This window comes from Arthrobacter sp. TRD_SC_6 (genome assembly GCF_055361185.1).
Window position 1 is genome coordinate 1,694,138 of sequence record NZ_CM143953.1, and the last position, 922,746, is coordinate 2,616,883.

813 protein-coding genes, 8 tRNA genes, 3 rRNA genes, 6 pseudogenes and 3 riboswitches (2 of these 833 only partly in view) are annotated in these 922,746 nt (G+C 63.1%); of the genes and pseudogenes, 544 read left to right on the forward strand and 286 right to left on the reverse strand.

Going from position 1 to position 922,746, the window contains the following annotated elements; translation table 11 throughout:
* The 3 genes in view from ACWA1U_RS08250 to ACWA1U_RS08260 are tightly spaced (at most 44 nt apart) and all read right to left on the reverse strand, a layout consistent with a single transcriptional unit that may run on beyond the window.
* A protein-coding gene (locus ACWA1U_RS08250) for a metal-dependent hydrolase family protein (RefSeq protein WP_463724843.1) crosses the window boundary here: on the reverse strand, nucleotides 1-1,151 show its 5' portion. Its footprint begins 91 nt before the window's first position; 1,151 of the gene's 1,242 nt are visible here — the first part of the coding sequence; it begins with the start codon at nucleotides 1,149-1,151; the stop codon falls past the left edge of the window.
* A gap of 9 nt (nucleotides 1,152-1,160) precedes the next feature.
* The gene (locus tag ACWA1U_RS08255) at nucleotides 1,161-2,432 is read right to left on the reverse strand and encodes a class I SAM-dependent methyltransferase (protein ID WP_463724844.1); all 1,272 of its coding nucleotides are present in this window, start codon (nucleotides 2,430-2,432) and stop codon (nucleotides 1,161-1,163) included.
* Nucleotides 2,433-2,476: 44 nt separating this feature from the next.
* Nucleotides 2,477-4,114, reverse strand: coding sequence for an ABC-F family ATP-binding cassette domain-containing protein (locus ACWA1U_RS08260; protein WP_463724845.1), 1,638 nt, complete (start codon nucleotides 4,112-4,114; stop codon nucleotides 2,477-2,479).
* 104 nt (nucleotides 4,115-4,218) lie between these two features.
* On the opposite strand from ACWA1U_RS08260, the gene ACWA1U_RS08265 reads away from it, so the two are divergent.
* On the forward strand, nucleotides 4,219-5,178 hold the full coding sequence (locus ACWA1U_RS08265) for an AEC family transporter (protein WP_463724846.1): 960 nt from the start codon (nucleotides 4,219-4,221) through the stop codon (nucleotides 5,176-5,178).
* A gap of 10 nt (nucleotides 5,179-5,188) precedes the next feature.
* The gene (locus ACWA1U_RS08270) at nucleotides 5,189-6,157 is read left to right on the forward strand and encodes a threonine ammonia-lyase (RefSeq protein WP_463724847.1); all 969 of its coding nucleotides are present in this window, start codon (nucleotides 5,189-5,191) and stop codon (nucleotides 6,155-6,157) included.
* Nucleotides 6,158-6,160: 3 nt separating this feature from the next.
* Here ACWA1U_RS08270 and ACWA1U_RS08275 read toward each other — a convergent pair whose 3' ends face one another.
* Complete coding sequence (locus ACWA1U_RS08275; protein ID WP_463724848.1) at nucleotides 6,161-6,652, reverse strand: FBP domain-containing protein; 492 nt, start codon at nucleotides 6,650-6,652, stop codon at nucleotides 6,161-6,163.
* A 428-nt stretch (nucleotides 6,653-7,080) separates the two neighbouring features.
* Here ACWA1U_RS08275 and ACWA1U_RS08280 point away from each other — a divergent pair, with 428 nt between their 5' ends.
* The 8 genes from ACWA1U_RS08280 to ACWA1U_RS08315 are packed head-to-tail and all read left to right on the forward strand — an operon-like array spanning nucleotide 7,081 to nucleotide 19,622.
* Nucleotides 7,081-8,112: a LacI family DNA-binding transcriptional regulator gene (locus tag ACWA1U_RS08280; protein ID WP_463724849.1), complete on the forward strand. Its 1,032-nt coding sequence runs from the start codon at nucleotides 7,081-7,083 to the stop codon at nucleotides 8,110-8,112.
* 33 nt (nucleotides 8,113-8,145) lie between these two features.
* Nucleotides 8,146-10,173: a beta-galactosidase gene (locus ACWA1U_RS08285; RefSeq protein ID WP_463724850.1), complete on the forward strand. Its 2,028-nt coding sequence runs from the start codon at nucleotides 8,146-8,148 to the stop codon at nucleotides 10,171-10,173.
* 42 nt (nucleotides 10,174-10,215) lie between these two features.
* Nucleotides 10,216-11,508, forward strand: coding sequence for an ABC transporter substrate-binding protein (locus ACWA1U_RS08290; protein WP_463724851.1), 1,293 nt, complete (start codon nucleotides 10,216-10,218; stop codon nucleotides 11,506-11,508).
* Nucleotides 11,505-12,476: a carbohydrate ABC transporter permease gene (locus ACWA1U_RS08295; protein ID WP_463724852.1), complete on the forward strand. Its 972-nt coding sequence runs from the start codon at nucleotides 11,505-11,507 to the stop codon at nucleotides 12,474-12,476. The genes ACWA1U_RS08290 and ACWA1U_RS08295 overlap by 4 nt, the downstream gene beginning before the upstream one ends.
* Nucleotides 12,473-13,399, forward strand: a complete 927-nt coding sequence (locus ACWA1U_RS08300) for a carbohydrate ABC transporter permease (protein WP_463724853.1) — start codon at nucleotides 12,473-12,475, stop codon at nucleotides 13,397-13,399. Before ACWA1U_RS08295 ends, ACWA1U_RS08300 begins: the two co-directional genes overlap by 4 nt.
* Nucleotides 13,400-15,808, forward strand: a complete 2,409-nt coding sequence (locus ACWA1U_RS08305) for a glycosyl hydrolase family 95 catalytic domain-containing protein (protein WP_463724854.1) — start codon at nucleotides 13,400-13,402, stop codon at nucleotides 15,806-15,808.
* The gene (gene yicI, locus ACWA1U_RS08310; protein WP_463724855.1) at nucleotides 15,805-18,141 is read left to right on the forward strand and encodes an alpha-xylosidase; all 2,337 of its coding nucleotides are present in this window, start codon (nucleotides 15,805-15,807) and stop codon (nucleotides 18,139-18,141) included. Before ACWA1U_RS08305 ends, yicI begins: the two co-directional genes overlap by 4 nt.
* A complete protein-coding gene (locus ACWA1U_RS08315; RefSeq protein WP_463724856.1) occupies nucleotides 18,138-19,622 on the forward strand; it encodes a GH1 family beta-glucosidase in 1,485 nt (494 codons plus the stop codon). The genes yicI and ACWA1U_RS08315 overlap by 4 nt, the downstream gene beginning before the upstream one ends.
* 58 nt (nucleotides 19,623-19,680) lie before the next feature.
* Here ACWA1U_RS08315 and ACWA1U_RS08320 read toward each other — a convergent pair whose 3' ends face one another.
* From ACWA1U_RS08320 to ligD (ACWA1U_RS08330), 3 genes are all read right to left on the reverse strand, one after another.
* Complete coding sequence (locus ACWA1U_RS08320) at nucleotides 19,681-19,947, reverse strand: DUF3072 domain-containing protein (protein ID WP_463724857.1); 267 nt, start codon at nucleotides 19,945-19,947, stop codon at nucleotides 19,681-19,683.
* A gap of 19 nt (nucleotides 19,948-19,966) precedes the next feature.
* Complete coding sequence (locus ACWA1U_RS08325; protein WP_463724858.1) at nucleotides 19,967-20,419, reverse strand: hypothetical protein; 453 nt, start codon at nucleotides 20,417-20,419, stop codon at nucleotides 19,967-19,969.
* Nucleotides 20,420-20,485: 66 nt separating this feature from the next.
* Entirely contained in the window at nucleotides 20,486-21,721 is a 1,236-nt protein-coding gene (gene ligD / locus ACWA1U_RS08330) for a non-homologous end-joining DNA ligase (RefSeq protein WP_463724978.1), read from the reverse strand.
* A 247-nt stretch (nucleotides 21,722-21,968) separates the two neighbouring features.
* Here ligD (ACWA1U_RS08330) and ACWA1U_RS08335 point away from each other — a divergent pair, with 247 nt between their 5' ends.
* The 3 genes from ACWA1U_RS08335 (at nucleotide 21,969) to ACWA1U_RS08345 (ending at nucleotide 25,934) form a co-directional block, all read left to right on the forward strand.
* Complete coding sequence (locus ACWA1U_RS08335) at nucleotides 21,969-23,237, forward strand: MFS transporter (protein WP_463724859.1); 1,269 nt, start codon at nucleotides 21,969-21,971, stop codon at nucleotides 23,235-23,237.
* Between the two features lie 1,686 nt (nucleotides 23,238-24,923).
* Nucleotides 24,924-25,064: a hypothetical protein gene (locus ACWA1U_RS08340; RefSeq protein WP_463724860.1), complete on the forward strand. Its 141-nt coding sequence runs from the start codon at nucleotides 24,924-24,926 to the stop codon at nucleotides 25,062-25,064.
* A 141-nt stretch (nucleotides 25,065-25,205) separates the two neighbouring features.
* Nucleotides 25,206-25,934 carry a class F sortase gene (locus ACWA1U_RS08345; RefSeq protein WP_463724861.1) on the forward strand — a complete coding sequence of 243 codons (729 nt, stop codon included), beginning with the start codon at nucleotides 25,206-25,208 and terminating at the stop codon, nucleotides 25,932-25,934.
* 36 nt (nucleotides 25,935-25,970) lie between these two features.
* Here the strand turns inward: ACWA1U_RS08345 and ACWA1U_RS08350 are convergent, their stop codons facing one another.
* Complete coding sequence (locus ACWA1U_RS08350) at nucleotides 25,971-26,621, reverse strand: NADPH-dependent F420 reductase (RefSeq protein ID WP_463724862.1); 651 nt, start codon at nucleotides 26,619-26,621, stop codon at nucleotides 25,971-25,973.
* 137 nt (nucleotides 26,622-26,758) lie between these two features.
* Here ACWA1U_RS08350 and ACWA1U_RS08355 point away from each other — a divergent pair, with 137 nt between their 5' ends.
* The 3 genes from ACWA1U_RS08355 to ACWA1U_RS08365 all read left to right on the forward strand — a co-directional run bounded on the left by ACWA1U_RS08355 (nucleotide 26,759) and on the right by ACWA1U_RS08365 (nucleotide 29,114).
* Nucleotides 26,759-27,064, forward strand: a complete 306-nt coding sequence (locus tag ACWA1U_RS08355; RefSeq protein ID WP_463724863.1) for a hypothetical protein — start codon at nucleotides 26,759-26,761, stop codon at nucleotides 27,062-27,064.
* Between the two features lie 137 nt (nucleotides 27,065-27,201).
* A complete protein-coding gene (locus ACWA1U_RS08360) occupies nucleotides 27,202-28,464 on the forward strand; it encodes an HNH endonuclease family protein (RefSeq protein ID WP_463724864.1) in 1,263 nt (420 codons plus the stop codon).
* 65 nt (nucleotides 28,465-28,529) lie between these two features.
* Nucleotides 28,530-29,114, forward strand: a complete 585-nt coding sequence (locus ACWA1U_RS08365) for a DnaJ family domain-containing protein (RefSeq protein ID WP_463724865.1) — start codon at nucleotides 28,530-28,532, stop codon at nucleotides 29,112-29,114.
* A gap of 23 nt (nucleotides 29,115-29,137) precedes the next feature.
* Here the strand turns inward: ACWA1U_RS08365 and ACWA1U_RS08370 are convergent, their stop codons facing one another.
* Complete coding sequence (locus ACWA1U_RS08370) at nucleotides 29,138-29,422, reverse strand: GNAT family N-acetyltransferase (protein WP_463724866.1); 285 nt, start codon at nucleotides 29,420-29,422, stop codon at nucleotides 29,138-29,140.
* A 3-nt stretch (nucleotides 29,423-29,425) separates the two neighbouring features.
* On the reverse strand, nucleotides 29,426-29,665 hold the full coding sequence (locus ACWA1U_RS08375) for a hypothetical protein (RefSeq protein ID WP_463724867.1): 240 nt from the start codon (nucleotides 29,663-29,665) through the stop codon (nucleotides 29,426-29,428).
* Between the two features lie 101 nt (nucleotides 29,666-29,766).
* Between ACWA1U_RS08375 and ACWA1U_RS08380 the strand changes: the two genes are divergently transcribed.
* Nucleotides 29,767-30,504: a GAF and ANTAR domain-containing protein gene (locus tag ACWA1U_RS08380; protein WP_463724868.1), complete on the forward strand. Its 738-nt coding sequence runs from the start codon at nucleotides 29,767-29,769 to the stop codon at nucleotides 30,502-30,504.
* Here ACWA1U_RS08380 and ACWA1U_RS08385 read toward each other — a convergent pair.
* The gene (locus ACWA1U_RS08385) at nucleotides 30,501-31,217 is read right to left on the reverse strand and encodes a YoaK family protein (protein WP_463724869.1); all 717 of its coding nucleotides are present in this window, start codon (nucleotides 31,215-31,217) and stop codon (nucleotides 30,501-30,503) included. The genes ACWA1U_RS08380 and ACWA1U_RS08385 overlap by 4 nt on opposite strands.
* Nucleotides 31,218-31,325: 108 nt before the next feature.
* Here ACWA1U_RS08385 and ACWA1U_RS08390 point away from each other — a divergent pair, with 108 nt between their 5' ends.
* Nucleotides 31,326-33,134, forward strand: coding sequence for a gamma-glutamyltransferase family protein (locus ACWA1U_RS08390; RefSeq protein WP_463724870.1), 1,809 nt, complete (start codon nucleotides 31,326-31,328; stop codon nucleotides 33,132-33,134).
* A complete protein-coding gene (locus tag ACWA1U_RS08395; protein ID WP_463724871.1) occupies nucleotides 33,118-33,843 on the forward strand; it encodes a GntR family transcriptional regulator in 726 nt (241 codons plus the stop codon). The genes ACWA1U_RS08390 and ACWA1U_RS08395 overlap by 17 nt, the downstream gene beginning before the upstream one ends.
* Nucleotides 33,844-33,947: 104 nt before the next feature.
* On the opposite strand, the gene ACWA1U_RS08400 is transcribed toward ACWA1U_RS08395, so the two are convergent.
* From ACWA1U_RS08400 to ACWA1U_RS08415, 4 genes are all read right to left on the reverse strand, one after another.
* Entirely contained in the window at nucleotides 33,948-35,204 is a 1,257-nt protein-coding gene (locus ACWA1U_RS08400; protein WP_463724872.1) for a phospholipase D-like domain-containing protein, read from the reverse strand.
* A 46-nt stretch (nucleotides 35,205-35,250) separates the two neighbouring features.
* Entirely contained in the window at nucleotides 35,251-35,751 is a 501-nt protein-coding gene (locus tag ACWA1U_RS08405; protein WP_463724873.1) for a hypothetical protein, read from the reverse strand.
* Entirely contained in the window at nucleotides 35,748-37,100 is a 1,353-nt protein-coding gene (locus ACWA1U_RS08410; RefSeq protein WP_463724874.1) for a serine/threonine-protein kinase, read from the reverse strand. Before ACWA1U_RS08410 ends, ACWA1U_RS08405 begins: the two co-directional genes overlap by 4 nt.
* Nucleotides 37,101-37,241: 141 nt before the next feature.
* Nucleotides 37,242-38,255, reverse strand: a complete 1,014-nt coding sequence (locus ACWA1U_RS08415) for a LacI family DNA-binding transcriptional regulator (protein ID WP_463724875.1) — start codon at nucleotides 38,253-38,255, stop codon at nucleotides 37,242-37,244.
* Nucleotides 38,256-38,351: 96 nt separating this feature from the next.
* Between ACWA1U_RS08415 and ACWA1U_RS08420 the strand changes: the two genes are divergently transcribed.
* Entirely contained in the window at nucleotides 38,352-40,199 is a 1,848-nt protein-coding gene (locus ACWA1U_RS08420; protein WP_463724876.1) for a glycoside hydrolase family 35 protein, read from the forward strand.
* 145 nt (nucleotides 40,200-40,344) lie between these two features.
* Nucleotides 40,345-44,226, forward strand: a complete 3,882-nt coding sequence (locus ACWA1U_RS08425) for an endo-alpha-N-acetylgalactosaminidase family protein (RefSeq protein WP_463724877.1) — start codon at nucleotides 40,345-40,347, stop codon at nucleotides 44,224-44,226.
* A 163-nt stretch (nucleotides 44,227-44,389) separates the two neighbouring features.
* Here ACWA1U_RS08425 and ACWA1U_RS08430 read toward each other — a convergent pair whose 3' ends face one another.
* Entirely contained in the window at nucleotides 44,390-44,701 is a 312-nt protein-coding gene (locus ACWA1U_RS08430; RefSeq protein ID WP_463724878.1) for a hypothetical protein, read from the reverse strand.
* A gap of 557 nt (nucleotides 44,702-45,258) precedes the next feature.
* Here ACWA1U_RS08430 and ACWA1U_RS08435 point away from each other — a divergent pair.
* Nucleotides 45,259-45,729 carry a hypothetical protein gene (locus ACWA1U_RS08435; RefSeq protein ID WP_463724879.1) on the forward strand — a complete coding sequence of 157 codons (471 nt, stop codon included), beginning with the start codon at nucleotides 45,259-45,261 and terminating at the stop codon, nucleotides 45,727-45,729.
* A 230-nt stretch (nucleotides 45,730-45,959) separates the two neighbouring features.
* A complete protein-coding gene (locus tag ACWA1U_RS08440; RefSeq protein ID WP_463724880.1) occupies nucleotides 45,960-46,793 on the forward strand; it encodes a zeta toxin family protein in 834 nt (277 codons plus the stop codon).
* A gap of 218 nt (nucleotides 46,794-47,011) precedes the next feature.
* On the opposite strand, the gene ACWA1U_RS08445 is transcribed toward ACWA1U_RS08440, so the two are convergent.
* On the reverse strand, nucleotides 47,012-47,614 hold the full coding sequence (locus tag ACWA1U_RS08445; RefSeq protein WP_463724881.1) for a hypothetical protein: 603 nt from the start codon (nucleotides 47,612-47,614) through the stop codon (nucleotides 47,012-47,014).
* 254 nt (nucleotides 47,615-47,868) lie between these two features.
* Here ACWA1U_RS08445 and ACWA1U_RS08450 point away from each other — a divergent pair, with 254 nt between their 5' ends.
* The 3 genes and pseudogenes from ACWA1U_RS08450 (at nucleotide 47,869) to ACWA1U_RS08460 (ending at nucleotide 50,858) form a co-directional block, all read left to right on the forward strand.
* Entirely contained in the window at nucleotides 47,869-48,456 is a 588-nt protein-coding gene (locus tag ACWA1U_RS08450; RefSeq protein WP_463724882.1) for a TetR/AcrR family transcriptional regulator, read from the forward strand.
* A gap of 69 nt (nucleotides 48,457-48,525) precedes the next feature.
* Nucleotides 48,526-49,827, forward strand: coding sequence for an MFS transporter (locus ACWA1U_RS08455; protein WP_463724883.1), 1,302 nt, complete (start codon nucleotides 48,526-48,528; stop codon nucleotides 49,825-49,827).
* A gap of 37 nt (nucleotides 49,828-49,864) precedes the next feature.
* Nucleotides 49,865-50,858: pseudogene (locus ACWA1U_RS08460) on the forward strand (IS481 family transposase).
* Here ACWA1U_RS08460 and ACWA1U_RS08465 read toward each other — a convergent pair.
* Nucleotides 50,855-51,391: a GNAT family N-acetyltransferase gene (locus ACWA1U_RS08465; RefSeq protein ID WP_463724884.1), complete on the reverse strand. Its 537-nt coding sequence runs from the start codon at nucleotides 51,389-51,391 to the stop codon at nucleotides 50,855-50,857. The pseudogene ACWA1U_RS08460 and the gene ACWA1U_RS08465 sit on opposite strands and share 4 nt — an antisense overlap.
* A gap of 119 nt (nucleotides 51,392-51,510) precedes the next feature.
* The gene (locus ACWA1U_RS08470; RefSeq protein WP_463724979.1) at nucleotides 51,511-52,092 is read right to left on the reverse strand and encodes a CGNR zinc finger domain-containing protein; all 582 of its coding nucleotides are present in this window, start codon (nucleotides 52,090-52,092) and stop codon (nucleotides 51,511-51,513) included.
* A 98-nt stretch (nucleotides 52,093-52,190) separates the two neighbouring features.
* Between ACWA1U_RS08470 and ACWA1U_RS08475 the strand changes: the two genes are divergently transcribed.
* Nucleotides 52,191-53,417, forward strand: coding sequence for an MFS transporter (locus ACWA1U_RS08475; protein WP_463724885.1), 1,227 nt, complete (start codon nucleotides 52,191-52,193; stop codon nucleotides 53,415-53,417).
* A 212-nt stretch (nucleotides 53,418-53,629) separates the two neighbouring features.
* Here ACWA1U_RS08475 and ACWA1U_RS08480 read toward each other — a convergent pair whose 3' ends face one another.
* The 3 genes from ACWA1U_RS08480 to ACWA1U_RS08490 form a co-directional block, all read right to left on the reverse strand.
* On the reverse strand, nucleotides 53,630-54,193 hold the full coding sequence (locus ACWA1U_RS08480; protein WP_463724886.1) for a recombinase family protein: 564 nt from the start codon (nucleotides 54,191-54,193) through the stop codon (nucleotides 53,630-53,632).
* A 153-nt stretch (nucleotides 54,194-54,346) separates the two neighbouring features.
* Entirely contained in the window at nucleotides 54,347-55,576 is a 1,230-nt protein-coding gene (locus ACWA1U_RS08485; protein WP_463724887.1) for a globin domain-containing protein, read from the reverse strand.
* A gap of 74 nt (nucleotides 55,577-55,650) precedes the next feature.
* Complete coding sequence (locus ACWA1U_RS08490; RefSeq protein WP_463724888.1) at nucleotides 55,651-56,907, reverse strand: YbfB/YjiJ family MFS transporter; 1,257 nt, start codon at nucleotides 56,905-56,907, stop codon at nucleotides 55,651-55,653.
* A gap of 130 nt (nucleotides 56,908-57,037) precedes the next feature.
* Here ACWA1U_RS08490 and ACWA1U_RS08495 point away from each other — a divergent pair, with 130 nt between their 5' ends.
* The 3 genes from ACWA1U_RS08495 (at nucleotide 57,038) to ACWA1U_RS08505 (ending at nucleotide 59,591) form a co-directional block, all read left to right on the forward strand.
* Entirely contained in the window at nucleotides 57,038-57,889 is an 852-nt protein-coding gene (locus ACWA1U_RS08495; protein ID WP_463724889.1) for a LysR family transcriptional regulator, read from the forward strand.
* A 212-nt stretch (nucleotides 57,890-58,101) separates the two neighbouring features.
* On the forward strand, nucleotides 58,102-59,130 hold the full coding sequence (locus ACWA1U_RS08500; RefSeq protein WP_463724890.1) for a nitronate monooxygenase: 1,029 nt from the start codon (nucleotides 58,102-58,104) through the stop codon (nucleotides 59,128-59,130).
* Nucleotides 59,131-59,183: 53 nt separating this feature from the next.
* Nucleotides 59,184-59,591 (forward strand): tautomerase family protein, encoded by a 408-nt coding sequence (locus ACWA1U_RS08505; RefSeq protein ID WP_463724891.1) that lies wholly within the window; start codon nucleotides 59,184-59,186, stop codon nucleotides 59,589-59,591.
* A 29-nt stretch (nucleotides 59,592-59,620) separates the two neighbouring features.
* Here ACWA1U_RS08505 and ACWA1U_RS08510 read toward each other — a convergent pair whose 3' ends face one another.
* The 3 genes from ACWA1U_RS08510 to ACWA1U_RS08520 form a co-directional block, all read right to left on the reverse strand.
* On the reverse strand, nucleotides 59,621-60,790 hold the full coding sequence (locus ACWA1U_RS08510) for an IS30 family transposase (protein WP_463724892.1): 1,170 nt from the start codon (nucleotides 60,788-60,790) through the stop codon (nucleotides 59,621-59,623).
* 282 nt (nucleotides 60,791-61,072) lie between these two features.
* Complete coding sequence (locus ACWA1U_RS08515) at nucleotides 61,073-62,566, reverse strand: hypothetical protein (protein WP_463724893.1); 1,494 nt, start codon at nucleotides 62,564-62,566, stop codon at nucleotides 61,073-61,075.
* 488 nt (nucleotides 62,567-63,054) lie between these two features.
* Entirely contained in the window at nucleotides 63,055-63,627 is a 573-nt protein-coding gene (locus ACWA1U_RS08520; RefSeq protein WP_463724894.1) for a recombinase family protein, read from the reverse strand.
* A gap of 245 nt (nucleotides 63,628-63,872) precedes the next feature.
* Between ACWA1U_RS08520 and ACWA1U_RS08525 the strand changes: the two genes are divergently transcribed.
* The gene (locus tag ACWA1U_RS08525) at nucleotides 63,873-64,511 is read left to right on the forward strand and encodes a hypothetical protein (RefSeq protein ID WP_463724895.1); all 639 of its coding nucleotides are present in this window, start codon (nucleotides 63,873-63,875) and stop codon (nucleotides 64,509-64,511) included.
* Nucleotides 64,512-65,001: 490 nt separating this feature from the next.
* On the opposite strand, the gene ACWA1U_RS08530 is transcribed toward ACWA1U_RS08525, so the two are convergent.
* Entirely contained in the window at nucleotides 65,002-65,763 is a 762-nt protein-coding gene (locus ACWA1U_RS08530) for a phosphotransferase enzyme family protein (protein WP_463724896.1), read from the reverse strand.
* Between the two features lie 864 nt (nucleotides 65,764-66,627).
* Here ACWA1U_RS08530 and ACWA1U_RS08535 point away from each other — a divergent pair.
* A complete protein-coding gene (locus tag ACWA1U_RS08535; RefSeq protein WP_463724897.1) occupies nucleotides 66,628-67,179 on the forward strand; it encodes a histidine phosphatase family protein in 552 nt (183 codons plus the stop codon).
* Between the two features lie 63 nt (nucleotides 67,180-67,242).
* Here the strand turns inward: ACWA1U_RS08535 and ACWA1U_RS08540 are convergent, their stop codons facing one another.
* Complete coding sequence (locus ACWA1U_RS08540) at nucleotides 67,243-67,740, reverse strand: GNAT family N-acetyltransferase (RefSeq protein ID WP_463724898.1); 498 nt, start codon at nucleotides 67,738-67,740, stop codon at nucleotides 67,243-67,245.
* A 442-nt stretch (nucleotides 67,741-68,182) separates the two neighbouring features.
* Between ACWA1U_RS08540 and ACWA1U_RS08545 the strand changes: the two genes are divergently transcribed.
* Nucleotides 68,183-68,461 (forward strand): hypothetical protein, encoded by a 279-nt coding sequence (locus ACWA1U_RS08545; protein ID WP_463724899.1) that lies wholly within the window; start codon nucleotides 68,183-68,185, stop codon nucleotides 68,459-68,461.
* Between the two features lie 85 nt (nucleotides 68,462-68,546).
* Here ACWA1U_RS08545 and ACWA1U_RS08550 read toward each other — a convergent pair whose 3' ends face one another.
* Both ACWA1U_RS08550 and ACWA1U_RS08555 read right to left on the reverse strand, forming a co-directional pair.
* On the reverse strand, nucleotides 68,547-69,098 hold the full coding sequence (locus ACWA1U_RS08550; protein WP_463724900.1) for an isochorismatase family protein: 552 nt from the start codon (nucleotides 69,096-69,098) through the stop codon (nucleotides 68,547-68,549).
* 185 nt (nucleotides 69,099-69,283) lie between these two features.
* Entirely contained in the window at nucleotides 69,284-69,772 is a 489-nt protein-coding gene (locus tag ACWA1U_RS08555) for a GNAT family N-acetyltransferase (RefSeq protein WP_463724901.1), read from the reverse strand.
* Between the two features lie 354 nt (nucleotides 69,773-70,126).
* Between ACWA1U_RS08555 and ACWA1U_RS08560 the strand changes: the two genes are divergently transcribed.
* Entirely contained in the window at nucleotides 70,127-70,624 is a 498-nt protein-coding gene (locus ACWA1U_RS08560) for a helix-turn-helix domain-containing protein (RefSeq protein WP_463724902.1), read from the forward strand.
* A 275-nt stretch (nucleotides 70,625-70,899) separates the two neighbouring features.
* Here ACWA1U_RS08560 and ACWA1U_RS08565 read toward each other — a convergent pair whose 3' ends face one another.
* Both ACWA1U_RS08565 and ACWA1U_RS08570 read right to left on the reverse strand, forming a co-directional pair.
* Entirely contained in the window at nucleotides 70,900-71,763 is an 864-nt protein-coding gene (locus tag ACWA1U_RS08565; RefSeq protein ID WP_463724903.1) for an SDR family oxidoreductase, read from the reverse strand.
* A 13-nt stretch (nucleotides 71,764-71,776) separates the two neighbouring features.
* A complete protein-coding gene (locus ACWA1U_RS08570; protein WP_463724904.1) occupies nucleotides 71,777-72,301 on the reverse strand; it encodes a hypothetical protein in 525 nt (174 codons plus the stop codon).
* Between the two features lie 48 nt (nucleotides 72,302-72,349).
* Here ACWA1U_RS08570 and ACWA1U_RS08575 point away from each other — a divergent pair, with 48 nt between their 5' ends.
* Nucleotides 72,350-72,856 (forward strand): metallophosphoesterase family protein, encoded by a 507-nt coding sequence (locus ACWA1U_RS08575; RefSeq protein WP_463724905.1) that lies wholly within the window; start codon nucleotides 72,350-72,352, stop codon nucleotides 72,854-72,856.
* A gap of 23 nt (nucleotides 72,857-72,879) precedes the next feature.
* Here the strand turns inward: ACWA1U_RS08575 and ACWA1U_RS08580 are convergent, their stop codons facing one another.
* From ACWA1U_RS08580 to ACWA1U_RS08590, 3 genes are all read right to left on the reverse strand, one after another.
* Nucleotides 72,880-73,467 (reverse strand): hypothetical protein, encoded by a 588-nt coding sequence (locus ACWA1U_RS08580; RefSeq protein WP_463724906.1) that lies wholly within the window; start codon nucleotides 73,465-73,467, stop codon nucleotides 72,880-72,882.
* A gap of 77 nt (nucleotides 73,468-73,544) precedes the next feature.
* Nucleotides 73,545-74,411 (reverse strand): transposase, encoded by an 867-nt coding sequence (locus ACWA1U_RS08585; RefSeq protein ID WP_463724907.1) that lies wholly within the window; start codon nucleotides 74,409-74,411, stop codon nucleotides 73,545-73,547.
* Nucleotides 74,412-74,447: 36 nt separating this feature from the next.
* A complete protein-coding gene (locus ACWA1U_RS08590; RefSeq protein WP_463724908.1) occupies nucleotides 74,448-74,666 on the reverse strand; it encodes a hypothetical protein in 219 nt (72 codons plus the stop codon).
* A 147-nt stretch (nucleotides 74,667-74,813) separates the two neighbouring features.
* Here ACWA1U_RS08590 and ACWA1U_RS08595 point away from each other — a divergent pair, with 147 nt between their 5' ends.
* Together ACWA1U_RS08595 and ACWA1U_RS08600 are read left to right on the forward strand one after the other, a co-directional pair.
* Nucleotides 74,814-76,313 carry an MDR family MFS transporter gene (locus ACWA1U_RS08595; RefSeq protein WP_463724980.1) on the forward strand — a complete coding sequence of 500 codons (1,500 nt, stop codon included), beginning with the start codon at nucleotides 74,814-74,816 and terminating at the stop codon, nucleotides 76,311-76,313.
* A gap of 9 nt (nucleotides 76,314-76,322) precedes the next feature.
* Nucleotides 76,323-76,868, forward strand: a complete 546-nt coding sequence (locus ACWA1U_RS08600; RefSeq protein WP_463724909.1) for a GNAT family N-acetyltransferase — start codon at nucleotides 76,323-76,325, stop codon at nucleotides 76,866-76,868.
* 15 nt (nucleotides 76,869-76,883) lie between these two features.
* Here the strand turns inward: ACWA1U_RS08600 and glsA are convergent, their stop codons facing one another.
* Together glsA and ACWA1U_RS08610 are read right to left on the reverse strand one after the other, a co-directional pair.
* A complete protein-coding gene (gene glsA, locus ACWA1U_RS08605; RefSeq protein ID WP_463724910.1) occupies nucleotides 76,884-78,698 on the reverse strand; it encodes a glutaminase A in 1,815 nt (604 codons plus the stop codon).
* A 56-nt stretch (nucleotides 78,699-78,754) separates the two neighbouring features.
* A complete protein-coding gene (locus tag ACWA1U_RS08610; protein ID WP_463724911.1) occupies nucleotides 78,755-79,162 on the reverse strand; it encodes a hypothetical protein in 408 nt (135 codons plus the stop codon).
* A 170-nt stretch (nucleotides 79,163-79,332) separates the two neighbouring features.
* Between ACWA1U_RS08610 and ACWA1U_RS08615 the strand changes: the two genes are divergently transcribed.
* From ACWA1U_RS08615 to ACWA1U_RS08630, 4 genes are all read left to right on the forward strand, one after another.
* Complete coding sequence (locus ACWA1U_RS08615; RefSeq protein ID WP_463724912.1) at nucleotides 79,333-80,007, forward strand: ABC transporter permease; 675 nt, start codon at nucleotides 79,333-79,335, stop codon at nucleotides 80,005-80,007.
* Nucleotides 80,000-81,268: an ATP-binding cassette domain-containing protein gene (locus ACWA1U_RS08620; protein WP_463724913.1), complete on the forward strand. Its 1,269-nt coding sequence runs from the start codon at nucleotides 80,000-80,002 to the stop codon at nucleotides 81,266-81,268. The genes ACWA1U_RS08615 and ACWA1U_RS08620 overlap by 8 nt, the downstream gene beginning before the upstream one ends.
* Nucleotides 81,269-81,353: 85 nt before the next feature.
* Complete coding sequence (locus ACWA1U_RS08625) at nucleotides 81,354-82,055, forward strand: ABC transporter permease (RefSeq protein ID WP_463724981.1); 702 nt, start codon at nucleotides 81,354-81,356, stop codon at nucleotides 82,053-82,055.
* Nucleotides 82,056-83,087: a glycine betaine ABC transporter substrate-binding protein gene (locus ACWA1U_RS08630; RefSeq protein WP_463724914.1), complete on the forward strand. Its 1,032-nt coding sequence runs from the start codon at nucleotides 82,056-82,058 to the stop codon at nucleotides 83,085-83,087.
* A gap of 31 nt (nucleotides 83,088-83,118) precedes the next feature.
* On the opposite strand, the gene ACWA1U_RS08635 is transcribed toward ACWA1U_RS08630, so the two are convergent.
* Genes ACWA1U_RS08635 through ACWA1U_RS08645 form a run of 3 tightly spaced genes read right to left on the reverse strand, consistent with a single transcriptional unit; the run spans nucleotide 83,119 to nucleotide 87,040 of the window.
* Nucleotides 83,119-83,853, reverse strand: a complete 735-nt coding sequence (locus ACWA1U_RS08635) for a M50 family metallopeptidase (protein WP_463724915.1) — start codon at nucleotides 83,851-83,853, stop codon at nucleotides 83,119-83,121.
* A gap of 59 nt (nucleotides 83,854-83,912) precedes the next feature.
* Nucleotides 83,913-85,607 carry an amidohydrolase gene (locus ACWA1U_RS08640; protein ID WP_463724916.1) on the reverse strand — a complete coding sequence of 565 codons (1,695 nt, stop codon included), beginning with the start codon at nucleotides 85,605-85,607 and terminating at the stop codon, nucleotides 83,913-83,915.
* Nucleotides 85,607-87,040, reverse strand: coding sequence for an APC family permease (locus tag ACWA1U_RS08645; protein ID WP_463724917.1), 1,434 nt, complete (start codon nucleotides 87,038-87,040; stop codon nucleotides 85,607-85,609). Before ACWA1U_RS08645 ends, ACWA1U_RS08640 begins: the two co-directional genes overlap by 1 nt.
* Nucleotides 87,041-87,138: 98 nt before the next feature.
* On the opposite strand from ACWA1U_RS08645, the gene ACWA1U_RS08650 reads away from it, so the two are divergent.
* Together ACWA1U_RS08650 and ACWA1U_RS08655 are read left to right on the forward strand one after the other, a co-directional pair.
* The gene (locus ACWA1U_RS08650; protein WP_463724918.1) at nucleotides 87,139-87,732 is read left to right on the forward strand and encodes a TetR/AcrR family transcriptional regulator; all 594 of its coding nucleotides are present in this window, start codon (nucleotides 87,139-87,141) and stop codon (nucleotides 87,730-87,732) included.
* Between the two features lie 194 nt (nucleotides 87,733-87,926).
* The gene (locus ACWA1U_RS08655; RefSeq protein ID WP_463724982.1) at nucleotides 87,927-88,838 is read left to right on the forward strand and encodes a phosphodiesterase; all 912 of its coding nucleotides are present in this window, start codon (nucleotides 87,927-87,929) and stop codon (nucleotides 88,836-88,838) included.
* On the opposite strand, the gene ACWA1U_RS08660 is transcribed toward ACWA1U_RS08655, so the two are convergent.
* The 4 genes from ACWA1U_RS08660 to ACWA1U_RS08675 form a co-directional block, all read right to left on the reverse strand.
* Entirely contained in the window at nucleotides 88,839-90,446 is a 1,608-nt protein-coding gene (locus ACWA1U_RS08660; protein ID WP_463724919.1) for a stealth family protein, read from the reverse strand.
* A gap of 116 nt (nucleotides 90,447-90,562) precedes the next feature.
* Complete coding sequence (locus ACWA1U_RS08665) at nucleotides 90,563-91,414, reverse strand: MSMEG_6728 family protein (RefSeq protein ID WP_463721812.1); 852 nt, start codon at nucleotides 91,412-91,414, stop codon at nucleotides 90,563-90,565.
* 32 nt (nucleotides 91,415-91,446) lie between these two features.
* A complete protein-coding gene (locus ACWA1U_RS08670; RefSeq protein WP_463721813.1) occupies nucleotides 91,447-92,610 on the reverse strand; it encodes a glycosyltransferase family 4 protein in 1,164 nt (387 codons plus the stop codon).
* Nucleotides 92,611-92,678: 68 nt separating this feature from the next.
* Nucleotides 92,679-93,308 carry a DUF1684 domain-containing protein gene (locus tag ACWA1U_RS08675; protein ID WP_463721814.1) on the reverse strand — a complete coding sequence of 210 codons (630 nt, stop codon included), beginning with the start codon at nucleotides 93,306-93,308 and terminating at the stop codon, nucleotides 92,679-92,681.
* Nucleotides 93,309-93,348: 40 nt separating this feature from the next.
* On the opposite strand from ACWA1U_RS08675, the gene ACWA1U_RS08680 reads away from it, so the two are divergent.
* Together ACWA1U_RS08680 and ACWA1U_RS08685 are read left to right on the forward strand one after the other, a co-directional pair.
* Nucleotides 93,349-94,101, forward strand: a complete 753-nt coding sequence (locus ACWA1U_RS08680) for a TSUP family transporter (protein WP_463721815.1) — start codon at nucleotides 93,349-93,351, stop codon at nucleotides 94,099-94,101.
* 55 nt (nucleotides 94,102-94,156) lie between these two features.
* Nucleotides 94,157-95,416, forward strand: a complete 1,260-nt coding sequence (locus ACWA1U_RS08685; protein WP_463721816.1) for a cell division protein PerM — start codon at nucleotides 94,157-94,159, stop codon at nucleotides 95,414-95,416.
* Nucleotides 95,417-95,425: 9 nt separating this feature from the next.
* Here the strand turns inward: ACWA1U_RS08685 and ACWA1U_RS08690 are convergent, their stop codons facing one another.
* Nucleotides 95,426-95,833: a hypothetical protein gene (locus ACWA1U_RS08690; protein WP_463721817.1), complete on the reverse strand. Its 408-nt coding sequence runs from the start codon at nucleotides 95,831-95,833 to the stop codon at nucleotides 95,426-95,428.
* A 62-nt stretch (nucleotides 95,834-95,895) separates the two neighbouring features.
* Between ACWA1U_RS08690 and purN the strand changes: the two genes are divergently transcribed.
* A complete protein-coding gene (gene purN / locus ACWA1U_RS08695) occupies nucleotides 95,896-96,465 on the forward strand; it encodes a phosphoribosylglycinamide formyltransferase (protein WP_463721818.1) in 570 nt (189 codons plus the stop codon).
* Between the two features lie 5 nt (nucleotides 96,466-96,470).
* Here the strand turns inward: purN and ACWA1U_RS08700 are convergent, their stop codons facing one another.
* Nucleotides 96,471-97,820 (reverse strand): MFS transporter, encoded by a 1,350-nt coding sequence (locus tag ACWA1U_RS08700; RefSeq protein ID WP_463721819.1) that lies wholly within the window; start codon nucleotides 97,818-97,820, stop codon nucleotides 96,471-96,473.
* Nucleotides 97,821-97,982: 162 nt separating this feature from the next.
* On the opposite strand from ACWA1U_RS08700, the gene purH reads away from it, so the two are divergent.
* From purH to ACWA1U_RS08720, 4 genes are all read left to right on the forward strand, one after another.
* Nucleotides 97,983-99,599 carry a bifunctional phosphoribosylaminoimidazolecarboxamide formyltransferase/IMP cyclohydrolase gene (gene purH / locus ACWA1U_RS08705; RefSeq protein WP_463721820.1) on the forward strand — a complete coding sequence of 539 codons (1,617 nt, stop codon included), beginning with the start codon at nucleotides 97,983-97,985 and terminating at the stop codon, nucleotides 99,597-99,599.
* A gap of 70 nt (nucleotides 99,600-99,669) precedes the next feature.
* Nucleotides 99,670-101,889 (forward strand): NADP-dependent isocitrate dehydrogenase, encoded by a 2,220-nt coding sequence (locus tag ACWA1U_RS08710; protein WP_463721821.1) that lies wholly within the window; start codon nucleotides 99,670-99,672, stop codon nucleotides 101,887-101,889.
* A gap of 173 nt (nucleotides 101,890-102,062) precedes the next feature.
* Nucleotides 102,063-103,208, forward strand: a complete 1,146-nt coding sequence (locus tag ACWA1U_RS08715; RefSeq protein ID WP_463721822.1) for a hypothetical protein — start codon at nucleotides 102,063-102,065, stop codon at nucleotides 103,206-103,208.
* An 87-nt stretch (nucleotides 103,209-103,295) separates the two neighbouring features.
* On the forward strand, nucleotides 103,296-105,530 hold the full coding sequence (locus tag ACWA1U_RS08720) for an LPXTG cell wall anchor domain-containing protein (protein ID WP_463721823.1): 2,235 nt from the start codon (nucleotides 103,296-103,298) through the stop codon (nucleotides 105,528-105,530).
* A gap of 67 nt (nucleotides 105,531-105,597) precedes the next feature.
* On the opposite strand, the gene ACWA1U_RS08725 is transcribed toward ACWA1U_RS08720, so the two are convergent.
* From ACWA1U_RS08725 to purU, 6 genes are all read right to left on the reverse strand, one after another.
* On the reverse strand, nucleotides 105,598-106,668 hold the full coding sequence (locus ACWA1U_RS08725; protein WP_463721824.1) for a Gfo/Idh/MocA family protein: 1,071 nt from the start codon (nucleotides 106,666-106,668) through the stop codon (nucleotides 105,598-105,600).
* A gap of 39 nt (nucleotides 106,669-106,707) precedes the next feature.
* Nucleotides 106,708-107,931, reverse strand: a complete 1,224-nt coding sequence (locus ACWA1U_RS08730) for an MFS transporter (RefSeq protein WP_463721825.1) — start codon at nucleotides 107,929-107,931, stop codon at nucleotides 106,708-106,710.
* Nucleotides 107,931-108,587, reverse strand: coding sequence for a winged helix-turn-helix domain-containing protein (locus ACWA1U_RS08735; RefSeq protein WP_463721826.1), 657 nt, complete (start codon nucleotides 108,585-108,587; stop codon nucleotides 107,931-107,933). The genes ACWA1U_RS08730 and ACWA1U_RS08735 overlap by 1 nt, the downstream gene beginning before the upstream one ends.
* A gap of 44 nt (nucleotides 108,588-108,631) precedes the next feature.
* On the reverse strand, nucleotides 108,632-109,153 hold the full coding sequence (locus ACWA1U_RS08740) for a gamma carbonic anhydrase family protein (RefSeq protein WP_463721827.1): 522 nt from the start codon (nucleotides 109,151-109,153) through the stop codon (nucleotides 108,632-108,634).
* Nucleotides 109,154-109,224: 71 nt separating this feature from the next.
* Nucleotides 109,225-109,398 (reverse strand): DUF1737 domain-containing protein, encoded by a 174-nt coding sequence (locus tag ACWA1U_RS08745; protein ID WP_463721828.1) that lies wholly within the window; start codon nucleotides 109,396-109,398, stop codon nucleotides 109,225-109,227.
* Between the two features lie 20 nt (nucleotides 109,399-109,418).
* On the reverse strand, nucleotides 109,419-110,300 hold the full coding sequence (gene purU / locus ACWA1U_RS08750) for a formyltetrahydrofolate deformylase (RefSeq protein WP_463721829.1): 882 nt from the start codon (nucleotides 110,298-110,300) through the stop codon (nucleotides 109,419-109,421).
* Between the two features lie 331 nt (nucleotides 110,301-110,631).
* On the opposite strand from purU, the gene glyA reads away from it, so the two are divergent.
* From glyA to ACWA1U_RS08780, 6 genes are all read left to right on the forward strand, one after another.
* Nucleotides 110,632-111,927, forward strand: a complete 1,296-nt coding sequence (gene glyA, locus ACWA1U_RS08755; RefSeq protein WP_463721830.1) for a serine hydroxymethyltransferase — start codon at nucleotides 110,632-110,634, stop codon at nucleotides 111,925-111,927.
* Between the two features lie 142 nt (nucleotides 111,928-112,069).
* The gene (locus ACWA1U_RS08760) at nucleotides 112,070-112,963 is read left to right on the forward strand and encodes a bifunctional methylenetetrahydrofolate dehydrogenase/methenyltetrahydrofolate cyclohydrolase (RefSeq protein ID WP_463721831.1); all 894 of its coding nucleotides are present in this window, start codon (nucleotides 112,070-112,072) and stop codon (nucleotides 112,961-112,963) included.
* 139 nt (nucleotides 112,964-113,102) lie between these two features.
* Entirely contained in the window at nucleotides 113,103-114,044 is a 942-nt protein-coding gene (locus ACWA1U_RS08765; protein WP_463721832.1) for an ABC transporter ATP-binding protein, read from the forward strand.
* A gap of 31 nt (nucleotides 114,045-114,075) precedes the next feature.
* Complete coding sequence (locus ACWA1U_RS08770) at nucleotides 114,076-114,942, forward strand: ABC transporter permease (protein ID WP_463724983.1); 867 nt, start codon at nucleotides 114,076-114,078, stop codon at nucleotides 114,940-114,942.
* The gene (locus tag ACWA1U_RS08775; protein ID WP_463721833.1) at nucleotides 114,939-115,772 is read left to right on the forward strand and encodes an ABC transporter permease; all 834 of its coding nucleotides are present in this window, start codon (nucleotides 114,939-114,941) and stop codon (nucleotides 115,770-115,772) included. The genes ACWA1U_RS08770 and ACWA1U_RS08775 overlap by 4 nt, the downstream gene beginning before the upstream one ends.
* Nucleotides 115,773-115,865: 93 nt before the next feature.
* Nucleotides 115,866-116,225: a VOC family protein gene (locus ACWA1U_RS08780; protein ID WP_463721834.1), complete on the forward strand. Its 360-nt coding sequence runs from the start codon at nucleotides 115,866-115,868 to the stop codon at nucleotides 116,223-116,225.
* Nucleotides 116,226-116,323: 98 nt separating this feature from the next.
* Here ACWA1U_RS08780 and ACWA1U_RS08785 read toward each other — a convergent pair whose 3' ends face one another.
* Together ACWA1U_RS08785 and ACWA1U_RS08790 are read right to left on the reverse strand one after the other, a co-directional pair.
* Entirely contained in the window at nucleotides 116,324-117,013 is a 690-nt protein-coding gene (locus ACWA1U_RS08785) for a class F sortase (protein ID WP_463721835.1), read from the reverse strand.
* 21 nt (nucleotides 117,014-117,034) lie between these two features.
* Complete coding sequence (locus ACWA1U_RS08790) at nucleotides 117,035-117,823, reverse strand: hypothetical protein (RefSeq protein ID WP_463721836.1); 789 nt, start codon at nucleotides 117,821-117,823, stop codon at nucleotides 117,035-117,037.
* A gap of 189 nt (nucleotides 117,824-118,012) precedes the next feature.
* Here ACWA1U_RS08790 and ACWA1U_RS08795 point away from each other — a divergent pair, with 189 nt between their 5' ends.
* From ACWA1U_RS08795 to ACWA1U_RS08815, 5 genes are read left to right on the forward strand one after another with little or no spacing between them, the layout of a single operon-like run.
* On the forward strand, nucleotides 118,013-118,504 hold the full coding sequence (locus tag ACWA1U_RS08795; protein WP_463721837.1) for a hypothetical protein: 492 nt from the start codon (nucleotides 118,013-118,015) through the stop codon (nucleotides 118,502-118,504).
* 20 nt (nucleotides 118,505-118,524) lie between these two features.
* Nucleotides 118,525-119,361 carry an exodeoxyribonuclease III gene (locus ACWA1U_RS08800; protein ID WP_463721838.1) on the forward strand — a complete coding sequence of 279 codons (837 nt, stop codon included), beginning with the start codon at nucleotides 118,525-118,527 and terminating at the stop codon, nucleotides 119,359-119,361.
* A 12-nt stretch (nucleotides 119,362-119,373) separates the two neighbouring features.
* The gene (gene trpS, locus ACWA1U_RS08805) at nucleotides 119,374-120,429 is read left to right on the forward strand and encodes a tryptophan--tRNA ligase (RefSeq protein WP_463721839.1); all 1,056 of its coding nucleotides are present in this window, start codon (nucleotides 119,374-119,376) and stop codon (nucleotides 120,427-120,429) included.
* A 4-nt stretch (nucleotides 120,430-120,433) separates the two neighbouring features.
* Nucleotides 120,434-121,039 (forward strand): 2'-5' RNA ligase family protein, encoded by a 606-nt coding sequence (locus ACWA1U_RS08810; protein WP_463721840.1) that lies wholly within the window; start codon nucleotides 120,434-120,436, stop codon nucleotides 121,037-121,039.
* Complete coding sequence (locus ACWA1U_RS08815) at nucleotides 120,999-122,084, forward strand: YihY/virulence factor BrkB family protein (RefSeq protein ID WP_463721841.1); 1,086 nt, start codon at nucleotides 120,999-121,001, stop codon at nucleotides 122,082-122,084. Before ACWA1U_RS08810 ends, ACWA1U_RS08815 begins: the two co-directional genes overlap by 41 nt.
* 102 nt (nucleotides 122,085-122,186) lie before the next feature.
* Here the strand turns inward: ACWA1U_RS08815 and ACWA1U_RS08820 are convergent, their stop codons facing one another.
* The 4 genes from ACWA1U_RS08820 to sdhC form a co-directional block, all read right to left on the reverse strand.
* The gene (locus ACWA1U_RS08820) at nucleotides 122,187-122,975 is read right to left on the reverse strand and encodes a succinate dehydrogenase iron-sulfur subunit (protein WP_463721842.1); all 789 of its coding nucleotides are present in this window, start codon (nucleotides 122,973-122,975) and stop codon (nucleotides 122,187-122,189) included.
* The gene (sdhA, locus tag ACWA1U_RS08825; RefSeq protein WP_463721843.1) at nucleotides 122,975-124,753 is read right to left on the reverse strand and encodes a succinate dehydrogenase flavoprotein subunit; all 1,779 of its coding nucleotides are present in this window, start codon (nucleotides 124,751-124,753) and stop codon (nucleotides 122,975-122,977) included. Before sdhA ends, ACWA1U_RS08820 begins: the two co-directional genes overlap by 1 nt.
* A gap of 73 nt (nucleotides 124,754-124,826) precedes the next feature.
* A complete protein-coding gene (locus tag ACWA1U_RS08830) occupies nucleotides 124,827-125,294 on the reverse strand; it encodes a succinate dehydrogenase hydrophobic membrane anchor subunit (protein ID WP_463721844.1) in 468 nt (155 codons plus the stop codon).
* Between the two features lie 3 nt (nucleotides 125,295-125,297).
* A complete protein-coding gene (gene sdhC, locus ACWA1U_RS08835) occupies nucleotides 125,298-125,678 on the reverse strand; it encodes a succinate dehydrogenase, cytochrome b556 subunit (RefSeq protein ID WP_463721845.1) in 381 nt (126 codons plus the stop codon).
* A 249-nt stretch (nucleotides 125,679-125,927) separates the two neighbouring features.
* Between sdhC and ACWA1U_RS08840 the strand changes: the two genes are divergently transcribed.
* The 20 genes and pseudogenes from ACWA1U_RS08840 (at nucleotide 125,928) to ACWA1U_RS08935 (ending at nucleotide 147,586) form a co-directional block, all read left to right on the forward strand.
* Complete coding sequence (locus tag ACWA1U_RS08840) at nucleotides 125,928-127,085, forward strand: mannose-1-phosphate guanylyltransferase (protein ID WP_463721846.1); 1,158 nt, start codon at nucleotides 125,928-125,930, stop codon at nucleotides 127,083-127,085.
* A gap of 96 nt (nucleotides 127,086-127,181) precedes the next feature.
* Entirely contained in the window at nucleotides 127,182-128,387 is a 1,206-nt protein-coding gene (locus ACWA1U_RS08845; protein ID WP_463721847.1) for an amidohydrolase, read from the forward strand.
* Nucleotides 128,388-128,440: 53 nt separating this feature from the next.
* Nucleotides 128,441-129,469, forward strand: coding sequence for an LLM class flavin-dependent oxidoreductase (locus tag ACWA1U_RS08850; RefSeq protein WP_463721848.1), 1,029 nt, complete (start codon nucleotides 128,441-128,443; stop codon nucleotides 129,467-129,469).
* Nucleotides 129,470-129,751: 282 nt separating this feature from the next.
* Entirely contained in the window at nucleotides 129,752-130,825 is a 1,074-nt protein-coding gene (locus tag ACWA1U_RS08855) for a BMP family lipoprotein (protein WP_463721849.1), read from the forward strand.
* A gap of 151 nt (nucleotides 130,826-130,976) precedes the next feature.
* Entirely contained in the window at nucleotides 130,977-132,578 is a 1,602-nt protein-coding gene (locus ACWA1U_RS08860) for an ABC transporter ATP-binding protein (RefSeq protein WP_463721850.1), read from the forward strand.
* Nucleotides 132,575-133,882, forward strand: a complete 1,308-nt coding sequence (locus ACWA1U_RS08865) for an ABC transporter permease (RefSeq protein ID WP_463721851.1) — start codon at nucleotides 132,575-132,577, stop codon at nucleotides 133,880-133,882. Before ACWA1U_RS08860 ends, ACWA1U_RS08865 begins: the two co-directional genes overlap by 4 nt.
* Before the next feature lie 2 nt (nucleotides 133,883-133,884).
* On the forward strand, nucleotides 133,885-135,162 hold the full coding sequence (locus ACWA1U_RS08870; RefSeq protein WP_463724984.1) for an ABC transporter permease: 1,278 nt from the start codon (nucleotides 133,885-133,887) through the stop codon (nucleotides 135,160-135,162).
* A 5-nt stretch (nucleotides 135,163-135,167) separates the two neighbouring features.
* A complete protein-coding gene (locus ACWA1U_RS08875) occupies nucleotides 135,168-135,620 on the forward strand; it encodes a cytidine deaminase (protein WP_463721852.1) in 453 nt (150 codons plus the stop codon).
* Entirely contained in the window at nucleotides 135,611-136,903 is a 1,293-nt protein-coding gene (locus tag ACWA1U_RS08880) for a thymidine phosphorylase (protein ID WP_463724985.1), read from the forward strand. The genes ACWA1U_RS08875 and ACWA1U_RS08880 overlap by 10 nt, the downstream gene beginning before the upstream one ends.
* A gap of 226 nt (nucleotides 136,904-137,129) precedes the next feature.
* A pseudogene (locus tag ACWA1U_RS08885) lies at nucleotides 137,130-137,741 on the forward strand (DedA family protein); the annotation flags it as partial.
* A gap of 172 nt (nucleotides 137,742-137,913) precedes the next feature.
* The gene (locus tag ACWA1U_RS08890) at nucleotides 137,914-139,029 is read left to right on the forward strand and encodes an adenosine deaminase (protein WP_463724986.1); all 1,116 of its coding nucleotides are present in this window, start codon (nucleotides 137,914-137,916) and stop codon (nucleotides 139,027-139,029) included.
* Nucleotides 139,026-139,763 (forward strand): MazG nucleotide pyrophosphohydrolase domain-containing protein, encoded by a 738-nt coding sequence (locus ACWA1U_RS08895; protein WP_463721853.1) that lies wholly within the window; start codon nucleotides 139,026-139,028, stop codon nucleotides 139,761-139,763. Before ACWA1U_RS08890 ends, ACWA1U_RS08895 begins: the two co-directional genes overlap by 4 nt.
* 170 nt (nucleotides 139,764-139,933) lie before the next feature.
* The gene (eno, locus tag ACWA1U_RS08900; RefSeq protein WP_463721854.1) at nucleotides 139,934-141,214 is read left to right on the forward strand and encodes a phosphopyruvate hydratase; all 1,281 of its coding nucleotides are present in this window, start codon (nucleotides 139,934-139,936) and stop codon (nucleotides 141,212-141,214) included.
* A gap of 91 nt (nucleotides 141,215-141,305) precedes the next feature.
* Entirely contained in the window at nucleotides 141,306-142,043 is a 738-nt protein-coding gene (locus ACWA1U_RS08905; protein WP_463721855.1) for an FtsB family cell division protein, read from the forward strand.
* Between the two features lie 28 nt (nucleotides 142,044-142,071).
* Entirely contained in the window at nucleotides 142,072-142,743 is a 672-nt protein-coding gene (locus tag ACWA1U_RS08910) for a DUF501 domain-containing protein (protein WP_463721856.1), read from the forward strand.
* A gap of 1 nt (nucleotide 142,744) precedes the next feature.
* A complete protein-coding gene (locus ACWA1U_RS08915) occupies nucleotides 142,745-143,701 on the forward strand; it encodes a Ppx/GppA phosphatase family protein (RefSeq protein ID WP_463721857.1) in 957 nt (318 codons plus the stop codon).
* Nucleotides 143,698-145,203 (forward strand): S8 family serine peptidase, encoded by a 1,506-nt coding sequence (locus tag ACWA1U_RS08920; RefSeq protein ID WP_463721858.1) that lies wholly within the window; start codon nucleotides 143,698-143,700, stop codon nucleotides 145,201-145,203. Before ACWA1U_RS08915 ends, ACWA1U_RS08920 begins: the two co-directional genes overlap by 4 nt.
* 40 nt (nucleotides 145,204-145,243) lie before the next feature.
* On the forward strand, nucleotides 145,244-146,671 hold the full coding sequence (locus tag ACWA1U_RS08925) for an NAD(P)/FAD-dependent oxidoreductase (RefSeq protein WP_463721859.1): 1,428 nt from the start codon (nucleotides 145,244-145,246) through the stop codon (nucleotides 146,669-146,671).
* 97 nt (nucleotides 146,672-146,768) lie between these two features.
* Nucleotides 146,769-147,278, forward strand: coding sequence for a GNAT family N-acetyltransferase (locus ACWA1U_RS08930; protein ID WP_463721860.1), 510 nt, complete (start codon nucleotides 146,769-146,771; stop codon nucleotides 147,276-147,278).
* Nucleotides 147,275-147,586 (forward strand): CHY zinc finger protein, encoded by a 312-nt coding sequence (locus ACWA1U_RS08935; protein ID WP_463721861.1) that lies wholly within the window; start codon nucleotides 147,275-147,277, stop codon nucleotides 147,584-147,586. Before ACWA1U_RS08930 ends, ACWA1U_RS08935 begins: the two co-directional genes overlap by 4 nt.
* 11 nt (nucleotides 147,587-147,597) lie before the next feature.
* Here the strand turns inward: ACWA1U_RS08935 and ACWA1U_RS08940 are convergent.
* Nucleotides 147,598-147,673: transfer RNA gene (locus ACWA1U_RS08940), tRNA-Leu, on the reverse strand.
* A gap of 237 nt (nucleotides 147,674-147,910) precedes the next feature.
* Between ACWA1U_RS08940 and ACWA1U_RS08945 the strand changes: the two genes are divergently transcribed.
* A complete protein-coding gene (locus tag ACWA1U_RS08945) occupies nucleotides 147,911-149,299 on the forward strand; it encodes an ABC transporter substrate-binding protein (protein WP_463721862.1) in 1,389 nt (462 codons plus the stop codon).
* A 222-nt stretch (nucleotides 149,300-149,521) separates the two neighbouring features.
* Here ACWA1U_RS08945 and ACWA1U_RS08950 read toward each other — a convergent pair whose 3' ends face one another.
* From ACWA1U_RS08950 to ACWA1U_RS08970, 5 genes are all read right to left on the reverse strand, one after another.
* Nucleotides 149,522-150,298, reverse strand: coding sequence for an ABC transporter ATP-binding protein (locus ACWA1U_RS08950; protein ID WP_463721863.1), 777 nt, complete (start codon nucleotides 150,296-150,298; stop codon nucleotides 149,522-149,524).
* Nucleotides 150,295-151,293, reverse strand: a complete 999-nt coding sequence (locus tag ACWA1U_RS08955; RefSeq protein ID WP_463724987.1) for an ABC transporter ATP-binding protein — start codon at nucleotides 151,291-151,293, stop codon at nucleotides 150,295-150,297. The genes ACWA1U_RS08950 and ACWA1U_RS08955 overlap by 4 nt, the downstream gene beginning before the upstream one ends.
* 80 nt (nucleotides 151,294-151,373) lie before the next feature.
* On the reverse strand, nucleotides 151,374-152,357 hold the full coding sequence (locus ACWA1U_RS08960; RefSeq protein ID WP_463721864.1) for a branched-chain amino acid ABC transporter permease: 984 nt from the start codon (nucleotides 152,355-152,357) through the stop codon (nucleotides 151,374-151,376).
* An 11-nt stretch (nucleotides 152,358-152,368) separates the two neighbouring features.
* The gene (locus ACWA1U_RS08965) at nucleotides 152,369-153,652 is read right to left on the reverse strand and encodes a branched-chain amino acid ABC transporter permease (protein ID WP_463724988.1); all 1,284 of its coding nucleotides are present in this window, start codon (nucleotides 153,650-153,652) and stop codon (nucleotides 152,369-152,371) included.
* Between the two features lie 269 nt (nucleotides 153,653-153,921).
* On the reverse strand, nucleotides 153,922-154,242 hold the full coding sequence (locus ACWA1U_RS08970; protein WP_463721865.1) for a GroES family chaperonin: 321 nt from the start codon (nucleotides 154,240-154,242) through the stop codon (nucleotides 153,922-153,924).
* 163 nt (nucleotides 154,243-154,405) lie between these two features.
* On the opposite strand from ACWA1U_RS08970, the gene ACWA1U_RS08975 reads away from it, so the two are divergent.
* Entirely contained in the window at nucleotides 154,406-155,257 is an 852-nt protein-coding gene (locus tag ACWA1U_RS08975) for a Bax inhibitor-1/YccA family protein (RefSeq protein WP_463724989.1), read from the forward strand.
* 87 nt (nucleotides 155,258-155,344) lie between these two features.
* Here the strand turns inward: ACWA1U_RS08975 and galK are convergent, their stop codons facing one another.
* From galK to ACWA1U_RS08990, 3 genes are read right to left on the reverse strand one after another with little or no spacing between them, the layout of a single operon-like run.
* Nucleotides 155,345-156,487, reverse strand: coding sequence for a galactokinase (gene galK, locus ACWA1U_RS08980; protein ID WP_463721866.1), 1,143 nt, complete (start codon nucleotides 156,485-156,487; stop codon nucleotides 155,345-155,347).
* Nucleotides 156,484-157,620 carry a galactose-1-phosphate uridylyltransferase gene (gene galT / locus ACWA1U_RS08985; RefSeq protein ID WP_463721867.1) on the reverse strand — a complete coding sequence of 379 codons (1,137 nt, stop codon included), beginning with the start codon at nucleotides 157,618-157,620 and terminating at the stop codon, nucleotides 156,484-156,486. The genes galK and galT overlap by 4 nt, the downstream gene beginning before the upstream one ends.
* Nucleotides 157,617-158,408, reverse strand: a complete 792-nt coding sequence (locus ACWA1U_RS08990; protein WP_463721868.1) for a DeoR/GlpR family DNA-binding transcription regulator — start codon at nucleotides 158,406-158,408, stop codon at nucleotides 157,617-157,619. The genes galT and ACWA1U_RS08990 overlap by 4 nt, the downstream gene beginning before the upstream one ends.
* A 121-nt stretch (nucleotides 158,409-158,529) precedes the next feature.
* On the opposite strand from ACWA1U_RS08990, the gene ACWA1U_RS08995 reads away from it, so the two are divergent.
* From ACWA1U_RS08995 to ACWA1U_RS09005, 3 genes are read left to right on the forward strand one after another with little or no spacing between them, the layout of a single operon-like run.
* Entirely contained in the window at nucleotides 158,530-159,765 is a 1,236-nt protein-coding gene (locus ACWA1U_RS08995; protein ID WP_463721869.1) for an AI-2E family transporter, read from the forward strand.
* Nucleotides 159,766-159,821: 56 nt separating this feature from the next.
* Nucleotides 159,822-161,018: a threonine ammonia-lyase gene (gene ilvA / locus ACWA1U_RS09000; protein WP_463724990.1), complete on the forward strand. Its 1,197-nt coding sequence runs from the start codon at nucleotides 159,822-159,824 to the stop codon at nucleotides 161,016-161,018.
* Between the two features lies 1 nt (nucleotide 161,019).
* Nucleotides 161,020-161,598, forward strand: a complete 579-nt coding sequence (locus tag ACWA1U_RS09005) for a rhomboid family intramembrane serine protease (RefSeq protein WP_463721870.1) — start codon at nucleotides 161,020-161,022, stop codon at nucleotides 161,596-161,598.
* A gap of 12 nt (nucleotides 161,599-161,610) precedes the next feature.
* On the opposite strand, the gene greA is transcribed toward ACWA1U_RS09005, so the two are convergent.
* Both greA and ACWA1U_RS09015 read right to left on the reverse strand, forming a co-directional pair.
* A complete protein-coding gene (gene greA, locus ACWA1U_RS09010; RefSeq protein WP_463721871.1) occupies nucleotides 161,611-162,102 on the reverse strand; it encodes a transcription elongation factor GreA in 492 nt (163 codons plus the stop codon).
* A 218-nt stretch (nucleotides 162,103-162,320) separates the two neighbouring features.
* Entirely contained in the window at nucleotides 162,321-162,773 is a 453-nt protein-coding gene (locus ACWA1U_RS09015) for a DUF4307 domain-containing protein (protein WP_463721872.1), read from the reverse strand.
* A gap of 185 nt (nucleotides 162,774-162,958) precedes the next feature.
* On the opposite strand from ACWA1U_RS09015, the gene mca reads away from it, so the two are divergent.
* Nucleotides 162,959-163,858, forward strand: coding sequence for a mycothiol conjugate amidase Mca (gene mca / locus ACWA1U_RS09020; protein ID WP_463724991.1), 900 nt, complete (start codon nucleotides 162,959-162,961; stop codon nucleotides 163,856-163,858).
* Between the two features lie 68 nt (nucleotides 163,859-163,926).
* The gene (locus ACWA1U_RS09025; RefSeq protein ID WP_463721873.1) at nucleotides 163,927-164,283 is read left to right on the forward strand and encodes a hypothetical protein; all 357 of its coding nucleotides are present in this window, start codon (nucleotides 163,927-163,929) and stop codon (nucleotides 164,281-164,283) included.
* 11 nt (nucleotides 164,284-164,294) lie between these two features.
* Here the strand turns inward: ACWA1U_RS09025 and trhA are convergent, their stop codons facing one another.
* Nucleotides 164,295-165,035 (reverse strand): PAQR family membrane homeostasis protein TrhA, encoded by a 741-nt coding sequence (gene trhA, locus ACWA1U_RS09030; protein ID WP_463721874.1) that lies wholly within the window; start codon nucleotides 165,033-165,035, stop codon nucleotides 164,295-164,297.
* Between the two features lie 140 nt (nucleotides 165,036-165,175).
* Here trhA and ACWA1U_RS09035 point away from each other — a divergent pair, with 140 nt between their 5' ends.
* Both ACWA1U_RS09035 and ACWA1U_RS09040 read left to right on the forward strand, forming a co-directional pair.
* On the forward strand, nucleotides 165,176-165,937 hold the full coding sequence (locus tag ACWA1U_RS09035) for an isoprenyl transferase (protein ID WP_463724992.1): 762 nt from the start codon (nucleotides 165,176-165,178) through the stop codon (nucleotides 165,935-165,937).
* Nucleotides 165,938-166,301: 364 nt separating this feature from the next.
* A complete protein-coding gene (locus tag ACWA1U_RS09040; RefSeq protein WP_463724993.1) occupies nucleotides 166,302-167,630 on the forward strand; it encodes a PhoH family protein in 1,329 nt (442 codons plus the stop codon).
* 4 nt (nucleotides 167,631-167,634) lie between these two features.
* Here ACWA1U_RS09040 and ACWA1U_RS09045 read toward each other — a convergent pair whose 3' ends face one another.
* Complete coding sequence (locus ACWA1U_RS09045) at nucleotides 167,635-168,378, reverse strand: hypothetical protein (protein ID WP_463721875.1); 744 nt, start codon at nucleotides 168,376-168,378, stop codon at nucleotides 167,635-167,637.
* A 59-nt stretch (nucleotides 168,379-168,437) separates the two neighbouring features.
* Here ACWA1U_RS09045 and ACWA1U_RS09050 point away from each other — a divergent pair, with 59 nt between their 5' ends.
* The 3 genes from ACWA1U_RS09050 (at nucleotide 168,438) to ACWA1U_RS09060 (ending at nucleotide 175,210) form a co-directional block, all read left to right on the forward strand.
* On the forward strand, nucleotides 168,438-168,941 hold the full coding sequence (locus ACWA1U_RS09050) for a prepilin peptidase (protein WP_463721876.1): 504 nt from the start codon (nucleotides 168,438-168,440) through the stop codon (nucleotides 168,939-168,941).
* A gap of 5 nt (nucleotides 168,942-168,946) precedes the next feature.
* Nucleotides 168,947-169,417 (forward strand): NUDIX hydrolase, encoded by a 471-nt coding sequence (locus ACWA1U_RS09055; RefSeq protein ID WP_463721877.1) that lies wholly within the window; start codon nucleotides 168,947-168,949, stop codon nucleotides 169,415-169,417.
* Between the two features lie 306 nt (nucleotides 169,418-169,723).
* Nucleotides 169,724-175,210 (forward strand): rhamnogalacturonan lyase family protein, encoded by a 5,487-nt coding sequence (locus ACWA1U_RS09060; RefSeq protein WP_463721878.1) that lies wholly within the window; start codon nucleotides 169,724-169,726, stop codon nucleotides 175,208-175,210.
* A 152-nt stretch (nucleotides 175,211-175,362) separates the two neighbouring features.
* On the opposite strand, the gene ACWA1U_RS09065 is transcribed toward ACWA1U_RS09060, so the two are convergent.
* The 3 genes from ACWA1U_RS09065 to ACWA1U_RS09075 all read right to left on the reverse strand — a co-directional run bounded on the left by ACWA1U_RS09065 (nucleotide 175,363) and on the right by ACWA1U_RS09075 (nucleotide 178,142).
* Complete coding sequence (locus ACWA1U_RS09065; RefSeq protein WP_463721879.1) at nucleotides 175,363-176,799, reverse strand: class II fumarate hydratase; 1,437 nt, start codon at nucleotides 176,797-176,799, stop codon at nucleotides 175,363-175,365.
* A 38-nt stretch (nucleotides 176,800-176,837) separates the two neighbouring features.
* Entirely contained in the window at nucleotides 176,838-177,476 is a 639-nt protein-coding gene (locus tag ACWA1U_RS09070; protein WP_463721880.1) for a carbonic anhydrase, read from the reverse strand.
* Between the two features lie 81 nt (nucleotides 177,477-177,557).
* Nucleotides 177,558-178,142 carry a DUF4245 domain-containing protein gene (locus ACWA1U_RS09075; RefSeq protein ID WP_463721881.1) on the reverse strand — a complete coding sequence of 195 codons (585 nt, stop codon included), beginning with the start codon at nucleotides 178,140-178,142 and terminating at the stop codon, nucleotides 177,558-177,560.
* Between the two features lie 150 nt (nucleotides 178,143-178,292).
* Here ACWA1U_RS09075 and glpX point away from each other — a divergent pair, with 150 nt between their 5' ends.
* Together glpX and ACWA1U_RS09085 are read left to right on the forward strand one after the other, a co-directional pair.
* Complete coding sequence (glpX, locus tag ACWA1U_RS09080) at nucleotides 178,293-179,330, forward strand: class II fructose-bisphosphatase (protein WP_463721882.1); 1,038 nt, start codon at nucleotides 178,293-178,295, stop codon at nucleotides 179,328-179,330.
* 95 nt (nucleotides 179,331-179,425) lie between these two features.
* Nucleotides 179,426-180,466 (forward strand): lipid II:glycine glycyltransferase FemX, encoded by a 1,041-nt coding sequence (locus tag ACWA1U_RS09085; RefSeq protein ID WP_463721883.1) that lies wholly within the window; start codon nucleotides 179,426-179,428, stop codon nucleotides 180,464-180,466.
* Here ACWA1U_RS09085 and manA read toward each other — a convergent pair.
* From manA to ACWA1U_RS09105, 4 genes are read right to left on the reverse strand one after another with little or no spacing between them, the layout of a single operon-like run.
* On the reverse strand, nucleotides 180,435-181,787 hold the full coding sequence (manA, locus tag ACWA1U_RS09090; protein ID WP_463721884.1) for a mannose-6-phosphate isomerase, class I: 1,353 nt from the start codon (nucleotides 181,785-181,787) through the stop codon (nucleotides 180,435-180,437). The two genes, ACWA1U_RS09085 and manA, sit on opposite strands and share 32 nt — an antisense overlap.
* 14 nt (nucleotides 181,788-181,801) lie before the next feature.
* Nucleotides 181,802-183,400 (reverse strand): LCP family protein, encoded by a 1,599-nt coding sequence (locus ACWA1U_RS09095; protein ID WP_463721885.1) that lies wholly within the window; start codon nucleotides 183,398-183,400, stop codon nucleotides 181,802-181,804.
* Nucleotides 183,397-183,897, reverse strand: coding sequence for a 5-(carboxyamino)imidazole ribonucleotide mutase (gene purE, locus ACWA1U_RS09100; protein ID WP_463724994.1), 501 nt, complete (start codon nucleotides 183,895-183,897; stop codon nucleotides 183,397-183,399). The genes ACWA1U_RS09095 and purE overlap by 4 nt, the downstream gene beginning before the upstream one ends.
* A gap of 35 nt (nucleotides 183,898-183,932) precedes the next feature.
* The gene (locus ACWA1U_RS09105) at nucleotides 183,933-185,105 is read right to left on the reverse strand and encodes a 5-(carboxyamino)imidazole ribonucleotide synthase (protein WP_463721886.1); all 1,173 of its coding nucleotides are present in this window, start codon (nucleotides 185,103-185,105) and stop codon (nucleotides 183,933-183,935) included.
* 188 nt (nucleotides 185,106-185,293) lie between these two features.
* Between ACWA1U_RS09105 and ACWA1U_RS09110 the strand changes: the two genes are divergently transcribed.
* Nucleotides 185,294-185,866: a GtrA family protein gene (locus tag ACWA1U_RS09110; protein ID WP_463721887.1), complete on the forward strand. Its 573-nt coding sequence runs from the start codon at nucleotides 185,294-185,296 to the stop codon at nucleotides 185,864-185,866.
* Here ACWA1U_RS09110 and ACWA1U_RS09115 read toward each other — a convergent pair.
* Nucleotides 185,844-186,617, reverse strand: a complete 774-nt coding sequence (locus ACWA1U_RS09115; RefSeq protein ID WP_463721888.1) for a TIGR03089 family protein — start codon at nucleotides 186,615-186,617, stop codon at nucleotides 185,844-185,846. The genes ACWA1U_RS09110 and ACWA1U_RS09115 overlap by 23 nt on opposite strands.
* Nucleotides 186,618-186,944: 327 nt before the next feature.
* Here ACWA1U_RS09115 and ACWA1U_RS09120 point away from each other — a divergent pair, with 327 nt between their 5' ends.
* The 3 genes from ACWA1U_RS09120 to ACWA1U_RS09130 are packed head-to-tail and all read left to right on the forward strand — an operon-like array spanning nucleotide 186,945 to nucleotide 192,698.
* On the forward strand, nucleotides 186,945-187,493 hold the full coding sequence (locus tag ACWA1U_RS09120) for a WhiB family transcriptional regulator (protein ID WP_463721889.1): 549 nt from the start codon (nucleotides 186,945-186,947) through the stop codon (nucleotides 187,491-187,493).
* Complete coding sequence (locus tag ACWA1U_RS09125; protein ID WP_463724995.1) at nucleotides 187,493-191,065, forward strand: glycosyltransferase family 2 protein; 3,573 nt, start codon at nucleotides 187,493-187,495, stop codon at nucleotides 191,063-191,065. Before ACWA1U_RS09120 ends, ACWA1U_RS09125 begins: the two co-directional genes overlap by 1 nt.
* 1 nt (nucleotide 191,066) lies before the next feature.
* On the forward strand, nucleotides 191,067-192,698 hold the full coding sequence (locus tag ACWA1U_RS09130; protein ID WP_463721890.1) for a DUF5719 family protein: 1,632 nt from the start codon (nucleotides 191,067-191,069) through the stop codon (nucleotides 192,696-192,698).
* A gap of 61 nt (nucleotides 192,699-192,759) precedes the next feature.
* Here ACWA1U_RS09130 and ACWA1U_RS09135 read toward each other — a convergent pair whose 3' ends face one another.
* Nucleotides 192,760-193,251 carry a metallopeptidase family protein gene (locus ACWA1U_RS09135; RefSeq protein ID WP_463721891.1) on the reverse strand — a complete coding sequence of 164 codons (492 nt, stop codon included), beginning with the start codon at nucleotides 193,249-193,251 and terminating at the stop codon, nucleotides 192,760-192,762.
* A gap of 136 nt (nucleotides 193,252-193,387) precedes the next feature.
* Between ACWA1U_RS09135 and ACWA1U_RS09140 the strand changes: the two genes are divergently transcribed.
* From ACWA1U_RS09140 to ACWA1U_RS09150, 3 genes are all read left to right on the forward strand, one after another.
* Nucleotides 193,388-193,765 carry a DUF3499 domain-containing protein gene (locus ACWA1U_RS09140; protein WP_463721892.1) on the forward strand — a complete coding sequence of 126 codons (378 nt, stop codon included), beginning with the start codon at nucleotides 193,388-193,390 and terminating at the stop codon, nucleotides 193,763-193,765.
* 394 nt (nucleotides 193,766-194,159) lie between these two features.
* On the forward strand, nucleotides 194,160-195,638 hold the full coding sequence (gene ahcY, locus ACWA1U_RS09145; protein WP_463721893.1) for an adenosylhomocysteinase: 1,479 nt from the start codon (nucleotides 194,160-194,162) through the stop codon (nucleotides 195,636-195,638).
* A gap of 130 nt (nucleotides 195,639-195,768) precedes the next feature.
* Nucleotides 195,769-197,076, forward strand: a complete 1,308-nt coding sequence (locus ACWA1U_RS09150) for a L,D-transpeptidase (RefSeq protein WP_463721894.1) — start codon at nucleotides 195,769-195,771, stop codon at nucleotides 197,074-197,076.
* Between the two features lie 78 nt (nucleotides 197,077-197,154).
* Here the strand turns inward: ACWA1U_RS09150 and ACWA1U_RS09155 are convergent, their stop codons facing one another.
* Nucleotides 197,155-197,958 carry an RDD family protein gene (locus ACWA1U_RS09155; RefSeq protein ID WP_463721895.1) on the reverse strand — a complete coding sequence of 268 codons (804 nt, stop codon included), beginning with the start codon at nucleotides 197,956-197,958 and terminating at the stop codon, nucleotides 197,155-197,157.
* Between the two features lie 74 nt (nucleotides 197,959-198,032).
* Between ACWA1U_RS09155 and ACWA1U_RS09160 the strand changes: the two genes are divergently transcribed.
* Both ACWA1U_RS09160 and ACWA1U_RS09165 read left to right on the forward strand, forming a co-directional pair.
* Nucleotides 198,033-199,025, forward strand: coding sequence for a stage II sporulation protein M (locus tag ACWA1U_RS09160; RefSeq protein ID WP_463721896.1), 993 nt, complete (start codon nucleotides 198,033-198,035; stop codon nucleotides 199,023-199,025).
* Between the two features lie 94 nt (nucleotides 199,026-199,119).
* Entirely contained in the window at nucleotides 199,120-200,190 is a 1,071-nt protein-coding gene (locus tag ACWA1U_RS09165; RefSeq protein WP_463721897.1) for a TIGR01906 family membrane protein, read from the forward strand.
* 6 nt (nucleotides 200,191-200,196) lie between these two features.
* Here the strand turns inward: ACWA1U_RS09165 and ACWA1U_RS09170 are convergent, their stop codons facing one another.
* Nucleotides 200,197-201,825: a dolichyl-phosphate-mannose--protein mannosyltransferase gene (locus ACWA1U_RS09170; RefSeq protein WP_463721898.1), complete on the reverse strand. Its 1,629-nt coding sequence runs from the start codon at nucleotides 201,823-201,825 to the stop codon at nucleotides 200,197-200,199.
* Nucleotides 201,826-201,930: 105 nt separating this feature from the next.
* Here ACWA1U_RS09170 and rsmI point away from each other — a divergent pair, with 105 nt between their 5' ends.
* Both rsmI and ACWA1U_RS09180 read left to right on the forward strand, forming a co-directional pair.
* Nucleotides 201,931-202,902: a 16S rRNA (cytidine(1402)-2'-O)-methyltransferase gene (gene rsmI / locus ACWA1U_RS09175; RefSeq protein ID WP_463721899.1), complete on the forward strand. Its 972-nt coding sequence runs from the start codon at nucleotides 201,931-201,933 to the stop codon at nucleotides 202,900-202,902.
* Nucleotides 202,903-203,042: 140 nt separating this feature from the next.
* Nucleotides 203,043-204,524 carry an NAD-dependent succinate-semialdehyde dehydrogenase gene (locus tag ACWA1U_RS09180; protein WP_463724996.1) on the forward strand — a complete coding sequence of 494 codons (1,482 nt, stop codon included), beginning with the start codon at nucleotides 203,043-203,045 and terminating at the stop codon, nucleotides 204,522-204,524.
* A gap of 27 nt (nucleotides 204,525-204,551) precedes the next feature.
* Here ACWA1U_RS09180 and ACWA1U_RS09185 read toward each other — a convergent pair whose 3' ends face one another.
* From ACWA1U_RS09185 to ACWA1U_RS09195, 3 genes are read right to left on the reverse strand one after another with little or no spacing between them, the layout of a single operon-like run.
* On the reverse strand, nucleotides 204,552-206,936 hold the full coding sequence (locus ACWA1U_RS09185; protein WP_463721900.1) for a transglutaminase TgpA family protein: 2,385 nt from the start codon (nucleotides 206,934-206,936) through the stop codon (nucleotides 204,552-204,554).
* Complete coding sequence (locus ACWA1U_RS09190; protein ID WP_463721901.1) at nucleotides 206,933-208,387, reverse strand: DUF58 domain-containing protein; 1,455 nt, start codon at nucleotides 208,385-208,387, stop codon at nucleotides 206,933-206,935. The genes ACWA1U_RS09185 and ACWA1U_RS09190 overlap by 4 nt, the downstream gene beginning before the upstream one ends.
* A gap of 4 nt (nucleotides 208,388-208,391) precedes the next feature.
* Entirely contained in the window at nucleotides 208,392-209,435 is a 1,044-nt protein-coding gene (locus ACWA1U_RS09195; protein WP_463721902.1) for an AAA family ATPase, read from the reverse strand.
* 192 nt (nucleotides 209,436-209,627) lie between these two features.
* Here ACWA1U_RS09195 and ACWA1U_RS09200 point away from each other — a divergent pair, with 192 nt between their 5' ends.
* The 3 genes from ACWA1U_RS09200 to rsmA all read left to right on the forward strand — a co-directional run bounded on the left by ACWA1U_RS09200 (nucleotide 209,628) and on the right by rsmA (nucleotide 213,058).
* Complete coding sequence (locus ACWA1U_RS09200; protein WP_463721903.1) at nucleotides 209,628-210,563, forward strand: TatD family hydrolase; 936 nt, start codon at nucleotides 209,628-209,630, stop codon at nucleotides 210,561-210,563.
* A 289-nt stretch (nucleotides 210,564-210,852) separates the two neighbouring features.
* Nucleotides 210,853-212,100, forward strand: coding sequence for a ubiquitin-like domain-containing protein (locus tag ACWA1U_RS09205; protein ID WP_463721904.1), 1,248 nt, complete (start codon nucleotides 210,853-210,855; stop codon nucleotides 212,098-212,100).
* 79 nt (nucleotides 212,101-212,179) lie between these two features.
* On the forward strand, nucleotides 212,180-213,058 hold the full coding sequence (gene rsmA, locus ACWA1U_RS09210) for a 16S rRNA (adenine(1518)-N(6)/adenine(1519)-N(6))-dimethyltransferase RsmA (RefSeq protein WP_463721905.1): 879 nt from the start codon (nucleotides 212,180-212,182) through the stop codon (nucleotides 213,056-213,058).
* Nucleotides 213,059-213,177: 119 nt separating this feature from the next.
* On the opposite strand, the gene ACWA1U_RS09215 is transcribed toward rsmA, so the two are convergent.
* Nucleotides 213,178-214,071 carry an SRPBCC family protein gene (locus tag ACWA1U_RS09215; protein ID WP_463721906.1) on the reverse strand — a complete coding sequence of 298 codons (894 nt, stop codon included), beginning with the start codon at nucleotides 214,069-214,071 and terminating at the stop codon, nucleotides 213,178-213,180.
* Nucleotides 214,072-214,237: 166 nt separating this feature from the next.
* Between ACWA1U_RS09215 and ACWA1U_RS09220 the strand changes: the two genes are divergently transcribed.
* The 5 genes from ACWA1U_RS09220 to ACWA1U_RS09240 all read left to right on the forward strand — a co-directional run bounded on the left by ACWA1U_RS09220 (nucleotide 214,238) and on the right by ACWA1U_RS09240 (nucleotide 220,811).
* Nucleotides 214,238-215,188 carry a 4-(cytidine 5'-diphospho)-2-C-methyl-D-erythritol kinase gene (locus ACWA1U_RS09220; protein ID WP_463721907.1) on the forward strand — a complete coding sequence of 317 codons (951 nt, stop codon included), beginning with the start codon at nucleotides 214,238-214,240 and terminating at the stop codon, nucleotides 215,186-215,188.
* A gap of 40 nt (nucleotides 215,189-215,228) precedes the next feature.
* Complete coding sequence (locus ACWA1U_RS09225) at nucleotides 215,229-217,067, forward strand: ABC-F family ATP-binding cassette domain-containing protein (RefSeq protein ID WP_463721908.1); 1,839 nt, start codon at nucleotides 215,229-215,231, stop codon at nucleotides 217,065-217,067.
* Nucleotides 217,068-217,222: 155 nt separating this feature from the next.
* Nucleotides 217,223-218,512, forward strand: coding sequence for a nucleotide sugar dehydrogenase (locus ACWA1U_RS09230; RefSeq protein ID WP_463721909.1), 1,290 nt, complete (start codon nucleotides 217,223-217,225; stop codon nucleotides 218,510-218,512).
* 203 nt (nucleotides 218,513-218,715) lie between these two features.
* The gene (locus tag ACWA1U_RS09235; protein ID WP_463721910.1) at nucleotides 218,716-219,807 is read left to right on the forward strand and encodes a DegT/DnrJ/EryC1/StrS family aminotransferase; all 1,092 of its coding nucleotides are present in this window, start codon (nucleotides 218,716-218,718) and stop codon (nucleotides 219,805-219,807) included.
* On the forward strand, nucleotides 219,807-220,811 hold the full coding sequence (locus ACWA1U_RS09240) for a Gfo/Idh/MocA family oxidoreductase (protein WP_463721911.1): 1,005 nt from the start codon (nucleotides 219,807-219,809) through the stop codon (nucleotides 220,809-220,811). The genes ACWA1U_RS09235 and ACWA1U_RS09240 overlap by 1 nt, the downstream gene beginning before the upstream one ends.
* 37 nt (nucleotides 220,812-220,848) lie before the next feature.
* Here ACWA1U_RS09240 and wecB (ACWA1U_RS09245) read toward each other — a convergent pair whose 3' ends face one another.
* Complete coding sequence (gene wecB / locus ACWA1U_RS09245) at nucleotides 220,849-221,913, reverse strand: non-hydrolyzing UDP-N-acetylglucosamine 2-epimerase (RefSeq protein ID WP_463721912.1); 1,065 nt, start codon at nucleotides 221,911-221,913, stop codon at nucleotides 220,849-220,851.
* A 238-nt stretch (nucleotides 221,914-222,151) separates the two neighbouring features.
* Between wecB (ACWA1U_RS09245) and ACWA1U_RS09250 the strand changes: the two genes are divergently transcribed.
* Complete coding sequence (locus ACWA1U_RS09250; RefSeq protein ID WP_463721913.1) at nucleotides 222,152-222,739, forward strand: hypothetical protein; 588 nt, start codon at nucleotides 222,152-222,154, stop codon at nucleotides 222,737-222,739.
* A gap of 644 nt (nucleotides 222,740-223,383) precedes the next feature.
* Here the strand turns inward: ACWA1U_RS09250 and ACWA1U_RS09255 are convergent.
* Complete coding sequence (locus tag ACWA1U_RS09255) at nucleotides 223,384-223,617, reverse strand: hypothetical protein (protein WP_463721914.1); 234 nt, start codon at nucleotides 223,615-223,617, stop codon at nucleotides 223,384-223,386.
* A 108-nt stretch (nucleotides 223,618-223,725) separates the two neighbouring features.
* Here ACWA1U_RS09255 and ACWA1U_RS09260 point away from each other — a divergent pair, with 108 nt between their 5' ends.
* From ACWA1U_RS09260 to ACWA1U_RS09315, 12 genes are all read left to right on the forward strand, one after another.
* Nucleotides 223,726-224,781, forward strand: coding sequence for an LCP family protein (locus ACWA1U_RS09260; RefSeq protein ID WP_463721915.1), 1,056 nt, complete (start codon nucleotides 223,726-223,728; stop codon nucleotides 224,779-224,781).
* A gap of 324 nt (nucleotides 224,782-225,105) precedes the next feature.
* Entirely contained in the window at nucleotides 225,106-225,489 is a 384-nt protein-coding gene (locus ACWA1U_RS09265) for a hypothetical protein (protein WP_463721916.1), read from the forward strand.
* A 156-nt stretch (nucleotides 225,490-225,645) separates the two neighbouring features.
* The gene (locus ACWA1U_RS09270) at nucleotides 225,646-226,836 is read left to right on the forward strand and encodes a glycosyltransferase family 4 protein (RefSeq protein ID WP_463724997.1); all 1,191 of its coding nucleotides are present in this window, start codon (nucleotides 225,646-225,648) and stop codon (nucleotides 226,834-226,836) included.
* Nucleotides 226,833-228,563 (forward strand): glycosyltransferase, encoded by a 1,731-nt coding sequence (locus ACWA1U_RS09275; protein ID WP_463721917.1) that lies wholly within the window; start codon nucleotides 226,833-226,835, stop codon nucleotides 228,561-228,563. The genes ACWA1U_RS09270 and ACWA1U_RS09275 overlap by 4 nt, the downstream gene beginning before the upstream one ends.
* Nucleotides 228,560-229,453, forward strand: coding sequence for an ABC transporter permease (locus ACWA1U_RS09280; RefSeq protein ID WP_463721918.1), 894 nt, complete (start codon nucleotides 228,560-228,562; stop codon nucleotides 229,451-229,453). Before ACWA1U_RS09275 ends, ACWA1U_RS09280 begins: the two co-directional genes overlap by 4 nt.
* A gap of 163 nt (nucleotides 229,454-229,616) precedes the next feature.
* Nucleotides 229,617-230,318 carry an ABC transporter ATP-binding protein gene (locus tag ACWA1U_RS09285; RefSeq protein ID WP_463721919.1) on the forward strand — a complete coding sequence of 234 codons (702 nt, stop codon included), beginning with the start codon at nucleotides 229,617-229,619 and terminating at the stop codon, nucleotides 230,316-230,318.
* Entirely contained in the window at nucleotides 230,315-231,619 is a 1,305-nt protein-coding gene (wecC, locus tag ACWA1U_RS09290; protein ID WP_463721920.1) for a UDP-N-acetyl-D-mannosamine dehydrogenase, read from the forward strand. Before ACWA1U_RS09285 ends, wecC begins: the two co-directional genes overlap by 4 nt.
* Nucleotides 231,620-231,698: 79 nt before the next feature.
* Entirely contained in the window at nucleotides 231,699-233,723 is a 2,025-nt protein-coding gene (locus ACWA1U_RS09295; protein ID WP_463721921.1) for a glycosyltransferase, read from the forward strand.
* 168 nt (nucleotides 233,724-233,891) lie between these two features.
* The gene (locus tag ACWA1U_RS09300; RefSeq protein WP_463721922.1) at nucleotides 233,892-235,451 is read left to right on the forward strand and encodes a glycosyltransferase; all 1,560 of its coding nucleotides are present in this window, start codon (nucleotides 233,892-233,894) and stop codon (nucleotides 235,449-235,451) included.
* Complete coding sequence (locus ACWA1U_RS09305; protein ID WP_463721923.1) at nucleotides 235,448-237,133, forward strand: glycosyltransferase; 1,686 nt, start codon at nucleotides 235,448-235,450, stop codon at nucleotides 237,131-237,133. The genes ACWA1U_RS09300 and ACWA1U_RS09305 overlap by 4 nt, the downstream gene beginning before the upstream one ends.
* A 6-nt stretch (nucleotides 237,134-237,139) precedes the next feature.
* Complete coding sequence (locus ACWA1U_RS09310; RefSeq protein WP_463721924.1) at nucleotides 237,140-237,775, forward strand: PIG-L deacetylase family protein; 636 nt, start codon at nucleotides 237,140-237,142, stop codon at nucleotides 237,773-237,775.
* 4 nt (nucleotides 237,776-237,779) lie between these two features.
* On the forward strand, nucleotides 237,780-238,937 hold the full coding sequence (locus tag ACWA1U_RS09315) for a WbqC family protein (RefSeq protein ID WP_463721925.1): 1,158 nt from the start codon (nucleotides 237,780-237,782) through the stop codon (nucleotides 238,935-238,937).
* A 23-nt stretch (nucleotides 238,938-238,960) separates the two neighbouring features.
* On the opposite strand, the gene ACWA1U_RS09320 is transcribed toward ACWA1U_RS09315, so the two are convergent.
* Both ACWA1U_RS09320 and wecB (ACWA1U_RS09325) read right to left on the reverse strand, forming a co-directional pair.
* Nucleotides 238,961-240,247 carry a tetratricopeptide repeat protein gene (locus tag ACWA1U_RS09320; RefSeq protein ID WP_463721926.1) on the reverse strand — a complete coding sequence of 429 codons (1,287 nt, stop codon included), beginning with the start codon at nucleotides 240,245-240,247 and terminating at the stop codon, nucleotides 238,961-238,963.
* 305 nt (nucleotides 240,248-240,552) lie between these two features.
* A complete protein-coding gene (wecB, locus tag ACWA1U_RS09325; protein ID WP_463721927.1) occupies nucleotides 240,553-241,719 on the reverse strand; it encodes a non-hydrolyzing UDP-N-acetylglucosamine 2-epimerase in 1,167 nt (388 codons plus the stop codon).
* A gap of 549 nt (nucleotides 241,720-242,268) precedes the next feature.
* Here wecB (ACWA1U_RS09325) and ACWA1U_RS09330 point away from each other — a divergent pair.
* The 7 genes from ACWA1U_RS09330 (at nucleotide 242,269) to ACWA1U_RS09360 (ending at nucleotide 252,052) form a co-directional block, all read left to right on the forward strand.
* A tRNA-Gln gene (locus ACWA1U_RS09330) sits at nucleotides 242,269-242,340 on the forward strand.
* Nucleotides 242,341-242,441: 101 nt separating this feature from the next.
* Nucleotides 242,442-243,950, forward strand: coding sequence for a bifunctional UDP-N-acetylglucosamine diphosphorylase/glucosamine-1-phosphate N-acetyltransferase GlmU (gene glmU, locus ACWA1U_RS09335; protein WP_463721928.1), 1,509 nt, complete (start codon nucleotides 242,442-242,444; stop codon nucleotides 243,948-243,950).
* Nucleotides 243,947-244,927, forward strand: coding sequence for a ribose-phosphate diphosphokinase (locus ACWA1U_RS09340; protein ID WP_463721929.1), 981 nt, complete (start codon nucleotides 243,947-243,949; stop codon nucleotides 244,925-244,927). Before glmU ends, ACWA1U_RS09340 begins: the two co-directional genes overlap by 4 nt.
* Nucleotides 244,928-245,159: 232 nt before the next feature.
* Nucleotides 245,160-245,798, forward strand: coding sequence for a 50S ribosomal protein L25/general stress protein Ctc (locus ACWA1U_RS09345; RefSeq protein ID WP_463721930.1), 639 nt, complete (start codon nucleotides 245,160-245,162; stop codon nucleotides 245,796-245,798).
* 12 nt (nucleotides 245,799-245,810) lie between these two features.
* Nucleotides 245,811-246,398, forward strand: coding sequence for an aminoacyl-tRNA hydrolase (gene pth / locus ACWA1U_RS09350; protein WP_463721931.1), 588 nt, complete (start codon nucleotides 245,811-245,813; stop codon nucleotides 246,396-246,398).
* Nucleotides 246,399-246,687: 289 nt separating this feature from the next.
* Nucleotides 246,688-249,348, forward strand: coding sequence for a helix-turn-helix transcriptional regulator (locus ACWA1U_RS09355; RefSeq protein ID WP_463721932.1), 2,661 nt, complete (start codon nucleotides 246,688-246,690; stop codon nucleotides 249,346-249,348).
* A gap of 7 nt (nucleotides 249,349-249,355) precedes the next feature.
* Nucleotides 249,356-252,052 (forward strand): helix-turn-helix transcriptional regulator, encoded by a 2,697-nt coding sequence (locus ACWA1U_RS09360; RefSeq protein WP_463721933.1) that lies wholly within the window; start codon nucleotides 249,356-249,358, stop codon nucleotides 252,050-252,052.
* A 223-nt stretch (nucleotides 252,053-252,275) separates the two neighbouring features.
* Here ACWA1U_RS09360 and nhaA read toward each other — a convergent pair whose 3' ends face one another.
* The 3 genes from nhaA to ACWA1U_RS09375 form a co-directional block, all read right to left on the reverse strand.
* Nucleotides 252,276-253,619 carry a Na+/H+ antiporter NhaA gene (gene nhaA, locus ACWA1U_RS09365; RefSeq protein WP_463721934.1) on the reverse strand — a complete coding sequence of 448 codons (1,344 nt, stop codon included), beginning with the start codon at nucleotides 253,617-253,619 and terminating at the stop codon, nucleotides 252,276-252,278.
* Between the two features lie 83 nt (nucleotides 253,620-253,702).
* Nucleotides 253,703-253,924 (reverse strand): SCO4848 family membrane protein, encoded by a 222-nt coding sequence (locus tag ACWA1U_RS09370; protein WP_463721935.1) that lies wholly within the window; start codon nucleotides 253,922-253,924, stop codon nucleotides 253,703-253,705.
* A complete protein-coding gene (locus ACWA1U_RS09375; RefSeq protein WP_463721936.1) occupies nucleotides 253,924-254,421 on the reverse strand; it encodes a DUF2505 domain-containing protein in 498 nt (165 codons plus the stop codon). The genes ACWA1U_RS09370 and ACWA1U_RS09375 overlap by 1 nt, the downstream gene beginning before the upstream one ends.
* Nucleotides 254,422-254,576: 155 nt before the next feature.
* Between ACWA1U_RS09375 and mfd the strand changes: the two genes are divergently transcribed.
* From mfd to ACWA1U_RS09395, 4 genes are all read left to right on the forward strand, one after another.
* Complete coding sequence (mfd, locus tag ACWA1U_RS09380) at nucleotides 254,577-258,218, forward strand: transcription-repair coupling factor (RefSeq protein WP_463721937.1); 3,642 nt, start codon at nucleotides 254,577-254,579, stop codon at nucleotides 258,216-258,218.
* A 186-nt stretch (nucleotides 258,219-258,404) separates the two neighbouring features.
* Nucleotides 258,405-259,418: a deoxyribose-phosphate aldolase gene (deoC, locus tag ACWA1U_RS09385; protein ID WP_463721938.1), complete on the forward strand. Its 1,014-nt coding sequence runs from the start codon at nucleotides 258,405-258,407 to the stop codon at nucleotides 259,416-259,418.
* 11 nt (nucleotides 259,419-259,429) lie between these two features.
* Complete coding sequence (locus tag ACWA1U_RS09390; protein ID WP_463721939.1) at nucleotides 259,430-260,896, forward strand: aldehyde dehydrogenase family protein; 1,467 nt, start codon at nucleotides 259,430-259,432, stop codon at nucleotides 260,894-260,896.
* Nucleotides 260,893-261,774: an aldehyde dehydrogenase family protein gene (locus tag ACWA1U_RS09395; RefSeq protein ID WP_463721940.1), complete on the forward strand. Its 882-nt coding sequence runs from the start codon at nucleotides 260,893-260,895 to the stop codon at nucleotides 261,772-261,774. Before ACWA1U_RS09390 ends, ACWA1U_RS09395 begins: the two co-directional genes overlap by 4 nt.
* On the opposite strand, the gene ACWA1U_RS09400 is transcribed toward ACWA1U_RS09395, so the two are convergent.
* From ACWA1U_RS09400 to nirB, 7 genes are all read right to left on the reverse strand, one after another.
* Nucleotides 261,771-262,550: an amino acid ABC transporter ATP-binding protein gene (locus tag ACWA1U_RS09400; protein ID WP_463721941.1), complete on the reverse strand. Its 780-nt coding sequence runs from the start codon at nucleotides 262,548-262,550 to the stop codon at nucleotides 261,771-261,773. The genes ACWA1U_RS09395 and ACWA1U_RS09400 overlap by 4 nt on opposite strands.
* Nucleotides 262,537-263,196, reverse strand: a complete 660-nt coding sequence (locus ACWA1U_RS09405) for an amino acid ABC transporter permease (RefSeq protein WP_463724998.1) — start codon at nucleotides 263,194-263,196, stop codon at nucleotides 262,537-262,539. The genes ACWA1U_RS09400 and ACWA1U_RS09405 overlap by 14 nt, the downstream gene beginning before the upstream one ends.
* A 123-nt stretch (nucleotides 263,197-263,319) precedes the next feature.
* Nucleotides 263,320-264,150, reverse strand: a complete 831-nt coding sequence (locus tag ACWA1U_RS09410) for an amino acid ABC transporter substrate-binding protein (RefSeq protein ID WP_463721942.1) — start codon at nucleotides 264,148-264,150, stop codon at nucleotides 263,320-263,322.
* 165 nt (nucleotides 264,151-264,315) lie between these two features.
* Complete coding sequence (locus ACWA1U_RS09415) at nucleotides 264,316-264,570, reverse strand: hypothetical protein (protein WP_463721943.1); 255 nt, start codon at nucleotides 264,568-264,570, stop codon at nucleotides 264,316-264,318.
* A 69-nt stretch (nucleotides 264,571-264,639) separates the two neighbouring features.
* On the reverse strand, nucleotides 264,640-265,767 hold the full coding sequence (locus tag ACWA1U_RS09420) for a uroporphyrinogen-III synthase (protein WP_463721944.1): 1,128 nt from the start codon (nucleotides 265,765-265,767) through the stop codon (nucleotides 264,640-264,642).
* The gene (gene cobA, locus ACWA1U_RS09425; RefSeq protein ID WP_463721945.1) at nucleotides 265,764-266,807 is read right to left on the reverse strand and encodes a uroporphyrinogen-III C-methyltransferase; all 1,044 of its coding nucleotides are present in this window, start codon (nucleotides 266,805-266,807) and stop codon (nucleotides 265,764-265,766) included. The genes ACWA1U_RS09420 and cobA overlap by 4 nt, the downstream gene beginning before the upstream one ends.
* A complete protein-coding gene (gene nirB, locus ACWA1U_RS09430; protein ID WP_463721946.1) occupies nucleotides 266,804-269,428 on the reverse strand; it encodes a nitrite reductase large subunit NirB in 2,625 nt (874 codons plus the stop codon). The genes cobA and nirB overlap by 4 nt, the downstream gene beginning before the upstream one ends.
* 200 nt (nucleotides 269,429-269,628) lie before the next feature.
* Here nirB and nirD point away from each other — a divergent pair, with 200 nt between their 5' ends.
* On the forward strand, nucleotides 269,629-269,988 hold the full coding sequence (nirD, locus tag ACWA1U_RS09435) for a nitrite reductase small subunit NirD (RefSeq protein WP_463721947.1): 360 nt from the start codon (nucleotides 269,629-269,631) through the stop codon (nucleotides 269,986-269,988).
* Here nirD and ACWA1U_RS09440 read toward each other — a convergent pair.
* Nucleotides 269,985-271,682 (reverse strand): phospho-sugar mutase, encoded by a 1,698-nt coding sequence (locus ACWA1U_RS09440; RefSeq protein WP_463721948.1) that lies wholly within the window; start codon nucleotides 271,680-271,682, stop codon nucleotides 269,985-269,987. The genes nirD and ACWA1U_RS09440 overlap by 4 nt on opposite strands.
* Nucleotides 271,683-271,684: 2 nt before the next feature.
* Nucleotides 271,685-272,497 (reverse strand): purine-nucleoside phosphorylase, encoded by an 813-nt coding sequence (locus ACWA1U_RS09445; RefSeq protein WP_463721949.1) that lies wholly within the window; start codon nucleotides 272,495-272,497, stop codon nucleotides 271,685-271,687.
* Nucleotides 272,498-272,551: 54 nt separating this feature from the next.
* On the opposite strand from ACWA1U_RS09445, the gene ACWA1U_RS09450 reads away from it, so the two are divergent.
* The gene (locus ACWA1U_RS09450; protein ID WP_463721950.1) at nucleotides 272,552-273,955 is read left to right on the forward strand and encodes an NAD(P)H-quinone dehydrogenase; all 1,404 of its coding nucleotides are present in this window, start codon (nucleotides 272,552-272,554) and stop codon (nucleotides 273,953-273,955) included.
* Nucleotides 273,956-274,117: 162 nt separating this feature from the next.
* Nucleotides 274,118-274,516 (forward strand): nuclear transport factor 2 family protein, encoded by a 399-nt coding sequence (locus ACWA1U_RS09455; RefSeq protein WP_463721951.1) that lies wholly within the window; start codon nucleotides 274,118-274,120, stop codon nucleotides 274,514-274,516.
* Here the strand turns inward: ACWA1U_RS09455 and ACWA1U_RS09460 are convergent, their stop codons facing one another.
* The 3 genes from ACWA1U_RS09460 to ACWA1U_RS09470 are packed head-to-tail and all read right to left on the reverse strand — an operon-like array spanning nucleotide 274,517 to nucleotide 279,585.
* Nucleotides 274,517-276,073: an FAD-dependent oxidoreductase gene (locus ACWA1U_RS09460; protein ID WP_463721952.1), complete on the reverse strand. Its 1,557-nt coding sequence runs from the start codon at nucleotides 276,071-276,073 to the stop codon at nucleotides 274,517-274,519.
* Nucleotides 276,070-278,199, reverse strand: a complete 2,130-nt coding sequence (locus ACWA1U_RS09465) for a molybdopterin oxidoreductase family protein (protein ID WP_463721953.1) — start codon at nucleotides 278,197-278,199, stop codon at nucleotides 276,070-276,072. The genes ACWA1U_RS09460 and ACWA1U_RS09465 overlap by 4 nt, the downstream gene beginning before the upstream one ends.
* Entirely contained in the window at nucleotides 278,200-279,585 is a 1,386-nt protein-coding gene (locus ACWA1U_RS09470) for an MFS transporter (protein ID WP_463721954.1), read from the reverse strand. It lies immediately after the preceding gene.
* A gap of 255 nt (nucleotides 279,586-279,840) precedes the next feature.
* On the opposite strand from ACWA1U_RS09470, the gene ACWA1U_RS09475 reads away from it, so the two are divergent.
* On the forward strand, nucleotides 279,841-281,253 hold the full coding sequence (locus tag ACWA1U_RS09475; protein WP_463721955.1) for an MFS transporter: 1,413 nt from the start codon (nucleotides 279,841-279,843) through the stop codon (nucleotides 281,251-281,253).
* A gap of 268 nt (nucleotides 281,254-281,521) precedes the next feature.
* Nucleotides 281,522-282,493 (forward strand): squalene cyclase, encoded by a 972-nt coding sequence (locus ACWA1U_RS09480; RefSeq protein WP_463721956.1) that lies wholly within the window; start codon nucleotides 281,522-281,524, stop codon nucleotides 282,491-282,493.
* Between the two features lie 37 nt (nucleotides 282,494-282,530).
* On the opposite strand, the gene ACWA1U_RS09485 is transcribed toward ACWA1U_RS09480, so the two are convergent.
* Nucleotides 282,531-284,330 (reverse strand): acetyl/propionyl/methylcrotonyl-CoA carboxylase subunit alpha, encoded by a 1,800-nt coding sequence (locus ACWA1U_RS09485; RefSeq protein WP_463721957.1) that lies wholly within the window; start codon nucleotides 284,328-284,330, stop codon nucleotides 282,531-282,533.
* A 176-nt stretch (nucleotides 284,331-284,506) separates the two neighbouring features.
* Here ACWA1U_RS09485 and ACWA1U_RS09490 point away from each other — a divergent pair, with 176 nt between their 5' ends.
* Nucleotides 284,507-284,899, forward strand: a complete 393-nt coding sequence (locus ACWA1U_RS09490; protein WP_463721958.1) for a serine/threonine protein phosphatase — start codon at nucleotides 284,507-284,509, stop codon at nucleotides 284,897-284,899.
* On the opposite strand, the gene ACWA1U_RS09495 is transcribed toward ACWA1U_RS09490, so the two are convergent.
* The 3 genes from ACWA1U_RS09495 to ACWA1U_RS09505 all read right to left on the reverse strand — a co-directional run bounded on the left by ACWA1U_RS09495 (nucleotide 284,880) and on the right by ACWA1U_RS09505 (nucleotide 289,174).
* A complete protein-coding gene (locus ACWA1U_RS09495) occupies nucleotides 284,880-285,506 on the reverse strand; it encodes a Maf family protein (protein ID WP_463721959.1) in 627 nt (208 codons plus the stop codon). The genes ACWA1U_RS09490 and ACWA1U_RS09495 overlap by 20 nt on opposite strands.
* Nucleotides 285,507-285,581: 75 nt before the next feature.
* A complete protein-coding gene (locus ACWA1U_RS09500; RefSeq protein WP_463721960.1) occupies nucleotides 285,582-286,970 on the reverse strand; it encodes a dicarboxylate/amino acid:cation symporter in 1,389 nt (462 codons plus the stop codon).
* Between the two features lie 332 nt (nucleotides 286,971-287,302).
* Nucleotides 287,303-289,174: a DUF885 domain-containing protein gene (locus ACWA1U_RS09505; protein ID WP_463721961.1), complete on the reverse strand. Its 1,872-nt coding sequence runs from the start codon at nucleotides 289,172-289,174 to the stop codon at nucleotides 287,303-287,305.
* Here ACWA1U_RS09505 and ACWA1U_RS09510 point away from each other — a divergent pair.
* The gene (locus tag ACWA1U_RS09510) at nucleotides 289,173-290,438 is read left to right on the forward strand and encodes a serpin family protein (RefSeq protein WP_463721962.1); all 1,266 of its coding nucleotides are present in this window, start codon (nucleotides 289,173-289,175) and stop codon (nucleotides 290,436-290,438) included. The two genes, ACWA1U_RS09505 and ACWA1U_RS09510, sit on opposite strands and share 2 nt — an antisense overlap.
* Before the next feature lie 6 nt (nucleotides 290,439-290,444).
* On the opposite strand, the gene ACWA1U_RS09515 is transcribed toward ACWA1U_RS09510, so the two are convergent.
* Nucleotides 290,445-290,675 carry an acyl-CoA carboxylase subunit epsilon gene (locus ACWA1U_RS09515; protein WP_463721963.1) on the reverse strand — a complete coding sequence of 77 codons (231 nt, stop codon included), beginning with the start codon at nucleotides 290,673-290,675 and terminating at the stop codon, nucleotides 290,445-290,447.
* Entirely contained in the window at nucleotides 290,672-292,303 is a 1,632-nt protein-coding gene (locus ACWA1U_RS09520) for an acyl-CoA carboxylase subunit beta (RefSeq protein WP_463721964.1), read from the reverse strand. The genes ACWA1U_RS09515 and ACWA1U_RS09520 overlap by 4 nt, the downstream gene beginning before the upstream one ends.
* A gap of 226 nt (nucleotides 292,304-292,529) precedes the next feature.
* Here ACWA1U_RS09520 and ACWA1U_RS09525 point away from each other — a divergent pair, with 226 nt between their 5' ends.
* The 26 genes from ACWA1U_RS09525 (at nucleotide 292,530) to ACWA1U_RS09650 (ending at nucleotide 340,953) form a co-directional block, all read left to right on the forward strand.
* On the forward strand, nucleotides 292,530-293,399 hold the full coding sequence (locus tag ACWA1U_RS09525; protein ID WP_463721965.1) for an SDR family oxidoreductase: 870 nt from the start codon (nucleotides 292,530-292,532) through the stop codon (nucleotides 293,397-293,399).
* A 102-nt stretch (nucleotides 293,400-293,501) separates the two neighbouring features.
* Entirely contained in the window at nucleotides 293,502-294,386 is an 885-nt protein-coding gene (locus tag ACWA1U_RS09530; RefSeq protein ID WP_463721966.1) for a biotin--[acetyl-CoA-carboxylase] ligase, read from the forward strand.
* 19 nt (nucleotides 294,387-294,405) lie between these two features.
* Entirely contained in the window at nucleotides 294,406-295,026 is a 621-nt protein-coding gene (locus tag ACWA1U_RS09535; protein WP_463721967.1) for a PH domain-containing protein, read from the forward strand.
* On the forward strand, nucleotides 295,026-296,240 hold the full coding sequence (locus ACWA1U_RS09540; protein WP_463721968.1) for an adenylate/guanylate cyclase domain-containing protein: 1,215 nt from the start codon (nucleotides 295,026-295,028) through the stop codon (nucleotides 296,238-296,240). Before ACWA1U_RS09535 ends, ACWA1U_RS09540 begins: the two co-directional genes overlap by 1 nt.
* A 129-nt stretch (nucleotides 296,241-296,369) precedes the next feature.
* Nucleotides 296,370-302,486, forward strand: coding sequence for an Ig-like domain-containing protein (locus ACWA1U_RS09545; RefSeq protein WP_463721969.1), 6,117 nt, complete (start codon nucleotides 296,370-296,372; stop codon nucleotides 302,484-302,486).
* Nucleotides 302,487-302,574: 88 nt separating this feature from the next.
* Nucleotides 302,575-308,652 carry an Ig-like domain-containing protein gene (locus ACWA1U_RS09550; protein WP_463721970.1) on the forward strand — a complete coding sequence of 2,026 codons (6,078 nt, stop codon included), beginning with the start codon at nucleotides 302,575-302,577 and terminating at the stop codon, nucleotides 308,650-308,652.
* A 219-nt stretch (nucleotides 308,653-308,871) separates the two neighbouring features.
* Entirely contained in the window at nucleotides 308,872-314,919 is a 6,048-nt protein-coding gene (locus tag ACWA1U_RS09555) for an Ig-like domain-containing protein (RefSeq protein ID WP_463721971.1), read from the forward strand.
* A gap of 55 nt (nucleotides 314,920-314,974) precedes the next feature.
* Nucleotides 314,975-315,946 carry an AAA family ATPase gene (locus ACWA1U_RS09560; protein ID WP_463721972.1) on the forward strand — a complete coding sequence of 324 codons (972 nt, stop codon included), beginning with the start codon at nucleotides 314,975-314,977 and terminating at the stop codon, nucleotides 315,944-315,946.
* Between the two features lie 30 nt (nucleotides 315,947-315,976).
* On the forward strand, nucleotides 315,977-317,362 hold the full coding sequence (locus tag ACWA1U_RS09565; protein ID WP_463721973.1) for a DUF58 domain-containing protein: 1,386 nt from the start codon (nucleotides 315,977-315,979) through the stop codon (nucleotides 317,360-317,362).
* The gene (locus ACWA1U_RS09570; RefSeq protein WP_463721974.1) at nucleotides 317,359-319,755 is read left to right on the forward strand and encodes a transglutaminase TgpA family protein; all 2,397 of its coding nucleotides are present in this window, start codon (nucleotides 317,359-317,361) and stop codon (nucleotides 319,753-319,755) included. Before ACWA1U_RS09565 ends, ACWA1U_RS09570 begins: the two co-directional genes overlap by 4 nt.
* 182 nt (nucleotides 319,756-319,937) lie before the next feature.
* Nucleotides 319,938-321,227, forward strand: a complete 1,290-nt coding sequence (locus ACWA1U_RS09575) for an RDD family protein (RefSeq protein ID WP_463721975.1) — start codon at nucleotides 319,938-319,940, stop codon at nucleotides 321,225-321,227.
* Nucleotides 321,224-322,069, forward strand: a complete 846-nt coding sequence (locus tag ACWA1U_RS09580; RefSeq protein WP_463721976.1) for a PP2C family protein-serine/threonine phosphatase — start codon at nucleotides 321,224-321,226, stop codon at nucleotides 322,067-322,069. The genes ACWA1U_RS09575 and ACWA1U_RS09580 overlap by 4 nt, the downstream gene beginning before the upstream one ends.
* Nucleotides 322,066-324,066 (forward strand): hypothetical protein, encoded by a 2,001-nt coding sequence (locus tag ACWA1U_RS09585; RefSeq protein ID WP_463721977.1) that lies wholly within the window; start codon nucleotides 322,066-322,068, stop codon nucleotides 324,064-324,066. Before ACWA1U_RS09580 ends, ACWA1U_RS09585 begins: the two co-directional genes overlap by 4 nt.
* Nucleotides 324,063-325,715 (forward strand): serine/threonine-protein kinase, encoded by a 1,653-nt coding sequence (locus ACWA1U_RS09590; RefSeq protein WP_463721978.1) that lies wholly within the window; start codon nucleotides 324,063-324,065, stop codon nucleotides 325,713-325,715. Before ACWA1U_RS09585 ends, ACWA1U_RS09590 begins: the two co-directional genes overlap by 4 nt.
* A 16-nt stretch (nucleotides 325,716-325,731) precedes the next feature.
* Nucleotides 325,732-326,439 (forward strand): flagellar basal body rod protein FlgC, encoded by a 708-nt coding sequence (locus ACWA1U_RS09595; RefSeq protein WP_463721979.1) that lies wholly within the window; start codon nucleotides 325,732-325,734, stop codon nucleotides 326,437-326,439.
* A 27-nt stretch (nucleotides 326,440-326,466) separates the two neighbouring features.
* Nucleotides 326,467-330,906 (forward strand): FtsK/SpoIIIE domain-containing protein, encoded by a 4,440-nt coding sequence (locus ACWA1U_RS09600; protein WP_463721980.1) that lies wholly within the window; start codon nucleotides 326,467-326,469, stop codon nucleotides 330,904-330,906.
* Between the two features lie 199 nt (nucleotides 330,907-331,105).
* A complete protein-coding gene (locus ACWA1U_RS09605; RefSeq protein ID WP_463721981.1) occupies nucleotides 331,106-331,375 on the forward strand; it encodes a WXG100 family type VII secretion target in 270 nt (89 codons plus the stop codon).
* Between the two features lie 127 nt (nucleotides 331,376-331,502).
* Complete coding sequence (gene ligA / locus ACWA1U_RS09610; RefSeq protein ID WP_463724999.1) at nucleotides 331,503-333,704, forward strand: NAD-dependent DNA ligase LigA; 2,202 nt, start codon at nucleotides 331,503-331,505, stop codon at nucleotides 333,702-333,704.
* A complete protein-coding gene (locus ACWA1U_RS09615; RefSeq protein ID WP_463721982.1) occupies nucleotides 333,701-334,537 on the forward strand; it encodes an inositol monophosphatase family protein in 837 nt (278 codons plus the stop codon). The genes ligA and ACWA1U_RS09615 overlap by 4 nt, the downstream gene beginning before the upstream one ends.
* Complete coding sequence (locus tag ACWA1U_RS09620) at nucleotides 334,534-334,995, forward strand: DUF2087 domain-containing protein (RefSeq protein ID WP_463721983.1); 462 nt, start codon at nucleotides 334,534-334,536, stop codon at nucleotides 334,993-334,995. The genes ACWA1U_RS09615 and ACWA1U_RS09620 overlap by 4 nt, the downstream gene beginning before the upstream one ends.
* A gap of 279 nt (nucleotides 334,996-335,274) precedes the next feature.
* Nucleotides 335,275-335,772, forward strand: a complete 498-nt coding sequence (locus tag ACWA1U_RS09625) for a GNAT family N-acetyltransferase (RefSeq protein WP_463721984.1) — start codon at nucleotides 335,275-335,277, stop codon at nucleotides 335,770-335,772.
* Between the two features lie 83 nt (nucleotides 335,773-335,855).
* Entirely contained in the window at nucleotides 335,856-336,152 is a 297-nt protein-coding gene (gatC, locus tag ACWA1U_RS09630; RefSeq protein ID WP_463721985.1) for an Asp-tRNA(Asn)/Glu-tRNA(Gln) amidotransferase subunit GatC, read from the forward strand.
* 3 nt (nucleotides 336,153-336,155) lie between these two features.
* Nucleotides 336,156-337,667, forward strand: a complete 1,512-nt coding sequence (gene gatA, locus ACWA1U_RS09635) for an Asp-tRNA(Asn)/Glu-tRNA(Gln) amidotransferase subunit GatA (RefSeq protein ID WP_463721986.1) — start codon at nucleotides 336,156-336,158, stop codon at nucleotides 337,665-337,667.
* Complete coding sequence (gene gatB / locus ACWA1U_RS09640) at nucleotides 337,668-339,182, forward strand: Asp-tRNA(Asn)/Glu-tRNA(Gln) amidotransferase subunit GatB (protein ID WP_463721987.1); 1,515 nt, start codon at nucleotides 337,668-337,670, stop codon at nucleotides 339,180-339,182.
* Between the two features lie 137 nt (nucleotides 339,183-339,319).
* Complete coding sequence (locus tag ACWA1U_RS09645; protein ID WP_463721988.1) at nucleotides 339,320-340,216, forward strand: aminoglycoside phosphotransferase family protein; 897 nt, start codon at nucleotides 339,320-339,322, stop codon at nucleotides 340,214-340,216.
* Nucleotides 340,213-340,953, forward strand: coding sequence for a hypothetical protein (locus ACWA1U_RS09650; RefSeq protein WP_463721989.1), 741 nt, complete (start codon nucleotides 340,213-340,215; stop codon nucleotides 340,951-340,953). The genes ACWA1U_RS09645 and ACWA1U_RS09650 overlap by 4 nt, the downstream gene beginning before the upstream one ends.
* 24 nt (nucleotides 340,954-340,977) lie before the next feature.
* Here ACWA1U_RS09650 and ACWA1U_RS09655 read toward each other — a convergent pair whose 3' ends face one another.
* The gene (locus tag ACWA1U_RS09655) at nucleotides 340,978-341,796 is read right to left on the reverse strand and encodes an acyltransferase domain-containing protein (RefSeq protein ID WP_463721990.1); all 819 of its coding nucleotides are present in this window, start codon (nucleotides 341,794-341,796) and stop codon (nucleotides 340,978-340,980) included.
* A 132-nt stretch (nucleotides 341,797-341,928) separates the two neighbouring features.
* On the opposite strand from ACWA1U_RS09655, the gene ACWA1U_RS09660 reads away from it, so the two are divergent.
* The 4 genes from ACWA1U_RS09660 (at nucleotide 341,929) to ACWA1U_RS09675 (ending at nucleotide 345,553) form a co-directional block, all read left to right on the forward strand.
* Complete coding sequence (locus ACWA1U_RS09660) at nucleotides 341,929-343,047, forward strand: NAD(P)/FAD-dependent oxidoreductase (RefSeq protein WP_463721991.1); 1,119 nt, start codon at nucleotides 341,929-341,931, stop codon at nucleotides 343,045-343,047.
* 87 nt (nucleotides 343,048-343,134) lie between these two features.
* Nucleotides 343,135-343,617, forward strand: coding sequence for a cation:proton antiporter regulatory subunit (locus ACWA1U_RS09665; RefSeq protein ID WP_463721992.1), 483 nt, complete (start codon nucleotides 343,135-343,137; stop codon nucleotides 343,615-343,617).
* Nucleotides 343,618-343,624: 7 nt separating this feature from the next.
* Nucleotides 343,625-344,803: a cation:proton antiporter gene (locus tag ACWA1U_RS09670; RefSeq protein ID WP_463721993.1), complete on the forward strand. Its 1,179-nt coding sequence runs from the start codon at nucleotides 343,625-343,627 to the stop codon at nucleotides 344,801-344,803.
* 210 nt (nucleotides 344,804-345,013) lie between these two features.
* A complete protein-coding gene (locus ACWA1U_RS09675; protein ID WP_463721994.1) occupies nucleotides 345,014-345,553 on the forward strand; it encodes an AMIN-like domain-containing (lipo)protein in 540 nt (179 codons plus the stop codon).
* 129 nt (nucleotides 345,554-345,682) lie between these two features.
* On the opposite strand, the gene hutH is transcribed toward ACWA1U_RS09675, so the two are convergent.
* Nucleotides 345,683-347,248 (reverse strand): histidine ammonia-lyase, encoded by a 1,566-nt coding sequence (gene hutH, locus ACWA1U_RS09680; RefSeq protein WP_463721995.1) that lies wholly within the window; start codon nucleotides 347,246-347,248, stop codon nucleotides 345,683-345,685.
* 113 nt (nucleotides 347,249-347,361) lie between these two features.
* Here hutH and ACWA1U_RS09685 point away from each other — a divergent pair, with 113 nt between their 5' ends.
* Complete coding sequence (locus tag ACWA1U_RS09685; protein WP_463721996.1) at nucleotides 347,362-348,045, forward strand: IclR family transcriptional regulator; 684 nt, start codon at nucleotides 347,362-347,364, stop codon at nucleotides 348,043-348,045.
* Nucleotides 348,042-349,733 carry a urocanate hydratase gene (gene hutU, locus ACWA1U_RS09690; protein ID WP_463721997.1) on the forward strand — a complete coding sequence of 564 codons (1,692 nt, stop codon included), beginning with the start codon at nucleotides 348,042-348,044 and terminating at the stop codon, nucleotides 349,731-349,733. The genes ACWA1U_RS09685 and hutU overlap by 4 nt, the downstream gene beginning before the upstream one ends.
* Nucleotides 349,734-349,746: 13 nt before the next feature.
* Here the strand turns inward: hutU and ACWA1U_RS09695 are convergent, their stop codons facing one another.
* Nucleotides 349,747-350,124 (reverse strand): VOC family protein, encoded by a 378-nt coding sequence (locus ACWA1U_RS09695; protein ID WP_463721998.1) that lies wholly within the window; start codon nucleotides 350,122-350,124, stop codon nucleotides 349,747-349,749.
* 134 nt (nucleotides 350,125-350,258) lie between these two features.
* Here ACWA1U_RS09695 and ACWA1U_RS09700 point away from each other — a divergent pair, with 134 nt between their 5' ends.
* The 4 genes from ACWA1U_RS09700 to ACWA1U_RS09715 are packed head-to-tail and all read left to right on the forward strand — an operon-like array spanning nucleotide 350,259 to nucleotide 356,117.
* Nucleotides 350,259-351,470 carry an allantoate amidohydrolase gene (locus ACWA1U_RS09700; RefSeq protein WP_463721999.1) on the forward strand — a complete coding sequence of 404 codons (1,212 nt, stop codon included), beginning with the start codon at nucleotides 350,259-350,261 and terminating at the stop codon, nucleotides 351,468-351,470.
* Nucleotides 351,467-352,861 (forward strand): formimidoylglutamate deiminase, encoded by a 1,395-nt coding sequence (locus tag ACWA1U_RS09705; RefSeq protein ID WP_463722000.1) that lies wholly within the window; start codon nucleotides 351,467-351,469, stop codon nucleotides 352,859-352,861. Before ACWA1U_RS09700 ends, ACWA1U_RS09705 begins: the two co-directional genes overlap by 4 nt.
* A 32-nt stretch (nucleotides 352,862-352,893) precedes the next feature.
* A complete protein-coding gene (locus ACWA1U_RS09710; protein ID WP_463725000.1) occupies nucleotides 352,894-354,081 on the forward strand; it encodes an amidohydrolase family protein in 1,188 nt (395 codons plus the stop codon).
* Between the two features lie 38 nt (nucleotides 354,082-354,119).
* Nucleotides 354,120-356,117: a DUF5107 domain-containing protein gene (locus ACWA1U_RS09715; RefSeq protein ID WP_463722001.1), complete on the forward strand. Its 1,998-nt coding sequence runs from the start codon at nucleotides 354,120-354,122 to the stop codon at nucleotides 356,115-356,117.
* An 87-nt stretch (nucleotides 356,118-356,204) separates the two neighbouring features.
* On the opposite strand, the gene ACWA1U_RS09720 is transcribed toward ACWA1U_RS09715, so the two are convergent.
* The 3 genes from ACWA1U_RS09720 to ngcE form a co-directional block, all read right to left on the reverse strand.
* On the reverse strand, nucleotides 356,205-357,131 hold the full coding sequence (locus ACWA1U_RS09720; RefSeq protein ID WP_463722002.1) for a carbohydrate ABC transporter permease: 927 nt from the start codon (nucleotides 357,129-357,131) through the stop codon (nucleotides 356,205-356,207).
* 2 nt (nucleotides 357,132-357,133) lie between these two features.
* Nucleotides 357,134-358,018: a carbohydrate ABC transporter permease gene (locus ACWA1U_RS09725; RefSeq protein WP_463722003.1), complete on the reverse strand. Its 885-nt coding sequence runs from the start codon at nucleotides 358,016-358,018 to the stop codon at nucleotides 357,134-357,136.
* 98 nt (nucleotides 358,019-358,116) lie between these two features.
* Nucleotides 358,117-359,532 (reverse strand): N-acetylglucosamine/diacetylchitobiose ABC transporter substrate-binding protein, encoded by a 1,416-nt coding sequence (ngcE, locus tag ACWA1U_RS09730; protein WP_463722004.1) that lies wholly within the window; start codon nucleotides 359,530-359,532, stop codon nucleotides 358,117-358,119.
* A gap of 325 nt (nucleotides 359,533-359,857) precedes the next feature.
* On the opposite strand from ngcE, the gene ACWA1U_RS09735 reads away from it, so the two are divergent.
* On the forward strand, nucleotides 359,858-360,658 hold the full coding sequence (locus ACWA1U_RS09735) for a DeoR/GlpR family DNA-binding transcription regulator (protein ID WP_463725001.1): 801 nt from the start codon (nucleotides 359,858-359,860) through the stop codon (nucleotides 360,656-360,658).
* Between the two features lie 68 nt (nucleotides 360,659-360,726).
* A complete protein-coding gene (locus tag ACWA1U_RS09740; protein ID WP_463722005.1) occupies nucleotides 360,727-361,506 on the forward strand; it encodes a CPBP family intramembrane glutamic endopeptidase in 780 nt (259 codons plus the stop codon).
* 6 nt (nucleotides 361,507-361,512) lie between these two features.
* On the opposite strand, the gene ACWA1U_RS09745 is transcribed toward ACWA1U_RS09740, so the two are convergent.
* Both ACWA1U_RS09745 and ACWA1U_RS09750 read right to left on the reverse strand, forming a co-directional pair.
* Entirely contained in the window at nucleotides 361,513-362,154 is a 642-nt protein-coding gene (locus ACWA1U_RS09745; protein ID WP_463722006.1) for a VOC family protein, read from the reverse strand.
* A gap of 155 nt (nucleotides 362,155-362,309) precedes the next feature.
* Nucleotides 362,310-362,684, reverse strand: coding sequence for a cupin domain-containing protein (locus ACWA1U_RS09750; RefSeq protein ID WP_463722007.1), 375 nt, complete (start codon nucleotides 362,682-362,684; stop codon nucleotides 362,310-362,312).
* 300 nt (nucleotides 362,685-362,984) lie between these two features.
* A riboswitch (SAM riboswitch) is annotated at nucleotides 362,985-363,119 on the forward strand.
* Nucleotides 363,120-363,143: 24 nt separating this feature from the next.
* Here ACWA1U_RS09750 and metX point away from each other — a divergent pair.
* Nucleotides 363,144-364,292 carry a homoserine O-acetyltransferase MetX gene (metX, locus tag ACWA1U_RS09755; protein WP_463725002.1) on the forward strand — a complete coding sequence of 383 codons (1,149 nt, stop codon included), beginning with the start codon at nucleotides 363,144-363,146 and terminating at the stop codon, nucleotides 364,290-364,292.
* A gap of 5 nt (nucleotides 364,293-364,297) precedes the next feature.
* Here the strand turns inward: metX and ACWA1U_RS09760 are convergent, their stop codons facing one another.
* Complete coding sequence (locus tag ACWA1U_RS09760; protein WP_463722008.1) at nucleotides 364,298-365,497, reverse strand: winged helix DNA-binding domain-containing protein; 1,200 nt, start codon at nucleotides 365,495-365,497, stop codon at nucleotides 364,298-364,300.
* 61 nt (nucleotides 365,498-365,558) lie between these two features.
* Here ACWA1U_RS09760 and ACWA1U_RS09765 point away from each other — a divergent pair, with 61 nt between their 5' ends.
* Entirely contained in the window at nucleotides 365,559-366,260 is a 702-nt protein-coding gene (locus tag ACWA1U_RS09765; RefSeq protein ID WP_463722009.1) for an alpha/beta hydrolase, read from the forward strand.
* Here ACWA1U_RS09765 and ACWA1U_RS09770 read toward each other — a convergent pair.
* Complete coding sequence (locus ACWA1U_RS09770; RefSeq protein ID WP_463722010.1) at nucleotides 366,235-366,456, reverse strand: RNA-binding S4 domain-containing protein; 222 nt, start codon at nucleotides 366,454-366,456, stop codon at nucleotides 366,235-366,237. The genes ACWA1U_RS09765 and ACWA1U_RS09770 overlap by 26 nt on opposite strands.
* A 69-nt stretch (nucleotides 366,457-366,525) precedes the next feature.
* On the opposite strand from ACWA1U_RS09770, the gene ACWA1U_RS09775 reads away from it, so the two are divergent.
* From ACWA1U_RS09775 to ACWA1U_RS09785, 3 genes are all read left to right on the forward strand, one after another.
* Complete coding sequence (locus tag ACWA1U_RS09775; RefSeq protein WP_463722011.1) at nucleotides 366,526-367,497, forward strand: DMT family transporter; 972 nt, start codon at nucleotides 366,526-366,528, stop codon at nucleotides 367,495-367,497.
* A 164-nt stretch (nucleotides 367,498-367,661) separates the two neighbouring features.
* A complete protein-coding gene (locus tag ACWA1U_RS09780; protein WP_463722012.1) occupies nucleotides 367,662-369,062 on the forward strand; it encodes a glycine--tRNA ligase in 1,401 nt (466 codons plus the stop codon).
* On the forward strand, nucleotides 369,063-369,980 hold the full coding sequence (locus tag ACWA1U_RS09785) for a GNAT family N-acetyltransferase (protein WP_463722013.1): 918 nt from the start codon (nucleotides 369,063-369,065) through the stop codon (nucleotides 369,978-369,980).
* Nucleotides 369,981-369,986: 6 nt separating this feature from the next.
* Here the strand turns inward: ACWA1U_RS09785 and ACWA1U_RS09790 are convergent, their stop codons facing one another.
* Nucleotides 369,987-370,742: an alpha/beta hydrolase gene (locus tag ACWA1U_RS09790; RefSeq protein ID WP_463722014.1), complete on the reverse strand. Its 756-nt coding sequence runs from the start codon at nucleotides 370,740-370,742 to the stop codon at nucleotides 369,987-369,989.
* Nucleotides 370,743-370,889: 147 nt separating this feature from the next.
* Between ACWA1U_RS09790 and ACWA1U_RS09795 the strand changes: the two genes are divergently transcribed.
* The 6 genes from ACWA1U_RS09795 to ACWA1U_RS09820 all read left to right on the forward strand — a co-directional run bounded on the left by ACWA1U_RS09795 (nucleotide 370,890) and on the right by ACWA1U_RS09820 (nucleotide 378,572).
* Nucleotides 370,890-372,302 carry a YibE/F family protein gene (locus ACWA1U_RS09795; protein ID WP_463722015.1) on the forward strand — a complete coding sequence of 471 codons (1,413 nt, stop codon included), beginning with the start codon at nucleotides 370,890-370,892 and terminating at the stop codon, nucleotides 372,300-372,302.
* 39 nt (nucleotides 372,303-372,341) lie between these two features.
* Entirely contained in the window at nucleotides 372,342-373,520 is a 1,179-nt protein-coding gene (gene dusB, locus ACWA1U_RS09800) for a tRNA dihydrouridine synthase DusB (protein WP_463722016.1), read from the forward strand.
* Entirely contained in the window at nucleotides 373,504-374,814 is a 1,311-nt protein-coding gene (locus ACWA1U_RS09805; RefSeq protein ID WP_463722017.1) for a deoxyguanosinetriphosphate triphosphohydrolase, read from the forward strand. The genes dusB and ACWA1U_RS09805 overlap by 17 nt, the downstream gene beginning before the upstream one ends.
* A gap of 54 nt (nucleotides 374,815-374,868) precedes the next feature.
* Nucleotides 374,869-376,869 (forward strand): DNA primase, encoded by a 2,001-nt coding sequence (dnaG, locus tag ACWA1U_RS09810; RefSeq protein ID WP_463722018.1) that lies wholly within the window; start codon nucleotides 374,869-374,871, stop codon nucleotides 376,867-376,869.
* A 55-nt stretch (nucleotides 376,870-376,924) separates the two neighbouring features.
* Nucleotides 376,925-376,997: transfer RNA gene (locus ACWA1U_RS09815), tRNA-Asn, on the forward strand.
* Between the two features lie 72 nt (nucleotides 376,998-377,069).
* Nucleotides 377,070-378,572, forward strand: coding sequence for an SDR family oxidoreductase (locus ACWA1U_RS09820; RefSeq protein WP_463722019.1), 1,503 nt, complete (start codon nucleotides 377,070-377,072; stop codon nucleotides 378,570-378,572).
* On the opposite strand, the gene ACWA1U_RS09825 is transcribed toward ACWA1U_RS09820, so the two are convergent.
* Nucleotides 378,569-379,795 carry a multidrug effflux MFS transporter gene (locus ACWA1U_RS09825; protein ID WP_463722020.1) on the reverse strand — a complete coding sequence of 409 codons (1,227 nt, stop codon included), beginning with the start codon at nucleotides 379,793-379,795 and terminating at the stop codon, nucleotides 378,569-378,571. The two genes, ACWA1U_RS09820 and ACWA1U_RS09825, sit on opposite strands and share 4 nt — an antisense overlap.
* 245 nt (nucleotides 379,796-380,040) lie before the next feature.
* On the opposite strand from ACWA1U_RS09825, the gene ACWA1U_RS09830 reads away from it, so the two are divergent.
* The 7 genes from ACWA1U_RS09830 (at nucleotide 380,041) to ACWA1U_RS09860 (ending at nucleotide 386,844) form a co-directional block, all read left to right on the forward strand.
* Nucleotides 380,041-381,480, forward strand: coding sequence for a sugar porter family MFS transporter (locus tag ACWA1U_RS09830; RefSeq protein WP_463722021.1), 1,440 nt, complete (start codon nucleotides 380,041-380,043; stop codon nucleotides 381,478-381,480).
* A 120-nt stretch (nucleotides 381,481-381,600) separates the two neighbouring features.
* Nucleotides 381,601-382,482, forward strand: a complete 882-nt coding sequence (locus ACWA1U_RS09835) for a phage holin family protein (protein ID WP_463722022.1) — start codon at nucleotides 381,601-381,603, stop codon at nucleotides 382,480-382,482.
* A 75-nt stretch (nucleotides 382,483-382,557) separates the two neighbouring features.
* Nucleotides 382,558-383,166 carry a CDP-alcohol phosphatidyltransferase family protein gene (locus tag ACWA1U_RS09840; RefSeq protein WP_463722023.1) on the forward strand — a complete coding sequence of 203 codons (609 nt, stop codon included), beginning with the start codon at nucleotides 382,558-382,560 and terminating at the stop codon, nucleotides 383,164-383,166.
* 13 nt (nucleotides 383,167-383,179) lie between these two features.
* The gene (locus ACWA1U_RS09845; protein WP_463722024.1) at nucleotides 383,180-384,070 is read left to right on the forward strand and encodes a DMT family transporter; all 891 of its coding nucleotides are present in this window, start codon (nucleotides 383,180-383,182) and stop codon (nucleotides 384,068-384,070) included.
* Nucleotides 384,071-384,112: 42 nt separating this feature from the next.
* Entirely contained in the window at nucleotides 384,113-385,309 is a 1,197-nt protein-coding gene (locus ACWA1U_RS09850; protein ID WP_463722025.1) for a glycosyltransferase, read from the forward strand.
* 93 nt (nucleotides 385,310-385,402) lie between these two features.
* Nucleotides 385,403-385,476: transfer RNA gene (locus ACWA1U_RS09855), tRNA-Ile, on the forward strand.
* 177 nt (nucleotides 385,477-385,653) lie between these two features.
* Nucleotides 385,654-386,844, forward strand: coding sequence for an acyl-CoA dehydrogenase family protein (locus tag ACWA1U_RS09860; RefSeq protein WP_463722026.1), 1,191 nt, complete (start codon nucleotides 385,654-385,656; stop codon nucleotides 386,842-386,844).
* 45 nt (nucleotides 386,845-386,889) lie between these two features.
* Here the strand turns inward: ACWA1U_RS09860 and ACWA1U_RS09865 are convergent, their stop codons facing one another.
* On the reverse strand, nucleotides 386,890-387,435 hold the full coding sequence (locus ACWA1U_RS09865) for a murein hydrolase activator EnvC family protein (protein WP_463722027.1): 546 nt from the start codon (nucleotides 387,433-387,435) through the stop codon (nucleotides 386,890-386,892).
* A 404-nt stretch (nucleotides 387,436-387,839) separates the two neighbouring features.
* Between ACWA1U_RS09865 and rpsB the strand changes: the two genes are divergently transcribed.
* The 6 genes from rpsB (at nucleotide 387,840) to ACWA1U_RS09895 (ending at nucleotide 392,928) form a co-directional block, all read left to right on the forward strand.
* Nucleotides 387,840-388,808 carry a 30S ribosomal protein S2 gene (gene rpsB, locus ACWA1U_RS09870; protein ID WP_463722028.1) on the forward strand — a complete coding sequence of 323 codons (969 nt, stop codon included), beginning with the start codon at nucleotides 387,840-387,842 and terminating at the stop codon, nucleotides 388,806-388,808.
* A 107-nt stretch (nucleotides 388,809-388,915) separates the two neighbouring features.
* Nucleotides 388,916-389,752 carry a translation elongation factor Ts gene (tsf, locus tag ACWA1U_RS09875; RefSeq protein WP_463722029.1) on the forward strand — a complete coding sequence of 279 codons (837 nt, stop codon included), beginning with the start codon at nucleotides 388,916-388,918 and terminating at the stop codon, nucleotides 389,750-389,752.
* A 112-nt stretch (nucleotides 389,753-389,864) separates the two neighbouring features.
* Nucleotides 389,865-390,602 (forward strand): UMP kinase, encoded by a 738-nt coding sequence (pyrH, locus tag ACWA1U_RS09880; protein WP_463725003.1) that lies wholly within the window; start codon nucleotides 389,865-389,867, stop codon nucleotides 390,600-390,602.
* A gap of 120 nt (nucleotides 390,603-390,722) precedes the next feature.
* Entirely contained in the window at nucleotides 390,723-391,280 is a 558-nt protein-coding gene (frr, locus tag ACWA1U_RS09885; protein ID WP_463722030.1) for a ribosome recycling factor, read from the forward strand.
* Nucleotides 391,280-392,278, forward strand: coding sequence for a phosphatidate cytidylyltransferase (locus ACWA1U_RS09890; RefSeq protein WP_463722031.1), 999 nt, complete (start codon nucleotides 391,280-391,282; stop codon nucleotides 392,276-392,278). The genes frr and ACWA1U_RS09890 overlap by 1 nt, the downstream gene beginning before the upstream one ends.
* Before the next feature lie 71 nt (nucleotides 392,279-392,349).
* Nucleotides 392,350-392,928 (forward strand): DivIVA domain-containing protein, encoded by a 579-nt coding sequence (locus tag ACWA1U_RS09895; RefSeq protein ID WP_463722032.1) that lies wholly within the window; start codon nucleotides 392,350-392,352, stop codon nucleotides 392,926-392,928.
* 36 nt (nucleotides 392,929-392,964) lie between these two features.
* Here ACWA1U_RS09895 and ACWA1U_RS09900 read toward each other — a convergent pair whose 3' ends face one another.
* From ACWA1U_RS09900 to ACWA1U_RS09915, 4 genes are read right to left on the reverse strand one after another with little or no spacing between them, the layout of a single operon-like run.
* Nucleotides 392,965-394,425 (reverse strand): sodium/solute symporter, encoded by a 1,461-nt coding sequence (locus ACWA1U_RS09900; RefSeq protein WP_463725004.1) that lies wholly within the window; start codon nucleotides 394,423-394,425, stop codon nucleotides 392,965-392,967.
* 11 nt (nucleotides 394,426-394,436) lie between these two features.
* The gene (locus tag ACWA1U_RS09905) at nucleotides 394,437-394,817 is read right to left on the reverse strand and encodes a hypothetical protein (RefSeq protein WP_463722033.1); all 381 of its coding nucleotides are present in this window, start codon (nucleotides 394,815-394,817) and stop codon (nucleotides 394,437-394,439) included.
* Between the two features lie 3 nt (nucleotides 394,818-394,820).
* A complete protein-coding gene (locus ACWA1U_RS09910; protein WP_463722034.1) occupies nucleotides 394,821-395,540 on the reverse strand; it encodes a LytR/AlgR family response regulator transcription factor in 720 nt (239 codons plus the stop codon).
* A 50-nt stretch (nucleotides 395,541-395,590) separates the two neighbouring features.
* On the reverse strand, nucleotides 395,591-396,787 hold the full coding sequence (locus ACWA1U_RS09915; protein ID WP_463722035.1) for a sensor histidine kinase: 1,197 nt from the start codon (nucleotides 396,785-396,787) through the stop codon (nucleotides 395,591-395,593).
* Between the two features lie 230 nt (nucleotides 396,788-397,017).
* On the opposite strand from ACWA1U_RS09915, the gene ACWA1U_RS09920 reads away from it, so the two are divergent.
* Entirely contained in the window at nucleotides 397,018-397,410 is a 393-nt protein-coding gene (locus ACWA1U_RS09920; protein WP_463722036.1) for a DUF485 domain-containing protein, read from the forward strand.
* Nucleotides 397,407-399,038 carry a solute symporter family protein gene (locus tag ACWA1U_RS09925; protein ID WP_463722037.1) on the forward strand — a complete coding sequence of 544 codons (1,632 nt, stop codon included), beginning with the start codon at nucleotides 397,407-397,409 and terminating at the stop codon, nucleotides 399,036-399,038. The genes ACWA1U_RS09920 and ACWA1U_RS09925 overlap by 4 nt, the downstream gene beginning before the upstream one ends.
* Nucleotides 399,039-399,126: 88 nt before the next feature.
* On the opposite strand, the gene ACWA1U_RS09930 is transcribed toward ACWA1U_RS09925, so the two are convergent.
* From ACWA1U_RS09930 to ACWA1U_RS09940, 3 genes are all read right to left on the reverse strand, one after another.
* A complete protein-coding gene (locus ACWA1U_RS09930) occupies nucleotides 399,127-399,780 on the reverse strand; it encodes a hypothetical protein (RefSeq protein WP_463722038.1) in 654 nt (217 codons plus the stop codon).
* A gap of 39 nt (nucleotides 399,781-399,819) precedes the next feature.
* Nucleotides 399,820-400,239, reverse strand: coding sequence for a DUF4383 domain-containing protein (locus ACWA1U_RS09935; RefSeq protein ID WP_463722039.1), 420 nt, complete (start codon nucleotides 400,237-400,239; stop codon nucleotides 399,820-399,822).
* Nucleotides 400,240-400,405: 166 nt separating this feature from the next.
* Nucleotides 400,406-400,876: an Lrp/AsnC family transcriptional regulator gene (locus tag ACWA1U_RS09940; protein ID WP_463722040.1), complete on the reverse strand. Its 471-nt coding sequence runs from the start codon at nucleotides 400,874-400,876 to the stop codon at nucleotides 400,406-400,408.
* Nucleotides 400,877-401,092: 216 nt separating this feature from the next.
* Between ACWA1U_RS09940 and pdhA the strand changes: the two genes are divergently transcribed.
* From pdhA to ACWA1U_RS09955, 3 genes are read left to right on the forward strand one after another with little or no spacing between them, the layout of a single operon-like run.
* Nucleotides 401,093-402,241, forward strand: coding sequence for a pyruvate dehydrogenase (acetyl-transferring) E1 component subunit alpha (pdhA, locus tag ACWA1U_RS09945; protein WP_463722041.1), 1,149 nt, complete (start codon nucleotides 401,093-401,095; stop codon nucleotides 402,239-402,241).
* On the forward strand, nucleotides 402,241-403,266 hold the full coding sequence (locus ACWA1U_RS09950) for an alpha-ketoacid dehydrogenase subunit beta (protein WP_463722042.1): 1,026 nt from the start codon (nucleotides 402,241-402,243) through the stop codon (nucleotides 403,264-403,266). Before pdhA ends, ACWA1U_RS09950 begins: the two co-directional genes overlap by 1 nt.
* A complete protein-coding gene (locus ACWA1U_RS09955; RefSeq protein WP_463725005.1) occupies nucleotides 403,263-404,678 on the forward strand; it encodes a dihydrolipoamide acetyltransferase family protein in 1,416 nt (471 codons plus the stop codon). The genes ACWA1U_RS09950 and ACWA1U_RS09955 overlap by 4 nt, the downstream gene beginning before the upstream one ends.
* A gap of 99 nt (nucleotides 404,679-404,777) precedes the next feature.
* Here the strand turns inward: ACWA1U_RS09955 and ACWA1U_RS09960 are convergent.
* Nucleotides 404,778-405,522 (reverse strand): annotated as a pseudogene (locus ACWA1U_RS09960) (transposase).
* A 110-nt stretch (nucleotides 405,523-405,632) separates the two neighbouring features.
* On the reverse strand, nucleotides 405,633-406,850 hold the full coding sequence (locus ACWA1U_RS09965) for a toll/interleukin-1 receptor domain-containing protein (protein ID WP_463722043.1): 1,218 nt from the start codon (nucleotides 406,848-406,850) through the stop codon (nucleotides 405,633-405,635).
* A 306-nt stretch (nucleotides 406,851-407,156) separates the two neighbouring features.
* Here ACWA1U_RS09965 and ACWA1U_RS09970 point away from each other — a divergent pair, with 306 nt between their 5' ends.
* The 6 genes and pseudogenes from ACWA1U_RS09970 (at nucleotide 407,157) to ACWA1U_RS09995 (ending at nucleotide 410,228) form a co-directional block, all read left to right on the forward strand.
* Nucleotides 407,157-407,768, forward strand: a complete 612-nt coding sequence (locus ACWA1U_RS09970; protein WP_463722044.1) for a hypothetical protein — start codon at nucleotides 407,157-407,159, stop codon at nucleotides 407,766-407,768.
* A 43-nt stretch (nucleotides 407,769-407,811) separates the two neighbouring features.
* A pseudogene (locus ACWA1U_RS09975) lies at nucleotides 407,812-407,922 on the forward strand (hypothetical protein); the annotation flags it as partial.
* Between the two features lie 33 nt (nucleotides 407,923-407,955).
* Nucleotides 407,956-408,222: a hypothetical protein gene (locus ACWA1U_RS09980; RefSeq protein ID WP_463722045.1), complete on the forward strand. Its 267-nt coding sequence runs from the start codon at nucleotides 407,956-407,958 to the stop codon at nucleotides 408,220-408,222.
* A gap of 12 nt (nucleotides 408,223-408,234) precedes the next feature.
* Nucleotides 408,235-408,414: a hypothetical protein gene (locus tag ACWA1U_RS09985; RefSeq protein WP_463722046.1), complete on the forward strand. Its 180-nt coding sequence runs from the start codon at nucleotides 408,235-408,237 to the stop codon at nucleotides 408,412-408,414.
* Nucleotides 408,411-409,391, forward strand: coding sequence for a TIR domain-containing protein (locus ACWA1U_RS09990; RefSeq protein WP_463722047.1), 981 nt, complete (start codon nucleotides 408,411-408,413; stop codon nucleotides 409,389-409,391). Before ACWA1U_RS09985 ends, ACWA1U_RS09990 begins: the two co-directional genes overlap by 4 nt.
* A gap of 51 nt (nucleotides 409,392-409,442) precedes the next feature.
* Complete coding sequence (locus ACWA1U_RS09995) at nucleotides 409,443-410,228, forward strand: hypothetical protein (protein ID WP_463722048.1); 786 nt, start codon at nucleotides 409,443-409,445, stop codon at nucleotides 410,226-410,228.
* A gap of 259 nt (nucleotides 410,229-410,487) precedes the next feature.
* Here the strand turns inward: ACWA1U_RS09995 and ACWA1U_RS10000 are convergent, their stop codons facing one another.
* Entirely contained in the window at nucleotides 410,488-410,994 is a 507-nt protein-coding gene (locus tag ACWA1U_RS10000; protein WP_463722049.1) for a GNAT family N-acetyltransferase, read from the reverse strand.
* A 7-nt stretch (nucleotides 410,995-411,001) separates the two neighbouring features.
* Nucleotides 411,002-411,622: an SACE_7040 family transcriptional regulator gene (locus tag ACWA1U_RS10005; protein ID WP_463722050.1), complete on the reverse strand. Its 621-nt coding sequence runs from the start codon at nucleotides 411,620-411,622 to the stop codon at nucleotides 411,002-411,004.
* 168 nt (nucleotides 411,623-411,790) lie between these two features.
* Between ACWA1U_RS10005 and ACWA1U_RS10010 the strand changes: the two genes are divergently transcribed.
* The 16 genes from ACWA1U_RS10010 (at nucleotide 411,791) to ACWA1U_RS10085 (ending at nucleotide 428,982) form a co-directional block, all read left to right on the forward strand.
* Entirely contained in the window at nucleotides 411,791-413,395 is a 1,605-nt protein-coding gene (locus tag ACWA1U_RS10010) for a carboxyl transferase domain-containing protein (protein WP_463722051.1), read from the forward strand.
* Between the two features lie 5 nt (nucleotides 413,396-413,400).
* Complete coding sequence (locus tag ACWA1U_RS10015; RefSeq protein WP_463722052.1) at nucleotides 413,401-415,476, forward strand: acetyl/propionyl/methylcrotonyl-CoA carboxylase subunit alpha; 2,076 nt, start codon at nucleotides 413,401-413,403, stop codon at nucleotides 415,474-415,476.
* Nucleotides 415,470-416,633: an acyl-CoA dehydrogenase family protein gene (locus ACWA1U_RS10020; protein WP_463725006.1), complete on the forward strand. Its 1,164-nt coding sequence runs from the start codon at nucleotides 415,470-415,472 to the stop codon at nucleotides 416,631-416,633. Before ACWA1U_RS10015 ends, ACWA1U_RS10020 begins: the two co-directional genes overlap by 7 nt.
* A 30-nt stretch (nucleotides 416,634-416,663) precedes the next feature.
* The gene (locus ACWA1U_RS10025) at nucleotides 416,664-417,449 is read left to right on the forward strand and encodes a CoA transferase subunit A (RefSeq protein ID WP_463722053.1); all 786 of its coding nucleotides are present in this window, start codon (nucleotides 416,664-416,666) and stop codon (nucleotides 417,447-417,449) included.
* Between the two features lie 2 nt (nucleotides 417,450-417,451).
* Nucleotides 417,452-418,108 (forward strand): CoA transferase subunit B, encoded by a 657-nt coding sequence (locus ACWA1U_RS10030; RefSeq protein WP_463722054.1) that lies wholly within the window; start codon nucleotides 417,452-417,454, stop codon nucleotides 418,106-418,108.
* Nucleotides 418,098-418,634, forward strand: coding sequence for a MaoC family dehydratase (locus ACWA1U_RS10035; RefSeq protein WP_463722055.1), 537 nt, complete (start codon nucleotides 418,098-418,100; stop codon nucleotides 418,632-418,634). Before ACWA1U_RS10030 ends, ACWA1U_RS10035 begins: the two co-directional genes overlap by 11 nt.
* An 11-nt stretch (nucleotides 418,635-418,645) precedes the next feature.
* Nucleotides 418,646-419,443 carry an HpcH/HpaI aldolase/citrate lyase family protein gene (locus ACWA1U_RS10040; RefSeq protein ID WP_463725007.1) on the forward strand — a complete coding sequence of 266 codons (798 nt, stop codon included), beginning with the start codon at nucleotides 418,646-418,648 and terminating at the stop codon, nucleotides 419,441-419,443.
* Between the two features lie 124 nt (nucleotides 419,444-419,567).
* The gene (locus tag ACWA1U_RS10045; protein WP_463722056.1) at nucleotides 419,568-420,239 is read left to right on the forward strand and encodes an NAD(P)-binding oxidoreductase; all 672 of its coding nucleotides are present in this window, start codon (nucleotides 419,568-419,570) and stop codon (nucleotides 420,237-420,239) included.
* Nucleotides 420,240-420,297: 58 nt separating this feature from the next.
* Complete coding sequence (gene dxr, locus ACWA1U_RS10050) at nucleotides 420,298-421,503, forward strand: 1-deoxy-D-xylulose-5-phosphate reductoisomerase (RefSeq protein WP_463722057.1); 1,206 nt, start codon at nucleotides 420,298-420,300, stop codon at nucleotides 421,501-421,503.
* A gap of 25 nt (nucleotides 421,504-421,528) precedes the next feature.
* Nucleotides 421,529-422,872 carry a M50 family metallopeptidase gene (locus ACWA1U_RS10055; RefSeq protein WP_463722058.1) on the forward strand — a complete coding sequence of 448 codons (1,344 nt, stop codon included), beginning with the start codon at nucleotides 421,529-421,531 and terminating at the stop codon, nucleotides 422,870-422,872.
* 220 nt (nucleotides 422,873-423,092) lie between these two features.
* Nucleotides 423,093-423,389: a YciI family protein gene (locus ACWA1U_RS10060; RefSeq protein WP_463722059.1), complete on the forward strand. Its 297-nt coding sequence runs from the start codon at nucleotides 423,093-423,095 to the stop codon at nucleotides 423,387-423,389.
* Nucleotides 423,390-423,441: 52 nt separating this feature from the next.
* Complete coding sequence (gene ispG / locus ACWA1U_RS10065) at nucleotides 423,442-424,608, forward strand: flavodoxin-dependent (E)-4-hydroxy-3-methylbut-2-enyl-diphosphate synthase (RefSeq protein WP_463722060.1); 1,167 nt, start codon at nucleotides 423,442-423,444, stop codon at nucleotides 424,606-424,608.
* A complete protein-coding gene (locus ACWA1U_RS10070) occupies nucleotides 424,583-425,455 on the forward strand; it encodes a GNAT family N-acetyltransferase (RefSeq protein ID WP_463722061.1) in 873 nt (290 codons plus the stop codon). Before ispG ends, ACWA1U_RS10070 begins: the two co-directional genes overlap by 26 nt.
* A 35-nt stretch (nucleotides 425,456-425,490) precedes the next feature.
* On the forward strand, nucleotides 425,491-426,258 hold the full coding sequence (locus tag ACWA1U_RS10075) for a hypothetical protein (protein ID WP_463722062.1): 768 nt from the start codon (nucleotides 425,491-425,493) through the stop codon (nucleotides 426,256-426,258).
* A 121-nt stretch (nucleotides 426,259-426,379) separates the two neighbouring features.
* A complete protein-coding gene (locus tag ACWA1U_RS10080) occupies nucleotides 426,380-428,179 on the forward strand; it encodes a proline--tRNA ligase (protein ID WP_463722063.1) in 1,800 nt (599 codons plus the stop codon).
* A gap of 8 nt (nucleotides 428,180-428,187) precedes the next feature.
* A complete protein-coding gene (locus ACWA1U_RS10085) occupies nucleotides 428,188-428,982 on the forward strand; it encodes a sulfite exporter TauE/SafE family protein (protein WP_463722064.1) in 795 nt (264 codons plus the stop codon).
* 37 nt (nucleotides 428,983-429,019) lie between these two features.
* Here ACWA1U_RS10085 and ACWA1U_RS10090 read toward each other — a convergent pair whose 3' ends face one another.
* Both ACWA1U_RS10090 and ACWA1U_RS10095 read right to left on the reverse strand, forming a co-directional pair.
* The gene (locus ACWA1U_RS10090; RefSeq protein WP_463722065.1) at nucleotides 429,020-430,012 is read right to left on the reverse strand and encodes an aminoglycoside phosphotransferase family protein; all 993 of its coding nucleotides are present in this window, start codon (nucleotides 430,010-430,012) and stop codon (nucleotides 429,020-429,022) included.
* Between the two features lie 67 nt (nucleotides 430,013-430,079).
* Nucleotides 430,080-431,165 (reverse strand): ferritin family protein, encoded by a 1,086-nt coding sequence (locus ACWA1U_RS10095; protein WP_463722066.1) that lies wholly within the window; start codon nucleotides 431,163-431,165, stop codon nucleotides 430,080-430,082.
* 104 nt (nucleotides 431,166-431,269) lie between these two features.
* Between ACWA1U_RS10095 and ACWA1U_RS10100 the strand changes: the two genes are divergently transcribed.
* A complete protein-coding gene (locus tag ACWA1U_RS10100) occupies nucleotides 431,270-431,902 on the forward strand; it encodes a ribosome maturation factor RimP (protein ID WP_463722067.1) in 633 nt (210 codons plus the stop codon).
* A 30-nt stretch (nucleotides 431,903-431,932) separates the two neighbouring features.
* Entirely contained in the window at nucleotides 431,933-432,904 is a 972-nt protein-coding gene (gene nusA / locus ACWA1U_RS10105) for a transcription termination factor NusA (RefSeq protein WP_463722068.1), read from the forward strand.
* A 64-nt stretch (nucleotides 432,905-432,968) separates the two neighbouring features.
* Here nusA and ACWA1U_RS10110 read toward each other — a convergent pair whose 3' ends face one another.
* Nucleotides 432,969-433,124 (reverse strand): hypothetical protein, encoded by a 156-nt coding sequence (locus ACWA1U_RS10110; RefSeq protein ID WP_463725094.1) that lies wholly within the window; start codon nucleotides 433,122-433,124, stop codon nucleotides 432,969-432,971.
* Here ACWA1U_RS10110 and ACWA1U_RS10115 point away from each other — a divergent pair.
* The 3 genes from ACWA1U_RS10115 to rbfA all read left to right on the forward strand — a co-directional run bounded on the left by ACWA1U_RS10115 (nucleotide 433,050) and on the right by rbfA (nucleotide 436,965).
* Complete coding sequence (locus tag ACWA1U_RS10115) at nucleotides 433,050-433,298, forward strand: YlxR family protein (RefSeq protein WP_463725008.1); 249 nt, start codon at nucleotides 433,050-433,052, stop codon at nucleotides 433,296-433,298. The two genes, ACWA1U_RS10110 and ACWA1U_RS10115, sit on opposite strands and share 75 nt — an antisense overlap.
* A gap of 152 nt (nucleotides 433,299-433,450) precedes the next feature.
* Nucleotides 433,451-436,342 (forward strand): translation initiation factor IF-2, encoded by a 2,892-nt coding sequence (gene infB / locus ACWA1U_RS10120; RefSeq protein WP_463722069.1) that lies wholly within the window; start codon nucleotides 433,451-433,453, stop codon nucleotides 436,340-436,342.
* Nucleotides 436,343-436,521: 179 nt separating this feature from the next.
* Nucleotides 436,522-436,965: a 30S ribosome-binding factor RbfA gene (rbfA, locus tag ACWA1U_RS10125; RefSeq protein ID WP_463722070.1), complete on the forward strand. Its 444-nt coding sequence runs from the start codon at nucleotides 436,522-436,524 to the stop codon at nucleotides 436,963-436,965.
* A 30-nt stretch (nucleotides 436,966-436,995) separates the two neighbouring features.
* Here the strand turns inward: rbfA and ACWA1U_RS10130 are convergent, their stop codons facing one another.
* Nucleotides 436,996-438,138, reverse strand: coding sequence for a pyridoxal phosphate-dependent aminotransferase (locus ACWA1U_RS10130; RefSeq protein ID WP_463722071.1), 1,143 nt, complete (start codon nucleotides 438,136-438,138; stop codon nucleotides 436,996-436,998).
* A gap of 64 nt (nucleotides 438,139-438,202) precedes the next feature.
* Here ACWA1U_RS10130 and truB point away from each other — a divergent pair, with 64 nt between their 5' ends.
* From truB to ACWA1U_RS10150, 4 genes are all read left to right on the forward strand, one after another.
* Entirely contained in the window at nucleotides 438,203-439,198 is a 996-nt protein-coding gene (gene truB, locus ACWA1U_RS10135) for a tRNA pseudouridine(55) synthase TruB (protein WP_463725009.1), read from the forward strand.
* A gap of 2 nt (nucleotides 439,199-439,200) precedes the next feature.
* Nucleotides 439,201-439,569 carry a hypothetical protein gene (locus ACWA1U_RS10140; protein ID WP_463725010.1) on the forward strand — a complete coding sequence of 123 codons (369 nt, stop codon included), beginning with the start codon at nucleotides 439,201-439,203 and terminating at the stop codon, nucleotides 439,567-439,569.
* 80 nt (nucleotides 439,570-439,649) lie between these two features.
* Nucleotides 439,650-440,036 (forward strand): hypothetical protein, encoded by a 387-nt coding sequence (locus tag ACWA1U_RS10145; protein ID WP_463725011.1) that lies wholly within the window; start codon nucleotides 439,650-439,652, stop codon nucleotides 440,034-440,036.
* 167 nt (nucleotides 440,037-440,203) lie between these two features.
* Complete coding sequence (locus tag ACWA1U_RS10150; protein ID WP_463722072.1) at nucleotides 440,204-440,866, forward strand: DUF4345 domain-containing protein; 663 nt, start codon at nucleotides 440,204-440,206, stop codon at nucleotides 440,864-440,866.
* A gap of 17 nt (nucleotides 440,867-440,883) precedes the next feature.
* Here ACWA1U_RS10150 and ACWA1U_RS10155 read toward each other — a convergent pair whose 3' ends face one another.
* On the reverse strand, nucleotides 440,884-442,812 hold the full coding sequence (locus ACWA1U_RS10155; protein WP_463722073.1) for a hypothetical protein: 1,929 nt from the start codon (nucleotides 442,810-442,812) through the stop codon (nucleotides 440,884-440,886).
* Between the two features lie 245 nt (nucleotides 442,813-443,057).
* On the opposite strand from ACWA1U_RS10155, the gene ACWA1U_RS10160 reads away from it, so the two are divergent.
* The 4 genes from ACWA1U_RS10160 (at nucleotide 443,058) to ACWA1U_RS10175 (ending at nucleotide 448,437) form a co-directional block, all read left to right on the forward strand.
* On the forward strand, nucleotides 443,058-444,050 hold the full coding sequence (locus ACWA1U_RS10160; RefSeq protein ID WP_463722074.1) for a bifunctional riboflavin kinase/FAD synthetase: 993 nt from the start codon (nucleotides 443,058-443,060) through the stop codon (nucleotides 444,048-444,050).
* A gap of 125 nt (nucleotides 444,051-444,175) precedes the next feature.
* Nucleotides 444,176-444,445: a 30S ribosomal protein S15 gene (gene rpsO / locus ACWA1U_RS10165; protein WP_463722075.1), complete on the forward strand. Its 270-nt coding sequence runs from the start codon at nucleotides 444,176-444,178 to the stop codon at nucleotides 444,443-444,445.
* Between the two features lie 261 nt (nucleotides 444,446-444,706).
* Nucleotides 444,707-446,977 (forward strand): polyribonucleotide nucleotidyltransferase, encoded by a 2,271-nt coding sequence (locus ACWA1U_RS10170; protein WP_463722076.1) that lies wholly within the window; start codon nucleotides 444,707-444,709, stop codon nucleotides 446,975-446,977.
* 83 nt (nucleotides 446,978-447,060) lie between these two features.
* Nucleotides 447,061-448,437 (forward strand): M16 family metallopeptidase, encoded by a 1,377-nt coding sequence (locus ACWA1U_RS10175; protein ID WP_463722077.1) that lies wholly within the window; start codon nucleotides 447,061-447,063, stop codon nucleotides 448,435-448,437.
* On the opposite strand, the gene ACWA1U_RS10180 is transcribed toward ACWA1U_RS10175, so the two are convergent.
* Nucleotides 448,438-448,689, reverse strand: coding sequence for a MoaD/ThiS family protein (locus ACWA1U_RS10180; RefSeq protein WP_463722078.1), 252 nt, complete (start codon nucleotides 448,687-448,689; stop codon nucleotides 448,438-448,440).
* 3 nt (nucleotides 448,690-448,692) lie between these two features.
* Entirely contained in the window at nucleotides 448,693-449,763 is a 1,071-nt protein-coding gene (gene moaA / locus ACWA1U_RS10185) for a GTP 3',8-cyclase MoaA (protein WP_463722079.1), read from the reverse strand.
* A gap of 134 nt (nucleotides 449,764-449,897) precedes the next feature.
* Between moaA and ACWA1U_RS10190 the strand changes: the two genes are divergently transcribed.
* The 6 genes from ACWA1U_RS10190 to ACWA1U_RS10215 all read left to right on the forward strand — a co-directional run bounded on the left by ACWA1U_RS10190 (nucleotide 449,898) and on the right by ACWA1U_RS10215 (nucleotide 453,891).
* Nucleotides 449,898-451,208: a molybdopterin molybdotransferase MoeA gene (locus tag ACWA1U_RS10190; RefSeq protein ID WP_463722080.1), complete on the forward strand. Its 1,311-nt coding sequence runs from the start codon at nucleotides 449,898-449,900 to the stop codon at nucleotides 451,206-451,208.
* A complete protein-coding gene (moaC, locus tag ACWA1U_RS10195) occupies nucleotides 451,205-451,684 on the forward strand; it encodes a cyclic pyranopterin monophosphate synthase MoaC (protein ID WP_463722081.1) in 480 nt (159 codons plus the stop codon). Before ACWA1U_RS10190 ends, moaC begins: the two co-directional genes overlap by 4 nt.
* Nucleotides 451,681-452,163 carry a MogA/MoaB family molybdenum cofactor biosynthesis protein gene (locus ACWA1U_RS10200; RefSeq protein WP_463722082.1) on the forward strand — a complete coding sequence of 161 codons (483 nt, stop codon included), beginning with the start codon at nucleotides 451,681-451,683 and terminating at the stop codon, nucleotides 452,161-452,163. The genes moaC and ACWA1U_RS10200 overlap by 4 nt, the downstream gene beginning before the upstream one ends.
* Nucleotides 452,153-452,590: a molybdenum cofactor biosynthesis protein MoaE gene (locus ACWA1U_RS10205; RefSeq protein ID WP_463722083.1), complete on the forward strand. Its 438-nt coding sequence runs from the start codon at nucleotides 452,153-452,155 to the stop codon at nucleotides 452,588-452,590. The genes ACWA1U_RS10200 and ACWA1U_RS10205 overlap by 11 nt, the downstream gene beginning before the upstream one ends.
* A 70-nt stretch (nucleotides 452,591-452,660) precedes the next feature.
* The gene (gene dapB / locus ACWA1U_RS10210) at nucleotides 452,661-453,419 is read left to right on the forward strand and encodes a 4-hydroxy-tetrahydrodipicolinate reductase (protein ID WP_463722084.1); all 759 of its coding nucleotides are present in this window, start codon (nucleotides 452,661-452,663) and stop codon (nucleotides 453,417-453,419) included.
* A gap of 7 nt (nucleotides 453,420-453,426) precedes the next feature.
* Nucleotides 453,427-453,891: a hypothetical protein gene (locus ACWA1U_RS10215; RefSeq protein WP_463725012.1), complete on the forward strand. Its 465-nt coding sequence runs from the start codon at nucleotides 453,427-453,429 to the stop codon at nucleotides 453,889-453,891.
* 19 nt (nucleotides 453,892-453,910) lie between these two features.
* On the opposite strand, the gene ACWA1U_RS10220 is transcribed toward ACWA1U_RS10215, so the two are convergent.
* The gene (locus ACWA1U_RS10220) at nucleotides 453,911-455,092 is read right to left on the reverse strand and encodes a heparan-alpha-glucosaminide N-acetyltransferase domain-containing protein (RefSeq protein ID WP_463722085.1); all 1,182 of its coding nucleotides are present in this window, start codon (nucleotides 455,090-455,092) and stop codon (nucleotides 453,911-453,913) included.
* Nucleotides 455,093-455,135: 43 nt separating this feature from the next.
* Here ACWA1U_RS10220 and dapA point away from each other — a divergent pair, with 43 nt between their 5' ends.
* The 6 genes from dapA (at nucleotide 455,136) to ACWA1U_RS10250 (ending at nucleotide 462,317) form a co-directional block, all read left to right on the forward strand.
* Entirely contained in the window at nucleotides 455,136-456,059 is a 924-nt protein-coding gene (gene dapA / locus ACWA1U_RS10225) for a 4-hydroxy-tetrahydrodipicolinate synthase (protein ID WP_463722086.1), read from the forward strand.
* 18 nt (nucleotides 456,060-456,077) lie between these two features.
* On the forward strand, nucleotides 456,078-457,769 hold the full coding sequence (locus ACWA1U_RS10230; protein WP_463722087.1) for a ribonuclease J: 1,692 nt from the start codon (nucleotides 456,078-456,080) through the stop codon (nucleotides 457,767-457,769).
* A 51-nt stretch (nucleotides 457,770-457,820) separates the two neighbouring features.
* Nucleotides 457,821-460,670: an FtsK/SpoIIIE family DNA translocase gene (locus tag ACWA1U_RS10235; protein ID WP_463722088.1), complete on the forward strand. Its 2,850-nt coding sequence runs from the start codon at nucleotides 457,821-457,823 to the stop codon at nucleotides 460,668-460,670.
* 9 nt (nucleotides 460,671-460,679) lie between these two features.
* Nucleotides 460,680-461,270, forward strand: a complete 591-nt coding sequence (gene pgsA, locus ACWA1U_RS10240; protein WP_463722089.1) for a CDP-diacylglycerol--glycerol-3-phosphate 3-phosphatidyltransferase — start codon at nucleotides 460,680-460,682, stop codon at nucleotides 461,268-461,270.
* Nucleotides 461,267-461,782 carry a CinA family protein gene (locus ACWA1U_RS10245; RefSeq protein ID WP_463722090.1) on the forward strand — a complete coding sequence of 172 codons (516 nt, stop codon included), beginning with the start codon at nucleotides 461,267-461,269 and terminating at the stop codon, nucleotides 461,780-461,782. Before pgsA (ACWA1U_RS10240) ends, ACWA1U_RS10245 begins: the two co-directional genes overlap by 4 nt.
* A 97-nt stretch (nucleotides 461,783-461,879) precedes the next feature.
* On the forward strand, nucleotides 461,880-462,317 hold the full coding sequence (locus ACWA1U_RS10250) for a helix-turn-helix domain-containing protein (RefSeq protein ID WP_463722091.1): 438 nt from the start codon (nucleotides 461,880-461,882) through the stop codon (nucleotides 462,315-462,317).
* A 105-nt stretch (nucleotides 462,318-462,422) separates the two neighbouring features.
* Here ACWA1U_RS10250 and ACWA1U_RS10255 read toward each other — a convergent pair whose 3' ends face one another.
* Complete coding sequence (locus ACWA1U_RS10255; RefSeq protein WP_463722092.1) at nucleotides 462,423-462,896, reverse strand: MarR family winged helix-turn-helix transcriptional regulator; 474 nt, start codon at nucleotides 462,894-462,896, stop codon at nucleotides 462,423-462,425.
* Nucleotides 462,897-462,938: 42 nt separating this feature from the next.
* Here ACWA1U_RS10255 and ACWA1U_RS10260 point away from each other — a divergent pair, with 42 nt between their 5' ends.
* From ACWA1U_RS10260 to dapF, 6 genes are all read left to right on the forward strand, one after another.
* Nucleotides 462,939-463,157 (forward strand): DUF3046 domain-containing protein, encoded by a 219-nt coding sequence (locus ACWA1U_RS10260; protein ID WP_463722093.1) that lies wholly within the window; start codon nucleotides 462,939-462,941, stop codon nucleotides 463,155-463,157.
* Between the two features lie 248 nt (nucleotides 463,158-463,405).
* Nucleotides 463,406-464,455 (forward strand): recombinase RecA, encoded by a 1,050-nt coding sequence (gene recA, locus ACWA1U_RS10265; protein ID WP_463722094.1) that lies wholly within the window; start codon nucleotides 463,406-463,408, stop codon nucleotides 464,453-464,455.
* A gap of 10 nt (nucleotides 464,456-464,465) precedes the next feature.
* On the forward strand, nucleotides 464,466-465,071 hold the full coding sequence (locus tag ACWA1U_RS10270; RefSeq protein ID WP_463722095.1) for a regulatory protein RecX: 606 nt from the start codon (nucleotides 464,466-464,468) through the stop codon (nucleotides 465,069-465,071).
* A gap of 70 nt (nucleotides 465,072-465,141) precedes the next feature.
* Complete coding sequence (gene miaB, locus ACWA1U_RS10275; RefSeq protein WP_463725013.1) at nucleotides 465,142-466,620, forward strand: tRNA (N6-isopentenyl adenosine(37)-C2)-methylthiotransferase MiaB; 1,479 nt, start codon at nucleotides 465,142-465,144, stop codon at nucleotides 466,618-466,620.
* A gap of 1 nt (nucleotide 466,621) precedes the next feature.
* On the forward strand, nucleotides 466,622-467,551 hold the full coding sequence (gene miaA, locus ACWA1U_RS10280) for a tRNA (adenosine(37)-N6)-dimethylallyltransferase MiaA (RefSeq protein ID WP_463722096.1): 930 nt from the start codon (nucleotides 466,622-466,624) through the stop codon (nucleotides 467,549-467,551).
* A 4-nt stretch (nucleotides 467,552-467,555) separates the two neighbouring features.
* The gene (dapF, locus tag ACWA1U_RS10285; RefSeq protein ID WP_463722097.1) at nucleotides 467,556-468,506 is read left to right on the forward strand and encodes a diaminopimelate epimerase; all 951 of its coding nucleotides are present in this window, start codon (nucleotides 467,556-467,558) and stop codon (nucleotides 468,504-468,506) included.
* 50 nt (nucleotides 468,507-468,556) lie between these two features.
* Here the strand turns inward: dapF and ACWA1U_RS10290 are convergent, their stop codons facing one another.
* Nucleotides 468,557-469,165: a class I SAM-dependent methyltransferase gene (locus ACWA1U_RS10290; protein WP_463722098.1), complete on the reverse strand. Its 609-nt coding sequence runs from the start codon at nucleotides 469,163-469,165 to the stop codon at nucleotides 468,557-468,559.
* Between the two features lie 152 nt (nucleotides 469,166-469,317).
* Here ACWA1U_RS10290 and hflX point away from each other — a divergent pair, with 152 nt between their 5' ends.
* Both hflX and ACWA1U_RS10300 read left to right on the forward strand, forming a co-directional pair.
* Nucleotides 469,318-470,880, forward strand: a complete 1,563-nt coding sequence (hflX, locus tag ACWA1U_RS10295) for a GTPase HflX (protein WP_463722099.1) — start codon at nucleotides 469,318-469,320, stop codon at nucleotides 470,878-470,880.
* On the forward strand, nucleotides 470,873-472,894 hold the full coding sequence (locus tag ACWA1U_RS10300) for an ATP-dependent DNA helicase (RefSeq protein ID WP_463722100.1): 2,022 nt from the start codon (nucleotides 470,873-470,875) through the stop codon (nucleotides 472,892-472,894). Before hflX ends, ACWA1U_RS10300 begins: the two co-directional genes overlap by 8 nt.
* A gap of 13 nt (nucleotides 472,895-472,907) precedes the next feature.
* Here ACWA1U_RS10300 and lexA read toward each other — a convergent pair whose 3' ends face one another.
* A complete protein-coding gene (gene lexA, locus ACWA1U_RS10305) occupies nucleotides 472,908-473,630 on the reverse strand; it encodes a transcriptional repressor LexA (protein ID WP_463725014.1) in 723 nt (240 codons plus the stop codon).
* A gap of 318 nt (nucleotides 473,631-473,948) precedes the next feature.
* On the opposite strand from lexA, the gene ACWA1U_RS10310 reads away from it, so the two are divergent.
* The 8 genes from ACWA1U_RS10310 (at nucleotide 473,949) to ACWA1U_RS10345 (ending at nucleotide 480,120) form a co-directional block, all read left to right on the forward strand.
* Nucleotides 473,949-474,332 (forward strand): LysM peptidoglycan-binding domain-containing protein, encoded by a 384-nt coding sequence (locus ACWA1U_RS10310; protein WP_463722101.1) that lies wholly within the window; start codon nucleotides 473,949-473,951, stop codon nucleotides 474,330-474,332.
* Between the two features lie 125 nt (nucleotides 474,333-474,457).
* Entirely contained in the window at nucleotides 474,458-475,567 is a 1,110-nt protein-coding gene (locus ACWA1U_RS10315) for a histidinol-phosphate transaminase (protein WP_463722102.1), read from the forward strand.
* Nucleotides 475,568-475,690: 123 nt separating this feature from the next.
* The gene (gene hisB, locus ACWA1U_RS10320; protein WP_463722103.1) at nucleotides 475,691-476,308 is read left to right on the forward strand and encodes an imidazoleglycerol-phosphate dehydratase HisB; all 618 of its coding nucleotides are present in this window, start codon (nucleotides 475,691-475,693) and stop codon (nucleotides 476,306-476,308) included.
* Nucleotides 476,305-476,943, forward strand: coding sequence for an imidazole glycerol phosphate synthase subunit HisH (gene hisH / locus ACWA1U_RS10325; protein WP_463722104.1), 639 nt, complete (start codon nucleotides 476,305-476,307; stop codon nucleotides 476,941-476,943). Before hisB ends, hisH begins: the two co-directional genes overlap by 4 nt.
* A gap of 11 nt (nucleotides 476,944-476,954) precedes the next feature.
* On the forward strand, nucleotides 476,955-477,104 hold the full coding sequence (locus ACWA1U_RS10330; RefSeq protein ID WP_463725095.1) for a hypothetical protein: 150 nt from the start codon (nucleotides 476,955-476,957) through the stop codon (nucleotides 477,102-477,104).
* 34 nt (nucleotides 477,105-477,138) lie between these two features.
* Entirely contained in the window at nucleotides 477,139-477,891 is a 753-nt protein-coding gene (priA, locus tag ACWA1U_RS10335) for a bifunctional 1-(5-phosphoribosyl)-5-((5-phosphoribosylamino)methylideneamino)imidazole-4-carboxamide isomerase/phosphoribosylanthranilate isomerase PriA (protein ID WP_463722105.1), read from the forward strand.
* A complete protein-coding gene (locus ACWA1U_RS10340; RefSeq protein WP_463722106.1) occupies nucleotides 477,892-478,776 on the forward strand; it encodes an SseB family protein in 885 nt (294 codons plus the stop codon).
* Between the two features lie 39 nt (nucleotides 478,777-478,815).
* Entirely contained in the window at nucleotides 478,816-480,120 is a 1,305-nt protein-coding gene (locus ACWA1U_RS10345) for an MFS transporter (protein ID WP_463722107.1), read from the forward strand.
* Nucleotides 480,121-480,166: 46 nt separating this feature from the next.
* On the opposite strand, the gene ACWA1U_RS10350 is transcribed toward ACWA1U_RS10345, so the two are convergent.
* The gene (locus ACWA1U_RS10350) at nucleotides 480,167-480,577 is read right to left on the reverse strand and encodes a DUF1844 domain-containing protein (protein ID WP_463722108.1); all 411 of its coding nucleotides are present in this window, start codon (nucleotides 480,575-480,577) and stop codon (nucleotides 480,167-480,169) included.
* Between the two features lie 321 nt (nucleotides 480,578-480,898).
* Between ACWA1U_RS10350 and infC the strand changes: the two genes are divergently transcribed.
* From infC to ACWA1U_RS10370, 4 genes are all read left to right on the forward strand, one after another.
* Entirely contained in the window at nucleotides 480,899-482,062 is a 1,164-nt protein-coding gene (gene infC, locus ACWA1U_RS10355) for a translation initiation factor IF-3 (protein ID WP_463722109.1), read from the forward strand.
* 111 nt (nucleotides 482,063-482,173) lie between these two features.
* Nucleotides 482,174-482,368, forward strand: coding sequence for a 50S ribosomal protein L35 (gene rpmI / locus ACWA1U_RS10360; RefSeq protein WP_028280627.1), 195 nt, complete (start codon nucleotides 482,174-482,176; stop codon nucleotides 482,366-482,368).
* Nucleotides 482,369-482,458: 90 nt separating this feature from the next.
* Entirely contained in the window at nucleotides 482,459-482,845 is a 387-nt protein-coding gene (gene rplT, locus ACWA1U_RS10365; protein WP_463722110.1) for a 50S ribosomal protein L20, read from the forward strand.
* Between the two features lie 40 nt (nucleotides 482,846-482,885).
* Nucleotides 482,886-483,779, forward strand: a complete 894-nt coding sequence (locus ACWA1U_RS10370; protein ID WP_463722111.1) for a TrmH family RNA methyltransferase — start codon at nucleotides 482,886-482,888, stop codon at nucleotides 483,777-483,779.
* Nucleotides 483,780-483,803: 24 nt separating this feature from the next.
* On the opposite strand, the gene ACWA1U_RS10375 is transcribed toward ACWA1U_RS10370, so the two are convergent.
* Nucleotides 483,804-485,063, reverse strand: coding sequence for an MFS transporter (locus ACWA1U_RS10375; protein ID WP_463722112.1), 1,260 nt, complete (start codon nucleotides 485,061-485,063; stop codon nucleotides 483,804-483,806).
* Nucleotides 485,064-485,327: 264 nt separating this feature from the next.
* On the opposite strand from ACWA1U_RS10375, the gene ACWA1U_RS10380 reads away from it, so the two are divergent.
* Together ACWA1U_RS10380 and ACWA1U_RS10385 are read left to right on the forward strand one after the other, a co-directional pair.
* On the forward strand, nucleotides 485,328-486,944 hold the full coding sequence (locus ACWA1U_RS10380) for an FG-GAP-like repeat-containing protein (protein ID WP_463722113.1): 1,617 nt from the start codon (nucleotides 485,328-485,330) through the stop codon (nucleotides 486,942-486,944).
* Between the two features lie 48 nt (nucleotides 486,945-486,992).
* A complete protein-coding gene (locus tag ACWA1U_RS10385; protein ID WP_463725015.1) occupies nucleotides 486,993-487,436 on the forward strand; it encodes a (deoxy)nucleoside triphosphate pyrophosphohydrolase in 444 nt (147 codons plus the stop codon).
* Here ACWA1U_RS10385 and ACWA1U_RS10390 read toward each other — a convergent pair.
* The gene (locus tag ACWA1U_RS10390; protein ID WP_463722114.1) at nucleotides 487,433-488,509 is read right to left on the reverse strand and encodes an Rv2578c family radical SAM protein; all 1,077 of its coding nucleotides are present in this window, start codon (nucleotides 488,507-488,509) and stop codon (nucleotides 487,433-487,435) included. The genes ACWA1U_RS10385 and ACWA1U_RS10390 overlap by 4 nt on opposite strands.
* Before the next feature lie 60 nt (nucleotides 488,510-488,569).
* Here ACWA1U_RS10390 and pcp point away from each other — a divergent pair, with 60 nt between their 5' ends.
* Nucleotides 488,570-489,226, forward strand: coding sequence for a pyroglutamyl-peptidase I (gene pcp, locus ACWA1U_RS10395; protein ID WP_463722115.1), 657 nt, complete (start codon nucleotides 488,570-488,572; stop codon nucleotides 489,224-489,226).
* Here pcp and ACWA1U_RS10400 read toward each other — a convergent pair.
* On the reverse strand, nucleotides 489,223-489,672 hold the full coding sequence (locus ACWA1U_RS10400) for a hypothetical protein (RefSeq protein ID WP_463722116.1): 450 nt from the start codon (nucleotides 489,670-489,672) through the stop codon (nucleotides 489,223-489,225). The genes pcp and ACWA1U_RS10400 overlap by 4 nt on opposite strands.
* Before the next feature lie 173 nt (nucleotides 489,673-489,845).
* On the opposite strand from ACWA1U_RS10400, the gene pheS reads away from it, so the two are divergent.
* On the forward strand, nucleotides 489,846-490,940 hold the full coding sequence (gene pheS, locus ACWA1U_RS10405; RefSeq protein ID WP_463722117.1) for a phenylalanine--tRNA ligase subunit alpha: 1,095 nt from the start codon (nucleotides 489,846-489,848) through the stop codon (nucleotides 490,938-490,940).
* Nucleotides 490,941-490,942: 2 nt separating this feature from the next.
* A complete protein-coding gene (gene pheT, locus ACWA1U_RS10410) occupies nucleotides 490,943-493,480 on the forward strand; it encodes a phenylalanine--tRNA ligase subunit beta (RefSeq protein WP_463722118.1) in 2,538 nt (845 codons plus the stop codon).
* Between the two features lie 81 nt (nucleotides 493,481-493,561).
* Here the strand turns inward: pheT and ACWA1U_RS10415 are convergent, their stop codons facing one another.
* Nucleotides 493,562-494,527: a quinone oxidoreductase family protein gene (locus ACWA1U_RS10415; RefSeq protein WP_463722119.1), complete on the reverse strand. Its 966-nt coding sequence runs from the start codon at nucleotides 494,525-494,527 to the stop codon at nucleotides 493,562-493,564.
* Nucleotides 494,528-494,657: 130 nt separating this feature from the next.
* On the opposite strand from ACWA1U_RS10415, the gene argC reads away from it, so the two are divergent.
* From argC to ACWA1U_RS10465, 10 genes are all read left to right on the forward strand, one after another.
* On the forward strand, nucleotides 494,658-495,689 hold the full coding sequence (argC, locus tag ACWA1U_RS10420; protein WP_463722120.1) for an N-acetyl-gamma-glutamyl-phosphate reductase: 1,032 nt from the start codon (nucleotides 494,658-494,660) through the stop codon (nucleotides 495,687-495,689).
* Nucleotides 495,686-496,855, forward strand: a complete 1,170-nt coding sequence (gene argJ, locus ACWA1U_RS10425) for a bifunctional glutamate N-acetyltransferase/amino-acid acetyltransferase ArgJ (RefSeq protein ID WP_463722121.1) — start codon at nucleotides 495,686-495,688, stop codon at nucleotides 496,853-496,855. The genes argC and argJ overlap by 4 nt, the downstream gene beginning before the upstream one ends.
* A 13-nt stretch (nucleotides 496,856-496,868) precedes the next feature.
* Entirely contained in the window at nucleotides 496,869-497,780 is a 912-nt protein-coding gene (gene argB, locus ACWA1U_RS10430; protein ID WP_463722122.1) for an acetylglutamate kinase, read from the forward strand.
* A complete protein-coding gene (locus tag ACWA1U_RS10435) occupies nucleotides 497,777-499,057 on the forward strand; it encodes an acetylornithine transaminase (protein WP_463722123.1) in 1,281 nt (426 codons plus the stop codon). The genes argB and ACWA1U_RS10435 overlap by 4 nt, the downstream gene beginning before the upstream one ends.
* Nucleotides 499,054-500,010, forward strand: a complete 957-nt coding sequence (gene argF, locus ACWA1U_RS10440; protein WP_463722124.1) for an ornithine carbamoyltransferase — start codon at nucleotides 499,054-499,056, stop codon at nucleotides 500,008-500,010. The genes ACWA1U_RS10435 and argF overlap by 4 nt, the downstream gene beginning before the upstream one ends.
* Nucleotides 500,004-500,540, forward strand: a complete 537-nt coding sequence (locus ACWA1U_RS10445) for an arginine repressor (protein ID WP_463725016.1) — start codon at nucleotides 500,004-500,006, stop codon at nucleotides 500,538-500,540. The genes argF and ACWA1U_RS10445 overlap by 7 nt, the downstream gene beginning before the upstream one ends.
* A gap of 61 nt (nucleotides 500,541-500,601) precedes the next feature.
* Nucleotides 500,602-501,804: an argininosuccinate synthase gene (locus tag ACWA1U_RS10450; RefSeq protein WP_463722125.1), complete on the forward strand. Its 1,203-nt coding sequence runs from the start codon at nucleotides 500,602-500,604 to the stop codon at nucleotides 501,802-501,804.
* Between the two features lie 4 nt (nucleotides 501,805-501,808).
* Nucleotides 501,809-503,233, forward strand: a complete 1,425-nt coding sequence (gene argH / locus ACWA1U_RS10455) for an argininosuccinate lyase (protein ID WP_463722126.1) — start codon at nucleotides 501,809-501,811, stop codon at nucleotides 503,231-503,233.
* A gap of 61 nt (nucleotides 503,234-503,294) precedes the next feature.
* Complete coding sequence (locus ACWA1U_RS10460) at nucleotides 503,295-504,050, forward strand: maleylpyruvate isomerase family mycothiol-dependent enzyme (RefSeq protein ID WP_463722127.1); 756 nt, start codon at nucleotides 503,295-503,297, stop codon at nucleotides 504,048-504,050.
* 81 nt (nucleotides 504,051-504,131) lie between these two features.
* Nucleotides 504,132-504,983 carry an SRPBCC domain-containing protein gene (locus ACWA1U_RS10465; RefSeq protein WP_463722128.1) on the forward strand — a complete coding sequence of 284 codons (852 nt, stop codon included), beginning with the start codon at nucleotides 504,132-504,134 and terminating at the stop codon, nucleotides 504,981-504,983.
* Here the strand turns inward: ACWA1U_RS10465 and ACWA1U_RS10470 are convergent.
* The gene (locus ACWA1U_RS10470; RefSeq protein WP_463722129.1) at nucleotides 504,980-505,492 is read right to left on the reverse strand and encodes a methylated-DNA--[protein]-cysteine S-methyltransferase; all 513 of its coding nucleotides are present in this window, start codon (nucleotides 505,490-505,492) and stop codon (nucleotides 504,980-504,982) included. The two genes, ACWA1U_RS10465 and ACWA1U_RS10470, sit on opposite strands and share 4 nt — an antisense overlap.
* On the reverse strand, nucleotides 505,489-506,991 hold the full coding sequence (locus tag ACWA1U_RS10475) for an AlkA N-terminal domain-containing protein (RefSeq protein WP_463722130.1): 1,503 nt from the start codon (nucleotides 506,989-506,991) through the stop codon (nucleotides 505,489-505,491). The genes ACWA1U_RS10470 and ACWA1U_RS10475 overlap by 4 nt, the downstream gene beginning before the upstream one ends.
* A 104-nt stretch (nucleotides 506,992-507,095) precedes the next feature.
* On the opposite strand from ACWA1U_RS10475, the gene ACWA1U_RS10480 reads away from it, so the two are divergent.
* The 20 genes from ACWA1U_RS10480 to ACWA1U_RS10575 all read left to right on the forward strand — a co-directional run bounded on the left by ACWA1U_RS10480 (nucleotide 507,096) and on the right by ACWA1U_RS10575 (nucleotide 532,728).
* The gene (locus tag ACWA1U_RS10480) at nucleotides 507,096-507,746 is read left to right on the forward strand and encodes a DNA-3-methyladenine glycosylase (RefSeq protein ID WP_463722131.1); all 651 of its coding nucleotides are present in this window, start codon (nucleotides 507,096-507,098) and stop codon (nucleotides 507,744-507,746) included.
* Nucleotides 507,747-507,838: 92 nt separating this feature from the next.
* Nucleotides 507,839-510,088, forward strand: coding sequence for a HelD family protein (locus ACWA1U_RS10485; protein ID WP_463722132.1), 2,250 nt, complete (start codon nucleotides 507,839-507,841; stop codon nucleotides 510,086-510,088).
* 49 nt (nucleotides 510,089-510,137) lie between these two features.
* Nucleotides 510,138-511,424, forward strand: coding sequence for a tyrosine--tRNA ligase (gene tyrS / locus ACWA1U_RS10490; protein ID WP_463722133.1), 1,287 nt, complete (start codon nucleotides 510,138-510,140; stop codon nucleotides 511,422-511,424).
* Nucleotides 511,425-511,878: 454 nt separating this feature from the next.
* A 16S ribosomal RNA gene (locus tag ACWA1U_RS10495) occupies nucleotides 511,879-513,401 on the forward strand.
* A 559-nt stretch (nucleotides 513,402-513,960) separates the two neighbouring features.
* A 23S ribosomal RNA gene (locus ACWA1U_RS10500) occupies nucleotides 513,961-517,119 on the forward strand.
* A 186-nt stretch (nucleotides 517,120-517,305) separates the two neighbouring features.
* Nucleotides 517,306-517,422 (forward strand): 5S ribosomal RNA (rrf, locus tag ACWA1U_RS10505).
* The 16S, 23S and 5S rRNA genes sit together here, the layout of an rRNA operon.
* 192 nt (nucleotides 517,423-517,614) lie before the next feature.
* On the forward strand, nucleotides 517,615-519,642 hold the full coding sequence (locus ACWA1U_RS10510) for a hypothetical protein (protein WP_463722134.1): 2,028 nt from the start codon (nucleotides 517,615-517,617) through the stop codon (nucleotides 519,640-519,642).
* Complete coding sequence (locus tag ACWA1U_RS10515) at nucleotides 519,635-520,639, forward strand: HAD-IIA family hydrolase (protein ID WP_463722135.1); 1,005 nt, start codon at nucleotides 519,635-519,637, stop codon at nucleotides 520,637-520,639. Before ACWA1U_RS10510 ends, ACWA1U_RS10515 begins: the two co-directional genes overlap by 8 nt.
* Before the next feature lie 18 nt (nucleotides 520,640-520,657).
* Nucleotides 520,658-520,876: a hypothetical protein gene (locus ACWA1U_RS10520; protein WP_463722136.1), complete on the forward strand. Its 219-nt coding sequence runs from the start codon at nucleotides 520,658-520,660 to the stop codon at nucleotides 520,874-520,876.
* Nucleotides 520,876-521,733, forward strand: a complete 858-nt coding sequence (locus tag ACWA1U_RS10525) for a TlyA family RNA methyltransferase (RefSeq protein WP_463722137.1) — start codon at nucleotides 520,876-520,878, stop codon at nucleotides 521,731-521,733. Before ACWA1U_RS10520 ends, ACWA1U_RS10525 begins: the two co-directional genes overlap by 1 nt.
* A 14-nt stretch (nucleotides 521,734-521,747) precedes the next feature.
* On the forward strand, nucleotides 521,748-522,674 hold the full coding sequence (locus ACWA1U_RS10530; RefSeq protein WP_463722138.1) for an NAD kinase: 927 nt from the start codon (nucleotides 521,748-521,750) through the stop codon (nucleotides 522,672-522,674).
* Nucleotides 522,671-524,392, forward strand: coding sequence for a DNA repair protein RecN (gene recN, locus ACWA1U_RS10535; protein ID WP_463722139.1), 1,722 nt, complete (start codon nucleotides 522,671-522,673; stop codon nucleotides 524,390-524,392). Before ACWA1U_RS10530 ends, recN begins: the two co-directional genes overlap by 4 nt.
* Entirely contained in the window at nucleotides 524,389-526,095 is a 1,707-nt protein-coding gene (locus ACWA1U_RS10540; protein ID WP_463722140.1) for a CTP synthase, read from the forward strand. Before recN ends, ACWA1U_RS10540 begins: the two co-directional genes overlap by 4 nt.
* Before the next feature lie 2 nt (nucleotides 526,096-526,097).
* A complete protein-coding gene (locus ACWA1U_RS10545) occupies nucleotides 526,098-526,781 on the forward strand; it encodes an NUDIX domain-containing protein (RefSeq protein WP_463722141.1) in 684 nt (227 codons plus the stop codon).
* 66 nt (nucleotides 526,782-526,847) lie between these two features.
* Entirely contained in the window at nucleotides 526,848-527,768 is a 921-nt protein-coding gene (xerD, locus tag ACWA1U_RS10550) for a site-specific tyrosine recombinase XerD (protein ID WP_463725017.1), read from the forward strand.
* An 86-nt stretch (nucleotides 527,769-527,854) separates the two neighbouring features.
* Nucleotides 527,855-528,361 carry an RNA polymerase sigma factor gene (locus ACWA1U_RS10555; protein WP_463722142.1) on the forward strand — a complete coding sequence of 169 codons (507 nt, stop codon included), beginning with the start codon at nucleotides 527,855-527,857 and terminating at the stop codon, nucleotides 528,359-528,361.
* Nucleotide 528,362: 1 nt separating this feature from the next.
* Nucleotides 528,363-529,664 (forward strand): hypothetical protein, encoded by a 1,302-nt coding sequence (locus ACWA1U_RS10560; protein WP_463722143.1) that lies wholly within the window; start codon nucleotides 528,363-528,365, stop codon nucleotides 529,662-529,664.
* A gap of 144 nt (nucleotides 529,665-529,808) precedes the next feature.
* Nucleotides 529,809-530,918: a lipid II:glycine glycyltransferase FemX gene (locus ACWA1U_RS10565; protein ID WP_463722144.1), complete on the forward strand. Its 1,110-nt coding sequence runs from the start codon at nucleotides 529,809-529,811 to the stop codon at nucleotides 530,916-530,918.
* 569 nt (nucleotides 530,919-531,487) lie between these two features.
* Nucleotides 531,488-532,213, forward strand: a complete 726-nt coding sequence (locus ACWA1U_RS10570) for a hypothetical protein (protein WP_463722145.1) — start codon at nucleotides 531,488-531,490, stop codon at nucleotides 532,211-532,213.
* A gap of 29 nt (nucleotides 532,214-532,242) precedes the next feature.
* Entirely contained in the window at nucleotides 532,243-532,728 is a 486-nt protein-coding gene (locus ACWA1U_RS10575) for an 8-oxo-dGTP diphosphatase (RefSeq protein WP_463722146.1), read from the forward strand.
* Nucleotides 532,729-533,247: 519 nt separating this feature from the next.
* Here the strand turns inward: ACWA1U_RS10575 and ACWA1U_RS10580 are convergent.
* Nucleotides 533,248-533,844, reverse strand: coding sequence for a gamma carbonic anhydrase family protein (locus tag ACWA1U_RS10580; protein ID WP_463722147.1), 597 nt, complete (start codon nucleotides 533,842-533,844; stop codon nucleotides 533,248-533,250).
* 328 nt (nucleotides 533,845-534,172) lie between these two features.
* On the opposite strand from ACWA1U_RS10580, the gene ACWA1U_RS10585 reads away from it, so the two are divergent.
* The 3 genes from ACWA1U_RS10585 to ACWA1U_RS10595 all read left to right on the forward strand — a co-directional run bounded on the left by ACWA1U_RS10585 (nucleotide 534,173) and on the right by ACWA1U_RS10595 (nucleotide 536,714).
* On the forward strand, nucleotides 534,173-534,997 hold the full coding sequence (locus tag ACWA1U_RS10585; RefSeq protein ID WP_463722148.1) for a PhzF family phenazine biosynthesis protein: 825 nt from the start codon (nucleotides 534,173-534,175) through the stop codon (nucleotides 534,995-534,997).
* A gap of 371 nt (nucleotides 534,998-535,368) precedes the next feature.
* Nucleotides 535,369-536,172 carry an ArsR/SmtB family transcription factor gene (locus ACWA1U_RS10590; RefSeq protein WP_463722149.1) on the forward strand — a complete coding sequence of 268 codons (804 nt, stop codon included), beginning with the start codon at nucleotides 535,369-535,371 and terminating at the stop codon, nucleotides 536,170-536,172.
* Nucleotides 536,173-536,231: 59 nt separating this feature from the next.
* Nucleotides 536,232-536,714: a hypothetical protein gene (locus tag ACWA1U_RS10595; RefSeq protein ID WP_463722150.1), complete on the forward strand. Its 483-nt coding sequence runs from the start codon at nucleotides 536,232-536,234 to the stop codon at nucleotides 536,712-536,714.
* Nucleotides 536,715-536,790: 76 nt separating this feature from the next.
* Here ACWA1U_RS10595 and ACWA1U_RS10600 read toward each other — a convergent pair whose 3' ends face one another.
* The 6 genes from ACWA1U_RS10600 to ACWA1U_RS10625 all read right to left on the reverse strand — a co-directional run bounded on the left by ACWA1U_RS10600 (nucleotide 536,791) and on the right by ACWA1U_RS10625 (nucleotide 542,495).
* Nucleotides 536,791-537,495 carry an alpha/beta fold hydrolase gene (locus ACWA1U_RS10600; protein ID WP_463722151.1) on the reverse strand — a complete coding sequence of 235 codons (705 nt, stop codon included), beginning with the start codon at nucleotides 537,493-537,495 and terminating at the stop codon, nucleotides 536,791-536,793.
* A gap of 74 nt (nucleotides 537,496-537,569) precedes the next feature.
* Nucleotides 537,570-538,709, reverse strand: a complete 1,140-nt coding sequence (locus ACWA1U_RS10605; protein WP_463722152.1) for a bifunctional 2-methylcitrate synthase/citrate synthase — start codon at nucleotides 538,707-538,709, stop codon at nucleotides 537,570-537,572.
* A 48-nt stretch (nucleotides 538,710-538,757) separates the two neighbouring features.
* A complete protein-coding gene (prpB, locus tag ACWA1U_RS10610) occupies nucleotides 538,758-539,663 on the reverse strand; it encodes a methylisocitrate lyase (protein ID WP_463722153.1) in 906 nt (301 codons plus the stop codon).
* Entirely contained in the window at nucleotides 539,664-541,181 is a 1,518-nt protein-coding gene (locus ACWA1U_RS10615; protein WP_463722154.1) for an MmgE/PrpD family protein, read from the reverse strand.
* On the reverse strand, nucleotides 541,174-541,875 hold the full coding sequence (locus tag ACWA1U_RS10620; RefSeq protein WP_463722155.1) for a GntR family transcriptional regulator: 702 nt from the start codon (nucleotides 541,873-541,875) through the stop codon (nucleotides 541,174-541,176). Before ACWA1U_RS10620 ends, ACWA1U_RS10615 begins: the two co-directional genes overlap by 8 nt.
* A gap of 182 nt (nucleotides 541,876-542,057) precedes the next feature.
* Nucleotides 542,058-542,495: a VOC family protein gene (locus ACWA1U_RS10625; RefSeq protein ID WP_463722156.1), complete on the reverse strand. Its 438-nt coding sequence runs from the start codon at nucleotides 542,493-542,495 to the stop codon at nucleotides 542,058-542,060.
* Between the two features lie 141 nt (nucleotides 542,496-542,636).
* Between ACWA1U_RS10625 and ACWA1U_RS10630 the strand changes: the two genes are divergently transcribed.
* Nucleotides 542,637-543,632 (forward strand): sigma-70 family RNA polymerase sigma factor, encoded by a 996-nt coding sequence (locus ACWA1U_RS10630; protein WP_463722157.1) that lies wholly within the window; start codon nucleotides 542,637-542,639, stop codon nucleotides 543,630-543,632.
* Nucleotides 543,633-543,657: 25 nt separating this feature from the next.
* Here ACWA1U_RS10630 and ACWA1U_RS10635 read toward each other — a convergent pair whose 3' ends face one another.
* The gene (locus tag ACWA1U_RS10635; protein WP_463722158.1) at nucleotides 543,658-544,377 is read right to left on the reverse strand and encodes a response regulator; all 720 of its coding nucleotides are present in this window, start codon (nucleotides 544,375-544,377) and stop codon (nucleotides 543,658-543,660) included.
* A complete protein-coding gene (locus tag ACWA1U_RS10640; RefSeq protein WP_463722159.1) occupies nucleotides 544,374-545,972 on the reverse strand; it encodes a sensor histidine kinase in 1,599 nt (532 codons plus the stop codon). Before ACWA1U_RS10640 ends, ACWA1U_RS10635 begins: the two co-directional genes overlap by 4 nt.
* A 151-nt stretch (nucleotides 545,973-546,123) precedes the next feature.
* Here ACWA1U_RS10640 and ACWA1U_RS10645 point away from each other — a divergent pair, with 151 nt between their 5' ends.
* The 9 genes from ACWA1U_RS10645 (at nucleotide 546,124) to ACWA1U_RS10685 (ending at nucleotide 555,096) form a co-directional block, all read left to right on the forward strand.
* The gene (locus ACWA1U_RS10645; RefSeq protein ID WP_463722160.1) at nucleotides 546,124-547,554 is read left to right on the forward strand and encodes a cation:dicarboxylate symporter family transporter; all 1,431 of its coding nucleotides are present in this window, start codon (nucleotides 546,124-546,126) and stop codon (nucleotides 547,552-547,554) included.
* Between the two features lie 233 nt (nucleotides 547,555-547,787).
* Nucleotides 547,788-548,672 carry a ParA family protein gene (locus ACWA1U_RS10650; RefSeq protein WP_463722161.1) on the forward strand — a complete coding sequence of 295 codons (885 nt, stop codon included), beginning with the start codon at nucleotides 547,788-547,790 and terminating at the stop codon, nucleotides 548,670-548,672.
* A 15-nt stretch (nucleotides 548,673-548,687) separates the two neighbouring features.
* On the forward strand, nucleotides 548,688-549,593 hold the full coding sequence (locus tag ACWA1U_RS10655; protein ID WP_463722162.1) for a segregation and condensation protein A: 906 nt from the start codon (nucleotides 548,688-548,690) through the stop codon (nucleotides 549,591-549,593).
* Nucleotides 549,590-550,234, forward strand: a complete 645-nt coding sequence (scpB, locus tag ACWA1U_RS10660) for an SMC-Scp complex subunit ScpB (RefSeq protein WP_463722163.1) — start codon at nucleotides 549,590-549,592, stop codon at nucleotides 550,232-550,234. The genes ACWA1U_RS10655 and scpB overlap by 4 nt, the downstream gene beginning before the upstream one ends.
* 39 nt (nucleotides 550,235-550,273) lie before the next feature.
* Nucleotides 550,274-551,560 carry a pseudouridine synthase gene (locus ACWA1U_RS10665; RefSeq protein ID WP_463722164.1) on the forward strand — a complete coding sequence of 429 codons (1,287 nt, stop codon included), beginning with the start codon at nucleotides 550,274-550,276 and terminating at the stop codon, nucleotides 551,558-551,560.
* A gap of 3 nt (nucleotides 551,561-551,563) precedes the next feature.
* Nucleotides 551,564-552,679, forward strand: a complete 1,116-nt coding sequence (locus tag ACWA1U_RS10670) for a prephenate dehydrogenase (RefSeq protein WP_463722165.1) — start codon at nucleotides 551,564-551,566, stop codon at nucleotides 552,677-552,679.
* Between the two features lie 11 nt (nucleotides 552,680-552,690).
* The gene (gene cmk, locus ACWA1U_RS10675; protein ID WP_463725018.1) at nucleotides 552,691-553,383 is read left to right on the forward strand and encodes a (d)CMP kinase; all 693 of its coding nucleotides are present in this window, start codon (nucleotides 552,691-552,693) and stop codon (nucleotides 553,381-553,383) included.
* 14 nt (nucleotides 553,384-553,397) lie between these two features.
* Nucleotides 553,398-554,933, forward strand: coding sequence for a ribosome biogenesis GTPase Der (gene der, locus ACWA1U_RS10680; protein WP_463722166.1), 1,536 nt, complete (start codon nucleotides 553,398-553,400; stop codon nucleotides 554,931-554,933).
* Nucleotides 554,934-555,022: 89 nt separating this feature from the next.
* Nucleotides 555,023-555,096: transfer RNA gene (locus tag ACWA1U_RS10685), tRNA-Pro, on the forward strand.
* Between the two features lie 88 nt (nucleotides 555,097-555,184).
* Here ACWA1U_RS10685 and ACWA1U_RS10690 read toward each other — a convergent pair.
* The 3 genes from ACWA1U_RS10690 to ACWA1U_RS10700 form a co-directional block, all read right to left on the reverse strand.
* On the reverse strand, nucleotides 555,185-556,213 hold the full coding sequence (locus tag ACWA1U_RS10690; RefSeq protein WP_463722167.1) for an ion channel: 1,029 nt from the start codon (nucleotides 556,211-556,213) through the stop codon (nucleotides 555,185-555,187).
* 78 nt (nucleotides 556,214-556,291) lie between these two features.
* Entirely contained in the window at nucleotides 556,292-557,101 is an 810-nt protein-coding gene (locus ACWA1U_RS10695) for an alpha/beta fold hydrolase (protein WP_463722168.1), read from the reverse strand.
* Nucleotides 557,101-557,613 (reverse strand): PadR family transcriptional regulator, encoded by a 513-nt coding sequence (locus ACWA1U_RS10700; RefSeq protein ID WP_463722169.1) that lies wholly within the window; start codon nucleotides 557,611-557,613, stop codon nucleotides 557,101-557,103. Before ACWA1U_RS10700 ends, ACWA1U_RS10695 begins: the two co-directional genes overlap by 1 nt.
* Before the next feature lie 76 nt (nucleotides 557,614-557,689).
* On the opposite strand from ACWA1U_RS10700, the gene ACWA1U_RS10705 reads away from it, so the two are divergent.
* Together ACWA1U_RS10705 and ligD (ACWA1U_RS10710) are read left to right on the forward strand one after the other, a co-directional pair.
* Nucleotides 557,690-558,529 carry a siderophore-interacting protein gene (locus ACWA1U_RS10705; RefSeq protein ID WP_463722170.1) on the forward strand — a complete coding sequence of 280 codons (840 nt, stop codon included), beginning with the start codon at nucleotides 557,690-557,692 and terminating at the stop codon, nucleotides 558,527-558,529.
* 54 nt (nucleotides 558,530-558,583) lie between these two features.
* Nucleotides 558,584-559,606, forward strand: coding sequence for a non-homologous end-joining DNA ligase (gene ligD, locus ACWA1U_RS10710; protein WP_463722171.1), 1,023 nt, complete (start codon nucleotides 558,584-558,586; stop codon nucleotides 559,604-559,606).
* 3 nt (nucleotides 559,607-559,609) lie between these two features.
* Here the strand turns inward: ligD (ACWA1U_RS10710) and ACWA1U_RS10715 are convergent, their stop codons facing one another.
* The 3 genes from ACWA1U_RS10715 to ACWA1U_RS10725 form a co-directional block, all read right to left on the reverse strand.
* Complete coding sequence (locus tag ACWA1U_RS10715; RefSeq protein ID WP_463722172.1) at nucleotides 559,610-560,263, reverse strand: hypothetical protein; 654 nt, start codon at nucleotides 560,261-560,263, stop codon at nucleotides 559,610-559,612.
* Between the two features lie 317 nt (nucleotides 560,264-560,580).
* Nucleotides 560,581-561,240, reverse strand: coding sequence for a DUF6318 family protein (locus tag ACWA1U_RS10720; protein WP_463722173.1), 660 nt, complete (start codon nucleotides 561,238-561,240; stop codon nucleotides 560,581-560,583).
* Nucleotides 561,241-561,326: 86 nt separating this feature from the next.
* Nucleotides 561,327-562,376, reverse strand: coding sequence for an ATP-dependent DNA ligase (locus ACWA1U_RS10725; protein WP_463722174.1), 1,050 nt, complete (start codon nucleotides 562,374-562,376; stop codon nucleotides 561,327-561,329).
* A 170-nt stretch (nucleotides 562,377-562,546) separates the two neighbouring features.
* Between ACWA1U_RS10725 and gcvH the strand changes: the two genes are divergently transcribed.
* The 5 genes from gcvH (at nucleotide 562,547) to ACWA1U_RS10750 (ending at nucleotide 565,543) form a co-directional block, all read left to right on the forward strand.
* Nucleotides 562,547-562,933, forward strand: coding sequence for a glycine cleavage system protein GcvH (gene gcvH, locus ACWA1U_RS10730; RefSeq protein WP_463722175.1), 387 nt, complete (start codon nucleotides 562,547-562,549; stop codon nucleotides 562,931-562,933).
* 88 nt (nucleotides 562,934-563,021) lie between these two features.
* Nucleotides 563,022-563,498, forward strand: a complete 477-nt coding sequence (locus ACWA1U_RS10735; protein ID WP_463722176.1) for an FHA domain-containing protein — start codon at nucleotides 563,022-563,024, stop codon at nucleotides 563,496-563,498.
* Between the two features lie 7 nt (nucleotides 563,499-563,505).
* Nucleotides 563,506-564,255, forward strand: coding sequence for a transcriptional regulator FtsR (gene ftsR / locus ACWA1U_RS10740; RefSeq protein WP_463722177.1), 750 nt, complete (start codon nucleotides 563,506-563,508; stop codon nucleotides 564,253-564,255).
* Nucleotides 564,256-564,265: 10 nt separating this feature from the next.
* Nucleotides 564,266-564,775, forward strand: a complete 510-nt coding sequence (locus ACWA1U_RS10745; protein ID WP_463722178.1) for a bifunctional nuclease family protein — start codon at nucleotides 564,266-564,268, stop codon at nucleotides 564,773-564,775.
* Between the two features lie 174 nt (nucleotides 564,776-564,949).
* On the forward strand, nucleotides 564,950-565,543 hold the full coding sequence (locus tag ACWA1U_RS10750) for a MerR family transcriptional regulator (protein ID WP_463722179.1): 594 nt from the start codon (nucleotides 564,950-564,952) through the stop codon (nucleotides 565,541-565,543).
* A gap of 76 nt (nucleotides 565,544-565,619) precedes the next feature.
* Here the strand turns inward: ACWA1U_RS10750 and ACWA1U_RS10755 are convergent, their stop codons facing one another.
* The gene (locus tag ACWA1U_RS10755) at nucleotides 565,620-566,447 is read right to left on the reverse strand and encodes a ParA family protein (protein ID WP_463722180.1); all 828 of its coding nucleotides are present in this window, start codon (nucleotides 566,445-566,447) and stop codon (nucleotides 565,620-565,622) included.
* Between the two features lie 264 nt (nucleotides 566,448-566,711).
* Here ACWA1U_RS10755 and ACWA1U_RS10760 point away from each other — a divergent pair, with 264 nt between their 5' ends.
* The 3 genes from ACWA1U_RS10760 (at nucleotide 566,712) to ACWA1U_RS10770 (ending at nucleotide 572,920) form a co-directional block, all read left to right on the forward strand.
* On the forward strand, nucleotides 566,712-570,113 hold the full coding sequence (locus ACWA1U_RS10760) for a pyruvate carboxylase (protein WP_463722181.1): 3,402 nt from the start codon (nucleotides 566,712-566,714) through the stop codon (nucleotides 570,111-570,113).
* A 97-nt stretch (nucleotides 570,114-570,210) separates the two neighbouring features.
* Nucleotides 570,211-571,500, forward strand: a complete 1,290-nt coding sequence (locus tag ACWA1U_RS10765; RefSeq protein WP_463722182.1) for a MinD/ParA family ATP-binding protein — start codon at nucleotides 570,211-570,213, stop codon at nucleotides 571,498-571,500.
* 4 nt (nucleotides 571,501-571,504) lie between these two features.
* Nucleotides 571,505-572,920 carry a mycothione reductase gene (locus ACWA1U_RS10770; protein WP_463722183.1) on the forward strand — a complete coding sequence of 472 codons (1,416 nt, stop codon included), beginning with the start codon at nucleotides 571,505-571,507 and terminating at the stop codon, nucleotides 572,918-572,920.
* On the opposite strand, the gene ACWA1U_RS10775 is transcribed toward ACWA1U_RS10770, so the two are convergent.
* Nucleotides 572,917-574,740, reverse strand: a complete 1,824-nt coding sequence (locus tag ACWA1U_RS10775; protein ID WP_463722184.1) for an AMP-dependent synthetase/ligase — start codon at nucleotides 574,738-574,740, stop codon at nucleotides 572,917-572,919. The genes ACWA1U_RS10770 and ACWA1U_RS10775 overlap by 4 nt on opposite strands.
* A 159-nt stretch (nucleotides 574,741-574,899) precedes the next feature.
* Between ACWA1U_RS10775 and ACWA1U_RS10780 the strand changes: the two genes are divergently transcribed.
* Nucleotides 574,900-575,997, forward strand: coding sequence for an ROK family glucokinase (locus ACWA1U_RS10780; RefSeq protein ID WP_463722185.1), 1,098 nt, complete (start codon nucleotides 574,900-574,902; stop codon nucleotides 575,995-575,997).
* Here the strand turns inward: ACWA1U_RS10780 and ACWA1U_RS10785 are convergent.
* Entirely contained in the window at nucleotides 575,994-576,452 is a 459-nt protein-coding gene (locus ACWA1U_RS10785; RefSeq protein ID WP_463722186.1) for a hypothetical protein, read from the reverse strand. The two genes, ACWA1U_RS10780 and ACWA1U_RS10785, sit on opposite strands and share 4 nt — an antisense overlap.
* Nucleotides 576,449-577,213: an alpha/beta hydrolase gene (locus tag ACWA1U_RS10790; protein ID WP_463722187.1), complete on the reverse strand. Its 765-nt coding sequence runs from the start codon at nucleotides 577,211-577,213 to the stop codon at nucleotides 576,449-576,451. The genes ACWA1U_RS10785 and ACWA1U_RS10790 overlap by 4 nt, the downstream gene beginning before the upstream one ends.
* Before the next feature lie 153 nt (nucleotides 577,214-577,366).
* Here ACWA1U_RS10790 and ACWA1U_RS10795 point away from each other — a divergent pair, with 153 nt between their 5' ends.
* Both ACWA1U_RS10795 and ACWA1U_RS10800 read left to right on the forward strand, forming a co-directional pair.
* On the forward strand, nucleotides 577,367-578,296 hold the full coding sequence (locus ACWA1U_RS10795) for a lysophospholipid acyltransferase family protein (protein ID WP_463722188.1): 930 nt from the start codon (nucleotides 577,367-577,369) through the stop codon (nucleotides 578,294-578,296).
* Between the two features lie 65 nt (nucleotides 578,297-578,361).
* Complete coding sequence (locus ACWA1U_RS10800; protein ID WP_463722189.1) at nucleotides 578,362-579,732, forward strand: class II 3-deoxy-7-phosphoheptulonate synthase; 1,371 nt, start codon at nucleotides 578,362-578,364, stop codon at nucleotides 579,730-579,732.
* A gap of 12 nt (nucleotides 579,733-579,744) precedes the next feature.
* On the opposite strand, the gene pknB is transcribed toward ACWA1U_RS10800, so the two are convergent.
* Both pknB and ACWA1U_RS10810 read right to left on the reverse strand, forming a co-directional pair.
* Complete coding sequence (gene pknB, locus ACWA1U_RS10805; protein WP_463722190.1) at nucleotides 579,745-581,832, reverse strand: Stk1 family PASTA domain-containing Ser/Thr kinase; 2,088 nt, start codon at nucleotides 581,830-581,832, stop codon at nucleotides 579,745-579,747.
* Nucleotides 581,833-581,927: 95 nt separating this feature from the next.
* Nucleotides 581,928-583,520, reverse strand: coding sequence for a LysM peptidoglycan-binding domain-containing protein (locus ACWA1U_RS10810; protein ID WP_463722191.1), 1,593 nt, complete (start codon nucleotides 583,518-583,520; stop codon nucleotides 581,928-581,930).
* 246 nt (nucleotides 583,521-583,766) lie between these two features.
* On the opposite strand from ACWA1U_RS10810, the gene ACWA1U_RS10815 reads away from it, so the two are divergent.
* Entirely contained in the window at nucleotides 583,767-584,120 is a 354-nt protein-coding gene (locus ACWA1U_RS10815) for an Rv2175c family DNA-binding protein (protein ID WP_463722192.1), read from the forward strand.
* A 45-nt stretch (nucleotides 584,121-584,165) separates the two neighbouring features.
* Here the strand turns inward: ACWA1U_RS10815 and ACWA1U_RS10820 are convergent, their stop codons facing one another.
* Nucleotides 584,166-585,281, reverse strand: a complete 1,116-nt coding sequence (locus tag ACWA1U_RS10820) for a polyprenyl synthetase family protein (RefSeq protein WP_463722193.1) — start codon at nucleotides 585,279-585,281, stop codon at nucleotides 584,166-584,168.
* Nucleotides 585,282-585,331: 50 nt separating this feature from the next.
* Between ACWA1U_RS10820 and dinB the strand changes: the two genes are divergently transcribed.
* The 26 genes from dinB to nrdR all read left to right on the forward strand — a co-directional run bounded on the left by dinB (nucleotide 585,332) and on the right by nrdR (nucleotide 614,856).
* Entirely contained in the window at nucleotides 585,332-586,573 is a 1,242-nt protein-coding gene (dinB, locus tag ACWA1U_RS10825) for a DNA polymerase IV (protein ID WP_463722194.1), read from the forward strand.
* A gap of 209 nt (nucleotides 586,574-586,782) precedes the next feature.
* Complete coding sequence (locus ACWA1U_RS10830) at nucleotides 586,783-587,163, forward strand: DUF3040 domain-containing protein (RefSeq protein WP_463722195.1); 381 nt, start codon at nucleotides 586,783-586,785, stop codon at nucleotides 587,161-587,163.
* Nucleotides 587,164-587,509: 346 nt separating this feature from the next.
* Entirely contained in the window at nucleotides 587,510-587,941 is a 432-nt protein-coding gene (gene mraZ, locus ACWA1U_RS10835) for a division/cell wall cluster transcriptional repressor MraZ (protein WP_463722196.1), read from the forward strand.
* 223 nt (nucleotides 587,942-588,164) lie between these two features.
* A complete protein-coding gene (rsmH, locus tag ACWA1U_RS10840; RefSeq protein WP_463722197.1) occupies nucleotides 588,165-589,157 on the forward strand; it encodes a 16S rRNA (cytosine(1402)-N(4))-methyltransferase RsmH in 993 nt (330 codons plus the stop codon).
* Entirely contained in the window at nucleotides 589,154-589,861 is a 708-nt protein-coding gene (gene ftsL / locus ACWA1U_RS10845; RefSeq protein ID WP_463722198.1) for a cell division protein FtsL, read from the forward strand. Before rsmH ends, ftsL begins: the two co-directional genes overlap by 4 nt.
* 32 nt (nucleotides 589,862-589,893) lie before the next feature.
* Nucleotides 589,894-591,678, forward strand: a complete 1,785-nt coding sequence (locus tag ACWA1U_RS10850) for a peptidoglycan D,D-transpeptidase FtsI family protein (RefSeq protein ID WP_463722199.1) — start codon at nucleotides 589,894-589,896, stop codon at nucleotides 591,676-591,678.
* Between the two features lie 54 nt (nucleotides 591,679-591,732).
* Nucleotides 591,733-593,349, forward strand: coding sequence for a UDP-N-acetylmuramoyl-L-alanyl-D-glutamate--2,6-diaminopimelate ligase (locus ACWA1U_RS10855; RefSeq protein ID WP_463725019.1), 1,617 nt, complete (start codon nucleotides 591,733-591,735; stop codon nucleotides 593,347-593,349).
* A gap of 6 nt (nucleotides 593,350-593,355) precedes the next feature.
* The gene (locus ACWA1U_RS10860; RefSeq protein ID WP_463722200.1) at nucleotides 593,356-594,879 is read left to right on the forward strand and encodes a UDP-N-acetylmuramoyl-tripeptide--D-alanyl-D-alanine ligase; all 1,524 of its coding nucleotides are present in this window, start codon (nucleotides 593,356-593,358) and stop codon (nucleotides 594,877-594,879) included.
* Nucleotides 594,876-595,979 (forward strand): phospho-N-acetylmuramoyl-pentapeptide-transferase, encoded by a 1,104-nt coding sequence (gene mraY / locus ACWA1U_RS10865; protein WP_463722201.1) that lies wholly within the window; start codon nucleotides 594,876-594,878, stop codon nucleotides 595,977-595,979. Before ACWA1U_RS10860 ends, mraY begins: the two co-directional genes overlap by 4 nt.
* A complete protein-coding gene (murD, locus tag ACWA1U_RS10870; protein WP_463722202.1) occupies nucleotides 595,961-597,553 on the forward strand; it encodes a UDP-N-acetylmuramoyl-L-alanine--D-glutamate ligase in 1,593 nt (530 codons plus the stop codon). Before mraY ends, murD begins: the two co-directional genes overlap by 19 nt.
* The gene (gene ftsW, locus ACWA1U_RS10875; protein ID WP_463722203.1) at nucleotides 597,553-598,932 is read left to right on the forward strand and encodes a putative lipid II flippase FtsW; all 1,380 of its coding nucleotides are present in this window, start codon (nucleotides 597,553-597,555) and stop codon (nucleotides 598,930-598,932) included. The genes murD and ftsW overlap by 1 nt, the downstream gene beginning before the upstream one ends.
* Complete coding sequence (murG, locus tag ACWA1U_RS10880; RefSeq protein WP_463722204.1) at nucleotides 598,929-600,044, forward strand: undecaprenyldiphospho-muramoylpentapeptide beta-N-acetylglucosaminyltransferase; 1,116 nt, start codon at nucleotides 598,929-598,931, stop codon at nucleotides 600,042-600,044. Before ftsW ends, murG begins: the two co-directional genes overlap by 4 nt.
* Nucleotides 600,041-601,447 carry a UDP-N-acetylmuramate--L-alanine ligase gene (gene murC, locus ACWA1U_RS10885; protein ID WP_463722205.1) on the forward strand — a complete coding sequence of 469 codons (1,407 nt, stop codon included), beginning with the start codon at nucleotides 600,041-600,043 and terminating at the stop codon, nucleotides 601,445-601,447. Before murG ends, murC begins: the two co-directional genes overlap by 4 nt.
* Complete coding sequence (locus tag ACWA1U_RS10890) at nucleotides 601,444-602,349, forward strand: cell division protein FtsQ/DivIB (protein WP_463722206.1); 906 nt, start codon at nucleotides 601,444-601,446, stop codon at nucleotides 602,347-602,349. The genes murC and ACWA1U_RS10890 overlap by 4 nt, the downstream gene beginning before the upstream one ends.
* Nucleotides 602,350-602,531: 182 nt before the next feature.
* Complete coding sequence (ftsZ, locus tag ACWA1U_RS10895; RefSeq protein WP_463722207.1) at nucleotides 602,532-603,731, forward strand: cell division protein FtsZ; 1,200 nt, start codon at nucleotides 602,532-602,534, stop codon at nucleotides 603,729-603,731.
* A 2-nt stretch (nucleotides 603,732-603,733) separates the two neighbouring features.
* On the forward strand, nucleotides 603,734-604,447 hold the full coding sequence (locus ACWA1U_RS10900) for a purine nucleoside phosphorylase YfiH/LACC1 family protein (RefSeq protein ID WP_463722208.1): 714 nt from the start codon (nucleotides 603,734-603,736) through the stop codon (nucleotides 604,445-604,447).
* Nucleotides 604,435-605,181 carry a YggS family pyridoxal phosphate-dependent enzyme gene (locus ACWA1U_RS10905; protein WP_463722209.1) on the forward strand — a complete coding sequence of 249 codons (747 nt, stop codon included), beginning with the start codon at nucleotides 604,435-604,437 and terminating at the stop codon, nucleotides 605,179-605,181. The genes ACWA1U_RS10900 and ACWA1U_RS10905 overlap by 13 nt, the downstream gene beginning before the upstream one ends.
* Before the next feature lie 110 nt (nucleotides 605,182-605,291).
* Nucleotides 605,292-605,807: a cell division protein SepF gene (locus tag ACWA1U_RS10910; protein WP_463722210.1), complete on the forward strand. Its 516-nt coding sequence runs from the start codon at nucleotides 605,292-605,294 to the stop codon at nucleotides 605,805-605,807.
* 58 nt (nucleotides 605,808-605,865) lie between these two features.
* Nucleotides 605,866-606,153, forward strand: a complete 288-nt coding sequence (locus ACWA1U_RS10915; RefSeq protein WP_463722211.1) for a YggT family protein — start codon at nucleotides 605,866-605,868, stop codon at nucleotides 606,151-606,153.
* Between the two features lie 156 nt (nucleotides 606,154-606,309).
* Nucleotides 606,310-606,948: a DivIVA domain-containing protein gene (locus tag ACWA1U_RS10920; protein WP_463722212.1), complete on the forward strand. Its 639-nt coding sequence runs from the start codon at nucleotides 606,310-606,312 to the stop codon at nucleotides 606,946-606,948.
* 141 nt (nucleotides 606,949-607,089) lie between these two features.
* Nucleotides 607,090-607,692: a signal peptidase II gene (gene lspA, locus ACWA1U_RS10925; protein WP_463722213.1), complete on the forward strand. Its 603-nt coding sequence runs from the start codon at nucleotides 607,090-607,092 to the stop codon at nucleotides 607,690-607,692.
* Nucleotides 607,676-608,611, forward strand: a complete 936-nt coding sequence (locus ACWA1U_RS10930; protein WP_463722214.1) for an RluA family pseudouridine synthase — start codon at nucleotides 607,676-607,678, stop codon at nucleotides 608,609-608,611. Before lspA ends, ACWA1U_RS10930 begins: the two co-directional genes overlap by 17 nt.
* A gap of 59 nt (nucleotides 608,612-608,670) precedes the next feature.
* Nucleotides 608,671-612,231: a DNA polymerase III subunit alpha gene (gene dnaE, locus ACWA1U_RS10935; RefSeq protein ID WP_463722215.1), complete on the forward strand. Its 3,561-nt coding sequence runs from the start codon at nucleotides 608,671-608,673 to the stop codon at nucleotides 612,229-612,231.
* Between the two features lie 33 nt (nucleotides 612,232-612,264).
* On the forward strand, nucleotides 612,265-612,777 hold the full coding sequence (locus tag ACWA1U_RS10940) for an Asp23/Gls24 family envelope stress response protein (RefSeq protein WP_463722216.1): 513 nt from the start codon (nucleotides 612,265-612,267) through the stop codon (nucleotides 612,775-612,777).
* 90 nt (nucleotides 612,778-612,867) lie between these two features.
* The gene (gene hisD, locus ACWA1U_RS10945) at nucleotides 612,868-614,226 is read left to right on the forward strand and encodes a histidinol dehydrogenase (RefSeq protein WP_463722217.1); all 1,359 of its coding nucleotides are present in this window, start codon (nucleotides 612,868-612,870) and stop codon (nucleotides 614,224-614,226) included.
* A 129-nt stretch (nucleotides 614,227-614,355) separates the two neighbouring features.
* On the forward strand, nucleotides 614,356-614,856 hold the full coding sequence (gene nrdR, locus ACWA1U_RS10950; RefSeq protein WP_463722218.1) for a transcriptional regulator NrdR: 501 nt from the start codon (nucleotides 614,356-614,358) through the stop codon (nucleotides 614,854-614,856).
* A gap of 60 nt (nucleotides 614,857-614,916) precedes the next feature.
* Here nrdR and ACWA1U_RS10955 read toward each other — a convergent pair whose 3' ends face one another.
* The 3 genes from ACWA1U_RS10955 to map (ACWA1U_RS10965) form a co-directional block, all read right to left on the reverse strand.
* A complete protein-coding gene (locus tag ACWA1U_RS10955; protein ID WP_463722219.1) occupies nucleotides 614,917-615,645 on the reverse strand; it encodes an SDR family oxidoreductase in 729 nt (242 codons plus the stop codon).
* A 14-nt stretch (nucleotides 615,646-615,659) separates the two neighbouring features.
* A complete protein-coding gene (gene ppgK, locus ACWA1U_RS10960; protein WP_463722220.1) occupies nucleotides 615,660-616,502 on the reverse strand; it encodes a polyphosphate--glucose phosphotransferase in 843 nt (280 codons plus the stop codon).
* Between the two features lie 77 nt (nucleotides 616,503-616,579).
* The gene (gene map / locus ACWA1U_RS10965; protein WP_463722221.1) at nucleotides 616,580-617,458 is read right to left on the reverse strand and encodes a type I methionyl aminopeptidase; all 879 of its coding nucleotides are present in this window, start codon (nucleotides 617,456-617,458) and stop codon (nucleotides 616,580-616,582) included.
* Nucleotides 617,459-617,557: 99 nt separating this feature from the next.
* On the opposite strand from map (ACWA1U_RS10965), the gene ACWA1U_RS10970 reads away from it, so the two are divergent.
* Nucleotides 617,558-617,722 carry an SPOR domain-containing protein gene (locus tag ACWA1U_RS10970; RefSeq protein WP_463722222.1) on the forward strand — a complete coding sequence of 55 codons (165 nt, stop codon included), beginning with the start codon at nucleotides 617,558-617,560 and terminating at the stop codon, nucleotides 617,720-617,722.
* 40 nt (nucleotides 617,723-617,762) lie between these two features.
* Here the strand turns inward: ACWA1U_RS10970 and panB are convergent, their stop codons facing one another.
* On the reverse strand, nucleotides 617,763-618,632 hold the full coding sequence (gene panB, locus ACWA1U_RS10975) for a 3-methyl-2-oxobutanoate hydroxymethyltransferase (RefSeq protein WP_463722223.1): 870 nt from the start codon (nucleotides 618,630-618,632) through the stop codon (nucleotides 617,763-617,765).
* A gap of 341 nt (nucleotides 618,633-618,973) precedes the next feature.
* Between panB and ACWA1U_RS10980 the strand changes: the two genes are divergently transcribed.
* Nucleotides 618,974-620,314, forward strand: a complete 1,341-nt coding sequence (locus tag ACWA1U_RS10980) for a glutamine synthetase family protein (RefSeq protein WP_463722224.1) — start codon at nucleotides 618,974-618,976, stop codon at nucleotides 620,312-620,314.
* 11 nt (nucleotides 620,315-620,325) lie between these two features.
* Nucleotides 620,326-623,340, forward strand: coding sequence for a bifunctional [glutamine synthetase] adenylyltransferase/[glutamine synthetase]-adenylyl-L-tyrosine phosphorylase (locus ACWA1U_RS10985; RefSeq protein WP_463722225.1), 3,015 nt, complete (start codon nucleotides 620,326-620,328; stop codon nucleotides 623,338-623,340).
* A 78-nt stretch (nucleotides 623,341-623,418) separates the two neighbouring features.
* Here the strand turns inward: ACWA1U_RS10985 and glnA are convergent, their stop codons facing one another.
* A complete protein-coding gene (gene glnA / locus ACWA1U_RS10990; protein WP_463722226.1) occupies nucleotides 623,419-624,843 on the reverse strand; it encodes a type I glutamate--ammonia ligase in 1,425 nt (474 codons plus the stop codon).
* Between the two features lie 325 nt (nucleotides 624,844-625,168).
* Here glnA and ACWA1U_RS10995 point away from each other — a divergent pair, with 325 nt between their 5' ends.
* Nucleotides 625,169-625,606: an RDD family protein gene (locus ACWA1U_RS10995; protein ID WP_463722227.1), complete on the forward strand. Its 438-nt coding sequence runs from the start codon at nucleotides 625,169-625,171 to the stop codon at nucleotides 625,604-625,606.
* A gap of 29 nt (nucleotides 625,607-625,635) precedes the next feature.
* Here the strand turns inward: ACWA1U_RS10995 and ACWA1U_RS11000 are convergent, their stop codons facing one another.
* The 3 genes from ACWA1U_RS11000 to lipB form a co-directional block, all read right to left on the reverse strand.
* Nucleotides 625,636-626,385 (reverse strand): DUF4191 domain-containing protein, encoded by a 750-nt coding sequence (locus ACWA1U_RS11000; RefSeq protein WP_463722228.1) that lies wholly within the window; start codon nucleotides 626,383-626,385, stop codon nucleotides 625,636-625,638.
* 101 nt (nucleotides 626,386-626,486) lie between these two features.
* Nucleotides 626,487-627,488 (reverse strand): lipoyl synthase, encoded by a 1,002-nt coding sequence (lipA, locus tag ACWA1U_RS11005; protein WP_463722229.1) that lies wholly within the window; start codon nucleotides 627,486-627,488, stop codon nucleotides 626,487-626,489.
* Entirely contained in the window at nucleotides 627,485-628,204 is a 720-nt protein-coding gene (lipB, locus tag ACWA1U_RS11010) for a lipoyl(octanoyl) transferase LipB (RefSeq protein WP_463722230.1), read from the reverse strand. The genes lipA and lipB overlap by 4 nt, the downstream gene beginning before the upstream one ends.
* Before the next feature lie 103 nt (nucleotides 628,205-628,307).
* Here lipB and ACWA1U_RS11015 point away from each other — a divergent pair, with 103 nt between their 5' ends.
* Together ACWA1U_RS11015 and ACWA1U_RS11020 are read left to right on the forward strand one after the other, a co-directional pair.
* Nucleotides 628,308-629,960 carry a serine/threonine protein kinase gene (locus ACWA1U_RS11015; protein ID WP_463722231.1) on the forward strand — a complete coding sequence of 551 codons (1,653 nt, stop codon included), beginning with the start codon at nucleotides 628,308-628,310 and terminating at the stop codon, nucleotides 629,958-629,960.
* A gap of 32 nt (nucleotides 629,961-629,992) precedes the next feature.
* Nucleotides 629,993-633,421 carry a S41 family peptidase gene (locus ACWA1U_RS11020; RefSeq protein ID WP_463722232.1) on the forward strand — a complete coding sequence of 1,143 codons (3,429 nt, stop codon included), beginning with the start codon at nucleotides 629,993-629,995 and terminating at the stop codon, nucleotides 633,419-633,421.
* Between the two features lie 99 nt (nucleotides 633,422-633,520).
* On the opposite strand, the gene ACWA1U_RS11025 is transcribed toward ACWA1U_RS11020, so the two are convergent.
* From ACWA1U_RS11025 to ACWA1U_RS11040, 4 genes are all read right to left on the reverse strand, one after another.
* Nucleotides 633,521-633,952 (reverse strand): OsmC family protein, encoded by a 432-nt coding sequence (locus ACWA1U_RS11025; RefSeq protein WP_463722233.1) that lies wholly within the window; start codon nucleotides 633,950-633,952, stop codon nucleotides 633,521-633,523.
* A gap of 146 nt (nucleotides 633,953-634,098) precedes the next feature.
* Nucleotides 634,099-635,901 (reverse strand): 2-oxoglutarate dehydrogenase, E2 component, dihydrolipoamide succinyltransferase, encoded by a 1,803-nt coding sequence (sucB, locus tag ACWA1U_RS11030; RefSeq protein ID WP_463722234.1) that lies wholly within the window; start codon nucleotides 635,899-635,901, stop codon nucleotides 634,099-634,101.
* 151 nt (nucleotides 635,902-636,052) lie between these two features.
* Complete coding sequence (lpdA, locus tag ACWA1U_RS11035) at nucleotides 636,053-637,435, reverse strand: dihydrolipoyl dehydrogenase (RefSeq protein ID WP_463722235.1); 1,383 nt, start codon at nucleotides 637,433-637,435, stop codon at nucleotides 636,053-636,055.
* A 196-nt stretch (nucleotides 637,436-637,631) separates the two neighbouring features.
* Nucleotides 637,632-639,182: a leucyl aminopeptidase gene (locus ACWA1U_RS11040; RefSeq protein ID WP_463722236.1), complete on the reverse strand. Its 1,551-nt coding sequence runs from the start codon at nucleotides 639,180-639,182 to the stop codon at nucleotides 637,632-637,634.
* Between the two features lie 266 nt (nucleotides 639,183-639,448).
* On the opposite strand from ACWA1U_RS11040, the gene ACWA1U_RS11045 reads away from it, so the two are divergent.
* The 4 genes from ACWA1U_RS11045 (at nucleotide 639,449) to ACWA1U_RS11060 (ending at nucleotide 644,784) form a co-directional block, all read left to right on the forward strand.
* Complete coding sequence (locus tag ACWA1U_RS11045; protein WP_463722237.1) at nucleotides 639,449-640,483, forward strand: proteasome assembly chaperone family protein; 1,035 nt, start codon at nucleotides 639,449-639,451, stop codon at nucleotides 640,481-640,483.
* Nucleotides 640,458-641,882 (forward strand): MFS transporter, encoded by a 1,425-nt coding sequence (locus ACWA1U_RS11050; RefSeq protein WP_463725020.1) that lies wholly within the window; start codon nucleotides 640,458-640,460, stop codon nucleotides 641,880-641,882. The genes ACWA1U_RS11045 and ACWA1U_RS11050 overlap by 26 nt, the downstream gene beginning before the upstream one ends.
* 48 nt (nucleotides 641,883-641,930) lie before the next feature.
* Nucleotides 641,931-643,175: a DUF4192 domain-containing protein gene (locus ACWA1U_RS11055; protein ID WP_463722238.1), complete on the forward strand. Its 1,245-nt coding sequence runs from the start codon at nucleotides 641,931-641,933 to the stop codon at nucleotides 643,173-643,175.
* A 367-nt stretch (nucleotides 643,176-643,542) separates the two neighbouring features.
* Nucleotides 643,543-644,784, forward strand: a complete 1,242-nt coding sequence (locus ACWA1U_RS11060; protein WP_463722239.1) for an RNA polymerase sigma factor — start codon at nucleotides 643,543-643,545, stop codon at nucleotides 644,782-644,784.
* A gap of 91 nt (nucleotides 644,785-644,875) precedes the next feature.
* Here ACWA1U_RS11060 and ACWA1U_RS11065 read toward each other — a convergent pair whose 3' ends face one another.
* Nucleotides 644,876-645,100, reverse strand: coding sequence for a DUF7455 domain-containing protein (locus ACWA1U_RS11065; RefSeq protein WP_463722240.1), 225 nt, complete (start codon nucleotides 645,098-645,100; stop codon nucleotides 644,876-644,878).
* A 240-nt stretch (nucleotides 645,101-645,340) separates the two neighbouring features.
* On the opposite strand from ACWA1U_RS11065, the gene ACWA1U_RS11070 reads away from it, so the two are divergent.
* The gene (locus tag ACWA1U_RS11070; protein WP_463722241.1) at nucleotides 645,341-647,437 is read left to right on the forward strand and encodes a DNA gyrase/topoisomerase IV subunit B; all 2,097 of its coding nucleotides are present in this window, start codon (nucleotides 645,341-645,343) and stop codon (nucleotides 647,435-647,437) included.
* Nucleotides 647,438-647,566: 129 nt separating this feature from the next.
* Here ACWA1U_RS11070 and ACWA1U_RS11075 read toward each other — a convergent pair whose 3' ends face one another.
* The gene (locus ACWA1U_RS11075; protein WP_463722242.1) at nucleotides 647,567-648,634 is read right to left on the reverse strand and encodes a M56 family metallopeptidase; all 1,068 of its coding nucleotides are present in this window, start codon (nucleotides 648,632-648,634) and stop codon (nucleotides 647,567-647,569) included.
* Nucleotides 648,635-648,640: 6 nt separating this feature from the next.
* Nucleotides 648,641-649,012, reverse strand: a complete 372-nt coding sequence (locus tag ACWA1U_RS11080; protein ID WP_463722243.1) for a BlaI/MecI/CopY family transcriptional regulator — start codon at nucleotides 649,010-649,012, stop codon at nucleotides 648,641-648,643.
* 205 nt (nucleotides 649,013-649,217) lie between these two features.
* On the opposite strand from ACWA1U_RS11080, the gene ACWA1U_RS11085 reads away from it, so the two are divergent.
* Genes ACWA1U_RS11085 through ACWA1U_RS11100 form a run of 4 tightly spaced genes read left to right on the forward strand, consistent with a single transcriptional unit; the run spans nucleotide 649,218 to nucleotide 656,256 of the window.
* Nucleotides 649,218-650,819 (forward strand): cytochrome ubiquinol oxidase subunit I, encoded by a 1,602-nt coding sequence (locus ACWA1U_RS11085; protein ID WP_463722244.1) that lies wholly within the window; start codon nucleotides 649,218-649,220, stop codon nucleotides 650,817-650,819.
* 39 nt (nucleotides 650,820-650,858) lie between these two features.
* Nucleotides 650,859-651,881: a cytochrome d ubiquinol oxidase subunit II gene (gene cydB, locus ACWA1U_RS11090; RefSeq protein ID WP_463722245.1), complete on the forward strand. Its 1,023-nt coding sequence runs from the start codon at nucleotides 650,859-650,861 to the stop codon at nucleotides 651,879-651,881.
* On the forward strand, nucleotides 651,878-655,294 hold the full coding sequence (gene cydD, locus ACWA1U_RS11095) for a thiol reductant ABC exporter subunit CydD (RefSeq protein WP_463722246.1): 3,417 nt from the start codon (nucleotides 651,878-651,880) through the stop codon (nucleotides 655,292-655,294). Before cydB ends, cydD begins: the two co-directional genes overlap by 4 nt.
* Complete coding sequence (locus ACWA1U_RS11100) at nucleotides 655,276-656,256, forward strand: GNAT family N-acetyltransferase (RefSeq protein WP_463722247.1); 981 nt, start codon at nucleotides 655,276-655,278, stop codon at nucleotides 656,254-656,256. Before cydD ends, ACWA1U_RS11100 begins: the two co-directional genes overlap by 19 nt.
* Here ACWA1U_RS11100 and ACWA1U_RS11105 read toward each other — a convergent pair.
* The gene (locus ACWA1U_RS11105) at nucleotides 656,253-658,787 is read right to left on the reverse strand and encodes a DNA gyrase/topoisomerase IV subunit A (RefSeq protein WP_463722248.1); all 2,535 of its coding nucleotides are present in this window, start codon (nucleotides 658,785-658,787) and stop codon (nucleotides 656,253-656,255) included. The genes ACWA1U_RS11100 and ACWA1U_RS11105 overlap by 4 nt on opposite strands.
* A gap of 85 nt (nucleotides 658,788-658,872) precedes the next feature.
* Between ACWA1U_RS11105 and ACWA1U_RS11110 the strand changes: the two genes are divergently transcribed.
* Genes ACWA1U_RS11110 through map (ACWA1U_RS11130) form a run of 5 tightly spaced genes read left to right on the forward strand, consistent with a single transcriptional unit; the run spans nucleotide 658,873 to nucleotide 665,062 of the window.
* Nucleotides 658,873-661,563, forward strand: coding sequence for a bifunctional acetate--CoA ligase family protein/GNAT family N-acetyltransferase (locus ACWA1U_RS11110; RefSeq protein ID WP_463722249.1), 2,691 nt, complete (start codon nucleotides 658,873-658,875; stop codon nucleotides 661,561-661,563).
* Between the two features lie 59 nt (nucleotides 661,564-661,622).
* A complete protein-coding gene (locus tag ACWA1U_RS11115) occupies nucleotides 661,623-662,300 on the forward strand; it encodes a DUF5998 family protein (protein WP_463722250.1) in 678 nt (225 codons plus the stop codon).
* Between the two features lie 9 nt (nucleotides 662,301-662,309).
* A complete protein-coding gene (locus ACWA1U_RS11120) occupies nucleotides 662,310-663,503 on the forward strand; it encodes an alkaline phosphatase family protein (protein ID WP_463722251.1) in 1,194 nt (397 codons plus the stop codon).
* Nucleotides 663,504-663,506: 3 nt separating this feature from the next.
* Nucleotides 663,507-664,232, forward strand: a complete 726-nt coding sequence (locus tag ACWA1U_RS11125) for a thymidine kinase (RefSeq protein WP_463722252.1) — start codon at nucleotides 663,507-663,509, stop codon at nucleotides 664,230-664,232.
* 47 nt (nucleotides 664,233-664,279) lie between these two features.
* Nucleotides 664,280-665,062 carry a type I methionyl aminopeptidase gene (gene map / locus ACWA1U_RS11130; RefSeq protein WP_463722253.1) on the forward strand — a complete coding sequence of 261 codons (783 nt, stop codon included), beginning with the start codon at nucleotides 664,280-664,282 and terminating at the stop codon, nucleotides 665,060-665,062.
* A 17-nt stretch (nucleotides 665,063-665,079) separates the two neighbouring features.
* On the opposite strand, the gene sepH is transcribed toward map (ACWA1U_RS11130), so the two are convergent.
* Complete coding sequence (gene sepH, locus ACWA1U_RS11135; RefSeq protein ID WP_463722254.1) at nucleotides 665,080-666,465, reverse strand: septation protein SepH; 1,386 nt, start codon at nucleotides 666,463-666,465, stop codon at nucleotides 665,080-665,082.
* A gap of 295 nt (nucleotides 666,466-666,760) precedes the next feature.
* Here sepH and ACWA1U_RS11140 point away from each other — a divergent pair, with 295 nt between their 5' ends.
* Nucleotides 666,761-667,060 (forward strand): DUF4193 domain-containing protein, encoded by a 300-nt coding sequence (locus ACWA1U_RS11140; protein WP_463722255.1) that lies wholly within the window; start codon nucleotides 666,761-666,763, stop codon nucleotides 667,058-667,060.
* A gap of 31 nt (nucleotides 667,061-667,091) precedes the next feature.
* Here ACWA1U_RS11140 and ACWA1U_RS11145 read toward each other — a convergent pair whose 3' ends face one another.
* Nucleotides 667,092-667,550 (reverse strand): DUF3093 domain-containing protein, encoded by a 459-nt coding sequence (locus ACWA1U_RS11145; RefSeq protein WP_463722256.1) that lies wholly within the window; start codon nucleotides 667,548-667,550, stop codon nucleotides 667,092-667,094.
* Between the two features lie 155 nt (nucleotides 667,551-667,705).
* On the opposite strand from ACWA1U_RS11145, the gene dut reads away from it, so the two are divergent.
* The 4 genes from dut (at nucleotide 667,706) to ACWA1U_RS11165 (ending at nucleotide 670,208) form a co-directional block, all read left to right on the forward strand.
* A complete protein-coding gene (gene dut / locus ACWA1U_RS11150) occupies nucleotides 667,706-668,200 on the forward strand; it encodes a dUTP diphosphatase (RefSeq protein ID WP_463722257.1) in 495 nt (164 codons plus the stop codon).
* A 70-nt stretch (nucleotides 668,201-668,270) separates the two neighbouring features.
* Nucleotides 668,271-669,014 carry a DUF3710 domain-containing protein gene (locus tag ACWA1U_RS11155; RefSeq protein WP_463722258.1) on the forward strand — a complete coding sequence of 248 codons (744 nt, stop codon included), beginning with the start codon at nucleotides 668,271-668,273 and terminating at the stop codon, nucleotides 669,012-669,014.
* Nucleotides 669,015-669,141: 127 nt separating this feature from the next.
* Nucleotides 669,142-669,381 (forward strand): single stranded DNA-binding domain-containing protein, encoded by a 240-nt coding sequence (locus tag ACWA1U_RS11160; protein ID WP_463722259.1) that lies wholly within the window; start codon nucleotides 669,142-669,144, stop codon nucleotides 669,379-669,381.
* Nucleotides 669,378-670,208 (forward strand): DUF3159 domain-containing protein, encoded by an 831-nt coding sequence (locus ACWA1U_RS11165; protein WP_463722260.1) that lies wholly within the window; start codon nucleotides 669,378-669,380, stop codon nucleotides 670,206-670,208. Before ACWA1U_RS11160 ends, ACWA1U_RS11165 begins: the two co-directional genes overlap by 4 nt.
* A gap of 11 nt (nucleotides 670,209-670,219) precedes the next feature.
* On the opposite strand, the gene ACWA1U_RS11170 is transcribed toward ACWA1U_RS11165, so the two are convergent.
* Nucleotides 670,220-670,909 (reverse strand): potassium channel family protein, encoded by a 690-nt coding sequence (locus tag ACWA1U_RS11170; protein ID WP_463722261.1) that lies wholly within the window; start codon nucleotides 670,907-670,909, stop codon nucleotides 670,220-670,222.
* On the reverse strand, nucleotides 670,906-671,580 hold the full coding sequence (locus ACWA1U_RS11175) for a potassium channel family protein (RefSeq protein ID WP_463722262.1): 675 nt from the start codon (nucleotides 671,578-671,580) through the stop codon (nucleotides 670,906-670,908). The genes ACWA1U_RS11170 and ACWA1U_RS11175 overlap by 4 nt, the downstream gene beginning before the upstream one ends.
* 144 nt (nucleotides 671,581-671,724) lie before the next feature.
* Between ACWA1U_RS11175 and ACWA1U_RS11180 the strand changes: the two genes are divergently transcribed.
* From ACWA1U_RS11180 to dxs, 4 genes are all read left to right on the forward strand, one after another.
* On the forward strand, nucleotides 671,725-673,701 hold the full coding sequence (locus tag ACWA1U_RS11180) for an APC family permease (protein WP_463722263.1): 1,977 nt from the start codon (nucleotides 671,725-671,727) through the stop codon (nucleotides 673,699-673,701).
* A complete protein-coding gene (locus tag ACWA1U_RS11185) occupies nucleotides 673,698-675,014 on the forward strand; it encodes a class I SAM-dependent RNA methyltransferase (RefSeq protein ID WP_463722264.1) in 1,317 nt (438 codons plus the stop codon). Before ACWA1U_RS11180 ends, ACWA1U_RS11185 begins: the two co-directional genes overlap by 4 nt.
* Nucleotides 675,015-675,206: 192 nt before the next feature.
* The gene (acnA, locus tag ACWA1U_RS11190; RefSeq protein ID WP_463722265.1) at nucleotides 675,207-678,002 is read left to right on the forward strand and encodes an aconitate hydratase AcnA; all 2,796 of its coding nucleotides are present in this window, start codon (nucleotides 675,207-675,209) and stop codon (nucleotides 678,000-678,002) included.
* 208 nt (nucleotides 678,003-678,210) lie between these two features.
* Nucleotides 678,211-680,184, forward strand: a complete 1,974-nt coding sequence (gene dxs / locus ACWA1U_RS11195) for a 1-deoxy-D-xylulose-5-phosphate synthase (protein WP_463722266.1) — start codon at nucleotides 678,211-678,213, stop codon at nucleotides 680,182-680,184.
* Nucleotides 680,185-680,205: 21 nt separating this feature from the next.
* On the opposite strand, the gene ACWA1U_RS11200 is transcribed toward dxs, so the two are convergent.
* Nucleotides 680,206-680,859, reverse strand: coding sequence for a vitamin K epoxide reductase family protein (locus ACWA1U_RS11200; protein ID WP_463722267.1), 654 nt, complete (start codon nucleotides 680,857-680,859; stop codon nucleotides 680,206-680,208).
* A 396-nt stretch (nucleotides 680,860-681,255) separates the two neighbouring features.
* On the opposite strand from ACWA1U_RS11200, the gene ACWA1U_RS11205 reads away from it, so the two are divergent.
* From ACWA1U_RS11205 to ACWA1U_RS11265, 13 genes are all read left to right on the forward strand, one after another.
* Complete coding sequence (locus tag ACWA1U_RS11205; protein ID WP_463722268.1) at nucleotides 681,256-684,663, forward strand: Rne/Rng family ribonuclease; 3,408 nt, start codon at nucleotides 681,256-681,258, stop codon at nucleotides 684,661-684,663.
* Nucleotides 684,664-684,818: 155 nt separating this feature from the next.
* Nucleotides 684,819-684,934: riboswitch (TPP riboswitch) on the forward strand.
* A complete protein-coding gene (locus ACWA1U_RS11210) occupies nucleotides 684,926-686,545 on the forward strand; it encodes a bifunctional hydroxymethylpyrimidine kinase/phosphomethylpyrimidine kinase (protein WP_463722269.1) in 1,620 nt (539 codons plus the stop codon). (Overlaps the previous riboswitch by 9 nt.)
* Before the next feature lie 169 nt (nucleotides 686,546-686,714).
* Nucleotides 686,715-687,023, forward strand: coding sequence for a 50S ribosomal protein L21 (gene rplU / locus ACWA1U_RS11215; protein WP_463725021.1), 309 nt, complete (start codon nucleotides 686,715-686,717; stop codon nucleotides 687,021-687,023).
* A 68-nt stretch (nucleotides 687,024-687,091) separates the two neighbouring features.
* Entirely contained in the window at nucleotides 687,092-687,352 is a 261-nt protein-coding gene (rpmA, locus tag ACWA1U_RS11220; protein ID WP_463722270.1) for a 50S ribosomal protein L27, read from the forward strand.
* 131 nt (nucleotides 687,353-687,483) lie between these two features.
* The gene (gene obgE / locus ACWA1U_RS11225) at nucleotides 687,484-689,076 is read left to right on the forward strand and encodes a GTPase ObgE (RefSeq protein WP_463722271.1); all 1,593 of its coding nucleotides are present in this window, start codon (nucleotides 687,484-687,486) and stop codon (nucleotides 689,074-689,076) included.
* Nucleotides 689,077-689,137: 61 nt separating this feature from the next.
* Nucleotides 689,138-690,286 (forward strand): glutamate 5-kinase, encoded by a 1,149-nt coding sequence (proB, locus tag ACWA1U_RS11230; protein WP_463722272.1) that lies wholly within the window; start codon nucleotides 689,138-689,140, stop codon nucleotides 690,284-690,286.
* 59 nt (nucleotides 690,287-690,345) lie between these two features.
* Nucleotides 690,346-691,674, forward strand: coding sequence for a glutamate-5-semialdehyde dehydrogenase (locus ACWA1U_RS11235; RefSeq protein WP_463722273.1), 1,329 nt, complete (start codon nucleotides 690,346-690,348; stop codon nucleotides 691,672-691,674).
* A 175-nt stretch (nucleotides 691,675-691,849) separates the two neighbouring features.
* Nucleotides 691,850-692,083: a hypothetical protein gene (locus tag ACWA1U_RS11240; RefSeq protein ID WP_463722274.1), complete on the forward strand. Its 234-nt coding sequence runs from the start codon at nucleotides 691,850-691,852 to the stop codon at nucleotides 692,081-692,083.
* A 95-nt stretch (nucleotides 692,084-692,178) separates the two neighbouring features.
* A complete protein-coding gene (gene nadD, locus ACWA1U_RS11245; protein WP_463725022.1) occupies nucleotides 692,179-692,781 on the forward strand; it encodes a nicotinate-nucleotide adenylyltransferase in 603 nt (200 codons plus the stop codon).
* Nucleotides 692,782-692,802: 21 nt separating this feature from the next.
* A complete protein-coding gene (locus tag ACWA1U_RS11250; protein WP_463722275.1) occupies nucleotides 692,803-693,993 on the forward strand; it encodes a hypothetical protein in 1,191 nt (396 codons plus the stop codon).
* An 18-nt stretch (nucleotides 693,994-694,011) separates the two neighbouring features.
* A complete protein-coding gene (rsfS, locus tag ACWA1U_RS11255) occupies nucleotides 694,012-694,416 on the forward strand; it encodes a ribosome silencing factor (protein WP_463722276.1) in 405 nt (134 codons plus the stop codon).
* Complete coding sequence (locus tag ACWA1U_RS11260) at nucleotides 694,413-695,111, forward strand: histidine phosphatase family protein (RefSeq protein WP_463722277.1); 699 nt, start codon at nucleotides 694,413-694,415, stop codon at nucleotides 695,109-695,111. Before rsfS ends, ACWA1U_RS11260 begins: the two co-directional genes overlap by 4 nt.
* A gap of 105 nt (nucleotides 695,112-695,216) precedes the next feature.
* Nucleotides 695,217-695,292 (forward strand) — tRNA-Ala (locus ACWA1U_RS11265).
* Nucleotides 695,293-695,384: 92 nt separating this feature from the next.
* On the opposite strand, the gene ACWA1U_RS11270 is transcribed toward ACWA1U_RS11265, so the two are convergent.
* Nucleotides 695,385-696,311: a 5'-3' exonuclease gene (locus ACWA1U_RS11270; protein ID WP_463725023.1), complete on the reverse strand. Its 927-nt coding sequence runs from the start codon at nucleotides 696,309-696,311 to the stop codon at nucleotides 695,385-695,387.
* Nucleotides 696,312-696,419: 108 nt separating this feature from the next.
* Between ACWA1U_RS11270 and ACWA1U_RS11275 the strand changes: the two genes are divergently transcribed.
* Nucleotides 696,420-697,538, forward strand: a complete 1,119-nt coding sequence (locus tag ACWA1U_RS11275) for an App1 family protein (RefSeq protein WP_463722278.1) — start codon at nucleotides 696,420-696,422, stop codon at nucleotides 697,536-697,538.
* 1 nt (nucleotide 697,539) lies between these two features.
* Here the strand turns inward: ACWA1U_RS11275 and ACWA1U_RS11280 are convergent, their stop codons facing one another.
* Genes ACWA1U_RS11280 through ACWA1U_RS11290 form a run of 3 tightly spaced genes read right to left on the reverse strand, consistent with a single transcriptional unit; the run spans nucleotide 697,540 to nucleotide 700,332 of the window.
* Nucleotides 697,540-698,397, reverse strand: a complete 858-nt coding sequence (locus tag ACWA1U_RS11280; RefSeq protein WP_463722279.1) for a DUF817 domain-containing protein — start codon at nucleotides 698,395-698,397, stop codon at nucleotides 697,540-697,542.
* Between the two features lie 2 nt (nucleotides 698,398-698,399).
* A complete protein-coding gene (locus tag ACWA1U_RS11285; RefSeq protein WP_463722280.1) occupies nucleotides 698,400-699,176 on the reverse strand; it encodes an oxygenase MpaB family protein in 777 nt (258 codons plus the stop codon).
* A 4-nt stretch (nucleotides 699,177-699,180) separates the two neighbouring features.
* On the reverse strand, nucleotides 699,181-700,332 hold the full coding sequence (locus tag ACWA1U_RS11290) for an FUSC family protein (RefSeq protein ID WP_463722281.1): 1,152 nt from the start codon (nucleotides 700,330-700,332) through the stop codon (nucleotides 699,181-699,183).
* Between the two features lie 330 nt (nucleotides 700,333-700,662).
* On the opposite strand from ACWA1U_RS11290, the gene ACWA1U_RS11295 reads away from it, so the two are divergent.
* Entirely contained in the window at nucleotides 700,663-701,607 is a 945-nt protein-coding gene (locus ACWA1U_RS11295) for a methylenetetrahydrofolate reductase (RefSeq protein WP_463722282.1), read from the forward strand.
* A gap of 23 nt (nucleotides 701,608-701,630) precedes the next feature.
* The gene (metE, locus tag ACWA1U_RS11300; protein ID WP_463722283.1) at nucleotides 701,631-703,958 is read left to right on the forward strand and encodes a 5-methyltetrahydropteroyltriglutamate--homocysteine S-methyltransferase; all 2,328 of its coding nucleotides are present in this window, start codon (nucleotides 701,631-701,633) and stop codon (nucleotides 703,956-703,958) included.
* Nucleotides 703,959-704,061: 103 nt separating this feature from the next.
* Here the strand turns inward: metE and ACWA1U_RS11305 are convergent, their stop codons facing one another.
* Both ACWA1U_RS11305 and ACWA1U_RS11310 read right to left on the reverse strand, forming a co-directional pair.
* A complete protein-coding gene (locus ACWA1U_RS11305; protein ID WP_463722284.1) occupies nucleotides 704,062-705,006 on the reverse strand; it encodes a LysR family transcriptional regulator in 945 nt (314 codons plus the stop codon).
* 81 nt (nucleotides 705,007-705,087) lie between these two features.
* A complete protein-coding gene (locus ACWA1U_RS11310; RefSeq protein ID WP_463722285.1) occupies nucleotides 705,088-705,660 on the reverse strand; it encodes a GIY-YIG nuclease family protein in 573 nt (190 codons plus the stop codon).
* A 409-nt stretch (nucleotides 705,661-706,069) separates the two neighbouring features.
* On the opposite strand from ACWA1U_RS11310, the gene nrdH reads away from it, so the two are divergent.
* From nrdH to ACWA1U_RS11335, 5 genes are all read left to right on the forward strand, one after another.
* On the forward strand, nucleotides 706,070-706,315 hold the full coding sequence (gene nrdH / locus ACWA1U_RS11315; RefSeq protein ID WP_463722286.1) for a glutaredoxin-like protein NrdH: 246 nt from the start codon (nucleotides 706,070-706,072) through the stop codon (nucleotides 706,313-706,315).
* Between the two features lie 70 nt (nucleotides 706,316-706,385).
* Nucleotides 706,386-706,844, forward strand: a complete 459-nt coding sequence (gene nrdI, locus ACWA1U_RS11320) for a class Ib ribonucleoside-diphosphate reductase assembly flavoprotein NrdI (protein WP_463722287.1) — start codon at nucleotides 706,386-706,388, stop codon at nucleotides 706,842-706,844.
* Nucleotides 706,841-708,991 carry a class 1b ribonucleoside-diphosphate reductase subunit alpha gene (gene nrdE / locus ACWA1U_RS11325; protein WP_463722288.1) on the forward strand — a complete coding sequence of 717 codons (2,151 nt, stop codon included), beginning with the start codon at nucleotides 706,841-706,843 and terminating at the stop codon, nucleotides 708,989-708,991. Before nrdI ends, nrdE begins: the two co-directional genes overlap by 4 nt.
* Before the next feature lie 126 nt (nucleotides 708,992-709,117).
* Nucleotides 709,118-710,092, forward strand: a complete 975-nt coding sequence (gene nrdF / locus ACWA1U_RS11330; RefSeq protein ID WP_463722289.1) for a class 1b ribonucleoside-diphosphate reductase subunit beta — start codon at nucleotides 709,118-709,120, stop codon at nucleotides 710,090-710,092.
* A gap of 166 nt (nucleotides 710,093-710,258) precedes the next feature.
* The gene (locus ACWA1U_RS11335) at nucleotides 710,259-711,158 is read left to right on the forward strand and encodes an SAM-dependent methyltransferase (RefSeq protein ID WP_463722290.1); all 900 of its coding nucleotides are present in this window, start codon (nucleotides 710,259-710,261) and stop codon (nucleotides 711,156-711,158) included.
* A 28-nt stretch (nucleotides 711,159-711,186) separates the two neighbouring features.
* On the opposite strand, the gene ACWA1U_RS11340 is transcribed toward ACWA1U_RS11335, so the two are convergent.
* Genes ACWA1U_RS11340 through ACWA1U_RS11350 form a run of 3 tightly spaced genes read right to left on the reverse strand, consistent with a single transcriptional unit; the run spans nucleotide 711,187 to nucleotide 713,219 of the window.
* Entirely contained in the window at nucleotides 711,187-711,954 is a 768-nt protein-coding gene (locus ACWA1U_RS11340; RefSeq protein WP_463722291.1) for an SCO1664 family protein, read from the reverse strand.
* Nucleotides 711,954-712,502: a DUF3090 domain-containing protein gene (locus tag ACWA1U_RS11345; RefSeq protein WP_463722292.1), complete on the reverse strand. Its 549-nt coding sequence runs from the start codon at nucleotides 712,500-712,502 to the stop codon at nucleotides 711,954-711,956. Before ACWA1U_RS11345 ends, ACWA1U_RS11340 begins: the two co-directional genes overlap by 1 nt.
* A 9-nt stretch (nucleotides 712,503-712,511) precedes the next feature.
* Nucleotides 712,512-713,219: a histidine phosphatase family protein gene (locus ACWA1U_RS11350; RefSeq protein ID WP_463722293.1), complete on the reverse strand. Its 708-nt coding sequence runs from the start codon at nucleotides 713,217-713,219 to the stop codon at nucleotides 712,512-712,514.
* Nucleotides 713,220-713,349: 130 nt separating this feature from the next.
* Between ACWA1U_RS11350 and ACWA1U_RS11355 the strand changes: the two genes are divergently transcribed.
* Nucleotides 713,350-714,066, forward strand: a complete 717-nt coding sequence (locus ACWA1U_RS11355) for a VOC family protein (RefSeq protein ID WP_463722294.1) — start codon at nucleotides 713,350-713,352, stop codon at nucleotides 714,064-714,066.
* Between the two features lie 154 nt (nucleotides 714,067-714,220).
* Nucleotides 714,221-715,246 carry a DUF808 domain-containing protein gene (locus ACWA1U_RS11360; protein WP_463722295.1) on the forward strand — a complete coding sequence of 342 codons (1,026 nt, stop codon included), beginning with the start codon at nucleotides 714,221-714,223 and terminating at the stop codon, nucleotides 715,244-715,246.
* On the opposite strand, the gene ACWA1U_RS11365 is transcribed toward ACWA1U_RS11360, so the two are convergent.
* Nucleotides 715,243-716,115: a GNAT family N-acetyltransferase gene (locus ACWA1U_RS11365; protein ID WP_463722296.1), complete on the reverse strand. Its 873-nt coding sequence runs from the start codon at nucleotides 716,113-716,115 to the stop codon at nucleotides 715,243-715,245. The genes ACWA1U_RS11360 and ACWA1U_RS11365 overlap by 4 nt on opposite strands.
* Nucleotides 716,116-716,245: 130 nt before the next feature.
* Here ACWA1U_RS11365 and ACWA1U_RS11370 point away from each other — a divergent pair, with 130 nt between their 5' ends.
* Nucleotides 716,246-717,703 carry a protein adenylyltransferase SelO gene (locus ACWA1U_RS11370; RefSeq protein WP_463725024.1) on the forward strand — a complete coding sequence of 486 codons (1,458 nt, stop codon included), beginning with the start codon at nucleotides 716,246-716,248 and terminating at the stop codon, nucleotides 717,701-717,703.
* Between the two features lie 28 nt (nucleotides 717,704-717,731).
* Here the strand turns inward: ACWA1U_RS11370 and ypfJ are convergent, their stop codons facing one another.
* Together ypfJ and ACWA1U_RS11380 are read right to left on the reverse strand one after the other, a co-directional pair.
* Nucleotides 717,732-718,637: a KPN_02809 family neutral zinc metallopeptidase gene (gene ypfJ, locus ACWA1U_RS11375; protein WP_463722297.1), complete on the reverse strand. Its 906-nt coding sequence runs from the start codon at nucleotides 718,635-718,637 to the stop codon at nucleotides 717,732-717,734.
* A gap of 61 nt (nucleotides 718,638-718,698) precedes the next feature.
* The gene (locus tag ACWA1U_RS11380) at nucleotides 718,699-719,325 is read right to left on the reverse strand and encodes a DUF305 domain-containing protein (protein WP_463722298.1); all 627 of its coding nucleotides are present in this window, start codon (nucleotides 719,323-719,325) and stop codon (nucleotides 718,699-718,701) included.
* A gap of 88 nt (nucleotides 719,326-719,413) precedes the next feature.
* Here ACWA1U_RS11380 and ACWA1U_RS11385 point away from each other — a divergent pair, with 88 nt between their 5' ends.
* Entirely contained in the window at nucleotides 719,414-719,749 is a 336-nt protein-coding gene (locus tag ACWA1U_RS11385) for an ArsR/SmtB family transcription factor (RefSeq protein ID WP_463722299.1), read from the forward strand.
* 95 nt (nucleotides 719,750-719,844) lie between these two features.
* On the forward strand, nucleotides 719,845-720,462 hold the full coding sequence (locus tag ACWA1U_RS11390) for a cation efflux transmembrane domain-containing protein (RefSeq protein ID WP_463725025.1): 618 nt from the start codon (nucleotides 719,845-719,847) through the stop codon (nucleotides 720,460-720,462).
* On the opposite strand, the gene ACWA1U_RS11395 is transcribed toward ACWA1U_RS11390, so the two are convergent.
* Complete coding sequence (locus ACWA1U_RS11395) at nucleotides 720,446-720,820, reverse strand: ArsR/SmtB family transcription factor (protein ID WP_463722300.1); 375 nt, start codon at nucleotides 720,818-720,820, stop codon at nucleotides 720,446-720,448. The two genes, ACWA1U_RS11390 and ACWA1U_RS11395, sit on opposite strands and share 17 nt — an antisense overlap.
* 101 nt (nucleotides 720,821-720,921) lie before the next feature.
* Here ACWA1U_RS11395 and arsB point away from each other — a divergent pair, with 101 nt between their 5' ends.
* The 7 genes from arsB to ACWA1U_RS11430 all read left to right on the forward strand — a co-directional run bounded on the left by arsB (nucleotide 720,922) and on the right by ACWA1U_RS11430 (nucleotide 727,018).
* Nucleotides 720,922-722,046, forward strand: a complete 1,125-nt coding sequence (arsB, locus tag ACWA1U_RS11400) for an ACR3 family arsenite efflux transporter (RefSeq protein WP_463722301.1) — start codon at nucleotides 720,922-720,924, stop codon at nucleotides 722,044-722,046.
* The gene (locus ACWA1U_RS11405) at nucleotides 722,043-722,486 is read left to right on the forward strand and encodes an arsenate reductase ArsC (protein ID WP_463722302.1); all 444 of its coding nucleotides are present in this window, start codon (nucleotides 722,043-722,045) and stop codon (nucleotides 722,484-722,486) included. The genes arsB and ACWA1U_RS11405 overlap by 4 nt, the downstream gene beginning before the upstream one ends.
* Nucleotides 722,487-722,497: 11 nt before the next feature.
* Nucleotides 722,498-723,904 carry an FAD-dependent oxidoreductase gene (locus tag ACWA1U_RS11410; RefSeq protein WP_463722303.1) on the forward strand — a complete coding sequence of 469 codons (1,407 nt, stop codon included), beginning with the start codon at nucleotides 722,498-722,500 and terminating at the stop codon, nucleotides 723,902-723,904.
* Nucleotides 723,905-724,004: 100 nt separating this feature from the next.
* On the forward strand, nucleotides 724,005-724,784 hold the full coding sequence (locus ACWA1U_RS11415) for a thioesterase family protein (RefSeq protein ID WP_463725026.1): 780 nt from the start codon (nucleotides 724,005-724,007) through the stop codon (nucleotides 724,782-724,784).
* Nucleotides 724,785-724,902: 118 nt separating this feature from the next.
* Nucleotides 724,903-725,187 carry a DUF427 domain-containing protein gene (locus ACWA1U_RS11420; RefSeq protein ID WP_463722304.1) on the forward strand — a complete coding sequence of 95 codons (285 nt, stop codon included), beginning with the start codon at nucleotides 724,903-724,905 and terminating at the stop codon, nucleotides 725,185-725,187.
* Nucleotides 725,188-725,214: 27 nt separating this feature from the next.
* A complete protein-coding gene (locus ACWA1U_RS11425; protein WP_463722305.1) occupies nucleotides 725,215-726,243 on the forward strand; it encodes an aldo/keto reductase in 1,029 nt (342 codons plus the stop codon).
* 70 nt (nucleotides 726,244-726,313) lie between these two features.
* Nucleotides 726,314-727,018: a lipoate--protein ligase family protein gene (locus ACWA1U_RS11430; RefSeq protein ID WP_463722306.1), complete on the forward strand. Its 705-nt coding sequence runs from the start codon at nucleotides 726,314-726,316 to the stop codon at nucleotides 727,016-727,018.
* Nucleotides 727,019-727,032: 14 nt separating this feature from the next.
* On the opposite strand, the gene ACWA1U_RS11435 is transcribed toward ACWA1U_RS11430, so the two are convergent.
* The 3 genes from ACWA1U_RS11435 to ACWA1U_RS11445 all read right to left on the reverse strand — a co-directional run bounded on the left by ACWA1U_RS11435 (nucleotide 727,033) and on the right by ACWA1U_RS11445 (nucleotide 729,111).
* Complete coding sequence (locus ACWA1U_RS11435; protein WP_463722307.1) at nucleotides 727,033-727,662, reverse strand: MBL fold metallo-hydrolase; 630 nt, start codon at nucleotides 727,660-727,662, stop codon at nucleotides 727,033-727,035.
* Nucleotides 727,662-728,747 (reverse strand): S-(hydroxymethyl)mycothiol dehydrogenase, encoded by a 1,086-nt coding sequence (locus ACWA1U_RS11440; RefSeq protein ID WP_463722308.1) that lies wholly within the window; start codon nucleotides 728,745-728,747, stop codon nucleotides 727,662-727,664. Before ACWA1U_RS11440 ends, ACWA1U_RS11435 begins: the two co-directional genes overlap by 1 nt.
* A gap of 106 nt (nucleotides 728,748-728,853) precedes the next feature.
* Complete coding sequence (locus ACWA1U_RS11445) at nucleotides 728,854-729,111, reverse strand: mycoredoxin (protein WP_463722309.1); 258 nt, start codon at nucleotides 729,109-729,111, stop codon at nucleotides 728,854-728,856.
* Between the two features lie 151 nt (nucleotides 729,112-729,262).
* Between ACWA1U_RS11445 and ACWA1U_RS11450 the strand changes: the two genes are divergently transcribed.
* The 6 genes from ACWA1U_RS11450 (at nucleotide 729,263) to ACWA1U_RS11475 (ending at nucleotide 735,483) form a co-directional block, all read left to right on the forward strand.
* A complete protein-coding gene (locus tag ACWA1U_RS11450) occupies nucleotides 729,263-729,613 on the forward strand; it encodes a chorismate mutase (RefSeq protein WP_463722310.1) in 351 nt (116 codons plus the stop codon).
* A 174-nt stretch (nucleotides 729,614-729,787) separates the two neighbouring features.
* Nucleotides 729,788-731,806: a threonine--tRNA ligase gene (gene thrS, locus ACWA1U_RS11455; protein WP_463722311.1), complete on the forward strand. Its 2,019-nt coding sequence runs from the start codon at nucleotides 729,788-729,790 to the stop codon at nucleotides 731,804-731,806.
* Nucleotides 731,807-731,812: 6 nt separating this feature from the next.
* Complete coding sequence (locus ACWA1U_RS11460; protein WP_463722312.1) at nucleotides 731,813-732,436, forward strand: HIT family protein; 624 nt, start codon at nucleotides 731,813-731,815, stop codon at nucleotides 732,434-732,436.
* Nucleotides 732,426-733,031, forward strand: coding sequence for a phosphatidylinositol phosphate synthase (gene pgsA / locus ACWA1U_RS11465; protein WP_463722313.1), 606 nt, complete (start codon nucleotides 732,426-732,428; stop codon nucleotides 733,029-733,031). Before ACWA1U_RS11460 ends, pgsA (ACWA1U_RS11465) begins: the two co-directional genes overlap by 11 nt.
* Before the next feature lie 116 nt (nucleotides 733,032-733,147).
* Nucleotides 733,148-734,101 carry a pyridoxal 5'-phosphate synthase lyase subunit PdxS gene (gene pdxS, locus ACWA1U_RS11470; RefSeq protein WP_463722314.1) on the forward strand — a complete coding sequence of 318 codons (954 nt, stop codon included), beginning with the start codon at nucleotides 733,148-733,150 and terminating at the stop codon, nucleotides 734,099-734,101.
* A gap of 131 nt (nucleotides 734,102-734,232) precedes the next feature.
* Nucleotides 734,233-735,483 (forward strand): CapA family protein, encoded by a 1,251-nt coding sequence (locus ACWA1U_RS11475; RefSeq protein WP_463722315.1) that lies wholly within the window; start codon nucleotides 734,233-734,235, stop codon nucleotides 735,481-735,483.
* Between the two features lie 18 nt (nucleotides 735,484-735,501).
* Here the strand turns inward: ACWA1U_RS11475 and ACWA1U_RS11480 are convergent, their stop codons facing one another.
* Entirely contained in the window at nucleotides 735,502-736,230 is a 729-nt protein-coding gene (locus ACWA1U_RS11480; RefSeq protein WP_463722316.1) for a GNAT family N-acetyltransferase, read from the reverse strand.
* Between the two features lie 4 nt (nucleotides 736,231-736,234).
* Complete coding sequence (locus ACWA1U_RS11485) at nucleotides 736,235-738,244, reverse strand: M3 family metallopeptidase (protein WP_463722317.1); 2,010 nt, start codon at nucleotides 738,242-738,244, stop codon at nucleotides 736,235-736,237.
* 346 nt (nucleotides 738,245-738,590) lie between these two features.
* Here ACWA1U_RS11485 and ACWA1U_RS11490 point away from each other — a divergent pair, with 346 nt between their 5' ends.
* Complete coding sequence (locus tag ACWA1U_RS11490) at nucleotides 738,591-739,598, forward strand: CapA family protein (protein WP_463725027.1); 1,008 nt, start codon at nucleotides 738,591-738,593, stop codon at nucleotides 739,596-739,598.
* Between the two features lie 22 nt (nucleotides 739,599-739,620).
* Here the strand turns inward: ACWA1U_RS11490 and ACWA1U_RS11495 are convergent, their stop codons facing one another.
* Together ACWA1U_RS11495 and ACWA1U_RS11500 are read right to left on the reverse strand one after the other, a co-directional pair.
* Complete coding sequence (locus ACWA1U_RS11495; RefSeq protein ID WP_463722318.1) at nucleotides 739,621-740,373, reverse strand: type 1 glutamine amidotransferase; 753 nt, start codon at nucleotides 740,371-740,373, stop codon at nucleotides 739,621-739,623.
* Nucleotides 740,373-741,653 (reverse strand): MurT ligase domain-containing protein, encoded by a 1,281-nt coding sequence (locus ACWA1U_RS11500; protein ID WP_463722319.1) that lies wholly within the window; start codon nucleotides 741,651-741,653, stop codon nucleotides 740,373-740,375. The genes ACWA1U_RS11495 and ACWA1U_RS11500 overlap by 1 nt, the downstream gene beginning before the upstream one ends.
* 57 nt (nucleotides 741,654-741,710) lie before the next feature.
* Here ACWA1U_RS11500 and pdxT point away from each other — a divergent pair, with 57 nt between their 5' ends.
* From pdxT to ACWA1U_RS11545, 9 genes are all read left to right on the forward strand, one after another.
* Nucleotides 741,711-742,424 (forward strand): pyridoxal 5'-phosphate synthase glutaminase subunit PdxT, encoded by a 714-nt coding sequence (pdxT, locus tag ACWA1U_RS11505; RefSeq protein WP_463722320.1) that lies wholly within the window; start codon nucleotides 741,711-741,713, stop codon nucleotides 742,422-742,424.
* A complete protein-coding gene (locus ACWA1U_RS11510) occupies nucleotides 742,408-743,166 on the forward strand; it encodes a YebC/PmpR family DNA-binding transcriptional regulator (RefSeq protein ID WP_463722321.1) in 759 nt (252 codons plus the stop codon). Before pdxT ends, ACWA1U_RS11510 begins: the two co-directional genes overlap by 17 nt.
* Before the next feature lie 63 nt (nucleotides 743,167-743,229).
* Nucleotides 743,230-743,805 (forward strand): crossover junction endodeoxyribonuclease RuvC, encoded by a 576-nt coding sequence (gene ruvC, locus ACWA1U_RS11515; protein WP_463722322.1) that lies wholly within the window; start codon nucleotides 743,230-743,232, stop codon nucleotides 743,803-743,805.
* A gap of 117 nt (nucleotides 743,806-743,922) precedes the next feature.
* Entirely contained in the window at nucleotides 743,923-744,552 is a 630-nt protein-coding gene (gene ruvA / locus ACWA1U_RS11520; RefSeq protein ID WP_463722323.1) for a Holliday junction branch migration protein RuvA, read from the forward strand.
* A 3-nt stretch (nucleotides 744,553-744,555) separates the two neighbouring features.
* Nucleotides 744,556-745,686 (forward strand): Holliday junction branch migration DNA helicase RuvB, encoded by a 1,131-nt coding sequence (gene ruvB / locus ACWA1U_RS11525; RefSeq protein WP_463722324.1) that lies wholly within the window; start codon nucleotides 744,556-744,558, stop codon nucleotides 745,684-745,686.
* Between the two features lie 169 nt (nucleotides 745,687-745,855).
* Entirely contained in the window at nucleotides 745,856-746,416 is a 561-nt protein-coding gene (locus tag ACWA1U_RS11530; RefSeq protein WP_463722325.1) for a preprotein translocase subunit YajC, read from the forward strand.
* A gap of 68 nt (nucleotides 746,417-746,484) precedes the next feature.
* Nucleotides 746,485-748,248: a protein translocase subunit SecD gene (gene secD, locus ACWA1U_RS11535; RefSeq protein WP_463722326.1), complete on the forward strand. Its 1,764-nt coding sequence runs from the start codon at nucleotides 746,485-746,487 to the stop codon at nucleotides 748,246-748,248.
* Nucleotides 748,245-749,261: a protein translocase subunit SecF gene (gene secF / locus ACWA1U_RS11540; RefSeq protein WP_463722327.1), complete on the forward strand. Its 1,017-nt coding sequence runs from the start codon at nucleotides 748,245-748,247 to the stop codon at nucleotides 749,259-749,261. The genes secD and secF overlap by 4 nt, the downstream gene beginning before the upstream one ends.
* A 325-nt stretch (nucleotides 749,262-749,586) precedes the next feature.
* The gene (locus ACWA1U_RS11545) at nucleotides 749,587-751,872 is read left to right on the forward strand and encodes a RelA/SpoT family protein (protein ID WP_463725028.1); all 2,286 of its coding nucleotides are present in this window, start codon (nucleotides 749,587-749,589) and stop codon (nucleotides 751,870-751,872) included.
* Nucleotides 751,873-751,909: 37 nt separating this feature from the next.
* On the opposite strand, the gene ACWA1U_RS11550 is transcribed toward ACWA1U_RS11545, so the two are convergent.
* From ACWA1U_RS11550 to ACWA1U_RS11560, 3 genes are all read right to left on the reverse strand, one after another.
* On the reverse strand, nucleotides 751,910-752,539 hold the full coding sequence (locus ACWA1U_RS11550; RefSeq protein WP_463722328.1) for a hypothetical protein: 630 nt from the start codon (nucleotides 752,537-752,539) through the stop codon (nucleotides 751,910-751,912).
* A gap of 93 nt (nucleotides 752,540-752,632) precedes the next feature.
* Nucleotides 752,633-754,225 (reverse strand): DUF349 domain-containing protein, encoded by a 1,593-nt coding sequence (locus tag ACWA1U_RS11555; protein WP_463725029.1) that lies wholly within the window; start codon nucleotides 754,223-754,225, stop codon nucleotides 752,633-752,635.
* A 285-nt stretch (nucleotides 754,226-754,510) separates the two neighbouring features.
* Complete coding sequence (locus ACWA1U_RS11560; protein ID WP_463722329.1) at nucleotides 754,511-755,296, reverse strand: peptidylprolyl isomerase; 786 nt, start codon at nucleotides 755,294-755,296, stop codon at nucleotides 754,511-754,513.
* 203 nt (nucleotides 755,297-755,499) lie between these two features.
* Here ACWA1U_RS11560 and hisS point away from each other — a divergent pair, with 203 nt between their 5' ends.
* Nucleotides 755,500-756,831: a histidine--tRNA ligase gene (gene hisS, locus ACWA1U_RS11565; protein ID WP_463722330.1), complete on the forward strand. Its 1,332-nt coding sequence runs from the start codon at nucleotides 755,500-755,502 to the stop codon at nucleotides 756,829-756,831.
* A 17-nt stretch (nucleotides 756,832-756,848) separates the two neighbouring features.
* On the opposite strand, the gene ACWA1U_RS11570 is transcribed toward hisS, so the two are convergent.
* A complete protein-coding gene (locus ACWA1U_RS11570; RefSeq protein WP_463722331.1) occupies nucleotides 756,849-758,096 on the reverse strand; it encodes an APC family permease in 1,248 nt (415 codons plus the stop codon).
* A 166-nt stretch (nucleotides 758,097-758,262) separates the two neighbouring features.
* Here ACWA1U_RS11570 and aspS point away from each other — a divergent pair, with 166 nt between their 5' ends.
* The 10 genes from aspS to hisF all read left to right on the forward strand — a co-directional run bounded on the left by aspS (nucleotide 758,263) and on the right by hisF (nucleotide 766,768).
* Nucleotides 758,263-760,071 (forward strand): aspartate--tRNA ligase, encoded by a 1,809-nt coding sequence (gene aspS / locus ACWA1U_RS11575; RefSeq protein WP_463722332.1) that lies wholly within the window; start codon nucleotides 758,263-758,265, stop codon nucleotides 760,069-760,071.
* Nucleotides 760,072-760,214: 143 nt separating this feature from the next.
* A riboswitch (FMN riboswitch) is annotated at nucleotides 760,215-760,349 on the forward strand.
* A 109-nt stretch (nucleotides 760,350-760,458) separates the two neighbouring features.
* Nucleotides 760,459-761,145 carry a nicotinamide riboside transporter PnuC gene (gene pnuC, locus ACWA1U_RS11580; protein ID WP_463722333.1) on the forward strand — a complete coding sequence of 229 codons (687 nt, stop codon included), beginning with the start codon at nucleotides 760,459-760,461 and terminating at the stop codon, nucleotides 761,143-761,145.
* A complete protein-coding gene (gene ribD, locus ACWA1U_RS11585; RefSeq protein ID WP_463722334.1) occupies nucleotides 761,142-762,218 on the forward strand; it encodes a bifunctional diaminohydroxyphosphoribosylaminopyrimidine deaminase/5-amino-6-(5-phosphoribosylamino)uracil reductase RibD in 1,077 nt (358 codons plus the stop codon). The genes pnuC and ribD overlap by 4 nt, the downstream gene beginning before the upstream one ends.
* Nucleotides 762,219-762,848, forward strand: coding sequence for a riboflavin synthase (locus ACWA1U_RS11590; protein ID WP_463722335.1), 630 nt, complete (start codon nucleotides 762,219-762,221; stop codon nucleotides 762,846-762,848).
* Nucleotides 762,845-763,516, forward strand: a complete 672-nt coding sequence (ribB, locus tag ACWA1U_RS11595; protein WP_463722336.1) for a 3,4-dihydroxy-2-butanone-4-phosphate synthase — start codon at nucleotides 762,845-762,847, stop codon at nucleotides 763,514-763,516. The genes ACWA1U_RS11590 and ribB overlap by 4 nt, the downstream gene beginning before the upstream one ends.
* Entirely contained in the window at nucleotides 763,504-764,148 is a 645-nt protein-coding gene (ribA, locus tag ACWA1U_RS11600) for a GTP cyclohydrolase II (RefSeq protein ID WP_463722337.1), read from the forward strand. The genes ribB and ribA overlap by 13 nt, the downstream gene beginning before the upstream one ends.
* Before the next feature lie 54 nt (nucleotides 764,149-764,202).
* The gene (ribH, locus tag ACWA1U_RS11605) at nucleotides 764,203-764,703 is read left to right on the forward strand and encodes a 6,7-dimethyl-8-ribityllumazine synthase (RefSeq protein ID WP_463722338.1); all 501 of its coding nucleotides are present in this window, start codon (nucleotides 764,203-764,205) and stop codon (nucleotides 764,701-764,703) included.
* A gap of 88 nt (nucleotides 764,704-764,791) precedes the next feature.
* The gene (locus ACWA1U_RS11610) at nucleotides 764,792-765,055 is read left to right on the forward strand and encodes a phosphoribosyl-ATP diphosphatase (protein ID WP_463722339.1); all 264 of its coding nucleotides are present in this window, start codon (nucleotides 764,792-764,794) and stop codon (nucleotides 765,053-765,055) included.
* 88 nt (nucleotides 765,056-765,143) lie between these two features.
* Nucleotides 765,144-765,986, forward strand: a complete 843-nt coding sequence (hisG, locus tag ACWA1U_RS11615) for an ATP phosphoribosyltransferase (RefSeq protein WP_463722340.1) — start codon at nucleotides 765,144-765,146, stop codon at nucleotides 765,984-765,986.
* An 11-nt stretch (nucleotides 765,987-765,997) separates the two neighbouring features.
* Complete coding sequence (gene hisF, locus ACWA1U_RS11620; protein WP_463722341.1) at nucleotides 765,998-766,768, forward strand: imidazole glycerol phosphate synthase subunit HisF; 771 nt, start codon at nucleotides 765,998-766,000, stop codon at nucleotides 766,766-766,768.
* A 74-nt stretch (nucleotides 766,769-766,842) separates the two neighbouring features.
* On the opposite strand, the gene ACWA1U_RS11625 is transcribed toward hisF, so the two are convergent.
* Nucleotides 766,843-767,487, reverse strand: a complete 645-nt coding sequence (locus ACWA1U_RS11625; protein ID WP_463725030.1) for a TIGR03085 family metal-binding protein — start codon at nucleotides 767,485-767,487, stop codon at nucleotides 766,843-766,845.
* Between the two features lie 111 nt (nucleotides 767,488-767,598).
* On the opposite strand from ACWA1U_RS11625, the gene hisI reads away from it, so the two are divergent.
* From hisI to pyk, 11 genes are all read left to right on the forward strand, one after another.
* Nucleotides 767,599-768,012 carry a phosphoribosyl-AMP cyclohydrolase gene (gene hisI, locus ACWA1U_RS11630; RefSeq protein ID WP_463722342.1) on the forward strand — a complete coding sequence of 138 codons (414 nt, stop codon included), beginning with the start codon at nucleotides 767,599-767,601 and terminating at the stop codon, nucleotides 768,010-768,012.
* Between the two features lie 103 nt (nucleotides 768,013-768,115).
* On the forward strand, nucleotides 768,116-769,696 hold the full coding sequence (locus ACWA1U_RS11635) for an anthranilate synthase component I (protein WP_463722343.1): 1,581 nt from the start codon (nucleotides 768,116-768,118) through the stop codon (nucleotides 769,694-769,696).
* A complete protein-coding gene (locus tag ACWA1U_RS11640; protein WP_463722344.1) occupies nucleotides 769,696-770,358 on the forward strand; it encodes a Trp biosynthesis-associated membrane protein in 663 nt (220 codons plus the stop codon). Before ACWA1U_RS11635 ends, ACWA1U_RS11640 begins: the two co-directional genes overlap by 1 nt.
* Before the next feature lie 89 nt (nucleotides 770,359-770,447).
* Nucleotides 770,448-770,753: an HGxxPAAW family protein gene (locus ACWA1U_RS11645; RefSeq protein WP_463722345.1), complete on the forward strand. Its 306-nt coding sequence runs from the start codon at nucleotides 770,448-770,450 to the stop codon at nucleotides 770,751-770,753.
* Entirely contained in the window at nucleotides 770,754-771,554 is an 801-nt protein-coding gene (trpC, locus tag ACWA1U_RS11650) for an indole-3-glycerol phosphate synthase TrpC (protein ID WP_463722346.1), read from the forward strand. It begins immediately after the preceding gene.
* Between the two features lie 53 nt (nucleotides 771,555-771,607).
* Nucleotides 771,608-772,927 (forward strand): tryptophan synthase subunit beta, encoded by a 1,320-nt coding sequence (gene trpB, locus ACWA1U_RS11655; RefSeq protein WP_463722347.1) that lies wholly within the window; start codon nucleotides 771,608-771,610, stop codon nucleotides 772,925-772,927.
* On the forward strand, nucleotides 772,927-773,724 hold the full coding sequence (trpA, locus tag ACWA1U_RS11660) for a tryptophan synthase subunit alpha (protein ID WP_463722348.1): 798 nt from the start codon (nucleotides 772,927-772,929) through the stop codon (nucleotides 773,722-773,724). Before trpB ends, trpA begins: the two co-directional genes overlap by 1 nt.
* A 3-nt stretch (nucleotides 773,725-773,727) precedes the next feature.
* Nucleotides 773,728-774,834, forward strand: a complete 1,107-nt coding sequence (lgt, locus tag ACWA1U_RS11665; RefSeq protein ID WP_463722349.1) for a prolipoprotein diacylglyceryl transferase — start codon at nucleotides 773,728-773,730, stop codon at nucleotides 774,832-774,834.
* A gap of 273 nt (nucleotides 774,835-775,107) precedes the next feature.
* A complete protein-coding gene (gltB, locus tag ACWA1U_RS11670) occupies nucleotides 775,108-779,724 on the forward strand; it encodes a glutamate synthase large subunit (protein WP_463722350.1) in 4,617 nt (1,538 codons plus the stop codon).
* Nucleotides 779,717-781,174, forward strand: coding sequence for a glutamate synthase subunit beta (locus ACWA1U_RS11675; RefSeq protein WP_463722351.1), 1,458 nt, complete (start codon nucleotides 779,717-779,719; stop codon nucleotides 781,172-781,174). Before gltB ends, ACWA1U_RS11675 begins: the two co-directional genes overlap by 8 nt.
* 77 nt (nucleotides 781,175-781,251) lie before the next feature.
* A complete protein-coding gene (pyk, locus tag ACWA1U_RS11680; protein ID WP_463722352.1) occupies nucleotides 781,252-782,745 on the forward strand; it encodes a pyruvate kinase in 1,494 nt (497 codons plus the stop codon).
* A 76-nt stretch (nucleotides 782,746-782,821) separates the two neighbouring features.
* Here pyk and ACWA1U_RS11685 read toward each other — a convergent pair whose 3' ends face one another.
* Entirely contained in the window at nucleotides 782,822-783,424 is a 603-nt protein-coding gene (locus ACWA1U_RS11685; protein WP_463722353.1) for an ANTAR domain-containing response regulator, read from the reverse strand.
* 176 nt (nucleotides 783,425-783,600) lie between these two features.
* Between ACWA1U_RS11685 and ACWA1U_RS11690 the strand changes: the two genes are divergently transcribed.
* A tRNA-Leu gene (locus tag ACWA1U_RS11690) sits at nucleotides 783,601-783,685 on the forward strand.
* Nucleotides 783,686-783,806: 121 nt separating this feature from the next.
* A complete protein-coding gene (locus tag ACWA1U_RS11695; RefSeq protein WP_463722354.1) occupies nucleotides 783,807-784,943 on the forward strand; it encodes an acyltransferase family protein in 1,137 nt (378 codons plus the stop codon).
* A gap of 14 nt (nucleotides 784,944-784,957) precedes the next feature.
* On the opposite strand, the gene ACWA1U_RS11700 is transcribed toward ACWA1U_RS11695, so the two are convergent.
* Together ACWA1U_RS11700 and ACWA1U_RS11705 are read right to left on the reverse strand one after the other, a co-directional pair.
* Nucleotides 784,958-785,578 (reverse strand): L-threonylcarbamoyladenylate synthase, encoded by a 621-nt coding sequence (locus tag ACWA1U_RS11700; RefSeq protein WP_463722355.1) that lies wholly within the window; start codon nucleotides 785,576-785,578, stop codon nucleotides 784,958-784,960.
* A gap of 32 nt (nucleotides 785,579-785,610) precedes the next feature.
* Nucleotides 785,611-786,096: a PaaI family thioesterase gene (locus ACWA1U_RS11705; RefSeq protein ID WP_463722356.1), complete on the reverse strand. Its 486-nt coding sequence runs from the start codon at nucleotides 786,094-786,096 to the stop codon at nucleotides 785,611-785,613.
* A 166-nt stretch (nucleotides 786,097-786,262) separates the two neighbouring features.
* Between ACWA1U_RS11705 and polA the strand changes: the two genes are divergently transcribed.
* From polA to rpsA, 3 genes are all read left to right on the forward strand, one after another.
* Complete coding sequence (gene polA, locus ACWA1U_RS11710; RefSeq protein WP_463725031.1) at nucleotides 786,263-788,896, forward strand: DNA polymerase I; 2,634 nt, start codon at nucleotides 786,263-786,265, stop codon at nucleotides 788,894-788,896.
* Between the two features lie 76 nt (nucleotides 788,897-788,972).
* Nucleotides 788,973-790,283 (forward strand): GNAT family N-acetyltransferase, encoded by a 1,311-nt coding sequence (locus tag ACWA1U_RS11715; protein WP_463722357.1) that lies wholly within the window; start codon nucleotides 788,973-788,975, stop codon nucleotides 790,281-790,283.
* Nucleotides 790,284-790,520: 237 nt separating this feature from the next.
* A complete protein-coding gene (gene rpsA, locus ACWA1U_RS11720; RefSeq protein WP_463722358.1) occupies nucleotides 790,521-792,002 on the forward strand; it encodes a 30S ribosomal protein S1 in 1,482 nt (493 codons plus the stop codon).
* Between the two features lie 102 nt (nucleotides 792,003-792,104).
* Here rpsA and ACWA1U_RS11725 read toward each other — a convergent pair whose 3' ends face one another.
* Genes ACWA1U_RS11725 through ACWA1U_RS11735 form a run of 3 tightly spaced genes read right to left on the reverse strand, consistent with a single transcriptional unit; the run spans nucleotide 792,105 to nucleotide 794,839 of the window.
* The gene (locus ACWA1U_RS11725) at nucleotides 792,105-793,250 is read right to left on the reverse strand and encodes a class I SAM-dependent methyltransferase (protein ID WP_463722359.1); all 1,146 of its coding nucleotides are present in this window, start codon (nucleotides 793,248-793,250) and stop codon (nucleotides 792,105-792,107) included.
* Nucleotides 793,243-793,617, reverse strand: coding sequence for an ArsR/SmtB family transcription factor (locus ACWA1U_RS11730; protein WP_463722360.1), 375 nt, complete (start codon nucleotides 793,615-793,617; stop codon nucleotides 793,243-793,245). The genes ACWA1U_RS11725 and ACWA1U_RS11730 overlap by 8 nt, the downstream gene beginning before the upstream one ends.
* Complete coding sequence (locus tag ACWA1U_RS11735; protein WP_463722361.1) at nucleotides 793,547-794,839, reverse strand: MFS transporter; 1,293 nt, start codon at nucleotides 794,837-794,839, stop codon at nucleotides 793,547-793,549. Before ACWA1U_RS11735 ends, ACWA1U_RS11730 begins: the two co-directional genes overlap by 71 nt.
* Nucleotides 794,840-794,931: 92 nt before the next feature.
* On the opposite strand from ACWA1U_RS11735, the gene coaE reads away from it, so the two are divergent.
* The 4 genes from coaE (at nucleotide 794,932) to ACWA1U_RS11755 (ending at nucleotide 801,327) form a co-directional block, all read left to right on the forward strand.
* Complete coding sequence (gene coaE, locus ACWA1U_RS11740; RefSeq protein WP_463722362.1) at nucleotides 794,932-796,161, forward strand: dephospho-CoA kinase; 1,230 nt, start codon at nucleotides 794,932-794,934, stop codon at nucleotides 796,159-796,161.
* 69 nt (nucleotides 796,162-796,230) lie between these two features.
* Entirely contained in the window at nucleotides 796,231-798,309 is a 2,079-nt protein-coding gene (gene uvrB / locus ACWA1U_RS11745) for an excinuclease ABC subunit UvrB (RefSeq protein ID WP_463722363.1), read from the forward strand.
* Nucleotides 798,310-798,312: 3 nt separating this feature from the next.
* Nucleotides 798,313-800,112, forward strand: coding sequence for a hypothetical protein (locus ACWA1U_RS11750; protein WP_463722364.1), 1,800 nt, complete (start codon nucleotides 798,313-798,315; stop codon nucleotides 800,110-800,112).
* 180 nt (nucleotides 800,113-800,292) lie between these two features.
* Nucleotides 800,293-801,327 (forward strand): TerC family protein, encoded by a 1,035-nt coding sequence (locus tag ACWA1U_RS11755; RefSeq protein ID WP_463722365.1) that lies wholly within the window; start codon nucleotides 800,293-800,295, stop codon nucleotides 801,325-801,327.
* A gap of 104 nt (nucleotides 801,328-801,431) precedes the next feature.
* Here ACWA1U_RS11755 and ACWA1U_RS11760 read toward each other — a convergent pair whose 3' ends face one another.
* From ACWA1U_RS11760 to ACWA1U_RS11770, 3 genes are read right to left on the reverse strand one after another with little or no spacing between them, the layout of a single operon-like run.
* Nucleotides 801,432-802,679 (reverse strand): alpha/beta fold hydrolase, encoded by a 1,248-nt coding sequence (locus tag ACWA1U_RS11760; protein ID WP_463722366.1) that lies wholly within the window; start codon nucleotides 802,677-802,679, stop codon nucleotides 801,432-801,434.
* 44 nt (nucleotides 802,680-802,723) lie between these two features.
* The gene (locus tag ACWA1U_RS11765; protein ID WP_463722367.1) at nucleotides 802,724-803,206 is read right to left on the reverse strand and encodes an N-acetyltransferase family protein; all 483 of its coding nucleotides are present in this window, start codon (nucleotides 803,204-803,206) and stop codon (nucleotides 802,724-802,726) included.
* 44 nt (nucleotides 803,207-803,250) lie between these two features.
* Nucleotides 803,251-805,791, reverse strand: a complete 2,541-nt coding sequence (locus tag ACWA1U_RS11770; protein WP_463722368.1) for a DEAD/DEAH box helicase — start codon at nucleotides 805,789-805,791, stop codon at nucleotides 803,251-803,253.
* A gap of 201 nt (nucleotides 805,792-805,992) precedes the next feature.
* Between ACWA1U_RS11770 and ACWA1U_RS11775 the strand changes: the two genes are divergently transcribed.
* Nucleotides 805,993-806,778 carry a trans-aconitate 2-methyltransferase gene (locus ACWA1U_RS11775; protein WP_463722369.1) on the forward strand — a complete coding sequence of 262 codons (786 nt, stop codon included), beginning with the start codon at nucleotides 805,993-805,995 and terminating at the stop codon, nucleotides 806,776-806,778.
* Here the strand turns inward: ACWA1U_RS11775 and ACWA1U_RS11780 are convergent.
* Nucleotides 806,764-807,402 (reverse strand): MBL fold metallo-hydrolase, encoded by a 639-nt coding sequence (locus ACWA1U_RS11780; RefSeq protein WP_463722370.1) that lies wholly within the window; start codon nucleotides 807,400-807,402, stop codon nucleotides 806,764-806,766. The two genes, ACWA1U_RS11775 and ACWA1U_RS11780, sit on opposite strands and share 15 nt — an antisense overlap.
* A gap of 125 nt (nucleotides 807,403-807,527) precedes the next feature.
* Between ACWA1U_RS11780 and ACWA1U_RS11785 the strand changes: the two genes are divergently transcribed.
* The 14 genes from ACWA1U_RS11785 (at nucleotide 807,528) to ACWA1U_RS11850 (ending at nucleotide 822,360) form a co-directional block, all read left to right on the forward strand.
* Nucleotides 807,528-807,905 (forward strand): GntR family transcriptional regulator, encoded by a 378-nt coding sequence (locus ACWA1U_RS11785; RefSeq protein WP_463722371.1) that lies wholly within the window; start codon nucleotides 807,528-807,530, stop codon nucleotides 807,903-807,905.
* A gap of 121 nt (nucleotides 807,906-808,026) precedes the next feature.
* Nucleotides 808,027-810,885 carry an excinuclease ABC subunit UvrA gene (gene uvrA / locus ACWA1U_RS11790; protein WP_463725032.1) on the forward strand — a complete coding sequence of 953 codons (2,859 nt, stop codon included), beginning with the start codon at nucleotides 808,027-808,029 and terminating at the stop codon, nucleotides 810,883-810,885.
* Nucleotides 810,886-810,945: 60 nt separating this feature from the next.
* Nucleotides 810,946-811,689, forward strand: a complete 744-nt coding sequence (locus ACWA1U_RS11795; protein WP_463722372.1) for an HAD hydrolase-like protein — start codon at nucleotides 810,946-810,948, stop codon at nucleotides 811,687-811,689.
* Complete coding sequence (locus tag ACWA1U_RS11800) at nucleotides 811,676-812,341, forward strand: lysophospholipid acyltransferase family protein (RefSeq protein WP_463722373.1); 666 nt, start codon at nucleotides 811,676-811,678, stop codon at nucleotides 812,339-812,341. Before ACWA1U_RS11795 ends, ACWA1U_RS11800 begins: the two co-directional genes overlap by 14 nt.
* A gap of 85 nt (nucleotides 812,342-812,426) precedes the next feature.
* The gene (gene uvrC, locus ACWA1U_RS11805) at nucleotides 812,427-814,466 is read left to right on the forward strand and encodes an excinuclease ABC subunit UvrC (RefSeq protein WP_463722374.1); all 2,040 of its coding nucleotides are present in this window, start codon (nucleotides 812,427-812,429) and stop codon (nucleotides 814,464-814,466) included.
* Nucleotides 814,467-814,573: 107 nt separating this feature from the next.
* Nucleotides 814,574-815,470 (forward strand): RNase adapter RapZ, encoded by an 897-nt coding sequence (rapZ, locus tag ACWA1U_RS11810; protein ID WP_463722375.1) that lies wholly within the window; start codon nucleotides 814,574-814,576, stop codon nucleotides 815,468-815,470.
* Nucleotides 815,470-816,504, forward strand: coding sequence for a gluconeogenesis factor YvcK family protein (locus ACWA1U_RS11815; RefSeq protein WP_463722376.1), 1,035 nt, complete (start codon nucleotides 815,470-815,472; stop codon nucleotides 816,502-816,504). The genes rapZ and ACWA1U_RS11815 overlap by 1 nt, the downstream gene beginning before the upstream one ends.
* Nucleotides 816,505-816,514: 10 nt before the next feature.
* The gene (whiA, locus tag ACWA1U_RS11820) at nucleotides 816,515-817,495 is read left to right on the forward strand and encodes a DNA-binding protein WhiA (protein WP_463722377.1); all 981 of its coding nucleotides are present in this window, start codon (nucleotides 816,515-816,517) and stop codon (nucleotides 817,493-817,495) included.
* 120 nt (nucleotides 817,496-817,615) lie between these two features.
* Nucleotides 817,616-818,245: a superoxide dismutase gene (locus ACWA1U_RS11825; protein WP_463722378.1), complete on the forward strand. Its 630-nt coding sequence runs from the start codon at nucleotides 817,616-817,618 to the stop codon at nucleotides 818,243-818,245.
* Nucleotides 818,246-818,466: 221 nt separating this feature from the next.
* Nucleotides 818,467-819,477 carry a type I glyceraldehyde-3-phosphate dehydrogenase gene (gap, locus tag ACWA1U_RS11830; RefSeq protein WP_463722379.1) on the forward strand — a complete coding sequence of 337 codons (1,011 nt, stop codon included), beginning with the start codon at nucleotides 818,467-818,469 and terminating at the stop codon, nucleotides 819,475-819,477.
* 7 nt (nucleotides 819,478-819,484) lie between these two features.
* A complete protein-coding gene (locus tag ACWA1U_RS11835; RefSeq protein ID WP_463722380.1) occupies nucleotides 819,485-820,732 on the forward strand; it encodes a phosphoglycerate kinase in 1,248 nt (415 codons plus the stop codon).
* A gap of 34 nt (nucleotides 820,733-820,766) precedes the next feature.
* Nucleotides 820,767-821,582, forward strand: a complete 816-nt coding sequence (tpiA, locus tag ACWA1U_RS11840; protein WP_463722381.1) for a triose-phosphate isomerase — start codon at nucleotides 820,767-820,769, stop codon at nucleotides 821,580-821,582.
* A 19-nt stretch (nucleotides 821,583-821,601) separates the two neighbouring features.
* Nucleotides 821,602-821,853, forward strand: a complete 252-nt coding sequence (gene secG / locus ACWA1U_RS11845) for a preprotein translocase subunit SecG (RefSeq protein ID WP_026543639.1) — start codon at nucleotides 821,602-821,604, stop codon at nucleotides 821,851-821,853.
* A 132-nt stretch (nucleotides 821,854-821,985) separates the two neighbouring features.
* On the forward strand, nucleotides 821,986-822,360 hold the full coding sequence (locus ACWA1U_RS11850) for an RNA polymerase-binding protein RbpA (RefSeq protein ID WP_463722382.1): 375 nt from the start codon (nucleotides 821,986-821,988) through the stop codon (nucleotides 822,358-822,360).
* A gap of 31 nt (nucleotides 822,361-822,391) precedes the next feature.
* Here the strand turns inward: ACWA1U_RS11850 and pgl are convergent, their stop codons facing one another.
* The 6 genes from pgl to tkt are packed head-to-tail and all read right to left on the reverse strand — an operon-like array spanning nucleotide 822,392 to nucleotide 830,653.
* The gene (gene pgl / locus ACWA1U_RS11855; RefSeq protein WP_463722383.1) at nucleotides 822,392-823,204 is read right to left on the reverse strand and encodes a 6-phosphogluconolactonase; all 813 of its coding nucleotides are present in this window, start codon (nucleotides 823,202-823,204) and stop codon (nucleotides 822,392-822,394) included.
* Nucleotides 823,194-824,135: a glucose-6-phosphate dehydrogenase assembly protein OpcA gene (locus ACWA1U_RS11860; RefSeq protein ID WP_463722384.1), complete on the reverse strand. Its 942-nt coding sequence runs from the start codon at nucleotides 824,133-824,135 to the stop codon at nucleotides 823,194-823,196. Before ACWA1U_RS11860 ends, pgl begins: the two co-directional genes overlap by 11 nt.
* Nucleotides 824,132-825,673: a glucose-6-phosphate dehydrogenase gene (gene zwf, locus ACWA1U_RS11865; protein WP_463722385.1), complete on the reverse strand. Its 1,542-nt coding sequence runs from the start codon at nucleotides 825,671-825,673 to the stop codon at nucleotides 824,132-824,134. The genes ACWA1U_RS11860 and zwf overlap by 4 nt, the downstream gene beginning before the upstream one ends.
* The gene (locus ACWA1U_RS11870) at nucleotides 825,673-827,310 is read right to left on the reverse strand and encodes a glucose-6-phosphate isomerase (RefSeq protein ID WP_463722386.1); all 1,638 of its coding nucleotides are present in this window, start codon (nucleotides 827,308-827,310) and stop codon (nucleotides 825,673-825,675) included. Before ACWA1U_RS11870 ends, zwf begins: the two co-directional genes overlap by 1 nt.
* Nucleotides 827,311-828,429 carry a transaldolase gene (gene tal / locus ACWA1U_RS11875; RefSeq protein ID WP_463722387.1) on the reverse strand — a complete coding sequence of 373 codons (1,119 nt, stop codon included), beginning with the start codon at nucleotides 828,427-828,429 and terminating at the stop codon, nucleotides 827,311-827,313. It abuts the gene before it with no gap.
* A 43-nt stretch (nucleotides 828,430-828,472) separates the two neighbouring features.
* Entirely contained in the window at nucleotides 828,473-830,653 is a 2,181-nt protein-coding gene (gene tkt / locus ACWA1U_RS11880; RefSeq protein ID WP_463722388.1) for a transketolase, read from the reverse strand.
* 395 nt (nucleotides 830,654-831,048) lie between these two features.
* Between tkt and ACWA1U_RS11885 the strand changes: the two genes are divergently transcribed.
* Complete coding sequence (locus tag ACWA1U_RS11885) at nucleotides 831,049-831,999, forward strand: heme o synthase (RefSeq protein WP_463722389.1); 951 nt, start codon at nucleotides 831,049-831,051, stop codon at nucleotides 831,997-831,999.
* Between the two features lie 61 nt (nucleotides 832,000-832,060).
* The gene (locus ACWA1U_RS11890; protein WP_463722390.1) at nucleotides 832,061-832,987 is read left to right on the forward strand and encodes a dihydrodipicolinate synthase family protein; all 927 of its coding nucleotides are present in this window, start codon (nucleotides 832,061-832,063) and stop codon (nucleotides 832,985-832,987) included.
* A 3-nt stretch (nucleotides 832,988-832,990) separates the two neighbouring features.
* On the opposite strand, the gene ACWA1U_RS11895 is transcribed toward ACWA1U_RS11890, so the two are convergent.
* Genes ACWA1U_RS11895 through ACWA1U_RS11905 form a run of 3 tightly spaced genes read right to left on the reverse strand, consistent with a single transcriptional unit; the run spans nucleotide 832,991 to nucleotide 835,624 of the window.
* Nucleotides 832,991-833,935, reverse strand: coding sequence for a COX15/CtaA family protein (locus ACWA1U_RS11895; protein ID WP_463722391.1), 945 nt, complete (start codon nucleotides 833,933-833,935; stop codon nucleotides 832,991-832,993).
* Between the two features lie 4 nt (nucleotides 833,936-833,939).
* Nucleotides 833,940-834,620 carry an ABC transporter permease gene (locus ACWA1U_RS11900; RefSeq protein WP_463725033.1) on the reverse strand — a complete coding sequence of 227 codons (681 nt, stop codon included), beginning with the start codon at nucleotides 834,618-834,620 and terminating at the stop codon, nucleotides 833,940-833,942.
* A gap of 56 nt (nucleotides 834,621-834,676) precedes the next feature.
* Nucleotides 834,677-835,624: an ABC transporter ATP-binding protein gene (locus tag ACWA1U_RS11905; protein ID WP_463722392.1), complete on the reverse strand. Its 948-nt coding sequence runs from the start codon at nucleotides 835,622-835,624 to the stop codon at nucleotides 834,677-834,679.
* A gap of 160 nt (nucleotides 835,625-835,784) precedes the next feature.
* Here ACWA1U_RS11905 and ACWA1U_RS11910 point away from each other — a divergent pair, with 160 nt between their 5' ends.
* The 6 genes from ACWA1U_RS11910 (at nucleotide 835,785) to ACWA1U_RS11935 (ending at nucleotide 840,955) form a co-directional block, all read left to right on the forward strand.
* On the forward strand, nucleotides 835,785-836,585 hold the full coding sequence (locus ACWA1U_RS11910; RefSeq protein ID WP_463722393.1) for a helix-turn-helix transcriptional regulator: 801 nt from the start codon (nucleotides 835,785-835,787) through the stop codon (nucleotides 836,583-836,585).
* Nucleotides 836,585-838,060: a Fe-S cluster assembly protein SufB gene (sufB, locus tag ACWA1U_RS11915; RefSeq protein ID WP_463722394.1), complete on the forward strand. Its 1,476-nt coding sequence runs from the start codon at nucleotides 836,585-836,587 to the stop codon at nucleotides 838,058-838,060. The genes ACWA1U_RS11910 and sufB overlap by 1 nt, the downstream gene beginning before the upstream one ends.
* Nucleotides 838,060-839,358, forward strand: a complete 1,299-nt coding sequence (gene sufD, locus ACWA1U_RS11920) for a Fe-S cluster assembly protein SufD (RefSeq protein WP_463722395.1) — start codon at nucleotides 838,060-838,062, stop codon at nucleotides 839,356-839,358. Before sufB ends, sufD begins: the two co-directional genes overlap by 1 nt.
* Nucleotides 839,358-839,726 (forward strand): non-heme iron oxygenase ferredoxin subunit, encoded by a 369-nt coding sequence (locus ACWA1U_RS11925; RefSeq protein WP_463722396.1) that lies wholly within the window; start codon nucleotides 839,358-839,360, stop codon nucleotides 839,724-839,726. Before sufD ends, ACWA1U_RS11925 begins: the two co-directional genes overlap by 1 nt.
* A gap of 99 nt (nucleotides 839,727-839,825) precedes the next feature.
* A complete protein-coding gene (gene sufC / locus ACWA1U_RS11930) occupies nucleotides 839,826-840,599 on the forward strand; it encodes a Fe-S cluster assembly ATPase SufC (protein ID WP_463722397.1) in 774 nt (257 codons plus the stop codon).
* Between the two features lie 26 nt (nucleotides 840,600-840,625).
* Nucleotides 840,626-840,955: a metal-sulfur cluster assembly factor gene (locus ACWA1U_RS11935; RefSeq protein WP_463722398.1), complete on the forward strand. Its 330-nt coding sequence runs from the start codon at nucleotides 840,626-840,628 to the stop codon at nucleotides 840,953-840,955.
* A 118-nt stretch (nucleotides 840,956-841,073) separates the two neighbouring features.
* Here the strand turns inward: ACWA1U_RS11935 and ACWA1U_RS11940 are convergent, their stop codons facing one another.
* Nucleotides 841,074-841,601, reverse strand: a complete 528-nt coding sequence (locus ACWA1U_RS11940) for an O-acetyl-ADP-ribose deacetylase (RefSeq protein WP_463722399.1) — start codon at nucleotides 841,599-841,601, stop codon at nucleotides 841,074-841,076.
* Between the two features lie 154 nt (nucleotides 841,602-841,755).
* On the opposite strand from ACWA1U_RS11940, the gene ACWA1U_RS11945 reads away from it, so the two are divergent.
* Nucleotides 841,756-843,210, forward strand: coding sequence for a class I adenylate-forming enzyme family protein (locus ACWA1U_RS11945; protein ID WP_463722400.1), 1,455 nt, complete (start codon nucleotides 841,756-841,758; stop codon nucleotides 843,208-843,210).
* A complete protein-coding gene (locus ACWA1U_RS11950) occupies nucleotides 843,197-844,438 on the forward strand; it encodes a thiolase family protein (RefSeq protein ID WP_463722401.1) in 1,242 nt (413 codons plus the stop codon). Before ACWA1U_RS11945 ends, ACWA1U_RS11950 begins: the two co-directional genes overlap by 14 nt.
* 84 nt (nucleotides 844,439-844,522) lie before the next feature.
* Here the strand turns inward: ACWA1U_RS11950 and ACWA1U_RS11955 are convergent, their stop codons facing one another.
* The 3 genes from ACWA1U_RS11955 to ACWA1U_RS11965 are packed head-to-tail and all read right to left on the reverse strand — an operon-like array spanning nucleotide 844,523 to nucleotide 846,515.
* Entirely contained in the window at nucleotides 844,523-845,161 is a 639-nt protein-coding gene (locus ACWA1U_RS11955; RefSeq protein WP_463722402.1) for a CbiQ family ECF transporter T component, read from the reverse strand.
* The gene (locus tag ACWA1U_RS11960) at nucleotides 845,158-845,868 is read right to left on the reverse strand and encodes an energy-coupling factor ABC transporter ATP-binding protein (RefSeq protein WP_463722403.1); all 711 of its coding nucleotides are present in this window, start codon (nucleotides 845,866-845,868) and stop codon (nucleotides 845,158-845,160) included. Before ACWA1U_RS11960 ends, ACWA1U_RS11955 begins: the two co-directional genes overlap by 4 nt.
* Before the next feature lie 11 nt (nucleotides 845,869-845,879).
* Entirely contained in the window at nucleotides 845,880-846,515 is a 636-nt protein-coding gene (locus tag ACWA1U_RS11965; protein ID WP_463722404.1) for a biotin transporter BioY, read from the reverse strand.
* Between the two features lie 140 nt (nucleotides 846,516-846,655).
* Between ACWA1U_RS11965 and ACWA1U_RS11970 the strand changes: the two genes are divergently transcribed.
* Nucleotides 846,656-848,254, forward strand: a complete 1,599-nt coding sequence (locus tag ACWA1U_RS11970) for an ABC-F family ATP-binding cassette domain-containing protein (RefSeq protein WP_463722405.1) — start codon at nucleotides 846,656-846,658, stop codon at nucleotides 848,252-848,254.
* Nucleotides 848,255-848,279: 25 nt separating this feature from the next.
* Here the strand turns inward: ACWA1U_RS11970 and ACWA1U_RS11975 are convergent, their stop codons facing one another.
* The 3 genes from ACWA1U_RS11975 to ACWA1U_RS11985 are packed head-to-tail and all read right to left on the reverse strand — an operon-like array spanning nucleotide 848,280 to nucleotide 849,792.
* On the reverse strand, nucleotides 848,280-849,110 hold the full coding sequence (locus ACWA1U_RS11975) for an SURF1 family cytochrome oxidase biogenesis protein (RefSeq protein WP_463722406.1): 831 nt from the start codon (nucleotides 849,108-849,110) through the stop codon (nucleotides 848,280-848,282).
* Nucleotides 849,107-849,358, reverse strand: a complete 252-nt coding sequence (locus ACWA1U_RS11980; protein ID WP_463722407.1) for a hypothetical protein — start codon at nucleotides 849,356-849,358, stop codon at nucleotides 849,107-849,109. The genes ACWA1U_RS11975 and ACWA1U_RS11980 overlap by 4 nt, the downstream gene beginning before the upstream one ends.
* Nucleotides 849,355-849,792, reverse strand: coding sequence for a DUF3099 domain-containing protein (locus ACWA1U_RS11985; protein ID WP_463722408.1), 438 nt, complete (start codon nucleotides 849,790-849,792; stop codon nucleotides 849,355-849,357). The genes ACWA1U_RS11980 and ACWA1U_RS11985 overlap by 4 nt, the downstream gene beginning before the upstream one ends.
* A gap of 98 nt (nucleotides 849,793-849,890) precedes the next feature.
* Here ACWA1U_RS11985 and ACWA1U_RS11990 point away from each other — a divergent pair, with 98 nt between their 5' ends.
* Complete coding sequence (locus tag ACWA1U_RS11990; protein WP_463722409.1) at nucleotides 849,891-850,634, forward strand: beta-ketoacyl-ACP reductase; 744 nt, start codon at nucleotides 849,891-849,893, stop codon at nucleotides 850,632-850,634.
* A gap of 67 nt (nucleotides 850,635-850,701) precedes the next feature.
* Nucleotides 850,702-851,445 (forward strand): SDR family oxidoreductase, encoded by a 744-nt coding sequence (locus ACWA1U_RS11995; RefSeq protein ID WP_463722410.1) that lies wholly within the window; start codon nucleotides 850,702-850,704, stop codon nucleotides 851,443-851,445.
* Nucleotides 851,446-851,485: 40 nt separating this feature from the next.
* On the opposite strand, the gene serB is transcribed toward ACWA1U_RS11995, so the two are convergent.
* Nucleotides 851,486-852,379: a phosphoserine phosphatase SerB gene (serB, locus tag ACWA1U_RS12000; RefSeq protein WP_463722411.1), complete on the reverse strand. Its 894-nt coding sequence runs from the start codon at nucleotides 852,377-852,379 to the stop codon at nucleotides 851,486-851,488.
* Nucleotides 852,380-852,534: 155 nt separating this feature from the next.
* Here serB and ACWA1U_RS12005 point away from each other — a divergent pair, with 155 nt between their 5' ends.
* From ACWA1U_RS12005 to ACWA1U_RS12025, 5 genes are all read left to right on the forward strand, one after another.
* Entirely contained in the window at nucleotides 852,535-853,317 is a 783-nt protein-coding gene (locus ACWA1U_RS12005; RefSeq protein ID WP_463722412.1) for an ABC transporter ATP-binding protein, read from the forward strand.
* Nucleotides 853,318-853,337: 20 nt separating this feature from the next.
* Nucleotides 853,338-854,129 (forward strand): sulfite exporter TauE/SafE family protein, encoded by a 792-nt coding sequence (locus tag ACWA1U_RS12010; protein WP_463722413.1) that lies wholly within the window; start codon nucleotides 853,338-853,340, stop codon nucleotides 854,127-854,129.
* A 1-nt stretch (nucleotide 854,130) separates the two neighbouring features.
* A complete protein-coding gene (locus tag ACWA1U_RS12015) occupies nucleotides 854,131-854,964 on the forward strand; it encodes a TrmH family RNA methyltransferase (protein WP_463722414.1) in 834 nt (277 codons plus the stop codon).
* A gap of 119 nt (nucleotides 854,965-855,083) precedes the next feature.
* The gene (locus ACWA1U_RS12020; protein WP_463722415.1) at nucleotides 855,084-855,338 is read left to right on the forward strand and encodes a type B 50S ribosomal protein L31; all 255 of its coding nucleotides are present in this window, start codon (nucleotides 855,084-855,086) and stop codon (nucleotides 855,336-855,338) included.
* Nucleotides 855,339-855,466: 128 nt separating this feature from the next.
* Nucleotides 855,467-856,531 carry a lipoate--protein ligase family protein gene (locus ACWA1U_RS12025; protein ID WP_463722416.1) on the forward strand — a complete coding sequence of 355 codons (1,065 nt, stop codon included), beginning with the start codon at nucleotides 855,467-855,469 and terminating at the stop codon, nucleotides 856,529-856,531.
* 12 nt (nucleotides 856,532-856,543) lie between these two features.
* On the opposite strand, the gene pepN is transcribed toward ACWA1U_RS12025, so the two are convergent.
* Nucleotides 856,544-859,183, reverse strand: a complete 2,640-nt coding sequence (pepN, locus tag ACWA1U_RS12030; RefSeq protein ID WP_463722417.1) for an aminopeptidase N — start codon at nucleotides 859,181-859,183, stop codon at nucleotides 856,544-856,546.
* Between the two features lie 117 nt (nucleotides 859,184-859,300).
* Here pepN and ACWA1U_RS12035 point away from each other — a divergent pair, with 117 nt between their 5' ends.
* From ACWA1U_RS12035 to ACWA1U_RS12045, 3 genes are read left to right on the forward strand one after another with little or no spacing between them, the layout of a single operon-like run.
* Nucleotides 859,301-860,914: a circularly permuted type 2 ATP-grasp protein gene (locus ACWA1U_RS12035; protein ID WP_463722418.1), complete on the forward strand. Its 1,614-nt coding sequence runs from the start codon at nucleotides 859,301-859,303 to the stop codon at nucleotides 860,912-860,914.
* Nucleotides 860,907-861,833 carry an alpha-E domain-containing protein gene (locus ACWA1U_RS12040; RefSeq protein ID WP_463722419.1) on the forward strand — a complete coding sequence of 309 codons (927 nt, stop codon included), beginning with the start codon at nucleotides 860,907-860,909 and terminating at the stop codon, nucleotides 861,831-861,833. Before ACWA1U_RS12035 ends, ACWA1U_RS12040 begins: the two co-directional genes overlap by 8 nt.
* Nucleotides 861,830-862,681 (forward strand): transglutaminase family protein, encoded by an 852-nt coding sequence (locus ACWA1U_RS12045; protein ID WP_463722420.1) that lies wholly within the window; start codon nucleotides 861,830-861,832, stop codon nucleotides 862,679-862,681. Before ACWA1U_RS12040 ends, ACWA1U_RS12045 begins: the two co-directional genes overlap by 4 nt.
* A gap of 33 nt (nucleotides 862,682-862,714) precedes the next feature.
* On the opposite strand, the gene glgC is transcribed toward ACWA1U_RS12045, so the two are convergent.
* Nucleotides 862,715-863,956: a glucose-1-phosphate adenylyltransferase gene (gene glgC, locus ACWA1U_RS12050; RefSeq protein WP_463722421.1), complete on the reverse strand. Its 1,242-nt coding sequence runs from the start codon at nucleotides 863,954-863,956 to the stop codon at nucleotides 862,715-862,717.
* A gap of 86 nt (nucleotides 863,957-864,042) precedes the next feature.
* Between glgC and glgA the strand changes: the two genes are divergently transcribed.
* A complete protein-coding gene (gene glgA, locus ACWA1U_RS12055) occupies nucleotides 864,043-865,236 on the forward strand; it encodes a glycogen synthase (protein WP_463722422.1) in 1,194 nt (397 codons plus the stop codon).
* Between the two features lie 18 nt (nucleotides 865,237-865,254).
* On the opposite strand, the gene ACWA1U_RS12060 is transcribed toward glgA, so the two are convergent.
* Together ACWA1U_RS12060 and ACWA1U_RS12065 are read right to left on the reverse strand one after the other, a co-directional pair.
* Nucleotides 865,255-867,372: an acyl-CoA dehydrogenase family protein gene (locus ACWA1U_RS12060; protein WP_463722423.1), complete on the reverse strand. Its 2,118-nt coding sequence runs from the start codon at nucleotides 867,370-867,372 to the stop codon at nucleotides 865,255-865,257.
* Complete coding sequence (locus ACWA1U_RS12065; RefSeq protein ID WP_463722424.1) at nucleotides 867,369-868,100, reverse strand: TetR/AcrR family transcriptional regulator; 732 nt, start codon at nucleotides 868,098-868,100, stop codon at nucleotides 867,369-867,371. The genes ACWA1U_RS12060 and ACWA1U_RS12065 overlap by 4 nt, the downstream gene beginning before the upstream one ends.
* 116 nt (nucleotides 868,101-868,216) lie before the next feature.
* Between ACWA1U_RS12065 and ACWA1U_RS12070 the strand changes: the two genes are divergently transcribed.
* The 12 genes from ACWA1U_RS12070 (at nucleotide 868,217) to ACWA1U_RS12125 (ending at nucleotide 877,002) form a co-directional block, all read left to right on the forward strand.
* A complete protein-coding gene (locus ACWA1U_RS12070; RefSeq protein WP_463722425.1) occupies nucleotides 868,217-869,557 on the forward strand; it encodes an acetyl-CoA C-acetyltransferase in 1,341 nt (446 codons plus the stop codon).
* 2 nt (nucleotides 869,558-869,559) lie between these two features.
* The gene (locus ACWA1U_RS12075; protein WP_463722426.1) at nucleotides 869,560-870,900 is read left to right on the forward strand and encodes a 3-oxoacyl-ACP reductase; all 1,341 of its coding nucleotides are present in this window, start codon (nucleotides 869,560-869,562) and stop codon (nucleotides 870,898-870,900) included.
* Nucleotides 870,900-871,784 carry a MaoC family dehydratase gene (locus ACWA1U_RS12080; RefSeq protein ID WP_463725034.1) on the forward strand — a complete coding sequence of 295 codons (885 nt, stop codon included), beginning with the start codon at nucleotides 870,900-870,902 and terminating at the stop codon, nucleotides 871,782-871,784. The genes ACWA1U_RS12075 and ACWA1U_RS12080 overlap by 1 nt, the downstream gene beginning before the upstream one ends.
* A gap of 192 nt (nucleotides 871,785-871,976) precedes the next feature.
* A complete protein-coding gene (locus ACWA1U_RS12085; protein WP_463722427.1) occupies nucleotides 871,977-872,936 on the forward strand; it encodes a trypsin-like serine peptidase in 960 nt (319 codons plus the stop codon).
* A 105-nt stretch (nucleotides 872,937-873,041) separates the two neighbouring features.
* Complete coding sequence (locus ACWA1U_RS12090; RefSeq protein ID WP_463722428.1) at nucleotides 873,042-874,280, forward strand: kynureninase; 1,239 nt, start codon at nucleotides 873,042-873,044, stop codon at nucleotides 874,278-874,280.
* 83 nt (nucleotides 874,281-874,363) lie between these two features.
* Nucleotides 874,364-874,447, forward strand: a tRNA-Leu gene (locus tag ACWA1U_RS12095).
* 71 nt (nucleotides 874,448-874,518) lie between these two features.
* Nucleotides 874,519-874,794: a hypothetical protein gene (locus ACWA1U_RS12100; RefSeq protein ID WP_463722429.1), complete on the forward strand. Its 276-nt coding sequence runs from the start codon at nucleotides 874,519-874,521 to the stop codon at nucleotides 874,792-874,794.
* A 188-nt stretch (nucleotides 874,795-874,982) separates the two neighbouring features.
* Nucleotides 874,983-875,672, forward strand: a complete 690-nt coding sequence (locus ACWA1U_RS12105; protein WP_463722430.1) for a DUF6308 family protein — start codon at nucleotides 874,983-874,985, stop codon at nucleotides 875,670-875,672.
* 67 nt (nucleotides 875,673-875,739) lie between these two features.
* Complete coding sequence (locus ACWA1U_RS12110; RefSeq protein ID WP_463722431.1) at nucleotides 875,740-876,111, forward strand: hypothetical protein; 372 nt, start codon at nucleotides 875,740-875,742, stop codon at nucleotides 876,109-876,111.
* 68 nt (nucleotides 876,112-876,179) lie between these two features.
* Nucleotides 876,180-876,446, forward strand: a complete 267-nt coding sequence (locus ACWA1U_RS12115) for a type II toxin-antitoxin system VapB family antitoxin (RefSeq protein WP_463722432.1) — start codon at nucleotides 876,180-876,182, stop codon at nucleotides 876,444-876,446.
* Nucleotides 876,443-876,847 (forward strand): PIN domain-containing protein, encoded by a 405-nt coding sequence (locus tag ACWA1U_RS12120; RefSeq protein ID WP_463722433.1) that lies wholly within the window; start codon nucleotides 876,443-876,445, stop codon nucleotides 876,845-876,847. Before ACWA1U_RS12115 ends, ACWA1U_RS12120 begins: the two co-directional genes overlap by 4 nt.
* Before the next feature lie 29 nt (nucleotides 876,848-876,876).
* Complete coding sequence (locus ACWA1U_RS12125) at nucleotides 876,877-877,002, forward strand: hypothetical protein (RefSeq protein ID WP_463722434.1); 126 nt, start codon at nucleotides 876,877-876,879, stop codon at nucleotides 877,000-877,002.
* A gap of 101 nt (nucleotides 877,003-877,103) precedes the next feature.
* Here ACWA1U_RS12125 and ACWA1U_RS12130 read toward each other — a convergent pair whose 3' ends face one another.
* The 4 genes from ACWA1U_RS12130 to ACWA1U_RS12145 all read right to left on the reverse strand — a co-directional run bounded on the left by ACWA1U_RS12130 (nucleotide 877,104) and on the right by ACWA1U_RS12145 (nucleotide 883,499).
* Nucleotides 877,104-877,937: a M48 family metallopeptidase gene (locus ACWA1U_RS12130; RefSeq protein WP_463722435.1), complete on the reverse strand. Its 834-nt coding sequence runs from the start codon at nucleotides 877,935-877,937 to the stop codon at nucleotides 877,104-877,106.
* 956 nt (nucleotides 877,938-878,893) lie between these two features.
* The gene (locus ACWA1U_RS12135) at nucleotides 878,894-882,268 is read right to left on the reverse strand and encodes an RHS repeat-associated core domain-containing protein (protein ID WP_463722436.1); all 3,375 of its coding nucleotides are present in this window, start codon (nucleotides 882,266-882,268) and stop codon (nucleotides 878,894-878,896) included.
* 331 nt (nucleotides 882,269-882,599) lie between these two features.
* Complete coding sequence (locus ACWA1U_RS12140; protein ID WP_463722437.1) at nucleotides 882,600-883,058, reverse strand: N-acetyltransferase family protein; 459 nt, start codon at nucleotides 883,056-883,058, stop codon at nucleotides 882,600-882,602.
* A 21-nt stretch (nucleotides 883,059-883,079) separates the two neighbouring features.
* A complete protein-coding gene (locus ACWA1U_RS12145; RefSeq protein ID WP_463722438.1) occupies nucleotides 883,080-883,499 on the reverse strand; it encodes a VOC family protein in 420 nt (139 codons plus the stop codon).
* Nucleotides 883,500-883,629: 130 nt separating this feature from the next.
* Between ACWA1U_RS12145 and ACWA1U_RS12150 the strand changes: the two genes are divergently transcribed.
* Both ACWA1U_RS12150 and ACWA1U_RS12155 read left to right on the forward strand, forming a co-directional pair.
* Complete coding sequence (locus ACWA1U_RS12150; RefSeq protein WP_463722439.1) at nucleotides 883,630-884,124, forward strand: RrF2 family transcriptional regulator; 495 nt, start codon at nucleotides 883,630-883,632, stop codon at nucleotides 884,122-884,124.
* 2 nt (nucleotides 884,125-884,126) lie between these two features.
* Nucleotides 884,127-884,876, forward strand: coding sequence for an SDR family oxidoreductase (locus ACWA1U_RS12155; protein ID WP_463722440.1), 750 nt, complete (start codon nucleotides 884,127-884,129; stop codon nucleotides 884,874-884,876).
* A gap of 240 nt (nucleotides 884,877-885,116) precedes the next feature.
* Here ACWA1U_RS12155 and ACWA1U_RS12160 read toward each other — a convergent pair whose 3' ends face one another.
* Nucleotides 885,117-885,392: a hypothetical protein gene (locus ACWA1U_RS12160; protein WP_463722441.1), complete on the reverse strand. Its 276-nt coding sequence runs from the start codon at nucleotides 885,390-885,392 to the stop codon at nucleotides 885,117-885,119.
* A gap of 132 nt (nucleotides 885,393-885,524) precedes the next feature.
* Here ACWA1U_RS12160 and ACWA1U_RS12165 point away from each other — a divergent pair, with 132 nt between their 5' ends.
* From ACWA1U_RS12165 to ACWA1U_RS12185, 5 genes are all read left to right on the forward strand, one after another.
* Nucleotides 885,525-886,211: a hypothetical protein gene (locus tag ACWA1U_RS12165; RefSeq protein WP_463722442.1), complete on the forward strand. Its 687-nt coding sequence runs from the start codon at nucleotides 885,525-885,527 to the stop codon at nucleotides 886,209-886,211.
* A gap of 240 nt (nucleotides 886,212-886,451) precedes the next feature.
* Nucleotides 886,452-887,042 carry a sigma-70 family RNA polymerase sigma factor gene (locus tag ACWA1U_RS12170; RefSeq protein WP_463722443.1) on the forward strand — a complete coding sequence of 197 codons (591 nt, stop codon included), beginning with the start codon at nucleotides 886,452-886,454 and terminating at the stop codon, nucleotides 887,040-887,042.
* Nucleotides 887,043-887,071: 29 nt separating this feature from the next.
* Nucleotides 887,072-887,335, forward strand: coding sequence for a hypothetical protein (locus ACWA1U_RS12175; RefSeq protein WP_463722444.1), 264 nt, complete (start codon nucleotides 887,072-887,074; stop codon nucleotides 887,333-887,335).
* Nucleotides 887,325-887,537 (forward strand): hypothetical protein, encoded by a 213-nt coding sequence (locus ACWA1U_RS12180; protein ID WP_463722445.1) that lies wholly within the window; start codon nucleotides 887,325-887,327, stop codon nucleotides 887,535-887,537. The genes ACWA1U_RS12175 and ACWA1U_RS12180 overlap by 11 nt, the downstream gene beginning before the upstream one ends.
* 34 nt (nucleotides 887,538-887,571) lie before the next feature.
* Nucleotides 887,572-888,570, forward strand: coding sequence for a redoxin family protein (locus ACWA1U_RS12185; protein ID WP_463722446.1), 999 nt, complete (start codon nucleotides 887,572-887,574; stop codon nucleotides 888,568-888,570).
* Between the two features lie 66 nt (nucleotides 888,571-888,636).
* Here the strand turns inward: ACWA1U_RS12185 and ACWA1U_RS12190 are convergent, their stop codons facing one another.
* The 5 genes from ACWA1U_RS12190 to ACWA1U_RS12210 form a co-directional block, all read right to left on the reverse strand.
* Complete coding sequence (locus tag ACWA1U_RS12190) at nucleotides 888,637-889,803, reverse strand: NAD(P)/FAD-dependent oxidoreductase (protein WP_463722447.1); 1,167 nt, start codon at nucleotides 889,801-889,803, stop codon at nucleotides 888,637-888,639.
* Between the two features lie 228 nt (nucleotides 889,804-890,031).
* The gene (locus tag ACWA1U_RS12195) at nucleotides 890,032-890,745 is read right to left on the reverse strand and encodes an alpha/beta fold hydrolase (protein WP_463722448.1); all 714 of its coding nucleotides are present in this window, start codon (nucleotides 890,743-890,745) and stop codon (nucleotides 890,032-890,034) included.
* Between the two features lie 192 nt (nucleotides 890,746-890,937).
* Nucleotides 890,938-891,120 carry a GNAT family N-acetyltransferase gene (locus ACWA1U_RS12200; RefSeq protein ID WP_463722449.1) on the reverse strand — a complete coding sequence of 61 codons (183 nt, stop codon included), beginning with the start codon at nucleotides 891,118-891,120 and terminating at the stop codon, nucleotides 890,938-890,940.
* Nucleotides 891,121-891,148: 28 nt separating this feature from the next.
* Nucleotides 891,149-891,415, reverse strand: coding sequence for an ArsR/SmtB family transcription factor (locus ACWA1U_RS12205; RefSeq protein WP_463722450.1), 267 nt, complete (start codon nucleotides 891,413-891,415; stop codon nucleotides 891,149-891,151).
* 24 nt (nucleotides 891,416-891,439) lie between these two features.
* Nucleotides 891,440-892,027, reverse strand: a complete 588-nt coding sequence (locus tag ACWA1U_RS12210; RefSeq protein ID WP_463722451.1) for a GNAT family N-acetyltransferase — start codon at nucleotides 892,025-892,027, stop codon at nucleotides 891,440-891,442.
* A gap of 348 nt (nucleotides 892,028-892,375) precedes the next feature.
* Between ACWA1U_RS12210 and ACWA1U_RS12215 the strand changes: the two genes are divergently transcribed.
* Together ACWA1U_RS12215 and ACWA1U_RS12220 are read left to right on the forward strand one after the other, a co-directional pair.
* A complete protein-coding gene (locus ACWA1U_RS12215) occupies nucleotides 892,376-893,107 on the forward strand; it encodes an arginase family protein (protein WP_463722452.1) in 732 nt (243 codons plus the stop codon).
* Between the two features lie 11 nt (nucleotides 893,108-893,118).
* Complete coding sequence (locus tag ACWA1U_RS12220; protein ID WP_463722453.1) at nucleotides 893,119-893,835, forward strand: DUF459 domain-containing protein; 717 nt, start codon at nucleotides 893,119-893,121, stop codon at nucleotides 893,833-893,835.
* 104 nt (nucleotides 893,836-893,939) lie between these two features.
* On the opposite strand, the gene ACWA1U_RS12225 is transcribed toward ACWA1U_RS12220, so the two are convergent.
* Nucleotides 893,940-894,515, reverse strand: a complete 576-nt coding sequence (locus ACWA1U_RS12225; protein ID WP_463722454.1) for a CGNR zinc finger domain-containing protein — start codon at nucleotides 894,513-894,515, stop codon at nucleotides 893,940-893,942.
* Nucleotides 894,516-894,596: 81 nt separating this feature from the next.
* Here ACWA1U_RS12225 and ACWA1U_RS12230 point away from each other — a divergent pair, with 81 nt between their 5' ends.
* A complete protein-coding gene (locus tag ACWA1U_RS12230; protein WP_463722455.1) occupies nucleotides 894,597-895,130 on the forward strand; it encodes an HPP family protein in 534 nt (177 codons plus the stop codon).
* 94 nt (nucleotides 895,131-895,224) lie between these two features.
* Nucleotides 895,225-895,632 carry a RidA family protein gene (locus ACWA1U_RS12235; protein ID WP_463722456.1) on the forward strand — a complete coding sequence of 136 codons (408 nt, stop codon included), beginning with the start codon at nucleotides 895,225-895,227 and terminating at the stop codon, nucleotides 895,630-895,632.
* Nucleotides 895,633-895,735: 103 nt separating this feature from the next.
* Here the strand turns inward: ACWA1U_RS12235 and ACWA1U_RS12240 are convergent, their stop codons facing one another.
* The 3 genes from ACWA1U_RS12240 to ACWA1U_RS12250 form a co-directional block, all read right to left on the reverse strand.
* Entirely contained in the window at nucleotides 895,736-895,891 is a 156-nt protein-coding gene (locus ACWA1U_RS12240) for a hypothetical protein (protein ID WP_463722457.1), read from the reverse strand.
* A 50-nt stretch (nucleotides 895,892-895,941) separates the two neighbouring features.
* A complete protein-coding gene (locus ACWA1U_RS12245) occupies nucleotides 895,942-896,301 on the reverse strand; it encodes a hypothetical protein (protein WP_463722458.1) in 360 nt (119 codons plus the stop codon).
* 197 nt (nucleotides 896,302-896,498) lie between these two features.
* Nucleotides 896,499-897,221, reverse strand: coding sequence for an SOS response-associated peptidase (locus tag ACWA1U_RS12250; protein ID WP_463722459.1), 723 nt, complete (start codon nucleotides 897,219-897,221; stop codon nucleotides 896,499-896,501).
* 141 nt (nucleotides 897,222-897,362) lie between these two features.
* Here ACWA1U_RS12250 and ACWA1U_RS12255 point away from each other — a divergent pair, with 141 nt between their 5' ends.
* On the forward strand, nucleotides 897,363-897,608 hold the full coding sequence (locus ACWA1U_RS12255) for a hypothetical protein (protein WP_463722460.1): 246 nt from the start codon (nucleotides 897,363-897,365) through the stop codon (nucleotides 897,606-897,608).
* A 54-nt stretch (nucleotides 897,609-897,662) separates the two neighbouring features.
* Here the strand turns inward: ACWA1U_RS12255 and ACWA1U_RS12260 are convergent, their stop codons facing one another.
* From ACWA1U_RS12260 to ACWA1U_RS12330, 15 genes and pseudogenes are all read right to left on the reverse strand, one after another.
* The gene (locus ACWA1U_RS12260) at nucleotides 897,663-898,217 is read right to left on the reverse strand and encodes an RES domain-containing protein (RefSeq protein ID WP_463722461.1); all 555 of its coding nucleotides are present in this window, start codon (nucleotides 898,215-898,217) and stop codon (nucleotides 897,663-897,665) included.
* On the reverse strand, nucleotides 898,217-898,525 hold the full coding sequence (locus ACWA1U_RS12265) for a hypothetical protein (RefSeq protein ID WP_463722462.1): 309 nt from the start codon (nucleotides 898,523-898,525) through the stop codon (nucleotides 898,217-898,219). Before ACWA1U_RS12265 ends, ACWA1U_RS12260 begins: the two co-directional genes overlap by 1 nt.
* A 522-nt stretch (nucleotides 898,526-899,047) precedes the next feature.
* Nucleotides 899,048-899,917, reverse strand: coding sequence for a fumarylacetoacetate hydrolase family protein (locus ACWA1U_RS12270; RefSeq protein ID WP_463722463.1), 870 nt, complete (start codon nucleotides 899,915-899,917; stop codon nucleotides 899,048-899,050).
* Nucleotides 899,914-900,396, reverse strand: a pseudogene (locus ACWA1U_RS12275) (flavin reductase family protein). Before ACWA1U_RS12275 ends, ACWA1U_RS12270 begins: the two are co-directional and overlap by 4 nt.
* 20 nt (nucleotides 900,397-900,416) lie before the next feature.
* Nucleotides 900,417-901,547 carry an LLM class flavin-dependent oxidoreductase gene (locus ACWA1U_RS12280; protein WP_463722464.1) on the reverse strand — a complete coding sequence of 377 codons (1,131 nt, stop codon included), beginning with the start codon at nucleotides 901,545-901,547 and terminating at the stop codon, nucleotides 900,417-900,419.
* A 33-nt stretch (nucleotides 901,548-901,580) separates the two neighbouring features.
* Nucleotides 901,581-902,843 (reverse strand): ATP-grasp domain-containing protein, encoded by a 1,263-nt coding sequence (locus ACWA1U_RS12285; RefSeq protein ID WP_463722465.1) that lies wholly within the window; start codon nucleotides 902,841-902,843, stop codon nucleotides 901,581-901,583.
* Complete coding sequence (locus tag ACWA1U_RS12290) at nucleotides 902,836-904,194, reverse strand: aminotransferase-like domain-containing protein (protein ID WP_463722466.1); 1,359 nt, start codon at nucleotides 904,192-904,194, stop codon at nucleotides 902,836-902,838. Before ACWA1U_RS12290 ends, ACWA1U_RS12285 begins: the two co-directional genes overlap by 8 nt.
* Nucleotides 904,191-904,544, reverse strand: a complete 354-nt coding sequence (locus tag ACWA1U_RS12295; RefSeq protein WP_463722467.1) for a YciI family protein — start codon at nucleotides 904,542-904,544, stop codon at nucleotides 904,191-904,193. Before ACWA1U_RS12295 ends, ACWA1U_RS12290 begins: the two co-directional genes overlap by 4 nt.
* 27 nt (nucleotides 904,545-904,571) lie before the next feature.
* Nucleotides 904,572-905,321, reverse strand: coding sequence for an SDR family NAD(P)-dependent oxidoreductase (locus ACWA1U_RS12300; RefSeq protein WP_463722468.1), 750 nt, complete (start codon nucleotides 905,319-905,321; stop codon nucleotides 904,572-904,574).
* A gap of 2 nt (nucleotides 905,322-905,323) precedes the next feature.
* Entirely contained in the window at nucleotides 905,324-906,328 is a 1,005-nt protein-coding gene (locus ACWA1U_RS12305; RefSeq protein WP_463722469.1) for a mandelate racemase/muconate lactonizing enzyme family protein, read from the reverse strand.
* 164 nt (nucleotides 906,329-906,492) lie between these two features.
* Complete coding sequence (locus ACWA1U_RS12310; RefSeq protein WP_463725035.1) at nucleotides 906,493-907,239, reverse strand: alpha/beta hydrolase; 747 nt, start codon at nucleotides 907,237-907,239, stop codon at nucleotides 906,493-906,495.
* A complete protein-coding gene (locus ACWA1U_RS12315; RefSeq protein WP_463725096.1) occupies nucleotides 907,185-907,349 on the reverse strand; it encodes a hypothetical protein in 165 nt (54 codons plus the stop codon). Before ACWA1U_RS12315 ends, ACWA1U_RS12310 begins: the two co-directional genes overlap by 55 nt.
* Nucleotides 907,346-909,178, reverse strand: coding sequence for a GH3 auxin-responsive promoter family protein (locus tag ACWA1U_RS12320; protein WP_463722470.1), 1,833 nt, complete (start codon nucleotides 909,176-909,178; stop codon nucleotides 907,346-907,348). Before ACWA1U_RS12320 ends, ACWA1U_RS12315 begins: the two co-directional genes overlap by 4 nt.
* On the reverse strand, nucleotides 909,108-910,334 hold the full coding sequence (locus ACWA1U_RS12325) for an MFS transporter (RefSeq protein ID WP_463722471.1): 1,227 nt from the start codon (nucleotides 910,332-910,334) through the stop codon (nucleotides 909,108-909,110). The genes ACWA1U_RS12320 and ACWA1U_RS12325 overlap by 71 nt, the downstream gene beginning before the upstream one ends.
* Before the next feature lie 323 nt (nucleotides 910,335-910,657).
* Nucleotides 910,658-911,695, reverse strand: coding sequence for a DMT family transporter (locus ACWA1U_RS12330; RefSeq protein ID WP_463722472.1), 1,038 nt, complete (start codon nucleotides 911,693-911,695; stop codon nucleotides 910,658-910,660).
* A gap of 51 nt (nucleotides 911,696-911,746) precedes the next feature.
* Here ACWA1U_RS12330 and ACWA1U_RS12335 point away from each other — a divergent pair, with 51 nt between their 5' ends.
* Entirely contained in the window at nucleotides 911,747-912,661 is a 915-nt protein-coding gene (locus ACWA1U_RS12335; protein WP_463722473.1) for a LysR family transcriptional regulator, read from the forward strand.
* Nucleotides 912,662-912,733: 72 nt separating this feature from the next.
* Here ACWA1U_RS12335 and ACWA1U_RS12340 read toward each other — a convergent pair whose 3' ends face one another.
* The gene (locus ACWA1U_RS12340) at nucleotides 912,734-913,045 is read right to left on the reverse strand and encodes a hypothetical protein (RefSeq protein ID WP_463722474.1); all 312 of its coding nucleotides are present in this window, start codon (nucleotides 913,043-913,045) and stop codon (nucleotides 912,734-912,736) included.
* 74 nt (nucleotides 913,046-913,119) lie between these two features.
* Between ACWA1U_RS12340 and ACWA1U_RS12345 the strand changes: the two genes are divergently transcribed.
* On the forward strand, nucleotides 913,120-913,494 hold the full coding sequence (locus ACWA1U_RS12345) for a hypothetical protein (RefSeq protein ID WP_463722475.1): 375 nt from the start codon (nucleotides 913,120-913,122) through the stop codon (nucleotides 913,492-913,494).
* Here ACWA1U_RS12345 and ACWA1U_RS12350 read toward each other — a convergent pair.
* Both ACWA1U_RS12350 and ACWA1U_RS12355 read right to left on the reverse strand, forming a co-directional pair.
* Nucleotides 913,491-914,684 (reverse strand): LamG domain-containing protein, encoded by a 1,194-nt coding sequence (locus tag ACWA1U_RS12350; protein ID WP_463722476.1) that lies wholly within the window; start codon nucleotides 914,682-914,684, stop codon nucleotides 913,491-913,493. The genes ACWA1U_RS12345 and ACWA1U_RS12350 overlap by 4 nt on opposite strands.
* 390 nt (nucleotides 914,685-915,074) lie before the next feature.
* The gene (locus tag ACWA1U_RS12355; RefSeq protein WP_463722477.1) at nucleotides 915,075-915,683 is read right to left on the reverse strand and encodes a pentapeptide repeat-containing protein; all 609 of its coding nucleotides are present in this window, start codon (nucleotides 915,681-915,683) and stop codon (nucleotides 915,075-915,077) included.
* Nucleotides 915,684-915,939: 256 nt separating this feature from the next.
* On the opposite strand from ACWA1U_RS12355, the gene ACWA1U_RS12360 reads away from it, so the two are divergent.
* Nucleotides 915,940-916,260, forward strand: coding sequence for a hypothetical protein (locus ACWA1U_RS12360; RefSeq protein WP_463722478.1), 321 nt, complete (start codon nucleotides 915,940-915,942; stop codon nucleotides 916,258-916,260).
* A 109-nt stretch (nucleotides 916,261-916,369) separates the two neighbouring features.
* On the opposite strand, the gene ACWA1U_RS12365 is transcribed toward ACWA1U_RS12360, so the two are convergent.
* On the reverse strand, nucleotides 916,370-916,633 hold the full coding sequence (locus ACWA1U_RS12365; protein WP_463722479.1) for a helix-turn-helix transcriptional regulator: 264 nt from the start codon (nucleotides 916,631-916,633) through the stop codon (nucleotides 916,370-916,372).
* A 447-nt stretch (nucleotides 916,634-917,080) separates the two neighbouring features.
* Here ACWA1U_RS12365 and ACWA1U_RS12370 point away from each other — a divergent pair, with 447 nt between their 5' ends.
* Nucleotides 917,081-917,266, forward strand: coding sequence for a hypothetical protein (locus ACWA1U_RS12370; protein ID WP_463722480.1), 186 nt, complete (start codon nucleotides 917,081-917,083; stop codon nucleotides 917,264-917,266).
* A gap of 223 nt (nucleotides 917,267-917,489) precedes the next feature.
* Here ACWA1U_RS12370 and ACWA1U_RS12375 read toward each other — a convergent pair whose 3' ends face one another.
* Nucleotides 917,490-918,755: a glycoside hydrolase family 6 protein gene (locus tag ACWA1U_RS12375; RefSeq protein ID WP_463722481.1), complete on the reverse strand. Its 1,266-nt coding sequence runs from the start codon at nucleotides 918,753-918,755 to the stop codon at nucleotides 917,490-917,492.
* Between the two features lie 236 nt (nucleotides 918,756-918,991).
* Between ACWA1U_RS12375 and ACWA1U_RS12380 the strand changes: the two genes are divergently transcribed.
* Nucleotides 918,992-920,050, forward strand: a complete 1,059-nt coding sequence (locus ACWA1U_RS12380; protein ID WP_463722482.1) for a LacI family DNA-binding transcriptional regulator — start codon at nucleotides 918,992-918,994, stop codon at nucleotides 920,048-920,050.
* Nucleotides 920,051-920,379: 329 nt separating this feature from the next.
* Here ACWA1U_RS12380 and ACWA1U_RS12385 read toward each other — a convergent pair whose 3' ends face one another.
* Nucleotides 920,380-920,982 (reverse strand): DUF6318 family protein, encoded by a 603-nt coding sequence (locus ACWA1U_RS12385; RefSeq protein WP_463722483.1) that lies wholly within the window; start codon nucleotides 920,980-920,982, stop codon nucleotides 920,380-920,382.
* A 183-nt stretch (nucleotides 920,983-921,165) separates the two neighbouring features.
* On the opposite strand from ACWA1U_RS12385, the gene ACWA1U_RS12390 reads away from it, so the two are divergent.
* On the forward strand, nucleotides 921,166-922,467 hold the full coding sequence (locus ACWA1U_RS12390; protein WP_463722484.1) for a M20/M25/M40 family metallo-hydrolase: 1,302 nt from the start codon (nucleotides 921,166-921,168) through the stop codon (nucleotides 922,465-922,467).
* Nucleotides 922,467-922,746, forward strand: a pseudogene (locus ACWA1U_RS12395) (acyl-CoA dehydrogenase family protein) (its annotated part continues 863 nt past the right edge of the window); the annotation flags it as partial. The gene ACWA1U_RS12390 and the pseudogene ACWA1U_RS12395, both read left to right, overlap by 1 nt.

The window sequence follows — 922,746 nt, forward strand, 5'->3', positions numbered from 1 at the left end:
AGAACCACAGCGTCAGCCAGGTAACCCGGTGCCAACCGGCCAACCGAATGCTCCGGAGTAATCAGCTCACCGGCAACCGACGTCGTCGCGGCCAGTACCTGCTCAAGGCTCATCCCGGCGTCGGCCATCAACGCTAGCTCCTCAAGATTCTCGCCGTGTACACCCACACCCGAGTCAGTACCCATGGCGATCCGGAGACCGGCCTCGACGGCGCGGGCCACGGATCGGCTGTGGTCCTCGGCTACACGGCGGGCCTTCTCGATCACGTTCGGAGGAAGCCCGCTATCACCGGATTCGCCCTTGCGGATGACCGCGCGCGGCGCTGCGAGCGTCGGCACCAGGTAGGCGTTCTGGTCCAGGAACAGCTGGATCGCCTCGTCGTTGAGGTAGATCCCGTGTTCAATGCTGCGGACGCCGGCGCGCAAAGCGTTCACGATCCCCGCCGTTCCCTGCGCGTGGGCCATGACGTACTTGCCCTGCAGCCCGGCCTCCTCCACGATCACATCGATCTCCGCCGACGTGAACTGCGAATGCCGAGGGTCAGTGGAAGGGGAGAGGACGCCACCCGTGGAGCAGATCTTGATCTGGTCTGCTCCGGCACGCAGCAGTTGGCGCGCGACCTTGCGGACCTCCTCTACGCCGTCGGCGATCCCGCTCGGCCGGCCGGGGTGCGGTCCAAGGGCAGGAGATTCGACGCCAGACGGCAGCCAGAAATCCCCGTGCCCGCCGGTCTGGGACATGATGCTCACGGCAATCCGGAGCCGCGGACCCTTCACCAACCCGGTATCCACCGCATGCTTGGCACCCAGGTCAGCTCCACCGGCGTCGCGCGCGGTAGTGATCCCGGCACGAAGCGTGGCCTCCAGGTTGCGCACGGACTCGTAGAACTGCAGCGAAAACGGCTCAGCGACCGCCTGGATGGAGCCGGGGTTGGAGGTGGTGGCGTGAATGTGCAGGTCGATCATCCCAGGAAGGACGGTGCGCCCCGAGCAATCCACCACCGTAGCGTCGGCATACTCGGCGGCATCGCCCGCTCCGGCGCCAACCGCTTTGATGGTGTTGCCATGGACGACGACGTCTGTGGCCCCGGGAAGGAAGCGTTCGCCGTCGAACACGTGGCCGTTCCGGAAAACAGTGAGTTTGGGTGTCATGCACCCACTCTAGTAATCCCGCCGCAACGGCGGATCTTCACCACCCGGCCGCTGCACCAGGATCTGGTTCACACCGTTCAGTCCGCGCTCAAACCCCAGTGCACTCGACGCCATATACAGTCGCCACACCCGCGCCCTGCCCTCACTCGTAAGCCGCACGGCCTCGTCCCAGTTCTCCTCAAGGTTCCGCACCCACGCCCGGAGCGTCAGCCCGTAGTGCCGGCGCAACGCCTCGACGTCGAGCACTTCCAACCCCGCAGATTCCAGCGCTCCCATCATGACCGTGAGGCTCAGCATCTCGCCGTCGGGAAAGACGTACCGGGGGATGAACGAGTCAGGATCCTCCGGCATCTCACCGGCGTTCCACGAGATCGCGTGGTTGAGCAGCCGTCCGCCCGGTCGCAGCAGGCCATACAGGTGCGCCGCGTATGAGCCGATTTGCCCGCGCCCCACGTGCTCGGACATGCCAATCGAGCTGATCGCATCGAATGGGCCGTCATTCACATCGCGGTAGTCCTGGACCCGGATGTCGAGCCGGTTGGAGAGCCCGACGTCGGCCGCCCGCTTCCGCGCGAGGGTCGCCTGCTCCTTCGAAAGGGTCACGCCAACGACGTCGACCCCGTGGTTCTGCGCGGCGTGCAGGGCGAAGCTGCCCCACCCGCACCCGACGTCCAGTACGCGCATGCCCGGCTGCAGTCCGAGTTTCCGGCAGACGAGGTCGAGCTTCGCTTCCTGCGCCGCTTCCAAACTGGTCTCCTGGTCGTCCCAGACCGCGCAGGAGTACACCATCGACGGACCGAGCACGAGGGCATAAAACTCATTGCCGACGTCGTAATGGTGTGAAATGGCCGCGGCATCGCGATTCTTTGAGTGAACGCGCCCGGCAACCTTCATCTCCTCCGGCGGCGGTGCGGGCGGAAGCCCCAGCGCGCCAACCCGGAACGCAGCGCTGAGCAGGCGCAGGCGCTCGCCGACTGTCGGAGGACGGAACGCTTTCAGCTCAGCGAACTTGCCCACGGAACTCAGGGCCGAGAAGCTCTCGAAAAGATCGCCCGGCCCGTCAATGTCCCCGGCAACGTAAGCCCGGCTCAGGCCGAGCTGGTTCGGGGACCAGAGCATCCGCCGCAACCCGCGCCGGGACCGGAACTCGATCACCGGGGCGCCTTCCGGCCCGGCCTCGGACCCGTCCCACGCCCGCAACCGCAGCGGTATTTCCTCGGTGCCGAGGATGATCCCCAGCGCTTCGGCCAACCTCGGCGCCACTCCCTTTTTCTTCGCCATGGTCATTGTTTACTACGTCTTGCGCAGGAGAACCAGAAGCGGGCTTACAACACCCGCACCTGACCGCCGCTGACCTCCCACCGCGCGTCCAGCCGCACGTTCTCGAGCATCCGCCGGTCGTGGGTAACCAGTAGCAGCGCGCCTTCGTATTCTTCGAGTGCTTCCTCAAGCTGCTCGATCGCCGGAAGGTCGAGGTGGTTGGTGGGTTCGTCCAGCACCAGGAGGTTCACACCGCGGGCCTGGAGCAGTGCGAGCCCGGCCCGCGTGCGCTCGCCGGGGGAGAGGCTGCCGACGCGGGCGCCGGTCTGGTCAGCCTTCAGCCCGAACTTCGCCAGCAGCGTGCGCACCTCGGCCTGCGTGTACTCCGGCACCGCGGCCTCGAAGGCGGCCGCCAGAGTATCTTCCTCGGCAAGCTGCCCGCGCGCCTGGTCGACCTCACCGATGGCAACGCTGGCGCCCAGCGAGGCGGCGCCGTCGTCGGGCGCTGAATGTCCCAGCAGCAGCCTCAGCAGCGTTGACTTCCCGGCGCCGTTTGGGCCCGTAATGCCGATGCGCTCGCCGGCGTTGACCTGCAGCGACACCGGCCCCAGCGTGAAATCGCCTTGCCGGGCGACGGCGGAGTTCAGCGTGGCGACCACGGAACTGGACCGCGGCGCCGATCCGATGCTGAACTGCAGTTGCCACTCCTTGCGCGGCTCCTCCACTTCATCCAGGCGCGCGATCCGTGACTCCATCTGCCGCACCTTCTGCGCCTGCTTCTCCGAGGACTCCATGCTGGCGCGGCGGCGGATCTTGTCGTTGTCCGGGCTCTTCTTCATCGCGTTCCGGACGCCCTGCGAACTCCACTCCCGTTGCGTCCGGGCCCGTGACACGAGGTCCTGCTTCTTGTCGGCGAACTCCTCGTACGCTTCGCGCGCATGCCGTTTGGCGACCGCGCGCTCTTCGAGGAAGGCATCGTACCCGCCGTCGTACACGGATACCTGGTTCTGCGCGAGATCCAGTTCGACGACGGTGGTCACGCACCGCGCGAGGAACTCACGGTCGTGCGACACGAGCACCGCGCCTCCCCGAAGGCTGCGCATGAACGCTTCCAGCCGGGCGAGGCCGTCAAGGTCGAGGTCATTGGTGGGCTCATCGAGGAGGACGACGTCGAACCGGCTCAGCAGCAGCGCCGCCAGCGCCACCCGCGCGAGCTGCCCACCCGAAAGTCCCGTTACCGGAGCCTCCGGTGCAACGCCGGGCGCGACGTCGGCGAGCACCGCGGGCAAGCGGTCCTCAAGGTCTGCGGCTCCCGAAGCGAGCCAGTGGTCGAGCGCGGTGGCGTAACGGTCATCAGCGCCTTTGACCTCGGCGCCAAGTTCCTCGGCGGCGGTCTCCATCGCAACGGTCGCGGCGAAAGCTCCGGTCCGCCGGGCGATGTACTGCTGCACAGTCTCGCCCGGCGTGCGCTCGTGCTCCTGCGGGAGCCAGCCGATGAACGCGTCCTTCGGGGACGCCATCACCGTTCCGGCGAGCGGCTCATCAACTCCGGCGAGCAGGCGCAGCAGCGTGGACTTCCCGGCACCGTTGGCACCCACCACCCCGACGACGTCACCCTCCGTCACGGTGAGATTCAGGTTCGAGAACAGGGTGCGGTGAGCGTGGCCGCCGGAAAGCGCCTTGGCCACGAGGGTTGCAGTCATTGATTCAGTCTAGAAGCAAGAGGTGGGCCGTAATTGCTACTCTCGGACGGTGAGAGTGTGTCGACCGCCTGCCCGAATCCGGACGTGATGTCATCGACCCGAATGTGGTGATCGCGCTGGCCGGGGCCACGCTTCTGATCGGCCTGGGAGCTGTGTTCCGCCGTCGGTTTCTGCCCTCATCCGAATTCTGGTCCGGCCTTGAAAAGCTCACCTACTTTGTCCTCTTGCCAGCGCTGCTGGTGACGGGCCTCGCCCGGGCGGACTTCACCTCCATCGAGCCCGGTCCCATGGTCCTGGTGCTGGGCATCTCCACGGTGGTGGCTTCGGCCCTTGCCCTCGCAGCCAGGCGCCCCGCAACCGGCCGGGACGGACCGGCCTTCACCTCCGTATTCCAGGGCACGGTCCGCTTCAACACTTACATCGGCGTGACCACTGCGGCGGCACTCTTCGGACAGGACGGCATTGCGATGGCGGCGCTCGCCAACGCGGTCCTGGTACCACTCGGCAACCTGGCGTCCACCATTGCGCTCGCCTACTACGGGCACCACAAGCTCCGTGGCCGCGCCGTTGCGCAAGCGGTCTTCCTCAACCCGCTGATCCTCGCCTGCGCGGTCGGTCTTGTGGCCAACCTCCTCGGGTCGGCGGCTGGAGGCTTCCTCCAATCGCCGGGTCCCGCCCTCGTCGTGCAGTTACTCGCCACCGTGCTGGGACTGCTGGGCGGCGCAGCACTTCCGATCGGCCTGTTCTGCGTTGGCGCGGGGCTGCGCGGGCGGGTCTTCACCCGGCGGTCCCTTCGGCCCATTCTCGCGGTGCTTGTACTGCGTTTCCTGCCCGTGCCGGCCATAACGCTGCTGCTTTGCCTGTGGCTGGGGTTCTCCGGGCCGGCCGCCGTCGTCTGCGTGATCTTCCAGGCGCTCCCGACGGCGACGAGTTCCTATGTCTTCTCCCGCCGCCTTGGCGGCGATTCAGCGCTCATGGCACAGATCACCGCGGCACAGACCTTGCTGTCCGCAGTGGTGCTCCCGGCGTGGATTCTCATAGCGACCGCAGTCCTGACGCCCTAGTATCGAACCCATGAGCGATCTGGTTACCCTCGCAGACATCGAAGCCGCGGCCGGGCGCATCAGCGACCTGGTCCTCCGCACGCCGCTCATTCAACTCCCACACCCGGAACGCCCGGACGAGGTGCTCCACTGCAAGGCCGAATCCCTCCAGCCCACCAGCGCATTCAAGCTCCGCGGTGCGTACAACGCCATCGCGCAGGTACTCGACCAGGCGCGGGAGCGTGGTGTGGTCGCGCAGTCCTCCGGCAACCATGCGCGTGCTGTCGCGTGGGTCGCGCACCGGCTGGGGCTGCGTGCCGTCATCGTCATGCCCGACGCCGCCCCGCTGACCAAGATCGACGCCGTCCGGGCGCTCGGCGCCGAGGTGGAGGTGGTCCCCTCCGCATTGCGCGACCTCCGCGCGCACGAGCTCGCCGAGCAGCACGGCTACGTCCACGTTCCCCCGTACGACCATCCGCACATCATCGCCGGCCAGGGCACCGTGGGTCTGGAGATCGTGCAGCAACTGCCCGAGGTCGAGGTTGTCCTGGTTCCAGTTTCGGGAGGCGGGCTCATCTCCGGCGTCGCAACTGCGGTGAAGGCTTTGAAGCCTGATGCCCGCGTCATCGGCGTCGAGCCTGAACTCGCTGCCGACGCCGCCCAGAGCTTCCGTGAAGGCCGCCGCGTCACGTGGGAGCAGGAACTCACCTACCGCACGGTTGCGGACGGCCTGCGCACGCCATCACTGGGCGTCCACCCGTGGGAGCACGTCCAACGCTACGTCGACGACATCATCACCGTCACCGAAGAGCAGATCCTCGCCGCAACGCGCCACCTCACCCTCGCCGGGCGCCTTGTGGTGGAACCGTCCGGTGCTGTGGCAACCGCCGCGTGGATGCACGGGCTTATCCCCACCCGGTACGACGGCGGGACCGTGGCCGCCGTCGTCTCCGGTGGATCGGTTGACCCAGCCCTCCTGGCGAAGGTGCTGCGGGGCTGACGTTCAGGCGGCTACGCGCGACAGGAACTTTCCGATCCGCGTCTGCAGATCACCGATCTGACGCACTACGACGACGGCAGGGTCCGGGTTGATCTCGTTGGCCGGCGGTTCCCGGCGCACGTTTGCTGAACAGATGAAGTCCGCGCAGATGAGCGTGCCGACGGTGTTGCCGTTGCGGCCGGACTGTCCCGCGCGTTTCGCGACCCACAGCAGCACGTCCTCCTTCGAGTAGACGTCGCGGCACATCTCGCACAGCACCGACCGGTTCTTTTTTGCGCCGCCCTCGGGTGCGCGGAGGAGGAGGCTGGTCAAGCCGCGTTCGGTGGGCGCAACCAGGTACGCCCGGAGCGGCATTTTGGGATCACGCCAGCCGAGGAAGTCCAGATTTTCCCAGTCGAGCGTGTCGAAGTTGTGCGGCAGGTTGAGCTTGGTCACCTCGGAGCGGGTGGCGTTGATGAATGAAGAGCGTATTTGGCGGTCACTGATTTTTTCCATGGTCGTGCCTTTGCAAGTGAAGGATTTTGGGGGCATTGGAGTGCCAGCTCTTCACAGAATGCGTTGTCGCGCGCCGTCTGGGCAGCGGTGATAGAGGACAATGCGTACAGAGTGCGGGCGGGGGAATGCCCGGGTGAAGGCTGGCTAGGCAGCTTCCTCACAGCAGGCCATAACGGCCACCCCGCTCACCATGGCAGCGCGAACCAGATCGGTCGGCATGTCCATTCCCCTCATAAGTAGTTACCTGCAAAAACATCTTATGAGGCGGGTCTCCGGAAGGCAATCGTTGCCTGGACCACAGTGAAGCCAGAGGTCGGACCAATTCAAAGAAAAGTCTTGCGCATCAAATAGACCTGTCGTACGCTTGTCGAAGCGTTTCGCTAAACGTTTCGACAAGCACCGGTATCGCACTAGACATAGGAGTCCAGATGGCTAACATCCACGACGTAGCCCGCGTCGCCGGTGTGTCCATCAGCACTGTCTCCTACGCGCTGAGCGGCAAGCGTTCTGTGAGTGAAGATGTGCGAACCAGGATTACCAAGGCGGTTGAGGAACTTGGATACCTGCCCAACGCCGCGGGCAGGATGTTGGCGGGAGCCCGTACGCGAATTCTCGCGCTGAGTGCTCCTCTACGGGAGGACACCTACGCCCCCGCCCATATGGCATTCGTGCTTGCGGTGGCAACGGCCGCGCGGCGTTACGACTATGACATCCTCCTCCTCACCGAAGACGAAGCGACCAACGGATTGCGTCGTGTAACCTCCAGTCGCCTGGTGGACGGTGTCATTCTTCTCGACGTCTCAATCGATGATGAGCGGCTGGAATTGGTGCGTGAAATCACGGTGCCGTCTGTCGTCGTCGGTGTTCCAAGGGAGGCCGACGGCCTTACCTGCGTCGACCTTGATTTTGCAGCAGCAGCGCGGATGTCCATCGACCAGTTGGCAGACGCTGGCCACCGGTCCATTGCGCTCCTGGGCCATCCCCAAGCGGCATATGAACGCGGCTCCAACTTCCCACACCGTTTCAGGAACGCGTTTCTTGAGTACGCGGCCGAGCGTCACATGCAGTCCATTTTTGTCATGCCGGGGAGCAGTGATGCAGCTGTGCGTAGGGCAGTTGACGAGATTGTCGATCCGAAGCTGGAAGTAACCGCGCTGGTGATGCACTGCGAGGAGTCCATTCAGTCACGCGCGTTGACCTACCTCGCCGACAATGGTCTGACTATTCCGCGGGACCTGTCGGCTATTTCGGCGTGCACGAGTTTCGACACCACCTCTTTCCATCCTCCCCTGGACGTCATTCCGCTCGTCGCGGCGGACTCGTGTGATCGGGCTGTCGCACTGGTGATGGAAGCTCTCTCGGGTAAATCCGAGCCACACATTGAACTTGTGTCACCGCGCTATATACCGCACGGCTCCATGTGCGAGCCAGCACGTTCCGGTACTCCCGCACTCAACTAGCCCAGCTCGGCAACCCCCGAAGGAGGCAGACTTATGCCACATAGCGAAACGTTTCGACAGGATGTCGGACTGGTGTACGGCGGCGACTACAACCCCGAACAGTGGCCCGAATCCGTATGGCACGAAGATGTAAGGCTTATGCTCGAAGCCCGGATAAACCGTGTAACCATCGGCGTCTTCTCATGGTCGTCAATCGAACCGCGGGAGGGCGTCTACGAGTTCGGTTGGCTCGACCGGATTATGGACCTGATGGCCGACAACGGCATTGGAGTTGTGCTGGCAACGCCCACGGCGTCGCCGCCACCCTGGTTCTCCCTTGCCCATCCGGAAGCCCTTCCGGTCACCGCGGACGGGGTCCGTCTCGTCCACGGCAGCAGGGACACCTATAACCCTGCAGCACCTGCTTACCGTGCAGCCGCCCAGCGCGTAACAACTGCCCTGGCGGAGCGGTACTCCTTTCACCCCGCCTTGAAGATGTGGCACCTGCACAACGAATACGGGACCGTATCTTACGGTCCGGAGACCAACACGGCGTTCCGTGAATGGCTCAGCGAGAAGTATGGGACTCTCCAGGACCTCAACGCCACCTGGAACACTGCATTCTGGTCGCAGGGCTACGGCGCCTGGGAGGAAGTGTTCGCTCCACAGGCCACCCAGTACCTGCCTAACCCTTCCCAGTTGCTCGACTTCAAGCGATTCTCAGCCGACCTCCTGCGGGACAGTCTCCGTGAGCAGGTGGACATTGTCCGCGGTGTCCGTCCCGAAGTTCCGGTCACCACAAACTTCATGCTCCCCAGCTGGAATCACTATGACCAATGGGACCTTGCCGCGGAAATTGACGAAGTGTCAGTCGACCACTACCCGGATACTCCGGGAGTCGAGGGGGATATCCAGGTTGCCTTCGGCAGCGACCTCGCCCGCTCTTTCAATGGTGGACGTCCATGGGTACTCATGGAACAGGCCACAACGATGGTCTATGACTATGCGCAAGGACGAATCCTCGCCAGGGACCCGGGCTCGCTGCAGTTCAACACGCTCCAATACCTTGCCCGCGGTTCTACCGGATCCCTGTTCTTCCAGTGGAGATCACCCCGCGCGGGCGCAGAGTTCTTCCACTCACCCATGGTGCCCCACGTTGGAGAGGACTCCAGGACTTTCCGGGAGATCGTTCAACTGGGAGTAACCCTCACTGGACTACGCGAACTCGCTCAGCCTCCGGTCGCGGGCCGTCGCGTAAACCGGAACCGGGTCGCGATCGTCTGGGATTCGGACGCATGGTGGTCGGTGGAAACCCGTGCGCTTCCGTCCTCCGACCTTGCTTTCCTGCCCGCAGTGAAAGCCGTCCACCGTGCACTGTGGTGGCTGGGCATCAACACAGACTTTGTGCAGCTGGATCAGGACCTCAGCGATTACGACCTTATTCTGGTACCCAGCAAACTGGCCGCCTCTGACGCGGAGGCGGGGGCCCTCAAACGGTTCGTGGCAGGTGGGGGCCATGCCGCAGTCTGGTACTTCTCGGGCAGCACCGACGAAAACCTCAACGTCCGCCTCGGTGGTTTCAGCGGTGCCTTCGCGGACGTGCTGGGCATCAGGGTCGAGGAGCACTACCCTCAACCCGCGGCGTCAGCGTTGAAACTCAGCGACGGGTCAACCTCCGATGGCTGGGCCGAGCTGGTTCACCTTTCCGGTGCAGCCAGCATCGCCGAGTTCACCGAGTACCCACTCGCAGGACGTCCCGCGGTGACCCGCCACGGGTTCGGGTCCGGTACGGCGCACTACCTCGCCACCCGACTGGGTGAGGACGCACTGCGCGCCCACCTGCAACGCATCCTCGACGGCGCCGGGATCCAACCCGATCACCCTGTTGCAGGTAGCGGCGTCGAGGCAGTCCGCCGCCATGCCGGCACTTCCAGCTACCTCTTCATCCTCAATCACCGCGAGGAGGCCGTCGACGTCGAAGTTCACGGACACGACCTCCTCACTAATACGGCAATGGGTGGAATCACCACCCTGCGCCCAGGCGCAGCGCTCATCTTGCGAGAACGGCAAACCGGGCAATAACCAGCTTCAGCGACACCACACACCCACGAAAGGATGCCAACGATGGCACACACAACCAAACGGCGGGGACCCTTCTCCGCTCTCGCACTCACTGCAGCGTCCGCACTCCTCCTCACCGCCTGTTCCTCCGGTGAAACGCCTGCGCAGTCAGGTCCCGTGACCCTCGAGTTCTGGGGTTGGGCGCCCGGCCTCGAGCGCGCCGTCGAGCTCTGGAATGAAGAGAATCCTGAAACTCAGGTCGACTTCTTCCGCATGACCGGCGACGACGGCGCCAAGGTGCCGGCCGCGATTGACGCCGGCACGGCCCCCGACGTCGTGCAGATGTCAGTTCACTCCCTGCCCGGACACATCATCAACAACAGGTTGACCGATATCAGTGAGCACGTTGACGGACTGGAGGAGCAGTTCACCGCGAGCTCATGGCAGGGCGTGTCCTACAACGACGCCGTGTACGCCATCCCGCAGGACTCCGGGCCAACTGGCCTGATGTACCGCGAGGACTTGTTCGAAAAGCACGGTGTTGAGGTGCCCACCACCTGGGATGAGTACATCGAAGCAGCCCGTGCACTCAAAGAAGCAGACCCGAACCTCCACATCGCACAGTTCTCACCGAATGAGACCGGGCTGTGGGTCGAAACTGTCTGGCAGAACGAGGGCACGTGGTACGGGATCGACGGCGACGCGTGGACGGTGGAAGTGGACAACGAAGCCAGCCAGGAAGTAGCCGAGGTCTGGCAGACGCTCCTCGATGAAGACCTCGTGAAGGTTGTTGACATGTGGACTCCCGAGTACTGGGCCGAGGTGAACGCCGGCACCATCGCCACCATCAAATACGCCGCGTGGTTCCCAGGTCTGCTTGAGGAAAGTGCGGGAGACCTCGCAGGCAAATGGGCCGTCGCGCCGTCGCCGATCTTCGAGGGTCTCAATTCCGCAGGCGACACCGGCGGCAGCGTCGACGTTATCCCCGAAGGAACCGAGAACGTCGAACAGGCTGCGGAATTCACCACCTGGCTCAATACATCACCGGAATCTCTTGAAATCCTTATCACCGACGGCGGGCTTTTCCCCTCCGCGGTAGCCGGACTGGAGAGCGAGACTCTGTTGACGGCGGAAGATTACTTCGGCGGTCAGGTGATCAACGAGGTGTTCGCTGATGCCGCCACTACGGTGCCGAGTACCTGGGTTGAAGGTCCCAGCTACGATCTGACGCAGGACGGGCTCAAGGACGCCTTCGCGCAGGTTGCCAACGGTGAACTGACGTTCGCTGAGGCGCTGACACAGGTTCAGGAAGCAACCGTCCAGGATCTGACGGATATGGGTCTGAGCGTCAAATGAGCAGTTCCGTAGCGACCACCCCCAGCGAAGGTACACGCACCGCGCCTGCCCCTGCACCCCGCCGTAACCGAAAGGGCAACGGCGGGGTGCGGGTGGCCCCCTATGTGTTCCTTGCCCCGTTTATCATCCTGTTTCTGGTCTTCCTCGTGCTGCCGATCATCGTGGCGCTTTACACGAGCTTCTTCCAGACGCAGCGCAGCGGTCTCGGCTTCGGTGGTGAAGGCGCGCAGAGCTTCGTTTGGTTTGATAACTACGCTCTCGCCTTTTCGGACGCTGCATTTGTGGAGAGCTTTGGACGCGTGCTGCTCTTCGGCGTCGTGCAGGTTCCCGTGATGCTCGGCTTCTCCCTGATCCTCGCGCTGCTGTTCGACTCGGCTGCTGTGAGGTGGAAGCGCTTTTTCCAGCTCAGCGTGTTCCTGCCCTATGCGGTTCCGTCAGTGGTTGCCGCACTTATCTGGGGGTTCCTCTACCAGCCGAAGGTCAGCCCGATCGTCGAAGGACTTGCGAGCATCGGCGTCTCCGTCGACTTCCTGGCGCCGGGAAGTGTCCTCTGGTCGCTTGCGAATGTTGCCGTCTGGTCAGTGGTGGGCGTGAACATGATCATCCTGTTCTCCGCGCTCCAGACCGTGCCCAGGGAGATGTACGAGGCAGCACGCATAGATGGCGCCAATGAACTCCGTATGGCACTGCAGATCAAGATCCCAATGATCCTGCCGGCCCTGATCCTGACAACTCTCTTCTCGGTGATAGGAACCCTCCAGCTTTTCAATGAGCCGATGACAATGCGCTCGGTAACCTCGAACATCTCCGGCAGCTATACCCCCAACATGGCGGTGTTCTCAGCGACAACCCTGGGCGGCGACATCAACCTCGGATCCGCAATGGCGATCATCATCGGCATCGTGACCTTTGCTTTGTCAGTGGTTGTCTCCGTTATGTCCAACAGGAAGAGAGGTAGCGCGCAATGACGCAGGTACCCGTTCTTGCCCCACCGTCCACGCCCCAGGAGACCAAGGCGCGCTCCCGTCCCAGGGTCCATGGTGAAGGGGAACGTCCCAGCCGGGCCGCGAGGATCGGTGCCTGGATCTTCATGGGTGCCACAGCCCTCTATTTCCTCGTACCGGTTTACTGGCTTGTCGTTGCTTCCACGAAGAGCACGTCCGACCTTTTTGCTACCCCCGGTTTCTGGTTCGCCGATTTCAACCTGTTTCAGAACCTCTCTGCCCTGACCCAGTACGACAACGGCATCTTCTGGCGGTGGATGGGCAATTCGCTGATCTACTCCGGGGTCGGCTCAGTCCTGATGACGTTTATCTGCCTCATCTCCGGATATGCGTTGGCGATGTACCGTTTCCGCGGACGTAGCGTCGTATTGGCTGCCGTGTTGGGAAGCATGCTGATTCCCCAGACGGTGCTTGCACAACCCACATACCTGCTCCTCGTTGAGATCGGGTTGAACAACACCATCTGGGGCGTTCTCATCCCGAGCCTTGCCTACCCGTTCGGTGTGCTGCTCGCCTACGTCTACGCCCAGTCATCCGTACCGCTGGAACTGTTGGAGGCGGCACGTCTTGACGGCGCCAGTGAGTGGCGGGCGTTCTTCTCAATTGCCCTGAAGCTCCTCAGCCCGGGCGGCGTCACCATTATGCTTTTCGCGTTCATCGGGAGCTGGAACAACTTCATGCTCCCGCTGCTGGTCATCAGCGATGCGCGGCTCATGCCGGTCACGGTTGGACTCAGCGGATGGAGCCAGGCATCCATCACCATTCCCGGACTGCAGACCCTGGTGGTCATAGGAGCGCTGGTATCGATCATTCCCATCATCGTGGTGTTCGTATCGCTGCAGCGATACTGGCGCGCGGGCCTGGCTGCGGGCGGTGTCCGCTTCTAGATGCCGCTGAACGATCTTTTCTACACACGTCCCGCCGAAACATGGCTGGACGGGTTGCCGCTCGGCAACGGTCGGTTAGGCGCGATGGTGCTCGCCGCCGATTCGACCACCCGGTTACGGCTCAATGACAGTACGGCCTGGTCAGGGAGCCCGGCCAGCGAACACCGACGGGGCCGGATTTCCGCCGGCGCCGCAGCCGCAGCGCTCGCGGAGGCCCGCGCCGCCATCGTCGCGGGCCGGCCGATCGACGCTGAGCAAACCCTTGAGCAACTGCAATCCCGCTATTCGCAGGCGTACCTGCCGTTTGCCGACGTCGTCATCACCATAGGGGACGACGACGACGACGGCTGGCTTCGCGAGCGCAGGCTCTCCCTCGCGAACGCAACCCACTCCGCCATAGGAAAGTCCGTCGGCGGTGAGGTCACGCAGGAGACATTCATCAGTTCTGTGGATGGTGTCCTGATCCACCGCATCCGGTCCAAGGTGCCGGTGGACGTTGCCGTCACGGTGTCTACGCCGCTGAAGCAGGTTGGACGATCGGTCAGTGGGGAAGACCTCCTGCTGGAAGTGAAGCTGCCCGCAGACGTTGCGCCGGGCCATGAACCTGACGAACCCGCGCTCCGGTGGGAGGTCGACGGCATCAACCCACTGCAGGGCGCGGTGTGCATCGCTGCCCTACACGACGGGAAACCGGCGTCGGACCGCGGTGGGGAGACCAAGGTTTTCCCAGGCATTACCGAGCTGCTGTTCGCGATCGCTACAGAGACTACGTTCGCGGGTGTCGGTAACCAACCGGAAGGGTCTTCTGCGCACTGTGCCCGTACGGCGCTCAGTCGCGCCCATGCCGCGCTCGACAAGGGTTGGGACGCGCTCCATGACCGGCACATCGCGGCTCATCGGGCCCTCTTCGGCAGGATGTCCCTGACTTTTACGTCGGGTCCGGATGCACTGCCCGAACGGGAAAGCGCCCCCACCGACGTGCGGCTGCGGGAAGCCAATGACCATTCGGCGGGTGTACTGACCGCAGATCCCGCGCTGGTGGGATTGCTCTTTGACTACGGCAGGTACTTGCTCATCTCAGCCTCCCGCCCGGGTACCCTTCCGGCAACGCTGCAAGGCATCTGGAACGAGGACATGCGGCCGCCCTGGTCTTCCAACTACACGCTGAACATCAACGCGCAGATGAACTATTGGGGCGCGGAAACCGCTGCCCTTCCAGAGTGCCACGAGCCGCTCCTGGATTTCGCCGAGGCGCTGGCCGAGCGTGGGCGAAGCACCGCGGCCAACCTCTACGGTGCACGCGGTTGGGTTGCGCATCACAACTCCGACGCCTGGGCGTTCAGCTCACCGACGGCCGGTCACGCCAGCTGGTCACAGTGGCCCATGGCCGGACCATGGCTGGTGCGTCAACTCGACGAGAGCCGCCGCTTCGGCTCAGCAAGCCCCGAACAGAGTCTGCGGTTATGGGCTCTGGCAGTAGGTGCCGCGGAGTTCGTATGTGATTGGCTGATTGACGACGGCGGTGCGCACCTGGAAACTCGTCCGTCCACCTCGCCCGAGAACATGTTCATCAGCGCTCAGGGTGGTGCGGCAGTCACGACATCGACGGCCATGGACCGGACGCTGATCACCGAACTGTTCCAAACGGTGTTGGCGCTCGCGGCTACCGTCGGCCAGACGGACCACCCAATTGTGGCCGAAGTCAACGCGGCACTTCCGCGGATTGCACCACCGATGATCGGCGCCGACGGAACAATCCTTGAATGGGGTACCAGGGAGGAAGAAACGGATCTAAATCATCGGCACCTCTCACACCTGTTTTTCGCCTATCCAGGGAGTGGCCCGACGTCGGCTCTTACCGACGCTCTCACGCTGTCCCTTGACCGTCGCGGCGACGATTCCACAGGCTGGTCACTCATGTGGAAGGTGTGCCTGCGAGCGCGGCTGATGCAAAGAGGCAAGGTATCGGACCTCTTGCGCCTGATGTTCCGTCCGGCAGGTGCCGGCAAGGGGCCTTTCGCTGGCGGACTTTACGACAACCTGTTCGCAGCGCACCCACCGTTTCAGATTGACGGGAACCTTGGCTTCGTCGGAGCGGTGACCGAAATGCTTACGCAGAGTCATACAGGAGTTATCCAGCTACTCCCCGCCCTTCCGGACGAGTTTCAGAGTGGGTCCGTTCGTGGTCTCATTGCCCGCCCGGGGATCACTGTCGACCTGACATGGGAGAACGGCTTCGTCTATGAAGCAGTGCTCACCCCACGTCGGAGCGGGGCGGAAGGCAAGCGGCAGATCGATGTGAATGGCCGCATTTTTCCGGTGGATCTGACGTCCGGGTACAGCACCATACTCCGCAGAAATACCTCCGGCGGAATGGACATTTCAACAACAAAGCAGGAGAGCACGTGAAGTTTACCGACGGTTTCTGGGAAACGCGTCCCGGCGTAGACGCGCTTTACGCACAGGAGGCCTATGACATCGAGGCCGGCGACGGGAGATTGACGGTCTCCGCACCCACACGCGTTATTACCCGGCGTGGTGACACCCTGAACCGGGCGATGCTGACCGTAGCGCTTTCGAGCCCGCTCGAGGGAGTGGTTGGTGTGAAGATCGAGCACCATCGGGGAGCCAAAACGTTTGGAGGCTTCGGGTTACCGGGAGCTCAGAGCGGCTTGGGGTCTGCGAGAGCGGACTCGACCGGGGGAGTGCTTGATGCCGGATCTTTGCAAGCGCATATCGCCCCGGGGGCGCCGTGGAACCTTACTTTTCAGTCGGGAGGCCGGACCCTGACCAGGAGCGGCAACAAGTCCATCGGGTACATCACCCTGGGCGCCGACGCGTCCGTCTCTGTGGAGCCCGTGGGCCCCACAGGGGTGAGCGTGACCGGGCGGCCGCCGTCGTCGTCGTACCTTCATGCAAAGCTCTCGCTCGGCGTAGGGGAGCTGGTCTACGGGCTGGGCGAGCGCTTCGGGCCGCTGACAAAGAACGGGCAGACCGTGGACGTATGGAATGCCGACGGCGGAACGGCGAGCGAACAGTCCTACAAGAGCATCCCCTTCTACCTCACCAACCGTGGGTATGGGGTGTTCGTCAACCATCCAGAGCACGTCTCGTTCGAAGTGGGCTCCGAGTCCGTCGAGGAAGTGCAGTTCTCGGTGGCAGGAGAATCCCTTGAGTACTTTGTGATCTACGGACCAACCATGGGCGAGGTGCTGCGCCGCTACACCCGGCTCACCGGCCGTCCCGCGCGGGTGCCGGCGTGGTCCTATGGCCTGTGGCTTTCGACAAGCTTCACCACTGACTACGACGAAGCCACCGTGAACCACTTTGTGGACGGTATGGCCGCCCGGGACGTCCCACTGAGCGTCTTTCACTTCGACTGCTTCTGGATGAGGGAGTTCAACTGGACCAACTTCGAGTGGGACGAACGTGTGTTCCCGGATCCCGAGCTCATGCTCAAACGGTTGCATGAGAAGGAATTGCGCATCAGCGCCTGGATCAATCCATATATTGCGCAGCGTTCAGCGCTGTTCGAGGAGGCCTCGGAGGCGGGGTATCTGGTTCGAAAGGCGGATGGCGACGTCTGGCAGTGGGACATGTGGCAGGCCGGAATGGGCCTGGTTGATTTCACTAACCCGTTGGCAACTGCTTGGTACCAGGACAAGCTGCGCCATTTGATCGGGCAGGGTGTGGATTCGATCAAAACCGACTTCGGCGAACGGATTCCCACCGATGTTGTCTGGCATGACGGTTCAGCGCCGGCGGCCATGCACAACTGGTACACCCAGTTGTACAACAAGGCCGTCTTTGACGTCCTCGAAGAACAGCACGGCAAGGGCAACGCCGTACTTTTCGCCCGGTCAGCTACCGCGGGCGGGCAGCAAATGCCGGTGCATTGGGGCGGTGACAACTCGTCATCGTTTGAGTCGATGGCCGAAACGCTCAGAGGCGGACTGTCACTTGCCCTGAGTGGATTTGGTTTCTGGAGTCACGACATCGGTGGTTTCGAGGGTAATCCGGATCCCGCTGTCTTCAAGCGGTGGGTGGCCTTCGGGCTCCTCTCCAGCCACTCCCGGTTGCACGGCTCAACGAGTTACCGCGTGCCATGGGCCTTCGATACAGGGGAGGAGCCCGAGGGGCTAAGTGCCGTCGACATAACCCGGCAGTTCGCACACCTGAAGATGCGGCTCATGCCCTACTTCTTTTCGGTGGGCCAGCAGGCGCACGAGCAGGGATTGCCGTTCATGCGGCCGCTCCAGCTCGAGTTCCCGGGGGATCCTGCCGTGGATTATCTCGACCGGCAGTATCTGATCGGGGACAGCCTCCTGGTTGCTCCCGTGTTCAGTGCTGAGGGTGACGTCGACTACTATCTCCCGGCCGGAACGTGGACCAATTACCTCACGGGAGAGGTTGCAACCGGCGGGAGTTGGCGGTCTGAGCGCCATGACTTCAACAGCGTCCCGCTGTGGGTCCGGGAGGGAAGCGTGCTGGTCACCGGATTCCGCCAGGACCGCCCCGACTACGACTACGCCCTGGACCCGCTTGTCATCGTTTATCCAGGATCCCGTGTGGGTTCCGTGAAGGTTACCAACCCACTCGGCGAAGACCTGACGTTCGCCGTCGAGCGAGCCGGTGGCACCGTCACTATCACCAGCAGCAGCGACGGAACGTTCCGTGCGCGGCTCGCCCCGACCGGTCGCATCATCACCTCAACCAATGGAAAGGCAGTTCTTACGCCATGACCCAAGCCCTAAACGAGTCCACCAGCAACGAGTTCAGCCGTGTTGCTGGCTCCCCGGACTACCGCGACGCCGGCCTCGAGTTCCCGCCCGGCTTTCTCTTCGGATCCGCCACGGCTTCTTACCAGATTGAAGGGGCTCACGACGCCGATGGCCGGGGACCATCCATCTGGGACACCTTCAGCCATACCGAAGGCAAGGTCTGGAATGGGGACACCGGGGACGTTGCCTGTGACCACTACAACCGGCTCGAAGCTGACCTGGACCTGATGATGGAGCTCGGACTGGAGTCCTACCGCTTCTCGATCGCATGGTCCCGTATCCAGCCCACCGGTCGCGGTCCGGCGAACGAAGCTGGGCTGGCCTTCTACGAACGCCTGGTGGACGGATTGATTGCCCGGGGCATCAAGCCGATTGTCACGCTCTACCACTGGGATCTCCCGCAGGTCCTAGAAGATGAGGGCGGATGGGCTTCGCGCGGTACCGCCCTCGCTTTCGGTGACTATGCGCGCATAGTGGGCGAGCGGCTAGGTGACCGGGTGGCCATGTGGACCACCCTGAACGAGCCATGGTGCAGCGCCTACCTGGGTTACGGGTCCGGTGCACATGCGCCGGGGCGGACAGAACCGGCGGCTGCGCTCGCCGCCGTGCACCACCTGAACCTTGCACACGGGCTCGCCATCGCCGCTCTGCGCGGGGTGGTGACTAATGATCCGGACTTCGCCATCACCCTCAACCTGCACGTATTCCGTCCTGAAGGCCCAACCGGCGCTGAGGCGGTGCGGCGGGTGGACGGACTGGCGAATCGGGTCTTCCTCGAACCAATGCTGAACGGTGCATACCCTGAGGACGTCCTGGCCGATACGGCCGACATCACCGACTGGTCTTTCGTGCTGGACGGCGACCTGGAAATCATCCGACAACCACTCGACGTACTTGGCGTGAATTACTACTCGACTAACCGCGTCCGCCTCTGGGATGGTAATGGCGCGAAAGAGAACGCGGATGGCCACAAGCCGTCAACCGGGACTGCCTGGCCGGGGGCAGACATGGTGGAGTTCCTTCAGCAGCCGGGCCCCTACACCGAGATGGGCTGGAACATCGATCCATCAGGGCTCGAAGAGCTGCTGGTTTCCCTGCACAAGCGGTGGCCAAACCTCCCGATGATGATCACGGAGAACGGAGCCGCGTTCCTGGACACTGTGGAAATCGATGCCGGCGGATCTAAGCGGGTACACGACATCGAACGCATTGACTACCTCCACCGCCACTTCACCGCTGCACACCGGGCGATGGCGCAGGGCGTGGTCCTCCGCGGTTACCAGGTGTGGTCGCTGATGGACAACTTCGAGTGGGGCTACGGGTACTCCAAGCGGTTTGGCATAGTGCACGTCGACTATTCAACCCTCGAGCGCACGCCGAAAGACAGTTCCAGGTGGTACTCACAACTTATCCGGGACAGGCGTATTCCGCCCGTCAGCTGAATTGGCAGGAGCGCCCGTGAAAGCTGCGGGCGGCTCCTTGCCTCCCTGCCCAGTGCTGTTAGCCTCCGGCCTGCGCCTCGTCCGCTCCGCCCGATACGCGGCCGCTCGACTTCTGCAGCCGGTCGATGTGCTCGGAGGCCTGCGCCTTGGTGATGTCCGCGGGAATCTCAACGCCTGCTTCACGCGCCAGGGTGTCGAGGTAGCTGCGCTGCGCTTCGGTCATCGGCTCGTCGCCGGTGACCCAATCCTCGGGGTCCCGTGAGAATCCGCCCTGGGGCTCCGGCGTCGGGCTTCCCAGTGTTTCTCCGCTATTTTGGTCAGACACGGTCTGCTCCTTCGATTGTCTACTCGGCTTCTGGCGGGAGGGCTTCGTGGTGCGCCCGGCCGTGGGTGCGGCGGTCTTCCTTCATTTCAGCCTCGAACAGATGGCGCTTGCCATCGACGAGTTCTTCCCGGGCACGCTTTTCCAGGGCTTTGAACTCGGCGTAATAGTGGTCGTCGTAGTCCTCGACGATCTGGAACGTCCACCGTCCCTCGATGACGTTTCGGCCGACGACGTCGCGGCTCACCTCGTCCGCGAGGCCCTCATGCCCGGCCTCGCGCAACAGGTCAACAGCCTCGCCGAGGGCAAGGTCCGCCTTGCCCGTAAGCCGGTGGAATCCATACAGGTATCCACGCGCATGCTCCACCACTTCGAGCGCTTCCGACAGCTTGCCGAGAGCCTCAACGGTCTTGTCCGACGCCGATTCGGGCCGCTGGTGACTGGTGTCCGGCCCGTCCGATCCTGAGATAGTCATACTGCTTACCATATACACGCGGCGCGCCGAATAGGGAGCAGTAACGACGACGACGGCGGCGGCACCTCAGCGTTCAGGGGCCCGTCGGGCTTCCCACGGGTTGTAGTCAACCTCGAGCGGGCCCTGCGCCGGGCGCTCCGCCTCGGGAACACGCTGCAGATTCACCCGAACCCTGTACCAGAGCGAACTCGCCCCACGCATACCGTCAACGAGCACGTCCGCCGGAGCCAGCAGCGCAACGACGTCGGCGTGCCTGGCCTTCCATCGCGCCAGCCCTTCGAGCGCTTCGGATTTGGTCTTCGCCCGGGCGATCTCGATCAACGGCATCGTCGATTGCCGCCTCCCCGAACCGTCGCCGGACCGCGGTGCTTTCTCTGCTGGCCCAAGCTCCACCGCGAGTTCGAGTAAGGCTTCGAGGCTCCCGGCGCTGTCGTCGATCCCTGCGTGAGGGTCGCCCAGGCTGGCGAACCGTTCAAGCACGGAGCGTACGGTGAACTGCTCCGGACGGGCGTGGGGAACCTCGTCCCAGGTGAGCGGCGTGGAAACCCGTGCATCGGGCAGGGGGCGCACCGAGTAGGCCGACGCCACGGTGCGGTCCTTCGCGTTCTGGTTGAAGTCGACGAACACGCTCTCGCCGCGTTCCTCCTTCCACCAGCGTGCGGTGGCGAGGCCGGGCGCCCGGCGCTCCACTTCCCGCGCGAACGTTTCGGCGGCAAGGCGAAACTGCCGGTAGTCCCAGCGCGGTTCAATCCGAGCGAGGATGTGCATCCCGCGCGAACCGGAGGTCTTCGGCCAACCAACCAGCCCGATGTCGTCGAGCACGTCCCGCGCGATCATCGCGACGTCGACAATCTGCGCCCAGTCCACGCCCGGCATGGGGTCGAGGTCGATGCGTAGCTCGTCCGGGTGGTCAAGGTCCGTGGCTCTGACGGGGTGCGGGTTGAGGTCGAGGCAGCCGAGGTTCACCACCCAGGCCAGCGCTGCGGCGTCGTTCACCACCACTTCTTCGGCGGAGTTGCCGGATGCGTAGTGCAGCGTCGCTGTTTCGATCCATTCCGGACGTTTCTCGGGAGCCCGCTTCTGGAAGAACGCCTCCTGGTTGATGCCCTTGACGAAGCGTTTCAGGACCATCGGCCGGTTTGCGACACCGCGCAGCGCGCCGTCGGCAACCGCGAGGTAGTAGCGCACCAGGTCCAGCTTCGTCAGACCGGGCTCAGGGAACACGATCTTGCCGGGATTACTGACGCGCCCCTCGCGCCCGTCGATCTCGAGAAGCTCGGCGCTGTCCTTGGCGGGAGTCACACCCTCACCCAAGCACATGGCCGCGCCGGGCGGAAGCCCTCTCTTGAGCTGGCGCTCGGCGCGGGGCCCTCGGCCAGTACGCGCTCCCTGGCCTCCCACCCCTCGCTGGCGCTCGGCCAGTACGCGCTCCCTGGCCTCCCACCCCTCGCTGGCGCTCGGCGCGGGGCCCTCGGCCAGTACGCGCTCCCTGGCCTCCCACCCCTCGCTGGCGCTCGGCGCGGGGCCCTCGGCCAGTACGCTTAGCCGCATGGGATTCTCGAGCGGCACCAAGCTAACGACGACGACGGCGGACCTCGGCGCCGTGCAGCGCCGCACCGTCGTCGTGCTCATCATCGGGCAGGTGCTCGGCGGGATTGGGATCGGTTCGACGCTGTCGATTGGTGCCGTGCTCGCCGCCAACGTTTCCGGGTCCGATGCGCTCTCCGGCGCCGCCGCGACGTTCAGCACCCTGGGCGCCGCAGCGGCCGCGATCCCGCTTGCCCGCCTGGCACACCGTCTTGGCAGGCGTCCGGCCCTGACTGTCGGCGTCGTGCTTTCGGCGTTGGGATCGCTGGTGACCATCCTTGCCGCCGGGCTGGTTTCGTTTCCACTGCTGCTTCTTGGCCTGGCGCTGCTGGGTGTGGGGACGGCGGTGAACCTGCAGTCGCGGTTCGCGGCGACGGACATCGCCAGCCCGGAGCGCAGGGGGCGTGATCTGTCCCTGGTGGTCTGGTTCACGACCATCGGGGCCGTCGTCGGCCCCAACCTCGTTGGCCCGGGTGAAGCGATCGCCGAGACGTTCAACATGCCGCCGCTGACCGGATCATTCGTGATCGCTGTAGGCGCGCAGGCGGCTGCGGCGGTGGTGTACCTGGTGGGGCTTAGGCCTGACCCGTACCTGCTCAGCCAGTCGACGCCACCGGACCCCAAGGGGGAGGCCTCGCCCGGGTACATCCGCGGCAGGGGAGCGTTGGTGTTTGCGATCGGGTCCATTGCGGTCAGTCACGCGGTCATGGTTTCCGTGATGTCAATGACGCCGGTGCACCTGGTGAACCACGGGGTCACGCTCACGATTGTCGGCCTCACCATCAGCCTGCACATTGCCGGGATGTTCGCGCTGTCGCCGGTGTTCGGGTGGCTCAGTGACCGGGTGGGGCGGGTAAGGACAATCCTGCTGGGGCAGGCGCTGTTCGCGGTGTCGCTCGTGGTCGTTGCAACCGGCGAGCATGATCCGGTGCTGGTGACTGTTGGCCTGGTGCTGCTCGGGCTGGGCTGGAGCGCTTCGACTGTGTCGGGGTCGGCACTGGTGGCGGAGCTCGTGACCGGTTCGGCGCGCACACGCATCCAGGGCCGGACTGACCTGTTCATGAACCTCGCGGGCGCGGTCGGTGGGGCGGCGTCCGGGCTGGTTCTGGCGCTGATCGGCTACTCGGGCCTGGCGTGGTCCGCGGGAGCGCTCGTGCTGCTGATTGTGGCGGGGGCTACCATCATGCGCACCAGCCCTCGTCGAAAAAACTTCGAATCGATAAACCTATAGACAGATGTTCTGCCTAGGCGTACCTTTCAGTACACAGGTCGATTCAGCCTTTCGAGGTCCAATAGTTTTCATTGAAACTTTTGGTCCTTTGGTCCTTGTCCACAAGGGGTTGGCAAGGCACATAAAATGATGGAGCAGGTCTCAATTCGTATAAGTAAGAGACACACATCCGAGTGTCTCTGCGCGTCGCCCTCTGGAGCGGCACAGCAAAGCTGTCCAGCCATTTCCTGATCAGCCCCGACTGCAAATCAGCTTGTCGGAGGTACAAACGCGCATCCCAGCCTGACTGCTTCCAATGCAGCCACCGGATATAAGGGTCAAAACACGGAGCAACCCGTCTTGGGCGGCTCTAGCGGAGCAACCGCCACATCTCCGACGGGTCCGGTCGAGGGACAAGAACGGTGTGGACTCTCACATGCCTAAGCGATCATGGTCCTGGGTCCACCCATTCTGCCGGAACAGTCCGCATCAGCTGTTTCTTTTTCAGGGAGGAACCACATCATGAATTCTCACTCTCAATCCGGTCAGATGGAACGTCTTCCGAGTCTCGAACACCGTTGTTTTACGCTTCTCTCAGCTTTGATACTTGCAGTGTCGATGATTTTTACAGGGGGCACCCTCGGCGCGGTTTCAGCCGCCTCCGCAGCCTCTGCGATTGATCAGTGCAACGGAATTGCGAATGTCGGCGGGCAAGGGGTCGCCTGCACGGTGACTGTTGCCAATTCTCTCAATCTTGAGACCGGGATAGGCAGCTCCGTTGTTACCGTCGAAGTATGCCAGGGCGCCGCGAATACAGCCTTGACCTGCACTACGACCACCACCCCATCCAGTGATCTTGTCACTGTGGTGAACCAATGCAACGGCTCCGGCAACGGAGGTGGTGGTGAGGTGCGGTGCAGCGTCACCGTGGTCAACAGCATTACGGGTACCGCTACCGCCGTACCCGGCTCCGTCAATCAATGCAACGATTCCGGCAACGGCGGCGGCACCGAGCCCACTATTCAGTGCAGTCCTATAGGGTCAACCACAAATGCCACCGTGACCCAATGCAACGGCTCCGGCAACGGTGGGGGCGGCACAGTGCGCGTCCAGTGCACCGTCGGAGGAAATGAAGTATCTGATGCCCTTCTCGTCACGATAAATCAATGCAATGGCTCCGGCAACGGCGGCGGCGCCACAGTCACCTGCACGAGCTCAATAGAGACGATTATCACCGTAGTGCCTCCGGTAGTGCCTCCGGTAGTGCCTCCGGTAGTGCCTCCGGTAGTGCCTCCGGTAGTGCCTCCGGTAGTGCCTCCGGTAGTGCCTCCGGTAGTGCCTCCGGTAGTGCCTCCGGTAGTGCCTCCGGTAGTGCCTCCGGTAGTGCCTCCGGTAGTGCCTCCGGTAGTGCCTCCGGTAGTGCCTCCGGTAGTGCCTCCGGTAGTGCCTCCGGTAGTGCCTCCGGTAGTGCCTCCGGTAGTGCCTCCGGTAGTGCCTCCGGTAGTGCCTCCGGTAGTGCCTCCGGTAGTGCCTCCGGTAGTGCCTCCGGTAGTGCCTCCGGTAGTGCCTCCGGTAGTGCCTCCGGTAGTGCCTCCGGTAGTGCCTCCGGTAGTGCCTCCGGTAGTGCCTCCGGTAGTGCCTCCGGTTGATGGGGCTCCTAACGGCGATGCAAACGGAACGGGCGCGCCATTAGGAACGAATGCCGGAATGAACGTCCAGACAGCTGCAGGTGTCGCCACCGTCGTTGAATTCCGAGAGGGATCCCCGCGCTTTCCCGGGCATGCTTCGGAGGTCTCCGCTAAGGCCGGCGTTCTCTTTGTCCGTAAGCCGCGGCTGACCGCTGTTTAGCACGACCAATTGTCGTAGACATGGATCGTTAGCGAGACCGTGTGCAATGCCAGGCTCGGGTCTGGCATTGCACACGGCCATAATCCGAGAAGTTGAGTCGCCCCTTCACCATCACTTTTTCCTCGTTGAAAGGTGTAGTCCATGGCGAACTTGTTGAAACCTCCGCCGCGGCACCGTGTGCAGGGTTCGCTGTGGAGCAAGCCGGCCCTTCGGGTGCTGTTGGCGATGACAACTGCGCTGGGACTAATAATGCTGTTCGTCCTGCTGAACCCGGACTACGGAGCGAGGTCCAATGCTCATCCAGCGCAGGTCACCTCCGTTGAGATCACTGCCCCCGGCAAAGAGGCGGCGACCCATAGGGCGCCGCCGGTAGGACTCCCGGCATCTGAGCCCAAACCGGCTGAACCAGGCCATGCTGTTATGCCGCCTGCGGCAGCTCCAATTGGAATAGCAGTCGAATCCGCCGGCATCGAGATCGCCATTTTGCCGTTGACCCCCTCAAACACCGACCTATCAAGCCAATCGATCGTTCCACCCTTCACTGATCATGGGTATTGGTTGACCCCATACGGCATGCCGGGGACAGGATCAGACAACACAACGTACGTAGCTGGCCACAGTTGGGAAGGTCGGGATGCGCCCTTCGACAGATTCAGTACTGCGGTCGAAGTTGGAGACGCCATCGTCCTCTCAACCGCAGCTGGCACCCTGAACTATGTCGTGGATTCTGTGACCACTTACGAGAAAGACTCACTCAAGACAAGCGAAATCTGGAACATCGTTCCGAACCGGCTCATTGTCATCAGCTGCTACACCGAGGACCCCTGGGGCAAGAACATCGTTGTGAGCGCGTTCCCTGCCGACAGCTGATCCGATCATCGTGCGTAGGGCATAACTGTGCTTCATTCAGTCCATGTCTGCGTAGCGCTTTGCCTGCGCCAGTGCGTCCCGGACCTGGTCTGCGTCGAAGTCCGGTCCGTAACCGGGGGTGTCGCGCTGGAAGCGCCAGCCTTCGGCGAGTGGGCCGGCGTCAACCGCGTCGAACCCAAACTCGTCGAGGAGGGCGGTGACGGTTGCCTTGGCGGCGCCGTCGTCCCCGCTGATCGAGAGTGCGCGGCGGCCCGGCGTGCCCGGCGGCGTCGACCGGCTGGTGACCTCGTTGGCGTAGATGTTGTTGAACGCCTTCACGATGCGCGCACCGGGGATCTGCCGCTGGAGGAGTTCGCTGGTGGTGGTCGATTCGTCGTCAAGCTCGGCGATCTGCCCGTCCCGCTGTGGGTAGTAGTTGTTGGTGTCGATGACGGTCTTGCCGTCCAGCGGTGCGGCTGGCACATCACCGATTGCATGCAGCGGGATAGTGACGACGACGGCGTCACCCGCCTCGGCGGCCTCCTGCACCGTTCCAGCGCGGGCGCGTTCGCCAAGCTCACCGATCAGGTCGCCGAGGGTTTCGGGCCCGCGTGAGTTGCTCATGACGACGTCGTACCCGTTGCGGACGGCGAGGCGCGCCAGCTGGGATCCGATGTTGCCGCTGCCGATGAATCCAATGGTTTTCACGTTGTTGTCCATGCGGAGTACAACCGGCTGAAACAGCGGGTATTCCGGCGGGAGATGTTGTCTGCGTCACCGCTTACCGGAACGGGTTCGGTGCCGTACCATTCGAGTACTTTGTCTCACTGAGCATTGGGGAAATCATGTCCAAGCCGAAGCCTGCCGAAGCGCCGACTGTCTACGGTCTGATCCTGCTCACCATCGGCCTGATCATTCGGACTCTTGCCGCTAACGGCCTTCTCTTCGCCGGACCGGACGCAGGCTTCGAAACATCAGGAATCGAAACTGCGCAGATCTGGGCGAACATCGGTGCGGGTTCGGTTGTGATCGGCGTGGTGCTGCTGGGTATCGGCGTCGCACGCGTTGCGCAGGGAATGGACTACCTCGTGAAGATTGCCCCGAATGTTGAGCAGGCTGAGAGTGTTGCACCGGCTGAAAATACGGTTTAGGCGGCGATCCTGGACAGCCAAATCACCGGCAGTCAAAGTTATCCACATTGTGTGACGGCCCCTTGATAGATACCCGTTGTTATGGTTCGGGGCCGTACCGTACGCTTTGCTGACCACCACTCGTACGGGGACAATTCTTGAATAATCCATCACTGCCGCCTGCCCAAGTTCCCGTCCGGAACCGCCCACCAAAGGCGAAGGCATCCACTCTGATCGTTGCAGGATTCGGCCTGTTCCTCATGGTCATAGGCCTGATCACGAGCGGTATCGGTGGCGCGATCGTCATGGCCGCACTCCTCGCCCTCTTCACCGGGCTCTACACGCTCCTCACCGGCCGCGGATCATGGGCGCGCCTCGCTGGCCGTAAAGCCGGCTCGATCGTTGCGGCCGCGAGTATCGTCGGGTTGATTGTCGGAGGCGCCCTGGTCCCACCGACCGAGTACACCGTTCCCACCGCAATCGCCGAACCGACCACGCCGGCGGGAACCTCCGAGCCCGCGCCGGCAAGCACATCGAGCGCACCAAGTAAAACATCCGAGCCCGAGCCGAGCGCCAAGCCGACGACGGCGGCCCCCGACACCGCGCCCGTCGACGCCGACACCGTGCTCGGGGCAGACGGCAACCCGAACGCGCCAGAAGACCAGCCGGAGTACGGCGTCAAGGCACTCGTGCTGCTTGAGACGCTCGTCATCAAGGGCCGGGCACCGAAAACCGGGTACGACCGCGACCAGTTCGGCCAGGCCTGGCTTGACGTAGACCGCAACGGCTGCGACACCCGGAACGACATGCTGAACCGGGACCTACGCGACCTTGTCCACGCCAACTCGGTGCCCTGCAAAGTCCGCTCCGGAATCCTGGATGACCCCTACACGGGAACCACCATCGCGTTCCTGCGCGGACAGGACACCAGCAGCGACGTCCAGATCGACCACATGGTCGCCCTCGCCGACGCCTGGCAGAAAGGCGCGCAGCAACTGACGTTCGAACAGCGCGTCGCCTTCGCGAACGATCCCCTCAACCTCCAATCGACCGACGGCCCCACCAACGCCCAAAAGGGAGCGGGCGACGCCGCGACCTGGCTCCCGCCGAACCGCGGGTACCGCTGCGAGTACGTGGCACGGCAAATCTCCGTCAAAGCGACGTACAACCTGTGGGTCACCCAGGCGGAGCACGATGCCATGGCACGCGTCCTATCTGACTGCGCCGATTTGCTGGCACCAACCAACCAACCGTCACCCACGCCGAGTCCTGAACCGGAGCCGGTCAAGGAAGCAGCGCCCGTCCTGGCGTTCGCAAATTGCGACGAGGCTCGCGCAGCCGGAGCCGCACCGGTTTACGCTGGCCAGCCCGGCTACGGCGGTCACCTCGACGGTGACGGTGACGGCGTGGGCTGCGAGTAGAGAGCTTGCCCTCGCCGCAGCCACCTCGGAATACTGGAGGGACCAGCAGCCGAAGCGGGGTAGCCATGAATGACAGAAGCGAACGCGCCCAACGGATGCAGCGTGTCTCCGAATACCGGTCCGCGCGGCGATCCGGCAGCGATGCGGCCGAGGCCAGGGAACAGGTCGACGAGGACGCAGGCAGCGCCCCGGTCACCGACTTTGCAGCCAAAGCCGATTACGAGATCCGGCAGGCAACGGCACGGGGCGACTTCGACAACCTGAAGTACGCAGGCAAACCCATTCCAGGTCTCGGAGCAACACTCGACCCTGACTGGTGGGTCAAGGGCCTCATCGAACGCGAGCAACTCTCCGGCTTGGCGCCCGCACCGTTCCGCCTCCGCACAGAGGACGCCGAGCTGGACGAAAAGCTTGACCGTCAGTACAGCGAGGCTAAAGTCCGCGAGATCCTGGAGGACTTCAATCGGCAGGTCATCGATGCCCGGCGCCAGCTTCTGGGCGGTCCGCCCGTGGTGACTCGAACTCGCGACATTGATGAGGAACTCGTCCGATGGCGGGAGCGGCGGGCAGCAGCGCGCGTTGTCGCTGAAGAACCCCAGCAGGAGGAGCCGCACCGCGCGCCGTGGTGGCGCCGTCGTCGTCGTTCCTGAAGTACCCGTGGAACCCACTGAAGCTACTCCGCCACGAGCTCCTGGTACTCGGTATGCCGCTCAATGTACGCAGCGATGAAGGGGCAAAGCGGCGCGGCCTTCAGGCCCTGCGAACGCACGTCGTCCAACGCGAAGCGGGCCAGCGTACTGCCGAGGCCGTGGCCTTCGAACGCAGGATCCACCTCGGTGTGCGTGAACAGGACCCGCGAGTCCTTCACCCTGTACTCGGCGAACCCGGCGAGCTTCCCGTCGAGCGTGACCTCGTATCGCCCGGCGTCGGAATTGTTGTGAACCTTAGCGGAGGCCATGGACTACTCCGCTGTGAACTCGCCCTGCGCGACGGCGTCGGCGTACTTGCTGAGGTCGGGTCCGGGTTCAAAGTCCACGAATTGCGGCTGCAGTTTCTCGAACAGGAATTTGTACACCTGATCGCGGTCCTCTCCCGAGTGGGACGAAGCGGCCTCCTGGACCGCTTCCTGTAGGGCCTTGTCAGCGTCCGATAGAATTTTGTCTCGAGCCTGCTCGTTCCAGGTGACTTCGCTGATGTCCATAGTCGTCCTCCGATAGTAAGCACACTGCTTATTACGTTTAGGCTACGGGCGGCGGAGGGGGCCCACAAGCCCACAACATTTCGACCAGAGGGGGATGCGCGATGACCAGCGAGCTTAGAGGCAAGTCTGTCCACGGTGAATTGCAGGACCTCGTGCTGGACAGTGCGGCACTTGAGGAGTTCCTCACCGGCCTCGTGAAAATCGCCGCAAGGGACCTCTCCAACGCCACCGGACAGACCATTTACACAGCCATTACCTTGCTCCGCCCCAAGCGCGCTGCAACCGTCGCAAGCAGCAGCGACGAGGCCTTGGCGATGGATGAAATCCAATACGGCTACAACGACGGCCCCTGCCTCCGCGCTGCCCGGGAGCACCACACGGTGGTAGTCCAGGACTTCCGCTCCGAGTCGCGGTTCGGTGAGTACACCAAGGCGATTGCAGGAAACGGGCTGCGTTCTGGGCTGGGCGTACCAGTGCTCCTCGAAGGCGAAGCGAACGCTGGCCTTGACCTGTACTGCCGCGAGCCGAACATCTTCGACGCACACAAAATTGCGGCAGCGCAGCAGTTCGCCAATAAGGCCTCGCGTTCCATGCAGTTGGCGGTGCGGGTAGCGGGCCTGTTGGAGGTCAATGACGACATGAGCGCCGCCATGGAGAGCCGCACCACGATCGACCTGGCGGTGGGCATCGTCATGGGCCAGAACCGCTGCAGCCAGGGGGAGGCCTTCAACATCCTCAAGGCAGCTTCCTCAGCGCGCAATGTGAAACTGGCCGCGGTTGCGGCGGCTGTGGTCGAGTCAGTGAACCAGATGAGCGCGGTGACCCACTTCGACGCCTAGCCCGCGGCCACAGCGCTTTGGCGGGAGGCACGGCGGCGGTCCTCCCGGTAACGGACATGACCCGCCACGGTCACGGCACCGGCGAGCACAGCGGAAATCAGCACGCCAACCCACAGATCGATCAGCAGAGCGAAGCCGCCAGCCACCGCGCCCAGCCCGATCAGCAGGATGGCCAGCGCCCTGCGGCCCCAGAATTTGCCGCTCCCACCGGCCAACCGCGAATCCGACGCCAGCCCGGTGATTGTCGACGTCACCACCACGGTCGTAATTTCCGCAACTTTCAACCGCTTGGCGGTGGCGGCCTGGATGCCCATCACGGTCGCCAGCCCTGACGTAACGGCACTGCCAAGTACTTCGTCTGTGTTCACGTCAACGAGCCCGACGACGACGGCGATCACCGCCGTGCCCAGCGCCACCAGCCCGAAGGCCACAGAGGTTCGCGCGCTCCATCCCTCCGGAGCTTTCAGGAGCATCCTCCCCGCCAGCAGCGCACCAACCATGAAGAAGAGCAGCGCCAGTGCCGGCCGGAGCACTGGAAGGTCATTACCTCCGGCCACGGCCATGCCGAGCAACACCACGTTGCCGGTCATGTTGCCGGTGAATACACGGTCCAGGCCGAGGTAGCCGACGGCGTCGATTACCCCCGTGGAGAAAGTCAGGGCGAGCATCAGGGTCAGGTGCAGGCGGTCAGTCGAGATGCGGGCGGGCGACATGGGGATCCTTCGCTAGGGCTGCGCGAACGTATACCAAAAGTGGTTGCTGCAGGTAAGTTGTATACAAACGCCACGCTGAGGATACCAACCGCGAAAGTAGATCACACCATGACCTTCACCCCGCCGGAACCATTCACCACCAGGCCCACCCTCCAGGGGACGTTCGGCATGAGCGCCTCAACCCACTGGCTGGCCACGGCCTCAGCCCAGGCAGTCCTTGAGCGTGGCGGCAACGCGTTCGACGCCGCGGTTGCGGGCGCGTTCGTCCTTCACGTCGTCGAGCCGCACCTGAACGGCCCGGGTGGGGACATGACTGGGGTCTTCGCTACCGCTGAGAACCCGTCCCGGCCGGTGGTCCTGATGGGCCAGGGTCCCGCACCCGCGGCTGCCACCCGTGAGCACTACCTCGCCGAAGGCCTGGAACTGGTTCCCGGAGCGGGCGCGCTCGCCGCGGCCGTTCCCGCCGCCGTCGACGCCTGGCTTCTGCTGCTCCGCGACCACGGCACCTGGGAGCTGGGCGATGTGCTGGCGTTCGTCATCGACTACGCGCGGAACGGCCACCCGGTGCTTGGCCGCGTCGGAGCGACCATCAACGCCGTGAAAGATCTGTTCAACGAGCATTGGCCGACGTCGGCGGCGTTGTGGATGCCGGGCGGAAAAATCCCGGCCGACGGCGACGTCATCCGCAACGTTGCATATGCAGCCGTCCTCGACCGCCTGATTGATGCCGGAAACGACGCCGGATCGCGCGAGGACCGCATCGACGCAGCACGTCGCGAATGGCGTGAAGGCTTCGTGGCCCGTGCCGCCGTCGAGTTCATCCAGACACCGCACCGTCACTCCTCCGGGCAGGACCACGCGGGTGTCATGAGCCTCGGGGATTTCGCCGGGTTCCAGGCCGGGTACGAGGATGCCACCACGCTGGAGTTCCGCGGCTACACCATCGCCAAGACCGGTGCGTGGGGGCAGGGCCCGGCCCTGCTGCAAACCCTTGCGATCCTCGACGGGTTCGACGACGACCGCCTCGACCCCTCCACCGGCCTTGGCGCACACACCATCCTCGAAGCGCAGAAGCTTGCGATTGCCGACCGCGAGGCATACTACGGGGATGCCGCCGTGCCGATGGAGCACCTGCTCTCCGAGGAGTATGCCGCTGAACGCCGAGCGCTGATTAATGACGAGGCATCCACTGGGTTCCGCCCGGGCACCGTCCCCGGACACACGCCGTTCACGCCGCCGCTGCGCACCGAGTACACGCCGCCCGCGCTCGCCGGCAAGGACGGGTTCGCCGGCGTGGGGGAGCCGACGGTCTCCCGAAGCGGTGAGACGCGCGGGGACACTTGCCATATCGACGTCGTCGACCGGTGGGGAAACATGGTCTCTGCGACCCCGTCCGGCGGGTGGCTGCAGTCCTCGCCGACCATCCCGGAACTTGGCTTCTGCCTTGGCTCGCGCCTGCAGATGACGTGGCTGGAGGAGGGTGCGCCGTCGTCGTTGGAGCCTGGAAAGCGGCCGCGCACCACTCTGACGCCCACACTGATCCTGAAGGACGGCAAGCCCGTGGTGGCGCTCGGATCGCCCGGCGGGGACCAGCAGGACCAATGGCAACTGCTCTACATCCTGCGCACGATCGTGGGCGGCTACTCCCCGCAGCAGGCCATCGACGCGCCGTCGCTGCATACGACGTCGATCCCTGGCTCGTTCTTCCCGCGGACGTGGGAGCCGGGCGGCGCTGTTGTGGAGGACCGGCTGGGTGAGGACGTCATCGCCGATCTCGAACGGCGCGGACACGTGATCACGCGGGCGGGGGACTGGTCGCTTGGCCGCCTGTCTTGCGTGGTGAGCGATCCGGAAACCGGGGTCCTCAGGGCCGCCGCGAACCCGCGCGGGGGCCAGGGCTATGCCGCGGGGCGCTGAGGTCCTGTCCGGCAGGGATAACGAGAACGACGACGGCGCCAAACCCCTCCAGCGCGTCCGGGACCAGCTTCGCCGCGACATTATCCTCGGTGTGCTTACGCCTGGAACCCGGGTAACGGAGTCCGCGTTGGCGTCCAAGTACGGGATCTCGAGGGTGCCGATCCGCGAGGCATTGCGGGCGCTGGAGGCCGAGGGGTTCGTTGAATCCAGGCCGTACGTGGGGTCGACAGTCGCCAAGATCCCCGTTGACGATGCCGAAGACCTGTTCCTGGTCCGTGAAGCGCTCGAAGCTGCGACTGCCCGGCGGTCGGCGCGCAGGGCGGCGGCGCAGTTCGCGGCCGATGCTCCGAGTGTCGACTGGTGGCGGGCACGGAAAGCGTTGGCCGACGTGCTCGACGCCGGTGACGCCGCCGTCGTCGGGGATAGGTTGGACCTGCTGCCGGAGCTGAACATCCGCTTTCACCTCGGGGTGGCTGAGCTGAGCGGCAGCGCCTCGTTGACGGCGCTGCTGCGGCAGATCGCCGGGAAGATCGAGTGGCTGTACGCTACGGACGTCAACACGCGCGGCAAGGAATCATGGGCGGAACACCGCGACATCATGGCCGCCATCGACGCCGGCTCGGAGGCGGACGCCGAGCGGCTCATGGCAACGCATGTGCGCCGGTCGAGGGAAGGCTACCTGGCCCGCTTCTCCGCAGACCTCCCTTGAAGTTTTTGTCGCCTAGTTGCCGTTTAGACGCCGCAAATACAGCAACTAGGCGACAAAAACTTCTGTGGGCTAGGCGCACGCACCGGCCCCAGGAGACATACGCGCTACAGGAACGGACGCAGCGGCGCGAGAATCGCTTCGCTCACACGGGCCACGATGTGCCGGCTCTCCCACTCCTTGAGTGAAAGTTCTCGGCAGTTGCTGCTGTCGATCTCGTAGATGCGTTCCATGTCGGCGGCCAGGTTCGTATCAAACATCTCGACGTTGATCTCGTAATTTCCGGTGAGGCTCAACCGGTCAATGTTGGCGGTGCCGATGGTGGACCACTCCCCGTCGACGGTGGCGGTCTTCGCATGGATCATGGCGTTCTGGTAGAGCAGCACCTTCACCCCAGCCCGCAGCAACGCAGAGTAGAAGCCGCGGGAGAGCCAGTCGGACACCACATGGTTTGAGTCCTCGGGCAGGATGACCCGGACGTCGACGCCGCGCTCACTCGCGCGGAGCAGTGCCTCAAGAATCTGCTGGTCCGGAACGAAGTACGCGGTGGTGATGTAGATGTGGCTGTGTGCGCGGTTGATTGCGTCGAGATACACGCCGCGGATCGGGAACACGAGGTTCGCCGGTATGTTGTTCACTGCCCGGAGCCGCGGTTCCCAGTACCCGGCGCTGGTTTCGGGAAGTGGCTCGAGGTGCTGCGACGGCGCCGAATTCCAGAATGCGACAAAGGCCTGGCGCAATTCCCACACCGACTTCCCCTCGATCCTGAGGTGGGTATCCCTCCACTTCGAGGCATACAGCGAGCCGATGTTGTACCCGCCGACGAACCCGATCGAGTCATCCACCACCATGATTTTCCGGTGGTCAAAGCCGGTGCCGCGGATGTTGGTGAACACGATCGTCGGGCGCACCACGGGGAACCGGAAGACCTGCACATCCGGGTGGAAACGGTAGAAGGTGGGCGGCACAACGAGGTTCGCGAACCCGTCATAGATCACGTACACCTTCACGCCCCGCGCCGCCGCCTCGTTCAGGGCGTCCTTGAACTTGCGCCCGAATGCGTCGCCCTTCCAGATGTAGGTCTCCAGCATCACGGTGTGTTTGGCGTTGTGGATCGAGCTGAGCATTTCCTCATACAGGTCGTGCCCATACGTATAGACGGTGGTGGCAGACTCCGCCACCGAGGACTCGAAGATTCCTGGGTGCGGAAACCCCGGGCGCTTTGCGCGCCGCCTCTTCTGTACGGCGTCAACGATCACGATGGCGGCAATCACCGTTGCCTGGACGGCCGCGAACATCATGGCTCCGCGCGTCACGATGGAGCGGGTGAGCGCGAAGAATTGGAAGCGGCGGAGCGTACGCATGAGAAGAGCCTAGTCGGTGGAGCGCGACGGGCCGGGACAGGACCGCTTACCCGTCGTCGTCGTCGTCCTCGCGGTCCTTTGCCTCGTCCTTCGCTTTCTCCTTGGCCTCGTCATCGGCACGCTTCTGGGCTTCCTCGGCGTCCTTGCGGTCATCCTCTGTGATCTGTTTCGGCGGGGAGACAGGTGGGTCGGCCTCGACCGTGGCGGGTACCGTTGTCTCGGGCACAGACGGTTCCGTCACCTCGGGCACGGCCGGCTCAGGCGCCACGTCAAGGGAGGCGACGAACGCGTCGATCCCCGCCTGAATGCGGTCCGCTCGTCCCGGAGCGACATTGCCAGCCTGTTCCGCCGCCTCAACGTCCGCCTTCAACGCCTCCGCGTCCTGAAGCGCCTGTTCAACGTTGCCCTGTTGGGTGAGCGTGGCCAGCGATCGGACCTGTTGCTGAAAAGTTTCGGCAGCGCCCGGCTCGATCGGCGTCGGCCCACCGCACGCACCCAGCGCGGGCAAAGTCAGTGCTGCGAGGAGCGCCCAGTTGTGTCGCCTCATGGCTGCACGCTTTCGTAGAGTTCCGACAGGCGTTCACCGGGAGCCCCCGGCACGGCAGGCAGGGGTTCCAGCTCAGGCGTTGGGTTGAGCAGCCCGGACAGCACAACAGCAAGGATCGCGAGCAACAAGCCGACGACGACGGCGCCCGCCACCCAGGCTGTGCGCTTGCCCCTTCGTGGGGCTGGGTGGGCGCTGTCATCAGGGTGGGATCCGACCCTTGGAGCTGCCGCTGCGTCCGGCGAGTGGGCGGTGAAGTTCGGGGTGCCAGCGTCCTTGGAGCGGACGGTCGGCGCGGGGCCGATAGGCGCTCCGGAATGGGCGGCGACTGGTTCAGAGCTCGTGGCGCCCGGCTCATCGGGGAGGCCAAGGACGTACGCACGCCGGGTCTTGTCCGGAGCAGGGACCGGACGGTTAGGGAGTGCGGCCGTCTGTCCCTCGGTCAGCATCCGGTCGCGTTCGACGCTCAGGTGCTCGGCGACCTCCGCTGCCGTGGGACGCTCAGCGGCGTCCATCGCTGTCATCCGAACGATCAGGCGCCGCCACGCCGGATTGATGGTGGCGGGCATTGCCGGCGGGTGGTGGAGCCGCGCCAGCGCGGTTTCGAGGCCATGCCCTTCGTAGGCCGGGTTCCCGGTGAGGCATTCGAGGAGTACGAGGCCGAGGGCGTACACGTCTGTCGCCGCATCCACAGGATTACCGCGGGCTTGCTCCGGGCTGAAGTAGGCTGCCGTGCCGATGATTTGGCCGGCCATGGTCAGGCGGGCACTGTCAGTTCGCCGGGCGATGCCAAAGTCCGTCAACACGTAGCCGAACCGTCCCGAATGCGGATCAGCGTCCCGCGTAAGAATGTTGGAAGGCTTCACATCCCGGTGCGTGATTCCGCGGCCATGGACGTATGCGAGGGTGCGGCTGACATCGTGTGCAACAGCCCAGGCCCGGTCGAGTGCAAGCGGTCCGTCATGCAGCAATTGGTGCAGGTCAGGTCCGTCCACCAGGTCCATCACCACCCACCCGAACCCCGCTGAGTGTCCGACGTCGTGAACCTTCACCAACCCCGGGTGGTCCAGCCCAGCCAGAAGCTGAGCCTCCGAGCGCTCACGCTTGGAGAGGCCGCCCTCGGAGGAGGGGCCGTCGTCGGGCTGGCCCCTGAACAGCTTGATGGCCACCTCGCGGTCAAGAAGTTCGTCGCGGCCGCGGTGTACTTCAGCCATGCCGCCGGAGCCGAGAAGCTCACCGATTGCATAACGCCCATCACCGAGGACTTCGCCAGAGACCACGCCGGGAGAGGTGGTGAGTGGAGGCAGGGACGGTGCTGCCGGTGCCCGGCCGGGTCGAGGAGGAAGCTGCATGCGGGCACCTCCTGAAATTCGTAGTCGTTTCTTCAATAGAAGCTCACCCCGCGCGTCACCTCAAGGGATTTGCCCGGGTTCTCACCACATTCTCATCTGCGCCGCAAAGACGCATCAAAGATGAGACGCCGGAAGATCAATTCAGCGCGGAGGGCTGGTGGTTGCGCGGACAATCAGTTCCGGCTCCACCAGTTCGGGCACCAGATCCAGGTCCGGGTCGCTGATGTGCTGCAGGAGGTGGGCAACGGCCCTGCGTCCGGTTTCCTCGAAGGATTGCCGCACAGTGGTCAGCGGGGGCGAGCAGTAGGCGGCAAGGGCGATGTCGTCTATTCCGACAACGGACACGTCCTCGGGGACACGCCGGCCCAGTTCGGCCAGCGCGCGGATCAAACCGAACGCCATCTCGTCGCTGGCGACCAGCACTGCGGTCACCTCGGGCATACGGCCGAGGATCAGCCCGTTCCGGTAACCCGATTCCGGTGTCCAGTCACCGTGCAGCTCCGGAGGGACCTCGCACCCCGCTGATTCCAGGGTGTGTTTCCAGCCGACCACGCGGGTGGCGGAATCCGACCATTCCGTGGGCCCAGCAACGTGCCATACAGTCTTGTGTCCCAACTCCAACAGGTGCTCGGTGGCCAGCCGTGCAGCGACGCTCTGGTCCACGGCGACGACGTCGGCTGCCGTAGTCCTGGTGCCGTCAACCACCACGGTGGGCACGCGGCGGGTGAGCTGCTCGAGCGGTTCGTCCACGTCGATCAGTGGAACGGCGATGATGATCCCGTCGACGCCCTGGTCAGCCAGCCGCGATAGTGCCTTGCCGATCGCGGCGGAGGAGAGGGTCGCCGTCGTCGCTGTGTTGACGGCGTAGCCGGACCGCCGCGCTTCGTGTTCGATCCCGAGTGAGAGGGAAGCGCGCGAGTAGAAGTTCGTGGCGAGCGTCAGCACTCCGAGGGTCTGGCTGCGGCCGGTGACCAGTGCACGTGCGGTGTTGTTCCTCCGGTAACCGAGGTCGGCGACAGCAGCGAGCACCCGTGCGCGCGTTCCGGGTTCCACATGCGGATGCTCGCTCAGCACCCTCGACACCGTTTGCGCGGACACCTGGGCGGCCTGCGCCACGTCCCGCATGGAGGGGGAGCGGCGGGCTTGTAAGGTCATGGGAAGAATCCTTGAGTGTCCGTGTTACAGACTGTGAGCTTGTAACATCGTAGCCCCACAGGGCACCAGTTGAGTGGACGTAGTGGTATCCGTAACATGAAACGAGTGACCCAGCTTCAGAACGCTCCCTCAGTTGCCCACGCCGCCCAGCCGTCCCAGGCCCTCACCTTTGCGGACTCGCAGCTGTACCGGCATGGCGCCGAACACCGCATCCTGTCCGGCTCCATCCACTACTTCCGCGTGCACCCGGAACAGTGGCGTGACCGCCTCGAACGCATCAAGGCTCTCGGCTGCAACACCGTGGACACCTATGTCGCCTGGAACTTTCACCAGCGCAACCCGGGACAGCCTGACTTCAGCGGCTGGCGTGACCTGGGTGGGTTCATCGACCTGGCGGGCGAGCTTGGCCTCGACGTGATCGTGCGCCCGGGCCCGTACATCTGCGCCGAATGGGACAACGGAGCCTTCCCATCCTGGTTGACCAAAGTGCCCGGCATCTCCCTCCGCTCCAGCGATGACCGCTACCTGCAACCTGTTTCCGACTGGTTCGACGCCCTGATCCCGATCATCACCAGCAGGCAGGCCGCACACGGCGGGCCGGTGGTGGCTGTGCAGTTGGAGAACGAGTACGGCAGTTACGGGGATGACACCGCTTACCTCGCATGGCTCCGCGACGCACTGGCTTCACGCGGCATTGTCGAGTTCATCTACACCGCAGACGGTCCCACCGTGTCAATGCTCGACGGCGGCACAATCGAGGGCACCATGGCAGCCGCGACCTTCGGCAGTGGCGCAGGGGACGCCGCGGCACTGCTCCGTTCACGGCGCACCGGGGAACCGTTCCTGTGTGCTGAGTTCTGGAACGGCTGGTTCGACCACTGGGGCGAAAAGCACCACACCCGTTCCGCCTCGAGCGCCGCCTCTGTTGTGGCGGACATTCTTTCCGAAAACGGCTCGGTCAGCCTCTACATGGCCCACGGCGGAAGCAACTTCGGCCTGTGGTCCGGCGCGAACTACGCCGACGGCGTCCTCCAGCCCACCATCCAGAGCTATGATTCCGACGCCCCGATCGCCGAGGACGGCTCCCTGACCGAGAAGTTCCACGCCATCCGCGCGCTCCTGCGCGGCGCCAGCAATGGCAGTTCAGATAACGACGACGACGGCGCGCTGCCGCCGGCACCGCGGCGGTTGCCTGCTGCGCGAATCGCAGTGGAGCGCCGGGCAGGGTTGCTCGAGAGTGTGCGAAACCTTGGTGCGCCGGTGCGTTCAGCATCCCCGCTGACCTTCGAGGAGCTCGGACTGGATGCTGGCCTGGTATTCCACCGGGCGGCGCCAGTGCTGCCTGCCGGGGACACCCGCATCAAGATTCGCGGACTGCACGACCGCGCCCACGTCTTCATCGACGGCCAGCCGGTCGGCGTTCTTGAGCGGTCCGACGGCGAGGAGGGGCTCGCCGTCGTCGGGCATGGAAAAGCAGTGGAGTTGAACATTCTGGTCGAGCACCTGGGCCGCATCAACTACGGCCCCTACCTGGGTGAGCACAAGGGAATACTGCAGGGCGTCTCTGTGGGGCAGCGGCTGGTTCACGGGTGGGACAACGTGCCGGTTGACCTTGAATCGCTTGATCCAGCGGATCTCGTGAAGCAAGAGGGGCGAGGATCCGCAGACAGCGGGGTTTACGAGGCTTCCATCGATACCCCCGAGCCTGCGGACACGTTCATCGCACTCCCCGGTTTCCGCAAAGGCTTCATCTGGATCAACGGTTTCCTTCTCGGGCGCTACTGGGAGGTGGGACCACAGGTTACCTACTACGTACCGGCGCCGTTGCTGAAGGCGGGTATGAACCAGGTTGTCGTCCTCGAACTTGAGCAGGCTGCTACCTATCTCGAGCTGCGTCATGCGCCGGAGCTTGGTGCAACGGAAGACTACGTCGAGACGTTCTGAGCCGGTTTTCCTGGCGCGTTTTCATTCAATCTTGTGTGATACGGATAACAGTGGCATGATGGCACGTGTTATCCATAACACTGTCACTGATGACGCAGTGCATCTTATGTGACAGGTGACCACCGGACCATCACATAGGAGAGAGATGAGCAGCTCATCGCAGCGCTTCAGGCGTGCGGGCGGCTTGTCAGTAATAGGGGTAATGGCGGCTTCCGCACTCACCCCACTGGCAGCACTCCCGGCCGTCGCCCAGGCGGCGGGGGATACCCACATCATCCAGTCAGAGGATCTCGCCGTTACCGTCTCGGCGAAGTTCCCCCAGGTGGTCTCGTACGAGCACCTGGCCACCGACGCGGTTCTCGACGGTAATGCCGAGACCCTGACCAACATGACCATCAACGGCAAGGCTGAGCCGGCAAACGTCACTGCCACCACTGACGGCACCGGCGCCGTCGACTACTCGGTGACGTTCCCCGGCATTGCCGGAGCAGAGGTGGACGCCCGGATCAGCGTTGACAAGACCGTGGTGACGTTCGAAGTCACCGGCGTCACCGACGGCACCGACGCCATGATCCGCACGCTGCAGATCCCCGGCCATGAACTGGTCAGCGTCTCCTCGGCGCAGAGCGGCGCCCAGGTTTCCACGGCCAACCTGTCCGTGGACCGCGCAGTCAGCGGTGACACTTTTACTCCGATCACCGCGAGCACGCCTCTTGACGCCCAGCCCAAGAGCTCAGCCTTCGCTCTTGCCAACACGGCACAACTCGCGGCCGCGCTTGAGTCGAACGCGCTGTATGACACGTCCTCCGGTCCGGGTTCCCGCGATCAGGGACGCTTCTGGCGGCAGGCAGAGCGCGAGGGCGCCAACGTCCGCATGGGTATCTCCAGCGGCCAATGGCTCTACCGGGCCAATGAGTCCACTGAGGAAGAAGAACTTCCCTGGACCAGGATCGCCATCACACCGGACGCGAACAAGGACGGCGCGGTCAACTGGCAGGACGGCGCCATCGCCCTGCGCGGCATCGCCGTCATGCCCTACAAGGGAGAAGAGGTTGCCAACAAGGTTGTCCAGCGCATTCCCTTCAACTTCGCGTCCCAGGCAACGCACCCCTTCCTGCGTACCCTCGACGACACCAAGCGCATTGCGCTGGCGACCGACGGGCTGGGCCAGAGCGCAGTGCTCAAAGGTTTCGGCAACGAGGGCCATGACTCCGCCAACACCGACTTCGCGGACAACTACAACACACGCGCCGGCGGGCTTGAGGATCTTAACAAGCTGCTCGAAGCGGGCGAGAAGTGGAACGCCTCCTTCGGTGTCCACATCAACCAGACCGAGGCTTACCCGGAATCACTCTTCTTCGACACCGGCATGCTGGACCCTGCACGCAAGGGGTGGAACTGGCTTGACCAGTCCTACTACATCGACCAGCGGCAGGACATCCTCTCGGGCTACCTTGCTGAACGGATCGCGAAGTTCCGCGATCAGACCCACCCGAACCTGGACATGGTCTACGTGGACGTCTTCTACGAGTTCGGCTGGCTCGCTGACCGCCTCCAGAAGGAACTGATCAAGAACGAGTTCCGGGTTTCCTCCGAGTGGTCCTACGCCCTGGCCCGTCACAATACCTGGGCGCACTGGGCCACCGATGAGAACTACGGCGGCTCCACCAACAAGGGCGTCAACTCGAGCATCATCCGGTTCGTGCAGAACTCGCACAAGGACACCTGGAACCCGCACCCGCTCCTCGGTAACGCGAACATCGTGGAGTGGGAAGGCTGGACCGGCGAGAATGACTACAACGCGTTCTCCAAGAACATCTGGGTGAAGAACCTCCCCGCCAAGTTCCTGCAGCAGGAGGAAATCCTGAAGTGGGAAACGAACCGCATTGACCTTACCGGTGGCGTCTCCGTGACAGGCACTTCCGCTGCAGACCGCATCGTTACGGTGGGCGGCGCGGAGGTTCTCCGTGGAGACACCTACCTGCTGCCCTGGGCCAGCGATGGAGAAGATTCGAAGCAGCAGAAGCTGTACCACTTCAATCCCAAGGGCGGCGCCACCAGCTGGAAGCTGCCTGACACTTTCCGTCAGAGCGGCGGCTACAAGCTCTTCAAGCTCACCGACACCGGGCGGGTGGAAGTTGCGAAGCCAAAGGTGAAGAACGGCTCGGTCACCCTGGAGGCCGAAGCTGGTCAGCCCTACGTCCTCACCCACGACAACCGCGGTGCGGAGCTTCCGCAGACCGCAAGCTTCGGCGAGGGAATACCTGTCCAGGATCCAGGATTCAATGCCGCGGATCTCGCGAGTTGGAATGCAACCGGAACTGTTGCGATCGAGCGCAACGACCTCGGTCACCGCTACGCGGTTCTCGGTGCCGGCGAATCATCGGTCAGCCAGCAGTTGGGCAAGCTCGACGCCGGCACCTACTCGGTGAGTGCCTGGGTTGAGATCGAACCGGGCCAGAAACGCGAAACAACCCTCGCCGTCGACGGCGGTGTGAAGGCTGTCGCGAATACGGTCACCAGTTCCGGTGCCCGCAACTGGGTCGCTGCCGATGAGAAGCACGACACGAACTTCCAGCGCATGCGTGTACTGGTTGACGTGCCGGAGGGCGGAGCATCGCCCACGCTGACCATCACGGCGGCCGAGGGTGTTGCGCCGGTCCGCGTTGACGACGTTCGCGTGGTCGAGACAGAGCACGTGCCGACCGTTGGCATCATCTTGGAGGACTTCGAAAATGTTGACCAGGGTTGGGGTCCGTTCGTGAAGGGTACTGCCGGCGGGGTAACCGATCCCCGTACGCACCTTTCTGAGCTCAACGCCCCATTTACGCAGAAGGGCTGGAACGGCAAGGCGGTGGACGACGTCATCGAGGGCGACTGGTCGCTGAAGGCTCACGAGGAGAACCGCTACAACGGCGGACCGGGTCTTGTGTACCGGACCTCCAACTACACGGTGCCGATGAAGCCGGGGCATGCGTACAAGGTGTCCTTCGACTACCAGAATGCACTGGCTAACCAGTACAACTGGGTGGGCGGCTACGACTCCTCGACCGGTGCGGTGCAGACCCAGTCGCAAGCGATACCTCAGGCGCTGGAAACCGGACGGTTCGAGCAGACCATCATCGCCGGCGGGTGCGGTGAAGCGTGGGTCGGCCTGGAACGCTCAGGCAGTGCGGGCGGCGCAGACTTCATCCTGGATAACCTCCTGATCGAAGATCTCGGTGAGTCGGATGTCATCCCGGCCTGCGCACAACTTGCAGTGGACCTGGTTCCGAGCATCATCACCCAGAACGCCGAGAACGAGGTCACCACCACGTTCACGTCGGATGAGCCTGCTGTCGTCAACAATGTTGAGGTCAACCTCGACCTACCGGACGGCTGGACCGCCGAGGCCGAGACCCCCAACACTGCGGCGACGCTTGCACCGGGTGCGACACTGACCACCCGGTGGCAGGTAACTGTGCCAGGCTCAGCGGATGGCGATTACGTTCTCGGTGCCGACGCAAGCTACATCACCACCACGGAGCCCGCGGGCGAGCGCTCGATCTCCAGTGAGGTGAGCGTGTACACGCTGCCGAAGCCCCCATCCGGAACCAAGTACGCGTCCGACCACAAGTGGGTCAGCGCTACCAACGGCTGGGGACCGGTTGAACTCAACCTCGGAAACGGCGAGGCCGGTGCGGGAGACGGGCCGGTCATGAAGCTGAACGGCGTGACCTACCAGAAGGGGCTCGGCGTCCACGCGGCGAGCAACATCCGGTACTTCCTCGGCGGACAGTGCGCACGCTTCACGGCTGACGTGGGTGTGGATGACGCTCAGACCATGCGCGGAACTATTCAGTTCGAGGTGTGGGCAGACGGTCGCCGTCTGACCCAGACTCCGGTTATGCGGCCGGACACTGCAACCGCCAAGCTCGACGTCGACGTGACGGGCGCCAAATACGTCGAGTTGATCGTCAAAGACGGCGGCGACGGCGTTGGCAACGATCACGGCGACTGGGCTGACGCGCAGTTCCGCTGCAGCTAGTACGCACCTGTTAGAGCCCTTGCTGAATCATTCAGCAAGGGCTCTTCGGCGCTGTCAGGGCTGTGCCGCCAGGCTCACCGCGCAGCGGCGCGTAGCGGCCTTGATTGGGTCGGGTAGAAGCCGATGATCGATCGCCAGGGCGATGGACGTCACTACCCGAGCGTTAGGTTTTGTTCTTGTCCTGTGAACCGGGTGTGACGGCGCTGCGCCACACCCACCCCTCCCGGTGGATTTTGATCTTCGGCTCAAAGAACCAGATCCGTATCGCCGTCGCCGTCCACGCCGTCGCGTGAGCCTCCACGAGGTAAGCCTGTGAGGGGTAGCGGATCCACGCATTCACCAGCCGGGAGGGCCGGAACTCCTGGGCTGGGTGGTGTTCGAGGTCGATCTCGGCTTCGGTGAGCATGATCGGCTTCTCGCACATCATGAAACGCTCGATCCACTGATCCACTGATCCACTGATCCACTGATCCACTGATCCACTGATCCAGCAGCCGGTCATAGTATGCGCGGTACCGGACATTCTCACCCGTGACCGACCACCCTCTCTTGTAACTAGATCAGCGCCCTGAAAATCACTGGCACGCTACTCGGCGCAGCTGTCAACCCTCACACCGTGGACCCGCGTTGATATTAAACTCCAGAACAGGGGCTCCCCGGCTGATTTGTGCCTGAAACCGCCAAAACCGTGTGATGATCGCTTCACCCTGCCCAGCCAGGGAGGCTCCAGGCTCCGATGAGATGCTGGAGCTGGAGAATTGCACGGGATCCCCGATGACCTGCCAGAGCTTCCCGTACCACCGCACGGCCATGGGAGTCCCGCAGCTGTCGAAGGTGATGTCCGGTGACTCTGAAGTTCACGATCTGCGCCGTCATAGTGCTGACACTCATTTCCGTGTGATCTGTAGTCTGTGATTCGACTAAAGGAAGCGGGAGGCAAGGTAGGCACAGTGGTCTATCTGTCCCTGCGGTTCAGTCTTTCAAGGGGAGATCACCATGGTGATAACATTGGTTATATAGGAGGTCAAAGGGATGACCATCATGATTGAACCGGAAGTGTTGAAAAAGGCCCGCCGCGCCCGCGCGCGCAGCGTTCTCGGGAGCCTCGACTTTAAACGAGCGATCGCGGATCTTTCCGATGCCGGTTTGACGCAGCGGAACATTGCCCGGCAGCTCAAGATTTCTCAGCCCTACGTAGCGAAGGTTCTAGCGAAAGCGAAAACGTTGGCCCCGGTGCCGGCAGGCCATAGCGGTGCCAGCCCCTATGAGGTGGCTGAACGTTACGCAGTTGATGAGATTACCCGAGAGCAGATGATCAAGGAACTCTCCGAGTGGCCCTATACCCCCACCCCGGATCACTCTGCGCAGCTTGCCAGGGAATGGGATGCCGCGCTGCCGGCAGACCCCGCGGGCACCTTCCAGGAGGTAGGCCGGGCCTACGATGACGGGTTGATTAGTGCTGAGGATTACGACACCATCCTCGACGCGTCACCTGACCACTAGGGAAGCTGGCCGTTAGCCTGTAGGGCGTGCCCACCGACGACGAAAGCGCAACAGCGCACCACGAACGCCTGACCAACTTGTGTGGGAAGGGTGGGCCGCTGGAGGCTACCAGTGAAAATTCGTCCATGCGGAATCCTCAGTGGTTCAACACACGTCGTGGTGCTTTCACCGCGGCGCGTAGGGACCTCCACTCCCGGATACTTCAAAACCATCGGGATACTTTTCCTCACGTGCGCGAGGACAAGCGAGCTATCGTGCTGGCAGGTCCGCCCGGAGCGGGAAAATCTACTGCCCAGGACAAGCTCATTAGCGGGACGGGAACCGAAGCGGCGCACTGGCTGCCCCTGAATGCCGACGACTTCAAGGACGCGTTGCTTACCGAAGCGCTGATTGACGGTAGCTATGAGAATTTCCTGAAACCGGACTCCGTGAAGGAAATGGAAGCCGTAGGGGAGAAGTTTTACCCGAGAGAGCTCGCTGCCTTGGTTCATGAGGAATCATCGTTGCTGGCTAAATCGGCCCGCAGTGCGGCTATCGGCCGTGGAGAGAACATCATCGTGGATGGGACCCTCGCCACCCAAGGCAGTGCTCGAGCGCTAATGGATGAGCTGTCCGCAGCTGGATACACCGTCATGATCGCTGACGTGGAAACGTCCCTGGCAATAAGTCAGGCCCGCATCAAACAGCGATGGAGGGACGGCTATCTAGCGGCAGAGAACGGCGCAGCCAAGGCAGAAGGTGTCACCCTGGGTGGGCGATGGGTTCCACCGTCATTCCCCGCCTCGCTCTTTCAAGGCAATCAGGTTCAGTCCGATTGCCAGCAGAACGCACGCACCGTTGCCGAGGAATATGGGTGCGTTCGTGAATATCAGCTCTACAAGGTTTCAGACGTGCGATCAGCACCCCAGCTGATTAGCCACGAAGGTAGACCCACCTCGCAGTCAGCACTGATCGATTATGAGACCTACAAAGCGGTCATCACCGCAGTGCGGTCCTTTCCCCCGAAGACCCAAGCGCGACAACCCGGCCGCACACCAGGCGTAGAGAACGAACGCGGAAGATGACAGAGACAGCAGTACCGATAACTTAGGCTCAGGCTTACCGATCGGTGCGAATCGCGATCAGCACTGACCCTTCAGGGATCAGCGCCTCCAGGGCCACGCGGACCTCACTGTAGGTAGCACCGCTAACACTGACTCTGCGGGTATCAAGGTCACTGCCGTCGCGTAAAGTTCCGGTTATTTCCACGCTAAAAACCCTATTTCAATATGGGGTCGTAACGTCACTTCTTGGGTGTGTAGGTCTTCTCTATGGAACCGATACTTTCCTGCCCCCGAACTTGCCAGCCCCACCAGTAGGTTCCTACATGTTTGCCTAGAAGGGGCGCTTCCTCGGTGAACGTTTTGAAGTGCCCACGGGACAAGTGACGCCGCCCAGCTCTTTCATCTGCCTGTCCGCCCTTACTTGTTGATTGGGGTTTTGTCCCATCAATGATCACTTCGTGGAATGCATCACCAGTTTTGGGTGAGCCAGCTCTGCCAGTACTGGCACGTTCCCTTAGGGTCACATTTCGGCAGTTCATCAACGCCATAGCGAAGAACACTCGGTTCATCACTTCGACAGCCAACCCAGATTCCGCATTTTGGCTGTCGTAGTTGGTGACCTCTACCTCTCCCCCCAGTGGCGACCGCCGCATTGACCGATAAGTAGCGAACTCTAGACCCGACAAGAATCCCTGTTCATCCAGCCGGAATCGTACTTCTTGGTCCAGCTTCACGGACACGCCGTCATTGTCGCGAAGATAGGCTTCGATCAAATACTCGCTGTCAGCACCCGTCCAGGGGTCGGGGCCAATGCTGGTCCTGGTCTTACTTTGGTGCACCATTGCCCCAATACGACGCGACTCAGAACTACTTGGCAGCCCGGTAGGAAGAGCAGCTTCAACCCAAAGTGAATCCCCTGCTGGTCTAGCGGGACCTATGTGCTCTACAAATGATCGTTTGTGAGAGCTTCTAATTTCTAGGTGTTGCGGGGCAGGAGGTTGGTGACGGTCCGCGAGGCGACTTGGACTCCGAAGTCGACGTTATGGACTCTGTGATCCAAAACGGTGTAGGGTCTCCTTTCATGGCGCGACCACGCATGTTTGATGAGGCCGCGGTGCTCGACGCGGCGGCGCGTGAGTTCCGGGTGCACGGCTTCGCCGAGACCTCGACCGAGCAGCTCTGCGAGGCGGCGGGCGTGCGACGCAGCAGCCTGTACAACGCGTTCGTCTCCAAGGACGAGCTGTTCGTGCGGGCCTTGGAGCACTATGTCGCGACGACCGGAGCGCGCCAGTCGACGATCCTCACTGACGACGCGCTAACGGGCGCTGAGAGGTTGCGCACCCTTGTCGACGTCGTCGTGGACGAGGAGCTGCAGGCGTCGAGCCGCAGCCATGCGGCCGGCTGCATGGTTGTGCAGAGTTTCATGAGTCCGGACCTGCGCGAGCGGGATGAGCGCGTGGCCCGGATCCTCGACCGTGACCTACGCGAGAGGCTCTCCCTTTTGTCCGGAGCGATCCGAGCAGGACAGATCGACGGGTCGATCGCCGACGCCGTGGACCCCGACGACGGGGCCGTGCTCGTCAGCACCGTCATCTACGGACTGCGCGTGACCGCGCAGACCGGCACCGACACCGACACGCTCCGACGGATCGCCTTGGCCGGAATGGACTCCCTCCTGAACTGACAGCGCCGCTACCCGGCGGCGCTTCTTCATGCCCATGTTTTGGATACTCAAGTACAGAAAGGGTCTCCTTTGACCACAGCACCAGCACCAGCACCAGCACCAGCCATCAAGAAGACCGTCCCGCCCGCGGTGTACGTCCTCTCCGCCGGGGTCTTCGCGATGGTGACTAGCGAGTTCACCGTCGCCGGCCTCATGCCCCAGCTCGCAGCAGGCCTCGGCACCGGGATCCCGCAGATCGGCTACCTCGTGACGATCTTCGCCGTCGCGATGGCCCTCGGCGGGCCACCGCTCACCTTCGCCCTGCTCAGGGTTCCGCCGAGGACCGCGCTCAAGCTCGTCTTCGCGATCTTCCTCGTCGGCAACGTCATCGCCGCGCTCGCGACCGGGTATCCGATGATGGTCCTCGCCCGAATCATCAGCGGGGCCGCCGCGCAGGCGTTCTTCGGCATCGCGGTTTCGATGGGCGTCAGACTTGTCGACGAGCAGGTGCGCGGACGCGCGGTCGCGGTCGTGATGAACGGGCTGATGCTGGGCACCCTGCTCGGACTACCGTTTGCGACCTTCGTCGGCAGCAGGTTCGGGTGGCAGTCCGCGTTCTGGGCGATCTCCGTGATCACACTGCTCGCTGCCGCCCTGACCCTCGCCGTGGTTCGCAACCCGGCCCCGCAGGCAGAGGAAGGCGTGGACGCCTCCGCGTCGACGGGTTCGGAGCTCGGGGTGCTCCGCCGACCTCAGTTCCTGCTCGCCCTCGCCTCCAGCACGCTGATCATCGGAGCGACGTTCTCGGCTTTCAGCTTCTTCACGCCGATCCTCACCGAGGTCACCGGGTTCTCCGAGGGCATCGTGCCCGTGCTCCTGCTCGTCTACGGCGCAGCGACCCTGCTGGGCAACGTCGTCGTAGGACGCCTGGCCGACCGGCACACCGTCTCGACGCTCCTCGTCGGCACCGGGCTGAACGCGCTCTTCCTGGCCGGGTTCGCACTCTTCACCGAGGCACCCCCGTTGGCGTTGGTGTTCATGCTGGGCATCGGCTTCGTCGGGGTCACGATGAATCCGGCGATGGCAGTGCGAATCCAGCGCGCCGGGAGCACGGCTCCCTTGGTGAACACCATCCACGGCTCGTTCATCACCCTCGGCGTCATCATCGGCTCAGCCGTCGGCTCGGCACTCATCCCGCAGTACGGTCTGCGTGCGCCGATCGTCCTCGGCATCGGTCTGGCGGTCCTGGCGATCGTCGCCATCCTTCCCGCCCTCGCCAGTCCGTACCTGCGCCGCGGCGCATCCGGCGACGCATCAGAAGCGGCATCGGACCAGTCGCAAATCCTGTCTGCCTTGACCGAAGACACTGAATCGAGCAGGAGACCGCTGTGATTTACGGGCTGGCAAACCGCTCCGGCGAGGTCAAGGCATGACCCATGCGAACGCGCCGCTCAGCCTTGAAGGACGACGATGTTTGGTCGAGCGATGCAAGAACCGGCCGATCGCACACGTGGCCGCCGAGATGGGAATCTCGCGGGCGTGCGCGTCGAAGTGGGTCAACCGATGGCGGCGTCACGGTGACGCCGGACTTCAAGACCGCTCATCGACTCCGCATCGGAGTCCTCACGCGACACCCGCATGGGGCATAGGGCACATCGAGACCTGGCGGCGCGAACACAAATGGTCGGCCCAACGCATCACCGACGAACTGGCCGACCTGGGCTACCGGATCAATGACTCGGCACTTGACCCGCCTCGGCCTTGGCCGACGCCGCTTCCTCGACCCTGAGGGTGACAGCAACCGCAAACCGGGCAAGATCACCGCCCGCTGGCCCGGGCACATGGTGCACCTGGATGTGAAGAAAGTCGGCAGGATCCCCGACGGCGGCGGATGGCGTGTCCATGGGCGTAACAGTGACCAAGCCAAGGCCGCCGGTCGCGCCAAGTCGGCTGGCGCACGGCGTGGGTACACCTACGTGCACTCCGCCATCGACGGGTTCTCCCGGCTGTCCTACACCGAGCCTCTACCAGATGAGAAAGGAGCCACCGCGGCAGCGTTCCTAGCCCGAGCCAAGCTCTGGTTCGCCGCCCACGGCATCACCCACATCCACCGTGTCGTGACCGACAACGGTGCGTGCTATCGCTCAGGTGACTTCGCCCGGATCGTGGGCAAGCAGTCCCGGCATCAGAAGACCAAGCCCTACACGCCTCGCCACAACGGCAAAGTGGAGCGCTATCAGCGGATCCTGGCCGAAGAACTGCTCTACGCCCGGGACTTCATCAGCGAGGACGCGCGCTCAGCTGCGATCGCGGTCTGGAACATCCACTACAACTACCACCGTCCACACTCGGGCGCAGGCGGCCAACCACCAGCATCTCGACTGCGGGAAGGCGTCACCAACGTCCAGCCCTCATACATCTAGGCGGCGACCTCGAAAATGACTTCTAACCCGTCTTCCTCATCCCACTGCTCTCCGACCGCTTGGAACCCGTAGTTCTCTATAAGAGTGCGGGATGCAATATTTTCGGGGCTGATGGTTGCCCGAACGGTTCGGACCTCCGGTTGGGCCTGGGCCACCGCAAGCAATATCTCAAGGGCTCGCCGCGCGTAACCTTTTTTTCTGTAGTCGGGATCAATCCTGTATCCGACCTCGACCATTCCATCGGCATTTGGTGCTCCGTGGAAACCTGCTAATCCGATAGGCGCGGCGATACCTGTGACACAGGCGAATCGGGTGATCCAAGGCATATCTGCCGCAGTATTTCGAACTTGAAGGCTCCTCATTCGCCAGAGACCAATGCACTCATCGCCCACTAGGTAGGGTGTCAAAAAGTATTCTTCTGGGAGAACCTCGTTCTGAGCCAAACTGTGCAGTACAGGTGTTGGAACAAGAATCAACGAGAGATCTGACGCCTCATGCTTTGGGTGCCGCCATGGCTGATTACTAGCGGTCATCCCAACAGCTTTCCATGTGGCGCCGCCCGCACTGTGTCTAACAAACCATCATTTCCGGTCACTCCATTACCTAGGCCCGCGCCTGGTGAACACCACCGGCAGCCAGTCGGCTGATCGTCTTATGTTCTGGCGGAGTTCGTTGGATGCGTTGCTGGCGTTTGTCTTGTCTGCTGGTAGTGCCGCTGGGCTTTGACTTGCCCCCCGCACATCGTCATCGAGCACCACTTCCGGGTGCCGTTGCGTGTCTTGTCGAGGAACAACCAGCCACATCGTGGGCATTGCCGGATTCGGTTGAGGGGTTTGGTGCGCAGAATCTCGACAGCATCATCGCTGAGTTCAGCAAGCAGGGCTTGTGGCGTGGGAAGGTGTGGCCACGTGCGGGAATATCCATGTGGTGAGGGAACTAGTTTGGAGTGATGAAGCCCGGCTGCTTGCCGGAGTACCAGCGAAGCAAGATCAGCCGGCACAGGAATTTCTGAGGTGGCCACGGCTTGGAACACCCGAAAGATCAGGTCGCGCAGTTCCCGGCCTTCGACCAAATCATCGTCCTCCGGCTGCGTTCGAAGTGTACGGCCTATGGATTCTGCCCAAAGGGAGAAATCCGCCACGTCGCTGAGGGCGTCGACCCGCGGCCGGTGTCGGTCATTGATGGAGTTGGCTAGCTCGAGGGCGACGCTGTTGGCCACATGTTCAAAGGTCATCACCTTGCCACTATCTCACCGGTCTAAAGCATTTGACAGGTCAAGACCTGTCCGACAAGCTCAACCGGTAAACAATTGTTTAATGGTGAGGCGGATCAATGGCTCCTTTCATACGGCTCTGGACTGCAGCTGGCTCGGCCAACCTTGCCGATGGTGTGATTCTGACTGCGCTTCCCTTGATGGCCGTAGTCCTGGGAGCGAGCACCTGGGAGGTTGCTTTGATCACGACAGCCGCCACCCTCGCGTGGCCACTGGTGGGCTTGGTGGCCGGGACGATTGTCGACCGCGCTCCCAAGCGGGCCCTGTTCGTAGCCGTCAACCTTTGCAGATCAGCCGCATTCGGTGTCATTGCCGCCGTTGCCCTGAATGGCAACCTGTCACCTTTGATCCTGATCATTGGCGCTGCCCTTTACGGATTGGCCGAGACACTAGCGGATACCGCCATCATCGCGACGCTGCCGCTGGTGGTCGAGCCTCATCGGCTTGTTCCGGCTAACGCGCGCCTTGAAGCGACGATCAACATTGCCAACCAGTTCATTGGACCGCCGTTGGCTGGGGCGCTTGTGGGCGCCGGATTGTGGGCCGCACCATCCCTTAGTGCGATGCTTTATCTGCTGGCAGCAGTGGTGGTCACCGGGATGGTCGTACGCACAGCAGACCAACTCACCCGTCCTGGACCGACCAACCCATCGCCAGCGGCTCATCGAGTTCGTGACGGTATGGTGTTTCTGTTCAAGCACGCTCAGCAGCGGAACCTGACGCTCCTGACTGCCGCGATGAGCTTGGTCTGGGGCGCATGGTCGGCCGTGTTTGTCGTGTATGCGGTAAACCCGGACCAACTTGGAGTCAGTCCTTTCGAATATGGGCTCATACTGTCAGGAATGGCGGTCGGCGGAGTAGTAGCAAGCGCAGCCGTCCGACCGTTAATAGAAAAACTCGGGGTTCCACTTGTTCTTCTCCTCGACACGGTGGGAACCGTCCTGTTGGTTGGCCCAGGCGCCTGGGGATGGCCTGTGTGGGCAGTGGCCATCGGCGTCATGGTGGCGGGGGCTGGTTCCAGCGTCTGGCGGATCATCGTCGCGACTGTCCGTCAGAAAACGACTCCGGCACCACTGATTGGCCGCGTTTACTCGGCATCAAGAGTAATTGGGTGGGGAGCTCTTCCCCTAGGTTCCAGTTTGGCCGGACTGGCAGCGGTGTCATTAGGGGTGCAAGCTGCACTGCATTTCGCGACCATCGTCGCGTTCGGCTGCATGCTGTTATTCCTTCTGGCCTGGAAGCGGGGCTCGCTGGGTGATCTCGAACAAGCCACAACCCAGAGCTAGGCAAATCAAGTCGTATCTCGCACTCATTCGCGGCCGTTATTGCATACGCAGCAGCAAGATACATCTGTGCTCTGGGAGGGTCGAAACGCGCGATGCCCAGCGACTCCAATCGCCAGTGACCGTAAACGATGGTGGTCTCAACCGGTCAACGCACCGCTGCTACTTCTCCTGCCAGCGTAAGCGGATTTTCCTCAGGAGAGGTGATTGCTGGCCTACGCTTCGGCGCCTTCGCCGAGGTGGCGGTAGATAGTGCCGCGGGAGACCCCGAACGTCTCGGCTATCTGCTGGACGGTGTAGGTCTTCTCGTCGTACATCGCCCGCGCCTGCCTGGCTTTCGTGGGTGTCATCTTGAACCGGCCTCCACCTTTGCGTCCGCGGGCTCGGGCTGCAGCGAGACCGTCTTTGGTGCGTTCGACGATGAGGTCGTGTTCGAACTCAGCGATCGCGGCGAGCATGTGGAAGAACAAGCGGCCGCCAGGGGTTGTCGTGTCGATGCCTTGGGAGAGTGCCTTAAAACCGACGCCCTGCTCTTCGAGGTCGTCGGCAACTTCCTTCAGGTTCCGTACCGACCGTCCGAGTCGATCGAGTTTTGTCACGACGAGACTGTCGCCGGCGCGCAAATAGTCGAGAGCGTCATCGAGTGCTGGCCGCTTGGCGAGAACTCCGGAAGCGTGCTCGATGAAGACCTTCTCGCAGCCGGCGGTCTCGAGCGCGTCGGTCTGGCCGTCGAGATTTTGCTCCCTGGTTGAGACGCGGGCGTATCCAACTAGTGCCATACCGGAAACTGTACCGTCAACGTACGTGACAGTACGTAGCTCTCGGACACGGCCTATGGAACACAACGCGCCGTCCTTCTCTCTCATTGACAGAGACGTTCCATGGACGGTCGTCCGTTGGACGCACTTCTGTAGGGCCTCGGAGTCTCGGACCTAGACGGGGGCGGCGAGCCAGAGGTCGGGTCCGAAAACTTCGTAGTGGACGTCGCGTGCGGGGGTGCCGGCGGCGATGAGGGTGGAGCGGATGGCTTGCATGAAGGGTAGTGGGCCGCACAGGTAGTACTGCGCGTATGTTGGTAGATCCAGGTTAGAGAGGTTGATGGGTCCGGTCCGCTCGGCGGGTGAATCTGGCCGACCCGGGTCGGCTTCGGTATACCAGGTGGTCAGGGTGCCATGCGGGAGTTGTTCGAGGTCGGTGTGGATCTGGGCCCGAAGTGCGAAGAGCTCGGGGTTTCTGGCGGCGTGCAGGACAGTCACTTGCCGCGAGGATCCCTTTCGGGCGAGGTGGGAGAGCATTCCGGCGATGGGTGTGATGCCGATGCCGGCACTGATGAGGATGACCGGCTGATCTGAATCGGCTAGGACGACATCGCCGAAGGGCTCGGACAGGATTAGCTCGTCACCAATTTTCGTAGTGTCGTGCAGGAGGTTGGATACCTCGCCGTCAGGGGTGTCGGAGTGGTGGACGCGTTTGACGGAGAACTGGCGGTGGTCGCCGTCGTCGGCCCGGGTGAGACTGTACTGGCGGGGCTGATGCGTGCCGTCCGGAAGGAGTGCTTGCAAGGTGACGTATTGTCCGGGCAGGGACGGCACAGCGCGCCGTCCCTCGATCTGATTGTCAGTGTTGGGAGCCCTGTCGACGACGAAGGTGACGACGTGCGGTGTTTCCTGGATCCGCTCGACGACGCGCCAGGGAGCCCAGACGGTGTTCGGGGTGACGCCGGCCGCGGCGTAGAGGGTACGTTCCAGGTTGATGAGGGCGTTGGCCATGAGCCAGTACACCTCGCCCCACGCCGCTGCGACCTCCGGGGTGACAGCGTCGCCGAGGACGTCGACGATCGCCCACATCAGGTGCTCGTGCACGACGTCGTACTGTGCCGGGCGCAGGCCGAGGGAGGCGTGCTTGTGCGAGATACGCCGCAGCAGATGATCGGGAAGCTGGTCGGGGGTGTGAATGAGGAAGTCGGCGAATTCGGCGACCGCGCCGGCGAGGGCCTGCTGCTGGCGTCCCTGCGCCTGGTTGCCGCGGTTGAACACTCCGTCGAGCAGTTCCGGCTGCGCAGCGAACATATGCTCGTAGAACCGGCGGCCGATGTCTTGGATGTGGGTTCCCACGACGGGAAGGGTCGCCTCGATGACGGGTCTGGAGGTATCGGACAGCATAGGGGTGGAGCTCCTTCGACGGCGGGCAGTCGCCCGTCGAGTTGGGTGGGAACGGTAGCTGGAGGTAGCTCGAGTCAGCTGATGGCGTTCAGGGCGTGACTTGTGGGGCGTGCGATGGACTGAGTGGTTGGTGTCCTGAGGCGGGTGAGGACGGCGGTAACCGCGGCGCAGGCGACGATGGCTGCGCCGAGGAGCAAGGCGGCCGAGTAGCCGCTGGTCAGTAGCGGTGCGGCGAGGAGGGGGCCTGCGACCTGGCCGATGCTGAACATGATCGTGAGGATCGACACGGCGTGGGGGACGCCGCTGGTGGTGCCGATGGTCATCGTCAGGGTGGTGATGCCCTGGAACGTCGCTCCGAAGCAGGCGCCGGCGATTAGCGCCGGTAGCGCCCCGGGAAGAACGGCGGGCAGGGCCATGCCGAGAGCTTGCATGGCCAGGGCGGAAGCGAGCAGGGTGGGCGCTGAGATTCGGTGGGACAGTGCCCCGTACAACGCTGAGGACCGGGCGGCAGCAAGACCGACGAGGATCCATGTGCTGTTCCCGACCCAGCCGGGCGAGCTGGCAGCAACAGCGGTGACGAGGAATGTACCGGCGATGATGTAACCGACACCCTCGAGGAAGTAGCTGACAACCAGCAGACTGAACCCTGGGACCACCCGATCCCGGAACCTCCTCCACAAGCCCTGTCGTCCCTGCCGTCGTTCCTGCCGCTGCTCCTTGGAATGGGCTTGACCTTCGTGCGCGGCGGCACTGTTCCGGGGGGTGGCGGGGTGGAGAGGCAGGAACCACGCCGGTCCGGCGAGGATCAGGGAGGCCAGGGCGACGACCCACCAGGCGTGCTGCCAGCTCCCAGTCGTGCCGAGGGCGAGAATCAGGACCCCGGACAGGGCTATCCCGACGCCGATGCCGCCGTAAATCGACCCAACGACATGCCTAGCCGCAGCACGGCAGTGGTACGCGGCACTGCTGGCGATCATGACGAACATCAGGGCGGACGCCGCGCCGGCCAGGAACCGCAGAACCAGCCAGAGGGGTTCGTTCGTGGTCAGGCTCATGCCCAGCAGTGAAACCACGATCACCACAAGGCTCGCCCGGTACAGGTTCCGCGAGGAGACCAGGCGGGGCAGGATCAGGGTGAGGACAGGCCCCACGAGGTAGCCGAGGTAGTTCGCGGTCGCCAAATGCGCGCCGCCCGCTGAGGACAGGTCGGCCTGGTCGATCATTAGAGGCAGGATCGGTGTGAACGCGAACCGGCCCAAACCCATCGCGACCGCAAAACCGGCGGCAGCCATCACCGCGATCCGCGGAACGCTGAGGCTTGTGATGCGCACTGTCCTGCTCATCCTTTTTGCTGGCGTAACGGGTCTTTTCGTCCCTTCTGGGACTGCCCTCGCCCATCACCGTAGTGCCAGGCCTAGAGGCTGAAAAATGCCGAACAACGGGCGTCTATGCTTGGGAAGCATGGACGTGGAATTGAGGCACCTCAGAGCGTTCGTGGTGGTAGCCGAAGAAGAATCCTTCACCTACGCCGCGTTGAGGTTACGGATCACCCAACCCGCCCTGTCCCGCACAGTGCAGCAACTGGAGTCCATCCTCGGGGTCCAGCTCATCCGTCGCACCTCGAAGAGCTTCGAGCTCACCGAGGCCGGGGTCTCGTTCCTCGACGATGCCACGTCGACATTGATGAGCCTTGACCGGGCGGTTGCCAACGCTCGGGGAAACACCACCATCACACTCGGTTTCAGCTGGCTGCTGCCAACCCCGTGGGCGCAGGACATGGCCCGGCACGTCCAGGAGAGGGCCGGCATCGCCGTATCCTTCACCCGGGTCGACGCACCGACCCAGCCCCTCATCCGAGGGGACGTCGACGCCGCCGTCCTACGCTCCCCGGTCCCCGCCGAGCTGCTCGACCGGGCCCGAACGGTGAAACTCTTCGACGAACCCCGAGTACTGGTGTGCTCGAAGCGATCCCCCCTGGCCGATGGGACACCTATCGCGTGGCAGGACGTACCTAAGCGGCCACTGGTCATCAACACGGTCAATGGCACCACAACGTCGGAGCTCTGGCCCGACATCATCTGCGACGTCGTCGAAACGCACAGCTACGACGAGTGGATCGAAACCGTCGCCTCCGACCGGGGAGTAGGAGTTGTCCCGGACATAGCGCGTAGCAAGGGAACCCACCCAGGCATCGTCTTTGTCCCCCTCATCGGCGCACCCCCGGTCACCGTGTGGCTCAGCATTGCCGACCATGTCCCTGCGCGCCTCACCCGGTCTATCCTCGACGCCGCCCGCTCCGCCCTCACCACCTAAACCCCGGACACCCGGCACCCAGCGTCTGAGACCGGTTGCCCGCCGACAAGGTTCACCGGATAACTATGTGCTGGGCGCATGGACCATGTGTGGGCGGCAATATCGTCCAGGGTCCCTATTCCCTACAGTGGAATTTACTCTGAGATCACCGTCGGCACCCGCCGACGTGATGCAGGGTCAACGTTGTTCTGTTCGAGAGGTGGTCCCCTGACATGCGAGCATCCGGTCCCTTGCCCTTGCCCTTTGAGCTGAAGCGACCGATCGTGGGGGCACCGATGGCCGGAGGGCCTTCCACTCCTGCACTCGTAGCCGCGGTCACCAACGCCGGCGGCATGGGTTTCCTCGCCGGCGGGTACAAGACCCCGCCGCAGCTCGCGGAGCAAATCACCAGCACCCGGTCACTCACGCAAGGCCCTATCGGCGTGAACCTCTTCGTCGTCTCCACCAACGACGTCGACGAGGACGAACTCGAAACCTACCGGCAGGAACTGAGGTACTACGCCGACCGGTACGGCATCGAGGTCGGCGCCCACAAGTGGGACGACGACACCTGGCACGACAAACTCGACGTAATCCGGGACCTCAAACCCGATGTCGTGTCCTTCACCTTCGACTGCCCCGAAGCCGACGTCCTGCACGAACTGAACGCCCTCGGCATCTCCACCGCTGTCACCGTCACGTCCACGAACGAAGCAATGACCGCCGCAGGCCGTGGAGCCAAGATCCTCATCGTGCAGGGCCCCGACGCCGGCGGCCACCGGGCCACGTTCGACCCCGCAGCCGAACCGGGCACCGAACCACTCCCCGAGCTGATCAGTACCATCAGGAACACTGTCGACCTGCCGCTGATAGCAGGAGGCGGCATCAGCACCCGTGACCAGGTGCGAGCGATCCTCGGCACCGGCGCAGCAGCGGTCCAGGTAGGGACCGCCCTGCTCCTGGCCGATGAAGCCGGAACGAACCCCGCCCACCGCACAGCCCTGCAGGACCCGGCTTTCACCGAGACGAAAGTGACCCGAGCCTTCACCGGCAGGCCCGCCAGGGGGCTGCGTAACAAGTTCATGGACGACCATGACCGCTCCGGGCACGCCTACCCGCAGATCCACTACATCACCGCACCCCTGCGCGCAGCAGCAGCGAAGAACAACGACCTGCAGGCCCTGCACCTGTGGGCCGGCACCGGCTACCGCAATACCCACACCGGGCCGGCCGCCGACATCATCGCCGACCTCGCACCCTGACACAGACATAGACACCAATCACCCGACCCCGGAACACCTGAAGGACACCCGCCATGCCACTCGTACGCATCGACCTCATCAAAGGCCGCACCCCCGACCAGGTCCGTGACATCGCCGACGCCATTCACGAGGCCATCGTCAACACCTACCAGATCCCCGAACGGGACCGATTCCAGATCATCACCGAACACCCCGAGCAGCACATCATCGCCCAGGACGCCGGTCTCGGCTTCGAGCGCACCACCAGCGTCGCAATGATCCACATCTTCACCCAGCGCGGCCGGTCCGACGACGACAAACAGGCCCTCTACAAAGCCATCCACGACAAGCTCACCGCTACCGGCCTCGCCCCCGAAGACATCTTCATCGGCTACACCGAAAACGGACCCCAGGACTGGTCCTTCGGATACGGCGAAGCCCAATACCTCACCGGCAAACTCCAGGTTCCCGCGAAGAAGTAGAGCAACAACTGACCCGTAGGAAAATTTCCCTACGGGATTGCAGCGTCAGTGACTGTGGAGTGTTTGAAGATTTGCGAAGACGTTTCCCAATCGAGGGCTTTCCGCGGCCGGGTGTTGATCTTGTCGGCGACGTCGTCGAGGTCCTGCTGGGTGAACCGGCGCAAATCGCCTTTCTTCGGCAGGTACTGGCGTAGCAGCCGGTTCGTGTTCTCGTTCGTGCCGCGCTGCCAAGGGCTGCGTTTGTCGCAGAAGTAGACCGGTAGGCCCAGCTCGGCGGTGAGTTCCTGATGCTCAGCCAACTCTCTACCTCGATCCCAGGTCAGAGAGAGACGCTGCTCGGCCGGCAGCTCGCGGAAGCTCGAGGTTAATGCCGCTCGGACGACGTCAGCCTTGATGCCGTCGGGTAGGTGCACCAGGCGCACGTACCGGGTTTTCCGATCAACAAGCGTTGCGACAGCTGAAGGGCGTGAACCCATGACAAGGTCACCTTCCCAATGACCGACCTCGGTTCGCTCTTCAATATGAGCTGGCCGATGGTGGATGGACACCATGTTCTTCAAACGGCCGCGCTTACTTACCCGCGGGGCCCTTGGTACGCGCATCGTTCGTTTCGACCGCAGGTGCCGGGATGGACTGCCCAGGCACCTGGCGAGAGCTTTGCGCTCGGCTATGTAAATGGATCGGTAGATGGCCTCGTGTGATATGCGCATCGACGTGTCTTCCGGGTAGGCGCGGCGCAACCATTGAGAGATTTGCTCCGGTGACCACTCTTGACCCAGCTTGAATGCCACCACGATGAGCAGCATCAGATTCGTATCCAGGAGTTGCCGTTTCGGCCGCTTCGCTGAGGCTTGTGCCCGCTTGTCGGCGTTCAATGCCCGGTAGTGCTCACGCCCGCCGTTCCGTCGGATTTCCCTGGAGACTGTCGACGCTGCCCTTCCCAGGTCCGCCGCGATGACCGCTGCCGAGTGACCGGCAGCGATACCTCGTGAGATATCCTCTCGGTCGGCCGTCGATAAGTGCCGGTCGCTGCGCTTTGAGGCCGGCAATCGGATACCGCCGGACTGTAGCAGGAAACGGCGTACTGATTGATTCTTGCTGCCCAGGTCTCGGGTGATCGTCCTTAGAGAGTCACCTCGTCGCCATTGTTCCCATAATTGATCCTGCTGCTCAGGAGTAAACCCATAGTCACGCACCATCACTGTCACCCGTCCATCCGATCATGGGCGGTGCGTTGACCGGTTGAGATCACCATGGTTAGTGAGACACCGCTGGCCTGGTCGAGACACGCCGACAATTCGTGTCTCGGTTCGCGTGCCCGTTTGGTCTGTCCCACCAGGTACGTTTTTGCAGCGCCGCCGACGACCCTTGTCATCTCTTGCTGGATGCATTTCGTTCCTCTGGAAGCAGGCATCCGATCAAGCCTGTGCGTGGCTCGTGTGATTATTCCTAGCCAGCGGATGGTTGAGCCCCTATCGGTGCTACTGCTTTACCACTATGACGTTATCGGATTGTGGAATCACCGGTGCCAAGTTTTGATCGATCCATTCAGTTGCTTCGGTCGCCAACTTCCTGATTTTTTTGGTGTCCTGCATCCTCCAGAGCTGAAAGCTCTGACTAACAAAATTCTCCACCTCCGCCCATTGGCGTTCCTTAGAGATCGTCATAAGGCGCCTTAGACATGGGATGACAGATTGGTCTCCGCCAAGTAGGAATAAGCTGAAGCACCCTACGGTGTATCGAAGATCAGACTCGCTAAGAATCGATCGACCATTTCTCATGCAACCGTTGCGTAGTTCAAGAACGGCCATGAGATGTTCACGTGGCTCAGAGCCATTGTCCGCCGCATGACCGAGTAGCTCGTAGGCAGAGTATGGAACAACAAGAATCGAACTAGACGAGGAAGAGCGGACGCCGACCTTCGAAATCGGCCCAGATGTACCAGCCGAAAGAGCTATAGCGAGATTGAACACATCACCAAAATCAGAATCGAGATGGAACTTCCAATCGGTTTCGGTCTCTTCTGAACTTAGTACAGCCGTCCCTCTGTCCTTCAACCAAAGCAGCGCAAGCCTGAACGGCGTAATCCGCATGTAGGCTGCATCTTCATCCGAAAGAGGGATAGGGTATCCGCGCTGGGTCAGCGCATTGGAGAGCGACCAAGACATCGCAGAAAGAGACTCCAAGAGTGATAAGACCTCATCCAGAATCTCCCAACGAGTGCGCTGCCCCTGGTAAGTACGCAAGCGAAAGGTCACTACCTCTCCGGAGATCGAGATACTGCTGCCATGCTGGGCAGCGTTTCTCAAGTTCGTACCCGAACTTTCTAGAAAAGTGCTGGTTGTGGTCCCGCGAAGCATGCTGCGAGCCAGATCCGTAACGTCTTTCTGCGCAAGTTTCGTGTAGGGCTGCTGCTTTGTGCCAGCCAGTAGGTTGTACCAAGTGAATATGGGGCCAGCCACGTCCTCATAGACCTCGGCGTGGAACTTGATGATCCGCCTGAGAAGGGCACTTTCATCGGTCTCTCGCGCAAGGATTGCCTCGAACGAGCCGAGTGCTTCATAGAGCATGCGTGAGCTGGCTGCGAGGCTGTCGAGAGCCCCATCCTCTTGCGCGATACTCGTGAGATTCTGGGCGCCCATACAAAATCGCGCTGACTGCGCTATTACTGAGCTGAACCGTCGAGGGTCGAGATGGATCGAAGCGATTGTGTGAAGAAGTTTGTACTGCGCTCCATGGGCCTCGTCAGTTGGCAACTGGGTGAGCACCGTTGCTTCACGAGCACCGATCCGACCGAAATCCATCAACGATTGCTCTGGGTGAGAGACAGAAAGTGCAGCCATGATTCTGTCTAGAAAGTCGGTGATTGACAGATCCTCGTAAGCTCGGGTGGTTTCCACCAGGTTCTGGTGAGCATTGATCTCAGCTACGGCAGTGTCCAAAAGATCCTGCCCAGCTTTACTAATTTCTTGCACGTGGTGAAGGTTGGGCGCCGTCAAAGCACGAGCGTAGGTTGGCCACAGCTCGGAAGCCGAGCGGAGGGATCGGGAGAGAGCGCGATGCAATGTGACCGAGGGGCGAAGGTGCTGCCGTATTTCACAATTGCGCTGCATAGAAGTGATGGCTCTCTGCACCTCAACCATCTCAGATGTAGCCTCCACAGACCTTGGACTTTTTATGATGCGGCCAAGAGCGTTGGTGAAGCTAATTAGGAGTGTGAGAATCTCCTCACTGCTTGGTAGTGAAGCTAGGTTTGGTGATGAATTTTCAAGAAGGACCGCTTGCAGCTGCCTTTCGACACGCGCCACAGCGGTGCGTCGCTCAACCACCCTGGCGTTGACCTCGCCGGCTGGCGGCCTCCGACCGCATTCATCACATGGTTCGCCCAAGACACGCCTAGCTCCGCACCGCAGACAAGGCTGAACCAGGAAACTAAGCGCCTTCCTGCTGTTCCTGCCCTTGGTCATGAAGTCCTTTGCACGATGCGGTACACCGTGCTTCGCGCAACTTTGAACAGCTCCGCGATCTCGGTTGTTGTGTGTTGTCCTCCCTTATATAGGGAGACGAGGTGGGCTTCTTGGGACCTGCTTAGTTTGGGTTGTTTGCCCCGGAGGCGTCCTTTGGCTTTAGCGACTTGCATGCCTTCGCGGGTGCGGGCACGGATGAGGTCAGACTCGAATTCGGCGACCATGGCCAGGACGTTGAACAGTAGTCGACCGACTGGGTCGGTAGGGTCGTGGACGCTGCCCCCGATGCTGAGTTTAATTTCTCGCTTGGTGAGGTCTTCGATGATGTCCCGGGCATCAGGTAGCGATCGGGCGAGTCGGTCGAGTTTGGTAATAACGAGGGTGTCGCCTGCCCTGCAGGCGGCGAGGGCTTCGCGTAGTCCTGGTCGTTCGCGGTTGGTTCCAGTTAATCCATGGTCGACGTAGATCCGGTCTTCCGGCACATTAAATGAAGCGAGCCCATTGCGCTGTGCGGTGAGGTCTTGTTCATTGGTGGATACGCGGGCGTACCCGATCATGTGTCCGGTCATAGATTTCACTGTAGCGTTTGTGCTATCTAAGTGGGACGATTTCTCGGGCGGGATATACGCGAATCAGTGAGCCCAAGGTCTATATAGGAGTTTTGTCAGGAGGCACGGCCAGGGGGAGTGTCGCGGTTGTGGACCGGCTTGCGGGCGTCCTCTGATTGCAAGCCCCGCCCCGTAGTTACTCGTCGTGTGTCTCATGCTTGTATAGGTGCCAGTCTGTATAGATGGTGGATAACTGAAAGAGGCAGATGCAAGATTTCCTTGATTTCTTAGCAAGCACCGATGCTCCATGGTGGTCTGCTCTTGTAGGCATTCTCGCGGGCGGGCTTTTGACCTACTTCACTACTCATCGATCCGTCCGGTTGCAAGCGGAGAATGACCGTAAGAAGGCCGAAGCCGAGCGTGAGCAGCAAGTTGATGAGCAGTGGCGCCTCACAGCTGTCTCCTACGTTGCAGAACTCCTTGCCGTGCACTTCCGGTATCTGGAGTACACCATGGTGACCAAACGAGAAGTAAACAAGCAGCATCCTGACCGCGACACACGAAACCTGAGCAATCCCGCTTACGCCAATGACCTCGCTGATGCGCTAGGAGCTAAGGGGCTTCCGCTCATGTCTGAGCTGCAACGCATATACTCGCTCATTGAGATCACAACCGGTGGCAGCGTTGCGCAAGCGGCCAGAAACTTGATCCTTAAAGACAACGAGCACCGTCCTGAGCTTACTCAGGAGGAATTCGACAGAACTCGCGGGGATTGCTCAGTGGCTTCGGCAATTCTGATGGCACAGGCGAAGAAGCGCTTATCGACTAAACAAGACAGTCCAGATCCTTTAGTTGATCATTTGATAGCGACTGCCAAGAGCGTCAACATCGCTGATGTCTGTTGAGTGCCCACACTGGCACCGTTGAGGGGGCCCCTAACGTGGTTATCGGCAGTAGTTGGCTGGGATGGGTCACCGCGCCGTCATTCTAAAGGGCTGCTCCGTTCGGATGCAGATTCAGTAATGCTCGCATTACTTTCATGCCGTCTCGCGCGCATACGCATCACGGCGAGTACAACCCACGCTGCTGTCATCCCTGAACCTACGAGCACGAAGAATATGTTGATCCCCGTCCATCCCTCATCCTCTAGCCGCAATAGAGGTGGGATGACCAGGCAAACCCCCACGATGCTTCCTATCCAGATCTGGAACGGGTGAGGGTACCGCCTGCTCAGTGAATTTGGCATGCCCTTAGTCTGCCTCTTGAAGGGGTCCAAGCAGAGCGAGTGGGGGATTTTCTCGACACCTATCCGCCGTTCGTAAGCCGATCCCTTGAATATCAACGAGTTGTCCCGTGAGCCGATCGACTTGTGGGACGGGGATCGCACCGTGACGGTTATGGAGGGAACGTTTGAAGTTCGGTAAGCCTGCGTTGCGCGTAGGCGGGCTCTGCAATCCAGCATGTCGCAGCCTCCCAGGCGATCCCCGCTTTCGTGAGAGTTTCACGCTGGTAGGAGAAATGGGGTAATTCGATGTCGGGAGGTAAATGGGCGAAGTCGAAGACGGGAACGTCAACCCGGGCCTCATCCCAGTCGATCAAAGCTACCTGTTCCCCAGTCACTAACACGTTTCCGGCACCGAGGTCGCCGTGGATGGCGCACTCAGGCGCTCCCATTACAGCAGCCCACGCGTTCCGGATGAGTTCCGCGGCGGCCGCCGGCATTGCACTCAGATCGACGTCGCCACCCCGGTCACTACCCAGAAGCGCCCGGGCAGAGGCGAAGTCCGGCCGCTGCGGCCAGCCTTGGGTAATTTCGTGCACCTGCTCAAGAACCGCTACGACACGCTTCCAGTCAGAACCATCCCGAGGCGCACTGCCTGGGATGAACCTTTGCACCAGGACGCCATCGTCGTGACGGCGTCCATCATCGGTTTCAACGGTTCGCGGAACCACAACCCCCTCGGAGGCAAGGACTTCAAGTAGGTCCAATTCCCATCCTAGGGACGCCTCAGACCGCCCCGAGACCCGGACAACGAGTTCAACGCCCCTGCAGCTGGCTCGATAGACCGGATTGCGGGCACCACCTACCAGTGGGCCGGTGAGTTCGACATTCCGCCACGCCTCAACGCTGGGCCGCTGTCTTGAAGATCCGCTCATATGTGCAATCTCCATAGCCTAGATTCTCTAGAACGAATGGTGCCCTTGTCGATCACGTACCCTTTCGACCAGCCACATTTCCCGCGACGGCCTGTCCGGTCAGGGATCCTCTAGCGAACGTTATCCTCGGGAGACTCGTCTGGCTTTGTCCCGGTCACTCATCCCAGGGCATCTTGGTTCTTGCACGGCATGTCAATTGTCTCTTTCCGGGCCATTCCTGTCCGAAGGATCTGTTACACGGGCACCGTAGGGGCGTGTTGGCGTTATTGATTACCCGGAACCGTGAGGGCTTGACTCGGTCGCTGTAGTCCACGGTCGCTCCCGTAAGGACTGCGTGCGCGGAGGCACTGACGATCAGTTCTGCCCCTGGGCACCCGTATACGAGATCAGATCCGAGCGCGTGGCTGGTACTGAATACATAGGTATGTCCGGAGCAGCCGCCCACCTAGAGGTCGAGGCGGGTGCGTCCTCCGAGTTGTTCGATTTTTGTGATTGCGGCGGGAGTCACCTCGAACGGTGGAAGCACGAGGTCCATGGTGGCACTCTATGAGCGTCGGTTGCCGAAAGGGTGTCCATCAAGGACAAGGCGTGTCCGCAGGCTAGAACGTAGGAGCATGAATTCGTTCGTATGCGAATCCTCCAGTGCTCGCTACTAGACGAGGAGCTTCGGCCGCAACGGTGCAGATCCTGCCGCAGGGCTAGGGGTCAGTAATGTGGGTTTCCCCTGAGCACTCGAGCGCTGGCGTCAGATACCGGCTGGTAAGCGGGCGATAAACTCCAGCTATGCGGAACGTTTTCATCGTTACTCATCCGGAAGCTACCCATGTCACTGACAATTTTGTGGGCGGTTGGTAGGACTCCTCGTTGACCGAGCAGGGATCACGTGACGCGGAACGAATCGCTGAGCGGCTGGTGACTTTGTTGCCTAGCGGACAGGAACTGCATCTGGTGACGTCGGACCTACGCCGTACACAGCAGACCGCGGCTCCCATCGCTCACGCTTTCGGTGTCGCCCCGGTCATTGATCGGGACTTGAGAGAGCGATCCTACGGTGACGCCGAGGGACAGGCACCGGGAAAAACTGTGTTCCTTCCTCCTCCCCTCGACGCTGGTCGGTTGGACCATCACCCTGGAACCCCGGGTACCGAGACACGTCGCGAATGGGCGGCGCGCGCCTACCGGGCGCTTGAGCGAGTGGTGGAGACCAGGGCGGAGCACACCATCATTGTCACGCATGGCGGCACCCTGACCTACTTGGTCAGTGCATGGATCGGGCTGCCTCTCGAGCATGCCGGTTATGCGAAGTTCTCCAGCACACCGGGTGGGTTCACTCATTTGAAAGAGGACGACTTCGCCCATGATCGCGCTGTTATTGCTCTCAACGACTGCGCGCACCTCAACGCTCCAGTTCCCTGACCTGAGTTCTAGAGCCGTCCCGCTGAACGATCCGCTAACGCTTCATCGGTTAGAGACTTTGACCTAACCGAGCCGTGGAGTGGTCTCAATCGAATAGCGCAGGACAGCGCTCTGTTGTGAGGTCCCATCGAGCACGCCGCCTTGGCGCTCAAGGGTTTTCGCTGAGGCCTTGTTGTTGACCTCGCAGACGGCCAATATTCGATCCGTACCGAGGACACGTGCCTGTTCGACTATTCGAGCTACCGCCCACGTTGCAAGTCCGCGCCCGCGCGCTGACGGGCGGATGCCGTAGCCGAGGTGGCCAGCTCGTTGTATGAGGGGGTGGTCTGCATGTCGTAGTGCGATCCCGCCAAGGACGTTGTCGCGCTCGGTGATCCACCAGTAGCTGCATTGCTTGTCACTGGAAAGCCGACTCACCCAAGATGTGAAGCCCAGGGACGATGTGACGTCGTCGTCAGGTAACAAGCCGAAGCCGTCTTCGTGCAGCCCGGCACCCCACTCTGCGTGCGCTTCCAGCCAGGAAGAGTGCCAACTAGGAGCGGGGTCAGTCAGAGTGGGCATGCCATGACCCTATCTATCGAGTCTCGGCTCTGAGTCGGTGAGGCATCCTAAACATGGCATTGATCGCCCAGATCCCAGTTTGATCCCAAAGCGGCACCACTCGAGGTACTGATCCATTCGGCACCATAGTCTTTGCTCATGAAGTCTGATCTAGCGGCTCGCGCCAAGATGCCTTGGGTCTTGCTCTGCGGACTGATCATTGCGGTGAACGTCCTGAATCACGGGCTTCAATCCGGCCAATGCGTCGACTACATTCCGGAGTCCGAAGCAATTTCAACTTGCTCGTTAGAGCCATCCCTTGGATGGCCAGGCACTGTCCTCTTAGCTATCTTCAGTCTCGTTGCGCTCGGATATTGCACCACTCGTATGCGTCGACCGTCCCGTTGAGGGATCCTCACCGGACGCCGGGCTCATACAGAGTTGGGACTGAGACACTGATCTCGTGAACGTATACATGGTGTGGCACATCCACCACGCGAAGTGGCTCGAAGGTTCTCCGACTGCTCACTTCGGTGATGACGGTCAGATCCTGCTCGACGAACAGTCTGGGGACGACGCAAAAATGCTTGGCGTCTACGCGACTCAGGTTGCGGCACAAGCGCGCATTGATCGAGCGCGAACCCAGCCGGGATTCGAGGACGAACCCGAGTGCTTCCTTATTGACATTGCGCTGCTCGATGATGACTTGTGGACTGATGGGTATGTGTCCATCACCGACTAGAGCGGGTCGGATGTCCCGCTAGCGGATCCCTTAGTGGGCGCTCATTTCTAGCTGCGGCCCGGTGAGTCCGACCGGCGGTTGCGGGTCAGAATCCGACAGCGTCGGGGGTTACCGAACGACCACTCCGACCTGGCCAGCTCATACCGAACGCGGCGATGGAGTCTAGAAACCCGACCACCACCGAAGGTTCCGGTAGCCCGTACTCGGTGAGGTCCATGGTGGTGTGACCACCCTTGACCAGGGCGACGTCGTACCCACGCACTACTGCGCTGTGCATCGTGCATCGGATGCACTGCTCGCTCGCAGCCCCAACGAGGACGATCTCGGCCACCCCCAGATCAGCCAGGGTCTGCTCTAGATCGGTGGCGGCGAAGGCGTCACCGAAGGATTTCTCCACGCATGGCTCACCTTTGGCTGGGCCGAGCCCTTCGACCCACTGCCATTGCGGGCTGCCGCCGACCAGCTCATCGTCGTGGTGCTGTACCCATACCACTGGCACCCGAGCGTCGCGGGCGCGCGAGACCAGCTCGGTCACAGTACGGATGACGTCGTTGCGCTGGTGGGCGCCCTCTACAACGCCTTGCTGCAGATCGACGACCAAGAGCGTGCTACCGCTGCGCCCTTCTAAAGTAGCCATGTTGTCTCCGTTCTAGTTGGTGCATGGACTGTTCTCTTCGAAGTGCCGTCCTCAAGTCCTGATCAGCGGCAGCCGGCAGGCTGGGCGCTGCCGGAGTGATAGGGGAGGCGGCCTCGATGGCTGGTATGACTGGTGCCCCGTTTGCCACGACCCTTGGCGGAGGAGAGGCGTTGCCTGGTTGTCGGTCATGGCCGGACGACGCGTCGTACTAACCAGGCCCACTTGCCGAGCTGACGGACCCGCTCGAAACCATAATCCTCGAAGAGTTCGACGGACGCGACGAACAGGAACCGGCCGTGTGCGGTTCGGTTGGCGGTAATTTCGGGTATAGCTTCGACGATGCCGCCCCCGGCTTCGCTGATCAGGTCTAGCGCTCCCTCAAGAGCGGCGCGGGCGATGCCCTCGCGCCGATGATTCTTGTCAGTGTAGAAACAGGCGATGCGCCAGTCGGGTGGCGGCGAGGGGTGACCCTCGTAACTCCGGCGATGCTGGGCGAGGATGGGAAGTTCATCAATCCTGCCGTACTTGGCCCACCCCTGGGCGACTCCTTCTTGGTCGAAGACGAGTGCCGCGTGGGCCCGACCGCTGCGCACCAGCTCTTCCTTGGTTGCACGCTTATCGATGCCTTTGACCTGGTGGTAAGACAACCCGTCGGAAGTCTGGTGGTGGCCCATGCACCAGCATCCTCCGAACACACCGCCGTTTCGCTCGACGAGCTCAGCGAAGGCTTCCCACGTACTTCCGTCCAACGGCCGAACCGATAAAGACGACACTGTCGACGTCACCGAAGCCCCAATTCAGATGCCGAAACTTTGATCCTTATGCTCATGTCTAATCACCTTCCAGCCCATGGAACGGTCTGCTCCGTAGTAACCGGCCAACTAATCCAAATAGTTGGATTAGTCATCGTGGAGTTATCCTAGGCGAGGTGATCAACGTTGTCGACTAGCCAGCAATTTCCCGACTACCCCCTCGATGATTTTCAGATCGTCACCGAGCCGCGACAAGTCAAAGCCATATTCAATCCCTTGCGGGAGATACTGCTCGAACTCCTACTCGAACGTGCCGCCAGCGTTCAGGAATTAGCTGTCGCCGTCGAACGACCGAAGAGCAGTGTGGCCTACCACGTCAACGTGTTGGCCGATGCCGGCCTACTCAAAGTTGTGCATACGCGCACCATCCGAGGCCGGGTTGAGCGCTTTTACGGCCGCACGGCGCGCCTGTTCTCTGTAGGAGACCTACGAGTTGAATCACTTAGCGAATCCCCAACCTTCTTCGAATCCGCTGCGCGCGACGCCGAAACTGCCCTCAACAACGACAATTTCCGCGGGTTCACCCGCTATGCCTGGATTGACGCCACCGATGCCGCCGCATTCTGGAACCGTGTCACGGATCTCGTCAACGAATATGCCCAACTTCCCAGGACATCGAGCGGATCTGACGCCTACGCGCTGCTGACGGCCATTTACCCGACCCAGCACCCGAGGCTTGCTCCAGACAACACGGCGCCAAACGAGAAGATCTAGGAACAATGAGGCGCCGTTCCTTACTCAAGACAAGACTGTCCGAGCAATAGGCTGACCACCGACACCTGGAAGCTCACTGCTCACAACCTACGATCTTGCGACTACCCCACCAACAAACTAGACGTCCCGCTGAGGGATTGGTTTGCGGACGTGCCAGAGCACCTTGACCGTCGAATCAGACGGAGAAACGGTCATCGGTGAGTTCGTTATCCCCGGCCTACCTAAACTCGAAGACCTGCCCTGAACTATCTTTCGTTTGTTGGCTCCGCCTACCGCTACCGAAACCGGCTGCCCTCGCCGCGCAGCACCGCACGGTAGCCCTCGCGGTAGGTGGGGTAGGAGAAGGTGAATCCGCTCCCGCGCAGCAGCGAACTGTCGCAGCGCTTGCCCGTGACGGCGTTCGCTTCGTCGTCATTTGCTTTGTCGTCCCCGTCACTGCCGGCCGGCATGGACAGGCCAAGTTCGGCTGCGAGGAAGCGGTGCACATCGGCGAGGACGGACGGCTCGTGGTCGCTGCCCAGATAGGCCGGAGCGGGTGCCTCGAGACCGGCGAGGTGCACGATGGCCCGCGCGGCGTCATCCCGGTGAATCCGGTTGGTCCAATGCGGCGGTGCGTCCGGGTCCGTTGCACCTTTGCGCACCTGGTCGATCAGGCGCGTCCGTCCGGGACCGTAGATGCCCGACAGCCGGAGGGAGACTGCCTGCGGTGCGCGTTCAGCAAGGAGTCTCTCGGTGTCAAGGAGCACCGCACCGGTTGCCGTGGAGGGATGAGGCGAGGTGCGCTCGCTGATCCAGGCGCCGTCGTCGTTCCCGTACACCGCGGTCGAGGAGACGAAGATGATGCGCCGGGGCTCCACAGCATCGCGCTTCAACGCGTCGAGGAGGTTCGCGACGCCGTCGTAATAGGTCTTGCGGTAGGCGTCCTCAGAACGCGAATCGGCGGTCAGCGGGATAATGACGACGTCGGTGGCCCGGGGGAGGGTCGGCAGGTTGCCGGTGAGGTCGGCGGCAACGCCCTCGATCTCAGCCGGCAGTTTCTCCGGCGAGCGCCGCCAACCCACGACGTGCGCTCCCGCCGCGGCGAAGTGCAGGCCAGCCTGGGTTCCGAGGTCTCCGCAGCCAGCAATCAAAACGGTCATGCGTTCGAGCTTCTCACAGCCCGGTCGGGGAGTGGAGCGGATCCGGTTGCTCCACGTCACCGCGCCCCATCCGCACCACAATCACCACGACCGCCACCAAAGCTAGCGCGCTGACGCAGAAAAGCATTTTGCTCCACGGCGTGTGATCACCGCCGCCGATCCCGAAGGTGTCCGCGAGGCTCATGCCCGGCCCGAAGGAAGCGGCGAAGTACGACGGCGTCCCCAGCACCAGCAGGAGCAGATGCGGCACCACCACGTTGACCGGCCGAACGCTCGGGAGCCTCAGCACGATGATCAGGGTTGCCACTGCAAGTAAAGGACCCACGAATGCCCAGAAATGCGCGGCTGTGGCATCGAGGGACTCATTCGCCCCGGCGGCGGAGGAATGGATCTCCTCAAGTGTCATTCCGGGCATGGCGGCGAGCGGATTCCAGACGGTGATTTGCAGGAGCCCGGTCACGGCGTACGCCGTAATGACCAGAATTCCAGCTACGCCCGCTGCCCATACCTGTCCGCGCTTGCTATCCATGTTCCCCATGGAGTCACCCTAGCCACACCGGTCCGTGCAGCGTGCCAGACTGGCCGTATGACGACCCGGTTGCTGATTATCGCGGACACGCACCTCCCCAGGCGCGCCCGCCGCCTCCCGCCCGAGGTGTGGGCGGAAGCCGAAGCGGCCGACGTCGTCGTACACGCGGGGGACTGGGTCACCGTCGATCTCCTGGACGAACTCGAGGCGCGGTCCGGGCGGGTCATCGGCGTTTACGGGAACAACGATGGCGCCGACCTCCGAAGCAGGCTTCCCGAGGTTGCACGCGTGGACCTTGACGGCGTTCGTTTCGCGGTGATCCATGAGACCGGCACCGCCGCTGGCCGGGAGAAGCGCCTGGATGCAGCGTTCGACGGCGTCGACGTGCTGGTCTTCGGCCACAGCCACATCCCGTGGGACTCAGTAACGCCACATGGCATGCGGCTCCTCAACCCCGGTTCCCCGACGGATCGGCGCAGACAACCACGCTGCACTTACTTAACGGCAACAGCCGACGACGGCGCCCTCACCGATGTGCGGCTGTTGACCGTCTCAGTTCGCTAGCTCATTCCACCTGCAGGACAGGTTCAGCCACCTTCGGAAGCGCGACGCGGCGAAGTCCGGATCAGAGTGAATGAAAGCACGAAGGCAAGCACGGCGACGGCGAACAGCACGAACTTCGCCGTGGTGAGGAAGCTGGCGAGCGCAACTTCTGACGACGTAATTTCCACGGACGCGAACATGGCTTCGATCGCGAGGTTCTCACCGATGTCCACCGCAGCGTAGGCCACCGCGACAAAGTAAAAGAGCCAACGCACCGGGTTTTCGTTGCTGAAGCGCTGGACCAGCAAAATAATCAGTGCGGCGAAAGCGACCGGAAACAGGATGTCCCATAGGTAGTGGACGCTCTGATACCGCTCGTTGATTGGTGCGCTCAGGAGATCGCGGACTGTCTGTGCATATTCGGCGTCGTACCCACCGATCATGGTGTCGGGAACCTGGATCTCGATGGCTCGCTGCACAGACTGCAGCTGTAGCCAGCCCAATGCCAGGGAGACCACTGAGATCACGGCAGAGGCGAGGATGCCCCAAGTGGAACGACGCCGCGACTGGCGTGTCTCTCCTGATGGGCTTGCTGTCGTGTACCTGTCCTTGTCTGCTCTGCTGTCGGCCATGCTCTCCATTCTGGACTGATAAGCATGGTTAGTATTCTCACGATTCGATTACATTCGCGGTGTCTGCGGCCTCCGAATCAGTTTTTCCGCGCCAGCTTCTCCACCAGTTTCCGCGCCCGGTCCACTTCACGGGCGGCTTCCTTCGAAGTGCGTTCAGCCTCAGTGCGTTCACGGGTGGCGTCGTCGGCGTCGTCGTCCACTGCGTCGATGTCCTGTTCCAACGCGCGGATGCGTTTGCGCAAGTCTTTAACCCGGTTGGCGAGTTCTTCCCGGTCCCGCGCGAGCTGCTCCACCCGTTCCTGAGCCCGTTCAAGCGCCTCCCGCGACTCGTCCGCGCGGTCCTCGGCCTCACCCAGATCGGCGCGTGCTTCCGCAGCCGGGTCTTCGGCTTCGCGGCCGCCGTCAGCGTCCTCACCGGCGTTGTCCGCAGCTGCGCGCCCGGCGTCGAAGGGTCCCGCCACCGCTCCTTCAAGGTCGACCGCCTCCCACCCGGTAGCCTCCAATGCTCGGACAAGGCGCCCAGTAACCACAGCCGCGGCAGCTCCGGCGTCGGCCATTGCTGCGCGAAGGGTCTGATCCACCTCCGTGGCCACGGACGCGCTCGCAGGGTGGCCCAATTCCGCTGCCAGAGCGGTCCCGTCCTTGACCAGCGCCGAAACGAGCTGCTGGCGCTGGACGCCGAGTTTCTTCAGCTCGCTGCGGTCGAGGTTATCCTGCGCCTCGCGCATGGCGGCACCCAGGGTCAGCGCTTCCGCGAGCTGCGAGCCCCGGTGTCCGGTCATCATGTTCAGCAGCCATGCCGACGCCGAGGGCTTGCGTAACGCCTTGACCTCCCCGGCGAGGCTCTTGTCAGGGACGGCCTTGGCCCGTTCGTTGCGGGCGGCCGTGAACTCGTCCAACGGCTTTGCGTACAGTTCGGTTGCGATCTCGGCGAGTTCACTCACGAAAGGGATCGTACCGCCGAACCGGGGAACGGCAGCCTAGCCAAGCGGCGGCAGTGACGGTCCGGGCTCGGGAATCGGCCGGTCAGGAGACGGACCCGGCTCGGGTCCCGGCGGTACGTCGGGCGAATCAGGCGCTGGGCCCGGAAGCGGGAAGGGCGACGGCGACGGCGACGGCTGCGGCTCGGGAGCAGGCTCACCTGGAGGCCGGGGCTGCGAAGGATCAGGATGCGGCTCATTCGGTTGTGGGAATGTCATGGCAGTCACCTTTCATGTGAGAGCAACCCTACGCCCGCGGACATGACTGGGGAATAAGCTCGGCGCCTTTTGAATTGGTAGAACTGTGCGGGCTTTCCCGCGCCACCACCCAACACGCTCTACAAGGGGATATCTGTGTCGCAAAGTATGGATCAGCGCAACCTGACGGCTGAACCCGTCGGCGAGCTTTCAGCCCGCGACCGCCTGGTCATCTCCCTGCTGTTGGTCTCCGCGTTTGTGGTCATCCTCAACGAGACAATCATGGGTGTCGCGCTGCCGCGCCTCATGGAGGACCTGAACATCACAGCCACGGCGGGCCAGTGGCTGACGACGGCGTTCATGCTCACCATGGCCGTGGTCATTCCAATCACCGGCTTCCTTCTCCAGCGGTTCCACACCCGCCCGGTCTTCCTCGCGGCGATGAGCCTGTTCAGTCTCGGAACCCTGGTCTCCGCCATGGCCCCCGGCTTCGAGATCCTCCTCGTTGGCCGCGTCATCCAGGCCTGCGGCACGGCCATCATGATGCCGTTGCTCATGACCACGGTCATGACCCTCGTGCCGCCGTCGTCCCGTGGCAAGACGATGGGCAACATCTCCATTGTCATCTCGGTGGCCCCGGCCATCGGCCCCACCATCTCGGGGATCATCCTCAGCGTGCTGGACTGGCGCTGGATGTTCTGGCTGGTGCTCCCGATCGCCGTCGGCTCCCTGATCCTGGGCGGCATCCGCATCAAGAACGTCACCACCCCGCGGCGCACGCCGATCGACGTGCTTTCCGTCCTCCTCTCGGCCATCGCTTTCGGTGGGATCGTGTACGGGTTGAGCCAGTTCGGTGAGGGCTCCGGCGCATCCGCGGTGCCGTCGTGGGTTCCGCTCGCCGTCGGAATTGTGGGCCTGGCCGCGTTCATCGCCCGCCAGCTGTCGCTTCAGCGCCGCGACCGTGCCCTGCTGGACCTGCGAACCTTCCGTTCGCGCACCTTCACCGTCTCCATCCTCGTGCTCTCGATCAGCATGATGGCGCTGTTCGGCACCATCATCCTCCTGCCGATCTACCTCCAGGAAGTGCTCGGCCTTGAACCTGCCCAGGCCGGTCTCATGCTGCTTCCCGGCGGTCTGGCCATGGGCCTGCTCGGTCCCGTCGTCGGGCGTGTCTTCGACCGGCACGGACCGCGGGTGCTGGTAGTACCCGGTTCCATCCTCGTCGCCGGAGTCTTCTGGATGCTGACCACGGTGAGTGAGAACACGCCGGTTCCCCTCGTGCTCGCCCTGCACGTGCTGCTCAGCATTGGGCTCGCGGGAATGTTCACCCCGCTCTTCACCTCGGCCCTTGGCTCGGTCGCGCCAAAGCTCTACTCCCACGCAAGCGCCGTCGTCGGAACCGTTCAGCAGCTCGCCGGTGCTGCGGGAATTGCCCTGTTCGTTTCGGTGATGACCCTCCAGGCAGCTGCCCTCGCCGCCGGGGGATCTCCGGAAGTGCCGGCGCTCGCCGGCGGTATCCGGATGGCGTTCCTCTGCGGTGCTGTGATCTTCCTGTTCGCCGTGGTCGCGGCGTTGTTCGTGCGGAAGCCGGTAGTTCCCGGCGCACCGGCACCGGCACCGGCAACGTCAGCGCACGGCGACGACGCCCCCGCCCCCGTCGCCCACTAGTATCGGCGCATGTCTGCCTTCACCCCGCCCGCTACCCTCACCACGCCCCGCCTGCGCCTTGAACCGCTCGGTCCGGAGCATTTCGGGGGTACGTGGGCGGGACTGCAGGACCAGGAGTCCATGCGCCTCACCGGTACGCACCAGCAGTTCACGGAGCCGCAGATCTGGGCGTGGTTGGCCGGGTTGGCGGAGAAGAATGACCGCGCGGACTGGGCAATCATCCGGACCGACGACGGCGCGCACGTCGGTGAGGTTGTCCTGAACGATTACGACGACGACAACCAGTCGATCGGTTTCCGCATCGCCTTGAGCGAGGGTGAGTTCGGGCGCGGCTATGGCACTGAGGCGACCCGCGCCGTCGTCGGGCATGCTTTCGACGCACTCGGTGTGCATCGCATCAGCCTGGAGGTGTACGCCTTCAACCCGCGTGCACAGCGGGTGTACGAGAAGTGCGGGTTCCAGGTTGAGGGCCGGCAGCGGGACGCCCTGTACTGGGACGGTGAGTGGGTGGACGCCATCACGATGGGCTTGCTGTCGACCGATCCACGGCCCTGAATCCGGGTGGGAGCATCAGTCCCTGATCCTCACCGCTGTCTCCCTGAGGTAGAGGTCCACCCGGGTATAGGCGTCCCGGGTGAGGGCCTTCCACAGTTGAAGTGCCAGGCGTTCATCCTCTGATTCAAGGCGTTCGATCGCATCAGCAGTAAGCAGCTTGATGGTGACTTTGCCGGCCGCCTTCACCGTGGTTTCCTGGCGGTCATCACTGCCGAGCGCGAGTTCCCCGAAGGTCATGCCGGCGCTGAGCGTCGTCAGCTTCACGCGGTCTCCGGTGGGCCCCACCACTGATGTGGTCACACCACCGGACAGGATGAAAAACACGCCGCCGAAGGACTGGCCGATCCGGCGGATCACGTCGCCGTCATCAAAGGTCCGGTCCACCATCCGGTCAGCGAGCTTCTGCAGGTCCCCAGCGCTGAGCGGGCTCAGGGCCGGGCACTGGGAGATGTCCACCCGGCTCGGCAGGTTAAGTTCGCTGCCGTAGGTCTCGATCAGCCGGTTCTCGCACCACTCGACGGCGGCGGTGCGGGTGTCAAAGGTGGGTACTGCCCGATCGACGTCGCGAAAGGCATCGGCGAGCGTCCCTTCAGCGTCGATCAGCACGAGTTCCCGGCCTTCCGTGACCAGATTCTCCCGAACCTCGGCGAGGAGGCGCAGCGACACGTCAGCAACTTCGTCCACGCGCCGAAGGTCGAGGATGATGAGTTCCACCTCCTCGGAGAGACTGCTCAGTTCGCGGACCATTGACTCCGTCCCAGCGAACAACAGGTCACCGTTCAGTTCGACCACACGTGCACGGTGACCGTGATCGCGGAGGAGGTCCATCGCTTCGTCGTCCCGCCGGATGCCGGAGGGAGCTGCCGTGATCTCGTAGGTGGAACGGATTGCGGACTTTCCGACCCGGGCCGCGCGGACGAAGTGCAACTCCATGTCCTGCGAGAGTCGCTGGCTCGTTGCGATGCCGCGCACGCTGCTGCCGTGCTCATCCAGCGGCGGCGAGTACACAGCCAATCCCACCTGCCCGGGGAGGACGGATATCGTTCCGCCGCCAACCCCGCTCTTTGCAGGCATGCCGACGGTGCTGATCCAGGAACCGGCGTCGTCGTACATTCCACATGTGGTCATGACCGAGAGGACGCGTTCCACTGGACCGATTTCCAGGACCTGCTTGCCTGTCATCGGATTGCGTCCGCTGTTCGCGAGGGTTGCGGCCATCAGGGACAGGTCCAGGCAGTTCACCAGCACCGAACACTGACGGAAGTAGTCCTCAATGGTGGGGGTGGGATCCACCTCGATGATGTTGAAGGACCTCAAGAGGTAGGCGAGGGCGCGGTTGCGGTGGCCGTGCTGCAGTTCGGACTTGAAGATGTTCTCGTCGATGGACAGTTGCCTGCCCGCGAAGTCCGAGTAGGTGTTCACGATGCGCTTGATCCGCGTGTTACCGCCGGATCCCTTGATCAAGGAGGTCGCGGTTAGGGCTCCAGCGTTGATCATTGCATTCGCCGGGCGCCCGGTACCTTCGGCGAGGGAAATCTCGTTGAAGGAGTCCCCTGATGGCTCAACGTCCACCTTCTCGTCGACCCGGTCCATGCCGAGGTCAGCCAGGGCCAGGCCGTAGGTGAAGGGTTTGGAGATGGACTGGATGGTGAATTCTTCCCGCGTATCCCCGACCTCGTAGATGTATCCGTCCACAGTCGTCAGGCAGATGCCGAAGTTGTCAGGATTGACGTTCGCCATCGCCGGTATGGTGCTGTACGGCTTGCCATCCTTCAGGTCGGAAATCTCCCGGTGAATGCGTGCGAGGTAGCCTTCGATTGGGGATTCCATAGGAACCACACTATGGGGAGTGCGGCGGCGCGGGCCTCAATCGCCGCCGATGCGATTCAGCTCCGCCGCTTCCCTCCAATAATCAGCGACAGTGCGATCCCCAGCATCCAGACGTCCTTCGCCACAGGAGTGCCCTGCTGCGAAGGGCGCACGCCGTCCCCCTCTGTCATTTCGGGAGTGCTGAAGTACATAGCGAGCATGCCACCTGAGAAAGCGGCGAGCCCCAGTCCAGCCAACCGGCTGGGAACTATGGGAAGGAGCAGCGCTGCTCCCAGCCCGGTCTCCACGGCCGAAATGATCTTGCCAAATTTCTCGGGCTCCAGTTGCTTCGCCTGCGGAAACGCGGAGGCCGCCATCCCCTGCAGGTAGCTGGCTGTGTCACGGTCAAGGTTCCGTTTGCCCAGGCCCGAATTGAGAATGAAGGCACCTGTGCTGAGGCGAAGCGGGATATGGCTGGCAATCATCGGAAGTCCTCCTGAAGGGTCGGGAAATCTGCTCCGAGCCTACGTTGCAGCCTGCGCAGCCGCCAGTGTCAGCCCATTCAAAAGTGACCTGTCCGTGACCAACACGAGACGCTTCCTTGACCTCTGTGTGCCTATGGTGGTTGTTGGTTTCCTGAGGAAACCACGGACGAATGATACGTAACCACTGTGAAGAAGGTCTTGATGTGTTGGAGTTTGTAGGAGACAGGTTTAACCAAATCCTGTTCTCGGGCTGGCAACACTTGAGCCTGGTGGTGCAGTGCCTTCTCCTCGCTACGGTCCTCTCCGTGGTGATCGCGGCCCTGGTATACCGCAGCGGTGCGTTGACCTCCCTTGCCAACAGCGTCTCAGCGGTGGGCCTGACCATCCCCTCGTTCGCGCTCATCGGGTTGCTGATTGCGCCCTTCGGCTTCGGGGTGACTCCCGCCGTCATTGTCGTCACGTTCTTCGCTGCGCTGCCCATCCTGCGTAACGCCGTCGTCGGGTTGACCGGGATCGAGAAGAGCGTGGTCGAGTCCGCACGTGGCATCGGTATGAGCCGGTTCCGCACGCTCGTCCAGGTCGAACTTCCCATGGCGTGGCCCATCATCCTGACCGGCATCCGGGTTTCCGCCCAGATGGTGATGGGTATTGCCGCTATCACTGCATATGCCCTTGGCCCAGGGCTCGGCGGGTTCATCTTCTCCGGCCTGTCCCGCCTTGGTGGCGCCAACTCGCTCGAATCGGTGGTCACCGGCGTCGTCGCCGTCATTGTCCTTGCCCTCCTCCCAGACCTGCTCCTAGTCGGCCTCGGCCGCATCACAACCCCGCGAGGTATCCGTGTCTGAGACTGCCCAAAAGCCCGAAAACCACACCGGAAGTACAGTCACTGGAGCCAGCATCCTGCTGGACAAGGTGACCAAGCGTTATCCGGGCCAGGCGAAACCCGCCGTGGATGGCCTCACCATGGAGATTCCTGCCGGGAAGATCGTGATGCTCGTAGGGCCTTCAGGCTGCGGCAAGACGACAACACTGAAGATGATCAACCGGCTCATCGAACCGACAGAGGGCCGGATTGTCCTGGACGACGACGACGTCACAGAGATCGACGGCGACGCTCTCCGCCGCCGCATCGGGTACGTCATCCAGGCTGGGGGACTGTTCCCGCACATGACTGTCGCCACCAACATCGGAATCGTGCCGAAGATGCTCGGCTGGAGCAAGGAGAAGATCGCTGCGCGCGTTGACGAGCTCCTTGAACTGGTCTCACTCGACCCCGAAACCTACCGCGACCGCTACCCGAAGGAGCTCTCCGGTGGCCAGCAGCAGCGGGTCGGAGTGGCCCGTGCGCTTGCCGCCGATCCTCCGGTGCTCCTCATGGACGAACCGTTCGGTGCAGTCGACCCGATCACCCGGCAGCGCCTTCAGGACGAGCTGATCAATATCCAGAGCGAGCTGCAGAAGACCATAGTCTGCGTTACCCACGACTTCGACGAAGCAGTGAAGCTGGGTGACTGGATTGCCATCTTCACCGATGGTGCTCACCTGGTTCAGTACGACACCCCCGAACGCATCCTCGCTGACCCGGCGAACGAATTCGTGGAAAACTTCATCGGCTCGGGAGCGGGCCTGAAGCAACTCACGCTTACGCGTGTGAACGAGGTGGAACTCGCTGACGCTGTGGTCGCTGAGATTGGCGACCTCGGCACGGACGTGCTGTCCCGCCTCGACGAAGCAGGCCACGACCACGCCGTGGTTGTTGATTCACGGCAGCGCCCCATCCAGTGGCTCACCCGCCGCCAGCTCTCCCGGCTGGAGCGGGTGAACGATGAGGTCGATGCGAAACTCCCGGTGGTCGGCGACCGCGCCACGCTGAACGATGCCCTGGACACCATGCTGGTCTCAAGTGCCGGCGCTGCCCTGGTGACCGGGCGGCGGGATACGTTCCTGGGCGTCATCGACGTCGAGACCGTCATGGACGCCATCACCAGGGCGCACAAGCATGCAATGACGGCGCACTCGGACGGGCGTCCGGTAGGCATCAATACCGGCACGCTCCAGGCAGTGCAGGCACCTTCGTCACCAGCGGAGGAGCAGCACGGTGAGTGACTCGATCATCGCGCCGCAGGGCCCCTCGTACAAGGAAATAGCGAAGGTCCGGTCCAAGGTGAAGCGTCCCTCCTGGCAGCCGCTCATCCTGCAGCTCGTGGGCATCCTGGTCACCTTCGCAGCGCTGGTGGCCTGGTTGCTGACCGCGGACCTGTCCGAGACCGAACTTACGACGCTGGCTCCTGACGCGCTCCTCGGGTATACCAGGGAGCACTTGGCACTGACCGCCGTGTCCGCGGTGATTGTCCTCATCATCGCCATTCCGCTGGGCATCCTGCTCACCCGTCCGGCGCTTCGCCGGTTCACCGGCCCGGTGCTCGCGGTCGCGAACATCGGCCAGGCGGCGCCTGCCATTGGACTGGTTGTGCTCCTGGCCATCGCCATCGGGTTCGGATTCACCCCTGCAGTGATTGCGCTCGTTCTTTATGCCATCCTGCCCGTCCTGCGGAACACCATGGTCGGGATCGCGCAGGTGGATTCACGCCTGGTTGAAGCCGGCCGCGGAATGGGCATGAGTGCCCTGGCCGTCCTGTTCAGGGTGGAGCTCCCGCTCGCAGTGCCGGTGATGCTTGCCGGCATCCGGACTGCCCTCGTGCTGCTGGTGGGCAGTGCTTCACTCGCCGCGTTCATCAATGGCGGCGGGATGGGCATCCTGATCATCACCGGAGTGAACCTCAGCCTCAACAACGTGCTGATCGCCGGGTCGATCCTGGTGGCGCTGCTCGCTTTGCTTGTCGACTGGTTCGGGCGCGTCGTGGAACACGTTGCCCGCCCGAAGGGACTCTAGATGTTTTTCACTACCTCCGGCTCAATGTCCGGTGCCGCCCGCCGCAGCGTTAGCGCCGCCGTCGTTCTTTCGGCAGGTTTGCTGGCCACCGGCTGTGGTCTGCAGCCAGCCACGTCCTACGTCCCTGCCGCGGGGCCGGGCAGTATCACCGAGGTGGTTGACGGGGCGCCGCTGACGGTGACGTCGAAGAATTTCACCGAGCAGCTTATTCTCGGGAAGATCGCCGTGTTGGCGGCCCAGGCTGCCGGGTTCGAGGTCACCGACCTGACCAACGTCCCGGGCAGCCAGCCGGTGCGTGAGCTGATTCTCTCCGGCCAGGCGGATATGACCTGGGAGTACACGGGCACCGCGTGGCTGACGTACCTCGGCAAGGACGCCGGTATCCCGGACCAGCAGGAGCAGTGGCAGGCTGTGTATGAGGCTGACCTGAGCAATGGATTGACCTGGGGCGAACCTGCGCCGCTGAACAACACCTACGCGATGGCAGTCCGCAGCGAAGCTGTCGAGGAACTTGGCGGCATCAGCACCATCTCGGAGATCGCGGAGTTGCCGGTGGATGAACGGACATTCTGCGTGGAGGCAGAGTTCAACTCACGCCCCGACGGATTGAACCCTATGCTTTCGCATTACGACATGGAGCGCGGCGCTCCCACCGGCGTACCGGACGGAAACATCGGCATCTACGACACGGGTGCCGTGTACTCCGCCACCGACAACGGCGACTGCAACTTCGGCGAAGTGTTCTCCACCGACGGCAGGATCGACGCCCTGGACCTCACCATCCTCGAGGACGACCGCACGTTCTTCCCCGCCTACAACGCCGCGCCGGTGTACTTCACGCGGACCCTGGAGGAGAGTCCGGAACTCGCTGAGGTGTTCGGGCAGATTGCCCCGGCGCTCACTGATGAGGCGCTGCGGACCATGAACCTGCGCGTGGACGTCGAGGGTGAGGAGCCCGCGGACGTTGCCTTCGACTTCATGGTGGAGCAGGGCTTCATCACGGAGCCGGAGCCTGTGCTCGGCGAGGGGTAGTCTCAGCGGTTGACAGGCAGGGACAGGTGAATCAGGGCACGACGGCGGCGAACACCGTGCAGGCGGCCCACACCACTGACGCCGCGATAAGGAGGGCGAACAGAGCGAGCCAGGCCACCGCGGGAATGCGTGTCGAGCGGTGGAGAAGGTGGGCGTCGGACTGCCCGCGGTCCCGCCGTCGTCGTGCGTGGACCGAAGCCACTTTCACGAGGTCCTGGACAGCGCCCACCAGGAGGGCTATCCCCAGCGCAACCACGGCGTGGCCGGTGAAGTCCGCAGGCACCCACACCACCAGCACGGTGGACACAACGACAGCGCCCAGCAGGATCACCACCCCGCCCGCGTTCCGAATGAAAAGAAGCGACGCAAGCAGGATCATTGCCCCGACGGACAGGGCCGCCGGCGCCCAGCCCGCGAACCCAGCCCACACCAGGACGGCTCCGACGACGGCGGGAACCGGGTAGCCCCAAAAAGTTGCCCACGCGGTGCGCCAGCCGGGGCGGCCGAACGACGTCGTTAATCCGGAATGGTCGAAATTGAGCCTGATTCCGGTGACGCGGCGGCCGGTCATCAGGGCGGCGAACACGTGCCCGAGCTCATGGACCACAGTGCTGAACAGACCGAAATATCGCCACGTAGCCCGGGGAATGGAGAGGGCGGCAGCAACGAGCAGAATGGCCGCGACCTCGATCAGGCTGAGCTCAGGCGGCTGGCTTCGGGTGAACCCGTCGACGATCCTGTTCCACCACTGCGCTATCAAATCCACTGTCGGATGCTACGTCACCCTGCTGGGTGAACCGTCAACGCTTCAGACGGGAAGAAGCATCAGCCGTGGGAAGCGTGCCCGCAGGTGGATAACGACGGCGGTGCGGCCCGCTGCGTTGCCGCCGCGGCCACGGGCGGAGCATCCGTGAGCTCATGCAGTGCATCATGCGCCACCTCGCCGCCAACTATCGTGAGATCCGCCCGCTCTGCCAACAGGGCACTTGGCTCCAATGCGTACAGGTTGGTGGACCAGACTGCCAGATCCGCCTGGGCCCCGACTCGGATGATGCCGAGGGAATCCTCCGCATGCCATGCCCAGGCACCCCCTTGGGTGTACGCCCGCAGCGAGGAGTCAAGATCAAGCCGCTCCTTCGGCGTCCAGGAGGCACCGCCGTCAAGCCCGGCCCGCGTCATGGCACTGTACAGGCCCACGAGTGGGTCCATCTCACCCACCTGCCAGTCGCTTGAGAAGGCCAGGTGGGCACCTGTTTCGGCGAGGGACTTGAAACGCCAAGCCCTGTCCCACCTCTCCTCGCCCACGTTATCCATCCACGTACCAGCCACCAGGTCCGGTGAGCAGTGGCGCGGTTGCATTGCCGGAACCACTCCGAGTTCCTGGAACCGTGGCAAATCATCGGGGTGGACACACTCAACGTGCACAATCCCGTGGCGCCGGTCCACAGTCCGATTGACCCGCTGTGAATGCTCAATAGAGTCGAGGGCAAGGCGAACACCCCAGTCACCCGTCGCGTGCGTATGGGTCTGGAAACCGAGGCGGTCAAGTTCGGTGAGCATCGCGGTAAATTCGTTGGGCGGAAGACTGGGCTTGCCGCGGTGCCCAGGCTGGTTTGCATAGTCGGCCAGCATTGCTGCGGTGTGCGGCTCGATCACGTCGTCGGCATAGAGTTTTACGGGTCCCAGCCGGAGCATTGGGTCAAGGGGTGCACTGTCGACCGCCTCGCGGAGATCCCGACGGAAGGCCGCGTCTGCGTCGACTGGGTGAAACAGTGCTGCAATGACTCTCGAATGCAAGCGTCCTTCTCTCCTGGCGCGGTACATCAGGTCGAGTTCAGCGAGCGGGACCTGAGGCTCCACAACGGTAGTGATCCCGAAGGCCGCTGCCATTTCAAGGCTTGCGGTGACGCGGCGGTACCTTCTCTCAGCGGAATACAGGGGTATGTCCCGCTGCAGCCCAACAAGCCCGGATTGGGTCATCGCGCGGGTGTAGAAGTCGGTGATCCAGCCGGTGGGCCGCCCTTCGTCGTCGTACTCGGGGTTGCCCCAGTGAATCCGCGCGCCGCTGCCGATTCCCAGGAGACGGATGGCGGCGTCGTTCAGCCAGACTGAATGCTGGTCATAGGTGGTGATGAAGATGGGACGGTCGGTCAGCCCGCGCAAATCGTCCGCACTGGGACGGCGGCCCTGCACCACTGAATAGACGGCGTTCTCTGCGCAGATCCACCCCAGGTCCGGACGGGCATCCGCGTGGTTGGCGATGCGTCGGCGCACCTCATCGAGTGAATCTGCGCCCTCGAGGCTGACGGCGTCCGGATCGAATCCCAGCAGGAGATGGTTATGGCTATCGATGATTCCCGGCGTGGCCAGGCGCCCGTGCAGGTCTACCCGTCGCCGTGCGGATGGTGCATCGGCATCGTTCCCGATCCAACTGATGCGCCCGCCGGTGATGCCGACTGCCTGGGCCCACCCGGTGTCGAATGTCCGAACGGCGCCGTTGTAGAGGAGGAGATCATGCATCAGCGCGCCTCCTCTTCAACGACGGCATTCAACAGCAGCAGGTGGGTATCACGGCGCGGCAACAGGTAGAGGAAGTAGTAGATGAACCCGGAGGCTACAAAGCCGACGGAGATACCGAGGCTGAGCCATTGGGCAGGGTCGAGGAAGGAGATCACGAAAATCATGCCCAACGCGGCGATGCACACGAGCGGAGGTAGCGGCCACCACGGCATTCTGTAACCCGGACGCCCGCGGTAGCGGCGGCGGTGGTTGATTGCGGCGACCGCGATGAACAGGTAGCTGAAGGACAGGGTTGACCCGGTAGCGGTCAACAGGACGTCCAACGGAACGAAACAGGCGAGAAAGGCGATGACACCCATCACGGAAGTCGCGACGACGGGAGTCTGACCTTTTGGACTGACCCAACGCAGGTGCCCCGCAATCGGTTCGGGAAGCGCTCGGTCGCGTGCCGCGGAATAGAGGAGCCTGCCCGATTGGAGTGCGATGGCGATGATTGCGTTGACGATGGCGAAGGCAACTGCAAGCAACACGAACAGCGTCACGGCGCTGCCCGCTCGTTCGGCGAGGAACGCTTCGACGGGGAGCTCGGATCCGAACAATGCCTTCTGCGATGTGGTTCCGAGCAGAATGGCTGTGAGCGGAATCAGTTCGGAGGCAACAGTGATTCCAGCGCTCCACAACACCGCCTTGGCGACGGCCCGGGACGCGTTCTTCGTTTCCTCGGCGAAGTAGACCGCGCCGCCGTACCCGTTGTAGGAGAAGATCCCCTGAGTTACGGCGATCATCAATCCTGCGATTGCCAGGGGTGCAAGCCCTCCCGTGGCAGGGTCCAGTGTTTCCGGAACAAACAGGGTGGTAACCGACCGCTCGATGTTGATCAGCCCCAGCACCGCGAGCAGGACCAGAGCGGCCATCTCGATGAACAGGAACACCCCCGTGAGCCACGCGTTGGCTCGGATGTTGAAACAGGCCGTGACAGTACACAGCACGACGACGGCCAGCGCAGTCTGCTGCGGGGAGAGGCCAGCGATTGCGACTCCAAGGTAGTCGGCGACGCCCAGGGCAAAGACGGCGATGATCAGCGGAAGGGACACCAGGCTGATGCAGAAGGTGGCCACGCCGAACGCGGGCCCGAGGGCGCGGGACACGAGGGCATAGTCACCTCCAGCCACGGGATAGGCGGAAGCCAGTTCCGCGTAGCAGAACGCGATGAGGATGCTCACCACTCCTGCGATCAGGAAGCCCCAGAACACACCAGTGCCGAAAGCAGTCAGGGCGGCGCCGCCGAGAATGAAAACGCTCGACGCGGGAGAAATGGACGAAAGGGTGATGAGCACGTTGCCACCGACGCCGAGGGTCCGGGACAGGGAAGGTGGGTAGGACTCTTGAGGGGCTGCCGAGGTGGAATCGACGGCGTGAGGGAGCTTCTTCATTGAATTCCAATCGATTGCGCATGCACTCCAATAGTTATTTGTCACTAGCGTCAAATAACTATTGGAGTGTGGCAGGTCACTTCGGCTAGTGTCAAGGAGTGGCGAGACCGAATACCCAGAAGCAGCGTCGAACGGAACTCGTCGAAGCGGCCCTGGAGGCAGCATCGGCGCAGGGGCTAAGGACCCTGTCCCTTTCTGATGTCGCAAAAAAAGCGGGGCTGACCCGCGGTGCCCTGCTCTACTACTTTGATGACCTTGATGCACTACTTGTAGAGGCCCACAGGGCCGGCACCGAACGTTTCTGTGATCACCGCGATGACCTGATCTCCGAGCAGGCCGCCGCGGCAGCGAAGCTTCGGGTAGCCATCGGCGCGGGCCTCCCAAGCGGACCCGATGATGCCCTGATGCGGTTGCTCTACGAGTTCGACTTCATGGCAGGAACCTCAGAGCTACACGACTCGCTCGTGCAGAAGATGTATCTGCGTCAGCGAGACACCTACCAGCGGATCTTCGAGGAAGGTCACGCAACCGGTGAGTTCGCGATCACCAGCGACATCACGCAGGCGGCAATGAACATGGTCGCCCTGGAGGACGCATACGGGCTGCACATTGTGGCGGGCAACAGTCTGGTCACGGTTGAGCTGGCGCGCGATGCCATGTTGGCCTTCGCCTCGCAGATTGGCTGCGCATAGCGGTGTTTTTCATCAATCGAATGAACCAAGGGCAAACCTCAAACCGGTCCGCCACGAATCCCTGATAGCAAGGCGATGAAGTAGTTGAAGTATTAACAGACTCGCCGTGTGACGTTCATCTGGAGGCAGGAATGCCTCTGCTTTGATGAGGGTTAATTGAAGTGAAAGCTATTCGAGCTATCGAGAAGGCGATCATGAATCTCCGGACGGCCGAGCACTCCCGGCCGCAGCATTTCATTCTGCACATGAGCGACACCCATCTGGTGGGTGGGCTTGAACCGCTCTACGGGGCAGTGGACAGCGAGGCGAAACTCCGGCAGATCTTCACCGAGCTTGATGCCTCCGGCTGCCGGCCCGAAGCAATTGTTTTCACCGGCGACCTCGCCGACAAAGGCGAAGCCGAAGCGTACGCAAAGCTCCGCGCGATCGTCGAACCTGCTGCCAGCAAGCTTGGCGCGGAAGTCATCTGGGCCATGGGCAACCACGATGACCGCGCTACCTTCCGCAGGGAACTCCTCGACCAGCCGGCTGACACAGCTCCGGTGGACCGCAGCTACATGATCAACGGACTGCGCATCATCACGCTTGATTCCACCGTCCCGGGGCACCACCACGGGGAGATCAGCCACGAGCAGCTCGTCTGGCTGGCCAATGAACTTCTCACCCCGGCGCCCTACGGAACCATTCTCGCCCTGCACCATCCGCCGGTGCCGTGTGTCCAGGACCTCTCGGTCCTCGTGGAGCTGCGGGACCAGAGGCGGCTGGCCGACGTCGTCCGCGGCAGCGATGTCCGTACAATCCTCGCGGGCCACCTCCATTACTCGACGAGCGCGCTCTTCGCGGGTATTCCCGTGTCCGTCGCCTCCGCGACCTGCTACACGCAGGACCTGGCGTACGACGACGGCGGCACCCGCGGCCGCGACGGCGCCCAAGCATACAACCTGGTCCACGTTTACGAGGACACCGTGGTTCACTCGGTGGTGCCGATCGGCACCCACAACGCGGTTGGCGAGACAGTCCCGCGCGAGGAGACCCGCCGCAGGCTGGAGGCCGCCGGTGTGCGGATCAGGGAAGCAGCCGCAGCCCGCGAGCTGAGCGGGGTCTAGCTACTTCTCCCAGGGAGCCTTGACCGGGAAGTATTTCTCCAGGAAGTCCGTGACGGCCTTCGCGCGCTCCTCGGCCGGCACCTCCGGGAAACTGCCATCGTTCAGGCAGAACAGATCCGCGTTCCGCTTGTCCAGCAGCTTGTGCAGCTTCCGCAGGCCCGAGCGCATGGTGGTGTCGATGTACTTCACCTGCGCTGACTCCTGGGTCACTGCGCGGCCGGTGAGCAGGGCGTAGTAGTGGTACAGCGAGTTGGTGACCGAAATGTTGTCCTTCGCCCGGAAGGTGGAGGCTGCGGTCGCCTTAAACTCTCCGGCGAACTCCTCCTCCATCTCGAAGAGCACGCTCTTGCGCAGCGGCGCGGCCGTGTGCTCGAGGTGACGGGTGGTGATGCGGCCGAAGCGCTCGTGGAGCAGGCGCCGGTTGACGCGGGCAGCGTTTTCGTAGCCGCTGCGCTCGGCGTCGTTCTCTCCGAGGCCGATTCGGGTGTCGGCCTGGATGAACTTGGTGATGCCGCCGGGGGAGAAGAACATGTCCGGGCCTACCGGGCGGCCGAAGAACATGTCGTCGTTGGAATAGAGGAAATACTCTGACAGGCCGGGAATGTGTTGCAGTTGGGCTTCCACTGCCTGCGAGTTATGGGTCGGCAGGACTGACGGATCCCTGAAGTGCTCCTCCGACCGCATGAGTGTCACCGAGGGGTGTTCAGCCAGCCATTCAGGGCGGTCGGAATCCGTTGCGATGAAAATTCGGCGGATCCAAGGGGCGAACATGTACACGGAGCGCAGCGCGTACTTGAGTTCGTCGATCTGGCGGAAACGGGCTTCGTGGTCATCGCCCTCACCTACGACTGCGTCCTTCATCCGCGCAGCGCGCGCGGCGAGGTACTCGGGGGAGCTGCCGTCCACCCACGAGAACACCAGGTCGATCTCGAAATCGATGTCCGTTGCGTGGTCCGCGAACATATTGTCGATGGTGGGCCACACCAGGCCGTGCCGCGTGACTGATCCGCGCACCACCTCGCTGGAGGGAAGGGTACGGCGGGTCAGGGAGTTCTCCATCGGCAATTCGATGTGCTTCTCATCCAGGGACCATAATTCAATCTGCACACCCGCTGATGGGCCGAACGTCAACCCGCCGATCGGTTCGATGCGCGGGCGGAACAGCCGGAAAATGCGTGCCTTCTCGCTCTGCGAAATAGCGCCGTCTGCGACCAGCAGGGTGGTGCGCCGCTTGGTGTCCACGGTGCGCGAGTAGAACGGTTCATCCCGGCAGGCCTCCACCAGGGCTGCCCGCAGCCGCTCACGGTACGCGAGGTCGACGGCGACTACCGGGCGTTCGTCGTTGCCACGAACCAACAGGTACTCAATGCCGGCGCGCTCGAGGGCATCACGGATGAACAGGAGGTCTTCCACCATGGCCTGATGCGGCGTTGTATCCGTGTTGATCAGGGCGAACCGGCGTTTGACGGTGGTGATGTCGTCGCGCTCGTTCAGTCTGGCAACGGCGGCGCTGGACGCGGACTCGAGCAGCTCGGTGTCGTTCTCCACTTCGGGTGCGCCGAAGTACACATCATGCTGGGCGGCGATATCGGTAATGGGATCCTCCATCGGGAAGTCGAGTCGAAACAGTCAGGAACGTGCGCAGGTTCAGCGACGGGACTCAGCGCCCGTTTCGGGCAGGTCCTTCGTGGCTGCTGCTCCAATGATAATCCCGCCCGCCAAACTCACTGGGGTTGTGTCGCTGGCGCCTCGATAGCGTAGAAGCGGCGGGGGTCCTGGAGCAGTGCCGGGTGATCGAGTTCGGTGCGCCGTAGCCAGCCGGAGAAGGTGATGGGCCGGCGCGCAGCGGGGGTGCCGGCGTCGTCGTCGTGCTGGGGTGTGTCCAGCGACAGCGCACCCAAGGTGCCCACGTGCACCCGGTTTCCACCCTCGACGACGACGCCGGCAGTGTCCCCTTCGCAGGCCAGCTCAGTGAACGACGAGTACTGGCGCGTCCACTTTGGAACGGCCCGTCCTGCGGGCGGGCGGCCGGGCAGGTGGAGGGTGCCGCCGTCGTCGTTTCCGTCAGCATCGACGGGACCGTGCCAGATCCAGAGCCGCTCACCGACGGGTTCCACGGGGATGAGCTCCATCTCGGGCTCAGGCCAGGAGTAGGGCAGGTCCTCCGCGGTTCCGGGAAAGCGGTCGCGGTAGAGCTCGGGGGCCTTCTGGATGAGGTTGGACTGGTGGCTGAGGTGAACTTCCGGCCGTCCCAGCCAGGGCGGCATAGCAGGCTCTGGGCCGGTGCCCGCCTCGAACGCCGCCGCGGAATCGGGTGCAAACTCGCTCATCAGCGCCGCTGTGCTGTCGGCGTGGCCGCGTGAGACCCATTCCCGCACCATGGTGAGCCCGTACACCGTGAGCGCGGGGAGGTAGCCCATCCACATGCGGGTGGCCGGGTGCGACCGCCATCCATAGTCAGGCAATACGAGGGCGCGAAGGATCTGAAGCGTCTCGACCCGCTGCTTGCCAAGCCGGGCCTGGTCCAGCACGGCGGCGCTCGCAGCGAAGTCCGGGTAGGGCAGGAAGGTCTGCATGCGGCCAGTGTGCCACATGCTAAGCCTGCTTTCTATCGAACGGCCGTCAAGCCCCTCCCGCGTGCCGGCAGCTGACTGTTCAGCTCCACGGCTTCGGCGTAGTGGGACACCAACTGCTCGCACAACACAGGCCAGGTGCGCCCCTGCACGGCGGAGTAGGCTGCGCGCCCAAAGGCCCGCCGCTTGATGTCATCGCCAAGCAGGTCCATCACGCCGGCATGGAGCTGGCTGAGATCACCGGGTGCGTAGAGCCACCCCGTCCGGGAGGAATCGACGAGGTCCAAGGGCCCGCCCCTGCCCACCGCCACCACCGGAACACCCGATGCCATCGCCTCCTGGATGGTCTGGCAGAACGTTTCCGATTCGCCCGGATGCACGAAAAGATCGAACGAGGCCATGAGTTTTGCCAGATCGTCACCGGTCTGGAACCCCGCGAAGTGCGCACCGGGCAGCTTCTGCTTCAGTGACTCCTTGGCCGGACCCGATCCGACAATCACCAGGCGCGTCCCTGGGATCGCATCCAGCCCCGCGAGGTCCTCGACCTGCTTCTCCGCGGCGAGGCGGCCGACATACCCGATGATTCTGGAACCAATCGGGGCAACGGACCGCCGCCAGTCGCCGTCGCGCTTGGCCGGGGTGAAGCGGGTGGTATCGACACCCCGCCGCCACAGCCGTAACCGGGGAATCCCACGCGAGCCGAGCTGGTCCAACGCGAACGACGACGGCGCCAACGTCAGCGTGGATGCCCGGTGAATGTTCTCAACCCGCTGCCAGAGCACGTTCTCCAGCCAGGGCACACCGTAGCGCGAGGCATAAGCGGGGATCTCGGTCTGGTAGATGGACACGGTAGGCAGGCCCAGCTGGTTCGCCGCCTGGACAGCCCGCCAGCCGAGGACGAACGGGGAGGCGATGTGCACAAGATCCGGCGCAAAGTCGGCAAGGATGCGGCGCACCCGTGACACGGTTCCCGCCGCCAACCGGACCGTCGGGTAGCCCTTCAAAGGCACGGACGGCAGGACGTGCACCGGGTACCCCTCGACGCTCTGCGGCGCTTCGTCGTCGAGCCAGGACGACGACGGCGCTATCACCAGGGCCTCATCCCCCCGGCTGCGGAGGTGGGTGAGCACCTTCAGCAGGGAATGGGTGACCCCGTTCATGTGTGGCAGGAATGATTCAGCGACCACTGCGACTCTCACAGCTTCAACCCTGTCAGGACAGTCTGTGCTCCCGGCGAGCAGGAGGAGAACCCGCGATGAACTCTCGATCAGTAGGCGGTGTACAGCTCGCCGACCGGCAGTGCTGCCTCGAGGCGGTTGTCCAACCCGGGCAGGGGGCAGGCCCAGGCCTCGTCGTAGGCGCAGGAAGGGTTGTAGGCGAAGTTCAGGTCGACGATCAGCCGTCCCTCCCGGATTCCGAGGTGCGAACCCTTGATGGTGTCGAGCACATACCTGCCGCCGCCGTAGGACCCGTCCGGCGAACCGGAGGTGGCATCGCGAAGCGGCAGGAACAACCCGCCGCCGTAGGACTTGAGCTTCCACAGCGCAAGCCGTCCGACGCCGTCGAGCGCTACCGTTCCCACCCGCTCGAAGGGCACGACGCCGTCGGTCCCGGTGGGTACCTCCATCACCTGGCCGGCGCCGTCGTCGTCGACCATTGCTTCGAACCGGTAGTCGGCGTCGTAGGGCGCCATCGCGAGGCCGGTGAAGTTAGCGCGCGCCTCCGGTGAAAGTGGCGACGCCGGGTGGCTGGCGAAGAGCCGGTCGCGTTCGGTGCGCCAATGGGCATGGGCGAGGGCCGGCGCTCCGCCCGCTGCAGCTTCCCTGACCTGCTGGTAGAGCGCGAACACGCTCTGCCGCCAGTCAGCTGTATCCAGGGCCGTGGCTGCGAAGTTCATGGTGCCAGACTAACCGTTGCCTCGGCGTACTGTACCTAGGGTGACCTTCGCGCTGTTCCTCCTCGTCCTCGGGCTCATCCTGGTGGGTGCCGTGGCCCAGCGGATCGCAGGACTGGGGTTCGCGCTGCTCGTCTCGCCGTTCCTGGTCCTGATTCTGGGACCGCACGAAGGGGTTCTGCTGATCAACATCTGCGGCGTGGCATCGTCAGCGCTCATCGTTCCGAGGGTGTGGCGGGACATCGACTGGAACATGTTCTGGTGGCTCGCCACACCGGCTGTTGTCGGCTCGGTCGTGGGATCCATTGCTGCCGCAGCCGTACCCAGCGCGCCCCTGGCCGTGACCGTAGGCGCCGTCGTCCTCGTCGCGTTGACCGCCTCGCTGGTGCTGCAGCGTTCCGCCGTTGTCGTGAGTGGGAACCCGCCCAAGGCTGTGGCAGGGCTCACCGCCGGGCTGACAAACGCGATGGCTGGAGTCGGTGGACCCGCGGTGAGTGCCTACGCGCTGCTGGCCCGCTGGCCGCAACGCCCGTTCGCCGCAACTCTGCAGCCTTTCTTCACGGTGATCGGATCGGTGACCATCGCCATCAAGCTGTTGATCGATCCCTCAAAGGTTCCACCGCTGGACACGTGGATGTGGGTGGCCATCCCTGTGACGATCATCATGGGAATCTTCGCGGGGGAGAAGCTGGCACGGTTCATCCGGGACCGCCACGCCCGGTTCGCCGTGATTGTGATTGCCTTTTTCGGCGCGGCCGCTGCGTTCGTCAACGGACTGATTGAGCTCATCGGTTAGGTCCACGCCGAGTCGTTGAGGAGTTGCCGCGCCCGCCGGTGGCACCATGGAAGAGATGAAACTCCCCACCAAACTCCGCGCATTACCAATGCCCCTGTGGCTGCAGGGCGCCTTCGAACTGGGGCAGGCCGCGGTGATTTCCGCGCTGATCATCATCGTTCCGTTGGCCGGTGTCTGGCTGACCGGAGGGTTCGGAGACCGGGCCATTCCGGACACACTCCGGCTCGGCGCGCAGGCATGGTTGGTGGTGCACGGTGTGCCCGTGGGGATTTCCCTGCCCGACGGCGGTTCCGGCACCTTGTGGGCCTTGCCGCTGGGACTCACGCTGATCCCCTTCCTTCTTGCCTGGCGGGCGGGGCGCCGTCTAGCCCGTGCGTCCTATACGGATCAGCTGTGGCAGGCGCTGGTGGGCGCGCTCTTGGTGTACGCGGCGTTCGGTTTAGGCGCCGCCTACCTTGCCGGCGACGGCACCGTAATTCCCGCAACACTAGCCGCCGGTGCTACCGTGCCACTCATCACTGCGTGCATCGGCATAATAATCGGCGCCTACCGGGAGGCCGGTTCGTGGGGCCGGTTGATCGGCGTTGACGCAGCCGCGTGGATCGCAAATACCAGCCAGCATTCGCGCTGGGCTGGGTCCTACGTGTGGTCAGCGGTCCGGGCAACGTTCCTCGCGGTGGTTTCCGCGCTGGGTCTCGCGGCTGCACTCCTTGCCGTGACGCTCGCGATTCATTGGGCCAGTATCGCCGCAGTATACGAACGGGTCGACGCCGGTATTGTAGGCGGCACCGCCCTCACCCTCGGACAACTGGGGTTCCTCCCGAACCTGGTGATGTGGGCTCTGGCCTGGTCCTCCGGCGCTGGTTTTGCGCTCGGGACAGGGAGCTCGATCACCCCGCTGGCCACCACCGCGGGGCCCCTTCCCGCGATCCCCATTCTCGGTGCGGTACCGTCCGGAACGCTCGAATACGGACTGGCGGCGCTCGCGCTCCCCGTTGTGGCCGGAGTGCTGGCGGGCTGGTGGTTCTTCCGCGAGGGTGAGAACCACTTCGACGAATGGCTCCAGTTGAAGATAGAGGCAAGATGGTTCACCGCCATGACATCGACCCTCACGCTCGGACTGTTCATCGGCGCGATGGCTGGCCTTGCCACGGCGTTGCTGGTGTTCGTTTCGCAGGCGTCGGTGGGAGTCGGCCGGTTCGTCGAGCTCGGGCCTGACCCGGCATGGACGGGACTGCGGATCGCAGGGGAAGTGGCCGTCGGCGTCGTCGTCGGTTATGCGGCCGGGCCCCTTGTCGAGCGGGACCCCCGCTGATCGCTGCCGTTACTGGTTGAACAAGCCGTTGAGGTTCCTCAGCCCGTCTTCGCATTCCTGCTGGGCCTGTGAGGTGAGCGCGGTGCGCATGCAGTCCTCAAACTCGGCTGTGACGGGCCACAGCAGAACGGCCGCGCCCACGCCGAGCGTGAGGAACAGCGTTGCAACCAGGCCTACCGTCGTCGTAATGCGGAGCAGGGCCGGCGCTTTTTGCCTCACGAGCCCCACCAGTGCTATCACTCCAACAGTCAGCGAAGCCAGCCCAAAGAGCAGGCCGATAACTTTCCACGGCAGCGGGAAATTCGAAGCGATCAGCGTCCCGATGAGCAGCAGCAGGAAGTAGCGGAGCAGGGTGCGCGTCGTAGCGGTCTCTCGTTCCGACGTCGTCGGCGGTGCAGAGGGCGCTGGTTTCTTCATGGTTTAACCCTAGGGCAGTTTTATTGCCGGTCTGCCTGGCCTCGGACAGTACTGTTGTCCGCATGCGTATTGTCGTTCTCGTTTCGGGTACCGGGTCCAACCTCCAGGCCGTCATTGACGCGTCTCAAAGCGGTGACCTTCCGGTGGAGATCGCGGCGGTCGGGGCGGACAGGCCTGACACCTATGGCGTCGAGCGGGCAGATGCGGCGGGAATTCCAACCTTCGTGGTGGACTTCAAAGCCCACCCAAACCGTGCCGACTGGAACGCCGAACTCACGGCCCGGACGGCGGAGTTCAACCCGGATTACGTCGTTTCCTCAGGCTTCATGCGCATTGTGGACCAGCAGTTCCTGGATCAGTTTCCCAACCGCTACCTGAACACCCACCCGGCCCTGCTGCCGAGCTTCCCGGGAGCCCATGGTGTGCGGGATGCCTTGGCTTACGGAGTGAAAATCACAGGTTGCACGGTCATGATCGCTGACGCAGGCATCGACACCGGCCCCATCCTTGCGCAGGCAGCGGTCCCGGTTCTTGAAGAGGACACCGAAGAAGCCCTCCACGAACGCATCAAGATGCAGGAGCGACTGCTGCTGATCGAGACGCTCCGCGAGCTCGGGCGTAACGCCCGCTGACTTCCCTACAAGGCGGCGCCGCGCGTTTCCGGTGCCTGGAAAGCCATCCAGAGTACGGCCAACAGAACCAGCACTCCTGTTGCGGCGAACGTCAGGGGCAGGCCCAGGTAGGGCCAGAGCAGCGAGCCGAAGATCAGCGGGACCAGGCCTGCGCCCACGCGGGACACCGTAGAGGCCCAGCCGAATCCGGAACCACGCAGCTCCGTCGGGTACAGCTCCGACACATAGGTGTACAGAACCGGAATGGCCACCTGGATAGAGAACCCAAATGCGAGCAGCCAGAACGTCGCGACGCCCGGCAGATCGACACTGAGCGCGAACACCACCAGCACGACGGCGGACAGCGGGCCTGATACCGCAAGGATCCACTTCCTGCCTACCCTCTCTACAAGCAGTGCAGCTGCGACGACCCCGAGGAATCCGATGCCGGTCATGCCCGCGGTGGTCAGGAACGCGACTGATTGCTTGTAACCGGCAGCGATGAGGATCTGCGGCATCCAGGTGAGCGCACCGTAGTAGACCAGCAGGATGCTCAGGAACAATCCCCATGCGGCAAGGGTCACCCGCCAGTTGAAGCGCCACAGCGCCGTGAACTGGCCGGTGAGCCCACCAAGAGTTAGGCGCGGATCGTCAGCCTTTTCAGGCAGCCGCCACTGCTTCACCGTTGCTCCGGTGCTACTGACCAGCTGATCGATGACCGCCTTTGCCTCCGCAGTGCGCCCACGTTGGACCAGGTAGAGCGGGGACTCCGGAACTGACCGGCGAACCCAGAACACCAGGAGGGCGGGAAGCACCATGACCAGCATGATGTAGCGCCAGTCCCCGAAGGCTGCAATGAGCAGCGCAGACACAACACCGCACAGTGCTGCTCCGATGGGCCACCACGCATCCATGGCCGTCAGTACGCGCCCGCGGTGTTTGCGCGGCGTGAATTCTCCCACCAGGGCGTAGTCAACTGGAATGCAGCCGCCCAGCCCGAATCCCGCGAAGAAACGGAAGACGCAGAACCACACCAGGTCGCCGGAGAAAGCGCCGAGGACGGTGAAGAGGGAGAAGATCAGCAGGGTGGCGGTGAACGCCTTCTTCCGGCCGATGATGTCCGCGATCGACCCCCATGCGAAGGCACCGAAGGCCATCCCGATCAGGTTGGACGTACCTACCCAGGCAGCTTGGCCCGGCGTCAGGTCCCAATCTTCCGAGAGCAGCGGAATCAGATATCCGTTGAGCGTGACGTCCCAGGCATCGAACATGAAACCAAGGCCGCCGATGAGGAAGATGCGCCCCTGCACACGCCAGCGCCAGGGGAGGTCCTGGACCACCTGGTCACCGGTGGGAAGTTCAGTATGTGTGCTCATACGGTTCCTTAGCTGCTGACGTCTGGAACACCATACCGCCGGGTGCAGACAGTTCCTGCCGTGTCACGGATCTTCCCTGGCTGAGGGTGCGTCGTCGTCGTGTTTTAGACTGGGATGGATCCCACTGCACTTATCACTCAGTCCTATCCGATGGAGATTTGCGTGACTTTGACCAGTCTTGACCGTGTTCCAATCCGCCGCGCACTCATTTCGGTGTATGACAAAACCGGGTTGGAGGAACTGGCTCAGGGCCTGCACTCGGCAGGTGTCCGGATAGTGTCCACCGGATCTACCGCAAAGAAGATCGCCGCTGCGGGCATCCCCGTGCAGGAGGTCGAAGAGGTCACTGGTTCCCCGGAGATGCTGGACGGCCGGGTCAAGACGCTTCACCCCCGGGTGCACGGCGGCATCCTCGCTGACCGCCGGGTACCAGCACACATGGACACGCTTTCCGAGATGGACATAGAGGCTTTCGACCTGGTGGTCGTCAACCTGTACCCGTTCGTCGAGACCGTGAAGTCGGGTGCGGAACAGGACGACGTCGTTGAGCAGATCGACATCGGCGGCCCAGCCATGGTTCGCTCGGCCGCGAAGAACCACGCCGCCGTCGCAATCGTCACGGATCCCACCTTTTACGCGAGCGTTGTTCAGGCCGCCGGTGAGGGTGGCTTCGATTTGAAGACCCGCCAGCGGCTGGCGGCGCGGGCGTTCGCACACACTGCGTCCTACGACAATGCCGTGGCGTCGTGGACGGCGAGCCAGTTCCTGGATGAGGACGGCGACGGAATCGTTGATTGGCCGGCGTACGCGGGCCTGGCGCTGGAGCGTTCCGAGGTGCTCCGCTACGGAGAGAATCCGCATCAGCAGGCCGCACTGTATGTGGACAAGGCCGCGCCAGTGGGCATTGCCCAGGCAGATCAGCTTCACGGCAAGGCCATGAGCTATAACAACTTCGTCGACGCCGATGCCGCCCTCCGCGCGGCCTTTGACTTCGCGGAGCCCGCCGTCGCGATCATCAAGCACGCCAACCCGTGTGGTGTCGCCGTCGGTGCCGCTGATGCTCCAGACCCGCTGGCCGACGCACACGCCAAGGCCCACGCCTGCGATCCCGTGTCAGCTTTCGGGGGCGTGATTGCAGCCAACCGCACAGTTACCGCAGGCATGGCGCAGGCCGTCAAGGACATCTTTACGGAGGTGGTCATCGCGCCAGGGTTCGAGCCCGAAGCGGTGGAAGTCCTTTCGCAGAAGAAGAACATCCGCCTGCTGGCCCTCCCCGAAGGGTACGGCCGCTACCCGACCGAAATCCGCCAGGTTTCCGGCGGCGTGCTGCTCCAGGTCAGTGACAGGGTGGATGCCGACGGCGACAATCCGGACAACTGGACGCTCGCCGCGGGCGATGCCGCAGACCCGGCAACCCTTGCCGACCTTGCCTTCGCGTGGACCGCCTGCAGGGCAGCGAAGTCCAACGCGATCCTCCTGGCCCGCGATGGTGCCGCCGTCGGCGTTGGAATGGGCCAGGTGAACCGCCTGGACTCGTGCCGTCTCGCAGTAGAGCGGGCAAACTCTCTCGCTGGCGAGGGCAACGAACGCGCGCGCGGTGCCGTGGCGGCGTCGGACGCGTTCTTCCCCTTCGCTGACGGTCTGCAGATCCTGCTCGACGCCGGCGTCCGCGCCGTCGTGCAGCCAGGCGGTTCGGTCCGGGACCAGGAAGTCATCGACGCAGCGAAGGCTGCTGGCATCACCATGTATTTCACCGGAGCACGCCATTTTTTCCACTAAACCGGTACGTTGGACACGTTGAAGAACCATCAAAATTCAGCACAAAAGACCCTCAGGGAGACGCCTAACAATGGCCAGAATCATCTATACCCACACCGACGAAGCGCCCATGCTGGCCACGTACTCGTTCCTGCCGATCATCGAGGCGTTCGCCTCGACTGCGGGTGTGGAGGTGGAGATACGCGACATCTCACTTGCCGGCCGCATCATCGCCGTGTTCGGCGACTACCTCACCGAAGAGCAGCGCATCGGCGACGCCCTCGTGGAGCTGGGCGAACTGGCCACCCAGCCGGAAGCCAACATCATCAAGCTGCCGAACATCAGCGCCTCGGTGCCCCAGCTGAAGGCTGCGGTTGCGGAGCTCCAGGGCCAGGGCTATGCGCTGCCGGATTACCCGGACAGTCCCTCAAGCGACGAGGAACAGGACATCCGCGCGCGCTACGACAAGATCAAGGGATCAGCGGTGAACCCCGTCCTCCGCGAGGGCAACTCGGACCGCCGTGCACCGCTGTCGGTGAAGAACTACGCCCGCAAGAACCCGCACTCCATGGGTGCCTGGACAGCTGACTCCAAGACCAACGTTGCCACCATGAACGACGGCGACTTCCGCTCGAACGAGCGGTCCGTGGTCATGAAGTCCGACGATTCGCTCACCATCCAGCATGTGGACGCAGACGGCACCGTGACCGTGCTGAAGAAGGCTTTCCCGGTCCTGGCCGACGAGGTGATCGACGGCACGGTGATGCGTGCCGCTGCGCTCGATGAGTTCCTTGCGGCACAGGTGGAGCGCGCCAGGAACGAAGGTGTCCTGTTCTCTGCACATCTGAAGGCCACCATGATGAAGGTCTCGGACCCGATCATCTTCGGCCACATCGTGCGCGCTTTCCTTCCCGAGGTCTTCGCCTCCTACGGCGAGCAGCTCGAGGCCGCGGGCCTCAGCCCGAACAACGGACTGGGGTCCATCCTCAGCGGTCTCGATAAGCTTCCGGCTGATGTCCGCGGCGAGGTCGAGGCAGCGGTCCGCAAGGGGCTCGACGACGGCCCTGCGCTGGCGATGGTTGACTCCGACAAAGGGATCACCAATCTCCACGTTCCGAGCGACGTCATCGTCGATGCTTCGATGCCCGCGATGATCCGTACTTCCGGCCACATGTGGGGTCCGGACGGTCAGGAAGCTGACACGCTGGCCGTTCTTCCGGACAGTTCGTACGCCGGCATCTACCAGGTTGTCCTCGATGACTGCCGTGCCAATGGCGCCTTCGACCCCACCACCATGGGTACCGTCCCGAACGTGGGCCTTATGGCACAGGCGGCCGAGGAATACGGCAGCCACAACAAGACCTTCGAGATCGAGGCCGCCGGTGCGGTGCAGGTTGTTGATGGGTCCGGTGCCGTCCTGATCGAGCACAGCGTCGAGCCAGGTGACATCTGGCGCGCATGCCAGACGAAGGACATCGCCATCCGCGACTGGGTGAAGCTTGCTGTCACCCGCGCCCGGGCCTCCGCCACACCCGCCGTGTTCTGGCTGGATGAGGAGCGGGCACACGATGCCAACCTGATCGCGAAGGTGAACGAGTACCTGCAGGATCATGACACCGAGGGTCTGCAGATCGAGATCCTCTCGCCGGTGAAGGCGACAGCGTTCACGCTGGAGCGCATCCGTAAGGGCGAGGACACCATCTCCGTCACCGGCAACGTACTGCGCGACTACCTGACTGACCTGTTCCCGATCCTGGAACTGGGCACCAGCGCGAAGATGCTTTCGATCGTTCCGCTGATCAACGGTGGCGGCCTGTTCGAAACCGGTGCCGGAGGTTCGGCCCCCAAACACGTCCAGCAGTTGGTCCGCGAGAACCACCTCCGCTGGGACAGCCTCGGCGAGTTCCTGGCGCTGGCCGTGAGTTTCGAGCACCTTGCCACTTCGACCGGAAACGCGCGTGCCCAGATCCTCGCGGACACACTGGACCGGGCAACTGCCACTTTCCTTCTTGAGAACAAGTCGCCCAGCCGCAGGTCAGGTGAGCTCGACATCCGTGGCAGCCACTTCTTCCTCGCTCAATTCTGGGCGAAGGAGCTGGCCGGGCAGACCGAAGACGCCGCGCTCGCCTCGGCTTTCTCTTCGGTGGCAAAGGATCTCACCTCCAACGAAGACACCATCGTGTCCGAGCTGCTTGCCGTCCAGGGGTCACCCGTTGACATCGGCGGTTATTACCGCCCCGACATCACCAAGGTGGTTGCGGTGATGCGTCCGTCGGCAAAACTCAATGAGGTTCTCGCCTCGCTGAGTTAGCATTCGACGCTCAACTCAAGACCCCGCCGTCGCTCTTACTGAGTGCGAACGGCGGGGTCTCGTTCTTTAATTCAGGAATAGTTCACCTGTGCCAACCCAAATTCTGGTTTACAGCGAATAGAGAGCGTGCTTTCCTTGTATCTACGTAACTGACCCGTAGGTGGTGGTGACAGATGAACAGGCGCCTTCGCCGATCTGCCTCTGCCGCCCTGCGCATTTCCCTGGTTGGTGGTGCAGGGGCTCTTGGTTGGCTTGCTCTTTCCGCTGGGGCCGCTACAGCCGACGACGGCGGGACCAACGGTCTGCTGGGATCCGTCACTTCCGTGGTCGAGTCCGTTACGGCCCCCGTCGAGCCGGTGGTCTCCGGGGTTACGTCACCGTTGACGTCCACCGTAGAAGCGGTCACGCCGCAGCAAGTGGAAGCGGTCCAGCCGCTTCCGGCCGTATCAGACAGTGTCAGTGCGGTGCCGGTGATCGTGGGGAACCTAAGCGTCGCGGAGACATTAGTGCCCGCGACGGAGGCCGTGGACTCCATTGTTAATCAAGTACCGATCGTCAACCAGACTCTTCCCGCGGACACAACCACAGCAGTCACTCAGCCTGTGCTTGGGATAGTGGATTCCGCTGTCGCCCCCGTGTTGCCCGTCGTTCAAGAGGTCGTTGCACCGGTCGTCAGGGTCCTCGATCCGGTTCTTGAAGTGGTGGATCCGGTGGTAGACGCCGTCGACCCCATTGTTGACCCAGTGGTGGATGTAGTCCGTCCGGTCGTCGAGCCTGTCGTCGATCCCATTGTCGATCCTGTCACCGACCGACCTGATGGTATTGACCTCACCGACGGTCAGACGACGCCCGGTGTTGACCTCACGGACGGTCAGACGACGCCCGGTGTACAAAATGCCAGCACGCTTCCGGCCCCGACAGCCGTCGACGGCGGCAGCGCAGTGACCCGCCCTGCTGCAGCTTCCCCTGCTGATCTAGGGCTCTCGAACCTCCAAAGCCTCACCCAACTGTCCCTGCTTGAGGGGACCGCACATTCCACCGCGACAGATCCGGGTGCGTCCTCAGTTAGCGCCTCATATCTCGTGCAGGAAGCTCCATCAATGGTGATTGCTGGCGGCCCGTCAGGTGAAAGTGGGACCCCGACGGCGACCTCAGGTGCCTCCGCTTCAGCCGGCTCTGGCGGGCACGGGTCCGCAGGGTCCGCCGACGCCGCAGGCCTGTTCAACTTCGACTTCGTTTCCAGTGTCCCCCCGCAGGTTAGCTATGCCGCGAACCTGCCGCAGGGACCCAGCCACGATCCCGGTTCCACTCCTGATTGATGAGCCGCTTGCTGCCTTTTTAGTGGTAGCAGACGGCTTCCCGTGGCGCTTCGCGCGTCACTCCAAACATCAATTCAGGAGACAAACATGCGTTATTGCATTCAACGAGGAATCAAAGTATTCCTCCTTGCCGGGGGCATTCTAGTCCTCGGAGCCGGAGCGGCTTCCGCCGATGACTCCGGATCAGACCTGCTTGGAAATGTAGACGTAGTCGGCAGCGTAAGTGCACCGATCAACGTCGGTGGTAATGCCGTCTCGGTGATTGGGGACGCCTCCTCGGAGGACTCTACGTCGTCGTCGAGCGCAGCCACCACAACCGCACCAGCCACCACAACCGCACCAGCCACCGGCGACAATTCCCTGGTTGGAGATGTGACTGCCGTTGTTGAGGCTGTTGTTCCGGTGAATGTTGGTGGGAACGCGGTGTCGGTGATTGGTGATTCGTCGACCAGTGGCTCTGATTCATCCGCTGGTGGTTCCACTGGGGCTGTTGCTTCGGGAGAGGGTGGCCTGGTAGGAGATGTGACTGCCGTTGTTGAGGCTGTTGTTCCGGTGAATGTTGGCGGGAACGCGGTGTCGGTGATTGGTGATTCCTCGACCAGTGGCTCTGATTCATCCGCTGGTGGTTCCACCTCAGGTGGTTCTTCTAGTGGCACTGATGGTGGCTCTCACGGGACCGATGACGGTGGCCTGGTTGGCGATGTCGTTGGTGATGTTGATGCTGTTGTTCCCGTGAATGTTGGTGGGAACGCGGTATCGGTGATTGGTGATTCGTCGACTACGGGTTCGGATTCGTCTGCTGCTGGTTCCACTTCGGGTGGTTCCACTGGTGGTACGGGCGGTGGCGATTCTGATGGTGGCCTGGTTGGCAACATCGTGGGTGATGTTGATGCTGTTGTTCCGGTCAATGTTGGCTGCAATGCCGTTTCGGTGATTGGTGATAGCTCGGCCAGTGATTGCACTACTTCTGCTGGTGGTTCCACTTCGGGTGGTTCCACTGGTGGTACGGGCGGTGGCGATTCTGATGGTGGCCTGGTTGGCAACATCGTGGGTGATGTTGATGCTGTTGTTCCGGTCAATGTTGGCTGCAATGCCGTTTCGGTGATTGGTGATAGCTCGGCCAGTGATTGCACTACTTCTGCTGGTGGTTCCACTTCGGGTGGTTCCACTGGTGGTACGGGCGGTGGCGGCGATTCTGATGGTGGCCTGGTTGGCAACATCGTGGGTGATGTTGATGCTGTTGTTCCGGTCGATGTTGGCTGCAATGCCGTTTCGGTGATTGGTGATAGCTCGGCCAGTGATTGCACTACTTCTGCTGGTGGTTCCACTTCGGGTGGGTCCACTGGTGGTACGGGCGGTGGCGATTCTGATGGTGGCCTGGTTGGCAACATCGTGGGTGATGTTGATGCTGTTGTTCCGGTCGATGTTGGCTGCAATGCCGTTTCGGTGATTGGTGATAGCTCGGCCAGTGATTGCACTACTTCTGCTGATGGGTCCACTACCGGTGGGTCCACTGGTGGCACGAGCGGTGGCGATTCTGATGGTGGCCTGGTTGGCAACATTGTTGGTGACGTTGATGCTGTCGTTCCGGTCAATGTTGGCTGCAATGCCATCTCGGTCATTGGTGATAGCTCGGCAAGTGATTGCACTACTTCTGCTGATGGGTCCACCTCGGGTGGTTCCACTGGTGGTACGAGTGGTGGTGGCGGTCTGATCGGTGACATTGGCATCGACCTGGACACGATCATCCCGATCAACGTCGGCTGCAATGCCATCTCGATTATTGGTGACAGCTCGACCAGCAACTGCAATTCAGGTGCTGGCCCGACCGATCCAGGCACGCCAGGTACCCCGGGCACTCCGGGCACGCCGGGCACGCCAGGTACCCCGGGCACGCCAGGTACCCCGGGCACTCCGGGCACGCCAGGCACTCCGGGCACGCCAGGTACCCCGGGCACTCCGGGCACGCCAGGTACCCCGGGCACTCCGGGTACCCCGGGTACGCCAGGCACTCCGGGTACCCCGGGCACGCCAGGAAACCCAGGAACCCCGGGCACGCCAGGCACGCCAGGAACCCCGAGCGGTCCTGCGACCCCGGGCAACAACAACCCGAACGCTGGTAACAACGGAACCACCGGAACCACGGTAATCCTTGCCAGCGCAGGCATCACTGCTTCCGGCGACGGCGCAACCCGCGCTGCACCTCGCAGCAACCTCGCCCAGACTGGTGTCGATTCCTCGATCCTGGCTCTGATGGCCGGACTGCTTCTCGTAGGCGGACTGACTCTGGTCATGCGCCGCACGCGCACGGAACGCAGCTAGCTGCTAACGGCTTTGACCGGAGTCCCTTTCGGACTCCGGTCAAAGCCGTGCCAGAAGCCGGTCGGTGCTAGGGAGAGTCGTTGGCGTAGCGAACGCCGAGCTGCGCCCGAACGCCGTCGAACATGCGCATGGTGTCGAGCGTGTGCTGCAGCGGCATGGTCGGGCTTTCGAGCAAGCCGGACTGGATGCAGCGGGTAACCTCCCGCAGCTCGTACGCGTAACCCTTGCCGATTTTCTCGATCCGCTCGACGCGGGATTCGCCCTGATGCGCCTGGATGAAAAGTTCGTCCGGGTTATGCAGCGGCGACGACGTACGGAGCCAACCCTTGCTGCCGGCCACCGTGGCCTGGCTTGGTCCCGAAGCCAACAAAGACGACGACAACTGCGCCTGCGCGCCGCTGGCATAGCTGAGGGTAAGGACATTCTGGGCGTCCACGCCGTCGTCGTTCAGTGTTCCCTCGGCAGAAACGGAGGTGGGGAAACCCAACGCCCCCAAAGCCCACGTGGTTGGGTAGATGGTCAGGTCAAGGAGCGCTCCGCCACCGGCGAGCGGATCCCATAGCCGGTGGGTGGGGTCGTAGGGGAGCGGGAAGCCAAGGTTCGCCTGCACCCACCCGATCTCGCCAAGTTCACCCGAGTGGATGATGTCCCATGCCCGGTTCAGGCTCGGGAGGAAGCGGGACCACACCGCTTCCATCAGGAACAGTCCTTTTTCGCGGGCCAGCACGATGAGCTCCTGTGCCTCGCGGGCATTCACCGTGAATGCCTTCTCGCAGAGCACGTGCTTACCTGCGTTCAGCGCTGCCTTGCACACTTCGTAGTGCTGTCCGTGCGGGGTAGCCACATAAACGACGTCGACGTCGGGATCCTGGACCAGCGACTCAAAGCCGCGGGCGCCGTCGTCGTAATAGGCCTTTGCGAAGCCGTGCGCCTCGGCGAAGGCACGCGCGCGTTCTTCGCTGCGTGAACTCACTGCGTGCAGCACCGCGTCCTCGAGCTGGGCGAGGTCCTCAGTGACCGACTGCGCGATACCGCCGGTCGCAACCACACCCCACCGCAACGGTTCACCGGTTGCAACATGCGGAGAGGGTGCGCCGGGCTCAGCGCACGGAGGGACGGGGAAGAGGTCTGATGTCATCCCTTCATCCTTCCCAACGCCCGGCCCGCCGTCCACCCGTTACGACGCGCCAGGTCGCTTACCCAGAACCAGGGGCAGCACGCTGAGGAAGCACAGAACCGTCATCGCGACGATCAGCACCCGGTAGTCGACCAGCCCGAGCAGCGCCGCCGCGAGCACCGACGCCCCGACCTGCGGCACGTTGATCATCATGTTCGTCGCGGCCGAAGTGCGGCCCTGCATCGCCGGCGGGGTCTCCTGTTGCCGCAGTGTCACGAAGGCGATGATCGCCCACGGGACCCCGAGCCCAAGCAGCACCGTCGAGGCAAGGACCACCCCGAGCACCGGCGCACCCGTGCCCAGTACGGAGAGACTCAGCAGAAGGATGCCGACGACGACGGTCCGGCGGATCCCGAGCTTCCGGATGACCATGCTGGCGGTCAGCCCACCGATCACCGACATCACGCCCTGGCAGCTGACCAGTACGCTGAGGAACTCCGGTGGCATGCCCAGGCCCTGCTCCGTGGTGGCGAAGATGGTCACGTTGAGGACACCCGTTGCGCCAACCGCGATGACGAGCGTGAGCAACGCCGGGCGGAGCAATGCGTGCGAGAAAAGGAACCGGAAGCCGGCCGTGCTCGTCGCCCAGAACGATTCCGCCTCCCGAACATGTACCGTCTCTTTCACCCGGAGGCGGCTGAGGATCGCTGCAGCTACCAGGAAGGAGAGGCAGGTCATGGCAACTACCCACTCCATCCCCCAGAGGCCGAGAATGCCCGCCCCGATCAGCGGCGAAACGATGCGCAGTCCCTGGTCGATGCTGCTCAGCATTCCGTTGGCTGGCGCGAGCATGCGGTCCGCGAGGAGATCGCGGAGCACGCCGGACTGCGCCGCAGAGGTCACGTAGGACGCATTCGCGTACACGAAGATCACGAGGTAGATCACCCACAGCTGATCCGCTGAGCGCACCGTTAGCAGAGCGAGAACGACGACGGCGGCCGCTACGTTGGTCGCTGCCAGCAGCGGGACGCGGCGGAACCGGTCGGCCAGCTGGCCGGTCAGGGGAGCAAGGAGGGCGGGCAGCCCCAGCGCGGCAAAGACGAGCCCGGCGGCGGCGTCGCTTCCGGTCAGCTGTTTCACCCAGATGGCGGCGGTGAGGTAGAGCGCGGAATCGCCGAAGTTGGAGAAGATCCACGCCAGTCCGAGCCGGCGGAAAGCGGGGATGCGCAGGACCTCGCGGTTGGTGCCGGTATCGGTTGCGGGTGTCTGGGTGTCGGCACTCATCAAGCGTCCGGAGTAGTCGGTGCTTTCGCGCCGCCTCGGTCCGGGTCGATATTGAGCACACCGAATATCTGGACGGGAACAGAACCCTCGGGGCGTTGTTCCGGATGTTGCCACCGCCCGTCGAAGCGCCGGCTGAGTTCGAGCAGATCGTCGCGAAACTGCCTGATCTCTTCATGCGTGGCGTAGAAGCTGGAGCCCATGATCGAGGAAACATCGACGTCATCCACGGGTAGCTGCGGTGCGCGCTGCAGCCAGGACTGGATGCGGTCAGCCTGGCGGTGAACGTGGAGGCTGGCCATGGCTGATATTGCGTGCACTGAGCCGGGCGCGTTCCGGTCGATCACCTGCGAGCGGCTGTGAGATACGGGTTTCCACGGCTTCTCCCGCCCCGGGCGGTCTGCCTGTTCGATGTAGCCGTGCTTGGCGAGCATCCTCAGATGGTAGGAACAGCTCGCAACTGACTCACCGATCGCGGCGGCGCACTCGGTGGCCGTCGCCTCGCCTTTGTCGTCTAGAACATCGAGGAGTTCTAGCCGGACGGGGTGCGCGAGAGCCCGGATCCGTACTGGATCGCTGATGACCTGCTCGTCCGCAGGGCCGCGGTAGGTGACGCCCGCGGGAAGGGAGGAGGCGCCGTCGTCGTCGTCGTTACTCATGGCACCCAGTATGCCTTGCTAAAGAAAGCTTTAGCAAGGGTTCTTTAGGTTGAGTTTGCCACCTGATGCGCTTCAGCCAGTTTCTGGTAGTTCGCGGCGTTGGTCAGTACGCTTTGAAGTTCCTCTTCGCTGAGTTCGCGGCGAACCTTGGCCGGAACGCCGGCCACGAGGGATCGCCGTGGGACCTCCATCCCTTCGAGTACGACGGCGCCCGCCGCCACCAGCGAGCCCTCGCCGATACTTGCGCCGTTCATGATGGTGGCGCTCATTCCGATGAGGCAGTCGTGTCCGATCGTGCACCCGTGAATCACAGCGCTGTGGCCGATGCTCACGCGGTCGCCCACCTTCGTGGGGAAGCCTGGATCAGCGTGCAGCACCACGTTGTCCTGGAGGTTGGTGCCCTCGCCCACGGTGATGGACTCGGTGTCCGCACGGACTGCTACTCCGTAGAAGGCGCTGGCGTTTTTGCCGAGCCTGGCGTTGCCGATAATCGACGCTGTGGGCGCGACGAACACGGATTCATGAATGGACGGGGTGTGGCCGGCGAACTCGATGATGTGTCCCATGCGGCCAGCGTATCCCCACCTGTCCTTATCGATCGGCGTTAGCAGTAGACGGATCGGTCAGGAGGGCTGGCTCAGTCCTCCAGCACTACCGCCTGCGCAACGATCACACGGTCGCCGTTGTAGGTCACCGACGGGGAGCCATGCAGCCGGTAGCCGCTCTCCAGCGCCTCGCTCACCCGGGTGCAGAACGCTTTGTCGTCCGGGCCCGTGAGTATGCGGTACCGCAGGGGTGCTTCTTCGCTCACGATTCATTACCTCCAGTAGTTCAGTTAAATACGACTGTTCGCGTGCCGTCCAGCAGCACCCGGTGTTCTGCATGCCACTTCACGGCCTGCGCAAGGGTGCGGCTCTCGGCGTCGGCGCCCATTGCCACGAGTTGCGGTGCCGTCCGCGCGTGGTCCACCCGTAGCACCTCCTGCTCGATGATCGGACCCTCGTCCAGGGCCGGCGTGACGTAGTGTGCGGTTGCGCCGATCAGTTTCACACCCCGCGCATGCGCCTGGTGGTAAGGCCGGGCACCCCTGAATGAGGGCAGGAACGAGTGGTGGATGTTGATGGCCCGTCCCACCAGCTGCGAGCAGAGGGAGTCGCTGAGCACCTGCATGTACCGGGCGAGCACCACGAGTTCGATGCGATGCTCCGCCACCAGGTCAAGCAGCCGGGCCTCCGCGGCATCCTTGCCGTCACCGGTTACCGGCACATGATGGAACGGCACGCCATAGAAGGCGGCCAGATCAGCAAGCTCGGTGTGGTTGGACACGATCACCGGCACCTCGATCGGCAGCATCCCGGCCCGCTGCTGGAAAAGGAGGTCGTTGAGGCAATGCGCGGATTTCGACGCCATGATCAACGTCCGGGCTGGCCGCCCGGCAACGTTCAGCTTCAGCGTCATGCCGAAGGCGTCCGCCACAGGAGCCAGGTGCGCTTCCACTGCTTCCCGGGCGGATTGCGTCGTCAGGGCCACCCGCATGAAGAACGTCCCGGTGTCGGGGCTGCCGTACTGCTGGGACTCGGTGATGTTGCAGTCCGCAGCAACCAGCGCCCCCGAGACCGCGTGCACGATTCCCGGCCGGTCGTCACAGGAGAGCGTGAGAATGAACGACGACGGCGCGTTGCCGGGTATGCCTGTTGGCGCTGCGGAAGTCACGCTCCAAGGGTACCGGGCGGCAGGGGCGGCAACGCCAGGAGGAATGTCACTGTCGGACACACACGTCTACGTGCCCGCGCGGGCACGTAGAATAGGTGCGTCGCGACTGGCGTTAGGTGGGCAACCACCAGGAAGCGGCAACGCGCTGTCGCTGCTTCGAAACGGAAATTTTGGAAGCACGACGACGGCGCGAGAGCGCCGACCACGGATCGCACGCCTGGGACGTAGGTCAAGTTTTGCCCGTGCCTCGATGTGCACCGGACTTTTCGGTGGCGGTGGGTCAACGGGTAGCCTGACCTGTAGAAAGCCGTCCTAATACCAGGAGCCCCCCGTGACCTTCTCTTCTCCTTCTGTGACCCAATCCGTCACCAACGCACCGCTGTCCGAGGTTGACCCAGAAATCGCTGCAGTACTCGACAATGAGCTGGCCCGCCAGCGCGACACCCTCGAAATGATCGCTTCCGAGAACTTCGCACCGCGCGCGGTGCTTCAGGCGCAGGGTTCTGTCCTGACAAACAAGTACGCCGAGGGCTACCCGGGCCGACGTTATTACGGCGGCTGTGAGCATGTCGACGTGGCAGAGAGCCTCGCCATCGAGCGTGTGAAGGCCCTTTTCGGCGCCGAGTACGCCAACGTCCAGCCGCACTCCGGTGCACAGGCCAACGCGGCTGCCCTCGCCGCGATGATCAAGCCCGGCGAGAAGATCATGGGCCTTTCGCTTGCGCACGGAGGTCATCTGACCCACGGAATGAAGCTGAACTTCTCCGGCAAGCTCTACGAAGTTGCTGCCTATGGCGTAGAAAATGACACCAACCGCCTCGACATGGAGCGCGTCCGCGAGCAGGCAATCGCAGAGAAGCCCCGCGTCATCATTGCCGGTTGGTCCGCCTACCCGCGCCACCTCGATTTCGCTGCCTTCCGCTCGATCGCCGATGAGGTGGGCGCGCTGCTCTGGACCGACATGGCGCATTTCGCCGGCCTCGTCGCGGCAGGTTTGCACCCCAGCCCGGTTCCGCACTCAGACATCGTCACCTCCACGGTGCACAAGACCCTCTCCGGCCCGCGTTCAGGCGTCATTCTGGCCAAGGAAGAGTGGGCAAAGAAGCTCAACTCCAACGTGTTCCCGGGCCAGCAGGGCGGGCCGCTGATGCACGTCATCGCCGCCAAGGCCACTGCGTTCAAGATCGCCGGCACGGAGGAATTCAAGGAGCGCCAGGAGCGTGTCCTTGAGGGTGCCCGTATCATCGCCGAGCGCCTTATGGGCAACGACGTCACCGAGCACGGCGTGTCCGTCCTCACCGGCGGCACCGACGTCCACCTGGTACTCGTGGACCTGCGCAACTCCGAGCTCGACGGCCAGCAGGCGGAAGACCTCCTCCACTCGGTCGGCATCACCGTCAACCGAAATGCCGTGCCGAATGACCCGCGCCCGCCCATGGTCACTTCGGGTCTGCGCATCGGTACCCCGGCACTGGCAACGCGCGGATTCGGCGCAACCGAATTCACCGAGGTCGCAGAGATCATCGCATCAGTCCTCAAGCCTGGCGCCGACGTCGAAGCGCTCCGCGGCCGCGTATCCCGGCTGGCGGGGGACTTCCCGCTCTACCCAGGCCACGAGGAATGGTAGAAGACCTCCCGCCCGGCGCGTTGGAGTCGGCAGCCGCCCGCTCCAATGCGTATGAGATTCCCACGGACGAGTGCTGCTTTACCGGCTGCTGCGAGCGTGGGAAAGCATATTTGCTCGAAGTTCTGGATAAAGGGGCCGCGTAATGAGCGCACAGATTCTTGATGGCAAGGCAACGGCAGCAACCATCCGCAGCGAACTTGCCGAGCGGGTGGCTGCACTGAAGGTGAGGGGTATCACGCCGGGCCTGGGCACCGTACTGGTTGGGAACGATCCAGGCAGCCACTCCTACGTCGCGGGCAAGCACCGCGACTGCGAGCAGATCGGCATCAACTCCATCCGCCGCGACCTGCCCGCCGACATCACGCAGGAAGACCTCGAGAAGGTCATCGACGAACTGAACGACGACGACGCCACCACCGGCTACATCGTCCAGTTGCCGCTGCCGAAGCACCTTGACGCGGATGCCATCCTCGAGCGCATGTCACCGGACAAGGACGCCGACGGACTCCACCCGACCAACCTTGGCAAGCTGGTCCTGAACGTTAACGCACCGCTCAAGTCGCCGCTGCCCTGCACCCCGCACGGCATCGTCGAACTCCTGTTGCGCCACGACATCGAACTCAAGGGCAAGCACGTCCTCGTGGTGGGTCGCGGAGTGACGGTCGGCCGGCCGCTTGGCTTGCTGCTGACCCGCCGCTCGATCAACGCGACGGTCACGCTGGCTCACACCGGCACCATCGACCTGCCCAGGCTCCTGGCGGAGGCCGACGTCGTCGTTGCTGCCGCCGGCATGCCCGGCATGATCGTGGGCAGCCAGCTGAAGCCGGGTGCGATAGTCCTCGATGTCGGAGTGACTCGGGTCGAAAACGCCGAAACCGGTAAAGCGAAGCTGACCGGCGACGTTGCTGCCGATGCCGCCGAAGTGGCTGGGTGGCTGTCGCCGAATCCCGGCGGAGTTGGCCCGATGACCCGCGCCATGCTCGTTTCAAACGTTGTGGAGGCAGCCGAGCGCCAGGCAGGCATCGGTACCGCTTAATACACAGCCGACGACGATGGCCGTCACCTTCCAGCGAAGGTGACGGCCGTCGTCGTTCGAAGGAACATGCGGACAACGCCCGTCCTCAAAAGAGTGTGATTGGCTTTTGCCAATCGCGAATATCCTCTAGTCTGAACTGGTGCCCAACCAAACCAGTTCCAACTTCGTCATCTCTGCCGATCAGCTGACCAAGCACTACGGCGACTTCGTTGCAGTCAACAACATCTCCTTCGACGTACCGGCGGGGGAGTCCTTCGGACTGCTCGGGCCCAACGGTGCGGGTAAGTCGACCACCATGAAGATGATCGGCGGCGTGTCCCAACGCACGTCCGGCAAGCTCACCATTATGGGACTGGACCCGGAGCAGCACGGTCCTGAGGTACGCGCGCACCTCGGTGTGGTGCCGCAGCAGGACAACCTCGACGAAGAGCTTCGCGTGAGGGACAACCTCCTGGTGTACGGGCGCTACTTCGGCCTGCCCATGAGCTACCTGAAACCGAAGGCTGATGAGCTGCTTGAGTTCGCTCAACTGACGGACAAGGCGAAGTCCAAGGTCGATTCCCTTTCGGGCGGGATGAAGCGCCGCCTCACTATCGCCCGCTCACTCATCAACGAGCCGAAGATCCTCCTGCTGGACGAGCCCACCACCGGCCTTGATCCGCAGGCCCGCCATATCCTGTGGGACCGACTGTTCCGCCTGAAGGAATCCGGCGTCACCCTGATCCTGACCACCCACTACATGGACGAGGCTGAGCAGCTGTGTGACCGTCTTGTCGTCGTGGACAAGGGGCAGATCATGGCCGAGGGTTCGCCGTCGAAGCTGATCCGGGAACATTCCACCCGAGAGGTCCTGGAATTGCGCTTCGGATCGGAGCGGAACACTACGGTCGCTGCGGATCTTCAGGGCATCGGTGACCGCCTCGAGCCGCTCCCCGACCGCGTCCTCATCTACACCCATGACGGCGAAGCCGCGCTGGAGCAGGTCACAGCCCGCGGTCTTCACCCGATCACATCCCTGGTGCGCCGGTCCTCGCTCGAGGACGTCTTCCTGCGCCTGACCGGTAGGAGCCTCGTTGACTAGCCAACACACCGGAGTCCCGGAGCAGGCGGGAATCCCACCAGCGTCATCACAGCGAACGACGACGACGGCACCGGCTCTCTCCGCCCACTCACCGATTGTCTCGGCGCAGCGGGCGCGTAAGTTCGGGTCCTGGTACTACGCCGAGCATGTGCTTAAGGTGATGAACGGTTACCGCTGGACGCTTCTCGCTTACAGCGTCGGTAATCCGGTGATGTACCTCTTCGCAATGGGCGTGGGTCTGGCGACTTTGGTTGACCAGAACAACGCACAAGATGCCTTTGGCGGCGTCAGCTACCTGGCGTTCATCGCTCCGGCACTGCTTTCCTCGGCAACCATCATGACGGCAGCCACGGAGTTCACCTATCCGGTGATGGACGGGTTCAAGTGGCGGCGCGTCTACTATGGGCCGCACGCCTCGCCGCTTGCCGTCCACCAGATCGTGAACGGTCACATCATCGCAGTCGCCATTCGGTTGTTCCTGATGTCGGCCATCTACTTTGGCATTGTCGCTGCTTTTGGTGCATCGCCGTCCGGGATGGGATCAATTGCGATCATTGTCGCACTGGTGTGCGGGCTGTCCTTCGGCCTGCCGCTCATGGCCTACTCAGCGAGCATCACGGAGGACAAAGGCCAGTTCGCGCTGGTCATGCGCTTCATTGTGACGCCGCTCTTCCTCTTCTCCGGGACGTTCTTCCCGCTGGATACTCTCCCCGTGTTCTTGCGTTGGATCGGCTGGATCTCGCCGCTCTGGCATGGAACAGAACTCGGGCGGGTGCTGACCTACGGGTACAACGAGCCCGTCTGGCTTTCCATCATCCACGTCCTCTACCTGGTTGGGCTGGCTCTTGTGGGCTGGATACTTGCCCGTCGCACCTACGAACGGAGGTTGGGGCAGTGAGCAACGTACTCACCGAGCAGGACTACCAGGTCACCCCACAGAACCGACCCTTCAGCGCCCTCTATGCCCGGAATGCCAAAGCGGTCATCAGCCGTGGTCTGAGGGCCACAAGGAGCAGCAACTGGCTGATCATGGTGTCCGGATTCTTCGAGCCTGTCCTCTATCTCATCTCCATGGGGGTGGGGCTGGGTGCGCTCGTTGGCACCGTCGTCGGGCCCGGCGGGCAGGAAATCAGCTATTCGGCGTACATTGCGCCCGCGCTCCTCGCGGTGTCGGCGATGAACGGTGCCGTCTACGATTCCACCTGGAACGTGTTCTTCAAGATGAACTTCGCGAAGCTGTACCAGGGAATGCTGTACACCTCACTGGGGCCGCTCGACGTCGCAATCGGCGAGATCTTCCTGGCGCTTCTGCGCGGCGCCCTGTACGCCACGGGTTTTACAGCCGTAATGGGGATGATGGGGCTGATCACCACGCCGTGGGCGCTGTTGATGGTGCCGGCGTCGGTGCTGATCGCGTTCGGCTTTGCCTCATTCGGGATGGGCATCACCAGCTACATGAAGACGTTCCAGCAGATGGACTGGATCAACTTCGTGATGCTGCCGATGTTCCTGTTCTCGGCAACGTTCTACCCGCTGAGCGTGTACCCCGAGCCCATCCAGTGGTTCATCCAGGCGCTGCCGCTATGGCATGGAGTGGAACTGTTGCGCCAACTCAGCGTCGGCATCTTCACGTCGGCAACCGTCATCCACATCAGCTACTACCTGGTGATGATCCTGGTCGGGATGATCCTGACGACTTCAAGGCTGCGCAAACTCTTCCTGAAGTAGGCATCTTCCTGAATAGGCGGAGAGGTGCATTGCGGACTGCCGTTGTCCGCTATGACCTATCGCAATCATGGTTCCAGTGCCGATACTGGAACCATGATCGGGAAATGGCACGCAACTATCTTTGACTGTTCCGACACAGACCAGCTGGCGTCGTTCTACGAGGACATGCTCGGTATGATCCGCGTACAACAGGACGACGACGGCTGGATCACCATCGGTGACGCACCAGACCGCCCGGCCCTGGCTTTCCAGAAGGTGGAGGGCTATACGCCGCCGAAATGGCCGGGCCAGGACCTTCCCCAGCAGGTACACCTGGATATCCGTGTGGATGATCTCGATATTGCTGAGCAGAAGGTGCTGGCGCTCGGCGCAACCAGCATGGACTCCGGGACGAAAACGTTCAGGGTCTACCTGGACCCGGCCGGGCATCCATTCTGCCTGGTGTCCTGGTAGGCCTCGCGCGTTAAACGCAATCGACTCTCCTCAAGTGGGCCTTTCCCAACGCCGAAACGGCGTTCAAGGGGCCCACTTGGGGAGAGTCGATGAAGAGGTCAGGCTACAAACTTGGCGAAGATCACGTAGTTGTCGTCGAACAATCCCGTTGCGGGATCGTAGCCGTCGCAGGTGATCAGGCGGATTTCAGACTCCGGCGTGTACCCGTACACGGTCGCCGTAGGGAAATCGTTTTTCGGGTATTGCTCGCCGCGGGTGACCTCGAACGACGCGGTGGAGCCGTCGGCCCGCTGGACGTCAATGCGGTCGCCGGGTTTCAGGCTGCGCAGATCCGCAAATACACCGGGCCCGCCGTCGGTGGCGTTGACGTGGCCGAGCAGAACGGCAGGTCCACGCTCGCCTGGGGTGGGGGACTGGTTGTACCAGCTCGCCGGTGCTCCAGGGCCATCCGGCGGAACCTCCAGGGACCCGTTTTCGCGGAGTCCCAAGGAAAGCAGGTCGGAGCCGGCACCGATCGACGGGATCGTGAATGACACCGGCTCAGAGGCTTCAAGAACCGCAGGCAGTTCAGGTGCTGGTGCTGAGGTGGCTGTCTCGGCTGGCGGTGCAGCGCTTGGCGAAGCCGAAGCCGAAGCCGAAGGGGCAGCGGAAGGAGCTGCCGCCGTCGTCGTCGTGGCGGGAGCCTGAGCCTCGTTGCCAGCGTTGGAGCCGCAACCGGTCAGTATCAGAAGGGCGGCCGCCGCAGAGACTGCAAAGCCTCTGCGGCGGCCGTTGTTCGAGCTGATCATGAGATCAGATCAGTCCTTTACTTAGTTGGTTGCGCGGCGGCGAACAACGTAGGTGCCGCCGGCTGCTGCTGCCAGGACCAGGCCGCCACCAAGGGCGATCATGCCCAGGTTGGAGCCGGTCTGCTGTGCAACGCCGGTGTCAGCGCCACCTTCAGGCATGGCGCCCATCTGCGAAGCCACAAGGGTTCCACAGAGTGCAGGCGAGGTAGCGCCCACGGGGAGTGCGTCGGCAGGCTCAGGGGTCAGGTCGCTGCGAGCCATGAATGCTTCTTCGCTCACCCCAGCCGTTGCCGGATCGAGACCGTGAACAACTACAACAGCCGTTCCGGCATCAAGCGCGTCCAGGGTTTCCTGGTTCATTTCGAAGGTGCGCTCGACGGTGTAGTTGGCGCCCTGGCCACCGAGAGTCAGGTCAAGACCTGCATCGGCGCTGGTGTCACCGCTGGTGCTCAGCGTGGTCAGGATTCCACCGTAGAACGGTGCACCTTCAGTGGTGTTGACAATGCCGTCACCGCTGGTGTCAGCAGCGTTGGTGGGGCAGGTGCCCTCAGCGCCACCGTGGATGTGCTGAACGTGCGGGTATACAGTCTCGGCGTCCAGCATCGCGGCGAGGCCGGACACCTCCAGCTTGACCGTTGCCTGCTTGTCATCGATGGTCACCGTGATGTTGCCGTTTCCAGTGGTGCCATTGAGCTGGCCCAGCTGGGAGGTGTAGGTTCCGTCTGCGTGTGCAGCCTGTGCAGGGGCACCGCCGAGGGCGAGCATGCCCAGTGCGATGGTGGGTACTGCCAGGAGAGCTTTCTTATTCATGAGATTCCTCCGTAGTGCGAATGAGGCGCGCCGGGGAAGCACGCATATCCCTAATTCGGCGTGGGCTGGGTCACGGATGGGTGTGATCTGAAAAGTTTTCTGAAGCCCGGTTGCCGGGGCGGTTTCGCCGGTGGTGAAGAACCCGGACCGCGCACCTCCATCTGCAACTAGTTTGCGACAATTAGAGGTATGCAACCACTGGGAACCTCTGGAAAGACGGCCGGCAAGGGATTGAGCCTACGGATGGGCGGCATCGGAATGGCCATCATGCTGGTGGTGTTCCTGGTCGCCGTGGTCTTCGCCGCCAATGAGAACGACGTCGTGGGCTGGCTTGTGGTCATCATCTCCCTCGGCTGGCTGCTGATCTTCAGCTTTGTGGTCTTTACAGTCCGGGCGGCCGCGCGGAAGGCGAATGCCCGCATTGAGGAGTTCAACCGTGCGGCAGGCGGCGGCATGACGGGCACCGCGCAGGCAGGGCAGTCCTCGGCCATGCGGGACGAGAAGCTGGACCACAGCTTCAAAATCGTCGAGGTCCAGGCGCGCGTTATCCGCGACCACCTCGGGAAGGACCAGGGCATGGTTGACCGCGCCCTCGAGACCATCGAAATTACCTCCCATAATGCCCGCAGCATGATGAAAAACAACGACGACGGCCCTGTCCAGGGAACGGTTGTGGACTGAGCTCCAGTAAGCTTGATCGAGTGAGTTTGGCACCAACCCTGAGAAGCAGCAAACACGCTGAAGCCCTGCGCGTTGCCACGGTCAACGTGAACGGTCTCCGGGCCGCTTACCGGCGGGGAATGCAGGAATGGCTTGCGGAGCGGGACGTCGACATCCTGTGCCTGCAGGAGGTCCGGGCCCCCGACAAAGTGGTCCGCGAACTCCTCGGTGATTCCTGGCACATCCTGCACGCGGAGGCCGCGGCGAAAGGCCGGGCCGGCGTCGCTGTCGCATCGCGTGTGGCGCCTTCCGCTACACGCGAGCACATTGGAGACGATTACTTCGCCACCTCCGGCAGATGGGTCGAGGCTGACTTCGACCTGGATGGCATCACGCTGACCGTAGTGAGTGCCTACGTGCACTCGGGAGAGGCCGGGAGCCCGCAGCAGGCGGACAAGTACCGTTTCCTGGACCTCATGTCCGAGCGGCTGACGGAGCTCCGAAGCACGCGCCACCACGCCCTGGTCGTGGGGGACCTGAACGTCGGCCACACCACGCTGGACATCCGCAACTGGAAGGGCAACGTCAGAAAGGCGGGGTTCCTTCCGGAGGAGCGGGCCTACTTCGACCGCTTTTTCGGGGACGCAGTTGGTTGGGTGGATGTGCATCGCAACCTTGCAGGTGAAATTGACGGACCGTACACCTGGTGGTCCTGGCGGGGAAAGGCTTTCGACAATGACGCCGGCTGGCGCATCGATTACCACCTGGCCACTCCTGAACTGGCAAAGTCGGCGCTGCACGCCGTCGTCGACCGCGCACATTCCTGGGAAGCACGCTTCTCTGACCACGCACCTCTCGTCGTTGATTACAAGCTTTAGGACCACACCGACATGACAACAGCACCTACAAACGGAGCTCCGCAGCGTCAGCGGGTGCTCTCCGGCATGCAGCCGTCAGGGAGTTCGCTCCACCTGGGAAACTACCTGGGCGCCCTGGTGCAGTGGGTGCAGATGCAGGACAGCTACGACGCCATCTACTTCATCCCTGACCTGCACGCCATCACGGTGCCACAGGACCCAGCCGAGCTTGCCGAGCGCACGCGGCTGACTGCCGCCCAGTACATCGCCGGTGGGGTGGACGTGAACCGCTGCACGCTGTTTGTCCAGTCCCACGTTCCAGAGCACGCACAACTCGCCTGGGTGCTGAACTGCCTGACCGGGTTCGGTGAAGCCTCTCGGATGACCCAGTTCAAGGACAAGTCGCAGAAACAGGGCACGGACTCCACCTCAGTGGGGCTCTTCACCTATCCCATCCTCCAGGCAGCGGACATCCTCCTGTACCAGCCGGAAGGCGTGCCCGTAGGGGAGGACCAGCGGCAGCACATTGAGCTCAGCCGCGACCTCGCGCAACGGTTCAACACACGTTTCGGCGAGACCTTCGTGGTGCCCAAACCCTTCATCAAGAAGGAATCCGCCAAGATCTACGATCTACAGAACCCCACCGCCAAGATGTCCAAGTCCGCAAGCTCGGCGGCCGGCCTGATCAACATCATGGACGAACCGAAGGTTACGGCCAAGCGCATCAAATCCGCCGTCACCGATGCCGGCACCGAGATCCGCTTCGACCGGGAAGCCAAGCCCGGGGTTTCCAACCTCCTGTCCATCTACTCGCTGATGACGGGCAAGGACATGGAGGACGTCGTCGGGCACTTTGAAGGCCGCATGTACGGACACTTGAAGGTGGAGCTGGCTGATGTCGTCGTCGAATGCCTTGAGCCCATCCGCGCCAGGGCGTTGGAACTACTCGCCGACCCGGCGGAGCTGGACCGCCTGCTCGCGGTCGGCGCAGCCAAAGCCCGCGGGATAGCGTCGACTACGCTGGCAGATGTGTTCAGCCGCGTTGGGTTCCTTCCCGCCTCCAGCACCGGACCGGTGGGTGCCCTCTAGGACTATGAGTAGGCCCACCAGCGCAACCAGCTTCGGTCAGTCGACCTACGTTGTAGGGCGGCACCCTGTGGTGGGCAACAGTGTGGGCGTGGTGATCACCATTCCCGAGCCGATCGCGGGAGAGCTGGAGAGCTGGCGCGCGTCGTTCGGAGACCCGCTGGCCGCCCTCATACCGCCGCATATCACCCTGATCACCACCACGCCGGCAACTGACTGGCCCGCTACCATCGAACACGTCCGGCAGGTGGCCGCGGAGCAGCGGCCCTTCACCGTTTCGTTGAAGAGCACGGGTACGTTCCGGCCGCTCACCCCGGTGGTCTACGTGAACGTCGCCGAGGGGTTTGATTCCTGCGTGGAACTGCACAGCCGCCTGCAGGCCGGCCCGCTCGAACGCCAGCTGGAATATCCCTTCCACCCCCACGTCACGGTGGCACACGACGTCAGCGAAGCGAGCATGGATTCGGCCGAGGACCAGCTCGGCGACTTCGAAGCGTCCTTCTCCGTCCGTACCATGGGACTGTACGAGCACGACACCACCGGCGTTTGGAAACTAAGGGAAGAGCTCATCTTTGGCCAGAACACTGCCGCCGGCAAAGAACCAGGAGCCTGACCCTCCGCTTCCCACCGAGCGCACCAAACTGGAACTCAAGGTGCTGCAGGCACGCGGGGAGTTCACCCGGACCCGACGTGAAAAAGGGAGGGGCCTCCCGGTGCTGGCAGCCGCGTTCGGGTACCTGCTCGCCAAACTGAACGCATTCCGGCCCATCCGTGTCTTCCAGCTTTACTCCAGCCGCCGCGGGCCCCTGATGGCCGCTGGCATCGCGTACAACATGTTCTTCGCCATCGCGGCCCTCCTGGTGGTGGGATTCTCCATCCTTGGTCTGGTGGTGTCCGGAAATACGCGACTGCAGCGGATCATCATCCGTTCGGTAGATTCCACTACTCCCGGACTCATCGACACGGACGGCGGGGGACCCGGCAGCGGGTTCGTCACTGCGGCGGAGCTCTTCGGCATGGAAAGAGAGCTCAGTATCACGTTGGTCATCTCGACCATCGCCATGCTCCTGACGGCACTCGGCTGGATTGCCGGTGTCCGCGATGGGATGCGCGGGATCTTCGACTTACCGGCGCCGCAGGCTAACCCGGTGCTGATGAGGGTCAAGGACCTGGGGATCTTACTGGTTTTGGCCGTGGCGCTCATCGTGACCACCGGCATCGGACTCGTCGCCAACACCGTTCTGGATCTGGCACTTCAGTGGCTGGGACTCAGCGACGCCGCCCGCCCGCTCACCTGGCTTGCCGGCGTCCTTGTCACCCTGTTGCTCGATACCCTGGTGGCAATAATCCTGTTCAAATCCGCTTCCTCCATCGACATGCCGCGACGGATCCTCCTGCAGTCCGCGCTGATCGCCGGTGTGGGCAGCACGGTATTGCGCACCTTCAGCACGCTTCTCCTGGGGAGTGTGGACAGAAACCCGTTGCTCGCCGGATCGGTCGTCCTCGGGCTTTTCGTCTGGTTCTTCCTGCTCAACCAGGTGTACTTGATCGCTACCGCGTGGGGGGCCATCGGCGTTGCGGACAGCGCGACGGCACGATCCCGTGCGAGAAGCAGCCGGACGCGCTCGCTTCGGCAACGCAGCCGGGCTGCCCGCTGAAGATCCACTGGTCAAGAGTCAGAGCATAGGACGACGGCGCGTGGCCACCTTTCGGTAGCCACGCGCCGTCGTCGTATGTTCGCTTGTTACTGCAAACTGGGCTTAGAGCTTACGGGTCAGGATGGCCTGCTTGACCTCGGCGATCGCCTGCGTGACCTGAATGCCGCGCGGGCAGGCCTCGGAGCAGTTGAAGGTGGTGCGGCAGCGCCACACGCCTTCCTTGTCGTTGAGGATTTCCAGGCGCATGTCCCCGGCGTCGTCGCGGGAGTCGAAGATAAAGCGGTGTGCATTCACGATCGCCGCCGGACCGAAGTACTGGCCATCGGTCCAGAACACGGGGCAGGAGGAGGTGCACGCCGCGCACAGGATGCACTTGGTGGTGTCGTCGAAACGCTCACGCTCTTCTGCGGACTGAAGGCGCTCGCGCGTGGGCTCGTGGTCCCTGTTCACGAGGAAGGGCATGATCTCCCGGTAGGACTGGAAGAAAGGCTCCATGTCGACAATCAGGTCCTTCTCGACCGGAAGTCCCTTGATCGGTTCCACGAGGATGGGCTTGGAGGTGTCCAGATCCTTGAGGAGGGTTTTGCAGGCTAGGCGGTTGCGGCCGTTGATGCGCATGGCGTCAGAGCCGCAGACGCCGTGAGCGCAGGAGCGGCGGAAGGAGACCGTGCCGTCGTGCTCCCATTTGACCTTGTGCAGGGCATCGAGCACGCGGTCAGTGCCGTACATGGTGAGCTTCCACTCGTCCCAGTGGGCTTCGTCGGACACCTCGGGGTTGTACCTGCGGACCTTCAGCGTGACGTCGAACGTGGGGATCTCTCCGCCGCCGCCAACGCCGGGAGCCAGGTCAATTTTGGAGGCTGGTTCTTTTTCGACTGTCTCGGTGCTCATTAGTACTTACGCTCCATGGGCTGGTAACGGGTGAAGACTACCGGTTTGGTCTCAAGGCGTACTCCGCTGGTTTCGGTAGCGGAAGCGTCCTTGTAGGCCATGGAATGGGTCATGAAATTAGCGTCGTCGCGCTCGGGGAAATCTTCGCGGAAGTGGCCGCCGCGGGATTCCTTGCGGTGAAGTGCTGCTGCCGTCATGACCTTCGCCATGTCGAGCAGGAAGCCCAACTCTACCGCCTCAAGGAGGTCGAGGTTGAACCGCTTGCCCTTGTCCTGGACAGTGACCCTGGTGTAGCGCTCTTCAAGCTTGTCGATAACCTCGAGTGCTTCCTTGAGGGTCTGTTCAGTGCGGAACACCTGAACGTTTGCGTCCATGATGTCCTGCAGCTCCTGGCGAATCTGTGCAACGCGCTCTCCGCCTTCGGAACTGCGCATGGTGTCCAGCAAGCGCTCGGTCTCGACCAGGGGATTCTCGGGAATCTCCACAAATTCGGCCGTCACAGCATATTCGGCGGCCGCGATGCCCGCACGCTTACCGAAGACGTTGATGTCCAGCAGCGAGTTGGTGCCGAGTCGGTTTGAACCGTGCACGGAAACGCAGGCAACTTCACCGGCTGCGTAGAGGCCAGGAACAACGGTGTCGTTGTCCTGAAGGACCTCCGCCTGGATATTGGTGGGAATGCCGCCCATTGCGTAGTGCGCGGTCGGGAATACAGGGACCGGTTCGGTGTAGGGCTCAACGCCGAGGTAGGTACGCGCAAATTCGGTGATGTCCGGCAGCTTCGCATCAATGTGGGCAGGCTCGAGGTGCGTGAGGTCAAGCAGGACGTAGTCCTTGTTCGGCCCTGCACCCCGGCCTTCGCGGACTTCGTTGGCCATGGACCGCGCCACAATGTCACGGGGAGCCAGGTCCTTGATGGTGGGAGCGTAACGCTCCATGAAGCGCTCACCCTCCGAGTTTCGGAGAATGGCACCCTCACCACGCGCCGCCTCGGAGAGCAGGATGCCGAGGCCTGCCAGGCCAGTCGGGTGGAACTGGAAGAACTCCATGTCTTCAAGGGGGATGCCGCGCCGGAAGGCGATTCCCATGCCGTCACCGGTCAGTGTGTGGGCGTTCGACGTGGTCTTGTAGACCTTGCCGACGCCGCCTGAGGCGAAAACCACGGACTTCGCCTGGAAGATATGCAGCTCGCCAGTGGCGAGGTCATAGGAGACGACGCCCGCAACCCGCTTGCGGATGCGGGTCTTGCCGTCGATGGTGACTTCCTCATCAACCGTGAGCATGTCGAGCACGTAGTACTCGTTGTAGAACTCGACATTGTGCTTGACGCAGTTCTGGTAAAGCGTCTGCAGGATCATGTGGCCCGTGCGGTCGGCTGCGTAGCAGGCCCGGCGAACGGGCGCCTTGCCGTGGTCGCGGGTGTGGCCGCCGAAGCGACGCTGGTCGATGCGGCCCTCGGGTGTGCGATTGAAGGGCAGGCCCATCTTCTCAAGATCCAGCACCGCGTCGATGGCTTCCTTGGCCATGACCTCGGCTGCGTCCTGGTCAACCAGGTAGTCGCCACCCTTGACTGTGTCAAAGGTGTGCCATTCCCAGTTGTCTTCCTCGACGTTTGCAAGAGCGGCGCACATTCCGCCCTGCGCGGCACCGGTGTGCGAACGGGTGGGGTAGAGCTTGGTCAGTACAGCGGTCCGGGCACGCTGGCCGGATTCGATCGCGGCGCGCATGCCGGCGCCACCAGCGCCAACAATAACGACGTCGTACTTGTGGACCTGCATACCAGTGCTCTTTCTGTTGAAACCAGTCAAATACAGCGGGCGCCCACTCAGGCGGCCAGGACCCGTGAGGGGTCTATGGTGTCGGGCAGTAGTCCGCGACGTGCGGGACGCCGTTTACTACGGGGCAGGGATCGAAGGTGAAGATCACCAGGGTGCCGAGGACCACGATGACGACGGTGGCAGCGTAGAGCACGCTCTTGAGCCACAGGCGTGTGGAGTCCTTTTCTGCGTAGTCGTTGATGATCACGCGGACGCCGTTGGTGCCGTGCAGCATCGCGAGCCACAGCATCACCAAATCCCAGATCTGCCACACGGGCGAAGCCCACTTGCCCGCGACGAATCCGAAATCAACGCCTTCGATGCCGTCTCCGGCGATCATGCTCGTCCAGAGGTGAACGAAGATCAGGACAACAAGCACAACACCTGAGAGGCGCATGAAGAGCCACGCGAACATCTCGAAGTTGCCTTTGGACGCGCCGTTGCGGCGGTACTGCGGCGAGATACGGCCGGAGCGGGGAGATTCAATGGTGGGAGTTGCCATGGCTTAGTGACCTCCGAAAACCACAGAAAGATGGCGGATAGAGAAACCGATCATGGTGACGGCCCACAACCCGATGACTGCCCACAGCATCTGCCGCTGGTACCGGGGGCCCTTCTTCCAGAAGTCCACCAGAACGACGCGGAGGCCGTTGAAGGCGTGAAAAACGATTGCGCCAACCAGTCCCAGCTCGCCCAAACCCATGAGGGGGTTTTTGTAGGACTCAATGACGATGTCGTACGCCTCGGGTGATACCCGTACCAGCGAGGTGTCGAGCACATGCACCAGTAGGAAAAAGAAGATCACGACGCCGGTAATACGATGCGCTACCCAGGACCACTGGCCTTCACGGCCGCGGTAGAGGGTGCCTGCTGGTGTCTTCGACACTGAAAAACCTCCCTGTGTCGCTAGGGCGTTAGCGCGTCTTCAACGCTGGAATGTCGCCCCGCGAGAGCACTCTATGCTCAAGCCTAATCTAGGTTCCGGTAGTGGGGTGTTCAATTTAGGGCGCCCTACGTTGTGAGTTTGTTAACAGGACCACATTCCGCGCCCGCCCGGACGGTTGCCTGCGGCCCCGCGCCTACCCGGTCGGGCATCCTGTGCACTGCCATCGGCCGCTGCAATAAGGTGGAGGCGATGAGTACTGAACAGACGAACCACCTGGAAGAGCTGGACCCCGTGGAAGAGCAGAGTCCTCTGGACCGTTTCCATGGAGTGATACCGGCAGGCGGAACCGGAACCCGGTTGTGGCCGCTTTCCCGTGCGGCTGCGCCGAAGTTCCTCCATGACCTGACCGGTTCAGGCAGCACGCTGATCCGTGCCACCTACGAGCGGCTGCATCCTCTGAGCGGCAAGCGCATCATGGTGGTGACGGGCAGGGCACACCGGCGTGCAGTCCTCGCCCAGTTACCGGAGCTGAGGGACTCCGACCTGGTCCTGGAAAGCGAACCAAAGGACTCGGGCGCAGCGATCGGCCTGGCTGCGGCCATCCTCTACAAGCGCAATCCCAACATCATCATGGGTTCCTTCGCCGCAGACCAGGTCATCGCCCCGGCGGAGGAATTCCAGGCCGCTGTGCGGGAGGCAGTTCACACTGCGGCCGAGGGCTATATCGTGACGATCGGCATCCGCCCGACCCACCCGTCGACGGGCTTCGGCTACATCCGCGCCGGCGATCCACTGACCATCGCCTCTGCCCCGAGTGCGCATTCGGTGATCGAGTTCGTGGAGAAGCCGTCCGTCGGCGTCGCCCGTGAATACCTCGACAGCGGCAAGTACAGCTGGAACGCGGGGATGTTCGTGGCCCCGGTTGCACTGATGCTCAAGCACCTTGAAGCCAACGAGCCTGCGCTGTACGCGGGCCTCACCGAGATCGCGGAGGCTTGGGATACCCGCTTCCGCAACGAGGTGGCGAAGCGGGTCTGGCCCACCCTTCCCAAAATCGCGATCGATTACGCAGTTGCAGAACCGGCAGCGGCAGCCGGGGATGTCGCGATGATCCCAGGCAACTTTAGTTGGGACGACGTCGGCGACTTCGCCGCCATCGGCCGGCTGAACCCCGCCATGGAGAACAGCGAGCTCACTGTCATGGGTGAGGGTGCACGCGTGTTCTCGGAGAACGCCTCAGGCATTGTTGTCTCCGACACCAAGCGCGTCATCGCGCTGATCGGGATTGACGACGTCGTCATCGTGGACACTCCCGACGCACTGTTGGTGACCACCAAGGAACACGCCCAGGAAGTGAAGAAGGCGGTGGAGGCGCTCAGGGCGAGCGGCGACGTCGACGTCCTTTGATCCCGTGGTCGGCACGCTCCTCCGCACCCTGTCGCGCGAGACGCGGCATGACGCCCGGTTGGGGTGGTGAAGTAGCCGTTGGATAAGGTTGGTCGGGTGCAGAAGACTCCCACCGAATCGCTCGTTGTTCCCCATATTGGTGTGTGGGTGGCGCCACTGCTGGATGAGCTGACCAAGTTCCGCCGGGACATTCACTCGCACCCCGAGCTTTCGCATAAGGAATACCGCACCACCGATCAGTTGGTGGCTCGCCTCGAAGCGGCTGGCCTACAGCCCAAGCGGCTTGAGAACACCGGATTGTTTGTCGACGTCGGGCAGGGTGAGCTGAAGATCGGTCTTCGTGCCGACATTGATGCGCTGCCGATCCTCGAGGAAACCGGACTTCCCTACACGTCCACGCACACTGGCATTGCGCACGCCTGCGGTCACGACATCCACACCACGGTCATGCTCGGTGTCGCGCTGGTGCTTGCCAAGATCGACGCCGAATCCCCGCTGGGTGGGCGTGTACGGGTGATCTTCCAGCCCGCCGAGGAAACCATGCCCGGCGGCGCCCTGGACGTCATAGCGCAGGGTGTCCTGGATGAAATTCCGCGGATTCTTGCCCTGCACTGCGACCCCCGCATCGACGTCGGGTTGGTAGGCACCCGCATCGGGGCCATTACGTCCGCTTCGGACACTGTCAGGGTTGAGCTGAGCGGCAGGGGCGGCCACACGTCACGGCCGCACCTGACCGAAGACCTCGTGTTCGCGCTGGCCCACATCGCGGCGAACGTACCCGCTGTGCTTTCGCGGCGCATCGACGTCCGCAGCGCTGTTTCAGTGGTGTGGGGCCAGATCCACGCCGGATCAGCGCCGAACGCCATTCCCGCACACGGGTTCATGTCCGGCACCATGCGCTGCCTTGACGGTGAGGCATGGGAGGCAGCCGGTGACCTCATGGACCACACGGTGCGTCAGATCGCGGCTCCCTTCGGTGTGGACGTAAAGATCGAGCACACCAGGGGAGTTCCTCCCGTGGTCAACACCGAAGCCGAAATCGGCCTCATCGAGGCCGCGGCCCGGGCCGAGTTGGGCCCCGACGCCGTCGTCCTTACGCCGCAGTCGATGGGCGGCGAGGACTTCGCCTGGATGACCCAGAAAGTGCCGGGTGCCATGATGCGCCTGGGCACACGGACTCACGGTGGCGAAACCTATGACCTGCACCGCGGAGACTACCGCCCGGATGAGCGTGCAATTGGCTGCGGTGTCCGCGTGATGGCTGCGGCTGCAATGCGCGCGGTCCTTGGACTGCGTCACTAGGCGAAGCCACCAACACCGGGAATGCCGGGGCCGGGCCGCCGGTTAGCATTCTCGTGAACAGTTCCAGCAATCGTGTCCCACTGTCCGTCCTCGACCTCGCCACTGTGGGTTCCAGCCGCAGCAGTGCCCAGGCCCTGGAAGACAGTACGAGGCTCGCTGTCGAAGCTGACCGGCTGGGGTTCAACCGGTTCTGGGTCGCCGAGCACCACAACATGCCCGCCGTTGCCTCGACCAGCCCGGCTGTCCTCATCGCCCACCTTGGTGCACACACTCAGAGAATCCGCCTCGGATCCGGCGGGGTGATGCTCCCGAACCACGCACCCTTCGTGATCGCGGAGCAGTTCGCGCTGCTGGAAGCACTGCAACCGGGCCGAATTGACCTCGGCATCGGGCGGGCGCCAGGCACCGACCAGATGACCGCCATGGCGCTGCGCCGTCAGGTAGACGGGCTTGGCGTCGAAGAATTCCCGCAGCACGTCCTCGAGGTACTCGCGCTTCTTGGCGACAACCGGACGCCCGATCGTGTGATGCGGCTGGCAGCTACGCCCGCGCCGTCGTCGTTCCCTGAAGTCTGGCTCCTCGGCTCGAGCAGCTATTCGGCCCAACTGGCCGGCATGCTCGGCCTTCGCTACAGCTACGCCCACCACTTCGGCAACGAGGATCCCGCCCAGGTCATGCGCCTGTACCGGTCCAATTTCCAGCCCTCGCCAGCACTCGAGGAGCCCTACGCAATGCTGGCCACCTCGGCGCTCACCGCGGAAACCGAGGAGGAAGCACACTACCTCGCGGGACCCGCGCGGGTGATGGCGCTGTCTCTGCGGTCCGGCCGTCTGGGCCCAATTGTCTCTCCTGAAGAAGCGGCTGAGCGGGAGTTCACCGAGCAGGAGCAGGTGATGCTGGACCACCTACCGGCGATCAAGGCGGTTGGGACGCCGGACCAGGTTGCCGCCCGCCTGGACGAGCTGGTGGAGATCACGGAAGCGCAGGAAGTGATGGTCACCGGAACCACGTACGACGTCGGCACGAGGATCGCGTCGCTGGCTCACCTCGCTGCCGCCTGGGTCCCTGCGCTGAGCCGCTAGCTTCAATCTGAACGGGAAACCTACCCGTTGGTAACAAAACTTGAACGATATGGAAGCAGCTGACGGTTTTTGGTAGTGTGCCCGGTCACTCGCAGCTAGAGTAGGCTCACCATTCGAGTCCCAGTTGAGGCGGGACCGGCGTCACGAACTTCAATGAAAACAGAGCTTCAGTGCCAGTTGAGGCACTGCAAACGGACACTCATTGACATGTGGGTCGTGGGCCTATTTCTTATCGGAGGAACATTGAAGAAATCACTGAGCTTGGCAGGGCGCCGCACCGGCATGTCCGTTGCATCACTGGGAGCCGCAGCCCTTCTTCTGGCAGGTTGTGGCGCGCCGCCGCCAGCCGAAACGGGCGGGGGATCCGATCCCGCTGCAGAAAACACCGACTACACCGGCTGCATCGTCTCGGATTCCGGTGGATTCGACGACCAGTCGTTCAACCAGTCTTCGTATGAGGGTATCCAGGCCGCCAAGGAGTCGCTTGGGATTGAAGTTCAGCAGGCTGAATCCCAGGCGGAGACGGACTTCACCCCGAACGTCAACTCCATGGTCACCTCCGGCTGCGACCTGATTGTGACCGTGGGCTTCCTGCTTTCGGCAACAACAGCCGAGGCAGCGGAGGCTAATCCCGAGACCAACTTCGCTATCGTTGACGACGCACAGATTGACCTGCCGAACGTCAAGCCCATCATCTACGACACGGCGCAGGCTGCGTTCATGGCCGGTTACCTTGCAGCAGGGGCGTCGGAGACGGGCCGCGTAGCAACCTACGGCGGTATCCAGATCCCCACGGTCACCATCTTCATGGACGGCTTCGCGGACGGTGTCGCCTACTACAACGAGCAGAAGGACGCCGACGTCCAACTGCTCGGCTGGGACAAGGAAGCGCAGACCGGCACATTCGTCGGTGACTTCTCCAACCAGGCTGCGGGCAAGACCAACACCCAGAACTTCATCAACGAGGGCGCGGACATCATCATGCCGGTTGCCGGCCCCGTAGGCCTCGGCACCATTGAAGCTGTTGAGGAAGCCAATGGTGACGGTGGCACCAACAAGGTCATCTGGGTGGACTCCGACGGGTTCCTTACCGTCGAGACTGGCACCGAATTCATCCTCAGCTCGGTCATGAAGCTCATGGGCGAAGCTGTCGAGGAGGTCATCTCCGAAGACGTCGAGGACAAGTTCAGCAATGAGCCCTACGTTGGCACCCTCGAGAACGGCGGCGTTGCCCTGGCACCGTTCCACGATCAGGAGGAAGCCGTCTCCGACGAGCTGAAGGCTGAGCTCGAGGAGATCAAGGCCGGCATCATCTCGGGTGACATCACCGTCGAGTCTGAGGCAAGCCCCCAGTAACACCTGACGCAACGCGCCGCCCGCTCCGTACCAGGATCCTCTGGCCCCGGGGCGGGCGGCGTGTTTCGCGTTACGGTTGAACCGAAATCCATTGAGAGTGCGTTGCCCACGGGGTACGTACCTGCTATTACGGACAGGTTGGTTTGGGGTTGTGAAACTCGAACTGCAGGGAATCACCAAACGTTTTGGCTCCCTAGTTGCCAATGACAGCATTGACCTCGTGGTCAATCCCGGGGAGGTGCACTGCCTCCTCGGAGAGAACGGTGCCGGCAAATCCACGCTGATGAACGTGCTCTATGGGCTCTATGAACCCACGGAAGGCCGCATCCTCGTTGATGGAAAGCCGGTCACCTTCCGTGGGCCCGGTGACGCCATGGCCGCGGGGATTGGCATGGTGCACCAGCACTTCATGCTCATCCCGGTGTTCACCGTGGCAGAAAACGTGGCTTTGGGAGACGAGCACACCAAGGCGGGCGGTGTCCTCGATCTGGAGAAGACCCGCCAGCGCATCCGCGAGATATCTGACCGCTACGGGTTCGACGTCAACCCCGACGCCCTCGTCGAAGACCTCCCCGTAGGTGTTCAACAGCGTGTCGAAATCATCAAGGCGTTGGTTCGGAAGGCCGAGGTGCTGATCCTCGATGAGCCCACCGCCGTACTTACGCCGCAGGAAACCGATGAGCTCATCCAGATTATTGACGAGCTGAAGGCCGGCGGCACCGCCATAGTGTTCATCTCACACAAGCTGCGCGAAGTGAAGGCGGTCTCGGACGTCATTACCGTGATTCGCCGCGGTGCCGTCGTCGGTACCGTCGAGCCCACAGCCAGCACCAGTGACCTGGCATCGATGATGGTAGGGCGTCAGGTCAGCTTGAGCCTGAACAAGGCTCCCGCGACGCCGGGAGAGACAACCTTCAAGGTTCGCAACCTCACGGTCGCAGGGGCGGGAGGGCAGAACCTCCTGGATGATGTGAGCTTCGACATCGCGAAGGGCGAGATCCTCGCCATCGCCGGCGTCCAGGGTAATGGTCAGACCGAGCTCACCGAAGCAGTTCTTGGACTCCACCCGCATGCCACCGGTTCCGTCCAGCTCAACGGCAAGGAACTGCTAGGTATGAAGGTCAAGGACATCATCCGGGAGGGCGTGGGTTTCGTCCCCGAGGACCGCAAGGTTGACGGCCTGGTCGGGAGCTTCTCGATCGCCGAGAACATGATCCTCAACTGGTACAACGAGGCTCCCTTTGCGAAGGGTCTGGCAATGAAACCCTCGGTGGTTTCACAGAACGCCCGGGAGAAGGTCGCCGAGTTCGACGTACGCACCCAAAGCGCTGAAGCGCCGGTCAGTACCCTCTCGGGTGGAAACCAGCAGAAGGTGGTTCTCGCTCGGGAGCTCTCGCGGCCGCTGAACCTGTTCATCGCTTCGCAGCCGACCCGCGGCGTTGACGTGGGTTCCATCGAGTTCCTGCACAAACGCATTGTGGCCGAGCGCGACAGCGGCACTCCCGTAATGATCGTGTCCACCGAGCTCGACGAAATCAGCGAACTTGCGGACCGCATTGCGGTCCTTCACGGAGGAGAACTCATGGGCGTTGTGCCCGGAGACACATCGCGTGACGTGCTTGGCCTCATGATGGCTGGCATGACCGCCGAGGAAGCTTTGCAGCAGCCAACGGGAAGCGGCACCGGGACACCCGATGAACCCGCAACCGGACACGGCCGCAGGGCAGCAGCCACTGAGGAAGGAAGCCAGTGAGCACTGAAAATACACGCACTCCCGACGCCGCAGAGGACACAGCTGCACCGCCGCCCGCCAGCGGAACGAGGGACACGACGCCGGCGCCCCAGGACGAGCAGGACCGCAGCCGTGGGATCTTCCAAAGCATTGTCAGCGGTTCCTCGCTGGTGGCGATTCTCGCCGTCGTACTCTCGATCATCCTTGGCGGGATCCTCATCGCCCTCACGGACGAAGAGGTGGCGGCGTCAGCGTCGTACTTCTTCAGCCGACCGACCGACACCCTGTTTGCAGCGTGGGAGGCCGCAAGCGGAGCCTACGCCGCACTGTTCCAGGGAGCCGTGTTCAATCCGCGCGCTGACTCCCTGGCATTGATGTTCCGCCCCCTGACCGAGACACTGACCGTGGCCACTCCGCTGGTCCTCGCGGGTCTCGGCGTCGCACTCGCCTTCCGCGCCGGACTGTTCAACATCGGTGCCCAGGGCCAGATCATCCTGGGCGCGATGTTCGCCGGATGGGTCGGCTTCTCGCTGCACCTGCCATTCGGCCTGCACCTCCTGCTGGTAGTGATCGCAGGGTTCATCGGCGGAGCGGTCTGGGGATTCATCCCCGGGATCCTGAAGGCGCGCACGGGCGCACACGAGGTCATCGTGACCATCATGCTCAACTACATCGCCATCAACCTCGTCGGGTACCTGCTTACCACACCGTCCTTTCAGAACCCGGGCTCCTCGAATCCGATCAGCCCCCGCCTGGACGAAACTGCCCTGCTCCCACAGATCCTCGGCTCCGGATTCCGTTTGCACCTCGGCTTCCTGGTGGCCCTGGCAGCAACCTACGGCGTGTGGTGGCTGTTGAACCGCTCCACCGTGGGTTTTGAACTCCGAGCCGTCGGCGCCAACCCGTTTGCCGCGCGCACTGCGGGCATCAGCGTCACCAAGGGTTACGTCGTTGTCATGATGCTTGCGGGCGGACTGGCGGGCCTGGCTGGAGTGGCGCAGGTTGCCGGCACCGAGCAGGTTCTCACCAGCGGCATCGCGGCGAGCTTCGGCTTCGACGCGATCACCGTTGCGCTGCTTGGCCGGTCACATCCGTGGGGTGTGTTCTTCGCTGGCGTGCTCTTCGGCGCTTTCCGGGCCGGGGGCGTGCAGATGCAGACGTTGACCGGTACCCCGATCGACATTGTCCTGGTGGTCCAGTCGCTGATCGTCCTGTTCATTGCGGCACCGCCGCTGGTGAAGGCAATCTTCCGAATTGACCGCAAGCAGAAGGCCGGCCGCAAGGGCAACGCCAAGCAGAAGGCAGCAGCCGGAGGTACAGCATGAGCATGGCAGCAACCGTGACCGACCCCTCGGTCGCCGGATCATCAGGCCGAAGCTGGAAGGCGCCGATCGGGTTTGGCATCGGAGCCGTGATAGCGCTGATTGTCTTCGCTATCGGCGGCCCGGCCACCACTGCGGTCTTCCGGGTCTCCGATGACTCCGACCGCTTCCGCCTCGCAGATCTCACGCTTCCAGCCAACGTGGTGGGGTGGGTGGTTGCACTGGCGTTGACGGCGGTCGCCGTCTATTCCTACTTACTGGCCCGTAAAGGCGAGAAGATCAACCGCTGGTTCGGCATTGCCTATGCCGTCCTGTTCGTGGTCGGATTCCTTACCTGGGTCGTGGGCATCGCCGACCGCCCAAGCATCTCTCTGGCGGGCCTCATCGCCGGTTCGGTCACTCTGGCCATCCCGCTGATCTTCGGTTCACTCTCGGGCGTGCTGTGCGAGCGAGTGGGCGTGGTGAACATCGCTATCGAGGGTCAACTGCTTTCCGGCGCGTTCGCGGCCGCAGTAGCCGCTTCGGTGTCCGGCAACGTCTACGTCGGCCTGTTTGCCGCGGCGTTCGCCGGAGTTCTGGTCTCCCTGATTCTCGCGATCTTCAGCATCAAGTACCTGGTGAACCAGATCATCGTCGGTGTGGTGCTGAACGTGCTGGTCTCTGGTCTCACGGGCTTCCTGGCCTCGACTCTGCTCAGCCGCGATTCCGGAACCTTCAACTCTCCGCCCAGCCTCCCCGATATCCGGATACCGCTATTGGCGGACATCCCGGTGATCGGCCCCATCCTCTTCCAGCAGAGCATCATCGGCTACTTCATGTACGCGGCGGTGATCATCATCTGGCTCGGGCTGTACCGCACCAAGTGGGGCCTGCGCGTGCGTGCCGTCGGTGAGCACCCGCAAGCCGCGGACACCATGGGCATCAAGGTCAACTCGACCCGGTTCTGGAATGTCCTGCTGGGTGGGGCGGTCGCCGGCTTCGGTGGAGCGTTCTTCACACTGGTCTCAGTCAGTACGTTTACCCGGGACATGACTGCGGGTCAGGGGTACATCGCGCTCGCCGCCTTGATCTTCGGACGGTGGAACCCGATTGGTGCGTTCTTCGCGGCGCTCCTGTTCGGGTTTGCGACGAACCTCCGTTTCGTCCTGTCCATCATCGGAACGGACGTGCCGAGCCAGTTCCTGGCCATGCTTCCGTACATCGTGACCATTCTCGCCGTCGCCGGGCTGGTGGGCCGGTCCCGGCCTCCGGCCGCAAGCGGCGTGCCCTACGTCAAGGAGTAGCTTCGATGTCAACGACAACGACGACGGCGGCCCACGGCTCCGCGCCGGACGTCCCGTGGGCGCAGCTCGCCGAAGCGGCTACCGCGGCCATGAGGATGGCCTACGTGCCGTACTCGAAGTTTCCGGTAGGGGCAGCCGCTTTGACGGAGGACGGCCGCATAGTCTCTGGCTGCAACGTGGAGAACGCCTCCTACGGGCTTACCCTCTGCGCCGAGTGCTCGCTCGTCAGCCAGTTGCAGATGACCGGCGGCGGAAAGCTCGCTGCGTTCAGCTGCGTGGACGGAGCCGGGAACGCGCTGATGCCGTGCGGCCGGTGCCGGCAGCTGCTGTATGAGTTCCGCGCTCCGGGCATGCTGTTGATGACGGTGAGCGGTATCAAGACCATGGACGAGGTGCTGCCGGATGCCTTCGGTCCGCAACATCTCGCCGAAGCAGGCAAGGACAGGGAATCACAGTGACTGAGAAGTTCGACGCCGTAGACATCATCCGCATCAAACGTGACAAGGGCACACTGAGTCCCGCACAGATTGACTGGACGATCGACGCCTACACCCGCGGCGCGATCGCCGATGAGCAAATGGCCGCCCTCAACATGGCCATCCTGCTCAACGGGATGGACCGGGAGGAGATCTCCCGCTGGACGGCGGCAATGATCGCCAGTGGTGAGCGGATGGACTTCTCCGCGCTCGGCAAGGCGACCAGCGACAAACACTCCACCGGGGGAGTGGGAGACAAAATCACCCTCCCGCTCGCGCCGCTCGTTGCAGTGTTCGGAGTTGCCGTGCCACAGCTTTCAGGCCGTGGTCTCGGGCACACGGGCGGAACGCTCGACAAGCTTGAGTCCATTCCCGGCTGGCGCGCCCAGCTCACGAACGACGAAATGATGAGCCAACTGGCCGACGTCGGCGCCGTCATCTGCGCAGCAGGCGCCGGTCTGGCGCCGGCGGACAAGAAGCTTTACGCACTGCGCGATGTCACCGGCACAGTCGAAGCGATTCCGCTGATCGCCTCGTCGATCATGAGCAAGAAGATCGCCGAGGGAACCGGTTCGTTGGTCCTCGACGTAAAGGTGGGCAGCGGCGCATTCATGAAGGATGAGGCTCAGGCACGCGAACTCGCCGAAACCATGGTCGCGCTGGGTAAGGATGCGGGAGTGAGGACCGTTGCGTTGCTGACCAACATGTCCACTCCGCTCGGACTGACGGCAGGCAACGCCATAGAGGTCGAGGAATCTGTGGAGGTGCTTGCTGGAGGCGGGCCGGAAGACGTCGTCGAACTCACGGTAAGGCTTGCGGAGGAGATGCTGAGGGGAGCCGGTGTTGTGGACGCAGACCCTGCACAGGCACTCAGGGACGGCCGGGCAATGGACGTGTGGAACCGGATGATTGAGGCGCAGGGCGGAGACCCCCGCGCCTCCCTTCCGGTCGCGAAGGAGTCCGAGACCATTTACGCACCGGCGGACGGCGTACTGATGGAGCTCGACGCCCTCGCTGTCGGTGTTGCTGCCTGGCGCCTCGGAGCCGGCAGGGCGCGCAAGGAAGATGCTGTCCAGGCCGGTTCCGGCGTGCGCCTTCATGCCAAGCCGGGTGCCACACTGCGAGCCGGGGAACCGCTCATGACGCTACTTACTGACACCCCGGAGAAGTTTGACCGGGCGCGCGAGGCGCTGGAAACCGCCGTCGTCATCGCCCCGGAAGGATCGCGTCCCGCCCAGCAGCTCATCATCGACCGCATCTCCTAATCATCCCGGGGGAGGAGTGCCGCTACAGAAGATCAGCCCTTCGGTCGACGCGAATCAGCGGGCGGGTTCCCTAACCTTGGAGAAAGGCTGAAGCCGGGGGTCTCTCAGGGGAACACCCCATGGTGGCGAATGAACGATGCTGGCATCGTTATAGGAGTCATCAAGGCGCGGCCGCAGCCGGTCTGGTGTAAAAAATCCAAGGAGCTCAGTGGACGCGATTAATGCTGTGACAAATGGGCTGAGCGACTTCATCCTCAGCACCGCGGAGCAGCCGTGGGTCTATCTGCTGGTCTTTGTCTGCTGCACGGTCGACGGATTCTTCCCACCGTTCCCCAGCGAGTCGGTCGTGGTGGGTCTTGCATCCCTCGTCATCACGCAGGGCGTACCGGATATCTGGCTGCTAATCATCGTTTCCGCCCTCGGTGCTTTCGTCGGAGACAACATCGCGTACCTCATCGGCCGCGGCGTGGGCACCCGGCGCTTCGCCTGGATGCGCCGGCCGCGCTCGGAGCGGGCCTTCGAATGGGCCGGTTACGAACTGGAGAAGCGCGCAGCTTCACTGATTCTGGTGGCGCGCTTCATCCCCTTCGGCCGCGTGGCGGTCAACCTTACCGCCGGAGCCACAGGCTATTCACGACGCCGGTTCTTTGCCTTGACCGCTATCTCCGCCGTCGCGTGGGGTTCTTACTCCGTAGGCATCGGGGCTCTCGCGGGTGCCTGGTTTGAAGATAATCACCTGCTCGGTGTCATGGTTGCCATTGCGGTGGCGGTGTTCCTGGGCTTTGTTGTGGACCGGATCATCAGTGCGGTCCGCGGCTCCACGCCGGTACACCCCCGGCCGGAACCGCTAAAGGCGGCCAGAACCAGCGATTCAGCACGCTCGTCGCTTGAGTCCTGTGTCAAGGATGATGAGGAAGGCGCGGCCTCAGCCCGCCGCGAACCTGCAGCCGCCAGTGCTGAACGGACAAGCGGAAGCTGACAACGCGTAGGCTGAAGCTGTGACTGAACCAATGACATCCCTTGCCACAGACATCGCCTTCGACATCCGGAGCCTGCCCAAGGTTTCGCTGCACGATCACCTTGATGGTGGCCTCCGACCAGCCACCATCATCGAACTCGCCGACGCCGCTGGACACAAGCTGCCGTCAACCGACCCGGTAGCCCTGGGCCAGTGGTTCCGTGAATCCGCGGACTCCGGCTCGCTGGTCCGCTACCTTGAGACCTTCGACCACACCATCGCCGTGATGCAGACCAGGGAAGGGCTCTCGCGGGTCGCGAAGGAGTTCGTGGAGGACCTGGCAGACGACGGCGTTGTCTACGGTGAAGTGCGCTGGGCGCCCGAGCAGCACGTCGCGAACGGGCTCACCCTCGACGAGACCGTTGAAGCAGTCCAGGAGGGTCTCGACGCCGGGGTGGAAGCAGTTGCCGCCAGTGGCCGCACAATTCAGGTCGGCCAGCTCATCACTGCCATGCGCCACGCTGACCGGGGTCAGGAGATCGCAGAGCTCGCCGTCCGCCACCGCGATCACGGAGCTGTCGGCTTCGACATCGCCGGTGCCGAAGACGGCTTCCCCGCGGCCCGGTTCGCAGACGCTTTCACCTATCTCGCGCAGCACCAGTTCCCGGCAACGGTCCACGCAGGTGAAGCTGCCGGCGTCGAGAGCATCGTTGACGCCCTGGTCAACGGCCGCGCCCAGCGCATCGGTCACGGCGTGAGGATCGCCGAAGACATCACCGTCGAGTTCGACGAAAACGACAATGGCATGGCCTCCCTTGGCCATGTTGCTGCGTGGGTCCGCGACCGCGGCATCCCGCTCGAGATATGCCCGTCGTCGAACCTCCAGACCGGTGCCATCGCTTCCTTCGGCACCGACGTCGAGAGTCACCCCATCGACCTCCTGTACCAACTGGGATTCAACGTCACCGTCAACACGGACAACCGGCTGATGAGCGGCGTCACCCTGACCGACGAGTTCGAGCTCCTCGTGGAGACGTTCGACTATGATCTCGATGACCTGCTCGAATTGACCCTCAATGCAGTCGAGGCAGCTTTCCTTCCGCTGGAGAGCCGCACCGCGCTCGCCGAGCTGGTCGGCCAGGGGTACGACGCCGCCAGCGGGGCATGAGCGGCGCGGAAACGAACCGCGCCATGAGCGCGGGCGCGTCACTGGAGCGGTTGCTGGAGGTCATCGGCGAACTGCGGACACATTGCCCCTGGATGGGCGCACTCACACACGATTCACTGGCGCAGTACCTCGTTGAGGAGTGTTACGAGCTCCTCGAAGCGATAGAGGCCCCGGCTTCCGCCGAGGAGCTGCGTGGCGAGCTCGGCGACGTCCTCCTCCAGGTGGTGCTTCACGCGCGCCTCCAGGAGGAACACGGATCCTTTGGCATGGGCAGCGTCATTGACGGACTCACCGCCAAGATGATGCGGCGCAATCCGCATGTGTTTGCACCGGATGGCAGCGTGCGGGAAGCAGTTCCCGCAACCGTCGGGGAAATCGAGGCGGCCTGGCACCTTTTGAAGCGCGGGGAGCGGACGCCCTCGGTTTCGATTTTCGACAGCATTCCCACCCACCTTCCCGCCCTCGCTCTTGCGTCGAAGTCGGTCAGCCGTGCAGAGCGGGTGGGCGCGTCCGGTGATCGCGCAGACGGGCGAAGCGGCACTGAAATGGAACACTCCGAGCGCACGGAGGAAGAGGTCGGCAGCGCCCTCCTCGACCTCGTGCGGGAGGCCGTGGCAGCGGGGGTGGATCCCGAACGGGCGCTGCGCCTCGCGGTGAAGCGGTATCAGGAGCCCTACAAGCGCGACGGCGAAAGAAGTTCAGGCGTCACGGACGGTCATCGACCGCAGGTTTGAATTAGGCTGAGAACCGAATCCACGCAAAGAAGCTGCAGGCGCACTGTGGCCATCGGCCTACGCTGTGCCCGCGTCCCGCCGATCTGCCCAACCAGTAGCACCTGCCAAAGCAAGTCACAGAAATCCAAGAAGTCACAGAAGTCTAAGAAGTCAAACAAGAGGAGCAATTCATGGCAATTATCGACGCCATCCACGCCCGCGAAATTCTCGATTCACGCGGAAATCCCACCATCGAGGTCGAAGTACTGCTCGACGACGACACTTTCGGCCGTGCCGCAGTTCCCTCGGGAGCCTCCACCGGCGCCTTCGAAGCCAACGAACGCCGGGACGGCGACAAGGACCGCTACCTCGGCAAGGGCGTGCTGCAGGCTGTTGAAGCCGTCATCGAGCAGATCCAGCCTGCACTCCTCGGCTTCGACGCAGCTGACCAGCGGTCCATTGACCAGGCGATGATCGACCTGGACGGTACCGAGAACAAGTCCAACCTCGGCGCCAACGCCATGCTCGGTGTCTCACTGGCAATTGCACGTGCAGCAGCGGAGTCTTCCGCACTGCCCCTGTACCGCTACCTGGGCGGTCCCAACGCGCACGTGCTCCCTGTGCCGCTGATGAACATCCTCAACGGCGGTTCGCACGCAGACTCCGACGTCGACATCCAGGAGTTCATGATCGTTCCCCTCGGTGCCGAGTCCTTCTCCGAGGGGCTCCGCTGGGGCGTAGAGGTTTACCACGAACTCAAGAAGGTACTGAAGGAGAAGGGCCTGGCCACCGGCCTCGGTGACGAGGGTGGTTTCGCTCCGAACCTGCCCTCCAACCGTGACGCCCTTGACCTCATCACCACCGCCATCGAGCGTGCAGGCTACAAGCCGGGCACCGACATTGCCCTGGCGCTCGACGTCGCGGCCTCCGAGTTCTACAAGGACGGTGCCTACCAGTTCGAGGGCAAGTCGCTGGATTCCGCGGCGATGCGCGCGTACTACGAGGAACTGGTCCGCGACTACCCGCTGGTATCCATCGAGGATCCGCTGGACGAGGAAGACTGGGATGGCTGGAAGGCACTGACCGCATCACTTGGCGACAAGGTGCAGCTGGTTGGCGATGACCTGTTCGTCACCAACCCCGTCCGCCTGGAGCGCGGCCTCAAGGCCGACACCGCCAACTCACTGCTCGTCAAGGTGAACCAGATCGGTACGCTGACTGAGACGCTGGACGCCATCTCCCTGGCCCAGCGTTCCGGTTACACCACTATCACCTCGCACCGTTCCGGCGAGACCGAGGACACCACCATCGCTGACATCTGCGTTGCAACCAACGCCGGCCAGATCAAGACGGGCGCTCCGGCACGGTCCGAGCGCGTGGCGAAGTACAACCAGCTCCTGCGCATCGAGGAGGAGCTCGACGACGCCGCACGCTACGCCGGCCGTTCGGCTTTCCCGCGTTTCACCGCCTGATCCAAGGGTGTGCGCGTTACCCTCGTTAAGCAGGTACCGGCGGTAGTAAACCGGTAGCCGACCGTACAGCGAAGCTTGAGCGAGGAGTCCCATGCCCACCCGACGCCCCAGCGTTCCGCGCGGAACGCGAACGCGTGTGGAGGGGCAGCGGGAATCGGAAGCACCATTGAAGCGCCCTGGCACCCAGGGCGCTTCAATGCGTTCCACAGCTGTACCGACTGTAAAAGCAACTGCGAAAACAGCAGCAAAATCAACTGCGAAAACAACGGTCAAACCAGCGCCGAAGCCCGCCAGGGCAAAACCGGCCAAGAGCGAACCCCGGAAGAAGGCATCCCCTTCCGAGACCCGTGCAGCTGAACGGTCCCAGCTGGCCGGAGCAATCCGTACAGCCAAGGCGCCATTCCGCTGGGTGGCTGACCGGAAGATCGTGCCTGCCGAAGATGCAGAGCCAATCCCCGCGAAATCCTTTTCAGGGCGCTTGCTGGCGCTCGCCGTCGTACTCATCACCATCACCGTGCTGCTGGCACCGTCAGTCCGGACCTTCCTTCAGCAGCAGGGTGAGACCACCGCGCTGCAGGAGCGCATCGCTGCCCTCGAGCAGGAGCAGGATGACCTCGAGACGCAGATCGCGCGCTGGGATGATCCCGCCTATATCAAGCAGCAGGCACGCGACCGGCTTTTCCTGGTGATGCCGGGGGAAACGCGTTATCTCGTCAAGGGCGGCACCGCGCTTGAAACATCGGAGGAACAGCGCTCCGAAGCCGCACCCCAGGACCTGCCCTGGACGGACGCCTTGTGGAAGTCAGTGGAGCGCGCGGCCACCGACTAACCTTGAATCTGGGGATTCACCAGAAACAGTGGCTTACGGAAGGACCGTCTTGACGGAAGAGAACCCGCTCGCGCCCACACCGGCTGACCTGGAAACGCTCAGCCGTCAGTTGGGGCGTCCGGTTCGGGACGTCGTCGAGATCGGTGCACGGTGCGTCTGCGGAAACCCGCTGGTGGCCACCACTGCTCCACGCCTGGCGAATGGCATTCCGTTCCCCACCACTTATTACCTGACCCACCCGGTCATCACCTCAGCTGTATCGAGGCTCGAAGCTGCGGGCACCATGACAGAGATGACGGACCGGCTCGAACACGACAATGATCTGGCCAGCCGCTACCGCGCTGCCCACGAGGACTACCTCAGGGCGCGTTCGGAGGTCGGAGAACGGTCGGGGATCGGCGCTGTTCCAGAGATCGACGGCGTATCCGCAGGCGGCATGCCTAGTCGCGTGAAGTGCCTCCACGTTCTGGTCGGGCATTCGTTGGCGGCCGGCCCGGGCATCAATCCGCTGGGAGATGAGGCGATCGACGCGATCGCCGAGTGGTGGACGCGTGAAGAGTGCCGGTGCGCAGGCGCATGGGACACTGCCGGGGATCCGCCCCACCGTGACCTCAGCCGCCATGTGAAGACCCAGGGCCTCAGCCCCGAAGAACTGGACAGAAAACGCGCCGAACGCCGTTCCGGCGGAGAGAAGGCCTGATATGCGCACCGCCGCCATTGACTGTGGAACCAACTCCATCCGCCTGCTGATAGCGGACGTGTCCGGCGACGGCGGGCGGCTCACCGACGTCGTGCGGCTCATGCGCGTGGTCCGCCTGGGGCAGGGCGTCGACGCGACGGGCACGTTGGCAGCAGAAGCACTCGAGCGCACTTTCAGTGCCGTGGACGAGTATGCGGCGCTGATCAAGGAACATGGGGCAGAGCGGGTCCGTTTCGTGGCCACCTCGGCAACGCGTGATGCGAGCAACCGGGATGTCTTTGTGGAAGGCGTGCGCAGCCGGCTCGGTATCGAGCCCGAGGTGGTGAGCGGTGATGAGGAAGCTGCTCTCTCCTTCGCCGGCGCCGCGAGCGTTCTGACCAACCAGTCCAGTGCGCCCGTTCTCGTGGTTGATCTTGGAGGCGGCAGCACCGAATTCGTGGTCGGGGCGCATGGACAGGTGACCGCCGCGCGGAGCATGGACATGGGATGTGTGCGTTTCACCGAGCGGTTCCTGCGGTCCGATCCACCCAGTGAGAGCGAAGTGGCCAGTGCGGAAGCGGAGGTCGAACGCATGATCGACCAGGCAGATGCGGATGTATCCCTCTCATCGGTGGACAGCATCATCGGCGTGGCCGGCAGTATCACCACCATTACGGCGCACGCTCTGAAGCTGCCTGAGTACCAGTCCGAACGTATACATGGCGCGGCGCTCAGCCGCGAAGAAATCGACGGCGCAGCAACGTCCCTGTTGCATATGCCAAGGTCCGGGCGCGCGGACCTGCCCTACATGCACCCCGGACGGGTGGACGTCATCGGTGCCGGTGCCCTTATCTGGCGTACCATCCTGCGCAGGGTTGCCGAGGCCACCGACGGCCGGGTGGATGGTGCTGTCGCCAGTGAACACGACATCCTCGACGGCATTGCCCTGAGCTCAGCCGGGCCGGCGGAGCAGCAGTGAGCGCCGCCTTCCGGCGCGGTCCAGGCCGGCCCACCCAATCTGTCGCCGCCGTCGTCGCACTTGTCCTTGGCCTTGCAGGAATATTCGCCCTGACGGCCCAGCCCGCCAGCGCACACGGCGCGGAAATCCGGGACAGCGAATACTGGCTCGACGACTACGGCATCAGGGAGGCGTGGAAGACCACCAAAGGCGGCGGGGTTACCGTCGCGGTGATCGACAGCGGCGTCGACGGAAGCCACCCGGATCTCGAAGGCGCTGTAGTCGGCGGTACCGATGCGTCCGGTGCGGGCGCTCCGGACGGGCAGCGCGGTATCGGTGAGGTTCCAGAGCACGGAACCCTCGTGGCGAGCCTCCTTGCTGGCCGCGGCCATGAAGCGGAAGAAGAGCCTGAGGAGTCGCCGTCCGCATCTGCTTCGCCGTCGAAATCGGCGTCGAAGTCGAAGTCCGCCGAGCCATCCAGATCGGCGGAGCCCAAGGAAGACCCGGTGGGGCGCGGGCCCGACGGCGTGATCGGCGTAGCGCCCGAGGCTGACCTTCTGGCCGTCTCGCTCTGGATCGGCGGCGCGTCCAGCGGTGACAATCCCGCCGGCGTCAGCATTGACGAGCAGATCCCGAACGCGGTCCGGTGGGCCGTGGACAATGGCGCGAAGGTCATCAACATGTCCCTCGGCAGCACCTCGCCCACCTGGCCGGAGAGCTGGGATGAGGCGTTCCTGTATGCGGAGGAGAACGACGTCGTCATCGTCGCCGCCGCGGGTAACCGCGCAGGTGGATCGGTGCAGGTGGGTGCGCCGGCAACCATGCCGGGCGTGCTTGCCGTAGGCGGGCTCGACGTCGAGCGTGAGGCGAGCCAGGAGTCCTCGTCGGAGGGCATCAGTATTGGTGTTGCCGGACCAGCGGAAAGCCTCGTCGGCTCGCTGCCGGGCGGGCTCTACGCGAGCAAGTGGTCGGGAACGTCCGGGGCGGCGCCGCTGGTGTCGGGTGTCGCCGCATTGATCCGGTCCAAGTACCCGGAACTCTCCGCGCCGCAGGTCATCAACCGGATCATCATGACGGCCAAGGACGCCGGAGATTCGGGGAAGGACACCATCTACGGACACGGAATCCTGGATGCTGCGGCAGCCGTGAACGCTGAGCTCGAGGTGCCCGAGGAGCGGCTGTTGGGCGCGGGCGGGGTGGTCAGTATGGCCCAGTACATCCAGACGTACCGCCGGGGGGAGGCGCCACCGCCGCCGTCGTCCACCCCAGCCGAGCCGGGGGAAGTGCTGCCGGACATCCCCGAACCCGAGCCGCCCGTCGCGCAGGAGCGGGCGTCGTCGTCGTCCTCCGTTCCCGCGATGATCGTGTTTGGATTCGGTGGTTTGATCCTGTTCATCCTGCTCGGCGGCACCTATCAGGTGCTTCGTGTGATGCGCAGACCTACCGCTGAATCCGGCTCGGAAAACGGGGTTGGTGAGGGGTCAGGTCCTTCCAGCGGGAGCGATCCACCGAAGCCTTCGTAGCGCTAGTGAAGATTTTCACAAAGTCCGGTACGCTTGGAATATGGCTCAAACCTCCAAGTTTTCTGATCGTCCCCGGATCCTTGTTGTCGGCGGTGGCTACGTCGGCCTGTATGTAGCGCACAAGCTGCAGAAGAAGGTGAAGGCTCACGGCGGCATCGTGACCCTCGTGGACCCGCTGCCCTACATGACCTACCAGCCCTTCCTTCCAGAAGTAGCCGGTGGCAACATCGAGGCGCGTCACGCCGTCGTCTCCCACCGCATGCACCTGACTGACACGGAACTGATCACGGGTAAGGTCACGCGCGTGAACCACGCGTCGCGCACCGCCGTCGTCGAACCGTCTGACGGTAGCGAACCTTTCGAGCTCACCTACCGTGACGTCGTCATCGCAGCAGGCGCCATCACCCGCACGTTCCCGATCGAAGGCCTCGCTGAAGAGGGCATCGGCCTGAAGACCATTGAGGAAGCCGTCGCGCTGCGCAACGGGCTGTTGGAGCGCATCGAAACCGGTTCGTTGATGGAGCCAGGGCCGGAGCGGGACCGCGCTCTGACCTTCGTCGTCGTCGGCGGTGGATTCGCGGGCATTGAGACTCTTGCCGAGATGGAGGATCTCGCGCGGGCAGCGGTGAAGAAGAACAACCGCCTGGAGCGCGCAGACATCCGTTTTGTGCTGGTTGAGGCCATGGGCCGCATCATGCCTGAGGTGACCGAGGACCAGGCGAAGTGGGTGGTTGACCACCTGCGTTCGCGCGGCGTCCAGGTCAAGCTCAACACCTCCCTGGCCAGCGCCACGGGTGGCAACCTCAAGCTCATCAACATGCCGGACAAGTCAGCAGCGGATGAGTTCGAGACAGACACGCTGGTGTGGACTGCCGGTGTGCAGGCGAACCCCTTCGTACGCAACACGGACTTCCCCATCGACGAGCGCGGCCGCGTCCGCGCCAACCCCGAGCTTCGGATCACTGGCGACGACGGCCCGGTGGACGGCGCGTGGGCGGCAGGGGATGTCTCGGCTGTGCCTGACCTCTCCGGCGGTGGAGTGGGAGGTTTCTGCGTCCCCAACGCCCAGCACGCTGTTCGTCAGGCGAAACTGCTCGCGGACAACATCTACGCCGAACGCTACGGTGTGGGGCGCGTGCGCGAGTACAAGCACAAGAACCTCGGCGCTGTGGCGGGCTTTGGCCAGTACAAGGGCGTGGCGAACATCATGGGCTTCGGAATGCGCGGCTTGCCGGCCTGGCTTGCCCACCGCGGGTACCACGGCATGGCCATGCCCATGTTCGAGCGGAAGTTCCGCGTGGTTGGCAACTGGATTCTCGGCTTCGTCTTCGGCCGCGACACCACCCAGCTGATGGACCTGCAGACCCCGCGTAGGCAGTTCCGCGAAGCAGCTACCCCGCTGAAGAAGCAGGCAGCACCATCGCTCGACAAGGACCGCGCCGAAGACACCGAGAAGGTCAAGGCTTAGTTCGTCCCAACACCGACGACGGCGGCGCGCAGCCGGCTTCCCTACGGAGGTCCAGGCGCCGTCGTCGTCGGTGTTTAACGCGCTATAGTTCTCGATCGTGAGAATTCGAACCGAAACCACAGCCGACCGCCCGGCCGCGCTCGCGCTCATTGATGCGGCCTTCGCGGTGCCGACAGGCAGGCCCATCGAAGCTGTGCTGCTTGAGCGGCTATGGGAGTGCCCGGAGTACCTTCCCCCGCTCTCCCTGGTGGCGGAGGACGATGGCGGCGCCGTCGTCGGTTACGTCATCACCACGCGGGCGCACATCGGGACAGTGCCGTCCCTGGGGCTGGGACCGATCGGCATCCGCCCCGACCGGCAGGGGCAGGGTATAGGCCGGCTGCTGGTGGAGGAGTCCATCGCGAGGGCCGTCAGTCTGGGGGAATCCTCTCTGGTGTTGCTCGGGAGCCCCGCGTTCTACGGGCGCTTCGGGTTCCACCGGGCCGACGTCCAGGGCGTACTCCCACCCGAATCTGCGTGGGGAGCGGACTTCATGGTCCGTTCACTCGGGGATGCTGCAGTGCCGACGGGCAACTTCCGCTACGCAGCACCCTTCGAGGAACTGTGAACGTTCTCGGGGCGGTTGTCGATCACCAGACGCGCTGTGTGCACTACCGGACAGAGCTCGACGTCGTCGCGATCCAGTTCAGGTGCTGCGGCGAGTTCTACCCATGCCACCTCTGCCACGCTGCGGACGCCGGACACGAGACGGAGGTGTGGCCCGCAGGGGAGTTCGGTGCGGATGCCATTCTGTGCGGGGTATGCCGCTCCACGTTGAGCATCACGCGCTATCTGGAGGTGGACGGTTGTCCTTCATGCGGTGCGCCGTTCAATCCGGGCTGCCGCCTGCATAAGCACCTCTACTTCGAGGATTAGCGGCGTATTTTTGGTGCCCCAGGTGGGACTCGAACCCACACTGTGAAGATTTTAAGTCTCCTGCCTCTGCCATTGGGCTACTGGGGCGGAACGCCCGCCGGAGACCCGGTGATGCGTCCCGTCAAGCTTACGTGAATGTCCCTAACTACCCACTCACGGCCTTCCGTGGAAGGGGGAAGCAAAACACTTGTGATGAGCGTTACAAGGATGTAACCAGATTTGCTTATGTTGGGCACAAATTTGCACTAGCTTTTTCACATACCAGGAACACCTGGTGATCGCATCAAAGGCTCATCATGCCTTTCGATCGAGGAGATAAATTTCATGACAGCAACACACAACTCCGCGCGGTTCGGTTTCGGGGAGAAGGCTCCGCGCGCGGCGAAGATTGCCGCCCTAAGCCTGGGCGTTGCACTCTTCGCGTCTGCCTGCGGTGGAACTTCCGCCCCTGAAGAAGAAGGCCCGGATCCTTCATCATCATCAGCAGCAGCGTCGGGACTCACCTGCCCCGAGGGCCAGGGCGGCGAAGCGGCCCCTCCCGGCGAGAAGGGCGATCCCTCAGCGGTTCCAGAGGCTGAGACAACCTCGGATGCACCGCTCAAATTCGGCTCCATCCTGCCCACCACTGGTGCCCTCGCATTCCTCGGCCCTCCCGAAATTGCGGGCGTAAACCTAGCGATCCAGGAAATCAATGAGGCTGGCGGCGTCCTGGGACAGGATGTTGAAGTCATCCACCGTGACTCCGGCGACACCACCACTGACATCGCCACCCAGTCGGTCACCGATCTTCTCTCACAGGATGTCAGCGCAATCATTGGCGCGGCGTCGTCGGGCGTTTCCCAGACCGTGATTCAGCAGATCACCGGAGCGGGCGTCATCCAGATGTCCCCGGCCAACACGTCACCCGACTTCACTGATGCCGACGACGACGGCCTGTATTGGCGCACAGCTCCCTCCGATGTACTGCAAGGCCGGGTGCTCGGCAACTACATCATGTCCTGTGGCGCACAGACTGTAGGCATGATTGTCCTCAATGACGCTTACGGAACCGGCCTACAGGCCAGTGTCACCGAAGCCGTTGAAGGCGCTGGCGGCCAGGTTGTCGTCTCAGAGATGTTCAACGAGGGCGACTCACAGTTCAGCAGCCAGGTGGATGCACTTGTAGCTGCCAAGCCTGACGCCTACGTGATCATCAGCTTCGACCAGGCAAACAGCATCGTCCCGCTGATGACCGCTCAAGGTGTCGAACCGGGTTCCATGTTCTTCGTCGACGGCAACACCGCTGACTACAGCGAGGATCTTGATCCCGGAACCCTGGAAGGTGCGCAGGGCACGCAGCCTGGCTCCTTCGCTGGAGATGAGTTCAAGGAAGCCCTCGCTGCGATCGATGACGGCCTGAGTGTCTGGAACTACGCAGGTGAAAGCTACGACGCCGTCAACCTCATCGCTCTTGCAGCAGACGCCGCAGGAACCATCGAGGGCGCCGACATCGCCGCCGAACTTGAGGCAGTGTCCAAGGAGGGCACGGAGTGCTTCGACTACGCGGGTTGTGTCACCCTTCAGCGCAACGGTGAGGACATCGATTACCAGGGCTTCTCCGGTCCTATCACATTCGACGAGAACGGTGATCCGACTGAAGCCTTCATCGGTATCTACGAGTTCGACGAGAACAACACCCCGCAGCCTTACCGCTCCGAGGCAGGACAGCTCTAAGAGTAGTTCCACAAGCTAGATCACTCGCACATCGCAGCAGAGCCTCTCCCTTCCAAGGGAGGGGCTCTGCTGCGTTAGAGCGGGGCAGAAGCGTCGTCGCCGTCATGCCAGCGCCGTCGTCGTGCCTAGGGTGGGGTGGGCCGGTAGCGCGGGAGCCCGGACACAGCAGAGGCCCTCCCATGCAGGCCTGAGCCTGCGGGGGAGGGCCTCGCAAGGAAGAACCTAGGCTGTGTCGGCGAGGGTACCCAGGTACAACTGGATGACCTTGGGATCCTTCATCAGTTCGCGGCCGGTTCCGGTATACGCGTCCTTGCCCTGGTCCAGCACGTACGCGCGGTCACAGATCTGGAGGCAGCGCCTTGCGTTCTGCTCGACCATGATCACTGAAACGCCGGCGCGGTTGATCTCGTGGACGCGGAGGAACGTTTCGTCCTGCTTGACGGGGGACAGGCCAGCGGACGGCTCGTCGAGCAGCAGCACGGCCGGTTCCATCATCAGGGCCCGCCCCATGGCCACCATCTGGCGCTCGCCGCCGGAGAGCGACCCCGCACGCTGGGCGCGACGCTTGCCAAGCTCGGGGAAGAGGCCGGTCACGAAGTCGAACCGCTTCTTGAAGTCCTTGGGCCGCTGGTACATGCCCATCTCGAGGTTCTCCTCGATGGTCAGCGCCGCAAAGACGTTGTTGTTTTGCGGTACAAAACCCACCCCACGGCTGACCAGCTTGTTGGCCTTCAGACCGGTGATGTCCTGGTCCCGAACCACCACGGTTCCGGAGTGCACCTTCACCAGCCCGAACATGGCCTTCAGGAGCGTTGACTTACCGGCGCCGTTGGGGCCGATGATGCCGATCAGCTCGCCGGACCTCGCCTCAATGGAGCATCCGTTGAGGATGTTCACGCCGGGCAGGTACCCCGCAACGAGGTCGGTGACCTTGACCACCGACTTGCCAGCCGGTGAAGGGGTGGCGGCCGCACTGGTTGATTCTGCAGAGTGGCTCATGGCCGCTTCTCCTCGGTCGGTTTCTCAGCTGGCTCCGATGTGCCCTTTGACCCATGTTCCAGTTCGGTGATCTTGCTGTGGTCGAGCAGTCCGGCGTTGTCCGTACCGACAACCGACTCCTCGTCCCGTGCAAGTTCCACTTCGAGCATCTCTACCCCGTGGGAGTCGCCGAGGTCCACGTCGTGGTGTGCGCCGAGGTAGGCGTCGATGACAGCGGGGTTCTTCATGACGACGTCGGGTGTTCCCTCCGCCACCACGCGCCCCTCTGCCATGACCACTACCCAGTCAGCGACGTGGCGGACCATGTGCATGTCGTGTTCAACGAACAGTACGGTCATGCCTTCGGACTTGAGGTTCTTGATGTGGTCCAGCAGCGACTGCGTCAGTGCGGGGTTCACGCCAGCCATGGGCTCGTCGAGCATCACCAGGCGCGGCCGCACCATCAGCGCGCGCGCCATCTCGAGGAGCTTCCGCTGGCCGCCGGAGAGCGAGGCCGCGTAGTCATCGGCCTTGGTGTCCAGCTTGAACTTGGCCAACAGCACATCGGCCTGCGCGGTGATTTCCTTCTCGCGGCCACCCCAGAGCCCCTTGAATAAGGCGCGCAGCAGGCTTTCGCCCGGCTGGTCCTTGGCGCCCAGCCGCATGTTCTCCATGACCGTGAGCTTGCCCATGACCTTGGTGAGCTGGAACGTCCGCACCATGCCGAGACGCGCAACCTTGTAGGGTGCGACGCCGGCCAACGCATGCCCATCGAACTTCCATTCACCGCTCTGCGGGGAGTCGAACCCGGTGAGCAGGTTGAACAGGGTGGTCTTACCCGCACCGTTTGGTCCGATGAGCGCGGTGATCTTGTTGCGCGGAATCTCGAGGTATTCGACATCGACGGCGTTGATGCCGCCGAAGCTTCGGGTGACGTTCTGCGCTGTGATGATGGGATCCCGCTTGCGGCAGCCCGGACCGGGCGCCTCAGCGGCAATGGGCCGGTCATCGGTCATGTGGTCGATGGCGCCGGGAGTGTCCGTTGTGGGATGCTCGGCCTCCTGATGCCGCCGTCGTTCTTCTGAAGTCTGTTCACTCATGCGAACGCCAACTCCTTCTTGTTACCGAGGACGCCCTGCGGTCTGAAGATCATCAGCAGCATGAGCGCCACACCTACCAGGATGTACCGGAGTTGACCGGCCTGGACGTTGGTGAGGAATGTGATGGCACCGATCTCGATTGCGCCGAACAGCAGGCTCTGGGTCAGTGAGAGAACCACCCAGAAGATCATCGCGCCGAGGACCGGGCCAAGCACCGTGGCCATGCCCCCGAGCAGCAGCACCGTGTAGAGGAAGAAGGTCAGCTCGGTGGAATAGTTCGCAGGCTGGACGGCACCCCGCGGGAGGGTGAAGATCATGCCGGCAACCGTACCCATGAGACCGCCGAGAATCAGCGCCTGCATCTTATAGGCATAGACGTTCTTACCGAGGGAGCGGACTGCGTTCTCGTCCTCCCGGATTCCCTTGAGCACGCGGCCCCACGGGCTCCGCATGAGGAGCCAGACAGCCAGGCAGGCCAGTGCAACGATGGACCAGCCGACGATCCGGATGAAGAAGCCATCCTGGTTCATGCTCACCGGACCGATGTTGTAGGTCCCGTCGGGGAAGGGATTGAGGGCGAAGAACCCGTTTTCGAACCCGCCTGCCAGACCGTTCGCTGACCCGGTAACGGCGGTCAGCCCGTTGGTCGTGACGATATACCGCACGATCTCAGCGGCCGCGATGGTCACGATTGCCAGATAGTCGGCCCTGAGGCGCAGCGTCGGTATACCGAGCACGACGGCGAAGATCACCGATGCGGTGAGCGCTACCAGCACTGCCACCGGCAGGGGAGCGTTGAAGGTGAGCGTGGAGATTGCGTAGCCGTAAGCGCCCATCGCCATGAAGCCTGCCTGGCCAAAATTCAGCAGGCCGGTGTAGCCGAAGTGGACCGCGAGGCCCAGGGCAGCGAGGGCGTAGGCCGCCGTCGTGGGGCTGATGACCTCACCGAAGGCGAGGGAGAGAATGTTGCCGAAATCCATGTGAGTTGCCCCTAACCTATGCGCTCACGGCGGCCGAGGATTCCCTGCGGCCGGAAGAGGAGTACAAGAATCATGATGAGCAGAGCGCCGACGTACTTGAGGTCGGCCTCGAGCCAGATGGTGGAAATCTCGACGAAGAGGCCCACGATGATCGAACCGAGCAGGGCACCGAACACCGTTCCAAGTCCGCCGAGGGTAACGCCCGCGAAGATCAGCAGGAGGATCTGCTGCCCCATGTTGAAGGACACGCCCGGACGGTAGTACGCCCAGAGGATTCCGCCGAGGGCCGCGAGGGCGCCTCCAACCACCCAGACCAGGCGGATAACCCGGTCGACGTCGATCCCGGAGGCCGCTGCCAGCGCCGGGTTGTCGGCAACGGCGCGTGTTGCCTTGCCGACGCGGGTGCGCAGGAGCAGGAAGGCGATCAGCAGGATCACGACGAGGCTGACGATCAGCGAGTTGAGGTTGTTCTGCGAAATCGAGATGGGTCCGAAATCGATGAGGGTGCCTTGTGCGCCGGGCAGTTGCTGGGTCTGGCCGCCGAAGTTGAACTGGATGATGTAGCGCAGCGCGAGGGCGAGCCCAATGCTGACGATCATCATGGGCACCAGCCCGCTGCCCCGCTTCCGCAGTGGTTTCCAAAGCCCTGCATCCTGGACGTAGCCCAGTGCAGCGCCGCCGAGTACAGCGAGGACGATGGCAAGGATGGTGGGAAGCCCAAGGGACGCGAAGGCGAACGCCAGGACAGCGCCCATGGTGACCATCTCGCCGTGCGCGAAGTTCGTGAGTCCGGTGGTTCCGAAGATCAGTGAAAGCCCGACGGCGCTCAACGCGAGGAGGAGTCCGAAGCTGAGGCCTGCGACGGCGCGGTCGGCGAGGACGTTCCAGAAACTCGTTGTTTCGAGGACGATCCCCTCACCGAAGAGGAAGAGGGTGGTGATGTTGGTGGTGCCCGCGAAGGTTACCGTCCGGGGGTTTTGCTGCCCCTCGGCCAGTTCGGCTCCCTCAGGAAGGGTGGACTCATCCAGTTCAACTTCATAGGCGCCCTGTTCAGGGACGTCCACTGTCCAGGATCCGTTCTCGCCGGAGGTGGTTTCCCCTTCGAAGCCATCGCCGGTGACTGTGATGCGGACGTCTGCGAGGGGACCCTCTGCGTTCCGCAGTACACCGCTGATCCGGTTCTGGAATTCACCCGCCTGGACGGAGGCTGTGGTCTGGCTGGTCTGGCTGGTCTGGCTGTTCAGCGAGCCGCTGGGAATGGGGGATGCCCCGGCAATAGGTGCGCTCATGAACATTACGGCCAGAAGGCCGGCCGCCAGCAGGAGAAGCCTCCTGTGCCACGCCGGTGTCGGCTTGGTTATCAAGTTATGAACCTCCACGATGGTGGCTTGTCCGTCGAGGTACGACGGCCCTGATGCCTGTGATCGAAGTCACTGAGTGTGGAGAACATGTTACCCGCGCCGAGTTACCGCAGATCGCCAAACTGAGTCAGCCAGATAGCGATTGGATAACAACTGTATTGGGGAGGATTGGCAGGTCTTGTAAATCCGGGCCCAGGGTGGGTCTAGAGGTAAAGGCCCGTGCCGCCGTCGTCGTCGTCCGGCTGCGCTACAGCGTGCACGTCCCGCTCCCGCAGGAGGATGTAATCGGTGCCGCCGACGTCGACCTCGGACTTGTCCTCGGGGTCGAAGAGAACGCGGTCTCCGCGTGAAACCTGCCGGACGCTTGGCCCGGCCGCCGCTACGTCGGCCCACGCCAGGCGCTTCCCCATGACCGCCGTCGCGGGGATGACAATGCCCGACGACGACCGGCGCTCGCTGCTGTCCTTGTCCAGGACAACGAGGAGGCGGTCATGGAGCATTTTCAGGGGCAGGGCATCAGGCATTGTGTGTTTCCCTGTCGGTTTCAAAGGGGGGCGGCGGGCACGCGCAAGTCTACCGTTTTGCCGCTGGCGGGCCCGTCCACAGGACAGGAACAAAAAACGCCCATATGCGTTGATATTGATAGGGTTGAAACATCTCAGCCCCCAGATGGAGGACTACATCACCATGGCACTCGGCGGTAATCCGGTTTTCAACGGTAAGAACTTCCGTACCGCTGCCCGCGGCAACAATCCGGCAGCATACGGTTCAACAGCTTTGGCCGGTCAGTCGGCCATGAACCAGCAGCAGCTGGAGCACCTGTACAACCAGCCTGCGGCAGGTCCCGCCGAGACCGGGCGCATGACTTTCGACGACGTGATCGTCAAGACCATCGCCACCATCGGCATGGTCCTCATCGGTGCGGCTGTGCCTGTGTTCTTCTTGCCGGGACTCTTGGTTCCACTGATGATTGCCGGGCTGGTCGGCGGACTGGTGCTCGGTCTGGTCAACTCGTTCAAGCGCGAGCCCGTTCCAGCGTTGATCCTTGGGTACGGCTTCCTCGAAGGCTTGTTCCTTGGCGGTCTGACCATGATCCTGGAGGCGCAGTTCCCGAATATTGCGCTACAAGCCCTTCTTGGAACGTTGTCTGTCTTCGCCGTGACTCTGCTGCTCTTCAAGAGCGGAAAGGTGCGCGCCACTCCCAAAGCCATGAAGATTTTCATGATCGCGATGGTCGGTTACGCATTGTTCAGCCTCGTAAACCTCGGACTGATGGTCTTCGGTGTCAGTAACGATCCGTGGGGCTTGCGAACAGGTGTCGAGATCTTCGGCATCCCGCTCGGCGTATTGATTGGCGTGCTGGCGATCGGTCTGGCCGCCTTCTCCCTGGTCATCGACTTCACCATGATCAGCGAGGGTGTAAAGAACGGTGCAGCTCGCAAGTACTCCTGGACGGCAGCCTTTGGCCTGACGGTCACCCTCGTGTGGCTGTACATCGAGTTCCTCCGCCTTATCGCTATCTTGCGCGGCAGCGACTAACCATAAGCAACGGATTCAAAAGGAGGGGCTCCCGGCATCTGCCGGGAGCCCCTCCTTTGACGTCCCCAGAGTCGATGCGGGGTGGATCTAGGAGACGCGGCCCGCACCTTCTGCCGGGGAAACGGCAAAGATGACCGGCTGCGTGAAGCCCGCGTCAGCAAACGCAGCGGTAACCGCAGAACTCACCCGCTCAATATCCTCAACCGGCGTGAGCGCGATCGCCGACCCGCCGAAGCCGCCGCCCGTCATGCGGGCACCCAGCGCACCGGATGTCCGGGAGGACTCGACAGCGAGGTCGAGCTCAGCACAGGAGATCTCGAAGTCGTCGCGCATCGAAACATGGCTTGCGTCCAGCAGCGGCGCGATCGCGCGGGGACCCTCGGCGCGAAGAAGTTCCACGGTGCGCTGCACGCGGGCGTTCTCGGTGACGATGTGCCGTACACGGCGGAAGGTTTCTTTGTCCAGAAGACCGGAGGCCTCGTCGAGGTCCGCTTCGGTGAGGTCCCTCAACGCCGGAACACCCATGACATCGGCGCCAACTTCACAGGAACGACGTCGGGCCGCGTACCCTCCGGTGGCGTGGGAGTGGCTCACCCTGGTGTCAATCACCAACAGCGCCAAACCCTCTTCCTGGAGGGGCAGTGGAACCAGTTCAGCGTGCTGGCTCCGGCAGTCCAGGAACACCGCGTGCCCATGCTTGCCAAGCAGCGACGCCGATTGGTCCATGATGCCGGTGGGCGCACCCACCATCTCGTTCTCCGCGCGCTGTCCGATGAGCGCCAACTCGGCCCCACTCAAGCCCAGGCCAAAGAGCTCGTTTGCCGCAACAGCTACCGCACACTCAATCGCCGCCGACGAGGAAAGCCCAGCTCCAACGGGCACCTTCGAATCGATCAGCAGGTCCATGCCCGACACCTCGTGACCGGCTTCCCGCAGGGCCCACAACACGCCCACGGGGTAGGCGGCCCAGTCTTCAACGTCGCCGGCAGCGAGACCGTCGAGGTCACTGGTCACGATTTCCGCCCCAGTGGAAAACGTGGAACTGACCCGGACCGTCAGGTCCTGGCGCACCGTGGCCGCAACCTGGGTTGCCCGGTCGATGGCGAACGGCAGCACAAAGCCATCGTTGTAGTCGGTGTGCTCGCCGATCACGTTCACGCGGCCAGGTGCAGCCCATACTCCGTCCGCTGCCGTTCCAAAGCGGTCCTCGAATTGCTGTGTGAGTGTCACGGGGTGTCCTTCCCTGCAGAGGTTGCGGCGCGCAGGGTAGCTGCGACCCTTTCCGGTGTGGTGTCGTTGATGAATGCACCCATGGCGGCTTCGGAACCGGCGAGGAACTTCATCTTGTCCTCTGCCCGCCGGGGCGACGTGAGCTGGAGGTGCAGGTAGCCTGCCTCGCGGAGCTCCGGAACCAGGGGTGCCTGGTGCCAGGCCGCGATGTACGGGGTCGGTGTGCTGTACAGGCCGTCCACCCGGGCCAGCAGGTCCAGGTACAGCGTGGTGAGCTCGTCGCGCTCCTCATCGTTGAGCGCCGCGATGTCCGGCACGTGTCGGTGCGGAACCAGGTGTACCTCAAGCGGCCAGCGGGCGGCATAGGGGACGAACGCGCTGAAATGCTTTCCTTCAAGGACCATGCGCTCACCGGCGTCCCGCTCGGACTTCAATACGGAGCCCATGAGGGTCTCGCGCCCGTCGACGGCGTCGAAGTAGCGCCGCGCCGCCTGGCCCATCAGCGCAGCCCGCGGAGTCACGAAGGGATACGCATAGATCTGCCCGTGTGGGTGGAGCAGGGTGACACCGATATCAGCACCCCGGTTCTCAAACGGGAAAACCTGCCGGATTCCCTCCAGCGCGGAGAGCGCTTCGGTCCGCTGTGCCCAGGCGTCGATGACGGTCCGGGCCCGCTCAGGCGGGAGCGAGCCGAAGGAACCTTCGTGCGACGAATCGAAGGCGACCACCTCGCACCTGCCGAATGCCGACGTCGTCGTTCCCCAGCCCGAGCTCCCAGCGGGAACTTCGGGGACGCTGCCCAGGGACGGGCCGAAGGAGGAGAAGCGGTTCTCGAAGGCGACCACCTCGTAGTCCGATGCCGGGATCTCGGACAGATTCGCCGCCGAGGACGGGCACAGGGGACACTGGTCGGCTGGCGGCAGGTGCGTGCGCGTCTGGCGGTGTGCAGCTACGGCCGTCCACTCGCCGGTGAGCGGGTCGTGGCGGACGTCCCCCGTACCGCCGCGCGGCGGAAGACCGCGATGGTCGACGACGGCGGACGGGTCACGGTGCGCGGCGGCTGACTCCGCCGTGGCATCGAAATAGATGAGTTCACGGCCGTCAGAGAGGCGCGTAGGGGTTACTTGGGTCATGGGGTGTCCTGGGGAGTCGGGATGGGGGTGGAGGGCGGTGTTGCGATGACGAGGTTTGTGAGCTGTGCATAGCGCGGATCCGCCGGTGCGCTGTCGGTGACGATGCTGTCAACGGCGTCGAGCCCTGCGATCCGCGCAAGGCTTACCCTGCCGAACTTCGTGGAATCGGCAAGGATGACCAGGCGGCCACACTGTTCCGCGAAGGCCCGGTTGGTCTCGGCTTCGGCAAGGTTCGGCGTGGTGATCCCAGCTGCAGCGTCAACGCCGTGCGTGCCCATGAAGCACAGGTCAACGTTGAGCGACCTGACGGCCGAGGTGGCGATCGGTCCCACCAGCGCTTCGGATGGTGAGCGCTCGCCTCCCGTGAGCAGCACCGTGATGCCGGTGGCGCTCGCGCGGTGAAGCTTCTGCGCAGCGGGTAGCGAATTGGTCACCACGGTCAGGGGACCTGATAGCTGGTCAGCCAGCCGGTAAGTGGTGGTTCCACCGGTGAGGGCGATGGTCATGCCGGGCTCGACGAGCCGGGCTGCTGCCAGCGCCACGGCTTCCTTCGCCTCGGTTCGCTGATCGGCGTTAGCACCGAAGCCGGGCTCCAGAGCGCTCAATGCCGCCCTGGAAGCAGCCCCGCCGTGAACCTTCCGTAGGGCCCCAACGGCAGCGAGGCCGTCAATGTCCCGGCGAATGGTCATGTCCGAGACACCTAGGTGTTCTGCAAGCTCCCCGACCCGCACGGTCCGCTGATGCTGGAGCATGCCGAGGATGGCGGCATGGCGGTCGGCAGCAAGCATGAGTCTCCCGGGCGGGTGTGAATGGCTCCTCACAAATTACAACGTTTTCCAACAAGTTCAAACATTTGTACGCAATTGAGACACGGACTGATCGCGCTTCAGCCTGTGGAAAGATTGATCCATGACGCGTCCATCGCGGGGTGAATCGCAACAAGACTTCCAGGGTGCGTTTACCGCGCCCACGGTGCGCCCGGTGCGCGACGACGTCCCTTACGCACTCCGGGTGAGCGCGGCCTGGGCCTGGCGCGTGGGGCTCCTGATTGTCGTCGTCGGGGTGCTTATCTGGCTGCTGAGCCACGTCTCGCTCCTCGTGATCCCCCTGATGATCGCGGGCCTTCTCTCCAGCCTCCTGACCCCGGTGGTTACCGCACTGCGCAGGCGGCGGGTACCCAGCGGTGTAGCGGTGGCCATAACTATTCTGGGCTTCCTGGCGCTGGTCGGGGCCACGCTCTCACTTGTGGGCCAGCAGCTTGCCGCCGGGTTCGCGAATCTCTGGGACGAAGCACTCGCCGGGATCCAGCAGATCCAGGACTGGCTTTCAGATGGTCCGCTGCACCTGACATCCGCGCAGATTGACACCTTTATCGATGAGGCAGCTGCCGCCGTCGAGAACAACAGCGGCGTCATCGTCAGCGGCGCGCTCTCCTTCGGCAGCAGTGCAGGCCTCTTCCTTGCTGGTTTGCTCCTGACGGTGTTCGCTCTGATTTTCTTCCTGCACGACGGCGAGCGCATCTGGCGCTTCGCCGCCGGGTTGGCCCCGCGCCGGGCACGCGACGCCGTTAGGGGAGCGGGCCTGCGTGGTTGGACCTCCATGGCCAACTACGTACGCGTCCAGATCCTGGTCGCATTCATCGATGCCTTCGGGATTGGCCTTGGTGCCGCGATCATCGGGGTGCCCCTGGTGCTCCCGCTGACGGTGCTGGTGTTCCTCGGCTCATTCATCCCCATTGTGGGGGCGCTGTTCACCGGCATGGTCGCCGTTCTTCTGGCCCTGGTCGCCAATGGCTGGGTCAACGCCCTCGTGATGCTGGCAATCGTCCTGGTGGTGCAGCAGGTCGAGGGACACGTCCTGCAGCCGTTCGTCATGGGCCGGGCCGTTTCACTTCACCCGCTCGCGGTGGTGCTCGCCGTCGCAGGCGGCTCCCTCCTTGCCGGCATTCCCGGTGCACTCTTCTCCGTTCCGTTGTTGGCCATCCTCAACACGGTCGTCCGCTATATCGCCGCACGCTCCTGGGAAACCGATCCGGCCCTGGGAGGCCCACCTCACTACCCTGAACCGGGTGCTGCGTCCCAAGTTGTGTCTCCTGCCGGTGATCTCGCCGGCCCGGGGACTCCCACGAAAGAAGCATCCACGTGACCACCGATCTCGCCCAACTGGCAGTAACCCTCGAGGATGTCCTCGCAGCCCAAAAGATGCTCGACGGCGTCATCGCCTACACCCCGATCGAGGACTCCCGCGCGCTAGGACGCCTGACCGGATCGAAGGTTTCGTTGAAGTGCGAGAACCTGCAGCGGGCCGGATCCTTCAAGGTGCGCGGGGCCTACGTCCGGATGGCCAGGCTCTCCCAGGAGGAGCGAGCCCGTGGAGTGGTGGCCGCATCGGCAGGAAACCACGCGCAGGGCGTTGCGGTGGCCGCGAGCAGGCTCGGAATCCAGGCCCGCATCTACATGCCGCTCGGCGTGGCGCTGCCCAAGCTTGCCGCCACCCGCGGACACGGTGCCGAGGTGGTGCTGCACGGCCACAATGTGGATGAAGCACTGACGGAGGCCAAACGCTACGCCGACGAGACCGGTTCCGTCTTCGTCCATCCCTTCGACAATGTGGACGTGGTGGCCGGCCAGGGAACCATCGGCCTGGAAATCCTCGAGCAGGTGCCCGACGTCGACACCATCCTGATGGGGGTCGGCGGCGGAGGCCTGCTGGCCGGCGTCGCTGTCGCCGTGAAGGCCCGGGCACGCGAACTTGGTCGGGAGATCCGCATCATCGGTGTCCAGGCTGAGAATGCTGCCGCCTACCCGCCGTCGCTCGCTGCCGACGCACTCGTTCCCCTCACGAAGGTTTCCACCATCGCCGACGGCATTGCAGTCGGCCGGCCCGGCCAGTTGCCGTTCTCGATCATCAAGGAACTGGTCGACGACGTCGTGACCGTCAGCGAGGATTCGCTGGCCCGTGCGCTGATCTTCCTCCTTGAGCGTTCAAAGATGGTCGTGGAACCTGCTGGTGCGGTGGGCGTTGCAGCCCTGCTCGACGGCAAACTGACCGAGAACGGCGCAAACCCGGGCAACACCGCCGTCGTACTCTCTGGCGGAAACATCGACCCGATGCTGATGCTCAAGGTCATCCAGCGCGGCCTTGCGGCTGCGGGACGTTACCTCGTGGTGCGCATGCTGCTCGACGACCGTCCCGGCTCGCTTGCCACCATCTCCAGGATCATCGCCGAGTCCGACGCAAACGTGACCGGCGTGGACCACACGCGGGTCGGCGGTTCGATCAGCATGGGAGACGTTGCGATCACCATCAACATGGAGACCAAGGGCGAGGAACACTGCGAACAGGTCCTGAACAACCTCCGGGCGGAAGGCTTCCATCCCGTCGTCATCCAGGGCTGACATGCTTGCGCAGAGGGCAAAGGGTGGCTTGCTGGCAGTGACAGTCTTTGTCGGTGTGCTCTGGGCTGTCCACCTTCTCAATGCGCTGACGGGCTTCATTGCCATCCGTTTCCTCGCCATTGAACCCCGACAGTTTGACGGGCTCGACGGAGTGCTTTTCGCGCCGTTTCTCCACGCCGATGCCGGGCACCTTTTCAGCAACACGCTCCCGTTGCTCGTGCTGGGGTTCCTTGCGTTCCTCGACGGTGCCAGGCGGTTCGCCACAGCGCTGGGACTGAGCTGGCTGACCTCGGGGATCGGTGTGTGGATCTTCGGGGGAGGGCTAACCATAGGCGCATCCGGCGTGGTCTTCGGACTACTCGCCTACCTCCTGGTCCGCGGGTTCTACAACCGGGACTGGAAGCAGATAGCGCTCGCCTTCGTCCTGTTCCTGATGTACGGCTCGCTGCTGTGGGGTCTGTTGCCGCAGTTCAACTCCAACATCTCCTGGCAGGCGCACGTCTTCGGCGCGTTCGGTGGATTGCTGGCGGCGCTCATACTGAAAAAGCGGCCCACTCCCTCAGGAGTAGGCCGCTTCTAACAGAACAGGCGCTTAGCCGGAGTAAGGCTTGGCGGAAATTACTTCCACCGCGATGTCCTTGCCATTGGGCGCCGTGTAAGTAACTTTGTCCCCGCCCTTATGGCCCTGGATAGCCGCGCCAAGCGGAGACCTCTCGCTGTAGACGTCGATGTCTGTATCACCGGCTACTTCGCGGCTGCCGAGCAGGAACGTGGACTTTTCGCCGGCGATCTTCGCCACAACCAGCATGCCGGGCTCAACAATGCCGTTGTCCTCCGGCGCTTCGCCCACGTGGGCGTTGTTGAGCAGCTCGGTCAGCTGGCGGATACGTGCCTCGGCCTTGCCCTGCTCCTCCTTGGCAGCGTGGTAGCCGCCATTCTCCTTAAGGTCACCCTCGGAGCGTGCCTGTTCGATGCGGGCAACAATCTCGGTGCGGCCTGGACCGGACAGGTGCGCCAGCTCATTCTTCAGGCGGTCGTAGGACTCCTGCGTGAGCCACGCGACGGATGCGCTGTTGGTGGACACGGTATCTCCTTAGTTGCGTCGAAGCCCTCAACGGGGTTCGGCTGGAAACTTTGCTTTCGATGCAGGCGGGTTCATTGCAAGCATCAACAAGCAAAGACCCCGCCTGCGTGGTCTCTTCCGGGGAAGGGCAACCGACTGGGGCGGGGCGGAACGTATCAAATCATTATAGTCAGCGTGCTTGAAATACCCAATAACGGCGAGGAGTGTGTGCAGGCCCGTTAGGAGTCCGCAATTATCCAGCAGGCATTGACGCCGCCGCTTACACCGAGGGAGTCCGTGCGCACCTCTGGCGCGTGCGATGTGGTGCGGCCATCTCCCGTTCCCTCTCCGACCTGAGTGGGGGGAATGGTAATCACGGTCCAGCCCACGATCGCGTAGGACTCGTTCAACACCTGGACCGCGCATTGGGCAGTCGCTTCGGGGCTCTTGGTGACCTCGAAGTCCACCCGTGCCAGGGCGGGTGAGTCTATGTCGAAGCCCACGTCCTTGGAGGAAACGGCAGGGTTGCCCGCCGAGAGGCTGAACACTGCGGTGCCGGCAACGGCCGCCCCGAGTGCTGCCCAGATCAGCCAACGACGGCGGGAGGGAGACCGCGCTCCCGAGGGCCGGGCAGGCTTGGGGGCACCGTAGCGATTGGCTACTCTAGGTACTGGTGCATGGTCGGTGCTCATCAGTTTCTATTTTACGTTGTTTATTGTGGCGCCTCTTGTGGTGTTGCTTGGCAGTGTGATGGCCCGGCCAACTGCGCTTCACCACTACACGCTTACTGACCGCGGCAGACTGCCGCTGGCAGAACCAGATACTCCAGGAGCATTCAGTGCCCAGCCCGGAAAACGCCACCGACACTACGGCGTCCATACCAGCCGACGACGGCGGCTTCCGCCTTCTAGCGGTCCACGCACACCCTGACGACGAGTCGAGCAAGGGCGCTGCAACGATGGCCAGCTATGCGGCCGCCGGGGTCCGTGTGATGGTGGCAACCGCAACGGGTGGGGAGCGTGGCGACATCCTCAATTCCCAGCTGGGAGAGAATGCCCAGGCGAGCCGGGACTTAGCCGGACTGCGGCGCCTTGAAATGGCCGCCGCAGCTGATGCGCTGGGCGTTGAGCATCGCTGGCTCGGTTTCGTCGACTCGGGGCTGCCCGAGGGTGACCCCCTGCCGCCCCTGCCCAACGGGTGCTTCGCCCTCCAGCCGCTCGAGCGTGCGGCCGCCCCGCTGGTGCGGCTCGTCCGCGAGTTCCGGCCGCACGTCATTCTCAGCTACGACGAGAACGGCGGTTACCCGCACCCTGACCACATCATGGCCCACAAGATCGCAGTCGAAGCTTATGAGGCGGCCGGCGATGCTACCCGCTATCCCGGCCTCGGGGAGCCCTGGGCGCCGTCGAAGCTCTACTACGACCGCGCTTTCAACCCGGAGCGGTTCCGTGCGCTGCACTTTGCCCTGGAAGAGGCCGGGCTCCAGTCGCCTTACGCGGAACGGATCGCTGCCTGGCTGGAGGCCGACGCCGAGGGCCACCAGCCAGCCATGCCCACTCACCAGACCACCACGCAGATTGACTGCGGCGATTTCTTCGAGCACAGGGAGAAGGCACTGCTTGCGCACGCAACGCAGGTGGAACCGGGCGGATTCTTCTTCGCGGTTTCAGCGGACTTGCAGCGGAAGGTCTGGCCCTGGGAGGACTACTCCCTGATTCACTCACGGGTGCCTCAGGAGCTTCCGGAGAGCGATTTCTTCGCGGGTATTGAGGTCTAGACTGGGATTGCGCGTTTCCTATGCGGCTACACCCTGACCGCAACTCCCCTTGAAAGTGGTGCTCTGCAGTGTTCCCCCTGCTCCTCCTGGCCGCAACGGTCACCCCTGCTCCGGGTGATGAGCCAACGCTCCGGCCCGGGTTGGACCCCGCAGAGGTGACCCCCGGTACCCTCGGGTTCCTGGCGACGCTGTTCCTGGTCATCGCGGTGATCTTCCTGATCCGCGACATGGTCAAGCGGATCCGCCGGGTGCGGTACCGGGCCATGGCTCTGGAAGGAACTCAGGACGGCACTCAAGAAGGAACCGGCACGGCTACCCCGGAAACAGCCGAGGGGCCAGGCGTTGGTCCGGCCGGGCAGCCCAACACCGATGTCCCCGGTGCTGACCGCCCTGTACCCGGTGGCAAGCACGGACCACACAGCTAGCTATTGAACCGTCAGAGCGGATTCAGCACGGCAATCAGGATGGCCAGGAAGTGCGCGGCAAAAGCGGCGACCGTGAAGGCATGGAACAGCTCGTGGAACCCGAACCATGCCGGGCTCGGGTTCGGGCGCTTCAGACCGTAGACCACCGCCCCGGCGATGTAGAGCACTCCACCGACGCAAATCAGCACAGTGGCCGGGACGCTCGCAGCCAGGAAGTCCGGGAGAAACAGCAGGGCGGCAAGGCCCAGGGCGATGTAAATGGGCACATAGAGCCACCGCGGAGCATTGACCCACAGCACCCGGAAGAGGACGCCAGCTATGGCGCCGCACCAGATCAGCCAGAGCAGCAGCGTGGCCTTGTCACGCTCAAGCAGAGCCCAGGAGAGCGGCGTGTAACTGCCGGCAATCACCAGCATGATGTTGGTGTGATCGAGTCGTTTGAGGACCACTTTGGTGCGGGGCTGCCAGTTTCCGCGGTGGTACACAGCGCTCACCCCGAACAGCAGTACGCCGGTGATCGCATAAATCGCTGAGGTCACCTTGCCCGCGGTGGTGGGTGCGAGAGTCACCAGGAGAATTCCGGCCGCGATAGCCAGGGGCGTTGCCCCGGCGTGTATCCAGCCACGCCATTTCGGTTTGATGTCCAGGGCGTCGGCTGCCCGTTCCACTGCCGACTCAAGCGGCCCCGGTTGAGGAGCCGATTCATGGCGCCTTAAAGGGACGGCGGATTCGCCGCTGTTGCGTCGGGTCATGGGCGTTATCCTAATCGACCCCACGCTTAGTTACTAACGGGTAACAAGCGGATTCTCCGCGCTTTCAGGTTCTCCTCGACCCCTACCGGTACGGTAGTGGTGGCTCCCGATACACAACCGAAGGAAGGGTGGACACCGCCGTGAAGTTTCCGTCGTTCGCCTACAACTTCTACGAACGCAAGTTGCAGCGTTCACTGGTATCGGACCGCATTCCACACCACATCGGGGTCATGGTTGATGGCAACCGGCGGTGGGCGAAACTAGCGGGCGCCCCCACGCAGCACGGGCACCAGGCTGGCGCTGACAAGATCCTCGAGTTCCTCGGCTGGTGTGATGAGCTGGGCGTGGAGATGGTGACCCTCTACATGCTCTCCACCGACAACATGAGCCGCTCCGCCGAGGAGATCGAGCAACTGCTGGACATCATCGGCAACACGCTGGACCGATTGGGGGAGACCCGGAAGGTACGCGTTCAACCCGTGGGTGCGCTGGACCTGCTGCCGGAACACCTTGCATCCAAGGTCACCGAGCTCGCCGAGCGCACGGCGTGTATTGAGGGCTTGCACGTCAATGTCGCCGTCGGGTATGGGGGGCGGAGGGAAATAGTCGACGCCGTAAAGGAACTCCTCCTCCACGCTGACAAGGAGAACTCCTCCCTGGTTGAGGTAGCCGAGAATCTCGACGCCGGCCAGATCTCCGAATACCTCTACACCCGCGGACAGCCTGACCCGGATCTGGTGATCCGGACCTCCGGTGAACTGCGACTCTCCGGCTTCCTGATGTGGCAAAGCGCGTACAGCGAGTTCTATTTCTGTGAAGCGCTCTGGCCGGACTTCAGGCGGGTTGATTTCCTCCGCGCCCTGCGCGATTATGGCAGGCGGCAGCGCCGGTTCGGGTCGTGAAACGCCGCTGAATTTCCCCTGGCGCACGGGACGTACCAGTTCACCTGAATTTCACGCGACACGCCCACCCGGGTGGGTGCCGCCGTCGTCGTCGCTGAGCGTATTGTCAGTTTCAGCAGCTAAGCACCCGCTTTTCTGCCGGGGAGGCCACCAATGCAGACGACGTGCTCCACAGCACACGCGCTGAGAAGGGGAGGCCGTGCGCGGCCGCCAGGCCAGCCCGACTCACCCAAGCCCTAGGAATTCCTGGGCGCGAGTCGCCCGGGGAAGTGGAGTTGAAGTGGCCGCATCTCGCACAACCCAGCGATCCGCAACAGAAGCCTTTGATACCAGCAAGGCCCGCCGAGCAGCACAGGACGAACAAGTGCTCGCAGAGGTGGGCCTTTCTGCTGTCGAAAGCCTTGGCAGCCGAAGCTACGTGATTGACACCTCGGTGCTGTTGTCCGATCCGCGCGCCATCATGCGCTTTGCCGAGCACGAGGTGATCCTGCCTATCGTGGTGATCACTGAGTTGGAAGGTAAACGCCACGACCCTGAGCTGGGCTACTTCGCGCGCAAGGCGCTCCGACTGCTGGATGAGCTGCGCGTAGAACATAACGGTCTGAGCAAGGCCATTCCACTGGGGGCTGATGGCGGGACGCTGCGCGTTGAGCTCAATCATGTATCCACCGAGGTGCTTCCCGTCGGATTCCGCAGCGGCGATAATGACTCGCGCATCCTTGCCGTTGCGAAGAATCTCTCCGATGAGGGCCGGAACGTCACCGTCGTCTCCAAGGACCTGCCGATGCGCGTGAAGGCTTCGGCGATGGGCCTGCAGGCGGACGAGTACCGCAACGAACTTGTACGGGATTCCGGCTGGACCGGCGTGGCTGAGCTGGACACCGAGGACGACGACGTCGACACCCTCTACACGCACGAGCCCGTGTTCCTGCCTGCCGCCGCCGAGCTTCCTGCGAACACCGGGGTCATCCTGCATTCCGGCAAGGGCTCCGCGCTGGGCCGGGTGGGCGCCGACAAGCAGATTCGTCTGGTCCGCGGAGACCGGGATGTGTTCGGGCTACACGGGCGGTCCGCCGAGCAACGGCTGGCGATCGACCTGCTGATGGATCCTGAGGTGGGCATCGTTTCACTCGGAGGGCGCGCCGGAACCGGCAAGTCCGCGCTGGCGCTGTGTGCGGGGCTCGAAGCCGTGCTGGAGCGCCGGGAACACCGGAAAGTCGTCGTGTTCCGCCCGCTGTATGCAGTGGGTGGCCAGGAACTGGGTTATCTGCCAGGAAGCGAGAGCGACAAGATGAACCCCTGGGCCCAGGCGGTTTTTGACACGCTTGGAGCCCTGGTCTCGCAGGAAGTAGTCGAAGAGGTCATGGACCGCGGAATGCTTGAGGTGCTGCCGCTGACACACATCCGTGGCCGGTCGCTGCACGATTCGTTCGTGATTGTCGATGAGGCGCAGTCGCTTGAGAAGAACGTCCTGCTGACGGTGATGAGCCGCATCGGGCAGAACTCGAAGATTGTCCTCACCCACGACGTCGCACAGCGGGACAACCTCAGGGTTGGCCGGCACGACGGCATTGCCGCCGTCGTCGAAACCCTCAAAGGCCATCCCTTGTTCGGGCACATTACGCTGACACGTTCGGAGCGCTCACCGATCGCAGCCCTCGTGACGGAGCTCCTGGAAGGGGCGGAGGTCTAACCGCTCAGAGGACCTGCCACGGCATGTGTTCGCGGATGTCCGTGAGCGAGGGCGGAGCGTCGATGAACAGGTCATCCACCATGTACTCGTCGACGCCGTTGATGGCCACCCGGTGTCCGCAGCCGGCGAGGTCGCCGTCCAGGGCAGTGGTAGACACGCAGATTGCCGTGGCGATGTCGATTACTACCCGGGTGCGGCCTGCGCCGATCAGCGGGCGGCCCGGCGTGTTGGGCTGGTAGGAGACGTTCGGTGTCACGGTCGCCGCCAATGCGTCCCGACCGCCATAGGTCTCGTTGGCGACATCTACCAGCTCCACCCGGTTGGCGAATGGCGTCGCAAAAGGTACCGGCGAATCCCCGGCCAGTTCCACGGGGTCGAGCATGGCGGTCCAGCGCGGATCACCGAACGCCGGATCGCCGTAGGCTGCCTGGGGGCGGCGGTGGACGTAGCCGACGTCGTTATAGACGGGTGTGACCAGCCGCGGCGCCACCAGCCAGGACTTCTTGCTGGCGCTAACATAAAGCGAATCGCGCGAGTTCTCATTGCCGGTGCTGCTGTGGAGGAGTTTGCCGTCCGCTGCCTCGACCCGCAGGGCGGCCGGCCGCCGGACCCATGCGCGCAAGGGAGCAGACTCGCCCTCCTGGGTCACCCATGACACGGCGAACCGCAGCGTTTCCCATCGCCACGGCGAGGATCGGCAGAGGGAGCGAAATACATCCGCCGGGTTGGAACTGCTGGAAGCCGACATATCCACAGTGTAGTCACGCTTGTTGCAGGGCGACCTGAGTTCTCCGCTACGGTAAGCACATGCTGGCTGTGATGGGGGAGTACTGGGACGCCGTGCCCGTCGCGTTCTGGTTCTGTGCGGCAGCACTGGTGCTCCTGATCGTGGTCGGGGTACGGCTGAGCGTCATCGACATACGCACGCACCGCCTGCCCAACCGAATCGTATTTCCCTCCTACCCCGCCGCCGGTTTCCTGCTGGTCGCCGCTGCGCTCACCGCCCAGGACTGGGGACGCCTCGTCTCCCTTGCCGGCGGCGCCGTCGTCCTCTGGGTCTTCTACTTCATCCTGCGGCTTATCTACCCGGCCGGTATGGGGTTCGGCGACGTGAAGCTGGCCGGGCTGTTGGGACTCTACCTGGGCTTCGCCGGTTGGCCGGCGCTGCTGTGGGGTACGTTCGCGGCGTTCCTGTTGGGCGGATTGTGGGGAGTGCTCCTCATCGCGAGCCGCCGCGGGACCGCAAAGTCCGCCATACCCTTCGGCCCGTTCATGATCGCCGGCGCCGGGGTGGTGCTCGCGTTAGGCTGAGCATCATGCCCACGCCCGACTTCGTGTTGAACTTACGCTCCAAAATCGGACACGAGCCGCTCTGGCTCCCGGGCGCTGCGGCGGTGGTGTACGACGACGACGGCCGCGTCCTCCTCGGACGGCGCGCCGACACCGGCCAATGGACGCTCATCACCGGGATTATCGACCCCGGTGAGCACCCCGCGCAGGCAATGGCGCGCGAGGTGCTCGAGGAAACCGGGGTGACCGTGGAGGTGGAGCACCTGGTGAGTGTCGACGTCGTCGGCCCCGTCACTTTCCCGAATCAGGACGTATGCACGTTTCTCAGCCTGGTCTTCCGCTGCCGTTACGTCTCCGGTGAGGCCCGGGTGAATGACGACGAATTATCCGAAGTGGGCTGGTTCGACGTCGACGCACTGCCGGCACTGAACCAGCTGCACCGACGCCATGCGGAAACGGCGCGCTACTCGACGGGCGTGCCTGACTTCGTCCGCTGACTTCGGCTGGCTCCCGCCACTGTTAAGCTGGCGAACCTCGTCGTCAGGTACTTGGTGAGCCTGCTCGTGAACATTCCCCCGAAGACCGCAACTCCGCCGCGGCCGCGGCAGGCCCGTAACCAATGCGGTCGTGTCCGCCTAGAAAACGCTTTCCATCTTTTCGTCATTTTGCTTGTATGTGACCGCTATCACCGTTAGGCTGGCTGAGCTGGGCGTGAATCGTTTCATTAATGAATCGATTCAGACATTGAACCAGCGCTCGTACCACCCGGACGATTTCACTGTCGAAACAGAAGGTGTGATTCCATGACCCTCGGATCTCTGCGCGCAACCCCCGTGCGCACGCTGATCGCGGGGACCGCCATATTCGGTCTCTGTGTAACTACTACACCAGCCATAGCGGCTGATCCACCCACTACCTGGTCCTTCGATTTCGGAACCAGCGCAAGTCCCGTCGCGGAAGGCTGGACAGGGATAGCCGAATCGAACCGGTATTCGGCGGAAACCGGGTACGGCATTGTTCCCGCTGACTCAATCGCTCCGATCTCCCGCGCCCGCACGACGGAGCCTGCTGATCCCCTGAAGAATGATTTTGTGCTCGCCACCGCCTGGGGGTTCGCGGTGGATGTACCGAACGGCGCTTACAGCGTTCGCGTCCTTTCGGGCGATCAGCTTCCCGGCACCAGCACCACGAAAACGAATGTCAGCCTGGAAGGAGCGCCCGCTGGAACCGTTCAGGCACGGCAGGCCGTCTCCGAGCAGACCTGGCAGACCACGGTCGAGGACGGCCAGCTCACCATCGGCCTCACCGGGGAAGGTGCGGGCGCCTATGTAAACGGCATTGTGGTCACTTCAGTTGAAGCAGAGCCGGAGCCCGAGCCGGAGCCCGAGCCCGAGCCCGAAGAGCCTGTGTCCGCGCTCGCCGCGCCGCAGTCCGTGCGGATGTCCAACGTAACCGGGGAGGCAGTCACTCTTCGCTGGAACGAGGTCAGTGGAGCAACCGGTTATGTCGTCACGCGTGCCGAGACGGCCAGCGGACCATACACGAAGGTAGGGGAGACAGCCGAGCGCGTGGTCTACCTCACCGATCCCGTCGACACCACCAAGGCCCACTTCTACAAAGTGCAGGCGCGTGGCGCAGATGGGCTCTCACCGTCGTCGGCTGTTGCTGTCTCAAGCCTCAGCGGCGACGCACCAACCCTCCCGGACAGCGGCGTCCTCTCCTTCGATCTCGGCAGCGGGCAAACCGCGCCAGGAGCCGTCCGTATCGATGCGACGACGGCCTACACGGCCGGGAACCGCGCCGGATTCGTCGACGTATCGAAGGTCACTGCAACCGACCGCGGTACTGCAGATGCCACCCGCTCGGATTTCGCCACCGTGGGCGACACCGAGTTGGTGGTTGACCTGCCAAACGGCAACTATTCGGTTGACCTCATCGCCGGTGACGCCCAGGGCGCTACTGACATTGCGATCATTGCCGAACAGATGAACAAGGTGCAGCAGACCGCGAAGCCCGCGGGCGAATACCTGGAAATGGCCTTCGACATCGCCATTGTCGACGGACAACTGAACCTTGATTTCGGGGGCACTGCCGCTAACCTCAACTCGCTTGTCCTCACCCAGAAGACTCCCAGCGAAGCCGGTACCGAACCGACCGCCTGGATAACCGGTGACTCCACCGTCCAGAGCTACACAGCCGACTTCGTCCCACAAGCCGGTTGGGGTCAGATGATCGACCGCTTCCTCTCGGATGAGGTGACGGTCGAAAACAAGGCCATCGGCGGGCGCAGTGCCAAGAACTTCATCAGCCAGGGCCGCCTCGACGAGGTGCTGCTGGACATTCGTCCCGGCGATTACCTGTTCGTGCAGTTCGGCCATAACGACAACAGTTACGGCGTCGATGACCGCTGGGCAGCTCCGGGTGACTACTACGAGTACCTTCGCACCTTCGTTGACGGTGCCACACAGCGCGGTGCAACGCCGGTGATCGTCACCCCGGTTTCCCGCCGGTCCTACAACGCCGAGGGCGAAGCGAACGTTTCCTTCCCCCAGTACGTCGAGGCGGCGTCGGGCCTTGCCGCTGAAACCGGCACTCCGCTCGTGGACCTGTCGGCATCCAGCCGGGCCTACCTCACCGAAATCGGTGCGGAGGCCGCAAAGTCAGTGTTCCTGCACGTGCCCGCCGGCGTGTACGCTAACCGTCCCAACGGAACAGTGGATGACACCCACTTCCAGGAATACGGCGCCATTCAGATGGCCCGACTGGTAGCTACCGACGTGGCCAAGCTGGACATCCCGCTTGCCGCAGAGGTCGAAGCGGTTGAGCCTCCCGCCGAAGTTCCGGCGGCACCCACAGGGGTGGTAGCCGGAAGCGTTTCCAACGCCGGCGCCCAGCTGACCTGGGACGCCGTGGAAGGCGCCGACATCTACAAGATCTTCGTGAAGAAGGCCGACGACGGCGACGAAGCCTATGCACTCATGACCACGTCGACGCTTCCGCTGGCTTCGGTTGGCGGCCTCGATGAGGGCGAGTCCTACGACCTTCGTGTCGTGGCCGTCAACGGGCGGGGTGACTCCGCGCCGTCGCAAGCGGTACGCATCACCACCAAGGCTCCGCTCTACAAGTTCGACGTTCAATTGGCGGGCAACCCGCTGATGCCGGGCTACACCGAGGTGAACCTTGGATCGGTCTACACCGAGGACATCGGGTGGGGGTTCCTTTCAACCGCCGGCATGGGCGGCCGCGACCGCGGAAACAACTTCGATCCGCCGCCCACCGACCTCGAGCGTGACTTCCTGCTGCCAAGTCCCACCCACGAATTCGTTGTTGACGTCCCGAACGGCTCCTACGCCGTAAAGACCTACAACGGTGACTGGATCGGAACCAGCCGGTCCAACGTGCAGATCGAAGGCAGGGACTTCGGCGCGTCGAACGCGGGCCGCGGTGCTGTTTCGCAGAAGATCAGCCAGCCGGTCCTGGTGACCGACGGGCAGATCAATCTTGTGATGACCGGGGCGTCCTCGCGCCTGAACGGCATCGAGATCACGCCGCTGCTGCTCGCACCGACGAATCTCGCTGCCGACGACGTCACAATCGACGGCAGCTCCGTCGCCGTATCGCTGAGCTGGAGCGGGAACGACGACGCCACAGCCTACCGTGTGTACCGTCAGTCCGCAGGAGCTGCCAGCCCTGAGGCGCTCGGGGACGTGGACGGAACGTCATTCGTTGACACGACCGCTGACATCGGCCTCGAGTACGTCTATACGGTGGTTGCACTGGACGCGGCCGGAGCTGAGTCCGTTCCCTCGAACGCGCTGCAGCTGACCACGGTTGATGAGGATGTTGCGAAGGCTCCCGTTCCCACGGACCTGGCGGTCGGTGAGGTGAACAAGAACGACGTCACCATCACCTGGAAGCCTTCTGAGGGCGCCTTGTTCTACCAGGTGTTCCGTGCGGATCCGCTGCCCGACGGCTCGGTTGGTGAGCTGAAACTGGTAGGGCGCGCAGAGGAACCCACCTACAAGGACACCGACGTGCTGACAACAGTGGAGTACGTCTACGCGGTTGGGGCTGTCAACGCCGGCGGTGTCTCAGAAAAATCCGAAACCGTCACCTCACCCGCTGTCACCACCCTGGTGCGGCAGGCCGAGCGGCTCGACCGCTCGCCGGTCGCCGTGGCGTCCGAAGAAGGCATCTACGTTGGCTGGCGCATGCTGGGCCTGGATCCCGAGGAAATCGGGTTCCACGTCTACCGCGACGGCGATCGCATCACCACCGAGCCGGTCACCGACAGCACCAACCTGCTCGACGCCGACGGCAACGCCGATGCAACCTACCGCATCAGCACAGTGGTGAACGGCACTGAGCGCTGGGCCACCGAGGACTTCTCGGTCTGGGACTCCCAGACACTTGATATCCCGCTGGACAAGCCGGCTGATGCCTACACGAAGGACGGCCAGCCCTACAGCTACCGTGCCAACGACGCATCGATCGGTGACCTCGACGGAGACGGCGAGTACGAGATAGTCCTCAAGTGGGATCCGAGCAACTCGCAGGACAACTCCCGGGCCGGCTACACGGGCAACGTGTATGTCGATGCCTACAAGCTCGACGGCACCCGCCTGTGGCGCATTGACCTGGGCAAGAACATCCGGGCCGGCGCACACTACACGCAGTTCCAGGTGTTCGACCTCGACGGCGACGGAAAGGCCGAGGTCACTATGAAGACAGCGGACGGAACCGTCGACGGAGCAGGAACGGTCATCGGCGACGCACGTGCCGACTACCGCAACTCAAGCGGCTACGTTCTCACCGGACCCGAATTCGTCACCGTCTTCAATGGCGCAACTGGTGCGGCAGTCGACACGACTGACTACATCCCTGCACGCGGCGACGTCGGTTCGTGGGGCGATGCCTACGGGAACCGGGTTGACCGCTTCCTGGCCGGCGTCGCGTACCTCGACGGTGAGAAGCCGAGCGTGATCTTCAGCCGCGGTTACTACACCCGGACAGTGATCGCTGCGTACGATTTCGACGGCACCTCCCTCACCTCACGGTGGACCTTTGACTCCAACGAGTCAGGGGACGAGTACCGCGGGCAGGGCAACCACCAGTTCTCGGTTGCGGACGTCGACAACGACCAGAAGGATGAGATTGTCTTCGGGTCCATGACGATCGACGACGACGGCACGCCGCTCTACAACACGGGCCTCGGCCACGGTGACGCGCTGCATGTCTCCGATTTCGATCCGGCTCGGGCGGGGCTCGAAGTATTCGCTGCGCATGAGGACATCGGCGCCTCGGGCGGTACCGGGGCAACGTTCCGGGACGCTGCGACCGGTGAGGTGCTGTGGTCCATCCCGGCTACACGCGACACCGGCCGTGCAGCCATGGCGGACATCGATCCGCGTCACGCCGGCGCGGAGGGCTGGGCCATCGGCGGCGACGCCGCCTGGAACTCCCGTGTTGGACAGGTGCGCGCCAGTGACGGAGAACTGCTTTCGGAGCAGATCCCCGCCGCCAACTTCCTGACCTGGTGGGATGGAGACCTCCTGCGGGAGATCACCGACCACGACTGGACGGAGGCAACCCGCACAGGCGTTCCGACGATCTCCAAATGGATTCCGGAATCCGGCACCTCCGAGGTGATCTACCGGGCTGACGGAACGTTGACCGGTAATGACACGAAGGGCACCCCTGCGCTGCAGGCGGATCTGTTCGGCGACTGGCGCGAAGAGATCGTGACGCGGACTGATGATTCAACCGCGCTGCGTATCGCCACCACTGTGAACGTCACCGATCACCGGTTGCGGACCCTGCAATCCGATCCGGTCTACCGGCTCGGCGTCGCGTGGCAGAACACTTCCTACAACCAGCCTCCTCACACCTCATACTTCCTGGGTGAGGGCATGGACCGCCCGGTCGCACCGAGCATTGCCTACACCGGTGACGAGCCGGCTCCCGGTGATCTCGTGAAGCCCAGCGACACGCCGGACGTCCCCGCAGAGGACGATCTGACGGAGGAGAACCAGCTTGACCTCGGCCTCGGCAAGCAGAAGTTCCCGCGCGGAGCTTCGGAGGTAACGCTGTCCAACCTCCCGGACGGCGAGTGGGTGCACGTCTACCTTCGCGAGGAATCGCTCGGGTGGCACCTGGTCTCCGCCGAGGGCACTGTGGCAGTAACCACGCCGGAGGGCACCAAGCCGGGTGACAACCGGCTGGTCATCCACACCGCAGGTGGAGAGCTGCTCGGTTGGGATCGGCTGAAGGTGGTAGGTCCCGCCCGCTAAGGCAACCAGTCCCTGGAATACAACGCGAGGGTCCGGATGGTTTACACCGTCCGGGCCCTCGCGTTTCACTGCCTGATCATCGACTCAACAGAAATAGCTGGAAATGGCGCTCGATAGTAGCTATTCCTGCTGAGTCGATTGGCAACGACGAATTACTGCGGCGGCCGCGTCATGGAGAGGACGTCCAGCGCTTCGTCCAGCTGCGCCTCGGTCAGTTCACCGCGCTCGACATAACCGAGTGCGACGACGGCCTCCCGCACCGTGAGCCCCTCTGCTACGGCCTTCTTGGCGATCTTCGCCGCGTTCTCGTAGCCGATGTACTTGTTGAGCGGCGTGACGATCGAGGGGGAGGCCTCGGCCAGGAAACGCGCACGCTCCTCATTGGCCGTCAGGCCGTCGATCATCTTGTCGGCCATGACCCGGCTGGTGTTGGTGAGCAGGCGGATGGATTCCAGCAGGTTCGCAGCCATCACGGGGATTCCGACGTTGAGCTCGAACGCTCCGTTGGTGGAGGAGAGGGCAATGGTGGTGTCATTGCCGATGACCTGGGCTGCGACCATGATCGCGGCCTCGCAGATCACGGGGTTGACCTTGCCGGGCATGATCGACGAGCCCGGCTGAAGATCCGGAATCGCGATCTCGCCAAGGCCCGTGTTGGGTCCTGATCCCATCCACCGCAGATCGTTGTTGATCTTCATGAAGGAGTAGGCGATGTTGCGCAGCTGCCCGGAGGCCTCGATGAGCCCGTCGCGGTTGGCCTGGGCCTCGAAGTGGTTGCGAGCCTCGGTCAGCGGTAGCCCGGTGTCCCCGGCGAGGAGCTCGATCACGCGGGCAGAGAAGCCGGCCGGGGTGTTGATGCCGGTGCCGACGGCTGTGCCGCCGAGGGGAACCTCGGCGACCCGGGGGAGGGAAGCGTTGATGCGTTCGATTCCATAGCGGACCTGCGCTGCGTAGCCCCCGAACTCCTGGCCCAGCGTCACGGGGGTGGCGTCCATCAGGTGGGTGCGGCCGGACTTGACGACGCCCGCGAACTCCTCAGCCTTCCGCTCAAGCGATTCCGCGAGGTATTCAAGCGCGGGAATCAGGTCATTGATCAGCGCTGAAGTGGCAGCAACGTGCACCGATGTTGGAAACACGTCATTGGAGGACTGCGAGGCATTGACGTGGTCGTTCGGGTGGACCACCTTGTCGCTGCCGCCAGCCTTCAGCGCACGGGTTGCGAGTTCAGCGATGACCTCGTTGGTGTTCATGTTCGAGGATGTCCCGGAACCGGTCTGGAACACGTCAATCGGGAAGTCGCCGTCGTACTTCCCGGCAGCCACCTCATCTGCCGCCGATTCGATGGCCCGCGCGAGATCGGCGTCGAGCACACCGAGTTCGGCATTGGCCGTCGCGGCCGCTTTCTTGATCCGCGCCAGAGCCTCGATATGGGCCGGCTCAAGGGTTTTGCCGGAGATGGGGAAATTCTCCACGGCGCGCTGCGTCTGTGCACGGTAGAGCGCCTTGGCGGGAACCCTCACCTCACCCATGGTGTCGTGTTCTATGCGGTATTCGAGGTTGGCAGGGTTGTCCGGGGTCTCAGTCGTCATGGGCCAATTCTCGCCCGTGGCTCGGCGCGCCCACAAATTCAGCTAAGCGCTGGCGGGCCCTGCGTTGCGGAACCGAAGTCAGCTACCAGCTCCGCCTTGCCCTCCTCGAGCCGGTAGGCAACACCGACGACGGCGGTAGCCCCCTGGTCAACGGCGTCGCTCAGCACGCGGGAGGAATCAACCAGGCGGCTGGCGGTCTGCTTGATGTGCTCAACCACTGTCCCGTTGACGTCCGTTACCCCGTTGCGGCGCGAGGTGAGCACCGAGGGTGTGATCCGCTCGACCAGGTCCCGGATGAAGCCGGGAGGCATGCTGCCGCTGTCTATGGCGCTCATGGTTGCCGCAACCGCACCGCAGGAATCATGACCGAGGACAATGATGAGCGGAACATTCAATACGCTCACGCTGTACTCAAGCGAGCCGAGAACGGCGTCGTCGATCACCTGGCCGGCCGTACGCACCACGAAGATGTCACCGAGGCCGACGTCGAAGATGATCTCTGCTGCCAGCCGGGAATCGGAGCAGCCGAAGATGACCGCGTACGGGTTCTGGGTTTCCACCAGCGAAGCGCGGCGGGTTGCATCCTGGTTGGGATGGGAGGCTTCTGCGGAAATGAAGCGGGCATTTCCATCGCTCAGTTTCTGCCAGGCTTCCGCGGGAGTAAGTTGCGTGTTCACCCGATCACTGTACTTCGCGTCGATCCGGGTAGGCCGCTTCCATGACGAACCCTGAACCCGGCGCTTCCGGAGAGGGGTTCTCTAGAGTGAGTCCGCGACAGCTTCGCCGAGCACATCGAACTCCGCGAGGTCAGCGGTGCCGTTGAGAATCACGGTGAACCCACCAATCTCCGCGGTAAGGAAAGCATCACCCGAGGCGCTGTCGAGAAATTCCCAGGTGACGCCGTCGATCTCGCGTTGGCCGGAGGGTTGGGCCTCCTCGAGGCGCTGCGAGAGCCAGGTCGGGTTCGATTGATCTGTCTGGGTGACCTGGACGAACTGTTCACCCGGGGTGAGATATCCCACTTCCCAGAACCCGACGCCGTTGGCCGACGCACCGGTCCAACGGGCGAAATTCGCAGTCCAGCCATCCGGAAGTTCCGCCGCTACCGGTTGGTACCCGGCGGAGGCTTCCGCTTCCTCGGCCACGGTGGCGACGTCGATATCCCGGGTGTAGGTCTCGGCAGTGTGGGTGGGATTCAGCAGAACGACGAAGAAGACGAGCGCCAGGGTGACCGCGGTTGCGATGAGCATTCCCACCGCCGAAGCGTTGGCACGTTTGGCCTGCTTACTGGTGAGCACCGGAGTCACCGGTGCCTGCTGCTGGTTTTCCTGCGCATCACTCACACCTCCATTGTCACCCACGCTGCGTCCACCATCCCAACCAGGGAGCACCGGTCGCGCACCAACCGCGTACGTCACGGATCGTGGCTGCGGGGCTGGACCGCACTATGATTGGCGAAGAAGGAACCGTCTAATTCGATGATGAGGTAACACGTGTCCAACACCGCAAAGGCAGCGCAGTATTCCACCCTTTCACCGGCATTGGCGGTGGGGGATGACGAGCCGGACCGCAACCTTGCGCTCGAACTGGTGCGGGTGACCGAGGCAGCAGCAATTGCAGGCGGGCACTGGGTCGGATTCGGTGACAAGAACAAGGCTGACGGCGCCGCAGTGGACGCAATGCGCTCCCTCCTCTCAACGGTCCACTTCAACGGCGTGGTGGTCATCGGCGAGGGCGAAAAGGATGAAGCCCCCATGCTGTACAACGGCGAGCGCGTCGGCGATGGCAGCGGCCCCGAGTGTGATGTCGCTGTTGACCCCATCGACGGCACCCGCTTGACTGCACTCGGCATCAACAATGCGCTGGCCGTTCTGGCGGTCGCGGAGCGCGGCACCATGTTTGACCCCTCCGCCGTGTTCTATATGGAGAAACTGGTCACCGGACCGGAAGCTGCTGACATGGTGGATCTGCGGCTCCCCGTCAAGCAGAACCTGCACCTGATCGCGAAGGCAAAGGGCAAGCGGGTCAGCCAGATCAACGTGATGATCCTTGACCGCGACAGGCACCGCCCGCTGGTTCAGGAAATCCGCGACGCCGGTGCCCGCACCCGGTTCCTGATGGACGGGGACGTCGCAGGCGCCATCGCGGCCGCACGCGAAGGAACGGACATCGACGCATTGATGGGCATCGGCGGCACTCCTGAAGGCATCGTCGCGGCCTGCGCCATCAAGTCCCTGGGCGGTGTGATCCAGGGCCGCCTGTGGCCAACGAGCGACGACGAGAAGCAGAAGGCGCTCGACGCCGGACACGACCTCGACCGTGTGCTCTCCACCAATGACCTGGTGACCAGCGACAACTGCTACTTCGCTGCGACGGGAATCACCGACGGTGACCTGCTGCGCGGTGTCCGTTACAACAAGGGCAAGGTTCTCACCCAGTCGATCGTGATGCGCTCGAAGTCGGGCACCATCCGAGTGGTAGACGGCGAGCACCAGGCCCACAAGTGGGAGAGCTACGCGCGTATCAGCTAAGCTCCCATACCTCGCTAGCGCTCGGCGCGGGTCCCGGCACCGCGCGAGTCTCGCTGACGCTCGGCGCGGGTCCCTCGGCAAGTAGGCTGGTCTTCATGACTTTGTTGATCGACCTGTGCCGGGACCGTGCCGAATGGGACGCTGCCGTCAACTCCCTTGGCGGCCACCCCCAGCAACTGTGGGGGTGGGGTCAGACCAAGGCGCAGCATGGCTGGCAGGTCGATCGTTTGATCGTGAGCCGGGACGGCCGCAGGGTGGCGTGCGTCCAACTCCTCGTGCGCCGCCTGCCGTTTCCCTTCAAGGCGATGGTGTACATCCCGCGCGGCCCGGCATGCGCCGCCGAGGATGCACAACCGGTGTTGGAAACGGTGGCGGATCACGCCCGCGAAGCCTACGCAGGGTCCGTGCTGAGCATCGAACCAGACTGGGATGCGGATTCGGAATACTCCGGAGCCGTGCGGGCTGCCGGGTTCCGTCCCACGCAGAACACCATCCTGATCCCGCGGACCCTGATACTGGACCTCAGCCTCAGCGAGGACGAGCTGCTTGCGGGCATGTCCAAGAAGCACCGCCAGTACATCCGCAAATCGGGTCGCGAGGAACTGCAGTTTCGCGAGGTCACCCGGGAGGAACTTACCGACTGCCTTGCCGTGTACAGGGAAACGTCCGAGCGCGCGGGCTTCGGAATCCACGAGGACCGCTACTACCTGGACATCTTCGAGAACCTGGGGGACGCTTCGCCGGTCTTGGCAGCCTTCCAGGGCACCACTGTGGTCGCCTTCCTCTGGCTTTCGGCAAGCGGACACACGGCCTTCGAGCTGTACGGGGGAATGACCGAAGAAGGCGAGCGGCTGCGCGCCAACTACGCGTTGAAGTGGCTGGCGATCCAGAAGATGAAGGAGCGTGGCGTCCAGCGCTACGACTTCAACGGCCTGCTCAATGACGGCGTCTCGAAGTTCAAGATGGGCTGGGCCAAGCACGAGAACCTGCTGATGGGTACCTGGGACAAGCCGCTCTCGCCCCTTTACCCGGCGTACGCGAAGGCCATGCCGCTCGCGCGGCGCGGTCTCTCCGTCGGGAGGCGCACTCTTGCGGGGCTCAAGGCTAAGACAGCGTCCGTTCGTCCGCGCCCCTGAACGGTCCCAGCCCGCCTGGGTTGGAATCGGCCGCAGCGCCCACGGTGACGGCGAACGCGAGAGCGGAGCCGTCGTCGTCGTGCGTGGTGTCCGAGGCGCGCCTGACCATGACCGGCGACTCGTTCGCGGGGATGAACGCGCTCTCGCCGCGGTGCAGGAGCAGGTCACCCTTGGGGGAGTCGAGCACCACCGAACCCTGAACGACGACGACGACGGCAGCCCCGTTCTGTGCCAGCGGCACGTCGGCTGAGGCTGCACTGTCGCCAATCTCGACCGGCAATTCGATTCGCTGCAGCTGAAACTCGTCGAAGGGCGGGCAGTACAGTTCCTGGCCGAGGGGAGTCGGCTCAGGAGTGAGCAGGGGCAACTCGAGCGGCTCAAAGCCGACGGTCTTGAGCAGTTCAGTGAGGTCGACGTGCTTCGGGGTGAGCCCCCCGCGGAGCACATTGTCGGAGGAGGCCATGACCTCCACACCGAGCCCCTCAAGGTAGGCGTGCACGTTTCCCGCAGGCAGGTAGAGGGCCTGGCCCGGTTCAAGCCGGACGCGGTTGAGCAGCAGCGACACCAGGACACCAGGATCCCCAGGGTGGTGCCTGTTCAGCTCAAGTACCGTTGCGGCGGCTTCGGACAGGAGGGCGTCGTCGCCTTCAGTCAGCTCCGCCAGACCCTCCAGTACGCCGACGACGGCGTCCACCGCCGCCGTCGTCTCCGGGCCACCGGTGAGCAGCCGGGTGAACGCCTCGCGCAGGGCGCGTGCAGCCTCGGGGATGGAAAGGTCACGCACAACGGACTCGAGGATGGCCGGAGCCCGGCCGTTGTGCTGTCCGGCCAGCTTCACAAGCCGCGTGAAGATCTCAACGGACTGCGAAACCGGACGGAATCCGCACAGTGCTTCGAAGCCGGTGAGCGCGAAGATCAGTTCCGGTTTGTGGAAGGCATCCCGGTAGTTCCGGTGCGCTGCGTCCTGCGGGATACCTGCCGCATTCTCAGCAGCGAAACCCTCACGGGCCTGGACGAGGCTCGGGTGCACCTGAAGGGACAACGGGGCAGCCGCGGCGAGGATCTTCATCAGGAAGGGCAACCGGTCCCCGAACGCGGCGCGGCTTGGTGCACCGAGCGTCCGGTCCGGATCGGTCTTGATGAGGTCATCGAGCCCCAGATTCGTATCCCCATGACCGAGGACCACAGAAGGTGAATCGGGGTGGGCGCCGATCCAGAGCTCGGCCTCCGGTCCGCCGGACGGGCTGCGGTCCAGCAGTTCGGCGATGGCCGTGGTTGAGCCCCAGGCGTAGGGGCGCAGCGGGTTGTCGAGCTTGTACATCCAGTGTCCATTCCCTAAGCGGGGCTGCAGTCCCCATTGTCGGCCAGCAGAGATTCCAGTGTTGCCCAGTCCTGGTTGAGCGCCAGTTGGTGCAGGTACTCCTCGCTCAATTCACCGGGGGCGATCTGCGCCGGCAGGGAGCCGATCAGTGCCGCGCGTTCGATGGCCACTGACCCGGTAGCTCCGGTAGCTCCGGTAGCTCCGGAAGCTTCAGGGGACTCAGGGGAGGCCTGGGCGAGGGTTTCCTGCACCCGCTGGTGGATCTGGTCGAAGTCCGGGTAGGTGGAGAACAGGTCACCCGGCTCGCCGAAGTCAGGCGCACCGATGGTGAGGCGGCCGACGTCGTTGTTCTTCGCCTTCAACGCCAGGTCCACGAAGCTGCCCAGCTGATCTCGGGGAACGTCCGTCTCGACGATCTGCGTGCCGGCAGAGGCGATCTCCTGGAAGCGTGTGAGGACTGTTGCAGGGTCGAGCTGTGCGATCATCGCAGCCTGAACGCACTGCTGGCGGCGGATGCGGGAGTAATCGGTGGCATATTCGCGTGAACGCGCGTACCAGAGGGCATGGTAGCCGTCGAGGTTCTGCACGCCCGGCGCGATCCACTCCGATGGAGGGTTGTACCGCTTTGGTTCGGTACCGGGAATCTCCGTGGAGGTGATGGGCACCCAACCGCCGGCGTTGATGGTGATGCCGCCCATCGCGTCAACCAGCTGCTCGAAGCCGGCCATGTCCACGAGAATGTAGGCCTGCACCTCGATGCCAAGGATGCCGCTTGCGGCGTCCATCATGGCCTCCGCTCCAGGATCTTCCGCCTCCGGATAAATGTCCGGATAGTCCTGCGAGACCGTCGGGTACAGGCTGTTGATGATGCACTCGTTGCCGCAGTTGTATCCGTCCGGCCACAGCTCCCAAAGTGGCGACCCCTCCGAGAACGGCGCGTTCTGGAAGTCACGCGGAATGCTGAAAGTCACTGCGGCACCGGATTCGGCATCCACGCTGATGACGGAGATGCTGTCAGGGCGCCGCCCGGTGCGGTCCTCTCCGGCGTCGCCGCCCATGAGCAGGAAGTTGTAGCGGCCTTCAACGGGATCGAAGGCCGGTCCTGCCTGGAAGATGCTCCCGAACGTGCTCCGCCCAACGTTTAGCAGGTATGCGGCGTATCCGAGGCTGCCGCTGGTCAGCAGCATGAGCACGGCCAGGGCGGCTGCGACCGCCGGCCGCATGCCCCTGTTGAGGAGCGGCGGGCGGATGATGCGCAGCGTGTTGAGGAAGAGGAAAGCCCAGGCGATGGCAAGTATCACCAGCGCGGCGATCAGAACCAGCGACAGCCATTCGTGGGTCACAAGGCTCACCAGCGCCTGCCGGTTGACCACTGCGACGACGACGGCGGCAATCACCAGGAGCCAAGCCGCGAGCGTGACGCGCAGGGCACGTCTTCCGAGCCTGCGGTCGCCGGCAACGATCTGCGCGGAGCCGGGAATCAGCAGAGTGAGGATAAGGAGGAAGAAAGCACGTTTGGTCCGGATATGCGGCTGTGCCGACTCCGGGTAGCGCACCGGATCCGTGAGGAGGGTCCGCTCGGAGGGGCGCCCCGGGTGAACAGCCCGACTCATGCGCCGCCGTCGTTACTGCCTGCGCGGGCGCGCAGCGCGGCACCCTTGTCCAGCGCGGTCTGCCGCAGCGTGCGCGCGAACTCATTGAGCTGGCCGGACAGCTCCTGCGCCTGCGGCCCCTGACCGGAGGCGAGAATACGAACGGCGAGGAGCCCGGCGTTACGCGCGCCGCCAACGGACACGGTAGCCACCGGGATACCCGCTGGCATCTGCACGATCGAAAGAAGCGAGTCCATTCCGTCCAGGTGCTTCAGCGGCACCGGAACGCCGATCACGGGCAGTGTGGTCAGGGACGCCAGCATTCCGGGAAGGTGCGCGGCCCCGCCGGCACCCGCGATGATCACCCGCAGTCCCCGCCCGGCAGCCTCGCGCCCGTAGGCCACCATGTCCTCGGGCATGCGGTGGGCTGAGACGACGTCGGCCTCGTATGAAACTCCGAACTCATCGAGTGCCTGCGCAGCGGCTTCCATAACGGGCCAGTCGGAGTCCGAGCCCATGACGAGGCCCACTTGGGCCCCGGTAGGGGATTGGTTCACAGTGTTTCCTTTCCGGGGTCGCGTCCGTCCCGAAGGATGGCAGCGGCGCGTTCAGCACGCTCGGCGACCTGTGCGGTGGTCTCTCCCGGCAACGCCATCGCATTGACATGCCCGATTTTGCGCCCGGGACGGACACCCTTGCCGTAGGTGTGGATCTTCGCGGCAGGTTCGGCGCCCAGTGCGGCGGGGTAGGCACCGTACAGCTCGGGGTTATCACCGCCGAGGACGTTCTTCATCACCACGACACCGCCGGCAAGCACAGGGTCACCGAGTGGCAGTCCAAGCACCGCGCGCAGGTGCTGTTCGAATTGGCCGGTCACAGCGCCGTCCATGGTCCAGTGCCCCGAATTGTGCGGGCGCATGGCGAGTTCGTTGATGAGGAATCCGTGTTCAGAGTCCGGTACCTCGAACAGCTCGACGGCCATTACTCCGGTGACGTCGAGCTCCTCCGCGATCCGCATGGCTGCGTCCGCAGCGGCCTTCGCGCGCTCGTGGGGCAGTTCCTGGGCGGGGGCTATCACCTGGTCGCAGACACCATTGACCTGAATCGAGTGGACCACAGGCCAGGCCCGGATCTCGCCCTGCGACGACCGCGCAACGAGAGCTGAGAGTTCACGGGTGAAGGCGACCTTCTCTTCGGCGAGCAGTGGTGAATTGCCGAACCAGCCTGCTGCCTCGCTGACTGCAACTGCCGAGTCGATGATCCGTACGCCTTTGCCGTCGTAGCCTCCGCGCGGGGTCTTCAGCACCACTGGCCAGCCGATTGAGTCGCCGAATGTGCGCAACTGCTCAGGCGTTGAGACCGCAGTCCAGCGAGGGTTCGGCAGGCCAAGCCGGTCAATGGCGGCGCGCATCACCAATTTGTCCTGGGCGTGGCGGAGGGCTTCGGGCTGCGGGTGCACGTTGACGCCGGCGTCGACAAGTGCGCGCAAATGGTCGCCTGGGACGTGTTCGTGGTCGAAGGTCAGGACATCGACGCCGTCGGCGAACCGAAGCAGATCATCGAGGTTGGTGTAGTCCCCAACCGTCGAATGTGCCACTGCGGCTACGGCCGAAACATCGGGGCCTTCGGCGAGGACGCGCAGTTCAATACCAAGTTCGACGGCGGGAGGAGCCATCATTCGAGCCAACTGGCCGCCGCCCACCACACCAATTACGGGAAAAGTCACTCCTTCAGGGTACCCATAGCGGGGCTCGCCCCTACGATGTGACCCCCTTGCAACCTGGCTTCTTGGGAAAGTCCCAATATTGATAGCTAAAATGGCGTACCAGTTAGGCTGCGGTGTCGTAGCCCGTCCGCCACGCAGGCTCCAACTACGCACTGCAACGGCGAATCCATCTATCCGACCGGAGGGTCATGATCACTGCACTTGCGGACCGGATCCGGGCTCTCGCGTCGCTGTTCTGGCGGGAGCTCGCCAAGTTTGGCGCGGTTGGTGGTGTGGCTTTCGTCATAGACAAGGGCCTGTTCTGGATCTTCATCCACGGGCCGATGGAAGACAGCGAGGTGAAGGCGCAGGTATATTCTGCCGCGATTGCCACGGTGTTCGCCTGGATCGCCAACCGCTACTGGACCTTCCGTCACCGGCGGCGGGCCAACGTGGTCCGCGAGCTCGTCATGTTCGCGCTCATCAACGCTATCGGCCTGGGCATTGCCGCCGGCTTTGTCTGGCTGGCTAAGTATCCACTGGATATTTCTGACCGCACGGGCCTCTTCGTTGCAGGAATCATCGGGACGGTGCTAGCAACGGCGGTCCGCTTCGTTGCCTACCGTTTCTGGGTCTTTAACGAAGAACTCGACCAGGAACCCGGATTCGACCACGATTACGAGATTATCCATCCCCGTGCGCATACCCATGACGGTGGCTCGGTGGATGACCAAGGAGCGGTGACTGTGGTGCGTGAAACTAAGCAGACAACCGAGCAGTAATGCGCTCGCCGGTCAGCAGCCGGTCGCTCACCTCGACCTCCGGGTGCACCAGGACAACGGTTCCACCCCGTGCCCAGATCTGGACTGCAGCACCCAGCACCGCGCGGAGGGGCAGGGAGGCAGGAACCAGGCAGACGGCGTCGTCGGCTGAATCTGCGAACGCGGCCGCTAGTGCGGTCGAGGCATCGTCCAGGGGCAACGGTTGGGAAATCAGCTCACTGAACCGAAGCTCTCCCTCGGAACCGACTGCCAGTACCGCGCCTGGAGCGGGTAGGGGCTCAAGGTAGGCGTCTCCGAAGGAACGCACCGTTGCCGCGTAATCGACCGCCCCGGCAGGGAGGGGTTCCGGCCAGCGCAGGTCAAGGGCCCCGGGCGCCACCACGACGAGCAGCTGACCGGGCGCCGCTTGGCCGGCCCGCATTGTCACCTGGATGTCAGGCTCAGTCGTCCCCGCCGGGCGAGGGTCCGAGCCGGGATCCGATGGGAAATGAGTGATCGCTCCCACCTGCCAGCAAGCGAGGGCCCACACGAGGGTTTTCCAGTGCGGCGGAGCGTTGAGCGCAACCGTGGTGCCGGCCGTCGCGTCGAGCTCCTCAATCAGCAGGTTGGATGTCTTTGCCACCCAGTTATCGAGTACCCGGCCTGAGAGCTCAATACGCTCAGAGCCAGGTCCGTACCAAATGAGGCGCGGCGCAGTGGACGCTGAGCGGCTACCTTCGAGCAGTTCGGCCATGCTTTCAGCACTTCGCATGGGGTGCCTTCCTTCTTAATATTTCCGGCGCCGCTGCCACTTTCCGGCGGCCCGAGACCTGCGCTGGGTGTTAATTTGGCGTCTGGGTAGGCGCGATGTCCGGAGCCAGTTGCTTAATTGTGAGCCGCCCCGGGCGTGGCGTGACAGGGGTCTGAGAAATTGACTCTATAAGATTCCCTCCGCCGCTTGACTATGAACGTATTACACGCGTGTAATTAGGGCATCGGATTTGTTTCGGCGGACGGGATTTCGGGGCCTACAGCGACTTGCTGGAGGCGCATCTCCCACACTAGCTTCCTGCCGGAGCTGCAACACCGGGAGGCTGATATGGGGCAGGCAGAGCACCTTAAAGACCACACCACCATTGCGGCCCAGGCATCTGTGCGGTACGGATCACGGGGCGTGCCCCAGGACTGGTTCGTAGACCCTGCAGATCCTGACGCCGCTGAACGCTACAGGCAACAGACGGGCAACCTCGACGACGAGGCAACCGCGTTCCTCGCTGCGCACGAGGCACTGAGCGAAGGTGGCGCCGTCGAGAACTTCCTCGACGCAAAGCCTTCACGGGAACCCAACCTGCCTGCCGTCCCCGAGCAGGTCGAGCAGGCCGTCTGGATCGGGCTTCCCGGAATCGGTTCCGACTTCGACGACGAAGGCGAGCTTGGCTGGCAGTCTGACGCGCTCTGCGCACAGACTGATCCCGAGGCTTTCTTCCCGGAAAAGGGCGGATCGACCAGGGACGCCAAAAAGGTATGCGGTGCGTGCAACGTCAAGGCGCAGTGCCTCGAGTACGCACTGGCCAGTGATGAACGGTTCGGTATCTGGGGCGGCCTCTCCGAGCGCGAGCGCCGCCGGTTACGGAAGCGAGCGGTCTGATTCATTCCCACCAGAGGGTCACTGCCGTTGTCGTAGCTCACAACGGCGCTGAGTACCTCGCTGACACACTCAGTGCGGTTAGTCGGCAGACCCGCCCCGCGGACTTCCATGTTGGAGTAGACGCCGGTTCAACAGATGAATCGGCGTCAATTCTGCAACTCCAACTCCCGGTTGGATCTCCGGTCGTGGCCGCTGGTGGACGTGCCGGGTTCGGTGCGGCAGTGAAGACCGCCCTTGCGGAAATTCCCGAGGGCAGGCGTGCGGACCCGGAAAGCGGCCAGGACTGGATTTGGCTGCTCCACGATGATTCCGCACCCCACCCTGACGCGCTCCATGAACTGCTTCGGGCCGTAGAGCTCGCGCCATCGGTGACAGTGGCGGGTGCCAAGCAGGTCGAGTGGGAGCACCCGCGCAAGCTGGTGGACGTTGGACTGTCGATCAGCCGCTGGGCGGAGCGCCTCACCCTCATCGACGTCGATGAACTGGATCAAGGCCAGTACGACGCCCGCAGTGACACTTTTGCCGTCAACTCGGCAGGCATCCTGATTCGCCGCGATGTATGGGATCAATTGGGCGGTTTCGATCCGGCCCTGCCGGGCACCGGCGACGACGTCGACTTCTGCTGGCGTAACCGCCTCGCCGGTAACCGCGTCGTCGTCGTCCCGTCCGCCGTGATGCGCCATTCCGGGAACCGCAACAATCACGCGGCCTCCCTGGGAGCCTCCCGCCGTGCGGAGGTCTACCTCAGGCTGAAACACGCAACGCTCTGGAAAGTGCCTTTCCTTGCCGTCGGGGCAGTCATCGGCGGGTTCGCCCGCCTGGTTCTGGGTCTGCTGGCCAAAGACCCGGGGTATGGGGTGGGCCAGCTCGCAGCAAGCATCGCGGCCGTGTTCAAACCCTTCGACCTCTTCCGCTCCCGCCGCTCCGCGGCACGGTCCAAGAAGCTTCCGCGGTCCGTGGTCCGTGCGCTGCGTACGGATAGACGCGACGTCCTGTCCCACCGGAAATCGGTGGTCGACGCCTTCTCGGCGCGGGGTAACGACGACGAATCCTTCGCCCAGAACACTTCGGCGGAAGTGCCGAGCGGCGACGCCAACGACGACTTCGCGGCGCTCGAAGGCCCCTCCCGCCTCTGGGTGGGCTGGGGCGCGATCACCGCCGTCGTCGTTCTTCTCGGTGTGTCCCTGGTGGCGCTGTCCCGGTTCATCGGCGCGCCCGCGCTCGCCGGCGGCGCGCTACTCCCCGTCTCAAGCGAACTTTCGGAGATCTGGTCCCACGCAACCCGTTGGTGGATTGGTCTCGGAGCCGGCGTTGCAGGACACGGGGACCCATTCACCTACGTGCTCTGGCTGCTTTCGGCGCTCGGATTCGGTAACGGCAACGCGGTTCTGGTGTTCGTGATGGTCTGCGCTGCGCCGCTCGCTGCCCTGAGCGCCTGGTTCGGTGCCAGTGCCTTCGTGCGTTCGCGGGGACTTCGTCTTTGGGCCGCGTTCGTGTGGGGAACAATGCCCGCCCTTCAGGTCGCGCAGGGGAGCGGCCGGTTGGGCGCGCTCCTGGCCCACATCCTCCTACCGCTGGTGGCGCTCGCCCTGGTACGCGCAGTAGGCCAGGCGCCCGGGCGGCCGGGCTCGCAAACCAGCGACACAGAACGGCGGTCCCAGGCAAACGAACCCGTCCGTAGCCGTGGTGTCCAGCTCACCCTCAAGCCCGGAATCAATGGCGTACCCAGCTGGACAGCAGCCGCAACTGCCGGGTTGCTTCTCGCGGCGCTGTCCGCCAGCGCGCCCTCGCTACTGCCGTTCTTCGTGCTCGTGATCGTCATTGTCTCCCTGGTGGCCAGGCGGCGGGCAAAGACGCTGTGGTGGGCTCTGCTGCCGCCCCTGGCGCTCTTCGTGCCGTTCGCAGCATCCACCATGAACAACCTGCGCGCCGTGCTGGGCGATCCAGGCCTGCCGGTCCCTTTCGATGCCGCCCCGCTCTGGCAGCAGGTGCTTGGCTTCCCCATTGCGTTCGACACATCGGCAGCGCTTGCCGCGTTGCCCTCTCTGCCTACCGGGCCATGGCCACTTGTGGCAGCCCTCGTGATCGGGTTTCCTGCCCTTCTGCTGGGAGCGGCAGCGCTGTTCCTTCCCGGCAGGGCACGGAGAACAGCGCGCGTCCTGTGGATGCTCGCGATCATCGCACTCCTCGGCAGTGCTGGCAGTTCCCTGGTGGTCTCCGCCCTGGGTTCATCCACTTTCGTTACGCCGTTCAGCGGTCCGTGGGTCTCTGTCGCCACGTTGGCCGTGCTTAGTGCAGCACTCCTTGGCGGTGAAAGCCTCACGCAGTTCCTCCGGGCCAGGCGGCTGAGGGAAACTTCTACGCCGCCGCGAAGCGCCCGTCTCCTGTTGGTTGCTTCCGCTCTGATACTCGCGCTCGGCCCTGCCACCAGCCTGGCACTCTGGGTGGTCCCGCAGCTACGCGCACCCGATCCTTCACTGGCGGCAACAAGTTTCGGCACCGGATCGCTGGTTGCGCCAAGCGCGCCCCGTACGCTCCCGGCGACCGCAGCGGACCGCGGCAGCAGCCCGGAGCGGGTGCGGACCCTCGTGATGAACATCGACGGAGAAAACAACGTCAGCGCCGCCCTGATGCGCGGGGGAGGAACCACCCTTGACGGGCTTTCGCAGATTTACTCAGCGCGGCAGCTTCACGGTCCCCTGCTGGACGCGCAACTGAAGGAGGACGACGACGTCGCGACAGACGTCCGCCGAACGGTCGCCACGCTGGTAGCAGGGACAGGCGTCGATCCCCGCAGCGAGCTCGAGCGCCTTGGCGTGGGGTTCGTGGTGCTGCAACGCTCTGATTCGGCCGCCGAAGTGCTGGTGGGGCAAGTGGACTCCGTGCCCGGCCTTGTCTCCGTGGGAAGTACCGAGTCCGGGTGGCTGTGGCGGGTCGAGCCGCAAGCTGCCGCCAGCGCCGGAGCCGACGCCGGTGCTCCGGCCTCGGCGGGCAGGGTTCGCATTCTCGACGAAACCGGCGCCATGCTGAGCGTGCTGAGCTCCCAGGAGGTCACGGCGTCGGCCCAGCTCCCAGCCGGCCCGGAAGGGCGGACGGTGGTGCTTGCCGAGCAGACTGCCCCCGGATGGGAAGCCACGTTGGATGGCCAGCGGCTTGAACCCGCCGACGCCGGCTGGAACCAGGCCTACGGGCTGCCCGCGGGAGGCGGGACCCTGGAGGTCCGCTACGTCACGGCGTGGGAGCCATGGGCCGGGATTGCGCAGGCCGTGGTCATGGTCCTCACGGTGCTGCTCGCAGTGCCGATACCCGCGCGGCCGCGGTTTGTGCGCGTACCCCCTGCAAGGAACAAGTCGCAGCGTCCGCCAGCGCGTACCGGCCGCAGGTCAGCCGTTCAGCAGACCCCTGCGAAGCGCATGTCCGAGGGAGCCACGAGGATCCCGGAGGTCGTTGCGGAGGACCCGCAGGATTACCCGCGCGATGACTCGTCTGAATCTGACCGACCAATCCACCCCGACAAGGATCACGCATCACCTGATCCGGAAGCCGTAAGCAGCGGAAAGGCGGGGAGCTGACATGGGCAGCACACCAGTAGGTTCCGCTGAAGCGGCCGCACGTGGCCGTTGGGTGCGCAGTGCAGCTGGAATCACGACCGGCGTCGTACTGCTAGCGGCTACCGGGGCACTTGCGACCGCTAGCATCGCGCCCGGAATCAAATCCGCAACTGAACAGCTTCCGGTGCCCACCGCTACGGTGCCGGCCGGAGAATACTCCGCTGTCTGCCCGGAACCGCTCAGGCTGCTGGAGGGTACCTCAGTGGAGGGCGGCGACCCCGAGTTCAGCCCCATCTCGGAGAGTGCGGAAAACCGCATTAGCGCGTTGATCCTCAGTGACCTGGGGGGAACCGTACCCGGATCAGCCGTAAGTCCTCTGGGGAGTGAGGAGCCCGTGGCTGTCATTGCCGAGGATGTGCCGGAGTCCAGCGAGGAAGAACCGCAGGTGAGTAACGAGGACGGCCTGACCAATCGTGTTGCCGGGCTGGCCCGCAATGAAGCAGTAGACAGCTCAGTGGTCCTGCGAGCCCAGGCAGTCGGGGAGCAACGGGCCACGGCTGGCGCTGGATTTACCTACTCCGCAACGGACGGGGATCTCGCAGGCCTGGCAGTAGCGGGTTGCCAGGTACCAGCCAACGATTTCTGGCTGGTGGGGGCATCAACCACCGTTGGAGCAACGGCAGTGCTGAAGTTGCACAACCCGTCAATCTCGCCCGCAACCGTAGATCTCGAATTGCACGGTTCCAAAGGCGTCATCGACGCGCCCGGCGGCAGGGGAATCCTCATTGCACCCGGCGAGTCCGAATCGATAGTCCTCGCAGGGCTGGCGGCCAATGACGAGACCGTGGCTGTCCGGGTCCGGAGCGACGGAGGGCGCGTGAGCGGCTTCATCCAACAGAGTGTGCTTCGCGGGTTGACCCCCGGCGGCGTGGACCTCATTCAGGCATCCGCTCCTGCAGGAACCACGCAGGTGGTTCCGGGCATCCAGATCCAATCAGCTGAGATCACGGACGGCATCCTCGCTCAGGAGGGTTATGGCAGCGCTGCACCAGCGCTCCAGGTTGCGGTGCCCGGCGGAACGGACGCTGTGCTCGATGTGCGCGTCTTCGGGCCGAAGGGGGAAGTCACGTTGCCCGGCGGGGGAGTGGTCACAGCCGCTGCCGGCGCCGTGAGCACCATCTCGCTGGACTCCCTGCCAGCAGGGGATTACTCCGCGACGGTCAGCTCGGACGTCCTTGTGGCTGCTTCCGCACGGGTGGTCAGGGGCACCGAAGCCGGAGAGCCGCTGGACCTGGCATTGGTGCCGTCGGCTGCCCGCCTTGGCAGCCAGCATATTGCGGTCCTGCCCGACGGCGTCGAATCTTCCTTCGTCTTCAGTGCGCCGAATGGTCGGGCGGAGGTACGCGTTACCCCAGTGAACGCTGAGGGTGGATTCGGAGAGGACCGCGTATTCGACGTTGCAGGTGGAACAACAGTGACGGTTCCTGCGGCGGATCTTGGTAGCGCGGTTGGAGCGCTGGTCACCGTAACCGGAGACCCGGCCTACGGCGCCCAGCTCGCCACTCTGGATGGGGACTCACCCGGTGTCTCAGTCATGCCCATCCCCGCCGGAAGTGCCGGCCAGCAGAGTGTCTCGGTCAATATCGGCTTTTAGTTGCGGCCGTCTGGACCCGGAAGAGGTTTCGGCGGAGGTGATGGCTGAATCTCGCTGAGGCTCACGCGCGCGAACGTCCGTATGCAGGATCGACGGCTTCAGGGGCCATGCCGAGCAGCTCGGCCATCTGCTCCACCACCACGTCATGGACCAATTCATTCGGGGCAATGAATCCCTTGGCGGCCATTTCGATAGGAAGCCGGTACACCGTTATTGTGGCCGGACGTTTCGCTGCCGCTGGAGCGGACGTGCCATACAACCCGCGGATGGCTGAAGGGGTCATCTCCTCCAGGCCGCCGGGGATCTCGCGCACAATGATCTGGACGTCCTGGATCTTCTCGCCCCAGAGACGCTCGAGCCGTTGGGCGGACTCCATGACCCAGTCCTCAAACCGCTCGGTTCGGGTGCGTGACCCGGGAAGGTGCGAGGGGATCAGTTCACCGCGCTGGCCGCGTCCGTGCCGGTCCCGGCGCCGACGGGCAAACTCGTAAGCCGCGCGATTTCCGGCGGTTGGAACGGCCAGTCGGATCGACAGTGGTGAGCTTTCCCGCATGAGTAAACTCTAGTCTGATCAAAGCACCCGTGCATCCTGATTGCACCACCGGTCGCGTGACTGTTCCGGTGCTGGGCGCTTCCCGCGGAGAGTTGATCGGTCAACTTCCACGGCGGACACGGTAGGCTGATCGATCGTGGGATCCATCCGTCAGTGTTCGCGCTCAGCGTGCCAGCGTGCAGCAATCTCGACGCTCACTTATGTGTACGCCGATTCCACTGCCGTGCTCGGTCCATTGGCCACGTACGCTGAGCCGCACTCGTATGATTTGTGCACACTTCATGCTGAACGCCTCACAGTACCGCGTGGGTGGGAAGTGGTGAGGCTGGCGCTGCCCTCAGGACCGCCGGAACCCAACCACGATGACCTTCTGGCACTGGCAAACGCTGTCCGCGAAGCGGCCACTGAGCGCAAGGCACCTGAACCCGCTGCGCCGTCGTCGAAAACCCCACTATCACCACCCACGGACGCTGGCACACGTCGGGGCCACCTGAGGGTCCTCAGGGACAATTAGGAAGAACTGGGCGGAATCACCGGTACGGCGCGCTGCAAGCGTGATCCTGATTCTGCCCGATGCAGCGGATCAGGATACCCTTTATCAAGCGCGTTCGCGAAAGCGCAGCTGGCACCGAGCGGTGAGAGTTGCATCGCACGAACCGAAGGAAAGGTTGCACCCCGTTGGCCCATCTCTCAGCAGATCTGATAGGTATCCTCCGCTGCCCAGTGACGGGATCTGCCTTGGTGCAAGTCGGGGAGGGCCTGCGTTCAGAGGCCCCCGATGCCTCCGGTAACCGGGTGGACTACCCCATCGATGAATCAATTCCCGTACTTCTTCGGCCCGAGCTTCGGGCAGCCGCAAACCCCTCCATCAGCACACCGTCAAACCCCGCAGAGGAACCCGCTCCAAAATGACGTTCGACTACAAAGTAGCTGACCTTTCGCTGGCCGAGGCCGGGCGCCACCAGATCCGCCTCGCGGAGCACGAGATGCCCGGGCTTATGTCCCTCAGGCGCGAATTCGGCGCCAGCCAGCCGCTGAAGGGTGCGCGAGTCGCCGGTTCCCTCCACATGACCGTCCAGACCGCAGTGCTGATCGAAACGCTTGCGGCACTGGGAGCCGAGGTTCGCTGGGCTTCTTGCAACATCTTTTCCACCCAGGACGAGGCAGCGGCAGCGATCGTCGTCGGTAAGGGTACTGTCGAGGACCCAGCGGGCGTCCCGGTGTTCGCCTGGAAGAACGAAACCCTCGAGGAATACTGGTGGGCCACCACCCAAATTCTTCAGTGGCCCGATGGCGGCCCGAACATGATCCTGGACGACGGCGGAGACGCCACCATGCTCGTTCACAAGGGTGTCGAGTTTGAGGCAGCGGGTTCCGTCCCTGCTACTCCCACGGAGGAAGATGTCGACTACTCCCACGAGTATGCAATCTTCCTCGACGTTCTGAGGGTATCCCTGGCCCAAGACCCGCAGCGCTGGACGAACATTGCAGCGGGCATCCGCGGTGTCACCGAGGAAACCACAACCGGCGTGCACCGTCTGTACCAGTTGGCTGAACAGGGCAAGCTCCTTTTCCCGGCTATCAACGTCAACGACTCCGTCACCAAGTCGAAGTTCGACAACAAATACGGAATCCGCCATTCACTTCCTGATGGACTGAATCGGGCCACGGATGTCCTGATCGGCGGCAAGGTCGCCGTCGTGTGCGGTTACGGCGACGTAGGAAAGGGAGCCGCCGAGGCCCTGCATGGTCAGGGTGCGCGGGTGATTGTCACCGAAGTGGACCCCATCTGTGCCCTGCAGGCCGCCATGGACGGGTATCAGGTAGCCCGGCTGGAGTCCGTGCTTGCCCAGGGTGACATCTTCATCACCACCACCGGCAACAAAGACGTAATCATGGCCCACCACATGGGAGCCATGAAGCACCAGGCCATCGTGGGGAACATCGGCCACTTCGACAACGAGATCGACATTGCCGGCCTCGCCCGGATCCCCGGCGTCACGAAAATCGAGATCAAGCCGCAGGTCCACGAGTGGGTCTTCGACAAGGGAACTGACCGACAGCGCAGCATCATCATGCTCTCCGAGGGCAGGCTCCTCAACCTCGGCAATGCCACCGGCCACCCGTCCTTCGTGATGAGCAACTCCTTCGCGAACCAGACCATCGCGCAGATCGAGCTCTTCACCAAGCACGGCCGGGCCGGCGCAGATGGTGAGCAGGAGTATGAGCGCCAGGTGTACGTTCTGCCCAAGATCCTCGATGAGAAGGTGGCACGCCTTCATCTCGATGCCCTCGGTGTGGAGCTTACGGAACTGACCAAGGGCCAGGCTGAATACCTGGACCTTGAGGTCGCTGGACCATACAAGCCGGACCACTACCGCTACTAAGCCTCCAACTGCTGCCCGTCGGGGTGTCCACACCTGCCGACGGCGCCTGCGGGCATAAAGTTGTGTTGGCGGCACTTCACTAATAGGCAGTACTTGAATTCGGTATCGAATAGAAGACAGGGCAGCAGCGATGACGAACCACTCCGACGAGTCCCAGCCGCGGCGACGCGCGTGGAAGATCGGCGCGCTCATCATCGCACTCGTCCTCGTTGTGGCAGGCGGTACTGTCGCGGTGGTGACCGCACCCTCGTGGGCGAACTTCGGGCAGGCAGCTGACTCGACGCCGTCGGATGGGCCTACCGAGGGAACTTCCTCCAACGACGGCGGATCCTCCGGTGATTCTTCTGACGATCCATCCGAGGCGTCGCAGGCCGAGGAGTACACCTTCGGGGTTACGCCCACCGACGGGGCAACGGAAGTGAACCCTGTTATTGCGCCGGAGATCCGCGCAGAGAAGGCCACCATCGATGAGGTGAGCCTCCGTCCAGCCGGTGGCGGTGAGCCGGTCCCCGGTACCCTGGCAGCCGACGGCACCTCCTGGAAGGCTGATGGGCGCCTCGCATTCAACACCGAATACACCTTCGAGTTTGTGCTTGTTGACTCGGCGGGCGGCGAGAGCCGGCAGAACCAGTCCTTCACCACCGTCCAGCCTGCGAATGAAGCCAACGCGTGGATGTACCCTTCCAACGGCGCAACCGTCGGTACCGGCCAGACCGTCGAGATCACCTTCAGCGAGCCCGTCATCAACAAAGCTGACGTCGAGAAGGCAATAACGATCACCAGCACGTCCAATCAGCAGGGTGCCTTCTACTGGCTGAATGACACGAAGGTCCGTTTCCGCCCGGAGCAATTCTGGAAGCCGAACAGCACCATTACGGTGGACCTGAAATTGTTCGGCGTTGAATTCGGCAACGGCATGATCGGCAATTTCGATGACACCTACTCTTTCAAGACTCACAACACCCGCCTTGCTGTCGTCGACAACGCCACCAAGGAAATGAAGGTCTACATCGACGGTAAGCTCGAGCGAACCTTCCCGGTGACACTCGGCACCGAGGAATGGCCGTCATTCTTCGGCTACTACACCGTGATGGAGCAGTACGAGAAGACAAAGTTCTCGGCGGAGTCGATCGGCCTTAAGCGCGGGGATCCTGCCTACTACGAAGCGACTACAGTCAACTGGGCGAGTCGGCTTTCCAACGGTGGCGCCTTTGTCCACGAAGCACTGCCGGCTGCGCAATCAGTGCTCGGTATCCAGAACGTCTCCCACGGCTGCGTAGGTATGAGCCCCGAAGGCGCGAAGTACTTCTACAATGTTTTCGGTCCAGGGGATATGCTGCAGATCCTCAACACGGAGACCGGCCCTGTGCAGGTGTGGGACGGCTTCGGCGACTGGAACGTGTCCTGGACTGAGTGGAACGCGCAACAGGTCTCCTGACGCCAGGCACCCTGACGCCACGCATCCTGGGCGGCACGCGCGGCTCAGCGCGGCCTGACTAAGCCACCTGGAAGCCTCTTACGAGCTGAAGGGCAGCCGGTGAAGGTGCTTGGCTGTGCGTGCGGTCCGTTCGCGCTGCGTCATGATTCGGGAGTAGTCGCGGTCGCGGCGCTCGGCAACGACGGCGTTGAGAAAGTCTTCGGGCGAGGTTCCCGGCGGTGGCCCTGGAAAGACGAAAGCTGAGGCCTCATTGGCAAGTTCGACAGCCAGTGTCGCGCGCGCGGGGGGCGTCAGCCGCGCCGCCTGCCCAATGAACTGCGAAATGCGGCGTGTCAGGGGATCGGGCAGTTGGAGAACATCTGCCGTGCGGATCCAGTCCTGCAGTGACGCCGGCGAAAATGCCCGGGCGCGTGGTTTGGCAACTACCCTCTCGTGCATTGAATAGGTGCCGGCGAGCAGGTCTCCCAGGCGCTTCGAGCGTTCGTTGAACACTGCGACGAGAAAAGCTACGGACCCCGCGAGCATGTAGATCTCGAGCACGGCCAGCATTCCCCGGATGAAGGCATGGCGGAAGCGGATCGCTCCGCCGTCGTCGCGCACTATCCGCAGGCCCATCACCAGTCTGCCCAGCGACTTGCCGCGGGTGATCGTCTCCACGGTGACGGGAGCCACCACAAGGACCAGGACGATCAGCACCAGCAACAGGGCCTGGGTGAGGGCCGGGTCGAAGGACCCCCCTAGAGTCTGACCGAACGCAACAATGACACCGATTATCACCAGGAACTGGGCAACGATGTCGATGAGGATACTCACCGCACGCGCGCCGAATGACGCCGGACGCAGTTCCAGTACTACTGCTTCACCGGTGATGACTGAACTCATTGCATACCCCTCCATCGACTGGGTTTCAGCATAGCTTCGAAGGTGCGGCGGTTCTTCGGGGCTAAGCTGAACGAGTGGATCTGGATGCATTCGAGGCAGCGAACCGGCCGGACTGGAATCGGCTTGACTTCCTGACGCGCGCGCGCCGGTTGGACGGACGTGAGTCCGATGAACTGCTCACCCTGTACCAGCGCACTTCCACCCACCTGTCAATGATCCGGTCAGTCGCGCCGGAGAGCGCTCTGTCCAATGAACTGTCCATGCGGCTTTCCCGCGCACGGACCAAATTCACCGGAGCGCGCTCGAATGTTCTCGAAGACGTGGCCCGCTTCTTTGTCATCTCCCTGCCGGCCGCTTTTTACCGGGTGCGGTGGCTGACAATAATCGTCGGCGTGCTGTTCGTAGGAGTGGCATGGCTCTACGGAGCCTGGGTGGTGAACACCCCAGGCGTCATCGCCGCTCTGGGCAGTGATGAAGAGATTCGCCGCTACGTCGAAGAGGACTTCGTCAACTACTACTCCGAGAACCCGGCGGCGTCTTTCGCTGGACTCGTATGGACCAATAACGCGTGGATTGCCGTGCAGGCAGTCGCGTTCGGGATCACCGGGTTCTGGGCCCCGTTCATCCTGTACCAGAATGCCCAGGGCGTGGGGATGGCCGGAGGCATGATGGCTTCCTACGACCGGCTCGACGTCTTCTTTATCTACATTCTTCCGCACGGTTTCATGGAACTGACGGCAATCTTCATCGCTGCAGCGGCTGGACTCAGGATCTTCTGGGCACTCGTTTCACCCGGAAAGCGAACGCGGTCGCAGGCCCTCGCCGAAGAAGGAAGATCGCTCATCACGGTTGCCCTGGGGCTTGTCATAGTTCTCTTCATTTCGGGGTTGGTTGAAGGATTCGTAACTCCGAGCCCGCTGCCGGTGTGGCTGAGAATCGGCATCGGGTTCACAGTGTTCGCCCTGTACTGGGTCTATACGTTCACGCTGGGACGCCGCGCCGTCCAGGCTGGTTACACGGGGGATCTCTCAGACGATGACCGGGGTGCCGCCGTACTGACGGCCTGAGCTTGGTCCCCTGCAGGTCCGGCGTGGTTGAGTCCGGCCGCAGGCAGCCGGCCGAGTAGTGTTTTATGCAGGTGAACCATGCAAGGAGACGGTCGTGGCCGAGCAGCACGAAAACAGACAACAGCCTGGGAACAGGGAAACGGACGGGAGCAGGCAGCGTCCCGTAATTTCAGAGCACGACGGCGGGGCACAGCTCGTGGACAGCGGTGAAAGGCGCGCTGCCCTGCGCAGCGATGCGGCAACCGGTGAAGCAGCAGCTGGATCCACTTCGGGCGGCCCGATTGCCGTTGCGGCGGCCAAGGAAAGGGCCCGCGCTGTGAAATCCGGTGAGGCACTTCCGGTGTCCGGAGCGGAGTCCACTCCGGACACCACGGCGCTGTCTATCCGGCCCCCTGAAAAAGAGGTGAGCCGCCGCGCAAGCCAGCGGGACGAGGCCGCAGCCGCAAAGCCAGTGCTGCCGAGGGTGCTACAGGTCCTGGTTGCAATCTGCTTCCCCGTGATCCTGCTCGCTGTGGCTGTGCGGGCGGTTGCTACGCCCCTGTTCCTGTGGGTCGAGTACCACCGGCCCGGTTTCCCCGCGGACAGCTACGGCTTCACTACCGATGACCGCATGACCTACGGGTCATACGGCCTTGACTACATTGTCAACTGGGCGCCGTCACGCTATCTGGGTGACCTGGTCAATGCCGACGGAGACCAGCTGTTCCTGGACAGTGAGGTGGGCCATATGGCGGACGTGAAGGCTGTTCTTTCCACTGGATTCGTAGTGGCAACGGTCCTCGCGCTCTTCACGGTACTGGCCTGTTTCTACCTCGCCCGCCGCTACCCGGGCGGTATCCGCCGGGCGCTCTTTGCGGGTGCTGCGGCAACGCTGACCCTTGTGGTTGTGCTCGCGGTGCTCGCCGCTATCGCCTGGGAGACCTTCTTCACCCAGGTCCACGCTTTGTTCTTCGCGGACGGGACCTGGACCTTCCGGCTCGACGACACCTTGATCCGCCTTTTCCCGGCACAGTTCTGGATCGACGCTGCGGGCACCGTGGGCGCGTTGGTCCTGATTGGAGCCATATTGGCAGCTGTGCTCACCTGGCCCACTCGGGCGCGGCGGGAAATGTCTGCGCGCGCTTATGAGGAGCGCAGGTTCGCCGGGTCCGTCAGCGAGAGCTGACGCTTCCTAGATCCAGCTTGGCATCCACATGCGCAGGCGCCATTGGTCGTAGGTGATGGTTTCGGCGGTCCAGATGGGGAGGAAGAACGCCGACACCAAAAGGGCGAGCGCAAGGAATGCGCCCACGAGCACAATCCCGGTGCGCCGCCGCCACGGTGGGTGCCCCGCGCGCCCTAACCCGAGGCCGAGGACGTAGACCAGCGCCAGGATCAGGAACGGTTCAAAGACAATGGCGTAAAAGAAGAACATAGTGCGGTCGGGGAACAGGAACCAGGGGAGATACCCTGCCGCGACGCCCGCAAGGATGGCTCCCGCGCGCCAGTCCCGCCTGCCGATCCAGTACAGCAGCACCACGAGCAGCGACAATGCGGCCGCCCACCAGATGAGCGGGTTTCCGACCACATTGACTGCCTGCGAACAGTCGGAGCCGCCGCAGGTGAGGCCGTCGGATTGGTAGTGGAATGAGGTTGGGCGTCCCAGTACCAGCCAGGACCAGGCTGTCGCCTCATAGGGGTGGTCAGAGCCTAGGCCCTGGTGGAAAGTGAGGGCGCTGCGGTGGTATTCGGCGAGGGAGCGCAGGGGGCCGGGTACCCAATCCCACGCCGGGTCGGGGTTTTGGGAGGCCCATTGCCTGTCGTAGGCGTCAGAGGAGCTGAACCAGCCCGCCCAGGACGCGAGGTAAGTGGCGGCAGCCACCGGAACAACGGACACGAACGCCTGCAAGCCGTCCCGCCACACCGTTCCCCGAATCCAGTGCCTGACGCCCACTGTGCGGCGGGCACTCATGTCCCACAGGACCGTCATCAGTCCAAACACGGCAATATAAGGCAGTGCCGACCACTTGGTGCCGAGCGCAAGGCCAAGGGCAACCCCTGCTGCGATACGCCAGGGCCGCCATCCAAGCCAGGGGCCGTACAGCAGCTGTTCCCTGCCTGGCCGCCCGTGCTCCCGGGCGAGCGCGGCGATTTTGGCGGCCAGCCGGCGTCGTGCGTGGTCGCGATCCATGACCAGTGCAGCGAAGGCGACCAGCACCCAGAACATGAGGAACACATCGAGCAGTGAGGTGCGCGAGTGCACCAGGTGGTGCCCGTCCACGCAGAGGAGCAATCCAGCGGCTGCGCCGAGGACCGGTGAACCGAACATCCGCTGGGCAACCACGGCGAGCAGGAGGATGGACAGGGTTCCGACGACGGCTGCCGAAAACCTCCAGCCGAAGGGATTGTCCGCTCCGAACAGCGCCATCCCGAACGCGATCATCCATTTCCCGACGGGCGGATGGACCACGTAATCCGCTGTGGGGAGGATGACGCCGAGGTTGCCCTCGTTGAAGCTGTCGTCTGCCCCTTCGGGCCACTCGCGTTCGTACCCGGACAGCAGGAACGAATAGGCGTCCTTGACGTAGTACGTTTCGTCGAAGACCAGGGAGTCCGGCTCACCGAGCCGGACGAAGCGCAGGACGCCTCCGAGAACCGCCACCAGGACCGGCAGCAGCCAGCCCCAGATACCGAGCGGAAGTTGGGCGCCCAGCAATCGACGGCGGAGTACCCTTTCGCTGAAAGCCGAGTGGGGGGATGCGAGCCACTGCTGACGCCCGGACCCGGGGAGGGCGACGGCAGTCGAGGTGGATTGGCTCATCCGATCATCGTACCGAGGGCTGCAGAGAGTTCCGCCAGTGTCCCTGTCACCGTCCACAGCATTGCAGCGGCTGCCCCGCCCACCCGCTGCAACTAGGCTGTTGGGATGACCGGACCAGCGCACGATCACGACGACGTCGGCACCGACGGCGAGCACGACGACAATGCTACGAACGAAAGTACCGACGAAGCTCCCGATGACTACGTCCCGCTGGGTGCAGCCAGCGCGGTTCCGGCCGGCAGCATCGTCCTCGCAGCAACACCGATCGGCAATATGGGGGATGCGTCCTACCGGCTGGCGTCCCTGCTGGAGACGGCCGACGTCATTGCGGCTGAAGACACCCGCCGTCTGCAGCGGCTAATCAAGGCCCTCGGTGTTTCCCCGAAAGGACGGACGCTGAGTTACCACGAGCACAATGAAGCCTCGCGCACCCCCGAACTGCTGGACCTCGTAGCTGAGGGAGCGACGCTCCTGCTGGTCACCGATGCCGGAATGCCGTCTGTGTCCGACCCCGGTTACCGGCTGGTCGATGCAGCAGCCGCACGCGGAATCACTGTCACCTCTGCTCCCGGCCCCTCGGCGGTCCTCGCAGCCCTGGCCCTCTCCGGACTGCCCACTGACCGCTTTTGCTTTGAAGGCTTCCTGCCGCGCAAGGCAGGTGAGCGCGCCGGGCGGTTGAACGAACTGTCCGCTGAGCGGCGAACCATGGTGTTCTTCGAAGCACCGCACCGGCTGGAAGTGATGATTCGCGCGCTTCATCAGGCATTTGGGCCTGAGCGGCAAGCGTGCGTCGCACGTGAGCTGACGAAACTCCACGAGGAAGTTGTCCGTGGTCCGCTTCAGGAGCTGCTGCAGTGGGTGGAAGGGACGCTCGTTCGGGGCGAGATCGCCGTCGTCGTCGGTGGTGCGCCGGATTCAGCGCCCACCGCGCCCGAGGATCACGTCGGCGCGGTCAACGAGCTGGTGGCGCAAGGGCTTCGGTTGAAGGAGGCTGTTGCGGCCGTTGCCGAGGATACCCGGGTGAGTAAGCGGGAGCTCTATTCGGCAGTCGTCGCCGCAAGGTCCAGCACGAAATAGGCTTGTGCACTAATACAGTGGATTCGCCAATCTGTGATGCAGCTTTGCATGGACAGTGACTTGGCCCGGGGATTAGCGTGAAGGTCTCCAGCGCAACACTTGAGCTGGAAATCACCGTCGATCGTAAAGGCTTCCAGAGGATGACCATCACCGCCCAGCGCGAGCAAGAACTCCTGTCCACGGTTCCCACCGGCCTGCTGATCGGCGGCGAATGGCGGGATGCGTCCAACGGCAAGACGTTCGACGTCGAAGACCCTTCGACCGGGAAGACCCTGCTGGCCATTGCCGACGCCACAGCCGAGGATGGCAGGGCGGCCCTCGATGCTGCCGTTGCTGCCCAGGAGCAGTGGGTCCGTACAGCCCCCCGCGAACGCGGGGAGATTCTGCGCCGGGCGTTCGAACTGGTGACCGAACGTGCAGAGGACTTTGCGCTCCTCATGACCCTCGAAATGGGCAAGCCGCTCGCCGAAGCGCGCGGTGAAGTGACGTACGGCGCCGAATTCCTCCGCTGGTTCTCCGAAGAAGCTGTGCGGGCCTCCGGCCGCTACTCCATGTCTCCCGACGGCAAATCGCGCATCCTCGTCAACAAAAAGCCGGTTGGCCCCTGCCTGCTCATCACGCCGTGGAACTTCCCCCTGGCAATGGCCACCCGGAAGATCGCCCCGGCGGTTGCTGCGGGCTGCACCATGGTGCTCAAGCCTGCGAATCTGACGCCCCTGACGTCGTCGTTGTTCGCCAAGGTACTCGAGGAAGCCGGTCTGCCCGCAGGCGTGCTCAACATTGTGCCCACCTCGGACGCCGGCGGTGTCACCGGCCCGCTGATCAAGGACAGCCGCCTCCGCAAGCTCTCCTTCACCGGTTCGACGCCGGTTGGCCGCCGCCTTCTTTCCGATGCGTCCCAGAACGTCCTCCGCACATCGATGGAGCTTGGCGGAAACGCACCCTTCGTGGTCTTCGAAGACGCTGACCTTGATGCCGCCGTCACAGGAGCAATGGCCGCGAAGCTGCGGAACATGGGCGAGGCCTGCACCGCTGCCAACCGGTTCATAGTCCACGAAGCAGTAGCAGCCGAATTCGCCCGGAAGCTTGCCGACCGCATGGCTGACGTCACGCCGGGCCGCGGCACCGACGGCGACTCAACGCTCGGGCCGCTGATCGACGCCAAGAGCCGCGATGGAGTTCACGCGCTCGTCCAGGGAGCAGTGGACGAGGGCGCCATCTGCCTCACCGGCGGCTCACCGCTGGAGGGCCCCGGCTACTTCTACCCGGCTACAGTGCTCACGGATGTTCCGCCGTCGTCCCGGATCCTTCAGGAAGAGATCTTCGGGCCGGTGGCACCCATCGTCACGTTCTCGGACGAAGACGAGGCCGTCCGCCTCGCGAACGACACCGAATACGGGCTTGTCGCCTACGTCTTCACCCGCGATCTCAACAGGGGACTACGCATCGGTGAGCGCCTGGACACGGGCATGCTGGGACTGAACGCCGGCGTGATCTCCAACGCAGCGGCTCCATTCGGTGGAGTCAAGCAGTCAGGGCTCGGCCGCGAAGGCGGATACGAGGGCATCGACGAGTACCTGTACACCCAGTACGTGGGCATCGCGGACCCGACCGCAAGCTGATCCCGTGAGGGCGCCCGCTGGGTGCCCTCACTGCGTGGACACCCGATGGGTGCCCTCACTGCGTTGGGCGCCGAAGCGCTGCCAGAGTGACGCCGGCCAGAGCACCGCAGTGAGGCGCACGGGCCAGGACGCCGAGTCCCGCAGCGCCGACCTCACACTTTGCACGTCATCCCATACGGCCACCACCGGTGCCTGCGCTGCGGGAAGCTCTGAGTACTCTTCCTCCTCGTAGCTTCGCCGCAGACGCCCAACGGCTGCAACAGCATCCGGGCTGAGCGACGACCGCTCCAAAAGGCGCTTCTCGAACGCACGCGGCGTATCTGTGGGCAAGGTCCCGAAACCGTAGTCACCGGCGGTCTCCACGGTCTCCGCCCACGCGGTGGTTGCCCGCCCCGGCCGCTCGTCGCCGGCGGTCACCGAACGACGGCGGGAGGCAGTGCGTGAGATCCGCAACGCGAGGGGGGCCAGGGCGAGTAAGACCAGGACAGTCGCGAGGACAAAGCCAAGGGCTGAGCTGCGCTCGCTGCCGGCACCTCCAGCCTGCGGGTTCTCCCCCGCTTCCGGTGCCGGGGTGGGAGTAGCAGTGGAAGGCGCCACCGGGCCGGCGTCGGGGTTCAGGTTGTCACCGGGCGCTGGCGGTGCGGCAGGATCAAGGGCAGCCAGCGCATAGTCCGGCACCACGCCGCGGGAGGGAGTAGGTTCGAACTGCACCCATCCCACGCCCTCGAAGTACAGTTCCGGCCACGCGTGGGCATCCTTGGAGTTCACGGAGAACTGGGTGAGTTCAACGCCGTCGTCACTTGTGAGGGTCTCGCCAGTCGGCGTACCGGGCGCGTAGCCCACCGCAACGCGGCTAGGGATTCCGGCCAGCCGCGCCATGACCGCCATGGTGCCCGCATAGTGCACGCAGTAACCAGACTTCGACTCGAGGAACCGCGCCATGACGTCGAGGCTGCTGCCGTCGTAGCCACCGTCCACCGGCGCGTCAATCGAATACACGAAGGACGGCCCGCGAAGGTAGTTCTGGATGGCCACGGCCTGGCTGTGGGGGTTGTCAATGCCTTCGATGACGGATGCGGTGGTGTCGCGGATGATGCCCGGCGTTTGCTCCGGCAAGGCAAGGAACTGTTCAGGCACGGATTCCGGGTTGGCAGGAGGAATTGCCTGCAACCGCTCCCGGCTCAGTGCCGGTTCAGCGCTGATGACTTCGTACTGCTGCTGGGCTGTGGAGCCGCCGTCAGCAGCGAGGACGGTCAGGTTCTGTGGATCCCAGGCCCACTGGCCGTCGAGGTTGTCAATCGATATGGGCGCGTACGGAGCGAGCAACCACGGGCTGGTGAAGTTGTCGGTGTTGATCCTGGTGACGGTGTTCTCCCCGAAGTTGGGATCCCGTAGCTGCTCGGATCCCAATTCGTCAACACCCGTGACGCGCGCGCCGAGGCGTTGATCCGGCTCCCACCGCTGACCGCTGAAATCCTCGAGGGTCACCGAGCGCAGATAGAGAGGGTCTTCCGCATTCGTGGCGTACTCAATCCGACCGAAGCCGGTGGGGTTCCGGAGGTCGTTCCCCAGCGTCACGCTCGGGTTCAGTCCCGTCGCCGTACCCCAGAGGTTGACCCGCGCACCCTGCGGAAAGGCACCGCTGTTGAACCCGGGAATGGCGAGCGGCAGCAACACGGCAAGGACCAGCGCTATGGCACCGATGGTGAGTCCGCGCGTCACGTGCCCGCCCGAAAGCTCCGATGAAGAGGCGGATTCGAACCGTGCTTCGCGCCAGTGCGCGCAACCCAGGAGGATGAGGAATCCGAGCACGGCCGCAATGAACGCCGGCACCCCGACGCTGTTGATGCGTACGACGGCGGGAACCACCAGGATGGCCAGCAGTGCGAGGCCGCTGGTTGCAGGCATCCGCAGCGTGTTGGCCAGGGTGTCGACAAGAATTGCAACCAGTCCGACTCCCGCGCACACCACGAGGAAAAGGCCTGTACCGGGCAGCACCGGTGCCACCTGCGACACAACGGTGTTCTCCGCATGGGTGAGCAGCACCGCGAGGCGTCCGTTCAATCCGGGGCCGGGGAGTATCCCGAAGAGACTTTGGCCAGGGAAGAACTGCCAGATCAAGGAACCACCCAGGGCAAGGATGCCAACCAGCGGGGCAAAGATGCCGGGCAGCCGGGCGACGCGCGTCAGCGCCGTGAAGAACAACACGGTGGCCACGGTAACCAGCACGGGAGTGAACCAGGTGCCACCAAAGATGACCCCCGAAAGGCTCACTGACGCGAGCATGACGGCAATGAACGTGGCAAGGCTGATCAGCAGATGCCAATGGCTGCGTCGATACGGGGCCGGGTTTGCGGGGGTGAGCCGTTGAGGTTCGCTCGGGCTCGCGGGGCGGGAGAGTGTTGCAGTCATGACTGAGTTCCTGGGGCCGAGCCGAGGGTGGTTTTTGCCGTGGAGGAGCTGACCATCCCGGCCGGGCTGTCGAAGTACGCCCAGGCAGCGGCGAGCGACGCATTCGGCGTCACCGCCACAACGTGCCAGCCACCGCCGCGAAGGATGTCCATGACCCCGTGGGAGTCCCTTGGCCGCTCGGAGACGATCATTGCGAGGGATTGTGAGCCGTACTCCGCTGCCGGCGCCAGATTCCGGGCCTCTGACTCGCTGATCGTACCGAGAATCGCAATCAGGGGACCGCGGTTCTTCAGGCCGGCGAGCTTGTCGAGCATCGAATCCCCGAAGACTGCTGAGCCATGGGCATCGGATCCGTTCGCCCTGCGGCCGGCCGAAGTGCCCTTGGCAGATCCGGTGCGGGAGGATGCAGCCCGCTTGGTGGGGTCGGGTGAGAGCTCGAGTGCGGCAAGCCCCTGGGCTATTCCGTGCAAGCCTGACTGGCCCGCGTACTCCTCGTCCTCCGGCCAGGGAGCCGATTCGGAGCGCCGGAGGGCCGGCGCCCCCGTCTCGTCTATGAACCGGAGGGAAAAGCTGCGTTCGAGCAGGTGTGCGCTGATGGATACCGATGCGACCACAGCCCATTCGAAGGTCGGGGATGACAGCATTCCGCTGTTTTCGGTGTCGCGCTCCGAGAAAGCGGAGAGGAAGCCCGAGCCGAACCGGCTTTGCCGCTGGTCGAGGATGAGGGTGGCCTCGGGAGTGGTGACTGACTCCTCCTGCCGCACCATCAGCTCGTTGTGGCGCGCAGTGGCGGCCCAGTGGACGCGTCGCATGGGGTCACCGTGGCGGTATTCGCGGGTCATGACGTCGTCGTCGCTTGGATTTGCGTTGCGCCGGGTCACCGAATTGCCGTCCGTGCCACGCACGCCGGTGAGTGGAGAGGCAGGCAGCTCGAGCGGGCTGGGGGTGACCACTAGGCGGTCAGTCCCTCCGAGCGTGTGCCGCGAGATACCCAACCCGAACGGGTCGGTGAAGCCTGCGGTGACTGGACCGACGTCGTACACTCCACGGGCAGCGGAGCGCAGGCGGTACTCGTAAAGACTTACGCCGCTCGGCGTCGGATGACGTGAAGGGTAGTGGAACTGGGGTGCGTCGCCGAAGCGCTGCGGCAACTGTTCCTGCATGACTACGGAACCACCCAACGGTCCGTCCGAGGCAACGGACAGGGTGACGGTGGTGGTGAAGCCCGTCTCCATGCTCTGGGGCGCGAAGGTGCGGCGGATGGTGAAGCGCGGCTTGACGAGGCGAAGCACGAGCACTGAGACGAGCGGAAGAAGAATCAGCAGGATGCCCAGGTAGAGCAGGTCCCGTCGGCCCAGGAACTGCGCAAAGAGCAGGGCGGTGACGCCGATGATCGCGAGTCCCCAACCCCTAGCGGTCAGGACCCGCGGCAGCCGTTCCACCAGGGACATGGGCTTAGCCGTTTCGGGCTGACGCGCTGAACGCGTCGCGGGCCACGGGGACCCGGGCAAGAATGCCGGCGATGATGGAGGACGGCGTCTCGCCGGCGCTGAGGGCCTTCCGGTCGAGGATGAGGCGGTGGGCGAGCACGGCTTCGGCAACCGAGCTGACGTCGTCGGGCAGAACAAAATCCCGGCCCTCAAGGGCGGCACCGGCCTTTGCCGCGCGCAGTAATTGGAGCAGCGCACGGGGGCTCGCGCCCAACCGGAGCTGGGCCAGCTCGCGGGTAGCACGCCCGATGCCCACCGTGTATTCCTTGACCGCCGGAGACACGTATACCTGGCGCACCTGCGCAATCATTGCCGCGACGTCGTCGACGCCGGCAACCGGCCGGATCGCGTTGAGCGGCGACACTGACTGGTGGGTTTCAAGCATCTCGATCTCGGATTTCATATCCGGGTACCCCATCGAAATACGGGCAGTAAACCGGTCCCGCTGCGCTTCAGGGAGTGGGTAGGTGCCCTCCATCTCGATTGGATTCTGGGTTGCGATGACCATGAAGGGCTCGGATAGGCGGTGGGAGCCGCCGTCGACCGTGACCTGGCGTTCCTCCATGCACTCAAGCAGCGCGGACTGCGTTTTCGCGGAAGCGCGGTTGATCTCATCACCGATGACGATATTCGCGAACACCGGCCCCTGCCGGAACTCGAACTCGTGCGAATCCTGGTTGTAGATCGAAACGCCAGTCACATCGGAGGGCAGCAGGTCCGGGGTGAACTGGATCCGGTTGACGCTGCAGTCGATGGTGCGGGCAAGCGTTTTGGCGAGCATGGTCTTGCCGACGCCAGGTACATCTTCCAGAAGCAGATGCCCCTGAGCCAGCAACACGGTGAGAGCCAGGCGCGCGGCGTCGGGCTTGCCGTCGATCACGGTGTTGATGGACTTGAGAATCCGCGCACTGGTGTCGTGGAACGCTTTCCCTGTCATGGGTGCGGGGGAGTCCTTTGTAGCGGGCGCCGTGCTGCCGTTGGGTGTGGCGTACTGGTTATGGGCGTCCATGGGTACCTTCCGGGAACATCGCTTCGGGGCAAATCCACTCCGGCCAGGGACACGTCAGTGTGGAACAGCCTGTGCAGCGCGTTGCAGTGAATCGCGGCGCTCGCTCTAGCTACAGATTACTAGGACAACTGGGCATCGGGGCGATAAGTTCCTTGGTCAGTAAGCGTTACAGGTTTTGTCTAGGGTTGGATCATGTGCACGAGACAGATCCCTCCGCAGTACCTGCCCTCCACGACGACGACGGACCCCTCCGGGGAGGGCCGCGCCAGGGCTGCTGATTCGGGAGGGCGAAGCCGTAAGCTCGACTATCCGCCGGCCCCGGCACCGCTGCCTTTCCCGGTCATCGACAACCACACCCACCTGGACTTCCGCGATGGCCAGGTGGCCGTCAGCGCGACCGACGCCATGGACGCCGCCGAGGCTGTGGGCGTGGGGTACGCAGTGCAGGTGGGAACAGACCTGGAATCGTCCCGCTTCACGGTGAAAGCGGTCGAGCAGGATTCGCGGCTGCTGGGGGCGGTGGCCATCCACCCGAATGAGGCGCCCGTCCTTGCAGCTGTTGAAACGCTTGAGGACGCGCTCGCGGAGATAGAGGACCTCGCTCGCCACCCGCGGATCCGCGCGATCGGGGAAACCGGGCTCGACTACTTTCGCACGGGCGAAGACGGCATCGAGCGCCAGGAGTACTCGTTCAGGCGGCACCTGGACATCGCGAAACGGTTGGGGCTGGCCCTGCAGATTCACGACCGTGACGCGCACGACGACGTCGTGTCGGTCCTTCGGTCCGAGGGCGCGCCGGATCGGGTGGTGATGCACTGCTTCTCGGGGGATGCGGCGCTGGCCCGAATCTGCAACGAGAATGGCTGGTTCATGTCCTTCTCGGGCACTGTGACCTTCAAGAACGCCTCGGTCCTGCGGGAGGCACTCACGGTTGCCGACCCGGCCCTGGTCCTCACGGAAACCGACGCACCTTTCCTCACGCCCCATCCATTCCGTGGCCAGCCCAACGCAAGCTACGCGGTGGCTTACACCGTGAGATTCATGGCGGAACACCTCGGCGTTGGCCTCGAAGAATTCTGCCGGCAGGTCAACTCGAATACCCGGCGGGCCTACGGGGAGTGGGTGTAGGACGCCTAGCCCAGCTTGCCGGATGGTCACGGTTCGGTTACGGTGGGCTTCTATCAGCCGGGGTCGGGGAAGGCTTTCGGATTGATACCGTCCAGCGTGGGTGTATACCCTGCCAGCACTTCGTAGGGCTCAGGCGTGCGATCCGCTGTGTTTACCGGCGTCACACCCTGGCGGTCGGAAGTGTGGGCAGAACCGCCCCTCGTCGTTCATGCCCAGGCACTCCCGCACGCGTGCGATCATCGCGTGTGCTCGCGGAGCGCTCATTCCCCGTGCCCGGACACTGCGGGGAATGTGGGACGAATTGGCAACGACGGACGAAGCGAAGCGGCACGCCCAGCTGAAAAAGCACGCTCAGCCGAAGCGGGACGCCAAAGCGTGGGCAGTCCTCGCCGGGCAGGGCCTGGTGATGTCGAGCCTCGTGGTTGGGCTCGTGGCCTTCGTTGGAAACGGTAAGAGCGTTCAGGTTGTGGTTGACGGGGAGTCCCATACTGTTCAAACGTTCGGCGGCACCGTTGCGGACGTCCTCGACGCAGCGAGCATTACCGTCAGCGCCAATGACCGCATCACTCCAGCGCTTGCCAGCACTATCCGCGACGGAGCGGCGATCCAGGTCAACACCGCGACTGCCGTGGATGTGACCCTCAACGGAGCCGAGACAGTGGTTCACACCACGGGTGAAACGGTCGGTGAGCTGGTGGACGAACTCGGGGTGGCAAGCAGCTCCGAAATTTCCGCCGCAGCAGAGACCCCGCTGATTACGCTTAGCTCGAACCTGAGCATCTCGACGCCCAAGACCGTGACGGTGGCGGTCGACGGCAAGAACCACCGCATCGAAACGACGGCCAACACCGTGTCCGAGTTGTTGGTCGAAGCGAAGATCACCCTCGGCAAAGAGGACCGCATGTCCGTGCCGAAAACCAGCTCACTCGTTACGGGCATGGGGCTGAAGGTCACGCGCGTCGAGACCGGCAAGCGCGTGACGGAAACTGAAACAATCAAATTTTCCTCCACGGACGAGGACTCAGCCGAACTTCTCGTGGGTGACAGTGAGGTCCGTACACCGGGCGTCGACGGCGAACGCACCCGCGTCTTCTCGGTCACGCTGATTGACGGCAAGGAAACTGCTCGGAAGCTCCTCAGCGAGAAGGTGACCCGAGAACCGGTGGATGAGGTCATCGCCGTCGGAACCCGAAAGGAAGCGGAACCCGAGCCCGAGCCGGAGCCGGAACCTGAGGCCGAGCCTGAGGAATCCGACGTCGAACCTGCGGCCGCCGAGGCAGCGCCTTCCGGCAGCGGCGCCTGGCAGGCCCTCGCGGAGTGTGAATCCGGTGGAAACTGGTCAATCAATACCGGCAACGGCTACTACGGCGGCCTGCAGTTCAGCGAGCCGAGCTGGATTGGTGCCGGCGGAGGGAAGTACGCGCCACTGCCGCACCTCGCAACACCCGCAGAGCAGATCGCGACCGCAGAAGTGCTCAAGGGCAACGGCGGCTGGGGACACTGGCCGTCCTGCTCCGCGAAGCTGGGCCTGCAGTAGTCCAGCGCCGTGCGAAGTCTTGGTCACACCGTCGGCGCTACGATAGCTAGGTGAAAAACGTGGCTGGGTGCGTGTCCAGGTGAACGAGATGACAAACCGCCCGTCTGCGCCTTCGCTGCTCGGTGCGGGGGAGATCCGCCGGCTGGCTGAAGAGCTGGGTATCCGTCCCACCAAGACGCTCGGCCAGAACTTCGTGATCGACGGCAACACCATCCGTCGGATTGTCGCCGCTGCCGGTCTGGACCCGGCAGAGACTGTGCTCGAAGTGGGCCCGGGCCTTGGATCTCTGACCCTTGGTCTGCTGGATGCGGCGGCGAGGGTGGTAGCGGTGGAAATAGATCCCGTACTGGCCGCACGCCTCCCCGAGACGATCGCGCGTTGGCGGCCGGAGAAGGCAGACGCCTGCGATGTCGTCCTCGCCGACGCCATGCGCGTCATCGAGCTTCCTGCCGAACCAACGGCGCTGGTGGCCAACCTCCCTTACAACGTGGCTGTGCCAGTGGTGCTGCACCTGCTGGCTGAGTTTCCGTCCCTGCGGCACGGCCTCGTCATGGTGCAGGACGAGGTGGCCGACCGCCTCGCTGCCCCGCCCGGGTCAAAGGTGTACGGCGTGCCCTCGGTCAAGGCGGCCTGGTACGGGACCATGCGCAAGGCTGGCGTGATCGGCAAGAACGTGTTCTGGCCTGCGCCGAAGATCGCTTCCGGTCTGGTGGCCTTCGAGCGCCATGAAGCCCCCGCCACCACCGCTTCCCGGGAAGAAGTTTTCGCTGTCATTGATGCTGCATTCGCGCAGCGCAGGAAAACCCTTCGGGCGGCGCTCGCCGGGTGGGCGGGAGGCGCAGTCCGGGCTGGAGAAGCGCTGCTCCGCGCCGGCATCGACCCAAGCGCGCGCGGCGAAGTACTTGATATCCATGGATTCGCGCGCATCGCCGAAGCAAAGCAGGCGCCGCTGGCCTAGCTCGCGGCGCTAAACGATCCACAGCAGACGACGACGGCGGCGCCCTCAGGTGAGGACGCCGCCGTCGCGCGTGTGGCGGTCAGGCTGGCTCTTGGCCCGCCTGGGTGCCGACCTGCCTATCAGGTACCGGGTGTGCGGGGCGGCAGGATGCCTCCCGCTCCGGCATCCGGATCCTCGTCACGCTCAGCCGCGCTCCGGGTATCGCTTTCCGCCAGTCCATCGGAGTCACCGTCGGTATCGATGAGGCCGTTGGTCTGGTCGAAAGGCTCGCCGAGCGGACGCTCGCCAGGAACACCGGCGTCGACCGGTGGAACAACAACGGTTGGTGTGTCGACCACGGGAGTAACCACCGGCGGTACGGCATCGGTGCCGGTGTGAACGTCGCTCCCGGTGCGCGCGCCGGATTGATCATTACCCTTGGACGCGGCGACGATGCCGGCCGCGGCGGCCGCTGCAGCCCCGAGGCCCACTGCTGCCACCTTGCCCGAAATGCCGGCTTTGCCGCCGTCTCCGCGGGAGGACGCCGCGTCCGCCACGGAGGGCGAGCCGGTTGTTGTGCCGTCTCCCACTGAGCCGCGCCAAGCGCCGGATGCATACCCTTCGTCCTCGATGAACGCTTTGAAGCGCTCGAGGTCGGACTCCGCCTGCTTCTCAACGACGTTGAGCTTGTCGCCGAACTTCTCGACCATGCCTTCGGGCTCGTACTCGAGTTCCAGGCGGATGGAGGTCTGGCCGCCGCCGAGGTCCTCGAACATCACGGCGCCGGCGTTGGTTGCGCCTTCGGTTGCCGCCCAGGACACTTTTCGATCAGGCGTCTGCTCGAGGATTTTCGCTTCCCATTCGCGCTTCACTCCACCGATTTCGGCGACCCACTGCAACCGGCTGTCGCTGAGCTGGGTGACCTTCTTGATCCCACTCATGAAGTGCGGAAATTCCTCGAACTGGGTCCATTGGTTGTAGGCCACGCTTACGGGAACGTTGACCATGATTCGCTTTTCAATCTTCGTGCTCACAGTGTCTCCTTTGAGTAGACCACCAATGACGACGAATCATCAGTAGGCTTACCATACCGCTGCAGGCGGCCCATGGCCATGGGTACGTCACGGCACCGGGGTAGTTTCTCCTCTGCCGCGTCGGTGATCTAAGTTGGACAGCATGGTGGCTGGGAGAACGGCAGGAATGCGCACGTCAGCGCCCCGCGCAGTGAGGGTCAAAGCGCCGGGGAAAATCAACGTCTCCCTGCGGGTGGGCCCACCCCGGGAGGACGGCTACCACAGCGTCGCGAGCGTTTACCTGGCGGTCTCCCTCTACGAAGAGGTCACCGCAACAGTCACCGAAGAACCGGGTATCACCGTCACCGTGGACGGTCAGGGCAGCCTAAACCTTCCCATGGAGGAGATTCCCCTCGACAGCAGCAACCTGGCCGCGCGGGCCGCGGCGCTCCTCGCCGAGCTCAGTGAGAACTCGACCGGTGTCCATCTCAATATCACCAAGCGGGTGCCGATCGCGGGTGGGATGGGTGGAGGCTCAGCGGACGCTGCTGCCGCGCTGCTCGCCTGCGATGCGCTGTGGAAGAGCGGATTCTCCCGGGACGAGCTGGCAAAGATCGCAGTGGACCTCGGCGCAGACGTGCCGTTCGCGCTCATCGGAGGCACCGCCGTCGGGCTCGGATTGGGCGAGCAGCTCACCCCGGCGATCTCCAAGACGCCGCTGCACTGGGTTCTGGTGCCTTCGCCCTTCGGGTTGTCGACGCCCCTGGTTTACCGGACGCTCGATGATCTCCGGCTTGCCGCGGGTGAAGAACCGTCCGAGCTTCCCGAAATTGACTCGCAGATTCTTAGCGCGATGCGCTCGGGGGATGCACACACGCTCGCTGACCTCCTGCACAACGACCTGCAGCCGGCTGCGCTGGAGTTGGCTCCGGGGCTGAAGGACGTGCTCGAGGCCGGCCGGGAAGCGGGCGCACTGGCCGGCATTGTCTCCGGCTCAGGCCCAACCGTGGCCTTCCTCGCTGACTCAGAAGACCATGCCGCATCGATCGACGCGCTGCTTGCTGCTGCGGGGCTGCCCGGCGAATTGGTGCATGGCCCGGCTCACGGTGCGAGGATTGTCAGCGACTACCTCGCCTGACCGGCACTGAACAAACCCCGAAACGAAAGCAGTATCAACGTTGGCCCACCTCCTCGGTGCTGAGAACATCAGCGTCACCTTTGCCACCCGCACAGTCCTCGACGGCGTCACCCTCGGGCTGGAGGAGGGCGACCGTATCGGTATGGTCGGCCGGAACGGCGACGGCAAATCGACCCTGATGCGTCTGCTGGCCCAGCGCACCACGCCCGACGACGGCCGCGTTACCAAGCGCCGCAACGTCACCGTGGGGTACCTGGACCAGAACGACGTACTGGACGGGGACCTTGACGTCGGTGCGGCCATTGTGGGCGACCAGGCCGACCACGAGTGGGCTTCGAACCCGAAGATCCGCGACGTCATGGGCGGGCTGGTCGGGGAAGTCGACTGGCACGCGCAGGTCTCCTCGCTCTCAGGCGGGCAGAAGCGAAGGGTCGCCCTGGCCAAGCTGCTGATCGGGGACGACGACGTCATCATGCTCGACGAGCCCACCAACCACCTGGACGTGGAAGGGGTCGCGTGGCTCGCCGGCCACCTCAAGCAGCGCTGGCGTCCCAACGAGGGCAGCCTGCTGATCGTCACCCACGACCGCTGGTTCCTCGACGAAATCTCCACGCGCACGTGGGAGGTCCATGACGGCCTGGTGGAAGGCTTCGACGGAGGATATGCCGCCTACGTCCTTGCCCGCGCCGAGCGTGACCGCATGGCCAACGTCATTGAGGGCAAGCGGCAGCAGCTCGTCAAGAAGGAACTCGCGTGGCTTAGGCGGGGCGCCCCCGCACGGACGTCGAAGCCCAAGTTCCGGATCGAAGCAGCCAACGCGCTGATCGCTGACGTTCCGGAGCCACGCGATTCGCTGGCGCTGAGCAAGATGGCCACGGCCCGCCTCGGCAAGGACGTGCTGGATCTCGAGAACGTGTCCCTTGACCTGGGGGACCGGAACCTCTTCCAGGGGGTCACCCTGCGGTTGGCGCCTGGTCAGCGGCTGGGGATTGTCGGTGTCAACGGTGCAGGCAAGACCACCCTGCTGCGGCTGCTGAACGGGGAGGTGGCGCCGTCGTCGGGCCGGTTGAAGCGCGGGAAGACGGTCCAGACCGCCATCCTGTCGCAGGACGTGCGCGAGCTCGACGACGTAAACCACCTCCGCGTAACCGAAGTGATCGAGCAGGAAAAGCGCGTGGTTTCGGTGGGCGGCAAGGAAGTGTCGGCGAGCCAGCTCGTCGAGACGCTCGGATTCACCAACGAGCGGCAGTGGACGCCGGTGAGAGACCTCTCAGGCGGGGAGCGCCGTCGTCTCCAGTTGCTGCGCCTGCTCGTCGGGGAGCCGAACGTCCTCATGCTCGATGAGCCCACAAATGACCTGGACACCGACACCCTCGCCGCTGTGGAGGACGTCCTGGACGGTTGGCCGGGCACCCTCGTGGTGGTCTCCCACGACAGGTACCTGCTGGAACGCGTGACCGACACGCAGCTGGCACTGCTCGGCGATGGGAAGATCCGTGACCTCCCCGGCGGGGTGGACCAGTACCTCCAGTTGCGCCGCGGCGCCGCATCCGGCGATGGACTGGCGGGAAGCCCGCTGTCTGCTGGTGCCGGGGACGGCGCGGGAAGCAGCAGTACGACGGCGGCAGGCGGCTCTGCTGCCCGCTCACCCGAGGAGACGCGCCAGGCGCGCAAGGACCTCACCCGCATTGAGCGGCAGATGACCAAGGCCGGTTCGCAGATCGAGAAGGTCAATCAGCAGATGACCGGCGCCGGAAGCAACGCTTCGATCGACTTCTCGAAGATGGCGGAGTTGAACGCGAAGCTGCGCGAGCTGCAGGCGGAGCAGGAATCGCTGGAGGAGCAGTGGCTTGCGGCGGCCGAGGTGCTGGGGGAGTAGAGGGAAATCAATGCCGGTGAGGGCAGAAGGAGGATCTGGCGCGGTCGTGTGTTCTCCTCACCGTCACCAGCTCGGATGGTATCGAAGTACGGGATAGTCTTGTGCACTGAACCGCCGGATTGAGCACAAGCCATACAGAAAAGATCTTCTTCGTCGTGAAAATTGCTGTTATCGCCCTTGGGAAGATCGGTCTGCCGCTTGCAGTCCAGTTCGCGTCGAAGGGTCACGAGGTGGTGGGCGTTGACGTCGACGCGCGGGTCGTTGAGTCCATCAATGACGCAGAGGAGCCCTTCCCCGGTGAAGCGCACCTCCAGGAGAAGCTCTCCCAATTTGTGCGGGAGGGCAAGCTTCGGGCGACAACCGATTACGGGCAGGCCGTACCCAATGCTGACGCCGTGGTCCTGGTAGTGCCGCTCTTTGTGGATGCCGACGCGAAGCCTGACTTTGGATGGATGGATGGTGCCACAGCGGAACTGGCCAAGCACGTCACGCCTGGGACGCTTGTCTCCTACGAAACCACGCTTCCTGTTGGCACCACGCGCAGCCGCTGGAAGCCGATGCTGGAGAAAGGATCCGGGCTTGTCGAGGGCAAGGATTTTCACCTGGTGTTCTCGCCCGAACGTGTATTGACCGGACGGGTCTTCGAAGATCTGCGCAAGTACCCCAAGCTGGTTGGTGGGCTATCCGACGATGGCGCAAAGGCAGCGGTTCAGTTTTATGAAGCGGTCCTGGACTTTGATGACCGTCCCGATCTAGGCCGCGGTAATGGAGTGTGGGACCTCGGATCGGCAGAGGCGGCTGAGCTTGCCAAGCTTGCCGAGACAACCTACCGCGATGTGAACATTGGTCTCGCCAACCAGTTCGCCCGCTTTGCCGCGACTGCAGGCATTGATATCTATCAGGTGATCGAGGCTTCGAACTCGCAGCCGTACAGCCACATCCACCAGCCGGGCATTGCCGTCGGCGGCCACTGCATCCCGGTCTACCCCCGTCTCTATCTTTGGAACGACCCCTCTGCGACGATTGTGCGGGCAGCCCGTGAAGTGAACGCCGAGATGCCGGAGTATACGGTCGGGCTGCTAGAAGGCGCCCATGGCCACCTTGATGGCGCAACCGTGGCCGTGCTTGGTGCCGCCTATCGAGGTGAGGTTAAGGAGACGGCGTTCTCCGGCGTCTTCGCAACCGTTGATGCACTGAAGCGCCGCGGCGCAAGGGTGGTCGTACACGACCCCTTGTATACCGATGAGGAGCTCAGCTCGCTGGGGCTAGACGCTTTTCACCTCGGTGAACCGGTCGATGCGGCCGTGGTGCAGGCGAACCACGCACGGTATGCGGAGCTGTCACCCTCTGACTTGCCAGGGGTAAAAACCTTCATCGACGGCCGGCGGGTAAGCACAGCTGACCAGTGGGTCGGCGTCAACTACCGGGTCATCGGCAAGGCCTGACTCGCAATGGGAGGGAGCGAGATGAACTACATCGCTAATGACGAAGATGTCTCCGACCAGGAGGAATCGACCGAGGGCACTATGGAGTTCCGCCTCGCGCACGCGCGTGGACACAAGGGGGAGGTCCTGTTGGGAGTTTGTCCTGAAACCAGCGAGAAATATAGTGAATCAGATAGAACTTTGGCGCCAGTGGGGGAACAGAAGTGAGCACAGGATTCATTCCGGCAGCGAAGCCCATCGTAGGAGATGAGGAGCGTGCCGCCGTCGATGCGGTGCTCCTCTCCGGCATGCTGGCGCAGGGGACGGAGGTGAAAGTATTCGAGGATGAATTTTCGCACGTGCTGCTCGATGGCCGTGCATCGGTTGCCGTGAACTCGGGGACCTCCGGACTGCACCTTGGCCTGCTCGCTGCCGGTATCGGTCCGGGTGACGAAGTAATCGTTCCGTCGTTCACATTCGCTGCAACAGCGAACTCTGTGTCTCTCACGGGTGCCACGCCGGTGTTCGCCGACATCGAACTCAACCACTACTGTCTGGACATCACGCACGTTGAGTCGTTGATCTCTGAGAAAACCAAAGGGATCATGCCGGTGCACCTGTACGGGCACCCGGCGAACGTTGTCGAATTCCGGGAACTTGCTGACGCCCGAGGGATCAAACTGTTTGAGGACGCGGCGCAAGCGCACGGCGCGGGGATCGACGGACGAAAAGTCGGCACCTTCGGTGATTTCGCCATGTTCTCGCTGTATCCCACGAAGAACATGACCTCAGGCGAGGGAGGTATGGTGTCCACTGGTGACGCCACGGTCGAGCGGAACCTTCGCCTGCTGCGGAACCAGGGGATGGAGCGCCAGTATGAGAACGAACTCGTGGGGTTCAATGCGCGCATGACCAATCTTCACGCTGCGATCGGGCGCGTCCAGTTGACCAAGGTGCTCGGGTGGACTGCACAGCGTCGGTCAAACGCCAAGTTCCTGAACGACAACCTTGAAGGGGTCGGAACGCCGGCGGTGGCCGAGGGCGCTGAGCACGTGTACCACCAGTACACCGTGCGTATTTCGGGAGATCGGGACGGCTTCGCAGCGGCCCTGAAGGATGAGTACAACATCGGCAGCGGCGTCTACTACCCGATTCCGAATCACTGCCTACCGTCCTTCAACCGCACCGAGGACCTGCCCAACACGGAGATCGCGGCACGTGAGGTGCTCTCGCTGCCGGTGCATCCTTCACTCGATGAAGAGGACCTGGACCGGATTGTGACGGCCGTGAACAAACTCGCCGGAGCAGGCGCCTGATGGGGAACTTGCGGGTTGGGCTCGTCGGTTTAGGAATGATGGGCCGCCATCATGCCCGAGTTATTCGTGAGCTCGACGGCGTCGAGTTGGCGGCGGTGGCAGATGCCTACGGTGACCCGCACGGAGTGGCTGCTGACTTGCCACTGTGCGGATCCGTAGACGAGCTGATTTCCCAGGGAATTAACATGGCCGTGTGCGCAGTACCTACCAGTTTGCATGAGGAAGTCGGACTCGCTCTTGCGGCGGCCGGAGTTCACACAATGGTTGAGAAGCCGATTGCGTCCACCATTGCAGGCGGCGAGAAACTGGCTGATGTTTTTGAAAATGCAGGCTTGGTTGGGGCCGTAGGACACATCGAACGATTCAATCCGGCGCTGCAGTCCTTGCGTTTGCGCATCGAGAACGGTGACTTGGGCGATGTGTATCAGGTGGCAACGCGTCGCCAGGGACCCTTCCCTTCACGCATCGACGACGTCGGTGTGGTGAAGGATCTCGGCACGCATGACATCGACCTCACCGCGTGGCTCGCGCAGTCTCCCTACAAGTCGGTCTCCGCGCGCACTAGCGCACGATCAGGGCGTCCCCATGAGGATATGGTGACGGCGTCTTGCCAGTTGGAGAATGGAGTCATCACGTCCCACCTGGTGAACTGGTTGTCGCCGATGAAAGAGCGGCTTACCGTGGTGACCGGGGAAAAGGGCGCCTTTGCCGCCGATACGCTCACGGCCGATCTAACCTTCTACGAGAACGGCACGGTCAGCACGGAATGGGAAGCTGTTTCGAACTTCCGGGGCGTCATCGAAGGCAACATCACTAGGCTTGCGATTACCAAGCGTGAGCCGCTGAAGGCGGAGCTTGAGGCGTTCAGGGACGCCGTGCGCGGAGATGGCAACGGAATCGTTACCATGCGTGAGGGTCTGAACACCCTGCGAGTGGCTGAAGCGATGATTGAGTCTGCCCGAACCGGGCAGACGGTGAATCTTACCGCGCTAACCGTCATCTAATACTCGCCATCAGACTCCACTACGCAGGAGTCGGCTGCTAGAAACTATCCCTATCGTTGAGAAGAACCGCGACCACCCGTTCGGCGGCTTGTCCTGATCCGTAGGGCGCGGCGTCGGTTGCCGCGGGTTTCGGGCGCTGGACGGCAGCGGCTAGCTGCCTCACATCATCGACCAGTGTGTTCCATCCAAGCTCGACCGTTTCCACCCATTCAGTCTCCGGCCTTACCGTCGTGCAGGGAACGCGCAAAAGAAATGCTTCCTTTTGTAAACCGCCGGAGTCAGTAACAACCCCTGCGGAATTCTGGACGGTATTGATGAGCTGTGAATAGGCACACGGTTCGATCGATCGAAGGGAACCCAGATCTAGTGCGATTTTGTGTTCCTCCGCGAGCGAGCGAAGGCGAGGGTGAGCCAGAAGAAGAACTGGCTTATCCAGCCTTGAAAGCTGCTTCACTATGGCCGAGAGGCGATCTGCATCGTCCGTGTTGTCGGGACGATGAATGGTACTTACGTAATAGTCGCCGGGTGTGTATCCATGAGGGAGGGGTTCCTGCTTTTCCCTCACCGTATCCCGTGTCATATACAGCACGTCCGTCATCACATCTCCAACGAGCACGCTTCGGTTCGCCAGCCCTTCCGTTGCAAGATGATTCATCGCGACTTCGGTAGGTGCAAGAAGAAGGTCTGCTGCATGATCAGTGAGAACACGATTGTGCTCTTCCGGCATCCGTCGATTGAATGACCGCAAACCGGCCTCGAGATGTGCCACCGGAATATGCATTTTCACTGCAGCAACGGCCGCTGCGAGAGTTGAGTTCGTGTCTCCATACACGAGCACCCAGTCGGGCTTCGACTGCTCTAGTACATCCTCGAGCCCTGCCAGCATGGCACCGGTTTGCCTACCGTGGGTGCCGGATCCGACAGCAAGATTGAAGTTGGGTTGCGGGATGTGTAAGTCGTTGAAAAAGACACCCGACATCATCTCGTCGTAATGCTGCCCGGTGTGGGCGATAACATGTTCAGCCTTGCCTTGCAGGGCTGCGGCGATGGGGGCAAGTTTCACGAACTGCGGGCGCGCGCCGACAACGCTGAGAATGCGCATGGGCTCACCTTACCGTGTGGTGTGTGACCCTCCGAGACGCAGCCGTGCACCATGCCACAATGATGTTGTTATCTCGTATTGCTATAGCTGCGATCGCGCCTTACCGGCTGCGGTTTGCCAGGGATCATGCAACGGCGGAGGAGGAGAAATTAGACGTAGGGCTATGCGCTCAGAATCAGGGGAAAATCGAAAGGGGAACTGGCAGCGGGTAAGCATATTAGCACTCAGTGTGATCACTGTGTCTGCTCTTGCACTAGTCGGTCTATTAATCCCGAATCACTTCGAGCGGTCCACTCCCACAGAATTGCCGTCGATCGACAACGCGCGGCCCGAGTTTGTGGACGTGACAACCGGTATGGAGAATGAGGTGCCGTTTGAGCGCGTGAATGGATCGCTGCATTACAACAGCGGTAGCGCGAGTGAGAAGGTCGCAGAGCTACCTGTCCCGGTGACCGCCGACGCTACGCACAAGCGGGTCATCTTCTCTTTAGCCGTCCCGGACCTCTCATCGGGGGATGTTCTGCAAGTGATGTCGGAATTCCAGGTCACGAACAACCTAGGATTCAACGTGATGTGCATGACCCAAATAATCCTGGCTGACGGGGAGACGGGTGTTTCGGGTACGGAAATCACCGAAGCCAACGGGCGAAACGTTACTCCGGCAGCGCATCACGATAATTTTCCAAAAGTCGGCAGCCTGACTGTCACCACAAAGGGTACAAAATACGTCAACGTCGTAGCCTGGTGTGCCGCGTCGAAAGCCACCACAGATTCCACCATTACGGTTGATTCCGACTATGGGCGGCTCTCCATCCTTCGGTACTAACACTTACGAGGAGAGCGCCACCCACTTTGATGTGGAGGGAGCGGCTTGGCTCGTGGAGCAACTGAAGCAGCGCTGGCGTCGCACCGAGGGCGGGCTGCTGCTTGTTACCCAAGACTGTTTCTGGATGAATTTACCCGCACCTAGGGGGTCTGACGGCATCGTTGAGGGTTCGAGAGCGGAATGCCGCCTGCGTCTTGGCGCGGGCAGAGCGCGACCGGGGCCGCCGGCGTCGAGGGCGAGCGGCAGTAGCTCGGAAGAAGGAGCTCGCCGGGCAGCGCCGGGACGCCCTAGCCGTACCTCCACACCGAGGCTCCGCATCCAGGCCACCAACGCGTTCATTGGCAATGTTCCGGCGCCGCGCGATTCTGTCTCGCTCAATAAGCAGGCACGCTCGGCTGGGCAAGTACCTCCTCGCCTCGAGAACGTGCAGCTGGAGCTGGGCAACAAGATCCGATCAAGGGAAGCATTTTTCTATTGGCACCATGGCCGACCGCGACGGAAAGCTCAGGGTAGTGCAAGCTGTGCAGGAGTCTGCCGAGGAGCAATGGCCGGCAGCGGCAGAGATGGTCGGGGAATAGTTGGTGCTACGAGCTACGGGACACCTTATGCTCAGTTCGGAGATCTGACCCGCTGCATGAGGGTGATCACCGCCGGCGGCGCTTTTTACGGTTGCGACGTACTTGCTTCCAGTCGAGGGACGAGAGGCCGACATAGAGGGCCACTGCGCCTCCGACGATCAGGACGTACATGGCGATTACGGCGACCACCCCGTCGATTCCTGACTCATCGGTATAGAAGCCATAGAGGCGTGCCGCGAGGACAAACGCTCCGAATGCGGAAATTAGCGCGATTCTCGCTCGGCGCGGCTGAGCTTTCATAGACCGACTCTATCCAGCAGTACCAGGGCAGAGAGCAGATTCAGGATCTTCGCAGGCGCACCCGGTACCATGAGGGGTCAGTCTTTGAGAAGCAGGGGAGCCTTTCGCTTGAGCACGCAGAACTACTACGACGACGCCCCGTCGCGTTCCGTCAAGAGGAAACACCCCGTCCGGAACGTCGTTCTGGTGCTGCTCGTGATCGCAGTGATCGCGGCAGGGGTTGTTGCGGTCTATACGCTCAGCCTCGCCAATTCGTTCAACACCAAGACGACCACAATCGAGTCAGCGTTTCCGGAGGAAGCAACTCGGCCAACCCGAGCCGCGGCTGCTGAAGGGGCAATGAATGTCCTGCTGATGGGCAGCGACGCTCGCGCCACCGATACCGGCGCTGATGCCGCGTCCACAAGTGCAGACGGATCGCGGTCCGACACGATGATGCTGATGCACATTCCCAAGGACCGGGAGAACATCTACGTCATGTCGATCATGCGCGATACCTGGACCGACATCCCGGGCCATGGTGAGCACAAAGTCAACGCAGCGATGGCCCTGGGTGGGGTTCCCCTTGTTGTCCAGACTGTGGAAAGCATGTTCGACGCACCAATCGATCATGTGATGATCGTCGACTTTGAAGGATTCGAGGGCCTCACAGATGCCTTGGGGGGAGTTACCGTGAACAACCCCAACGCGTTCCAGTCGCGCGGATCGCAGGGCGAGTTCTTTGAGCAGGGCAACATCACCCTGGACGGTGAATCTGCCCTGAAGTTTGTACGGGAGCGGTACGCCTTCAATGACGGCGACTATCAGCGTGTTCGGAACCAGCAGCTGTTCATCAAGGGCGTGATGTCCGAGTTTTTGAGTGCTGGCACGCTGTCCGATCCGGGAAAGATCAGCAACATCGTCAATGAGATTTCGCCCTATCTCAGCGTCGATGAGGAGTTTGATGCCGGAACGGTTGCCGGGTTGGCCCTGAGTATGCGAAACATTCGGCCTACCGACGTGGAATTCTTCACACTGCCTAATCTGGGGACCGGGACGTCAGCGGATGGACAGTCGATCATTTTGAAAGATGATGCCGCTATTGCCGAGATAGCCGATGCGCTCGACGAAGGGTCACTGGGGCAGTACCTCGAATCTACAGACCTTGCAGAAGCCGGAGCTTGAGGCGACGCGATGAGAAAGCTCAGAGCGGCGGCCGTTTGTGGGATTCTGCTACTGGCAGGATCACCAGCGTCAGCGGTGGCACAGGAGAGGGAACACATCATCACGCTGCCCGTGACCGTCCCCTCACAGCAACCGTCCCCAGGGACCACCACTGATCCAGCACCTCCGCCTCCGCCATCGCAGGAACCGGTACCGCCTCCAGCCCCTGCTCCAGACCCAGCCCCTGCGCCCCCAGCAGAACCATCGGCGCCGCAGCCCGCGCAGCAGCAGCCTGCCGTTGACCCCGCCACGGGTTTCGCGATCGACCCCGCAACCGGATATTTGATGGAACCGCAGACCGGCCTCCTGATCGAACCCGGCACAGGCAATCTGATCGACCCGGTAACGTACCTATATACGAACTTTCGCTTGGACTTTGCGACCGGGGAAGTCCTCGAGATCGAACCGACGGTGGATGCGCCGACCGCGGAACCGTCGTCGGAAGAGCCGGTGCCGTCGCCGACAGCGACAGCGACGGCCCCTTCCGAAGAGCCGTCTCCAACCCCAAGCGAGACCCCGAGCCCCACGGCGGTCGACGCAGAGGTGACAGCAAGTGGCGATGAGGTCCCGATCGGAGAACACCCGGTCACACGGGCACTGGTCATCGCCGTGCTGATAGGCCTCGGCGTGATTTACTATGCCAAGCTCCGAGGCGGTGGTCGCGCCTGACCGGCGTGGGCCCTCGGTGTAACGATTGGGTAGAAGATTGGTCCCGTGAGGCGCACTTTCCTTGCGTCGGGGTGGCAATCGTTAGACTGACAGTGACTTGAACGAATTGGATGCTGTCTCGGACATCGGGGAATGAGGGGGTAGGTCTTGCGTGTTTTGCTGCTGACGCACTCATACGCTCCAGAACACAGCCCCCCGCAGCGACGGTGGACGCAATTTATCCGTACCTTTCGAGCGGCAGGTTGGGCTGTCGACGTCGTTGCTCCTGTAGCCCATGCCCCCCACGGACGACGGACGCTGCCGAAGCGGGTGGCGGGGCGGCCCTTCTGCACAGATAGGGGCGAATATGGTGAAAATATTCGTCGCGTTCCTTACATTTGGCACCAGACCACCCGCCTCGGAAGGCTAACTAACCACCTTTTCACGGCCGGGTTGAGCATTCCGGCCGCAGCGCTGAATCCAAAGCCCGACGTCGTGATCGTGACGGTGCCTAGCCTGCCCATCCTCGGTGCTGGCTACGTTGTCTCCCGTATGCTGAGTCGGCCGCTGGTTGTGGATATGCGGGACGCCTGGCCGGATATAGCTCGGGATGCCCGCCTGATCAAAGGCAGTGCCAAGAGCCTCGTAGAGCGAGTAATCATCGCGATCCAGGACCGCGCGGATCTGGTGGTTACCGTGACCCACGGCTTCGCCCGGACATTGCGTGCGCGTGGATTGAAGAACGTAGCGACCGTTAGTAACGGCGTGGAACTTGACCGGCTGGAGAAGTTGGAGCCGGTCCCGCTCACGAAGAAGCGTCTGGACGTACTGTACTTGGGTAATCACGGCGAGAGTCAGCACCTCGAGATACCTATCCGGGCTGCAGCGCTAGTAGGGGACCGGATGCGGCTCACAATGGTGGGTCATGGCGTCAGGCGAAATGAGCTTAGGGCACTGGCTGTGGCACTTGGCGCTCCAGTCGAGTTTCACGACCCTGCGTACGGACCCGAGGTGATGGATTACTACCGCCGAGCTGATAGCTGCATCGTGGCGCTACGGGACGATTGGAAATCATTCGAAACGACGGTGCCCTCCAAAACCTATGAGGTACTTTCGATCGGACGGCATGTGACGGGGATGGTGCGCGGCGAGGCAAGGAAGATTCTTGAGGACGCCGAAGCCGGCCACGTGGTACCTGCTGACCCGAACGCGTTGGCACGGCTGTGGCAGTGCCTTGCCGATGATCGGGTACAACTGCACGTCAACGGGAGCGGGCGCCTATGGGTGCAGCACAATGCTGATGTTTACAAGCTGGGCCAGGCCTACATAGATTTACTCGCTGAGGTTGCAGGCGGCCCGCACAGGTGAGCCTCCTTAGCAACGTTCACCTTGTTGTTGCAACGGCGGCTCAGCACCTGGGCGATGATCCAGTTCTTCTCACGTTGCAGGTCTCACGCCGCCTGCCTGTTCGTATGGTGCGACGCGTGGGGCACGTGATGCGTCTCCTTCCAGGCGCTGTTCCCCGAGCGATGGGTGCTCATCTGCTCGGGATGAGTGAAGACCGCAATCGCGTCATCGATAGGGCTTTGGCTTCGAGAATGTCGGAAACCACGGCGGCATGGCTGGCAGATATTGCTTTAGCTGCGGACGAGCCGCTCCGGTCCGATTGCCTGCTTGCGAAAGCAGGGCTGGCCACTGAAGTACGCGCCCGACGCCGCTGGTATGACGGTGATATGACCGGTGCAGTCGCCGAGCTTACCTCCTCAGGCCTTCACCGCAAGGCAAGACGTCTCCAGAGTGAGTTGCGGGTCTTTCAGGGATGGGAACCAAAGCTGGAGGTAGCTCCTGGTTATCAGCCCAGGGCTAAGACAGTTTTACATGTCCTTACCAACTCGCTGCCGTACACAGGAAGCGGGTACGCCCAACGCTCTCACTCGATATTGAAAGCGCAGGCTGAGCTCGGGTGGTCGGTTCACGCCGCGACGCGCTTAGGGTATCCGGTCCAGATTGGAAAAGTTCTCGCCAAAGACCAGGACGTGCTCGACGGTGTTACCTATTACCGCTTTTTGCCTGGGAAAATGCCAGCGGGATTTGACGAGCGACTACAAGCTCAAGCGGAGAGAGTCCTCAAACTCGCGTTGGAACTTCGCCCGACGGTCCTGCACACCACAACGCACTTCGTGAATGGGCTGGTGACGCGTGCAGTAGCGGACGCGCTTGGTATCCCTTGGGTCTACGAGGTGCGCGGCCAGCTCGCTGACACCTGGGCCTCAACGCGTAGCGATGTGGCGAGATCCAGCGAACGCTATAAACTCTTCACTGAATGCGAGGCCACTGTGACCCGCAGTGCGGCCCTTGTAGTTACGTTGGGTGAGTCCATGAAGCAGCGGATTCTAGAAACGGGCGGCACTGATCGTCAAATCCTAATTTTTCCGAATGCTGTTGGGGAGGATTTCCTGAAGGAACCGATGGATGCCTCGGCGGCCCGTGAACTCCTTGGGCTCCGACGAGAAGGAGTATTCGTAGGGTCGGTCAGTAGTTTGGTGGATTACGAAGGATTGGACCTCCTCATTCGCGCTATCGCACTCTTGGCTACCACGCGCCCCCGCCTGCACTGTTTGATCGTGGGTGATGGCGCCGCTGCACCCGGATTGAGACAGCTGGCTCGAGAGCTAGGAGTCGAATCCCGCGTCACCTTCGCAGGACGAGTACCGCGCGAACAGGCCCACCTCTATCACCAGGCGCTGGACGTATTTGTGGTGCCGAGGATCGATCTGGACGTAACTCGAACCGTAACCCCTTTGAAACCCGTTGAGGCGATGGCCACGGCTCGCCCCGTCGTCGCTAGCGACCTTCCCGCTCTACGCGAGATAATTGAGGACTCGGTGTCAGGAAGACTCATAAACGCGGGGGACGTTCATGCACTGGCTGAAGGGCTCCTGGCTCTGACCGAAAACGACGGTGCGTGTCTGACTCCCGCAGCGGTTGCCATCGGCAAGGTGGCGCGGCAAAGGGTGCTTACAGAGCGCACTTGGACCCGTCATTCCCGCACTATTGTCGACGCGTACGGCCACCTGGGCAGGACTAGCAGATGACGAAAAGTGTTCCACTCGAGTCGTTGCCCGACCCATCAGGCATACGTTCCTTGCCTATCGATACGCAGGCCCTAATTCGGGTAGGGGCTCGGCCTGCATTCATTGACTATTTGATCGAGTTGTGGGAGCGCCGCCAATTCATTGGGTATGACGCGAAGACGAAGGTACAGGCCGGCAGCCGCAAGGATCGGCTTGGCAGCGTTTGGTTGATACTGAATCCAGTACTGAATGGACTGACATACTTCCTTATATTTGGTTTGCTCCTCCAAACCAGCAGGGGCATCGAAAACTTCATAGGATACTTGGTCATCGGTGTCTTCCTGTACCAGATTTCGGCTCGTTCAATCTCGCAGGGAGCGCGATCGCTACAAACAAGTCGATCAGTAATGAGGGCGTTTTCCTTCCCTCGCGCCACTCTTCCCATCGCTGCGAACGTTCGGGAGATTCTTGCTGCCGTTCCGGTAGTAATCACGATGCTGATCATCATCCTTCTTCTGCCCCCCACGGAAGAGATCACTTGGCTCTGGGTGCTGCTGCTGCCAGTGCTCGGATTACAGATGTTGATGAATCTCGGCTTGAGCCTCATCCTGGCGCGAGTTGTTTCCCGAGTGAACGACGTCGCCCACCTGCTTTCTTTCGGTCTTCGACTCTGGATGTATGGCTCGGCTGTATTCTTCTCGTACGACAGATTTATCGGGAATGACGCGCTGCTTATTGTGGTCGAGCTTAATCCCCTGTTCAACGTGCTTGATATTGCGAGGAACTGCCTGCTTTATGCCCAGGTGCCCTCCTGGCAGTCTTGGGCGATCCTCGCAGCGTGGGCTCTCGGACTCTTGGCCGTCGGCGTTACGTATTTTTGGCAAGCGGAGGAATCCTATGGTGCAGAATGACCGGGCCTCGAATTCCGTGCACGCAAGACCGACGGTTGTTATCGATCGCGTGAGCATGAAGTATCAGGTCGCTTCGACCCATGTGAAGGGCGGGCCGTTGAAACGGCGAGCACCGAGGCTACGGTACAGGAGTGCAACTGTTACAGTTCGAGCCCTTAATGAAATGTCGCTCGTGGTACATCACGGTGAATCTGTGGGAATTATCGGACGAAATGGTTCTGGGAAAAGCACCCTCACCCGACTTATCAGTGGTCGTACCCGTCCCACAAGTGGGAACATTTTTGCTTCTCAAACGCCAGTCATGCTTGGGGTCAATGCAGCCCTTGTGCCGGATCTTTCGGGTGATCAGAATGTTATCTTGGGATGTTTAGCGATGGGAATGGATAGGAGAACCGTTTCAGAAAAGTTTGACGACATCGTTGAGGTCTCCGGCCTAGGCGACTCTATCTACCTTCCTATGAAGTCCTACTCTTCCGGCATGGCATCACGCCTGCGCTTCGCCATAGCGACGTCTGTTAATCCGGAGATACTTCTCATCGATGAGGCACTCAATACGGGAGATGCTCAATTTCATGAACGCAGCAAGTTGAGGATAAGTCGGTTACGGGATCAGGCCGGAACGGTATTCCTTGTAAGCCACAGCCTGAGCACCATAACAGAGATGTGCACTCGAGTGATCTGGCTCGATAGTGGTGATCTTCTGATGGACGGCGATGCCGACACCGTGACTGCCGCCTACTCTCGTTTCACTTCCTTCTTGTCTAAGGGCGACGATGAGAAAGCGGACGAACTGCGCCGAGAATCGCGTGAATCTTTGATTGCCACCCAGGTGCTGGAAAGAACCACGGGAAGGCGCAGCGCATGAGGTTCGAATACGATTCCCAAGAAGCGAGTTTCGGGGGGGTTGAATTGAACGCAATTGGGAATGTCGCCGTCATAGGACTTGGATACATTGGGCTGCCTACCGCAGCGATTCTGGCAACTAACGGACTGAATGTGACTGGTGTCGACATCCGCGAGGACATCGTGGCGGCAGTTAATCGAGGTGAAGTACCGTTTGTCGAACCCGATCTAAGCGTTCACGTCTCAGGCGCAGTGAGCCAGGGACGCCTGCAAGCTTCCCTGGCAACGCCGAAAGCTCAGGCCTACATAGTAGCGGTTCCAACTCCTTTCCTTGAAGACAAGACTGCAGACTTGAGTTATGTGGAAGCCGCAGGTCGCTCGATCGCTCCTCAGCTGGCGGGTGGCGAGCTGATCATATTGGAGTCGACCTCACCGCCTGGAGCTACTCAGCACTTGGGTGATTTTCTAATCGGGCTTCGACCGGATCTATCTCTCGACGGTGAAGACGGCAAACCCGTGGTACTGCTCGCACACTGCCCTGAAAGAGTGTTGCCCGGACGAGTGATGATCGAGCTCGTCACGAATGATCGGATTGTGGGTGGCATCACTCGAGAAGCTGCCCAAGCCGCGAAACGGCTTTACGAGGTTTTCTGCCAAGGCTCTATCCACCTGACCGACGCCAAAACGGCAGAGATGGCGAAGTTGGTCGAAAACTCCTACAGGGATGTCAATATCGCCTTTGCTAACGAGCTTTCCCTAATCTGCGACAAGTTGAGCGTCGACGTGCGGGAACTTATTTCACTGGCTAATCATCACCCGCGTGTCAACATACTCAATCCGGGCCCAGGTGTGGGCGGGCATTGCATTGCCGTTGATCCCTGGTTCATAGTCTCTGCTGCTCCAGACGAATCGCGGCTCATTCGAACCGCACGAGTTGTAAACGACGACAAACCTAGGTATGTTTCGCAACAAGCCTGTGCTGCTGTCACCGCGATTGGCGCAACTTCCATCGCTGCACTGGGGCTCGCCTTCAAAGCAAATATCGATGACCTCCGAGAATCTCCTGCGGTTGCAATCGTTCGCGAGCTGGGAACTCGGCTTCCCGATGTCAAAATCAACGTCGTGGAGCCTCATATTAGGCAGCTTCCGCCGATTCTGAGGACGCATAATATCCACCTGACATCGCTTGAATCTGCATTGATTGACTCGGAAGTCCTTGTCCTGCTGGTTGACCACGATGATTTCCTGGAGATCCCCGCTGAATTACTGGCGGGCATGCATGTCATCGATACACGCGGTTCCCTCAGAACGGTCTTGAATTGATCCCCAGTTCATCACCGGAACCTGATGGCTGTGGCGGGGCTCGGGCGCTCCCCTCACGTTGCGTTGAAATAGGAGGAGCATGAAAGAAGTTCGCAGGGTTGCACTGGGCAGCCATGCCAAGGCACTCCTAGTAGCTTGCGCTATGTCGTTAGCTACGTTGCTGGGACTGGTTGTAGCCGGGGGTGGCGCTTCGCGTCTCGCCTGCGGACTTCTTCTTACGATGGCCTGTGTGACCTTCTTCCTCGGTGGCCTCGTGGAGCTGCGGTCGCGATTCATGCGCTCGTCGAGGAGATACTCGTCGCTTGGCGAGGGGACCCTGTGGCGTCGGGAGAGCACAGTCAAAACCCTGATCATCCGGGAGAGGGACTGGGTCCAGGCAGCACTGGAACGAGTCGGTAAGCAAGGCGCGATGCGTCATCTGCAACCGCTTGTTGATCGGCGGGGTGAGGAGGAACGGGTTGCCTTGCGTCACGCAGTTCGACTTGCGGTAGAAGCAGGAACCTGTAAAGGCCTTTTCAGTACCAATGAGCTGTTGCAGATCGTGCCCGAGATGATTCAGGATGACCCGCTAACAGCGTTCTGGTTGCTCGATGAAGCCGTGGCGCTTGAATTTTTACCCCTTACGCCTAGACGCCGGTTGTCAGTCGAACTCCGTGCGAGGGGTTATTGGGATAAAAGCCTTCAAGTACTTCGGAGCATCGCAATGGTGACCGGAACAGATCGCGACCTCACCGCGCTCGATAGTCGACAGAGTGAGCTCGAGGTGTTCCGAGGGGAGTACGTTACAAAGCTGCGCCCGAACGAGAGGATGTTAGACCCGCTTCCAGGGCACGTCCTTCACATTGTAGGGAAGGCTTTCCCGAAAAAAGAGTCGGGATATACCCTCCGGACTCACTACACCGCGCGGGCTCTGCGAGATCGAGGGTTCGCAGTGTCGGTGGTGAGCCAGGTCGGCGAGAATCCCGATCATGATCAATCTCGCTGTGAGACCTTGGAGGGTGTGACTTACTACACGCTCGCTGGGTCCTCGCGCTCAAGTCGCTCCTATCATGACTGGCTGGACGAAAATATTGAAGGAGTGCGCGAACTCGTCGAGCGAACCCGGCCAGCAGTTCTTCACGCTCATTCCGATTTCTTCAATGCCATCACAGCTCAAGCCGTTGGTAACCATTTCGGTATCCCGGTGATCTACGAGAATCGTGGGTTCTGGGAAGAATCATGGCTTTCTCGTACCTCTCGGAGGTACCGTATCGAAGATTGGGCCGAGCTCGAGCGCCAGTGGGGACTGCCAGATGCCTATACTCTGCGCCGGAATCGAGAAATTGAAGTTAGAAGCTCGAGCGCTCATGTTGTCACGCTGGCGAACAAAATGAAAGAGCACATAGTCAACTTTGGCTGTCCAGCGTCGCGCGTCAGCATCGTTCCCAATGCCGTAAGCGTAGACGAATTCCCTGTCCTTTCCGGAGGTTTTAATTTCACTCGCGAGGCCTTGAACATTCCGCAGGAGACGATAACCATCGGCTGCATCACTTCCGTCGTCGAGTACGAAGGGATTGACACGCTGATTGAAGCATTCTATGACCTCAGGGGAAAGGTTTCAGAGAAAATCCAATTGATCATCGTGGGCGATGGTGCGCATCTGTCAGCCCTCGAGGCGCTGGATGCGGAACTTGGTCGCGATGGCGTCATTTTCATGGGTCGAGTAGCCCACAATGAGATCCTTCGGTATTACGGACTGATCGATATTTTCGTGGTACCCAGGCGGCCATCGCGGGTGTGCGAACTGGTAACCCCTCTGAAGCCGTTCGAGGCTTTTTCCACTGGTCGCGCAGTAGTTATGTCTGACGTTGGTGCTCTGGAAGAGATAGCCCACGACTCAAAAGCAGCGGCGTTATTCACCGCAGGCGACAAGGTTTCGTTATCCAGTGTCCTACTCAAGTTGATCGAGGACGAGGACCAGCGTGCGATACTCGCGCGTACCGGAGCTGCCTGGGTCCGCACTGAGAGGACGTGGGCCTCTAATGCGAAGCGATACGCCGATGTCTACGCGAGCTTTGAGGTTGTCCCTACTGCAGAACGTGGTAGTCGCGGAAGCTGTGAATAAGGACCACTACGATGAGTTCAAAAGGTGAGCATTCTCGGCCGGCGCGGTTGATCGTAAGGGGTCCGCAACAACGGAAGTGAATTGAGGACGAGACGTGAGCACGCGACTTGCTTGTGCCGGCCGAAGTCTCCATGGGGTGACGATTGTGACTTCCTGTTCGAGAAACTGATGAAGAAAGAAGCGATAGTGGCTGCTCAGAAGAAGCGCGTAGTAGTGGTGGCGATGAAGCCGCAGATTCGCGGGCGCATACGGCGTAACATCATGACGTTTCTGGACATGGGGGCTGAGGTCATCATTGTTAATTCGAAGCCGCGGGATGACTTCCTCGTGGGGCTGGAGCATCCAGATCTTCACACGGAGTTTCTTGACCCGAAATCTATGGCAGTTCGGTACACCGACTGGGTTACTGAGCAGAACCGAAGGCGTCGCGCGAGATGGGACGCGTCAAAGGAGGCGCAAAGCCTGCGTAGCACGCCAGCAACGCACCAGGAGCGGAATCCACGTCGGAGATCTCCGCTGCTACGCGCGATCGATCCCCTCCTCACATCGCGCCGTGCCGTGTTCGCCGGCCGCATCCTGCTGCGCATCTGGAGGCGCGCACACAGATGGTGCATTCGCAAGGGACGTGCAGTGCGGAAGCGGCGCGATGCGCGAATTCGCGCCATTCTGCACATCTTCCATCGTCTCAATAGATTCCTCGAATTCTGGCACCTCTCGGCGCGGTACGTGAAGAAACTCTCACCGGATCTCGTCGTCAGCTCGGATTTGCCGGGATTGGTCGGAGCCAACATTGCAGCTCGCAGCTTGGGTCGACCTCATCTGCACGATTGTCACGAGCTCTATTTGGAGAGCACATCGTTCAAGCGGTTCGAGAAACGTCTTTTCGCGCCCATTGAAGCCTGGTTTATGCGTCGAGCCGACAGCGTGGTTGTCGTGAACCAGACTATTCGTGACGTGTATCGCAATCGCTACGGTGTTGAGGGGGTGGTTCTGAGGAACTGTGGACCTGCAATCCCGCAGGAGGTTCTGAGTAATCCTATGGACCTACATGTTTTGCTCGGTCTTCCGGCAGGGGCCCCGATCGTGCTGTATCAGGGCGGGCTCACCGCAGGACGCGGACTTGACGTCCTCATTGCGGCAACGGCAGGCTTCCCCGAAGGCGCGCATACGGTCCTGGTGGGAAGCGGCCATCAGCGGGAAGAGCTGGGCAGACAAGTCGAAGAACTCGATCTGCTCGACCGGGTGCACTTCATCCCCGCTGTGCTGCCGCACGAACTTCCGGCGTACACAGCAGGAGCATCCGTCGGGGTCATTCCCTATCAGCCCGTGTCAGGTAATAACCTCATGGCCCTGCCGAACAAGGTCTTCGAATATGCCGGCGCAGGTGTTCCCTTCGCGGCGTCCGACCTGCCAGAGCTACGGCGCATCGCCGAGGAGACAGGTTGTGCGGTAGTTTACAGTCCCTTCGACCCGCAGGCTCTTGCAGCCGCGGTGACGAGGATCCTCGACCGCTCGGACCACGAAACTTACCGACGCGCGGCCGCGGACTTCGGTAAGCGCAATACATGGGAAAGTGAAAAGCTGATCCTCATCTCGGAAGCAGAGCGTATCGCCCCGGCACTCATCTCGCCTCCAGAGTTGAGTTCAGCCTTGGAGGGCGCGGAAGTGAAGACGGGGAATGGATCACTCTCTCGTTCTAATAGCCCTGTTAGGCTGAGTGGGACATGAGATTTCAGAACTTCGGTGCGTGGTGCCGCCAGCTCTTTTCCGGACCGACGGGTCCGACTGACGGCTCGGAATGGGAAGTCCCACCGGCCCGATTTGAGGAAATTCAAGGGCATCTGGGCGCACAGCGTGGACAGAACGAGGGCCTCGAGAAACAGATCGCTAAGCTTCTCGAACGTGAAGCGGCATCCAATCGCCAGTTGGCTTCCATGAAGGAACGGATCGCAGCCTCAGCAGACCAAGTCGCGAAACTCAGGACGATCGTGCAGGACCAGCGGTCCCGGGTCGTGCAGGCCAATGAGAGAACGGCGCACGTCAAGGAATTGATGAAGGAGCGACTTGCGGCCTCGGCCAACCAGATCGCGAAACTTAGAGTGGCCGTGCAGGACCAGCGGGCACGAGTGGTTCAGGCCAACGAAAAGACCACTCAGCTCAGAGCGCTCCTGAAGGAACGGTCGTTACTCTACCAAGACAAGCTCGCTGTTAGCCGCGAGAAACTTGTGCTCAAGAGCGCATTTTACGACGCGGCTCGTCGTTACATTGGGATCTATCGGCAAGGTTTTCTCTTCGACGAAGTGGCCAAGTCCGATGTGGACTTCGGCGCTGACGCTTACCTTTGCTTGCTCCCCAGTACAGTTCCAGCGGGATTATCGCTTAGTCGCCTCAACGGAGGGCGTGTCTACTGCGATTGCGTCGAGAATGTCGAGGTTCATAAGCATTCTCTGGCGCCTCGCGTCCATCCGCCAACTCTCGAGATAATCAATCTCGCTGCCTTCGGATCGTTGATGGCGGTGGATGGCATATTGACTGTGGGCAATGCGATGGCCAAGACCCTGACAAACTTCGGCCCACCCGTGCATGTCCTGCCAAACTTCAGGCGCTTCGAGGAGCCTATCCCTGCTAATGAGCTGAGGGAGGCCTGTGGTCTTGAGCCAGAGGATCGGTTGCTGTTCGCGAGCGGGAACGTGGTTGTTGGGTTCGAGCCTGTCGTTCAGGCGATGGCGGCGCTGCCCTCCAACGTCCATCTAGCCGCGTTCGTGAAGCTGAAACCGGCTGACTACAACGTAGCTGTCATGAAGCAGATCGCGGATCTAGGATTGAGCGACAGGATCCATTTTTTTGACTTCGTTGAGTATTCTAGGCTCGCCTCGCTGGCCGCGGACGCTGATGTGGGCCTGATCACAAGCGATGTTACCAATCCGAACGGTGCCGTTGGCTTGCCCAATCGGCTTTTCGATTACCTCACCGCTGGGCTCCCCGTGATCGCACCACCCATGCCAGACGTCGTCGACATTGTGCGCGAGTACGGCTTCGGCAAGACCCTGGAGTGTGTGACCGCGGACAATTGGACGGAAGCCATCTCTGAAGTGCTCCGAGACAGGCATTCTTTCCGAGAGGCTGCGCTCGAGGCTAGACGTGTCTTGACGTGGGAGAATGGCGAGGATGACCTTGTTGCCTTTCTCGGGAATCCGCGAAGCGTGACCCTCATCGGTTTTCGAGATATCTCGCGCTACCAAAGATTCCTGAGGGTCACGCATACCCTCACATCTCGCGGCATCACTGTCAAAGCCCTGTTTCTTTCTGATGATCCTGCTCCGGTTCAAATAGACGGTGCAAATTTCTATCATTTTTCGAATCGGTACGGGTTGGGCGACGGGCCGATTCCAGTCAGTTCTGAAAGGTAAAGGGACGTGCTTCAGCAGAAATCAAAAATCCTTATCTTGGCGCCTCATACCGATGATGGGGAGTTGGGTTGTGGAGGGACTATCGCCCGCTTAGTTCGAGAGGGACATGAGGTCCATTACGTAGCCTTCTGTAGTTGTGACGAGAGTCTTCCGGAAGGATTGGCCGCCGGGACTCTACGCGCAGAGGTTTTGCGGGCCACTAATGTTCTCGGTATCCCCCCAGAACGGGTGAGTGTGCTTGACTTCCCTGTCCGCTATCTGGCGGATCACAGACAGGCAGTCCTGCAACACATGGTGGAGCTTAACCAGACTTTGAAACCGAAAATGGTCTTCTGCCCGACTCGTGATGACTTGCACCAGGACCATGGTGTTGTCGCCGCAGAGGCAATGCGTGCGTTCAAGTCGCGGACCATTCTAGGTTACGAGATGCCTTGGAACAACATTTCATTTGACGCCAACCTACTGGTGAAACTTGAGGAGCGGGACGTGGACTCGAAGGTCGCTGCCTTAGCTGAGTATGAGTCGCAGCGTCACCGCCCCTACATCACTGAGCGTTATATACGCGGCCTCAGCCACTCGCGCGGGGTCACAATCGGGGAAGAATATGCGGAGGCGTTTACTCTCTACCGCGGGGTTCTGTAAGAGAATGAGTGAAATTAATTTCTCCACGCTTGGTAAGCGGGAACTTGAGTCTCGCTTGGCGGAGCTGCGTGCGGTTGATGCCGATTTGGACTGGATGTCCTGGCAAGACGATGCTTACCTCTTGGACCTACCTGGGAAGTGGGAGCTGTCGCGACTGGCTGAGAAGGACGGCAGAATTGTGGGCTACGCCCTCTGCTCGGCGAAGGGGGACACCTTGTGGTTGCACCGAATAGCGGTGGGGCCCGGCAGTCGTGACGAGGGCATTGGGGCGGGCCTCCTTCGTGAGATCGAACAGTCTGCCCGCAAGCGTGGGTATGCCAGGGTGGGTTTGAAGACGCCAGTGGATAACGCGCTGGCGCGCCGGTTCTACGAGACCAACGGTTACAAGGAGGAGTCACGGAAAGCCGAGTACGTGCAATTGGAGAAGGCAATCACACCTGTGGTGGTCGGCGTTCACCAACCAAACTATCTCCCTTGGCTCGGTTATTTCTACAAGCTCAACCACAGTGATGTCTTCGTCATTCTCGACGACGTATTAGCCTCGCGAGGGGGATATTTCAACCGATCGAAGGTTTTACTCCAAGGCGAGGGCCGCTGGCTCACGGTCCCGGTGCACCGTAAGGATGGATTCATTCATCGCATGACCCCGGCCGGAGACGAATGGGTTGCGAAACATCTTTCGACTCTAAAGCACAACTACCAGCGGGCGCCCTTCTACGATGAGGTGATGCCGGGACTGAACGAGGCCATACAGTCCCATTCAGGTCGCGGGCTGGCCGAGTTAAACGAGGCGCTAATGTCGCACGTGGCATCCCAGTTATCCATCACCACGCCCGTTGTTAGATCGTCCCGGTTCGAACTTGATAGCACTGGAGGCCAGCGGCTTGTCGACCTCGTGCGTGCGGTGGAAGGCTCCTGCTACTTGTCCGGCAGCGGTGGCGATAATTACCAGGAACCCTGGACATTCGCAGCAGTTGGTCTCGAATTGTGCTACACCGGATTTTGGTGCGCGCCATATCCGCAGCAGAACGCGAAAGAATTTACCCCGGGACTCTCGGCGCTTGACGCTTTATTCAACATCGGCCCTCAAGCGACGCGCCAGCTTCTCGACGAAGCGCCTGAACCTCGACTGGCGAATATGGCCGAACAGGTCAGAGGCTGACACCCTTTTCCGCTTGGTTCTCCCTAGACGGAGCTCCCAACGGAGTTCCTGCGCCCGCAGAATACGTAGAGACGGTTCTTCCCCGCACCGATCGGAATTTCGGTGACTGCGAAGTTGTCAAAGTACTGCGAGTAACGGTCTCGGACCGACGTCTCATCATCGAAGTGGCGGACATGGCCGAAGGTGAAAAAGCTCGGAACCGAAAAGTAGCAGGGGTGACCGGCCGGAATTTTCGCGATCAGTGCTTCGTCTTCGAGGACGTGCTCCAACACTTCCGTGCATACGATCGAAGTTGTAGGAGAGCAATGGGGGAGCGCGGACGCGATTACATCGACTACACGAAATTCAGCATCGGGCACTTGCCGATTGTTGGCAGAACGAATTGCGACTGGGCTGTAATCGACGCCAAGGTAAGGGACAGTCATTCGCGACCTGAGATATTGCGCGAACTGTCCGGGTCCGCACCCTAGATCAAGAACATTCTGGGCGCTATGCGAGTCAAGAAGGTCGCAGATTAGCGAAAAATGTTTGGCGTGCTCGAGTGTGGCTCCATCTTCCCTGTAGTGGTTGTCCCTCCCATACACGTCGTCGTAGTAATCAACTGAGACGACCCCTCCCTCGGGCGGGCCGGAGGCTGTCCACCGGCTCAATTCGTCAACTACGGCGCTGGCCGCGGGATGATGTGGCTGGAGCGCGGCCACACGAAGATACCGCTCCCGTGCTTCGGGGAACCGTTCCGCCTTCATCAGGCCAGCGGCGTGCAGCATCTGTGAAGGAACGTGATCGCTTTTTAGTTCTGCGACGATGCCGCGGTGGAAAAGTTCGGCCTGCGAGTTGCCTTCTTGGGCGGCTAGTTCCGCCAAAGCCACATGTCCTGACACTTGCTGTGGATCAAGTTTTACGAGTTGCCCATATGCCTGCTTTGCAGTATTGAAGTCCCCTTGCTCTTTTGCGAACCGTCCCAAGACCGCCCACGCAGCCACAGATTCTCGGTCAAGCTGGGTTGCTCGAAGGAAAGCAGCGCGAGCTTCATTAGCTTGAAGCGCCTCGTTCAGTGCACGGCCAAGAAGAATCTGGAATCGCCCTATTTCTGGCGCGTCCTCGGTGGCCCGGCGCAATTCTGCAATTGCCTCGTGAACGCGACCTTCGTCCATCATTACCTGGCCCAGCGTGGCCCTCCACCCAGCGTTACTGGGATTAGCAGCGACGGCGTCGGCAATTAGGTTCACGGCGGTCTCCGTGTCCCCGGATTCTAAGGCTTTTCGTCCGGCAATATACAGATCGGACGCATGCGGCTTGTCCTTGGTCAAGGTACTCCTCTGGGCATCTGGGTATGACCGAGATTAGCACCCGCCCACGAGACTGAGCGAGGCAGTGAAGAACATCGGCTTGAGTGCGTGCCCACTTCCTGAACACCCTGCCCCTGGAGCCGTGCAAGCGAAGCGCCTCGACGGAAGTTACGAGGTAGTCAGGCACGATTAGCGGCGACACGGTGCTGCTGGCCGTCGCAACCCTATACGCGAACCCTGCACTGCAACAGGCGAAATACTCTCCTGCAGAGAGGGAAAACTGGCCATGTTGACGTTGTTCATCGATCCGAGCGGGCCGCAACGGTTCAGCGGGAGGGTCGCATGTGGTCGTGCCCGGAGAATTCAGCAACTCTCTGCCCGAGATTCAACAGCTGCGACAATGCTGCGATAGATCGCGCGGCCGCCCGTCCATCGCCGTACGGATTGACGGCATTTGCCATGGCGTCGAAGCGCGTCGGTTCATTCAGCAGACGGTCCACTTCTATGACGATTCGGTCCTCGTCCGTTCCAATGAGAAGAACCGTTCCTGCGTCTACTGCTTCAGGCCGCTCAGTGTTCTCACGCATCACCAGGACTGGCTTGCCGAGACTGGGCGCCTCCTCCTGAACCCCCCCTGAGTCGGTCAGAACGATGTGGGCAAGTGACAGCAAACGAGTAAACTCGCCGTAAGCGAGCGGTTCAGTGACGATTACGTTTGATTTCCCCTCGAGTGATGGCAGTACTGCTTCTCGCACGACCGGGTTCTTATGTGCTGGAAGTACAATTACGAGGTCAGGTTCCAAATCCGCGATTCTCGCCAACGCCCTACCGACGCCGCGCATTGCATCGCCCTGGTTCTCGCGTCGGTGCGTCGTGACGAGAAGAATTCTTTTGCCGGATGCTGCGAGGTCCTCAAGCCTTTCATCGGAGAACGGTACGTGTTTTTCCACCGTTGTCAGTAGAGCGTCTACGACGGTGTTACCGGTAACGACAATGTCCTCCGCCGGCACATTCTCCGCTATCAAATTCGCTTTACTGGTCTGTGTGGGTGCTAAGTGCAGGCTGGCGATCTGCGAAGTGATTTTCCGGTTGGCTTCTTCGGGGAATGGGGAAAACAGGTCTCCCGAGCGCAGGCCAGCTTCCACATGGACCACCGGAATACCGTGATAGAAAGCAGCGATCGCTCCAGCTGTGGAAGTTGTGGTGTCACCCTGAACAATTACCGCGTCAGGTTTGGAGGACGTGAAGAGCTTGTCCAGACCATCGATTGTCTTGGTCATGATCGAATTCAGCGTCTGTCTCTGTTGGAGGATATTCAGATCATGGTCCGGCAGAATTCCGAACAACTCATTCACCTGATCGAGCATGACTCGATGCTGACCGGTCACGGTCACGACGCATTCGAATTGCTCCGCGCCTTGGAGCGCTTTGATGATGGGTGCCATCTTGATGGCTTCGGGACGGGTGCCGTAAATGGGCATGATTACGGGCATGAGTGCCCCCTCACTACTTGAGACCTTAATGGTGCAACCTTATCCCAGTAACACCAGCGCGAGGATTAGCACGGGAATTGCTACCACAACCAGCACAGTTAGAATCAGCGCAATCGCCCGCTTGCGGCGATACGAGGGCACTCCCGTTTTTGTAATCACTGACGCAGGAGTATCCGGCTCAGCGCGGGGTTGGTCGTGCGCACCTGTACGGCGCTGGCGACGTCTGATGGCTATCGGCGTTGCAGGCGCCCGCTGGACTCTTCTTCTGGAATTGAGGTGCCGTGCTGCAGGTAAGGGTGACTCGCGATCGACCAAGGGGTGCACCTCCGGTTCTCCCTGCCACTGGTTCTGCACCACTATATTGAATGGATTGGTTGGCGCCCGCGCCAACTATCTAGGAGGACAACTCAAGGACTTCGTTGTACTCGTCGTCTCAGGGGCAGGCAACTCAAGGCCACAAAGTGCAACCGGCTGAGTCGCAGGATGCCGCTCAGACATGGCAAACTGGGTAGTCGCGTGCACTGGGCCGGAATCACCGGACGCACGCGGTCCGCCCTGGTGTAATGGCAGCACCCCAGCCTTTGGAGCTGTGGAGTATAGGTTCGAATCCTATGGGCGGAACGGCTGACGTCCGCGGCACGGATAGGATTGCATCGAGCAGTTCAACGAGCGTGGCAGATGGGTCAGCGAGCGTTCAACACAGGCAAGGAGCGGCCCTCTTCGTGAGCCACGAGAACCAGCCCGTACAGGGGTCAACAACCCCAGCAGCAGTGATAGTCCTGGCGGCCGGAGCCGGTACGCGCATGAAGTCCCGGACCCCCAAAATCCTCCATCGCCTCGGCGGTACCTCAATGGTGGGCCATGCACTCGCTGCGGCCCGCGGGCTTCAGCCGCGTGAGCTCGCCGTCGTCGTGCGCCATGAACGCGACCGCGTCGCTGCACACATCCTGGAACTGGATGCGGGAGTGCAGATCGTGGACCAGGATGACATCCCGGGCACGGGGCGCGCAGTGCAGATTGCCCTCGAAGCCCTAGACGCCCGGCACCGGGTCGAAGGAACCGTCGTCGTAACTTATGGCGACGTGCCCCTACTGGACACCGCAACGCTTCAGGAACTGGTGCGGGTCCATGAACGCGGCGGCAACGCCGTCACCATCCTGACCGCCGTGCTTGAGGACGCCACAGGTTACGGACGCATTGTCCGGGCGGCGGACGGCACCGTCACGGGAATCGTTGAGCACGGGGACGCCACCGAAGCACAGCGCGCCATCACCGAAATCAATTCGGGGATCTACGCGTTCGACGCCGCCGTGCTCCGGGAAAGCCTCACGCACGTTGACACCAACAATGCTCAGGGCGAGATGTATCTCACTGACGTGCCGGCCGTTGCCAGCCGGGGTGGCGGCAGTGTTGCCAGCCGGGGCGGCGGGCGCGTTGCCGCCGTCGTCTCCGCTGACCGGTGGCAGGTCGAAGGTGCCAATGATCGCGTCCAGCTCGCCGCCCTCGGTGCCGAGCTGAACCGCCGCACGCTGGAACGCTGGATGCGGGCGGGAGTGACGATCGTCGACCCTGGAAGCACCTGGATCGACGTAGGGGTGCAGCTCGATGAGGATGTGACCATCCTTCCCGGCACCCAACTGCACGGGAACACTCAGGTGGCGCGCGACGCCGTCGTCGGCCCCGACTCCACGCTCACCGACGTCGTCATTGAAGAGGGGGCGAAGGTTGTGCGCACGCACGGCAGCGGGGCGCGGATCGGCCCCGGAGCCTCGGTGGGGCCGTTCACCTACCTGCGGCCCGGCACGGTGCTCGGTGAGGCCGGCAAGATCGGCGCCTTCTACGAGACCAAGAACGTCACCATCGGCAAGGGCTCCAAGCTCTCCCACCTCGGCTACGCCGGTGACGCCGAAATTGGTGAGAACACCAACATCGGCTGCGGAAACATCACCGCGAATTACGACGGCGTCAACAAACACCGCACAGTCATCGGCAGTGAGGTCCGCACCAGTTCAAACACGGTGTTCGTCGCTCCCGTGAGTGTTGGCGACGGAGCCTACACCGGCGCGGGTGCGGTGGTCCGAAAGGACGTGCCGCCGGGTGCGCTGGCGCTCAGTGTCTCTCCGCAGCGCAATACCGAAAACTGGGTCCAACAGAAACGTCCGGGGACCGCGGCAGCCGACGCCGCGGCACGTGCCATTGAATCATCGACGGAAGAGAGCAATCGTTCATGAGCGAGATCACTGCACGCGGGGAGAAGAAGCTGGTCCTCGCCTCGGGGAGGGCTCACCCGGAGCTGGCTGAAGAGATCGCAGCGGTGCTGGACACGGAGCTCCTGCCCGTCTCCGCCTACGACTTCGCCAACGGTGAGATCTACGTCCGGAGTGGGGAGAGCGTCCGGGGCACCGACGTCTTCGTGATCCAGGCGCATCCGGCTCCGCTGAACAACTGGCTCATGGAGCAGCTGATCATGGTCGATTCGCTGAAGCGGGCCTCTGCCAAGCGCATCACGGTAGTCTCACCGTTCTACCCCTACGCCCGCCAGGACAAGAAGGGCCGCGGACGCGAGCCGATTTCCGCCAGGCTGGTAGCAGACCTGTACCACACGGCCGGCGCGGATCGCCTGATGTCCGTTGACCTGCATACCGCGCAGATCCAGGGCTTCTTCGATGGGCCGGTGGACCATCTGATGGCCATCCCGCTCCTCGCCGACTACATCCGCACCCGGGTGGACGCCGACAACATCACCGTGGTTTCGCCTGATACCGGCCGTGTCCGGGTCGCCGAGCAGTGGGCTGAGCGCCTCGGCGGCGCACCGCTTGCGTTTGTGCACAAGAGCCGGGACCTGACCATGCCGAACCAGGCGGTCTCCAAGACGGTTGTTGGCCAGGTCGAGGGGCGCACCTGCGTGCTTATCGACGACATGATCGACACCGGAGGAACCATCTCGGGCGCGGTGAACGTGCTGAAGAGCGCCGGGGCTAAAGACGTCATCATCGCTGCCACCCATGCCGTGTTCTCCGATCCGGCCGCACGCCGCCTCGCTGAATCCGGCGCACGGGAAGTGGTGGTCACCAACACCCTGCCGATCGGCCCGGAGAAGCGTTTCCCGCAGCTGACGGTCCTGTCCATCGCTCCGCTGATTGCCCGGGCAATCCGCGAAGTGTTCGACGACGGCTCAGTCACGAGCCTCTTCGACGGCAACACCTGAGCAGTCCCCCCTGCCCAGTTATGCGATTGAGGGCGGCGGGCCCTATTGCGGTAGCATTACTCCCTGATGCCTAGGCGAGGGAACTCTCTGGTGAATTCCAGAACGTGTTCCGTGATCGACGGTGGCTAGCGGCTTTCCTGAAGAGCGTTCCTGAACGCGGTTCTGGAGGTCCTGGACTTTCGTTGCATTCGCCGGTACGTCCAGAAGACCATCCACAAAACCAGGAGACATCATGTCCGAGCAAAAGCTCCCCGCAGAATTGCGCACCGACTTCGGTAAGGGTGCCGCACGCCAGGCCCGCCGCGCCAACAAGATTCCCGCAGTCATCTACGGCCACGGCGCGGATCCCATTCACATCCTCCTCCCCTCGAAAGCCACCACCCTGGCAGTCCGAAACTCGAACGCCCTCCTCAGCGTGGACGTTGACGGCGAAGAGCACCTTGCGCTCGCCAAGGATGTGCAGCGCAACAGCCTCAAGCAGATCGTCGAGCACATCGACCTGCTCACCGTACGCAGGGGCGAGAAGGTCACCGTCGAGGTCAACATTCACGTTGAGGGTGAGCCCAAGCCTGGCGTAGTCACCAACCTCGAGCAGACCACCGTAACGGTTGAGGCTGAAGCAACCCACCTGCCGGAGTCGCTGACCGTCAACCTCGACGGCCACGGCGTCGGCGACCACGTCTACGCCTCCGACATCCGCCTCCCGAAGGGCGTTACCCTGCTGACAGAAGCTGAAACGCTGATCATCAACGTTTCAGCTCCTGTCACCCAGGACCTCGGCGAGGAAACTGAAGGCGAAGCTGGCGAGTCCGCTTCTGAAGGCTCTGCCGAGGGCGACACCGCTGAGGCAAGCGAAGAGTCCGACAGCTAAGAATCCGCTTACGTGGCTGATAACACCTGGCTGGTAGCCGGGCTCGGGAATCCCGGGCCCGGCTACCGCGGTAACCGGCACAACGTTGGCCAGATGGTTCTGGACGTGCTGGGCGCAAGACTCGGCGGGAAGTTCGGATCCTCCAAAGCGAAAGCAACGGTACTCGAAGGACGGCTCGGCATCGGCGGGCCGCGGCTGGTGTTGGCGAAACCCCTGACCTACATGAATCTCACCGGAGATCCCGTCGGCGCGCTCGCGCGTTTCTATGGCATCCTCCCCGGGAACGTGGTTGCTGTGCATGATGAAATCGACATCCCTTTCAACACCATCAGACTCAAGGTCGGTGGCGGCGAGGGAGGCCATAACGGATTGCGGGACATCAGCCGAGCGCTGGGCACCAAGGATTACGCCCGCGTGCGGGTGGGTGTGGGCCGTCCGCCGGGACGTCAGGAAGCAGCCGATTACGTCCTGAAGGATTTCAGCACGGTCGAGAAGAAGGACCTCCCCATTCTCCTGGAAGAAGCAGCCGACGCCGTAGAAGCGCTGGTGGCTGACGGGCTTCTGAACGCCCAGCAGAAGTTTCATTCCGCGGGCAAATAGCGATAAACTTGTTTTAGCAGTCCGAAGCGGAATTCATCCGCGGTTGACTGCACGGCCTGATGGCCCCAAAAGCGGGGGCCGACGTTGGGCGGCCTCTGAGACTGGGCCACCCCCATCCCAACGTCGGTCCCTTTTTTGCGTCCTCCTAAATGCCGTATGCGCTATATCACAAACGGGCGTAGTCTTAGTCCTCAACGCAACGTGTTGGGGCGGACTCGATGAAAAATTGTGTTTCAGCCGGCGTCGACAATGACCTGTCGATCCCGGGGGATGCTCCCGTTCGGCCTAAATGCCTGAACGGTTGGGGATTCGGCAGACCAAGATGCTGAACGTCCACGGCGAATGGCCGCTGGTCGGACGTGACGGCGAACTCAGCGATGCCCGCGAGGCATTGCTCGACCCCGGTTGCCGTGGCGTCATCATCGCGGGGCAATCCGGCGTAGGAAAGACCGCCCTCGCCCAGCGGACTGCCCGGCAGTTGGAAGAGAACTTCGAACTTGTGTACGTGCGCGGATCCGTCGTCGCGAAGGGCATGCCGTACGGTGCGTTGAGCTTTGTGCTGAGCGACCTGGAAGAAGCTATCGCGGACAACCCGCTGATGCTCCTGCGTGGACTTCAGCAGTTGTACGAGCGCAGGGAAGACGGCCGGCAGACGCTCATCCTCGCTGACAACCTGGAAGACCTTGATTCGTCCTCTTCCATGGCCATCACCCACCTCGTGAGGGTGGGAGCAGCCAAACTCATTGCCATCTGCCAGAGCGTCGATGATTCCCCGGAAGATTTCTGCGACCTCTGGAAAGATGGCGCGTTGCGCCGGATCGATCTTGGCCCGCTCGGGCTGGCTTCCACCACACGGCTACTCTCAGCGGCACTCGAAGCGCCTGTTTCCCGGTCGGTAGCAGCGAGCATGTGGCATACCACCGGCGGAAATCCGCTCTTCCTGCAGGCGCTGGCGCGCGAACAGGTGGATTCCGGCGAGATGCTGGAGCGCGACGGCGTTTGGGTCACCAAGCTTTCCAGCTCACCGAAGGCGCGTAGGCCGGTGTCGGATTGGATCGTCGTCCGCCTTCGCCGCCTTCCCCCCGAAGAAAGGGAAGTGCTTGAACTGGTGTCGGTGATGGGCGCCATTCCGCTGGAGCTGTTGCTCCGCTTTGTCGCGTCCGCCGCCGTCGATGACCTCCAGCGCAAGAAGATCCTGCGCCTGGATTATGGAGACGTCCCCTTGGTCCAGGTAGCCAACGGTCTAGTCAGTGACGTGGTTCGTGCGCAGGTCTCCTTCGGCCGGGGCCAGGAACTGCTGCGAGCCCTCGCCCAGGAGTCCCGAAACTGGAAGATGCCCGCCATCGCGCTGATGAATTACGCATCCTGGTGCCTGGACTGCGGCGCGGACATAGACGACGAGAACCTCCTGGAGGCTGCCGTCCTCGCCAACAGGCACTTCGAGGCGGCGACAGCTCTGCGCTTTGTGCGAGCCATTCCGGGGTATTCATCCTCCGCAAGAGCAGTGATGGAGGAGGCCCGCGCGCTGGGGGCCGACGGAGACATCGATGCGGCCCTCAGCACACTGGAACAGTTCTTCTGGAAGTTCCCGGCACTGGAACACCGTGAGTGGATAGAAGTGAGTGCGCTGCAGTGCAGGCTGCTTGCGAGAAGTCCTTCCCGTTGCTCGGAGGCCGAACGACTGCTCGTGGAAATCCGACGGCGGCTGGCAGCCGAGGAAACGACGTCGGGCGTTGAGGAAGTGCGGCGCCAGGTCGACGTGCTGACGGCGGAGCTCGCCGTGTACAACGGACGCTACGCGGACCTCATCGGAGAGTACGGCGATCTGCTGGATGAACCCTTCGGGAACCAGAACAACCTTGAACTGCTCGGGTGCCTGGCCGAAGCGCTGGCGATGACCGGCAGGCAGGAAGACGCCATCGAGCTTGCTCTGAGGGTACGGTCCCGGCTGGCGGATACGAGCACGGATCCGCTCGTGCTGGAAGCGGCAGCTGTGCGGGTCTTCACGCTCATGATGCTCTCGGGCCGCTGGGAGGAATGCCTGGCACAACTCGCCGGCCCGGTGGTGAGCACGAGAAACTCCGCGTACGACGGGTCGGCCACCGAGTTCGCAGAAGGCTGCCTGCTTGCCTATGGGGGCCGCGGCACGGAAGCACTCGACAAGCTCCTCCCTGCGCTCAGCCAGCTTAGGGTGCGGGACCGCCATCAGATGCTGCCGCTGGCGGAAGCGACGACGGCGTACGCCTACGCGCTGGTGGGCGAAGTTTCTGCCTCCCAGGAACACCTGGCCCGGGCACGGTACCGCTCCGAGCGATTGTCCTGGCATTCCCGCCGGGCAGTGGACTACTTCACCACACTTGCTGCCTCGGCGACCGACGCGCCGCTGGACGTCGCCAAACGCATGCTGACCCTCGCCGACGAGGAAAGGGCCGCTGGCAACCATGGGCAGGAACTCATGTTCCTTTGCCAGAGTGTGCAGCTCGGATTGGAAACCGCTACCGACAGGCTGGTTTCTTCGGCGCTCGCCGTGCAGGGACCATACGCTGAAGTGGGCGCCCTGTACGGGAAGGGCATCGGATCGCAGGACATTCACCAGCTTTTGCTGGCCGCGAAGATGGCTTCGGAGATCGGGAACCACCGGCTCAGCGCCGACGCCGCGCGGATCGCAGGCAAGCTGGCGGAGGACAGCGGCGATCACTCCACCGTGGCTGAGGCCGAGAGGGTCCTGCGCCGCGTAGGTGCTCCCGGCGTTGCGGGTCGCAAGGCGGCCCTCGATGCTCTGACCGAACGTGAGCGCGGTATTGCGGTGCTCGTAGCGCAGGGTCGCTCTAATCGTGATATAGCTCAGATCATGTGTGTTTCGGTTCGGACAATCGAAGGACACGTTTACCGGCTCTTCTCGAAGCTTGGGGTGTCCACGCGCAGCCAGCTGGCTCTGCTACTGGAGTAACGGAGCTATGGCTGAACTATCGGAGGACGTGCAGGCACTCGTCGGCCGCAGCGATCTGATCGATGAGATAGCAGCGGCATTGGCGGGTCCGCACTATCTCGGCGTGCTCCTCGTGGGAGAGGCCGGCGTCGGCAAGACGGCGCTCGCGCACGCGGTGACCCGTCTCCTCGACGGCACGGCGGCCGTCCTGCCCATCACTGCGAGCCCCTCGCTGCGCAAGGTGCCATACGGTGCCCTCTCGCCCTACCTCCGTTCTTTATCAATCAACGACGTCGGCTCTTCCGTGGCCGTATACCGAAGCATCATGACGCACCTGGATGCCAGCAGCAACGGCAACTCGAAGATGCCGTTGTTCCTCGTGGATGACTCCCACGAACTCGACGACAGCACCAGCGTGCTGTTGTCCCAGCTCGTGGCTGGGAGACGGGCCCGCATCCTCGCGCTCGCCCGCAGTACCCCGGGCCCGACGTCGGAGCTTGCCTCCCTGTGGCAGGACGGTCTGGTCCATCGATACGACCTGCAGCCGCTGACAGCGCCGCAGGCGCAGGAACTCTGCGAGCGGGAATTGGGCGGTAACGTACTGGCAAACGTCGGCGCTACGCTTGGCCAGACATCGGGCGGGAATCCGATGTTCCTGCTGGCATTGCTCCGGCAGGGTCGGAGGTCGGGCTACCTCCACTTCCGCAACGGGGTGTGGCGCCTGGTTGGCCATGCGCCGCCGCTCGATGTCAGCCTGGTGGACCTCATCAAAAGCAGGTTCCGCAGGCGGACCGAGCAGGAGATCGTGGTGGTGGAAACCCTTTCCCTTGCTGAGCCCATGCCCCTGGAAGCCCTCGTCCAGTGTGCTGAACAGGCGGCCGTGTCTTCCCTTCACGAGGACGGATTGGTCACCATCTCCGATGACCGTGACCGCGCAGTAACCCTGAGCCACCCGCTCTACGGCGAGGTTATCCGGCAAAATGTACCAGCGGGCCGCAGCCTCATGATCCGCCGGAAGGTCCTGGGCCTCTTTGACCGTGACTCCAGTTCGGCGGATGGGTTCCTCCGGTTTGTTGCCTGGGGACTGGATTGTGGCTCTCCGCCCGAAGAGGAAATCCTGCTGCGCGCCGCCGTCGTGGCTAACCGGCTATTCGACGCCGATTTCGCGTTGCGCGCCGCACGTGCCGTCCACAACCCAGACCTCCGGGGCAGCGCCCTTGTGGAGATTGCCCGGGCGCAGATGACGCGGGGAAACCTCCGCTACGCCCGCGAGATTGTGGATGAGGTCCTGGACCAGTGCGAGAGCTTGAGGCTGGCCAAGGAGGCTTCACTGCTCTCGGTTGCGATGAGGGTCCTCGAACCCAATCCGGCGGAAGCCATCCGGATGGATGCCGCGCGGTGGGAGCGGATCGCCGAGAAATTGGCGCAGGACCAGAATGCGCTGGAGGACCCACGGGCGGGCATCCGCATCGGATTGTCCAGGAACGGTTACCGCATCCTGGAGTCCTTCGCCCTCAACTATGAGGGCAGGTTCGCTGAAGCCGAGGTGCTTTTGCGCAGCATTCTCGCTGACCCGTACTGCAGCGAGGAGGTGCGCCTTGCCGGTCGGACTCTCCTGGGCGAGGCACTCGGTTCAACCGGGCGTGCGATCGAGGGAGCCCGGAACACGACCGATGCCCTGGAAATCATCGAGATGAACGGCCACCGGTATGTGGCGCACTGGGAATTCGTCAGCGCGCGGCACTTCCTTTCGCTGGTTCACGGGGGATGCTGGGAAGAGATCGATGAACTGCTGAACCGCTTTGTCAGGCCAAAGTCCGGGGGGACCCGGCAGTTCAGCGGAATGGTCGAGTTGATCGAGGGTTTGATAGCGCTGCGCAAGGGACTGATGCGCACTGCTCGCACCAGCCTTATCCTCGCCGTCGAGGGCCTGCGGGAGACGGACCAGAATCAACTTCTTGCGATGACCCTTGGAATCGCTGCCTTCTCCTGCGCTATGGTCGGTGACACCACACGCGCGCGGAGCTTCATGACGGACTTCGCATCGCAGGCGTGCACCGGTACAAAACAGGGTCACCTGTTGGGCAAGATCCACGTGATCGCAGCGAATGCGTTGTTCCAGGGTGCTGCGCGAAGTATCGAGGAACTGCGCACCATTGCCGACCAGGCTGAGGCAGAGGGCATGCCCGTCCTGGCGGCACAGGCCCTCGAATTGGCAACACGCCTCGGCGATGAACACTGTCTGGAGCAGTTGGCCCGGATCACCGAGTTCTTCGAAGGCGGGGAAGGACCCGTCCTGCACGCAATGGCGTCATCTGGAGCACGGAAGGACGCCGCGGGGTTGGTCAATGCGGCGCACCTGGCGCAGCAGACCGGTTACCTTCTGATCGCGGCGGAGTGTCTCGGAAAAGCGGTCAGGGTGCTCGCCCACCGGGGAGAGGAACACAAGTCCCGCTCCGTTCAGCTGCAGCTTAGCCAGATCGTCACGCAACTGGAGGGGCTGCAGAGTCCGCAGTTCACCGATGTCAGCTCCACCGCGAAACTGACGCAGCGCGAACAGGACATCTCACGCCTGGCGGCGAACGGTTTCAGCAACCGGGAGATCGCCCAGGAGCAGGGAGTTTCAGTGCGTACGGTTGAAGGGCACCTTTACCGTATTTTCGCCAAGCTGGGCATCACCAGCCGGGAGGAGCTGCCCGGCGGCGAGCAACCGAGTACCGTCTGAGTAGAAGATCCCCTCGGGCAGGTAATAATTCAAGTACCGGGTACTCGTGACCCCCACAGGGCGCTTCCATAGAGTTATCAGTGGAGCCGGCGATGTAGTAGCCTTCCTGAGACCAAGGCTCGTCCCCAGCCGTCGTCGGCTCCCTCAAACTCCCCGTCGACTCAGCAGAAATGACGCGTAAACCGCCGAGAATCAGCTATTACTGCTGACTCGATGCCAACCGTCAGCGACGGTTCTCTTCCTCGAAAAGGTCCGGGATGCCGTCGTCGTCGGCGTCGACCTTCTCGGCTTCCTCGATGAGCCGGTACCGCTTGTTGCGGGAGCGCAGCACACCCGTCGCCAAAAGCGCGGCCACCAGAGACGCAGCGAGGATCGCGACCTTGGCGTGGCTGTTCGGATCGGATCCCTGGTCGAAACTCAGGTCATTGACCAGCAACGAGACCGTGAAGCCAACTCCGGCGAGCAGCCCGACGCCGAGCAGGTCAACCCATCTCAGGTCCGGGTCCATGGTGGCGCGGGTGGTCTTGGTGACAACCCAGGTGGTCAAGAGGATGCCGATGGGCTTGCCGACAACGAGGCCCAGCACAATGCCGAGCGTCACCGGGTCGCTGAAGGCCGAGACGAGGCCCTCCACTCCACCGATGGCCACGCCCGCAGAGAAGAAGGCGAATACCGGCACCGCGAATCCCGCTGAGAGCGGGCGGAAACGGTGTTCGAACGTCTCGGCGAGGCCGGGCTTGTCCTCGCGCGGTTCCATCGGTTTGCCGTCCTTGCCCTTGCGGAGCACCGGCACCATGAAACCGAGGAGCACGCCTGCGACAGTCGCGTGCACACCCGACGCGTGCATCAGCGCCCAGGCGACGAAACCGATCGGCAGGAGGATGAACCACGCTGCCGGCATTTTGCGGCCGAAGAACTTCGGGTTCTTTTGGGCCAGGAAAGCGAAGAGCGCCAGTGGAACGAGCGTCAGCAGCAGGAACGTGAACTCAACTTCCGCGGTGTACACGAAGGCGATGATGGCGATGGCTATCAGGTCATCGACGACGGCGAGCGTTAGCAGGAAGATGCGCAGCGCGCTCGGCAGGTGGGAACTGATCACGGCGAGGACAGCCACCGCAAACGCAATGTCCGTCGCCGTCGGAATCGCCCAGCCGCGCAGGGTGTCGGGGGAGTTCAGATTGACCAGAACGTAGAACAGTGCGGGCACGATGACGCCGCCCACGGCCGCTGCTACCGGAACGATTGCCCGCGCTGGGCTGCGCAGGTCACCCGCAACGAATTCGCGTTTGAGTTCCAGCCCCACCAGGAAGAAGAAGATGGCGAGGAGCCCATCAGCCGCCCAATGCCCGACCGAGAGTTTCAGGTGCCACGGCTCGTATCCGAACTCGAAGTCGCGAAGGGCAAAGTAGCTCTCCGACAGGGGGGAGTTGGCCCAGATGAGCGCAATTGCCGCCGCGATGATCAGCAGGATTCCGCCGACTGTTTCCTTGCGGAGAATCTCGCCTATCCGCAGGTGTTCTGTGTAACTGGACCGTCCGAGGACGTTCCGGGGTTGATGACTCGACACGAGCGGCTCCTTTATGGCAGGCGAAAATAACTGCCGACCAGACTTTCCGGCGCACCAATTTCTCAAACCCTAGCAGTTAGGGCTCAGGCAGTGAGGGTGCGGATTCCGATCACCAGGGTCGCAGCACCCAGGATCATTGAGGTTGAGATCAGCATGAAGTGGACCTTCAGGAAACGAGTGGGCGCCGCGTGCTCATCCCGCGACCGCGGGTCCTTCAGAATGCGGCGAAGAAACGGCGGCCACACGATCAAGGTCCACAGGCCGGAGACAACGAGGATTATCGAGAGGACGAGCGGCAGCTGCATCAGCGGTTCTCCAGCCAGTTCTTCGCCTCAGCTGCCTGGATGTTCAGGGCCTTGCCGATCATCGGCTCGGCAGCATCGGCGATCTTGCTCCCCATGAACGGAATGGAGGAACTCACGGTTCCTTCCACATCAACGCGCGTGGAGGTACCAACAGCCACCAGGCGCTGCACGGCGTCGACACTTACCGGCACGCCGGAAACGCTCATGCTTACTTTCGCCTCACGGGAGCCGTCCGCCAGCGGTGCCGCCCACTCCTCCTTCTGGGTCACGGTCAGGGTGTCGCCCACGAACTTACGGGCCATCTCGGGAAGGCGCGTGGTGGGCAGCGTGCGCACCGCGGTGAGCGTGAACGCACCGGCCGTGTCGCCGTCGACCGTCAGGGATTTCAGCGCTCCGCCCACATGCTCGCTGGTGTGCTTGAGGAAAGCTTCATTGGTGAAGACGCCAGTCACGGTGGCGACGTCATAGGGCAGGGTGGTTGAGGCGCTGAGAGCCACGGATCCTCCGGGATGGTAGAACTGGACCTTTTAGTCCCGTACATCCTATGTGAGCATCTTTGAGGCCCTTGGCGAAACCCGAGTAGGCTTGGTCTGTTCCCCGGGATTCTGACGAATTTCGGGCTTTCGTGTTGCCCATCCCTCAAAGGATTCTCATGTCCCCCACCGGACCCACCCTCAACGGTCTTCGCGCCGCCCTGCAGGAGGACGCATCTTTTGCAAGGGTGCGCACAAACGCGTCCCGCTCCATCGCGGACCGCAGCACCGACCTCGAGATCGGTGCTCCCACCGGGCTCCGCGCGGCACTCCTGGCTGAGATGGTGGAAGGGCTGGGCACCGTCGACCAGAAGAAGGACGACGACGACCCCAGCCGCAATGTGCCCCCGGCACCTGTGATCCTTGCAGTCACTGCCACGGGGCGGGAGGCGGAAGACCTCGCCGCTGCGCTGCAAAGCTACCTGCCGGCGTCGTCAATCGAAGAGTTCCCCAGCTGGGAAACCCTCCCGCACGAGCGGTTGTCACCGCGATCGGACACGGTAGGGCGGCGCTTGTCGGTCCTGCGGCGGCTCGCCCACCCCGGAGCGGATCCGGTACGCATCATCACCGCGCCGATCCGCGCGGTGGTGCAGCCGCTTGTCGACGGACTCGGCGATCTTGAGCCGGTGGCCCTGAAAGTGGGGGAGGAGCGCGAGTTCGACAGTGTGGTCCGGGCGCTCGCCGATGCTGCGTACTCACGGGTGGACATGGTGACGCACCGCGGCGAATTCGCGGTACGCGGCGGGATCATCGATGTCTTTCCGCCCACCGAGGACCACCCGGTCCGTGTCGAGTTCTTCGGCGACGAGGTGGACCAGATGCGCTGGTTCGCGGTCGCGGACCAGCGGTCCCTGGCCACAGATGGTGACCGGGATGTCCCCGCCACGCTGTATGCGCCACCCTGCCGTGAACTGCTCATCACGCCGTCGGTCATGTCCCGGGCAGCACGGCTGAAAAACGAACTTCCGGCCGCCGCCGGGATGCTCGAGAAGATCGCGGGCGGAATCGCCGTGGAAGGCATGGAGTCCCTCGCACCGGTGCTGGTTGACGCGATGGTGCCGTTAGTCGGTGAGCTGCCAGCGGGCTCCATCGCCGTCGTCGTCGAACCGGAAAAAGTGCGCGCCCGTGCCCACGACCTCGAGGCGACCAACGAGGAGTTCCTGCAGGCGGCCTGGGCTACGGCGTCGGACGGTGGAGCGGCCCCCGTGGATCTCAGCGGCCAGCTCGGTACCGACCTCGAAGCGGCAAGCTTCCGGTCGCTCGTTGACACCCGGTCCGCGGCGCTCGCCAACAGCGTGGCGTGGTGGTCGGTCACGTCCTTCGGTTCCGACGAACTGCTCACCGACGTCGACGCGTTCACTATCGCCGCACGCGAACCACGCGGTTACCAGGGCGACGTCGCTGAGATGATGGAGTTCCTCGGCGGTCGGGTGCGCGACCAATGGCGCGTCGTCGTCGCCACGGAGGGCCCGGGCCCCGCCCAGCGCCTGGCGGAACTGTTCCACGATGCCGACATCCCGGCGTCGCGCGTTGAATCACTCGACTCACCACCGCAGCCGGGAATCATCGAGATCACGACGGCGTCCGCAGGACGGGGGTTCGTGCTCGACGGGCTCAAGCTCGGCCTGCTCACGGAAGCGGACCTGCTGGGCCGCACCTCCGCCTCCGGCACCCGCGACATGCGGAAGATGCCCTCGAAACGGCGCAACGCCGTCGACCCTTTGCAGCTCCGCGAAGGCGACTTCGTGGTGCATGAACAGCACGGCGTAGCCCGGTTCGTCGAGCTGATTCAGCGCTCCACCGGCGCCGGGCCCACCAAGACCATCCGCGAATACCTGGTGCTGGAGTACGCGCCGTCCAAACGCGGTGCGCCCGGTGACAGGTTGTTCGTCCCGACGGACCAGCTGGACCAGGTGACCCGCTACGTGGGAGGCGATACGCCGTCGCTCTCGAAGATGGGCGGCTCCGACTGGGCGAAGACCAAGAGCCAGGCGCGCAAGGCGGTCAAGGAGATCGCCGGCGAGCTGATCCGGCTGTACTCGGCGCGGATGGCCTCGCGGGGACACGCCTTCGCACCGGACACCCCCTGGCAGCGTGAGCTCGAGGAAGCCTTCCCATACATCGAAACGCCGGACCAGCTGACCACCATCAACGAGGTCAAGGCCGACATGGAACGCGAAGTTCCGATGGACCGGCTGGTTTCGGGTGACGTGGGGTACGGCAAGACGGAGATCGCCGTGCGCGCTGCGTTCAAGGCAGTGCAGGACGGCAAGCAGGCAGCCATACTGGTGCCCACCACGCTGCTGGTACAGCAGCACTTCGAGACGTTCTCCGAGCGGTTTTCCGGGTTCCCCGTGCGTATCCGCGCACTGTCGCGGTTCCAGACTTCCAAGGAGTCCAAAGAGACTATCGAAGGACTGAAGAACGGATCGGTTGACGTGGTCATTGGCACGCACCGGTTGCTTTCCACGGAGGTGCAGTTCAAGGACCTCGGCCTGGTGATCGTCGACGAAGAGCAGCGGTTCGGCGTCGAGCACAAGGAAGCGCTGAAGAAGATGCGCACCAACGTGGACGTGCTGGCGATGAGCGCGACGCCGATCCCACGGACGCTCGAGATGTCACTGACCGGTATCCGTGAGACGTCCACGCTGGCCACACCGCCGGAGGAGCGGCACCCGGTGCTCACCTACGTTGGTCCCTACACGGACAAGCAGACCTCCGCCGCAATCAGGCGCGAGCTGATGCGGGAAGGGCAGGTCTTCTTCGTGCACAACCGGGTGTCCTCTATTGACCGGACCGCCGCCCACCTGCAGCAGCTGGTGCCGGAGGCAAGGGTCGCCGTCGCCCATGGGCAAATGAGCGAGTCCCGGCTTGAGCAGATCATCGTGGACTTCTGGGAGAAGAGGTTCGACGTCCTGGTATGCACCACCATCATTGAGACCGGGTTGGACATCTCCAACGCGAACACGCTGATCGTGGACCGCGCCGACAATTACGGGCTGTCGCAGCTGCACCAGTTGCGCGGGCGCGTTGGCCGTGGCCGTGAACGGGCGTACGCGTACTTCCTGTACCCGTCGGAGAAGCCGCTGGGCGAGGTGGCGCTGGAACGGTTGAAGGCTGTCGCGTCCCACAACGAGCTCGGTGCCGGCATGCAGCTGGCCCTGAAGGACCTCGAGATCCGTGGCGCGGGCAACCTGCTCGGCGGCGAGCAGTCCGGGCACATTGCCGGTGTGGGCTTCGACCTCTACATCCGGCTGGTCGGAGAGGCAGTGGCCGATTATCGCGGTGAGGCCGAGGAGAAGGCTGCCGAGATGAAGATCGAGCTGCCCATCAATGCCCACCTGCCGCACGACTACGTGCCGGGGGAGCGGTTGCGGCTGGAGGCGTACCGGAAGCTTGCGTCGTCCGTCACCGCTGCAGCGATAGACGAGGTCGTGGAGGAGCTCAGGGACCGCTACGGAGACCTTCCGCCCGCGGTGGAGAACCTCGTGGCGGTGGCGCGGTTCCGGGTGCGCGCCCGCTCGGTTGGGCTGACCGACGTCGCGATGCAGGGAAACTTCATCAAGTTCGCGCCGGCCAACCTGCCGGAGTCCAAGGAGATGCGCCTGAAGCGCATGTACCCGGGCGCTTCCGTTAAACCCGCAATGAATGCGGCGCTGATCCCGAAGCCGAAGACCTCACCTGTGGGGGGCCGGGACCTGTCCGACGCCGCGATCCTTGAGTGGGCGCAGGGCGTAATCGACGCGGTGTTTACGGCCTGAGTTTGAGGTGGTTGCCAGAAGTTACCCGGTGGTAAAGTTCGTAGCGACCATGCAGGCCCGACCACCTGTCCCGTCGTTCCAGATACCCATCTTCCTGCCGCCTCGGCACGGAGCGGGTACGGCGGGAACCGTTCCGTGCATGGCAGCCCGCGAGGGCACAACGTGAAGTATGGAGAACATGTGACCATGGACACGCACGCCGGCACCACCATCGCCCCGGCGTCGAGGGCCCTGGACGTGATCGGTGGAGACCTCACCGAACGCAGCCTTCGCCGCTACCTTGAAGGGATTCCAGGCGTTGACGCCGTGGGCCTTGAAGCCCGAGCGGCCGCCCTTGGAACACGCTCGATCAAAACCACCTCCAAAGCCTGGGCGCTCGACACCATCATCGCGCTGACTGATCTCACCACGCTCGAGGGCGCCGACACCCCCGGCAAGGTGAAATCCCTTGTGGCCAAGGCAATGGTTCCGGATCCGGATGACATGTCTACGCCCCGCGTCGCCGCCGTGTGCGTCTACGGCGACATGGTGCCGCACGCTGTGCAGGCGTTGGGAGCAGCGCACGACGACGGCGCCACCGGCCGCATCAACGTCGCCGCCGTTGCCACCGCCTTTCCCAGCGGACGGGCCTCCCGGTCAGTGAAGCTTTCCGACACGTCGGACGCCGTCGCCGCCGGGGCAGACGAAATTGACATGGTCATCGACCGCGGAGCGTTCCTCTCCGGTCGGTATGGTCAAGTGTTCGATGAAATTGTCGCCGTAAAGGAAGCGTGCAAGCGTGCCGACGGTACCTACGCGCACCTCAAGGTCATCCTTGAGACCGGCGAACTGAACACCTACGACAACGTGCGCCGCGCCTCCTGGCTCTCCATCCTCGCCGGCGGTGACTTCATCAAGACTTCAACCGGAAAGGTCACCCCGGCCGCGACGCTCCCGGTGACGTTGTCCATGCTGGAGGTTGTCCGCGACTGGCGCCGCCTCACCGGGGAAAAGATCGGCGTCAAGCCCGCAGGCGGCATCCGGACCTCAAAGGACGCCATCAAGTACCTGGTCACCGTTGCCGAAACCGTCGGCGAGGAGTGGCTGCAGCCCGACCTCTTCCGGTTCGGGGCCTCGAGCCTGCTCAATGACGTCCTCCTGCAGCGTCAGAAGCTCTCCAGCGGCCGCTACTCCGGCCCGGCCTACGTCACGATCGACTGAAGGATTCCGAAATGAACTTCCTCGACTACGCTCCCGCGCCGGAGTCCACAGCGATCCTGAACCTCAAGGACGAGTACGGGCTCTTCATCAACGGTGAGTTTGTCCCCGGCAACGGTGAGTCCTTCACCACCATCTCGCCGGCTACCGAAAAGCACATCACCACCGTGTCCTGTGCCAATGAGGAGGACGTGGATGCCGCCGTCGTCGCCGCCCGCCGTGCGTATGACAAAACCTGGTCACGGATGTCCGGTGCTGACCGCGGGAAGTACCTGTTCCGCATCGCGCGCCTGGTGCAGGAACGCTCGCGTGAGTTGGCTGTGGCGGAGAGCCTCGACAACGGCAAGCCCATCAAGGAAAGCCGCGACGTCGACGTTCCGCTGGTTGCCGCCTGGTTCTTCTACTACGCAGGCTGGGCGGACAAGCTGGACTACGCCGGCATGGGGCCGACCCCGCGTTCACTCGGCGTTGCCGCGCAGGTGATCCCCTGGAACTTCCCGCTGCTGATGCTGGCGTGGAAAATCGCACCGGCCCTGGCCGCCGGGAACACCGTGGTGCTCAAGCCCGCCGAGACAACTCCGTTGACGGCCCTGCTGTTCGCGGAGATCCTGCAACAGGCGGACCTGCCTGCCGGCGTCGTCAATATCGTGACCGGTGCGGGTGCCACGGGCTCAGTGCTTGTGAACCACCCCGACGTCAACAAGGTTGCCTTCACAGGCTCGACGGCGGTGGGCCGGGCAATAGCCCGCTCAACGGCTGGCACGTCCAAGAAGCTGACCCTTGAGCTTGGCGGCAAGGGCGCGAACATCGTGTTCGATGATGCGCCCATCGACCAGGCGATCGAGGGCATTGTCAACGGAATTTTCTTCAACCAGGGCCAGGTGTGCTGTGCGGGCTCGCGGCTGCTGGTCCAGGAGTCCGTCCACGACGACGTCGTTGACCGGCTCAAGGCGCGCCTTTCCACGCTGCGCGTCGGTGATCCGCTCGACAAGAACACGGACGTCGGTGCAATCAACTCAGCGTCCCAGCTGGGCCGGATGCAGGAACTGTCTTCCATTGGGGAACAGGAGGGCGCTGAGCGGTGGAGCCCGGCGTGCAATCTCCCCTCGGAAGGTTTTTGGTTCCCGCCGACCATCTTCACCAACGTGTCCACCAGCCACCGGATCGCCCGCGACGAGATCTTCGGGCCTGTGCTGTCGGTGCTTTCGTTCCGCACACCCGCGGAGGCAATCGCGAAGGCCAACAACACGCCGTACGGGCTGTCCGCGGGCATCTGGACCGACAAGGGCAGCCGGATCCTGGCAGTCGCGGACAAGCTGCGCGCCGGCGTCGTCTGGGCGAATACGTTCAACAAGTTCGATCCCGCCTCTCCCTTCGGCGGGTACAAGGAATCCGGTTATGGACGGGAAGGCGGCAAGCAGGGATTGGCGGCCTACCTGGCGCCGTCGTCGCCGTCTGCTTTCACAGGAGGTGCCGGATGAGCCGTCTGGCTGTTCCGAAGACCTACAAGCTGTATGTCGGCGGCAAATTCATCCGGAGTGAATCCGGGCGTGTGTACGAAGTAGCGAGCAAGCAGGGGAGCTTTTCGGTGAATACAGTCAACGCCGCGAAGGCTTCCCGCAAGGACGCCCGGGACGCCGTCGTGGCTGCCCGTGCCGCCGTCAGCGGGTGGTCCGGGACCACCGGCTACAACCGTGGGCAAGTTCTATACCGGATCGCGGAGATCCTGGATGGGCGCCGTGCGCAGTTCGCCGAGGAGATTGCGGCGTTCGAAGGAGTTTCCTCCTCCGCCGCGTCGGCGCAGGTTGACGAGGCCATTGACCTGTGGGTCTGGTACGCCGGCTGGGCGGACAAGTATGTTCAGGTGGCCGGGAACGCGAATGCCGTTTCAGGGCCGTTCTTCAATATCTCGGTGCCTGAGCCTACGGGCGTTGTGGCTGTGGTTGCGCCGCAGGGCAGCCCCGTCCCGGGGTCATTGCTTGGGTTCGTCCGCGCTGTGGCGCCGGTGCTCGTGAGCGGCAACGCCGTCGTCGTCGTTGCTGATGAACAGGCGCCGCTCGCGGCTTTGAGTTTGGGTGAAGTGTTCGCGACCAGTGACGTTCCGGCGGGCGTGGTGAACGTCCTGAGCGGTTCTCCGGCGGAAATTGTGCCGTGGCTGGCGTCGCACGCCGACGTGAATGCGCTGGACCTGCTCGGTGCGGGCGAGTTGGACTGGGTGGACCTGCAGATTGCGGCGGCGGACACGCTGAAGCGGGTGCTCCCTCCGGAATCGGGTCCCGACGCCGGAGCCCCCTCGATCGACCGCATCACGTTCTTCACGGAGACGAAGACGGTGTGGCACACGAAGGGCCTGCTCTAGAACGGGTGAAGGAGCCGGTGCACGAAGCGCCGGGTCCGCTCCTCCGTAGGGTTGCGCAGCACAGCCTCCGGAGGGCCGTGCTCGACCACTACGCCGCCGTCCATGAACACCACCTCGGTCGCAACTTCACGGGCGAATGCGAGCTCGTGGGTAACCAGCACCATGGTCCAGCCTTCGTCTGCGAGTTCCTTGATCACCGAAAGCACTTCGCCCACGAGCTCGGGATCCAGTGCGGATGTGGGCTCGTCGAACAGCAGGAGCGTGGGCCGCAACGCGAGCGCACGAACAATGCCCACGCGCTGCTGCTGACCGCCGGAGAGTTCGTGCGGGTATTGGTCCTTCTTCTCGGCCAGGCCCACCCGTCCGAGCAGTTCCTCGGCATCGCGAATAGCTTCCGCTTTGGGGCGGCGCTGCACCTGGACCGGACCCTCGATCACGTTCTCGAGCACCGTCTTGTGCGGGAAGAGGTTGTAGTGCTGAAACACCATGGCGCTCCGGTCCCGCAGCGCCGCGAGCTGTCGCTTCGGCACGCTTCCGCCGAAGTCGACGGCGGGGCCACCCTCAAAGGTGACGCGGCCGGCGTCGGGAATTTCCAGCCCGTTGAGGGAGCGCAACACGGTGGTCTTGCCGGATCCGGAGGGACCCACAAGGGCAACGACACCGCCTGACGCAACGGACAGATCAATCGAACGCAGGACCTCGTTGTCCCCGAAGGACTTTCGCAGTCCCACAACGGTCAACACGGGGTCGCCGGTGATCTTGTCAGTGCGCGACATAGCGGTCCAGCCTCTTCTCCAGTCGGGACTGTCCAGCCGAGAGGACAAGACAGAAAACCCAGTACACGGCCGCGGCCTCAATGTAGATCAGCATGAACTGCTGGCTGAACGCGGCAATCTCCTCCGCCTGGCGGAACAATTCGGTCACAAGGATCAGTGACGCCAGGGAACTGTCCTTCACCAGGGAAATGAACGTATTCGACAGCGGCGGGACCGACACCCGTGCAGCCTGCGGGAGGATGATGCGCCGCAGGGCCAGGGTGCGGGACATGCCGATGGTGTGCCCGGCCTCCCACTGCCCACGCGGAACCGACAGGATCGCAGCCCGGATGATCTCGGCAGCATAGCCGCCCACGTTGAGGGAAAACGCAATGATAGCGCTCGGCCATGGATCGATGGTCAACCCGATCGAAGGCATCCCGTAGAAAATCACGAACAGCTGAACCAGCAGGGGAGTACCGCGGATCACGGAAACATAGGCCCGCGCTATGCCGGACGCCAGTTTGTTGGCGCTGAGCCGCATGAGCGCAACCAGCAGGGCCAACAGAAGACCAAGGGCAAAAGACGCCAGCGACAGCGGGATGGTGCCTGTCAGGCCGCCCAGAACAAGTGGCCAGAACGACGTCAAGGCCAAGTCCCAGTCAATGTCCATAAGTTCCTACGCTATCCCAGTGGCTGATCGTGGTCGTGAGCAAGCGGATGCACAAAGAGACGGCGGGCACAGTCGGAGGCTGAACGCCTCGGCTGGTGCCCGCCGTCGTCGTTATGATTACTCCGCGCTGACGTCCTCGCCGAAGTACTTCTCGGAGATTTCGGCGAGGGTGCCGTCGGTGCCGAGCTCCTCGAGTGCTACGTTGACGGCGTCGACCAGCTCATCGCTGCCCTGACGGAAAGCCAGTGCGCTGCGGGACTGGTCCTCGGTCTCCGCGGCGATCTTGATGTTTTCGTTCGGAGTGGACTTCTGGTAGTCGAGGAAGGTCAGCTCGTCATTGATCGTTGCGTCGACGCGGCCCTGCTCGAGGAGGGTCACCGACTGCGCCCAACCCTCGACGGCCTCGATCTCAGCGCCGCTTTCCTCGGCCAGCTCGTGCCAGTTGCTGGTCAGCGACTGCGCGGTGGTCTTGCCCTCAAGGTCCTCGAAGGAAGAGATCTCGTTGTTGTCAGCAGTGGTCACGATGACGCCATTGCTGTACGTGTAGGGATCCGAGAATGAGTACGCTTCCTCGCGCTCCGGGGTGATGGAGACCTGATTGGCAACGACATCGAAGCGGCCCGCCTCGAGACCGGCGAAAATGGCATCGAACTGGGTCTCTTCGAACTCAGCCTCAACGCCGAGCTTTTCCGCGACGGCGGTGATGACCTCGACGTCATAGCCGGTCAGGTCGCCCGCGCCGCCCTCATGGTAGGTGAAAGGCTTGTAAGTGCCCTCGGTGCCAACCGTAAGCACTCCGGACTCCTGGATTTCGGCCAGGGCGGTGCCACCAGCGGTCTCGGCTCCAGCGGTTCCGGAGCTTTCGCTCGAAGGGGAAGAACCGCAGCCGGCAACCGCAAGGAGGATGGCGGTCGCGGCGCCGAGCAGCGGAAGACGGCGAGAAGTCATGGGGATGTCCTTTGACGGTTGGTGGAAACGCCCGGGTGAGGGCAGTTACCTAGTTCAGCAGGCACCTGCGTCTGTATATTCCCCAGCGTCACAGTGCGTAACAATCATCCAGGCGCTCATTAACGCCAAAAGGGCCCGCTGGCACGGACCCCTGAGGCGATGGCGTCAGGCTTTACGCTCGCCCTTGGCCAGCTGCGGACCTGTGTCGGAACGCCCGAGGATGGTCTGCGGAATCCAGAAGGCCAGGAAGAACAGCACCAGGCACACGGCGAACGGCCACACGTTGGTGCGATCGAAGAACGTCAGCGAGTAGATGGCACCAGCGAACATCACGGCCATGATGGCGAAAACGATGGCATTCTGAAGTCCCCGGCCCTGACCGGAATGCTCAGTTCGGGGAGTGCGTGCCGGATGTGCCATGGAAGCTCCTTGAATGTGCTGACGATTGCTTCCTAAGATTCTATCCTCAGCGCAGCCGCCCAGACGCAGCTAGACCTGCAGCCGATAGCCCCGTTTAATGACCGTTGCCACCAGCCCTGGGTGCGGCAGGGCCTTGCGCAAGCGGCTGATCGTCATGTCCAGCGCATGTTCTCCAGCGCCGTCAGCGAGGATCCCGGCCAACTGTTCACGCGAGAGCACGGCACCATTTGCTTCCACGAGCGCGCGGAAAAGGCTCATCGGTGCCGGCGGCAGTTCCACCAGTGCTTCGTTGATGCGCAGGTTCCTGCCCCGCAACTCAATGGGCCCGAATGGAGTCGGGTACTGCAACACCGCGTGCTGGCCGAGGTATTCGCACACCAACCGGATCAACGCGCCCATCCGGTAGCGTTCCGGGATGAGCGGTGAAACTCCGGCCTCCACCAGCGGCTGTGCGGTCACGGGTCCGACGACGGCGGCAGCAACCTGTCCGTTCAAGGCCCGTACGAACGCGTCCCGACACCCCATCTCCGAGGCCGTGCTGAGTACCGCGTCAACGGCCGGCGCGCTGGTGAAGGTGATGACGTCCAGGCCACCTGAGCAGGATGCTTCGATCAGCCGGGGCAAACCATCCGCACCTTCCGGTTTCACCCAGCGGTAAGGGGTCGCTGTCAACACATGCGCACCAGCGTGACGCAGCCGGTCAAGCTGCCGATAGTCCGTGTACCCATGCAGTTGCACGGCCACAGTCTTCCCCTGCAGCTCCAACCCGAGCATCATGTTCACCAACGATGCGGTGGTCTCGTCCGCGCTGATTCCGACGTCATTGAGTCCAGCCGCCCGCACCGCTCCGCGTGCTTTCGGGCCGCGGACGTAGATCTTCGCTTCACCGAGCGTCGCCAGGAGTGCGTCGCCGAGTCCCGCTGCATCCGCTGCCTCACACCACCGCCGCAGGCCGTAGGCAGTGGTGACGATGGCGTAGTCCGGGCGAGCCGCGACAATCCTCCGCGTGTCCTCAAGCAGCGGCACGTCCTCCGCGACCGGTGCAATCTTAAGCGCCGGTGCGTGCAGCACGGAGGCACCTCGCCGCTCGAGCGCATCGATGAGATCACCGGAACGCCGGTCAGAGGTGACACCAATGCGGAAACCGGCAAGCGAACCCTCTCCGGCAGGTAATTCGACAGCAGGCATGACTGTCATGATGTCACCATCGGGTGGGCGAGCACGTCCGCCAGTGTCGACTGGAAGTCGTGGTGCTGGCGCACCACCTCACCGATGACGACGACGGCGGGAGACGTGCAGCGCGCTTCGCCCGCCGCTGTGACTGCTGACCCGAGGGTCGAGATGGTGGTCCGCTGCCCGGGGCTGAAGCCTTTCTCAACAATGGCGACAGGGACGTCTGCTCCGAGACCGGCTTTGCGCAAACCGGCCGTGAGCTGCGGCAGCGTCCCGACCCCCATGAGCACCACTATGGTGCTGCCAAGCGCAGCGAGTGCCCCCAGCTCACGCTCCGTCAGCGGTTGATGCCCGGAAATGACGGTGAAAGCATGCGCGACGCCGCGGTAGGTCACCGGAATACCCACAGCACCGGGAACAGCGATGGAACTGCTGATTCCGGGAACGGTCGTGACGGAAATGCCTTCTGCGAGACATGTATTGACTTCCTCGCCGCCCCGCCCGAAGACGAAGGGATCTCCACCCTTCAACCTCACAACGTGGAGCCCCTCGCGGGCTTTGGACACCATCAGTTTCTCGATGTCCGCCTGGCTGACCGGGTGGTGGCCCGGAGTTTTACCGACGTCGATCAGTTCGGCGCCCGGTGCAAGCTGCGGCAGTGTCCGGTACGGCCCCAGCCGGTCAAAGAGTACGACGTCGGCCTCCCTCAGCGCCCGCAAGGCACGCACTGTCATCAGGTCCTCGACGCCGGGACCGCCACCAATCAGCGTGACCCGGCCGCCGCTGGCTGCTGCTGGTTCCTCGGACGCGGTGAGGATGCGCCGCTCGCGGCAGGCCTCGCGCAGCAGCGTCCACTCGTCCCCATTGGCTGCCGGCGCCACAACCACCGCCAAGGCCACAGCGTCAAGCATCCGCGGGTGAAACTGGGCGGGCGTGGCAATGCGGCGGACGGTTGCCCCGCCGGCAGCGTAGCGGCGCACCGTGTGGCGGGCCGCCGTCGTCATACCGGTAATCAGTACGGTAAGGCCCGCTAGATCAAGGGATACGTCGCTGACGGCGTTCACTGTCCCTCCCCAACCGTTGAACGGACGGGGATGCCTGCGCCCAGCAGGACTGGACCAGCTCCGGCTGCGGCCGCTGCCCGTTCCTCATCTGTGGCGGGACGGATCTGCCCCCGCTCCGGAACGTTGACAATCCAGTCGTCCTTTTCGTGCGGAGCGTTGACGAAGGACCGGAACCGGCGGAGGCGTTCGGGGTCCTTGAGCGTGGCGGCCCATTCATCCTCGTAGTTGTCGATATGCCGGCCCATGGCTGCTTCCAGGTCTTCGGCGATGCCCAGCGAATCGTGGACTATGACGTCTTCGACGTGCTTCAATCCGCCGTCGAGCTCGGCTTGCCAGGCAGCGGTGCGCTGAAGCCTGTCCGCCGTGCGGATGTAGTACATGAGGTAGCGGTCAATGTATTTGATGAGCGTGGCGTCGTCGAGGTCCTTGGCCAGCAGCTGGGCATGCGCCGGGGTTGCGCCGCCGTTTCCTCCGACGTACAGGTTCCAGCCGTCCGACGTCGCGATAATGCCGACGTCCTTGCCGCGCGCTTCGGCACACTCACGTGCGCAGCCGGAAACGCCGAATTTGAGTTTGTGCGGACTGCGGAGTCCGCGGTACCGCAGTTCCAAATGAATCGCCATGGCCACTGAATCCTGGACACCGAACCGGCACCAGGTTGACCCGACGCAGGATTTCACCGTCCGCAGGCTCTTCCCGTAGGCCTGCCCCGATTCGAAGCCCGCCTCAACGAGGATCTTCCAGATTTCCGGGAGTTCCTCCAACCGGGCACCGAACATGTCGATGCGCTGGCCACCCGTGATCTTGGTGTACAGGTTGTAGGCCTGGGCGACTTTCGCGATGACTCCCAGCTTTTCCGGTGTGATCTCACCGCCTGGAATGCGGGGTACCACCGAGTACGTGCCGTTCTTCTGCATGTTGGCCAACGCGCGGTCGTTGGTGTCCTGGAGGATTCCCCTGCCGCCGTCGAGCACGTATTCAGCGCGCTGCGAGGCGAGGATCGAAGCGGCAACGGGCTTGCAGATGTCGCAGCCGAAAGTTCCGGCCGTTGGCACACCGAAGCGTTCAATGATGCCCTCGAAGCTGTCCAGTTCCAGCACGCGAACTGCTTCGAACAGCTCGGGACGGGACATGGCGAAGTGTTCACATAGAGCTTTGGATACTTCGATGCCGCTCTTCTTCAGTTCGCCCTCGAGTAGCTTCTTCAGCATCGGCACGCACGAGCCGCAACCGGTGCCTGCCCGCGTGCAGCCTTTCAATGGAGCGAGTTCCCTCACCGGCTCGGAACCCTCACAGGTGCCGCAGCCGTTGACGGCGTCGCGGATGGATCCGGCGGAAACGTTGTTGCAGGAGCAGAGGATGGCGTCATCAGGGAGCTCAGTATCAGGGGCCTCCCCGGCACCGGCAGCCGAGAGGTAGGCACCGGGTTCAGCGTTAAGCTCCCGTCCCAGCAACGGTCTCAGCGAGGTGTAAGGGGAGGCGTCGCCCACGAAAATTCCGCCGAGGAGCGTCTTTGCATCGTCAGTGACGACGAGCTTTTGGTACAGGCCGCGGGCAGGGTCTGCGTAGACGATTTCCAGGCTATGTTCCGCTGCGGCGAACGCGTCTCCGAAGGCGGCAACTTCCACGCCGGAGAGCTTGAGTTTGGTAGCCGTGTCGAAGCCTGGGAACGTTGCGGTGCCACCGTGCAGGCGGTCCGCGCAGATCTCGGCCATCGTGTTGGCCGGCGCGACCAGGCCCAGGCACATGCCCTCAAAGCAGGCCACCTCGCCGATCGCCCAAATGCTCGGATCCTCGGTGACGCAGGAAGCGTCGATGACGACGCCACCGCGCGGACCCATGGTCATGCCGGCGTCCCGGGGGAGTTCATCCCGCGGACGGACGCCGATTGCGACGACGACGAGGTCCGCCGGGATGCGCCGTCCATCCGCCATATCGACTCCGACCATCCGGCCGTCCTCCATTGCAAAACCGGACGGGAAGACGCCGCCGTGCACGGTCACGCCCTTCGCCGTGATCAACCGGTCGAGCGCCTGTCCGCCGCCCTGGTCCAGCTGGGTGTTCATGAGCCACGCCGCACCGTTGATTACAACGGGGTTGGCGCCAAGGGTCTGCATGCCACCGGCTGCTTCCAGGCCGAGCAGGCCGCCTCCGATCACGACGGCGTTGATGGTGCGTCCCAGCTCGGCGGTCAACCGCGAGACTTCGATGCGGAGGCCCCGGACATCGTCAACTGTTCTATAGACGTGCGCGGCGTCCATGCCGGGCAGCGGAAGGCGGGCTGCGTTCGACCCGGTAGCCAGGACCAGATGATCGTAGGAGTGGACCACGCCCGCTTCGGTGGTGACAGTGCGGGCCTCACGGTCCAAAGCTACCGCCCGAGACCCGGCGGCCAGCGTGATCGCAGGGTGGTCCCACATATCGGCCTGGCCAAGGGTCAGGTCGACGTCGGCCACGAGCGCCCGGCTCAGCGCAACGCGGTCATAGGGCAGCCAGGTTTCTTCGGAGAGGACAGTGATGGCGAACCCTTCGAGCCCGCGTGACCACATGGCCTCGACGAAGCGGTGGGCTGCGGGGCCACCGCCGACCACCAGGATGCGCTGGGCTGAAGCAGAAGTCATATTGGGCACCTTTCGCGCTGGGAGTAGGTCTCCGCACTTGCTTTTCAGCGTACGGACGCGCAGTTGCCCTGTGATTTCCCCTATGTAAACGAAGATTAACTTTGCGCTCACCGCCAGCGAGGGTGTTGGTGAGGTGCGTTTTACCCGTCGGCAACATCCAATGCGGGAACGTGAAACGCCGTCTCCATAGCGTCTCTTCCATGACACTGCAACTGGATCACACACGGCCGGAGCAACAGCAGGGAAACTGGTACCCGATCTGCCGCCTGGCCGACCTTGAACTGTGCTGGGGCGAGGCCGCACTCATCCACGGGCGCCAGGTGGCACTCTTCCGCGTTGACTCCACGACTGTTTTCGCCGTCTCACACCGGGATCCCGTGAGCGGCTCACAGGTTATGGCGCGCGGGATCGTCGGGTCGAAAGGGAAGCGCTTCACCATCACCTCACCCCTCCATAAGGAGGTCTACTACCTCGATTCGGGTGAGGCGGTGGGTGCGGGCACAGCGCTGAGGAGCTTCCCGGTCCGAATCCTGGACGGCGCGGTGGAAGTGTTGGTCTAGAGCCCCAGGGCTTCTTCCACATCGCGGAGAACGGCGTCAAGCCGGGCCCGCGCGGCGTTTTTCGAGGTTCCCAGTTCAGCTGCCGAATCCACCGGCTCGATGACTTCGAGGTAGCACTTGAGCTTCGGTTCGGTGCCGCTTGGCCGGATGATGACCCGCGTACTGTCCCGCGTCAGGTACAGCAGGCCGTCGGTGGGAGGCAGTGACAAGCCCTCGGCGAGGTCCTCAGCGTAGTCAACGGGAGAGCCCGCGAACGACGACGGCGGCGCCTCCCTGAGTCGGTTCATCATCGCCCCGAGCAGTCCAAGGCTTCCAACACGGACCGACAACTGGTCGCTCATGTGCAGTCCGTGCACCAGCGCCAACTCGTCCAACGCGTCGAACAGCGTTTTGTCCTCTGCCTTGCACGCCGCGGCGAACTCCGCCAGCAGCAACCCAGCTGACAAGCCGTCCTTGTCCCGGACCAGCTCGGGGGCGACGCAATATCCAAGCGCCTCCTCGTAGCCGAACCGCAGGTCCGGAACCCGGGAAATCCACTTGAACCCCGTCAGGGTCTGCTCATGTTGGAGTGCCGCTGCCTCAGCGATGCGGCTCAGCAGGCGGGAAGACACAATCGAGTTGGCGAAGACGGCGGACTCACCCTCGGACAAACGTGCGGCCAGGTGCAGCCCCAGCAGCGAGCCCGTCTCATCACCGCGCAGCATCCGCCACTCACCGGTCGCAGGATCCTTGGCAGCGGCAGCCATGCGGTCGGCGTCGGGATCGTTCGCCAGAACCAGGTCTGCGTCCTGGGCCACGGCGGCAGTCAACGCGAGGTCGAGCGCGCCGGGTTCCTCCGGGTTGGGGAACTCGACGGTCGGGAACGTCGGGTCCGGTTCAGCCTGTTCGGCCACAACATGAACCGGCCCAAAACCCGCGGCGGCAAGCACGCTCTGCGCGGTCCGGCCACCAACCCCGTGCATCGGCGTGAGCACGATCGACAGGTCCCTCGCCGGATACGCCCCACGGTCGGCAAGGGCGACAACGGAGCCCACGTAGTCGTGTTCGATGCTTTCCGGCAACATAGTCCAGCCGCCTGTTGCCAGCTGGACGTCCTCAACCGCTGCGATGTGGGCGGCGATCGCTCCATCGTGCGGAGCCACAATCTGCACACCCCGGGCGGTCTCCTCGACCGCCCGCCCGCCCAGATAGACCTTGTAACCGTTGTCCTCGGGCGGGTTGTGGCTGGCCGTCACCATGACGCCCACCTCACACTGCAGCGCCCGGACCGCATAGGCGAGTACCGGCGTCGGAAGTTCGCCCGGCAGCAGGAAAGTTTCGAGCCCCGCGGCGGTGAAGATGGCGGCAGTTTCCTCCGCGAATACCCGCGAGTTCCTCCGGGCATCGAAGCCGACGACGGCGCGCGGCGCGTAGGCGCCCTTCGACAGTTCCACCGCGTGGGCGGCCACGCCGGCAGCGGCACGCCGGACCACCACCCGGTTCATCCTGTTAGGCCCAGCGCCGAGCGCAGCGCGCAGGCCGGCTGTCCCGAACAGCAGCGGCCCACTGAAGGCATCCTGGAGCTGCTGAAGCGCTGCGGGCTGCCCGGCGTCGTCGTCGTTCGTGGCACGGTTCAGGAGGTCTTCCAGCTCAGCGCGGGTTTCGGGATCTGGATCCTGGGCGGCCCACTCTCGGGCCGATGAGAACAAGTCCATGGTCAGAGCCTGCCGATAATGTCCGCGAGCAGCCGCGAAATTCGAGGCCCGGCGGCCTGCCCGGCCTCGAGCACCTCGCCGTGGCTGAGCGGAATGGGGCTGATGCCAGCCGCGAGGTTCGTCACGAGGGACATGCCGAATACCTCCATGCCTGCGTGCCTTCCCGCAATGGCCTCGAGCGCGGTTGACATGCCAACCAGGTCCGCGCCGATGCGCTTGGCGTACTGGACCTCGGCGGGAGTCTCGTAGTGCGGCCCGGTGAACTGTGCGTACACGCCTTCGTCCAGGGTGGGGTCAACCTCGCGGGCGATGCTGCGGAGGCGGGAGGAGTAGAGGTCGGTGAGGTCCACGAACGTTGCGCCCTCAAGCGGGGAGGCTGCCGTGAGGTTGAGGTGGTCGCTGATCAGTACCGGGGTGCCCGGTGACCAGTTCTCCTTCAGGCCACCACACCCGTTGGTGAGCACCAGGATCTTCGCACCCGCGGCTGCTGCGGTGCGAACGCCGTGAACGACGGCGCGGACGCCCTTGCCCTCGTAGTAGTGCGTGCGTGCGCCAAGGACCAGGGCGCGCTTTCCGGCCGGGGTGAGGATTGAGCGGATGGTGCCCACATGGCCCTCGACGGCGGGGGCCGCGAAGCCTGGAATGTCCGTCGCCTGGAGGGTGTGGGTGGTCTCGCCGATCAACCCGGCCGCTTCGCCCCATCCCGAGCCCAGCACCAGCGCGATGTCGTGCGCAGCGACCGAAGTCTCCTGTGCGATGTAGTCCGCTGCAGTGCGGGCGAGGGCAAACGGGTTCGCCGAGGATTCAACAATCACCGGTCCAACTTACCTCGTTTGAGAGGTGGTGGGGGATAGGACAGAATGGCAGGTGTGACGAGTCAACTGGATTTCAGCGCCCTCCGGATCGCAATTCTCGGAGGAGGCCCGGGCGGCTACGAGTCGGCCATGGTTGCCGCCTCACTTGGAGCCAAGGTCACCATTGTCGAGAGCAATGGCATGGGCGGTTCAGCCGTGCTGACCGACGTCGTCCCCTCGAAAACGCTGATCGCGACCGCCGACACCATGGCGCGGGTTGCCAACGCACACAACCTGGGCGTGAAGTTCGACGATACGACGGCGGCCTACGCGGACCTCGGCCAGGTGAACGAGCGCCTCCTTGACCTTGCGGTGAACCAGTCGAAGGACATCACGGCTGCGCTTGAGCGGGCCGGCGTCAACATTCTGATCGGTACCGGGAAGCTGCTGGATGACCACCGGCTTGAAGTGACATCCGAGTCCGGAAGCACCGTCGTGGAAGCGGACGCGATCCTCATTTCCGTCGGCGCCCATCCACGTGAACTGCCCACGGCAGTGCCCGATGGCGAGCGCATTTTCAACTGGAAGCAGATCTACAACCTCACCGAGGTGCCCGAACACCTGATCGTCATCGGTTCCGGAGTCACCGGGGCTGAGTTCGCCTCCGCCTACCATGGGCTGGGCGGGGAGGTCACACTGATTTCCAGCCGCGACCGCGTGCTTCCCGGCGAGGATGCCGATGCCGCCGAGGTGCTGGAGAACGTCTTCCGCTCACGGGGCATGACTGTGCTTTCGAAGTCCCGCGCCGACGGTGTGGTCCGGACTGAGGACGGCGTCCGCGTTACCCTCTCGGATGGACGTACGGTCGATGGCAGTCACTGCCTCGTTGCCGTGGGCGCCATCCCGAACACCGCCGGGATCGGTCTCGAGGAAGCGGGTGTCGCGCTCACGGAGACGGGCCACATCAAGGTGGACGGCGTTTCCCGCACCACCGCGCCGAACGTGTACGCGGCCGGCGACTGCACCGGTGTCCTCGCGCTCGCGTCCGTGGCCGCAATGCAGGGCCGGATCGCCATGGCACACCTGATGGGAGACAGCGTCACGCCGCTGAAGCTGAAGCAGGTGGCGTCCAACATCTTCACTGCACCGGAAATTGCATCGGTCGGTGTCTCGGAAGCAGACGTCGAATCGGGCCGTTACCAGGGCGACGTCATCAAGCTTTCGCTGAGCACCAATCCGCGGGCCAAGATGATGAACGTCAAGGACGGCTTCGTGAAAATAATTGCGCGCAAGGGGTCCGGCACGGTGATCGGTGGTGTCGTCGTCGCGCCCCGTGCGTCGGAGCTGATCTTCCCGTTGGCGCTCGCGGTGACCAAGAAGCTTCACGTCGACGACGTCGCGAACACGTTCACGGTGTACCCCTCGCTCACCGGGTCCATCTCCGAAGCGGCACGGCGACTGCACATTACGAGTCCCTAACCCGCGTTGACTTCGCAGGACGCGTAGGCCTGGACGAACCTAACTGCCCACCTTCTGCCGCCGTCGTCGTGCACAGAACGCGGGCATATTGGCACGCACCGCTGAGGCGGCGCGGCGGCTCCACATCTGGTAACGGCCGGGTGCCAGGATCATACTGGTCGCATGAGCGATCGCAGCGATTTCCTGGCCTGGGTGGAAACCGAGCTTTTCCAGGCAGAAGTTGCCGTCCACAACGGCGACGCCGTCCCACGAAGGGCGATCTGGTCCCGCAATGAGCCCGTGAGCATCTTGGGCGCGGTGCGCAATGCAATCGGTCAGCAGGAACTGGATGAGCTCTTCAGTGACCTTGCCAGACGATTCTCCGACTGCACCTCGTACCGGTTCGAATTGCTCGCCTGGGACGTTATGGGCGACATCGCCTACACAGCTGGACTGGAGCACACATCGGCGTCGGTCGACGGTGAACCACGCAGCTACGTGCTCCGGGCGACCCAGATCTACCGGCGCGAGGGCGGCCAGTGGAGAGTTGCCCACAGGCACGGTGACGCCGTAAGAGGCTGACTACACCACAGCGTGGTTGAAGTGCTGTTCGATGATCGCCCGGATGTCCGGGTGGCACCCGCCACAGCCCGTGCCGGCGCGGGTGGACGCCGACACTTCAGCCACCGTCGAACAGCCGACGACGGCGGCTTGCTCGATACTGCCCCGGCTCACCCCCGCGCACCGGCAGACGGTAACCGCGGGATCCGACGACGACGGTTCCGCCACCCCCTCTGCGCCGTCCAGGCGCAGCAGGCTCGACCGGTCAGCCGGCAGCACGCCGCCGCCCTCGAACAGGAGCACCAGTTCGGCGCCGGTCCGCGGCATACCCACGCTCACCAGCCCGCGCAGCACCCCGTCTCGGGTGACCATCTTCACGTACCGGCCGGCTTGCGGGTCGGCCCACAGCGACACGCACGTGCCGTCGTCGTGCGCTGCCCACGGGTCGGCGTTCACCTCACCCGCGACCACGGCGTCAAGCCCGCGCGCCTTCAGCATCACGACCGGCGGGAGGTCCGCTTCACAGTACGACGAGTACGACGAGTACGACGAGTACGACGACGACGGCGCGGCGGTCCCGGAGCCCACCGAAAGTTCGGCGGCGAACGAGGATGCGAGCCACTCCGCCTGCTTCCACCCGGGTCCGATCAATCCGCTCGGCCCGGTCGAACCGGAACAGGGTGTGCAGCCGGGATCGGCGCAACGAACCTGCGCGCAGTCGCCGATCGCGAAAATGTACTCATCGTGGTGGACCTGCAGCGTGTGCCCAACGAGGATTCCGGCGTCCACGGGCAGCCCCGCACCTTCGGCAAGCTCGATACTCGGACGGACTCCACAGGACAGCACGAGTTGATCGCCCGGAACGAGCCGCCCGTCGTCGAGCCGGAGCGCCGTGAACCGGCCGTCGTCGTCGTGCTCCAGGCCTACCGCCTTCGCCCCCGAAACCAACCGGACTCCTTGCGCGCGGATCGCGGCGGCGAGCACCTGGCCACCGGCGTCGTCGATGTTCCGGGCCAGCGGGTAGCTCCCGTGATGTACGACGCTCACGCGCGCGCCCTGCTCTGCTGCTGCCAGTGCCGCCTCAAGGCCAAGGATCCCGCCACCCAGGATCACGACGTCCCCGCGCCGCTCCACCACGCTTCGCAGTTCACGGGCGTCTGCGAGGTCGCGCAGGGTGCTCACTCCGGCGGGAAGCGACGGAGCGAGCGGGTCGGGATTGAGGCCTGCGAGGTAGGGGATGACCGGGCGGGCGCCGGTCGCGAGAACCAGGCGGTCGTAAGCGCGGGAGCTGCCATCGGACAAGTGCACCACCCGCCGCGCGCGGTCGATCCGGCGGACGCTCAAGCCCAGCACCAGCTCGGCGCCCAGGGCGGTGAGCCGCTCGGGATCACTGAGCGCAATGACGTCCTCGGGTGTCCGGCCCACCCCGACATCGGCCACCAGCACACGGTTGTACGCGGCGTCGGGCTCGGCTCCGACGACCGTAAGGTGCACGGTTCCAGCGGTGAGCAGTGGCTCGATCTCCTCAGTGAAGCGCGCAGCGACCGGGCCGAAACCCACCACGACGATCCGGCTCATACGGTTACCTCCTCCAACGCCGGCCGGCGCGCCTGCACCAGCACCTGCGTGGTCTTGAACTCGGGCATTCCGGAGACCGGATCGGTCTCGGAGGACGTCAGCACGTTCGCGTTGCCCGCCCCTGGAAAGTGGAAGGGCAGGAACACTGTGTCGGGCCGGATCGACGTCGTCAGCCGGGCACGCGCCGTGACCGTGCCGCGGGCGTTGCTGAGCTCTACGTCGCTTCCGTCTGCGATTCCCAATCCGGCAGCGGTGACCGGGTGCAGTTGGAGTATCTGGCTGTCCGTGGTCGTCATGAGGTCACCGACCCGGCGCGTCTGCGTTCCCGATTGGTAGTGCTCCAGCAGCCGCCCCGTGGTCAGTGTGAGTGTGCCGGATGCAGCTCCGGACGCAGCCGACGACGGCGCTACAGGATGCAGCACAGCCCTCCCATCGGCATGGGCGAAGCGCTCCGTGAAGAGCCTCGGTGTGCCTCCCGCTTCCTCAGCGCCTGCGGGGTACGGCCAGTAGGCTGCCTCCCCGGCGTCGAGCATGGCGTATTGGATACCCGAGTAATCCGCGAGGCCGCCCGCGCTCGCCGCCCGCAGCTCGTTGAAGACGGTTTCCGGATCATCGCTGAACGACGACGGCGCCTCCAGCAGCTCCGCGAGCCTCGCCATGATCCACAGTTCGTTCCGGGCACCCGGCGGCGGGGGAACCGCAGCGCGACGGCGGAGCACCCTGCCTTCGAGGTTCGTCATGGTGCCTTCCTCTTCGGCCCACTGCAGGACCGGCAGCACGAGGTCGGCAACGGCCGCAGTCTCCGAAAGGAAGAAGTCACACACCACGAGGAAATCCAGGCTGCGCAGACCGTCAAGCACGGCCGAGGCATTCGGTGCCGAGACCACCACATTGGCCCCATGCACGAACAGGCACCGCACCCCGCCGGGCTGGCCAAGGGAACCGAGGAGTTCGACGGCGGGAAGCCCCGGCCCTGGAATAGCCTCCTCGGGAACGCCCCACACCTGGGCAACGTGCTGGCGGGCCGCTGGATCCGTAATTTTCCGGTAGCCGGGAAGCTGGTCCGCCTTCTGGCCATGTTCACGGCCGCCCTGACCGTTGCCCTGCCCGGTGAGTGTGCCGTACCCACTGCCAGGGGTCCCGGGGAGGCCGAGCACGAGCGCCAGGTTGATGGCTGCCGTCGCGGTGTCCGTGCCGTTTGCGTGCTGCTCCACGCCGCGGCCGGTGAGGATGTAGGTCCCGCCGGGTTCGGCGAGCCGGTGCGCGGTTTCGCGGATGAGAGCGGCGGGGACGCCAGTGAGCGATTGCACCCGCTCGGGCCACCAGCGGGTCACGCTGCGGACCAGTGCTTCATAGCCGCGAGTCCTGGTTTCCACGTAGTCCCGGTCAACGAGGCCTTCCATGACCACTACGTGCGTGATTCCCAGCAGCAGCGCAAGGTCCGTCTTCGGCGCGGACTGAAGGTGCCGCCCGCCGCCGTCGTTGGTCAACTCCGCAGTCGCAGACCGGCGGGGGTCGACGACGATCAGCCCACCGGCATCGCGCGCGCCCCGCAGGTGCTGGACGAAGGGCGGCATGGTGTCCGCCGTGTTGGAGCCGAGCATGAAAATGGTGCGCGCCGAACCCAGGTCTGCGAGCGGGAAGGGGAGTCCACGGTCCAGGCCAAAGGCACGGTTACTGGCTGCAGCCGCGGATGACATGCAGAAGCGGCCGTTGTAGTCGATGCGTGAGGTGCCGAGTGCGATCCGCGCGAACTTTCCCAGCAGGTAGGCCTTCTCATTGGTCAGCCCGCCGCCGCCGAATACTCCGACTGCGTCTGCGCCGAACTGCGAACGGGTGGTGACTACCTTCTCCTTGATGAGCTCCAGCGCGGTGTCCCAGCTGACCGGGCGGTGGACGCCGTCGGCGCCCTTCAGGAACGGTTCCCGCAGCCGGTCCGGGTGCTTCAGCAACTCAGCGGAGGTCCACCCTTTTCGGCAGAGGCCGCCCTTGTTCGTGGGGAAGTCCCTTCCGCTCACCTCCACTGAGGACGTCTGTGGAGAAACCGTCAGCATCATGGCGCATTGCAGGGCACAGTAGGGGCAGTGTGTAGCAGTCTCGGTGACACCCGGAGTGGAGCCGCACATCTAGACGCGCCCAACCGAAGACTTGCTGCGTCGCAGGTAGAAGAACCAGGTGACCGTGAGCATCAGCGCATAAGCGGCGACGAAGCCGTAGAAGGCGGCGTCGTACGTGCCTGTCGCGCCCTTTGACGCGTTGAGGACCTGGGGGATCACGAACCCGCCGTACGCTCCAATGGCCGAGATCAAGCCGAGGGCCGCAGCTGCCTTCCGCCCGGTGGTCATGGCGCTCACTGACCGCCCGCGGAGGGCGAAGATGATCGGAATCATCCGGTAGGTGCTTCCGTTTCCCGCACCCGCGGCTGCGAAGAGGACCAGGAACAGGCCGAGGAAGAGCCAAAAGTTCGACGCCGGGAGCGTCCACACGACGGCCAGTGCGGCAAGTGCCATGACAGCGAAGGCGCAGACCGTGATGCGTGCGCCGCCCCAGCGGTCGGCGAGGCGTCCGCCGTAGGGGCGGGCGAGCGATCCCACGAGCGGGCCGAGGAAAGCCAGTGACAGCGCGGCTGGACCAAGCGCAAATGTGGAGAACTCAGGGAACGAATCGAGGATGAGTTTCGGGAAGACTCCCGAGAACCCGATGAACGAGCCAAAGGTGCCGATGTACAGGAAGGCCATGATCCACAGGTGTGGCTCGCGGAGGGCGGCGATGGATCCTGCGAAGTCGGACTTTGCGCTCGAAAGGTTGTCCATGTACTTCCAGGCACCGAACGCGGCAAGGAGGATAAACGGAACCCAGATCCAGCCTGCGATTGGCAGGTTCAGGGTTGCGGCGGCACCGGCTGCAACCGCGAGCGGAACAACCAACTGCGCGACGGCGGCACCCAGGTTTCCGCCCGCCGCGTTCAGTCCCAGCGCCCAGCCTTTCTCGCGGGCGGGGTAGAAGAAGGTGATGTTCGCCATCGAACTGGCGAAGTTGCCGCCGCCGAAGCCGGCGAGGGCTGCGATGCCGAGCAGGACGCCGAACGGGGTATCCGGGTTGCTGACGCACACAGCGAGGCCGATGGATGGAATCAATAGTAGGAGGGCCGAGATGATGGTCCAGTTGCGACCGCCGAAGCGCGGCACCATGAACGTGTAGGGGATGCGCAGGGTTGCACCGACGAGGCTGGGCATCGAGATGAGCCAGAATATTTCAGAGGTGGTGAGGTTGAAACCGGCCGCGGGCAGGTAAACCACCACGATCGACCAGAGCTGCCACACCACGAACCCAAGGAACTCGCAGGCGATGGACCACTTCAGGTTGCGGCGGGCGATCGCGCGCCCTATTGATTCCCACTGGCCCTCGTCCTCGGGATTCCAGTTGTCGATCCAGCGGCCTTCTCGGTGAACCAGGCTGGATCCGGTTAAAGCGGCAGGAGCCTCGGAGGGGACTGCGCGGTCAACGCTCATGGCGAACCTTTCGATCAAGTAGCAGTACCGCAACGATAGGAAAGGTGCATTTCAGGGCAGGTGCTGGTTTGTGAACGGGGTGTGACATCCGGCTATCCGTGCACAGGGTCCAAGGTGAGCCACGGTTCCGGTCGGTTCCCGTTGTCCAACATGTGGACGGGTTATCTCACGCCCGAACTCCGGTGGTGAGATGATTCCACACGTAATACCACGGCGACCGCCTGTTCCAGGAACCGTCCAGAGAAAGCAAGAAATATGTCATCCTCTTCATCAAAGGTCGAGTCCAGCGCCGCCAAACCGCTGAACTCCCGCGGCCGCGTCATCTTCGCGAGCCTCATCGGAACCACCATCGAGTTCTACGACTTCTACATCTACGCCACCGCGTCGGTGTTGGTGTTCCCAGCCTTGTTCTTTCCGAACTCCGACCCCGCGACGGCGCTCCTGCAGTCCTTCGCCGTCTTCGGTGTGGCTTTCGTTGCACGCCCACTCGGATCAATTGTCTTCGGCCACTTCGGGGACCGGATCGGGCGAAAAGGTACCCTGGTCGCCTCCCTGCTGACTATGGGCATCGCCACCTTCCTCATTGGAGTGCTACCCACGGCTCTGACACCGGGCTGGACATTCTGGGCGCCGGCCATCCTGGTGCTGCTGCGCTTCTTCCAGGGTCTTGCACTGGGAGGCGAGTGGAGCGGAGCAGCCCTGCTTGCCACAGAGAATGCGCCCAAGAACAAGCGGGCGGTATACGGGACGTTCCCGCAGCTCGGTGCTCCTATCGGCTTCATCATTGCCAACCTGCTGTTTGTGTTTCTCAATGCAGTGCTGCCGGCTGAGGCGTTCCTCGCCTGGGGTTGGCGGGTGCCGTTCATTGCCAGCGCTATCCTCGTGATCGTCGGCCTCTACGTGCGGCTCAAGCTTATTGAAAGCCATTCGTTCCAGCAGGTACTGGACAAGGGAAAGGTCGTCAAGCTTCCGCTGGCAGCCGTCTTCAGTACCCACTGGCGCCCGCTGCTCCTGGGAACGTTCATCATGTTCGCCACCTATGTGCTGTTCTACCTGATGACCTCGTTCACCCTGACCTTCGGCACTACGCCGGCGTCGGTCGAGCAGGCCCGTACTGCAGCCGAAGCGGCGGGGAAGACGTTCGACGCAGATGCTGCGGCAGCGTTTGTCCCTGGCCTTGGAATCAGCAGGGGTGACTTCCTCTGGATGCTCATTATCGGCGTCGTGTTCTTCGGAATTTTCACCCTCGTGTCGGGGCCCCTGGCCGAGAAGTTCGGGCGTCGTCGTATGCTCCTCGCCGTCACGGTGGGAATCGCCATCTTCGGCCTGACCTGGGTGCCGCTGTTCGGTGCCGGGACTGTCGGGGCGATGGCGTTGCTGATCCTCGGCTTCATCCTGATGGGCCTCACGTTCGGACCCATGGCAGCGATCCTGCCCGAGCTGTTCCCCGCCAACGTGAGGTACACCGGATCAGCGGTGGCGTACAACCTGTCGAGCGTTATCGGCGCCGCACCGGCGTCGTTCGTTGCCATTGCGTTGTGGCAGGCAGCTGACGGCAGCACGTTCCTCGTAGGCCTGTACCTGAGCGCCGCGGCCGTCCTCACGTTCATCGCCCTGTGGCTTTCGCGGGAAACCCGGGACCACGACTACGACAACAACATCGGCTAGCCTTTCCGCTGATCTTGTGGGTGCCCGCATCGACCCTCCACTGGTTCAACCGGTTGGAGGGTCGATCCGTGGCACCGATCTTGCTGATTTGCTTCGGGACGGTCCACTGACAGTAGCGAGCACGACGGCGGGCCTGGACTTGGCGCGTGGTCTCGTTTACCTTCACGACCATGGCGTCGTGCACCGCGATATCAAGGCTTCAACGTTCTGACCCGTCCGTCACCTGCATTGACGACTCCTGCACATGCCGCGGAGTAGCCTGTGGACCATGCACACTGATCCTGTACTTCTGGAATGGCTCCTCGATTCAGACCCGGCGTTGCAGTGGCAGGTTCAGCGCGACCTGGCTGACGCCCCGGAGGAGGAGTGGCAGGACACCCGATCGCGGGTGGCCGGGGAAGGTATCGGAGCTCGCCTTCTTTCCCTGCAGGACGAGGATGGCCAGTGGGCTGGCGGGGCGTTCTTCCCGGGCGATTTCGACTTCGATAACCCCACCGCGCACGAGGACGCCGGCCAACCGTGGACGGCCACCACCTGGTCACTGAACAGCCTCCGCGAATGGGGAGTGGACGCCGGCGCGTTGACCGGCACCGCGCAGAAACTGGCGCAGAACAGCCGTTGGGAGTACGACAACCTGCCCTATTGGGGCGGCGAGGTGGACTGCTGCATCAATGCCTTCACGCTGGCCAACGGGGTATGGCTTGGCGCGGACATCACGCAGCTGGCCCGGTGGTTTCCGAAACATCAGCAGGGCGACGGCGGCTGGAACTGCGAGTGGGTCGAAGGATCCAGGCGTTCCTCCTTCATATCAACCCTCAACGTCCTCAAAGGTCTGCTCTACTACGAGGCCATGACCGGTGATATAGACGTTTTCCGTGAAGCCAGACGGAAGGGCGAGGAATACCTGTTGAGGCGGCAGCTGCTCTACAGGCTCTCGACCGGCGAGCGGCTTGCGCCGTGGGCAACCCACTTTGCCTACCCATTCCGTGCCGCCTACAGTGCGCTGAACGCTGCGGACTACTTCCGGGCAGCGGCCCTCCACGACGGCACAACTCCCGACGCCCGGATTGGCGACGCTATCCAGGTGATCCGCCAGGCCCGCAAGCAGGACGGTACCTGGCTTCAGGAACACCGCCATGCTGGCGCAGTATGGTTCGACGTCGATGTACCCGTCGGTGAGCCCTCGAAGTGGCTTACTTTCTACAGCGCCCGGGTGTTGCGGTGGTGGGACGGGGCGTGAGCCCCTGCTCGGTTTGAGCCCTCCGGATGACTGCCAGCTAGTTGATCGCTGCGATGACGGCACCCGCGGACACGGTGTCGCCAGGCGAGGCGGTCAGGCCCGACAGGGTGCCTGACTTGTGGGCCGTCAACGGCTGCTCCATCTTCATGGCCTCAAGCACAACGATCAGATCGCCTTCGGAAACCTCGTCGCCGTCCGAGACCGCCACCTTGACGATGGTTCCCTGCATGGGGGAGGTCAGATCGTTTCCGCTCGCGGCAGCCGCGGCTCCACCGCGCGCACGGGCAGCCTTCTTGGGCTTTCCGGAGGACTTTCCGTTTGCGCTCCCGAGTCCGGCAGGCAGGACGACCTCAAGGCGTTTGCCGCCCACCTCGACGGTTACGCGCTGGCGGTCACCGGCGTCGTCTGTTTGTGCAGCGTCGCCCTCGGGCGTCCACGGCGCAATGGTGTTGTTGAACTCGGTTTCGATCCAGCGTGTGTGGACCGAGAAGCTGCCGGACGCCGGTGCGAACGCTGGATCGCTGACGACGGCGGCATGAAACGGGAGGACCGTCGGCATGCCTTCGACGGACATTTCCTCAAGTGCCCGGCGGGATCGGGCGAGGGCCTGTTCCCGGGTGGCTCCGGTGACGATCAGTTTGGCAAGCATCGAGTCGAAATTGCCGCCGATCACCTCGCCTGCTTCGATTCCGGAGTCGACCCGCACGCCCGGGCCGGTCGGGAGTTTAAGGGTGTGGACAGTGCCGGGGGCGGGCATGAAGTTGCGGCCGGCGTCCTCACCATTGATTCGGAACTCGAAGGAGTGGCCGCGGACTGCGGGGTCGGTGTAGCCCAGCTCCTCTCCGCGGGCGAGGCGGAACTGCTCACGGACAAGGTCGAGGCCTGTGACCTCCTCCGACACAGGGTGTTCCACCTGCAGGCGGGTGTTCACCTCAAGGAAGGAGATGGTGCCGTCCTGGCCAACGAGGAACTCACACGTTCCAGCACCCTGGTAACTGGCCTCCTTGAGGATGGCCTTCGATGCTTCGTACAGGCGGAGGTTCTGGTCATCTGAGAGGAACGGTGCGGGGGCTTCTTCAACGAGCTTCTGGTTGCGGCGTTGGAGTGAGCAGTCGCGGGTGGAGACGACGACGACGTTCCCGTGTGCGTCTGCCAGGCACTGGGTTTCGACGTGGCGGGGTGCGTCGAGGAACCGCTCGACGAAGCATTCCCCACGGCCAAAGGCTGCCGTGGCTTCGCGGACGGCCGATTCATAGGCTTCAGCGATTTCATTGCGGTCGCGGACTACTTTGATCCCGCGCCCGCCGCCGCCGTAAGCCGCCTTGATGGCAAGCGGGAGGCCGTGCTGGTCAGCGAAGTCGAGCACTTCCTGGGCTGACGCGACAGGATCTTTAGTGCCGGGGACGAGAGGGGCTCCGACCTTCTCGGCGATGTGCCGTGCCTGGACTTTGTCTCCCAACTTGGCGATGGACTCCGGTGAGGGCCCGATCCAGGTGAGTCCGGCGTCGATCACCTTTTGTGCGAATTCAGCGTTCTCGGACAGGAAACCGTAGCCGGGGTGGATGGAGTCGGCGCCGCTGCGGACTGCGGCGTCCAACACCCGGTCCATGAGCAGGTAGGACTCCGCTGCCGTGTTGCCGCCCAGCGCGAAAGCTTCGTCAGCAAGCCTCACGTGGAGAGCGTCACGATCCGGGTCTGCGTAAACCGCCACGGAGGCGATCCCTTCGTCCCGGGCTGCCCGGATGACGCGGACTGCGATTTCGCCGCGGTTGGCGATGAGGACTTTGGTGACGCGTGCGGGCGCAGGCGTGCGCGCGCTCGTGGACGACTCGCTCATGGGTTGTAAGGCTCCTTTGGTCTGTTGGGAGCCTAGCGCGGTTTGGTGGTTACTGCCCATAAAGCGTGTCGATTACCCGTGTTGGTCGGCAATTCTTTGTAGGGATGCTACAAGAGCGCTTTGGAGTGCGGCGTCAATCTACGCGCCAGCAGGAATGGTGTAAGTAGAGTGAACGCATGGCCACCCCGTTGCCGACCGAGAATACCTTCGACCACCTACGCCCTTTCGATGGTGAGCACGTCGGGTACATCAACCTGACCGAAGACGGATTGTTTGCGCCATACGACCTTCTTCATCGTCAGCGAGCCGACGCTGGAGAACTGGAGGAAGCGGAAACCCTGTTGGATGAGCTCGGCTTGAGCATGTTCACCGAGGACTGGCTGCTCGATCTAAATGGTGAACACGTCAAAGTGCTTATCAGGGAGATCCGACGCGATTCCATCTCCGTGGCTCGCGCAATCGACGGACCGATCGCAAAATCGGTGGATCTGCTGACAACCATTGAACTCCCACTTCCGACCGACCGGCTGGTACAAGCCGGACTAGGGTTTACGCCCACAACTCCGTAACGCCAACGCCAGCCGCACCCAGCAACTCCCGCAGCGTCGACACACTGACCCCGACGACGGCATGCGGATCGCCGTCGACCTTTCTGATGAACGCGCCCCCACGGCCGTCGATGGTGAAGGATCCGGCGCAGTTCAACGGTTCGCCGGTGGCAATGTACGCCTCTATTTCGGCGTCGGAGAGATCCATGAAGTGGACCTCAGCTGAGGCGACCGCACCGCCCGAGGTGCCCGAACCGCCGTCGTTCGCCTCCCGCGTGTCCACCAGCCAATGTCCCGTGTGAAGCGTCCCGCGCGAGCCGGACATCCGGCGGATCCGCTCGCGTGCGACGTCGGCCACATACGGCTTGCCGTGTGCAACGCCCTCGAACTCAAATACGGAATCGCACCCAAGGACCAGGGCTCCGCGCGCGTCGGGGAGGGCGGCAACGGCTTCAGCCTTGGCGCGGGCGAGCAACTGGGCAGTGTCATACGGCGAAGGCGTCCCGGCCTCCGCCGTGACCCTGTCCTCGTCCACGTCAGAGACACGGACGGTATGCGAAATGCCCGCTTCAGTCAGGAGCTTGGTGCGGGCGGGGGAGGCAGAAGCAAGGATCAACCGGACAGTCATGGCACCACACTATCCAGACAATCAGAACGGGACCCAAGGCGTTGAGCCCTGGGTCCCGTTCGGAGTGTGCTTCGGTTACGCTTTCGCGCCGGCGAGCTGCGGTGCCTCATTCGTGGTGGGGGTGTCATCCGCGAAGGGGTCACCGGTGCGCTCTGCGTTGTAGAGGTCCAGGTCCAGGATCCCCTCGCGCTTGGCGACGAGGGTGGGGATCAGCGCCTGCCCGGCGACATTGACCGCGGTACGGCCCATGTCGAGGATGGGGTCGACGGCGAGCAGCAGCCCGACGCCGGCAAGCGGCAGTCCCAGCGTCGACAGGGTCAGTGTGAGCATGACGACGGCGCCGGTGGTCCCGGCGGTGGCTGCCGAACCGAGGACCGACACAAGCGCGATCAGCAGGTACTGGCCGAAGTCGAGCTGGATACCGAAGAACTGGGCAACGAAGATTGCGGCGATGGCCGGGTAGATCGCAGCGCAGCCGTCCATCTTGGTGGTGGCACCCAGCGGTACCGCGAAGGATGCATAAGCACGTGGAACGCCGAGGTTACGCTCGGTCACCCGCTGCGTGAGGGGGAGCGTGCCTATCGAGGAGCGCGAAACGAACGCCAGCTGAATAGCCGGCCATGCTCCCGAGAAGTACTGTCTGACGGACAGTCCGTTGGCACGGATGAGGATCGGGTAGACCGCGAACAGCACCAGCGCCAGCCCCACGTAAATCGCTAGCGTGAATTTTCCGAGCGAACCGATGGTGTCCCACCCGTAGACAGCAACTGCGTTGCCGATAAGGCCGATGGTACCGATCGGCGCGATGCGGATGATCCACCACAGCACCTTCTGGATGACGGCAAGTGCGGAAGCGTTGAAGTTCAAAAACGGCTCGGCTGGCTTGCCGACCTTGAGCGCTGCGATTCCGATGGCGACGGCGACAACCAGCACCTGCAGCACGTTGAAGCTCAGCCCGGTGGAGATCGCGCCGGATTCATCAACATTCGACGAAGCCTGCAGGCCCAGGAAGTTCGCCGGGATCAGGCCCTGGAGGAACGCCCACCAGTCGCCGGTCCCGCCGGTGTACTCCTCGGGAGCGGTGGCATTGGTGTTGGCCCCGGGCTGGAAGAGAGCGCCAAGCCCCATGCCGATGACGACGGCGATGAGCGCCGTGATCGCGAACCACAACAGAGTCTGTCCAGCCAGACGGGCAGCGTTGTTGACTGCCCGCAGGTTGGCGATCGAGCTGACGACCGCCGTGAAAATCAGGGGTACGACGGCGGCGCGCAGCAGGGCGACGTAGCTTCCACCGATCGTGTCGAGCGTGGCGCCGAGGGCGTTCGGTGTGTCCTCCGTGTGGCCGGTGTACTTGGCGAGGAGGCCAAGGCCGAGGCCAACGAGGAGGGCGGCGATGATTTGGGGTCCGAAGGAGGTCACCCAGCGGGGTAGCCTGCGGGACGCGGGAGCAGAGTCTGATGTCACCTGCGAAACACTAGATCCGACGCGATACCAAAAAAAGGCCGCATTGCGAAATGCTACGCGGCGATTGAAGGGTGGAAGGATTGAAGGCGCCCAGAAACGCCGTACTCCTGCGGAGCTTCGCAGTTATTCCCAGCAGGACCGTGACAAACCTGACAGGGATGGTTGCCCGAGACCATGCAACCATCCCCGGCCCAATGGTTTCTAGCCGACCTGCGTCCGCTTACGCACAACCAGCGGCTGCGCCCAGACCAGCAGCACCGACCGGTGAAGTGGTGGCCTCTTCGGCCCTTCCGGACGTCTAAGCCCACCCACTTCACCGGACCCCCGAGTGACTAGGTGAGCAGCGCCCTCCGGAGGGTATCGAGGCCCACCGAACCGAGGTTGAGCGCCCGGGTGTGGAAATCACGCAGGTTGAAGCTCTCGCCCTCGCGATCCTTCACGCCATCGCGGATCTGCTCCCACAGCCGCTGCCCGATCTTGTAGGAAGGGGCCTGGCCCGGCCAGCCGAGGTACCGGGTGAACTCGAAGTTGAGCTGCCCTTCGCTGATGGCGATGTTCTTCTTCAGGAACTCGTAGCCCGTGTCAGGGGTCCAGGTTCCGCTTCCCCAACGCTCAGGAATGTCGAGTTCAAGGTGCACCCCGATGTCGAAGACCACGCGTGCAGCGCGCATCCGCTGGGCGTCGAGCATGCCGAGCCTGTCCCCTGGATCGCTGAGGTACCCCAGTTCCTCCATCAGCCGTTCCGCGTAAAGCGCCCAACCCTCACCGTGGCCCGATACCCAGATGACGTTGCGCCGCCAGGAGTTGAGCAGTTCACGCTGGTACACGGCGGTGGCGACCTGCAGGTGGTGGCCGGGAACGCCCTCGTGGTAGACGGTAGTGGTTTCCTTCCACGTGGTGAATGAGTCCTCGCCTTCCGGCACTGACCACCACATGCGGCCGGGACGGGAGAAGTCATCGCTTGGCCCCGTGTAGTAGATGCCGCCTTCGTGGGTGGGCGCAATCATGCATTCGAGGCGACGCATGATGTCCGGAACATCGAAATGCACTCCGGCAAGTTCTGCCACAGCCTTGTCCGAGAGTTCCTGCATCCAGGCTTGGAGCGCTTCAGTGCCCTGCAGTTGGCGTTCCGGCGACTCGTCCAGGATGCGGATCGCCTCCTCAATCGAAGCGCCCTCCTTGATCTCGTTAGCCACGGCTTCCTGCTCCGCGATGATCCGGTCGAGTTCCTCAACGCCCCACTGGTAGGTTTCCTCGAGGTCGACGGCGGCACCAAGGAACTGCCGGGACATCAGGGCGTAGCGTTCGCGCCCTACCGCGTCCTTCTCGGGAGCGTCGGGAAGGATTTCCTCCTGCAGGAAGGTGGCCAGCTGACGGTACGCAGTGCGTGCCGCATCGGCACCGGCGGCGAGATTCGCCACGACCGGCTCCGGAAGGCCGCCGTCGTCGTTGGTCTTTGCTCCGGTGACGTACTCGTCGAAATAGCCGCCGTCCGCAGCGTAGGCGGTGGTCTGTTCCATGACGATCTTCACCTGCCGGGCCGCAGCGACGATGCCGCGGTTCTTTCCCTCACGCAGCGAGGTGATGTAGCCGCCGATGGCATCCGGCACGTTGGCAAGGCGGCCCGCGATGTGGCCCCACTGCTCAGCGGTGTCCGTGGGCATCAGGTCGAAGATGGCCCGGATTTCCTGCGCGGGGCAGGCCAGGTTGTTCAGGTCTGCGAGGTTCCACCCGGTCTCGTGGATCTCGAGTTGAAGTCCGAGCCGCTCGCGCATCGCATCGAGGGTGACGGCATCGACGTCGTCAGTGGGTTCGAGGTCATCGAGCCGTCCCAGCGTTTCTCGGGTCGCCTCAGCGAAGGCCTCCAGGCCGGCGGGGGAGTAGTCCCGGTATTCGGTCTCCCGCCCCGGAAGACCGAGGGTAGTGGCGAATCCCGGGTCGAGTTGCAGCAGAATGTCGGTGTAGGCATCGGCGACGGCGTCGGTGGCCGTCTGGGCGCGGGATGGAGCCGTAACGGTCAGGTCTGGTGTTGGAGTCTCGTTGGTCACGCCCACGAGCCTATCGGCACGTTGTTGCTCCGGGCCACAGAGGTTTGCGCCCGCGTACGGGATCGTGACCGGATTGTGCCCGTCCCGTGCTGGTGCATCGAGGAGGCGCAGGCCCACAGTGAAGCAAACACTCGTCTTACTTTGGGGATCAGTCATGGACGGCACGCGGAGGGCAATTGTTGCATCGGTTCTGGTGGCAGGGTTGGTGATGCTGACCGGCTGCGGCGCGGCATCGGTTCCGGAACAGCGCGTTGCCGACGTCCAACGGGAAAGCATTGCGCTGGCTGATCACCCGGAGGCAGTTGCTGCGCTCGAGGAGGCTTCCTACCGGCTGGGCGCCGCGATGCTCGCGACTGATCCTGAAGCCAACCAGGTCACCAGCCCAGTCAGCGCACTTGCAGCGCTCGCCATGCTCAGGGTAGGAGCCCGCACGACGACGGCCGAAGAGATGGACGCGGTACTCGGCTTCCCTGCCGAACATCGCGACGAGGCGATGAACGCGCTGCTCACGGCGTGGGAAGAGCATGACGGCGATCCCGCAACAGTCGACGACGACGAGCCGCCGGCTGATCCCCTACTGCACCTGGCGAACGGGCTCTTCCCGGCGGAAGACCTTCCGCTGGGGGACGGCTTCATGAATCCGCTCGCTGAGCACTACGGCATGGGCGTCTATCCTGTCGATTACTCCGGCGATGGCGCCCTGAACGCGATGAACGCGTGGGTGAACGAGCACACCGGCGGCCGGATCGAGGAGGTGCCAATCGAGCCGACGGCGAATACGAAACTCAACATCATCAACACCGTGTATTTTGCGGCCGCCTGGGCCGAGCCGTTCGATCCGAACTACACCGAACCCGGCACCTTCACCTCCACCACGGGTCCGGTGAAGACAGATTTCATGAACACCGTGCAGCAAGTGCGGTACGCGGAAGGGGAGGGCTGGCAGGGCGTAGACCTGCCCTATAACAACGGGTTCGTGATGCGCCTCATTTTGCCGGAACCCGGCGCGGGTCCAGTCCTTGAGGAAACCATTCTGGCAGAGGCCAATGCTGCCCTGGGTACCGCCCCCGAAGCACTGGTCAACGTCACGTTGCCGAAGTGGGACCACACGTTCGACATTGACCTCAAGGACATGCTGACGTCGATGGGGCTGGTGGAGGCGATGGGGATGGCGCCCGACTACAGCGGCATCAGCGAAGTTGAGTTGTTCGTCGAAGGGGCCGCGCAGTCCGCGAACATCACGGTTGCGGAGAAGGGAACCATCGCAGCGGCCGTCACGCAGATCAGCATGGCGGAGTCGGGCTTCTCGGAACCCGACCTCGAGATCACCTTCGACCGGCCGTTCCTCTACCAGATCCTGCATGAAGAGACCGGGATGCCCATGTTCCTCGGCACCGTAGTCGATCCCAGCGCCAAATAGCGCGGATCAACGCAGCGCGCTCCGCCGCCATGAACCCGGCCCAGGACGCGGGCCGAGCCGCAACCGCTCCCGCCTGACCCAGGTGCGGTGACCGGCGGGATGGCGCGCGTCGTCGTCGTCGTTGGCTTGCAGTCCCAGCACGACGACGGCGAGGGCCGCGAGTTCCTCGGGCGTCGGGTTCCCGGCGACCACCTGGAACAGCGGCTCGTCCTCTTGAGCTGGAGCGGGCACACTCATAGCGGGATGTTCCCGTGCTTCTTGGCGGGCAGCGAGGCACGCTTGTCCCGGAGCGCGCGCAGGCCACGGACAATCTGGACGCGCGTGTCGGAGGGCGCAATCACCGCGTCGACATAGCCCAACTGGGCTGCCTGGTACGGGTTGAGGAGTTCTTCCTCGTACTGGGTGATCACTTCGCTGCGGGCGGCCTCAACGTCCCCTCCGGCGTCGGCTACTGCCTTCAACTGGCCACGGTAGAGGATGTTCACCGCGCCCTGGGCGCCCATCACGCCGATCTGCGCCGTGGGCCACGCGAGGTTGATGTCAGCACCGAGCTTCTTGGAGCCCATCACGATGTACGCGCCGCCGTATGCCTTGCGGGTGATCACGGTCAGCTTGGGCACAGTGGCTTCAGCGTAGGCATAGAGCAGTTTGGCGCCGCGGCGGATGATGCCGTTGAACTCCTGGTCCTTGCCCGGGAGGAAGCCGGGGACATCCACGAGGGTGAGGATGGGGATGTTGAAGGCGTCGCAGTGGCGGACAAACCGCGCGGCTTTCTCGGAGGCAGCGATGTCCAGCGTGCCCGCGAACTGCATCGGCTGGTTCGCGACGATTCCAACGGTGTGGCCTTCAACCCGCGCATACCCGATGATGACGTTCGGGGCGTAGAGAGACTGCATCTCGAGGAAATGGCCGTCGTCCACCACGGCGGAGATGACGGCGTGCATGTCATAGGGCTGATTCGCGGAGTCGGGGATCAGCAGATCCAGCGCAGCGTCAGCGTCGTTGTTCTCGAGTTCCTCGGTAAACCCGGTCAGTGGAGCTTCCGCAAGGTTGTTGGACGGCAGGAAGTCCAGCAACTCGCGGACGAAATCGATGGCGTCCTGTTCGTCTGTGGCGAGGTAGGTGGAAGTGCCGGTGTTCGCGTTGTGCTGCCTTGCGCCGCCCAGGGTTTCCATGTCGACGTCTTCGCCGGTGACGGTCTTGATGACATCAGGGCCGGTGATGAACATGTGCGAACTCTTGTCCACCATGACCACATAGTCAGTGAGTGCGGGGGAGTACGCTGCACCGCCTGCGCACGGCCCCATGATGAGCGAAATCTGCGGGACCACGCCCGAGGCATGCACGTTGTTCCGGAAAATGTCCGCGAACATCGCCAGCGAGGCGACGCCCTCCTGGATGCGTGCGCCGCCGCCGTCGTTGATCCCCACCAGCGGGCAACCGTTGCGGAGGGCGAACTCTTGGACCTTGACAATCTTCTCGCCGTTCACCTGGCTGAGCGAACCGCCGTACACCGTGAAGTCCTGGCTGTAAATGGCGATCTGCCGGCCGTCAACGGTTGCGTAACCGGACACGACGCCGTCGCCCAGCGGCTTCTTCTTCTCCATCCCGAAGGCGCTGGAACGGTGGACGGCGAGGGCATCGAACTCCACGAATGAACCGGGGTCCACCAGCATGTCGATGCGCTCGCGGGCCGTGCCCTTTCCGCGGGCGTGCTGCTTCTCGATGGCCTCGGGTCCGGAAGGTGCCAGCGAGCGTTCCTGCCGGAGCCGGAAATCGGCCAGCTTCCCTGCGGTTGTGTGGAGGTCAGGAGAGGCATTCAGTGTGCTCGCGTCCTGATCGAGGGGAAGCGTTTCGGGTTGCATCGAGTCTCTTCAGATCGGGTACGGGGGTTCTTCAGACGGATTCTGGAGAAAGCTTAAGTAGGTTTCCTCCAAAAAACTGCGCTCTTGATCCAGTCTAGAGACCATTCCGGGTTCAATAGCTGTAGAACTTCTACAACAAGTGCTGCGAAGACTTAGCGCCGCTGCGTATGTTACCCGTCAGTAACAATTAGGTGCTGCACCCTTTGTGACCACTATGGTTTCCCCTATGACCGGCAATGGCGCTACTGATGAATCTCCTGTGACTTCCGAAACCCGTTCCCTGCGCGGGCGCACAATTCTCATGTCCGGCGGCAGCAGGGGCATAGGCCTCGCAATTGCGCTGCGGGCTGCAGAAGACGGCGCCAACATCGTTATTCTCGCCAAGACCGGCGATCCCCACCCTCAGCTCGAGGGTACCGTCCACACCGCAGCCGAGCAGATCCGATCTGCCGGAGGGGGCGCCCTCGCCATCGTGGGCGATGTGAGGAACGACGACGACGTCGCCTCCGCGGTCGACCGGGCGGTCGCCGAATACGGTGGGATCGACGTCGTCGTCAATAACGCGTCCGCCATAGACCTGTCGAAAACCGACGACGTCACGATGAAGCGCTACGACCTGATGGCCGATATCAACGTCCGAGGTACGTTCCTGCTGAGCAAGCTCGCGTTGCCCGCGCTGCGTCGATCAACCAACCCCCACATCCTGACTCTTTCTCCACCGCTGAACCTCGATCCGCAGTGGGCTGGAAAGCACCTGGCGTACACCATGGCCAAATACGGCATGAGCCTCACCACCCTGGGGCTCGCCGAGGAACTGCGGGAGGACGGGATAGCCGTCAACTCGCTCTGGCCGCGCACGCTCATCGACACGGCGGCCATCCGCAACATGCCCGGCGGAGCCCAGCTGGTCACAGCAGCGCGCTCTTCGCAGATCGTTGCCGATGCAGCCCGCGCCGTACTGGCCAGGCCCTCGCGGGAATGCACGGGCAACTTTTTCACCGATGAGGAGGTACTGCGGCAGGAGGGCGTCACCAACTTCAGCGGCTACAGCCTCGGTGCGCCGGAAGACAAGCTGGTGCCGGATATCTTCCTCTGATCTATCAAGTCAGCAGGAATGACTGGGAAATCGCCAAGTAACCGTCATTCCTACTGATCCGATGGGAAGGGTCGCGGGATCGAAGCCCAGTACTGTTGAAGGATGACGTCCCAGTACTCCAACCTTGAACGCCCCGGCCTGAATGTTGCCGGGCTGCGGGAGGCCCTGTGTTCCCCGCGGGGAACCTTCGCCCGGCTGGAGCTGGTCCAGGCAACGGGTTCAACTAACACCGACCTCGTGCACCTCGCAGCCCAGGATCCATCAGGTTGGCCGGACCTGAGCGTCCTCACCGCCGAGGAGCAGACGGCCGGGCGTGGGCGCATGGACCGGACGTGGACAGCACCGGAACGGTCATCGCTCATTGTGAGCGTTCTATTGCGGCCGCTGAATCCTGACGGGCGTCCGCTTCCTACCCAGAGTTACGGATGGCTGTCACTGTTGGCTGCCCTCGCCCTGTCCGAGGCGATCGAAGAGCGCACAGAAGTCAGCCCGCAGCTCAAGTGGCCCAATGATGTCCACGTGGATGGCCGGAAGCTCGCAGGCATTCTCGCGCAGCTGGTTGCGGGCCCGAACGGGGAGCCGCCCGCCGTCGTCGTCGGTTCCGGCGTGAACGTCAGCCTCACTGACCAGGAGTTGCCCGTCCCCACGGCCACCAGCCTGCTGCTCGAGTACGCGACAACCACCGACCGGAACGTGCTGCTGAAGTCCTACCTCCGGCAGCTCGCCCAGCACTACGGTGAGTTCACCGCCGTCGACGGCGACGCAACGCGGCCGTGGCGCGACGGGAAGTCGCTGCTCACCCGCGTCAGCACCCGGATGGTCACGCTCGGTCAGGACGTTCGGGTGGAGCTGCCCAACGGTTCATTCCTCGTGGGCCGCGCGATGAACCTTGACCCCCACGGTGCGCTGGTCATACGGGACGACGACGGCGAACGGCACACCGTCTCGGTAGGCGACGTCGTCCACCTGCGCCCGCTCGGAACGTGAACAGCGGGCCGCAGAGATCATGCGCATAAGACTCGAACCCGGTGAACACGTGGTGGTCCGTACGCGGCCGCACCCTCGGAAACTGTTCGGCCGGTTCCTTGTCACACTGCTGGTTCTCGCAGTGACGGGGTTCGGCCTCGGCTGGTACAGCAGGGCGCAGCTTCCGCCCGAGTGGGCTTCCTGGGAACCCGCGCTGGTGACGGTTTTCCTGCTGTTCGCCGCGCTCATCCTGACCCGGGTGTTTATCGTGCCGCTTCTGGCCTGGGCCGGTACACGGTTCATCCTGACGAATCGCCGGTTGATCCGCCGTGCAGGCTTCACGCGCCGGAGCGTTCGCGAAGTCCGGCTCACCGGTATCTTCCAGGTGATGATCGAACAGGCGTTGACCGAGCGGCTGACCGGTGGAGGGACCCTCATCCTCGATCTTGGCCGCGACCGCTTCGCCACCTTCACGAATGTGCCGCAGGTTGCGGTGTTCAAGGAGTACATGGTGTCGGCAATCGGGGACCTCCCGCTCACCGCAATGTTTGATGGTGTAGACATGGAAGCTGAGATGCTCGACGGGCCAGACGCGCCTATCCATGGAATGGATAGAGCAACGAATAGAGCTATGGACAGAGGGATGGAGAGGGATTGGTGATGAGCGCCAGCAGCGGCACGGACGAGCCCGTCAAACACGCCGCAGATCCCGCCGTCGAACCTTCCCTCGAACCCGCTGACTCTGTGTTCGCCGATGAAGTGGTTGCAGAGGATGACCCGCTGACCCTTTCAATGCCGGTTATTAAACGGGCGCAGTTGCCGCCAACCCAGGACAAGCTGGACCGCGAAGCAATCCGCCAGCTCGAAATCGAGCTTCTCGGGGCGGAACGCACCTTACGACGCCGGGAAGTCGCCTCCGGTGCCGGGGTGTCGCTTCTGTCGGCGCGCAAGCTATGGCGTGCGATGGGTTTCCCGAATATCGGCGACGACGACGTCGCGTTCACGCAGAAGGACATGGAGGCGCTGACCACCATCATTGAACTGGTCCGCAAGGAGCAGCTCACGGAATCGGCGGCGATCTCTATCACCAGGGCGATCGGGCAGATGACCGACCGCATGGTGGTCTGGCAGATCGAGGCGCTTGTCGAGGAGATGGTGGTGCAGCGCGGAATCACCGACGCCGCAGCGCGCCGCAGCCTCGTCGCAGAGCTTCCCCATCTGTTGGAACCACTGGAAGAAACGCTGGTCTACGCGTGGCGCCGACAGATGAACGCTGCCGTCCAGCGGTTGGCCGTACGCGCCGAAGCCGGTCTTGCATCAAGCGAGGCGGGCCGCGCCGGCACCGAGGACGACGCACCGCTTCCCCTTGCGCGCGCCGTCGGCTTCGCTGACCTTGTCTCCTACACGAGCCTGTCCCGCCAGATGAATGAACGGACCCTCGCCCAGTTGGTGCAGCGGTTCGAGAACATGTGCGCCGAGATCATCTCGGTGGGCGGTGGCCGCCTGGTGAAGACAATTGGCGACGAAGTCCTCTATATCGCGGAGACTCCGGAGGCGGGAGCAGAGATTTCGCTTGCGCTGGCAAAGGCGTTCACGGAAGACGATCTGCTTCCTTCCGCAAGGGTTTCTATGGTGTGGGGGCGGATTCTCTCCCGGCTTGGTGATATTTACGGACCGACGGTGAACCTGGCGTCCCGGTTGACTTCCCTTGCCGAACCCGGCACGGTCCTCATCGACGCTTCGACGGCGGCTACGCTGCGCGACAACGAGCGTTTCGTCCTGATGCCCCATAAGGCGAGGACGGTCCGTGGATTCGGCGAGGTGCACCCGGTCACCCTCGCACGGGGAACCGGTGACGGACTGGTGCTCGACTGACCTTGATGAGTTGATTCATGGGCACTTGTACCCATGGACCAGGGGTTCTCTGCCCGCGTGATCATGACACACTGGTCGAGAGTAGGTCTTGGCTGGGTCTAGCCCGGCCGCCCCGTCGAATGTGGGCTCGTGCAGTGTTGGCAGTTGGGGATCATCATCGTGAACTTGTTCCGTGTGCACTCTTTCGGTGTCCGGGGTCGTCGGGCATCTACGGTTGCGACGGTCTCGGCGGTGACTGTTGCTGTGGTCAGTGGTGCGTTGTTGTATCCGGGGTTTGCTACTGCTGAGGTTGATTTGAATGACGGTGGTGTGTGGGTGACGAATAACAACACTGGGATGGTGGGTCACCTTAATTACCAGTCGCGGTTGCTTGATGGTGGGTATGCGGCGAACAGCGATGGTTTCGATATCGTCCAGGACAGTGCCACGGTTTTCAATATCAATACGGATCAGTCGAAGGTCAGTCCGGTTGATGTGGCGAATGTTGTGCGCGGTACTGAGGTGCAGTTGCCTGGTTCTGCGGCGATCGCGATAGGCGGGGATACCGCTGCGGTGACTGATCTTGCTGGTGGTTCGGTGTGGATTACCAATGTGGGGAACCTGAGTGCCTTCAGCGACCAGGAGACGGAACCGGTGGTGACCGGGTCGACTGGGGTTGTTGCGGCGGTTTCCTCTAATAACCAAGTGGTTGTCGCGGATCCGGCTGCCGGGACGGTTTCGACCTATGCAGTTGCGGCTAATGGCGCTTATGCGGAGCCGGAGGTCGTCGAGACTGAGCCGCTAAAACAGTTCGGTGATCTGCAGATTGCTGCGGTGGGGGACCTGGCCGCGGTGTTTGACAGTGAGTCGGGGCAGTTGATCCTTCCCGATGGTGAAGTGGTCATTCTCCCTGAGGCTCAGGACGGGAAGCTTCAGCAGAGCGGGCCAGCGTCGGGTTTTGCTGTAGTGGCGACGACGACTGCGCTGATCAAGCAGCCGCTCAGCGGTGGTGATCCGGTCATTACTCCGTTGGAGGGGAACGGCATTCCCACTAATCCGGTCCTCCTTGACGGTTGCGTGCACGCAGCATGGGCGGGCGTGGCCGTCTACCTGCGTGACTGCGTGGACGATGCATATGACAGCCGTGATGAAATTCCTGAGCTTAGCGCTGAGTCGGAGTTGGTGTTCCGGGTGAACCGGGACGTCGTGGTCCTGAACGACACCAATGCGGGCGATGTGTGGTTGGTGCTGCAGAACATGCAGTTGGTGGATAACTGGGGCGACATCATCCCGCCAAAGGACGAATCCGATGAGGAGGACGAAGAGTCCGCGAGCGAGAACCCGGTCAATACTCTGCCGGACCGTAGCGGGGAGAACCGCCCGCCAGTTGCTGAGGATGACTCCTATGGAGCGAGGGCCGGGCGGACCACCATCCTGAATGTTTTGACCAACGACACCGACCCCGACGGCGACCTGCTCACCACCGAGCTGGCTGGAGAACAACCGTCGGCAGGCGAGGTCCAGTCGATCTATAACGGTGCCGGGCTGCAAATCGTTGTGCCGGAAGACGCACCGGTGGGCAACCACACCTTCGCCTACAAGGTGTCGGATGGTCGTGGTGGCAGCGATTCCGCGCAGGTGACGGTTGAGGTGCGGGTCGCGGACTCGAATGAGCCCCCGAAGCCGCTGAGGTCGACCAAGATCCTGGTGGAAGAAGGGAAGTCGCTCAGCCAGAACATCCTTAGCTCGTGGATGGATCCTGATGGCGATGACTTGTTCCTGGTGAGTGCTGAGCCGACGCCGGACGGGGATCAGGTGCGGACCCGTTCCGATGGCCTGTTGACTTTCCGGGATGTCGGCAAGGGGCAGGGTGTGAAGGAAGTGGCGATTGTCGTCTCTGACGGACGTGAGCAGACTTCCGGCGTCGTAAGTTTCGATGTTCGCGCTGCGGGGACGCTGGCGCCGGTGGTCAACTTTGACCACTTCACGGCGACGGTGGGCCAGGAGGCCCAGCTTTCTCCCCTGCAGAACGACCAGGACCCGGCCGGTGCCCAGTTGAGCCTGGCCAAAGCTGAGATCACCGGCGGCGAAGCTGTCGTTACGCCGGATTATGACACCGGGACCATCGCGTTCACCCCGGAGGCGGCTGGCACGTATTACGTCGAGTATCTGGTGACGAATGGCCCGCAGAGCGCCAGCGGTTTGATCCGGGTTGACGCAAAAGCGGACGGCGCGGAGGGCGCACCGATTGCTGTCCGGGATGTGGCGTTGTTGCCGCAGAACGGTGATGTGCTGGTGGATGTGCTGGGCAATGACACTGATCCATCCGGTGGGGTGCTCGTGGTTCAGTCTGTGGACGTTCCCGAGGGCTCGCCGCTGGAAGTGGCGGTACTGGACCACAACCTGCTGCGCATCCATGACGTCCGGAACCTGGACCGGCAGACCTCCATCACCTACACGGTCTCCAATGGCAAGGCTTCCGCTACGGGTGAGGTGAGTGTTCAGTCCGTGGCCGGTCCTGAGACGCGGTTGCCGCCGAATGGTGAGAATGACGAAGTGACCGTACGTGCCGGGGACGTGGTGAATATCCCGGTCCTGGAGAACGACACACACCCCAACGGTGATGAGCTGACGCTCAGCCCGGTGCTGACGCAGGGTGTTGACCTGGCTGATGGGCGGATCTTCGCTTCGGAAAATTCGCTGCGTTTCATCGCTGGCGCCACAGCCAAGACTGTGTATGCGATCTATGAGGTGTTGGACAGTGCAGGGCAGGCTGGTTCGGCGCAGGTGCGGATCAATATCAGGCCGCTGGATGCGGCGAATACTCCGCCGGTGCCGAAGAATCTTGATGCGCGGGTGATCGCCGGTTCGACGGTGCGGATCCCAGTGCCGTTGGATGGGATTGACGCTGACGGAGATTCGTCGTTCCTGGCCGGAATCGACGCTGCCCCGAAGATGGGCGCTGCTGTCCCCGGCCCGAACTATATTGACTTCACGGCGTCCACCGCTGGTGCGGGCACCGACACGTTCACCTATACCGTGCGTGACCGTTTGGGCCTGGAGAACACGGGGACGATTCAGGTGGGTATTGCACCGGCCGCGGAAGCGAACCAGAAGCCTGTGCCGGTTAATGACGGCGTGATCCTGCGGCCAGGGCGTGCCATCGCCGTCGACGCCCTGCGAAATGATTCGGATCCGGACGGTGATCCGATTTCCCTGAACCCGGATGCGTTGAGTGCGTCCCCGGAGGAGATGGCTCCTGAGATCGTCGAAGGACGAGTGCTGTTCCAGGCACCGCAGGCCGAGGGTGATTTCAGCGTCAGGTACGGCATTCAGGACGGTCGGGGCGGGGCAGCGAACGGGAACATCAGCGTCACGGTAGACCAGAACGCGCCGCTGCTGTTGCCGATTGCCCGTGATGACCGGGTGGAGGCGACGGAAACACGTGGGCAGACCGCTGTTGACGTGCCCGTGCTGAAGAACGACGAAGACCCCGATGGCGTCGCCGAAGACTTGAAAGTCACCGTGGACCCCGCCTATGTCACAGCATCTGTGACTTCGGAGAACCTGGTCAGGGTTGAGCTGACCGAGGACGGGCAGAGCATCCCTTACACGGTCGAGGATATTGATGGTGGCCTTGCGACTGCGGTGATCTGGGTGCCCGGGTTGAGTGAGCAGTATCCGACGCTGATCAGTGATGCGCCAATTGATGTGAACGCCGGCGACGAACTGGCACTGGACCTGACCGAACTGGTGGAGGTCCGCGAGGGTAGGAGTCCACGGCTTACCGTCGAGGAAAAAGTCACTGCAATCGGAACTGATAATCCGAATGACTGGGTGGTGGACCCGTCGAACCTTCGTTACGCCGCGGACATCGACTATGCGGGCAGGGGCTCCATCACCTTCGAGGTCACTGATGGCTCCGGCCCGGATGACCCCGAAGGACTCAGTTCCACGCTGACAATCTTGACGAACGTTGTTCCTGACGCTGACCGAAATTTCCCGCCGACCCTTGAATCAGGTTCTTTGGATGTCGCGGTTGCGGAGCCTGCTGTGACCTTGGATCTTGCAGAACTCGCAACTGATCCTAATCCCGATGACCAACTGGAATTCTCCGTAGCTGAAGAGGAATCTATTGGGTTCGACGTGTCCTTCGATGGATCGGTTTTGACTGTCGCTGCCCAGGAAGGCTCCCAAGTGGGAACCACTGGTTCAGTGGGGATTACGGTTACTGACGGCGAAGAAACAGCAACGAGTGCAGTGGGGTTGACTATCCTCGCTTCCAATCGTCCGCTGCCGGTGGCTAATGATGATGGAGTTCCGGAAGCCGTTCAGGGTCAACCCGTGACCGTGAACGTGCTCAGCAATGATGTGAATCCGTTTCCTGAGGAGCCGCTGCAGATTATTGATGTGGTGGCTGATGGTAATGGGAGTGTGTCTCAGCAGGGTGAGTCGGTGGTGATTACTCCGGGTGAGTCTTTTGTAGGTTCGATGACGGTGCAGTATTCGGTTCAGGATAAGACAGGGGACTTGTCGCGGGTTGCCACGGGGCAGGTGGTATTGACGGTGAAGGGTAAGCCTGGTGTTCCGTCGACGCCGGTGGTGGAGGGTGTGCGGAATAAGACGGTGGTGTTGTCGTGGGAGCCGCCGGCTGATAATGGTTCGCCGATTACTGGTTACACGGTGACCAGTAATAACGGGTTCTCTCAGGAGTGTCAGGCCACTACGTGCACGTTGACTGGTTTGACGAACAATGTTGAGTACGTGTTCACGGTGGTTGCGACTAATGCTGTTGGTGTTTCTGATCCGTCGCCGGAGTCTGCTGTTGCCCGCCCGGATACGCAGCCGGATAAGCCGGCTCCGCCGGCGTTGGTGTTTGGTGATGGGTCGTTGACGGTGAACTGGTCTCCCCCGGGGAATGAGGGTTCCCCGATTGAGGGTTATGACTTGCAGATCAGCCCTGCACCGCCTAATGGTGCGGTGCAGCGTAGTGCTGCGGGTTCCCCCATTACGTGGGAGGGCTTGGAGAACGGGACTGCGTATAAGGTGCGGGTGCAGGCCAGGAATGCTGCCCCGGAGCCTTCGGAGTGGAGTGATTATTCGGCTGCTGAGACTCCGGCGGGGTTGCCGGGGACGCCGGCGGCGCCGACGACAACTCGTGCGCAGTCTTTGGGTGCGGAGAGTCAGTTGGTGGTTGATTGGGCTGATGTGAACCCTAATGGTGCTGCGGTGAGTAAGTATCAGGTGCAGGAGTTCAAGGGTGGTGCGCTGGTGCGGACTCTGCCTGAGGTGCAGTCCTCGGAGCAGACCATTGTGGTCCCGAATGATGAAGCTGATTACAGCTACAGTGTGCGGGCGTATAACAAGGCTGGCTGGAGTGTGTACGGTGCGCAGTCCGCGCCACGCCGCGCCGTCGGCGCCCCGGCAGCACCAGCGGCACCGCAATTGGTGGAGACCCGCACTGGTGGGTCGGGTGAGCATGTGCAGATCACGTTCACTGAGCTGAGTGCGGCGCAGCGTAACGGTGCCCGTGCTTCGGAAGTCAGTTACCAGGCGTCGTTCAGTGATGGGCGGACCATGGGAATCACTAACGGTCAGGAAGTCGGCGGGTTCCCCAACGGATCCAACGTTTGGGCAGTAGTACGTGCCGTCTCCGCATCTGACGGATCAAGCTACCCCGGAGCAAACAGCGCACAATCCAACACCGTCATCCCCTACGGAAAGCCAAAAACACCCTCCATTACCAGCGAGCCAGCCGGCGAACGTGTTAACTTTCGAATCGGTGCCACACCCAAAAATGGTCGAGACATAGCGTCGGTAACGTGGCGCGCAGGAAATCAGTCGGGTTCCGTCGGTGTCGGAGGCGGAACGGCCACTGCGGGTAGCGGTTACAACCAGGATGTATCGATCACGGTCACAGTGACTGACTCTAGAGGGCAGACCTCCACAGCGACAGCATCCGGCCGCACAGCTTCGGCTTTTTTCGCCACCGCTGCCCATCCCGAGCCTCCCGGTGGAGCTTGCGAATACCCGTCGCCGACGGACACTAGCGTGTCCGGCCTTGCGGAGTGCCAAAGTGCTGGAGGGACTTACCATGGAGACGGATATAAATTTCAGGTTCAGTGCATAAACACTAGTGGGTCGGCTTATCCGATTTATGAGTCTGGACGCCAAACCGGTTCCAGCCGGGAATGGGTAAAGCGAGTACAGGGCGACTGGTTCAGATCTTCGTCTCTTAGCATGGACCCGGGGGCGCCCTCATGCTGATCACGTACGCACTCACATTTCGGGGAACTCAATGAAGCTTCTGAACCGTCTAAATAGGCTAGGCAACGACCACAAGCGAGCAATCTCCGTGTCAGTCACCTCGGTGGTGACTGTTGCTGTGGTGAGTGGTGCGTTGTTGTATCCGGGGTTTGCTACTGCTGAGGTGGATTTGAACGACGGTGGTGTGTGGGTGACGAATAACAACACTGGGATGGTGGGTCACCTTAATTACCAGTCGCGGTTGCTTGATGGTGGGTATGCGGCGAACAGCGACGGCTTTGACATCATTCAGGACAGCGCTACCGTCTTCAACATCAACACCGATCAGTCGAAGATCAGTCCGGTTGATGTGGCGAATGTTGTGCGCGGTACTGAGGTGCAGTTGCCGGGTTCCGCTGCGATTGCAATGGGCGGGGATACCGCCACTGTGACTGATCTGGCGGGTGGTTCGGTGTGGATTACCACGGTGGGGAACCTGAGTGCTTTCAGTGACCAGGAGACGGAGCCGGTGGTTTCCGGTTCCACAGGCGTGGCCGCAGCGGTTTCGTCGAATAATGTGGTGGCCGTTGCCGACCCGGCTGCGGGAACGGTGTCGACCTACGCAGTTGCTGCAGACGGCACTTATGCGGAGCCGGAGGTCGTCGAGGCTGAGCCGTTGAAGCAGTCCGGTGATCTGCAGGTTGCTGCGGTGGGTGACCTGCCAACCGTCTTTGACAGTGACTCCGGGCAACTGATCCTTCCTGATGGTGAGATTGTCACGCTTCCCGAGGCGCAGGACGGCAAGCTCCAGCAAAGCGGGCCAGCGGCGAGTTTTGTGGTGGTGGCAACTCCGACGTCGTTGATCAAGCAACCACTCGGTGGGGGAGATCCGGTCATCACTCCGCTGGAGGGTAACGGGGTCCCGACGTCACCGGTGCAGCTCAATGGATGTGTTCATGCGGCGTGGGCTGCGGCTGCGGTGTATGTGCGTGATTGTGTCGATGATGCATATGACAGCCGTGATGAAATTCCTGAGCTTAGCGCTGAGTCGGAGTTGGTGTTCCGGGTGAACCGGGACGTCGTGGTCCTGAACGACACCAACGCCGGTGATGTGTGGTTGGTATTGCAGAACATGCAGTTGGTGGATAACTGGGGCGACATTATCCCGCCGAAGGACGAATCCGATGAGGAGGATGAGGAGTCCGCGAGCGAGAACCCGGTCAATACTCTGCCGGACCGTAGCGGGGAAAACCGCCCGCCAGTTGCTGAGGATGACTCCTATGGAGCGAGGGCCGGGCGGACCACCATCCTGAATGTCCTGACCAATGACACTGACCCTGATGGTGATCTCCTGACGGGCGCTCTGACGGGTGAGCAGCCGGCGGCCGGAAACGTCCAGCCGATCTATAACGGTGCCGGGCTGCAGATTGTGGTTCCCGAGGACGCACCGGTGGGCAACCACACCTTCAGCTACGAGGTTCAGGATGGGCGTGGCGGGAAAGATTCGGCGCAGGTCAGCGTTGACGTCCGCCCCGCCGAGTCCAACGAAGCTCCCAAAGCATTGCGCACCACCAAGATCCTGGTGGAAGAGGGCAAATCGATCAGCCAGAACATCTTGAGCACCTGGATGGACCCCGACGGCGATGACCTGTTCCTGGTGAGTGCCGAGCCGACGCCGGACGGGGACCAGGTGCGGACCCGTTCCGATGGCCTGTTGACTTTCCGGGATGTCGGCAAGGGGCAGGGTGTTAAGGAAGTGGCGATTGTCGTCTCTGACGGACGTGAGCAGACTTCCGGCGTCGTAAGTTTCGATGTTCGCGCGTCGGGAACTCTCGCGCCGGTGGTCAACTTTGACCACTTCACGGCGACGGTGGGCCAGGAAGCCCAGCTTTCTCCCCTGCAGAACGACCAGGACCCGGCCGGTGCCCAGTTGAGCCTGGCCAAAGCTGAGATCACCGGCGGCGAAGCTGTCGTTACGCCGGATTATGACACCGGGACCATCGCGTTCACCCCGGAGGCGGCTGGCACGTATTACGTCGAGTATCTGGTGACGAACGGCCCGCAGAGTGCGTCCGGTTTGATCCGGGTGGACGCAAAAGCGGACGGCGCGGAGGGTGCACCGATCGCGGTGCGTGACGTGGCGTTGTTGCCGCGGAACGGCGATGTGCTGGTGGATGTGTTGGGCAATGACACCGATCCAGCTGGTGGCGTGCTCGTGGTCCAGTCCGTGAACGTACCGGAGGGGTCCCCCTTGGACGTGGCCGTACTGGACCATAACGTCCTGCGCATCCACGATGTACGTGGTTTGGAGCAGCAAACCACCATCACCTATACCGTTTCCAATGGCAAGGCCTCTGCCACTGGGGAGGTGAGCGTTCAGTCCGTAGCGGGTCCCGAAACTCTTCTACCGCCGCAAGCGAACCCCGATGAAGTGACCGTGCGCGCTGGCGATGTGGTGAATATCCCTGTTCTGGATAATGACACCCACCCGAATGGTGATGAGTTGACCTTGAGCCCGGTGCTGACGCAGGGTGTTGACCTGGCTGATGGGCGGATCTTCGCGTCGGAGAATTCGTTGCGCTTTATCGCTGGCGACAAGGCGACCACCGTTTACGCGATTTATGAGGTGTTGGACAGTACCGGCCAGGCTGGTTCGGCGCAGGTGCGGATCAATATCAGGCCGCTGGATGCGGCGAATACTCCGCCGGTGCCGAAGAATCTTGATGCGCGGGTGATCGCCGGTTCGACGGTGCGGATCCCTGTCCCGTTGGATGGGATTGACGCTGACGGAGATTCGTCGTTCCTGGCCGGAATCGACGTCGCCCCGAAGATGGGCGCGGCCGTTCCCGGCCCGAACTATATTGACTTCACGGCGTCCACCGCTGGTGCGGGCACCGACACGTTCACCTATACCGTGCGTGACCGTTTGGGCCTGGAGAACACCGCGACGATTCAGGTGGGTATTGCACCGGCCGCGGAAGCGAACCAAAAGCCTGTGCCGGTTAATGACGGTGCGATCCTGCGGCCAGGACGTGCCATCGCCGTCGACGCCCTGCGAAATGATTCGGATCCGGACGGTGACCCGATTTCCCTGAACCCGGATGCGTTGAGTGCGTCCCCGGAGGAGATGGCTCCTGAGATCGTCGAAGGACGGGTACTGTTCCAGGCACCGCAAGCGGAGGGTGATTTCAGCGTCAGGTACGGCATTCAGGACGGTCGGGGCGGGGCAGCGAACGGGAACATCAGCGTCACGGTAGACCAGAACGCGCCGCTGCTGTTGCCGATTGCCCGTGATGACCGGGTGGAGGCGACGGAAACACGTGGGCAGACCGCTGTTGACGTGCCCGTGCTGAAGAACGACGAAGACCCCGATGGCGTCGCCGAAGACCTGAAGGTCTCAGTGGATCCAGCGAACGTTACGGCCTCTGTGACTTCGGAGAACCTGGTCAGGGTTGAGCTGACCGAGGACGGGCAGAGCATCCCTTACACGGTCGAGGATATTGATGGTGGCCTTGCCACGGCTGTGATCTGGGTACCCGGGCTGAGTGAGCAGTATCCGACGCTGATCAGTGATGCGCCAATTGATGTGAACGCCGGCGACGAACTCGCGCTGGACCTGACCGAACTGGTGGAGGTCCGCGAGGGTAGGAGTCCACGGCTTACCGTCGAGGAAAAAGTCACTGCAATCGGAACTGATAATCCGAATGACTGGGTGGTGGACCCGTCGAACCTTCGTTACGCCGCGGACATCGACTATGCGGGCAAGGGCTCCATCACCTTCGAGGTCACTGATGGCTCCGGCCCGGATGACCCTGAAGGACTCAGTTCCACGCTGACAATTATTACGAATGTCATCCCCGTCAAGGATGAAAAGCGCAACGCTCCGCCCACGCTGGAATCGGGATCACTGGAAGCTGCCATTGCCGAACCGGCAGTGACGCTGGACATCGCTGCTCTGGCCGCTGACCCTGATCCAGACGACGTCCTGGAGTTCGCTGTCACGGGAGAAAACCCTGCCGGATTCGATGTGTCCTTCGAAGGTTCGGTGCTCACCGTCGCGGCCCAGGACGACGCTGCGATCGGGACCACCGGTGCCGTAGGGATCTCCGTTACCGACGGCGAAGAAACAGCAACGAGCTCAGTCGCTTTGACCATCCTCGCGTCCAATCGTCCGATGCCGGTGGCTAATGATGATGAGGTTCCTGAGGCGGTGCAGGGTGAGCCGGTAACGGTCGAGGTTCTGAAAAATGATGTGAATCCGTTCCCCGAGGAGCCCCTCGAAATTATTGAGGTCATTGCTGATGGTAATGGAAGTGTTTCCCAGCAGGGTGAGTCTGTGGTGATTACTCCGGGTGAGTCTTTTGTGGGTTCGATGACGGTGCAGTATTCGGTTCAGGATAAGACAGGGGACTTGTCGCGGGTTGCCACGGGGCAGGTGGTGTTGACGGTGAAGGGTAAGCCTGGTGTTCCGTCGACGCCGGTGGTGGAGGGTGTGCGGAATAAGACGGTGGTGTTGTCGTGGGATCCACCGGCTGATAATGGTTCGCCGATTACTGGGTACACGGTGACCAGTAATAACGGGTTCTCTCAGGAGTGTCAGGCGACTACGTGCACGTTGACTGGGTTGACGAACAATGTTGAGTACGTGTTCACGGTGGTTGCGACTAATGCTGTTGGTGTTTCTGATCCGTCGCCGGAGTCTGCTGTTGCCCGCCCGGATACGCAGCCGGATAAGCCGGCTCCGCCGGCGTTGGTGTTTGGTGATGGGTCGTTGACGGTGAACTGGTCTCCCCCGGGGAATGAGGGTTCCCCGATTGAGGGTTATGACTTGCAGATCAGCCCTGCACCGCCTAATGGTGCGGTGCAGCGTAGTGCTGCGGGTTCCCCCATTACGTGGGAGGGCTTGGAGAACGGGACTGCGTATAAGGTGCGGGTGCAGGCCAGGAATGCTGCCCCGGAGCCTTCGGAGTGGAGTGATTATTCGGCTGCTGAGACTCCGGCGGGGTTGCCGGGGACGCCGGCGGCGCCGACGACAACTCGTGCGCAGTCTTTGGGTGCGGAGAGTCAGTTGGTGGTTGATTGGGCTGATGTGAACCCTAATGGTGCTGCGGTGAGTAAGTATCAGGTGCAGGAGTTCAAGGGTGGTGCGCTGGTGCGGACTCTGCCTGAGGTGCAGTCCTCGGAGCAGACCATTGTGGTCCCGAATGATGAAGCTGATTACAGCTACAGTGTGCGGGCGTATAACAAGGCTGGCTGGAGTGTGTACGGTGCGCAGTCCGCGCCACGCCGCGCCGTCGGCGCCCCGGCAGCACCAGCGGCACCGCAATTGGTGGAGACCCGCACTGGTGGGTCGGGTGAGCATGTGCAGATCACGTTCACTGAGCTGAGCGCGGCGCAGCGTAACGGTGCCCGTGCTTCGGAAGTCAGTTACCAGGCGTCGTTCAGTGATGGGCGGACCATGGGAATCACTAACGGCCAGGAAGTCGGCGGGTTCCCCAACGGATCCAACGTCTGGGCAGTAGTACGTGCCGTCTCCGCATCAGACGGATCAAGCTTTCCGGGTGCGGACAGTGCGCGCTCGAATACGGTCGTGCCTTTTGGTAAACCACGTGCACCACAGGCGAACTCCGGCACGAGTTCACGGGGAGACATGAACGTGCACTTCAACTGGTCGGCGCGCGCAGACAATGGCCGTCCTGTTACCGAGGTGCGGCACCGGAAACTGAAGCCGACTACCGGATGGGTAACTACGGCAACATCCGGCAAGGTTTCGTACAAGGTGGGCAACTACGGCGATCAGGAGACCCTCGAATTTGTCGCCTGTGACAACACGGGCCAGTGCTCAGACTCGACAGTGGTGACGGGGACAGCTGGAGAATCTCCAGCGCCCACGACGTGGAACATCACAGCGGGTGGGCCAGGTCTGAACGCCGGGTCACGTACTTGTATGGACGGCACCAACGGAACGAATTTCAATGACAGCAACAACTCGTGCGATGGAAACCACTGGTTGTACGACAAGGAAACCATCGTCTCAAACTGCTACCGCTACCTCTACAGGTCCGGTGAAGCCTGGTACCGGCAGCAATCCGGGCCAAACCGGCTGGCTAATAACGATGGCCTGTTCGTCAAGGGTGAGACCACAACGCAGGGGTTCAGGCCGCCGGATGGTATGCCGGCATGCTGATACTTCGACGGCACATGGGAGTTGTGACGATATTTTTACCGGCTCCAATTTGGCTGGACATGTAACACTGTAAACGGCCACCATTCCTGGCCTGTCTCCTGCTTTATACAGACAATTGGGCAGCAACTCACTCGGGGAAAAATTGTGAAGCTTCTGGGCGGTTTTCGACGGTTCAGCACCAGACATAAGAGCGCGGTTACGGTTACGACAGTTTCGGCGGTGACTGTTGCTGTGGTGAGTGGTGCGCTGTTGTATCCGGGGTTTGCTACGGCTGAGGTGGACCTGAACGACGGCGGTGTGTGGGTGACCAATAACAACACCGGGATGGTGGGTCACCTTAATTACCAGTCGCGGTTGCTCGACGGTGGGTACGCGGCGAACAGCGACGGCTTTGACATCATTCAGGACAGCGCTACCGTCTTCAACATCAACACCGATCAGTCGAAGATCAGTCCGGTTGATGTGGCGAATGTTGTGCGCGGTACTGAAGTGCAGTTGCCGGGTTCCGCTGCGATTGCAATGGGCGGGGATACCGCTGCGGTGACCGATCTCGCTGGCGGTTCTGTCTGGATCACCACGGTGGGTAACCTCAGTGCTTTCAGCGACCAGGAGACAGAACCCGTCGTCACCGGTTCCACAGGCGTAGTTGCAGCCGTTTCGGTCAATAATCGTGTGCTCGTTGCTGATCCGGGTGCAGGCACGGTGTCCACCTATATAGTTGCGGCCGATGGAACCTACCCGGCACCCGAAGTAGTGCAGTCCGAAGAACTGAAGGGTTTCGGCGACGTTGAACTGGCTGCGGTAGGAGACCAGGGTGTTGCTTTCAACGCTGAAACAGGTGAGCTCCTTCTGCCCGACGGGAAACTGGTTGTGCTTCCCGATGCCAAGGACGGCAAGCTTCAGCAGAGCGGGCCAGCGTCGGGTTTTGCTGTAGTGGCGACGACGACTGCGCTGATCAAGCAGCCGCTCAGCGGTGGTGATCCGGTCATTACTCCGTTGGAGGGGAACGGCATTCCCACTAATCCGGTCCTCCTTGACGGTTGCGTGCACGCAGCATGGGCGGGCGTGGCCGTCTACCTGCGTGACTGCGTGGACGATGCATATGACAGCCGTGATGAAATTCCTGAGCTTAGCGCTGAGTCGGAGTTGGTGTTCCGGGTGAACCGGGACGTCGTGGTCCTGAACGACACCAATGCGGGCGATGTGTGGTTGGTGCTGCAGAACATGCAGTTGGTGGATAACTGGGGCGACATCATCCCGCCAAAGGACGAATCCGATGAGGAGGACGAAGAGTCCGCGAGCGAGAACCCGGTCAATACTCTGCCGGACCGTAGCGGGGAGAACCGCCCGCCAGTTGCTGAGGATGACTCCTATGGAGCGAGGGCCGGGCGGACCACCATCCTGAATGTTTTGACCAACGACACCGACCCCGACGGCGACCTGCTCACCACCGAGCTGGCTGGAGAACAACCGTCGGCAGGCGAGGTCCAGTCGATCTATAACGGTGCCGGGCTGCAAATCGTTGTGCCGGAAGACGCACCGGTGGGCAACCACACCTTCGCCTACAAGGTGTCGGATGGTCGTGGTGGCAGCGATTCCGCGCAGGTGACGGTTGAGGTGCGGGTCGCGGACTCGAATGAGCCCCCGAAGCCGCTGAGGTCGACCAAGATCCTGGTGGAAGAAGGGAAGTCGCTCAGCCAGAACATCCTTAGCTCGTGGATGGATCCTGATGGCGATGACCTGTTCCTGGTGAGTGCTGAGCCGACGCCGGACGGGGATCAGGTGCGGACCCGTTCCGATGGCCTGTTGACTTTCCGGGATGTCGGCAAGGGGCAGGGTGTGAAGGAAGTGGCGATTGTCGTCTCTGACGGACGTGAGCAGACTTCCGGCGTCGTAAGTTTCGATGTTCGCGCTGCGGGGACGCTGGCGCCGGTGGTCAACTTTGACCACTTCACGGCGACGGTGGGCCAGGAGGCCCAGCTTTCTCCCCTGCAGAACGACCAGGACCCGGCCGGTGCCCAGTTGAGCCTGGCCAAAGCTGAGATCACCGGCGGCGAAGCTGTCGTTACGCCGGATTATGACACCGGGACCATCGCGTTCACCCCGGAGGCGGCTGGCACGTATTACGTCGAGTATCTGGTGACGAATGGCCCGCAGAGCGCCAGCGGTTTGATCCGGGTTGACGCAAAAGCGGACGGCGCGGAGGGCGCACCGATTGCTGTCCGGGATGTGGCGTTGTTGCCGCAGAACGGTGATGTGCTGGTGGATGTGCTGGGCAATGACACTGATCCATCCGGTGGGGTGCTCGTGGTTCAGTCTGTGGACGTTCCCGAGGGCTCGCCGCTGGAAGTGGCGGTACTGGACCACAACCTGCTGCGCATCCATGACGTCCGGAACCTGGACCGGCAGACCTCCATCACCTACACGGTCTCCAATGGCAAGGCTTCCGCTACGGGTGAGGTGAGTGTTCAGTCCGTGGCCGGTCCTGAGACGCGGTTGCCGCCGAATGGTGAGAATGACGAAGTGACCGTACGTGCCGGGGACGTGGTGAATATCCCGGTCCTGGAGAACGACACACACCCCAACGGTGATGAGCTGACGCTCAGCCCGGTGCTGACGCAGGGTGTTGACCTGGCTGATGGGCGGATCTTCGCTTCGGAAAATTCGCTGCGTTTCATCGCTGGCGCCACAGCCAAGACTGTGTATGCGATCTATGAGGTGTTGGACAGTGCAGGGCAGGCTGGTTCGGCGCAGGTGCGGATCAATATCAGGCCGCTGGATGCGGCGAATACTCCGCCGGTGCCGAAGAATCTTGATGCGCGGGTGATCGCCGGTTCGACGGTGCGGATCCCAGTGCCGTTGGATGGGATTGACGCTGACGGAGATTCGTCGTTCCTGGCCGGAATCGACGCTGCCCCGAAGATGGGCGCTGCTGTCCCCGGCCCGAACTATATTGACTTCACGGCGTCCACCGCTGGTGCGGGCACCGACACGTTCACCTATACCGTGCGTGACCGTTTGGGCCTGGAGAACACGGGGACGATTCAGGTGGGTATTGCACCGGCCGCGGAAGCGAACCAGAAGCCTGTGCCGGTTAATGACGGCGTGATCCTGCGGCCAGGGCGTGCCATCGCCGTCGACGCCCTGCGAAATGATTCGGATCCGGACGGTGATCCGATTTCCCTGAACCCGGATGCGTTGAGTGCGTCCCCGGAGGAGATGGCTCCTGAGATCGTCGAAGGACGAGTGCTGTTCCAGGCACCGCAGGCCGAGGGTGATTTCAGCGTCAGGTACGGCATTCAGGACGGTCGGGGCGGGGCAGCGAACGGGAACATCAGCGTCACGGTAGACCAGAACGCGCCGCTGCTGTTGCCGATTGCCCGTGATGACCGGGTGGAGGCGACGGAGACACGTGGGCAGACCGCTGTTGACGTGCCCGTGCTGAAGAACGACGAAGACCCCGATGGCGTGGCTGAAGACCTGAAGGTCTCAGCGGATCCAGCGAACGTTACGGCCTCTGTGACTTCGGAGAACCTGGTTAGGGTCGAGCTGACCGAGGATGGGCAGAGCATCCCTTACACGGTCGAGGATATTGATGGTGGCCTTGCGACTGCGGTGATCTGGGTGCCCGGGTTGAGTGAGCAGTATCCGACGCTGATCAGTGATGCGCCGATTGATGTGAATGCCGGCGACGAACTGGCACTGGACCTGACCGAACTGGTGGAGGTCCGCGAGGGTAGGAGTCCACGGCTTACCGTCGAGGAAAAAGTCACTGCAATCGGAACTGATAATCCGAATGACTGGGTGGTGGACCCGTCGAACCTTCGTTACGCCGCGGACATCGACTATGCGGGCAGGGGCTCCATCACCTTCGAGGTCACTGATGGCTCCGGCCCGGATGACCCTGAAGGACTCAGTTCCACGCTGACAATTATTACGAATGTCATCCCCGTCAAGGATGAAAAGCGCAACGCTCCGCCCACGCTGGAATCGGGATCACTGGAAGCTGCCATTGCCGAGCCTGCTGTCACGTTGGATATCGCTGCGTTGGGGTTTGATCCTGATCCCGATGATGTTTTGGAGTTTGCTGTCACAGGAGACAGCCCAGCCGGATTTGACGTGTCCTTTGACGGTACGGTGTTGAGCGTCGCGGCTCAGGACAAAACACGTGTGGGGACCACGGGTTCTGTCGGCATCTCGGTCACCGATGGAGAGGCGACAGCGACCAGCTCGGTGGCGCTCTCTGTGGTGGCCTCAAACAGGCCGCTCCCGGTGGCTAATGATGATGAGGTTCCTGAGGCGGTGCAGGGTGAGCCGGTAACGGTCGAGGTTCTGAAAAATGATGTGAATCCGTTCCCGGAAGAGCCCCTCGAAATTATTGAGGTCATTGCTGATGGTAATGGAAGTGTTTCCCAGCAGGGTGAGTCTGTGGTGATTACTCCGGGTGAGTCTTTTGTGGGTTCGATGACGGTGCAGTATTCGGTTCAGGATAAGACAGGGGACTTGTCGCGGGTTGCCACGGGGCAGGTGGTGTTGACGGTGAAGGGTAAGCCTGGTGTTCCGTCGACGCCGGTGGTGGAGGGTGTGCGGAATAAGACGGTGGTGTTGTCGTGGGATCCACCGGCTGATAATGGTTCGCCGATTACTGGGTACACGGTGACCAGTAATAACGGGTTCTCTCAGGAGTGTCAGGCGACTACGTGCACGTTGACTGGGTTGACGAACAATGTTGAGTACGTGTTCACGGTGGTTGCGACTAATGCTGTTGGTGTTTCTGATCCGTCGCCGGAGTCTGCTGTTGCCCGCCCGGATACGCAGCCGGATAAGCCGGCTCCGCCGGCGTTGGTGTTTGGTGATGGGTCGTTGACGGTGAACTGGTCTCCCCCGGGGAATGAGGGTTCCCCGATTGAGGGTTATGACTTGCAGATCAGCCCTGCACCGCCTAATGGTGCGGTGCAGCGTAGTGCTGCGGGTTCCCCCATTACGTGGGAGGGCTTGGAGAACGGGACTGCGTATAAGGTGCGGGTGCAGGCCAGGAATGCTGCCCCGGAGCCTTCGGAGTGGAGTGATTATTCGGCTGCTGAGACTCCGGCGGGGTTGCCGGGGACGCCGGCGGCGCCGACGACAACTCGTGCGCAGTCTTTGGGTGCGGAGAGTCAGTTGGTGGTTGATTGGGCTGATGTGAACCCTAATGGTGCTGCGGTGAGTAAGTATCAGGTGCAGGAGTTCAAGGGTGGTGCGCTGGTGCGGACTCTGCCTGAGGTGCAGTCCTCGGAGCAGACCATTGTGGTCCCGAATGATGAAGCTGATTACAGCTACAGTGTGCGGGCGTATAACAAGGCTGGCTGGAGTGTGTACGGTGCGCAGTCCGCGCCACGCCGCGCCGTCGGCGCCCCGGCAGCACCAGCGGCACCGCAATTGGTGGAGACCCGCACTGGTGGGTCGGGTGAGCATGTGCAGATCACGTTCACTGAGCTGAGTGCGGCGCAGCGTAACGGTGCCCGTGCTTCGGAAGTCAGTTACCAGGCGTCGTTCAGTGATGGGCGGACCATGGGAATCACTAACGGTCAGGAAGTCGGCGGGTTCCCCAACGGATCCAACGTTTGGGCAGTAGTACGTGCCGTCTCCGCATCAGACGGATCAAGCTACCCCGGAGCAAACAGCGCACAATCCAACACCGTCGTGCCTTTCGGAAGGCCACTCGATCCAACAGTAACTGCGCGACCAAACGGAGAGGGCGACCGGAAGCTCGAGTTTGATTATGCAGCCCGCAACGACAACGGGCGTCCGGTCACTCACGTCAAGTACCGGCACCGCGAACCGGACCTGGCGTGGGAGACGCAGAATCTGCGTTCGGGCACCTATGTGGACGACACCGCGAAGTACGACGCGACAGCAACGATGGAATACCAGGCATGTGATTCGACAGGCCAGTGTTCGCCCGGAGTGCTCGTGCAGGCGAAGTCAGGATCGGAGCCACCCAAGTTCGGCACAGTGGAAGATCCGCTCGAAGGCGGAACGTGCGAGTATCCCGGATCGAACAACGGCAAAGCCGCCACCCGGCCCAACTGCAGGGATGCGGGGGGTACCTGGTACGACAACGGCTACAGGTTCGAAATTGAGTGTGTCCGCCCGAATGGCGGGCAGTACCCGATTTATGACAGGGGTGGCCAGACCGGATTCTCCCGCGAGTGGGTCAAGCGCGCAGGTGGAGCCTGGTTCAAGACCGCCAGCGTCGCCGTCGAACCCGGAGCACGGACATGTTGACCGCACGGACAAGCCAAAATTATGGATCACGCAAGAGAAAAAGGAAAGCAACATCATGACAATGACCGCTGAACAGGCCGCGTGGTTCGCTGGAACGTTCGACAAACTGGTAGGCAACGTTGGCCAGGCCGTCCTCGGCAAGTCCCACGTTATTCGCCTCGTCCTGACGAGCATGCTCGCTGAAGGCCATGTCCTGCTGGAGGATGCTCCCGGCACGGGCAAGACCATGCTGGCACGCTCGCTGGCCGCGACGGTGCAGGGCACCCACTCGCGTATCCAGTTCACGCCGGACCTCCTTCCCTCCGACGTCACCGGCGTCACCATCTACGACCAGAAGACGCAGGAGTTCGAGTTCCACAAGGGACCGATCTTCGCGAACATCGTGCTGGCTGACGAGATCAACCGTGCGTCGCCGAAGACCCAGTCGGCGCTGCTTGAGGTCATGGAAGAATCGCGTGTGACCGTTGATGGCGTGAGCTACACCAATGAGCGGCCCTTCATGGTCATCGCAACCCAGAACCCGATCGAGCAGGCCGGCACCTACCGGCTCCCGGAAGCTCAGCTTGACCGCTTCCTCATCAAGACGGAGATCGGCTACCCGGACCACGCGTCGACCGTCCAGCTGCTCGGTGGATCCGCACAGCGCGACAGGTCCTCCACCCTGACCCCGATCATCACCGCCCAGGCGGTCAAGGACATGGCGGATCTTGGGTCTGAGACCCATGTCGATCCTGCCGTGCTCGAGTACATCTCACGCTTGACCGAGGAAACCCGGTCGGCTCCGGAAACGCGCCTCGGAGTCAGCGTCCGTGGAGCCATCGCCATGGTTCGTACGGCGAAGATCTGGGCAGCAGGCCAGGGCAGGCACTACGTGCTGCCGGACGACGTGAAGGAACTCGCTCCCTACGTCTGGACCCACAGGTTTGTCATGGATCCCGAGGCGGAGTTCGCCGGTGCAACCCCCGAGGCGGTATTGCGCCGCGTACTGGCCGACGTATCCGCCCCGCAGCAGCGCGCAACGGCCTGATCTGTTCCCCTCCATCACTAAGGCAACTCCATGAGTACCGATACAGCGGAAAAACGCGCGTCACGGCGACGCACCGCCGAGCAGGCGCGTAAGCGCAGGGCCCCAGCCTCGCCGCGCTCGAAGGCGGCAGGTGGGGTCGGCAAGGCGCCGTCGTCGTCGCGCCTTCACCCACGCTCGCTCACCAGGGAAACGCTGCAGCTTGCCACGGCCGCGCTTGGCCCGGCCCTCGACCGGACACGGACTTTTCTAAAGACGTACTGCGAGCCGGTGCTGGGGATCGTCAGCCCGCTTGGCTGGATCATGGCGGCGGTCGTCGTCGTCTTCTGGATCGTCGGGCTGGTGTTCGACTGGCGTGAAGCCATTGTTGCCGCCGTACTGGGCTCCGCCCTCTTCCTTCTCGCGATCGGGTTCATCGTTGGCCGCTCCGCCTATGCCGTCGAGCTGGACCTGACCCGCACCAGGGTTGCAGTGGGGGACCGTGCGGTGGGAAGCGTTTCGGTATCCAACACCTCGGCGAAGCCGCTGTTGCCGGCGTCGCTGGAACTGCCGGTGGGTTCGGCGACGGCGATCTTCCACCTGCCGCGCCTGAAGCCCAAACAGGTGCATGAGGACCTGTTCACCATTCCCACGCAGCGCCGCGCGGTGATCGTGGTGGGTCCGGTCCGGTCGGTGCGCGCCGATCCGCTCAGCCTCCTGCGCAGGCAGGTTTTCTGGACCGAGCCCACGGACCTCTACGTGCACCCGAAAACGGTGGCACTCGTGGGGTCCGCTGCCGGATTCATCAGGGACCTGGAAGGCTTGCCGACCAAGGATCTCTCAAGCGCGGACGTTTCGTTCCACGCGCTGCGGGACTACGTGCCAGGTGATGACCGCCGGCATATCCACTGGAAGACAACGGCACGCACGGGCAAGCTCATGGTCCGCCAGTTCGAGGAAACCCGCCGTTCCCACCTCGCTGTTGCCCTGTCGACCAATACAAATGAGTATGCGTCGGAGGCTGAGTTCGAGATGGGTATTTCCGTGGCCGGTTCCATCGGGCTGCAGGCCATCCGCGAGCAGCGGAACCTCAGCGTGCTGACCCAGGACGGTCCATTGCGCTCTGAAACCGGACGGAACCTGCTGGATGACATGACGCGGATCCAGGGCCGCAACAGGCGCGCCAACGCGGTTGACCTGGCGAGGACGACGGCGGACACCGTACCTAACGCTTCCGTGGTGTTCTTCGTGGTGGGCCCGAACGTGACCCCTTCCCAGCTCCGCTCCGCTGCTGCATCGATTTCGCCTGGCATCCGCTGCATCGCGATCCGTTGCGTTGCGGACCAGGAGCAGCGCAGGGCCACCATCGGTGACCTGACCGTCCTGACCATCAACAACCTTGCCGACCTTCCCATGATTCTTCGTAAGGCCGCAGCATGAGCCGCCGGGCCGGCAGTATGAGCCGCGAAGCCCGTCCCTTGCCCGGACGCGTGCAGGCTCTCATTGACTGGGGCGTACTCGTCCTTCTCCTCGGGCTCGGAGTATTCGGTTTCGCGCCCACTTTCGGCGGTGATCCGCGTTATCTTATCGCCGGTTTCGGTGGAATTGGGCTCGGGCTCGGCACCGCCTGGCTGAGCACCCGCTTCCGATGGGGCTTCTGGCCCACCGCCGGAGTGTTGCTTGGCGCCTACCTGTTGCTCGGCAATGCCCTGGCCGTACCCGTCGAGTCCTTCCTTGGCTTCCTGCCAACGCTTGAGTCGCTGCGGGTGCTGATCGTCGGCGTCGTCTTCTCCTGGAAGGACCTCCTGACTGTCGCTGACCCGGTGGGCGTGGGACGGGGAATGCTGATTGTGCCGTTCCTGTCTGCGCTGGTGGCGTCAGCAGTCGCCGGACTCCTCGCCTGGAGGGTACGCACTCCGTACTGGGTCCTGCTACCGGTACTCAGCCTGTTTGTGGTCAGCATCGCCTTCGGCACCAACCGCGCGTCATTCCCGGAGGTCCGCGGGATCCTGCTGATCGTGGCTGCGGCGGCGTGGCTGGCCTACCGCCGCGATATCGCGAGAACCGATGACACAACGAACCTGTCAGCCAACTCGCCCGGCCAGGACGCCGCCGTCGTCCGCTCCGGGCGCCTGCGCCGGCTTGGCCTGGGTGGTGCTGTCCTCGCCGTCGCGACCGTCCTGACCCTCGTGGTGAGCCCGGTGGTTGCCGACAGCAGGGACAGGGACGTTCTGCGGGACGTTGTTGAACCGCCCGTTGACCTGTTCGATTACCCGAGCCCCCTCACCAGCTTCCGCAAGTACGTGAAGGACCAGACCGACGAAACGCTCCTGACGGTGCGGGGCCTGCCAGAAGGCCAGCGCATCCGTCTCGCCGCGATGGACGCCTACGACGGCGTCGTGTACAACGTGAACCCGCAGGCGGCGGGCAACTTCGCGCGGGTGGGCGACGCGCAACAGCTCGGCAGCACCGAGGACGTCGGTGACGAAGAGGGAACCATCGCGACGCTCGACATCACCATCGAAGGCTATAACGGGGTCTGGCTGCCGTCCGGCGGCGAACTCCTCGGCATGGACCTGCAGGGCCCCCGTGCGCAGGAACTGAACCGGTCCCTGTACTACAACGACGACGCCCTCACCGCACTCTCGACCATCGGCGTCCAGTCCGGTGACTCCTACAGCGTCAATGTGGTTTTCCCGGACTTCCCCGGGGACGAGGTGCTCACCCAGTACGGTTTCGCCGGTCTGAGCCTGCCGCGGGTGCAGAACGATCCTCCGGTGATTGCTTCGAAGGCGAGCGAGTACGTCGGAGAGGTCTCCGAACCGATCGAGCGCGTCCGCCGCCTGGAACAGGTGCTGAGTGCTCAGGGCTTCTTCAGCAACGGCAAGGACGGTGAGGCTCCATCGCTGCCCGGTCACGGTGCCGCGAGGATGCTCAACCTGCTCGACGCCGAGCAGATGGTGGGCGACGACGAACAGTACGCCGTGGCCATGGCCCTCATGGCCCGCAAACTTAATATCCCTGCACGCGTGGTGATGGGTTTCTATCCGGACTGGGAAGAGATCGAAGATCCCAGCGCGCCGATTGCCCTGACCGGCGACGACGTCCACGCCTGGGTCGAGATCGCATTCGACAACGCCGGGTGGGTTCCGTTCAATCCCACGCCGCCGGAGGACAACGAGCCGGTTCCACCGCAGCAGCAGCCTCGCTCATCGCCGAAGCCGCAGGTGCTCCAGCCGCCTCCGCCCCCGCAGGAACCCGCGGAACTGCCACCGGACTCGGCACCGGAACCCCAGGACGCCGAAGACCGCGAGAAGGATTTCTGGGACGACTTCGGACCATGGCTTCAGATCATCCTGATAGCGCTCATCCCGCTTGCTGTCCTCTTGCTGCCGCTGCTGGTCATCGCACTGCTGAAGGTACGACGGCGGAAGCGGCGGCTGAACGTCGGCGCGCCTTCGCAGCGGGTTGGCGGTGGCTGGAGCGAGGTCGTTAGCCTTGCAACGGACCTGGGCGCCGACACCAACGCGAAAGCAACCCGCAGGGAAAGCGCCCGCGAACTGGTGGATGCTTTCCCCGTGAGCGCCGGTTCGACCACCCTGCTCGCTGAACGAGCGGATGCAAATATCTTCTCCGCAGGTGAACCTACCGAGGAGGAAGTTCAGGAGTACTGGGGCGGGGTGGACCGGTCACTGAATGACATGCGTGGCTCGGTTGGCTGGTTCAGGCGCCAGCGCGCCAGGTTCTCGCCGCGCTCGCTGATCCGTGAAACCCGGTCGCGGATGGGCGCTCAGGGCGGCTCCGACGCGGGCGGTCGACGGCGCAACCCATGAGTCCGGCAGGTAATGAATGCCCGCGCTGCGCCTCCAAGGTAACGCCGGGAACCGCGTTTTGCGTCAGATGTGGGGCGGCTATTCCCAATCGGAGCGCTCATATCCGTACAGTGGAGCCACTGGACGGTGCGGAACCGTCCGAGAATAGCCGCCTGTTCGGCGGAAGAGGGGATCAGCGAACCATGGCCCAGCTCAACCTGGAGAACGGTTCCGCAGGAAAGCGCCTCGCCGCGAAACTGCTGGACGGGGTTCCCTCGGCGTTGATCACCGGTGCCGCCACCCTCGTCGGCATGCCGCTTATTGGCTACGAGCAGATATCGGCGGAAGCCGCGGTGCTCGACCTCAGCATGTTCTACGTGGTGCTGGGGATCGGCAGCCTGGTCTCGTTGATCTACTGGATCTGTATGTTGGGGTGGGAAGCGAAGACAGGCAAGACCCTGGGCAATGTGACGCTGGGGCTGCGGACCACGAGCCTCGAGGGACTAGCGCCCGGATGGCTTGCAGTGTTTGTCCGCAGCCTGATTATCGGGCTTTCGGGCATCCTTCCTGTGATCGGGTTCGTCCTGGTGATGATTTCCAACCTCTTCGACTCACCGGATCAGCGCCAGGGCTGGCACGACAAGGCCGGCCGGACACTCGTTTTCGACGTGCGGCGTGGTCGGGATCCACTCACCACCGGCGGAATCGGCGGACCGGCGTCCTTCGCCCCGGAACCGCCACCTCCGGCGGTGATGCCCGTTCCGTCGCCGATGGCCTCCCACCGGTTCCCGACTCCCGAGGAAGCACCAACCAGTGCACCCGGTTCGACGCCGGTGCTCGCCGGTCCGGCGCATGAGCCGGATCCCTGGGCGCAGGCGCCTGCCCCTGCACCTCCTCATCAGGCTTCGCCAGCTCCGGTTCCTGCTTCTCCGGTCCCTCCCTATCAAGCTTCGCCGGTCGCGACAGCACCCGGGCCGGCGTCGTTCGCGCCGCCTTCTCCTCCGGCGCCGGTCCCCCCTGCGCCCGTGGCCTCCGTGCCGTTTACTTCCATGCCGGAAAGAATCCCGACCGGCCGGACAACACCGCTGCCCGAAAACCAACCTACGCATCCGGATCTCGAAGCGGAGCAGACCGTCGTGACCCGGCGATCCGCCAACCGGGGCGTGAGGATAGTGCTCGACGACGGCCGTAACCTCCTGTTGCAGTCCGAGGCGCTCATCGGGCGAAATCCGGCCGCAAGCACTTCCGGTGCCGGCGCTACACCGGAGCTGATACCAGTGAAAGATGAGGGCCGTTCAGTGTCGAAGACCCACCTGGAGCTGCGGGTGGAGGGCGGCCGGTTGTGGGTCACCGACCGTAACTCGACGAACGGAAGCGCCATTACAGGCAGCGACGGTGTTCACAAGACGCTTCCCGGAGGTCAGCCACACCTGGCGGAACCGGGTTCCACGGTACATTTCGGTGACCGGCATTTCCGCGTGGAGCAGCCGTGAATACACACGAACAGACGAAGGGCTGGAACATCAAACTGAACGTCGGGTACGCGACAGACCGCGGCCTCAAACGCGAACTCAATGAAGACTCGCTGATCGCTGCTGATCCGATCTTCGCCGTTGCCGATGGAATGGGCGGGCACGAGGCAGGGGAAATAGCCTCCGGGATCTGCGTTCGGACGCTTGGCGAGAGCAGCATTGTCGGTGAGCATATGCCGCAATTCTCCGCTGCAGACCTCGAGGAACTGCTGCGCACCGCGGATGAGCAGATCCGCTCTGAAACCGGTGGACGGGCGGGCACCACGCTGTCCGGTGTGGTTCTCGTAGGGGAATCCGGTATGCCGTACTGGCTCTTCTTCAACGTCGGCGACTCCCGTACCTACCGCCTCAGCCAGGGGAAGTTCGGCCAGGTTTCCGTTGACCACTCAGAAGTCCAGGAACTTGTGGACCGTGGGCATATCACCTCCGAGCAGGCGGTGGGCCATCCCCGGCGGCACGTCATCACCAGGGCGCTGGGCACTGGCGACGATTCCGAAGCTGACTACTGGCTCATGCCGGTCGAAACAGGCGACCGCATCCTGATCTGTTCCGATGGGCTGAGCACGGAGGTGTCCGAGGAACGGATCTGCAACATGATCAGTTCGATCAAGGATCCTCAACAGGCGGCAGACGCGCTGGTCCAGGAAACGTTGAGCTGCGGGGCACGGGACAACGTCACCGTCATCATCCTCGACGCGCTCGGGGTGGACGACGACGTAGACCTGCAGACCACGGCACCACGCAGCAAAGACTCCGAGTCCGAGACGGCCGTACTCCCTGTTGTCGAGGAAGAACCACAATGACCATCCGCTACTCACCCGGCGGGGACTGGGTCTGCGTAGCCCGGGGAAGCATAGTCGTTTTGGTGCCTGGCGCCACTGCGCCTGACGTGGTGGACGCACTGTGGGAAACACTGGGGGACGGCGCTGACCTCCGGACAGTCCTGCAGATAGTCACGGGCGGATTCGGGACCGGTCTAGCGGCCATGCCCCCGTTTGGTGTGGTCTCGAACGCCGAGCGCCTCCATGTGCTGCTTCGCGGGCCTGTCCGCCTGAGTGTCGCGAACGGCGCCGACGCCCGGACTGACGCCGTGGAGCTCACCGGTGATCACGTGACGACGTGGACTGAACGGATTCTCGACGGCGGAACCACTGGCTTCACGTTGAGCGCAGGTGAGGACGACGGCGGCACTGGGGTTTCGTACGTACTCGAAGCCGGCGTGGTCCGGGCCCACACCGTGCGCGTTGGCACACCGCCCGTTCCTTCGGACGCCCGACCGGTTGGCGCGAAGTCCGAGAGTCCTCCTGGAGCGCCCGCCGTTACCGTTGCGCCCGCCGCTGCTGCACCTGCTGTTACGCCTACGCCTGCCAGTGCCAGTGCCTTTTCCCCGGCTTCCGAGGAACCGTCACATGAGGAACCGGAGCAGGCCTTCACCGGTGCGCTCGAAGCCGAGGAGTCGGCGACGATCAACCCGAACTTCTTCCTTCCAGATGGCGGCGGGAGCACAGATCCGAAACCTGGCGAACCGTTCGACCCCAGGTCAGAGGAGGTCAACGGAGACACCATTGGGGCGCAAACAATGGGTGCACCCTACGAAGACGGCGAAACCGAAGACGACGCGGACGAAGACGGCGCGGACGTTAGCGGCGACGACGACGCGCACGGCGGCGCTGCAGAAACATTCGGCGCTGCCGAAACACCCGACGCTGCTGAACCGGACACCGCAACCGAAGCCGGCACCGCTGCCGAACCTGGAGAAATAGACGGTCTCGAAGATCCCGAGCTGTCTACGACCGGGTATGACCACTTCTGGGACCGGACAGTGGTCCGTCGCGTGGAAGATGCCGCCATCAGGTCCTCGGACGAGGACGAGGCCGATGAGGCTCCGCAGGGTTCTCAAGGCTCTGCTGCCCACCAAGTGGACGGCGCATCAGCGACTCCGGACGGAGTGGATTCCCCTGAAGCGTCCGGCCCGGCGCAGGCTACCAGGGAAGAACCAGTAGCTATCCCACGGAGTCCGTTGCCCACCAGCGGGGGCGGGGCGCCGCCGTCGTCGTCGGGCATGATCGACTCGGTTCCGTGGGCTCGGTCACGGCAAACCGAGACGGAACCGCCAGCTGAACCGCAGCCGGCACCGCAACCTCCGAACGGACCAGCGGCCAAACCTGCAACACAGCTCCCAGAGCCGGCGACAGGAGTGCCATCCAGCTCCGCCGGAAGCCTCGAAGCCTCCGACGACCACGACGGCCAGACCGTCATGCGCAGCGACCTGCCCGGCAATGGCCTGGAAAACCCGCCGGAACAAGCCACCGGTCAGGGCACCGACCCCCGGCCAGGCACGGGCCCGCTGGTCCTCGCGCGTCTGTGCGCGCAGGGCCACGCCAACCCACCCGAAGCTCCAAGCTGCGCAACCTGTTCGCTGGTGCTCAGTTCGGAACCGTTGGAGGTCCGTAGGCCGAGCCTCGGCACCATGCGCATCTCTTCCGGGGAGGTCGTGGAGCTGGACCAGTCCCTGATCATCGGACGCCAGCCTTCAGTGTCCCGCGTCCAGGGCCGGGAAATGCCGAAGCTGGTCCAGGTAACTAGTGAGGGCGGCGACATCTCGCGCTCGCACGTTGAGGTCCGCCTCGACGGCTGGCACGTGCTCCTATGCGACCTCCGCGCGACGAACGGCACCGTACTGATCCGCTCGGGCCACCCGCCGCGGCGTCTCGGTGAGGGCGAAACAGCGTTCCTGCTCGACGGCGATGTTGCGCAGCTCGGCGACGACGTCTTCCTCCGGTTCGAGGGACTGCGATGAGTGCAAGGCGCGCGGCTGCCCCGCCACCGCACATTCCCGGCTACCGCTACGTCAGCCTGCTGGGTTCGGGCGGCTTCTCCGACGTGTACCTGTACGAACAGGACCGGCCGCGCCGCAAGGTCGCCGTCAAGGTGCTGGTTGCGGGCCTGCTGACGGAAGGTGCCCGGCGGGCGTTCGAGTCCGAGGCCAACCTCATGGCCCAGCTCTCCACCCACCCGTACATCGTGACAATCTACGAGGCCAACATCACGGCGGACGGCCACTCCTACCTGGCCATGGAGTTCTGCTCCCGTCCGAGCCTTGACGTGCGCTACCGGCGGGGGAGGCTCTCCCTGGCGGAAACACTCACGGTCGGTATCCAGGTGGCGTCGGCGGTTGAGTCCGCGCACCGGGCCGGAATTGTGCACCGCGACATCAAGCCGGCGAACATCCTGGTGACCGACTACAACCGGCCAGCGCTCACCGACTTCGGTATCTCCGGCACCACCGACGGACCGGACGACGACGATCTCGGGATGTCCATTCCATGGTCGCCCCCGGAGGCGTTCCAGGGCGGGAACATCGACGGCATCCGCATGGACGTGTGGTCGCTGGGGGCCACCGTGTACACGCTGCTCGCCGGCCGGTCACCCTTCGTGTTCCCGGGCATGGACAATTCCCAGACCCAGCTGATGGACCGGATCGGTTCGATGCCGCTTGCGCGGATCGGCCGGGATGATGTCCCGGAGTCGGTCGAACTGGCGCTCGCCACGGCGATGGCCAAGAACCCGGCCTCCCGCTACAGCTCGGCGCACTCGTTTGCCCTCTCGCTGCAGCGTATCCAGACCGAGCTTGGCATCTCGGTGACTCCGTTCGAGGTGCTGGACGATACCGAGCACCTGCGGGAGGACGACGACGACGTCGAGGCCACCCGCGTGCGGAAGGTCGTCTCGATCGACCCGGAGTCTTCGACGTTCTCGCCGACCTTTCCGAGCGCCGCAGGAACTGCTCCAGTGACCACCCCGAGACCGGCCGCTGCTCCGGAGCTGCAGCCGCCGTCGTCCTCTGTTATTCCCGCGCGGACCGCCCCAGCCGCGCCGGAGGACGATGCCTGGCGGGAGCGGACCGTGCTGCGCGGGCGCGAGCCGCACGCCGATTCGCTGCGGATGGACACGACCATCAACCGCCCGGGGGGCGCAGCGCAGGAAAGTGGGGCAACTGCCACCGGCATTGAAGACGACGCCCCGCCCCGAAAGCGCGGCCGGCTGGTCGGCGTGCTGGTGGGCATCGTGCTGCTGGTCGGCGCCGCCGTAGGGGTGGTCGCCGTTATCAACGGCCAGCCTGAAGACACACCTACCGTTGCACCGCCCACCCAACCACCGCCGGACGCACTGGCCGGCGTGGAAGGGGTGGTTTCACCGCCGACGGACATCGCGGGCGCAGAGGCCGGTGCCAAGACCGCTTTCACCTGGACCAATCCGGACCCGCAGGAGGGTGACCTCTACCGGTATCGGACGGTTACCGTGCAGGATGAGGGCGAATGGGTCCGCACAGTACAGACTGATGCTGAAGTCACGCCCAATCCTGACGGACCCACCTGTGTTGATGTACAAATAGTTCGGGCCAATGGAACGGCGTCCGAACCTGTCCGTTCCTGCTGGCCTGAATAATCGAAGGGAAACACGCGTGGGGGAACTCGCAATAGATTTTTGCGGTGAATGGCACGAGCCGAAGGAGGACGAACCCTTCAACATCGGCAGGGAAGGCGACCTTGAGGTCGACGACAACCCTTACCTGCACCGCAAATTCCTTGCCATTGAACGCCAGAACGGCATGTGGTGGCTCAGCAATGTAGGCACAATGATCTCCGCGACCGTGGCGGACACCACGGGCGGCATGCAGGCCTGGGTGTCTCCCGGTGCCCGTATTCCGCTGGTGTTCGGCCAGACCCGCGTGGTGTTCACTGCCGGACCAACCACCTACGAGTTCGACGTCCACCTGAAGACCCCCGCGTTCCGGCAGGAACGGCAGGTCGATGACGGCTCCGGAACAACGACGATCGGCCCGGTGCGTTTCACCGATTCGCAGCGGGCGCTCATCGTTGCGCTCGCAGAACCGATGCTGCGCCGTGAAGGCACGGGCTTCAGCTCCATTCCGTCTTCCGCCGATGCGGCGAAACGCCTCGGATGGGCGCTGACCAAGTTCAACCGGAAGCTCGACAACGTCTGCGACAAGCTGGACCGGGTGGGCGTGGTTGGACTGCGGGGAGGCGGTGGCAAGCTCGCGACCAACAGGCGTGCGCGGCTGGTTGAGCACGCAGTCACCTCGCACATTGTCACACCCGAGGACCTTCCCCTGCTGGAAACGATGAAGGGCAAGGCCGATGAGGACTAGGCAAAACTCGAAGAACCGGCAGGACGCATGAAGCTGCGGTTGACGCTGCGGCGTGATCCTGACCCGTCCAAGGATCTCGCGGTAACCGTAGATGGTCTTGCGACTGTCAGCGACGTAGCCCATGAACTGTACGTTGCCGATCCCGGGCGCGCAGGCGCAAAGCCACCGGGGGAGCTCTCGCTGACGGTAGAAGAATCGTATGTGGCAGGAGGCATGCGGGGGCGTACCCTGAACCCTTCCGTGAGCCTGTTTGAATCCGGACTGCGGCCGGGGTCCACCGTGACCATCAGCCGGGTCAGCGAGCAGTTCAACGTGCCCGGCCAGGACCGCGGCCCGGCGGTGGCCACTCTGCGGGTGTTGTCAGGGCCCGACGCCGGCAAGGAGTTCTCGCTGCCAGCCGGCGCGAGCTACCTCGGCCGGGACCGGAACTCCGACATCCGCTTCTCCGACCCGATGATGTCCAAGCGCCACGCACGGATCAACGTGGCGGACGGCATCGAGATCATGGACACCAATTCAGCCAACGGGTTGCTGATGGGCGGCACCCGCGTGGCGCGGACCGTGCTTTCATCAGCTGACGAGGTGACGCTCGGAGGCACCACCATTGCCGTGGTTCCGCTGAGCCGCGGTTATTCGGCTGACTCCACCAACCCGCTGGTCGAGTTCAACAGGTCGCCGCGCGTGGTTCCCGCGTTCAACGAAAAGACCAAGCAGGTTCCCGAGGGTCCGCGCCGGCCGACTCCGTTTCGCTTCCCATATCTCATGCTTATTGCGCCGGTCCTCATGGGCGGGGCGATGTTCCTCTTCACGCGCAGCCCGTTCAGCCTCATTTTCATGTTCATGATGCCGATGATCCTGGTCAGCGTTTATTTCGACCAGCGCATGACCGCCCGCAGGACACTGAGGGAAGGGATCGAGCAGTTCCGCGGCGCCATGGCGTTCTTCAGGAGCGACATAGAGCGCTCCCGGAAGGTTGAACGTGCAGTCCGCCACGCAGAAGCTCCATCGGTCGCGGACACCGTTGACGCCATCTACAAGCTGGGGCCGCTGCTGTGGACCCATCGGCCCGAGCACGATCACTTCCTCAGCCTGCGCTTCGGCACGGGGAGCGCACCGACGCGGATCGAGATCAGTGACCCCGCCGGGTCGGACACGCTGCCCGAGTATTCGGAGGAGATCCGCGACACCGTCGAGGAGTACGCCTACATCGACGATGTGCCGATCGTGGCGAACCTCCGACTGTCCGGAGCGCTGGGTGTTGCCGGTGCCCGCGGAGTGGTCGACGACGTCGCACGCGGCCTCGTGATCCAGGCGATCGGCCTGCACTCGCCAGCCGAGCTGGCCGTCGCTGCCCTCACCTCGGTCCAGTCCAAAGAGCGGTGGGCCTGGCTTCAGTGGCTCCCGCACACCGGTTCAGTGCACAGCCCACTCTCCGGTGACCATCTCGCAGCCGGTCCCGCAGCCGGGGGATTGCTGCTGTCCCGGCTGGAAGACCTGGTTTCCACCAGGGCATCCGGAAGCAGCGGAATCGCGTTGCGTGGACGCCTCGACCCAGAAAAGGAAATGAAGCTGCCGTCGCCGGTGACGCCGTCGGTTCTGGTGGTGGTGGAAGACGACGTGACGGTTGACCGCGCGCGGCTCACCCGCCTCGCTGAAGCGGGAGCCGACGTCGGCGTCCACATGGTGTGGGTGGCCGGTTCCGTTGCGGCACTGCCGGCGGCCTGCCGCGACTTCCTGTTCGTTGATTCCGACAGCGCGAATGTGAGCGGGCAGGTACGTATCGGCGAACTGACGACGCCGGTGTCCTGCGAGAGCGTGGACCTTGAGGTTGCCGGCCAGCTGGCCCGGATGCTCGCCCCCGTGGTCGACGTCGGAAAGCCCGTGAATGATGATTCCGACCTGCCGCGCGCTGTCTCCTACGTGACGCTTGCAGGGCACGAGCTGATTGAGACGACCACCGCCGTAGCCGACCGCTGGACCGAGAACAACTCCGTGGCCTCCAGGGCGGTCCCCAACCGGAAGCACCAGGGGTCCTTGCGGGCGCTGGTGGGCTCCAAGGGTGTTGAACCGATGTACCTGGACCTCAAGACCGAGGGGCCGCACGCACTGGTCGGTGGAACCACCGGTGCGGGCAAGTCCGAGTTCCTGCAGTCCTGGGTGCTGGGAATGGCGGCGGCCTACAGCCCGGACCGGCTGACCTTCCTCTTCGTTGACTACAAGGGCGGTGCTGCTTTCGCGGACTGTGTAAAGCTGCCGCACACGGTCGGGCTTGTGACTGACCTTTCGCCACACCTGGTCCGGCGCGCGCTGACGTCCCTGCGGGCCGAACTGCACTTCCGCGAGCACCTGTTCAACCGGAAAAAGGCCAAGGACCTGCTCGCCATGGAACGCGAAGCGGACCCTGAGACGCCGCCGTCGCTGGTTATTGTCGTTGACGAATTCGCGGCGCTGGCGCGTGAGGTGCCCGAGTTCGTGGACGGTGTTGTCGATGTGGCTGCACGAGGACGCTCACTTGGCCTGCACCTGATTCTCGCCACGCAGCGTCCCTCGGGCGTGATCAAGGACAACCTGCGTGCCAACACCAACCTGCGAATTGCGCTGCGCATGGCGGACACCGACGATTCCCAGGACATCCTGGGTACGCCGATGGCCGCGTACTTCAGCCCGACAATTCCCGGACGTGGTGCCGCGAAGACCGGACCCGGGCGCATCCAGAGCTTCCAGACCGGTTATGCGGGCGGCTGGACCACCCGTGAGCCTGCCAGGCCACGCATCGACGTCGTCGAGATGGACTTCGGATCGGGCGCGCAGTGGGAATCGCTTGCAGCTGAAGCGGTGGCTGAGCCGAGCGGTGTGAACGACATCGCCCGGATTGTGGGCAACGTTTCGCAGGCGGCGTTGGAGCTCGGTGTGAAACCGCCAAGGAAGCCGTGGCTGGCGGAGCTTGCCGAAGCATACGACTTCTCCAAACTCCCCAATCCTCGTACCGACGAGTCCCTGCTGCTGGGCGTGGTTGATGACCCCGCTCACCAGGCGCAGCCTACGGTTTTCTACCACCCCGACGTCGACGGCAACCTCGCATTCCTGGGTGGGAGCGGCTCGGGCAAGTCGGCGGCACTGCGCACCCTGGCCATCGGTTCGGCCGTCACCGTGCGTGGCGGCCCCGTGCAGGTGTACGGCATCGACTGTGCCTCCAACGGGCTGCAGATGCTCGGCCAGTTGCCGCATGTGGGCGCGATCCTGGACGGCGAGGATTCCGAGCGGATCGGCCGCTTGCTGCGCTACATCCGGGGAATCATCAACGACCGTTCAGAGCAGTTCGCGGAGGTGAAGGCCGGCACCATCACCGATTACCGGCGGTTGGCTGACCGGCCTGAGGAACCCCGGATCCTGCTGATGATCGACGGAATCACCACCTTCCGCGAGTCCTACGAATTCAAGGGCCGGGACCGCCACTTCGAACTGTTCCAGCAAATCGCAACCGACGGCCGTCCCATGGGCGTGCACGTAGTTGTGACCGGCGAGCGCACAAATTCACTGCCGCCGTCGTTGGCTTCGTCCATCAGCCGCCGCGTTGTGCTGCGGATGGCCGCAAAGGACGACTACTCCACGCTCGGCGTTCCGCGGGATGTGCTCTCCAGCTCCTCGCCTCCGGGCAGGGGGCTGCTCGACGGCCTGGAACTGCAGCTGGCGGTCTTCGGTGGGAACGCGAACCTGGAACTGCAGGCCCGCGAGGTTGAGCGGATGCGTGATGCCATGCTGCGTCAGGGCGTTCCGCAGGCGCCGGGCGTTCTCAGCCTTCCCGAATCGATCGACCTGGACGTGCTGCCGCCAGCTGAGGTGGGGTCAGCGGTGGTCGGGGTTGACGACTTCAACCTGGAGCCGGCTGCCGTTGCCGCCACGGGGGCATTCATGATCTCCGGTCCGCCGGGGTCAGGGCGCACGGTGGCTTTGGTGACGCTCGCTGCCGCGCTGCAGAAGTCGTCGCCGAATACCAAGCGCATCTACTTCGGCGCGCGGCGGTCAACGGTGGCCTCACTCGGGCTGTGGGATGAAGCCTTCGCAACGCCGGCACTGGTACAGCCGGAGCTTGCGCGGCTGAGTGGGCTGGTGGATGGACCAGAGGGGTCCGTGGCCTTCTTCATCGAGGGGCTCACGGAGTTCACTGATTCACTGGCCGAGTTGGAGCTTTCCTCGCTGGTGAAGGCTGCCGTGAAATCAAGCCAGTGGGTGGTGGGTGAGGCCGAGTCGTCAACGTGGTCCAGTGCCTGGAACCTTTCAGGCCCCTTCAAGGCTGGGCGGCGCGGCCTGCTCCTCAACCCGAACGAGCTCGACGGCGATACGCTTCTGAATACCTCCCTCGGGCGAACCGCAGGCAACCGGTTCATCCCGGGCCGCGGTTACGTGATTGGCAGGGGGAAGGCGTACAAGGTCCAGGTCGCCACCACAATGGGTGCGGTGGAATGAGTGCTGCGGTGACGTGCTTGGGTAGCTTTCCCTGGGTAGTGCTGAGTGGGTAGCTCTATGTGGGTAGGTGTCCCCATCGACACGTCGCCGGTGGCTTGGATAGTTTGTAGTTAGTCGCCCGGACGGTAACCAAGAAGGAAATCGAACGGGCAGGCAGGTACCGGAGAAGCCGGACCGCCACATACGAAAGGTGGGGACCATGAGCAACATCACACACGGTAATAACCCGGAGCAGATGGGACAGCTGTCACAGCTGCTCAACCAGAAGTCCGAAGAACTGACCCAGACCGCCAGCCAGCTCACCCAGCAGCTTGCCAACACGGGCTGGGTTGGCCCGGACTCGGAGCGCTTCCGCGGTGACTGGGAAACCCACCGCGCGCAGCTCAGCCAGATCGCTGCGCAGCTGCAGGAAGTCAGCACCACGGTTCAGCGCAACCGCCAGGACCAGGAATCCACCTCCAGCAACTAGGTGGTTCGATGAACGGCCCGCAGCCAACCGGCTGCGGGCCGTTTTTTTTGTATAACCTGCAGTCCACGCGAATAGATCAAGACCGGAAACTGTCAGCGGTCTGGGGCAAGATAGGACCGTGGCCACAGTGAAACAGCAAGCTGATGAACCCTCGAACCCGGACGCATCCTCGGACGCAGCGCTGGAATCACCTGCGGATTCCCTGAAAGAGGAGTACGCCCTCCTGGTTGAGGAGGTACGCAAACACCGGTTCGCGTACTACAACGAGAACGCTCCCGTAGTTTCGGATGCCGAGTTTGACGAGTTATTCCTCCGGTTGGAACAGATCGAAGCTGAGCATCCTGAATTGGTGTCGAATGATTCCCCCACCCAGGAAGTAGGCGGAGACGTTTCGGCGGCCTTCGCTCCAGTGGCGCACCTGCAGCGGATGTATAGTCTCGAGGACGTCTTCTCCGAGGAAGAGCTTGATGCATGGGTCAAACGTGCCGAGGCGAGCATTGAGAACCAGCGCCCCGGCAGCACGGTCGGCTGGCTGACGGAGCTGAAGATCGATGGGCTGGCCGTCAATCTGCTCTACCGCAACGGTGAGCTTGTGCGGGCAGCTACCCGAGGGGACGGCACAACGGGTGAGGACATCACGCACAATGTGCTGACCATCAAGAGCATCCCGCGGGTCCTCAAAGGAACAGACCATCCAGCCGAAGTCGAGATCAGGGGAGAGGTTTTCTTCCCCTCGAAGGAGTTTGCACAGCTCAATGAGGCCATGGTGGAAGCTGGCAAGGCCCCTTTCGCCAATCCGAGGAACGCCGCTGCTGGATCACTCCGCCAGAAGGACCCTGAGCTGACTGCCCAGCGCCCCCTCGACATGTATGTGCACGGAATCGGTGCTCGCGTTGGGCTGGATGCCGAAAGCCAGTCCGAGACCTACGGGTTGCTCGAGCAATGGGGATTGCCCGTATCGCCGTACTTCAGGGTGTTCTCCTCCTACGAGGAGGTGCTGGAATTCATCAGGTATCACGGGGAGCATCGCCACGACCTGCTGCATGAGATCGATGGAATCGTTGTCAAGGTGGACAGCTTCGCGTTGCAGAGGGGACTGGGCCACACCTCCCGGGTTCCCCGCTGGGCGGTTGCTTACAAGTACCCGCCGGAAGAAGTGAACACCAAGCTGCTTAACATCATCGTCAGCGTGGGCAGGACCGGTCGGGTCACACCGTTCGGCCAGATGGAACCGGTCAAGGTGGCCGGCTCGACGGTGGGCCTGGCCACCCTGCACAACCAGGAGGTCGTGAAGGCCAAGGGCGTCATGATCGGCGACATCGTGGTGCTGCGGAAGGCTGGCGACGTCATACCGGAGATCGTGGGCCCTGTGATGGCACTGCGGGATAAACAGGACCCACCGGTCCGCGAGTTCGTCATGCCGACGGAGTGCCCCTCCTGCGGTACCGGGCTGCAGCCCGCGAAGGAGGGGGACGTGGACATCCGGTGCCCCAATGCCCGCTCGTGCCCGTCGCAGCTGCGGGAACGCGTGTTCCACCTCGCTGGCCGGGGCGCCTTCGACATCGAGGCGCTCGGTTACGAGGCGGCGATCGCGTTGACACAGCCTGCCGAGCCTGGCGTTCCACCGCTGACCACCGAGGCCGACCTCTTTGACCTCACGCCCGAGAAGCTGGCGGAGGTCAGGATCGAGCGGGACAAAAAGGTCAAAGGCGTGGTGATGGGCCGCGAACTCGTTCCCTACTTCTACTCGAAGGGGACGGCGAAGAAGCCGTCGGAGCCAAGCGCCACGACGCGAAAGCTCTTCATCGAGTTGGAGAAGGCGAAGAAGCAGCCGCTCTGGCGGGTGCTCGTGGCGCTTTCCATCCGGCATGTGGGGCCGACGGCGTCCCGTGCCCTCGCGACGGCGTTCGGTTCCATAGAGCGCATTCGCAGTGCGTCCGAGGAGGAGCTTGCCAACGTCGACGGCGTCGGACCGACCATCGCCGCGGCTCTTACCGAGTGGTTCGCAGAGGACTGGCACTGCGAGATCGTGGACCGCTGGGCGGCTGCCGGCGTCCGTATGGAGGACGAGGTCGACGAGTCGATACCCCGGACGCTCGAGGGACTCACCGTCGTCGTGACCGGGTCACTCGAGGGGTTCAGCCGGGATGAGGCGAAGGAAGCCATCATCATGAGGGGCGGTAAGGCTGCGGGGTCGGTGTCTAAGAACACCAGCTACGTAGTTGCCGGTGAAAATGCGGGAACCAAACGGGATAAGGCTGAACAGTTGGGTCTTGCCGTTCTTGATGAGGACGGATTCAGGAAGCTGCTCGCGGAAGGCAAAGCATGAAAACCAATTCCAGTCCGGCAGAGGTGCTGCATGTCGCGTTGCAGGCGGCTGAAGCCGGTGCTGCAGTGCTGCGTACCCGCAGCGAAGGTGAGTTGCAGGCCGAGACCAAGAGTTCGGGCAGCGACTGGGTTACCGCTTTCGATACTGCAGCTGAACGTGCCGTCCGTGATGTCATTTGGCGTGCGCGGCCGCATGATGCCATTACGGGCGAGGAGTATGGCACAACCGTTCCGGAGGGCCGCCCGTCGGGAGTGCGGTGGTCTATCGATCCGTTGGACGGAACCACCAACTTCATCCGCAACATCGTGTACTACGGGACCAGCGTCGCAGCAGTGGACGGCGACGGCGAGTGGCTGGCCGGGGTTGTGAACGCGCCCGCTCTGGACCGGGTGTACTGGGCTGCGCGGGGTCATGGAGCCTGGTTGCGGGAGCGCGGGGTGGAACGTCGTTTGGAAGGGCCGGTGGCTGGCCGGTCCGGAACCATTGTGGGGACTGGTTTTGTGTATAACCCGGATAACCGTGTGACGCAGTTGGGGGAGATCGGGCGGTTGCTGGAAGGTCACGGTGACCTGCGGCGGATCGGATCGGCAGCACTGGATTTGTGCATGGTGGCGGACGGCACACTGGATGCCTACCTTGAGCGCGGATTGAACGAGCATGACTGGGCGGCTGGTGCGCTCATTGCTGAGGAGGCTGGCGTTCCGGTGCGGCGGCAGTCGGTTACTTCGGTGCTGAATGGTGGTCCGGATGAGGCGGAGCGTTTCGGCGCGTTCACCGTCGCCGGGCCGCAGGAGTTGCTTGATCTTGCCGAGCAGCTGGAAGGGGAGCGGTGACGGTCAGTTGGCAGAAGATCTTCTCGACGCTCTCTGCGGTGCGCTTCCGTGAGCTCTATGCGCGGGCAGTGCTCGGTGAGGATCTTGACGCCACAGCCAAGGAACGCTCGAAGCTTGAGGCTGCCGGCCTGCTCCTGGAAGACGGTTCGGTGAATGGCGAACTGTTCAAGGACGTGTTGGCGGGTGCGTCTGGTCAGCGTCCTCAGGGCGTGGACCGGTTCTTCTCCGAGGGCAGGCTTGAGGGGTTGCCGGCGAACCCGGCGGACCGGTTGGCTGTTTTGGACCATCTTGCTGACCGGCTGTTTCCGGATGACCAGGTACTGGATGAGCCTTTTGTAAACCGGCTGGTCGGGACTGTCGCGAGGGATATCCCGACGTTACGGCGGGCGTTGGTGGACTACGGATTCGTTGAGCGGGAGGCGGACGGTACCGGCTATCGGCGCGTCCGGAAGGGGTAGATATCAGTAGTTACTTCTACGCGTGACGCAGGGCCGGCCGGACGGACCTGTTGTCCAAATGCGTAGGGGCGTCGAAGCCAAATCCGGCAGCCGTGGCCCGGTGCTGGGGTCTCTATGGCAACGGCTAAGCTCATATCTGATTATTTCGAATAAGTATGCGAACAGAAGAGTTTGCACCCAGCATCTTCGAAAATCTTCAACCGGCTCCATCGACTTCGAATAGGGTTCTCGAGTGGGCGAAACATTATTCGAAGTCACCAAGGGACAAAGGCTCCGCACATGAACCTCACCATCCGTCGCGTCACGGAAGAAGATTACGACGAGGTGCGCCGGATCACGCGCGAGGCTTACTTTGAAGCGGGCTACTTCCACGACACAGATCACCCCTACATGCAGGTGCTTTCCGACGTCGAACACCGGGCACAACACGCGGAGGTCTGGGTGGCCGAACAGGACGGCGTCGTCGTCGGCTCCGTCGCCATCACCTTCGAGGGCCAGCGTTACACCGACATCGCCATTGCAGGGGAACTTGAATTCCGGATGCTCGCCGTGGACCCGAAAACCCAACGTGGGGGAGTGGGCCGCCAGATGGTCCAATGGATCATCAATTACGCGCGCACCCTTGAGGGAATCGATGCGGTCAGCCTGACCAGCGGATCGGACATGGTGCGTGCCCACCGGCTGTATGAATCGCTCGGCTTCGAACGTGTACCGAGCCGCGACTGGTGGGTCCCCGACGAAGAGATTCACTTGTGGGTGTTTCGCCTGGCGCTGTAACCGGACAGCACTGTCACCGCTCCCGCATAGACTAGAACCCGAAACCACAGCCGTACTCAAGTATCGTCAGTTCCTGGAGAAACATGCCCGAGATCACCCGTGAGGACGTCGCGCACCTGGCACGGCTCGCCCACATCGACATGAGCGCCGAAGAGTTGGAGCGGATGAGCGGCGAGCTCGCCGTCATCGTCGACTCCATCAAGGCCGTCAGCGAAGTTGCGGGCGACGACATCCCCGCAACCAGCCACCCCATCCCGCTCAGCAACGTGTACCGCGATGACGTCATTGGCGAAACACTCACCAACGAGGAAGCCCTTCTCGGTGCCCCCGACAATGCGGACGGCCGCTTCAAGGTGCCCGCAATCCTGGACGGAGAGTAGACCATGACAGATCTCACCAGGCTCAGCGCTGCCCAGCTCGCAGACAAACTCACATCCCGCGAGGTGTCCGCCGTCGAAGCCGTCCAGGCACACCTTGACCGCATCGGTGAAGTGGACCCGGCCATCAACGCCTTCCTCCACGTCAACACCGATGAGGCACTCCGCGTCGCCTCTCAGGTGGACACTGAAAGAACACGGACGTCGACCTCCGCTGATTCATTGCACCCGCTCGCCGGCGTCCCCATCGCCGTCAAGGACCTCATCGTCACCAAGGGCCAACCCACCACCGCCGGATCCAAGATTCTCGAAGGCTGGCACAGCCCGTACGACGCCACGGTTGTCCGCAGGCTCCGCGACGCAAAAATGCCGATTCTCGGCAAGACCAACCTCGATGAATTCGCGATGGGTTCCTCCACCGAACACTCGGCCTACGGACCCACCCGCAACCCGTGGGATCTCGACCGCATCCCCGGCGGATCCGGTGGCGGATCAGCTGCAGCCGTTGCTGCCTTCGAAGCACCGCTGGCCCTCGGCACGGACACCGGCGGTTCCATCCGCCAGCCCGGCGCAGTCACCGGAACCGTGGGCGTCAAACCCACGTACGGCGGCGTTTCCCGCTACGGTGCCATCGCCATGGCCTCCTCCCTCGACCAGATCGGGCCTGTTTCCCGGACGGTCCTGGACTCCGCTCTCCTCCACGAAGTGATCGGCGGCCACGACCCACACGATTCAACCTCCCTCACGGACCCGGTCGGCGCGCTGGTCGAGGCCGCCCGCAACGCCGATGTCAAAGGCATGCGGATCGGCGTCATCAAGGAACTGCAGGGCGAGGGCTACCAGGACGGTGTTCAGGCCCGTTTCACCGAAGCACTGGACCTGCTGCGCCAGGCCGGCGCCGACGTCGTCGAGGTTTCCTGCCCCAACTTCCGGTACGCCCTCGGCGCGTACTACCTGATCATGCCCTCGGAAGCCTCGAGCAACCTCGCGAAGTACGACGGCGTGCGGTTCGGTCTGCGCGTAGTGCCAGACGGCGCCCCCACCATTGAGCGGGTCATGGGCGCCACGCGCGCCGCAGGCTTCGGCGACGAGGTGAAGCGCCGCATCATTCTCGGCACCTACGCCCTGAGCGCAGGCTACTACGACGCCTATTACGGCTCTGCCCAAAAGGTCCGGACGCTGATTCAACGGGACTTCGACGCCGCCTTCGGCCATGCCGACGTCCTGATCTCGCCCACTGCTCCCACCACCGCCTTCAAGCTGGGGGAGAAGCTCGACGACCCACTGGCCATGTACCTCAATGACGTCGCCACCATCCCCGCGAACCTGGCCGGCGTCCCCGGTATCTCGGTTCCCGGCGGTCTGGCTGACGGACTGCCGGTCGGCATCCAGTTTCTTGCACCGGCCCGGCAGGACGCACGGCTCTACCGTGCGGGCGCCGCACTTGAAGCGCTGCTCGAAGATACGTGGGGCGGACCGTTGCTGGCACAGGCACCCGAGATTGCTGGAGTGAAATAAATGAGCGCTGCAACCGCTGACATCCTGTCCTTCGATGAGGCCCTCGAGAAGTATGATCCGGTGCTCGGGTTCGAGGTTCACGTTGAACTGAACACCCGCACCAAAATGTTCTCCTCGGCGCCGAACGCCTTTGGGGACATCCCGAACACCAACGTCACACCGGTGGACCTCGGCCTGCCTGGCGTCCTCCCGGTGATCAACCGGGTGGCGGTGGAGTCATCCATCAAGATCGGCCTGGCGCTGAACTGCAAGATCGCCGAGAGGTGCCACTTCGCCCGGAAGAACTACTTCTACCCGGACACCCCGAAGAACTTCCAGACCTCGCAGTACGACGAACCAATCGCCTACGACGGTTCGATCGACATCGAACTCGCCGACGGAACCGTGTTCACCATCGAGATCGAGCGCGCCCACATGGAGGAAGACGCCGGAAAGCTCACGCACATGGGCGGCGCCACCGGACGCATCCAGGGCGCTGAGTTCTCCCTCGTGGACTACAACCGGGCGGGCGTTCCGCTGGTTGAAATCGTCACCAAGCCAATCGTCGGAGCCGGTGAGCGCGCACCCGAACTGGCGAAAGCCTATGTCGCTGCCATCCGTGAAATCGTCAAGAACCTCGGCGTCTCCGATGCCCGGATGGAGCGCGGCAACGTCCGCTGCGACGCTAACGTCTCCCTCAAGCCCAAGGGCCAGGAAAAGTTCGGCACCCGCACCGAGACCAAGAACGTAAACTCGCTCCGCGCCGTCGAGCACGCCGTCCGCTACGAGATCCAGCGGCACGCGGCCGTCCTCGATTCGGGGGAACTCATCACCCAGGAAACACGGCACTGGCACGAAGACACGCGCTCGACGACGTCCGGGCGCCCCAAGTCCGACGCCGACGACTACCGCTACTTCCCGGAGCCTGACCTCGTCCCCGTGGTCACCGACGAAGCCTGGATCGAGAAGCTCCGCAGCGAACTGCCCGAACCTCCGGCTGCACGCCGCAAACGACTCCAGGCTGACTGGGGTTACTCAGATGCCGAATTCCGTGACGTCGTCAACGCGGGTGTCATGGATGCCATCGAAGAAACCGTCGCTGCCGGCGTCAAGCCCGCAACCGCCCGGAAATGGTGGATGGGTGAGATTTCCCGCCGCGCCAAGGTTGCCGACGTCGAACCTTCCGAATTGGGCGTAACGCCCGCGTTGATCGTTGAACTGCAGGGGCTGATCGACGCCGGCAAGATCAACGACAAGCTCGCCCGTGTTGTGCTCGACGGCGTGCTCGCTGGTGAAGGAACACCAACGGAGGTCGTCGCGCAGCGCGGCCTTGAGGTGGTGTCCGACGACGGCGCGCTCCTCGAAGCGATCGATGGCGCCCTTGCGGCCCAGCCCGACGTCGCCGAGAAGATCCGGGGCGGGAAACTTCAGGCGGTCGGTGCGATCGTCGGCGGCGTGATGAAGGCTACCCGCGGCCAGGCAGACGCCGGACGGGTGCGGCAGCTGATCCTGGAGCGTCTCGGCGTCGAAGGCTAGCCCGAGGGCGCGGGCTTTCGAACCGGACCTAATTGGACCGGACTTGATTGGGACAGTGACGGGGTCAACCTGGACAGGAGTGAGCGAAATACCGCTCACCTTTGCCCAGGTTGCTCCTTGCAGAAGGTGAGGATGCCATGGCGAACATGCCCGCTGCAGAGGTGGACGTCACCGCCGGACTGGTTGGGCAGTTGCTCAGCGAGCAACATCCGGACCTCGCAGGGTTGCCGCTCACACAAGTCGCCAACGGCTGGGACAACGCGATCTTCCGGCTCGGTGATGGCCACGCAGTCCGGCTGCCCCGCAGGGAGGCCGCAGCTGAACTGATCCGCAACGAGCAGCGCTGGTTGCCGCAACTGGCTACGGGCCTCCCCACGGTGACGCCCGTTCCGCTGCGGACCGGCGCGCCGTCGTCGTACTACCCCTGGCACTGGACTATCACGGCGTGGCTCGACGGCACACTCGCCGCCCACGTGACCGTACCTGACCGCACGGCGTGCGCCGAGCAGCTGGCCGACTTCCTCATCGCGTTCCAGCGGAAATCGCCCAGCGACGCACCGCACAATCCGGCGCGCGGAGTGCCGTTGGCCACCCGGAGCGCTGCTGTGGAGCAGAGAATTGCCAGCGCTGGCCTGCCCGCCGGGATCGCCGGACTGTGGGCCGAGCTTCGTGACCAGCCTGCCTGGAACGGACCGGCGCTTTGGCTCCACGGAGACCTGCACGTGGCGAACATCGTGCTGGACGAACGGAATCAGCTCGCAGGGGTCCTGGACTTCGGCGATCTCACCAGCGGTGATCCGGCCACAGACCTTTCCGCCGCCTGGCTGGTTTTCGATCACGAAGGCCGCCGCCGGTTCATGGACCGGGTCAACCGTGAACGGCCGACAGATCCTGCGACCTGGCAGCGCGCCCGCGGATGGGCACTATGTATCGCCTCCGCCATGGCAGCGCATTCCGATGACAATCCCCAGTTCCAGGCGTTAGGCCTGGACGCACTCGAAGCCGTACTCACAGACGAAGGACCAACGCGATGAAGTGGACACACGTTTCCCGGGTCCAGACCGAAGGAGACAATCACATCATGGAGGACGCCTGCGGCTACCGCGACAACGCTGCATGGATGATCGACGGCGCAACCTCCCTCCTGGAGGAACTGGACCTGCCCGGAGCGTCAAATCCTTCCTGGTACGCGCAGGTCCTGAACCTCGCCCTCGCTGAATGCGCGGGTTCGGTCAACCCGAGGGAGGTCCTCGCAGCCGCGCTGGCGAAAGTGGACGAGCTTGGGCACGACCTGGTGGGGGAGGAGTCCCAGCGATTCCCCAGTGCCGCGGTGTCGCTGGTAACGAACGACGACGACGGCACCCTCCACGTCCTCAGCCTCGCCGATTGCCACGTGGTTGCGGCCCTCAACACAGGCGGAGTGCATCACGTGGGCGTGGGCATCAGCGAACCATCAGCGACGCGTGACGAGTTGCGCAAGGCGCGCCTTGAACGAAACACCCCGAACGGTGTCTGGGTTGCCCGGCGCGAACCGGCCGCGGCAGGCCACGCCCGGCTGGTTACGGTGGAGCCGGCGCACCTCGTGGCGATGGCCTCCGACGGAGCGTGGCGCGCCGTCGACCTTGGGCTGGTTGCCGGTCCCCAGGAATTCCTCGAGGCTGTGCAGACGCCGGCGGGAGCGCAGGAGCTGATGCTGATGCTGCGCACCACCCAGGACGAAATCGGGGAAGCCGCTGACGATGCGTCGGTACTCTGCGTGGCGCTCGGCTAAACCCGGAAGGGAAGAGAAAAGACGTCAGAGCTTGAGGTAGCCGGCGGCCCCAAGCACTGGGGTGCCGGCGTCGTACAGGTCGAGTACTGCACGCTGCACAGAGGAGGCCCGGGGCAGGGCTGCGAGTTTCGCAGTGTCCCGTGTGCGGAAGACGAAGTACAGTGCGTCCGTAGGGTCTTGCCCCTGCGTCTTGATGAAAGTGAAACGGTCAGCAAAGCGCGCAACGTTGGAGGTGCCAGACAGTCTGGGCCGCAGCCTGGGATCCAGAATCCATGATGCGCACGTGGCAAAAGTTGCGCGGACTTCCGGGTAATGCACAGGGAAAAAATGGAGTGCTTCGGCGAACGCCGAGTCAACCGCCTCCGGTGAAAGTGACTCGCCCGTCTCGGGGATGTGGACCCCCAACGCATAAGCGCCCTCACCGCCGGGCAGCGGCTCCTCCGGCTGGTACAGCATGAACTGTAGTCTTCCCAGTTGGAACATGGTGCCGCGTGCGTGCAGTACCAGCCAGCGCCAGGTCTCACACCCAAACTCCCCGTGCACCCTGCGGTGCAGCGCGAAATGCCTGCCCCAGTCCGCAAGCGATTCCCCGATGACCTCCTGCGGGATTTGCCGCGAGCGATACCAGGCCAGCAGCTCCGGCACGAAACGCAGTAGCGCTGACATCCACGCCTCTTCCGGATGGTCCGGCAATGACGACTTCTCGGCCATGCGCCCGAGACCACTACGCAGGACGTCCAATGCGTGAAGGACTTCGGGGCTCGCGCCGCCGGCGGCCAGTTCATGGCACAGTGCGTAGTCCTCGGGCTGGAGTCCGAGCAGGTCAAGGGGATCCCGGGTCACGGTAGCCTTCCGTTTCTTGGGTGCAACCGCGGACGGCGGATGCTTGAGTCTGTTAGAACAGTACCTAACGCTCCGGTGATTGACGCTCCCATGCCGGACTATCCGAGTTGCTCGAAACCAGGCAGGTGCACCGTGGCTTTGACAGCAGACGTCCTCATCGTCGGTGGCGGGATTGCTGGCCTCTCCCTGGCCTCAGCCCTTGCGTCCGGAACACCGGGAGCCTCCGGGTCCGCAGCGGACCCGGCGCATTCGGGGAGCCGGCCCGACGTCATACTCGTTGAACGCGAGCAAACCCTCGCCTACCACACGTCCTCGCGCTCCGCCCGGCAGCTCATCCCCAGTTACGGGCCACCCGATGTCCAGCGGCTGACCCAGCGGACCCTGCAGCTCATCCGCGGGTTCGAACAAATGTTGCCTGCGCCGATTCTTGTTCCCCGTGCGTTCATGCTCATCGGGTCCGAGGACGACGTCGTCGCACACGCCAGCGGGGCCATGGAGAGGATCTCCTGGGAGGATGCCCTCCGGCTATGCCCGCAGGTCGCCCAGTCGGGGTTCGACGCCGCCGGGCTGGACACCACCGCGGTGGGCTCCGACACCGACGCCCTGTTGCGGTATCACCGCGAACAGGCAACGGCGAACGGTGTCGAAATCCTCACCGGCGCTGAAGTCCATTCGGTCCAGCGGCTGCGTAGTGGGTGGGAAGTGGGTGCGGGCGGACATGCCGTGCACGCCGCCGTCGTCGTCAATGCTGCCGGCGCCTGGGCAGATGAGCTCGCCGTGCTCTCCGGGGTGGCGACTCAGGGCCTGCGGCCCTACCGGCGCACTGCCGCCGTCGTGCATGCTGCCAATCCGCTCCCGCCTGATGCTCCGATGGTCGCCGCCGCGGATGACACGTTCTACTTCCGGCACGACGACGACGGCCTGCTGATCTCCCCGGCTGAATCCGTTCCCAGCGTGCCCGAAGACGCGCGCGCCCGGCCGGAGGACGTTGCTGCATTGATCGCTAAGTTGAATCAGCTCACCACGCTCGGAATCGACGGTGTTCACCGGTCCTGGACCGGGCTGCGCACCCAGGCGGCCCACGGTCTGCCCATAGTCGGCTTCGATCCAGAGGCAGAGGGGTTCTTCTGGTTGGCGGGCCAGGGCGGATATGGGTTCCAGACATCTTCGGGCATAGCTGAGCTTGCGGCGGGGATCATCACGGGCGCCCACGGTTCAGAGGAGGCAGCCGCACTTGCTCCCGTGCGGTAGGCGGCCATCCCTGTCACGGCCAGCATTTCGCCAGCGGTGGACAGCACGCCAGGGCCTCCGGTAGCCCCGCAGGACTAGAGTGAAACCATGAGAGTTGAAGAAACACGACTGCCCGGGATCGGTGTCCGAAAAGACATTGTGACCGCATCGGGGCGCCGCATAGGCACCGTCACTCAGCGTGACGGGGAAACCGAACTGATCGTCTCCCGTGCTGATGACCCCGATGCGTGCATGGCCTCGATTCCCCTGACGGCTGATGAAGCGTCCACGCTGGGAAACCTGCTGGGAGCACATCAGGTCGTCGCCCAGCTCACCGAGGAACACCGGGACCTGCCCGGCGTTAACACACGGCAATTCCTCGTTGACGTTGATTCACCGTACGACGGCCGGAAGCTCGGTGACACCAAGATGCGTACCCGGACCAGCGTCTCGCTTGTAGCAGTCCTGCGCAGGGGCCAGGTTCAGGCTTCACCTACTCCTGATTTCACGCTTGCCGCAGGTGATCTGCTGGTAGCTGTCGGAACTTCGGAAGGGCTCGACGCCGCAGCCGAGATTCTGCGCGGCGGCTGAGCCGCCGGTGGAGAATCACAGCGCACTGATCCTTATTGAATTGGGGGCCGTCTTTTTCGGTCTTGGCATCCTAGGCCGCCTGGCCGGGCGGATCGGTCTCTCACCCATCCCGCTGTACCTGGTCGGTGGGCTCTTCTTCGGGCAGGGCGGCTTCATCGAGCTCGGCGGCCTTGAGGACTTCAGCGCGATCGCCAGTGAAATAGGCGTCATTCTCCTCCTGCTGCTGCTCGGGCTTGAGTACACGGCCGGTGAGCTGGTGACGGGGCTGAGGCAGTCCTGGATGGCCGGGGTCCTGGACATCGTGCTGAACTTCGCGCCTGGCGCGGTCATCGCTTTGGTTCTTGGTTGGGGGCCGGTTGGGGCGCTTGTCATGGGCGGGGTCACCTACATCTCCTCCTCGGGCATCATTGCCAAAGTGATCACCGACCTGGGACGGCTGGGCAACCGTGAAACCCCGGTGGTGCTTTCGCTGCTGGTTTTTGAGGATCTCGCGATGGCCGTGTACCTGCCAATCCTCACCACCGTCCTGGCGGGTGTAAGTTTCGCAGGCGGCCTTCAGGCTGTGGGAATTGCGCTGGTTGTCGTCACCATCGTCCTGGTGGTTGCGCTCAAATTCGGCAACGTGGTTTCGGCTGTAGTGGACTCGAAAGATCGGGAAGTGTTTCTGCTGACCCTGCTTGGCGCAGCGCTGCTGGTGGCCGGGGTGGCTTCCGCGATGCAGGTGTCCGCGGCCGTGGGTGCGTTCCTTTTGGGCATCGCCATCTCCGGGGCCACGGCCACCAACGCCACCCGCCTGCTGGAACCTCTCCGCGACCTCTTTGCGGCCATCTTCTTCGTGGTTTTTGGTCTGAACACCGACCCAAACACCATTCCGCCCGTACTCGGCTACGCACTGCTCCTTGCAGCCATCACCTCGGTAACCAAGGTTGCAACGGGGTGGTGGGCAGCCAAACGCCAGGGGGTCGGACGGCTGGGGCGGGCACGGGCAGGAGCCGCACTGATCGCCCGCGGCGAATTTTCGATCGTGATTGCCGGCCTGGCAGTGGCCTCCGGCGCGGTGACCGATGACCTCGCCGCGCTCGCCACCGCCTATGTCCTGCTGATGGCCGTGCTTGGACCTGTTGCCGCCCGGGTCGCTGAGCCGGTCATGAATGCGCTCACCCGCAGGAAACCGCAGCCGGCCTAGCCTCTTCGGAGGCTGGCGCGCAAAGTTTCGGTGAAACACCGTATGACATTACGGCGTCCAGCCGATTGCGATTCAGGGTGCAAAGATGCCTGCAGCGAGGCAGCAGAAACCGCGAAATAACGGTTGTGCGCCGGTACTCAATCCACCGGATCTTTCCAGATCGCATGGCCCTACGATGATCCCACCTATTCCCTAGAAAGGTGGTGCATCGTGCACAAATTCCGTGCGCTACTGGCGGCCCTGCTCCTGATTTGCGGGCTCGGCCTGGTAGCGCCAAGCAGTGCCACAGCCAGCTACTGTGGAATTACCTGGGGCTCACTCGCGAAGAGCAGTGCGGCCCAGACAAGCTCGCCGATAACGAATGTCCGTGCCGGACGTCATGCCTGTTTTGACCGGCTGGTCATCGACGTTCGCGGCAGAGGTGCCGGCTACACCGTGAGGTACGTAAGCGCCGTCGTTGGCGCCTCAGGTAAGGCGACCCCACTGCGTGGTGCCGCTGACCTTCAGGTGACCGTCAACGCTCCGGCGTATGACTCCAGGGGAAACGCAACCTACCGTCCCGCCGTCCGCGCCGAAGCGGTCAATGTCTCAGGGTTCACCACCTTCCGGCAGGTGGCCTTCGTTGACAGCTTCGAGGCGCGCACCACGTTCGGTTTGGGCGTGCGAGCGCATCTTCCGTTCAGGGTCTTCACGTTGGATGGCCCGGGAACGTCCTCGCGCCTGGTCATTGACGTGGCGCACCGCTGGTAAGTCTCCAGCAGTCCCGGTGGGTGTGCAGATATTGAATGGCTCTCCCGGATAAAGCTGCGCCGTTGAAAGCGTGGTTATCTGCACACTCAACGGGCTGGTGGGAGTTGTTCGGAGTGGGGTGAGGCGTAACTATGCGAGCGGCTCCCCAAGAGCGGCTTCCACCGCATCGAGCACGGTTCCGTTCTCCACCAGCCGATAGGCAGCCTCGATCTCGGGTGACAGGTAGCGGTCCGGCCCCGGACCCTCGGCGACCTTCCGGATCTCCAACCGGGCCGCCAAAATGGGAGCGGAACTGCGGGAGGTTTCGACACCGCCATCGCGTAGGTCGAGCGCGCGGGCTGCAGTGAGTAACTCAACAGCAAGCACCCGGGCCAGGCCATCAAGACCGCGGCGCAGCTTGAGCCCCGCAGCCCAGCCCATGGACACGTGATCCTCCTGCATGGCCGAGGACGGAATGGAATCCACCGAAGCAGGCACTGCCAGTCGCTTCAGCTCCGAAACGATTCCCGCCTGCGTGTACTGCGCGATCATGTGCCCGGAATCCACCCCTGGATCGTGGGCGAGGAATGGGGTCAGTCCGTGGTTCCGGCTTTTGTCGAGGAAGCGGTCGGTCCTCCGTTCGCTCATCGACGCGAGATCCGCCACCGCAATGGCCAGGAAGTCCAGCGCATAACCGACGGGTGCTCCGTGGAAATTACCGTTCGACTCCACCCGGCCGTCAACCGTGACCACGGGATTGTCGATCGCCGAACCCAGTTCAATCTCCGCGACCGATTCCACATGCGCCAGGGTGGAGCGCGCCGCGCCGTGGACCTGCGGTGCACACCGCAACGAGTAAGCGTCCTGGACGCGGGTGAACCGGTGCTCGCTGCGTTCCGCCGAATCACGCTGGCCCACCAGCAGGGACCCGGCCAGCACCCGCCTCAAGTTCGCCGCTGAGGCCATTTGGCCGGGGTGAGGGCGCAGCTGGTGCAGATCCTCAGCGAACACGCTGTCGGTGCCGAGCAGGCCCTCCACACTCATGGCGGCGGCGAGATCGGCGGTGCGCAGCAGCCGGTGAAGGTCGGCCGAGGCGAGCACGAGCATGCCCAGCATTCCGTCGGTGCCGTTGATGAGGGCAAGGCCCTCCTTCTCACGCAGTTCCACCGGCGCGATCCCCGCATCAGCGAGAGCGACGTCAGCAGGCAGCAACGCGCCGTCGTCGTTCCTCACCTCGCCCTCGCCCATCAGCGCCAGAGCGACGTGGGAAAGCGGCGCCAGGTCGCCGGAGCAGCCAAGGGACCCATATTCGCCGACCACCGGGGTGATGCCCGCATTCAGCATCGCCGCGTAGGTTTCGGCGACGACGGGCCGTACTCCGGTGCGCCCGGTCGCCATGGTGGAAAGCCTGCCGAGCATGAGCCCGCGGACTATTTCCCGGTCCACTTCCGCGCCCGACGACGCCGCGTGGCTGCGGATGAGGCTCCGCTGCAGGTGGGTGCGCTTTTCCACGGGGATGTGCTTTGTGGCCAAGGCGCCGAAGCCCGTGGACACGCCGTAATGGGGGGTTGGGTCGTCGATGAGGCTCTCGATGACGGAGCGGCTGGCGGACATGGCCTCGATCGCGTCGCTGCTGAGGAGGACCCGCGCGCCGAGCCGCGCGACGGCCACGACTTCGTGAGGCGCCAGCGCGCCAGTACCAACGGTGATCTGCATGGCCACTCCTAGCCGGTTGAGCTGGCAAGTCTTGCTACCTGATCTTGCCAACAGATGAAATGAGCGTTTCAATAAGTGAAATACAAATTTGTTCCCAACGCAAGGAGGAACCGGTGGCGGATACATCAACCCGAACAGTGGAACGCGCGCTGCTGCTCCTCGGAGCGGTGTGCGACCGCGGATCGGTGACACTCGCTGACGCCGCACGCGACGCTGGCCTGTCCGCCTCCACCGCACTGCGCCTGTTGCGCACGCTGGAAGGAACGGGCTTCGTCCGCCGGGACGACGACGGCTACCGGCCCGGGATGCGGGTCGTCCAGCTGGGTGCCCAGGCACTCTCGCACGAGTCACTCGTATCCCTCGCCGAAAGCGCGCTTGAGAGCCTCGTGGAGATCACCGGCGAGTCCGCCTACCTGAATGTTCCTTCCCATGATGGCCATGGCATTTACCTGGCTGTCCGCGAGGGCACCCACTCCGTGCGGCACACCAGCTGGGTCGGCAGGAGCATTCCGCTCACCGGCACGGCTGCGGGGACGGTGCTCGAGGGAGAGACGCCAGGCGAGGGGTTCGTCGTCGTCGGTAAGGGTATTGAACCGGATGTTACGGCGATAGCCGCACCGGTGCTCTCTGGCGGCCGGGTGGTCGCAGCGCTGAGCGTCGTGGTCCCGTCCTATCGGATCACCGAGGAGGGCGCGCAGCGCATCGGGCAGCTGGTCGCGGCAGAAGCCGCAGGAATTCTTTCAACGCCAATCTCAGAATCACTCACAGAACAGCAGCACACAGGAGCACAGCCATGACGGGTTTCACGCAACATGATGCCTCACGCAGTATCCGCGCACCGCGCGGCACGGAGTTGACCGCGAAAAGCTGGCAGACGGAAGCGCCGCTACGCATGCTCATGAACAACCTCGACCCCGAGGTCGCTGAGCGTCCCGAGGACCTGGTTGTCTACGGCGGCACCGGGCGGGCCGCCCGCAGCTGGGAGGCCTACGATGCCATCGTCGCTTCGCTGAAGGACCTGGAGGACGATGAGACCCTCCTCGTCCAGTCCGGCAAGCCTGTCGGGATCTTCCGCACCAACCCGTGGGCTCCGCGCGTATTGCTTGCAAACTCCAACCTCGTGGGGGACTGGGCAACGTGGCCGGAATTCCGCCGTCTTGAGGCCGAGGGCCTGACCATGTACGGGCAGATGACCGCTGGCTCGTGGATTTACATCGGAACCCAGGGCATCCTGCAGGGCACCTACGAGACCTTCGCCGCCGTCGCGCGCGCCATGTTCGGCTCTCCGAATGCCACCCTCGCGGGCACGTTCACCCTCACGGCAGGCTGCGGTGGGATGGGCGGCGCCCAGCCCCTCGCAGTCACCCTGAACGGTGGCGCGGTGCTGATTGTCGACGTCGACAGGTCACGGCTGGAGCGACGCGCAGCGAAGCGTTACCTCGATGTCGTCGCTGATGACCTTGAGGATGGGTTGGCGCAGGTGCTCACCGCGAAGGAAGAGCGCAGGCCCCTCTCCGTGGGCGTGGTGGGCAACGCCGCGGACATCCTCCCCGCGCTGCTGGAACGCCACCGGAAGGGAGAGTTCACCGTTGACATCGTCACCGACCAGACGTCCGCCCATGATCCGCTGAGCTACCTGCCCGAGGGCGTCAACCTGGACGAATGGGACTCAGAAGCCTCCGGCGACCCGTATGGCTTCACCAAGAAGTCGCAAACGTCCATGGCGCGTCACGTTGAAGCAATGGTCGGGTTCCAGGACGCCGGCGCCACCGTGTTCGACTACGGCAATTCCATCCGGGACGAGGCACGCAAGGGCGGCTACGAGCGGGCATTCGATTTCCCCGGGTTCGTTCCCGCCTACATCCGCCCGCTCTTCTGTGAGGGGCTCGGCCCGTTCCGCTGGGTGGCGTTATCGGGAGACCCGGCAGACATCGCCGTCACCGATGCCGCCCTGAAGGAACTGTTCCCCGAAAACGAGCACCTGCACCGCTGGCTCGATGCTGCGCGCGACCTCGTGGATTTCGAGGGGCTGCCTGCCCGGATCTGCTGGCTGGGCTACGGCGACCGCGCCAAGGCGGGCCTGCTCTTCAACCGGCTGGTCGCCGAGGGCAAGGTCTCCGCACCGATCGTCATCGGCCGGGATCACCTCGACTCCGGTTCCGTCGCCTCGCCCTACCGGGAAACGGAGTCGATGGCGGACGGCTCCGACGCCATCGCCGACTGGCCCCTCTTGAACGCCCTGCTGAACACCGCCTCCGGAGCCACCTGGGTGTCGATTCACCACGGCGGCGGCGTCGGGATCGGCCGTTCGATCCACGCTGGGCAGGTCTCGGTGGCTGATGGCACAGCGCTAGCAGCCGAGAAGCTGCAGCGGTTGCTGACCAACGATCCGGGTACCGGCGTCATCCGCCATGTCGACGCCGGTTACGAGCGTGCCGGGGAGGTGGCCCGTGAGCGGGGCGTCCGAATTCCGATGCAGCCGTAGCGACCGGATCGAGTCAGGCGTTCTGCCAGAGCCCTACGACGTTGCCCTCCGGGTCGCGGAAGTAGGCTGCGAAGCCCATCTCGCCCACCGGAGCCTTCTCGCCCACGGCCGAGCCGCCAAGCTGCTCGATCTTGCTGATTGCCGCATCAATGTCTTCGACGTCGATGGTGATCATCGGGCCGCCAAGCGGGCCGCCCTCGCGTTTGAACATCCCACCGTTGATATACCCGGCTTCGGTGGGACCCTGCTCTCCGGCCGGCCCCGACGCGACGCTCGTGTAATCCAGCTCCGGCATGGGCGTAATCTCCCATCCGAACACCTCCCGGTAAAAACTCCCGGCCCGCTCTCCGTCGTCGAAGGGGATCTCGAAATGCACTACGCGTCCGCTCATAACGCCTCCTCAGGCAGTAAAGGTCTCTTGCGAAAAGGAACAGCTGTGATGGAGAGTCTAGGCCGGGGAAACATTGACGAACAGGGGTTTCACGGCAATGCCCGGGGAACTTTTCCCAACGGAAGGGTAGCGAAATGACGACGGTGACCTCTCTGTTGGAATCCATCCAGGACGTGGGCCGCGACAGCTTCCGCGGCGGCTACTCGCGTCCGGTCTTCTCCACCGCCGAGCTTGATCTGCGCGCGTGGTTCACGGAGGAGGCACGACGGCGGGAGCTCGCCGTCGAGACGGACCGCAACGGCATTCTGTGGGCCTGGTGGGAGCCGGCCGACGGCACAGGCAGGCGGGGCGCGCTGGTCACCGGGAGCCACCTTGACTCCGTTCCGGGTGGTGGAGCGTTTGACGGCCCGCTCGGCGTCGCTTCCGCCCTTGCCGCCGTCGACCTCCTGCGGGACCGCAACGTGCAGCTCAACCGTGCGCTCGCCGTCGCTGTCTTCCCAGAAGAGGAAGGATCCCGCTTCGGTGTGGCGTGCCTCGGCTCGCGGTTGCTCACCGGCGCCATTGATCCGGACGCCGCCCGCAACCTCAGGGACCCGCAGGGCACCACGTTCGCTGAGGCAGCCCGTGCCAATGGACTGGACCCGGAGCACCTGGGGCCGGATGAGGAAACACTAGCCTGCATCGGCGACTTCGTGGAACTCCATGTCGAGCAGGGCCGCGGGCTGATCGACCTCGGTGCGCCGGTGGCCGTCGGGACGTCAATCCTCGGCCACGGACGTTGGCGGTTGACCATCAACGGGCAGGGCAACCACGCCGGGACCACGTTGATGGAGGACCGGGCAGACCCGATGGTCGCCGCGGCGCAGGCCATTCTCGCCATCCGCAAGTCGGCGGCCGCCACGCCGGACGCACGGGCCACGGTGGGCCGCATCCAGCCCGTCCCGGGCGGGACCAATGTGATCGCCTCCCGCGTTGAACTGTGGATCGACGTCCGCCACCCCGATGACGCCACCACTGCTGCACTCATCGAGAGCATTCACGGCCAGGCGCAGAAGGCAGCCGCTTTCGAGGGCTGCACCGCGTCCCTGACACAGGAGTCGGTGAGCGGTACCGTCTCGTTCGACGCCGAGCTGCAGCGCCAGCTCCACCTCGCGGTCCCAGGGGCGCCCGGCCTCCCAACCGGCGCCGGCCACGACGCCGGTGTCCTCGCTGCCCGCGTCCCCGCGGCGATGCTGTACGTGCGGAATCCGACAGGGATCAGCCATTCACCCGAAGAGTTCGTGGAGTCCGAGGACGCCGATGCCGGTGCTGCCGTACTGGCCGATGTGCTCGAGCGCCTGCTGTGAGGTCGCTCTGGTGTGAGCAGGCGTGGGTTGAGGGCAGCTTCATGAAGCAGGTGCGGGTGGAGTCCGACGACGACGGCCTTGTCACCTCCATGGTCCCCGACACCAAGGCGCAGCCCGGAGATCCACAGCTGCACGGCGTCGTGTTTCCGGCAGCGTCCAACGCCCACTCACATGCCTTCCACCGGGCGCTCCGCGGCCGGACCCACCATCAGTCGGGCTCCTTCTGGACGTGGCGGCAGGCAATGTATCAGGCCGCGGGAACCCTGACGCCGGCGCTGTACGAACAGCTCGCCACCGCCGTGTACGCCGAGATGGTGGTGACCGGATGGACGAGCGTTGCCGAGTTCCACTACGTGCACCACCGGCCGGACGGCGCGCCCTATTCCTCCTCGGGGAAGCGCGCGAACGATGACGACGCCCCTCACTCGATGGAACGGGCGCTCGCCAGGGCTGCAGTGAGGGCCGGGATCCGCCTGACCCTGCTGGATACGTGCTACCTCTCAGCGGGCTTCGGAGCACCGGTGGCACCCGAACAGGCCCGCTTCAGCGACGGCGACGCAACGCAGTGGCTTCACCGGCTCGAGGCTTTGCGCGAAGTCTTCGCTGAGGAGTTCGACCCGGCCACGGTTTCCGTCGGTGCGGCCCTCCACTCGGTCCGGGCAATCGATGAAAGCGCGCTCGCCGACATCAGCAGGAAGCTCCCGACGGATATTCCGCTGCATATCCACTTATCCGAACAACCCGCGGAGAACCGGGACTGCCTGGATGCTACCGGTCTCACTCCCACCGCCCTGCTCGCCAGGCACGGCCTGCTGTCGGAGCGCCTCACCGCTGTCCACGCAACCCACTTGACCGATGAGGACATCCGGTTGTTGGGGGAGGCCGGTGCCACCATCGCCATGTGTCCCACGACGGAGGCAGACCTCGCCGATGGAATCGGTCCGGCACGTGCGCTGCAGGACGCCGGTGCGGTGCTGGCGCTGGGCACGGACCAGCACGCCGTCGTGGACCCCTGGTTGGAGATGCGCGCCCTTGAGTACGGCGAGCGGCTGGCCAGCGGGACGCGCGGGCGTTTCTCACCGGAGGAGTTGCTCGGTGTCGCGACGGCCGGAGGTGCGCGCAGCCAGGGCCGGCCTGCTCCGGGCCTCGCTGTAGGCCAGCCATGCGACCTGATGGCGCTGGACCCGGCGACGTCGCGCACCGCGGGTTCGCGGCCGGGCCAGCTCCCACTGACGGCCACCGCACAGGACGTTACCGCCGTCGTCGTTCGTGGTGAGGTGCTGGCCCGCGGCGGGCAGCACTCCAGGCTCGGCGACCCGGCAGTACTGCTCACGGCCGCTATCGAGGCGCTCGACAGTGCCGTGCAACCAGGCCCCGGGAGTAGCCAGTGAACTCGACCCTCCTCACCAATATCGGTGAATTGATGACCCAGGATGGCGAGCACAGGGTGCTGAAGGACGCCGCCGTCGTGTTCGAGGGTGAGCGTATCGCCTGGATTGGGCCGGCTGCTGGCGCTCCCTACGCCGATGAACGGTTCGACGCCGGAGGCCGCGCCTGCCTGCCCGGCTGGGTGGACAGCCACACCCACCTGGTCTTCGCGGGTGATCGGACGGCCGAGTTCGAAGCGCGCATGGCCGGCCAGTCCTATGCAGCAGGTGGAATCTCGGTCACGGTGGAAGCGACCCGGCAGGCCACGGACGAGGACCTGGCCAGCGCCCTATCCCTCCGCGCGCGGGATGCGGCGCATGGCGGGACAACCTACCTCGAGACGAAAACGGGCTACGGACTGAACGTGGATGAGGAAGCCCGGAGCGCGCGCATTGCGGCCGCCGTGGCCGACGAGGTGACCTTCCTCGGAGCCCACCTGGTGCCGGAAGGAATGTCGGCGGACGAATACGTCCGTCTTGTCACCGGGCCCATGCTCCAGGCCGTGCGGCCCTATGTCCGCTGGGCCGATGTGTTCTGCGAGACCGGCGCGTTCACTCCCGAGCAGAGCGGGGAAGTGCTTCGGGCGTCAGCGGCTGCCGGGCTCGGCCTGCGGGTGCACGGCAACCAGCTCGGCCCAGGCGGCGGGGTGCGGATTGCAGTGGAGCTGGGGGCCGCCAGTGTTGACCACGTCAACCACCTTGACCAGCAGGACGTTGACGCTCTCGCTGGGTCCTGGTCCGGCTGGGACTCCGGCACCGGTGCCCGCGGCACTGATGCCCGAGGAACTGTGGCGACCTGCCTCCCTGCCTGCGACCTCTCCACCCGGCAACCGCTGGCGCCAGCCCGCCGGCTGCTGGATGCCGGCGTCGAAATCGCGCTTGCCTCGAACTGCAACCCCGGCACCTCCTACACAACGTCAATGGCCTTCTGCGTGGCAACGGCGGTCCTGCAGATGGGGCTCACGGTGCACGAGGCGGTGCGGGCCGCCACCTTTGGGGGCGCACTGGCGCTCCACAGGGAGCAGGGAACCGAGGACGACGGCGCCCGCGCGGTCGGTTCCATCGCCGTCGGACACAGGGCGGACCTGCACCTCCTCGATGCGCCGTCCGCCACCCACCTGGCGTACCGTCCTGGCATGCCGCTTACCCATGCGGTGTGGCGTGCCGGGTCCCGGATCGTCTAGAAGTATGTTCTGATCTGTTCACTGAATAATGTTGCTGTATGAGCGTTCACTGGAGCACCGCTTCCTTCCCGACTGCCGTAATCGGCCCAGAGAACCCACTGCCGCCGCTGGCCTTCACAGCTGATCTCCATGATTCGCAGGCGATGGACGGCCTCGACGAGGAGATGCAGCGGAACATCATTTACGGCAAGGCCCGCTCGGTCCTGCCGTACCGCATGCAGGACAACTACGGCCGCACCCTCGAATCCGTTGAACACCGGATTGCGGTCGTGGAGAACGAGCGGCTCCGCGCCACATTCCTGCCGGAGTTGGGTGGACGGCTATGGTCCCTGACCGACCTCGCTACCGGCCGTGAACTCCTGTACCGCAACAAGGCGATCCAGCCCGGCAACCTCGCCCTGCGCGACGCCTGGTTCGCTGGGGGAGCGGAGTGGAACATCGGAACCACCGGGCACACCCCGCTGACCTCCTCGCCCCTGCATACGGCGAAGGTGGTGCTCGACGACGGCACCGAGGTGCTGCGTATGTACGAATACGAGCGCTCGCGTGAGCTCATCTACCAGGTCGATGCGTGGCTTCCCTCCGGTTCCGCAGCCCTGCTGGTCTCCGTCCGCGTCACCAACCCGAACCAGCATGAGGTGCCCCTGTACTGGTGGTCCAACATCGCCGTTCCGGAGGACGAAGGGACCCGTGTGATCGCCGATGCGGACTTCGCATGGCAGTTCGATTACGGCAACGGGCTGCGCGGGACCGGCTTTCCCACCACCGGCAGCGTGGACCGCAGTTATTCGACCCGCTCAGATGCTGCCGCGGACTACTTCTTTGACCTCCGTGCTGCAGCGCATCCCTGGATTACGGCTCTCGACACCAGCGGGTCAGGCTTGCTGCACTCGTCCACGAGGGAACTGCAGGGTCGGAAGCTTTTTCTCTGGGGGCGCAGCCAGGGAGGCAGGCACTGGCAGGAGTGGCTCTCGCCTTTAGGCGGTAAGTACCTCGAAATCCAGGCGGGGCTGGCGAGGACGCAACTGGAGCACCTGCCGCTGGCGGCTCACTCATCGCGGTCCTGGACGGAGACTTACGGCTTGCTCGAGGTGGATCCGGAAGCGGCCCACGGGGATTGGGACACTGTCCGGGCAGCGGTCAATGACGCTGTCCAGAGGGTGGTTCCGTCCGAGTGGCTTTCGGACCGGAGCAGCGAGGCAGCGGCCTTCGCCGACCGCGAGCCGGCTGAACTCCTGCAGACCGCCTCTGGCTGGGGTGCATTGGAACGACGACGGAGGCGCGCGGCCGGTGGGGCGCCGTTCGGCTCTGCAGGGACCCCGTTCCCGGACTCCAGCCTCGGCGCGGAGCAGCAGCCCTGGATCGAGCTCCTCGACAGCGGGACAATGAGCGGCAGCGTGACGGTAGCGCCGCCGTCGTACCTGGTGTCCCCGGTCTGGCTTGCCCTGCTCCAGGGCGTGACCGGATGGCTCGCGGACCTGCACCGTGGCGTGGCACTGGCGTACTCCGGTGATTCTGCGGGTGCTATTAAAGCCTGGCGCGCCTCCTACGAGGCTGAACCGAATGCCTGGGCCCTGCGCAACCACGCAGTGGTCATTGCCCACTCTGATCCACAGGAGAGCATTTCACTCTACGACCGTGCCGTGACCCTCGCTCCGGATCATCAGACCCTGCTTCTTGAGCGCCTCGCGTGTGTGGCGTCGTCGTCGTCGGCGCTTGTTGTTCTCCAGGCAGTTGACGCGCTGCCCCGCGAGGTGCGCACCACTCCGCGTGCGCGGTTGGTTGAAGCCGCTGCGGCCTTGAAAGCACACGACGTCGTCCGGGCTGGGGCCGTGCTCGACGAGGGTCTGGTGCTCCCTCAGCTTCGGGAAGGTGAGATCGAGCTTGCCGAGCTCTGGTTCGGGTACACGGCCCTCCGCATGGCTAACGAAGAAGGCGTCCAGCCGGAGGAAGGCCATCGGCTCGCTGCGAGGCGCGAACCGCTGCCCTGGATCTACGACTTCGGGATGCTGCCTGTGGATCACCGAGCGGGCTAGTTCCTGCGCCCTGGAATCGAAAAGGGAGGGTGCGGCTGCCTGTCGGCGGCCACACCCTCCCTTTTCGGTTGTCGGTTCGAAGCGAGGTTACTTCAAGGTGCCTGCGGATACGGATCCCTGCAGCTGGCGCTGGAAGAGTACGTACACAACGAGCACCGGAGCGACCGTGATGACTACGGCAGCGAAGAGTGCGCCGAAGTCAACTGCGTAACCGGCCTGCGAGGCGAAGCGGGCCAGGCCCTGTGAGAGCACATAGTTGCGCTCATTGGTGTTCAACGCGACCGGAATGAGGAACTGGTTCCACAGGCCGAGGAAGTTGAAGATGGCCACGGATGCGATTCCCGGCTTCGCCATCGGCAGCATCACCTGGAAGAACGTCCGCCATTCACCCGCACCGTCAATCGAGGCGGCTTCCGCAATCTCGTGGGGAAGCGTCTTGAAGAAGGAAAAGAGAAAGAACACCGTGAACGGGAGCGCGAACGCCACATAGGTAATGGTGAGTCCGGGCAGCGTGTTCAGGAGGCCCATGTTCTGCAGGATGAAGAACAGCGGAACGATGGCCAGGAAGATCGGGAAGGTCAGGCCGGCGAGCATCAGGTAGTAGACCGCCCGGCTCCCGAAGAACTTGAAGCGGGCCAATACGTAGGCGCACATGGCTCCGAGGACCATCACGATGATCAGCGCTGAACCTACCACCAGGACGGTGTTGATGAAGTAGCGGCCAATCCCAGCGGTTGTCCAGGCATTCACATAGTTGACGAAGTTCGCTTCCGCGGGCAGCGAAAACGGCGAGGAGAAAATCTCGCTGGTGGTCTTGAACGACGTCATCAACGTCCAGAGCAGCGGCAGGACGACGATTGCTGTCCACAGGATCAGCAGGGCGTGCGCTACCGTGCCGAACGTTTTGTCCCCGGAGGAATCCTTGGACTTTGCCACGGTTTGGTCCTCAGGCGGAATGGGAGGGCTCTTGCGGTCCCGTTTGCTGGTGTTTTCGGGAAGTGTCTTGGTGGTCATGATCAGGCGTCCTTTCCGCCGAGCAGCCTGTTGGCAAGGAACACCAGGGCTGAGAAGACCAGCGTCACGATCGCCAGGATCACGCCCATTGCACTTGCGTACCCGAACTGGCCGTCGTTGAAAGCCGTGGTGAGCAGTTGCTGGGACATGACGAGAGTGGAGTTGTTCGGCCCACCGATGGGGTTGAGAACCGACATATAGACAAACGCATCAAGGGCCAGGATGCCCATGTAGATGTAAGCGGTCTGCACGTTATCGCGAATCAGGGGAATGGTAATCGAGATGAAGGTTCGAAAGCGTCCGGCCCCGTCGATCCGCGCAGCCTCGAAGGTTTCAGCGGGGATGCCCTTGATCGCGGCAACAAAGAGCACCATGTAGAAGCCCACGAAGCCCCAGACGATCACGAACATGGATGCTGGCATCGCCGAGGATTCATTACCCAGCCACGGGAAATTCCTGAATTGTTCGAGGCCGATCCCCGTCAGTATGCCGTTGAGTAGGCCATTGGACGGAGCAAAGATCTGATTCCACATGATGCCGATGACTACCGCCGGGACCACGTACGGGAAGAAGGAGACAATCCGGTAGAAAGACGAATTCTTCAAGCCCTTGATCTGACCGCGGCTACTGCCGCCCACGGTGACCATGGTGGCGAGGATGAGGGCCAGGATGATCGTGACGATCGGAAGAACGACTACCAAAAGGATGTTGTTACCGACGGACTTCAGGAAGATGTCGTCGTTAAGGAGCTTCGTGTAGTTGGCGAAACCGGTGAACTCCATGTCCGGTGTGAACCCGGACCAATTTGTCATCGAGTAATAGAAGGCCTGGGCGAAAGGCGAGATGACAAACAGCAGGTAGATGGCCAGCGGAATGCCAAGGAACACGGCAAAGAAGCTGACCCGATCAAACGTAAGTTTTTTGCGCCGCCGACTGGCGGTGGCCCGAGGGCCACCGCCAGCTGGTGGTTTTGTGTCGAGAACGGTCACTTCACTTCGACCTTCTCAACGGAATCATCTTCACGGATACGATCAGTGATTTCCTGGAGCCCGGAGGTCAGGGCAGCAGCGTCGGATTCGCCGCTCAGGAACGTGTTCCACACAACCAACTGATCCGGGTTCATGCCGTACAGCGTGTTGAAGTTCCAGTGGAAGATGTCCGAACCTGCGTCCGCCAGCAGAGTGGTCTGCGACACCAGTGCTGTGGAACCGAAACCGTCTGCCGGAACGGTGTCCTTGACGATGGTCGGAGCCAGCTTGGTCTTGGCGAAGTTCGTTGCAGCTTCCTTGGAGAGCATGACGCGCAGGGTCTCCATACCGCCGGCAACGTTCTTGCCCTGGGACGGGACAACGAATGGCTCGCCCGATGCGCTGTGGAGAGCGGTGTATGGCAGCGCTGCATCGGCGGAGACGGAGGGCACTGGAGCGCCGGTCATCTCGAAGCCCTCTGCGGTCTGGTCCTTCATCTCGTTCTCGATCCAGGACCCTGATGGGTAGAGCAGTGCCGTCTGGTCATTGGTCCACTGCGCCTGCGCCGCGGTGAAGACGGTGCCTGCACCGCCCGGCTGGATGTAGCCAGCCTTGACGATCTCGTCCAGGGCAGAGAAGACGGACTGGATCGCTGGGTGCGACCAGCACTCCGGCTCAAGGTTCTCCAGTGCGAGGCGGACTTCATCTCCGCCTTCCTTGATGGCGCTGGCAATAGCCATTTCCATGTAGTACGTCGAAGCTTCCTTGCCGAAGGTGAACAGGTACTTGTCCTGCTCCTTCGCCGCGGCGCCGAGAGCCATCGCCTCTTCCCAGGTCTGCGGAGGGGTCCAGCCATTTTCTTCGAACAGCGATGCGGAGTACCACAGCGCATAGACGGTGAGGACGTAGTTGATGGCCTTCAGCTCGCCGTCGAACAAACCGGGCTCAAGGACGCCGTCATAGAGCGTGTCGCGGATGACGTCACCCTCGAGGTTCTTCGCATCAATGACCGGGTTGAGGTCCTCGAGCTGCGCAAGGATGGTGTTGAGGCCAATCTGCTGGGCTCCGGAGTTGTCAATGAGGTCCGGTGGGTTGCCACCGACGAAGCGGGGCTGGAGTTCCTGGGCGATTGCCGTGGAGGCTGCTACCTCGACCGTTACGCCGGACTGTGCTTCCTCGACGAGGCTCGCGGCGAACTCGACGTAATCGATGCCGTAGCCGCCGTTGAAGATGACTGTGTCGACGGTCGAGTCTGCTGCTACACCGAACGGGTTGGCGTCAGAAACTTCTCCCGCAGGGGCTTCTCCGCCACTGGTGTTGCCTCCGCCTGCGGCGCAGGATGCCAGGGCGCCTCCGAGCGGAATGAGGGCCGCTGTCGCAAGCGCGCCCTTCAGAAAGTTACGCCGCTCGAGCGGCTTGTGCTGGAAGTTCATCGTCGTGCCTCCGTTTTTGGGAACTGCATCTTGATTAGATTTTGCTGCAAAGTACTGATTGAACGGCGAGCAAAGTGATCATTTAGATTCATCGCTTGCAGAAGATAATTGCGTGATCTACGCCTCACGTCAAGTCTTACGCGTGTGACGTTACCGGACAGTTATGGCACTTCGTCGGATTTCGATGATCCAGGGGAGTGAGCAGTCAGGTGTATACCGAACGACGTTACGTGATCTATGCTGACCGGGTACACGCACTTCCGCTCACTCAGGTCTTGAGGACTGAATCGCGGGTAAGGGAGCCCACATGAACTCGGAAGCAGGTCTGAAGCGCGGAGACCGGCTCAACGCGATCCTCGAACTGCTTGCGCAGTCCAAGCATCTTGAGGTCGACGATATCGTCGCGCGCCTTAACGTCTCGCCGGCCACCGCCAGACGGGACCTCGACAGTCTGGCCGAACAGCGCCTGCTGAGCCGCACGAGGGGCGGCGCCACCATCGAAGCCGGTGCCTACACCCTGTCTGCCGGCCAGAACCGAGATGCAGCGTCAGCCCACAAACGCGCGATCGCCCACGCAGCCAGCGCCCTGATTCCACGCGGCGCGGTCGTGGGGCTCTGCGGAGGTACCACCAGTACGGCACTGGCGCAGGTGCTCAGCACTCGCCGCGACCTGATGGAGCAGTCGAGGAAACCGACCCTCACGGTCGTCACGAACGCAATCAACATTGCCGCCCAGCTTGCTGTGCGGCCAAACTTCAAGATCATGGTCACAGGCGGGATAGTCAACTCCCGCTCATACGAGCTCGTTGGCCCCTACACCGATGCCATCTTGCAGCGGGTTGCTCTCGACTTCGCTTTCGTGGGCGTGAACGGGCTGGACCCGAAGTTCGGCCCTACAGTCGCCGACGAGGGTGAGGCAGCCGTCAACGCCATGATCGCCCGGCGCGCGACGGCAGCCTACATTGTTGCTGACTCGTCGAAGATCGGGGTTCGGGCATTCGCGACAATGAACGGTTACGCCTTCACGAACCTGATCACGGATGACGGCATCACCGAGTACCAGCTGACGGCATTCAAGGAGGGTGGCACGCGGGTGGTCGTAGCTCCGCCTGTCGACACCGACTAGCCACTCATCGACGCTGTCCAGAGACGGGCGCTTTGGCTGCCGGCAGCCGCGTACGGCACCATGAACCTATGCAGACCGACAAAGCCAGCCAGCCGTCGGCTGCTGTTGGAAGCTTCAGGGTCAAGGCCGAAGTCCTGATTGTGCTGGGGCTGTCACTTGGGCAGTCGGCGGTGTACGCCGTCGTCCAGCTGCTCGACAAAATGTCCCGCGGACCCCTGGGTGCCCAGACCACCACGATGAACCCCACACTGAATGACCGGCAGTACTTCGATCTGGCCTATCAGTTGCTGGGTATCTTCTTCGCGCTGATTCCGGTGGTACTGGTGTTGTTCCTGCTCACCGTTCCAGGCAGATCGGCGTTCCGCAGGATCGGTTTCACGTTCACCCGACCGTTGGTGGACTTCGGACTGGGCTTCGGGCTGGCAGCGTTGATTGGAGCGGGGACGCTGGGCGTTTACGCGGCCGGCCGGGCGTTCGGCCTGACCACCGCCATTGTTCCCTCGGCTCTCGACACCTACTGGTGGACGGTACCGGTGCTGATTCTCTCAGCGGTGCGTCACGCTGTGGTCGAAGAGGTGATAGTGGTGGGGTACCTGTTTGTTCGCTTGAAGGAACTTCGCTGGTCTACTCCGGCGATCATCATCACCTCAGCGTTGCTGCGCGGAAGCTATCACCTGTATCAGGGGATAGGCCCGTTCATCGGCAACGTGGTCATGGGACTCATTTTCGGGTACGCCTACACACGCACCAGGCGAGTAATGCCACTGGTGGTGGCTCACGCCCTTCTGGACATTGCGGGCTTCGTTGGCTTTGCGCTGTTTGGTCCGGCTATTGGACTGGGAAGCTGACCGGCTTCAGATCCGGACGAATCCATCGCTGGTTTCGAACGTCACCGACATAATGCCTGGCGTGCCGTTTGGTGCAATCCACTCCACGTCTACGTTGTCGAGCGGGTAGGCGGCCGGCGTGCCAAGCCATTCGGTGACGCGGTCTGCGGAACCTGCGATTGTCAGGGCGCTCAGCCGCACGGATGCTTCGCGGGCCTGTGAGGGGTGGATAGCTTCGGTGCCGTCATCCCAGCGGATCATGTAAGGAACCTGGGGATCTGCGATCAGGCCCTTGATGCCGATCTGCTGCCAGGTGAGTTCCTGTCCGTCCGGAAACTTGCGGTTCCCGGGGACAGCCCCGCGTCCGAGCCGCTCTTCAAAGGGTGAAAGATCATCAACCGCAACGCACCAGCCCATCCAGCCGCCGCCAGCTTCCGACCGTGCGCGGACTGCCTGCCCGAAGGGGGCCTTGTCCGATGCCGGGTGGTTGAGTACCTCAACCACCTCTAGGTACTGGCCGTTGACGAGAGGGATGATCACGTTCCGCGTACCGAACCGCGGATGAACCCCGCCCCTGACATAGTCAACGCCAAGGGCTGTGGAGATCCGCTCTGCGGTGGCAGTCAGACCGTCGGGTTCGCAGGCATATGACACATGATCCAGACGCATGGCCCCATCTTGGCACTTTGTGATGGACGCCTCGACTTAGGGTTACCTAAGTCACAGGTAGGATCGTGAGTGTTCCGACGGTGCAGGAGCCCAGATGGTTGTTCTGGGACCGCCGATTTCCGGACTCCTGCAGTGGAGGATTAAGACTCGTTCACCTAGTCGGACTTGGCGTACGTTGCCGCACTCATGATTTCGTACCCCACAAACGTCTCGTCATTTTCAACCCAAGCATCGTGGCCCGGAGGAATGGCGTAGGCGTCACCGGCATTGATTGTGTTGCGGGTCCCGTCTTCCAACTGGACCGTAAGTGTTCCCGCGATGCAGAAGCCCAGATGGTTGTTCTGGCAGCTGTCGGTGTGGACCACGGTCTTGACCGTCTCGGACCAGCGCCAACCGGGCTCGAAGGTGAACCTGCCGAGCGTGGTGCCACCAATATTGACGACATCGACTTCTGTCTTTGGGGGACGGCGTTTTTCATCCGGGTCATCAAAAGATTTTGATTCAAGGGTTGTGACAGTTACTGCAGGCATTTTCAGTTCTCCTCAACAAGGAGTGGTTTAACTGTTCCTCCGGAAGCGCGATTGGTGCTCCGGGAATGCAAGTCTGGCAGGGCATCGCGACGACGTGCCGTAATGGGCTGAACCGAACCTGCGATCGAGATTCTCAGGTTGCTCTCAATCTGAGGCACTGTCAATAGGTGCAGACGGTGATTTTGGCCGCCGCCACAGGAAGCATCGCGAAAGCACCAGCACCCAAGGAACCCCCAAGGTCATTTCACCGCGAGTCACAATAGTTGCCCTTTTCCGCCCCTGTCGGGTCTTCTAGTAACAGGTCACGAGTGACAGTGTGGCGGGCTCTTGCCCGCCATCAGCCCCGGCTTGCTGTCCGGCAACCCTCCTTCCGCGGTGGGGTGCCCCGGGTGACGACCAGGCCCTGCGCGCGGTGTGCAGGCGCAAGCGCGATCCACAAAGGCGGCAGGTTTGACAGGCATCACCACAACGGAACCGCACCCTGAGGCGGAGCCTGTGGACAGCGTCGTACACCAGCTGTCCATCGGCCCACTGACGCTGGAGACCGGCGGACATCTGCCCGACGTCGTCCTCGCGTACGAGACCTGGGGGACGCTCAACGCGGAGGCTTCCAACGCGGTACTGGTACAGCACGCACTCACGGGGAGTACGCACGTGGCTCGGGGAACCTCCGAGGAGGACGGCTGGTGGGACGGATTCGTCGGTCCCGGCCGCACCATCGACACTGATCGGTTCTTCGTCGTCTCCATCAACATGCTCGGCGGCTGCTATGGCTCAACCGGGCCTGCTTCGCTCGACCCGGAGGGAAACCCGTGGGGATCCCGCTTTCCGTTCATTACCATTCGGGACTCGGTGCGGGCAGAGGCATTGTTGGCGGACCGGCTCGGTGTGGCGACATGGCATTCGGTGATCGGCGGGTCGATGGGCGGGGCGCGTGCACTCGAGTGGGCGGTGATGTATCCGGAGCAGGTGGCGCGTTGTGCGGTCATAGCGTGTGCTGCTGCGAGTTCGGCTGAACAGATTGCTTTTGCCCAGGCGCAGGTGCAGGCCATCCGTCTTGATCCCCGGTACAACGGTGGGGACTATTACGGCAGCGCCAGCCCGGAGGACGGGCTCGGTATTGCACGGCGCATAGCCCACATCACCTATCGCTCCGAAGCCGAGTTTGCGCACAGGTTCGGCCGTGCAGCGCAGGGGGCCGAGGCGCCGTTCGGGTCCCACCTCTCCGCAGATCGGGGCAGGTACCAGGTGGAAAGCTACCTGGACCACCAGGCTGACAAGCTGGTCGGCCGGTTTGATGCGAACAGCTACGTCACGCTCACCGAGGCACTGATGAGCCACGACGTCGCCCGGGACCGTGGGAGCCTGACCAGCGCTCTGTCGGCATCCAGCGCGCGGTTCTTCATCGCTGCGGTGGACTCGGACAGGTTGTACTGGCCCTCACAGTCGCATGACCTGGCGGCCGCTCTTCCGGGCGATGTGCCGGTGCACACGATCACGTCACCGATCGGCCACGACGCCTTCCTCACGGAGATCGCGCAGCTTGAGCCGGCGCTTCGTGCAGCGTTTTACGACGACGACGACGACGACGACGACGACGCCGCCTAGCTTTCCTAGAGGCGTTGCAGGCGCAGGTCGACGGGCCGTTCCAGGAAAGCGGAATACCTGTGGACTGCGCTTTCGAGCGCTGCGGCCTCGTCAGGATCGAATTGCCTATGCATTGTTACCTGCACCATTACGTGCCGTCCGGCCTTGCGCGCACTGAGCGTGTGTTTCCAGCCGCCCGCCACTTGACCGTTGAGCAGGACAACATGCCCGGCCAGATGCGCCGGATTGGTCCCGAGTGGAGCCGTGCCGAAGAAGCGGGTGGGGGTATAGCCCATCACGAACTCGTCGTAGCACTGGATCAGGTCCACCCGGGGGAGCCCAGGGGCCGCTGCAACCGGCTGCTGCGCCGAACAGACGAAAGTGGTGCCACCGATTTCCTCTGTGGCGAACTGGTCTCCGGCCTCTTTCAAACCAACGCGCACGTCCGTCAGGGTCAGTCCCGACCAGAGGGCGCAATCCTTCACGGTTGCGGGAGATCGGGAACTGAAATAGCGGATCACCAGCTCGCGCAACGCTGCGGTTCTGTCGAACGTGCCGCCGTCGTGCCCTGTGGTTGGTCCGCCCGGTGGGATCGAGCCGGCTCGCGAACCGAACGCCGCGTAGGTGTGTTTTATTGTCCCGTTCGGGTTTGTCCCGTTCGCGGCGAAGACGGGGATTCCACTGATGAGGACCCTGTCGAGTTCGGCAGTCATCAGGAAGGACGCCAGGGCGGGGCCGGTGGATGGAAGTCCGGAAGCATCCAGCGCTGCAGCCAGTTCGTCGCGGGTGCGGTGGGCTCCGTCCGACACCGCTGCCTCGAGTACCGCCGTTCCCTCCGCCATGGTGCGTGCGTCATGTCCGAGCCGTTTTAGGAGAGGCTGCATGGACCTCCTGACTCGTGATTCGGTAAGGCGGAGCAGCCAGTCTGCATCCGATCTATGCACAAAGTGCCAGGTTGGCCTCAGGACATGGGTCCGCAGGAGTGACCCGGCCGAGTATTCCTGATCGACGGATGTGGCCGTCGTACCGTTGCAGCGCTGCGCGAGTGACCAGCGTGCATAGGCGAACTCCTGGGCCTGCACAGCGCCCATTGATCGCAGGAGGGCCGGTGCTGATTCCGCTGGAGGACCCCAAAGATGCTGCTGGAGCAAACGTCGGGTGCCGACGTCGTGCGGTGCTGGAGCGTTTGCGGGTCCGGCTGCCGCGGTTTCTCGGGGCGGGTTCATGGACCAACGCTCCCACATGGGGGCGGCCGGGCCGCACCTTTGGCCGTGCCAGAATGTCTTAATGACCCAAACCGCTGGACCCGGCCCATCGTCAGCACCGCAATCCACCTGGGAGCCGGTGGTGATCTGGTCCAAACCGGAGAACGAGCGGCCGGATACCCCGTTGCTGGTCCTGTTGCACGGTCACCTCGCCAACGAGGATGACCTGATGGGCATTCTCGAGTTCCTCCCGGAGGAGTTCACTGTGGCGTCGGTCCGCGCACCTATTGCGATGGGCTCCGGATTCACCTGGTTCCCGTTCACTCCCGACGCGCGGGGGCTGACGGGTGAGGTCATCGCAGCCGTGGACAACATCACCGGCTGGGTGGATTCGGTCAGGACCAACCACTCCAGCGTGAGCCTGTTGGGCTTCTCGATGGGCATGGCCATCGCCAGTTCAATGCTCCGCATCCGGCCCTTGGACTACTGTGCCGTCGTCGGCCTATCAGGATTCGCAATCGATTCTGAAGGCAGCGACTATTTCCGGGACGACGAGGTCAAGGCGAACCCCGTTCCCTTCTTCTGGGGGAGGGACCAGGAGGATCCAGTCATAACAGCCGACCGGATTGAGTTCACCCACGGCTGGTTGAACGGCCATGCGAAGCTCACGAAAGTGCTTTACGCCGGGATGTTCCACAGCATCAACGTGCAGGAACTCGGACATGTCCGGGAGTTCCTCCAGATGAGTGTTCCAGGACTCAGGCGGACACCACTGAAACGGTGACCCCATTGACGGTCACCGAGTCGCCAGGGTGCAACTGGCGCCCCCGCCGGTCCTCGATATCACCGTTGACCTTCACCAGCCCGGTCTCGATCAGCTCTTTGGCTTCGGCTCCGTCCTCCGCAAGGTTGGCAAGCTTGACCAGTTGGCCCAGCCTGATCATCCCGTCACGGATCGGCACTTCGTTTTCATTGCTCATGGCACCATCATGCCTTGTCAAATGACCACACGGTCCTCAGCGCGGGCGTTGGACTCTTAGGATTGACGGGTGTCTGCGCCCCCTCGCCTCCCTATTTCAATCGGCCTTCCGCTCGCCATCCTCGCGGGAGTGGCCATTCCGTTGCAGGGACGGATCAACGGTGCGTTAGGGCAACGGCTCGACGACGGACTGGCTGCGGCCCTCATCAGTTTCAGCACGGGGCTCGCGCTGATGATCCTCATCTCCCTTCTCCTGCCGCGCGGCAGGGCGGGCCTGGGCCAGCTGCTTCCGGCCGTACGTGAGAAGCGCTTCCCGCGGATCTACCTTGCGGCGGGCATGATCGGTGCGCTCTTCGTCTTCTCGCAGTCCCTGACCATCGGGCTGCTGGGAGTGGCCATGTTCACGGTCGCAACGGTCATGGGCCAGACCCTCAGCGGGCTGGCCGTAGACCGCGCGGGCATTGGCCCCGGCGGGCGCCGAGCCATCACCCCGATGCGTGTCATCGGTGTCGTCCTCACGGTCGCGGCGGTCGCCTGGGCCGTGTCGCCCCGCCTTGCAGGGGAAGGCACGACGGCGGCACTCATCCTTCCGCTGCTCCTTCCGATCGCCGCGGGTGTCCTGATGAGCTACCAGCAGGCGATGAATGGGACCTCGGCCGTTCACTACGGAACTCCCATCACCGCAACACTGATGAACTTCATTTCAGGATCAGCGCTCCTACTGATCGCCTGGCTGATCAAGGTTGCCATCGCGGGCTTCGGGGGACCGCTCCCGGATCAGTGGTGGTACTACCTGGGTGGACCGATGGGCTGCGTGTTCATCGGGCTAAGCGCCCTGCTGGTGCGTTCGCTGGGGGTCCTCCTGACCGGGCTCGGCATGATCGCCGGACAACTGATCGGTTCACTCGCGCTGGACCTGATTTTCCCAACGCCCGGTACGGTCGTCGCCTTCGCGACGATTGCGGGTCCCATCCTCACACTGGGAGCGATCGCGCTCACCACGCTGCCCTGGAGCCGGCGGAACCTGGCACCGTTCCGCTGACACACATCGTGTCGGCACCTCCCGTCGTGCGCTCTTCGGTGGGCCAGGCTTGGGTAGGCTAGGGTGGTACCTTCGCCCGTCCGGCCAGGGCGCTTTCCCTTCTGGGAGCACCTCCGGCGGCACCTACGACGACCGCACCCAGCGGCCTGTCCTGACAGTTGAGGATGGCATCCACCGTGGCCAAGCAGGTTTCCGCCCTGGACCCGATCATTTCCCTCGCCAAGCGGCGCGGCTTCGTCTTCCAGGCAGGTGAAATCTACGGCGGTTCCCGGTCCGCCTGGGATTACGGTCCACTCGGAGCCGAGCTGAAGGAAAACATCAAGCGCCAGTGGTGGCAGTCCATGGTGCGTGGCCGCGATGACGTCGTCGGCCTTGATTCCTCGGTCATCCTGCCCCGTCAGGTGTGGGAAGCATCCGGTCACGTAGACGTTTTTTCCGATCCGCTGGTCGAGTGCCTTTCCTGCCACAAGCGTTTCCGTGCGGACCACCTTGAGGAAGAGTACGAGGAGAAGAAGGGCCGCCCGGCAGAGAACGGCCTCGCGGACATCGCCTGCGCCAACTGCGGCACCCGCGGCCAGTGGACCGAACCACAGGAATTCTCCGGCCTGCTCAAGACCTTCCTGGGGCCTGTCGCCAATGAAGAGGGCATGCACTACCTGCGGCCTGAAACGGCACAGGGGATCTTCGTGAACTTCAACAACGTGCTCACCACCTCCCGGAAGAAGCCGCCGTTCGGCATCGGCCAGGTCGGAAAGAGCTTCCGCAACGAGATCACGCCCGGCAACTTCATCTTCCGTACGCGCGAGTTCGAGCAGATGGAGATGGAGTTCTTCGTCGAGCCCGGAACTGACGACCACTGGCACGAGTACTGGATCAAGGAACGGTTCGACTGGTACACCGGCCTCGGCATCAACCCCGACAACCTGCGCCTCTTCGTCCATCCGCAGGAGAAGCTGAGCCACTACTCCAAGGGCACCACCGACATCGAGTACCGGTTCGGGTTCCAGGGCACTGAGTGGGGCGAGCTGGAGGGCATCGCGAACCGCACGGACTTTGACCTGTCCACGCACTCCAAGCACTCCGGCACCGATCTCAGCTACTTCAACCAGGCCACCAATGAGCGCTACACCCCCTACGTCATCGAGCCTGCCGCCGGCCTGACCCGCTCCTTCATGGCGTTCCTGGTGGACTCCTACAAAGAGGATGAGGCACCGAACGCAAAGGGTGGCGTGGACAAGCGCACCGTCCTGCAGCTGGATCCGCGCCTTGCCCCGGTGAAGGCCGCCGTCCTGCCGTTGAGCCGCAACGAGGACCTCTCGCCCAAGGCCAAGGACCTCGGCGCCCAGCTGCGCAGGAACTGGAACATCGACTTCGACGACGCCGGTGCCATCGGCCGCCGCTACCGCCGCCAGGACGAAATCGGCACACCGTTCTGCATCACCGTGGACTTCGAGACCCTCGAGGACCAGGCCGTCACCATCCGTGAACGCGACACCATGGCGCAGGAACGGGTCTCCCTGGACAAGGTTGAGGGATACCTCGCGCAGCGGCTGGTGGGCGCCTAAGTGGCAATCCAGTACCGCCCGTGGCGCGAGGGTGATGACCTTGAGCTGCTGCAGGTGTGGGGCGGCCCGGACAACCAGCACGCCGAGCAGTCCCGCTCCCTGTTCCGGCCGTCCACGGATCTTCCCTGGCTTCGCTGCATTGTCGCTGAAGACTCCGTTGACGGCGCCGCGGTGCTGGTTGCGGCGGGGTACGTTTTCGAAGCTCGGCTGCACAACCAGCGGTTGTGGGCTTACGTAGAGGTCGGCGCAGACCACCGACGGGCCGGGATTGGGAGCACCATCCTCGGCATGCTGCAGCATGAAGCCCGGGAGTCGCCGTCGGGCGTGTCAGCGCTTCGGAACAAGGTCGTTCCCGGTTCAGCGGGTGCGGCGTTTGCCGAGGCCGCGGACTTAACCGAGATCCAACGTTCCCGGATCATCGAAGTTGCCCCGGGCGCGCTGCCGGTGCAGAACCTCGCCGACGACGACGGCCCGCAGCTTGAGGAGGCCGCCACCGGTTCGGTGGAACTTACCTCGTCCGTCGCCGAGTGGTACAACGCAGTCCACGAATGGGATCCTGCGAACATGACGCTCGGCCAGGCGCAGCAGTACCTGCTTGCCGACATCGCCGGGGCGGGAGGCGCCGTCGTGCTTCGCGACCAGCCGAAGGCAGCCGGCGGGAACATCGCAGCTTTCGCGCTGAGCTATACGCAAAGCCGCACCGACGCACCGGCCGATGTGCTGGTCGGGTATGACACCACGTTGCCCGAGCGCGAACAGCAGGCCGCTGTGGCAACACTGCTCGCGATGCTCGTCTACCAGTACCCGGTCCAGGTTGAGGTTGACGATGCGATGACCGCCCTCGTCAACGTCATCGAGCCTCTCCTGGCACAGGGATCGGCGAAGGTCCTGGCGGAAACCCGGATAGTCAGTACCTGAGACTGCCTACAGAGTGATACCCAGCGGAGCGGGCTGGCTGCGAAGGTCCCTGGCAAGCCCGAGGTACCTTTCGCTGACCAGGGCGCCGGTGTCCTGTGCAAATGAGTCGAGCAGGTAAGAGACGCTGAGCTCATGCCACGTCCGGACCTTCCGGAACATGAAGTGTCCGGCTCCGGCGAGCGTAACGTAACGAACGTCGTCGGCGATGGGTTGAGCCCGCTGGGCAAACCGCAGCGACTGCTTCGGTGATGTCCACCGGTCAGCGTCGCCGTGCATGATGAGCAGGCGCTTACCGGCCACCTGTTCGAGCGGCGTCGTACTGTCCAGCCAGGGAGCGAGGGCGACGACGGCGCTCACCTGTGCGTCGTCCGCGACGCAAAGCGCCGTGAGGCCTCCCATCGAATGGCCAAGCACGTAGATGGGAACCTCCGGACGCCGGTCGCGGATCTGTTCCAGCGCCCAGCGGGCGTCATGCAGGGGAGTCATCCCGGCACCGTTCCACCCACGGACCCTGTTGCGCAGGCTCAAGGTTTCGAGGCCGGCCGGTGAGCCCCAGGACTCCAGCAGGCGGGCGAACGGGATCATGCGCGCCGGGCTGGGGTGGTGGGAGCGCACGGGCTCGAAGCTGTTCGCCTGGCCGCCATGCAGCACGAGCGCCACGCCCCGGGCGTCCCCCTTCGCTGGCCGGATCATCAGCTCGGGTGCATGGGGAAAGGCGCCCGACGGGTGGTCACCGGCTTCGCTGAACCGTTCCCTTGCCACGCAGCCTCCCTCTACTCAATCGACACCTCCGGGCCACCGCAGCCTCCCGGAGCCGCCGAGACTACCTGCGTAGAATCCTGAAGGGGATCACGCACCGCGCCGATTGAGTCCATCCTGCCAGCACCATACCGACAGCAAGGAACTGAAGTGGGCCACAGCCATATCCATTCGTCGGATCCCTCCGGCGCCACGCTGGATTCGGCGCAGCGGGCGGCCCTGCTGGGGACCAGGCGGCGTGCCAACCTGCTGCTGGCGTCGATTCTCCTCCCGCTCGGTATCATCACCGTGATCGGCATGATCCTCCTCTGGCCTTCCCCGGACCGGTCGGACGTTTCAGTGTCCAGCCCCTACGCGACAGCACCGGGAACCTCCATGGACACCGGGACGGTTCAGCGGGTCACGGTCGAAGACTGCCCGTCATCGCAGCCCACGGTCGACGCCGGAGGCGAGGCCCAACAGTGCCAGGTCGCCTACGTGCAACCAGATGCCGGAGGCGCAGCTATACCCGTCGAGCTCAACCCGGAGATCGCGAGATCCGGCCAGGTCAACCCCGGCGATTCCATCCGCTACCTCAACCTCGAGGGCGTCATCAGCGGCGCCAGCGCGCCCTATATCTTCGTCGACTTCGTCCGCACCCTGCCGATGTCCGCGCTCGCGGTGCTGTACGCCGTCGTCGTCGTTGCTGTGGCGCGGTGGCGCGGGCTGCGGGCCATCGTCGGCTTGGTCGGTGCCTTGGCTGTGCTGGCCCAGTTCATGCTGCCCGGGCTGGTCGAGGGCAAGCCGCCGCTGCTGGTTGGCCTGGTGGGCTCGGTGGTGATCATGATCGGGGTGCTGTACTTCGCGCACGGGTTCTCCGCCAGGACATCGACTGCGCTGCTGGGCACAATCTTCGGCCTGGGGATCACCGCGCTGCTCGCCGCCTGGTCCACTGACACCGCCAACCTCACGGGAGTGGGCAGCGAAAGTTCGAGTGCCCTCATCAACGCAGCCCCGGAGATTTCCCTGTCCGGAATCATCCTGTGCGGACTGATCATCTCGGGCCTCGGGGTCCTGAACGACGTCACGATCACCCAGTCCTCCGCGGTCTGGGAACTTCACGAACTGGCGCCGCACACGTCGGCCCGCCGGCTCTTCACCGGCGCCATGCGCATTGGCCGCGACCATATCGCCTCCACCGTCTACACCATCGCGTTCGCCTACGCGGGCGCGGCCCTGCCGCTGCTGATCCTGGTCTCGCTGCAGGACAACTCGCTCATCAACACCCTCACCACCGGTGAGCTCGCCGAAGAAGTGGTGCGCACGCTCGTGGGGTCGATCGGCCTCGTCCTCGCGATTCCGGTCACCACGCTGATTGCCGTGCTGGTGGTCAAGGCGGTTGGCACGCGGGCGGCCCAGCCACCCGAGCCCGATCACGACGACGGTGCGCACCGGGAGCGCGAGGCCGAGGCTACGCCTGCGGTGCTGGCGGCCGAAGCAGCCGAAGCAGCCGAACCTGCCGAACCTGCCGATGCCGGCGCTGCTCCTCTGCCGAGCCGCCGGGCGTTGCGCGGTTCCCGCTGAACACCGCCCCGATTTGCCCCGCCTTGCGACAATGGACGGGTGAGCATTGCACCAACTCCAACCGCCACAACACTGGACCTACCTCCACTGCGCCTGGGCGGAATCACCGTGGACACACCGGTGGTTCTTGCCCCGATGGCGGGCATCACCAATACCGCGTTCCGGCGCCTGTGCCGTGAGTACGGCGGTGGACTGTACGTCTCGGAAATGGTGACTTCCCGTGCTCTGGTGGAGCGGAACCCGGAGTCCCTTCGCATCATTTCCCACGACGACGATGAAAAGGTCCGCTCCGTCCAGCTGTACGGGGTGGACCCGAAAACCGTGGGCGCCGCCGTCCGTATCCTCGTGGAGGAGGACCGCGCCGACCATATCGACCTCAATTTCGGTTGCCCGGTTCCTAAAGTCACCCGTAAGGGCGGGGGAGCAGCGCTGCCGTGGAAGCTCGACCTGTTCACCTCGATTGTCCAGACTGCGGTCCGGGAGGCAACGCGAGGGGACATTCCGCTGACCATCAAGATGCGCAAAGGCATCGACGAGGATCACCTGACCTTCCGTGAGGCCGGCAAGATCGCGCGGGATGCCGGTGTCGCCGCCGTCGCCCTCCACGGCCGCACGGCCTCCCAGTTCTACTCGGGCAAGGCCGACTGGAACGCCATCGCTGAACTGCGTGAAGCCCTGCCGGACATCCCCGTGCTCGGCAATGGCGACATCTGGAGTGCGGAAGACGCCATTGCCATGGTCCGGCAGACCGGCGTCGACGGCGTAGTCATCGGGCGTGGCTGCCAGGGCCGGCCCTGGCTCTTCGGTGACCTGATGAATGCCTTCGAAGGCGACGCCGAGCGGCACCGCCCGAGCCTCGGGCAAGTCGCCGACACCGTCTACCGGCACGCGGAACTGCTGGTGGACACCTTCGGCAACGAGATGATGGCGCTGCGGGACATCCGGAAGCATATGGCCTGGTACTTCAAGGGGTACGTGGTCGGCGGGGAACTCCGCGCCGCCCTCGCAGCGGTGCCCACCCTCGAGGTGCTCCGTGGGCTCCTGGACCAGCTCGACCGCACCTCGCCGTACCCCGGAGCGGACGCCGAAGGCCCCCGCGGTCGCGCAGGCTCGCCCAAGCGCACCGCGCTTCCGGAACGCTGGCTTGAAGCCCGGCAGTTGAACCCCGAACAACAGGCCGACATTGCAGCGGCGGAAGTGGATGTGTCCGGTGGCTGAGAATCCAACCCAAACTCCAATGCAGGCTGTATTTACGCCCGGCTATTCCGACGCCGACATCCAGCGCTGGGCCGAAGAGCCGGCCAAGAGCACCCACAGAACGCATTTCGAGCGGGACCGGGCGCGGGTGCTGCACTCCTCGGCGCTGCGGCGCCTGGGCGCGAAAACGCAGGTGGTGGCGCCGGACACCGATGATTTCGTCCGGACCAGGCTGACCCACAGCCTTGAGGTCGCGCAGGTGGGCCGGGAGCTTGGACGTTCGCTGGGCTGCGATCCGGACATCGTCGACGCCGCATGCCTGTCCCACGACCTCGGGCACCCGCCGTTCGGCCACAACGGCGAGGCGACGCTCAACGACCTCGCCCACTCCATCGGCGGTTTCGAGGGTAACGCCCAGACGCTCCGGCTCCTGACCAGGCTTGAGCCGAAGGTTGTCCGCGCAAACGGTGCACCCGCCGGCCTGAACCTCACGCGGGCCAGCCTCGACGCAGCCTGCAAGTACCCCTGGACGGCGGCGGATGCGCCGGTCATCAACGGCCACCGCACCTCCAAGTTCGGCGCCTTCGAGGATGACCTCGACGTATTCACGTGGCTGCGGGAGGGCACGCCAGCCGGCCGGTCCTGCCTTGAAGCGCAGGTCATGGACCTCGCCGATGACATCTCCTACTCCGTCCACGACGTCGAGGACGCCATTGTCGCCGGTCATTTCCAGCTCAAGTGGATGGACAACCCTGACCACCGTGCCCGGGTAGTTGGCTACACCCAGCAGTGGTACCTGCCGCACTCCGATCCAGCCGCCGTCGACGCCGCCCTGTCCCGCCTGGAAGCCACGGACGTGTGGGTCCGCGAAGCTGACGGAAGCCGCAAGGCGATGGCGGCACTGAAGAACATGACCAGCCAGCTGATCGGCCGGTTCTGCCTGAGCGCGCTGGAGACCACCCGGGCGATCTACGGGACGAACCCGCTCACGCGCTACGCAGCGGAGATGGTTGTGCCGGAGGAAACCGTGACCGAAATCGCCGTCATGAAGGGCCTCGCCACCACCTACGTGATGACGAGCGTGCATCGCCAGCCCATCTACGAGCGCCAGCGCGAGGTCCTCACCTCCCTCGTGCAGCAGATGGCAGCAGCGGGAGACCGCTTCCTGGAGCCGATGTTCGCCGCCGATTGGAAGGAAGCGAACGACGACGACGCCCGCCTGCGCGTGGTGATCGACCAGGTTGCTTCGCTCACTGACGCATCCGCCCTTGGCCTCCACGAACGGGTTGTCGGGCCGGTCCCAGCTCTCTGGTAGGCGCTTGTTGATAGCTGGACGGCGCCACCAGCGGCTGGACATACACTGGTCTGCATGGCCGGACTCATCAAGCGTGAAGACATCGATGAGGTTCGCCAGCGCACCGACATCAAGGAAGTGGTGGACGGCTACGTCACCCTCAAATCCGCGGGTGTCGGGTCCTGGAAGGGGCTGTGCCCGTTCCACGACGAGCGCTCGCCGTCGTTCCATGTGCGTCCCCAGATGGGCAGCTACCACTGCTTCGGCTGCGGCGAGGGCGGCGACGTCATCTCGTTCGTGCAGAAGATGAACCACACCTCCTTCTCCGAGACCGTTGAGAAGCTGGCCGCCCGCATCGGCTTTGAGCTCCGTTACGAGGACGGCGGTACCGGTCCCCGGCGCGAGGACACGGGGAAGCGGCAACGGCTTCTGGACGCGCACAAGATTGCATCGGAGTTCTATCGCAGCGAGTTGCTCACGCCCGCTGCCGCCGCGGGTAGGGCCTTCCTCCAGGAACGCGGATTCGACCGCGCTGCGGCAGAGCATTTTGGTGTTGGTTTTGCTCCGCAGGGGTGGGACGGGCTGCTCACCCACTTGACGGGCAAGGGTTTCACCCTGGATGAACTGAAGCTCACGGGCATGTTCAGCACCTCATCCAACAATGCCGGCAGGCTTTACGACCGGTTCCGCGGGCGCTTGATCTGGCCCATCCGTGACATCACCGGGGACACCGTGGGATTCGGCGCGCGGAAGCTGTTCGAGGATGACCCCGGGCCCAAGTACCTCAACACCCCGGAGACCGCGCTCTATAAGAAGTCGCAGGTCCTGTACGGCATCGACCTCGCCAAGCGGGAGATCGCCAAGACCCGGCAACTGGTGGTGGTGGAGGGGTACACCGATGTCATGGCCTGCCATCTGGCAGGTGTGGGTACCGCGGTGGCCACCTGCGGTACCGCTTTCGGCGCGGACCACATCAAGATTGCCCGGCGCCTGTTGTCCGATGACGGTACCGGCGGAGAAGTGATCTTCACGTTCGACGGCGATGCCGCCGGCCAGAAGGCGGCGCTGAGGGCGTTCGAGGAGGATCAACGGTTCAATTCCCAGACCTACGTGGCTGTTGGGCCGGGCGGGGTTGATCCCTGCGAGCTTCGCCAGAGCGCCGGTGACCAGGCCGTGCTTGACCTCATTTCCACACGCCGGCCGCTCTTCGAGTTCGCGATCAAGGCTTCCTTTGACCAGTTCGATCTTTCAACCGGCGAAGGCCAGATGAAAGCGCTGCGCCACGCGGCACCGATCGTGGCCAATATCCGGGATGTATCGCTCCGTTCCATTTACACCCGCGAGCTGTCCCGCTGGTTGGGGATGCAGTTTGTCGGCGAGGATCAGGTTGCGCGCGCCGTGTCAGCCGCTGCAAGACGTGAGGCGCAGGGCGCCCAGAAGCCGCAGTCCCAGCAGGGTTCGCAGTCCCAACATGGAACACACTCCAGCCAGGGAACGCATTCCAACCAGCGATCCAACCCGGGCCGCGGGGAGAACCAGGGCCCGTCGTCGGACTCCAACGGCCAGGAGACCAGGGGTGGAGACCCGCAGTTCAATCGCCCCGACCCACGCGATCCGGTCGCGAGGATGGAACGCGAGGCGCTGGAAGTTGTACTGCAGCACCCGGAGCTTCTCGACGAAGCGATGTGGGAAGCATTCTCCAACACACGGTTCTCCGTGCCGGCCTACGCCGCCCTGCAGGACGCAGTGCGTGCCGCGGGCGCAACTCCGGAGCTGAGGGCGGGCGTGTCCGTCAACTGGGTTGAGCGGGTCCGGCAGGAGGTCCCGGACGTACTGCGCGGGTTCGTGAGCGAACTGACCGTGACGCCGCTGCCCGCAAAGGACGCCGAGGCACTGGTCCTGTACTGCCGCGACATCCTCAACAGGCTCTCCGAATTGCGCATCACGCGGCTCAAAGCCGAGAAGCTCGGCGCCCTGCAACGGCTCGATCCTGCCGCCGATCCAACGCTGTTCCAGCAGCTCAATCGGGAGCTGATGGAGCTGGAAATGGAGCGCCGTTCGCTGCGTTCAGACTAGCGGCCAGCCAATTTCACTTCACCGGTGAACCTATGTAAAGTTGTGTCTGCTGCTTTCCTCCGTAGCTCAATTGGCAGAGCATTCGACTGTTAATCGAAGGGTTACTGGTTCAAGTCCAGTCGGAGGAGCAAATAGGCTCCTGACCTGCGGAAACGCGGGTCAGGAGCCTTTCTCTTTGCTGGCGGGCGTAGTGTGTTGACATGGCCTTTGAAGGAACCATCCTCGTCACCGGTGCCACCGGCTACATTGGTGGACGCCTCGTCTCAAGGCTCGTGGCTGTTGGCCGGAATGTGCGCGTGCTGGTGCGCTCGCCGCAGAAGCTCCGTGACGTCCCGTGGGTCTCCCAGGTTGAGGTCGTCGAGGGTGACCTGCAGGACGCCGAAACAATGGCCGCAGCGTGCAAAGGCGTCCACACCCTGTATTACCTGGTCCATTCCATGGGTTCCGGACGCGGGTTCGAACAGCGAGAAGCGCGAATCGCCTCCACGGTGGCGCGCGCGGCCGCCGGAGCCGAGGTCAAGCGGATCGTCTACCTCGGGGGCCTGCATCCGCAGGACGTTGCGCTGTCAACCCACATGCGCTCCCGAGTAGCCGTAGGGGAGGTCCTGCTCAACTCAGGGGTGCCTACCGTCGCACTTCAGGCCGGCGTCGTCATCGGTTCCGGCTCGGCCTCCTTCGAAATGATTCGCCACCTCGCGGACGTGCTGCCCGTCATGCCCGCCCCCCGGTGGGTGATGAACCGGATTGAGCCGATCGCCGTACGCGACGTGATCCATTACCTCATGGAAGCCCTCAACCTGCCCGAGGGCCTCAACCGCACGTTCGACATCGGCTCGGGGGACGTACTGACCTACGCGGACATGATGAAGCGCTACGCCGAGGCCGCGGGCCTCCCGCGCCGCACGGTGCTGGCACTTCCGGTCCTCACACCGCGCCTCGCCGGGCACTGGGTGAATCTCGTCACCCCCATCCCCAGGGTGATGGCCATGCCGCTCATCGAGTCGCTCCAGCACGACGCCGTAACCGCAGAGTCTGACATCGACCGCTACATTTCCCAGCCTGCCGGTGGCCTCACGGATTACGGCCGGGCCGTCGGCCTCGCCCTGAACAAGGTGCGCGACGGCGAAGTCGAGACGAGCTGGGCCGGAGCCTCGCATCTTGACGCAGCCGCCGACCCACTGCCTTCCGATCCGCAGTGGTCCGGGCACACCGTCTACAAGGACGAACGGACCTTCCACTCCAGCGCTCCTGCCCCTGCAGTCTGGAAGGTCATTGAGGGAATCGGCGGCGAGAACGGCTGGTACTCGCTTCCTGTGGCGTGGGCGGCAAGGGGCTGGCTCGACAAGCTCGCCGGGGGAGTGGGCCTGCGGCGCGGACGCCGCCACTCCGCTGACCTGATGGTCGGCGAGGCGCTGGACTTCTGGCGGGTGGAGGAGCTTGTCCGCGGTGAGAAGCTGCGTCTCCGCGCCGAGATGAAGCTGCCGGGCCGCGCCTGGCTTGAGCTTTCGGTGGTGCCCGACGGCGGCGCCAGCGAATACCGCCAGCGCGCCGTCTTCTTCCCCAAGGGACTCGCAGGACGGCTCTATTGGCTCGGAGTGCTCCCGTTCCACGGTGTGGTCTTCGCGTCGATGGCCCGCAACATCACCCGCACAGCCGAACGCGCGGGTGCCGAAACGGGCGGCAGCCAGCAGGGATGTCCCTAGGGATTCAGCGCGGGCACTGTCTTCGGCCGCACGATTGTCCAGAGGAACACCGCGCCGAGCCCGATGCATGCTGCCATGACTGCTGCCATCGGCGTCGCTGAGTCAATGCCCAGCACACCGACAATCGGCGAGATCACACCGGCCAACCCGAAGGTGGTTGCGCCCAACAGGGACGCAGCCGTACCGGCCTGAGCACCGTGGTTCGCCAGCGCCAGCACCTGTACGCAAGGGAAGGTGAACCCGGCCGCCGCGATGTAGAACCAGAGCGGGACGGCAGTGCCCCAGAAGCCGAATCCGAGGTGGTCGAAAGCGATGATCAGTAGCGCCATCAGGAACATGGCCGCCGTCGAGCAGGCAATAACCCACTGCGGGCCCACGCGCCGCAGCACCCGGGAACTGATCTGGACCGAGGCAACGATGCCGAGCGAGTTCACCGCGAACAGCGCACCGTACATTTGCGGGTCCAGTCCGTACACGTCCTGGAAGAGGAACGGCGAAGCCGAAAGGTAGGAGAAGAGCCCCGCGAAGTTCATCCCGCCCACCAGCAACACTCCGATGAAGATGCGGTCGGTGAGTACCGCCCGGTATCGCTGCAACGCCGTTGACGACGAAGCCTTCCGACGCTCTGCCGGCAGGGTTTCGATGATGAACATGCTCACGGCAATGATGACCAGGAACCCGTAGGCGGCAAGGAACCAGAAGATCCCGGGCCACGGCATGACGACGAGCAGCTGCGACCCAATAACCGGAGCGAAAATAGGCGCCATGCCGTTCACCAGCGCCATGTAGGAGAGCATCCGGACCAGGGGATACCCGCTGAACAGGTCCCGGATCATGGCCATGGCCACAACTCCGCCGCCGGCAGCACCCATGCCCTGCAGGACACGGAAGACCATCAGCATCCCGATGTCCGTCGATAGGGCGGCTCCCAGCGAGGCCAGTACATGGAGGCTTGTGGCGATGATGAGCGGCAGCCGCCGGCCAACCTTGTCGCTCAGCGGCCCAACGAGCAGCTGGCCCGCGGCGAACCCAATGATGGTGCCGGTCAGGGTCAGCTGAACGGCCGCCTCTGTGACCCCGAGATCACTTTGGAGCGCGGGAAATGCCGGCAGGTAGAGGTCGATGGTGAACGGACCGAGTGCGGTCAACGTGCCGAGGATGAAGACGTAGATCAGTTTCTGGCGGCGTGTCAGCGCGTCGCCGGGATGGGTGATGGTGCTCAAAACGTGTGCCTAACTGGACTCAAGCAGGAGCACTGCGACACTGCAGGCGGGAACGGGTGGCCAGCCGGTTTGACCGGCGCCTCGGATACGCCGCAGTTGTTGCCACAGCGAATCAATATCCATCTTAGAACCTTCGCGCAACTCGGGCACTTGCTCAGCCTGCTTCGCATTGACGTAGGGTGATGTGGCAGTCAAAAGTGTCGTCAAAATGCTTCCAGAACATTGAACACCCCCAAGGAGAGACCTTGAAAGCCAGCGGGAACAACAGGCAGCCGGGCGGTACCGCTGTACAGCCGCACATGGGCAAAGTAATCGGTGTGTCCGTCGCGGCAGCCGTTGGCGGTCTGCTCTTCGGCTTCGATACGGCGGTAGTCAACGGCGCCGTTGATGCGATCCAGCAGGAGTTCGGCCTCGGAGAGGCTGTCCTTGGCTTCACGGTTGCCATCACCCTGCTGGGATGTGCCGCCGGCGCGTGGTTTGCGGGTGACCTGGCGGACCGCATGGGGCGCAAGCGCGTAATGTTCGGCGCAGCCATCCTCTTCCTGGTGAACTCGGTGGGTTCCGCATTCGCCTTCAGCGAGTGGGACCTCATGTTCTGGCGCCTCGTCGGCGGAGTGGCAATCGGAACGGCTTCGGTCATCGCTCCGGGATACATCGCAGAGATCGCGCCCGCGAAGTACCGTGGCGGCCTCGCCTCAATCCAGCAGCTCGCCATCACGGTGGGCATTTTTACCGCCTTGCTCTCCGACGCCTGGCTGGCCGACCTTGCCGGTGGGGCAACCGGTGAACTCTGGTGGGGCTTGCCTGCCTGGCGCTGGATGCTTCTTGTCGGCGTCGTGCCCGCAATCATCTACGGTGTGCTCTCGCTGACCATCCCTGAGTCTCCCCACTACCTCATCCGCGGCGGACGGGACGCAGAAGCTGCGCACGTGCTCTCGCGGGTGACCGGGATCAGGGACACGGCGACCAAGCTGAACGAAATCCGCTCCACCCTCCGCATGGAGGACAAGACGAGCTACCGGGACCTGCGGGGGCCCACGCTGGGCCTGCAGCCAATCCTGTGGGTCGGAATGGCGATCGCCGCCCTTCAACAGCTGGTCGGAATCAACGCGATCTTCTATTACTCCACAACGCTGTGGCAGTCGGTCGGCTTCAGCGAATCCGATTCCTTCACGACGTCGGTGATCACTTCCATCATCAACGTCGCCATGACGTTCGTGGCCATCTTCTTCGTCGACAGGATCGGGCGACGCAGGCTGCTCCTGGTCGGATCGGCGGGCATGTTCGTCGGCCTCCTCGCGGCGACAGTGGCCTTCGCCCAGGCCATCGGCGCCGGTGAGGAAGTTTCCCTTCCCGGCATCTGGGGCCCGGTGGCGCTGGTCGGAGCAAACCTGTTCGTCATCTTCTTCGCCGCCACCTGGGGTCCCGTGATGTGGGTGACCCTGGGCGAAATGTTCCCGAACAAGATTCGCTCGATCGCCCTCGGCGTTGCCACGATGGTGAACTGGATCTTCAACTTCGTCGTGACGCTCGCGTTTCCCTGGGTCAGCGAGAACCTGGGTGTGTGGATCATGTACGCAGCGTTCACGGTCTTCGCCGTGCTCTCGTTCTGGTTCGTCAAGACGCGGCTCCAGGAATACGCGGGCAGGGAACTCGAGGACCGGGACGACGTCGAGGTCCGCTAAATTGCCCGCACCGCCCACCGGCCGTGAGTTGAAGGCTGGGCGCACGAAATATGCAGCGGTGGTAATTTTGGGAACAGATACGTTCTTTACAGCGCAGGAAGACTCATGGAGGCAGGGCACATGGACAGCTCGACCAGCACGCGGGTGAATCAAACTCGTCCCCGAACTGCCGCGCCGTCGGTGATCGGGCTGATCAGGCTGCTGCTGCGGCTGACGCCGCGCCAGTTTGGTGACGAGTTCGCGCTCGCCAAGGAGCAGCTGAAGCAGAAGGGCATCAGGGCGGGGGTAGCAGCAGCGTTTTTCGTGGTTGCCCTCGTGTTCCTCGCGTTCCTGGTGGTCGCGTTGATTGTCGCGGCCATCATGGGCCTGGCAACCGTCATGCCGGCCTGGCTGTCCGCCCTGTGCTTCGCCGCGCTCTTCCTGATCATCGCCGCAATAGCTGCGCTGATGGGGCTTTCCCGGTTCAAGAAGGCCCTCCCGCTGCTGCCTGAAGACGCTATCCGCGGGGTCAAGTACGACATCGGAGTGCTGAAGGAAGGCCGGAAGTTCAACCCGGCAACCCTTGACGTCAAAAAGCCCGCAGAAGAAAAGAAACCCAAGTCAAAGCCCACGGACGACGGCGCTCCCAAGCCGCCAGCGCCGTCGTACGCTGAACTTCGCAGCCGCTCCGGCCGCCGCCGCGACCACATCGCTGAAACCCGCGACCAGCTGGACCGCGGGCTCGACTTCAAGTCGCAGTGGAAGGGAGCCACCTCCAAGGCGAAGGACGCCGCCGCACACGCCAAAGCGTCAGCAACCCACGCGAAGGAGGCCGCGGGAAGCAAGGCAAAGTCCTTTAAGTCCGCGAACTCTTCCACGAACACATCCGCAAACTCAGTGAGCCCAACCGCATCGCCAGCCCGCCACGACCACACGCTTGCCGACCGCTGGAAGCCGCTGAGCGTCGTCGCCGCCTCCGCCGCTGCCATCGCGGTGATGGTGCGCAGGCTGGTTGCCAAGTAGCCGCAGCCTGCCCGCCTCCGCTGGCTGATGCAGGCTGCAGAGCGTCCTGCCTGCATAATGGACAGCGGAGGGACAGTGATCAGACTTATTGGCGCGGGGGGAAGGCCAGGGCAGTCTGCTGCCGTTTTAAACACCTTCTGGACCGCTCCCAACATCATCACGGTGCTCCGGTTCGGCGGCGTTCCACTGTTCGTCTACTTCATCGTCCAACAGGAGTATGCGGCCGCGGTGATCACGCTGGTGCTGCTGGGATCCACCGACTGGGTGGATGGGTATATTGCCCGGCGCTTCAACCAGGTATCAACCGTTGGCAAATGGCTGGATCCGGTTGCGGACCGCACGGCGCTCATCGTGGTGGCGGTAACTTTCGTGGTGGATGGCATCGCCCCGCCATGGCTCGTCTGGACAATCGTCATCCCGGACTTCATTCTCATCGCCAACATGCTCATTCTCTTCCACGGCCCGAAGCATTTCCCGGTGACCAACATCGGCAAAATCCGGACCGCTCTGCTGCTCATCGGATCCCCGCTCCTGCTCCTGCAGCGGGTCGAAGGCTTCGACCAGCCGTGGCTGTTCGTCACTGCGAACGCGCTGCTCATTCTGGGCTGCATAGGCCACGTGGTCGCCTTCTACGGGTACTTCACGGCGGCTCACCGGCTGTACCGGCAGGAGCCTTCCGCATGAGGAAAGCGGGCTGATGGCCTGGCTAGCAATCGTCCTGGCCCTGGTCGGCGCATGTTTTCTCGCCGTGGGCGCCCAGCGCCAGGGAAGCGCCGTCCGTTCCAACACCGGTGGATTGTCACTGAACTCCACGGGATTCGTGCGCCTGCTGCGCAACCCCCGCTGGATTCTCGGACTCATCCTGCTGGGTGTCGGGATGATCCTGAACGTCGTTGCGTTGAGCATGGCCAGCCTGACCGTGGTGCAGCCGATAGGCGCGATCGCCCTGGTGATCACCACCATCGTCAATTCCAAGGACCAGGGCATAAGGATCAACCGCGCCACGGTGGTAGCCATCGCGGCATGTGTAACCGGAAGCGCCCTGTTCGTGCTCCTCGCGGTGAACGTAACCCGGAAGGACCACGTGGTCCTTGCGGGCCAGGAGCTCACGGCGGTATTGCTGCTGTGCATCGCCGTCGCAATCTTCGGCACCCTCGCCGTGGCCTTCAAGCGGAGGCTGAACGCTTTCGCCTACATTCTGGGTGCAGGAGTGCTGTTCGGGTTCGTGGCCGTGCTGACCAAGATCATCGCGACCCACCTGCTGGATCCCAATGGACGCTTCCTCTTGAACGTGCCGGTCTACAGTGTGCTGGCGATCATCGCTGCCGCGGCCCTGGGTTCCTGGTTCGTCCAGAGCGCCTATGCCACGGGCCCTCCGGATCTGGTGATTGCAGGCCTGACGGTGATCGACCCGATTGTCGGAATTGCGGTGGGAATTGCGGTGCTCGGGGAGCTCCAGCCCAACGTGCAATCGGTCATCGCGATTGCCATGGGGGTGGCCGCATTCATTGCTATTGTGGGAGTGATAGCCCTGTCGCGCCACCATCCAGATGTTGTGAAGCGACAGAAGGAAGCACGACGGCGGTGACGCCGCTGCCTCAACCACCGTTGCCAACCCGAGGACTAATTCGTGACTGATCCGGCAGCAACCGCGCCGCTGACCATTCTTATCGCCGCAGACACTTATCCGCCCCACATCAATGGAGCGGCTCAATTCGGCTACCGGCTGGCCAAGGGGATGGCTACCCGCGGTCACAATGTCCATGTTCTCGCCCCGCACTTCGCCAATGGGAAGAGCTTCACCGAGACCACCGGTGAGTGGAGCGTCCACCGCCTGCGATCACACGGCGTGCCCACCCACGAGTACTGGCGCATCTGCCTTCCCTGGGAGATCAAGCGTGAAGTGAGCATGCTCTTCGACCGGGTGAAGCCGGATGTTGTCCACATCCAGTGCCACTACATGGTTGGCGAATACGCGCTCTATGAGGCCGTCAAGCGCGGCATCCGCGTGGTTGCCACCAACCACTTCATGCCGGAGAACCTGAACCCGTTCCTCCCGTTCCCGCAGTGGTTCAAGAACATCGTGGCGAAGAACTCCTGGCGGGACATGGGCAAGGTGATGGGGAAGGCGGATGTCGTCACCACACCCACGCCGCTCGCTGCAAAAGCCATGCACGAGCATGCATTCCTCCGCAAGGTCCTCCCGCTTTCCAACGGCATCGACGCCTCAGCGTACGAAGCTCGGCCGGGGGAGAACGTCGAGGTTCCGGACCATCCGGTGGTGCTCTTCGTCGGTCGGCTTGCAGAGGAAAAGCACGTTGATGTGCTGATTGACGCCGTAGCGAAGACGCCCAAGGAACTGAACCTGCACGTCGAGATTGTGGGCGGTGGAGAGGTGAAGCCCGCACTGCAGGCCCAGGCAGCGCGGTTGGGCCTGAAAGACCGGGTCAAGTTCCATGGCCTCATTGACGATGACGAACTGCGGTTGGCCTACCTCCGTGCGACCGTCTTCTGCCAGCCCGGCACGGCCGAGTTGCAGTCGCTCGTGACACTCGAAGCGATGTCCGCGTCCACTCCCGTACTGCTTGCCAACGCCATGGCGCTGCCGCACCTGGTGGAAGACGGCTTCAACGGGTATCTCTTCACGCCCCACGACAGTGACGAGCTTGGGCGCCGCCTGACGGAGATCATTTCCATGCCGGACGCCGAGCGCGAGCGCATGGGGAAGATGAGCCGTTCCATGGTGGAGAAGCACAGCATCGAGGCCACGCTGGCCACGTTCGAAGATATCTACCGCGGCAGTTCACATGTCGCTGAGACTGTCTAACTGAACCGCCCTGCTCTCTGGCCGGTTCGGTCGGTCAGCGTAGTGGTACCCGGCATGGCTAGAATGGTCTGCGCCGGTGCGTTACCGGCACCTGGGGCTGTAGCTCAGCTGGTTAGAGCAGCGGACTCATAATCCGTTTGTCGTGGGTTCAAGCCCCACCAGCCCTACAGGAATGCACGAGGAACCCCGGTCCGGGTGGGCCGGGGTTCCTCTGTTGTTTGCGGGGTGGTGCGCTAAGTTACTGACGGGTAACATTGTCGGAGATGGTGCCGAAGGGATGCGGAACTTCCCACCCTGCGGCGCTGCAACTGACTCGTAGTAACTGACTCGTTGAGGAGCCTCCCGTGGGTGCACCCATAATCAATGCCGATGATCTTCCGTACGCTAACGGTGACTTTTACTCTTTTGAAGATCTCCTGAGCCCGCGGGAGCGCGCCAAGCTGGAGGAGGTGCGTGAGTGGTTGAAGGCTGAAGTGCGTCCGCACGCTGCGCGCTGGTGGAATGACGGCGAGTTCCCCCACGACCTTGTGCCGCGCATCGCGGAACTGGACGTAGTCAGCCCGGTGCACAGGCTGGGGTATTCGAACCTCTTCGCTGGGCTTCTGCACGCCGAGTTCACGCGAGCTGATACGTCTATCGCCACCTTTATGGGTGTGCACGATGGCCTGTTCACCGGTTCTGTTGAGGTACTTGCATCTCCTGAGCAGCGGGAAGCGTGGCTTCCGGACATCTATGCCATGAAGAAGATCGGGGCATTCGGGTTGACGGAACCCCTTGGCGGCTCCGATGTTGCCGGTGGCACGCGGACGACTGCCGAGCGTGACGGTGACTCCTGGATCCTCAATGGCGCGAAGCGATGGATCGGCAACGCCACGTTCTCGGACTGGGTGGTCATCTTCGCTCGGGATGTGGCCGACAACCAGGTAAAGGGCTTCATGGTGGACACCTCCCTGCCGGGTTACACCGCTACGAAGATCGAGAACAAGATTGCCCTGCGCACCGTACAGAACGCCGACATAGTCCTTGACGGGGTCCGCTTTCCGGACGAGTTCCACCTGGCTGGAGCCAATAGCTTCAAGGACACGAACAAGGTACTGCGGATCACCCGCCTCTCGGTGGCCTGGCAGGCGGTGGGCCAACAGCAGGCGGCTTTCGATGTGGCGCGCCGGTATGCGGCGGAGCGGCAACAGTTTGGCCGTCCGTTGGCATCCTTCCAGCTGATCCAGCAGCAGTTGGTGGAGATGCTGGGGAACACTGTGAGCTCACTTGGCATGATGGTGCGTCTTGCGCAGTTGGCCGACGACGGCGGTGCCCGCGACGAGCAGTCAGCCCTTGCCAAGGCATTCACCACGGCGAGGATGCGGGAGACAGTTGCCCTTGGCCGGAGCATTCTTGGGGGCAACGGCATTGTGACCGACTACGAGATGGCGAAAATCTTCGCTGATGCCGAAGCGATCTACTCCTATGAGGGCACGTACGAGATCAACTCCCTGGTGACCGGGCGTGCGATCACCGGGGTCGCGGCTTTCGTCTGAGCGCAGCGGTCTGCTTGGCAGCCAGCCAGCCAGCCAGCCAGCCAGCTAGGTCGAGGCGAAGGGCAACAGGACGGAAGGCCGCAGATCGGAGACGAACTGCAGCGGATTGACGTACTCACCGTTCTCCCTGACACCCCAGTGCAGGCAGGTTTCCGGGCAGTGGGGCTCTTCGCTCAGACTCCCTATTTCTTCGCCTGCTTGAACTGCAGTGCCCTTTGCGAGCGGGGAATCGACTGGTTCGAAGCTGCTCAGCAGGCCATCCCCATGGTCGATGGTCAGCACCGGGCGGTCCACCACCGTGCCAAGGAAAACCACCACCCCGTCAGCTGGACTTCGCACAGCTGCGTCTGCGGTCGCAGCCAGGTCGACGCCCCGATGACCTGCCATCCAGCGTTGGGGTGGCCGGTCAAAGTGCCGAAGCACAGCAGGGCGGCTGCCTACCGGCCACTCCCAGCCGCCTGCCGGCCGTTCCCGAAGCTCGAGCTGTACCGGAAAAGCCTGGGTGCTGGCCCCCGGCGCCGTGAGCAGTACCAGCGTGGAGCAGAGTGCGGTGATGACCACACGGCGGCCCCTGGTCAATAACGTGTCCATACAGTCAGCCTGAAGTATGTTCTGCCCGCGGAATCGGTTGAGCGTCCCTATGTGTGTAAAGCCAGCAGACCGAGCCACGTGTGGAGGAACAGTGGGAACCGCCCATGGCTTCGAGGGTCCGGTGCGGCATCAACGCTGTAGTACACTTGACGAAGCAGTTTTCCGCGTTTTGGCGTGCCATCATTCGGATGCTGACTACGCGTGCCCACCATTCGTGCTTCCTTACCTGTGCAGCAGTACCTCAGGTATCGGGCGGGCGAACATCCCTCCAGCGGTCCGGAGTATTCCGGGTGGAAGGGTGGTCTTTGACTGACGGGCACCAGGAATCCCCACCCTTTGTGGGACATCAACCGTCAAACCGGCAGCGAAGAGGTCCGCCTCAGCTGCCCAAGGAAAGGAACGACATGCCAGTCGTTACCATGCGCCAGCTGCTCGACAGCGGCGTCCACTTCGGACACCAGACCCGTCGCTGGAACCCCAAGATGAAGCGCTTTATCTTCACCGAGCGCAACGGCATCTACATCATCGATCTGCAGCAGTCGCTGTCCTACATCGACCGCGCCTACGAGTTCATCAAGGCCACGGTTGCCCACGGCGGAACCGTACTCTTCGTCGGTACCAAGAAGCAGGCACAGGAAGCCATCTCCGAGCAGGCAATGCGCGTTGGCCAGCCTTACGTGAATCAGCGCTGGCTCGGTGGCATGCTCACCAACTTCCAGACTGTCTCCAAGCGTATCCAGCGCATGAAGGAGCTTGAGGAGATCGACTTCGAGGATGTCGCCGGTTCCGGCCACACCAAGAAGGAACTCCTCCTCCTCAAGCGCGAGCTGACCAAGCTCGAGACCAACCTCGGCGGTATCCGCAACCTGACGAAGGCACCGTCCATCATCTGGGTTGTTGACACCAAGAAGGAACACCTCGCCATTGACGAGGCCAAGAAGCTCAACATCCCTGTTGTCGCCATCCTTGATACCAACTGCGATCCTGATGAAGTCGATTTCCCGATTCCGGGTAATGATGACGCCATCCGCGCAGTCAACCTGCTGACCCGCGTTGTCGCCGACGCCGTTGCAGAAGGCCTCATCGCCCGCAACAACCGCGCATCAGGCAATGACACCGCAGCTGCAGAAGAGCCTCTCGCCGAGTGGGAGCGCGAACTGCTTGAGGGCAGCTCAACCGAAGCACCTGCAACCGAAGCGCCTGCCGCTGAGGAAGCCCCCGCCGCGGAGGCACCCGCAGCCGAAGAAGCTCCTGCCGCTGAGGAAGCCCCCGCAGCAGAAGCACCTTCCGCCGAGGAAGCATCAGCCGAAGAGGCACCTGCCGCCGAAGAAGCACCTGCTGCAGCGGAAGCCGAGAACGGCGAAAGCAAGTAGTTTCAGTTTCAGGGGTGCGGGACAGGTGCCCGCACCCCTCTTTGCTTGTCCCGGGCAGGCGCCCGGCTGAAATTCTGACGAGATAAACCACATCTGAGGAGAACCACATGGCAAACTACACTGCCGCTGACATCAAAGCTCTCCGCGAGCGGACCGGCGCCGGAATGATGGACGTGAAGAAGGCTCTTGACGAGGCCAACGGCGATGCTGAGAAGGCCATGGAGCTCATCCGCATCAAGGGCCTCAAGGGCGCAACCAAGCGCGAAGGACGTTCCACCGCCGAGGGCCTTGTTGCCGCGAAGGTTGAAGGAAACGTCGGCGTAATGGTCGAGGTCAACTGTGAAACCGACTTCGTTGCCAAGGCTGGCCCATTCATCGAGTTCTCCAACAAGGTTCTTGCCGCTGCGATCGAGTGCGGCGCAGCCGACGTCGAAAGCCTGCTCTCGCACTCGGTGGACGGCAAGCCGGTCTCCGAGCACATCATTGAAGCTGGCGCGCTGCTCGGCGAGAAGGTTGATGTCCGCCGTGTTGCCCGTGTTGAGGGCGCCATTGTGGATGCCTACCTCCACAAGACCTCGAAGGACCTGCCCGCACAGGTGGGTGTCCTGTTCGCTGTCGAAGGCAACGGTGACTCAGCTGCCGAGGCAGCCCACGACGTCGCGGTACACATTGCGGCTTACTCGCCGACCTACCTCACCCGCGAGGAAGTTCCCGCCGAACTCGTCGAAACCGAGCGTCGCATTGCGGACGAGACCGCGCGCGCCGAGGGCAAGCCTGAAGCCGCACTCACCAAGATTGTTGAGGGTCGCCTGACCGGCTTCTTCAAGGAGGGAGTCCTGGTTGACCAGGCCTTCGCCAAGGACGCAAAGAAGTCCGTCGCGCAGGTCCTCAAGGAAGCTGGGGTCGAGCCCAAGGCGTTCGCCCGTTTCCGGGTTGGTGCGTAAGCCTCACCGGCTGCACATTGTTTGACATGATGGAGGGGCGGTCGCCGAAGGTGGCCGCCCCTCCATCATGTCCAGAGGGGTTTTTATCCGTATGACACGCCCGGGAGGCACCATGGAGAATTACGAGACGGACGTGCGCGGCGGGTCAGATAAGCGGCGCGTACTGCTGAAGCTTTCCGGTGAGGTGTTCGGCGGCGGGAAGCTTGGCGTTGACCCTGACATGGTTCGGGGTATAGCCAAGCAGATCGCGGCCACCATCGGCGAGGTCGAAGTGGCGATCGTGGTGGGCGGAGGAAATTTCTTCCGCGGTGCGGAACTTTCACAAAGCGGCATGGACCGGTCCAGGGCCGACTACATGGGCATGCTCGGAACCGTCATGAACTGCCTGGCCCTGCAGGATTTCCTGGAGCAGGCCGGCGTGGAAACCCGGGTGCAGAGTGCCATCACCATGGGTCAGGTCGCTGAGGCCTACATCCCGCGCCGTGCGATACGCCACCTTGAAAAGGGGCGTGTGGTGATCTTCGGAGCCGGTGCCGGGCTGCCCTACTTCTCCACAGATACTGTCGCCGCACAGCGCGCGCTCGAAGTGCGTGCCGACGTCGTGCTCATGGCCAAGAGCGGTGTTGACGGCGTCTACACCGCTGATCCGCGCAAGGACCCCACAGCAAAGAAGCTGGACGCCCTCTCGTATGAGGATGCGTTGCGCCAGGACATCCGGGTCATGGACCAGACCGCAATGACCATGTGCAAGGACAACAACCTCTCCATGGTGGTGTTCGGGATGGAGGGCGAGGGTAACGTCACCAGCGCCATCCTGGGCGAACGGATAGGGACCATAGTCACTGCATAGTCCCTGCGGGGGCCACGGAACGCGGTTCACCCCAGCCGTCGTCGCGGCTAGGGTGAACTAGGATGATCAGTTGAATTGGACGCTTTTCGGAGCTGTGGATTTCGAACAAAAGGAGAAATCGTGATTGAAGAGACTATGTCAGACGCTACGGTCCGGATGGACAAGGCAGTCGAGGCAGCGAAGGAAGATTTCGCCACCGTGCGCACCGGCCGGGCCAACCCATCACTGTTCTCCAAAGTGGTAGTCAACTACTACGGTTCACCCACACCGCTGCAGCAGCTTGCATCCTTCCAGAACCCAGAAGCACGCACCCTGCTCATCACTCCATTTGACCGTTCTGCGCTGTCCGAGATCGAAAAGGCGCTGCGGGATTCAGACCTCGGCGCCAACCCCTCCAATGACGGCAATGTCATCCGTGTAGTCCTTCCAGAGCTCACTGAGGAGCGGCGCAAGGAGTACGTCAAGCTGGTCCGGGGCAAGGCTGAGGACGCCAAAATCGCGATCCGCAACATCCGGCGGAAAGCCAAGGACAACATCGACAAGGCAGTCAAGGACGGCGACGCTGGCGAAGACGAAGGCTCCCGCGCCGAGAAGGACCTCGACGCCCGCACCAAGTCCCACACCGACACCATCGACGACATGCTCAAGCGCAAGGAAACAGAGCTGCTCGAGGTCTAATGAGCGATCCCCAGCCTTCAGCCGAGGCTGGCCGCACACCTGCAGCTGTTGCCGCGCAGGAAGCGCCGGCCGGTCCGGCGCCCACCGGCACCCCGCCTGGCAGGCGTGCGCTGCGCGAAGCAGCCAGGACCCCCCGCACGGGAATGTTCCGCAGGCGTTCGCCGTCACCGGCGGCGCAGCAGGCATCGCGTGCGGGCCGTAACCTCCCGGCCGCAATCGGCGTCGGGCTGGCGCTGCTGGTATCGCTGCTGGTGGGCATGCTGTTCCTCCCGCTCGCCTTCGTCGCGCTAACCACCATGTTCGGGGTGGTGGGAGTGTGGGAGGTGGCCCGGGTACTTGAGGTGCGCCAGATCAAGGTGCCATTGGTGCCCACTATTGCCGCAAGCGTAGCCATGCCGTTCGCAGCGTATCTGGGCGGGCCTGAGGCGCTCGCTTACAGCCTCGTCGCCTCAGCGACCGCGGTGGCCCTCTGGCGCAGCCTGGATCCAGCACCTGACGCCGCGCGAAGTATCACCTCGGGCGTCTTCATCCTGTTGTGGGTGCCCTTCCTCCTCAGCTTCGCGATGCTGCTCCTGGATGAGCCGTCAGGTTCCCTGAAGGTGGCAACACTGCTCCTCCTCGTGGTCGCCAATGATACCTTCGGGTACCTCGTGGGTGCCTTCTTCGGCAAGCACCCCATGGCTCCGCGGATCAGCCCCAAGAAGTCCTGGGAAGGATTCGCGGGTTCTGTGGCCGGGGCTATGGTCGTCGGGGTGCTGGCAGTGGTGTTCCTGCTGGATGGGCCCTGGTGGGTCGGTCTCCTCCTGGCGGTGGCTGTAGTTGCCGCGTCCACAGCCGGAGACCTCGCGGAGTCGATGATCAAGAGGGAACTCGGCGTCAAGGATATGAGCAGCATCCTTCCCGGACATGGCGGCGTGATGGACCGGCTCGACTCGATAGTCTTCGCTTCGCCGGTAGCATTTCTGCTGTCCGTTACATTGGTACCGGGAACCCTGTAGACGAGGTCGTCTCCGCGCTCCTCTTGAGCAGGCGGGACACATCACGACGAAGAAAAGAGCCCCAGCCCCACATGTTTGGAGAACGGAACGGCCGGTCGCCGTTCGCGCGCGTAGGGCGCGGCGAGTACGGCTACAACCCCCGGCAGGTTGACAGGTTCCTGACGGAGGCGCGCTCCTATTACAACTCCGACGGCGCCGACGGCGAGCCGATCACCAGCACCGAAGTGCGCGCGAAGGCTTTCGACCCGGCCAAAGGTGGTTACGATCCGCAGGCTGTAGACGCCGCGCTTGACCGGCTGGAAGATGTCTTCACCCAGCGCGAGCGTGACGCCCTGATCGAGTCCGACGGCGAGGAAGCCTGGCTTATGCAGATCGGCAGGATCTCAGCCGTCCTGCGCAGCCGGCTGCACCGCCCGCCGGGGGAGCGGTTCCGCCCGCCCTCACGGAAGAAGGCGCCGAGCTACAACGTGGAGGACGTCGACGCGCTCTGCAACGAACTGCTCGGATACTTCGAAAATGACAAACCGCTGAGCGTGGACGTGGTGCGCCGTTCAGTATTCCGCGAGGCACGCGGCGCCGAAGGCTACGAAGAAGCTCAGGTCGATGCGTTCCTCGACCGGGTGGTCGAACTGATGGCGGCTATCGACTAGTACCTGTTTTCACCTCAGCAAGCGGCCATGACAGGCTCAGGACGGCTCGGGCGTGTGCAACCTGGCCAGCACCTTCGACGCGTTCGCGGGCTTTCGTCGTGCTGTGAAGCGCGAAACCACGATCGTCACCGCGAACGCTGCAGGCACGGTCCACAGCGCCGGTTGCTCGAGCCACTGCGGTGCAAGGCCCCGCCCCATTCCGGCGCTGGCCAGTATGGACCCGCCGCACAGCACAGCACCGGAGATCATGCCGGCGATTGCCCCCGCATCTGTGAGCCCCCGCCACCAGATGCCCAGCAGCAGCAGGGGGCAGATGGTCGAAGCGGTAAATGCGAAGACCATGCTGACGCTGCCCGCCAGGGCAAGGGTGTCGGTCAGCAGCGCGAAGACCAGCGGGATGAGCGCCGAGATGACAGCAGCCCACCGGAAGCCCGAGACGCTTCCCTTGAAGAAGTCCTGGCTGACGACGCCCGCCAGCGAAACGATCAGCCCGCTGGAAGTGGAGAGGAAGGCGGCGAACGCGCCCGCGGTTACGAACGCTGAGAGCAGGTCGCCGGCAGCGCCGTCGAAAATCCGGCTCGGCAGGAGTAAAACCGTGGCGTCGGCCGCGCCCTGAACAGCCAGTTCAGGGGTGTGAATTCGGCCGAGAATCCCGTACATCGTAGGGAAGAGGTAGAACACCGACAATAGCCCGAGCACAATGAGGGTTGTCCGCCGGGCAGACGGTCCGTCCGGGTTGGTGTAGAACCGCACCAGCACGTGGGGCAGGCCAAGGGTCCCGAAGAGCAGGGCAATGACCAGCGAGATGTTCTGGTAGAGGGATGCGCCTTCGGTGACGTTGAGGTCGGGACTGAACACGGCGCCGTCGTCCGTCAGCGACACACCGCTTCCGGTCAGCTGGATGAGGATGAAGGCAATCGGCACGGCCAGGGCAGTCAGTTTCAGCCAGTACTGGAAAGCCTGCACGAAGGTGATGGACCGCATTCCGCCGGTCGCCACGCTCAAACACACCACGACGACGACGGCGACCGGGCCCACCCACGAGGGCAGACCCGTGGTGATACGGACGGTGAGAGCGGCGCCGTGCAACTGGGGCACGATGTACAGCCAGCCGACTGCGATGACCAGGAGGCTGGTGACCCTGCGTACGCTGCGTGAATCCAGGCGGGCTTCCGCGAAATCGGGGATGGTGTAGGCACCCGACCGCCGCAGCGGGGCTGCAACGAACAGGAGCAGCATCAGGTAACCGGCGGTGTAGCCGATGGGGAACCACAGGGCATCCACGCCGGAGAGCAGGATGAGGCCCGCGACCCCGAGGAAGCTCGCCGCGGACAGGTATTCGCCGCCGATTGCGGAGGCATTCCACCAGGGACGCACTGTTCGCGATGCAACGTAGAAATCACCGGTCGTCCGCGAGATCCGCAGTCCGTAGATTCCGATCAGCACGGTAGACACCGCCACCAGCACGAGCGACACGTACCCCACGAAGGGGTTCAGCTCAGGAAAGGTCATTTCTCATCCACCAGGTCGCGGAAACGCTGCTCGATCCGACTGGCGCTCCGCACATAGAGTGCGGCGCACCCGATAGCGAGCGGATAGATACCCAGCCCCAACAGCAGCCACGGCAGCGGCACGGTGGCGATGGTCCAGGAGTTGATGACCGGAAAAACGGAGATGAGCACAGGAATCCCGACCAGGATCACCAGGAATCCTGAAGCCACCACGACGGCGAGCCGCAACTGGGACCGAATGAGCGAGCGGACAAACAATTCGCCGACGTCGGACTGCTCGGCCATCTCGCGTGCAACGGGGAAGGTGACGGCCGGCTCTGAGGTTGTCCGCGGCGCTGTGACCCGGATACGCGGGGGCGGCTGTTCTTGCTCGGCCACGGGTCAGTGACCGGGCCTCAACCGGGTTTCCTCCAATTTGCCGCGAACTTCGGCGAGGTGCCTCCGACTGACGGGCAGCTCGGCATCTCCCACCAGGACGCTCGCCCGGCCATTCCCCAGTTTGACCTGCTTCACCTGGTCCATGGCCACGAGGTACGAGCGGTGCGTCCGCAGGAATCCGGCGTCAGCCCACTGCCGCTCGAGGTCGTTCAGCGGGATGCGGATGAGGTAGCTCGCTTCGGCGGTGTGCAGCCTGGCGTAGTCGCCCTGCGCCTGCACGTAGCGGATTTCGTCGCGGCGGATCATCTTGCTGATACCGCCCTGATCCACGGTGATCACTTCGGGGGTCGCGGCGCCGTCCTCCATCAGCTCACAGATGCGCCGGACGGACTCGGTGAGCCGCTCGGTCCGGACCGGCTTCAGCAGGTAGTCGACGGCGCGCAGTTCGAAGGCTTCGAGCGCGCGGTCTTCGTCCGCCGTGACGAAGACGACGGCGGGAGGCCGGCTGAAGCGGGAGATGACGCGGGCAATGTCCAGGCCGGAGAGGGAAGGCATGTGGATATCCAGGAACAGGGCGTCCACTGGGTGGCTTTGCAGAAGGCGCAGGGCCTCGGCACCACTTGAGGCCTGATGGACGGCATCGATGCGGGCATCCCTGGACAGCAGGAAGCCCAATTCAGCGAGGGCCGGCAGTTCATCATCGACGATCACAACGTTGACCATGGTCCCAGATTACGCTGAGCGATCTGCCGCCTGCGTCAGGTGCGGCGGCTTCAGGCCCGATGGTCCGGTTGGCTCTTCGGGATGCGCAGGGTGATGAGCGTTCCGGCGCCGGGGGCCGTGTCGATGATGAGCCCATGACCGTCCCCGTAAACCTGCCGCAGCCGGGAATCCACGTTGCGCAGGCCAACATGGACACCGTCGAGGCGCCCGGCCAGCACGGCCCGGAGCCGCTCCGGCTCCATGCCCACGCCGTCGTCCTCGATTGTCACCTCGGCGTAGGCACCGGCGTCGTGTGCCGTGATGGTGATGTTGCCCGTGCCGTCACGGGAGTCAAGGCCGTGACGCACCGCGTTCTCCACGAGGGGCTGAAGGCTGAGGAAAGGTATGACCGTACTCAACACCTCCGGCCCGATCTGCAGGCTCACCTTCAGCCGGTCGCCAAACCGCGCGCGTTCGAGGAGCAGGTATCGGTCAATGGATTGCAACTCTTCAGCCACGGTGGTGAAGTCACCGTGGCGGCGGAAGGAATAGCGGGTGAAGTCGGCGAACTCGACCACAAGTTCGCGCGCCCGTTCCGGGTCGGTGTTGATGAAGGACGCGATGGCATTGAGGGAGTTGTAGATGAAGTGCGGGCTGATCTGTGCGCGGAGCGCCCGGACCTCCGCTTCCATGAGCTGGGTGCGGGACGAGTCCAGTTCGGCGAGTTCCACCTGCGTGGCTACCCACGCGCCCACCTCGTTGGCGGCACGGACCAGCCCTGCGTGGACCTCGGCGGTGAACGCTCCCACCGTGCCGACTACCCGTCCGTTGACCCGGATGGGCGCAATGACTGCCTCCGAAAGCCCGGGCCGCTCCTGGCCGGCCAGGACGGCGAGCTGCGGCTGGCGGAAAATCTGGGTGCGGCCGCTGGTGAGCACTTCACGGGCAAAGTCGAGCACCCCTTCGGGCAGGGGGGCGGCGCCGTCCCAGGCCAGTACGTCGGATGTGTCGGTGATGAGCAGGGCGTCACAGCGCAACAGGCCGCGCAGGTGGCGGCTGGCCTTGGACGCGCCATTCGCGGTAAGGCCGGTCCGAAGGTGCTCGGAAGCGAGCGCAACGGTGTGCAGGGTGGCGTATGTCGCGCGGTCGGCATCGGAACCCAGATCGCGGTAGGAGCGGGAGAATTTGAAGCCGAGGGCGGCGATGATCGCCAGTGCCACGACGACGACGGCGGCCACCAGCGCGACGTCGACGGCGGGGCTGAGCATGGCTCAAGGGTAACGTCCCAAGCTGCCTCGAACCGCCGTCCACCGGTTCCGTTCGTCGCGGAAGCGAGCCGTTCATCGCATGCGGCGGTCCGTTGGGCGATGCGCCGTTCCAGGAGCTTGGATTCGGGCACGCCCTTAGCGGACAGTGATGGGAGTCACACTCCCCGCCTAACGCCGCCCACTGTGGTGCGGTACCGGCGTGGGGATTTTCCGATTGAGGAGGCATTTCCATGGGTCCTGACCCGTCCGCACCACGTGCTGCCGAGCCGGCAGCAGTGGACTTTATTGAGATACAGGAGAGGCCCGAGTTTCAGGAACTGAGGAAGCGCCACCGCAGCTTCGTCTTCCCGATGGCCATAGCTTTCCTGCTCTGGTACTTCCTCTATGTGCTGCTCGCCGATTACGCCCACGAATTCATGTCCACCCCGGTCTGGGGCAACGTCAACATCGGTCTGATCCTCGGCCTGCTCCAGTTTGTCAGCACCTTCGCTATCACCATGTGGTACGTCAGCTATGCAAACCGGCGGCTCGACCCGATCGCCGAAGAACTGCGCAACGACCTTGAGGCACAGGCGCCAGAGGCGTTCCACGAAGCCGAGGACACTCACGGAGGAAAGAAATGACGCCGTTCCTTGGAGGTGCACTGCCGCTGCAGACCGCGCAGACAACCACAGTCGGTGAGCCGTGGCTGAACATCACCATCTTCGGACTGTTCGTCGCGATCACCCTCGTGATCGTGTTGCGTGCCAGCCGCAATAACAAGACCGCCGCTGACTACTACGCCGCGGGGCGCTCGTTCACAGGGCCCCAAAACGGCACTGCCATCGCCGGCGACTACCTGTCAGCTGCGTCCTTCCTCGGCATCGTCGGCGCCATCGCCATCAACGGCTATGACGGCTTCCTCTACTCCATCGGATTCCTCGTCGCGTGGCTGGTTGCGTTGCTGCTCGTGGCCGAGCTCCTGCGAAACACCGGTAAGTTCACGATGGCCGATGTACTCTCCTTCCGCCTGAAACAGCGTCCGGTTCGCATCGCCGCAGCAATCACCACGCTGGCAGTTTGCTTCTTCTACCTGCTCGCCCAGATGGCCGGCGCAGGTGGACTGGTGTCACTGCTGCTCGGCATTGATGACCGGGTGGGACAGTCACTCGTCATCACCGTGGTCGGTGCCCTGATGATTCTCTACGTACTGATCGGCGGCATGAAGGGCACCACCTGGGTGCAGATTATCAAGGCGTGCCTACTCATCGCAGGCGCCTTCGTCATGACCGTCTGGGTCCTCGCGATCCACGGGTTCAACCTTTCCACGCTGCTCGGCGCCGCAATCGAGACCTCGGGCAACGCCGCAATCACCGGACCGGGCCTGCAGTACGGGGCAACCGGCACCACGCGGCTCGATTTCGTTTCCCTCGCCCTTGCGCTGGTACTCGGAACCGCGGCCCTGCCCCACGTATTGATGCGCTTCTACACAGTTCCCACGGCCAAGGAAGCCCGGCGCTCAGTGGTCTGGGCCATCTGGCTGATCGGCGCGTTCTACCTGTTCACGCTGGTTCTCGGTTACGGCGCAGGAGCGCTCATCGGTGCTGACCGGATCAACGGCGCTCCAGGCGGCGTGAACTCGGCCGCTCCACTGCTCGCCTTCGAGCTCGGCGGGCCTGTGTTGCTGGGAGTCATCTCTGCGGTCGCCTTCGCTACCATCCTCGCGGTGGTGGCGGGCCTGACCATCACAGCAGCTGCCTCCTTCGCCCACGACATCTACGCCAACGTGGTGCGCCGCGGGAAGGTGGACCCCGACGGCGAGGTAAAGGTTGCACGGCGCACCGTCGTCGTCATCGGCATCCTGTCCATCGTGGGAGGAATCGGTGCGCAGGGTCAGAACGTCGCCTTCCTCGTGGCACTGGCCTTCGCGGTTGCTGCGAGCGCCAACCTGCCGACCATCATCTACTCGCTGTTCTGGCGGAAGTTCAATACTCAGGGCGCGGTGTGGAGCATGTACGGCGGGCTGGCCACTGCGATTCTGCTGATCACGTTCTCCCCGGTGGTCTCGGGCGGCGAGAAGTCGATGATCCAGAATGCGGACTTCGCCTGGTTCCCGCTGAGCAACCCGGGCATCGTCTCGATTCCGCTCGCGTTCCTGCTCGGCTGGCTGGGTACCGTACTCTCCAAGCGCAAGGAGGACCCGCAGAAGCAGGCCGAGATGGAGGTCCGCTCGCTCACCGGTGTGGGAGCCGAGAAGGCCACTGACCACTAGGCGCAAGGCACATGAAGAAAGGGTCGGAACCAGTTCAGAACTGGTTCCGACCCTTTTATTGAAGCTTTTTATTGAACGCTTAGCTCCACTAGTGCCCGGGATGTTCGGTGGGCACCAGTGGCGTAGCAGGAACTGTGCCGTGTTCCCCATGTGGAACCGCGAAGTCTCCAGCCGTCGAAGCGGCAAGTCCCGGCGTCGTAATCCCAGCGACCAGGAGGGCCGCGGCGAAAAGAACCGCGAGAAGCCTTCCCGGAGGTGGCTGGAGGACGCTCGCGGAGGTTCGGCGCAATGCGCCATGGCAGCACAGCTGGATAAGCAAGAGTGCCGCCGCGCAAGCAAGCGTGAGGTCGAAGGACCGCGCCCCGGCCGGTGCCAGTAGTGTGCCCCAGGCCAGGACGGCGAGTACGACGGCGGCACTCACGGGCAGCGCGCGACTCACCGCCACCAGCAGGGCTGCCAAGGCGGGACCATTCGCATCATCACCACGGAGGGTCGCCAGCCCCCATAGGGTGTGCAGCACCGCCCAGGCGCCCGCAGCCACGCCGGCTGAAAGGACAACCGGCGTGGGATCCGCAGCCAGCAGAGCATTGGCTGAGAGAGCGAAGAAGCTGAGGCCCGCTCCAAGGGCGGCGAAGGCAGCGAGCAGGCGGAGCGACTCGCGTACCAGCGGTCGGGGGGAGGCCACGATGGGAGCGCCGGGTCGTGAAACCGAAACCTTTCCTACGACCGCGACGCTTTCCATTGTCATTTCCTCACTCCGATGATTCTGGAGTCCGCTTGATCAAGCTGTGTGGGCACGGGTGCCGGAAGTGCGCACCGACTTGTCCTGGGACAGGCCCACTCCGAGCAGGATGACCGCGCTCGCGAGGTGAAGAACGTTGTCCGCACCGTTCAGGGCGATGATGTTGAGCGAGCTGCCAACCAGGAAGAGACCCAGGATGCCGACGAGCAGGTAAACCGCGCCCACGGCGGTGTTCACGCCCTTTGCGGCGCTGATGGAATTCAGTCCGGCGAGGAGGAGGGCCGCGCCGATGGCCAGGTGGATCACGTTGTGCAGCGGGTTGACTTCGAAAATGATGAGCGTGTTGCCTTCAGTGGCGAAGAAGCCGACTCCCGCAGTGACGAAAAAGCCGAGTACGCCGACAAGCAGGTAGACAGCTCCGAAGATGGTTGCAACGAGCCGGTTGGGTGAGGTGCGCATGATGATGCCCTTCTTGTGTGTTCAAACCAGCTTCCGCCCAGCCTCGATCCCTCATCTGGACAGGTTGTGCGGAAGCGGCTCCGTTGTGGAGCTTTGACCTCAATTCGGGCCTGCGCTGCCAACGGATGGCTCACTGCGGAGAATCGCGGGAGAAGTGACCGAATGGTTATCCGGCGGAGCCTCTCTCCAACAGCGGCTCCATGCGGTAGGGGATCAGTTCATGCATGGCGAGCGAAGTGTCGCAGCGATCCACGCCGTCACACGCGAGGATCTTGCCGTTGATCCGGAAGAGGTCTTCGGCGTCCACCGATACAACCCGCACCAGGATGTCCGCCTGTCCCGTTAGGCCGTGCGCTTCCAGTACCTCGGGGATGTCACCGAGCCTCTCAGTGATGGACGCAAGCTTCCGTTGGTCGACGTGCACCTGGATGAAGGCGGTCAACGGGTAACCAAGCGATGCCGGATTGATGCGTCGCTCAAAGGACAGGAACACCGCGTTGCTCTCGAGGCGGGCCATGCGCGCCTGCACGGTGTTCCGGGAAAGCCCCAGCTTCTGGGCCAGGGCGACGACGGTCCGCCGGGAGTCGCGGGCCAGGGCTAGGAGGAGTCGTGTATCAGTGCTGTCGAGGGGCTGCATAGTGCGCAACGCTAGCACGGTATGGGTACCTAAGATGGAGCACTTTGCTCAAGAAAGAACGAATCGGTTGTGCTGACTGGCGGACGTGAGTATGGTCACAGTAACTTCGGGCAATGACGCCCCCAGCCGGGTTCGTGTGCTCGTTGACCAGTGTGATCCACCGGTCATCCGGGCATCGCGAACCGCCCGGATGCTATTGAGAAGGATGAGTGAATCGTGACTCTGAACAACAGGGTGGCCGGGGAGCCGGGTGAGCTGGTGCAACTGATCGGGCCCAACGGAGAACGGCGGGAAAACGCGGAGTACGACCACTGGGTTTCCGACGTCGACGGCACGGCTTTGCAGGCGCTCTATGAGGACATGGTCGTCATCCGGCGCATTGACGCAGAAGCTACTGCCCTGCAGCGGCAGGGTGAGCTGGCGCTGTGGCCACCGCTCCTGGGACAGGAAGCCGCGCAGATCGGATCAGGCCGTGCGCTGCGCGAGGACGATTTCGTCTTCTCCAGCTACCGGGAGAACGGCGTTGCCTACTGCCGCGGAGTGGACCTCACCGACCTGCTTCGTGTGTGGCGCGGGAACGCGTCCTCGGGCTGGGATCCGTTCGGCATCAATATGGCCACCCCGCAGGTCATCATCGGTGCGCAGACCCTCCACGCAACTGGCTACGCCATGGGAATCCTGAATGACGGCGCAGATTCCGTTGCCGTGACCTATTTCGGTGACGGCGCCACCAGCCAGGGAGACGTCAACGAGGCCATGGTGTTCGCGGCGAGCTACCAGGCTCCCGTCATCTTCTTCTGCCAGAACAACCACTGGGCCATTTCCGAACCGGTCGGCCTCCAGGCCCACGTTCCCATTGCCAACCGTGCGCCGGGCTTCGGTATCCCCTCCGTCCGGGTGGACGGAAACGATGTTCTGGCATGCCTGGCCGTGACCCGGGAAGCTCTGCACCGCGCAAGGACCGGCGGGGGGCCCACGTTCATTGAGGCGGTCACGTACCGAATGGGCCCGCACACCACCGCCGATGACCCAACGCGTTACCGCGACGCCAACGAGCTGGAAGACTGGGCCGCCAAGGACCCGATCGCCCGGCTCGCGACTTTCCTCGACCACCAGGGCCTGCTCGCCGGGGAGGTGACGGATGCAGTGAAGGCAACAGCCGACGACGTCGCTGCGCGGCTTCGCGCCGGATGCATCTCCATGCCGGAGCCCGAGGCCCTCGACGTGTTCAAGAACGTCTACAGCGAGCCCAACTCCTGGCTCGAGCGGCAACAGGACCACTACGAGCGGTATCTCGAATCCTTTGCGTCCTCGGATTCCCAGGACGTTGATGTTGACATTCACTCCAAGGAGGCGAACCGCTGATGTCCACCATGACTTTCGGCCGTGCCATCAATGCCGGCCTGCGCAGGGCAATGGAAAACGACCCCAAGGTCGTCCTCATGGGAGAGGACATCGGCAAGCTCGGTGGCGTCTTCCGCATCACCGACGGGCTGCAGAAGGACTTCGGCCAGCACCGCGTCATGGATTCACCGCTCGCTGAGTCCGGCATCATGGGAACCGCCATCGGTATGGCCTACCGCGGCTACCGCCCCGTGGTCGAGATCCAGTTCGACGGCTTCATCTACCCTGCCTTCGACCAGATCGTGTGCCAGGTGGCGAAGCTGCACTACCGCACCCAGGGCGCTGTGAAAATGCCGTTGACCATCCGCGTTCCATTCGGGGGTGGTATCGGTTCGCCGGAGCACCACTCGGAGTCGCCGGAAGCGTACTTCACGCACACCTCCGGTCTGCGTGTCGTGAGTGTCTCCAACCCACAGGATGCTTTCGTCATGATCCAGCAGGCCATCGCCAGCGATGACCCGGTGCTCTACTTCGAGCCGAAGCGCCGCTATCACGTCAAGGGTGAGGTCGACGAAAGCGTGGATATCGCGGGATCGTCCATGAATGACGCCCGCGTTGTGGTCGAGGGCAGCGACGTCACGCTGGTCACCTACGGCCCGCTGGTTCCCACCGCGCGGGATGCCGCCACGGCAGCGTCCGACGACGGCGTCTCGGTCGAGGTGATTGACCTGCGCTCCCTCGCGCCGATCGATTTCGCGACGGTGGAGAAGTCCGTTCGGAAGACCGGACGGTTGGTGATCACGCACGAGGCGGCGCAATCGGGCGGACTCGGAGCGGAGATCGCAGCGAGCATCACGGAGCGCTGTTTCTACCACCTGGAGCATGCTCCGGTGCGGGTCACCGGTTTCGACATTCCTTACCCCTTCTCGAAGGTCGAATTCCACCATTTGCCGGACCTGGACCGCATCCTTGATGGTGTGGACCGCGTTCTTGGACGGACGAATTCTCTGAGCTCCCTGAGCTCGCTGACAGGACTGGAAGGATAGTGGCGTCGTTGATCAAAGAATTCAGACTGCCTGACCTGGGCGAAGGGCTTACCGAATCGGAGATCGTCTCCTGGCACGTCGCCGTGGGTGACACGGTTGAACTGAACCAGATCATCGCCGATGTCGAGACCGCGAAAGCCGTGGTGGAACTGCCATCACCGTATGCCGGGATAGTTGCCAAACTGCACGAACAGCCCGGAACCGTGGTGGAAGTCGGTTCGCCGATCGTTTCCTTCGACGTCCCGGGCAGCGCAGGGGCGGTCCAGGAGTCGGGAGCCCAGGCAGCCGACAGCAACGGCGCCGCGGGTACCGACGAAGAACCCGCGAAACGCGAACCGAACCTGGTGGGCTACGGCGCAGCCGTCGAGAAATCCGGCCGTCCCGCACGGCGGGCGCGCCGGGGCGCATCAGCTCCGGCAACCCAGGCAGAGTCCGTAATTGCGCCGGCTCCTGCGGTTGCAGCCGATCCTGCTCCTACCCAGGTCCAGCCTGTGGCGCAGTCGGAGCGTCCACGCTCTACCCCTCCGGTCCGTAAGCTCGCCCGCGACCTCAGTGTCGACCTCGACGGCATCCAGGGCACGGGCAGCAACGGCCTGATCACCCGGGACGACGTAATGGCTGCGCACGGTGGCGGGTCAGGGCAATCAGCTGATCAGTCCATCAACACTGCTCCACCAAGCGCGTCCGTGGTCCAGGCTTCGGCGGCGTCTGAACGCGAGACCCGTACCCCTATCAAAGGGGTACGCAAGCACACTGCTGCCGCAATGGTGGCCAGTGCGTTCACCGCACCGCACGTCACTGAGTTCCTGACCATCGACGTGACGGAGTCGATGGAACTTCTCGCGAAGCTTAAGGGCAGCCGGGCCTTCGCAGACGTTCGCATCACGCCGTTGACCCTCGTTGCCAAAGCGCTGTGCATTGCACTGGACCGCAACCCGACGCTGAACACCCGCTGGGATGAGCGTGCACAGGAGATTGTGCAGCACCACTACGTGAACCTCGGGATCGCAGCAGCGACGCCCCGTGGGCTGATGGTGCCCAACATCAAGGACGCCCACGCACTCGGGCTGCGGGAGCTGGCTGAGGAACTGAAGAAGCTGACGGACACGGCACGGGCCGGCAAGACGAGCCCTGCTGACCTGTCTGGCGGGACAATCTCAATCACCAACGTCGGCGTCTTCGGAATTGACGCCGGCACGCCTATCCTCAACCCTGGAGAGGCTGCCATCCTCGCCATGGGCTCGGTGCGGAAAATGCCGTGGGAGCACCAGGACCAGATTGCGCTGCGGCAGGTCATGACGCTGAGCCTGTCCTTCGACCACCGGCTGGTTGACGGCGAGCAGGGCTCACGGTTCCTCGCCGATATCGGAACCATCCTCTCCGACCCAGGCATGGTCCTGACGATGGTCTAGTAATCGAGAACCAAAAAAGGGACGCAGAATGCAAATTCTGCGTCCCTTCGCCGATAAAGGGGCGTTCAATCGCTAGTCAACCCAACCCTAGATTGGGGCCTAGGGCGTGTCTCCTAAAGCTGTGAGCCACATGTCGATGGCTCGGAGAACGGCTCCACCGCGGTAGGTAAGTGCGAGTTTGTCGTACCGCGTTGCCAGTGCGCGCCACTGCTTGAAGGTGTTGAAGTTCCGTTCGACGACGTTGCGGGCTTTGTAGTCTTCCTTGTCGAAGGCCGGTGGTCTGCCGCCGGTGGATCCGCGTCGTTTCGGTGACCGATCTGATTCGATGGTTGGGGGGATGACGGCCACGATGCCGCGATCACGTAGACGGGCCCGGATCGCCCTGGATGAGTATGCCTCATCACCGGGTACCCGGTTCGGGCGGGTGCGTGGCCTGCCCTTCCCATCGACCAAGGCATGGATCTCAGCTGGCTCAGCGAGCAGGTTCATGTAATTCGACGGGCCCCCTGTGATGCGCGGAGGATTATTGGCGTGCTGGTGAGCGCGGTTCACATTCGCATCCACCGAGACCGACCAACCACGGCACCGCGGGCCGCGGCGACCGTCAGCAATGCCGACAGGACGTGGTCCCAGGTTCCATCACCGCTATAGCGGCGGTGGCGCTTCCAAATCGTCTGCCAAGGACCAAACTCCGCCGGCACATCCATCCAGGCGATCCCTCACCGGTACCGGTAGATGATGCCTTCGACGACCCTGCGGTCACGACCACGCCTACTAGCAGAGGAGGGCAGCAACGCTGAATCCGCGCCCACTGAGCGTCAATCAAAACACAGCTACGAGTCATCCATCCAGCATCGCGAACAACCAGCCCACGCTTTAGGAGACATGCCCTGGGCCCGCGCCGAGGACTGGTTTGTTGAGACGAGCGGCCGAGAAGCGTAGCGAATCACAGCTCTACTCGGCGTCAAGCAACTCGGGACCCCAGTGCTTCATGATCCTGACCGAATCACGGAATGCGGTGAGTCCGGCCCTCATCGGTTGAAGCGACTTCCTGATCGCTGAGGAAGCCTTCTCCGCTCCCTCCATGGAATCAAGCAAGCTATCCATCTGGCCTCCGAGATCATTGACGCTAGAGAGGTTCGCCTGGATTGCGACAAGCTGGGCTCGGACACTTTCGACTTCCGCTGTATCGACACCTGTCGTTTGCAAGGCTACGAGGCGGCGTAAATTCACGTCGATTCTGACGACGAGCTTGCGGATGCCAAGTCCACCGGCTCCAAGCGCCGCGCTATGAGGCCTCACCCGATGCGCGACCGTTTGAAATTTATTGTTCAGTTCTTTGGCAGAGGCGCTGCTCGTGTCCACTTGTACGGCTCCGGTGATTCCCTGCAAGCTTCTAGACATCCCCTGAGCAAGACCCGTCACATTCTCCAGGTCATCCTCGATCTCGGCTGATAAATCGACAATGCCGCGGGCATCCTCGACTATCGCAGTCTCTTCACTTTCGAAAACCGAATTTTCATCTGCATCTTCCTCGGCAGGAGGTCGCGGGGGCATGTCAGGCATGATCTCCAACCCGTCGACAGTCACAGGTTCTTCCTCCTCGTCGTCGGAACCGGACAGTGCCTGCTCTGCTGCATCGACCACTTCGATAAATCTATTGGTGAGCCTCCGCATTGCATGGCGCCATGTCGGCGAGCCAGGGCCGTCCATGACCGCTTCCTCGACAAGCTCATACTGGATTTCTGCAATGGCTCGAGCGATCGGATCATCTGACTTCCTATGGAAGACACCGGACGCTTCCAACGGCATGATCGGTAAGATAAGGCGCCGCGCCTGATCCTTACCTGTAGCCCTTGCAGCGTTGAGGAACGTTGTGAATTCGTCGCGACATGGTTCGCTGTCCAGATAGTGCGTGGTCGCGATGACGAAGAGGACGCTTGCTCCTTCAAGTCCGCTTGCTATGGAGGCTTCCCACCGATCGCCCCACCGTATGCTCTCGCGATCACGGAAGATCTCAATGTCTCGGTTTGCTTTTAGCTTGATCATGGTGACGAGGCTGCGGTGCAGTGGCTCAGCAAATTCTAAGTATTCGTCGGACCTGTGCGAGTAGCTGAGAAACCCCTCGATCTTGGATCCTGTAGATGAGGGCGGCCCAGCGGTTTCAGTCATATGCCACAATTTCATGCCCTCTGCCCTTCATCAAGCTGCGACGAGGACGGCCGATCCAGACCAAACTTCTACGCCTGTAACCTCGTACTTGTGGACGTGCCTAGCGACAACAGGTGGCAACGAAGGATTCACAGGGCGATTGACGCCGTACGCGCCTGGGAGAAACGCATCCCTCACCCCGATGAGATTGAGCTGGGTAGCTCCCTCTCGGGTGATGACAGAGCTTGGCCTGACCTGCCCGCCAGTCGAGTTGCTTGGGGCGGGATTGCCGCTGCGGTCGACCATTTGGCCCTCGGAGCCGATCTCATGAAGGACGAGATCAACCTGCGCCCGACGTCGTTCTTCACTGTGACTCGTGCAGCGCTACTCGGCGCGTCGCAAGCGGTGTGGGTGCTTTCGGGAGGCCGTGAGGTCCGCATTGGTCGGGCGATGCAGGTCGCAGAGGACGAGTACAAGCAGCACCGCACCTACCTCCGTGACTACAAAAATGATCCGTTCGTACAGGAGCATTTCTCAGCGAAGATCCGAGATCGGATCACCCATGAAGAGTCGTTATTGACTGGCTTCATCAAGGAATTAGATACCGCTCGCATCGGGCGCCCGTACAGCGGGCGGCTCGACACCACTCGGATGATGCGAGAGGCTGCGGGCATCCTCTCAACCTCCGGGACGGTCGATGACCTCATGCGGTTGACCCTTGCGAACGAGTGGCGCATCGCAAGCGCCGGGGCGCACGCACGTCAATGGCCCTTCCTGATCAGGGAGACCGAGAAGGAACACATGCCAGGGGGCCGCGTGCTCCTGCGAATGTCGTCAACGGTGAAGGATTTCGGGACGTCCTACGGCGCTGCTGTTCTGATGACAAGCGAGGCTTGGAGGCTCTGGGATCTCAGGAGGATCGCCTACCTTCCCTCATAGTCACCAGAACTAAGTAGGTCTCGGGCGGACTTTCGACCTGGCGATCGTCAGGTCTGCCCTCGCCGCAGCGGGGGATGTTCGGGACTGCGGAAGCACAGTCTTCCTCGCCGACCTTGGTCTTGATGGGCGCCTCAGGCCGGTGCGCGGAGTGCTTCCCGCGGTGATGGTTGCGGTCGACGCTGGCTTTATGCAGATAGTCGTAGCCAGTGAGAACGCTGCAGAGGCCGCCCTGGTCCCGCGCGCTGTAGTCCGGGACTATAAGTCCCTACCCGATGTCGCACTCGCGTTCGGAGCTGGCCCTGCAATGGTCGAGCTTCCAGTTCCAGGTTTCGGCGCGGTGGGATTGGAGGCGGATGCTCATGATGTCGTGCTCGTGTCGGATGTTGCGGGGCAATCTGAATCACGCTTCGCGGTTGAGGTCGCTGCGGCGGGAGCACATTACGTCATGATCTGATGAAGTGGCCGAATGAGCGACAGAGATGATGACGTGATCGACGGGGGGCAACTCCAGCATCCGACGATCCGCCAAGGAACCGCTGTTGACTTCGATCCTGAGTATGGGTTCAGTATCAACGAGAGCCAGGTGAGAGCACTGCGTTGGTACGATCAGGAGAACGACGGCACAAACGTGGGGGATAAGTTTTGAAGGTCTTTATTAGCTGGTCTAAGAACAGCCGCAGTGCTGGTAAGGCGCTCTCGGCGGCGATCAGCGAAATTTTCTCTCCGGTTGTGAAGCCCTTCATCAGCCAAGATATCCGAGCAGGCTCGCGGGCTCTTGAAGAGATCGACGAAGCGCTCGACGACACAGACTTTGGAATTATCTGTCTTACTCCCTCAAATCAGACGGAGCAATGGATCAACTATGAAGCCGGCGCTCTCTCACGACAGGTGAGCAACAAGCGAAGACGCATGGGCGTTCTGCTCATTGGCTTTGACAGCATGGAAGAAGTGAACAGTCCAATGGACATCTTCCAGTGTAAGAACGCGAATCTTGAGGAGTTCACTGAGCTGATGATTTCGCTCAATGAACTGGAACCTAATATCCCTGAGCCGACGTTGCGTAAGCGGATAGAACTCGAATGGCCAACGCTTGACGCTGTCTTTGAAGGGATCGTTAACGAAACTCCGGCAGATTCGCTACCTGAGGTTACAGAGAAAACCACCGATGATCGCCTCGACGAGATTTATAACCTGGTCAAGGCGATAGAGGCTTCTCTAGGCGAACAGGGAAGCGCTCGGAAGATAAGAGCGGGTGCTAGATGGGTTGATGAGTGGCTATCTGCCCGTGCCACAGAAGACGATGAAATGAAGGTCTTTCTCTCGCACACTGTGGCGGACACTGGGGTGGCCAACAAGGTGATCCTGATGAAGGAGCGTGATTTCAACGCGCGCAAGAGGGCAATGAGCGAAGTGCTGGATGAACTGCGCAATCATCCAGACATAGGCCAGGCGACCCTCGCCATAGTCAACGGAGAGTTGCGCGTAAGGACGGACAACATCGTCCCGCCGGAGCTTATGGTGAAGGCTATTGACACAATGTCGCCCTTTTACCCGATCAGCAAAATCGTGTTTCGGCCGAACTCGTTCAGAGATGAGTCGGGAGATGATGACGCGCGCGTCTGAGTCAGAAGACCTAAGTGAGACGCTTGTGGGAAGCAGGGAGGGCCAGAACTTATGACCGAAGATGAGTGGGCCGACCTTGCGCAAGAACTGATCAGGTCAGTGGAGGCGGATGGGCCCAGTCTTACTGATTGGCTCTCGGCCGTGGCGTCAGTTCTAACCCTCGGTATAGCAGTCGCCGCTGCTTTCGTCGCTAAGGGGCAGCTTGCGGAGGCCTCTAAAGCTCGTAAGCAGACGAAGCAGCTGGAGCTGGAGAAGTCGCAGCCCTACGTGGTGCTGACGATGGAAGAAAGCGTCTCTCCTCAAATTATCGACTTGGTCATGAGGAACTACGGTCAAACCGTTGCTTACGACGTAAAGCTTGAGCTCGATCCGTGGCCGAAGCGTTCCCACGACGGAGAGGACGTAAAAGTACCCGAGGTCATCCCAGTCATGGCACCAGGCCAGGAATGGCGAACGTACTGGGATGAAGGAAGCGATCGGCTTGACTCAGAGCTTCCAGACAAGCACGTAGGAAAAGTCACCTACTTTGGAGTCAACAAGGAAGCACTATCTTCCAACGTCATCCTTGACTGGTCGATCTATAAGGCACGAATATGGACGGTCATGTACGGGATACACGATCTCGCCAAGGCAGTTCGAGAGATGCGGGATACACACAAAAAGTGGGTCGAGGGGCCAAAGGGCGGGCTGAACGTATATGTGCGCGATGGAGATGCCAAGGATGGGGCAGAGGTTCAACGGGCCAAGGCATACAGAGAAGCACGTGCAGCGCAGAGATCGGCCCACCAGCAGGCTGCCTCAGCCTTGAAGTCTGATAGCAATCCCGAAGTGAACTAGGCGCCTCGTAAGCAGAGAGTTGAGTGACGGCCCATCATCGACTCGCACTTGTATTGAACCTTACTGGCTCTCGTAGATCGAATTAGATAGTCGGTTAAGTCGAAATCTTTCATCTACTTTTATTTTACTTCTCTCCGCCGATTAGGTTTGCTGTAATTTCCACAATTTCCAACCTCACCTTCCTATGCGCAAATAATCTACCGCGGTGGAGCCGTTCTCCGAGCTATCAACATCTGGCTCACAGCTTTAAGAGACACGCCTAGCTGAGTTCGAGAACGAGTTCCCTGACCACGGCCCCGCGTGCGTTCGCAAAGCCCTGTGTCTCGCCGACCTGCGTGAAACCGTAGCGCTCGAGGATGCGGATGGAATTCGTGTTGTCCGCAACTGCCCGCGCCCGTAGCGGACGATCGGTGAACTCCTCGAGGAAGAGGCCAACCGCCGCCGTCGTAATTCCCTGTCCCCAGCGGGCCTTGTCGATCCAGTAGCTGATCTCGGGGACTTCGCCGTCCCGGTAGGCGAGGATGCTGCCCACTACATCCCCCTCGGACACGATGGTGCGTACGGTCACGGAGGGATCATTGAGGATGTTCTGCCAATGGTGGTCGAAGACGCCACGGTCCGAGGGGTTCTTGGCGCTGAAAGCCGCCATGTGGTTGGCGCTCGGATCGAGCTGGTGGGAGAAGAATTCATCCAGGTCGGTAGGTTCAACGGCGCGTAGCGTAATCACTGGCAGCTTTCGGGTAGGGGGGAATGGATCAGTCTTCATCAGCGTACTAGGCACTCTGCCCGACGTTCAGGGCGGCCCACGCCATGTCCTCGAGCAACTGGCGCAACTCGGACGTGTCCTTGTTGCTCTTCCGCCGATGGGTCGAGTGGGGGGTCGAATTGATCAGCCCGAATGCCGCGTGCGCCTTCCGGCGGAGCTGGGTCCGGTTGCTCGCAGGTTCGAGGTGGGTGAGCGCGTCCACCCAAACCTCTACATAGCTGCGCTGCAGGGAGCGCACAGTCTCCTGGTCAGCTTCCGCCAGTGAGCTGAGGTCCCGGTCCTGGACACGGATGACGTTGGCGTTGCGCAAGGCGAAGTCCACCTGGAATTCGATAAGTCCCCGCAGTGCCTGCTCCGGCGTGGGCGAGTCCGCAACGACGGCGTTGCTGCCCTCCAGCAGGTCCTCGCTGACGCCGGCGAGCAGGGCGGCCAGTACAGCCGGCTTGCCACTGAAATGGCGGTAGACGGCCGGTCCGCTCACTCCGGCGGCCGCACCGAGATCCTCTATGGAGACTCCGTTGTAGCCGCGCTCGGCGAAGAGTTGGGCCGCGGCGGCAAGTAGGGCGGCACGGCGGGATGCCTTGGCCAGGCTGCGGCCGGTCATCCTGGTGGGAGCTGGAGCGTCCATGCCCGCCTTTCGTACTTGGTGCGCGGGTGAAATCCCGCGACGCGCTCTCTATTGTGGTAGACATCTCGGTTAATAGCTACTAACCTAATTTGAGTTAATGTCTGCTAACTGAGCAGGCAGTGGACGCAGTACTTGCCCTATTTCGGCTCGTCCCACGGAAGGACGTCAATGGAGACCCTCGCATCGAGGCTCGACCCGGCTGCCGAAGCGTTTCGGCACAACGATGCCGGCCAGCGTGAGCTTGCGGCAGAGTTGCGCGAGCGCCTGGCGGTGACCGCGCTTGGCGGTCCTGAGCGTTCCCGCGAACGCCATGTGGGCCGCGGCAAGCTCCTCCCGAGGGAGCGCATCAACGCGCTGCTGGATCCGGGCAGCCCATTCCTTGAGATTGCGCCCCTGGCTGCGAACGGCATGTACGACGACGAGTGCCCCGGCGCCGGCGTCATCGCAGGCATCGGGCTGGTTCACGGCAGGCACGTGCTGGTCATTTCGAATGACGCCACGGTCAAGGGCGGCACCTATTACCCGATGACCGTGAAGAAGCACCTCCGCGCCCAGGAAGTCGCGCTGGAGAACAGCCTTCCCTGCATCTACCTCGTCGATTCCGGCGGTGCCTTCCTGCCGAAGCAGGACGAGGTTTTCCCGGATCGTGAGCACTTTGGGCGCATCTTCTACAACCAGGCCACCATGTCCGCGCGGAAGATTCCGCAGATCGCGGCAGTCATGGGTTCGTGCACCGCGGGCGGTGCGTATGTTCCGGCCATGAGCGATGAAACCGTGATCGTCCGGAACCAGGGCACCATCTTCCTCGGCGGCCCGCCACTGGTGAAGGCCGCCATCGGGGAAATTGTCACCGCAGAGGAGCTTGGCGGGGGAGACGTTCACGCCAAAACCTCCGGAGTTGTGGACCACCTCGCCGAGAATGACCAGCACGCCCTCGAAATTGTGCGGGATATCGTCTCGACCCTGCCCTTGCCGGAAGCTGCCCGCACACCGGAGGCAGCCGAGGAACCCGCCGTGAGCATGGAGAGCCTCTACGGCGCCGTGCCAGTGGATGTGAACGCCTCTTATGACGCACGGGAAGTCATTGCCAGGCTCGTTGACGGCAGCCGGTTCCACGAGTTCAAGAAGGAATATGGAGCCACCCTCGTCACCGGCTTCGCCCGGTTGCACGGACACCAGGTAGGCATCGTCGCCAACAACGGGGTCCTGTTCGGTGAATCCGCGCTCAAAGGCGCGCACTTCATCGAGCTGTGCGACCAGCGCGGCATTCCGCTGATCTTCCTGCAGAACCTGTCCGGGTTCATGGTCGGCAAGGACTACGAGTCCGCGGGCATTGCCAAGCACGGGGCAAAAATGGTCACCGCGGTGGCGACCTGCCGCGTTCCCAAGCTGACCGTCGTCGTCGGCGGTTCCTTCGGCGCAGGCAACTACTCGATGTGCGGGCGCGCCTACTCACCACGTTTCCTGTGGATGTGGCCGGCCAGCCGCATCTCCGTCATGGGCGGCAACCAGGCCTCCTCGGTGCTGAGCACCGTGAAGCGGGACCAGCTCGAGGCGAGGGGCGAGGAATGGAGCGCGGAGGACGAGGAATCGTTCAAGGCGCCTATCCGCGAGCAGTATGAGGCGCAGGGCAGTCCCTACTATTCGACCGCGCGGCTGTGGGATGACGGGATCATCGACCCGGCGGATACCCGCAGGGTCCTCGGCATGGCCCTTGATGTGTGCGCCAACGAGCCCCTGCCGGACACCTCCTTCGGCCTCTTCAGGATGTGAGCGCAGTGAACAACAGCGAAATATCTAAACCAGCACTCTTCGACTCGGTCCTCGTCGCGAACCGGGGCGAGATCGCCTGCCGCGTCATCCGCACGCTCCGGGCACTGGGTATCCGATCGGTCGCGGTATACAGCGACGCCGACGCCGGTGCCCGCCACGTGCGCGAAGCTGACCAGGCCGTTCGCATCGGTCCCGCGGCGCCCACCCAGAGCTACCTCAATATCGAGGCGATCATCGGTGCCTGCACAGCAACGGGCGCGCAGGCAGTGCACCCCGGGTATGGCTTCCTGAGCGAGAACCAGGCGTTTGCGCGTGCACTCGAAGAAGCTGGCATCGTCTTCATCGGTCCGAGGGTGCACGCGCTCAATGTGATGGGCGACAAGATCCGGTCGAAGAACCACGTGACCGGGTTCGATGTGCCGGTGGTGCCCGGCATCGCCAAACCGGGGCTCACCGACGAGGATCTGAGCGCTGCGGCCAGCGAGGTTGGCTACCCGCTGTTGATCAAGCCCTCCGCCGGTGGTGGCGGCAAGGGGATGCATGTCGTGGAGCGTCCGGAGGAGCTGCCGGGGACCCTGAAGACCGCCAGGCGAGTGGCTGCCTCGGCGTTCGGGGACGACACGTTGTTCCTCGAACGCTTGGTCCGCACCCCGCGCCACATCGAGGTCCAGGTTCTCGCAGATACTTTCGGCAACGTCATCCACCTGGGGGAGCGGGAATGTTCCCTCCAGCGCCGGCACCAGAAGGTCATTGAGGAAGCACCGTCACCCCTGCTCGACGAAGCTACCCGCGCGCGTATCGGTGAGGCTGCCTGCAACGCCGCCCGCAGCGTCGAGTACGTCGGCGCGGGAACGGTCGAATTCCTCGTGTCGGACGATGCCCCGGATGAGTTTTTCTTCATGGAGATGAACACCCGCCTGCAGGTGGAACATCCCGTCACCGAAATGGTCACCGGTGTGGACCTCGTCGAATGGCAGGTCCGGATCGCTGCAGGGGAGAAGCTCACCCTGGCGCAGAACGACGTCGTACTGACCGGCCACGCGGTCGAAGCCCGCGTGTACGCTGAGGACGCCGAAGCGGGATTCCTTCCGTCGGCAGGCACCGTCGCCGCACTGTCAGAGCCGTCCGGCGAGGGTATCCGGGTGGACAGCGCCCTTGTTCCCGGCCTGGAAGTGTCCCCGACCTATGACCCAATGCTCTCCAAGGTCATCGCCTGGGCTCCCTCCCGGGCAGAAGCCCTGGACCGCCTGGACTCTGCGCTCGCTGACACCGTGATCGCAGGGCTCCGCACCAATGTGGAGTACCTGCGCCTCCTGATCAACGACGAAGACGTCCGCGCCGGGAAGCTCGACACCACCATGATCGAGCGGAAGCTCCCGGAATTCTCCTTCCGCGAAGCAACCGACGCTGAACTGGCCGCTGCAGCCGTGCTGTTGTCCGAAAGAAATGCGGCCGTCGCCACCGACTCACCGTGGCACCGCGGAGACGGCTGGCGGATTGGCGGTGCCCATGTCGGCATACCGGTCCAGCTCGAGGTGCCCAACTCGAGCGCCCGGAAGCTCACGCTCACCAGCGACGGAGCGAACACCCGGGTGGACGTTGACGGGACGGAGTTCGTGGTGACCCGGCTCCCGGGGCGCCGAACCGGCGAGGGACCCGTCGTCGTCGTCGATCACGTCACCCTCGGCACCCGTTTCACCCTCGCGGCGGGCGCGGGTGTTGCAGGCGACACCGTGTGGCTCACGGACGGAGGTTGGTCCCTCCCCGTGCGCAAACTCAGCCGGCAGGAAATTCTTCAGGCCCAGCTTGCCTTGATTGCGCGCGCAGACGGGGCAGCAGACCCGGAGGTCCGCTCTCCCATGCCGGGAACGGTCATTGCGGTGAACGTGACCGACGGCGAGCAGGTCGAGGAAGGCCAGGTGCTGTTGAGTGTCGAGGCCATGAAGATGGAGCACCAGCTCACGGCAGCGGTCGCAGGCACCGTTGCAATCAACCTCAGCCCGGGAGACCTCGTCTCCGCAAACCAGATCGTGGCCCGAATACATCCGAACTCCACCGAACAGGAAGACCCCACATCATGAATTTCGAATTGAGCGAGGACTACCAGGACCTCGTCGACACCGTCCGGGATTTCGCGGACCAGGTTGTTGCACCGGTGTCGGCCAAGCACGACGAAGAGCACAGCTTTCCCTACGAGGTCATCTCGCAGATGGGCGACATGGGCCTGTTCGGTCTGCCTTTCCCGGAGCAGTACGGCGGAATGGACGGCGATTACTTCGCGCTGTGCCTGGCACTCGAGCAGCTGGCGCGGGTGGATCAGTCGGTCGCCATCACCCTGGAGGCCGGCGTCTCACTCGGTGCCATGCCGATCTTCCGGTTCGGCACCGAAGAGCAGAAGCAGCAGTGGCTTCCGCAGCTGACCAGCGGCCAGGCGCTCGCAGGGTTTGGCCTCACTGAGTCGGAGGCGGGTTCGGACGCGTCCGGTACCAAGACCAACGCCAAAGTCGAAAACGGTGAGTGGGTTATCAACGGCACCAAGGAGTTCATCACCAACTCCGGCACGGACATCACCCGCCTGGTGACAGTTACGGCCGTCACCGACACCAAAACCCGCGACGACGGCTCGGTGAAGAAGGAAATCTCCACCATCCTGGTTCCCACCGACACCCCGGGCTTCACGGCAGAGAAGGCCTACAACAAGGTCGGCTGGAATGCCTCGGACACCCACCCGCTGACCCTCAGGGACGTCCGCGTACCCGAGGCCAACCTGTTGGGTACGCGCGGCCGCGGCTACGCAAACTTCCTCCAGATCCTCGACGAGGGCCGCATCGCCATCGCCGCGCTGGCAACAGGTGCCGCACAGGGGTGCGTCGAGGAATCGATCCGCTACGCCAAGGAACGGCAGGCATTCGGTACCAACATCGGTTCGTACCAGTCCATCCAGTTCAAGATCGCCCGGATGCAGGCACGCGCCCACACAGCCCGGCTCGCCTACTACGACGCCGCGTCGCGGATGCTCGCGGGCAAGCCGTTCAAGACCCAAGCGTCCATCGCTAAGCTGGTCGCAGGCGAGGCCGCCATGGACAACGCCCGCGATGCCACCCAGATCTTCGGCGGGTATGGCTTCATGAACGAGTTCAGGGTGTCCCGCCACTACCGCGACTCGAAGATCCTTGAGGTCGGCGAGGGAACCACCGAAGTGCAGCTCATGCTCATCGCCCGCGAACTTGGGCTCTGAGTACCTGATCAGTAGGTCAAAGGAGAAGCAGTGATAGACAAAGTCGTCGCTTCAGCAGCAGAGGCCGTTGCGGACATTCCGGACGGGTCGTCCCTGGCCGTAGGCGGATTTGGGCTGTGTGGCATTCCGGTCGCGCTCATTGATGCGCTTCACCACCAGGGCACCACCGACCTCGAGACCATCAGCAACAACTGCGGAGTTGACGGCTGGGGTCTCGGGCGCCTGCTGGATGATCACCGCATCCGGCGCACTATCGGTTCGTACGTGGGGGAGAACAAGGAGTTCGCCCGTCAGTACCTTTCCGGCGAGCTCGAGGTGGTCCTCACCCCACAGGGCACGCTGGCCGAGAAGCTGCGCGCCGGCGGCGCGGGAATTCCCGCGTTCTACACAACGGCGGGGGTGGGTACGCAGGTCAGCGAGGGCGGGCTTCCACAGAAGTACGACGACGCCGGCAACGTCGCGATTGCCTCCGAACCGAAGGAAGTCCGTGAGTTCAACGGACAGGACTATGTCCTGGAAGAATCCGTAGCGCCGGACTTCGCGCTGGTGCACGCCTGGAAGGGTGACCGGCACGGGAACCTGGTATTCCACGCGACGGCAATGAATTTCAACCCGCTGTGCGCGCAGGCTGGCCGCATCACCATCGCCGAGGTCGAGGAACTGGTGGAACCCGGGGAGCTGGACCCCGAGCACATCCACACCCCCGGAATCTTCGTCCAACGCGTTGTGCACGCGCCCAATACCGAGAAGCGCATCGAGAAGCGCACGGTATCACTGGATTCTGCGGGATCCTCCGGCCCGGCGAAGGAGCTCTAACCATGGCCCTGACACGCAACGAACTGGCGGCCCGGGTCGCACAGGAACTCGAAAACGGACAGTACGTCAACCTCGGCATCGGCATGCCAACCCTCATCCCGAACTACATTCCAGCCGACGTGGAGGTGGTCCTGCACTCCGAGAACGGGATTCTCGGAGTGGGTCCGTACCCCACTGAGGAACAGTTGGACCCGGACCTCATCAACGCCGGAAAGGAAACCGTCACCGTCAACAAGGGCTCGGCGTTCTTCGACTCGGCTGCGTCCTTCGGGATGGTGCGGGGCGGCCACGTGGACCTGGCCGTGCTCGGCGCGATGGAAGTTGCCGTCAACGGCGACCTCGCGAACTGGATGATCCCCGGCAAAATGGTCAAGGGCATGGGAGGGGCGATGGACCTGGTGTTCGGCGCCAAGCGGCTCATAGTGATGATGGAGCACATGGACCGGAACGGGAATCCGAAGATCGTGAAGGAATGCTCGTTGCCACTGACGGGCAAGGGCTGCGTCGACCGGATCATCACCGACCTCGCCGTGATCGACATCGACCACGAGCGCGACGGCGGCACGCTGATCCTGCGCGAGACGGCTCCCGGAGTCACCGTCGATGAGGTCATCGCGGCTACTGGTGCCCCGCTGGAGGTGCAGCTGGATGCCCGCTGAAAGCATGCCCGTCGATAGCTCTGCCAAACGCACCATCCTGCAGCGCGGACTCTACTTCGATGAGCTGGACACCGGCGCGGTCTACGCGCACAGCCCTGGCCGCACACTTACCGAAGCGGACAACGTGCTGTTCACCACCATGACCATGAACACGCAGGCCCTCCATCTCGACGCTGCCTTCAGTTCCGGGCAGCCCTTCGGCCAGCGGCTGGTGAACTCGATGCTGACCCTGGCCACCGTCGTCGGGCAGTCAGTGACGCAACTGACGCAGGGGACCATCGTCGCGCAGCTCGGCCTGACGGATATCTCCTTCCCGAAGCCGGTCTTCCACGGAGACACCCTGTACACGGAGACCGAGGTCGTTGAGAAGCGGCCCTCGAAGTCCCGTCCCGGCCAGGGCATTGTCACCATGAGGCACACCGGCAGGAACCAGGACGGCGACGTTGTGGCACTCGCCAGCCGCAGTGTCCTGATGTGGACGCGGGAAGGTCATGAGAAGCAGGGCAAAGGGGTGACTACGGCGTGAATACCCTGTCCATGGGACCCGCGCTGCTGTTCTGCCCAGCTGATCGGCCCGAACGCTACGGCAAGGCACTCGAGAGGGCTGACGCCGTCATCGTCGATCTGGAAGACGCCGTTGCGCCCGGAGACAAGCCGGCTGCACGCGAGGCGCTGGCCGCGAGCAATCTCGACCCTGCGCGAACCATCGTGAGGGTGAATCCAGCCCAGACCCACGATTTCGCGAGGGACCTCGAGGCGCTCCGCGAAACCCCGTACCGCACGGTGATGCTGGCCAAGACCGAAGGCGTCGAAGACCTGTGGGGGCTCAACGGGTACGAGGTCATTGCGCTGTGCGAGACGGCACGGGGGATCGTGAAGGCGGCGGAGCTTGCGGAGGAGCCCAACGTCGTCGCGCTGATGTGGGGGGCGGAAGACCTGGTGGCCTCGCTGGGCGGCACCGGAAGCCGCAAGGACGACGGCGGCTACCGTGACGTTGCGCTGCACGCCAGGTCGCAGGTTCTGCTGGCCGCTGGTGCGGCTGGCAAGCAGGCCGTGGACGCGGTCTATGTGAACATCCCTGACCTTGAGGGGCTGGCTGTAGAAGCGCGCGACGCTGTGGCTTCCGGGTTTGCGCTGAAGGCCTGCATCCACCCGGGCCAGGTCGAGGTGATCCGGAAGGCATACCGTCCCTCAGCGGAAGAGGAGCAGTTCGCCCGTGACGTGCTGGCGGAAGCGAAGCTCCACGGCGGGGTGTTCACGTTCAAGGGGAAGATGGTCGACGGCCCGATCCTCCGCCACGCAGAGCAAACCCTCCGCCGGGCGGGGCGCGGATAAGGTCTCCCGGTCGAATTTTCAGGACACGCCCCGAATAGCTGTCCAATAGGGGATCTTGCTGAGTCAACGCAGGATGGTGAGCTGAATGGGGAATGCCCGCGACCGCCCATAGGTTACGCGAACCATGAGAACAGTCATCGCAGGAGCCCACGGCCAGATTGCACGCGAACTCACCCGGCAGCTGGTCCGCCACGGCCATGAGGTCGTCGGCCTGATCCGCAACCCCAAACACACTGCCGACCTCGAGCAGGACGGCGCGACGCCAGTTGTATTCGACCTGGAGGCTGGCTCCGCTGAGGAGCTCGCTGTGCACCTGCAGAACGCAGACGCCGCTGTCTTCGCAGCCGGTGCAGGCCCAGGTAGCAGCACGGATCGCAAGGACACCGTTGACCGCGGCGCTTCGGTGCTCCTCGCAGACGCAGCGGAACTTGCCGGAGTCAGCAGGTTCATCCAGGTGTCCTCAATGGGCGCCGACACCGTCGGTGACGGCCAGCGACCCAAGGGCATCGACGACGTCTTCTACGCCTACCTCCAGGCGAAGCTGGCAGCCGAAGTTGACCTCCGCCAGCGGCGGAAACTTGCCTGGACCATCGTTCGGCCCGGCGCTCTGACCAACGACGCCGGCACCGGGCGGGTCACGCTCACCGCGCACACCGGCAACGGCTCAATACCGCGCCAGGATGTCGCATCGGTTCTTGCCGCACTGCTGATCTCACGCCTCGGGGGCGGCAGGGTCCTCGAACTCATCGAAGGCCCTGAAACAATCGCCGACGCCGTGGCTACGATCGCCCGGTAGCGCGTCCCGCCCATCGGCACAAACACTCGCGCCCCCGCCGGTACGGAATACTGAGGGGATGGAGTTCCCGAGCACGCAGTCCGCACCCCGCCGCGTAGTCATCCTCGGCTCGACCGGGTCGGTCGGCACCCAGGCGCTCGATGTCATCGCGCAGTCACCCGAGCTGTTCACCGTAGCCGGACTCTCCGCGGGCGGCTCGAACCTGGCACTCCTGGCGCAGCAGGCGGTTGACTTCGAATCTCCAGTTGTGACCGCGGCCGGTGCGAGCGGGGAAGCGCTCGCGGAAGCTATCAGCGAGGCAGCCAGGAAGGCCGGCAAGCCCGGCTACCGACCCGAAATTCTCACCGGTCCAGACGCATCGGCGAATCTCGCGGGCGCGCCTGGCGCCGACGTCGTACTCAACGCCATCACCGGCTCAATCGGGCTCGCCCCCACCCTCGCAGCGTTGAAGCAGGGCCACCTGCTCGCGTTGGCCAATAAGGAATCCCTCATCGCAGGCGGCCAGCTCGTCAAGGATGCAGCGGGAGAAGGGCAGATCGTCCCGGTCGATTCGGAGCACTCCGCCATCGCTCAAGCGCTCCGATCGGGCACACAGGACGAGGTCGCGCGCCTCGTCCTCACCGCATCCGGAGGACCGTTCCGCGGTCGCACCCGCGCGGAGATGGAATCCGTCACGCCCGCAGAGGCACTCGCGCACCCCACCTGGGATATGGGCCTGATGGTCACCACCAACTCGGCAACCATGGTCAATAAAGCGCTCGAGGTCATCGAGGCGCACCTGCTCTTCGACGTCACGCTGGACCGGATCGACGTCGTCGTCCACCCGCAGTCGGTGGTGCACTCAATGGTGGAATTCATCGACGGATCGACCATCGCCCAGGCCTCCCCTCCGGACATGCGCCTGCCGATCGCCCTGGGGATGGGATGGCCCCACCGCGTTCGCGGGGCGGCGAAGGGCTGTGACTGGTCCAAGGCCGCGTCCTGGACGTTCGAGCCGCTGGATCGGGACGCCTTCCCCGCCGTCGAACTGGCAAAGCAGGCGTCAGGCGCAGGCGGCACCTACATGGCCGTCTACAACGCCGCCAACGAGGAAGCCGTCGCAGCATTCCACGCCGGTAGCATCGGATTCACCGCTATCGTGGACACAGTCCGTGCCGTGCTGGATGACCACACAAGTGAGCAGAAGGTCACCCTTGAATCAGTACTCGACGCCGAAGGCTGGGCACGCCGCAGCGCCCGGATTCGTTGTGGTTTGCAGGACTGACCCACCCACAAAGAAGGATCCCTAGTTGTCCATCGTGCTTTTCATCGCAGGCGTGCTTTTCGTCGCTGTGGGTATTGCCGCGTCGATCGCCCTGCACGAAGTGGGCCACCTGGTCCCCGCCAAGCTCTTCAAAGTCCGCGTAACCCAGTACATGATCGGCTTTGGCCCCACCGTCTTCTCCCGGCGCAGGGGGGAGACCGAGTACGGGCTGAAGGCCCTCCCGCTGGGCGGCTACGTCTCGATGATCGGCATGTTCCCTCCGAAGACCGACGACGGCGGCACCATCCGCCAGTCCAGCACCGGAATGTTCCAGCAGCTTGCGGCGGATGCCCGGCAGGCTGCCGCGGAGCAGCTTCAGCCGGGGGATGAGAACCGCGTCTTTTACAAGCTGCCGATCTGGAAGCGCATCATCATTATGCTCGGCGGTCCGGTGATGAACCTCATCATCGGCATCCTGATGTTCGCGGTGCTGATCATGGGCTTCGGCTCCGCGCAAGCCACCACCAAGGTGTCCGAGGTGTACCAGTGCGTGGTTTCGGCCAGCCAGCAGCAGGACACCGGCCAGAGCAGCTGTTCAGCCGACGATCCCGCGGCGCCCGCTTTCGAAGCTGGCCTGCAGCCCGGCGACCGCATCACCGGCTTCGACGGCCAGGAAGTGACGAGCTGGGAGCAGCTCTCCGCCTGGATCCGCGACGCAGCGGGCCAGGAAGTGCCCATCACCTATGTGCGCGACGGTGAAACCATCAACGCCACGATCGAGCCGCTGCTGACCGAACGCCCTGTCCCCGACGTCGACGGACGGGCAAAGGTCGACGACGACGGCACGCCGGTCATGGAGGAAGTTGGCTTCATAGGCGTTGGCTCGCAGCAGGAACTGGTTCCACAACCTGCCACCGAGGTGATGCCTGCGGTGGGCGACAGCCTGGTGCGGGTGACCGGCGTCGTACTCAATCTTCCGCAGCGTGTGGCGCAGGTGGCGGAAGCCGCGTTCTCGGACGCACCGCGCGATCCCGAGGGTCCCATCAGCGTTGTCGGGGTGGGGCGGATCGCCGGCGAAGTGTCCGCGATGGAAGAAGTGCCGCTGGAATCACGCGCCGCCACACTGGTGGGGCTCGTGGGCGGCGTGAACCTTGCGTTGTTCGTCTTCAACCTGATTCCGCTCCTTCCGCTTGACGGCGGGCACATCGCCGGCGCCCTGTGGGAGGGAATCCGGCGAACCATCGCGAAGGTGTTCAGGAAGCCCGACCCGGGCCCTTTCGACATGGCGAAGCTCCTGCCGGTCACCTACGCAGTTGCCATCCTGCTGATGGGCATGGGAGCACTGCTGATCTACGCAGACATCGTCAAGCCCGTCGACCTGTTCGGCTAGCGCCTATCGGCCCCCAGGGCTCGCGTCGCTCGCACTGGGTCCCTACCGATAGCGCCTATCGGCCCCCCAGGGCTCGCGTCGCTCGCACTGGGTCCCTACCGATAGCGCCTATCGGCCCCCCAGGGCTCGCGTCGCTCGCACTGGGTCCCTACCGATAGCGCCTATTGGCCCCCAGGGCTCGCGTCGCTCGCACTGGGTCCCTACCGATAGGCTTAGCTCCATGAGTGTCTTCGCAGTTGAGTACGTATATGCAGCCGAGTCCACCGAGGCCCGGAACGAGCATCGTCCGGCCCACCGGGAGTGGTTGAACGGGCTTGTGAGTGAAAAGAAGGTACTTGCTTCGGGGCCCTTCGCAGACAACGCAGGCGCGCTCCTGCTCTTCGTCGCTGACGGTGAGGCTGAGCTCAACGAACTGCTGAAACAGGATCCATTCGCGGTGGCGGGAACTGTTTCGGCGGTCAAGACCACCCAGTGGAATCCAGTGATTGGTGTCCTCGCGGAGCACGCGGAACAGTAACGGGCACGCGGAGCGTTAACGAATTACCTGAAACCTATCCCTGGAGGAAGCTTTGACCTCGGTCAACCTCGGAATGCCTGCCGCACCGCCGCCTACCCTGGCGCCGCGGCGCAAGACACGCCAGATCAAGGTGGGATCCGTGGGAGTCGGTTCGGACTCGCCCGTCAGCGTGCAGTCCATGACCACCACCCCCACCACGGACATCAACGCCACCCTGCAGCAGATCGCCGAGCTTACGGCCTCGGGCTGTGACATCGTCCGGGTCGCGTGTCCCTCTGCTGATGACGCCGAAGCCCTGCCCATCATCGCCAGGAAATCGCAGATCCCAGTGATCGCAGACATCCACTTCCAGCCTAAATACGTGTTCGCGGCCATCGACGCCGGGTGCGCGGCAGTCCGCGTCAATCCCGGAAACATCCGTAAGTTTGATGACCAGGTGAAGGAGATCGCCGCCGTCGCCAAGGCAGCTGGAACCTCTATCCGCATCGGCGTAAACGCAGGCTCGCTTGATCCCCGGCTGCTTGAAAAGTATGGAAAGGCCACACCCGAAGCGCTGGTCGAATCGGCGGTCTGGGAAGCCTCACTGTTCGAGGAACATGATTTCCACGACTTCAAGATCTCGGTCAAACACAACGATCCAGTGGTGATGGTCCGCGCCTACGAACTGCTCGCCGAACGCGGTGACTGGCCGCTGCACCTCGGTGTCACCGAGGCGGGCCCGGCTTTCCAAGGGACCATCAAGTCGGCAACCGCCTTCGGGGCACTGCTCTCGAAGGGCATCGGCGACACCATCCGGGTCTCCCTGTCTGCACCGCCGGTTGAGGAAATCAAGGTCGGCAACCAGATTTTGCAGTCGTTGAATCTACGCCCGCGCAAGCTGGATATTGTCTCCTGCCCGTCGTGTGGCCGCGCCCAGGTGGACGTGTATACCCTCGCGGAACAGGTGACTGCAGGTCTTGAGGGCATGGAGGTCCCCTTGCGGGTTGCGGTCATGGGTTGTGTTGTCAACGGGCCCGGAGAGGCCCGCGAAGCTGACCTGGGTGTCGCCTCCGGAAACGGTAAGGGTCAGATTTTTGTCAAGGGAGAGGTCATCAAGACTGTCCCTGAGGACCAGATTGTTGAGACACTCATTGAAGAAGCAATGAGAATAGCCGAAGAGATGGGCGAGACGGATGGCGAAACTGCTGGGTCGGGTGGCCCCGTGGTTTCCGTCCGGTAAGGACCACCCGGACCAAGCCGAATTCCGGACGCTCGGGCGGAAAGACACGCCGCAGCTGTGGCGGCTGGTCAACGAGGACAGCACGGCCAACGTTTTCATGGCTGCCCACCTGGAAGCGGCCGGTTCCGCCGCGCCGTCGTCGAACGGTGGTGAAGTGGTCGGTGCGTTCCGCGGGTCCCGGCTCATTTCCGCCTGCTGGACCGGCGTGAACCTGGTGCCGATTGGAATGACCGACGACGACGCCGCCCGGCTGGGTACGCAGCTCGGCCAGCAGGGCCGCCGGTTCTCGTCGATTTTCGGTCCGGCGTCCAGCGTGCTCGCCGTCTGGTCAACCTTGAGTGCCTTCAGCCCAGCACCATTCGATGTGCGCGCCGAGCAACCTCTCCTTGCGATCAGTTCACCTTCGGGCATCCCGCCCTCCCGTTCGCTGCGTTTCACCCGGCCACATGAGCTTGAGAAGATCCTCCCGGCATGCGCAGCCATGTTCGAGGAGGAGGTGGGGTACTCGCCCTACGTCGGAGGAGAGGAGCACTACCGGCGCCGCGTGGCAGGCCTCATCCGAAGGCAGCATTCGATGGTGGATTTCGACGCCGACGGCGAAGTCATCTTCAAGGCCGAGCTCGGCACGGTTTCGGCCAGCGTCGTGCAGATTCAGGGTGTGTGGATCAATCCGCGCTACCGCGGCCGTGGGCTTGGCGCCGGTTACATGGCAGCCGTTGTCGGGGAAGCGCTGAAGTTCGCGCCGGTGGCCAGCCTGTACGTCAACTCCTTCAACTCCCGCGCCCTCGCGCTGTACGAACGCGTCGGGTTCACCCGGACCGGTGAGTTCGCGACGGTCCTGTTCTGACCCTCCACCGGTTACTCACATTCGAAAGGCAGGCCATGGCAAAGGCAATCCCTTACACGGTTGGGATTGCCGTGCTCCTTGCCCTCGCTGGTTGCAGCGGCCAACCGGACGAAGATCCAGCCACGTCTGCCTCATCCGCTAGAGCAAGCGAGCCCGCCGAACCCACGGAAGCTCCGTCGTCGGAGGGACAGGGCCCAGCGGCCACCGGGCTTCAACGCTCCGCAGCGGAACTCGAGGCCGTGCTGACCGCGGTGAGCGAGGGTGAATCATTGAACGCACAGGTGATCCCCGACGAACAGCTCCGGACATTGTTGGAGGAAGGCAGCGGGACCCTCGGCGACGTTGCCGTAAGGCCCGAAGAATGCAACGCCTTCGCGGAAAGCGATCCTACGGATATCACCGCGGAAGCGAACCTGGCCGAAATGACGTTTGCGGGGGAGTCCTCCCTCCAGCCTGACAGGATCAGCCTCTCGAGCGTGCCGTCGAGCCAGGCGGTGGAGGAGCAGATCGCCACCAGCCGGGCGAAACTCCAGGTCTGTTCCGACTTCGAGATGGACATTGGCAACGACGTGATCTCGGCGTCGGTCGGGGAACTCGACGTTCAAACTGACGCGGAGCAGGAGATCGCGGTACGGACAACCGTCCGTGTACCCGGGAGCATCCAGGAATCAGTGACCGTGACCGGGGTCGTCGGCGGTACTTCGGTCAACGTGGTGGTTGGCAGTTCGGGTGATGCCGAAGCCGATGTGCAGCGTGCGGCCGCCCTGGTCAATGCCGTCGTCGCGGAGCTGGCGGCCCTCTGAGGCCCCGGTGGCCGCTGGTGTACCCGGCAGCTCGCCCGACCGGCTAGATTGGTAGGTGTTGTTTGCCGCCGACGGTTTCTGAGGCCAGCGGCAAAAAGTGCCTAAGAAACGGATTCCAAGCGTGGTCCTTCGACTCTCCACCCTCTTCCTGCGCACCCTTCGCGAGGATCCCTCCGAAGCCGAGGTTGCCAGCCACCGGTTACTCCTGCGCGCAGGCTACATCCGCCGGGCCGCCCCCGGCATCTACAGCTGGCTGCCGCTCGGCCTGAAGGTGCTCGCGAAGGTGGAGAACATCATCCGCGAGGAGATGGACGCCATCGGATCACAGGAAGTGCACTTCCCTGCGCTGCTGCCCAAAGAGCCCTATGAGGCGACCAACCGCTGGACTGAGTACGGCGATGGCATTTTCCGGCTGAAGGACCGCAAGGATGCGGACTACCTGCTCGCGCCGACACACGAGGAGATGTTCACGCTCCTGGTCAAGGACCTGTACAACTCGTACAAGGACCTGCCGCTCAGCCTCTTCCAGATCCAGACCAAGTACCGCGATGAAGCACGTCCGCGCGCGGGCCTCCTTCGCGGCCGCGAGTTCATCATGAAGGATTCCTACTCCTTCGACATCGACGACGACGGTCTTGAGCGCAGCTACCAGGCGCACCGCGAGGCCTACCTGCGCATCTTCGCGCGGCTCGGCCTCGATGTGGTTCCCGTTACCGCAACGGCCGGCGCGATGGGCGGATCCAAGAGCGAGGAATTCCTCCACCCCACCGAGATTGGCGAGGACACTTTCGTAGTGTCCGACGGCGGCTACACGGCGAACGTCGAAGCCGTCACCACTGTAGTGCCCGAGGAAATCGACTACAGCAACGCGCCGGTCGCAGAGGTTCGCGACACTCCTGAAACACCGACCATCGACACGCTGGTGGATCACGCCAACGCCGCGCAGCCACGGGAAGACCGCCCCTGGACTGCCGCCGACACCCTCAAGAACGTGGTGCTGGCGGCAGTGCTTCCCACCGGTGAACGCGAGCTCGTCGTTGTCGGTGTGCCCGGAGACCGCAACGTCGACCTGAAGCGCATCGAGGCGAATATCGGGACTCACCTCGACGTTGGCGGGGAAGTTTCCGTCGAAGCGGCCACGGATGAGGACCTGAAAAAGCATCCGGGGCTCGTGAAGGGGTACATCGGGCCGGGATTGAGCCTCGACTCCGCGGTTCTTGGATCGAAGGGCTCCACCGGCCTGACCTACCTGGTGGACCCGCGCGTGGTGTCGGGCACGAGCTGGCTTACCGGCGCCAACGTCCAAGGCAACCACGTCTTCGGCCTCGTAGCGTGCCGGGATTTCTGTTGGGACGGCGTGATCGAGTCCGTGGAGGTCGCCGAGGGTGATATGGCTCCTGACGGCTCCGGTCCTCTTCGCACCCAGCGCGGCATCGAGATGGGCCACATCTTCCAGCTGGGGCGCAAGTATGCGGAGGCCCTGCAGTTGAAGGTCCTGGACCAGAACGGCAAGCTCGCCACGGTGACCATGGGTTCCTACGGTGTGGGTGTCACCCGCGCGGTGGCTGCCCTGGCCGAATCCAACCGGGATGATAAGGGCATCATCTGGCCGCGTAACGTCGCGCCGGCTGATGTCCACCTCGTCGCAACAGGCAAGGGCGAGGAGATCTTCGCTGCCGCCGAGAAGCTCGCCGGTGAACTGGAGAGCCACTCACTGACCGTCCTCTATGACGATCGGCCCAAGGTGTCGCCCGGTGTGAAGTTCGGTGATGCCGAACTGATCGGCATTCCCACCATCGTTGTCGTGGGCCGCGGACTGGCGGACGGCGTCGTGGAAGTCAAGGACCGCTTGTCCGGAGCCAGCGAAAACGTGGCGGTTGCCGACGTCGTTGATCACCTTCGTGCGCTGATCCACGCGTAGGTTGCCTGATGTTGTCGGGGCTGGAGGATATCCAGGCCACCACCGTCCTGCTCATCATCGTCGCGGGATTCGCCGCCGGCTGGGTTGACGCCGTCGTTGGTGGTGGCGGGCTCCTTCAGCTTCCAGCCCTGCTCATGGTCCCGGGCATTACGCCGGTGCAGGCGCTGGCAACCAACAAGATGGGTTCCATCTTCGGCACGACGACGAGCGCCATCACTTACTTCCGGCGTGCACGGCCGGACCTCAGGACGGCCGTGCCCATGGCACTCATTGCGTTGGCGGGAAGTTTCGGGGGTGCCATCCTGGCGGCGTCCCTTCCCGCTTCGGTGTTCAAGCCGATCATCATCGCTGCGCTGATTGCCGTTGCCGTCTTTACCGCATTCCGGCCAACGGTCGGCACGCTGACACAGCTTCGGTACAGGGGGCATCGCCATTACGGTACCGCCGGGGCGATCGGGCTGGTGATCGGGTTCTATGACGGTCTAATCGGGCCGGGAACGGGATCGTTCCTCATTATCGCCATGGTGACCCTGCTCGGGTACAGCTTCCTGGGCGCCAGCGCCAAGGCAAAGATCGTGAACATGGCGACCAACCTCGGGGCACTGGCGTTCTTCCTGCCCAACGGGTCCCTGCTCTGGGGGCTTGGGCTGGTCCTTGGCGGAGCCAACATGGTTGGCGGCTACCTGGGCTCGCGGATGGCGATCACGAAGGGCAGCACGTTTATCCGCGTGGTGTTCCTGGTGGTCGTCGGCGCGCTGATCGTGAAGCTCGGCTACGACGTATGGGTGGAGAACATCCTCTAGCCAGGTGAAAAGTTTCGGCACCGTTTGCAGGAGTTGATCACGGTCCCGCCAGGGCCGCAGCAGGCGGCAGGTCTGCGAGCGGCTTGCGCAACAGGTTGCTTGCCACCCAAAGCGAGCGGTCGGCGTCGTCGTTCATCCCGTCGCGCAGGTAGCCGAGGGCATTGTCAACCTCCCGGACAACCGACCAGTCCCGTGCAAGCATTGGGTCCAGGCCCGCCGCGAGCGAAAGGTCCGTGCAGCGGTCGCGGAGGTGTGCGCCGGCATCCGAGGGGTGGAGATCCGCGATGCGGTTCCAAAGCATCGGTGCCACTGCGAACTCCGCGTCCCCGAGCAGCGGTTTCGGGTCGATGGCAAGGAACTGCCGTGGGTGCTCAAGGACAGGCAGGATGTTCAGGTAGTGAAGGTCCGAGTGCACCAGGACGTCCCGATTACTGCGCCGACCAACTGCTCCGTGCACCTGGCAAACTTCGAGAGCGTACTCCAGGAGCCACCTGTCGAAAGGCCGCCCCAGCGTCTCCCACTCAAGTGGCAGCGTGTCCGTCCACTGTTCAGCCAGGTCCGCTACCGAGGGGATGTCCCGCCAGCACGGGCCGGATTGGGCAGGAATGGAAAGGCGGCGCATCAGCGAGCCCCAGATTCCGGCAGTCTCAGGCAGACCTACATCGGACAGCGACGAGTCGCCGTCAAGGCGTTCCAGCAGGAGCACGTGGGCCGCGCGGGACGCGTCAATCAGTTCGACTGCACCGTTGCCGTTCCAGAGGATGAGCGCATCAGGCTCGGGCAGCGCCTCATCATGGGGGACTGTGAGTTTGAGGGCAGCTGGCCGCCCGTCAGCGCACACCACGGGGAGAACGACTGCGCAGTGTCCGGTCCAGGGAACGCCGTCGTGGGCAAGGTCAAGGACCAGATCCCACTGTTCGAGGAATCGCGTCGCGAGGTCCGGCCAGCCGTCCAGCCATGCCCTGCCGTGCGGCAGGTTCAGCGCGTTGCGAATGAGGGAACGCGGGAGCTCGATATCACGTGCATCCACCTGCTAAGCGTAACGGGCAGCCAGCACAGGACCGGTGTTGGCCACCCGGGTTTCGCCGATTGCCCAGTTAGGAGCCCGCGGGTTCCGCGGACGGGTACTGCTTCGGGTCTATGCCCGGGAAGTAACCCAACGGGCGCTCGCCCCCGGATGCCGCGAGCAACGCTGTGGGTGCAAGGCGGCCCAGTGCCCAAACCCTCTCCGGCCCGGGTGGTGTAAGCCCAACCAGGTCGGTGTAGGTGCGGACAAGGCCTCGCTCCAGTTCGTTCAGTGCGGCGTCAGGATCGGCGAGAAATCCGGCGTCGAGGGCGGATCCCGCAGGCTGAAGCGGTTCGGCGCTGCACTTAGCCGCCAGAAGGGCAGACCCGACGACGGCGGCCTCCTCGTGTTCTGCGGCACGTCGAAGGTAGGTGTCGGGTTCGGCAGAGCGGGCTGCTGCGACTTCGTAGGCATAGGAGGACCGGTGCTCCGCGAGGACAGCTATCCGGATCCCTATCAGCGTCGGTTCAACACCAGCGGAGGGGGTGCCGGCGCAGGGGGCGCCGTCGTCGTTCTCTGTACTTTCCAGTACCTGAACTGGTGCGGCGGGCGTCTCGAGCTCCTGGCTGGCTGCCAACTTCCTCGCCTGGAGCCACTGGGACGTGCCCACGGACGCCAGCAGCCGTGCCGCCCCTGGATCTGCCGTCGCGGACGCGTCGAAGGCGGACGTGTACGACGCCGTGAGGTCAGTCAGGAAGGTAGCGGCCGATGGTGCAGCCGTCGGGGTCGCTGGCGTTGACGCACTCGAACCTTCAGTTCCACCCTCACCATCCGGTGCGGTCGGGGACGGGGAGGCCGGAAGCTGCAGTGCGGCAGCGTGCAGAGCGAATAATTCCGCAAGTGAGGAGTAGAGCGCAGCATCCTCGGGGTTCGAGCCCCGCGCCAGGGAACCAGCGGTCACCGCCAGGCCTTCTGCGGCGGACGCTGCCTCGGCCATGGATTGTTCGGTTGCCGTGGGCGGGGGAGGAGGAGCCTGCCGTGAACTGATCAGCCCAATGCACGCCACCAGCAGTAAAACCAGGAGCAGGAGAGCTCCGCGAAGCAGGCGGCGCATGGTTCGGCCGAAGCCGCGGCCGTTGGATTCGGGACGGGCAGCAGCGTCCCCGGAAGGCTTCACAACCGCTCATCATGCCACGCTGCGGAGCCTTCCGCATGACATTCACTGTGCTGACATAAAGTCGTTAGGGTAGTAGCTACAAGATCTCAAGAGCGGAGGCGGCAGTGGGTACACATCGAGCGCCGGCGCGGTCCGGTAAGCAGAGCGCCGCCGGCAGGCAGGGCGGCCCCGCGAAGGGGCACGGTTCGGGAGAGACGCACATCGATGCCGTCGCAGAAGCACAGCGCCTGAGCCAGTATCTCCGTCCGACCGTTGAGCTCCACAGCCTCATTCTTGAGGATGTCGAGGTCCGCATAGCGGGTAGTCACCGCACGGTTCACGTCGTCGTCGACCTGCCGGATGATTCCACGGGCGGCGTCAGCCTCGACTCGATCTCAGAGGTATCGCAGGGACTGTCGGATGCCATGGACCAGGACCCTAATGATGACGGGCGCCCCTACAACCTCGAAGTGTCTTCCCCCGGCGTCTCACGCCCCCTGACCGAACCCCGCCATTGGCGGCGCAACGTGGGCAGGCTGGTGGCCGTTCAACTGGTCGATGGGGACCAGTTTGAAGGCAGGTTGATGGAGGCGAAAGACTCCCACGTGGTGGTGCGCCCGCTGCTTCCCGTGAAAAAAGGCACTAAACCGAAGTTTGGGGACGATCGGGAGCTGACGTATGACAAAATCCGCAAGGGCACTGTTCAGGTTGAGTTCGCCCACGCTGATGCCGAGGAAACCGGCGGCGACAATGAATGAGAACCACCGCTGGCTACTGAGGAGGACCCAATGGACATAGATATGAGTGCTCTGAGACTGTTGGAGCGCGAGCGGGAGATCCCCCTTGAACTGCTCATTCCCACGATCGAGCAGGCACTGCTGGTTGCCTACCACAAGACCGCCGGCGCACAGGACGTTGCCCGGGCGGAACTGGACCGCAAGAGCGGCCATGTGACCATCTGGGCAACCGAGGTCGACGACGACGGCGCGGCAGTGGGCGAGTTCGACGACACCCCTACGGGCTTCGGTCGCATCGCGGCAAGCACCGCCCGGCAGATCATCCTCCAGCGCCTTCGCGACGTCGAGGACGACAACGTGCTGGGAGAGTTCCGCGGGAAGGAAGGCGAGCTTGTCGCCGGGATGATCCAGCAGGGCAACAACCCTCACATGATCCAGGTGAATCTTGGTTCTGTGGAGGCGTTGCTTCCCCCGCCCGAGCAGGTCCCCGGAGAAAAGTACGTCCACGGAGCACGCATCCGTGCGTTCGTGATCGATGTGCGCCGTGGAATGAAAGGCCCCTCGATCACACTGTCCCGGTCCCATCCGGGCCTGGTGCGCAAGTTGTTCGAGCTGGAGGTCCCGGAGATCGCTGACCGGTCAGTCGAAATTGTTGCCCTTGCGCGCGAGGCCGGGCATCGGACCAAGATTGCTGTGAAGGCCCACGTTCCCGGAGTAAATGCGAAGGGTGCCTGCATCGGCGAGATGGGCTCCCGCGTACGTGCAGTGATGAGTGAGCTGAACGACGAAAAGATCGACATTGTCGATTTCAGCGAAGATCCGGCAACGTTTATCGCCAGCTCGCTTTCGCCGTCGCGTGTGACCTCGGTAACGATCACCGACGAGAGCACCCGCAGCGCCAGGGTCGTCGTGCCGGACTACCAGCTGTCGCTTGCCATTGGCAAGGAAGGCCAGAACGCGCGCCTGGCAGCCAAGCTGACGGGTTGGCGCATCGACATCGCCTCCGACGCAGCCCAGTCCTGATCCTCAACGAATCGCCGGATGCGCCATATTGGAACTCAAGGCGCTAGAATAGACAGGGCTTATGTCATTGCGCCACCAACCGAAAAGAACTTGCATCGGTTGTCGTTGCCGCGACGACCAGGCCAATCTGGTTCGATGCGTGGTAATCAGCAGTGATGGCGTCAGCGCCGTCGAAGTTGATCACAACCGTCGCCTGACGGGCAGGGGTGCCTGGTTGCATCCCCAACCGTCCTGTGTGGAACTGGCAATCAAACGCAAAGCGTTCAGTCGTGCCTTTCGTGGTGCGGCTGACACGCAGGCTCTTGAGCGCTGGCTACACGCACTCCGGGAAACTTCCCTGTTGGGGGCTTCCTGCAAGAACACCGTCCTCCCTGAAAGCGGGTCAGAAAACTGATGGAAACCCGATGAGTACCCAGCGATGAGTGCCCAACGATGAACAATCTGTTGAGCTCTGCATTCGGCGCGTCAACTGCCTCGGCAGCTGGGGTGTGCAGTAGGAATTAGACGGTTCGCCCCTGACTCGGTGCGGACCGAGACAGGAGAAATGTGGCCAAGGTCCGCGTACACGAGCTTGCAAAAGAGCTCGGCATTACCTCAAAGGATGCAGTAGCCAAGCTGCAGGAACTGGGCGAATTCGTCCGGTCGGCATCCTCAACCATCGAAGCGCCAGTCGTGAAAAAACTTCGCGGCGCTTTCCCTGACGCCCCCGTAGCAAAAGCACCTGCTGCTGCTGCTAAGGCGTCCCCATCCGCTCCGAGGCCGGCAACGCCCGGTCCGGCGGCTCCGGCACGCGCTGCCGAGAAGCCTGTAGAGCAGCCAGCGCAGGCAACACCGGCGGCACCAGCCGCTCCGGCAGAGCAGGCGCCCGCGTTCAAGGCTCCTGTTGCTCCCGCACCGGTTCAGGACGCACCAACCGGTGACGCTGGAGAGACAGACACCAAGTCCGGTCCCAAGCCCGCCGCGGCACGTCCGGCACCGGCACGCCCGGCTGCAGCACGTCCAGCAGACCGCACTGGTGGACCCCGTCCGGGCAACAACCCGTTCGCTACTTCCCAGGGCATGCCGCGTTCGGGTCGCGGCGACGGAGACCGCTCCGGCGGCCCCCGGCCCGGAAACAACCCATTTGCACCTTCCCAGGGCATGCCACGACCAGGTGGACGTCGTGACGACGAGCGCGGCCAGCGTCCGGCAGCCGGTGCGGGCGGCCCCCGCCCGGCAGCGGGAGCCGGTGGCCCACGTCCGGCGGCTGGTTCGGGTGGCCCACGTCCGGGTGCCCCACGCCCCGGTGCTCCCCGTCCTGCTGGTGCAGGCGGTGCGCGTCCTACACCAGGCATGATGCCCAACCGCACTGAGCGTCCAGCGGCTCCCGGCCGCGGTGGCGCACCGGGACGCGGCGGTGCTCCCGGCCGCGGGCCGGGCGGCGCGCCCGGCGCCGGTGCAGGCGGCGGCGGTGGCGCACCTGTCGGCGGTGGATTCGGCAAGGGCGGTCGCGGACGCGGCGGCACTGCTGGTGCATTCGGCAAGGGCGGAGCGGGACGCGGCAAGCAGCGCAAGTCGAAGCGGGCAAAGCGGCAGGAACTGGAGCAGATGTCAGCTCCGTCGCTGGGCGGCGTCAGCGTCCCCCGCGGCGACGGCAGCACCGTCATTCGCCTGCGTCGCGGCTCGTCGATCACCGAGTTCGCAGAGAAGATTGATGCGAACCCGGCAGCGTTGGTCACTGTGCTGTTCCACCTCGGTGAAATGGCAACGGCTACGCAGTCACTCGATGAAGGCACCTTCGAGGTGCTCGGATCCGAGCTCGGCTACAAAATCCAGGTCGTGTCCCCGGAGGACGAGGAGCGCGAGCTGCTCGAGAACTTCGACATCGACCTCGATGCTGAACTCGACGCGGAAGGCGATGCACAGCTTGAGGCGCGGCCTCCAGTAGTGACCGTCATGGGTCACGTCGACCACGGTAAAACCCGCTTGCTGGATGCAATCCGAAAGTCGAACGTGGTTGCAGGCGAGCACGGCGGCATCACCCAGCACATCGGTGCCTACCAGATCGACCACGAGCATGAGGGTAACAACCGCCCCATCACCTTCATTGACACCCCGGGCCACGAGGCGTTCACCGCTATGCGTGCCCGTGGCGCGAAGGTCACCGACATTGCCGTGCTGGTTGTCGCAGCGGACGACGGCGTCATGCCGCAGACCGTTGAGGCTCTGAACCACGCGCAGGCAGCGAACGTGCCCATCGTGGTTGCGGTCAACAAGATCGATAAGGAAGGCGCCAACCCGGACAAGGTCAAGGGCCAGCTCACCGAGTACGGTCTGGTTCCTGAAGAGTACGGCGGCGACACCATGTTCGTTCACGTCTCAGCCTTGAGGGGTGAAGGCATCGAGGAACTCCTTGAGGCCGTATTGCTGACCGCGGATGCCGCGCTGGACATGCGTGCCAACCCGAACAAGGACGCCCGCGGTATCGCGATTGAAGCGAACCTGGACAAGGGCCGTGGTGCTGTTGCTACAGTGCTGGTCCAGTCCGGAACGCTGAACGTCGGCGACACCATCGTGGCGGGTATCGCCCACGGTCGAGTCCGCGCGATGTTCAACGAGGACGGAGACAACCTTTACCAGGCAGGGCCATCGCGTCCCGTGCAGGTGCTGGGACTCTCGACCGTTCCGCGTGCCGGCGACACCTTCCTCGTGACCACTGATGAGCGCACCGCGCGCCAGATCGCCGAGAAGCGTGAAGCCGCGGACCGCAATGCGGCTTTGGCCAAGCGTCGCAAGCGCGTCAGCCTTGAGGACTTCGATCAGGCCGTGGCCGAGGGCAAGGTCGACACTCTCAACCTGATCCTCAAGGGCGATGTGTCCGGTGCAGTGGAAGCCCTCGAGGATTCACTGCTCAAGATCGACGTCGGCGAGGGCGTTGCCCTCCGCGTCATCCACCGCGGTGTTGGTGCCATCACGCAAAACGACGTCAACCTTGCAACGGTGGACAGCGCGATCATCATCGGCTTCAACGTTCGGCCCGCCGAGCGTGTCGCCGAACTGGCCGACCGCGAGGGTGTGGACCTCCGCTTCTACTCCGTCATCTATGCAGCCATCGATGACATTGAGCTTGCACTCAAGGGCATGCTCAAGCCCGAGTACGAGGAAGCCCAGTTGGGTACGGCGGAGATCCGGGAAGTGTTCCGGTCCTCCAAGTTCGGCAACATCGCCGGTTCGATCGTCCGTTCCGGTGTTATCCGCAGGAACTCGAAGGCGCGCCTTGTCCGCGATGGTGTTGTGGTTGGAGACAACCTCACCGTCGAGTCACTGCGCCGCTTCAAGGACGACGCCACCGAGGTCCGCACGGACTTTGAGTGTGGTATCGGCCTTGGGTCCTTCAACGATGTCAAGGAAGGCGACATCGTGGAGACCTACGAGATGCGCGAGAAGCCGCGGGTCTAGGTTCGTCGCTGGTGGGCCGCCTGCGCGGCGGCCTACCAGCACAAACCTCACCAGAACTGGCTGCGGGACGACGACGGTTCGCGCCGTCGTCGTCATCGTTTCGCCCCCACACACGGGCCCCGTTCCTGTAGTTACTATTCACAGTTACCGCTCCCGAAAGGGATGAACAAGGAGACATCATGGCAGATGCTGCACGCGCTGCACGGTTGGCGCAGCGCATCAAGGTGATCGTGGCCGAAGCACTTCGCCGCAGGGTCAAGGACCCGCGGCTGGAAGCAGTAACGGTCACCGACTCACGAGTGACAAATGACCTGCAGCACGCCACGATCTACTACACGGTCCTTGGCGAGTCAGAAGAGCAGGCAGCAGTCCACAAGGCACTTGAATCGGCCAAGGGTGTGTTGAGGGCCGAGGTGGGCCGGAATATCACGGCACGGCTCACGCCGACGCTTGAGTTCGTTCCAGATGAGATACCGGTCAATGCGAGCCATCTCGAAGAGCTGCTGCGCACCGCCCGTGAACGCGATGCCCAGGTAGCTGAGATTGCGCGGCAAGCCGCCTTCGCAGGCGACGCTGATCCGTACCGCAAGCCTGCAGACGAAGAGGACGAGGAAGCGCGCTAAGCGTTCTCTTCGACACCGTCTTTTAGGGGATTACCGTCCCGGGAGCCTGCTCACCCCAGTGAGCAGGCTCTCTTTGTCTGTGCATAGCGCAATGCGGATCCAGCCTTCCCCATTCGGGCCGAAAGCCGTACCTGGCGCCACCGCCACGGACTTCTCGGCGAGGAAGCTCCGGACCCACGAGCGGACGTCGCCGCCGGTGGCGTGTGAGAGGTCCGCCCAGAGATAGAACGCCCCCTGAGCATCGAGGTAGGGGATGTTCAGCCCGTCCAGGATCTCCGTGGCCGTGTCGCGGTTCGACCGGTAGTGGGCTAGAGCGGTGGCGATGTAGTCCTGGGGGCCGTTGAGCGCCGCAACCGCGGCATATTGGGGGGAAGCTCCCACACAGGACACTATCGATTCCATGACTGCATTGAACTGACTGCCGAAGCCCGGTGGCATGACGAGCGCACCGATCCGCAGCCCGGTCAGTCCGTAGGTCTTTGAGAGGGTCAGTGAAGTGACAACCCGCTCAGCTTTGCTGTCGAAGCGTGCCGGGCTGACATGGGGTTCGTCGTAGGTGAAGGCTTCATAGCATTCGTCGGAGAGGATCCAGAGGTCGTTGCGTTCGGCGAATTCCACAAGGTCCCTGGTGAGTTCCTCGCTGAAGACAGCGCCCAGCGGATTCGAGGGTGAGTTCAGGATCAGGACACGCGTCCGCCCTGTGACCAGTTGCTCAAGGTCTGTGATCCTGGGTTGGAAGGCATGCTCCGGCAGCAGCGGGTAATGAACTGCGTCAGCGTGCACCAGCCCCGCGGTCATGGCGAACGTAGGGTAACCCGGATCAGGTACCAAGACTTCGTCGCCAACGCCAAGCAGCATGCTCATTGCCAGGTGCAGGCCCTGCTGGGCGCCGGCCGTCACGTAGACCCGGTCGGGATCCACATACAGCCCGTTGAGGCTGCCGAAACGCTGCGCGAAAGCCGCACGCAGGGGCGCAATGCCTTCGTTGGGTGTGTAGTTTGTGTCGTCGCGGTCCAGGGCCGCCATGCCGGCGGCGAGGATATGCCGCGGTACGGGAAATGACGGCTCGCCTATGCTGAGCACGATCGAATTGGGTTGTGCCCACGCGGCCTGGGTGATTTCGCGTATCTGGTTGGCGGGCACCTGATTCACGTGGGCGGCAAGCGAAGGCATAAGGGAATCGTACCGACTGGTGTTCACCACTCCGGTGGCGAACGGCGTTGTCGTCAGCGTCGGCATGTGGCGAACCTGCCCGCAACCTATACTGGGAGGCGTGAATTCCGGGCAGGTCCACTCAGGACTCGTAATAGTGGACAAGCCGCAGGGCTGGACCAGCCACGATGTGGTTGGGAAGATCCGTCGGTTGGCAGGTACGCGCAAGGTGGGGCATGCGGGCACACTGGACCCGATGGCAACAGGTGTTCTGGTGGTGGGAATCAACCGAGCCACACGGCTGCTGACTTACATCGTTGGGGCCTCCAAGGTCTACACGGCCACTATCCGGCTGGGTCAGTCCACGGTGACGGACGACGCCGAAGGGGATGTGATCGCAGAAACCCCGGTCAGCAGCGTGACGTATGAGGGTATAGCTGCGGCCGTCGCTGAGCTCACGGGTGACATCAGTCAGATTCCCAGCAGTGTCAGCGCCATCAAGGTGAATGGCGTACGGGCCTACAGTCGGGTGCGCACAGGCGAGGACGTTGTGCTGGCAGCGCGTCCGGTGACAGTACACCGGTTCGAGCTCCACGGCACCCGTGACATTGAGGGCGGTCGCTTCAAGGACGTCGATGTTCTGGTGGAGTGCAGTTCTGGAACGTATGTGCGCGCTCTCGCACGGGACCTGGGCACGGCGTTGAAGGTTGGCGGGCACCTCACTGCGCTTCGTCGCTCTGAGGTAGGGCCGTATTCCCTCCAGCAGGCATCCACGCTGGAGGAACTCGCTGGAGATTTCCGGCTACTCGACATCAATGCTGCCGCGCGGGCGCTTTTTGTCTGTCGTGAACTGAGCGCCGTTGAAGCAGAGGACGTCTCTCATGGACGCCGGATTCCTCCCAGCGGTGGTTTGGCAGGGGTAGGGGCGGGGCTAGAGGGGAGTTCGACGCCGGACGCAGCCGGGTCCCGTCCGATCGCCGGGTTCGGGCCTGACGGCACCCTGATAGCGCTATTGGAGGATCGTGGCGGCGAAGCTAAACCGGTCCTGGTGTTCGCTCCGGGTGGGGCAGGGGCTTCGTGACCGTGGACGGATTTTTTGTAGCCGGCACCGTTGTGTGCCTGATTTCGACCCTGGTATGTGTCGGAGCCGCTGTCATCAGGCAACCGCCGAATGATGTAACGATCCTCTCCGTCGCCGCAGTGGAATTGTTTCTCCTGGCCTATGGGGTCTCGGCAACCTTTCGTCAACTGGGAGGCGAACCAATCGCAGGGGAGGCGTGGGAGTTCTGGGGGTATCTCCTGACGGCCCTGTGTATTCCGGTGGGTGCGTTCTGGTGGGCAATTCTCGAACGGTCCCGCTGGAGCAATCTGGTCCTCGGCGCAGTGGGCGTGACGATCTTCGTGATGTTGTTTCGGATGGAGCAGATTTGGGACGGGGCGGTGCCGGCGTGAATGATCGCGACAGGAACGGTAGCCTAAGCAGCCGCACAGATAGGCCCGGCAGTTCGCTCAGTAAGGGTCCGGGCCGTCTCCTGATAGCCGTTTACGGGGTGTTCGCCCTGGCGGCGACTGCCCGTGCAGTGTTTCAGATCGCAACGAAATTCGACGAAGCACCCGTAGCCTACGTGCTCACGGCGATCGCAGCCCTTGTGTATGTCCTTGCGACGGTTTCACTCAGCAGATCGGGCCCACGATGGTATCGGATATCAGTTGGCGCTGTCGGACTGGAGATGCTCGGTGTTCTTACGGTAGGCACGCTGAGCCTTGTTGACCCCGTACTCTTTCCCGCCGACACTGTGTGGTCCATTTACGGCCGCGGGTACGGGTTCGTACCGCTCATTCTTCCCATCTTGGGTTTGTGGTGGCTGTACCGGAACCGTCCTGCCGCAGTGCCGCCAGAGCCGCTAAAGGGCACCTAGCGCCGTCGGTTGCCCGCGTTGTTCCGGATGGTCGCGCTGGATGAGTGAGAGTATGGCTATAAGGGAGTGAGAGACGGTCGGCCCGCGGTTTTCACAACACGACTGCCCATCACGCCTGAATCAACCAGTGGAAGCCCATCAGGGCGTTCCCACCGAAGAGGAGCATCATGACGAGCAGCACCCCGGAGAACCCGCAGCCCAAGCGCGATTCGACCGACTCCGTGGGACCGGACGCCCGTTCGTCCAGCGCCTCTGCCCAGAATCCAAACTCCAGTGGGATCGGGAAGACAGGTGCTTCCGGCGCAGACCGTGGGTCTGCTGCTCCGAAGGGCGGCTCTGAGCAGCAGCGTCCGTCCTCGTCGGCCCAGAAAAAGGGTTCCGCCACCGACAAACCGAAGTCTGCAAAGCCCGGTAACGACTGGAGTGTCTTCCGCACCGTAGTTGTTTTGGTCGGGTTGGTGATCGCTGGTTTCGGAGCGTACTACCTGATCACCGGAACCGCAGGGCTTCCCGAGACGGGGGATGAAGCCGTGAACCCCACCCTCGAGAACCAGTTCCGCTTTTTCGCCGCCATGATGGTCGGCGTAGGGGCAGCGTTTGTCACCATCGCCATCAAATTCCAGTGGGCAAACATGCTGTGGCTGGTCTGCCTTATGGTCTTTATTGGTGGAATTGGGCGGGTGCTGTCCTGGGCATTCTCCGGGACGCCGCACTTCCTGCTGATCATCCTGATGGTTGTGGAACTGGCTTTCCCCGCCGCACTCCTGGTGTGGCATCGGTACATCGCCAAAACCAGCGAGCTTCGGCAGGAGTACGCCGCCCGTCCGTAGACCCCACAGCACTATCCTCAGGCGGCTGCACGTTTCTTCCTTGATGCGGCCCCGAGCAGCCCGAGTCCGCATCCAATGAAGGCCAGCGCTGCACCAGCGGCCAGCTCAGAGCGAACTCCAGTCCTGGCCAGTTGCGGCGCCTGTTCGTCAGTAGGGTGCGCGGGCGGTTGCACCTGGGGAGCAGAGGCCTCCGGAGCCGGCGTTGATTCCGGAGTCTCCTCTTCAACCTCGGCCGGTGGACTTGCCGGGGGCTGCTCGACGCAAACCGTTTCCGCTGGCTCTCCGAACGGTGAAGTGAACGGGTTGGTGAAATCGTCACCCGGGTAGGTGGCGACAACCGTGTAGCAGCCGGGTTCGCTGAAAGCACTGAAGGCCGGACTATCGAAGCTCCCATTCTCAGCAGGCACTGTTACCTCGGAGTGTAGCGGCGTCCCAACAGGGATGTCCGGGCTGAGCGTCGGCCGCCCGCTCAAGGGGCCGTACATGGAGAGCAGGACGGTTTCGGAAGCTCCGTCCGCGCGCACTCCGAAGCCCGAGATGTCCACGGCATCCGTGACGCTGGCACCCACCAGCACCTGGGGCGCAGACAGTTTCGTGTGGATCTGCACCGACCAGGGAGCGAACGTGGTTTCGGCCGCTATTCCGAACTTTCCCTGCCAGGAACGCACATAGGGTCCAGCCTCTACCGGCAGTGCGCTCGCAGGATCGATCGTCTCGGTCCAGACATACCAACCTGAAGCAGGCACCGCAAGCGAGGGCGTCTTGTAGTCGCCCGGCCCTTCGACCCTGGTACTCACCTCGCCGACCTTTGGCGTGCCCGCTGGTACGGAGTCGGAAAGAACAGGTGCTGCGGGCAGCGGTCCCCACAGGGTGGAGACAATCTCGACGGAGACTGGCTTCCCGCTGCCAGGCATGGACATCCACGGAATGGTGCCGGCAGCGCCATCTGAGGAGCCCACACCAACCGAGAGGATGTCATGGATCTGCGAACCCGGTTGTGTGCGGGCTGCTGAGGTCTTGGTCTCAACGGTGGGCTGGAAGGCAGGGAGATCGGCGATTCCGGCGACAGCATCGCGTGGTTCGACTACGGCTGCCGTCAACAGGCGTTGAACATCGTCGCGCGTTGGGGCCATCCAGGTCACCGCTGCCGCAGGAGTCCGAGGAACTGACACAGTCAGAGTTCCGCCGCCAAGGCCCGCCCGACGAAGGGTCAGGGTGTGGGGCTCACCGTTGCTGGTCCATGACGATTTGCTGGACTCATCTAGCCCGAACGCTCCCTTCACCGCGGCAGAAGCAGCCAGGCCGGAGACTGATTTGCCTGCTGCGCCGAGTATTTGTACGTTCACCGCAATGGTGCCGTCCGCCGTGGGAGCTACCTGGTCGATCTTGACGGTGAAAGGCCCCGCCTCAGCCAGCGCAGTTTGTGTCATTGACCGTGCCCGGTTCACTACCTCCTGCGGAAGCCCCTCAGCCTTCAGCACACGATTCATGCCGATCGAGTCCCATTGCATGCCCGGGGATGTCATTGCCCACACAGCCAGCTGAACCGACGCAGCAGTGCCGATGTCACGGGTGTTGCCCCAGCGATGCAACAGGTAGGACAGTGCGGCATTCTCGCTGGCGCTGAGGCGGCTGCCATCGCTGCGCGTGAAACCGCCCTGCTGCCCTTTGTCATACCCGTTCGCATGAGGGGGCGCCAGTTTCTCGAAATCCGTGCAGTAGGCCACCGTGCCGTCCGCTTTCACATGCTGGCCCACGAAGTGCTGGGCGCCGTCCAGGCCGGCGCCGCGGCTCCATTCACTACCTCCGGGCACCGCATGCACCGGTTGCAGTGAGGGCAGCAACATGGCGATGCAGCTGAGGATCACCACGCACATAATTCGAATCAACGCAGGGGCAGGGTTTACCGATAACGGTTGGGCGCCGTTGACTGGATAGAAATGCACGCATCCTCCAAATGTTCTTGTGTTCGGGCCGCGACGGGCTCCTGGGTAGATCACCACTCTGCTGCCCGGCTCGGGGGCAAGACACCGGATTCAGTGCTTATGTGCATAACTTGCCCGTAACTGGGTGAGTGTGGAGGAGGGGACAGGGATCCCAGGGGTTGCAGGTCAGAAGCAGCTCCGGGATCAGCCATAATGAATGAACTGACGCGCGGCCCCTGCCGCACTTCCAACCGCCAAGGAGATGCGTGTTCTATTGGAGAGGCCTGGTCGAAGTGCCCGAAGGTTTCGGTCCGTCAGTTGTCACGATCGGAAATTTCGACGGCGTGCACCGAGGCCACCAAAGCGTCCTTGAACAGCTCGTGGCCGCAGCCGCGGAACGGGACGCCGCCGCCGTCGTTATCTCCTTCGACCCGCACCCGGCCCAGGTTCACCGCCCGCAAAGCGCTCCCGAACTAATCATGGGGCTGCAGGACCGCGTTGAGACCCTTTCCGATACCGGCATCAACGGCCTGTTGATGATGCACTACACTCTGGATCTCGCTGCTCAGACTCCCGAGGAATTCGTCCGGTCGGTCTTTGTTGACGGGCTGCGGGCGAAGGCGGTAGTCATCGGCCACGACGTCCGGTTCGGGCGTGGGAACTCCGGTGACCTGGCAACCATGCAGGCGCTGGGGGAGCAGTTGGGCTTCGAGGTCATCGTGATAGATGACTTCGGCTCGAGCCTCCGCACCTCAACGACGGCGGCGGGCGAGCGGCGGTGTTCCTCGACGTGGGTTCGTGAAGCGTTGGAGGCCGGAGACGTAACTACGGCAATCCGGATTCTCGGGCGCACGCACCGCATGCGTGGCGAGGTCGTCCACGGGGCGGCCAGGGGGCGTGCCCTGGGATTCCCGACTGCCAACCTTTCCCCGGACTCAAGCGGTTATATACCTGCAGACGGGATTTACGCGGGCTGGCTGATCGACAGCAGCCAGGTGCGCTGGCCGGCCGCAATTTCCGTTGGTTCCAATCCCACCTTTGAAGGTGTCAGCCGGCAAGTCGAAGCTCACGTGATCGACCGGCCAAAGGAAGAGGTCGACGTCTTCAATCTTTACGGACAGACCGTCGTCGTCGAGTTTGTGCGCAGGCTGCGCGGAATGGTCGCGTACCGCGGTCCCGAGGCCCTCATCGAACAGATGTGTCTTGACGTGGACCAAACCCGTAAGGTGCTTTCGACAGAACAGCGTGCCAACGGGTAAAGTTGACAGCGGTCCTGCTGCAGTCCGTGGTTGCCGGACCACTGCCGATCCTCCATTTCAGCCAACACTGGAAAACTTTGGGTCGGCATCTATTTTGTTCACGGTACAACTCATAGGAGTTATTTGTGGCACTTGACGCCGCTCTGAAGCAGGAAATCATCAAGGAATATGCAACATCCGAGGGCGACACCGGTTCGCCTGAAGTACAGATTGCAATGCTTTCCCGCCGTATTCTTGACCTGACCGAACACCTTAAGCAGCACAAGCATGACCACCACACGCGTCGTGGCCTGTTGCTTCTTGTCGGTCGCCGTCGCCGTCTGCTGGATTACCTCCGCGACACCGACATCACGCGCTACCGTACGCTCATTGAGCGCCTCGGCCTGCGTCGCTAGCTAGACTGTGAGGCGGCCCCTTCCTTCGGGAGGGAGCCGCCTTCAATCTTTGGGCGCACTCCGTCCAGAAGAGAAATTCCATAACCAGGAGCCAGGCGGACACGCAGGCATTCGCGGTCCTCGGTAGTGGTCTCCGGGACTCCGCCCTCCAGGGCGGCCCCGTGGACCTCAATCGAAGACCGGGTGCCACAACCCGTCCTAACGGCGTTGCATAGCCAGACGCCGCCTGCCTCCGTCACACAGAAACGGAGGTGACTCTCTATGGAGGGTCCCGAAATCGAATTTGCCGAAGCCGTCCTTGACAACGGAAAGTTCGGCCAGCGCACGGTGCGCTTTGAAACAGGCCGCCTTGCACAGCAGGCCGCTGGTGCAGCAATGGTTTACATCGATGAGGACACAGCGCTCCTCTCGGCCACCACTGCGGGCAAATCCCCTCGCGAGGGCTTCGACTTCTTCCCACTGACGGTCGATGTTGAAGAGCGCATGTACGCCGCGGGCCGCATCCCGGGTTCGTTCTTCCGCCGTGAAGGCCGACCCTCAACGGAAGCCATCCTGGCATGCCGCCTGATGGACCGCCCGCTGCGCCCGGCCTTCATCAAGGGCCTGCGCAACGAGGTGCAGATCGTTGTCACCGTGCTGGCAATCAACCCCGACGTCCGCTACGACGTCGTGGCCATCAACGCAGCGTCGATGTCCACTCAGCTCTCCGGACTCCCCTTCTCGGGACCCATCGGCGGCGTGCGCGTTGCACTGGTCTCCGATGGCAGCGGTGAAGACCAGTGGATTGCCTTCCCGAAGCACTCCGAACTCCAGAACTCTGTCTTCGACATGGTCGTGGCCGGTCGGGTAGTCGGCGATGACGTGGCCATCATGATGGTTGAAGCCGAAGCAACCGACAACTCCTGGTCCTTGATCAAGGAGAACGGCGCAACCGCACCCACCGAGGAAGTTGTCGCTGACGGTCTGGAGGCGGCCAAGCCGTTCATCCGCGCACTGTGTGAGGCGCAGTCGGATCTTGCTGGCCGTTCTGCCAAGCCCACCGTTGAATTCCCGGTCTTCAAGGACTACGAAGATGACGTGTTCGCTGCCGTCGAAGGCGCAGCGGGCACCCGCCTCGCCGAAATCTTCACCATCGCCGATAAGCAGGAGCGCGAGGACGCCGCCAACGCGTACCGCACCGAAACCATCGCTTCCCTGTCCGGCCAGTTCGAGGGCCGCGAGAAGGAAATCTCCGGTGCCTTCAACTCGGTCACCAAGAAGGTTGTGCGCCAGCGCATCCTGCGGGACCAGGTCCGCATCGACGGCCGTGGCCTCAGCGACATCCGTAAGCTCACCGCAGAGGTGGAGGTCCTGCCCCGTGTCCACGGTTCGGCCATCTTCGAGCGCGGCGAAACCCAGATCATGGGCGTCACCACGCTGAACATGCTGAAGATGGAACAGCAGATTGACTCGCTGTCTCCCGTCACCCGCAAGCGGTACATGCACAACTACAACTTCCCGCCCTACTCCACCGGCGAAACCGGTCGCGTAGGTTCGCCGAAGCGTCGTGAGATCGGGCATGGTGCGCTTGCCGAGCGTGCGCTCGTACCGGTTCTGCCGAGCCGTGAAGAGTTCCCTTACGCGATCCGCCAGGTTTCCGAGGCGCTGAGCTCCAACGGCTCGACGTCGATGGGTTCAGTCTGCGCCTCGACGCTTTCCCTGCTCAACGCGGGTGTTCCGCTGAAGGCACCCGTAGCGGGTATCGCCATGGGCCTCGTTTCCGATGTGGTCGACGGCCAGACCCGCTACGCAGCTCTCACCGACATCCTCGGTGCGGAAGACGCCTTCGGTGACATGGACTTCAAGGTTGCCGGTACTTCCGAGTTCGTCACCGCCATCCAGTTGGACACCAAGCTCGACGGCATCCCTGCGTCGGTCCTGGCCGCCGCATTGAAGCAGGCCCGCGAAGCCCGTCTGCACATCCTGGGCGTTCTCGAAGCCGCGATTGACACGCCGGATGAGCTCTCCGAGTTCGCTCCGCGCATCATTTCGGTGAAGATCCCCGTTGACAAGATCGGTGAGGTCATTGGCCCCAAGGGCAAGATGATCAACCAGATCCAGGAAGACACCGGAGCCGACATCTCGATCGAAGATGACGGCACCGTCCTGATCGGTGCAACCAACGGTGAGTCCGCTGAAGCCGCCCGTGCAGCGGTCAACGCCATCGCGAACCCACAGGTTCCCGAGATCGGCGAGCGTTACGTCGGTACGATCGTCAAGACCACCACCTTCGGTGCGTTCGTTTCGCTCACCCCAGGCAAGGACGGTCTTCTGCACATCTCCGAGCTGCGTAAACTCGCAGGCGGTAAGCGCGTGGACAACGTCGACGACGTCGTGTCGGTGGGCCAAAAGGTCCAGGTCGAGATCACCAAGATCGACGACCGCGGAAAGCTTTCCCTCTCGCCTGTCGTGGCAGAAGATGCTGCCGACGCCGCCTCCGAGGATACTGAGCGCGTACACGCTCAGGAGCCTGCTGAGGGTGGAGACGAGTAGTCCAAACGCATAAATCACCATCCAACGGCTCCGCGGCGAACACTGTTCGCTGCGGAGCCGCTGGCGTTGAGGAGAACATACTGATGACTGAAACCGGACCTGCCTTGCCCGTCGAACTACCCCTTGTCTCCGGTGCTTCCGGGGGCGCGGCGATGCTGGTTGCCGGGACCTCCGGCGGTGCGGTCGTGCGCCGTTCGGTGCTGCCCGGCGGCGTTCGCGTGCTCACGGAAGCCATGCCCGGCCAGCGATCAGCGAGCATCGGCTTCTGGGTGGGAGTGGGCTCCAGGGATGAGGCCCACGGCCAGCACGGTTCCACCCATTTCCTGGAGCACCTGCTGTTCAAAGGGACCAGCCGGCGATCCGCCCTGGACATAGCTGCAGCCTTTGATGAGGTGGGTGGCGAGTCGAACGCGGCCACAGCCAAGGAGAATACCTGCTATTACGCCCGCGTCCTTGATACCGACCTTCCGATGGCCATTGATGTCATTTCCGACATGGTCACTTCGGCAATCATCGACCCTGACGAACTGGAGCAGGAGCGGGACGTCATCCTCGAAGAGATCGCCATGGACAGCGACGATCCCTCCGATGTAGCCCATGAGAAGTTCGTTGAAGCCGTACTCGGCTCACACCCGCTTGGCCGCCCCATCGGAGGAACGCCGGAGGCGATCAAAGCAATCTCACGGGAGTCGGTGATGGACCACTACCGGCGCTACTACCGTCCGGAAGAACTGGTTGTCACCGCAGCTGGCGGATTGGATCACGACGTCGTGTGTTCCCTTGTGGCTCAGGCGCTGGAGCGGGCTGGGTGGTCACTGGCTCCCGATGCCACACCTGTGGACAGGCGAACAACCCATCGTGCAGCGATCGAAAGCACTGGCGGGGTCCACGTCATCCGGCGTGCCGTCGAGCAGGCGAACGTGCTGGTCGGTTGTCCTACGATCAGTGCAACGGATGAGCGTCGCTTCGTGATGAGCGTGCTGAATGCCGTGCTGGGCGGCGGAATGTCCTCACGGCTGTTCCAGGAGATCCGCGAGAAGCGGGGCCTGGCATACTCGACCTACTCTTTCTCAGCGTCCTACGCCGACGCCGGTTACTTCGCGATGTATGCCGGGTGCAGCCCCGCCAAGACCGGGCAGGTGATCGGTTTACTCGTAGAGGAGCTGGAGCGGCTGGCGTCGGAGAGTGTTAGCCCCGAGGAGCTTCGCCGTGCTGTTGGACAGCTCTCGGGCGGAATGGTGCTTTCGCTTGAGGACAGCGGGTCTCGGATGTCTCGTCTTGGCAGGGCAGAGCTCGTGAGCGGAGAGTTCCTCGGCCTTGACCTCACCCTCGAGCGCGTCAGGGCGGTGACCGCTGTGCAGGTGCAGGAACTGGCCCGCGAACTCGCGGATGCGCCGCGTACGGTCACCGTTGTCGGTCCATTCGACTCGGAAGCCGAGCTCGGCCTCAAGCCCGCTTAGCTAGCCGCCAGCGAATGGCGGGAGGATGTCCAGGACATCCTCGCCGCCGATCGTGACGCTTCTGTCGCGCACGGCGAGTTCATTGAGCAGGAAGCTGCTCCGGTCCAGAACCTTCGCCATGGAGGGTTCGCCGTCAGGGTGCAACTCACGAATTTTGTCGAGGATGACGGACACCGCAACGCCGTGCGCGTCGAGGCGTTCTTCAGCGGTGCCCGCAGCTGCCTGCGCGGCTCCGAAATACCGGATGAGCAAAACCTAACCGCCGATCGCGCTCATGGAGCGGTCCGGTTGAATGAAGTCCTCGGCCCCAAGGCCTGTGTGTCCCATGCCGTGAGCCTTCGGCTTGGCCCACATTGCTTCCTGCCAGCGGAGGGCGATAGCGCCGTCGTCGGCCCCGGTTCGCAGCAGATCACGAAGGTCGGTCTCCTCACGGGAGAAGAGGCAGCTCATGATCTTGCCCTCGGCTGTCACACGGGTGCGGCGGCAATCCGCGCAGAAGGGTTCGGTCACGGAGGCAATGATGCCGACGGTGCCAACGACGACGTCGGGCGCCTGGTTGCGGTGCACGGCCCACCGTTCAGCGGGTGCGCCGTCGCGGGTGCGGGGATCCGGGGTGAGGGTGAAGCGGCTGGAGAGCAGACTGCGGATTTCTGCGGCTGTGATCATGCCGTCCCTGGTCCAGCCGTGGTCCGCGTCGAGGGGCATCTGTTCGATGAAGCGCAGTTCGTAGCCGCGTGAAACTGCCCATTCGAGGAGATCCGGAGCCTCGTTTTCATTGATGCCGCGCATCAGCACTGCATTGATCTTCACGAGGCCAAGACCCACCGCAGCGGCAGCCTCGATTCCCCGCATCACGCGGTCGAGGAAGGGCCTGCGGGTGAGCTGGGTGAAGGTCTCGGGGTGCAGGGAGTCCATTGAAACGTTGATGCGGGTCAGTCCGGCGTCCTTCAACCGCTGTGCCTTCTTGTCGAGGCCAAGACCGTTGGTGGTGAGGGAAATGGGCAGTTCGGGGTGAAGACTGCGGATGTCGGAGATGATGTCGACCAGGTCCGCGCGGACCAGAGGCTCACCCCCAGTCAACCGCAGTTCACGTACTCCAAGCCGGGAAACACCGATGTCAACCAGACGGACTATCTCTTCGCGGGAGAGCACCTGGTCCTTCTGAAGCCAGTCGAGTCCTTCTGCAGGCATGCAGTAGGTGCAGCGCAGGTTGCATTTGTCCGTCAGCGAGAGGCGCATGTCCGTAGCCTGACGGCCGTAGGAGTCAACGAGCCCGGCGTCAGGGTTAGGTCCGCCCACCTGAGGTATTCCCAGTTGGATTCCCATACTTCGAGGTTACGCCCTTTACCCGAACCGCTCTATCCGGGATGGATCATGACGCGCGGGAGGAGGAGGGCAGCGCTAGGCTGAAAGCCGAAAGCCTGAGGAAATGTCCCTGGGGCCTGATACAACGGGGTGTTATGACGCGAACGGTAGAAGAACATCAGCATGCGGTGCTTGGGCTGCTGCGCTACAGCGGTGCTTTCCCTGCCGAAGCGCCCGCGAACCTTGAGCTGGCGGCAGCGCGGGGCCGTGTGCTGGCACAGGACATCCATGCTCCCGTCAGCCTTCCTCCGTTCGACAACTCGCAGATGGACGGGTACGCGGTCCATAGTTCAGATCTTGCGGCAGGGGGGAACCTCCGGCTGTTGGTGGTCAGCCCGGTTCCGGCGGGTGCCGTGCCGGCAATACTTGAGCCTGGAAGTGCTGCTCCGATTATGACGGGAGCCATGATTCCGGGCGGCGCGGCCGCCGTCGTACCCATTGAGCAGGTAGTACCCTCGCAGTTCCCCAGCCCCGAGCAGTACCGGCAGCAGGGCCTTTCCGTCGAGGTCCCGGCAGTGGAGGAAGGGCTGTTCATACGCCGGGCGGGCAGCGATCTCGCGGCCGGCGACATTGCGTTGAAGGAAGGCACGGTGCTCGGGCCAGCGCAACTGGGTCTCCTTGCGGCGTGCGGACTCTCCCATGTTTCTGTGCGGCCCCGGTTCCGCGTGCTCCTGCTGACTACGGGAGATGAGGTTCAGGAACCCGGCGGTGAGCTCGGTCCCGGCCGTATTTTCGATGCGAACACCACCCTCCTGCAGACCTCCCTGGAGGAAGCTGGCGCGGAGGTCGAACGCCATACCCTTCTCGCTGATGACCCGGAACACCTCCGGCTGGCGCTCCAATCAGTCGGCGGACACGTCAATCTGATCCTCAGCACCGGCGGCATCAGCCAGGGGGCCTACGAGGTGGTCAAGCAGGCACTGGCCGACAGCAGCGTTGAGTTCCTGTCAGTCGCCATGCAGCCGGGAGGGCCGCAGGCCATCGGCACCATCAACGGTGTTCCGTTCCTCGGCTTTCCCGGGAACCCCGTGAGCGCCCTTGTGTCCTTCGAAATGTTCCTGCGTCCAGCGCTTGCGCAGGTCACCGGCCTCCCCGGGAACCGCGTGTGCCTCCCGGCCAGACTTGAGGAAAATGTGCAATCGCCCGAACAAAAACATCAGGTGCGCAGGGGTTTCTACACTGACCGCAGCGGACAGGGTGAGGGAATCGGAACGGTCACGCTTCTTGGCGGGCCGGGCTCGCACCTTCTCCACGCAATGGCTGCCTCCAACGCACTCGTGCATTTTCCGGTCGGTACCGCACAGATGGACTCGGGATCGACTGTCGGCATTTGGCTTCTTGAAGACCTTCGTGGGGGAACCCAGCCCACCTATCCCAGCAATCCGAACCGGGAGGCGCTGGCATGAGCGAGCCGACGTCCAGGCTGACGCACGTCCGGGATGACGGCTCAGCGCACATGGTGGATGTATCCGAAAAGACCGCCACAACCCGGCAGGCGACGGCAAGGACAGTGCTGAAGACCACCCCTGCGGTGGTCGCGCTGATCATCGACGGCGGCCTACCCAAAGGGGACGCGCTCGCGGTTGCCCGCGTGGCAGGCATCATGGCTGCGAAACAAACGTCTTCGTTAATTCCTTTATGCCACCCGTTGCCGCTCACCAAGGTGACGGTCGACTTTGAACCCGGAGACGCCGTCGTCGCCATTGAGGTAACGGTCAAAACGACGGCGGTGACCGGCGTCGAAATGGAGGCGCTGACCGCGGCTTCCGTTACTGCCCTCGCGCTGTACGACATGATCAAGGCGGTCGACAAACACGCTGTGATTGCTGACACGCGGGTGGTGGCGAAGTCCGGCGGAAAGAGCGGGGACTGGACGGCATGAGTACCACCCGGACAGCAGCAATTGTCATTGCTTCCACGCGTGCAGCCGCAGGCGTCTACCAGGATGAATGCGCACCGATCATCCAGCGGTGGCTCGACCACCGCGGTTACGCGGTGCAGCAAGCGCTTGTGGTGGCTGATGGCGATGCTGTCGGTACGGCCATCGGAACATGCCTTGACGGCGACCCAGCCGTCCTGATCACCAGCGGGGGGACGGGGCTCAGCCCAGACGACGCCACACCGGAGCAGACCGAGCCGTTCCTGACCCGTTTGCTACCCGGAATCATGGAAGCGGTACGCAGGGCAGGGGAAACGGCGACACCGATGGCCGCCCTCAGCCGTGGCCATGCCGGTGTGGCTGGCTCCACTTTCGTCATCAACCTTCCAGGTTCACCGGGAGGGGTGAAGGATGGACTCTCGGTTCTGGAACCCATCCTTGACCACATCTGCGACCAATTGGAGGGAAAGCATGGGCACTAGCACGGTGCTGAACGCCGGAGTTTCTGAGGAGCCGCTTGACCTGAACCATGCCCTGGCGGTGGTCGGCTCAGCCGACTGCGGCGCGGTTGTCGGGTTTGGGGGAGTGGTGAGGAACCACGACGGCGGCCGCCAGGTCGATCGCCTGGGTTACAGCTCCCACCCTTCCGCAGGAAAGGTGATCGCTGACATTGCCAGCGAGATCGCCGAGAAGTACGACGGCGTCCGAATCTGGGTGGCGCACCGCACCGGACCGCTCGAAATCGGCGATCCCGCTCTGGTCGCCGCAGTCGCGTCCGGGCACAGGGGAGAGGCTTTCGCGGCGTGCACGGAACTTGTGGACAGCGTGAAGGCCCGCGCACCGATCTGGAAGGAGCAGTTCTTCACGGATGGAACAGTCGAATGGGTAGGGGTGGACGGGGCGCAGTAGCGCTGCGCTCGGCCCTGTGCCACCTCTCCCTGCGCTGGGCGCGGGGCCCTCGCCCAGTACGCTTGTCTGCATGACACAACTGACCTCCGTGGCGGTGCTCGGCGCCTCCGGACGAATGGGCGCCGAAGCCGTCAAGGCCATCGAAAACGCCGCTGACCTCTCGCTCGTCGCAGCCCTGGGCCGCGGGGATTCGCTCGAGGACATGGTGAGGGCAGGAGCACAGGTTGTCGTGGACCTTTCTGTCCCGGAGAGCACAGAGAAAAACGTGACATTCGCCGTCCGGCACGGAATCCACGCCGTTGTCGGGACCACAGGCTGGGACGCGAGGCGCCTGGGACGGTTGAACGACACACTGAAGGAAAGCCCAGAGGTAGGGGTCCTTATCGCGCCGAATTTCGCCCTGGGCTCCGTTCTTGCCACGTCTTTTGCGGCCCGTGCAGCGCAATATTTCGAGTCGGTCGAAGTGATTGAACTCCACCACCCCGAGAAGGCGGACGCGCCATCAGGAACGGCCGAGCGCACAGCGTCGCTCATCGCAGCCTCGCGCGAAGACGCCGGCGTGCCAGCTGGCCCCGATGCCACCCGCACCTCACGTCCAGGAGCCAGGGGCGCCGACGTCGACGGCATCCGGGTACATTCGGTGCGCCTGCGCGGTCTTGTAGCGCACCAGGAGGTTCTCCTTGGCGGCCCGGGTGAGCAACTGACCATCCGCCACGACTCATTTCACCGCGAATCGTTCATGCCCGGCGTACTTCTTGGCGTCCGGCAGGTAGCGCTCCACCCCGGACTCACCGTCGGACTCGACGGCTATCTCGATCTGCAGGTCTGAGGTTGTGATGCAGCTCCTCAAGAAACATCGCGTCAAAGTAGGCGTGGCGTTCGTCACTCTCCTGCTCGTGTTCTGGCTGGTCGTCGCCCTGCAGCGAAGCTTCATTCTGCTGACCGACCCGGACCCGGTCGCGAAAGCGCTCGGCGCCGCTTACCTGCTCCTCCCGATGATCGGCGCATGGGCGCTCGTGCGCGAACTTACCTTCGGCGGACAAACCGAACGGATGGCGTCAGCGCTCGCCGAAGAGGGAGGGCTGCCGGTTGATGACCTGCCACGAACTCCCGCCGGCCGCATTGTCAGGGAAGCCGCAGACGCACAGTTCCCCGCGTACCAGGCCGAAGTCGAATCCGCTCCGGAAGACTGGCGTGCATGGTTCAGGCTTTCGTGCGCATACGACGCCGCGGGCGACAGAACGCGTGCACGCCGATCCATGCGGCAGGCCGCAAAGTTGCATCGGGCCGCAAAGCCGTAGCCTCGGTGAACAGCGCCGGCTAGCGGCTCCGCGCCTTCCCTGGTGTGCGCGCAACGTCGCTGGCGCCGGCTACTACGAACTCCAGGGGACCCCTGGCGTTGAGCTTTCGCAGCAGCATCCCAACGGCAACAAAAGCAGCCACCTGCCCCCAATAGATCGGGGCAGGGTCGAGGGGAGGTTGCTGCTGGTCCACGATGCTCATGGTCCAGATATGCAGCGAGTAAAGTGTCAGCGTCATGGCGCCGGCGGCCGCAAGGGGCGACAGGAGCCAGGCGATACGCCGTGCGACCAGGAGACAAAGCCCGACGACGGCGGCAGCGGTACCCTCGGAGTGGGCCAGATCGAGTGGCGTACCGGAGTGTGGAGCGCTCACAGCCAGCCACCACCAGGTGCCGGTCTGGTCAATGCCCGTGAGGCTCACTGTGAGCATGGCTTCAATGTCGTAGCGCCGGCCGTCGGGCGTCTGGAGTAATTGGGCGAGCCCGCCGAGGGGGCCAAGCAGGAACCAGCTGATGAGCTTTGCGGTCAGCGCGAGCACCACGCCAGCGCCCAGCAGGCCCGCCTGCACGCGGAATGACCGGAGATTCAACCGTCCAATGACGAGGCCGATCAGCAGGAAGCTCAACCACTGCAACGCGGGGTAGTAGCCGGTCACCAGGATGTCAGCAAGCAGGGTTCCGGGTTCAGCGAAGTGTTCGAGGTTCGGATTGCCGTCGAGGCTCGATGGGCTGATATTGATCTGGATCCACGGGCGGAGAAGGAAAGCGGCGACGGGGGAGAGGATTGTCCACCCGGCGGCGAACCAGGACAGGGTGCGAATCGGCATCGACAGGAACGGCAACGCGAGAAGGAACAGTATGCCGTAGTGGAAGAGGATGACGGCGATGTTCGTTTCCAGCCCGCCGAGCATCAGGCCCACCATCGCTATGATGACGGCGCGCGCGGCTATGCCGCGCCGGTCCCGTGAAATCCGGGTCCGATCGTGGGGGCGGTGCCCTCCAGTGAGCAGTGCAAGCCCAATACCTGCGACCACCGCGAACAGGGCGGAGGATCGCCCGGAGAAGGTTGCGCCAATCCAGGAGGCCTCTGCTGTCCCGTCGATGTACAGCGGAAATATGTGGGTGGACATCATGCCGAAGAGTGCGATGCCCCGTGCCGCATCAAGTCCGCTGAGCCGTCCGGGGGAATGCGATAGGGCCATGATGGAATGTTCTCACGCGGGCTCCAACGGGTAAGTTTGACCCATGGCTGACTCCGAAATTCGCTCGCTCCCGTTCGGTTCCCTCGTAACCGCGATGGTCACACCTTTCACTGACGACGGCGCTGTGGACTATGACGCCACAGCCGCTCTCGCGGTACGCCTTGTCGAGGGCGGCTGCGATGGCCTGGTGGTTTCGGGAACAACCGGTGAGACCTCCACCCTTGAGGATCAGGAGAAGGAAGACCTGTTCCGTGTCGTTGCGGAGGCGGTTGGCGGCCGGGCGAAGGTTATCGCCGGTACCGGCACTAATCACACCTCCCATTCTGTGGAGATGGCGCACCGTGCGCAGCGTGCCGGCGCGGACGCGCAGCTGGTGGTCACGCCCTATTACAACAAGCCGACCCAGTCCGGCGTCCTGGCTCACTTCGACGCTGTCGCTGCCGCATCCGATTTGCCAATCATGATCTATGACATTCCGGGCCGGGCTGGCATCTCCATCAGCACCGAGACGATGATCCGGCTGGCGGACAATCCGAAGATCCAGGCGCTGAAGGATGCGAAAGCTGACTTCGCGGCGGTCACCCGTGTGCTCGCCAACACCGCTCTCGATGTGTACGCGGGCGACGACGGCCTGACGCTGCCATGGATGACAGCAGGGGCTGTCGGGGTCGTCAGCGTGAGCGCCCATGTTGCCACGGCGAAGTTCCGGGCTCTTGTGGACGCCGCAGCTTCGGGAGACTATGACACCGCCCGGAAAATCCACTTCGAGCTGGACCCGGTGGTCCGTGCCGTGATGACCCACATACCGGGTGTTGTCTCGGCCAAGCAGATCATGCGGATGCAGGGCGTACTGGCCAACGCCGTGGTGAGATTGCCGCTCGTCGATCCCACCGCCGTCGAAATGGAACCCGTGCTGGCGGATCTCGCTGAGGCGGGCTGGGATTTTTCCGCGGGCACTGCCCGGTAGCACGCGAAAGGCCAAGGCATGACTGAACCCGCAGGCAACGCTCTCATTGCTCCGCCACCCCTTCCGGACGGCACCCTCAGAATCGTTCCGCTCGGTGGCCTCGGAGAAATCGGCCGGAACATGGCGGTGTTCGAGATCAGCGGGAAGCTGCTCATTGTGGACTGTGGGGTCCTGTTTCCGGAGGAAACCCAACCCGGCGTTGACCTGATTCTTCCGGACTTTTCCTACATCGAGGACCGTCTGGACGATGTCGTCGGTCTGGTGCTGACCCACGGCCACGAAGATCACATCGGTGCAGTCCCGTATTTGCTCCGGCTCAAGAACGACATACCGCTGATCGGTTCGCAACTGACCCTCGCGTTGATCGAGGCCAAGCTACAGGAACACCGGATCCGTCCGTTCACTCTGACTGTGGCCGAGGGGCAGATCGAACAGTTCGGTCCCTTTGAATGCGAGTTCGTGGCGGTCAACCATTCGATCCCCGACGCCCTCGCCGTTTTCATCCGCACAGCAGCGGGAACGGTGCTGCACACGGGTGATTTCAAGATGGACCAGCTGCCCCTCGACGGTCGAATCACGGACCTACGCGCCTTCGCCCGACTTGGCGAAGAAGGGGTTGACCTATTCATGGTCGACTCCACCAACGCTGATGTGCCTGGGTTCACCACGGGTGAACGCGAGATCGGTCCGGAATTGGACCGGTTGTTCGGGCAGGTGAAAAAGCGGGTGATCGTTGCCTCGTTTTCCTCGCACGTCCACCGGGTGCAGCAGGTGCTCGACGCCGCCGCGGCGCACGGGCGGTTTGTCTGCTTCGCCGGACGATCCATGGTCCGTAACATGTCCATCGCGGCGAAGCTCGGCTATCTGCGGGTGCCGGAGGGCATTCTCGTGGACGTGAAGAACGTCGACAGCCTGCCCGATGACCGGGTGGTTCTCATGTCGACGGGTTCGCAGGGCGAGCCGATGGCCGCGCTGTCCCGCATGGCGAACGGTGACCACCGCATCCAGGTGGGTAAGGGCGACACCGTGATCCTCGCCTCCTCGCTGATCCCGGGCAACGAGAACGCGGTATTCCGGGTCATCAACGGCCTGCTGAAGCTCGGCGCTGACGTCATCCACAAGGGCAATGCACGCGTCCATGTGTCCGGCCACGCGGCCGCGGGGGAGCTTCTGTACTGCTACAACATCCTCAAACCGCGGAACGTGATGCCGGTGCACGGTGAAACGCGCCATCTGATTGCCAACGGGAAGCTGGCGATCCAGACCGGCATTCCGAGCGAGAATGTGCTCCACACCGATGACGGCACCGTAGTGGATCTCGCCGATGGGGTGGCGCGCATCGTAGGGGCGGTCGAGTGTGGTTACGTATACGTCGACGGCTCGAGCATCGGTGAGATCACTGACGCGGATCTCAAGGACCGGCGAATCCTGGGTGAAGAAGGGTTCATCTCGATCATCACGGTTGTCAATCGCAGTACTGGAAAGATTGTCTCCGGTCCGGATATCCACGCGCGCGGTTTCGCTGAGGACGACTCAGTGTTCGATGGCATCTTGCCAAAGATCAACAGCGCACTTGAAGAAGCAGTCATGAGCAATAAGGACCACACCACCCACCAGCTCCAGCAGGTGGTTCGCCGTGTCGTGGGAACGTGGGTGAACCGCCGGTACCGGCGCCGACCCATGATCATCCCGGTGGTCCTCGAGGCCTAAAGGGCGCGGAAATCCACGGAACCGGGGGTGCTGTCCGGTAGCGTAGCAAGTATGGCGACTCGTACCTCCCCTCCGGCTTCGCGGCCATCGCAATCGCGGGCAGCACAGTCGCGCAACTCCCAGGCCAAAGCACAAACGCCGCGCTCAAAGTCTGCGCCGAAGGGCAGCTCTGGTTCTTCCGGCCGCGGTTCAGCAAAGACCGAGGTGCTGCCCACAGCAGAAGACCGGCTGCCGCTTCCGTTGCGTGCGGTCCGCGGGCTGTGGATGGGCATTGCGCATCTGGTGGCTGGGGGAATCCGGAAGTTCGGCCACGACGTTAACCCCCAGAAGGATGTTCGCCGCGATGGCACGGGCTTCTTCCTCTTCCTCTGCGCAGTGGCTGTAGCAACGGTCGAGTGGTGGGCACTGACTGGACCGGTGGCCGGCGGAGTGCATGCTGTCGCCGGCGGTTCGCTCGGATGGATGGCCCTCCTGTTGCCATTCATGCTGCTCATCGGGGCGGTTAGGCTGATCCGCAACCCCGAGGAGCCCAGGGCAAACAACCGCATCGGCATCGGCCTCACTGTCATGGCATTCGCGGGGGCGGGGATCGCGCACCTGGTCGGCGGGCAGCCCGTGCTGGCCAGCGGATTCGAGCCGCTCTGGCGTGCGGGCGGTGTGATCGGCTACCTCGTGGCCGGTCCGGCAACAGCCGTCGTTGGGGTATGGCCGGTAGCGCTGGTACTGAGCTTCCTGCAATTTGTGAGCCTCTTGATCGTCACGGCCACACCGTTCCGTCACATCCCGTCCCGGCTTCGTGCGCTGTATGAACACCTCATGGGCCAGGACCTATCCGACCACAACCCCGGCGCTGAAACCGACAAACACGACCAAAGTTACCTCTCCGATCGCGAACGCGCGGAGCGGAAAAGGCCGAAGAAGCGCCCCCGTTTCTTCGGTGGAGGCAAGAAAGCTGCAGAGGAAGACCCGCTGGACGGTTACGTCGGCGATGAAGCCTTCGAGCGTGCCGTGCTCGACGACGACGCCGCTGATGACGAGTCAGCGTCGCCTGCCATCCCGCCGGGCATGCGCAGGCCTACCCAGCAGGAAATGGCTACCGAGAAGATCAGGCGGAACCAGGGTCTCACGGGCGCCGAACCGGAAACGGAAGCGATGGCGGTTCTCCCGCAGGTAAGCGTTCCGACCGTGAATATCCCACCCGTACCGTCGAACCCGGTGCAGCCCCAGGCACCGGTGACGCCAATACCGCAGCGGACCGAGCAGCTTTCCCTGGCCGGTGACGTCACCTATACACTCCCGCCTTCTGATTACCTGCCGGCCGGTACACCACCCAAGGAACGCTCGGAAGCCAACGACGCCGTCGTCGCTGCGCTCACCCACACTCTTGAGCAGTTCAACGTCGATGCGAAAGTCACCGGGTTCTCGCGCGGGCCCACAGTTACAAGGTACGAGATCGAATTGGCTTCCGGCACCAAGGTGGAGCGGGTCACGGCACTGTCCAAGAACATCGCCTACGCAGTGGCCAGTTCCGATGTACGGATTCTTTCGCCCATCCCGGGTAAGTCTGCAATAGGTATCGAGATCCCGAACACCGACCGCGAGACTGTGTCCTTGGGGGACGTGCTGCGGTCCGGAAACGCACGCAAGACGGATCACCCAATGGTGATGGGAGTGGGCAAGGACGTTGAAGGTGGATTTGTCGTAGCCAACCTTGCGAAGATGCCTCACCTGCTTGTTGCTGGCGCAACCGGTGCGGGTAAATCCTCCTTCGTGAACTCGATGATCACGTCGATCCTCATGCGGTCAACACCGGATGAGGTCCGCATGATCATGGTCGATCCAAAGCGGGTTGAACTGACGGCCTACGAAGGCGTGCCGCACCTCATCACGCCGATCATCACCAACCCCAAGAAGGCCGCTGAAGCACTGCAATGGGTGGTCAGGGAAATGGACACCCGTTATGATGACCTCGCCAACTACGGCTACAAACACCTCGACGACTTCAACAAAGCGGTCCGGAACGGAAAAATCGTTCCCCCACCAGATTCCAAGCGGGTGGTGCGGCCGTATCCGTACCTCCTCGTGATCGTCGACGAGCTCGCCGACCTCATGATGGTGGCTCCCCGTGACGTCGAGGACTCGATTGTCCGCATCACCCAATTGGCCCGTGCCGCTGGAATCCACCTCGTACTCGCTACGCAGCGGCCCTCGGTCGACGTCGTCACCGGCCTCATCAAAGCGAATGTGCCGTCCCGGATGGCTTTCGCAACCTCTTCGGTGACAGACTCACGGGTTGTGCTCGACCAGCCCGGGGCCGAAAAACTGATCGGTCAGGGTGATGCCCTGTTCCTCCCCATGGGTGCGTCCAAGCCCATACGCGTGCAGGGTGCCTGGGTCACGGAGTCTGAGATCCACAGGGTCGTCGAGCACGTGAAGGAGCAGCTGAAGGCTGTCTACCGCGAGGACGTTGCAGTGGAGGCGCCTAAGAAGCAGATAGACGACGACATCGGAGATGATCTCGACGTACTTCTACAGGCAACCGAGCTGGTGGTTACCACCCAGTTCGGTTCGACGTCCATGCTGCAGCGAAAGCTTCGGGTGGGCTTCGCCAAGGCTGGGCGCCTCATGGACCTCCTGGAATCGAGGGGAGTGGTGGGTCCATCCGAAGGATCAAAGGCGCGTGACGTACTGGTCAAGCCGGATGACCTGGCGCCGGTTCTCGCCGCGATGCGAGGGGACGAGCCGCGCACGGTCCCGGAGGCACCTGCCTATGTCCCCTCCGGTGGCAGTGACCTGGTCGCTGATGACCTCAATGAACGGCAGCAGGCAACCGAGTACCACGACGGCGATGACCGCGACGTCGACGGTTCTGAAGACGCCTGGAACCTGACGGGCAGGTAGCCTTGACGGGTGGCCACATCAGATCCTGAAGCGGTACCCGTACTGAACATCGCGAATGTCCTGACAGTAGTCCGCATCGTTCTGGTGCCGTTCTTCGCCTGGTTTCTTCTAACCGACGACGGCGACGGCGGCTTGTTTCGCTGGCTCGCCGTCGTGACGTTTGCGGTCGCCATCTACACGGACAAACTCGATGGTGACCTCGCCCGCAGCCGTGGCTTGATCACCGACTTCGGGAAGATCGCTGATCCCATAGCGGACAAGCTCCTCATCGGCTCAGCATTGATTGTGCTGGCGATACTTGGTGAGCTTTGGTGGTGGGTTGCGATTGTGATCCTGGTCCGCGAAGTTGGGATTACCCTGTTGCGCTTCGCTGTCATTCGATACGGCGTAATGCCTGCTTCCCGCGGCGGAAAGCTGAAGACTGTGGTGCAGACGCTCGCAATTTTCCTCTATCTTCTGCAAGCGGCGCTGGGTGACTGGGCCTGGTGGCCCGCCGTCGTCGTCATGATGGTCGCCGTGTTGATCACGGTGGTGACCGGGGTCGACTACATTTTGCAGGCGATGCGTTTGCGCAGGGATTCCAGGAAATCGGCGGCGTGACGGAGTCAGGCGACGCCACGCCCGCACTGGCTGTCGTGGAGCTCGCCCGCCAACTCGAGTTGTCGATCGCGACAGCCGAGTCGCTGACCGCGGGAATGGTAGCGGCTGAGCTGGCTACCGTCCCAGGGGCCTCGGCCGTCCTGAAGGGCGGTGTGGTTGCATATCATCGGGACGTCAAGGAGGCGCTCCTCGGGGTGGACCAGGCGTTGCTCTCGCGGGTGGGCACCGTTGACATGGAAGTGGCTCAGCAGATGGCCGAGGGCGCCATGCGCGCGTGTGGGTCAGATGCCGGGGTGGCGACCACGGGTGTGGCGGGGCCGGAGCCGCACGAGGGCAAGGACGTGGGTGTCGTCGTCGTCGCTGTTGTTTTGAAGGGTGTCAGAGTCGCCCTGGAGTTCCACTTCGACGGCGACAGAAGTGAGATACGCCAAGCGGCAAGCAACGCGGCAGTGCGTCTTTTGCACCAAGCCCTGTTGGAGGCTGAAGCGGGAACAAATGGTGTTCCGCAATAGTTATCAATACTGTCAGCCGCTCATCAGGCTGACGGTCTAGGCTTGAAACAAGGCGGCTGCACAGCAGCTGCGATAAAGAGGGAGTAAGGCGATCCACATGGTTAAGCAACCCGTATCCGTGAACGGTGTCATCCGTTGGCGCGATGTGGGGTTGGCAGAAGATCCGCAACGCAAACCGAAGGAGCGCAAGATGGTCGTACTACGCCACGAAATTGGGGACGTCCTGCGTGATGTTCGCCAGCGCCAGGGGCGTACGCTCCGCGAGGTTTCGCACAGTGCGCGGGTCTCCCTTGGGTACCTCAGCGAAGTTGAGCGAGGCCAGAAGGAAGCTTCTTCCGAGTTGCTCTCTTCAATCTGCACGGCCCTGGATGTGCCGCTCTCAATGATGCTCCGTGAGGTCAGTGACCGTCTCGCGTTAGCCGAGGGCGTTGCTGTTCCGGACATTCTTCCCCACGAATTCGCCCGGCAGTTCGGTGAGCTTCCGGAGGATCTTTCCGACGGCTTCACCAGGGATCTCGCCGGGTCAAAGAGCTAACAAGCTCCTGCACGTTGAATGGCCTCGCCAGTGTGGCGGGGCCATTCGTTTTCTGCAAAGCGGGAGATTATTCGTTGGATACCTTTCAACAGCTCAACAAAGCGTTCACCAATTGTCTTTGGTGTAGGTCTCGTTCAGTTGGGCGATAAGGTCTCCAAGAGTGGTGACATCTTCAACGCTCCAGTCTTCCATCAGGTGATGGAAAGCCTCCTTGCGGGCTGCCTGTGCGGTCGAGAGCTGCCGTGACCCGTCCTCCGTAAGGCTGATCGATTGAGCCCGCCCATCCAGCGGGTCGGCGGTTTTCTGGACCAGGCCGAGCTGTTCCAGCATGGCAATCTGACGGCTCACAGAGGGTTTGCCGACGCCTATGCTCGCGGCCAGGTCGGTCAGGCGCATTGAGCCTTCCCGTTGTAGGATGACCAGCAATCCGTACGCAGCCGGCTCCATGTCCGGATGGACACGCCGGGCTACCTTGTACGAGTTGGACCGAGCTCGCCTCCACAACATACTGAGTTGTTGTTCCAAGGCCTGGATAGCGGCATCAGCGGAAGCATCGATCTCGGGTCGGTGTGCAGTCATGGGGTTCATTCTAGGGTTTATGCACGAAAGGGAAGATTCGGCATGCGCATCAGTGAGTTTTGGCGCCTGATGGACGACGAATTCGGCACCGTCTACTCGCGTTCCCTGGCCGGCACCCTGCACCTTGCCGATCTTGGGGACCGGACTCCCGCTGACGCACTGCGCGCAGGCGTGGATCCGAGGACCGTCTGGTTGGCGGTCTGCTCCGTTCAGGAGATTCCCGAGCACCGGCGGCTGGGCCGCGACGTCAGGCCACGTTAGGCGTTGCGGGCAACCCTCAACACGCCGGTGATTCTATCGAACATGTGTTCGGATGAGGGCTATGCTTATGGCAGTACCGATCGCCCGCGTTCCCCGTCGTATCCCGCGCAGTTGTTCTCCACATCCGCCTGGAATCCGGCGAGATTTCCACATAAGCCGACACCAGAGCAAAACTGTCGGAGCGGAACGCTACGGTCAAGAGGAACAGCAAACAGGCCCCTGGGGGCCATGAGTAACTGAGGTGAGTAATGGCCGCACCAGCCGACCGCGAGAAAGCTCTTGAAGCTGCACTGGCGCAAATTGACAAGCAGTACGGCAAGGGATCAGTCATGCGCCTTGGCGATGAGATCCGTGCCCCTATTGAGACCATTTCCACCAGCTCCATTGCCCTTGATGCGGCGCTGGGTATAGGCGGTCTTCCGCGCGGCAGGGTCGTTGAAATCTACGGACCGGAAGCCTCCGGTAAAACTACCGTGGCGCTGCATGCAGTAGCCAATGCCCAGCGTAACGGCGGTATCGCAGCGTTCATCGATGCCGAGCACGCGTTGGACCCTGAGTACGCCAAGAGGCTTGGCGTCGACACCGATGCGCTGCTGGTTTCACAGCCGGACACCGGTGAGCAGGCCCTGGAAATCATGGACATGCTCATAGGTTCTGGGTCCATCGATATTGTCGTCATCGACTCTGTAGCTGCACTGGTGCCGCGCGCCGAGATCGAGGGAGAGATGGGTGACAGCCATGTCGGTCTGCAGGCTCGTCTGATGAGCCAGGCGCTGCGTAAAATCACCGGTCGCCTGAGCCAGACCAAGACCACGGCTATCTTCATCAACCAGCTGCGCGAGAAGATCGGCGTCTTCTTCGGAAGCCCGGAAACCACAACCGGTGGCAAGGCCCTGAAGTTTTACGCCTCCGTTCGAATCGATGTCAGGCGCATTGAAACTTTGAAGGAAGGTACCAACCCGGTGGGCAACCGGACGCGTGCCAAGATCGTCAAGAACAAAATGGCTCCGCCGTTCAAGCAGGCTGAGTTCGACATTCTCTACGGTTACGGAATCTCCCGCGAAGGCGGGCTGATCGACGTGGGTGTGGAAAACGGTCTGGTGAAGAAGTCGGGTGCGTGGTTTACCTATGACGGAGACCAGCTGGGGCAGGGCAAGGAGAACGCCCGCAAATTCCTCATCGACAATCCGGACCTCGCTGACGAGCTGGAGCTGCGGATCCGGGAAAAGCTCGGCGTCGGGGTTGCTGTGGCTGAACCTGATGGACCTAAATTGAAGGCCGTCGGCGGCGAAGGCTGACCCCTGTTCGATGTTTGGTGAGGAACCACCGGTTACGGGCGCTGCGCAGGGTCGCGGCGCCCGCAGGGGTGACGGACGGAAGCGCGTTGCTGACCACTCGCGGAAGGCAAGCTCAACAGCCGACAAAGCGCCCGACGCAGACCCGCATGAATTGGCGCGGTCCATCGCACTCCGGCAGCTGTCCATGGCGCCCCGCAGCCGGCACCAATTGCTCAGCAAACTTACCGAGCGGGGGGTGCCTGAACAGGTTGCAGTGGAGGTCCTCGACCGGTTCGAAGAGGTACAGCTCGTTGACGATGCCGAATTCGCCCGGATGTGGGTCAGGAGCAGGGCGCAGACGCGTTCTCTGGCGCGCTCGGCAATCAAGCGGGAGCTGTCCGAAAAGGGCATCACGGGGCACCTGGCCGAGGAAGCACTGTCACAGCGGTCCGATGAAGATGAAAAGCTGGCCGCCGCGGAATTGGTCCGGAAGAAGGCGCGCGTCGTCTCCGACCCGACAGATAGTGCTGGCCGGGACAAGCAGGTGCGGCGCCTGGTAGGGATGCTTGCGAGGAAGGGCTACTCACCGGGTGTCGCCTTCTCTATTGTCAAAGAGGTTCTGGACGAGCAGTTATGAGCCGTACCCTTAACTGGTGAGTTTCACAGCGCTTCCCCCTACCGCAGCAGCACAGCCCTATCAGCAACAGATGCTTTCTGCACCGAGAACGTACGAAGTACGGACGTACGGGTGCCAGATGAACGTCCACGATTCCGAGCGGATTGCAGGCCTGCTCGAAGACGCTGGCTACACGGACGCCGCGGGGGGAGAGGCCGACGTCGTCGTCTTCAATACCTGCGCGGTACGCGAAAACGCGGATAACAAGCTCTACGGCAATCTCGGGATGCTCGCCCACACCAAAGAGAAGCACCCTGGCATGCAGATCGCCGTGGGTGGGTGCCTGGCCCAGAAGGACCGCGAGACCATCCTCCGCAGGGCCCCCTGGGTGGACGCCGTTTTCGGTACCCACAACATCGGTGCATTACCAGCACTCCTTCAGCGGGCGCGGCACAACGACGAAGCGCAGCTTGAAATCCTGGAGTCGCTCGATGTGTTTCCTTCAACCCTGCCCACCAAACGCGATTCGGTGTACTCAGGATGGGTTTCCATCTCGGTGGGCTGTAATAACACCTGCACCTTCTGCATTGTCCCGTCGCTCCGCGGCAAAGAGAAGGACCGGCGCCCCGGCGAGATCCTCGCCGAAATTGAGGCACTTGTTGCGGATGGCGCCATTGAAGTCACGCTTCTGGGCCAGAACGTCAACTCGTACGGCGTCGAGTTCGGGGACCGCGGCGCTTTTGCGAAACTGCTGCGCGCCTGCGGAGGTATCGAGGGACTCGAACGGGTGCGCTTCACCAGCCCGCACCCGGCCGCTTTCACCGACGACGTCATCGACGCAATGGCTGAAACGCCGAACGTTGCACCGCAACTGCACATGCCGCTCCAGTCCGGTTCGGACCGGATTCTAAAGGCGATGAGAAGGTCCTACAGGTCCGAGAAGTTCCTCGGCATTCTCCACCGGGTGCGTGCGCGGATGCCGGAGGCCTCGATATCTACCGACATCATCGTAGGTTTCCCGGGCGAGACCGAAGAGGACTTTCAGGAAACGCTCCGCGTGGTCGAACAATCCCGGTTCGCGACTGCCTTCACCTTCCAGTACTCCAAGCGGCCCGGAACCCCAGCCGCTGATCTACCCGATCAGCTCCCCAAGGCTGTAGTTCAGGAACGGTTTGAGCGGCTCACTGCCTTACAGGACCGAATCTGTGCCGAAGAGAACGCGGCGCAGATAGGTCGTGAGGTCGAAGTGCTGGTAACGGCGCAGCAGGGCCGGAAAGCACATGAGACCAACCGCCTGACCGGCCGCGCCCGCGATCAGCGCCTGGTCCACTTCGCCGTCCCCGACGGCGCCGAGTCTCCGCGCCCAGGAGACCTGGTGACCGTCACCATCACCGGTGCCGCGCCCTTCCACCTGACAGCCGATCCCACGCCCCTGGACTACCGTCTACGGCGTTCCCGTGGAGGAGACGCCTGGGATCGATCACAGGCCGAATCCTGTGGTGCGCCAACACCGGGCAGCGCCAAGGGTATCTCGCTCGGCATGCCTTCGCTTCCCGTTCGCCAACCCTAGGATGCCCAAAGCTGCCGCAGACGCGCTGCCCGTCATCGCCGTCGTCGGGCCCACCGGCTCCGGAAAATCCGAACTTGGAATAGCACTTGCGCAAGCGCTGGCCGGCGAAGTCATCAACGCTGACGCACTGCAGCTCTACCGCGGAATGGACATCGGAACGGCTAAGCTTCCCGAGGAAGAACGCGGTGGAATACCCCACCTGCTGCTCGATGTCCTCGACATCTGGGAAGAAGCAAGCGTCGCAGGCTACCAGCGTCAATGCCGGGAACAGATAGCTGCCGTGCGATCGCGGGGCCGCGTTCCCATTCTGGTGGGCGGGTCTGGACTCTATCTCCGCGCAGCGCTCGACGAACTCGAGTTTCCGCCCACCGATCCTCAGGTCCGGGCCAGGCTTGTTGCAGAAGCGGCCAGACTGGGTGAAGCAGCGATGCGTCAGCGGTTAGCGAGCGTGGATCCGACGTCGGAAGCCCGCCTCAACGATGAACGCAGGGTCATCCGGGCGTTGGAGGTATACGAACTGACCGGTAGGCCCTTCAGTTCCTTCATGCCCCAACGGAATTACCATCAGCCCGCCCTGCAGATTGGGTTGCGTGTTGATCGCGACCTCCTGCGTGTTCGCCTGGGCGAACGCGTGCATTCAATGGTGGAACGGGGGTTGCTTGAGGAAGTCCGTACGCTGGACGAGCTGGGTCTGCGCCAGGGCCGGACAGCAGCCCGGGCACTCGGCTACGCGCAGTTCCTACGCGTGCTCGACGGCGGGTGGTCGGCTGAGGAGGCAGCGGAGGACACCATTGCAGCCACCCGGCGCTTCGCCCGTCGCCAGCTGACCTGGTTCAGGGCCGACCCCCGGGTGAGGTGGCTCGACTGGCGGGACCCAAACCTTCATGAACAGGCACTCGAAGCCGTCAGGCACGAGATCCGCCTATCCTAGGTAGGTGAGCACACAACCCGAGGCAGCGCACCGCACACGCACACCCCTGAGCAGCCTGATCGGCCTGACCTTCAGCAAGGGGCACGGCACCGGCAATGACTTCATTCTCATCGCTGACCCGGATGATTCGCTGGCGCTGACGATCCAGGACGTCGTCGCAGCCTGCGACCGCCATCGGGGAGTCGGAGCGGACGGCCTGATCAGGGCCGTGCCGTCGTCCTCGCTCCCTGAGGGGCGCAGCCTGCTTCAGAGCAACCCCGCGGTCGAGTGGTTCATGGACTACCGAAACGCTGATGGCTCCGTGTCGGAAATGTGCGGCAATGGCGTGCGCGTGTTCGTGCATTTCCTGATTACCCAGGGTCTGCTGACGCTGGAGGAAGGCGCCACCGTCACCATCGGGACCAGGGGTGGAGCCAAAACCGTGGAGCTGTCCCCGGACGGATACTCGGTGGACATGGGCCCCTGGGAATTCATTCATCCGGAGGAGGCGGCGTCCCGCGCCATGGATGCGCTGGTTGAAGCGGACGGCCTTCAGGTGCCGCGCCCCGGGCTATCCATCAGCATGGGCAACCCCCACACCGTCGTCGCACTGGCCGAACTCGCCGAACTGGATGCCACGCGGCTCATCGATCCCCCGCGGGTGGAACCCATGCCGCCGCATGGCACCAACGTCGAGTTCGTGGTTCCGAACGACCCCCTGGTGCACGACGGCGTCGGCCAGGTCGCGATGCGCGTCCACGAGCGCGGGGTGGGCGAAACGCTCTCCTGCGGAACCGGTGCCTGCGCTGCGGCCGTGGCCACCCGCTACTGGGCCGGCGGTGACGCACCGGATGCCTGGGCGGTCGCTGTACCGGGAGGCACCCTGGGAGTCCGCTTCCACGTTGCTGCTGACGGCAGCGAACACGTCCACCTGAGTGGACCGGCCGAGCTGGTGGCGAGCGGAACCTTCCTGTAGGCCGCAGCTTCAAAAACCGCAGGTTCAAGAGCCGCAGCGCCGCGTTCCAGCTAGGGGTGCCTCGTGACCCGCAGGATCCTGAAGGATTTAGCCGAAGCCGCGCGTTCGACGTCGTACCCGTCCTTGAGCTCCCCGGCCAGCCAGCGCTGAAGCGAATCCGCGCCGAGGTTTTTCTGGACCACCAGCCAGGCTGAGCCAGCCGGGGATAGGCGCGGGAGCCAGGTCAGCAGCAGTCCATGGAGGGCCTCTTTGCCGATGCGGATCGGCGGGTTCGACCAGATTGTGTCGTACGTCAGACCGGGGTCGACGTCGTCGGGCTGGGACGCGGTGACATTCGCCAGGCCGAGCCGGGCTGCATTTTCCCGTGTGAGGCCGAGCGCGCGTTCGTTGACATCCACTGCCATCACCTGGGCGTCTGGTGCCTGTAGCGCCATGGTGAGGGCCAGCGGTCCCCAGCCGCAGCCTATGTCGAGCAGGTTCATGCCCTGCGGTGCTGGTGCTTCGGCCAACAGAATCGCTGTTCCCTTGTCCACCCCATCGGGGCTGAAGATGCTGCCGGCCGTCACCAGGTCGCGTTGATGGCCGGCGAGAGTGACCCGTAACGGACGCCGGTCCTCCGGACCAGCGGGGGTTGCGCTGAAGTAGTGCTGCGGTTCCATAGTGATTCAGCCTAGTTTGTCACCCGCTGTGGTGCTGCCCGCGGACAAATCTGACTACGACGGCGATTGCGCGCTCAGAGAATGCAGGGAGGATTGCCGCAACACGCCGCCCGGAAACGACTACCATTGAATGACACTTACCGAGGGAGAGCATGACCACGCACCACGGAGCGTCTTCGACACCCGAACCTGAGCTGGGGCCAGCTGAAATCCAGGCTGTCATCGACCGTATTCTCGCGAAAGATCCATCGCCCCCGGCGGCGGATCCCGGGAGGTTCGGCGGGTCGCAACGTGGCAGGGCGCAGGCAATCTCTGAACTCGACGAAGAGCACACCTCCTTTGACGGCGAACAGCAGGACCTCCAGGAACGGCGTGCGCTTCGACGAGTTGCAGGTCTTTCCACGGAACTCGAGGACGTCACCGAAGTTGAGTACCGGCAGCTACGCCTTGAACGCGTGGTGCTAGCGGGCATCTGGAGCGAGGGAACTGCGGCCGACGCCGAGAATTCATTACGTGAGCTCGCCGCGCTGGCTGAAACCGCTGGCTCAGAAGTCCTGGACGGGATCATCCAGCGGCGGCTGAAGCCGGATCCCGGTACTTTCCTTGGCGCGGGCAAGGCCGAAGAGCTCAAGAGCATCGTAGTTTCCACCGGGGCAGACACCGTGATCGTGGACAGTGAGCTAGCACCCTCCCAGCGGCGCGGGCTGGAGGACATCGTCAAGGTCAAGGTGATTGACCGAACGGCGCTCATCCTCGATATTTTCGCCCAGCACGCCAAGTCGCGTGAAGGTAAAGCCCAGGTGGAGCTAGCCCAGCTTGAGTACCTTCTCCCGCGACTCCGCGGTTGGGGCGAGTCGATGTCCCGCCAGGCGGGTGGGCAGGTCGGCGGCGCCGGTGCTGGTATGGGTTCCCGTGGTCCGGGTGAGACGAAGATCGAACTCGACCGACGCAAAATCCGCACACGGATGGCCAAGCTGCGCCGCGAGATATCGGGCATGAAGCCTGCACGCGAGACCAAGCGCGCCAATCGCCGTCGTAATGAGGTTCCGTCAGTTGCAATCGCGGGATACACGAACGCCGGGAAATCGTCGTTGCTGAACCGTCTGACTGACGCCGGTGTGCTCGTGGAGAACGCGCTCTTCGCAACGCTGGACCCTACAGTCCGGAGGGCGGAGACACCTGACGGCCTGGAGTACACACTTGCAGACACCGTGGGGTTCGTCCGGTCGCTGCCAACGCAGCTGGTGGAAGCCTTCCGTTCGACGCTGGAGGAAGTCGCGGACTCCGACCTCATCCTGCACGTGGTTGATGCTTCCCATCCGGATCCCGAAGGGCAGATCGCAGCGGTGCGCGAGGTATTCGCTGAAGTCGATGCACGCAAGGTTCCAGAGATCATCGTGCTCAATAAGGCTGATGCTGCTGATCCCTTTGTGATCGAGAGGTTGCGCCAACGCGAGCCCCGGCATGCCATCGTTTCGGCGCGCACAGGGCAGGGCATACCCGAGCTGCTCGACCTGATCAGCACGTCCATCCCGCGGCCCAGCGTGGAGTTGAACCTCCTTGTGCCGTACCAGCGCGGCGACGTCGTGAGCCGCCTGCATCAGGCGGATGCTGAGATCCTGCGGATTGAGCATGTCGAGGACGGCACCGAAGTGGACGTGATGGTCCGCCAGGGGCTTGCCTCAGAACTGGAACCATTCCTCAGGCATGGCTGAGGGGCAGGTAGACCCCCTCGCCCTGCTCGACCACGTTGTTCAAACGATGGGTGGTCAGCGGCGCAGCGGGCAACACGAGATGGTGCGCCATGTGGAAGAGGCCATCGCAGAGGGAAACCATCTCCTGGTGCAGGCGGGTACCGGCACGGGGAAGTCGCTGGCGTACCTTATTCCCTTGATTGCGCATGCTCTTCGAAGCGACACCACGTCGATCGTGTCCACTGCGACGCTCGCACTGCAGGGGCAAATTGTGAACCGGGATCTCCCGCGGCTGCTTGACGCCCTGAAGGGCCAGCTGCCCCGGCCGGTTGACATTGCCTTGCTGAAGGGCCGCAGCAACTATGTCTGTAAACACAAGACTGCGGGTGGATTTCCGGAGGAGGACGAAGCAGGAGCCCTTTTTTCCCTGGATGGCGAGACCGCCGCGCCCCACCCCGCGCCCGGGCCGTCCACGCCGCTTGGCCGGGAGATTGTGCGGCTTCGTGAATGGGCAGAAGAGACTGAAACCGGGGACCGGGACGAACTCCTCCCCGGGGTGGGCGACCGCGCCTGGCGCCAGGTGTCAGTGTCCAGCATGGAGTGCCTGGGCGCTCAAAAGTGTCCGGTCGCGGCTGAGTGCTTCAGCGAATTGGCGCGGGAAAAGGCCGGCCGGGCCGACATCGTGATCACCAATCACGCGTTGCTCGCGATCAACGCGTTCGAGGGCCTGGCTGTGTTGCCGGAGCACGACGTCGTCGTAATCGATGAAGCCCACGAACTTCACGACCGCGTGACTTCCGCAGTTTCGGGACAGCTTTCCGGCTCATTGATCGGGGCGGCATCCACCGCCGCACGGCGCCACCTCGGCGTGGATGCGGACACGCTCATCGCTGCGCAGCATGCGTTCGAAGCAGCGTTCGACGCCGAACCCACGGGTTTGATGGCGACTGGACTGGATGAGGAACAGGAGATGGCCCTTTCCCAACTGCGCGAGGCATGCCGGCTGGCACTGTCCGAGTCCACCTCTGAGGGCCAAGCCCAGTCAGTGGACGGGGGACGGCAAATGGCACGTTCACGTCTTCTCGCCACACTCGAGCTGTGTGAGCGGATGCTGGGAGCCGGCGGAGCTGGAGAGGTGCTGTGGGCGAACCGGCAGAGCACGTTCACGCCGGGTTCCGGCTATGTTGCGGCGCCGGAGTCCTCGCCCGCAACGATCAGCATCGCGCCCCTCTCCGTTGCAGGACGTTTGAGACGCGGGTTGTTCGAAGATCACACGGTGGTTCTGACCTCGGCCACGCTGGCGATCGGCTCTGAATTCGGGCCCGTCGCGGGTGCACTGGGGCTTACCGGCGTCGGTGCGCCCACCTGGACCGGGGTCGACGTCGGCAGCCCCTTCGATTACCCGAGTCAGGGAGTGCTCTACGTGGCGAAGGACCTGCCTACACCAGGGCGGGGCACGACCGAACAACAGCTTGCTGAGTTGGAAGCACTGATCCGTGCCTCAAGGGGCGGCGCCCTTGGCTTGTTCTCCTCACGCAGGGCCGCTGAAGAAGCGGCAGAGGCCCTGCGGGACAAGGTGGATTTTGACATCCTGTGCCAGGGGGAGTCCTCCATGGCGGATTTGGTCCGTCGATTCTCCGAGGAGCCCGACACCTGCCTGTTCGGCACCATGTCCCTCTGGCAGGGAGTGGATGTCCCGGGGAGCTCATGCCGTCTGGTGGTGATCGACCGTATCCCGTTCCCGCGCCCGGATGATCCTCTGATGACAGCGCGCACCAGGGCGGTCGCGAGAGCGGGCGGAAACGGATTCATGACCATCGCCGCAACCCATGCGGCCGTCCGGCTGGCACAGGGCGCCGGCCGATTGATCAGGGCCCAGGACGACAGGGGAGTAGTGGCGGTACTGGACTCGCGGCTGGCTAATGCCAGATACGGCGGATTCCTGCGGGGTGCACTGCCCCCGTTCTGGCCGACGACCGACCGCACCACTGTGCTTGCCATCCTGTCCAGATTGGCGGCATCCCAGCCCGCATAACACAGATCCGCGGCTAGAGAGCGCGCATCACCGAGACGACCTTGCCCATGATCGTGGCATGGTCGCCGAGGATGGGTGAGTAGTTGGTGTTCTGCGGTAGGAGCCACGTGTGCCCGTCCCGCTGGCGGAACGTCTTGACGGTCGCTTCATCATCGAGGAGGGCAGCTACAACGTCGCCGTTCTCGGCAGTGTTCTGACGGCGTATGACCACCCAGTCGCCGTCGCAGATGGCGGCGTCGATCATGGAATCACCTGAGACGCGAAGCATGAACAGGTCGCCATGGCCCACCAGTTGCCTCGGCAATGGCATGACGTCCTCCACCACCTGGTCCGCAAGGATGGGCCCGCCGGCCGCGATGCGGCCGACAAGGGGCACCATAGCCGCGTCCACGGACGAAAGAGATGTCTCGTCACTGTTGCCATCCCGCTCCGGGTTGTTCGCCGTCGGGTGGAAGGACTCCTGCCCCAACGTAAGCGGGAGAAGGATTTCCATTGCCCTTGGGCGCTTGGGATCTCTCCGGATATAGCCCATCCGCTCAAGTTGGGACAGCTGGTGAGTCACGCTGGACAGGCTGGCGAGCCCAACAGTGTCTCCGATTTCCCGCATTGACGGCGGATACCCGTGGGCCGCAACGCTGAGCTGGATGGACTCCAGGATTTTCTTCTGCCGGATGGTCAACCCTTTAGGAGTTGCGCGCCCACGCGGACGCCCGCGGCCACGCTTCACGTCGGGCACTGCCAGCTGTGTGGGTTCCTCGGCTGCACTGAGTTCTGCCACTTGACTGCGTCCCTTCACTCTGTCGATCCCGGCCCTCTGCCGGACCTCCAACAATTTTTGTCAGTGGTAGGTGATGGGCTGATTTCCGAAGACGCCAACCGGTACCTGTGCTTGCAACGCTATGGGACAAAGGAGCTGTTTTCAAACATTTGTTCGAGCGAGTCTCGACAATATTAGGTAATCAGTGCTAAAAATAAGCAGAAGAATAGAACACAGCTTCGAATCGCGGCTTTCCGCCGAGTGCAGCGTGTTCAGACCCGCAGAAAGGCGGACGCCATGACGACGCTCCAGCTCTCAGCAACTACCCGAGTTCTTCCCGGTGACCGAAAGGCCGTTGGAGAGACCCTTATAAGCAAGCTGCACTTGACCCGCAGAGGTTGGGTGCTCCTGGTTGCGGTTCCCCTTGCGCTCATTGCGGCGGCTCTTCTGATGGTTGCTGCTTCCTTTAACCAGGCGCAGGCATCCGGTTCTGCTCCTGGCGTGACGGAGACGGTGAGGGTCAACGTCGCCGCAGGGGAAACACTCTGGGGTCTCGCGGCTGAATATGCTCCGGACCGGGATCCCCGCGCGGTCGTTGCTGAGATTGTGGAACTCAATGCGTTGGCCAGCTCCACCGTCCAGGCCGGGCAATCGCTGCACATTCCAGTCACTGGTTCCTAGCTACCGATCAGAACGCTGTCGATCAGAATCGCTTTCGATCAGAAACAGGGGTCGCCGGGCGTAATATCGTCGCCTGTCTGCTGAGGGATTGGGGATCACCCATCGATGGGCCTTAAACTCGGCAGGTGACCGATCAGCTCGAACGTCTCAACCGTCTCCCGCTCAGGGCCAACCTCCGTGGTCTGCAGCCCTACGGTGCTCCGCAGCTGGACGTACCCATTCTGCTGAACGTCAACGAGAACACTCATGGGGTCCCCGAAGACGTTCAGGAAGCCATCGTTGAGGCGGTAAGAAAATCAGTAGTGGGGCTGAACCGATACCCGGACCGGGAGTTTACCGAGCTACGCGGGCAGCTTGCCACTTACCTCGGCCATGGTCTGACACCTGACAATATCTGGGCTGCCAACGGCTCGAACGAGGTTCTCCAACACATCCTGTTGGCATTCGGTGGGCCTGGTCGGTCCGCGCTCGGTTTCCCGCCCACATACTCGATGTACCCATTGCTTGCCGGAGCAACGGGTACCGCGTACCTGGCCGGGAAGCGTTCGGAAAGCTTCGACCTCACGCCAGATTCCGCTGCTGAGCAGGTTGCATCCTCGGGCGCGAATATCGTCTTCCTCTGCAGTCCGAACAACCCGACAGGAACGGCGCTTTCACTCCAGGTGGTCGCGGACGTCTACGAAGCCGGGGATGCGGCCCAAGCCATCGTGATCGTGGACGAGGCATATGCCGAGTTCGCCCACGAAGGTACGCCGAGTGCCCTGGAGCTACTGCCCGGACGTGAGCGCCTCATTGTCTCGCGCACCATGAGCAAGGCTTTCGCCCTGGCAGGGGCACGGCTCGGCTATCTGGCAGCGGCTCCGGAGATAACGGATGCGCTCAGACTGGTGCGCCTGCCCTACCACCTTTCAGCCATCACCCAGGCGACTGCAATCGCAGCCCTGACCCATTCGACCCGCCTGCTGGAGAATGTCGACTCGATTAAAGTGCAACGCGACCGCATTGCTAAGGGTCTGAAAGCTCTCGGACTTCCGGTCGCGCCGTCCGATTCGAACTTCGTTCTGTTCGGTGGGCTGAAAGACCCCCGTGCGGTGTGGCAGGGGCTCCTGGACGCTGGAGTGCTGATCCGGGATGTCGGTATTGATCACCACTTGCGCGTGACCGCCGGCACCGAGACGGAAACCACGGTGTTCCTGGACACCTTGGCCTCGTTGATCCGGGCAGGTGTCTCCTAGACTGGAAGCTGCGCTGCGGATCCCGTATCCATCATCGCCGCATGAATCATCCGCCGGGACACGAGCTGCTCAGGCTGCTGCCCTCCCGACCAGTTCTCTGCCGTTTCACATTAAGGACTATCCATGACCGTGGCAGCCACAGCCGCCCGCTCCGCTCGGCGCGAGCGGAAGACAAGCGAATCGTCGGTATTCGTAGAGTTGAATCTCGACGGAACCGGGCGGTCGGAAGTGAGTACCTCCGTACCGTTCTACGATCACATGTTGACGGCCCTGGCGAAGCATTCACTGATAGACCTCACGGTGAGGGCGACTGGTGACACCCACATCGATGTCCACCACACGGTTGAAGACGTCGCTATTACTTTCGGCGAAGTGCTCCGGGAAGCGCTCGGGGACAAGGCAGGCATTCGGCGCTTCGGCGAAGCTACGGTGCCATTGGACGAGGCCCTGGCCAACGCGGTAGTCGACATCTCCGGCCGTCCCTACCTCGTCCACGCCGGAGAACCTGCAGGCCAGGAGTACCACCTCATCGGAGGACACTTCACCGGATCGCTTACCCGCCACGTGTTCGAGGCGATCACCCTGCACGCTCAGATCTGTCTCCACATGAACGTTCTCGGAGGCCGCGACCCGCACCACATCGTGGAGGCGCAGTTCAAGGCGTTTGCGCGCGCGCTCCGCGCAGCTGTCGAGCCAGATCCTCGGGTGGAAGGCATTCCATCCACCAAGGGTGCTCTATGAGTGCACCGAAGATCACGGTTCTGGATTATGGATCCGGCAACATCAGGTCGGCGGTTCGCGCGCTTGAGCATGTTGGTGCCGAAGTCACCCTCAGTGCGGGGTCCGATGACGTCCTGAACGCTGACGGATTGGTGGTTCCAGGGGTCGGTGCGTTTGCAACAGTGATGCAGGGTCTCCGGGACGTCGATGCGCTTCGCATGATCGGGCGGCGGGTCGCGGGAGGACGCCCGGTGCTTGGCATCTGTGTCAGTCTCCAGGTCTTCTTCGAGGACGGCGTCGAGCATGGTGTCCGTACGGAAGGCATGGGGGAGTGGCCCGGTACGGTCGAGCGGCTCAAAGCTGACGTCGTGCCGCACATGGGCTGGAACACGGTCGAGGCGCCGGAAGGTTCCGTCCTGTTCGAAGGAATTGGTGATGAGCGCTTCTACTTCGTCCACTCTTACGGAGTGCAGAAGTGGGACTTCGATGTCACCCAGCCAGCCATGAGGGCTCCGCTCGTAACCTGGGCGGACCATGGCGGGCCTTTCATTGCTGCCGTGGAAAATGGGCCTCTTTCGGCGACCCAGTTCCACCCGGAGAAATCGGGCGACGCCGGGGCCCAGTTACTCCGCAACTGGATCAACGGCCTGCGCTGAGTATGTGGAGCGTGATCCTGATGGGACTCTCCGGCCTACTGATCGGCGGCGCCGTGTCCTTCCACCGGCAGAAGCTGCCACGCGCGTTTGTCATCAGTTTCGGAGTGCTGGCGGCCATGGCTTTGCTGGCTGCATATCTCTTGACGCTTTCTCCGAGCTAACACCATCTATGCAAAACCTGAACAAAGGAAGTGAATGAGCCCCTTCACAGAATCGCCCATCCTGGAACTGCTTCCCGCAGTTGATGTCGCTGACGGCCAGGCCGTCCGCCTGGTCCAGGGCGAAGCCGGCAGTGAGACGAGCTACGGAGACCCGCTTGAGGCGGCACTGCAGTGGCAGAACGACGGCGCGGAATGGGTTCACCTCGTCGACCTGGACGCCGCATTCGGGCGGGGTTCCAACCGTGACCTGCTGCGCAGGGTTGTCGAAGAACTGAGCATCAAGGTCGAACTCTCCGGCGGTATCCGGGATGACGCATCCCTTGAGCACGCGCTTGAGCTGGGTGCCGAACGGGTCAACCTTGGCACCGCGGCGCTGGAGAACCCGGAATGGACCGCGCGCGCCATCGCCCGGTATGGCGACGCAATCGCCGTCGGACTCGACGTTCGCGGCACCACCCTCGCAGCGCGCGGCTGGACCGAGGACGGCGGTGACCTCTGGGAGGTACTCGCACGCCTGGACGACGCCGGTTGCATGCGCTACGTCGTTACCGATGTGACGAAGGATGGAACCCTCAAGGGGCCCAACGTTCAGCTCCTACGGGACGTGCTGGAAAAGACGGACCGGCTCGTTGTTGCATCCGGTGGCATCTCAAGTCTGGAAGACCTCGCAGCGCTGCGCCAATTGGTACCCGATGGCCTTGAGGGCGCAATCGTCGGCAAGGCGCTCTATGCCGGGGCCTTCACCCTCCCGCAGGCCCTGGACATTGCCGGGCACCCGGAACGCTGAGTGACTGATCGCCGCCTCCCGGCGCACATCGAGGCCGCGCTCAGGGGAAACCCAAGCAATTCAGGCAACACTGCTGACTCTGCCGGGCAGTCTTGGGTGGGGCGCGATTTGTCCGGCGAAGGGAACCCGCTGCACGCCTTCGACAACGACGACGGCGGGGTTCCGGCGTCGTACGAGGCGGCAATTGCGCGGCTGGTAGCCGGAGAGACTGACGAACCAGCCGTGGTGCGGACGCTCTCTGCGGTTCGCGTCTTCGTTCCGGTCGTGGCTGTTCTGGGTGGCCATGGCCCGGAAGTTACCGACGGCGGCGGTGCGCCCACGGGCTCCCACGCGGGCGACAAGGAAGCCGACATGGCTCTGGTTACCCTCAAAACGCCGGATGGTCGGACTGCGCTTCCCGTTTTCACCTCCACGGACCGGCTGCGCCGGTGGCACCCGGATGCCCGGCCCGTGGCCGTATTCGCTCCGCGGGCGGCCCTGGCAGCCGTGGCGGAAGAGTGCGAGCTGATGGTGATCGACGCGGGAAGCGAGGTGACTTACGTCGTGCGCCGTCCGGCGGTGTGGGCCCTCGCTCAGCAACACGAATGGGTGCCTTCGTACACGGATACCGAGGTTGCCCGGATCGTGGGAAGTGCGGTCACTTCTGAAGCTAACGTACTGCGGGTCGAGGTGGGGCCCGGGGCGGGCGTTTCCAGCCGTACTGGGGCGGGTACAGTGGTTCCGGGTGGTGGGTCAGGCCCGGAACTGCGCCTCACCATGACGCTTCGGGAAGGTCTTTCGCAGGAAGACGTCCGCTCGACAGTGCGGAACGTTCAGGACCACCTTCAAAACCAGCAATCTTTTGTGGAGCGGGTCGACTCGCTCGAAATCCGGCTCACGCGTTGACACTTCCACGCGGATGAGCCCGCGTGGAAGTGAACGACGTTGAATTTCTCCATCTATCGGGAGCTACTGAGAGTAGTCCCGGTCCGCCACCTGTTGATTGTCGGCATGATCGCCCGTTTTCCGCACTCCGCTGCGGGCGTGCTGTTGACCCTGCATGTGGTCCTGACCCTGGGCCGCGGCTATGCAGAGGCAGGTGCGGTCGCAGCGGTCCTGACCATTGGAATAGCGGTCGGGGCACCCTGGCGGGGCCGCCGGGTGGACGTGGTCGGCTTGAGGCGGGCGCTGATACCGTCGGTCATCGCGGAGGCAGTCATCTGGTCGGTCGCCCCACACCTGTCATATGAGTGGTTGCTCGTCGCCGCGCTGATCGGTGGGATCTTCACCCTGCCGGTCTTTTCAGTTGTTCGGCAATCGCTGGGTGTCCTGGTCAGCGGCGATTCACGGCGGACAGCCTTCACCCTTGATGCAGTGTCGACCGAAGTGATTTTCATGGGCGGTCCAGCCCTCGGCGCCATCATCGCAACACAGATCTCCACCGTTGTCGGGTTGACTGTAGTCGGACTCTCAACTGCTGTTGCCGGCCTCCTCCTGATGTGGTTCAACCCGCCAACCCGCAGTTCCCAGGCTGGTTCTCCCGGCACGGTCCCGTCCGCAGCCGCTGACGACGAGGCAGCCGTGGGAGCGCTGGTCGCTTCCGCTCCGGCACACATCAACGAGGCATCCGCTGAACTCCTTCCCGGCGCTCGTCCCGCGCGGCAGGTTCGCGCTCGGATGCGTCTGGCGAACAGCTTCTCCTGGCTGACCATTCCGGTGATAGTGGTCATGGTTGTCGCCGCGGGAGCAGGCCTGGTGCTTGCTGGCACCGACGTCGGAATCATCGCGGTTCTGGAGGAGGACCAGCGGGCTTCCGAGCTGGGCTGGGTCTTCCTGGCGTGGTGTTCCGCGTCGGTTGTCGGCGGCCTCATTTACGGCGCGATGCACCGCCCACTTTCACCCCTGGTGCTCCTGTTCCTCATGAGCGTTCTAACCATTCCGATGGGATTCGCCCACAGCACGCTCGCGTTGGCGCTGCTTTCGATAGCGCCCGGAATGTTGTGTGCACCCGTTCTGTCGGCGGCTTCGGAACGCATTGCGCACCTGGTGGAGGAGGACCGGCGCGGTGAAGCCATGGGCTGGTACGGCTCCGCGCTGACTTCAGGCGTTGCACTCGGTGCCCCACTCGCCGGTCTGCTGATCGACTCCGTGGGGCCCTGGGGAGGGTTCGTGGCGGTTGGCTCGGCCGCGGGTGGCCTGAGCCTGCTCTGCCTTGGAGCGCAACAGGTACGACGGCGACGAACGGCCTGAGCGTGCCGTCACCTCGTGGGGAGGCTGGCGCGGTTCAGAAATGCAGTCAGTTGACGGGGCCGGTGAACTTTTCTCCGGGGCCCTTTCCGGGAGCGTCCGGAAAGAGTGACGCCTCCCGGAAGGCCAACTGCAGCGATCTCAGCCCGTCGCGCAAGGGACCGGCGTGCTGGCTCCCGATTTCCGGGGCGGCAGCCGTGACGAACCCGGCAAGGGCAGTGATGAGTTTGCGAGCTTCGTCGAGGTCCTTGTACGTCTCGGCGTCATCGCCTGCAGCCAGGCCGCACTTCACTGCCGCCGCACTCATGAGGTGCACGGCCGAGGTCGTAATGACTTCGACCGCCGCCACGTCAGCAATATCGCGTACGTGGTCCCGGGACTCGGTGTCAGGGGAGTCAGCACTGGCTGGACCGGGGAAGGTGTGGCGGGCGGCTTCGGAATTACGGTCTGCTGTGCTCATGCTGGTAAGCTTGTCACAGACCAACTGAGGGTCGTTATTTTTTGTGGCTTGTACTGGCATGAAAAAGATCACTCAGTATGCAAGCGGAGTCCTCTCCCACCCGCGATTGCCGATTTGCCCCTGAGGCAACCTGAAGGCAGCCGGGTTCAGGTCGGTGCACCTGCCCGCATTTCCGGGGCGTGTTGTGTGCTGATGTTCGAGGCCTTCGATTGCGCATGCAATTGGGGGCCTTCTTCTTTTGCACGCGGTTTACGTTTCGACTGACATCAGGAGCAACACATTAGCGAGCCAAGAATCAATGATCGTATCCGCGTCCCCGAGGTGCGGTTGGTAGGCCCTGCGGGCGAGCAGGTTGGAATCGTCCGTATTGAAGACGCCCTCCGTCTCGCCGCTGAGTCCGACCTTGATCTCGTTGAGGTGGCACCCCAGGCAAAGCCCCCGGTTGCCAAGCTCATGGATTTTGGTAAGTACAAGTATGAAGCTGCAGTAAAAGCGCGTGAAGCACGCAAGAACCAGACCAACACCGTGCTGAAGGAAATTCGTTTCCGGCTCAAGATCGACACTCACGACTACGAGACCAAGCGTGGCCACGCTCTTCGCTTCCTCGGCGCCGGAGACAAGGTCAAGGCGATGATCCAGTTCCGCGGGCGTGAGCAGCAGCGTCCTGAGATGGGCATTAGGCTTCTGCAGCGTTTCGCGGAAGATGTCGCAGAGGTGGGCGTCGTTGAATCGACCCCCCGAATTGACGGCCGCAACATGGTTATGGTCATCGGCCCGGTCAAGAACAAGGCAGAGGCGAAGGCGGAAGCCCGGCGTGCAGCCCAGCGCGCCGAGTCGAAGGCGGCGAACGATACCAAGGTCGACACCGACGGCAAGGCCCCTCTGACCCAGAGCCTCGCAGATCTTCTGCCTGAGGGTCTGCTGTCCTTGGACCAGGACGCCCCCGAGGCGCTGGAGGATGAATCAGCTGCAGGAGCTTCCGAGTCCCAGACGAATGAAGCCGCGCAGGCCGTTGAAAGCCATGACGCCATTGCTGAGGAAACTGCTCCGGTCGAAGGGGAGTCGGTCGCCGTTGAGTCGGAAGCCGAGTCTGCACCTGTGAAGGCAGCACCAGCGAAGGCCGCACCAGCTAAGGCAGCCGAGCCTGCAAAGGCTGCGCCTGCCAAGGAAGCCGAGTCCGCGCCGGCCAAAGCAGCACCCGCAAAGGCAGCGCCTGCGAAGGCAGCGCCTGCGAAGGCAGCCGAGGCTGCTCCCGCGAAGGCAGCGCCTGCAAAAGCTGCCGAGGCCGCACCCGCAAAGGCAGCCCCGGCAAAGGCCGCAGCAACGCCAAAGCCGCAGGCAGCAGCCAAGCCGGCCGCAGCACCGAAGCCGACAGCTACGCCCAAGCCCTCCGCAGCAGCCAAGCCGGCTGCGCCCAAACCAAACGGAAAGGCAGCCCCCGCAAAGGGGTCGCCTAACCCTCCAAAGCCTGGCGGCTCCAACTAGGAGCTAAGCTGCCCCAGGGCAGCAAGGTGCTACGTAATCACTGCAGTCCGCTGCAGTTACCGCAAGAGCCGTCGGCAAAGTGCCGGCGGAGACCAAAGGAGATCGGTTTCAATGCCGAAGATGAAGACACACAGTGGAGCGAAGAAGCGCTTCAAGCTGACCGGCAGCGGAAAGCTCAAGCGCCAGCAGGCTAACCGCCGTCACTACCTGGAGCACAAGTCCTCCACCCTGACGCGCCGTCTCGCAGGCGACAAGATCGTCTCGAAGGCTGATACCAGGGCCATCAAGAAGATGCTCGGCGTCTAACACCCACCCCCACTACAACTGGACACCGGTTCGGCGGCCCATGCCGCACAGGTTGAACCTGTCCAGTAGATCTAACTAAGGAGTACGCACGTGGCACGTGTGAAGCGGGCGGTCAACGCCCACAAGAAGCGCCGGGTTATCCTCGAGCGCGCCAAAGGCTACCGCGGGCAGCGTTCGCGCCTGTACCGCAAGGCCAAGGAGCAGCTGCTCCACTCGTTCGTCTACAGCTACGGTGACCGCCGCAAGCGCAAGGGTGATTTCCGTCGCCTCTGGATCCAGCGCATCAATGCTGCATCGCGCGCCAACGGCCTCACCTACAACCGTCTGATCCAGGGCCTGAAGGCCGCCGGTGTGGAGGTTGACCGCCGCATGCTCGCCGAGCTCGCCGTCACCGACGCCAACGCCTTCTCAACCCTCGTCCAGATTGCCAAGGATTCCCTGCCGTCTGACACCTCGGCCCCAGCGGCCCGGGCCTAGTCCACGCAGTAGAACCGGTCAGTTCGAACCGGACAACTTCATGAGCGCAACAGAACGCCCCCAGATTTCGCCTCTGACCAACCCCCGGGCCGACCGGGTACGGGAAGTCGCGAAACTTGCGGGGCGTTCTGCGCGTCTGAAGCGCGAACTCTTCCTCGCCGAGGGACCACAGGCGGTCCGTGAGGCTCTCCGGCTGCACCAGTCGATGACCTCTGCCGGGGCAGAAGGCGTCGTCGAGGACGTCTATCTGACGAAGGAGTGCCTGGAACGGTACCCCGAATTCGGCAGTGTGGTGGTTCCTCGGTTGGTGACGCCGGAGGTGCTGGCCTCGATGAGTTCGACCGTCTCTCCCCAGGGCGCCATCGCCGTGTCGCGCTTCGTCGATGTTTCGTTGGCATCGGTGCTGCGGAAGGCGCCCCGCCTGGTCGCTGTCCTGGTGGAAGTCCGGGACCCGGGCAACGCAGGCACAATACTCCGCGCAGCCGATTCCGCTGGTGCGGACGCAGTCATCTTCACTGATGCAAGCGTGGATCTCTATAACCCGAAGACCGTCCGGTCCACCGTCGGCTCGCTTTTCCATCTTCCGGTCGTGACCGGCGTCAGTACCGGTGAGCTCCTCCGTGCATTGCCCGGCTCGGGCCTGGCCATTCTCGCCGCGGACGGCTACGGTGCCCAAAATCTGGACGAGCTCCAGGACGCCAGCGCGAAGCGGAGATTGGCGCCGTCAGGGTACGACGACGACGGCGGTGCGCCGCGCCTGGAGCACCCCACCGCCTGGATGTTCGGCAACGAGGCGCAGGGCCTCCCGCCGGAAATTCTCGATGCGGCAGATCACCGCGTGTCCGTGCCCGTGTATGGGAAAGCCGAGAGTCTCAACGTCGGCACCGCAGCAACAGTTTGCCTGTACGCCTCAGCGCGTGCACAGCGCGGCTAACCCGCTCGAAGACGCCGAGCAGGATTAGACCCGCTCGGCCGCAGCGTTCGCGCGCACCGGAGCCGTCGTCGTCGTCGTACTTCCCGCTTTGCGGTCCATCCGCCCGCTCAGGAGCGCGACGCCCAGTCCGAAGGCAGCCAACACAGCGCCAACCAGTGCAGGTGCGGTATATCCCCAGCCGAAGGCGATGACCGCTCCGCCGAGGAACGCGCCCAGCGCATTCGCGGTGTTCAGCGCCGCGTGGTTCATGGACGAGGCGAGCGACGGCGCGTCCGGGGAAACATCCATCAGGCGAACCTGCAGCGAAGGAATCAGCGAGGATCCGATCGCGCCGACCAGGAAGACGAACAACAGGGCCGTCGGTGCCCACTGCACGGCCAGCGCGAAGACCAGCAGGCAGGCGGAGATGCTTGCCATGACCCAGTAGATGGTCCCCATGACCGAGATGTCCGCCAGGCGCCCGCCCACGATGTTACCGGCGACCATGCCGAGCCCGTAGAGTGCGACGACGACCGGCAGGAGGTTCTCCGACACGCCGGCTACGTCTGTCATGGTCGGTGCAATGTAGGTGTAGACGGCGAAGAAGCCGCCGAATCCGACCGTTCCGATCAGGAGGGTCATCCACACCTGGCCCCGCTTCAGCGCACCGAGTTCGCGGGTGATACTCGCTCCTTCGCGGACATCCTGGTGGGGTACGAACCTGCCCACCATGAGGAGGGTCAGCGCCCCGATGACCCCGACCAGGAGAAACATTGTCCGCCAGCCGAACTGCTGACCCAACCAGGTTGCGAAAGGCACGCCGATCACATTCGCCACGCTCAGGCCCATCATCACCATTGCGACCGCCTGTGCCCTGCGGGTTGGAGAAGAGAGGGAGGCGGCGATGACTGCTGCGACGCCGAAGAACGCTCCGTGGGGCAGACCGGAAATGAAGCGTGAAAGGAGCAGCCAGCCGTATTCGTCCGCGATGTAGGACGACAGGTTCCCCAGGGTGAACAGTGCCATCAACGCCAGCGCCAGGCGCTTGTGCGGTAGCCGTGCACCGAGTGTCGCCAGCAGGGGAGCGCCCACAACCACGCCCAGTGCGTAGGCCGAAATGACGTGCCCTCCGGCAGGGATGTCGATCCCGAGGTCCGCCACCATATTGGGCAGCAGGCCCATGATCGCGAACTCGGTGGTGCCAATTCCGAACCCGCCGACGGCGAGGGCGAAGATCGCCAGGAACAGCTTTCGAGAGGCGAGCTGGGAAGGCAAGGCGCCTGTGGGGGCGGTCATGGAACTCATTTCGATGTCGGAAGCGCCTCGCGGGGCGCCAGTGGGATATCTGGAGCGCGTCGTTGAGCGAAGGTGGCTGGTCCGGATTGGGGCCTCGTGCGGAACAACGCAACCGGGCGCCCTTTTATTCACTCTATGTCTTTGAGTGCGATTGCCAGAAAATACCCGGCGCTTTTGACCTCGACCGGACGTAAAATTGAGGGGCGCGAGGAGTACAAAGCCATGAAGTGCCAGTTCCGTGAATACACCGGTTGGTCGTGCGGGGGCAACAGGGTGACAGCGCCGCCACCTGGACCTCTTGAGCGGATCCTGATCCAGCGAATCTCGGCGGCATGCCTGCTCACCATTGCACTGATTCTCGGGATGTTCAGTGGGCCCCTGCCGCGTGCCGAAGCCGCGCCGTTATTTGGCCACGACGTTTCCTGGCCGCAGTGCTCGACGGCGCAGGGTGGTTTTGGGTTGCCGCTACCCCCAACCAATTCACAGTTCGTGATCATTGGACTCTCCCGTGGCCTGCCCTTGACGGAGAATCCCTGCCTGGCAGAGCAGATCAACTGGGCGCGGGCCAATGCGAAACCGGCGCATGGGTACGCCATGGCCGCTTACCCCACCGCGGCCCAACTGAGCACGTACGGATCCCTTGGGCCCTGGTCTTCAGGGACCCACGCCAGCAGGCTGTCCAACGTAGGCTACGCGCAGGCCCGTTTCGCCGTTGCCAGCCTGAACCGGATCGGTTTCCGTCCACCGGTCGTGTGGATTGATGTCGAACCCCGGCCTGCCCAACCCTGGCCGGTCACCACGCCCGCCCAGCAACGTGGAAACCGCTATGTCATCGAAGGGCTCATGCGGGGTCTGAGGGACGCAGGTTTCGCCTACGGACTGTATTCCTTCACGTCGGGATGGCAAGAAATCACTGCCTCGTGGAGGCTCCCCGGTGTACCGGTCTGGGCGACTGCCGGACGCCTTGACTACCCGGCAGAAGCGCTTGACCGATGCTTCCAGCCAAGCTTCTCCGGAGGGCGGGTCTATCTCTCCCAGTGGTACGACGACGTCCGAGATTACGACCGCACGTGCGAACCTTACGCATTCTCCGCCCTTCGGATACCCGCGTCCACGCTGTCGAACTCCACCGCCGAGTTCAACGGTGACTGGCGTAACGACATCCTCGCCCGCGTTGGTGCGACGGGGGAGTTGCGGCTCTATGCCGGGAACTCACAGGGAAGGCTGCAACCGGGGGTGGTCATCGGAGGTGGCTGGGGCAGCATGAATGCGTTGGAAACTACGGGCGACTTCAACGGCGACGGCCCTGGTGACGTCATCGCCCGCGAGAGCGCTACCGGTGCGTTGTGGCTCTACAGGGGTAATGGCGTGGGTGGGTGGTTGCCGCGGATTCGGGTGGGTACCGGCTGGAATGGTTTCAACAGCATCGTGGCCCCCGGGGACTTCAACGGGGACCAGCGTGCGGACCTCCTGGCGCGCGAGCGGGCTACAGGTGCGTTGTGGCTTTACCCGGGTAATGGCGTGGGTGGGTGGTTGCCGCGGATTCGGGTGGGTACCGGCTGGAATGGTATCAACAGCATCGTGGCCCCCGGGGACCTCAACGGGAACGGCAGTAGTGACATCCTCGCCCGTGAGGCAGCAACAGGACTGCTCTGGCTGTATCCGGGCAACGGTCGTGGGGGCTGGCTTCCGCGGATCCGGGCAGGCCACGGCTGGAACTCCATGAGCGCGCTGATGGCGGCGGGTGACCTCAACGGGGATCGCATGGCGGACCTGGTGGCACGCGACAGGAATGGGCTTTTGTGGCTGTATCCGGGCAATGGCGGTGGGGGCTGGTTTCCGCGCACCCAGCTCGGGTCCGGTTGGAATGGGCTCAACGCCATCTTCTAGGCCGCCTCGGATAGTGCTCACCCTGCGACCTACACTGGTCGGGTGACGATTTACGAGCGTAAACGAATAGTAGGCGCTGCCATTGTCGATTCGCTGACCTCTCCGTCCCGTCTGCTGGTCGCGCGGCGGACGGCCCCCGAACAGTTTGCGGGCCAGTGGGAGTTCCCAGGAGGCAAGGTCGAACCAGGCGAGTCTGACGTCGAAGCCCTCGTTCGTGAGCTCCGCGAGGAACTTGGCGTGGAGATTCAGGTGGGAGCGGAGCTCATCGGGCCCGACGCCTCGGGTTGGCCGCTCAACGACGCTGCTTCGATGCGGGTGTGGCTTGCGGTCGTCACAGCAGGGGTTCCCGCAGCACTGCAGGATCATGATGAGCTCCGCTGGGTGGAACTGCGCGATTACCAGGAATTGACTGGACTTCCTTGGATTCCGGCTGACCGGCCGATCGTAGAGGCACTCCAGACGGCTTGCCTGTCGGCGGACCAACCCCGCTAAAAAAGCCTGGGCTCCGATTGCTCCCCTTTTTCCTGGGTGCCGCGGGTATGGGCTCTGCTCTGCGGTATGGGCCCGGTGTCGGTGAAGTCCTGGGTGTCACGGAAAAAGCGCGCTCCTGCACTCAAACCATGACGACGGCGGTGGACCCGCACGCGCTCGGCAAGCCACGCGCGGTACTCGGCTGACACATAGCTTCCGCCGGAATAGAGACGGCGGTAGCGGGTGACCAGGTGGGGATGGGACTTCGCGAGCCAACCCATGAACCACTCCCGGGCTCCCGGCCTCAGGTGCAGTGCTCCGGCGGATACGCCGGTTGCCCCGGCAGCAGCAAGGGAACCGAAGAGCGAGTCGATCGCCTCCTCACCGTCGGTGAGCCACGGCAGGATGGGCATCGACAAGACCCCGCAGGGCAGGCCGGCCTCGCGGAGCCGGCTGATGAGGTCGAGGCGGGCACGCGGCGTTGGCGTTCCCGGCTCAACCGCATGCGCCAGTTCGGGATCAATTATGGCCAGCGAGATTCCCATGCCAACGCTCACGCTGGTGCCTGCAGCTTTCAGAAGAGGAAGGTCTCTGCTGAGCAGGGTGCCCTTGGTCAGAATTGAGAACGGCGTTCCGCTGTCCGCAAGGGCTCCGATGATGCCGGGCATTAACTGGTACCGGCCTTCGGCGCGTTGGTAGGGATCCGTGTTGGTCCCCATCGCCACATGTTCCCTGTTCCACGCGGGTTTGGTCACTTCGCGGCGTAGCACCTCAGCGACGTTGGTCTTCACGACAAGCTGCGAGTCGAAGTCAAGGCCGGTATCAAGATTGAGGTAGCTGTGGGTCTTTCGTGCGAAACAGTAGACGCAGGCGTGCGAACATCCGCGATAAGGATTGACCGTCCAGCCGAAGGGCATACCGGAGGTCTTGGGTACGCGGTTCAGTGCTGATTTTGCAAGCACCTCGTGAAAGGTGATTCCCGCGAACTCCGGAGTTCTGACTGAGCGCACAAGACCGGCCATGGGAAGCAGGGCGGGCGTGGAGCCTTCCTTTTGCTGATCCGCCAGGGCTAAGTTCTGGGATTCCCACCTCATCTAAAAATTAGAACACAGATTCGCATGAAAGTGCAGGGGGGTGGACGCTAAGGTTGAGTCATGATTCTGCTCACCGGGTTCGAGCCTTTCGGAGGCGAGACCATGAATCCATCCTGGGCCGCTGCAGAAGGCGCAGCGGCTGAACTGCTGGCCCAGGACCTTCCCGCGGTTGCCGTTCAGCTTCCCTGCGTGTTCGGCCAGAGCCTCAGCGTGCTTGAAGCTGCCGTTCATCAATACCAGCCCACCGTAGTGCTGTGTGCCGGCCAGGCGGGCGGCCGTGCCGGAGTCTCCCTTGAGCGTGTGGCAATCAATGTCGATGATGCCCGCATTCCTGACAACGCGGGGAACCAACCCGTCGACCAGCCCGTGCGTGACGGTGGGCCGGTTGCCTACTTAAGCACCCTGCTGATCAAACGAAGCCTTCATGAGCTGCGGCTTGTAGGGCTACCCGCTGAGGTGTCACAAACTGCGGGCACTTACGTGTGTAATCACGTGTTTTACGGGTTGATGGATCTTCTTGCGGATGCCACAGCAACAGGAGGCTCGGGTGCTGTCCGCGGAGGATTCATCCACGTGCCTTTCTCGACCGCACAGGCTGCTGCCCACGGCACGGTGGGCATGTCGATTGATGAGATGATCTCTGCCCTGGTGCTGATTGCTGTCACCACCGCGGAAGGCGAAGAAGACCTCTCCCTCCCCGCGGGCGCCGAGCACTAGCGCTTCACGGACAGCCGCCTGGCCCGTTGGAGAAGCGGTCGTAAGGGGCGTGCTGTGTAGCCCCCGTCTGCCAGACCGGCACCGCGCTCGAATGGATTTTGTGAGGCTGGGTCACCGGTAAGCACCCAGGAAGCACCGGCGGCCGCGAAGTACAACGGCAGGAAGGGTAGTCCGAGGCACATTGCGTACTGCCAGCTGTGCCGGGCTTCATGTTCAACGAGCTTGGGCCGCTGCGCGATGGCTTCAGGGCCAGCCCTGAAGAGGACAACGTTCCCCACAGTGAACGCTGACGCTCTGGGCAACGCAGGCTGGTAATGATGAGCAAAGATCAATCCATGCGGCCCGCGCCGGAGCTCACACCGGCTGAGCATCGCGCCGCCGAGCCCGAGCAGTGTTGAGCCGTTGAGCCAGTTCAGTGCCCAGCGTGCCCGCTGTAAGCCGTTCATGCGGTCAGTCTTTCATGCGATAAGTCAGGCTGGAGGAAGATCCTGAAGTGACGTTTTCGTTGGCGGCGGGTCCGGTCCTTTAGACTGGCTAGGCCACCGGATCCTGTTACGACAGCGCTGCCGGCGCTCACGCAACCTAAGCCAGCGAAACAAAAATAAGGTAGAGCACACCCATGTCTGAACCGACCCACAGTGCGCAGTCCGCGCAGGCTCAAGGGACGGCTGCTGTCGCGGCTCCGGACCCGTTGGATGCCGATGCCGTCGCGGCCGCCGTCGACCGCGCTCTGGGCGATATCGCCGGCGCAGTGGACCTTGACCAGCTCAAGACGGTACGTCTCGCCCACACTGGCGACAAGTCACCGCTGAGTTTGGCGAACCGCCAGATAGGTTCGCTGCCCAAGGACCAGAAAGCTGCCGCCGGCAAGAACCTCGGGCCGGCACGTGGACGCATCAATCAGGCGCTCGCAGCACGGACCACGGAGCTTGAGTCGGAGCGCGACGCCCGCATCCTCGTGGAGGAAGCCGTCGACGTGACGGCGGCGCCGCGCCGTCGTCGTGCAGGTGCCCGGCACCCGCTGTCCACCCTGCAGGAGCGCGTGAGCGACCTCTTCGTCGGAATGGGGTGGGAGATCGCCGAGGGGCCGGAGGTTGAATCCGAATGGTTCAACTTCGACGCCCTCAATTTCAAGCCCGACCACCCTGCACGCGAAATGCAGGACACCTTCTTCGTCGAGCCACCCGAAGCACACCTGCTCATGCGCACCCATACCTCGCCGGTGCAGGTGCGTGCCATGCTCGAACGCGACGTACCCATCTACGTGCTATGCCCGGGCAAGGTTTTCCGCACCGATGAGCTGGACGCCACGCACACTCCCGTTTTTCACCAGTTCGAAGGCCTCGCCATCGACAAAGGGCTGAGCATGGCCGACCTCCGCGGCACCCTCGAACACTTCGCGCGCCTGATGTTCGGAGATGACGCCGGCATCCGCCTTCGCCCCAACTATTTCCCCTTCACCGAGCCTTCCGCCGAGCTGGACATTTGGCACCCCGGCGCCAAGGGTGGGCCCCAGTGGATCGAATGGGGCGGGTGCGGGATGGTTCACCCGAACGTTCTTCGTGCGGCCGGAATCGACCCGGAGGTGTACTCGGGATTCGCTTTCGGTATGGGCATTGAACGGACCCTCATGTTCCGCAACGAGGTTGGCGACATGCGCGACATGATCGAGGGCGATGTACGTTTCAGCGAGCACTTCGGGATGGAGATCTAACCGTGCGAATTCCACTGTCCTGGCTGCGCGAGTACGCCCAGGTTCCGGCCGTTGCAACGGCCGAAGACGTGATGGCCGAACTGGTCAAGGTAGGCCTCGAGGAAGAGGCCGTCCACCGTCCCACCGACGCGCTCTCCGGGCCTGTCGTGGTGGGCCAGGTGCTCTCCGTAGTCAAGGAGCCGCAGACCAACGGCAAGACCATCAACTGGTGCCAGGTCCGCGTAGTCCCTGAGGGCGCAGCGCAGACCCTCACCGGTGACGGCATCGACTCCTCCGGCGTGCAGGGCATCGTGTGCGGTGCCCACAACTTCGTGGAGGGCGACAAGGTGGTAGTCACGCTTCCCGGCGCCGTCCTCCCTGGCGATTTCCGGATTGCAGCACGCAAAACGTACGGCCACGTGTCGGCGGGCATGATCGCATCGGTGCGCGAACTTGGTATCGGAGAGGACCACGACGGCATTCTCGTGCTCTCCACACTCGGGCTGGACCCGGAGCTGGGCTCGGACGCGATGGAACTGCTGGGGCTCTATGACCAGGCAGCCGAAATCAATGTCACCCCCGACCGCAGCTATTGTTTCTCGATCCGGGGAATTGCGCGCGAGTACGCCCACGCCACAGGGTCAGCGTTCACGGACCCAGCGGCCGCCGTCGTCGTCGATCCTGCTGACGGAGCCGGGTATGCGGTGCGCCTCGAGGACCAGGCTCCCATCTATGGCAACCCCGGCTGTGACCGGTTTGTGGCCCGCGTGGTGCGCGGCGTCGATGCCACTTTGCCCACGCCGCAATGGATGGTCTCCCGCCTGCGCCTGGCGGGCATCCGCTCCATTTCGCTGCCCGTGGACATTTCCAACTACGTGATGCTCGAATTGGGCCAGCCAACCCACTGCTACGACGTCGCCAAGCTGAGCGGGGACATCGCGGTGCGCAGAGCTGTTGCAGGGGAGACCCTCGTGACGCTCGATGACCGCAAGCGCGAACTGCACACCGAAGACCTCCTCATCACCGACGCATCCGGGCCAGTCGGCATCGCAGGCGTCATGGGCGGCGCGGCAACCGAGGTTTCGGAGACCACCAGGGATGTCCTCGTGGAGTCCGCGCACTTTGACGAGGTGTCAATCGCTCGTGCCCGCCGCCGCCACAAGCTGCCCTCGGAAGCGTCAAAACGTTTCGAACGGGGAGTGGACTGGCACATTGCGGGCGTAGCCGCCCAGCGGGTCGTCGACCTGCTGGTCGAGCTCGCCGGTGGGACCGCGGACACGGCAAGCACCGACGTCGGCACCGAGCCAGCCGCCGTCGTCATCGATCTCCCGGCGGATTACGCCTCCCAGCGGATTGGCATTGACTTCGCCCCGGAGCAGGTTGTCGGAGCTCTCACCGACCTTGGTGCGGAGGTCGAAGAGTACGACGGCGGGTGGCGCGTCACAGCCCCGAGCTGGCGCCAGGACCTCAACATCAAGGACGACCTTGCCGAGGAGATTGCGCGGCTGGTTGGGTACGACCAGATTCCGTCCCGCTTGCCAGTCGCGCCCCCGGGCCGCGGACTCACCAGGTCACAGCAGCAGCGGCGCCGGGTTCTTGGTGCGCTCGCCGACGCCGGACTCACCGAGGTTCTGTCCTACCCGTTCGTCTCGCAGGAGGCCAACGATTCATTCGGTTCATCCGAGGGGACCGGCCCGTCGGTCAAGCTCGCCAATCCCCTCAGCGCCGAATACAGCTACCTGCGCCGCTCCATCCTCCCGGGGCTGATGGAGGTCGCCAAGCGGAACTCTTCGCGCGGGTTCAGGGATCTGGCGCTGTTTGAGGCCGGCCTCGTGTTCCTGCCCCAGGATAAGCTCGGTACGTCCGTCATTCCGCCGCTCGGCGCTCTTCCTGACGAGGAAACCCTGGACGCGCTGTACGAGGGACTCCCGTTGCAGCCGTACACCGTTGCCGCTGTCTTCCTCGGCAATGATTCACCGGCTGCGGCCGGCCACACCCCACGCCCGTGGGACTGGGCGGACGCGCTGGACATGGTTCGGCTGATGGCCGATGTCGTCGGCGTCGAGCTTGTGATCGAGCAGGGCGGGCACCAGGCTTTTCATCCCGGCCGAACGGCACAAATCAGCCTCCGGAACGGAGAGTTGTTGGGCTACGCAGGGGAACTGCATCCCAAGCTGCTCGCCGCTCAGGACCTGCCGCCGCGCACGGTCGCGCTGGAGGTCAATGCCGGGTTGTTGTTTGACGCCGCTCCGGACGTCATTGTTGCCCGTCACCTTTCGACGTTCCCGGCGACGACCCAGGACGTGGCGCTGGTGGTTGACGGCTCGCTTCCCGCGGACGCTGTGCTCGCTACGCTCCGTGAAGGTTCCGGCGAATTGCTCGAAGACGTGCACCTGTTCGATGTTTATTCCGGCCGGGGCATCGACGAGGGCAAGAAGTCGCTCGCCTTTGCGCTGCGGTTCCGGGCCACGGACCGCACGCTCACCGCTGACGAAGCAAGCGCGGCACGCGATCAGGCGGTCAGACTCGCGTCCGAGCGGCACGGGGCCGTACAGCGCTGACTAACCCCGCGTTGAGTGCGCAGACGATGAGTCTGGATGGCGGAAAAGACCAATTATGTGCGCACTCAACGGGTAACGCAGCTAGGGGATGAGCAGGAGCTTCCCTGTCGTCCTCCTGGCCTGGAGGTCTTCGTGGGCCTCGGCAGCGTCACGCAACGGGTAACGGCCGCCAACGCGCACCGTCAGTGAGCCGTCCGCCACCGCGTTGAACAGCTCCTTCGACCGCCAGCGGCGTTCCTCAGCCGATCGCAGGTAAAAAGCGAGGCTGGGCCGCGTGACGTAGAGCGAGCCGCCAGCGTTCAACCGCTGCAGGTTGAAGTCGGGTACCGGTCCGGACGCCGCTCCGAACAACACGAGCATGCCCCGCACCTTCAGGGAATCCAGCGAGCCATCGAACGTTGCCTTCCCCACGCCGTCGAACACCACGTCCACGCCGAGACCGTCGGTCAGTTCGCGCACCTGCCCGGCGAATCCCTCATACCGGAGAACGACGTCGGCCCCCGCCTGGCGCGCCAGTTCCTCCTTCTCGTCGGTGGACACTGTGGTGATGACGCGCGCGCCCTTCGCCTTCAATAGCTGCGCGAGCAGGAGGCCAGTGCCGCCGGCACCTGCGTGGGTGAGGACGGTTTCGCCGGCCCGCACCGGGTAGGTCGAGTTGACGAGGTAGTGCGCAGTCATGCCCTGCAGGGGGAGTGCCGCAGCAGCTTCAAGGTCCACTGCGTCAGGGACGGGGAGGGCCTTATCGGCATCCACAAGGGTGTACTCGGCGTACGCGCGGGCTCCCTCTGCGAAGGCAACGCGGTCTCCGGCGCTGAAGCCGGTGGCATCCGGGCCTGTCCCCACCACCTCTCCGGCTGCTTCCCCACCGGGTATGAAGGGGTACTGGACCGGGTAGATGCCGGACCGCTGGTAGGTTTCGATAAAGTTCACCCCGACAGCGGCAACTTTAACGAGCAGTTGTGCTCCGGATGGTTTGGGAATGCCCACCTCGGCTGGTTCGAGCACTTCCGGTCCTCCGGAGTGCTGGGCAACAATGGCTGTGGACATGGTTACTCCTTCGTTTCGGCTGTTGGCTTATCCAACCAACGCTTGCCCGGTCGCATTCCACAACCGCGGCACACCAACTCCAATGAATAATTATGTGATCCAGTGAATAGGTTTACTGTACGATGAAGGCATGAGCATTTCAGTAGCGGTATCCGGAGCCAGCGGCTACGCCGGCGGCGAAGTCCTGCGCCTGCTGTCCAATCACCCAGGGGTGACCATCGGTGCCATCACTGCGCACAGCAGTGCAGGCAATCGGCTGGGGGAGCTTCAGCCACACCTTCACGCACTCTCCAACCGCATCCTCGAAGAAACGAGCGTCGAGAGTCTTGGGGGACACGACGTCGTCTTCCTCGCGCTGCCGCACGGTGCAAGTGCGGAGCTCGCCGCACAGCTTCCCGACAGCACCCTCGTGATCGACGCGGGTGCCGACCACCGGCTGCAGGACGCCGGCGCCTGGGAACGCTTCTACGGTTCGGCCCACGCCGGCACCTGGCCTTATGGGCTACCCGAGCTGCCCGGCCAGCGGGACGCGCTGCGCGGCGCGCGTCGGATAGCGGTTCCCGGCTGCTACCCGACTAGCGCGCTGCTTGCCCTGACCCCGGGTTTCTCGGCTGGCCTGCTGGAGCACGACGACGTCGTCATAGTCTCTGCTTCCGGCGCCTCCGGAGCAGGAAAGTCGCTGAAACAACACCTGCTCGGCTCGGAGATGATGGGCGGGATGACACCCTACGGAGTCGGCGGCGGGCACAGGCACACCCCGGAGATAGAGCAGGGCCTCGCCTGGGCGGCTGGAGGCCCCGTACAGGTGTCCTTCACACCCACACTCGCACCGATGTCCCGTGGAATTCTGACCACGGCGACAGCCCGCGTCATTCCCGGGACAACTGCCGGCGAGCTTCGGGAGGCCTGGGAGCGAGCGTACGACGACGAACCGTTCGTCACGCTGCTGCCCGAGGGGCAGTGGCCGGCAACGAAGTCGGTGGTGGGTTCCAACGCTGCGCAGATGCAGGTCGCCTTCGACGGCCATGCGGGCCGCGTCATTGTTACCTGCGTCATCGACAACCTCACCAAGGGAACTGCCGGCGGCGCCGTGCAGTCCATGAACATCGCCCTCGGTCTGCCTGAGACCGCGGGCCTCACAGGATCAGGAGTAGCGCCGTGAGCGTCACAGAACCAAGCGGTTTCCGCGCGGCAGGCGTTGCCGCGGGCCTCAAATCGACGGGTGCCAGGGATGTCGCAGTCGTCGTCAATGACGGTCCGCTGCACCACGCCGCGGCGGTCTTCACCTCGAACCGCGTAGCAGCCGCTCCCGTGCACTGGTCGCGCCAGGTCATCACGGATGGACGCGTCGACGCCGTCGTGCTCAACTCCGGCGGTGCCAACGCCTGCACCGGCCCGGAAGGGTTCCAGAACACGCACAAGACCGCCGAATTCACGGCCGAGGCACTCAGCCTCTCCGCGACCGACGTCTTCGTGTGTTCCACGGGGCTCATCGGTGAGCAGCTTCCCATGGACAAGCTGCTTCCGGGCGTCGCCGAGGCGGTCAAGCACCTCTCCGACGGTGGCGGGGTCTCTGCTGCTGAAGCGATCATGACCACCGACTCGGTGTCCAAGACTGCAACTTATCCTTCCTCGCCGGATGAGCCGAGCGAGGGGTACGCCATCGGGGGCATGGCCAAGGGCGCGGGCATGCTGGCGCCAGGGTTGGCGACCATGCTTGTGGTGCTCACCACTGACGCCCTGGTTGACCCGGCAACGCTTGATGCGGCCCTTCGGGCGGCAACCCGCGTTACCTTCGACCGCGCGGATTCGGACGGCTGTATGTCCACCAACGACACCGTCGTCTTGCTGTGCTCCGGTGCCAGCGGTGTCCGGCCTGATCCCGCCCAGTTCGCAGAAGCCCTGACCGGCGTTTGCTCCTCCCTGGCCCACCAGCTCATTGAAGATGCAGAGGGGGCCAGCCACACCATTGCCATCCGAACCGTCAACGCTGCAACAGAGGACGACGCCGAGACGGTCAGCCGTTCTGTGGCCCGGTCAAACCTCTTCAAGGTAGCGATCTTCGGAAACGACCCGAACTGGGGCCGCGTGCTCGCTGCGGTCGGTACAACCGATGCAGCCTTCGAACCGGACCGCCTCGACGTCGCGATGAACGGAATCCAGATCTGCCGCAACGGTGGGATCGGTGACTCACGCGACCTGGTGGATCTGACGGACCGCCTGGTCACCGTGCGGATCAACCTCAACGCCGGTTCCAAATCCGCGACCATCTGGACCAATGACCTCACCCACGACTATGTGCACGAAAATTCGGCGTACTCCAGCTGAGGCGAAGGGCTCCATGAATACTCTCGACACCGCTCAGGACAAAGCGGCAACCCTGATCGAGGCACTGCCGTGGATCCAGCGGTTCGCCGGCACGGCCATGGTCATCAAGTACGGCGGAAACGCCATGGTGAATGAGGACCTTCGCCGAGCTTTCGCGGAGGACATCGTGTTCCTCCACCACGCCGGGATTCTTCCGGTTGTGGTGCATGGCGGGGGCCCGCAGATCAACAGCATGCTGGACCGGCTGGGCATCGCGTCAGAATTCAAGGGCGGCCTGCGGGTAACCACCCCGGAAGCCATGGACGTAGTGCGGATGGTGCTCACCGGGCAGGTGGGCCGCGAACTTGTCGGACTGATCAATTCGCACGGGCCTTACGCCGTCGGGCTGTCGGGTGAAGACGGCGGCCTGCTGCGGGCTATCCGCACAGGTACGGTCGTCAACGGTGAAGAAGTTGACCTGGGTCTTGTCGGCGAGGTTGTCGGCGTCAACCCGTCGGCCATCCTCGACATCCTTGAAGCGGGGCGCATCCCGGTAATTTCCACCGTGGCCCCGGAGATCGACGACGACGGCGCGGGCACCAACCAGGTCCTCAACGTCAACGCCGACACCGCAGCCGCAGCGCTCGCCGAGGCGCTGCATGCCTCGAAGCTGGTCATTCTGACTGATGTCGAGGGCCTGTACTCGAACTGGCCTGAATCGGGGAGCCTCATCTCCTCGCTCACCGCGAGTGAGCTGCGTGAAATGCTGCCCGGCCTCCAAGCCGGCATGATCCCGAAGATGGCGGCGTGCCTTAAGGCTGTCGACGGGGGAGTCGAGCGCGCCCACATTGTGGACGGGCGCCTCCCGCATTCGATGCTGCTCGAAATCTTCACGGCTGCAGGTATCGGCACGCAGATTGTGCCGGACGAGGAGGTGACCGAATGAGCTCGGAGCTAGTCAATGCCGAAGGGGTAGCTTCCTCCAGCACGGCCGCGGGCCTGGTCGGAGCCGCACATGGCGGGGAATGGCTCCGTCGGTACTCAAACTCGGTGCTCGGGGTGTTTGGAGCGCCGCAACGGGTGCTCGTCCGCGGCGCCGGCTGCCTGGTGTGGGACGCCGACGGCAAACAGTACCTGGACCTGCTGGGGGGCATCGCGGTCAATGCGCTCGGTCATGCCCACCCCTTCGTGACCTCGGTGATCTCCTCCCAGCTGGCCACGCTGGGTCACGTCTCGAACTTCTTTACGAGCCCCACGCAGATCGCCCTTGCGGAGCGGCTTCTCCAGCTGGCAGGCGCCGGTGAGGGCTCCAAAGTGTTCTTCGCAAATTCGGGGACCGAGGCCGTCGAGGCCGCCTTCAAGCTCGCCCGCCGAAACAGCACGTCGCCCCAGGATGGAACAAACCGAACGCGCATCCTTGCCCTGGAGGGAGGTTTCCACGGCCGCACTATGGGCGCCCTCGCGCTCACCTTCAAGCAGGCCTACCGCGAACCCTTCCAGCCCCTTCCCGGTGGTGTCGAGCACCTTCCATTCGGTGATTTGGACGCACTGGAGGCAGCCGTGGATGAGACCGTTGCCGCCGTCGTGCTCGAACCCATCCAGGGTGAGGCGGGCGTCCGTCCGCTGAGTGCCGAATACCTGCGGAAGGCCCGGGAACTTACCACCAGGGCAGGCGCGCTGCTCATCCTCGACGAGGTGCAGACCGGTGTCGGACGTACTGGCCGCTGGTTCGCGCACCAGGACAGCGGTATCACTCCGGACGCCATGACCCTCGCCAAGGGACTGGGCGGAGGTTTCCCCGTCGGGGCACTCATCACCTACGGCCCTGAGGTCTCCGGCCTGCTGACTGCCGGGCAGCATGGCACCACCTTCGGCGGCAACCCGGTAGCCACCGCAGCCGCCCTGGCGACCCTGCACGCGCTTGAGGCCGGTGAGGTCCTGGAGAACGCGAACGACGTCGGCGGCTTCCTCCGCGAGCGGATTGCCGACCTCGACGGCGTCACCGAGGTTCGGGGGGCCGGCCTGCTGATCGGGTTTGACCTCGACGGCGAACACGCCGCTGCCGCCGTTCAGGCAGCGCTGGCGAAGGGTTTCATCATCAACGCCCCCACTCCGAAGACCTTACGGTTGGCGCCGCCGCTTATCCTCACACTTAAGGAAGCCCAAAGCTTCCTCGACGCCCTGCCCGCAATCCTTTCCACAGCCCGGGAGGCCTCAGCATGACCCGCCACTTCCTCGTTGACACCGACCTGACCCAGGCTGAACAGAACGAGGTCCTCGACCTCGCGCTCGAGCTCAAGAAGGCGCCGTATTCAAGCGCCGTCTACGCGGGCGAGGGTGGACAGGGAACGGGACGTAAGACCGTCGCTGTCATCTTCGACAAGACCTCCACCCGCACCCGTGTTTCCTTCGCAACGGGCATCGCCGACCTTGGCGGTGTGCCGCTGATCATCGGCGCCGGTGAATCCCAGCTCGGCCACAAGGAATCCGTTACCGACACCGCGAAGGTGCTCGACCGGATGGTGTCAACGATCGTCTGGCGGACCTACGCACAGGCGGGCCTCGAGGAGATGGCTGCAGCCTCGCGGGTTCCGGTCATCAACGCCCTCTCCGATGACTACCACCCGTGCCAGCTCCTCGCGGACCTGCTGACCATCCGGGAGCACAAAGGCAGCCTGGCGGGCCTTACCCTCACCTACCTGGGGGACTCCGCCAACAACATGGCCAACTCCTACCTGCTCGCGGGCGTCACAGCGGGGATGCACGTCCGTATCGCTGGCCCGCAGGGGTACCTGCCCCCAAAGTCGGTGGTCGACGCCGCCACCAAGCGTGCCGCCGAGACCGGCGGTTCCGTGCTGGTGACCACTGAAGCGACCGAAGCGGTGGCAGGCGCCGACGTCGTTGCCACAGACACCTGGCTGTCCATGGGCCAGGAAGTCGAGGACGACGCCGCGAAGGCGGCACGGTTCGAGCTCTTCCGGCCCTATGCCGTGGACGAGGCCTTGATGGCACGCGCTGTGGATGACGCCGTCGTCCTGCATTGCCTGCCTGCATACCGCGGCTACGAGATTTCCGCTGGGGTGCTGGACGGACCGCAGTCGCTTGTCTGGGATGAGGCAGAGAACAGGCTGCACGCGCAGAAGGCCCTGATGGTCTGGCTCATGGAGCGATCGTGACGAACGCGCCGGTGCCCCAGCCGACGGGTCAGCCGACAACGAAGACACAGCGCCAGGCACGCATCACGGCGTTGCTGACTGCTGAGTCGGTGCGCTCGCAGGCGGAGCTCGCTGACCTGTTGGCCGACGCCGGTGTGCAGGTGACGCAGGCAACCCTCTCGCGGGATCTCGTCGAACTTGGTGCCGTTCGTGTGCGGGGCAAGGACGGCGCCCTGATTTACGCGGTACCGGGCGAGGGCGGCGGGCGCGCGCCCCAGAGTGGCGTGTCCCAGGAGATTCTCGACAGCAGATTGTCCCGGTTGTGCGGAGAGCTTCTCGTGACGGCTGAGGCGTCAGGCAACCTCGTTGTCCTGCGGACGCCGCCTGGTGCAGCCAATTTCCTCGCCCTCGCGATCGACCATTCGGTGATGCCCTCGATCCTTGGGACGATTGCCGGTGACGACACCATCCTCCTGGTCACCCGCGCACCGGCCGGAGGCGCCGACGTCGCCGCCCGGTTCCTGCAGTTCGCCCACGAAGCTGCATCCTGAACTACAACCATTCGAAGAAACTCATACCAAACGTGTACCAAAACATAGAGGAGCTACAGAAGTGACTGAACGCATCGTTCTTGCCTACTCGGGCGGACTGGATACCTCGGTGGCGATCGGCTGGATCGCCGAAGCGACCGGAGCTGAAGTGGTGGCTGTCGCCGTCGACGTCGGACAGGGCGGGGAGTCCCTTGAAACCATCCGTCAGCGCGCGCTCGGCTGCGGTGCGGTGGAAGCGTATGTGGCAGACGCCCGCGACGAATTCGCGAACGAATACTGCATGCCCACGCTGAAGGCCAACGCACTGTACATGGACGCGTATCCGCTGGTCTCGGCCATCTCGCGCCCCGTGATCGTCAAACACCTGGTCGCCGCGGCCCGCGAATTCGGCGCCACCACGGTGGCGCACGGCTGCACGGGCAAGGGCAATGACCAGGTCCGCTTCGAGGTCGGAATCCAGACGCTTGGCCCCGACCTGAAGTGCGTGGCGCCCGTCCGCGACCTGGCTCTCACCCGTGACAAGGCCATTGCCTTCGCCGAGGAAAAGGGCCTTCCCATCGAGACCACCAAGAAGAACCCCTTCTCCATTGACCAGAACGTCTGGGGACGGGCTGTCGAGACCGGATTCCTTGAGGACATCTGGAACGGGCCCACCAAGGACGTCTACGACTACACAGACTCACCGGAATTCTCGCCCGCCTCTGACGAGGTGACCATCAGCTTCAAGGAGGGCATCCCCGTCGCGATCGACGGCCACCCCGTCACCCCGCTGCAGGCGATCGAGGAACTGAACCGCCGCGCAGGTGCGCAGGGCGTGGGACGTATCGATATCGTCGAGGACCGCCTGGTGGGCATCAAGAGCCGCGAGATCTACGAGGCACCGGGTGCCATGGCACTCATTGCCGCGCACCGCGAACTCGAAAACGTGACGATCGAGCGCGAGCAGGCACGTTTCAAGAAGACCGTGGACCAGCGCTGGACCGAGCTGGTGTATGACGGCCAGTGGTTCTCGCCGCTCAAGCGTTCGCTGGAAACCTTCATCGACGACACCCAGCGCTACGTCACCGGCGACATCCGCATGGACCTGCACGGCGGGCGGGCTACGGTCACCGGACGCCGCTCCGACGTCGGCCTCTACGACTTCAACCTCGCCACCTACGACACCGGCGATACTTTCGACCAGTCGATGGCGCGCGGCTTCATTGAGATCTTCGGCCTTTCCTCGAAGGTGGCCTCGGGTCGCGATCAGCGGGCGGGAAGTTAGCAACATGTCCAACACTCCCGCTACCAACGAGGGTTCGCTGTGGGGCGGCCGGTTCTCCGGCGGCCCCGCTGATGCCCTTGCCGCGCTGAGCAAGTCGACACACTTCGACTGGAGGCTTGCCCGGCACGACATCGCCGGTTCACGGGCCCACGCCAGGGTGCTGCACCGCGCGGGACTGCTCGATGACCGCGAACTCCAGGGCATGCTCGCGGCCCTGGACCAGCTCGACGACGACGTCCGTACCGGCGCGTACGTGCCTGCGGAATCGGATGAGGATGTACACGGTTCCCTCGAGCGGGGGTTGATCGAGCGGGCCGGAGCCGCGCTCGGAGGCAAGCTCCGCGCAGGGCGTTCCCGCAATGACCAGGTGGCAACACTGGGTCGGATGTATCTGCGGGAGCACGCGTGGATCATCGCGGGCGGTGTGCTGGCGACCATCGATGCGCTCATTGCGCAGGCTGAGGAGCACCTCGAGGTTCCGATGCCGGGACGCACCCATCTCCAGCACGCTCAGCCGGTTCTGCTGAGCCATCACCTGCTTGCCCATGCCTGGGCTTTGCTGCGTGATGTGCAGCGGCTGCAGGACTGGGACCGCCGCGCTGCTGTGTCTCCCTACGGATCCGGGGCGCTCGCGGGATCCTCGCTGGGCCTGGACCCGGAGGCGGTCGCTGCAGAGCTTGGGTTCGATTCAGCGACGCACAACTCGATCGATGGAACCGCAGCACGGGATGTCTACGCCGAGTTTGCCTGGGTGGCGTCGATGATTGGCGTCGATCTCTCGCGGATCAGCGAAGAAATCATCATCTGGGCAACCAAGGAGTTTTCCTTTGTGACCCTGCATGATTCCTTCTCCACCGGTTCTTCGATCATGCCGCAGAAGAAAAACCCGGACGTCGCTGAACTGGCCAGGGGCAAAGCGGGGCGCCTGATCGGGAATCTCACCGGCCTGCTGGCAACGCTGAAGGGCTTGCCGCTTGCCTACAACCGCGACCTGCAGGAGGACAAGGAGCCGGTGTTCGACGCCGTCGACACCCTCGAAGTCCTGCTTCCCGCAGTGTCGGGAATGATTGCCACGCTGACGTTCAACACCGGGCGGATGGCATCCCTTGCACCTCTCGGTTTCGCGCTCGCCACGGACGTGGCCGAGTGGCTGGTCCGCCAGGGCGTGCCTTTCCGGGAAGCGCATGAACTCTCGGGAGCTGCGGTCAAGCTGGCCGAAAGCCGGGGTGTCGAGTTGTGGGACCTGAGTGACGGGGACTACGCGGGCATCTCCGGGCATCTCACCCCCGGTGTGCGGGAGGTTCTAACGGTGGAAGGGTCGCTTGCCAGCCGGGACGCGCAGGGCGGGACGGCACCGCTAGCGGTGCGTCGGCAGCTCGAAGCCCTGCGCAGCGAACTGGAGCCGGTCCGGGACCGTCTGCGCGGTTAAGGCCTGAATCGGCTTAACGGTATCCTCGGGGAAACTGCTCCCATTGATGCAAGGACGCTCCGTGAACACAGTTGAAACCCATCTGCCCGGAAACCTTCCGGAGCGGCTTGCCGCCGCCGGGCGGGAGCTTCTCGCCGCCGCTGCGGGGCTTGACGATGCCGGCCTCGCGGCGCCGTCGGTCCTGCCGGACTGGAACCGGGCCTACGTCGTCGCGCACGTTGAGGGCGTAGCCCGGGCCATGCAGCGGCAGGTCGAGTATGCAGCGCGGGGTGAGCGTATCGAGTTTTACGACGACGGCGCAGAGGGCCGCATGCGGGATATCAAGATCCGTGCCCAAAGACCGTCCGAGGTGCAGCTCGAATCGCTGACTGACTCCGTGGCGAACACGGTGCAGGCATTCGCCGGCATCCCGGATGATGATTGGGACGCCGGCATCGCCTACCGCGACGGCACCGTACGCGACGGGGCGCTCGCGTTCTGGCGCGAGCTGGTCATCCACGCCTCAGATCTCGGTACCAGCCGGACGTCGCTGGACTGGGACAGTGCGTTCTGCCAGTACCTCTTCAGCTTCCTCGCCGCGCGCGTACCGGACGGCCTTGCGCTGAAGCTGCAGCCACTGGGGGAGCAGCCGCGCACCGTGTCCAACGGCCGCGCGGCAGTTGCCCGCACCGTCGTCGTGACGGGCCTGCTGCAGGACATCGCGGCCTGGCTTGCCGGGAGGAAGCCGATGGGAGGGCTGAACGCCACCGCCGCAGCCGACGCCGTTGACCTTCCCACCCTGCTCCCGTGGCCGGCCGCCGTCGCTCCTCCCCGCTGAGGGCCGGTGCATCCGGTAGCGGCTCTTACCCCGAAGGCGTGCCTGCGCTAGGTTGGGATCAAGCGAGCCAAGGAGCCGACAATGAAGTCTGACGCCCAAACCCATACTGCGGTGGTCACTCCCGTTGGACGCATTGAGCGTCTGAGCGACGGTTACGTGCTGGCCTTTGACCGGCAGTTCGATTACCCGCGCTCCTACATCTGGAACTTGCTCACCGATCCCGTCAAAGTACGCCTCTGGCTCGGTGAACTGGAGTCGGCGTGGGAGCTGGGCAAGGAGTACTCCCTCAACATGGGCGCTGGAGCGAGCACCGGAATTGTCCTCCAGTTGAACGCACCAACCAGCCTGCAGCTCAGCTGGGAAGACGGGCTCGGACTGGAATCCATCCTCGAATGGCGGGTCCTGGAGAGCGGAGGAGGCACCCTGCTCCAGTTGAGGGCGCGGTCCGAGACCGCAGACTTCATCACAGAGGGCGCCGCGGGGTGGCAGCAGATCCTGGAGGCGCTCGACGGCGTCGCGGCAGGCCGGGAGCCGGGCCCGGGGAATGACTGGGCAGCGCTACGGGACGCCTACTCCGCTGAGTTCGGCGTCTCGAACACCATGGGATTCATGGAAGACGATGAAGGCGTCACCATGGTTCGCTTCGAACGCCGGCTGGCTGCGCGGCTGCTGCAGGTGAAGGACGCGTTGACGGCTGAGCCGGAACAGCAGCCGAGAGTGGAACAGGCGGAGGTCGATTTGACGGTCGACGGCGGTTCCACGCTCCTGACGGTGCGCCACGTCGTCGAGGATCCCGCAGAGGCGCCCAGGCTGCTTGCCCAGTGGCATGTCCATCTTGACGCAGTGGCGGTCGCCTTGGACGGCGACCAACCCCATCTCAGTGCGAGGAAACTTCATGCGCTGGAGGAGTTCTACGGGGCGACCAAAGGCTAGCGAATAGCAGGCTGGCTGGTCCTTTCCCTATCCAGCAGGCTCGTTTTCACTTCAAGGCCCCAGCGGAAACCGCCCAGGCTGCCGTCGGTCCGAATCACCCGATGGCACGGGACAAACAACGCGGCCGCATTCTGTGCACAGGCTCCGGCCGCCGCGCGGATCGCTGCAGGTCTACCGGAAAGCCGCGCATATTCGGAGTAGGTGACGGGACGTCCCGGAGCAACGGTGCGCAGGACATCCCACGCGTGGGCACGGAATGGTCCGGAGAGCTGGTGAACCGTCACCGACTCAATGGCGGTGAGGTCGCCGTCGTAATATGCCTCCACGGCATCAGTGACGCTGCCGAGCGAGGGTGCGGCTTGGATGTCCGCATCCCTCAGTGTGGGGTGGATCTGCGTGGTGAGTTCGGTGATCTCGGCGGTCCACCCGGAGGCGAGCACCGATCCATCGCGTTCGATGATGGTGAACGGGCCGTCTGGCGTGGTGATGGTTGCCGTACGCGTGGTCATGATGCAAGTGCCTTCCTGGCGGGCGTGCGCTGGGATCGTGTTGCTGTCTTTTCGGCGGCGATTCGCCAGAGGTGCATGGTCGCGTAGGAACGCCATGGACTGAACTGTTCAAACCAGGCCGTTGGCGGCCGCTCCGCAGCCGGAGCTCCGGTAAGCCTCAGCCACCCTGCCCGCACTGCGGAATCGTTGTCGAGGTGTATGTCCGTTGCTCCGAGAACGCGCATGGCCACGTACCGCACTGTCCAAGGCCCGATCCCGGGCAGCGGAAGCAGCTTCTCCGCCAATTCCGCCGGACTGTCCTCGACGCCGAGTGACAGGCTGCCGTCGGCAAGGGCCTCCGCCACCGCGACAACACTCGCCGTTCGCCGTGCCGGTCCCCTCAGGAGCGTACCGGCGCCTTCAACGATAGCCGCCGGCGTGGGAAAGAGCCGCTCCTGACCGGGCCGGTTCAGGAGCGAGGGTGCACCGAGGACGCTGAGCCGGTTGAGGGTGGAGGTGGCTGCAGCCACTGTGATCTGCTGCCCGATCATCGCCCGGATCAGTATTTCCGCCGCGTCTACAGCCCCGGGCAGCCGTAGGCCCGGATGCTGCTGCACTCTCCTGGCCATGACCGTGTCGGCGCGAAGGACGGCGTCGATGGCTTGCGGATCGGCGTCGAGGTCGAACAGGCGGCGGATGCGCGAGAGCAGGGCGGGAAGGTCCTTGAGCTTCTCAACCGTCACCGAAACGTCCAGCCCACCAAGGCCGCGCCGTGCCCGGAACCAACCCTCGCCTCCGGAAAGCCGCACCAACCGTGCATAGCTGTTGTCTTCCGCCTGTTCCACCCCGACAACCGCACGCGCTTTCAGGAAGGTGAAGACGCCGTCGTCGTACGGTGTGCGCAAGGGCAGTGAAAGGGAAAGCGATGTCGGAGCGCCTTCTTCGCGGGAGGCATGGGTGAGGTCGCGGCTGCGCTCGCGCAACTGCGTGGGGGAGAGGTCATAGACCTCCTGGACAGTTTCGTTGAACTGCCGGATGCTGTTGAATCCCGAGGCGAAGGCGACGTCGGAGAACTGCATGTCCGTTGCTGTCAGGAGCGCGCGCGCCGTCTGAGCCCGGCAGGCACGCGCCAGGGCCAGCGGCCCGGCGCCGAGCTCCTGGGTCAGGATGCGGCCAAGCTGCCGCGTCGAGTAGCCAAGGCGCTGCGCAAGTCCAGGGACGCCGCTCCGGTCGATCTCACCGTCCGCGATGAGGCGCATTGCACGGGCCGCGACGTCGGAGCGTATGTTCCATTCGGGGGTTCCGGGAACCGCTTCGGGCAGGCAGCGTTTACAAGCGCGGTAGCCTGCTTCGTGGGCGGCTGCGGAGGTCGGGTAGAACGTCACGTTCGAAGGTTTGGGGGTTCGAGCAGGGCACGACGGCCGGCAGTAGATCCGCGTTGTGGCCACGGCCGTCACGAACTGACCGTCGAACCGGGTGTCCCGTGAATCGATTGCCCGGTAGCGCTGCCAGAAGTCCATGCCACCCATCCTCGCAGGCTCACGCAGCTCACTGCTAGCGGAAATCGGACATCGGCGTGGGTTCGCGTGTGGCGGTTCCGGCGCCGCTTGATACGGTCAGGGGCGTGGACCCCGCACACGACCGTAGCCGCCTGGCCAAGCCTGCAATCGACGTCGCACCGCTTCTCCTTGGGGCGAGCCTGACGCACGACGACGGCACGGAGTCGGTCACGGTCCGCGTCACCGAGGTGGAGGCTTACATGGGATCGGAAGATCCGGGCTCCCACGCCTTCCGCGGCCAGACCGCCCGTAATGCCACGATGTTCGGTGCCGCCGGCCACCTGTACGTCTATTTCACCTACGGCATGCACTACTGCGCCAACGTGGTGTGCGGTGTCCCGGGTGACGCAACGGGGCTGCTGCTGCGTGCAGGGGTAGTGACCGGTGGGCTGGACACAGCACGACGACGGCGGGCGAATCCGCGCTCGGACCGGGACCTCGCGCGCGGCCCGGCACGCCTGGCACAGGCGCTGGGTATCGACCGCAGCCTGGACGGCGCCGACCTTTTCGGTGGCCGGCTCCTGCTCACGCTCCCGGAGCACCCGGTCGATGCAGCAAAGGTAGCCCGCGGGCCCAGGGTGGGCGTCAGCGGACCCGGAGGAACAGATTCCTACCCATGGCGGTACTGGCTCGCCGGGGAGCCAACGGTCTCCGTCTACCGGGCGGCGAAAGCCCGCGTCCGCGCACCGGCGGACGGCCTTCGACCGGACGGTTGAGGACCCAATCGCCGCCTGGCGGCGGCGATCATGGAAAAACGATGCGTGGGGGATAGAATTGACGGTCCGCCTTGGCGAGAGGGAAACGCACAATGCCTGAACTGTCTTCAGCCAACACCGAGCTGGAACATGAGCGCAACTACGTAGCCGGCTTGTACCAGCGGCTCGACGAACTACGGGCAGAGAAACAGGACCAGCTTGATCAGGTCCGGCGGACGGTCGCGGCCGGTTCGCACCAGAACCGTTCCGAGCGTGATGCGTTCGCCACCATGTATGAGGACCGGCTGGCGCAGTTGAATGCTGTGGATGACCGCCTGGTGTTCGGGCGCCTGGATCTCGACAACGGCGATGAACGCTACATTGGCCGCATCGGGCTCTCCACCAAGGACCTTCAGCAGCTCATGGTTGACTGGCGTGCGCCGGAAGCCGGCACGTTCTATCAGGCCACGGCTTTTGAGCGCATGGGGGTGAGGCGGCGCCGTCATCTGATGCTGTCCAAGCGGGATGTCGTTGCGATCGAGGATGACGTACTGGACGCTGCCATGCTCGTTGACTCTTCTCTCCAGGGCGAGGGTGCGCTGCTCGCCGCCCTGAATTCGCGCCGCACGGGGCAGATGTCCGACATCGTCGGCACCATCCAGTCCGAACAGGACCGCATCATCCGCGCGTCACTGCCCGGCGTCGTCGTCGTGCAGGGCGGTCCAGGCACCGGCAAGACCGCCGTGGCGCTCCACCGCGCGGCCTACCTGTTGTACACGCACCGGGAGCGGCTGAAGTCTGCGGGCGTCCTGCTCGTCGGGCCAACTGATGCGTTCATGCGGTACATCGAACGGGTTCTTCCCTCCCTCGGCGAGACCGGCGTCGTCATGGCGAGTATCGGCAGCCTGATGCCGGGCATCCACGCCGCCCCCGAGCCGCGCGATGACGTCGCGGCCGTGAAGGGACGCCTGGACATGGTCGACGTCGTCGCACGCGCGGTAGCCAACCGCCAGCGCATACCCGCTGAGGATCGCCGTCTGAATGTCGAGGGAAGCTTCCTTACGCTGACGCCGAGGCAGGTGCGCCGCGCCCGCGACCGTGCACGCGCCACCGGCAAGCCGCACAACGAGGCCCGCACCACCTTCGTGAAGATCATGCTCCGCGAGCTGACCGAACAGCTGACCGAGCTTCTTGAGGAATCCTCGGGGATGGGCAACACAGCGGACCGCTCCTACCTTGCTGAAGACGTGCGGTCCGCCCGCGATGTCCGGGTTGCGCTCAACCTCGCCTGGATGCCAATGACACCGGAGAAGCTCCTCCGCGACCTGTACAGCAAACCGGCTCAGTTGGAGGCAGCGGCTCCGCAGCTCACCGAAGCCGAGCGCGCACTGCTTCTTCGTGCGGAGGATGCCCCCTGGACGGAAGCGGACGTCCCCCTGCTGGATGAAGCCGCGGAACTGCTCGGTGACCTTGACGCCACAGCTGGTAGGAGCATGGCGGAGAAGGAACAGGAACGACGCCGGGACCTCGCCAACGCCGAACGCGCGCTGGAGAACATGAACGCGTCCCTGGAAGACTCTGGTGTAGACGGTGTGCTCACCGCCGAGGCTCTCGCCGACCACAATATGGTGACTGACGTCCGGCTCACTGCTGCGGAGAGGGCCACCGGCGACAGGACCTGGGCCTACGGGCATGTAGTGGTGGATGAAGCGCAGGAGCTTTCGCCAATGCAGTGGCGCCTGCTGATGCGTAAGTGCCCGCTGAAGTCATTCACCGTTGTGGGAGACATTGCCCAGACCAGTTCCATCGCGGGATCGCGGTCCTGGCGGCAGGCCCTGGAGCCCTTCGTCGGTGAACGCTGGCAGCTTGAGGAGCTCACGGTCAACTACCGCACACCCGCGCAGATCGCCGAGGCTGCAGTGCGGATGGCCAATGCGGCGGGACTGGCTGTGTCTGCTCCCAAGGCTGTCCGGGAGGGTCAGTGGGACCCGGTTATCGACAGGGTGCCGGAACTCATTCCCGCGGTGTTGGAGGCGCTGCCCGTCGAGCTGGAAACGGTGCGAGGCGGGCTGCTGGCCATCATTGTTCCCGACCGGCTGGTGGCTGAGGTGCGCTCCTCGGTACGCGAGGTGTATGGCGAACGAGTGGGGATCGGGGCTGGCGGCCCTGGGCAGGACATCGTGGTCATCACTCCACGTGAATCGAAAGGGCTTGAGTTCGACACTGTCATGGTCCTGGAGCCGGCGGAGATGCTCAAGCCTGAACACGTGCAGATCGGTGATCTGTACGTTGCGATGACGCGTCCCACTCAGCGGCTGCGTCTTATCTCCTCCGGTGAAATACCCGAGGGCATTGAGGGCTGATATTTTGAATGCTGTGCGCCAACCTACCGATTCCCCTGACAATTCCATGATGACCCAGCAGAATGACCAGTCCTTCGACAGCCTCTGGCAGGAGTTGAAGTGGCGGGGGCTGGTTCACGTCTCCACCGACGAGGTTGAGTTGGAGAAGTTGCTCGCCGGGAATCCCATCACGTACTACTGCGGCTTTGATCCCACGGCTGCGAGCCTGCACCTGGGCAACCTTGTGCAGCTGCTGACCATGCGGCGCCTCCAGTTAGCGGGCCACAAACCGATCGGCCTGGTGGGAGGTTCCACTGGACTGGTCGGAGACCCCAAACCTTCCGCCGAGCGCACCATGAACACCAAGGAAACGGTGGGCGAGTGGGTAGGTTACCTTCAAGGCCAGGTGCAAAAGTTCCTCAGCTTCGAAGGCGACAACGCCGCACGGATGGTCAACAACCTGGACTGGACCGCGCCCATGAGCGTGGTCGACTTCCTTCGGGATGTTGGCAAGTACTACCGGGTCGGAACAATGATCAAGAAGGATATTGTGGCGTCCCGACTCAACTCCGAGGAGGGCATCAGCTACGCGGAGTTCAGCTACCAGATCCTCCAGGGGATGGATTACCTACACCTGCACCGGGACCATGGATGCGTCCTGCAGACGGGTGGATCCGATCAATGGGGCAATCTGACCAGCGGAACCGAACTGATTCGCAAGGTGGAGGGAAAGACCGTCCACGCGATCGGCACGCCGCTCATCACTAATTCCGACGGCACCAAGTTCGGGAAGAGTGAGGGCAACGCCATCTGGCTGGACCCAGCCATGACAACCCCATACGCCATGTACCAGTTCTGGCTCAACGCATCCGATGCCGACGTCCTGGACCGGATGAAGGTCTTTACCTTCCGGTCGCGGGCCGAAATCGAGGAGTTCGGAGAAGCAGTGGCTAGCCGGCCGCATCTCCGGGAAGCTCAGCGCGCCCTGGCTTTCGAGGTGACCTCGTTGGTTCACGGGGTAGAGGCGACAGAAAATGCCATAGCGGCGTCGGCCGCGCTGTTCGGGCAGGGAGACTTGTCCCGACTGGACGAAGCCACCCTTCGCGCTGCAACGGCTGAGCTGCCGAGCGCGAAGATCGACGCCGGCGGCCTGGGGATCATCGACCTTCTGGTGGCGAGCGGGCTTGCCCCGAGCAACTCTGCTGCCCGCCGGACAGTGTCCGACGGCGGTGCGTACGTCAACAACGAAAAGGTCACCGATGCTGACACGTTGGTGGGAAAGGAGCAGTTGCTTCACGGCCGCTACCTGCTCCTCCGGCGTGGAAAGCGGACCCTGGCGACCGTCGAAGTCAGCTAGCAAGCGAGTGTTGCGCGGAGGATTTGCGCGGCCCGGATCGGGCGTGTAATGTCTTCTGAGTTGCCGCCGATGAGTGGCAACCAACCCCTCCTAAATCTCAACGGCACGGGCGTGCGCTCAGCGCAGTAGCCCGAAGTTCCGGTTGATTCTAGGTGGGCGGATTCGGATTTATTCCGGCAAATTCAGCGAAATAGCGGATTTGACAGAAGTAATTCGGATGAATTAGATTTGTGAATACCGCAGCACGGAAATGCAAATAAATTTGCAGAGTATGTGAATTGCTTCTGTTGTTTGAGAACTCAATAGTGTGCCATGTTTGTTGATACCGATTGTTTTTTGATTGGTTGATTTGCTGGTCATCTCACCTCGTGGGGTGGCTGGTTTTTTGGCTGGTTTCGAATTTTGTGCAGCATTGGCCTTCTTTTTCCGGGGGTTGGTGTTGTGTTCGTAGTTTTTTACGGAGAGTTTGATCCTGGCTCAGGATGAACGCTGGCGGCGTGCTTAACACATGCAAGTCGAACGATGATCCTCAGCTTGCTGGGGGGATTAGTGGCGAACGGGTGAGTAACACGTGAGTAACCTGCCCTTGACTCTGGGATAAGCCTGGGAAACTGGGTCTAATACTGGATACGACCGACTATCGCATGGTGGTTGGTGGAAAGCTTTTGTGGTTTTGGATGGACTCGCGGCCTATCAGCTTGTTGGTGGGGTAATGGCCTACCAAGGCGACGACGGGTAGCCGGCCTGAGAGGGTGGACGGCCACACTGGGACTGAGACACGGCCCAGACTCCTACGGGAGGCAGCAGTGGGGAATATTGCACAATGGGCGCAAGCCTGATGCAGCGACGCCGCGTGAGGGATGAAGGCCTTCGGGTTGTAAACCTCTTTCAGTAGGGAAGAAGCGAAAGTGACGGTACCTGCAGAAGAAGCGCCGGCTAACTACGTGCCAGCAGCCGCGGTAATACGTAGGGCGCAAGCGTTATCCGGAATTATTGGGCGTAAAGAGCTCGTAGGCGGTTTGTCGCGTCTGCCGTGAAAGTCCGGGGCTTAACCCCGGATCTGCGGTGGGTACGGGCAGACTTGAGTGATGTAGGGGAGACTGGAATTCCTGGTGTAGCGGTGAAATGCGCAGATATCAGGAGGAACACCGATGGCGAAGGCAGGTCTCTGGGCATTAACTGACGCTGAGGAGCGAAAGCATGGGGAGCGAACAGGATTAGATACCCTGGTAGTCCATGCCGTAAACGTTGGGCACTAGGTGTGGGGGACATTCCACGTTTTCCGCGCCGTAGCTAACGCATTAAGTGCCCCGCCTGGGGAGTACGGCCGCAAGGCTAAAACTCAAAGGAATTGACGGGGGCCCGCACAAGCGGCGGAGCATGCGGATTAATTCGATGCAACGCGAAGAACCTTACCAAGGCTTGACATGAACCGGAACGGCGCAGAGATGTGTCGGCCACTTGTGGCCGGTTTACAGGTGGTGCATGGTTGTCGTCAGCTCGTGTCGTGAGATGTTGGGTTAAGTCCCGCAACGAGCGCAACCCTCGTTCCATGTTGCCAGCGGGTTATGCCGGGGACTCATGGGAGACTGCCGGGGTCAACTCGGAGGAAGGTGGGGACGACGTCAAATCATCATGCCCCTTATGTCTTGGGCTTCACGCATGCTACAATGGCCGGTACAAAGGGTTGCGATGCTGTGAGGTGGAGCTAATCCCAAAAAGCCGGTCTCAGTTCGGATTGAGGTCTGCAACTCGACCTCATGAAGTCGGAGTCGCTAGTAATCGCAGATCAGCAACGCTGCGGTGAATACGTTCCCGGGCCTTGTACACACCGCCCGTCAAGTCACGAAAGTTGGTAACACCCGAAGCCGGTGGCCTAACCCTTTTGGGGGGGAGCCGTCGAAGGTGGGACCGGCGATTGGGACTAAGTCGTAACAAGGTAGCCGTACCGGAAGGTGCGGCTGGATCACCTCCTTTCTAAGGAGCGCCTACAACTTTCTGTTCATCCCGTTGTTGGGGTGTGGGGGTTGTCAGGAGTATGCCCATTGCGCAGGCGTTTGTTCTGCGGTGGGTGCTCATGGGTGGAATATCAACGAAATTGTGGTGGCTGGTGCTGTTGATTGTGTTGAGTACGGGCTTGTTCTTGTGTGTTCTCGTGTAGTGCGGGGATGTGTGGGGGTGGGTTGTGGAAAGGCGTGGTTGGTGGTGTTGGTTTCATCCTTTGGCACACTGTTGGGTCCTGAAGCAACAGGAGTCTGATCCTTTCGGGGGTTGGGTTTGTGGGGTTTCTGGTTTTCCTGGGCATGATTGCCTGCACTGTTCTCCTGTGAGAAGGGGTCTGTGGTTTGGTTGGATCGTAAGGGTCTGGCTGGGTTGCGGGGGTGTGGGTGGTGTGTGTTGGGGTTGTTGTTTGAGAACTGCATAGTGGACGCGAGCATCTTAAATTTTGTGTAATCGCGCATGATTCGTTGGCTGGCATTGTGTCTGTCCCTTTGTTGGGGTGGGTGTGGTGTTGGTTGTGGGTTGTGTGTGTTTTCGTCAAGTTTTTAAGGGCACACGGTGGATGCCTTGGCATCAGGAGCCGAAGAAGGACGTGGGAATCTGCGATAAGCCTGGGGGAGTTGATAACCGAACTTTGATCCCAGGATGTCCGAATGGGGAAACCCCGCCATGCGTACTTGTTGCGACGTGGTGACCCGTATCTGAACACATAGGGTACGTGGGGGGAACGTGGGGAAGTGAAACATCTCAGTACCCACAGGAAGAGAAAACAATAGTGATTCCGTTAGTAGTGGCGAGCGAACGCGGATGAGGCTAAACCAGTGGTGTGTGATAGCCGGCGGGCGTTGCATCTCTGGGGTTGCGGGACTTTCCGTATCAGCTCTGCCGGGCTGGTGAAGTGAGTGCAAGCGTATAGGTGAACGGGTTTGAAGGCCCGACCGGAGTGGGTGAGAGTCCCGTAGCTGTAATGCGTGTTGCCGCTTGGAGAGTATCCCAAGTAGTACGGGGCCCGAGAAATCCCGTGCGAATCTGCCAGGACCACCTGGTAAGCCTAAATACTCCCTGATGACCGATAGCGGACAAGTACCGTGAGGGAAAGGTGAAAAGTACCCCGGGAGGGGAGTGAAATAGTACCTGAAACCGTGTGCCTACAATCCGTCAGAGCAGGTGGTGATTTATCACTGTTCCTGTGATGGCGTGCCTTTTGAAGAATGAGCCTGCGAGTTAGTGTTACGTCGCGAGGTTAACCCGTGTGGGGTAGCCGTAGCGAAAGCGAGTCTGAATAGGGCGAGTGAGTGGCGTGATCTAGACCCGAAGCGAAGTGATCTACCCATGGCCAGGTTGAAGCGACGGTAAGACGTCGTGGAGGACCGAACCCACTTCAGTTGAAAATGGAGGGGATGAGCTGTGGGTAGGGGTGAAAGGCCAATCAAACTTCGTGATAGCTGGTTCTCCCCGAAATGCATTTAGGTGCAGCGTTGCGTGTTTCTTGCCGGAGGTAGAGCTACTGGATGGCCGATGGGCCCTACAAGGTTACTGACGTCAGCCAAACTCCGAATGCCGGTAAGTGAGAGCGCAGCAGTGAGACTGTGGGGGATAAGCTTCATAGTCGAGAGGGAAACAGCCCAGACCACCAACTAAGGCCCCTAAGCGTGTGCTAAGTGGGAAAGGATGTGGAGTTGCTCAGACAACCAGGAGGTTGGCTTAGAAGCAGCCATCCTTGAAAGAGTGCGTAATAGCTCACTGGTCAAGTGATTCCGCGCCGACAATGTAGCGGGGCTCAAGTACACCGCCGAAGTTGTGGATTTCAAACAATAACCCAGCTGGCCCTTTGGGGTTGGTTCAGGTGTTTGGAGTGGTAGGGGAGCGTCGTGTGGGCAGTGAAGTCGCGGTGTAAACCAGCGGTGGAGCCTACACGAGTGAGAATGCAGGCATGAGTAGCGAAAGACGGGTGAGAAACCCGTCCGCCGAATGATCAAGGGTTCCAGGGTCAAGCTAATCTGCCCTGGGTAAGTCGGGACCTAAGGCGAGGCCGACAGGCGTAGTCGATGGACAACGGGTTGATATTCCCGTACCGGTGAAGAACCGCCCATACTGAACAAGGGATACTAACCACCCAAACCATTTTCCAGTGCCCTTCGGGGACAGTGTTAGTGGGGAGCGTGGGACCTGATCTTGGGAGGTAAGCGTATTAACAGGTGTGACGCAGGAAGGTAGTCGGGCCAGGCGATGGTTGTCCTGGTCTAAGGGTGTAGGAGGGATCATAGGTAAATCCGTGGTCCTGGTTTAGATACCGACTTTGAGACCCGATGGGCCCCACTTTGGTGGGGATCCGGTGATCCTATGCTGCCTAGAAAAGCATCGGCGTGAGGTTCCAACTGCCCGTACCCCAAACCGACACAGGTGATCAGGTAGAGAATACTAAGGCGATCGAGAGAATTATGGTTAAGGAACTCGGCAAAATGCCCCCGTAACTTCGGGAGAAGGGGGGCCCCAACCGTGAACCACACTTGCTGTGGGGAGGCGGATCGGGGCCGCAGAGACCAGGGGGAAGCGACTGTTTACTAAAAACACAGGTCCGTGCGAAGTCGCAAGACGATGTATACGGACTGACTCCTGCCCGGTGCTGGAAGGTTAAGAGGACCGGTTAGCCCCTTGTGGGCGAAGCTGGGAATTTAAGCCCCAGTAAACGGCGGTGGTAACTATAACCATCCTAAGGTAGCGAAATTCCTTGTCGGGTAAGTTCCGACCTGCACGAATGGAGTAACGACTTCCCCGCTGTCTCAACCATAAACTCGGCGAAATTGCACTACGAGTAAAGATGCTCGTTACGCGCAGCAGGACGGAAAGACCCCGAGACCTTCACTATAGTTTGGTATTGGTGTTCGGTGTGGCTTGTGTAGGATAGGTGGGAGACTGTGAAGCTTGGACGCTAGTTCAGGTGGAGTCATCGTTGAAATACCACTCTGGTCACTCTGGATATCTAACTTCGGCCCGTAATCCGGGTCAGGGACAGTGCCTGATGGGTAGTTTAACTGGGGCGGTTGCCTCCTAAAAAGTAACGGAGGCGCCCAAAGGTTCCCTCAGCCTGGTTGGCAATCAGGTGGCGAGTGTAAGTGCACAAGGGAGCTTGACTGTGAGAGAGACATCTCAAGCAGGGACGAAAGTCGGGACTAGTGATCCGGCGGTACATTGTGGAATGGCCGTCGCTCAACGGATAAAAGGTACCTCGGGGATAACAGGCTGATCTTGCCCAAGAGTCCATATCGACGGCATGGTTTGGCACCTCGATGTCGGCTCGTCGCATCCTGGGGCTGGAGTAGGTCCCAAGGGTTGGGCTGTTCGCCCATTAAAGCGGTACGCGAGCTGGGTTTAGAACGTCGTGAGACAGTTCGGTCCCTATCCGCTGCGCGCGCAGGAAATTTGAGAAGGGCTGTCCTTAGTACGAGAGGACCGGGACGGACGAACCTCTGGTGTGTCAGTTGTACTGCCAAGTGCACCGCTGATTAGCTACGTTCGGATGGGATAACCGCTGAAAGCATCTAAGCGGGAAGCCTGCTTCGAGATGAGATTTCCATACACATATCGTGTGAGAGGCCCCCAGCCAGACCACTGGGTTGATAGGCCGGATGTGGAAGCGAGGACTAACGACTCGTGAAGCTGACCGGTACTAATAAGCCGATAACTTGACACCACACAAAACATGTAATGCTACGCGTCCACTATGCGGTTCCCAACCAACAACCCCGGGAACCAAACACAACAAAATACACACAACTAAACACAGAGTTGTAACCACAATTTTCCCACCCCCCAACCACCCACACCCCCCACCAAAAAGGGGCAAAAGGGCAGGACACGGGGGGACGGGTAAACGAGTTACGGCGGTCATAGCGTGGGGGAAACGCCCGGTCCCATTCCGAACCCGGAAGCTAAGACCCACAGCGCCGATGGTACTGCACCCGAGAGAGTGTGGGAGAGTAGGACACCGCCGGACAACACTTAGCACTGAGGCTCCGACCATTCTGTCGGAGCCTCAGTCATTTAACGGCCCTTCACCGGATCCGCGACCCTTCCCTACAATGGGAGAAGGGTCCTGCCCGGAATCGAAGACACGACACATATATCAAAAGCGAGAGCGTCCGACGCCCAGGTCAGGTCAGCTCATGACGAGAGGAATCACACTGCCATGGCTGATCAGGACCGCACGCGCGGACAGGACAACGAGCGTCGGGATGAACGCCGCAGCAGCGATTCAGAAGCCCGTGGGGCAGGGGGGCCGGAACGGCGTGGCTTCAACCGCCCTAACGCTGATCGCAAGGACTCTCCGCGCGTAAACGATGACCGCCCCCGGCGTGAAACCCCACCGGGAGAGCGCCGTTCCGGTGGATTCAACCGTGATGCCGGTGAGCGTCGTTCCGGTGGGCCTTCGCGTGAGCGTGATAGTGGTGAGCGTCGTGGTGCGGGTTCGGGTTTCAACCGTGATGCCGGTGAGCGTCGCTCCGGTGGATACAGCCGGGACAACTCAGGCAGAAGTAGCGAAGGACGTCCAGAGCGTGGCCAGCGCCAGCCGTTTGGCCGTCCCAGCGGCGCGCCTGATGCCGGCAACAGTGCTGGTTCATGGCGTGATCGCCCCTCACGGGACAATGACGGCCGCACAGAAAACCGGGGCTTCAAGGGAGGCGCACCTTCGCGCGGAGGAAGCAGCCGCGAAGCAGGTGCTTTCCGCAAGGAAGATGACTCCCGGCGGAGCTTCCGCGAGCCTGGTTCGCGTACCGGCAGGGCCCCCGAGCGTCGTGATGGTCCCCGTTCAGGAGGGGCCGAGCGCGGTAGCTACCGTGACGCAGGGGAGCGAAACAATGACCGCGCTCCTCGGAGCAATGAAGCGGGAAGACGAACCGATTCAGGATTCCGGGGACGGGAAGGCAACAATGCCGGGCGCGGCGGATCTTCCTTCGGCGGCGATAGGGAGCAGCGGAGTTTTGGATCCGGCGACCGTGAGCAGCGGGGATACAATGCTGGCGGTCGCGGAGACGAGCGGCGAACTGATGCGCCAAGGCGTTTCGACGGGTCTCGGGACAACGGCCCACGGGACAACGGGCCTGCGGACTCACCGTTTGCCCGTCCACACAATGCACGTGACCTGCGCAGTGCCAACCGCCCGGACCGCGAGCGTTCACCGGAGATCGATGAGGACGTCACCGGCAGCGAGCTCGACAAGATCACTCGCGCTCAGATCCGCAACCTGGAAGAGCGCAGCGCCCTCTGGGTTTCCAAGCACCTGGTCATGGCAGGCCGGCTGATTGACGACGAGCCCGAGCTGGCGTTCCAGCATGCGCTGGCTGCAAGCCGCCGCGGAGGCCGTCTCGCCGTCGTGCGCGAAGCCGTGGGCCTCACAGCCTACGCTGCAGGGCACTATGGGGAAGCTCTGCGGGAGTTCCGCACTTATCGGCGCATCAGCGGTTCGAATGACCATTTGCCGATCATGGCCGACTGCGAGCGGGGACTGGGGCGCCCTGACCGTGCCATTGACCTTGCACAATCCGACGACGCTACCCAGCTCGACACCGCGGGGAAGGTGGAGCTTGCGATCGTCGTGTCGGGTGCGCGGGCCGATCTTGGCCAGCACGACGCGGCTGTTGCCGCCCTTGAAGTCCCGCAACTGACGAAGAACCGTGCGTTCAGCTATAGCCCACGCCTCTTCCGCGCTTATGCGGAGGCACTGGGCGTAGTCGGCCGCACGGAGGAAGCCGCTTCCTGGCTTCGTCAGGCAGATGTTGCCGAGAATGCCCTCGGTGTGGGCGCCTTTGCCGACCCGGACATCATCGACCTGGCTGGAGATGATGAGGAGCCAACCCTTGACCGCCAGGCCGCTGCAGGAACGATCCAGGCGGTCGCCTCCCAAGAGGCCGAAGATGAGAACAGCTCCTCCGGTTCAGCGAGCGGTGAGGCTGAGCAGGGCGACAAGGCTGATGAGAACGGTGAAGCTGAGCAGGGCGATAAGGCTAAAGAGCATGGTGAAGCTGGAGAGGCGGCTGAGACTGAACTGAGCGACGGCGGGTCCCCCGAGGCTGAGGCAGTCGAGTCTGAGGCGACCAAGCCTGATTCGGGTGACGTTGAATCAGCTGACAATGGACCGGACGATACCGATTCAACGGACATGGTTGCTGACAACACTGATTCAACCGCGGCCACGGATACCGCTGATCGTGACTGAAAGTGGGGGCCCAGCCCTCGTCGACCGTTTCGAAGCGCTGCTGGCTGACCTGGATGGTGTCGTTTACGCGGGCCCCTCGGCGATTCCCGGTGCAATCGAGTCACTTGAGGCGCTGGAGGGCAGGGGGGTTGCGCTGGCCTACATTACGAACAACGCCTCCAGATCCTCGGCCGACGTCGCTGCGCATCTGCAGGAGCTCGGCGCGCCAGCAACGGCGGAACAGGTGTTCGGGTCAGCACTCGCGGGGGCTGAGCTGCTGGCCGGCCTGGTCCCGGCCGGTGCCACCGTGCTCGTGACCGGGAGCACCATCCTGGCACAGCACGTCGCGGACCAGGGTCTGGTCCCCGTGTCGACCGCTGACCCCATTCCCGACGCCGTTATCCAGGGTTTCGAGCCGTCGCTCGGCTGGAGGGACCTGGCTGAAGCTGCTTTCGCAGTGGCCGGAGGGGCAGTTTGGGTCGCGACCAACACCGATATGTCCATTCCCCAGGCGCGCGGTATTGCTCCTGGTAACGGCACGCTTGTCGCGGCGGTTGCTGCAGCCACAGGCGAACGGCCGAAAGTGGCAGGCAAGCCTGAAGCACAGCTGTTTACGACGGCGGCAAAGCACCTCGGCGCCAACCGCGCGCTTGTGGTGGGAGATCGGCTCGACACCGACATCCTCGGCGGGAATCGGGCCGGCATGGAAACAGCGCTGGTGCTCACCGGCGTTGACAGCTGGACCAACGCACTTGCTGCTGTGACGGATCAACGGCCAACGTACCTGCTCCGGGACCTGTGCGACCTTCACCGCCCGTACCCGGAAACAGTGGAAACCGGTGGCGTGTTCGCCTGCGGGAACTCGAGTGCGGAAGTGCGGGACGGCGTCGTGGTCATGGCTGGCGGCCGCGATAACGTGGACACGTGGCGCGCGGCCTGCGCTGCCTGGTGGACTGCAACGCCGGAGCAGACCACAGTGGCTCTGCCGCCACTGCAGTTCGAGAACGACGGATCCTGACCGGGAGCGAGGTTTGGCATGTCATCGAGTGAGCGGTATCCGCTGGAGCAGGGCACGCTGCTGGACGGTTCGACGCCGGAATATCCCGTCTCGATCGCACCAACTGACGACGCAGCCGTTGACGGTTTGATCGGAGCGCTCGTGAACATTGCCGAGTTGCCTGAGAGTGAGCAGCCTGCGGCGTTCGAACAACTGCATGATGAGTTGCTTAGCGAACTCAACACCGAACACACCTGATGGCAAGACTTGACCAGGCGCTGGTTGCGCGCGGATTGGCACGGTCGCGTTCCCATGCCGCTGCGCTCATCGCGGAAGGGCGGGTGCTCCGTGCGGGCGCCGTAGCGGCCAAATCTTCCCAACGGGTTGAAGATGCAGAGGACCTGACAGTCACCGACGGGCCGCGCCCCGATTACCTGAGCCGCGCGGGGCACAAGCTCGACGGTGCACTGGCCGCGTTCCCCAACGTCCGCGTAGAGGGCCGCAGGTGCCTGGACGCGGGCGCTTCGACCGGAGGTTTCACCGACGTACTGCTTCGTCGCGGGGCCGCAGAGGTGGTTGCAGTTGACGTTGGGCACGGCCAGCTGGTGGACCAGCTTCGGAACCACCCGCACGTAAAAGTGCATGAGGGGATGAACGTCCGGTTCCTCGACCCTGTTGAGATTGGCGGCACGGTTGATCTGACGGTTGCTGACCTGTCCTTCATTTCCCTCACCCTCGTCATGGAACCGCTCGCCCGAGCTACGAAACCGGGCGGGGAACTTGTCCTCATGGTCAAGCCGCAGTTCGAGGTTGGCAGGAACGCACTCAACCGCACGGGAGTGGTGACGGATGAGGCCCTGAGGCGCGCCGCTGTCGTCGGGGTTGTCGGGTCCGCGCTGGCACTGGGCCTTCGGGTGGAGTCGGTTGCCCGCAGTCCTCTGGCCGGGCAGAACGGAAACGTGGAGTTCTTCGTGTGGATAAAGGTGCCGGGCGGTGGGATCGTGCCTAGTATCGAGGATGACGCAGCGTCGCGAGTGCATGATCGAGCCCAGGACCTGGTCCGGGCAAGTCCTGCATTTGAATCGGCGGCAGTGCGTGATGCCGCCTCCAACTGATACAACGGAGCGTAATGACTAGACGCATACTGGTACTCGCCCACACCGGCCGCCATGAAGCCATGGCTGCCGCGCAGGAAGCGTGTACCCGCCTTCATGCGGCCGGGTTGACGCCGGTGATGCGCGTTGAAGAATTGGCCGACATCCAGGCGGAGTATGGAATGCTCGCGGCTCCCACTGAAGCCCTGGGCACCGACGCTTCGCTGGAGGATATTGAGCTTGGCATGGTGCTCGGCGGAGACGGAACCATTCTCCGTGCGGCGGAGCTCATGCGCGGCACCGAAGTTCCACTGCTCGGAGTGAATCTTGGGCACGTCGGTTTCCTTGCCGAGAGTGAGCGGGCAGGTCTCGCAGAAGCCGTTCGCTGGGTAGTCGACAAGGATTACACGGTCGAGGAACGCATGGCCATCGACGTTAAAGTCTGGCAGGGCGACCAGCTGGCCGCCCAGACCTGGGCCCTGAACGAAGCCGCAATCGAGAAAGCCAACCGGGAGCGGATGATCGAGGTTGTGCTCGAAGTGGACGGCCGCCCGGTCAGTTCCTTCGGTTGCGACGGAGTGGTGCTTGCCACCCCCACCGGGTCGACGGCGTATGCGTTCTCCTCCGGTGGGCCAGTGGTGTGGCCGGAAGTCGAGGCGCTGCTCGTCGCCCCGATCAGCGCCCACGCACTGTTCGCCAAGCCGCTCGTCGTTGCGCCGACATCGTTGTTGGCCGTTGAAATACTGTCGCGGACTGACGCACCCGGTGTGCTCTGGTGCGACGGACGCCGGACCGTGGACCTCCCACCCGGCTCACGCGTGGAGGCAACGCGTTCCGACACCCCCGTACGTCTGGCCCGCACCCACCAGACCCCGTTCTCCGAGCGGCTGGTCCGTAAGTTCGCGCTCCCCACCCAGGGCTGGCGCGGGCCAGTCACCCACGAGGCGGAAGCGTCAGGATGATCGAGGAAATCCGCATCCGCGACCTCGGCGTCATCGCCGACGCAACACTTTCCCTCGGCACTGGGTTCACGGTAGTCACGGGTGAAACCGGTGCTGGAAAAACGATGGTGCTCTCCGCACTGGGGCTGCTCATGGGCGCAAGGTCCGACGCCGGGGCTGTCCGCCTGGGTGCGAAGGGCGCGTCCGCGGAAGCGGTGGTCCGCGTCGATTCCGGCGGCTCGGCAGCACAGCGCGCGCTGGAGGCGGGCGCGGAGCTGGAAGAGTACGACGACGGCGGCGCCGGGCTGATCCTCGCGCGGACCGTCAGCAGCGACGGCCGGAGCCGGGCTTACGTTGGCGGTCGCGCTGCCCCTGCCGCGGTGCTTGCGGAAGTCGGGGAGAAGCTCGTTGTGGTCCACGGGCAATCGGACCAGTTACGCCTGCGGGGTGCAGGGGCGCAGCGGGAGGCACTCGATAAGTTCGGCGGCAGTGAGCTTGCTGCCGCGCTCACCTCCTACCAGTCCGCCTTCCGGCGGTGGCGGGAGGTGACGGCTGAACTTGACGCCCTGCGCAACGCTGAGCGGGACCGCCTTCGGGAAGCAGAGTCCCTGCGGTCCGCACTCGAGGAAATTGACGCCGTCGACCCCAGGCCCGATGAAGACGAGGCACTGAAGACCGAAGCGATGAAGCTCGGGAACGTGGAAGAGCTTCGGACGGCAGCGGCTGAAGCCCACCAGGCGCTCGTGTCCGGTGAGTTCCCGGAAACCGGTGACGCGATTACCCTCGTGGACGTTGCAAAGCGGCAGCTCGAAGCGGTCGGCGCGCACGACGCCGAATTGGATACCCTCGCCGAACGGTTGGCGGAAGTAGGGTACATCCTCGCTGATATCTCGACAGAGCTGGCAGGTTACGCGGCGTCGATTGATTCCGACGGACCGGGTCGGTTGGCGGAGGTCGAGGCACGGCGGGCGGAGCTGAACGTCCTCATCCGCAAGTACGCTCCGACCATCAACGAAGTGCTGGAGTGGACCGCGGCCAGCCGTGAACGCCTCGAGGAAATCAGCGGAGATTCGAACCGCATTGAGGAATTGCACCAGGAAGCCGCAGCGCTTGAGGATCGTGTCCGCACGGAGGCCGGGTTGCTCACGGCGTTGCGTCAGACCGCTGCGGGGGAGCTCTCCGCCCGGGTCAGTGCTGAACTGACGGCGCTTGCAATGCCCGATGCACAACTCATCATCGAGGTTGTATCCACGGACGCACCCGGCGCGTTGGGGGCCGACGACGTCGCGTTCTCCCTCCAGCCGCACGCCGGGTCCGCACCGCGGCCGCTCGGTAAGGGCGCGTCGGGCGGTGAACTCTCGAGGGTAATGCTCGCGATCGAGGTGGTGCTCGCCGCCGTCGACCCTGTACCAACGTTTGTGTTCGATGAAGTGGACGCCGGCGTCGGGGGCAAGGCCGCCGTCGAAATCGGGCGCAGGCTCGCCATGCTCGCGCGCCATGTTCAGGTTGTTGTCGTCACGCACCTGCCGCAGGTCGCCGCCTTCGCCTCGCACCACATCCGGGTGACCAAAAGCCGGGCCGCCGACGGCGGATTCACGGCCAGCGACGTCGAAGTCCTTCCCGACTCCGAGCGGGTGCGGGAACTGGCCCGGATGCTGGCCGGCCAGGAAGAATCCGCAAGTGCCCAGGCACACGCGGAAGAACTGCTGCTTGATGCAGCGCGCACAACAGCTAAGTGATAGTCTCGAACCCCGTGGTGCAGCAAACAATCTCCCGGTTCTCAAAGTCCGCAAAGACTACCAAGCACATCTTCGTTACAGGTGGCGTGGCGTCCTCTCTAGGCAAGGGACTGACGGCCTCCAGCCTCGGGCACCTCCTGAGGGCGCGCGGACTTTCCGTGACAATGCAGAAGCTGGATCCGTATCTCAACGTTGATCCCGGCACTATGAATCCATTCCAGCACGGTGAGGTCTTCGTGACCGACGACGGCGCCGAAACGGACCTGGACATCGGCCACTACGAGCGCTTCCTCGATGAGAGCCTTGACGGCTCCGCCAACGTCACCACCGGCCAGATCTACTCGACGGTGATCGCCAAGGAACGCCGCGGCGAGTACTTGGGAGACACTGTGCAGGTCATCCCGCACATCACCGACGAGATCAAGCGGCGCATGCGCCTGCCAGCAGAGCCCTCAGCATCGCGCAAGGTCGCCCCCGACGTCATCATCACCGAAATCGGCGGCACCGTAGGCGACATCGAGTCCCAGCCCTTCCTCGAGTCCGCACGGCAGGTGCGGCAGGACATCGGCCGTAACAACGTCTTCTTCCTGCACGTCTCCCTGGTTCCGTACATCGGTCCGTCCCAGGAACTGAAGACCAAGCCCACACAGCACTCCGTTGCAATGCTCCGCTCCATCGGTATCCAGCCTGATGCAATTGTCATCCGGTCCGACCGCGAGGTTCCCGATGCGATGCGCGCAAAGATCGGGCGCATGTGCGACGTCGACATCGACGCCGTCGTCAATGCAGCTGATGCCCCAAGCATCTACGACATCCCCAAGACCCTTCACGCCCAGGGTCTTGACGCATACATCGTGCAGGCGCTTGACCTGAAGTTCAAGGACGTGAACTGGTCGAAGTGGAACAAGCTCCTCGACGCGGTGCACTATCCGAAGCACCACGTTGAAATCGCGCTGGTCGGCAAGTACATCGACCTCCCCGACGCCTACCTTTCCGTGACCGAGGCGCTGCGCGCGGGCGGATTCGCGAACAAGGCCAAGGTGCAGATCCGCTGGGTCCCCTCCGACGAGTGCGCCACCGAAGAGGGTGCGGCCAAGGCACTGGAAGGTGTCGACGCCATCTGCGTTCCGGGAGGATTCGGCATCCGCGGCCTTGAGGGCAAGCTGGGTGCGTTGCGGTATTCACGTGAGAACGGCGTGCCGACGCTCGGATTGTGCCTCGGCCTGCAGTGCATGGTGATCGAGTATGCCCGTAACGTTGTTGGACTCAAGGGCGCCTCCTCCACAGAGTTTGAGCCCGAAACTGACTTCCCGGTCATCGCCACCATGGCGGAGCAGCTCGAGATTGTTGCCGGCGAGGGAGACATGGGCGGCACCATGCGCCTCGGCCTGTGGGAAGCCAAGCTCAAGGAAGGTTCCCTGACGGCGAAGACCTATGGCCGCACGGACGTGAGCGAGCGTCACCGGCACCGCTACGAAGTCAATAACGAGTACCGCGACAAGCTCGAAGCAGCAGGTCTGGTCGTTTCCGGAACCACAACCGACGGCAACCTGGTCGAGTTCGTTGAGCTTCGCGCCAAAACCCACCCATATTACATTTCCACTCAGGCGCACCCTGAGCTCAGCTCCCGTCCCACCCGGCCGCACCCGCTCTTCGCCGGCCTGGTCAAGGCTGCGCTTACCCGCCGGGGCATCAAGGCCTAAATGTGGAACCGCAGCAGCAGCGTCCAGTGATAGCGGACCGGCAGAGTCCGCGCCGGCTGCTCGACTCTGCAGCGGCGTTCAAGGGGAAGATATGGGACGTCGTCCGTGAGACTTTCAAGCTGCACGACGACGGCGAGCCCATCACCCGCGAGTTCATCGAACATCCCGGCGCGGTGGCAATTCTGGCGATGGATCGGGATGAGCGGGTCCTTCTGATCCGCCAGTACCGGCACCCGGTGCGGATGGACCTGTGGGAAATCCCGGCGGGCCTGCTGGACGTCGATGGAGAAGAGTTTGTTGTCGCAGCGGCACGCGAACTCGCCGAGGAAGCGGACATCACCGCCGGGTCCTGGCATGTCCTGACGGACCTCTTCCTCTCACCGGGGTCATCGAGCGAAGCACTCAGGATCTACCTTGCCCAGGGCATTTCACAGGTTCCGGTGGAACAGCGGCACACCCGCACACACGAGGAAGCCGAAATCGAGCTTGAGTGGATTCCGCTGCAGGAAGCTGTGGACGCTGTCCTGGCTGGCCGGATCCACAGCCCGTCGGCCGCCGCCGCGGTGCTGGCCGCGGCTGTTGCAAAAGCCGGTGGATACGCAGCCCTTCGACCGGCCGAATCGCCGTGGCCGGAACACCCGAGCCAGCACCACACGTGGGCCGCCGGCCCGGTTTTGAAAGACTGACGTGGCGTGGAAGGCGTGAAAGCCGCAGTTCGGGATGAGCTGCTGTCCACCCCGCCGGGCCGGTTGATGAGCGAATATCTGCAGCACATGCTGGTGGAGCGCGGACTCTCAGCGAATACCCTCGCCGCCTACCGCCGTGATCTGCTTCGCTATCAGCGGTTCCTCGCGGCCCAGGGGATCGAATCGATCAGCCAGGTCACTCGCCACGTGGTTTCGGCCTTCTCGCAGGGTCTGGCAACGGGCGACGACGGTCAGTCGCCCCTAAGCCCCCGGTCGGCCGCGCGAACGGTCGTAGCGGTGCGGGGGCTGCACCGGTTCCTGGCACTTGAGGGCACCACTTCCACTGATCCAGCCGAGGACGTCCATCCCCCAACGGCGGGGCAACGGCTTCCGAAAGCAATTTCTGTTGATGATGTCACGCGCATCCTCGAAGCTGTGGACACATCCACATCAGCGGGACTCCGGGACAGGGCGTTGCTTGAGTTTCTCTATTCGACAGGGGCACGGATCAGCGAGGCTGTCGGACTGGACGTCGATGACGTGTCCGTGGACCCAGCCCTGGATGGTCCCGCCGTCGTCCGTTTGCTTGGGAAAGGTTCGAAGGAGCGCCTGGTGCCCCTCGGGTCCTATGCGGCCCGCGCCGTCGGAGCTTACCTGGTGCGGGCCCGCCCGGCGCTCGCGGCCGGCGCCACCGTGAAGAACGCGGCACCGGCGCTGTTTCTGAATCTGCGCGGCGGTCGGCTGAGCAGACAGAGTGCCTGGACCATTTTGAAGGCAGCGGCGGAACGCGCGAACGTCACCGGGGAAGTCTCACCTCACACCCTCCGCCACTCCTTCGCGACACACCTGCTCCAGGGCGGAGCGGACGTCCGTGTGGTGCAGGAACTGTTGGGACACGCTTCGGTGACCACGACCCAGGTCTACACGCTCGTGACCGCTGACACCCTGCGCGAAATCTACGCCGCGGCGCACCCTCGCGCACTTTAATCCGTTCAGTTTCAGATTTCTGTAACCTCCTCCGTTTGCGCGGAAACAAGAGGAGTATGAACAGGGAACGGATACCAGGGGGGACAGTGTTGCAGCGATACGATGACGTTTTCGCAGCGGTTCACAGGGAACACCGCGAGCGCGTGTTCCACTTCATTCACCGCAGGGTCAGCAGCCGCGAGGCAGCTGACGAACTCACTAATGACGTTTTCCGCATAGCCTGGCAGCGACAAGCAGATGCCGTCGAGGTAACACCGGCTTGGTTGCTCACCGTGGCACGAAACGTCATCGGAAATGAGTACCGCCGCCGGGAGCGTGCCCAGCATTTGATGCAGCGGGTTCGTGAATCTGTGGTCATCGCAGCGCGCCGCGGGCATGGTGCCGAGCAACAGGCTGTCGCCGATGCGCTGATGAGATTACGCGAGAAGGATCGCGAAATTCTCCTTTTGGCCTACTGGGATGACCTGTCGATCGCTGAGATCGCCGAAGTGCTTGGTTGCAGAAGCACGGCAGCCAAAGTCCGCCTGCACCGGGCCCGTACCGCATTCGTCGAGATGATGCCCGCCGCCGTGATGGCAGAGGAAGGAGCCTGAAATGGACCGCATAGAGAATTTGATCCGGGGGCTCGATCCCGTTCGGGCCGAACGGGAGGCCACCGGCGAGCCCACTGAAGTCATTGCTCCGGTGGCCCTCGCAGGAACAGAGGAGGCGGAACTGCAGGACCAGGAGGCTTTCAGCGACGACCGCCCGGTCGTAGTGCCGATGCGGCGCCGTCGCCGGGTCGTTGCGGCTGTCGCCGGGGTGGCCGCCGCAGCCGCGGTGGTGGGTGCCGTCGTCGTCGGCGGATCCCTCGGAGCGCAGTCTCCGCTACCCGCGGGACCTGCCGAACCAACTCCCTCTGCCGAACCAACCCCCTCTGCTGAACCGACCCCCTCTGCCGAACCTTCCGCAGCACCGGAACCGACGGCCGAACCTACCGGCGCACCTGCCGGGCCGCCAGCCGACGAGCGATGCAACCCCTTGGACGTAAACGTGATCACGGAGCAGGGCAGTGATTTCATGGGCATGACCCCTCTAACTGAAAACCCGGAGTACTACCCAGTGATCGGCTGTTCCGAGAATTGGATGGTTATGCAGCTGACCGACGAGGGCTACATGGCAAATCCTAAGGACGGAGGAAATGCCTGGTTCACCGTGGCACAACGAGTTGACGGACAATGGCTGGTGGACCCTGAAACATACGGTTCACTTTTGAATTGGGACACGCATGTCCATCCGGATGGAATCACGCCGCAGGAACTGATGGATCAAAGATTCATCGCTGCAGGGATTCCGGTTGAGTTGCGGCCGGAGCTGGTAGGCGATGGTCCGTCCTTGTCGGAGCTGCGGGAGACCCATCAGCTGATGGATTTGGGAGTGGTCTTCGAAACGCGTGGCGACTGGGATGTTGTTCCGGCGTCGCAGGGAGTGGACGTGGTGAACGCGGAGGGGACCAGGGTGGCCACCCTGCAGCGGTCCCGGGAGGCTGGACTGGGTGGCGCCTGCTCTGAGGATCCGGTTCCCTGGCGCGAGGTTCGGTCGGAGAACGTTGTCATCGATACGCCGACGGGAGCAGCGAATGCCCGCTTCGTCCTGCGCCTCTTCGAGGGGGAGCAGCTCGTCGCGGCGACCGGACTGGTCGCAGCTGGGGACCCCACCTCTGGAGAAGGCTGCATGTTATACAACGTGATTTCGCAGACAGGTGTCGGAGTTCTTTCACTGGCCAGTCACTCCCAGATGTCCCCTTACGGCGGGGGAACCACTTATGGGTCGGTCCAGGAGGCCGAGGCCTATGCAGCCTCTGAGGAGTTCGCTCAACTGGCGGCAATCGCCGATTCCATCCAAATCATGGAGTAGGAACTACTCCTGCACAAACCAGTACCCCGCAGCCAGCCCCTACGCCGGTTGCGGGGTACCTCCGGCGATCGTGTCAACTCGATCAGCGACCACCATGACGGCTTGAACGGTAATCAGGAATTCCTGGATTACGGAGGATCTTAAATGAGCACAGCCCCCCTGACGTATAGCGAACTTGATAGGGATAGCTTCGATCGAATCACTGAAGCTTTCTCCGACGTGGTCGTTCCTTTGGAGCAGACGCCAGCGTGGATGGAGTTTGAAAAGGCGCTCGGACGCCGGCCCCTTGGTATATGGGCCTACTGGGATGCGGCCGGAGAGCTGGTTGCGACCGCGAGTTTTATCCAGGTGACTCGTCCGTCGCGGGAATCGGTCGTGGTCGTCAACGGGCCAGTCTGGTTCACCGAACGCACGCCGCCGACCGAGCTTCTACTTATGGACACCGTACGCGCCCAGTTCCATGAAGAGCAATCGTTGAAACCGCTGTATGTACGCATGCAGGTAGCGCACTTGCAGCAGCCAGCTATGGAGCCCTTGGAGCATGGCTGGTACGAGCGGGAGATCGTCGTCGATCTGACCCTGTCCGAACCGGACCTCCTCAAGAGCTTTGGCTCCAACGCGCGCAATAGAATAGCCCGCGCGCAACGTAGCGGCGTCGAAACGAAACAGATTCCGAAGCATGAGTGGAAAGACGTCTTCACAACTGAACTATTCCCCATCATGCAAGAAACCGCGGAGCGGGGCGGATTTCGATCCTTCGACTCTCACTACTACGAAACCCTCCTCACTACGCTCGCGGATCACCTGCGTCTCCTAGTGGCTTATCACGAGGGAACGCCGGTAAGTTGGCTGATCACCACCGAGTACCGAAACTACGCCGTGTACTATTTCGCGGGCAGCTCACACGCGGCCCGAAAGACCTTCGCACCGTATTTGTTGCTATGGGAAGCATTCAAAGTGCTCAAGGCAGCCGGCAACACCGCTTGCGGAATGACAGGCATAGAGAGCGAGAACTTTCCAAGCCTCGCGAACGTCACAGCCTTCAAGAGAAACTTCTCCAAGAACATCGTGACGGTTCCCACGACCTACGACATCCCTATTTACCCCACCCGTTACAGCCTCGTCGCCACCCTATTACGAGGACGACGCGCGGCCCCTTCTCTTGTGCGAGCCGCTGTGCGTCGTGCTGCTGATTCCGCCAGGCATATTTTGCAGCTCACACGGGAGACCAACCACTCGCCCTGGTCGAAATGATGGACGGAAACTCAATGATCAGCCGCGAACTACGAGATGCGCTGCAGGCCGCGGCGCTCTATGCAAATGCAGCACCCAACCCCGCCCATGCCAGAGCCGCTCTAAGGAGTGAGATTATGGGGTTGCTCATGCCAGGAGACGCAGATCCAGGCCTGACGTGTTGGGAGCGTCAACAGATCGGTGACGTTAAAGCTGAACTTGACGCACTGATCGTTGACGCTTCGTGATTCTTACACCAGTTCCCCCGTTTGATTTAGAACAAGACGACACCATCGACGACGTGCGGGCTGTCTACCGTCAGGCGTGCACAGACTCGCGCGACGCCGCAACAATTCTCGCAATTGACGATTCGGTGGGCGGTGATGAGCCGGAACACGGAGGAAAGGAATAGAGGACGATACCTGTTTCCGATGAAAGCACCAGGGATTAGTGCCGCACCAGCGGTCGGGAGAGCGAAACCTGCCAGTATCCCGAGGACCGTAACAAGCCGGGTTCTCCAAACTGTCGCAACTTCATTGGCTGTTTGGGCAGTCTAACCAGCTCAGGCACGCCGTGGAAGGATAGGTGAGGTGAGCGACGCCGATACCCCAGCATCTCCGAACGCAGACGAGGGCGAGAGGGCTTTGAGCGCCGCTGAGTTGCTTGCACGGCGCCTGGACCGGCCGATGGGTGTGCTGGGTCTGGTCTTTCTGCTCGTTGTGCTCGGGCAGCTGATCGCGACCGACCCGGCGCTGCTGCTCGGTTTCAGCGTCGCAGGCTGGGTGTTTTGGGCGGTGTTTGTCGCGGAGTTCCTGCTCAGGGCATACATCGCCGGCTTCAGCAGGGCGTTCTGGAAGAAGGACTGGTGGCAGGTGATCTTTCTCCTTGTCCCGTTCCTCCGCTTCTTCCGGGCCTTGCAGGCCATTCGCCTGCTTCGCATCGGACGGGTGGTGCGGGTCGGTGGCATCCTGTCTGCCGGTATCCGAGGTTCCCGTTCGGCGGGCAGGCTGCTCTCCAGCCGAATCGCCTGGATGGTGGCGGTCACCGCCGTCGTCATCCTCGCAGTCAGCCAGCTCCTGTACGCGACCGGAACGCATGCCAATTATGGCGACGCACTCTTCGAGACGGCGATCGCCACCATCACCGGCACCGGTATCACACCGCAGACCGGCTTCGCCCGGGTCATCCAGGTGGTCCTTGCGGTGTACTCGATAGCTGTGTTCGCGAGCCTCGCCGGGTCGCTCGGAGCGTTCTTCCTCCGCGAGGACAACAACCGTAACAAGCTGGCGGACAGGCAGGGCGAGCCGAGTCCCTGACGCCGCCGCGAGGGCTACACTCGGGAAGCATGGCTCCACGCAGCGTGTCCCTGTGCTTTCTCTTCCGCGAGTGTCCCGATGGGCGTGAGGTGCTGCTCGGGCTGAAGCGCTCAGGGTTTGGTACTGGTCGTATCGTTGCCCTTGGCGGGGGAATCGAGCCCGGGGAAACCGCTGCCGATGCGGCAGTCCGGGAAGTAGCGGAGGAATCTGGTGTCGTCGTCGACCTCGCGGATCTGACGGAGTTGGGACCTGTCCGGTGGCGGTTTCCCTCAGATCCGCGCCTGGATATGGACGCAGTGGTTTTCGCCTCACACCGGTTCGCGGGGGAGCCGACCGCCACCGATGAGATCGATCCGAGCTGGTATCCCGTCTCGGAGGTGCCCTGGGACGGAATGTGGGAAGACGCCCAGCACTGGCTGGGCCATGTTGTGTCCGGCCAGCGACTGGACGTCACCATCACCCTCAACGCGGACAACGAGACCGTACACACGGCGGTTTTCGCTAAAAGTACCTGAAGGGTTCATGAGCGACTGCTGCGCGCGAGATGCAGAGGCTGTGCCGAGTCCAGGAAGCATAGGTGCCGCGCGGCGTCACCAGGTCAGATCTCCGCGGTCAGCTCGCTTGCGGCCTCGACCGCAATCTCGGTCGTACGCGCCGCTAGCGGGGAGTGGGCGCGGCCGGCCCGCCAGAGCAGGAATATCATCTGGCGGGAGGGAAGTTTCGGTCGCCGGTCGTGAGTGCGGAGCTGTGCCGCGAGAACTGGCCGAGGAAGCGATGGGTGAAGAGCACGCACCTCCATCACAAGCCGCGATGGACGCTCCCTGGCCGTTGGATGCGTGGCCGGACGCGCCGACGAGATTCGCGCTCTGTAGCGACGATCGCTTCTTCCCGCGCGAGTTCTTTCGCTAGTTGGTGCCGGCGCGGTGGGGATCACCCTGGACGAAGTCGCTGGAGCCACTGTGTCGCTCTGAGCCGCCCCGCCGAGGTGGCGCACATGTTGGAGGGATACGCGGTGGTCGCGGACATCTTCTCGGCTAATTGACGATGACGGTGTCTGTCGAATGCGCGCCGTAATACCTGGACTGGCGGTACATGAGTTCCCGCATAGATACGTCTTGGCCGATACCGTAGACGGTGCCAGCGAAGTCGAGTTTACGTTGGATCGACCAGATTTCGTCGTGGCGATCGGGTGGCAGGATTGACACTGGATCCCCTACGGCAACCCAACCAATCGGTACGACCGAACCGGGAAGCAAGACCGTGTTGACTTGCACGACACCGTTGATCCGAATCTCCGAGCCCTCACCGATTCGGCTACCGGGAAACAGCGCGGCACCCGTTGCAATGAAACACTCCGATTCCACGACGCTGCCGTTCACATGAGCGTGAGGGCCGATCATCACCGCCGTTCCTACATGGGCTGGATTACCAGCGCGGCCCCGGATGAGCGCTTGTTCCATAACCACCGTATCCTCCCCAACCATGACTTCGCCGTCCTCTGCGGTGAGCACAGCCCCATGGAGAATCCGGGCGCCCGCAGCGATACGTACATCACCGACAATCACAGCTGACGGTGCAACATACGCGGACGGGTCGATTGACGGTCCAGCATCACGGTGGCGGATCAGCATGAAGAAGCTCCAATCTCTGTGTTCAACGTGAGGGTGCAACGAGGTTACCGCCCTTGCCAGTCGATCCTAGCGAAGGTAGCCCAGCGTCCGGTAAGGCTGCCCTACAGCTGGTTCAGCGTATCGCTGAGTGCCAGTCGAGTTTTTCCGACTGAATATTACTAACGCTCTACTATTGCGCTACTGCCGCCAGCGCTGAGCCCGATGACACGCCCGGTGAACCGCTGGCTACTTCCGTGGACAGGTACCGGCCATCCGTGACGGTCAAAGGACCACTTGTCTCAAATTGGCCCGCGAGAAGCAGCCCGACGCGGACATAGGATCTCTAACCATGGAGATTCTCACATACCGCGCCTTCACGACATTGGACTCGAATCCGCGTTCGGGCAACCCTGCCGGGGTCGTCGTTCACGCCGAAGCGCTTTCCCGGGCCGACATGCTGAGCATCGCGGCCAAACTTGGGTTCAGCGAAACTGCGTTCCTCACCGAGGTTACATCCGCATCAGCAAACATCCGTTACTTCACGCCTCGCGACGAGATCGCCTTTTGCGGACACGCGACCATCGCCTCGGGAGTCGCACTCGCTCGGCGAGGAGCCGGACCCGCCGTGGCCCTCAAAACGAAAGCTGGGGAGGTTCTCGTGAGGGTATCGCCCGACTCCGCGACCCTCACTGCAGTCGACACACTCGTCGACCCACTAAGCGACGAGCTGCTAAACGAGTTGCTTGCTGCCCTCCGCCTCTCGTGCGACGACCTCGATCCTGCTTTACCACCGGTTTTCGTGCGAGGAGGGAATCCGCATCCAATCGTCTTCGTGAATGAAGGGGTTTTGGCCTCGCTCAATCATGATGACGAGGAGGTTCTGCGCATTCAGGACCGCGAGCGTTGGGACGGCACCATCCCCGTCGTTCACCGAGTCTCAACTGACCGGTTTATCTCTCGCAATCCGTTCCCCCGCGGCGGCATCCGAGAGGACCCTGCCACTGGATCGGCTGCGGCAGGTCTCGGATTCTGTCTTCGGGCAGGTGGGCACTTGGCGTTACCCGCCGTGATCGAGGTTGAACAGGGCGCGGAGGTGGGACGGCCTTCGTTGATCACTGTCGAGATCCCGCTTGAAGGTCGTGTTCGTGTGACGGGCACCGCATCAGAGCTGTAGCAGCCCACATGGCCGCCCTGACACGTGACCTCCTCAAAAGGACTAGTTCTCACTGGACGAATATCGGCAAATCCAACTGGGCGGCGTGTATGTTGCGCTGAGCAGTGGGACGTCAAGTAGGACGCGCAATTGATGTTGAGGAATTCCGTGCATCGTTGGGCATCTGCCGGCAAGGGGGGCCGCATCGAACGGGTTCTGCAGCTACCGCGTTTAAAGACTGCCGGAATGCTTTTCGATGGATGCCTACACGTCCGTGAGGACCGTTAGACAGAAGGTTTCGTGACGATCCCCTCAAATTCCCAAGGCAACATCTACACCCGGATTTCTCTGGCGCTTGACTTTAGGCAGTCAAATACCTGCATAATACTCAGGTGAGTTCCACTGACAGAGAAATGGACTCGGTCTTCAAAGCGATGGCCGACCCCACCCGCCGACTACTGCTCGACCGTCTGCGCGAGCATAACGGTCAGTCGTTGCGCGAGCTGTGCGAACGTCTGGACATGAAACGCCAGTCAGTGACCCAGCACATGGACATTCTCGAAGAAGCCAATCTGGTGATTGTCATGCGGCGTGGACGCGAGCGACGCCACTATCTGAACCCGACGCCCATCCAGGAGATTGAGCACCGGTGGATCGCGGAGTTCGACAAGCCCCGGTTGCGAACGATCGGTGCAATCAAGACCTATGCAGAGGAGAGCGCAATGAGTACCGAATCCGTCCCGTCCTACGTCTATGTCACTTACATCAGGGCCAGTGCTGATCAGGTATGGCAGGCCCTGACCGATGCGGACGTGACCGCTCAGTACTGGGCTCACGCGAACGTGTCGGACTGGCAGCCAGGCTCGGTTTGGGAACATCAGCGTGTCGATGGATCTGGCATGGTTGATGTAGCTGGACGAGTGATCACGGTTGAAGCTCCAACCCGCCTGGTCATCACCTTCGAGGACGCTCCCGACGCGGGGACCCCGAGGAAACCATCGGTTGTGACCTTCCTTGTCGAGCCCCACGAAGACATCGTCCGGCTCACCGTGACTCACGAGAATCTTCCTAATCGGGAGATGCTGAACGGTATTTCCCACGGCTGGCCAGCCGTCTTGGCGAACCTGAAATCCCTCCTGGAAACCGGGGAAGTACTCCCGCAAGCACCTTGGAGCATGTCACCCGCGCACTCATAAAACCCTCACCACTGCCAGCTACCTCGTGTACACCACGCCCTCAGGAAGGCGAAAACACCATGGACACCACCCAACTTCGAAATGCCTTCCAAACGCTGCTCAACGCCGCTGCCTCTGCCGCGGATGCAGGTGACACGCACACCACACCGCAGGACGGGGGATGGGATGCCGAGCAGATCCTGGCCCACGTCACGCTCGTGAACGCGACCACCATCGCGGCCATCTCGGCTGTGACCGCCGGGATCAACACCACGTACGACAACCGCATCACTCTCGACACCTGGACCATCAGGCGTGCGATCACGCTGACCGGCGGCGCGGCAGGACTTCAGGAGCGGATCCGCGCCCAGGCAGAGGCACTCTGCGCACTAGGCACCACACTCAGCGAGCCCGAACTCGACGTCATGGTGCCCAGCAGGCTCTTGTCGAACGACGAAGTATTAGTCGATGAGCTTGTTCCCCTGAGGGAAATCATCACCGGGTTGGCAAACGTAGAAATTCCGGCGCACACTCAACAACTCCTGGACCTGCTCCCACGATAGGACGATTGCATGACCTTCGAGCACGCTGCGGAATTGATCCTTGTGGCTGCCCCTGCGCGAACACGTCAAAAGGCGGTCAGCTCGTGCGGTCGACCGCCGCCAGGATGGCCTCACCCAGCTCAACCGGCTTGGTGAACTGCGGCCAATGACCGGTCGGGAGGTCGACGAATTCGACATCCTTGACGGAGGCGAGTTCGGCCACATAGGGGTGTCCCTGGGCTATCCACTCGGACAGCATGGCGGATGGAAACTCGCACGCGATGATTGTGGCCGGAACGTTGTACCGCCGCTCATCGGTCAACTTCTGTGTCTCGGATGCCACCGCGCGGGGCTGAGGAATGGCGCGCTTCCGGAAAGCCGAACGCAATTCATCGGTGAGGTCCACCAGATCATCGTCCTCGAACGCTTCCCATGGGGGCAGCGGGATGTCGTCTCCCTCTGAGGGCAGTTCGTCATTGATGACCCCGCCTTCGCCGAGCGGGCCGCTGTCCACGTAGACCGCGCGTAGCACGCGGTCCGGGCGCGCATCGGCTACACCGTGAATGACCGCACCACCGCCTGAGTGGCCCACGAGCACTACCGGCTCAGCGATGCTGTCCACGACGGCGATGACGGCGTCCACGTGGTCGCGCAGCCCGATGCCGGCGCGCGGCGCATCGACCGATTCGAGGCCGGGCAACGTGAGCGGATGCACACGGTGACCAGCCGCAAGGAGCGGTGGCGTGACCTGCGACCAGGAAGAAGCGTCCAACCAGAAACCGGGTACCAGAATGATGTCCATGGCTCGAGACTACTGATCCGGCCACGGGGCGCATACGGCTTTCGGCCCCATTGCGGACAGCTTGTGTCCGCTAGCTAGGCGAGGTGGCGTTCTTCCGGTCCGTTGTACTCGCTCAACGGGCGAATCAGCGAGTTGGATGCCCGCTGCTCCATGATGTGCGCTGTCCAACCCGTGATTCGTGCGGCGATGAAGAGCGGCGTGAACATCTCCGTATCGAAACCCATGAGGTGGTACGTGGGGCCGGCCGGGTAGTCGAGGTTCGGCTTGATATCTTTTGCCTCCTGCATGGCGGTTTCAAGCCCCTCGTAGAGCCCGAGGATCTCTTCGCGACCGTAGTGCTTGATCATGCCGTCCAGGGCTGCCTTCATGGTGGGCACACGGGAATCACCGCTCTTGTACACGCGGTGGCCGAATCCCATGACTTTCTTCTTCTGCGCCAGCGCATCTTCCATCCAGGCTTTCGCCCGGGCAGCGGCGTCCTGGGCGGATTCGTCTTCACGGATGCCGATTTCCTCGAATGTGTGCATGACGGCTTCGTTGGCGCCGCCGTGCAATGGTCCCTTCAGTGCGCCGATGGCGCCGGTGACCGCAGAGTGGAGGTCCGCAAGGGTGGAGGTGATCACGCGCGCGGTGAAGGTGGAAGCGTTGAAGGAGTGCTCGGCGTAAAGGATCATCGAGGTGTTGAACGCGGCAACGACCTCCGGTGCGGCTTCCTCGCCGAACGTCATCCACAGGAAGTTCGCCGAATAATCCAGGTCATCCCGAGGTGCAACGGGCTCCAGGCCGCGACGACGCCGCTGGTCATAGGCGACGACGGCGGGAAACGCCGCGAAGAGTTCCGTCGCCTTTTCGAGTTCGGCCGCTGGGGAGGAGTCCTCCGCCTTTGGGTGGTTGGCGCCAAGAACGGAAACGGCGGTGCGCCCAACGTCCATGGGGTGGCAGGTCGTCGGCAGCAGATCGATGGCCGCCTTGACGTTGTCCGCCAACGCACGGTGGGAACGCTCGAATCCGCGAAAATCCTCTGCTTCCGCCTCCGAGGGTAATTCTCCGTGCCATAGCAGCCAGGCAACATCTTCAAAGCCGACCTCGGCAGCCAGCTCCTGCACCGGATAGCCCCGGTAGAGAAGGGAATTGCTGTCCGGGTTCACCTTGGATATTGCGGTGTTGTCCACGGTGACGCCGTCGAGGCCTTTGTGGATCTGTGTCTCTGACATGCAGGACTCCTTTGTCTGGGGTGCAGCGGCTGATTCGTTGAGGAGAGCTCAGCGCCCGCCGGGCACCTGGAAGTTGAACACCGAGGTATCGAACTGGTTGTATGCCTCGTAATCGACCAGCTCGTAGAGCCGGGCGCGGGTCTGCATCTGTCCAACGGCGGCCTGCTGGGTACCGTCGGCTTTGATCGTCTCCAGAGTACGCTCCGCCGCCCCCATCGCACTACGCAACAGGGTGACCGGATAAATCACCATGCTCACTCCAGCCGATTCGAGTTCGGCTGTTGTGAAGAGCTCGCTCATGCCGAACTCGGTCATGTTCGCGAGGATCGGGACTTCAACGGCCGCGCGGATGGCTTCGAACTCCGACAGGTCGCGCATCGCTTCCGGGAAGATCGCGTCTGCTCCGGCGTCGACCATGGCCTTCGCTCTGTCCTGTGCGGCCGCCAGGCTGTCTGTGCCCCGGATGTCTGTGCGCGCCATGATGAGGAAGTTGGGATCGCGACGTGCATCGGCAGCGGCGCGGATCCGCTTCGTAGCGGTTTCCACGTCGACCACGTTCTTTCCGTCGAGGTGTCCACAACGTTTCGGATTGAACTGGTCCTCGATGTGGCACCCTGCCAGGCCGGCATTTTCCAGTTCCTGGATGGAGCGCGCCACGTTCATCGGCTCGCCGAACCCTGTGTCCGCATCAACCAGCGCGGGCAGGTCCGTCATGCGTGCGATTTGCCCGGCCCGCGTCGCCACCTCCGTGAGCGTCGTCAGGCCGATGTCGGGCAATCCCAGATCGTTGGCGAGCACAGCGCCGGAGATGTAGACACCGTCGAACCCCTTGTCTTCGATGAGGCGCGCGGACAGGGGACTGAAAGCGCCCGGAAAGGACTGTATGCGCCCTGACGCCAGCCCGGCGCGCAGCGCAACACGCTTCTGCCCGGGCGTCACTGACGAGTACAACATCTAGAACAGTCCCTTCGGTGACTCTGCGGGAATGACGCCGACGGCGGCAATAAGGTTCAGCTGCTCCAGCTCGCCGGGTGCCAGCTGGGGTAGCCGCTGGACAACGTCAAGGAAACGGTCCACCTCTGCATCTTCCACGATGCCGTCGGCGAGGGTCCGCAGCTTGGCGATGTACTGTTCGCGGGCGAAAGGCCGGGCACCCAAGGGGTGGGCATCGGCAACCGCAATCTCATCAGTAATGACTGTGCCGTCGGACAGTGTGATTTCCACTCGTCCGCCGAATGCTTTTTCGCTGATGTCGAGCGAGTGGTAGCGCCGGGTCCACTCCTTGTCCTCTTCCGTAGTCACCTTCCGCCACAGGTCCACCGTGTCCGGGCGGCCCGCGCGTTCCGGCGTGTAGGAATCAACGTGGTGCCACGAACCGTCCTGGAGGGCGACCGTGAAGATGTACGGGATGGAGTGGTCGAGGGTCTCGCGGGACGCCGTCGGATCATACTTCTGGGGATCGTTGGCTCCGGACCCGATCACGTAGTGGGTGTGGTGCGAGGTGTGGATACGGATGCTGCTGACGTTTGCAGGGTCAGCGGTCTCCGGGTGAGCCTGGTGAAGTCTCCGGGCCAGGTCGATCAAGGCCTGCGCCTGATACTCGGCCGAGTGCTCCTTGGTGTAGGTGTCGAGAATTGCCCGTTTCGCTTCGCCCGCCGCGGGCAGCGGTACCTCGTAGCTGGCGTTCGGCCCGTCCAGCATCCAGGCGATGAAACCGTCCTCACCTTCGTAAATTGGCGTGGGCGAAGTCTGGCCGCGCATCGCCCGGTCCACGGCTTCAACGGCCATCTTCCCGGCGAACGCGGGTGCGTGGGCTTTCCACGTGGAGATCTCGCCCTTGCGGGACTGGCGGGTTGCCGTCGTCGTATGCAGTGCCTGTCCTACTGCCTGGAAGATGGTCTCGGTGCTGAGGCCGAGGAGTGTGCCCAGTCCAGCAGCAGCCGAGGGGCCGAGGTGCGCCACATGGTCGATTTTGTGCTTGTGCAGGCAGATGGCCTTCACCAGGTTCACCTGGATCTCATAGCCTGTGGTGATCCCACAGAGCAGGTCGGCACCAGAGGCGCCAAGGTGCTGGGCAACCGCCAGGATGGGCGGAATGTTGTCTCCGGGGTGCGAATAGTCGGCCGCCAGGAACGTGTCGTGGTAATCGAGTTCGCGCACGGCCACGCCGTTGGCCCACGCCGCCCACTCAGGGGAAGCCAATTCATCAACGCCGAAGACGGTGGATCCCCGGCCGCCCAGGGACACCGGGTGGCTGAGCGCCTGAGCCCTCGCGGCGACGATCGGCGCGCGGGTCAGGGAAGCGAGCGCCACGGACGCATTGTCGATGATCCGGTTGATGACCATGTCGGCTACTTCGTCGTCGACCGCAACGGAATCGGTGGCAACTTCGGCGATCTTCCACGCGAGCTGCCCTGTTCGTGGAAGGTTTTCCTCACTGCGGTAAACGCGGACGGGATGTAGCTCAACCATGAATGGCTTCCTCTCGGGTTGTGGACGCGCCGGTGTCGGTGCGCACTGTTAGCAGATACTGCAGGCTGTTGTGCAGATGGACCCTCGTGGAGGCTTCGGCCAGATCCGCGTTGCCCGCAGCGATGGACCGGGCGATCTGCGCGTGCTCGGATGCGGAAGCAAGGAGGCGGGGCTCGTCGTCCTGTGCAAGGCGCCGGACCCGGCTGAGGTGCGTTCGGAGTTGCCGCTGGGCCTGTGTCAGATAGGGGTTGGCGGCCGCATCATCGATTGCTGCGTCGAGTTGAGCGACCAGGCTGTAGTACTCCAGCCTCCGGTCCGGGGCAGCGGAGATCAGCGCGGAGGCCGATTCGAACCGTGTGGTCAGCTCCAGGAAAGTGCGCTCATCGCTGTGGTTGGCCGCAAGGGCAGCGGCAGCACAATCCAGTGGGATCCGAACGTCGAACAGGTCAGAGATCGACTCCAGGGAGACCCCGGTAACGACGACGCCGCGGCCAACGCGTGTCGACGCGAGACCATCGGCGGCGAGTCGGGAAAGTGCCTCGCGGAGCGGTGTTCTGGAGATGCCCAGCCGTGCGGCTTGCTCGACTTCCGTCAGTAGGGCGCCCGGTTCAAGCCGCCACTCAAGGATGTCTGAGCGGAGCGTCTCGTAGGCGCGTTCGCTCGCCTTCGCTGCTTTGCTTCGATCTTTCTGCACCCGATCAATGTATACAGAAGCGGCATTCCTGGGCAAGTAAAAGCCCCGTAACACCCCTCAAGTCCTCCCACTGTATACAAGGCTCTTCTTTGGGAAGTGAGCCGATGGTCAACCGGGACGACGACGGCGGCACTCGGGTGAGTGCCGCCGTCGTCGTTTGCATTCAGCCGGCCGGATGAAGCTCAGGCGTTTTGGGGGTACTTCTCCTCCACGGCGGCCCAGTCTCCGGATTCGGCGATGGGGTCCATCCAGATCACTTCCCAGCTGTGCCCATCGGGATCGAAGAAGGTGCGCGAGCGCATGAAGCCGAAGTTCTGCGGATTCCCTTCGGAAGCTCCGGCGGTGAGCGCCCGGTCAACGAGCAGGTCAACCTCCTCGGGAGTTTCAACGCTGATCCCGTTGAGAACCGCGGAGGTGGTGGTGGTATCGGCGATCTGCTTATCCGTGAACTGCTTGTAGTGCTCATGCGTCAGGACCATCACGTAGATGGTGTCGCTGATGACGATGCACCCGGCATTCTCGTCGCTGAACGCGGGGTTGAGCGTCCATCCGAAGCTGGTGTAGAAGTCCTTCGATTTCTCGAGGTCCCTCACCGGAAGGTTGATGAAGATGCTGGTCATTGTGCTCTCCTTCTGGGAAACCGATCATTTGGGGGCGGTGTGAATGTCCGCTTACTCATCAGACGGCGCCGTCACTGAAAAATCATCGTTCGCTGGCAAAAACCCTTCGAAGTTTGAGAGAAGGGCCATACGCTCGGTGGTATGCACACAGTGGAACCGGAACAGGTGGATCAATCAGCTGAACTGTCAGCACAGGAGCTGGACGCGTACCGGCGCGAATTGACGGGATACTGCTACCGCATGCTCGGATCCGCTTCAGAGGCGGAGGACGCAGTCCAGGACACAATGATCAAGGCGTGGAAGAGCCGCAACACCTTTGACGGACGCTCATCAACGCGGACCTGGCTGTACCGGATTGCGCACAATGTCTGCATCGACATGCTGCGCAGTCCGCAGCGGCGCGCCCGTCCTATGGAGATGGGGCCCTCCACCACCAGCTCCGAGGCTGTGCTCGGCGCACCACTGCACGAGAGTGCCTTCGTGCAGCCGATCGCCGACGGCGCCGTTATCGACCTGACGGCCGATCCCGCCGACGTGGCACTCGCAAGGGAATCCATCCGCCTGGCGTTCGTTGCGGCGTTGCAGCACTTACCCCCGCTGCAGCGTTCTGTGCTGATTCTTTGCGAGGTTCTTGCGTGGAAGGCCAGTGAGGCCGCCGCGCTGCTGGAACAGACGGTCGCCGGCGTCAACAGTGCCCTGCAACGCGCCCGCAGGACGCTCGCGTTGCGTCAGGAACCGGCGCTCATGTCAACCATGGACAGCAGGCACACCGAGCTGCTTGAGCAGTACGTCGAAGCTTTTGAGACGTACAACATTGACCGGCTGGTAACGCTGCTGCGCGATGACGCCGTAATGTCGATGCCGCCGTTCGACCTCTGGCTCAGCGGTCCGGAGAACATGGCCGGATGGTTCCTCGGCAAGGGCATCGTCTGCAGGGACAGCCGCCTGATTCCTGTCTCTGTGAACGGTACAGCCGGGTTTGGTGCTTACCACTTCGTGGAGCCCGGCCTGTGGGAGCCCTTCGCGATCCAGATCATCGAGACCAGGGATGGGCGGATCGTTGGGCACCACAACTTCCTCTATCCGGAGCTGTTCCCGGCATTCGGGCTGCCGGACAGGGTGGATGAGAGAAGTTGACCAAGGAAAGCTTCGAGCACCGGCCTCAGCGTTGCCATGTGTATTCGAGCTCGGGCCTGCCGCGGGTACCGTAGCGGGGCATGCGGCGAGCTGATCCATGGTCGGCGAGATGCTCAAGGTACCGGCGGGCCGTCACCCTGGAGAGGCTGAGCGAGGCTGCAAGCTCGACGGCCGAGACCGGTTCGCTTGCCGCGGACAGGAACGAAACTACGGCGCGCAGGGTTTCCTCCGAGAGCCCCTTGGGAAGCCCACTGTGCGACGGCGGGCGTAACGCCGCCAGCGCGTTGTCCACTTCCGACTGCGTGGTTGAGGATGCCTGTGCCTGCAGGTTGTCCCGGAACTGGCGGTAGTTTCCCAATTTCTCGCTGAACGCCGAGTAGGTGAACGGCTTGATGAGGTATTGCACTATGCCCGAGGAGATCGCAGAGCGAACCACGCCGAGGTCCCGGACGGCGGTAATGGCGATGACATCCACAGCGCTTCCTGCGCCCCGGATCCGCCGGATGATGTCCAAACCGTGGAGGTCCGGCAGATTCATATCGAGCAATACAAGGTCGACGACGGCGGCACCGGCCTCCGTGCGTTCGCGCAGCTTGGCCAGCGCTTCGGAGCCGGTGGCAGCCGTGCCTGCGAGCTCGAAGCCGTCCAGCCGCCGCACGTAGAGGGAGTGCGCCTCGGCAGCGATGGGGTCGTCTTCGACCACCAGGACCCGGATGGGCCCGCCCGTTCCGGCGGGCGCGGTCATTGTGCCATCCCTGAATCCGCTACAGGCAAGCGCACTGCGAACCGGGCGCCGTCGTCGTTCGTTACGGTGATCGTTCCGCCCAGCCTGTTGACGGCCTGCCGCACCAGCGCCAGGCCGAGGCCGCGGGTGCCCGCAGCGTCCTTCGAGCTGAAGCCCAGAGCGAACGCCGCGCCGCGCTCGGCTTCGTTCAGGCCCGGTCCGCTGTCGGCGACCTCTATGAGGATCGAGGCGTCGTCGTCGGGAGCGGCTCCGATGGCCAGGGTGACTTCCCGGCGCGGAGAGTCCGCAGCGGCGTCGAAAGCGTTGTCGAGCAGGTTCCCGATGATGGTCACGAGGTCGCGTGGATCCATTCCCCGGGTTTCCAGCGTTCCTGCCACGTCGATTTCAAGGCGGAGGCCACGTTCGTTGGCCTGCGCGGCTTTGCCGACCAGCAGTGCTGTGATGAAGGGTTCGTCGATGGCGGCAACAACCTCGTCGGTGAGCTGCTGGGATTGCTGCAGGTCCTTGGTGGCGAACTCAAGTGCCTCGGCCCGGCGGTCCAGCTCGATCAGCGAGACGATCGTGTGGAGCCGGTTGGCGTGCTCATGTGTCTGCGCGCGAAGGGCGCCGGTCAGGGTACGCATGGTCTGCACCTCGTCGGTCAGCGCCTCGAGTTCGGTGTGGTCGCGGATCGTCGTCACTGTGCCGAGGGGTTTGGCGCCGGCGTCCGGCACAGCCGGTTCCTGGTTGACCACCAGCACCCTGTCGTCGGTGACATGGAACTCGTCCATTGCCCGCCGCCCACTCGTCAGGAGGTCCTGGATAGAGCGGGGGAGTCCGACGTCGTTTGCTGGCCGGGAGATGCCGGGAACCGCAGGCGGCAGATTGAGCAGCGCGGCCGCCTGGTCGTTGTAGAGGACCAGTTCCCCGCGAAGGTTGGTCAGCACCAACCCGTCGCGGACTGAGTGAAGCACCGAGTCGTAGAACACGAACATCCGCGAGAGCTGCTCGGTGCCCAGTCCCAGGGTGGCGCGGCGAAGGTGCCGGCTGAGGAGGAGCGAAACCACGGTCCCGGCAACCAGGGCACCGGCCGCTATCAGCCAGACCAGTGGCAGCTGCGCATTGCGCGCGATGGAGACCGTGTCGACGGTGACGCCTGCCGCGACGAGGGCGGTGACGTCGTCGTCGTTCGTGAAAACCGGTGCGACGGCACGGACGGAGGGCCCGAGGGTTCCGGTGAAGACTTCGACGTGGGACTCACCGGAGAGCGCCTGCTCTACGGAGCCGAGGTACTCCCCGCCGATCTCACTTTCGTTGCGGTGCGTGTAACGGGTGCGGTCGGTGTCCATGATGGTCACGAAGTCCACGCCGAGGTCATCCATGACGTCCACCGCATAGGGCTGGAGCACTGCGGTGGGATCGGGTCCCTGGACGGCTTGCAGCACAAAAGGGTCATTGGCGAAGGTGGTGGCAATCGCGAGCATGCGCGCTGAGGCGGCGTCGTGGGTATTCTCTTCCGCGTCAAGGTAGAGGACCCAGGAGATGGTGGAGGTTAACGCGAGGACGAACACCAGTTGACCGACGAAGAACTGGCGGGCAAGGCTCCAACTTTTCATGGTCCTCGCTTCCTCGCTCAGGTGCCTGCTTCGGACGTTCGTCACTGTCGCGGCGAACAGTATGAACGCAATGGTGACCCAAGTCACTGTAGCGCTCGACGATGGTAAGGAACCGGCCGGAGGGCCGCCTACCAGCATAAGGAGTATCAGCATGGCGAAGATGCCTGCACAGCCAATCACCGGGGCCGGCAAGCCCCGGAAGAGGATCGACAAGACCCACACGCTCTACATCGCGGTCATCGCGGCAGTCATTCTCGGTGCCATCCTCGGATTGACCGCACCAGAGGTCGCCGTGGCCATGAAGCCGATTGGCACCGCGTTCATCGGATTAATCAAGATGATGATTGCCCCGATCATCTTCTGCACGATCGTGCTCGGCATCGGCTCAATCGCCAAGGCCGCAACGGTCGGCAAAGTGGGCGGACTCGCGCTCGGCTACTTCATGCTGATGTCGACCTTCGCGCTTGCCATCGGCCTGGTCGTCGGAAACCTCATCCAGCCCGGAGCCGGCCTGGATATCTCCAACGCTTCCTATGACGAATCGGCTCTCGCCGAGTCGGAAGGCACCACGGAGTTCCTGCTGGGGATCATTCCCGACACCCTGCTTTCCTCACTCACGGGCACCAGCATTCTCCAGACCCTATTCGTTGCGCTCCTGGTCGGGTTTGCGCTGCAGAAGATGGGTAAGGCCGGGAAGCCGATCCTCCGCGGAATCGGCCACATCCAGGCACTCGTGTTCCGCATCCTCATCATGGTGATGTGGCTCGCGCCGATCGGAGCGTTCGGTGCCATTGCCGCCGTCGTCGGTGAAACCGGCGTGCAGGCGATCGTGAGCATGTTCACCCTGATGGCTGCCTTCTACATCACCTGCATCCTGTTCATCGTGGTGATCCTCGGTGGGCTCCTGAAGCTGGTCACGGGAGTCAACATCTTCAAGCTGATGAAGTACCTGGGCCGGGAGTACCTGTTGATCTTCTCGACGTCGTCGTCCGAAGCCGCACTGCCCCGCCTTATCGCCAAGATGGAACACCTCGGTGTCTCCAAGCCGGTTGTCGGCGTCACGGTGCCGACCGGATACTCCTTCAACCTTGACGGCACTGCCATCTACCTGACGATGGCCTCCCTGTTCGTCGCTTCGGCACTGGGCACACCGCTTGCACTCGGTGAGCAGATCTCACTGCTGATCTTCATGATCATTGCCTCCAAGGGTGCAGCAGGCGTCACCGGTGCAGGCCTCGCCACCCTGGCCGGAGGCCTGCAGTCACACCGTCCCGACCTGGTGGATGGGGTCGGCCTCATCGTCGGCATCGACCGGTTCATGTCGGAAGCCCGGGCACTGACGAACTTCACAGGCAACGCTGTCGCAACCATCCTGATTGGTACCTGGACCAAGGAAATTGAACGCGGCCAGGTGGATGAGGTGCTCGCCGGGCGGCTGCCATTCGATGAGTCAACGATGAGTGCAGGCCACTTCGAAGACTCCGCAGCAGACACGGTCGAGGACGGCGCGGAAACCAAGACCGACATCGCCGAGGCCCAGCTCACGGGCCGCGAGGACGACAAGGTGGGCGCTACCCGCTAGAAACCGCATCGACTCTCCAATAGGTGACCGTTACAGCACTCAAACAGTCACTTATTGGGGAGTCGTTTGCGTTTGCCCGTGCACAAGATTGAACCTCAGGTTGAGACTCAAGGCTCGCGGCATTTGTCACCCTCATTTCCACTGCTCCGCGCGATGACGGTTGTAACGTGGTGAACCAAGCGAGCAGTAACTTGTTACTGGACAAGCCACTAGACGGAAGCGTGGATAGATACGTGAGCAGCGAACAGGGTTCCACAACTCTGAAGGACGCAACCGACGAAATTGGCCCCACCGGACGCCCCATCACGGAGTTCCCCGAGCCGCCGGTGCTGGCCTCCCACGGCCCCGCCCGCGTCATCGCGATGGTGAACCAGAAGGGCGGAGTCGGCAAGACCACGTCAACCATCAACCTCGGTGCAGCGCTCGCCGAAGCTGGGCGCCGGGTGCTCCTGGTCGACTTCGATCCGCAGGGCGCCCTCTCCGCCGGCCTCGGAACCAACCCGCATGAGCTGGACGTCACCGTGTATAACGTCCTGATGGACCGCAAGGTCAAGATCGAAGACGCGATCCAGCGCACGGCCTTCGAGAACATCGACCTCCTGCCGGCCAACATCGACCTTTCAGCCGCTGAGGTTCAGCTGGTCAACGAGGTTGCCCGCGAGCAGGTTCTGGACCGTGCCCTGCGCAAGGTCGAAGACGATTACGACGTCATCCTCATCGACTGCCAGCCATCCCTCGGCCTCCTCACGGTCAATGCACTCACAGCCGCGCACGGCGTCATCATCCCGTTGATCTGCGAGTTTTTCGCCCTTCGCGCGGTTGCCCTGCTGGTTGAGACCATAGAAAAGGTGCAGGACCGCCTGAACCCGCGCCTGCAGGTCGACGGCGTCCTGGCGACCATGTATGACTCCCGCACCCTGCACAGCCGCGAGGTCATCGCCCGCCTGGTGGAGGCTTTCGGCGACAAGGTCTTCGAGACGGTCATCAAGCGAACCATCAAGTTCGCTGACGCCACCGTGGCCGCTGAACCGATCACCTCCTACGCCGGCAACCACCCTGGCGCTGATGCCTACCGCAACCTCGCGCGGGAGCTGATTTCCCGCGGCGGCTCGCCCTAGTGGAGCGTGCCGTCCGTGGTGCAGGCAGCTAACGACGACGACGGCGGCATCGCCCTTGCTCCACCGGAGCCTGACGGCGCGGTGCGCTTCAAGGTTCGGCTGGACAATTTCAATGGTCCGTTCGACCTGTTGCTGAGATTGATTTCCAAGCACGAACTCGACATCACCGAGATAGCCCTGGCCAAGGTCACCGACGAGTTCATTGGGTATATCCGCGCGTTCTCCGCTGCTGGAGACAGCTTCTCCCTCGACGAAGCCAGTGAGTTCCTCGTCATCGCCGCAACGCTGCTGGACCTCAAGGCGGCGCGGTTGCTTCCGTCCGGCCAGGTCGAGGACGACGAGGACATCGCCTTGCTGGAGGCGCGGGACCTGCTGTTCGCCCGCCTCCTGCAGTACAAGGCGTTCAAGGAAATCGCACGGTTCATGGGGGAGCGGCTCACCGAGGAGAGCAAACGGTTCCCGCGTGATGTTGCACTCGAAACCCAATACGCAGCGATGATGCCCGAACTCACCTGGCGGATGTCGCCGTCGGACTTCGCAGAGTTGGCGGCCAAGGCTCTCGAGCCCAGGGAGGCGGCACCTACCGAAGTCGGACTCGGGCATCTCCACGCGCCGCCGGTGAGTGTCCGCGAACAGGCCGACATCATCGGGCACCGTCTACGGGAGCAGGGGATGTTGTCCTTCCGGCAGCTGACCGCGGACGCCGATTCGCTGCTGGTGGTGGTGGCCCGGTTCCTCGCCTTGCTGGAGATGTTCAGGGATACGGTAATCACCATGGACCAGGCGGCGCCATTGGGTGAGCTGACCGTGCGCTGGTCCGCCGGGGAACGGGAATGGTCTGCGGAGAGTATTAGCGAGGAGTACGACGAGATTGATGTGGCGCTTCCACCCGCCGCCAGCGAAGCCGGAGGAGAAGCATGAGTGAGCAGACCGAGACGGCACCGGGTGTCGAAAACCTGCTGGTCGATGTTGCGTCATTGCCCGGTGGGTTGCACGCAGCCATCGAAGCGGTGTTGCTCGTGGTCGAGGAACCGGTGACTGACCTGCAGTTGGCCACCGCGCTCCTGGTTCCTGCCGGCGAGGTGCGCGAAGCGCTGGAGGAATTGAGGGCGGAGTATGACGGCTATACTGGTCAGGGCCCGGATGGCGAAACATCACGGCGTCGGGGGATCGAGCTAAGGAACATTGCCGGTGGTTGGCGGTTTTTCACCCGCAGTGATTTCGCCGCCGTCGTCGGACGGTTTGTTCTGGAGGGTCAGAGCGCGCGCCTTTCGCAGGCAGCCCTGGAGACCCTCGCGGTCATCGCTTACCGGCAGCCGGTGTCACGTTCGCGGGTGTCTGCCATCCGTGGCGTTAACGTGGATGGGGTTGTCAGGACGCTCGTTCAGCGCGGTCTGATTGTCGACGTCGCCACCGATCCTGAAACTGGAGCCGTGCTCTACGGAACCACTCCGCTTTTTCTGGAAAGATTGGGTATCGGCACCGTCGCCGATCTACCGAAGCTTTCACCGCACCTGCCCGGCCTGGAGAATCTTCAGGACTTCGACGAGAACACGTTCTAGCCAGCTCAGATTTGCTCAGTTAACAATTAAGGATTTTCAATGACACAGGCGCCCCGCTCCGGATCCGGAAGGAACCGCGCCGGCAGTAACCGTGGCCAAGACGACCGTGGTCAGGACAACCGTGGCCAAGGCAATCGTGGCCAGGACAACCGTGGCCAAGGCAATCGTGGCCAGGACAACCGCGGCCAAGGCAACCGAGGCCAAAGCACTCGCGGCCAAGATGATCGTGGTCGTGACGACCGCGGGCAAGGCAGTCGTGGTGAGGACAGCCGTGGCCAAAGCAGTCGTGGTGAGGATAGCCGTGGTTATGGCAACCGTGGCCAAAGCGCTCGCGGCCAGGACAGCCGTGGTCAGGATGATCGCGCCCAAAGCTTCGGTGGCGACTCCGGCAAGTCCGCCTACACAGCTCGGAGTGACGCGCGAGGCGGCGCGAAGAGCGGCGGCAGGGCAGCTCCGAAGCCTGCACGCAGCGGCCAGAAGGGTGGTTCTGCCGGGCAGACGCCATTCGGCAAGGAACGTTTTGGACGGAATCTCGGCCCTGTTCACCGCCCGCGGCGTCCCAAGGCGCCACCGGTTGACCGGTTGGACGTCCATGATCCAGACGGCGTCCGGTTGCAGAAGGTCATGGCTTCCGCGGGTGTCGCATCGCGGCGTGTATGTGAGGACATGATCCGCGACGGCCGCGTTGAAGTCGATGGAACCGTTGTCACGGACCTCGGGGTTCGGGTCGATGCGACCACCGCGGTTATCCACGTCGATGGAATGCGCATCCAGTTGAGCGAAACCACAATGTACTACGCGTTCAACAAGCCCAAGGGTGTTGTCTCCACCATGGAGGACCCCGAGGGCCGCCCCTGCATCAGCGACTTCCTGAAGAACCGCAAGGGGGAGCGGCTGTTCCACGTCGGGCGTCTCGATGTGGCTACCGAGGGACTGATCATCCTGACCAACGACGGTGAGCTTACCAACCGCCTGACCCACCCTTCCTTCGAAATCCCGAAAACCTACCTGGTGCAGGTTCGCGGGCAGATGGCGCACGGCCTTGGTGCCCAGATGAAGGAAGGCATTGAGTTGGAGGACGGCATCGCGAAGGTCGATTCCTTCCGGCTGGTCGATTCGACACCTGGCCACGTGCTGGTCGAGGTGGTCCTGCACTCCGGGCGCAACCGCGTGGTCCGGCGTTTGTTCGATGCCATCGGTCACCCCGTCGAGCGCCTGGTGCGCACCCAGTTCGGTCCGATCCGTGTCGGCGACCAGCGTCAGGGCAGCATCCGCGTCCTCGGCCGTCAGGAAGTTGGGCACCTCCTGGCCGCTGTGGAGCTGTAACCGATGACCGTAGCCAGCAACGGGGGTACACACCTGTCCGGGCCCGTGCTGATCATCGGCACCGGCCTGCTCGGGACGAGCATTGGGCTGGGCCTGCGCAGGCGCGGGCTCGACGTCGTGCTTTCTGATGTATCTCCGTCCACGCAGGCGGTTGCCGTGGATATCGGCGCTGGCCGCTCGCTGGAAAGCGTGGATCCCGGTTTCGCGCCGGAACTCGTGGTGATTGCGGCGCCGCCGGACGTAACCGGATCTCTTGCCGTGCGTGCGCTCGCGGACTACCCGGCCGCCGTCGTCGTCGACATTGCCAGCGTCAAGGACGCCGTCCTCGGTGAGGTTCGAAAGGAAGCCGACGACGCCGCCCTGCCGCGTTACGTTGGCACGCACCCGATGGCGGGCCGTGAGAAGTCGGGTCCCGTAGCTGCTCGGGCTGAGCTGTTCACTTCCATGCCCTGGGTTATCTGCGCGTCTGCGGAGAGTGCCCCAGATGCTATTCGCACGGCGGAATCCCTGGCCATCGACCTTGGCGCGGTGGTCTCGCGGATGTCCGCGGAAGACCACGACCAGGCTGTCGCGGTGATTTCCCACTTGCCGCAGGTGCTGTCGTCGCTGCTCGCGAGCCGTCTGCAGGACACCCCCGCGCACGCACTGTCGCTGGCTGGAAACGGACTGCGTGACGTCACCCGGATCGCGGCGAGCGACCCCCGGCTGTGGGTGCAGATCCTGTCGGCGAACGCCGGGCGGCTTGTCGACATTCTGTATGGCGTCCGCGAGGATCTCAACCGCCTCATCGGGACGCTCGAGAACCCGCTCGGCGAGGGAGCCCGCCTGGACATGGCGCAACTGATGTCCGAGGGAAATATCGGGCAGGCGCGCATTCCCGGTAAACACGGAGCGCCCCCGGAAGCATTCTCGAAACTGACCGTCCTGGTGGAGGACATTCCCGGGCAGATCGCCCGCCTGCTGACGGAAATTGGGGACACCGGCATCAACCTCGAAGATCTGCGTCTGGAACATTCGCCCGAGAGGCAGGTTGGCATGGCCGAGATTTCGGTGCTTCCAGGGAAGCGCCACGAACTGACGGAGTTCCTGACTGAACGCGGATGGCGGGTGGTCCAGTGAGTACGGAATCAATGCCGCTCGCTCAGTTCCGGTTAGGCAAGTCCATGGTCGTGGCCATTGACGGCCCCTCCGGATCAGGCAAATCTAGCGTGAGCCGCGAAACTGCCCGCCGTCTGCACGCGGCGTACCTGGATACGGGTGCAATGTACCGGGCGGTCACCCTGCACTGTCTTGAGGAGGGCGTGGACCTTTCCGATGCCGGGGCAGTGGAGCGCGCAGCCCGCAATCTGGACCTGGCAATCAGCACCCGCCCCGACATTGAGTCCGTCCGTGTGAGTGGAATCGACGTCACCGACGCTATCCGTGAGCCGCGGGTCTCGCAGGCCGTCAGCGCTGTCGCCACCACGCTTGGCGCCCGGAGTGAGCTGATCCGCAGGCAGCGGCAGATCATCGCCGATTCGAACCACCGCATCGTCGCCGAAGGCCGGGACATCACCACTGTCGTGGCACCCGAGGCCGAGGTGCGGATTCTCCTGACCGCGAGCGAAGAGGCACGGCTGCGTCGACGCGGTGATCAGCTCGGGGGAACCCAGACGAGTGATCAGTTGAAGCAGCAGGTACTTGCGCGCGACGCCAAGGATTCCTCAGTAGTGAATTTTCAGCAGGCCGCTGACGGCGTGGTAACCGTCGATTCGTCGGACCTGGATTTTGAGCAGACCGTGACCGCAGTGCTGGACGTTGTCCGCACCGTGGCACATCAATAACACGAAGGATCGCGATGATGAGCGAGAACCAGAACGGGCTTGACGAAGAGTTTGAGCCAACAGGCGATGATTCCGTTGTCGAGCGCACTCACGCACTTGACGACGCCGAGGCTGAGCGCCGCGCCGAGTCCCTGCGCGCCGGGCTGGAGGATTATGACCTCGATGAGGAAGACGCAGCCCTGCTTGCGCAGGAGTTGGGCGATTTCGACGCCGAAGCCCCCGTCCGTCTCGACCCTGTCCTTGCGATCGTGGGGCGTCCGAACGTCGGCAAGTCGACTCTGGTGAACCGCATCCTCGGACGCCGTGAAGCTGTTGTCGAGGACACTCCGGGCGTCACCCGCGACCGCGTGATGTACTCGGCGACGTGGAACGGCACTAACTTCACACTGGTCGACACGGGCGGCTGGGAGCACGACGCCCGTGGCATTCACGCGCGCGTGGCTGATCAGGCGGAAGCCGCCGTTGACCTCGCGGATGCAGTGCTGCTGGTTGTCGATGCGACAGTGGGCGCGACGGCAACCGATGAGGCAATTGTGCGGATGCTGCGGCGCAAGAAGAAGCCGGTCATCCTCGTTGCGAACAAGGTTGACGATATCCAGAATGAAGCGGATGCGTCTGTGCTGTGGTCGCTTGGCTTCGGTGAGCCAATGCCAGTCTCGGCACTGCATGGCCGCGGTACAGCCGACATGCTCGACAGGGCAGTTGACTTGATGCCCGAGTTCTCCGAGCATGGCGGACTGGAGCGGTCCGGCGGGCCTCGCCGTATTGCGCTGATTGGACGGCCAAACGTTGGGAAGTCCTCCCTGCTGAACAAGCTGGCCGGAACTGAGCGCGTTGTGGTGGATCCTCTGGCGGGAACCACCCGCGACCCGGTGGACGAGATGATCGAGCTCGGTGACCGGGTTTGGCGTTTTGTCGATACTGCGGGAATCCGACGTCGAGTTCATATGGCTCAGGGCGCGGATTTCTACGCTTCGTTGCGTACGCAGTCGGCGCTGGAAAAGGCGGAAGTTGCTGTTGTTCTGCTGGCTGTTGATGAGGTGTTGAGTGAGCAGGATGTTCGCATCCTCAACCTGGCGATTGAGTCCGGGCGAGCCGTGGTCCTTGCGTTCAACAAATGGGACCTGCTCGATGACGAACGCCGTAGTTACCTGGAACGCGAAATTGAGCAGGACCTGGCCCACGTCGAGTGGGCGCCCCGGGTGAACATTTCGGCGAAGACCGGCTGGCACAAGGACCGGCTGGTCCCGGCGCTGGATAAGGCGCTGGAGTCCTGGGACATGCGGATTCCCACCGGCAAGCTGAACGCATTCCTCGGCGAGCTCGTGGCTGCGCACCCGCACCCCGTCCGTGGTGGAAAGCAACCTCGCATCCTGTTCGGCACGCAGGCGTCTTCGCGTCCGCCTCGGTTCGTCCTGTTCACAACCGGTTTCCTTGACCCCGGTTACCGACGCTTCATCACCCGCCGGCTCCGTGAAACCTTCGGCTTCGAGGGCACTCCGATCGAGGTCAGCATGCGCGTCCGTGAGAAGCGCGGACGCAAGAAGTAGCACCCTGCTTTGGGGTCCTGCGGTTCGTCGCTCAGGGCGTCGATAGGATAGGATTCTTCAGGTGGTTCGGACGTATAGTCCGGGCCGATCGGGATGTGGCGCAGCTTGGTAGCGCACTTGACTGGGGGTCAAGGGGTCGCAGGTTCAAATCCTGTCATCCCGACAAACGAAAACCGTTTCAGTTCTGGTTGGACCAGAATTGGAGCGGTTTTTCTTTGTTCCCGATAGTTTCCAGAGCGCGGATGCAGGTGCTATCCGACCAGTGCTCCTGCGATCTCCTCGGGAGCGAGACGGCGCTCGCCCACGTAGTAGAGCACCGAACCTGTGGGAAGCGCGGCGTCCCACCCGGGATTGATGACCTTGCCGTCGTGCTGCACTGCCAGGACGGTGGTGGCAAAGGTCCGCCCCAAAGCCGATTGGATCACCCCGAACTCCATCGACGGGAGCGTGTCGGGCAGCCTCGTGCTGTAGGTGTTCCGACCGCCGTGGCTCATCAGGTCTGCGTATACAACAGCAATCCCCGGGTCTTGGAGTTCTTCTGTAGCCATACGCGGCGAGTGCCACTGTACGCAGCGGACGTCGTCGTCTATGTAGGAGAAGTTCCGGGCACGGCTCATGTCCTTGAGTGTCACCACGGTGTGCGCGCTCGGGTTGACGTGCGTCACTGCAACGGTGAGGGCGAGGGCTTCATTGTCGTCCCTGGCGTCAATAAGTACACGGGTGGCCCGATGCACGCCGGCCCGGCGCAACACACTGTCCTCGGACAGGTCACCGCGGACGAACCCGATATCCACGAATTCGGGTATCGGATTCTCGGGCACTTCGTCCCAGACGCACAACGCGACCGGTTGGGTACCGTCCGCGGTGATTTCGCTGATGATCCGTTCAGTGCGGCCGGGCGTGTAACCGACGATAACCAGGTGGTCTGACATGTCCAGATCTACGTGACCCTTCATGCGCTGTCCCTTCGCGTTGTCAATCGCCGAAGCGATCCGGGTAAAGAGCGTTGTCAGCGTAACAATCCCGCCGATGATGACGTAGGCGCCAACGAGGTGCCCGCCGACGGTTGTGGGAAAGAAGTCGCCGTATCCGACCGTTGACGCCGTGACGATGAACCACCACCAGTAGTTCTCTACCGCGGTGATGGTGTTCTCGGCAGGCTCGGCCCAGATCATCAGTGGCCAGCTCGTGAGGAACACTACGGCGATGATGAGCACCGGCAGGCCCCAGGTGTGGGAGCGCCCGAGCCGGCGAATCAAACGAGAGAAGACGAACGGCATCGTCGGTCTCCTTTCATATGGACTGGGAGCTCCGTTCGACCATACGCGGGATGGATGGTTGTTTCACTTGGAAGGTCCTTACGGCGCATTGTGGCCACGGGCTTTTCGAGGAGTAGCAGCAATCGGAAGAAGTTCCGGCGCCGGTTCATGGTTGGTCAACCAGTGCTGAAGTACCCGGTGAAACAGCTCGGGGTCCTCCGCGCTCCATACGTGGTGCATCCCGGGAGCGAGCCGCGACTGTGCTCTTGGGGCACGGCTGCTGATGCGGTCCAGCGAGCCCCTCACCAGTTGAGGCTCCTTCTCTCCTGCAATTGCAAGAACCGGCATCGTGGCGGCACGAAGTCCGTCGAGCTCCGAGTCCGGGATGCCGTTGTAGACCTGCGTCATCATGTCCAGCGCGGACTGCCGATCAATTCCGACCCCCGTCTCAACGAACTGATCGACGGAGTCTTCGGGTAACCGGAACACACGCGCCAGCCCGCGCCAGTAGGCCGCAGACCCCCACAGCCGCAGCTGCCAAAGACCCGAAAACCTCGCGAATCCAGTTACCCCGCTGAGCGCCGCTCCCGTGACGATAGTGCTTCTGACCAGCGCAGGATGTCTGGCCGTGAGAAGAACGCCGAGCACGCCGCCAAGAGATAGACCAACGACGTCGGCGCGACCTCCGTGAGCGCGCTGACGGATGACTTCGGCAATCTCGTCGACGACCGCCGAAAGAGCTGTCCAGGAAATGTGCGCGGACTCGCCAAATCCGGGAAGGTCCGGCACAAGGCTGTGATGGTCGGGGAGCGCCAGCGCCTGTTCACGCCACATCCACCCTGCTACGTTGCCACCATGCAGGAACAGGACACTGTCGGCCGATTCGGGGTGATACTCCACGACGTGCATCAAAGCGCCTTCTCCAGTTCGTTCAACCAGGTAAGTTCGGTTTCGATGTGAGCAATGCCGTTGCGCAGCGTACAGGCGCGCAGCCGTTCGGTGAGGGACGAGCCGGGCGACTCGATGCTCTCTAGGGCGCGCAATTGGTCGAGCGCAGCTGCACGGCGTTCCGCGACCAGTTCGCGTACAAGGTCAGGATCTGCCTCCGTGCCCGCGAAAAAGATGCGGGCGAGGAAGGGTTCCCTTGTTGTTTCCGGAGTCATCGGGGATCGCAGCCAGGCCGACAGTTCGGCGCGTCCGGGACCGGTGAGGTGATGTTCGCGGCGGTCGGGCTTGCCGTCTTGTGGGATGACCTTAACCGTCACGAGTCCGCTTTCATTGAGCTTTGAGAGCGTCCGGTAGATCTGGGCTTGATCTGCGCCCCAAAAGTGCGCGACAGAACTGTCGAAGGCTTTCTTCAAGTCATAACCCGTCATGGGCCGCACATTTAGAAGACCGAGAATTGAATGCATAAGAGACATATCTTATATAAGACACCACATATATAAGATGCGCAACTAGTTTCTCCGCCCGGTGCCAGTCGTGAGAAATTGAAACATGCCTACCTCCCAGCCGAATGTCCGTCCGGCTCGCCCGCAGCTCGTCTTCGACGTGATCCAGACTGCTCGGGTCACCCCCCACATGGTCCGGGTTACCCTGGGCGGTCATGCCTTTGACCAGTTTCAACCTAAGGACGTCACCGACAACTACGTGAAGCTGCTCTTTGCCAAGCCGGAGCTCGGGCTCGAACCGCCTTACGACCTCGCGGCGTTGCGCGAGCAGTTGCCCGCGGACGACGTACCCGTCACCCGCACCTACACCGTCCGGCGGGTCAACGTTGCTGAGCGCACCATCGACATCGACTTCGTCGTTCATGGGGACGAGGGACTTGCTGGTCCATGGGCTGCGCGGGTCCAGCCGGGGGAGCGCATCGCCCTGATGGGTCCAAATGGCGCCTACTCACCGGATGCCACCGCCGATTGGCACTTGTTCGCCGGGGACGAGTCAGCTCTTCCAGCCATCGCAGCGGCACTTGAGTCATTGCCCGCCGAAACCACGGGTGTAGCTTTCCTCGAGTGCGAGGGGCCGGACGACGTCGTCGTACTTGCCAAGCCGCCAGGCGTAGAAGTCCGCTGGGTACAGCGCGGCATTCGTAACCAGGCGACGACGGCGCTGCTGGCCACCGCCGTCTCGGCATACCAATGGCCCGCGGGGCGGGTGCAGGTCTTCGCGCACGGGGAGCGTGAGTCGATGAAGGCGTTGCGCGACGTCTTCCTGAAGGAGCGAGGTCTGAGCAAGGAACAGCTGTCCCTATCGGGTTACTGGGCTGCAGGCCGGACCGAGGATCGGTTCCAGGCGGAGAAGAAGGAGCCGATCGGCGTCATTCTTCCTGCCTGAAGGTGTTGACGCGCCGTCCTCCCGATTGGCGCTGGTCCCAAGTATGTTGGACGCATGGCATCCGAGGCGACAGTCCTACCCGTTGATGGGCCGAACGGCATCCGAGAAGTAAGAATTTCCAGTCCGAGCCGCGTGATGTGGCCGGAACTGGGATTGACCAAGTTGGATCTGGCCAAGTACCTCGTGGATGTGGGCGACGCCTTCATCGCCGCAAATGGTGGACGGCCGTTGGCGTTGCAGCGGTTCGGGGGCAATATCGACGGTGACCAGTTCTTCTCGAAGAATCCGCCGAAAGGCGCCCCGGATTACATCCGCTCGGTGAAAGTTGTCTACCCGAGCGCACGTTCACACGCGCAACTGGTGATCGATGAGCCGGCCGCAGCGGTTTGGGCCGCGCAGATGAACACAGTGGTATTTCACCCGTGGCCGTCTCTGGCGGAGAACTCCGACAATCCCGATCAGCTACGGATCGATCTTGATCCGCAGCCGGGGACCGATTTCGACGACGCCGTTCCCGCCGCGATTGAGCTCCGGAAGGTCCTGGAGGAGGCCGGCCTTGAGGCCTTCCTCAAGACGTCGGGTAACCGCGGAATCCACGTGTATGCGCCGATCGAGCCAGTTGCGGAGTTCCTCGACGTTCGCCACGCGGTGATCGCGGCGGCGCGGGAACTGGAGCGGCGGATGCCGGAAAAGGTGACGACGTCGTGGTGGAAGGAAGAGCGGGGGGAGAAGGTCTTCGTCGACTTCAACCAGGCGAATCGTGACAGAACCATTGCAGGTGCCTACAGTCCGCGGGCTTTGGCGCATGCTCCGGTGTCGTGCCCGCTTACCTGGGATGAACTCGAATCAGTTAGCCCGAAGGACTTCACGATCCTCACGGTTCCCGATCGTTTGAGGACGGTCGGAGATCCTTGGGCCAATTTTCACGACAAGCCGGGAACGATAGACGTGCTGCTCGAGTGGTGGCAGCGTGACCTGGATTCCGGGCTCGGTGAACTTCCCTTCCCGCCCGACTACCCGAAGATGCCGGGGGAGCCGTCGCGGGTGCAGCCGAGCCGCGCAAAGAAGGACAAGTAGGTTCTAGTCGCAGCCCCAGGCTGAAGGGTTGTCCTTGCAGGTTCCGTCCACAAGCCGGTTGTCGGACCGCCAGATGCTCATCAGGTGGGCTTCTGACTGCACTTCGGCCTGGCCTGCTATGGGAATCCACGGACCTCCGTTGACGGAGTAGTCACCGTTGAATCGCGTCGTCAGGACGAGGTTGTAGTCGCCGGTTTCCTCATAGACATGACTCGTTGGTGTTTCGACCATGAGCCATTCTTCTTCTGGAACCGAATTGCCGGCGGTTGTGGTGATCTTCGACGTGCCATCACCATAGTTCCAGTCGTACTCGACGGGCCAGGCGCGGATTCGCACTTCGTCACCGAGGGTTTCGAAGTTGAACTCCTGCTCCTCGACGTTGGCCCACACATTGTTATGGCCGCCGAGCAATCCGAAGTTCTTTGGCTCCGAGACAATCTCCGCCGCGATGATCGGTTGGCTCTGGAAGTCCTCAAGGGTGATGACCACTTCCGGCTCAGCGACTTCGCCGCCACCTGGCGGCTCAGGAGCGGGCTGACCCGGGTAGAGGCAGGAGCGCTCGCCCGTCTGAGTTTCTGTCGGCGGGTTGGTAGAACTGTCAATCGCAATCCATTCAACGAGTGCGCCGCCGGGTTCGTCGTCACACTGTGCATTCATGTCTACACATACTGATGGGTCCAAGAAACTGCCGACTCCCTGCAGACACACTCGCTCGTAGGTGTAGGTGATGCCGGATTGATTGGAATCGTTGCTGGTGTCTCCGACAGTGCTGCCAGAACCGATCGGCTGTTCTGCCTCGCCTCCTCCCTGCACAGGAGCTGGGTCGCCGTTCTCGACTTTGACCTTCCCGGGAATCCAGCCAGCGTCAACCTCCGGATTAGGAGTTGGTGCAAGGGGCAGAAGAGTCGTGAATAGGAGCGCAGTTACCGCCTGAAACTTGGCTGGACGTGTACGGAGATTTACGTTAGCCATGCTCACTCCGCAACCGCAACTGCACCTACGTCAAGCAGAAGCCACGCACGGTCGTCGTGGAAGGCAATCAGCTCGTTGAGGTCCGGCTCAGAGAAACCTGGAGTTTCGTTTATAAGAGAGCCAGCGGCGTCATAATATGACGCGGGTGTCTGCGCGATGGTTATGAACGACGAAATCGAGCCGTGAACGTTCTTTTGAAATTTGCTGTCGAAACTCTTCAGCTGAATTTCACCGCCAGCCATCCAGCCTTCATCTGCGAAGGCTTCGCTAATTGCCCCTGTGATGTTCGCGCAGGTTCCGCACTCCGCGTCCGTTACAGTCCGCAGCGGTTCGAGATCGCCAGTCGCGTATGCGTAGTTCAATAACTCGAACCACCACTCCGTGAACGCCTCCAACCCCTCGACAGAGTTCTCGTCCGCCAAAGCCGGCTTCTCAGGCACTGGAATGTTCACAGCGGGCCCGGCCTCAGACGCGGGAGAAGGCGACGGCGAAGTGGATGGCGAAGGCGACGCAGAAGCTGACGGAGATGCGGACTCTGACGCCGTAGCAGACGCGCTGGGCGTTTCAGAAGCCCCCGGATCACCGCCACTATTGCATCCGGCAAGCACTAGGACAGATAGGGCCGCACCAGCAATAGTGCCGACCACGCGAGACTGAAGCATAATTCCCCGACCGTTGGATTACTCATGAACCGCAAACCATACTAACGGGGCTCAAACAGCACGAAAGGGTTATCCACAGATGATGGTTAAGCGAGCACCTTACTCAGGTCATACGCCGCCGGAATCTCAAGCTGCTCGAACGTGCAGGACTTCGCCTCGCGGTCCGGCCGCCATCGCTCAAACTGCACGGTATGCCTGAACCGGTCGCCTTCCATCTGGTCATATCTCACCTCGACCACCCTCCGCGGATGCAGCCGCACAAACGAAACATCCTTGCTCGAGTTGAACCGGCTCCGGTCGGACTCACCGCGGAGGATCCCGCCGTCGTCGTCGCGCATGACGTCCGGTTCCAACTCATCGACCAGCTCCAGCCGCCGCTTGTCGGAGAACGCCGAAGCGCCACCCACACCGCGAAGCTCTCCGCCGTCGTCGTACAGGCCAAGCAACAGCGAACCCACGCCCTGCCCGCTCTTGTGCACCCGGTATCCCAACACCACGGCGTCAGCTGAACGGTGGTGCTTGATCTTGAGCATGCGTCGCTTGTTCTGCTCATAGGCAGCAGCCAGCGGTTTGGCGACCACACCGTCCAGGCCCGCCCCTTCGAACTCAACCAGCCAGCGTCGCGCGAGGTCGACGTCGTCCGTCACCTGCGACAGGTGAACCGGCGCTGCGAAACTCTCACCGACGCCCTCCAGGGCCTTACGCCGTTCAGCGAACGGCACCTCGAGCAGATTGTTGTCATCGATGCCGAGCAGGTCGAAAGCAATGAACGACGCCGGCGTTTGCTCAGCGAGCAATTTCACCCTGCTCTCGGCCGGGTGAATGCGCTGGGACAATCCCTCCCAGTCGAGGCGCTCAGCCCCCGGCTCACCCCGTCGAACCACAATCTCCCCGTCCACCACGCACCGCTCGGGCAGGTTCTCGAGTAACGCCGCCACCAGCTCCGGAAAGTAACGGGTGATGGTCTTCGACCCGCGGCTGCCGATCTCACACTTGCCGTCCTGGATGTGAACGACCGCCCGAAACCCATCCCATTTCGGTTCGTAGATAAGTCCCCCAGGCACGCTGTCCGGATCCGGTACCGCATTTACAGCCTTCGCAAGCATGGGCTGGATGGGGAAGGGCAGTTCAGTCATGGTCCGATCCTGTCGCATCCGCTGAGAATTGGCTACGCAGGCACGCGAGAGGCGCAGTGACGCGGAGCACTGGCCATGTGCCTATACTCGTTCGTAGGGCCCCCGATCGTGAGAGTTGGGGCCACCAATTTAGTCCAGTGAAACAGCCCGGCGCCGACGAAAGGCCGACAATGAGCAACGTTCCCGAAGCCCTTTACTACACCGCCGAGCACGAGTGGGTTACCGCACCCAACGACGATGGAGTCGTCCGAATCGGCATCACGGATTTTGCCCAGGACGCGCTGGGAGACGTTGTGTACGTCCAGATGCCCGAGTCGGGCTCATCGGTCGCTGCTTCAGACGTAGTCGGTGAAGTCGAATCCACCAAGAGCGTCAGCGACATCTATGCTCCCGTCAGCGGGGAGGTCGTCACGCGCAACGAGGCGCTTGACTCAGACCCCGCCCTCATCAACTCAGACCCTTACGGTGACGGATGGTTGTTCGAAATCAAGGTGGCGGACAAGTCCGTCGTGGAGGAACTTCTCAGTTCTTCGGAATACGCTCAGCAGGTAGGCTAGACTCACCGGCTTAGGCAACAACCTAAGGCATTTACACAGTGGCCAGCCGGTAGACCGGTTGGCCACGTATTTTGGGGAAGGATCTTCAATGGTTGGCGAGAATAGTGCAGCCGCACGGGACGCTGCTGTGTCGCACGTGGCGTCACCGGAAACCACCACCATCGGGCTGCCCCCGCAAACTGCAAACGTGGTCGAGCCGCGGCTCACCAGTGAAGAGCGCGCAGCAATCGCAGCACTTCCTGAAGGTTCGGCCCTGCTTGTTGCCCACTCGGGGCCCAACGCCGGTGCACGTTTCCTCCTCGACGAGGACGCCACCACTGCCGGGCGGCACCCCAATGCAGACATATTCCTTGATGACGTCACCGTGTCCCGCAAGCACGCAGAGTTCCGTCGCGGTCCTGAGGGATTCAGTGTTGCCGACGCCCGCAGCCTGAACGGCACGTACGTCAACAACGACCGGGTGGACAGTGTTGCCCTCCGGAACGGACACGAGGTGCAGATCGGCAAGTTCCGTCTCACTTTCTACGCCGCCGGAAGCGTCCCGCAGTCCCCGGGCCAGGCCTAGGGGAGTAATGACCTCCTCCCAGCCATCACGGCGGCCAGTTGGCGTTGCCCCGGAGCGCGTTCCGGGCAATGTGCTCAACATCGGGGAGGTTCTCACCGAACTGGCTGGGGACTTCCCCCAGATCAGTGCATCCAAAATCCGGTTCCTTGAGGAAAAAGGCCTGATCACGCCGCAACGGACGCGCGCGGGGTACCGCAAATACACCGCGGTGGATGTCGAGCGCCTGCGGTTCGTCCTCGCCCTTCAACGCGATCAGTACCTACCCCTCAAGGTGATCAAGGACTACGTTGACGCTATTGATCGGGGCGAACGTCCCGAGAGCCTGCCGGGCGGCCTCACGCTCGCTCCGCGCATGGTGTCCGACCACCTCGCCCGGGAACTCGGTTCGCACGCGCGGCGGCTTACTCGCGAGACGTTGACCGCAGAGGCGGGAGCGCGCCCCGAACTCATTGGGGACCTGATCTCGTTCGGTCTCATTTCTGAGGCTGATGGCCGTTTTGACGAACATGCGCTGAAGATCGCCAAGGCCTGTGTCCAGCTGGAAGGGCACGGTATCGAGCCACGCCACCTGCGTCCGTTCCGAACTGCAGCTGACCGGGAGCTTGGCCTCGTTGAACGTGTGGTCGCTCCGGTGGCTTCCCGTCGCGACGTCGCTTCAAAAGCCCGCGCAGCAGAAACCGCCCGCGAGATCAGCGAACTTTGCCTCAACCTCCATAGCGCCCTCGTCCAGGGCCAGATAGCACGGATGGAAACCTGAGGAGGCAGACATGCTCGAAGTCGAAGTGGTGGGCGTGAGAATCGAACTCCCGTCAAACCAGCCTCTTGTCCTGCTGAAGGAAACCGCTGGAACCAGGCACATACCCATCTGGATCGGCGCGCCGGAGGCCAGCGCAATCGCTTTTGTCCAGCAGGGAATCGTTCCTCCACGCCCAATGACCCATGATCTCCTGGTCAGCGTGATCACCGCCCTGAAGCACAGCGTCACCGAGGTGCGCCTGGTCAGCGTGGAAGACACCGTCTTTCACGCCGAAATAGTGTTCGACGACGGCACGAGCGTGAGTTCCCGCGCTTCGGACGCGATCGCCGTCGCACTTCGCGTGCCCTGCCCCATTTTTTGCGCACCGCAGGTGATGGAGGATACGGGTGTTGAAATTGCTGACAGCGAGGACGACGACGGCGAGTCCGGAACCGCCGAGGGCCAGGCAAGCGCTGAGCGCGAGTTGAAGCAGTTCCGCGAGTTCCTGGCCGACGTGGAGCCGGAGGATTTCGAACGGTAACGGGCGACACGCTCAGATTGTTATAGGGAGCGTCTTTGACCTCGGGTGCCCGGGGATCTAACGTCGAAGCATACAGTTCCCATTGCACTCGCTGGTAACTCAGGGCACACTTGCATCAAACCCTGGACCTCGGCTTGCGCCACTTCCCCGGGAACCAGAATGAGGAGGCAAAACGTGAGTCCGAAAGGCGACGCCGGTACGGGTTCCAACGCGGCCGCTGCGGGTACGGCCATTCCGGCCAGCGCGCAGGGACTGCTTTTCACCGAAGACCTCCCTGTACTTGACGAGGACGCAGGCTACCGCGGCCCTACGGCCTGTAAGGCTGCCGGTATCACGTATCGCCAGCTCGACTACTGGGCTCGCACCGGGCTTGTGGAGCCAGCCGTTCGCGGCGCATCGGGTTCCGGCTCGCAGCGGTTGTACGGCTTCCGCGACATTCTGGTCCTGAAGGTAGTGAAGCGGCTCCTGGATACCGGGGTGTCGCTTCAACAGATCCGCAGTGCCGTTGAGCATCTTCGCGAGCGCGGCGTCGAGGACCTTGCACAGATCACCCTGATGAGTGACGGCGCCTCAGTGTATGAGTGCACCTCGGCTGACGAAGTAATCGACCTGGTTCAGGGTGGGCAGGGAGTATTCGGTATCGCCGTCGGACGCGTCTGGCGTGAGGTTGAGGGTAGCCTCGCCGCATTGCCGAGCGAGCACGCAGCTGACCAGGACTTTCCGGACGATGAACTAAGCAAGCGTCGGGCTGCACGCAAGATCGGTTAGTTCTTTCAAGCATTTGCCCCGCCTTGAGCGGGGCATTTTTGCGTTCACGCAAAGAATCAGCCGACGGGGATTCGCCCTAGCGGCGGGTCACCCTGCTTCGCATGCGGCCAGAATCCAGCAACGCGCGCAGAAGGTCGTCGAAGTGTCCCGCAGCCTGTTTGGCGGATTCCCCGGGCCAGTGATGCACTGAATGGGCGGCGCCCTGGATTTGCTGCCAGTTGGCCTGCTCCGAAATGGTGGGACTGAGCAGGAGGTCGCCGAACATCTGCTTCATCTCGTTCAACCTGAATGTGTGCTCGTTGGAGCCTGACCGGACCCGGTTGGCAACAATTCCGGCCGTGGTGAGGTTCGGCGCAAACTCGCTCTTGAACAGTTCGATCGCCCGCATGGTGCGTTCGGTGCCCGCAACCGAGAAGAGCCCCGGCTCTGCGACCAGCAGTACGCGGTTGCTTGCCGTCCAGGCCATCCGGGTAAGACCGTTCAGTGAGGGCGGGCAATCCACCAGTACAAGCCGGTAGCCTTCGACGCGGTCCAACAGCGTGGAGAGCCGGCGCAGATCCCGCTTGCCTAGGTCGGGGCGGTCATAAATCCCTGAATACGCTGATCCCATCGCCACATCAAGGACTGGGGGAGTGCCCGAGGGACTGCGCTTGACCGCATTGCTGATCCAACCGCTCGGCACGACGTTCGCTGCAAGATCCCCGCGCCTCGCATTCTTAAGGAGCCGGCCGATGTCTATCTGGTCTTCCGCCTGCACGCCCAGCCCGGTGGTGGCATCAGCGTGGGGATCAAGGTCGACTACAAGTGTGGGAATTCCCGCGGAGAGAGCCGCGGACGCCAGTCCAAGGGTCACTGAGGTCTTGCCGACCCCGCCTTTGAGGCTGCTGATACTCACTACTTGCACTTGTTGAACCAATACCTAACGTCTTGAGGTGCCCTTTTTCGCGGGTCCCGTGTCGCGATCCGAGTCGCCCGGCCACCCTCTCATCATAAGTGGGTACGCCGGGCACGCGAACACGGCTCGACGGCGGGCGCGCCGCGACCGGTATGGACTTTAAGTACCGGCATTACCAGTCTGTGGACACGAATTGCCGTGACCAGATATGCAATCTGTAGTCTGGGGAGGCTAAGTGTCGTTCCATCAAAACCGCAAGAATGCAGGAGAGCAATGTTCTCGAAGATTCTGGTAGCCAACCGAGGCGAAATTGCCATTCGCGCTTTCCGCGCAGGCTATGAAACTGGCGCCAAGACCGTAGCGGTTTTCCCCTACGAGGACCGGAACTCAATTCACCGGCAGAAGGCGGATGAGGCGTACCTCATTGGTGAGGAAGGCCATCCCGTCCGTGCCTACCTTGATGTGGCGGAGATTATCCGCGTCGCCAAGGAAGCAGGCTGCGACGCCATCTACCCGGGTTACGGCTTCCTGTCGGAAAATCCGGACCTCGCGCGGGCTGCTGCCGACGCCGGTATCACCTTTGTAGGTCCCCCCGCCGAAGTTCTGGAGCTGGCCGGAAACAAGGTACGTGCTCTGGAAGCGGCGAAGAAGGCCGGCATTCCGGTCCTGAAATCTTCCCAGCCGAGCTCGGACCTTGAGGAACTGATCGCGGCAGCGGAAGAGATCGGGTTCCCGATCTTCGCTAAGGCAGTTGCGGGAGGCGGCGGGCGTGGCATGCGCCGGGTGGACAAGCGCGAGAATCTGCGTGAGGCCCTTGAGGCGGCAATGCGTGAAGCCGACTCGGCGTTCGGCGATCCCACAATGTTCCTGGAGCAGGCCGTGCTGCGTCCTAGGCACATCGAGGTTCAGATCCTCGCTGATGCCGAGGGCAACGTGATGCACCTCTTCGAGCGGGACTGTTCACTGCAGCGCCGCCATCAGAAGGTCATCGAGATCGCGCCCGCCCCGAACCTGGATGAGGGCATCCGGCAGGCGCTGTACCGTGACGCGGTCGCGTTCGCTAAGGCATTGAATTACGTCAACGCCGGAACGGTGGAGTTCCTGGTGGACACCGTCGGTGAACGCGCCGGACAGCATGTGTTCATCGAGATGAACCCGCGTATCCAGGTGGAGCACACGGTGACCGAGGAGGTCACTGACGTCGACCTCGTTCAGTCCCAGCTGCGCATCGCGGCAGGGGAGAGCCTCGCGGATCTTGGTTTGTCTCAGGATTCCGTGAAGCTCAGAGGCGCCGCGCTGCAGTCGAGGATCACCACGGAAGATCCCGCGAATGGGTTCCGGCCCGACGTCGGCAGGATCACCGCTTACCGCTCGGCCGGTGGTGCCGGTGTGCGGTTGGACGGCGGCACCGTGTACGCGGGAGCCGAGATCAGCCCGCACTTCGACTCGATGCTGGTGAAGCTCACCTGCCGTGGCCGGGATTATGAGTCCGCGGTGCGCCGCGCCAGGCGTGCGCTGGCGGAGTTCCGTGTACGCGGCGTATCCACGAACATCTCCTTCCTGCAGGCCGTGCTCGACGACCCTGCGTTCATCGCCGGTGATGTGGCTACATCCTTCATCGACGAGCGCCCGGAACTCTTGACGGCACGTGTCTCCGCTGACCGCGGAACCAAACTGTTGAACTGGCTCGCCGACGTCACGGTCAACAAGCCCAACGGCGAACTCACAGTGGAGCTTGACCCGGCGGAAAAACTTCCTCCTGTTGAAGACTCTGATCTGCAGCCAGGCTCCCGTCAGCGATTGCAGGAACTTGGCCCGGAAGGCTTCGCAGCCGAGCTCCGCGCGCAAACCGCCCTCGCGGTCACGGACACCACGTTCCGTGACGCCCACCAGTCACTGCTGGCGACACGCGTACGCACCCGGGACCTCGTCGCGGCAGGCAAGGCCGTTTCCGTGAAAATGCCGCAGCTACTCTCGGTTGAAGCCTGGGGTGGCGCGACGTACGACGTCGCACTCCGCTTCCTGGGCGAGGATCCCTGGGACCGGCTCGCGGCGCTGCGTGCGGAGATCCCCAACGTCTGCCTGCAGATGCTCCTGCGCGGCCGCAACACCGTCGGCTACACCCCGTACCCCGAGGCCGTCACCTCTGCGTTCGTGAAGGAAGCAGCAGCCACCGGCATCGATATCTTCCGCATCTTTGACGCCCTCAATGACGTCTCGCAGATGGAACCGGCCATCCGGGCCGTCCGGGAGACCGGCACGGCGGTCGCTGAGGTTGCACTCTGCTACACCTCCGACATGCTTGATCCCGAGGAAAAGCTCTACACCCTCGACTACTACCTTGAACTCGCCCAGCGCATCGTCGACGCAGGTGCGCACATCCTGGCCATCAAGGACATGGCGGGCCTGCTGCGCCCTGCAGCGGCCGCAAAGCTGGTCACTGCCCTGCGTGAGCGGTTCGACCTGCCGGTCCACCTGCACACCCATGACACCGCCGGCGGCCAGTTGGCAACGCTCCTGGCCGCTTCGCAGGCCGGGGTCGACGCCGTCGATGTCGCCAGCGCGTCCCTGGCTGGCACCACCAGCCAGCCCGCGGCCTCATCCCTCGTCGCGGCGCTCGCGCACACCGAGCGTGACACCGGCATGTCGCTTGGCGACGTGAGCTCACTCGAACCCTACTGGGAAGCGGTCCGGCGGGTTTATGCACCGTTTGAATCCGGGCTTCCAGGCCCCACAGGGCGGGTGTACCGCCACGAGATTCCCGGTGGCCAACTGTCCAACCTGCGCCAGCAGGCCATGGCCCTCGGCCTGGGCGAACGGTTCGAAGCAATCGAGGACATGTACACGGCCGCGGACCGTATCCTCGGGCGCCTTGTGAAAGTCACGCCGTCGTCGAAGGTCGTGGGCGATCTCGCGCTCCAGTTGGTCGGCTCGAACGTGGACCCGGCCGAGTTCGAGGAGAACCCGCAGAACTTTGACATTCCTGACTCCGTCATCGGCTTCCTCAGCGGTGAACTTGGAGACCCTCCGGGCGGCTGGCCGGAGCCTTTCCGCACCAAGGCCCTGCAGGGCCGCACGGTGAAGGTCCGCGACGTTGACCTAAGCCCCGAAGACCAGCAGGCACTCGATGCCGACTCCGCTACCCGCCGGGCAACGCTGAACAGGCTGCTCTTCGCGGGCCCAACCAAGGACTTCCTGACCACCCGCGACACCTTCGGCGACGTTTCCGTGCTCGACACCCGCGATTACCTTTACGGGCTACAGCAGGGCGGTGAGCACGTGATCGCGTTGGAGAAGGGTGTCCGGCTCATCGCGACCCTTGAAGCCGTTTCCGACGCCGATGACCGCGGAATGCGCACCGTCATGTGCACCCTGAACGGGCAGATGCGCCCGGTCGTAGTACGTGACCGCAGTATTCACACCGACGTCAAGGCGGCGGAGAAAGCCGATCCATCCCAGCCGGGTCACGTCGCAGCCCCGTTCGCGGGGGCTGTGACACTTGGGGTCGCAGAAGGCGCTACGGTGCAGGCCGGTGACACAGTGGCAACCATTGAGGCAATGAAGATGGAAGCCGGCATCACCACCACCGTCGGAGGAACCGTTAAGCGGCTCGCCATCGGCGCAGTGGAACAGGTCCAGGGCGGCGACCTCCTCCTGGTGATCGATCCCGCCTGAGCGTGGGCCTTACCGGTGGTGGGCCTGCGCTATGGTGATGCAGAACCTTTCCCGCTGGTCATGACACTGCGCGGGCATCACTAAACCGTGAGGAACCATGGCGAACGAGAACGAGCCGGCAGCGCCATCTGTTGGGGACACCCAATTCCCGAAGGTGTCTGAAGAGACCAAGGACGGCGCCGTCGAGCCGGCGGACGAAGCTGCCGCGGCAGACCACACCGGGGAATCAATAACCCTGGAGGGCGTCATCGGCAGCGACACCGGAACCGGAATCGGTGCCGAGCCGGCCGGGCAGCATCCTATGGATCCCGCGGAGCTGACCCTCGCCGATAGCGACATCAGCCTGACTGAGGAGACGAGTGCCGGTTGGGCGCCGTCGTCGGGCAGGCTCGACGACGGCGCCAAGCCCGGCGTCCGCGCCGGAGCAACCCCTGACCGGAGCGCCCGCCGCGAGAAGGAAGAAGGACCCGAGCCGGCGTCCTCGTTGACCGCCGACCGTCTCCTGACCGTCGGGCAACGCGCTCCCGTGGCCGGTTGGCGCAACTGGCTGTACAAGGCGACGTTCGGTTACCTCAACTTGGGGGACTCTGATGCGGTTCGTATCCGCCGTGCTCTTGAGCACAGGATCAGCGTGCGGCTCTCGGAGCGCACTAGATATGTGCCCGTCCTGTCCCGCAAGGGAGGGGTCGGCAAGACCACCGTGACCACCCTGTTGGGAATGGCGCTGGCCGATATCCGTGAGGACAGGATCATCGCCATGGACGCGAATCCAGACCGGGGCACGCTCTCGGACAGGTCGCCGGGGAAGGCTGAATTCACCGCCCGCCAGCTGGTGCAGAACCGGTTCATGGTGGATTCCTTCGCTCAGCTCTCGAGCTACGTTGCACGCGAGGGCTCCCGGCTTCACGTCCTGGCCTCCGACACTGATCCTGCCGTGGCTCAAGCGTTCGACGACGCCGACTACCGCGCCGTTACTGACATCCTTGGCCGCTACTACTCGATCGTGCTGACCGATTCGGGCACAGGCATGGTCCACTCCGTCATGAAGGGAACGCTCGAGAAGGCTGACGCCGTCGTCCTGGTATCGGGTGGCAGCGTCGATGAGGCACGGCTGGCATCTGAAACGCTCTCCTGGCTGGAAGCGCATGGGCGGCATGACCTCGTGGCCAAGGCGATCGTCGTCGTGAATCTCTCCTCAGGAAACCGTACCGAGGTGAACGTCAACGAAATTGAGGATCACTTCCGGTCCCGTGTGAGTACCGTCGTGAGGATCCCCTACGACCGGCACCTTGCTGAAGGATCCAGGGTGGAACTCGCCAAGCTGCAGCCCCGGACCCGCGACGCAGTGACCGAACTCGCCGCACTCGTCATCGATCAACTGAACTGACGCTGTGACCCACTACGACCTGGCGATCATTGGATCCGGATCCGGTAACACCCTGATCACCCCCGAATGGGACGGCAAGAAGGTTGCGCTCATTGAGGGCGGAACCTTTGGGGGCACCTGCCTCAACGTTGGCTGCATTCCTACCAAGATGTACGTCCACCCGGCTGAACTGGCAAGGGCAGCGAGCGACGGCGGACGGCTCGGGGTGAACCTCGAACTGGCAGGCGTCGACTGGCAGGGGATCCGCGACCGCATCTTCACGCGCATCGACACTATCTCCGGCGCCGGCCGGGAGTACCGCGCCGAGGAACTCGACCACGTGGACCTGTACGAAGAGCAAGTGCAGTTCACGGGGGACAAAATCCTGACAACTGCCAGCGACAAGGTGATCTCAGCAGACCAGATTGTCATTGCGTCCGGTTCCCGCGCACTTCTGCCGGATATCGCCGGACTGGACCTGCCCCAAGTGCACACCTCAGACACCATCATGCGCCTCGATGAGCAACCCCGCCGGGTGCTCATTATCGGCGGGGGATACATAAGTGCCGAGTTCGCCCACATCTTCTCGGCTTTCGGTACGGAGGTGACGATCGCCGTCCGGTCATCGCGCATGCTGCGACACCTTGATGAGGCCATTTCCGAGCGCTTCACCGATCTCGCAGCGTCCCAGTGGAATGTGCTCACCGGACACGGGGTGCGGGAGCTTCAGGGGAACCCGGACGGGTCGGTGACCGCAGTCCTGGACGGACCGGAGGGCGCAGAGGTCCTTATCGAAACGGATGCCGTCCTCGTGGCAGCCGGGAGGCGGCCAAACAGCGACACCATCGGCGCCGACGACGCCGGTTTCGACCTGACTGACGACGGCAGGGTAGCCGTCGACGCATTTCAGCGGGTACTGAGGCAGGGGAAGCCGATCGAGGGCCTGTGGGCGCTCGGTGATGTTTGCAGCCCGTACCAGCTGAAGCACGTCGCCAACCACGAAGCCCGGGTGGTTTCGCACAACCTGCTTCATCCGGAAGCCCTTCGTGAGAGCGACCACCGTTACGTACCGGCTGCCGTCTTCACCCGGCCGCAGATCGCGACGATCGGGCTGACCGAAACGGAAGCGCTGGAGCGAGCCGAAGAAGCCGGTTCACGGGTGCTCGTGGCAATCCAGCAATACGGTTCCACCGCATACGGCTGGGCGATGGAAGACACCTCTGGGTTCGTAAAGCTCCTGGCGGGGGAAGACGGCACCATCCTGGGTGCGCACATCATGGGCCACGAGGCGTCCAACCTCATCCAGCCGATCATCCAGGCCATGCACTTTGGACTGGATGCTGACACCATGGCGCGCGGTCAGTACTGGATTCACCCGGCCCTGACCGAAGTGGTGGAGAACGCCCTGCTTTCGCTCAAGGCGCCCTCCGCCCGCCCCTAGCCTGCCTGCTGCGCCTTCGGCTTGGCGTAGATTTCCTCGACAACGCCCGAGTAGTCCTTCAGCACCTGCGCCCGCTTGATCTTCATCGACGGAGTGAGGTGGCCGCTCGCTTCGGTGAAATCCTGTTCCACTATGCGGAAGACCTTGATGGCCTCAGCCTGTGAGACAGAATCATTGGCGTGATCAATCAGCGATTGGATTTCGGCCTGTACGGCCGAGTGCCTTGCGGCCTCTGCCATGGTGGTGTCCGCCGGTAGCTGGTGGCGTTCCAGCCAGCCCGGAAGTGCCTCTTCGTCCAGGGTGATCAGCGCTGAGATGAACGGCTTCTGGTCGCCCACCACCACGCACTGGGACACCAGGGCGTTAGCCCGGATGGTGTCTTCCAGCTGGGCTGGAATGACGTTCTTTCCGCTGGCTGTGACAATGATTTCCTTCTTGCGCCCCGTGATCTTCAGGAACCCGTCCTCGTCGAGCTGCCCGATGTCGCCGGTGTGGAACCAGCCGTCGGTGAAGGCTTCGGTGGTGAGGTCCTCGCGCTTGAAATAGCCCTTCAGGACGCAGACGCCCTTGGCGAGAATCTCGCCGTCGTCGGCAATTTTTACTGCGTTGCCCGGGAGGGGAGCGCCGACTGTGCCGATCTTGATCTTCTTGGGGGTGTTGACCGAAATTGGTGCGGTGGTCTCGGTCAATCCGTAGCCCTCAAGGACCATGAGCCCGATTCCGTGGAAGAAGTGGCCCAAGCGATCCCCAAGGGGAGCGCCGCCTGATACCGCGTGCTCTACCCTCCCGCCCATTGCTGTGCGGATCTTGCCGTAGAGCAGCCGGTCGAAGATGGCGTGCTTCACCTTCAGGCCCAACGGTACCTTTCCGGCCTGCTCGGCCTTGGACCAGGCAATTGCGACGTCCGCTCCCGCGTGGAAAATCTTGCCCTTGCCGCCGTCCTCGGCCTTGAGCATTGAGTTGTTGTAGACCTTCTCGAAGACGCGGGGGACGGCGAGGATGAACGTGGGCTTGTAGCTTTGCAGGTCCGGCAGCAGGTTCTTCACATCCGGTGTGTGGGCAACCGTGGCGCCGGCGGCGACGCACAGCACGGAGATGAACCGGGCAAAAACGTGCGCGAGGGGGAGGAACATGATGGTTTGGGCGCCCTCATGTGCCACTTCGGGCAGTGCTGCTGCGGCGTTCTCCGAAAGTTCAACCAGGTTGCCGTGAGTGAGTTCGCAGCCCTTCGGTCTTCCCGTGGTCCCGGAGGTGTAGATGATGGTTGCGATGTCGTCGAGCCCTGCGATGCGACGCCGTTCCTCGAGGGTGGCGTCGTCGATCTCCGCACCGGCTGCCCGCAGGGTGTCGAGCCCGCCACCGTCGAACTGCCAGACGTGCTTGAACGTGCCATCCAGGTTCTCGCTGGCAACAGCCTGGCGCACGACGTTCTCGTGGCGGCCCGATTCCACGAATGCTCCAATGGCACCTGAGTCACCAAGTATCCAGCCGACCTGCGAAGGAGACGACGTCTCATAGACCGGAACGGACGCGCCACCCGCGAACCAGATGGCAAAGTCGACGAGGGACCATTCGTACCTCGTCCGTGCCATGATGGCCACGCGGTCACCGGCTTGGACCCCAGAGGCCATCAGCCCCTTGGCAATGGCGCGTACGTCGATGAGGAACTCGGTGGCGCGGATGTCATTCCACTGCCCCGAGGCATCCTTTGTAGCGAACAGGGCGGGATTGCTGGCCTTCTCAGCCTGCTTCACGACCAGGTGCGTGGTGTTGCTGTCCCTGGGAACGTGCACTGTGGCCGGAACGCTGAATTCGCGCACGGGAATCTCCTTTGATCTTCGTCACATGCTGTGAGATTTCCCTAGCCTATAGCTTTTCCACGCGTTCTTACCGTCCAGTAATGTACGAAACGATAACGGTGCTCAGGGGTTGGTCGGTCAGCTCTGGGAACACGACGACGACGGCGGGAGGCTCGCGGAATGGCTGCTTGGGTTCCCGGCGACGCAACCCAGCCGGCCCACGGGTTCGGCGCACCGGATTTCCGCGTGGGCACCGGACGGCTGGAGAGCCGCCGCGCACTGGGATCCCGTCCCACCCGTGCCCGCGGGCTTGCGATCGGAGTCGACATTGGCGGAACCAAAGTTGCGGCCGGGGTTGTCGACCCAGATGGGACGGTCATTGCGGGCGCGCGACGCGACACGCCCGGCAGGGATCCCCGGAAGGTCGAGGCGGTCATCGCCGAACTGGTCCAGGAACTTGGGCGGGGACGCCGAATCCGATCAGTAGGAGTCGGCGCCGCTGGGTGGATGGACCTCGACAACGGCACTGTGCTGTTCAGCCCGCACCTCGCCTGGCGAAACGAACCGCTTCGGGCCAACCTCGAGAGGCTGCTCAGGCGCAGGGTCACCGTGCTGAATGACGCAGACGCCGCCGCGTGGGCTGAATGGCGCTTCGGTGCTGGACGCGGCGAACCGCGGCTGGTCTGCATCACCCTCGGTACGGGCATCGGGGGAGCAATGATCATGGACGGCGTCCTCGAACGCGGACGCCACGGCGTAGCCGGGGAATTCGGGCATCAGATCATCATGCCGAACGGCCACCGTTGCGAATGCGGCAACCGCGGGTGCTGGGAGCAGTACGCATCCGGTAACGCGCTGGGCCGGGAAGCACGGGAACTGGCAAGGGCCGGGTCGCCGGTGGCCCAGACACTGCTGCGGGAAGTCGACGGGCAGGTCGACAGGATTTCCGGTGCGTTGGTGACCCGCCTGGCGCTGGAGGGTGACGCCGCCTGCCGGGAACTGGTGGACGACGTCGGGCATTGGTTGGGACTGGGCCTTGCGAACCTCGGCGCGGCGCTCGACCCGGGCATGTTCGTCATCGGCGGCGGACTGAGTGCTGCAGGTAACCTGCTGATCGAACCGGCGCAGCGGGCGTTCCAACGCAATCTCACGGGCCGCGGCTTCAGGCCGGCCGCAACAGTTACGACGGCGGTGCTGGGCGCCGACGCCGGGCTGGTGGGAGCCGCGGACCTGTCGCGGGTCCGGCAGCGGCCGCTGTTACGCAGGCCCGGCCGCTAAACCGCCGCGCCGTCGTCGTCGTAATCGCGGGTCTTCGGGAGGCGGAAGATCAGGAAGGTAACGCTGGCGACGAACACCGCGACTATGCCCAGCATGATCGACGTTGGTGCGGACCTCCAGAACATCGCGATCAGGACAAGGACAATCGGCCCGCCAATAGCACCCAGCCAGGCCAGCACAACCAGCGGCTCTCCGACGCCGAGGGCGGGAGGGTCGGGTGGCTGGTAGCTCTCGTCTTCCTGGTCCTCGGTCGGTGCATAGTCGCGGGGACCTGCGACGGCGGCCCCTGGCTGACTATCGAAGATTGCCCGCACCCGCTCGTTCGCCGTGGGCACGCCGTCCGGAGCCGCGGATTCAGGCAGGTCACTGCTCGGCGTTTCTTCGAGGCGCGCCACGAGATCCTGCCACACGGCGTCGTCGGTGGACTCGTTGGGATCCTGTGCTCGGGGGCTCATGCGCTGGTTCCTGCCGTGACGTGCTCGATGAACGCTGCGGAGCGCTCGAAGATGAGCTCCTGGTCGTGGTCCATGGTGGCCACGTGGTAGCTGTTCTCCAACCGTACTATCTCCAGGTCGCTGGAACCGATGCGTTCGGTGAGAACTTCGATGCTCGTCTCGGGCACAATCGCGTCCACGTTGGATCTGAAGACGAGCGTGGGCGCCGTGACGTCCGGCAGCCGGTTGGCGGTGTCGCGGAAGAGCTGCGCGAGCTGGTGAACGGCGGCAACCGGGGTGCGGGTGTAGGCGCCTTCATTGACCCCTTGCTTGTTGATGTCGTTGGCAATCGCGGGAACGGACTTCATGACGTACTTCAGCAGGCCTGCGTAACGGGCGCGCGGATCCGCGAAGGTCAGCCCGGGATTGACGACGACGACGCCCGCCACCCGCTCCAGGGCCGCCAACCGGAGGGCGAGTGCGCCGCCCATGGACAGTCCAGCAACCACCACCGTGTCGGTCCGGTCAGCCAGGTCGCGGTAGGACGCCTCCAGACCCTCGTACCAGCGCATCCACGGTGTGCGGGCCAGCTCCTGCCAGGTGGTTCCGTGGCCGGGCAACAGCGGCAGGCGGACGGCGAAACCGCGTTCTGCAAGATACTCAGCCCAACCGCGCAGGCTGACCGGTGAGCCGGTGAACCCGTGACTGAGCAGTACGCCGATGCGCGCACGTTCGCCGGTGCCTTCCGAAGAGAACGCTGTGGGATGAGGATCTGAGGACATATGACCAATGGTGTCACCGCCGAAGTCCGGCTGCCAGTCACTTAGGGCGCGCAACAGGCGCCCGTAGAGTAGTCTTCCAAGAAGCCCGTTCCGGACGCATGGTTGATGTGTGCGTTCGTGCACCCGCAACTCCCGCGCAGGAAGGCTGGCAGAGTGTTCTACTGGATCATGAAGCGGATCTTTATCGGTCCACTTGTGAATCTGCTGTTCAGGCCCTGGGTCAAAGGAATGGACAATATTCCCGCGACTGGCCCGGCAGTGCTGGTGAGTAACCACCTATCTTTCTCGGACTCGATTTTCCTACCCTTGGCGGTGCCGCGTCCCGTCGTCTTCCTTGCCAAATCCGAGTACTTCACCGGAAAAGGGCTCAAGGGAAAACTTGTAGCCGCGTTCTTCCGCATGACCAACCAATTGCCGATGGACCGCTCCGGCGGTGCCGCCTCGGCCACCTCCCTGTCCGCAGGGGAGGAAGTGCTGCGGTCCGGAAGCCTGCTGGGTATTTACCCCGAAGGAACGCGCAGTCCCGATGGAAAGCTTTATCGCGGCAAAACCGGTGTCGCCAAGCTGATCCTCGCCACCGGAGTTCCTGTAATCCCCGTAGCGATGGTCGGCACCGACAAGGTTCAGCCGATCGGGCGCCGAATTCCGAATATCCGAAGGATCGGCATTATCGTCGGAGAGCCTCTCGATTTCCGCAGGTACGCGGGTCTGGGAGATGACCGATTCGTGCAGAGGTCGGTTACGGACGAGATCATGTACGAACTCATGAGGCTGTCCGGCCAGGAATACGTCGATGTCTATGCAAGCAGTGTCAAAGAACGCCTGGCCTCTGCCAAGGCGGCCGCCAAGAAGGCACCGCGTGTCGTCGACCCCGCGCGGCAGGCTGCCGTACGGCTCGGAAAGGCGGATAAAAGCGGGAGTAACTCCACTGAATCTCGGAAGGGACTTCCCCCAACTGCTGACAGTCCGGTACCGGGAGAAGTCCGCACTATCGGGCGGCCCCTCAAGCCAGTCCCGCCGGATGATCCGGCCAACGAAGTAGAGCCAGAGGAAGACGCGGGTCAGAGCAGTAAGGCAATGTGACGGATCCGTCCGTTGTGCGTGACGTGAAATCCCGGCACCCAGCTGCAAGCCAGTAGGCTTGTGCGGTGACCGAAACAACCGTGACCTCCGCCCCCGTTCCTGCCGCAGCCGACCATGGGCTGGACAACTGGCGGCAGCTCACAATCTCACAGCAGCCCAGCTGGCAGGATCCCACAGTCCATGCCTCAGCTCTTCAGGAGCTCTCAACGCTTCCGCCGTTGGTTTTCGCCGGCGAGGTGGACGTGCTCCGCAGCCGTCTTGCCGAGGCCGCTCAGGGCAAAGCGTTCCTGCTGCAGGGTGGGGACTGTGCCGAAACCTTCGACGGTGCTACTGCCGACAAGATCAGTGCACGGGTGAAGACCATCCTCCAGATGGCGGTGGTGCTCACCTACGGTGCGTCGCTTCCCGTCATCAAAATGGGCCGGATGGCCGGGCAGTTCGCCAAACCGCGCTCTTCGAATGACGAGACCCGCGAAGGCATCACCCTGCCTGCATACCGTGGCGACATGGTGAACGGTTATGACTTCACTCCCGAGACCCGCGGGCACGACGCCGGGCGCATGGTTCGCGCCTATCACACCTCCGCCTCCACGCTCAACCTCATCAGGGCGTTCACGCAGGGCGGTTTCGCCGACCTTCGGTTGGTTCACCACTGGAACAAGGGCTTCACTGCGAATCCGGCCCACTCGCGCTACGAATCGCTGGCACGTGAGATCGACCGCGCCGTCCGCTTCATGGAGGCTTGCGGCGCTGACTTTGACGCCATGACCCGCGTGGAATTCTTCGCGAGCCATGAGGCCCTACTCCTTGAGTACGAGCGGGCGCTCACACGCACCGATTCCCGCACCGGGCTGCCCTATGACACCTCTGCGCACTTCCTGTGGATCGGCGAACGTACCCGGGACATTGACGGCGCGCACATCGATTTCCTCTCGCGGGTCCGTAACCCCATCGGCGTGAAACTCGGTCCCGGAACCTCGGCGGATGACGCCCTGGCGCTCATCGACAAGCTGGACCCCAACCGCGAGCCGGGCCGCCTGACGTTCATCACCCGTATGGGTGCCAAGAACATCCGTGAAAAGCTCCCCGACCTGGTGTCCCGCGTTACGGCCTCCGGTGCGCAGGTCCTCTGGGTCACCGATCCAATGCACGGGAACACGGTGACCTCTCCCAACGGGTACAAGACCCGCAACTTCGACGACGTCATGGATGAGGTCCGTGGCTTCTTCGAGGTGCACAACTCGCTTGGAACCTTCCCCGGCGGCCTGCATGTGGAAATGACCGGAGACGACGTCGCCGAGTGCCTGGGTGGAGCGGACCCTGTTGACCAGGAGGCTTTCCTGGAGCGTTACGAGTCGGTATGCGATCCCCGGCTCAACCACATGCAGTCCCTCGAGATGGCCTTCCTGGTTGCCGGAGCTCTTTCCCGGAGCTGACGCGGAGGAGTGTCAGGTGACGGTGATGACCACTGTCGAGCCCTCGGGGTGTTCGCCCGCGAGATCCTGCCCAGCAACCAGACCGAGTACCGACTCACCGAACGCGTAACTCACCTCGACAGTGAAGCCTGCGGCCTCGAGTTCAGCGACCGCTTCAGCTTCAGGCTGTGAGAAAACGTTCGGGACTGCGATTAACCGCGGTCCGGCAGAGATGGTGAGAGAGACCGCCTGTCCACGGGTCAGTTGGCCTTCGGCGGGGGACTGTGTGAGCACAGCGCCCTCAGGAGTCTCCAAGTCGTTGACCCTCTCCTCGACTACTTCCGCCGTGAGCCCGGCGGCTTCCACGACAGCGACAGCTTCCTGCAGGACCATGCCCGCAACGAGGGGGACGTCGATCGGTTCGGGTCCGTCCGAGACCGTGAGCTTGACGACGGTTTGAGCGGGGAATTGCCCGCCTGTTGCCGGGTCGGAAGAAATGACTTGGCCGGCCGGAACGGCGGCGTTGAATTCACGTGCCACTTCCCCGACCTGAAATCCTGCCTCCACCAGTGCAGCCGCAGCCGCAGCTTCGCCGAGGCCCGCGGTGTCCGGTAATGCGAAAAGCTGCGGTCCAAGCGAAACCAGCAGCTGCACTCCTTCCCAGGGCCTCACTTGCGCCTGTGCCTGTGGATCGCTGGAGATCACCAGGCCCTCATCAACGGAATCTGAGTAGACCTCGGCGGCGGAAAACGTAAGCCCCGCTTCGCTCAGCAGAGCCTGCGCGGCGCTTACCGACCGGTTGGAGACATCGGGGACCGCTACGGGCGCGCCTGGGCCGACGCCGAAGAACCATCCGGCGGCGGCGGCGATAAAGGCAAGAAGTGCCAGCAGGAGAACCAGAATCACATTACGACGGCGGCCGCCCTCGCGTAGCGTCTTCACGGGCCGCTGCGCAGCTTTGGCCTGTTCCTTCTGGAGAGCCTTGAAATTCTTGCGGGCAGTTTTCTCACGAACCGCAGCGTTCATGTGCCGCTCGGGCGCCGGCCCGGCCATCGGGGTGGAACCCAGAACCGTGGTGTCGTTGCGGTTTTTGCCCAGAATTGTGGTGGGGGAGTGGGAGGGGCTGACCACTTCGGTGGGGTGTTGGTTCGTTGTTACCACTTCAGTGTGCTGATAACCGGTCCGGATTACTTCCGTGGCGTTCGAATGTTCAGGAGCTCCGGGATCTGCTGCTGCCAAAGGCTCGTGGCCGAAATCCAGCTCTTCGTCAGTCAGCGTGGTGCGTATATGCCGCAGCTCGCCCAATAGCGCATTGCCGTCGACGGGGCGTTCCTCCGGGTCAACTGACGTGCACCACAGAACGAGCTCATCGAGGTCTTCTGCAAGGCCGGGCATACTGTCCGACGGCGCAGGCACGCGGGAATTCACGTGCTGGAACGCGATATGAATGGGAGCCTCACCGATGTACGGCTGCGAACCGGTGAGCAGTTCGAACAGCATGATGCCGGCAGAGTAGATGTCACTCCGGGCGTCGGCGGCACCACCCGTCAGCAGCTCGGGGGGAAGATAGGCGGCGGTCCCGACGAGCGTGCCGGTATTGGTGCCCGCTGACACCGCGCGCGCGAGACCGAAGTCGGCAATTTTAATCCCCCCACGCTCTGCGAGGAGGACGTTCTCCGGTTTGACGTCACGGTGGATGAGACCGGCGTCGTGCGCTGCACCCAGGCCCTCAATCACGGGGTCCAGGATGGCCAAAGCTTGCCGCGGAGTGAGGCGCCCACGCTCCAGGAGTAGATCCCGCAGGGTGCGCCCGGGAACGTATTCCATGACGAGATAAGCGATGCTGTGGTCTGGGCCGTCCTCGACGCCCTGGTCGAGAACGCCGACCACGTGGGGATGCGACAAGCGCGCCGCAGATTTCGCCTCCTGCTCGAACCGCTCCAGGAACCGCTCATCTTCTGCAAGGTGTGGGAAGAGCACTTTCAGGGCGACATCGCGCTCCAGGCGGGTATCCGTAGCAAGATAGACGGTGCTCATTCCGCCTCGGGCAAGGCGCGACTGGACCAGGTAACGACCGTCAACAACGGTATTGACCAGTGGGTCCTTCAGCCGCTCGCGCACTCTTCGATACTAAGTGAAGCGGCGGCCGACCCCGGCACCAACACAGGGTTGCCAGTGGGGTCGGCCGCCGAACAGGCAGCCTTGGACAGAACCAATCAGCGGAAGTTTTTCTGATGTGCCTTGATGGCCGCGACGTAGTTCTTCGTGTCGGCAAACATGCCGTTGGTCTGTACGGAGTACTGCCCCTGGTAGTACGAGGCAATTGCGATGTCGAGGTTGGGGCTTGAACGGATCAGCGCGCGGATGATCGCGACGCCGGCGGTCGCGTTGTCGTAGGGGTCCAGCAGGTTCAGTTTGCGGCCCACCAGGTCAGACGCCCATTGCCCGGACATCGGGATGACCTGCATCGCGCCGATAGCGTTGGCGGGGGACACCGCACGCTGGTTGAACCCTGATTCCTGGTAGGAGAACGCCATCGCGAGGCTTGGGTCGACGCCCATTTTGCGGGCGGTATCCGCGACGATGGCCTGCATCTGGGCCTGGGTGGGAACCGGCAGCCCGTTCAGGGTTTGCTTGTTCTTGTTGGCTTCGGCAACTACTGCGTCGGGATAGGTGAAGCCGAGGAACGAAGAAGGTACAAGGTCCTTGGGCGCATTCTGAGGAGTGGATTGGGTAGCTCCAGGAATGATCAGCTTCTTCCCCGGATGAATGATCGTGGTTGCAGTGAGCTTATTGGCGGAGAGCAGCGCGCTCAGGCTGACGCCGTGACGCGCGGCAATGGCTCCGAGTGTGTCGCCGGCCTTGATCGTGTACTGGCCACCGGTGGGCTGGGCCGGTGCGGGCTTCTTGGTGGGTGCAGGCTTCGGGGCTTGCGGGGTGGCCTGCACGGACACGCTGGATGAGCCGCCCACCTTGATTTTCTGGCCCGGGTGAATGATTGAGTTCATCGAGAGTCCGTTGGCAGAGAGCACGGTTCCGAGGCTGACCCCGTGTCGGGCTGCGATGGCGCCAAGCGTGTCGCCCGGCTTGACGGTGTACGTTGCTGCACCGGCTGCTGGTTTGGGGGCGGCAGGCTTGGGCGCGGAAGGTTTCGGTGCTGGAGCGTTCACGGGACCACCGGCGCCGGAGAGCTTGATCTTCTGGCCGGGGTAGATGATGGAACTCATTGAGAGGCCATTGGCCTGAAGTACAGACGCAAGGCTGGTGTTGTGCCTGGCGGCTATGGCGCCAAGTGTGTCGCCCGGCTTGACGGTGTAGGTGCTGCTCGCTGACTGCGCCCCAGCCGCCGCCTTTTTCGGAGCCGACGGCGCCGCTGGGCCACCGGATCCGTTGAGCTTGATCTTCTGCCCCGGGTGGATGATCGAGTTGATATTCAACTTGTTCGCTGTGAGGACCGCGTGCATATCCAGTCCGTGACGTCCCGCAATACCGCTGATGGTGTCGCCTGGACGGACCACATAGGTTGCTGGCGCCTTTTGCATGGGCGCAATACGTGGCACCTGCGTGGCGACGAGCGCTGCCGGCACGAAGGCAGCGGCATGGCCGCTGACGGCGGAAAGCGTTTTGAGTGGCTGATAGGAGATATGCGCTGGCGCAGCTACGGCGGCAGCAGACGAAGCCAGCGCAACCGACGACAGCACGACGGCGGGGATTGCGGCGGTCGACACCGCGAAGCTGAGGCCGCGGCTCCTGGAAGCTGGGTGGGCGGCGGGCGCATTCAGCGGCGATGACGGGCGCTGGGCGGTCATGGTCGATCCTCATCTATATAGGCGGGCTGGCCCGCGTGGGAGGACAGGAGCGCCAGTCGATGCCGCCGTGATCCCCTTGCCCCATGGTGCAGTTGAGACACAAGTTGTTAGTGTTACTCCTGTGACTTATGTGAATGTACACCATTTGTCGCATACCACAACAGCCTTAGCGTGAGTTCTATTTGCGCCGCTCGGCGTGTCGTGCTGGAAGTGGAGCAGAAGTACCTCCCGTGGCACGCTTAAGGGGTGAACACACTGGAGAACCTCATTCCTGACTGGCTTGCTCTTCCCGACGTAGCTGCTGCCCTCAATTTGTCCATCACGAAGGTGCATGCCCTGGTCAACGAGAAGGCGCTGGTGGCGGTCCGGATCACCGAAAGGAACATCCGGTCCGTGCCGGCTGAGTTCATCGATGACGGCCATGTGCTGGAAAGCCTCAAGGGAACGATCGCCGTCCTGGTTGATTCGCGGTTCTCTGATGAAGAGATCCTCCGGTGGCTTTTCACCGAAGACGAGTCGCTGCCAGGCCGTCCCATCGACGCGCTCAAGGCAGGCAGGAAGACGGAGATCCGGCGGCGCGCACAAGCGCTCGCCTGGTAGCGCTGTTGCACCTTCCTAAGATGCACCGCCCTAATCTGCTCTGACCTAGGCTGTGCGTGCCACCGCTGCCGTAGCCAATCCGGCGAGAGCCTCCCGGCACAGGTTGTCCACGCCAAGCGCATCAAGCGCTTCAAAGCTTGCCCTGGAGCGTTCCGCGATCAGCAGTTCAACATGTTCGCGGGCACCCGTGTCGTGAATGATCGAACGCAACCGAGCGACGTCGTCGTCGTTCAGTCCCGGCCGCCCGAGGTCAGCGTCCAGCGTCCGCTTTTGTGCAGGGCTGCCTGACTGGTGCGCTTTGGCAATCAGGAGGGTGCGCTTGCCCTCACGTAGATCGTCTCCCGCTGGTTTTCCCGTAATGGCCGGGTCGCCGAAGACGCCCAAAAGGTCATCGCGCAGTTGGAAAGCTTCGCCCAGTGGGAGTGCAAATGCTGAGTAAGCGGAAAGCAATGTGCCGGAGGCGCCGGCGAGTGCCCCCCCGATTGCCAGCGGGTGCTCGGCGGAATACTTGGCGGATTTATAGCGCACGATCGTGAGGGCGCGTTCGACGGCGTCGGACGCCTCCCGATCAGAGCCAACGGCCTCTTCAAGGAGGTCAAGATACTGGCCCGCCATCACCTCCGTCCGCATGAGGTTGAAGATGGACCGGGCGGGCCCATGTAACCCGGCGCGGCCCTGCGCGGTGGCGGAAGCAAACGCCGCTTCACTGAATGACAGGCACAGATCGCCGGTCAGGATGGCAGCAGCGGAACCGAAGCGTTCTGCATCAAGGCGCCACTTCCCGTCGAGGTGGCGCCGCTCAAATTGCCTGTGGACGCTCGGGGCGCCACGCCGGAAATCCGAGCGGTCAATGATGTCGTCGTGGATCAGGGCCGCTGCCTGGAACAGTTCGAGCGCCATTCCGGCGGTAACAATGCCCTCGTCCTCGGCCGATCCTCCCGCGCCGCGCCATCCCCAGTAACACAGGAGCGGTCGCAGCTTCTTTCCGCCGGTTGTGAGTCGCTCTATCGAGTCGACCAGGTCGAGAGTGTCACGGGAGACTGCGTCGAGGACAGTGCGCTGCTCAGAGAGGAACTCCCGGGTGGCAACGGAGAGATTCTCGCGGAAGCGATCCTGTTCTCCCTGGATGGCTGGCTGCGATGATCGCGTTCCGTCGGGCATGTCCACAGTCTAAAGCGGCTGGACGGAACGGTCCGCACTAGGATGTTGGCATGCCCGCCCGTTACGACCTCGCGGGAATCGAGGATGCCCGGTGTTCCATCCTGCACGTCGATATGGATGCTTTCTACGTCTCGGTCGAGTTGTTGACGCGCCCGGAATTGCAGGGCAAAGCCGTCATCGCAGGTTCACCCTCCGGCAGGTCGGTTGTGCTGTCGGCCTCCTATGAGGCGCGTCGTTTCGGAGTGCGCTCGGCTATGCCTATGTCCACAGCCATGCGCCTGTGCCCCCACGCAGTGATCCTCGAACCCCACCATGACCGTTACGCTGCGGTTTCTTCGGCGGTCATGGACATCTTCGGCACCATCACCCCCATCGTCGAGCAGCTGAGCGTCGACGAAGCGTTCCTGGACGTCGCGGGAGCCCTGCGCCGGCTCGGCTCTCCCCGGAGCATCGGGGAGCAGATCCGAGCCACGATCCGCAACGAAATTGGAATCACGGCGAGCGTGGGGATCGCCTCAACCAAGTTCGTGGCCAAGATTGCATCCACGAGGGCGAAACCCAATGGACTGCTGCTCGTTCCCGCCGACAAAACGGTGGACTACCTGCATACCTTGCCCGTCTCCGCGCTGTGGGGAGTCGGCGCCAAAACCCAGGAAGTGCTGGCACGCCTCGGAATCACCACCGTTGAGGACGTCGCCCGCACGCCGGTGTCCGTGCTGCAGCGCCTGCTCGGCTCATCCGGAGTGCATGTCCACCAGCTGGCGTGGGGAATGGACCCCCGCACGGTCACTGTGAGCCGGCGTGAGAAGAGTATCGGCGCTGAAGAGACCTTCGCCGCGGACGTGTCCGACGACGGTATCCTCCGGGCGGAATTGCTCCGTCTGGCTCACCGGACAGCCGCCCGGCTTCGTTCGGCCGCCCTGCGTGCGGGAGGAGTCTCGATTAAGCTCAGGTACGCGGACTTCTCCACCCTGACCCGGTCGCGGCGGCTTCCGGAGCCGGTTGACAGCGCCCATGCCCTGTACGCCGCTGCATGCATCCTGCTTGATTCGCTCGGGGACCGCCCTATGAGCGTTCGGTTGATCGGTATCCGCGTGGAGCGGCTGGAAGGCGCCGGTGATGGGGCACATCAACTGACGATTGATCGAGAAGACGACAACTGGCGCGTGGCCGAAGAAACCCTGGACCGTGTCAAGGGGAAGTTCGGATCTTCAGTGATCATGCCAGCCCGGCTTCTCGGTTCCAGAAGCCGGGATGAACATCGCTCCAAAGGTGAACGCCCGGAACGCTGATTCCGGAGCGTTTAGCGGGGGCTGGTGCGGAAAGGACGGCTTTCGCTGGGCCGGATTGCGACCTATCCTAGTAGTAGGCGATTTAACTGGATTGCTTCGCTCACCCCGCAAGCGGTCGCATTACGTCCAAGCGGTCGAGCAGGGAACGCGTTGGGCTGTTAACTCGTTGTTGGTTTGAGGGATACGGCATTAGTAGCAAGGAGGCAGTGATGGCACTCTCGGAGCACGAGCAGCGGCTGCTTGACCAGTTGGAACAACAGCTTCATGCCGATGACCCCAAATTTGCGCACTCGATGGCGTCGAGCACAAACCGAACCGTGTCTACGCGAAGAATTGTGCTTGGATCGCTCATCATGGTCGCTGGGCTGGCGGTGCTGCTGCTGGGTATAACCAATCAGTTCATCCCGTTGGGAGTTGTGGGGTTTCTGATTATGGGAGCCGGCGTCTACTACGCCACCACAAAGACCAAGGTTACTGGCGCAGCTTCTGGGGAAGACAACACTGCCAAGACAGCCAGCACCCCGCGCAGCAGCAACTTCCTCAGCAACCTTGAAGAGAAGTGGGATGAGCGCAAGCGGGACCAACCGTAAAGCCACCCCCCACTTACTAACCCCCACTTTCCACCACTGGACCCGCCCAACGGCGGGTCCAGTGGTGTTTTAAGCGCAAAGGTAGCGCCATTGAGAGGCTGATCGACGCTCAAGGCAGCGGGGGCAGGCGGAAAGGTGCTCGTGCAGAAGCGCAGGGCATGGGTGCTCTCGCAAAGCCCTCCACCTTCCTCCACCCCTTCATCCCGCACGTCTGCGGGGAAGTTCACACAAGAAAGCGGGTGAATCGGTCCGTTTGGCATTGACGGGGGAGGATTGTGGAGTAATGTGGAGGACATAAGAGCGTAGTGGTTGCGCTTGGTCCTCCTGGACGGATAGGCGGTTGCGGATGTTCCTCGGAACACACTCACCGCGGCTTGACGAGAAGGGGCGGTTGATCCTTCCAGCCAAGTTCCGAGATGAACTAGGCGAGGGGCTGGTATTGACCAGAGGACAAGAGCGCTGCATCTACGTTTTTAGCCAGAAGGAATTCGAGAAGGTTCACGAGCAGATGCGGGAAGCTCCTATTTCATCGCGTCAGGCCCGGGACTACATTCGAGTTTTCCTCTCCGGAGCTTCGGACGAGGTTCCAGACAAGCAGGGCAGGGTAACCATCCCACCAACACTGCGCAGTTACGCGGGATTGGAACGGGAGCTAGCTGTGATCGGGGCGGGAAACCGCGCCGAGATCTGGGACGCAACTGCATGGAATGACTACCTGGAAGAGAAGGAAACCGCCTTCTCCGAAACTGACGAGGACGCACTGCCAGGGATTATCTGATGGTCGCCTCAAACCGCCAATGCAACACAAGTATTTTCGACGCAAGCGAAAGCGAACGGGTCTTGCACGAGACCTCCAGCCGCCCGGCACCGAACTTCCTGGCTCACCTTCCCCGGAGCCAGGCAGATCGAATGCCAGAGCGGATGGGGATCTGGTCCAAGACCCGGCACACGTTCGGAAGTCTGATCCGCACCTGAGGAACCAGTAGGAAGGAACGGGGCAGATGGGGGAGGTTCGTCCCACCGAAGACCGGCACATTCCGGTACTGCGCGACCGGTGCATTGCCCTCCTCGCTCCTGCGATTGAAGCGGCTGGTGAGAAGGCCGTCGTGATCGACGCCACTCTGGGCATGGGGGGTCACTCCGAGGCATTGCTGGAGCGCTTCGACCATTTGCACCTCGTGGGCATAGATCGTGACCTCCAGGCACTGGCCCTGGCAGGCGATCGGCTTGCAGACTTTCAAAACCGGACCGACCTCGTTCACGCGGTTTACGACGAAATCCCTGAAGTCCTCGCAGACCTCGGGATCAGCGAAGTACACGGAGTCCTGTTTGACCTCGGCGTCTCCTCCCTGCAGCTTGATGAGCGGGAGCGTGGTTTCGCTTACTCCTATGACGCTCCGCTGGACATGCGGATGGACACCAGCACCGGCCAGACAGCCGCTGACGTGGTCAACACCTACCCGGAGAGTGAACTCCTGCGAATTATCCGGACGTGGGGCGAAGAGAAGTTTGCGGGCCGGATCGCATCTGCCATCACCTCCGCGCGGGGTGCCAAGCCCTTCGCCACAACCGGTGAACTCGTGGACGTCATACGGTCGGTGGTCCCTGCCGGGGCAGCACGCACCGGAGGGCACCCGGCCAAGCGCACATTTCAGGCGCTGCGAATCGAAGTCAATGAAGAGCTTTCCGTCCTCTCACAGGCGATTCCCGGAGCTATCCAGGCGTTGGCCGTGAAAGGTCGCGTTGTTGTCATGTCTTACCACTCGCTGGAGGACAAGATCGTCAAGGCCGCCTTCGCTGCCGGCGCCAAGTCCTCAGCACCCGTCGGTTTTCCGGTTGAGCTCGACGAACACAAGCCCTATCTGCGGACCCTCACCCGCGGCACGGAAGCGCCGACCGATCGGGAGATCGCGGATAATCCCCGTGCCGCTTCGGCAAAGCTCCGCGCAGTTGAACGCACCAGAACCAGCACGAGAGACGGGAAAACACCATGAGCCAAACGATTTCTCGGACCACTCACGCCGCGACGGGTGCGATCGCAGGCAACACGGCACGCGTATTGGCGCTTCCTGCCGCCCCATTGCCCCAGGTACGACGCCGGACCCCCCTTTCGGTGGTTCCTGCCAGTGGCGCGCGTGGACGGATGCCGTTCGCTGTCTTCAGCATGGCCGCGCTGGTGGCCGCGCTGGTAGTGGTTCTGATGCTCAATATCTCGGTTTCGAGTAGCCAGTACCAGCTCGTCTCCCTGCGCGGACAGGAGGCTGCGCTCGCTGAGCAGAACCAGGCCCTCACGCAGCAGCTTGACCACCTGAGCGCGCCGCAGAACCTGGCTGTCGCTGCCGGTGAACTCGATATGGTGGCGTCCCCGACATTCGGATCCATTGATGTAGGTTCGTTGGAAGTCTCAGGTACCCCGGAAGCAGCCAAGGAGTCGGATGCGCCACCAGTCCTGGTCCCGGAGCCCGCGGTGAACACGAACAACACCGTGCCGGTTCCTCTTCCCGCACCCCCCGTAGTTGAAGCCACTGCGGAGTCGCCTGAGTCGGCGGCTGAGCAACCAATTGCCGAGCAGCCAGCAGCTGGATCAGCTGCAGCGGAGCAACCACCAGCCGAGCAACCTGCCGAGCCGGCTGAAGCTTCGGACCCGCCCGGCGGCGGGACCATTCCCGCACCCGAGCAGTCCACCCCCGGTCAGTAATCCTGCAGCCAAACAACCAGCGAGGAACCCCCGTGGCACCAGCGCACACGCCCAACCATGAGTCACTTCGGGTAGCGCTCGGAGCCACCCGCCTCCGGGTGGGGTTGGCGTTCGTCCTGATACTGCTGCTCGTACTGGGCGTCCGCCTCTTTCAGGTTCAGGGACTGGACCTGAACCGGATGGCGCAGGCGGGATTGACCCAAAGGCTGGTCACTCAGGAAGTGCCGGCGCTGCGGGGCGGCATCCTCGATGACGACGGCAACGAACTTGCACACACCATCCAGCGCTTTGACATCGTCGTGGACCAGACTCTCACCACCGGCGAGACATTCAGCCGGCGGGATCCCGGAGCCACTCAGCGTGTGGATATTCCCATGGAACAGGGCATCCAGGAACTCGCCACCATCCTCGAGCAGGACGCCGCAACGGTCCGGTCGGCGATTCTCGGGGAGGACAGGTTCGAATATGTCGCCCGGTCGGTCACACCGGTTGTTCGGAACGCAGTACTGGATCTCCAAATGCCGGGTGTCGCTGCGAACCCGACAACCCTGCGGACCTATCCATCCGGTGCTGTCGCCGGTTCGATCGTCGGTTCGCTCGGGACGGATAAGCCGCTCAGCGGAATGGAATTGACGCAGGACGAGCTGCTCAGGGGCACCCCCGGCACCCGTACCTTCGAGATAGGTGCCGACGGTATTCGAATCCCGTATGCAACTAACGAAGACGTGCCGGCGAAGGACGGCCAGTCAGTCAGGCTGACCATCGACCGGGATCTCCAGTTCTTCGCGCAGCAGACCATCGCTGCGCAGGTTCAGGACTATAACGCGCAGTGGGGCAACATCGTCGTGATCGAGGCCAAGACTGGCGCGATCAAGGCAATGGCCGAATCCACCACCCCCGATCCGAATGACTTCGCGGCAACCGATCCGGCGTTCCTGAAGCCCCTTTCGGTCACTGCATCATTCGAACCCGGATCCACCACCAAGCTGATCACCATGGCCGCCGCCCTCGAAGAGGGGATCATCGAGCCGACCAGCAGGTTCGAAACCCCGCCCAACTACACGGTGGGTAACCAGACCTTCAAGGACGCTTTCGAGCACGGCACGGAGCAGCGGACCGCAGCGGGCGTCTTCGCCAAGTCGATGAACACTGGAACCGTCATGATCGGTGAGCAGCTCAGCCCGCAGAAGCGGTATGACTGGCTGCGCAAGTTTGGCATCGGCGAGCCACTGAACGTTGGATTGAACGGTGAAACCCCTGGCATCCTGCCCACACCGGACACCTGGGATGACCGCCAGCAGTACACGGTGCTGTTCGGCCAGGGTCTCGCGCAGACGGCACTGCATACCGCGATGGTGTACCAGGCCGTAGCCAATGACGGCGTACGCCTGAAGCCACGCCTGATTGACGCCTACATTGACCCGGACGGCACCGAGCACAAGGTGCCGCAGGCAGAGGGGACGCGCGTCGTGTCCGACGAAACCGCGGGGCAGCTCCACAACATGCTTGAAACGGTCACCGTCGAGGGTTCCGGCGCAAGCGGAGCGCTGGAGGAATACCGCGTAGGGTCGAAGACCGGAACGGCCGAGGCCCCGAGCCCCCAGGGCGGTTACGACGGCTATACCCTCTCCTACGCAGGTATGGCTCCGATGGAAGACCCGCAGTATGTGGTCGTCGTCACCCTGCAAAGACCTCAGGGCGACCTGTACTATCTGGTTCCTGGGGAATCGTTCCAGAAGGTCATGAACTATGTCCTGAACTCGAACAACGTCCCGCCGTCCACGGGTAAGCCCGAAATTTACCCCGTAGAGTACTGATCCGTAGAGCAGGCCCCATTGTCTACCCATGAACCGTCCGCTACTTCCGCGCGCATGCGCCCTGACGACGTGGCGCCTCAAAGAATGCGGCAAGTCCTTGCCGCGCTGCCCCAGGCCCTCACGCCCGTCGTGCGGCCGGCTGCAGGCCAGGACACGCCAGGACACGACGACGGTCCCTTGGTCAGCGGCATCACCATCGACTCCCGCGAAGTTTTGCGGGGTGACCTCTACGTCGCGCTTCCGGGCACCGGCCGCCATGGCGCGGACTTCACCGCGCAGGCGGTGGAGAACGGAGCCGCTGCGGTGATGACTGACGACGTCGGCGTCCACGCAGCTGCCTCGGCTCTCGAAGGCACCGGAGTTCCGCTCTACCTGGCCTCACCCATCAGGGACTACGTCGGGCCCCTCGCGGCGGTCGTCTATGATAGCCAGCCGCAGGAAAACAGCCCCGTACTGTTCGGTGTCACCGGCACCAACGGCAAAACCACCACCACCTACTTCCTCAACGCCCTGAACTCCGCGCTTGGACGCTCGACCGGCCTCATCGGCACAATCGAGATCCGGGCGGGGGACACGCCCATCCCCTCGGCGTTGACCACGCCCGAGTCGCCGCAGGTGCATGGAATCCTCGGCCTCATGCGGGAGCGCGGCATACAGGCTGCCGCGATGGAGGTTTCCTCGCACGCTATCGAGTACCGCCGCGTCGATGGGGTGCGTTTCGACGTCGTCGGGTTCACCAACCTGACGCAGGACCACCTGGACCTCCACGGCAGTATGGAGGAGTATTTCGCAACGAAGGCAGCACTGTTCAGCGCGCGGCGCGCGGAGCGTGCGGTCATCATCGTGGATGAGGAATGGGGGAGGCGCCTCGCCGCCCAGACCGACGTCGATACCGTGACGCTTTCAGTCGGCGGGACAGCAGGGGCTGCCGGGGCTGATTGGGTGGTTTCGCGGGTCGAGCGTGCAGGCCTTGGCCATTCCTTCACCCTTACCGGTGCGGACGGAGAATTGACGCTTCGCTGCGGCCTGCCGGGCACGTTCAATGTGGCCAACGCAGCCCTCGCCGCCGTGATGCTGCTTTCCTCCGGGGTTGGCGTGCCGGAGCTGCAGCTCGCCGCGACGGAGCATGATCCGTTCACCACTGAGGTGCCTGGCCGCATGCAGCTGGTTGGCAGGGATCCGGCGGCAATCGTGGACTTTGCCCACAACCCCGATGCCCTTGCGCTGACACTCGACTCCGTCCGGAGCGCTGAAGAGGGTTCGAGGGTCTTGGTTGTCTTCGGCGCTACGGGCCAACGTGATGTGTCGAAGCGCCCGGTGATGGGAGCAACCGCCGCCAGACGGGCCGACGTGGTGATTGTCACCGATGACGATCCTCACGACGAGGACGACGCCGTCATCCGTGCCGGTGTATTGGAAGGTGCATTGGCAGCCAAGAAAGCTGAGGATCTTGCCTGCGAGATCCTCGAGGTGTATCCGCGGGCCAGGGCGATCGAACATGCTGTGGCAATGGCCCGCAGCTCGGACGTGGTGCTGGTAGCGGGTAGGGGCCATGAGATCTGGCAGGAGGTCAAGGGCGTCAATCTGCCCCTCGATGACCGCGTTGAATTGGCGGCGGCATTGACACGGCACGGATTCTCTGTGCTCCCCGGCAACAAGATAGAGTCCTAGATCGTCATGATTGAATTCAGCGCAGCCGAGATCGCTACGGTCACCGGCGGAAGGCTCTCCGAGGCGGCCCAACTGGACCCCTCTCGCACAGTCAGTTCCGCAGCCACGGACTCCCGCGAGAGCCGTGCCGGTGGCCTCTTCATAGCCAAGCCAGGCGAGGCCACAGACGGGCATCACTTCGTCGGCAGCGCCTTCGCGAACGGCGCCGTGCTTGCGCTTGTGGAGCACCCCGTGGCCGACGACGACGGCACTGACTTTCCCGCCGTCGTCGTTCCCGACGCCGTGGAGGCAATGGGGAAACTCGCTGCCGAAACTGTTCGAAGGCTGCGGGCGCACTCCCCGTTGACTGTTATCGGAATCACCGGTTCCGCGGGCAAAACCACCACCAAGGACGTTCTGGCGCAGGTGCTCGCCGCCGCTGGACCCACTGTTGCGCCCATCGGTTCCTACAACGGTGAGATCGGTGTACCTCTCACAGTTTTCACGGCTGGGTACGGCACCCGCTACCTCATCATCGAGATGGGAGCCACGCGGGTTGGCCACATCGACTACCTGTCCGCCATGGTCAAACCTGATCTTGGAATTGTCCTCTGCGTTGGCTCAGCACACGCCGGGGAATTCGGCGGTGTCGAGAAGATCGCCGAAGCCAAAGCGGAACTTCCGCGCTCACTGGGCGCTGATGGCACGGCCATCCTCAACGCTGATGATCAGCGCGTCCTGGCGATGTCGGAAGGCGTCAAAGGTTCCAACCTCTACTTCAGCGAGGACTCGACGTTCAGCACGGACGGCTCACCGGTGGTGCGCGCGGAGAACGTCGCCCTTTCGGTGGAGGGCAACCCCGTTTTCACTCTCGTCCTCCCCGATGGCGGGCGGCAGGAAATCCGGTCCCTGCTCATCGGACGCCACCACGTGACCAACCTGCTGGCCGCAGCGTCGGCTGCGTTCACTGTCGGACTAAACGGTGAACAGATAGCGGCCGGCTTGAGCTCTGCCCGTGCGGTGAGCCGTTGGCGCATGGAACGCACTGATCGGCCCGATGGCGTGACGGTCATCAATGACGCCTACAACGCCAATCCCGAGTCGATGCGTGCCGCCCTGGCAACATTGGCTGAGCTCGGCCGGGGCCGCCGTACCTGGGCCGTGCTGGGGGAGATGCTTGAGCTAGGAGAAGATTCCATCACCGCCCATGATTCCCTTGGCCGGGTAGCTGTGCGGCTGAATATTTCGAAGCTCATTGTGGTGGGCACAGGGGCACGCGCCATGCACACAGGCGCCGTGCTGGAAGGGTCCTGGGGAGACGAAGCGCTCTTTGTCCAGAACGTTGGTGAGGCAGAGGAGATTCTTTCCCGCGACCTCCAGCCCGGGGACATCGTTCTCGTCAAGTCGTCAAACGGTGCGGGGCTCCGCCATCTGGGCGATCGGCTAGCATTGGCAGTGGACAGGCCGAGCGCAGTGCCTGACGATTCTCCAGGGTCACCGACTGATTCGTTTGGACCCGGTCAACTGAACCAAGGGGGCTCCCCGCTGTGATTGCTTTGCTGATCGCTTCGGCCTCGGCCCTGGTACTGGCCCTCGTTCTGACTCCACTATTCATCAGGCTGCTTGTTCGAAAGAGCTACGGCCAGTTCATCCGGGATGATGGCCCAACCGCCCACCACACCAAGCGCGGCACTCCCACCATGGGTGGCGCCGTCATCGTCGGATCCGTTGTACTCTCCTACTTCGCCACGCACCTGGTCATGATGGCTGCGGATGTGTCCGACGGACCGACAACATCCGGACTCCTGCTGCTCATGATCACGGTCGGCATGGGGCTGGTCGGGTTCTTCGATGACTACATCAAAATTTCCAAGCAGCGCAGCCTCGGGCTCAGTGCTCCCGCCAAAATCATCGGGCAAACGACAGTCGGGGTGGTCTTCGCCATCCTCGCGCTGAACTTTCCGGACGAAAATGGACGGACACCGGCGTCGACGGCCATCTCATTCGTGCGTGATACTTCGATCGACCTCGCCTTCGCGGGACCGCTGGTCGGGGCAATCCTCTTCATCGTCTGGTCGAACCTCATCATTACCGCGGCGTCCAACGGCGTGAACCTGGCGGACGGGCTGGACGGGCTGGCCACCGGAGCCTCAGTCTTTGTTTTCGGCGCCTACATGCTGTTGGGGATCTGGCAGTTCAACCAGCGGTGCGCCGACCCTGGGGTGCCCGCGAACATCTGTTACGAGGTACGTGATCCGCTGGATCTGGCGCTTATCGCTGGCGCAATGTGCGGTGCCCTTGTCGGCTTCCTCTGGTGGAATACCTCCCCCGCAAAGATCTTCATGGGCGACACCGGCTCCCTGGCGATCGGTGGAGCGATTGCCGGGTTCGCGATTCTCTCCAGGACGCAGCTCCTGCTGGTCATCATGGCCGGTCTGTTCGTCATGATCACACTGTCCGTCATCATCCAGGTTGGCTTCTTCAAGCTCTCGGGCGGCAAGCGCGTCTTCAAGATGGCCCCGCTCCAGCACCACTTTGAACTGAAAGGCTGGCAGGAGGTCACGGTCGTTGTCCGCTTCTGGATTCTTGCCGGACTGTTTGTCGCCGTCGCACTTGGCATTTTCTACGCGGAATGGGTTGTACTGCTTTGACGAAAGCCTCCACTGAACGCCTTGCCGGACTTACCTCCTGGGACTCCGACTGGAGCGGCCTGAAAGTGGTTGTCACGGGAATCGGGCTTTCTGGATTCTCAGCCGCTGACACACTCATCGAACTCGGCGCGCGGGTGGTTGTCTGCGACGGCACCGATTCGGTGCAGACGCGTGCGAAGGCTGACACGCTTCGCATCGTCGGTGCGGTGGATGTACTCCTCGGAGAGGGCGCGTGCAACGCGGTACCCGACGTCGAGGGAACCCCTCCCGACCTCATTGTCACCTCGCCGGGCTGGCGTCCCACCCAACCCCTGCTCGCAGCGGCCGCAGAAGCAGGTATCCCTATCTGGGGTGATGTGGAGCTCGCATGGCGGGTTCGCGAGCGGGAGGGCAGGCCAACAGCGCAATGGCTTACCATCACGGGGACCAACGGCAAGACGACGACAGTCACATTGGCGGAATCCATGCTGCGCGCGGCTGGACTACGGGCCATCGCCGCGGGCAACGTAGGAACACCCCTGCTCGACGTCATCCGTGACCCTCAGGGATACGACTTCATCGCCGTCGAGCTCTCCAGCTTCCAGCTGCACTGGAGCTCGAGCATTGCGCCGTTGGCCAGCGTCTGCCTCAACCTTGCCGAAGACCACGTCGACTGGCATGGCGGCTTCGAGGGCTACCGGGCGGACAAAGCGAAGATCTACGAAAATACCAGGATCGCCTGCATCTACAACGTCGAGGACCGGGCGACCGAGCGCATGGTTGAAGAAGCCGATGTCCAGGAAGGCTGCCGGGCGATCGGTTTCACCACAAATACTCCGGCCGTCAGCATGATGGGCGTTGTGGACGGGCTGCTGGTGGACAGGGCCTTTATCGAGCAGCGGAAGGACTCTGCCGCGGAGCTCGCATCGGTGACCGACCTCGGCGAGGTGGTACCACGCCACCTCGTGGCGAATGCCCTCGCCGCAGCGGCCCTGGTGAGGGCTGCCGGCGTCGAACCCGCTGCCGTCCGGGCGAGCATCCGAAATTACAATCCCGGCGGTCACCGCATCGAGCTGGTGAGCTCACAGGACGGCGTCCTCTGGATCAACGACTCCAAGGCCACGAACCCGCACGCAGCCCACGCTTCCCTCTCCGCCTTCCACTCGGTGGTCTGGATTGCCGGCGGTCTGTCGAAAGGCGTCGACTACACCAGCCTCGTGCAGGAGAATGCCGGACGGTTCAAGGCGGTCATCCTGATTGGCCGTGACAGCTCAGACCTGGCGTCCGTACTCCGCCGACACGCACCCGATGTTCCACTGATCGACTTGGCAGCAGGCGACACTGGTAAGGACGAGTTGCCGTCCCAGGCTGCAGTCTCAGACGAGGCCTCAGCCGGGATCTCCGGCGGCGTCCTTGCCATGCGCGCAGCGGTTACCGAATCGCTTCGCATAGCCCAGGACGGCGACACGGTACTCATGGCGCCGGCAGCCGCGTCGATGGACCAGTTTCCTTCCTACGCCCATCGTGGAGACGCCTTCATTGAGGCGGTCCGGGGGATTGTGGAAGGGCAGGGATTCACCGCTAAGGAGTTGTAATGGTCAGCACGCCAACCCGGCATCCTCGCCGGAAACCGGCGCCGCGGCCGCATCCTCCGGTGGCAAAGAATGCCCCCGCCAGGCAGCAGAAAACCCAGCCCGTGAAAGCAGAGCCGCGCGCCGTCGTCGAGCCTGTCAGGCAACGTAAAGGTTTGCTTGGCAAATTCATCAGGCTGTGGCACTTCCTGGAAGGCTCAGACAAGCAGACCAGCGGGTCGAGCTATTACATGATCCTTGGAGCCACCCTCGCGCTGACCGCCATCGGGCTCATGATGGTGCTCTCGGCGTCGTCGGTGGAGGAGATCGCTAAGGCGGCAGCAGAGCCGGATTCGGTGGAGAGCGGGCTGACTGCCTTTGACCTGACCATCAAACAAGGCATGTGGGCGGCCGGCGGGATCGTGCTGATGCTTGTGTTGTCGCGGTTCAGCCCGCGAGCCTACAGAATGCTTGCCTGGCCGGGCCTCGGGACCGCCGTTGTACTCCTGGTCCTGGTCCTGCTCATCGGAACGGAAATTAACGGCAACCAGAACTGGATCCAGTTCGGTGGGTTCACCATGCAGCCATCCGAGCCGGCCAAATTGGCCCTTGCCCTTTGGTGCGCAACAGTGCTGGCGCGCAAGCGCGGGCTTATCCGGAGCTGGAAACACGCACTGATACCCGTGCTGCCGCTCGGCGGTCTGATCCTTGGACTCGTCATGCTGGGAGGCGACCTCGGAACGGTCATTATCCTGAGCATGGTTATTGGCGCCGCGCTCTTCTTTGCAGGTGCGCCGCTGAAACTCTTCACCATTGCCGGCATCGCGGCCATAGCCCTGGCAATCGGGGCCGTACTGCTCAACCCGACGCGCAGCACGCGAATCGAGGCGTGGCTCCGGCTCAACTGCGAAAGCGCAGGGAACCCCTGTTGGCAGTCTGACGGCGGCCTCTACGCCCTTGCCTCCGGAGGATGGTTCGGCGTGGGGATCGGGCAGAGCCGGCAGAAGTGGAGCTGGATCCCGGAAGCGCACAACGACTTCATCTTCGCCATTATCGGAGAGGAGTTCGGGCTGATCGGAACCATCGTTGTCCTTGCCCTGTTCGGCATCCTCGCCGTTGCCACCCTTCGTGTGGCGCGGCGCTACACCGACCCCTTCGTTCGCATCCTGATGGGATCGATCATGGTGTGGATCATTGGCCAGGCCTTCGTGAACGTCGGAATGGTGACCGGAGTACTGCCCGTGATCGGCGTGCCCCTCCCATTCATCTCCTATGGGGGTTCCGCACTGACCTTCACGCTTGCCGCCGTCGGAGTCCTGTTAGCCTTCGCCCGGCGCATGCCGCCGGCACCGGTTACCGAGTCCGAGACAGACACCCCTGAAAAGAGCATAAGTACACCTTGACCACGTCCACTGCACTCTCAGTTGTCCTGGCCGGTGGGGGCACGGCCGGGCACATCAGTCCGCTGCTTGCCATCGCGCGGGCGCTGTCCGACGCCCATCCGGAAGCCGAAATCCTTGCCGTCGGTACTGCCTCCGGCATGGAGACACGGCTGGTCCCCGCGGCAGGTTACCGGCTGAAGACCATTGAGCGGGTGCCCATGCCCCGCAGGCCCTCCGCTGACCTCCTGAAGTTGCCCGTACGTCTGCTTCGCGCCGTGCGCCAGGCAGTGCGGATCGTTGACGAGGCGTCCGCGGACGTCGTCGTCGGTGTAGGTGGATACGTCTCGACGCCGCTCTATCTGGCCGCACGGATCCGCGGGGTGCCCGTGGTCATTCATGAGGCCAATGCCCGGCCAGGCCTCGCTAACAGGCTCGGCGCGCGCATTGCCACAACCGTGGCGGTGGCCTTCCGCGGCACCGGCCTGCCCGGCGAACAGTGGGTCGGGATGCCGATGCGCAAGGAAATATCAAAGCTGGACCGTGCCAGCGCACGCGTTGGGGCGCGCAAGCGGTTGGGACTGGATCCACAGACGCCGACCCTCATCGTGACGGGAGGCTCGTCGGGCGCTGCGAGTATCAACCGCGCCGTCGCCGAAGCCGTGCCCCATCTCTCCGAAGCGGGTGGCGGAGTACAGATTCTGCACATCACGGGTAGGGAAAAGCAGGCCATGAATGACGCGGGAGAGCTCCTGGCGGCACCGGGCTACCGTCAAGTCGAGTTTGTCGACGGCATGGAGGATGTCTACGCCGCCGCAGACCTGCTCCTGGCGCGGGCGGGAGCGGCTACGGTGTGCGAGGTTGCCGCGGTTGGGGTGCCCGCAATCTTTGTGCCGTTGCCGCACGGGAACGGCGAGCAGCGCGGGAACGCTTCCGAACTGGTGGAGGTGGGCGGCGCTCTGCTTGTTGAGGACTCCGAGATCTCGGGAGAGTGGATCACAGCGACAGCCCTGCCGCTTGTCCAGTCGGGAGAGCGCCTCAAGGACATGTCGGCTGCCGCCGGCGTCCTCGGCGTACGCGATGCCGATGTCCGCATGGCCCAACTGATCACCGAAGCAGCGGAAGGGCAGCGATGACAAACGCAATCGAGGACCTCGGCTCCGTCCACTTCATCGGTCTCGGAGGCGCGGGGATGTCCGCGGTAGCCAGGGTTCTGCTGGCCAGGTCAGTCACGGTCTCGGGATCCGACGCCGCAGACTCACGCAACCTGACGGCGCTCATCGCGCTTGGCGCGCGCGTCTGCGTCGGTCATGACGCAGCCAACCTTGGTTCTGCGGACACAGTAGTCGTTTCGAGTGCCATCAGGCCTACCAATCCCGAACTGGTGGAAGCCAAGGCCCGGGGGTTGAAGGTTCTGCACCGCTCAGAAGCACTCGCTGCTGCCATGGACGGACGCGAGGTCGTGGCAGTCGCCGGAACCCATGGAAAAACGACGACGACGGCGATGATCACCGTCATGCTCCAGGCCGCGGGTCAATCACCGTCCTTCGCGATCGGCGGCGACGTTGCAGCCCTGGGAGTCAACGCAGCATGGGCGGAGGGTAGCGTCTTCATTGCCGAAGCTGACGAATCAGACGGCTCCTTCCTCAACTACAGCCCTCGTATCGGCGTGGTGACCAATGTGGAAGCCGACCACCTGGATCACTATGGAACAGCTGAGGCGGTCTTCGAATCCTTCGACCGGTTCGCGGCCCTGCTCCCGCTGGGCGGCGGGGTGCTGGTCGCGTGCTCCGACGACACCGGAGCTGCGGCCCTGGCCCAACGGACGGCGGCGACGCGGCGTGTGAGGACCTACGGGTACGACGACGCCGCGGACGTGCGCATCAGCGGTACCCGCGCGCTGGGCAGCACGTCGAACAGTGTCCTGTCGTTCTCGGTTGACGGGCTCGAAAGCCAGCAGGAACTCCAGCTCGGTGTTCCGGGCCGCCACAACGTACTCAACGCTGCGGCAGCCTTCGCGGTAGGACTTGAACTCGGTGTCGACCCGGAAGCAGCGGCTGCGGGGCTCGCCACTTTCTCCGGCGCGGCACGGCGCTTCGAGACCAAAGGGGAGGCGCGTGGCGTGCGGGTGTTCGACGACTACGCGCACCACCCAACGGAAGTTGCCGCAGCCCTGTCGGCTGCGCGAACCGTAGCCGGGGAGCATCGCGTGCACGTCCTGTTCCAGCCGCACCTGTTCTCGCGGACCCTTGAGTTTGCCTCCGATTTTGCCGCTGCGCTTTCGTCCGCCGATTCAGTGCATGTACTCGACATCTATGCTGCGCGTGAAGACCCGGTGGAGGGCGTGACGAGCCGGCTCATCACAGACCAACTCAGCGTGCCGGGTGGTTATGCGCCCAATCCCGAGGAAGCGCTGCAGGACATTGCGCGTTCGGTTCACCCGGGTGACATTGTGCTCACGGTGGGTGCGGGCGATGTCACACGCCTGGGTCCTGACCTGGTGAAGCTACTTGCCGCTACCCGCGATGGTTCGCCGTGACGCCGCGCCCTCCGAAACAGCCCGGCGGACAAAGCCGGCCGCCGTCGTCGCCGGCTGACACCATCAGCGCTGAGAAGAGCGTTCCTGCGGCGCCTCTGAACCCTTCCCAGAGCGCGGGCGCGCACCGGATCAGTGGACAGCGGGACACGCCGGTTGCTTTGTTGGACCGGACCGAGGACGCAGGCACGGTCATCGCCTTCCCCGAGCCGCCCGCCCGCAGGCGCAGGCGGTGGTGGCTGATTGGTATGACGACGGCGGTACTCGCCGTTGCCGGGCTCCTCGCCTACCTCGTATTCTCGCCGGCGTTGGCGGTTCGGACCCTGGAAATCAACGGCAACCGGCTCCTGCCCGAGGAGCAGGTCGCGGCAGCCCTGTCTCCACTGATGGGAACCTCCCTGACGCAGATCAGTGAAGAGGAAGTACTTGGTCTGCTGTCCGACCTTCCTCCCGTACAGGGTGTCTCGGTAGCAGCCGTGCCGCCGTCCACCCTGAGCGTCACCGTGGTGGAGCACGTTCCCGTTGCCATCCTGGAAAGCGGCGGCACTTTCCTGCTGATCGATTCCCAGGGGCGCCAACTGGCCTCGGTGAAGGACCGTAAGGCTGTTGCCCTCCCGTTGATCGACGGCGGGGAGAATGCCGTGAACAGCGATGTCTTCTCCTCGATTACTGCGGTACTGGCGTCACTACCCGCGGACATTCTTGAGCGCCTCGTGCACGCCTCGGCCAACTCGATTGACTCTGTGGAGTTGAAGCTGACAAACGGCAAGACGATCTTCTGGGGGAGTGCCGAGAATAATTCGGCGAAAGCTGGTGTGGTCGCTGCGCTGCTGACTGTTCCGGACCAGGATCCGCCGGTCAAAGTCTTCGATGTCAGCACACCGGACCGGCCAGTAACACGATGAGTTTTCCGACACGCTGCAATGGTCATTGCATGAGGGTGCTGCTGCACCTAGCGTCTCAGTAGAAGTTACTTGACATAACGTTAACCCTCAAGTTGAAGGTGAACGTTACAAGATGAAGGTTGCAACAGCGTCAACCCGATTCATCCCCATACAGCGCACAGATCAAACAAGGGACACAGGACGTGGCAGCACCGCAGAATTACTTGGCCGTCATCAAGGTCGTCGGCATCGGCGGCGGTGGCGTGAACGCCGTAAACCGAATGATCGAAGTCGGACTGCGTGGCGTGGAGTTCATCGCCATCAACACCGACGCACAGGCGCTCCTGATGAGCGACGCCGATGTGAAGCTTGACGTTGGACGCGAACTCACCCGCGGCCTCGGCGCAGGCGCAGACCCTGAGGTGGGCCGCAAGGCTGCCGAGGATCACGCGGAAGAGATCGAGGAAGTCATCCGCGGCGCAGACATGGTGTTCGTGACCGCTGGAGAAGGTGGCGGCACCGGTACCGGTGGCGCTCCCGTTGTGGCACGTATCGCCCGGTCGCTGGGTGCGCTGACCATCGGCGTCGTGACCCGGCCCTTCACCTTCGAGGGACGCCGCCGCTCAAACCAGGCGGAGACGGGAATCGACACGCTGCGCGACGAAGTCGACACTCTGATCGTCATCCCGAACGACAGACTGCTGTCGATCAGCGACCGCAACGTCTCCATGCTTGACGCCTTCCGTTCAGCGGACCAGGTGCTGCTCTCCGGTGTGCAGGGCATCACCGACCTCATCACCACTCCGGGCCTGATCAACCTGGACTTCGCAGACGTCAAGTCCGTTATGCAGGGTGCCGGTTCTGCGCTCATGGGCATCGGCTCGGCCCGCGGAGAGGACCGCGCAGTCAAAGCGGCCGAACTGGCGATCGCCTCGCCGCTGCTTGAAGCCTCCATCGACGGTGCGCACGGCGTCCTCCTGTCCATCCAGGGCGGCTCCGACCTCGGACTGTTTGAGATCAACGAGGCTGCCCGGCTGGTGCAGGAAGTCGCCCACCCGGAGGCGAACATCATCTTCGGCGCGGTGATCGACGACGCACTCGGCGATGAAGCCCGTGTCACAGTGATTGCGGCTGGCTTCGATCAGGTTGACGCGACCTCCCAGCCGCAGACGCCAGCAGCTAAGCCCGCGGCCGCTCCTGCGGTAGGCAGGGAGGCGGCACCCGTGCCGCAGACGGTAGCGGCGGGCGCCGGGTATGGAGCCTGGTCACACGGATCAAGCAACGGCGGCCGCAATGACGTACCGGGTAATGCCGGGTTCGACGTCGACCTTCCGGCCGTCGTCGAGCCGGACTATTCAACCGGTAGGTCAGATGACCTGGACGTTCCTGACTTCCTGAAATAGCGGTGTTTTTCTGGAGCGCGCTGGCCGCACCAGGAATCCGGATTGGCTTCACGGACCGGGCAGCGGGGAATCTCTCCGGCGTGGTTGGATCCAACCAGGGAAATGCTGCCCGGAACCGCGAGGCTCTTGAGACGCAGCTTCAGGTACCACCCGGAACGCTGCGGTTCATGAACCAGACGCACTCAACCGTGGTTGCCGATGCTGAATTCTCCGATCTGCCGGAGGCTGACGCACTCATCAGCAGAACGGGCCAACATGCGATGGCCGTGCTGGTCGCCGACTGCGTGCCTATCGTCCTGGTGGGGGAGCATGAAGACGGCAGCGTGAGTACCGCCGTCGTCCATGCGGGTAGACGGGGGGTGGAGGGCAACATAGCGCTCCATGCCGTAAGCCAACTGGAGAGGAAAGGCGCGGGCTCCGTGTCCGCGTGGCTTGGGCCCTCCATCTGCGGTGAGTGCTACGAAGTGCCGGAAGCCCTGCAGGAACAGGTTGCAGCGGTTGTCCCGGAAGCGCGTTGCACCACCAGTTGGGGTACGCCCGCCCTGGACCTGCCGGCGGGCGTGCGGGCGCAGCTTCGTGCCGCCGGCGCCACAGTCCAGAGAATCGACACCGCTGCGGTGTTGTGCACCCTGGAAAACGAAAATCTCTTCTCGCACCGGGCAGTAGCGGGCGGGCGGCCCGCTGGGCGGCTGGCCGGCTTGGTATGGCGCCAGTGAACCTTGGTGAGCACAGGGCGGATGAACTCGCTGAGAACCTCGCGCGGGTCAATGCCCGGATCGACACCGCAGTCCAGGCAAGCGGCAGAGCAACCCGCCCGGCGCTCATTGTCGTGACCAAGTACTTTCCGGCCGAGGATGTGAGGACCCTTGCGCGACTCGGCGTCCGCGACGTCGGTGAGAACAAGGACCAGGAGGCCTCGGGCAAGGCTGGGGAAGTGGCGGATGGGACGCTGCGCTGGCACTTCATCGGCCAGTTGCAGAGGAACAAGGTCAAATCCGTCGTGAAGTATGCGCACTCCGTCCATTCGGTCGATCGCCAGTCGCTGGTTGGTGCTCTCGACTGGGCAATGGAGCAGGAGCAGGAGCAAAGGGTGGAGGCCGTCGCCCACCGCCCGCCCCTCGACTGCTACGTCCAGGTAAACCTGTCCAGGGACCCTGCGCTACATCGCGGCGGCGCCACCCCCGAAGACGTGCCCACGGTAGCGGCGCAGATAGCCGACGCCGGGCAGCTCAGGCTGGCGGGTGTCATGGCGGTGGCACCCCTCGGTGAAGATCCGGCCGATGCCTTTGCGCGTCTGGCAGATCTGGCAGCGCAACTGGTTCGCAGGTACCCCGGTGCGGGCGGCATTTCTGCAGGCATGAGCGGTGATCTCGAGCATGCAATCGCGGCTGGCGCGACACACCTGCGCGTCGGCTCAGATGTCCTCGGTGCGCGCCCACCCGTGGGGTAGCGTCAACGCTGTAACCGCAGGCGTCACGGGGCGTCCTGGGCTGTTTTGAACCGCAGCTTGCATTACATCTTGCATAACGGGTGCATGACAAAGGAATGACAGGAGCTACCATGGCTGGCGCACTGCGCAAGACAATGATTTACCTTGGGCTCGCCGACGGTGACGAGCACTATGAGCCTGAGCCCAAGACATCGAACAGTAGGAATGAGGATTACTCAGTGGACTACGACCGCGACGAACGCCATGCGGAGGCCGCGCCGGTAAGCAAGGCAGCCCCCGAGGAGTACCGCGCGCCGGTCACTCCCATCAAGCGTGCACAGTCCGCACGGGAGGATTCCTCGGCACTCCGGCAGATCACCACGGTTCACCCAAGGTCCTACAACGACGCCAAGATCATCGGTGAGAGCTTCCGCGACAACATCCCCGTGATCATGAATGTCACCGATATGGGTGAAGCCGATGCCAAGCGCCTCGTAGATTTCTCCGCAGGTTTGGTGTTTGCGCTTCATGGCTCGATTGAGCGCGTAACCAATAAGGTTTTCCTCCTTTCGCCCTCCTACATCGAGGTGCTTGGCGAGGATCAGAAAGCCAGTGAAGCCCAGAGTAATTTCTTCAATCAGAGCTGACACGGTTTACAGTTACAGGTACCTATTTCCGTTCATGCCAGAGGACTGTGACTAATACGTGAGCTTGGTCTTCGCCCTGATCTATCTGGCGCTGATGCTGTTTCAGCTCGCGCTGATTATCCGGATCGTCTATGACGCAGTGCAGATGTTCGCCAGAGGCTGGCGGCCAAGAAGATTGGCGCTGGTATTGGCGTCGGCGATTTACACCGTTACTGATCCGCCCATTCGCCTGTTCAGAAGGCTCATCCCGCCGCTGCGGCTGGGAGGGGTATCCCTCGACCTCGCTTTCCTTGTAGTCTTCATCGCGACCAGCATCCTGAAGGTTGTAGCGGCATCGCTGGCATGAGGATTGACCGGTTAGTTTTCGAGACCTAAAAGATATACGCTGAATCACATATTGTGTGAAGCGGGGGGGTTTACCTCCATGAGCACGTCCACAATTCGGTAACGTTGTCAGGTCCACCCCAGGGTGGTCCAGACTAATCCACTATGAGGTGACCAGATGGCCCTGACGCCAGAAGATGTTGTCAACAAGCGGTTTCAGCCCACTAAATTTCGCGAGGGCTACGACCAGGACGAGGTAGATGACTTCCTCGACGAGATCGTCGTGGAACTGCGTCGCCTGAACCAGGAGAACGACGACCTCCGTCGCCAGCTTTCCGAAGGGTCGGCCAGCACCTCCCAGAACGTTGCAGTTCCGGCCCCCGTGGCCGCGAGCACGCAGACCGAAGAGGTCCGCGAGGAGAAGAAGCCTGAAGAGCCCAAGATCGAGGTGCCCAAGGTTGAGGAACGCCCCGCACCCGCACCTGTGCAGCAGGCAGGCAACGCTGAGTCGGCTGCAGGCGTGCTCGCCATGGCGCAGAGGCTCCACGACGAATATGTCAACGCCGGAGTAGAGCAGCGCGACAAGATCATCGCCGAGGCGCAGATCGAAGCAAGCAGCCTCGTCAATGACGCACAGGAAAAGAGCCGCAAGACCCTCGGAGCACTTGAGCAGCAGAAGGCAGTCCTTGAGCGCAAGGTCGAGCAGCTCCGCGGCTTCGAGCGGGATTACCGCTCACGCCTGAAGGCCTACATCGAAGGCCAGCTCCGCGACCTCGATTCCCGCGGTTCAGTGGCTTCCGAAACAGCAGACGCGTAAACGGTCCTCAAACCTCGCCAGCGAGGCTGACGTCCCACCAGAGGCCAGTTCCCGGTTCATCCGGGGACTGGCCTCTGCCGTACGCTGGAGGGTGAGCCCGCGTCCGACGGCGCCCGCTGCGGCGCAACTACCGAGAGCATCATGACCGAGCAACCTCCTGCCACCGGCCCCGAGTCGACCGAACACCACCCGAAGCACGGCAAGCGTATTGGCGCGCGTTTCGCGTTGCTCCTGCTCGGCTGTTCCCTGGCTGCCTACGTGATCGACCAGCTGACGAAGGTATGGGTTGTTTCCACCATGACCGAGGGGCAGATCACAGAGGTGCTGCCGCCGGTCCTCAGTTGGCACTTCATCCGGAATTCCGGCGCTGCTTTCTCCATCGGCACTGAGATCACCTGGGTTTTCACCCTGATTCAAGCCCTGGTGTCCATCGCGATCATCACCCAGATACGCAAGGTTGCCTCCTGGGGTTGGGCCGTTGCACTGGGCCTGGTGCTGGGAGGTGCGTTGGGAAACCTGACGGACCGGCTCTTCCGTGAGCCCTCCTTCGGGCAGGGGCATGTGGTGGACTTCATTGCGTTACCGAACTTTGCGATCTTCAACATCGCGGACACCGCAGTCGTCAGCGGTGTGATCCTCATTTGCCTCCTGACGTTGCGCGGGATAGGGCTGGACGGGCGGCGCAGCAATGAGCAGAAGGAACCGGCAGTAGATGCTGAGGTGAACGATGACGAGCGCTCCTGAAGTTTTCGAGGTACCGGACGCCGCAGCAGGCCAGCGGATGGATGCCTTCCTCGCCGCTCTGACCGGGGAGTCCCGCTCGACCGTGGCTGGCTGGTGCGTTGCCGGATACGTGACTGTTGATGGCTCTCCGGTGCAGAAATCGGGGAAGGCCGTCGCGGGGACCCGCCTGACCGTCGTTGTGCCTGAGCAGCGCAACCCGCTGGAAATCGTTCCGGAACCGGTCGAGGGGATGGCCATCCTGCTTGACGACGAAGATTTTGTGGTAATCGACAAACCAGTCGGTGTAGCAGCCCATCCCTCCCCCGGATGGGTGGGACCCACCGTCGTCGGCGCGCTGGCCGCCGCCGGCTACCGCATCTCGACCTCCGGTGCGCCGGAACGCGTCGGGATCGTGCACAGGCTCGACGTCGGCACATCGGGGACCATGGTCGTGGCCAAGTCTGAGCACGCCTACACCGCGCTGAAGCGGGCTTTCAAGGAACGGACCGTGGAAAAGCAATACCACGCGCTGGTGCAGGGCTTGCCTGATCCGCTTGAGGGCACTATTGACGCACCGATCGGCAGGCATCCTGCCCACGACTGGAAATTCGCAGTCATGGAGGACGGCAGGCCATCGATTACCCATTACGCGGTGGTCGAGGCCTTTGGAAAAGCGAGCCTCGTCCGCGTCCGCCTGGAGACCGGCCGGACCCACCAGATCCGTGTGCACTTCTCCGCGCTCCGGCATCCCTGCGCCGGTGACCTGACTTACGGCGCGGACCCCCGGCTGGCCGCAAACCTGGGGCTTACACGTCAATGGCTGCACGCAAGCAGGCTCGCCTTCGAGCATCCCCGCAGCGGTGAAAAAGTTACCGTCGACAGCGCCTTCCCGATGGACCTGCAGTATGCCCTTGACGCCCTGGGCAGCGGAACGGTCTGACGCACACCACACCCCGTGAGGCGTCCCGGAAAGGAAGCTCGGATCGCTACACTGAGGTGGTGGTTTCTTCAGTTCCAACCCCAGCTTCCAGCACTGTGAACCAGGACTCCTTTGTCCACCTTCACAATCACACCGAGTACTCAATGCTGGACGGGGCAGCGAGGCTGGGGGACCTGTTCAGTCACACCACTGAACTCGGGATGAATGCCCTCGCGACCACCGACCACGGGTTCGTCTTCGGTGCATTCGACTTCTGGAACAAGGCGCGCAATGCAGGGGTGAAACCCATTGTCGGCGTCGAGGCGTACCTCACCCCGGGAACTGCCCGAGCGGACAAGACCCGCGTTCAATGGGGCGGCGGCGGGCGTGACGACGTCTCAGGCGCAGGCGCCTACACCCACATGACTCTGTGGTCTGAGACCACCGAAGGCATGCACAATCTCTTCCGGATGTCCTCGCTGGCTTCGCTCCAGGGCTACCTGTATAAGCCCCGCATGGACCGCGACCTCCTCCAGACCTACGGCAAAGGCCTGATCGCCACAACCGGGTGCCCGTCGGGGGAGGTACAGACCAAACTGCGGCTCGGTTTGTACAGGGAAGCACTGCAGGCGGCGTCGGACTTCCGGGATATCTTCGGCCCGGAAAACTTCTTCTGTGAGCTCATGGACCACGGACTGGACATCGAGCGGAACGTGCAGGCTGACCTGATCAAGCTCGCGCGGGAACTGGGCTTACCCCTCGTTGCGACCAATGACCTCCACTACACCCACGCTGAAGATTCGAAGGCACACGCAGCGCTTCTGTGCGTGCAGTCCGGTTCCACCATGGCGGATCCCAAGCGGTTCAAGTTTGACGCCGACGAGTTCTATCTCAAGTCACCCGCCGAAATGCGCTCCATCTTCCGTGACTACCCGGACGCCTGTGACAACACGCTGCTCATCGCGGAACGCTGCAACGTCGAGTTCAACACCAATGCCAACTTCATGCCACGGTTCCCCGTTCCGGAAGGCGAGAATGAGCAGTCCTGGTTTGTGAAGGAAGTGGAGACGGGTCTCCATTACCGGTATCCGGAGGGGATTCCGGACGACGTCCGCAAGCAGGCGGATTACGAGGTCGGCGTGATCTCCCAGATGGGCTTCCCCGGCTACTTCCTCGTGGTTGCAGACTTCATCAACTGGGCCAAGAATAACGGCATCCGCGTTGGTCCGGGCCGCGGATCGGGCCCCGGTTCGATGGCCGCCTACGCGATGCGCATCACTGACCTGGACCCGCTGCGCCACGGCCTCATCTTCGAACGGTTCCTCAACCCGGACCGCGTGTCGATGCCGGACTTCGACGTCGACTTCGATGATCGCCGCCGCTCCGAAGTGATCCGCTATGTCACGGAGAAATACGGCGACGAGCGCGTTGCCATGATTGTCACGTATGGCACCATCAAGGCCAAACAGGCGCTCAAAGATTCCTCCCGCGTAATGGGGTACCCGTTCTCCATGGGTGAGCGGTTGACCAAGGCCATGCCGCCGGACGTCATGGGCAAGGGAATTGCCTTGGCCGATGTGCACAACAAGGAGGCCAAGCGCTACTCGGAGGGGGACGAACTCAGGGAATTACTGAGAACCGACCCTGACGCCCAGAAGGTCTTCGAAACGGCGCTCGGACTGGAGGGACTGAAGCGCCAGTGGGGCGTTCACGCGGCAGGCGTCATCATGTCCTCGGAGCCACTGATCGACATCATCCCGATCATGCGCCGCGACCAGGACGGCCAGATCATCACGCAGTTCGATTACCCGACCTGCGAGAGCCTCGGCCTGATCAAGATGGACTTCCTTGGCCTGAGGAACCTCACGATCATGACGGACGCGCTGGAGAACATCCAGCTCAACCGTGATCTTGAGCTGGACCTGGAGATACTCCCGCTGGAGGACAAGGAGTCCTACGAACTTCTTGCGCGCGGGGACACGCTTGGTGTGTTCCAGCTCGACGGCGGGCCGATGCGCTCGTTGTTGAAGCTCATGCGTCCGGACAACTTCGAGGACATCTCGGCCGTGATTGCCCTCTACCGCCCGGGTCCAATGGGTGCCAACTCCCACACCAACTACGCACTGAGGAAAACCGGCGTCCAGGAGATCACGCCGATCCACCCGGAACTTGAAGAGCCGCTCGCCGAGATCCTGAACACCACTTACGGCCTGATCGTGTATCAGGAGCAGGTGATGGCAATTGCCCAGAAGGTCGCCGGATACTCGCTCGGACAAGCCGACATCCTTCGTCGTGCGATGGGCAAGAAGAAAAAGGAGGAACTGGATAAGCAGTTCGCCGGTTTCTCGCAGGGCATGAAGGACAACGGCTATTCCGACGCCGCTGTGAAGACACTATGGGATATCCTGCTTCCCTTCTCCGACTACGCCTTCAATAAGGCCCACTCGGCTGCTTACGGCGTGGTCGCCTTCTGGACCGCCTACCTGAAAGCCCACTACCCGTCCGAGTACATGGCCGCCCTGTTGACCAGCGTCGGCGATGATAAAGACAAGCTGGCGCTGTACCTCAACGAATGCCGCAGAATGCGCATCACGGTGCTGCCTCCGGATGTGAACGAATCGAGCGTGAACTTCACTCCCGTGGGGACGGACATCCGCTTCGGCATGGGTGCGATCCGCAATGTCGGCGCGAACGTAGTCGGTGCCATGGTCGCGGCACGCGAGGAGAAGGGCGCGTTCGAATCCTTCTCGGACTTCCTGCAGAAGGTTCCGGCAGTGGTGTGCAACAAGCGCACCATCGAGTCGCTCATCAAGGCCGGTGCCTTCGATTCACTCGGGCATCCGCGCCGCGCGCTCGCCATGATCCACGAGGAAGCCGTGGACTCCGTTGTGGTGCTCAAGCGCAACGAGGCAGCCAACCAGTTCGACCTCTTCAGCGTATTCGACGACCCGGGTGCAGGCACGGGCCTTTCCGTCGACGTCCCCGATCTCCCGGAATGGGCCAAGAAGGACAAGCTGGCTTTCGAGCGCGACATGCTTGGCCTCTACGTTTCCGATCACCCGCTACAGGGTCTCGAGGGGCTGTTGAGCCAGCACGCGGACTCGGCCATCACTTCAATCATCGGCGAGGAGGGCCCGGCCGACGGCGCAATGGTCACCATCGCGGGAATGATCACTTCCCTCCAGCGCCGGATCGCGAAGAACAGCGGCAACGCCTATGCACGTGCCGAGGTGGAGGACTTGGGCGGTTCGATGGAAGTTATGTTCTTCGGCCAGGTGTATGGGCCCATCGCCTCGGTGTTGGAAGAGGATCTCATTGTCGTGGTCCGTGGGCGCCTGCAGCGCCGCGATGATGGCACCGTCACCCTCAATGCTCAGGAACTTTCCGTCCCCGACCTCACCGAGGGTCACTCCGGCCCGGTAGTCATTTCCCTGCTGCATCACCGCGCCACCGAGCCGGTGATCCAGGAGCTGGGGTCCGTGCTGAGGCAGCACCGGGGCAACTCCGAGGTGCGGCTGCACGTGCGAAAGGAACGGCACCTTGCCGTGCTGTCACTGCCGGTAGACCTGCGGGTCAATCCCACGTCTGCACTGTTCGGTGACCTCAAGGTGCTGCTTGGACCGACGTGCCTGGACGCGTAAACGGTTACCTGGAAGGACGGCTAGGGTAGACGAATGCACGATTCAGATGCCTTGCCCGGCACCTATCCTCCTCCGGTCTACACCGGACCAGCAGCGCAGACCACCGCCCCGCCGTCGTCATTGGTGTGGTGGGGGGCGGCGACCACCCTGCTCGGTCCGGTGGTGGGAGTACTGTGGTGGCTTGCTTCCCCGGGCGGCGCACTTCACGGCGACCGGACGGTCGCGGAGTCCTGGCTTCAGCGCGACCTGGTGCTTGGCGGGCTGGAACTTGCGGCCGGCGTCGTCATCGGATGGTTGCTGACCAACCGGGTGGATCTGCCTGGCGCATGGCAGCGTGTCTGCGCAGCGGTGGGCGGCAGTCTGCTGGGTTCGGTGCTGGCGGTGCTGGTTGGCCAGTGGCTTGGCGGATTGATAGGCAATGGATCCGCGGAGTTCCCGTTCGAACTTCGGTCCCTTGGCGTGGCCCTGATCTGGCCGGCGGTGATTTCGCTGGTGGTCTTTGTTGCTGCCCTGCTCGGCCTCCTGTTGACGAGGCCCAAGCGCTAGAACATCTACGGGTGCCAGATCTCGATTCAACCTGCGTATCCTGGCCGTCACGGACGCGCGGACGGCAGGCGCCACCCGTAGAATTGTGTGGTGACTTCCCAGACTGCTTCCGTTTCATTCGATGCCTTCCGCACCACCGATCTGCGTGCAGCGCACCTTTCGACGGCCGGACTGCGGGCGGCAATGCCCCGGAGCGCCGCCGCATCCTTTGACGCTGTTGCTGGAAGCGTCCAGGAGATTATTCAGGACGTGCGTACCCGCGGGTTTGAGTCGCTGAGCGACCTCGCGCGAAAGTTCGACGGCGTCGGGCAGTCGGATCCCAGGGTCCCGGCGAGCGCGCTGGCCGAAGCGCTTGCGACGCTGGCGCCGGAGGTCCGGGCGGCCCTGGTTGAGTCCATTGACCGCGCCCGCACCTTCGCGTTGGCCCAGAAGCCACAGGACGTTGCCGTCGAGATACAGCCGGGCGCGCACCTGACCCAGCGGTGGATTGCCGTCGGGCGGGTAGGGCTCTACGTCCCGGGCGGACTGGCCGTCCTGGCGTCCTCGGTGATCATGAATGTGGTCCCCGCCCAGGCGGCGGGTGTAGCGTCCATCGCACTTGCTTCTCCTCCCCAGAAGGAGTTCGGTGGACTGCCGCACCCCACTATCCTCGCGGCCGCAGCGCTTCTTGGCGTGACGGAAGTGTACGCAATCGGTGGCGCTCAGGCGGTGGCAGCTTTCGCCTACGGTGTGTCGGGGGATCAGGACCGCAGCGCAATTGAACCGGTCGACGTCGTGACGGGTCCGGGGAATATCTACGTGGCAGCGGCCAAGCGCCTGGTGAAGGGGGTCGTTGGTATCGATGCCGAGGCCGGCACCACGGAAATCGCGGTGCTTGCTGATGAAACTGCCAACCCACGGCTGATTGCCGCTGATCTCATCAGCCAGGCCGAACACGATCCACATGCGGCGTCAGTCCTCATCACGCCGTCCGATGCCCTGGCCGCAGCCGTCCGGCGCGAATTGGCAGTGCTGGTTCCGGTAACCAGGCACCGGGAGCGGGTCGAAACAGCGCTTTCAGGACCTCAATCCGGCACCATCCTCGTGCAGGACCTGGAGCAGGGTATTGCTGTCTGCGACGCTTATGCCGCCGAGCACCTCGAGATCCACACGGCTGCAGCTGCAGACCTGGCTTCCAGGATCCGCAACGCTGGCGCGATCTTTGTCGGGGAGAACAGTCCCGTCAGCCTTGGTGATTACTGCGCCGGATCTAATCACGTACTGCCGACGGCCGGGACTGCAGCCTTCGCGTCGGGACTTGGGATCCACACTTTCCTTCGGAGCATGCAGGTTGTGGACTACAGTGCGGCGGCGTTGCGGGGCGTCAGCGAGCACGTCGTGAACCTGGCCGCGGCAGAGGATCTGCCCGGGCACGGGGATGCGGTCAAGATCCGCTTCGAGAACGCCTGAACCACCACATGTGGTAATCACACGGTTGTAGTTTCACTACATCTAGTCCTAGAATGAGTGGGACGCCGGAGAGGTTGCTGACCTACGAGCAGCGTTCACCAAGTCGCCGAAGCCGAATCGAGGGGTGGAATGTACTGTCCGTTCTGCCGAAGCTCTGATTCCCGGGTGGTGGACAGCCGACTCGCCGATGACGGTTCAGCAATTCGCCGCCGCCGCCAGTGTCCTGAGTGCGGCAAGCGCTTCACCACTGTGGAGACCACCTCGCTATCAGTCATCAAGCGCTCCGGCGTGGGTGAGCCATTCAGCCGCGGGAAAGTGGTGAGCGGCGTCCGGAAGGCCTGCCAGGGGCGTCCCGTCACGGAGGATGACCTCGCGCTTCTCGCCCAGGAGGTTGAAGAATCCATCCGGGCCAGCGGGGTGGCTGAAATCGATGCCCACGAGGTGGGTCTCGCCATCCTCAAGCCGCTGCAAAAATTGGACCAGGTGGCTTACCTCCGGTTTGCCAGTGTCTACCAGGGCTTTGAATCTCTCGAAGACTTCGAAAAAGCCATCGGGAAGCTGCGTAGCGAAGCAGGGAGCCCAGAGTCCACGCCTCCGGCAGGCGCGCAACGGCCGCTCACGGCCACATAGTCTCCGGTGGTGGCCGCGGAGGGGAAGCCGCTGCCACCACCGGCACCACGTATCGCCTGGTTAACGTCCGCCGCTCACCGGCAGGATGACACCCGTCAGGTACGCTGCTTCGTCGGAGAGTAGCCAGGAGACCGCATTCGCAATCTCGTGCGGTTCCGCGCCCCGCCCCAAAGGAATGACGGTGTTCAGCTGTTCCACGCGGTTTGGCATGCCGGCTGCCGCGTGCAGACCCGTGTTGGTGCTGCCTGGAGCAACGGCGTTGACCCTGATACCCCTGCCCGCCACCTCGGTGGCCAGGCCAGCGGTGAGGACGTCCACAGCCCCCTTGGTCGCCGCGTAATGTACCCAGGTATTCGGGGAGCCAAGTTTGGTTGCGGTGGAGGAAATATTGATGATCTGTCCACCCTTTCCGCCGGTGTCGGTAGCCATCCTCCGAACGGCTTCCTGACATACCAGCAGCGGGCCGAGCACGTTGACGTTCGTTACCCGGGCAAGGACATCGGGTGGTACATCGACCAGGGGGCCGATGAGGTTGCCAGTGATCCCGGCGTTATTGACGACGGCGGTCACCGGACCAAGGGGTTCAGCTGCGGAAAAGAGCTCACGGACGGCGGACGGACTGCTCACGTCGCCGCACACGGCAACGGCTGTGCCTCCGCCCGCGGTGATGTCTCTGACCACCTCAGCCGCTCCAACCGCATCTTCGGAAAAGTTGACGACCACCGCGTAACCATCCCGCGCGCATCGCCGGGCAATTGCGGCCCCAATCCCGCGGCTGGCTCCAGTCACGATGGCCGCATTGGTCACTGGGCTTCGACCGGCTCGCTTTTGAAATGCAGTGCGGCTTGAAGCGCCGCGCCGACAATTCCCGCTTGATTCCGCAGTTCGGCGGGGATGATCGGTGTGCGGAGTGAGAGGTTCGGCAGGAAGTCCTTACTCCGCTTCGAAATTCCGCCGCCGACGATGAAGAGTTCAGGAGAGAACAGGAACTCCACGTGGGAGAAGTAACGCTGCAGCTTGACCGAGTACTCGTCCCAATTCAGTCCGAGGCGTTCACGCGCGACGGCGGAAGCCTGCGTCTCGGCGTCATGGCCGTCGATCTCGAGATGGCCGAGCTCGGCGTTCGGAACAAGTTTGCCATCGAAGATGAACGCTGACCCGATTCCGGTGCCCAGCGTGATCACCAGCACTGTGCCGTTCACACCCTTACCCGCGCCGTACTGGACTTCAGCGAGTCCCGCGGCATCGGCGTCGTTAATCACGTGGACGTCCCGGCCAAGAACCTTTGTGAACAGCGCGTCAACATCCGTGTCGATCCAGCTCTCGTCGACGTTGGCAGCCGAGCGGGCAACGCCGTGCTGGATGATCGCCGGAAAAGTGACGCCGATTGGAAGGCTTTTCTTGGGAGCTCCGGGGCGCGTGGAAAGCTCGGCCACGATGTCGGCGACAACAATGGCGACGGCCTCCGGGGTGGCGGGCTGCGGCGTTTCCACGCGGTATCTGTCGCCCACGATCGCACCTTCGGCGAGGTCCACAATGCCGCCCTTGATGCCGGTACCGCCGATATCAATGCCGATGATGGTCGCCGGCAATTTCTTGCCGTCCTTGCGCTTGATGGGGGTGTTCGTGGCGCTGCTCTGGCCCATGATTCTCCAAAGGATCGGGTTGGTTCTGGGGTACCGCTGGACGGGTACTGCTCTTGTGGTGCGGAGTTCTGGTGCGGCTAAGGGAGGGTGAGTATCTCGGCGCCGTTTTCAGTCACGAGCAGAGTGTGCTCGAACTGGGCTGTGCGACGGCGGTCCTTGGTTACGACTGTCCAGTCATCGGGCCACATCTCCCAGTCGATGGTTCCGAGCGTCAGCATGGGCTCGATAGTGAAGACCATCCCTGGTTCGATGATCCGGCTATAGGCCGGAGCGGCGTCATAATGGGGGATGATCAGGCCGGTGTGGAAGGCCTCCCCAACCCCGTGGCCGGTGAAGTCCCGGACCACACCGTAGCCGAACCTTCTCGCGTAGGACTCGATGGCGCGCCCGATCACGTTGATCTGCCGTCCCGGTGCCACTACCTTGATGGCCCGGGCGAGGGCTTCCTGTGTTCGCTCCACAAGAAGGCGTGATTCCTCATCAACGTCCCCGACCAGGAAGGTGTAGTTGGTATCGCCGTGCACGCCGTCGAGGTAAGCGGTGATGTCAATGTTGAGGATGTCGCCGTCCTGGACCACTGTGGAATCGGGAATACCGTGGCAGATGACCTCATTGAGCGAGGAGCAAATGGACTTCGGAAAGCCGCGGTAGCCCAAGGTTGACGGATATGCGCCATGATCGACAAGGAATTGGTGGCCAACGGCATCGAGCTGGTCGGTGGTTACTCCAGGCTTGATGTGCCGGCCGACTTCCTGAATGGCCCGGGCCGCAAGTTTGCTCGCTCGGCGGATCCGCTCGATAGTTTCCGCCGACTTCACCTCCGAGCCCTCGAATTTTGCGGGCGCGGCCTTGCCCACGTATTCGGGGCGCACAATCGATGCTGGCACCGAACGGGCTGGGCTGACCGCTCCGCGTTCGAGCGTGCCGAGCGGTGCGGTGGAGGATAGGTGGGGCATACCCTAGATCCTATCGGTGAGTAACGACAGCATCGAAAGCTCGCGAGTGATCGAAGCTTCACAATCTCTGAAGCACAACTTCAGCATGAGGAGGCCGCAATGGTGCAGTACTGGTACAACGTTCAGACACACGAGGTGGAGGAAGACGCGCAGTCGGATTGGAGCCAGCTCATCGGTCCGTACCAAACTCGCGCTGAGGCTGAACGGGCGCTTGAGAAGGTCCAGGAACGCAACCGGGCCTGGGACGCACAGGAAGAGGACTAGGCGGACCGTTTGTCAGGCTCGGTAGGACGTAGGGTGCGGATCAGAAACTGTGTTCGGGGCCCGGGAAGGCGCCTGAGCGGACTTCATTTCCGTAGGCCCGCGCGGCGTCGGCGAGGACTGACCGCACGTCAGCGAACTGCTTGACGAACTTCGCCTGCTTTCCTTCGCGCAGCCCGGCCATGTCCTGCCAGACCAATACCTGACCCGTGGTGGCTGAACCTGCTCCGATCCCGATTGTCGGCACGTTGATTGCCTGGTCGATCTGCGTGGCAACGTCTGCGGGGACCATCTCCATCAACACGCAGAATGCACCAGCTTCAGCCAGCGCGACGGCGTCGTCAATCACCTGCTGGCCGGCCTCCCCGCGCCCCTGCACCCGGTAGCCGCCGAGGGAGTGTTCGCTCTGCGGGGTGAAACCGACGTGGGCCATCACGGGGATCCCTGCACGGACAATCGCCCGCACCGTCTCCGCGTAATGCTTGCCGCCCTCCATTTTGACTGCGTGTACGAGTCCTTCTTTCATGAGCCGCACCGATGACTCGACGCCCTGGGCCGGGGAAACCTCATAGCTTCCGAACGGCAGATCGGCGACGACGAGAGCCCGCTTTGCGCCCCGGGTGACGGCACGGGAGAACATGATCATCTCGTCCATGGTGATCGGCAGTGTTGTGGCGTGACCGAGCACGTTGTTGGCCGCTGAATCCCCGACAAGCAACACCTCGGTTCCGGCGCTGTCAAAGATCTCGGCTGCATATTGGTCGTAGGCGGTGAGCATGGCGAAACGTCGCCCTTCGTCCTTGGCCGCCTGGAGGTGGTGTGTCCGAATGCGCGCTAACGGCCGGGACGACGACGGCGTCTCGGCACTGGGCGCTCCGGTTCCGTAAGGGGCAGGAATCTCCGCGGAATTCATGACGCTAAGCCTACTGGTAGGGGTCCGCGCCGAGCGTAGCGAGGTGTGTGTGTGTGTGTGTGTGTGTGGGCCTGTAGGCGCTACTGGTAGGGTCCCGCGCCGAGCGTAGCGAGGTGTGTGTGTGTAGCGCTATGGGGGCCGGTCGCGCCCGCCCATTGAGTAACGGGCTCGTAACACAGGAGACATACTGTTTGCTTCGACGGGGCCTGCGGCTGTGTTGACGCGCGGGCCGGGCTGAATCAGTAAAGTGAGCAACGGACCTGGACGCTCAAGGGCGTGCCCCCACGTATATGGGGTGGGCAGGTGATCCGCTCGTGGAATCGAACTGAAAGTGGGCAGGAATGGATCGGCAGCAGGAGTTTGTCCTACGCACTATTGAGGAACGCGACGTCCGGTTTGTTCGACTCTGGTTCACCGACGTCGTCGGCTCGCTGAAGTCGGTCGCTTTGGCGCCCGCCGAAGTGGAGGGTGCTTTCGAGGAGGGGCTCGGCTTCGACGGGTCGTCCATCGAAGGGCTTGCCCGGGTGTATGAGTCCGACATGCTGGCGCAGCCTGATCCGTCGACTTTCCAGATCCTGCCGTGGCGGGGGGAGAAAGAGCAGACCTCAAGGATGTTCTGCGACATCCTGACGCCGGATGGCCAGCCGTCTGCGGCAGATCCGCGCGGGGTGCTCAAGCGCACCCTGGCGAAGGCCGCGGACATGGGCTTCACGTGCTACACCCATCCCGAGATCGAGTTCTACCTGCTGAAGTCTGACGAACTGGGGCCCGATGGCCAGCCGGTTCCAGTGGATCAGGCGGGCTACTTCGACCACGTGCCCGGGGGTGTTGCGCAGGACTTCCGGCGGACCGCCGTCGCAATGCTTGAGTCGGTGGGTATTTCGGTCGAGTTCAGCCACCATGAGGCCGGTCCCGGACAGAACGAGATCGATCTGCGGTACGCCGATGCGCTGCAGACCGCGGATAACATCATGACTTTCCGCACGGTGATCAAGGAAGTGGCGCTGACCCAGGACAGTTACGCCACTTTCATGCCCAAGCCGTTTTCGGACCATCCTGGATCGGGAATGCATACGCACTTCTCGCTCTTCGAAGGAGACTCCAACGCTTTCTTCGAGGCTGGTGGGGAGTACCAGCTGTCCAAAACCGCACGTCAGTTCATCGCCGGCATCCTGCGGCATGCGCCTGAGTTCACGGCCGTGACCAACCAGTTCGTCAACTCCTATAAGCGGCTTTGGGGCGGTGGCGAGGCGCCCAGCTACCTGTCGTGGGGTCATAACAACCGCTCAGCACTGGTGCGCGTACCCCTGTACAAGCCGAACAAGGGGCAGTCCGCTCGGATCGAATACCGGGGAATCGACTCGGCGACCAACCCCTACCTCGCCTACTCGGTGTTGCTTGGCTCCGGTCTCAAAGGGATCGAGGAGGGTTATGAACTGCCGCCCGGTGCCGAGGACGACGTGTGGAGCCTGACGGCGGCTGAACGGCGGGCCATGGGCCACGATCCGCTGCCAGCCAGCCTCCATGATGCTGTCAGGGCGATGGAAGATTCAGAACTGGTGGCCGAGATACTCGGGGAGCAGGTGTACGAGAACTTCCTTCGCAACAAACGCGCCGAGTGGCACGATTACCGGATCCAGGTCACGCCGTACGAACTGAGGCGCAACCTGGGGATTCTCTAAGCGGCGAGCCCATGAGCCTCAGCAGAAAACTGATCACCAACGGGTTCACTGACCTGGACAAGAGCAGCCGTTTCCTCGCGGCGGCTGAGCTGAAGGATGTTCCCGAGGACAGGCTTTTTGACGGCCTGGCCTATGCCGCAAACCCCGACCTCGCTCTACAGTCCCTGGTGCGCCTTCTCGCTGTGCAGCCGGACTTGGCAGCACTGGTGAGCGGCACCGAGGACGCGGAGCCGCTCTTCCGGTTGCTGGGGGCGTCTGAAGCGCTTGCCGAGTTCCTGATGAGGCACCCTGAACACGCCGACGTGCTTCGGGCGCGCCCCAGTGCCGAACCCGGAAGGGTCGACGTCGGGCGGTTGCGGACTTCACTCCTGCAATCGGTGGGTGCAAGGGCCGGGGGACGGCAGCCCGTCGCCGGTATGACCGGGGAACAGGCCTACCGGGCACTGCGGACCCGCTACCGCGCCCATCTGACGGACCTCGCCATCCGGGACCTCTGTGCAGTGTCCCCGACGGACTATCTGCCGTCGGTGGGTCGCGAACTTGCTGACCTCGCCTCGGCAGCCCTCGACGCGGCGTTGGCGGTCGCCCGGGCAGAGCTCGCTTCCATAGAGGATCCCGAGGACGTCCAGGCCGTGCGTCTTGCGGTGATCGGCATGGGAAAGTGCGGCGCGGGTGAACTGAACTACATCTCCGACGTCGACGTCATCTACGTGATCGACTCTGAGGGGCTTGACGAGGACCGGGCGGTTCGCATCGGCACGGCCCTCGCTACCGGGATCTCAAGGGCGATCACCTCTTCAGCACGCGAACCCGGGCTCTGGGAGGTGGACGCCAACCTTCGCCCTGAAGGCAAGGACGGCCCGCTTGTCCGGACGCTCCAATCACACCTCAGCTATTACGAACGGTGGGCGCAGAGCTGGGAGTTCCAGGCGTTGCTCAAGGCGAGGCCGATAGCCGGGGACGTTGCCCTCGGCGAGGATTATGCTGCTGCCCTTTCCGGGCTGGTGTGGAACTCATCTGAGCGTGAGGGATTCGTTGAGTCCGTGCAGGCAATGCGCCGCAGGGTCACCGACAACATCCCTTCCCACGAGGTGCAGCGGCAGCTGAAGCTGGGCGCCGGGGGACTGCGTGACGTCGAATTCACGGTCCAGCTGCTTCAGCTGGTTCACGGGAAAGCTGACGAATCGCTGAGAACCCAGGCAACGACGTCTGCCATCGCCGCGCTCAGCGCTGCAGGTTACATCGGGAGAAAGGACGCAGAGGAATTCGATCGTTCCTACCGGTACCTGCGGGTGCTCGAACACCGGATACAGCTGGTCCAGATGCGAAGGACGCACCTGATGCCGGAGGGTGAGGCGAACCTGAAGGCCCTGGCGAAGTCCGCTTCCAGCACTTTGATCACGCATCGGCCGACGGCGGCGGGCCTGCTGGAGGAGTGGCACAAGACCAAGCGCCTGGTCCGCCGGCTGCACGAATCGATCTTCTACCGGCCGCTGCTCAACGCCGCAGCCAACCTCAGCGTCGATGAGGTAAAACTGACGCCGGAGGCGGCGCGTGCGCGCCTGGCCGCGTTAGGGTACCTCGATCCGAAAGGGGCATTGCGCCACATCGAGGCATTGACCACCGGAATCAGTCGGCGGTCGGCATTGCAGCGGCAATTGCTACCAGTGCTGCTCGACTGGCTGGCGGACGGAGTCGATCCGGATGCGGGCCTGCTGGGGTTCCGCAGGCTCAGTGAATCGCTGGGGGAAACCCACTGGTATCTCGGCATGTTGCGCGACTCAGCGGCCGCTGCGGAGCGTCTGTGCCATATCCTCTCCTCGAGCCGTTTCATCACCGACCTGCTTGAGGTCTCCCCGGAGTCAACGAAATGGCTGGGTTCCGACAAGGATCTCGCGCCGGTGCCGTTCGCTGCCCAATGGCAGGAGATCCAGTCCAAGATGTCCAGGCACCCCGAACCGCGCGAGGCAATGCGCTTGATCCGCCTCATCAGGCGGCGGGAAGTCCTGCGTATAGCGATCGCTGACAGTTCCGGGTTGCTAAGCCAGGACCAGGTAGGGCCAGCGCTCGCCGACGCGGACCGGGCGGCGATCCTCGGGGCGCTCAACGTCGCGGAAGCGGACACGTTCGCAGCAGAGCCGCAGCTCACCGACGTCGTTGTCGTCGCCATGGGACGTCAAGGCGGGCGTGAAATCACCTACGGCTCCGACGCGGACGTCATGTACGTGCACAGGGCGCACGACGGCGCGGATCCTGCAGCGGCGCAAGCCCAGGCGGAGAAAGTGGTGGGACAGCTGCGCCACCTCCTGCAGCAACCCTGTACCCCCGCCATCCAGGCTGAGCGTGTGCTCGAAATTGACGCGGACCTGCGGCCGGAAGGAAAGAGCGGGCCGATGGTGCGTTCGATCGAATCCTTCCGCGCGTATTACGAAAGATGGTCACTCGTATGGGAATCGCAGGCGCTGCTGCGCGCGTTGCCGATCGCAGGCAACGATGACCTTGCGGGAGCCTTCGTTCAGCTGATAGATCCCATCCGCTATGCCGGTGATACCGACGAGAAAGACGTCCGGGAAATCCGTCGGCTGAAAGCACGGATGGAATCCGAGCGCCTTCCGCGCGGGGCTGATCCTTCCCGGCATCTGAAGCTTGGACGCGGGGGATTGAGCGACGTGGAGTGGCTCGTCCAGCTCCTTCAACTGCAGCATGCTGCCAGCGTCGCGGCGTTGCGCACAACCTCCACGCTTGAGGCGATGGACGCCGTGAGGGAGCACGGGCTGTTGCCAGCAGACGACGTCGTGACCTTGCGTTCGAGCTGGCAACTCACCTCCCGCATCCGCGCGGCGATCATGGTCTGGAGCGGCAAGCCATCGGACCTGCTTCCCTCGTCACGGCGCGATCTGGAGGCGGTCGCGCGGTGGTGCGGCTACGGTCCGGGGAACGGAGCGCGGCTGGAGGAGGATTACCTCCGGCTCACCCGGCGCAGCAGGGCCATCTTCGAGCGGTATTTTTACGGCTACGACGACTGACTCGACGTACGGGCGAGCTCGGTAGAACACGCAAATGGCCGCACCATCGGTGCGGCCATTTGCGTAAGTCAGCGGCTGTTAGACGCCGTAGTACAGCTCGTATTCGTAGGGGTTCGGGCGGGCGGCGAGGGGGATGATTTCCACCTCACGCTTGTACGCGATCCAGGTGTCGATCAGGTCCTGGGTGAAGACTCCGCCGGCCTGAAGGAACTCGTTGTCAGCTTCGAGGGCGAGCAAAGCTTCCTCCAGCGAACCGGGTGCCTTCTGAATGTCCTTGGCCTCTTCAGCAGGGAGCTCGTAGAGATCCTTGTCGATCGGGTCGGAGGGTTCGATCCGGTTCTTGATGCCGTCCAGGCCAGCCATGAGCTGCGCCGCAAAGGCGAGGTAGGGGTTGGACGAAGGGTCCGGAGCGCGGAACTCGATGCGCTTTGCCTTCGGGTTGGAGCCGGTGATCGGAATGCGGATACCTGCAGAGCGGTTGCCCTGGGAGTAAACCATGTTGACCGGGGCTTCGAAGCCCTTCACCAGGCGACGGTAGGAGTTAACCGTTGGGTTGGTGAACGCGAGGACGGCCGACGCATGCTTCAGGAGTCCACCGATGTACCAGCGGGCGAGGTCGGAAAGTCCCGCGTAGCCGCGCTCGTCATAGAACAGGGGCTCACCGTTGCTCCAGAGTGACTGGTGGCAGTGCATACCTGAACCGTTGTCGCCGAAGATCGGCTTGGGCATGAACGTTGCCGATTTGCCCCAGGCGTTGGCGACGTTCTTGATGATGTACTTGAACTTCTGCAGGTCGTCAGCCGCGTGCACCATGGTGGTGAACTTGTAGTTGATTTCTGCCTGGCCGGCGCCACCCACCTCGTGGTGCGAACGTTCCACCTCAAGGCCCACTGCATCCAGTTCTATGCACATGGCGTCGCGCAGGTCTGCCTGCTTGTCGACAGGGGAAACGGGGAAGTAGCCGCCCTTGAACGGGGTCTTGTTGCCAAGGTTTCCGCCGACTTCCTCACGCCCGGTGTTCCAGGGAGCCTCAATGGAATCCACCTTGTAGAAGCTGGACTCTGGCTTGGACTCGTACTGAACATTCTCGAAGACGTAGAACTCTGCTTCCGGAGCGAAGAAGGCTGTGTCAGCGATCCCGGTCGAAGCAAGGTAGGCCTCAGCGCGTTCTGCAACACCGCGAGGATCACGGTGGTAGGGGTCGCCGGTGCGCGGGTTCACGATCGAGAAGTTCAGCGCGAGGGTCTTTTCGATCCGGAACGGATCGATGAATGCGGTGGTTACGTCGGGGATGAGCTGCATGTCGGATTCAGCGATTCCCTGGAAGCCACGGATCGAAGACCCATCAAACAGCTGGCCGTGTACGAAGAAGTCGGCGTCGACGGACTTCGCAGGGACGTTGAAGTGCTGCTGCACTCCGGGAAGATCGGTGAACCGTACGTCAACGAATTTCACATCTTCGTCAGCGATGTATTTGAGGACTTCGTCCGCATTCTTGAACATCGGGTTATGCTCCTTACGCATATTCGGGAGAGGGCGACCGGGCCGGTAGCGCTACTGGAACGGCTGCCGGGCATACTGTGCTGTGACGTCTATGCCGTGGTGCTCATGACACTTCCTGCCGTGGCCGCAACAGCCTCAACCATAGGGAGACGCGATTACCCGCTGGTGTCACGATTGTTTCCGGCATGTAACTTAAGCGACTCCCGATGCCGGGCCACTAAGCTCACCACCCTATCGGTATCCGGTCCGGGAGGGCAGTTCACTCCGTCATACGGAAGAATTGCGCTCTCACGGACGCCCAAGAGTTGCGCGATAGGCTTGCCTGGTGGTCGATCGCAGAGATATCAGTTCCTGGCTGGAAGGCCCGCCATCGCGCGGCGATGGGCACTGGCCTGGCCGCAAGTTTGGCCGGCCGAAAGACGGAGTGGCTTCGATCGCGCGCCCCGGACGCAGACTGGGTGCTCTTGCAGTCGACTGGGCCCTGTGCGGACTGATCTCCGCTGCATTCTTCAATTACGACGGGTTGGCGACACTTGGCATCTTCGCCCTGGAGCAGATGCTCCTCGTCGGGACCCTCGGATACAGCGTGGGTCACCGCATCTTCGGAATGCAGGTGCAGGGAATCAGTGGACGTCCCGCGGGCCTCGGTTCGGCGATTGTGCGCGCGCTTTTGATCTGCGTGGTCGTCCCAGCCGTTGTGTTTGACGAAGACCAGCGAGGACTTCACGACCGCGCGGCAAAGACCGTACTGGTTCGTATCTAGCGCCCGCGCATGACCGTACTGGTTCGTATCTAGCGCCCGCGCATGGCTTTGCGGTCAGGGCGGGCCTTGAACGGATCCACGCCCTTGGGGATGGGCATGCGGGTCCCGAGTGCACTCAGCCGCTTGTCCACGGCCTGCACTTCCTGGCGGGTAAGGTTCTTCTTCATCTTCTGCATGGTCTTGGATACGCGCTGAAGCGGTACCTGCCCATCACCCCGTCCGGCGTGAACGACCTGCACGGGAACTCCTGGGACGATCCGGTTCATTTTGCGACGCTCTGCATCCACAAGCTGCTTGACCCGGTTGACGGGACCCTCCGCGACAAGCACGACGCCGGGACGACCAATTGCGCGGAAGACGGCGTCCTGAGTGCGGGGGTTCACAGCGACCGGCTCTTCCTTCAGGATCCACCCGCGCCGAAGAACGCTCATGGCGGCACCTGCGGCGCCCGGCTTGCCCTCAATCTGGGCAAAGGCTGCACGCTCAGCGCGCCTGGACAGGATGAACAGCGCAGCCAGAAAGGCCAGCGGCACCGCAATGATGACCATGGTGATGACGTTGTTGATCAGGAAACCGATGAGCAGGCCGACAGCGATCACTGCAAGGAAGACCAGAACCATGATCCAGATGACGTTCGGATCATTCCGCCGGGTCATGGTGAAGACTTCGGCAACCCGCTTCATGGTGCCTGGCTTCTTGGCGGGTTTGTCCGCCTTCGGCTTGCGCGCGAAAAAGCGACGCTGTGGGCGGGATCCGTCTGTGTCAGTGCTGTTGGCCATAGTGTTCCAATTCTACGTGATGTGTTAAGACGGACGGACGTCACACTGAGTGTGAACGTCCGTCGGTTCCATGACATCAACCAGCAGTGGTGGGCGGAGGCTTAGCCCGCCATCAAACTTGACGCTTCCTGCGCAGTGGTGCCGGAATCCTCGATATGTGCAAGCTCGGGGGGAAGCTCAAGGCCCTTCTTGCGCATCGCGCGCGCCCACAACCTGCCCGCGCGGTAGGAGGAACGGACCAGGGGCCCGCTCATGACCCCGAGGAACCCGATCTCGTCTGCCTCCTGCTGGAGCTCGACGAACTCCTGCGGCTTCACCCAGCGGTCCACTGGGAGGTGCCGCTCACTGGGGCGCAGGTACTGCGTGATCGTGATCAGGTCGCAGCCGGCCTCGTGCAGGTCCCGGAGCGCTTCCGAAATTTCCTCCCGGGTCTCGCCCATGCCGAGGATGAGGTTGGACTTGGTCACCATTCCGCGGTCGCGCCCCTGCGTGATGACATCGAGGGAGCGCTCGTAGCGGAACGCTGGACGGATGCGCTTGAAGATGCGGGGCACCGTCTCGACATTGTGCGCGAAGACTTCAGGTTTAGCCTCGCAGATACCGGCTATGTGCGCAGGATTGCCGGAGAAGTCCGGTATGAGGATTTCGACGCCGGTACCTGGATTGAGCGCGTGGATCTGACGGATCGTTTCGGCGTACAGCCACACGCCCTCGTCCTCGAGGTCATCACGGGCCACCCCGGTCACAGTTGCGTAGCGCAGGTTCATTGACTTCACAGACTGTGCGACCTTGAACGGCTCGCTGCGGTCCAGCGGTGCAGGGCGACCGGTGTCGATCTGACAGAAGTCGCAGCGGCGGGTGCATTCCGACCCACCGATGAGGAAGGTAGCCTCCCGGTCCTCCCAGCACTCGAAAATATTCGGGCACCCGGCCTCTTCACAGACCGTATGAAGGCCCTCCTTCTTGACGAGGTTCTTCATGCCGACAAATTCGGGGCCCATATTGACCTTGGCCTTGATCCAGTCGGGCTTGCGCTCCACCGGCACTGCCGCATTGCGTGCTTCGACGCGCAGGAGGCGCCGTCCCTCGGGGGCCAGGCTCACAGTAGGGCTCCTTCCGGCCGGTTCTCGCCGGCGTGCATTGCTGCGGTTGCGGCTGGTTGGCCCGTACGGCCGAGGACCAGGAATTCTTCTCTTTTACGCAGTTCATCTTCGATCTGTTGGACGATGTCGGCAGGAGAAACCGTCCGTTGCAGCTCAGCGGAAATGCTGGTGACTCCAGCATCAGTGATTCCACAGGGCACAATCTGCGCGAACGGCGCAAGATCGTTGCTGCAATTGATGGCGAAGCCGTGCATGGTGACCCTGCGGTTGATCCGGATGCCTATGGCAGCGATTTTCCTCGCGGGCTTCTGCGCGTCCGCTTCCAGCCATACCCCGGACCTGCCCTCGATCCGGATTCCGGTGAGGCCGTAGTCCCCTAGGACGGCAATGATCACATCTTCCAGAATGCCCACGTAGTCAGCCACCCTGGTTGGCTCAGGCAACGCGAGAATGGGGTATCCAACAAGCTGGCCCGGTCCGTGCCAAGTCAATTTGCCGCCCCGATCGACAGGGACAACAGGTGTACCGTCGAACGGCTTCTCATGGTCCTCAGTACGTTTTCCCGCCGTATAAACGGGTGAGTGCTCCAGGAGAAGGACCGTGCTGGGAGCTGAACCGGAAATGACGGCTTCGTGGAGAGTGCGTTGCCTGTCCCATCCATCGAGGTAATCGACAAAGTCGGGGTCGAAGCCAATTCTGGAGAACGCCAGTGTCATGATTCAAGCGTAGACCCGCCGCCGGTCGATCTCACATTCGGTGCCCGTCAGCAGGCTGTGGATAACCTCAGCGACGTGGCTTAGTTTGTCGCACACTGGGGGCATGGACAACTTCCACCGTCAAACAACAGCCGGCCAGGCCACGGTGGCCCCGCTTCTCATGCCGCCGCAAGTTGAGGGCTACCGCACTGAGCGATTGCTGGGTTCCGGCGCCTGCGCATCGGTATGGCTCATCCGGGAGCCGAAAACGGGTCAGGCCCGCGCTCTCAAGGTTTTTGCGGCTTCCGGGAACCATGAAACTGCCCGAGCCGAGATGGGGCGGGAGTTGGCGATCCTCGGCAGACTTTCGCACGCACACCTCCTGGACGTGGGAAGCGTGCTTGCTACAGACCAGGGCCCGGCCCTGCTCATGACCTATGCGGCAGGTGGCTCGCTGCGTGATGTTGTGGGTGCTCGAGGGCGACTCAGCGTCGGCGAAACTGTGACGGTTCTCACCCCGATAGCCCAGGCTGTTGCCTATCTCCACTCCGAATCGGTGCTTCATGGCGACCTCTCACCCGGTAACGTCCTGCTTACCGCGGAGGGCAAACCGTTGCTGGCTGACCTGGGGATCGGCCGGCTTGCCGGAGAAAGCAACGCTGGCGCTGAGGGTACACCGGGGTTCATCGACCCGTCGGAGGGAACCGCTGCCCGCCTGAACCTCGCCCGTGACGTGTATTCGCTCGCTGCTCTCGGCTGGTACTGCCTCACGGGGCAGGTTGCGGGCCCGGCACAGGAAAGGCCGCCGCTCACGCTCATCGTCCCCGAAGTGCCAGCTGATCTGCTATCCGTCGTCGAGGCAGGGCTGCACACCGATCCGGATCAACGGCCGACAGCCGCCGAGTTCGCCCACGCCGTGTTGAAGTCAGCAACACCCCGGCCGTTGGACCTGGTTCAGGCTGTCCACCCCACGGTGCGCCCCGAACTCCTCACGCGGAGGGCAGCACGGCAGCCCGCTCCGACCCGGAATAAGCGGCTGGGCATTCAATTACGATTGCCCAGGCTGCGAACGGCAGGGCATCCCCAACCCCGTACCGGTCCCCGGAGATGGCCAGGTGTCCTCCTCGGAGTATCGGCCACTGTTCTTGTGGTCATAGGGGCCGTAATTGCCGGTCCGTCCCTTGCAGAGGCGATTGGCCAGTCGCGAGGGGATGATTCCGCCGGCTCCACCGGAGCTGCGGCAGAGCCGGAATCCCCGGATAACGCTGGCAGTGGCGCTGAAACTGAATCTGACACGGACGGGCTGTCGCCGGAGATGCAGTCCCGGCTCGCGGACGCGGATGAGCTGGTCGTCCTTCCCGCACTCGCCGCCGTGCGGGCCAAGGCGCTTTCGTCGGGTGATGAGTTGCTGCTCCATCACGTAAACGTGGATGGTTCCGACACGATGGCAGCCGACCAGGGCATCATCGCCGCTCTTCGCGCACGGAACCAGGTCTTCGACGGACTGAGCGTCCAGCTCCAGAACCTGAAACGGATCGAAACACCAGCGAAGGCGAGCGGGGGTTCACCGGTGTCGGCGGTGGCTGCCACGGTCGTCACCTCTGCGTACACAGTCCTGGAGGGTGGCGGTACTTCGACGCAACCGGGACAACCCGTCGATTCGGCCCAGACAGCCGAGACGGTCGAAGAAGCCACCACTCAAGAACTTGTTTTCCTGGTGGAGCGCCACGAAGGGTTATGGAAAATCGCGTCGGTTCATGTGGCTGATCCCGCCTGAGAAGGCTGGTTCCGTGTGGCTATGATCGGACAATGGGTTCTTCTCACTACTTACGCTATCCGCATCTGTCCGGCGAAATGCTCACCTTCGCGGCCGAGAACGACATCTGGGTCGCCCCACTGGCGGGAGGGCGGGCGTGGCGTATTTCAGCGCTGCAGCAGCCGGTGCGGAATCCTAGAATCTCACCTGACGGCTCTACCATCGCCTGGACTGTGGTGCAGGGCGCCGCACCTGAGGTGGTGGCGGCGGACGTCGACGGTGGAAACTTCAGGAGGCTCACCTATTGGGGTCACCAGAACACCAAGGTGCGGGGATTCACGTCCGATGGGCAGGTCGTCGTGACCAGTGCATTCCGGCATGAGGATCCGCGGCATACCTGGGGCTACACGGTTCCGGTGGATGGCTCCGCATTTACCGTTATCCCTTACGGCCCGATCGACGCGATCGTGTATGGGGAGGAAATCGGGGATGAGCGTCCTGTAGTCATCGCAAGTGCCATGTCCCGCGAACAAGCCTGGTGGAAGCGCTACCGCGGCGGCACCGCCGGGAAGCTCTGGATTGATGCGGATGGATCCGGGGACTTCAAACGGTTCCTGCCGGACCTCGATGGCAATCTCACTGATCCAATGTGGGCCGGCGGACGGCTTGCGTTCCTTTCGGACCATGAGGGGTATGGGAACCTTTACTCGGTCGCGCCGGACGGATCCGGGCTGCGTCGGCACACAGACTTTGAGGAGTTTTACGTGCGGCATGCCTCAACCGACGGCGCCCGGGTAGTTTTCGAGTCTGCAGGAAATCTGTGGCTGATGGACAGTCTCGATTCCGAGGCGTCGCTTCTCGACGTCACCCTTGCATCGGCGTCGACAGGCCGCCGCCCGCAAACCCTTAACGTCTCCCGTCACCTCAAGGCGGCGGTTCCGGTGGAAGACGGGCGCGCAAGCATTGTCGAATCCCACGGCACGCTTCACCTGCTGACACACAAGGACGGTCCTTCCCGTGTAGTTGACGCGACCGCAGGCGTGCGTTCGCGCCTCGGCAGGCCGCTCGGTGAGGACAAGGTTGCCTATATAGCCGACCACGAAGGCGAAGAGGCCCTCCACATCCGCAGCCTCTTCGAGACCGAAACGCCGAGTCGCAGTATCCCCGCCCGCAAGGAGGCGGCGACCACCGGCAGTACCCTGCCCGCGCCAGTCCCCGCCACTCCGGTGACGGATGCCAGAGGCACGGACATCGAACCCTCGCAGGACATCAAACCCCCGGCCGACGGCGAAACGACGGGAGCCGACGTCGTTCTCCAGGCCCAGGATCAGGCGGTTCGCTCGCTCGTCACCCGCGTCGGGTTCGGCAGGCCTTTCCGGGCGAGCAACATCGCAGTCAGCCCCGACGCCCGCCTGGTGGCAGTCGCGGGAGAGATAGGTGAAATCCTTATCCACGAGGTTGGCAAAGAGGGCTTCTTCACGCTCTCCTCGACTCCCCATGGCGCCATCGATCACCTGCAGTTCTCGCCGGACAGCGCATGGCTGGTATGGGCGGAGCCAGTGACCGGAGAGGGTGCACGCACGCGTGTGCGGCTTTCGAGGGTCGCCGAAGGGGCTGACATTCTGGACGCAACGGACGGACGGTTCCGTGACCACTCTCCGTCGTTCACCCCTGACTGCAAGTTCGTGGCATTCCTCTCGGACCGCAGCTTCGATCCGGTCTATGACACGCACCGGTTCGACCTCAGTTTCCCGGCATCCACCAAGCCATTCCTTGTGGCACTGGCGGCCGACACAGCGTCGCCCTTCGGTCCCGCTGTGCATGAGCGGGCGGCAGATCCCAAGGAAGAAAAAGACGACGACAGACCAGCCGTGGAGGTTGTTCCTGAGCGGCTCGCCGAGCGGATCATCGCAGTGCCGGTTCCGCAGGGCAGCTATGAGGGCCTCCGCGCCGTCGACAACGCGTTGCTGTGGACCGCCACTGACCTCGCTGGAACCACGGGCGACGGGCGCGCAACCACCGAAGCCAAGGAACCGGCCCGGAGGCTCGAGCGCTTCGACCTGGCAAAGCGGGAAACCACGACGCTCGCGCAGGAGGTGGATTCCTATGAGGTGAGCGGAAACGGAAAACGGGCAGTCGTCATCCACGCTGGGGCCGTCACATCCATCCCGACGTCCGGTCCGGCCGATGCCGATTCACCCGACAGGGTCACGGTAGAGCTGAACCGTATCCGGGTTCTGCTGGATCCGCCAAGTGTATGGCGTCAGGCCTTTGAGGAGGCATGGCGCCTGCAGCGCGATTTCTTCTGGGCCGAGGACATGGGGGGCCTCGATTGGGAGGGCATACGCGAGAAGTACCGCCCGCTTCTGGATCGCTTGGGATCCCACGACGATCTGGTTGATCTTCTATGGGAGCTGCACGGCGAGCTTGGGACCTCCCACGCCTACGTGACACCGGCTCTGGCCAGCGAGCCGGGAGCTGGGGCGCAGGGATTCCTCGGCGCTGAGCTCAGCGGTTCCGCACGGGGCTGGAGGGTGGACCGGATTTTCGGCGGTGAGTCATCTGATCCGCAGGCAGCCTCGCCGCTGAGCGCCCCGGGCGTCGCCGTGGAGCCGGGCGACATAATCCAGGCCGTAGACGGTGTACCCGTCCCGCCGGAGCTCGGGCCTTCAGTCCTGTTGACCGGTGCTGCCGGCCGGGTAATTGAGCTGACGGTTGCGCGGCACGACGACGACGGCGGGCAGCCGGCTGTGCGGCGGGTGGCGGTGGTGCCGCTGCGCAGCGAAGAGCGGTTGCGTTACCAGAATTGGGTCAATGCCAACCGTGCGATCGTCCACGAAGCGTCCGACAACCGGTTCGGCTACCTTCACATCCCTGACATGGTGGCGCGCGGTTGGGCGCAGCTGCACCGCGACCTTGACAGGGAAACGGAACGCGACGGCCTGATCATTGACGTGCGGCGGAACCGGGGAGGACACACTTCGCAGCTGGTGGCTGAACTTATTGGCCGGAAGGTGACGGCCTGGTCGATGCCACGCGGTGAGCAACCCGGCACCTATCCGGCACACGCACCGCGTGGTCCGGTGGTGGTCCTCACGGACGAGTTCGCCGGGTCGGACGGCGACATCATCACGCAGGTTGCCAAACTGCGCGGTATCGGTCCCGTTATCGGAACCCGGACGTGGGGTGGCGTCGTAGGAATTGACGGCCGGTTCAGCCTCGCTGATGGAACCGGAGTCACCCAGCCACGTTATGCGTTCTGGATGACCGGGGGAGTGGAATGGGGAGTGGAGAATTATGGCGTTGACCCGGACATCGAGGTTCCGTTTCCACCGCACGCCTATGCCGCCCAGGAAGATCCGCAACTGGAGCACGGAGTGGGCATCCTGCGCGAGATGATCGCGGAGCTCCGAACCGACGTACCGCCGGTGAGGCAAAATCACCCGAAGCTCGCTCCGCCCCCGCTGCCACCCCGCAGTTGAGGGTCTGACCGGCAGCCTTGAGCGGCAACAGAACGCCCCGGCCACCATTACGTGGCCGGGGCGTTCCTTCATCCGTTCACCGGAAGACTCAAGCGTCTGCTAGGACTCGAGAGTGGCGTCCAGCGAAATGCTCTTGACGCCGGCGAGAGCCTGCGAGACAGGGCAGCCCGTCTTCGCATCCTCAGCAAGCCGCTGGAAGTCTTCCTCGCTGATGCCCGGAACAGCTGCCTTAAGCGTAAGGCGGATCGCCGTGATGCCTGCCCCTGCCTCAAAATCGACCTCCGCGTTGGTTTCCACCCGGTCCGGTGTCTTGCCTTCTTCGCCGAGAGCGAGGCTGAACGCCATGGAGAAGCACGCTGAATGAGCTGCTGCGATCAGCTCTTCGGGGCTTGTTTTGCCTTCAGCCTGCTCGGCGCGGGCCTTCCAGGTTACGTCATAGGTGCCAAGACCCGAGGTATCAAGAGTTACCTGTCCCGAGCCCGAAGGCAGGTCTCCGGTCCAGACTGTGTGCGCTGAGCGTACGGTAGCCATGAGTTCTCCTTTTTCACTGGTTGAATCATTCGGCCGGGCGGTTTCGCCTGGCTTTCCCCTTCCGAAGAGGGGGAAGACTGTGGTGCCGGACGAAGGAAGGCAGCGTGCCGGGATACGGTACGCTGCCTTCCAACATTTGCTGGTGCTTAGAGGCCGAGGTCGGCCTCGAACGCTCCATCCTCAAGGCGGGCCTTGAGTGTCTGCAGGAACCGGCCTGCATCAGCGCCGTCGACCAGGCGGTGGTCATAGGTGAGGCACAGATACATCATGGACCGGATGGCAATGGTGTCTTCGCCATCGGCATCTGTCACAACGATTGGGCGCTTGACGATCGCGCCTGTACCGAGAATTCCGACCTGTGGCTGGTTGATGATCGGCGTGTCAAACAGCGCACCGACCGAGCCGATGTTGGTGATGGTGAACGTGCCGCCGGAGAGCTCATCCGGCCCGATCTTCCCACTCTTGGTGCGGGCGCCGACGTCCGCAATCTTCTTCGCCAGGCCGGCAAGGTTGAGGTTCCCCGCGTCACTGATGACCGGAACGAGCAACCCCTTTTCTGTGTCCACTGCGATCGCGAGGTGCTCGGCGTCGTGGTAGGTGACTTCCTTGGCTTCTTCATCGAAGGAAGCGTTCAGCTTGGCGTGCTGCTTGAGTGCCTCCGTGACAGCCTTGGCAATGAACGGAAGGAAGGTCAGCTTTGCTCCGTTTTGAGCCTGGAATGTCTCCTTCGCCGTTGTCCGGAGCCGTGCCACGCGGGTCATGTCCACCTCAATGACCTGTGTCAGCTGGGCCGAAACCTCAAGCGACTCCCTCATGCGCCGTGCAATGGTCTGGCGGATCCTCGGAGCCTTCTCGACAGTGCCCCTCAGGCTGGAAGCCGAGGGAGCCGATGGTCCTGCCGTGGCAGGCGATGCTGCTGCGGGGGCCTCAACCGGCTTCTTCGCTGCTTCCGCGGCGTCAAGGACGTCCTGTTTGCGGACACGGCCACCGACGCCGGAACCCTTCAGTGTCGACAGGTCGACGTTGTGCTGGTTCGCGAGCTTGCGCACCAATGGCGTGACGTACACCGCGTCTGATCCTGACGGTTTGTCACTCGAGGCAGCAGGGGATTTTTCTTCTGCCGCGGCAGGTGCGGGAGGCTCTTGCGCTGGTGCAGCCTTTTCTGGCTCCTTCTTCTCCTCCGGCTGGGCGGCAGGGGCTTCCCGTTCCTCTGACGGTGCTGCAGCGACGGCTTCAGGTTCGCTTGGCTCCGCCTTGACAGGCGCACTGCTTCCGGACCCGATGACCGCAAGGACTGATCCTACTTCCGCGGTTTCATCTTCATTGACCCTGATCTCCTGAAGTGTTCCTGCCACAGGGGAAGGAATTTCAGTGTCAACCTTGTCGGTGGATACTTCGAGCAGTGGTTCGTCAACCTCTACTTCGTCTCCCACGGCTTTAAGCCACCGTGTGACGGTTCCCTCGGTTACGCTCTCGCCCAGCGCTGGCAGGGTAACTTCGGTTCCCGGGCCTGCGGAACTGTCATCTGACCCGGAACTGGACTCCGCGGACGAATCCGCCGGGGTGTCCGTGGCTTCGGCCTCTTCCTTGGGCGCGGCATCTTCCTGCGCTCCGCTGTCACCGCTTTCCTCAGCCGGTGGTTCCTGCTCCTCGGACCCCTGCTCCTCGGACCCCTGGTCTTCCGAGCCACTTCCGCCTTCCGACGAACCTGAGCCGTCACCGATGCGAACCAGCGCAGCACCGACCTCGGCGGTCTCGTCCTCGGCAACGAGTATCTCCTCGATCACTCCCGCAATCGGCGAAGGTATCTCGGTGTCGACTTTGTCCGTTGAGACCTCGAGCAGCGGCTCGTCGACTTCGACGCGGTCGCCGACCTGCTTGAGCCAGCGGGTAACTGTTCCCTCAGTGACGCTCTCGCCCAGGGCCGGTAAGTTCACGGATTCAGACATGTGTCCGTTTCTCCTTGTTTCGTTCTACCTGCGGCCGCCGGTGTTGCGAGGCTGCCGCTCGGTTCGAGGTTGCCAGTGATGCTTTGATTGGAGCTTCGGTGCTGCGTGATGCTACAGCGGGTTGAATGGGCGCATAACGGCTGGAAGCCGGTCAGCCGTGCAGCGCCTTGCCCGCCAGGGCGAGGTGTGCCTCTCCCAGTGATTCGTTCTGCGTGGGGTGGGCGTGAACGAGTTGCGCTACATCCTCCGGGTAAGCTTCCCAGTTCACGATGAGCTGGGCTTCACCGATCTGCTCACCCATCCGGGTGCCGATCATGTGAACGCCCACAACGGGGCCGTCCTTCTCACGCACCAGCTTGACGATGCCGCCGGTGCCAAGAATAGAACTCTTGCCGTTTCCAGCGAGATTGTATTCTTGCGTCTCGACCTTGTCTTCGCCGAGTTTGTCCCTGGCCGCCTTTTCGGTCAGGCCGACCGAGGCAATCTCAGGTTCGCAGTAGGTGACCTTGGGGATGTTGACGTCTTCTACAATTACCGGCTTCAGGCCCGCAATTTCTTCGGCGACGAAAATGCCCTGCTGGTACCCGCGGTGCGCTAGCTGCAGGCCGGGGACAATATCGCCGACAGCGTAGATGTTCCCGACGCCTGTGTGCAGGCGTTCGTTCGTAATGACGAATCCGCGGTCGAGTGTGACTCCGGCGTCCTCATAACCCAGGCCGTCCGTAACCGGGCCACGGCCGACGGCGACGAGCAGCAGGTCCGCTTCGAAGGTCTTGCCGTCTACCAGGGTGACCTTGACGCCGTCGTCGGCTTGTTCGACCTTCTCGAAGAAGGTGCCGGTGTTGAATTTGATACCGCGCTTCTTGAACGCGCGTTCCAGGTTCTTCACGATGGTGGCATCTTCATTCGGTACCAGCGATGGCAGGCCCTCAATGATGGTGACGTCAACCCCGAAAGACTTCCAGACCGACGCGAACTCGCACCCGATCACGCCACCACCGAGCACGATGGCGCGGGTGGGAATGGTGTCCATGGTGAGCGCCTGGTCGGAGGTAATGACCTTGCCGCCTATTTCCAGCCCGGGCAGTGAGCGCGAGTAGGAGCCGGTCGCGAGAATAATGTTCTTGCCGGTGTAGGTGGTGCCATCCACCTCGACGGTGTTCTGGCCCGTGAGCTTGCCTGCGCCCTCAATGACAGTGATGCCCTTGGACTTGATCAGTCCCTGCAGGCCCTTGTACTTGCCGGCTATGATGCCGTCCTTGTAGGCGTTGACGGCGACCATGTCGATGGACTCAAAGGTGGCCTTGATGCCGTACTTCTCGGCGGAGCGGGCGCTGTCGGCAACCTCGGCCGAGTGCAGCAACGCTTTCGTCGGGATGCAGCCGTTGTGGAGGCAGGTTCCACCGAGCTTGCCCTTTTCAATGAGCCCAACGGTGAACCCGAGTTGGACGGCCCGAAGTGCGGCTGCATAGCCTCCGCTACCCCCGCCCAGGACCAGGATGTCGAATTCTTGCGCAGTTGCCGATTCGGCCACGTGGACGCTCCCTCGCGAAATCTGAGACGCGCGTGGGTTAGCGCGTCAGTTGATGTTTGGCGGAATATCGGTATGTATAGGCTGACGTTCCGGTGTGATCTGGAGTTCAGCCTATCCCCAGATCACACCATCAGCCACTTGATGAAGGGGAGACCACACCCCTATGTGTCCAGATTCACCTTCTGTGAATCGGGGGTCAGGCGGTGTGGTTGTCCGCCCTCTCGATGACATCTTCGACGTAGGCGAGCAGCGTCCTGACGCCAACCCCGGTTGCACCCTTTGGCGTGTAACCGTACGTGCCGCCCTCATTGAACGCCGGGCCGGCGATGTCGAGGTGGGCCCACGGGATTTTTTCGCCGTTGACCTCGCCGACGAACTCGCGCAGGAAGACGGCAGCGGTCATCATGCCGCCGAACTTTTCTCCGATGTTTGCAATGTCCGCGACGGTCGAGTCGAGGCTTGGACGAAGTTCCTCGGGAAGGGGCATCGCCCAGAAGAGCTCGCCCGCGCGGTCCGCAGCCGCCTTCACGGCGTCGCGGACGCCGTCGTCGCCCATCACTCCGGAGACCCGTTTGCCGAGCGCCACCATCTGGGCTCCGGTCAGGGTGGCAATGTCGATGATCGCATCGGGGTACTCACGGCTGGCCGCAGCAAGGGCATCGGCCATGACGAGACGCCCTTCAGCATCGGTGTTGAGGACTTCGACTGTACGTCCGCCGAAGGTGGTCATGACGTCCGAGGGGCGTTGCGCCGTACCCGAGGGCATGTTTTCCGCCAGACAGAGCCATCCGCTGACACTTACAGGCAGGCCAAGTTCCGCGATGGCGGCGACGGCGGCGAGCACGACGGCGGCTCCGGCCATGTCCAGCTTCATGGTCTGCATTCCGGCGCCCGGCTTCAGCGAAAGTCCGCCCGAGTCGAAGGTGATCCCCTTGCCGACGAATGCAAGATTGACCTTGGATTTGGCCGGCGCATACTCGAGTTTCACGAGGCGCGGCGGGCGGGATGAGCCCTTGCCCACGCCGAGGATTCCACCGTAGCCGTCTTTCTCCAGCTTCTTTTCGTCGAGGACAGTGACCTTCACGGGTAGGCCCTTGACATGCTCTCTGGCGAATTGCGCGAAGGACTCCGGGAAGAGGTGGCTGGGTGGCTGGTTCACGAGGGTGCGGGTGGTGTTCACGCCGTGACCAATCGCCTTTGCGCGCTCCAGGGCCGCCTTCAGTGTGCGGTCCTGCGCGGCAGGAGTCAGGATGGTGACCCGCGAAAGCGTTTTGGCGGACGCCTTGGGGGCCTTGCCGCCGACGGCCGAGAAATGTTCGGTGTAGGTGTAGCTGCCGAGCAGCACTCCTTCTGCGACCGCCGCGACCTCGTCGACTGTCGCAGCGGGAAGTGCGACGGCGATGCTCTCGATTCCGGTGAGCTGTCGTACCGCTGCGCCGGCCGAGCGCCGGAGGGTCTCAGCCGACAGCGGGCGTCCGGAATGAACGCGCCCGGTTCCCACGAGAACCAGGACGTCGGCGCCGGTCTCCGAGAGTCCAGGCAGGCGTTTCACTTCGTCGGCCGAACCGGTGATGCCGAGGGATGGGAGGCTGTCGGTGAGTGCCCGCGCAGATTTTGCTGACAACGGATTATCAAGCAGGACCGGACCATCAGGGCTTTGCCCGGTGCCGATCACCAGGACGTCGCAGCCGGCTTTCTTGAGATCCTTGGAGATGACAGTCAATTGAATTTCGCTTGTGTTGCTCACGAAGGGTTTTCCTCGTTTCCAATGTCAGGAGTTTCATCACTCACCGCAGGTTGTGCAGCGATCCGTTGTTATCGATCGTAGCCGCCAGATGTGACATGCATCCCACGCTCGAGATCCCTGCCGTCTTCACCAGTATTCGGGGAATTGGTGCAGGGCAGGGCGCGTTACGCAGAGGAGACGAAATCCTGCATCATCTAGGCTGAGTGCCACCGGTGACAGCAGCCCACCGGATTCATTCGGTGGATTCGAAAGCGAGGGAGGAAGCAATGTTGGAGCCGCGAAGCTTATACAACGTGAATGAAGCAGTCATCGATGATTCCCTGCGCGGGCTTCCACTGGTTGTCGGACTCACCGGATTCGTGGATGCCGGGCACGTGGCCGGGCAGGTGCGCGGAGAACTCCTCGAATACCTGGACCACGAAGTGGTTGCCGTATTCGACACCGACCAGTTGATTGACTACCGCGGCCGCAGGCCCCGAATCACCTTCGTGGAAGACCACCTTCGGGACTACCAGCCCCCAACGCTGGAGCTGCGCGTGCTTCGGGACGGTTTGGACGGAAAATTCCTGTTGCTCAGCGGGATGGAGCCGGACTTCCAGTGGGAACGGGTCGTTGCTGCCGTCAAACAGCTTGTCGACCGCTTCGAAGTATCACTGATCGCCTGGATCCATTCCCTTCCCATGCCCGTTCCCCACACCCGGCCCCTCGGCGTCACCGTCCACGGAAACCGGACCGACCTGATCAACGGAGTAGGTTCGGCCTGGAAACCCACCGCCGAACTCCAGGCCTCCCTTGGCCACCTGCTGGAGCTCCGGCTGGCGGATTCGGCCCACGACGTCGTCGGTTACGTTGTCCATGTGCCGCACTACCTTGCCGACGCTGAATACCCGCCCGCTGCGGTCACGGCGCTGGAATATCTGGGCGCGTCGATCGGGCGCGTCCTGCCCACGGACCGCCTGCGTGAGGCCGGGCGGGACGTAGAGCGCCAGATCGCGCGCCAGGTGGATAATTCGGTGGAAGTCCAGGGCGTCGTCCTGTCGCTGGAGAAGCGGTACGACGAGCGCCCCGACGGTTCCGGAAGATCCCTCCTGGTCAAACAGAACATGGAACTCGCAAGCGCCGATGAGCTGGGCTCCGCTGTCGAGGCGTACCTCGCCGGGCCCCGCGCAGCGGATGAGCTTGCAGAGACCCTGGCAGACCTTTCCGACGATGACGATGGCTCTCCGGACCATCCAGCCCCGGAAGTCGACTCGGACGAACCGCCCGAAACCGGGGATGGAGGGTCCCGGCCTGGTCACTGATACGACCGTGCGGGTGAACCGGCGCGCGTGGCTGGTCTGGGGTGCGGGCGTACTTGCCTACCTCGTGGCCGTAAGTCAGCGCACCTCGTTCGGAGTAGCGGGACTCGAAGCGACCGAACGCTTCGACGCCACTGCTTCCGCCCTCGCCGTATTCACCGTTGCGCAACTCGTGGTCTATGCCGGATTGCAGATTCCGGTGGGTGTCCTGGTGGACCGATTTGGTCCGCGCGTCATGATCGTTGGTGGGGCTCTCCTCATGGCGCTCGGGCAGACGCAACTCGCCTTCGCAGAGTCGGTGCCGGCGGGTATTCTCGGCCGGCTTCTGGTAGGCGGTGGTGACGCGATGACCTTCGTGGCGGTCCTGCGGCTTCTGCCGGCCTGGTTTGAACCGCGTCGAATACCGGTTCTGACCCAACTCACGGGAATACTCGGGCAGCTCGGACAGATCCTCAGCGTGATCCCCTTCCTCGCCGTCCTGCAGCACGCCGGTTGGAGTACCGCATTCCTGTCCGCAGCCGCCCTTGGCCTTCTTGCGGCTGTGCTGGGACTTGCCCTGATTCGTGATCAACCAGAGGGCGGCCCGAGCCGAGACCGTATCACCCTCCGGCAAACGGGTGTTTCACTCGCCGAAGCCTGGAAACAGCCCGGGACGCGCCTCGGGTTGTGGTGCCACTTCACAGCCCAGTTCTCTGGGACCGTCTTCGTTCTCACCTGGGGTTACCCCTTCCTCGTGAGCGCCCAGGAGCTCCCCACCGCCACCGCTTCCTTACTGATGACGCTCTTCGTGGTGGTTGGCATGGTGTGTGGACCACTGCTTGGGATTTACGTCGCCCGGCACCCGCTGCGGCGTTCGACGATGGTCCTCGCCATCACGGCGGCGACAGCCCTGGCCTGGCTGGTGGTTCTGACCACACCCGGACGGGCTCCCTTGTGGATGCTGGTGCTGCTTGTGGTGACCGTGGCTGTCGGAGGTCCAGGTTCGATGATCGGCTTCGATTTTGCCCGCACGTTTAACCCGGCTTCGCGTCTTGGCACCGCTACCGGCATTGTGAACATCGGAGGTTTCACCGCCGCTTTGGTCACCATGTTCGCCATCGGGCTGATTCTTGACCTGCTGCTGGCCAGCGGATTCTCCAGCGGTGATCTGTATGCCCTCGATTCGTTCCGCATCGCCTTCGCGGTTCAATTCGTTGTGCTGGGTATGGGAACGGTGGCTATCCTGATCGTCCGACGCCGCGTCCGCGCCCAGTTGGCCAGGCAGTCGATTGTGGTTCCTCCGCTGCGCGAGGCGTTGGCCCGCGAACGGAGGCGACGCCGGGAGGCGCGGCAGGCGCGTTCCGCGGGCAAACCCGCAACTCCTACTGCACATGAGAGAGATTCGGGCGACTTACCCACATAAGCGCTGTCCCCGGCCCGCCGAAGCAGTGGGCGCAGCAAAGTCATATCCATGACACTCACCAACCCAATCTCGGTCAGCACCGCATCGGACATCCTCAGCTATATCCCGCACATTCTTGGCTTTCAGCCGCAGGAGAGCATCGTCTTTCTCACCATGTCCGGCAAGCGGGTAGGCGCAACGCTTCGTCTGGACCTTCCCTCGGAGAAGGCCGACCCCCTCGAATATGCGCAGTCAGTCCGGGAGTATCTCGCCGCAGACGCCACCGCAGACGGTGTCCTCATGATGCTGTACACGCAGCGGGACTGGACAGATCCCGAGGACCCGCCGTTCGCCTCGCTGGTGCATTGCATCGACCTTGTCCTGAACGCCGGAGGACTGGCGATTCGCGACGGGTGGCTGGTCAGCCCAACCCATTGGCGCGACTACTTCTGTGGCGACACAGCGTGCTGCTCCTGGCCGGGCAGCCCGCTGGCCACCATCACCGAAAGCCTCCTCAACGCCGAGCTCGTGTACCAGGGGAGCAGCTACGCGGATTCCATCGAGGCCGCGATGGGTGAGATGGGGCCGGCTGGCAGAAAGGACGTCGGCCGGCTGGTCGCCGAATACGCGCGCAGATTCTCAGGAGCCTGGGAAAGCACGAGCCTGGGCCATGATGCGCTCGTCCTGTGGGACTGCCTCATCTTCGATCAGCAACAGGAGGCTCCCACGGAAGACCCGGAGGTGCTGGCGTTCCTGCTTGCCGGCCTGACGCGTGCGGCTCTGCGCGACAGCCTCATTGTTCTGGCCGCCGCGGGCCTGAGCGCGGCGGCTACAGCCGCGTGCGAAAGCGGCGTCCTTCCCAAGGGCTTGCCCGAGATTGAACTTCCGCCCGCCTGCGCCCGCCTGAAAGCGCAGCATCTAGAACCCGACGAGCACAGGGAGCACCCGAAACGTCATGCGATGACAACCAAAGATCCCACGGAGGTGACCGGCGCCCTCTTCAGCGAGGTTTTCCTGGCGACCGGCGCTGCCCCCGATTGGGAGCGACTGGATGCCGCCCACGCGGTCTTCGTGAGGTTGTCGACCGTCGCGAAAGGAGAACCCAGATCGGCGCTGCTCAGCATCCTGGGCTGGTTGGAGTGGGGCCGCGGCAGGGGTTCCAGGGCACACCGGTACCTGAGCGCATCCTTGGCCGAGACACCCGGCTACAAGCTCGCCGAACTCCTTATTGAACTCGTGGGTACCGGGTCTTTGGCACCATGGGCGCGGCGCCGGGAAACCGCGTGGACTACGGAAAACCGAAAGGTTGCGTGAGGTTTTCAGCCAGGGGAGGTTAGTGGGATGACCGGCCAGTGGTGAGCAGATGAATGGTGAAGAGCAGGTTCGTTACCACCCGCCGGTGAGGGGTCCCGACGGAGTGGCGGAATTTATGCGGGGTCCGTAAAGCGTGCGACAATGGAACCCAGACCCGGTTGGGTTCGTGTTTCAGATCGGAGTGCTGCACTCCTCGCAAAGCTGTAGGTAACTACACCGCCTTTGCCGGGAATACCGCACTGAGCGGAGCTGTTGGTCCTACTTACAGTTTCCGCCGATCCGTCTGAGTTCAAGCACGGACTTGACAGGGTCATAGTGGTGTTGCCCCCTTGGCGGCACCACAAACCGCCGTATGAAAGGTTCTTGAGTGTCGGCCAAGAAGACAACAGCACCGGTGTTAACGGAACCCGGTACAACTGCAACCAAGCGCAAGTCCACCGCGCCGAAGGCGGCCTCCAAGGCTGGCACAACGCGCGGAGCAAAGCGCTCGGCAAACGGGGACAGCGCAGAAACTTCAGGAGCAACGCTCACTGAAGAGGAAACCACGGCTCAGCAAGCTGATCCGACACAGAGTGACGCAGACTCTACGGACACGGAGACACCCGAGGCCGGAGCGGCCGAGGCAACGACCGGAAGCGGCTTTGTCTACTCGGACGCTGACGACGACGACGCCCCCGCGCAGCAGGTCGTGTCCGCCGGAGCCACTGCGGACCCCGTCAAGGATTACCTGAAGCAGATCGGCAAGGTTGCACTGCTGAACGCCGAGCAGGAAGTCGACCTGGCTTTGCGCATCGAGGCGGGCCTCTTCGCGGAGGAAAAACTCGCCGCCGACCAGAACATGGACCCCAAGCTGCGGCGTGAGCTCGAATGGGTCATCCACGACGGCAAGCGCGCAAAGAACCACCTGCTTGAAGCGAACCTTCGCCTGGTGGTTTCGTTGGCCAAGCGTTACACGGGCCGCGGAATGCTGTTCCTCGACCTCATTCAAGAGGGCAACCTCGGCTTGATCCGCGCCGTGGAGAAGTTCGACTACACAAAGGGCTTCAAGTTCTCCACCTATGCAACGTGGTGGATCCGGCAAGCAATCACGCGTGCCATGGCTGACCAGGCCCGCACCATCCGTATTCCGGTGCACATGGTTGAAGTGATCAACAAGCTCGCCCGCGTGCAGCGGCAGATGCTGCAGGATCTGGGGCGTGAACCGACTCCCGAAGAACTGGCCCTCGAGCTGGACATGACTCCCGAGAAGGTAGTCGAGGTCCAGAAGTACGGACGCGAACCCATCTCGCTGCACACGCCGCTCGGCGAAGACGGCGACTCAGAGTTCGGTGACCTCATCGAGGACTCCGAGGCTGTGGTTCCTGCCGACGCCGTGAGCTTCACCCTCTTGCAGGAGCAGCTCCACTCCGTTCTCGACACACTGTCGGAGCGGGAAGCGGGAGTGGTGGCCATGCGCTTCGGACTGACCGATGGCCAGCCCAAGACCCTCGATGAAATTGGCAAGGTCTACGGGGTGACGCGGGAGCGGATTCGTCAAATCGAGTCGAAGACCATGTCCAAGCTTCGCCACCCTTCACGGTCCCAGGTTCTCCGGGACTACCTCGACTAACACTCGGCTGAGACCAAAACAGAAGAACCCCTTCGTGGCCTCACGGAGGGGTTCTTCTGTTTTGGTCTGTTTAGCAGTGACCCGTAATCGCTTACGGTTCGACGGTTGCAGAGGCCTTCTCGTTCAAGCGGCCTGTTTCATCCTGCCACTCAGACGTCTGGGGCCTGAGGGTGCTTTCCACTGCACGGGCATGATGCCCGCAGAAGAGAAGCTCGCCACCGGAGGAGGAAAGGACTGCACGAACGTATGCCTGTGCTCCGCACCGGTCGCAACGATGCAGTGCCGTCAGCTCGCGGGTTGCTGTAGCTGTTGTCATGGGTGCCTCCTTAGTGGTTCCTGTACTTCATATAACCACTATTCGTAGCCGGATCTTCGCAAGCTGGGTCTGCTTTCGCTGAGCGCGTAGGCCACCTGAGACGGCTCGGCACGCCTGCGGGGCCACCGAAGCACCAGGCAATATGCTGTAGACACTGCCGTGGAACAATTGCTCGAGCGGTTTTACGAACGCACACTCGCAGCAGCCAAGAGACATTATCCCAAGGAGTTTCCAGCAAACGTGGCCCCCGGTTCTGAATACACAGCGCGTCATCTCTCGGTGCTTGAGGGACTCGAAGCCGTACGCAAGCGGCCGGGTATGTATATCGGCTCCACCGACTCACGCGGGCTCATGCACTGTCTGTGGGAGATCATCGACAACTCCGTCGATGAAGCTCTCGCCGGGCACGGACAAAGCATCAAGGTCATTTTGCACTCTGACGGTTCCGTCGAAGTGCACGATGACGGCCGCGGAATCCCTGTGGACGCCGAGCCCAAGACTGGTCTCAGCGGCGTCGAAGTTGTCTTCACGAAACTTCACGCGGGCGGCAAATTCGGCGGGGGCTCCTATACGGCCTCCGGCGGGCTGCATGGTGTTGGCGCAAGCGTCGTCAACGCGCTCTCCTCGAGGCTCGACGTACAGGTGGACCGTGGCGGGAAGACGTACGAGATGTCCTTCCGCAGGGGCGAACCGGGCCGCTTCGAAGATGAGCGAAAGGTCCTGCCCACTGCCAAATTCTCCCCGTTCGTCGACAGTTCACGGCTCGAGGTTGTCGGCAGCACCAAGCGTGGGGTGACGGGTACGCGGGTCCGCTACTGGGCAGACCGCCAGATCTTCACCCCAGACGCGAAATTCTCCTACGAGGAACTCCAGGCGCGCGCCCGGCAAACCTCCTTCCTGGTCCCCGGGCTACGAATCACGGTTCGCGACGAGCGCGGTCTGCCCGGAACCGACGGCGTTTTGGAGGAAGAGTTCCATCACGACGGCGGAATCTCGGAGTTCGCGGAGTTCCTCGCGATCGATCATGCGGTGACCGACGTCTGGCGGTTGCACGGTTCCGGTCGATTCAAGGAATCTGTACCCGTGCTCGACGATCAGGGACACAGCCGCATAGCGGAAGTGGACCGTGACTGCGAGGTCGACATCGCCCTGCGCTGGGGGATCGGTTACGACACAACGGTCAAGAGCTTCGTCAACATCATCGCTACTCCCAAGGGCGGAACCCATCAGGCCGGGTTTGAACAGGCGCTGCTGAAAACTTTCCGCAAGGCCGTCGAGACGAATGCCCGCAAGCTCAAGGCGGGTAACGACAAACTGGAGAAGGACGACGTATTTGCCGGCCTGACCGCCGTGCTGACCGTCCGGCTGGCAGAGCCGCAATTCGAGGGCCAGACCAAGGAAATCCTGGGCACCTCAGCTGTGCGGGCGATTGTCGCCAAGGTCTTGGAAACCCAATTGCAGGCGAAACTTACTTCTCCGGCGCGGGGGGACAAGGCCCAGGCGGCGCTCCTTCTCGAGAAGGTGGTCGCTGAGATGAAATCGCGCGTCTCAGCGCGCGTCCATAAGGAAACCCAGCGGCGGAAGAATGCCCTCGAGACCTCGTCAATGCCCACCAAACTGGCAGACTGCCGCATCGACGACACCGAGCGGTCGGAACTGTTCATCGTTGAGGGTGACAGCGCGCTTGGCACTGCGAAACTTGCGCGATCTTCGGACTACCAAGCCCTGTTACCTATCCGCGGCAAGATTCTGAACGTGCAGAAGGCGTCAGTGGGGGACATGCTCTCGAACGCCGAATGTGCTGCCCTTATTCAGGTAGTGGGTGCGGGATCGGGCCGCAGCTTCCAGCTCGATGCTGCCCGCTACGGGAAAATCATTCTGATGACGGACGCTGACGTCGACGGCGCACACATCCGGACCCTGCTGTTGACCCTGTTCTTCCGCTATATGCGGCCACTCGTTGATGACGGACGCGTTTATGCGGCTGTTCCGCCGCTTCACCGCGTTGAGGTGGTCAGCGCCGGCAGCAAGCCGAACGAGACGTTGTACACCTATTCGGAGCAGGAACTGCACCGGTTACTGGCGGAGCTCGAACGGACAGGCAGGCGCTACAAGGAACCCATCCAACGCTACAAGGGCTTGGGTGAGATGGACGCCGGCCAATTGGCGGAGACCACCATGGACCCGCGCCACCGCACCCTCCGCCGGGTACGGATCCAGGAAGCGGAGGCGGCCGAGCGTGTGTTCGATCTCCTCATGGGCAGCGACGTGGCGCCCAGGAAAGATTTCATCGTCGCAGGGGCAGCGTTGCTTGACCGCGAAAGGATCGACGCCTGACGAACGGCTGACCAAACGACGACGGCGGCACGCAGGTTTGTAGGGCCGGCCTCGCTTCAGCTGCGAATATCAGGTCGCGAAATCATAGTGATGCTGAATCAGAGTGAAGCTGCCGTAGTAGGTGATCAGCTAGCCGAACAGGCCGGGCGCAATCAGCAGCAGCGTCGGCACCGTGAGCAGGACTGCGGAGGCTGCCAGTGCGCTGAAGGTCTGGAGGAAGGTGAGCGGCGGTTGCGGCTCGAGCAGCCTGCGCAGCCGGTGCACGGTGGACTGGGCCCCGCTGCCGTCGTCGCTTTCGGCGCCCGCAGTGATGAGGCTGTCCTCCTGCGGCACCTGTTGACTGCCGGGCGGCGCGTTGACTGTCGGATCCTTTTCAGCCGGCCCGTCTTCAGCTGGTTCCTCCGCAGTGGGTTTGCCCGCAGCCGTTGACGTCGCGGGGGGCGCGAGCGAACCGCTGGCCACGATGGCAATGGCGCCGACCAGCACCTTCTGGTTCACCCGTTTCACTGCTTCGTCATCGGCAAGCATTTCGATCAGCTCGTTCACCGCGCGCTGTGCCAGGCGCGAGGTCGGCAGCCAGGGCAGGGCGGAACGCCAGGCTGCGAAAGCCCAGAGCAGCAGGTGGTGCCGCTGGTTGAGGTGGGCCTGTTCATGGATGAGTACTGCGCGAAGCTCGTCCTCGGACAACAGGCCCATCAGCCCGTCCGAAAGCACTGTTACTGATCTAGCGCCGCCTGGCAGGCAGTAGGCCACTGGCGCCGCGTGCTTGATGACGAGTGTGGAGGGGTTCCCGTGAGAGGGCGAACTCAGGAGGTTAAGGAGGTCCCGGTGGCGGCGGCGCTGGCTCCTGATACGCGCGTAGGTCAACAGCAGGGTGAAGACGAGGTGTGCGGTCAGCAGGCTGGCCGCACTTAGGGCAAACACGTGGGCGAGACCGAGGGTGTCAGCGGGACGGTTATTTACGATGATTTCCCACAACCGTCCGAGCGCCTGCAGCAAATTATCGCCGAGAGGTTCCAGTCCCCACACGAGCATGGCGCCGATCATCGACAATCCACCGGCCAGGGCAATTGCCTGCCACAGGATCATGGCGGTGAACGGTGATCTGGACGGCCACTTAGCGCGCGAGAGGGCGATTGGGGCCGGCCACGCCAGCACTACGGCAAGCGCGGCCAGGAAGTGGGAAGCCCAGAACATGGACTGCTAGCTGCCGCCGAGAAGCCGCCGGAGGGTGCGTGCCTCGCTCTCGGACACACTACCGATGAAGCGGGCAAGCACAGCCTCGCGGTCAGGAGCCGTGACGAGGACCTCGTGCATCAGTTCAGCCGTGTGATCTTCCCGGCTGGTGACTGCGCGGTAGGTATGCGGCCGGGTGTCCCGTTCCCGTTCCACAAGGCCCTTTTTCTCAAGCCTGGACAGGACCGTGAGCACCGTGGTTACGGCGAGTTCCTTACCCTCTGTCATACCTGCGGGGGCGAGCGCCAGAGCATCGCGGAGGGAGTTCGCGGTCATGGCCTCAGGGGTGCCCCACAGGAGGTCCATCACTGTGCGTTCCAGTTCACCGAGCGTGGCCATTCGTATTCCTTCGTTGAGCTTCCATCTGCTGGAACAGGGAAGGTCTCGCCTGTACCAACTACCCCTTAACTTACATCGTTTTTGTGCAAGGTTCTACATGGTGTAGAAGTACGCTGCGAGTTGTTCTACGATACGTAGAAGTAGCTTTTCTACGGCTTGTAGAAAAGAGTCCGCAAATGAGCAGTGCTTGAGAAATCGAGGACCCGTGGAAGCACTCGAAATCGCCCGCTGGCAATTCGGCATCACTACCGTCTACCACTTCCTGATGGTGCCCCTCACTATTGGCCTCGGTCTCGTCGTCGCGCTGACGCAGACACTCTGGCTCCGTTCGGGCAAAGAGCAGTACCTGCGCATGACCAAGTTCTGGGGAAAGCTTTTCCTCATCAACTTCATCATGGGAGTGGCCACGGGAATAGTGCAGGAATTCCAGTTCGGGCTCGCATGGAGCGAATACAGCCGCTTCGTTGGCGACGTCTTCGGTGCTCCGCTCGCCATGGAGGCACTTCTGGCATTCTTCGTTGAATCGACCTTCCTCGGCCTGTGGATCTTCGGCTGGCAGCGGCTGCCCCGCCTGGTGCACCTGGGATGCCTGTGGGCAGCAGTATCGGCCTCAGTGTTCTCGGCCTACTTCATCATCGTTGCGAACTCGTGGATGCAGCACCCTGTGGGAGTCGAACTTGTTGACGGGCGGGCCCGGATGGTGGACGCGTGGGCTGTCTTCACCAACAACACCGCACTGGTTGCGTTCACCCACACCATCTTCGGCGCCCTGGCAGTCGCCGGCGGGTTCCTGCTCGGTATCGCCTGGTACCACCTATGGAAGCGGCGACGCGACGGACTGGACACCGTGGGACCCGCCGGACTCGTTGTTCCAGGTGTTGGTCCGCGCAACCGCGGCCGGATCGATCACCAGGTCTGGCTGCGCTCAGCCCGGATCGGCGCCGTCGTCGCACTCGTCTCTTTCGCCGGGACCGCGGTCTCCGGCGACCTGCAGGCCAAGCTCATGTTCGAGCAGCAGCCCATGAAGATGGCTGCCGCGGAGGCGGCCTGCCACGACGGCACCGGGTTTTCCATTCTCTCCGTCGGCAACCTGGGCGCACAGGATTGTGATGACATCGTCGCGGTCATCGAAGTACCCGGAGTGCTCTCGTTCCTGGCAAACGGGGACTTCACTACCGAGGTCAAGGGCGTCAACACCCTCCTGCCCGAGTATCGGGAGGAGTATGGCGAGACCTTGCCGGATAACCCGGTCTACGGCGAGCGCGCAGGAATGCCGATCGATTACCTCCCCGTCATGGAAGTCACCTACTGGGGATTCCGCATCATGATCGGGTTCGGGGCCGTTGCGGCGTTCGCGGCTTTGGTTGCGCTCTGGATTCTCAGGAAGGGGACGGTCCCGGAGTCACGCTGGCTGATGCGGCTGGCGGTACTCGGCATCCTGGCCCCGTTCGGCGCGAATTCGGCGGGCTGGATCTTCACCGAGATGGGCCGCCAACCGTTCGTCGTGGCTCCGAACCCGGACCCGAACGGGATTGACGGCGTCTTCATGTTCACCGCCGCGGCAGTCTCGCCAGGGGTGGAAGTCTCAGAACTGGTGTTCTCCCTGGTGGCATTGACGCTCGTGTACGCGGCGCTCCTGGTGGTCGAGGTGAAGCTCCTGGTCACGTATGTGCGCGGTGGCGTCGCTTCCGCCATGCCGGAGCTCGCGAAGGACGACGACGGCGGGTCCCCGGATCACGACCCGACGGACGGTCCCGGCGACGGGACGAAGAACGGAGACGACGATGTGCTCGCCTTCGCCTACTGACCCTTATGCCTCCCGCCAGAACCCGGAAAGGATCACCTCATGACCGAGATGTTGCCCACCATCTGGTTCGTCGTTATCGCCGTCCTGTGGACGGGGTACCTCTTCCTCGAGGGTTTCGATCTCGGTGTCGGCATGCTCATGAAGCTTTTCGCCCGCACCGACCGTGAGCGCAGGGTCCTCCTGAACACCATCGGACCGGTTTGGGACGGCAACGAGGTGTGGCTGCTGACCGCTGTGGGAGCAACCTTCGCCGCCTTCCCGCTGTGGTACGCGTCGCTGTTGTCCTCGCTGTACCTCCCACTCGTCCTGGTTCTGCTTGCGCTGATCTTCCGGGCAGTCGCCTTCGAATACCGGGGCAAGATCAACAGCGAGCGCTGGCGCCACCGCTGGGACCGTGCCATATTCGCCGGGTCCTTCACTTCGGCCGCCGGGATCGGCGCCACGCTTGCGCTGACCACCACTGGGTTGCCCTTGAACGCCAACGGGGACAGGGTGGGGGGTCCCTTTGCATGGTTTGGCTTCGACGCCCTGCTGGGGGCGGCCGCCGTCGTCCTCTTCTGCCTGGTCCACGCCCTGGCGTTCCTTGTCCTGAAAACCGACGGGCCTATCCGCGAGCGCGCGCGTGGGCTCCTCGTGCGGACGCTCCCGCTCGCCGTCGTGCCGTTGCTCCTGTGGGCCGGCAGGGTCCACACGGGAGGCGGAACATGGTGGACGGGCGTGCTGCTCACCCTGGCCGTCGTGGCGGTCGCCTGCTCCTGGCTGGCCGAGACGCGGAGCCGCGACGGCTGGGGATTCCTCTGGCTGGGTGTCTTCCTCGCGTCGACCCTCGCCTGCATCTTCGGGTCCGCCTACCCTGTCGTCCTGCCGTCGACCCTGAACGAACTGTTCAACCTCACGGTCGACAATGCCTCCAGCTCGCCCTACACGCTCGGACTGATGAGCATCATCGCCTCCTTCGGTGTTCCCCTGGTGCTCGCTTACCAGGGCTGGACCTACTGGGTCTTCCGGAAACGGGTGACCGAACAGAGCATCCCGAAAGCACATTCAGTGAGCCCGCTGTGATTGAGCGTCTCCTGGCACGTGGCCCGGCCGGAACTGCCGCGCCTGCAGGGCCCGTTTACCTGCTTGGTGTGCTCGCTGCGCTGAAGGCGGCGGGACTGATCCTGATCGCCGAGGCAATTGCGCACGGAATCGCGGACCTCGCGGCGGGGGACAGGCTTCCGGCCGCCCTGCTCTGGGTCGGCTTGGCGGGGGTGTTGATCCGTACGCTTGCGTCGGGGGCCCAGCCGGCGGTCGCGCAACGGCTGGCCCACGGCGTCAAGGAGCGGCTCCGGAGGGATGCACTGGAGCGGTTGCTCGAGGATGGTGCGCCGGAGGGCCAGGGGGCCGGTGCCCTCAGCGTCCTGTTGACCAGGGGACTGGACGGCCTGGACAAGTACTACACGCAGTACCTGCCGGCATTGGTCACGTGTGCGGTGATTCCGCTCCTGGTCGGAGCCAGGATCCTTGCCGCCGACTGGGTGAGTGCGTTGATCATCATCGTCACCACTCCGTTGATTCCCCTTTTCATGGTGCTGATCGGCTGGCACACGCAGGAGCGCACCAGCGAAGCGCGCTCATCCCTGGACCGGCTCTCGGACCACCTGCTTGAACTGGCGAAGGGCCTGCCCGCGCTGGTGGGTATGGACCGGGCGTCCGCGCAGACCCGCGCCCTCGCCGACATCAGCGCACAGTATTCGCGGCGGACCATGGAAACCCTGCGCGTAGCTTTCCTTTCCTCCCTTGCCCTGGAATTGATCAGCACCATCTCCGTTGCCGTCGTCGCGGTGTTCGTGGGAGTGCGGCTGATCCATGGCGACGTCGGATTGGAAGTGGGACTCCTTGCGCTGATCCTTGCGCCGGAGTGTTATTTACCCCTGCGAGACGTCGGAGCTGCCCACCACGCGAGCGAAGAGGGCCTGGACGTCGGACGCCGGGTCCGCGGCCTGCTGGATGCTCCGCAAAGGATCGTCCCGAGGGGAGGCACAGACGACGGCGACGGCGCCGCCCGGGTGGAGAACCTCACCGTCCGGTATACCGGCTCGAAGGAAGCGGTCCTGACTGACCTGTTCTTTACGCTGGCGCCTGGGACGATCACCGCGCTGCGCGGCCCCAGCGGGAGCGGCAAGTCCACGCTGATGAGCCTGCTCGCAGGAGAGCCCGTCCCGCAGCTCGAGGTGACCGGCGTCGTCGTTCCCCTGCGGGGCAACCGGGGCACTGTGGCCTGGGTCCCGCAGCATCCGGAACTACTGCTCGGAACCGTGCGGGAAGAACTCGCCTTCTTCGCGGGGACGGACGATCAAAAGGTACTCTCGCAGGCGCTCGCCGACGTCGGCGGCACACATTTGCTCCAGAAGGCAACAGGGGATCTCAGTCCCGGCGAGCTGCGCCGCGTGGCAGTCGCGCGGGCGCTGTTGAGGATCGGTACCAATGGCGGTGCCCTCCTGCTCGATGAGCCGACGGCACACGTCGATGAGGCAACGTCCCAGGCCATCCGCCGCGCCATCGACGCGCTGCGGGGACGTGTAACGGTAGTGCTCATCGCCCACGACGCGGCCACCGCAGCGCTGGCTGACGCAGTGATCGACGTGCAACATTCATCACCGGCAGCGCCAGTGACCGCATCCAGGGCGGGCGGCGTGCAGACCGGCGCGGCGGGCCCGCGACAGGGCCCGACGGGTACCGGCGCAGCGGGGGAGCAGCATTCCCTCAACGTTCACAAGGTTGCCAGGGCTCAAGGGCCTGCCCGCGCCCTCCAGGCGCTTTCGCTGGTGCGTCCCTGGTCCCCGAAGTTCCTCGCAGCGCTCGCCTTCGGAACCGGGTCAGCCGTGTTCGCGGTTGCCCTCACGGCGCTCTCCGGCTGGCTCATCGTCCGGGCCTCGGAGCAACCACCCATCCTCTACCTCCTGGCGGCAATCGTCGGCGTGCGTTTCTTCGGCATCGGCCGCAGCCTTCTGCGGTACTGCGAACGGCTCTGGCTCCACGACGCCATCCTGCAGACCGCCGACGCAGTCCGCATCAGAATGTGGAAAACGCTGCTGGGCAGGGCGGGGAACTGGCGGTCACTCGCACGTGGATCAGGTGCCATCGAGCGCCTCGTCGGTGACATCGACGAACTCCGCGACAGCGCCGCACGCACCGTGTTTCCCCCGCTGACCGCGATTATCACCGGAGCGGGGGCCGTGCTGGCGACGGCGATCATCCTACCGTCGGCTCTCGGCTGGCAGCTCGCCTCCGTTGTGCTCGGGGTACTGGTTGCACCAGCCGCAGCCCTGTGGGCGGAACGGTCCGCCGGGTCGGTGGGCCTCCACGGCAGGGCATCGCTGTTGAGGGAAACGAGCAACCTGCTGCGTGCGCGCCGGGACATTTCCGTCAACGGACTGGCAACGCCTGCACTGGGGAGGCTCAGAAGCGTCGAGGAGCGCTCAACTACCCTCCTCCGGCGGACTTCCTGGGCCACGGGCGTGGGCCAGTGCGTGATTGTCCTCGGGTGCGCGGGGGCGGCGCTGGGAATCCTCGCCGGCGCCGGTGCGCTCCCGGCTGAGGCTGTCGCCGTCGTCGTACTGATGCAGCTCGCGCTGATCGAGCCCTTTGCGCTCGCGACGGCGGCAGTCCAGCAGTGGGGTCCGCTGGACGCCGTCGTTCAACGCCTTTCCCCGGAGCTTCGCAATCCGCTCCCAGCGCCGGGCACGCTGGAAGACCGTCCGGGCGGGGCGCCTTCGAAAGTGGCCCTCATTGACGCCGCAGTGGGCTACGAGCCGGGCCTCCCCGTGGTGGAGGGCGTGACGCTCAGCGTGACGCCGGGACGGTGTACAGCCCTTACCGGGCCCTCGGGCAGCGGCAAATCCACGTTGATTGGAGCGCTGCTCGGTTTCCTTCCCATAGAGCGCGGCGAATATCAGCTCGAGGGGTTCAAGCCAGCGGACGGCCGCCGTCCGCGGCTCGCCTGGTGTCCCCAGGAAGGGCACCTGTTCAATTCGACTATCCGGGCCAACCTGCAACTCGCCCGCACAGCCGGGCGGCCGGCCAGCGACGCCGAACTGTGGGAGGCCCTTGCCGCCGTCGGGCTCGCGTCGACAATCCGAGACCGTGAGGGTGGCCTGGACGCGCGGATCGGCCCGGAGGGCAACCGGCTATCGGGAGGCGAACGGCAGCGGCTCGCCGTGGCGCGCGCCCTGCTGGTCGATGCGCATGTCCTGATACTCGACGAACCGACAGCCCACCTCGATGCGGACGGCGCGGCATCGCTCATGCGGGACCTGCGCGCGGGCCTGGCGGAACGGCCCGTGCTGCTGGTTACACATGACCCGCAGCTGGCCGGGAAATGCGACGCCGGCGTCATGCTGACAGCGGGCGACGACGGCGGGCACCTCCAGTGGGGCGCTGCAGAAGGCAACGGATCACCTAGGCTGGAACCATGCCTAGGACTGAACTGATTCCAGCCGACCAGCAGCTGTCCTGGCGGCCGGTTACCAACGCCGACCTCACGGCCTGGGAAGCGCTCCTGCGCCGCATGGCGGTGGAAGACAAACCCGACTGGATCGAACAGCGTGCGGACCTGGAAGAGGTCGTGTCGGCGTCCAAGAACGATCCCGAACTCGACACCATCATGGGTTTCGACGCTGACGGTACGGCGCGTGCGTTCGGGCGGGTGAGCGCAAATGCCGGATCAAACCTGGTCCATGCTTTCGGCGGCGTTGACCCCGAGTGGCGCCGGCGTGGAATCGGCGCAGCGATCTATGCCTGGCAGCTCGAACGGACCCGGCAGCGCCTTGCTGATGCCGGCGTCGAGGACCCGATTCTGCGCACCTACGTCGAGGAGAGCAACTCAGGCCACGTGGCACTCATGGAGGCCACGGGCAACAGGGTGGCACGCTGGTTCACCGAGATGACCAGGGACCTGTCCGTGGACATCCCGGAGGTGGAACTCGATCCGGAATTCCAGATTGTCTCCTTCAGCGATGACATCTCCGAGGCCGTGCGGCTCGCCCACAACGAAGCCTTCCAGGATCACTGGGGGAGCGAGCCACGCGATGAGGAGAGCTGGCACTTCACCGTGTCGCACCCGGAATTCCGGGCCCACTGGAGCCTCGCAGTGATCGACTCCTCCTCCGGCGAGGTTGCAGCCTACGAAATCGCCAGCTACGACCCCGAGTCAAAGGCGCTGGTTGGCCACGATGAGGGGTACACCGAACTTCTTGGCGTACGGCGCGACTGGCGTGGCCGCCGGCTGGCGCCGGCGCTCCTCGCTGAAGCGATGCGCCGCTTCAAAGCCGACGGCATGGAAAACGCAGGTCTCGGCGTCGACACGGAGAATCCTTCGGGCGCGCTGGGCCTGTATGAACGGATGGGCTATACGCCCACGCGCCGGTCGATGGCGTTCGAACGAACCCCCTAGGAGGTCTGGAGCCCGGCCGCACCCGCCACGTCCTCCGGGTTGGGGCCGATGGCGTCAACGGGGGAGGAGAGCACAACACCGGACCCGTCGCGGCGCCCGTGCTCGGTCGGGAGAGCCCGCGCGACGCCCGTCGTTGAGACCGCACGGGCTGGACCGTGGCCTGCCCAGGCCAGCGTCAAATGATCCTCGCCCTTGAGGAAACGGTGCGAACGGACCCCTCCGGTCGCGCGTCCCTTCACCGGATACTCGCTGAACGGAGTCACCTTCGCAGAGCCCGGCGCGGTGCCCGGCAACGCTTCGCTGCCCGCAGCGATGGTGACGACGACGGCGGCATCGTCTCCGGCGCGCACCACACCGAAGGAGAGGACGGCGTCGTCGGCCCCCAGTTTGATGCCGGTCATGCCGCCGGCCAGCCGCCCCTGCGGGCGAACCGATGAAGCCGGGAAGCGGAGTAGTTGCCCCTGGCGGGTGATGAAGACCAGATCAGCGTCAGCACCTGCGTCCGCAGTACCCCCCGAATCGGCGACGGCAAGGCCAACCACCTGATCCTTGGGCTTCAGCGTAATGGCCTCCCAGTCGTCGCGGTTCAACGGATAGTCAGGGATGACGCGTTTCACCACGCCCTGCGCTGTTCCGAGGGCAAACACCTTGTCCAGCGGGACGAGACCCACCAGGGCTTCGCCGCGTTCGAGGGTGATGAACTCCTTGACCGAAACGCCGCCTGCGAGGTTGGGGATGCCGTTGACCGGTGGAAGGGCCGGCATGTCCACCACCTGCAGCCGGAGCATCCTGCCCGACGAGGTAAGCGCCCCGATTTCCGCGCGTGCGGTAGTGGCAACGATGGAAGTGAAGGCATCATGCTTGACCCGTTGGCCGCCGTCGACCATCGGTTCCTGCCCCGTGGTGCGGGCCAGCTGGCCGGTGGTGGAGAGAATCACCCAGCACGGGTCATCGGGGATCTCCAGGGCGAGCGGAGCCTTCACGCCACTGCCAGCCGGAGAAGGCATCATGGTGCCCTTCAACGGTGAGCTAGCCTCTGATTCAAGCAGGATGGTTCGCCGGGGAGTGGCAAACTGCTCGGAAATGGCGGCGAGTTCGGTGGAGACCAGCTGGCGCAGGTTCTGTTCGGAGCCGAGAATCTCTTCAAGCTCGGCAATCTCGCGCTTCAGCTCGTCCTGCTCCTTCTCGAGTTCGATGCGCGAATACTTGGTCAGCTGCCGCAACCGCAGCTCGAGAATGTAATTCGCCTGGATTTCGGTGAGGTCGTAGATCGCCATGAGCCGCTCACGGGCCGCCGCTGCTTCATCGGAAGAGCGGATGATCTGGATGACCTCGTCGATATCGACGATGGCGATCAGCAGGCCCTCCACGAGGTGGAGGCGGTCCTTCTTCTTTCCCAGCCTGTAGGCGGTGCGTCGGCGCACCACTGAGATCCGGTGGGAGATGTAGACCTGCAGAAGCTCAACCAGGCCAAGCGTCCGCGGCTGGCCGTCGACGAGGGTGACGTTGTTGATGCCGAAGGAATCTTCCATCGGCGAGTACCGGTAAAGCTGTGCGAGCACCGCGTTCGGATTGAACCCGTTCTTCAATTCGATGACCAGGCGAAGGCCGTGGGTCCGGTCAGTCAGGTCCACGATGTCCGAGATGCCCTGGAGCTTCTTGGACGTTACGGCGTCCTTGATCTTCTCGATCACCTTCTCCGGGCCCACCATGTACGGGAGCTCGGTGACCACCAGGCCGGTACGGCGGGCGGACAGCTGCTCAACCTCAACGGCGGCCCGCGTCTTGAAGGAACCGCGGCCAGTCGCGTACGCGTCGCGGATACCGTCGAGGCCCACGATCTTGCCACCGCTCGGGAGATCAGGTCCCGGCACGAAGCGCATGACGTCATCCAGTGTCGCTTCCGGGAACTCGATCAGGTGCCGGGCAGCTGCGATCACCTCGCCCAGGTTGTGCGGCGCCATGTTCGTGGCCATGCCCACGGCGATCCCGGTGGCGCCGTTGACGAGCAGGTTCGGAAAGGCCGCCGGCAATACCTCGGGCTGCGTCAGCTGGTTGTCGTAGTTGGGGACGAAGTCGACGACGTCCTCGCCGAGGTGATCCGTCATGGTCAGCGCGGGGGCAGCGAGGCGCGCTTCCGTGTACCGCGCGGCAGCCGGGCCGTCGTCGAGCGAGCCGAAGTTGCCGTGCCCGTCGATGAGCGGTAAGCGCAGCGCGAAGTCCTGTGCCATGCGGACCATCGCGTCGTAGATGGCGGCGTCCCCGTGCGGGTGCAGCTTGCCCATCACTTCACCGACCACCCGCGCCGACTTCACATGCCCGCGGTCGGGCCGCAGGCCCATGTCGGTCATCATGTAGAGGATTCGCCGCTGGACTGGCTTCAGGCCGTCGCGTGCGTCAGGCAGGGCACGCGAATAGATCACCGAGTAGGCGTACTCCAGGAAGGAGCCCTCCATCTCGGAGGTGACATCAATGTCGATGATGTTCTCGGTGAAGTTTTCATCCGGTGGTGTGGCTTGGCGCCTGGCCATGGTGCGTGGGGTCCTTCAGCGGTTGGGTAAGCAGTTGCGGCGGGCGCTTATGTTGCACGCCGCGCCCTGCCACTACTGTGAGTCTATGGTGGCTGACGGACTATACCCGGAATATTGGGAGGCAGATGTCGTGTTGCGGGACGGCTCGACCGGCCACCTGCGGCCCATCTCTCCAACGGACGCCGATGCAATGCAGGACTTCCATCAGCGCCAGTCACAGAACTCCATCTACCTCAGGTTCTTCACGTACAAATCCTCCCTCAGCGAGAAGGAACTGAAGCGCTTCACCGAGGTTGACCATGAAAGCCGGGTGGCCTTTGTCGTCACCCGCGGACAGGACATCATCGGCGTCGGGCGCTATGACCGCCTCGAAGATCCGCAGGTGGCTGAGGTTGCGTTCAACGTCTCCGACGCCCACCAGGGCCGCGGCCTTGGCTCCATCCTCCTGGAGCATCTCGCCGCCGCGGCACGGGAGAACGGGATCAGCCGCTTTACCGCAGAAGTGCTGCCCGAAAACCGGAAGATGATGACGGTCTTCGCCGAAGCCGGGTACGAAGTCGATCGCCATTTTGACGACGGTGTCGTGGAACTTACCTTCAACCTTGACCCGACCGACCGGTCCCGGGCTGTGATGGAGGCACGCGAACACCGCGCTGAGGCGCGCAGCACCCAAACCCTCCTGGCGCCGTCGTCGGTGGCCGTCATCGGAGCCAGCCGCAGCTGGGGCACGGTTGGCTACTCCCTGCTCGAGCACATCATCGACGGCGGTTTCACCGGGATGGTCGCCGCGGTGAATCCCGAGGCGTTTGAACTCAACGGGATGGTGGCCTACGGTTCGATCGGTGAGGTGCCCGGACCGGTCGATCTCGCCGTCGTCGCCGTCCCCTACAGCCGCGTGCTGCCGGTGGTGGAGGAATGCGGCAGGGCGGGCGTGAAGGGCCTGCTGGTCGCGACGGCAGGGTTTGCCGACGACGACGGCGAGGGGCTGGCACGGCAGCGCGCCCTCGTGCACACCGCACGGTCCTACGGGATGCGCGTGGTGGGGCCGGCGTCCCTCGGAATCGTCAACACCGACCCGGCGGTCCGGCTCAACGCGTCCATGGCGCCAAACCTGCCGCAGCCCGGCGGCCTCGCGCTCTTCAGCCAGTCGGCGGCGATCGGCGTCATGATCCATGCCGCAGCAACGCGCCGCAACCTTGGAGTGTCCTCGGCTCTATCAGCAGGCAACCGGGCCGACGTCTCAGGCAACGACGCCATGCAGTACTGGGAGGATGACCCCCGCACCCGTGCCGTCGCCCTGTATCTTGAGTCGATCGGAAACCCGCGAAAGTTCTCCCGCATCGCCCGCAGGCTCTCACGGATGAAGCCCGTCATCGTCGCGAAGTCCGATGTGATGGGGTTGCAGGTCCCACCGGGCCATGCGGTGCGCACCACGCAGGCGCCGGCAGGAGCGCTGGATGCGATGCTCAGGCAATCCGGGGCCATCCGCGTCGAAACCACGGAGCAACTGATGGACGTGGCGCAGATCGTCGTGGGGCAGCCCTTGCCTGTCGGCCCGGGCGTAGCGGTGTTCAGCAACTCATTGGCGCTCGGCAAAGTGGTCGCGGACGGCGCAGCGGCACAGGACCTCGAAGTGGTCCGCATGAACGCTTCGCTGAACCTGGAAGCCGGTCAGTCCATCGCGCTTCCGGCGTTGAGGGAAGCGCTCACGGAGGCGCTCGACGACGCAGCGGTGCACGCCGTCGTCGTCACGTTCATTCCAGCGCTGGGGCTGACACCGAAGGCAATGCTGCCCGTGCTGCGGGAATGCGGCGCGGCTGCTGGCAAGCCCGTGATCGCGTGCTTCACCGGTGTGCTGGATACGTCGACCCAGCTTGCCGGGCTCGACGCCTCTGACCACACAGGGACGGGCATCCCATGCTTTGACAGCCCCGGCGCCGCGCTGGCCGCGCTGGGTGCGGTGGTGCGGTACAGCCGCTGGCGCGGTACTAGCCACGGGGACATCGCGGACATCACCGATTTCGAGGACATCACCGAGGACGACGCCGCTGGGGTGCTGGGCGCCGCGCTCGTCGAGGTGCGCGACGTCGGACTGCTGAAGCTGGACGGCATCCGGTTGAGGCGGGTGCTTGCGAACTACGGGATCAAGCTGCTCCGCTCCGTTCGTTTCGACACGGCCGAGGAAGCAATAGCCGCAGCGGACGAGCTGGGGTGGCCAGTGGCCCTGAAGACTGTGGATGAGCGCCTTCGCCATCGACTCGACTTCGGTGGAGTTCGGCTGAACGTCGCCGGACCCGAGGAGCTCCGGGTGGGAATCACCACCATGCGGAGGGAATTGGCGCCCTTCGGCGGCCCTGACCTGGAGGTTCAGGCGATGGCGCCCGCCGGCCAGGCGTGCGTCATCCGGGCCATCGAGGACCCGTTGCTGGGCCCGGTCCTGTCCTTCGGGATGGCGGGAGACGCCGTTAACCTGCTCGACGACTGGGCCCACGGGATCCCCCCGCTGACCTCGCTTGATGCTGCTGAGCTGGTCAGGGGCCCGCGGGCGAGCCGGCGCCTGTTCGGGTACCAGGGCCTGCCCCCGGTGAATGTACCCGCGCTGGAGGACCTCCTCCTCCGGGTCGCCCTGCTGAAGGACCGTCATCCGGAGATCGCCTTGCTGCAACTGAATCCCGTGCTGGTTTCCCCGGATGGCCTGGCGGTGTTGAGCGCCGAGATCAGCATCGGCAACCCGCAGCAACGCACGGACAGCGCCCGCCGCGCGCTCCGCGACTGACCCTGCACACCGGCGCCGCCGGTTAGGTTGCCGCCGCCGCGATAAGTCACACTGGGAACATGACTCCATCGCTGTCCGCCGAACACCGCGACCTGGACGCCTCCCTCGAACGTGCAGGGTTTTATCCCCGGCTGGTGGCTGACGTGGTGCACGACGCACTCGACGGACGCCAGCCGCTCTCGCACGTTGTTCACCTCGAAACCCACTTCGAGCGCACCGAGGTCCGCAGGCACATTACCGTCCTCGTTCTGACGGAAGACATGCTGGTGGTTACCCACGTCGACGATCAGCAACTGGACGACAATGGGGAACAGATGACCGCCCAGGTTTCCACCGAATCCGTGCCGGTAAGCCAGATCCGTTCGGTTGTGCTCAGCTACCTGTATTCCCAGCCGCATGAATACAAGCCGTCCGACCCAGCACGGGAGCTCACCCTGGGCATCGCCTGGTCCGGCGGCCAACGCCTGGACATGGGGCCCGCAAGCTGCGGAGACCCCCAGTGCGACGCCGACCACGGCTACACCGGCACCATCGCCCAGGAAGACATCGTGCTGCGCGTAAGCGCCGAAGCTGACGGTCTGCAGGCTGTCCAGAACGCCAAGACCTTCGCCCGGGCCCTGCGCACCGTCAGCATCGCCAACCCAACGGTTGCCGGCGTCGTCGTCAATCCGCCCCAGGCCGGCCGTCGCCAGCCAAGCCTGGCGACCCGCTTCAGCCGAGCCCACCACGGTCGGTAAGCTGCGCGCGTGGAAGGTTTAACGCATCACCGGGAGCCGGTCCCGGCATCCCCGGCTTACGGCCGCTCCACCATCGGGGAAGTCTTCACCAGCTCTGCTGCCGCACTGGGAGTCCCCGGATTCGCCAACGAACTAGGGCTGCCCGCTGCGCGGCGCGTCTGCGTGGTGCTCGTGGACGGACTCGGCGCGACCCTGCTGCGAAAGCGGTCAGGACACGCGCCGTTCCTACGGCAGTTCCTGGATTCCTCCCGCAAGCTGGACTCAGTCTTTCCAAGCACGACGGCGGCCGCGCTGGCATCGCTCGGGACCGGCCTGCCGCCGGGCGGCCACGGGCTCGTTGGATATGACGTTCTGGACCCCGCGCAGGAAAAAGTGGTCAACATGCTCGGCGGATGGGATGAGGCCGTGCGGCCCGAACACTGGCAGCCGCACCCCACCATCTTCGAACGGGTCGTAGAACACTTACCGGTCACCAGCGTGGGGCTGCCGCGTTTCGATCAATCCGGGTTGACCAGGGCCGCGTTGCGTGGTGCCCGATACTCTGCGGCCGTAACTCCGCAGGCAAGGGTCGAGGCCGCGTGCAAGGCGCTGAGGGAAAATGACCAGGCGTTGGTGTACCTGTATTTCAATGAGCTCGACAAAGCCGGTCACCGCTCGGGCTGTGGATCGCAGGAATGGGGGGAGAAGCTTGAGGACCTGGACCGCAGCGTTCGCTCGTTGGCAGCGAAGGTACCGGCAGACACGCTCCTGCTACTGACGGCCGACCATGGAATGGTCGATGTCGAGCAACAGCACCGTATCGACTACTCAGCGGACCCTGCACTGATTGACGGCGTCGCCCACACAGCCGGTGAACCCCGAATGGTCCACCTTTACACCGAGCCTGGCCTCTCCGAAGCCGGCAGGCAGAAGTTGATCGATTCCTGGCAGAAAAGCCATGGCGGCCGCGCCTGGGTACTGACTTGCGAGGACGCCATCCAGTCCGGGTTGTTCGGGGATGTTACCCCTGGGATAGAAGCGCGGATCGGTGACGTCCTGATCGCGGCACGGGAGCCTGTGGCCTTCTACGACACGCGCCGCGTGCCCGCCTCGGCCCTGGAGATCATCGGGCAGCACGGCTCGATCACCCGCGCGGAGCGGGAGATACCCTTACTGACACTCCGGAAGCCGGGCCCGGGTCCGCAACGAATCGTGGGGAAGTAGGCCGTGGCCGAGTTGGTCTTCTTCTCAGGAACCATGGACTGCGGCAAGTCCACCCTCGCCCTGCAGATGGATCACAATCACAGCGCGCGCGGGAGGGGTGGCTTACTGTTCAGTTCGCACGACCGCGCCGGAGAGTCGATGATTTCAAGCCGCCTCGGCTTGAGGACGCAAGCCATCGAAGTGCGCACCGATACCGATTTTTGGGAAGAACTTGTCCAGAGGCGTACGCACGGTGCGCGTGTGGACTATCTGATCTGTGATGAAGCCCAGTTTTACTCGGCGCAGCAGATCGAACAGCTGGCCCGCATCGTTGACGACATGGACATTGACGTGTTCGCCTTCGGCATCACCTCGGATTTCCGCACGCAACTGTTTCCCGGCTCGCAGCGGCTGATTGAACTCGCAGACCGTACGCAGGTGCTCCAGGTGGAGGCGTTGTGCTGGTGCGGACGCAGAGCTACCCACAATGCCCGCACCGTGGACGGTGTGATGGTCGTGGAGGGTGCTCAGATGGTGGTCGGTGATGTTGAGACGCGCGCAATGCCCGGCTTGCAAAAAGAGAAGCTCACTGGTGCCGGGCTGGAGGAGCTTGGGGCTACCGGGCCCATCATCGGGTATGAAACCCTGTGCAGGCGCCACCATGTGCGCAGGGTGACAGCGCTCACCGCACGGTCCCTTGCGGGCAGCGAGACCCCGCTGCCGTTTGATCCCGAGGCAGCGCTGTTGTGAACATGCTTCTTCGTACCCAGCAACAAATCGCCTAGAAAGACGCCGCATTGATAGAGATTCTCAACCCGTCCGAGTTGGACAGGGCACGTGTAACCGGTGCCCTTGTTGCGGACATTCTGCACACGCTGAAAGAGCGTACAGCCGTTGGCACAAACCTCCTGGAAATCGACCAGTGGGCCAAGGGCATGATCCTCGACGCGCAGGCGCAGTCCTGCTACGTCGATTACGCGCCGTCCTTTGGGCGGGGACCCTTCGGACACTACATCTGCACGGCCGTGAACGATGCCGTGCTCCACGGCCTTCCGCACGACTACTCGTTGGCCGACGGCGACCTGCTGACACTCGACCTCGCTGTCTCCAGGAAAGGGATCGCGGCGGATTCCGCCATCAGCTTCATCGTGGGGGATTCGCAGCCGAGCGAAAGTGTCGCCTTGATCGAAGCGACGGAACAGGCACTGCACGCCGGGATAGCCGCAGCCGTTCCAGGAGCCAGGATCGGCGATATCTCCCATGCCATCGGCACCGTCCTCAGCAGTGCCGGCTACCTCGTCAACACAGAGTTTGGAGGCCATGGCATCGGCTCGACAATGCACCAGGATCCGCACGTCGCGAACACCGGACGGCCTGGCAGGGGATATAAGTTACGCCCTGGGTTGTTGCTGGCGCTCGAACCGTGGGTCATGGCCGACACAGCACAGCTCATCGTGGACCCTGACGGATGGACGCTCAGGAGCGCCACTGGCGCACGGTCGGCGCATAGCGAGCACACCATAGCCATTACCGACGACGGCGCTGAGATTCTCACTCTGCCGGAACAGTTGCGCACCTGAGGGTTGAGCTCGAGCGGTCAGTCGCCTTTGGTGCCGAATACGATTTCGTCCCAACTTGGCACACTAGACCGCCGCGGACGGATCTTTCGGTCCGGGTCACCGGCCCTGGGCACCGCCGCGGTGTCCTCGCCGCGCGGGTGACCACCATCCGACGCCGGTTCGCCGCTCCCGTGGCCAGCCGAGTGGCTGCGGGGGGCACCGTCGTCGGTCCGGCGCAGCGGGGAGGCCAGTACATGGATCTCGCGGGTCTGTGTGCTGACGCCGTCGAACAGCCGCGGCGTACCGTCGTCGTAAGTGTCCTCGCTGTCGGCTGAGTGCGCTTCAGCAGCGAACGCGTTCCCCGTGGCGGTGTTGCCGGTGTCGTCGGCGTAGCCATCGTCAGTGAGCCTGTCTCCTGCGAGGATTGACGGAGCGAGGCTCAGGCCGGGGAAGGGGGAAGACTGATACGCCTCCGGGTCTTCATCGGTGAGCCCATGGCCCTCGCGGGGATGCGCAGCGGGGACGTGCCCCTTCGCAAGCATCAGGGCGAGGGCGTCATCGCCGTCCTCGTCCGTTCCGAGACGTTGGCCGCGCCGGGAACGAAGGACATCGAGCAGTTCATTGGAATCGCTGCCTTGGTCAGCATCGCCCGCCTCCATGGCTCCGGAACGGTCAGCAACACGCGCGGCATCGGTCTCAAAATCGAAGACGCGGTCCGCGACGGCGCTCAGGCGCCGCGACGGCAGCGGGCCGTCAAGGGGTTCCATTTCGCTGAGCACCTGCGCCCAACGGTTCGCGTTGAGTACGGTCCGCCTGGACGGGTTGAAGGTCCATTGGGCGGGCGGCTCCTCCCCGACAGTTGCAGCGGTTCCGGCAGGCAGTTCGAAACGAACGACCACGGTCCACAAGCCGTCCGGCTTCCGCCATGCATCCCACTCGACGGAATGGAGGTCGACGCCGAAGGCCTGCAGCCTGTAGCGGACCATATCCTCCAGCTGGGCCGGATTATCTCCAAACGCCGAACGGTAGCCATCGCTTGAGGGAACAGGAGTTGCAACCTCCACGCGTTGGGCGAGTTGGGCCATGTATTCGCGTTCGGCGAGCACAGGGCCTTCGTAGCGCAGTACCTGCTTGAGGTCCACACCGGTTTCCCTGACGATCGACTCGGCGGTGGCTCCAGAGCGGATTCGCGACTGGATGTCCCGTGGGGTCAGCGGGGGCCGCTGTCGATCAGATCGATCACCACCGGCGGACACGGAGTGAACCGCGGAACCAACGGCGGAGGGAACCGGGCGCGCCGATGTCCTGCTGCTCGCCATCCGCAGCGCCTCGTTGACAGGGAGACGGAAAGCGGCGCCGCCGTCGCCGCTCAGCAGCAGATGGCCCCCGTCCTCATCCACTCCAACCAGCCGTAGCTCCTGCATGAACAACCCTCCAGCTTTCGTTCCTGCTCCAGATGCAGCTTCCAAAGGAACTCTGCCATTCAAAGGAGCAGGTTCCTACTTCTTGTCTGGTGTGGCGCGGAACTTCTGATAAGCCAATTGGCTTTTCCCCCATTGATCAGCAACAATCTCTGCGGTACGGGCACAAATCGGGTCTCCTCAGCGTTGGAACCACGGACAACGCCCTGGGGAATGCAGGCCCCGATTCCCGTCCAGATCGATCGAGCTCTAACCACCGATAGACCACATATATCCACCGGAGCGTGAACTACTAACTATGGCGACTGACTATGATGCGCCGCGGAAGACCGACGACGAACTCAGCGAAGACTCGATTGAGGAGCTGAAGTCGCGCCGCACTGACAAGCAGTCGGCGGTTGTAGATGAGGACGAGGCCGATGCCGCTGAAGGGTTCGAACTTCCCGGCGCCGATCTATCCGGTGAAGAACTCCTCGTGCGTGTGCTTCCCGCACAGGCCGATGAATTCACCTGCGCTTCCTGCTTCCTGGTTCGTCACCGCTCCCAGATAGCCAAGGAAAAGGGCGGACTCGCCTACTGCAAGGATTGCGAAGGCTAGAAACCTCCGTTACCGGGAATTCCATACAGTCCTACGGGGCGGTCAGGGCGGCTTTCAGCTGCTCGGGCCGCCTCGTTGAGGTTAACCAGTAGGGCGTGGGGTCCTCGTCATCGGTGATGACAATCTTCACCACCGGCGAGATCCAGCCCCGGATGCACAGGTAGGCCCGGCCGTGAAGTTCAGTGCCGCGCTGGGCCGTCGCTTCCGCACCGGTGTAGGCGTCCACCGTCCCGATGTACTTCCGCTCGATCTGGGCACGCCCCACCTGCAGCTGGGTGGAGGTGACCTGGATGCGGGGAGTTGAAAGCACGAGCAGGGTTGTGAGGATTGCCGCGACCACGACGGCGGCAATGATGCCGGCTTCGACGCTGATGGGTATGAAGGTAAACACCGACGCCAGGGCAGCGCCTGCAACCACAATCCAGATCCACGGCGCCGGCCATAGCTTCTCTTCATAGACAACTGCGGCCGGGGAGGATTCTTCAGACATGACAGTTAGCTAAGCACCTTTCAGGAGCCTTTTCATCTCGGCGAACAGGTGAGGGCGTGGGGGTGAAAGCGTTAGAGTAAAGGAAGCGGGCAAGCCGTGGAGGAATCCGCGCACAGCCCGCCCCCTGGATGCAAAATGCTCCAGCCACCGATCAAATGACAGTCAATTACAGTGCAGGAGTGAAAGTGCTGGAGACCGCAGAGGCTTTGTCCGTGCAGATCAAGATGCTCGACGCCGGCATGGAGCCTCCCGCATACGCCCACCCCGACGACGCCGGAGCCGACCTCCGCTGCCGGATCGACTTTCAGCTTGCTCCGGGGGAGCGCGCACTCATTCCCACTGGTGTGGCCATCGCGCTGCCAAGTGGCTATGCCGCGTTTGTTCACCCGCGGTCAGGGCTCGCCGCGAAGCATGGCCTGACTGTCGTCAACGCCCCCGGCACAGTGGACGCTGGCTACCGCGGCGAAATCGCGGTGACCCTGCTCAACACGGACTCCAGGGAAACCCTTGTATTCCGCAGGGGTGACCGTATTGCCCAGCTGGTGATCCAGCGGGTGGAGTACGCGCAGTTCGTGGCGGTGGAAGAGCTGCCGGACTCCGTTCGCGGAGCTGGTGGTTTCGGTTCGACCGGAGGATTCGCGACCACCTGACTGGTGGGCTGCAGACTTAATCGACGGGCAGGCATGCAGCCGCCCAGGAACGCAAAGGAGGGTCCCGATCATGGTCTTCGGGCGCCGCAAGAAAGAATCACACGAAGTACAGGACGACAGCACGGACGCAGTGCAGGAACAGACGGAAGCCGGAGACACCGACCTCGTCGGTGAGCGCGCGCAGGGAAACAACCGGCTTGCCCTCGGCCCGTTCGATGCCTCCGAGAAGGAGTCAGGCGAGGGTTACATCGACCTCGGTGCCCTGCGTATTGCCGCCACTGAAAACCTTCAGCTGCGCCTTGAGGTTGAGGAACGTACCAAGCGGGTCATCGCGGTCACACTGGATATGAACGGTTCGAACCTTCAGTTACAGGCTTTCGCCGCACCGCGATCGGAGGGCCTATGGGACGAGATCCGCGGCCAGATCGGAGGTTCGGTCGGTTCGCAGGGCGGCACCGTCGAGGAGAAGGACGGTGAGTTCGGGACGGAGCTCATTGCCAAACTGCCAGCCCAGACCCCGGACGGCCGGACCGGATTCCGGGTAGCCAGGTTCGTGGGGGTCGATGGTCCACGCTGGTTCCTCCGCGGGGTCTTCGGGGGAGCGGCCGCTGCGGACCAGGCTGCGGCCGAGCCAATGGAGAAGTTGTTCCGAAGCGTAGTTGTGGTCAGGGGTGACCACCCGCTGCCTCCCCGCGAGTTGCTGCCCCTGAGGCTGCCCAAGGACGCCGGCACTCCGCCAGCGCAACCGCAGCAGCCCAAGAACGACCTCGACAATCCACTGCGGCGAGGACCTGAGATCACCAAAATTGGTTGAGCAGGGATCGCCGGGGTTGTCCTGGACCGAAGACACGCTGTCCCCGGGACGGCGCAGGATCTCGGGCCGTGGGTTCGTGGACCGGGTGACCGTGTTACCGAGGAACGTCCCGCCACGGTTTTCGGCAATGGTCTCTCACCCCACGCACTCCAAGGGCCCGGGAAAAGGCAATGCGGAAGCGGACACCGAGACCGCGCGCTACTCGGGCTCCAGGGTCCGCCTGATCTGGGCCGGGCAGCGCAGGATCTCCGGAATCCTTCCCGGGGTGGAAGTCGCGTTCGAGGGAATGCTCAGTATTGTCGACGGAGTACCCACTATCTATAACCCGCGGTATGAGATTATCGGCCGTCCTGAGGAGACCACGTGAATGATCCCGCCGAGCGAAGCCCCAAGGCTGGCTCCGGAGACGCCGATGGCCATCAACCCGGTGAACCCGGCAGCCTCAGCGAGTCAGCCGGGCGCGTTGACCGACGCGATGGTCACACCGGAGGTAATGCGGAACAGCAGGGCGAAGCGGAGGCACAGAACGGCCTAGGGGCCTTCGCCACCCAGTACGCCGCTAAAGCGGGCGTACGCCAGGATGCCGGCGGACGAATCGATGTGCTGCAGTCCATCGGCGGAATCCGGGGATTGGCTGAGAGCATACTGCCGGGATTGCTTTTCACTGTCGTGTTTACGGTCGGACGGGATCTCCAGCTCTCACTCATTGTTGCCCTGGCTGTGGCCGCGGTTTTCACTGTCATCCGCCTGCTCTCCAGAACGCCGCTCACACAGGCGTTGTCCGGGCTGGTCGGTGTCGCCATTTGCGCCTTCGTGGCCAACCAGACCGGTAACGCCCAGGATTTCTTCCTGCCGGGCTTCTTCACCAACGCCGCCTACATTGTCGGGATGGTTATATCGATCGCCGTCCGGTGGCCGCTCGCTGGCCTGCTTTTCGGGTTCATCCGGGGCGAGGGGATTGATTGGCGCAAGGAACCGGCCCGCGTAAAAGCGTACGTGTTGGCGACGTGGCTCATCGTCTCAGTGCTTGCGCTGCGGCTGATTGTGCAGGTACCGCTTTACCTCGCGGACAACATTGCCGCACTGGGGGCAACCCGCGTTGCCATGGGCGTGCCCCTCTACGCGCTTGGGCTGTGGTTTGCATGGCTGGTGTCGCGTCCCGCGGTGGCCAAGGAAGAACACCCGCCCGCCTGACAGGGCCGTCCTCATACCTCTCTGGAGGTGTTGCGTGGTCCGGCATCCGGTGACAGGGCAGCCCGCAGCGCGTCCTCTGCGGCGATGGCCGCCACGAGGAACAGCTCGTCCCCGGCTTCGACAACATCATCCGGGCTGGGCGTGATTGCCGTGTCATCGCGGAGGATGGCGACAACCGCACAGTCCGCCGGCAGTTCGACCGAACCGAGTACCTGCCCGATCAGCGGCGAATCCTGTGGCACCGTGAACTCGACGATTGCGGACACTCCGGCCCTCAGGGTCAGCAGGCGCACCAAGTCGCCGATCTCGACTGCTTCCTCCACGAGCGCCGTCATGAGCCTCGGTGTGTTGACCGCGACGTCGACTCCCCATGAGTCGTCGAACATCCAGTCATTCTTCGGGTTGTTGACGCGTCCCACGGTCCGCCCGACACCGAATTCGCTCTTAGCCAGGAGGGAAACCACAAGGTTCACCTTGTCGTCTCCCGTCGCCGACACGACGACGTCGGCTTCCTCGAGTTTTGCGTCCTTCAGGGTGGTCAGTTCGCAGGCGTCGCCAATCAGCCAGCGTGCGCCTTTGAGCCCGCTCCGGCCGATGACTTCGGGCTTCTCGTCGATGAGGAGGATGTCGTGGTTATTCGAGAGCAGCTCACGGGCTATGGATGACCCCACACTGCCCGCTCCTGCGATGACTACCTTCACTCCGACTCCTCTGCTGGCTTCTTTGCGAGTATCCGTGCCACCTCGTCGGTAGCGGCGGTTTCCATCATGGCGTGGACCACGTCACCTTCCTGGTAGCTGGTGCCGCTGATCGGGAGCATTCCCTCTCCGAAGCGGGTGAGGTAGGCAACGCGTACTCCGGCGGCCAGCTCAATGTCCCTGATGGACCTTCCCAGCCAACCGTCGTGCAACCCGAGCTCGCCCAGTATCAGCCTCCCCGACGATTCCCGGAAGTCCCCGTTGATGCTTTGTTCCGGAAGAATGCGCCTCAGTACCTGATCTGCGCTCCACCGAACGGCAGCGACGGTGGGAATGCCCAGGCGCTGGTAGATCTCCGCGCGGCCCGGGTCATAGATGCGTGCGACAACGTGGGGCACATGGAAAATCTCGCGGGCAACGCGGGTAGCGAGAATATTCGAGTTGTCTCCGCTGGACACCGCCGCGAAAGCGTATGCGTTCTCGATGTCAGCATTCTTCAGGGTCTCGCGGTCGAAGCCGACGCCCGTGACCTTCCGGCCACCAAACGAACCCCTCAACCTGCGGAAGGCCCGGTCATCCTGGTCGATGATCGACACGGTGTGCCCGGACTCATCGAGCGTGTGGGCAAGGCTTACACCCACCCGGCCGCAGCCCATGATTACGAAATGCGCCACTGCGCCACCCCTGATTGTCCTTGATACGCGGTGCTCGCGGAGGTTGCCCTCCAGTACCTGCTAAGCGTAGCGCCAGCGGCCCGGCCAACGGTTAGGCCGACCGCAGAAAGGGAAGGGACAGGGCAAACGCGCTAGTCTGTGGGCGTGCTGACATTCTTCGAGGCCACCAAGCGGGTGCTGGTGGGCAAGCCGTTCCGTAATGACCGGCTGCGGCATGAGACGCTCCCCAAAAAAATCGCCATGCCGCTCTTCTCGGCAAACGCTCTGTCCTCCACCGCGTACTCTCCCGACGAAATCCTGCTGACGCTGGCCCTTGCCGGTGTGGCGGCGGTCGCGGTTTCACCGTGGGTGGGCCTGGCGGTCATCGTCGTCCTGCTCGTGGTCATTGCCTCATACCGGCAGGCCGTCTACGCCTACCCCTCCGGAGGCGGCGATTACGAGATCGCGCGGCGCAACCTCGGGAACGGGGCAGGGGTAACGGTGGCCGCGGCCCTCATGGTGGATTACGTCCTCACTGTGGCCGTTTCCGTCTCAGCCGGCGCGCACTATCTCATCTCCCTTGCGCCCTCGCTGGGAGGGGCACAGAGCGCGCTGGCGGCGGGCGCCGTCGTCGTTCTGGTACTGGTGAACCTGCGGGGTTTCACACGCGGCGCCCGTGTACTAGCGGTGCCTACCTACCTCTTCATGGCAGCGATTGCCGCGCTGTGCATTACCGGCATCATCCAGCGGTTGTCCGGCACGCTGCAGGAGGCGCCGAGCGCCCGGTTTGAGATTGTGCCGGACGCCGCGTTCGACTCCGGACTCGTGGGGCTTGCGGGCGCCCTGCTCATCCTTCGGGCCTTCTCGTCGGGCGCAGCCGCCCTGACCGGGGTGGAGGCACCAAGCTCGAACGTACCGAGCTTCCAGCCGCCGCGCAGCCGCAATGCCGCGAGTACGCTGCTCATCCTCGGCGTGGTGGCCAGCCTCCTCACCGCGGGCATCATTTACCTCGCGAACGCCACCAAGGTGCATGTGGTGCAGAACCCTTTAGAGCAGCTGCGTCTGGGCGGTCGGCCGGTCGACGAAACGTACATCCAGAACCCGGTGATCAGCCAGCTTGCGCGGACAATTTTCGACGGCGGAACGCTGCCCTTCTTCATCGTGGTGGCGGCAACGGCACTCATCCTGCTCCTCGCCGCCCACGCCGCTTTCAATGGCTTCCCGGTCCTCGCCTCGATCCTGGCCAAGGACGGCTTCCTGCCGCGCCAGCTGAGGACCAGGGGTGACCGGCTCACCTTCAGCAACGGAATCATGGCGCTTGGCGCGGGCGCCATCCTGCTCATTCTGGTTTTCCGCGCTGATGTCACGCAGCTGGTCCAGCTGTACATCGTGGGCGTGTTCGTGTCGTTCACCGCGACTCAGCTTGCCCTGATCAAGCACTGGAGCCGGGAGTTGCGCAGCACGGTGGACAAGAAGCGCCGTTGGAGGCTCAACAAGTCGCGGGCGATCAACTCGGTCGGGTTCGTGCTCACGGCTGCCGTGCTGGTGGTCGTGCTGGTCACCAAGTTTGAGTACGGTGCCTGGATCGCCATCCTCGCGATGGTGGTGCTCTTCGCGGTCATGCTCAGCATCAAAGCCCACTATGACCAGGTGGCCCGCGAGCTGGCGATCGACGACGCCGCGGCCGTCCGCGCCCTGCCGTCACGGGTCCACGCGGTGATCCTCGTGTCACACGTCCGGAAACCGGTGCTGCGCGCCCTCGCTTTCGCCCGTGCGTCACGCCCCTCGAAGCTTGACGCGGTGGTCGTGGATGTCGACCCGGAGGAGACTCAGCGGACGCTGGAGGACTGGGACAGGCTCGAACTTCCCGTCCCCATAACCGTCCTCGCCTCGCCCTACCGCGATACCATCCAGCCGATCATGGACTACATCAAGTCCATGCGCCGGGACTCACCGCGGGACCTCATCGTGGTCTATATCCCCGAGTACGTGGTGGGGAAGTGGTGGGAGCAACTGGTCCACAACCAGACCGCCCTGCGCATCAAGACCCGCCTCCACTTCGAACCAGGGGTTATGGTGGCAAGCGTTCCATGGCAACTCGCGTCCTCCGACGCCGCCCGCACATTCCAGGACCTCAGGTGACCCAGACCCACGATTCCGCACCCGTACTCGAACTGACCATCGGCCCTGCCGCCCACGGCGGGCACTGCGTTGCCCGGCACGAGGGGCGGGTCATCTTCGTCCGGCACACCATCCCGGGCGAGGTGGTGAGGGCCCGCCTTACCGAGTACGACGACGACGCCCGCTTCTGGCGCGCTGACGCTACCGACATCATGCGTGCCTCCACTGACCGGGTGAATCACCCCTGGCCGCTGGCCGACGCAGTGCTCGCCGGGATGCGCGGCGGCCGTCCGGTCGGAGGAGCCGAGTTTGGGCACGTCGACCTGCAGGCGCAGCGACGGTTGAAAGCGGGAATCTTCCAGGAACAGTTGATGCGGCTCGGCAAGGTCGAGCGGGAAATCACCGTGGAGCCGGTCCCCGATGAATCTCCGGACGGACTGGGTTGGCGCACCCGCGTGGGCTTCGCGGTGGATCCCTCGGGCCACCTGGCGATGCACGAGCACCGCTCGAATACTTTGGTGCCGGTTGCGGACATGCCGCTTGCCGTGCCGGCCATCAATGACCTCGGACTGTGGAACATCGACTTCACCGGGGTCGATTCAGTCGAGGTGGCGGCAGGCGCGGGGGAGGGTGAGCCCCTGGTTCTCCTCGTGACTGCAACGGATGCGCTCAGCCCGGCAGTCCGCTCGATTGCCGACTCCATTCCGGGGGCTTCCGTTTCGGCCTGGCACCCGGAATCCGGTTCGCTCCAGCGTCTGAGCGGCCGTACCTGGGTTCAGGAACTAGTCGGCGGGAACCGTTTCCGGGTGACCGGAGATGGCTTCTGGCAGATCCACCGCAGTGCTCCGCAGGTTCTCACGGAAGCTGTACTCAGCGGCCTCGACCCCTCGGCAGGCCAACGGGTGGCGGACCTCTACGCTGGCGCGGGGCTTTTCACTGCTGCGCTCGCGGACGCTGTCGGAGAGTCCGGACTCGTGCTTTCAGTTGAAGGTTCCCCGGCTGCCAGCAAGGATGCCCGGCGTAACCTTCACGGCCGTCCCCACGTCGATATCGTCCAGGGGAAGGTGGAGAAAGTGCTTCGCGAACGGCGCCCGCACCTCGACGGCGTCGTGCTCGATCCGCCGCGCGCGGGTGCAGGCAGGGAAGCGGTCCGCGCCATCACGGCGAGCGGCGCTGGAGCCGTGGCCTATGTGTCCTGCGACCCGGCGTCGTTCGCCAGGGATGTGGGCTACTTCGCTGCTGCCGGTTGGGGCCTCGCCAGCCTCCGGGTGTTCGATCTCTATCCCCACACCCACCACATGGAGTCCGTGGCGGTACTGCGTCCCCAGGCCTGACACTGACTGCGTCAACCGCTTTGCCGGTTGTGAACGGCTAGGATGAAGCTGGTTGTTCCGCGTGGTCACTATGCGGCCTTGAGGCTTCCTGAGCCCCATTCCTGTGCTGCCACCGGCCTGTCTTAGGCCTTCCTAACTAGCAGATGGCGCCCGCCGGAACAAGGATTAGAAGACGGCGAGAGGAGTCCTGACATGAGTAGTGTGGACAGCTTCGGTTCCAAAGGCGTACTAAATGTCGCTGGTACCGAATACGAGATTTTCCGGTTGAACGCGGTCGAAGGTGCACAGAACCTTCCCTTCAGCCTCAAGGTGTTGCTCGAGAACCTGCTGCGCACCGAAGACGGTGCCAACATCACCGCAGACCACGTTCGGGCCCTCGCCAGCTGGGACGCTGATGCGCAGCCCAGCACCGAGATCCAGTTCACGCCGGCGCGCGTGATCATGCAGGATTTCACCGGCGTCCCCTGCATAGTTGACCTGGCGACCATGCGCGAAGCCGTCAAGGACCTCGGCGGCGACCCTTCCAGGGTGAACCCGCTGGCACCGGCAGAGATGGTCATTGACCACTCGGTGCAGATCGACGTATTCGGCAACGCCGATGCCGTTGAGCGCAACATGGATATCGAATACGAGCGCAACGGTGAGCGTTACCAGTTCCTCCGTTGGGGCCAGACCGCTTTCGATGACTTCAAGGTTGTTCCACCTGGAACCGGCATTGTGCATCAAGTGAACATTGAGTACCTGGCACGCACCGTGATGACCCGGGAAGTCGACGGAAAACTCCGTGCCTACCCGGACACCTGCGTCGGAACCGACTCACACACCACCATGGTCAACGGCCTCGGTGTTCTTGGCTGGGGCGTCGGTGGAATTGAAGCCGAGGCAGCCATGCTCGGCCAGCCCGTCTCCATGCTCATCCCGCGCGTTGTCGGTTTCAAGCTCACCGGTGCCATCCCTGCCGGCGCCACGGCGACGGATGTCGTCCTGACCATCACAGAGCAGCTCCGCAAGCACGGCGTGGTGGGTAAGTTCGTTGAGTTCTACGGGGACGGTGTAGCCGAGGTTCCGCTGGCCAACCGCGCAACCATCGGCAACATGAGCCCCGAGTTCGGCTCCACGGCTGCCATGTTCCCCATCGACGACGTCACCCTCGAGTACCTGCGCCTGACCGGTCGCTCCGAGGAAAACGTTGCGCTCGTAGAGGCTTATGCCAAGGAACAGGGTCTTTGGCATGATCCGTCCAAGGAAATCCGCTTCTCCGAATACCTCGAACTGGACCTCTCCTCGGTTGTCCCTTCGATCGCCGGCCCGAAGCGCCCACAGGACCGCATTGAGCTGACCGACGCGAGGGAGCAGTTCCGCAAGGACATCCACAACTACGTCAGCAATGTCGACGAGGCTGCGCTGGATGAGGCGCTCGAGGAGTCCTTTCCCGCCTCCGACGTTCCGGCCATGACGTCGACGCTGAAGCAGTCCGCTGCAGCTTCCGCCGCGGGGCGTCCTTCCCTGCCCGTCGAAGTGAAGATGACCGACGGCCGCGAGTTCATCCTCGACCACGGTGCCGTCACCATCGCGTCCATTACTTCGTGCACCAACACCTCGAACCCCTCGGTCATGCTTGCCGCAGCCATCCTTGCGCGCAACGCCGTCGACAAGGGCCTCACCTCCAAGCCATGGGTGAAGACCTCCGTGGCGCCGGGCTCAAAGGTTGTTACCGACTACTACGACAAGTCCGGCCTCACCCCCTACCTGGAGAAGCTGGGCTTCTACATCGTCGGTTATGGCTGCGCCACCTGCATCGGCAACTCTGGCCCGCTTGAGGAGGAAATCTCCAACGCAATCCAGACGAATGACCTTTCCGTCGCAGCGGTCCTCTCCGGCAACCGCAACTTCGAGGGCCGGATCAACCCGGACGTGAAGATGAATTACCTGGCGTCACCGCCGCTGGTGATCGCCTACGCACTGGCTGGCAGCATGGACTTCGACTTCGAGAATGATCCCCTCGGCCAGGACGAGTCCGGCGCTGGCATCTTCCTCAAGGACATCTGGCCGAGCCCTACGGAAGTCCAGCAGGTCATTGACTCCTCGATCGATGAGGCAATGTTCACCAGGGGCTATGAGGGCGTCTTCGACGGCGACGATCGCTGGAAGGCACTTGATACTCCCGAGGGCAACACGTTCGCCTGGGATAGCGAGTCCACCTACGTGCGGAAGCCACCGTACTTCGAAGGCATGCAGGCGCAGCCCGAACCGGTCTCGGACATCCAGGGTGCACGCGTACTTGCCAAGCTCGGCGATTCGGTGACCACCGACCACATCAGCCCCGCCGGTTCCTTCAAGTCCGACAGCCCTGCAGGGCGCTACCTGCTGGAAAACGGTGTGGCCCGCAAGGACTTCAACTCCTATGGTTCCCGCCGTGGCAACCACGAGGTGATGATCCGCGGAACCTTCGCGAATATCCGCCTGCGCAACATGCTGCTCGACGGGATCGAGGGCGGCTTCACCCGGGACTTCACTCAGACCGGCGGTCCGCAGACCTACATCTACGACGCCGCAATGAACTACCAGGCTGAAGGCACCCCGCTGGTCGTCCTCGCGGGCAAGGAGTACGGATCAGGCTCCTCACGGGACTGGGCAGCCAAGGGAACGGCACTGCTCGGCGTCAAGGCAGTCGTTGCCGAGAGCTACGAGCGCATCCACCGCTCCAACCTCATTGGCATGGGAGTCCTGCCGCTTCAGTACCCAGCCGGGGAGAGCGCCGCAACGCTTGGCCTGACGGGCACCGAGACCTTCACGGTCGAGGGCGTGACCGAGCTCAACAACGGCAACACCCCCGCCACAGTGAAGGTCACTGCCACCCCTGAAGATGGTGGCGACGCCGTGACTTTTGACGCTGTCCTCCGCATTGACACGCCGGGTGAAGCGGACTACTACCGCAACGGCGGCATCCTGCAGTACGTACTGCGTCAGCTGACCACGGTCTCCTGACCAACCAGCACCAAACAGCACGCCGCGTCCACACTGTGGGGCGCGGCGTGCTGTGTTTGACGCCCGCCCCGGCACCCTTGGTGAACCCGCCACGTTAGAGTTAACAGCGAGCAACAACGCAGCCGGAACTGCTTGGCCCGTTGCCGCAGATCACCCGCATCAGCTGCAGCAATCAGCAGGACCTAGAGAAGTCACAGAAGGAGGCGCAATGGGACTCCTGGAGACCATCCACAGCCCACAGGACCTCAGCAGGTTGTCAGAGCAGCAGCTCACCCAACTGGCAGCTGAAATCCGGACCTTCCTCATCAGCAACGTTTCGCGCACGGGAGGCCATCTGGGCCCGAACCTCGGGGTTGTCGAGCTGACCGTGGGCATCCATCGCGTCTTTGATTCCCCGCGGGACAGCGTTGTCTTCGACACGGGCCACCAGTCCTATGTGCACAAGCTGCTTACCGGGCGCCAGGACTTTGGGTCCCTTCGTCAGCAGGGTGGGCTTTCCGGGTACCCGTCCCGCGCGGAATCAGTCCACGACGTCGTTGAGAGCTCCCATGCGTCGTCGTCGTTGTCCTGGGCGGACGGCATCTCCCGGGCCCGCGTCCTGATGGGCGAAGAAGACCGCACCGCAGTGGTGCTGATCGGAGACGGCGCGCTCACGGGAGGGATGGCGTGGGAGGCCATCAACAACATTGCATCGGACAAACGTCGGCGCGTGGTGATCGTCGTTAATGACAACGGCCGGTCCTACGCACCCACGATCGGCGGCGTTGCTGACTACCTCGCGTCGCTGCGCCCTACCCTTGACACCGTACGTACGCACCGGGTCTACGAGAAGACGCTCGACTGGCTGAAGCGCAGGCTGCAGGACGGCGGACCCCTGAGCCAGTTCACCTACAAGAGCCTGCACGCCACCAAAAAAGGTGTGAAGGACTGGTGGGCTCCGCAGGGGCTGTTCGAGGATCTCGGCATGAAATACATCGGCCCCATCAACGGCCATGACCTGTCCGTGGTGGAACAGGCGCTGAACCAGGCCAAGAAGTACGGCGGTCCCGTGATCGTGCATGCGATGACCGAAAAAGGACACGGTTACGCCCCGGCACGTGCCCACGAAGCCGACCAGTTCCACGCCGTCGGAATCATCGATCCTGAGACTGGCGAACCGGTTGACGCCGGGGGTGTGCAGTCCTGGACGTCCGTCTTCGCCGCAGAAATCGCTGATATCGCCGATGAACGCAAGGACATCGTCGGGATCACCGGAGCAATGCTCATCCCCGTCGGCCTGCACAAGTTCGCCGCCCGGCACCCCGACCGCGTATTCGACGTCGGCATCGCCGAGCAGCACGCGCTGACCAGCGCAGCGGGCATGGCCTTCGGGGGACTGCACCCCGTGATCGCCCTGTACGCAACCTTCCTGAACCGTGCTTTTGATCAATTGCTCATGGACGTGGCCCTGCACAAGGCCGGCGTGACGATCGTGCTCGACCGGTCGGGCGTGACAGGACCCGACGGCGCGAGCCACCACGGCATGTGGGATCTCTCGATGCTGCAGATTGTCCCTGGTCTTCACCTTGCGGCGCCGCGCGATGCGACGCGGTTGCGCGAAGAGCTTCGCGAAGCCGTGGACATCGGTGACGCACCCTCTGTGGTGCGGTACTCCAAGGGCAACGTTGGTCCGGAGGTTGAAGCTGTCGAGAGGCTGGCTGACGGTGTCGACGTACTGTGCCGCCGTCCGGCCGGATCGCGGCAGAATGACGTCCTGATTGTCAGCGTCGGCGCCATGAGTGAGATGGCGCTGGACGTTTCTGACCGGCTTGGTGCACAGGGAATCAGCTCCACTGTCATTGACCCGCGCTGGGTTCTCCCTGTTGCCAAATCCGTGATCCGGCTCGCCGCGGAGCACAGGATCGTCGTAGTGATTGAGGACGGCGTGCGGGCCGGTGGAGTCGGTTCGCGCATCCGCCAGGAAATGCGCTCAGCTGGAGTGGATACCGCCCTCAACGAGGTGGGGCTGCCGGTGGAATTCCTTGACCACGGCTCGCGCAGTGAGGTGCTGGAACGCGTGGGGCTGACCTCCCGCAAGGTTGCACAGGACGTCGTCGGCCAGGTCCTCGGAACCAAGGTGCCGGTGGCCAGGCCGCTACCAGGGGCGGTCCCGACGGCCACGGGCCAACTGCCCGAGCTCTGAGTAGCTACAGGATGAGCGTAGCTAGCCGATGAACGCGTCGGCGAAGCTGAAGAACACAGAAGCTGCTGTTGCCACCAACAGCAGCACGGTAAGCGGCAGCGCCCACTCGGAGAGGAACCGCCGGGCGGGTGGGGGTGCCGGGAAGTCCGAGTGGATGAAATTGCGGGCGGTGAGCAGCACGGTCAACACGATCATGACTGCCCACACCACCATGCAGTAGATGCACAGGATGTGAATGTCGAACAGCGCCTGGCTCCACAGCCAGACCACAAAGACGAAGCCAATTGTGGTCCCTGCCTGCAGTCCCCGCCAGTACCACCGCCCCAGCTGGGCTCCGGAGAGCAGCACGACGCCGGTCGTTATCACCACGGCGAACGAAACAACACCGATCAACGGGTTCGGGAATCCGAACAAGGCCGCCTGCCAGGTCCGGAACACCTCACCGCAGGAGACGAAGGGGCTGATGTCGCAGGAGGTCACGTAGCTCGGGTCCGAGTAGAGGGCAAGGCGCTCGAGCATCAACTGTCCGGATGCAAGGAAGCCAACGACGCCGGTGATCACCAGCAGCCATGCGGTGCCCCGCGCCGTGGCGTAGCCGGGGACGCTCCGTTCCGAAGCGCCGGCGTCCCGGAATACTCGCGCCCGCTCTGCGCCGTTGGTTGCGTGCTCGCTCACATGCCCTCCTGGTTGTCCGCACAGCGAGTCTAGCTGCCGAATCCGTGGAGTTGGATGGGTGTATGAGACAATGAACGCGGCTGGTGAGGGAACCACATTCCCCTGCCGGTCCAGTGACAGGCTTCCGGTTCTGCCGGCGACGTACCTGCGGATTAGGCACTTACTACGGTGAAAGCCGCGGAATCCGCCGGGCAGACCCCGTGCTGGTTTTCAGCGAACGGGCAGGAAAAGCGCCACTGGTCTTCGAGTGATGCCGCGCCCCATGGTTGGCGCGACCTCGAACGACACTATAACGACTTCCGGTTGACGCGAGCATAAGAGCCGCGGACAGCCGACCAAGCGCCTCGTGGGTGCCGGAATGTGGACGGCGTTTACGGGGGTGGAGCACAGCCGAATATGGATACAAACGCATCAGATTCCTCATTCCCCGATCAGTCGGAAGCGGGGACGGAGCAGCCCGCACCGGTTCAGAAGGCCACGCGTTCGCGGAAGAAGAACGACGACGCCGCCCCCGCAGTCTCCTCGGAAGAGGCAGCAGTAGCGCCGGCAGCAGCGCCCAAGGAAACGAAGGCGCCCCGTCGCAGGACCAGGGCTGCAGCGCAAACCGAAATCTCCCTTCCTGACCAGCCACAGCAGGCGCCAGCGATCGGCGCTCCCGTCCCGGCTGGATCCACTGAATCAGTTCACCCTGCTGCGTCAGCCGACCGGCCAGATTCAGCGCTGCCGTCTTCCGAGGTCAACGACCCCGCGGCCGCGGAAACAGCACAGCGCAAGCCGGCACGTGCCCGGCGCACCCGCAAGCCCGCCGAGCCCGTTGGGGAAACTGCTGCCCTCCAGGACCCCTTGCCACAGCAAGCCGCGGCGGAGGAACCGCCCAAGGCGGCCACGCGCCGTCGTCGTGCGACAAGCAAGGCGACCACCATCAGTGAGGCGGCCGATGAGGCGCCGGCCACGAACGAACTCCCGGATGCGCTGGTGGATGCGACGGGCGGTGAAGTTTCCGAAGGGGAATCGTCCGCTGAGAAGGCACGGGTAGAGGCTGCCGCACCTGCTAAAGCACGCAGCACACGCAGTACGCGCTCACGCACCAGGAAGAGTGATGCCGTCGTCGAATCGGACGCCGTAGCAGGCGCTGAGGCGGGTGTTGCGCCCGCAGAGTCAGCAACAAATTCCGGCGAAGGGTCCACCCAGCGAGCCCAGGCCGGTTCGCCCGCGCCGCAGGAGGCCCCTGAGGAGCAGCAGGAGTCCGGTACGCAGGTAGCGGAGGCAGGCCTCGATCCATTCCGCATCCCAGATTCCCCCATGTCGCTACTGTTCCACGCACCGGACCTCGCTGGGGTAGTTCGGGGTACTCCCCGGAGTACACCCAAGGCGGCCAGTGTCGAAAGCTCGGGCGAGGACGACGACGCCCCTGATTCTTCCGACGGTGAGGACGAAGGCAGCCGGAGCCGTCGCCGTGGCCGCAGGACACGCAACCGAGGACGGGGCAGCGAGTCCGAAACTGCTGGCTCGGAGGCCGATTCCACGCCGCAGGGACCAGCAGAATCCGAGGAAGGTGTAGGCGTAACCTCACGTCGTCGTCGTCGCCGCAGGCGTGGGGACGAGGACCTGGAGCTCACCGGCGGCCAGGACGATGATCCGCCGAACACAATCACCCGGGTACGTGCCCCGCGGCAAGCCCAGGAAGCACCGCCGTCGGACCGCGTCACCAGTGTCAAGGGATCAACCCGCCTGGAAGCAAAGAAGCAGCGCCGGCGTGAGTCCCGGGACTCCGGCCGCCGCCGTCAGGTCATTACGGAGGCGGAGTTCCTGGCCCGTCGTGAATCAGTGGACCGGCAGATGGTGGTCCGGCAGCGCGAAGACAGGATCCAGATCGGTGTCATGGAAGACGGTGTGCTCGCGGAGCACTTCGTCTCGAAGACGCAGCAGGATTCCCTGATCGGTAACGTCTACCTCGGCAAGGTCCAGAACGTGCTGCCCAGCATGGAAGCCGCGTTCGTGGACATCGGCCGCGGCCGTAACGCTGTGTTGTACGCGGGTGAAGTCAACTGGGATGCCGCAGGCCTTGACGGACAGCCGCGCCGGATCGAGCTTGCGCTGAAGTCCGGTGACCCGGTGCTGGTCCAGGTGACCAAGGATCCCGTCGGCCACAAGGGTGCGCGCCTGACCAGCCAGATCTCGCTGCCTGGACGCTACCTCGTGTATGTGCCGGGAGGTTCGATGACCGGCATCTCGCGCAAGCTTCCCGACGTCGAACGTAACCGCCTCAAGCGCATCCTGAAGGACCGTCTGCCCGAGAACGCGGGCGTCATCGTCCGGACCGCCGCGGAGGGTGCCAGCGAAGAGGAACTTACCCACGACATCAACCGGCTCCGTTCCCAGTGGGAGACCATTGAGGCCAAGGCTGGCTCCACCAAGACCCTCGCCCCGGAACTGCTGTACGGGGAGCCCGACCTCACCATCAAGGTTGTCCGGGACGTCTTCAACGAGGACTTCTCCAAGTTGATCGTTTCCGGCGAAGAGGCATGGGACACCATTGAGGCGTACGTCATGTACGTGGCCCCCGATCTGGTGGGACGGCTCGAGAAGTGGACGCAGAAGGAAGACATCTTCGAGGCGCGCCGCATCGATGAGCAGATCCACAAGGCCCTCGACCGCAAGGTATTCCTGCCCTCGGGCGGATCACTCGTGATCGACCGGACGGAAGCCATGACTGTGGTGGACGTCAATACAGGCAAATTCACCGGCAGCGGCGGAAACCTCGAAGAAACCGTCACCAAGAACAACCTTGAAGCGGCCGAGGAAGTGGTGCGCCAACTGCGTCTCCGCGACATTGGCGGCATCATTGTCATTGACTTCATCGACATGGTTCTCGAAGCCAACCGGGACCTGGTGCTGCGACGCCTGGTCGAGTGCCTGGGCCGTGACCGGACGAAGCACCAGGTTGCGGAGGTCACCTCGCTGGGCCTTGTCCAGATGACCCGTAAGCGGATGGGCACAGGGCTCCTCGAAGTGTTCGGCGAGAACTGTGAGCACTGTGGCGGTCGCGGTGTCGTGACGCACGACGAGCCAGTGGAACACCGGCGTCATGCCGTCTCGGGGGAGAATCACCAGCAGCACCTCCGCCAGGAAAAGATGACCCGGAGTGAGCGCAAACGGAACCGCGTGAAGAGCCCTCCGGAGGAGGAGCAGGCACCGCTCGTTCCCGAGCCCAAGGTCGACGACGCCGAGCGCGCGGCTCGCGCGGAAGCAGCCCGGGCGGCGCTCGCGAACATTGCCGCTGCTACCCACGCGGCGCATGAGCACGAGGATCACCGGGAAGAGCAGCCGCACGCGTCCGCTTCGGTCCTCACCATCAACGGTGAGACTGTGACGCTGCCTCGCGGAGATGCTGCCCCGGCCCCCACCGCGGAGGAGCCTCGCCTGACCCTGGAGAGCCTCACGGAAGCGTTCAACCGGCACCAACCGGCAGCTTCCGGGAACAACTCCGGGCCGGCCGCGGAAGCCTCCAACGAGCCGGCAAGAGAGTTCTGGAAGACCGGATCTGAGGGGGGTTCTGTGGATCCTTCCGTTGCTCAGGCTGGAGGCGCCCAGCCGGCGTCCAAGGGCCGCCGCAATCGCCGCCGTGTCGCCAGCAGCGCCCAGGGTTCCGCATCAGGAGCCACCATTGAACGTACCGCCGGTGACGCTTCGACTGCCGCCGGGACCCAGCATGTGGCGAAGGTGGAGAAGGTCGCGGAGAAGCCGAAAGCTACGGAGGAGCCGATGATCCTGGGCGTGGGAGTTCCCGCCTCGGATTTGTAGGCAGTTTCTCCGGCCCAGCCGGGTTCCGGAGCAGTATTGACGGCGCGCCACGTTTTCGTGGCGCGCCGTTCCCGTGCCTTCACGATGTGCCCATGCTGGCTCCTGCCCGTCTGCGGTGAGAGGAGTTGGCCCGCCGCTGCTGCGGTAGGGTTGTGCGCAGTGACACGCGGTGCCGGCTCCCGGCTGAGATAAAACGCGTTGAACCTGATCTAGAGACGGCCGCTTACCTGGCGGCCGCTGGCCTAGCGGAGGGATGTCGCGAATGAGTATTCGCACGCTCGATGAGCACACCGAACCACACACCGATTCAAACACCGCATTGTCGGAGGATAGGCTGCCCGGCGGCGGAGTCGGCACCATTCCACGCGTGCTCAGCATCGCCGGCACCGACCCGACCGGCGGTGCGGGTATCCAGGCAGACCTCAAGAGCATCGGTGCGCATGGCGGATACGGCATGGCAGTGGTCACGTCGCTGGTCGCCCAGAACACCCGCGGCGTGCGCAGCGTTCACACGCCGCCGTCGTCATTCCTGCTCGAGCAGCTCCAGGCCGTAAGCGACGATGTCGTCATCGACGCTGTGAAGATCGGGATGCTCGGGGATGCAGACACTATCCGAACGGTGCGTGAGTGGCTGCCGTCCGCGCCGGGCGCCGTCGTCGTTCTAGACCCGGTGATGGTTGCCACCAGTGGCGACCGGTTGCTGGCAACCGAGGCGGAGGACGCGCTGCGTGCGCTGGTGCCGCTGGCAGACCTTGTGACGCCGAACATCCCGGAACTGGCTGTCCTCCTGGGTGAGCCGGTGGCCAAGACCTGGGAGGCAGCGCTCGAGCAGGGGAAGAAGCTGGCGTCGTCTGCAGGTACCGCGGTTCTGGTCAAGGGCGGGCATCTCGGCGGCACAGACTGCCCCGACGCACTCGTGGAGCCGACCGGAGCGGAAGTAACCGTGACGGTGGTTGGTGGCCCGCGGGTGCAGACCCGCAACACCCACGGGACGGGATGCTCGCTGTCCGCGGCGCTGGCAACCGTGCAGGTACGCACGAGGGATTGGCACCAATCCCTCGCCACGGTGAAGGTATGGCTTCGCGGTGCGTTGGAAAGGGCTGACGAACTTCAGGTGGGGGAGGGCAACGGCCCGATCCATCACTTCCACGCCTTTGACGGGGCGCACAGCGACGAGCACACGGAGGGAGCCGTGGAAGGGATGGGGGAACGCCGCTTCAGTGAGCAGGCCTGGGCACTCACCGAACGCCACCGTGAAGCGATAGGCTCCTTGGGATTTGTTGCCGCGCTGGGAGAGGGCACGCTACCCGCAGACCAGTTCGCCTACTACCTCGCGCAGGATGCCCTTTACCTGCGGGAGTACTCGCGAGTGCTCGCCCGCGCCAGTTCGCTTGCGCCGACGGAAGCCGAGCAGTTGTTCTGGGCCAATGGTGCGAGGAACTGCCTGGAGGTGGAATCCGAGCTTCACCGCACATGGCTCGATGGGCGGGGTCCCTTACCGGCGCAGGGACCCGTGACCAAGGCCTACGTCGACCATCTCCTGGCAGCAGCGGCGAACTCCAGTTATGCGGTCCTCGTTGCAGCGGTGTTGCCTTGCTACTGGCTGTACGCCCATGTGGGCACGGCACTGCATGCGCAGTGGAGTGTGTCCGAGAATCCCGGGGAGCATGCCTACGCTGCCTGGATCAGGACGTACTCGGATCCGGCGTTCGCAGAAGCAACGTCCCGGGCTATCGACTACGCCGATACTGCCTTCAGCAGTGCTTCGCCGTATGATCGATCCGGCATGCTTGCGGCTTTCGAGGCCTCGGCCTGGTATGAACATGAGTTTTTCGACGCGCCGACACGGCCTGATTTGCGGGAATCCGCGAGATTGCCGTAATCTGGATCTTCGGTGCGGGCGCCCTCGTATGTCTATTTTGAAATGACTATCTTCGGGGCGTGTATGCGCCGCGAGTGCACTTAGCACCTCCGGCTGCGCTGATAAGGCGTACGGCCCCGGAAAACAGCACGCAAAACAGTTTTGATCGTCGAGAGAAGTGAGTTCCCAAGTGGTGTACGCGATTGTCCGCGCAGGCGGCCGCCAAGAAAAGGTTTCTGTGGGAGACCTCGTTACCCTTGACCGCGTCCCCGGTGAGGCCGGCACCAGCTTCAAGCTGCCTGCTCTCCTTCTGGTCGACGGCGACAAGGTAACTTCAGCAGCAAATGACCTCGCAAAGGTTACTGTTACTGCCGAGATCATCGAGAACCTTCGTGGTCCGAAGATCGTCATTCAGAAGTTCAAGAACAAGACCGGCTACAAGAAGCGCCAGGGTCACCGTTCCGAGCTCACCAAGGTCAAGATCACGGGTATCAAGTAACCGTTCGCGGTTGCTGATCCAACAGGTTCTCCTGGTTCCCAGAATTTAGTAGAAGGCAGGCATAGCAGATGGCACATAAGAAGGGTGCGAGTTCCACTCGCAACGGTCGCGACTCCAACGCCCAGTACCTCGGCGTCAAGCGCTTTGGCGGCCAGGTTGTCAAGGCAGGCGAGATCATCGTCCGCCAGCGCGGTACCCACTTCCACCCCGGAGCCAACGTTGGCCGCGGTGGGGATGACACGCTGTTCGCCCTTGAGGCCGGTGCCGTTGAATTCGGTACCCGCCGCGGGCGCCGCGTTGTCAACATCGTGGGCGCGGTAGCCGAGTAGTACTCGCAACCGCACACCGCGCGTTCAACACGCGTCAGATTTCCGGTGGGGTGAGCCAGACTGGCTCACCCCACCTTCTTTTAAGCCGGATAGACTCGGCATCGATGTGATTTATGCAAGAGGAGTACACCGTGGCAAGCTTCGTTGACCGGGTTGTTCTGCACGTGTCCGGGGGCACGGGCGGCCACGGCTGCGTCTCTGTCAAGCGTGAGAAGTTCAAGCCGTTGGGTGGGCCCGACGGCGGCAACGGCGGCGACGGCGGCGCTGTGATTCTCCGGGTGGACTCCCAGACAACTACTCTCCTCGACTACCACCATGCCCCACACAGGCACGCCACCAACGGCGGAAACGGCATGGGGGACTGGCGCGAAGGGCGCAGGGGCGAAACCCTGATCCTTCCGGTCCCTGACGGCACGGTTGTGAAAACAAGGGACGGCGAAGTACTCGCTGACCTCGTGGGCACGGGAACCGAATTCATCGCGGCTGCCGGTGGCCAGGGAGGGCTGGGTAACTCCTCGCTTTCCTCCCAGAAGCGCAAGGCGCCAGGTTTCGCACTGCTCGGAATTCCCGGGGACGCGCGGGACGTCGTGCTCGAGCTCAAGTCCATTGCCGACATCGCGCTGGTTGGTTTTCCCTCTGCTGGCAAGTCGAGCCTGATTGCGGCTATGTCAGCTGCCCGGCCTAAGATCGCCGACTACCCGTTCACCACCCTTCGCCCGAACCTCGGTGTTGTTGAAGCCGGCGAGACCATCTTCACCATCGCAGATGTGCCCGGACTGATCGAGGGAGCAAGCGAAGGGCGCGGGCTCGGACATGACTTCCTGCGCCATGTGGAGCGCTGCGCCGCCCTGGTGCACGTCCTCGATTGCGCAACTCTCGAGGCTGACCGCGACCCACTCAATGACCTCGCGATCATCGAACAGGAACTCGAGCGCTACGCCGTCGACATGAGCTACGCCGGACCAGGCGGAGAAGTGATTCCGCTGAACGAAAGGCCACGCCTGGTCGCCCTCAACAAGGTGGATGTTCCTGACGGACGGGACATGGCAGGTTTTGTGCGTCCTGAGTTGGAGTCACGCGGCTACCGGGTGTTCGAAGTATCCGCGTCAAGCCACGAAGGTCTCCGGCAACTCGGGTTTGCGATGGCAGAGATCGTCCGCGAGGCGCGGGAAAAGCTCAAAGCCGAGCCACCCGTCGTCGTTCCTTCGGTTGTGCGCCCACGCGCAGTCAATTCGAAGGGTTACATCATCCGCCGCGAGGAAAAGAACCTCGAGCCTCTGTTTCGAGTCCTTGGCGAAAAGCCGGAACGCTGGGTCAAGCAGACTGATTTCACCAATGACGAAGCTGTTGGCTACCTCGCTGACCGGCTCGCCAAGCTGGGTGTCGAGGAACAGCTGTTCCGCAGTGGCGCCAAGCCGGGAGACACTGTGGTGATCGGTGAGGGTGACGGCGTCGTCTTCGACTGGGAACCCACCATGATGGGTGGTGCGGAGTTGCTCGCCTCCCCTCGTGGAACCGACCTCCGGCTGGAAGAGCTCATCCGGCCTACCCGCGACGAGAAGCGGGAGGACTACCAGGGCCGCAAGGATGCCCGCGCAGCCGCCCGCGCGGAACTGGAAGCCGAGCGCAAGGCCGGGATCTGGACAGAGTCGGTCAATTACAAGCACCAGCAAGCTGGCGCCGCTGCCAAGACGGACGCCAAGCCGGCACCGGACGAAGACTGAGCGTAGCAATTTACATACTCTGACTGCCGCACACCCGACGAGAAAGCGACCGAAGGAATAGATGACAGCAAAGCGCCCTCTCAAGACCCGATCCGGCTTGGCCAAGGCCCAGCGAGTTGTGGTGAAGGTAGGTTCGTCCTCACTGACCTCACTCTCCGGAGGACTCTCCGATGAAGCGCTGTTTGCACTCTCCGACACCCTGGCCGTGCGCCACAATGAGGGAACCGAGATCATCCTCGTGTCCTCTGGCGCTATTGCGGCGGGGCTGGCGCCGCTGGGTTTGTCACGGCGCCCCAACCAGCTCTCCTCCCAGCAGGCAGCCGCAAGCGTGGGCCAGGGACTGCTCATGGCGCGCTACACGCACGCCTTCGGCGCGCACGGAGTCACCGTCAGCCAGGTGCTCCTGACGCTTGATGACCTGATGCGCAGAAGCCACTACGCGAATGCACACCGCGCGATGGAGCGGCTCCTGAACTTCCGGGTCATCCCCATCGTGAATGAGAATGACACGGTCGCAAGCTCAGAGATCCGCTTCGGCGACAATGACCGCCTCGCAGCCCTGGTCGCGCACCTGGTGAAGGCCGACGCCCTGGTCCTGCTCTCCGACGTCGATTCGCTCTACGACGGTCCGCCGAAAGAGGGGTCCAGGCGTATTCCCGAAGTGCGCGGTCCGGAGGATCTTGAAGGCGTCAGCATTGGAAGAACGGGCAAGGCCGGCGTCGGGACCGGCGGTATGGTCACAAAGGTCGAGGCTGCCACTATCGCCGCGTCATCCGGTATCCCCGCCCTGGTCACCTCGACGGAAAATGTGGGACCTGCACTGGCAGGGGAGGACGTCGGGACGTGGTTCAGTACCAACGGCCGCAGGCAGCCCATCCGGTTGCTGTGGTTGGCGCATCTGGCACGGATTCAGGGGACGCTGACGCTGGACGACGGCGCGGCCAGGGCGGTGAGCGAACGACGCCGGTCCCTTCTTCCTGCGGGCATTGTTTCCGTAAGCGGCGAGTTCGAAGCCGGGGACCCCGTTGAAATGGTGGACAAGAACGGCACCGCGGTAGCCCGCGGACTGGTGAATTACAGCTCCTTCGAGCTGCCGAGAATGCTCGGCAGGTCAACGCGGGAGTTGTCCCGCGAACTCGGCCGGGAGTACGAGCGTTCAGTGGTCCACGTCAATGATCTGGTTGTACTTCAGACCGTCGCGGGGGCCTGAACGGACATCGTTTGGGCGGTGCCATCGATATACCTTGAACACCTCGTTAGGATTGGGTGATGACTTCCGTGACCACACAGCAGACCCAGACGCCCTCCGCGAAAGCCTCCGAGGCTGCGGAGCCGGCGGTGGATGTCGAGCAGGCTGTGCACGCCATCGCCGACCGGGCGAGGGCGGCTTCACGCCTCGTGGCCCGCGCAAACCGCTCGCATAAGGACAAGGCACTCTCGGCGATCGGCGAGGCCCTGGTTGCCCGGAAAGACGCAATCCTGCGGGCAAACGCACTTGATCTCGAAGCGGGCCGCGCCAATGGAACTTCCAAAGCGCTGCTGGACCGGCTCAGCCTTACCGAGGAGCGCATCGGCGGACTGGCGTCCGCCCTCGAAAATCTCGCGGGGCTCCCGGATCCGGTGGGCACCGTTGCGCGGGGCCAGACACTGCCGAACGGGGTGCGGCTCCGACAGGTGCACGTACCTCTTGGCGTTGTCGCCGCCATTTATGAGGCGCGGCCCAACGTGACCGTGGACATCGCAGGGCTGGCCCTGAAAAGCGGTAACGCCGTGATTCTCCGTGGCGGCAGCGCGGCAGCGAATACCAACGCTGCGCTCCTTGGCATCATCCGGGATGCACTCGACCGGACGGGCCTGCCGGCGGATGCTGTGCAAACCGTTGACGAGTTTGGACGCGAGGGCGCCAACGTCCTGATGAAGGCACGCGGACGCGTGGATGTGTTGATTCCCCGTGGCGGACACGACCTCATTCAAACCGTAGTCAGGAACGCTGCCGTGCCGGTCATTGAGACGGGCGAGGGAAATGTGCACATCTACCTCGATGAGAGCGCCAGCGAGGATATGGCCGTGGATATCCTGCTCAATGCCAAAACCCAGCGCCCAAGCGTGTGCAATACCGTGGAGACGCTGCTCGTGCATAAAGACGCGCAGGCGGCACCGGCGGTGCTCCGAGCCCTGGCTGAAGCTGGCGTGCGCCTGCACGCCGATTCCCGAATCCAGGCCATCCTCCCCGACGGCGTCACGGCTGACGAGGCCACTGACGAGGACTGGGCGCGCGAGTACATGGACCTGGACCTGGCCGTCGCGATGGTCGACTCCGTGGAGGACGCACTGGAGCACATCCGGAGCTGGAGCACGGGCCATACGGAAGCCATCATCACCAATAACCTGACCCACTCCGAACAGTTCATTGCGGGTGTGGACTCGGCGGCCGTCATCGTGAATGCCTCCACCCGATTCACCGATGGAGGAGAGTTGGGGCTCGGCGCTGAGGTCGGGATCTCCACGCAGAAGATGCACGCGCGCGGGCCGATGGGGCTGCGTGAACTGACCACCACAAAGTGGATCATTCAGGGCGACGGCCACATCCGCCGGTAGGCCGCCGGAGCGTAATCTCCTGTCATGCGTATCAGCCCCGAAGTTCGAGTGCCCCGCTGATAACGCGTACCATGGGAGGTAAATCACGCGCTGTCCCGCGCCCTGCCCGCGTTTCATCCGCGTCCGCTTAGGAATCGGGGCGGCAGGCGCTCACACCGTTCCCAAGGGGAGAAGAATGCTGACCCAGATGCTCGCAGTCGTTGCCAGTGAAACCGCTGAACATCACACGGAGCTGCCCATGCCGGCCATCGCGTATGGCGGCATCATGATGGGCATTCTCCTTCTGCTGATGTTCGTTACCATCGCTTTCACCAGCCTCGGGCACCGCCACGAGGCCGTGGAAGAGCACGGTGACCCTCATCGCCAGCACCCCAACAAGCACGATCACGGCGAAACCGCCTCGCACTGATCTCCTTGACCGAAGCTTCCGGAAAACCCATCGAGCACGGGCTGAGCCCAAATGCTCCTGTGCGTGACGGCTCAGCCCGCTGGCGCCTGGGAGTCATGGGCGGAACGTTTGACCCAATTCATCACGGCCACCTTGTAGCTGCGAGCGAAGTGGCAGCGGCGTTCGACCTGGACGAGGTGGTCTTCGTGCCGACTGGCCAGCCGTGGCAGAAGAACGCCAAGGAAGTCAGCCCCGCCGAGCACCGGTACTTGATGACCGTGGTTGCCACGGCGTCCAACCCAAGCTTCACGGTGAGCCGCGTGGACATCGATCGGCCGGGGCCAACCTACACGATCGACACGCTGCGGGACCTTAAGGCTACGCGCCCGGAGGCGGAGCTGTTCTTCATCACCGGTGCGGACGCCATGGCCCAGATCCTGTCCTGGAAGAACGTGGATGAGCTCTGGTCGCTGGCTCACTTTGTGGGTGTGACCCGGCCTGGTCATGTTCTGAGCAGCGAGGGTAAGGATGTCAGCCTCATGGAGGTTCCGGCGATGGCCATCTCCTCCACTGACTGCAGGCGGCGTGTTTCGGACGGTGAGCCGGTTTGGTACTTGGTGCCGGACGGTGTGGTGCAATACATCGCAAAGCACGGACTGTACGTGTTGAACGGCCGCCCGGGGGAGCGGAAACAGTCAGAAGTGTCCATAACAACATGACAACCACTGGGTGAAGAAGTAATGAGTAACGGTCACGAGTCCGCACAGAGCCGGAGGGCGCTTCGGCAATCGCGCGCTGTCTCCGACGAGGACCAGCCGCTGCCTGACGAAGCCTCCGAAACCGGAACAAATCAGGCGCCAGTGGATGCTGAGCAGTCCGCGGAGATCTCATCGCCTGACGATGCACAGCCGCGGGAGAGGCGCAGCAGGCGGGCTGCTGACGTACCAGTGGACGCCCCCTCCTCGACGGAGCGTGAGCGTGTTTCCCAGGTACGGGCACGCGACCGTGAGACGTTACGCAGCTACCGCGCTTTAGCGGACAAGCAGCCTGAGCAGGAAGCCGGGATTCCCACCCGGAGGCAGTTGCGGCTTCAGCAGCAAGCAGCCGCTGGGCACCAGACCCAGCCGGGCGCTGTCCTGCCGGTTCCGCCGGCAAGTCCTCTACTGGCAGCGCCGCCCGTGGATAAAACTCAGCTGACCGTGGAGCAGGCACTGGCGGCGCGTGAGGCAATCATCGGCCAGGCGCAGAACCAGGTGGCCATGATGGAGGCTGCGGCGAAGGATGATCCTTTCTCGGTGGACCTTGAGATCCTGGCCCAGCAGAAGGCGCTTGCGGAACGCGCAGCAATCCTCAACACCCGTGCGCAGAAGATCCAGCAGCTCACCCAGGAAAACCGGCAGCGCAAGCCGGTACTGAATGACCCAACTACGGCACACAACCTGTCGATCGTTTCGCCAGTGGAGTTTATTCAGGTCGGCAAAGCCGAAGACTCATCCTCGCCGGCGCCGTCGACTTCCCACATACCGGTGGTTCGCCCGGCTGTGCCGAGGCAGCGTCCCGTTGCCGGTGTACTCGCGCCCGCCGTCATTCCCGGTCCTGGTGCCGGGACCGACGACGGCGTGCAGCCGGCTGTCACAGCATCACCGGTTTCGAGCGGAGAGGATTTGTCAGCTCTTTCCCCGGATTCTGCGGGGCGTTCGCGCGTGCTCGCCCAGGCCGAGGCAATGGCGCTCGGGCCGCGGCGCCACGGGTCCGACGACGCCTCACCCGTCCGCGCACGAAGTGCCTACGGGCTCGAGCCCCTCGACGCTATGACCGCAGGGCTGGCGCGCGTGCAACGCATGCGGATAGTGCAGTATTCAGTACTTGGATTGGGCGCCCTTGCGCTCATTACCGGAATCATGATGATTGTCGGCGGCTTTGGCGGCTGACTACACCCTAGGAGATCAGTGAGCGCATCGGAATCGTCCATCGCTATAGCCCGTACTGCTGCGCGTGCGGCGTCGGACAAAATTGCACAGGACATAGTGGCCATCGACGTCAGCGAACGTTTAGCCATTACGGATATTTTCCTGGTCGCATCTGCGCCCAGTGAGCGGCAGGTGAACGCCATTGTCGACGGCATTGAGCAGGAACTTGCCAAACAGGATCTCAAGCCCGTTAGACGGGAGGGGAGAAGCCAGGGCCGGTGGGTCCTGCTCGATTACGCAGAAGTGGTTATCCACGTACAGCACGAAGAGGACCGGGTGTTCTATGCCCTTGAGCGGCTCTGGGGAGACTGCCCGGCCGTGGACCTCCAACTCGATGACACCGTGAACGCCGTCGGCTCTGAAGCCGGCACTGATACAGAGTGAGGCAGCGCGCTGTCGACAGCGCGGCAGGTGATTCTGCACCTTCTGGCCGAAGGATAGTCTTCTGGCGGCATGGGCGGACGGAGTGGAACCTGCACGGACTCTTCCAGGGGCAGGAGGACATCCCCCTTGACGGTGTCGGTCGGCGGCAGGCCGCTGACGCAGCGCGCGAACTGGCGCATCTCAGCCCAGCTTTGATCCTGTCCTCGGACCTTGAGCGTGCGCGGGAGACTGCCGCAGAGCTGGGTTCGCTGACGGGCCACGCGGTTGAAGCCGATGTGAGGTTGCGCGAAACCTTCGCCGGTCAGTGGCAGGGGCTCTCGTTCGATGAGATCGGCCGGCGCTTCCCGGAAGACCAGCAGCGTTGGCACGCAGGTGACCCGAAAATCCCGGCTGGCGGCGGCGAAAGCCGAACGGACGTCGCCGCACGAATGCTTTCCTGCGCCGTCGAATCCGCTGGCCGGCTTGCTCATGGTCAGACCGTCGTGCTGGTAAGCCATGGCGGGGCGATCCGCTCCGGCATCGCTGCCTTGATGGGGATTCCACCCGGCAACTGGGGTGCGCTCGCTGGCGTGGCAAACTGCCATTGGTCTGTGCTTGAGGAGCTGAGTTCCTTTCCTCACGGGACGCTGAAATGGCAGCTGACGGAGCACAATGTGGGCTTGGCATCCATGCCGTCGACTCCGCTTGAAGGGTGACTCCGAAGACTGGCTGAGAGCCTGTTTCGATTTTGCGGGGGCTCGAAAATTTACTACACTAAACAAGTTGCTTCGGCGGATGTTTACCTGCGGAAGCACAGGTTTGGGGCTGTGGCGCAGCTGGTAGCGCACCTGCATGGCATGCAGGGGGTCAGGGGTTCGAGTCCCCTCAGCTCCACCAACGGAACCCCGGGTGTACCCGGGGTTCCGTTCGTTAAACAGCCTTCCCTCGCCTTGGTCTGAGCTTGGTAAGGACACTAGAGAGACAGTGCCCTATTTTGGACTACCCGGGCGCCCTTCATAGACTTTCAGTACCCGTTCGGCAGCTCCGCCGAGGTTCCAATCAGCTGCGAGTTCGCGGACTTTCTCGAACGACGCCGTTCCGAGAGGTGCGATGCGGGCGTCAAAATCCCCCAGCTTGAGATCGCGGACTACCTGTACAACGGTGGGCGCCACGGAGAGGTAATCTGCTGCGGCCGCGAGTTTCTGCCTGATCGACGCAGACATAGCCGTAGAGGAATCAGTGCCGGCCTCGATGATCCCGTCCAGGTCGGCGAAGTCCTTCAACAATCCCGCAGCCGTCTTCTCACCGACTCCCGACACGCCGGGCAACCCGTCTGATGTGTCACCCCGGAGAGCCGCGAAGTCAGCGTACTGGCTGGGGAGCACCGCATACTTGCCGACAACCGTGACATCCGTCCAGGTTTCGAGCTTGCTCATTCCGCGGGCGGTGTAGAGGACGCGGACGTCGCGTTCGTCATCGATCAGCTGAAAAAGGTCCCGGTCGCCGGTGACGATATCCACGGGCATGGCTGCCTGGGTGGCCAGGCTGCCGATGACGTCGTCGGCCTCATGCTCGGCTGCCCCGATGATCGGAATACCAAGCGCGGTCAGCAGTTCACGGATGAGCGGCAGCTGAGCCACCAGGCCGGGCGGTGTTTCCTCAACGTCCACGCCCCCGTCAACCGTTTTCGAGACCCTGTGCTCCTTATAGCTCGGGATGAGATCCACCCTCCACTGTGGCCGCCAATCGTCATCCCAACAGGCCACCAAATGGGTGGCCTTGTAGTCGGTGACCAGCCGCGCGATCATGTCGAGCAGGCCGCGCGCAGCATTGACCGGCGTGCCGTCAGGTGCCTTCAGGCTGTCGGGCAGTCCGTAGAACGCACGAAAGTAGAGGGACGGGGTGTCAAGGAGCATCAGTCGGTCGGCCACCCTACGATCCTGCCACGCTCGACGCGCAGCGGACGAGGGTGAGCGGCAGGTAACCTCTGCGGCGGCAGTCCGTCATCATGACAGACTGGTTCCATGGCAACCGACAACGCACCCGTCCCTCCTGCGTCCGCACATCCGGAGGGCATTCGCGAGCGTACGCATCTCGGACTGCTGATCGGCGATACGTGGCACGCACTGCAGACCCGGATCGCGGAGCGCCGTGGGAGAGTCGAAACGATCATCCCCTACACCGGATACGGGACCACCAAGTGGATCCGCGTGCTCGGCAGGGTTGTTCTGTCCAACCCCCGCGATCTCCAGCCGGCCACGGGCAAGGACCTGATGAAGCCGTTGAAGGAAGGGCTCCGGGGGTGGCGCAACTTCACAAGCGCACCCGTGCGGCACGCCGAGGTGACGCTGGAATTCAACGGCTCCTCCGCCGTCGTGCACGCTGACCGCGGAGGTGTGATCGACGCGCACATCGAGGCTGAACTCGAGCCCGGTTGGCACACCGTCCTGATCCGCTCCGGTGACGAGGTTGTAGCTGATGCGCCCCTCAGGGTGGTCGAAGACGACGTGACCTTCGGCGTTGTCTCGGACATCGACGACACCGTCATGGTGACCGCACTCCCGCGGCCTTTCCTTGCGGCCTGGAACACCTTCGTTCTCGACGAACATGCCCGGACGCCAACGCCCGGGATGTCCGTTTTGATGGAGCGCATTGTGCGCAAGAACCCGGCCGCGCCCGTCCTGTACCTTTCCACGGGTGCATGGAACGTTGCGCCGGCCCTCACCCGGTTCCTCTCGCGCAATCTCTACCCGGCGGGACCCAAGCTGCTCACAGACTGGGGCCCCACCCGGGACCGCTGGTTCCGCAGCGGACAGGAACACAAGCGTTCGTCGCTCGAGCGGTTGGCGCAGGAGTTCCCGTCCGTCAAGTGGCTCCTGATCGGGGACGACGGCCAGCACGACGAAGCGATCTACGCCGAGTTCGCCCGCAACCATCCGGATAGGGTCAGGGCGATCGCGATCCGTCAGTTGTCGGCGGGTGAGGCCGTACTTGCCGGCGGTCGTTCCAAGGGCAGTCCTGCCGGATCAACTCCGGGAATCCCCTGGATCTACGCGGGCGACGGCGCAGGCATGGCAGAGCAGCTCAGCGAGCTGGGCATCGTTGACGGAGCCATGCGCATCGATCCTGAGGACGAAGCCTGAGTCAGGAGGCCGCTCCGGGCTGTCGCGGCTTGTACACCCAGGCCACGAGCACCACGGAGATGATCATCAGGAGAAACCACGAGCCGAGCTTCTCGGGTGCCACGACCTGCCAACTGTCCGCCTGATCAGGGTAGAGCCACGCTCCGGCCAACGTTCCGAGGTTCTCGGCGATCCAGATGAAAATCGCAACCAGGAGGAAAGCCAGGACGAGCGGCATCCGGAAGGTTGAGCGAAATACGCGGAAGTGCATCACGCAGGGGCCGAACAGGGCGAGCACCAGTGCCAGCAGGATCCACCTGGCATCGAAGACGTAGTGGTGCGTGAAGAAGTTGACGTAGATGGCCGCTGCGAGGATTGCCGTAATCCGCCTGCGTGGGTACCTCGTGAACCTCAGGTCGAAGAGCCGGTATACGCGCACCATGTAGGAACCGACTGCCGCGTACATGAAACCGCTGAACAACGGCACCCCCAGGACACGAAGAACCCCATCCGCTTCGTAGGACCAGGACCCGACGTCGGTCTTGAAGAGTTCCATCACCGTGCCGACCAGGTGGAAGAGGATGATCACCCGCAGCTCCCGGGCGGTCTCCAGGCCGGTGACGATCATGAGCACCTGAATGCACACGGCGGCGATGGTCAGGAAGTCGTTTCGCGCCAGCGCGGCGTCGTCGGGGTACCAGAGCCGGGCACACATGATTACCGCCAGCAGGGCGGCACCGAAAATGCAGGCCCAACCCTGCTTCAGGCCGAAAACGACGAACTCAGTGAGGCCCGCCCGTAGACCACTGCCCTCACGGCGGTCGAGGAACCGGTGTGCCCTGGAATCGATGAACTGTTCTACAGCAGTGAATCCCCGCACGCCTATCCGTCCCGCTGATCCAGTTGCCGGAGGCAGTAATCCCGGAACGCATACCTCACCCGCTTCGGTAGGCGCGGGTAGGTGAGGGCGGTGAACCTCATCAGCGCGTCGAAGGCCTGCTGGTGCCACCGGCCCCACGGCAGGTTGAACTCCCTTCTCAGCTGCTCGGGGAGGAAACCCGCCGTCAGGAAGCGGGCCAGGGGCATCGAAGCCCGCAACCAGCGGGGTCCGCTTGATGGGTGTAGCAATTGCCGGGCGACCCGACGCGTCAAAGCATCGGTCCTTAGTTCGGCGCTCTTGCCGCGCCAGTAGGCAGCGAAGGCGTCCCTGTCCGCGGGCCAGCGATCAGCCGGCATCTGAAGTGCACTGCCAAGGACGGCATACTCGCGATAGATGCGGTCGGCTGACTCGGCGTCGAGCTCGCCGAAGACGCGCTCGTGCACGGTGATCGCCGTGTCATAGAGTGTGGCAACCACCCAGAGCTGGGAATCGGCGTTGAATGCGCTGTAGGACTGGGTGCTTCCCGTCTCAGCGCGAACGGGCGCATGCGCCCGGTTGACCCGACGGCGGACCGAATCGAGCTGGCCTTCGTCGCCGTAGACGACGGCGTACACATAAGTCATGGTGCCCACCAGCCGGTCCATGGGTCGCCCGGTGAAATCGCTGTGGTCAGCTATGCCGCGCCCTATCGCGGGGTCTGCAAGTTGGAGCAGGATCGCCCGGCCGGCTCCGGCCAGTAGGCCGGCCTCCGCTCCGATATCGGTGAGTCCCAGGGCCATCAGCTCACCCTAGCCCCTCACCTTCGGGACGCACATCGCTTCCGCCGGCGTCTGGCCCGCTGGCTTCCGCACGAACGGTAAGGAGGATCCGGCGCAGGCCCATCGCCAGACTCGCTGTGGCCTGGATCCGGTTCTCGGCCGTGGCGCTCGCCGTGATGCGCTGCATGAGCTCCTCAACCGCGGCCTCGGCGTCCGGCATGGCGGCACTTTCGGGATCCCAAGCATCCACTGCGGACGCCGTCCGGCTCATCGCATTGGCGAGCGGTTTCACCAGGGCGGGTGGAAGAGGGGTGTCATCCGGGGTCCGCCAGATCACGCCGGCCAGCACATCGGTCATGTCCTGGACGTGGAAGGCGATCCGCTCAAGCGCCTGAAGCGCGTGATAGTCAGCGTCGAGATCGTGGTGGTGGCGCCGTCGTCGTACGTTCCCGCGCCGGCTCGAATCGGCGAGCTGCACCGCCGAGCGAACCTGTTGTCCAAGTTCGGACAGTTGACTTTCACGCTGCGACCATTCCTCGTGTTCCGGCGGCCATGACTCGTTGATGGCGGCGGCCATGTCCCCTAGTTGGCGTGCAAGCAGCCCGCGGAAGTTTTCAAGGCCGCGGATGGCTCCGTTGAGGTGAAGCGGAGGGAATACCAGCATGTTGACGGCCAGCCCGACCAGTACGCCGACAAGCATCTGGACGAGGTAGCCGAACGAGTACCCGTCCGGATCTTCGCCGCCCAGCAGAAGGACGAAGAGCGAAGCGATGGGGATCCAGTCCCTGCCCGCGCCCAGCCTCGGCAGCCCTGCGGCCAGAACGCCGACACCGACGACGACGGCGACAGTCAGTACTGAGACCTGACCGAGCAGGATCACGGGCATTGCAAGCACGAATCCTACCGCCAGCCCAAGGAGCGTCTGGAACCCCTGCCGCGCCGAACCGGCAACCGTGGGATACATGCAGGCAACTGCGCCTAACGGAGCGTAGTAAGGATATTGCGAAGCGACCCCGGGCACTTGAAGCGCGATCCACCACGCTATTCCGGCGGCGAAGGCCGCCTTCACCGAGAGGAGTAGACGCTCGTGGGTGATCAGGTGCCGCGCGTAGGTTCGCGCGCGGGCACGGTTGTTGCTGATTGGAGGGGTGTCAGTACCAGTAAACTGCCGGGGCATCGTGCAAGTATTGCAACCGAACTTGGGAGTTTCGTGTGTCCGCCCGCATGAGGCCTTCGAGTTGCGGCCGTGAATTGTTTCGTCACCGCGCAACATTTCTTGAAGGCCCGCGCGGCAGTGACGTAACGTGTTCACAAGTTCCATCACGTGTCAGCGACTTCCGTTGGGAAGTGTGGGTGCCCCCATGTGGGCCTGACATTTGTATTGCAGGATTTCCGTCCCGCATCTCGCGTGCGGTCCGAAGCCTCCTGCGTTCCCTTTCCTTGATTCATACCGGTTCATTCCGCGATTCAGCGGCGTGCCCGGATGACCCGCCGAGCGAGGATGCAAATGTCCCCACCTTCAAAATCCGTGCATACGGTAGGACCCCCGGTCACGGAGCCCTACCATGCCCTTTCCTATGAACTATGGCCACCACGTACGCCCGGCGCCACGGAATCGCTCTGGCGTACCGTCCGCGAACTTGAGCAGACCGCTCCCGACTACGTTTCAGTCACCTACGGCGCAACCGGTTCGAACCGCGACACAGCCATCGACCTCCTGGGCGGTTTGCTCCGGGAAACCTCGCTGCGTCCACTGGCGCACCTGACCTGCGTGGCCCACACCCGGGCGGAACTGACGAAACTGGTCGATGACCTCATCACCCTGGGCGTCCGGGGCATCCTCGCACTGCGCGGAGATGAGCCCAAGGACAAGGCCCTTCCACCGGGGGACCTCTCCTATGCCAGTGAGCTGGTGAAGCTGGTTCGAGAAACAGAACGCCGCCGCACAGCGCACCTGTGCGCCGGGCGCCTCGCCGTCGGCGTTGCAGCCTACGCCACCAAGCATCCCGAATCGCCGAGCTTTGACCACGACGTCGAAGCTCTGCTCGCGAAGCAGGCCGCCGGCGCCGACTTTGCCATCACACAGGTATTTTTCTTCCCTGGTGACTTCGGCCGCCTCGTTTCTGCCGCCCGGCGTGCGGGAGTTGAGATTCCCATCATCCCCGGCCTCCTTCCCCTGACCAGCGTGCGGCGCCTCGACCGGGCGAGCGAACTGGCGGGCATCGAGCTGGACCACAGACTGCGCGACCGCCTTGCAGCAGCCGACGACGACGCCGAACGCCGCCGTATCGGTGTGCAGGCGACAGTGGACCTCGCCAACGCCGCCCTCGACGCCGGGGCACCCGGGATCCATATCTACACCTTCAACGAGCACGCCGCTGCACTCGACGTTCTCGATCACCTCCAGCTTCGCCGACCTCCCGTTCCGGGCGGACTCGGCCGCACCGCCTAGCAGCAGTAAGAAAAGGACACTCCATGAGCACTCCATTCCCCAAGGCCACCATTGTCGGATACCCGCGCATCGGCCGCCGTCGTGAACTGAAGAAAGCCGTCGAGGCCTATTGGGCCGGCCGCACCTCCGCACCCGAGCTCGAAGCGACGGCGAAGGACCTGCGCACGGCGTCCTACGCGCGTCTGGCCGAGCTCGGCCTTGAGACGGGCAATTACTCCATCCCGGCGTCGTTCTCCCTCTACGACCAGGTCCTCGACACGGCCGTCACCTTCGGTGCCGTGTCGGCGCGTTTCAAAGACCTGTACGACGCCGAAGGCTCGCTCGGGCTCGATGCGTACTTCACGCTCGCCCGCGGTGACAAGGAGCGCCAGCCGCTGGAGATGACCAAGTGGTTCGACACCAACTACCACTACCTGGTTCCTGAAATCGGCCCTGACACCGCTTTCTCACTCGCGAACGACTGGGTACTCCGCGACGTCGCTGAGGCAGCAGAGGCAGGGTACACCGTCCGCCCGACGTTGATCGGCCCGGTGACCTTCCTCCTGCTGAGCAAGGCCGCCGATGAGGCGCCAGCCGGGTTCAACCCCCTGACCCGCCTCGAGGACCTCCTTCCGCTCTACGTTGAACTCCTCGGCAAATTGGCTGACGCCGGCGTCGAATGGGTGCAACTTGAAGAGCCATCGCTGGTGGCCGACCAGGCGGTCTCCGAGGCCGAGTTGACAGCCGCCGTCGAGCGGGCCTACGCGGTTCTCGCCACCGAAACGACCCGCCGCCCGGCGATCCTCGCCACCACCCAGTACGGTGCGCTGGGATCACTCCTGCCCGTACTGGCAGGTACCGACGTCGACGCGCTGCACATCGATGCCTTCAAGGGCGCTGTTCCCACCGCATCGGAACTCGCGAAGCTCGGCAACACCACCCTGGTCGCCGGTGTGGTGGACGGGCACAACATCTGGAAGGCCGACCTCGGTGTTGCAGCCCAGAAGCTCGCTGAGCTTGAAGGCGCTGTGGCCTCCCTCGCGGTGTCCACCTCCACCTCGCTGCAGCACGTCCCGCACGACGTCGAAGATGAGCAGCAGCTCGACGCGCAGCTTCGCAGCTGGCTTGCCTTTGCTGACCAGAAGGTCGTCGAGGTTGTCACCCTCGCGAAAGTGATCGGGAACCCGGGAGCCATCGACGCGGAGATCGCTGCGGCCTCGGAGGTCCTGGCCTCCCGTGCCGGAGCCGCCGGCGTCAAGCGGGCCGAGGTGCGCGAGCGCGCCGCAGCCCTCTCGCCATCGGACTTCAGCCGCGGAGACTACGCCTCGCGCCTTGCCGCACAGGATGAGGCGCTTGGCCTGCCCGCCCTGCCGACCACCACCATCGGATCCTTCCCGCAGACCTCCGAGGTGCGTTCCGCCCGCGCCCGCGCCAACAAGGGCGACCTCACGGCTGAGCAGTACGAGCAGCTCATGAAGGACGAGATCAAGCGCGTCATCGACCTGCAGGAAGAGCTGGGCTTTGACGTCCTTGTCCACGGTGAGCCTGAGCGCAACGACATGGTGCAGTACTTTGCCGAGAACCTCGACGGTTTCGACGTCACCGTTCACGGTTGGGTGCAGTCCTACGGCTCGCGCTGCACGCGTCCGTCCATCCTGTGGGGCGACGTCAGCCGGCCGGCACCCATCACGGTGCCGTGGGCTGAATTCGCCCAGTCACTCACCGAGAAGCCGGTCAAGGGCATGCTCACCGGTCCCGTCACCATCCTTGCGTGGTCCTTCGTCCGCGATGACCTGCCGCTGGGGGAGACTGCCAACCAGGTTGCGCTCGCCCTCCGCGACGAGGTAACCGACCTCGAAGCGGCAGGCATCCAGGTGATTCAGGTCGATGAGCCCGCACTGCGCGAACTGCTGCCACTGCGGCAGGTGGACCAGGCCGAGTACCTTGTGTGGTCGGTGAACTCCTTCAAGCTGTCGACGGCGTCGGCTGGGCCAGCCACGCAAATCCACACGCACCTCTGCTACTCCGAGTTCGGTGCCATTATCGACGCCATCGACGGGCTGGATGCTGACGTCACGTCGATCGAAGCGGCCCGCTCACGCATGGAGGTCGTCCACGACCTCGAGTCGCACGGTTTCAAGCGCGGCGTCGGACCGGGTGTCTACGACATCCACTCGCCCCGCGTTCCCGGCCAGGATGAAGTGTCGGAGCTGCTGGAGAAGGCAGTGCAGCACGTTCCTGCCCGCCAGCTCTGGGTCAACCCGGACTGTGGCTTGAAGACGCGCGGCTACGTCGAGACCGAGGAGTCCCTGCGGAACCTCGTGAACGCGACCCTCGCTGTCCGTTCGCAGCTTGAGGCGCCAGTGGCCTAGATTTCACCAGCGCATTGCACAGTTGAGTGTGCAGATAATCACCGTTTAGCGCTGCTATTCAGTGGTTATCTGCGCACTCAACGTGGTTAAGGGGCGGCTGGCGTCAGTGTGCGTTGGACGGGCGACGCGCTGTTCGCGGTGCGATGCTGCGGTCCTTGAGAATGTCGGCCAACTGGTCCATGAACAGACGGACCTGGGTTGTCTGCTTACCGGCAATCTGAAGGGCGAAGATGCTGCGGGCGAGGCGGATCTCCGGCACGTCGAGGGCGACCACTCCCTGGGGCGCGTGCAGCATGGCGAGTTCAGGGACCAGGGCGGCGCCGAGCCCTGCGGCACTCAGTTCCAGGCTCGCATTGAAGTCATCGCAGTACGCAGCAACGCGGGGGTGCAGGTTGCAGCTCGCAAAGAGCCGCTCAATGACCGTGGCGTCAGCAGTCCCGGGATGGTGCATGATCCAGGGCATATCAGCCAACTGCTCCGCAGAAACCGAGGAGCCGTCAGCGATTCCCCAGGCTGACGGAAGCACCACTCTGAAGTTGTCATCACCGATCCACTGCCGGTTGACGGTTGAAGGCCACGCTAATCCGCCCTGACCGACCTGGAATACGAGGGCGAGGTCCAATTCGCCACCGGTCCTCAACCCGTGGATAGTCTGGGCAGGTTCGCCGACGAAGACCTTCAGGTTGATGCCGAGTTGCTGCCACTGGGGGGTCTGAAGCAATCGGGGGAGCGCGAACGTTGCCAGGCTGGGAAAGATGCCCAGCCGAAGTTCCTGCGTGGTTGCCGCGCCAGCCTTCGTTGTGGAGGCCATCAGCGTGTCGATGTCGGTAAGGACCTTGGTGGCGTGCCGCGCCATGACGACGGCGGCTTCCGTGGGGACAGCGCTGCGCGCGGAGCGGGTAAAGAGCGTGACTCCGGCGTCCCGTTCGAGTGCGGACATCTGCTGGGACACGGCCGACGCCGTGTACCCGAGCCGCGTCGCTGCGGAGGCGAACGAGCCATGCCGGATGACCTCGAGCAGGGTCCTCAGATGAACGGGGTTGACCACTCCGTCATCCTCTCACGGTCGGTTGCCGCCGCCTGGGTTAGTTCAGCCGTTTAGCCGTTCAGTCATTCAGCGGCTAGCCGCTTAGCCGCGAAGGGCAGCCGCTTCGCCTAGCCAGCGGGCGTACCGTGCCCATGGATTGTCGACTCCCGCCGCGAGTCCGGCAATATGGTGTTCGAGCTCCGGGACTGCCTGAAACCATTCGGACCGGTCAAGCCGCGCCTGCGCGAACTGTGCGTGCCGGCGTCGTTCTACGAGCCTGTCGCCACGTTCGAACGCCAGCACATCGTCGTGCCACAGCGCGGCCAACCGTTGGCGGGGATTAGCCGTTGTGCCGATCTTGATGCGGTCCCGGAAGCGGATGTAGTAGACCACGTCCACACGCGGGGGAGGGAGACCGCCGTCGAGCACGTCTCCCTGGCGCCATTCGCAGGCGGCACAGACCCAGGCGGACGGATACCGCACACCGATCCGGGATCCACAGGCCGGGCAGGGGGATGGCAACGCGTCGGTGACCCCGATCCCCTCCTCTGCCCACTCCAGGACGAGGGCGGTGTGGGCCGCGCAGAGGTGGAAAGGGGAGTCAGATGCCGGCCTTCGGCAGGGACCATCTGCGGCATCGGCGATCGGACAGCTGGCATCTTTTGATTCGAACATAACTTCGATTTTGGGCTAAGCTGTCCCTATGCGCAAGGCACTGGTGGCTGGTACGGCGAACAAGCTCGCGACACGCCGGAGCAAGAGCGACACGAGAATGTTTTTTCTGTGTGCAACCTCCTCCACAGCCTGTGGACTGCGCCGCCGCGAACAGCGGTCGAGCGCGGAATTGAGGCGTTTCACTGCGGGGGAAATTGTGGATTCCCTGTGGACGCAGAGTGCAGTAAATGACATACTTGTAATACATCATCTTGGGGTCAGCGCCACTGCGTTGCACTAGATGTAGTATCTAGATATCGAATACTTGCTGGCGAGGCAGTCTCGCGAATCAACCGATTCCCCGGAAGATTCGCAGCTTGGAGCTCACCAACATCCGCGAACAGCAGCACTTCACAAGGGGAGTAGGGACATGACCGTTACGGTTTACACCAAGCCAGCATGCGTACAGTGCAACGCCACTTATCGGGCCCTGGACAAGAAGGGCATCACGTACCAGAGCGTCGATATTTCGCAGGATCCGGTGGCCCTTGAGCGCCTCCGTTCACTCGGATACATGCAGGCTCCGGTTGTCATCACGGACCAGGATCACTGGTCGGGCTTCCGTCCGGACAAGATCAACGAGATCGCCCAGACTGCGGTCACGTCGGTCGCCTAGGTCTGCAGCCCGGATTCAATTCCTCCGGATTCGACAAGTGCGGAATTAACCAGGGCGGATGTAGTCGGAAATGACCACACCAACCATCACTCGGAGCGCGGGCCAACAGTCAGCGGGAGAACCAGTGGAGACCGACGCGTCGCTCATCTACTTCTCCTCAGCGTCTGACAACACCCACCGGTTCGTCAGTAAGTTGCCGGTCAACTCGGCACGAATCCCGCTTCTCACCAAAGACCGCACACTACGGGCGCTTAACCCCTTCGTGCTGATGCTTCCGACCTACGGTGGCGTTGACGGAAACGGGGCGGTTCCCAAACAGGTCATCAAGTTCCTCAATGTCGAGGAAAACCGCCTGTTTCTTCGCGGCGTCATCGGCGCCGGCAACACCAACTTCGGCGACACCTATTGCCTGGCAGCGGACATCGTGGCTGCCAAATGCGGTGTCCCGGTTCTTTATCGATTTGAGCTCATGGGCACCTCCGAAGACGTGCACCGGGTCACACAAGGATTGGAAGAGTTTTGGACATGACAGTCGCTGAAACAGAAGCTCCCGCACTACCCGAGCGGTTCAAGGGTCTCGGATACCACGAGCTGAACGCCATGCTCAATTTGTATGGGCCAAATGGCGAGATCCAGTTCGAGGCTGATTCGGAAGCGGCGCACCAGTACTTCCTTCAGCACGTCAACAACAACACCGTCTTCTTCCATGACCTTGAGGAGAAGCTCGACTACCTGGTCAAGAACGAGTACTACGAGCGGGAAACCCTCGACCAGTACTCAATGAACTTCATCCGCGACCTCTACAAGCGCGCTTACGAGAAGAAGTTCCGCTTCGAGACCTTCCTCGGCGCCTTCAAGTTTTATACCTCGTACACGCTGAAGACGTTCGACGGCAAGCGTTACCTGGAGCGCTACGAGGACCGCGTCTGCATGGTCGCAATGCACCTTGCCCGCGGTGACCAGAAGCTGGCCATCCGCATGGTGGATGAAATCATCGAAGGCCGGTTCCAGCCAGCCACCCCAACCTTCCTCAACGCCGGCAAGCGTCAGCGTGGCGAGCTGGTCTCCTGCTTCCTCCTCCGCATCGAAGACAACATGGAGTCGATCGGGCGGTCCATCAACTCGGCCCTGCAGCTCTCCAAGCGTGGCGGGGGCGTGGCCTTCGCGTTGACCAACATCCGCGAGGTGGGCGCGCCGATCAAGCAGATCGAGAACCAGTCCTCCGGTGTGATTCCCGTGATGAAGCTCCTCGAGGACAGCTTTTCCTACGCGAACCAGCTTGGTGCCCGCCAGGGCGCCGGCGCCGTGTACCTGCACGCGCACCACCCGGACATCAACCGCTTCCTCGACACCAAGCGCGAGAACGCCGACGAGAAGGTCCGCATCAAGACCCTCTCCCTCGGCGTCGTGATTCCGGACATTACCTTCGAGCTCGCGAAGAAGGATGAGGACATGTACCTGTTCTCTCCCTACGACGTCGAGCGCGTTTACGGTATGCCGTTCTCCGACGTCTCCGTGACTGAGAAGTACTACGAGATGGTGGACGATTCACGGATCAAGAAGACCAAGATCAAGGCCCGCGAGTTCTTCCAGACTCTCGCCGAGATCCAGTTCGAATCCGGCTATCCGTACATCATGTTCGAAGACACCGTGAACCGCGCCAACCCGATCGACGGCAAGATCATCATGTCCAACCTGTGCTCGGAGATCCTGCAGGTTTCGCAGCCCACCACGTACAACGATGATCTTTCCTACGCCGACACCGGCAAGGACATTTCCTGCAACCTCGGTTCGCTGAACATCGCCAAGACCATGGATTCGCCGGACTTCGGCAACACCATAGAGACGGCCATCCGCGCACTGTCAGCGGTGTCGGACATGTCCAACATCACCTCGGTGCCGTCCATCGCCAAGGGCAATGATTCATCTCGTGCCATCGGCCTCGGCCAGATGAACCTGCACGGCTACCTCGCCCGTGAGCACGTTCACTACGGCTCCGAAGAGGGCCTCGACTTCACCAACATTTACTTCTACTCGGTGGTTTACCACGCGGTGCGGGCCTCGAACCTGCTGGCGATCGAGACCGGGCTGACCTTCGGTGGTTTCGAGAAGTCGAAGTATGCGTCGGGAGAGTTCTTCGACAAGTACACCGAGCAGGAATGGGTTCCGCAGACCGAGCGGGTCAGGGAGCTGTTTGCCAAGGTGACCATCCCCACCCAGGAGGACTGGCGCCAGCTCAAGGCTTCGGTCATGGAGCACGGCATCTACAACCAGAACCTGCAGGCCGTGCCGCCCACGGGTTCGATCAGCTACATCAACAACTCGACCTCGTCCATCCACCCCGTGGCCGCGAAGATCGAGATTCGCAAGGAAGGCAAGCTGGGACGCGTGTACTACCCGGCGCCATACCTGACGAACGACAACCTGGAGTACTACCAGGACGCCTATGAGATCGGCTATGAGAAGGTCATCGACACCTACGCCGCTGCCACGCAGCACGTGGACCAGGGGCTTTCGCTGACGCTGTTCTTCAAGGACACTGCCACCACGCGTGACATCAACCGTGCTCAGATCTACGCGTGGCGCAAGGGCATCAAGACGCTCTACTACATCCGTCTCCGCCAGCTCGCGCTGGAGGGCACTGAGGTGGAGGGTTGCGTCAGCTGCATGCTGTGACGCCGGAGTAAGCCAACGACGACGTCGGTGGGCAGGCGCGGACGCCGGCCCGCCGTCGTCGTACATTGTATTTAGTGGAATTCACCGCCCTCCGGGCGGCTTAGCGAATCAGGACAAGGGGTCAAAATGACCGAGAAGGTTAAGTTGCTGTCGCACGTTGAGGCGATCAACTGGAACCGTATCCAGGACGACAAGGATGTCGAGGTCTGGAACCGGCTGGTCAACAACTTCTGGCTGCCTGAGAAGGTGCCGCTGTCCAACGACGTCCAGTCGTGGAACACGCTCACGTATGACGAGCAGCAGCTCACCATGCGCGTGTTCACCGGCCTGACGCTCCTGGATACCATTCAGGGCACCGTTGGCGCCGTCTCGCTGATTCCCGACGCGATCACCCCGCACGAGGAAGCGGTGTACACGAACATCGCGTTCATGGAATCCGTGCACGCCAAGAGTTACTCGTCCATCTTTTCCACGCTGGCTTCCACGAAGGAGATTGACGAGGCATTCCGCTGGTCCACAGAGAATGTCAACCTTCAGAAGAAGGCCAGCATCGTCATGGATTACTATCAGGGCGACGATCCGCTGAAGCGCAAGGTCGCTTCGACGCTGCTGGAAAGTTTCCTGTTCTACTCCGGCTTCTACCTGCCTATGTACTGGTCTTCGCGTGCCAAGCTCACGAACACCGCGGATCTGATCCGCCTGATCATCCGCGATGAGGCCGTTCACGGGTACTACATCGGGTACAAGTTCCAGAAGGGCCTGGAGAAGGTTTCCGAGCAGAAGCGCCAGGAAATCAAGGATTACACCTTTGAGCTGCTCTTCGAGCTGTATGAGAATGAAGTGCAGTACACCCACGACCTGTACGACGGCGTTGGCCTGGCTGAGGACGTGAAGAAGTTCCTGCACTACAACGCCAACAAGGCGCTGATGAACCTGGGCTATGAGGCGATGTTCCCGTCTTCGGTCACGGACGTGAACCCGGCGATCCTGTCGGCGCTCTCACCGAACGCTGACGAGAACCATGACTTCTTCTCGGGGTCGGGTTCGTCCTACGTCATCGGCAAGGCCGTCAATACCGAGGACGATGACTGGGACTTCTAACCTGCTGTGGGATCCGGCGCTGCCTGGCAGTTCAACCAATGTTCTGTTGGCTGTGCGGCTGAATCGCGGTCGGAACCTTGTAGGTGTCGCTGTTCCGGGCATTTCTGAGTAGGAGTGTTGAGCTGACTCCTTCTGAAGTATTGGATTGGCGCTGTAGCGTGAGGGCGTGATTGTCCCCAATATTTCCCAGAACGCCGCGGCGGTTGCCGACCACTACGACGAGCTCGATCCTATTTACCGTCGAGTGTGGGGTGAACATGTTCACCACGGGCTATGGGCGACGGGTCGCGAGACGCCCGCCGAGGCCGTCGAGGCGCTCATCGATACGGTCGGCGATCGGCTGCGCCTTATGCCCGGCGAGGTCTGCGTCGATATCGGCTGCGGCTACGGCTCCACCGCAAGGCATCTCGCGGTGGCACGCAGGGTCCGTCTAACCGGCTTCACTCTTTCCGCTGAGCAAGCAAACTACGCTGCCGCGCATCCCACACCCAATGTGGACATCCATCTCCGCGACTGGCTCGTAAACGGGCTGTCTGATGACTCGGCCAGTGCCGCATGGGCGATCGAGTCAAGCGAGCATATGGTCGACAAGCCCAGGTTCTTCGCCGAGGCGCATCGTGTGCTGGTGCCCGGCGGCCGGTTCGTCGTCTGTGCATGGCTCGCCGAGACTGATGCCAGCGGTTGGAAGGTGCGCCATCTGCTTGAACCGATTTGCCGGGAAGGACGCCTGCCCTCGATGGGCACGCGCGAGGAGTATGAGGCCATGGCAATGGCGGCGGGCTTTGAGGTCGTTGGCTATGAGGATGTCAGCCGCCGCGTCGCACGCACCTGGACGATCTGTGGCCGTCGACTTGTGCAGGCCTTGCTTGTCGATCGCGAGACCCGTCGACTAGCCCTAGGTGGACGCAATCGCATTTCCATTCTCACCATCCCTCGTCTGATCCTTGCCTACCGCACTGGTGCTATGCGCTATGGGATATTCATGCTGGCGAAGGCGGGGAGGCCGCCACGTGAATCCGGCGAAGCTCTTGAGCCAGGTCCTTGGCAACTACGTCCGCAATCCTGAGGCGCGGAAGCCTGTTGCCATGATCCGGTTAGAACAAGGGCCAGGGGACCGCTGACATCTCGCCGCCGGGAGCCGGGAAGCACTCGGATGAGCGCAACTGTGCACAGCGCGCGGCGAGCGCCGAGACTTCCTCGGCCGTGAGCAGTTCCGCCAGGTCCTGGCCTAGCTCGCCCTGCAATCCCTCGATCACCCGATCGACGCCGGCAAGCTCCTCGACGGTCAGCGGATCACCCAGCCACCCCCACAGCACCGTGCGCAGCTTGTTGTGGCTGTGGAAGGTAAGCCCGTGGTCAACGCCGAACCGGTGCCCATCACTCATCGCGAGGATGTGGTCACCCTTGCGGTCGGCGTTATTCACGACGGCGTCGAATACTGCCATGCGACGCAACACCGGCGTGTCCTCGTGCACGAGGGCTACCATCCGGCCTTCCCCGTCCTGACCTTCGAGGATCTGCTTCCAATCCGTCTCCGGAACCTCCTCCGCCGGGACCAGGTCCACCGCACTCTGGTCGGGGTCAGAGTCCTGCCAGAGCTGCACCATTCCCTCTCCGAACGGTCCACCACGCAGCCACGTATGCGGAACGACGTTCCAGCCGAACGCCTCGGAGACCAGGTAAGCGGCAACTTCCCGATGAGCCAGGAAACCGTCCGGAAAGTCCCACAGCGGCTTCTCACCCCGGATCGGCTTGTAGACCACCTGTGTGTCGCCGATGCTGCCCAGGAACGTGGCGTTCGACGCCGTCGTAATGCGGCCGGTGAGCGTCAGCTCAGCGGTCACCAGGTCGAGCGCCGGCATCAGGCCTCGGGGATTGCGCAGGTATGCCCGTCGGCGTCGATCGGCTGACCGCAGAGCACGCAGATCGGGCGTCCGGCGCCCACGATCTCCCTGGTGCGCTTGGAGAACGCACGTGCCGTACCGACCGGCATCCGCACCCGCAGCACTTCGGACGCGTCAGCATCGTCGTCGAGCAGTGCCTCTTCCTCACCATCACTCTCGGTCAGGGGGTAGGCCTCGATCACGATCTGGGCGGTCGACGGGTCCCATCCAAGACTCATGATGCCGGTGCGGAACTGCTCCTCAACCGCCTCAAGCTGGTCATTGTCCACAAGTTCGATGGGTGTGCTCGTAGGAACGCTAAAGGGGTTGCCATCGAGGGTGATGAGCTGGTCGAGAATCTCGTCGATCTTCTCGGCAAGCTGGGCCGACTGCTGTTTCTCCAGCGCAATACTGACGATCTGTTTCCCTGTGCGCACCTGCAGATAGAAAGTGCGCTGCCCTGGGTCGCCGATGGTACCGATGACGACGCGGTCAGGCCAGGCGAACTCGTGAACGATTGTAGGCATAGGACTATTTTAGGCGTTCGTGGCTGATGGTGCCGTGTGTCCTGCGCCACCGCCCACCGGCGCGTCGGGGGAATGGACGCTGGCCGACAACCACGACAAATCGCCCGCGTCGGTGTTGGTCGCGTGCACCGTCGGCCGGCTCGGCCCGTAACTGACGATCGAGACGGAAGCCGGTCCCACTGAGATGCGCTGGAACAGGTCGAGGTGTGTGCCGAGGGCGTCGGCGAGGATGGATTTGATGATGTCGCCGTGGCTTACCGCCACCCACACGGCGCCCTGCCCGTGCTCGGCCTCGAAGGCTGCATCGAGTCGGCGGATCGCTGCCACCGACCGGGCCTGCATCGTTGCCATGGATTCACCACCCGGAAAGGTCACGGCGGACGGCTGGGACTGCACGGTCGCCCATAGGGACTCGGACGCGAGATCTGTGAGCGTGCGGCCCTGCCACTGGCCGTAATCACACTCGGTGAGATCACCTTCGAGCGTTGACTGGACGGTGTCGGTCCGCCGGTCCAGGAGGATCTGGGCTGTTTGCCGGCACCGCTCAAGCGGACTCGAAACAACTCCGACGAGTGGCACGACGGCGAGCCGGTTGCCCGTCGCTGCTGCCTGGCCGAGGCCGACGTCGTCGAGGTTTACGCCGGGAGTCCGGCCCGCGAGCACCCCGGAAGCATTCGCTGTGGTGCGGCCGTGCCGCACGAGGATAACTGTCGCCATCCACCCAGCCTAGCCATCCTTGTAAGGCTCGACGGCGGGAACCACCTCCGCGAGGGCACGTCACCAGCCTTGCCCGGGTAACCCCCCGGAGGCGTTGAGCCGCCGCTCCGGCTGGCCTACCGTGAGACCCATGCACCTGGAGAATCTGGTCTTCGACGCCCTTGACCCTCAACGACTCGGCCGGTTCTGGGAGGCTGTAGTGGGCGGGAAGACGCTCACTGACGAGCCGGACGGCTTCGAAACCAGGCTCGCCATACCTGACGGACCGACACTGGATCTGTGTTTCCAGCGGGTCCCCGAACCTCCGTCAGCGGAGCCGCGAATCCATCTTGACCTCAATGGAGGGCAGCGCCAGGCGGAGGAGGTCGAAAGGCTGACCATACTGGGCGCACGTCCGCTCGACATCGGTCAGGGTGATGTTCCCTGGGTGGTGCTCGCAGATCCGGAAGGCAATCCCTGCTGCGTGATGGGGGAGAATGCGGGTGACGAAGATTCCGGTCCTATTGCAGGGCTACCGCTCGATTCCGCTGATCCGGAACGGGACGCGGCGTTCTGGGCCTGGCTGACAGGATGGTCTTCCTCGACCGAATCTCCGCGTTCCTTACGGCATCCTTCGCAGCGTGGCCCGATCCTCGAACTGTGTGACGAACTGAGCCCGAAAGGGGACGCAAAGAACCGTATGCACCTCGACGTCCGGCTCGAAAGCGGAGAAGACCCTGACAGTATTGCGGCGGCCATCACGGACCGCGGTGGCCGTGAAGTGACTACGCGAGCCAACACTCTGCCTTGGCGGACCTACACAGATCCCTCCGGCAACGAGTTCTGTGTGCTGCCGTCCAGCCCGTAGCAGCTCACCAGCGACTCCGCGGATCCAGCGCGAGCAGCATCGACAGATGCCCACGCTGGAACCCGGAGCCATATACTTTGTGCATGCCGATCGCTTGCCCCAACCGTAGCCCCCACGACCAACCCGTCGTCGTCAACGAACCAGGAGACGCTCAGTGAGCGGCGGTCTCGTTGCGCTGTTGGACGACGTCGCTGCCCTGGCCCGCATAGCGGCAGCCTCGGTTGACGATGTCGCGGCTGGCGCCGCCAGGGCGAGCGTTAAAGCAGCCGGCGTGGTTATCGACGACGCCGCCGTCACACCCCAGTACGTTTCCGGCGCGGATCCGTCCCGGGAACTGCCGATGATCAAAAAGATCTTCTGGGGCTCGCTCCGGAACAAACTCCTCATCATCCTGCCAGCGCTTCTGCTCGTGAGCGCCTTCGCCTCGTGGGCCATCCCCTTCATTCTCATGCTGGGCGGTACCTACCTCTGCTATGAAGGCGCCGAGAAGGTATGGCACAAGCTCCGCGGCCACCATCATGAAGCCGAGAACACACCGGCGGTTGATAAGGGACCGGGGGCGGAAGCCAAGGTCATCAAGGGCGCCATTACCACCGATTTCATTCTGTCCTGCGAAATCATGGTCATCTCGATGAACGAGGTGGCGACTGAGTCGATCTGGGTCAGGGCACTGATCCTCATAGTTGTAGCCATCGCCATCACCGTCGCGGTGTACGGGGCAGTCGCGCTCATCGTCAAGATGGACGACATCGGACTGCACATGACCACCAAGGACTCTGCAGGTTCCAAGCGCTTTGGCGAATTGCTCGTCAAGGGCATGCCTGCCGTACTGGCGGCCATCACGTTCATTGGAACCATAGCCATGCTCTGGGTTGGTGGTCACATCATGGTTCAGGGTGCCCACGACCTCGGTTGGCACGCACCCTACGACTTCATTCACACCCTCGAAGCACCCTTCGTTGGGATTGCTGTGGTCGGCGGTTTCCTGGCCTGGCTGGTCAACACCCTCTGCTCGGCTGTTGTCGGGCTGGCCTGGGGCCTCCTCATCATGGCAATCATTCACCCGCTGCTGAAGGTGCTCCCCTTCGGCAAGGGCAAGGGGGGCCACGAAGAGGGCGATGTCCGGGCTGCAATGGCCGGCCATCACTCTTCGAAGGATGACGCCAGCCCAGCTCCCTAGTGTGAGTCAGGCCGCCGGAAATCCGTAACCTCCGGATGCCTGCGGAATCCGGCCGCCTCGTAGGTTGCGACGGCGCCCTGGTTGGAACTCTCAGCGCAGACGATTGCGCTGGAGGCGCCCATCTCCCTGAGCGCCGCTGCAGCTGCCAGCGTGATCGCTTTGCCGTAGCCATGGCGCCGATGATCTTCGTGCACTCCCATGGGCTCGAGGAGGCCCGGCCTCCCGGTACCTGCTGACCACACGGTCGCCGTCGCGACGGCGTTCCCTTCAGCGTCATACGCGATCAGGCAACGCGCGCTCGGGTAGGGGAGTCCACCCGCCATTGCGTGCCAACGAACCACGGTGAACCGCGAGTTGCCGAACGACGCATTCTGCAGCTCGGCGCGGGCTTGCGCCAGGTCCGGTCCGACAACTTCAATCCGCACGGCGGCATCCTCGACTGGAGTCGAGAGGTCGCGGGATAGCGGAGTCCACGGTTCGTCAGCAACCCAGCCCTTCGCCGTCAGCAGCCCGCGGAACGCTGAACCGAAGCGGGCTTCCACACCAACGGACCCCTCCGGGAGGACGTCCAGCGCCGGCTCCGCGACGTCGGCAAGCATCCGCCCGGCAAGGAGCTCATCATGGTCCGCCATAGGCGCGATCGCCACGCGCAGCAGGGCAGGTCCGTCCAAAATGCCCACTGCGAGGATCCGCGTGCCGGCGCTCCACACCCGAAGTTTGGCTGCCAGCTCAGGGGCGCCGATCTGCCAGGCCCATCCAAGATCGCCGGGGTGCAGCTGGATCGGGAGGTCATCGCGCTGCCAGGAAGACAGGGCGTCGATGACGGCCTCAAGGTCCTCAACGCGCGGGATGGCCATGGAAAGCGTCATGTGCCCATCGAACAATAATCCCGATGAGCATGCAGTGCACCACGCCGCGGGAAGGCGCATCACCCACCCGAAACCGCCTGACCTGAGCACCAAGGGGAACAACGCCGTCACAGCAAGTGTTGTAGCTAGCGTGAGTGTTTCAACATCGTCAGCGATCACCCTCGACAACAACTTCGCCCGGTTACTGCCGGAGATGGGCACGCCGTGGCAGGCAAATCAGCTGTCTGACCCGCAGTTGCTGATCCTGAACGCGCAACTGGCCGCCGAGCTTGGCGTTGATACTGATTTTCTCCAAACGGACGACGGCGTTCGGATGCTTGCGGGAAATGTGTTGCCGGAGGGTGCCACGCCGGTAGCGCAGGCCTACGCCGGCCACCAGTTTGGCGGGTACAGTCCCCGTCTGGGCGACGGGCGTGCCCTGCTGCTGGGCGAGGTCACCGATGCGGAGGGTACCCCGCGCGACATCCACCTCAAGGGCTCGGGGCGCACACCATTCGCCCGGGGCGGCGACGGGCTGGCGGCGGTCGGCCCCATGCTCCGCGAGTACATCATCAGCGAGGCAATGCACGCCCTGCGCATTCCGACCACCCGCGCGCTCGCCGTCGTCGCCACCGGCATTCCGGTGCAGCGGGAGGAAGTACTTCCTGGCGCTCTCCTGACCCGGGTAGCGGCAAGCCACCTGCGCGTCGGGACTTTCCAGTACGCGCTGGCGACCGGGGATCACGAACTTCTCCGGCGGGTGGCGGACTATGCCCTCGAGCGTCACTACCCCGACGCCGTCCACTCAAGCAATCCTTACCTGGCCCTGCTGGAATCAGTAGTCGCAGCGCAGGCTTCCCTCGTGGCCAACTGGATGCTGGTCGGGTTCGTCCACGGGGTCATGAACACGGACAACATGACAGTCTCCGGGGAAACCATCGACTACGGCCCGTGCGCGTTCATCGACGCCTTCAACCCGTCGGCCGTGTTCAGCTCCATCGACACGATGGGCCGCTACGCCTACGCCAATCAGCCTGCCGCCGCCCAGTGGAACCTGACGCGCTTCGCCGAGACCCTGCTGCCGCTCCTGCACGAGAACCAGAATGACGCCGTCAGGCTCGCCGAAGACGCGCTGGCCACTTTCCCCGCCCTCTACAGCGGCGCCTGGTCCACCGGAATGCGGTCGAAGCTGGGCCTTACAGACCATGACGATGACGCCTTGCAACTAGCGGGTAAAGTCTTGACCCTGCTGGAGGAAGGCCAGGTGGACTACACTTCCTTCTTCCGCAGCCTCGGCGCGGCCGCCCGAGGCGACACCGACATGACACGCTCGTTCTTCACCGATCACGAACAAATCGATGCATGGCTGGGGGAGTGGCTGGCACTGAACCCTTCAGCCGATGCGATGGATCGGATCAATCCGGCGTACATCCCGCGGAACCATCTGGTGGAGGAAGTCCTAGCGGCAAGTCTGGACGGCGACCTGGATCCGCTACAGCGTCTCCTGGAGGCTGTGAAGGCACCCTTCGAGGAACGCGCTGGTCTGGAGCGGTACGCCTTCGGCGCGCCGGATGATTTCGGTTCCTACCGGACGTTCTGCGGCACGTAGGGTGTGCGTGGCAAGGCGGAACTGAGGGCTAGGGGTTGTCGAGATCGTCAGCAGCGAACGTATCGCATGCCTCGATGTCGCCGGTTTCGAGTCCTTGCAGGAACCACGCTTGGCGCTGATCGCTTGAACCGTGAGTCCACGCCTCCGGGTTCACCTGTCCGGAAGTGGATTCCTGGATGCGGTCATCGCCCACGGCCGACGCCGCAGAGAGCGCGTCCTGCAGATCGGCGGTGGTGAATTCCCGCAGGAACGGTACGCCGGACTCGGGGTCGGGCACGCTGGTCGCGTGTGCCGCCCACATGCCCGCATAGCAGTCAGCCTGCAGTTCCACGCGGACCGCGCCGGACTCCGGGCCGCGGGGATCCTGCTGGGATGCGCTGAGGGCTCCGGTGAGGTTCTGGATGTGGTGCCCGAACTCGTGAGCTATCACGTACTCCTGCGCGAGTGGTCCCGCGGAAGCGCCGAAGCGGGTCACCAGGTCATCGAAGAACGCCGTGTCGTAGTAGGTGAACTCATCAGCTGGGCAGTAAAACGGCCCGACGGCGCTGCTCGCCGCGCCGCAACCCGTGGTGGTCTGGCCGCTGAAGAGTTCCACCCCCGGCTGGGTGTAGGTAATGCCGTACGGCTCCAGGTAAGGTCCCCAGAAGCTGTCAAGGCTTTCCGCCGTTCCCAGGATCCGGCAGTCGAGCCGCGCGTTGGCGTCTTCACCGGTCTGGCATGAAGTGATCGCGGAGTCAGAGCCCGTTCCTGTGTCGGTCTCGGGCCCGCCGCCGTTGAGCCCGAGCTGGTCCACGACGTCGCCTCCGAAGAACAGGGACAGCAGCAGAATCAGTCCGCCGCCAAGCCCACCGCCGATGGCAACGCCTCGCCCTCGCCGGCCCCTGCGGTCACTCACGCGCGAAGGATCGAACTGGACGTTGTCATTGAAGCTCATGCGAAAACTCTAGACCCGATCAGCCAGCGGCGTATCGTGCGAATGGCAGCTGCGAGGCCGGCTACTGGTCAGCGAGGAGTGCGCGCATTTCGTCGATTTCGGCTTGCTGCGTGCCCATGATCGTCTCGGCCAGCGCTATGGCATCCGGATTCGCGCCGTCGTCGACCTCATCCTGTGCCATCGCAATTGCACCTTCATGATGGGCGATCATCGATTCAAGGAACAGGCTGCCTCCCTCCGGTCCACCGGCGGCGTCAAGTTCGGCAAGTTGCTCCTCACTGAGCATTCCTTCCATGCCGCCGGAGCCCATGTCGTGGCCTTCCATTGAGTGCTCGGATTCCACCGGTTCACCCCAGGTCTCGAGCCACTGCGTCATGGTCTCGATCTCAGGTGCCTGCGCTTCCTTGATCTGGGTGGCCAGTTCCGTGGCCTCAGAGCTGAGACCCTCCTTGGCGAGCACAATGTCGCTCATTTCCACGGCTTGCTCGTGGTGCGGGATCATCATCTGCGCGAACGACACGTCGGCGTCGTTGTGCTCGGCTGCCACCTCCGCACCGGAGGCAGGGGTCGAAGCCGCGCCGCCAGAGAAAGGCGGCGTGGTGCCTGCATCAGGCTGGCTGCCACACCCGGCGAGAACGACGACGGCGGAAACGCCCAGGACGGAAAGGGCTGGGTGGAATTTCTTCACTGAGGGACCCCTCGGTTGTGCGGATAACACGTTGATAGTTCAGCAAAAACTGTACAATAGCCGGGTGGAAGCTCCGGTGAAATCACTGATGTCCCGTCCATTCGTCCTGGCTCATTCGGTTGTGCTGGCTCGCTTCGGACACGCTCTATCCGACCCTACGCGAACGAGGATCCTCCTCGCGCTGCGCGAGGCACCGGCCTACCCGAGTGATCTTGCCGTGTTGCTTGGCGTGAGCAGGCAGGCGCTCTCGAATCACCTCGCGTGCCTGCGCGGGTGCGGCCTCGTGGTGGCTGCACCTGAGGGCCGCAGAAGCCGCTACGAGTTGGCCGACTCGCGGCTCGGAAGTGCACTGACGGACCTGATGTCCGTCGTCCTCGCCACTGATCCCGAGCATTGCACTCCTGCCGTGGAGAGGCGGGCCTGACTGTGAAGCCGGTGCGCCCGCCGTCGTGCGCTGCTCCCGACAGTGAACCTGACAACACGCCCGACACTGCCCCCAACCCAGCAGGCCACGCGGTTCTGTCGCTGCGCATCCGCCTGTTTGTTGCCGGGACCATCGCCTACAACGTGGTGGAAGCGGTTGTCGCGCTCTCGGCAGGGACAGTCGCTTCATCGAGTGCCCTGATCGCTTTCGGGCTCGACTCCGTCATCGAAGTCACGTCAGCCGCGGCCGTGGCCTGGCAATTCTCTGCCAGAGACCCCGAGACGCGGGAGAAAACCGCGCTGCGCTTCATCGCGTTCTCCTTCGGCGCCCTGGCCCTCTTTGTGGGATTCGACGCCGTCCGTGCACTGGTGAACGGCGCAGAAGCTGATTCGTCCGCTGTCGGTATAGCGCTCGCCGCCATCAGTCTCGCGATCATGCCCGTACTTTCCTATGGGCAGCGGCGGGCGGGCAGGGAACTCGGCTCCAAGTCAGCGGTTGCCGATTCGAAGCAGACCCTCATCTGCTCCTATCTCTCCGGAGTGCTGCTGGTCGGGTTACTGCTGAACAGCGCATTCGGTTGGTCATGGGCTGATCCGCTCGCAGCGCTGATCATCGCTGGGTGGGCCATCAAGGAAGGCCGCGATGCGTGGCAGGGAGAAGCATGTTGCGCCACGCCACAGCAGGCCTCGGAAGACCCTAGCGCGGGCTCATGAGGACGCCAGCCAGTGAGTCCATGGCTCCCGGAACCAGCGAGTAGTAGGCCCATACGCCACGCTTCTCACGGTGCAGGAGCCCGGCATCCACCAGGATCTTCAGGTGGTGCGAGACGGTGGGCTGTCCAAGGTCAAGCGGCTCGGTCAGGTCACACACGCAAGCCTCGTTGTCCTCGCTGGAGGAGATGAGTGACAGCAGCCGGAGGCGGTTGGGGTCTGCGATGGCTTTGAACTGGCGGGAAAGCTCCACTGCCCGGGCGGCACTCATAGCCGGGGCGCCGGACGGCGTGCAGCAGCGGGCGGTGTCAGCGGAGCTGTCCGAAGGGGCCTCGACTGGCGCATCGTGGACGGTGGTCATGAGACCATTATGCACGGACATTGACAATGATCGATATATCTCCCCATACTCGTATCGACAAACATCAATGTTTTGCGGGCTGGTCCCGCGTAAGGAGCCCAGTGACCTCCGCTTCCACCAACGCCGAAGCCCCCGCCCAGCAAAAACTATCCCGGCTGGATCGCCTCCTGCCCGTGTGGATCATCGCCGCCATGGTGGTAGGCCTCCTGCTCGGCCGGTTCATCCCCACGCTGGCGGAGGCCCTTGATGCGGTGAAGGTGGGCAACGTGTCCCTCCCGATCGCGCTCGGCCTGCTGGTGATGATGTATCCGGTGCTTGCGAAGGTCCGGTACAACGAGACCGGCACAGTGCTTCAGGACCGCAAACTCATGATCACGTCGCTGGTCCTCAATTGGCTTGCTGCGCCCGCGCTGATGTTCGCCCTCGCGTGGATCTTCCTTCCAGACCTTCCGGAATACCGGACCGGCCTCATCATCGTTGGCCTCGCCCGCTGCATCGCCATGGTGATGATCTGGAATGACCTCGCGTGCGGGGACCGCGAAGCAGCAGCGGTGCTCGTGTTCCTCAACTCCGTCTTCCAGGTCATCGCCTTCGGAGCCCTGGGCTGGTTCTACCTACAGTGGCTGCCGGGCATCCTCGGGCTCCCGACCACCAGCGCTGAGTTCTCCTTCTGGGCCATCACCGTGAGCGTCCTGGTGTTTCTTGGAATCCCGTTACTCGCGGGATTCCTGACCCGGGCCATAGGTGAGAAAGCGAAGGGGCGCACCTGGTACGAGGACCGGTTCCTGCCCAGGCTGGGCCCGTGGGCACTCTACGGCCTGCTCTTTACCATCGTGCTGCTGTTCGCACTCCAGGGGGACGAGATCACCAGGAACCCGTTCGACGTCGCCCGTATCGCACTGCCGTTGCTCGTCTACTTCGTGGCCGTGTTCGGGGCAGGAATGGTGCTTGGCCGTTGGCTGAACCTTGGCTACCCCCGCACCACCACGCTCGCCTTCACCGCCGCCGGCAACAACTTTGAACTAGCCATCGCAGTGGCGATCGGCACCTACGGTGTGACATCCGGGCAGGCGCTCGCCGGCGTCGTCGGGCCCTTGATCGAAGTGCCCGTGCTCGTGGCTTTGGTGTACGCGGCGCTATGGGCCCGCACCCGGTTCTTCCCCGCTACTGATCCAGCCACTGTGCCCAATCCCGAAACCGAATCCTCCCTGAAAGTGCGGTCATGACCGAAACAGCATCTGCCTCCAGCGGACACAAGCCTTCCGTCCTATTCGTCTGCGTCCACAACGCCGGCCGGTCCCAGATGGCGGCGGGTTACCTGAGCCACCTTGGCCAGGGCCGAATCGAGGTGCTTTCCGCGGGCTCGCAACCGGCGGATCAAATCAATCCGTCCGCGGTCGAGGCAATGGCCGAGGAGGGAATCGACATTACTGCCGAAACCCCGAAGATCCTGACCCCGGAAGCCGTGCAGGCGTCCGACGTCGTCATCACCATGGGCTGCGGCGACGAGTGCCCCTACTTCCCGGGCAAACGCTACGAAGACTGGGTGCTCGAGGATCCGGCCGGGAAAGGCGTCGAGTCGGTGCGGCCGATCCGCGACGAGATCCGGCGCCGCGTAGAGCAGCTCGTCTCCGAGCTGCTGCCCGCATCCGCAACCCGAGCGTAAAGAGGCCGCATATGTCTGACCACAGGAACCTTCCGGTCGCCGTCATCGGCGCGGGACCTACCGGGCTCGCGGCAGCGGCCCATCTCATCGAGCGCGGGTTGGAGCCGGTGATTTTCGAACAGGGCCAGGATGTCGGGGCTGCCATCAGGCAGTGGGCGCATATCAGGCTCTTCTCGCCGTGGCAGTTCAATATCGACCCGGCATCCCGGCGGTTGCTCGAATCGGCCGGTTGGCAGGAGCCCCGGCCTACCGCACTGCCCTTCGGCCGGGAACTCGTTGAGAGCTACCTTGAACCCCTGGCCGTTGTCCCAACCATCGCTTCCGCGCTCCGCTTCAACTCGCAGGTGCTGGCCGTCACGCGTTCGGGAATGGACAAGACGCGAACCAAGAGCCGGGAGGACCAGCCCTTCCTCGTGCGGGTTACCGGGCCCGACGGCGTCAGGGACCACCTCGTGCGGGCGGTCATCGATGCATCCGGAACATGGAGTCAACCGAACCCGCTGGGCCAGGCTGGGTTGCCCGCCCCCGGAGAGGAGAGCCTCGGACATTTCATCACCGACCCACTGCCGGACGTCGTCGGACGCGAGCGCACGCGCTTTGCGGGCAAGCGCATCATGGTGGTTGGAGCCGGGCACTCGGCCGCGAACACCCTGATCAGTCTGGGGCAGGTAGCGAAGGCCGAACCTGGAACAAGGATCATCTGGGCCGTTCGTGGAACCGGATCTGCGCAGCGGCTCTACGGTGGCGGCGACCTGGACGGCCTGCCCGCGCGCGGCGCCCTGGGCAGCCGGCTTCGGTCACTCGTTGAGGACGGTGTGGTGGATCTCCACACCTCATTCACCATCACCGGGTTCCGGCCCGGCAGCGACGCGCTGACCGTTCGTGCAACAACACCTGAGGGCGAACAAACTTTCGACGTCGACGTCCTGGTACCCGCAACGGGTTTCCGCCCGGACCTGGATATGCTCCGTGAGCTCCGGCTCGAACTTGATCCTGCGGTGGAGGCGCCTCGGGCGTTGGGCCCCCTGATCGACCCGGAGTTCCACTCCTGCGGAACCGTTCCTGCGCACGGCGCGGACGTCCTGGCGCACCCGGAAAAGGACTTCTACCTCGTGGGGATGAAGAGCTATGGGAGGGCGCCGACTTTCCTGCTTGCCACCGGCTACGAGCAGGTGAGGTCCGTGGTCGCGGCAATCGCCGGCGATACGGCCGGTGCGTCCGACGTACAACTGCAATTGCCGGAAACAGGTGTCTGCAGCACGGATCTTGCCGGCTCCTGCGACGCGCCTGTCAGCGTGGAAGCAGCCCTGGCAGAGCCCGACGAGGAAGCCTCCAGCTGCTGCGCGGCGCCAGCCCTGGTGAATGTCGGAATTCCGACAGGAACGCTGCACGGACGCTCAAGCGACCCCGACTACTGACCGGGTACAACCACGCGCTTTGCGCCTCCTGCATGCACGGGAACAGAATGGTCTTTTTAGATCGACCAGTTTTCAACCCAGGAGCGTGTTCCTTCGCACTATGGCAGATTCCTACTACCGGGACCTCGGAAACGGTTTGTTCGAAGCAACAATCCACGCGCAGGGGGCGTGGAATGACCACGAGCAGCACATGGCACCCGCCTCGGGTCTGCTGGCCCGGTGCCTTGAGCAGTTCGAGCCGCGGGAAGACCTTCGCATGGGCCGAATTTCCTACGAGATTCTTGGTCTGATCCCGCTCGGCACCGTCGAGGTGACCACCCACATGGTCAGGCCCGGCCGCACCATCGAGCTTCTCGAAGCGGAGATGAACCACGGCGGGCGGACCGCTATCCGCGCCAGGGCATGGCGTCTGGCCGCCAGCGACACAAGCGCGGTTGCCGCCGTCGAGGATGAGCCCATGCCAGGGCCCGACGACGGCGAGGAGCACGATGCCGTCTCCGAGTGGCCCGGCGGCTACATCCAGTCGATCGAGGTCCGCAAGCTTCCCGGGCACCGGCCCGGCCGCGGCAAGGTTTGGCTCCGCACCCCGCACCCGTTGGTGGAAGGGGAACCGGCCTCGGACCTGGCGCGGTTGATCGGGTTGATGGACACCGCGAACGGCATCGCCACGCGGGTTCCTCCGGGCCCGGGGAGCTGGGCATTTCCAAACGTTGACCTGCAGGTCCACCTCCATCGGCAGCCCGCAGGGCAGTGGCTTGGCCTGGACACCCGGGTGACCTTCGGCCGGGACGGAATCGGCCTCACCTCCTCGGTCCTGCACGACGTCGAAGGGCCTTTTGGACGGACCGAGCAGATCCTCACCCTGCGCAAATTGTCCTGACCTTACGCCCGCCGCACCTCGGGTGGGCACCGGGGAATGGCCCGGACGCCGTCGTCGTTGTCTCCTGTTATCGGGCTCCAGCGCAGCCGGCGCCGAGCCGCACGGGAATGAGGATGTCATGGCCAAAGCAGTCTGGAACAACCAGGTAATCGCGGAGTCGGACCACACTGAAATGGTCGAAGGCAACCACTACTTCCCGCAGGACAGCGTCAAAGATGAGTATCTGCGCGCCACCGAAACCCACACCACGTGCCCCTGGAAGGGCGAAGCGAGCTACTACAGCCTCGAAGTCGACGGACAGACCAACGCCGACGCCGCATGGAGCTACCCGCAGCCCAAGGACGCCGCCGCGAATATCAAGGACCACGTTGCCTTCTGGCGCGGCGTAATCATCACCGACTAGACAAATCTTCAGCAGCTAGGAGCATGCATGCAGTACAGGAACCTTGGTAGCAGCGGTACCTCCGTCTCAGCGTTTGCGCTGGGCACCATGACCTTCGGCGCTGAATCGGATGAGGCAGCCTCGCACGCGATTCTCGACAGCTACGCCGAGGCCGGTGGCAACCTGCTCGACACCGCCGACGTCTACACGGCGGGCGACTCGGAGGAGATCATCGGGCGGTGGCTGGCGACGAGCGCAGCGGCTCCCGACATGCTCCTGGCAACCAAGGGCAGGTTCCCCACGGGGAAAGGGGTCAATGACCTCGGCCTCTCCCGGCGTCACCTGCGCCTGGCACTGGACGCATCACTGAAGCGACTCAACGTGGAGCACATCGACCTCTACCAGGTCCACTCCTGGGACCCGTTGACCCCGCTCGAGGAGACCCTTGGTTTCCTGAACGACGCCGTACGTTCCGGGAAAATCAGCTACTACGGGTTCTCGAACTACACGGGCTGGCAGCTCACCAAGGCGGTCGGCATCGCCAAGGCACACGGCTGGGATCTGCCCGTGACGCTCCAGCCGCAGTACAGCCTGCTCGTACGCGGGATTGAGGCGGAGATAGTTCCGGCAGCGCTCGACGCCGGGATGGGCCTGCTGCCATGGTCTCCGCTTGGCGGTGGCTGGCTGACCGGGAAGTACAAGCGTGATTCTGCTCCCCAGGGCGCCACACGGTTCGGGGAGAACCCTGAGCGCGGCCTGGAAGCCTATAAGAAGCGCAATGCGGAGGAACGCACCTGGGCGATCATCGACGTCGTGCTTTCCATCGCCAAGGCGCGTGGTGTCAGCGCATCCCAAGTGGCGCTCGCCTGGGTGGCGCAGCAGCCGGCGGTGACCTCCGTCATCCTTGGTGCACGGAACCTTGAGCAGCTCTCCGATAATCTGGCCGCCGCCTCACTCGATTTGACGCCGGAGGAGCTGCAGGAGCTTACGGAGGTCAGCGAGCCGGAGCTTGCCAACTACCCCTACGGCGTCCCCGGAATCGAGCAGCGGAGCCGAAGGATCGACGGCGGCAGGTAGGCTGGTCACGCCATAAAAGGCGGAGGGCATCCTCCGCCTCTCGATGACCATGGGACAGGAGCTGGGAAACGTGACAGCTCCCGCCTGGTGCCGAAGCAAGCTGCGCGTGCTGGCCGAAGACTCTGCGGGTGCACAGGCCGACCTCGAGCGCGGGTTGACCCTGCTGCGGGCGGCCGCTGACGGGCACCTGCCGCCGACTCTGCGGCTCTACCGACCGGCTCCTACAGTGGCCTTCGGGCAACGGGACCAGCGGTTGCCCGGATTCGCCGAAGCGCAGGAAGCTGCGCTCGCAACAGGGTTTGAACCCCTGGTCCGGCGGGCCGGCGGCCGTGCTGCCGCTTACCACAACGGCTGCCTCATCATCGATCACATCGAGCCCCATCCGGACGCGATTGTGGGCTCGCAGGAACGCTTTGCCCTGTTCGGGGAGCTGTTGGCCGGGGCCCTGCGGCGAGTGGGGGTTGACGCAGCGGTCGGAGAAATTCCCGGGGAATACTGCCCGGGCGAATTCAGCGTGCACGGGAACGGTGCTGCCCAAGTCAAGCTTGTTGGAACCGCCCAACGGGTTGTCTCCGGTGCCTGGCTTTTTTCCTCGGTTATCGTGGTCGAGAATTCCCCGCCCATCCGGGCGGTGCTTGAAGCCACCTATTCAGCGCTCGGACTGCCGTGGGAGCCCTCCACCGCCGGAGCCGCTGAGGATCTCGTCCCTGGACTTGCCGTCGAAGCGGTGACGGACGCCGTCGTCGCCGCATATGGGGACGCCGCGCGCGGCTGAACCGCTCGACCGGCCTAGTGCCCGCGGGCGATCCATTCCTCAAGGTTTGGTGCTTCCTCGCCGATGCTGGTGGAGTCGCCGTGCCCGGTCCTCACCACGGTGTCCGCCGGAAGGGTGAACAGCCGGGTGCGGATCGACTCGATGATCGTCGGGAAGTCGCTGTAGGAGCGGCCCGTGGCGCCGGGACCACCGCGGAACAGTGTGTCTCCGCTGAATACCGTCCCGGCCTCAGGCAGGTAGAAGCACACCGAACCGGGGGAGTGACCCGGTGTGTGCAGTGCCTGCAGGGTGATACCCGCGACCGTGAAAGTGTCGCCGTCTGTGATGTCGTGCGCCGGAGCGGAGTCCGCGTACACGGCATCCCACAGCATCCTGTCCTCCGGGTGAAGATAGATCGGTGCCCGGACGGCGTCGAACAGGTCGCCTACGGCCCGGATATGGTCATCGTGTCCATGGGTGAGAAGTATGGCCCGGACCTGCCGGCCATTGATTTCCTCCACGATGGCGTCAGCGTTGTGCGGCGCGTCGATGACCATGCATTCGTTGTCGTCTCCGATGACCCAGACGTTGTTGTCCACGTCCCAGGTGCCGCCGTCGAGTGAAAATGTCCCCGAGGTAACCAGATGGTCGATGCGCGCGCCCATCAGAGCTCCACCACCGAACGAAGCACAACGCCGTCGTGCATCTTGTGGAAGGCTTCCTCCACCTGGTCGATGGTGATGCGCTCCGTGACGAAGGCATCGAGGTCCAGGTTGCCCTGCTGGTAGTGACTGACCAGCATCGGGAAGTCCCGCGAGGGCAGGCAGTCGCCGTACCAGGAAGACTTCAGCGAGCCGCCGCGGCCGAAGACATCGAGCAGTGGCAGTTCCAGTGTCATGTCCGGCGTCGGCACGCCCACCAACACCACGGTTCCCGCGAGGTCCCGTGCGTAGAATGCCTGCTTGTAGGTTTCAGGACGGCCGACCGCGTCAATGACGACGTCCGCTCCGAACCCTCCGGTGAGCGCCCGGATGGCCTCGACCGGGTCCGTCTCGGAGGAGTTGACCAGGTCGGTGGCACCGAGTCCCTTTGCGAGCTCGAGCTTCCGGCTGTCGATGTCAACGGCGATGATCCGCGCTGCGCCGGCGAGCTTAGCGCCTGCAATCGCGGCGATGCCGACACCGCCGCAACCGATCACGGCGACCGAGTCACCCCGCCGGACGTTTCCGGTGTTGATGGCGGCGCCGATGCCGGCCATGATGCCGCAGCCCAGGAGCCCCACAGCAGCTGCATCGGCTGACGGATCAACCTTGGTGCATTGGCCGGCCGCGACCAGGGTCTTCTCTGCGAAGGCGCCGATACCCAGGGCGGGGGAGAGCTCTGTGCCGTCCTCGAGGGTCATCTTCTGAGTGGCGTTGTGTGTGTTGAAGCAGTACTGCTGCTCCCCACGGGCGCAGGACCGGCACTCGCCGCAGACGGCACGCCAGTTCAGGATGACGCGGTCACCCGGCTGGACGCTGGTGACGTCCGGACCGACAGTATTGACCACGCCGGTTGCCTCGTGTCCCAGCAGGAAAGGGTACTCATCGCTGATACCGCCCTGCTTGTAGTGCAGGTCCGTGTGGCAGACGCCGCAGGTCAGGAGGTCGACCAACGCCTCACCCGGTCCGGGATCGGGGACATTGATGGTCACCACTGACGCTGGAGCGTCCTTTTCCATGACGACGACGCCCTTGACGCTGTGAGCCATTGCTACTGTCCTATCGCTGGGGGGAGGAACCACTCCAGCTTAGGCAGTACACAAGGGCATTGTCGCGGTGGAGACTGATCACCCGCCGGTTGGAACCCTCAGCTTGCTAGGCGCCGACGCGCTGCACAACCTCAGCCACAGACGGGTTGGTTGCCGTGCTGCCGTCGGGGAAGATGACCGTCGGCACCGTCTGGTTGCCACCGTTGAGCGAAGCCACAAGTTCCGCAGTGCCTTCGACTTCCTCGATGTTGATCTCGCGGTAACCGATGCCCTTTGTGTCCAGCTGCGACTTCAGCCTGCGGCAATATCCACACCAGGTGGTGGAGAACATGGTGATGGTGCCGGCTTCGGGTGTGTAGTCCACGGTGCTCCTTGATGGATTGGGCTTGATATCCGGTTACAACGCCGGAGTGCCGCCCCTCATTCCGCACAGACGGGCGGCTTCCGGAGAAGGGCCGGGCAGCTCGGACGTAATGGCAATGCCCATAATCCTAGTGCTCACGTAGGGTCGAAGCATGGCGACCCCTGAAGTTCCTGACCCCCGCACACCCCGCTCAGCGCAGGCCGGACAATCAGCCCAGGGCGTCCAGTCGGCACAGCTGAACGCCGTCCGCGTAGCAATCAACGAGATCGATCAGCAGATGGTGAAGCTGATTTCGCGCCGCGAGCGGCTTGTGCGGCGAGCCGGAACACTGAAGAAGGACGACGCCTCTGTCCGGGCACCAGCGCGCGTCGAACAGGTGATTGCGAATGTCCGGTCCTACGCCGAGAAGCTCGACGTTGATCCTGAGGTGGTCGAGCAGACCTACCGCGCCATGATTAGTGCCTTCATCGAACTCGAACTAAGGGTCCGCCGGGCGCCATAGCTTCGGCCTATGGTGGTTGCCTCGCCTCTGTTGGTCGCCTCCACGTGCAACCGATACCATCAAAAGACCGCCGCCGGGAGTGTTGAGTCAGTCCAGTACAGCTCTCGCCGGTACGGTTGATCGACCCCTAACCAATTCAATAAGTCAGTTCCCCCTTATGCCGAGGAGACCTTAGTGTCAGCGCCCCAATCAATCACCCTCATCGTCAACGGCGAAGAGCAGCGGGCGGCCACCGGTACCACCGGCGCGGAACTTTTCGCAGAACAGCGGGATGTCGTCGTGGCCCGCGTGAACGGCGAGCTGTGGGATTTGAGCCGTACGTTGGAGGACGGGGCACAGGTTGAAGGGGTGACGGTTGATTCACCGGAGGGGCTGGAAGTCCTAAGGCACTCCGCCGCCCACGTCATGGCGCAGGCCGTCCAGCAACTGCGGCCCGACGCCAAGCTCGGTATCGGCCCGTACATCACGGACGGTTTCTACTTCGATTTCGATGTTCAGGAGCCCTTCACACCCGAGGACCTCAAACAGCTCGAGAAGATGATGCTCAAGATCGTCAACTCAAACCAGCTGTTCCAGCGCCGGGTGGTCGACGAAAGCGAAGCCCGCGAGGCGATGGCTGATGAGCCGTACAAGCTGGAGTTGATTGGGCTCAAAGGCGGGAACGACGGCGGCATCACCGACGACGACGGCGCCTCCGTCGAGGTCGGTGCAGGCGAACTCACCATTTACGACAACGTGGACCGCAAGTCCGGCGACGTCGTCTGGAAGGACCTGTGCCGGGGCCCGCACCTTCCCAACACCAAGCTCATTTCCAACGCCTATGCCCTGACCCGCTCCGCTGCTGCCTACTGGCGGGGGAGCGAGAAGAACAAGCAGCTGCAGCGTATCTATGGCACAGCCTGGCCCACCAAGGATGCGCTCAAGGCTTACCAGGAGCGGATCGCCGAGGCGGAACGTCGGGACCACCGAAAGCTTGGCAGCGAGCTGGACCTGTTTTCCTTCCCGGATGAGCTGGGGTCGGGCTTGCCCATCTTCCACCCTCGGGGTGGGATCATCCGCAAGGCCATGGAAGATTACTCCCGCCAGCGCCACGTGGATGCCGGCTACGAGTTCGTGTACACGCCCCATATCACCAAGGGCCACCTCTACGAGGTCTCCGGCCACCTTGACTGGTACCGGGACGGGATGTTCCCTCCGATGCACGTCGATGCAGAGCTCGACGACGAAGGCAATGTCCGCAAGCCGGGCCAGGATTACTACCTCAAGCCGATGAACTGCCCCATGCACAACCTGGTGTTCAGGTCGCGGGGTCGCTCCTACCGCGAGCTGCCTCTGCGGCTGTTCGAATTCGGTTCGGTGTACCGCTACGAAAAGTCAGGCGTGGTCCACGGACTTACCCGCGTTCGCGGCATGACCCAGGATGATGCCCATATCTACTGCACCCGCGAGCAGATGAAGGATGAGCTGACCACTACGCTCAACTTCGTGCTCGGGTTGTTGAAGGATTATGGACTCAACGATTTCTACCTTGAGCTGTCCACAAAGGACCCGGTCAAATACGTCGGCGACGACGAGACCTGGGAAGAAGCCACGAAGACGCTCGCAGAGGTCGCCGAGGCATCCGGTCTGGACCTGGTTCCGGATCCAGGCGGTGCCGCGTTCTACGGCCCAAAGATTTCCGTACAGGCCCGTGATGCGATCGGCAGGACATGGCAGATGTCCACCATCCAGCTGGACTTCAACCTGCCAGAGCGCTTCGAACTCGAGTACCAGGCCGCGGATGGAACACGGCAGCGCCCTGTCATGATCCACCGGGCCCTGTTCGGTTCGATCGAGCGTTTCCTTGGTGTCCTGACCGAGCATTATGCGGGTGCGTTCCCGGCCTGGCTCGCTCCCGTGCAGGTGCTGGCGATCCCGGTGGCCGATGCATTCGACGACTACCTGTTCGACGTCGTCGACAAGCTCAAGGCCGAAGGCATCAGGGCGGAAGTAGACATTACTTCAGACCGCTTCCCGAAGAAGATCCGCACGGCCAGCAAGCAAAAGGTGCCCTTCGTCCTGATCGCCGGGGGCGACGACGTCGACGCCGGCGCCGTGTCCTTCCGCTTCCGGGATGGCAGCCAGGAGAACCAGGTGCCCATCGACGAGGCCGTCAAGCGCATCGTGGAAGCTGTCCGGAACAGGGAACAGTAACTGCCCATGAGCGATGCAGCGGAGGCTGGAGGTCACCCTGACGGGGACAGTTCCATAACGGACAGCTTCGGGTTGCCCGGCGTCCCGGATGCATTCCAGCGCCTGTGGACTCCGCACCGGATGGCCTATATCAAAGGCGGGCAGGGACAGTTCAACAAGCAGGAAGACTGCCCTTTTTGCGCAGCGCCCGCCCGCGCCGATGATGAGTCGCTGATCGTGCACCGCGGGAAGAGTGCTTACGTGGTGCTCAACCTTTTCCCATACAATCCGGGTCACTTGCTCGTGTGCCCGTACCGTCACGTACCTGATTACACGGACATCACCCTTGAGGAAACAGCCGAGATCGCAGAACTAACGCAGACCGCCATGCACGCCCTGCGCAGCGTCGCACGGCCAACCGGTTTCAACCTCGGAATGAACCAGGGTGTTACTGGTGGCGCCGGCATTGCTGCCCACCTGCACCAGCACGTGGTACCGAGATGGAGCGGAGACGGGAATTTCCTCCCCATCATCGCCCAGACCAAAGCAATCACCCAGACCCTCGATGAGGTGCGCACCCAGTTGGCGGCGGCATGGGGCGAAGCGGCAGCATCGGGCTCGAAGGCTGCGGGTGAGACGCATGCTGAATAAGTATGCCCGGGGATTTTTCACCTCCCTGTTCACCCCGCTGGCGAACCTGTTGCTCAAGTGGAAAATCTCCCCGGACGCAGTGACCGTCATCGGCACCCTCGGCGTGGCTGGAGGAGCCCTGGTCTTTTATCCGCTGGGACAACTGTTCTGGGGGACGGTGTTCATCACCCTGTTTGTCTTTTCGGACGTGGTGGACGGGATCATGGCGCGGATTCAGGGGCGTGGCAGCTCCTGGGGGAACTTCCTCGACTCGACGCTTGACCGGGTCGCGGACGGTGCGCTGTTTGCCGGCGTCGCAATCTGGTTCTTCTTGGGCGGAAACAACAACGCGATTGCCATCGCCGCACTGGCCTGCCTCGTCCTCGGAATGCTGGTGTCCTATGCGCGCGCTAAGGCAGAATCGTTGGGTTACACCGCGAACATCGGGATTGCCGAGCGCGCCGAGCGGCTCGTCTCGGTCTTGGTTGTCACCGGCTTGACCGGGTTGGGCCTGCCGGAAGTAGTCCTGTTGATCGTGCTCATCCTGCTGGCCCTGGCGAGCGTTGTCACCATCATCCAGCGTGTGCTGGCGGTAAGGGCGCAGGCAACGGTCTGATTTCCCGTTAGGCCGGTAATACCTGGCTGAGCGAACAAACCCTGTCTGAACGCACAGTTCATTAGCCGTTACGCGCAGTTTCTGACCGGCGTAAATGCACTGCTGCCGGGCGTATCATGGAATGTCATCTTTTCTCTACCCCAAGGGGTCAAGCTGTGTCCAATGTTGAAGAAGCTTCGAACACCGCGCAAGTGACCGGCAGCAGCCGCGTCAAGCGCGGGATGGCGGAAATGCTCAAGGGCGGCGTCATCATGGATGTTGTCACCCCGGAGCAGGCCCGCATCGCCGAGGATGCCGGCGCCGTTGCCGTCATGGCACTCGAGCGTGTACCCGCGGACATCCGCGCGCAGGGCGGCGTATCGCGGATGTCTGACCCCGACATGATTGACGGCATCATCGAGGCCGTATCCATCCCCGTCATGGCGAAGGCCCGCATCGGGCATTTCGTCGAGGCGCAGGTGCTGCAGTCCCTCGGTGTCGACTACATCGATGAGTCAGAGGTACTCACCCCTGCTGACTACACCAACCACATCGACAAGTGGAAGTTCACCGTGCCTTTCGTGTGCGGCGCGACCAACCTCGGTGAAGCGCTTCGCCGCCTCAATGAGGGCGCGGCAATGATCCGCTCGAAGGGTGAGGCAGGAACCGGAGACGTTTCCAACGCAACCATGCACATGCGCAAGATCCGCTCGGAGATCGCGCGCCTGAGCTCCATGGCTGAAGACGAACTCTATGTCGCAGCGAAGGAGCTGCAGGCACCGTTCGAGCTCGTCAAGGAAGTTGCTGCATCCGGGAAGCTGCCTGTGGTGCTGTTCACCGCTGGCGGCATCGCCACTCCGGCTGACGCCGCAATGATGATGCAGCTCGGTGCTGACGGTGTGTTTGTCGGCTCCGGCATCTTCAAGGCCGGCAACCCGGCTGAACGTGCAGCAGCCATCGTCAAGGCAACCACCTTTTACGATGACCCGGACATGGTGGCTAAGGTTTCGCGCGGCCTCGGTGAGGCGATGGTCGGCATCAACGTCGACGAGATTCCGCAGCCGCACAGGCTTGCTGAGCGCGGCTGGTAACTAGCACGCCCGATATTGAGTTCACAGGAGAGGGTCGGACATCGCGTCCGGCCCTCTCCTGTAGGCGCCGGAACCTCCTTGAACGCCGTCAGCACGGTCGGCACGGCGGCAACCGGCGCTAGGCTGGCCAGGTGAGCTTTCGCAGCAGGTATATGGTCCACGCGGCGGCCCTTTCGGCGCTCCTGCTGGCATCCGCGTGCTCTACTGCCGAAAGCGTTCCGTCGCCGGATGAAGCGCCGGGCCAAGGCACGCCGTCGTCGGCTCCTGCCTCTCCCGGCAGCGGATCTCCGGATCCGGTCCAATCCGCCCCCGTGGCCACCTCTCCGAAACCGGACCAGTCCGGCACATGCCCCAGTGACCCGTGCACCACGGTGGTGGTGACCGGTGACCTGCTGCTCCACGAAGGCCTGTGGGATCAGGCTGTCGCCGACGGTAAGGATGGACTGGACTTTGGTCCGATGCTTTCGGGGCAGAAGGAATTCGTGGAACCCGCGGACCTCGCAATCTGCCACCAGGAAACACCCCTTGCGAATCCGGACGGGCCGTTCTCCGGCTTCCCAGCCTTCAACGTGCCGCCGCAGATCATCGAAACCGTTGCCGATCTTGGTTATGACGCGTGCACTACCGCAAGTAATCACACGCTCGACGCCGGGACGGACGGCGTCGACCGCACCCTCGATGCCCTGGACGGTGCGGGACTGGAACACACAGGGTCTTACCGCGCGCCCGTCGATGCTGATGAACCGTTCATAGTGGACACAGGTGAGGCGAAGATCGCGGTCATCACTGGCACGTATGCACTAAACGGATTGACTCCTGCCTTCCCCGAGCAGGTGGATCTGCTGGATCTATCGGCGATGATCGCCAAGGGAAGGCTGGCGCGCGAGGCAGGTGCCGACGTCGTACTGGCCGCGGTCCATGCCGGCGACGAATACGCTGACTACGCCAACGAACAGCAACAGCAGGTTGCGCATGCGCTCGTTGACAGCAGTGAATTTGACCTGGTTTACGGCCACCACAGCCACTCCGTGCTTCCCATCGAGAAGTACAGGGGTGTTTGGATCGTCTATGGGTTGGGAAACACCATCGCGGCTCACCTGACGCCCGACATCCGGAATACCGAGGGCCTCCTGGTGGAGGTGTCGTTCGAGCAGCACGACGGCGGTTGGCGTGACGCCGGGCTGCGCTGGCTGCCTGTCACCTGGAACGGCGCGGGCCACCGCTGGTGTCCGGTGGCCGCCTACAGGTTGGCGGAGATGGCCGCTGAAAATGCCGCGTGTGTTTCGACCGCGGCCGACGCCGCGAGCAGGGAACGAACCAAGGTGACCGTGGAGTCACTTGGTGCTGACGGTGCGGGGGCGGTTGAATGGCAGGGAGAGTGAGTGCGGCGTGGCTGCAGATCACCGGAGCTGAAGCCACCAGGTATTGCCCCGCCCGATCAGCTCGAACCCGCGGCGGACGTAGAGCTCGTACCCCTCGGGGGTTGCATTGAGCGCAAGCTCCCGAGCTCCGGCGGCGGCGGCCTGATCCGCCACGGTTGCCAGCAGTGCAGTCCCAAGGCCCTGCCTGCGGTACTGGGGAAGTACTTCCATGTTAAAGAGTCCGCCAAGTCCTCCGGTACCAGCAGCGGCGTCGTAGAAGGAGTACGCAGCCCCGGCGGGGCTGTCTCCACTGTGGGCAAGCGCGTGCCAGGCGCGTACGGGCGTCGAACGCGCCACGCGGAGCTCAGCGGCAAGAGCGCCGGTGTACTCCTCGACCTCTGTACAGACAGATACAACAGCAGCTCCAGGCGCAACTTCCGGTAGCTCGGCTTGTAACCGCTCGACCGGGGCGCTCATCCACCAAGGCTGCCAGCCGGGCTGGAAACCGAATTCGCCCAGCCCGCCCGCGCGGACGGCACCGTTCAGCCATACCCCCACTGTTTTCGCGCCCAGCCTCACTCCCTCGGCAAGTCCTGGCCGCAACCCGGCGGCTGACACTGTGGTGGGGAACATCAGCATGAGCTCGCTCCTGGCAGGCAACCAGATCCAGTCGCACTCGTGCGTGGTGAACGTACGGCCGCCGGTTGCCTGCGCGATCGCAGCGAACCAGGCCCGCTGAATGCGCTGGCAACCGGCGATCGTTGTCATACGGCTAGGCCAGGCCCCTGCGCTCAAGGAGTGGTTCGATTGCGGCGGGCCGGCCGCGGAAAGTGCGGAATGCTTCCAGCGGATCGATACTGTAGCCGCGGGAGAGGAGTTCCTTGCGGAAGTGTGAGCCGTTCCCGCGCGTCAGGCCACCGGATTCATTGAACCAATCCACAGTGTCAGCGTCCAGCACTTCACTCCAGATGTAGGCGTAGTACGCGGCGGAGTAGCCGCCCGCAAAGATGTGCTTGAAGTAGCCGGTGCGGTAGCGGGGTGGGACAGGAGCGTAATCAACGCCAGCTTCCTGCAGCGCCTGACGCTCGAACGCTTCAGGATCTTCGACGGTGGTGCCGGGCGCCAGTTCATGCCAGGCGAGATCGAGGAGGGCGGCACCGAGGTACTCGGTTGTTGCGAAGCCCTCGCCCCATTGCTGCGCAGCCACCAGCTTGTCGATTGTTGACTGGGGGAGCGCCTCGCCGGTGCGGTAGTGGCGCGCGTAGTTGCTCACAACCTCCGGCCAGAGGATCCACATCTCGTTGACCTGGGACGGGTACTCAACGAAGTCACGCGGCACTGACGTCCCGGAGAAGAGCGGATAGGTCACATCGGAGAACAGGCCGTGCAAGGCGTGGCCGAACTCATGGAACGTTGTGCGGACCTCGTCATAGGTCAATAGCGTCGGTTCGCCAGCGGGTGGCTTCGACACATTGAGGTTATTGATGACAACTGCACGCGTGCCGTTCAGCGCGGATTGTTCCATGAAGGAGTTCATCCAGGCGCCGCCGTTCTTCGTGTCGCGAGTGTAGTAGTCCCCTAGGAAGAGGCCCAGTTCCGTGCCGTCCTCTTCCCGGATCTCCCAGACCCGCACATCAGGGTGGTAACCCTCAAGGTCCGGACGCTCGTGGAAAGTGAGTCCGTACAGCTTTTGCGCGGCGAAGAACACGCCGTCGGTCAGCACCCGGTCCAGTTCGAAGTAAGGGCGCAACGCTGCCAGGTCTACATCGAAGCGCTCGGAGCGAACCTTCTCCGAGTAGTACGCCCAGTCCCAGGCCTCGATCGGGTGGCCCGCCGCAGCTTCCAGCTCCTGCGCTTCCGCGCGTGCATTGCGGACCGCGGGCTTGGCCAGCCGTTCGAGCATTGCATGGATCGCGTCGAGCGAGGGCGCAGTCTGGTCATCGGTTGCCAGCTCTGCGTGGTTGGCGAAGCCGAGAAGAGCGGCGCGTTCGGCGCGCAGGGAAGCCAGCTTCGCTGCGATTCCGGTGGTGTTGTTCTCATTGTCCCGGAAGCCCCGGTTCACCGACGCTTCGTACAACCGGCGCCGGGTGTCCCGATTGGCCAGATTCGCTATCGCGGGCTGTGAAGTGGGCAGGATGAGGGTCAGCATGTACTTGCCTTCGTGGCCCGCTGCTGTGGCGGCGTCCGCGGCGGAGGCGATATCGTCGTCGGACAGGCCCTCCAGTTCGCCCCGGTCACTGCACAGCAAGGCGGATGCATTGGTGTCGCGCAGCAGACGCTGCCCAAACTCGGTGCCAAGGCGCGAGAGTTCCCCGTTCAGTTCGCGCAGGCGCTGCTGTGCACCGGCGTCGAGTTGGGCGCCCGCCCGGATGAAACGCTGGCGGTACTCGTCAATGAGGCGGACGGATTCGGCGTCGAGCCCGTCTGCGGACACCTTGTTGACCCGCTCAAAGAGGGCGGCATTGAGGTAGATATTGTCTTCGTGCGCCGCCAACCGCGGTGCTATCTCCTGCTCAACAGCCTGGATACCTTCTGTTGAGTGTGACGAGGAGGCGTTGTAGAACACCCGGGCCACCCGTTGCAGCGTCTTTCCGGCGAGCTCCAACCCGACGATCGTGTTCTCGAAAGTGGGAGGCTCCGGGTTGGCCGCAATGCTTTCGATCTCTCCCAGATGAGCGCTGATTCCCTCCTCGAAGGCGGGCAGGTAGTGCTCCTCACGGATCTGCGCGAAGGGCGGCAGCTGATAGGGCAGGGTGCTGGGCGCTGAAAAAGGGTTGCTCATGAGAACTAACCTTTGCATACCGAGCCGCCGCGCTCCAGCGGTTCGAGGGCAACAATGCCGGCCGGATCTATCATGAAGGCTAATCCCCAAGGAGATCTTCATGGCCCAACAGATCAGTTTCGTCCGAGCGCGCACCGCAGCGGTGGCTGCGGCCCTGATGCTGGCCACCTCCGGCTGCATGGGAGCAGGTGAGGGGCGCACGACTGAGGGCACCCAACCGACGACGACGTCGCCCCCAGCCTCCGGGACGCCGGCACCCAGCTCGTCGCCGTCGCCGTCGCCGTCGCCGTCGCCAACGCCCGGCAAAGGCCCCGACTGCCCCACGGACCGTTGCTTCTCGCTCCTGCTGTCCGGTGATCTCCTGGTCCACCCGCAACTCTGGGACCAGGCGGTGGCTGACGCCCAGCAGACAGGGAACGGGAGTCTCGACTTCGAGCCGCTGCTCGCCGGTCAACGCCCATACATCGAAGCCAGCGACCTTGCGGTGTGCCACATGGAAACCCCCGTCTCCGCCCCGGAAGGCCCCTTCAGCGGTTACCCGCAGTTCAACGTTCCACCCCAGATCCTCGATGCCGCCAAGGCTGTGGGCTATCAGGCCTGCACCACTGCGAGCAACCACACGATCGACGCCGGCACTGAGGGTCTGGTACGCACCCTTGACACATTGGACCGGCTGGAACTCGAGCACACCGGGTCCTACCGGAGCGAAGAGGACGCACAGGACCTCATGATCCTTCAGACGCCAGCGGGGAAAGTGGCGGTCATCCAGGCAACCTACGGGCTCAACGGGTTGATTCCGGAGGCGCCCTGGCAGGTAGACATGCTTGACGCTCCCACCATGATCGTGAAAGCGGAACGCGCGCGTGAAGAGGGTGCCGACGTCGTCGTCGCGGCGGTGCATGCCGGCGATGAATACGCGTCCCTGCCAAACCAGCAGCAGATCGACCTCACCCATGCGCTTGCCGACAGCGGCGCCGTGGACTTCATTTACGGGCACCACACACACTCTGTACTGCCCATCGAGTTCTACAACGACACGTGGATTGTGTACGGGCTCGGCAATGGTGTCACTGAACTTTCGCCGGTCTACGACGTCAACAACGAGGGACTCACCGTCCGGGCGCAGTTCGCTGAGGAAAACGGGGAATGGACGGTCAGCGATCTCGCCTGGGTGCCATCGGTGATTGTGCGCGATCCGTACCGCTGGTGTTCGCTGGCGCCGGACCAGGAACCTGGATCCTGCTCGACGGAGGAGCATGAAGAGGCGGTCAAGGCGCGCACCCTGGCGACCGTTGATGCGTTCGGCGCAGTGAACGACGGCGCGCGCCAGTGGACGGTAACCGAGGAAGACTGACGCTGTGGAAGGTACGAGAGCTTCAGCGCGGCCTGGCCGCAGCGTGCTGCCGGGCCAGTTCAGCGAGTGAGTCGTCAACGACTCCTGGCTCAAAGGTGCCGTATTTGCGCTCCACAGCCTGCTGGATCAGGAAATCGGCTACGGCGGGGTTTTTCGGCAGCAGGGACCCGTGGAGGTAGCTCGCCACGATATTCAGGTGCCGCGCACCCTCATGGTCGTCGCGGGAGTTGTTTCCTTCCCCTTTGGTGACTGTCGCCAGCGGCCTTGCGTCGGCACCAAGGTAGGTCTGGCCGCTGTGGTTCTCGTACCCGTGGATGTCGCCGAATTCCTCGCTGCGTGCCACCACATTGCCGATGAGCCTTTCACTGCCGCCATGCGTCTCAACGTCCAGGATTCCGATGCCGGGGATCAGCGTGCCGTCATGGGTCTTGAAGAATTTTCCGAACAGTTGGTACAGGCCGCAGATCGCGAGCATCGGGGTGCCATCCTCTGCGAGCGACCGAAGCCGGGCGGCATTCGCCTGGAGGTCCTGCTGGATGACCACCTGGCCGCTGTCCTGCCCCCCACCGCCGATCAGGAGGTCAACGTCGTCCGGGAAAACATCGCCGGCATTGTGCTCCAGAAGGACGGCGTCATAACCGTGCCACTGAAGGCGCTGCTTGAGCACCAGCACGTTGCCCCAGTCGCCGTAGATGTTCATGTCACGCGGGTAAAGCTGCAGGACCCTGACTGTTCCTTTGCTTGTTTCCTTGCGCGCGCTTGTATTCTCACTCATCAGGACACCACCTTCACTTCAGCGATCCGGGACAGGTCGCGGCGGATCGCAAGCATTGCCGTATAGGTGCAGAAGATCCGCTTCGGGCTTCCCTTCGCATCGCGGATGAAGCTGCGCAGCGCGGACGTCGTGTCGACGTCGACCGCCCGTGTGGGCACGCCGTCGTACTTCAGGCGCAGCGCCATGTCGTAGGCACGCACGCCGCTCACCATCTCCACTCCACCAATCTTGAGACTGTCGAAATCGACGTCCCAGAGCCAGGACATGTCGCGTCCGTCCGCGTAATTGTCATTGATCGCGATCATGGTGGCGTGCCCCAGGGCATCGAATGATTTCAGGCCGAGCCGGAAGCCGCTCGGATTCTTCACGAGTACCAGTTCCAGGGGCTGGCCGTCGACCACGAGGGATTCGCCCCGCCCGAAGGCAGGCTCAACGGCCGCGAGGGACCGCAGCAAGTCCGCACGCTGAGTCCGGGAACCCATGATCACGCGGGCCATGGCCAATGCCGCGGCGGCATTGAAGATGTTGTAGACGCCGCGGAGGCTGAGGTCCACGGTGCTCGATTCACCGTCCATCGTGAAGGAGGCCGTGTTCCCATCCACTGTTTCGAGTACGACGTCGGCGGGCAGCGAAGAAGCAGGTGCGGTGCCTGTGGCGCCGCGCAGGTCATCGTCGCTGGGGAAGGTGCTCCGAAGGCTCTCGTCCAGGCCGAAGTAGGTGACGTGCGCTGATTCCACTGACTGGGCAATCGATGCCACGCGGGGGTCTTCGCGGTTAAGGACAACTGTTCCGGTGGTCTTTCGTGCAATCTGCTCGAGGAGCCGCGTGGTCTTGTCGATTTCCCCGAAACGGTCCAGCTGGTCCCGCAGGACATTCAGGAGAAGGCAGTGAGTGGGGGGTACAAGGTTCACGAAGTGCACCGCATGGGCCTCATCAAGTTCAAGGACCGCGACGTCTGCCTTGAGCTTACCGAGCCAGTTCACCTCGCCGAGCAGGGCCGCCGCCACGCCACGGGTGAAGTTACTGCCGGTCCGGTTGGTGAAGACGCGCAGCCCCTGGCCCTCGAGTAGTTCCACCACCATTTTGGTGGTTGTGGTCTTCCCGTTTGTTCCGCTGACCACCACCACTCCGTAGGGCAGGTTCTTCAGTGCACGGGCCATGAAGCCCGGATCGATCCGCTCGACCACCAGCCCTGGGAATGCGGATCCGCCACCGCGCAGCCTTGAAGCGGCGCGGACTGCTTTGCCAATGGGAACGCTCACGCTAGAGGGGCCAACCATGATCCCTAACTTATCGCGCTTTGGCTTAGGGCTTGGCAGGCCACCTAGAATGAACCGGTGACTTCCACCAACCCCTCTCCGGGCTCGCCCCTGCGCGTTGGCGTGCTCGCCGTGCAGGGTGATGTCCGTGAACATGTCCGCGTGGTCGAATCGCTCGGCGGCGTACCGACGCAGATCCGTCGGCCCAGCGAGCTGGAAGCGATCGAGGGCCTCATCATCCCCGGCGGGGAGTCGACCACCATGGACAAGCTCACCCGGGCGTTCGGTTTAGCTGAACTGCTGCGCGACCTGATTCAGGGCGGTTTCCCGGTCTACGGTTCCTGCGCCGGGATGATCATGCTCGCAGACACCATCGCCGATGCCGCACTGGACCTGCGCGGCAACCCACAGCAGACCCTTGGCGGGCTGGACATCGTGGTCCGGCGGAATGCCTTTGGGCGGCAGCGGGAGTCCTTTGAAACCGACCTCCACTTCCCTGAGGTGTCGAACAGTGAAAGGCCGGTTCACGCGGCTTTCATCCGCGCACCCTGGGTGGAGATGGTGGGGGACTCGGTAGAGGTGCTTGCTCAGGTCGATGCACCTGACACGCCTCCCGCCGAGCACCGGGCCGAGCAGAATGTGCCCGCGCCGGTCGCTAGAATTGTCGCAGTTCGCTCGGGAAACCTGCTGGCAACCAGCTTCCACCCTGAAGTTACCGGTGAACACCGGATCCACGAGCTTTTTCTATCGATGATCGCCAAAAGAAGGGCAGAGCATGTCGGGGCACTCTAAATGGGCTACCACCAAGCACAAAAAGGCGGCAATTGATGCCAAGCGTGCCAAGTCCTTCGCCAAGCTGATCAAGAACATCGAGGTTGCTGCCCGGGCGGGCGGTGCGGATCTGTCGGGTAACCCCGGGTTGGAACTGGCCGTCCAGAAGGCCAAGAAGACCTCTGTTCCCATCGACAACATCAACCGCGCGGTGAAGCGGGGCGCAGGCCTACTCGGCGAAGCGGTCGATTACTCGGAGATCATCTACGAAGCACGCGGTCCGCAGGGCTCCGCGCTGCTCATCGAATGCCTTACCGACAACAAGAACCGCGCGGCCTCCGAGGTCCGCGTCGCCATTACCCGCAACGGCGGGACCATAGCGGACCCGGGTTCGGTTGCGTACCTCTTTTCACGGAAGGGCGTTGTGTCCCTGCCCAAGAAGGAACTCGCTGAGGACGATGTCCTTATGGCGGTCCTGGACGCGGGCGCCGAGGAAGTCAAGGATTCCGGCGATTCCTTCGAGGTTCACTCGGAGGCCTCGGATCTCCGTGCCGTTGTCGCAGGCCTCGAAGAAGCCGGCATCGAGTACGAGACCGACGAAGTCGAGTTCGTCCCCTCAATGCAGGTGGAATTGGATGCTGATGCCGCCCGGAAGTTCCTGAAGCTCGTCGATGCGCTTGAAGAGCTCGACGATGTCCAGAACGTCTACTCGAACGCCGAGCTCAACGACGACGTCCTGGCGCAGCTTGAGAGTGACGACTAATCCGGTCTCCGCAACCCGTCGGAAACGCCGTGACGCCGGCAGGAACATGACGCAGGTCAGGCCATGACAATTCGCGTCATGGGCGTGGACCCCGGCCTCACCCGTTGCGGACTGGCGGTTGTCGACGTCGAACCCAACCGCCGCGCCACCCTGGTGGCTGTCGGGGTGGTGGGAACGCCCGCCGGTGAAAGCCTCGATAAGCGGCTGCTGACCATCGCCGAAGAGGTGGATACCTGGCTGGATGCACACACCCCGGACGTTCTCGCCGTCGAGCGTGTCTTCAGCCAGCTCAACGTCAGCACCGTGATGGGCACTGCCCAGGCTTCCGGCGTCGTCATCGTATGTGCCGCGCGGCGCGGGATACCGGTAGCGCTCCACACTCCCACCGAAGTCAAGGCGGCAGTGACCGGTAACGGCCAGTCTGACAAGGCAGCCGTGACGAAGATGGTCACCAAGATCCTCCGCCTTAGTACGGCCCCCACTCCGGCTGACGCCGCCGACGCCCTGGCCCTGGCCATCACGCACGCCTGGCGTACCGGGCCGTCGTCGGCGGCCAAACTCCAGGGCAGTGGGGCAGGTCTGACGGCAGCGCAGCGCCTGTGGGCGGAAGCCGCAGCAAAGGCACGACGACGGCGATAAGCGCGTTGCGGCACCGGCGTACCGGTGTGGCGGCGCAGGAATGCCGGTCTCTGGCCCTAGGCTGATTAGTAAGTATGTTCGGTAGTATTCACACCCACCTGCTGAGGAGCCGCACCCATGATCAGCTCTCTGACCGGGACCGTCACCCACGTCGGCCTGCACTCTGCCGTCCTGGACGTCAACGGCTTCGGAATGCTGGTGCAGGCCACGCCGCAAACACTTTCCACCCTCCGGCAGGGAAGTAAGGCCCTGGTCCACACAGCCATGATTGTCCGTGAGGACTCCATGACGCTGTTCGGATTCACGGAGCCGGGGGAGCGGGAGGTCTTCGAGACACTCCTCGGCGTGAGTGGCGTTGGTCCCCGGCTTGCGCTCGCGGTCCTTGCTGTCCACACTCCGGAAGCCATTCGAGTGGCGGCGTCGTCAGGGGATGACAAAGCGTTCAGCAAGGTTCCAGGAATCGGACCGAAGGGGGCGCGGCGGATCGTCCTTGAACTTGCCGACAAACTCGTTCCGCTCGAAGCAGGGGCAAAGCCCGGCACACCGGGCAACCCGTGGCAGGGCCAGGTGCTCGCAGCCATGATGGGGCTCGGCTGGTCTGAGAAGGATGCCGGCTCCGCTATCGATGCAGCTGTTCGGGATTCTCCCGAGGTTGCTGCAAGCGGCGACGTTGGGTCCATCCTGAAGCTCACGCTCCGTCGGCTGGGGCAGGACGGCGCCCGAACCTCCTCCCGGACGCGGGTGTAGCAGGTGGCCGCCGAAGAAGAACAACCGCTTGTGTCAGCGGCGGTGGATCCCGAAGATCGCGCCGTCGAGGCCGCCCTTCGACCGAAGAATCTGGACGATTTCGTAGGACAGGCGCGCGTGCGCCGCCAGCTTTCCCTCGTACTCGAGGCGTCCCGGATCCGCGGGCGCAGCGCGGATCATGTGCTGCTCTCAGGGCCGCCCGGGCTTGGCAAAACCACCCTGGCATTAATCATCGCCGCGGAAATGAACGCACCTCTGCGCATCAGCTCCGGACCAGCCATCCAGCATGCCGGTGACCTTGCCGCGATTCTCTCCTCGCTGACGGAGGGTGAAGTGCTGTTCCTCGATGAGATCCACCGGATGTCCAGGCCGGCCGAGGAAATGCTCTATATGGCCATGGAGGATTTCCGCGTTGACATTATTGTCGGCAAGGGTCCGGGTGCAACGGCCATCCCGCTGGAGCTGCCGCCTTTCACTCTTGTTGGCGCGACCACCCGCGCCGGGCTTCTTCCGGGGCCCTTGCGCGACCGCTTTGGATTCACCGGCCACCTGGAGTTCTACTCAACGGGCGAGCTTGAACTGGTGCTGCGCCGTTCGGCCATGATGATGGACATGCGGGTCAATTCGGCAGCCTTCGCCGAGATCGCCGGGCGATCCAGGGGAACTCCGCGTATCGCCAACCGGCTGCTTCGCCGGGTCCGTGACTGGGCGCTCGTTCACTCTGTGGATGTGATCGACGCGCGGTGCGCTGGCGCCGCACTGGATATGTATGAGGTGGACGAGAAGGGCATGGACCGCCTTGACCGTGCTGTCTTAACGGCCCTGGTGACGAAGTTCAATGGGGGGCCGGTGGGCTTGTCAACGCTGGCGATAGCCGTCGGGGAAGAACCCGAGACGGTGGAAACCGTCGCCGAGCCCTACCTGGTGCGCGAGGGCATGCTTGGACGGACCCCGCGCGGCCGGATCGCGACCGCAGCCGCTTGGGCACACCTGGGCCTCGCCATGCCGCCCACGGTCGCTGCTGCGATGCCCGAAGACCTGTTTTCGATTATTGACGGGGATAGACCTGAAAGTTATGCCAGCGGTACCAAAGAAAACAATGAAGACGCCGGATGGAACAGCTCAGGCGGCTAGTGCATAGGATCGCCGGGGTTCCCCTTACACTGATATGACGCGCGGCACACTACGCGGCACTGCTGTGGAGTCAAAGCCCCAGGTGCTGCGCGCGCCCGTGGAAATCGGCGTCGTACTCGTGACACGCGAACCGGCTCACGCTGACCAAATATAGGAATGGAACTTTTCTGTGCTCGCAAATGTAGTTGCCCAGCCCGCCCAGCAGACAGGCGGAGGGTTCGGCTTCTTTGAACTTCTCCTCCCGCTGGCTCTCGCCTTCCTGATCTTCACCATGTTCCGCAAGCAGCGGAAAATGAAGAAGCAGGTTGCTGAACAGCGCACGCAGATGGTGCCAGGCACCGAGGTGATGACCAACTTCGGTTTGTTCGGCACCCTGGTTTCGCTCGACGAGGACAACAACAAGGCGCTCATTGAGATTTCTCCGGGCGTCACGGCGACCGTTCACTCCCAAGCCCTCAGCAAGGTGGTTGCCCCTCAGGACTCCGAGGAAGACGCCGTTGACTCTGAAGCTTCGGCCACCGTTCCTGACGATGCATCCTCGTTAACCGCTCCGCAGGACAATGCTGCGCAGGAGAACGTTGATCGGACCGCGGCATCGGATAGCACCGAACGTCCTGCGTCCCATGAAACGGCGGAAACGCCGCACGGAACGTCACAGGAAACACCAGAAGAGACCCTCGAGCGCCTCAACCGGGAGAATGCGCGCGAACGCAACGACAAAGACCAGTAACAACGACGGCGGGGCAGCGAAGCCGCTCTACGAAGTCTCAGCTCCAAGACCTGAAGGATTCTCCCACCATGGCACGAACCGGCCCGGGCGCGGCGGCTAAACGGACACTCGTTTGGCTTGGCGTGATTTTTGCACTGTTAGCTCTGCTGCTTGGCGGTGGCTCCATATGGAGCAACGCCAGTTGGGTTCCCAAGCTCGCCCTTGATCTTGAGGGGGGTACGCAGATGATCCTTTCCCCGGAGGTTCAGGGTGGAGGTGAGGAAATCACCCCCGAGCAGCTGGATCAGGCGGTGGAGATCATCCGCCAGCGCGTAGACGGCAGTGGCGTTGCGGAAGCGGAGATCAGTACCCAGTCCGGCCAGAACGTCATCGTGGCGCTTCCAGGTATCCCCGAGCCTGAAACACGGGAGCTCATTCAGGCGTCGGCGCAAATGGAATTCCGGCCCGTCCTCCTGGGAGGCGCCGGGCAGGCCCCGGCGGCCGAGACCCCCACTCCCGAGGACCAGTTGCCGACTCCCGCAGCCGAGCCGACCGACGCGAGTGATCCGAACTGGATCGACGCCGAAATTCTTCAGGAATTCGAAGCCACCGATTGCACCAGTGCCGAAGCGGCGGAGCCAGCTGTCGAGCCGGCACCGGCAGACCAGCCGATGGTCGCGTGCGAGCCGGACACCTTGGGCAAGTACATCCTCGGCCCGGTCGAGGTGCGTGGCACTGACATCGAATCTGCCGATTTCGGTATGGCCCGCGGTAACCAGGGCCAGGCCCTGAACCAGTGGGTCGTCAATATCGACTTCAATGACGCAGGAACCGAAACGTTCCGCTCTGTCACCGAACGGCTCTTCTCCATCGGAGCCGGAGATCCGCGTAACCAGTTCGCGATCGTGCTGGACGGCGTCATCGTCTCGGCGCCAACAACCAACGCCGTTATCCCTGACGGGCGCCCGCAGATCAGCGGAAGCTTCACGGAAGAATCCGCGGCGGCGCTTGCAGAGCAGCTCAAGTATGGTGCGCTGCCCATCAGTTTCGAGATCCAGAGCGAGCAGCAGATTTCCGCGACGCTCGGCGCAGACCAGCTCCGGCTCGGTATGATCGCGGGCCTCATCGGCCTGGTTCTCGTCGCGGTGTACTCAATTTTCCAGTACCGGATGCTCGGCCTCGTGACCATCGCTTCGCTTGTCGTCGCTGGAGCTCTCACCTACCTGGCTATCTGCATTCTGGGCTGGACGGAAAACTATCGTCTTTCGCTGGCAGGTGTTGCGGGCCTGATTGTCGCTATCGGACAGACTGCGGACTCATTCATCGTCTACTTCGAGCGCATCAGGGACGAGCTGCGTGACGGACGCGGGCTGGTGTCCGCGGTCGAGAACGGCTGGCGCCGTGCCAAGCGCACCGTGCTGGCATCGAAGGCAATGAACCTCCTCGCCGCCGTCGTGCTGTACTTCGTCGCGGTGGGCAACGTGCGCGGCTTCGCGTTCACCCTCGGCTTGACGGCAATCGCAGACCTCATTGTGGTGTTCCTCTTCACCCACCCGACCATGCGCCTCCTTGCCATGACCAAGTTCTTCGGAGAAGGCCACCGCTGGTCGGGCCTCGATCCTTCGAAGCTCGGAGTGCTCCCGCTGTACCGGGGTGCGGGACGGGTTCGCCACAAGCCGGTCGAAACTCCTGTCGCGGTTGGACTTCGCGGAAGGAACAAGGCTGCAGCCGGCGAAGCCGAGCGCCGGATGACGATTGCCGAACGCCGGCTGGCCGAGCAGCAGAAACAATCGGACAACCCGCAGACGGTTTCAGCCCGAACACGTGGATCCCAGGAAGGGGACAACCAATGAGCCGCTTCAGTTTCGCGGAGTTCGGTAACGAGCTTTACTCCGGCAAGCGTTCATACCCGTTTGTCGGCAAGGCCAAGCTCTGGTTCCTCATAGCAGGAGCTGCGGTACTGGTATCCCTGGTGATTCCGCTCGTCAAGGGCGGGTTCAATCTCGGAATCGATTTCCGCGGCGGGTCCGAGTTCACTGTCTCGAACGTCCAGGACACCTCCGTTGAAGCCGGCGAGCAGGCAGTTACCGGTGTGGTGGCTGACGCCGTTCCCAGGGTTACCAACATCGCCCCGGAAACCATGCGCATCCAGACCGAGCGGCTGACCGATGATCAGACGCTCAACGTCCGTGATTCGCTGATCGGTGCCTACAGCGTGACTGAGGAGGAGGTCACCTCGAACTTCGTTGGCCCTACCTGGGGTGAGGACGTCAGCCGGCAGGCCCTCATTGGCCTCATTGTGTTCGTGGTGCTTGCGGCAATCCTGATGGCCTTGTACTTCCGGACCTGGAAGATGTCCGTTGCCGCCATGGCGGCGCTGGTGGTGGTGATGATCACGACTGCCGGCATCTACGCTCTCAGCGACTTCGAAGTGACGCCATCCGCCGTGATTGGCTTCCTGACCATTCTTAGCTACTCGCTGTACGACACAGTGGTGGTTTTCGACAAGGTGCGGGAAAACACTGCGGACCTTGGCGACTCCAATAAGCGCACCTTCGGCGAGCAGGTGAACCTCGCAGTGAACCAGACCCTGGTCCGGTCCATCAACACCTCGGTGGTCGCTGTTCTGCCCGTTGCCGCGATCCTCTTCATTGGCGCACTGCTGCTCGGTGCCGGAACATTGAGGGACCTCTCCCTGGCACTGTTCGTCGGAATCATCATCGGAACCCTGACGACCGTGTTTGTCGCTGCTCCGATGTACGCGATGCTGCGGAGGAACGAGCCTGAGATCCGCAAGCAGGAGAAGCGCGTGAAGCATCGGCGTGAGATCGAAGCCAAGAACGAGGCAAACGCGGTCCCGGCTTAGTCTCTCCATAGAAAATCGTCCTCTGGCCCGGCACTTCATCGAAAGTGCCGGGCCAGGTGCTTTAAGGGGCGGTCTGGAGATCGCGCGTGCACGGTACTGCTGGCCGGGCGGATAAACTTGGAGTGTCAACTGATTCTGTGGCAAGTTGTAGCCTTATCCGTCCCGGTCCAGGGATGGCAGAAATACAACGGAGAAGGGGTTGTGGGTGGCTGAAGCCAATGGTCCCGGGGGCCCGTCCGGCACGGTGTCTTCTGCCGAGCCGGTCGCAGACGTGAGTGACCATCACGGGGATGCCGCATCCGTCCTTCCGGATGCACCTGGCGCAGTGCCGTCGAGCGCCGGCTCCGACCAGCCGGGCGGCCCCGGCCGCCGTGAGCGGACCAGGGCACGGCTCGCGCGTCTGGCAGGCCGCGGGCCTACCGGGTATTCGCCCATACTTGAACCGTTGCTCCGCACAGTGCGCGCCAACAATCCCAAAGAAGACCTCGAGTTCATCAAGCGGGCGTACGAGGTAGCGGAGCGCAGCCACGAGGGTCAGAAGCGCAAGAGCGGTGATCCATACATCACCCACCCGGTCGCCGTCGCAACCATCCTCGCTGAGCTTGGCATGAGCGGCACTACACTCGCGGCCGCACTGCTCCACGACACCGTTGAGGACACCAGCTGCACGCTTGAAGACATCCGGCGTGATTTCGGGCAGGAAGTCGCCATGCTCGTTGACGGCGTAACCAAGCTCGACAAGGTGTCATTCGGTGACGCTGCGCAGGCGGAAACTGTGCGCAAGATGGTCGTTGCCATGGCCAAAGACATCCGTGTGCTGGTGATCAAACTTGCTGACCGGTTGCACAATGCACGCACCTGGCGCTTCGTCTCTCCGGAGTCTTCGGCGCGCAAGGCCCGGGAGACCATCGAAATCTTTGCCCCCCTGGCGCACCGCCTGGGTATGAACACGATCAAGTGGGAGCTGGAGGACCTCTCCTTCGCCGCACTGCACCCGAAGGTCTACGAGGAAATCGTCCGGATGGTCGGTGACCGCACCCCTGAACGGGAGAAGCACCTCAACCTCGTCCGGGATCAAATCGGTGAAGATCTGCGGTCCGTGAAGATCAAGGCAACCATCAGCGGGCGGCCCAAGCACTACTACTCCATCTACCAGAAGATGATCGTCCGCGGTAAGGACTTCGACGACATCCATGACCTGATGGGTATCCGGGTCCTTGTGGACAGCGTGCGTGACTGCTACGCGACCCTTGGCCAATTGCATGCCAGATGGAATCCGCTCCCGGGCAGGTTCAAGGACTACATCGCAATGCCGAAGTTCAATATGTACCAGTCGCTGCACACCACGGTCATCGGCCCGGGCGGACGCCCCGTCGAAGTGCAGATCCGGACCCACGACATGCACCGCCGGGCAGAGTACGGTGTTGCCGCACACTGGAAGTACAAGAACCAGGGCGGCGCCGGAGGGAGCGATGCTCCAGACAACAGTGACATGGGCTGGCTTCGCAGCCTCGTGGACTGGCAGCAGGAAACCTCGGATCCCGATGAGTTCCTCGACTCCCTGCGCTTCGAGATCAACGCCCGTGAGGTGTTTGTCTTCACGCCAAAGGGCGAGGTCATGGCCCTGCCCGCCGGGTCCACGCCCGTGGACTTCGCTTATGCCGTTCACACCGAGGTAGGCCACCGAACCATCGGGGCACGGGTCAACGGCAAGCTCGTTCCCCTCAATAGCGAGCTCAACCACGGCGACTGGGTTGAGGTCTTCACGTCGAAAGCTGAAGGTGCCGGCCCGAGCCAGGACTGGCAGGGATTCGTCAAGAGCCCAAGGGCCCGGAACAAGATCCGCCAGTGGTTCACCAAGGAACGCCGCGAAGAGGCCATCGAAAAGGGCAAGGATCAGCTGACGCGCGCCATGCGCAAGCAGAATCTTCCCCTGCAGCGGATGATGACGCATGACGCGCTCCTCGCCGTCGCCCAGGAACTTCGGCACACGGACATCTCAGCCCTGTATGCGGCTGTCGGTGACGGGCACAGCTCGGCACAGAACGTCATCGAGCATCTCGTCGCCCTCATGGGCGGTCACGCCGGCGCCGAGGAAGACATTGAGGAATCCACTGTTGCCGCACAGCCGCGGCGCCCGAAGTTCTCTGATTCCGGCGTCACCGTCCGTGGAGTGGGCGACGTGTGGGTCAAGCTTGCACGCTGTTGCACCCCGGTTCCGCCGGATCCGATCGTCGGTTTCGTCACCCGCGGCTCCGGAGTGTCGGTGCACCGGACCGATTGCAGGAACGTTGAGGAGCTGCGCGACCAACCCGGCCGCATTGTCGACGTCGAATGGGCGCCAACGCAATCGAGCGTTTTCCTTGTCGAGATTCAGGTCGAGGCGCTGGACCGCAAGAGCCTGCTCTCCGACGTCACCCGAGTGCTTTCGGAGAACCACGTCAACATCCTTGCTGCGAGCGTGAACACTTCCACCGACAGGGTGGCGCTGTCGCGGTTCGCCTTCGAAATGGGCGACCCGAAGTACCTCAGCCACATCCTGGGCGCTGTACGCCGGATCGATGGTGTGTTCGACGTCTACAGGACCACCGGCGCCCAGCGGCGAATTTAGGCGGCTACGCCCCGCTTGTGATTTGGCTGCTGGTGAACTAGCTGCGCAGCGCTTCCCTCAGCCGGGTGAGCGCGCGGGTCTTCCCGGGGATCCGGGTGGAGGTTTCGAGGGAGAGAATCACCAGGTTCAGCGGACAGCTCAGATCCGGTTGTGCTGCGATGCGCCGAAGGGCCTGCACCGCCCAGGAGTCTTCTCCGTGAATGGCGGTGTCCAGTGCGGTCCGCAGCGGCGAGGTCACTTCCACGCCGCCGATCATTCTTACGTCGCACGGTCCCAGGCTGACCTGATGCATGATCGCGTCGCTGAACGGAGGCAACGCGGTGGTCCTGCGGCGATGGTCCGTGACGAGGCTCACGATCAAAGGCGGAGGGGCGCACCCGTAGACCCACGCAGCGCTCTGCCGGGCCAGGGCTACTCGGGAATGGAGGCTACGGGGCACGGCATTCATGGCGGCTTGGGCCTTGAGAGCCGGTGTAGCGGACTGGTCGACGCGCACGTAGGACTCCCCGCACACAAGTTCCATCAGACCGTCCAGCCGCATAGCCTGAAGTTCCACAGAGCTGAACAGGCCCCCACTGTGGAACAGCACGCCTCCGGTTGAATTCACCGTGAGGTCGCGGCGGAGGTGTGGCCGCGCGTACTGCGGTGGACCTTGCGTGAGGGACATACCCCAAGCTTCCCCAACTCACGTCACAGAAGAAAGTCCCGGCTGCGTTGCTGTGGATAACAGCGCAACCGGGACTCGCTTTGTATCGAAGGGCTAGGCGAAATCCTGTGCTGACTTCTGGAGCATTTCCAGCCATTGTTTGCGTGCTTCGAGGGCCTCGCGCGCGGCCGAGATCCGCCGTTCGTCACCCTGCACGACTGCCGCAGCGAGGTCATCCTCCAGCGAGGAAATGGTGTTCTCCAGCTGGGTGAGGGCGCTGTTGGTGCGGGCCTTCGTCTCGGGGTTGGACCGCTGCCAGTGTTCGTCCTCGGCAGCTTTCACGGCATCTTCGACCTCGCGCAGCCTGGCCTCGATACGGCCCATGTCAGCACGGGGCACCTTGCCCGCTTCTTCCCAACGGTCGCGGATGGACTGCAGCGCTTTCCTTGCAGTACCGGCGTTCTTGACGGGCAGGAGCTGCCGGGCTTCGGCAACGAGCGCTTCCTTTACCGCAAGATTGGCCCCGTATTCCTCGTCGATCGCTTCGTTGGCGGTCTTGCGGGCGGCAAAGAAGGTGTCCTGGGCCGCGCGGAACCGTGCCCACAGGGCGTCGTCGTCCTTGCGGCTGGCGCGCTTGGATTCCTTCCACTCATCCATGAGGTGTCGGTATTCGGCAGCCGTATGGCCCCAGTCGGTGGAGGTTGACAGCTCCTCTGCCTTCTGGATGAGTGCTTCCTTGGTCCGTTTGGCTTCGGCGTTCTCGCTATCGAGCTGCGAGAAGTAGGCCCGGCGGTGACGGTCGAAGACGGTGCGCGCCGAACGGAAGCGCTTCCATAGTGCGTCTTCAGTCCCTCGACCGAGGCGCATCCCGGACTTCTGGGCAGCCTTCCACTGTTCGAAGAGCTCGTTCATGCGGGTGCTGCTTGCTTTCCACTGCACGGTTCCGGGATCACGTCCGGCCAGCTCCTCGGCTTCAGCAACGATGGCTTCCCGCGTTTGAAGTTCCCGCGCCCTGGCGGCGTCCTGCTCGGACTTCTCCGCGGTTTCGAGCTCGGCGATCAGCCCGGCGAGCGATTGGATGCGGCCCTCAAGCGCGAGCACGTCACCCACCATCTTGCGCTCAGCTACCTGCTCCCGCAGGTGCGCGGCGGTCTTCCGCATATCCGTTGACGGCGCCTTGGCGTGCACGCGCTGCTCCAGCAGCGTCACCTGGGCGGCGACGTCGTCGTACTTCCGCACGAAGTAGCCGAGCGCTTCCTCCCGCGGTGCATCGGGGTACTGGCCAACGGGAAACTCTTCCTCGCCGACAATGAGGAAGACATGACCGTCCTCTTCCACGCGGGCAAACTTCGCAGCCTCATCCAGGGATGTGCTGTGGGCAGGCGGTACGACGACGGCGGCCGGCGCGGCGGGACCGCTGGACCTCGGTGCCATTGCGGCAGGGGTGGGGCGGGGACGCCCAGGCCTGATTGATCCGGGCTTGGGGGCGGCGGGTGCGGGAGGCTGCTCAGCGGAATCTTCGGGCTCTGCCGGCGCGGAATCTTCAGGTTCTACCGGCGCGGGAGCTACAGGCTCCGCCGGTGCGGCCGCGGGCGCTGTCTCAATGTCAACCTCACCGTCGCTGCCACCGGGAGCGGTTGCTTCGGGTGTGGCAACTTCTTCGTCGCCACCTTCAGCGGGCGCAGCGTCGGTCCCAACAGTCCGCAGTTCACCTTCAGCCGGGGATTCCTCCGGAACCGCAGGAGCCTGCGGCTCGCTCGGGGCAGCGTCAGGCTCGGTCTCTTCCGCTGCCGCCGGTGCTTCGGGAGTGCCGGCACTGTCCGGGCTGTCCGTGTTATCAAGGACATCGATAGCGTCGGTCGTGTCCGCGTTACCGGACACACCGGTGGTGTCGGTGTTATCGGTTACGGGCGTTTCGTCGGATTGCTGACTGTTTGTCACCGCTAAAAGTCTTTCGCTCGATGGATGGCCCAACGGCCGTGTCCTGCTTGATTACCGCAGAGTTAATGAGTCTATCGTCACAGGCGTGACCGGCGGACCGTCCTGGCCTCCACCCTCGACGCCGGCCTCGGCGATTTCCTGCACCGTCTCGAGGCCGGAGGTGACCGACCCCATGATGGTGTACCCGCCGGTTTCCTGGGTGATCTGGGACTCCTTATAGACAATGAAGAACTGCGTTCCGTGGGTGTCCGGGGATGCTCCGCGCGCCACCGCGATGCTGCCCGCCGGGTACATCCCATCTTCAGGAGTGTTTTCTATGGGTCCCCACTGGAAGTTGGGATCCGAGGCGCCGTCCCCGTTCAACGACCCGCACTGCAGCACACCCATACTTTCAGCGGTTGTGAGCCGGTGGCAGCTCTTGCCCTCGAAGAAGTCGTCCTCGGCCAGCGACGTGAAGACGGCAACCGCCTGAGGGGCAAGATTCCCATCAAGTTCCACACCGACGTCTCCCGCACTGGTGGCAAGCGTGCCAGTGAACGTCTGCCCCTCCACCGTGGCGGGATCAGGGATGGCGGTGGGTCCGGCGTCGGGCTCTGCTGTTCCGGTTGGCTGGACCCCGGGAGCATCGTCAAGCAGGTCCATCTCCGCTGCTGTTGGGTCCGAGGCGAACCAAAAGAGCTGGAGCGACATAGCCAGGGCGAGCACGACGACGGCGGCAACTCCCGCGAACAGATTGTCCCGCCGGCGCCGCGCACCCTGCGTCTGCTGGAGCTTCCGTTTGCCTTCGATCTGTTCAATGTGCCTGCGCAGTTCACGCTTGCGACGGTCGAGCGCCACAATACCTCCTGAGTCAGTCCCGTCCATGCGGGCGCTGAGGCGTTCCGCCAGCTGATCAGCCGGTTAGCCTGCCACAGCTCAACCCCATAAAATGAATGCCGCACACAGTGTAGGCATAGTGCTCCAGCATTGCCTTCGAAGTTTCAGCCCGATTTCCGCCGACCATGGACGGAAGCGGGCACATTCTTGAGGAGAGTTGCCGTATGGCACGTAAGTCGTCGTTGTCCGGATTTCCCGAGTGGCTGCCGCAGGAGCGTCTCGTGGAACTTCATGTCCTGGACACGTTGCGGCGCATCTTCGAACTTCACGGCTTCTCAAGCGTCGAAACCCGTGCGGTTGAGACCATCGGCCAACTGCTCCGCAAGGGGGAGATCGACAAAGAGGTTTACGCTGTTTCCCGCCTGCAGGGCGAGGGCGATAGCCGCGCATCCGAAGATTCCCTGGCGCTGCACTTCGACCTCACCGTGCCATTCGCGCGTTACGTGGTTGAGAACGCCGGCCACCTTTCCTTCCCGTTCCGGCGCTATCAGATCCAGAAGGCCTGGCGCGGTGAGCGGCCCCAGGAGGGAAGAGCACGCGAGTTCACCCAGGCCGACATCGACGTGGTCGGCGACGGATCACTGCCATTCCGGTACGACGTCGAACTTGCCCTCGTGGTGGCCGAGGCTCTCAGCGCGCTGCCCGTCCCGGATTTCCAGCTGCGGATAAACAACCGGAAGCTTGCGGAAGGTTTCTACCGGGGGATAGGCCTGACCGATACGCCGGGCGTGCTGCGCAGCATCGACAAGCTGGAAAAAGTCGGCCAGGAGAAGGTCGCGCAGCTGCTGAAGGACGAGCTCGGAGCTACCGACGAACAGGCCGCGGCCGCCCTCAAACTGGCTTCAATTCGTACAGCGGACACCTCATTTGTGGCAGAGGTCCGGGCACTTGGCGTGACGGACGAACTGCTGGAGGAAGGCCTCGCTGAACTCGAACAGGTTATTTCCGAGGCTGCCAGGCGCGCTCCCGGCAAGGTCATCGCGGACCTCAGCATCGCGCGCGGACTGGACTATTACACCGGCACCGTCTACGAGACAGTCCTGGTGGGCCACGAGGGGCTCGGCTCGATCTGCTCTGGCGGCCGCTACGACGCCCTGGCGAGCAAAGGCAACCGCACGTTCCCCGGCGTCGGCCTGTCGATCGGCGTGACCCGCATCGTTACGAGGATCCTCAGCCAGGAATTCGCGGTAGCCTCCCGGCAGGTGCCAACGGCTGTGCTCGTGACCCTCGCGGATGACAACGCCTGGTCCGCTGCCCAGGACGTCGCCGCCGCACTGCGGGGACGGGGCATTCCGGTGGAAGTGGCGGCGACAGCGGAGAAGTTCGGCAAGCAGATCAAGTTCGCGGACCGCCGTGGCATCCCCTTCGTCTGGTTTACCTCGGAAGACGGCTCCCACGAGGTAAAGGACATTCGAACAGGTGACCAGGTGGCAGCGGATCCTGCGCAGTGGTCTCCGCCGGCGGAGGATCTCTGGCCCGCGATCATCGCGCAGTAAACACGCGCAAGAATTCGCTACTGCGGGCGTTCCCTGCGTTTTCGCCAAAGCATGACGACGGCGCGCGCGAGGACACCCACCGCAAGCACTGCGGTCATGGTCAGCACGGATGTGAGCGGCAGCGTGAACGCCAGCACCAGGCATCCGCCCAGTCCAAGGATGTTCAGCGCCTTCGGTGCGTACCACGGGCGTTCCGTGAGGGTCGCCGCGGAGAGGTTCGCAATGGCGTAGTAGATCAGCACGCCAAAGCTTGAGAAACCCACCACGGTCAACACGTCAGTGGCCAGCAGCAGCACAATGACGACGACGGCGACGGCAAGTTCTGCGACGAATGGTGTGGAGCGGTGGGGCGAAACCTTGCTGAAGACGCGGGGGAGGTCGGACTCGCGGGCCATGGCCAGGCCAGTCCTCGCGATCCCGCTGATGAGCGCCAACAGGGCACCGAGGCTGGCTAGCGCGGCGGCCACGGCAACAGCGCGCGCAGGCAGCGAATCGGCCGCCTGGAACACTTCTGTCAACGGCGCAGGGGAGTCGGCGAGGGCGGCCGGGCCAAGTGCGCCGAGGAGCCCGACGGCGAGCAGCAGGTACAGTGCCAGGGTGAAGCCGAGCGCGCCGAAGATGGCACGGGGAATGTTCCGTGCCGGGTCGCGGACTTCCTCGCCCATGGTTGCAATCCTGGCGTAACCGGCAAAAGCGAAGAACATGAGTGCCGCGGCCTGCAGGACACCGAAAGGTGAGGTTGACACTGGGGTGGTGCCGCCGTCGTCGTTCGGGGAAGTGAACGCCACAACGATCACAAAGGCAAGCACTGGAACCACCAGCGACACGATGACGCGGGTCATCAACGCCGTGCGGGTGATGCCGAGGAGGTTGACCGCCGTCAGTGCAGCCACCGCCGCTACCGCCGCGGCTTTGCCAGCGCCGGGGGCCGCGTAGAGGCCGAATGTCAGTGCCATCGCCGCACACGATGCAGCCTTCCCAGTGATGAAACTCCAGCCGGCGAGGAAGCCGGGCCAGGGGCCCAGCTGACGGCGGCCATAAGTGTAGGTTCCGCCGCTGACCGGGTGGACGGCCGCGAGCTGGGCCGATGCTGCTGCGTTGGCATAGGCGATGATTCCGGCGAGGACGACGGCGAGGGGGAGGAACGCTCCGGCGGACGCGGCAGCGGGGGCGAAGACCACAAAGACGCCAGCTCCGATCATGGAGCCGATACCCACTGTGGTTGCGTCGAATCCGCCGAGCTGCCGGTTGAGCGCCTGCGGCATGCGGGTCTCCTGGGGGTGAGGTGGCCGCTGACGCGTTACCGGCCACTGACGTTTCGGCTGACGATATGGTGGCCGATGGCCGGGGGCTCCAGCGGTAAACTCGAACGAAGCGATCACATCTCACTACATCGAATCACACAGATTCAACCACACCGGAAGGAATGCTGTGCTGCGCACACATGACCTCGGTTCCCTTGGGACTGGGCACATTGGACAATCCGTAACTCTCGCAGGATGGGTGGCCCGTCGGCGTGATCACGGTGGGGTCGCGTTCCTCGACCTCCGCGATGCATCCGGCTTTGCCCAGGTGGTCGTGCGCGAGGAAGACGTCTTCTCCGGCCTGCGCAATGAGTATGTCCTGCAAATCACCGGAACCGTCGAGAAGCGGCCCGAGGGCAATGAAAACCCTGCGCTGGCAACGGGAGAGGTCGAGGTTATTGCGGAGACCGTCACCGTCCTCAACACCTCGGACCCACTGCCCTTCCAGATCGACGAGCACGTCGAGGTCGGTGAGGAGGCACGCCTCAAGCACCGCTACCTCGACCTCCGCCGGCCCGCTCCCAACGCGAACCTCCGCCTGCGGTCGGAAGCGAACCGGGTGGCCCGCGAGCTGCTGCACACCGACGGCTACGTGGAGATCGAGACCCCTACGCTCACACGCTCCACTCCCGAAGGCGCCCGCGATTTCGTGGTTCCCGCCCGTTTGGCTCCAGGATCCTGGTACGCGCTGCCGCAGTCTCCCCAGCTGTTCAAGCAGCTGCTGCAGGTCGGCGGCTTCGAGAAGTATTACCAGATTGCACGTTGCTACCGGGACGAGGACTTCCGCGCGGACCGGCAGCCGGAATTCACCCAGCTGGACATCGAGGCCAGCTTTGTGGAGCAGGACGACATCATCGCGCTCGGCGAAGAGCTCGTCAAGGCGCTCTGGAAGCTGATCGACGTCGAGATTCCCACGCCGATCCAGCGCATGACCTACGCGGATGCAATGGCCCGCTACGGCTCCGACAAGCCAGACCTCCGGTTCGGACTGGAGCTGACGGAACTGACCGAGTACTTCAAGGACACCGAGTTCGGTGTCTTCAAGTCTCCGTACGTCGGGGCTGTGGTCATGCCCGGGGGTGCCTCCCAGCCTCGCCGCCAGCTCGACGCCTGGCAGGAATGGGCGAAGCAGCGCGGGGCCAAGGGCCTGGCCTACGTCCTGATCGACGACGACGGCAGCCTCCGCGGTCCCGTGGCCAAGAACCTGACGGACTCCGAACGCGAGGGCCTCGCTGCCGCCGTCAGCGCCAACCCGGGTGACTGCGTCTTCTTCGCCGCAGGGGAGAGGTCTCCAATGCGTGCGCTGCTCGGAGCGGCACGCGTGGAAATCGGGCACCGGACCGGTTTGATCGATCCGTCCGCGTGGGCTTTTGTCTGGGTTGTCGACGCACCGATGTTCGAGCCGGCGTCTGACGCCGTGGCGGCAGGGGACGTCGCTGTGGGTTCCGGCGCCTGGACCGCAGTACACCACGCCTTCACATCTCCCAAGCCCGAATTCCTGGAGAGCTTCGACACCGATCCGGGTACCGCGCTTGCTTACGCATACGACATCGTGTGCAACGGCAACGAGATCGGCGGCGGGTCCATCCGTATCCATAAGCGTGATGTCCAGGAGCGCGTTTTCGCCGTGATGGGTCTGGATGCCGAGGATGCCCAGGAGAAGTTCGGCTTCCTGCTCGAGGGATTCAAGTACGGTGCGCCTCCCCACGGCGGTATCGCGTTCGGGTGGGACCGCGTTGTTGCGCTGCTCGCCGGTACCGATTCCATCCGCGATGTGATTGCCTTCCCGAAGTCCGGCGGCGGGTACGATCCACTGACCGCAGCACCTGCACCGATTACCGCGCAGCAGCGGAAGGAAGCGGGCGTTGACGCCAAGCCGGCCGCAAAGCCAGCCGCTAAACCGGACGCAAAACCAGACGCCAACCCGGCCAACTGACGCACCCCTCCGCTGGGTGCGCACGTCATCACCGAAGAATTGCGCCAAACGATCATCTGCGCACCCGGCGGGGGCGTAAGCACAGCGACTGTGACGGCGCGTGGCATTCACCGGGTGCGGGTGTGGAAGAATAGTGCCCGTACAACGTGCTCCGGGGTCGGTGTAAGTCCGAACCGGCGGTTATAGTCCGCGACCCGCGCGCTGCCCAACGGCAGCAAACGGTTGAGCCGGTGAAATTCCGGGACCGACAGTTAAAGTCTGGATGAGAGAAGCACGTGCAGCCACGGCTGTGCATCGTTGTCGGCGCCTAGGTGCGCCGTCGGTGGTGCCCATGAAGCCGCGTCCTGTCGTTCCCCGGCGCCGTAAGCGCGAGCTTGAGGGAACAAAATGGATTTTCTGCGGTGGCTCTTCGAAGCCCAAATTTTCATCGGTGGCAGTCCGCTGCTGGTCCGGGAAGTTCTCGGGAACGTTTTCGGCCTGCTCAGTGCACTCGGCGGGATGCGCCGGAAGGTATGGGCCTGGCCCGTCGGTATCACAGGAAACGTCCTGCTCCTCACCGTCTTCCTCGGTTCTGTCTTAGGAAACGCGTCCACCGCCGGCCTGCTGGGACAGGCCGGCCGCCAGGTCATGTTCATTGCCGTCGCGATCTACGGCTGGCACCGCTGGAAGCAGACCCGCACCGCTGGCGGCACGGCGGTTACCCCCCGCTGGGCGTCCAACAGGGCCCGCATCGGCATTGTCGCCGCGATGGTTCTGGGAACCGTTGCGTTGACGCCAGTGTTCCGGGCACTTGGCTCCTACGAACCCGTCTGGGCTGACACCTGGACGTTCGTCGGCTCCCTGCTGGCCACCTTCGGCATGGCTAAGGGCTGGGTGGAGTTCTGGCTCATCTGGGTTGCCGTCGACGTCGTCGGCGTTCCGTTGCTGTTCAGCGCCGGGTACTACGCGTCGGCTTTCATGTACCTCTTCTACGGCATCTTCACGCTCGTCGGTTTCGTGGTGTGGGCCAGGGCCCAGCGACGCTCAGCCCTTTCGGAGCGCAGCGCCCGCACGCCTGAACCGAGCCTGACATGACCGCCACCGGGGCACCTGTCAGCGCCGCGGAAATGATGGCCATGGAGAACGCGCTTCAGCTGGCTGGCCAGGGTGTGCGCGGCGCGAATCCGCTGGTCGGAGCAGTAATAATCGACGACGACGGCGCCTTGGTTGCCAGCGGAGCGCACCTCGGCGCCGGTACGGACCACGCGGAAGTCGCTGCGCTCAAGAACGCGGCGCAGCATGGCCTCAATCCCGCTGGCTGCACCATGGTGGTCACACTCGAACCGTGCAACCACACCGGCCGGACCGGACCCTGCACCGAAGCAATCGCAGGAACAGGCATCCGGCGAGTGGTGTTCGCGGCCGCGGATACCACCCCCGAAGCCGCCGGCGGCGCCGCATGGCTACAGGAGCGTGGCGTTGACGTCGTCGGGGGTCTACTCGGTAGCTCCGCGGTCGAGCTGAACCGCCGGTGGAGCGCCGCCGTCGGCGATGCCCGGCCCTTCGTGACCCTGAAGGTCGCGCAGAGCCTGGATGCGCAGTCAGCTGCCGCAGACGGGTCCAGTCAATGGATTACCGGCCCGCATGCCCGCGCTGATGGGCACGCCATCCGCGGACGCGCGGACGCCGTGCTGGTCGGAACAGGAACAGTCTTCGCGGATGATCCACGGCTCACCGCCCGCGCCCTGGACGGATCCGACGCACTCCACCAGCCGCTGCGGGCCGCGATGGGCCACCGTACAGTCCCAGCTGACGCCGCAATCAGGGGTACCGGGTTCATTCACCTCGATACCCACGATCCGCGCGCGGCGTTGCACGAGCTTCACCGCCGCGGAGTGCGCCACGTACTTCTCGAAGGCGGCCCCCAGCTCGCAGGTGTCTTCCTGATGGCAGACCTCGTCGATGAATTGTTTACCTATATCGCGCCGATGCTGCTCGGATCAGGCATTCCGGCGTTTCAGCAGCTCGGCATCGCCACACTCCCGGACGCGCATGTCTGGCGCCTTGACCCGGACGGAGCCGCGGCGGTCACACAAATCGGTGACGACGTCCGGCTGCACTTCAAACCCATCGCGCCGCCACCGGCAGCTGAATCGAAAGGCTCGTAAGTGTTCACAGGTATCGTGTCCGCGCAGGGCACCGTCACAGCAATCCAATCCACGCAGGACGGCGGGAGCGCGGTTCTGGTCTTCGACGCCGGCACCGCGGCGTCCGGTCTGCAGCCCGGCGGTTCGATTGCCGTCAACGGGGTCTGCCTCACAGCGACGTCAATCCAGGGCGGGCTGGTCAGCGTCGACGTCATGGGTGAAACCCTGAACCGGACCACCACTGGAGCGCTCACCGCAGGAAGCCGGGTCAACCTTGAGCGCTGCGTCCCCGCCGATGGGCGCCTCGACGGCCACGTTGTCCAGGGACATGTGGACGGTGTTGGCCAGCTGCTCGAGCGGGAAAATCATGGATCCTGGGAGCGCCTTCGTTTCAGCGTTCCAGAGCCGCTGGATCGTTATGCCGCCGAGAAAGGGTCAATCGCGGTGGACGGCGTTTCACTGACGGTTACTGCGGTGAGCGAGCCGGGTGCCGGGGAAACCTGGTTCGAGGTCGGGCTCATCCCCACGACGCTGAGCGAAACCGGACTCGGCACCAAGCATGCCGGCGACCCGGTGAATCTCGAAATGGACGTGCTGGCCAAGTACGCCGAGCGCCTCTTGGGCTTCGCCTCCCGGGAGGCACGCGCATGAGCGCTGCACATGAAACGAAGCTTCCCGTCGAAACCGTGCTCGATTCGGTCGAGCTTGCAGTGGAGGCGATCGCCGCGGGGCGGGCCGTCATCGTGGTGGACGATGCCCACCGCGAGAACGAGGGCGACATCATCTTCGCCGCGCAGTTTGCCACGCCGGAACTGACCGGATGGACCATCCGGTACACCTCAGGCGTGCTGTGCGTCCCGTTGCCCGGGGCGAGGGCGGATGCGCTCGGCCTGCCCGCGATGGTGACCGACAACCAGGACGCCAAGCAGACCGCCTATACGGTGTCCTGCGACGCGGCGGAGGGCGTGAGCACCGGGATCAGTGCTGGAGACCGTGCGCTGACCGCCCGCGTACTGGCGTCGCCGTCGTCGTTGGCTGCGGACCTCACGCGCCCGGGCCACATGTTTCCGCTGCGGGCTGTGGACGGCGGCGTCCGCGAGCGGCGAGGCCATACCGAGGCCGCGGTGGACCTGTGCCGGTTGGCCGACGTCGAGCCTGTCGGAGTCATCGCGGAAGTAGCCCACGACGACGGAGAAATGATGCGCCTGCCCGCGCTCCGGGAATTCGCTACACGGCATAATGCCCCGCTCATTTCCATCGAGGACCTGGCAGCGTACCTTGGCGCCAACAGCCCGGGAGGTGCTTCATGGGCACGCTGACTGCAGGACCGGTGGTGGCCATCCCAACCGTATTCGGCACCTTCAGGGCCCAGGCGTGGACCGACACGGCTTCCGGCGTCGAACACCTAACCCTTTCCGTCCCGCGCCAGGGAGAACGCGAGGGGGAAGACAGTGAGTCCCTGAGCCCGCCGCTGGTGCGACTGCACTCAGAGTGCCTTACGGGAGATGTGTTCGGGTCCTACAGATGCGACTGCGGCGAGCAGCTTGAGCAAGCCCTCGGCCTTATCCAGGAACAGGGTGGAACGGTGGTGTACCTGCGGGGCCAGGAGGGCCGGGGCATCGGGCTGGCGAACAAGCTCCGCGCCTACGCCCTGCAGGAAAACGGGGCCGACACCGTTGAGGCCAACGAGCAGCTGGGCCTCCCCGTGGACGCACGGGACTATGAGGTGGCGGCCGGGATCCTGCGCGAACTCGGCATTACCCGGATCAACCTGCTGAGCAACAATCCGCTCAAGCGTGAACACCTGGAACGGTATGGAGTCGCCGTCAGCGCAATGGTTCCCTCGCACATACCTTCCCGGGAGGAAAACAGGCATTACCTCGAGACCAAGCGGGACCGGCTCAACCATCACCTGTCCCACCTGCAGCAGAAGATTGTGCAGCAAAGCTGACACTCTGCACTGAACCTTCGCACCCATAATTCACAAGCATCCCAAGGAGCACACATGAGCGGCCACGGAGCCCCCACCATTGACATCTCTAAGCTGGGCGCCTCGGCGTCGGCGGACCAACGGCCGGTGCGGCTTGCCGTCGTCGCCGCGAGCTGGCATACAACGATCATGGACGGTCTGCTCGACGGTGCGCGGCGGGCTGCAGCGGCTGCAGGCATCGAACCGGACGTACTGCGTGTCCCAGGCAGCTTTGAGTTGCCGGTCGCGGCCGCGAGGCTCGCACCGCACTATGACGCCGTCGTCGCACTGGGCGTGGTCATCCGCGGAGGCACTCCACACTTCGACTACGTCTGCCAGGCAGCGACGTCCGGGCTGACCGACGTCAGCGTCCGCACCGGCGTGCCGATTGGTTTCGGAGTCCTGACCTGCGACACCGAGGACCAGGGCCTGGACCGCGCCGGCCTTGCCGGGTCCAGCGAGGACAAGGGATATGAGGCGACGGTGGCTGCCCTTGCGACCGTCGCAACCCTCGCGCCTTGGTCGAATCGGGCATAGAGGGCAGACCGGGCGCAATGGTTGGACGTTCGTCACATAGCCTCCAACGGGTGCGGAGGATCCGGACGGACCAAGTAACCTAGGCAGAGTGAAATCCTTCGACACCCTCTTCGCCGAGCTGAGCGAGAAAGCAGCGGTCCGTCCAACCGGGTCCCGAACCGTGGCTGAGCTGGACTCCGGCGTGCACGGTATCGGCAAGAAGGTTGTGGAGGAGGCGGCAGAGGTATGGATGGCCGCGGAGTACGAGTCCAAAGAGGAAGCCGCTGAGGAAATCTCCCAGCTGCTCTACCACCTGCAGGTCATGATGATCGCCAAGGGACTCACCCTCGAGGACGTCTACAAGCATCTCTAGCCGCGCACCGGACCACTCCTAAGATGCTCCGGGACGTGATGCGCGGCCAAGCGTCGGCCCAGTAAACCTCCTCCCAGAAGGAAACCCCATGCTTCGAGTAGCAGTCCCCAACAAGGGATCCCTGTCAGAATCCGCCTCAGCCATGCTCAGTGAGTCGGGCTACCGCCAGCGCCGCGACCCGCGTGAACTGGTCATGGTGGACCCGGAGAACGAGATTGAGTTCTTCTTCCTCCGTCCGCGCGATATTGCGGTATATGTCGGAGCGGGAACCCTCGACGTCGGCATCACCGGCCGGGACCTGTTCCTTGACGCCGAAGTGGACGCTGAGGAACTCCTTCCGCTCGGATTCGGAGCGTCCACGTTCCGATTCGCCGGGCCTGTCGGTCACTTCTCCACCGTGAAGGAACTGCAGGGCAAGCGCCTGGCCACCAGCTATGACGGCCTGTTGCGGACGTTCCTCGCCGGGCAGGGCGTCGATGCCACGGTGGTCCGCCTGGACGGCGCAGTGGAATCCTCGGTTCGGCTGGGCGTCGCAGACGCGATCGCCGACGTCGTCGAGACCGGGAACACGCTCAAAGCCGCCGGAATGGAGATCTTCGGCGACCCTATCCTCCGCAGCGAGGCGGTGCTGATCGGCCGCAAGGGTGCTTCCCCGGAGGGCCTGGATATCCTCATCCGTCGCCTGCAGGGCGTGTTGGTGGCCCGCCAGTATGTGCTGCTTGACTACGACATCCGCAAGGAACTGGTGGACCAGGCAGCGGCTCTGACACCGGGACTCGAATCGCCCACGGTATCGCCACTCCGCGATTCCGATTGGGTTGCGGTGAGATCCATGGTGAAACGCAACCGCACCAACCAGATCATGGACGAGCTCTATGATCTCGGTGCACGTGCAATCCTTGTCAGCACAATCCACGCCTGCCGGATCTAGGGGCGAAGATCATGAGCGTTGCAATCCGGGTCATTCCCTGCCTCGATGTCGACAACGGCCGCGTCGTTAAGGGCGTCAACTTTGCTGATCTCCGTGACGCCGGAGATCCGGTGGAGCTCGCGCACCGCTATGACCGTGCGGGTGCGGACGAGCTGACTTTCCTCGACGTGACGGCGTCCTCAAGTAACCGGGACACCACCTACGATGTGGTTGCCCAGACCGCCGAGGAAGTCTTCATACCGCTTACCGTCGGCGGTGGCGTCAGGGAAATTGCCGACGTCGACAGGTTGCTGCGGTTCGGGGCGGACAAGGCCTCCATCAACACAGCGGCGGTTGCCCGCCCGCAGGTCATCGACGAAATTGCAGCGCATTTCGGGTCGCAGGTGCTGGTCCTCAGCCTCGATGCCCGGCGAACCCACGACGGGTCCACACCTTCCGGATTCGAGGTCACCACCCACGGAGGGCGCAAGGGCACCGGAATTGACGCCGTTGCCTGGGCGCGCGAGGCCGCCGACCGGGGCGTAGGTGAGATCCTCCTGAACTCAATCGACGCCGACGGTACGCGTGAGGGTTTCGACCTGGAACTGATCCGGGTTGTCCGCGCCGCTGTGAGAGTCCCGCTGATCGCTTCGGGCGGAGCGGGGGAAGCTTCGCATTTCCCGCCCGCCGTGGCGGCGGGCGCCGACGCCGTGCTGGCTGCGTCAGTGTTTCACTTCGGACCGGTGGATGCGATTGCCGAGGTGAAGAAGGCTATCCGCGACGCGGGTTTCCCCGTCCGTTGACCTGCGTTTTTGGAGTTACCACCTGAGCGCAGATACGGTCTTGGCTGCCACCGCCTGAGCAGATATGGGTGTGCTTAGAGGCCGACCTCAGCGCTATCCAGGAGTGCGACGGCGTCGGGCGCGCCTTCGAACGTGACAAGTGCGTGCCGAGTGCGCCCATGGGCGTGCATCAGCAACTCTCCCGGTTCTCCCTTGATGGCAACGGACATTGGCGCGCGCTTCGCCACGTGCCGCGGGCCATCCGGCCGTACGAGCACAATTCCAAGGTCAACGCCCCGGTAGAGGATCGCTGCGCGCTTGATCAGCTCATCCCAGAGCGCGTTTGAGTACTCGGCGTCAAGGGCACGAGGAGCCCACCTGCTGCGGGCGCGCCGTACGTCCTCGGTGTGGACGAAGTACTCGATGAGGTTGGTGCTGGCATCAATGGACGGAATGCGCATCGGCGAATAGAAGGGGTGGCCCTTCTGGAACTCCTGCACCAGGGACCCATAGGCCTCGGTGGTTGCAGACTGTGCGGCCAATTTCCGGGTTGCCTTCTCAGAGACGACCGTCAACGGCTTGATAATTGCGGCGATGCCCACACTCGGCCGGCGCCCGCGGAGGTAAAGGTGTGCAGCGAGTTCCTTGGTCTGCCACCCGTCGCAGAGCGTGGGGGAGTGAGGCCCTGCCGCGAGCAGCGTTTCGGCAAGGACAACACGGGAAGGATCTACGAATTGCATCACTGCTGAAACTAGCACGATGGCCGCCGATTTTGCGCGGACAACGCCGGGCGGGATGAGGGTCTGGACGCGTGTGACCGGCGAGGACTCGCGCGACTAGAATCGAAGGCGATGTCACCTCACCCAGAATCCAGCGATTCCATTCTGCCCGGTCCTTCCTCTTGGGCGGCCGGTGAGCTTGATCCGGCCGTCGCCGGATCGCTCAAGCGCGACGCCGCGGGTCTGGTTGCTGCCATCATTCAGGCCGAAGTGAGCGGCGAAGTCCTGATGCTCGGCTGGATGGACGACGAAGCGCTGCGGCGGACGCTCACGAGCGGGCGGGTCACCTTTTACTCCCGTTCACGCCAGGAGTACTGGCGCAAGGGGGACACCTCGGGCCACAAGCAGTTCGTGAAGTCGGTAGCCCTTGATTGCGACGGCGATGCGCTGCTGGTGAGGGTGGACCAGGTGGGCGCGGCCTGCCACACGGGTTCCCGAACGTGCTTCGACGGCAGGGAGCTCAGTGCCGTCGTCGGCGCCGTCTAGGTACGCGGCTGGACCGCACAACAGAAGTCGAAGTAACCAGTGAACAGTCGATGCGGCCAGGCGGCGCATCGACGACAGGTAATGACAGGAAAACGCAGAGCACATGGACGAGCTTGGAGTGATCAGCCCGGGTCTGGAAGAATTCCGGGTCCTGGCCAAAGACCGGCGTGTCATTCCCGTGCACCTCACCGTGCTGGATGACGCCCACACCCCTATTGGCATTTACCGCAAACTGACTGATTCGCACGCGGGGACCTTCCTGATGGAGTCGGCGGCAGAGGGCGGAGTTTGGTCGCGGTATTCCTTCATCGGCGTGAGCTCGAAGGCAACCCTCACCACCGACGGCGGCGAAGCCTGCTGGTTGGGCACTCCTCCCGCAGGTGTTCCTGTGGACGGCAACCCCGTGGAGGCATTGCGCCAGACGGTGCAGGCCCTTCAGACGCAGCGCTTCGATGGGCTTCCTCCCTTCACTTCAGGAATGGTCGGCTTTATCGGGTGGGAATCGGTGCGCCACTGGGAGCGCCTGACCTCCCCACCTGAAGATGATTTGAACTTGCCGGAACTGGCCATGAACCTTGTGACCGACATGGCGATCCACGACAACGCAGGCGGCAAGGTCACCCTGGTTGCCAACGCAATCAACTTCGACAACTCCTCGGAGCGCGTGGATGATGCCTGGCACGACGCCGTCGCCCGCGTGCAGGCGATGCTCGCGCGCCTCAGCGCACCGTCCGGGCAGCCTGTGTCCGTTGTTGACCAAGCAGCAGACGGCGGATCCGGCACCGCTGCCTTGATGTCGACGGTGCGTGAGCGCTGGGACAGGGACGGGTACCTTGCGGCCATCGATCGCGGCAAGGAAGCCATTGTGGACGGCGAAGTCTTCCAGGTTGTCATCTCGCGCCGCTTCGAAGTCGATTGCGACGCATCCGCGCTCGATGTCTACCGGGTGCTTCGCGCATCCAACCCGAGTCCGTATATGTACCTGTTCAATCTCGAGGACGTTTCGGGACGGGCATACGCCATTGTCGGTTCTTCACCGGAAGCGCTGGTGACGGTCAACGGTTCCGAAGTAATTACGCATCCCATCGCCGGTTCCAGGCCTCGCGGAAAGACCGGGGAACAGGACCGGATGCTGGCAGAGGAACTGCTCGCAGATGAAAAGGAACGCGCCGAGCATCTGATGCTGGTGGACCTGGCGCGTAACGACATCTCGAAGGTGTGCCGTCCGGGAACAGTGGACGTTACGCAGTTCATGGAGGTCGAGCGGTTCAGCCACATCATGCACCTCGTGTCGACCGTGGTGGGGCAGCTTGAACCATCCAGGACCGCCTACGACGTGCTGGCAGCAACGTTTCCCGCGGGAACGCTTTCCGGCGCTCCCAAGCCGCGCGCGCTGCGTCTGCTCGATGAGCTCGAACCGCACAAACGCGGCATTTACGGGGGAGTGGTCGGATACTTCGACTTCGCGGGAGACATGGACATGGCCATCGCCATCAGGTCCGCACTGCTTCGAGACAACCGTGCCTACGTCCAGGCTGGAGGCGGGATCGTGGCGGATTCGGATCTCGAGGCGGAAGCGCTGGAAAGCATGAACAAGGCGGCTGCCCCGTTGCGTGCAGCCCTGATTGCCTCGCGGCTGAGGCCCGTGAGTACCCTCCGGACATCGACTGGCGGCGCTGCCTGATGCGCGACGCGTCCTCACCGGAACATGGCACACCGCGCGGGAGCCGGCCTGCACAGCGAAAGTCAGTGGTGGTTCTGGCGACCGTCCTTTCAGCGCTCGTGGCTTTCGGCAGCACGACGCAGACGTGGTTGGCGGTGACGCTTCCCCAAGATGCGGTGCAGACGCCGTCGATCGCCGTGGCCGGCTCCGACGCCGCGACGGCTGTCACGGCGTTCGCGCTGGTGGGACTCGCTGCGGCACTGGCTGTCTCCATCGCCGGTACCGTTGCCCGCTGGACCATCGCCGTGGTCGTGACGGTAGCGGGAGGGGCTATCGCCTGGAGCAGTGTGGCGGTAGCGGTGGACCCGGTGTCGGCTGCAGCCCCGGCCATCGGTGAAGCATTGGGCGTCACCGCACGCGACGGAGTGTCGGTGACCGTGACAGCAATGCCGTGGATCGCCGTCGTCGGCGGTGTGCTGTTGGTGGCCTGCGCGGCCTGGATCCTGATTGCCGGCCGCGGTTGGCTGGCAGCGCGCCGTTACGAGAACGCCAGTAATCACGGCACCCGGAATCCTGACATACGCGGCAGCACATCGTCACGAGTGACCGGGCCAGTTGACCGTAACGCGGATGGAATCGACAGTTGGGACACCCTCAGCCGCGGTGACGATCCAACCCGCTGAACGTTCGGTGAAACGCTTGGTCCTGCCGACCTTGGCTCTGCCGAAACAATGGCAGAATGGACTCCAGACACAGCATAAGGAGACACACAATGGCTAAAACTGCGCCCGAAACCCGCTCCGGCGAAGACAAGATGATCGAGCACTCGGCTGCTCGGGACGAAACCATCGGGCACGGCAACAGTCCAGCGGCCTGGACCTGCGTCTTCGTGATGCTCGCGGGCGCGGCCCTGTCTTCCTTCGCGTTCATTTTTGCCAGCACCGATGGAAACAAGGACGCCGGGACCCTGTTGTTCTGGATCGGCGTCGTCGTCATGGTGATTGGCCTCATTGTTGGTCTGGTGCTGAAGAAGGCCGGCTTCGGCGTCGGTGGGCACCGGTTGAAGTCCGGTCACTGAGTGAGCGTCCTCGACGACATCATCGTCGGCGTCAGGGAGGACCTTGAGGTCCGCAAGGCACACCTGCCCCTGCCGAAGCTCCAGGACCTCGCCAATCGTGCCCCTGCTCCACGCGATGCTCACGCAGCACTGAAGGTCCAGGGTTCGGGCGTCCGTGTGATCGCCGAGGTGAAACGGAAGAGCCCCTCCAAAGGTGCTCTGTCCGACATCCAGGATCCGGCGGCGTTGGCCGCTGCCTACGAGCGGGGTGGTGCCGCCGTTGTCAGCGTGCTCACGGAGCAGCGCAGGTTCGGTGGGTCGTTGGAGGACCTGGACGCTGTCCGGGAGGTCATCGACCTTCCGGTCCTCCGCAAGGATTTCACCGTTGACGAGTACCAGATATGGGAGGCACGGGCCCACGGCGCGGACGTCGTCCTGCTCATTGTCGCCGCGTTGAGCGATGCTGAACTGGTGCACTTCCTGACCCTGACCGAACAGCTTGGGATGAGCGCCCTCGTGGAAACCCACACTGCCGAGGAAGTGCAGCGCGCTGTTTCCGTGGGTGCGCGCATCATTGGCGTGAACGTCAGGAATCTCAAAACCCTCGACATCGACCGCTCCGTATTTCCCTCCCTCGCTGGCCTTATCCCGGCCGGAGCAGTGATAGTTGCCGAATCCGGCGTGCGGGACATCGCCGACGTCGAACAGTTCGTCTCGGACGGTGCGCACGCCGTCCTGGTGGGCGAGGCTCTCGTCCGGCACGACAACCCCGAACTGACCGTCAGCGAGTTCACGCGGGCTGGCAGCGCACTTTCCACTTGAGGCCAAGCGCCCTCCCGGGGTGCCGCACACGATCACGACAGGACAGCACGTTCATGACCGACATGCCACAGCCGAAGGCTGAAGCCGACGGAGCCGCAGATGCTTTCCTCGCCGGAGAGTCCCTTCGCCACGCCCAGGGTCCCTACTTCGGTGCTTACGGCGGGCGATGGATGCCTGAATCGTTGATCGCGGCGCTGGATGAACTCGAGGACACCTTCGAGAAAGCTAAAGCTGACCCCGATTTCCTTGCTCAGGTTGCCGAACTCAACCGCTCCTACTCCGGGCGCCCTTCGCTGCTGACTGAGGCCACGCGTTTCGCCGAGCATGCCGGAGGGGTCCGGGTCTTCCTGAAGCGGGAAGACCTGAACCACACCGGTTCACACAAGATCAACAACGTGCTCGGACAGGCCCTGTTGGCGAAGCGGATGGGTAAAACGCGCGTTATCGCCGAAACCGGAGCGGGCCAGCACGGCGTTGCCAGTGCCACCGCGGCCGCGCTTCTCGGCCTGGAGTGCGTCGTCTACATGGGTGCGGAGGACTGCAGGCGCCAGGCCCTGAACGTTGCACGTATGCAGTTGCTTGGAGCGGAGGTGATTCCCGTGACCAACGGATCACAGACCCTCAAGGACGCAATCAACGATGCCCTACGCGACTGGGTGGCGAACGTGCACACCACCCACTACCTGCTCGGTACAGCGGCGGGCGCGCACCCGTTCCCCGCGATGGTCCGCTACTTCCACGAGGTGATCGGAGAAGAGGCGCGGGAACAGATCCTCGCCGCGACCGGGCGCCTGCCTGACGCTGTGTGCGCGTGCATCGGTGGCGGCTCCAACGCCATCGGCATCTTCCATGGCTTCCTCGATGACCGCGAAGTCGCCATTTACGGTTTTGAGGCCGGCGGCGACGGCGTGGACACAGAAAGGCATGCGGCAACCATTACCCTCGGCCGCCCGGGCGTCCTCCACGGCGCGCGGTCCTACCTGATGCAGGATGATGACGGCCAAACCATAGAGTCACACTCCATCTCCGCAGGGCTGGACTACCCCGGCGTTGGTCCCGAACATTCCTACCTGGCTGATATCGGCCGGGTGAAGTACGAACCGATCACAGACACCGAGGCCATGGAAGCCTTCCGGCTGCTGTGCCGCACGGAAGGAATCATTCCGGCGATCGAGTCCGCGCACGCACTGGCCGGTGCGTTGAAAGTCGGCAAGCGCCTGGCAGCCGAACCAGGGGACGCCAGCGAGAAGATCGTCCTGATCAACCTCTCGGGGCGCGGTGACAAGGACGTAGCGACCGCGGCCGAGTGGTTTGACCTTCTCCCTGAAGACAGCGCCGAGGCGGAAATCGGCAAGGAAGGGGAACAACTGTGATGACAGGTACCTCAAGCAAAGCCGCAGCGGCTATTGACCGTGCCCTGGCCGAGGGCCGGACGGCACTGATTGGTTACCTGCCCGCAGGCTTTCCTGATGTGGAGACCACCATCGAGGCCGGTGTCGCGATGGCGGAGAACGGCGTCGACCTGATTGAGATCGGCATCCCCTACTCCGACCCGGTGATGGACGGCCAGGTGATCCAGGAAGCAACAGTTGAAGCGTTGGCCAACGGCTTCGCTGTGCGCCAGATCTTTGACGTTGTCGAGGGCATCACCAGCCGGACGGACGCCGCTGTGCTCGTCATGACCTACTGGAACCCGGTCCTCAGGTTTGGTGTCCGCGAATTCGCCCGGAAGCTCTCTGAAGCCGGGGGAGCAGGCCTGATTACTCCTGACCTCATTCCCGACGAAGCTGCGGAGTGGATCGCTGCGTCCGATGAATTCGGGCTGGACCGCGTCTTCCTTGTTGCCCCTTCCACGTCCGCCGAACGCATGGCAATGACAGTGAAAGCCTCCCGCGGGTTCGTCTACGCGGTCTCGATCATGGGCATCACTGGAGCACGATCCTCGGTGAGTTCAGCCGCCCAGCAGGTTGTGGCAGCTGCGCACGAGGCCGGAGCAGAACGCGCGTGCGTCGGCCTGGGCGTCTCCACCGCTGAACATGTTCGCGAGATCGGCGCCTATGCCGACGGCGTCATAGTCGGCACGGCACTAGTCGCAGCATTGCGCCAAGGCGGAGTTGCCGCCGTCGCTTCCCTGACCCGGGACCTCAGTACCGGAACACCGAAGGACTGATCCATGATTCCCGCCAGCATCCCAAGCCCGCCCGCTGAATGGGCGAGCTTCCCTATTGGTCCTTTCACGCTTCATGTCTACGCGCTCTGCATCCTGGTGGGCATCATCGTTGCCCTGCTGCTTACCTCGGCGCGGTGGAAGCGGTTCGGAGGCAATTCAGATGTGGTCTGGGACATCGCCATCTGGGCCGTGCCTTTCGGCCTGATCGGCGGACGCCTCTACCATGTCTTTTCGTCACCGGACGCGTACTTCGGACCTGACGGCGACCCTTCGCGGATCATTCGTATCTGGGAAGGGGGCCTGGGGATCTGGGGTGCCATAGCTCTCGGAGCTGTGGGCGCCTGGATTGGCTGTCGACGCGCGGGGGTGCGGCTGTCTGCTTTCGCGGACGCTGCGGCGCCGGGTGTGTTGCTGGCACAGGCAATCGGCAGGCTGGGTAACTGGTTCAACCAGGAACTCTTCGGTGCACCCACAGACCTCCCGTGGGGCCTCGAGATCGATGCGGACCACCCGAACTTCCCGCCGGACCAGGACCCGGGAACGCTATTCCACCCCACGTTCGCGTACGAGTCGCTATGGAACCTTGTTGGAGTTGTGCTGCTGCTCCTCCTGGACCGCAAGTATGGACTGCGGGGCGGACGCATGTTCTGGCTTTACGCGGCGTATTACACGTTGGGCCGGGTGTGGATCGAGGCGCTTCGCATAGATGATGCCGAGATGATCACCATCTTCGGAATTACCCAGCGCCTCAACGTCTGGACAAGCATCCTCGTCCTGATTGCGGCCCTGGCCATCTTCATCTACCTCACGGTCAAGCAGCGCGGAACAGACCAGTCGTCGGTCTACCTCGACGGCAGGGAGCCCAGCACCAAGGGAACCTCGGACGGCACACCGGCTGACGGGGAACACGGGGCCGGAACAGCCGCCGAAGACAGCGCACAAGGAGATGCGAAAGATAACGGATCGAGATCAGACGTTCATCCGGCGGTCATATCAGGGTCCGATGATTCCGATCGTGGTAACCTCTCAGAAACAAAAAATGCCTCATCCCGCTCCGCTTCATCGGAGCCGGGTGCAGAGGAAACTCGGGAATCCGACACCCGAAAGTAGCGTCTTATAGGGCCACCGCCCGCCGACAAGACGTTGTCACAGCGTCGTGGCTGCTCGGTACAGAGGTCTGGCTCATCTGCCAGACGATGTACCTGCAATGGCAAGAACCGATCGCCCTGTCATGAAATCGTTGCCCGCAGTCCATGCTGGTACGCGTCAGGCCGGTCATACAATGTGCACTAGTACATCGGCGCCCTCCTGTTAGAAAGGGGTTGCGCCCGGGGCCGAAGCTGTCCCCTCCCGACGCTCCATCATGGGGGAAGGACTCTTTCTATGACTGCACTCAATGGCATCACCGCTCCCAACGGCCCAGCCGCGTCCCAGGGCGCTCCAGCGGTTGCTTCACCTTTCACCCGTTTCGCCGATCTTCCCGAGGCGCGCGGACTCTACAACCCCGAAAACGAGAAGGACGCCTGCGGCCTTGCCGTAATCGCAACCCTCCGCGGTGAGCCCGGGCACGACATCGTCGATGCAGCGCTCACCGCGCTGCGCAATCTCGAACACCGTGGAGCTGTGGGTGCTGATGAAGGAACGGGGGACGGCGCAGGCCTGCTCACGCAGGTTCCTGACGAGTTCTTCCGGGCCGTGGTTGATTTCGATTTGCCGGCGCAGGGAACCTACGCAGTCGGCACTGCCTTCCTGCCCGCTGAGGCGGGGGAGGAAGCCACTGCCCGCGCGGGGCTGGAAGGACTTGCTGAATCCGAGGGACTGCGCGTCCTCGGCTGGCGGGAAGTGCCGGTCACGGCTGACCTGATCGGTGCCATGGCCCGCGCGTGCATGCCTCACTTCGTGCAACTGTTCCTCGCTCCGGCGAACGACGACGCCCGCGACCTCGACGCCCGTGCCTTCCGCTTCCGCAAGCGGGCGCAGAACAAGTACGGCGTCTACTTTCCGTCGCTATCCTCACGGACGATGGTTTACAAGGGCATGCTGACTACTGCGCAGTTGGAGCCGTTCTACCCTGACCTGTCCGATCCCCGCTTCAAGACGAAGCTCGGCATTGTTCACTCGCGCTTCTCCACAAATACCTTCCCCTCCTGGCCGCTTGCCCAGCCGTTCCGGGCTATTGCGCACAACGGTGAAATCAACACCGTAAAGGGGAATCGGAACTGGATGAGGGCACGGCAGTCGCAGATCTCGCATCCATTGCTGGGTGAATCGCCGGAGGAACTGTTCCCGATCTGCACGCCGGGAGCTTCAGACTCTGCGTCCTTCGACGAGGTCGCCGAGTTGCTCATGCTCTCGGGTCGTCCCATTACGCACGCCGTCATGATGATGATCCCGGAAGCCTGGGAGAACCATGTCTCCATGGATCCTGCGCGCCGGGCGTTCTACCAGTACCACTCGATGCTCATGGAGCCGTGGGACGGGCCCGCCGCAGTCTCGTTCACCGACGGCCGCCTCGTTGGCGCAGTCCTTGACCGCAACGGCCTGCGCCCCGCCCGTTACTGGGTCATGGAGGACGGGCTTGTCGTGCTCGCTTCCGAGGTTGGGGTCATCGACGTCGAGCCTTCCAAGGTGGTTCGAAAGGGCCGGGTTTCACCGGGCAAGATGTTCCTGGTCGATACGGAGGATGGCCGGATCATCGAGGACCAGGAGGTCAAGGCCGAGATTGCCGCGGCTAACCCGTGGGGCGACTGGGTCAAGGAAAACCTGATTCATCTCAAGGACCTGCCCGAGCGCGAGCACGTTGTCCACACGAAGGCCTCGATCAACCGCCGCCAGCGCACCTTCGGCTACACGCAGGAGGAACTGCGTATTCTGCTCGGGCCAATGGCCAAGGCGGGCGCTGAACCACTGGGCGCCATGGGCTCCGACACACCGGTCGCTGTGCTGTCAAAGCGCCCGCGCCTGTTGTTCGACTACTTCGTGCAATCCTTCGCCCAGGTGACCAACCCGCCCCTCGACGCGATCCGTGAGGAACTCGTCACTTCCATGGGCGTGACGATCGGTCCGGACGGCAACCTGCTGTCCTCGAGCCAGGTGCGCTCGAAGCAGATCGCCCTCGCCTTCCCTGTCATCAACAATGACGAGTTGGCGAAGGTCGCCAACCTGGAAACCGACGACGGCGACCGCCTCACCGTGAGAATCCGCGGGATCTACCGGGTCGACGGCGGAGAAGCCTCCCTGCGCACCCGGCTCGCCGAGATCTGTGAGCAGGTTTCGAGCGCGCTCAACCGCGGCATCCAGTACGTTGTGCTCTCGGACCGCGATTCCAATGCACAGTGGGCGCCCATACCGTCGCTGCTGCTCACCTCAGCCGTGCACCACCACCTGCTCAAGAGCGCTAACCGCACCAAGACCTCGCTTGTGGTCGAGGCCGGTGACGTGCGCGAAGTGCATCACGTAGCAGTGCTGATCGGCTACGGAGCGTCCGCCATCAACCCCTACCTCGCCATGGAAAGTTGCGAGGAACTGGTTCGGAACGGCGACATCACGGGCGTGACCACCGAGCAGGCCGTCTCGAACCTCATTAAGGGTCTCGGCAAGGGTGTCCTCAAGATCATGTCCAAGATGGGCATCTCGACGGTAAGTTCCTACTGCGGCGCCCAGACCTTCGAAGCCCTTGGCCTCTCGCAGGAACTGGTCGATGAATACTTCCACGGCACCCAGACGCAACTGGGCGGCGTGGGGCTCGACGTAATTGCGGCCGAAGCCGCAGCACGGCATGCGAGTGCGTACCCGCAGGATGGCATCGAGGACCCGTACCGCACGCTCGACAACGGCGGCGAGTACCAGTGGCGCCGTGAAGGTCCACCGCACCTCTTCAACCCCGAGACGGTCTTCCGGCTGCAGCACGCAACCCGCGAACGGCGCTACGACATCTTCAAGGCGTACACCCGCGGGGTGGATGACCAGTCCAAGGAGCTCATGACGCTTCGCGGCCTGCTCGGGTTCAAGAAGGGGTTGCGTCCAGCGATCCCCATTGAGGACGTCGAGTCCGTCTCGAGCATCGTCAAGCGGTTCTCCACGGGCGCGATGAGCTACGGGTCGATCTCCCAGGAAGCCCATGAGACCCTCGCGATTGCAATGAACCGGTTGGGTGCGAAGTCCAACACCGGTGAAGGCGGCGAAGACGTTGACCGGTTGTTGGACCCTGAACGGCGTTCAGCGATTAAGCAGGTTGCCTCGGGCCGGTTCGGTGTGACCAGCCTGTACCTCACCAACGCCGATGACATCCAGATCAAAATGGCCCAGGGCGCCAAGCCCGGCGAGGGCGGTCAGTTGATGAGCCAGAAGGTCTACCCGTGGGTTGCCCGAACCAGGCACTCAACACCGGGCGTGGCGTTGATTTCGCCTCCACCGCACCACGACATCTACTCCATCGAAGACCTCGCGCAGTTGATCTACGACCTGAAGCGTGCCAACACTTCCGCCCGAATCCACGTGAAGCTGGTTTCCGAGGTCGGAATCGGCACCGTGGCGGCGGGCGTGACCAAGGCGAAGGCCGACGTCGTACTCATTTCAGGGCACGACGGCGGAACGGGTGCCAGCCCGCTCAACTCGCTCAAGCATGCCGGCGTCCCGTGGGAGCTCGGCGTCGCTGAAACCCAGCAGACCCTGATGCTGAACGGCTTGCGCGACCGTGTGGTGGTTCAGGTGGACGGCCAGTTGAAGACCGGCCGCGATGTCCTGATCGCCGCCCTGCTTGGAGGCGAGGAGTTCGGCTTCGCAACGGCCCCTTTGGTCGTGGCGGGTTGCATCATGATGCGCGTATGCCACCTCGACACCTGCCCGGTCGGTGTAGCGACGCAAAACCCAGAACTGCGCAGCAGGTTCACGGGCAAGCCCGAGTTTGTGATCAATTTCTTCGAGTTCATCGCTGAGGAAGTCCGTGAACTCCTCGCCGAACTCGGCTTCCGCACGCTCAACGAGGCCATCGGCCACAGCGAGGTGCTGGACGTACAGAAGGCGGTTGACCATTGGAAGGCTGACGGTCTTGACCTGGAGCCCATCCTGCGCGGCAACGAGTTCGGTGACGATGCGCCGCTGCGGAACATGCTGAAGCAGAATCACGAACTTGATCAGCACTTCGATAACAAGTTGATCGATATGAGCAGTGACGCGCTGAACCACCGCGCCCCGGTGCGGATCACGGTGGACGTCGTCAACACTGACCGCTCCGTGGGGACCATGCTGGGTCATGAAGTGACCCGCCGCTTCGGCATTGAGACCCTGGCAACGGACACTATCGACGTGACGCTGACCGGGCAGGCGGGGCAGTCGCTCGGCGCGTTCCTGCCTGCGGGAATCACGCTCCGCCTGTTCGGCGACTCGAACGACTACGTGGGCAAGGGCTTGTCCGGCGGGCGAATCATCGTCCGTCCGGACCGGGCGAATGTCTTCGCAGCGGACCGCAACGTCATAGCAGGAAATGTCATTGGTTACGGAGCGACCAGTGGCGAGATATTCCTGCGCGGACAGGTGGGGGAGCGGTTCCTCGTACGCAACTCCGGCGCCACCGCCGTCGTCGAGGGTATTGGTGACCATGGCTGCGAGTACATGACCGGCGGCCAGACGCTGATCCTCGGACGGACGGGCAGGAACTTCGGCGCAGGTATGTCGGGCGGAACCGCCTACGTACTGGACCTCGAGGAGCACAGGGTCAACGTGCAGGCTTTGAGTAGCGGAGAGCTGAAGCTTGAGGAGCTCGACGCCGAGGACATCGACATCGTGCGCCAGCTGATGATCAAACATCTTGAGGAGACTGAGTCGCCGCTGGCTGCGCAGCTGCTTGAGGATTTCGAAGCCACTGTCCCGCGCCTGACCAAGGTCCTGCCACGGGACTACGCACGGGTACTGGACGCTCGGGCTGCCGCAATTGAAGAGGGACTCGATCCCGACGGCGAAGAAGTCTGGAACAGGATTTTGGAGGTTACCGGTGGCTGACCCACGTGGATTCATGAAAGTACGCGAGCGCCAGACGCAGCCGCGACGCCCCATTCCGGTCCGGATCATGGACTGGAAAGAAGTGTATGAGGCGCAGGAGAAGGGCGTCCTGAAGAGCCAGGCCGGACGCTGCATGGACTGCGGTATACCTTTCTGCCATCAGGGCTGCCCGCTTGGGAACCTCATTCCTGAGTGGAATGACTTGATGTGGCGGGACAAGGGCCGCGAGGCAATTGACCGACTTCATGCGACCAACAACTTCCCTGAGTTCACGGGGCGGTTGTGTCCGGCGCCTTGCGAGGCATCATGCGTTCTCGGTATCAACCAGCCGCCGGTGACCATCAAGCAGGTCGAAGTTTCCATCATCGACGAAGCGTTCGATAATGACTGGGTCCACCCACACCCGCCCGAGAGGCTGACCGGCAAGACGATCGCCGTCGTTGGTTCCGGCCCCGCGGGCCTGGCTGCGGCACAACAGTTGACACGCGCCGGCCACACAGTTGCCGTGTATGAGCGGGATGACCGGATCGGCGGCCTGCTGCGGTACGGCATTCCCGATTTCAAGATGGAGAAAATCCAGCTCGACCGCCGCCTCGACCAGATGAAGGCCGAGGGCACCCGCTTCCGCGCCGGGGTCGACGTCGGGCGGGACATCAGCTGGGATCAGTTACGGCGCCGGTATGACGCCGTCGTCGTCGCCACGGGTGCCACGGTTCCGCGTGACCTTTCCATTCCGGGGCGAGAGTTCGACGGCGTTCACTTCGCCATGGATTACCTCGTCCAGGCAAACCGGGTGGTTGCGGGAGACGAGGTCGATGACCAGATCCACGCCGAGGGAAAGCATGTTGTGATCCTTGGTGGCGGCGACACAGGGGCGGACTGCCTCGGGACTGCCCACCGGCACAAGGCAGCGTCAGTGACAACGCTGGCGATCGGCCAGCAGCCATCGGCGGAACGTGCTCCGCACCAGCCCTGGCCAACTTTCCCGACGCTGTTCGAAGTAGCAAGTGCGCATGAGGAAGGCGGCGAGCGGACCTACCTCGCGTCGACGGTCGAGTTCGTCGGCGAGAACGGCAAGCTGTCCGGCGTGGTGGTGGCGGAGACCGAGTTCGTAAACGGCCGGCGCCTGCCGAAGGCAGGTACCGAGCGCAAGATTCCCGCGGACCTGGTATTTCTGTCCCTGGGCTTCACCGGCCCGGAGCCTGCCGGAATCAACGAGCAGCTCGAGGCAGAGTTTGATGAACGCGGTAACGTTGGGCGCGATGGCTACTACATGACCAACACTCCCGGCATCTTCGTCGCAGGGGACGCCGGACGCGGACAGTCGCTTATTGTGTGGGCCATTGCTGAGGGGCGCGCATGCGCCGCAGCGGTGGACCAATGGCTGATGGGAAGCACCAAGCTACCTGCACCAGTGGCGCCGGAAGACCGCGCCATGAACGTCCTGTAAACCAAGGGCGCCGGATGAATTTCTCCGGCGCGGGGGCGCAGTGCAATCCACGAAGAACGAGACGACAGGCAAGGTTTATGAGACGCGCAAAGATAGTTGCCACATTCGGTCCGGCGATCGCAAGCTATGAAAACACTCTCGCTGTCCTGAAGGCAGGTGTGGACGTAGCCCGGATGAACATGAGTCACGGGGACCACTCCGTGCATAACCAGACGTATGAATTTGTCAGGAAGGCAGCCGAGGAGCTCGGCACTCCGGTGGGAATCTTCGCCGACCTTCAGGGGCCGAAGATCCGCCTCGGGCGCTTTGCCGATGGTCCGCACATGCTTCTTCCCGGCGATATCTTCACCATCACGGTAGAGGACGTTGAGGGAACTGCTGAGATCTGCTCGACCACCCACAAGGGCCTGCCGAAGGACGTCAACGTCGGGGACACGCTCCTCATCGACGACGGCAAGGTTTCGATGCGCGCTGTCGAGGTCACCGACCTGACTGTCAGGGCAGAGGTGACCGTCGGTGGAGCCGTTTCGAACAACAAGGGAATCAACCTGCCAGGTGTTGCTGTGGACGTGCCAGCCCTCAGCGACAAGGATGAAGAAGATCTCCGCTGGGCCATCAGGCGCGGAGTGGACATGGTGGCGCTTTCCTTCGTCCGGAACGCCGCCGACGTCGATCGGGTGCACGAGATCATGGACGAGGAAGGCCGGCGGGTGCCGGTCATCGCCAAGATCGAAAAGCCGCAGGCCGTGGACGCGATTGAAGAAATTATCGACGCCTTTGATGCCATCATGGTGGCGCGTGGCGACCTGGGTGTGGAACTTCCTCTCCAGGATGTACCAATCGTACAGAAGCGGGCCATCGAACTGGCACGCCGCTGGGCCAAGCCCGTCATCGTGGCGACCCAGGTTCTGGAATCGATGATTGACAACCCCCGGCCCACCCGGGCAGAAGCTTCCGACTGCGCCAACGCAGTGCTCGATGGTGCGGACGCCGTCATGCTCTCGGGTGAAACCAGCGTAGGGAAATACCCCATCGAGACGGTCCGCACTATGGCGGAGATCATCGAATCGACTGAGAAGCACGGCCTGGACCGCGTTCCTCCGTTGGGCAGCAAGCCCAAGACCCGTGGCGGTGCCATCACCCGTGCCGCTGTGGAGATCGCTGACCAGCTGGATGCAAAGTACATCTGTACTTTCACCCAGTCAGGTGACTCGGCACGAAGGCTCTCCCGACTGCGCCCCACCAAGCCGGTGTTCGCATTCACGCCTGTGCAGTCAACACTGAATGCGATGGCCCTCATTTGGGGAGTCCAGCCGATGCTCGTGGAGTTCGCGGAGCACACGGACCAGATGACCGCCCAGGTTGACCGGGTGCTGTTCGAGCAAAAGCTCGTGGAGCCCAATGACCTGGTTGTCATCGCCGCAGGGTCACCTCCCGGGCAGGCCGGCTCCACCAACTCCATCAAGGTGCACAAGGTCGGAGACATCGCTGACGCTGGACAACTGCCGGAGGGTTACACCCCGAGCAAGGAGAAGGTTGGTCCCTGGCCGGTGAAGAAGAGCCTCCAGTAAGTAGAGGCCTACGCAGAAGAGACCCCGCCGAGGCGGGGTCTCTTCTGCGTTAGGATCTTGAAATCTGTCTGGGTTGCTAGTTCACCTGGTTGATGATGGTCTCTGCGACTTCGCGCATGCTCAGCCGGCGGTCCATTGAGGTCTTCTGGATCCAGCGGAAGGCTTCAGGTTCCGTGAGACCCATTTTCGTGGTGAGCAGGCTCTTTGCCCGCTCCACGAGTTTCCGGGTGGCGAACTGTTCCTGCAGGTCGCTTACCTCGTTCTCGAGGGCTTTGATCTCCTCATGGCGGGACAGCGCGATCTCGATCGCCGGTACCAGGTCCGCCGGGGTGAAGGGCTTGACCACGTAGGCCATTGCGCCGGCGTCCCTGGCCCGCTCGACGAGTTCCTTCTGGCTGAAGGCAGTCAGCAGAACTACGGGAGCTATGCGCGCCTTGACGATCTGCTCCGCAGCGGTGATGCCGTCCATGATCGGCATTTTCACGTCCATGAGAACGAGATCCGGTTTGTGCTCCTGCGCGAGCTGCACAGCCTTCTCGCCGTTATCTGCTTCGGCGACCACGTCATAGCCTTCGCCCCGCAGAATCTCCACGATGTCGAGGCGGATGAGGGTCTCATCCTCGGCGACGATGACGCGTCGGGCCGGGCTCGAATCAGCTGAGTCGCGGTTATCAGACACTGGTGGCTCCTTGATAGGCGTTCAAAAGTTTTCTTGTGTGAGGGCTGGGTTGCGGAGACCGCGTGCCACGCCTGAGTTCACCCCAACAGCCTATCGGCATGTAGAGTAGATTCGCGCACCGCGGGCGGCTAAGAGTCACGGATCTCACGTCTGTCCCCGAGAACGTGCGCCACCTGGCCCGAATGGCGGAATTGGCAGACGCGCTGCACTCAAAATGCAGTATCGAGAGGTGTGTGGGTTCGAGTCCCACTTCGGGCACCAGAGCATCTAAAAGCAGCTGAACACAATCCTGGGACTTCGCGACACCCGCGAATTGCGCAATCTCAGCCCTCCCGCCAATAAGCTTTGGCTTGCAAAGTGCCTTCAACTGGATCGAGGACTCATGGTCGCCGCGCCCACATCGCTGCGAGCCCCTGTGGGCACCAAGCGCATCTTCTATTTCGACCTGACCCGTGGTTTGGCTGCCCAACTTGTTGTCCTTGGGCACCTCCTCAATATCTGCTACCCGCAGATATTCATGCCCGAGACCAATAAGCCCTTTTACATTCAGTCATTTGCTGTGGTGATCTTCTTCGTTCTCTCCGGATACCTCATCGCCAGTGCTGTGATGCGGAAGGGCTCCGACCCCAGCTATACCCTCGGCCGGTACATGATCGACCGCACTGCAAGGGTCCTTTTCCCCATGTTTGTGGCGTTGGTTCTGATCATCACAGTGGACTGGCTCGTATTCGGTGGAACCAATGCTGTTCCGTTCAGGCGGATAGATCTGTCGCCGTCCACGATCGTGCAATCGTTCCTCATGACCTTCAACCATCCAGCCGGGCCGTTCCTGGCGCGGGAAACCGGCATCAGTGAACTGGCGGTCCGAACAGTCGGTACGGGTGCGCCGTTATGGACGGTGGTAATCGAGTGGTGGATCTATGTTGCCTTCGGCATCGTCGCTCTCGTCATCGCCCGCCGTAAGCGTCTCGGCCTATTCGGGCTTCTAGCGCTGCTGTTCGCCGCCGCCGTCCCGATCTCCTATATGGCGGAGGACGTGTCACTCCCCATCGCGTGGCTCATTGGCATGGGTTACGCCTTCGCCTCCGAACAGTTGGCTGCGATACCCCGGCGGGTCCATGCGTGGGTGGCGGTGCTGTCGCTGATCGTCTTCGTGAAGGCCTGCGACAATACAGGCTTCAACCTTGAAGCCGCGGCCACCGTTGTTCCTGCTGCGGTCGGGTTCTGCTCGCTCTACTTCCTGCTGAGAGGCCGGGGTGAAAGGTTTTTTCAGCTAGGAGCGCCGACCAGGCTCGTTCACTTCGTCTCCGATTTCAGTTACTCCCTGTACCTGATTCACTTTTCGCTCGTGACCTACCTCTGGGTGTGGCTGCACGAGGCACTTTCCGGCTGGCAACTGATTCTCATCGGATTCGCGGCATCCAACTTTGCCGCGATCGCGTTCTACTTCCTGGTGGAGAGGCACCACCATAAGGTAGGACGGTGGATGAAGCGGACGCTTCCCACTAGCGCTCGCTAACGTCTGAAACAGCCCTATTCGAACCGGGACGTGTCTCCCATTCCCCGCCGCACAATCTCTGCGCCACCGCCGGAAAAGTCAATCACCGTGGTCGGTTCCGAGCCGCACTCTCCAGAGTCCACAACGCCGTCCACCTGGTGGTCCAGCAGTTCCTTGATCTCCCAGCCCTGGGTGGGCGGAATTTCTTCGTCGGGCAGAAGCAGCGTGCTGGACAGGAGCGGCTCGCCGAGCTCGTCCAGTATCGCGCGGACTACCCTGTGGTCAGGAATGCGGACGCCTACCGTCTTCTTCTTCGGATGGAGCAGCCGGCGCGGGACCTCATCGGTTGCCTTCAGGATGAACGTGTAACTGCCCGGTGTCACGGACTTGATGGCACGGAACACATCGTTGTCGATGAGCACAAACTGCCCAAGCTGCGCGAAGTCCTTGCATACGAGCGTGAAGTGGTGCTTGCTGTCCAGACGTCGGATCGAACGGATCCGGTCGAGTGCCGCTTTGTTCCCCAGCTGGGCGCCGAGCGCGTAACAGGAGTCTGTGGGATAGGCAATAAGCCCGCCGGCCCTCACCATGTCCGCAACCTGTCCGATGGCGCGTGGCTGGGGGTCCTGCGGGTGAACGTCGAAAAATCTCGCCATTGCAGAAGCTTACGGCCGAGTCATGGAAACGGTTACCTGTTGTCCCGGATGAGGTTGGTGATTCGGGCGGTTGAGAGCCGCCGTCCATCGTCGTCGGTCATGACAACCTCATGGGTGGTCAGCGTGCGGCCGAGGTGGATGGCAACGGCAGTCCCCGTCACGAGTCCAGAGGAGGCCGAGCGGTGGTGGGTCGCGTTGATCTCGATGCCGACGGCCTGCCGGTCGGCACCCGCATGGAGTCCGGCAGCGAAGGAACCAAGCGTTTCGGCGAGCACCAGGTGCGCTCCTCCGTGAATGATGCCTGCGACCTGCTGGTTCCCTTCGACCGGCATTGTCGCGACCGCCCGGTCCGCGCCCATCTCCTTGAAGATGATGCCCATCTTGGCGGCGAGGCGGCCAATGCCGTGGCCGCGCAGCCACTCATGCATCTCGTCCGGAACCCCTGCATTCCGCAACTCGGCGCGGAAGGGATGATCGTCGTCGTCGGCTGCGGAGTCCGGAGTGAAATTGTCGTTCATGGGAACTAGGCTGGCACCTGTGAGCCAAACAAACCAATCCGCCCAGTCAGGCGCGCCCGCCAGCGTCGAACCCAGCGCTGGAAGAGTCCCTGCACCTGCACCTTTAACTGCCACGCCCCTTGCACCGAAGGGTCGGTCGCGCCTCCTGGTGGTGGACGGTCATTCGATGGCGTTCCGCGCGTTCTACGCACTTCCTGCAGAGAATTTCTCGACCGACACAGGCCAGCACACCAACGCGGTTTACGGCTTCACGGCCATGCTCATCAACCTGCTGCGGGACCAGGAGCCCACCCACGTGGCAGTGGCTTTCGACCTCGACACCCCCACCTTCCGCGATACCGAGTACTCCGAGTACAAGGGCGGCCGCTCACGCACGCCCGAGGAGTTCCACGGCCAGATAGACCTCATCATCAAGGTCCTCGAAGCCATGCGCATCCCCACCCTTTCCATGGAGGGTTTTGAGGCGGATGACGTGCTGGCCACGCTCGCCGTGAAGGCCGCAGTCCTCGATTGGGATGTCCAGGTGGTCAGCGGTGACCGCGACGTGTTCCAACTGGTGAATGACCGCGTGACCGTCCTGTATCCGAAACAGGGCGTCACCAACATTCCGCAGATGGACGCCAAGGCGGTGGAGGAGAAGTACTTCGTCCCACCCCACCTCTACTCGGACCTCGCCGCTCTCGTAGGGGAAACCGCCGACAACCTTCCCGGTGTTCCCGGAGTGGGTCCGAAGACGGCGGCAAAATGGATCCTCAAGTACGGCGGCCTTGAGGGAATTCTCGAAAACCTCGACGCAATCGGCGGCAAGGTGGGTGACGCCCTCCGGGACAACGTGGAGAACGTCAAACGGAACCGTCGCCTGAACCGCCTCCTGACCGACCTCGAACTTCCCGTCGACCTGGAGGCCATGGTCTCCCACAAACCGGACCGGGTCGCAGTTGAGGACCTTTTCGACGCCCTGCAGTTCAACGTGCTGCGGAAGCGGCTCTTCGACCTGTTTGGCGAGGATGAACCGGTAGCCAGCGGTGTTGAAATGACCCCGCCGCCGCACAGCATTATCACCGCCGCCACCGAATTGACCGGGTGGTTCAACTCCACCAACCAGGCAACTGCAGCGGTACAGGTTGTCACCAGGTCCACCAGCGGGGGAGACGAGGCCATCGGCGTCGCACTGGTCACGTCTGGAACCGCCGCCTATGTACCGTTCGAGGATCTCGACGGCGAAGCGGAGCACGTCCTGGCGCAGTGGCTGGCGGACCTGGACGCACCGAAGGTCATCCATGATTACAAGGCGGCCTTCAAGTTGCTTCATCACCGTGGTTTCACGCTCGCGGGCGAGGTGGATGACACCGCCGTCTCCGGCTATCTCATCCAGCCTGACCGCCGGAGCTACGAACTGGCAGACCTCAGCCAGTTCCACCTCAAGCTTGCGGTCCCGACGGCGGCCGGAACCGCGGGTGGACAGCAGGCTCTCGCGTTGGAAGAGGAAGACGTGGCCACGCCCGCTGTCGCCGCGGCCTACGCCGCGCTCGAATTGAGCCGGCACTTCTCCGGTCAGCTGGTCGAGCGCGGAGCCAACCAGTTGCTGGCGGGGCTGGAACTGCCTCTATCCGAGGTGCTCGCCCGTATGGAACTCACCGGTATCAGCGTGGCCATGGACGGCCTCGACCGGCTCTACGACGATTTCTCGGCAACCATGGCAAGTACCAGCGCCGAGGCGTTCCGCATTATTGGTAAGGAAATCAACCTCGGCTCACCCAAGCAGTTACAGGCTGTGCTCTTCGACGAACTCGAGCTGCCCAAGACAAAGAAGATCAAAACCGGCTACTCGACAGACGCCGATGCCCTCACCGACCTCATCGTGAAGACCGGTCATCCATTCCTCGAGCAGCTACTGGCGCACAGGGATGCGTCCAAGCTCCGCCAGACCGTGGAGGGCCTGCGCAAATCAGTAGCCGACGACGGCCGGATCCACACGACGTACGTTCAGACCATCGCGGCAACCGGCCGGTTGTCCTCGATGAACCCCAACCTGCAGAACATTCCGGTCCGATCCGACGAAGGACGCCGCATTCGGGAGGTATTCGTCGTCGGGCCCGGTTTTGAATGCCTTATGACGGCGGACTATTCACAGATCGAAATGCGGATCATGGCGCACCTCTCAGGAGATGAAGGCCTCATCGCTGCGTTCAACGAGGGGGAGGACCTCCACCGTTTCGTTGGATCCCACATTTTCGGTGTTGCGCCGGAAGAGGTCACCAACCCGATGCGCTCGAAGGTGAAGGCGATGTCCTACGGGCTGGTGTACGGCCTGAGCTCCTTCGGTCTCTCGAAGCAGTTGGCCATCTCGGTCGACGAGGCTCGCACGCTCATGCGCGACTACTTCGACCGGTTCGGTGCTGTACGGGACTACCTGCGCGGAATCGTGGAGCAGGCCCGGAAGGACGGATTCACCTCAACCATCGAGGGACGCCGCCGCTACCTGCCGGATCTGTCCAGCGACAACCGGCAACTCCGCGAAATGGCCGAACGCGCCGCACTGAACGCTCCAATTCAGGGCTCGGCAGCCGACATCATCAAGAAGGCGATGCTCGGCGTTGACCATCAACTGCGTACCCGCGGCCTGGCGTCGCGAATGCTTCTTCAGGTTCATGACGAACTGGTGCTCGAAGTTGCTCCGGGTGAACGGGACGAGGTGGAAGAAATTGTCAGGGCGGAAATGGCCGGGGCCGCTGATCTCTCAGTGCCGCTCGATGTCTCGGTGGGCACAGGAACCAGCTGGCACGAGGCCGCCCACTAGTCGTTTTGCGACGCCCGGAATTGGAGGCTCCCCGCAAGCTGGCCGGGCTCCCTGCTCCGGGCTAGGCTGACTTCTTGTGACCCAACCTGCAGAAACCGCCCTGTCCTTGCGCATCGACAACTTCACCGTGACTCCGGAGACCGACGTCGCCGAGGGGAGTGCGCTGGCCTCCTGGTTCGAGGGCGTGAACTTCGGGTTCCACGAGCCGCGTGCGGAGCAGGAAAATCTGCCGAAGCTCGCCGAGGCCTACGCTGCCGACAGCCGGACAGTGTGGGGCGTCTACGACGAAAATGCCGGACCGCACGCGTGGGATCCGCGCATTCCGGTGGCAACCTACGCCACGATGACCAACTCCCTCAATGTCGGGGGAGGGAATCTGCTTGACGCCCATCTGGTGACCTCCGTGACGGTACGTCCAACCCACCGGCGCCGCGGCCTCCTGCGCCGCATGATGACTGCAGACCTTCAAGGAGCAGTCGACCGTGGGATCGCGATCGCCGCATTGACTGCTTCCGAAGCAACCATCTACGGAAGATTCGGGTTCGGCGCAGCCACCCTGACCGCGAGCGTCGAGGTGGATGTGCGTGAGCGCTTCCAGGTCACCGCTCCCGGTTACGGGCGCATGGAGGTGGTGGAGCCTTCGGCCGTCGTCGACCTCGCTCCGGTGATCTTCGCTGGCTTCCACAATCGCACCAGAGGCTCGATCGGCCGCCAGTGGGCCTACGCCCGGCGCGCGGCAGGTCTATGGGGCCAGGAGGGTCCGAAAGAGGACAAAGGCGTGCGCACCGCGGTCCATTACGACGACGACGGGCAGCCCGACGGCTACGTCACCTACAAATTCGCTGGGTGGGAGACGCAGCCGTACACCACGCGGGTTAATGACCTCGTGGCCACTTCGGACGCCGCCTACCTGGAGCTGTGGCGTTTCCTCGGTTCACTCGATCTGGTGGAGCGCGTCACCTTTAACGAGGCCTCGATCCAGGATCCACTGCCGTGGGCTTTGGCGGACCGCCGTTGCCGCAGGTTGAAGGGAGACGAGGACGTGCTGTGGCTGCGGATTCTGGATCCGGTGGCAGCACTTGTTGCACGGCATTACCAGTCCGACGGCGACGTCACCATCGAGGTGCAGGATCAGCTCGGACATGCGACGGGCGCCTTCCATTTGCAGGTAAAGGATGGACATGCGCGGTCAACGAAGCTCGATTCGAAGGCAGCCGCCGACGTCGTTCTTGACGTCGCGGCGCTTGGTTCCCTTTATCTGGGCGGCGTGGACGCAGGCACCCTCGCCAGCACGGGGCACGTGCGCGCGGCGTCGCAGGACGGACTCCAGCGGCTGGACAGGTTGTTCAGCGTGGCACGGCAGCCGTACTGCATCACGCACTTTTAAGTATGGATTCGGCCGAGGGCCGTGCCTTTCCGATGACCCGTGTGCGCTGCGGCCGCGCGCTTTGACCGGTGTTGCCGGTGCAGGCTAGACTGGATAGGCGTGTCTTACGACAGCAGCGATTAAACATTTGTCCACTTCCGGGCAGGCTCCTCGCGGTGAGTGCATTGGGTTGCACTGACTTGCGCGACGCCACAACCGCCGGGAACAATCCATCATCCACAACGGAGCCCCAACTACATGACCATCACCACCACCGAGAAGCCAGGTGCCCCCCAGGTCGCTATCAACGACATCGGCACCGCTGAGGACTTCCTCGCAGCTATTGACGCAACCATCAAGTACTTCAACGACGGAGATCTCGTTGAGGGCACGGTCGTCAAGGTTGACCGGGACGAAGTCCTGCTCGACATCGGTTACAAAACCGAAGGTGTCATCCCTTCCCGCGAGCTTTCCATCAAGCACGATGTCGATCCGGGGGACGTGGTCTCCGTTGGTGATGAGGTTGAAGCGCTTGTCCTCACCAAGGAAGACAAAGAAGGCCGCCTGATCCTCTCCAAGAAGCGCGCGCAGTACGAGCGCGCCTGGGGCGACATCGAGAAGGTCAAGGAAGAAGACGGCGTTGTCACCGGTACCGTCATCGAGGTCGTCAAGGGCGGCCTTATCCTCGACATCGGGCTCCGCGGCTTCCTGCCTGCTTCCCTCGTTGAGATGCGTCGTGTACGCGACCTCGCTCCCTATATTGGTCAGCAGATCGAAGCCAAGATCATCGAGCTGGACAAGAACCGCAACAACGTTGTGCTTTCCCGCCGTGCATGGCTTGAGCAGACCCAGTCTGAGGTTCGCTCCACCTTCCTCAACAAGCTTGAGAAGGGCCAGGTCCGTCCGGGCGTTGTCTCCTCGATCGTCAACTTCGGTGCGTTCGTGGATCTTGGCGGCGTAGATGGTCTGGTTCACGTTTCCGAGCTTTCCTGGAAGCACATCGACCACCCGTCCGAGGTAGTCGAGGTCGGCCAGGAAGTCACCGTCGAGGTTCTCGAGGTAGACCTGGACCGCGAGCGCGTTTCACTGTCGCTCAAGGCCACCCAGGAAGACCCATGGCAGACCTTCGCCCGCACTCACGCGCTGGGCCAGGTTGTTCCCGGTAAGGTCACCAAGCTCGTTCCGTTCGGTGCGTTCGTCCGCGTCGAAGACGGCATCGAGGGCCTTGTCCACATCTCGGAGCTGGCCGTGCGCCACGTTGAGCTTGCAGAGCAGGTCGTTTCCGTTGGCGACGAGCTCTTCGTCAAGGTCATCGACATCGACCTCGAGCGCCGCCGCATCTCCCTCAGCCTCAAGCAGGCCAACGAGGGTGTCGACGCTGACAGCACCGAGTTCGACCCAGCGCTGTACGGCATGGCTGCGGAGTACGACGAAGAGGGCAACTACAAGTACCCAGAGGGCTTCGACCCCGAGTCCAACGAATGGCTCGACGGCTACGACACCCAGCGCGCCGCATGGGAAGCTCAGTACGCTGAGGCCCAGTCGCGGTGGGAGTCGCACAAGAAGCAGGTCGAGCAGCACGCTAATGATGATGCAGCTGCTGCCAACGAGCCTGCTGACTCCGGCACCACCAGCTACTCCTCGGAGCCTGCTGTCGAGTCCAACGCAGGCGCCGGAACCGGCACCCTTGCATCGGACGAGGCACTTGCCGCGCTGCGCGAGAAGCTCACCGGCAACTAGGCGTCACCGCCGGTAAGAAGTTTGTTTGAAGAAGGTCCCTGCCCCTACCGGGCAGGGACCTTCTTTGCATTCCGGGACAATCGACTCTCCAGTAGGTGACCGTTACAAGGATGCGCGCAAGGAGCTTTTCGTCGAGACCGTCACCGTGAACTTCGGGTTGCGGTCCACCTGGCGTGTAGTCCCAACTAATCGTTCCAACGAACTCCGGTATTGCAGGTGGCTGTTCCAGACGGTCCACAGCTCACCTCCGTTTGCAAGTACCCGCCCGGCGTCGGCGAACAGTTTGTGCGCGATGCCCGCGTGCACCGTGTGGCCGGAGTGGAAGGGCGGGTTCAGTACGATCAGCTCGGCACTGTTGTCCGGTTGGCGCGACAGACCGTCGTCACGCACGACGTCGATGCGATCCTGGACGCCGTTGGCCCACGCTGTAGCCCGGGTTGCCGCAACTGCCGCGGCAGATGCGTCGGTCGCAGTGATCATCAGCGCGGGACGGGTGAGCGCCAGGAAGGCCCCGATGGTGCCATTTCCGGAACCGAGGTCTATCGCGTTGATCGCCGCCCGCGCCTGGGAGAGATGGGGCAGTAGGAAACGGGTTCCGGGGTCAAGTTTTGCGCCGCCGAACGTGGCACCGAAGGCGCGCAGCCGGAGCGGTTGCGGGAGGCCGACGTCGTGCTCTGCCTGGGTGGGAAAGGGGCACGCTCCGGCGGGCAGCGGGTCAGCCGCGGTCAACACGCGCGATTTCTGCCTGGCCAGCCCCGCGGATACGTTCCTGAAGTGGGTGCCGAGCACGCCGGACATCGCAGCCGCCATGTGTTTGACCCGACCGCCGGCGAGAACAGTGACATCGGGCGCGGCGGACGCAGCAATATGCCAGGCAATTTCTTCCAGTTCATCCAGGGACCGCGGCAACTGAAGAAGCACCAGCTTGACCCCGTCGAATAGTCCGGCGTTGAGGGCATGGGAGGTATAGCGCCCGGTGAGGCCGAGGCGGGAGGCGTTCGCTGTCAATGCCCGCTCACCAGTGACCGAGTCCTGATGGGAACGGATGTCTGTGGCACCGCAATGCGCAGCGCCAAGCGTCAGGGCACCGTAGGAATCGTTCACCACTGCGAGCTCTCCGGGTTGCAAAGCGGAAAGCCGGTCGCGCGCCGTATCTAGAAGCAGCCGGTCGGTGGCGTCATGGGCGAACAGGTTCCCAGCCTCGGCGTCGGGCCAACGCCGGAGGGAATCGAAGGAGAAGTCAGTCATGTACGGGTTCTCCGGTGACCCGATGGTCAGCGTGGTTAAGTCCTTCGAGGACCAGGCGGGCGAGGTGTCCGTCCGCGACGCTGTACACCACGCTCCTGCCCTCCCTTCGCGTGCTCACCAGCCCGGAGAACCGGAGTTTCGCGAGATGTTGACTGACCGAGGTCCTGGACGCGCCGGTGCGTTCAACCAGGGCACCGACCCCGGATGGCGCCTGCGTGAGCAACCAGAGTAGATGGAGTCTCGTTGGATCGGCCAGCATCCTGAAGGTGGCTGCGCCGGTTTCGAGCCGTGTGGGATCAGGGTCGGCGCCGTGGTGGAGGCTCGGCTCCCTCTGTATCGGAGATTCGCTCACTATTACCTCCCTCATCGGACCGGCTGAACTGAACTGGATCGGTTCCGGTTGAGGGCCACAACCTGTATGCGGCCACGGTGCCCAGTGTAGCGAGCACACCGAGTACGACGGCGGCGCTCACCTGGCCAGCGATGGCACCCACCCAGCCGGCTACCGGATACGCGAGGATGAAACACGCGTGGGACAGGGAGAACTGCGCAGTGAAGAGTGACGTGCGCGTGTGCTCGGTTGCCGCCCGGCGGAGCAGCCGCGCGCTTGGCGTGTTGATCATCGATGTGCCCGCTCCCATCACGCCCCAGACCAGCAGGAGCGCCGGCCACGAGTGCACGACGGCGGCGATCAAGCCTGCGCCGATCACTCCTCCCGTCACCACGACCGCTCCAGCGAGCATGAAAACCCGGTCCGGCACCCGCTCGAGAATGACGGGTGTGCAGAGTGCGACAAGCATTGATCCCGCCCCATAAGAAGCGAGGACTACCGCGACCTCGGCATTCGAACCACCGAAGAGGTCACGCACGAAAATCACGGAGTTCACCAATACCAGCGCGGTGCCGCAGGCAACCACAAGATTAAGCGCCAGCAGTCCGCGTAATGGCGGCTCCTTGAGGAAGTGGCGGGTTCCACTGAGGGTTCTCTGGACCAAAGATCCCGACTGTTTCGAGGGGGCTACCTCCGGCAACCGTGTGGTGGCGACAAGCAGGGCGGAAATGAGGAACCCGGCCAGCGTTCCGACGAACAGATTGCTGTAGGACGTCACTGTCAACAAAGCTGCGGCGAGCAGTGGGCTGAGCAGCGATTCCAGGTCGTAGGCAAGCCGGGAGAATGAGAGGGCCCTCGTATAGTCTCTCTCCCGCGGGAGGATCACGGGGATCGTGGACTGGAAGGCCGGGGTGAAGGTAGCTGACGCTGCCTGAAGGACGAACACAAGGATGTAGATCTGCCAGACCTGGTCGATGAAAGGCAGCATCGCTGCCACCGCTGCCCGCGCGAGATCAGCTGCAACCAGCACACTCTTGCGTGGTACGCGCTCCACCAGCACGGCCATTACGGGTGCAACGAAAACGTAGGCCAGCATTTTGATCGTCAGGGCGGTGCCCAGGACCGCTCCGGCCTGACCGCCTGCGAGGTCAAAGGCCAGTAGTCCCAGCGCAACAGTGAGCAGTCCGGTGCCCAGCAGGGCCACGACCTGCGCCGAAAACATCTTGCGGTATTCCCTCACGCCAAACAGCTTGCTCACGTCTCTACCGTAGCTTATGTGCGCATATATGCACTTAATGTAGGTGTTGTACCGACGGGCGCCACTGAAGTTCCGCCGGTAGCCTTGCAGGCATGCTCAAAGTTGGTTTGACCGGCGGGATCGCGGCGGGGAAATCGTTGGCCGCGGACGCGCTGAAGGAGCTTGGCGCCGTCCTGATTGATGCTGACCAGCTGGCGCGTGCAGTCCTGGAACCGGGGACAGATGGGCTGCGCGAGGTGGCGGACGCGTTCGGGCAGCAGGTACTGCGGGCCGATGGTTCACTGGACCGGGCCGCCCTCGGATCGCTGATCTTCAAGGACGAGGACAGCCGGTCGAAGTTGAACGCCATTGTGCATCCGCGGGTACGTCAACTGGCTGCGGAAGCTGAGACGAAGGCCCAGCATGAGGCTGAAGCGAAGGGCGACCACGCCGTCGTCGTGCACGACATCCCCCTGCTCGTGGAGACGGGTCAGGAGGACAGGTTTCACCTCGTGCTCGTCGTGGATGCACCCGAAGAAGTGCGGGTCCAGCGGATGGTGCAGAACCGGGCGATGTCCGAGGACGAGGCATGGAGTCGAATCAGGGCACAGGTTGGTTCCAACGCACGGAACGCGGCCGCCGACGTCGTCATTGAGAACATTGGGACGTCCATGGAGCTGAAGGCTGCACTGAGCGGACTGTGGTCCGGTCGGGTCCTGCCATTCGCCCGGAATCTGCAGCTCGGGGAGGTCGCCGAGCGGGCGGGCGGACCGGATCTCATACAGAGTGCGCGGTGGGCGAATACTGCCGCATTGCTGGCGCGGCGGCTGAAGCGGGCGGACCCGCGGGTGCTCGGCGTCCAGCACATCGGGTCGACCGCAGTGCCAGGACTGCCCGCCAAGGACGTCATCGATCTCCAGCTGACGGTTGCGTCCCTTGGAGACGCCGACGCTCTCGCACCGTTCCTTGCCGCGGCCGGGTTCCCGCCACGGGCAGGCGAGTGGTCCGATAACCCCAAACCGCCCTTCTCAGACCCCGCGCAGTGGGAGAAACGGCTGCACGGCAATGCCGATCCCGGCCGTCCGGTCAATCTGCATGTACGGGTGGTCGGCTCGCCGGGATGGCGTTATGCGCTTTCCTTCAGGGACTGGCTCCGTAGGAATCCGGATATGGTGGCTGCCTACCTGGCCGAGAAGGAACGGTGCCGGGCACTTCATTCGGGGGAGCAGACGACGGCGGGTTACGCCGAGTGTAAAGAGGACTGGTTCACACACGCTGACCCGCGGCTTACCCGCTGGATTGACGACGCCGGGTGGTCACCGGAAGAAGCGACAGATCTATAGGCTTCAGCCCCCAGCGGAGATCGCCAATTGCGGACTGTGGTTGTCCGGGGTAAGGGCTAACGTAGAACCATGAGTCTTGCGCAGGAGATCAACAGGGTAGTCGCGCCGTTCGAGGTCATCAGCGAGTACAAGCCGGCCGGTGACCAGCCCACGGCCATTGCGGAGCTTGCGGAGCGGATCAATGCAGGCGAGAAAGACGTGGTGCTGCTCGGTGCTACCGGCACGGGCAAGAGCGCAACAACGGCCTGGCTGATTGAAAAGGTACAGCGGCCCACCCTTGTCATGGTCCAGAACAAGACACTCGCGGCTCAGCTCGCGAACGAGTTCAGGGAGCTCCTGCCCAACAACGCCGTCGAATATTTCGTGTCCTATTACGACTACTACCAGCCCGAAGCGTACGTCCCGCAGACCGACACTTTCATCGAGAAGGACTCATCGGTCAATGAGGAAGTGGAACGGCTCCGGCACTCGGCCACCAACGCGCTGCTGACCCGGCGGGACGTCATCGTTGTGGCGACGGTCTCCTGCATTTATGGCCTTGGCACGCCTGAAGAGTATGTGTCGGCAATGGTGACCCTGCGCAAGGGCCAGGAAATGAACAGGGACGCCCTGCTGCGCCAGTTCGTCGCCATGCAGTATGTGCGCAATGACATGGACTTCCACCGGGGAACGTTCCGGGTGCGCGGTGACACCGTGGAGATCATCCCGATGTATGAGGAACTCGCCCTCCGGATCGAATTCTTCGGAGATGAAGTTGAGCGGATCTACACCCTTCACCCATTGACCGGTGAGATAGTCCGCGAGGAAACAGAGATGTACGTTTTCCCGGCCTCGCACTACGTTGCTGGACCTGAACGTTTGTCGCGGGCCATCACCCGCATCGAGGATGAACTGCGTGAGCGCCTACAGGAGCTTGAGTCGCAGAACAAGCTCGTTGAAGCCCAGCGCTTGCGGATGCGTACCACCTACGACCTCGAAATGATGCAGCAGATGGGGTTCTGCAACGGCATTGAGAATTATTCACGGCACATCGACGGGCGGCCGCAGGCGAGTGCTCCGCACTGCCTGATCGACTACTTCCCCGATGATTTCCTGCTGGTCGTGGACGAGTCCCACGTGACCATCCCGCAGATCGGCGCGATGTATGAGGGTGACATGTCGCGCAAGCGCACCCTGGTGGATCACGGCTTCCGGCTTCCGTCGGCCATGGATAACCGGCCGCTGAAGTGGGACGAATTCCTGGAGCGGATCGGGCAGACGGTCTACCTGTCCGCAACGCCCGGCAAGTACGAGCTCAGCAAGTCCGACGGCTATGTGCAGCAGATCATCCGACCCACCGGGCTGGTCGACCCTGAGGTGATCATCAAGCCCAGTAAGGGCCAGATCGATGACCTGCTCGGCGAAATCAATACCCGGGTGGAACGAGATGAACGCGTTCTGGTCACCACGCTCACCAAACGCATGGCTGAGGACCTTACCGGTTACCTGCTGGAGCACGGAGTGAAGGTCGAGTACCTCCACTCCGACGTCGACACATTGCGCCGCGTGGAACTTTTGCGGGAGCTTCGGCTCGGGACGTTTGACGTCCTGGTGGGAATTAACCTGCTCCGTGAAGGCCTCGACCTTCCGGAAGTCTCGCTGGTCAGCATTCTCGACGCCGACAAGGAAGGGTTTCTCCGCAGCGCGACCTCGCTCATCCAGACCATCGGCCGTGCCGCCCGTAACGTCTCCGGCCAGGTCCACATGTACGCGGACCGTATCACCGACTCAATGGCGAAGGCCATCGAGGAAACAAACCGCCGCCGCGAAATTCAGGTCGCGTACAACAAGAAGCACGGCGTCGACCCGCAGCCCCTGCGAAAGAAGATCGCAGACATCACCGACACCATTGCCCGTGAGGACGCCGACACCCGCGAGCTGCTGGAGAAAACCGGCAAGGGGAAGGGCAAGGGGAAGGTCTCCGCGGTCCGTCGAGACGGGCTGGCGGCCGTGCCCGCAGAGGACCTCACAGATCTCATCGGCCAGCTGACCGCCCAGATGCATGCTGCCGCCGAAGAACTGCAGTTTGAGCTCGCGGCCCGGCTGCGGGACGAAGTGGGTGACCTGAAGAAGGAACTGCGGCAGATGCAGTCGGCCGGGCACGCCTGAGGCATGGAACCGGGTGAGCACCACCGGCCAGGCCCCGCCTTCGACGGGATGTTCACTGAGATCCGTGTGCACGGGATCGGTGACCACGAGTACTACACGAGCCTTGGCTGGCCAGCTGAGAAGAGACTGAACGCCTGGGTCCAGGTGGCAGAGCCACCGCCGCTGCCACAGCACCGCCTGCGCATCCTCAACTGGTCGCGCTCGCACCGGCGGCGCACCGGATTCCTCTGGTACCTGGCGTTTCCATTCACCCTGGTCAATGTGGCCGGGAGGATGGCACCCGCGCGTGAAGGCGGCCAGCGGGCAAGTGGATTCCTTCTGAGGGCGGTTGTGTTCTGCGTTGGGCTGCTCCTCACGGTGTCACAGCTCGCGTGGCTGATCGTGTTTGGCGAAACGCTTTGGCGTCACCTCCCCGTCGAGCCTGTATCTTTACGGTGGATTCCGGCTCTGGCCGGTGTGCTTCTGACCGGGTGGGTGCTCTATCGCTACCGTGCAGTGGTCAGGAGGCAGACTGAAGCCGGGCGCACGAAGAGCGTGCTGCCGCTGGTGCACGCGGGAACGGTGCTGGTGACAGCAGCGCTGCTGGCACTCAACCCGCCCGCGCAACTTCCCTGGAGCGGCTGGCCGTCAACGTCCCACCCGTCGGGCGCTTCCTATCTCGACGCCATGGCACTCTGGATTGCCGTGAGCACCGCCTTCGTCTTCGCAGCAGTCCTTGGACTCGCGGCGGTGTACGCCACGAGAGTCCGCAAAGGGGCACCTGGGGTGTCGCTGGTGGCAGCCGGCGTGTTGCTCGCGGTGTCAGTATTGCTGATGCACTCCCTGACCGCTTTGGTGCGGATGCTTCTGGACAATCTTCTTGGCTACGTCACGGGGCTCTTCGGTGCCGAGCCGCACGGCTATTCCGACGCCATCCTGCTTTCCTACGACAACCCGGCCGACGCCGGCGACAGCCGCCTCGACCTGTTTCCCTTCCTGGCGCTGATCGCGGTGCTCGGAGTGGTGGTGGCCGCCGCCGTCGTGCTCGGAAGTGGTCGGAATCCAGGCCTCCCACCACTCATGCAGGGCAAGGCAGCCCGCGGCCGGTGGTGGCACCAATTTTCCGGCGCTGCTCCGCGCCTGTTGCCTGCCATCGTTCCGTTGGCGGTGCTGCTTGGCGTTGCAGGAATGAGCGCGGCGATCATGCTGGGTGAAGGCCGTCTCGGTGGGCCCTGGCTGGCGCTGGCCATCCTCGTGCTGCAGCTCGCGGGCGCCGCCGTCGTGCTGGTGATTCTGCTGGGGCAGCTCCGCCCGGTGCGTGAGATCCTCGGAAAGATCGCGGACGTCGCCGGGTTCTGGCCCGTGCAGGACCACCCGCTCGCTGGGTCTTCCTACCGGCAGGCAGCCATCGCGGGCGTTGGAGAACTTGTGGAGCGCGCGCACCGTTCAAACAGCCCGGTGGTATTGGTTGCGCACAGCCAGGGATCTGTGATCTGTGCCTGGTTTACAGCACACCAGAACCCCGAACGGGCGGCGGGAGAAAGCACCCACCTCGTCACGGCGGGGTCGCCGCTCAACTCGCTCTACTCCGCGTTCTTCCCTGCAGTCTTCACCCCTGAATTCTTCAGCAGGGTCAAACGGGGAACGCTGACCTGGGCGAACTACTGGCGCGAGACAGACCCGGTGGCCTTCCCTGTCCCAGGGGCACACAATCATGTGCTGGCTGACCCAAGGGCGGACGGCCGCGTCCGGAGCCACAGCGATTACTGGGTCGAACCCGCGATTATCGGGCACGTCGAATCCCTCAGACAACATACGGAGTGAGGCTGGGCGTTTTCCGTATCGGTTGTACACCGGTAGGATTGAGCGAACGTAGGGGAGTATCCTTTCGCGCTACGAACGTCAACACGCAGGCCACTGGCGGCCCGCCGGGCGTAGCGGCCGTGGCATTTGAACGCGGCGGAGAGACTTGCGAATTCCGTTGTATCTCCGAAAGGTTTCCTTGTGCCTGAATTACCCCTTGCCTTTGAGATAGGCACCTTCGTTGTTCTGGGGCTTGTGCTCCTGTTCGACCTGCTGCTTGTCGTGAAGCGCCCACACGAACCGTCCATGAAGGAAGCCGGCCTCTGGGTCGCCTTTTACGTGACTCTTGCTCTCGTGTTCGCGGCGTTGATGTTTGCGTTCACCGGCCCCGAGTTCGGCGGTCAGTTCATCGCCGGCTGGGTGACTGAGTACAGCCTCAGCATCGACAACCTGTTCGTCTTCATCATCATCATGGCGAGGTTCTCCGTACCCCGGAAGTACCAGCAGGAAGTGCTGATGGTGGGCATCATCATCGCCCTGATCCTGCGCGGAATCTTCATCCTGCTTGGCGCCGCATTGATCAGCAACTTCTCCTGGATCTTCTACATCTTTGGCGCCTTCCTTCTGTGGACCGCCTACCACCAGGCAAAGGACTCCGGCGAGGAGGAGGAGGAGAAGGAGAACAAGATCATCGCGAAACTGCGCGGAGTTCTCCCGATGTCCGAGCACTACGACGGCAACAAGATCCGTACCATGGTGGACGGCAAGAAGGTCTTCACTCCGATGCTGATCGTGTTCATCACGATCGGCCTGACCGACCTGATGTTCGCTGTTGACTCCATCCCGGCGATCTTCGGCCTGACTGAAAGCCCATTCATCGTATTCACAGCGAACCTGTTCGCGCTGATGGGCCTGCGCCAGCTTTACTTCCTGCTGGGCGGCTTGATGACACGCCTCATCTACCTCAAGCACGCCCTGTCGCTGATCCTTGCGTTCATCGGCGTGAAGCTGATCCTCCATGCCCTGCATGAAAATGAGCTGCCATTCATCAATGGCGGCCAGCACATCGAGTGGGCACCGGTCATCCCAACCTTTGTGTCCCTGGCGATCATCATGGGCATCATCGTCATCGCCGTCGTTGCCAGCCTGCTGAGCCCCAAGGGCAAGCAGGCGAAGGTCGACGCTGAACTGGCTGCAGACGCCGAGAGCGCGCGCATCGGTGGCCCGGACGCGTAGGTAACAGCTGATCTCACTAAGGGCGCCGGCTGCGGGAATTGAATCCCGGACCGGCGCCCTTTGCGCGTCCCGTGGGTGTGCCCAGAGCGGCGCGCCCGAAAAACTTATTGGGCCTGCGTCATCGCTAGAAGCCGCTCGAAGATGGCTTCGCCGTCGTCGCTGATGCCGTCATGGTGGAAGTCTGCGCTCTCCCACACGTCGAGGCCACGCACCGCTTCAGCTGTTTCGAGTGACAGGTCGCGGTCAACGTAGATGTCATCGGAATACACGGCAGCTGCTACGGGAACCTCGTTCCGGGCCAGTTGCGCGGTGTCGTACAGGGGGACCCAATCGGCGGTCCTCGCGAGAATCTCCGCTGTCTCCTTCAGGGGGATCAGCGCCGGGTCCTCTTCAAAAAGACTCGGGTACACCATTTCACCGAGCAATAGCGGCTCGGCTGCGTCAGGTTGAAACTGCGGAAACTCCTTGAGGACGCGCCAGGCGGCCCAATCGGACGCCTCACCCTGACAGTAGATCGATTCATGGAGCACGGCGTAGAGCGGATTGGAGCGCCTGCTGACGAGCGTCTGCACCTGATCCAGGAACACCGTTGAGAGACGCTCGCCGCTGGCGGTGTGCACGAAGGCGTCCTCCAGCAGGAAGTGCAGGCTGTCCACGCGCACGTTGCCGCCGAGCAGGGCGCCGACCAGTTGGAACCGCTGCGGGGTGAGGCGTTCGCCGCTTGGCAGCCGCTCGTCAACGGCAGCCAGGTGTCGAATGATGCGGCTCGCAAGCGGCCTGTCCTCGGGATAACGGGCAAAGTACTCGAGATTCCGTGCCTGAACCCGCCGGTAAGTGTGGCGGTAGACCCTCTCGGCGGGGCCGGTGAGCGGAGCTAGACCACCGGTGATGAGCGCGCGCTTCATCCCCCCGGGCGCGTAGGAGAGGTAGGTGAGCGCACAGAACCCGCCGAAGCTCTGACCGAAGACCGTCCAGGGTGCGGATCCGAGTGCGGACCGGATCAGCTCAGCGTCCGCCACGATCGAGTCCGCACGGAAATGTCTTAGATAAGCGGCCTGCTCCGCCGGAGAGCCCTGCAGCGTGCGTTCATCCGCCGGCGTCGAAAGACCCGTGCCGCGCTGGTCCAGCATCAAGATACGGAACTCCCGGGAAGCGGCTTTCATCCATCCCGAGAGCTGCGTCACCCGGTTGCCGCGGCCGCCCGGCCCGCCCTGCAGGAAAAGGAGCCAGGGCAGGCGCGTGGCGTCGTCGTGATCAGTGGAACTGTACTCCCGCGCGAAGACCCTGATCTGTTGTCCGGCGGAATCGGCGTGATCCAGGGGCACGGTAAACCAGTGCCCAGTGCTCCTCATGCCCCGCATCACATACGTGGGCTCTGCCAGGTGCGATACGGCGTTCACCGTGCGTGCCCGGCGAAACTCGTTAGTGCTTCTCCGGAAAGGCGGAAGGTGCTCCACTCGTCCTGCGAAGCCGCGCCCAGGCTCCGGTAAAACTGGATGGACGGTTCGTTCCAGTTCAGGACTGCCCACTCAACCCGCGCATACCCACGTTCGGCAGCTATGAGGGCGAGGTTCTGGAGCAGCGCCTTCCCATAGCCCAAGCCGCGCGCTTCGGGCCGGACGTACAGGTCCTCAAGATAGATCCCGTGGACGCCTTCCCAGGTTGAATAGTTCAGGAACCACAGGGCGAAACCCTGGATTCCGGCGTCGTCCTCGGCTATGTGGGCGAAGATCCGCGGGTTCGCGCCGTAGAGTGCTTCCTCGAGGCCCTCGACGGTGTTCCGTACGGCGTCGGGCTCCTTCTCGTACACGGCGAGATCATGGATCAGTTGCAGAATGGTGGGCACGTCATCCCGGCGTGCTTCACGGATGGGAGTCATGTTTCCACCCTAACCATGAGCGGTGGTGCGCGCTGCAGTGGACCTTACGGGCCGCCCACGGAGATCACGGTGACGACGGCGGCGCCAGCAGCATCCGAGGCCGCCAGGTCTATGACCGCGTTGATACCCCAGTCCTGATCGCCTGCCGGGTCCTTGAGGATCTGCCGCACCTCCCATTTGCCCGGTAATTGTCGGATGATCAGGAGCGCCGGGCCGCGGGCTGCAGGGCCGTCGTCGATGTCCTCATGGGCATCGAAGTAGCCATCCATTGCGTCCGCCCAGCGGTCCGCGTGCCAACCGGCTGCTTCATCGAGCCTGCCGAGCGCCTTGTCATCCTCGGCGGCGAAAAGCTGTACCCGCTGGAACATCTCGTTGCGCACCATTACCCGGAAAGCACGTTCGTTGGAGGTGACAGAGTCCGGCTCTGGTGGGAGATCGACCTGGCGGGGATCGACGTCGCGGCCGGTCACACCGGCTGCGAGCTGCTCCCATTCGTCGAGCAGGCTCGAATCAACCTGCCTGATGAGTTCACCCAGCCACTCGATGATGTCCGAGAGGTCCTCGCGGAGTGCGTCACGGGGGACTGTCTGCCGGAGCGCCTTGAAACAGTCGGCGAGGTAGCGCAGGAGAATGCCTTCAGAGCGGGCAAGGCTGTAGAAGGCAACGTACTCGCCGAAGTTCATCGCGCGTTCGTACATGTCGCGCACCACCGACTTGGGCGTCAGCTCGAAGTCACCGAGCCAGGGCGCTCCGGAGCGGTACGTTTCGAAGGCCTGCTGCAGGAGCTCGGACAGCGGCTGTGGATAGGAGATCTCCTCGAGCCGCGCCATGCGCTGGTCATATTCGATGCCGTCAGCCTTCATGGCAGCGACGGCCTCGCCGCGGGCCTTTTTCTCCTGTGCGTTCAAGACCTGACGGGGCTTCTCGAGCGTCGCTTCGATGACTGAGACCACGTCCAGCGCATACGAGGGGCTGTCCGGGTCGAGCAGCTCCAGGCTGGCGAGGGCGAAGGAAGACAGCGGCTGGTTCAACGCGAAGTTTGCCTGGAGGTGTACTTTCAGCCGTACGGTCCGTCCTTCCTCATCGGGTTCGGGCAGCTGCTCCACTATTCCGGCGGTGACCAGCTCGCGGTAAATACTGATGGCCTGCCGGAGGTGCGCGAACTGCCGGGAGGACGGCTCGTGGTTCTCCCGCAGGAGGGTCTGGACGGTGGTCAGGGCATCACCAGGGCGCTCAAGGAGGTTGAGCAGCATGGAATGGGTTACTGCGAAGCTGGACGAGAGCGGCTCAGGCGTCCCCCCAACCAGTCGGTCATACGTCGGCTTTCCCCAGGAGACGAATCCCTGCGGCGGCTTCTTCCGAACCACCTGCCGCAGCTTCTTCTGGTCGTCGCCGAACTTCGAAACGGCCTTCGCCATCGCCTTCGTGTTCTCGACGACGTGGTCCGGCGCCTGCACGACGACGGTCCCAGCGGTGTCGAACCCCGCCCGGCCCGCGCGGCCGGCAATCTGGTGAAACTCGCGCACGTTCAGCGGGCGGGTCCGGACGCCGTCGTATTTGCTGAGCGCAGTGAGCAGCACCGTGCGGATTGGGACGTTGATGCCGACGCCCAGAGTGTCAGTTCCACAGATCACCTTGAGCAGCCCGGCCTGCGCCAGCTGCTCAACGAGCCGCCGGTACTTCGGGAGCATCCCCGCGTGGTGCACACCGATACCGTGGCGCACCAGCCGGTTCAGCGTCTTGCCGAATCCGGCCGAGAACCGGAAAGAGGCGATGAGCGCGGCGATGCGATCTTTTTCCTCCCGGGTGCACACGTTGATGCTCATGAGGTTCTGTGCACGCTCAATGGCCTCAAGCTGGCTGAAGTGGACTACATAAACGGGCGCCTGGTGGGTGCTGAGAAGCTCCTCAAGTGTTTCCTGGAGAGGGTTCTCGGAGTAGTAGAAGTTGAGCGGGATGGGACGGTCACCGGAGCTGACGAGGACAGTGGGCCTCCCTGTCCGCGCAGTCAGGTCTTTCTCGAACCGTTCGACGTCGCCGAGAGTCGCTGACATGAGCAGAAATTGTGCCCGTGGCAGTTCCAGCAGCGGTACCTGCCACGCCCATCCGCGCTGCGGGTCGGCGTAGAAGTGAAACTCGTCCATGATGACGGTCCCGGCATTGGCTGTTGCCCCTTCCCTCAGGGCGATGTTAGCGAGGATTTCCGCGGTGCAGCAGATAATCGGAGCGTCCTGGTTCACGGAAGAATCTCCGGTCACCATACCCACGTTCTCCGCTCCGAACGTGGCGCACAGGGCGAAGAACTTCTCGGAGACCAACGCCTTGATGGGCGCGGTGTAGTAGCTCCGCCGACCTTCGGCGATCGCATGGAAGTGCGCCGCGACCGCCACGAGTGACTTCCCTGAGCCGGTCGGGGTCGCGAGGATCACGTTGTTTCCCGAAACCAGTTCGAGGACTGCCTCGTCCTGTGCCGGGTAGAGGGTGATGCCCTCAACGGCCGACCAGGTGTGGAACGCCGAATAGACGGCGTCGGCGTCCGGGCTGCCCGTCTGTGCGGATGGGGGGAGGTAATCCTGAATACTCATATCGGGCTAAGCCTATCGGCAGGGGCCCGGCGCGAGCGTAGCGAGTGTTGGGGGGCCGGTGGGCGCTATCGGCAGGGGCCCGGCGCGAGCGTAGCGATTGTTGGGGGGCCGGTGGGCGCTATCGGCAGGGGCCCGGCGCGAGCGTAGCGAGTGTTGGGGGGCCGGTGGGCGCTAACTGGCAGCGTTCGATAGGCTCGCTGAATGCGATGGGATCCCACACAGTACGCCCGATTCTCCGACCACCGGTCGCGGCCTTTCTTCGACCTGGTGGGCCGCATTAACCATGACGCGCCGCGCAGGGTGGTGGATCTGGGGTGCGGGCCGGGGGAGCTGACTGCCGTGCTGGCCCGCAGATGGCCCAATGCAGAGGTCCTGGGGATGGACTCTTCTCCGGAGATGATCGAGCGGGCAGAGGCGCTGGGCGACGCCCCGGCCAACCTGTCCTTCGCCATTGGCGATGTCCGCGACTTCGCGCCTGAACCGGGTACCGACGTCGTCGTCTCGAATGCATTGCTGCAGTGGGTGCCTGGCCATCAGGCACTTTTGGCCAGCTGGGCGTCGAGGCTGGAAGCCGGAGCTTGGCTCGCGCTGCAGGTGCCGGGGAACTTCTCCTCCCCTTCCCACGCGCTGATGCGCCAGCTTGCCGATTCAGAGCGGTGGAAGCCTAAGTTGGCCGGTGTGTTGAGGCACGACGACGCCGTCAGCGAGCCGGGCGGGTACCTGCGCCTCCTGGGCGGGGCGGGATTGGCGGCGGATGCCTGGGAGACTACGTACCAGCACCTCCTGCAGGGGAAGGATCCGGTGCTTGAATGGGTTCGCGGAACCGGCCTACGACCGGTACTCGCCGCCCTCTCTGCAAGCGAGGCAGCGGAGTTCGAGGCCTCCTACTCCGCTTTGCTGGCAGGAGCGTATCCGCCTGAATTGGACGGGACCGTTTTCCCTTTCCGCCGTATCTTCGCGGTGGGCCTCAAGCTACCAACCACGTGAGCGCCACTCTTCGAGCGAGGGCCGTTCAGCGCCCAGGGTAGTGGGCTTTCCGTGGCCCGGATGGACGACCGTCTCATCAGGCAGCACGTCGAACACCCGCTCCACCACGTCGTTGAGAAGCGATTCGAACCGCGCCGGGTCTCCGCCCGTGTTCCCTACTCCTCCGGGAAACAGGGAGTCCCCAGTGAACAGGTGCGCGGGCTTGTTAGCGTCTCGGTAAAGAATTGCCACCGAACCGGGCGTGTGTCCGCGCAGCGAAATGGCTTCGAGGTCGAAGCCGTCGAAGTTGCCAATGTCCCCGTGCTCCAGCGGTATGTCGGTTTTTACCGGGATATCACCGACGTCTGCCGCTCCAGCAGCGGTTTTCATCCCGGTGGCTTCCACCACCTCGGCCAGGGCGCGTACGTGGTCCCAGTGCGAATGCGTGGTGATTACGAGCGTGGGCCGAAGGTCCGCTGCGGTGTCGGCGGACGCCGAAGCCATCAGCTCAAGGACGCCCTCTGCATTATCGGCAGCATCGATCAGAACCTGCGCACCGCTCGCCTTGGACGTCACGACGTAGACGTTGTTGTCCATTGTGCCCACTGATGTGCTGCGGATAGTTATGTCCCGGAGGTCATGCATGATGGCCAGTGTAGTCCCGGAACTGGGCGGCATCGGCGGGAACCTGGCTGGAAACCGGATGGAGAAGCTGCGCGCTGCGTGGCAGAATGTGAGCACCCGTCCGCCGTCGTTCAGGAGCGCGCACTGTGAACTCAGATGTAACAGCGTGGCTTCGGATTGATCCGGCGAGCCCCAAGCCACCGTATGAGCAGTTGCGTGTGCAGATTCTGGATGCAGCGAATGATGGCTCACTTCCGGTTGGGACGCGGCTTCCGCCGGTCCGCACCCTCGCAGCGCACCTCGGCGTGGCAGTGAACACTGTCGCCCGTGCCTACCGTGAGCTGGAGCAGGCGAAGATTGTGGTCACGCGTTCGAGGGCCGGGACTGTCGTGGCCGCAGCAGGTGACGAAGCGCGGCAGAGGGTGGCCGAGGGCGCGAGTGAGTTCGCCCGGCTGGTCAAGGCGAATGGCATCACCGAAGAGGAAGCAGTGTCCTACCTGAGGGCTGCTCTCCGCCGTCGGTGAACATTCGGCGGGACACGCCGATATAGCGCTCTTCGAATATGTCTTCGAACACAGTTTCCTCTAAAGTGAAATGGTGTCTATCGCAACCCCATTGGATTCCGAACTCTCACACCCCGACAATATGCGCCCCGATCTCTCGCGGCTGGTAGTCAAGGGCGCGCGCGAACATAACCTGCGCAACGTTGACCTGGACCTGCCGCGTGACGCGATGATCGTGTTCACGGGTTTGTCGGGTTCCGGAAAGTCATCCCTTGCCTTCGACACCATCTTCGCGGAAGGGCAGCGGCGCTACGTCGAGTCCCTTTCGGCCTATGCGCGCCAGTTCCTGGGGCAGGTGGATAAGCCCGACGTCGACTTCATCGAAGGCTTGTCGCCAGCGGTTTCGATCGACCAGAAATCCACGAGCAAGAACCCGCGTTCAACGGTGGGCACCATCACCGAGATCTATGACTACATGCGTCTGCTTTGGGCGCGCGTCGGGCGCCCTCACTGCCCGGTGTGCGGCGAGGCGGTCACCAAGCAAACTCCGCAGCAGATCGTCGACCAGCTGATGGAACTGGACCAGGGCACCCGCTTCCAGATCCTCGCTCCCGTGGTGCGCGGGCGGAAGGGTGAGTTCGCCGATCTCTTCCAGGACCTTGCGGCGAAGGGCTACTCACGGGCGCGGGTGGACGGCGACCTCGTGCAGCTCACCGATCCACCGAAACTCGGTAAGCAGTTCAAGCACACCATTGAAGTCATTGTGGACCGCCTGGTGGTAAAGGACGGCGTTCGTCAGCGGCTGACGGACTCGATCGAGACTGCTCTCAAGCTCGCCGAGGGACGCGTGCTTGCCGACTTCGTCGATCTCGAGGCTGAAGACCCGCGGCGCATCCGCGCGTTCTCTGAAAACCTCGCCTGCCCCAATGAACACCCGCTGGCCATCGACGAGATCGAGCCTCGTTCGTTTTCCTTCAACAACCCTTTCGGGGCGTGCCCTGCGTGCACCGGTATCGGCACAAAGCTCGAAGTCGACGAGGAGCTGGTGGTACCCAACCCTGACCTTTCGCTCCGGGAAGGCGCAATAGCACCCTGGGCATTGGGAACGGCAACCCTCGAGTACTGGACCCGGCTCCTGGAGGGATTGTCCAAAGAGATGAAGTTCTCCATGGACGCCGCCTGGAGCAAGCTTCCGAAGCACGCGCGGGACGTTGCGCTCTACGGCAAGGACCACAAAGTGGTTGTCCAGTACCGCAACCGGTTTGGCCGGGAGCGGAAGTACAGCACGGGGTTCGAAGGCGCGGTGCAGTACATCCATCGCAAGCACCTTGAGACGGAATCGGATTACGCCCGCGACCGCTACGAGGAATACATGCGTCAGATTCCCTGCCCGGCGTGCGGTGGGGCCCGCCTCAATCCGGCGTCGCTTTCCGTACTCATCAATGGGCGCTCCATTTCAGAGGTTGCGGCTATGCCGATGCGCGAGTGCAGCGACTTCCTGAACAACCTCGTCCTCACCGGTCGTGAAGCGCATATCGCGTCGCAGGTTCTGAAGGAAATCCAGGCTCGGCTCCGCTTCCTGCTGGACGTCGGGCTCGAGTACCTCAACCTCGAACGGGCAGCTGGCACACTTTCCGGCGGCGAGGCGCAGCGCATTCGACTGGCTACGCAGATCGGCTCGGGCCTGGTCGGCGTGCTTTACGTTCTGGATGAGCCGTCAATCGGGCTCCATCAGCGGGACAACCGGCGCCTGATCGAAACCCTCACGCGCCTACGCAACCTGGGAAACACCCTGATCGTTGTTGAACACGACGAAGACACCATCAGCGAAGCCGACTGGATCGTCGACATCGGTCCGGGCGCAGGTGAACACGGCGGCCAGGTAGTGCACTCGGGTTCTTTGGAGGACCTTTTGCTCAATGAGCACTCCATCACGGGCGATTACCTGTCCGGTCGGCGCAGGATCGAGACACCCGCCAAGCGGCGGAAGATTGACCGGTCACGGCAGCTGAAGGTGGTCGGTGCGCGCGAACACAACCTAAAGGGTGTTGACGCCTCCTTCCCGCTCGGGGTGCTGACCGCAGTTACCGGCGTCAGCGGATCGGGGAAGTCGACTCTCGTCAACGAAATCCTCTACAAGGTGCTTGCGAACAAGCTGAACGGAGCCAAGCAGGTAGCCGGGCGGCACCGTCGGATCGACGGGCTGGAGCACCTCGACAAGGTCATTCACGTAGACCAGGGGCCAATTGGCCGGACGCCCCGCTCAAACCCCGCTACCTACACCGGGGTGTTCGACAACATCCGCAAACTCTTCGCAGAAACCACGGAGGCCAAGGTCCGCGGGTACCTGCCCGGCCGGTTCTCGTTCAATGTCAAGGGTGGGCGCTGCGAGGCGTGCTCCGGAGACGGAACGTTGAAGATCGAGATGAACTTCCTGCCGGACGTTTACGTGCCGTGCGAGGTCTGCCACGGCGCGCGGTACAACCGGGAGACCCTCGAGGTCCACTACAAGGGCAAGACCATCGCCGACGTACTCGACATGCCCATCGAGGAAGCAGCAGAGTTCTTCGCGGCGTTCACTCCCATCGCACGGCACCTGACCACCCTCGTGGACGTCGGGCTGGGCTACGTTCGGTTGGGCCAGCCCGCAACCACCCTGTCGGGGGGTGAAGCGCAGCGCGTGAAGCTTGCAAGCGAGCTCCAGAAACGGTCGAACGGCCGCAGTATCTACGTACTCGACGAGCCCACAACCGGGCTCCACTTCGAAGACATCAGGAAACTGCTGCAGGTTCTGCAGGGCCTGGTGGAAAAGGGCAACACGGTCATTACCATCGAGCACAACCTGGACGTCATCAAGAGCGCAGACTGGGTGATCGACCTCGGTCCCGACGGTGGTTCGGGTGGTGGCGAGATCATAGCGACCGGCACACCGGAGCAGGTCGCTGCCTCGGACGTCAGCCACACCGGAAAGTTCCTCGCTGGGGTACTCGCTGGCCGGTAAATATTCCACGAGCAGCATGCTTGTTTTTCTCACCGCGCCGAGCTGTGGGAAACTTGCCCGGTGACGAATACGCGGCTTCTCGTTCTTTTCGACCTGGACGGTACCCTGGTCGACCCGGCGGGAGCCATCACCGGAGGGATTGCCTCCGCGCTTCGGGAGACCGGACTTGCGGTACCGCCCGCTGACAGCCTGACGCGGATGGTGGGGCCGTCTCTCGTGCAGTCGTTGACCAGTATCGCCGGTGTTCCCGAGAACAGGGTGGACGAAGTGATCGCCCTCTACCGCGCCGGTTACCGGCGGGAGGGCATGGCCGCGAGCAGGCCGTATCCCGGCATCATTGAGGTCATCCGGACATTACAGAGACGTGGCGATCTGGTGGCAGTGGCCACCCAGAAACCTGAGTGGTTGGCGCGTGAACTGCTCGATGTCCAGCAGATGGCGGGTTTGTTCGACTCCATCCACGGCTCGCCGAGAGACGAGCGGGAGGCCGCCGCTCTCGACGGCAAGCGCACCATCATCGCGGCGGCACTGGCAGCCCACAAGGGAGAGTACGACGCCGCAATCATGGTGGGCGACCGCTCCCACGACATCCACGGGGCAGCGGACAACCTCCTCCCGTGCATTGCGGTCGCCTGGGGGTTCGGCACCGAGGAGGAGTTCGAGCAAGCCGGGCCCGCCGTCGTCGTCCGTTCCGCCGGAGAGCTCTTGGACTACCTCAATGAGTTCGGGGCGCTCGGCAGCCGCACCAAGAAGCACAGTCCGGGAGCCCATAGCCCGTCGGAGGCGGCCCGTGGGCGTCTATGACCTGACCCGCAGCAGTACCCGCGGACTCATCGCCGGCCTGTGCAGGCCAACCGTCGAAGGCCTGAAGAATGTACCATCGACCGGCGCGTTCATAGTCGCGCCCAACCACTTGTCCTTTCTGGACAGCGTGCTGGTGCAGGCGCTCATGCCCCGTCCCGTGGCGTTCTTCGCCAAAGCGGAATACTTCATGGGTAAGGGAGTGAAGGGGACACTCATGCGGTCCTTCTTCGAGGGCGTCGGCTCAATCCCGGTGGAGCGAGGCGAGCAGGCGGCGAGCGTCCAGGCACTGAAAACCCTGCTCGTCATGCTGGAGGCAGGCGACGGCATCGGAATCTATCCGGAGGGATCCCGCTCGCGGGACGGGCTCCTCTACCGCGGAAGGACCGGGGTGGGTTGGCTGGCGCTGACCACCGGCGCGCCGGTGGTGCCGGTTGGCCTGCTCGGAACGGACCTGCTACAACCCGCTGGCAAGCGTTGGATCCGCCCGCAGCATTTCACGATGAGGATTGGTTCACCGCTCCATTTCGACAAGACCGGACCGAACCATTCGCTTCCGGCCCGCCGTGAAGTCACCGACTCCATCATGGACGCCATCGCGGGACTAACGGGCCAGGAGCGTGCTTCCGGCTACAACAAGAGCGCCACAGAGTAGACGCTGGTGCAGCTCCCCGCTGCGTCACGGTCACCAGAACTCCGCGCGGCACGTGAGCGCTGGCAGCCCCCGATAGGATGTGTAGGTGGCAGATCCAGCAACCTACCGGCCAAAAACCGGCGAAATCCCGCAGGATCCAGGAGTTTACAGATTTCGCGACCAGCATCGGCGCGTTGTCTACGTAGGCAAGGCGAAAAACCTGCGCTCTCGACTGAACTCCTACTTCGCCAATCCGCAGACCCTCATGCCGCGGACCCGCGCAATGGTTCACAACGCTGCAAGCGTCGAGTGGACGGTCGTCGGGAGCGAACTCGAAGCACTCCAGCTTGAGTACACGTGGATCAAGGAATTCAATCCGCGGTTCAACGTGATGTTCCGCGACGACAAGTCCTACCCCTACCTCGCGGTAACACTCGGGGAGAAGTACCCACGCGTGCAGGTCATGCGTGGCGACAGGCGGAAGGACACCCGCTATTTCGGCCCGTTCTATCCGGCCAAGGCGATCCGCGAGACCGTTGACACACTGCTCAGGGTTTTTCCCGTGCGTACCTGCAGCTCGGGGGTCTTCAAGCGGGCGGAGCGTTCCGGGCGGCCGTGCCTGCTTGGGTACATCGACAAGTGCTCTGCACCGTGCGTGGGCCGCATCTCCCCGGAAGGCCACCGCGACCTGGCCCTGCAGTTCTGTGATTTCATGTCCGGGCAGGCCAACCGCTTCATCCGGGAGCTTGAGCAGCGCATGGCAGCAGCGGTAGCTGAACTGGATTATGAGTCCGCGGCCCGTACCCGGGACGACATCGCGGCTCTCAAACGGGTCTTTGAACGCAACACCGTGGTTCTGAGTGAGGACACCGACGCCGACGTCTTTGCCCTCGCCGAGGACGAGCTGGAGGCCGCCGCCCAGGTTTTCCACGTGCGCGGCGGCCGGATCCGCGGTCAGCGCGGTTGGGTCGTCGAGAAGGTCGAGGACATGACCACAGGCGATCTTGTGGAGCACCTTCTCCAGCAGGTATACGGCGAAGGGAACAGCAGCAACAACCGGATTCCACGGGAGGTGCTCGTCCCCACGCTTCCCAGTAACGAAGAGCAGATGCGGCAATGGCTGCTCAACCTGCGCGGGGCGCGGGTGGACATCAGGGTTCCGCAGCGCGGGGACAAGGCAACCTTGCTGGGTACCGTCGAGCAGAACGCGGCTGACTCACTGCGCTTGCACAAGAGCAGGCGGGCGGGGGATATCACTACCCGCTCAGCTGCACTGCAGGAGCTGCAGGAGGCCCTCGAACTCCCGGTTCCACTTATGCGTATCGAATGCTTCGATATCTCCCACGTGCAGGGAACCAACGTGGTCGCGTCAATGGTGGTGGTTGAGGACGGGTTGCCCCGGAAGTCGGACTACCGCCGGTTCTCCATCACCGGCGATGCGGCCCGCGATGACACCGCTTCGATGTACGACGTCATCTCCCGCCGTTTCCGCAACTACCTCGCCGAGCGCAACCCGCTCGACTCCCTGCCGGGCGCAGAGAGCGTTCAGGGCACCGACAGCACGGGGAACAGCGGGGGGTACGACGACGGCGGAGCGGAGGTTGCCGCAGCCTCCCCACGCCCCGAGGCGCGCCAGAAATTCGCCTACCCACCCAACCTGGTTGTGGTGGACGGCGGCCAGCCGCAGGTCAGGGCCGCAGCTCGCGCGTTGGCCGACCTGGGTATCGATGACGTGTTCGTCATCGGGCTGGCCAAGCGGCTGGAAGAGGTATGGCTCGCGGAAGGCGAGTTCCCCGTAATTCTCCCGCGCGCTTCGGAAGGGCTTTTCCTCCTTCAACGCATCCGGGATGAGGCCCACCGGTTTGCGATCGCGTACCACCGCCAGAAAAGGGGTAAGTCCATGACCGAGTCCGTACTGGACGAGGTTCCAGGGCTCGGACCTGCTAAACGCCGCTCCCTCCTGAAACATTTCGGCTCAGTGCGCAAGCTCCGCGCGGCATCGGTAGACGAACTTCAGCAGGTGCAGGGTGTGGGGCCGGCGCTGGCTCAGACCATTAGAACGCAGTTGGCGGAGGGAAGCGCACGGACGGGCGACGCCGGGCAGGAAGCGGTGAATATGACGACCGGCGAAGTACTCGATTCTTAGTTAGGGTAGAAACCGGACGCACGGCCGTTGAAACCACCTGATTCTTCGGTAGTACGGGCGGACAATGCAGTACAACTCGCGCGCAACGGTGGGATGGAAACGAAACTATGAACGCTGATGGACTAACGCCTGTCAAACCTGCCGAATCGGAGCTGCTGGTAGTCACAGGCATGTCCGGCGCGGGCCGCAGTACGGCAGCCAACGCCCTCGAGGACCACGGCTGGTACGTCGTTGAGAACCTTCCTCCGCAGATGCTGAGCACACTCACCGAGATCGTCTCGCGGACCCCTGAATCGATTCCCAAGCTTGCGGTGGTCATTGACGTCCGAAGCAAGGAGCTGTTCCAGGACGTCCAGGGCTCCCTCGCCGCGCTCCGGGCTGCGGGAATCACTTACCGGGTCCTGTTCTTGGATGCAGCTGACGACACCCTGGTCCGCCGGTTCGAGCAGGGGCGCCGCCCCCACCCGTTGCAGGCTGACGGCCGCATCCTCGACGGGATAGCAGCCGAGCGCGAGGTACTGCAGGAACTGAAGCACGCCTCGGACATTGTGGTGGACACGACGCAGCTGAACGTTCACGCCCTGGCCACCAGCATCACGGAACTGTTCTCCGAGTCCGGTCCCATCGTCCTCCGTCTCAACGTCATGAGCTTCGGCTTCAAGTACGGGCTCCCCGTCGACGCCAATTTCGTGGCCGACGTCCGCTTTATTCCCAATCCGCACTGGGTTCCGGTGCTCCGTCCACAGACCGGACTCGATGAGCCGGTCCGTGACTACGTCCTCGCCGCCAATGGCGCGGCGGAGTTCGTCGACCGGTACGTGCACGCGCTTGAGCCTGTGCTTGAGGGTTACCGGCGTGAGAATAAGCACTACGCAACCATTGCCGTGGGCTGCACGGGTGGGAAGCACCGTTCTGTGGCGGTCACCGAGGAGATCGCTAAGCGCCTCGCCCAGCTTCCGCGTCTGCAGGTGATGGCCCACCACAGGGATCTGGGGCGCGAGTAGTGGCGATCATGACCGGGTCACTGCCCCTGATTCCGGCAACGTCCGCATCGCGGTCAGCGTTCGGTAAGCAGGACAACGCACTGTCCGTCGTCGCGCTTGGAGGTGGACATGGCTTGTCGGCGTCGTTGTCGGCGCTCCGGCTCCTGACTTCGGAGCTGACAGCGGTGGTGACGGTAGCCGACGACGGCGGTTCCTCCGGTCGCCTGCGCCGCGAGCTTGGCGTCCTGCCGCCAGGTGACTTGCGAATGGCACTGGCTGCGCTGTGTGACGACACTGACTGGGGGAGGACCTGGCGTGACGTTATGCAGCACAGGTTCACCTCCCGCGACGGGACGGAGGGCTCACTCGATAACCATGCCCTCGGCAACCTCCTGATCGTCACCCTCTGGGAATTGCTCGGTGACCCTGTCGCCGGCCTGCAGTGGGCAGGTGCCCTGCTTGGTGCGCGCGGCAGGGTGCTCCCAATGGCGAGCGTTCCGCTCACCATCGAGGGAGATGTGTTGTCCGAAGGCACCGACGGGCACCTGCACCTGAGGAAGGTCTCGGGCCAGGCACAGCTAGCCGTGGCCGGCAGTACGGGCAACGTCAGCAAGGTCAGGCTCCTTCCCGAGGACGCGACCGCCTGCGTGGACGCGCTCAACGCCATCGAGCTGGCCGACTGGGTGATCCTTGGGCCTGGCTCCTGGTACACGTCCGTGTTACCGCACCTCCTCCTACCGGAGCTCCGTGATGCTTTGTGCAATACGACGGCGCGGCGTTGCTTGACAATGAACCTGAGCAATGACACCAAGGAAACCCAGGGAATGACGGCGGTGGACCACCTGGCGGTCATCAAGCGGTACGCACCCGATTTCCGGGTCGACGCCGTCATCGCCGACCCGTCCGTCGTCGGCGACCGGGCCGAGTTCGAGGCGGCCGTAGGGGAGATCGGCGGCCGTGCGATCTTGGGTAAAGTAGGCTCTTCAAGCGGCGGACCGGTTCATGATGCATTGCGACTTGCAACGGCTTACCACGACATGTTCGGTGAATTTTAGGAGGGTGTCTGTGGCGCTGACTGCGGATGTGAAAGAGGAACTCTCGCACCTCGATGTCAAGAAGTCTTCTGTACGCAAGGCCGAGGTTTCCGCTTTGCTGCGCTTCGCCGGAGGCCTGCACATTATTTCGGGCCGGATAGTCATCGAGGCGGAGGTTGACCTTGCCTCGACCGCCCGGCGGCTCCGCAGTGCTATTTCGGATGTCTACGGGCACAACAGCGAAATCATCGTCGTCTCCGGCAACGGATTGCGGCGCGGCAACCGCTACGTCGTCCGGGTGGTCCGCGATGGTGAGTCGCTCGCCCGCCAGACCGGGCTGCTGGATAACCGCGGCCGGCCGGTAAGAGGGCTGCCCTCCGTCGTCGTGAACGGTTCGGCGGCAGACGCCGAAGCCGTCTGGCGTGGAGCGTTCCTTGCCCACGGATCCCTCACCGAACCTGGCCGTTCCTCTGCCCTGGAGGTTACGTGTCCAGGGCCGGAATCAGCCCTGGCCCTGGTCGGAGCTGCTCGTCGCCTCGGCATTACCGCGAAGGCACGAGAGGTGCGTGGCGTTGACCGTGTGGTCATCCGCGACGGTGACACTATCGCCGTCCTGCTGACCCGCATGGGCGCCCACGATGCGCTTATGGTCTGGGAAGAGCGCCGCATGCGCAAGGAAGTGCGTGCCACCGCCAACCGAATGGCCAATTTTGACGACGCGAACCTTCGCCGGTCAGCGCAGGCAGCTGTCGCAGCGGGTGCACGGGTGGAACGGGCGTTGGAAATTCTCGGTGAGGAAGTTCCCGATCACCTGAAGTACGCGGGAGAACTGCGGGTTGCGCACAAGCAGGCAAGCCTCGATGAGCTTGGACGGATTGCCGATCCACCCATGACCAAGGACGCCATAGCGGGACGTATCCGCAGGCTCCTCGCCATGGCTGACAAACGCGCTGTGGAACTGCGCATTCCGGGCACCGAGGCCAATGTGACCGCCGACATGTTGGATGAATGAATACCTGCATAGGATGGACATGCAGCCTGTCGGCCAGCCGGCCGGCCAGCGGAACCCGTAAGGGCGCCGCATCAGTCGTGTGATACCCGCGACAGCAATACACAGGACATGGAGGATTTCGTGAGCGAATACGTACTGCCCGAACTCAACTACGATTACGCGGCCCTGGAGCCGCATATTTCTGCCAGGATTATGGAGCTGCACCACAGCAAGCACCATGCGGCCTACGTCAAGGGCGCCAATGATGCTCTTGCTCAGCTTGCGGAGGCCCGCGAAAAGGGTGACTTCGCCAACATTCCGAAGCTGTCGAAGGACCTTGCATTCCACACGGGCGGTCACATCAACCACTCGGTGTTCTGGAATAACCTCTCACCGGAGGGTGGGGACAAGCCCGAAGGTGAGTTGGCTGCTGCAATCGACGACGCTTTCGGTTCGTTCGATGCATTCCGCGGCCAGTTCAATGCCGCCGCCATCAGCTTGCAGGGCTCCGGTTGGGCCTTCCTGGCTTACGAGCCGATCGGCGGAAACCTCGTGATCGAGCAGCTCTACGATCAGCAGGGAAACGTCGCCTTGGGGACAACGCCGCTGTTGATGCTGGACATGTGGGAGCACGCCTTCTACCTGGACTACGTCAACGTGAAGGCTGATTACGTGAAGGCGTTCTGGAACATCGTCAACTGGGCGGATGTTGCCCGCCGGTTCGAAGCTGCGCGCACGCACGCAACCGGACTGATCACCCTGTCCCACTAACGGTGGCGTTGCCGGGCGTAACCTTTCCTGCCCGCTCAGGGCGGGAGAGGCGCCCGGTGCGTAAGATGTTCTAAGTCGCGCACGTCACATCTAGCAGTACGCCCGCGACCAACGGAATTTAAAAACGCGCACAATGCGGTGCAATCTTTGTCAGTCGCCGGACGGTACGCCCATGCAGGCAGTCGCCGTCGGCAGCAACCCCTATCAAGGAGATAGCAACAGTGACTACACGTGTAGGAATCAACGGGTTCGGCCGCATTGGACGCAACTACTTCCGCGCAGCCCTCGAACAGGGTGCCGATCTCGAGATCGTGGCCGTAAACGACCTCACCAGTCCCGAGGCCCTCGCACACCTGCTCAAGTACGACTCCGTCACCGGTCGCCTTAAGGCCTCCGTCGAGGTGGATGGCGGCGACCTCGTAGTCGACGGCAAGCGGGTCAAGGTGCTCGCCGAGCGCGACCCCTCGAACCTTCCCTGGGCCGACCTCGGTGTCGACATCGTCATCGAATCCACCGGTTTCTTCACCAAGGCCGCCGACGCGCAGAAGCATATCGACGCCGGCGCCAAGAAGGTCCTGATCTCGGCCCCAGCCTCCGACGAGGACTTCACCGTCGTCCTCGGCGTCAACGACGCCGACTACGACTCCGAGAAGCACCACATCATCTCCAACGCCTCCTGCACCACCAACTGCCTCGGCCCGCTGGCAAAGGTGCTCAACGACTCCTTCGGCATCGAGCGCGGCCTCATGACCACGGTGCACGCCTACACCGCCGACCAGAACCTGCAGGACGGCCCGCACAAAGACCTCCGCCGCGCCCGCGCAGCAGCCATCAACATGGTGCCGACGTCCACGGGTGCCGCCAAGGCGATCGGTCTGGTGCTCCCCGAGCTGAAGGGCAAACTGGACGGATACGCCATCCGCGTTCCCGTCCCCACTGGTTCCGCCACGGACCTCACCGTCACCGTGGGTCGCGAGGTCACGGTCGACGAGGTAAACGCTGCGTACAAGGCTGCGGCCGAGAGCGGGTCCCTTGAGGGCTACCTCTCTTACACCGACGCCCCGATCGTCTCCTCGGACATCGTGACGGACCCCGCGTCCTGCATCTTCGACTCCGGCCTGACCAAGGTCATCGGCAACCAGGTCAAGGTCGTCGGCTGGTACGACAACGAGTGGGGCTACTCCAACCGCCTCGTGGACCTTACTGAACTCGTCGCGGCCAAACTGGCTTAGGGCCGCTGTGGCTTTTCAATCGCTGAATGACCTGCTGGCAGTCGGCGTCCGTGGGCGGCGCGTTCTGGTTCGTTCGGACCTCAACGTGCCGCTTGACGGCGAGGTACCCAATCAACGCGTCACCGACGACGGCCGGATCCGCGCTTCGCTTCCGGTTCTGGAGAAGCTGACCAACGCAGGGGCGAGCGTCGTCGTCATGGCGCACCTGGGCCGTCCCAAGGGAACGCCCGAGGAGAAGTATTCCCTGCGGCCTGCAGTGGAGCGGCTTGCGGAGCTCGCAGATTTCCCGGTGACCCTCGCGGAGGATGTGTCGGGCCAGAGCGCGCGCAGCCTGGCGTCCGGACTGGGCGCCGGTGAAGTGCTCGTTCTGGAGAACGTCCGTTTTGATGCCAGGGAGACCGCAAAGGACGACGCCGAACGCGCCACCCTTGCCGTCGAACTGGCGGGACTGGTTGGCGACGACGGCGCCTACGTGGATGATGCCTTCGGAGCCGTGCACCGCAAGCACGCCAGCGTGTACGACGTCGCAGAACGCCTTCCGTCCTACCAGGGCGACCTCGTGAAGGCGGAGGTGGACGTTCTTGAGCGGCTGACCTCCGAACCCGAAAGCCCCTTCGTGGTGGTTCTCGGCGGATCAAAGGTATCCGACAAGCTCGCGGTCATCGACAACCTGATCGGAACAGCTGACCGGCTGCTCATCGGTGGCGGTATGGTGTTCACCTTCCTTGCGGCGCAGGGACACTCTGTCGGTTCCAGCCTCCTCGAAGATGATCAGCTCGAAATTGTGCGCGGCTATCTCGCGCGGGCCGAACAAGCGGGAACTGAGATTGTCCTTCCGACGGACATTGTGGTCGCTGAAAAGTTCGCCGCTGACGCGGATCACGAAACTGTAGGAGCGCACAGCATCGAATCCACGAGGTTCAAGGACGCCGGCATCGGACTGGACATCGGTCCTGAGTCAGGTGCCTTGTTCGCCGAAGCCATTTCGACCGCCCGGACCATCTTCTGGAACGGGCCCATGGGCGTCTTCGAGTTCGATGCCTTTGCAGCCGGCACACGGTCGGTTGCGCAGGCGCTGGCAGACGCAACAGGGGCTGGCGCGCTGACCGTAGTGGGCGGGGGAGACTCGGCAGCCGCTGTGCGGGCGCTCGGATTCGACGAATCCAGCTTCGGGCACATATCCACCGGCGGTGGCGCAAGCCTTGAGTACCTGGAGGGCAAGGAATTGCCCGGGCTCACTGCATTGCAACACTGACCAGCGACACCCCTCTCAAGAAACTGGAGAATTGATGACTTCATCAACGAATGGCAAGTACGATCGCCGTCCGCTGATTGCCGGCAACTGGAAGATGAACCTGGACCATGTCCAGGGAATCACCCTCCTCCAAAAGCTGGCATGGACGCTGGATGACGCCAACCACGATCACGCGCGGGTGGAAGTAGCGGTCTTCCCGCCCTTCACGGACCTGCGCGGTGTGCAGACCCTGGTCAAGGGCGATGACCTGAGTGTGGTGTATGGCGGCCAGGACCTTTCTCCACACGATTCTGGCGCCTACACGGGAGACATCTCCGGGCAGTTCCTCGAGAAGCTCGGCTGTGAGTACGTACTCGTGGGCCATTCAGAACGGCGGGCAATCCACCAGGAGTCCGATGAGCTGCTGAATCAGAAGGTACATGCCGCCTATCGGCACAACGTTCTGCCTATTCTCTGCGTAGGTGAGGGACTTGAGGTCCGGCAGTCGGGCCAGCACGTCGAGCACACGCTCGAACAACTGCGCCGGGGAGTCGAAGGACTCCAGTCCAGCGACGCCGGCCGCCTGGTGGTCGCATACGAGCCCGTATGGGCGATCGGCACGGGCGAGGTCGCGGGACCGGAGGACGCACAGGAGATGTGCGCTGCTATCCGCACCGAACTTGCCTCACTGTTCGACGACTCAGTGGCGGCGCGTGTGCGGCTGCTTTACGGCGGTTCCGTGAAAGCATCGAATGTTGCCGCCATCCTGAAGGAGCGCGACGTCGACGGCGTCCTGGTCGGCGGTGCGAGTCTCGATGTATCGGAGTTTGCTAACATTGTCAGGTTCGAGCACCATCTGGTGACCGACTAGGTCACGCCGAAAGGTCACTGTGGAAATTCTCCGTATCATCCTGCTTGTTCTGCTGGGCATCACCAGCCTTCTACTGACGCTGTTGATCCTTCTTCATAAGGGACGCGGCGGCGGTATGTCGGATATGTTCGGCGGCGGGATGACCACCAGCATGGGTTCGTCCGGAGTTGCGGAGCGCAATCTCAACCGTTTTACCGTTGCTCTTGGACTGGCGTGGGGTGTCGTCATCGTTGCACTCGGCCTGATCCAGCGGTTCGCGGGCGATTCCTGACCCGTCCCTGACACCTCTCAGGAGGCATCCGGAGAAACTTGCGGAAGCGTATTTTGCAGTCCCGCGTTCACCATCGAAGAGCGTACACTGATCCTCAACGCAGGTCGTGTGCGGTATTGATCGGAGAAATCCATGGTGAACGCGGGACACGCTTTTAAGGGAACGAGGATAGGCGCTGAGTACAGTTCCAGCGCAACAGGTCGGCATCCTGAAGCTGAGCGGAGCACACCGCCCGCAGCTCGAACGGTGGTCAGTTACTGGTGCCTGGACGGCCACGAAACCCGGCCAACCTTCGCAAAGCTGAGTGATCCCGAAATACCCGAAACATGGGAGTGCGGTCGCTGCGGACGGCCCGCGGGACGATCACCCGGAACCGACCTGAGCGTGGATGGCGACGAACCGTACAAGAGCCACCTTCAGTACGCCAAGGAACGCCGAACCGAGGCGGAAGCCGAACAGGCGCTGGAGGAAGCGCTGATGAAGCTGCGCCAGCGCAATAAGCCCTGAAGCTGGAGGGCTCTAAAGCTGACCGGCCCGCCTACGGGAGAGTGTCAGCGTCTTGGGAACCGATCAGACGCCCTGGAAGCTGGCTTGCGGCTTCCTGATCGATCAACCACAGGGTCTTCTTTCGGCCACGCGCTCCCGCAGCGGGTACCTGGACCGGACCAGCCCCTGCAAGGGCCAGGCCAACAGCGCCCGCCTTATCCTGGCCCGCCACTCCCAGCCAGATTTCCTCGGCCGAATTGATGGCTTCGAGGGTCAGGCTGACGCGCTCGGACGGTGGCTTGGGCGCACCGGTCACCCCAATGACTGTCTCGCCCTTGGAACGGATCCCAGCCATTTCAGGAAACAGCGACGCGATGTGTGCGTCCGGCCCAACTCCGAGAAGAAGGATGTCGAAGCGGGGAAGCCGTGAATCACGCAGCTCGATGTCTTCAGCGGCTTCCTTCTCGGCAGCTTGCTGAAGGCGGAGGGCGTAGTCCGTGGCGGCGTCGTCCTCGGTGGCGAAGGCATCTGCCGCGCCGAACTCATGGATCCGGTCCGGGGAGATGTCCAGCTGGTCCAGGAGGGCAGCTCTGGCCTGAACGGCGTTGCGGTCCGCGTGATCCGCAGGCAGGAAGCGCTCATCCCCCCACCAGAAGTCGACGGCGGTCCAGTCCACAGCAGAGCGGGCAGGCGACTGGGCCACTGCACGCAGCGCCCCAATACCAAGGGTCCCGCCCGTGAGGACGACTGTGGCGGCTCCGCGTTCGTTCTGGATATCCACCAGGCGCGTGACCAGCCGTGCGGCTACGGTCGCGGCAAGCAGCTCCGAATTGGGATGGACACTGACTTTCGGCTCAGCGTTCACTGGTTCGTACGCTCCTCAGGTTGGTTCGTGCGAGCCCTTCGGTGATGACTTCCCCGAACACGTCATCGGGGTCCAGCCTCCGCAACTCTTCCGCGAGACAGTCTTGCAGGCTGCGCCGTGGCAGGGAAATTCGCTGGACGGGCTGGTCAGGCTGGTACAGCTCGGCAACCGACCGGTGCGGACGGTTGAGTTCGACGTCTCCCGACGGGCGGCTGAGCCGCACGCGGTGGAGGCCTGTGCCCGGTGGTCCGGCCGCAATGGTGACCGGAATGTCGAGCGCCAGCGTGAGCCAGGCGGCGAGCAGCACCGTGCTGGGGGAATCTGATGCACCCTCGACGGTGACCGCGGTGATGGGAGTGTCGTCAAGCTGCTCTACGACGGCGGCAAGCTGGATACGCCAGTTGGTCAGACGCGTCCAGGCGAGATCGGTGTCCCCGGCCTCGTAGGTGCGGCGGATATTGAACAGCGCAGCAGTCGGGTCCGATTCGTTAGCCGAGTCGGTGATCCGGCGGTGCGCAATGCTGCCGATCGACGTGCGCGCAGCTGCCTCCGGGACGCCGTGCGGCCACCAGGCGACAATCGGCGCATCGGGCAGGAGCAGTGCCGACACCAGAGACTCGCTCTCATCCGCCAGCTGCCCGAACCCCTTGAGCACAATCACCTCGGACGCACCGGCGTCACCGCCCACGCGGATCTGCGCGTCCAGGCGGGTCTCTTCTGTTGCTGAGCCCTCGGCAAGAACGATGATGCGGCACGGGTGCTCGCGGCTTGCTTCGTTGGCTGCGAGGATCGCCTCCTCCTCGTAGCCGGACCGGGTGATTACCACCAGGGTCAGGACGCGGCCAAGGGCGACGACGCCACCCTTGTCCCGCATGGTCATGATCTCCTTCGAGACCTTCGACGTGGTTGTGTCGGGAAGATCAACGATCATGGCCGCCTCCAGGTCCTTCCATCGCGTGCCAGCAGTTCGTCAGCCGCCGCCGGACCCCAGCTGCCCGGAACGTACTTCTGCGGCGACGAGCCAATCGAATCCCAGTACTCCTCGAAAGGATCCAGGATCTTCCAGGACAGCTCGACTTCCTGGTGACGGGGGAACAGGGGTGGCTCGCCAAGCAGCACATCGAGGATGAGGCGCTCATAGGCTTCCGGGCTGGATTCGGTGAACGAATGGCCGTAACCGAAGTCCATGGTCACATCCCGGACCTCCATCTGCGTTCCCGGAACCTTCGACCCAAAGCGGATGGTCGCGCCCTCGTCGGGTTGGACACGGATGACGACGGCGTTCTGTCCGAAGTCGTCTTCCCCGTGGTCCCGGAACAAAAGGTTGGGCGCGCGCTTGAAGACGACGGCAATTTCGGTCACTCTGCGTCCCAACCGCTTGCCTGCGCGGAGATAGAACGGAACTCCACTCCAGCGCCGCGTGTTGATGTCCAGGCGGATAGCCGCAAACGTTTCCGTGGTCGAATCGGCGGGAATGCCTTCCTCATCGAGGAATCCGTTGACGAGTTCGCCGCCTTGCCACCCGCCGTCGTACTGTCCGCGCGCGGAATGAGTGGAGAGGTCTTCGGGCAGCTTGACCGCCGCAAGGACCTTCTCCTTTTCCGCACGGAGGTCCTCGGCGTTGAAGGAGATGGGTTCTTCCATGGCCGTCAGCGCGAGCAATTGCAGGAGGTGGTTCTGGATGACATCCCGGGCGGCGCCGACGCCGTCGTAATATCCCGCCCTTCCGCCGATGCCGATGTCCTCCGCCATAGTGATCTGGACATGGTCAACATAGTTGGCATTCCAGAGCGGCTCGAACAACTGGTTTGCAAAGCGCAGCGCCAGGATGTTCTGGACGGTCTCCTTGCCGAGGTAATGATCGATCCGGAAGACGGCGTCAGCCGGGAAGACCTGTTCGACAATGCTGTTCAGCTCCCGTGCGGACTGCAGGTTGTGCCCGAACGGCTTCTCGATGACGACGCGGCGCCAGGTGCCTTCGTCGCCCTCTGCCAACCCGTGCTCGGAAAGCTTTTGGCACACAAGCTCGAATGCTTTCGGTGGGATGGAAAGGTAGAACGCGTGGTTGCCGCGGGTACCGCGGGTGGCATCGAGTTCCTCGACGGTGCGTTTCAGCTCGACGAAGGCATCGTCGTCGTCGAAGTTTCCCTGCACGAAACGAATGCCTGCCGAGAGCTGCTCCCAGACCGTCTCATTGAACGGGGTGCGGGCGTACTGCTCCACGGAGGAGCGCACCTGCCCAGCGAAATCCTCGTTGCTCCAGTCACGCCGGCCGAACCCGATCAGCGCAAAACTCGGCGGCAGCAGACCGCGGTTGGCAAGATCATAGACGGCTGGCATCAGCTTCTTGCGTGCAAGGTCGCCGGTGACGCCGAACAACACCAGCGAAGAAGGGCCCGCAATGCGGTTCAGCCTCCGGTCGCGGGGATCCCGCAGCGGATTCCTGCCCCGCTTTACTCTCTCAGGCATTACCCGTTTCCGTCTTCAGCAGCTTGGCCGGACAGGTGATCGATCACGCCTCGGAGTTGTTGCACCCCGGCAGCACGGTCAGCGAAGTGCAGCCGGAGCACCGGCCTTCCCGCATCCTCAAGCACCTGCGCGTCTCCGGCAGCCTGCGCGGTGATCAGCTCACCGAAACTGAACGGACGCTCAGGGATGGTGAGGTCGACGGATGCTGCACCGGTGATCTGCAGGAAGGCACCCACGGGGGTACCGCCCTTGTGGAACTGGCCGGTTGAGTGGAGGAAACGCGGGCCCCACCCGAAGGTGACCGGACGTGCGGTAGCGGCGGCAAGGACCGGCCGGATCTCTGCCAGCGGCGCTTCGCCGATCCGGTCAAGGTAGGCCTGGACAGCAAGGTAGCCGTTGGACTCCAGGGCGCCGAACAGTGCTTCCAGCGCTTCGCCCAGGGTGCTGGCGGAACCCAGCAGGGCCGCAGATCCACGGACCTCAACGGCACCGTCAACGAAGTTCGGAGCCTCTGCAGCAGGCTGCGCATCGAGCAACCCGCGCGCGGCAGTTTTGGCTGCTTCCACGTCCGGCTGGTCAAAGGGGTTGATTCCTAGCAGTCGTCCGGCAACCGCCGTCGCGAACTCCCAGACAAGCAGCTGGCTACCGAGGCTTCCGCCCACCGCAACGGCATCGCCGTCGGGCTCCACATGGTCATCGGGGGAGACCAGGCGGACGGCCAGGACATCGGGAGCCGCGGAGGTGAGCTCCGGAGCGCCCTGTTCGACGACGACCGGCAGAACACCCGTGCCCAACTTGCCGGTGGACTCGGCAATGAGCTGCTCAACCCAGTCGCCCAAACCGACGATGCCCGAACCCTCGTCGACAAAGACGATCTTGTCGCGCAGCGGCTGCGTGCCGCCCAGGACGGCGCCAAGACGAAGGCCGACGTTGCCGGCGTCGTCGTCTCCGAGGAACTCGGCGATCGATTCTGCGTCATCAAGGAGGCCTGCGACGTCGGCACCGGCGAGTCCTGACGGAACCAGCCCGAAAGCGGTGAGCGCGGAGTACCGGCCGCCTACGTTGGGGTTGGCATTGAACACGGCGCGGTAGCCAGCGGCGCGGGCGGACTCATCCAACGGCGACCCTGGGTCGGTGACAATGATGATCCGGCTGCGTGCGTCGATGCCGGCCTCAGTGAAGGCATGCTCGAACGTACGGCGCTGGGAATCGGTCTCAACCGTGGACCCGGACTTGGAGGACACCACGATCGCCGTCGTTGCGAGGCGATCGCCCAGTGCTGCCCGAACCTGGTCGGGGTCTGTGGAGTCCAGCACTGTCAGTTCCACTCCAGCGGTACGCGTGATGACTTCCGGAGCCAGCGACGAACCACCCATGCCGCAGAGCACAACGTGGTTCACGCCCTCTGCCGAAAGATCAGTGCGCAGGCGATCAATCGCAGGAAGGAGTTCGCGGGAGGCATCAATGAGGTCTACCCACCCAAGCCGGACGGACGCTTCTTCCTCCGCCTCTGGCCCCCAGAGCGTGGCGTCCTTGGCCAACAGGCGGGACGCGACTCTATCTGCGACCAGTTCCGGGGTAGCACGCTCGATCGCCTCGGCCGCTGCGCCGGATGCGTTGATGAAAAGGGTAGCCATCTACGCGTTGCCCTTCGCTGACTCCAGAGCGGTGTTGACCGTCTCGAGCAGTTCACTCCAGCTCACCACGAACTTGTCGAGACCTTCGGTTTCAAGAAGCTCGACAACCTCCTGGTAGGAAATGCCCAGCGCTTCCAGGCGGTTGAGGACCTCATTGGACTCCTCGTAGGTCCCCGTAATGGTGTCTCCCGTGACTTCACCGTGGTCAGCGGTGGCCTCAAGGGTTTTCTCAGGCATGGTGTTGACAACGTCAGCGGCTACCAGTCCGGTTACGTAGAGCGTGTCCGGGTAGGCGGGATCCTTGACTCCGGTCGAAGCCCACAGAGCGCGTTGCGGCCGGGCATCGGCTGCGGCGAGCACCTTCCAGCGCTCGGAGCTGAAGGCCTCCTCGAACACCTGGTAGGCCAGGCGGGCGTTGGCCAGCCCGGCCTTGCCCCGGAGACCCGTTGCTTCCTCGGTGCCGAGGGCATCGAGACGCTTGTCGATCTCGGCATCGACCCGCGAAACGAAGAACGAAGCCACTGAGTGGATGGTGGACAGATCGTGGCCGTTTTCCTTGGCCTGCTCCAGCCCGACCATGAACGCGTTGATCACCGCACGGTAGCGCTCAAGCGAGAAGATCAGGGTTACATTGACGCTGATGCCGGCCGCGAGGGTCTCAGAGATGGCCTCGAGCCCTTCCTCTGTTGCCGGAATCTTGATCAGGACGTTGCTGCGCTTGACGACGTCGAACAGATGGCGCGCGGCGGCAATCGTTCCGGCGGTGTCCCGGGCAAGTCGCGGGTCAACCTCAATGGAGACACGGCCATCGACTCCGTTGGTCTCGTTGGCGACAGCTGCGAACACGTCGCAGGCCTGGGCCACATCGGTGGTGGTGATCTCGAAAACCGCGGTGTCGACGTCGGCCCCTTCTGCAGCGAGCTGCTGAACCTGCGTCGAATAGGACTCGCCGTTCTTCAGCGCAGCGGCGAAGATGCTCGGGTTGGTGGTGACACCGACGACGTCGCGCTCGGTGATCAGTGCCTGCAGCGTACCGGAGGTGATCCGCTCGCGAGAGAGGTCATCCAGCCAGATCGAGACGCCAGCGTTGGACAGTGCGGCGGTGGGAGTGGAAGTCATTGTTTTTCTCCTTGAACCAGGTGGAAAGTGATCTGCGAGGAAACTACTGGCGATCGCCGGTGGTCGAGGCGGATGCGCCGGAAGCGCCCGAGGTGCCATCGGGCGCGCCCTGCTTACCGGCTGCGCTGATGGATTCGCGTGCGGCCTCAACGACCGCCTCGGTGGTGATGCCAAACTCACGGAAGAGTGTCTTGTAATCAGCCGAAGCCCCGAAGTGCTCGAGCGAGATGGAACGGCCGGCGTCGCCGACGAGCTCCCGCCAGCCCAGCGCAATACCGGCTTCAACGGAAACCCGCGCACGGACGTTGGAGGGAAGCACAGACTCGCGGTAGGCCTCGTCCTGCTGGTTGAACCATTCAAGGCACGGCAGTGATACCACGCGGGTGCCAATACCGTCCCTCTGGAGCGCAACACGTGCTTCGACGGCGAGCTGAACTTCGGATCCCGTGGCAATGATGATGACCTCGGGTTCGCCGTTCGTTGCCTCGGCGAGAACGTAACCGCCCTTCGAGACTCCGTCGGCGGAACCGAAGGTCTCTCCGGAGGCCGCACCGTCCCCGCGGCTGTAGGTAGGAATGTTCTGGCGGGTCAGGACGATGCCAGCGGGGTTCGAAGTGTTCTCGAGTATGGTGCGCCAGGCGACCGCCACTTCGTTGGCGTCGCCGGGACGGACGACGTCGAGCCCTGGAATGGCGCGCAGTGACGCCAGCTGCTCGACCGGCTGGTGTGTGGGTCCGTCTTCGCCGAGGCCAATGGAGTCATGGGTCCAGACGTAGATTGCGGGCACTCCCATAAGGGCTCCGAGGCGGATGGCCGGGCGCTGGTAGTCGCTGAAGATCAGGAACGTACCAGAGAAGGCGCGGGTGCTGCTGTGCATCACGATGCCATTGACGATGGCAGCCGCAGCGTGCTCACGGATGCCGAAGTGGAGGACCCTGCCGTAGGGGTTGCCCGACCACGCGTCAGTCTGCTTGCTGGCAGGCACGAACGAGGGCGAACCTTCGATGGTGGTGTTGTTCGACTCTGCGAGGTCAGCGGAGCCGCCCCAGAGTTCGGGCAATACGGGACCGATGGCGCTCAGCACCTTGCCGGATGCGGCGCGGGTCGAGACGTCCTTGCCTGCCTCGAAAGTCGGCAGGCTGGTTTCCCACCCCTCGGGAAGTTCGCGGGCGGCAATTCTGTCCAGCAGTGCGGCGCTGTCCGGGTTGGCCTGCTTCCAGGCGGTGAAACCCTCTTCCCAGCCGCTGCGTGCCTCACGGCCGCGGTCGATCACCTTCCGGGCGTGGGCGAGCACCTCCTCCTCGATCTGGAAGTGCTTTTCCGGATCGAGGCCGAGGGTCTCCTTGAGCGCGGCTACCTCGTCCTTGCCCAGGGCGGACCCGTGGATCTTGCCGGTGTTCTGCTTGGTCGGAGCGGGCCAACCGATGATGGTGCGCAACGAGATGATCGAAGGGCGCGAAGTCTCGGCCTTGGCGGCGCTCAGGGCATTGTAGAGCTCCTGGATGTCCTCGACGTATTCGCCGGTCCTGGTCCAGTCAACCCGCTGGGTGTGCCAGCCGTACGCTTCATAGCGGCCAAGTACGTCCTCGGTGAACGCGATGTCGGTGTCGTCTTCGATGGAGATGTGGTTCTCGTCGTAAATGACTACGAGGTTGCCCAATTCCTGGTGGCCCGCGAGCGAGGAAGCCTCGGAGGTCACGCCTTCCTGGAGGTCGCCGTCTGACGCAATCACCCAGATGGTGTGGTCGAACGGGCTTTCGCCCTGCGGTGCCTCAGGGTCAAGCAGGCCGCGCATGCGGCGCTGGGCGTAGGCAAAGCCAACCGAGGAGGCAAGACCCTGACCCAGCGGGCCGGTGGTGATTTCGACGCCGGCAGTGTGGCGGTATTCGGGGTGGCCCGGGGTCTTCGAGCCCCAGGTGCGGAGTGACTGCAGGTCCTCAAGCTCGAGGCCGTAGCCGGACAGGAAGAGCTGGATGTAGAGAGTCAGCGAGGTGTGCCCGGGGGAGAGGACAAAACGATCGCGTCCAGTCCACTCAGGATCCGTTGGATCATGCCGCATGAATTTCTGGAAGAGCAGGTATGCCGCTGGAGCCAGGCTCATTGCCGTTCCGGGGTGTCCGTTTCCCACCTTCTCCACGGCGTCCGCCGCAAGCACGCGGACTGCGTCAACCGCGCGGTCGTCGAGTTCGTTCCAGTGCAGTTCCTGCTTTTCAAGCTGTGGCACGTTTACGGGCCCCTCTCTGATACGTCACGGCCAGCGCCGCGGCGCCGAGTAAGACTGCGCTGCGGAGGCCAGAGCCCCCGAGGCCAGCCGGCCGTTCACCGTTGAAAACTTGCTTACCTTTGTGTGCGGCCCGGACTGCGTCCGTGAAGATGGACTCCGCGTCGGGATGTATCCCGTCTCAGACGCGACCTAAGGCGATACAAGCAACCATAGCGCTTCCGCTTCCGATCGGCCGGTGGCGGACCATTTGTGAAGGGTCACACAGCGACACGTTAAAGAGCCCCAGCAGTCAGGGGGGACAGCCCGGGATCATCTTCTACAAGCTGTAAAAATAGAGTTCCCAGCGGGTATGATGGCGTTGGACTTTATCCTCTTTCAGAAGCAGAGCATCCTCAGTGAACATCGACCAGGTAGCAACTGCGCCCAGCGTGGAACCGAGCAGAAGCGGAGTAACACGTAAGCTCCGCGCCTACGTGGCGCTAACCAAACCGCGCGTCATCGAGCTTCTCCTGGTGACCACGCTTCCCACCATGATCTTTGCGCAGGGCGGTTTCCCCTCGCTTGGCCTGGTGCTTGCCACCATGGTGGGAGGGGCATTCGCCGCGGGCAGCGCCGGTGCGTTCAATTGCTACATCGACCGGGACATTGACAAAGTCATGCACCGAACGGGCAATCGTCCGCTCGTAACCGGGGAGGTCACGCCACGGGAGGCGCTGATCTTCGCCTGGGCGCTCGGTGTTGCCGCCGTCGTCATTCTCTGGTTTGGCACTAATCCGCTTGCGGCGTGGCTCGGGGTCGCCGCGATTTTCTTCTACGTGGTTGTCTACACGCTCATCCTGAAGCGCCGTACCGCCCAGAACATTGTCTGGGGTGGAGCTGCCGGTTGCATGCCGGTGCTGATCGCCTGGGCTGCCGTGACTGAAACCGTCCAGTGGCCGGCGGTGGTGCTTTTCCTGGTGATCTTCCTGTGGACACCCCCGCATTACTGGCCGCTGTCCATGAAGTACAGCGATGACTACAATGCTGCCAAAGTGCCGATGCTCGGGGCTATTGCGGGCGCGTCGGTGGTTTCCGTTCAGGTTGTCCTTTATGCCTGGGCCACTGTGATCTGCTCACTGCTTCTTGTGCCGGTCGGGGGCGCAGGCTGGATATACGCAGTTGCGGCGGCGGTGAGTGGCGCCTGGTTCATCTTCGAATCCCACAAGCTTCACGCTGCCGCACGCGCAGGAACCGCCACGGGCAAGGGTGCCATGAAGGTTTTCCACAGTTCGATCAGCTACCTGACCATCCTCTTCCTTGCCCTCGCCATCGATCCGTTTCTCGGCTCGGCAATTTTCGCCTCCTGACACTGGCCGGCTGGGTTCGGCTCTACCTCACACCGCCCGCATCGCGCCCTAGGATGGGGTAATGGTTTTCAACGGTGTGGTCGCCTATCCAGTCACCCCCTTCGACACAGCGGGTGACGTCAATTCTGCGGAGCTGAAGTACCTCATCAGCAACCTCGCCGCATCCGGCGTGGACGCCATCACGGTTCTGGGGTCCTCGGGCAGTTTCGCGTACCTCGATGCGGATGAGCGCAAGCGGGTACTCGCAGACGCCGTTGAGGCTGCCGACGGCCGGGTGCCGGTTGCGGTGGGTATCAGCTCGGTAGGGACCCGCGAAGTTGTCGCCGCTGCGGGCGCGGCAGCTCAGTTGGGTGCGGCAGGCGTAGTGCTGTCGCCGGTGTCCTACCTGCCACTCACTGACGATGAAGTGGCAATGCTGGTTGATGAGGTGGCCGCTGCCACTGACTTGCCCATCTGCCTGTACAACAACCCGTCAACCACGCAGTTCTCCTTCGACCTTGACCTGGTGGCGCGCCTCGCTGCGGTGCCTACGGTGGCGGCATTCAAGGACACGGCATCCTCGCCGGTGCTTTTTGCTGAAAGGGTCACCCAGTTACGCCAACTGTTGGACCGGCCACTCAGCCATGGCGTGAGCGGCGATGTCCTGATAGCGACTGGAGAGGTAGCCGCTGACGCCTGGCATACGGGGATGGCTGCACTGCTACCCGAGAGCTACTCCTCTTTCCGGGCGGCCGTTATTGCCGGAGACAGGCACGGGGCGGCCCGGGAGCGCGACAGGTTGGCGCCGGTTGTCCAGGCGGTCCAGCGGATGCGAAAGCTCAGCGGACTGCACGCCCTTGCGAAGGCCCGCGGCATTGATGCCGGCAACCCGCGGCGTCCGTTGCTGCCGGTCGCAGGCAGTGAGCAGCGTGAACTCGCCCGCCTGGTCGACGCGTTCGATGATCATGACGGTTCCACACCAGCTGAAGCGACCGTAGGAAACGGGTGAACGCTAGCTGACGTGCACCGGGAGATTGCGCCGGCTGAACCCTGTGTAGACGGCGTTTGCCATCGCTGCCGTGAGCAGCGAGGCCCCAAGCATGTGCGCAGCGACCAAGGCCACGGGCAGATGCAGGAAATGCTGCAGGTAGCCGATGGCACCTTGGGCCAGGACGACGATGGCGAGCAGCACCAGCGCGGACCGCAGCGCCGGAGCGACGCGGGACCGGTAGGCGGCTATGACGAGCAGAAGCACCGTGATCACCAGCAGGTAGACGGGTGCGGCGTGGATCCGCGTCATGAGGTCCGGGTCAAGATTGTTCCTGGCAGCTCCTGCATCGCCGGCGTGGGGACCCGATCCGGTCACTATGACCCCCAGCACCACGGTGATCGCCACCAGCACCGCGGCTGCCACGAGCAACTGCCGGATCAGGGCGTTCGCGCGGGGTGCCGCTTCAGTGACCGCTTCCCCTGGAGACAACCGCGAGCGGTTAACCAGCAGCGTGGCGACCGTGATCAGCCCCATCGAGATGAGGAAGTGCCATCCGACCACCCACGGATTGAGCTGGGTCCACACCGAAATGCCGCCGACGATTGCCTGCAACGGGATGCCCGCCAGCAGCAACACCGCCGGTACGAAAAGATCCCGGCGATCCCGGCGCATCCGCCACAGGGAGGCGAGCATCGCGACCGCAATGATCACCAGCACGAAGGTCAATAGGCGGTTACCGAACTCAATGACACCGTGGACTCCCATCTCCTCTGTGGCGATGATCGAGTCCGCGGTGCAGCGGGGCCATTCGGGGCAGCCGAGGCCCGACGCCGTGAGGCGCACTGCGCCACCGGTGACCACGATCATGATTTGGGAAACCAGCGACGCCACGGCCAGTCCTCGGACCGTAGGGGTAACGGAAGTTGGCAGGCGGTCCGCCAGCTGGGTGAGGGAAAGCTGTGTCATAGTCCTAACTCCATTTGAACCAGCGCACTGCCGCAAGGCCCGCTACAGCGGACCAGGCACAGAGCACGGCGAAAGATGCCGGATCGAAAGTCCCGGTTTCAAGGGCCGCGCGTAGTCCGTCGCCGAGCGCGGATGATGGAAGCGCAGCCACAAACGGCTGCACAGCTTCCGGAAGGCTGGTGCGCGGAATGATGGTGCCGCCGGCGGCGGCCAGCAGCACCCACACCAGATTGGTGACGGCGAGGGTAGCCTCGGGCCGGAGCGTTCCCGCGATGAGCAGTCCAAGCGCGGTGAACGCGGCGATACCGGGCACCAGCAGTACGACGGCGGGAAAGATGCCTTCCAGCGCTGGCTGCCAACCGAGCAGCACAGCGGCTGTTCCGATCACCACGAGCTGAAGCGCAAGCACCGCTCCCACTGCCAGCACCTTTCCGAGGATGAGGCCGTTGCGTCCAAGCGGTGTGGTCGAAAGGAAGCGAAGAACTCCGTACCGGCGGTCGAACCCGGTTGCGATGCCCTGGCCCGTGAACGCGGTCGAAAGGACACACAGTGCTATGACGCCGGGTGTGCCGGTCTCCAGCCTCGATGTGCCGAGGGCATCGAAGAGGGGAGTGGCTGCAACGGCAACGAGCGCGAGGAGCGGCAGCACAATCGCCAGGACCAGCTGCTCGCCGTTACGCAGCATGGCGGCGGTCTCGTAGCGGCCGTGCCGCAGCACACGCAGGGCGAGCGGTGTGGCGCTCACCGGATACCCCGACCTGAGATGTCGAGGAAGACGTCCTCAAGGGAGCGGGCCGTCAGGTTGATCGAGCTTGGCATGATTCCCTCATCAGCCCACCATCGTGCGAGCACAACGAGATCCTCGGGGGTGAGCGCCCCGGCAAGGCAGTACGTACCCGGTGTTGATTCATCAGTGCTGAGGTGGGGCAGAAGGGCTGCGGGAAGTACAAGACCCGGCGGAGCCTCGAAGCGCAGCTCCCTGTCAGTGTCATGGGTGTGGGCGGTCAGTTCGGCGACGGTTCCCTGCCGCACTGTGCGGCCCTGGTCAATGATGTAGACGTAGTCCGCCAGTTTCTGGGCATCGTCAAGTAAATGAGTGGTGAGGATGATCGCGAGGCCCTCAGTGCGAAGCTCATTGATCAGGTCGAACACGATGTGCCGCGATTGCGGATCCAAGCCCGCGCTGGGCTCATCGAGGAAGAGTACTTCAGGGTTGCCGATCAGCGCGCAGGCCAATGCCAGTCGCTGCTTCTGGCCGCCGGAGAGCCGGCGGATGTTCGTCGAGGCGAAAGAGCCAATGCCGAGCCGCTCCGTGAGGTCTCCGATACTGCGCGGCGCTGAGTACATTCCGGCAACATGCTTGAGCAGCGGAAGCGGGCGGAGCGCTGGCGGCAATCCGCCTTCCTGGAGCATGATGCCGACCCTGCTGCGCAGCACTGCGCCGGCCCGCCAGGGATCCTCTCCCAGGAGGCTGATCACGCCCGCGCTGGGCCGTTGCAGGCCCTGGGCGCATTCGAGGGTGGTTGTCTTTCCCGCCCCGTTGGCGCCCAGCAGTGCAGTTACCTGTCCGGACCGTGCGGTGAGGTCGACGCCGTCGAGCACCCGGACCATCTTCCCGTCGAGCGCGGGGACCGGGCCGAAGTCCTTGACGAGCCCGCGGATTTCGAGGGCGGGTGGGGAGGAGGGCACCGCCTAATTCTACGCCACGTAGTACGCCCTCGATTCGGTTTGAATGGGAAGCCTCTCCTTACTGGAATGGACCATCGGGATGGAATACATTAGGGCATGGTTCTGTTGTGTATTAGCACGCGCCCAATTGGCGTCCGCCTAAGTCGAAGGAGAGTACGCGATGTCCCATCCCGCTGTAGCTCGTCCAGACCAGGCTGACGTTGAGTCCCGCCGGGTGGCCGACGAACGCACCCGCGACAAAGTTCTTTCCGCAGTCCTCGAACACGGACCCGTCAGCGCAGCTGAACTTGGCGACCGTTTGGGGTATACACCGGCCGCAGTCCGGCGCCATCTTGACGCCCTGTCGCGTGACGGTCTCATCGAAGTCAAGTTGATCAGCAACGCGTCTTCGGGAGCTGGCCGCCCGGCGCGCAGGTACGTGCTCAGCCAGCGCGGACAGACCCGCCTCGGAAACGACTATCTGCACATAGCGCAGGCCGCTCTATCCCAGCTGCAGGAAATAGCCGGCGATGATGCCGTTCGCCGCTTCGCTGCAGGCCGTTTCGCCACCATGGAGGAGCGGTACCGCCCGGTAGTCGAAGCCGCAGGAGAGCGCTTGGAAGACAGGGCCACGGCGCTCGCGGAAGCGCTGAGCCTCGACGGCTTCGTAGGATCCACACGGGAGATTGGCACGAACGCACCCAACGCTGCGATGCTGAGTGTGCAGTTATGCCAAGGACATTGCCCCATCCAGGAACTGGCTGCCGGCTTCCCGGATTTCTGCGAGCAGGAAACCGCGGTCTTCGCCCGGTTGTTGGGCGTTGATGTCCGCCGCCTTTCCACGCTCGCGCGCGGGGGACACGTGTGCACAACCCACATACCCATCGGCCGGGCCGCCCAGCGTGCGGTGGCAGGCAGTTCGGCGGACAGCCGGACCCTCAAGATTTCAGACGTATCCAACCATCAGCAAGGAAGGCCGTGATGACGGATCAGACAGTTCAGAAGGCATTGGTTCCCGACACCGTGCCCGCAGGAGTGATCAGCGACATCCTCGAGAGGAACCCGGAGCTCCAGGGCATCGGAACCTACGAGTACGGCTGGTCCGACAAGAACGACGTCGGCGCCAACGCGCGCCGTGGCCTGAGCGAAGACGTCGTCCGCGACATCTCGGACAAGAAGAGCGAACCTGGCTGGATGCTGGACCTGCGCCTGAAGGGCTTGAAGTACTTCGACCGCAAGCCGATGCCCACCTGGGGTGCTGATCTGTCGGGAATCGACTTCGACAACATCAAGTACTTCGTGCGTTCCACCGAAAAGCAGGCAAACACCTGGGAAGACCTGCCTGACGACATCAAGAATACCTACGAGAAGCTCGGCATCCCCGAAGCAGAGCGGAACCGCCTGGTCTCCGGCGTCGCAGCGCAGTACGAGTCCGAGGTGGTCTACCACCAGATCAACGAGGAACTCGAGCGTCAGGGTGTCATCTTCATGGACACCGACACCGCCCTGCGCGAGCACCCCGAGTTCTTCGAGGAGTACTTCGGATCCGTGATCCCCGTCGGCGACAACAAATTCGCCTCGCTGAACACGGCAGTGTGGTCCGGCGGTTCCTTCGTGTACGTTCCCCCGGGCGTCCACGTCGAAATTCCGCTGCAGGCCTACTTCCGCATCAACACCGAGAACATGGGCCAGTTCGAGCGCACGTTGATCATCGCCGACGAAGGCTCCTACGTGCATTACATCGAAGGTTGCACGGCGCCGATCTACACCTCGGACTCACTGCACTCGGCCGTCGTGGAGATTGTGGTCAAGAAGAACGCACGCGTTCGCTACACCACCATCCAGAACTGGTCGAATAACGTGTACAACCTGGTGACCAAGCGTGCCATCGCCCATGAGGGCGCCACCATGGAGTGGGTCGATGGAAATATCGGCTCCAAGGTCACCATGAAGTACCCGGCGGTTTACCTTGTTGGCGAGCACGCCAAGGGAGAGACCCTGTCGATTGCCTTCGCGGGCGAGGGACAGCACCAGGACACCGGTTCGAAGATGGTCCACATCGCTCCGAACACCAAGTCCTCGATCATCTCCAAGTCCGTGGCACGCGGAGGCGGGCGGGCTGCGTACCGCGGTCTCGTCCAGGTCCGTGAGGGCGCAACCCACTCGGCCAACACCGTGCGCTGTGATGCGCTGCTGGTGGACACGATCTCGCGGTCGGACACGTATCCCTACGTGGACATTCGTGAGGACGACGTCACGATGGGCCACGAGGCGACCGTCTCGCGCGTCAGCGAGGAACAGTTGTTCTACCTGATGTCACGCGGCATGCGTGAGGACGAAGCAATGGCCATGATCGTTCGCGGTTTCATCGAACCGATTGCCCGCGAGCTCCCCATGGAGTACGCCCTCGAACTGAACCGCTTGATCGAACTCCAGATGGAAGGAGCCGTAGGCTAATGGCCGAAACCTCACAGTTGAGCCCAGAAGTGATTGACGAAAAGGCCCGCATCGGTGCCGCTTCCGGCGAGGAAAAGGTTGCCATAGACGGTTTCACCGAAGAGGGGGAGAACCTCTCGCCGTTGAACACCGGCACTGAGCAGCATGGTGCGCGCAGGCACAGCCACGGCGATGAGCCGGTGATCCCCGAAGCGTACCGCGGCGAGCGGCTGAAGTCTTACAGACTGGCTGATTTCGCTCCGCTGACCGGACGCGAGGAAGACTGGCGGTTCACCCCGCTGAACCGGCTTCGGGGACTGCACACTGATGCCTTGACCGGCGTCGGCCCGGAAGTCACTGTCTCCGGGGCATCCAACGTCATCGTTGAGACGGTTGAGCGTTCCGATCCCCGCTTTGGGTTGGCAGCCATTCCCGAGGATCGGGTGTCGGCGTCCGCCTGGGAAGCCGTGGATAAGGCCACCGTTGTAACCATTCCTGAGGAAGTCGTCGCCGACTGCGAGGTGACCGTTGCTATTCGCGGGACCGACGCCGCAGCAGCAGCCCAGCACCTCATCATCGACGCGCGCAGGTTCTCAAAGGCCGTTGTGGTCCTGGATCACCAGGGTGCCGCCACGCTCGCCCAGAACGTCGAGATCCTCGTCGGTGACGGCGCTGAACTGACGGTCGTGAGCGTACAGGAATGGGACGACAACGCCGTTCATCTCTCGTCTCAGCAGGCCAAGGTGGGACGGGACGCTCGCTTCAAGCACGTCGTCATCAGCCTCGGTGGTGACCTCGTGCGGCTCACGCCGTCGTCGTTCTTCACGGCCCCCGGCGCCGAGGTCGAAATGTACGGACTGTACTTCGCTGATGCCGGCCAGCACCTGGAGCAGAGGCTGCTCGTTGACCACGCAGTGCCCAATTGCAAGTCCCGCGTCACCTACAAGGGTGCGCTGCAGGGCAAGGGTGCTCACACGGTCTGGGTCGGCGACGTGCTCATCCGCAAGGCGGCCGAGGGAACGGACACATACGAGGTGAACCGCAACCTGGTGTTGACCGACGGTGCGCGCACGGACTCAGTGCCTAACCTGGAGATTGAGACCGGGCAGATCGCTGGCGCGGGGCACGCAAGCGCAACCGGCCGTTTCGATGACCAGCACCTGTTCTACCTCATGGCTCGTGGCATTGATGAGAAGACCGCCCGCCGCCTGGTGGTGCGTGGATTCCTCAACGAAGTGATCCAGCAGATCAAGGTTCCTGTTCTTGAGGAGCGCCTGGCTGAGGCTGTAGAGCGCGAACTGGCTGCGGGGAACTACTGATGAGTGAAACCTCCGGCGCACCGCGCGGCGAACTCGTCTGCAGCGTCAACGACCTCGGAGTGAAGGAAGCCCTGCGCATCCTGATCGACGACTACCCCGTTGCCATCGTCAAGGATTCGGAGGGCGGCATCCACGCCATCGGAGACACCTGCTCTCACGCAGATATCTCCCTCTCGGAAGGGGATGTGGAAGGGTGCAAGATCGAATGCTGGGGCCATGGGTCGCAGTTCGACCTGCGTAGCGGCATGCCGCTGCAGCTCCCGGCGTACGAGCCAGTTCCGGTTTTCGCCCTTGAGATCCACGGCGACGAGGTCTACGTGGATGTCTCCACGGTGACGAACTCGGCTCCCGTGCCCGAGCGGGGCTAGCACCGGCGCACGCACTACCTTCCTCAACCAAGACTTTCGACAGTAAGACTTTCGACATTGAGCAAGCCTGCGAGGGCAGGATGCAAAGGAGAACCACAGATGTCCACCCTTGAAATCAAGGACCTGCACGTCAGTATTGAGACGGAACAGGGCACAAAGCCAATCCTCAAGGGCGTCAGCCTCACCATCAACACCGGTGAGACCCACGCCATCATGGGTCCAAACGGGTCCGGCAAGTCCACCCTGGCCTCCACCATCGCCGGCCACCCGCGCTACATCGTTGACAGCGGCTCCATCACCCTCGACGGTGAGAACGTCCTCGAGATGAGCGTTGATGAGCGCGCCCGCGCTGGTCTCTTCCTCGCGATGCAGTACCCCGTCGAGGTTCCCGGCGTCACCATGACCAACTTCCTTCGCACGGCCAAAACAGCGCTCGACGGCGAAGCCCCCAGCATCCGCACGTGGACCAAGGATGTGAAGGAAGCGATGGCGCAGCTGCGCATCGATGCCGACTTCGCGCAACGGAATGTGAACGAGGGCTTTTCCGGCGGCGAGAAGAAACGCGTGGAGATCCTGCAGCTCGAACTCTTCAAGCCACGGTTCGCCATCCTTGACGAGACCGACTCAGGCCTCGACGTCGATGCGCTGAAGGTGGTCTCGGAGGGTGTGAACCGCGAGCATGGCAAGGGCAACATGGGCACTGTGCTCATCACGCACTACACGCGAATCCTGCGCTACATCAAGCCGGATTACGTGCACGTGTTCGTGGACGGGCGCATCGCCGAGGAGGGCGGCCCTGAGCTGGCCGACCGCCTTGAAGAAGAAGGCTATGATCGTTTCCTCGTCCCCGGCACAGTGCCGGCCGAGGCATAACCCTCCCGAAGGAAGGCTTGCCCATCATGAGTGATGTGAATGCAGCGCAAACGTCTCTCGAGGACGTTGAAGAGTCACTGAAGGACGTCATCGATCCGGAACTCGGTGTGAACATCGTCGACCTGGGACTGCTTTACGGGCTGAAGTACGCCGACGACGGCGCTCTGCTGATCGACATGACGCTCACAACTGCGGCCTGCCCGCTCACGGACGTCATCGAAGAGCAGGTCGGGCAGTCCCTCGACGGAATGGTCGACGACTGGCGCCTGAACTGGGTGTGGATGCCACCGTGGGGTCCTGAGAAGATCACCGAAGACGGCCGCGACCAGATGAGGGCCCTCGGGTTCAACATCTAGTACTTCTCGTTTCGCCGGAGGGCGGTAGGCATATCGTGTGCCTGCCGCCCTTCTGCATGCCTGGGCGCCTACTCAGCGCTGCCGATCGCAGGGTGAGCTCCATCCGATCAAGCACTCGTCAGCCAATGAGCTCGGCGTGGACCCGGCGAAAGGTTTCTGCGAGCCGTGCGGAGAAGAGGACGAACGTGACATCCTGGACACCGCCGACGTATCCGCTCACCGTCTCCAGCCCGATCCTGGCTACCTCGGCCGGATCCCAGCCGTAGATGCCCGCACTGATGGCGGGGAAAGCAACTGACTCAGCGCGCTCTGCCTCTGCAACCTCAAGGCTTCGGCGGAAACACGACGCGAGTAACCCGGGGTCCGTCTGTCCCGCATGACGGTTCGGCCCAACCGTGTGGATGATCCACGATGCCGGGAGCCTGAACGCAGGCGTGGCGACAGCGTCCCCCACCTCGAGCCCGTCAGGGAGGCGTTGCTGTCTCAGCGCGCGGCACGCTGCAAGCAGCTCCGGCCCGGCAGCGCGATGAATGGCTCCATCCACACCGCCACCCCCAAGAAGCGAGGAGTTGGCGGCATTCACGACGGCGTCCACCTGGAAGGTGGTGATGTCGCCCTCAGTGAGGTGGATCCTCGTCCGGGTCACCGCACACCTGCCCTACGGATGAAGGCGCCTGGGCGGCCTGCAGGAAGAGTTTGGGTGATGCCGGGCGTGAACCTGGGCGTAGAACGGGACGCGGTCGAGGCGGTGATCATGGGCACAGGTTAGTACATTGGGTTGACCCCCAGAAGAGGAATCCATGCCTTTCGTGAACCGAGTGCTTCACTGGGCCGGCGCGCACGCGGACCGGCCCGCCGTCGTCGTCGGCGACCGCGCAATATCCTACGGCGAGTTGGCGGCCCGGGCACGGGCAGCCAGGGTGCCGGAGGGCAGGATGATCGCGCTCGAACTTACCGACCCGGTTGAATTTGCCATCGCGTTGACGGCTGTTGTCGGGCGGGGCCGGTGCGCCGCCGTCCTCGATCCGGGATGGCCCGGAGCCCAGCGTGCACGGGTGATTGAAGCGCTGCTGCCGGACGGGGTGCTCGATTCCACGGAGATGGGCAGCTCGGATCACCCTGACAGTTCAACCGATGCGGTCCCTGAAAGCGGAGGGCCGCTTGCCGGTGCCACCGATGACGAGCTGTTCTACTGCGGCTTCACCTCAGGATCCACCGGTACACCGAAAGCGTTCGTCCGCACGGTGGGCTCGTGGCGACGTTCGTTGGAGCGCAGCGTTCCCTACTTCGGCATTACACCCGGCCTCCGCGTCTTCGCACCGGGTCCGCTGTCAGCAAGCCTCAGCCTGTATGCCCTCGCCGAGTCACTGTTCGCGGGTGCAACGTTCTACGCGTTGCCTGCCGGAACTGGAGAACACACCGGGGTACTGATTGGTGATGTCCTGCGCAGGCAGCGCATCGCCCACTTTGTCGGTGTACCGGCCGCGCTGCGGTTGGGCCTGCAGCTGGCCGGCGGGACGCTGCCGGACCTTCATTGCGTTGTGTCCGGGGGAGGGAAGCTCTCCTCAGCGGAGGTTGACCTTGTGCGCCGGGTGGCGCCCGGTTCACGGCTTGTTGAGTACTACGGCGCGTCCGAGCTGAGCCTGGTCACAGTGCGTGAGATCGGACCGGAGGAACCCGGAGAGGAACAGGCGGACCCCGGGATCGGCCAGCCGTTTTCCGGCGTCGCGCTCAGAATCGGGCCCGCCTGTGGTAGTGAGCAGCGCGGGGCTCTCCAAGGCACTGTCTGGGTCAGGACTGACACGGCTATTGAGGGCTATCTTTTCGGCGGGGATGACCACTCGTTCACACGCGACGGAGACTGGGTCACCGTGGGCGACCATGGCTGGATCGACGACGACGGCGCCCTCCACCTGACGGGTCGGCGCGCCGACATGATCGTTGTGGCCGGAACGAACGTTTACCCGTCGGAGATTGAACGTGCCCTTGCCGACGCCGGTTATCCGCTGGCGTTAGCCGTCGGGGTGCCCGACCCTGCGCGGGGTGCATCCCTGGCTGTGGTGATTGAATCGCCAGCGGGTGCCATAGACACTGCTGCATTGCTGACCCGGCTGCGCGCGGAGCTTCCTGCCGTGAAGGTACCCCGGACTTTGTACCGAGTGGCCAAGCTGCCGCTGACTCCCGCGGGGAAGACGGACCGGGCAGCAGTTGCACGCTCCATTCTGAACAAGGACAGTGCCCTTGAACGGCTCTGACGATGTGTTGAAGCGCTCTGGATATGGACCGGCAGGACGGACCGTGCCGGCTCGGGCCGGGTTTAGCGTCGATGACGGCACCGCCGTCGTCGTACTTGCCCGCCGCTCGCCCATCGGACGGCTGGGTGGGATGTTCAAGTCGGTGGAGGCACATGACCTGTTGGCGCCGGTGCTCGGCGCACTCGCGCAGGATACCGGGGTGAAATCAGGCCAGGTGGACGATGTCATCATCGGCAACGCCGCTGGCGGCGGGGGGAATGTAGCGCGCCTGGCTCTGCTCACAGCGGGTTTCCCTGTCGGGGTTCCGGGGATGACGGTGGACCGGCAGTGTGCGTCAGGGCTGGATGCCGTGGTTCTGGCATGCAGGATGATCGAGGCCGGAGCCGGAACGTGGTACTTCGCCGGTGGAGTTGAGAGCTGCAGCACCGCGCCTTTGAGGGCGCGCAGAATCACTTCCACCCCTGGGGCGCCCGACTTCTACTCCCGTGCACGCTTTGCCCCCGATGCACACGGAGATCCCGACGCCGGAGTTGCCGCGGAGAACGTTGCCCAGCACTACGGAATCTCACGGTCCGAGCAGGACGCGTACGCGCTGCAAAGCCATCGACGGGCAGTTGCCTCGCTGGACGAGCTGGCAGCGGACATCGTTGCAGTTGTCGGCCGTCGTGATGACGAGACTCCTCGACGAGGGATGTCGCCCGAATTGCTGAAGCGGTTTCGTCCGGTTTTCGCCGCCGACGGAACGGTGACAGCCGGAAACTCCTGTGCTGACGCCGACGCGGCAGTCGTCCTCGCCGTGACAAGCGCTGGGGAGGCCCGCACTTCCGGTTTCACGAGCGCGCTCGCCTTTGCGGGGTCAGCAGTTTCCGGGGGTGATGCGAGCCTCTTCGGCACGTCCGGAGCACTCGCCGTCCGCAAGCTGCTGCTGACACTGGGCATCGCTTCCAGCGAGGTTGCACGGTGGGAATTCAATGAGGCATTCGCCGCGCAGGTACTTGCCTGCGCGCACCTGCTGCAGGTCCCGCCGGACCAGTTCAACGCGTATGGCGGCGCCTTGGCTTACGGTCATCCGTACGGTGCGTCCGGGGCGATGCTCGTCGCCAACTTGCTGAGGGGATCGGAACAGCGGGCCAACAAGCGGGCCGACGACGGCGGGTTGTCGGTTGCCGGTATCAGCGCAGCCGGAGGAGTTGGGACCGCGGCGGCCTTTCGGGGAGTACGGCTGTGACGCGGGTGTGACCTGCTGGGGTAACGCGGAGCTTCAGCGTCCGGGGGACTGGGCACGCACGCTCCCCGGGCTGAAACCGCGAAGCTACGGGACGTCGTCGTCGTTCTTCTCCCCGAGGCCGCGTGCCGCGAGTGCCTCACCGGTTTGCTGAGCATAGGCGACGGCACCAATGAAGACCGGCAGGATGAGCGCCCGCGCGTTACGCTCGAGCCCCCGTGCGCGGGCGGCGTCCCGGGCATCGCCGGCCGCTCCAACCAAATAGGGAATGCTGCGGAACATCAGGGTAAGCGTGAGCCCGAACCGCTCGGGGTCTCCACCGAGGAAGCGCGTGGGGCGGGCGAGTGCAACCAACCCGTCCAGCAGGCGCTGGCTTTCGGTGGTGAGGGTAACCAGCAAGGCAGCCAGCACGCACACCACAATGTTCCCCACAACGAGGAACGCGGTCACAGGGCCGGCGACGAACCACTGGAATGCACCGAGCACGAGGATCAGCGGCCACATCCTGAGGAACGCAGCGAGCATCTGCTTCACTGTCAGCCCCGCTCCCGCCGTGTAGGCGACCACCAACAGGATGATCGAGCAGGAAGTCATCCAGACGCTGTTGACCACGAGGACGGCAACCGAAAGGACCGCGACGGCAAGCACCTTGACCCACAGTGGCGACGCATGGATGAGCGAGCGCCGGTCAATGTAGCTTCCGAGCAGGCTCGCGTGCCCCCTCACGCTGGAGGCCCGGGGAAAGCGGCTCCGCTGGCGCTCAGATGGCGGTAGGCAGCTATGGCCTCTGACGGGGAACCGTCGAACACAATCCGCCCCGAATCAACAACAAGCGTGCGGTCGGCATCCAGTGCGAAGTCCAGCGAATGGGTGGTGAAAATGATCTGTTGCTCCACGCTGCGGAAAAGTTCGCGTACGCGGTCTTCATTGCGCAGGTCGAGGAGCGTTGTGGGTTCGTCAGCCACCAGCACCCGTGGCTCGCAGGCGAGCACCGTGGCGAGGGCCAGGAGTTGCCGTTCGCCACCGGAGAGGTCGTAGACACTCTGGTCGGCGAGCCGGGTCAAACCGAACTTCCCGAGGACCTGTTCAGCGGCACTCCGCCTGTCCTCCCGACGGCGATGGCTACGCCGGAGGGAGAGTTCAATGTCCTCACGGCCGGTAGGCATGATCAGTTGCGCAAGCGGGTCGGTGAACATGAACCCCACCTGTGTCCGCACCGCTGACCCGCGGCGCGCAGTGTCGAGGCCATGCACCCTGACGCGTCCGGCCGTTGGCAGAACCAGCCCGTTGATGAGTTTCAGCAGGGTCGACTTGCCGGAGCCGTTCGCCCCGATGATACTGATGCGGTCCTCGTTGAGCACCAGGTCCACGGGGTGGAGGATTTGCCGCTGTGACTCCTCGGACTGGACGGCAGCGCCGTCGAACTCAATCACCTTCGCCAGGGCTATCGCCGCGAGGTGGATCGGCTCGCCAGGCGGGGGAAGGCCTTGAGGACGCTCAGCCCGATGGCCGCCGCGACGAGGTTCTTGAGAATGTCACCGGGAAGGAAAACGACGTCGGCGGCGATCGCGGCTGGGAGGTCGAGCTTTGCGTTGACCATCATTCCCAGGATGCCGAGGGGATGGGTGATCGCGAGGCTGGTGACGGTGCACGCCGCGAAGAGTCCCACGTACCGGAGCCTGTCCATTCGGTGGAATACCAGGCGGGCTAGGAAACCAACGGCCATGGCGGCCAGCGGGAAGGCGATAATGTACCCGGCCGATGGGCCGAACAGGATGCCGATCCCACCGCGGAACTGGCTGAAAATGGGCAGCCCCGCCAGCCCGACGGCGACGTAGAGTCCCACCGCGGCTCCTGCCCGCCACGGGCCGAGCACAATCCCGGTGACCATGATGGCCAGGGTTTGCAGGGTAATCGGTACGCCAACCTGGCCTACGGGGATTGCGGGTAGGATGGCACTGGTGGCCACAACGGCCGCGAAGACCGCGATCAGCGAGAGATCGGTCGCATTCCAACCACGGTGAACCCTCGGCGAGTTGTCCGCAGGGGAGGAATGCTGGCTCAGATTAGTCTGTTGCATCGTGAAGCTTTCTGTGGGATCCATACAACGGTGGGCTGCTACTTACCGAGGTTAGTGCGGAAAGAAGAAAACACTTTTGTAGGATTCCTACAACATTGAACCCTGGCGAGTCAGCCGGGAAAACGGAAGGGCCCAGCCACGTGATTGCCGTGTCGAACCTTGAGTTGCGCGCGGGCGCCCGGCTGCTCATGGATGAACTGTCATTCCGGGTGGACCGTGGGGACAAAATCGGCCTGGTGGGCCGCAACGGTGCGGGAAAGACCACCCTGACCCGTGTCCTTGCGGGCGAAGGGCTACCCGCCGCCGGGTCAGTGACCCGGAACGGTGAGATCGGATACCTGCCCCAGGATCCCCGGACGCCGAACATGGACCAGCTCGCCAGGGACCGCATCCTTTCGGCACGCAACCTCGACGTCGTCGTCGGCAAGCTGCGCGAGACGCAGGAGCAGATGGCCAGTGAGGATCCAACGGTGCGTGATAAGGCGATGAACCGTTATGACCGTCTGGAATCCGAGTTCCTTGCCCACGGCGGGTACGCGGCGGAGGCCGAAGCCGCGGCGATCTCGTCCAACCTTGCACTGCCCGAACGCATTCTGAACCAGCCGCTGAAGACCCTCTCGGGAGGCCAGCGCCGCCGTGTTGAGCTTGCCCGCATCCTCTACTCGGGTGCCGACACCATGCTCCTCGATGAGCCCACCAACCACCTCGACGCTGATTCCATTGCGTGGCTGCGCGAATTTTTGAAGAACCATTCCGGCGGATTGATTGTCATCAGCCACGACGTCGACCTGCTTGAGGCAACGGTCAACAAGGTCTTCCACCTCGACGGCAACCGGGCGACCATCGACATTTACAACATGGGGTGGAAGCGGTACCTGCAGCAGCGCGAGACTGATGAACGCGCCCGGAAGCGTGAGCGGGCCAATACTGAGAAGAAGGCCCAGGTCCTCATGGACCAGGCCAACAAAATGCGCGCAAAGGCGACCAAGGCTGTTGCGGCGCAGAACATGGCAAAGCGTGCCGAGCGCATGCTTACCGGGCTGGAAGCCGTCAGGGCGCAGGACCGGGTGGCAGCGTTGCGCTTCCCGGAACCGGCCTCCTGCGGAAAGACTCCCATGACAGCGGAGGGTCTCAGCAAGTCCTACGGCTCGCTCGAGATTTTCACCGACGTCGACCTCGCGATCGACCGTGGATCCAAGGTGGTCATCCTCGGGCTCAACGGTGCGGGAAAGACCACACTGCTGCGCATGCTCGCTGGGGTTGATACCCCGGATACGGGGCGCATTGTTCCGGGCCACGGCCTGAAGGTTGGTTATTACGCCCAGGAACACGAAACCCTTGATACCAATCGGACCGTCCTGGAAAACATGCGCTCTGCAGCGCCGGATATGCGGGACGCTGAAGTCCGAGGGGTCCTCGGATCTTTCCTGTTTTCGGGAGACGACGTCGACAAGCCAGCCGGCGTTCTGTCTGGCGGCGAAAAGACGCGCCTCGCATTGGCCACCATCGTGGCCTCCTCGGCCAACGTGCTGCTCCTCGATGAGCCCACCAACAACCTTGACCCGGCCAGCCGGGAGGAAATTCTTGGTGCGCTCCGGAACTACTCCGGCGCCGTCGTACTCGTCAGCCACGATGAGGGCGCGGTGGACGCGCTCAACCCCGAACGCGTTGTCCTGTTGCCGGATGGCGTTGAGGACCTGTGGAATGACGACTACCTCGATCTGGTGACCCTGGCGTAATAGAGCACCAGAAAGTGCGTCGGGGCTAGCGGCCCTGGGCGTCGAGGATGGCGTCTTCCTCTTCTTCGGCCGTGGGCTTTCGCCGCGCGCGCCATGCTGCCGCCCTTGCCGCAGTCTCCTCCACGTCCTCATGGTCAATGCGGTACTGCTGGCGGGCCGCGTAGCCCAGACCCACGAAGAGCAACACCCCGAACGCGAACCACTGCATGGAGTAGGACAGGTGCGGGCCAAGGTCGATCTCCGGCCTGGCAGGAGCCACCGGGGTGGCAGCCGGGGCAGGAGATTCTCCCGCGAGCAGCCCATAGGCCCCGGTCTGGATGGGGTAGTCCAGTTGCGATTGGTACAGGGGGAGGTTGATCGAAGCGAGCTGCCCAGCAGGCGCGGAGCGATCGAGCACCGGTTCGCCGGGCCTGATCCGTGCGGTCACTGTGACTTCGCCCTCAGGCGCGGCGGGTATCGAGTCGGGACGCCCGGCTTCCCTGTTGCCGATGGGAAGCCAGCCGCGATTGACGACGACGGCGGTGCCATCCTTGAGCTTCAGGGGCACCAGGACTTCATACCCTGGCCTCCCGCTGAGCGGGCGGTTCCGGACTATGCGCTCGTTCGCGGAGTCATACCGTCCCGTAAGGGTCACCGGCATCCACTCTTCTGACTCATCGTAGGAAGCAAACAACCCTGGTGAATACGGGAGCGGATCCCGATCATAGTTGGCCTGGACGGTGTCGACAGTCGCCGCGGCCTGATTTCGGCGGTCGAGCTGCCAGAGCCCCAGCGCACTGCAGGCCGCGGCCAGCACCATTACCAGTGCCAACCAGCCGAACCAGCGTGGAGTTGCAAGATACTTCAAAGGATTCACGACGCTGCCGTGGCGCCTTCCACGGGCAGCGTCTGTTTCCACAGTCCGCGGGTGGAGAGGTAGTCCTGGAGCCAGTCGCGATGCCCAGCACAGGCCAGCCAGACTTTTCGGCGCTCTGCGGTGTGAATACGAGGGTTGTTCCAGAGCAGTTGCCACTCGGCTGGTAGCTTGCAGGCCTTACGTGAACAGGTGGGCTGACCTGGCCCGGAGGGAGCCGTGCTACCGGGCAACTGATCGAAAATGCTCACGCCTGCCCTTTCGTGTTCGGCACTTCCCCTGGCTGACGGTCTTCCTGCTCCTCAACGATCTCACCCTGCAGTGTGAGGGGGCCGTCCTCCTGCGGGATCTCAATGGGGGCCTCAAGTTCTCGTGCAGGTGCCTGGTCCAGCAGGGCATCGCTATGGGTGATGTTGCTCGTGTCGCTTCCGCCATTGGCGAAGATGACCGCGAAGTAGGGCAAAAAGACCGCTCCGGCGATCATCACCCACTGGAACCATCCCTCAACCACAAACACCAGAATCAGGCACACCATCCGGATACCCATGGACAGTGAATATTTGATCATCCGCTGACGCATCTCATCGCTGTGGGCCTCGCGGGCGTCACTGATGTTATGTATTTCGGGGCTGCGTTTCGACTGATGGCTCAGCTTCATCATCACTCTCCAAATGGACTCTTCCATTGTCTCACTGTGGACGCCGTAGTTAAAGTTCGCCTGTGGTTCAGGTAAGTGCAGTTAGGATCGAACGGACAATTCACCGACGTTCTGGAGGACCATTCGTGCAGGAACAGACAACCGCCGATACAACAGCCCCGCAGGGCGGCCGCAGCGTCCTGGTAACCGGCGGCAACCGGGGAATCGGGCTCGCGATCGCGCAGTCGTTCCTTGCAGCCGGGGACAAAGTGGCCATCACCTATCGCAGCGGAGAAGTTCCGGCCGGAATGTTCGGGGTGAAGGCGGATGTTACTGACACTGACCAGATCGATGCGGCTTTCCGTGAAGTCGAGGATGCGCAGGGGACAGTCGAGGTGCTCGTTGCCAACGCCGGCATCACCCGTGACACCCTGCTCCTGCGGATGAGCGAAAAGGACTTCACCGACGTCATCGACACCAACCTCACGGGGTCCTTCCGCGTGATCAAACGCGCCTCCCGCGGAATGATGCGCCTGCGCAAAGGACGGATTGTCCTCATCTCGTCGGTCTCCGGCCTCTACGGCGCTCCCGGCCAGATCAACTACTCGGCTTCAAAGGCGGGTCTGGTGGGAATCGCCCGGTCCATTACCCGTGAACTTGGTTCGCGCGGCATCACGGCCAACGTTGTCGCTCCGGGTTTCATCAACACCGACATGACCGCCGCACTGCCGGAAGAGACGCAGAAGAATTACCTTTCATCCATCCCTGCTGGGCGTTTCGCTGAAGCGGACGAGGTGGCGAACGTGGTGCGCTGGGTCGCCAGCGATGAGGCCGCCTATATTTCCGGGGCCGTCATTCCGGTGGATGGTGGCCTGGGGATGGGTCACTGATCCCGTCCATCTGAGCTTTTCCGCCAACCAACAGCGTAATCAACCAACATTTTTCAAGGAGATCCACATGGGTGCACTCGACGCCACAACTGCAATTGTCACGGGCTCGTCCCGCGGAATCGGAGCGGAGGTAGCCCGGCTGCTCGCAGCCCAGGGGGCGGCCGTCGTCGTCAATTACCGGCAGAAGGCACCGAGGGCAAACAAGGTGGTCGCGGGTATCGAGGCCGACGGCGGCAAGGCGGTAGCGGTGGGCGCTGACCTCACGACGCCCGACGGCGTGAATGCGCTGATCACGGCGGCCGTCGAGAACTTCGGCGGGCTAAATCTGCTGGTGCTCAACGCCTCGGGCGGGATGGAAACCGGGCTCGGCGAGGACTACGCGCTCAAGCTCAACCGGGATGCCCAGGTAGCGATGCTCACCGCGGCCTTGGAAGTCATGCCGTCGGGATCACGTGTGGTTTTCATCACCAGCCACCAGGCACACTTCATCAACTCCGTCGAAACCATGGACGCATACGAGCCGGTCGCACGCAGCAAGCGCGCCGGTGAAGACGCATTGCGGGACATGCTTCCCACGCTGACCGAACGCGGAATCGATTTCGTCGTGGTTTCGGGAGACATGATCGAGGGCACCGTCACGGCCACCCTGCTGGATCGCGCGGCGCCTGGCGCTATCGAAGCCCGCAGGCAGGAGGCCGGCCGCCTGTACTCAGTGGAGGAATTCGCCGCTGAAATTGCCGCAATGGTTTCAGCGGACGTACCCACCGGCCACACGGAGTACGTGGGCGGCGCGGAGCACTTCACCCGCTAGACCACTGGGCAGTCGGTGCCCCTGGACGACGCGCCGGGCCTCAGAGCCTGGTGAAGTGCTTCACGATATCCAGGTAGGGAAGGTCTACCGCTGCGTCGGCAGCAGCCCTGACAGCCGGCTTGGCGTTGAACGCGACGCCAAGCCCGGCCGCAGCAAGCAGGTCCAGGTCGTTTGCCCCGTCGCCAACAGCGATGGTCCGCTCCAGGGGGATGTCCGCGGCTTCCGCCCAGGCCCGAAGGCAGCGCTCTTTCTCGGCGCGGTCCACTACGGCGCCCAGCACCGTTCCCGTGAGAAGGCCGGCGTCCACGCCGAGCAGGTTCGCCTTGGCGTGGGTGAGTTTCAGACGGGCCGCGAGCGGTTCCAGGATCTGGCTGAAGCCTCCGGAAACGACGGCGACCAGATGCCCGGCCTTGAGGAATGCCCCGACCAGGTGCTCGGCGCCATCGCTGAGTTCGATCCGCTCACCGACGTCGGCAATAACGCCCTCCGGGAGACCGGCAAGCACAGCCACCCGAGCGTGCAGGCTTTGCGCAAAATCGAGCTCACCGCGCATCGCGGATTCCGTCACCGCGGCCACTTCCGCCTCACGTCCGGCATGAGCCGCGAGGAGCTCAATGACCTCCTGCTTGATCAGCGTGGAGTCCACGTCCATGATCAGCAGCTTGGTTCCCTCGGCGAGCAGGGCCGGGGGCACGACGGCGATTCCCGCCCCAGCGCTGATGAGCGGCGCCACAGTGGAGCGAAGCCGGGCGATTCCGCCGTCGTACCTCACGGTGAGTTCGAGCGTCGAGTAGCGCCCGTCGTCGTCGGAAAGCTGATCGACAATTTCGGCTCCGGCCTCCAGGAGGGCCGCGCGCACTTCATCTCGGTTCTGATCCAGGTACGAGCTGCCTGTGCGGGCGCCGAAACTGACCACCCTGAATGTCTCGATCACGTGCGGTCTGGCCTTTCGTCGCTTCAACGTCCAGTTGCCATTATGGAGCCCTCTCACAGCGGGTTCGAAAAGTGTGACCCTGCCCGGAATGGAACTGCTCCTTCGGCGCAATCCGTTTAACGTTCAAGGCTGCACTTGGCCTAGTGTCTACTGTCATGAGTGATGTTCTGGAGCTCTCCGGTGTGAGCATTGTCCGCGGTGGAAAAACCCTGCTGGACGGCGTTGACTGGCAGGTCAAGGAGGGCGAGCGCTGGGTGGTCATGGGCCCCAATGGCGCAGGCAAAACCACCCTTCTCCAGATCGCGGGAGCGCGAATCCACCCCACGCAGGGAGTGGCTGGAATTCTCGACGAAGTGCTCGGCGCCGTCGACGTCTTCGAACTGAGGCCGCGGATCGGACTGGCCTCGGCCGCCCTGGCATCCCAGATTCCGGAGCATGAGACCGTGCTCAACGTCGTCGTCACTGCGTCTTACGGCGTCACCGGGCGCTGGCGGGAGCAGTACGACAAGCTTGATGAGCGCAGGGCATTCCAGCTGCTCGATTCCTGGGGTGTCTCCACCCTGATGAACCGTCCGTTCGCCTCGCTCAGCGAAGGGGAGCGCAAAAGGGTCCAGGTGGCGCGGGCGCTGATGACTGACCCTGAATTGCTGTTGCTCGATGAACCCGCCGCCGGCCTGGATCTGGCAGGCAGGGAAGACCTCATTGCGCGGCTCACTGAATTGGCCGCCGATGATGAGTCACCGGCGATCGTCCTCGTCACTCACCACCTTGAAGAGGTGCCTCCCGGTTTCACGCACGCCATGCTGCTCCGCGACGGACGTGTGGTCGCTGCAGGCCCCATTGACGAGGTCCTCGTCGAGGAACACCTGAGCACTGCCTTTGACCTTCAACTCGACGTGACGCAGCGGGACGGGCGCTACAGCGCCGTTGCCCGGTAACGGTCACCGACGCCACTGAAATGGACCTACTGCGTGACGGGCTGATCCTTCTTGGCGGGCTCTGGGCCGGGACCATCAACACAATTGTCGGTTCCGGAACCCTCGTCACCTTCCCGATCCTCATTGCACTCGGCTATGCGCCGGTCACAGCGACGATCAGCAACGCGATGGGGCTCGTGGCAGGCAATATCTCGGGTGCCTGGGGTTACCGGAAGGAACTGAAGGGGAACGGCCGCACCCTGGCGCGGCTGCTGCCGGCTTCCCTCCTCGGCGGCATTACGGGCGCCGCGCTCCTGCTCAATCTCCCTGAAAGCGTCTTCGAGGTGGTGGCGCCGTTCCTCATTGTTCTCGCGCTCTTCTTTGTGATCTTCCAGCCGAAACTGCAGGGTTGGGTGCGCCGCAGGGCGGAGCGGAAGCCTGAGGGCACAACAGATCCGGCGCCTGGACATCCCCTTGCACTGACAGCTTTGGTCTTCCTTGCCGGTGTCTACGGCGGGTACTTCGTCGCTGCGCAAGGCATTTTGCTGGTCGGCATCCTGGGGGTTTTCCTGCAGGGCACCATGCAGGCAGCCAACGCCATGAAGAACGTGCTGGTTCTCGCGGTCAACCTGATCGCAGCCGTGTCCTACATGATCTTCGCCTTCGACCGGATCGACTGGTGGGTGGTGCTGCTCATTGCGGTTGGTTCGCTGGTCGGCGGGTTTATCGGCTCGATAGTCGGCAGGCGCCTCTCCCCAGTGGTGTTGCGGAGCATCATCGTGGTGCTGGGCCTTGTGGCTCTCTACGCCATGATCGCCAGGCTGGTGGCCTGACGTGCCGATCGAGCGCCTTGCCGATGCACGAGACCCGCGGGTGAGTGATTACCTCAACCTCACAGATACCCAATTACGACGACGGCGGGAACCCGCGGAGGGCCTCTACATCGCAGAGAGTACGAAGGTTCTGCGCCGGGCAATAGGCGCGGGGCACGTCCCGCGGTCCTTTTTTCTGACCGACAAGTGGCTCCCGGACCTGCGGGGTGTCATCGACCGTTTTCCGGATGTGCCCGCCTACATAGGCACCGAGGAGATTCTGGAGCAGATCACCGGATTCCACCTGCACCGCGGTGCACTCGCAGCGATGAACCGGCCGCAGCCGCTGCGGCTATTGGATGTTCTTTCCTCTGCACAGCGGATTGCGATTCTCGAGGACATCGTCGACCACACCAATCTTGGCGCCGTCTTCCGGTCAGCAGCAGCGTTGGGAATCGACGCCGTCCTGGTAACCCCGCGCTGCGCGGATCCGCTGTATCGGCGTGCTATCCGGGTGAGTATGGGCGCGGTCTTCCAGGTCCCCTGGGTACGGTTGGAATCCTGGCCTGACGCGATCGGCGAGCTTCAGCGGAACGGGTTTCTGGTCGCAGCCCTGGCCCTCACGCCTGATTCAATCGGGTTGGAGGACCTGTCCGTACGGGCCCCGGCCAAGTTGGCCCTTGTCCTCGGTACCGAGGGGGAGGGCCTCACCGCGGAGACGATTGCGCGGGTCGACGTGGCGGTGCGGATCCCTATGGGTGCCGGCGTCGACTCGTTGAACGTCGCCGCGGCGGGCGCTGTCGCGTTCTGGGAATGCAGGCCGCGTTCGGCGAGCCCGCGGCACACACATCGCTAGGTTCGAATGCTTTCACGGATCAGGTAAGGGTGCGGTAGAGTTGGTTGCTGGCCTACGGGCCCCTAACTTTCAAACCACCGGTGCCTGGCAAAATCCAGGCGACTACAGAAGGTACTCCAATGAAGTCTGATATCCACCCCACGTACGCAGCGGTTGTCTTCCGCGACCTCGCTTCCGAGAAGTCGTTCCTGACCCGCTCCACCGTCACCTCCAAGAAGACGGTCGAATGGGAAGATGGCAACACCTACCCACTGGTAGAGGTGGAAATCTCCTCGGAGTCCCACCCGTTCTACACCGGCAAGCAGCGCATCATGGACTCCGCAGGCCGCGTGGAGCGCTTCAACCAGCGCTTCAAGGGCTTCGGCAAGAAGTAGCACCAAAAGCTCACGCCAGGACCCGAACCGGAATTTCCGGTTCGGGTCCTGCTGTTTAATCAGCTGTATGAGCGGCGGATCACTTGAGCCCGCTGCTTATGGAGTCATCACTGAAAGGACGCAACGCGATGGTCGCGGATATCTTGCACGGAGAGTACAAGGTGCCGGGAGGGAAGCTCGTTGTCGCTGATGTGTTCGTGGTCGAGGGAATGCTCGCCAACGTGTCCATCAACGGCGACTTCTTTCTCGAGCCGGACGAAGCGCTGGATGACATCAACGCGGCCCTGAATGGCGTTACCGCTGCCGCCTCCCACTCCGAACTGGCGGCCGCGGTGCGGGACGGATTGCGCCCGGACGCGCAGTTGTTCGGCTTTTCCCCTGAAGCGATCGCAACTGCGGTCCGGCGCGCGCTGGGCCACGCAAGCACCTGGACCGACCACACCTGGGAGATCATCGGGCCCACACCCCTACCGACGGCAATGCACGTGGCAATGGACGAGGTCCTGACCCGTGAGGTCGGTGCTGGTCTACGAAATCCAACGCTCCGTTTCTGGGAGTGGGAGAGCCCTTCAATCGTCATCGGCAGCTTCCAGTCCGTGCGGAACGAGGTCGACGACGACGCCGTCCGTCGGCATGGGGTCAGCGTTGTCCGCCGCATCAGCGGCGGGGGAGCAATGTTCATGGAGCATGGGAACGCGATCACCTACTCGCTCTACCTGCCACAGTCGCTGGTTGACGGACTGAGCTTCGCCGACTCCTACCCGTTCCTGGACAGCTGGGTGATGGAAGGACTGAAGCGGCTCGGCATCACCGCCTGGTACCAGCCCCTGAATGACATCGCGACGGATCTGGGCAAGATCGGGGGAGCGGCCCAGAAACGATTGAGCAACGGGGGCATGCTGCATCACGTGACTATGTCCTATGACATCGATGCGGACAAGATGATGGAAGTACTCAGGATTGGCCGGGAAAAGCTCTCCGACAAGGGCATCAAAAGTGCAAAAAAGCGCGTTGACCCACTGCGCAGGCAGACCGGGCTTGCCCGTGAGGAAATCATCCAGGTCCTGGGAGACACCTTCCGCGACCTGTCCGGTGCAACGCCTGGATCTATCTCTCCCAGGGAAATGGCTGAGGCGGAGGAACTGGTCCGCACAAAGTTCGGAACGAACGAATGGCTCCACCGTGTCCCGTAACCGCCCCGGCCCTTACATCCCGGCCGGAACCGGTTCCTTCAACGTTTGCATCGCCCTGCCCTGCGCCCGAAGGGCCCGCACCAGGTGGTCTCGCTCCTCGAGAACCACTCGGCGCAGCGACTGTGGAGCGTCAGCGTGGGACGAGAGCCACGAGTCCGTCAGCTTCACGACCGGGTGGTCCTCCGGCGTCGTCCCGGGTGGCAGGTCTTGTTCATTCGGGAAAAGTCCACGCACAATCCGCGATGACATTTCGATCGGCAGGTCCTCCCAGACACGCCGGATTTGCTGGAAGTAGGGGCTCACGTAGGGCTCGTGCAAGCTGCGGGGTCCTTCGCGGAATCCAGTAATGGTGGCGCTCAACAGTTCATTGGACAGTTGACCTCCATCCATCACAGCTTTCCAGGCTTTCGCTTTCACCGCACCGTCCGGAACCGCTGTGCAGGCGGTGGTGAAGCCAGTACGTCCCGCTGCAGTATGGTCCCGCTTCAACGCGGCTTCGAGCTCATCCACGCCCGCCAGGTTCTGGGCGGAAAGTGCCTGCCAGAGGAGCCAGCCCAGCTCATCGTCAACCACCAGACCGTTGATCGCTGCGGAGCCGTCGAGCATTCCGCGCAGCAGGGGCGCATGCGTGGGCGTCTGCCGTGACGTTGCGGCGAGGGACCGGGCCCACACGAGTTGATGATCGGAGCCCGGTTCCGCCTGGTTCAGTCCGTCACGCAGGAAAGCCGCAAAGCGTTCGCGCAGTGCTCCCCGTCCGCTTGCGGGGGCGAAATCCTCGACGGCGTGCCTCGCGTTCTGCAGCAGCTGCTGCAGAACGCCGACGCCGGTCTCCTGCGGGGCAACGCGCTCCACGGCGTTGACATACTCCTCCGCTCCGAGCAGCGCATCGCGGGTTGAAGACCACAGGGCAGCGAGGCAGACCGCGCGCGCGAGCGGCTCTTCCAGTCTGTCCGCCGAAGTGAGAAGCGTTTCAAGTGACCTGTCATCGAAGACGAGCTTTGCATAGGTCTGGTCTCCGTCATTGACGAGCAGCAAATCGGGTTGATCCGAACCGATGAGCTCCGGCACTTCTGTGCGGTGCCCGTCGATCTGCACCTCACGGGAACCGGACCGCTGCAGCCTGCCGTTGCTGTCAAACGAGTACAGCCCAAGCCGGATGCTGTGCGGACGCGGGACGTCCTCGCCGGTCACTGGGTCGAGCGCCCGCTGAAGTATCGCGACGGAGGTGTACACGCCGTCGTCGTCGGTCTGGACTTCCGCTTCAAGCTGCGGCACGCCCGAGGTCTGCAGCCAACGCCGCGCCCAGTCCGTCATGTCCTTGCCGGACGCTGCACTGAGCGCCGCCAGCAGGTCACTGAGGGTCGTGTTGCCGAAGGCGTGGTCGCGGAAGTAGGACCTGGCCGCTGCCGTGAAGGCATCGAACCCGGCGTAGGCCACCAATTGCTTGAGCACGGACGCACCCTTGGCATAGGTGATCCCGTCGAAATTCAGTTTGGCAGCTTCGAGGTCCGCAATGTCAGCCACGATCGGATGAGTGGATGGCAACTGGTCCTGGAGGTAAGCCCACACCTTCCGCCGGTTCGCGAAGGTCACCCATGAGGTGTCCGATTGCATCGCCTCGGCGACAGCGAGAGCGCCGCAGAAGTCGGCGAAGGACTCCTTGAGCCACAGGTCATCCCACCAGGTCATGGTCACGAGGTCGCCGAACCACATGTGGGCCATCTCGTGCATGATCGTGTTGTCGCGCGACTCGTACTGCGCCTGGGTGGCGCGGGACCGGAAGATGTACGCCTCGGTGAAGGTCACGAGGCCCGGATTCTCCATTGCACCGAGGTTGTACTCAGGCACGAAAGCCTGTTCGTACTTCCCGAACGGGTACGGATACTGGAACAGGTCGTGGAAATAGGTCAGGCCGCGGCGGGTGGTTTCGAAGATGCGGTCGGCGTCGAGGCTCTCGGCGAGGGATCGCCGGCAGTAGGCGGCGAGGGGGATGGTGAGGACCGTGCCATCGGCCACTATGCCCGTCCACTCGTCGGTGGCCATGGCGTAAGGGCCTGCGAGGACGCTGGTGATGTAGGTGGAGATGCGCTCGGTGGGCTCGAAATGGTGGGTGACGGTGCCGTCGTCGTGCTGGTCCCGGGCACGCCCGGACGCATTCGATGCAACGGTCCATGCCTCCGCCGCGCGCACGTGGAAGGTGAAGGGCGCCTTCAGGTCAGGCTGCTCGAAGCACGCGAATACGCGCCGTGCGTCGGCTGGCTCATACTGCGTGTAGAGATAGGTCTCGCCGTCCGCCGGATCCTCGAACCGGTGCATTCCTTCGCCACTGCGGCTGTAAAGGGCCATCCCTTCGACGACGACTGTGTTGTGGGCCGCAAGGTTGGAGAGCCTGATCCGGGCGCCGTCAACGACATCTTCGGGTTCAAGGTCGGCCCCGTTGAGCGTCACCGCTGCGACGCCGCCGTGGATGAAATCGACAAAGGTTTCGGCACCGGGTTGCGAGCACTCGAAGGTGATGACCGTCCGGGAAGGAAAGGTGTGTGCCCCGCCGTCCCGTGCGTTGCTCAGGTCCAGTTGGACGTCGTAGGCCAGATCCCGCAGGATCCCGGAACGGTTCGCCGCCTCATCACGGCGCAGATTCTCGTTATGCACCGGCCTATTCAATCACGGCCACTTTCGCCCAGCTGAGACGCCCACCCCGGCTGACCTGAGGCGCGCCAGCGGGGACAGCGGTAGGAATCTTGATCCGTGGCATGGCAATGTTGACCCATGTCCGAGCTCTTCGAAGACTATGCAAGCGCTGCCCGCCGCAGTTCCGCCTACGACGAAATGTTCGATGCGTCGAATTCCCCGCGCACCGAATATGGCCAGGTTGCGGCCGCCCTTGAAGAACTGAACCTCTCGGACGTCACGGCTCGGGCCGATTCGATGGCGAGGACCTTCCTGGACCGGGGCGTCACCTTCGACTTCGCTGGCGAAGAGCGGCCCTTTCCGCTCGACATTGTCCCCAGGGTGATCGCCGGAGCGGACTGGGAACAGCTCGAAGCGGGCGTCGCGCAGCGCGTGCGTGCCCTGGAAGCGTTCCTCGATGACGTCTACGACAAAATGGCGGTCGTGACAGACGGGGTCATTCCGCGCAAGCTGATCACCTCCTCGGCACACTTCCACCGCGAGGTGTCGGGTTTCGACCCTGCCGGAGGCGTACGGGTCCACATCTCGGGGATCGACGTCGTTCGCGACCACGAAGGCACCTTCCGTGTGCTCGAAGATAACGTCCGCGTTCCCAGCGGGGTCAGCTACGTGCTGGAAAACCGGCGGGCGATGGCGAAGGGTCTGCCTGAGGCGTTCGGGCAGCAGCACATTCGGCCGGTTGAGGAGTATCCCCGCCGCCTCCTCGCCGCGCTTCGGAAAACTGCGCCTCCCAGCGCCGAGGATCCGACCGTCGTCGTGCTCACCCCGGGCGTTTTCAACTCGGCCTACTTCGAACACACGCTGCTGGCGGGGCTTATGGGCGTCGAGCTGGTCGAGGGCAGGGACCTGATTTGCCGCGGCAACCGCGTCTACATGCGGACGACGGCGGGTGAGCAGCGCGTGGACGTCATCTACAAACGGATCGACGATGAGTTCCTCGACCCGCTTCAGTTCCGCGCCGACTCGGTTCTAGGGTGCCCGGGCATCGTGAATGCTGCCCGCGCGGGCATGGTCACCATCGCCAACGCCGTGGGCAACGGAGTGGCCGACGACAAACTTGTCTACACCTACGTCCCCGACCTCATCCGGTACTACCTCAGCGAAGAACCACTCATCGCCAACGTTGACACGTTCCGGCTGGAAGAGCCGGCTGCCCGCGAAGAGGTCCTGGACCGTCTTGATGAACTGGTGGTGAAACCGGTCGACGGGTCCGGCGGAAAGGGCCTCGTGATCGGGCCCGACGCTTCCGCCGAAGAACTCGCTGCCCTGCGGGATCGCGTCCTCGCGGACCCACGTGGCTGGATCGCGCAACCCGTCCTCCAGTTGTCGACGGTGCCCACCATGTCCGGTGGCCAGTTCAGCCCCAGGCACGTGGACCTTCGGCCGTTTGCAGTGAACGACGGAGACAACGTGTGGGTTCTGCCCGGCGGACTGACCCGGGTGGCAATGAAGGAGGGTTCCTTGATCGTCAATTCGAGCCAGGGCGGCGGGTCGAAGGACACGTGGGTGGTGGATGACGAGCCCGACGGCGGTGCGCCGCCCGAAACTGCTGCGTCCGTCGCAAGCGGGCCTCCCGCCGTCGTACGCCAGCGGGTAAGCGTCTGGCCTGTTGCATCCGGCTGGCAGGACCGGCAGCCGGAGCAGCAACAGCAGCAGCTCGCCGCCGGGGAAGGAGTGGCAGCCGATGCTTAGCCGTATCGCGGAGTCGCTGTTCTGGATTGGGCGTTACCTGGAACGGGCTGACGGGACCGCCCGGATCCTCGACGTTCACCTTGAACGCCTCAACCAGATGCCGCGGCCCGTCCAGCGGGATGTGTCACGTCAGCTCCTCGGCGTCATGGGCAACCGGCCGGAGACCGACGACTTCGGGCTCGGTGACCTGCTCGAAGCCCTCGCCTTCGACCGGAGCAGCACCACATCCATCGCCGGGGCGCTCGGTGCCGCACGGGAGAATGCCCGCCGCGCCCGGGAAACCGTCTCGGCCAGCGTGTGGGAAGGCCTGAACACCACGTGGTACGGGCTCACGCAGCATCGCAAGGACGTGGTGGGGACCTACCGTTTCTGCCATTGGGTGATTGAGCGCACCGCTATGGTGCGTGGGCTCGCTGACACCACCATGAGCCACGACGAAAGCTGGCAGTTCCTGGTGCTGGGGAGGAGCCTGGAACGGGCGGACATGACTGCGCGGATGCTGTCGACGCGGAATGTCCACGCCACGGGGCTGTCCTGGGTGAACATGCTGCGGTGCGCAGGGGCGTACGAGTCCTTCCTGCGCACACGCAGGGCGTCCTTCGGTGAGCAGCACGCCGCTGAGTTCCTGTTGCTCGACCGCTTGTTCCCGCGGTCCATCGTCTACGCATTGAGCGACGCCGAGAAGTGCCTGACGAACCTGAATCCTGCCTACCGCAGGGTGGGGTTCATCAACGATGCCAGCCGGATAGTCGGCCAGGCCCGCACCTTCCTCGAGTTCCATCAGACAGCGGACCTCATGCTGGAACTCCCTGAACACCTGGAGAGGGTGCAGAAGGCCTGCGCCGAAGCTTCCGACGCCGTTTCCCGCACCTACTTTTCGCAGGCAGCCGAGCTGTCCTGGGTTGGAGAAGTTTCATGACCCGCCTATTAATCGAGCACCGCACGGGGTATGACTACCTGCGCCGGGTTTCGTTGTCCTACAACGAGGCCCGCATGACTCCGCTGACCGATTCCCAGCAGGTGGTGCTCGAATCCACGGTGTCCATCAACCCCTCCAGCGCCGCCGTGTCCACGTACCGGGACTACTGGGGCACGCGAGTCACGGCCTTTGATGTCCAGGTACCGCACGACCACCTCGAGGTCGCCGCGCAGACCACTGTGGAGGTCAGCCGGCACGAGCGCATTCCCGCGCCGGAGGAAATCGTGACGTGGGAGGCTCTGGGCTCCGATGCCGTCGTGAACGGCTTCGCGGATTGGCTCGCCGGCACGCGGCTGAGCGAGCCGGGCCCGGAAGCGCGTGCGCTTGTCCGTGACGTTGCTGGCGGCCGCGATCCGCACGCAGCAACGCATGCAATTTTTGCGTGGTTGGGTTCGGAGATGCAGTACGTGCAGGGAGTCACGGGTGTGCAGTCGAACGCGCAGGAAGCCTGGGCAGAGCGCCGTGGCGTCTGCCAGGACCTCGCGCACATAGCGATCGGTTCGCTGCGCAGCCTTGGCATACCTGCCCGCTACATTTCCGGCTACCTCCATCCGCGCAGGAGCGCAGCCGTGGGGGAATCCGTTGCCGGGCAGTCGCATGCCTGGGTCGAGTGGTGGGACGGCGAATGGCGGGGTTGGGACCCGACCAACAGCGGCCCGGTAAGCGACTTTCACGTTTCAGTGGCGCGCGGAAGGGATTACCGGGACGTCTCGCCCCTGAAGGGCATTTTGTCCGGCGGTGGAGGTTCAAACCTCAATGTCACGGTGGACATCACCCGCGTCGCCTGAGCGGGCGCCGGCGCGTGTCCTTCGGATGGAAATCTACGGGTCTACGAGTTGGCCCTTGCTGAGGATCGTCAGGCCGGACTCGGTGACCGTGTAGCCACGGCTGAGGTCGAGTTCCCTGTCGACGCCGATCTTCGCGCCGGGGGGAATGGTGACGTTCTTGTCGATGATCGCTTTGCGCAGGATTGCTCCCGACCCGACCGTGACATTGTCCAGCAGCACCGAGCCGCTCACCTCGGCACCCTCGGCTACGTAGACGTCGGTGGCGAGAATTGAGCTCTGGACTGCGCCACCGGAAACAACAACTCCGTTCGAGACAATCGAATCATGGGCAACTCCGGAGACCCCGGACGCGCTTCGGACAAACTTCGCGGGCGGGGAAATACTCTGGCGGGTGTAGATCGGCCACTCGAGGTTGTACAGGTTGAACAGGGGGAGCGGCGTGATCAGGTCCATGTTGGCGTCGTAGTAGGAGTCCAGTGTCCCGACGTCGCGCCAGTACTGGCTGTCCCGCTCCGTGGCACCCGGAATCTCATTCCTGGTGAAGTCGTACACGGCGGCATCGCCGCGCTCCACGAAGTAGGGGATGATGTCGCCGCCCATGTCGTGCTTGGTGTTCAAACGGGCTGCATCCACTTCGAGCGCGTGAATCAGGGCTTCGGTGTTGAACACATAGTTCCCCATGGAGGCCAGGAAGCTTCCCGGGTCATCCGGCAGGCCAGGGGTGGATTCGGGCTTCTCCACGAAGGCGGCGATTCTGCCCGGATCCTCAGGGTCTGACTCGATGACACCAAACTGGTCCGCGAGGTAGAGCGGCTGCCGGACGGCTGCGACACTCACGGACGCGCCGCTTTCAATGTGCGACTGCACCATCTGCTCAAAGTCCATGCGGTAGACGTGGTCGGCGCCGATGACGACGACGATATCCGGCCGCGCATCGTGGATGAGGTTCAGCGACTGGTAAATAGCGTTGGCACTGCCGAGGAACCAGCTCTTTCCCCGGCGCTGCTGTGCAGGAACCGAAGCGATGTACTGCTGCAGCTGCGTCGACATCCGCCAGGTTTCGGAGATGTGCCGGTCAAGGCTGTGCGACTTGTACTGGGTGAGTACAACGATCTGCAGGTAGCCGGAATTCACCACATTGGAGAGCGCGAAATCGATCAGGCGGTAGCTGCCTGCGAAGGGGACCGCGGGTTTGGCGCGGTCTGCTGTCAGGGGCATTAATCGTTTGCCCTCGCCGCCTGCCAGAACCACCGCCAGCACTTTCTTGATCGCCACGGCACAACCCCTTCCTCGTCGACAATGGATTGTTACGCCTGCCCTTCACACTAGAGGACAGGCATGGCCTGCACTACGTTGGTTAGGTGCGAGTAGACATTGTGACAAAAGAATTCCCCCCTGAGATCTACGGCGGGGCCGGCGTCCACGTGGCGGAACTCAGTCGTGTGCTTTCGAGTCGGCTGGAGCTCCACGTGCACTGCTTCGGAGCCGAGCGATCGCCAAACTACAACGGCGCGAGCGTCCGCAGCTACGCGGTGCCCTCCGAGCTCGCCCAATCAAACCCCGCAGTACAAACGCTGGGGACTGATCTGGCAATACTCGAGGGAATCGCGGGTTCCGACCTCGTCCACTCGCACACCTGGTACGCGAACATGGCCGGGCACCTGTCCTCGCTCCTCCACGGCATCCCGCACGTGCTCAGCGCCCATAGCCTGGAACCGCTTCGCCCCTGGAAAGCCGAGCAACTCGGGGGCGGTTACGCCGTCTCGTCCTGGGTGGAAAAGACGGCCTACGAAGCGGCTGCTGCGGTGATCGCCGTCTCGGCGGGCATGCGCGAGGACATTTTGCGTTGTTACCCCTCGGTCGACCCCGGCAGGGTTCATGTCGTCCACAACGGCATCGACACGGTGACCTGGAGCCCGGACAAAAACGACGACGCCGTCCGTTCCCTTGGCATCGATCCGGAGCGTCCCAGCGTGGTCTTCGTGGGTAGGAACACCCGCCAGAAGGGCGTTCCGTACCTTTTGCGCGCTGCCGCGAAACTACCAGCCGATGTGCAGCTGGTCCTCTGCCTCGGCGCGGCTGACACGCCAGAGCTCGCTGCCGAGACATCCCGGCTGATCGATGAACTGTCAGTCCAGCGAGGTTCGGTGGTTCTCATTGAGCGCATGCTTCCGCGGGACGAGCTGATCCAGGTGCTCAGTACCGCGACCGTGTTCGCGTGCCCGTCAATCTACGAACCCCTCGGCATCGTGAACCTGGAGGCGATGGCGTGCGGTGCCGCCGTCGTCGCAAGCGCCACCGGAGGTATCCCTGAGGTCGTCGAGGACGGCGTGACCGGTACCCTGGTGCCGCTGGAACAGGTAACAGACGGTACCGGAACCCCATTGGACCCCGACCAGTTCGTGGCCGACTTCGCTAATGCGCTGAACGCGCTGGTTGCCGACCCCGCCCGTGCCCGGGCCATGGGTGAGCAGGGTCGAATCCGCGCGGAAGCCAACTTTTCCTGGGACACGATCGCGGACAGCACCCTCGGCGTCTACCGCTCGGTGCTATGAGGTTCTCCCCGCTCGGTCCTAGGCTCGGCGCGCGCTCTTTTGAGCGTCGGCTTCCTTCTGCCGGGCGATGACGGTTTTCTCCTCGAGTGGTGCTTCGCCGCTCGCGCGCATTGAGCGTGCGTATGCCCGAGACTCGTCCTGAAGTTCGCGTTCGGCGCCTGTCGCGATGGCGGCACGGAGGTGCTCAGGTCCGTATCCGAAGGCATCGACGAGGTCCACGGCATGCGGCCGCAGTTTGGCCAGCAACCGGTTGATGTAGGGGCCGAGGGTGCGGGCGCGTTGCGCTGAAAGCCTGCCATTAATGAGGTACCAGGCAAGGTTGTCCTCAATCAGGCACAGGCCGAAGAGATCGCGCAACCAGGTCAGCACCTGCCGGGTTCCCGGGTCGCTGGTCTTCGCGAGTGCGGCCGTGAATGCTTCCCATTGGAGAAGTTCGGCATGCGCCCGGGCAGCTTCGATGAGCTCGTGCTGGTGCTGGTTGAAGAGAGCAGCAGCTTCATCCTGCGAGAGCCGCCGAGCCCCGCGCAGCGCACCGGCCAGTTCGCCGACCATCGCGTCAACGCGGCCGCAGAGCAGCTCGTGCTGTGTCCGTTCATCACGCAGCGCGATGGCGGACTTTCGCTCAGATCCTGTATCCACGACCGATTGGAGTACCCGGCGAAGGCCCGTGCGGTGAAGTGTCCGGTCGGCTGCCTGGCTAGCGACGAACCGCGCCAGGACACCGAAGTCGACTCCTTGGAATTCCTTTGCATAGTCAGCGAGGAGGCGTTTGGCGACGAGTTGCAGCAGGACGTTATTGTCGCCTTCGAAGGTGGTGTAGACATCAAGGTCGGCACGCAGGGAGGTGAACCTGTTCTCGGTCAGGAATCCCGCTCCGCCACAGGCTTCACGGCACTCCTGAAGCGTGTCCAGGGCCATCCACGTAGAGAGCGGCTTCAGCGCCGCCGCCAGGGTCTCTAGGTCCTGGCGGTCCTCGTCCGTGTCGTGGGCTCCTGAGAAAACGCCGTCGAACTTCTCAAGCAGTTCCTCGTGGGCGAACGAAGCAGCGTAGGTCGTGGCCAGGCGGGGGAGCAGGCGGCGCTGATGCAGCTGGTAATCCAGCAGGACCTCCTCCGACAACTCGGAAGCAGTGGTGAACTGCCGCCGCTCCACGGAATACTGGATTGCTGTTTTGAGCGCGAGTTTGCTGACCGCGACCGCTGCCCCATCGAGTGATACGCGGCCCTGAACCAACGTTCCGAGCATGGTGAAGAAGCGACGGCCTGGGGAAGCGATGGGGGAGGTGTAGGTGCCCGTGGCGTCAACGGTGCCGTAGCGGTTGAGGAGGTTGGCGCGGGGAACGCGAACCCCGGTGAAGTGCAGGCGCCCGTTGTCGATACCGTTCAGGCCGCCCTTCAACCCGTCATCTTCTCCGCCGATACCTTCGAGGAAGCGTCCGTCAGGGTCCCGCAGCTCCACGTAGAAGGCGTGAACGCCATGATTCACACCGCGCGTTATGAGCTGGGCGAAGACCACGGCCGCCTTGCCGTCCTGGGCTGCGTTCCCGATGTAGTCCTTCCACGCGGCCCTGAACGGAGTGTGAAGGACAAACTCGTCGGTGTCCGGCGAGAAGACGGCCGTAGTTGCGATGCTTGATACATCGGAGCCATGGCCTGTCTCGGTCATGGCGAAACACCCGGGGATTTCCATGTTCATGATTCCCGGCAGCCACGCGCGGTGGTGTTCCTCTGTGCCGAGGTGCAGCACGGCGGCACCAAAGAGACCCCACTGCACGCCTGCCTTGATCTGGAGGGAAGGGTCAGCGACAACCAGTTCTTCGAAGCCCGCGATGTTGCCGCCATGATCGTCTGAGCCGCCGAGCTCCTTCGGGAAGGCCCGGTGGACCGCCTTCGCTTCCACGAGATGGTGCAACTGCTCAAGGCACCGTGCGCGGTGCTCTGCGGAGGACAGCCCTTCAGTCTTGTGAACCGCAGGCTCACCTGCCAACGCCCGTGCAATCCGCCGGGTAGCCGCCCAACGGCCGAGCAGTTGTTCTCCCAAAGCTGCTACGTCCACTACCGCGGCGTCGTTGTCCTGGATTGCGACGGTAGCGGGTACCGAGAGTTCGGGCCGTGCGGTATCGGTGAGGTCCGTCATGATTCGTCCTTCGTATGGAGGGCATAGCCCGGTGTCAGAGGAAGCGTTGCCTGGGGCACCGAAGCGGCGATCCCGTCGAACAGCCATGCGGTGATGGAGTCAGCCAGCTCCGGCTCGGAGGGGCGCTGTGGCCCCACCGGCGTAGAAAGCCACTGCTCTCCCGCTGCGCGGACCATCCCGATGGCGGCCCTCGGCCAGAGATTGAGCGAAAGGGGAGTTGAACTGCCTGTCACCCGCTCGTCGAGGAGCGTGCTCATCGGCCGTGCAAGCATGGTGGAGATTTCTTCGAAAAAGGTGCTCAGAGTTGGTGTTCCGTCCAGCACCGCCACCCCGCCTTCATTACCGGACTGGGTGACGAATGCATATACGTTGGGCGACTTCTCGGCCATTTGGAGGTAAGTGGACACCATGGCACGCAACCCCTCCCTGGGTGTTGTCGCCAGGCGTGCAGCCTCCAGCAGCTGGCGCTGCATCTGGCGGACGACCACCTCACCCATCGCCCTCTGCAGGCCGGCTTTATCGCTGAAGTAACGATAGAAGACGGATTTCGAGGTCTCGGCTGCGGAGGCGATCTCTTCCATCGAGGCACCCGGTCCGATTCTGTGCACAGCCTTGCGCGCAGTCTTGATGAGCGCAGTCCGACGGGCCTCGCGGTGCTTCTCCCAGCGGCTTGACCGTCCGTCAGGGGGAGCGGGCGCCGTCAAGTTTCTCTCGAGCGTCTGATTCACGATACTCAGCGTATCAGGTACGCTGGGTATCGATAACTCACGGGACCGCGTACCGTGACGCCAGTTACCTGGCTTTCCTGAGTACCCACACCCGTCTGGGCCTTTGAAGGAGCAGCATGACCACCAGCACCCCGCAACACGACCCTTCCGCAGCCAAGGACGTTTCCGCGCCCAGGGTGCCGCGCCCCGCCGTCGTCATCGGTGGCAACCGCATACCATTCGCTCGCTCCGGGTCCGCCTACGCTTACGCGTCGAATCAGGACATGCTCACCGCAGCGTTGGACGGTCTGGTGGCACGTTTCGGGCTGCAGGGCGAGCGCATCGGTGAGGTAGCCGCAGGTGCCGTCCTCAAGCATTCACGCGACTTCAACCTGACGCGTGAGGCCGTCCTCGGCTCGGCGCTAGCACCAGACACGCCCGCCTATGACCTTCAGCAGGCCTGCGCAACGGGTCTTGAAACGGTCATCGGCTTGTCCAACAAAATCAAGCTGGGCCAGATCGAATCAGCGGTTGCAGGCGGGGTTGACTCCGCCTCGGATGCTCCCGTCGCAGTCAGTGAGGGGTTCAGGCGAGTACTGCTCGACCTCTCGCGGGCGCGCACCGTGCCCCAGAAGCTGGCGGCGCTGCGCAACCTGCGCCCGGCCGACCTCAAACCGAACGCTCCTTCTACTTCCGAGCCCCGCACAGGCCTGTCCATGGGGGAGCACCAGGCCATCACCACCGCGCGCTGGAACATCAGCCGTCAATCCCAGGATGAGTTGGCACTTGCCAGCCACACCCACCTGGCGGCCGCGTACGACCGCGGGTTCTTCGATGACCTGGTAACGCCATTCCGGGGCGTGGTGCGGGACGGAAACCTCCGCGCTGACACGTCGCTCGAGAAGCTTGGAGCGCTCAAGCCGGTCTTTGGTAGAAGCCTGGGTGCCGAAGCGACCATGACCGCCGGTAACTCCACGCCGCTGACCGACGGCGCTGCTGTGGTGCTGCTCGGGTCCGAGGAATACGCCCGTAAGCACAATCTGCCGATGCTGGCCAATGTAGTGGACGCGGAGGCCGCAGCCGTCGACTTTGTCAACGGTAAGGAGGGCCTTCTCATGGCGCCGGTCTACGCCATGCCGCGGCTGCTTGAGCGGAACGGAATGACCTTTGCGGACTTCGACTTCTTCGAAATTCACGAGGCTTTCGCCGGCACGGTGCTCTCTTCCCTGGCGGCCTGGGAGGATGAGGATTTCTGTCGGACCCAACTCGGCCTGCCCGGCGCGTTGGGCAGGGTGGACCGCAGCAAGCTCAACGTCAACGGCTCCTCACTCGCGGTGGGCCACCCGTTTGCTGCCACGGGTGCGCGAATCGTCGCATCCCTCGCCAAGTCGCTCGCCGAGAAGGGCTCCGGCAGGGGACTGATCTCTGTCTGTGCGGCTGGCGGCCAGGGCGTCGTCGCTATCCTGGAGGCGCGCTGAGAATGGGCGACACCTACCTCAATCTCGTCAACTCCGCGCCCCTGAACAGGGTTGCCAAGGCCATCGGCTTGCCCCGCCCGGTTCCCCTACGGCGCTACGAAAGCGGAACCCCACTCGTTCCCGGTCCTGTACTGGTGCTCGGCACAGGCCAGGGAGCTGACCATCTGGCCCGCGTCCTACTTGGATGGGACCTCGATGTGCGGCGCCATCTTGGGCCGAAGGAAAAGTTCGGGGCCGCCGTCGTCGTCTTCGACGAAATGTCAAACCCTGGGGGCCTGTCGCCTGTCTTCCTCGAGTTGGGCTCCGTACTGCGCCAACTGCTTCCAGGCGGGCGGGTGGTGAGCGTGTCAAGGGGGATTACACCCGGCTCCGAGCCCGAGGCCGCCGCAGCGCAGCAGGGCGTCGACGGCGCGCTCCGCAGCCTCGCGAAGGAGCTGCGGGCCGGCGCAACAGCAAACGGAATCCTCCTCGGGAGGACCGTGGACGTGGACGCAGCCAGCGTGAGTGCAGCCCTGCGCTTCCTCCTCTCCGGCAAGAGTGCCTACGTCGACGGGCAGTTTATTTCGGTGCGCTCCGCCCACGGCTCGCTTCCCGCGGACTGGGACCTGCCTCTGGCGGGAAAGACGGCCGTTGTGACCGGGGCGGCGCAAGGAATCGGCGCTGAGATCGTCAGGGTGCTTGCCCGGGACGGAGCCCAGGTGATTGGAGTGGACGTACCTGCAGCAGGGGAGCGCCTTGCCCGCGTGGCCAACAGCGTGGGAGGTACTGCGCTGCAGGTCGATGTCACAGCCGACGATGCCGCCGAACGGATCCTCCATCATGCGGCGGCACGCTACGGCAGCCTCGACATCGTGGTGCACAACGCTGGCATCACCCGCGACCGCCTGCTCGCGAACATGGACGCGGCACGCTGGGACGCGGTGCTGGCAGTCAACCTGAAGTCCCAGCTGAGCATGAACCGGGTCCTTGCAACCCACGCTGGTTTCAGTTCATCGGGCCGGGTGGTCTGCCTCGCCTCCACCAGTGGAATTGCCGGAAACCGGGGGCAGACCAACTATGCAGCGTCGAAAGCCGGAGTGATCGGGATGGTCCGCTCTACAGCGGAGCTCTGGGGTGGCTCAGGCCGGACCATCAACGCAGTTGCCCCGGGCTTCATCGAAACCGACATGACCGCGAAAATTCCGTTCGCTACCCGAGAGGTTGCCAGGCGCCTCAGCAGCTTGCAGCAGGGAGGCTTGCCGGTCGACGTGGCCGAGGCCGTTGCATTCCTCGGCTCGGATTCCGCGGCAGGAATCAGCGGAGACACGCTGCGTGTGTGCGGCCAGAACCTGGTCGGTGCGTGATGATCGTGCAGCTGGAGGAGCCGCCAAAATTGCTGTCCCTGTATGGCAGGGCGTTGACCCGGTCAGTGAACCCGGGAAAGCGGGCTGGCGCCGCGCAAACCATCCCAGCCGAGCGGCATCGCGCGGAAGGTATGAAGGCGACGGCCGCACGTCTGTCCGCGTTCCAGACACTGATGCGCCAGCCGCCAGGGGACTACCTGCCGTCGGGTTACCTGCATGTGCTTGCATTTCCGGTGGCCATGAGTGTTCTTGCAAGGCCGGATTTTCCGTTGCCGCTTCTGGGCATGGTGCACGTGCGCAACGAAGTCGAGCACTTGCGCCCCCTGGGACAGCACGCGGTCCTCACGATTACCGCCTGGGTGGAAAATCTCACGGCGCACCGCAGTGGAACGCAGGTCGATGCCGTCGTAGAGATTGAGGATGGCGAGGGCGTTGCGTGGCGCGGACGCTCGACATATCTGGCCAGGTCGGTCCATCTGCCTGGCCGGGACGGTGCTGTCAGCGGTCCTATGCAGGAGGAATCCGTGCCCGGTTTTCCGACTGCCGTTTGGCGGATCGATCGCAGTACAGCGCGGCGGTACGCGGGCGTATCCGGTGATTACAACCCGATCCACCTCAGTGGGCCTTCCGCACGTCTACTGGGTCTGAAGCGGCCCATCGCCCACGGCATGTACCTCGCATCGCGCATGGTGGCCGAGGCTGGGCCGCGGGAGACGGTGCCCTTTCGCTGGGAAGTGGACTTCAAGGCGCCGGTTAGCCTGCCGTGTGAGGTATTCCTGGCCGTCGACGCCGACACCTCCGGCCGGTGGAACGGAGCCGACGTCGTCGCATGGGATCCGCGCCGCCGTCGTACGCATTTCACGGGGCATCTGGCGGTTCTGTAGACGGTTCAGTTGCCGAACCAAAAAACTCGCGCGAGATAATTGCATGACCGTTCTTTTATGTCCAGAGTGGGCAGGAGTATTCGGACGACTTTGCGCGAGATCCCAGATTCGGCTGTGATTCGAGTCTCAGGAGGAGCAGACTCCAAGGGTCAGCTACCGCTGACGGTTCATCACGATCGAAATGAGGATTTCGTGAATTCACGAGGTTTGAAGGCAGTCGTTATCGCAGCATCCACGCTGATGGCATCGGCTCTCATGACCGGCGGTGCGGCCAACGCAGCCCCCCAGGCACCGCTCCAGGCGCAAGGCGCCACCGTTTCGCACGTCCAGGCTGAATCACCGGAATCGGTTGCGGCTTACTGGACCCCCGAACGCATGAAAAATGCCAAGCCGGGCAACACGATCAACTCGCAGGGTTGGGCTGAGCAGGGTCGCTCGGTTATGCCCAAAGCGGGGGCCTTCGCAGCGCCCGAGACCAAGGCGGCACCGGTCAAGCGGGCAGGAAGCCCCGCTCCGGTCTCACACATCGGCAAAGTGTTCTTCACCCTTGGCGGCCAGAACTATGTTTGCTCGGCTAACTCTGTCCGAAGCAACAACCAGAACACTGTTGCCACTGCCGGTCACTGCACACATGACCTGAATGCAGGTTGGGCCAGCAAATTCGTCTTCGTCCCTGCCTACAACAACGGCAGTGCTCCGTATGGAACCTGGACTGCAACATCGCTGCACTCCACAACGGAATGGGTGTCCCGTAACGACATCAGCTACGACGGCGCATTTGCTGTCGTCGCTCCCATCAACGGACGGACCCTGACAGCAACCGTCGGCGGCTCGAACATCGGCTTCAACCTCGCGCGCGGCCTGACCTACTCGGCCTACGGCTACCCGGCGGCATCACCGTTCAACGGTGAAACCCTGAAGAGCTGCTACGGAACCGCGTCCCGCGACCGCATCGGCGGGACCCAGTCGCAGGGCATCCCCTGCGACATGACCGGTGGGTCCTCCGGTGGCCCATGGTTTGTTGGCTCCGGTTCCGGCGGGACGCAGAACTCGGTGAACAGCTTCGGGTACAACACGCAGAAGAACGTGATGTATGGGCCGTACTTCGGCAGCTCGATTCAGACCGCATACAACACCGCGTCCAACCGCTAACTCCATCCCCCACCAAAGAAGCCGCCTCCCGCGCACCATTGGGAGGCGGCCTCTTCGCGTCCACAGGCTCGGCGTCCGCGGGATGGACCTGCCTACACTGGCTTTATGAATGCCCACGCCATGCTCGACCTCGCCCGCTCCCTGGATGATAAAGACCCCCTTGCCTACTACCGCATGCTGTTTGTTGGGCACGACGACGGCGCTATCGCCGCGTACCTCGACGGCAATTCTTTGGGGCGTCCCCTGAAAGCCACCGCGGAGCGGCTGGGTGCCTTTGTCAGGGAGCAGTGGGGCGGCCGGCTGATCCGGGGCTGGGATGAATGTTGGTTGAAACTTCCCGAGAAGGTCGGTGACCAAATCGGTCGGGTGGTTCTCGGAGCTGCACCTGGCCAGTGCGTCGTTGCCGATTCCACGAGCGTGCTGCTTTACAAGACGGTGCGGGCTGCCCTTGCGGCACGTCCGGATCGCCGCGAGATCGTCCTAGACCGCGACAACTTCCCCACAGACCGGTTCATTGTGGAAGGCATCGCCGCCGACCGTTCCCTCACCGTGCGCTGGGTGGAGGCAGAGCGCGACGCCGGCCCCACGCCGGAAGGCGTGGCCGCCGCCCTGAGCCAGGACACCGCCGTCGTCGTCCTGAGCCATGTCGCCTACCGTTCAGCCCATATTGCGGACATGCGGGCAATCACAGCCCTGGTGCACGAGGCCGGCGCCCTGATGCTGTGGGATCTCAGCCACTCCGTGGGCTCGGTCCCCGTCGAACTGGATGATTGCGACGTGGACCTCGCGGTCGGGTGCAGTTACAAATACCTCAATGGCGGACCGGGGGCGCCCGCCTGGGCCTACGTCGCCAAGAGGCACCTGAATACGCTCGAGCAGCCCATCCACGGATGGCTCGGCAGTGCGGACCCATTCGGCATGGGCGTGGGTTACGAGCCGGCAGAGGGCATCCGCCGTCTGGCCTCGGGGACGCCCCCGATCCTCGGGATGATCGCGATGCAGGACATGCTCGAGCTACTCGAGGAAGTCGGAATGGATAGAGTGCGGGAGAAATCCGTTCGGCTGACTGCTTTCGCAGTTGAATGCGTGGAGGACTTGATGGGTGCGCAAGGCGTCCGCGTTTCATCGCCAGCAGATCCTGGGGAGCGGGGGAGCCACATCACGATCGACCACCCCGCCTTCCGGACGATGCTCCCCACCCTCTGGGCAGATGGCATCATTCCGGACTTCCGGAATCCAGAGGGTTTAAGGCTTGGTCTGTCGCCGCTTTCGACATCCTTCGAAGAGACATACGCGGGTATCAGGGCGATAACCGATCAGCTCCTGGAGAACGTGTCCGATTAAGTTCTTGGGCAGGTGTCGTGTTAGAGTTTTTCTCGCTGCTTTCGACGGAAACCAGAGCAAAACTGGCCTCGGAAACACCACCCGCGCGGGTGGCGGAATGGCAGACGCGCTAGCTTGAGGTGCTAGTCCTCTTATTGAGGGTGGGGGTTCAAGTCCCCCTCCGCGCACAACAAAAACCCCGGTTCTCCGGGGTTTTTTTGTGCCCTCAACCACGCGAAGTTTATTCTCGACCACACGAGTGCCGAAATCCGTCACCTATGGGACGGCAGTACGCATAGTCACGTACATTGATCAGTGCGTCCGGGCTGTCCGTGGAGTCGTAAGTCTCGCCGGGATGGGGGTGCCCTGGCTCCGCGAAGACCATCACGAGCTCGACGTCCTCAAGCCCACCGGTGGCTCCCAGGAAGCCGCGCGTTATATGGCCCGCCTCCGGAGCCCACTGCGCTTGGCTGCACACGGCGGATCGGACATCGATGTTGCTGCAGGGCATGTACGCCTGGCGCAACAGCTGTGATAGTTCATCGTTCGGACGCATCATGGAGGACCCCACACCTGAAGTTGCCATTGGTTCAAGATAGCCGCAGGGTCCAGCTCCAAGCCATCGCTGCAAGTGCGATCGGCGGGTAGGGTTCAAGCATTGCCGTGCGATGACCTCGGCACACCTACTGGACCTCCGGCGCGGCTGGAAGATACGGGCAGAGCATGCAGATTCAGGAAGCCGGAACCGTGAAGATCCACCCGATCCTGGACGAGGGCGGCTTCAACGACGCCGTCGAATACGTCCGCAGCTACTTCCACAAGGAGAAAGAGTCAGGCAGAAAAGCCTGGACCGGTGCGTACTTCGACACGTGGGCTGGTGGCGGAAATGGTGAGACCGCCAATGAGTTGACCGGCGATGACTTCGTGGCGGTATCTATGCTGTCCGTCAAAGTGCCGGGTAAAGCCGCCGCTGGTTTACTCGGGAAGGCTGACGAAGTACGCGAGCTTCTGGCGGCGCTGCCGGTGGACGCCGACTTCACCAAGCTTGACCGGGATGGGTTCGATCAGCTCCTTGGAGAGGGAAGCCCCGCCGTGAAGTTGTGGCGTCTGCTGCGTTCGCATGGCGACAGGTGGGGGATCGGTGCGACCACGGCCAGCAAGATCATGGCGCGAAAACGCCCGGCCCTCATCCCCATTCATGACTCTGAGGTGGGACCCGAGATGGGACTGCCCGATTCGGATCAGCAGTGGGAGCGGTGGTTTCAGGCATTTCAGGAAGACACGACATTGGCCGATCGCCTCGATCGAATCGGCATAGCCGCCGACGCCCCGCACATCTCCAGGCTCAGGATCATGGACGTTGCGCTCTGGCGTTACGCCACCGACAAACAGCGACCGGACCTCAGCTCTTAGTCGCGCTGCTGCTTGCACCTTCGCTGCCGTTACCTAGAGTCGAGCCTGACAGCAATGGGGGGAGTCAATGAAAGACGTGAAATTTCTGACCGGGTTAGGCATGATCATCTTGGCAATAGCGCTGACTTTCGCGACGCTAAGCCTGATCGGGGAGTCCCCGCTTGGCTTGGCTGCGGTGCTATTCGCCCTCGGCGTTCTCGTTTTGGCTGTCGCTATGGCTCTCGCAATGCGGGCGGCCAGAGATGGCACTGAGCTTGATGCCACCGCTATCAGGATGTCGGATGCGCTGGAGCCCGGACCTGTCGCCCTCGGCGCGGCGCGGCAATTGGCTCAGGAAGTGCTCGACCGTGGACGCGCATTGAGTCAGGTGAGCTTCAAAACTTGGGTTCGCGGCGCTCTTCAGAGTAGTGGGGTCGCATCCCGTACTTCATGCAGCTGAGAGAGCTACGCGTATACACTCCAGCGTCGATCTTATATAGTCACTTATATAGACTTGAAGGAGGGGTTGTGGCCATTACCTCGATAGACATCAACAAAGAAGAACTCAAGCAGGCCAAGCTGCTATCGGGGACCAGCTCGAACCGTGAGACTGTGGACCTGGCCCTGCGGACACTAATCGCGGTCCGCCAGCAGCCTGCCGCCGTTGAGCGCATCATCTCCCGCCGTTTCGAGCCGAGCCAGATCGACGCGCCGACGATTACCCCGCCTGCCACAACTGTGCCTTCTTCGCCCTCTGGAAACAGTGCTGCGCATTTTGAAAACAAGACTGCGTGACGACCTACTTGGTCGACAACAGCATCTGGCAAAGGGCCGCCACCAGTGACTCCATTGCGCGGCGGCTCAGGGAAATATATCCCCGTCATCTCATCATCACGTGCCCGCCTCAGGTGTTGGAGTACTGCCATTCAGCAAGGTCGCGCGAGGAGTACCTGCAGCTCAGAAAAGACATGGACGACCTGCTTGCAGCTTGGGAGCACCCGGACGAGAAAGCCGTTCTGGACATCCAGCAGGCGCTGTGGGACAACGGGCTGATGCGTGCTGCAGCTGCGTTCGACTGCCTCATCGCAGCGTACGCCGTCGCCAATGATGCCGTTGTCCTTAATTCCTATCAGGACTTCGGGTACATCGAGACTGCCACACGCGGAGCCGTCCGCCAGGAATACATCGCCGTGTAAATCGCAGGCCGTGTCTCGAGGGGATCGAAGTGACAACGGAAAAGCGCGACGCGGGGGCACTGAAGCTGAGCCAATATTTTGGCACCCTCGTTACGGCGCACATACTTCTCGAGCACGTGTTCGATGTCCAGAAACTGCTGTTTGAAATTGCCTAATATCGTCAGCTAGGTTTTCGGGTGCATAGGCGGCGGAGTCCAGCAGTGAGATGAAAGGTCGAGCCGGAACCCTCTGCGCTCCCTGCCAGCCTTGGACTCGGTCAACCCGTCGACGAGTACCCTGCAGATCCCGCTCTTCCTTCCAAAGTTGAGGCCATCGACTGAAGTCTCGACGAGTGGCTCGGGTGGGTGTCCCACAGTACGGTCAGCCTCTCCAAGAGTCGGCTGGCAAGTCCGCGCTTCGGCTTGTCGGCCTCCCATGCCGCAAAACATTGCTGAGCACCCGCAAGGCTTCCCTGATAGGCCACCGCGAACTCGTCGGCTTTGTGTTCCTCCGCCCTGCTGACGGCTAGGAACCAGATGATAAGTGGCATCACGGCCGCGAGGGCAAGGCCGACCACCATCACTGGCACAAACGGCGACGCTCCTGTCAGATCCGCCACTGCCAAGCCGCTCGTTCCGGCCAACAACACCAGGATCAATCCAGCGTAGGCCGCCTTGAAAAGACGATGAATCCTCGCCCAGGCCCGTGCGTTCTTCAGGTGTCCCAGTTCATGGGCGATCAGGAAGACCAAGGCATCCGGAGGCAGCTCTGAGGCAGCGCGCCGCGTGATGTCGATCGTTGGTTGACCCTGTCGCAACCTGAATTGGGCGTTTAAATCCGACCCGAAGGCTATCCGATCAACAACCCGGAGGTCTGGCTCACCAAGTCCTGTTGCAGTGCAAATCTTGTGCACCATGCTACGGAGCCGAGTGCGGGCCTCGTGGTCCTCGCAACGGTCCGACCTCACACCGCGGTCGGCGCTTTTCCTTCTCACCATGCCCTGAATCCTCTCTCCGCGTTGCCTTGGGTGGCCGTCGCCTGACAAAAAGATGCGGGTTGGTCTCCTTTCAGAGGGAGACCAACCCGCATCACTGCCAATCGACTGGGTCATCTATTTAACGATGAGCACGACAAGTGCCAGGGCGCCCGCTTGTAGTCGGCGTCGTTTCTGGGTGTGTCGTTCGGCGGAATGGTTGTCCGATACAGCAATGCAAAGCCGATCACTACTAGAAGACCTGCGACCGCCGTCAAAATCCAGTCGAGTGTAGTCATTTATAAGATCTTTCCGGTCGCGAGGACTGTTCGGCTAATCGGCCCTAGCTGCCTTCGCCGCTCGGTCGAGTCGTTGCAGAGTGTGTTCGTGCCGCATCATCGGCCGGTCAACCATTCTTGAGCGGTAAAGATCGAGGATCAGGGGCCAGGGAACAAACCGTATCCGACCGACGATAAGAGTCAGCAGTCACCTCATTGCACTGCACAGACGTCTAGAGGAAAGGGTGGCCGACCAAACCAAGTCGGCCACCCTCATTTCAATTTCTCGACCGATGAGCAGCAAGTTCCTCCGCAATACGGTGGACTTCACGCTCGATCGCTGAATTAGCCCAAAGTGCGCCTGACGCGCCAGGTTCAAAGCGAATATAGAGCGATTCGTTGCTTGGCGCTGACACAGTTACTTCAGCGTCACGTCGCTTCATTTGCCACAACGCTCTGATCGAATCCGGCCCGCTTTCACGTGGTTCGTAAGCCCCTGACGCGCTCACTCGCCCCCACAAAGAATCAAGTCCGTCTCGATTCCCAGACAACTTCAGCCATGCTTCCGTTGTCGACAGCGTCTTCGCCACCACCAAGTCGCCTCTCCGCACGAGACGCAACGTACGTATCCGCAGGAGGACCCGGGCTACAACGTCACACAATGCGATGAACGCTAAAACCTTGATCGGCAAGTACCCCCAATTCCAACCGAGTAGGAAGATTGCGGCTAAACAAATGGAGCCGATTAACAAGAGCCCTGAGAGGCCGGCATAGATGCCCTGTGATCGTTGATTTTTCATGAGTTAGTCCTACGGGTTATCCCGGTAGTAAGCCGGTGCCGCAGGCCCATCCTAGTTCTTCCGGCCTCAGCCCGTCTTCGTCCCTGATCGCGGCCTCGGAGCCTTCGGCGACTATTCCACCCACGCATCCTCCGGCCGCAAATGCGGCGGGAGCGCCGACCCCTCCCGTTCCAGCAAGAATCAACCCAGTAGTAATTGCGCCCACCGTCACCCCAAGAGCGGTGCTGATAAACCCTTCGAAATCGGTCGCGAGGCCAGTCGGGTCGCTGTAATTGATTGGATTGTTGCCTGAGTAGGCGTAGTGGGGGTCCTGTCCTGATGGGTCCAGTTGAGTGAAGCGTCCCATGGCTGGGTCGTAGTAGCGTGCCCCGAACTTGTACAGGCCCGTGACTGAGTCGAGCTGACCGCCGATGTAACGGAAGGGGTTGGTTTGAGCTGCGGTTCCGTTGATGGCGCGGGTGACGCCGTAGGGGTCGTAGCTGTATCCACCGATTTTTTGTCCGGATCCGTTGAGGAGAAGGACGACGGAGCCTTGCTCGTCAGCAACGTAGTAGGTCTTCGTGGTGCCTGCGGTGGAGCTGAGCAGGTTGCCTTGAGGGTCCCGGGTGTACTTGGTTGGTGTCCCGCTTGCCCGTATTTCGGAGAGCCCGAGGACGGTCCTAAATTCTTCAGTCCCGTTGGCGTGGGTGCGGTTGGTGTTGCCGGCGGCCCAGTATTTACCCGTGAGGGTGGTGGTTCCCTTGGTGGTGGTCAAGGTTTCCTGGCGGACCCCGTAGGTGTGGGACACCCCGGTTTGCGGGTTCTTGGTGAGATTGCCGGACGCGTCGTGAGCCCACCCTGTGGGGTTCTTGCTGGAGGCGATAACCTGGTTCGCGGCGTTGTAGGTGTACGTGGTGGTGCCAGCTGGTGACCCGGTGCTGCCACTGTATGTGACGCTGGTGCGGTTGCCGGCTTTGTCGTAGGCGTACGCCCATGACGCTGCGGTGGTGGTGCCTGTTTTTTCGGTTGCCGCGGTGAGCCGGTTCTTCGAGTCGTAGGTGTAGGTGGTGACAGCTCCGGCGGTGATTCCTTGCTCGACGTGGGAGGTCTTGGACTGCAGGAGTGTTCTGTCGAGCCCGTCGACGCCCTTGTAGTTATAGGACACGTCATAGAGGACAGCGGCTGCAGCGGTTTTCACGGTGATCCGGGTTGGTCGGTCAGAGGCGTCAAAGGCAGTGGTTTGCTTGGTGCCGCCTGGGAATGCTTTGACGTCGACGCGTCCTCGGCCGTCGTAGTTGTATGCGAGGCAGTCGGTGTTTGCGGCGATGGCTGTAGCGGTGGTGCAGGTAGCGGTGTCACTGGAGCTGCTACGGGTCTTCTGGTTGGCAGCATCGTAATCGAAGAAGGTATCCAGTTCGCTGTACGGGACGGAACCGGAGGACCGGATGTTCGTCTTCGTGAGGTTGCCGCGGGTATCAGAGACTGAGTCCATGATGAGAATCTCGCCGTTGTGCCCAATCGTCTGAGACAGCGGATCACCATGAATGTCATCCTTAATCCTCAACCCGTTGACAGAAGAACCTAGATCGTTCGGGTAGGCGCGGTCGAGGGCGTCATAGGCGGAGCTCATGCCGTCGTAGTCACGGTTGTGACTGATGTGATTTCCGGCTATGTCTCCGTTATACGTTGTGGCAAACACTCGGTCATCAGCAGTGTAGGACAATCTCCTCTCGGTACCCGCGGCGTCGATGGTGGTGACTGGTCGGCTCATCTTGTCGTAGGTGTACGTAGTCTTGCCCAACGGGGCCGGCGGTATGACGCTGGTCAAGTTCCCGTCTGCGTCGTAGGTGTAGGTCGTTGTTCTCCCGTTCTCATCGGTAGATGCACACACCATGCCAACGAAAGCACCACACACTGATCTATCTGCAATTTCGCGCTTGTAGGTGAAGTTCTTGGCATTGGTCTTCAGATCAGTCGTGCTCAGGAGGTTACCCGTCGCATCGTAGGAAACGCTGGTCTTGTTTCCCTGAGCGTCGGTCGAGCACTTGACCTGGAAAGGATCACCGGTCCCGTCCGAGGGACACGTCGAGGTTGCGGCGTAAGCTGCTGTTGCGGCGGCGCCGGTTGGAAGGCGCGCTGCGGATCGGTTGCCTAGGGCGTCGTACTCGTATTCGGTGACATCGCCTGCTGGCCCGCCAGCAGATGCACCACTGGTAATGGACTGAACGTCACTATTCGCCGTCCATGACTGAGATTTCGTCCGACCAAGCTGGTCTACCGCCGAAACCTGTCGGCCTTCAGCATCGAGATTGATTTTCGAAGCATTTCCGGCTGGGTCGGTAACCGTTGCCTGATTCGTACCATAGGCAAACCTCGTAGTTTTAGTCTTCGTCGACGCGGGAGTCGAACCTTCTGCAGTGACGACGTTCGATTGGGTGATGCTGGTAGCCCGGCCGCCCGTGTCGTAGGCGAATGTCGTCGTGTACAAACCGTTCCAAGTGTCCTGCGAAGTGTTCTGCAGCTCGATCCGCGCGAGACGTCCGGCGCTGTTGTATGCGTACACCATCTTGTTCGAGGGGTTCTCCGCACTGATCAGCCGGCCCTGGGTGTCCTTCGTATAAACGATGTCACGGGTATCGGGAAGATCGATGGTGGTGTTCCCGGCGGACTGGGTGATCGTGCTGACCCTGCCAGCGGCGTCGGTCATTGAGGCGACTGTGTTGCCCGCGTAGGAGTAGGTCATACCGACATTGTTGCGATCAGTATTGCGCAGCAGGATACCGCCAGCTGAGAAGGTCAGCTTCTCCCCGGACTGATTGTAGGTAACGAGCCAGTTCCCGTTTGTTTCCTTCTTCAGCTGGGCTTTGAGGCCCGCTGGGGCGACCCATGCACCTGCCGTGTTCTTTGTGAACGTCTGCGAGATGCCGGTCGCATCCCGGAAAGTTACCGTGTCAGTGGCTATCAACAACCCAATGTCCTGCCCGAACGATGCGCGCCATCTGCCGCCGAGGGATCCCTGAGATGGGTCCAGGCTGTTGTAGAACTCGGAATACTGGGCGGACACCCCTGCTGAGTTCGTGCTCAGCGTTGAGTTAGCAACGATCAGATTGCCGGTGGAGAGGTTGACCGCTGCGGTCGTCTCACCAAAGAGCTCTATCTGATGGAACGGATAATAGGGCAAAACTCCGAGCCGTTCAGTAGCAGGGGCCAGGGCCATCCGCTGAATGGAATCCGAGGAGACCCCTGGCTCCTCGTATGCGCCCTTCGGTTTCCCACCCTTCGGGTTTCTGTTCACCTCGGCGGGCACCACCCACTCCTCGACCTCGGCTGCCTCCGCGGCTTCTTGCTCCTCACCCCCGAGCTCACTGCTTAGACCCTCGTTGAGATTCTGTGTAGGTAAGACAGTGGACATGAAAGAACCCGATCCACCTGGGACCGGGTTAACGGACGATGTTTGCGCCGAAGCGGGCGCTGCTAGCCCGCCAATAAGAACCGCAAATGAAACTGACATAGGCATGACGGCGCGACAAATAAGAGACTTCAAATGTGTACTCCCCAGTACGAAAGCCCAGCGGGCTTAGTGATTCTTCAGTCTTACCCGACCCATCGCACAGCACAAGACTCCGTGAACAAATTTGTCCTTTCCGTGGATAAATGTTCTCCCGACCGGAGCGGGAGCAGTTCCGGGGTTCCGCGACAGGCTGCGAGGGTTTGTCTGTTGGCGCATCCTCTGCTGCCAGCCTTTAGACGTCGAAGCGGTGGGGGATGGTGCCGTTTCCCTCCCGATATGGAGTGAAGCCCATGGCCGAGTAGTAGGCGAGGGCGGGTGAGTTGTCGACCGCGATGGTCGCGTCGATGTGCTTCAGCCCGGCTGCCTTCGCTGCCGCCAGGGACTCGGCGAAGAGGAGGCGTCCTAGTCCACTTCGACCAGCACCAGGGTGAATGTGCGTACCGATGATCCCCCATCCCTCAGACACGTCATACGGGTTCCCGGGCCAGGCGCGCTTGAGTGACTGGAAACCGACGACATGTCCGTCCTGTTCAGCGACGGTGCACGCGACCCGGTACTCCATGTCGAGGTAACGCTCGCGAATCAGTCCGATGTCGACCGGGCTCGCCCGCAGGCCAGCGCGATGAATCGCGTTCTGCACCTCGGTCATATCCTCAGCGTCGGCAGGCCGCGCGGGCCGGATCTCGGTCATGTTTGCATCTCCAGAGGTAGGTCAGTATTCAAGTTCCTGAAACACGGTGACTTGAAGGCCTGCCGGTGCTTCTACCCGGGAGTTTAATGACTTCCACGGCGTGCGGGTCGGTTCAGCGACGAGTGTTGCGCCGGCGTCGACGAGGTCGGAGGTGACAGCAGCGGAGTCGTCGACCTCGAATGCGACCCTGATCCGCGCGCTACGTTGCCCGCCTGCTTCCACACGGTCAATCATCCTCACCTGGGCGGGATTGGCGATCTCAAGGGTTGCCCTACCGGCATCGAGGATCGTGACACGGGCATCACCTTCGCCTTCGAAGGCGGCCTGCTCGGTCAGCCCGAGAACGTCTCGGTAGAACTGCACTGCAGCTTCATAGTCTTCTGCTTCGACGACCAACCGTAGCTGTCGTACCGGGGGTCGGTTGTCTTCCGTGCGTGTCATGAATAGACCGTAGGCCTGGCACTGGTGATACGTGCAAGATGTTGCCTGCGGTGTCGGCCAGCGAAGACACACGGGTCAGCTCATCGCTATTCTGGATACACACTATCCAGAATCGTGTAGCGTGTTGGGCATGCAGTTGCCGAATGGTGTGGAGTGGACGGCTCACGCTCTGGTGGTCTTGGAACAGCTCGGATCAACTCGTCCAGTGTCCAGCGCCGTACTGGCAGCGATATACGAGCTGTCACCGTCCTACCTCAACAAGCACCTTCAAAAGCTCGCTTCCCATGGCTTGGTGGTCTCGACTCCGGGCCAAGCTGGGGGCTTCGCGTTGGCGCGCCCGGCGGCGCAGATTACCTTGGCCGACGTCGTCTACGCCCTCGACGGTCGCGGACCGATTTTCCGCTGCACCGAGATTAGGTGTCAGGGGTTGTTCAAGGAACGTTCGGCCGACTTCAAGGCCAGCGGTCCCTGCGGTATCGCAGTGGCCATGATGAATGCCGAGGACGCCTGGCGGTCTAGCCTGTCGCAGGTTTCGATCACTGACCTGGCCGGAGGAATCGACGTTCGAATTCGTCAGAAACTGCTCGAGTTCATTGACCACAAACACCCAGAAGGGGAGCAATAACTATGAAGATCGCTGTCATCGGAGCGACGGGAACTGCCGGTTCCCGCACCGTCGCCAAGCTCAAGAACCGGGGTATCAGCCCCGTTGAAGTCTCACGCTCTACCGGAGTGGACCTCCTTACCGGGGACGGACTGCGCGAGGCGCTGGAAGGAGTCGATGTGGCGATCGACGCCTCCAACGTTTTCCCGTCAGATGAAACCGTCGGCCTGCAGGAGGCGCTCACGTCGGCCACGCGTAACGTCGTCACAGCGTGTGCTTCACAGCATGTCGGGCACCTCGTCTTCTTATCGATAAGCGGAATCGAAAACCCCGCCTTCAATGACTTTCCCTACTACCTGGCGAAGCGCGACCAAGAGAAAATCGTGGCATCCAGTGATGTCCCATCGTCGATTGTGAAATCCACCCAGTGGCACGAGTTCGCCACCAACCCAGCGGCCGCGACCTTCGATGATGACCAGGTTCGGGTTGAGGACTGGCTCGTTCAACCCGTGGCCGTCGATGCGATCGCAGAGGTGCTGGTCGAGACGGCCCTGGGGCGCGCAGGTACGCAGACCAGAACGATTACCGGGCCCGAGGTGGTCCGACTGCCCGAGCTCACGACCAAACTTCTGAACCGGCTCGGCGATACACGGCCCGTCTGCGTCGCTGTTCCTGCGCTGCCGGCGCTGTCCGAAGGAGTTCTCTTGGCTCCCGACCATGCTGACGTCCTCGGCCCGGACATCGACGCCTGGCTCCACACGATCAATAGGTAAACCGGACGCTGGCGCCCAACATGTGTTGGGCGCCTCGAGGTCGGCACAACGAAGCGACGCGTGGAGCCGCACGGACCAAGCTTGTTTGTCCAGCAGGTACTCCTTCAACGCGCAGCTGGGCGAGGCGTCAAGACACCTTGCGCCAACACCCTTTCACCGGAGCTGGCGCAACAATGTCGCCAGCGCCCGCCACTCGCGGACGCAAGGATGTACACGTGGTGCTCGGATTACTAGACACGATCACCGGAGAGAGCTGAGGTCAGAGCCGTCACCTGGGCTGCTTCGTCGCCGCTTGACCCGGGTGAGGATGTCAGCAGTCGCCAGTCCTGCCAGCAGCACAGTGAGGCCCATCAGGGCGAGCATCGCATACAGGCCAGCCAGCATGCCGAGGCCGGAGTGCATGTCCCTCAAGAGCGCCAGACCGCCACATAACCCGACGACCCAGAAGACAGCAACGATGACCAGCACGATGGATGGTGCAAGGAATTCCCGGTAGTTCCGGGGTCGTTCCTTCACCTCAACTAATGCTGTCTGCTTCTTCCCGCCCATGCTTCTAAGTGACCACACATCACTTCCCCCGATGGGTCAGGTTGCCGTGTCGATCGGGCACGACTACGTCACAATTGAGGATCGGCGAATGGAGACTAGATGGCTGAGTTGCTGGTAGTCGCTTTGGGGCTCGGGCTGGCGGGTATTGATCCTGCGGGGGCCCTGATTGCTGCCGCAAGCCTGGCGGCAGGCGCCCGTGACCGGAATGTGGCGATCTACGGAGTAGTAGCGCTGGCCGGCACCGTCATCCTGGGAACAGCCCTTTCCATGCTGCTAGGGCCTCGCTTGGCAGAGATTGACTGGAGTGTGCTGATTCCTGCTGATCGCACGGCCGCGGTGATTGAAGCGGTGTTGGCCCTGCTGCTCATCGCCTGGGGAGTTGTTCGTATCTATCGACCCTCAACGAAAGCCCCCAAACCTAAGACCCGGCGTGCTGTAGGAGCTGCCTCCCTTTTGGGTGCGGGATCCCTGTTCGCCCTATCAGCGGCGCTCGATCCCACGTTCGTGTCCCTCGTGGTGATTGCCGGCCGGGAGGGCGATGTCTTCACTGTCTTCGCCGCGTATGGGATCTGGACACTCGTTAGCCAGGCGCCACTTGTGCTGATTCTGGCCATGATGGCGAGCGGTAAGCACGCCGCTGCTGTGGCATGGTTTCAGAAGTGGTGGTCCAAAGCAGCACCGTACGTCCGGCACATCGTCACAGCGGCGCTGCTCACCGTTGGTGCTTTCCTGCTGGCAGATGTGATCGCGTGGTGGATCACCGGGACGTTCCTCGTCTTTGACTGACCCCGAAGTCGTAGTTAGCCGAGCAGGAGGTTTCGGGTGTCCCGCGGCGGCCGACTCGTCACGTCACACGGGCACGACTACGTCACAATTCAGAACTCAATAAGCCTGCTTCAGGACACAAGCATGGTTCCTGCCGTGGGGTGAATGTATGTTGAGCGAAGGCGGACCCGGTTACCGTTCCTTGCTGTTCGCTTCTTTACCGTCTGACCGCACGGCGAGTTACCTATAGGGGATCCCGTCATGAACAGACACGTGCGCACCACGTATGTAGACGAAGTAGCGCTGGAGGACCTGGCTGGGTTTCTTGAGCAGACAGCGCAGCAATACCGGGATGCCTTCACTGCCTTTTATCAAGCAACGTCGCGGCGGGTCTATGCGCTGGCCCGGCGGATACTTGCGGATCCGGAGCTGGCCCAGGACGCCGCTCAGGACACCTACGTGATGGTTCGGCGGGAAGCCCACAAGTACAACCCGGCGGCCGGCAGCCCGATGGCGTGGTTGATGACCATCGCGCACCGCAGGGCGGTCGACAAAGTACGCAGCGAACAAACCCACACGAACCGGGAAGCCCGCTGGAGCACCGCCAACACAGGCATCGAGTACGACGTCGTCGCCGAAACCGTTGGCGAACGTCTGGAGGCACAGGAGATCACCCGGTGCCTGCGTTCCCTCTCGGCTTTGCAGCGCGAAGCGCTCAACCTCGCCTTCTACCGAGGCTTGACCTACAAAGATGTGGCCACGCACCTCTGCGTACCGTTACCGACCGTCAAATCACGGATCCGAGATGGGCTGAAGCAGCTACGGACCTGCATGGACATTGGTGAAGCGTGAATTACGACGACCAAACTGCTGATCACTCCATGCCGTCCCTAGTACTCTCCTACCCGTTGGCCTCTCCTGACCTGGAATTACGACGGGCTGAGATTGTGGATACAGTACTCGCCGCGCGGGAAGTCTGCGAAAGGGCCGACGCAATGGCGAGGCAGGAAGCCTACGTGGCCGAATGGGCGCGGCAGCAGCTACACGCTGCGATGGGCGCTCTGGAAGAACTGGACGACCGGCTGCACCGACAACGCTCAGCAGTTCTCCTTCACCCGAACGAAGGAGTCAAGGATGTCAGCTAGCAACAAGATCATCCACGATGGTCTATTTCCGGAGGATCTGGCCTTGTTGGAAGATGTCTCTCTGGAAGTCCTTCACAGCCGGGTACACCGGCAACTCGATGCTGAGTACCTGCGCGCGGACCCTCAATTGGAAACCGAGATCCAGTTGGAAGAAGTCGGGATGGAACTCGATCGCCGCGAAGAACCGGGTCAACCGGCTTGACCTTGCCCCTAGGGGCAAGGTCTACGGTCGGTCTATGGAGAAATTCTTGAGGTCGGGTGAAGTGTCGGCGAAGACAGGAGTGTCTTTGAAGGCGTTGCGTGGCTACGAAGATCACGGTCTGGTGGTGCCAGGCCGCGGGAGGAACGGGTATCGCCTGTATGGGCGGCACGAAGTGAATGTCGTCGCGCAGGTGCATCGGTTGAATGCTCTCGGTATACCGCTTCGAGATATGGGTCCTTTCGTGGATTGCCTAAACGCCGGCAGCGCTCATGCTGATGCGTGCCCGTCGACCCTCACGGAATACCGCCGGGCGATCGAGCGCATCGATGAGACCATCATGACCCTGGCGCAGCAGCGCATCGTGCTGGTAGATAATCTTTCGACGGCCAGCAAGCGGTTGCTAGGAGATATGGCGGCACTTGACGCCACCAATCCGAATCTGGCTCCGTTGCCTCACGATTTGATCGTCCCCGACGATGACGGTGCTACCGATCACTTGCCTGGGATGAGATTGCCTGCCATCGCTTTGTCCTCTACCGACGGGACCCGAGTCGATCTCAGTGCTATGGGGGAAGGGCGAGTGCTGATCTACGTGTTTCCGATGACGGGATCACCAGAACAAGACATGCCAGAAGGGTGGGAATCGATTCCCGGTGCCCGTGGGTGCAGCCCACACAATTGCGACATGCGAAACCATTTCTCTGATCTCGTACAGGCTGGTGTGCAGCGGGTTTTCGGGCTTTCCAGCCAGCCCAGCGCGTATCAGAACGCACTCGTCGAAGCACTGCGGTTGCCGTATCCGCTACTCACTGACGAGGAACTCGCTCTGGCAAGAAGTCCTGGCCTCCCTACCTTCATGGCGGGCGATCTCACGGTCTACCGCCGCCTGGCCCTCCTGATCCGGGATGGACGGATAGAGCACGTGTTCTACCCTATTTTTCCACCGGACAAGCATGCCCGCGTCGTTCTCGATTGGCTCGCCGCGAACCCGGTTGATAACGCCTCTTTTCTGCCGCATGTGATGGAGCGGTGAGAGCTCCTACTGATGGAGTCAAGTGCCGATCAACCGTTCGATCGGGCGCGCTGTCGGTTGACACATTCAGACAGTGTCGGTGGCGTAGATGTCGCGGTAGAGGCGCAGCGCACTCGTATGCAGCGGATCCGAGTCAATACCGTCGAAGCGGTTGACCGCGAGTTCGGCCGGCAGTTCGGTGCCATCGGTCATTGCGCGCACCAGTGCGGCAGCTGAGCCGGCGGCGTGGGTGACCCAGATTGCCTGAGCGACCCAAACGCCATCGAGCTCGGGGTGCTGGCCCAGGAAGGGCAAATTGTCAGGTGTCATTGCGAAGACCCCATTGATCCGTTGCGTCGGATTGAACCGGGCTTCCGGGCGCAACAGACGCTGCGCAGAGGTGACGACTAAGTCGAATTCCTCCGGCCAGGGCAGTCCGGCACCGTCAGCGAGTCCATATTGGGCGACGGGGGAGGGGACGTGGTCGTAGCTGCCAATGCCGAGTCGCTCGTGGTGCACGCGGGCGTAAACATGGTGCTCGGGCCACCGCACAAACGGCCCCGGCTGCCGTGCTGAGCTTTCACTGGAGTAGACGTATGGATGAGCGACGGGAAACAGCGGTAGTTCTCGGCCTGTCAGGGACGTCAGCGACGGGCCCCATACCCCGCCCGCGAGCACCACGTCGTCTGCGGTGAATACCTCGCCGGCAGCCGTAGTGACCGTAACGAGGTTTGCTGCGCGCTTGATACCGGTGACGTGCTGGCCGGCCAGGAACCGTGCACCAGCCTTGGTGGCCTCACTGCGTAGCGCGCCGGAGAGAGCCTGGACATCCGCTGCTCCGTCGTCGGAAAAGTATGCAGCGAGCACAATCTGTGAGGTGTCCACGAACTGCGACACCGCTTCGGGCAGCTCGAACGGTCCGAGGAGGTGGGAGGCGAGTCCCACCGAACGCGCCGCATCGGATCGCCGGACCACTTCGGCGGCGCCCTGGTCGGAGGTTGCGAGCTCCAGGCCGCCGACCTGGGCGAATCCAGTCTTCCTGATGGCGTAAATCGCGGCCGACTCACGTGCCAATTCAGTCAGGATCGGCACGTCGTTGTAGAGGCCTACGAATCCTGGTGCCAAAGCGGTCGAGCCCCGCGGCTCGCCCGTATCTCGATCAAGCACCGTGACGCTCACACCTTTGCGGGCAAGTTCGCGCGCTACCGAGATGCCTACGATCCCTGCCCCAATGACAACAACTTCCCTAGCCACGGTTCTTGATCTCCCTCAACTCGGTTCAATTTGGCTCGACGCTATCAGTCTCTCAACGGGACAGTTACGGAATAAGGCGTGATCCCTGCTCCAGAGAGAAATAGAAGCTGCCCTGACGATTCGCCTGAATATCAGCCTTTGAACTTGAAGCTCATACGCCCTCGGTTATATCGGTCGATTTCCGCGCGGGCAGCCAAACGTTCCGCGACCGTCCCGGATGACCGTCCGTCACAGAGCAGACGCACCGGTACGTTCGAGCCAATCCTTCACTAGCGCTGCAGTGAGATCCGGGCGTTCGAGATGAGCATTATGGCCAGCGGCGTCCAACACCGCATAGGTTCCCCGGACGTAATGGTCGCGGAGTTTCCAGCCGTCCTCGTAACCGGTGACATGATCTTGGCGGCCGAAAAGGTGCAGCGAGGGCGCTTTGAAAGGAGCAGGGTGTGCGATCTCCGGTTCGGCTGAGAGCGCATACTCCGTTGCCACCCGTTCAAGAATGGCCTGGTTCGCGCCGCGGAGGCCAGGAAGTGCATACCGGGTGAATGCTTCGAACGTGGCCTCGCTCTGGACGACGGCCATCTCTTCGTAGTCATTTCTAGCCTCACCAGCCAAAGCCAGAACGGAGGCGTCCACTTGAACGGTTTGCCGGCGGGGGAGGATGCGCGCCTGGTGGATAGGTTCGTACACGCCCGCGAGAGTAGCCAAACCAAGGACCTGATCTCGAAGCTCGTGAGCGATGTACCGGGCAATCATGCCTCCGAAGGAGTTGCCGATCACCGCGAAGGGTCGGTCCCCAAGGCACTCATGGATGTCGTCAAGAGCCCCTTGGGCAACGTGGTTCGCGCTGGTGGCGTGGAGGTCAGCATTTGCCTCGGCCCAGGGTAAGTCGATATAGATGCGCTGCCAACCGCACCCATCGATGGCGTCCTCCAATGGCAGCATGATCCGATGATCTACGCCGAACCGTGGATAACGACTAGCGGGGCACCTTCTCCCAAGATTTGAGCAATCACGACCAGAGCCTACAGGCCGTCACCGCCGGTAGGACCACAACAGCCAGTATCATCAACCCCCAACCGGCCCAAGACACTCAGTCGACGAATCGCCGGCCGAGTACTTTCACGTCGAAGTCTCCTACCCCAGAGTTTCGTAGGAGCTGATTGCATCCTGTCTGTCGATTCGCGCCATGAGCTGGATCTTGGATAAATGCCGCTCGCGTACCCATTGTTCGTAGGCTTGCATGATTTCTCTGGCATGCTCCAAGCACTGATGCTCCGGCGCGACGGCTACGAAGTAGATCCATCCTGAGCGGATCATCTTGTGAGGCGGGGACTGTCGCTACTTTTTAGATCGTTTCGAGGAACACGCCGCCGAGTTCTTCGATGCGCTTCTCGTTGCGCTTGTAGGGCGTCCACGGACCAATGCGTCGACTAGTAACAAGACCGGCTCGTTGCAGGATGGCCATGAACTGTGATGCGGTGGACTGAGACACACCCGCTCGAGCCTGGATGTGTTTCAGGCACACCCCGACCTCTTCGGCGGGTTGCTCCTGCGGGGGAAAGGATGCTGGATCCTTCAACCACCACATGATGCACAGGGGTTGTTGGTGCACGCGGAGTTATTGGCGGGAACCTGGTCAGTCACCTTGAGCAGTTGGGTCAATCAACGAATCATTCCCTGACGCCAAACGGGGATTCGAGCGGATGGCCTCGGTCAGGAGCTGGAACATGAGGTGGTCCTGCCATGCACCTGCGATCTTCAAATAACGAGGTGCAAGCCCATACTGCGTGAACCCTGCTTTCCTGAGGACGCGCTGGGAGGCGACGTTGTTGGTGAGTGTCTCAGCCTGCACTCGATGGAGCTCCAACTGGTTGAAAGCGAACTCCAGCGCTGTTTGCACGGCGGCGGTGGCCAGGCCCTTTCCCGTCTTGTCTTCCGCGAGCCAGTACCCCAAGCTGCAAGACTGGAAAGGTCCTCGGACGATGCCGTTAAGTGAGAGTCGACCTGCAACCTCGCCGTCACCGCCTAGTACCACCCACGGCATTGTTTCGCCGCGCTCATGGCGAGCGAGTGCGGCTTGGATGTCGTGACGCTGCCCGGCGGTAGTGAAGTAATCCTCGGGTCGGACGGGCTCCCAGGGTGCCAGGAAGTTCCGGTTCTGGAGTTGTAATTCCGCAAGCGCTTCATCATCAGAAGGCGTGATGAGTCGAAGTGGAGAAGTCATGAGGTCCACCTTCTCAGATCAAATCGCAGTCCTGGTCATCTACTGGTCGCACTGGTTGTGAACCGTTCTCACGCACGAAAAGCTGCCACTGGTAGTTGAGGATTGCGCTTCATCACCACCCGGTTTGGCGGTCGCCGGGGCACACTGCTCTAGCATGGGAGCAATCGGAAACCGGTTGCGACAGATGGGGTGGGGATTGTGGTGACCGAATGGGATCTGCAGCTGGTCGTGCCTTTGTGGCAGGGCAGCGGTGAACCAGATATTGCAGAAGGCGCGGCTCGTCTGGCCGAGATTGTCACTTCATCTGCCATGCGGCATGTTGTGAAACCTGACTTAGGAACTGGCGACGTGCGCCCGCGCAGCGGGAACGACTCGTCGATCGATAATCTCGATGCTGTGGAGGGGTATCTGGTTGCTGCGTCGGACCTTTTGCAGGATCTTGGTCCGCGCAGCCTGTTGACCTTGGGCGGGGACTGCACCGTGGATGTGGCTTCAGTGTCTTACCTAGTCTCGGTTCATCCGGACCTGCATGTCGCGTGGATCGACGCCCATGCTGATTTGAACACACCGGATTCAAGTCCGAGCGGACACGCGCACGGAATGCCCTTACGCACGCTGTTTGGTGAGGGTCATCCGCGGCTTGTGCCGTCCACCTCCGTGCCTCCTCAGCGATTCGCGCTCTTGGGCACCCGTTCCATGGATCCACCCGAGCGTGCGTTCATCTCCACACACGAGTTGCCGCTGCTAACCCCGGCCCACTTGAAGCACGAACCGCATCTGCTGGAACAACTGATCGACCAGAGGTTACCGAACGATGCCACACTCTACATACATCTGGACCTGGACGTTTTAGACCCACAGATATGGCCGGCAGTAGCCGTCCCCGAACCCGATGGACTGGACATCGCGACCTTGGTCAAGGTGATTAGAATGCTTCGGAGCCGGGCCGACCTCGTTGGCGTCAGCATCACCGAATACACGCCCGGCGTGGACCATGACGTATCGTCACTTCGTCCCGTGCTCGAGGCTTTGGACATCCCTGTTAACGGCCGCCGAGACGAAGAAGCCGGGCTGGGGTGAAAGGGCGACAGATGAATGTTCTGGAAAAGGAGTACCAGCCGGATCCTGATGTGCGAGTGTGTTTTGTTGGCGACTCGTTGGTGGCCGGGGTCGGCGATCCGCAACACCTGGGCTGGGCAGGACGTTTGGCAGCGCAAGCCCATCTGCAAGGTCAGGCGCTAACCTCCTACAACCTCGGCATACGACGAAATACCAGCGCAGACATCCTCCACCGTTTCCAGGCCGAGTGCACGCCCCGATTGCCTTCCGGAAGCCACGCGGGAGTCGTATTGTCCTTTGGGGTCAACGACACCATGATCGAATCCAGGGTATCCCGTGTTGCAACCGATGCCTCGGTCTCCCATCTGCGCACCATTCTGCGGCAGGTCAATGCGGCGGGATGGCACGTCATGGTGGCCGGGCCGCCGGCCGTTGCTGACGAAGAGCACAATGAGCGCATCGTTGCCCTCGATGCCTCCATGGCGGCTGAATGCGAGCGTAATGGTGTGCCGTACGTCAGTGTGGTGCGGCAGCTGAGAAACCATGAGGACTGGCGGCGCGAGGTCCGTGAGGGCGACGGAGCGCATCCCGGAGCCCTAGGATACGAAGCACTGGCCGCGCTGCTGCGCCCTGTGTGGGATGACTGGCTAGCTGAGCTGTCGGCCCCACAAGAACCGCAACGGTTGCTCGTACCAGAACCGTTGGCGGCCTCAACCGGTCAATACACCGCCAGACGGCCTCACTACTGAGCTGTGCGCTTCCGCAAGATGACAGAATGCCTCTTGGGGGATGAGTTGATCGGATTGTGAGATTCTCATCCGGAAGCCGTGTTGGCGGGCGCGGTCATCTTGTCTTAGGCGCCGTTGTCCATGCGCCGTTGGTGTCGGGCGACCCGTGCCCTGTTGCCGCATGTCTTGCTGCACCAGCACCGTCGCTCCGTGGTGGGGATGAAGTACATCATGCATCCGGGGGCCTCGCAGGCACGAACGCCGGCGGCTCTTTCCGCGAGCAACGAGATCGCGTCCTCCGCAATCAACACGCTTGCGCGCGTCCCGAACTCAGCTTCAGACCACTCATATCGGATCGTCAGGTCGGATGTCAGCACTACGTGCCGATGGGTCAGCGCCATGTTATCCGACAAGGTCTTTAGGTCATCCGGATCGATCAGGTGATCCTTCACCACAGCCTCCAGCAAACGCCTGATCGCCGCCCGGAGCTCACGAACGCGGTTCAGGTCCTCATCGACGAGCTTCCCCGGCTGACCGGCTGATGCCAGCTGATCCGCACGCTGCGCGCACCAGTCTTGTAACAACTCCGGGGAACCAACCGAGTCCACCAGTTGACCGCGGGTTCCTCCTTCGATGTAGGTGCTGTTCACCAGGTCCAGTGCCAGCCGTTGTCCGGTGACTAGCTGCTGCTGTTGGATCATGCATCCATCTTTCCACCTTACCGACCAATCTGCTAACGTTCCAACTAGCCTGAACCATTAGGCAAGTACAGGAGAACAATTATGACCGCCAGCAGTTCTGTCGCATCGGCCACCGTTTCCCCCACACCCCGTTCACGCTGGGCCACCCAGGCCCCAGCAAGGCTTCCTGCGAGAACTCTCCTCCTTGCGACTCTTACGAGCGTTGCAGCGCTGGTGTTTCTTCTGCTGCTGGGCACAATTTCCGGTCACATGCTGCTCATCCCCCCGATGGCCGCATCGATGGCCCTCGTAGCAGGCGCCCCGCAGTTACCCCTCTCCCAGCCCCGGAACGTGATTGGGGGCCAGATCGTGTCCGCCCTGGTCGGCGTCGGCATAGGGCTCATTTCTCACTCAATCTGGGCAGCCGCAATCGCCGGCGGCCTGGCTCTAGGAGCGATGCTGCTGCTGCGGATGCCCCATTCACCGGCAGCCGCGACCGCAGTAATCGGCACCATGGCCACGACAGGACAGGTGTCCTTCGTAATCTGCGCTGGCATCGCGGCGTGCATCCTCGTCGGCATCGGGATCCTCCAATCCCTGCTGCGCGGAAGCAACTACCCCACCTACTGGCTCTGAGTTTCCGGCCGATGGCACGTCCGCGCGACGCTCGTTCGTGCACACGGCTGATGGGAAGATGAAGATTCGCCAGCACGTGGAAAGCAGGAATTCAATGGCTTCGGCTGTAACTCTTATCCGTTCCGACTCCCTTTCTGACGTGGCGCAGTATGCGTACGCAGCCACTGCACCAGCTGACGCCAGACTTATTTTCCTCGCTGGTTCATGTCCCCTTGACGAGTTCGGAGTGACGGTCGGTAAGGGAAACTACGCAGAGCAGGCAGCGCAGTGCCTAGAAAACATGCGGACTGCTCTTCGCGAAGCTGGGGCGACTATAGAGGACGTGATTAGTACCCGTGTGCTCATGGCGTCATCGGACCGATTTGACCTCGTCAGTACGTGGGACGTGGTGCGCCAAGCCTTCGGTGGACATGATGCGCCGAGCACCTTATTCGGTGTAACGGTTCTTGGTTATGAGGACCAACTCGTAGAGATCGAAGCTATAGCTGCTGTCCGCGATTGATGCCTGCAACCTCTGCGCCGCCGCCGCGCTGAACGAGTGCAATCCTCATCAACGGTTGACGATTCCTGTTGGGCGCCTACGGCCGGCCATTCCCCTGACCTTCTTAGACGCTGCCGTTTGACTGACCGCGCTCAGCTTCGACGTAATACGACCGCATGCCGTGCTTCACCCCGAAGCGGATAACGACGTACAGCACCAGCCCTCCGAACAGGACCGGAATGAGCGCCAGAAGCGGCGCAACGTAACCGACTACCTCCATTGATTCCCCCAAATATCGTGATGTGACCTCAGCATATCCGGGCGCCAAACCTAGTAGTCTTGGCCGCCCTCGTTGCGGCGTGCGTCCTTCTCGAGCACCTTTTCGATGTCCAGGAACTGCTGCCTGAAATTTCCTACCTTGTCGTCAGCCAGATTCTCGGGTGCGTAGGCGGCGGTGTCCAGCAACGAGATGAAAGGTTGGAGCTGGAATTCTCTGCCCTCCTTGCTGGCCCTCGACTCGGCCAACCCGTCGACGATCACCTTGCGGACCTTACTGATGAAGGCGGTGCGCTCAACCAGGCCAAACTTTTCGAGGTCTTCGGCGGTCGCTTCGAACTCCTCACCGTTGTCGAGACGGACGAACAGCTTGGCTGGGATCTGGCGCTCGTATTCGGCGGTGGGAACAGTCATGGGCCTCATGTGTGCGGCGTGGTGAAAAGATCAGCACAAATCCCGTTGTGGCGTATGAATCGTCTCGCATTCACAATGTCATTAGGTGCTGCCTGGACGCTCGCAGCGCCTTCCCAAAGGCGGGGCCCGGCCTCCCCTCCGCGGCCCCGCCGCTCCACTTCAGTTGTGTCTGCCTCGACCCACCGGCGGCTGCCTGTTCAGGCTTTCCCGACGGGCTCAATCAACTGCGGCCCGTTATTCCGGACGTTACCGACCGCTTTGTCGACGACGCGGGGGAGCAGGTGCGGCTCCGGGATAGCATCGAGTAGATCCTGAACGCCGTCTTTATCGTCCAGCCCGGGGTTCAACCAGTCACTACGCAGGTTCGGCGGCACAATCACCGGTGTCCGGTCGTGAATATGCCCAAGGGCATCAGTGGCCGACCGCGTCAGGATGGTCGCCGTCACCAGCCACTTATCCGGATCGTCTTCCGCCAACTCTGGATTCGGCCAGAACTCATACAGGGCTGCGAAGCCCAGCCAGGACGTCTCCTCCTCAGGGTGAAGGTAGATCGGCGTCTTTGACCCATCTGGGTCTTTCAGCCATTCGTAGTACCCGTCCGCTGGGACCAAGGCTCTACGCTTCACGGCAGCCTTCCGGAACGACGGCTTCTCAAGGATCGTTTCACTACGCGCGTTGATAAGCCGGGCACCCATCTTCGAGTCTTTCGACCAAGAAGGGACCAGACCCCACCGGGCTGTCTCCAGTCGGCGGGTCACTTCACCGTCCGCGCCCTCACCAGTGGCCTTCTCCGTGACGATCGGTATGTCCGTCATCGGCGCGACGTTCCAAGACTGCCGCAGCTCGACCGGAGCCACCTGGATCTCAAAAGATTTGACTAGATCGGCTTTATGGCCGGCGATGACAAAGCGTCCACACATGCATCGACTGTGCCCCAGTTATCACCACTCACCCTTATCTCCATAGAATAGATAAACCCCATGGCGCCTAAGCGGTCGGCGTCAAATGCTTGTATTCCTGCACCTCGCCCACCCCCAATAGCAGATGCCTACCGGAGAGCAATGAGTTTCACGAACGAGCAAACCATCACCAGGCTTCGCCAGTCCGGAGCTGATAAGGGGCTAGTCAAGGAACTGGAATCACTTGACCAGCAGATCGACGCCATCTTACGGGCAGGTGGAACTTCCCAAGACGCCCGTGAAGTGCAGCTGGGCTTTAACGAGCTTCTGGCTCTGGTTCTCGACGGGCGTCGGCAGAACAGTGAAGGGTTTGGCGCTGAAACCTCACTCTGCCCAGATCGCCGATAAGCGCGCTTCCTCCAAGGAGAGTGAAGGCAACCCGGCGTTGTCTTCCGTGGCCCTTCACCTGATAAGCCGCCGGATGGTGCTCGCGGCGCCTTGGAATGCTGGATGCGCCAGGCTGAGCGGCTCGTGCGGCCCAGCCACGGTCAACCCGGACACATCCCAGAGGCCGAAACTGGCCCAGCGAGGTTCATAGTATGACCACCAGGAGATGCCCGAATAGTCGCCTGTTTCGAAGATGCCACGCGCCCACTGCTGCGTAGATGCCCTGTCCCGAGAGACAACGCCGCTTGGCCGCAGCGACCAGTCTTGGAGCGTGTAGGGGTCATCGAGATCGAGGATAGCCGGGTCCCCGGTGTACTTGACCAGGGCCTTGAACGTCCCGCGGGGCGCGGATGGTGGCGGGGCCAAGACAGAGGCATCCCAGGTCGAGTAGTTGCCGAAGGCTTCAGCGACGGCACCTTCAGCAGAATCAGCTACATACAGGACAAGGTAATCGCGGTCCGGATCATCGATCCGACCGGCACCCTGTTGCGGCCAGGCATACAGGGGGTGCCCGTTATCGGACGGTCCTGCAGCTGCCGGGTGCCAGTTCAGGACCCGCCAGAACTCCATCAAGCGTAAGCGCCCTGCTCGTGGGCCTTGATGGCCTCGATCACCGGAGCTGCCCCTTCCAGACGGTAGACGTCGATGGGCCGCGCGCGGAGGTGGGAGTTGTTGCCTTCCAGCCAGAGTCGGGCCTGATCTGGGGTGAACGCAATCAGCAGGTGGCCCACCAGGGAATCAAGGTCGGCCAGCTGGAGACTGTTCGCCTCGTTGGGCGCGTCCTGTCCGCTAATCCAACGACCGGGACGATCCTTGTTCACACCAAGCAATGCGGCCACGGTGTTACTGCCCAATGCGCCCACGAGCCGTTTCGTCATCGCGCTGGGACCATAATCCGTGCTTGTCTTTACGGCCAGCCGGAGACCGACAGGTTTTGGTGCGGTGCTGGCACGCCTCGGTCTATGTGGAGGAAGAATTGCAAGTCCTTTCGGCAAGAGCACCTTCCCGTTGCGCACCTTGGCCGTAACCTCACGCCCTCCGGACTTCAGCACGACGGTCTCTTCAACTCGTCCAGACTTTTTGCCCATAGACCAACACTATCTGTTGGGCATCGACTACGAAAGGGCCAGCGCCGCCTGCTTGGGGCCGATACAGCAGCCAGAGGTGCCTGCGATTATTCTCAGGTCGAGTTCACGCCTTGGGGTTCTGCTTCAACAGTCCGGGTTGACGACGTTGTAGATGGTCCGGTCCAGGTCGGCGCCGAAGAAGCCCTCGACAAGTCGCACGATGGTCGCTGATTCGACCGGCACTTACACCTTGGTCAGCCAGTACTCGGACAGGTACTGCTCCAGGAAGGACCGGTCAACCAGCACCGAATTTGTTACGTTTTCCCAGAACCATCATCCGGCGAAGCCAAGGGTGATATTGGGTTCAATTGAGCTTCGGCAGCGGTTGGAGAGTGCCCCGACATCTTCGATCCAACTGTCCACAATGTCGCCTGGTTGAAGGTACCGAGGTGGGTTCATAGTCATTCCCATTCCTCCGGGTGTCCCGGTGAATATCAGGTCTCCTGGGAATAGTTGGCAAATGTGTGAAAGTTTCGAGATGAGTTCTGGCACTGCAAAAATCATCTGGGATGTGGAACCGTCCTGCATCACCTCTCCGTTGACCGAGCAACCCAGCTTGATGTTGTCGCGGTCGGTGAGCTCGTCTGGTGAGACCAGCTGAGGTCCGATTGGCCCGAATCCGGGGTAGGACTTTCCCAAGCTGAATTGCTTGCTTGCTCCGCCGAGCTGAAGTGTTCTCTCGGAGAAGTCCTGCCCGACTGTGATTCCCGCGACCTTGCCCCATACCTCCGCCTCCCCAACGCTGCTGCTGTCTTTTCCGATTACAACTACCATCTCGACTTCCCAGTCCACGGTTGAGCTGGGGAGCTCCAGCGGTGAATTGGGTCCAGAGATGCTGCTCGGGAACTTCGTGAAGACGATCGGCAGATCCACGGAACCTTGGACAACCGTTTCCCGGCCTGCGTAATTGCTCGCCACGGCGAATACCTGACGCGGTCGGGGCACCGGTGGACCTAGTGTTCCGCTCGTGACAAGGTGAGACTCCGGATGAGGAGCGTCCTTGTACCATTCCGTGAACTCAGACCAGCGGGTAAGAAGGGTCATCGGATCGGCGTCGAACCGTCCTTCGCTCCACCGCGCGATGTCGATGTATTCGTCGCCGATCAGCGCGGCGCACCGGCCGTCTACGTTGGCTATCCTCATTTGGCAAGTCCTGACAACTGCCCGGTATGGAAGACAAGCGGGGCTCCTGGAGCTGGGGTATCCCCGGAATGCACCCTTGCAACGACGAGTTCGTGGTCGCCCGCGGCATACGCTTCTTCTATTGTGCAATCGAGCCAGGCTACGCCGTCCGCCTATGTGGGGTGGCCGGCCTCAGTTTGGACCCAGTCTCGACCACCGAACCGATCTGCACCTCGGAGGCTGAATAGCCGACATAGGTCGTCGTGCTGACTGCCCAGGATGGTGATGGCGAAATTGCGTGCACTTCTGATTGCCGGCCAGGTAGTAGAACTGTACGCGGCGCATACTGCTATCAGTGGTGGGTCAAGAGAGACAGAAGTGAATGAGTTCATACTCATCCCAACAGGCCCTACGTCAGTGGACGCGGTCAGGAGTACAACGCCGGTTGGATAGGAACTCAGTAGCGAACGAAATGACTGCGGGTCGGTAGGGTCGAGCATCTTGGCGGGCGGCGCAGCGCTCAACGACCTACCTCCTGCATAGCGGCGGCACGACTGGAAACAGCCCACTCGGCTGCCTCCTGAGGCCTAGCGATTGTGCCTGAGAAATGAGGGGCAACATTCCGAGCTAGGAGTTGCATGCTGAGATCTGTCTTTTCCCAACTGGTCCAGTCCGCCACATACACGAGCAACGACCCGAACCCGCCTGAGTTGTGCTGAAGGGCCCTTATGCCATCAATGACGTCATCCACGGACCCGACTAGCGCTCCACCGGCTTCCACCCGGGCTTCGAGCATGCGTTCGCGAGTGACTCCAGGGCTCAGCACTTCCCGGCCCGCGACCCTCCCGAAGTATTCGAAGATCCACCGGTCGTAGCCTTCCCGAACGTCGGCGTATGCCTGTGCCCGTGTTTCGGCGACGTGTACCGGCAGCGCTACTCGCCACTTTGAGCGGTCCATCGTACGGCCGTACTCCTGGGCGGCTTCTTCGGCATTGGACCACTGTTGTGCGAGTCCCATATGTGGGGGCGATCCTGGTGTCAGAAGGGCAAAAGGCAGGGCAAAGCTGACCATGCTCAGTCCGTACCGTCCCGCCAAACGGGGGCTCGTGGTTGAAGTGCCGCTGGTTGCCATAGCAACTTCGATACCTTGCGGGCTGTAGCGAGGCAGCTGGATCTTCGCCTCATCCAGCGTGTACCAATCAGTCTGCTGACTTATCCGATCCTCCCCGTTGACAAGCTCGAGGACCGTGGGGAGCGCTTCATCAAGACGTTTACGCTGTGTCGGCTGGTCGACCCCAAACATAGCCGCATCAAATGGGACCCCCGGGCCGACACCAAGGATGTATCGGCCGCGCGAGAGGTGGTCGAGGTGAACAGCACGCGACGCAACATGAAATGGGTGGTGAGCCGATAGCGGAACGACGCCATTTGCCAGTTTGATCTGTGTTGTTCGCTGGGAGGCTGCCGCAATGAGGGTTTCCGGGGATCCGGTAAGGCCCCAACCCATGGATTGATGCTCGCCGAACCATGCCTCGTCGAAGTTGAGCTCGTCAAGTTTCTCTACGAGGTCCAAATTACGCTTGATGGCTAGGTGCGGGTCCTGCCCCGTCTCATGGACGGGTGAAAGAAATGCGCCGATCTTGCTGTACATTTTCGACTCCTATTCGGTGGTTGGGTTGCTTGATCAAACGAGTTCGTAGATCGAGTCCTTCAGCCGTTTGACCTGTTGGTAATCGCGGTCGAGCGTTTGTTCGTCCGCAGCGGTGAGGAACACCCGGAGTGGTGTCGTCATGAGGTCTACGGTCTTGGTGATGGGTAGGCCTGGCTTGAGCTTCACCGCCGCCAGGTAGACACTCGGCAACTCCTTAATCGTCCTGACCACGCTGTGGTCGACTGCAGAGACCACTCCTTCTAGTTCGGTTGGCGCGTTGTAGACGGTCGCGGGTTGCTTTCTAGTGAAGATCCTGTTGTCTGCGGTCTTCGCGAACGCTGCCTGGTCCAGATAAGCGAGGGCGCTCAGTGAGGCTTGATTGTGCCCCAAGCACTCGTCGTGGAACCCGGGATGCATATTGCCGTTGAGCCGGGCGCCGATTTCAACAAGTTTCGGGCCAGAATCGGTGAGGATGACTTCCGCGTGGGCGGGACCCCAGTTGATGCCCAAGGCGGCAAGCACGCTGAACACGTAATCGGTGAGTACTCCAGTGGACGGATCGTCCTCAGCCAGGAGGATGTCTTTGTCGTAGATGTTCTGGCCAGTTGGCAGCAGGGACTTCTGATAACGCCATATCCCACATGAGTACGGCCGGCCGTCGCTACTGACGGTATCGACGATGTATTCGTGACCTTTGAGGTACTCCTGGACAAGTACTTCCTCGTTTGGCTGGCCGAAGATGTCCTGTGAAGACAGCACCCTTTCGCCGGCTTCCTCAAGCTCGCCTCTATTGCGGCAGATGAACACGCCATCAGTTGCCGCTGAGCTCAACGGCTTGACGACAGCGGGATAACCAACGGTGTCGTCAACCCAATCAGCAAGCTCGTTCATGTCCTTGCCTTTGCGTTGGTTAGCGCAAGGGATTCCGGCCCGTCTCAGCACTTCGATCATCTCGTACTTGTTTCGCCTGGCTTCCGACAGCGCTGTCCCGTTCGAAGGGAGGCCGAGGGTCTCGCCGAGTTGATCGGCGAGAGGAACAGCTGATTCCTGGCCGGCTACAACGCAGGAAGGGGAATAGCTTCTGATCAACGCTAAAGTTTGGGCGTCATATGTTCCTTCGTTCAGCACGATATTTGCTGCGTATTTGGAGATGTCCGGCTCTGCCATGGTCGTCATGAGATCGGGCGTGCTTTGAACATGGATGACGACTGCCCCCAAGGCGGCGAATGCGGCAGGGAAGAAATTTCCCGAGGAGTAACCATCAACCACTACAGCACCGCGTACTCCGTCAGTCATTGCTTTCCCCCTGGAGGACTTGCTCGTTCTTGATGAAGTTAGCCAGCCGACCAATCCCCTCCTCGATGAGAGATGGCGTCAGGTTGCTGATTCCGAGCCTCATCGCCCTCTCACCTCCGCCATCGGTGAAGAACATGCGCATTGGAGCCCAGCTGACTCCAAAGTCCCGTGCTGAACGCTCCATGGCTTCCAAATCGGCATCGAAAGGGACCTGAAGCACCACGAAGAAGCCGCCTTTGGGGGTATTCCATGACACGGCGTTCTTCCCCTCGCCGCCGCCGGGGAAGTGCTTGTCCAGAGCGCCCAACGCGGTGCGTAGACGTTCCAGGTAGACCTCTCGTATCGAGGTGCTCGCGGTTCGGAGGTCGTAGTTATTGGCCTCCAGGAGTCCCGCGATCAGAGCCTGGGAGAGCGAGGAGGTTCCAACGCTGAACATTGCCTTCGCAGTGGACAATTCCTCGGCCAGATAACGATCCTTTCCCGCTTTCCCCTGAATCAACTGATCGGCGACAAGGAATCCCAGGCGTGCCCCCGGGAAGGCTGACTTAGCGAATGAGCCTAGATAGATGACCCGCCTTTCGACATCGAGTGATTTCATCGTCGGTTCGTCTTGACCGGCCGCGGCGAATATGCCGTAAGGATTGTCCTCAAGGATCAACAGATCATTCTTGGAAGCAACTTCGAGCAGGTCCAAACGTGCTTGGGCTGGAACCACCGTGCCTGATGGATTCGAGAAGTCGGGTATGAGGTAAAGGGCGCGAGGGGTTTTTCCTGAAGCCCGCACCTCTGCTGCGGCGTTGTTCACAGCCTGTGCTGTGAGACCGGCTGGTCCTTCCGGGACACCGTGCACCGGGACTCCCAGCATCTTCGCTGCTCCTAAAACACCCACATAAGCCGGCGCTACGACAAGCAGAACATCCTCCGGGGTTCGCATCACCCCGCGTAACGCCACTAGGAGAGCTTCCTGGAAGCCGTTCGTAATCATGATTGCGGCTGGTGGAGCGTCGATGTTCTCGAACCCGCTGAGCATGCGAGACACCTCGTTGAGAATGAAACCGTTCACTGGCCCGTAATGGAACATCCTGCGGGTGATGGCGGCTTCAGATACCCCGTCCTCGCGGAGCTTCTGAATATAGCGATCGATGTGGGTGTTGATCTGCTTGAGATCGTATTCGCCGTCATATGGCGCGCCGGAGGAAAATGACAAGGCATCAGGGAACGCCATCGCGGTTTCGCTGAGGATCCTCATTGAGTCCATCTGAGGATCGGTTACGCCTGGATACAAATCCGAATCACCGGCTGTGAACTCGGTCTTCTGCAGGTCGAGGTCATGGTCCATCTGCTGTGTCATGTGGAAACTCCTTCGGAATTGCTTTCCTGGCCGGCTTGAGCGGCATCTCTGTGTTCACTCGATTGCAAAGTCTCCGCAAGGAAGCCTTTGCCAGGGGACCAAGTCTTGATAGTTGTTCCTGCGACAAGCCCCGCCTGGACATACGGTTCTGAGGCGAGGACCTGATCCAGTGCCTTCTCATCAGGAAGTTGATAGATAAGCAGGCCAGAGTTCTGACCGGTGACCGGGCCGGCCAAGACGAGCTTTCCTTGGTCTGCCAAAACTTTGAGGTAAGCGCCGTGGGCAGGATTCACCTCCTCACGTTCGTGGCGGGGAACGTTGTAATGCAGTTCGACAACGAAAACGCTCATTCGGTACTCCTTCGCTTTGTAGAGGATTCACATGTACAGCCCGCCATTGATGTCGATCGTTATCCCGGTAGTGAAGCCGGCGCCCGGAGAGCAGAGATAGAGCACACTGCCGATGGCCTCATCAACAGTGCCCATGCGATTCATTGGCAATTTGGACAGGACCGCCTCCTTCTGGCTCGGTTCGCGCCGCTCCCACGCTCCAGCCACACGGTCGGTAGCAATGGGTCCGTGAGCTACTACGTTGGCAACAACCCCGGTCTGGGCGAGCTCATATGCGATCTGTTTGGTCATGCCGATGACCGCCGCCTTCGCCGCCACATAGCCGGCGTTGTTGAAGTGGCTGTAGGTCCGCCCGCCCGCGGACGCAAAGTTGACGATCCGTCCGTAACCGGCTTTCTCCATTGCTGGGCCGATCACCTTGATGGCGGTGAATGTGCTCAGTACGTTCTCGAGGTAAGCAGACTCGAAGTGCTCTTGGCTGAGATCCCGATAACCGATAACACGTGTGTCACCTCCGACACCGTTGATGAGGATCGTCGGTACTTTCCGGGAAACCAGTTCGTCTAAAAGTTCTGTCGCTTTTTGGGATTCAGTGATGTCTCCGTGGATGACTTCGATCCGTGTGAGCCCGCCGAGTTCATCCGCCAGTTTCTGGACAGCGTCTCGGTCCCGGTCGAACAGGACCAGTTCCGTACCCTCTTTGGCGAGTTCCTCCGCAACACGCCTTAGGATCCCTCCAGCGGCTCCGATGAGCAGTGCTGTTGAAGTGTTTTCCATGGTCAAACTCCTGTTCGTTCGTAATCGCGTGCCCACCCGGTCAGAGTCCAGCTGGGTCGAATTCCAAGCCCGAATCCAGGTACGGGCCGGACGACGTATTTGTTTCGATCTACTTGGTTTGGAGGAACGGTGAGCGGGGAGGGGAACCAGCTGTCATGCTTCCCGGCCTCCACTGCGACCAGTCCCTTGACTGAGCAGGCGATCAAGCGCGCAGCAGACCACAGAGGGCCTATTTCACCGACGTGCACCCCAAGCTGCGCCGCGACACCGAGCCTCCGCGCTTCCGCGAGAAGGCTCAGTGTCGGAAGGATGCCGCCGCATTTGCTCACCCGGAGGTTCACGTAGTCTGCCGCGCCTTCTTCGACCGCTGAGATCAGATCTTCACGGGAGGAAAAGGATTCATCGAGCATCACGGGCATCCCGATCTGGCGGATCGCAGCCATTGACTTCCAGTCCCTCGCTGCCACAGGCTCCTCAAGCCAGTCCACCCGTAGGGGAAGGAGCGCGGATGCTGCTTTCATCGCGGCATCTCTCTCCCACACCCCATTGACGTCGACCGAAATACGAGTAGACGGCCCCGTTGCGTAGCGAACTTGCCTCACGCGATCAACGCTTTCGGCCACGTTCCCGCTGGCCTTCACCTTGACGTGCGTGAGGGCCGACACCGTTTCTCCTCCAAGCCGACTCATCGCGCGGTCCACATCGGTCGACAGATCGAGTACGTACGAGACCGGCACCGTTCGCGGTGTTAGATATAAAGATTGCGCCGCAGTTGGGGTGGTGCGGAGGGCATCGACGCCGGGACGCCGATGAAGCCTGCAGAGTAGGTCGAATAACGCGAGTTCGAGGGCTGATTGAGCTGCCGGACCGAGAGAGTCACCGCCAGCGGTTCTGAGGGAAGGCAGGTCCTGCAGGGTCGCGATACCTGAATCCAAGGAGCCGAAATCGATCAGCTCATTAACCGATTCAAGGCTCACCTGGCTTAGCGAATCAACCACCGACTGCATGGTCTCCCCAGTTACATAGGGTCGAGGTGCGCCTTCGCCCCATCCCGAAATAGCCCCAGCTCTCAGGACGACCAGTACAGAAGAAGTGGATGATCTTTGCGCTGTGGAGTGTGAGAACTTCTCTGCCATAGGTACTGTGGCCAGCGAGATCACGATCGACTGAATCACCGGGCGACCATCTGCTCGTTCTCGACAGGAGCCGCAACAGTATCGGCCAACCAGTCCCAATATTGACGACGCGATCCCGAGAACTCAAGAAAGTGGTTTTCTTCCCTGATGACGGTGGTGGTGAAGGATTCGTGCAGAACGCTGAGTGCGTCTTCCGCAATTGAGAGATTGATGATCGCATCGCTCTCGGGTCGAACGTAGTGCACGGGTAACCGGCAACCGGCCTTCATTCTGTGATACCTATCTTCGATGTTCACCATTGTGGAGCGCGCCCGCTCGGTGACCTGCCGCAGCATCAAGTCGTCGTTGGCCATGAATTCCAGGTATCGAGACTTATCTGAGTAGTCCTCGTCAACCAGACCAACGGGTGAGTATCCGGTACCGGTGGCACTCCTCATCGATTCGAGCATCGAGGCGTTGTGTCGATGCCTTTGCTGATCGAGAGCGGGTGCGCAATAGATCAAACGGTCCGCTTCCGGTAGGCCTTCAGCGGCCATCGCCGCGAGGACGCTCCCGCCGAAGCTTTGTCCGAGCAGAGTAAGAGGCGAGCTAGAAATTTGGCGTACAAATGCTAACGCCATCCAGTAGTCACCCAAGATGAGTTCTGCTGACGGGAGGTCACCGGGAGTGCCTCCACTTCGTCCTGAACCGTGTCTATCGAGTGCGAATGTAGTTATCCCGCGTTGGGCTAGGGCTGGACCGGTCTCGATGAGCCAGCCTGCGTGGCTCTGAAGGCCATGGATGTAAAGAGGGTTCCGAGCGGTGCGACGTCGCCGGCAGGCCACCAGGAGTGGAGCGCCAGGGGTGTGCCATCGGTTCCGGTCAGGGTCTCCATTGAATAGGTGGAGCTCATCGTAGTTTGTCCTGTGATGGGAGGCTTTGAGCGAGCCAAGGGCGCATTGAGTCGCTTTGGAGATAGGTGAGTAGTTCAGAGTTGCGCTGTATCCAGTAGTGCTTCAGTTGCGCGGGGGAGGCGCCGCCAAGTCGCCTTTTTTCCTCAATGTGAGTGAAAGCGCCCGGTTTCACCGTCCGTATGCTGATAGGGATGAGCCTGTCGGTGCGTCTCTTCTCGGCATATTCAAGGTTGAGCCGCTGCAGTTCTGCTTCTATGCTTTCGGCGAATCGCTCGGGTGATAACGGGAGGAGCCCGTCCCATTCGATGACGATGGTGTATCCGGGTGGGTTACCCCATACAGGCACACAGGTGAACAGGTGGCGTGCTGACCAATACCCACCGCTGGCATTGCGGACGGCTGTGTGGATGTCTTCTTCTGTGAGCTTTTCGCCCGTGAAGGAACTTCCGAACCCAGCTCTCTCCGCAAATTCAAGACGCGGAAGCCCTCCGATCATGTCGAGTACTCGGTACCGATCGCCGAGGTCATACCGGTAAAGCCCATTGGCTTGACTCATCACGACGTTGTAGATGCCGCCGACTTCCAGTTGGTCGAAGTTGAGTGTTTCTGCGTCCGGGGCGACATCTGACCCGTCGTCGTCAGCCGAAACAGGCACGAACTCATAAATTCCTAGATCGATGGAGAGGGGGCCAGCGGAGGGATGAGCATCTGTGGGAATGGTGATGATTCCTTCTGTCCCCGTGGAGCTGAAGGGAAGCTTCGGAATGCCCTGAGTCACTTCCTCGAGCCACGACCCGTAGAGTGCGGCCGAAGCCGAGTTCCACGACACAACGAGTTCGAGGGCGGGCCAAAGATCTGTCAGGCTTACCTTTCCTTGCCGGTTCAGCACCTGTTCCAGTCGGGCGGATGCTTCTCGGTCAGGTACGTCAACGAGATCTGCATCGTTGAGCGTTCCCTGGTAGACGTCGCGCACCAAGTCCTCGCTGCGAAGTGCCAGGACGTCGGCAAGACCAATGATCTTCGACGGGTTGAGCGCAACGAGTGCGCGCACATCGGACCGGGCAAGCAGTCGCAACTTCCGGTAGAGACTCTGCCTGTAATCCTCCCCGTCGCCTGCTCTGAACCAGGACTCGTGGTACCACGGCGGCAACCAGTCTCCGCTGCTCACGGCTGCGGGGCGTTGTGAGATCGAGTACTGGCTCGTTTCCTGCAGCTCCGCAGGGACACCAGAGCGTTCCCACGACAGGTCTAGCACCGCCGCGCCGAGGGAGCGTTCTTGGCCTAGGTGCTCGAAGTAAAGACCCCATTGCGAATACAGGGCTTTCCCTCGGTAAGCATCTCGCCAATGTCGGGTGGTCGGAACGAGTTTCGGCTTACCAGTTGAGCCAGATGTCTTCAGGAGTGCATACGGCGTGCTCTTAGTGAGCACGTTGCTATCGCCGTCAATGATCTTGTCGATGTATGGCCGGTAATCCGGGTAGCAGCGAATGGGCATCGCTTTTTTCCAGTCCGACAGGGTGTGGACTGAACCGAGATCGTGCTTGCGCCCGAAATACGTATCCTGAGCTTGATCGAGTAGATCCCTGAAGACCTCTTTCGCAGCAGAGTGAGGAGACTCGGATAACGCCCTACGCCGTTCTAGGTCTTGAAGGGAACGCTGCAGGAAGCCCTGAGTGACAACGGACGAGTTGGCTCGTTGCTCCAGGCGTTTAGTGACTGGTGAGGTGACTGATGGCACGGTCAATGCGGTGTTCCCCCTAGTTTGTTCTTGTCCCGCTATCGGGAATGAGCTGTTCGGCGGCTGGTGGCTGAACAGTTTTGAAACCATGCAAGCGTGGAAGTATTTTGAAGCCGATCGCCGCGATAACACCCAAAATGAAAGTCGCGGCCCAAAGAGTCTCGTAACCAAAGTTGTCCGCGACAAGGATGCCGACGGGACCTCCGACCATGAACGCTGCGTTCCACGCGAAGAAAAATGATCCTTGATAAGTGCTCATCTGACCCGCTGGGGCCCGTTTAGCCAGGAAGGTGGCTGACATTGGGGCCCAAAGCACTTCGCCGAGAGTCCAAATGACCAGTGCGAAGGTGAAGCTAAGGACACCGCCTGCAAAAGCGTTGAGCCCGAAGCCGATGCCCAGTAGCAGGGCGGCCAACACAAGCGGTGATTCGTCGGACCATCTGCCTACGAGTTTCGGAACAAATGGAAGCAGCGCAATGGAGAGGGCGGCGTTGACCGCGAGAACTATGCCGATCTCTATCGAGTCCAGCCCGTCCGCCCGCATGTTCAGAGGAAGGCTGGAGTTCACCTGTAGATAGATGCCCGCCAGCAGAAAGCACAGCAAAAGAAAAGCCACGAGGACCGGTGATCTGTAAGGTGCAAGCACTCCAAGCGCAAGTGCTTTAGGTGATAGCGCGGCGGCACCATCTTGCCGTATGGGACGGTCCCGAGGGAGTGCCGCTGCGAAGAGCGCGTATGCAGCACTGGAGGCGGCCCAAACGAAGAAAATTCCTTGCGGGAACACATCGAGTAGCACCCCAGCGAGCACAGGGCTCAGGGTCATGCCTACGTTGAATCCCATGAGGTAGAGGCTGTACGCGCGCGTGAACTCTTCTTGGGGGACCATGCTGGAGATCAAGCCAGCCCCGGCGGGCCTATCTACCGTTGAGAGGAATCCAGTCACCAGGGCAAGCGCTCCGACGAATGCTGCGCTGTCCACTAGGAGATAGAGGATGGCAGTGGCTATGGCCACCGGTTGCGCGAGCAGAATTACACGGCGGGCACCGATCGTGTCGGCGAGGACGCCGCCGATGAGGCCCGCGACGAGTACGCCGGCTCCAAACAGCCCGACAAAGAGAGCGGTCCTGTCTAGCGTCAGAATCTCGGCGTCTTGCATGTAGATGACGAGAAAAGCGGGGGAGAGCACTCCAATACGGTTGAGTATTTGCCCGGTCCAGAGGTACCAGTATTGGCGAGGCAGCTTCATCGGATCCTTCCATGAAATCCGTCGACATCAGAGTTGAGTAGGTGAGCCGCCACTCGGGCTCCGGGCCCCCGACGCTGTTCATGTTCCGGCAGCGGGTTTCGGCCGGATGCAATGCGGGGGAAGCCCCACAGCGCGCACAGGCGCAGGCCGTTGATGAAATTTGCGAGAAAGTCTGCAGGGGACAACCGCTGTACCGGCAGCCTCTCCAAAGGAGGCATCGACAGTCGGCCAATCGTTACAACGAGCGCGACCGCGGCAGCGGACACAGCGATAGTCAGCATCTTGATTCCTTCAATTAGCGGGCTCAGCGATAGCTGGAGATTTCAGCGAGTGGGTTCGCTTGTGCTTTCGGAGACCTCACTCAATTGGAACTCCGGGTCTCTTTCCTCTACCTGAGGACGCCGAGCGGGAAGCTTCAACCGCCCTTGGCTTATGAGGATCGCCAGGATGACGACGATCCCTCCAACTATTTCGTTCCAGTGGATTACTTCACCGAGCACCAGAATGCCCAGTATTACGCCCCCAACCGGGGTGAGGTAGGTGACTGTCGAGGCTACAGTCGCGCCCCAAGCATTGATGACGTTCGTGTACCAGATGTAGGCAATGCCAGTTCCCACCGTTCCGAGGAGAAAAATGCTTACAACAACTTCGGGGGTGAGATTTACTGGGTCACGACCGATGACCGGTGTGAGCGCCAACATGACTAGAGCAGCTGCCCCGATCTGACTCGATGCGACCGTCGTCGAGTCGTAGTCGTGCCCTCGGAAGAATCGGCGAGTGTAGGTGAACCCGAAGCCGTAACAGGTGGTTGCTGCTAGGCAGGCGGCCTGAGCAAGAAGGAAATCAGGAGACGAGGACGCGTCGGACAGCACCCGCCACGGAGCAACCACCAAGACGATGCCGCCAGCCGCAGCGAACATCGCAATCGTCTTCAGCTTGTTCAGCTTTTCCTCTGGAAGGACAGCCAGGGCTATAAGCATCGTGGCGATAGGCGTGGTGGCGTTGTAGATGCTGGAAAGACCGGAAGGCAAGAATTGTGCAGCCCAGGAGAACAATAAGAAAGGGGCGACACACATTAGAATCCCGATTGCGAATAGGTGCCCCCAGGTCTTGAGACCGGTTGGCCACTTCCGCCTCGAAATGATCATGATGAGTGCAAGAATCAACGCACCACCGAGCAGGCGGCCCAGGGCGACCTGGGCTGGTGAGATGCCGCCAACTGCAACTTTGATGAAGAGGAAACTGGCACCCCATACGGCCGCTGCGGCGATGTACTGCGCTCCAATGGAGAACCGATGTGTACTAGTTATGGCTTGATTCACGGCATGAACTCCTTGCTGGTTGCTTCGAGCGTGCTCCATTTGACATGATGAAACAAATAGATGCAATCGATTGATTGATGAAGGATCTTCATGGCAGCAACACTCAAGCAACTCGCCGTCTTCGTTGGCGTTGTTGAAAGCGGGGGATTCGGCGCAGCTGCCGAAGAACTCGTCATGAGTCAGTCGTCGGTATCGCACACCCTTGCCGCTCTCGAAAAGACGGTGGGAGCGCCGATAGTGAGCCGATCACCGAAGATTGAGCCAACAGGGGTGGGACGAATGATGCTCCCTCATGCTCGGGCTGCCCTTGCCGCCGCTCGTGCGATTGATTCCCTGATTGACATGCAGCAGGGCAAGAAAGTCCACGGCACGCTCAAGGTTGCCGCGTCACCAACCGCATCCCACCGACTGGTGCCCAGGCTCCTTTCACTGTGGCGGGAAGTCCTCCCGGACGTGGACATACGGATCTTCGAAGGAGGCGACGACGAGCTTGTCGAATGGCTGCAGTCTGGCGCCGTCGACTGCGCGATCCTCGTCGATCCGGAAAGAATGCCTGATGGGGGAGTGGAGCTGATCCGCGACCGATTCCAGGCAGTGTTACGTGCGGACCATCCCTTCAGCTCCCTACGGGAAGTTGAACTGTCCGAACTGGTTGAGGATCCATTAATCGTGTCCTCTAGCGGGTGCGAGCCCCAGATAAAGGCAATCCACCGGGAGGCTGGAATCAGATACAAGCCAGCCCAACGAGTGAGAGAACTGTCGACTCTTCTCAGCATGGTCGAAGGCGACCTCGGCATCGCCATCATGCCGTCCCTAGCAGCTTCCATGCTGCCCGAGACTCTAGTAATGGTGGACATCAATCCTGCACTGGATCGACGACTTGTGTTTGCCGGACCCTCAGACCGACCTTGGCACCCCTTTGTCACTCGCATGCGAGACATAGCCGCAGAAAACGTTGCACACCTGGCTTCCGAAGCGAGCGGGCGACTACTCCAAGCAAGGTGACAGCCCTGAGTGAGCGCACCTAACCATCCCGTGCTGTCTAGTTCACAACAGGACGGCGGTTTCGGTTCGGCTTCAACTGTCCGCGTTGACGACGTCGTAGATGGTCCGGTCCAGGTCGGCGCCGAAAAAGCCATCGACAAGTCGCACGATGGTCGCTGATTCGACCGGCGCATAGACCTTGGTCAGCCAGTACTCGGATAGGTACTGCTCCAGAAAGGCCCGGTCAGCATCCGAGCCTTTATTTTGCGGTCGGTAGGAGAAGCTGCCGAGCCGGTCGTGCTCGACGAGCCACTTCCAGGCGGCACGGATCTCCGCCGGAGTGTCGAAGCGGAAGGCAACATCGGATTCGGTGGTCAGCTTGGCGTTGACGGCGAGGATTCTCATGACCGCCATGTGTGTGGCGCTGCGGTTCACACTTCCCGGTCAGGGGTACCCCCTGCTCCGCACACATGGTGGCCATGCGACTTCCATTCCTTCGACACTTCACCTCCATTCCGTTGAGCAGAACCAACCGTGAGTTGATGACGGCGAAAGCCGACTTGGCCGAGGCCAGGCGCATCTACCGTGCCGGCGGCTACTCTGGCCATCCGGAGGATCAGCTCGAGCTCATTGAGGACAGGCAGCACCGGGTCGACCTCATCAGCCGTGCCGTGTCCGAGAACCGGTTGATGGACTGGGCGGAGATCGATGCTGCCCGCGAAGCGTTGCGGGCACACCGAGAGCAGAGGCCAGATGTCCCCTTCGGCGATTTGCCACAGACCTACTTCGATGAGTTTGAGCGGCTTGCTGATCGAGTAGACGCATCGTGGAGGAGTGACCTCAAGCTGGTCTAGCGCGTGTACGTGAAGTCGCGGATCGTCACCACGGTGGTCGGCGTGTTCAATGCCGGGTGATCAGCCAGGCCTCGGTCCTTGACCCACAGGTTGATGTTCACCTGCTCGTTGGCAGGAACCGGAATATCCTTCGTCTCCTCGGCGTGAGCGATCACCGTGCCAGACGTGCTCGGGCCATCGAAAATGTCCCAGGTGATCCTGCCTTCCTCCCGCTGCATGCGCACGGTCGCTTGGGTGAGGCCGACCGGCCAAAGGGTCTCCCTGGCGATGACAGGGTCTCCTCCGGCGTCCTTGAAGAAGTTCTGACTGGCTTCGACACCGACGCCATTCCAGCTGGAAATCTCTCCGGCGTTGATCTCGTTGTGCCCGCCGGCGGGACCATCAGTCCAGTCGTAGGTAAATAGCGAACCGAAGACGAGGTTGGGGTTGAAGTTGGCGAAATCGCCCTCAATGGTGATCTGGTAGGTGCCGTAGCCGTAGGCCTTTTTGGAGATGATCTGGGCACCCAGCGGGTAGTCCCCGGAAGGGTTGTACATTTTCAGGTCCAATGACCCGTCCGGGTTCTCGGTGACCAGTGAGGAATACCATTCGCCGGTGAAGTGGGGGCCGACGCCAAGCGAGTTATTCCAGGTGTCATAGTCACGCTTCATAAACTCATGACCATTGAAAGCGAACGTCGTCATGCCCATGGTCGAAGAGTAACGGGCGGGAAGGGGAGTACCGATACTGCTCGCCAGCGCGGTAACCTCGTCGGATTCCAGGCAGCCGGGCTCATTGCTGTCCGTAAGAGGCCTGGCAATGGAGGCCTTGTCCGTCAGGTAGAAGGGTGTGCCTGATCTGGATTTCGAGATCGCCACATAGCAGCTGCCATCGGTGTCGGTTCCGGCCGCCATATTAGCCGCCTCGGAGGCGACCAGCCCGGCGTCCTGCATGGCGGTCAATGACCCATACTTGCCGGAATTGCCTGTAATCAAGGCGGTGTCCTCGGCCGTCCGGACCGAATAAAGATCCTGTTTGGCCGCCGAGTCATGAGCGTAGGGGATGAGTGCGCTGACGCTGACAAGGATGCCGCCGGTCAGTACGCCCAACAGGACAACGCCAACAACGATGGATGCGATGTCGAATGCACCCGAAGCGGATCGCGCGACCGCCGAGGCTGCCCGCCACTGTGATGCCAGCTGGTGTCTCATTCCGGGCCTCCTTGGACTGGCACAGCATTTACCGGCCAACAGATAGATGGGCGCCGGCGCGCAAATATCGGCCGCGAGGGCAGGCGAGCGGGGGTGATCTCAGCTGGTCAACGCACCGCCGACGAACGGACGAACGGGTGAGGGGTTAGTCGAGATACCCGCCTTGCTCCAAGAGCCGTCGGCTCCGGGGCCAACAAGCCAGCCTTCGGCAGGAGCCGGCCAAAAAGGAAGAGGCCGCTCGTCCACGGTCCGTGGCGACAACTCTGATCGGGTCCGTCCTGTAGACGAGGCGGCTGGCTTCCAACGAGGAGTTGGCGGGCTAGATCCCCGTGGACCGTTCGGGGCACTGGTGTGCCCGCATGGCGGGTACAGTTCAGCCGGTAGAGCGCGTCAGCACATGCTGACGCCCTGGATGTTGTCGGCGGACGGCAGGACGGTGTCGGCATCCCAGCAGACCTCGATGAACACGCCTCCTAGAGAGGCGGTAAAATTCGTGCCACGCATGGATGACCGCCGGATTTCTGCGCCGGCGAGGTCGGTCTTGGTGAAGTCGGCTCCGTCAAGCTTCGAGTTCAGGAACAGGGCATTCCGGAGATCGGCGTCGAACAGGCTGGTTCCTCTGAGGTCTGCGGAGGTGAAATCTGCCCCTCGCAAATCCATGTGGGATAGATCGAGTCCCCGGAGGTCCATGCCGGAGAAGGGAAGGGATCCCACTAGCACGTCTTCGTCAAGCGGGGGAAGGTCGGCGGAGCGTTCCCGGATGAAACGCAGGTCTTCGAGCTGTGAGAGCTCATCAGAGAGTTTGGTAGTGGCAGCCTGCTCCCGTTCTGCACGATTGTCATCGATGACAGCTTGACCCAACATGGTCATCCCTCCCACGATGACAGCGATCAGCACCGGAATGACGACATCCCGGAGCCACCACGGCTGCGGCTTCCGCGTCGATGGTGCGGGTCCAGCCGGAGGTTCGGTTGGGGCGCTCTTCCTTGAGGCGGCCATGAGCTGATGGTCCGCCTCGTTCAGTTGGAACTAAGGAGAAATCCAGGCTTTTATCTTAACGGCCCGTTCCACGCGCCACAGTGTGCACCGCTGCAGCGCCACTACAGTCGATGCACCGCATCTAGACCGGCAACTCACCGTGCGGCTGAATAATTCGATGAGACCTGGCGATGACACAGAGGTGATACTCCATACACATAGTGTCCATGACTACCTCGCTTTCCGACCTGTTTCGCGGTCGCGGTGACGGGCGTGGATGTTCTCGTTGACCGCATGCAGGCACGCGGTGTTCGCCAGGCTCCCACTGCTCGCGGTTTTCGTCCTGGCCGAGGGAGGCCACGTCGTCCTCGTCGCGGTAGTCGGCGCTGTCGATGATCAGCTGATGAGCGGCGGGCGCGGCAGGCAGTCGCGCTCACGCTACGCCGCCGCTCTCCACAGGTCTCCCCGGCTCCAGCACACCAGCCACGAGAGTTACGTCTTGGAGGAACCGGTTTCGACTGCGCTCCGAACGGAAGGCCCTGCTGGGTTCCTAACCACAGGCCTGATGGTGGGTTTCTCCGGGAAATGCAGGGAATAACACACGTAAGTAAGCAGGCGGCGAGCGGTATCGGATAGGTCGGTGATGGCGGGGCGCTCTGGCGGGCACAAGATCCGATAGACGCTTAGCAGTCCAACCTTCTTAGGGCTCACCGTCGACCGCTAAGCAGCGCCGCGAGTGCCTTCCCGGCGTCCTTGCCAGGACCTTGAGCCGACACTGAGTTACCGGATCTCACGGAGGCTTCAACAATTTCTCCTAACTGCTCCTCCGTGAATCTGATAGTCCTCCCATCGAGCGGTAGATGAGGCCAAGTTCCCTGGTAAACCTTCTCTCGTACTGACCGAACGGATACGCCGAGGCGATCGGCCACCTGCTCGGGAGTGAGGAAACGACGCTGAGGTTCGGTGTACATAAGGGCGTCCTGATCACGTCGCAGGCATCTTGCGTCCTGATACCTACCCCTATGCGAGCCGAATTTCGACGGCCGAAAGGTTGATGATCTACCCCGTCATAGTGGGCGCGGAGATTCGAGAATTGCTGGAGTTCGTCGCGTGGTTCGCGTGGTCGAATAAGAGGTGAGATCTAGTCGCATCGCGGGTCATACCGTGCCGAAACCGCGCAATCATGCGGTTCTTACAGTGGACGACACGCCGAGAAGGGGGTTCAAGTCCCCCTCCGCGCACAACAAAAACCCCGGTTCTCCGGGGTTTTTTTGTGCCTTCAACCACGCGAAAGCGCAGCTACATTGACCCCACGCTTGGGAGCGCAAATGCTGCTGAGCCCGATTGCCGTGACGTAAATTCCGTGGGTGAAGGGGCTGCGCACAGGGGGCCTGCCCCAAAAACACGTTCGAACGTCCATGCCCTTACCCAACCTCGAGCCCGGCCGCCGAGCAGAACGGGTCGGCATGATCCGCTTCGCGGTCCACGACGAGGTGAAGCATTTCGCTGACATGGACCACGTCCTGAAACCGGACCACGAGTACGAACTGCTCTTCGACCAGGCTGATTATGACAGCGAGGAGGACCTGCTTTATGCTCGGTGAAATGTCGGTCGCGTGCCGTACACATGTGCGGCCTGGAGAATCTTCGGCACGTAAACAGGGGGTCGCAGGTTCGAATCCGGCAGGGGGCTACACTCAATGCACTTCGAGGACTGCCCTGCCCAGTGACGCAGGAGTGTTCGGGAGTGCGAAGGAAAAGTGGCTTCCTTCTCGATTGAAGGAAGCCACTTTTCTAGTTTCTCGTGTTGCGGATGCGCAGTGGGGTCTAGCTCCCGAACGACGGGTTCGAGTACTCAAGCAGTTCCAGGGCTTGCGCCGGGAACCACGCGCCTGCGGCGGGATCAACGATGCCCCACTCAGGATCCACCGCCCCCGATCCGAGACCGCGGTTGCATTCTCCGTCTGATTCGCCGGGCACCTTAACCCAGAGGAAAGCATCAGCGAGTTCGTGACCGGTGTTCGTGGTCGGGGGGATACCGAGACCTCTTTCCGGCGGGTTGCACCACACCTGGGGGTCAGGGTAAGACTGCTCCGGCGTCCAAGGGCCCTGTCCGTTGCGGCTGGTATCGATTACGAAGTGAGCGAGGTCATCGGCTGTGGGGGCGTTGGAGGCGTTGTCGACATTCGCCTCGTACCAGGCGTCAGTCAAGTCCCAGCTGTGGAAGTCATTGGAGGATGCGGGGTAGTACTGACTTCCGCAGGCTCCGAAATTGCCGGGCGCAATCTCAGTCGCGTAGTAGATGCACTTGGAGATCCAGGCCCCGAACTTCAACTGCCGCTCGGTCAACTCATAGTTGGAGACATTCAGGAAGAACCCGTCGGCATCCTGCACACCTGCCTTGACGAGTCGGTCAGCGGCATCGCCAACGCTAAGCCATCCGCTGTGTGTTCCGTCCAGATACACACTCGTCGCAGGCAGTGCTTTCAGCGTGTCGACAGCGTAGTTGAGCATCTCGAAGCGCTCGGCAGCGGCTGTTTCTGCTTCCACTTCGGCGGGTTGGCACCATTCAGGGCTCTCGCTGTTGAACGGTGTGTACCAGGGGATGATGCCCAGCCCGTCAGTTTCGAGGATGATGACGGCTTCGCGGTCCTCGATACCGGCCGCGAGTCCGTCGATCCAGGCTTTGTACTCTGCAACTGAAGAGGCGCCGCCGGCAGAGTACTGCGAGCAATCCCTGAAGGGAAGGTTGTATGCCGACAGTACGGGGACCTGCCCCTTGCCTTCGGCCCTGTGGGTTGTTTGGCGGACCTGCTGCTCAACCTCCTTCGGTGTTCCCGAGGTAACCCACACAGCTTGGGGAGTGGAGATGAGCTCCCTCAGTTGCTCCGCCGTCTGCCGGTCTCCCGACGCCCGCAACTTCGCGGACTGCCGGAGTGCCTCTCGGTAGTGGCTCTGCTGTTCGACATAGAACTGCGTTTCGTCGGCTATATCAGCGGACGCAGCAGACGCTGTAAGGGAAATGGCGGCAAATGAGGTTGCCGCCAGCATTGCTCCCAAGCTGATCAGTGAGAATCGCGATTGTGTTTTCATTGCGCTCCTTCGAGCGATGAGTAGGAAAGTGAAGCATGCAGAGCACCTGTGGAAGCGCTCCCATGCAAGTATGTGTGCCCTGCATCACACCGTCAACCCGTAAGGGTGATTGAAATGATGCGACAGGAGAAGTCCTGCGTATGTGTACGCCTGCAGAGCGCCATGGGCGGTTCAGGGCCCGCCTCGGATGCCGTTTCTCCCACGGCCGTCAATTGGGGTGCCATATTATTTAGCCCATGAACACGTCCCCGCCCCGGTCCTTACGCCCGGGCGCAATGAGGCCCGGCCCCACCCTTGAGGACCTTGCACTGGCCGCCGGCGTATCGCGGTCTACGGCATCACGCGCTATCAATGGGGGAGCCCGAGTCAGCCCGGAGGCTCAAGCCGCAGTGGACCGCGCCGTCGTCGCGCTCGGATACATCCCGAACCAAGCGGCCCGCAGCCTGGTGACCCGAAGAACATCTTCCATCGCTTTGGTCATCCCTGAGCCGGACGTTCGGGTCATGATGGACCCCTTCTTCGCTGTCGTCACTACGGGGATCACGGAAGCTCTCCGCGAAACGGACCTGCAGCTTGTGCTCCTTATGTCGAGAACCAATGACGATTCGTCCCGCGCTATGCGTTACCTGCAGGGCGGCCACGTAGACGGCGCCATTGTGGTCTCCCACCATAAGGCGGATTCCTGGGCAAAGTCGCTCGCTCAGACCGGCCTCCCAGCCAGCTTCATTGGGCGGCCCTGGGACAACACGTTCGACGTCACCTACGTTGACGCCGACAATTACGAAGGTGGACGGCTTGCCGCCAGATACTTTGCTTCCATTGGTCGCACCCGGTTAGGGACAGTAGCCGGGCCAGCGGATATGACAGTAGCCACCGACCGCCTGGCTGGTTGGAAGGACGGCCTGCGTGAAGCCGGACTTCCCGAGGGACCTGTTGCCCATGCTGACTTCTCCACTGAAGGAGGGCAGGAAGCTGCCGTACAGCTGCTAACAGAAAGCCCGCGTCTGGATGGCATCTTTGCCGCATCAGACCTCATGGCCCTAGGGGTCATGAACGCCCTGACACCCTTGGGCCGGTCGGTCCCGAATGACGTAGCGGTGATCGGTTATGACAATCTGTCGATCGCCGAGAATACACCCGTGCCGCTAACCACGATCACCCAGCCCGTGGCCGCGATGGCCACCAAGGCAACGAATATGCTCCTTCAGAAACTGGACAATCCGGAAGCCAAGCAGATCCCTTTTATATACCCCGCTCAACTCGTGGTTAGGTCCAGTGCTCGTCCCAAGTCCTGAAGACTTATCCCTGGAAGCGCGCTGACTGCGTTGATCAGCGCCTCCTCCAACTGCTCGTCTGTGAATCTGACATTCCTCCCAGCGAGCCGCAAATGAGGCCAAGCTTCACCCGTCGGAGTGGGCGCGGAGTTTCGAGAATCATTGAAGAACACTCGCGTGGTTCACGTGGTCGAATATCGGGTCAGAAGAAGGTCCAACGGGGGACAAGCGGTGCGAGAATCCGCTTAGTGGTGCAGTTTTTGCTGCCCTCACTCGTTCTGTCCACTGCACAAAAAAGAACGCGCCCGCTCCCCGTACAGGGAACAGGCGCGCTTCTTCGTGCAGTGACGCTACTCGGCAGCGGGAAGCTCTGCCTCCGGTGTTTCCTCAAGGTAGGTGGCCTTCCAGGCGTCGTCCTCGAAGACAACTGTGGCGGAGTAGATGGAGCCAGCGCCGTCGAACGGACGTGTCTCCTGTGCCTCACCGGCCTCGTTGAACTCGGTGTACGCACCCGGATTCACTGGGACCACCGCATCGACCTCGACGCCCTCTGCGACGTCTTCCGCCGGCGTCGTGATCAGGATCTGCTTCACCTTGGGCTGGCCGCCCAGGATCCACCCGCCGTCGTCGTAAATTGCCTTGACGGCTTCCGCGTCGGTGACAGCCGCATCTGCGCCGTCCACTGCCGCGAGGAGGGCCTCAGTATCGCCGGTCTGGAGTGCGTAGGACTTCAGTTCAAAGATGTGGTGGAGGAATGCCTTCGCGCCTTCAGCGGTCGGCTCGCTCATGAGCTCGTTCGTAGCGGGCTTCGCCACGTTCTGGGCGGGTGCCGTCGAGCTGGCGGGGGTCGGCGCCGCATTTGATGGCGTGGCGGACGATTCGCTGGATTCGCCACACCCGGTGAGGGCGGCGAGGGCTACCGCGGCCACAGCCGCAACCTTGATTATTTTCATGTTCTCCCCAAACGAAGGTAATGGGTCATCGTCTGGTTGATGATGACCACCCCAGCCTAGCTGTGGCCTCAAGCAACTAGGTCACAAAAGCGGCTGCCTGTGTGGGAGATCACAGCCCGTCCAGCGCAGCCCGGAAGAGAGTGGGTAGGCTGGAACCACAGCCACTACCGATGGAGGTCAGCCATGGGCGCCGCCCCCGAAGATGAAGTTGTCCGGATCTGCAGGGACCTGATCCGGATCGACACCTCGAACTACGGTGACAACGAAGGCCCGGGTGAACGCAAGGCCGCCGAATACACCGCTGGCCTGATCGACGAGGTGGGCCTCCAGGCGCAACTCTTCGAATCTGCGCCGGGGCGTTCCTCGGTGATAGCGCGGATGGAAGGCAGTGACTCAAGCCTGCCCGCATTGATCGTCCATGGCCACCTCGACGTAGTGCCTGCGCAAAAGGAGGACTGGAGCGTCGATCCCTTCAGCGCCGAGGAGAAGGACGGCCTGATCTGGGGCAGGGGAGCGGTGGACATGAAGGACATGGACGCCATGATCCTTTCAGTGCTCCGTTCGATGCGGCGCGACGGAGTGCAACCCAAACGGGACCTCATCTTCGCCTTCTTCGCAGATGAGGAGGCCGGCGGCAACTACGGTGCGTCCTGGCTGGTGGACAACAAGCCCGAACTGTTCGACGGCGCTACCGAGGCCATCTCCGAAGTCGGGGGATTCTCGGCGAACATCGGCGGGCAGCGGACTTACCTGCTGCAGACTGCTGAGAAGGGTATTTCCTGGCTTCGGTTGGTAGCCCACGGCAGGGCTGGACACGGCTCGCAGATCAACACCGACAACGCCGTTACGCGCCTTGCCGGAGCCGTATCCCGGATCGGAGGCCACCAGTGGCCCATCGAACTGACGCCGACCACGCGCCAGTTCCTGGACGGCGTGACTGAACTCACCGGCGTCGAATTCGATGCCGACAATCCGGAAACGCTCCTGAAGGAGCTCGGAACGGTGGCCCGCTTCGTCGGTGCCACGCTCCAGAACACCTCCAACCCGACGGTCCTCAAAAGTGGGTACAAGCACAACGTCATCCCCGGCACGGCCGAAGCGTTGATCGACGTGCGTACGCTGCCCGGCCAGGAAGAACAGGTGCTCGCCACCATCAAGGAGTTGGCTGGCGCGGGCGTCGACGTGACCTACGAACACAAGGACGTTTCTCTTGAGGTTCCCTTCGCGGGGAACCTGGTCGATTCGATGGTTGACGCCCTCCTCGCCGAAGACCCGGGCGCCAAAGTGCTGCCGTACACCCTCTCGGGAGGCACGGACAACAAGTCGCTTAGCCGGCTGGGGATCACTGGGTACGGTTTCGCGCCGCTGAGGCTGCCCGAGGAACTCGACTTCACCGGGATGTTCCACGGCGTGGACGAGAGGGTTCCGGTGGATTCCCTACACTTCGGCTCGCGTGTGTTGGATCGCCTGCTCCGGAACAGCTGATGACCACAGGACCCAGCGAAATCCTGTCGGATGCGCTCCTTGACCGGATTCGCTCCAGGGCGCCGGACTATGACGCCCGGAACGTGTTCTGCCAGGAGGACTTCGATGATCTGTTGGAGAGCGGGTACCTCAAACTTTTCTGCCCGGAGAACGACGGCGGCGCCGGGCTTGGAATGTCCGGTGCCGTTGCGTGTCAGCGCAGGTTGGCCGCCGCAGCCCCTGCCACAGCCCTCGCCGTCAATATGCATCTCGTCTGGACCGCAATCGCGCGCCTGCTCG

Bases quoted from the DNA above. Each gene is read 5' to 3' on its own strand.
- ACWA1U_RS08255 (WP_463724844.1), bottom strand. From the start codon at position 2,432: ATGGCGAAGAAAAAGGGAGTGGCGCCGAGGTTGGCCGAAGCGCTGGGG.
- ACWA1U_RS08260 (WP_463724845.1), bottom strand. From the start codon at position 4,114: ATGACTGCAACCCTCGTGGCCAAGGCGCTTTCCGGCGGCCACGCTCAC.
- ACWA1U_RS08270 (WP_463724847.1), top strand. From the start codon at position 5,189: ATGAGCGATCTGGTTACCCTCGCAGACATCGAAGCCGCGGCCGGGCGC.
- ACWA1U_RS08275 (WP_463724848.1), bottom strand. From the start codon at position 6,652: ATGGAAAAAATCAGTGACCGCCAAATACGCTCTTCATTCATCAACGCC.
- ACWA1U_RS08280 (WP_463724849.1), top strand. From the start codon at position 7,081: ATGGCTAACATCCACGACGTAGCCCGCGTCGCCGGTGTGTCCATCAGC.
- ACWA1U_RS08285 (WP_463724850.1), top strand. From the start codon at position 8,146: ATGCCACATAGCGAAACGTTTCGACAGGATGTCGGACTGGTGTACGGC.
- ACWA1U_RS08290 (WP_463724851.1), top strand. From the start codon at position 10,216: ATGGCACACACAACCAAACGGCGGGGACCCTTCTCCGCTCTCGCACTC.
- ACWA1U_RS08295 (WP_463724852.1), top strand. From the start codon at position 11,505: ATGAGCAGTTCCGTAGCGACCACCCCCAGCGAAGGTACACGCACCGCG.
- ACWA1U_RS08300 (WP_463724853.1), top strand. From the start codon at position 12,473: ATGACGCAGGTACCCGTTCTTGCCCCACCGTCCACGCCCCAGGAGACC.
- ACWA1U_RS08305 (WP_463724854.1), top strand. From the start codon at position 13,400: ATGCCGCTGAACGATCTTTTCTACACACGTCCCGCCGAAACATGGCTG.
- ACWA1U_RS08315 (WP_463724856.1), top strand. From the start codon at position 18,138: ATGACCCAAGCCCTAAACGAGTCCACCAGCAACGAGTTCAGCCGTGTT.
- ACWA1U_RS08325 (WP_463724858.1), bottom strand. From the start codon at position 20,419: ATGACTATCTCAGGATCGGACGGGCCGGACACCAGTCACCAGCGGCCC.
- ACWA1U_RS08335 (WP_463724859.1), top strand. From the start codon at position 21,969: ATGGGATTCTCGAGCGGCACCAAGCTAACGACGACGACGGCGGACCTC.
- ACWA1U_RS08340 (WP_463724860.1), top strand. From the start codon at position 24,924: ATGAACGTCCAGACAGCTGCAGGTGTCGCCACCGTCGTTGAATTCCGA.
- ACWA1U_RS08345 (WP_463724861.1), top strand. From the start codon at position 25,206: ATGGCGAACTTGTTGAAACCTCCGCCGCGGCACCGTGTGCAGGGTTCG.
- ACWA1U_RS08355 (WP_463724863.1), top strand. From the start codon at position 26,759: ATGTCCAAGCCGAAGCCTGCCGAAGCGCCGACTGTCTACGGTCTGATC.
- ACWA1U_RS08365 (WP_463724865.1), top strand. From the start codon at position 28,530: ATGAATGACAGAAGCGAACGCGCCCAACGGATGCAGCGTGTCTCCGAA.
- ACWA1U_RS08370 (WP_463724866.1), bottom strand. From the start codon at position 29,422: ATGGCCTCCGCTAAGGTTCACAACAATTCCGACGCCGGGCGATACGAG.
- ACWA1U_RS08375 (WP_463724867.1), bottom strand. From the start codon at position 29,665: ATGGACATCAGCGAAGTCACCTGGAACGAGCAGGCTCGAGACAAAATT.
- ACWA1U_RS08380 (WP_463724868.1), top strand. From the start codon at position 29,767: ATGACCAGCGAGCTTAGAGGCAAGTCTGTCCACGGTGAATTGCAGGAC.
- ACWA1U_RS08385 (WP_463724869.1), bottom strand. From the start codon at position 31,217: ATGTCGCCCGCCCGCATCTCGACTGACCGCCTGCACCTGACCCTGATG.
- ACWA1U_RS08390 (WP_463724870.1), top strand. From the start codon at position 31,326: ATGACCTTCACCCCGCCGGAACCATTCACCACCAGGCCCACCCTCCAG.
- ACWA1U_RS08395 (WP_463724871.1), top strand. From the start codon at position 33,118: ATGCCGCGGGGCGCTGAGGTCCTGTCCGGCAGGGATAACGAGAACGAC.
- ACWA1U_RS08400 (WP_463724872.1), bottom strand. From the start codon at position 35,204: ATGCGTACGCTCCGCCGCTTCCAATTCTTCGCGCTCACCCGCTCCATC.
- ACWA1U_RS08405 (WP_463724873.1), bottom strand. From the start codon at position 35,751: ATGAGGCGACACAACTGGGCGCTCCTCGCAGCACTGACTTTGCCCGCG.
- ACWA1U_RS08410 (WP_463724874.1), bottom strand. From the start codon at position 37,100: ATGCAGCTTCCTCCTCGACCCGGCCGGGCACCGGCAGCACCGTCCCTG.
- ACWA1U_RS08415 (WP_463724875.1), bottom strand. From the start codon at position 38,255: ATGACCTTACAAGCCCGCCGCTCCCCCTCCATGCGGGACGTGGCGCAG.
- ACWA1U_RS08420 (WP_463724876.1), top strand. From the start codon at position 38,352: ATGAAACGAGTGACCCAGCTTCAGAACGCTCCCTCAGTTGCCCACGCC.
- ACWA1U_RS08425 (WP_463724877.1), top strand. From the start codon at position 40,345: ATGAGCAGCTCATCGCAGCGCTTCAGGCGTGCGGGCGGCTTGTCAGTA.
- ACWA1U_RS08435 (WP_463724879.1), top strand. From the start codon at position 45,259: ATGACCATCATGATTGAACCGGAAGTGTTGAAAAAGGCCCGCCGCGCC.
- ACWA1U_RS08445 (WP_463724881.1), bottom strand. From the start codon at position 47,614: ATGGTGCACCAAAGTAAGACCAGGACCAGCATTGGCCCCGACCCCTGG.
- ACWA1U_RS08450 (WP_463724882.1), top strand. From the start codon at position 47,869: ATGTTTGATGAGGCCGCGGTGCTCGACGCGGCGGCGCGTGAGTTCCGG.
- ACWA1U_RS08465 (WP_463724884.1), bottom strand. From the start codon at position 51,391: ATGACCGCTAGTAATCAGCCATGGCGGCACCCAAAGCATGAGGCGTCA.
- ACWA1U_RS08470 (WP_463724979.1), bottom strand. From the start codon at position 52,092: ATGACCTTTGAACATGTGGCCAACAGCGTCGCCCTCGAGCTAGCCAAC.
- ACWA1U_RS08475 (WP_463724885.1), top strand. From the start codon at position 52,191: ATGGCTCCTTTCATACGGCTCTGGACTGCAGCTGGCTCGGCCAACCTT.
- ACWA1U_RS08480 (WP_463724886.1), bottom strand. From the start codon at position 54,193: ATGGCACTAGTTGGATACGCCCGCGTCTCAACCAGGGAGCAAAATCTC.
- ACWA1U_RS08485 (WP_463724887.1), bottom strand. From the start codon at position 55,576: ATGCTGTCCGATACCTCCAGACCCGTCATCGAGGCGACCCTTCCCGTC.
- ACWA1U_RS08495 (WP_463724889.1), top strand. From the start codon at position 57,038: ATGGACGTGGAATTGAGGCACCTCAGAGCGTTCGTGGTGGTAGCCGAA.
- ACWA1U_RS08500 (WP_463724890.1), top strand. From the start codon at position 58,102: ATGCGAGCATCCGGTCCCTTGCCCTTGCCCTTTGAGCTGAAGCGACCG.
- ACWA1U_RS08505 (WP_463724891.1), top strand. From the start codon at position 59,184: ATGCCACTCGTACGCATCGACCTCATCAAAGGCCGCACCCCCGACCAG.
- ACWA1U_RS08510 (WP_463724892.1), bottom strand. From the start codon at position 60,790: ATGGTGCGTGACTATGGGTTTACTCCTGAGCAGCAGGATCAATTATGG.
- ACWA1U_RS08520 (WP_463724894.1), bottom strand. From the start codon at position 63,627: ATGACCGGACACATGATCGGGTACGCCCGCGTATCCACCAATGAACAA.
- ACWA1U_RS08525 (WP_463724895.1), top strand. From the start codon at position 63,873: ATGCAAGATTTCCTTGATTTCTTAGCAAGCACCGATGCTCCATGGTGG.
- ACWA1U_RS08530 (WP_463724896.1), bottom strand. From the start codon at position 65,763: ATGAGCGGATCTTCAAGACAGCGGCCCAGCGTTGAGGCGTGGCGGAAT.
- ACWA1U_RS08540 (WP_463724898.1), bottom strand. From the start codon at position 67,740: ATGCCCACTCTGACTGACCCCGCTCCTAGTTGGCACTCTTCCTGGCTG.
- ACWA1U_RS08550 (WP_463724900.1), bottom strand. From the start codon at position 69,098: ATGGCTACTTTAGAAGGGCGCAGCGGTAGCACGCTCTTGGTCGTCGAT.
- ACWA1U_RS08555 (WP_463724901.1), bottom strand. From the start codon at position 69,772: ATGGGCCACCACCAGACTTCCGACGGGTTGTCTTACCACCAGGTCAAA.
- ACWA1U_RS08565 (WP_463724903.1), bottom strand. From the start codon at position 71,763: ATGACCGTTTTGATTGCTGGCTGCGGAGACCTCGGAACCCAGGCTGGC.
- ACWA1U_RS08570 (WP_463724904.1), bottom strand. From the start codon at position 72,301: ATGGGGAACATGGATAGCAAGCGCGGACAGGTATGGGCAGCGGGCGTA.
- ACWA1U_RS08575 (WP_463724905.1), top strand. From the start codon at position 72,350: ATGACGACCCGGTTGCTGATTATCGCGGACACGCACCTCCCCAGGCGC.
- ACWA1U_RS08580 (WP_463724906.1), bottom strand. From the start codon at position 73,467: ATGGCCGACAGCAGAGCAGACAAGGACAGGTACACGACAGCAAGCCCA.
- ACWA1U_RS08590 (WP_463724908.1), bottom strand. From the start codon at position 74,666: ATGACATTCCCACAACCGAATGAGCCGCATCCTGATCCTTCGCAGCCC.
- ACWA1U_RS08595 (WP_463724980.1), top strand. From the start codon at position 74,814: ATGGATCAGCGCAACCTGACGGCTGAACCCGTCGGCGAGCTTTCAGCC.
- ACWA1U_RS08600 (WP_463724909.1), top strand. From the start codon at position 76,323: ATGTCTGCCTTCACCCCGCCCGCTACCCTCACCACGCCCCGCCTGCGC.
- glsA (WP_463724910.1), bottom strand. From the start codon at position 78,698: ATGGAATCCCCAATCGAAGGCTACCTCGCACGCATTCACCGGGAGATT.
- ACWA1U_RS08610 (WP_463724911.1), bottom strand. From the start codon at position 79,162: ATGATTGCCAGCCATATCCCGCTTCGCCTCAGCACAGGTGCCTTCATT.
- ACWA1U_RS08615 (WP_463724912.1), top strand. From the start codon at position 79,333: ATGATACGTAACCACTGTGAAGAAGGTCTTGATGTGTTGGAGTTTGTA.
- ACWA1U_RS08630 (WP_463724914.1), top strand. From the start codon at position 82,056: ATGTTTTTCACTACCTCCGGCTCAATGTCCGGTGCCGCCCGCCGCAGC.
- ACWA1U_RS08640 (WP_463724916.1), bottom strand. From the start codon at position 85,607: ATGCATGATCTCCTCCTCTACAACGGCGCCGTTCGGACATTCGACACC.
- ACWA1U_RS08645 (WP_463724917.1), bottom strand. From the start codon at position 87,040: ATGAAGAAGCTCCCTCACGCCGTCGATTCCACCTCGGCAGCCCCTCAA.
- ACWA1U_RS08655 (WP_463724982.1), top strand. From the start codon at position 87,927: ATGAATCTCCGGACGGCCGAGCACTCCCGGCCGCAGCATTTCATTCTG.
- ACWA1U_RS08660 (WP_463724919.1), bottom strand. From the start codon at position 90,446: ATGGAGGATCCCATTACCGATATCGCCGCCCAGCATGATGTGTACTTC.
- ACWA1U_RS08665 (WP_463721812.1), bottom strand. From the start codon at position 91,414: ATGCAGACCTTCCTGCCCTACCCGGACTTCGCTGCGAGCGCCGCCGTG.
- ACWA1U_RS08675 (WP_463721814.1), bottom strand. From the start codon at position 93,308: ATGAACTTCGCAGCCACGGCCCTGGATACAGCTGACTGGCGGCAGAGC.
- ACWA1U_RS08685 (WP_463721816.1), top strand. From the start codon at position 94,157: ATGAAACTCCCCACCAAACTCCGCGCATTACCAATGCCCCTGTGGCTG.
- ACWA1U_RS08690 (WP_463721817.1), bottom strand. From the start codon at position 95,833: ATGAAGAAACCAGCGCCCTCTGCACCGCCGACGACGTCGGAACGAGAG.
- purN (WP_463721818.1), top strand. From the start codon at position 95,896: ATGCGTATTGTCGTTCTCGTTTCGGGTACCGGGTCCAACCTCCAGGCC.
- ACWA1U_RS08700 (WP_463721819.1), bottom strand. From the start codon at position 97,820: ATGAGCACACATACTGAACTTCCCACCGGTGACCAGGTGGTCCAGGAC.
- ACWA1U_RS08710 (WP_463721821.1), top strand. From the start codon at position 99,670: ATGGCCAGAATCATCTATACCCACACCGACGAAGCGCCCATGCTGGCC.
- ACWA1U_RS08715 (WP_463721822.1), top strand. From the start codon at position 102,063: ATGAACAGGCGCCTTCGCCGATCTGCCTCTGCCGCCCTGCGCATTTCC.
- ACWA1U_RS08720 (WP_463721823.1), top strand. From the start codon at position 103,296: ATGCGTTATTGCATTCAACGAGGAATCAAAGTATTCCTCCTTGCCGGG.
- ACWA1U_RS08725 (WP_463721824.1), bottom strand. From the start codon at position 106,668: ATGACATCAGACCTCTTCCCCGTCCCTCCGTGCGCTGAGCCCGGCGCA.
- ACWA1U_RS08730 (WP_463721825.1), bottom strand. From the start codon at position 107,931: ATGAGTGCCGACACCCAGACACCCGCAACCGATACCGGCACCAACCGC.
- ACWA1U_RS08735 (WP_463721826.1), bottom strand. From the start codon at position 108,587: ATGAGTAACGACGACGACGACGGCGCCTCCTCCCTTCCCGCGGGCGTC.
- ACWA1U_RS08740 (WP_463721827.1), bottom strand. From the start codon at position 109,153: ATGGGACACATCATCGAGTTCGCCGGCCACACCCCGTCCATTCATGAA.
- ACWA1U_RS08760 (WP_463721831.1), top strand. From the start codon at position 112,070: ATGAGCGCACAGATTCTTGATGGCAAGGCAACGGCAGCAACCATCCGC.
- ACWA1U_RS08780 (WP_463721834.1), top strand. From the start codon at position 115,866: ATGATCGGGAAATGGCACGCAACTATCTTTGACTGTTCCGACACAGAC.
- ACWA1U_RS08785 (WP_463721835.1), bottom strand. From the start codon at position 117,013: ATGATCAGCTCGAACAACGGCCGCCGCAGAGGCTTTGCAGTCTCTGCG.
- ACWA1U_RS08790 (WP_463721836.1), bottom strand. From the start codon at position 117,823: ATGAATAAGAAAGCTCTCCTGGCAGTACCCACCATCGCACTGGGCATG.
- ACWA1U_RS08795 (WP_463721837.1), top strand. From the start codon at position 118,013: ATGCAACCACTGGGAACCTCTGGAAAGACGGCCGGCAAGGGATTGAGC.
- trpS (WP_463721839.1), top strand. From the start codon at position 119,374: ATGACAACAGCACCTACAAACGGAGCTCCGCAGCGTCAGCGGGTGCTC.
- ACWA1U_RS08810 (WP_463721840.1), top strand. From the start codon at position 120,434: ATGAGTAGGCCCACCAGCGCAACCAGCTTCGGTCAGTCGACCTACGTT.
- ACWA1U_RS08820 (WP_463721842.1), bottom strand. From the start codon at position 122,975: ATGAGCACCGAGACAGTCGAAAAAGAACCAGCCTCCAAAATTGACCTG.
- sdhA (WP_463721843.1), bottom strand. From the start codon at position 124,753: ATGCAGGTCCACAAGTACGACGTCGTTATTGTTGGCGCTGGTGGCGCC.
- ACWA1U_RS08830 (WP_463721844.1), bottom strand. From the start codon at position 125,294: ATGGCAACTCCCACCATTGAATCTCCCCGCTCCGGCCGTATCTCGCCG.
- ACWA1U_RS08840 (WP_463721846.1), top strand. From the start codon at position 125,928: ATGAGTACTGAACAGACGAACCACCTGGAAGAGCTGGACCCCGTGGAA.
- ACWA1U_RS08855 (WP_463721849.1), top strand. From the start codon at position 129,752: ATGTCCGTTGCATCACTGGGAGCCGCAGCCCTTCTTCTGGCAGGTTGT.
- ACWA1U_RS08870 (WP_463724984.1), top strand. From the start codon at position 133,885: ATGGCAGCAACCGTGACCGACCCCTCGGTCGCCGGATCATCAGGCCGA.
- ACWA1U_RS08875 (WP_463721852.1), top strand. From the start codon at position 135,168: ATGTCAACGACAACGACGACGGCGGCCCACGGCTCCGCGCCGGACGTC.
- ACWA1U_RS08890 (WP_463724986.1), top strand. From the start codon at position 137,914: ATGACATCCCTTGCCACAGACATCGCCTTCGACATCCGGAGCCTGCCC.
- ACWA1U_RS08895 (WP_463721853.1), top strand. From the start codon at position 139,026: ATGAGCGGCGCGGAAACGAACCGCGCCATGAGCGCGGGCGCGTCACTG.
- eno (WP_463721854.1), top strand. From the start codon at position 139,934: ATGGCAATTATCGACGCCATCCACGCCCGCGAAATTCTCGATTCACGC.
- ACWA1U_RS08905 (WP_463721855.1), top strand. From the start codon at position 141,306: ATGCCCACCCGACGCCCCAGCGTTCCGCGCGGAACGCGAACGCGTGTG.
- ACWA1U_RS08915 (WP_463721857.1), top strand. From the start codon at position 142,745: ATGCGCACCGCCGCCATTGACTGTGGAACCAACTCCATCCGCCTGCTG.
- ACWA1U_RS08925 (WP_463721859.1), top strand. From the start codon at position 145,244: ATGGCTCAAACCTCCAAGTTTTCTGATCGTCCCCGGATCCTTGTTGTC.
- ACWA1U_RS08945 (WP_463721862.1), top strand. From the start codon at position 147,911: ATGACAGCAACACACAACTCCGCGCGGTTCGGTTTCGGGGAGAAGGCT.
- ACWA1U_RS08950 (WP_463721863.1), bottom strand. From the start codon at position 150,298: ATGAGCCACTCTGCAGAATCAACCAGTGCGGCCGCCACCCCTTCACCG.
- ACWA1U_RS08955 (WP_463724987.1), bottom strand. From the start codon at position 151,293: ATGACCGATGACCGGCCCATTGCCGCTGAGGCGCCCGGTCCGGGCTGC.
- ACWA1U_RS08960 (WP_463721864.1), bottom strand. From the start codon at position 152,357: ATGGATTTCGGCAACATTCTCTCCCTCGCCTTCGGTGAGGTCATCAGC.
- ACWA1U_RS08965 (WP_463724988.1), bottom strand. From the start codon at position 153,652: ATGTTCATGAGCGCACCTATTGCCGGGGCATCCCCCATTCCCAGCGGC.
- ACWA1U_RS08970 (WP_463721865.1), bottom strand. From the start codon at position 154,242: ATGCCTGATGCCCTGCCCCTGAAAATGCTCCATGACCGCCTCCTCGTT.
- ACWA1U_RS08975 (WP_463724989.1), top strand. From the start codon at position 154,406: ATGGCACTCGGCGGTAATCCGGTTTTCAACGGTAAGAACTTCCGTACC.
- galT (WP_463721867.1), bottom strand. From the start codon at position 157,620: ATGACCCAAGTAACCCCTACGCGCCTCTCTGACGGCCGTGAACTCATC.
- ACWA1U_RS08990 (WP_463721868.1), bottom strand. From the start codon at position 158,408: ATGCTTGCTGCCGACCGCCATGCCGCCATCCTCGGCATGCTCCAGCAT.
- ACWA1U_RS08995 (WP_463721869.1), top strand. From the start codon at position 158,530: ATGACGCGTCCATCGCGGGGTGAATCGCAACAAGACTTCCAGGGTGCG.
- ilvA (WP_463724990.1), top strand. From the start codon at position 159,822: ATGCTCGACGGCGTCATCGCCTACACCCCGATCGAGGACTCCCGCGCG.
- ACWA1U_RS09005 (WP_463721870.1), top strand. From the start codon at position 161,020: ATGCTTGCGCAGAGGGCAAAGGGTGGCTTGCTGGCAGTGACAGTCTTT.
- ACWA1U_RS09015 (WP_463721872.1), bottom strand. From the start codon at position 162,773: ATGAGCACCGACCATGCACCAGTACCTAGAGTAGCCAATCGCTACGGT.
- trhA (WP_463721874.1), bottom strand. From the start codon at position 165,035: ATGACCCGACGCAACAGCGGCGAATCCGCCGTCCCTTTAAGGCGCCAT.
- ACWA1U_RS09045 (WP_463721875.1), bottom strand. From the start codon at position 168,378: ATGTCGGCTTCCAGCAGTTCCAACCCGGCGGATGTATTTCGCTCCCTC.
- ACWA1U_RS09050 (WP_463721876.1), top strand. From the start codon at position 168,438: ATGCTGGCTGTGATGGGGGAGTACTGGGACGCCGTGCCCGTCGCGTTC.
- ACWA1U_RS09055 (WP_463721877.1), top strand. From the start codon at position 168,947: ATGCCCACGCCCGACTTCGTGTTGAACTTACGCTCCAAAATCGGACAC.
- ACWA1U_RS09060 (WP_463721878.1), top strand. From the start codon at position 169,724: ATGACCCTCGGATCTCTGCGCGCAACCCCCGTGCGCACGCTGATCGCG.
- ACWA1U_RS09065 (WP_463721879.1), bottom strand. From the start codon at position 176,799: ATGACGACTGAGACCCCGGACAACCCTGCCAACCTCGAATACCGCATA.
- ACWA1U_RS09085 (WP_463721883.1), top strand. From the start codon at position 179,426: ATGACTTTGTTGATCGACCTGTGCCGGGACCGTGCCGAATGGGACGCT.
- manA (WP_463721884.1), bottom strand. From the start codon at position 181,787: ATGTACAAGCTCGACAACCCGCTGCGCCCCTACGCCTGGGGCTCAACC.
- ACWA1U_RS09095 (WP_463721885.1), bottom strand. From the start codon at position 183,400: ATGAGTCGGGCTGTTCACCCGGGGCGCCCCTCCGAGCGGACCCTCCTC.
- purE (WP_463724994.1), bottom strand. From the start codon at position 183,897: ATGGGCTCGGACTCCGACTGGCCCGTTATGGAAGCCGCTGCGCAGGCA.
- ACWA1U_RS09110 (WP_463721887.1), top strand. From the start codon at position 185,294: ATGATCACTGCACTTGCGGACCGGATCCGGGCTCTCGCGTCGCTGTTC.
- ACWA1U_RS09115 (WP_463721888.1), bottom strand. From the start codon at position 186,617: ATGCGAAGTGCTGAAAGCATGGCCGAACTGCTCGAAGGTAGCCGCTCA.
- ACWA1U_RS09120 (WP_463721889.1), top strand. From the start codon at position 186,945: ATGGGGCAGGCAGAGCACCTTAAAGACCACACCACCATTGCGGCCCAG.
- ACWA1U_RS09130 (WP_463721890.1), top strand. From the start codon at position 191,067: ATGGGCAGCACACCAGTAGGTTCCGCTGAAGCGGCCGCACGTGGCCGT.
- ACWA1U_RS09135 (WP_463721891.1), bottom strand. From the start codon at position 193,251: ATGCGGGAAAGCTCACCACTGTCGATCCGACTGGCCGTTCCAACCGCC.
- ahcY (WP_463721893.1), top strand. From the start codon at position 194,160: ATGACGTTCGACTACAAAGTAGCTGACCTTTCGCTGGCCGAGGCCGGG.
- ACWA1U_RS09150 (WP_463721894.1), top strand. From the start codon at position 195,769: ATGACGAACCACTCCGACGAGTCCCAGCCGCGGCGACGCGCGTGGAAG.
- ACWA1U_RS09155 (WP_463721895.1), bottom strand. From the start codon at position 197,958: ATGAGTTCAGTCATCACCGGTGAAGCAGTAGTACTGGAACTGCGTCCG.
- ACWA1U_RS09170 (WP_463721898.1), bottom strand. From the start codon at position 201,825: ATGAGCCAATCCACCTCGACTGCCGTCGCCCTCCCCGGGTCCGGGCGT.
- rsmI (WP_463721899.1), top strand. From the start codon at position 201,931: ATGACCGGACCAGCGCACGATCACGACGACGTCGGCACCGACGGCGAG.
- ACWA1U_RS09180 (WP_463724996.1), top strand. From the start codon at position 203,043: ATGACCATCACCGCCCAGCGCGAGCAAGAACTCCTGTCCACGGTTCCC.
- ACWA1U_RS09185 (WP_463721900.1), bottom strand. From the start codon at position 206,936: ATGACTGCAACACTCTCCCGCCCCGCGAGCCCGAGCGAACCTCAACGG.
- ACWA1U_RS09190 (WP_463721901.1), bottom strand. From the start codon at position 208,387: ATGTCCCTGGTGGAACGGCTGCCGCGGGTCCTGACCGCTAGGGGTTGG.
- ACWA1U_RS09195 (WP_463721902.1), bottom strand. From the start codon at position 209,435: ATGGACGCCCATAACCAGTACGCCACACCCAACGGCAGCACGGCGCCC.
- ACWA1U_RS09200 (WP_463721903.1), top strand. From the start codon at position 209,628: ATGTGCACGAGACAGATCCCTCCGCAGTACCTGCCCTCCACGACGACG.
- ACWA1U_RS09205 (WP_463721904.1), top strand. From the start codon at position 210,853: ATGTGGGACGAATTGGCAACGACGGACGAAGCGAAGCGGCACGCCCAG.
- ACWA1U_RS09220 (WP_463721907.1), top strand. From the start codon at position 214,238: ATGCGCACGTCAGCGCCCCGCGCAGTGAGGGTCAAAGCGCCGGGGAAA.
- ACWA1U_RS09240 (WP_463721911.1), top strand. From the start codon at position 219,807: ATGGGGAACTTGCGGGTTGGGCTCGTCGGTTTAGGAATGATGGGCCGC.
- wecB (WP_463721912.1), bottom strand. From the start codon at position 221,913: ATGCGCATTCTCAGCGTTGTCGGCGCGCGCCCGCAGTTCGTGAAACTT.
- ACWA1U_RS09255 (WP_463721914.1), bottom strand. From the start codon at position 223,617: ATGAAAGCTCAGCCGCGCCGAGCGAGAATCGCGCTAATTTCCGCATTC.
- ACWA1U_RS09265 (WP_463721916.1), top strand. From the start codon at position 225,106: ATGGAACCGCAGACCGGCCTCCTGATCGAACCCGGCACAGGCAATCTG.
- ACWA1U_RS09280 (WP_463721918.1), top strand. From the start codon at position 228,560: ATGACGAAAAGTGTTCCACTCGAGTCGTTGCCCGACCCATCAGGCATA.
- ACWA1U_RS09285 (WP_463721919.1), top strand. From the start codon at position 229,617: ATGTCGCTCGTGGTACATCACGGTGAATCTGTGGGAATTATCGGACGA.
- wecC (WP_463721920.1), top strand. From the start codon at position 230,315: ATGAGGTTCGAATACGATTCCCAAGAAGCGAGTTTCGGGGGGGTTGAA.
- ACWA1U_RS09295 (WP_463721921.1), top strand. From the start codon at position 231,699: ATGAAAGAAGTTCGCAGGGTTGCACTGGGCAGCCATGCCAAGGCACTC.
- ACWA1U_RS09300 (WP_463721922.1), top strand. From the start codon at position 233,892: ATGAAGAAAGAAGCGATAGTGGCTGCTCAGAAGAAGCGCGTAGTAGTG.
- ACWA1U_RS09305 (WP_463721923.1), top strand. From the start codon at position 235,448: ATGAGATTTCAGAACTTCGGTGCGTGGTGCCGCCAGCTCTTTTCCGGA.
- ACWA1U_RS09315 (WP_463721925.1), top strand. From the start codon at position 237,780: ATGAGTGAAATTAATTTCTCCACGCTTGGTAAGCGGGAACTTGAGTCT.
- wecB (WP_463721927.1), bottom strand. From the start codon at position 241,719: ATGCCCGTAATCATGCCCATTTACGGCACCCGTCCCGAAGCCATCAAG.
- ACWA1U_RS09340 (WP_463721929.1), top strand. From the start codon at position 243,947: ATGAGCGAGATCACTGCACGCGGGGAGAAGAAGCTGGTCCTCGCCTCG.
- ACWA1U_RS09345 (WP_463721930.1), top strand. From the start codon at position 245,160: ATGTCCGAGCAAAAGCTCCCCGCAGAATTGCGCACCGACTTCGGTAAG.
- ACWA1U_RS09355 (WP_463721932.1), top strand. From the start codon at position 246,688: ATGCCTGAACGGTTGGGGATTCGGCAGACCAAGATGCTGAACGTCCAC.
- ACWA1U_RS09360 (WP_463721933.1), top strand. From the start codon at position 249,356: ATGGCTGAACTATCGGAGGACGTGCAGGCACTCGTCGGCCGCAGCGAT.
- ACWA1U_RS09370 (WP_463721935.1), bottom strand. From the start codon at position 253,924: ATGCAGCTGCCGCTCGTCCTCTCGATAATCCTCGTTGTCTCCGGCCTG.
- mfd (WP_463721937.1), top strand. From the start codon at position 254,577: ATGTCCCCCACCGGACCCACCCTCAACGGTCTTCGCGCCGCCCTGCAG.
- deoC (WP_463721938.1), top strand. From the start codon at position 258,405: ATGGACACGCACGCCGGCACCACCATCGCCCCGGCGTCGAGGGCCCTG.
- ACWA1U_RS09390 (WP_463721939.1), top strand. From the start codon at position 259,430: ATGAACTTCCTCGACTACGCTCCCGCGCCGGAGTCCACAGCGATCCTG.
- ACWA1U_RS09395 (WP_463721940.1), top strand. From the start codon at position 260,893: ATGAGCCGTCTGGCTGTTCCGAAGACCTACAAGCTGTATGTCGGCGGC.
- ACWA1U_RS09400 (WP_463721941.1), bottom strand. From the start codon at position 262,550: ATGTCGCGCACTGACAAGATCACCGGCGACCCCGTGTTGACCGTTGTG.
- ACWA1U_RS09410 (WP_463721942.1), bottom strand. From the start codon at position 264,150: ATGACTTCTCGCCGTCTTCCGCTGCTCGGCGCCGCGACCGCCATCCTC.
- ACWA1U_RS09415 (WP_463721943.1), bottom strand. From the start codon at position 264,570: ATGGCACATCCGGCACGCACTCCCCGAACTGAGCATTCCGGTCAGGGC.
- ACWA1U_RS09420 (WP_463721944.1), bottom strand. From the start codon at position 265,767: ATGACAGTCATGCCTGCTGTCGAATTACCTGCCGGAGAGGGTTCGCTT.
- nirB (WP_463721946.1), bottom strand. From the start codon at position 269,428: ATGACTTCTGCTTCAGCCCAGCGCATCCTGGTGGTCGGCGGTGGCCCC.
- nirD (WP_463721947.1), top strand. From the start codon at position 269,629: ATGACACTGCAACTGGATCACACACGGCCGGAGCAACAGCAGGGAAAC.
- ACWA1U_RS09440 (WP_463721948.1), bottom strand. From the start codon at position 271,682: ATGGACTTGTTCTCATCGGCCCGAGAGTGGGCCGCCCAGGATCCAGAT.
- ACWA1U_RS09455 (WP_463721951.1), top strand. From the start codon at position 274,118: ATGAGCGATCGCAGCGATTTCCTGGCCTGGGTGGAAACCGAGCTTTTC.
- ACWA1U_RS09460 (WP_463721952.1), bottom strand. From the start codon at position 276,073: ATGAGCCGGATCGTCGTGGTGGGTTTCGGCCCGGTCGCTGCGCGCTTC.
- ACWA1U_RS09465 (WP_463721953.1), bottom strand. From the start codon at position 278,199: ATGTGCGGCTCCACTCCGGGTGTCACCGAGACTGCTACACACTGCCCC.
- ACWA1U_RS09470 (WP_463721954.1), bottom strand. From the start codon at position 279,585: ATGAGCGTTGACCGCGCAGTCCCCTCCGAGGCTCCTGCCGCTTTAACC.
- ACWA1U_RS09475 (WP_463721955.1), top strand. From the start codon at position 279,841: ATGTCATCCTCTTCATCAAAGGTCGAGTCCAGCGCCGCCAAACCGCTG.
- ACWA1U_RS09480 (WP_463721956.1), top strand. From the start codon at position 281,522: ATGCACACTGATCCTGTACTTCTGGAATGGCTCCTCGATTCAGACCCG.
- ACWA1U_RS09485 (WP_463721957.1), bottom strand. From the start codon at position 284,330: ATGAGCGAGTCGTCCACGAGCGCGCGCACGCCTGCGCCCGCACGCGTC.
- ACWA1U_RS09490 (WP_463721958.1), top strand. From the start codon at position 284,507: ATGGCCACCCCGTTGCCGACCGAGAATACCTTCGACCACCTACGCCCT.
- ACWA1U_RS09495 (WP_463721959.1), bottom strand. From the start codon at position 285,506: ATGACTGTCCGGTTGATCCTTGCTTCTGCCTCCCCCGCCCGCACCAAG.
- ACWA1U_RS09510 (WP_463721962.1), top strand. From the start codon at position 289,173: ATGGACGGCACGCGGAGGGCAATTGTTGCATCGGTTCTGGTGGCAGGG.
- ACWA1U_RS09505 (WP_463721961.1), bottom strand. From the start codon at position 289,174: ATGACTGATCCCCAAAGTAAGACGAGTGTTTGCTTCACTGTGGGCCTG.
- ACWA1U_RS09515 (WP_463721963.1), bottom strand. From the start codon at position 290,675: ATGAGTGTGCCCGCTCCAGCTCAAGAGGACGAGCCGCTGTTCCAGGTG.
- ACWA1U_RS09520 (WP_463721964.1), bottom strand. From the start codon at position 292,303: ATGCAACCCGAAACGCTTCCCCTCGATCAGGACGCGAGCACACTGAAT.
- ACWA1U_RS09525 (WP_463721965.1), top strand. From the start codon at position 292,530: ATGACCGGCAATGGCGCTACTGATGAATCTCCTGTGACTTCCGAAACC.
- ACWA1U_RS09530 (WP_463721966.1), top strand. From the start codon at position 293,502: ATGACGTCCCAGTACTCCAACCTTGAACGCCCCGGCCTGAATGTTGCC.
- ACWA1U_RS09535 (WP_463721967.1), top strand. From the start codon at position 294,406: ATGCGCATAAGACTCGAACCCGGTGAACACGTGGTGGTCCGTACGCGG.
- ACWA1U_RS09540 (WP_463721968.1), top strand. From the start codon at position 295,026: ATGAGCGCCAGCAGCGGCACGGACGAGCCCGTCAAACACGCCGCAGAT.
- ACWA1U_RS09560 (WP_463721972.1), top strand. From the start codon at position 314,975: ATGACAATGACCGCTGAACAGGCCGCGTGGTTCGCTGGAACGTTCGAC.
- ACWA1U_RS09565 (WP_463721973.1), top strand. From the start codon at position 315,977: ATGAGTACCGATACAGCGGAAAAACGCGCGTCACGGCGACGCACCGCC.
- ACWA1U_RS09570 (WP_463721974.1), top strand. From the start codon at position 317,359: ATGAGCCGCCGGGCCGGCAGTATGAGCCGCGAAGCCCGTCCCTTGCCC.
- ACWA1U_RS09575 (WP_463721975.1), top strand. From the start codon at position 319,938: ATGGCCCAGCTCAACCTGGAGAACGGTTCCGCAGGAAAGCGCCTCGCC.
- ACWA1U_RS09585 (WP_463721977.1), top strand. From the start codon at position 322,066: ATGACCATCCGCTACTCACCCGGCGGGGACTGGGTCTGCGTAGCCCGG.
- ACWA1U_RS09590 (WP_463721978.1), top strand. From the start codon at position 324,063: ATGAGTGCAAGGCGCGCGGCTGCCCCGCCACCGCACATTCCCGGCTAC.
- ACWA1U_RS09600 (WP_463721980.1), top strand. From the start codon at position 326,467: ATGAAGCTGCGGTTGACGCTGCGGCGTGATCCTGACCCGTCCAAGGAT.
- ACWA1U_RS09605 (WP_463721981.1), top strand. From the start codon at position 331,106: ATGAGCAACATCACACACGGTAATAACCCGGAGCAGATGGGACAGCTG.
- ACWA1U_RS09615 (WP_463721982.1), top strand. From the start codon at position 333,701: ATGAAAACCAATTCCAGTCCGGCAGAGGTGCTGCATGTCGCGTTGCAG.
- ACWA1U_RS09625 (WP_463721984.1), top strand. From the start codon at position 335,275: ATGAACCTCACCATCCGTCGCGTCACGGAAGAAGATTACGACGAGGTG.
- gatC (WP_463721985.1), top strand. From the start codon at position 335,856: ATGCCCGAGATCACCCGTGAGGACGTCGCGCACCTGGCACGGCTCGCC.
- gatA (WP_463721986.1), top strand. From the start codon at position 336,156: ATGACAGATCTCACCAGGCTCAGCGCTGCCCAGCTCGCAGACAAACTC.
- gatB (WP_463721987.1), top strand. From the start codon at position 337,668: ATGAGCGCTGCAACCGCTGACATCCTGTCCTTCGATGAGGCCCTCGAG.
- ACWA1U_RS09645 (WP_463721988.1), top strand. From the start codon at position 339,320: ATGGCGAACATGCCCGCTGCAGAGGTGGACGTCACCGCCGGACTGGTT.
- ACWA1U_RS09650 (WP_463721989.1), top strand. From the start codon at position 340,213: ATGAAGTGGACACACGTTTCCCGGGTCCAGACCGAAGGAGACAATCAC.
- ACWA1U_RS09665 (WP_463721992.1), top strand. From the start codon at position 343,135: ATGAGAGTTGAAGAAACACGACTGCCCGGGATCGGTGTCCGAAAAGAC.
- hutH (WP_463721995.1), bottom strand. From the start codon at position 347,248: ATGCAGATCACCGTTGGTACTGGCGCGCTGGCGCCTCACGAAGTCGTG.
- hutU (WP_463721997.1), top strand. From the start codon at position 348,042: ATGACGGGTTTCACGCAACATGATGCCTCACGCAGTATCCGCGCACCG.
- ACWA1U_RS09695 (WP_463721998.1), bottom strand. From the start codon at position 350,124: ATGAGCGGACGCGTAGTGCATTTCGAGATCCCCTTCGACGACGGAGAG.
- ACWA1U_RS09700 (WP_463721999.1), top strand. From the start codon at position 350,259: ATGACGACGGTGACCTCTCTGTTGGAATCCATCCAGGACGTGGGCCGC.
- ACWA1U_RS09710 (WP_463725000.1), top strand. From the start codon at position 352,894: ATGACCCAGGATGGCGAGCACAGGGTGCTGAAGGACGCCGCCGTCGTG.
- ACWA1U_RS09715 (WP_463722001.1), top strand. From the start codon at position 354,120: ATGAGCGTTCACTGGAGCACCGCTTCCTTCCCGACTGCCGTAATCGGC.
- ACWA1U_RS09720 (WP_463722002.1), bottom strand. From the start codon at position 357,131: ATGACCACCAAGACACTTCCCGAAAACACCAGCAAACGGGACCGCAAG.
- ngcE (WP_463722004.1), bottom strand. From the start codon at position 359,532: ATGAACTTCCAGCACAAGCCGCTCGAGCGGCGTAACTTTCTGAAGGGC.
- ACWA1U_RS09740 (WP_463722005.1), top strand. From the start codon at position 360,727: ATGCAGACCGACAAAGCCAGCCAGCCGTCGGCTGCTGTTGGAAGCTTC.
- ACWA1U_RS09745 (WP_463722006.1), bottom strand. From the start codon at position 362,154: ATGCGTCTGGATCATGTGTCATATGCCTGCGAACCCGACGGTCTGACT.
- ACWA1U_RS09750 (WP_463722007.1), bottom strand. From the start codon at position 362,684: ATGCCTGCAGTAACTGTCACAACCCTTGAATCAAAATCTTTTGATGAC.
- ACWA1U_RS09760 (WP_463722008.1), bottom strand. From the start codon at position 365,497: ATGAACCCGCCCCGAGAAACCGCGGCAGCCGGACCCGCAAACGCTCCA.
- ACWA1U_RS09765 (WP_463722009.1), top strand. From the start codon at position 365,559: ATGACCCAAACCGCTGGACCCGGCCCATCGTCAGCACCGCAATCCACC.
- ACWA1U_RS09770 (WP_463722010.1), bottom strand. From the start codon at position 366,456: ATGAGCAATGAAAACGAAGTGCCGATCCGTGACGGGATGATCAGGCTG.
- ACWA1U_RS09780 (WP_463722012.1), top strand. From the start codon at position 367,662: ATGGCATCCACCGTGGCCAAGCAGGTTTCCGCCCTGGACCCGATCATT.
- ACWA1U_RS09805 (WP_463722017.1), top strand. From the start codon at position 373,504: ATGTGTCCGGTGGCTGAGAATCCAACCCAAACTCCAATGCAGGCTGTA.
- dnaG (WP_463722018.1), top strand. From the start codon at position 374,869: ATGGCCGGACTCATCAAGCGTGAAGACATCGATGAGGTTCGCCAGCGC.
- ACWA1U_RS09820 (WP_463722019.1), top strand. From the start codon at position 377,070: ATGGCCTTTGAAGGAACCATCCTCGTCACCGGTGCCACCGGCTACATT.
- ACWA1U_RS09835 (WP_463722022.1), top strand. From the start codon at position 381,601: ATGGACAGCTCGACCAGCACGCGGGTGAATCAAACTCGTCCCCGAACT.
- ACWA1U_RS09845 (WP_463722024.1), top strand. From the start codon at position 383,180: ATGGCCTGGCTAGCAATCGTCCTGGCCCTGGTCGGCGCATGTTTTCTC.
- ACWA1U_RS09865 (WP_463722027.1), bottom strand. From the start codon at position 387,435: ATGGACACGTTATTGACCAGGGGCCGCCGTGTGGTCATCACCGCACTC.
- rpsB (WP_463722028.1), top strand. From the start codon at position 387,840: ATGCCAGTCGTTACCATGCGCCAGCTGCTCGACAGCGGCGTCCACTTC.
- tsf (WP_463722029.1), top strand. From the start codon at position 388,916: ATGGCAAACTACACTGCCGCTGACATCAAAGCTCTCCGCGAGCGGACC.
- pyrH (WP_463725003.1), top strand. From the start codon at position 389,865: ATGGAGAATTACGAGACGGACGTGCGCGGCGGGTCAGATAAGCGGCGC.
- ACWA1U_RS09890 (WP_463722031.1), top strand. From the start codon at position 391,280: ATGAGCGATCCCCAGCCTTCAGCCGAGGCTGGCCGCACACCTGCAGCT.
- ACWA1U_RS09895 (WP_463722032.1), top strand. From the start codon at position 392,350: ATGTTTGGAGAACGGAACGGCCGGTCGCCGTTCGCGCGCGTAGGGCGC.
- ACWA1U_RS09910 (WP_463722034.1), bottom strand. From the start codon at position 395,540: ATGGTCAACGTTGTGATCGTCGATGATGAACTGCCGGCCCTCGCTGAA.
- ACWA1U_RS09915 (WP_463722035.1), bottom strand. From the start codon at position 396,787: ATGCTCAGCCCCGCCGTCGACGTCGCGCTGGTGGCCGCCGTCGTCGTC.
- ACWA1U_RS09920 (WP_463722036.1), top strand. From the start codon at position 397,018: ATGGGTCCTGACCCGTCCGCACCACGTGCTGCCGAGCCGGCAGCAGTG.
- ACWA1U_RS09925 (WP_463722037.1), top strand. From the start codon at position 397,407: ATGACGCCGTTCCTTGGAGGTGCACTGCCGCTGCAGACCGCGCAGACA.
- ACWA1U_RS09930 (WP_463722038.1), bottom strand. From the start codon at position 399,780: ATGGAAAGCGTCGCGGTCGTAGGAAAGGTTTCGGTTTCACGACCCGGC.
- ACWA1U_RS09935 (WP_463722039.1), bottom strand. From the start codon at position 400,239: ATGCGCACCTCACCCAACCGGCTCGTTGCAACCATCTTCGGAGCTGTC.
- ACWA1U_RS09940 (WP_463722040.1), bottom strand. From the start codon at position 400,876: ATGCAGCCCCTCGACAGCACTGATACACGACTCCTCCTAGCCCTGGCC.
- ACWA1U_RS09950 (WP_463722042.1), top strand. From the start codon at position 402,241: ATGTCCACCATGACTTTCGGCCGTGCCATCAATGCCGGCCTGCGCAGG.
- ACWA1U_RS09965 (WP_463722043.1), bottom strand. From the start codon at position 406,850: ATGACTGAAACCGCTGGGCCGCCCTCATCTACAGGATCCAAGATCGAG.
- ACWA1U_RS09970 (WP_463722044.1), top strand. From the start codon at position 407,157: ATGAAGGACGAGATCAACCTGCGCCCGACGTCGTTCTTCACTGTGACT.
- ACWA1U_RS09980 (WP_463722045.1), top strand. From the start codon at position 407,956: ATGCAGATAGTCGTAGCCAGTGAGAACGCTGCAGAGGCCGCCCTGGTC.
- ACWA1U_RS09985 (WP_463722046.1), top strand. From the start codon at position 408,235: ATGAGCGACAGAGATGATGACGTGATCGACGGGGGGCAACTCCAGCAT.
- ACWA1U_RS09995 (WP_463722048.1), top strand. From the start codon at position 409,443: ATGACCGAAGATGAGTGGGCCGACCTTGCGCAAGAACTGATCAGGTCA.
- ACWA1U_RS10000 (WP_463722049.1), bottom strand. From the start codon at position 410,994: ATGAAGACTGATCCATTCCCCCCTACCCGAAAGCTGCCAGTGATTACG.
- ACWA1U_RS10005 (WP_463722050.1), bottom strand. From the start codon at position 411,622: ATGGACGCTCCAGCTCCCACCAGGATGACCGGCCGCAGCCTGGCCAAG.
- ACWA1U_RS10010 (WP_463722051.1), top strand. From the start codon at position 411,791: ATGGAGACCCTCGCATCGAGGCTCGACCCGGCTGCCGAAGCGTTTCGG.
- ACWA1U_RS10030 (WP_463722054.1), top strand. From the start codon at position 417,452: ATGGCCCTGACACGCAACGAACTGGCGGCCCGGGTCGCACAGGAACTC.
- ACWA1U_RS10035 (WP_463722055.1), top strand. From the start codon at position 418,098: ATGCCCGCTGAAAGCATGCCCGTCGATAGCTCTGCCAAACGCACCATC.
- ACWA1U_RS10040 (WP_463725007.1), top strand. From the start codon at position 418,646: ATGGGACCCGCGCTGCTGTTCTGCCCAGCTGATCGGCCCGAACGCTAC.
- ACWA1U_RS10045 (WP_463722056.1), top strand. From the start codon at position 419,568: ATGAGAACAGTCATCGCAGGAGCCCACGGCCAGATTGCACGCGAACTC.
- dxr (WP_463722057.1), top strand. From the start codon at position 420,298: ATGGAGTTCCCGAGCACGCAGTCCGCACCCCGCCGCGTAGTCATCCTC.
- ACWA1U_RS10060 (WP_463722059.1), top strand. From the start codon at position 423,093: ATGAGTGTCTTCGCAGTTGAGTACGTATATGCAGCCGAGTCCACCGAG.
- ACWA1U_RS10075 (WP_463722062.1), top strand. From the start codon at position 425,491: ATGGCAAAGGCAATCCCTTACACGGTTGGGATTGCCGTGCTCCTTGCC.
- ACWA1U_RS10085 (WP_463722064.1), top strand. From the start codon at position 428,188: ATGTTGTCGGGGCTGGAGGATATCCAGGCCACCACCGTCCTGCTCATC.
- nusA (WP_463722068.1), top strand. From the start codon at position 431,933: ATGGACATAGATATGAGTGCTCTGAGACTGTTGGAGCGCGAGCGGGAG.
- ACWA1U_RS10110 (WP_463725094.1), bottom strand. From the start codon at position 433,124: ATGCAACCAGGCACCCCTGCCCGTCAGGCGACGGTTGTGATCAACTTC.
- rbfA (WP_463722070.1), top strand. From the start codon at position 436,522: ATGGCAGATGCTGCACGCGCTGCACGGTTGGCGCAGCGCATCAAGGTG.
- ACWA1U_RS10130 (WP_463722071.1), bottom strand. From the start codon at position 438,138: ATGCCTTCGCTTGCCGCCCACGTGAATCAGGTGCCCGCCAACCAGATA.
- truB (WP_463725009.1), top strand. From the start codon at position 438,203: ATGTGGCGAACCTGCCCGCAACCTATACTGGGAGGCGTGAATTCCGGG.
- ACWA1U_RS10150 (WP_463722072.1), top strand. From the start codon at position 440,204: ATGACGAGCAGCACCCCGGAGAACCCGCAGCCCAAGCGCGATTCGACC.
- ACWA1U_RS10170 (WP_463722076.1), top strand. From the start codon at position 444,707: ATGGAGGGTCCCGAAATCGAATTTGCCGAAGCCGTCCTTGACAACGGA.
- ACWA1U_RS10175 (WP_463722077.1), top strand. From the start codon at position 447,061: ATGACTGAAACCGGACCTGCCTTGCCCGTCGAACTACCCCTTGTCTCC.
- moaA (WP_463722079.1), bottom strand. From the start codon at position 449,763: ATGGGAATCCAACTGGGAATACCTCAGGTGGGCGGACCTAACCCTGAC.
- ACWA1U_RS10190 (WP_463722080.1), top strand. From the start codon at position 449,898: ATGACGCGAACGGTAGAAGAACATCAGCATGCGGTGCTTGGGCTGCTG.
- moaC (WP_463722081.1), top strand. From the start codon at position 451,205: ATGAGCGAGCCGACGTCCAGGCTGACGCACGTCCGGGATGACGGCTCA.
- ACWA1U_RS10200 (WP_463722082.1), top strand. From the start codon at position 451,681: ATGAGTACCACCCGGACAGCAGCAATTGTCATTGCTTCCACGCGTGCA.
- ACWA1U_RS10205 (WP_463722083.1), top strand. From the start codon at position 452,153: ATGGGCACTAGCACGGTGCTGAACGCCGGAGTTTCTGAGGAGCCGCTT.
- dapB (WP_463722084.1), top strand. From the start codon at position 452,661: ATGACACAACTGACCTCCGTGGCGGTGCTCGGCGCCTCCGGACGAATG.
- ACWA1U_RS10215 (WP_463725012.1), top strand. From the start codon at position 453,427: ATGCAGCTCCTCAAGAAACATCGCGTCAAAGTAGGCGTGGCGTTCGTC.
- ACWA1U_RS10220 (WP_463722085.1), bottom strand. From the start codon at position 455,092: ATGGCCCTATCGCATTCCCCCGGACGGCTCAGCGGACTTGATGCGGCA.
- dapA (WP_463722086.1), top strand. From the start codon at position 455,136: ATGGCTGACTCCGAAATTCGCTCGCTCCCGTTCGGTTCCCTCGTAACC.
- ACWA1U_RS10230 (WP_463722087.1), top strand. From the start codon at position 456,078: ATGACTGAACCCGCAGGCAACGCTCTCATTGCTCCGCCACCCCTTCCG.
- ACWA1U_RS10235 (WP_463722088.1), top strand. From the start codon at position 457,821: ATGGCGACTCGTACCTCCCCTCCGGCTTCGCGGCCATCGCAATCGCGG.
- ACWA1U_RS10250 (WP_463722091.1), top strand. From the start codon at position 461,880: ATGGTTAAGCAACCCGTATCCGTGAACGGTGTCATCCGTTGGCGCGAT.
- ACWA1U_RS10255 (WP_463722092.1), bottom strand. From the start codon at position 462,896: ATGACTGCACACCGACCCGAGATCGATGCTTCCGCTGATGCCGCTATC.
- ACWA1U_RS10260 (WP_463722093.1), top strand. From the start codon at position 462,939: ATGCGCATCAGTGAGTTTTGGCGCCTGATGGACGACGAATTCGGCACC.
- recA (WP_463722094.1), top strand. From the start codon at position 463,406: ATGGCCGCACCAGCCGACCGCGAGAAAGCTCTTGAAGCTGCACTGGCG.
- ACWA1U_RS10270 (WP_463722095.1), top strand. From the start codon at position 464,466: ATGTTTGGTGAGGAACCACCGGTTACGGGCGCTGCGCAGGGTCGCGGC.
- miaB (WP_463725013.1), top strand. From the start codon at position 465,142: ATGCTTTCTGCACCGAGAACGTACGAAGTACGGACGTACGGGTGCCAG.
- miaA (WP_463722096.1), top strand. From the start codon at position 466,622: ATGCCCAAAGCTGCCGCAGACGCGCTGCCCGTCATCGCCGTCGTCGGG.
- ACWA1U_RS10290 (WP_463722098.1), bottom strand. From the start codon at position 469,165: ATGGAACCGCAGCACTACTTCAGCGCAACCCCCGCTGGTCCGGAGGAC.
- hflX (WP_463722099.1), top strand. From the start codon at position 469,318: ATGACCACGCACCACGGAGCGTCTTCGACACCCGAACCTGAGCTGGGG.
- ACWA1U_RS10300 (WP_463722100.1), top strand. From the start codon at position 470,873: ATGGCTGAGGGGCAGGTAGACCCCCTCGCCCTGCTCGACCACGTTGTT.
- ACWA1U_RS10310 (WP_463722101.1), top strand. From the start codon at position 473,949: ATGACGACGCTCCAGCTCTCAGCAACTACCCGAGTTCTTCCCGGTGAC.
- hisB (WP_463722103.1), top strand. From the start codon at position 475,691: ATGACCGTGGCAGCCACAGCCGCCCGCTCCGCTCGGCGCGAGCGGAAG.
- hisH (WP_463722104.1), top strand. From the start codon at position 476,305: ATGAGTGCACCGAAGATCACGGTTCTGGATTATGGATCCGGCAACATC.
- priA (WP_463722105.1), top strand. From the start codon at position 477,139: ATGAGCCCCTTCACAGAATCGCCCATCCTGGAACTGCTTCCCGCAGTT.
- ACWA1U_RS10350 (WP_463722108.1), bottom strand. From the start codon at position 480,577: ATGAGCACAGCAGACCGTAATTCCGAAGCCGCCCGCCACACCTTCCCC.
- rpmI (WP_028280627.1), top strand. From the start codon at position 482,174: ATGCCGAAGATGAAGACACACAGTGGAGCGAAGAAGCGCTTCAAGCTG.
- ACWA1U_RS10370 (WP_463722111.1), top strand. From the start codon at position 482,886: ATGAGCGCAACAGAACGCCCCCAGATTTCGCCTCTGACCAACCCCCGG.
- ACWA1U_RS10375 (WP_463722112.1), bottom strand. From the start codon at position 485,063: ATGAGTTCCATGACCGCCCCCACAGGCGCCTTGCCTTCCCAGCTCGCC.
- ACWA1U_RS10390 (WP_463722114.1), bottom strand. From the start codon at position 488,509: ATGAGGTGGGAATCCCAGAACTTAGCCCTGGCGGATCAGCAAAAGGAA.
- pcp (WP_463722115.1), top strand. From the start codon at position 488,570: ATGATTCTGCTCACCGGGTTCGAGCCTTTCGGAGGCGAGACCATGAAT.
- ACWA1U_RS10400 (WP_463722116.1), bottom strand. From the start codon at position 489,672: ATGAACGGCTTACAGCGGGCACGCTGGGCACTGAACTGGCTCAACGGC.
- pheS (WP_463722117.1), top strand. From the start codon at position 489,846: ATGTCTGAACCGACCCACAGTGCGCAGTCCGCGCAGGCTCAAGGGACG.
- ACWA1U_RS10415 (WP_463722119.1), bottom strand. From the start codon at position 494,527: ATGTCCACAGCCATTGTTGCCCAGCACTCCGGAGGACCGGAAGTGCTC.
- argC (WP_463722120.1), top strand. From the start codon at position 494,658: ATGAGCATTTCAGTAGCGGTATCCGGAGCCAGCGGCTACGCCGGCGGC.
- argB (WP_463722122.1), top strand. From the start codon at position 496,869: ATGAATACTCTCGACACCGCTCAGGACAAAGCGGCAACCCTGATCGAG.
- ACWA1U_RS10435 (WP_463722123.1), top strand. From the start codon at position 497,777: ATGAGCTCGGAGCTAGTCAATGCCGAAGGGGTAGCTTCCTCCAGCACG.
- argF (WP_463722124.1), top strand. From the start codon at position 499,054: ATGACCCGCCACTTCCTCGTTGACACCGACCTGACCCAGGCTGAACAG.
- argH (WP_463722126.1), top strand. From the start codon at position 501,809: ATGTCCAACACTCCCGCTACCAACGAGGGTTCGCTGTGGGGCGGCCGG.
- ACWA1U_RS10465 (WP_463722128.1), top strand. From the start codon at position 504,132: ATGAAGTCTGACGCCCAAACCCATACTGCGGTGGTCACTCCCGTTGGA.
- ACWA1U_RS10470 (WP_463722129.1), bottom strand. From the start codon at position 505,492: ATGACCACGCGTACGGCAACCATCACCACGCCAGACGGCCCGTTCACC.
- ACWA1U_RS10475 (WP_463722130.1), bottom strand. From the start codon at position 506,991: ATGGACTTCTGGCAGCGCTACCGGGCAATCGATTCACGGGACACCCGG.
- ACWA1U_RS10485 (WP_463722132.1), top strand. From the start codon at position 507,839: ATGCCTGAACTGTCTTCAGCCAACACCGAGCTGGAACATGAGCGCAAC.
- tyrS (WP_463722133.1), top strand. From the start codon at position 510,138: ATGACCCAGCAGAATGACCAGTCCTTCGACAGCCTCTGGCAGGAGTTG.
- ACWA1U_RS10510 (WP_463722134.1), top strand. From the start codon at position 517,615: ATGGCTGATCAGGACCGCACGCGCGGACAGGACAACGAGCGTCGGGAT.
- ACWA1U_RS10520 (WP_463722136.1), top strand. From the start codon at position 520,658: ATGTCATCGAGTGAGCGGTATCCGCTGGAGCAGGGCACGCTGCTGGAC.
- ACWA1U_RS10525 (WP_463722137.1), top strand. From the start codon at position 520,876: ATGGCAAGACTTGACCAGGCGCTGGTTGCGCGCGGATTGGCACGGTCG.
- ACWA1U_RS10530 (WP_463722138.1), top strand. From the start codon at position 521,748: ATGACTAGACGCATACTGGTACTCGCCCACACCGGCCGCCATGAAGCC.
- recN (WP_463722139.1), top strand. From the start codon at position 522,671: ATGATCGAGGAAATCCGCATCCGCGACCTCGGCGTCATCGCCGACGCA.
- xerD (WP_463725017.1), top strand. From the start codon at position 526,848: ATGAGCGAATATCTGCAGCACATGCTGGTGGAGCGCGGACTCTCAGCG.
- ACWA1U_RS10560 (WP_463722143.1), top strand. From the start codon at position 528,363: ATGGACCGCATAGAGAATTTGATCCGGGGGCTCGATCCCGTTCGGGCC.
- ACWA1U_RS10565 (WP_463722144.1), top strand. From the start codon at position 529,809: ATGAGCACAGCCCCCCTGACGTATAGCGAACTTGATAGGGATAGCTTC.
- ACWA1U_RS10575 (WP_463722146.1), top strand. From the start codon at position 532,243: ATGGCTCCACGCAGCGTGTCCCTGTGCTTTCTCTTCCGCGAGTGTCCC.
- ACWA1U_RS10580 (WP_463722147.1), bottom strand. From the start codon at position 533,844: ATGCTGATCCGCCACCGTGATGCTGGACCGTCAATCGACCCGTCCGCG.
- ACWA1U_RS10585 (WP_463722148.1), top strand. From the start codon at position 534,173: ATGGAGATTCTCACATACCGCGCCTTCACGACATTGGACTCGAATCCG.
- ACWA1U_RS10595 (WP_463722150.1), top strand. From the start codon at position 536,232: ATGGACACCACCCAACTTCGAAATGCCTTCCAAACGCTGCTCAACGCC.
- ACWA1U_RS10600 (WP_463722151.1), bottom strand. From the start codon at position 537,495: ATGGACATCATTCTGGTACCCGGTTTCTGGTTGGACGCTTCTTCCTGG.
- ACWA1U_RS10605 (WP_463722152.1), bottom strand. From the start codon at position 538,709: ATGTCAGAGACACAGATCCACAAAGGCCTCGACGGCGTCACCGTGGAC.
- prpB (WP_463722153.1), bottom strand. From the start codon at position 539,663: ATGTTGTACTCGTCAGTGACGCCCGGGCAGAAGCGTGTTGCGCTGCGC.
- ACWA1U_RS10615 (WP_463722154.1), bottom strand. From the start codon at position 541,181: ATGGTTGAGCTACATCCCGTCCGCGTTTACCGCAGTGAGGAAAACCTT.
- ACWA1U_RS10625 (WP_463722156.1), bottom strand. From the start codon at position 542,495: ATGACCAGCATCTTCATCAACCTTCCGGTGAGGGACCTCGAGAAATCG.
- ACWA1U_RS10630 (WP_463722157.1), top strand. From the start codon at position 542,637: ATGCACACAGTGGAACCGGAACAGGTGGATCAATCAGCTGAACTGTCA.
- ACWA1U_RS10635 (WP_463722158.1), bottom strand. From the start codon at position 544,377: ATGACCGCGCCCGCCGGAACGGGCGGGCCCATCCGGGTCCTGGTGGTC.
- ACWA1U_RS10640 (WP_463722159.1), bottom strand. From the start codon at position 545,972: ATGAAAAGTTGGAGCCTTGCCCGCCAGTTCTTCGTCGGTCAACTGGTG.
- ACWA1U_RS10645 (WP_463722160.1), top strand. From the start codon at position 546,124: ATGGCGAAGATGCCTGCACAGCCAATCACCGGGGCCGGCAAGCCCCGG.
- scpB (WP_463722163.1), top strand. From the start codon at position 549,590: ATGAGTGAGCAGACCGAGACGGCACCGGGTGTCGAAAACCTGCTGGTC.
- ACWA1U_RS10665 (WP_463722164.1), top strand. From the start codon at position 550,274: ATGACACAGGCGCCCCGCTCCGGATCCGGAAGGAACCGCGCCGGCAGT.
- ACWA1U_RS10670 (WP_463722165.1), top strand. From the start codon at position 551,564: ATGACCGTAGCCAGCAACGGGGGTACACACCTGTCCGGGCCCGTGCTG.
- cmk (WP_463725018.1), top strand. From the start codon at position 552,691: ATGCCGCTCGCTCAGTTCCGGTTAGGCAAGTCCATGGTCGTGGCCATT.
- der (WP_463722166.1), top strand. From the start codon at position 553,398: ATGATGAGCGAGAACCAGAACGGGCTTGACGAAGAGTTTGAGCCAACA.
- ACWA1U_RS10690 (WP_463722167.1), bottom strand. From the start codon at position 556,213: ATGCCGTTCGTCTTCTCTCGTTTGATTCGCCGGCTCGGGCGCTCCCAC.
- ACWA1U_RS10695 (WP_463722168.1), bottom strand. From the start codon at position 557,101: ATGCACGTCGTGGAGTATCACCCCGAATCGGCCGACAGTGTCCTGTTC.
- ACWA1U_RS10700 (WP_463722169.1), bottom strand. From the start codon at position 557,613: ATGTCTCTTATGCATTCAATTCTCGGTCTTCTAAATGTGCGGCCCATG.
- ACWA1U_RS10705 (WP_463722170.1), top strand. From the start codon at position 557,690: ATGCCTACCTCCCAGCCGAATGTCCGTCCGGCTCGCCCGCAGCTCGTC.
- ligD (WP_463722171.1), top strand. From the start codon at position 558,584: ATGGCATCCGAGGCGACAGTCCTACCCGTTGATGGGCCGAACGGCATC.
- ACWA1U_RS10715 (WP_463722172.1), bottom strand. From the start codon at position 560,263: ATGAATGCACAGTGTGACGACGAACCCGGCGGCGCACTCGTTGAATGG.
- ACWA1U_RS10720 (WP_463722173.1), bottom strand. From the start codon at position 561,240: ATGCTTCAGTCTCGCGTGGTCGGCACTATTGCTGGTGCGGCCCTATCT.
- ACWA1U_RS10725 (WP_463722174.1), bottom strand. From the start codon at position 562,376: ATGACTGAACTGCCCTTCCCCATCCAGCCCATGCTTGCGAAGGCTGTA.
- gcvH (WP_463722175.1), top strand. From the start codon at position 562,547: ATGAGCAACGTTCCCGAAGCCCTTTACTACACCGCCGAGCACGAGTGG.
- ACWA1U_RS10735 (WP_463722176.1), top strand. From the start codon at position 563,022: ATGGTTGGCGAGAATAGTGCAGCCGCACGGGACGCTGCTGTGTCGCAC.
- ftsR (WP_463722177.1), top strand. From the start codon at position 563,506: ATGACCTCCTCCCAGCCATCACGGCGGCCAGTTGGCGTTGCCCCGGAG.
- ACWA1U_RS10745 (WP_463722178.1), top strand. From the start codon at position 564,266: ATGCTCGAAGTCGAAGTGGTGGGCGTGAGAATCGAACTCCCGTCAAAC.
- ACWA1U_RS10760 (WP_463722181.1), top strand. From the start codon at position 566,712: ATGTTCTCGAAGATTCTGGTAGCCAACCGAGGCGAAATTGCCATTCGC.
- ACWA1U_RS10765 (WP_463722182.1), top strand. From the start codon at position 570,211: ATGGCGAACGAGAACGAGCCGGCAGCGCCATCTGTTGGGGACACCCAA.
- ACWA1U_RS10780 (WP_463722185.1), top strand. From the start codon at position 574,900: ATGGCTGCTTGGGTTCCCGGCGACGCAACCCAGCCGGCCCACGGGTTC.
- ACWA1U_RS10785 (WP_463722186.1), bottom strand. From the start codon at position 576,452: ATGAGCCCCCGAGCACAGGATCCCAACGAGTCCACCGACGACGCCGTG.
- ACWA1U_RS10790 (WP_463722187.1), bottom strand. From the start codon at position 577,213: ATGTCCTCAGATCCTCATCCCACAGCGTTCTCTTCGGAAGGCACCGGC.
- ACWA1U_RS10810 (WP_463722191.1), bottom strand. From the start codon at position 583,520: ATGACCGCCCAGCGCCCGTCATCGCCGCTGAATGCGCCCGCCGCCCAC.
- ACWA1U_RS10820 (WP_463722193.1), bottom strand. From the start codon at position 585,281: ATGCCCGACGGAACGCGATCATCGCAGCCAGCCATCCAGGGAGAACAG.
- dinB (WP_463722194.1), top strand. From the start codon at position 585,332: ATGCCCGCCCGTTACGACCTCGCGGGAATCGAGGATGCCCGGTGTTCC.
- ACWA1U_RS10830 (WP_463722195.1), top strand. From the start codon at position 586,783: ATGGCACTCTCGGAGCACGAGCAGCGGCTGCTTGACCAGTTGGAACAA.
- mraZ (WP_463722196.1), top strand. From the start codon at position 587,510: ATGTTCCTCGGAACACACTCACCGCGGCTTGACGAGAAGGGGCGGTTG.
- rsmH (WP_463722197.1), top strand. From the start codon at position 588,165: ATGGGGGAGGTTCGTCCCACCGAAGACCGGCACATTCCGGTACTGCGC.
- ftsL (WP_463722198.1), top strand. From the start codon at position 589,154: ATGAGCCAAACGATTTCTCGGACCACTCACGCCGCGACGGGTGCGATC.
- ACWA1U_RS10855 (WP_463725019.1), top strand. From the start codon at position 591,733: ATGCGCCCTGACGACGTGGCGCCTCAAAGAATGCGGCAAGTCCTTGCC.
- ACWA1U_RS10860 (WP_463722200.1), top strand. From the start codon at position 593,356: ATGATTGAATTCAGCGCAGCCGAGATCGCTACGGTCACCGGCGGAAGG.
- murD (WP_463722202.1), top strand. From the start codon at position 595,961: ATGGGTTGTACTGCTTTGACGAAAGCCTCCACTGAACGCCTTGCCGGA.
- ftsW (WP_463722203.1), top strand. From the start codon at position 597,553: ATGGTCAGCACGCCAACCCGGCATCCTCGCCGGAAACCGGCGCCGCGG.
- murC (WP_463722205.1), top strand. From the start codon at position 600,041: ATGACAAACGCAATCGAGGACCTCGGCTCCGTCCACTTCATCGGTCTC.
- ACWA1U_RS10905 (WP_463722209.1), top strand. From the start codon at position 604,435: ATGGCGCCAGTGAACCTTGGTGAGCACAGGGCGGATGAACTCGCTGAG.
- ACWA1U_RS10910 (WP_463722210.1), top strand. From the start codon at position 605,292: ATGGCTGGCGCACTGCGCAAGACAATGATTTACCTTGGGCTCGCCGAC.
- ACWA1U_RS10920 (WP_463722212.1), top strand. From the start codon at position 606,310: ATGGCCCTGACGCCAGAAGATGTTGTCAACAAGCGGTTTCAGCCCACT.
- lspA (WP_463722213.1), top strand. From the start codon at position 607,090: ATGACCGAGCAACCTCCTGCCACCGGCCCCGAGTCGACCGAACACCAC.
- ACWA1U_RS10930 (WP_463722214.1), top strand. From the start codon at position 607,676: ATGACGAGCGCTCCTGAAGTTTTCGAGGTACCGGACGCCGCAGCAGGC.
- ACWA1U_RS10940 (WP_463722216.1), top strand. From the start codon at position 612,265: ATGCACGATTCAGATGCCTTGCCCGGCACCTATCCTCCTCCGGTCTAC.
- nrdR (WP_463722218.1), top strand. From the start codon at position 614,356: ATGTACTGTCCGTTCTGCCGAAGCTCTGATTCCCGGGTGGTGGACAGC.
- ppgK (WP_463722220.1), bottom strand. From the start codon at position 616,502: ATGGGCCAGAGCAGCGCCACGAACACCCCCATCAAGCGCAAGGACGGC.
- map (WP_463722221.1), bottom strand. From the start codon at position 617,458: ATGCCCCACCTATCCTCCACCGCACCGCTCGGCACGCTCGAACGCGGA.
- ACWA1U_RS10970 (WP_463722222.1), top strand. From the start codon at position 617,558: ATGGTGCAGTACTGGTACAACGTTCAGACACACGAGGTGGAGGAAGAC.
- panB (WP_463722223.1), bottom strand. From the start codon at position 618,632: ATGAATTCCGCGGAGATTCCTGCCCCTTACGGAACCGGAGCGCCCAGT.
- ACWA1U_RS10980 (WP_463722224.1), top strand. From the start codon at position 618,974: ATGGATCGGCAGCAGGAGTTTGTCCTACGCACTATTGAGGAACGCGAC.
- ACWA1U_RS10985 (WP_463722225.1), top strand. From the start codon at position 620,326: ATGAGCCTCAGCAGAAAACTGATCACCAACGGGTTCACTGACCTGGAC.
- glnA (WP_463722226.1), bottom strand. From the start codon at position 624,843: ATGTTCAAGAATGCGGACGAAGTCCTCAAATACATCGCTGACGAAGAT.
- ACWA1U_RS11000 (WP_463722228.1), bottom strand. From the start codon at position 626,385: ATGGCCAACAGCACTGACACAGACGGATCCCGCCCACAGCGTCGCTTT.
- lipB (WP_463722230.1), bottom strand. From the start codon at position 628,204: ATGACACTGGCGTTCTCCAGAATTGGCTTCGACCCCGACTTTGTCGAT.
- ACWA1U_RS11015 (WP_463722231.1), top strand. From the start codon at position 628,308: ATGGACAACTTCCACCGTCAAACAACAGCCGGCCAGGCCACGGTGGCC.
- ACWA1U_RS11020 (WP_463722232.1), top strand. From the start codon at position 629,993: ATGGGTTCTTCTCACTACTTACGCTATCCGCATCTGTCCGGCGAAATG.
- ACWA1U_RS11025 (WP_463722233.1), bottom strand. From the start codon at position 633,952: ATGGCTACCGTACGCTCAGCGCACACAGTCTGGACCGGAGACCTGCCT.
- sucB (WP_463722234.1), bottom strand. From the start codon at position 635,901: ATGTCTGAATCCGTGAACTTACCGGCCCTGGGCGAGAGCGTCACTGAG.
- ACWA1U_RS11045 (WP_463722237.1), top strand. From the start codon at position 639,449: ATGTTGGAGCCGCGAAGCTTATACAACGTGAATGAAGCAGTCATCGAT.
- ACWA1U_RS11050 (WP_463725020.1), top strand. From the start codon at position 640,458: ATGGAGGGTCCCGGCCTGGTCACTGATACGACCGTGCGGGTGAACCGG.
- ACWA1U_RS11055 (WP_463722238.1), top strand. From the start codon at position 641,931: ATGACACTCACCAACCCAATCTCGGTCAGCACCGCATCGGACATCCTC.
- ACWA1U_RS11065 (WP_463722240.1), bottom strand. From the start codon at position 645,100: ATGACAACAGCTACAGCAACCCGCGAGCTGACGGCACTGCATCGTTGC.
- ACWA1U_RS11075 (WP_463722242.1), bottom strand. From the start codon at position 648,634: ATGTTCTGGGCTTCCCACTTCCTGGCCGCGCTTGCCGTAGTGCTGGCG.
- ACWA1U_RS11080 (WP_463722243.1), bottom strand. From the start codon at position 649,012: ATGGCCACGCTCGGTGAACTGGAACGCACAGTGATGGACCTCCTGTGG.
- cydB (WP_463722245.1), top strand. From the start codon at position 650,859: ATGACCGAGATGTTGCCCACCATCTGGTTCGTCGTTATCGCCGTCCTG.
- ACWA1U_RS11100 (WP_463722247.1), top strand. From the start codon at position 655,276: ATGCCTAGGACTGAACTGATTCCAGCCGACCAGCAGCTGTCCTGGCGG.
- ACWA1U_RS11105 (WP_463722248.1), bottom strand. From the start codon at position 658,787: ATGGCCAGGCGCCAAGCCACACCACCGGATGAAAACTTCACCGAGAAC.
- ACWA1U_RS11110 (WP_463722249.1), top strand. From the start codon at position 658,873: ATGGTGGCTGACGGACTATACCCGGAATATTGGGAGGCAGATGTCGTG.
- ACWA1U_RS11115 (WP_463722250.1), top strand. From the start codon at position 661,623: ATGACTCCATCGCTGTCCGCCGAACACCGCGACCTGGACGCCTCCCTC.
- sepH (WP_463722254.1), bottom strand. From the start codon at position 666,465: ATGCAGGAGCTACGGCTGGTTGGAGTGGATGAGGACGGGGGCCATCTG.
- ACWA1U_RS11140 (WP_463722255.1), top strand. From the start codon at position 666,761: ATGGCGACTGACTATGATGCGCCGCGGAAGACCGACGACGAACTCAGC.
- ACWA1U_RS11145 (WP_463722256.1), bottom strand. From the start codon at position 667,550: ATGTCTGAAGAATCCTCCCCGGCCGCAGTTGTCTATGAAGAGAAGCTA.
- dut (WP_463722257.1), top strand. From the start codon at position 667,706: ATGACAGTCAATTACAGTGCAGGAGTGAAAGTGCTGGAGACCGCAGAG.
- ACWA1U_RS11155 (WP_463722258.1), top strand. From the start codon at position 668,271: ATGGTCTTCGGGCGCCGCAAGAAAGAATCACACGAAGTACAGGACGAC.
- ACWA1U_RS11160 (WP_463722259.1), top strand. From the start codon at position 669,142: ATGGTCTCTCACCCCACGCACTCCAAGGGCCCGGGAAAAGGCAATGCG.
- acnA (WP_463722265.1), top strand. From the start codon at position 675,207: ATGAGTAGTGTGGACAGCTTCGGTTCCAAAGGCGTACTAAATGTCGCT.
- dxs (WP_463722266.1), top strand. From the start codon at position 678,211: ATGGGACTCCTGGAGACCATCCACAGCCCACAGGACCTCAGCAGGTTG.
- ACWA1U_RS11205 (WP_463722268.1), top strand. From the start codon at position 681,256: ATGGATACAAACGCATCAGATTCCTCATTCCCCGATCAGTCGGAAGCG.
- ACWA1U_RS11210 (WP_463722269.1), top strand. From the start codon at position 684,926: ATGAGTATTCGCACGCTCGATGAGCACACCGAACCACACACCGATTCA.
- rpmA (WP_463722270.1), top strand. From the start codon at position 687,092: ATGGCACATAAGAAGGGTGCGAGTTCCACTCGCAACGGTCGCGACTCC.
- proB (WP_463722272.1), top strand. From the start codon at position 689,138: ATGACAGCAAAGCGCCCTCTCAAGACCCGATCCGGCTTGGCCAAGGCC.
- ACWA1U_RS11235 (WP_463722273.1), top strand. From the start codon at position 690,346: ATGACTTCCGTGACCACACAGCAGACCCAGACGCCCTCCGCGAAAGCC.
- ACWA1U_RS11240 (WP_463722274.1), top strand. From the start codon at position 691,850: ATGCTGACCCAGATGCTCGCAGTCGTTGCCAGTGAAACCGCTGAACAT.
- nadD (WP_463725022.1), top strand. From the start codon at position 692,179: ATGGGCGGAACGTTTGACCCAATTCATCACGGCCACCTTGTAGCTGCG.
- ACWA1U_RS11250 (WP_463722275.1), top strand. From the start codon at position 692,803: ATGAGTAACGGTCACGAGTCCGCACAGAGCCGGAGGGCGCTTCGGCAA.
- ACWA1U_RS11270 (WP_463725023.1), bottom strand. From the start codon at position 696,311: ATGCTCCTTGACACCCCGTCCCTCTACTTTCGTGCGTTCTACGGACTG.
- ACWA1U_RS11275 (WP_463722278.1), top strand. From the start codon at position 696,420: ATGGCAACCGACAACGCACCCGTCCCTCCTGCGTCCGCACATCCGGAG.
- ACWA1U_RS11285 (WP_463722280.1), bottom strand. From the start codon at position 699,176: ATGGCCCTGGGACTCACCGATATCGGAGCGGAGGCCGGCCTACTGGCC.
- ACWA1U_RS11290 (WP_463722281.1), bottom strand. From the start codon at position 700,332: ATGCCCCGGCAGTTTACTGGTACTGACACCCCTCCAATCAGCAACAAC.
- ACWA1U_RS11295 (WP_463722282.1), top strand. From the start codon at position 700,663: ATGTCCCCACCTTCAAAATCCGTGCATACGGTAGGACCCCCGGTCACG.
- metE (WP_463722283.1), top strand. From the start codon at position 701,631: ATGAGCACTCCATTCCCCAAGGCCACCATTGTCGGATACCCGCGCATC.
- ACWA1U_RS11310 (WP_463722285.1), bottom strand. From the start codon at position 705,660: ATGTTCGAATCAAAAGATGCCAGCTGTCCGATCGCCGATGCCGCAGAT.
- nrdH (WP_463722286.1), top strand. From the start codon at position 706,070: ATGACCGTTACGGTTTACACCAAGCCAGCATGCGTACAGTGCAACGCC.
- nrdI (WP_463722287.1), top strand. From the start codon at position 706,386: ATGACCACACCAACCATCACTCGGAGCGCGGGCCAACAGTCAGCGGGA.
- nrdE (WP_463722288.1), top strand. From the start codon at position 706,841: ATGACAGTCGCTGAAACAGAAGCTCCCGCACTACCCGAGCGGTTCAAG.
- nrdF (WP_463722289.1), top strand. From the start codon at position 709,118: ATGACCGAGAAGGTTAAGTTGCTGTCGCACGTTGAGGCGATCAACTGG.
- ACWA1U_RS11340 (WP_463722291.1), bottom strand. From the start codon at position 711,954: ATGCCGGCGCTCGACCTGGTGACCGCTGAGCTGACGCTCACCGGCCGC.
- ACWA1U_RS11345 (WP_463722292.1), bottom strand. From the start codon at position 712,502: ATGCCTACAATCGTTCACGAGTTCGCCTGGCCTGACCGCGTCGTCATC.
- ACWA1U_RS11350 (WP_463722293.1), bottom strand. From the start codon at position 713,219: ATGGCGACAGTTATCCTCGTGCGGCACGGCCGCACCACAGCGAATGCT.
- ACWA1U_RS11355 (WP_463722294.1), top strand. From the start codon at position 713,350: ATGCACCTGGAGAATCTGGTCTTCGACGCCCTTGACCCTCAACGACTC.
- ACWA1U_RS11365 (WP_463722296.1), bottom strand. From the start codon at position 716,115: ATGACGCTTTCCATGGCCATCCCGCGCGTTGAGGACCTTGAGGCCGTC.
- ypfJ (WP_463722297.1), bottom strand. From the start codon at position 718,637: ATGAGCTTCAATGACAACGTCCAGTTCGATCCTTCGCGCGTGAGTGAC.
- ACWA1U_RS11385 (WP_463722299.1), top strand. From the start codon at position 719,414: ATGTCCCGTCCATTCGTCCTGGCTCATTCGGTTGTGCTGGCTCGCTTC.
- ACWA1U_RS11395 (WP_463722300.1), bottom strand. From the start codon at position 720,820: ATGACCACCGTCCACGATGCGCCAGTCGAGGCCCCTTCGGACAGCTCC.
- ACWA1U_RS11405 (WP_463722302.1), top strand. From the start codon at position 722,043: ATGACCGAAACAGCATCTGCCTCCAGCGGACACAAGCCTTCCGTCCTA.
- ACWA1U_RS11410 (WP_463722303.1), top strand. From the start codon at position 722,498: ATGTCTGACCACAGGAACCTTCCGGTCGCCGTCATCGGCGCGGGACCT.
- ACWA1U_RS11415 (WP_463725026.1), top strand. From the start codon at position 724,005: ATGGCAGATTCCTACTACCGGGACCTCGGAAACGGTTTGTTCGAAGCA.
- ACWA1U_RS11420 (WP_463722304.1), top strand. From the start codon at position 724,903: ATGGCCAAAGCAGTCTGGAACAACCAGGTAATCGCGGAGTCGGACCAC.
- ACWA1U_RS11425 (WP_463722305.1), top strand. From the start codon at position 725,215: ATGCAGTACAGGAACCTTGGTAGCAGCGGTACCTCCGTCTCAGCGTTT.
- ACWA1U_RS11435 (WP_463722307.1), bottom strand. From the start codon at position 727,662: ATGGGCGCGCGCATCGACCATCTGGTTACCTCGGGGACATTTTCACTC.
- ACWA1U_RS11440 (WP_463722308.1), bottom strand. From the start codon at position 728,747: ATGGCTCACAGCGTCAAGGGCGTCGTCGTCATGGAAAAGGACGCTCCA.
- ACWA1U_RS11450 (WP_463722310.1), top strand. From the start codon at position 729,263: ATGGCGACCCCTGAAGTTCCTGACCCCCGCACACCCCGCTCAGCGCAG.
- ACWA1U_RS11460 (WP_463722312.1), top strand. From the start codon at position 731,813: ATGAGCGATGCAGCGGAGGCTGGAGGTCACCCTGACGGGGACAGTTCC.
- pgsA (WP_463722313.1), top strand. From the start codon at position 732,426: ATGCTGAATAAGTATGCCCGGGGATTTTTCACCTCCCTGTTCACCCCG.
- pdxS (WP_463722314.1), top strand. From the start codon at position 733,148: ATGGAATGTCATCTTTTCTCTACCCCAAGGGGTCAAGCTGTGTCCAAT.
- ACWA1U_RS11480 (WP_463722316.1), bottom strand. From the start codon at position 736,230: ATGACAACGATCGCCGGTTGCCAGCGCATTCAGCGGGCCTGGTTCGCT.
- ACWA1U_RS11485 (WP_463722317.1), bottom strand. From the start codon at position 738,244: ATGAGCAACCCTTTTTCAGCGCCCAGCACCCTGCCCTATCAGCTGCCG.
- ACWA1U_RS11495 (WP_463722318.1), bottom strand. From the start codon at position 740,373: ATGAGTGAGAATACAAGCGCGCGCAAGGAAACAAGCAAAGGAACAGTC.
- ACWA1U_RS11500 (WP_463722319.1), bottom strand. From the start codon at position 741,653: ATGGTTGGCCCCTCTAGCGTGAGCGTTCCCATTGGCAAAGCAGTCCGC.
- ACWA1U_RS11510 (WP_463722321.1), top strand. From the start codon at position 742,408: ATGTCGGGGCACTCTAAATGGGCTACCACCAAGCACAAAAAGGCGGCA.
- ruvC (WP_463722322.1), top strand. From the start codon at position 743,230: ATGACAATTCGCGTCATGGGCGTGGACCCCGGCCTCACCCGTTGCGGA.
- ruvA (WP_463722323.1), top strand. From the start codon at position 743,923: ATGATCAGCTCTCTGACCGGGACCGTCACCCACGTCGGCCTGCACTCT.
- secD (WP_463722326.1), top strand. From the start codon at position 746,485: ATGGCACGAACCGGCCCGGGCGCGGCGGCTAAACGGACACTCGTTTGG.
- secF (WP_463722327.1), top strand. From the start codon at position 748,245: ATGAGCCGCTTCAGTTTCGCGGAGTTCGGTAACGAGCTTTACTCCGGC.
- ACWA1U_RS11550 (WP_463722328.1), bottom strand. From the start codon at position 752,539: ATGTCCCTCACGCAAGGTCCACCGCAGTACGCGCGGCCACACCTCCGC.
- hisS (WP_463722330.1), top strand. From the start codon at position 755,500: ATGGCACGTAAGTCGTCGTTGTCCGGATTTCCCGAGTGGCTGCCGCAG.
- ACWA1U_RS11570 (WP_463722331.1), bottom strand. From the start codon at position 758,096: ATGCCGCAGGCGCTCAACCGGCAGCTCGGCGGATTCGACGCAACCACA.
- pnuC (WP_463722333.1), top strand. From the start codon at position 760,459: ATGGATTTTCTGCGGTGGCTCTTCGAAGCCCAAATTTTCATCGGTGGC.
- ribD (WP_463722334.1), top strand. From the start codon at position 761,142: ATGACCGCCACCGGGGCACCTGTCAGCGCCGCGGAAATGATGGCCATG.
- ribB (WP_463722336.1), top strand. From the start codon at position 762,845: ATGAGCGCTGCACATGAAACGAAGCTTCCCGTCGAAACCGTGCTCGAT.
- ribA (WP_463722337.1), top strand. From the start codon at position 763,504: ATGGGCACGCTGACTGCAGGACCGGTGGTGGCCATCCCAACCGTATTC.
- ribH (WP_463722338.1), top strand. From the start codon at position 764,203: ATGAGCGGCCACGGAGCCCCCACCATTGACATCTCTAAGCTGGGCGCC.
- hisG (WP_463722340.1), top strand. From the start codon at position 765,144: ATGCTTCGAGTAGCAGTCCCCAACAAGGGATCCCTGTCAGAATCCGCC.
- hisF (WP_463722341.1), top strand. From the start codon at position 765,998: ATGAGCGTTGCAATCCGGGTCATTCCCTGCCTCGATGTCGACAACGGC.
- ACWA1U_RS11625 (WP_463725030.1), bottom strand. From the start codon at position 767,487: ATGCAATTCGTAGATCCTTCCCGTGTTGTCCTTGCCGAAACGCTGCTC.
- hisI (WP_463722342.1), top strand. From the start codon at position 767,599: ATGTCACCTCACCCAGAATCCAGCGATTCCATTCTGCCCGGTCCTTCC.
- ACWA1U_RS11635 (WP_463722343.1), top strand. From the start codon at position 768,116: ATGGACGAGCTTGGAGTGATCAGCCCGGGTCTGGAAGAATTCCGGGTC.
- ACWA1U_RS11640 (WP_463722344.1), top strand. From the start codon at position 769,696: ATGCGCGACGCGTCCTCACCGGAACATGGCACACCGCGCGGGAGCCGG.
- ACWA1U_RS11645 (WP_463722345.1), top strand. From the start codon at position 770,448: ATGGCTAAAACTGCGCCCGAAACCCGCTCCGGCGAAGACAAGATGATC.
- trpB (WP_463722347.1), top strand. From the start codon at position 771,608: ATGACCGACATGCCACAGCCGAAGGCTGAAGCCGACGGAGCCGCAGAT.
- trpA (WP_463722348.1), top strand. From the start codon at position 772,927: ATGACAGGTACCTCAAGCAAAGCCGCAGCGGCTATTGACCGTGCCCTG.
- lgt (WP_463722349.1), top strand. From the start codon at position 773,728: ATGATTCCCGCCAGCATCCCAAGCCCGCCCGCTGAATGGGCGAGCTTC.
- gltB (WP_463722350.1), top strand. From the start codon at position 775,108: ATGACTGCACTCAATGGCATCACCGCTCCCAACGGCCCAGCCGCGTCC.
- pyk (WP_463722352.1), top strand. From the start codon at position 781,252: ATGAGACGCGCAAAGATAGTTGCCACATTCGGTCCGGCGATCGCAAGC.
- ACWA1U_RS11695 (WP_463722354.1), top strand. From the start codon at position 783,807: ATGGTCGCCGCGCCCACATCGCTGCGAGCCCCTGTGGGCACCAAGCGC.
- ACWA1U_RS11700 (WP_463722355.1), bottom strand. From the start codon at position 785,578: ATGGCGAGATTTTTCGACGTTCACCCGCAGGACCCCCAGCCACGCGCC.
- ACWA1U_RS11705 (WP_463722356.1), bottom strand. From the start codon at position 786,096: ATGAACGACAATTTCACTCCGGACTCCGCAGCCGACGACGACGATCAT.
- polA (WP_463725031.1), top strand. From the start codon at position 786,263: ATGGCGTTCCGCGCGTTCTACGCACTTCCTGCAGAGAATTTCTCGACC.
- rpsA (WP_463722358.1), top strand. From the start codon at position 790,521: ATGACCATCACCACCACCGAGAAGCCAGGTGCCCCCCAGGTCGCTATC.
- ACWA1U_RS11725 (WP_463722359.1), bottom strand. From the start codon at position 793,250: ATGACTGACTTCTCCTTCGATTCCCTCCGGCGTTGGCCCGACGCCGAG.
- ACWA1U_RS11730 (WP_463722360.1), bottom strand. From the start codon at position 793,617: ATGAGGGAGGTAATAGTGAGCGAATCTCCGATACAGAGGGAGCCGAGC.
- coaE (WP_463722362.1), top strand. From the start codon at position 794,932: ATGCTCAAAGTTGGTTTGACCGGCGGGATCGCGGCGGGGAAATCGTTG.
- uvrB (WP_463722363.1), top strand. From the start codon at position 796,231: ATGAGTCTTGCGCAGGAGATCAACAGGGTAGTCGCGCCGTTCGAGGTC.
- ACWA1U_RS11750 (WP_463722364.1), top strand. From the start codon at position 798,313: ATGGAACCGGGTGAGCACCACCGGCCAGGCCCCGCCTTCGACGGGATG.
- ACWA1U_RS11760 (WP_463722366.1), bottom strand. From the start codon at position 802,679: ATGAGGAGCACTGGGCACTGGTTTACCGTGCCCCTGGATCACGCCGAT.
- ACWA1U_RS11765 (WP_463722367.1), bottom strand. From the start codon at position 803,206: ATGACTCCCATCCGTGAAGCACGCCGGGATGACGTGCCCACCATTCTG.
- ACWA1U_RS11770 (WP_463722368.1), bottom strand. From the start codon at position 805,791: ATGAGTATTCAGGATTACCTCCCCCCATCCGCACAGACGGGCAGCCCG.
- ACWA1U_RS11775 (WP_463722369.1), top strand. From the start codon at position 805,993: ATGCGATGGGATCCCACACAGTACGCCCGATTCTCCGACCACCGGTCG.
- ACWA1U_RS11780 (WP_463722370.1), bottom strand. From the start codon at position 807,402: ATGCATGACCTCCGGGACATAACTATCCGCAGCACATCAGTGGGCACA.
- uvrA (WP_463725032.1), top strand. From the start codon at position 808,027: ATGCGCCCCGATCTCTCGCGGCTGGTAGTCAAGGGCGCGCGCGAACAT.
- rapZ (WP_463722375.1), top strand. From the start codon at position 814,574: ATGAACGCTGATGGACTAACGCCTGTCAAACCTGCCGAATCGGAGCTG.
- tpiA (WP_463722381.1), top strand. From the start codon at position 820,767: ATGACTTCATCAACGAATGGCAAGTACGATCGCCGTCCGCTGATTGCC.
- ACWA1U_RS11850 (WP_463722382.1), top strand. From the start codon at position 821,986: ATGGTGAACGCGGGACACGCTTTTAAGGGAACGAGGATAGGCGCTGAG.
- ACWA1U_RS11860 (WP_463722384.1), bottom strand. From the start codon at position 824,135: ATGATCGTTGATCTTCCCGACACAACCACGTCGAAGGTCTCGAAGGAG.
- zwf (WP_463722385.1), bottom strand. From the start codon at position 825,673: ATGCCTGAGAGAGTAAAGCGGGGCAGGAATCCGCTGCGGGATCCCCGC.
- ACWA1U_RS11870 (WP_463722386.1), bottom strand. From the start codon at position 827,310: ATGGCTACCCTTTTCATCAACGCATCCGGCGCAGCGGCCGAGGCGATC.
- tal (WP_463722387.1), bottom strand. From the start codon at position 828,429: ATGACTTCCACTCCCACCGCCGCACTGTCCAACGCTGGCGTCTCGATC.
- ACWA1U_RS11890 (WP_463722390.1), top strand. From the start codon at position 832,061: ATGGTTTTCAACGGTGTGGTCGCCTATCCAGTCACCCCCTTCGACACA.
- ACWA1U_RS11895 (WP_463722391.1), bottom strand. From the start codon at position 833,935: ATGACACAGCTTTCCCTCACCCAGCTGGCGGACCGCCTGCCAACTTCC.
- ACWA1U_RS11900 (WP_463725033.1), bottom strand. From the start codon at position 834,620: ATGCTGCGTAACGGCGAGCAGCTGGTCCTGGCGATTGTGCTGCCGCTC.
- ACWA1U_RS11910 (WP_463722393.1), top strand. From the start codon at position 835,785: ATGTCCCATCCCGCTGTAGCTCGTCCAGACCAGGCTGACGTTGAGTCC.
- sufB (WP_463722394.1), top strand. From the start codon at position 836,585: ATGACGGATCAGACAGTTCAGAAGGCATTGGTTCCCGACACCGTGCCC.
- sufD (WP_463722395.1), top strand. From the start codon at position 838,060: ATGGCCGAAACCTCACAGTTGAGCCCAGAAGTGATTGACGAAAAGGCC.
- ACWA1U_RS11925 (WP_463722396.1), top strand. From the start codon at position 839,358: ATGAGTGAAACCTCCGGCGCACCGCGCGGCGAACTCGTCTGCAGCGTC.
- sufC (WP_463722397.1), top strand. From the start codon at position 839,826: ATGTCCACCCTTGAAATCAAGGACCTGCACGTCAGTATTGAGACGGAA.
- ACWA1U_RS11935 (WP_463722398.1), top strand. From the start codon at position 840,626: ATGAGTGATGTGAATGCAGCGCAAACGTCTCTCGAGGACGTTGAAGAG.
- ACWA1U_RS11945 (WP_463722400.1), top strand. From the start codon at position 841,756: ATGCCTTTCGTGAACCGAGTGCTTCACTGGGCCGGCGCGCACGCGGAC.
- ACWA1U_RS11965 (WP_463722404.1), bottom strand. From the start codon at position 846,515: ATGCAACAGACTAATCTGAGCCAGCATTCCTCCCCTGCGGACAACTCG.
- ACWA1U_RS11985 (WP_463722408.1), bottom strand. From the start codon at position 849,792: ATGGAAGAGTCCATTTGGAGAGTGATGATGAAGCTGAGCCATCAGTCG.
- ACWA1U_RS11995 (WP_463722410.1), top strand. From the start codon at position 850,702: ATGGGTGCACTCGACGCCACAACTGCAATTGTCACGGGCTCGTCCCGC.
- ACWA1U_RS12005 (WP_463722412.1), top strand. From the start codon at position 852,535: ATGAGTGATGTTCTGGAGCTCTCCGGTGTGAGCATTGTCCGCGGTGGA.
- ACWA1U_RS12010 (WP_463722413.1), top strand. From the start codon at position 853,338: ATGGACCTACTGCGTGACGGGCTGATCCTTCTTGGCGGGCTCTGGGCC.
- ACWA1U_RS12020 (WP_463722415.1), top strand. From the start codon at position 855,084: ATGAAGTCTGATATCCACCCCACGTACGCAGCGGTTGTCTTCCGCGAC.
- ACWA1U_RS12025 (WP_463722416.1), top strand. From the start codon at position 855,467: ATGGTCGCGGATATCTTGCACGGAGAGTACAAGGTGCCGGGAGGGAAG.
- ACWA1U_RS12035 (WP_463722418.1), top strand. From the start codon at position 859,301: ATGTCCGAGCTCTTCGAAGACTATGCAAGCGCTGCCCGCCGCAGTTCC.
- ACWA1U_RS12040 (WP_463722419.1), top strand. From the start codon at position 860,907: ATGCTTAGCCGTATCGCGGAGTCGCTGTTCTGGATTGGGCGTTACCTG.
- ACWA1U_RS12045 (WP_463722420.1), top strand. From the start codon at position 861,830: ATGACCCGCCTATTAATCGAGCACCGCACGGGGTATGACTACCTGCGC.
- ACWA1U_RS12060 (WP_463722423.1), bottom strand. From the start codon at position 867,372: ATGACGGACCTCACCGATACCGCACGGCCCGAACTCTCGGTACCCGCT.
- ACWA1U_RS12070 (WP_463722425.1), top strand. From the start codon at position 868,217: ATGACCACCAGCACCCCGCAACACGACCCTTCCGCAGCCAAGGACGTT.
- ACWA1U_RS12075 (WP_463722426.1), top strand. From the start codon at position 869,560: ATGGGCGACACCTACCTCAATCTCGTCAACTCCGCGCCCCTGAACAGG.
- ACWA1U_RS12080 (WP_463725034.1), top strand. From the start codon at position 870,900: ATGATCGTGCAGCTGGAGGAGCCGCCAAAATTGCTGTCCCTGTATGGC.
- ACWA1U_RS12090 (WP_463722428.1), top strand. From the start codon at position 873,042: ATGAATGCCCACGCCATGCTCGACCTCGCCCGCTCCCTGGATGATAAA.
- ACWA1U_RS12105 (WP_463722430.1), top strand. From the start codon at position 874,983: ATGCAGATTCAGGAAGCCGGAACCGTGAAGATCCACCCGATCCTGGAC.
- ACWA1U_RS12110 (WP_463722431.1), top strand. From the start codon at position 875,740: ATGAAAGACGTGAAATTTCTGACCGGGTTAGGCATGATCATCTTGGCA.
- ACWA1U_RS12130 (WP_463722435.1), bottom strand. From the start codon at position 877,937: ATGACCCAGTCGATTGGCAGTGATGCGGGTTGGTCTCCCTCTGAAAGG.
- ACWA1U_RS12135 (WP_463722436.1), bottom strand. From the start codon at position 882,268: ATGTCCACTGTCTTACCTACACAGAATCTCAACGAGGGTCTAAGCAGT.
- ACWA1U_RS12140 (WP_463722437.1), bottom strand. From the start codon at position 883,058: ATGACCGAGATCCGGCCCGCGCGGCCTGCCGACGCTGAGGATATGACC.
- ACWA1U_RS12145 (WP_463722438.1), bottom strand. From the start codon at position 883,499: ATGACACGCACGGAAGACAACCGACCCCCGGTACGACAGCTACGGTTG.
- ACWA1U_RS12150 (WP_463722439.1), top strand. From the start codon at position 883,630: ATGCAGTTGCCGAATGGTGTGGAGTGGACGGCTCACGCTCTGGTGGTC.
- ACWA1U_RS12155 (WP_463722440.1), top strand. From the start codon at position 884,127: ATGAAGATCGCTGTCATCGGAGCGACGGGAACTGCCGGTTCCCGCACC.
- ACWA1U_RS12165 (WP_463722442.1), top strand. From the start codon at position 885,525: ATGGCTGAGTTGCTGGTAGTCGCTTTGGGGCTCGGGCTGGCGGGTATT.
- ACWA1U_RS12170 (WP_463722443.1), top strand. From the start codon at position 886,452: ATGAACAGACACGTGCGCACCACGTATGTAGACGAAGTAGCGCTGGAG.
- ACWA1U_RS12175 (WP_463722444.1), top strand. From the start codon at position 887,072: ATGCCGTCCCTAGTACTCTCCTACCCGTTGGCCTCTCCTGACCTGGAA.
- ACWA1U_RS12180 (WP_463722445.1), top strand. From the start codon at position 887,325: ATGTCAGCTAGCAACAAGATCATCCACGATGGTCTATTTCCGGAGGAT.
- ACWA1U_RS12185 (WP_463722446.1), top strand. From the start codon at position 887,572: ATGGAGAAATTCTTGAGGTCGGGTGAAGTGTCGGCGAAGACAGGAGTG.
- ACWA1U_RS12195 (WP_463722448.1), bottom strand. From the start codon at position 890,745: ATGCTGCCATTGGAGGACGCCATCGATGGGTGCGGTTGGCAGCGCATC.
- ACWA1U_RS12200 (WP_463722449.1), bottom strand. From the start codon at position 891,120: ATGATCCGCTCAGGATGGATCTACTTCGTAGCCGTCGCGCCGGAGCAT.
- ACWA1U_RS12210 (WP_463722451.1), bottom strand. From the start codon at position 892,027: ATGACTTCTCCACTTCGACTCATCACGCCTTCTGATGATGAAGCGCTT.
- ACWA1U_RS12220 (WP_463722453.1), top strand. From the start codon at position 893,119: ATGAATGTTCTGGAAAAGGAGTACCAGCCGGATCCTGATGTGCGAGTG.
- ACWA1U_RS12225 (WP_463722454.1), bottom strand. From the start codon at position 894,515: ATGATCCAACAGCAGCAGCTAGTCACCGGACAACGGCTGGCACTGGAC.
- ACWA1U_RS12230 (WP_463722455.1), top strand. From the start codon at position 894,597: ATGACCGCCAGCAGTTCTGTCGCATCGGCCACCGTTTCCCCCACACCC.
- ACWA1U_RS12235 (WP_463722456.1), top strand. From the start codon at position 895,225: ATGGCTTCGGCTGTAACTCTTATCCGTTCCGACTCCCTTTCTGACGTG.
- ACWA1U_RS12240 (WP_463722457.1), bottom strand. From the start codon at position 895,891: ATGGAGGTAGTCGGTTACGTTGCGCCGCTTCTGGCGCTCATTCCGGTC.
- ACWA1U_RS12245 (WP_463722458.1), bottom strand. From the start codon at position 896,301: ATGACTGTTCCCACCGCCGAATACGAGCGCCAGATCCCAGCCAAGCTG.
- ACWA1U_RS12250 (WP_463722459.1), bottom strand. From the start codon at position 897,221: ATGTGTGGACGCTTTGTCATCGCCGGCCATAAAGCCGATCTAGTCAAA.
- ACWA1U_RS12255 (WP_463722460.1), top strand. From the start codon at position 897,363: ATGAGTTTCACGAACGAGCAAACCATCACCAGGCTTCGCCAGTCCGGA.
- ACWA1U_RS12260 (WP_463722461.1), bottom strand. From the start codon at position 898,217: ATGGAGTTCTGGCGGGTCCTGAACTGGCACCCGGCAGCTGCAGGACCG.
- ACWA1U_RS12265 (WP_463722462.1), bottom strand. From the start codon at position 898,525: ATGACGAAACGGCTCGTGGGCGCATTGGGCAGTAACACCGTGGCCGCA.
- ACWA1U_RS12270 (WP_463722463.1), bottom strand. From the start codon at position 899,917: ATGAGGATAGCCAACGTAGACGGCCGGTGCGCCGCGCTGATCGGCGAC.
- ACWA1U_RS12280 (WP_463722464.1), bottom strand. From the start codon at position 901,547: ATGTACAGCAAGATCGGCGCATTTCTTTCACCCGTCCATGAGACGGGG.
- ACWA1U_RS12285 (WP_463722465.1), bottom strand. From the start codon at position 902,843: ATGACTGACGGAGTACGCGGTGCTGTAGTGGTTGATGGTTACTCCTCG.
- ACWA1U_RS12290 (WP_463722466.1), bottom strand. From the start codon at position 904,194: ATGACACAGCAGATGGACCATGACCTCGACCTGCAGAAGACCGAGTTC.
- ACWA1U_RS12295 (WP_463722467.1), bottom strand. From the start codon at position 904,544: ATGAGCGTTTTCGTTGTCGAACTGCATTACAACGTTCCCCGCCACGAA.
- ACWA1U_RS12300 (WP_463722468.1), bottom strand. From the start codon at position 905,321: ATGGAAAACACTTCAACAGCACTGCTCATCGGAGCCGCTGGAGGGATC.
- ACWA1U_RS12305 (WP_463722469.1), bottom strand. From the start codon at position 906,328: ATGCAGTCGGTGGTTGATTCGCTAAGCCAGGTGAGCCTTGAATCGGTT.
- ACWA1U_RS12315 (WP_463725096.1), bottom strand. From the start codon at position 907,349: ATGAGCTCCACCTATTCAATGGAGACCCTGACCGGAACCGATGGCACA.
- ACWA1U_RS12320 (WP_463722470.1), bottom strand. From the start codon at position 909,178: ATGGTTTCAAAACTGTTCAGCCACCAGCCGCCGAACAGCTCATTCCCG.
- ACWA1U_RS12325 (WP_463722471.1), bottom strand. From the start codon at position 910,334: ATGAAGCTGCCTCGCCAATACTGGTACCTCTGGACCGGGCAAATACTC.
- ACWA1U_RS12330 (WP_463722472.1), bottom strand. From the start codon at position 911,695: ATGGAGCACGCTCGAAGCAACCAGCAAGGAGTTCATGCCGTGAATCAA.
- ACWA1U_RS12335 (WP_463722473.1), top strand. From the start codon at position 911,747: ATGGCAGCAACACTCAAGCAACTCGCCGTCTTCGTTGGCGTTGTTGAA.
- ACWA1U_RS12340 (WP_463722474.1), bottom strand. From the start codon at position 913,045: ATGAGAATCCTCGCCGTCAACGCCAAGCTGACCACCGAATCCGATGTT.
- ACWA1U_RS12345 (WP_463722475.1), top strand. From the start codon at position 913,120: ATGCGACTTCCATTCCTTCGACACTTCACCTCCATTCCGTTGAGCAGA.
- ACWA1U_RS12350 (WP_463722476.1), bottom strand. From the start codon at position 914,684: ATGAGACACCAGCTGGCATCACAGTGGCGGGCAGCCTCGGCGGTCGCG.
- ACWA1U_RS12355 (WP_463722477.1), bottom strand. From the start codon at position 915,683: ATGGCCGCCTCAAGGAAGAGCGCCCCAACCGAACCTCCGGCTGGACCC.
- ACWA1U_RS12360 (WP_463722478.1), top strand. From the start codon at position 915,940: ATGTTCTCGTTGACCGCATGCAGGCACGCGGTGTTCGCCAGGCTCCCA.
- ACWA1U_RS12365 (WP_463722479.1), bottom strand. From the start codon at position 916,633: ATGTACACCGAACCTCAGCGTCGTTTCCTCACTCCCGAGCAGGTGGCC.
- ACWA1U_RS12370 (WP_463722480.1), top strand. From the start codon at position 917,081: ATGCCCTTACCCAACCTCGAGCCCGGCCGCCGAGCAGAACGGGTCGGC.
- ACWA1U_RS12375 (WP_463722481.1), bottom strand. From the start codon at position 918,755: ATGAAAACACAATCGCGATTCTCACTGATCAGCTTGGGAGCAATGCTG.
- ACWA1U_RS12380 (WP_463722482.1), top strand. From the start codon at position 918,992: ATGAACACGTCCCCGCCCCGGTCCTTACGCCCGGGCGCAATGAGGCCC.
- ACWA1U_RS12385 (WP_463722483.1), bottom strand. From the start codon at position 920,982: ATGAAAATAATCAAGGTTGCGGCTGTGGCCGCGGTAGCCCTCGCCGCC.
- ACWA1U_RS12390 (WP_463722484.1), top strand. From the start codon at position 921,166: ATGGGCGCCGCCCCCGAAGATGAAGTTGTCCGGATCTGCAGGGACCTG.